At 68.1% G+C, this 899,104-nt stretch carries 811 protein-coding genes, 33 tRNA genes, 15 rRNA genes, 1 other RNA gene, 4 pseudogenes and 1 riboswitch (2 of these 865 only partly in view); of the genes and pseudogenes, 303 read left to right on the plus strand and 561 right to left on the minus strand.

The features are described 5' to 3' along the window. The 9 genes from FIU88_RS12460 to FIU88_RS12500 all read right to left on the minus strand — a co-directional run. Positions 1 to 875: the beginning of a TonB-dependent receptor gene (locus FIU88_RS12460; RefSeq protein ID WP_152479458.1), read on the minus strand. Its footprint begins 961 nt before the window's first position; only the first 875 of its 1,836 coding nucleotides appear in the window; it begins with the start codon at positions 873 to 875; the stop codon falls past the left edge of the window. Positions 876 to 947: 72 nt separating this feature from the next. Then, positions 948 to 1,160: riboswitch (cobalamin riboswitch) on the minus strand. Between the two features lie 289 nt (positions 1,161 to 1,449). Further along, on the minus strand, positions 1,450 to 1,872 hold the full coding sequence (locus FIU88_RS12465) for a bifunctional adenosylcobinamide kinase/adenosylcobinamide-phosphate guanylyltransferase (protein ID WP_152479459.1): 423 nt from the start codon (positions 1,870 to 1,872) through the stop codon (positions 1,450 to 1,452). Further along, entirely contained in the window at positions 1,824 to 2,465 is a 642-nt protein-coding gene (locus FIU88_RS12470; protein ID WP_152479460.1) for a histidine phosphatase family protein, read from the minus strand. Before FIU88_RS12470 ends, FIU88_RS12465 begins: the two co-directional genes overlap by 49 nt. A gap of 114 nt (positions 2,466 to 2,579) precedes the next feature. Beyond that, positions 2,580 to 3,338, minus strand: coding sequence for an adenosylcobinamide-GDP ribazoletransferase (gene cobS, locus FIU88_RS12475; RefSeq protein ID WP_152479461.1), 759 nt, complete (start codon positions 3,336 to 3,338; stop codon positions 2,580 to 2,582). Continuing rightward, positions 3,335 to 3,871 carry a bifunctional adenosylcobinamide kinase/adenosylcobinamide-phosphate guanylyltransferase gene (locus FIU88_RS12480; protein ID WP_172977720.1) on the minus strand — a complete coding sequence of 179 codons (537 nt, stop codon included), beginning with the start codon at positions 3,869 to 3,871 and terminating at the stop codon, positions 3,335 to 3,337. The genes cobS and FIU88_RS12480 overlap by 4 nt, the downstream gene beginning before the upstream one ends. Then, complete coding sequence (gene cobD / locus FIU88_RS12485) at positions 3,868 to 4,992, minus strand: threonine-phosphate decarboxylase CobD (RefSeq protein ID WP_152479463.1); 1,125 nt, start codon at positions 4,990 to 4,992, stop codon at positions 3,868 to 3,870. Before cobD ends, FIU88_RS12480 begins: the two co-directional genes overlap by 4 nt. After that, positions 4,989 to 5,969, minus strand: coding sequence for an adenosylcobinamide-phosphate synthase CbiB (gene cbiB, locus FIU88_RS12490; RefSeq protein ID WP_152479464.1), 981 nt, complete (start codon positions 5,967 to 5,969; stop codon positions 4,989 to 4,991). The genes cobD and cbiB overlap by 4 nt, the downstream gene beginning before the upstream one ends. Beyond that, positions 5,966 to 7,093, minus strand: a complete 1,128-nt coding sequence (gene cobT, locus FIU88_RS12495) for a nicotinate-nucleotide--dimethylbenzimidazole phosphoribosyltransferase (protein ID WP_152480231.1) — start codon at positions 7,091 to 7,093, stop codon at positions 5,966 to 5,968. Before cobT ends, cbiB begins: the two co-directional genes overlap by 4 nt. 128 nt (positions 7,094 to 7,221) lie before the next feature. After that, on the minus strand, positions 7,222 to 8,826 hold the full coding sequence (locus tag FIU88_RS12500) for a glucan biosynthesis protein (protein WP_152479465.1): 1,605 nt from the start codon (positions 8,824 to 8,826) through the stop codon (positions 7,222 to 7,224). 420 nt (positions 8,827 to 9,246) lie between these two features. Between FIU88_RS12500 and FIU88_RS12505 the strand changes: the two genes are divergently transcribed. Together FIU88_RS12505 and FIU88_RS12510 are read left to right on the plus strand one after the other, a co-directional pair. After that, entirely contained in the window at positions 9,247 to 10,836 is a 1,590-nt protein-coding gene (locus FIU88_RS12505; RefSeq protein ID WP_016853847.1) for an ABC-F family ATPase, read from the plus strand. 225 nt (positions 10,837 to 11,061) lie between these two features. Further along, the gene (locus FIU88_RS12510) at positions 11,062 to 12,132 is read left to right on the plus strand and encodes a PA0069 family radical SAM protein (RefSeq protein ID WP_152479466.1); all 1,071 of its coding nucleotides are present in this window, start codon (positions 11,062 to 11,064) and stop codon (positions 12,130 to 12,132) included. Positions 12,133 to 12,206: 74 nt separating this feature from the next. On the opposite strand, the gene FIU88_RS12515 is transcribed toward FIU88_RS12510, so the two are convergent. The 6 genes from FIU88_RS12515 to FIU88_RS12540 form a co-directional block, all read right to left on the minus strand. Then, positions 12,207 to 13,634 (minus strand): amidase, encoded by a 1,428-nt coding sequence (locus FIU88_RS12515; RefSeq protein ID WP_152479467.1) that lies wholly within the window; start codon positions 13,632 to 13,634, stop codon positions 12,207 to 12,209. A 1-nt stretch (position 13,635) separates the two neighbouring features. Then, the gene (locus FIU88_RS12520; RefSeq protein ID WP_152479468.1) at positions 13,636 to 14,910 is read right to left on the minus strand and encodes a Zn-dependent hydrolase; all 1,275 of its coding nucleotides are present in this window, start codon (positions 14,908 to 14,910) and stop codon (positions 13,636 to 13,638) included. 44 nt (positions 14,911 to 14,954) lie between these two features. Then, positions 14,955 to 15,773, minus strand: a complete 819-nt coding sequence (locus FIU88_RS12525) for a FadR/GntR family transcriptional regulator (protein WP_152479469.1) — start codon at positions 15,771 to 15,773, stop codon at positions 14,955 to 14,957. 50 nt (positions 15,774 to 15,823) lie between these two features. Next, complete coding sequence (locus FIU88_RS12530; RefSeq protein ID WP_016853852.1) at positions 15,824 to 17,350, minus strand: sodium:solute symporter family protein; 1,527 nt, start codon at positions 17,348 to 17,350, stop codon at positions 15,824 to 15,826. Next, positions 17,347 to 17,490, minus strand: coding sequence for a hypothetical protein (locus tag FIU88_RS19425; protein WP_253742557.1), 144 nt, complete (start codon positions 17,488 to 17,490; stop codon positions 17,347 to 17,349). The genes FIU88_RS12530 and FIU88_RS19425 overlap by 4 nt, the downstream gene beginning before the upstream one ends. A 443-nt stretch (positions 17,491 to 17,933) precedes the next feature. Further along, positions 17,934 to 18,854, minus strand: coding sequence for a LysR family transcriptional regulator (locus tag FIU88_RS12540; RefSeq protein WP_152479470.1), 921 nt, complete (start codon positions 18,852 to 18,854; stop codon positions 17,934 to 17,936). Positions 18,855 to 19,035: 181 nt separating this feature from the next. Here FIU88_RS12540 and FIU88_RS12545 point away from each other — a divergent pair, with 181 nt between their 5' ends. Both FIU88_RS12545 and FIU88_RS12550 read left to right on the plus strand, forming a co-directional pair. Beyond that, positions 19,036 to 20,379, plus strand: a complete 1,344-nt coding sequence (locus FIU88_RS12545; RefSeq protein ID WP_152479471.1) for an aspartate aminotransferase family protein — start codon at positions 19,036 to 19,038, stop codon at positions 20,377 to 20,379. Positions 20,380 to 20,413: 34 nt separating this feature from the next. Beyond that, entirely contained in the window at positions 20,414 to 21,904 is a 1,491-nt protein-coding gene (locus FIU88_RS12550; protein WP_152479472.1) for a CoA-acylating methylmalonate-semialdehyde dehydrogenase, read from the plus strand. A 58-nt stretch (positions 21,905 to 21,962) separates the two neighbouring features. On the opposite strand, the gene FIU88_RS12555 is transcribed toward FIU88_RS12550, so the two are convergent. The 8 genes from FIU88_RS12555 to FIU88_RS12590 form a co-directional block, all read right to left on the minus strand. Next, complete coding sequence (locus FIU88_RS12555) at positions 21,963 to 22,982, minus strand: zinc-dependent alcohol dehydrogenase family protein (RefSeq protein WP_152479473.1); 1,020 nt, start codon at positions 22,980 to 22,982, stop codon at positions 21,963 to 21,965. 103 nt (positions 22,983 to 23,085) lie between these two features. Further along, positions 23,086 to 23,877 carry a DUF2797 domain-containing protein gene (locus FIU88_RS12560; RefSeq protein ID WP_152480232.1) on the minus strand — a complete coding sequence of 264 codons (792 nt, stop codon included), beginning with the start codon at positions 23,875 to 23,877 and terminating at the stop codon, positions 23,086 to 23,088. A 31-nt stretch (positions 23,878 to 23,908) separates the two neighbouring features. Next, complete coding sequence (locus FIU88_RS12565; protein WP_026068286.1) at positions 23,909 to 24,193, minus strand: YeaC family protein; 285 nt, start codon at positions 24,191 to 24,193, stop codon at positions 23,909 to 23,911. 185 nt (positions 24,194 to 24,378) lie between these two features. Next, on the minus strand, positions 24,379 to 25,242 hold the full coding sequence (locus FIU88_RS12570) for a rhomboid family intramembrane serine protease (protein WP_152479474.1): 864 nt from the start codon (positions 25,240 to 25,242) through the stop codon (positions 24,379 to 24,381). A 177-nt stretch (positions 25,243 to 25,419) separates the two neighbouring features. Next, positions 25,420 to 26,406 carry a metallophosphoesterase gene (locus FIU88_RS12575; RefSeq protein ID WP_152480233.1) on the minus strand — a complete coding sequence of 329 codons (987 nt, stop codon included), beginning with the start codon at positions 26,404 to 26,406 and terminating at the stop codon, positions 25,420 to 25,422. A gap of 16 nt (positions 26,407 to 26,422) precedes the next feature. After that, on the minus strand, positions 26,423 to 27,334 hold the full coding sequence (locus FIU88_RS12580) for an NAD(+) kinase (protein ID WP_016853862.1): 912 nt from the start codon (positions 27,332 to 27,334) through the stop codon (positions 26,423 to 26,425). A gap of 64 nt (positions 27,335 to 27,398) precedes the next feature. After that, positions 27,399 to 28,268 (minus strand): EamA family transporter, encoded by an 870-nt coding sequence (locus FIU88_RS12585; protein ID WP_016853863.1) that lies wholly within the window; start codon positions 28,266 to 28,268, stop codon positions 27,399 to 27,401. Between the two features lie 67 nt (positions 28,269 to 28,335). Continuing rightward, entirely contained in the window at positions 28,336 to 28,902 is a 567-nt protein-coding gene (locus tag FIU88_RS12590) for a YqaE/Pmp3 family membrane protein (RefSeq protein ID WP_152479475.1), read from the minus strand. Between the two features lie 251 nt (positions 28,903 to 29,153). Between FIU88_RS12590 and FIU88_RS12595 the strand changes: the two genes are divergently transcribed. Together FIU88_RS12595 and FIU88_RS12600 are read left to right on the plus strand one after the other, a co-directional pair. Beyond that, positions 29,154 to 29,561, plus strand: coding sequence for a CBS domain-containing protein (locus tag FIU88_RS12595; protein ID WP_016853865.1), 408 nt, complete (start codon positions 29,154 to 29,156; stop codon positions 29,559 to 29,561). 315 nt (positions 29,562 to 29,876) lie between these two features. Continuing rightward, a tRNA-Gly gene (locus tag FIU88_RS12600) sits at positions 29,877 to 29,950 on the plus strand. 55 nt (positions 29,951 to 30,005) lie between these two features. Here FIU88_RS12600 and FIU88_RS12605 read toward each other — a convergent pair. Beyond that, positions 30,006 to 30,314 (minus strand): hypothetical protein, encoded by a 309-nt coding sequence (locus FIU88_RS12605; RefSeq protein ID WP_152479476.1) that lies wholly within the window; start codon positions 30,312 to 30,314, stop codon positions 30,006 to 30,008. Between the two features lie 121 nt (positions 30,315 to 30,435). Between FIU88_RS12605 and FIU88_RS12610 the strand changes: the two genes are divergently transcribed. The 4 genes from FIU88_RS12610 to putP all read left to right on the plus strand — a co-directional run bounded on the left by FIU88_RS12610 (position 30,436) and on the right by putP (position 36,717). Then, on the plus strand, positions 30,436 to 30,807 hold the full coding sequence (locus FIU88_RS12610; RefSeq protein WP_016853875.1) for a hypothetical protein: 372 nt from the start codon (positions 30,436 to 30,438) through the stop codon (positions 30,805 to 30,807). A 60-nt stretch (positions 30,808 to 30,867) separates the two neighbouring features. After that, complete coding sequence (locus FIU88_RS12615) at positions 30,868 to 31,668, plus strand: AraC family transcriptional regulator (protein WP_016853876.1); 801 nt, start codon at positions 30,868 to 30,870, stop codon at positions 31,666 to 31,668. Positions 31,669 to 31,854: 186 nt separating this feature from the next. Then, positions 31,855 to 35,046 (plus strand): bifunctional proline dehydrogenase/L-glutamate gamma-semialdehyde dehydrogenase PutA, encoded by a 3,192-nt coding sequence (putA, locus tag FIU88_RS12620; protein WP_152479477.1) that lies wholly within the window; start codon positions 31,855 to 31,857, stop codon positions 35,044 to 35,046. A gap of 180 nt (positions 35,047 to 35,226) precedes the next feature. Then, positions 35,227 to 36,717, plus strand: a complete 1,491-nt coding sequence (gene putP / locus FIU88_RS12625; protein WP_152479478.1) for a sodium/proline symporter PutP — start codon at positions 35,227 to 35,229, stop codon at positions 36,715 to 36,717. Positions 36,718 to 36,787: 70 nt separating this feature from the next. On the opposite strand, the gene FIU88_RS12630 is transcribed toward putP, so the two are convergent. Next, positions 36,788 to 37,099, minus strand: coding sequence for a hypothetical protein (locus FIU88_RS12630; protein ID WP_152479479.1), 312 nt, complete (start codon positions 37,097 to 37,099; stop codon positions 36,788 to 36,790). 283 nt (positions 37,100 to 37,382) lie between these two features. Here FIU88_RS12630 and FIU88_RS12635 point away from each other — a divergent pair, with 283 nt between their 5' ends. After that, entirely contained in the window at positions 37,383 to 37,991 is a 609-nt protein-coding gene (locus FIU88_RS12635; protein ID WP_152479480.1) for an OmpW family protein, read from the plus strand. 164 nt (positions 37,992 to 38,155) lie between these two features. Beyond that, complete coding sequence (locus tag FIU88_RS12640) at positions 38,156 to 38,770, plus strand: OmpW family protein (RefSeq protein ID WP_152479481.1); 615 nt, start codon at positions 38,156 to 38,158, stop codon at positions 38,768 to 38,770. A gap of 84 nt (positions 38,771 to 38,854) precedes the next feature. Here the strand turns inward: FIU88_RS12640 and FIU88_RS12645 are convergent, their stop codons facing one another. The 5 genes from FIU88_RS12645 to FIU88_RS12665 form a co-directional block, all read right to left on the minus strand. Beyond that, entirely contained in the window at positions 38,855 to 39,355 is a 501-nt protein-coding gene (locus FIU88_RS12645; RefSeq protein ID WP_152479482.1) for a gamma-glutamylcyclotransferase family protein, read from the minus strand. Between the two features lie 7 nt (positions 39,356 to 39,362). Then, positions 39,363 to 39,695: a YqcC family protein gene (locus FIU88_RS12650; protein ID WP_016853884.1), complete on the minus strand. Its 333-nt coding sequence runs from the start codon at positions 39,693 to 39,695 to the stop codon at positions 39,363 to 39,365. Positions 39,696 to 39,761: 66 nt separating this feature from the next. Further along, entirely contained in the window at positions 39,762 to 40,508 is a 747-nt protein-coding gene (locus tag FIU88_RS12655; protein ID WP_152479483.1) for an amino acid ABC transporter ATP-binding protein, read from the minus strand. Next, positions 40,505 to 41,179, minus strand: a complete 675-nt coding sequence (locus tag FIU88_RS12660) for an amino acid ABC transporter permease (protein ID WP_016853886.1) — start codon at positions 41,177 to 41,179, stop codon at positions 40,505 to 40,507. The genes FIU88_RS12655 and FIU88_RS12660 overlap by 4 nt, the downstream gene beginning before the upstream one ends. 15 nt (positions 41,180 to 41,194) lie before the next feature. After that, positions 41,195 to 41,953: an amino acid ABC transporter substrate-binding protein gene (locus FIU88_RS12665; RefSeq protein WP_152479484.1), complete on the minus strand. Its 759-nt coding sequence runs from the start codon at positions 41,951 to 41,953 to the stop codon at positions 41,195 to 41,197. Between the two features lie 323 nt (positions 41,954 to 42,276). Between FIU88_RS12665 and FIU88_RS12670 the strand changes: the two genes are divergently transcribed. From FIU88_RS12670 to FIU88_RS12685, 4 genes are all read left to right on the plus strand, one after another. After that, the gene (locus FIU88_RS12670; RefSeq protein WP_152479485.1) at positions 42,277 to 43,305 is read left to right on the plus strand and encodes a DUF3549 family protein; all 1,029 of its coding nucleotides are present in this window, start codon (positions 42,277 to 42,279) and stop codon (positions 43,303 to 43,305) included. A 37-nt stretch (positions 43,306 to 43,342) separates the two neighbouring features. Next, positions 43,343 to 43,780, plus strand: coding sequence for a RimK/LysX family protein (locus FIU88_RS12675; protein ID WP_016853889.1), 438 nt, complete (start codon positions 43,343 to 43,345; stop codon positions 43,778 to 43,780). Positions 43,781 to 43,808: 28 nt separating this feature from the next. Beyond that, positions 43,809 to 44,717, plus strand: a complete 909-nt coding sequence (gene rimK / locus FIU88_RS12680; protein ID WP_016853890.1) for a 30S ribosomal protein S6--L-glutamate ligase — start codon at positions 43,809 to 43,811, stop codon at positions 44,715 to 44,717. Positions 44,718 to 44,805: 88 nt separating this feature from the next. Further along, entirely contained in the window at positions 44,806 to 45,252 is a 447-nt protein-coding gene (locus FIU88_RS12685) for a hypothetical protein (protein ID WP_152479486.1), read from the plus strand. Here FIU88_RS12685 and FIU88_RS12690 read toward each other — a convergent pair. The 7 genes from FIU88_RS12690 to FIU88_RS12720 all read right to left on the minus strand — a co-directional run bounded on the left by FIU88_RS12690 (position 45,173) and on the right by FIU88_RS12720 (position 51,993). Continuing rightward, on the minus strand, positions 45,173 to 45,928 hold the full coding sequence (locus FIU88_RS12690) for a vancomycin high temperature exclusion protein (protein ID WP_040477856.1): 756 nt from the start codon (positions 45,926 to 45,928) through the stop codon (positions 45,173 to 45,175). The two genes, FIU88_RS12685 and FIU88_RS12690, sit on opposite strands and share 80 nt — an antisense overlap. Before the next feature lie 12 nt (positions 45,929 to 45,940). Further along, entirely contained in the window at positions 45,941 to 46,507 is a 567-nt protein-coding gene (gene sufT / locus FIU88_RS12695; protein WP_026068292.1) for a putative Fe-S cluster assembly protein SufT, read from the minus strand. A gap of 89 nt (positions 46,508 to 46,596) precedes the next feature. Beyond that, entirely contained in the window at positions 46,597 to 47,838 is a 1,242-nt protein-coding gene (locus tag FIU88_RS12700) for a cysteine desulfurase (protein ID WP_152479487.1), read from the minus strand. Between the two features lie 3 nt (positions 47,839 to 47,841). Beyond that, the gene (gene sufD / locus FIU88_RS12705; protein ID WP_016853895.1) at positions 47,842 to 49,191 is read right to left on the minus strand and encodes a Fe-S cluster assembly protein SufD; all 1,350 of its coding nucleotides are present in this window, start codon (positions 49,189 to 49,191) and stop codon (positions 47,842 to 47,844) included. Beyond that, positions 49,188 to 49,940 (minus strand): Fe-S cluster assembly ATPase SufC, encoded by a 753-nt coding sequence (gene sufC / locus FIU88_RS12710; RefSeq protein ID WP_016853896.1) that lies wholly within the window; start codon positions 49,938 to 49,940, stop codon positions 49,188 to 49,190. The genes sufD and sufC overlap by 4 nt, the downstream gene beginning before the upstream one ends. A 78-nt stretch (positions 49,941 to 50,018) precedes the next feature. After that, a complete protein-coding gene (sufB, locus tag FIU88_RS12715) occupies positions 50,019 to 51,461 on the minus strand; it encodes a Fe-S cluster assembly protein SufB (RefSeq protein ID WP_026068293.1) in 1,443 nt (480 codons plus the stop codon). Between the two features lie 70 nt (positions 51,462 to 51,531). Further along, positions 51,532 to 51,993, minus strand: coding sequence for an SUF system Fe-S cluster assembly regulator (locus FIU88_RS12720; RefSeq protein WP_016853898.1), 462 nt, complete (start codon positions 51,991 to 51,993; stop codon positions 51,532 to 51,534). Between the two features lie 392 nt (positions 51,994 to 52,385). Here FIU88_RS12720 and FIU88_RS12725 point away from each other — a divergent pair, with 392 nt between their 5' ends. The 8 genes from FIU88_RS12725 (at position 52,386) to FIU88_RS12760 (ending at position 59,849) form a co-directional block, all read left to right on the plus strand. After that, positions 52,386 to 53,051, plus strand: coding sequence for an ABC transporter permease (locus FIU88_RS12725; RefSeq protein ID WP_016853899.1), 666 nt, complete (start codon positions 52,386 to 52,388; stop codon positions 53,049 to 53,051). A 46-nt stretch (positions 53,052 to 53,097) separates the two neighbouring features. Next, positions 53,098 to 54,255 carry an ABC transporter ATP-binding protein gene (locus tag FIU88_RS12730; protein WP_152478020.1) on the plus strand — a complete coding sequence of 386 codons (1,158 nt, stop codon included), beginning with the start codon at positions 53,098 to 53,100 and terminating at the stop codon, positions 54,253 to 54,255. Positions 54,256 to 54,259: 4 nt separating this feature from the next. Next, positions 54,260 to 54,991, plus strand: coding sequence for an ABC transporter permease (locus tag FIU88_RS12735; protein ID WP_152479488.1), 732 nt, complete (start codon positions 54,260 to 54,262; stop codon positions 54,989 to 54,991). Positions 54,992 to 55,054: 63 nt separating this feature from the next. Continuing rightward, a complete protein-coding gene (locus tag FIU88_RS12740) occupies positions 55,055 to 55,936 on the plus strand; it encodes a glycine betaine ABC transporter substrate-binding protein (protein ID WP_152479489.1) in 882 nt (293 codons plus the stop codon). A gap of 115 nt (positions 55,937 to 56,051) precedes the next feature. Next, on the plus strand, positions 56,052 to 56,939 hold the full coding sequence (locus FIU88_RS12745; RefSeq protein ID WP_152479490.1) for a glycine betaine ABC transporter substrate-binding protein: 888 nt from the start codon (positions 56,052 to 56,054) through the stop codon (positions 56,937 to 56,939). Positions 56,940 to 57,027: 88 nt separating this feature from the next. Then, positions 57,028 to 58,338 (plus strand): MmgE/PrpD family protein, encoded by a 1,311-nt coding sequence (locus FIU88_RS12750; protein WP_152479491.1) that lies wholly within the window; start codon positions 57,028 to 57,030, stop codon positions 58,336 to 58,338. A 46-nt stretch (positions 58,339 to 58,384) separates the two neighbouring features. Beyond that, positions 58,385 to 59,227, plus strand: a complete 843-nt coding sequence (locus FIU88_RS12755) for a nitrilase-related carbon-nitrogen hydrolase (protein ID WP_152479492.1) — start codon at positions 58,385 to 58,387, stop codon at positions 59,225 to 59,227. 100 nt (positions 59,228 to 59,327) lie between these two features. Next, entirely contained in the window at positions 59,328 to 59,849 is a 522-nt protein-coding gene (locus FIU88_RS12760; protein ID WP_016853906.1) for a gluconokinase, read from the plus strand. Between the two features lie 254 nt (positions 59,850 to 60,103). On the opposite strand, the gene FIU88_RS12765 is transcribed toward FIU88_RS12760, so the two are convergent. The 4 genes from FIU88_RS12765 to FIU88_RS12780 form a co-directional block, all read right to left on the minus strand. Then, complete coding sequence (locus tag FIU88_RS12765) at positions 60,104 to 61,405, minus strand: TRAP transporter large permease subunit (protein ID WP_152479493.1); 1,302 nt, start codon at positions 61,403 to 61,405, stop codon at positions 60,104 to 60,106. After that, positions 61,405 to 62,001 (minus strand): TRAP transporter small permease subunit, encoded by a 597-nt coding sequence (locus FIU88_RS12770; RefSeq protein WP_016853908.1) that lies wholly within the window; start codon positions 61,999 to 62,001, stop codon positions 61,405 to 61,407. Before FIU88_RS12770 ends, FIU88_RS12765 begins: the two co-directional genes overlap by 1 nt. Before the next feature lie 82 nt (positions 62,002 to 62,083). Further along, complete coding sequence (locus tag FIU88_RS12775; RefSeq protein ID WP_237738414.1) at positions 62,084 to 63,091, minus strand: TRAP transporter substrate-binding protein; 1,008 nt, start codon at positions 63,089 to 63,091, stop codon at positions 62,084 to 62,086. A gap of 8 nt (positions 63,092 to 63,099) precedes the next feature. Beyond that, entirely contained in the window at positions 63,100 to 63,888 is a 789-nt protein-coding gene (locus tag FIU88_RS12780; protein WP_016853910.1) for a FadR/GntR family transcriptional regulator, read from the minus strand. Positions 63,889 to 64,086: 198 nt separating this feature from the next. Between FIU88_RS12780 and FIU88_RS12785 the strand changes: the two genes are divergently transcribed. Next, positions 64,087 to 64,992, plus strand: coding sequence for a complex I NDUFA9 subunit family protein (locus FIU88_RS12785; protein WP_152479494.1), 906 nt, complete (start codon positions 64,087 to 64,089; stop codon positions 64,990 to 64,992). Positions 64,993 to 65,023: 31 nt separating this feature from the next. Here FIU88_RS12785 and FIU88_RS12790 read toward each other — a convergent pair whose 3' ends face one another. From FIU88_RS12790 to FIU88_RS12815, 5 genes are all read right to left on the minus strand, one after another. Beyond that, the gene (locus FIU88_RS12790; protein WP_152479495.1) at positions 65,024 to 65,362 is read right to left on the minus strand and encodes a zinc ribbon domain-containing protein YjdM; all 339 of its coding nucleotides are present in this window, start codon (positions 65,360 to 65,362) and stop codon (positions 65,024 to 65,026) included. 300 nt (positions 65,363 to 65,662) lie between these two features. Next, positions 65,663 to 66,100, minus strand: coding sequence for a nucleoside deaminase (locus tag FIU88_RS12800; protein ID WP_152479497.1), 438 nt, complete (start codon positions 66,098 to 66,100; stop codon positions 65,663 to 65,665). Between the two features lie 301 nt (positions 66,101 to 66,401). Next, the gene (locus tag FIU88_RS12805) at positions 66,402 to 66,767 is read right to left on the minus strand and encodes a thiol-disulfide oxidoreductase DCC family protein (protein WP_253742559.1); all 366 of its coding nucleotides are present in this window, start codon (positions 66,765 to 66,767) and stop codon (positions 66,402 to 66,404) included. Between the two features lie 32 nt (positions 66,768 to 66,799). Further along, positions 66,800 to 67,408 carry an O-methyltransferase gene (locus FIU88_RS12810; RefSeq protein ID WP_152479499.1) on the minus strand — a complete coding sequence of 203 codons (609 nt, stop codon included), beginning with the start codon at positions 67,406 to 67,408 and terminating at the stop codon, positions 66,800 to 66,802. A 55-nt stretch (positions 67,409 to 67,463) separates the two neighbouring features. Continuing rightward, complete coding sequence (locus tag FIU88_RS12815) at positions 67,464 to 68,039, minus strand: RimK/LysX family protein (RefSeq protein WP_016853918.1); 576 nt, start codon at positions 68,037 to 68,039, stop codon at positions 67,464 to 67,466. A gap of 279 nt (positions 68,040 to 68,318) precedes the next feature. Here FIU88_RS12815 and FIU88_RS12820 point away from each other — a divergent pair, with 279 nt between their 5' ends. After that, complete coding sequence (locus FIU88_RS12820) at positions 68,319 to 69,257, plus strand: zinc metalloprotease HtpX (protein ID WP_152479500.1); 939 nt, start codon at positions 68,319 to 68,321, stop codon at positions 69,255 to 69,257. A gap of 17 nt (positions 69,258 to 69,274) precedes the next feature. Here the strand turns inward: FIU88_RS12820 and FIU88_RS12825 are convergent, their stop codons facing one another. The 4 genes from FIU88_RS12825 to FIU88_RS12840 all read right to left on the minus strand — a co-directional run bounded on the left by FIU88_RS12825 (position 69,275) and on the right by FIU88_RS12840 (position 73,850). Further along, complete coding sequence (locus FIU88_RS12825; protein WP_152479501.1) at positions 69,275 to 69,559, minus strand: YrhK family protein; 285 nt, start codon at positions 69,557 to 69,559, stop codon at positions 69,275 to 69,277. 324 nt (positions 69,560 to 69,883) lie between these two features. Continuing rightward, a complete protein-coding gene (locus FIU88_RS12830; RefSeq protein ID WP_152479502.1) occupies positions 69,884 to 71,374 on the minus strand; it encodes a CoA-acylating methylmalonate-semialdehyde dehydrogenase in 1,491 nt (496 codons plus the stop codon). A gap of 218 nt (positions 71,375 to 71,592) precedes the next feature. Continuing rightward, a complete protein-coding gene (locus FIU88_RS12835; RefSeq protein WP_016853922.1) occupies positions 71,593 to 72,876 on the minus strand; it encodes a Xaa-Pro peptidase family protein in 1,284 nt (427 codons plus the stop codon). 89 nt (positions 72,877 to 72,965) lie between these two features. Next, positions 72,966 to 73,850: a hypothetical protein gene (locus FIU88_RS12840; protein WP_152479503.1), complete on the minus strand. Its 885-nt coding sequence runs from the start codon at positions 73,848 to 73,850 to the stop codon at positions 72,966 to 72,968. 103 nt (positions 73,851 to 73,953) lie between these two features. Between FIU88_RS12840 and FIU88_RS12845 the strand changes: the two genes are divergently transcribed. Then, the gene (locus tag FIU88_RS12845; protein ID WP_152479504.1) at positions 73,954 to 74,853 is read left to right on the plus strand and encodes a LysR family transcriptional regulator; all 900 of its coding nucleotides are present in this window, start codon (positions 73,954 to 73,956) and stop codon (positions 74,851 to 74,853) included. Between the two features lie 54 nt (positions 74,854 to 74,907). Here FIU88_RS12845 and FIU88_RS12850 read toward each other — a convergent pair whose 3' ends face one another. After that, entirely contained in the window at positions 74,908 to 75,384 is a 477-nt protein-coding gene (locus FIU88_RS12850) for a YbhB/YbcL family Raf kinase inhibitor-like protein (protein WP_152479505.1), read from the minus strand. Positions 75,385 to 75,507: 123 nt separating this feature from the next. Between FIU88_RS12850 and FIU88_RS12855 the strand changes: the two genes are divergently transcribed. Beyond that, complete coding sequence (locus tag FIU88_RS12855; RefSeq protein ID WP_152479506.1) at positions 75,508 to 75,969, plus strand: flavodoxin family protein; 462 nt, start codon at positions 75,508 to 75,510, stop codon at positions 75,967 to 75,969. A 34-nt stretch (positions 75,970 to 76,003) separates the two neighbouring features. Here FIU88_RS12855 and madM read toward each other — a convergent pair whose 3' ends face one another. The 4 genes from madM to FIU88_RS12875 form a co-directional block, all read right to left on the minus strand. After that, a complete protein-coding gene (gene madM, locus FIU88_RS12860) occupies positions 76,004 to 76,765 on the minus strand; it encodes a malonate transporter subunit MadM (protein WP_016853927.1) in 762 nt (253 codons plus the stop codon). A gap of 12 nt (positions 76,766 to 76,777) precedes the next feature. Continuing rightward, a complete protein-coding gene (gene madL / locus FIU88_RS12865) occupies positions 76,778 to 77,209 on the minus strand; it encodes a malonate transporter subunit MadL (RefSeq protein WP_016853928.1) in 432 nt (143 codons plus the stop codon). 122 nt (positions 77,210 to 77,331) lie between these two features. Further along, complete coding sequence (locus FIU88_RS12870; RefSeq protein WP_152479507.1) at positions 77,332 to 78,882, minus strand: malonyl-CoA synthase; 1,551 nt, start codon at positions 78,880 to 78,882, stop codon at positions 77,332 to 77,334. Between the two features lie 39 nt (positions 78,883 to 78,921). Continuing rightward, positions 78,922 to 80,289: a malonyl-CoA decarboxylase gene (locus tag FIU88_RS12875; RefSeq protein WP_172977762.1), complete on the minus strand. Its 1,368-nt coding sequence runs from the start codon at positions 80,287 to 80,289 to the stop codon at positions 78,922 to 78,924. Positions 80,290 to 80,424: 135 nt separating this feature from the next. Here FIU88_RS12875 and FIU88_RS12880 point away from each other — a divergent pair, with 135 nt between their 5' ends. Beyond that, entirely contained in the window at positions 80,425 to 81,096 is a 672-nt protein-coding gene (locus FIU88_RS12880; RefSeq protein ID WP_016853931.1) for a GntR family transcriptional regulator, read from the plus strand. 265 nt (positions 81,097 to 81,361) lie between these two features. On the opposite strand, the gene fadA is transcribed toward FIU88_RS12880, so the two are convergent. Next, entirely contained in the window at positions 81,362 to 82,540 is a 1,179-nt protein-coding gene (fadA, locus tag FIU88_RS12885) for an acetyl-CoA C-acyltransferase FadA (RefSeq protein WP_016853932.1), read from the minus strand. 20 nt (positions 82,541 to 82,560) lie between these two features. Beyond that, positions 82,561 to 84,726 (minus strand): fatty acid oxidation complex subunit alpha FadB, encoded by a 2,166-nt coding sequence (gene fadB, locus FIU88_RS12890; RefSeq protein WP_152479509.1) that lies wholly within the window; start codon positions 84,724 to 84,726, stop codon positions 82,561 to 82,563. 188 nt (positions 84,727 to 84,914) lie between these two features. On the opposite strand from fadB, the gene FIU88_RS12895 reads away from it, so the two are divergent. Both FIU88_RS12895 and slyA read left to right on the plus strand, forming a co-directional pair. After that, positions 84,915 to 86,075, plus strand: a complete 1,161-nt coding sequence (locus FIU88_RS12895; protein WP_016853934.1) for a DUF5924 family protein — start codon at positions 84,915 to 84,917, stop codon at positions 86,073 to 86,075. 72 nt (positions 86,076 to 86,147) lie between these two features. Continuing rightward, positions 86,148 to 86,588 (plus strand): transcriptional regulator SlyA, encoded by a 441-nt coding sequence (slyA, locus tag FIU88_RS12900; protein ID WP_016853935.1) that lies wholly within the window; start codon positions 86,148 to 86,150, stop codon positions 86,586 to 86,588. 65 nt (positions 86,589 to 86,653) lie between these two features. On the opposite strand, the gene FIU88_RS12905 is transcribed toward slyA, so the two are convergent. After that, positions 86,654 to 87,184 carry a preprotein translocase subunit YajC gene (locus FIU88_RS12905; RefSeq protein ID WP_152479510.1) on the minus strand — a complete coding sequence of 177 codons (531 nt, stop codon included), beginning with the start codon at positions 87,182 to 87,184 and terminating at the stop codon, positions 86,654 to 86,656. 105 nt (positions 87,185 to 87,289) lie between these two features. Here FIU88_RS12905 and FIU88_RS12910 point away from each other — a divergent pair, with 105 nt between their 5' ends. Then, a complete protein-coding gene (locus FIU88_RS12910) occupies positions 87,290 to 87,742 on the plus strand; it encodes a universal stress protein (protein ID WP_016853937.1) in 453 nt (150 codons plus the stop codon). A gap of 69 nt (positions 87,743 to 87,811) precedes the next feature. On the opposite strand, the gene FIU88_RS12915 is transcribed toward FIU88_RS12910, so the two are convergent. Further along, positions 87,812 to 89,749, minus strand: coding sequence for an ATP-binding cassette domain-containing protein (locus tag FIU88_RS12915; RefSeq protein ID WP_152479511.1), 1,938 nt, complete (start codon positions 89,747 to 89,749; stop codon positions 87,812 to 87,814). A 136-nt stretch (positions 89,750 to 89,885) separates the two neighbouring features. Here FIU88_RS12915 and FIU88_RS12920 point away from each other — a divergent pair, with 136 nt between their 5' ends. Together FIU88_RS12920 and FIU88_RS12925 are read left to right on the plus strand one after the other, a co-directional pair. Then, the gene (locus FIU88_RS12920) at positions 89,886 to 90,767 is read left to right on the plus strand and encodes a TatD family hydrolase (RefSeq protein WP_152479512.1); all 882 of its coding nucleotides are present in this window, start codon (positions 89,886 to 89,888) and stop codon (positions 90,765 to 90,767) included. After that, the gene (locus tag FIU88_RS12925) at positions 90,760 to 91,242 is read left to right on the plus strand and encodes a hypothetical protein (protein ID WP_016853940.1); all 483 of its coding nucleotides are present in this window, start codon (positions 90,760 to 90,762) and stop codon (positions 91,240 to 91,242) included. The genes FIU88_RS12920 and FIU88_RS12925 overlap by 8 nt, the downstream gene beginning before the upstream one ends. Before the next feature lie 9 nt (positions 91,243 to 91,251). Here the strand turns inward: FIU88_RS12925 and FIU88_RS12930 are convergent, their stop codons facing one another. Beyond that, on the minus strand, positions 91,252 to 91,842 hold the full coding sequence (locus FIU88_RS12930) for an elongation factor P hydroxylase (RefSeq protein ID WP_152479513.1): 591 nt from the start codon (positions 91,840 to 91,842) through the stop codon (positions 91,252 to 91,254). Between the two features lie 163 nt (positions 91,843 to 92,005). Here FIU88_RS12930 and FIU88_RS12935 point away from each other — a divergent pair, with 163 nt between their 5' ends. From FIU88_RS12935 to FIU88_RS12945, 3 genes are all read left to right on the plus strand, one after another. Further along, on the plus strand, positions 92,006 to 93,454 hold the full coding sequence (locus FIU88_RS12935) for an MATE family efflux transporter (RefSeq protein ID WP_152479514.1): 1,449 nt from the start codon (positions 92,006 to 92,008) through the stop codon (positions 93,452 to 93,454). Then, entirely contained in the window at positions 93,426 to 94,469 is a 1,044-nt protein-coding gene (locus FIU88_RS12940) for a DUF3080 family protein (protein ID WP_152479515.1), read from the plus strand. The genes FIU88_RS12935 and FIU88_RS12940 overlap by 29 nt, the downstream gene beginning before the upstream one ends. Before the next feature lie 117 nt (positions 94,470 to 94,586). Then, entirely contained in the window at positions 94,587 to 95,303 is a 717-nt protein-coding gene (locus tag FIU88_RS12945; protein ID WP_016853944.1) for a hypothetical protein, read from the plus strand. A 28-nt stretch (positions 95,304 to 95,331) separates the two neighbouring features. Here FIU88_RS12945 and tusA read toward each other — a convergent pair whose 3' ends face one another. Next, a complete protein-coding gene (tusA, locus tag FIU88_RS12950; RefSeq protein WP_016853945.1) occupies positions 95,332 to 95,583 on the minus strand; it encodes a sulfurtransferase TusA in 252 nt (83 codons plus the stop codon). Between the two features lie 50 nt (positions 95,584 to 95,633). Here tusA and FIU88_RS12955 point away from each other — a divergent pair, with 50 nt between their 5' ends. Beyond that, positions 95,634 to 95,921 (plus strand): antibiotic biosynthesis monooxygenase, encoded by a 288-nt coding sequence (locus tag FIU88_RS12955; protein WP_016853946.1) that lies wholly within the window; start codon positions 95,634 to 95,636, stop codon positions 95,919 to 95,921. 4 nt (positions 95,922 to 95,925) lie between these two features. On the opposite strand, the gene rlmM is transcribed toward FIU88_RS12955, so the two are convergent. From rlmM to FIU88_RS12995, 8 genes are all read right to left on the minus strand, one after another. Next, the gene (rlmM, locus tag FIU88_RS12960) at positions 95,926 to 96,993 is read right to left on the minus strand and encodes a 23S rRNA (cytidine(2498)-2'-O)-methyltransferase RlmM (RefSeq protein ID WP_152479516.1); all 1,068 of its coding nucleotides are present in this window, start codon (positions 96,991 to 96,993) and stop codon (positions 95,926 to 95,928) included. Positions 96,994 to 97,040: 47 nt separating this feature from the next. Continuing rightward, on the minus strand, positions 97,041 to 97,493 hold the full coding sequence (locus tag FIU88_RS12965; protein ID WP_016853948.1) for a DUF2721 domain-containing protein: 453 nt from the start codon (positions 97,491 to 97,493) through the stop codon (positions 97,041 to 97,043). 137 nt (positions 97,494 to 97,630) lie between these two features. After that, positions 97,631 to 99,211, minus strand: a complete 1,581-nt coding sequence (locus FIU88_RS12970) for a BCCT family transporter (RefSeq protein ID WP_152479517.1) — start codon at positions 99,209 to 99,211, stop codon at positions 97,631 to 97,633. 368 nt (positions 99,212 to 99,579) lie between these two features. Beyond that, positions 99,580 to 99,694: ribosomal RNA gene (gene rrf / locus FIU88_RS12975) — 5S ribosomal RNA — on the minus strand. A gap of 88 nt (positions 99,695 to 99,782) precedes the next feature. Continuing rightward, positions 99,783 to 102,669: ribosomal RNA gene (locus FIU88_RS12980) — 23S ribosomal RNA — on the minus strand. 226 nt (positions 102,670 to 102,895) lie between these two features. Continuing rightward, positions 102,896 to 102,971, minus strand: a tRNA-Ala gene (locus FIU88_RS12985). A 14-nt stretch (positions 102,972 to 102,985) separates the two neighbouring features. Further along, a tRNA-Ile gene (locus tag FIU88_RS12990) sits at positions 102,986 to 103,062 on the minus strand. A 72-nt stretch (positions 103,063 to 103,134) separates the two neighbouring features. Further along, positions 103,135 to 104,672 (minus strand): 16S ribosomal RNA (locus FIU88_RS12995). A gap of 526 nt (positions 104,673 to 105,198) precedes the next feature. On the opposite strand from FIU88_RS12995, the gene FIU88_RS13000 reads away from it, so the two are divergent. Beyond that, complete coding sequence (locus FIU88_RS13000) at positions 105,199 to 105,438, plus strand: hypothetical protein (RefSeq protein WP_152479518.1); 240 nt, start codon at positions 105,199 to 105,201, stop codon at positions 105,436 to 105,438. Between the two features lie 186 nt (positions 105,439 to 105,624). Here the strand turns inward: FIU88_RS13000 and rrf (FIU88_RS13005) are convergent. The 10 genes from rrf (FIU88_RS13005) to FIU88_RS13050 all read right to left on the minus strand — a co-directional run bounded on the left by rrf (FIU88_RS13005) (position 105,625) and on the right by FIU88_RS13050 (position 118,135). Further along, positions 105,625 to 105,739, minus strand: a 5S ribosomal RNA gene (gene rrf, locus FIU88_RS13005). Positions 105,740 to 105,828: 89 nt separating this feature from the next. Next, positions 105,829 to 108,715 (minus strand): 23S ribosomal RNA (locus tag FIU88_RS13010). Positions 108,716 to 108,941: 226 nt separating this feature from the next. Continuing rightward, positions 108,942 to 109,017, minus strand: a tRNA-Ala gene (locus FIU88_RS13015). A 14-nt stretch (positions 109,018 to 109,031) separates the two neighbouring features. Then, positions 109,032 to 109,108 (minus strand) — tRNA-Ile (locus FIU88_RS13020). A 72-nt stretch (positions 109,109 to 109,180) separates the two neighbouring features. After that, positions 109,181 to 110,718 (minus strand): 16S ribosomal RNA (locus FIU88_RS13025). Together the 16S, 23S and 5S rRNA genes with 4 tRNA genes alongside form the textbook arrangement of a ribosomal RNA operon. Positions 110,719 to 111,316: 598 nt before the next feature. Next, a complete protein-coding gene (gene prpF, locus FIU88_RS13030) occupies positions 111,317 to 112,486 on the minus strand; it encodes a 2-methylaconitate cis-trans isomerase PrpF (protein WP_152479519.1) in 1,170 nt (389 codons plus the stop codon). Then, positions 112,483 to 115,122 (minus strand): Fe/S-dependent 2-methylisocitrate dehydratase AcnD, encoded by a 2,640-nt coding sequence (gene acnD / locus FIU88_RS13035; protein ID WP_152479520.1) that lies wholly within the window; start codon positions 115,120 to 115,122, stop codon positions 112,483 to 112,485. The genes prpF and acnD overlap by 4 nt, the downstream gene beginning before the upstream one ends. A 188-nt stretch (positions 115,123 to 115,310) precedes the next feature. After that, positions 115,311 to 116,438 (minus strand): 2-methylcitrate synthase, encoded by a 1,128-nt coding sequence (prpC, locus tag FIU88_RS13040; protein WP_152479521.1) that lies wholly within the window; start codon positions 116,436 to 116,438, stop codon positions 115,311 to 115,313. A 66-nt stretch (positions 116,439 to 116,504) separates the two neighbouring features. After that, the gene (prpB, locus tag FIU88_RS13045) at positions 116,505 to 117,395 is read right to left on the minus strand and encodes a methylisocitrate lyase (protein WP_016853820.1); all 891 of its coding nucleotides are present in this window, start codon (positions 117,393 to 117,395) and stop codon (positions 116,505 to 116,507) included. After that, a complete protein-coding gene (locus FIU88_RS13050) occupies positions 117,392 to 118,135 on the minus strand; it encodes a GntR family transcriptional regulator (RefSeq protein WP_016853819.1) in 744 nt (247 codons plus the stop codon). Before FIU88_RS13050 ends, prpB begins: the two co-directional genes overlap by 4 nt. Before the next feature lie 225 nt (positions 118,136 to 118,360). On the opposite strand from FIU88_RS13050, the gene pabB reads away from it, so the two are divergent. Then, positions 118,361 to 119,731, plus strand: a complete 1,371-nt coding sequence (pabB, locus tag FIU88_RS13055) for an aminodeoxychorismate synthase component I (protein ID WP_152479522.1) — start codon at positions 118,361 to 118,363, stop codon at positions 119,729 to 119,731. A gap of 170 nt (positions 119,732 to 119,901) precedes the next feature. Further along, positions 119,902 to 120,522, plus strand: coding sequence for a phosphoadenosine phosphosulfate reductase family protein (locus FIU88_RS13060; RefSeq protein WP_152479523.1), 621 nt, complete (start codon positions 119,902 to 119,904; stop codon positions 120,520 to 120,522). Between the two features lie 174 nt (positions 120,523 to 120,696). On the opposite strand, the gene cysB is transcribed toward FIU88_RS13060, so the two are convergent. After that, entirely contained in the window at positions 120,697 to 121,668 is a 972-nt protein-coding gene (gene cysB / locus FIU88_RS13065) for an HTH-type transcriptional regulator CysB (protein WP_152479524.1), read from the minus strand. A 240-nt stretch (positions 121,669 to 121,908) separates the two neighbouring features. On the opposite strand from cysB, the gene trxA reads away from it, so the two are divergent. After that, positions 121,909 to 122,232 (plus strand): thioredoxin, encoded by a 324-nt coding sequence (trxA, locus tag FIU88_RS13070; protein WP_152479525.1) that lies wholly within the window; start codon positions 121,909 to 121,911, stop codon positions 122,230 to 122,232. Positions 122,233 to 122,296: 64 nt separating this feature from the next. Here the strand turns inward: trxA and FIU88_RS13075 are convergent, their stop codons facing one another. Next, positions 122,297 to 123,412, minus strand: coding sequence for an AI-2E family transporter (locus FIU88_RS13075; protein WP_152479526.1), 1,116 nt, complete (start codon positions 123,410 to 123,412; stop codon positions 122,297 to 122,299). A gap of 171 nt (positions 123,413 to 123,583) precedes the next feature. Here FIU88_RS13075 and FIU88_RS13080 point away from each other — a divergent pair, with 171 nt between their 5' ends. Continuing rightward, positions 123,584 to 124,387: an SIMPL domain-containing protein gene (locus FIU88_RS13080; protein WP_152479527.1), complete on the plus strand. Its 804-nt coding sequence runs from the start codon at positions 123,584 to 123,586 to the stop codon at positions 124,385 to 124,387. Positions 124,388 to 124,580: 193 nt separating this feature from the next. Here the strand turns inward: FIU88_RS13080 and serS are convergent, their stop codons facing one another. Beyond that, positions 124,581 to 125,858, minus strand: a complete 1,278-nt coding sequence (gene serS / locus FIU88_RS13085) for a serine--tRNA ligase (RefSeq protein ID WP_152479528.1) — start codon at positions 125,856 to 125,858, stop codon at positions 124,581 to 124,583. A 169-nt stretch (positions 125,859 to 126,027) separates the two neighbouring features. Here serS and FIU88_RS13090 point away from each other — a divergent pair, with 169 nt between their 5' ends. The 3 genes from FIU88_RS13090 to FIU88_RS13100 all read left to right on the plus strand — a co-directional run bounded on the left by FIU88_RS13090 (position 126,028) and on the right by FIU88_RS13100 (position 131,443). Then, positions 126,028 to 129,276 carry an FAD-binding and (Fe-S)-binding domain-containing protein gene (locus FIU88_RS13090; protein WP_152479529.1) on the plus strand — a complete coding sequence of 1,083 codons (3,249 nt, stop codon included), beginning with the start codon at positions 126,028 to 126,030 and terminating at the stop codon, positions 129,274 to 129,276. 141 nt (positions 129,277 to 129,417) lie between these two features. Beyond that, positions 129,418 to 129,513, plus strand: coding sequence for a DUF2905 family protein (locus FIU88_RS19430; protein WP_253742816.1), 96 nt, complete (start codon positions 129,418 to 129,420; stop codon positions 129,511 to 129,513). Between the two features lie 103 nt (positions 129,514 to 129,616). Beyond that, the gene (locus FIU88_RS13100) at positions 129,617 to 131,443 is read left to right on the plus strand and encodes a sodium:proton antiporter (protein WP_016853809.1); all 1,827 of its coding nucleotides are present in this window, start codon (positions 129,617 to 129,619) and stop codon (positions 131,441 to 131,443) included. Positions 131,444 to 131,524: 81 nt separating this feature from the next. On the opposite strand, the gene eat is transcribed toward FIU88_RS13100, so the two are convergent. The 3 genes from eat to FIU88_RS13115 all read right to left on the minus strand — a co-directional run bounded on the left by eat (position 131,525) and on the right by FIU88_RS13115 (position 135,249). Then, positions 131,525 to 132,940: an ethanolamine permease gene (gene eat / locus FIU88_RS13105; protein WP_016853808.1), complete on the minus strand. Its 1,416-nt coding sequence runs from the start codon at positions 132,938 to 132,940 to the stop codon at positions 131,525 to 131,527. 78 nt (positions 132,941 to 133,018) lie between these two features. After that, positions 133,019 to 133,843, minus strand: coding sequence for an ethanolamine ammonia-lyase subunit EutC (gene eutC, locus FIU88_RS13110; RefSeq protein WP_152479530.1), 825 nt, complete (start codon positions 133,841 to 133,843; stop codon positions 133,019 to 133,021). After that, the gene (locus tag FIU88_RS13115) at positions 133,840 to 135,249 is read right to left on the minus strand and encodes an ethanolamine ammonia-lyase subunit EutB (protein WP_152479531.1); all 1,410 of its coding nucleotides are present in this window, start codon (positions 135,247 to 135,249) and stop codon (positions 133,840 to 133,842) included. The genes eutC and FIU88_RS13115 overlap by 4 nt, the downstream gene beginning before the upstream one ends. Before the next feature lie 228 nt (positions 135,250 to 135,477). On the opposite strand from FIU88_RS13115, the gene FIU88_RS13120 reads away from it, so the two are divergent. Beyond that, positions 135,478 to 136,389: a helix-turn-helix domain-containing protein gene (locus tag FIU88_RS13120; protein ID WP_152479532.1), complete on the plus strand. Its 912-nt coding sequence runs from the start codon at positions 135,478 to 135,480 to the stop codon at positions 136,387 to 136,389. A gap of 77 nt (positions 136,390 to 136,466) precedes the next feature. Here FIU88_RS13120 and trpC read toward each other — a convergent pair whose 3' ends face one another. The 5 genes from trpC to FIU88_RS13145 all read right to left on the minus strand — a co-directional run bounded on the left by trpC (position 136,467) and on the right by FIU88_RS13145 (position 141,640). Continuing rightward, positions 136,467 to 137,273 carry an indole-3-glycerol phosphate synthase TrpC gene (gene trpC / locus FIU88_RS13125; protein ID WP_016853804.1) on the minus strand — a complete coding sequence of 269 codons (807 nt, stop codon included), beginning with the start codon at positions 137,271 to 137,273 and terminating at the stop codon, positions 136,467 to 136,469. Between the two features lie 21 nt (positions 137,274 to 137,294). After that, complete coding sequence (gene trpD / locus FIU88_RS13130; RefSeq protein ID WP_152479533.1) at positions 137,295 to 138,314, minus strand: anthranilate phosphoribosyltransferase; 1,020 nt, start codon at positions 138,312 to 138,314, stop codon at positions 137,295 to 137,297. Between the two features lie 32 nt (positions 138,315 to 138,346). Continuing rightward, a complete protein-coding gene (locus FIU88_RS13135) occupies positions 138,347 to 138,931 on the minus strand; it encodes an aminodeoxychorismate/anthranilate synthase component II (RefSeq protein ID WP_152479534.1) in 585 nt (194 codons plus the stop codon). A 307-nt stretch (positions 138,932 to 139,238) separates the two neighbouring features. Then, the gene (gene trpE, locus FIU88_RS13140) at positions 139,239 to 140,726 is read right to left on the minus strand and encodes an anthranilate synthase component I (protein WP_152480234.1); all 1,488 of its coding nucleotides are present in this window, start codon (positions 140,724 to 140,726) and stop codon (positions 139,239 to 139,241) included. A 248-nt stretch (positions 140,727 to 140,974) separates the two neighbouring features. Beyond that, a complete protein-coding gene (locus tag FIU88_RS13145) occupies positions 140,975 to 141,640 on the minus strand; it encodes a phosphoglycolate phosphatase (RefSeq protein WP_152480235.1) in 666 nt (221 codons plus the stop codon). A gap of 283 nt (positions 141,641 to 141,923) precedes the next feature. On the opposite strand from FIU88_RS13145, the gene FIU88_RS13150 reads away from it, so the two are divergent. Next, positions 141,924 to 143,219 carry an NAD(P)/FAD-dependent oxidoreductase gene (locus tag FIU88_RS13150; RefSeq protein ID WP_152479535.1) on the plus strand — a complete coding sequence of 432 codons (1,296 nt, stop codon included), beginning with the start codon at positions 141,924 to 141,926 and terminating at the stop codon, positions 143,217 to 143,219. Positions 143,220 to 143,293: 74 nt separating this feature from the next. On the opposite strand, the gene FIU88_RS13155 is transcribed toward FIU88_RS13150, so the two are convergent. From FIU88_RS13155 to rpe, 3 genes are all read right to left on the minus strand, one after another. Beyond that, entirely contained in the window at positions 143,294 to 144,139 is an 846-nt protein-coding gene (locus FIU88_RS13155) for a mechanosensitive ion channel family protein (protein WP_152479536.1), read from the minus strand. A gap of 70 nt (positions 144,140 to 144,209) precedes the next feature. Continuing rightward, positions 144,210 to 144,506 carry a GIY-YIG nuclease family protein gene (locus tag FIU88_RS13160; protein WP_016853797.1) on the minus strand — a complete coding sequence of 99 codons (297 nt, stop codon included), beginning with the start codon at positions 144,504 to 144,506 and terminating at the stop codon, positions 144,210 to 144,212. A 2-nt stretch (positions 144,507 to 144,508) separates the two neighbouring features. Then, the gene (gene rpe, locus FIU88_RS13165; RefSeq protein WP_016853796.1) at positions 144,509 to 145,207 is read right to left on the minus strand and encodes a ribulose-phosphate 3-epimerase; all 699 of its coding nucleotides are present in this window, start codon (positions 145,205 to 145,207) and stop codon (positions 144,509 to 144,511) included. Between the two features lie 130 nt (positions 145,208 to 145,337). On the opposite strand from rpe, the gene ggt reads away from it, so the two are divergent. Together ggt and FIU88_RS13175 are read left to right on the plus strand one after the other, a co-directional pair. Continuing rightward, entirely contained in the window at positions 145,338 to 147,068 is a 1,731-nt protein-coding gene (gene ggt, locus FIU88_RS13170; RefSeq protein ID WP_152479537.1) for a gamma-glutamyltransferase, read from the plus strand. A 221-nt stretch (positions 147,069 to 147,289) separates the two neighbouring features. Further along, complete coding sequence (locus FIU88_RS13175) at positions 147,290 to 147,880, plus strand: YajG family lipoprotein (RefSeq protein WP_016853794.1); 591 nt, start codon at positions 147,290 to 147,292, stop codon at positions 147,878 to 147,880. An 82-nt stretch (positions 147,881 to 147,962) separates the two neighbouring features. Here the strand turns inward: FIU88_RS13175 and FIU88_RS13180 are convergent, their stop codons facing one another. Both FIU88_RS13180 and FIU88_RS13185 read right to left on the minus strand, forming a co-directional pair. Beyond that, complete coding sequence (locus tag FIU88_RS13180) at positions 147,963 to 148,604, minus strand: thiopurine S-methyltransferase (RefSeq protein ID WP_016853793.1); 642 nt, start codon at positions 148,602 to 148,604, stop codon at positions 147,963 to 147,965. 8 nt (positions 148,605 to 148,612) lie between these two features. After that, complete coding sequence (locus FIU88_RS13185) at positions 148,613 to 149,227, minus strand: TIGR04211 family SH3 domain-containing protein (protein WP_051008798.1); 615 nt, start codon at positions 149,225 to 149,227, stop codon at positions 148,613 to 148,615. Positions 149,228 to 149,650: 423 nt separating this feature from the next. Between FIU88_RS13185 and miaB the strand changes: the two genes are divergently transcribed. The 5 genes from miaB (at position 149,651) to lnt (ending at position 155,205) form a co-directional block, all read left to right on the plus strand. Further along, a complete protein-coding gene (gene miaB, locus FIU88_RS13190; RefSeq protein ID WP_035598878.1) occupies positions 149,651 to 150,994 on the plus strand; it encodes a tRNA (N6-isopentenyl adenosine(37)-C2)-methylthiotransferase MiaB in 1,344 nt (447 codons plus the stop codon). 237 nt (positions 150,995 to 151,231) lie between these two features. Next, complete coding sequence (locus FIU88_RS13195; RefSeq protein ID WP_016853790.1) at positions 151,232 to 152,320, plus strand: PhoH family protein; 1,089 nt, start codon at positions 151,232 to 151,234, stop codon at positions 152,318 to 152,320. Next, complete coding sequence (gene ybeY, locus FIU88_RS13200; protein ID WP_152479538.1) at positions 152,317 to 152,829, plus strand: rRNA maturation RNase YbeY; 513 nt, start codon at positions 152,317 to 152,319, stop codon at positions 152,827 to 152,829. The genes FIU88_RS13195 and ybeY overlap by 4 nt, the downstream gene beginning before the upstream one ends. Next, entirely contained in the window at positions 152,826 to 153,689 is an 864-nt protein-coding gene (locus FIU88_RS13205; protein WP_152479539.1) for an HlyC/CorC family transporter, read from the plus strand. The genes ybeY and FIU88_RS13205 overlap by 4 nt, the downstream gene beginning before the upstream one ends. A gap of 58 nt (positions 153,690 to 153,747) precedes the next feature. Further along, complete coding sequence (lnt, locus tag FIU88_RS13210) at positions 153,748 to 155,205, plus strand: apolipoprotein N-acyltransferase (RefSeq protein WP_152479540.1); 1,458 nt, start codon at positions 153,748 to 153,750, stop codon at positions 155,203 to 155,205. Positions 155,206 to 155,293: 88 nt separating this feature from the next. Here the strand turns inward: lnt and phaC are convergent, their stop codons facing one another. From phaC to prmB, 5 genes are all read right to left on the minus strand, one after another. Next, positions 155,294 to 157,123: a class I poly(R)-hydroxyalkanoic acid synthase gene (gene phaC / locus FIU88_RS13215; protein ID WP_152479541.1), complete on the minus strand. Its 1,830-nt coding sequence runs from the start codon at positions 157,121 to 157,123 to the stop codon at positions 155,294 to 155,296. 86 nt (positions 157,124 to 157,209) lie between these two features. Next, positions 157,210 to 157,719 (minus strand): phasin family protein, encoded by a 510-nt coding sequence (locus tag FIU88_RS13220; protein WP_016853785.1) that lies wholly within the window; start codon positions 157,717 to 157,719, stop codon positions 157,210 to 157,212. Between the two features lie 132 nt (positions 157,720 to 157,851). Further along, positions 157,852 to 158,247 carry a DUF6489 family protein gene (locus tag FIU88_RS13225; RefSeq protein ID WP_152479542.1) on the minus strand — a complete coding sequence of 132 codons (396 nt, stop codon included), beginning with the start codon at positions 158,245 to 158,247 and terminating at the stop codon, positions 157,852 to 157,854. A 55-nt stretch (positions 158,248 to 158,302) separates the two neighbouring features. Beyond that, positions 158,303 to 159,388 (minus strand): chorismate synthase, encoded by a 1,086-nt coding sequence (gene aroC, locus FIU88_RS13230; RefSeq protein WP_152479543.1) that lies wholly within the window; start codon positions 159,386 to 159,388, stop codon positions 158,303 to 158,305. Between the two features lie 19 nt (positions 159,389 to 159,407). Beyond that, on the minus strand, positions 159,408 to 160,364 hold the full coding sequence (prmB, locus tag FIU88_RS13235) for a 50S ribosomal protein L3 N(5)-glutamine methyltransferase (RefSeq protein WP_152479544.1): 957 nt from the start codon (positions 160,362 to 160,364) through the stop codon (positions 159,408 to 159,410). Positions 160,365 to 160,542: 178 nt separating this feature from the next. Here prmB and FIU88_RS13240 point away from each other — a divergent pair, with 178 nt between their 5' ends. After that, positions 160,543 to 161,118: a Smr/MutS family protein gene (locus tag FIU88_RS13240; protein WP_152479545.1), complete on the plus strand. Its 576-nt coding sequence runs from the start codon at positions 160,543 to 160,545 to the stop codon at positions 161,116 to 161,118. 4 nt (positions 161,119 to 161,122) lie between these two features. Here FIU88_RS13240 and FIU88_RS13245 read toward each other — a convergent pair whose 3' ends face one another. From FIU88_RS13245 to kdgD, 14 genes are all read right to left on the minus strand, one after another. Next, complete coding sequence (locus FIU88_RS13245) at positions 161,123 to 162,172, minus strand: patatin-like phospholipase family protein (protein ID WP_152479546.1); 1,050 nt, start codon at positions 162,170 to 162,172, stop codon at positions 161,123 to 161,125. 13 nt (positions 162,173 to 162,185) lie between these two features. Continuing rightward, the gene (locus FIU88_RS13250) at positions 162,186 to 163,046 is read right to left on the minus strand and encodes an alpha/beta fold hydrolase (protein WP_152479547.1); all 861 of its coding nucleotides are present in this window, start codon (positions 163,044 to 163,046) and stop codon (positions 162,186 to 162,188) included. Continuing rightward, positions 163,043 to 163,858: an alpha/beta fold hydrolase gene (locus FIU88_RS13255; RefSeq protein ID WP_152479548.1), complete on the minus strand. Its 816-nt coding sequence runs from the start codon at positions 163,856 to 163,858 to the stop codon at positions 163,043 to 163,045. Before FIU88_RS13255 ends, FIU88_RS13250 begins: the two co-directional genes overlap by 4 nt. 444 nt (positions 163,859 to 164,302) lie before the next feature. Beyond that, the gene (locus tag FIU88_RS13260) at positions 164,303 to 165,031 is read right to left on the minus strand and encodes a FadR/GntR family transcriptional regulator (RefSeq protein WP_253742561.1); all 729 of its coding nucleotides are present in this window, start codon (positions 165,029 to 165,031) and stop codon (positions 164,303 to 164,305) included. 118 nt (positions 165,032 to 165,149) lie between these two features. Then, positions 165,150 to 165,710, minus strand: coding sequence for an Ldh family oxidoreductase (locus FIU88_RS19525; RefSeq protein WP_152479550.1), 561 nt, complete (start codon positions 165,708 to 165,710; stop codon positions 165,150 to 165,152). A 63-nt stretch (positions 165,711 to 165,773) separates the two neighbouring features. Continuing rightward, positions 165,774 to 166,571: an NAD(P)-dependent oxidoreductase gene (locus tag FIU88_RS13270; RefSeq protein ID WP_152479551.1), complete on the minus strand. Its 798-nt coding sequence runs from the start codon at positions 166,569 to 166,571 to the stop codon at positions 165,774 to 165,776. A gap of 75 nt (positions 166,572 to 166,646) precedes the next feature. Continuing rightward, complete coding sequence (locus FIU88_RS13275; protein ID WP_152479552.1) at positions 166,647 to 167,516, minus strand: amidohydrolase family protein; 870 nt, start codon at positions 167,514 to 167,516, stop codon at positions 166,647 to 166,649. A 31-nt stretch (positions 167,517 to 167,547) separates the two neighbouring features. Further along, positions 167,548 to 168,828, minus strand: coding sequence for a TRAP transporter large permease (locus FIU88_RS13280; protein WP_152479553.1), 1,281 nt, complete (start codon positions 168,826 to 168,828; stop codon positions 167,548 to 167,550). Positions 168,829 to 168,830: 2 nt separating this feature from the next. Further along, positions 168,831 to 169,394: a TRAP transporter small permease gene (locus tag FIU88_RS13285; RefSeq protein WP_253742564.1), complete on the minus strand. Its 564-nt coding sequence runs from the start codon at positions 169,392 to 169,394 to the stop codon at positions 168,831 to 168,833. 66 nt (positions 169,395 to 169,460) lie between these two features. Further along, on the minus strand, positions 169,461 to 170,468 hold the full coding sequence (locus FIU88_RS13290) for a TRAP transporter substrate-binding protein (RefSeq protein ID WP_152479554.1): 1,008 nt from the start codon (positions 170,466 to 170,468) through the stop codon (positions 169,461 to 169,463). Between the two features lie 430 nt (positions 170,469 to 170,898). Beyond that, on the minus strand, positions 170,899 to 172,476 hold the full coding sequence (locus FIU88_RS13295; protein ID WP_152479555.1) for an aldehyde dehydrogenase (NADP(+)): 1,578 nt from the start codon (positions 172,474 to 172,476) through the stop codon (positions 170,899 to 170,901). Between the two features lie 105 nt (positions 172,477 to 172,581). Next, positions 172,582 to 173,907 carry an enolase C-terminal domain-like protein gene (locus FIU88_RS13300; protein ID WP_152479556.1) on the minus strand — a complete coding sequence of 442 codons (1,326 nt, stop codon included), beginning with the start codon at positions 173,905 to 173,907 and terminating at the stop codon, positions 172,582 to 172,584. 37 nt (positions 173,908 to 173,944) lie between these two features. After that, positions 173,945 to 174,937, minus strand: coding sequence for a D-isomer specific 2-hydroxyacid dehydrogenase family protein (locus tag FIU88_RS13305; protein WP_152479557.1), 993 nt, complete (start codon positions 174,935 to 174,937; stop codon positions 173,945 to 173,947). Positions 174,938 to 175,043: 106 nt separating this feature from the next. Then, entirely contained in the window at positions 175,044 to 175,988 is a 945-nt protein-coding gene (gene kdgD / locus FIU88_RS13310) for a 5-dehydro-4-deoxyglucarate dehydratase (protein ID WP_152479558.1), read from the minus strand. Positions 175,989 to 176,207: 219 nt separating this feature from the next. On the opposite strand from kdgD, the gene FIU88_RS13315 reads away from it, so the two are divergent. Next, positions 176,208 to 177,167 (plus strand): AEC family transporter, encoded by a 960-nt coding sequence (locus tag FIU88_RS13315; RefSeq protein WP_152479559.1) that lies wholly within the window; start codon positions 176,208 to 176,210, stop codon positions 177,165 to 177,167. An 85-nt stretch (positions 177,168 to 177,252) separates the two neighbouring features. Here the strand turns inward: FIU88_RS13315 and FIU88_RS13320 are convergent, their stop codons facing one another. From FIU88_RS13320 to FIU88_RS13350, 7 genes are all read right to left on the minus strand, one after another. Further along, positions 177,253 to 177,573, minus strand: coding sequence for an antibiotic biosynthesis monooxygenase (locus tag FIU88_RS13320; RefSeq protein WP_152479560.1), 321 nt, complete (start codon positions 177,571 to 177,573; stop codon positions 177,253 to 177,255). Positions 177,574 to 177,592: 19 nt separating this feature from the next. Next, a complete protein-coding gene (sixA, locus tag FIU88_RS13325; protein ID WP_152479561.1) occupies positions 177,593 to 178,075 on the minus strand; it encodes a phosphohistidine phosphatase SixA in 483 nt (160 codons plus the stop codon). Next, positions 178,068 to 179,168, minus strand: a complete 1,101-nt coding sequence (locus FIU88_RS13330) for an NAD(P)H-dependent glycerol-3-phosphate dehydrogenase (RefSeq protein ID WP_152479562.1) — start codon at positions 179,166 to 179,168, stop codon at positions 178,068 to 178,070. Before FIU88_RS13330 ends, sixA begins: the two co-directional genes overlap by 8 nt. A gap of 104 nt (positions 179,169 to 179,272) precedes the next feature. Continuing rightward, positions 179,273 to 180,715 carry an NAD(P)(+) transhydrogenase (Re/Si-specific) subunit beta gene (locus FIU88_RS13335; protein ID WP_152479563.1) on the minus strand — a complete coding sequence of 481 codons (1,443 nt, stop codon included), beginning with the start codon at positions 180,713 to 180,715 and terminating at the stop codon, positions 179,273 to 179,275. A gap of 16 nt (positions 180,716 to 180,731) precedes the next feature. After that, on the minus strand, positions 180,732 to 182,303 hold the full coding sequence (locus FIU88_RS13340) for a Re/Si-specific NAD(P)(+) transhydrogenase subunit alpha (RefSeq protein WP_152479564.1): 1,572 nt from the start codon (positions 182,301 to 182,303) through the stop codon (positions 180,732 to 180,734). Between the two features lie 341 nt (positions 182,304 to 182,644). Then, positions 182,645 to 184,549: a molecular chaperone HtpG gene (gene htpG, locus FIU88_RS13345; protein WP_152479565.1), complete on the minus strand. Its 1,905-nt coding sequence runs from the start codon at positions 184,547 to 184,549 to the stop codon at positions 182,645 to 182,647. Positions 184,550 to 184,636: 87 nt separating this feature from the next. Beyond that, positions 184,637 to 184,954 (minus strand): YkvA family protein, encoded by a 318-nt coding sequence (locus FIU88_RS13350; protein WP_016853769.1) that lies wholly within the window; start codon positions 184,952 to 184,954, stop codon positions 184,637 to 184,639. Between the two features lie 155 nt (positions 184,955 to 185,109). Here FIU88_RS13350 and FIU88_RS13355 point away from each other — a divergent pair, with 155 nt between their 5' ends. Then, complete coding sequence (locus tag FIU88_RS13355) at positions 185,110 to 187,062, plus strand: transglycosylase SLT domain-containing protein (RefSeq protein WP_152479566.1); 1,953 nt, start codon at positions 185,110 to 185,112, stop codon at positions 187,060 to 187,062. A gap of 179 nt (positions 187,063 to 187,241) precedes the next feature. On the opposite strand, the gene FIU88_RS13360 is transcribed toward FIU88_RS13355, so the two are convergent. Both FIU88_RS13360 and FIU88_RS13365 read right to left on the minus strand, forming a co-directional pair. After that, positions 187,242 to 187,886 (minus strand): LysE family translocator, encoded by a 645-nt coding sequence (locus tag FIU88_RS13360; RefSeq protein WP_152479567.1) that lies wholly within the window; start codon positions 187,884 to 187,886, stop codon positions 187,242 to 187,244. A gap of 10 nt (positions 187,887 to 187,896) precedes the next feature. Then, positions 187,897 to 188,322 (minus strand): TM2 domain-containing protein, encoded by a 426-nt coding sequence (locus FIU88_RS13365; protein ID WP_172977721.1) that lies wholly within the window; start codon positions 188,320 to 188,322, stop codon positions 187,897 to 187,899. A gap of 295 nt (positions 188,323 to 188,617) precedes the next feature. Between FIU88_RS13365 and FIU88_RS13370 the strand changes: the two genes are divergently transcribed. Continuing rightward, positions 188,618 to 188,824 carry a cold-shock protein gene (locus FIU88_RS13370; RefSeq protein ID WP_016853765.1) on the plus strand — a complete coding sequence of 69 codons (207 nt, stop codon included), beginning with the start codon at positions 188,618 to 188,620 and terminating at the stop codon, positions 188,822 to 188,824. 98 nt (positions 188,825 to 188,922) lie between these two features. Here the strand turns inward: FIU88_RS13370 and FIU88_RS13375 are convergent, their stop codons facing one another. The 3 genes from FIU88_RS13375 to yegS form a co-directional block, all read right to left on the minus strand. Beyond that, positions 188,923 to 189,630, minus strand: coding sequence for a hypothetical protein (locus tag FIU88_RS13375; RefSeq protein WP_152479568.1), 708 nt, complete (start codon positions 189,628 to 189,630; stop codon positions 188,923 to 188,925). A gap of 70 nt (positions 189,631 to 189,700) precedes the next feature. After that, positions 189,701 to 190,129 (minus strand): VOC family protein, encoded by a 429-nt coding sequence (locus FIU88_RS13380; protein ID WP_016853763.1) that lies wholly within the window; start codon positions 190,127 to 190,129, stop codon positions 189,701 to 189,703. A gap of 28 nt (positions 190,130 to 190,157) precedes the next feature. Further along, the gene (gene yegS / locus FIU88_RS13385; protein WP_253742565.1) at positions 190,158 to 191,123 is read right to left on the minus strand and encodes a lipid kinase YegS; all 966 of its coding nucleotides are present in this window, start codon (positions 191,121 to 191,123) and stop codon (positions 190,158 to 190,160) included. A 116-nt stretch (positions 191,124 to 191,239) separates the two neighbouring features. On the opposite strand from yegS, the gene FIU88_RS13390 reads away from it, so the two are divergent. Beyond that, positions 191,240 to 192,838, plus strand: a complete 1,599-nt coding sequence (locus tag FIU88_RS13390; RefSeq protein WP_172977722.1) for a cation:proton antiporter family protein — start codon at positions 191,240 to 191,242, stop codon at positions 192,836 to 192,838. 88 nt (positions 192,839 to 192,926) lie between these two features. Beyond that, the gene (locus tag FIU88_RS13395) at positions 192,927 to 193,214 is read left to right on the plus strand and encodes a hypothetical protein (RefSeq protein ID WP_152479569.1); all 288 of its coding nucleotides are present in this window, start codon (positions 192,927 to 192,929) and stop codon (positions 193,212 to 193,214) included. Between the two features lie 150 nt (positions 193,215 to 193,364). On the opposite strand, the gene pepN is transcribed toward FIU88_RS13395, so the two are convergent. The 4 genes from pepN to FIU88_RS13415 form a co-directional block, all read right to left on the minus strand. Next, a complete protein-coding gene (gene pepN / locus FIU88_RS13400) occupies positions 193,365 to 195,995 on the minus strand; it encodes an aminopeptidase N (RefSeq protein ID WP_152479570.1) in 2,631 nt (876 codons plus the stop codon). Between the two features lie 104 nt (positions 195,996 to 196,099). Next, positions 196,100 to 196,477: a YbaN family protein gene (locus FIU88_RS13405; protein ID WP_152479571.1), complete on the minus strand. Its 378-nt coding sequence runs from the start codon at positions 196,475 to 196,477 to the stop codon at positions 196,100 to 196,102. 119 nt (positions 196,478 to 196,596) lie between these two features. Further along, positions 196,597 to 197,082 (minus strand): YajQ family cyclic di-GMP-binding protein, encoded by a 486-nt coding sequence (locus FIU88_RS13410; protein ID WP_016853757.1) that lies wholly within the window; start codon positions 197,080 to 197,082, stop codon positions 196,597 to 196,599. A gap of 56 nt (positions 197,083 to 197,138) precedes the next feature. Next, positions 197,139 to 197,624 carry an N-acetyltransferase gene (locus tag FIU88_RS13415; RefSeq protein WP_016853756.1) on the minus strand — a complete coding sequence of 162 codons (486 nt, stop codon included), beginning with the start codon at positions 197,622 to 197,624 and terminating at the stop codon, positions 197,139 to 197,141. 196 nt (positions 197,625 to 197,820) lie between these two features. On the opposite strand from FIU88_RS13415, the gene cobO reads away from it, so the two are divergent. After that, complete coding sequence (gene cobO, locus FIU88_RS13420) at positions 197,821 to 198,420, plus strand: cob(I)yrinic acid a,c-diamide adenosyltransferase (RefSeq protein ID WP_016853755.1); 600 nt, start codon at positions 197,821 to 197,823, stop codon at positions 198,418 to 198,420. Between the two features lie 39 nt (positions 198,421 to 198,459). Here cobO and FIU88_RS19440 read toward each other — a convergent pair. From FIU88_RS19440 to FIU88_RS13490, 17 genes and pseudogenes are all read right to left on the minus strand, one after another. Continuing rightward, a pseudogene (locus FIU88_RS19440) lies at positions 198,460 to 198,564 on the minus strand (3'-5' exonuclease); the annotation flags it as partial. Positions 198,565 to 198,600: 36 nt separating this feature from the next. Beyond that, positions 198,601 to 198,705: pseudogene (locus FIU88_RS19445) on the minus strand (3'-5' exonuclease); the annotation flags it as partial. Between the two features lie 36 nt (positions 198,706 to 198,741). Continuing rightward, a pseudogene (locus tag FIU88_RS19335) lies at positions 198,742 to 198,867 on the minus strand (3'-5' exonuclease); the annotation flags it as partial. Between the two features lie 15 nt (positions 198,868 to 198,882). Then, positions 198,883 to 199,599 carry a 3'-5' exonuclease gene (locus tag FIU88_RS13425; RefSeq protein WP_152479572.1) on the minus strand — a complete coding sequence of 239 codons (717 nt, stop codon included), beginning with the start codon at positions 199,597 to 199,599 and terminating at the stop codon, positions 198,883 to 198,885. A 13-nt stretch (positions 199,600 to 199,612) separates the two neighbouring features. Then, the gene (locus FIU88_RS13430) at positions 199,613 to 201,523 is read right to left on the minus strand and encodes a DUF294 nucleotidyltransferase-like domain-containing protein (RefSeq protein WP_152479573.1); all 1,911 of its coding nucleotides are present in this window, start codon (positions 201,521 to 201,523) and stop codon (positions 199,613 to 199,615) included. Positions 201,524 to 201,672: 149 nt separating this feature from the next. Continuing rightward, complete coding sequence (locus FIU88_RS13435) at positions 201,673 to 202,074, minus strand: DUF4168 domain-containing protein (protein ID WP_016853750.1); 402 nt, start codon at positions 202,072 to 202,074, stop codon at positions 201,673 to 201,675. Between the two features lie 146 nt (positions 202,075 to 202,220). Then, entirely contained in the window at positions 202,221 to 204,416 is a 2,196-nt protein-coding gene (locus tag FIU88_RS13440) for a TRAP transporter large permease subunit (protein ID WP_152479574.1), read from the minus strand. A 144-nt stretch (positions 204,417 to 204,560) separates the two neighbouring features. Beyond that, entirely contained in the window at positions 204,561 to 205,718 is a 1,158-nt protein-coding gene (gene dctP, locus FIU88_RS13445; protein ID WP_016853748.1) for a TRAP transporter substrate-binding protein DctP, read from the minus strand. A 563-nt stretch (positions 205,719 to 206,281) separates the two neighbouring features. Next, a complete protein-coding gene (purU, locus tag FIU88_RS13450; protein WP_016853747.1) occupies positions 206,282 to 207,160 on the minus strand; it encodes a formyltetrahydrofolate deformylase in 879 nt (292 codons plus the stop codon). Between the two features lie 68 nt (positions 207,161 to 207,228). After that, a complete protein-coding gene (locus tag FIU88_RS13455) occupies positions 207,229 to 207,879 on the minus strand; it encodes a sarcosine oxidase subunit gamma (RefSeq protein ID WP_152479575.1) in 651 nt (216 codons plus the stop codon). Then, entirely contained in the window at positions 207,872 to 210,925 is a 3,054-nt protein-coding gene (locus FIU88_RS13460) for a sarcosine oxidase subunit alpha family protein (protein ID WP_152479576.1), read from the minus strand. Before FIU88_RS13460 ends, FIU88_RS13455 begins: the two co-directional genes overlap by 8 nt. Further along, complete coding sequence (locus FIU88_RS13465; protein ID WP_016853744.1) at positions 210,922 to 211,269, minus strand: sarcosine oxidase subunit delta; 348 nt, start codon at positions 211,267 to 211,269, stop codon at positions 210,922 to 210,924. Before FIU88_RS13465 ends, FIU88_RS13460 begins: the two co-directional genes overlap by 4 nt. Before the next feature lie 21 nt (positions 211,270 to 211,290). Beyond that, on the minus strand, positions 211,291 to 212,541 hold the full coding sequence (locus FIU88_RS13470; RefSeq protein ID WP_016853743.1) for a sarcosine oxidase subunit beta family protein: 1,251 nt from the start codon (positions 212,539 to 212,541) through the stop codon (positions 211,291 to 211,293). 49 nt (positions 212,542 to 212,590) lie between these two features. Then, positions 212,591 to 213,889 carry a serine hydroxymethyltransferase gene (glyA, locus tag FIU88_RS13475; protein WP_152479577.1) on the minus strand — a complete coding sequence of 433 codons (1,299 nt, stop codon included), beginning with the start codon at positions 213,887 to 213,889 and terminating at the stop codon, positions 212,591 to 212,593. A gap of 306 nt (positions 213,890 to 214,195) precedes the next feature. Next, the gene (gene nhaC, locus FIU88_RS13480) at positions 214,196 to 215,707 is read right to left on the minus strand and encodes a Na+/H+ antiporter NhaC (RefSeq protein WP_016853741.1); all 1,512 of its coding nucleotides are present in this window, start codon (positions 215,705 to 215,707) and stop codon (positions 214,196 to 214,198) included. A 219-nt stretch (positions 215,708 to 215,926) separates the two neighbouring features. Next, the gene (locus FIU88_RS13485; RefSeq protein ID WP_152479578.1) at positions 215,927 to 216,973 is read right to left on the minus strand and encodes a GlxA family transcriptional regulator; all 1,047 of its coding nucleotides are present in this window, start codon (positions 216,971 to 216,973) and stop codon (positions 215,927 to 215,929) included. A 143-nt stretch (positions 216,974 to 217,116) separates the two neighbouring features. After that, entirely contained in the window at positions 217,117 to 218,232 is a 1,116-nt protein-coding gene (locus FIU88_RS13490; RefSeq protein ID WP_026068277.1) for a hybrid-cluster NAD(P)-dependent oxidoreductase, read from the minus strand. 344 nt (positions 218,233 to 218,576) lie between these two features. Here FIU88_RS13490 and FIU88_RS13495 point away from each other — a divergent pair, with 344 nt between their 5' ends. Continuing rightward, positions 218,577 to 219,863, plus strand: a complete 1,287-nt coding sequence (locus FIU88_RS13495) for an aromatic ring-hydroxylating dioxygenase subunit alpha (RefSeq protein WP_152479579.1) — start codon at positions 218,577 to 218,579, stop codon at positions 219,861 to 219,863. Positions 219,864 to 220,026: 163 nt separating this feature from the next. Here FIU88_RS13495 and FIU88_RS13500 read toward each other — a convergent pair whose 3' ends face one another. Together FIU88_RS13500 and fdhA are read right to left on the minus strand one after the other, a co-directional pair. Further along, positions 220,027 to 220,284 (minus strand): hypothetical protein, encoded by a 258-nt coding sequence (locus tag FIU88_RS13500; protein WP_016853736.1) that lies wholly within the window; start codon positions 220,282 to 220,284, stop codon positions 220,027 to 220,029. A gap of 296 nt (positions 220,285 to 220,580) precedes the next feature. Beyond that, positions 220,581 to 221,774: a formaldehyde dehydrogenase, glutathione-independent gene (gene fdhA / locus FIU88_RS13505; RefSeq protein WP_016853735.1), complete on the minus strand. Its 1,194-nt coding sequence runs from the start codon at positions 221,772 to 221,774 to the stop codon at positions 220,581 to 220,583. Positions 221,775 to 222,017: 243 nt separating this feature from the next. Between fdhA and FIU88_RS13510 the strand changes: the two genes are divergently transcribed. Both FIU88_RS13510 and FIU88_RS13515 read left to right on the plus strand, forming a co-directional pair. Then, positions 222,018 to 223,592: a BCCT family transporter gene (locus FIU88_RS13510; RefSeq protein ID WP_152479580.1), complete on the plus strand. Its 1,575-nt coding sequence runs from the start codon at positions 222,018 to 222,020 to the stop codon at positions 223,590 to 223,592. Positions 223,593 to 223,794: 202 nt separating this feature from the next. Then, positions 223,795 to 224,316, plus strand: coding sequence for an invasion associated locus B family protein (locus tag FIU88_RS13515; protein ID WP_016853733.1), 522 nt, complete (start codon positions 223,795 to 223,797; stop codon positions 224,314 to 224,316). Positions 224,317 to 224,394: 78 nt separating this feature from the next. Here FIU88_RS13515 and FIU88_RS13520 read toward each other — a convergent pair whose 3' ends face one another. The 10 genes from FIU88_RS13520 to FIU88_RS13565 all read right to left on the minus strand — a co-directional run bounded on the left by FIU88_RS13520 (position 224,395) and on the right by FIU88_RS13565 (position 236,896). Continuing rightward, positions 224,395 to 225,198 carry an electron transfer flavoprotein subunit beta gene (locus FIU88_RS13520; RefSeq protein WP_152479581.1) on the minus strand — a complete coding sequence of 268 codons (804 nt, stop codon included), beginning with the start codon at positions 225,196 to 225,198 and terminating at the stop codon, positions 224,395 to 224,397. Beyond that, a complete protein-coding gene (locus FIU88_RS13525) occupies positions 225,188 to 226,492 on the minus strand; it encodes an electron transfer flavoprotein subunit alpha/FixB family protein (RefSeq protein WP_152479582.1) in 1,305 nt (434 codons plus the stop codon). Before FIU88_RS13525 ends, FIU88_RS13520 begins: the two co-directional genes overlap by 11 nt. Continuing rightward, entirely contained in the window at positions 226,492 to 228,504 is a 2,013-nt protein-coding gene (locus tag FIU88_RS13530; protein WP_152479583.1) for a (Fe-S)-binding protein, read from the minus strand. Before FIU88_RS13530 ends, FIU88_RS13525 begins: the two co-directional genes overlap by 1 nt. 108 nt (positions 228,505 to 228,612) lie before the next feature. Beyond that, positions 228,613 to 230,685, minus strand: coding sequence for a dimethylglycine demethylation protein DgcA (dgcA, locus tag FIU88_RS13535; protein WP_152479584.1), 2,073 nt, complete (start codon positions 230,683 to 230,685; stop codon positions 228,613 to 228,615). Positions 230,686 to 230,698: 13 nt separating this feature from the next. After that, positions 230,699 to 231,256 (minus strand): DUF5943 domain-containing protein, encoded by a 558-nt coding sequence (locus tag FIU88_RS13540; protein WP_016853728.1) that lies wholly within the window; start codon positions 231,254 to 231,256, stop codon positions 230,699 to 230,701. 144 nt (positions 231,257 to 231,400) lie between these two features. Continuing rightward, positions 231,401 to 232,378 carry a dipeptidase gene (locus FIU88_RS13545; RefSeq protein WP_016853727.1) on the minus strand — a complete coding sequence of 326 codons (978 nt, stop codon included), beginning with the start codon at positions 232,376 to 232,378 and terminating at the stop codon, positions 231,401 to 231,403. Positions 232,379 to 232,519: 141 nt separating this feature from the next. Continuing rightward, positions 232,520 to 233,221, minus strand: coding sequence for a monofunctional biosynthetic peptidoglycan transglycosylase (mtgA, locus tag FIU88_RS13550; protein ID WP_152479585.1), 702 nt, complete (start codon positions 233,219 to 233,221; stop codon positions 232,520 to 232,522). 71 nt (positions 233,222 to 233,292) lie between these two features. Further along, the gene (locus tag FIU88_RS13555; RefSeq protein ID WP_016853725.1) at positions 233,293 to 234,429 is read right to left on the minus strand and encodes a GlxA family transcriptional regulator; all 1,137 of its coding nucleotides are present in this window, start codon (positions 234,427 to 234,429) and stop codon (positions 233,293 to 233,295) included. Positions 234,430 to 234,770: 341 nt separating this feature from the next. Next, the gene (gene fghA, locus FIU88_RS13560; protein WP_016853724.1) at positions 234,771 to 235,628 is read right to left on the minus strand and encodes an S-formylglutathione hydrolase; all 858 of its coding nucleotides are present in this window, start codon (positions 235,626 to 235,628) and stop codon (positions 234,771 to 234,773) included. A gap of 158 nt (positions 235,629 to 235,786) precedes the next feature. Further along, entirely contained in the window at positions 235,787 to 236,896 is a 1,110-nt protein-coding gene (locus FIU88_RS13565) for an S-(hydroxymethyl)glutathione dehydrogenase/class III alcohol dehydrogenase (protein ID WP_016853723.1), read from the minus strand. Between the two features lie 135 nt (positions 236,897 to 237,031). On the opposite strand from FIU88_RS13565, the gene FIU88_RS13570 reads away from it, so the two are divergent. After that, positions 237,032 to 237,925 carry a LysR family transcriptional regulator gene (locus tag FIU88_RS13570; RefSeq protein ID WP_016853722.1) on the plus strand — a complete coding sequence of 298 codons (894 nt, stop codon included), beginning with the start codon at positions 237,032 to 237,034 and terminating at the stop codon, positions 237,923 to 237,925. A 94-nt stretch (positions 237,926 to 238,019) separates the two neighbouring features. Here the strand turns inward: FIU88_RS13570 and FIU88_RS13575 are convergent, their stop codons facing one another. Continuing rightward, positions 238,020 to 239,399 carry an L-serine ammonia-lyase gene (locus FIU88_RS13575; RefSeq protein WP_016853721.1) on the minus strand — a complete coding sequence of 460 codons (1,380 nt, stop codon included), beginning with the start codon at positions 239,397 to 239,399 and terminating at the stop codon, positions 238,020 to 238,022. 159 nt (positions 239,400 to 239,558) lie between these two features. Between FIU88_RS13575 and FIU88_RS13580 the strand changes: the two genes are divergently transcribed. Further along, positions 239,559 to 240,515: a LysR substrate-binding domain-containing protein gene (locus FIU88_RS13580; RefSeq protein WP_016853720.1), complete on the plus strand. Its 957-nt coding sequence runs from the start codon at positions 239,559 to 239,561 to the stop codon at positions 240,513 to 240,515. 48 nt (positions 240,516 to 240,563) lie between these two features. Continuing rightward, entirely contained in the window at positions 240,564 to 241,214 is a 651-nt protein-coding gene (locus tag FIU88_RS13585) for a hypothetical protein (RefSeq protein ID WP_152479586.1), read from the plus strand. A gap of 126 nt (positions 241,215 to 241,340) precedes the next feature. On the opposite strand, the gene rpoD is transcribed toward FIU88_RS13585, so the two are convergent. The 3 genes from rpoD to rpsU all read right to left on the minus strand — a co-directional run bounded on the left by rpoD (position 241,341) and on the right by rpsU (position 245,601). Continuing rightward, positions 241,341 to 243,182 carry an RNA polymerase sigma factor RpoD gene (gene rpoD / locus FIU88_RS13590; protein ID WP_026068275.1) on the minus strand — a complete coding sequence of 614 codons (1,842 nt, stop codon included), beginning with the start codon at positions 243,180 to 243,182 and terminating at the stop codon, positions 241,341 to 241,343. A gap of 234 nt (positions 243,183 to 243,416) precedes the next feature. Continuing rightward, on the minus strand, positions 243,417 to 245,255 hold the full coding sequence (dnaG, locus tag FIU88_RS13595; RefSeq protein WP_152479587.1) for a DNA primase: 1,839 nt from the start codon (positions 245,253 to 245,255) through the stop codon (positions 243,417 to 243,419). A 130-nt stretch (positions 245,256 to 245,385) separates the two neighbouring features. Then, positions 245,386 to 245,601 (minus strand): 30S ribosomal protein S21, encoded by a 216-nt coding sequence (rpsU, locus tag FIU88_RS13600; RefSeq protein ID WP_013333229.1) that lies wholly within the window; start codon positions 245,599 to 245,601, stop codon positions 245,386 to 245,388. A gap of 278 nt (positions 245,602 to 245,879) precedes the next feature. Here rpsU and tsaD point away from each other — a divergent pair, with 278 nt between their 5' ends. Then, positions 245,880 to 246,917: a tRNA (adenosine(37)-N6)-threonylcarbamoyltransferase complex transferase subunit TsaD gene (gene tsaD, locus FIU88_RS13605; RefSeq protein ID WP_152479588.1), complete on the plus strand. Its 1,038-nt coding sequence runs from the start codon at positions 245,880 to 245,882 to the stop codon at positions 246,915 to 246,917. Between the two features lie 184 nt (positions 246,918 to 247,101). On the opposite strand, the gene plsY is transcribed toward tsaD, so the two are convergent. Continuing rightward, complete coding sequence (gene plsY, locus FIU88_RS13610; RefSeq protein WP_146910301.1) at positions 247,102 to 247,665, minus strand: glycerol-3-phosphate 1-O-acyltransferase PlsY; 564 nt, start codon at positions 247,663 to 247,665, stop codon at positions 247,102 to 247,104. A 173-nt stretch (positions 247,666 to 247,838) separates the two neighbouring features. On the opposite strand from plsY, the gene folB reads away from it, so the two are divergent. Next, positions 247,839 to 248,201 (plus strand): dihydroneopterin aldolase, encoded by a 363-nt coding sequence (gene folB / locus FIU88_RS13615; RefSeq protein WP_016853714.1) that lies wholly within the window; start codon positions 247,839 to 247,841, stop codon positions 248,199 to 248,201. Next, positions 248,201 to 248,719 carry a 2-amino-4-hydroxy-6-hydroxymethyldihydropteridine diphosphokinase gene (gene folK, locus FIU88_RS13620; RefSeq protein WP_152479589.1) on the plus strand — a complete coding sequence of 173 codons (519 nt, stop codon included), beginning with the start codon at positions 248,201 to 248,203 and terminating at the stop codon, positions 248,717 to 248,719. The genes folB and folK (FIU88_RS13620) overlap by 1 nt, the downstream gene beginning before the upstream one ends. Before the next feature lie 27 nt (positions 248,720 to 248,746). Here the strand turns inward: folK (FIU88_RS13620) and FIU88_RS13625 are convergent, their stop codons facing one another. The 8 genes from FIU88_RS13625 to FIU88_RS13660 all read right to left on the minus strand — a co-directional run bounded on the left by FIU88_RS13625 (position 248,747) and on the right by FIU88_RS13660 (position 256,609). Beyond that, complete coding sequence (locus tag FIU88_RS13625) at positions 248,747 to 249,889, minus strand: CCA tRNA nucleotidyltransferase (RefSeq protein WP_016853712.1); 1,143 nt, start codon at positions 249,887 to 249,889, stop codon at positions 248,747 to 248,749. A 2-nt stretch (positions 249,890 to 249,891) separates the two neighbouring features. Then, on the minus strand, positions 249,892 to 250,212 hold the full coding sequence (glpE, locus tag FIU88_RS13630) for a thiosulfate sulfurtransferase GlpE (protein WP_016853711.1): 321 nt from the start codon (positions 250,210 to 250,212) through the stop codon (positions 249,892 to 249,894). 39 nt (positions 250,213 to 250,251) lie between these two features. Further along, positions 250,252 to 251,058: a symmetrical bis(5'-nucleosyl)-tetraphosphatase gene (locus FIU88_RS13635; protein ID WP_152479590.1), complete on the minus strand. Its 807-nt coding sequence runs from the start codon at positions 251,056 to 251,058 to the stop codon at positions 250,252 to 250,254. A gap of 57 nt (positions 251,059 to 251,115) precedes the next feature. Next, positions 251,116 to 251,505 (minus strand): Co2+/Mg2+ efflux protein ApaG, encoded by a 390-nt coding sequence (apaG, locus tag FIU88_RS13640; RefSeq protein WP_016853709.1) that lies wholly within the window; start codon positions 251,503 to 251,505, stop codon positions 251,116 to 251,118. Beyond that, positions 251,502 to 252,314, minus strand: coding sequence for a 16S rRNA (adenine(1518)-N(6)/adenine(1519)-N(6))-dimethyltransferase RsmA (gene rsmA, locus FIU88_RS13645; protein ID WP_152479591.1), 813 nt, complete (start codon positions 252,312 to 252,314; stop codon positions 251,502 to 251,504). The genes apaG and rsmA overlap by 4 nt, the downstream gene beginning before the upstream one ends. A gap of 37 nt (positions 252,315 to 252,351) precedes the next feature. Then, complete coding sequence (pdxA, locus tag FIU88_RS13650; RefSeq protein ID WP_152479592.1) at positions 252,352 to 253,407, minus strand: 4-hydroxythreonine-4-phosphate dehydrogenase PdxA; 1,056 nt, start codon at positions 253,405 to 253,407, stop codon at positions 252,352 to 252,354. Next, a complete protein-coding gene (locus FIU88_RS13655; protein ID WP_016853706.1) occupies positions 253,404 to 254,042 on the minus strand; it encodes a SurA N-terminal domain-containing protein in 639 nt (212 codons plus the stop codon). Before FIU88_RS13655 ends, pdxA begins: the two co-directional genes overlap by 4 nt. Positions 254,043 to 254,131: 89 nt before the next feature. Then, positions 254,132 to 256,609, minus strand: coding sequence for an LPS-assembly protein LptD (locus tag FIU88_RS13660; RefSeq protein WP_152479593.1), 2,478 nt, complete (start codon positions 256,607 to 256,609; stop codon positions 254,132 to 254,134). 161 nt (positions 256,610 to 256,770) lie between these two features. On the opposite strand from FIU88_RS13660, the gene FIU88_RS13665 reads away from it, so the two are divergent. The 4 genes from FIU88_RS13665 to speD all read left to right on the plus strand — a co-directional run bounded on the left by FIU88_RS13665 (position 256,771) and on the right by speD (position 259,944). Beyond that, positions 256,771 to 257,817, plus strand: a complete 1,047-nt coding sequence (locus tag FIU88_RS13665) for an aminoglycoside phosphotransferase family protein (RefSeq protein WP_152479594.1) — start codon at positions 256,771 to 256,773, stop codon at positions 257,815 to 257,817. Further along, the gene (gene murU / locus FIU88_RS13670; RefSeq protein WP_152479595.1) at positions 257,814 to 258,485 is read left to right on the plus strand and encodes an N-acetylmuramate alpha-1-phosphate uridylyltransferase MurU; all 672 of its coding nucleotides are present in this window, start codon (positions 257,814 to 257,816) and stop codon (positions 258,483 to 258,485) included. The genes FIU88_RS13665 and murU overlap by 4 nt, the downstream gene beginning before the upstream one ends. Before the next feature lie 84 nt (positions 258,486 to 258,569). After that, entirely contained in the window at positions 258,570 to 258,989 is a 420-nt protein-coding gene (locus FIU88_RS13675) for an OsmC family protein (RefSeq protein ID WP_016853702.1), read from the plus strand. A gap of 160 nt (positions 258,990 to 259,149) precedes the next feature. Continuing rightward, positions 259,150 to 259,944 carry an adenosylmethionine decarboxylase gene (speD, locus tag FIU88_RS13680; RefSeq protein WP_016853701.1) on the plus strand — a complete coding sequence of 265 codons (795 nt, stop codon included), beginning with the start codon at positions 259,150 to 259,152 and terminating at the stop codon, positions 259,942 to 259,944. 238 nt (positions 259,945 to 260,182) lie between these two features. Here the strand turns inward: speD and coq7 are convergent, their stop codons facing one another. From coq7 to phaR, 6 genes are all read right to left on the minus strand, one after another. Continuing rightward, positions 260,183 to 260,827, minus strand: a complete 645-nt coding sequence (gene coq7, locus FIU88_RS13685; RefSeq protein ID WP_152479596.1) for a 2-polyprenyl-3-methyl-6-methoxy-1,4-benzoquinone monooxygenase — start codon at positions 260,825 to 260,827, stop codon at positions 260,183 to 260,185. 172 nt (positions 260,828 to 260,999) lie between these two features. Further along, on the minus strand, positions 261,000 to 261,341 hold the full coding sequence (locus FIU88_RS13690) for a histidine triad nucleotide-binding protein (RefSeq protein WP_152479597.1): 342 nt from the start codon (positions 261,339 to 261,341) through the stop codon (positions 261,000 to 261,002). Between the two features lie 57 nt (positions 261,342 to 261,398). Then, positions 261,399 to 262,271 carry a phosphoribulokinase gene (locus FIU88_RS13695; protein ID WP_152479598.1) on the minus strand — a complete coding sequence of 291 codons (873 nt, stop codon included), beginning with the start codon at positions 262,269 to 262,271 and terminating at the stop codon, positions 261,399 to 261,401. Further along, positions 262,271 to 262,705, minus strand: coding sequence for a thioesterase family protein (locus FIU88_RS13700; protein WP_152479599.1), 435 nt, complete (start codon positions 262,703 to 262,705; stop codon positions 262,271 to 262,273). Before FIU88_RS13700 ends, FIU88_RS13695 begins: the two co-directional genes overlap by 1 nt. Before the next feature lie 52 nt (positions 262,706 to 262,757). Continuing rightward, positions 262,758 to 264,053 (minus strand): phosphoribosylamine--glycine ligase, encoded by a 1,296-nt coding sequence (gene purD, locus FIU88_RS13705; protein ID WP_016853696.1) that lies wholly within the window; start codon positions 264,051 to 264,053, stop codon positions 262,758 to 262,760. A gap of 245 nt (positions 264,054 to 264,298) precedes the next feature. After that, on the minus strand, positions 264,299 to 264,748 hold the full coding sequence (phaR, locus tag FIU88_RS13710; protein ID WP_016853695.1) for a polyhydroxyalkanoate synthesis repressor PhaR: 450 nt from the start codon (positions 264,746 to 264,748) through the stop codon (positions 264,299 to 264,301). A 102-nt stretch (positions 264,749 to 264,850) separates the two neighbouring features. Here phaR and FIU88_RS13715 point away from each other — a divergent pair, with 102 nt between their 5' ends. Further along, on the plus strand, positions 264,851 to 265,564 hold the full coding sequence (locus FIU88_RS13715; RefSeq protein ID WP_152479600.1) for a 16S rRNA (uracil(1498)-N(3))-methyltransferase: 714 nt from the start codon (positions 264,851 to 264,853) through the stop codon (positions 265,562 to 265,564). Here the strand turns inward: FIU88_RS13715 and FIU88_RS13720 are convergent. The 12 genes from FIU88_RS13720 to FIU88_RS13775 all read right to left on the minus strand — a co-directional run bounded on the left by FIU88_RS13720 (position 265,556) and on the right by FIU88_RS13775 (position 275,547). Continuing rightward, positions 265,556 to 266,200, minus strand: coding sequence for a RimK/LysX family protein (locus FIU88_RS13720; RefSeq protein ID WP_152479601.1), 645 nt, complete (start codon positions 266,198 to 266,200; stop codon positions 265,556 to 265,558). The genes FIU88_RS13715 and FIU88_RS13720 overlap by 9 nt on opposite strands. Continuing rightward, positions 266,197 to 267,501: a lytic murein transglycosylase gene (locus FIU88_RS13725; RefSeq protein WP_152479602.1), complete on the minus strand. Its 1,305-nt coding sequence runs from the start codon at positions 267,499 to 267,501 to the stop codon at positions 266,197 to 266,199. Before FIU88_RS13725 ends, FIU88_RS13720 begins: the two co-directional genes overlap by 4 nt. Positions 267,502 to 267,553: 52 nt before the next feature. Next, on the minus strand, positions 267,554 to 268,024 hold the full coding sequence (locus FIU88_RS13730) for a DUF3429 domain-containing protein (RefSeq protein ID WP_216647277.1): 471 nt from the start codon (positions 268,022 to 268,024) through the stop codon (positions 267,554 to 267,556). Then, positions 268,021 to 269,379 (minus strand): DASH family cryptochrome, encoded by a 1,359-nt coding sequence (locus FIU88_RS13735; RefSeq protein ID WP_152479603.1) that lies wholly within the window; start codon positions 269,377 to 269,379, stop codon positions 268,021 to 268,023. The genes FIU88_RS13730 and FIU88_RS13735 overlap by 4 nt, the downstream gene beginning before the upstream one ends. 10 nt (positions 269,380 to 269,389) lie before the next feature. After that, positions 269,390 to 269,566, minus strand: a complete 177-nt coding sequence (locus FIU88_RS13740) for a DUF2256 domain-containing protein (RefSeq protein WP_367613878.1) — start codon at positions 269,564 to 269,566, stop codon at positions 269,390 to 269,392. A gap of 212 nt (positions 269,567 to 269,778) precedes the next feature. Next, positions 269,779 to 270,177: a monovalent cation/H(+) antiporter subunit G gene (mnhG, locus tag FIU88_RS13745; protein ID WP_016853689.1), complete on the minus strand. Its 399-nt coding sequence runs from the start codon at positions 270,175 to 270,177 to the stop codon at positions 269,779 to 269,781. Then, positions 270,170 to 270,439, minus strand: a complete 270-nt coding sequence (locus FIU88_RS13750; RefSeq protein WP_016853688.1) for a monovalent cation/H+ antiporter complex subunit F — start codon at positions 270,437 to 270,439, stop codon at positions 270,170 to 270,172. The genes mnhG and FIU88_RS13750 overlap by 8 nt, the downstream gene beginning before the upstream one ends. An 18-nt stretch (positions 270,440 to 270,457) precedes the next feature. Beyond that, positions 270,458 to 270,931 (minus strand): Na+/H+ antiporter subunit E, encoded by a 474-nt coding sequence (locus FIU88_RS13755; protein WP_152479605.1) that lies wholly within the window; start codon positions 270,929 to 270,931, stop codon positions 270,458 to 270,460. Beyond that, a complete protein-coding gene (locus FIU88_RS13760) occupies positions 270,928 to 272,445 on the minus strand; it encodes a Na+/H+ antiporter subunit D (RefSeq protein ID WP_152479606.1) in 1,518 nt (505 codons plus the stop codon). Before FIU88_RS13760 ends, FIU88_RS13755 begins: the two co-directional genes overlap by 4 nt. Then, positions 272,442 to 272,789: a Na+/H+ antiporter subunit C gene (locus tag FIU88_RS13765; protein WP_016853685.1), complete on the minus strand. Its 348-nt coding sequence runs from the start codon at positions 272,787 to 272,789 to the stop codon at positions 272,442 to 272,444. The genes FIU88_RS13760 and FIU88_RS13765 overlap by 4 nt, the downstream gene beginning before the upstream one ends. A 3-nt stretch (positions 272,790 to 272,792) precedes the next feature. Beyond that, positions 272,793 to 273,224: a Na+/H+ antiporter subunit B gene (locus tag FIU88_RS13770; protein ID WP_016853684.1), complete on the minus strand. Its 432-nt coding sequence runs from the start codon at positions 273,222 to 273,224 to the stop codon at positions 272,793 to 272,795. Beyond that, on the minus strand, positions 273,217 to 275,547 hold the full coding sequence (locus FIU88_RS13775) for a putative monovalent cation/H+ antiporter subunit A (protein WP_152479607.1): 2,331 nt from the start codon (positions 275,545 to 275,547) through the stop codon (positions 273,217 to 273,219). Before FIU88_RS13775 ends, FIU88_RS13770 begins: the two co-directional genes overlap by 8 nt. A gap of 245 nt (positions 275,548 to 275,792) precedes the next feature. Here FIU88_RS13775 and FIU88_RS13780 point away from each other — a divergent pair, with 245 nt between their 5' ends. From FIU88_RS13780 to FIU88_RS13805, 6 genes are read left to right on the plus strand one after another with little or no spacing between them, the layout of a single operon-like run. Next, positions 275,793 to 278,615 (plus strand): monovalent cation/H+ antiporter subunit A, encoded by a 2,823-nt coding sequence (locus FIU88_RS13780; RefSeq protein ID WP_152479608.1) that lies wholly within the window; start codon positions 275,793 to 275,795, stop codon positions 278,613 to 278,615. After that, on the plus strand, positions 278,615 to 278,965 hold the full coding sequence (locus FIU88_RS13785; RefSeq protein ID WP_152479609.1) for a Na+/H+ antiporter subunit C: 351 nt from the start codon (positions 278,615 to 278,617) through the stop codon (positions 278,963 to 278,965). Before FIU88_RS13780 ends, FIU88_RS13785 begins: the two co-directional genes overlap by 1 nt. Continuing rightward, entirely contained in the window at positions 278,962 to 280,473 is a 1,512-nt protein-coding gene (locus tag FIU88_RS13790; protein ID WP_152479610.1) for a monovalent cation/H+ antiporter subunit D, read from the plus strand. Before FIU88_RS13785 ends, FIU88_RS13790 begins: the two co-directional genes overlap by 4 nt. After that, positions 280,470 to 280,967 (plus strand): Na+/H+ antiporter subunit E, encoded by a 498-nt coding sequence (locus FIU88_RS13795; RefSeq protein WP_152479611.1) that lies wholly within the window; start codon positions 280,470 to 280,472, stop codon positions 280,965 to 280,967. The genes FIU88_RS13790 and FIU88_RS13795 overlap by 4 nt, the downstream gene beginning before the upstream one ends. Beyond that, complete coding sequence (locus FIU88_RS13800; RefSeq protein ID WP_016853678.1) at positions 280,961 to 281,230, plus strand: K+/H+ antiporter subunit F; 270 nt, start codon at positions 280,961 to 280,963, stop codon at positions 281,228 to 281,230. Before FIU88_RS13795 ends, FIU88_RS13800 begins: the two co-directional genes overlap by 7 nt. Positions 281,231 to 281,241: 11 nt before the next feature. Next, positions 281,242 to 281,670 (plus strand): Na+/H+ antiporter subunit G, encoded by a 429-nt coding sequence (locus FIU88_RS13805; protein ID WP_016853677.1) that lies wholly within the window; start codon positions 281,242 to 281,244, stop codon positions 281,668 to 281,670. A gap of 104 nt (positions 281,671 to 281,774) precedes the next feature. Here FIU88_RS13805 and hemH read toward each other — a convergent pair whose 3' ends face one another. Next, positions 281,775 to 282,860: a ferrochelatase gene (hemH, locus tag FIU88_RS13810; protein WP_152479612.1), complete on the minus strand. Its 1,086-nt coding sequence runs from the start codon at positions 282,858 to 282,860 to the stop codon at positions 281,775 to 281,777. A 118-nt stretch (positions 282,861 to 282,978) separates the two neighbouring features. Here hemH and FIU88_RS13815 point away from each other — a divergent pair, with 118 nt between their 5' ends. Together FIU88_RS13815 and FIU88_RS13820 are read left to right on the plus strand one after the other, a co-directional pair. Then, positions 282,979 to 284,586, plus strand: coding sequence for a cryptochrome/photolyase family protein (locus FIU88_RS13815; protein WP_152479613.1), 1,608 nt, complete (start codon positions 282,979 to 282,981; stop codon positions 284,584 to 284,586). After that, positions 284,586 to 285,005, plus strand: coding sequence for a thiol-disulfide oxidoreductase DCC family protein (locus FIU88_RS13820; protein ID WP_152479614.1), 420 nt, complete (start codon positions 284,586 to 284,588; stop codon positions 285,003 to 285,005). The genes FIU88_RS13815 and FIU88_RS13820 overlap by 1 nt, the downstream gene beginning before the upstream one ends. Positions 285,006 to 285,185: 180 nt before the next feature. Here the strand turns inward: FIU88_RS13820 and FIU88_RS13825 are convergent, their stop codons facing one another. The 9 genes from FIU88_RS13825 to rnr form a co-directional block, all read right to left on the minus strand. After that, on the minus strand, positions 285,186 to 285,488 hold the full coding sequence (locus FIU88_RS13825) for a DUF6482 family protein (protein WP_016853673.1): 303 nt from the start codon (positions 285,486 to 285,488) through the stop codon (positions 285,186 to 285,188). A gap of 161 nt (positions 285,489 to 285,649) precedes the next feature. Further along, a complete protein-coding gene (locus FIU88_RS13830) occupies positions 285,650 to 285,943 on the minus strand; it encodes a hypothetical protein (protein ID WP_026068270.1) in 294 nt (97 codons plus the stop codon). A 70-nt stretch (positions 285,944 to 286,013) separates the two neighbouring features. After that, on the minus strand, positions 286,014 to 287,402 hold the full coding sequence (dnaB, locus tag FIU88_RS13835) for a replicative DNA helicase (protein WP_016853671.1): 1,389 nt from the start codon (positions 287,400 to 287,402) through the stop codon (positions 286,014 to 286,016). 145 nt (positions 287,403 to 287,547) lie between these two features. Further along, a complete protein-coding gene (gene rplI, locus FIU88_RS13840; RefSeq protein ID WP_016853670.1) occupies positions 287,548 to 287,994 on the minus strand; it encodes a 50S ribosomal protein L9 in 447 nt (148 codons plus the stop codon). Between the two features lie 15 nt (positions 287,995 to 288,009). After that, positions 288,010 to 288,861, minus strand: coding sequence for a hypothetical protein (locus FIU88_RS13845; RefSeq protein ID WP_016853669.1), 852 nt, complete (start codon positions 288,859 to 288,861; stop codon positions 288,010 to 288,012). Positions 288,862 to 288,873: 12 nt separating this feature from the next. After that, a complete protein-coding gene (rpsR, locus tag FIU88_RS13850) occupies positions 288,874 to 289,101 on the minus strand; it encodes a 30S ribosomal protein S18 (RefSeq protein ID WP_016853668.1) in 228 nt (75 codons plus the stop codon). A 31-nt stretch (positions 289,102 to 289,132) separates the two neighbouring features. Then, positions 289,133 to 289,507 carry a 30S ribosomal protein S6 gene (rpsF, locus tag FIU88_RS13855; RefSeq protein WP_016853667.1) on the minus strand — a complete coding sequence of 125 codons (375 nt, stop codon included), beginning with the start codon at positions 289,505 to 289,507 and terminating at the stop codon, positions 289,133 to 289,135. A gap of 175 nt (positions 289,508 to 289,682) precedes the next feature. Next, positions 289,683 to 290,489: a 23S rRNA (guanosine(2251)-2'-O)-methyltransferase RlmB gene (gene rlmB / locus FIU88_RS13860; RefSeq protein ID WP_152479615.1), complete on the minus strand. Its 807-nt coding sequence runs from the start codon at positions 290,487 to 290,489 to the stop codon at positions 289,683 to 289,685. A gap of 37 nt (positions 290,490 to 290,526) precedes the next feature. Then, positions 290,527 to 292,899 carry a ribonuclease R gene (gene rnr / locus FIU88_RS13865; RefSeq protein WP_152479616.1) on the minus strand — a complete coding sequence of 791 codons (2,373 nt, stop codon included), beginning with the start codon at positions 292,897 to 292,899 and terminating at the stop codon, positions 290,527 to 290,529. Positions 292,900 to 293,131: 232 nt separating this feature from the next. On the opposite strand from rnr, the gene FIU88_RS13870 reads away from it, so the two are divergent. The 3 genes from FIU88_RS13870 to FIU88_RS13880 all read left to right on the plus strand — a co-directional run bounded on the left by FIU88_RS13870 (position 293,132) and on the right by FIU88_RS13880 (position 293,506). Further along, positions 293,132 to 293,218: transfer RNA gene (locus FIU88_RS13870), tRNA-Leu, on the plus strand. Between the two features lie 67 nt (positions 293,219 to 293,285). After that, positions 293,286 to 293,372, plus strand: a tRNA-Leu gene (locus tag FIU88_RS13875). A gap of 47 nt (positions 293,373 to 293,419) precedes the next feature. Continuing rightward, positions 293,420 to 293,506: transfer RNA gene (locus FIU88_RS13880), tRNA-Leu, on the plus strand. 167 nt (positions 293,507 to 293,673) lie between these two features. Here the strand turns inward: FIU88_RS13880 and FIU88_RS13885 are convergent. After that, complete coding sequence (locus tag FIU88_RS13885) at positions 293,674 to 294,441, minus strand: DNA/RNA non-specific endonuclease (RefSeq protein ID WP_253742822.1); 768 nt, start codon at positions 294,439 to 294,441, stop codon at positions 293,674 to 293,676. Positions 294,442 to 294,549: 108 nt separating this feature from the next. Then, complete coding sequence (locus tag FIU88_RS13890) at positions 294,550 to 294,825, minus strand: Lrp/AsnC family transcriptional regulator (RefSeq protein WP_016853663.1); 276 nt, start codon at positions 294,823 to 294,825, stop codon at positions 294,550 to 294,552. A gap of 214 nt (positions 294,826 to 295,039) precedes the next feature. On the opposite strand from FIU88_RS13890, the gene FIU88_RS13895 reads away from it, so the two are divergent. After that, positions 295,040 to 295,354: a high-potential iron-sulfur protein gene (locus FIU88_RS13895; protein WP_152479617.1), complete on the plus strand. Its 315-nt coding sequence runs from the start codon at positions 295,040 to 295,042 to the stop codon at positions 295,352 to 295,354. A gap of 78 nt (positions 295,355 to 295,432) precedes the next feature. Here FIU88_RS13895 and FIU88_RS13900 read toward each other — a convergent pair whose 3' ends face one another. The 10 genes from FIU88_RS13900 to FIU88_RS13945 all read right to left on the minus strand — a co-directional run bounded on the left by FIU88_RS13900 (position 295,433) and on the right by FIU88_RS13945 (position 303,961). Further along, on the minus strand, positions 295,433 to 296,986 hold the full coding sequence (locus tag FIU88_RS13900) for a SpoVR family protein (RefSeq protein ID WP_016853661.1): 1,554 nt from the start codon (positions 296,984 to 296,986) through the stop codon (positions 295,433 to 295,435). A 20-nt stretch (positions 296,987 to 297,006) separates the two neighbouring features. Then, positions 297,007 to 298,290 carry a YeaH/YhbH family protein gene (locus FIU88_RS13905; protein ID WP_016853660.1) on the minus strand — a complete coding sequence of 428 codons (1,284 nt, stop codon included), beginning with the start codon at positions 298,288 to 298,290 and terminating at the stop codon, positions 297,007 to 297,009. A gap of 70 nt (positions 298,291 to 298,360) precedes the next feature. Continuing rightward, positions 298,361 to 300,283 (minus strand): PrkA family serine protein kinase, encoded by a 1,923-nt coding sequence (locus tag FIU88_RS13910; protein ID WP_016853659.1) that lies wholly within the window; start codon positions 300,281 to 300,283, stop codon positions 298,361 to 298,363. 201 nt (positions 300,284 to 300,484) lie between these two features. Continuing rightward, on the minus strand, positions 300,485 to 302,497 hold the full coding sequence (locus FIU88_RS13915) for an NADPH-dependent 2,4-dienoyl-CoA reductase (RefSeq protein ID WP_152479618.1): 2,013 nt from the start codon (positions 302,495 to 302,497) through the stop codon (positions 300,485 to 300,487). Positions 302,498 to 302,691: 194 nt separating this feature from the next. Then, positions 302,692 to 302,768, minus strand: a tRNA-Asp gene (locus FIU88_RS13920). Between the two features lie 3 nt (positions 302,769 to 302,771). After that, a tRNA-Val gene (locus tag FIU88_RS13925) sits at positions 302,772 to 302,848 on the minus strand. A 30-nt stretch (positions 302,849 to 302,878) separates the two neighbouring features. After that, a tRNA-Asp gene (locus tag FIU88_RS13930) sits at positions 302,879 to 302,955 on the minus strand. Between the two features lie 28 nt (positions 302,956 to 302,983). Beyond that, positions 302,984 to 303,060, minus strand: a tRNA-Asp gene (locus FIU88_RS13935). Positions 303,061 to 303,101: 41 nt separating this feature from the next. Continuing rightward, positions 303,102 to 303,177 (minus strand) — tRNA-Val (locus FIU88_RS13940). A 112-nt stretch (positions 303,178 to 303,289) separates the two neighbouring features. Next, positions 303,290 to 303,961 (minus strand): alpha/beta family hydrolase, encoded by a 672-nt coding sequence (locus tag FIU88_RS13945; RefSeq protein WP_152479619.1) that lies wholly within the window; start codon positions 303,959 to 303,961, stop codon positions 303,290 to 303,292. Between the two features lie 185 nt (positions 303,962 to 304,146). Between FIU88_RS13945 and ccoN the strand changes: the two genes are divergently transcribed. The 11 genes from ccoN to fnr all read left to right on the plus strand — a co-directional run bounded on the left by ccoN (position 304,147) and on the right by fnr (position 314,646). Then, complete coding sequence (gene ccoN / locus FIU88_RS13950; RefSeq protein WP_152479620.1) at positions 304,147 to 305,574, plus strand: cytochrome-c oxidase, cbb3-type subunit I; 1,428 nt, start codon at positions 304,147 to 304,149, stop codon at positions 305,572 to 305,574. A gap of 25 nt (positions 305,575 to 305,599) precedes the next feature. Next, the gene (gene ccoO, locus FIU88_RS13955) at positions 305,600 to 306,208 is read left to right on the plus strand and encodes a cytochrome-c oxidase, cbb3-type subunit II (protein WP_152479621.1); all 609 of its coding nucleotides are present in this window, start codon (positions 305,600 to 305,602) and stop codon (positions 306,206 to 306,208) included. 1 nt (position 306,209) lies between these two features. Beyond that, on the plus strand, positions 306,210 to 306,419 hold the full coding sequence (locus tag FIU88_RS13960) for a cbb3-type cytochrome c oxidase subunit 3 (protein ID WP_152479622.1): 210 nt from the start codon (positions 306,210 to 306,212) through the stop codon (positions 306,417 to 306,419). Continuing rightward, on the plus strand, positions 306,416 to 307,345 hold the full coding sequence (gene ccoP / locus FIU88_RS13965) for a cytochrome-c oxidase, cbb3-type subunit III (RefSeq protein WP_152479623.1): 930 nt from the start codon (positions 306,416 to 306,418) through the stop codon (positions 307,343 to 307,345). The genes FIU88_RS13960 and ccoP overlap by 4 nt, the downstream gene beginning before the upstream one ends. 68 nt (positions 307,346 to 307,413) lie before the next feature. Next, positions 307,414 to 308,829, plus strand: a complete 1,416-nt coding sequence (gene ccoG, locus FIU88_RS13970) for a cytochrome c oxidase accessory protein CcoG (RefSeq protein WP_152479624.1) — start codon at positions 307,414 to 307,416, stop codon at positions 308,827 to 308,829. Continuing rightward, a complete protein-coding gene (locus tag FIU88_RS13975; RefSeq protein WP_152479625.1) occupies positions 308,829 to 309,341 on the plus strand; it encodes a FixH family protein in 513 nt (170 codons plus the stop codon). The genes ccoG and FIU88_RS13975 overlap by 1 nt, the downstream gene beginning before the upstream one ends. Before the next feature lie 8 nt (positions 309,342 to 309,349). Beyond that, positions 309,350 to 311,830 carry a heavy metal translocating P-type ATPase gene (locus tag FIU88_RS13980; RefSeq protein ID WP_152479626.1) on the plus strand — a complete coding sequence of 827 codons (2,481 nt, stop codon included), beginning with the start codon at positions 309,350 to 309,352 and terminating at the stop codon, positions 311,828 to 311,830. Further along, the gene (ccoS, locus tag FIU88_RS13985) at positions 311,827 to 312,039 is read left to right on the plus strand and encodes a cbb3-type cytochrome oxidase assembly protein CcoS (RefSeq protein WP_152479627.1); all 213 of its coding nucleotides are present in this window, start codon (positions 311,827 to 311,829) and stop codon (positions 312,037 to 312,039) included. The genes FIU88_RS13980 and ccoS overlap by 4 nt, the downstream gene beginning before the upstream one ends. After that, positions 312,040 to 312,768 carry a sulfite exporter TauE/SafE family protein gene (locus FIU88_RS13990; protein WP_152479628.1) on the plus strand — a complete coding sequence of 243 codons (729 nt, stop codon included), beginning with the start codon at positions 312,040 to 312,042 and terminating at the stop codon, positions 312,766 to 312,768. Between the two features lie 88 nt (positions 312,769 to 312,856). Then, positions 312,857 to 313,822 carry a hypothetical protein gene (locus FIU88_RS13995; RefSeq protein ID WP_152479629.1) on the plus strand — a complete coding sequence of 322 codons (966 nt, stop codon included), beginning with the start codon at positions 312,857 to 312,859 and terminating at the stop codon, positions 313,820 to 313,822. An 80-nt stretch (positions 313,823 to 313,902) separates the two neighbouring features. Continuing rightward, positions 313,903 to 314,646 (plus strand): fumarate/nitrate reduction transcriptional regulator Fnr, encoded by a 744-nt coding sequence (fnr, locus tag FIU88_RS14000; RefSeq protein WP_016853646.1) that lies wholly within the window; start codon positions 313,903 to 313,905, stop codon positions 314,644 to 314,646. Positions 314,647 to 314,914: 268 nt separating this feature from the next. Here the strand turns inward: fnr and ttcA are convergent, their stop codons facing one another. The 3 genes from ttcA to FIU88_RS14015 all read right to left on the minus strand — a co-directional run bounded on the left by ttcA (position 314,915) and on the right by FIU88_RS14015 (position 318,378). Next, on the minus strand, positions 314,915 to 315,826 hold the full coding sequence (gene ttcA / locus FIU88_RS14005) for a tRNA 2-thiocytidine(32) synthetase TtcA (RefSeq protein WP_152479630.1): 912 nt from the start codon (positions 315,824 to 315,826) through the stop codon (positions 314,915 to 314,917). 85 nt (positions 315,827 to 315,911) lie between these two features. Next, positions 315,912 to 316,532 (minus strand): exonuclease domain-containing protein, encoded by a 621-nt coding sequence (locus FIU88_RS14010; protein WP_016853644.1) that lies wholly within the window; start codon positions 316,530 to 316,532, stop codon positions 315,912 to 315,914. Between the two features lie 19 nt (positions 316,533 to 316,551). Beyond that, positions 316,552 to 318,378, minus strand: a complete 1,827-nt coding sequence (locus FIU88_RS14015) for a putative nucleotidyltransferase substrate binding domain-containing protein (RefSeq protein WP_152479631.1) — start codon at positions 318,376 to 318,378, stop codon at positions 316,552 to 316,554. Positions 318,379 to 318,987: 609 nt separating this feature from the next. Here FIU88_RS14015 and FIU88_RS14020 point away from each other — a divergent pair. The 4 genes from FIU88_RS14020 (at position 318,988) to FIU88_RS14035 (ending at position 325,703) form a co-directional block, all read left to right on the plus strand. Then, positions 318,988 to 319,248 (plus strand): DUF4212 domain-containing protein, encoded by a 261-nt coding sequence (locus tag FIU88_RS14020; protein WP_016853642.1) that lies wholly within the window; start codon positions 318,988 to 318,990, stop codon positions 319,246 to 319,248. A 6-nt stretch (positions 319,249 to 319,254) separates the two neighbouring features. Further along, positions 319,255 to 321,048: a sodium:solute symporter family protein gene (locus tag FIU88_RS14025; protein WP_016853641.1), complete on the plus strand. Its 1,794-nt coding sequence runs from the start codon at positions 319,255 to 319,257 to the stop codon at positions 321,046 to 321,048. A 91-nt stretch (positions 321,049 to 321,139) separates the two neighbouring features. Next, positions 321,140 to 321,655, plus strand: coding sequence for a hypothetical protein (locus FIU88_RS14030; protein ID WP_152479632.1), 516 nt, complete (start codon positions 321,140 to 321,142; stop codon positions 321,653 to 321,655). 100 nt (positions 321,656 to 321,755) lie between these two features. Beyond that, positions 321,756 to 325,703, plus strand: a complete 3,948-nt coding sequence (locus tag FIU88_RS14035) for a NahK/ErcS family hybrid sensor histidine kinase/response regulator (protein ID WP_152480246.1) — start codon at positions 321,756 to 321,758, stop codon at positions 325,701 to 325,703. Between the two features lie 97 nt (positions 325,704 to 325,800). On the opposite strand, the gene FIU88_RS14040 is transcribed toward FIU88_RS14035, so the two are convergent. Next, a complete protein-coding gene (locus tag FIU88_RS14040) occupies positions 325,801 to 326,745 on the minus strand; it encodes an alpha/beta hydrolase (RefSeq protein WP_152479633.1) in 945 nt (314 codons plus the stop codon). A 108-nt stretch (positions 326,746 to 326,853) separates the two neighbouring features. Further along, complete coding sequence (locus FIU88_RS14045; RefSeq protein WP_152479634.1) at positions 326,854 to 327,288, minus strand: cupin domain-containing protein; 435 nt, start codon at positions 327,286 to 327,288, stop codon at positions 326,854 to 326,856. A 105-nt stretch (positions 327,289 to 327,393) separates the two neighbouring features. Here FIU88_RS14045 and FIU88_RS14050 point away from each other — a divergent pair, with 105 nt between their 5' ends. From FIU88_RS14050 to mntR, 3 genes are all read left to right on the plus strand, one after another. After that, positions 327,394 to 328,317: a LysR family transcriptional regulator gene (locus FIU88_RS14050; RefSeq protein WP_152479635.1), complete on the plus strand. Its 924-nt coding sequence runs from the start codon at positions 327,394 to 327,396 to the stop codon at positions 328,315 to 328,317. 95 nt (positions 328,318 to 328,412) lie between these two features. Further along, positions 328,413 to 329,696 (plus strand): Nramp family divalent metal transporter, encoded by a 1,284-nt coding sequence (locus FIU88_RS14055; protein ID WP_152479636.1) that lies wholly within the window; start codon positions 328,413 to 328,415, stop codon positions 329,694 to 329,696. Positions 329,697 to 329,702: 6 nt separating this feature from the next. Continuing rightward, the gene (gene mntR / locus FIU88_RS14060) at positions 329,703 to 330,122 is read left to right on the plus strand and encodes a manganese-binding transcriptional regulator MntR (RefSeq protein ID WP_152479637.1); all 420 of its coding nucleotides are present in this window, start codon (positions 329,703 to 329,705) and stop codon (positions 330,120 to 330,122) included. Positions 330,123 to 330,204: 82 nt separating this feature from the next. Here mntR and FIU88_RS14065 read toward each other — a convergent pair whose 3' ends face one another. The 4 genes from FIU88_RS14065 to FIU88_RS14080 all read right to left on the minus strand — a co-directional run bounded on the left by FIU88_RS14065 (position 330,205) and on the right by FIU88_RS14080 (position 334,940). Continuing rightward, the gene (locus tag FIU88_RS14065; RefSeq protein WP_016853635.1) at positions 330,205 to 330,870 is read right to left on the minus strand and encodes a response regulator transcription factor; all 666 of its coding nucleotides are present in this window, start codon (positions 330,868 to 330,870) and stop codon (positions 330,205 to 330,207) included. Positions 330,871 to 331,089: 219 nt separating this feature from the next. Then, positions 331,090 to 332,049, minus strand: a complete 960-nt coding sequence (locus FIU88_RS14070; RefSeq protein ID WP_253742567.1) for a DMT family transporter — start codon at positions 332,047 to 332,049, stop codon at positions 331,090 to 331,092. Between the two features lie 228 nt (positions 332,050 to 332,277). Further along, entirely contained in the window at positions 332,278 to 334,227 is a 1,950-nt protein-coding gene (acs, locus tag FIU88_RS14075; protein WP_016853633.1) for an acetate--CoA ligase, read from the minus strand. Between the two features lie 170 nt (positions 334,228 to 334,397). Continuing rightward, a complete protein-coding gene (locus FIU88_RS14080) occupies positions 334,398 to 334,940 on the minus strand; it encodes a SprT-like domain-containing protein (RefSeq protein WP_152479638.1) in 543 nt (180 codons plus the stop codon). 65 nt (positions 334,941 to 335,005) lie between these two features. Between FIU88_RS14080 and FIU88_RS14085 the strand changes: the two genes are divergently transcribed. Continuing rightward, on the plus strand, positions 335,006 to 335,677 hold the full coding sequence (locus tag FIU88_RS14085) for a YecA family protein (protein WP_016853631.1): 672 nt from the start codon (positions 335,006 to 335,008) through the stop codon (positions 335,675 to 335,677). A 5-nt stretch (positions 335,678 to 335,682) separates the two neighbouring features. Here FIU88_RS14085 and FIU88_RS14090 read toward each other — a convergent pair whose 3' ends face one another. Further along, positions 335,683 to 336,804, minus strand: coding sequence for a phosphatidylserine/phosphatidylglycerophosphate/cardiolipin synthase family protein (locus FIU88_RS14090; RefSeq protein WP_152479639.1), 1,122 nt, complete (start codon positions 336,802 to 336,804; stop codon positions 335,683 to 335,685). Between the two features lie 137 nt (positions 336,805 to 336,941). On the opposite strand from FIU88_RS14090, the gene plsB reads away from it, so the two are divergent. Then, a complete protein-coding gene (gene plsB / locus FIU88_RS14095; RefSeq protein WP_152479640.1) occupies positions 336,942 to 339,377 on the plus strand; it encodes a glycerol-3-phosphate 1-O-acyltransferase PlsB in 2,436 nt (811 codons plus the stop codon). 6 nt (positions 339,378 to 339,383) lie between these two features. Here the strand turns inward: plsB and FIU88_RS14100 are convergent, their stop codons facing one another. The 6 genes from FIU88_RS14100 to ampD form a co-directional block, all read right to left on the minus strand. After that, entirely contained in the window at positions 339,384 to 340,145 is a 762-nt protein-coding gene (locus FIU88_RS14100) for a class I SAM-dependent methyltransferase (RefSeq protein WP_152479641.1), read from the minus strand. Next, positions 340,142 to 340,846 (minus strand): tRNA (adenosine(37)-N6)-threonylcarbamoyltransferase complex dimerization subunit type 1 TsaB, encoded by a 705-nt coding sequence (tsaB, locus tag FIU88_RS14105; protein ID WP_016853627.1) that lies wholly within the window; start codon positions 340,844 to 340,846, stop codon positions 340,142 to 340,144. The genes FIU88_RS14100 and tsaB overlap by 4 nt, the downstream gene beginning before the upstream one ends. Positions 340,847 to 341,182: 336 nt before the next feature. After that, positions 341,183 to 341,839, minus strand: a complete 657-nt coding sequence (gene adk, locus FIU88_RS14110) for an adenylate kinase (protein ID WP_152479642.1) — start codon at positions 341,837 to 341,839, stop codon at positions 341,183 to 341,185. Positions 341,840 to 342,071: 232 nt separating this feature from the next. Next, complete coding sequence (aceF, locus tag FIU88_RS14115; protein ID WP_152479643.1) at positions 342,072 to 344,060, minus strand: pyruvate dehydrogenase complex dihydrolipoyllysine-residue acetyltransferase; 1,989 nt, start codon at positions 344,058 to 344,060, stop codon at positions 342,072 to 342,074. Positions 344,061 to 344,133: 73 nt separating this feature from the next. Next, the gene (aceE, locus tag FIU88_RS14120; RefSeq protein ID WP_026068268.1) at positions 344,134 to 346,809 is read right to left on the minus strand and encodes a pyruvate dehydrogenase (acetyl-transferring), homodimeric type; all 2,676 of its coding nucleotides are present in this window, start codon (positions 346,807 to 346,809) and stop codon (positions 344,134 to 344,136) included. Positions 346,810 to 347,143: 334 nt separating this feature from the next. Continuing rightward, on the minus strand, positions 347,144 to 347,713 hold the full coding sequence (gene ampD, locus FIU88_RS14125) for a 1,6-anhydro-N-acetylmuramyl-L-alanine amidase AmpD (protein WP_152479644.1): 570 nt from the start codon (positions 347,711 to 347,713) through the stop codon (positions 347,144 to 347,146). A gap of 77 nt (positions 347,714 to 347,790) precedes the next feature. On the opposite strand from ampD, the gene nadC reads away from it, so the two are divergent. Continuing rightward, positions 347,791 to 348,639: a carboxylating nicotinate-nucleotide diphosphorylase gene (nadC, locus tag FIU88_RS14130; protein ID WP_016853622.1), complete on the plus strand. Its 849-nt coding sequence runs from the start codon at positions 347,791 to 347,793 to the stop codon at positions 348,637 to 348,639. A gap of 3 nt (positions 348,640 to 348,642) precedes the next feature. Here nadC and FIU88_RS14135 read toward each other — a convergent pair whose 3' ends face one another. Continuing rightward, complete coding sequence (locus FIU88_RS14135; RefSeq protein ID WP_152479645.1) at positions 348,643 to 349,164, minus strand: GNAT family N-acetyltransferase; 522 nt, start codon at positions 349,162 to 349,164, stop codon at positions 348,643 to 348,645. A gap of 113 nt (positions 349,165 to 349,277) precedes the next feature. Here FIU88_RS14135 and tsaA point away from each other — a divergent pair, with 113 nt between their 5' ends. Then, positions 349,278 to 349,997, plus strand: a complete 720-nt coding sequence (tsaA, locus tag FIU88_RS14140) for a tRNA (N6-threonylcarbamoyladenosine(37)-N6)-methyltransferase TrmO (RefSeq protein ID WP_152479646.1) — start codon at positions 349,278 to 349,280, stop codon at positions 349,995 to 349,997. 303 nt (positions 349,998 to 350,300) lie between these two features. Here tsaA and purC read toward each other — a convergent pair whose 3' ends face one another. The 4 genes from purC to dapA all read right to left on the minus strand — a co-directional run bounded on the left by purC (position 350,301) and on the right by dapA (position 353,759). Further along, positions 350,301 to 351,014 carry a phosphoribosylaminoimidazolesuccinocarboxamide synthase gene (gene purC / locus FIU88_RS14145; protein ID WP_152479647.1) on the minus strand — a complete coding sequence of 238 codons (714 nt, stop codon included), beginning with the start codon at positions 351,012 to 351,014 and terminating at the stop codon, positions 350,301 to 350,303. Between the two features lie 41 nt (positions 351,015 to 351,055). After that, a complete protein-coding gene (locus FIU88_RS14150; RefSeq protein ID WP_016853618.1) occupies positions 351,056 to 351,841 on the minus strand; it encodes an MBL fold metallo-hydrolase in 786 nt (261 codons plus the stop codon). Then, on the minus strand, positions 351,841 to 352,800 hold the full coding sequence (gene bamC / locus FIU88_RS14155; RefSeq protein WP_253742569.1) for an outer membrane protein assembly factor BamC: 960 nt from the start codon (positions 352,798 to 352,800) through the stop codon (positions 351,841 to 351,843). Before bamC ends, FIU88_RS14150 begins: the two co-directional genes overlap by 1 nt. 74 nt (positions 352,801 to 352,874) lie before the next feature. Next, positions 352,875 to 353,759 (minus strand): 4-hydroxy-tetrahydrodipicolinate synthase, encoded by an 885-nt coding sequence (gene dapA / locus FIU88_RS14160; RefSeq protein ID WP_016853616.1) that lies wholly within the window; start codon positions 353,757 to 353,759, stop codon positions 352,875 to 352,877. Between the two features lie 192 nt (positions 353,760 to 353,951). Here dapA and FIU88_RS14165 point away from each other — a divergent pair, with 192 nt between their 5' ends. Continuing rightward, positions 353,952 to 354,443 (plus strand): peroxiredoxin, encoded by a 492-nt coding sequence (locus FIU88_RS14165; protein WP_152479648.1) that lies wholly within the window; start codon positions 353,952 to 353,954, stop codon positions 354,441 to 354,443. A gap of 46 nt (positions 354,444 to 354,489) precedes the next feature. Here the strand turns inward: FIU88_RS14165 and FIU88_RS14170 are convergent, their stop codons facing one another. Further along, on the minus strand, positions 354,490 to 355,602 hold the full coding sequence (locus FIU88_RS14170; protein WP_016853614.1) for an AI-2E family transporter: 1,113 nt from the start codon (positions 355,600 to 355,602) through the stop codon (positions 354,490 to 354,492). Then, complete coding sequence (locus tag FIU88_RS14175; protein ID WP_026068265.1) at positions 355,599 to 355,847, minus strand: sulfurtransferase TusA family protein; 249 nt, start codon at positions 355,845 to 355,847, stop codon at positions 355,599 to 355,601. The genes FIU88_RS14170 and FIU88_RS14175 overlap by 4 nt, the downstream gene beginning before the upstream one ends. A gap of 144 nt (positions 355,848 to 355,991) precedes the next feature. On the opposite strand from FIU88_RS14175, the gene FIU88_RS14180 reads away from it, so the two are divergent. After that, the gene (locus FIU88_RS14180; RefSeq protein WP_152479649.1) at positions 355,992 to 357,503 is read left to right on the plus strand and encodes a M48 family metalloprotease; all 1,512 of its coding nucleotides are present in this window, start codon (positions 355,992 to 355,994) and stop codon (positions 357,501 to 357,503) included. Between the two features lie 89 nt (positions 357,504 to 357,592). Here the strand turns inward: FIU88_RS14180 and FIU88_RS14185 are convergent, their stop codons facing one another. Both FIU88_RS14185 and FIU88_RS14190 read right to left on the minus strand, forming a co-directional pair. Then, positions 357,593 to 359,188: a BCCT family transporter gene (locus FIU88_RS14185; RefSeq protein WP_253742570.1), complete on the minus strand. Its 1,596-nt coding sequence runs from the start codon at positions 359,186 to 359,188 to the stop codon at positions 357,593 to 357,595. A gap of 76 nt (positions 359,189 to 359,264) precedes the next feature. Next, positions 359,265 to 360,524, minus strand: a complete 1,260-nt coding sequence (locus tag FIU88_RS14190) for a Xaa-Pro peptidase family protein (protein WP_152479650.1) — start codon at positions 360,522 to 360,524, stop codon at positions 359,265 to 359,267. A 109-nt stretch (positions 360,525 to 360,633) separates the two neighbouring features. Here FIU88_RS14190 and FIU88_RS14195 point away from each other — a divergent pair, with 109 nt between their 5' ends. Further along, entirely contained in the window at positions 360,634 to 361,545 is a 912-nt protein-coding gene (locus tag FIU88_RS14195) for a LysR substrate-binding domain-containing protein (protein ID WP_152479651.1), read from the plus strand. Between the two features lie 72 nt (positions 361,546 to 361,617). Here FIU88_RS14195 and nadA read toward each other — a convergent pair whose 3' ends face one another. From nadA to FIU88_RS14230, 7 genes are all read right to left on the minus strand, one after another. After that, positions 361,618 to 362,646, minus strand: coding sequence for a quinolinate synthase NadA (gene nadA, locus FIU88_RS14200; protein ID WP_026068263.1), 1,029 nt, complete (start codon positions 362,644 to 362,646; stop codon positions 361,618 to 361,620). A 279-nt stretch (positions 362,647 to 362,925) separates the two neighbouring features. After that, positions 362,926 to 363,001 (minus strand) — tRNA-Lys (locus FIU88_RS14205). 42 nt (positions 363,002 to 363,043) lie between these two features. Beyond that, a tRNA-Lys gene (locus FIU88_RS14210) sits at positions 363,044 to 363,119 on the minus strand. Between the two features lie 138 nt (positions 363,120 to 363,257). Further along, positions 363,258 to 364,112: a 23S rRNA pseudouridine(2605) synthase RluB gene (rluB, locus tag FIU88_RS14215; RefSeq protein ID WP_016853607.1), complete on the minus strand. Its 855-nt coding sequence runs from the start codon at positions 364,110 to 364,112 to the stop codon at positions 363,258 to 363,260. Next, positions 364,112 to 365,023: an SMC-Scp complex subunit ScpB gene (gene scpB / locus FIU88_RS14220; RefSeq protein WP_016853606.1), complete on the minus strand. Its 912-nt coding sequence runs from the start codon at positions 365,021 to 365,023 to the stop codon at positions 364,112 to 364,114. Before scpB ends, rluB begins: the two co-directional genes overlap by 1 nt. Beyond that, complete coding sequence (locus tag FIU88_RS14225) at positions 365,020 to 365,907, minus strand: ScpA family protein (protein ID WP_051008796.1); 888 nt, start codon at positions 365,905 to 365,907, stop codon at positions 365,020 to 365,022. Before FIU88_RS14225 ends, scpB begins: the two co-directional genes overlap by 4 nt. Positions 365,908 to 366,101: 194 nt before the next feature. Then, positions 366,102 to 367,895 (minus strand): DEAD/DEAH box helicase, encoded by a 1,794-nt coding sequence (locus FIU88_RS14230; protein WP_152479652.1) that lies wholly within the window; start codon positions 367,893 to 367,895, stop codon positions 366,102 to 366,104. Between the two features lie 154 nt (positions 367,896 to 368,049). On the opposite strand from FIU88_RS14230, the gene FIU88_RS14235 reads away from it, so the two are divergent. After that, positions 368,050 to 368,262, plus strand: coding sequence for a hypothetical protein (locus tag FIU88_RS14235; RefSeq protein ID WP_016853603.1), 213 nt, complete (start codon positions 368,050 to 368,052; stop codon positions 368,260 to 368,262). A gap of 71 nt (positions 368,263 to 368,333) precedes the next feature. Here the strand turns inward: FIU88_RS14235 and purL are convergent, their stop codons facing one another. Beyond that, positions 368,334 to 372,257, minus strand: a complete 3,924-nt coding sequence (gene purL, locus FIU88_RS14240) for a phosphoribosylformylglycinamidine synthase (RefSeq protein WP_016853602.1) — start codon at positions 372,255 to 372,257, stop codon at positions 368,334 to 368,336. Between the two features lie 165 nt (positions 372,258 to 372,422). Between purL and mltF the strand changes: the two genes are divergently transcribed. Together mltF and FIU88_RS14250 are read left to right on the plus strand one after the other, a co-directional pair. Further along, positions 372,423 to 373,886, plus strand: a complete 1,464-nt coding sequence (gene mltF / locus FIU88_RS14245) for a membrane-bound lytic murein transglycosylase MltF (RefSeq protein ID WP_152479653.1) — start codon at positions 372,423 to 372,425, stop codon at positions 373,884 to 373,886. Positions 373,887 to 373,895: 9 nt separating this feature from the next. Further along, a complete protein-coding gene (locus tag FIU88_RS14250; protein ID WP_152479654.1) occupies positions 373,896 to 375,860 on the plus strand; it encodes a diguanylate cyclase in 1,965 nt (654 codons plus the stop codon). A 12-nt stretch (positions 375,861 to 375,872) separates the two neighbouring features. Here FIU88_RS14250 and tadA read toward each other — a convergent pair whose 3' ends face one another. Continuing rightward, positions 375,873 to 376,346, minus strand: coding sequence for a tRNA adenosine(34) deaminase TadA (gene tadA, locus FIU88_RS14255; RefSeq protein ID WP_016853599.1), 474 nt, complete (start codon positions 376,344 to 376,346; stop codon positions 375,873 to 375,875). A gap of 90 nt (positions 376,347 to 376,436) precedes the next feature. Here tadA and FIU88_RS14260 point away from each other — a divergent pair, with 90 nt between their 5' ends. Continuing rightward, positions 376,437 to 377,246: an acyl-CoA thioesterase II gene (locus FIU88_RS14260; RefSeq protein WP_152479655.1), complete on the plus strand. Its 810-nt coding sequence runs from the start codon at positions 376,437 to 376,439 to the stop codon at positions 377,244 to 377,246. Positions 377,247 to 377,261: 15 nt separating this feature from the next. Here FIU88_RS14260 and FIU88_RS14265 read toward each other — a convergent pair whose 3' ends face one another. Next, a complete protein-coding gene (locus FIU88_RS14265) occupies positions 377,262 to 377,933 on the minus strand; it encodes a GntR family transcriptional regulator (RefSeq protein ID WP_016853597.1) in 672 nt (223 codons plus the stop codon). Positions 377,934 to 378,197: 264 nt separating this feature from the next. On the opposite strand from FIU88_RS14265, the gene FIU88_RS14270 reads away from it, so the two are divergent. From FIU88_RS14270 to FIU88_RS14285, 4 genes are read left to right on the plus strand one after another with little or no spacing between them, the layout of a single operon-like run. Continuing rightward, on the plus strand, positions 378,198 to 379,436 hold the full coding sequence (locus FIU88_RS14270) for an NRAMP family divalent metal transporter (protein WP_152479656.1): 1,239 nt from the start codon (positions 378,198 to 378,200) through the stop codon (positions 379,434 to 379,436). 15 nt (positions 379,437 to 379,451) lie between these two features. Then, positions 379,452 to 380,243, plus strand: a complete 792-nt coding sequence (locus tag FIU88_RS14275; protein ID WP_152479657.1) for a LamB/YcsF family protein — start codon at positions 379,452 to 379,454, stop codon at positions 380,241 to 380,243. Next, positions 380,240 to 381,850 (plus strand): urea amidolyase family protein, encoded by a 1,611-nt coding sequence (locus FIU88_RS14280; RefSeq protein WP_152479658.1) that lies wholly within the window; start codon positions 380,240 to 380,242, stop codon positions 381,848 to 381,850. The genes FIU88_RS14275 and FIU88_RS14280 overlap by 4 nt, the downstream gene beginning before the upstream one ends. Continuing rightward, complete coding sequence (locus FIU88_RS14285; RefSeq protein WP_216647278.1) at positions 381,847 to 383,631, plus strand: biotin carboxylase N-terminal domain-containing protein; 1,785 nt, start codon at positions 381,847 to 381,849, stop codon at positions 383,629 to 383,631. The genes FIU88_RS14280 and FIU88_RS14285 overlap by 4 nt, the downstream gene beginning before the upstream one ends. A 96-nt stretch (positions 383,632 to 383,727) precedes the next feature. Here FIU88_RS14285 and FIU88_RS14290 read toward each other — a convergent pair. From FIU88_RS14290 to FIU88_RS14305, 7 genes are all read right to left on the minus strand, one after another. Then, positions 383,728 to 383,803, minus strand: a tRNA-Thr gene (locus FIU88_RS14290). A gap of 45 nt (positions 383,804 to 383,848) precedes the next feature. Next, the gene (locus FIU88_RS19205; protein ID WP_172977723.1) at positions 383,849 to 384,004 is read right to left on the minus strand and encodes a hypothetical protein; all 156 of its coding nucleotides are present in this window, start codon (positions 384,002 to 384,004) and stop codon (positions 383,849 to 383,851) included. Between the two features lie 233 nt (positions 384,005 to 384,237). Further along, positions 384,238 to 384,366, minus strand: a complete 129-nt coding sequence (locus FIU88_RS19530) for a hypothetical protein (RefSeq protein WP_016853592.1) — start codon at positions 384,364 to 384,366, stop codon at positions 384,238 to 384,240. A 119-nt stretch (positions 384,367 to 384,485) separates the two neighbouring features. Further along, positions 384,486 to 385,775 (minus strand): benzoate/H(+) symporter BenE family transporter, encoded by a 1,290-nt coding sequence (locus FIU88_RS14295; protein WP_367613879.1) that lies wholly within the window; start codon positions 385,773 to 385,775, stop codon positions 384,486 to 384,488. Positions 385,776 to 385,815: 40 nt separating this feature from the next. Then, positions 385,816 to 385,965, minus strand: coding sequence for a hypothetical protein (locus FIU88_RS19210; protein WP_172977623.1), 150 nt, complete (start codon positions 385,963 to 385,965; stop codon positions 385,816 to 385,818). Between the two features lie 58 nt (positions 385,966 to 386,023). Continuing rightward, positions 386,024 to 387,298, minus strand: coding sequence for a Y-family DNA polymerase (locus FIU88_RS14300; RefSeq protein WP_152479660.1), 1,275 nt, complete (start codon positions 387,296 to 387,298; stop codon positions 386,024 to 386,026). Beyond that, the gene (locus tag FIU88_RS14305) at positions 387,295 to 387,738 is read right to left on the minus strand and encodes a LexA family transcriptional regulator (protein ID WP_152479661.1); all 444 of its coding nucleotides are present in this window, start codon (positions 387,736 to 387,738) and stop codon (positions 387,295 to 387,297) included. Before FIU88_RS14305 ends, FIU88_RS14300 begins: the two co-directional genes overlap by 4 nt. A gap of 235 nt (positions 387,739 to 387,973) precedes the next feature. Between FIU88_RS14305 and betT the strand changes: the two genes are divergently transcribed. Together betT and betA are read left to right on the plus strand one after the other, a co-directional pair. Further along, on the plus strand, positions 387,974 to 390,040 hold the full coding sequence (gene betT / locus FIU88_RS14310) for a choline BCCT transporter BetT (protein ID WP_152479662.1): 2,067 nt from the start codon (positions 387,974 to 387,976) through the stop codon (positions 390,038 to 390,040). 22 nt (positions 390,041 to 390,062) lie between these two features. Beyond that, positions 390,063 to 391,760 carry a choline dehydrogenase gene (gene betA / locus FIU88_RS14315; protein ID WP_152479663.1) on the plus strand — a complete coding sequence of 566 codons (1,698 nt, stop codon included), beginning with the start codon at positions 390,063 to 390,065 and terminating at the stop codon, positions 391,758 to 391,760. Positions 391,761 to 391,820: 60 nt separating this feature from the next. Here betA and FIU88_RS14320 read toward each other — a convergent pair whose 3' ends face one another. Next, complete coding sequence (locus tag FIU88_RS14320) at positions 391,821 to 392,276, minus strand: aminoacyl-tRNA deacylase (RefSeq protein WP_152479664.1); 456 nt, start codon at positions 392,274 to 392,276, stop codon at positions 391,821 to 391,823. Positions 392,277 to 392,498: 222 nt separating this feature from the next. Here FIU88_RS14320 and FIU88_RS14325 point away from each other — a divergent pair, with 222 nt between their 5' ends. Together FIU88_RS14325 and FIU88_RS14330 are read left to right on the plus strand one after the other, a co-directional pair. Continuing rightward, a complete protein-coding gene (locus FIU88_RS14325) occupies positions 392,499 to 393,779 on the plus strand; it encodes a DUF4010 domain-containing protein (RefSeq protein ID WP_152479665.1) in 1,281 nt (426 codons plus the stop codon). A gap of 57 nt (positions 393,780 to 393,836) precedes the next feature. Next, positions 393,837 to 394,052 (plus strand): hypothetical protein, encoded by a 216-nt coding sequence (locus FIU88_RS14330; protein ID WP_216647279.1) that lies wholly within the window; start codon positions 393,837 to 393,839, stop codon positions 394,050 to 394,052. Between the two features lie 99 nt (positions 394,053 to 394,151). Here FIU88_RS14330 and FIU88_RS14335 read toward each other — a convergent pair whose 3' ends face one another. After that, the gene (locus tag FIU88_RS14335) at positions 394,152 to 395,045 is read right to left on the minus strand and encodes a LysR family transcriptional regulator (RefSeq protein ID WP_152479666.1); all 894 of its coding nucleotides are present in this window, start codon (positions 395,043 to 395,045) and stop codon (positions 394,152 to 394,154) included. 154 nt (positions 395,046 to 395,199) lie between these two features. On the opposite strand from FIU88_RS14335, the gene FIU88_RS19535 reads away from it, so the two are divergent. After that, on the plus strand, positions 395,200 to 395,331 hold the full coding sequence (locus FIU88_RS19535) for a hypothetical protein (protein WP_301339542.1): 132 nt from the start codon (positions 395,200 to 395,202) through the stop codon (positions 395,329 to 395,331). 27 nt (positions 395,332 to 395,358) lie between these two features. Here the strand turns inward: FIU88_RS19535 and FIU88_RS14340 are convergent, their stop codons facing one another. From FIU88_RS14340 to FIU88_RS14350, 3 genes are all read right to left on the minus strand, one after another. Then, the gene (locus FIU88_RS14340) at positions 395,359 to 397,245 is read right to left on the minus strand and encodes an ABC transporter ATP-binding protein (RefSeq protein WP_152479667.1); all 1,887 of its coding nucleotides are present in this window, start codon (positions 397,243 to 397,245) and stop codon (positions 395,359 to 395,361) included. 105 nt (positions 397,246 to 397,350) lie between these two features. Then, positions 397,351 to 398,358 (minus strand): NAD(P)-dependent alcohol dehydrogenase, encoded by a 1,008-nt coding sequence (locus FIU88_RS14345; RefSeq protein WP_152479668.1) that lies wholly within the window; start codon positions 398,356 to 398,358, stop codon positions 397,351 to 397,353. A 64-nt stretch (positions 398,359 to 398,422) separates the two neighbouring features. Beyond that, positions 398,423 to 399,622, minus strand: coding sequence for a Xaa-Pro peptidase family protein (locus FIU88_RS14350; protein WP_152479669.1), 1,200 nt, complete (start codon positions 399,620 to 399,622; stop codon positions 398,423 to 398,425). 137 nt (positions 399,623 to 399,759) lie between these two features. Here FIU88_RS14350 and FIU88_RS14355 point away from each other — a divergent pair, with 137 nt between their 5' ends. Beyond that, positions 399,760 to 400,479, plus strand: coding sequence for a YebC/PmpR family DNA-binding transcriptional regulator (locus tag FIU88_RS14355; RefSeq protein WP_152479670.1), 720 nt, complete (start codon positions 399,760 to 399,762; stop codon positions 400,477 to 400,479). A 233-nt stretch (positions 400,480 to 400,712) separates the two neighbouring features. On the opposite strand, the gene FIU88_RS19340 is transcribed toward FIU88_RS14355, so the two are convergent. From FIU88_RS19340 to FIU88_RS14380, 6 genes are all read right to left on the minus strand, one after another. Then, a complete protein-coding gene (locus tag FIU88_RS19340) occupies positions 400,713 to 400,817 on the minus strand; it encodes an META domain-containing protein (RefSeq protein ID WP_216647280.1) in 105 nt (34 codons plus the stop codon). Between the two features lie 26 nt (positions 400,818 to 400,843). Next, a complete protein-coding gene (locus FIU88_RS14360; protein ID WP_152479671.1) occupies positions 400,844 to 401,617 on the minus strand; it encodes an META domain-containing protein in 774 nt (257 codons plus the stop codon). Between the two features lie 75 nt (positions 401,618 to 401,692). Further along, positions 401,693 to 403,102: an ATP-dependent RNA helicase DbpA gene (dbpA, locus tag FIU88_RS14365; protein WP_152479672.1), complete on the minus strand. Its 1,410-nt coding sequence runs from the start codon at positions 403,100 to 403,102 to the stop codon at positions 401,693 to 401,695. 211 nt (positions 403,103 to 403,313) lie between these two features. Further along, a complete protein-coding gene (locus FIU88_RS14370; RefSeq protein WP_016853574.1) occupies positions 403,314 to 403,748 on the minus strand; it encodes a DUF4399 domain-containing protein in 435 nt (144 codons plus the stop codon). A gap of 143 nt (positions 403,749 to 403,891) precedes the next feature. Beyond that, positions 403,892 to 405,022, minus strand: coding sequence for a substrate-binding domain-containing protein (locus FIU88_RS14375; RefSeq protein WP_152479673.1), 1,131 nt, complete (start codon positions 405,020 to 405,022; stop codon positions 403,892 to 403,894). Positions 405,023 to 405,211: 189 nt separating this feature from the next. After that, positions 405,212 to 405,829, minus strand: coding sequence for a LysE/ArgO family amino acid transporter (locus FIU88_RS14380; RefSeq protein ID WP_152479674.1), 618 nt, complete (start codon positions 405,827 to 405,829; stop codon positions 405,212 to 405,214). Positions 405,830 to 405,956: 127 nt separating this feature from the next. Between FIU88_RS14380 and FIU88_RS14385 the strand changes: the two genes are divergently transcribed. The 5 genes from FIU88_RS14385 to FIU88_RS14405 all read left to right on the plus strand — a co-directional run bounded on the left by FIU88_RS14385 (position 405,957) and on the right by FIU88_RS14405 (position 408,995). Continuing rightward, positions 405,957 to 406,826, plus strand: a complete 870-nt coding sequence (locus FIU88_RS14385; RefSeq protein WP_152479675.1) for a LysR family transcriptional regulator ArgP — start codon at positions 405,957 to 405,959, stop codon at positions 406,824 to 406,826. 104 nt (positions 406,827 to 406,930) lie between these two features. Next, the gene (locus FIU88_RS14390; protein WP_016853570.1) at positions 406,931 to 407,251 is read left to right on the plus strand and encodes a hypothetical protein; all 321 of its coding nucleotides are present in this window, start codon (positions 406,931 to 406,933) and stop codon (positions 407,249 to 407,251) included. A 112-nt stretch (positions 407,252 to 407,363) separates the two neighbouring features. Continuing rightward, positions 407,364 to 407,543 carry a hypothetical protein gene (locus FIU88_RS14395; RefSeq protein ID WP_152479676.1) on the plus strand — a complete coding sequence of 60 codons (180 nt, stop codon included), beginning with the start codon at positions 407,364 to 407,366 and terminating at the stop codon, positions 407,541 to 407,543. 118 nt (positions 407,544 to 407,661) lie between these two features. Further along, the gene (locus FIU88_RS14400) at positions 407,662 to 408,561 is read left to right on the plus strand and encodes an LD-carboxypeptidase (RefSeq protein ID WP_152479677.1); all 900 of its coding nucleotides are present in this window, start codon (positions 407,662 to 407,664) and stop codon (positions 408,559 to 408,561) included. Positions 408,562 to 408,788: 227 nt separating this feature from the next. Then, positions 408,789 to 408,995 (plus strand): cold-shock protein, encoded by a 207-nt coding sequence (locus tag FIU88_RS14405; protein ID WP_016853567.1) that lies wholly within the window; start codon positions 408,789 to 408,791, stop codon positions 408,993 to 408,995. A 219-nt stretch (positions 408,996 to 409,214) separates the two neighbouring features. Here the strand turns inward: FIU88_RS14405 and FIU88_RS14410 are convergent, their stop codons facing one another. From FIU88_RS14410 to FIU88_RS14450, 9 genes and pseudogenes are all read right to left on the minus strand, one after another. Then, complete coding sequence (locus FIU88_RS14410) at positions 409,215 to 410,498, minus strand: dicarboxylate/amino acid:cation symporter (RefSeq protein WP_152479678.1); 1,284 nt, start codon at positions 410,496 to 410,498, stop codon at positions 409,215 to 409,217. Between the two features lie 72 nt (positions 410,499 to 410,570). Continuing rightward, positions 410,571 to 411,440, minus strand: coding sequence for a glutathione-dependent disulfide-bond oxidoreductase (gene yghU / locus FIU88_RS14415; RefSeq protein WP_152479679.1), 870 nt, complete (start codon positions 411,438 to 411,440; stop codon positions 410,571 to 410,573). Between the two features lie 187 nt (positions 411,441 to 411,627). After that, positions 411,628 to 412,614, minus strand: a complete 987-nt coding sequence (gene hemB, locus FIU88_RS14420; protein ID WP_152479680.1) for a porphobilinogen synthase — start codon at positions 412,612 to 412,614, stop codon at positions 411,628 to 411,630. Between the two features lie 166 nt (positions 412,615 to 412,780). Beyond that, positions 412,781 to 413,653 (minus strand): putative RNA methyltransferase, encoded by an 873-nt coding sequence (locus tag FIU88_RS14425; protein ID WP_152479681.1) that lies wholly within the window; start codon positions 413,651 to 413,653, stop codon positions 412,781 to 412,783. 115 nt (positions 413,654 to 413,768) lie between these two features. Beyond that, positions 413,769 to 414,668: a class A beta-lactamase gene (bla, locus tag FIU88_RS14430; RefSeq protein ID WP_152479682.1), complete on the minus strand. Its 900-nt coding sequence runs from the start codon at positions 414,666 to 414,668 to the stop codon at positions 413,769 to 413,771. 212 nt (positions 414,669 to 414,880) lie between these two features. Further along, positions 414,881 to 415,195 carry a hypothetical protein gene (locus tag FIU88_RS14435; RefSeq protein ID WP_152479683.1) on the minus strand — a complete coding sequence of 105 codons (315 nt, stop codon included), beginning with the start codon at positions 415,193 to 415,195 and terminating at the stop codon, positions 414,881 to 414,883. 78 nt (positions 415,196 to 415,273) lie between these two features. Beyond that, positions 415,274 to 415,507, minus strand: a complete 234-nt coding sequence (locus FIU88_RS14440; RefSeq protein ID WP_152479684.1) for a hypothetical protein — start codon at positions 415,505 to 415,507, stop codon at positions 415,274 to 415,276. A 64-nt stretch (positions 415,508 to 415,571) separates the two neighbouring features. After that, the gene (locus tag FIU88_RS14445; RefSeq protein WP_152479685.1) at positions 415,572 to 416,111 is read right to left on the minus strand and encodes a hypothetical protein; all 540 of its coding nucleotides are present in this window, start codon (positions 416,109 to 416,111) and stop codon (positions 415,572 to 415,574) included. 477 nt (positions 416,112 to 416,588) lie between these two features. Next, a pseudogene (locus tag FIU88_RS14450) lies at positions 416,589 to 416,885 on the minus strand (GMP synthase (glutamine-hydrolyzing)); the annotation flags it as partial. A 241-nt stretch (positions 416,886 to 417,126) separates the two neighbouring features. Between FIU88_RS14450 and FIU88_RS14455 the strand changes: the two are divergent. Together FIU88_RS14455 and FIU88_RS14460 are read left to right on the plus strand one after the other, a co-directional pair. After that, entirely contained in the window at positions 417,127 to 418,203 is a 1,077-nt protein-coding gene (locus FIU88_RS14455) for a DUF3500 domain-containing protein (RefSeq protein ID WP_216647281.1), read from the plus strand. After that, entirely contained in the window at positions 418,200 to 418,817 is a 618-nt protein-coding gene (locus tag FIU88_RS14460; RefSeq protein WP_152479686.1) for a hypothetical protein, read from the plus strand. Before FIU88_RS14455 ends, FIU88_RS14460 begins: the two co-directional genes overlap by 4 nt. A 155-nt stretch (positions 418,818 to 418,972) precedes the next feature. On the opposite strand, the gene guaA is transcribed toward FIU88_RS14460, so the two are convergent. The 5 genes from guaA to FIU88_RS14485 all read right to left on the minus strand — a co-directional run bounded on the left by guaA (position 418,973) and on the right by FIU88_RS14485 (position 425,417). Beyond that, positions 418,973 to 420,550, minus strand: coding sequence for a glutamine-hydrolyzing GMP synthase (gene guaA, locus FIU88_RS14465; protein WP_152479687.1), 1,578 nt, complete (start codon positions 420,548 to 420,550; stop codon positions 418,973 to 418,975). A gap of 120 nt (positions 420,551 to 420,670) precedes the next feature. Continuing rightward, positions 420,671 to 422,140, minus strand: coding sequence for an IMP dehydrogenase (guaB, locus tag FIU88_RS14470; RefSeq protein ID WP_152479688.1), 1,470 nt, complete (start codon positions 422,138 to 422,140; stop codon positions 420,671 to 420,673). A 102-nt stretch (positions 422,141 to 422,242) separates the two neighbouring features. Continuing rightward, positions 422,243 to 423,316 (minus strand): ABC transporter substrate-binding protein, encoded by a 1,074-nt coding sequence (locus FIU88_RS14475; protein ID WP_253742573.1) that lies wholly within the window; start codon positions 423,314 to 423,316, stop codon positions 422,243 to 422,245. A gap of 26 nt (positions 423,317 to 423,342) precedes the next feature. Then, the gene (locus FIU88_RS14480) at positions 423,343 to 424,752 is read right to left on the minus strand and encodes a sensor histidine kinase (RefSeq protein ID WP_152479689.1); all 1,410 of its coding nucleotides are present in this window, start codon (positions 424,750 to 424,752) and stop codon (positions 423,343 to 423,345) included. Continuing rightward, positions 424,749 to 425,417, minus strand: coding sequence for a response regulator (locus FIU88_RS14485; RefSeq protein WP_152479690.1), 669 nt, complete (start codon positions 425,415 to 425,417; stop codon positions 424,749 to 424,751). The genes FIU88_RS14480 and FIU88_RS14485 overlap by 4 nt, the downstream gene beginning before the upstream one ends. A 138-nt stretch (positions 425,418 to 425,555) precedes the next feature. Between FIU88_RS14485 and FIU88_RS14490 the strand changes: the two genes are divergently transcribed. From FIU88_RS14490 to xseA, 5 genes are all read left to right on the plus strand, one after another. After that, entirely contained in the window at positions 425,556 to 426,536 is a 981-nt protein-coding gene (locus tag FIU88_RS14490; RefSeq protein WP_152479691.1) for a tripartite tricarboxylate transporter substrate binding protein, read from the plus strand. After that, positions 426,533 to 426,982 carry a tripartite tricarboxylate transporter TctB family protein gene (locus FIU88_RS14495; protein ID WP_152479692.1) on the plus strand — a complete coding sequence of 150 codons (450 nt, stop codon included), beginning with the start codon at positions 426,533 to 426,535 and terminating at the stop codon, positions 426,980 to 426,982. Before FIU88_RS14490 ends, FIU88_RS14495 begins: the two co-directional genes overlap by 4 nt. 12 nt (positions 426,983 to 426,994) lie before the next feature. Then, positions 426,995 to 428,503: a tripartite tricarboxylate transporter permease gene (locus tag FIU88_RS14500; protein WP_152479693.1), complete on the plus strand. Its 1,509-nt coding sequence runs from the start codon at positions 426,995 to 426,997 to the stop codon at positions 428,501 to 428,503. Positions 428,504 to 428,562: 59 nt separating this feature from the next. Continuing rightward, complete coding sequence (locus tag FIU88_RS14505) at positions 428,563 to 429,630, plus strand: AbrB family transcriptional regulator (protein WP_253742575.1); 1,068 nt, start codon at positions 428,563 to 428,565, stop codon at positions 429,628 to 429,630. A gap of 75 nt (positions 429,631 to 429,705) precedes the next feature. After that, complete coding sequence (xseA, locus tag FIU88_RS14510; RefSeq protein ID WP_152479694.1) at positions 429,706 to 431,052, plus strand: exodeoxyribonuclease VII large subunit; 1,347 nt, start codon at positions 429,706 to 429,708, stop codon at positions 431,050 to 431,052. Between the two features lie 10 nt (positions 431,053 to 431,062). On the opposite strand, the gene glrR is transcribed toward xseA, so the two are convergent. The 6 genes from glrR to FIU88_RS14540 form a co-directional block, all read right to left on the minus strand. After that, a complete protein-coding gene (gene glrR, locus FIU88_RS14515; RefSeq protein ID WP_026068254.1) occupies positions 431,063 to 432,457 on the minus strand; it encodes a two-component system response regulator GlrR in 1,395 nt (464 codons plus the stop codon). 15 nt (positions 432,458 to 432,472) lie between these two features. Beyond that, on the minus strand, positions 432,473 to 433,015 hold the full coding sequence (locus tag FIU88_RS14520; RefSeq protein WP_016853552.1) for a hypothetical protein: 543 nt from the start codon (positions 433,013 to 433,015) through the stop codon (positions 432,473 to 432,475). Positions 433,016 to 433,035: 20 nt separating this feature from the next. After that, positions 433,036 to 434,505, minus strand: a complete 1,470-nt coding sequence (locus tag FIU88_RS14525; RefSeq protein WP_016853551.1) for a sensor histidine kinase KdpD — start codon at positions 434,503 to 434,505, stop codon at positions 433,036 to 433,038. A gap of 787 nt (positions 434,506 to 435,292) precedes the next feature. After that, entirely contained in the window at positions 435,293 to 436,606 is a 1,314-nt protein-coding gene (argA, locus tag FIU88_RS14530) for an amino-acid N-acetyltransferase (RefSeq protein ID WP_152479695.1), read from the minus strand. Between the two features lie 265 nt (positions 436,607 to 436,871). Next, a complete protein-coding gene (locus FIU88_RS14535) occupies positions 436,872 to 438,137 on the minus strand; it encodes an inorganic phosphate transporter (protein ID WP_152479696.1) in 1,266 nt (421 codons plus the stop codon). Positions 438,138 to 438,196: 59 nt separating this feature from the next. Beyond that, positions 438,197 to 438,877: a TIGR00153 family protein gene (locus FIU88_RS14540; protein ID WP_016853548.1), complete on the minus strand. Its 681-nt coding sequence runs from the start codon at positions 438,875 to 438,877 to the stop codon at positions 438,197 to 438,199. A gap of 109 nt (positions 438,878 to 438,986) precedes the next feature. Here FIU88_RS14540 and FIU88_RS14545 point away from each other — a divergent pair, with 109 nt between their 5' ends. Both FIU88_RS14545 and FIU88_RS14550 read left to right on the plus strand, forming a co-directional pair. Then, positions 438,987 to 439,862, plus strand: a complete 876-nt coding sequence (locus tag FIU88_RS14545; RefSeq protein ID WP_152479697.1) for an inorganic triphosphatase — start codon at positions 438,987 to 438,989, stop codon at positions 439,860 to 439,862. Between the two features lie 52 nt (positions 439,863 to 439,914). Beyond that, positions 439,915 to 440,814 carry an ion transporter gene (locus FIU88_RS14550; RefSeq protein WP_152479698.1) on the plus strand — a complete coding sequence of 300 codons (900 nt, stop codon included), beginning with the start codon at positions 439,915 to 439,917 and terminating at the stop codon, positions 440,812 to 440,814. Between the two features lie 40 nt (positions 440,815 to 440,854). On the opposite strand, the gene FIU88_RS14555 is transcribed toward FIU88_RS14550, so the two are convergent. From FIU88_RS14555 to FIU88_RS14565, 3 genes are all read right to left on the minus strand, one after another. After that, positions 440,855 to 441,631, minus strand: a complete 777-nt coding sequence (locus FIU88_RS14555; protein WP_152479699.1) for a 5'-nucleotidase, lipoprotein e(P4) family — start codon at positions 441,629 to 441,631, stop codon at positions 440,855 to 440,857. A gap of 224 nt (positions 441,632 to 441,855) precedes the next feature. Beyond that, on the minus strand, positions 441,856 to 442,479 hold the full coding sequence (locus FIU88_RS14560) for an L-threonylcarbamoyladenylate synthase (protein ID WP_152479700.1): 624 nt from the start codon (positions 442,477 to 442,479) through the stop codon (positions 441,856 to 441,858). A gap of 44 nt (positions 442,480 to 442,523) precedes the next feature. After that, positions 442,524 to 443,435 (minus strand): PHP domain-containing protein, encoded by a 912-nt coding sequence (locus FIU88_RS14565; protein WP_152479701.1) that lies wholly within the window; start codon positions 443,433 to 443,435, stop codon positions 442,524 to 442,526. Positions 443,436 to 443,550: 115 nt separating this feature from the next. Here FIU88_RS14565 and FIU88_RS14570 point away from each other — a divergent pair, with 115 nt between their 5' ends. Both FIU88_RS14570 and mnmC read left to right on the plus strand, forming a co-directional pair. Then, complete coding sequence (locus tag FIU88_RS14570; protein ID WP_035598333.1) at positions 443,551 to 443,850, plus strand: YciI family protein; 300 nt, start codon at positions 443,551 to 443,553, stop codon at positions 443,848 to 443,850. A 226-nt stretch (positions 443,851 to 444,076) separates the two neighbouring features. Then, positions 444,077 to 446,137, plus strand: coding sequence for a bifunctional tRNA (5-methylaminomethyl-2-thiouridine)(34)-methyltransferase MnmD/FAD-dependent 5-carboxymethylaminomethyl-2-thiouridine(34) oxidoreductase MnmC (gene mnmC / locus FIU88_RS14575; protein WP_152479702.1), 2,061 nt, complete (start codon positions 444,077 to 444,079; stop codon positions 446,135 to 446,137). Between the two features lie 57 nt (positions 446,138 to 446,194). Here mnmC and FIU88_RS14580 read toward each other — a convergent pair whose 3' ends face one another. After that, entirely contained in the window at positions 446,195 to 447,103 is a 909-nt protein-coding gene (locus FIU88_RS14580) for a LysR substrate-binding domain-containing protein (RefSeq protein WP_016853540.1), read from the minus strand. A 108-nt stretch (positions 447,104 to 447,211) separates the two neighbouring features. Between FIU88_RS14580 and FIU88_RS14585 the strand changes: the two genes are divergently transcribed. Both FIU88_RS14585 and FIU88_RS14590 read left to right on the plus strand, forming a co-directional pair. Next, on the plus strand, positions 447,212 to 448,354 hold the full coding sequence (locus FIU88_RS14585) for a TauD/TfdA family dioxygenase (protein ID WP_152479703.1): 1,143 nt from the start codon (positions 447,212 to 447,214) through the stop codon (positions 448,352 to 448,354). After that, positions 448,351 to 448,941 (plus strand): HD domain-containing protein, encoded by a 591-nt coding sequence (locus tag FIU88_RS14590; protein ID WP_016853538.1) that lies wholly within the window; start codon positions 448,351 to 448,353, stop codon positions 448,939 to 448,941. The genes FIU88_RS14585 and FIU88_RS14590 overlap by 4 nt, the downstream gene beginning before the upstream one ends. A gap of 30 nt (positions 448,942 to 448,971) precedes the next feature. Here the strand turns inward: FIU88_RS14590 and FIU88_RS14595 are convergent, their stop codons facing one another. Further along, on the minus strand, positions 448,972 to 450,522 hold the full coding sequence (locus tag FIU88_RS14595) for a DHA2 family efflux MFS transporter permease subunit (RefSeq protein ID WP_152479704.1): 1,551 nt from the start codon (positions 450,520 to 450,522) through the stop codon (positions 448,972 to 448,974). Next, positions 450,519 to 451,697 (minus strand): HlyD family secretion protein, encoded by a 1,179-nt coding sequence (locus tag FIU88_RS14600; RefSeq protein ID WP_152479705.1) that lies wholly within the window; start codon positions 451,695 to 451,697, stop codon positions 450,519 to 450,521. The genes FIU88_RS14595 and FIU88_RS14600 overlap by 4 nt, the downstream gene beginning before the upstream one ends. Positions 451,698 to 451,819: 122 nt before the next feature. Here FIU88_RS14600 and FIU88_RS14605 point away from each other — a divergent pair, with 122 nt between their 5' ends. Next, positions 451,820 to 452,458, plus strand: a complete 639-nt coding sequence (locus tag FIU88_RS14605; protein ID WP_152479706.1) for a TetR/AcrR family transcriptional regulator — start codon at positions 451,820 to 451,822, stop codon at positions 452,456 to 452,458. Between the two features lie 4 nt (positions 452,459 to 452,462). On the opposite strand, the gene FIU88_RS14610 is transcribed toward FIU88_RS14605, so the two are convergent. Then, positions 452,463 to 453,182 carry a response regulator gene (locus tag FIU88_RS14610; protein WP_152479707.1) on the minus strand — a complete coding sequence of 240 codons (720 nt, stop codon included), beginning with the start codon at positions 453,180 to 453,182 and terminating at the stop codon, positions 452,463 to 452,465. 25 nt (positions 453,183 to 453,207) lie between these two features. Next, a complete protein-coding gene (locus tag FIU88_RS14615) occupies positions 453,208 to 454,848 on the minus strand; it encodes an ATP-binding protein (RefSeq protein ID WP_152479708.1) in 1,641 nt (546 codons plus the stop codon). Between the two features lie 272 nt (positions 454,849 to 455,120). Here FIU88_RS14615 and FIU88_RS14620 point away from each other — a divergent pair, with 272 nt between their 5' ends. After that, complete coding sequence (locus tag FIU88_RS14620; protein ID WP_152479709.1) at positions 455,121 to 456,434, plus strand: 2-hydroxycarboxylate transporter family protein; 1,314 nt, start codon at positions 455,121 to 455,123, stop codon at positions 456,432 to 456,434. A 100-nt stretch (positions 456,435 to 456,534) separates the two neighbouring features. On the opposite strand, the gene FIU88_RS14625 is transcribed toward FIU88_RS14620, so the two are convergent. The 13 genes from FIU88_RS14625 to ccmA all read right to left on the minus strand — a co-directional run bounded on the left by FIU88_RS14625 (position 456,535) and on the right by ccmA (position 471,169). Further along, positions 456,535 to 456,807 (minus strand): YheU family protein, encoded by a 273-nt coding sequence (locus FIU88_RS14625; RefSeq protein ID WP_152479710.1) that lies wholly within the window; start codon positions 456,805 to 456,807, stop codon positions 456,535 to 456,537. Beyond that, entirely contained in the window at positions 456,804 to 458,882 is a 2,079-nt protein-coding gene (gene ligA, locus FIU88_RS14630; RefSeq protein WP_152479711.1) for an NAD-dependent DNA ligase LigA, read from the minus strand. The genes FIU88_RS14625 and ligA overlap by 4 nt, the downstream gene beginning before the upstream one ends. 130 nt (positions 458,883 to 459,012) lie before the next feature. Then, positions 459,013 to 460,413: a cell division protein ZipA gene (zipA, locus tag FIU88_RS14635; protein ID WP_152479712.1), complete on the minus strand. Its 1,401-nt coding sequence runs from the start codon at positions 460,411 to 460,413 to the stop codon at positions 459,013 to 459,015. Positions 460,414 to 460,639: 226 nt separating this feature from the next. Beyond that, positions 460,640 to 464,134, minus strand: coding sequence for a chromosome segregation protein SMC (gene smc / locus FIU88_RS14640; protein WP_152479713.1), 3,495 nt, complete (start codon positions 464,132 to 464,134; stop codon positions 460,640 to 460,642). A gap of 3 nt (positions 464,135 to 464,137) precedes the next feature. Next, positions 464,138 to 465,367: a c-type cytochrome biogenesis protein CcmI gene (gene ccmI, locus FIU88_RS14645; protein WP_152479714.1), complete on the minus strand. Its 1,230-nt coding sequence runs from the start codon at positions 465,365 to 465,367 to the stop codon at positions 464,138 to 464,140. Continuing rightward, a complete protein-coding gene (locus FIU88_RS14650; RefSeq protein ID WP_152479715.1) occupies positions 465,364 to 465,831 on the minus strand; it encodes a cytochrome c-type biogenesis protein in 468 nt (155 codons plus the stop codon). Before FIU88_RS14650 ends, ccmI begins: the two co-directional genes overlap by 4 nt. Further along, a complete protein-coding gene (locus FIU88_RS14655) occupies positions 465,819 to 466,349 on the minus strand; it encodes a DsbE family thiol:disulfide interchange protein (RefSeq protein ID WP_152479716.1) in 531 nt (176 codons plus the stop codon). Before FIU88_RS14655 ends, FIU88_RS14650 begins: the two co-directional genes overlap by 13 nt. Then, a complete protein-coding gene (locus tag FIU88_RS14660) occupies positions 466,346 to 468,337 on the minus strand; it encodes a heme lyase CcmF/NrfE family subunit (protein WP_152479717.1) in 1,992 nt (663 codons plus the stop codon). The genes FIU88_RS14655 and FIU88_RS14660 overlap by 4 nt, the downstream gene beginning before the upstream one ends. 12 nt (positions 468,338 to 468,349) lie before the next feature. Then, positions 468,350 to 468,838 carry a cytochrome c maturation protein CcmE gene (ccmE, locus tag FIU88_RS14665; RefSeq protein ID WP_152479718.1) on the minus strand — a complete coding sequence of 163 codons (489 nt, stop codon included), beginning with the start codon at positions 468,836 to 468,838 and terminating at the stop codon, positions 468,350 to 468,352. After that, complete coding sequence (gene ccmD, locus FIU88_RS14670) at positions 468,835 to 469,053, minus strand: heme exporter protein CcmD (RefSeq protein ID WP_152479719.1); 219 nt, start codon at positions 469,051 to 469,053, stop codon at positions 468,835 to 468,837. Before ccmD ends, ccmE begins: the two co-directional genes overlap by 4 nt. Beyond that, entirely contained in the window at positions 469,053 to 469,793 is a 741-nt protein-coding gene (locus FIU88_RS14675; RefSeq protein ID WP_152479720.1) for a heme ABC transporter permease, read from the minus strand. Before FIU88_RS14675 ends, ccmD begins: the two co-directional genes overlap by 1 nt. Positions 469,794 to 469,806: 13 nt before the next feature. Beyond that, positions 469,807 to 470,538, minus strand: a complete 732-nt coding sequence (ccmB, locus tag FIU88_RS14680) for a heme exporter protein CcmB (protein ID WP_152479721.1) — start codon at positions 470,536 to 470,538, stop codon at positions 469,807 to 469,809. Next, on the minus strand, positions 470,525 to 471,169 hold the full coding sequence (ccmA, locus tag FIU88_RS14685) for a cytochrome c biogenesis heme-transporting ATPase CcmA (RefSeq protein WP_152479722.1): 645 nt from the start codon (positions 471,167 to 471,169) through the stop codon (positions 470,525 to 470,527). The genes ccmB and ccmA overlap by 14 nt, the downstream gene beginning before the upstream one ends. A gap of 202 nt (positions 471,170 to 471,371) precedes the next feature. Between ccmA and lexA the strand changes: the two genes are divergently transcribed. Together lexA and FIU88_RS14695 are read left to right on the plus strand one after the other, a co-directional pair. Further along, positions 471,372 to 471,839 carry a transcriptional repressor LexA gene (gene lexA / locus FIU88_RS14690; RefSeq protein WP_016853518.1) on the plus strand — a complete coding sequence of 156 codons (468 nt, stop codon included), beginning with the start codon at positions 471,372 to 471,374 and terminating at the stop codon, positions 471,837 to 471,839. Then, entirely contained in the window at positions 471,839 to 472,465 is a 627-nt protein-coding gene (locus FIU88_RS14695) for a YigZ family protein (RefSeq protein ID WP_152479723.1), read from the plus strand. The genes lexA and FIU88_RS14695 overlap by 1 nt, the downstream gene beginning before the upstream one ends. Here FIU88_RS14695 and FIU88_RS14700 read toward each other — a convergent pair. The 4 genes from FIU88_RS14700 to FIU88_RS14715 all read right to left on the minus strand — a co-directional run bounded on the left by FIU88_RS14700 (position 472,406) and on the right by FIU88_RS14715 (position 477,793). Then, complete coding sequence (locus FIU88_RS14700) at positions 472,406 to 474,208, minus strand: lysophospholipid acyltransferase family protein (RefSeq protein ID WP_152479724.1); 1,803 nt, start codon at positions 474,206 to 474,208, stop codon at positions 472,406 to 472,408. The two genes, FIU88_RS14695 and FIU88_RS14700, sit on opposite strands and share 60 nt — an antisense overlap. A gap of 138 nt (positions 474,209 to 474,346) precedes the next feature. After that, positions 474,347 to 475,669: a sodium ion-translocating decarboxylase subunit beta gene (locus tag FIU88_RS14705; RefSeq protein ID WP_026068249.1), complete on the minus strand. Its 1,323-nt coding sequence runs from the start codon at positions 475,667 to 475,669 to the stop codon at positions 474,347 to 474,349. A 14-nt stretch (positions 475,670 to 475,683) separates the two neighbouring features. Next, complete coding sequence (gene oadA, locus FIU88_RS14710; RefSeq protein WP_152479725.1) at positions 475,684 to 477,495, minus strand: sodium-extruding oxaloacetate decarboxylase subunit alpha; 1,812 nt, start codon at positions 477,493 to 477,495, stop codon at positions 475,684 to 475,686. Between the two features lie 46 nt (positions 477,496 to 477,541). Continuing rightward, positions 477,542 to 477,793, minus strand: a complete 252-nt coding sequence (locus tag FIU88_RS14715) for an OadG family protein (RefSeq protein WP_016853513.1) — start codon at positions 477,791 to 477,793, stop codon at positions 477,542 to 477,544. A 165-nt stretch (positions 477,794 to 477,958) separates the two neighbouring features. On the opposite strand from FIU88_RS14715, the gene FIU88_RS14720 reads away from it, so the two are divergent. After that, positions 477,959 to 478,927, plus strand: coding sequence for a tRNA-dihydrouridine synthase (locus FIU88_RS14720; RefSeq protein ID WP_152479726.1), 969 nt, complete (start codon positions 477,959 to 477,961; stop codon positions 478,925 to 478,927). A gap of 199 nt (positions 478,928 to 479,126) precedes the next feature. Here the strand turns inward: FIU88_RS14720 and FIU88_RS14725 are convergent. The 9 genes from FIU88_RS14725 to FIU88_RS14765 all read right to left on the minus strand — a co-directional run bounded on the left by FIU88_RS14725 (position 479,127) and on the right by FIU88_RS14765 (position 486,364). After that, positions 479,127 to 479,203, minus strand: a tRNA-Arg gene (locus FIU88_RS14725). Positions 479,204 to 479,258: 55 nt separating this feature from the next. Further along, positions 479,259 to 479,335 (minus strand) — tRNA-Arg (locus FIU88_RS14730). A 21-nt stretch (positions 479,336 to 479,356) separates the two neighbouring features. Continuing rightward, positions 479,357 to 479,449 (minus strand) — tRNA-Ser (locus tag FIU88_RS14735). 100 nt (positions 479,450 to 479,549) lie between these two features. After that, positions 479,550 to 479,750 (minus strand): carbon storage regulator CsrA, encoded by a 201-nt coding sequence (gene csrA, locus FIU88_RS14740; RefSeq protein WP_016853511.1) that lies wholly within the window; start codon positions 479,748 to 479,750, stop codon positions 479,550 to 479,552. Positions 479,751 to 479,938: 188 nt separating this feature from the next. Further along, the gene (locus tag FIU88_RS14745; protein ID WP_016853510.1) at positions 479,939 to 481,189 is read right to left on the minus strand and encodes an aspartate kinase; all 1,251 of its coding nucleotides are present in this window, start codon (positions 481,187 to 481,189) and stop codon (positions 479,939 to 479,941) included. A 103-nt stretch (positions 481,190 to 481,292) separates the two neighbouring features. Further along, entirely contained in the window at positions 481,293 to 483,899 is a 2,607-nt protein-coding gene (gene alaS / locus FIU88_RS14750) for an alanine--tRNA ligase (protein WP_152479727.1), read from the minus strand. 276 nt (positions 483,900 to 484,175) lie between these two features. Further along, positions 484,176 to 484,649: a regulatory protein RecX gene (locus FIU88_RS14755; protein WP_152479728.1), complete on the minus strand. Its 474-nt coding sequence runs from the start codon at positions 484,647 to 484,649 to the stop codon at positions 484,176 to 484,178. A 3-nt stretch (positions 484,650 to 484,652) separates the two neighbouring features. Then, complete coding sequence (gene recA, locus FIU88_RS14760; protein ID WP_016853507.1) at positions 484,653 to 485,711, minus strand: recombinase RecA; 1,059 nt, start codon at positions 485,709 to 485,711, stop codon at positions 484,653 to 484,655. A 158-nt stretch (positions 485,712 to 485,869) separates the two neighbouring features. Continuing rightward, on the minus strand, positions 485,870 to 486,364 hold the full coding sequence (locus tag FIU88_RS14765) for a CinA family protein (RefSeq protein WP_152479729.1): 495 nt from the start codon (positions 486,362 to 486,364) through the stop codon (positions 485,870 to 485,872). 321 nt (positions 486,365 to 486,685) lie between these two features. On the opposite strand from FIU88_RS14765, the gene mutS reads away from it, so the two are divergent. Both mutS and fdxA read left to right on the plus strand, forming a co-directional pair. Then, positions 486,686 to 489,268 carry a DNA mismatch repair protein MutS gene (gene mutS, locus FIU88_RS14770; RefSeq protein ID WP_152479730.1) on the plus strand — a complete coding sequence of 861 codons (2,583 nt, stop codon included), beginning with the start codon at positions 486,686 to 486,688 and terminating at the stop codon, positions 489,266 to 489,268. Between the two features lie 192 nt (positions 489,269 to 489,460). After that, positions 489,461 to 489,784 (plus strand): ferredoxin FdxA, encoded by a 324-nt coding sequence (fdxA, locus tag FIU88_RS14775; RefSeq protein ID WP_016853504.1) that lies wholly within the window; start codon positions 489,461 to 489,463, stop codon positions 489,782 to 489,784. Positions 489,785 to 490,272: 488 nt separating this feature from the next. Here fdxA and eno read toward each other — a convergent pair whose 3' ends face one another. The 12 genes from eno to pilM form a co-directional block, all read right to left on the minus strand. After that, positions 490,273 to 491,565 (minus strand): phosphopyruvate hydratase, encoded by a 1,293-nt coding sequence (eno, locus tag FIU88_RS14780; RefSeq protein WP_152479731.1) that lies wholly within the window; start codon positions 491,563 to 491,565, stop codon positions 490,273 to 490,275. Positions 491,566 to 491,611: 46 nt separating this feature from the next. Beyond that, entirely contained in the window at positions 491,612 to 492,463 is an 852-nt protein-coding gene (gene kdsA / locus FIU88_RS14785) for a 3-deoxy-8-phosphooctulonate synthase (RefSeq protein ID WP_016853502.1), read from the minus strand. Positions 492,464 to 492,468: 5 nt separating this feature from the next. Continuing rightward, positions 492,469 to 494,124 carry a CTP synthase gene (locus FIU88_RS14790; RefSeq protein ID WP_152479732.1) on the minus strand — a complete coding sequence of 552 codons (1,656 nt, stop codon included), beginning with the start codon at positions 494,122 to 494,124 and terminating at the stop codon, positions 492,469 to 492,471. 184 nt (positions 494,125 to 494,308) lie between these two features. Beyond that, positions 494,309 to 495,727, minus strand: coding sequence for an FAD-dependent oxidoreductase (locus FIU88_RS14795; RefSeq protein WP_152479733.1), 1,419 nt, complete (start codon positions 495,725 to 495,727; stop codon positions 494,309 to 494,311). 23 nt (positions 495,728 to 495,750) lie between these two features. Then, complete coding sequence (gltB, locus tag FIU88_RS14800; RefSeq protein ID WP_152479734.1) at positions 495,751 to 500,199, minus strand: glutamate synthase large subunit; 4,449 nt, start codon at positions 500,197 to 500,199, stop codon at positions 495,751 to 495,753. A 445-nt stretch (positions 500,200 to 500,644) separates the two neighbouring features. Further along, positions 500,645 to 501,757, minus strand: coding sequence for a 3-dehydroquinate synthase (aroB, locus tag FIU88_RS14805; protein ID WP_152479735.1), 1,113 nt, complete (start codon positions 501,755 to 501,757; stop codon positions 500,645 to 500,647). Next, entirely contained in the window at positions 501,754 to 502,296 is a 543-nt protein-coding gene (gene aroK, locus FIU88_RS14810; protein WP_026068246.1) for a shikimate kinase AroK, read from the minus strand. The genes aroB and aroK overlap by 4 nt, the downstream gene beginning before the upstream one ends. After that, positions 502,296 to 504,344 (minus strand): type IV pilus secretin PilQ, encoded by a 2,049-nt coding sequence (gene pilQ / locus FIU88_RS14815; RefSeq protein ID WP_253742577.1) that lies wholly within the window; start codon positions 504,342 to 504,344, stop codon positions 502,296 to 502,298. The genes aroK and pilQ overlap by 1 nt, the downstream gene beginning before the upstream one ends. 54 nt (positions 504,345 to 504,398) lie before the next feature. Further along, positions 504,399 to 504,923 (minus strand): pilus assembly protein PilP, encoded by a 525-nt coding sequence (locus FIU88_RS14820; protein WP_152479736.1) that lies wholly within the window; start codon positions 504,921 to 504,923, stop codon positions 504,399 to 504,401. Next, positions 504,920 to 505,552: a type 4a pilus biogenesis protein PilO gene (locus FIU88_RS14825; RefSeq protein WP_152479737.1), complete on the minus strand. Its 633-nt coding sequence runs from the start codon at positions 505,550 to 505,552 to the stop codon at positions 504,920 to 504,922. The genes FIU88_RS14820 and FIU88_RS14825 overlap by 4 nt, the downstream gene beginning before the upstream one ends. Continuing rightward, positions 505,549 to 506,133 carry a PilN domain-containing protein gene (locus tag FIU88_RS14830; RefSeq protein ID WP_152479738.1) on the minus strand — a complete coding sequence of 195 codons (585 nt, stop codon included), beginning with the start codon at positions 506,131 to 506,133 and terminating at the stop codon, positions 505,549 to 505,551. The genes FIU88_RS14825 and FIU88_RS14830 overlap by 4 nt, the downstream gene beginning before the upstream one ends. Continuing rightward, positions 506,130 to 507,191, minus strand: a complete 1,062-nt coding sequence (gene pilM / locus FIU88_RS14835; RefSeq protein WP_016853492.1) for a type IV pilus assembly protein PilM — start codon at positions 507,189 to 507,191, stop codon at positions 506,130 to 506,132. Before pilM ends, FIU88_RS14830 begins: the two co-directional genes overlap by 4 nt. Positions 507,192 to 507,451: 260 nt before the next feature. On the opposite strand from pilM, the gene FIU88_RS14840 reads away from it, so the two are divergent. Next, positions 507,452 to 509,977: a penicillin-binding protein 1A gene (locus FIU88_RS14840; RefSeq protein WP_152479739.1), complete on the plus strand. Its 2,526-nt coding sequence runs from the start codon at positions 507,452 to 507,454 to the stop codon at positions 509,975 to 509,977. Positions 509,978 to 510,060: 83 nt separating this feature from the next. Continuing rightward, positions 510,061 to 510,807, plus strand: a complete 747-nt coding sequence (locus FIU88_RS14845; RefSeq protein ID WP_152479740.1) for a YdiY family protein — start codon at positions 510,061 to 510,063, stop codon at positions 510,805 to 510,807. 88 nt (positions 510,808 to 510,895) lie between these two features. On the opposite strand, the gene FIU88_RS14850 is transcribed toward FIU88_RS14845, so the two are convergent. Further along, the gene (locus FIU88_RS14850) at positions 510,896 to 512,167 is read right to left on the minus strand and encodes a malic enzyme-like NAD(P)-binding protein (RefSeq protein ID WP_152479741.1); all 1,272 of its coding nucleotides are present in this window, start codon (positions 512,165 to 512,167) and stop codon (positions 510,896 to 510,898) included. A gap of 262 nt (positions 512,168 to 512,429) precedes the next feature. Beyond that, positions 512,430 to 512,642 (minus strand): 50S ribosomal protein L31, encoded by a 213-nt coding sequence (rpmE, locus tag FIU88_RS14855; protein WP_016853488.1) that lies wholly within the window; start codon positions 512,640 to 512,642, stop codon positions 512,430 to 512,432. A gap of 144 nt (positions 512,643 to 512,786) precedes the next feature. Here rpmE and FIU88_RS14860 point away from each other — a divergent pair, with 144 nt between their 5' ends. From FIU88_RS14860 to tatC, 13 genes are all read left to right on the plus strand, one after another. Then, positions 512,787 to 515,015: a primosomal protein N' gene (locus tag FIU88_RS14860; protein WP_253742580.1), complete on the plus strand. Its 2,229-nt coding sequence runs from the start codon at positions 512,787 to 512,789 to the stop codon at positions 515,013 to 515,015. A 138-nt stretch (positions 515,016 to 515,153) separates the two neighbouring features. After that, complete coding sequence (argS, locus tag FIU88_RS14865) at positions 515,154 to 516,839, plus strand: arginine--tRNA ligase (RefSeq protein ID WP_152479742.1); 1,686 nt, start codon at positions 515,154 to 515,156, stop codon at positions 516,837 to 516,839. 3 nt (positions 516,840 to 516,842) lie between these two features. Further along, on the plus strand, positions 516,843 to 517,565 hold the full coding sequence (locus tag FIU88_RS14870; protein ID WP_152479743.1) for an SPOR domain-containing protein: 723 nt from the start codon (positions 516,843 to 516,845) through the stop codon (positions 517,563 to 517,565). A 193-nt stretch (positions 517,566 to 517,758) separates the two neighbouring features. Next, positions 517,759 to 518,277 carry an ATP-dependent protease subunit HslV gene (hslV, locus tag FIU88_RS14875; RefSeq protein WP_016853485.1) on the plus strand — a complete coding sequence of 173 codons (519 nt, stop codon included), beginning with the start codon at positions 517,759 to 517,761 and terminating at the stop codon, positions 518,275 to 518,277. A gap of 2 nt (positions 518,278 to 518,279) precedes the next feature. Beyond that, positions 518,280 to 519,602: an ATP-dependent protease ATPase subunit HslU gene (hslU, locus tag FIU88_RS14880; protein ID WP_016853484.1), complete on the plus strand. Its 1,323-nt coding sequence runs from the start codon at positions 518,280 to 518,282 to the stop codon at positions 519,600 to 519,602. Positions 519,603 to 519,695: 93 nt separating this feature from the next. Beyond that, positions 519,696 to 520,079, plus strand: coding sequence for a gamma-butyrobetaine hydroxylase-like domain-containing protein (locus FIU88_RS14885; protein ID WP_016853483.1), 384 nt, complete (start codon positions 519,696 to 519,698; stop codon positions 520,077 to 520,079). 266 nt (positions 520,080 to 520,345) lie between these two features. Further along, positions 520,346 to 521,101, plus strand: a complete 756-nt coding sequence (gene ubiE / locus FIU88_RS14890; RefSeq protein ID WP_016853482.1) for a bifunctional demethylmenaquinone methyltransferase/2-methoxy-6-polyprenyl-1,4-benzoquinol methylase UbiE — start codon at positions 520,346 to 520,348, stop codon at positions 521,099 to 521,101. Positions 521,102 to 521,108: 7 nt separating this feature from the next. Continuing rightward, entirely contained in the window at positions 521,109 to 521,750 is a 642-nt protein-coding gene (locus FIU88_RS14895) for an SCP2 domain-containing protein (RefSeq protein WP_016853481.1), read from the plus strand. Continuing rightward, on the plus strand, positions 521,747 to 523,369 hold the full coding sequence (gene ubiB / locus FIU88_RS14900) for a ubiquinone biosynthesis regulatory protein kinase UbiB (RefSeq protein ID WP_152479744.1): 1,623 nt from the start codon (positions 521,747 to 521,749) through the stop codon (positions 523,367 to 523,369). Before FIU88_RS14895 ends, ubiB begins: the two co-directional genes overlap by 4 nt. Before the next feature lie 28 nt (positions 523,370 to 523,397). Beyond that, positions 523,398 to 523,733 (plus strand): phosphoribosyl-ATP diphosphatase, encoded by a 336-nt coding sequence (locus tag FIU88_RS14905; RefSeq protein ID WP_016853479.1) that lies wholly within the window; start codon positions 523,398 to 523,400, stop codon positions 523,731 to 523,733. A gap of 44 nt (positions 523,734 to 523,777) precedes the next feature. Next, on the plus strand, positions 523,778 to 524,032 hold the full coding sequence (gene tatA / locus FIU88_RS14910; protein ID WP_016853478.1) for a Sec-independent protein translocase subunit TatA: 255 nt from the start codon (positions 523,778 to 523,780) through the stop codon (positions 524,030 to 524,032). Between the two features lie 6 nt (positions 524,033 to 524,038). Further along, entirely contained in the window at positions 524,039 to 524,443 is a 405-nt protein-coding gene (gene tatB, locus FIU88_RS14915) for a Sec-independent protein translocase protein TatB (protein WP_152479745.1), read from the plus strand. Beyond that, complete coding sequence (tatC, locus tag FIU88_RS14920) at positions 524,440 to 525,204, plus strand: twin-arginine translocase subunit TatC (RefSeq protein ID WP_016853476.1); 765 nt, start codon at positions 524,440 to 524,442, stop codon at positions 525,202 to 525,204. The genes tatB and tatC overlap by 4 nt, the downstream gene beginning before the upstream one ends. 89 nt (positions 525,205 to 525,293) lie before the next feature. Here tatC and elbB read toward each other — a convergent pair whose 3' ends face one another. Further along, positions 525,294 to 525,953 (minus strand): isoprenoid biosynthesis glyoxalase ElbB, encoded by a 660-nt coding sequence (elbB, locus tag FIU88_RS14925; protein WP_152479746.1) that lies wholly within the window; start codon positions 525,951 to 525,953, stop codon positions 525,294 to 525,296. A 339-nt stretch (positions 525,954 to 526,292) separates the two neighbouring features. On the opposite strand from elbB, the gene ppk1 reads away from it, so the two are divergent. After that, a complete protein-coding gene (gene ppk1 / locus FIU88_RS14930) occupies positions 526,293 to 528,497 on the plus strand; it encodes a polyphosphate kinase 1 (RefSeq protein ID WP_152479747.1) in 2,205 nt (734 codons plus the stop codon). Between the two features lie 84 nt (positions 528,498 to 528,581). Here ppk1 and FIU88_RS14935 read toward each other — a convergent pair whose 3' ends face one another. The 8 genes from FIU88_RS14935 to rho all read right to left on the minus strand — a co-directional run bounded on the left by FIU88_RS14935 (position 528,582) and on the right by rho (position 534,950). Continuing rightward, positions 528,582 to 529,646 (minus strand): 3-deoxy-7-phosphoheptulonate synthase, encoded by a 1,065-nt coding sequence (locus FIU88_RS14935; protein ID WP_016853473.1) that lies wholly within the window; start codon positions 529,644 to 529,646, stop codon positions 528,582 to 528,584. A 5-nt stretch (positions 529,647 to 529,651) separates the two neighbouring features. Then, complete coding sequence (locus tag FIU88_RS19215) at positions 529,652 to 529,816, minus strand: hypothetical protein (RefSeq protein ID WP_172977724.1); 165 nt, start codon at positions 529,814 to 529,816, stop codon at positions 529,652 to 529,654. A gap of 134 nt (positions 529,817 to 529,950) precedes the next feature. Beyond that, positions 529,951 to 530,097: a hypothetical protein gene (locus tag FIU88_RS19220; protein ID WP_172977725.1), complete on the minus strand. Its 147-nt coding sequence runs from the start codon at positions 530,095 to 530,097 to the stop codon at positions 529,951 to 529,953. Between the two features lie 89 nt (positions 530,098 to 530,186). Further along, entirely contained in the window at positions 530,187 to 530,315 is a 129-nt protein-coding gene (locus FIU88_RS19540; protein WP_016853471.1) for a hypothetical protein, read from the minus strand. 75 nt (positions 530,316 to 530,390) lie between these two features. Beyond that, a complete protein-coding gene (folM, locus tag FIU88_RS14940; protein WP_152479748.1) occupies positions 530,391 to 531,104 on the minus strand; it encodes a dihydromonapterin reductase in 714 nt (237 codons plus the stop codon). Further along, complete coding sequence (locus FIU88_RS14945; protein ID WP_152479749.1) at positions 531,101 to 531,886, minus strand: NAD(P)H-flavin reductase; 786 nt, start codon at positions 531,884 to 531,886, stop codon at positions 531,101 to 531,103. Before FIU88_RS14945 ends, folM begins: the two co-directional genes overlap by 4 nt. Next, entirely contained in the window at positions 531,883 to 533,376 is a 1,494-nt protein-coding gene (gene ubiD, locus FIU88_RS14950; RefSeq protein ID WP_152479750.1) for a 4-hydroxy-3-polyprenylbenzoate decarboxylase, read from the minus strand. The genes FIU88_RS14945 and ubiD overlap by 4 nt, the downstream gene beginning before the upstream one ends. 314 nt (positions 533,377 to 533,690) lie before the next feature. Beyond that, positions 533,691 to 534,950: a transcription termination factor Rho gene (gene rho / locus FIU88_RS14955; protein WP_016853467.1), complete on the minus strand. Its 1,260-nt coding sequence runs from the start codon at positions 534,948 to 534,950 to the stop codon at positions 533,691 to 533,693. 444 nt (positions 534,951 to 535,394) lie between these two features. Between rho and ppx the strand changes: the two genes are divergently transcribed. Beyond that, on the plus strand, positions 535,395 to 536,930 hold the full coding sequence (gene ppx, locus FIU88_RS14960; RefSeq protein WP_152479751.1) for an exopolyphosphatase: 1,536 nt from the start codon (positions 535,395 to 535,397) through the stop codon (positions 536,928 to 536,930). 6 nt (positions 536,931 to 536,936) lie between these two features. Here the strand turns inward: ppx and tilS are convergent, their stop codons facing one another. From tilS to rpsB, 17 genes are all read right to left on the minus strand, one after another. Further along, positions 536,937 to 538,217: a tRNA lysidine(34) synthetase TilS gene (gene tilS / locus FIU88_RS14965; protein ID WP_152479752.1), complete on the minus strand. Its 1,281-nt coding sequence runs from the start codon at positions 538,215 to 538,217 to the stop codon at positions 536,937 to 536,939. 196 nt (positions 538,218 to 538,413) lie between these two features. Beyond that, the gene (locus tag FIU88_RS14970; RefSeq protein ID WP_016853464.1) at positions 538,414 to 539,367 is read right to left on the minus strand and encodes an acetyl-CoA carboxylase carboxyltransferase subunit alpha; all 954 of its coding nucleotides are present in this window, start codon (positions 539,365 to 539,367) and stop codon (positions 538,414 to 538,416) included. Between the two features lie 127 nt (positions 539,368 to 539,494). Next, the gene (gene dnaE, locus FIU88_RS14975) at positions 539,495 to 543,004 is read right to left on the minus strand and encodes a DNA polymerase III subunit alpha (RefSeq protein ID WP_152479753.1); all 3,510 of its coding nucleotides are present in this window, start codon (positions 543,002 to 543,004) and stop codon (positions 539,495 to 539,497) included. Positions 543,005 to 543,106: 102 nt separating this feature from the next. After that, entirely contained in the window at positions 543,107 to 543,718 is a 612-nt protein-coding gene (gene rnhB / locus FIU88_RS14980) for a ribonuclease HII (RefSeq protein WP_016853462.1), read from the minus strand. Further along, complete coding sequence (lpxB, locus tag FIU88_RS14985; protein WP_152479754.1) at positions 543,715 to 544,923, minus strand: lipid-A-disaccharide synthase; 1,209 nt, start codon at positions 544,921 to 544,923, stop codon at positions 543,715 to 543,717. Before lpxB ends, rnhB begins: the two co-directional genes overlap by 4 nt. 4 nt (positions 544,924 to 544,927) lie before the next feature. Further along, the gene (gene lpxA, locus FIU88_RS14990; protein WP_016853460.1) at positions 544,928 to 545,695 is read right to left on the minus strand and encodes an acyl-ACP--UDP-N-acetylglucosamine O-acyltransferase; all 768 of its coding nucleotides are present in this window, start codon (positions 545,693 to 545,695) and stop codon (positions 544,928 to 544,930) included. Next, positions 545,692 to 546,135 (minus strand): 3-hydroxyacyl-ACP dehydratase FabZ, encoded by a 444-nt coding sequence (fabZ, locus tag FIU88_RS14995; RefSeq protein WP_026068244.1) that lies wholly within the window; start codon positions 546,133 to 546,135, stop codon positions 545,692 to 545,694. Before fabZ ends, lpxA begins: the two co-directional genes overlap by 4 nt. A gap of 104 nt (positions 546,136 to 546,239) precedes the next feature. Then, on the minus strand, positions 546,240 to 547,277 hold the full coding sequence (lpxD, locus tag FIU88_RS15000) for a UDP-3-O-(3-hydroxymyristoyl)glucosamine N-acyltransferase (protein WP_016853458.1): 1,038 nt from the start codon (positions 547,275 to 547,277) through the stop codon (positions 546,240 to 546,242). Positions 547,278 to 547,440: 163 nt separating this feature from the next. Then, on the minus strand, positions 547,441 to 549,798 hold the full coding sequence (gene bamA / locus FIU88_RS15005) for an outer membrane protein assembly factor BamA (protein WP_172977726.1): 2,358 nt from the start codon (positions 549,796 to 549,798) through the stop codon (positions 547,441 to 547,443). Between the two features lie 87 nt (positions 549,799 to 549,885). Next, a complete protein-coding gene (rseP, locus tag FIU88_RS15010; RefSeq protein WP_152479755.1) occupies positions 549,886 to 551,244 on the minus strand; it encodes a sigma E protease regulator RseP in 1,359 nt (452 codons plus the stop codon). Positions 551,245 to 551,277: 33 nt separating this feature from the next. After that, positions 551,278 to 552,462 (minus strand): 1-deoxy-D-xylulose-5-phosphate reductoisomerase, encoded by a 1,185-nt coding sequence (gene ispC / locus FIU88_RS15015; RefSeq protein ID WP_152479756.1) that lies wholly within the window; start codon positions 552,460 to 552,462, stop codon positions 551,278 to 551,280. Further along, on the minus strand, positions 552,459 to 553,265 hold the full coding sequence (locus tag FIU88_RS15020; RefSeq protein ID WP_152479757.1) for a phosphatidate cytidylyltransferase: 807 nt from the start codon (positions 553,263 to 553,265) through the stop codon (positions 552,459 to 552,461). Before FIU88_RS15020 ends, ispC begins: the two co-directional genes overlap by 4 nt. Then, a complete protein-coding gene (uppS, locus tag FIU88_RS15025; RefSeq protein WP_152479758.1) occupies positions 553,258 to 554,019 on the minus strand; it encodes a polyprenyl diphosphate synthase in 762 nt (253 codons plus the stop codon). Before uppS ends, FIU88_RS15020 begins: the two co-directional genes overlap by 8 nt. Positions 554,020 to 554,091: 72 nt before the next feature. After that, on the minus strand, positions 554,092 to 554,649 hold the full coding sequence (gene frr / locus FIU88_RS15030) for a ribosome recycling factor (protein WP_026068241.1): 558 nt from the start codon (positions 554,647 to 554,649) through the stop codon (positions 554,092 to 554,094). 4 nt (positions 554,650 to 554,653) lie between these two features. Next, a complete protein-coding gene (pyrH, locus tag FIU88_RS15035) occupies positions 554,654 to 555,418 on the minus strand; it encodes a UMP kinase (protein ID WP_016853451.1) in 765 nt (254 codons plus the stop codon). Positions 555,419 to 555,528: 110 nt separating this feature from the next. Then, positions 555,529 to 556,398 carry a translation elongation factor Ts gene (tsf, locus tag FIU88_RS15040; RefSeq protein WP_016853450.1) on the minus strand — a complete coding sequence of 290 codons (870 nt, stop codon included), beginning with the start codon at positions 556,396 to 556,398 and terminating at the stop codon, positions 555,529 to 555,531. A 137-nt stretch (positions 556,399 to 556,535) separates the two neighbouring features. Further along, positions 556,536 to 557,279, minus strand: coding sequence for a 30S ribosomal protein S2 (gene rpsB, locus FIU88_RS15045; protein ID WP_016853449.1), 744 nt, complete (start codon positions 557,277 to 557,279; stop codon positions 556,536 to 556,538). 295 nt (positions 557,280 to 557,574) lie between these two features. On the opposite strand from rpsB, the gene map reads away from it, so the two are divergent. From map to FIU88_RS15080, 7 genes are all read left to right on the plus strand, one after another. Continuing rightward, entirely contained in the window at positions 557,575 to 558,366 is a 792-nt protein-coding gene (map, locus tag FIU88_RS15050) for a type I methionyl aminopeptidase (protein WP_152479759.1), read from the plus strand. A 10-nt stretch (positions 558,367 to 558,376) separates the two neighbouring features. Next, positions 558,377 to 561,055 (plus strand): [protein-PII] uridylyltransferase, encoded by a 2,679-nt coding sequence (locus FIU88_RS15055; protein ID WP_016853446.1) that lies wholly within the window; start codon positions 558,377 to 558,379, stop codon positions 561,053 to 561,055. A 144-nt stretch (positions 561,056 to 561,199) separates the two neighbouring features. Further along, entirely contained in the window at positions 561,200 to 562,399 is a 1,200-nt protein-coding gene (gene dapC, locus FIU88_RS15060) for a succinyldiaminopimelate transaminase (RefSeq protein WP_152479760.1), read from the plus strand. Between the two features lie 15 nt (positions 562,400 to 562,414). Continuing rightward, on the plus strand, positions 562,415 to 562,753 hold the full coding sequence (locus FIU88_RS15065) for an arsenate reductase (protein WP_016853444.1): 339 nt from the start codon (positions 562,415 to 562,417) through the stop codon (positions 562,751 to 562,753). A 42-nt stretch (positions 562,754 to 562,795) separates the two neighbouring features. Beyond that, complete coding sequence (dapD, locus tag FIU88_RS15070; RefSeq protein WP_016853443.1) at positions 562,796 to 563,821, plus strand: 2,3,4,5-tetrahydropyridine-2,6-dicarboxylate N-succinyltransferase; 1,026 nt, start codon at positions 562,796 to 562,798, stop codon at positions 563,819 to 563,821. Between the two features lie 51 nt (positions 563,822 to 563,872). Further along, the gene (gene dapE, locus FIU88_RS15075) at positions 563,873 to 565,048 is read left to right on the plus strand and encodes a succinyl-diaminopimelate desuccinylase (protein ID WP_016853442.1); all 1,176 of its coding nucleotides are present in this window, start codon (positions 563,873 to 563,875) and stop codon (positions 565,046 to 565,048) included. 7 nt (positions 565,049 to 565,055) lie between these two features. After that, positions 565,056 to 565,442, plus strand: coding sequence for a hypothetical protein (locus FIU88_RS15080; RefSeq protein WP_152479761.1), 387 nt, complete (start codon positions 565,056 to 565,058; stop codon positions 565,440 to 565,442). Between the two features lie 295 nt (positions 565,443 to 565,737). Here FIU88_RS15080 and FIU88_RS19545 read toward each other — a convergent pair whose 3' ends face one another. After that, positions 565,738 to 566,202, minus strand: coding sequence for a cold-shock protein (locus FIU88_RS19545; protein WP_016853440.1), 465 nt, complete (start codon positions 566,200 to 566,202; stop codon positions 565,738 to 565,740). Positions 566,203 to 566,385: 183 nt separating this feature from the next. Here FIU88_RS19545 and FIU88_RS15090 point away from each other — a divergent pair, with 183 nt between their 5' ends. Then, positions 566,386 to 566,631: a SlyX family protein gene (locus FIU88_RS15090; protein ID WP_046078374.1), complete on the plus strand. Its 246-nt coding sequence runs from the start codon at positions 566,386 to 566,388 to the stop codon at positions 566,629 to 566,631. A 32-nt stretch (positions 566,632 to 566,663) separates the two neighbouring features. Here FIU88_RS15090 and trxB read toward each other — a convergent pair whose 3' ends face one another. The 3 genes from trxB to FIU88_RS15105 form a co-directional block, all read right to left on the minus strand. Further along, positions 566,664 to 567,614 (minus strand): thioredoxin-disulfide reductase, encoded by a 951-nt coding sequence (trxB, locus tag FIU88_RS15095; RefSeq protein ID WP_016853438.1) that lies wholly within the window; start codon positions 567,612 to 567,614, stop codon positions 566,664 to 566,666. A 133-nt stretch (positions 567,615 to 567,747) separates the two neighbouring features. Then, on the minus strand, positions 567,748 to 568,350 hold the full coding sequence (locus FIU88_RS15100) for a peroxiredoxin (RefSeq protein WP_106487812.1): 603 nt from the start codon (positions 568,348 to 568,350) through the stop codon (positions 567,748 to 567,750). Between the two features lie 171 nt (positions 568,351 to 568,521). After that, positions 568,522 to 568,731: a CPXCG motif-containing cysteine-rich protein gene (locus tag FIU88_RS15105; RefSeq protein WP_016853436.1), complete on the minus strand. Its 210-nt coding sequence runs from the start codon at positions 568,729 to 568,731 to the stop codon at positions 568,522 to 568,524. 171 nt (positions 568,732 to 568,902) lie between these two features. Between FIU88_RS15105 and acnA the strand changes: the two genes are divergently transcribed. Then, positions 568,903 to 571,650, plus strand: a complete 2,748-nt coding sequence (acnA, locus tag FIU88_RS15110) for an aconitate hydratase AcnA (RefSeq protein ID WP_152479762.1) — start codon at positions 568,903 to 568,905, stop codon at positions 571,648 to 571,650. A gap of 120 nt (positions 571,651 to 571,770) precedes the next feature. Here the strand turns inward: acnA and FIU88_RS15115 are convergent, their stop codons facing one another. The 9 genes from FIU88_RS15115 to radC all read right to left on the minus strand — a co-directional run bounded on the left by FIU88_RS15115 (position 571,771) and on the right by radC (position 580,103). Further along, positions 571,771 to 573,450 carry an NAD-dependent malic enzyme gene (locus tag FIU88_RS15115; RefSeq protein WP_016856541.1) on the minus strand — a complete coding sequence of 560 codons (1,680 nt, stop codon included), beginning with the start codon at positions 573,448 to 573,450 and terminating at the stop codon, positions 571,771 to 571,773. A 132-nt stretch (positions 573,451 to 573,582) separates the two neighbouring features. Continuing rightward, on the minus strand, positions 573,583 to 574,608 hold the full coding sequence (locus tag FIU88_RS15120) for a tryptophan--tRNA ligase (protein WP_016856542.1): 1,026 nt from the start codon (positions 574,606 to 574,608) through the stop codon (positions 573,583 to 573,585). Between the two features lie 216 nt (positions 574,609 to 574,824). Then, on the minus strand, positions 574,825 to 575,940 hold the full coding sequence (gene ald, locus FIU88_RS15125; protein ID WP_152479763.1) for an alanine dehydrogenase: 1,116 nt from the start codon (positions 575,938 to 575,940) through the stop codon (positions 574,825 to 574,827). 199 nt (positions 575,941 to 576,139) lie between these two features. Further along, the gene (locus tag FIU88_RS15130; protein WP_152479764.1) at positions 576,140 to 576,460 is read right to left on the minus strand and encodes a DUF2007 domain-containing protein; all 321 of its coding nucleotides are present in this window, start codon (positions 576,458 to 576,460) and stop codon (positions 576,140 to 576,142) included. 64 nt (positions 576,461 to 576,524) lie between these two features. Beyond that, complete coding sequence (locus FIU88_RS15135) at positions 576,525 to 577,721, minus strand: class I SAM-dependent rRNA methyltransferase (RefSeq protein WP_016856545.1); 1,197 nt, start codon at positions 577,719 to 577,721, stop codon at positions 576,525 to 576,527. A 106-nt stretch (positions 577,722 to 577,827) separates the two neighbouring features. Next, positions 577,828 to 578,649 carry a bifunctional DNA-formamidopyrimidine glycosylase/DNA-(apurinic or apyrimidinic site) lyase gene (mutM, locus tag FIU88_RS15140; RefSeq protein ID WP_152479765.1) on the minus strand — a complete coding sequence of 274 codons (822 nt, stop codon included), beginning with the start codon at positions 578,647 to 578,649 and terminating at the stop codon, positions 577,828 to 577,830. 123 nt (positions 578,650 to 578,772) lie between these two features. After that, complete coding sequence (rpmG, locus tag FIU88_RS15145) at positions 578,773 to 578,928, minus strand: 50S ribosomal protein L33 (protein WP_016856547.1); 156 nt, start codon at positions 578,926 to 578,928, stop codon at positions 578,773 to 578,775. Positions 578,929 to 578,952: 24 nt separating this feature from the next. After that, positions 578,953 to 579,189 carry a 50S ribosomal protein L28 gene (rpmB, locus tag FIU88_RS15150; protein WP_035592734.1) on the minus strand — a complete coding sequence of 79 codons (237 nt, stop codon included), beginning with the start codon at positions 579,187 to 579,189 and terminating at the stop codon, positions 578,953 to 578,955. A gap of 239 nt (positions 579,190 to 579,428) precedes the next feature. Next, positions 579,429 to 580,103: a DNA repair protein RadC gene (gene radC / locus FIU88_RS15155; RefSeq protein WP_016856549.1), complete on the minus strand. Its 675-nt coding sequence runs from the start codon at positions 580,101 to 580,103 to the stop codon at positions 579,429 to 579,431. Positions 580,104 to 580,384: 281 nt separating this feature from the next. On the opposite strand from radC, the gene coaBC reads away from it, so the two are divergent. The 5 genes from coaBC (at position 580,385) to slmA (ending at position 585,212) form a co-directional block, all read left to right on the plus strand. Then, the gene (coaBC, locus tag FIU88_RS15160) at positions 580,385 to 581,614 is read left to right on the plus strand and encodes a bifunctional phosphopantothenoylcysteine decarboxylase/phosphopantothenate--cysteine ligase CoaBC (RefSeq protein ID WP_152479766.1); all 1,230 of its coding nucleotides are present in this window, start codon (positions 580,385 to 580,387) and stop codon (positions 581,612 to 581,614) included. Positions 581,615 to 581,664: 50 nt separating this feature from the next. Next, complete coding sequence (gene dut / locus FIU88_RS15165; RefSeq protein WP_152479767.1) at positions 581,665 to 582,132, plus strand: dUTP diphosphatase; 468 nt, start codon at positions 581,665 to 581,667, stop codon at positions 582,130 to 582,132. Positions 582,133 to 582,206: 74 nt separating this feature from the next. Next, a complete protein-coding gene (locus FIU88_RS15170) occupies positions 582,207 to 583,604 on the plus strand; it encodes a phosphomannomutase/phosphoglucomutase (RefSeq protein ID WP_152479768.1) in 1,398 nt (465 codons plus the stop codon). A gap of 32 nt (positions 583,605 to 583,636) precedes the next feature. After that, entirely contained in the window at positions 583,637 to 584,539 is a 903-nt protein-coding gene (argB, locus tag FIU88_RS15175) for an acetylglutamate kinase (protein WP_152479769.1), read from the plus strand. A 61-nt stretch (positions 584,540 to 584,600) separates the two neighbouring features. Beyond that, positions 584,601 to 585,212, plus strand: a complete 612-nt coding sequence (gene slmA, locus FIU88_RS15180) for a nucleoid occlusion factor SlmA (RefSeq protein WP_152479770.1) — start codon at positions 584,601 to 584,603, stop codon at positions 585,210 to 585,212. A 224-nt stretch (positions 585,213 to 585,436) separates the two neighbouring features. Here the strand turns inward: slmA and rpoH are convergent, their stop codons facing one another. From rpoH to ftsY, 4 genes are all read right to left on the minus strand, one after another. Next, entirely contained in the window at positions 585,437 to 586,303 is an 867-nt protein-coding gene (gene rpoH / locus FIU88_RS15185; protein WP_016856555.1) for an RNA polymerase sigma factor RpoH, read from the minus strand. 133 nt (positions 586,304 to 586,436) lie between these two features. Continuing rightward, a complete protein-coding gene (ftsX, locus tag FIU88_RS15190; protein ID WP_016856556.1) occupies positions 586,437 to 587,408 on the minus strand; it encodes a permease-like cell division protein FtsX in 972 nt (323 codons plus the stop codon). Continuing rightward, positions 587,405 to 588,073: a cell division ATP-binding protein FtsE gene (ftsE, locus tag FIU88_RS15195; RefSeq protein ID WP_016856557.1), complete on the minus strand. Its 669-nt coding sequence runs from the start codon at positions 588,071 to 588,073 to the stop codon at positions 587,405 to 587,407. The genes ftsX and ftsE overlap by 4 nt, the downstream gene beginning before the upstream one ends. After that, positions 588,070 to 589,563, minus strand: a complete 1,494-nt coding sequence (ftsY, locus tag FIU88_RS15200) for a signal recognition particle-docking protein FtsY (RefSeq protein WP_152479771.1) — start codon at positions 589,561 to 589,563, stop codon at positions 588,070 to 588,072. The genes ftsE and ftsY overlap by 4 nt, the downstream gene beginning before the upstream one ends. A 91-nt stretch (positions 589,564 to 589,654) precedes the next feature. Between ftsY and rsmD the strand changes: the two genes are divergently transcribed. Next, positions 589,655 to 590,320, plus strand: a complete 666-nt coding sequence (gene rsmD / locus FIU88_RS15205) for a 16S rRNA (guanine(966)-N(2))-methyltransferase RsmD (RefSeq protein WP_152479772.1) — start codon at positions 589,655 to 589,657, stop codon at positions 590,318 to 590,320. A 79-nt stretch (positions 590,321 to 590,399) separates the two neighbouring features. Next, positions 590,400 to 590,609, plus strand: a complete 210-nt coding sequence (locus FIU88_RS15210; RefSeq protein ID WP_152479773.1) for a cell division protein ZapB — start codon at positions 590,400 to 590,402, stop codon at positions 590,607 to 590,609. A gap of 39 nt (positions 590,610 to 590,648) precedes the next feature. Here FIU88_RS15210 and rimI read toward each other — a convergent pair whose 3' ends face one another. From rimI to prfB, 7 genes are all read right to left on the minus strand, one after another. Next, on the minus strand, positions 590,649 to 591,107 hold the full coding sequence (gene rimI / locus FIU88_RS15215) for a ribosomal protein S18-alanine N-acetyltransferase (RefSeq protein WP_152479774.1): 459 nt from the start codon (positions 591,105 to 591,107) through the stop codon (positions 590,649 to 590,651). Beyond that, positions 591,100 to 591,954, minus strand: a complete 855-nt coding sequence (locus tag FIU88_RS19550) for a hypothetical protein (protein WP_152479775.1) — start codon at positions 591,952 to 591,954, stop codon at positions 591,100 to 591,102. Before FIU88_RS19550 ends, rimI begins: the two co-directional genes overlap by 8 nt. Beyond that, the gene (locus FIU88_RS15225; RefSeq protein ID WP_152479776.1) at positions 591,951 to 592,262 is read right to left on the minus strand and encodes a BolA family transcriptional regulator; all 312 of its coding nucleotides are present in this window, start codon (positions 592,260 to 592,262) and stop codon (positions 591,951 to 591,953) included. Before FIU88_RS15225 ends, FIU88_RS19550 begins: the two co-directional genes overlap by 4 nt. A 28-nt stretch (positions 592,263 to 592,290) precedes the next feature. Continuing rightward, the gene (locus tag FIU88_RS15230) at positions 592,291 to 593,694 is read right to left on the minus strand and encodes an MFS transporter (RefSeq protein WP_152479777.1); all 1,404 of its coding nucleotides are present in this window, start codon (positions 593,692 to 593,694) and stop codon (positions 592,291 to 592,293) included. Positions 593,695 to 593,767: 73 nt separating this feature from the next. Further along, complete coding sequence (locus FIU88_RS15235; protein WP_016856374.1) at positions 593,768 to 594,154, minus strand: hypothetical protein; 387 nt, start codon at positions 594,152 to 594,154, stop codon at positions 593,768 to 593,770. A gap of 264 nt (positions 594,155 to 594,418) precedes the next feature. Beyond that, the gene (gene lysS, locus FIU88_RS15240; protein ID WP_152479778.1) at positions 594,419 to 595,954 is read right to left on the minus strand and encodes a lysine--tRNA ligase; all 1,536 of its coding nucleotides are present in this window, start codon (positions 595,952 to 595,954) and stop codon (positions 594,419 to 594,421) included. 163 nt (positions 595,955 to 596,117) lie between these two features. Then, positions 596,118 to 597,216, minus strand: a protein-coding gene (prfB, locus tag FIU88_RS15245) for a peptide chain release factor 2 (RefSeq protein WP_152479779.1) whose coding sequence is annotated in 2 segments (ribosomal slippage) — positions 596,118 to 597,140 and positions 597,142 to 597,216 — 1,098 coding nt in all. Because the reading frame shifts where the segments join, the coding sequence is not laid out codon by codon here. Between the two features lie 253 nt (positions 597,217 to 597,469). Here prfB and FIU88_RS15250 point away from each other — a divergent pair. Genes FIU88_RS15250 through FIU88_RS15265 form a run of 4 tightly spaced genes read left to right on the plus strand, consistent with a single transcriptional unit; the run spans position 597,470 to position 602,554 of the window. Next, positions 597,470 to 599,047 (plus strand): peptide ABC transporter substrate-binding protein, encoded by a 1,578-nt coding sequence (locus FIU88_RS15250; protein ID WP_152479780.1) that lies wholly within the window; start codon positions 597,470 to 597,472, stop codon positions 599,045 to 599,047. Positions 599,048 to 599,105: 58 nt separating this feature from the next. Further along, the gene (gene oppB, locus FIU88_RS15255) at positions 599,106 to 600,032 is read left to right on the plus strand and encodes an oligopeptide ABC transporter permease OppB (RefSeq protein ID WP_016856370.1); all 927 of its coding nucleotides are present in this window, start codon (positions 599,106 to 599,108) and stop codon (positions 600,030 to 600,032) included. Then, positions 600,022 to 600,906: an ABC transporter permease gene (locus tag FIU88_RS15260; RefSeq protein WP_016856369.1), complete on the plus strand. Its 885-nt coding sequence runs from the start codon at positions 600,022 to 600,024 to the stop codon at positions 600,904 to 600,906. Before oppB ends, FIU88_RS15260 begins: the two co-directional genes overlap by 11 nt. A gap of 34 nt (positions 600,907 to 600,940) precedes the next feature. Beyond that, positions 600,941 to 602,554, plus strand: a complete 1,614-nt coding sequence (locus tag FIU88_RS15265) for an ABC transporter ATP-binding protein (protein WP_152479781.1) — start codon at positions 600,941 to 600,943, stop codon at positions 602,552 to 602,554. A gap of 74 nt (positions 602,555 to 602,628) precedes the next feature. On the opposite strand, the gene FIU88_RS15270 is transcribed toward FIU88_RS15265, so the two are convergent. After that, positions 602,629 to 603,972 (minus strand): OmpP1/FadL family transporter, encoded by a 1,344-nt coding sequence (locus FIU88_RS15270; RefSeq protein WP_152479782.1) that lies wholly within the window; start codon positions 603,970 to 603,972, stop codon positions 602,629 to 602,631. A 270-nt stretch (positions 603,973 to 604,242) separates the two neighbouring features. On the opposite strand from FIU88_RS15270, the gene FIU88_RS15275 reads away from it, so the two are divergent. From FIU88_RS15275 to FIU88_RS15285, 3 genes are all read left to right on the plus strand, one after another. Beyond that, a complete protein-coding gene (locus FIU88_RS15275; protein WP_016856366.1) occupies positions 604,243 to 604,695 on the plus strand; it encodes a MerR family transcriptional regulator in 453 nt (150 codons plus the stop codon). After that, the gene (locus tag FIU88_RS15280) at positions 604,692 to 607,256 is read left to right on the plus strand and encodes a heavy metal translocating P-type ATPase (protein WP_152479783.1); all 2,565 of its coding nucleotides are present in this window, start codon (positions 604,692 to 604,694) and stop codon (positions 607,254 to 607,256) included. The genes FIU88_RS15275 and FIU88_RS15280 overlap by 4 nt, the downstream gene beginning before the upstream one ends. 131 nt (positions 607,257 to 607,387) lie before the next feature. Continuing rightward, a complete protein-coding gene (locus tag FIU88_RS15285; RefSeq protein WP_016856364.1) occupies positions 607,388 to 607,807 on the plus strand; it encodes a VOC family protein in 420 nt (139 codons plus the stop codon). 98 nt (positions 607,808 to 607,905) lie between these two features. Here FIU88_RS15285 and FIU88_RS15290 read toward each other — a convergent pair whose 3' ends face one another. The 10 genes from FIU88_RS15290 to ffh all read right to left on the minus strand — a co-directional run bounded on the left by FIU88_RS15290 (position 607,906) and on the right by ffh (position 618,292). Further along, positions 607,906 to 609,708 (minus strand): DHH family phosphoesterase, encoded by a 1,803-nt coding sequence (locus FIU88_RS15290; RefSeq protein ID WP_016856363.1) that lies wholly within the window; start codon positions 609,706 to 609,708, stop codon positions 607,906 to 607,908. A gap of 119 nt (positions 609,709 to 609,827) precedes the next feature. Next, positions 609,828 to 611,216 (minus strand): threonine synthase, encoded by a 1,389-nt coding sequence (gene thrC / locus FIU88_RS15295; protein ID WP_152479785.1) that lies wholly within the window; start codon positions 611,214 to 611,216, stop codon positions 609,828 to 609,830. 165 nt (positions 611,217 to 611,381) lie between these two features. Beyond that, on the minus strand, positions 611,382 to 612,695 hold the full coding sequence (locus FIU88_RS15300; protein ID WP_026068599.1) for a homoserine dehydrogenase: 1,314 nt from the start codon (positions 612,693 to 612,695) through the stop codon (positions 611,382 to 611,384). A 72-nt stretch (positions 612,696 to 612,767) separates the two neighbouring features. Continuing rightward, positions 612,768 to 613,508, minus strand: a complete 741-nt coding sequence (locus FIU88_RS15305; RefSeq protein WP_026068598.1) for a DsbC family protein — start codon at positions 613,506 to 613,508, stop codon at positions 612,768 to 612,770. A gap of 3 nt (positions 613,509 to 613,511) precedes the next feature. Further along, positions 613,512 to 614,417 carry a site-specific tyrosine recombinase XerD gene (gene xerD / locus FIU88_RS15310; RefSeq protein ID WP_253742582.1) on the minus strand — a complete coding sequence of 302 codons (906 nt, stop codon included), beginning with the start codon at positions 614,415 to 614,417 and terminating at the stop codon, positions 613,512 to 613,514. Positions 614,418 to 614,528: 111 nt separating this feature from the next. Then, positions 614,529 to 614,885, minus strand: a complete 357-nt coding sequence (rplS, locus tag FIU88_RS15315) for a 50S ribosomal protein L19 (protein WP_016856358.1) — start codon at positions 614,883 to 614,885, stop codon at positions 614,529 to 614,531. 153 nt (positions 614,886 to 615,038) lie between these two features. Further along, positions 615,039 to 615,803, minus strand: coding sequence for a tRNA (guanosine(37)-N1)-methyltransferase TrmD (gene trmD, locus FIU88_RS15320; protein WP_016856357.1), 765 nt, complete (start codon positions 615,801 to 615,803; stop codon positions 615,039 to 615,041). Between the two features lie 17 nt (positions 615,804 to 615,820). Continuing rightward, positions 615,821 to 616,372: a ribosome maturation factor RimM gene (gene rimM / locus FIU88_RS15325; RefSeq protein WP_152479786.1), complete on the minus strand. Its 552-nt coding sequence runs from the start codon at positions 616,370 to 616,372 to the stop codon at positions 615,821 to 615,823. Positions 616,373 to 616,409: 37 nt separating this feature from the next. Next, the gene (rpsP, locus tag FIU88_RS15330; protein ID WP_016856355.1) at positions 616,410 to 616,658 is read right to left on the minus strand and encodes a 30S ribosomal protein S16; all 249 of its coding nucleotides are present in this window, start codon (positions 616,656 to 616,658) and stop codon (positions 616,410 to 616,412) included. 206 nt (positions 616,659 to 616,864) lie between these two features. Then, complete coding sequence (gene ffh / locus FIU88_RS15335; RefSeq protein WP_016856354.1) at positions 616,865 to 618,292, minus strand: signal recognition particle protein; 1,428 nt, start codon at positions 618,290 to 618,292, stop codon at positions 616,865 to 616,867. 220 nt (positions 618,293 to 618,512) lie between these two features. On the opposite strand from ffh, the gene FIU88_RS15340 reads away from it, so the two are divergent. Both FIU88_RS15340 and FIU88_RS15345 read left to right on the plus strand, forming a co-directional pair. Continuing rightward, on the plus strand, positions 618,513 to 619,313 hold the full coding sequence (locus FIU88_RS15340; protein WP_152479787.1) for an inner membrane protein YpjD: 801 nt from the start codon (positions 618,513 to 618,515) through the stop codon (positions 619,311 to 619,313). Positions 619,314 to 619,372: 59 nt separating this feature from the next. Next, positions 619,373 to 620,659 carry an HlyC/CorC family transporter gene (locus FIU88_RS15345; RefSeq protein WP_016856352.1) on the plus strand — a complete coding sequence of 429 codons (1,287 nt, stop codon included), beginning with the start codon at positions 619,373 to 619,375 and terminating at the stop codon, positions 620,657 to 620,659. Position 620,660: 1 nt separating this feature from the next. Here the strand turns inward: FIU88_RS15345 and FIU88_RS15350 are convergent, their stop codons facing one another. Together FIU88_RS15350 and FIU88_RS15355 are read right to left on the minus strand one after the other, a co-directional pair. Next, complete coding sequence (locus tag FIU88_RS15350) at positions 620,661 to 621,359, minus strand: 1-acyl-sn-glycerol-3-phosphate acyltransferase (protein ID WP_152480258.1); 699 nt, start codon at positions 621,357 to 621,359, stop codon at positions 620,661 to 620,663. Between the two features lie 8 nt (positions 621,360 to 621,367). After that, the gene (locus FIU88_RS15355; RefSeq protein WP_016856350.1) at positions 621,368 to 621,985 is read right to left on the minus strand and encodes a TetR/AcrR family transcriptional regulator; all 618 of its coding nucleotides are present in this window, start codon (positions 621,983 to 621,985) and stop codon (positions 621,368 to 621,370) included. A 176-nt stretch (positions 621,986 to 622,161) separates the two neighbouring features. On the opposite strand from FIU88_RS15355, the gene FIU88_RS15360 reads away from it, so the two are divergent. Together FIU88_RS15360 and FIU88_RS15365 are read left to right on the plus strand one after the other, a co-directional pair. Further along, positions 622,162 to 622,845, plus strand: a complete 684-nt coding sequence (locus FIU88_RS15360) for an SOS response-associated peptidase (protein WP_016856349.1) — start codon at positions 622,162 to 622,164, stop codon at positions 622,843 to 622,845. Continuing rightward, positions 622,845 to 625,682 (plus strand): insulinase family protein, encoded by a 2,838-nt coding sequence (locus tag FIU88_RS15365; RefSeq protein ID WP_152479788.1) that lies wholly within the window; start codon positions 622,845 to 622,847, stop codon positions 625,680 to 625,682. The genes FIU88_RS15360 and FIU88_RS15365 overlap by 1 nt, the downstream gene beginning before the upstream one ends. An 80-nt stretch (positions 625,683 to 625,762) precedes the next feature. Here the strand turns inward: FIU88_RS15365 and sbcB are convergent, their stop codons facing one another. The 4 genes from sbcB to minC all read right to left on the minus strand — a co-directional run bounded on the left by sbcB (position 625,763) and on the right by minC (position 629,215). Beyond that, positions 625,763 to 627,253 carry an exodeoxyribonuclease I gene (sbcB, locus tag FIU88_RS15370; protein WP_152479789.1) on the minus strand — a complete coding sequence of 497 codons (1,491 nt, stop codon included), beginning with the start codon at positions 627,251 to 627,253 and terminating at the stop codon, positions 625,763 to 625,765. A gap of 75 nt (positions 627,254 to 627,328) precedes the next feature. After that, positions 627,329 to 627,580 (minus strand): cell division topological specificity factor MinE, encoded by a 252-nt coding sequence (gene minE / locus FIU88_RS15375; RefSeq protein WP_016856346.1) that lies wholly within the window; start codon positions 627,578 to 627,580, stop codon positions 627,329 to 627,331. Beyond that, the gene (minD, locus tag FIU88_RS15380) at positions 627,577 to 628,395 is read right to left on the minus strand and encodes a septum site-determining protein MinD (protein WP_016856345.1); all 819 of its coding nucleotides are present in this window, start codon (positions 628,393 to 628,395) and stop codon (positions 627,577 to 627,579) included. Before minD ends, minE begins: the two co-directional genes overlap by 4 nt. 73 nt (positions 628,396 to 628,468) lie before the next feature. Further along, entirely contained in the window at positions 628,469 to 629,215 is a 747-nt protein-coding gene (gene minC / locus FIU88_RS15385; protein ID WP_026068595.1) for a septum site-determining protein MinC, read from the minus strand. A gap of 258 nt (positions 629,216 to 629,473) precedes the next feature. Between minC and FIU88_RS15390 the strand changes: the two genes are divergently transcribed. Then, positions 629,474 to 632,257 (plus strand): DUF349 domain-containing protein, encoded by a 2,784-nt coding sequence (locus FIU88_RS15390; protein ID WP_152479790.1) that lies wholly within the window; start codon positions 629,474 to 629,476, stop codon positions 632,255 to 632,257. Between the two features lie 111 nt (positions 632,258 to 632,368). Here the strand turns inward: FIU88_RS15390 and phbB are convergent, their stop codons facing one another. Next, the gene (gene phbB, locus FIU88_RS15395; protein ID WP_026068594.1) at positions 632,369 to 633,115 is read right to left on the minus strand and encodes an acetoacetyl-CoA reductase; all 747 of its coding nucleotides are present in this window, start codon (positions 633,113 to 633,115) and stop codon (positions 632,369 to 632,371) included. Between the two features lie 209 nt (positions 633,116 to 633,324). On the opposite strand from phbB, the gene FIU88_RS15400 reads away from it, so the two are divergent. Both FIU88_RS15400 and FIU88_RS15405 read left to right on the plus strand, forming a co-directional pair. Then, a tRNA-Met gene (locus FIU88_RS15400) sits at positions 633,325 to 633,401 on the plus strand. A gap of 469 nt (positions 633,402 to 633,870) precedes the next feature. Further along, on the plus strand, positions 633,871 to 634,818 hold the full coding sequence (locus FIU88_RS15405; protein WP_016856341.1) for a tetratricopeptide repeat protein: 948 nt from the start codon (positions 633,871 to 633,873) through the stop codon (positions 634,816 to 634,818). Positions 634,819 to 634,875: 57 nt separating this feature from the next. On the opposite strand, the gene FIU88_RS15410 is transcribed toward FIU88_RS15405, so the two are convergent. Then, positions 634,876 to 636,051, minus strand: a complete 1,176-nt coding sequence (locus tag FIU88_RS15410; protein ID WP_016856340.1) for a MalY/PatB family protein — start codon at positions 636,049 to 636,051, stop codon at positions 634,876 to 634,878. Positions 636,052 to 636,093: 42 nt separating this feature from the next. On the opposite strand from FIU88_RS15410, the gene FIU88_RS15415 reads away from it, so the two are divergent. Then, complete coding sequence (locus FIU88_RS15415; protein WP_016856339.1) at positions 636,094 to 636,528, plus strand: hypothetical protein; 435 nt, start codon at positions 636,094 to 636,096, stop codon at positions 636,526 to 636,528. A gap of 77 nt (positions 636,529 to 636,605) precedes the next feature. Here the strand turns inward: FIU88_RS15415 and FIU88_RS15420 are convergent, their stop codons facing one another. Next, on the minus strand, positions 636,606 to 636,944 hold the full coding sequence (locus FIU88_RS15420) for a hypothetical protein (RefSeq protein ID WP_016856338.1): 339 nt from the start codon (positions 636,942 to 636,944) through the stop codon (positions 636,606 to 636,608). Between the two features lie 45 nt (positions 636,945 to 636,989). Here FIU88_RS15420 and FIU88_RS15425 point away from each other — a divergent pair, with 45 nt between their 5' ends. After that, complete coding sequence (locus tag FIU88_RS15425; protein WP_152479791.1) at positions 636,990 to 637,808, plus strand: hypothetical protein; 819 nt, start codon at positions 636,990 to 636,992, stop codon at positions 637,806 to 637,808. Positions 637,809 to 637,890: 82 nt separating this feature from the next. On the opposite strand, the gene FIU88_RS15430 is transcribed toward FIU88_RS15425, so the two are convergent. Beyond that, positions 637,891 to 639,411 (minus strand): SulP family inorganic anion transporter, encoded by a 1,521-nt coding sequence (locus FIU88_RS15430; protein ID WP_152479792.1) that lies wholly within the window; start codon positions 639,409 to 639,411, stop codon positions 637,891 to 637,893. A gap of 220 nt (positions 639,412 to 639,631) precedes the next feature. Here FIU88_RS15430 and FIU88_RS15435 point away from each other — a divergent pair, with 220 nt between their 5' ends. The 5 genes from FIU88_RS15435 (at position 639,632) to FIU88_RS15455 (ending at position 642,042) form a co-directional block, all read left to right on the plus strand. Further along, a complete protein-coding gene (locus FIU88_RS15435) occupies positions 639,632 to 640,042 on the plus strand; it encodes a thioesterase family protein (protein WP_016856335.1) in 411 nt (136 codons plus the stop codon). Next, positions 640,039 to 640,509 carry a Cys-tRNA(Pro) deacylase gene (ybaK, locus tag FIU88_RS15440; protein ID WP_016856334.1) on the plus strand — a complete coding sequence of 157 codons (471 nt, stop codon included), beginning with the start codon at positions 640,039 to 640,041 and terminating at the stop codon, positions 640,507 to 640,509. Before FIU88_RS15435 ends, ybaK begins: the two co-directional genes overlap by 4 nt. Positions 640,510 to 640,570: 61 nt before the next feature. Next, positions 640,571 to 640,888, plus strand: a complete 318-nt coding sequence (locus FIU88_RS15445; protein WP_152479793.1) for a hypothetical protein — start codon at positions 640,571 to 640,573, stop codon at positions 640,886 to 640,888. Then, positions 640,872 to 641,393 (plus strand): DUF501 domain-containing protein, encoded by a 522-nt coding sequence (locus tag FIU88_RS15450; protein WP_016856332.1) that lies wholly within the window; start codon positions 640,872 to 640,874, stop codon positions 641,391 to 641,393. The genes FIU88_RS15445 and FIU88_RS15450 overlap by 17 nt, the downstream gene beginning before the upstream one ends. A 97-nt stretch (positions 641,394 to 641,490) precedes the next feature. Next, a complete protein-coding gene (locus FIU88_RS15455; RefSeq protein ID WP_016856331.1) occupies positions 641,491 to 642,042 on the plus strand; it encodes a TIGR00730 family Rossman fold protein in 552 nt (183 codons plus the stop codon). 81 nt (positions 642,043 to 642,123) lie between these two features. On the opposite strand, the gene FIU88_RS15460 is transcribed toward FIU88_RS15455, so the two are convergent. Both FIU88_RS15460 and FIU88_RS15465 read right to left on the minus strand, forming a co-directional pair. After that, positions 642,124 to 642,618, minus strand: coding sequence for a hypothetical protein (locus FIU88_RS15460; RefSeq protein ID WP_016856330.1), 495 nt, complete (start codon positions 642,616 to 642,618; stop codon positions 642,124 to 642,126). A gap of 79 nt (positions 642,619 to 642,697) precedes the next feature. Further along, positions 642,698 to 643,213 carry a tetratricopeptide repeat protein gene (locus FIU88_RS15465; protein WP_016856329.1) on the minus strand — a complete coding sequence of 172 codons (516 nt, stop codon included), beginning with the start codon at positions 643,211 to 643,213 and terminating at the stop codon, positions 642,698 to 642,700. A 222-nt stretch (positions 643,214 to 643,435) separates the two neighbouring features. On the opposite strand from FIU88_RS15465, the gene FIU88_RS15470 reads away from it, so the two are divergent. Then, positions 643,436 to 644,467 carry an NADP(H)-dependent aldo-keto reductase gene (locus FIU88_RS15470; protein WP_152479794.1) on the plus strand — a complete coding sequence of 344 codons (1,032 nt, stop codon included), beginning with the start codon at positions 643,436 to 643,438 and terminating at the stop codon, positions 644,465 to 644,467. 110 nt (positions 644,468 to 644,577) lie between these two features. Continuing rightward, complete coding sequence (gene yaaA / locus FIU88_RS15475; RefSeq protein ID WP_016856327.1) at positions 644,578 to 645,360, plus strand: peroxide stress protein YaaA; 783 nt, start codon at positions 644,578 to 644,580, stop codon at positions 645,358 to 645,360. Between the two features lie 6 nt (positions 645,361 to 645,366). Here yaaA and FIU88_RS15480 read toward each other — a convergent pair whose 3' ends face one another. Further along, positions 645,367 to 645,939: an isochorismatase family protein gene (locus FIU88_RS15480; protein WP_152479795.1), complete on the minus strand. Its 573-nt coding sequence runs from the start codon at positions 645,937 to 645,939 to the stop codon at positions 645,367 to 645,369. A gap of 105 nt (positions 645,940 to 646,044) precedes the next feature. On the opposite strand from FIU88_RS15480, the gene FIU88_RS15485 reads away from it, so the two are divergent. Further along, positions 646,045 to 646,890, plus strand: a complete 846-nt coding sequence (locus FIU88_RS15485) for a Tim44 domain-containing protein (protein WP_152479796.1) — start codon at positions 646,045 to 646,047, stop codon at positions 646,888 to 646,890. 453 nt (positions 646,891 to 647,343) lie between these two features. Here the strand turns inward: FIU88_RS15485 and rrf (FIU88_RS15490) are convergent. The 12 genes from rrf (FIU88_RS15490) to ilvC form a co-directional block, all read right to left on the minus strand. Then, a 5S ribosomal RNA gene (rrf, locus tag FIU88_RS15490) occupies positions 647,344 to 647,458 on the minus strand. Positions 647,459 to 647,547: 89 nt separating this feature from the next. Beyond that, positions 647,548 to 650,434 (minus strand): 23S ribosomal RNA (locus tag FIU88_RS15495). 227 nt (positions 650,435 to 650,661) lie between these two features. Further along, positions 650,662 to 650,737: transfer RNA gene (locus FIU88_RS15500), tRNA-Ala, on the minus strand. 105 nt (positions 650,738 to 650,842) lie between these two features. Then, positions 650,843 to 650,919 (minus strand) — tRNA-Ile (locus FIU88_RS15505). Positions 650,920 to 650,991: 72 nt separating this feature from the next. Beyond that, a 16S ribosomal RNA gene (locus FIU88_RS15510) occupies positions 650,992 to 652,529 on the minus strand. A gap of 903 nt (positions 652,530 to 653,432) precedes the next feature. Beyond that, positions 653,433 to 653,547, minus strand: a 5S ribosomal RNA gene (gene rrf / locus FIU88_RS15515). An 89-nt stretch (positions 653,548 to 653,636) separates the two neighbouring features. Beyond that, positions 653,637 to 656,523, minus strand: a 23S ribosomal RNA gene (locus tag FIU88_RS15520). A 226-nt stretch (positions 656,524 to 656,749) separates the two neighbouring features. Beyond that, a tRNA-Ala gene (locus FIU88_RS15525) sits at positions 656,750 to 656,825 on the minus strand. Positions 656,826 to 656,839: 14 nt separating this feature from the next. Beyond that, positions 656,840 to 656,916, minus strand: a tRNA-Ile gene (locus FIU88_RS15530). A 72-nt stretch (positions 656,917 to 656,988) separates the two neighbouring features. After that, positions 656,989 to 658,526, minus strand: a 16S ribosomal RNA gene (locus FIU88_RS15535). A 679-nt stretch (positions 658,527 to 659,205) separates the two neighbouring features. Beyond that, entirely contained in the window at positions 659,206 to 660,039 is an 834-nt protein-coding gene (gene pssA, locus FIU88_RS15540; RefSeq protein WP_016856590.1) for a CDP-diacylglycerol--serine O-phosphatidyltransferase, read from the minus strand. 129 nt (positions 660,040 to 660,168) lie between these two features. Beyond that, positions 660,169 to 661,185 (minus strand): ketol-acid reductoisomerase, encoded by a 1,017-nt coding sequence (ilvC, locus tag FIU88_RS15545; RefSeq protein ID WP_016856589.1) that lies wholly within the window; start codon positions 661,183 to 661,185, stop codon positions 660,169 to 660,171. A gap of 191 nt (positions 661,186 to 661,376) precedes the next feature. Here ilvC and ilvY point away from each other — a divergent pair, with 191 nt between their 5' ends. Further along, positions 661,377 to 662,267, plus strand: a complete 891-nt coding sequence (ilvY, locus tag FIU88_RS15550) for an HTH-type transcriptional activator IlvY (RefSeq protein ID WP_016856588.1) — start codon at positions 661,377 to 661,379, stop codon at positions 662,265 to 662,267. 68 nt (positions 662,268 to 662,335) lie between these two features. On the opposite strand, the gene ilvN is transcribed toward ilvY, so the two are convergent. Both ilvN and FIU88_RS15560 read right to left on the minus strand, forming a co-directional pair. Beyond that, a complete protein-coding gene (gene ilvN, locus FIU88_RS15555) occupies positions 662,336 to 662,827 on the minus strand; it encodes an acetolactate synthase small subunit (protein ID WP_016856587.1) in 492 nt (163 codons plus the stop codon). After that, entirely contained in the window at positions 662,827 to 664,551 is a 1,725-nt protein-coding gene (locus FIU88_RS15560) for an acetolactate synthase 3 large subunit (RefSeq protein WP_152479798.1), read from the minus strand. The genes ilvN and FIU88_RS15560 overlap by 1 nt, the downstream gene beginning before the upstream one ends. 579 nt (positions 664,552 to 665,130) lie before the next feature. On the opposite strand from FIU88_RS15560, the gene FIU88_RS15565 reads away from it, so the two are divergent. Further along, positions 665,131 to 666,504, plus strand: a complete 1,374-nt coding sequence (locus FIU88_RS15565; protein WP_152479799.1) for a sugar porter family MFS transporter — start codon at positions 665,131 to 665,133, stop codon at positions 666,502 to 666,504. 97 nt (positions 666,505 to 666,601) lie between these two features. Here FIU88_RS15565 and clpB read toward each other — a convergent pair whose 3' ends face one another. The 3 genes from clpB to rluD form a co-directional block, all read right to left on the minus strand. Beyond that, positions 666,602 to 669,184, minus strand: a complete 2,583-nt coding sequence (clpB, locus tag FIU88_RS15570; protein ID WP_152479800.1) for an ATP-dependent chaperone ClpB — start codon at positions 669,182 to 669,184, stop codon at positions 666,602 to 666,604. A gap of 166 nt (positions 669,185 to 669,350) precedes the next feature. Next, positions 669,351 to 670,106: a peptidoglycan editing factor PgeF gene (pgeF, locus tag FIU88_RS15575; RefSeq protein WP_016856583.1), complete on the minus strand. Its 756-nt coding sequence runs from the start codon at positions 670,104 to 670,106 to the stop codon at positions 669,351 to 669,353. Positions 670,107 to 670,116: 10 nt separating this feature from the next. Next, the gene (rluD, locus tag FIU88_RS15580) at positions 670,117 to 671,076 is read right to left on the minus strand and encodes a 23S rRNA pseudouridine(1911/1915/1917) synthase RluD (RefSeq protein WP_152479801.1); all 960 of its coding nucleotides are present in this window, start codon (positions 671,074 to 671,076) and stop codon (positions 670,117 to 670,119) included. 150 nt (positions 671,077 to 671,226) lie between these two features. On the opposite strand from rluD, the gene FIU88_RS15585 reads away from it, so the two are divergent. After that, positions 671,227 to 672,039 carry an outer membrane protein assembly factor BamD gene (locus tag FIU88_RS15585; RefSeq protein ID WP_016856581.1) on the plus strand — a complete coding sequence of 271 codons (813 nt, stop codon included), beginning with the start codon at positions 671,227 to 671,229 and terminating at the stop codon, positions 672,037 to 672,039. A gap of 104 nt (positions 672,040 to 672,143) precedes the next feature. Here the strand turns inward: FIU88_RS15585 and FIU88_RS15590 are convergent, their stop codons facing one another. Then, entirely contained in the window at positions 672,144 to 673,775 is a 1,632-nt protein-coding gene (locus FIU88_RS15590; RefSeq protein WP_152479802.1) for an NAD+ synthase, read from the minus strand. A gap of 99 nt (positions 673,776 to 673,874) precedes the next feature. Here FIU88_RS15590 and FIU88_RS15595 point away from each other — a divergent pair, with 99 nt between their 5' ends. Next, positions 673,875 to 674,132, plus strand: a complete 258-nt coding sequence (locus FIU88_RS15595) for a PP0621 family protein (protein ID WP_152479803.1) — start codon at positions 673,875 to 673,877, stop codon at positions 674,130 to 674,132. 61 nt (positions 674,133 to 674,193) lie between these two features. Here FIU88_RS15595 and thiO read toward each other — a convergent pair whose 3' ends face one another. Then, positions 674,194 to 675,300: a glycine oxidase ThiO gene (gene thiO / locus FIU88_RS15600; protein ID WP_152479804.1), complete on the minus strand. Its 1,107-nt coding sequence runs from the start codon at positions 675,298 to 675,300 to the stop codon at positions 674,194 to 674,196. Positions 675,301 to 675,396: 96 nt separating this feature from the next. Here thiO and FIU88_RS15605 point away from each other — a divergent pair, with 96 nt between their 5' ends. Next, positions 675,397 to 675,972 carry a GspH/FimT family pseudopilin gene (locus FIU88_RS15605; RefSeq protein ID WP_152479805.1) on the plus strand — a complete coding sequence of 192 codons (576 nt, stop codon included), beginning with the start codon at positions 675,397 to 675,399 and terminating at the stop codon, positions 675,970 to 675,972. 16 nt (positions 675,973 to 675,988) lie between these two features. On the opposite strand, the gene FIU88_RS15610 is transcribed toward FIU88_RS15605, so the two are convergent. The 16 genes from FIU88_RS15610 to rplU all read right to left on the minus strand — a co-directional run bounded on the left by FIU88_RS15610 (position 675,989) and on the right by rplU (position 691,247). Further along, positions 675,989 to 677,692, minus strand: coding sequence for a PilX N-terminal domain-containing pilus assembly protein (locus FIU88_RS15610; protein WP_152479806.1), 1,704 nt, complete (start codon positions 677,690 to 677,692; stop codon positions 675,989 to 675,991). A gap of 21 nt (positions 677,693 to 677,713) precedes the next feature. Continuing rightward, positions 677,714 to 678,289, minus strand: coding sequence for a PilW family protein (locus FIU88_RS15615; protein WP_216647282.1), 576 nt, complete (start codon positions 678,287 to 678,289; stop codon positions 677,714 to 677,716). A gap of 3 nt (positions 678,290 to 678,292) precedes the next feature. Beyond that, the gene (pilV, locus tag FIU88_RS19455) at positions 678,293 to 678,727 is read right to left on the minus strand and encodes a type IV pilus modification protein PilV (RefSeq protein ID WP_301339543.1); all 435 of its coding nucleotides are present in this window, start codon (positions 678,725 to 678,727) and stop codon (positions 678,293 to 678,295) included. After that, entirely contained in the window at positions 678,728 to 679,222 is a 495-nt protein-coding gene (locus FIU88_RS15625) for a GspH/FimT family pseudopilin (protein ID WP_152479807.1), read from the minus strand. 3 nt (positions 679,223 to 679,225) lie between these two features. Continuing rightward, a complete protein-coding gene (locus tag FIU88_RS15630) occupies positions 679,226 to 679,639 on the minus strand; it encodes a type IV pilin protein (protein ID WP_216647328.1) in 414 nt (137 codons plus the stop codon). A gap of 169 nt (positions 679,640 to 679,808) precedes the next feature. Further along, a complete protein-coding gene (ispH, locus tag FIU88_RS15635) occupies positions 679,809 to 680,777 on the minus strand; it encodes a 4-hydroxy-3-methylbut-2-enyl diphosphate reductase (RefSeq protein WP_152479809.1) in 969 nt (322 codons plus the stop codon). A 43-nt stretch (positions 680,778 to 680,820) separates the two neighbouring features. Then, on the minus strand, positions 680,821 to 681,276 hold the full coding sequence (fkpB, locus tag FIU88_RS15640) for an FKBP-type peptidyl-prolyl cis-trans isomerase (protein WP_035592834.1): 456 nt from the start codon (positions 681,274 to 681,276) through the stop codon (positions 680,821 to 680,823). Positions 681,277 to 681,307: 31 nt separating this feature from the next. Next, a complete protein-coding gene (lspA, locus tag FIU88_RS15645; RefSeq protein WP_152479810.1) occupies positions 681,308 to 681,829 on the minus strand; it encodes a signal peptidase II in 522 nt (173 codons plus the stop codon). A 10-nt stretch (positions 681,830 to 681,839) separates the two neighbouring features. Continuing rightward, positions 681,840 to 684,674: an isoleucine--tRNA ligase gene (gene ileS, locus FIU88_RS15650; protein ID WP_152479811.1), complete on the minus strand. Its 2,835-nt coding sequence runs from the start codon at positions 684,672 to 684,674 to the stop codon at positions 681,840 to 681,842. Positions 684,675 to 684,684: 10 nt separating this feature from the next. Further along, a complete protein-coding gene (gene ribF / locus FIU88_RS15655; RefSeq protein ID WP_152479812.1) occupies positions 684,685 to 685,707 on the minus strand; it encodes a bifunctional riboflavin kinase/FAD synthetase in 1,023 nt (340 codons plus the stop codon). Between the two features lie 79 nt (positions 685,708 to 685,786). After that, positions 685,787 to 687,373, minus strand: a complete 1,587-nt coding sequence (gene murJ / locus FIU88_RS15660) for a murein biosynthesis integral membrane protein MurJ (RefSeq protein WP_301339544.1) — start codon at positions 687,371 to 687,373, stop codon at positions 685,787 to 685,789. Between the two features lie 119 nt (positions 687,374 to 687,492). Continuing rightward, positions 687,493 to 687,759: a 30S ribosomal protein S20 gene (gene rpsT / locus FIU88_RS15665; protein WP_152479814.1), complete on the minus strand. Its 267-nt coding sequence runs from the start codon at positions 687,757 to 687,759 to the stop codon at positions 687,493 to 687,495. Positions 687,760 to 688,124: 365 nt separating this feature from the next. Then, complete coding sequence (gene proB / locus FIU88_RS15670; RefSeq protein ID WP_152479815.1) at positions 688,125 to 689,264, minus strand: glutamate 5-kinase; 1,140 nt, start codon at positions 689,262 to 689,264, stop codon at positions 688,125 to 688,127. 103 nt (positions 689,265 to 689,367) lie between these two features. Beyond that, on the minus strand, positions 689,368 to 690,558 hold the full coding sequence (gene cgtA / locus FIU88_RS15675) for an Obg family GTPase CgtA (protein ID WP_152479816.1): 1,191 nt from the start codon (positions 690,556 to 690,558) through the stop codon (positions 689,368 to 689,370). A gap of 85 nt (positions 690,559 to 690,643) precedes the next feature. After that, entirely contained in the window at positions 690,644 to 690,901 is a 258-nt protein-coding gene (gene rpmA / locus FIU88_RS15680; protein WP_146910183.1) for a 50S ribosomal protein L27, read from the minus strand. A 34-nt stretch (positions 690,902 to 690,935) separates the two neighbouring features. After that, positions 690,936 to 691,247 (minus strand): 50S ribosomal protein L21, encoded by a 312-nt coding sequence (gene rplU, locus FIU88_RS15685; RefSeq protein ID WP_152479817.1) that lies wholly within the window; start codon positions 691,245 to 691,247, stop codon positions 690,936 to 690,938. A gap of 306 nt (positions 691,248 to 691,553) precedes the next feature. Between rplU and ispB the strand changes: the two genes are divergently transcribed. Both ispB and FIU88_RS15695 read left to right on the plus strand, forming a co-directional pair. Beyond that, entirely contained in the window at positions 691,554 to 692,561 is a 1,008-nt protein-coding gene (gene ispB, locus FIU88_RS15690) for an octaprenyl diphosphate synthase (RefSeq protein WP_152479818.1), read from the plus strand. Between the two features lie 105 nt (positions 692,562 to 692,666). Next, a tRNA-Pro gene (locus tag FIU88_RS15695) sits at positions 692,667 to 692,743 on the plus strand. Positions 692,744 to 692,879: 136 nt separating this feature from the next. Here FIU88_RS15695 and FIU88_RS15700 read toward each other — a convergent pair. The 4 genes from FIU88_RS15700 to FIU88_RS15715 all read right to left on the minus strand — a co-directional run bounded on the left by FIU88_RS15700 (position 692,880) and on the right by FIU88_RS15715 (position 696,918). Continuing rightward, a complete protein-coding gene (locus tag FIU88_RS15700) occupies positions 692,880 to 693,920 on the minus strand; it encodes an Ldh family oxidoreductase (protein WP_216647283.1) in 1,041 nt (346 codons plus the stop codon). Between the two features lie 30 nt (positions 693,921 to 693,950). Next, positions 693,951 to 695,279 (minus strand): TRAP transporter large permease subunit, encoded by a 1,329-nt coding sequence (locus tag FIU88_RS15705; RefSeq protein WP_152479819.1) that lies wholly within the window; start codon positions 695,277 to 695,279, stop codon positions 693,951 to 693,953. Further along, a complete protein-coding gene (locus FIU88_RS15710; RefSeq protein WP_152479820.1) occupies positions 695,276 to 695,791 on the minus strand; it encodes a TRAP transporter small permease subunit in 516 nt (171 codons plus the stop codon). The genes FIU88_RS15705 and FIU88_RS15710 overlap by 4 nt, the downstream gene beginning before the upstream one ends. 89 nt (positions 695,792 to 695,880) lie before the next feature. Next, positions 695,881 to 696,918: a C4-dicarboxylate ABC transporter substrate-binding protein gene (locus FIU88_RS15715; protein ID WP_253742594.1), complete on the minus strand. Its 1,038-nt coding sequence runs from the start codon at positions 696,916 to 696,918 to the stop codon at positions 695,881 to 695,883. A 184-nt stretch (positions 696,919 to 697,102) separates the two neighbouring features. Here FIU88_RS15715 and FIU88_RS15720 point away from each other — a divergent pair, with 184 nt between their 5' ends. Next, entirely contained in the window at positions 697,103 to 697,711 is a 609-nt protein-coding gene (locus FIU88_RS15720) for a helix-turn-helix domain-containing protein (protein WP_172977728.1), read from the plus strand. 69 nt (positions 697,712 to 697,780) lie between these two features. Here the strand turns inward: FIU88_RS15720 and FIU88_RS15725 are convergent, their stop codons facing one another. Then, on the minus strand, positions 697,781 to 699,202 hold the full coding sequence (locus FIU88_RS15725; RefSeq protein WP_152479823.1) for a sigma-54-dependent Fis family transcriptional regulator: 1,422 nt from the start codon (positions 699,200 to 699,202) through the stop codon (positions 697,781 to 697,783). Positions 699,203 to 699,380: 178 nt separating this feature from the next. Between FIU88_RS15725 and speB the strand changes: the two genes are divergently transcribed. The 4 genes from speB to FIU88_RS15745 all read left to right on the plus strand — a co-directional run bounded on the left by speB (position 699,381) and on the right by FIU88_RS15745 (position 704,908). Continuing rightward, entirely contained in the window at positions 699,381 to 700,331 is a 951-nt protein-coding gene (gene speB, locus FIU88_RS15730; RefSeq protein ID WP_152479824.1) for an agmatinase, read from the plus strand. 63 nt (positions 700,332 to 700,394) lie between these two features. Continuing rightward, a complete protein-coding gene (locus FIU88_RS15735) occupies positions 700,395 to 701,774 on the plus strand; it encodes a YjiH family protein (RefSeq protein ID WP_152479825.1) in 1,380 nt (459 codons plus the stop codon). Positions 701,775 to 701,823: 49 nt separating this feature from the next. Then, entirely contained in the window at positions 701,824 to 703,458 is a 1,635-nt protein-coding gene (locus tag FIU88_RS15740) for a 5-guanidino-2-oxopentanoate decarboxylase (RefSeq protein ID WP_152479826.1), read from the plus strand. 1 nt (position 703,459) lies between these two features. After that, positions 703,460 to 704,908, plus strand: a complete 1,449-nt coding sequence (locus FIU88_RS15745; protein WP_152479827.1) for an aldehyde dehydrogenase family protein — start codon at positions 703,460 to 703,462, stop codon at positions 704,906 to 704,908. Between the two features lie 61 nt (positions 704,909 to 704,969). Here FIU88_RS15745 and FIU88_RS15750 read toward each other — a convergent pair whose 3' ends face one another. Further along, complete coding sequence (locus FIU88_RS15750; RefSeq protein WP_152479828.1) at positions 704,970 to 705,734, minus strand: UTRA domain-containing protein; 765 nt, start codon at positions 705,732 to 705,734, stop codon at positions 704,970 to 704,972. Positions 705,735 to 706,015: 281 nt separating this feature from the next. Between FIU88_RS15750 and FIU88_RS15755 the strand changes: the two genes are divergently transcribed. Genes FIU88_RS15755 through FIU88_RS15780 form a run of 6 tightly spaced genes read left to right on the plus strand, consistent with a single transcriptional unit; the run spans position 706,016 to position 711,486 of the window. Next, positions 706,016 to 707,095, plus strand: a complete 1,080-nt coding sequence (locus FIU88_RS15755; RefSeq protein WP_152479829.1) for an ABC transporter substrate-binding protein — start codon at positions 706,016 to 706,018, stop codon at positions 707,093 to 707,095. 58 nt (positions 707,096 to 707,153) lie between these two features. After that, positions 707,154 to 707,978 carry an alkaline phosphatase family protein gene (locus FIU88_RS15760; protein WP_152479830.1) on the plus strand — a complete coding sequence of 275 codons (825 nt, stop codon included), beginning with the start codon at positions 707,154 to 707,156 and terminating at the stop codon, positions 707,976 to 707,978. Then, entirely contained in the window at positions 707,975 to 708,808 is an 834-nt protein-coding gene (locus FIU88_RS15765; protein ID WP_152479831.1) for an ABC transporter permease subunit, read from the plus strand. The genes FIU88_RS15760 and FIU88_RS15765 overlap by 4 nt, the downstream gene beginning before the upstream one ends. Next, entirely contained in the window at positions 708,792 to 709,631 is an 840-nt protein-coding gene (locus tag FIU88_RS15770; RefSeq protein WP_152479832.1) for an ABC transporter permease, read from the plus strand. The genes FIU88_RS15765 and FIU88_RS15770 overlap by 17 nt, the downstream gene beginning before the upstream one ends. Then, positions 709,628 to 710,794 (plus strand): ABC transporter ATP-binding protein, encoded by a 1,167-nt coding sequence (locus FIU88_RS15775; protein WP_216647284.1) that lies wholly within the window; start codon positions 709,628 to 709,630, stop codon positions 710,792 to 710,794. The genes FIU88_RS15770 and FIU88_RS15775 overlap by 4 nt, the downstream gene beginning before the upstream one ends. Next, the gene (locus FIU88_RS15780; RefSeq protein WP_152479833.1) at positions 710,791 to 711,486 is read left to right on the plus strand and encodes an HAD family phosphatase; all 696 of its coding nucleotides are present in this window, start codon (positions 710,791 to 710,793) and stop codon (positions 711,484 to 711,486) included. Before FIU88_RS15775 ends, FIU88_RS15780 begins: the two co-directional genes overlap by 4 nt. Before the next feature lie 52 nt (positions 711,487 to 711,538). Here FIU88_RS15780 and FIU88_RS15785 read toward each other — a convergent pair whose 3' ends face one another. The 8 genes from FIU88_RS15785 to FIU88_RS15820 form a co-directional block, all read right to left on the minus strand. After that, complete coding sequence (locus FIU88_RS15785; RefSeq protein WP_152479834.1) at positions 711,539 to 711,814, minus strand: amphi-Trp domain-containing protein; 276 nt, start codon at positions 711,812 to 711,814, stop codon at positions 711,539 to 711,541. After that, entirely contained in the window at positions 711,811 to 713,232 is a 1,422-nt protein-coding gene (locus FIU88_RS15790) for a metallophosphoesterase (RefSeq protein ID WP_152479835.1), read from the minus strand. Before FIU88_RS15790 ends, FIU88_RS15785 begins: the two co-directional genes overlap by 4 nt. Before the next feature lie 96 nt (positions 713,233 to 713,328). Continuing rightward, complete coding sequence (locus FIU88_RS15795; RefSeq protein WP_152479836.1) at positions 713,329 to 714,048, minus strand: histidine phosphatase family protein; 720 nt, start codon at positions 714,046 to 714,048, stop codon at positions 713,329 to 713,331. Continuing rightward, positions 714,045 to 715,022: an NUDIX domain-containing protein gene (locus FIU88_RS15800; RefSeq protein ID WP_152479837.1), complete on the minus strand. Its 978-nt coding sequence runs from the start codon at positions 715,020 to 715,022 to the stop codon at positions 714,045 to 714,047. Before FIU88_RS15800 ends, FIU88_RS15795 begins: the two co-directional genes overlap by 4 nt. A gap of 2 nt (positions 715,023 to 715,024) precedes the next feature. Continuing rightward, a complete protein-coding gene (locus FIU88_RS15805) occupies positions 715,025 to 716,125 on the minus strand; it encodes an HprK-related kinase B (RefSeq protein ID WP_152479838.1) in 1,101 nt (366 codons plus the stop codon). Further along, positions 716,122 to 717,015 (minus strand): GAK system ATP-grasp enzyme, encoded by an 894-nt coding sequence (locus FIU88_RS15810; RefSeq protein ID WP_152479839.1) that lies wholly within the window; start codon positions 717,013 to 717,015, stop codon positions 716,122 to 716,124. The genes FIU88_RS15805 and FIU88_RS15810 overlap by 4 nt, the downstream gene beginning before the upstream one ends. Further along, positions 717,008 to 718,648: a phosphotransferase gene (locus tag FIU88_RS15815; RefSeq protein WP_152479840.1), complete on the minus strand. Its 1,641-nt coding sequence runs from the start codon at positions 718,646 to 718,648 to the stop codon at positions 717,008 to 717,010. Before FIU88_RS15815 ends, FIU88_RS15810 begins: the two co-directional genes overlap by 8 nt. Next, the gene (locus FIU88_RS15820) at positions 718,629 to 719,114 is read right to left on the minus strand and encodes an NUDIX domain-containing protein (RefSeq protein ID WP_152479841.1); all 486 of its coding nucleotides are present in this window, start codon (positions 719,112 to 719,114) and stop codon (positions 718,629 to 718,631) included. Before FIU88_RS15820 ends, FIU88_RS15815 begins: the two co-directional genes overlap by 20 nt. A gap of 152 nt (positions 719,115 to 719,266) precedes the next feature. Between FIU88_RS15820 and FIU88_RS15825 the strand changes: the two genes are divergently transcribed. Continuing rightward, entirely contained in the window at positions 719,267 to 720,460 is a 1,194-nt protein-coding gene (locus FIU88_RS15825) for a GAK system CofD-like protein (protein ID WP_152479842.1), read from the plus strand. Between the two features lie 7 nt (positions 720,461 to 720,467). Here FIU88_RS15825 and FIU88_RS15830 read toward each other — a convergent pair whose 3' ends face one another. Together FIU88_RS15830 and FIU88_RS15835 are read right to left on the minus strand one after the other, a co-directional pair. Then, positions 720,468 to 720,920 (minus strand): universal stress protein, encoded by a 453-nt coding sequence (locus tag FIU88_RS15830; protein WP_152479843.1) that lies wholly within the window; start codon positions 720,918 to 720,920, stop codon positions 720,468 to 720,470. 127 nt (positions 720,921 to 721,047) lie between these two features. Further along, on the minus strand, positions 721,048 to 721,278 hold the full coding sequence (locus FIU88_RS15835; RefSeq protein WP_152479844.1) for a hypothetical protein: 231 nt from the start codon (positions 721,276 to 721,278) through the stop codon (positions 721,048 to 721,050). A gap of 113 nt (positions 721,279 to 721,391) precedes the next feature. Here FIU88_RS15835 and FIU88_RS15840 point away from each other — a divergent pair, with 113 nt between their 5' ends. Beyond that, a complete protein-coding gene (locus FIU88_RS15840) occupies positions 721,392 to 722,192 on the plus strand; it encodes a TlpA disulfide reductase family protein (RefSeq protein ID WP_152479845.1) in 801 nt (266 codons plus the stop codon). Between the two features lie 362 nt (positions 722,193 to 722,554). Beyond that, entirely contained in the window at positions 722,555 to 725,494 is a 2,940-nt protein-coding gene (gene rapA, locus FIU88_RS15845) for an RNA polymerase-associated protein RapA (protein ID WP_152479846.1), read from the plus strand. A 260-nt stretch (positions 725,495 to 725,754) separates the two neighbouring features. Here rapA and FIU88_RS15850 read toward each other — a convergent pair whose 3' ends face one another. Next, complete coding sequence (locus tag FIU88_RS15850) at positions 725,755 to 726,660, minus strand: TIGR01777 family oxidoreductase (protein ID WP_152479847.1); 906 nt, start codon at positions 726,658 to 726,660, stop codon at positions 725,755 to 725,757. Between the two features lie 107 nt (positions 726,661 to 726,767). Between FIU88_RS15850 and FIU88_RS15855 the strand changes: the two genes are divergently transcribed. From FIU88_RS15855 to FIU88_RS15900, 10 genes are all read left to right on the plus strand, one after another. Beyond that, positions 726,768 to 727,829, plus strand: a complete 1,062-nt coding sequence (locus FIU88_RS15855; RefSeq protein ID WP_152479848.1) for an NAD(P)/FAD-dependent oxidoreductase — start codon at positions 726,768 to 726,770, stop codon at positions 727,827 to 727,829. Next, a complete protein-coding gene (locus FIU88_RS15860) occupies positions 727,826 to 728,200 on the plus strand; it encodes a sirohydrochlorin chelatase (protein WP_152479849.1) in 375 nt (124 codons plus the stop codon). Before FIU88_RS15855 ends, FIU88_RS15860 begins: the two co-directional genes overlap by 4 nt. Before the next feature lie 91 nt (positions 728,201 to 728,291). Beyond that, positions 728,292 to 729,203 carry a MerR family transcriptional regulator gene (locus FIU88_RS15865; protein WP_016856379.1) on the plus strand — a complete coding sequence of 304 codons (912 nt, stop codon included), beginning with the start codon at positions 728,292 to 728,294 and terminating at the stop codon, positions 729,201 to 729,203. A gap of 12 nt (positions 729,204 to 729,215) precedes the next feature. Further along, positions 729,216 to 730,631, plus strand: a complete 1,416-nt coding sequence (phrB, locus tag FIU88_RS15870) for a deoxyribodipyrimidine photo-lyase (protein ID WP_152479850.1) — start codon at positions 729,216 to 729,218, stop codon at positions 730,629 to 730,631. A gap of 95 nt (positions 730,632 to 730,726) precedes the next feature. Further along, on the plus strand, positions 730,727 to 731,167 hold the full coding sequence (locus FIU88_RS15875; protein ID WP_152479851.1) for a nuclear transport factor 2 family protein: 441 nt from the start codon (positions 730,727 to 730,729) through the stop codon (positions 731,165 to 731,167). A 91-nt stretch (positions 731,168 to 731,258) separates the two neighbouring features. Next, positions 731,259 to 732,050 carry an SDR family oxidoreductase gene (locus tag FIU88_RS15880; protein WP_152479852.1) on the plus strand — a complete coding sequence of 264 codons (792 nt, stop codon included), beginning with the start codon at positions 731,259 to 731,261 and terminating at the stop codon, positions 732,048 to 732,050. Continuing rightward, positions 732,047 to 733,381 (plus strand): NAD(P)/FAD-dependent oxidoreductase, encoded by a 1,335-nt coding sequence (locus tag FIU88_RS15885; RefSeq protein WP_152479853.1) that lies wholly within the window; start codon positions 732,047 to 732,049, stop codon positions 733,379 to 733,381. Before FIU88_RS15880 ends, FIU88_RS15885 begins: the two co-directional genes overlap by 4 nt. Beyond that, on the plus strand, positions 733,378 to 734,142 hold the full coding sequence (locus tag FIU88_RS15890) for a DUF1365 domain-containing protein (RefSeq protein ID WP_152479854.1): 765 nt from the start codon (positions 733,378 to 733,380) through the stop codon (positions 734,140 to 734,142). The genes FIU88_RS15885 and FIU88_RS15890 overlap by 4 nt, the downstream gene beginning before the upstream one ends. After that, complete coding sequence (locus tag FIU88_RS15895) at positions 734,139 to 735,404, plus strand: cyclopropane-fatty-acyl-phospholipid synthase family protein (RefSeq protein ID WP_152479855.1); 1,266 nt, start codon at positions 734,139 to 734,141, stop codon at positions 735,402 to 735,404. The genes FIU88_RS15890 and FIU88_RS15895 overlap by 4 nt, the downstream gene beginning before the upstream one ends. Beyond that, entirely contained in the window at positions 735,401 to 735,916 is a 516-nt protein-coding gene (locus FIU88_RS15900) for a DUF2878 domain-containing protein (RefSeq protein WP_152479856.1), read from the plus strand. The genes FIU88_RS15895 and FIU88_RS15900 overlap by 4 nt, the downstream gene beginning before the upstream one ends. Here the strand turns inward: FIU88_RS15900 and FIU88_RS15905 are convergent. Continuing rightward, positions 735,869 to 737,734 (minus strand): bifunctional diguanylate cyclase/phosphodiesterase, encoded by a 1,866-nt coding sequence (locus FIU88_RS15905; RefSeq protein WP_152479857.1) that lies wholly within the window; start codon positions 737,732 to 737,734, stop codon positions 735,869 to 735,871. The two genes, FIU88_RS15900 and FIU88_RS15905, sit on opposite strands and share 48 nt — an antisense overlap. A 233-nt stretch (positions 737,735 to 737,967) precedes the next feature. On the opposite strand from FIU88_RS15905, the gene fabA reads away from it, so the two are divergent. Together fabA and fabB are read left to right on the plus strand one after the other, a co-directional pair. Beyond that, positions 737,968 to 738,483, plus strand: coding sequence for a 3-hydroxyacyl-[acyl-carrier-protein] dehydratase FabA (gene fabA, locus FIU88_RS15910; RefSeq protein ID WP_016856387.1), 516 nt, complete (start codon positions 737,968 to 737,970; stop codon positions 738,481 to 738,483). A 13-nt stretch (positions 738,484 to 738,496) separates the two neighbouring features. Then, the gene (gene fabB, locus FIU88_RS15915; RefSeq protein ID WP_016856388.1) at positions 738,497 to 739,711 is read left to right on the plus strand and encodes a beta-ketoacyl-ACP synthase I; all 1,215 of its coding nucleotides are present in this window, start codon (positions 738,497 to 738,499) and stop codon (positions 739,709 to 739,711) included. Positions 739,712 to 739,832: 121 nt separating this feature from the next. On the opposite strand, the gene FIU88_RS15920 is transcribed toward fabB, so the two are convergent. From FIU88_RS15920 to FIU88_RS15935, 4 genes are all read right to left on the minus strand, one after another. Then, positions 739,833 to 740,600 carry a 1-acyl-sn-glycerol-3-phosphate acyltransferase gene (locus tag FIU88_RS15920; RefSeq protein WP_152479858.1) on the minus strand — a complete coding sequence of 256 codons (768 nt, stop codon included), beginning with the start codon at positions 740,598 to 740,600 and terminating at the stop codon, positions 739,833 to 739,835. After that, on the minus strand, positions 740,597 to 741,490 hold the full coding sequence (locus FIU88_RS15925) for a sugar nucleotide-binding protein (RefSeq protein WP_016856390.1): 894 nt from the start codon (positions 741,488 to 741,490) through the stop codon (positions 740,597 to 740,599). Before FIU88_RS15925 ends, FIU88_RS15920 begins: the two co-directional genes overlap by 4 nt. Before the next feature lie 262 nt (positions 741,491 to 741,752). Continuing rightward, positions 741,753 to 742,412, minus strand: a complete 660-nt coding sequence (gene ssb / locus FIU88_RS15930) for a single-stranded DNA-binding protein (protein WP_152479859.1) — start codon at positions 742,410 to 742,412, stop codon at positions 741,753 to 741,755. Between the two features lie 224 nt (positions 742,413 to 742,636). After that, on the minus strand, positions 742,637 to 744,010 hold the full coding sequence (locus FIU88_RS15935; protein WP_016856393.1) for an MFS transporter: 1,374 nt from the start codon (positions 744,008 to 744,010) through the stop codon (positions 742,637 to 742,639). Positions 744,011 to 744,176: 166 nt separating this feature from the next. On the opposite strand from FIU88_RS15935, the gene uvrA reads away from it, so the two are divergent. Next, positions 744,177 to 747,047: an excinuclease ABC subunit UvrA gene (gene uvrA, locus FIU88_RS15940; RefSeq protein WP_152479860.1), complete on the plus strand. Its 2,871-nt coding sequence runs from the start codon at positions 744,177 to 744,179 to the stop codon at positions 747,045 to 747,047. 219 nt (positions 747,048 to 747,266) lie between these two features. On the opposite strand, the gene FIU88_RS15945 is transcribed toward uvrA, so the two are convergent. The 3 genes from FIU88_RS15945 to FIU88_RS15955 form a co-directional block, all read right to left on the minus strand. Beyond that, on the minus strand, positions 747,267 to 748,547 hold the full coding sequence (locus tag FIU88_RS15945; RefSeq protein ID WP_152479861.1) for a TRAP transporter large permease: 1,281 nt from the start codon (positions 748,545 to 748,547) through the stop codon (positions 747,267 to 747,269). Next, positions 748,544 to 749,035, minus strand: a complete 492-nt coding sequence (locus FIU88_RS15950) for a TRAP transporter small permease (protein ID WP_152479862.1) — start codon at positions 749,033 to 749,035, stop codon at positions 748,544 to 748,546. The genes FIU88_RS15945 and FIU88_RS15950 overlap by 4 nt, the downstream gene beginning before the upstream one ends. 96 nt (positions 749,036 to 749,131) lie before the next feature. After that, positions 749,132 to 750,118, minus strand: a complete 987-nt coding sequence (locus FIU88_RS15955; protein ID WP_152479863.1) for a TRAP transporter substrate-binding protein — start codon at positions 750,116 to 750,118, stop codon at positions 749,132 to 749,134. 443 nt (positions 750,119 to 750,561) lie between these two features. Between FIU88_RS15955 and FIU88_RS15960 the strand changes: the two genes are divergently transcribed. From FIU88_RS15960 to FIU88_RS15985, 6 genes are all read left to right on the plus strand, one after another. Then, positions 750,562 to 751,551, plus strand: a complete 990-nt coding sequence (locus tag FIU88_RS15960; RefSeq protein ID WP_152479864.1) for a C-terminal binding protein — start codon at positions 750,562 to 750,564, stop codon at positions 751,549 to 751,551. 17 nt (positions 751,552 to 751,568) lie between these two features. Continuing rightward, positions 751,569 to 752,240, plus strand: a complete 672-nt coding sequence (locus tag FIU88_RS15965) for an RraA family protein (RefSeq protein ID WP_152479865.1) — start codon at positions 751,569 to 751,571, stop codon at positions 752,238 to 752,240. A gap of 1 nt (position 752,241) precedes the next feature. After that, positions 752,242 to 753,162 (plus strand): 2-dehydro-3-deoxygalactonokinase, encoded by a 921-nt coding sequence (locus FIU88_RS15970; protein ID WP_152479866.1) that lies wholly within the window; start codon positions 752,242 to 752,244, stop codon positions 753,160 to 753,162. After that, positions 753,156 to 753,809, plus strand: coding sequence for a 2-dehydro-3-deoxy-6-phosphogalactonate aldolase (locus tag FIU88_RS15975; RefSeq protein ID WP_152479867.1), 654 nt, complete (start codon positions 753,156 to 753,158; stop codon positions 753,807 to 753,809). Before FIU88_RS15970 ends, FIU88_RS15975 begins: the two co-directional genes overlap by 7 nt. 36 nt (positions 753,810 to 753,845) lie before the next feature. After that, the gene (locus FIU88_RS15980) at positions 753,846 to 754,994 is read left to right on the plus strand and encodes a mandelate racemase/muconate lactonizing enzyme family protein (RefSeq protein ID WP_152479868.1); all 1,149 of its coding nucleotides are present in this window, start codon (positions 753,846 to 753,848) and stop codon (positions 754,992 to 754,994) included. Between the two features lie 208 nt (positions 754,995 to 755,202). Beyond that, positions 755,203 to 755,868, plus strand: coding sequence for a GntR family transcriptional regulator (locus tag FIU88_RS15985; protein WP_152479869.1), 666 nt, complete (start codon positions 755,203 to 755,205; stop codon positions 755,866 to 755,868). 149 nt (positions 755,869 to 756,017) lie between these two features. Here the strand turns inward: FIU88_RS15985 and rplQ are convergent, their stop codons facing one another. The 53 genes from rplQ to tyrS form a co-directional block, all read right to left on the minus strand. Beyond that, positions 756,018 to 756,401, minus strand: a complete 384-nt coding sequence (gene rplQ, locus FIU88_RS15990; protein WP_136248670.1) for a 50S ribosomal protein L17 — start codon at positions 756,399 to 756,401, stop codon at positions 756,018 to 756,020. A gap of 39 nt (positions 756,402 to 756,440) precedes the next feature. Beyond that, positions 756,441 to 757,439, minus strand: a complete 999-nt coding sequence (rpoA, locus tag FIU88_RS15995; protein ID WP_016856397.1) for a DNA-directed RNA polymerase subunit alpha — start codon at positions 757,437 to 757,439, stop codon at positions 756,441 to 756,443. An 84-nt stretch (positions 757,440 to 757,523) separates the two neighbouring features. After that, a complete protein-coding gene (gene rpsD, locus FIU88_RS16000; protein ID WP_016856398.1) occupies positions 757,524 to 758,144 on the minus strand; it encodes a 30S ribosomal protein S4 in 621 nt (206 codons plus the stop codon). A 12-nt stretch (positions 758,145 to 758,156) separates the two neighbouring features. Beyond that, positions 758,157 to 758,543: a 30S ribosomal protein S11 gene (gene rpsK, locus FIU88_RS16005; protein ID WP_013331014.1), complete on the minus strand. Its 387-nt coding sequence runs from the start codon at positions 758,541 to 758,543 to the stop codon at positions 758,157 to 758,159. 38 nt (positions 758,544 to 758,581) lie between these two features. Continuing rightward, the gene (rpsM, locus tag FIU88_RS16010; RefSeq protein ID WP_016856399.1) at positions 758,582 to 758,938 is read right to left on the minus strand and encodes a 30S ribosomal protein S13; all 357 of its coding nucleotides are present in this window, start codon (positions 758,936 to 758,938) and stop codon (positions 758,582 to 758,584) included. Positions 758,939 to 759,062: 124 nt separating this feature from the next. After that, complete coding sequence (gene rpmJ / locus FIU88_RS16015; RefSeq protein WP_008959154.1) at positions 759,063 to 759,176, minus strand: 50S ribosomal protein L36; 114 nt, start codon at positions 759,174 to 759,176, stop codon at positions 759,063 to 759,065. A 75-nt stretch (positions 759,177 to 759,251) separates the two neighbouring features. Beyond that, on the minus strand, positions 759,252 to 760,583 hold the full coding sequence (gene secY, locus FIU88_RS16020; RefSeq protein WP_026068603.1) for a preprotein translocase subunit SecY: 1,332 nt from the start codon (positions 760,581 to 760,583) through the stop codon (positions 759,252 to 759,254). Continuing rightward, positions 760,584 to 761,018, minus strand: coding sequence for a 50S ribosomal protein L15 (rplO, locus tag FIU88_RS16025; RefSeq protein WP_016856402.1), 435 nt, complete (start codon positions 761,016 to 761,018; stop codon positions 760,584 to 760,586). Positions 761,019 to 761,021: 3 nt separating this feature from the next. Beyond that, positions 761,022 to 761,204, minus strand: a complete 183-nt coding sequence (rpmD, locus tag FIU88_RS16030) for a 50S ribosomal protein L30 (RefSeq protein ID WP_016419098.1) — start codon at positions 761,202 to 761,204, stop codon at positions 761,022 to 761,024. A 5-nt stretch (positions 761,205 to 761,209) separates the two neighbouring features. Continuing rightward, positions 761,210 to 761,710: a 30S ribosomal protein S5 gene (gene rpsE, locus FIU88_RS16035; protein ID WP_016856403.1), complete on the minus strand. Its 501-nt coding sequence runs from the start codon at positions 761,708 to 761,710 to the stop codon at positions 761,210 to 761,212. A gap of 11 nt (positions 761,711 to 761,721) precedes the next feature. Next, positions 761,722 to 762,072 carry a 50S ribosomal protein L18 gene (gene rplR, locus FIU88_RS16040; RefSeq protein WP_016856404.1) on the minus strand — a complete coding sequence of 117 codons (351 nt, stop codon included), beginning with the start codon at positions 762,070 to 762,072 and terminating at the stop codon, positions 761,722 to 761,724. A 9-nt stretch (positions 762,073 to 762,081) separates the two neighbouring features. Beyond that, entirely contained in the window at positions 762,082 to 762,612 is a 531-nt protein-coding gene (rplF, locus tag FIU88_RS16045; protein ID WP_016856405.1) for a 50S ribosomal protein L6, read from the minus strand. Positions 762,613 to 762,621: 9 nt separating this feature from the next. Next, entirely contained in the window at positions 762,622 to 763,014 is a 393-nt protein-coding gene (gene rpsH / locus FIU88_RS16050) for a 30S ribosomal protein S8 (RefSeq protein ID WP_016856406.1), read from the minus strand. 32 nt (positions 763,015 to 763,046) lie between these two features. Beyond that, positions 763,047 to 763,352 (minus strand): 30S ribosomal protein S14, encoded by a 306-nt coding sequence (rpsN, locus tag FIU88_RS16055; RefSeq protein WP_026068604.1) that lies wholly within the window; start codon positions 763,350 to 763,352, stop codon positions 763,047 to 763,049. A gap of 10 nt (positions 763,353 to 763,362) precedes the next feature. Beyond that, positions 763,363 to 763,902 carry a 50S ribosomal protein L5 gene (rplE, locus tag FIU88_RS16060; protein ID WP_016856408.1) on the minus strand — a complete coding sequence of 180 codons (540 nt, stop codon included), beginning with the start codon at positions 763,900 to 763,902 and terminating at the stop codon, positions 763,363 to 763,365. An 18-nt stretch (positions 763,903 to 763,920) separates the two neighbouring features. Next, the gene (gene rplX / locus FIU88_RS16065) at positions 763,921 to 764,238 is read right to left on the minus strand and encodes a 50S ribosomal protein L24 (protein ID WP_016856409.1); all 318 of its coding nucleotides are present in this window, start codon (positions 764,236 to 764,238) and stop codon (positions 763,921 to 763,923) included. 14 nt (positions 764,239 to 764,252) lie between these two features. Next, entirely contained in the window at positions 764,253 to 764,624 is a 372-nt protein-coding gene (gene rplN, locus FIU88_RS16070) for a 50S ribosomal protein L14 (protein WP_016856410.1), read from the minus strand. A gap of 52 nt (positions 764,625 to 764,676) precedes the next feature. Next, positions 764,677 to 764,937 carry a 30S ribosomal protein S17 gene (gene rpsQ, locus FIU88_RS16075; protein ID WP_016856411.1) on the minus strand — a complete coding sequence of 87 codons (261 nt, stop codon included), beginning with the start codon at positions 764,935 to 764,937 and terminating at the stop codon, positions 764,677 to 764,679. Position 764,938: 1 nt separating this feature from the next. Continuing rightward, positions 764,939 to 765,130, minus strand: a complete 192-nt coding sequence (rpmC, locus tag FIU88_RS16080) for a 50S ribosomal protein L29 (protein ID WP_016856412.1) — start codon at positions 765,128 to 765,130, stop codon at positions 764,939 to 764,941. Next, complete coding sequence (rplP, locus tag FIU88_RS16085) at positions 765,130 to 765,543, minus strand: 50S ribosomal protein L16 (RefSeq protein ID WP_016856413.1); 414 nt, start codon at positions 765,541 to 765,543, stop codon at positions 765,130 to 765,132. Before rplP ends, rpmC begins: the two co-directional genes overlap by 1 nt. Before the next feature lie 15 nt (positions 765,544 to 765,558). Continuing rightward, on the minus strand, positions 765,559 to 766,257 hold the full coding sequence (gene rpsC, locus FIU88_RS16090; protein ID WP_016856414.1) for a 30S ribosomal protein S3: 699 nt from the start codon (positions 766,255 to 766,257) through the stop codon (positions 765,559 to 765,561). 11 nt (positions 766,258 to 766,268) lie between these two features. Continuing rightward, on the minus strand, positions 766,269 to 766,601 hold the full coding sequence (rplV, locus tag FIU88_RS16095) for a 50S ribosomal protein L22 (protein ID WP_016856415.1): 333 nt from the start codon (positions 766,599 to 766,601) through the stop codon (positions 766,269 to 766,271). A gap of 18 nt (positions 766,602 to 766,619) precedes the next feature. After that, positions 766,620 to 766,895 (minus strand): 30S ribosomal protein S19, encoded by a 276-nt coding sequence (gene rpsS / locus FIU88_RS16100; RefSeq protein ID WP_026068605.1) that lies wholly within the window; start codon positions 766,893 to 766,895, stop codon positions 766,620 to 766,622. Positions 766,896 to 766,928: 33 nt separating this feature from the next. After that, a complete protein-coding gene (rplB, locus tag FIU88_RS16105; RefSeq protein ID WP_016856417.1) occupies positions 766,929 to 767,759 on the minus strand; it encodes a 50S ribosomal protein L2 in 831 nt (276 codons plus the stop codon). A 17-nt stretch (positions 767,760 to 767,776) separates the two neighbouring features. Further along, positions 767,777 to 768,073 (minus strand): 50S ribosomal protein L23, encoded by a 297-nt coding sequence (gene rplW / locus FIU88_RS16110; RefSeq protein ID WP_016856418.1) that lies wholly within the window; start codon positions 768,071 to 768,073, stop codon positions 767,777 to 767,779. Beyond that, positions 768,070 to 768,678 (minus strand): 50S ribosomal protein L4, encoded by a 609-nt coding sequence (rplD, locus tag FIU88_RS16115; protein WP_016856419.1) that lies wholly within the window; start codon positions 768,676 to 768,678, stop codon positions 768,070 to 768,072. The genes rplW and rplD overlap by 4 nt, the downstream gene beginning before the upstream one ends. Before the next feature lie 14 nt (positions 768,679 to 768,692). Then, complete coding sequence (gene rplC / locus FIU88_RS16120) at positions 768,693 to 769,331, minus strand: 50S ribosomal protein L3 (protein WP_016856420.1); 639 nt, start codon at positions 769,329 to 769,331, stop codon at positions 768,693 to 768,695. A gap of 154 nt (positions 769,332 to 769,485) precedes the next feature. Next, positions 769,486 to 769,797 (minus strand): 30S ribosomal protein S10, encoded by a 312-nt coding sequence (rpsJ, locus tag FIU88_RS16125; RefSeq protein WP_010626466.1) that lies wholly within the window; start codon positions 769,795 to 769,797, stop codon positions 769,486 to 769,488. 164 nt (positions 769,798 to 769,961) lie between these two features. Further along, entirely contained in the window at positions 769,962 to 771,155 is a 1,194-nt protein-coding gene (gene tuf, locus FIU88_RS16130; protein WP_035596342.1) for an elongation factor Tu, read from the minus strand. Between the two features lie 29 nt (positions 771,156 to 771,184). After that, positions 771,185 to 773,305 carry an elongation factor G gene (gene fusA, locus FIU88_RS16135; protein ID WP_152479870.1) on the minus strand — a complete coding sequence of 707 codons (2,121 nt, stop codon included), beginning with the start codon at positions 773,303 to 773,305 and terminating at the stop codon, positions 771,185 to 771,187. 30 nt (positions 773,306 to 773,335) lie between these two features. Further along, the gene (gene rpsG / locus FIU88_RS16140) at positions 773,336 to 773,806 is read right to left on the minus strand and encodes a 30S ribosomal protein S7 (protein ID WP_016856423.1); all 471 of its coding nucleotides are present in this window, start codon (positions 773,804 to 773,806) and stop codon (positions 773,336 to 773,338) included. A 131-nt stretch (positions 773,807 to 773,937) separates the two neighbouring features. Beyond that, complete coding sequence (gene rpsL, locus FIU88_RS16145; RefSeq protein WP_016856424.1) at positions 773,938 to 774,312, minus strand: 30S ribosomal protein S12; 375 nt, start codon at positions 774,310 to 774,312, stop codon at positions 773,938 to 773,940. A gap of 183 nt (positions 774,313 to 774,495) precedes the next feature. Further along, on the minus strand, positions 774,496 to 778,713 hold the full coding sequence (gene rpoC / locus FIU88_RS16150) for a DNA-directed RNA polymerase subunit beta' (RefSeq protein ID WP_152479871.1): 4,218 nt from the start codon (positions 778,711 to 778,713) through the stop codon (positions 774,496 to 774,498). A gap of 86 nt (positions 778,714 to 778,799) precedes the next feature. Next, positions 778,800 to 782,879 carry a DNA-directed RNA polymerase subunit beta gene (gene rpoB / locus FIU88_RS16155; protein WP_026068606.1) on the minus strand — a complete coding sequence of 1,360 codons (4,080 nt, stop codon included), beginning with the start codon at positions 782,877 to 782,879 and terminating at the stop codon, positions 778,800 to 778,802. A gap of 233 nt (positions 782,880 to 783,112) precedes the next feature. After that, a complete protein-coding gene (rplL, locus tag FIU88_RS16160) occupies positions 783,113 to 783,484 on the minus strand; it encodes a 50S ribosomal protein L7/L12 (protein WP_016856427.1) in 372 nt (123 codons plus the stop codon). Between the two features lie 89 nt (positions 783,485 to 783,573). Next, complete coding sequence (gene rplJ, locus FIU88_RS16165) at positions 783,574 to 784,077, minus strand: 50S ribosomal protein L10 (protein WP_016856428.1); 504 nt, start codon at positions 784,075 to 784,077, stop codon at positions 783,574 to 783,576. 271 nt (positions 784,078 to 784,348) lie between these two features. Beyond that, positions 784,349 to 785,041 (minus strand): 50S ribosomal protein L1, encoded by a 693-nt coding sequence (gene rplA / locus FIU88_RS16170; protein ID WP_016856429.1) that lies wholly within the window; start codon positions 785,039 to 785,041, stop codon positions 784,349 to 784,351. 2 nt (positions 785,042 to 785,043) lie between these two features. Further along, positions 785,044 to 785,475 (minus strand): 50S ribosomal protein L11, encoded by a 432-nt coding sequence (gene rplK / locus FIU88_RS16175; RefSeq protein ID WP_016856430.1) that lies wholly within the window; start codon positions 785,473 to 785,475, stop codon positions 785,044 to 785,046. Between the two features lie 95 nt (positions 785,476 to 785,570). Next, the gene (gene nusG / locus FIU88_RS16180) at positions 785,571 to 786,104 is read right to left on the minus strand and encodes a transcription termination/antitermination protein NusG (protein WP_016856431.1); all 534 of its coding nucleotides are present in this window, start codon (positions 786,102 to 786,104) and stop codon (positions 785,571 to 785,573) included. 8 nt (positions 786,105 to 786,112) lie between these two features. Next, positions 786,113 to 786,481: a preprotein translocase subunit SecE gene (gene secE, locus FIU88_RS16185; protein WP_016856432.1), complete on the minus strand. Its 369-nt coding sequence runs from the start codon at positions 786,479 to 786,481 to the stop codon at positions 786,113 to 786,115. Positions 786,482 to 786,554: 73 nt separating this feature from the next. Beyond that, positions 786,555 to 786,630, minus strand: a tRNA-Trp gene (locus FIU88_RS16190). Between the two features lie 149 nt (positions 786,631 to 786,779). Further along, positions 786,780 to 786,854: transfer RNA gene (locus FIU88_RS16195), tRNA-Thr, on the minus strand. Between the two features lie 12 nt (positions 786,855 to 786,866). After that, a tRNA-Gly gene (locus FIU88_RS16200) sits at positions 786,867 to 786,940 on the minus strand. A gap of 48 nt (positions 786,941 to 786,988) precedes the next feature. Next, positions 786,989 to 787,072, minus strand: a tRNA-Tyr gene (locus tag FIU88_RS16205). A gap of 119 nt (positions 787,073 to 787,191) precedes the next feature. After that, entirely contained in the window at positions 787,192 to 788,031 is an 840-nt protein-coding gene (locus FIU88_RS16210) for a type III pantothenate kinase (protein WP_016856433.1), read from the minus strand. Beyond that, positions 788,031 to 789,011 (minus strand): biotin--[acetyl-CoA-carboxylase] ligase, encoded by a 981-nt coding sequence (locus FIU88_RS16215; protein ID WP_016856434.1) that lies wholly within the window; start codon positions 789,009 to 789,011, stop codon positions 788,031 to 788,033. The genes FIU88_RS16210 and FIU88_RS16215 overlap by 1 nt, the downstream gene beginning before the upstream one ends. A 157-nt stretch (positions 789,012 to 789,168) precedes the next feature. Next, a complete protein-coding gene (locus FIU88_RS19345; protein WP_016856435.1) occupies positions 789,169 to 789,627 on the minus strand; it encodes a hypothetical protein in 459 nt (152 codons plus the stop codon). Between the two features lie 423 nt (positions 789,628 to 790,050). Then, positions 790,051 to 790,165 (minus strand): 5S ribosomal RNA (rrf, locus tag FIU88_RS16225). A gap of 89 nt (positions 790,166 to 790,254) precedes the next feature. Next, positions 790,255 to 793,141: ribosomal RNA gene (locus FIU88_RS16230) — 23S ribosomal RNA — on the minus strand. Between the two features lie 226 nt (positions 793,142 to 793,367). After that, positions 793,368 to 793,443, minus strand: a tRNA-Ala gene (locus FIU88_RS16235). Positions 793,444 to 793,457: 14 nt separating this feature from the next. Further along, a tRNA-Ile gene (locus tag FIU88_RS16240) sits at positions 793,458 to 793,534 on the minus strand. 72 nt (positions 793,535 to 793,606) lie between these two features. Continuing rightward, positions 793,607 to 795,144 (minus strand): 16S ribosomal RNA (locus FIU88_RS16245). A gap of 697 nt (positions 795,145 to 795,841) precedes the next feature. After that, on the minus strand, positions 795,842 to 797,041 hold the full coding sequence (tyrS, locus tag FIU88_RS16250; protein WP_152479872.1) for a tyrosine--tRNA ligase: 1,200 nt from the start codon (positions 797,039 to 797,041) through the stop codon (positions 795,842 to 795,844). A gap of 111 nt (positions 797,042 to 797,152) precedes the next feature. On the opposite strand from tyrS, the gene FIU88_RS16255 reads away from it, so the two are divergent. Further along, complete coding sequence (locus FIU88_RS16255) at positions 797,153 to 798,283, plus strand: anhydro-N-acetylmuramic acid kinase (RefSeq protein ID WP_152479873.1); 1,131 nt, start codon at positions 797,153 to 797,155, stop codon at positions 798,281 to 798,283. Positions 798,284 to 798,447: 164 nt separating this feature from the next. Here the strand turns inward: FIU88_RS16255 and FIU88_RS16260 are convergent, their stop codons facing one another. Together FIU88_RS16260 and FIU88_RS16265 are read right to left on the minus strand one after the other, a co-directional pair. Beyond that, entirely contained in the window at positions 798,448 to 799,590 is a 1,143-nt protein-coding gene (locus FIU88_RS16260) for a PilT/PilU family type 4a pilus ATPase (protein WP_152479874.1), read from the minus strand. A 26-nt stretch (positions 799,591 to 799,616) separates the two neighbouring features. Next, positions 799,617 to 800,651 (minus strand): type IV pilus twitching motility protein PilT, encoded by a 1,035-nt coding sequence (locus FIU88_RS16265; protein WP_152479875.1) that lies wholly within the window; start codon positions 800,649 to 800,651, stop codon positions 799,617 to 799,619. Positions 800,652 to 800,705: 54 nt separating this feature from the next. Between FIU88_RS16265 and FIU88_RS16270 the strand changes: the two genes are divergently transcribed. The 5 genes from FIU88_RS16270 to metW all read left to right on the plus strand — a co-directional run bounded on the left by FIU88_RS16270 (position 800,706) and on the right by metW (position 804,972). Further along, positions 800,706 to 801,413: a YggS family pyridoxal phosphate-dependent enzyme gene (locus tag FIU88_RS16270; protein ID WP_152479876.1), complete on the plus strand. Its 708-nt coding sequence runs from the start codon at positions 800,706 to 800,708 to the stop codon at positions 801,411 to 801,413. Between the two features lie 65 nt (positions 801,414 to 801,478). After that, positions 801,479 to 802,303 carry a pyrroline-5-carboxylate reductase gene (gene proC, locus FIU88_RS16275; RefSeq protein WP_152479877.1) on the plus strand — a complete coding sequence of 275 codons (825 nt, stop codon included), beginning with the start codon at positions 801,479 to 801,481 and terminating at the stop codon, positions 802,301 to 802,303. Positions 802,304 to 802,349: 46 nt separating this feature from the next. Then, positions 802,350 to 802,943 (plus strand): YggT family protein, encoded by a 594-nt coding sequence (locus FIU88_RS16280; RefSeq protein ID WP_016853956.1) that lies wholly within the window; start codon positions 802,350 to 802,352, stop codon positions 802,941 to 802,943. Positions 802,944 to 803,221: 278 nt separating this feature from the next. Continuing rightward, a complete protein-coding gene (locus FIU88_RS16285) occupies positions 803,222 to 804,379 on the plus strand; it encodes a homoserine O-acetyltransferase (RefSeq protein WP_152479878.1) in 1,158 nt (385 codons plus the stop codon). Further along, positions 804,379 to 804,972: a methionine biosynthesis protein MetW gene (gene metW / locus FIU88_RS16290; protein WP_152480262.1), complete on the plus strand. Its 594-nt coding sequence runs from the start codon at positions 804,379 to 804,381 to the stop codon at positions 804,970 to 804,972. Before FIU88_RS16285 ends, metW begins: the two co-directional genes overlap by 1 nt. Before the next feature lie 35 nt (positions 804,973 to 805,007). Here metW and sfsA read toward each other — a convergent pair whose 3' ends face one another. Beyond that, positions 805,008 to 805,766 carry a DNA/RNA nuclease SfsA gene (gene sfsA, locus FIU88_RS16295; protein ID WP_152479879.1) on the minus strand — a complete coding sequence of 253 codons (759 nt, stop codon included), beginning with the start codon at positions 805,764 to 805,766 and terminating at the stop codon, positions 805,008 to 805,010. Further along, entirely contained in the window at positions 805,766 to 806,935 is a 1,170-nt protein-coding gene (locus FIU88_RS16300) for an aminotransferase class I/II-fold pyridoxal phosphate-dependent enzyme (RefSeq protein ID WP_152479880.1), read from the minus strand. Before FIU88_RS16300 ends, sfsA begins: the two co-directional genes overlap by 1 nt. Positions 806,936 to 807,155: 220 nt before the next feature. Between FIU88_RS16300 and dksA the strand changes: the two genes are divergently transcribed. The 10 genes from dksA to FIU88_RS16350 all read left to right on the plus strand — a co-directional run bounded on the left by dksA (position 807,156) and on the right by FIU88_RS16350 (position 818,987). Then, complete coding sequence (dksA, locus tag FIU88_RS16305; protein ID WP_026068301.1) at positions 807,156 to 807,593, plus strand: RNA polymerase-binding protein DksA; 438 nt, start codon at positions 807,156 to 807,158, stop codon at positions 807,591 to 807,593. 76 nt (positions 807,594 to 807,669) lie between these two features. Further along, entirely contained in the window at positions 807,670 to 808,566 is an 897-nt protein-coding gene (gluQRS, locus tag FIU88_RS16310) for a tRNA glutamyl-Q(34) synthetase GluQRS (protein ID WP_152479881.1), read from the plus strand. Between the two features lie 9 nt (positions 808,567 to 808,575). After that, positions 808,576 to 808,770: a hypothetical protein gene (locus FIU88_RS16315; protein ID WP_016853963.1), complete on the plus strand. Its 195-nt coding sequence runs from the start codon at positions 808,576 to 808,578 to the stop codon at positions 808,768 to 808,770. After that, positions 808,767 to 811,721, plus strand: a complete 2,955-nt coding sequence (locus FIU88_RS16320) for an ATP-binding protein (RefSeq protein ID WP_152479882.1) — start codon at positions 808,767 to 808,769, stop codon at positions 811,719 to 811,721. The genes FIU88_RS16315 and FIU88_RS16320 overlap by 4 nt, the downstream gene beginning before the upstream one ends. Further along, positions 811,699 to 813,102, plus strand: a complete 1,404-nt coding sequence (locus FIU88_RS16325) for a sigma-54 dependent transcriptional regulator (RefSeq protein ID WP_152479883.1) — start codon at positions 811,699 to 811,701, stop codon at positions 813,100 to 813,102. Before FIU88_RS16320 ends, FIU88_RS16325 begins: the two co-directional genes overlap by 23 nt. A gap of 857 nt (positions 813,103 to 813,959) precedes the next feature. Then, the gene (gene pcnB / locus FIU88_RS16330) at positions 813,960 to 815,360 is read left to right on the plus strand and encodes a polynucleotide adenylyltransferase PcnB (RefSeq protein WP_152479884.1); all 1,401 of its coding nucleotides are present in this window, start codon (positions 813,960 to 813,962) and stop codon (positions 815,358 to 815,360) included. Beyond that, the gene (gene folK, locus FIU88_RS16335) at positions 815,357 to 815,860 is read left to right on the plus strand and encodes a 2-amino-4-hydroxy-6-hydroxymethyldihydropteridine diphosphokinase (protein ID WP_016853967.1); all 504 of its coding nucleotides are present in this window, start codon (positions 815,357 to 815,359) and stop codon (positions 815,858 to 815,860) included. The genes pcnB and folK (FIU88_RS16335) overlap by 4 nt, the downstream gene beginning before the upstream one ends. A 108-nt stretch (positions 815,861 to 815,968) precedes the next feature. Further along, positions 815,969 to 816,760: a 3-methyl-2-oxobutanoate hydroxymethyltransferase gene (gene panB / locus FIU88_RS16340; protein WP_016853968.1), complete on the plus strand. Its 792-nt coding sequence runs from the start codon at positions 815,969 to 815,971 to the stop codon at positions 816,758 to 816,760. Beyond that, entirely contained in the window at positions 816,760 to 817,608 is an 849-nt protein-coding gene (gene panC, locus FIU88_RS16345; protein WP_152479885.1) for a pantoate--beta-alanine ligase, read from the plus strand. Before panB ends, panC begins: the two co-directional genes overlap by 1 nt. Positions 817,609 to 817,811: 203 nt before the next feature. Further along, positions 817,812 to 818,987 (plus strand): acetyl-CoA C-acetyltransferase, encoded by a 1,176-nt coding sequence (locus FIU88_RS16350; RefSeq protein ID WP_152479886.1) that lies wholly within the window; start codon positions 817,812 to 817,814, stop codon positions 818,985 to 818,987. An 84-nt stretch (positions 818,988 to 819,071) separates the two neighbouring features. Here FIU88_RS16350 and FIU88_RS16355 read toward each other — a convergent pair whose 3' ends face one another. The 16 genes from FIU88_RS16355 to rlmE all read right to left on the minus strand — a co-directional run bounded on the left by FIU88_RS16355 (position 819,072) and on the right by rlmE (position 836,017). Then, complete coding sequence (locus FIU88_RS16355; RefSeq protein ID WP_152479887.1) at positions 819,072 to 820,280, minus strand: MFS transporter; 1,209 nt, start codon at positions 820,278 to 820,280, stop codon at positions 819,072 to 819,074. Between the two features lie 93 nt (positions 820,281 to 820,373). Continuing rightward, entirely contained in the window at positions 820,374 to 822,509 is a 2,136-nt protein-coding gene (gene pnp / locus FIU88_RS16360; protein ID WP_172977729.1) for a polyribonucleotide nucleotidyltransferase, read from the minus strand. Between the two features lie 409 nt (positions 822,510 to 822,918). Next, positions 822,919 to 823,188, minus strand: a complete 270-nt coding sequence (gene rpsO, locus FIU88_RS16365) for a 30S ribosomal protein S15 (RefSeq protein WP_016853973.1) — start codon at positions 823,186 to 823,188, stop codon at positions 822,919 to 822,921. A 91-nt stretch (positions 823,189 to 823,279) separates the two neighbouring features. Continuing rightward, entirely contained in the window at positions 823,280 to 824,206 is a 927-nt protein-coding gene (truB, locus tag FIU88_RS16370) for a tRNA pseudouridine(55) synthase TruB (RefSeq protein ID WP_152479889.1), read from the minus strand. Further along, entirely contained in the window at positions 824,206 to 824,625 is a 420-nt protein-coding gene (gene rbfA, locus FIU88_RS16375) for a 30S ribosome-binding factor RbfA (protein ID WP_152479890.1), read from the minus strand. The genes truB and rbfA overlap by 1 nt, the downstream gene beginning before the upstream one ends. A 16-nt stretch (positions 824,626 to 824,641) precedes the next feature. Then, entirely contained in the window at positions 824,642 to 827,158 is a 2,517-nt protein-coding gene (gene infB / locus FIU88_RS16380; protein ID WP_152479891.1) for a translation initiation factor IF-2, read from the minus strand. Positions 827,159 to 827,185: 27 nt separating this feature from the next. Further along, positions 827,186 to 828,679: a transcription termination factor NusA gene (nusA, locus tag FIU88_RS16385; RefSeq protein WP_016853977.1), complete on the minus strand. Its 1,494-nt coding sequence runs from the start codon at positions 828,677 to 828,679 to the stop codon at positions 827,186 to 827,188. Between the two features lie 40 nt (positions 828,680 to 828,719). Continuing rightward, on the minus strand, positions 828,720 to 829,181 hold the full coding sequence (rimP, locus tag FIU88_RS16390; RefSeq protein ID WP_016853978.1) for a ribosome maturation factor RimP: 462 nt from the start codon (positions 829,179 to 829,181) through the stop codon (positions 828,720 to 828,722). 222 nt (positions 829,182 to 829,403) lie between these two features. Beyond that, positions 829,404 to 829,480: transfer RNA gene (locus FIU88_RS16395), tRNA-Met, on the minus strand. 123 nt (positions 829,481 to 829,603) lie between these two features. After that, positions 829,604 to 829,690: transfer RNA gene (locus tag FIU88_RS16400), tRNA-Leu, on the minus strand. Between the two features lie 24 nt (positions 829,691 to 829,714). After that, positions 829,715 to 830,083, minus strand: a complete 369-nt coding sequence (secG, locus tag FIU88_RS16405; protein ID WP_026068303.1) for a preprotein translocase subunit SecG — start codon at positions 830,081 to 830,083, stop codon at positions 829,715 to 829,717. A 5-nt stretch (positions 830,084 to 830,088) separates the two neighbouring features. Next, on the minus strand, positions 830,089 to 830,838 hold the full coding sequence (gene tpiA / locus FIU88_RS16410; protein WP_152479892.1) for a triose-phosphate isomerase: 750 nt from the start codon (positions 830,836 to 830,838) through the stop codon (positions 830,089 to 830,091). A 63-nt stretch (positions 830,839 to 830,901) separates the two neighbouring features. Next, on the minus strand, positions 830,902 to 832,251 hold the full coding sequence (gene glmM, locus FIU88_RS16415) for a phosphoglucosamine mutase (RefSeq protein WP_152479893.1): 1,350 nt from the start codon (positions 832,249 to 832,251) through the stop codon (positions 830,902 to 830,904). Beyond that, a complete protein-coding gene (gene folP, locus FIU88_RS16420) occupies positions 832,244 to 833,107 on the minus strand; it encodes a dihydropteroate synthase (protein ID WP_152479894.1) in 864 nt (287 codons plus the stop codon). The genes glmM and folP overlap by 8 nt, the downstream gene beginning before the upstream one ends. A gap of 96 nt (positions 833,108 to 833,203) precedes the next feature. Further along, on the minus strand, positions 833,204 to 835,171 hold the full coding sequence (ftsH, locus tag FIU88_RS16425; protein ID WP_152479895.1) for an ATP-dependent zinc metalloprotease FtsH: 1,968 nt from the start codon (positions 835,169 to 835,171) through the stop codon (positions 833,204 to 833,206). Positions 835,172 to 835,357: 186 nt separating this feature from the next. Further along, positions 835,358 to 836,017 (minus strand): 23S rRNA (uridine(2552)-2'-O)-methyltransferase RlmE, encoded by a 660-nt coding sequence (rlmE, locus tag FIU88_RS16430; protein ID WP_152479896.1) that lies wholly within the window; start codon positions 836,015 to 836,017, stop codon positions 835,358 to 835,360. Between the two features lie 178 nt (positions 836,018 to 836,195). Here rlmE and yhbY point away from each other — a divergent pair, with 178 nt between their 5' ends. Continuing rightward, positions 836,196 to 836,522, plus strand: coding sequence for a ribosome assembly RNA-binding protein YhbY (yhbY, locus tag FIU88_RS16435; protein ID WP_026068305.1), 327 nt, complete (start codon positions 836,196 to 836,198; stop codon positions 836,520 to 836,522). Positions 836,523 to 836,643: 121 nt separating this feature from the next. Here the strand turns inward: yhbY and greA are convergent, their stop codons facing one another. From greA to FIU88_RS16465, 6 genes are all read right to left on the minus strand, one after another. Further along, positions 836,644 to 837,120 carry a transcription elongation factor GreA gene (greA, locus tag FIU88_RS16440; protein WP_016853986.1) on the minus strand — a complete coding sequence of 159 codons (477 nt, stop codon included), beginning with the start codon at positions 837,118 to 837,120 and terminating at the stop codon, positions 836,644 to 836,646. Further along, entirely contained in the window at positions 837,117 to 840,347 is a 3,231-nt protein-coding gene (carB, locus tag FIU88_RS16445; protein WP_152479897.1) for a carbamoyl-phosphate synthase large subunit, read from the minus strand. Before carB ends, greA begins: the two co-directional genes overlap by 4 nt. 48 nt (positions 840,348 to 840,395) lie before the next feature. Next, a complete protein-coding gene (gene carA / locus FIU88_RS16450) occupies positions 840,396 to 841,541 on the minus strand; it encodes a glutamine-hydrolyzing carbamoyl-phosphate synthase small subunit (protein WP_152479898.1) in 1,146 nt (381 codons plus the stop codon). 284 nt (positions 841,542 to 841,825) lie between these two features. Then, positions 841,826 to 842,632: a 4-hydroxy-tetrahydrodipicolinate reductase gene (dapB, locus tag FIU88_RS16455; protein WP_152479899.1), complete on the minus strand. Its 807-nt coding sequence runs from the start codon at positions 842,630 to 842,632 to the stop codon at positions 841,826 to 841,828. Between the two features lie 71 nt (positions 842,633 to 842,703). After that, positions 842,704 to 843,597, minus strand: coding sequence for a DMT family transporter (locus FIU88_RS16460; protein WP_152479900.1), 894 nt, complete (start codon positions 843,595 to 843,597; stop codon positions 842,704 to 842,706). Between the two features lie 38 nt (positions 843,598 to 843,635). Then, positions 843,636 to 843,917 carry a DUF2218 domain-containing protein gene (locus tag FIU88_RS16465; RefSeq protein WP_152479901.1) on the minus strand — a complete coding sequence of 94 codons (282 nt, stop codon included), beginning with the start codon at positions 843,915 to 843,917 and terminating at the stop codon, positions 843,636 to 843,638. Between the two features lie 274 nt (positions 843,918 to 844,191). On the opposite strand from FIU88_RS16465, the gene FIU88_RS16470 reads away from it, so the two are divergent. Genes FIU88_RS16470 through FIU88_RS16480 form a run of 3 tightly spaced genes read left to right on the plus strand, consistent with a single transcriptional unit; the run spans position 844,192 to position 847,152 of the window. Next, positions 844,192 to 845,319 carry an ABC transporter substrate-binding protein gene (locus FIU88_RS16470; protein WP_152479902.1) on the plus strand — a complete coding sequence of 376 codons (1,128 nt, stop codon included), beginning with the start codon at positions 844,192 to 844,194 and terminating at the stop codon, positions 845,317 to 845,319. 1 nt (position 845,320) lies between these two features. Beyond that, positions 845,321 to 846,409 (plus strand): iron ABC transporter permease, encoded by a 1,089-nt coding sequence (locus tag FIU88_RS16475; RefSeq protein WP_152479903.1) that lies wholly within the window; start codon positions 845,321 to 845,323, stop codon positions 846,407 to 846,409. Continuing rightward, positions 846,403 to 847,152, plus strand: a complete 750-nt coding sequence (locus FIU88_RS16480; protein WP_152479904.1) for an ABC transporter ATP-binding protein — start codon at positions 846,403 to 846,405, stop codon at positions 847,150 to 847,152. Before FIU88_RS16475 ends, FIU88_RS16480 begins: the two co-directional genes overlap by 7 nt. Here the strand turns inward: FIU88_RS16480 and FIU88_RS16485 are convergent. The 4 genes from FIU88_RS16485 to grpE all read right to left on the minus strand — a co-directional run bounded on the left by FIU88_RS16485 (position 847,130) and on the right by grpE (position 852,125). Then, a complete protein-coding gene (locus FIU88_RS16485) occupies positions 847,130 to 848,023 on the minus strand; it encodes a DMT family transporter (RefSeq protein ID WP_152479905.1) in 894 nt (297 codons plus the stop codon). The two genes, FIU88_RS16480 and FIU88_RS16485, sit on opposite strands and share 23 nt — an antisense overlap. A gap of 186 nt (positions 848,024 to 848,209) precedes the next feature. Next, positions 848,210 to 849,352, minus strand: a complete 1,143-nt coding sequence (gene dnaJ, locus FIU88_RS16490; RefSeq protein WP_152479906.1) for a molecular chaperone DnaJ — start codon at positions 849,350 to 849,352, stop codon at positions 848,210 to 848,212. A gap of 93 nt (positions 849,353 to 849,445) precedes the next feature. Then, positions 849,446 to 851,374, minus strand: a complete 1,929-nt coding sequence (gene dnaK, locus FIU88_RS16495) for a molecular chaperone DnaK (RefSeq protein ID WP_152479907.1) — start codon at positions 851,372 to 851,374, stop codon at positions 849,446 to 849,448. Positions 851,375 to 851,495: 121 nt separating this feature from the next. Beyond that, positions 851,496 to 852,125: a nucleotide exchange factor GrpE gene (grpE, locus tag FIU88_RS16500; protein WP_016853998.1), complete on the minus strand. Its 630-nt coding sequence runs from the start codon at positions 852,123 to 852,125 to the stop codon at positions 851,496 to 851,498. Between the two features lie 233 nt (positions 852,126 to 852,358). Here grpE and recN point away from each other — a divergent pair, with 233 nt between their 5' ends. Further along, positions 852,359 to 854,032 carry a DNA repair protein RecN gene (recN, locus tag FIU88_RS16505; RefSeq protein WP_152479908.1) on the plus strand — a complete coding sequence of 558 codons (1,674 nt, stop codon included), beginning with the start codon at positions 852,359 to 852,361 and terminating at the stop codon, positions 854,030 to 854,032. Positions 854,033 to 854,125: 93 nt separating this feature from the next. Here recN and fur read toward each other — a convergent pair whose 3' ends face one another. Beyond that, complete coding sequence (gene fur, locus FIU88_RS16510) at positions 854,126 to 854,572, minus strand: ferric iron uptake transcriptional regulator (protein ID WP_016854000.1); 447 nt, start codon at positions 854,570 to 854,572, stop codon at positions 854,126 to 854,128. A 72-nt stretch (positions 854,573 to 854,644) separates the two neighbouring features. Here fur and FIU88_RS16515 point away from each other — a divergent pair, with 72 nt between their 5' ends. Next, positions 854,645 to 855,067 (plus strand): outer membrane protein assembly factor BamE, encoded by a 423-nt coding sequence (locus FIU88_RS16515; RefSeq protein WP_016854001.1) that lies wholly within the window; start codon positions 854,645 to 854,647, stop codon positions 855,065 to 855,067. Between the two features lie 12 nt (positions 855,068 to 855,079). Here the strand turns inward: FIU88_RS16515 and FIU88_RS16520 are convergent, their stop codons facing one another. Both FIU88_RS16520 and FIU88_RS16525 read right to left on the minus strand, forming a co-directional pair. Continuing rightward, positions 855,080 to 855,379 (minus strand): RnfH family protein, encoded by a 300-nt coding sequence (locus FIU88_RS16520; RefSeq protein WP_152479909.1) that lies wholly within the window; start codon positions 855,377 to 855,379, stop codon positions 855,080 to 855,082. 1 nt (position 855,380) lies between these two features. Next, positions 855,381 to 855,824, minus strand: coding sequence for a type II toxin-antitoxin system RatA family toxin (locus FIU88_RS16525; protein WP_016854003.1), 444 nt, complete (start codon positions 855,822 to 855,824; stop codon positions 855,381 to 855,383). Positions 855,825 to 855,953: 129 nt separating this feature from the next. Here FIU88_RS16525 and smpB point away from each other — a divergent pair, with 129 nt between their 5' ends. The 15 genes from smpB (at position 855,954) to FIU88_RS16600 (ending at position 873,748) form a co-directional block, all read left to right on the plus strand. After that, the gene (smpB, locus tag FIU88_RS16530; protein WP_016854004.1) at positions 855,954 to 856,445 is read left to right on the plus strand and encodes an SsrA-binding protein SmpB; all 492 of its coding nucleotides are present in this window, start codon (positions 855,954 to 855,956) and stop codon (positions 856,443 to 856,445) included. 42 nt (positions 856,446 to 856,487) lie between these two features. After that, positions 856,488 to 856,866: a transfer-messenger RNA gene (gene ssrA, locus FIU88_RS16535) on the plus strand. A gap of 283 nt (positions 856,867 to 857,149) precedes the next feature. Continuing rightward, positions 857,150 to 858,376 carry an integrase arm-type DNA-binding domain-containing protein gene (locus FIU88_RS16540; RefSeq protein WP_016854005.1) on the plus strand — a complete coding sequence of 409 codons (1,227 nt, stop codon included), beginning with the start codon at positions 857,150 to 857,152 and terminating at the stop codon, positions 858,374 to 858,376. A 115-nt stretch (positions 858,377 to 858,491) separates the two neighbouring features. After that, entirely contained in the window at positions 858,492 to 859,148 is a 657-nt protein-coding gene (locus FIU88_RS16545; protein ID WP_152479910.1) for a hypothetical protein, read from the plus strand. Positions 859,149 to 859,251: 103 nt separating this feature from the next. Further along, on the plus strand, positions 859,252 to 859,515 hold the full coding sequence (locus FIU88_RS16550) for an AlpA family transcriptional regulator (protein WP_016854007.1): 264 nt from the start codon (positions 859,252 to 859,254) through the stop codon (positions 859,513 to 859,515). Between the two features lie 6 nt (positions 859,516 to 859,521). Continuing rightward, positions 859,522 to 860,472 (plus strand): toprim domain-containing protein, encoded by a 951-nt coding sequence (locus FIU88_RS16555; RefSeq protein ID WP_152479911.1) that lies wholly within the window; start codon positions 859,522 to 859,524, stop codon positions 860,470 to 860,472. Further along, positions 860,462 to 862,393, plus strand: a complete 1,932-nt coding sequence (locus FIU88_RS16560) for a DUF927 domain-containing protein (RefSeq protein WP_152479912.1) — start codon at positions 860,462 to 860,464, stop codon at positions 862,391 to 862,393. The genes FIU88_RS16555 and FIU88_RS16560 overlap by 11 nt, the downstream gene beginning before the upstream one ends. Before the next feature lie 170 nt (positions 862,394 to 862,563). Then, positions 862,564 to 863,070 (plus strand): hypothetical protein, encoded by a 507-nt coding sequence (locus tag FIU88_RS16565; protein WP_152479913.1) that lies wholly within the window; start codon positions 862,564 to 862,566, stop codon positions 863,068 to 863,070. Positions 863,071 to 863,230: 160 nt separating this feature from the next. Then, positions 863,231 to 863,740 (plus strand): helix-turn-helix domain-containing protein, encoded by a 510-nt coding sequence (locus tag FIU88_RS16570; protein WP_172977730.1) that lies wholly within the window; start codon positions 863,231 to 863,233, stop codon positions 863,738 to 863,740. A 126-nt stretch (positions 863,741 to 863,866) separates the two neighbouring features. Then, positions 863,867 to 865,846, plus strand: a complete 1,980-nt coding sequence (locus FIU88_RS16575; RefSeq protein ID WP_152479915.1) for a class I SAM-dependent DNA methyltransferase — start codon at positions 863,867 to 863,869, stop codon at positions 865,844 to 865,846. Next, positions 865,843 to 867,180 carry a restriction endonuclease subunit S gene (locus FIU88_RS16580; RefSeq protein ID WP_152479916.1) on the plus strand — a complete coding sequence of 446 codons (1,338 nt, stop codon included), beginning with the start codon at positions 865,843 to 865,845 and terminating at the stop codon, positions 867,178 to 867,180. The genes FIU88_RS16575 and FIU88_RS16580 overlap by 4 nt, the downstream gene beginning before the upstream one ends. Next, positions 867,177 to 868,169: a GIY-YIG nuclease family protein gene (locus tag FIU88_RS16585; protein ID WP_253742597.1), complete on the plus strand. Its 993-nt coding sequence runs from the start codon at positions 867,177 to 867,179 to the stop codon at positions 868,167 to 868,169. Before FIU88_RS16580 ends, FIU88_RS16585 begins: the two co-directional genes overlap by 4 nt. Before the next feature lie 64 nt (positions 868,170 to 868,233). Beyond that, positions 868,234 to 869,133, plus strand: coding sequence for an Abi family protein (locus tag FIU88_RS16590; protein ID WP_152479917.1), 900 nt, complete (start codon positions 868,234 to 868,236; stop codon positions 869,131 to 869,133). 66 nt (positions 869,134 to 869,199) lie between these two features. Further along, positions 869,200 to 872,406 (plus strand): type I restriction endonuclease subunit R, encoded by a 3,207-nt coding sequence (locus FIU88_RS16595; protein ID WP_152479918.1) that lies wholly within the window; start codon positions 869,200 to 869,202, stop codon positions 872,404 to 872,406. Between the two features lie 598 nt (positions 872,407 to 873,004). Next, positions 873,005 to 873,748, plus strand: a complete 744-nt coding sequence (locus FIU88_RS16600) for a M15 family metallopeptidase (RefSeq protein WP_172977731.1) — start codon at positions 873,005 to 873,007, stop codon at positions 873,746 to 873,748. Between the two features lie 90 nt (positions 873,749 to 873,838). Here FIU88_RS16600 and gap read toward each other — a convergent pair whose 3' ends face one another. Beyond that, on the minus strand, positions 873,839 to 874,843 hold the full coding sequence (gene gap / locus FIU88_RS16605) for a type I glyceraldehyde-3-phosphate dehydrogenase (protein WP_016855854.1): 1,005 nt from the start codon (positions 874,841 to 874,843) through the stop codon (positions 873,839 to 873,841). Positions 874,844 to 875,200: 357 nt separating this feature from the next. On the opposite strand from gap, the gene pyk reads away from it, so the two are divergent. The 3 genes from pyk to pgi are packed head-to-tail and all read left to right on the plus strand — an operon-like array spanning position 875,201 to position 878,853. Then, a complete protein-coding gene (gene pyk / locus FIU88_RS16610; protein WP_152479919.1) occupies positions 875,201 to 876,667 on the plus strand; it encodes a pyruvate kinase in 1,467 nt (488 codons plus the stop codon). Next, a complete protein-coding gene (locus tag FIU88_RS16615; protein WP_016855856.1) occupies positions 876,660 to 877,136 on the plus strand; it encodes a methylglyoxal synthase in 477 nt (158 codons plus the stop codon). Before pyk ends, FIU88_RS16615 begins: the two co-directional genes overlap by 8 nt. Before the next feature lie 49 nt (positions 877,137 to 877,185). Continuing rightward, positions 877,186 to 878,853 (plus strand): glucose-6-phosphate isomerase, encoded by a 1,668-nt coding sequence (pgi, locus tag FIU88_RS16620; RefSeq protein ID WP_152479920.1) that lies wholly within the window; start codon positions 877,186 to 877,188, stop codon positions 878,851 to 878,853. 157 nt (positions 878,854 to 879,010) lie between these two features. On the opposite strand, the gene FIU88_RS16625 is transcribed toward pgi, so the two are convergent. Together FIU88_RS16625 and crcB are read right to left on the minus strand one after the other, a co-directional pair. Beyond that, complete coding sequence (locus FIU88_RS16625; protein WP_016855858.1) at positions 879,011 to 879,400, minus strand: CrcB family protein; 390 nt, start codon at positions 879,398 to 879,400, stop codon at positions 879,011 to 879,013. Next, complete coding sequence (gene crcB / locus FIU88_RS16630) at positions 879,397 to 879,783, minus strand: fluoride efflux transporter CrcB (protein ID WP_152479921.1); 387 nt, start codon at positions 879,781 to 879,783, stop codon at positions 879,397 to 879,399. The genes FIU88_RS16625 and crcB overlap by 4 nt, the downstream gene beginning before the upstream one ends. A 280-nt stretch (positions 879,784 to 880,063) precedes the next feature. Between crcB and ybiO the strand changes: the two genes are divergently transcribed. Then, positions 880,064 to 882,391: a mechanosensitive channel protein gene (gene ybiO, locus FIU88_RS16635; RefSeq protein WP_152479922.1), complete on the plus strand. Its 2,328-nt coding sequence runs from the start codon at positions 880,064 to 880,066 to the stop codon at positions 882,389 to 882,391. 170 nt (positions 882,392 to 882,561) lie between these two features. Here the strand turns inward: ybiO and FIU88_RS16640 are convergent, their stop codons facing one another. The 4 genes from FIU88_RS16640 to hemC are packed head-to-tail and all read right to left on the minus strand — an operon-like array spanning position 882,562 to position 887,056. After that, positions 882,562 to 883,818: a heme biosynthesis HemY N-terminal domain-containing protein gene (locus tag FIU88_RS16640; protein ID WP_016855861.1), complete on the minus strand. Its 1,257-nt coding sequence runs from the start codon at positions 883,816 to 883,818 to the stop codon at positions 882,562 to 882,564. Next, a complete protein-coding gene (locus FIU88_RS16645; protein ID WP_152479923.1) occupies positions 883,815 to 885,320 on the minus strand; it encodes a uroporphyrinogen-III C-methyltransferase in 1,506 nt (501 codons plus the stop codon). Before FIU88_RS16645 ends, FIU88_RS16640 begins: the two co-directional genes overlap by 4 nt. Before the next feature lie 6 nt (positions 885,321 to 885,326). Further along, positions 885,327 to 886,115 carry a uroporphyrinogen-III synthase gene (locus FIU88_RS16650; protein WP_152479924.1) on the minus strand — a complete coding sequence of 263 codons (789 nt, stop codon included), beginning with the start codon at positions 886,113 to 886,115 and terminating at the stop codon, positions 885,327 to 885,329. Continuing rightward, on the minus strand, positions 886,115 to 887,056 hold the full coding sequence (gene hemC, locus FIU88_RS16655; RefSeq protein ID WP_152479925.1) for a hydroxymethylbilane synthase: 942 nt from the start codon (positions 887,054 to 887,056) through the stop codon (positions 886,115 to 886,117). Before hemC ends, FIU88_RS16650 begins: the two co-directional genes overlap by 1 nt. A gap of 290 nt (positions 887,057 to 887,346) precedes the next feature. Between hemC and argH the strand changes: the two genes are divergently transcribed. From argH to FIU88_RS16690, 7 genes are read left to right on the plus strand one after another with little or no spacing between them, the layout of a single operon-like run. After that, on the plus strand, positions 887,347 to 888,783 hold the full coding sequence (gene argH / locus FIU88_RS16660; protein WP_152479926.1) for an argininosuccinate lyase: 1,437 nt from the start codon (positions 887,347 to 887,349) through the stop codon (positions 888,781 to 888,783). Further along, the gene (locus tag FIU88_RS16665; RefSeq protein ID WP_152479927.1) at positions 888,783 to 888,974 is read left to right on the plus strand and encodes a lipoprotein; all 192 of its coding nucleotides are present in this window, start codon (positions 888,783 to 888,785) and stop codon (positions 888,972 to 888,974) included. The genes argH and FIU88_RS16665 overlap by 1 nt, the downstream gene beginning before the upstream one ends. After that, positions 888,974 to 890,254: a diaminopimelate decarboxylase gene (gene lysA / locus FIU88_RS16670; RefSeq protein ID WP_152479928.1), complete on the plus strand. Its 1,281-nt coding sequence runs from the start codon at positions 888,974 to 888,976 to the stop codon at positions 890,252 to 890,254. Before FIU88_RS16665 ends, lysA begins: the two co-directional genes overlap by 1 nt. Next, complete coding sequence (gene dapF / locus FIU88_RS16675) at positions 890,254 to 891,087, plus strand: diaminopimelate epimerase (protein WP_152479929.1); 834 nt, start codon at positions 890,254 to 890,256, stop codon at positions 891,085 to 891,087. Before lysA ends, dapF begins: the two co-directional genes overlap by 1 nt. Positions 891,088 to 891,130: 43 nt before the next feature. Then, positions 891,131 to 891,850, plus strand: a complete 720-nt coding sequence (locus tag FIU88_RS16680) for a DUF484 family protein (RefSeq protein WP_152479930.1) — start codon at positions 891,131 to 891,133, stop codon at positions 891,848 to 891,850. Continuing rightward, positions 891,843 to 892,763 carry a tyrosine recombinase XerC gene (locus FIU88_RS16685; RefSeq protein WP_152479931.1) on the plus strand — a complete coding sequence of 307 codons (921 nt, stop codon included), beginning with the start codon at positions 891,843 to 891,845 and terminating at the stop codon, positions 892,761 to 892,763. Before FIU88_RS16680 ends, FIU88_RS16685 begins: the two co-directional genes overlap by 8 nt. Then, positions 892,760 to 893,533 (plus strand): HAD family hydrolase, encoded by a 774-nt coding sequence (locus tag FIU88_RS16690; RefSeq protein WP_152479932.1) that lies wholly within the window; start codon positions 892,760 to 892,762, stop codon positions 893,531 to 893,533. Before FIU88_RS16685 ends, FIU88_RS16690 begins: the two co-directional genes overlap by 4 nt. Before the next feature lie 59 nt (positions 893,534 to 893,592). Here FIU88_RS16690 and yihA read toward each other — a convergent pair whose 3' ends face one another. Then, positions 893,593 to 894,207 carry a ribosome biogenesis GTP-binding protein YihA/YsxC gene (gene yihA, locus FIU88_RS16695; protein WP_152479933.1) on the minus strand — a complete coding sequence of 205 codons (615 nt, stop codon included), beginning with the start codon at positions 894,205 to 894,207 and terminating at the stop codon, positions 893,593 to 893,595. Between the two features lie 177 nt (positions 894,208 to 894,384). Between yihA and FIU88_RS16700 the strand changes: the two genes are divergently transcribed. The 6 genes from FIU88_RS16700 to FIU88_RS16725 form a co-directional block, all read left to right on the plus strand. After that, a complete protein-coding gene (locus FIU88_RS16700) occupies positions 894,385 to 895,005 on the plus strand; it encodes a c-type cytochrome (protein WP_152479934.1) in 621 nt (206 codons plus the stop codon). A 139-nt stretch (positions 895,006 to 895,144) separates the two neighbouring features. Next, positions 895,145 to 895,774 (plus strand): thiol:disulfide interchange protein DsbA/DsbL, encoded by a 630-nt coding sequence (locus FIU88_RS16705; RefSeq protein WP_016855874.1) that lies wholly within the window; start codon positions 895,145 to 895,147, stop codon positions 895,772 to 895,774. Position 895,775: 1 nt separating this feature from the next. Next, positions 895,776 to 896,582: an endonuclease/exonuclease/phosphatase family protein gene (locus FIU88_RS16710; protein ID WP_152479935.1), complete on the plus strand. Its 807-nt coding sequence runs from the start codon at positions 895,776 to 895,778 to the stop codon at positions 896,580 to 896,582. A gap of 143 nt (positions 896,583 to 896,725) precedes the next feature. Beyond that, positions 896,726 to 897,286, plus strand: coding sequence for a TRAP transporter small permease subunit (locus tag FIU88_RS16715; protein ID WP_152479936.1), 561 nt, complete (start codon positions 896,726 to 896,728; stop codon positions 897,284 to 897,286). After that, positions 897,286 to 898,689: a TRAP transporter large permease subunit gene (locus FIU88_RS16720; protein WP_016855877.1), complete on the plus strand. Its 1,404-nt coding sequence runs from the start codon at positions 897,286 to 897,288 to the stop codon at positions 898,687 to 898,689. The genes FIU88_RS16715 and FIU88_RS16720 overlap by 1 nt, the downstream gene beginning before the upstream one ends. A 179-nt stretch (positions 898,690 to 898,868) precedes the next feature. Then, positions 898,869 to 899,104 carry the start of a TRAP transporter substrate-binding protein gene (locus tag FIU88_RS16725; RefSeq protein ID WP_152479937.1) on the plus strand. 871 nt of this gene lie beyond the right edge of the window, so the window shows 236 of its 1,107 coding nt (coding positions 1–236); it begins with the start codon at positions 898,869 to 898,871; the stop codon falls past the right edge of the window.

Here is an 899,104-nt window from a genome sequence, read left to right on the forward strand (position 1 = left end):
CGGGCCTCGCTGAGCGTCAGACGGGTGGACCAATTCTCGGTGACCGGCAGCTCGCCGTAGACGCCGGCCACCTGCTGGGCATAGTCGGTGTCGCCGGGCGTACCGTAGCCATCGAACTCGGTATTGCCGCGGGCCCGCAGCGCCAGCACGCCCAGCTCGGCGCCGCCGGCGAAGGTGTGCGAGAGGCGCATCAGGCCGGTGGTGTTGTCGTAGCCCTTGTCGCCCTCACCGTCGACGATCTCGTAGCCGTCGCTCTCCAGCCGGCTGGCGGCCACGTAGTAGCGGGTGCCGCCCTCGCGGCCGGACAGCGAGGCGCTGGCGCGGCGGGTATCGAAGCTGCCGCCGCCGAGCGTGATGCGCGGGGTCGGCTCGCCCTCGCCCTCGGGCGTGAACAGCTGGACCACGCCGCCCACGGCATCGGCGCCGTAGAGGCTGCCGCGGGGGCCACGCACGATCTCGATGCGCTCGAACAGGCGCGGCTCGAGGAACTGCCAGGCCGGGGCACCATCGGTGGCGGAGCGCAGCCGGATGCCGTCGATCAGCAGCGGCGTGGACTCCCTGCCGGTGCCGCGCAGGTAGACGCCGGTGTTCTTGCCGAAGCCGCCGTTGGAGGTCACGTCGACCCCGGGCTGGGCGCGCAGCGCATCGGTGATGTCGGTGGGGTCCTGACGGCGCAGCTGCGCCTGGTCGATCACGGTGACCGAGGCCAGGCTCTCGTCGGCGGTGCGCGGCGCCAGGGCGGCGGTCACCACCAGCGGATTGAGGGTCTCGGCGGCGGCGTCATCGGCGGCGGAAGCATGACCCTGCGCCTGGACGGCCAGCGGCAGCGCGGCCAGGGCAAAGGCCAGGCCGCGGGAGGGATGGGACTTGTTCATGGGAGTCCTTGCTCACCGTGCTCACCCGCACGGCGTCTCGGTTGTTATCGAGCCGCGAGACTGCTTTGCGCGTCGCGGCGTGGGCTCTCGGGCCGGTCTCCGGGCTGACGAGCGAGGCGCTTGAGCGCCTCCACACCGTCGCCTTCCCGTGCGTGGCACAGTGGCATATGGCGGTGCGTGACTCGATCACCGTTGCGGGGGCAGCGTCGGACTGGATCACCGACTTCCCGTTTACCCGGGCCTGTTTGGGCAGGCTTCCGGGTCACCCGAGAGTGCGGCGTAAGCTAGCAATCGCCTACCGGGGCGTCAACGCGGCATGGAGATGTTGGCACGAGGTGAGGGGCGCCGGGGACAGGTCGTAGAGGGGGTTTTTGCCATGGGTGAGGCGGATTCCGCCGAACGGGTTGGCCAGGATGGCCACCCCAGGCCCTGCAAGCGGTGCAGGATGCGAGAGCGCCGCAGGGCAAAAGTAGCGCCCAAGGATGGGTTCACAGCGCCCCGGAGGGCCGGCCCCGCTCGTAGACCTGTCGCCGGGAAGGCCCCGAGCGATGTCTCTGGGGCCGGAGCAAGGCCCTCACAATCTCCGCGCCAACCCATGACGCACGTACCAGACCGATTCGGCGCGGGCGGCGGCGTCCTGGGCCAGCCAACCGGCCAGGTCGCGCAGGCGTCGGTCCGCCGGGTCCATGGGTACGATGCCGCGGCCCATCTCGGGCAGGATCAGCACGACCTCCCCCCTCACCTCGCGCTCGGCGTCCCTCAGCGCGTCGAGCGCCGCGACCAGCCGCGCGCGCAGCCGGTCGTCATCGGGCTCCGTGACCAGCGCGCTTTCCAGCCAGCGCGTCCAGCCGGTCAGCACCCGCACCGTGCCCGGGCGCAGGTCATGTTCGCGGCCGTCGAGCCCCAGCTCGTCGATCCGAGTCCAGCCGGCGTCGGGGAAACGCGCCGCTACGAGATCGCGCTTGCCGGCGCAGGCACCGCCGATGAAGAGCTGCATGACCAGCCGTCCTCCTCGAGTGTGAACGTGAAACGCCGCCCCTGGGCCTGGCCGACCACGCCGTCCCAGAAATCCGCCGCCTCCAGGCGCCGGCGCAGCTCGCGGATGGCACCGCCGTGGCTGACCGCCAGCACCCGGCGATGGCCCGCCGTCCGCGCCTCGGCCATCACCTCCTCGAGCCAGGCCGAGAGCCGCGCCCACAGATCGTCGGCGGACTCGCCACCGGGCGTGGTCAGCCGGCCCTGGCTGTCGACCCAGGCGCGATACTCGGGATCGTCCTTGAGCTCGGCCCAGGTCCGCCCCTCGTAGTCGCCGAAGGCCAGTTCACGCAGCCGGGCATCGAGGCGCGGCGCAGGGTCGGCTCGCCCTTCGAGCACATGGGCCAGGGTCTGGCGGCAGCGGGTCAGGTCGCTGCAGTGCACGGCATCGAAGGCGACGTCGGCCAGCGCCTCGCGCAGCCGGTCGAGATCCGGCTCGGCCTCCGGCAGCAGCAGCGGGATATCGCGATGGCCCTGATAGCGGCGCTCACGGTTCCAGCTCGTCAGGCCATGACGCACGACGACGACGTCCACACGGCGCTCTTCATCTCTCATCGACGCTCTCCCTCTTCACAGGCCCGGCTCGTCAGGCCATGACGCACGACGACGACGCCCACACGGCGCTCTTCATCTCTCATCGACGCTCTCCCTCTTCACAGGCCCGGCTCGTCAGGCCATGACGAACGACCACCAGCTCCAGGCGATCAGCAGCAGCCATAGTTCTCCTCCCTCGATGGCGGCGCCGACGATGTCGCCGTTGATGCCGCCGAAGGCCCGGCGCACCGCCCGGCCGTAGATGATGACGAAGGCGGCCAGGCCGGCAAGCAGCCAGCCCAGACCGGGCACGAAAACGAGACACGCCAGCGCCGGCAGCGCGGCCAGCATCAGGTCGCGCCGGCCGAGGCTCTGCTGCCAGGCGTGGGCCAGGCCCTCGGCGCGGGCGGCGGGCTGGCTCACCAGCAGGCCGACCGCGGCCAGTCGCCCCAGCGCCACCACCGGTACCAGCCACCAGGGGCTCGCCCCGGCCGCCAGCAGCGCCCACAGCAGTGCCGCCTTCCAGGCCAGCTGGAAGACCAGCGCCAGCACGGCGAAGCTGCCGACCTGAGGGTCCTTCATGATCGCCCAGCGCTTCTCGAGCGGGGCATTGCTGCCGAGCGCATCGGCCAGGTCCATCAGGCCGTCGAGGTGCAGCCCGCCGGTCAGCGCCACCCACAGGCTGAGCAGCGAAAGCGCCAACAGCGGCAGGGGCAGCAGGCCCTCGAGCAGCGTGCCGACGACGGCCACGATCGCCCCCACCAGCGCGCCGACCAGCGGATAGGCCCGCGCCGCCCAGCGCCGGGTGGCCGGCGTCCAGGGGCAGGACAGCGTCACCGGCAGCCGGGTCAGGAACTGGATGGCCAAGAGCGCCCCGAAGCCCGCGTCCTTCATGAATCGTCTCCTTTCCAGTCGATGGCGCGGCCGGCCACCACCTCGATCACGCGGTCCGACGCCGCGGCCAGGTCGCGATGCAGGGCCTGCAGGAAGGCCAGGTAGCGCCACACCAGGGCATCGCGGGGCGCCAGATCCTCGTTGAGGTCGTTGGAGACCACCACCAGGGCGAGGTCGCGGCGGCGGGCCTCGTCGAGCCCCGCCGAGAGCATCGCCCGCCCCTCGGCCTCAGAGAGATCGGCCTCGAACATCACCCGGCTGGCCCACAGGGTCAGGCAGTCGAGCAGCACCGTGCTGCCCGGCGGCATCGCGGCGAGCGCCTCGCCGAAGGCCAGCGGCGGCTCCAGGGTCAGCCAGCCGTCGCCGCGCTCGCGGCGGTGGCGGGCGATGCGGGCGGCCATCTCGTCGTCGCCGGGCCGGGCGGTGGCGAGATAGTAACGCGCGCCGCCGCGGGCCGACTGCCAATCGCCGACCAGCGCCTCGGCCACACCGCTCTTGCCGGAGCGGGCCCCGCCGGAGACGAAGGCGATCATGGGCGCCGCCATGCCGCCAGGGCCTCGAGCAGCCGGGCATTGTCGTCGCGGCCGCGCAGCGCCAGGCGCAGCCAGGCGCCGTCGAGCCCGGGGAAGCCGTGGGTGTGGCGGGCCAGCAGCCCGCGCTCGAGCAGGAAGGCGAACAGCGCCCCCGCGTCCTCGGCGTCGTCTCCGCCGCGCAGCAGCAGGAAGTTGGCGTGGGTCTCCGGCACCGTGTAGCCCAGCGCGCGCACTCGCTCGGGAAGATCGCGCTCGGCGGCGAGCCAGGCCCGGGTGCGGGCCAGATAGTCACGGTCGTCGAGCAGCGGCGCCGTCAGCCCCAGGGCCAGGGCGTTGACGCTCCATGGCATCTGCAGCTCGGCCAGCCGCGCGACGGCCTCGGGGGCGCCGAGCAGGTAGCCGAGCCGGAGCCCCGGCACGTCGAACAGCTTGGTCAGCGAGCGCAGCAGCAGCAGGTGGCTCGAGCGCTCGAGCAGCGGCGTCAGCCGCTCCTCGGCCTCGGTGAAGTCGACGAAGGCCTCGTCCACCACCAGGGTGGTGCCGGTCTCGTCGGCCCGCGCCAGCAGCCGCTCGACGTCGGCGCGGGGGATCAGGGTGCCACTGGGGTTGTTGGGCCGGCACAGGAAGGCGATCTCGACGCCGGCCAGGGCGGCCTCGGCGGCGTCGAGATCGAGCCGGAACGCCGGCGTCTCCAGCGCCAGCCGCTCGACGGAAAGACCGTGCCGACCGCAGGCCAGGGCGTACTCGCAGAAGGTCGGCTCGATCACCAGGGCGCGGCCGCCGGCATGCCGCGCGGCGGCGAGATGGATCGCCTCGATGCCGCCGTTGGTGACCAGCACCCGCGCCGGCGCCACGCCGTCGTGGGCGGCGATGGCCCGGCGCGCCCGATCGTCGTCCGGGTCCGGATAGCGGGCCAGCGACGCGGCGCCGCCCGGCGACTCACTCATCCGATCGCTCAGCCAGTCGCCGAGCCAGGGCGGCGGCCCCAGCGGATTGAGGTTGGCGCTGAAGTCGATCACCGGGTGATCGGCGGGCAGGCCATGGCGCGCCAGCAGCGGCGCGATGCGCCCGCCGTGGGCCGGCCAGTCCGGCGCGTTTTCCGTTCTGACCGGTGCCGTCATGCCAGCCACTCCCGCAGCAGCACCAGCGGCGCCAGCAGCGCCAGCACGCCCAGCCAGCCGCCGTGCATGTGGCGGATCGCCCGCTCGATATGGGAAACCTTCAGCGGCTCCCGCGCCCGGCCGAGGACGGCGCGATGCGAGGGCCGACCCTCGTAGTGGTTGAGCCCGCCGAGCTGCACGCCCAGCAGGTGCGCCACCATGGCCTCGGGCCAGCCGGCGTTGGGGCTCGGGTGCCGCGGCGCCTCGCGGCGGGTGGCGGCCATGGCCCCCTGCGTGCGGCCGCCGACGACGAGCCGCGCGGCCAGCCACATGGCCAGGGCCGTGAGCCGCGCCGGCACCCAGTTGACGGCGTCGTCCAGGCGCGCCGAGGCGCGGCCGAAGTCCTCATAGCGCGGGCTGCGATAGCCGACCATGGAATCCAGCGTGTTGACCGCCTTGTAGGCCAGCGCCAGGGGCGCGCCGCCGATCAGCGCCCAGCACAGCGGGGCGGTGATGCCGTCCACGGTGTTCTCGGCCACGGTCTCCACCGCGCCGCGGGAAAGTCCCGCCTCGTCCAGCGTGTCGGTATCGCGGCCGACGATGCCGCCCAGCGCGCGGCGCGCCGCCGGCAGGTCGCCCTGCCCGAGCGGCTCGGCCACCGCCCGGGCCGCCTGGGCGAGCCCGCGGGTGGCGAAGGCCGTGGCCAGCAGCACGAGCTCGGCGGCGAGCGACAGCGCCGGCGACCACCAGGCCAGCACCGTCAGCAGGCCCCAGGCCAGCGCCCAGGTGCCGCCGACCACCACCGCCGCCAGCCATAGGCCGCGCCGACGGCGAGCCTCGGCGGGGCCATGGTTCCAGGCGCGCTCGAGCCTGGCGATCGCCCGGCCGATGCCCACCACCGGATGCGGCAGCCAGGCCGGGTCGCCCAGCACTAGGTCGATGGCCAGCGCCGCAGCGACCAGCGCCAGCAGCTCCCAGGACAGCGGGTCCAGCGTCATGCTCGGGGCCTCTCGCCTTTTCCTTCACGATCGTTGTGTTCTTCACGATCGCTTTCTTCCTCACGATCGTTGTGTTCTTCACGATCGTTGTGCTCGCTGCGGTCGTCGACGCCGGCGCCGTCGAAGGTGGCCATCTCGGCGAGCATCGCCGTGGCCGCTTCGAGCAGCGGGAAGGCCAGGGCCGCGCCGCTGCCCTCCCCCAGGCGCAGCTCCATGGCCAGCAGCGGCTCGGCGTCGAGCGCCGCCAGGGCATGGGCATGGCCGGGCTCGTGGGAGCGATGGCCGAAGATCAGGTAGGGGCGCAGCGCCGGGTCGAGCCGGCAGGCGGTCAGCGCGGCCACGGTGGCGATGAAGCCGTCGACGAGGATCGGCAGGCGCCTCGCCGCCGCTTCCCGGTAGGCCCCGACCATGGCGGCGATCTCGAGCCCGCCGAGCTTCGCCAGCACGTCCAGCGGATCGGCGGGATCGGCCGCACGCGCGGCAAGCGCGGCCTCGATCACCGCCCGCTTGTGGGCCAGCGCCTCGCCGGCTACGCCGGTGCCGGGGCCGACCAGTTCGGCGACGGGGACCCCGGTCAGCGCCGCCAGCATGGCGCTGCTGGCGGTGGTGTTGGCGATGCCCATCTCGCCGGCGATCAGGCAGCGGCAACCCGCCTCAGCGGCCCGCTCGGCGGCGCGACGACCGACGGCGATGGCGGACAGCGCCTCGTCTCGGCGCATGGCGTCCTCGCGGGCCAGATTGCCGGTGCCTGGGCGGATGCGCTCCCGGACCACGCCCTCGGCGGGCAGCGCATTGGCCACGCCCACGTCGACCACCTCGAGCCTCGCGCCGATGCGCCGCGCGAAGGCGTTGATGGCCGCCCCGCCGGCGACGAAATTGGCCACCATCTGGGCGGTCACGGCCTGGGGGAAGGCCGAGACGCCCTCCGCCGCCACGCCGTGGTCGGCGGCGAACACCACCACCCCGGGCGGGCCGACGCGGGGGAAGTCCTCGCCGGTGATCGCCGCCAGGCTCACCGCCAGGGCCTCGAGACGCCCCAGGCTACCCGGTGGCTTGGTCAGGGTGTCGAGATAGCGGGCAACGCGCCCGGCACGGGCGGTGTCGGGCGCGGGAATGGGCGGCATGGCATCGGTCACGGGGCGTCTCCGGGCGTCCTTGGCGAGGCGCCCATCCTACCAGAGGCCCCGGCAAGGCGGAGGCCCATCGGCCGCCGCCCGCTCGGCCGGCCCCTGTGCCCCGGCGCGAGCTCCCCCTAGAGGTGCCCGGGATTGCGCAGCTTGCGCTCTTCGGCGGGCGGCGGCGTCCACTCGTAGAGCCAGGTCTCGGTCAGGGGTTGATCGCCGCGCTTCAGGTAGAGCCGCAGGGTGATGGGCTCGGTGCCATCGTCGGGGGGCACCACGTCGAACCTGGCGCGGTAGCCATCGATGGCGTCCAGCGGGCGGGCCGAGGCGATCTCGACGCGTCCATCGGAGGCATCGATGACGGGTTCGACCTCGGCGTCCTCGCCCAGCGGCAGCGGCCCGCCGGCGAAGTCGACCACGAAGCGCCGGCTGTAATGGTCGCGACGCTGGCCGACCACGCCGCCGAGCCCGGTGCGGGTCGCCACGCAGCGCGCCAGCGACGGCCGGGCGGGCGAGGTGTCGCACCAGCTGAGCCGATAGCCGAACAGCAGCTCCTCGCCGGGCTCGGCGGGCCTGGCCGGGTTCCAGAAGGCGACGATGTTGTCGAAGGTCTCGTCGAGGGTGGGCAGCTCGACCAGCTGTATCGATCCCTCGCCCCAGTCGCCCTTCGGCTCGATCCAGACGCCGGGCCGCCGGTCGTAGAAGACGCCGTCGTCCTGGTAATGGTCGAAGTCGCGATCCCGCTGCAGCAGCCCGAAGCCGCGCGGCGAGCGGTCGCCGAAGGCGTTGAAGCGCAGCCGGTCGGGATTGGCGAGCGGTCGCCATAGCCATTCGCCGTTACCCGAATGGATCGACAGGCCATCGGAGTCGTGGATCTCCGGCCGCCAGTCCCAGTCGGCGCCGCGATCGTTCTCGCCGACCATGTACATGCTGGTCAGCGGCGCCACCCCGAGCCGCTCGATGGTGCGCCGCGGATAGAGGGCGGCATCGATGTCCATGACCACGCCCTCGTCCTCGGTGATCACGAAGCGGTAGGCGCCGGTGACGCTGGCCGATTCGAGCAGCGCATGGACGATGACCCGCGCCTCGCCGCCCTCGGGGCGCTCCAGCCAGAAGCGGGTGAAGTCAGGGAACTCCTCCTCGCCGGTGGCGGTGGCCGTGTCGATGGCCAGGCCGCGGGCCGACATGCCGTACTGCAGGGAGTCGCTCACCGCCCGGAAGTAGCTGGCCCCCAGGAAGGCGGCGACATCGCGCTGCCAGTCGTCACGATGGTGGAGCCGGAACCCGGCGTAGCCGAGATCCTCGGGCAGGCGCTCCGATGCGATGCCCGACTCGCCGAAATCGAAGCGCTCGGCGGCATAGGAGAGCTCATGGGCCCGGCCCTCGACGACCTCGTAGATGCGCACCGGCGTCCGGTAATGGAGCCCCAGATGGAACAGCTGGGCGCGGAACTCCGTTCCCGGGTCCCCGGCCCACAGCGCCCGCTCGGGCCGATAGCGGATCGCCTGGTAGGCGTCCCAGTCGAGCCCCCGGATCGGCGCGGGCAGCTCGATGGCATGTTCGCGCGGCGGCCGCGCGGATAGCTCCCGGGCCAGCCCCTTGAGCCAGGCATAGTCGAAGGGCTCGCCGTCACCGCTCGGCCGAGCCTCCCGCGTCGTCGCCAGCACGCCGCCCATCGGCAGCAGGCCGCTGCCGCCGAGCGCGCCGGTGAGTTTGAGGAAATCGCGTCGCTTCATAACCGGTTCCTTGTCGGATGGCGTCCATCAGGGCTCGGGGATCGCCCGAGGCACCTTCGCCTCCGTGTGGAACGCCGCCACCCCGCCCGAGTTCCCCGGCCAACGCTTTATCGGGATGACGGCAAACACCCAGGCCGTAACGGGCTACGCCACAGGAGCCCGACATGGCGACGCCTCCCCACCGCCGACGCTCCCTGGCCGCTGCGCGGCAGCCCCCCGTCATCGCGCGATACCCCTCGCGGGGGAGCGTGGCTCGAGGTCGAGGCATGAGCCCGCGAACCGAGCCGACGCGGCCGGCCGACGGGGCGTGTAGATAGCCACGCGGTCCGGCACGTACAATGCGCCCTCCACTTTGGTCGAAGCCCTTTGCCGTGCCGGCCCAAGTCTCTCATTCATGTTCCTCCCGCGAGATACTCCGCCGTGCTCTCTACCGCCAACATCACCATGCAGTTTGGCCCCAAGCCGCTGTTCGAAAACGTTTCCGTCAAATTCGGCCAGGGCCACCGCTACGGCCTGATCGGGGCCAACGGCTGTGGCAAGTCGACCCTGATGAAGATCCTCGGGGGCGACCTCGAACCAACCAGCGGCCAGGTGATGAAGGAGGCCACCACCCGCCTCGGCAAGCTGCGCCAGGACCAGTTCGCCTTCGAGGACGAGCGTGTCATCGATACGGTGATCATGGGCAACGAAGAACTCTGGCGCGTCGCCGCGGAGCGTGAGCGCATCTACTCGCAGGCCGAGATGAGTGAAGAGGATGGCATGGCGGTCGCCGATCTCGAGGTGCGTTTCGCCGAACTCGATGGCTATACCGCCGAGGCCCGTGCCGGCGAGCTGCTGCTGGGCCTGGGCATTCCCCTCGAGCAGCACGACCAGCCGATGAGCGTTGTCGCGCCAGGCTGGAAGCTCCGCGTGCTGCTGGCCCAGGCGCTGTTCAGCGACCCCGACGTGCTGCTGCTCGATGAGCCGACCAACCACCTCGACATCAACACGATTCGCTGGCTGGAGGACATCCTCAAGGCACGCTCGTCGACCATGATCATCATCTCCCACGATCGTCACTTCCTGAACAGTGTCTGCACGCACATGGCGGACCTGGACTACGGCGAGCTGCAGCTGTTTCCGGGCAACTACGACGAGTACATGACCGCCGCCACCCAGGCGCGCGAGCGCCTGCATGCCGAAAATGCCAAGAAGAAGGCGGAAATCGCCGAGCTGCAGCAATTCGTCAGCCGCTTCTCGGCCAATGCCTCAAAGGCCAAGCAGGCCACGTCGCGGCAGCGCAAGATCGACAAGATCCAGCTCGAGGAGATCAAGCCCTCCTCGCGCGTCAGCCCCTTCATTCGCTTCGAGCAGAACAAGAAGATCCATCGCCAGGCGCTCTCGGTGGAAGATCTCTCCAAGGCCTGGGGCGATAATGTCCTGTTCGAGCGACTCGGCCTGCGCGTCGAGGCCGGCGAACGGATCGCCATCATCGGCCCCAACGGCATCGGCAAGACCACCCTGCTCAACTGCCTGGTGGGCAGCATGACGCCGGATGCCGGCGAAGCCAGATGGACCGATGCCGCCGACGTCGGTTACTTCGCGCAGGACCACGCGGCGGATTTCGAGGGCGGCGAGACGCTCTTCGAATGGATGCAGCAATGGACGACCGGCGGTGAGCAGACCGTGCGCGGCGCTCTGGGCCGGATGCTGTTCTCCAATGACGACATCGGCAAGTCGGTGAAGGTCATCTCGGGTGGCGAACAGGGGCGCATGCTGTTCGGCAAGCTCATCCTGCAACAGCCCAATGTGCTGATCATGGATGAGCCCACGAACCACCTGGACATGGAGTCCATCGAAGCGCTCAACCTGGCGCTGGAACACTATGCCGGCACGTTGATCTTTGTCAGTCACGACCGGGAATTCGTCGGCTCGCTGGCCACGCGCATCATCGAGATGAAAGACGACGGCATCGTCGATTTCAGTGGCAGTTATGACGATTACCTGCGCAGCCAGGGTGTTCCCGGATAAGTCTTCCCTCGCGCCGTCGGGATGGGGGGCGCCCGCCGCCCATCCGTCAGTCCCCGCCTCATCGACACAGCCTTCCACGACTCGCCCCTGGCGTCGCCTGCGCGACGGCAGGGGCGTCGCTCACCAACATCGAAGCGATCGGCGGCCTAGCCGCCCCCGGCCAACGCTTTGTCGTGATGACGGGAGCCCCTTATACTGTACATAAATACAGACAAGGAGCCCGGCATGGCGACGCCTCCCCGACACGCCCTGGTCCGCAAGGGCCGCGGCGCCACCTTCGATCCCGACAATCGCTTCGCGCCGACGCGGGTCGAGGCCGTGGACGACGGCTGGTGGCAGGATGCCGTGCCCGAGCGGCTGGCCACCGAGGTCGCCGAGGAGCGGTCGCGCAGCGCCCTGGCCTGGAACCGTTCGCCGGACCTGCCCTTCGATCGCTCGCTTAACCCCTATCGGGGCTGCGAGCATGGCTGTATCTACTGCTATGCCCGCCCCAGCCACGCCTACTGGGACCTCTCCCCCGGGCTCGACTTCGAGACACGGCTGATCGCCCGCCAGGGCCTGGTCGAGCGACTCGAGGAAGAACTGGCCCATCCCGGCTATGTGTGTCGCCCGATCAACCTGGCCGGCAACACCGATGCCTACCAGCCCCTCGAGGCCGAACGCGGCACCACGAGGCGCCTGCTGGAGAGCCTGCTCGCCTGCCGCCACCCGGTCACCCTGGTGACCAAGGGGGCGCTGATCCTGCGCGACCTGGACCTGCTGGGCGAGCTGGCCCGCCACCGCCTGGTCAGGGTGCTGGTCAGCCTGACCAGCCTGGACACCGACCTGAAGCGCAGCCTGGAGCCGCGCGCCGCCTCACCGGCGACGCGTCTGAGGATGATCGACCGGCTGGCCGAGGCCGGCGTGCCGGTAGGCACCCTGATCTCGCCGGTGATTCCGGGGCTGACCGATCACGAGCTGGAGCGGCTGCTGGACGCCGCCAGAGACGCCGGCGCCATGGATGCGCGCTGGATGCTGCTGCGCCTGCCCCGAGAGGTGGCGCCGCTGTTCGAGGGCTGGCTGGCCCAGCACTACCCCGAGCGCGCGGCCAAGGTGATGAGCCTGATCCGCCAGTGCCGCGGCGGGCGCGACTACGACGCCCGCTTCGGCCACCGCATGCGCGGCCAGGGCGTGTTCGCCGACCTGCTGGACCAGCGCTTCCGCCAGGCCCACCGGCGGCTTGATTTCCCCGGCCTGCCGTCCCTGGACTGCGCGTCCTTCCGGCCGCCGCGGCGCCAGGGCGAGCTGTTCGAGTAGCGCCAGTCGCCTTCGCTCACGCATCACCCCGGTAAAGCGATCTCTGCTCACCCGGCCGGGCACGGGCGACCGGATCAGCCCCTGGACCTTCCCGGCAGTGGACAGGGCGACAGCCGATGTTCCAGCAGACGGGCGGCGTGCAGCACGTTCAGGTCCCGGAAGCGGGGCCCCACCAGGTGCAGGCCCACCGGCAGGCCCTGGTCATCCAGGCCGCAGGGCAAGGAAGCGGCGGGCTGCTGGGTGAGGTTGAAGGGGTAGCTGAAGGGCGTCCAGTCCATCCAGTCCCGGTAAGGTCCCTCCGGCGGCACATTGTGACCCGCCTCGAAGGGTGCCAGCGGCAGGGTCGGAGTCACCAGCAGGTCGTATCGCTCGTGGAAGGCCTGCATGCGCGCGACGAGGCGCTCTCGCTCTCGCTGGGCGGCGAGATAGTCGCGCATCGAGATGTCCTGGCCTCGCCGGGCGATATCCAGAAAACCAGGATCCAGGGCCGCCCGCTGCGCCTCATCCAGCCGCTCCAGCGCCTGGCTCGCACCGGCGAACCACAGGGTGTCGAAGATCCTCCGGGGGTCCTCGAAGCCGGGATGCACCTCCTCCACGGTGGCGCCCAGCTCCCGCAACAGCCCGACGGCGCTTCGCACTCGAGCGGCGATATCCGGGGCGACGTTCACATAGCCCAGGTCCGGGCTGTAGGCGATTCGCCACCCCTTCAGCGAGGTCGGGGGCGGCGTCAGCCAGTCCTCGGTCCGAGGATTGCCCAGGTAGCCGTCGCGAGCGTCCGGCCTTGCCATGACGCTCAGCATCAGGGCACTGTCGGCCGCGGTGCGGGTCATCGGTCCAAGGTGGGAAAGAGTGCCCATGGCGCTGGCGGGCCACTGGGGCACCCAGCCGAAGGTGGGCTTGATGCCGAAGGTACCGGTAAAGCCGCAGGGAATACGGATCGAGCCGCCGGCATCGCTGCCCTGGTGCAGCAGGCCCAGGTTCAGGGCCGCCGCCGCCGCCGCGCCGCCCGAGGACCCCCCAGGCGTCAGGCGCGTGTCCCAGGGATTGCGCGTGATGCCGTGCAGGGGATTATCGGTGACCCCCTTCCAGCCGAATTCCGGGGACGTCGTCTTGCCGAGAACCACCGCACCGGCCTCCTTCAGGTGGCGACTGACCGGCGCATCGGTGTCCCAGGGCCCCTGCGGCGAGGTGGTGGTCGAGCCCAGTCGCGTCGGCATGCCTACCGTCAGGGTCAGGTCCTTGATGGTCGTCGGAACGCCATCGAGGGCGCCACAGGGGCGGCCGGCGTGCCAGCGGGCCTCGGCGTCACGAGCGGCGGCCAGGGCCCGCTCGCCATCCACATGGGCGAAGGCGTTCACCGCCGGGTTGTCGCGCTCGATGCGTGCCAGGCAATCTTCTGTCAGCTCGACGGGCGAGAGGGCGCCACGCCGAAACAACGCCAGGGCCTCGCTGGCGCTCAGCTCGGCAAGCTCGGTGGGTGAGTCGTTGGTCGTCATGGGCATGTCACTCCTCCTCGCTCGAGACAACGACCGCCTGTTCCAGCATGGCATGCAGCAGGACGTTACAGCCGTCATGCAGGTCCTCCGGGGTGGCGTTCTCGCTCTCGTTGTGGCTGATGCCGTTCTCGCAGGGCACGAAGATCATCCCGGCTGGCGCGACACGCCCCAGGAAGATGGCGTCGTGGCCGGCGCCGCTGACGACCTCCAGGTGCGAGCAGCCGAGCCGCTCGGCGGCATGGCGCACCGCCTCGACGCAGCCATCGGCGAAACGCTCGGGGGCGAAATCGGCGGTCGGCGTGAGCTCGGCGTCCAGGCCATGGCGCCGGCTCGTCTCGTCCACCACTCGGCGCAGTTCGTCGGCCATGCGCGCCAGCGTTCCGGGATCGAGGTGACGCAGGTCGATGGTCATTCGGACCTCGCCGGGAATGACGTTGCGCGAGCCGGGATGCAGCTGCAGCGAGCCGACGGTGCCGCGGCCATGGGGCTGGTGGGCATTGGCGATGCGGTTGACGGCCTGGGTGATCTCGGCGGCGCCCAGCATGGCATCGCGGCGCAGGTCCATGGGCGTGGGGCCGGCATGAGCCTCCTGGCCGGTGAGCCTGAGGTCGAACCATTTCTGCCCCAGGGCCCCGATCACCACGCCCACGGTGTTGCCGGTATCCTCGAGGATCGGCCCCTGCTCGATATGCGCCTCGAAGAAGGCCTTGATGGCCCCGTGGTCCACGCGGTCGTCCCCACGGTAGCCGATGGCTCCCAGGGCCTCATCGACGCGGACGCCATCGTCATCGACCTGGGCCAACATCTCGTCGAGCGCCAGCTGCCCGGTGAACACCCCCGACCCCATCATGCAGGGCGGGAACCGGCAGCCTTCCTCGTTGGTCCAGGCGACCACCTCGACCGGCGCCTCGGTCTGGACGCCATGGCGGTTGAGGGTACGAATGACCTCGAGCCCGGCCAGCACTCCATAGCAGCCATCGAACTTGCCGCCGGTGGGCTGCGTGTCGATGTGGCTGCCGGTCATCACCACCGGGCTATTCGGGTCCCGCCCCGGACGCCGGGCGAAGATGTTGCCGATGGCATCGACACGAATGCTCAAGCCCTCGTCCCGGCACCAGCGAATGAACAGGTCGCGGGCCTGGCGATCCAGCTCGGTGAGGGCCTGGCGATTGACGCCCCCCTTGGGGGTCGCCCCCAGGCTGGCGAGCTCCATCAAGGCCTGCCAAAGGCCTTCGCGATCGGTGCGCAGTGTCGCAACGGAGTCGAGTTGGGCGATAGTCATGCATGTTCCTCGTTGTCATTGTGATGGGCAATCGGAGCGCGGCCTCAGCGCCCCGGATCGACGAGCCGCAGCAGGGGCGAGGCATCGGCCGCCGTGGTGAGTGCGTCCTGGGAAATCAGCATCTGGTCGGCCACTTCCGCCTCCAGGGCCGACATGTGGAACTCGGCATCGCGCATGTGCTCGTCCATCAGCCGCCGCACCCGCTCGACGTCCTCGGCACGGAAGGCCTCGACCAGCTCCCGGTGATAGCGGTGATTGGCCTCATCGAACTGCTTGCGCTCGGGCAGGTAGGCCTTCTTGACCACCACCAGATCGCGCAGCATGTCGTTGAGGAAGCGGCACATGAAGGCCAGCAGCGGGTTGGGACAGGCTCGGGCCAACAGGTTGTGGAACTCCAGTTCGAGGAATCGCTGGCGTCGCTGATCCTCTTCGCCCAGCTGATGGCATTCGCACGCCGACATGTTGTCCTCCAGGCGGGTCAGCGCTTCCTCGTTCAACCGGCCGACGACGGAGACCGCCATCTCCACCTCCAGCAAGCGGCGCAGCTGATAGACCTGATGGCCATCCAGCGACCGGAAATGCAGGAAGTTACGCAGCATGCGACTGGCCGGCTCCATGCTCGGCGTGCGCAGGATCGCGCCGCCACCTGGCCCGGTCTTGAGGGCGATCAGGCCTTCCACCTCGAGGATCTTGAGAGCCTCGCGCACGGTTCCCTTGGCGCATCCATAGAGTTCCATCAGGGTCTTCTCGTTGGGCAGGCGGTCGCCCTCTGTCAGTCCCTCGGTGGCGATCCAGCGCTTGATATCATCGCTGATCAGCTCGGCCAGCTTCTGGCGACGACGCGGGGATGGCGTCTGACTCATGCAAGATTCCTTGTGATATGGGGCCTGCCGTCAGGCCCCTGGCTATGGGATCAGCGGGTCGAGACGGCCTCGCCGGCAGCATGGCCTTCGTCTTCGAGACGTTCCGGGTGGAACTCGGCGTCGTAGTCCCGGCGCGCCTCGGCGAAGCGCTCGACCACCTCAGGATCGCGGCGCTCCAGCAGCAGGCTCAGGCCGACGAACAGCCCACCGTTGACCAACAGCCCCCAGATGCCGGCGTGCAGGCCGAGAGGATTGCTGACGCTGGCGCCATAGGTGAGGACCAGCACGCTGGCGACACCGCCGATCAGCCCCCAGAAGGCGGCCATGGGGTGCGCCCGGCGCCAGGTGATGGCCCCGAGGGTAGGCACGATCAACTGGGCGGTGCCGGCCAAGGCGGCGATGCCGATGGTCACCAGCAGACCGGGCACGGTCAGGGCCATGATGTAGGCGGCCAGCGAGAAGCCCACCAGCGACAGCCGGCCCACGGTGACGATGCGAGCCTGGGTCGCCCGACGGTTCACGTAGCGCTGGTAGATGTCCATGGTCACCACCGTGGACACCGCATGGATCTGTGAATTGGCCGTGGACATGGCGGCGGCGGCGCCGGCGGCCATGATCAAGGAGGCCAGCAGGTAGGGGGCATAGTTCATCAGCATGACCGGCAGGATCTGGTCGGCATTTTCCAGGCCCGGCTCGAGCAGCACGCCGGTATAGCCGGTCAGCACCGAGCCGAAGTAGGCCAGGGCGGCGAAGCCCAGCAGGAAGGGCATCAGGTTGAACAGCCGGCCGCTCTTCACCGAGTACATGCGCAGCCAGATCTGCGGCCCCATGAAGGCGCCGATGGCCACGATGACGAACAGCGAGAACCACATGCTGTAGCCCATGTTGCCGTTGGGCCCCGGCAGGGTCAGGTGTGCGGGCGACGACTGCTGCAACTGGGCGAACATCGCCGCGGGCCCTCCCACCTGGCCGGAGATGTAATAGCCGGCGAACATCATGCCGAAGAACAACAGGGCGCCGTAGATCACGTCCGTCCAGGCGATGGCGCGAATCCCGCCGATCCAGACATAGACGATGATGATGAAGTAGAACAGCAGGGCGGCAAGCCAGAAGGGCACGACCCCGCCGGAGGCGACCTCGATGAGGTAGGCCCCGCCGGTCAGCTGGATCTGCAGGTAGGGCACGGTGAACACCAGGGTGATCACGGCGACCAGGACGCGCAGGGCCTCGCTGTTGTAGAAGTCGCCCATCAGGTCGGAGGGCGTCAGATAGTCGAAACGCTTGCCCAAGAACCAGACCCGCTTGCCGATCCAGTAGTACATGAAGCCGAACAGCAGGTTCCACGCCAGGGCCGTCAAGTAGACGGGGCCACTGGTGTAGAAGGTGGCATTGGATCCCAGGAAGGCGAAGGCGCTCCACCAGGTGGCGGCCACCGTGAAGAACACGGCGATGCTGCCCATGGCACGGCCCTGGACGAAGAAGTCCTCGCTGGTGTCCTGGGACTGCCGTGACGAGACGACGCCCACGATCAACGGGATGATCATGAAGGCGGCGATGATCAGGATGCTACCGGTCATGATGCGGCCTCCTCGACGCGGGGACGGGCACTCGGCGCGGGGCTGCTGCTCCCCCAGTGAGTGAGATAGGCCACCAGGAACAGGGCGGTGAGAAAGGCCCACCAGCCGAGGCTCCAGAGCAGCAAGAAGGGTATGCCCATGACCATGGGCTCGTCTGGTTGGCCACCAGGATCATCGGACTCTCGAGCATCACGAAGCCCAGCAACATGCCGCCGTAGATGGCGAGCTTCCGGGAGCGGAAGGTCTTTCTCATCGTGTATCCCCTTGTTCTGTTTGGATGGGATGGTGCGACCCCGATGGCCATGGCCGGTCGGGAGGGATCATGCAGGCGATGAATCAATTATTGTATTTATACGAATAAATATAACAGTTAGTCGCTCCCCCCATTCCTTGTCAAGCAGGATGTGCGTAGGCAGGCGTGGCTCGAGGATCTGACCGCCCGGCCACGGAGACACCACGCCGACTCCCGGTGAAGCGCCCGAAAGCGATGAATTCGGCCCCGGATACCCCAGCCAACGAGTCCAGATGCCCGGCTTGAGATGCCCTTCTGCCCTGCCAGGGTGACCACCGAACGACGGCGATCTCACTGCCTCACCAAACGCCCCAACTCCTCGAGGTAGCTCTCCAGCACCAGGTTGGGCGGCGCCCCCTTGCGGGTAATCGCGCTGTAGCGGGTGACATAGCGGCAGGACTCGGGATTCAGCGCCCGCATTCGCCCGTCGCGCACCCAGCGCTCGGCGTAATGGGTCGGCAGGTAGCCGATGTAACGGCCGGACAGGATCAGGAAGGCGATGCCTTCGCGATCGGTGGCCGAGGCGGTCGCCCTGAGCGGCTCATGCAGCGCCTTGATCTCCGGCGCCTGGGCGTAGGCCGGCACCACCGCATCGCAGTCGGCCAGCCGCTCCCGCGTCGCCTCGCCGGCCTCGAAGAGCGGATGACCCGCTGCGCAATACAGCCGGGAGTGTTCCTCGTAGAGCGACAGATACTCGAGGCCGGGCAGGGTCTTGAGCGCCGGAATCACGCCGGTATGCAGGCGGCCGTCCAGAACCCCCAGTTCGATATCGCTGGGCGGAATCATGCGGATGTTGATGTGCACCTCGGGCCCGCGCTCCTTGAGCGCGCTGAGCGCATCGGTGATGTGCATCTCCGGCATGGTCACCAGGTTGTCGGTGATGCCGATGTTGAGCTCGCCCTTGAGCCGGGCATGCAGGCCATTGACCCGGGTGCGAAACCCTTCCACCGCGGCCTGCAGCTGCAGGGTGGCCTCATAGACCTCGGCGCCTTCGTCGGTCAGGGCGAAGCCGCTGCGGCCGCGCTGGCAGAGCCGCAGGCCGAGCCGCGCTTCCAGGTCGTTCATGGCCATGCTGATCGCCGCGCGGCTGATGTTGAGCTCCACCTCGGCGGCGGAAAAACCGCCACATTCCACGACCTTGCGGTATATACGCAGCAGGCGCAGATCGGCATCGCTGGGCTGGCCCGACAGGGCCTGTTTGCGGGTCGGCATGGCACGGCTCTCCGGTGGAGGACGTTCGTCGTGGAGGGGATCGGACATCGAGGCAAAAGTTAACCAAATGCTTTCATGAGATTAAAGACATCCAGATTTAACTTATCAACTCACGGACCTACCTTTGCCCTACCACGACCCGCAACGACCTGAAAACGGCCTATCGACGAGGGATGCCACCATGCCGGTTCGAGACGACTCACACATCGCGGGCCTGAGCCCGGAGCAGCTGGATGCCTACTGGATGCCCTATACCGGCAATCGCCAGTTCAAGCGCGACCCGCGCATCATCACCGGCGCCCGGGGCAGCTATCTCACCGACGCCGAGGGACGACGCGTGTTCGACGGCCTCTCGGGGCTGTGGACCTGCGGCGCCGGCCATTGCCGCCCCGAGATCGCCGAGGCGGTCAGCCGCCAGCTCGGCGAGCTGGATTACGCCCCGGCCTTCCAGTACGGCCACCCCAAGGCCTTCGAGCTGGCCCATCGGATCCGCGAGCTGACGCCCGAGGGGCTGGACCAGGTGTTCTTCACCGGCTCCGGTTCGGAGAGCGCCGACACCGCGCTGAAGATCGCCCGCGCCTACTGGCGCAAGAAGGGCAAGGCGACCAAGACCAAGCTGATCGGTCGCTCCAAGGGCTATCATGGCGTCAACTTCGGCGGCTTCAGCCTGGGCGGCATCGGCGCCAACCGCACCCTGTTCGGGCAGGGCGTGGATGCCGACCACCTGCCCCATACCCTGCTCAAGGACAACGCCTTCACCCGTGGCATGCCGGAACGCGGCGCCGAGCGGGCCGACGAACTGCTGGAACTGATCGCCCTGCACGACGCCTCCAACATCGCCGCGGTGATCGTCGAGCCGCTGGCCGGCTCCGCCGGGGTGATCCCGCCGCCCAAGGGATATCTCAAGCGCCTGCGCGAGATCTGCGATCAGCACGACATCCTGCTGATCTTCGACGAGGTGATCACCGGCTTCGGCCGCATGGGCTCGATGACCGGCGCCGAGGAGTTCGGCGTGGTGCCGGACATCCTGAACGTCGCCAAGCAGATCACCAACGGCGCGGTGCCCATGGGGGGCGTCATCGTGAAGGGCGAGATCTACCAGACCTTCATGGAACATGGCGGCCCCGACTACATGATGGAGCTGCCCCACGGCTACACCTATTCGGGCCATCCGGTGGCCTGCGCCGCGGCGCTGGCCTCCCTCGACGTGCTCGAGAACGATCGCCTGGTCGATCGAGTGAAGGAGATGGCGCCGAGCTTCGAGAACGCCCTGCACGGGCTCAAGGGCACGCGCTATATCAGCGACATCCGCAACTACGGCCTCGCCGGTGCCCTGCAGATCGAGCCCTACCCCGGCGAACCGGCCCGGCGCCCCTACGAGATCGCCATGAAGTGCTGGGACAAGGGCTTCTACGTGCGCTACGGCGGCGACACCATCCAGCTCGGCCTGCCCTTCACCGTCGAACGCGAGGAGATCGACCGGCTGATCAATGCCCTGGGCGACGCCATCAATGAACTCGACTGACGCCTTCACCACCACCGCTACCGAGAGGACCTCCATGACCACACTCGGCCATCTGATCAACGGCACCCGGGTCGACGACGACGCGCGCACCCAGGACCTCTACAACCCCTCCACCGGCGAGGTCGGCGGCCGGGTCGCCCTGGCCAGCAAGGCCACCGTCGAGGAGGCCATCGCCGCCGCCCAGGCCGCCTTCCCGGCCTGGCGCGACACCCCGCCGGCCAAGCGGGCCCGCATCATGTACCGCTTCAAGGCACTGCTGGAACAGAATGCCGATGAGATCTGTCGGCTGATCGGGCAGGAACACGGCAAGATCGTCCACGACGCCAGGGGCGAACTGCAGCGCGGCATCGAGAACATCGAGTACGCCTGCGGCGCGCCGGAACTGCTCAAGGGCGAGTACAGCAAGAACACCGGCCCCGGCATCGATTCCTGGAGCGACTTCCAGCCGCTGGGCGTGGTCGCCGGCATCACGCCGTTCAACTTCCCGGCCATGGTGCCGCTGTGGATGTACCCGATGGCTATCGCCTGCGGCAACACCTTCGTGCTCAAGCCCTCCGAGCGCGACCCGACCTCGACGCTCTACATCGCCGAGCTGGCGCTGGAGGCGGGCCTGCCCGCCGGGGTGCTCAACGTGGTCAACGGCGACAAGGAAGCCGTCGACACCCTGCTCGACGACGCCCGCGTCCAGGCGGTCAGCTTCGTCGGCTCCACGCCGATCGCCGAGGCCATCTACGCCCGCGCCAGCGCCAACGGCAAGCGCTGCCAGGCGCTCGGCGGCGCCAAGAATCACGCCATCGTGATGCCGGACGCCGACATGGACAACGCGGTCAGCTCGCTGACCGGGGCCGCCTTCGGCTCCTCCGGCGAACGCTGCATGGCGCTGTCGGTGGCCGTGGCGGTGGGCGACGAGGCCGCCGATGCCCTGATCGCCAAGATGCAGGCTCAGATGACCTCGCTGAGGGTCGGCCCCTTCCATGACGCCGACAACGACTTCGGCCCAGTGATCACCCGGGCGCACCAGGAGAAGGTCTGCGGCTACATCGAGAGCGCCGCCCAGCAGGGCGCCGAGATCGTCGTCGACGGCCGCGGCGTGCGGGTGCCGGGACACGAGAGCGGCTTCTACGTCGGCGGCACCCTGATCGACCGCGTGACGCCGGACATGACCTGCTACCTCGAGGAGATCTTCGGCCCGGTGCTGCTGGTGGTCCGCGTCGACTCCATGGAAGAGGCCATGAAGCTGATCGACGAGCACGAATACGGCAACGGCACCTGCATCTACACCCGCGACGGCGAGGCGGCCCGCTACTTCAGCGATCGCATCCAGGTCGGCATGGTCGGCATCAACGTGCCGCTGCCGGTGCCGGTGTCCTATCACAGCTTCGGCGGCTGGAAGCGCTCGCTGTTCGGCGACCTCTCCGCCTACGGCCCGGACGCCGTGCGCTTCTACACCAGGCGCAAGACCGTCACCCAGCGCTGGCCCTCGACCGGCGTTCGCGAGGGGGCGCAGTTCTCCTTCCCTTCCTGAACGGCCCGAGCCATCCAGCGAGACGCCGAACCGGGACGCCCGGTTCGGCTTTCTTGGGTCAGGGCACCAGCACGGCGGCGCCGGACAGGCGCCCGGCACGCAGGTCGTCGAGGGCGCGATTGGCGTCTTCCAGCGGATAGGCGACGGTCTCGGTGCGAATCGGCACCTGCGGCGCCAGGGCGAGAAACTCCTCGCCGTCGCGGCGCGTGAGATTGGCCACCGACCTGACGCTGCGTTCCTGCCACAGCAGCCGGTAGGGAAAGGACGGGATATCGCTCATGTGGATGCCGCCGGAGACCACGGTGCCGCCGGGGCGCACGTGGGACAGCGCGATCGGCACCAGCTCGCCCACCGGGGCGAACAGCAGGGCGGCATCCAGCGGCTCGGGGGGAGTCTCGTCGCTGCCGCCCGCCCAGGCGGCACCGAGGCGCCGGGCGAAGGCCTGGGCCTCGCGGTCGCCGGGGCGGGTGAAGGCGTAGAGGATCTGGCCACGGGAGTGCGCCAGCTGGGCCAGGATATGCGCCGCGGCGCCGAAGCCATAGAGGCCCAGCCGGCGAGGTTCGTCGCCGCCGGCCAGCCGCCAGGTGCGATAGCCGATCAGGCCCGCGCACAGCAGCGGCGCGGCGGCCCGGGCATCATCGACGCCGAGCGCGAAGCAGTAGCGGGCGTCGGCCACGCAGTACTCGGCGTAGCCGCCGTCGCGGGTGTAACCGGTGAACTCGGCGCGCTCGCAGAGGTTCTCGCGCCCGGCCCGGCAGGGCTCGCACACGCCGCAGGTCCGGCCCAGCCAGGGCACGCCGACCCGCTGGCCTCTTTCAAGCCCTGTCTCGAGCCCGGTCTCAAGCCCAGCGACGCCCTCCCCCAGCGCATCCACCTCGCCGACGATCTCGTGGCCGGGCACCAGCGGCAGCCGGGGATGCTCGAGCTCGCCGTCGACCACGTGCAGATCGGTGCGGCATACCCCGCAGGCCAGCACCCGGACCCTGACCTCGCCGGGGCCGGGCTCGGGCATCGGCACGCGCTCGAGGCGAAGCGGCCGGTTCGCGGCGTGCAGGCGCATGGCGCGCATCTCGCTCATGGCGGGTTCCTCGTGCGGCTCACCTCCCGAGCATAGCGCAGCCACCCATCCCCCCTCGGTCTTAGCGAGGTCTGAAAAGTCGGCGAGCGCAGACACTTTTCACCTAGGCTTCGACCGTGACCTCGTAGCCCGTGAACTTGCGCAGGTTGATCACGCCGCTGTCGAGAATCAGGTACTGGCCCTTGATGCCGAGCAGGGTGCCCGCGACCTCGGGCTGCTTGTCGAAGTTGTGGGAGACCACCTTGGTGGGATGCTCGAGCACCGGGTACTCGAAGGCCCTGGGCGTGGCGTCGACCTCGCGGATGGCGTCATGACCGAAGCGCTCGCGCAGTTCGAGCAGCCCCGGCGCGAGGCGTTCGAGCAGGCGGTCGCGCTCGCCGGGAAGATCCAGCTCCATGGCCTCGCCCTTGAGCATGGCGCGCCAGTTGGTGCGATCCGAGACCTCGTCCTTGAACAGCACCTCGACGAAGCCGGACTGCTGACGGGTATCGACCTCGAGGATCGGCAGCGCCTGGACGGCGCCCTGATCGAGCCAGCGGGTCGGCACCTGGGTATCGCGGGTGATGCCGACCTTGAGCCCGGAGGCGTTGGCCAGATACACCACATGGGGCCGGAAGCAGTGGGTCTCGCCCCAGCTCGGCTCGCGGCAGGTGCCCTGGAAGTAGTGGCACTGCTCGGGCTTCATGATGCAGCTGTCGCAGCGGGCGAGCTTCTTGAAGCAGGGATAGCAGTGGCCCTGGCCGAAGCTCTTCTTCGTCGCCCGACCGCAGTGGGTGCAGGCGATGGCGCCGCTCCAGGTCAGCCGCAGCGGCCGACCGAGCCGGGCATTGAGGTCGAGGCGCTCGTCGCCGGCGCGCAGCGTGTAGCGCACCGGGGCGCCCGGCTCGACGGCCATCTTGGTCAGACAGCCCGTCAGGGCGACGGCATCAGTCACGGCCGACGTCCCGACCGAGGCCGGCCTGCTCCGGGGAGACGCCGGCGCCGCTGCTGTCGGCGCCGCAGGTACGACGCTCCAGATAGCCGACGCGCTCCTCGGCGGGCACGTTGTGCTCGGCTTCGAAGCGCATCACCGCCTCGAGGCACAGCTCGGTCTGCTCGGCCGTCAGGAAGCGGCCGTCCGGCCACTTGCGCAGGGCCACCGCCTGCTTGAGGCTCTCGTAGATGGCCGGCGTCATCTGCTGGATCATGCGCTCGAAGGTCATATCGCTCATGGCGGAATCTCTCGGAAGAAACGGGTCGGACGAGACAGGTCATTCACTTGAGGCGTCTCTGAACTCGCAAAAGTCGGCGAGCGAAGGCTAGACAAGGCAAAAATCGGCGAAAGGCGGAGTTTACGCGCCGTAAATGAGCACTTTAAGCCGATTTTTAACGACGCATAGCCGAGCGCAGCCACTTTTCAGCGCGACTTGGCGCGGCGGGAATGATACCAGCCCAATGCCAGCCCCACGACCAGCCCGCCCAGGTGCGCCTCGTTGGCCACGTTGCCGAAGCCGAACAGCTCGGCCACGTCGGTCATGGTGAAGACCATCCAGCTGAGCATGAACACGACCAGCATCTGGGGCACGAAGAAGCCGTCGCCCGGGCGCCGCCGCGACATCAGCCAGACGTAGCCGAGCAGCGCGAAGTCGACGCCCGACATGCCGCCGAACAGCACCGTGCCGGTGGCGTACTGGGCCAGGTTGCCGCCGATGCCGGCGGCCAGCAGCAGCGTCAGCATGCGCCCGCGGCCGTGAAAGGCCTCGACCTGGCGGCCGAAATACCACAGCCACAGCATGTTGAAGACCAGATGCATCCAACCGAAGTGCAGGAAGGCCGGCGACAGCAGCCGCCACACCTGGCCGGAGGCCAGCGTCTCGCCCAGCCCGCCGAAGACCAGCTGACCGCCCGACACTCCCACCGGAACGATGGTCAGGGCCGCGGTCACCAGATCACCCAGCACGCTCATCAGCGCGAACACCATCAGGCAAATCGCCATGGCGCCGGCGGTCACCGGCGCCTGGCGGAACGGGGCCAGCCAGCCCGGCAACCCGCCCCCGGCGCGGCGCATGCGGCGCGTCTTGCCGCCCTCGGGCATCAGCGGTTCACCGCGCTGCCAGCGCATCACCAGGCGCTGCATGGCATCACGCTGCTGGGGATCGACCAGCCACAGCACCTGGCCCTCTTCCTCGTCGGTGAAGAAGTGGCCGATGCGTTCGGCCCACAGGGCCTGGCGCAGCTCGCGGGTGTCGGTGTCACGGGGCAGCAGCATCACCCGATACATGGCATCTCCTCAGGGCGAATCAGGTGGGCGAACCGCGCCGGCCGGGCACACAAAGAAAAAGTCCGGCGGAGGGGGCCGCCGGACAAGAGCAAGGGATCGTTCAAGGGAACACTTACTCAGATGGCCCGACGGCCGACAAGTTCGCAACGTTGCTCGAGTTTTAGGTAACGTTTTGTATCAGTCGAAATCGATTTCCCAGGGCTGCGGTCGGGCCTGCTCTTCCCGGGGCACGCGAATCCAGACGAAACGGTCGGCATCGAGCCGCGCCTCGCCGCTCCAGCGATAGGCCACCAGGCGGCCGAACTTCACCGCGCTGTAGTCCAGGCAGGCGATGTTGGGCGCCGGCAGCGCCGGAATGCCCTCGCACCAGTAGTGGCCGATGAACAGCGGCGGCTCGTCGGGACCGTAGTGCGTCAGGCGCGCCGCCTCGGCCTCGCTCAGCGGGCGCAGCTCCAGGTCGCCCGGCAGGTTGTCGGGCTGGAACACCACATCACCCCAGGTGCGGGGCCGATGCGCCCAGAAATGGGCGCGGAAGCTGCGCCGGGTGAAGCCGTCGCCGGACTGGATCTGCACGCCCTCGGGCAGCGTGATGTGGCTGCCGCGGGTGAGGCGGTCGAGGATCTCGAACTCGCGGGTGCCGTGGCGCACGGCGGCGGTCAGGAAATCGAGGTCGATGCGGCCGTCCGGGCGCGAGGCGCGCAGCTCGTCGATCCGCGGCTGATCCCAGCAGGCGTGCACCACGCGCAGGCCGTCGAGTTCCAGGAACAGCGGAATGTCGAGGAACCAGGCCAGCGTCTCTTCCCACTCCTGGGGATGATCGCGGTACTGCTCGAGGGTCTCGCGCACGATGCGGTTGTGGCGCGGGGTGTGCTCGCGCAGCCACTCGCGGCCCAGCTCGGCGGGGGCGCGATGATGGTAGGCCAGGGCGTTGATCTCGTGATTGCCCATCACGATCAGCGCCTCGCCCTCCTCCACCATGCGCCGGGCGATGGTCACGGCGAGGCGGATGCGCGGGCCGCGGTCGATGAGGTCGCCGAGGAAGATCACCTTGCGCCGCGGATGGCGATAGACGCCGCCGCGCTGATGGTAGCCGAGGCGTTCGAGCAGGGCCGCCAGCGTCGCGCCGCAGCCGTGCACGTCGCCGATCAGGTCGTAGCCTTCCAGGGGCGCTGTGCTCACCTCAGTCTCCCAGGCGGTTGCTCCAGCCCAGCTTGCTGCGCAGGACCTCGTAGAAATTGTGCCCCATCGGGTGAACGAGCTGCACGCGTTGCGGCTTGCGGCGGATCACCAGCACGTCGTCGGGCTTGGCCACGGCGCGGGTCTGGCCGTCGCAGCTGATGTGCGGGTAGGTCTGGTTGGTCTCGCCGATGTGGATGCGGATCTCGCTGGCCGCATCGACGGCGATCGGCCGGCTCGACAGCGTGTGCGGGAACATCGGCACCAGCGTCACGACCTCCAGCCGTGGATGCATGATCGGCCCGCCGCCTGACAGCGCATAGGCCGTGGAGCCGGTGGGCGTGGCGATGATCAGGCCGTCGCTGCGCTGGCTGTGCACGAACTGGTCGTCGATGAACAGCTCGAACTCGATCATGCGCACCGCCTTGCCCGGGTGCAGCACCACCTCGTTCAGGGCGTCGCCGTCGCCGACCAGTGCGCCGTCGCGGTAGAGCTCGGCGTCGAGCAGGAAGCGCTCCTCGAGCTCGTACTGGCCGGCCAGCACCTCGCCGACGCGCTCCTCGAGCTCGTCGGGGGAGATATCGGTGAGAAAGCCCAGCCGGCCGCGGTTGACGCCCAGCACCAGGGTGCCGCTGTGGCACAGGGAGCGGGCGGCGCCGAGCAGGCTGCCGTCGCCGCCGACCACGATCACCAGATCGCACAGCTCGCCCAGGCGGCGGCGGCTGGCCTCGGGATGCCCATGGCCGAGCAGCACGGTGGCGGTGCGATCCTCGAGGATGACGTGATAGCCGGCGTCGTCGAGGAAGCGGCTCAGCCGCTTGAGGGTCTCGACCACCTTGGCGCTGCCCAGGCGGCCGATCAGGCCGATGTTCTTGAAAGCCTGCTTCTTGGAGGCCTGATGATTGGAGGCGTGCATGAGCGGGTCCTTCGCGTCGCGACGGCTCATTATGGCGACTGGCTGGCGGCCGGGCAAACCGCCGTCAGGCGCGGCGCGGGGCGTGACGGCGCTGCCACCACTCGTTGATCAGCAGCGAGGCCAGGATGATGGCCCCGCCCAGCGCCAGGCGCGGCAGATCGGCGTCGCGATTCCAGATCAGCAGGTTGACCAGCAGGCCCGCGGGCACCAGGGCGTTGTTCATGACCGCCAGCGCGCCGGCATCGACCCGGGTCGCGCCGATGTTCCACAGGAAGTAGCCCACGCCCGAGGCCACCAGCCCCAGCCACAGCAGCACGCCCCACTGCAGCGGCGTGGCGGGCAGCGCCGAGGCGTCGCCCCAGAGCAGGAAGGCCGGCAGCGCCACGCCCGCGGCGCCCAGGTAGAACCAGCCGAACACCGAGAGACGCGGCAGCTCGGCGGGCAGCCCGGCCGAGAGCCGGCGGTAGCCGACCTGACCCAGTGCGAAGCACAGGTTGGCGCCCTGGACCACCAGGAAGCCCGTCCAGTAGCCGCCGTCCAGGCCGCGATAGCGGATCACCGCCGCGCCCAGCACCGCCATCCCCGCCGTCAGCAGGTGAAACGGCGAGAAGCGCCGGAACATCAGGTCGTCGAGCACGGCGATGTACAGCGGCGTGAGCACCGTGAAGAGCAGCACCTCGGGCACCGAGAGCAGCAGGAAGGATTGATAGAAGAAGATGTACATCACGCCAAGCTGCACGGCGCCGAGCCCCATCAGGGCCAGCCGCTGGCGGCCGCGTAGCAGCCGCGGACGCAGCAGGGGCAGGAACAGCAGGGCCGCCAGCAGGATGCGGGTCATCACCGAGAAATAGCTGTCGACCTGGCCGGCCAGGTAGGCGCCGATCAGCGAAAACGATAACGCCCAGAGGACGGTGATGCCGACGAGATAGCCCAAGGTTCCACTCCATTTGGAAAAGCGAGGCGCCGGGGATTATACCGGCGGCATCCGGCCTGCCAAGCGCTCAGCCGCGCGGCGCCTTCCGCAGGACATGCAGCGCATAGGCCGCGCCGGGCAGCCAGCCGAGCAGCGTCAGCCCCAGGGCGATCCACACGCGACGCGAGCCGCCGCCGGCCAGCCCCATCGCCAGCGGCGGCAGCAGCACCGCCAGCGCCACCAGGGCGGCGAAGGGCTCGGCGCGGCCGGCCGATGCTGACGGATGAGCCGACTCCGGCACCGGCGGCGTGGCCGGTTTCGCGTCCGGCCGGGCGGGCTCGCGCGACGCCGCGGTCGGCGCCTCCGGGGTCCACTGGCCGACCTCGGCGGCCGCGGGCCGCGCGGGGCTCGGCTCATGGTCCAGGGCCTGACGGTGGGCCTCGTGGTCGATCTTCTGCTCCAGATCGTCGGCGCCGTCGGCGAGCTCGTCGTGATAGCGCTCCCAGTCCTCCCAGTCATGAGGTGTACCCGCCCGGGGACGATGATCCCCGGACTCCCGGGCACGCTCCCAGGCCTTCTCTTCCAGGGTATTGGGGCGTTCGCGGTCTCGCTCGCCGTCCAGCCCCTTGCGGGCCAGGTATTCACGGGCATCCATGGCGGCTCTCCATCGTTCGAAAGTGGCGGCATTGTGCCTCATTGGAGCGGCGTCTCAAGGACCGGGTTCCTGACGCAACACCAACCGTTGGTGGCTGCCGGCATGCAGCGCATCGGGAGTCGGCTATGATGAACGCGAGACACGCCACGGTCTCCGGCCGACCAGTGGGCGCAGCAGGCAGCAACGACACCGGACGTGCGCCCGGGCCGGGCCACCAGGCACGAGGTTCCACGAGGACGAGGAGAACCGCCATGCCCAGCAAGGCTCCCACCATCGTACGCGAGATCATGTCGCGCGACTGCTATCGGGTCACCGGCAAGACGTCGGCCAGCACCCTGGCCCAGGGCCTGGCCCTGCACCGGCTGCCCGGTGCGCCGGTGGTCGACGAGCGCGACCATCTGATCGGCTTCATCTCCGAACAGGACGTGCTCGGCAAGCTGCTGGAAAGCGCCTACCTCGATGACGAACCGCCGCTGGTCAGCGAGCTGATGCGCAACGAGGTGCTCTCCGTGGCGCCGTCCAAGAGCATCACCGACCTGGCCCAGGAGATGCTGGGCGCCAAGCCCAAGATCTATCCGGTCACCGAGCAGGGGCGGCTCGTCGGCATCGTGACCCGGCGCGACGTGCTCAGCGCCATTCTGCGCATGCGCCACGCCTGAGCCACCGCTTCCGCCCGCTTCCCGACACCCGGCCCGCCTGGCCGGGTGTCGGCGTCTAGGAGGCACGAAGGCGCATGACGAAGACGGAGGTCATAAAAAACCGCCTCATCGAGGATGAGGCGGTGAAGGATCGAATCGCAAGCTAGATCAACAGTGCTAGCGACTGCCATCGCTACTGTCGTCTGCACCTGTTCTGACAGTGTTGGCAGGAAAAGTTCAGACGGCGACGAAAAAATTCCACGCTACCTATCCGGTGCCCGCTCACGACCGGGGTTGTCATCATTAAGCCATTGGCTATATTATCGAAATCGCCTCGCGGGTGTAGCTCAATGGTAGAGCAGAAGCTTCCCAAGCTTAAGACGAGGGTTCGATTCCCTTCACCCGCTCCAACGGCCCCTCCCGATACCTCCATTATCTTTCGGTTCAGAGCCTGGCTCTCCGATGTCACTGCCTCAGACGTCCGCTGAGCGCACGCTGCCCCGAGGCGACGCGTCGCCCCGTGCTGCCATCGATGGCCACACCTCCGGCTACCCGGATGCTGTCGACTGCCCGGCGCTCAGCCCGCTCGCCCACCTCGACCAGCGCCGTCGGATCGAGGCGATGAATCTCCCGGCCGACCACCTGGATCGGCCCCTGTGGCTGAAAGCGAGCCGGCACGCGACGGATGGTCTCCTGGGCCAGGTCGAGATCGCTGCCGACCTCCGCCCGGGTCATCTGGAGCCGAGCGGCGAGACCGGCGACCTGGCCCGTCATCGCCCGACGTCGTACAATCCGGGTTCGCCCTCGATAAGCGGCGACACGACCGGGAGAAACACGACCCTCCCCGCCCATTTCCGCCTCGCCCGCGCGAGCCGAACCGCCAGCGTCCTTCTCTATGGCCCTGTTTCTGACCGTTCTGGCCGTCTGCCTGCTGATCATCGGTGGCATGGTCGCCATCCTGATGACCGCGCGCACGCCCCGCTATCGCACCGAGCCCGAGCATCTGCTCGAGCTGTTCGATCAGGCCCTGGAAAGCCGGGTCAGCGAGACGAAATGGAATGCCGTGATCGGCTATCCGATTCGCCACGACGACTATCTGGAAGGCGTCCGCCGGCGTGCCCAGCGGCTGATGGACGAGCACGGCCGCCACGGGCGCGCGGCCCGTGGCAAGCCGCTGCTGGACGACGAGGGCCATGCCGACCTGACCGCCCTGCGTGCCCATCTCGCGGCCCGCACGGCGCTTCGCCGCGATGGAAAGCAGGAATGAGCCTGCACGGCTAATTCGGTACACTGGCCCGTCTCGTGAACCCCGCGCCGGAGGGCGACGATGAGCAGCGCGATCCGCCATTTTCCGCTCGATACCGTCATTCACCATCACGCCCACGACTTCCACCAGATCGTGATCGGGCTCCATGGTCAGGCGGAATTCGAGATCGAGGGCCTCGGCGGCGCCATCTCGGCGCTATCCGGCTGCATCGTGCCGGCCAACCACATGCACTACTATGCCGGCACCGGCGACAATCATCAGCTGGTCCTCGACCTTCCCCATGACGCCCTGTCGCTGACCGGCCATCACCACGAGCTGGCCCGGCTGTTCGACGCGCCACGCTTCTTCGACCTGGACGCCTCCCTGGCCCGCTACCTGGACTTCGTGCTCCAGGAGCTGCGCCTGCTGTCCGGCCAGGGCGCGCTAAGCGACCTGCATCAGGACCGCCTGGCCGCCACGCTGCTCGGCTCGCTGCATGCACGGCTGTCCGGCGATGACTCGCCGAAGGGGCGTCACCTCGACCTGACGGCCCTGGACCGCTACATCGATCACCACCTGGGCGGCCAGCTGCGAGTCGCCGATCTGGCCGCTCAGGCCTGCCTCAGCGAGGCCCACTTCACGGCCCGCTTCCGTGCCCAGACCGGCCTCTCGCCCTGGCGCTACGTGATGCGTCGGCGCCTGGAGACGGCTCGGCGGATGATCCACGAGAGCCATCTGCCGCTCTCCGAGATCGCCGCGCTGACCGGCTTCACCAGTCAGAGCGCCCTGTCCCGCGCCTTCCGCCGCGACTATGGCCATCCCCCCAGCCAGCTGCGCCGCGCCCCGAGGCGGCACCTCGCCAGCGGCATACCGACAACTTAGACGAAAGTCGAAAAGAGACTGTCTTCCAACGGCAACATCCGCGAATTCGTCAAATCCCCCAACGGTATCGACAAGCAGAGCCCACGCAGTCCCCCTACGCTTGCAAGATACCGTCATTTCGTCGAAGCCCCCGACGCAAAGACGAAATCACCCCCCTGTGACGACCGGCTTCCATCGGGAAACGACATGCTCAACGCCAACAACATGCTGGAAGACGCCACCTGGCGTCAGGACCTCGACACCCTCTTCGCCCGCATCAGCGAGCACTACGTGGTCGACGAGAGCGACTTCGTCGAGGAGCTGATCCAGGCACTCGGCGCGGGCCGCCAGGACTTCGCCCGCACCGCCGAGAAGACCGCCGAACTGGTGCGCGAGATCCGCGAAATGGACACCGCCGTCGACACCATCGACGAGCTGCTCCAGCAGTACAGCCTGGATACCCATGAAGGCCTGATGCTGATGTGTCTGGCCGAGGCCATGCTGCGCATTCCCGACAAGGCCACCGCCGACGCCCTGATCGAGGACAAGCTCGGCCCCGCCGACTGGAAGGCACACCTCGGCAAGAGCGAATCCTGGATGGTCAACGCCTCGACCTGGGGCCTCTTGATGACCGGCCGCGTGGTGACCCTGGACAAGCCTCAGGAGGGCCGGCCGTCCGGCTTCATCAACAAGATGGTCAACCGCATGGGCGAGCCGGTGATCCGCCGCGCCATGGTCGAGGCCATGAAGGTCATGGGCAAGCAGTTCGTCCTCGGCCGCGACATCGACGAGGCGCTCAAGCGCTCCAAGCCGCTGTTCGACAAGGGCTACACCTACTCCTACGACATGCTCGGCGAGGCCGCCCGCACCCGCCGCGACGCCAAGCGCTACTTCGACGACTACGCACGCGCCATCGAGCGGGTCGGCAAGACCAGCCGCTCGCTGTCGGCGAAGACGCCCACGCCGTCGATCTCCATCAAGCTGTCGGCACTGCATCCGCGCTACGAGTTCGGCCGCCGCGAGCAGGTGCTACGCGAGCTGGTCGGCAGCGTGCGCGAACTGGCCCAGATGGCCCGTGAGCGCGACGTGGCCGTGACCATCGACGCCGAAGAGGTCGACCGCCTGGAGCTGTCGCTGGAGGTGTTCCGCGCCGTCTACGAAAGCGAGACCTGCCGCGGCTGGGGCAAGTTCGGCCTGGTGGTCCAGGCCTATTCCAAGCGCGCCCTGCCGGTGCTGCACTATCTCAATCGCCTGGCCGAGCACCAGGGCGACGAGATCCCGTTGCGCCTGGTCAAGGGCGCCTACTGGGACAGCGAGATCAAGGAATCCCAGCAGCTGGGCGTGGACGGCTATCCGGTCTACACCCGCAAGTCCGCCACCGACGTGGCCTATCTGGTGTGCTCGCGCTTCCTGCTCTCCGACGCCACCCGCGGCCGGATCTTCCCGCAGTTCGCCACCCACAACGCCCACACCATCACCAGCATCCTCGAGCAGGCCAACGCCGCCGACCGGGCCTTCGAGTTCCAGCGCCTGCACGGCATGGGCGAGGCGCTCTACGACGCGGCCCTCAAGCGCGCCCCCCAGGGCACCTACTGCCGCATCTACGCGCCTACCGGCGCCCACAAGGACCTGCTGCCCTACCTGGTGCGCCGGCTGCTCGAGAACGGCGCCAACTCGTCGTTCGTCCACCAGCTGGTCGATCCCAAGGTGCCGGTGGAATCGCTGTGCGTGCACCCGGCGGAGACCCTGCGCCAGTACGATGGCCTGGCCAACCCCCAGATTCCCCTGCCCCGCGATCTCTACGGGCCCGGTCGGCCCAACTCGAAGGGCGCGAACCTCAACATCCGCAGCCAGTACCAGCCGCTGATGGATGCCATGGCGAAGCACATGGACACCGTGTACGAGGCGCGCCCGCTGCTGGCCTTCGACGTGGCCGGCGACCCGGCGCAGACCCACGAGGTGACCGCGCCCTACGACCGCCGCCAGCGCGTCGGCACGGTGCTGTGGACCACCAAGGCTCAGGCCGAGCAGGCTTTGGACGCCGCCTGGGCGGCCTTCCCGCGCTGGGAAGCGACGCCGGTGAGCGAACGCGCCGACATCCTGCGTCGCTTCGCCGACCTGATGGAGGCGAACATGGCGGAGCTGATGGCGCTGTGTTCCCGCGAGGGCGGCAAGCTGCTCACCGACGGCGTCGACGAGATCCGCGAAGCGGTGGACTTCTGCCGCTACTACGCCGTGCGCGCCGAGGAGTTGTTCGCCGAACCGACCCGCCTGCCGGGGCCGACCGGCGAGTCCAACGAGCTGATGATGGGCGGCAAGGGCGTGTTCGCGGCGATCAGCCCCTGGAACTTCCCGGTGGCGATCTTCTGCGGCCAGATGGTCGCCACCGCCGTGGCCGGCAACACCGTGCTGGCCAAGCCCGCCGAGCAGACCTCGATCGTCGCCCACCGGGTCGTCGAGCTGCTGCGCGAGGCCGGCATGCCCCGCGACGTGGTGCAGCTGCTGCCCGGCGACGGTCCCACCGTGGGCAGCGTGCTGACCAGCGATCCGCGCGTCACCGGCGTGGTGTTCACCGGCGGCACCGACACCGCCCAGATCATCAATCGCGCCCTGGCCAACCGCGAGAACGCCGCGCTGCCGACCCTGGTGGCCGAGACCGGCGGCATGAACGCCATGATCGTCGATTCCACCGCCCTGCCCGAGCAGGTCGTGGCCGACGTCATCCATTCGGCCTTCCAGAGCGCCGGCCAGCGCTGCTCGGCGCTGCGCGTGCTCTACCTCCAGGACGACGTGGCCGACCGCGTGATCCAAATCCTCGAGGGCGCCATGGCCGAGCTGCACGTGGGCGACCCGCGCGACCTGGGCACCGACGTGGGCCCGGTGATCGACGAGGACGCCCGCCGGGGGCTGCAGGCGCACATCGACCGGCTCAAGGGCGAGGGTCGCCTGCTGGCCGAGACCCGTCTCGATCCGGCGCATACCGCCGAGGGCACCTTCATCGCCCCCAGCGCCTTCCAGATCGACGGCATCGACGCCCTGGAGCGCGAGCAGTTCGGCCCGGTACTGCACATCGTGCGCTACAAGGCCCAGGACCTCGACCGGGTGATCGAATCGATCAACGGACGCGGCTATGGCCTGACGTTCGGGGTGCACAGCCGCAACGAATCCTTCGCCGAGGAGATCGCGCAGAAAATTCGCGTTGGCAACGTATACGTCAACCGCAATATCATTGGGGCCGTCGTCGGGGTCCAGCCGTTCGGCGGCCAGGGCTTCTCCGGAACGGGCCCCAAGGCGGGTGGACCCCACTATCTACTGCGGTTCGCCACGGAAAAGACGGTGACGATCAATACCGCCGCCCTCGGCGGCAATGCGTCACTGCTTGCGCTGGGAGACGAGTGATCCCCGCTCGTCCGTAACGACAACAAACTGAAGGAAGTCCCTCATGGTCGAAAACAACGCCACCCATGGCCTCAGGTGCCTACGCTCTCTGGACGTGATCCTCGCCACCCGCGTGGCGGCCGGCATGCCCACCAGCCACCCGCTGGATATTCATCCGGCCTAACCAACAGGAGAGTTCATATGGCTATTGGTGTCTGGATCAGTCTCTTTGCGTACTTTGCGCTGATGATCGCCATCGGTCTCTATGCCATGCGCAAGTCAACGTCGACCTCGGAAGGCTACATCCTGGGGGGGCGGTCCCTGAGTCCCAAGGTGGCGGCCCTGTCCGCCGGCGCCTCGGACATGAGTGGCTGGCTGCTGCTGGGCCTGCCCGGGGCCATGTTCGTCTCGGGGCTGGGCTCGGCCTGGATCGGCATCGGCCTGCTGGTCGGGGCCTTCTTCAACTGGCTGCTGGTGGCGCCGCGCCTGCGCGAGCAGACGGTGCACTACGGTAACGCCATCACCATTCCCCAGTTCCTGGCGAATCGCTTCCCGACCCAGGCGATCCCGTTGAGAACGGTCTCCGCCATCGTCATCGTGGTGTTCTTCGCGGTGTACACGGCATCCGGCCTGGTCGCGGGCGGCAAGCTTTTCGAGAGCGCGTTCTCCGGCGTGATCAACATCGGCGGCATGAGCGACTACGGCACGGGCATCATCATCACGCTGGGCGTGGTGCTGGCCTACACCGTGGTCGGTGGTTTCATGGCCGTGAGCATGACCGACTTCGTGCAAGGCTGCATCATGATGCTGGCCCTGGTGATCATGCCGGCGGTGGTGCTGTTCGGCGAGGGCGGCGGCGGCTTCGGTCAGGCGTCCCAGACCCTGAACGAGGTCGATCCCACCCTGCTGTCGTGGACCGACGGCCTGACGCTGATCGGTTGGCTGTCGGCGGTGACCTGGGGCCTGGGATACTTTGGCCAGCCGCACATCATCGTGCGCTTCATGGCCATCCGCACCCTCAAGGATGTGCCCATTGCCCGCAACATCGGCATGAGCTGGATGCTCATCTCGCTGATCGGCGCGGTCTCGCTGGGCATCTTCGGCCGCGCCTACGCGGTGCGCAACGGCATGAATGTCGAGGATCCTGAAACGATCTTCATCATCCTCGCCGACCTGCTGTTTCACCCGCTCATCACCGGCTTCCTCTATGCCGCGCTGCTGGCGGCCGTCATGAGCACCATCTCCAGCCAGCTGCTGGTGGCCTCCTCCTCGCTGACCGAAGACTTCTACCGTCTGTTCCTGCGCAAGCAGGCGACGGAGAGAGAGACCGTCACCGTGGGCCGCGTCTGCGTCGCCCTGGTCGGCCTGGTGGCCGCCGTCATCGCGTCCGATCCGGACTCCCAGGTCCTGGGGCTGGTCAGCAACGCCTGGGCCGGCTTCGGTGCGGCCTTCGGCCCGCTGATCATCCTGTCGCTGATGTGGTCGCGCACCAATGGCGCGGGCGCCATTGCGGGCATGGTCGCGGGCGCCGTCACCGTGATGCTCTGGATCTCGCTGGGCTGGAACGGCTCCTTCCTGGGGGGCCCCGGCGTGTACGAGATCATTCCCGGCTTCATCGCCGCCTTCATTGCCATTCTGGTGGTGAGCAGCGTGACCGCCGACGCCGGCGAATATCAGCACATCACTCGATAAGGACGCGTATCAAGCGCCGAGAAGGGCTCCTGCGGGAGCCCTTTTTCGTGTCTCGCCGCCCCGCCCGGACTCAGCCCAGCAGGCTACGCCCCACCAGCGCCAGCGCAAAGAGCGGCAACAGCGCCCGGCTCCAGGTCGCGGCGGAGAGCCGCCACAGTCCCCGCCCGCCGACCGACATGGCCAGCGGCCGCGCGAAGGCGCAACCCAGCGCCCACATGCCCAGCAGCACCAGCGCCCCTCGCCAGGGCCAATCGAGCCCCTGCACCAGCGCGGGTTGATACAGCAACCATACCGACAGCCCCGCCGCCGTCAGCAGCGCGACCAGCGGCCTGTCGCCCGGCCTCGGCCTGGCGGGAAAGCGCCTCCCGACGCGCATGGCCATTCCCTCTCGCTGTCGCCTGTCTCACCGATTCAGTGAAGCCGAAAACCCCGAGATCGGCGAATTCCATGCAGGAAATGTGAAAGCTATACCCGACCTATACGAGATAAGGCCCTGTCAGTGAAGCACTTCATCATGATGCGACCAGATCAGCCCTCTCGTGATAGAAAAATTCTACAAGACATTTAGAAACACTGTTTCTATGCTCTAAGGCACGCGATGCAAGGACGCCGAAGACGCCGAATCACTCGGCGCCGGCATTCAGGAACACAACGGGAGGCTTCCCATGAAAATGACTCGCCTGATCACCGCTACCGCCCTCACCGCTGCCGGCCTCGTCGGCGCCCAGTCCGCCATGGCCTACCAGGCCGGCGATGTCTACGTGCGCGGCGGTATCGCCAAGACCGAGGTCAAGGATGACAACGGCCGCGTGGCCGGTGCTGATCTGGATATCTCCGACGAGCGCGGCTTCGCCTATGGCCTGGGCTACCAGTTCCACGACAAGTTCGGCGTCGAACTCAACGGCACCGAGTCCTTCGAGCACGACCTGGCCCTCGACGGCGCCGGCATCGGCAGCGTGGAGCGCATGCCGCTCAACCTGATGCTCAACTACTACCCCATGGGCGGCACCGACTCACGGATTCAGCCCTACGTGGGCGCCGGCCTGAACTACACGCACTTCTCCGACGAGGAACTGTCCGGGCTGGAGATCGAGGAATCCTACGGGCCCGCCGCCCAGGCAGGCGTGGACTTCGCCCTGACCGATCACCTGCTGATCGGCGCCTTCGCCCAATACGCGGACGTGGACGCCGACGCCAAGCTCGACGGTACCGACATCGGAGAGGCCGAAGTGGATCCGGTCACCGTCGGCGGCAGCTTCACCTACCGCTTCTGATGCTCGACGCCGAAATGACCGCCATGACGCCGGGCCCCGTGCCCGGCGTCATCTTTTGATGTGCATCAATTCGAGCCGCGAACCATTTTGCCTTGAGTCAAATCGGCGCCGCGGCGCACCCCGTAGACTGGAGCCCTCGCTTACTTCACCGAGGAGCCAGCCCCATGCGCCGCCCCCTGATCTCCACCCTGATCGTCGCCACCGGCCTCGTCGCCAGCAGCCAGGTGCTCGCCTACGGCGCCGGCGATATCTACACCCGCGTCGGCGTGGCCAAGGTCGCGCCCAAGAGCGATAACGGCGATCTCGCCGGCGGCACCTACGACGTCGACGTGCAGGACGACAACGGCTTCGCCTTCACCCTGGGCTATCGTTTCACCGACAAGCTGGGCGTGGAACTGCTGGCCGCCGAGCCCTTCGAGCATGACATCCGGCTCAACGACGCCAACCTCGCCTCCACCAAGCACCTGCCGCCGACCCTGACCCTGCAGTACTACCCGTTCGGCGGCACCCAGGCGCGGGTGCAGCCCTATGCCGGGGTGGGCGTCAACTACACCCATTTCTCCGACGAACACATCGACGGCGGTGATCTGGAGCTGGACGATTCCTGGGGCGCGGCCGCCCAGCTGGGCGTCGACCTGCTGATCGACGAACACTGGGCCTTCAATGCCGCCGCCTGGTACCTCGACATCGACACCGATGCCGAGCTGAACGGCACCGACATCGGCAACGTCGAGATCGACCCGCTGGTGGTGATGGGCGGCATCAGCTTCCGCTTCTGAGCCGCTTCGACATGCCCTGCAAGAAAGGCCCGCCGAATGGCGGGCCTTTCTTGTGTGCAAGCGGCATGACGCGTGTCGGGGCCGCTAGCAGGCGATATGGCGCGACAGCCCCAACGCCTTGAGCGTCTCGTCGTCGAGCCCCTCGATGGCTTCCACCTCGGCCAGGCGGGCGTGATAGTCGGCACTCAGGAAGGGCTTGCCGGCCAGGAGATGATCGAGATACTCCCGCGCCGGCCGCAGCGCCTCGCCGGTGGTTCCCGGCGCGGCCACATAGACCCAGGCCTCGATGGGGCCTTGCCCCGTATGGATGGGCAGGCGCAGCCGATCGTAGTCGTGGGGGTAGCCCTCGAAGGGATCCATGCACTCGATCTGCTCCGGGGCGAGCAGCTCGAACAGCGCCCCCTCGACCCGCTCACCGGCGGCGGGCACCACGTTGGCGTGGCTGATGCCGGGCACCCGCGAGGCCTTGTCGAAGCGCAGGCCATGGTCGCGCAGCACCCCGGGCAAGGCTCGCCGGGTCGTGCCGATCCGTGCCTCGATCCGGGCGGCGTTCATGTTGCTGCCGTAGGCGAAGTAGTAGGGCATGAGCGACTCAGTTCTCGGTGACCAGCTGGTCGATCCGCTCCATCACCTTGCCCATCAGCACCCGCTGGCTGGCCTTCGCGCCTTCCTGGATCAGATAGGCCTCCACGGCGGGGGCCACGTCGCAGCTCGCCGGCATCGGCGCGCGCGCCTCCACCAGCGCATCCAGCCGGGCGATGAACACGAAACGCAGCCACTGGGGCAGTGACATCGTGTCGATGCAGAACGGCTCGGAACTGTCGAAGGCCTCCGGCGCGGGACGCTCCATGCGCCACAGGTCGGACGCCTTCATGGTGGACTCGAGTTCGCGCAATGCCTGCTCGAGTTCCTGATGAACGGTCATGAGAAATACCTCTGATCTGACTAGGGGACCATTATCCCGCGCCTGCACGATGCGGGCCACCCCCTGTCACGCCGGTGCCGGGGGCAAGACCTTGCGCAGGAAATCCCGGGTGCGCGGATCCTCGGGGGCCTGGAACAGCCGCGAGGGCGGGCCCTGTTCGACGATCCGCCCGCCCTCCATGAACACCACCCGGTCGGCGACGTCCCGGGCGAAGGCCATCTCGTGGGTCACCACCAGCATGGTCTGGCGCTCGGCGGCCAGCCGCTTCATCAGCGCCAGCACCTCGTCGACCCATTCCGGGTCCAGCGACGACGTCGGCTCGTCGAACAGGATCACCTCGGCCTGGGCGGCCATGGCGCGACCGATGCCGACCCGCTGTTGCTGGCCGCCGGACAGCGAGGCCGGATAGGCGTCCGCCTTGTCGGCCAGGCCGATGCGTTCGAGGATTTCCCTGGCCCGGGCATGGGCCTTCGCCTTGGGCCAGCGATTGACCACGATCAGTCCCTCGGCGATGTTCTCCAGTGCCGTCTTGTTGGCGAACAGCGCATAGTTCTGGAACACGAAGGCGGTGCGGCGTCGTGCGGCCAGGATGTCGGCGCGGCTGGCCCGGGTCACGTCGACCTCCAGATCGCCCAGGGTCAGCCGGCCGGCATCGGGCCGCTCCAGGAAGTTGAGGCAGCGCAGCAGGGTCGACTTGCCGGTGCCCGACGGGCCGATCACCACGATGATCTCGCCCCGCTCGATCTCCAGATCGATGCCGTCGAGCACGGTGGCGTGGCCGAAGCGCTTGACGAGTTGGTTGACCTTGATCATCGGCGATAGGCCTCGTTGAGTCGGCGTTCCAGGCGCCGCTGGCACCAGGCCAGCAGCTCGACGATGGCCCAGTAGATCACCGCCACGGTGATGAAGGCCTCGAAGTAGAGGAAGCTCCCGGCCGCCTCCTTCTGTGTCGCCCCCATCAGCTCGGTGACGCCGAGGGTAAACGCCAGGGAGGTGGCCTTGATCATGTCGATGAAGTAGTTCATCAGCGTCGGCACGGCCACCCGGGTGGCCTGGGGCAGCACGATCCGCCGCATCAGCTGGCCGTTGGTCATGCCGATGGAGAGCGCCGCCTCGGTCTGGCTGCGGTCCACGCCGACGATGGCGGCGCGGATCGACTCCGCCATGTAGGCCGAGAAGTGCAGCGTCAGCCCCATGATGGTGGCGGTGATGCCATCGATCTGGGTCAGGAAAGCCAATACCTGGGGCAGGCCGTAGTAGAACAGGAACAGCTGCACCAGCAGCGGAGTGCCGCGGAAGAAGGAGATGAACAGCAGGGTGATGCCGTTCAGCCCCGGAAGCTTCAGCACCCGGATCACCGCCAGCCCGCAGGCCAGGGCCAGGGCCAGCACCATCCCCGCCGCGGCCATCGCCAGGGTCAGCGGCAGATAGCCGAGCAGGATGGGCGCGAGCCCCAGCATGTAGTCGAAATCGAGCACACTCATGTCGGGTGCTTCGCCTCAGGGCCGCGTGATGTCGTTGCCGAACCAGCGCTCGGAGATATCGGTCAGCGTGCCGTCCTCGCGCAGGGCCTCGAGCGCCGCGTCGACCTCGTCGCGCAGGGCGCGACCCTGCTCGGTATCGCGGAACGGCAGGGCATTGTGGATCTCGGAGAACGGCTGACCGGCCAGCTGCAGCGGCAGCGGCTTCTCCTGGATCACCTGGCTGGCACTGACGCGATCCATGATAAAGGCATCGACGCGGCCCAGCGCGGTGTCCTGTTCGATATTGCTCTCGTAGGTGCGGATATCGATGTCATCGGCGTAGGGCAGCTCGCGCAGCAGCTGCTCGTAGTTGGAACCGAGGTTCACCGCCACGCGCTTGCCGCGCAGGTCCTCGACGCCGCCGATCTCGTCACTGCCCTCCTTGACCACCACCTGAGCGCCGTCATAGACGTAGGGCGAAGTGAAGGCATACTTCGCCTCGCGCTCCTCGGTCATGGTGATCTGATTGGCGATGGTGTCGATGCGACCGGACTCCAGCATGCCGAACAGGCCGGAGAAGTTGGCGGTCACGAACGTTACCTCGGCGCCCATCTCCTCGCCCACCGCGTTCATGACATCGACCTCGAAGCCCTTGAGCGTGTCCTGCTCGACGAAGGTGAAGGGGAAATACCCCCCCGACATGCCGACCCGGAGCGTCGTGTCCTGGGCGAAGGCGCCGCCGCAGAAGGCGATGGCGCCGGCGGAGAGTAGCGTCAGAGTGAAGCGACGAAGCATGATGTGCCTCCGTTGGGATTCTGCTTTTGGAATAAAAACGACCATTTAATATTTCATTTTCGCACAGACCGTAGTGGAAATCTCGGTCATGGACCAATAGTGGCCCATTATGGGCGCCATAGCGGCCAGGCGATGCATTCATTCACAGCAGCGCTGAATGTTCCTGTGGATAACCACTGGAAAGCCGTCGCCGAGGCCGATACGGTGGGCGCGAAGCGGGATCGTTCAGGTTTTGATCAGCCGGCTCATCAACGCCCGCTGCCACGGGCTGACAGCGTCGGGGCACCACGGTAGAGTGCACGCTCGTCACAGAGGGAAACCGCATGCAGCCGATCGACAGCTTCCACGACTTCTTCGCCCGCACCGGAGCCGAGACATGGCTCTACCACATGGGGCGCGGCGTCGAACCCTGCGAGCTTGAGACGCTGACCGCCCTGGAGCGGGACGAGCGGCCCTGGCCCCAGCCCTGGCAAGGCAAGGCGCGGCTGGCGATGGTGTTTCGTCTCGGCGAGATGGAAGATCCGCTGATCTGGTTCCTGGCGCTGCCGCTGGACGAACAGGGCCGGCTCGACCCGGCGCCCCGCGACGCCTTCCTGCAGCGCCTGCTGGAAACCCTGGGTCGCAACGTCCAGGGCCTCGGCCGCGAGGACGGCGAGGCGATCGACAACCTGATGAAGGACAATCCCCTGGCCTTCACCCCGTCCCTGCCCTTCCAGGCCGTGCTACACGCCCGGGCGAGCCACGACACGGGGCAGCCGGCCAGCCAGCACATGGAGCCCGCCGAGGCCTACCTGGAAGGCCAGCAGGACCTGGACTGGCGGGCACTGGGCCTGCAGGGCCTGGCCGACGTCGCCGTGCGCATGGATGACGACCAGGCCGAGCGACTGGCGGCACGCCTGCCGACCCTGCCCGACGAAGTGCTGGCCTCGCTGTGCTACTGTCTGGAGCATGTCGGCGTTTCACGGCCGCTGGCCGAGGCGCTGCGCGCCCGGGGCGAAGCGGCCGCCGAGGCCGGCGACATCGAGACCTTCTGCGCCTGCGTGCGCGCCGTGTCCGGCGCAGAGAGCACGATCGCCGGCGCCTGGTTCGACGCCCTGCTCGACGACCCCGAGGCCTGCGGCCCGGATCTGCTGGCGGCCATCGCCGGACGCGGCTGGCGACACCTGGAGGACGGCGAGCGCCTGCCGCGCTTCCTGACCCGACTCGCCGACACGCCGCGCGCGGAGTTTTCCACCGTGGCCCGCGATCTGGCGCTGATCCCGCGCCTGCGGCTGCCGGTGCTGATGACGCTGCGCGAAGCCGCGCCGGATTCCGCCATCGGTCGCCGCCTGGGCGCCCTGTCTCGCGGATGACCTCACTCTCGCGGATGACCTCACAAGGAGCGATGCCATGAAGGAGCTGCCCTACCAGGCCAAGGCGGTGATCGGCCGCCGCGAGATGGTGACCCTGCCGGAACTCGGCCTGACGCTGTGCGCCAAGGCCGATACCGGCGCCAGGACCTCATCCCTGCACGCCGAGGACATCGAATCCTTCGAGCAGGACGGCCACCTGTGGGTCAGCTTCACCACCCGTGGCGGCGGGCCGACGAGCCCGGCCCATGTGCACTGCCTGCACCTTTACGACCGGCGCCAGGTCACCAGCTCCAACGGCCAGGCCGAATGGCGCTACGTGATCCGCACGCTGATGCAGCTCGGCGAACTGGAGTTCCCCGTCGAGCTGACCCTCGCCGACCGTCGCCAGATGCGCCACCCCATGCTGCTCGGGCGTCGTGCCCTGCGGCGGCTGCTGGTGGCACCCGGCGCCGGCTTCCTGCACGGCGAACCCTGAACCGCTCCCCCATGGCATCGGAGGCCCTATGCATATCGCGCTGCTGTCCCGTAATCGCAGACTCTATTCCACTCGCCGGCTGATCGAAGCCGCCGAGCAGCGGGGCCATACCACCCGGGTGGTGGACACCCTGCGCTGCTACATGAGCATCGCCTCCCATCAGCCCTCGATCCACTACAAGGGCGAACAGCTCGAACCCTTCGATGCCGTGATTCCGCGCATCGGCGCCTCGATCACCTTCTATGGCTGCGCCGTGCTGCGGCAGTTCGAGATGATGAACACCCCGGTGCTCAACGACAGCGTGTCGATCACCCGCTCGCGGGACAAGCTGCGCTCGCTGCAGCTGCTGTCGCGCAAGGGCATCGGCCTGCCGGTGACCGGCTTCGCCCACTCCCCGGATGACATTCCCGACCTGATCACCATGGTTCGCGGCGCCCCGCTGGTCATCAAGCTGCTGGAGGGCACCCAGGGCATCGGCGTGGTGCTGGCCGAGACCAACCAGGCCGCCGAATCGGTGATCCAGGCCTTCATGGGCATGAAGGCCAACATCATGGTCCAGGAGTACATCAAGGAGGCCAAGGGCGCCGATATCCGCTGCCTGGTGATCGGCGACAAGGTGGTGGCGTCGATGAAGCGCCAGGCCGCCGAGGGCGAGTTCCGCTCCAACCTGCACCGCGGCGGCAGCGCCAGCGTGATCCGCATCACCCCGGAGGAGCGCTCCACGGCGATCCGTGCCGCCAAGGCCATGGGCCTGCGCGTGGCCGGGGTCGACCTGCTGCGCTCGAACCATGGCCCGGTGATCATGGAGGTCAATTCGTCGCCCGGCCTGCAGGGCATCGAGACCGCCACGGGCAAGGACATCGCCGGGCTGATCATCGAGCACCTGGAGAAGAGTTCGACCCCGCGACGCAAGGCGCCGCCCAAGCCGAAAGGATAAGCCACAACGCCTAAATATTTGGCCACTGGGGGTGGCAAAAGCCCGTCGACACCCCCACAATCTGCGTCACCGGAGGAGGTGACCGCCCATGTTTCTCGATAATCGCCAGGTGGCGATGGACAGCGTCCTCGAGGCGCTGGCCGACAGCATCGACTATTTCCAGGACAACCATGAGCGCCTGCGGCCGAGCCTGCGCGAGGTCCTGCAGCCCTATTTCGATACCCGGAAAGCGTTGATGCGCGAGCTGCAGGAGCTGGCCCGCCGGTATCTTGCCCTCCTCCCCCGCGATGCCGATGTCGAGCGCGACGACTACATGTGGCTATGGAGCCGACTGAAGAGCTTCGTCGGCGACGACAGCCAGGTGCTGATCAACGAGCTGCTGGAACAGGAGCGGGTGCTGATGCAGGCGCTTTCCACCCTGTACACCCACCCCCTGCCCGACGCCATCGAGGCGGTCATCGAGGAGTGCTGGAAGCACTGTCGCTCGCTGATTCGCGAGCTGTATCGGCAGCAGAAGAAGCATCAGCGGCGCTGATCGCCGCCCGCGGCACGATCTGCAGCGGCTCCTCGGGTCCCAGGAAATGGGGCTCCCGCCCCCAGACGTAGAGATCGCCCAGGGTCGCCACTCGCGCGACCCACTCCCGAGCCTTCAGCCACAGCACCCCCTCCGTGGGGCGCTCCGGCGCCGCGCAGCCGCGCGCCTCGATCCCCAGCGCCTCGGCGATGAACAGCGCCCGCGGCAGATGCCACGACTGGGTGACGAGCAGCGCCCGATCCACGTCGAAGACGCCGCGCGCCCGTGACAGCGTATCGAAGGTGCTGAAGCCGGCGTAGTCCAGCGTCATGGCCGCATCGGGCACCGCACGGCCGCGCAGGTCCCGCCACATGGTCACCGGCTCGTTGTAGTAGCGGGTGCTGTTGTCGCCGGACAGCAGCAGGTGCAGCACACGCTCGCTGCGGTACAGCCTCGCCGCGGCCTGCATGCGCCCCTCGAAGTGCGGATTGCGCTTGCCGCTGCGCGTCCAGTGGGACGTGCCGAAGACGATGGCCACCCGCTCGGGGCCGCACTGCGACAGCCCGTGATCGATACGCTCCCGGGTGTCGGCCAGCATCCACAGATTGGCGCCCACGAACAGCAAAATCGCCAGGAGTGCGAGCACCCCCAGCGACATCAACAGTCCCCTGACACCTTTCCACAATGAGATGGGCATCCGCCTTTCCGGTTAAAACATGCCGAGCTCGAGCTTGGCCTCGTCACTCATCATCTCGCGACTCCAGGGCGGATCGAAGACGATCTCGGTGTGCACCTGGCTGATCTGCGGGGCGCCGAGAATCTTGTGGCGCGCATCGGCGGCAATGACATCGCCCATGCCGCAGCCCGGCGCGGTCAGCGTCATGCGGATGGTGACGATCCGTTCGCCGGTGATCAGCCGCTCGATACGACAGCCGTAGACCAGTCCGAGTTCGACGATGTCGACCGGAATCTCGGGGTCGAAGCAGGTCCGCAGCTGGTCCCAGACGAACTGCTCAATCGCCTCCTCGGAGGCGTCCTCGGGCAGCGTCGGACGCGGCACGGCCTCGAGCCCCAGGGCGTCGAGATGGCTGCCCTCGATCAGATAGAGCCGCCCCTCGTGACCCACGCTGACCGAGTTACCCTTGGCCTGCATCACGCTGACCTCGCTGTCCTCGGGCAGCGTGATGGTCTTGCCGAAGGGAATGGAGATGACCTCGACGTCGCGCTGCAGGGGCAGGACCTGGCCCTTGTGCAGGCTCGCCAGGGGATCGTCGATCTCGCTCATAGGACTCCTTGGAGCTTCATTCACAGCGGCCGCGGCGCGTCCTCAGGGGGCCCGCCGCGGCCGTGATCCGGGAGCGGCGCTCAGCGCAGCATGCCCACGACCCGCTCCAGGCCGTCGACGAAGACGTCGACCTCCTCGGGGGTGTTGTAGGCGGCGAAGGAGGCGCGGCAGGTGGCATCGACGCCGAACGAGGACAGCAGCGGCTGGGCGCAGTGGTGTCCGGTGCGGATCGCCACGCCGAGCTGGTCGATCAAGAGGCCGATGTCCTGGGAATGGGCGCCCTCGACCACGAACGACAGCACGCCGGCCTTCTCGGGTGCGGTGCCGAGGATGCGCAGGCCGTCGATGCGCGACACGCTGCGCGTGGCGTGCTCGAGCAGCCGCGACTCCCAGGCGCCGATCAGCGGCAGGCCGATCTCCTCGACCCACTCGAGCGCGCGCCCCAGGGCGATCACCTCGGCGATGGCCGGGGTGCCGGCCTCGAACTTGTGCGGGATGCCGGCGAAGGTGGTGGGCGCCTCGAAGGACACGGTGGCGATCATCTCGCCGCCGCCCTGCCAGGGCGGCATGGCCTCGAGCAGCTCGGCGCGGCCATAGAGCACGCCGACGCCGGTGGGGCCATAGACCTTGTGGCCGGAGAAGGCATAGAAGTCGACGCCGAGCGCCTGCACGTCGACCTTCTGATGCGGCGCGGCCTGGGCGCCATCGACCAGGATCAGCGCGCCGTGCTCGTGGGCCACCCGGGCCATGTCGGCCACCGGATTGACGGTGCCCAGCGCGTTGGAGACGTGGTTGACCGCCACCAGCCTGGTGCGCTCGGAGATCAGGTCGCGGTAGGCGGCCTGGTCGAGCACGCCGCGCTCGTCCACCGGGATCACCTTGAGGGTGAAGCCCTTCTCGGCGGCCAGCAGCTGCCAAGGCACGATGTTGGAGTGGTGCTCCAGGCGCGAGATCAGCACCTCGTCGCCCTCGCCCAGGTTGGCGCGGCCCCAGCTCCCCGCCACCAGGTTGATCGCCTCGGTGGTGCCGCGGGTGAAGACGATCTCGCGGCTCTCGGCGGCGCCGAGGAAGGCACGCACGGTTTCCCGGGTGCCCTCAAAGGCCGCGGTGGCCTCGTCGGCCAGGGTGTGCAGGCCGCGATGGATGTTGGCGTTGTAGCGCCCGTAGTAGTCGTCGAAGACCTCGATCACCTGACGCGGGGTCTGGCTGGTGGCCGCGTTGTCGAGATAGACCAGCGGCTTGCCATGGACCTCCCGATCGAGGATCGGGAAGTCGCGGCGGACCCGCGCCACGTCGAGCAGCAGATCGCTGAAGTCGACCATGGATCAGTCCTCGTTGAGCGCCGCGGCGGCTTCCACCAGCCCGGCCAGGTTGAAGCGTTCCGGCAGCTTGCCGGCCACCGTGAGCTCGACCCGCTCGGCCACGGCGTCGAGGTCGACCAGCTCCATGACCTCGCCGGCGAAGGCCAGCGTCAGCAGGCCGCGGGCGGTCTGCTCGTCGATGCCCCGGGCGCGCAGGGCGTAGACCGCCTCCTCGTCGAGCTGGCCGGTGGTGGCGCCGTGGGCGCACTTGACGTCGTCGGCGTAGATCTCGAGCTCGGGCTTGGTGTCGACCTCGGCGCGATCGGAGAGCAGCAGGTTGGCGTTGCTCTGCTCGGACTCGATCTTCTGGCTGTCGCGCTTGACCACCACCCGGCCGTTGAACACGCCATGGGCCCGGTCATCGAGGATGCCCTTGTAGTTCTCGCTGGAACGGGTGTGCGGCGCGTTGTGGTTGACCTCGGTGTGGTTGTCCACATGCTGGCGACCCTGGCCGTAGAACAGGCCGTGCAGCGTCGCCTCGGCGCCCTCGCCGTTGAGGTCGCTGACCACGTCGTTGCGCACCAGGCCGCCGCCCAGGTTCAGGTTGAACGAGGTGTAGCGGCTGTCGCGCCCCTGCTCCACCTGGATGCTGGCGATGTGGCGGTCCTTGAGCGGCGCTTCCTGCAGCTTGTAGTGGGTCAGGATGGCGCCGCGATCGAGGATGATCTCCTCCACCAGGTTGGTGAAGTTGGCCGCGCCCTCTTCGCCGGCGTGATGCTCGATCAGGGTCGCCTGGCTGCGGCCGCCGGCCTCGACCAGGATGCGCGGGTGGCTCATCACCGGCTGCTCGCCGGCCCGGGACAGGAACTGCAGCACGATGGGCTTGTCGACCACGGTGCGCGGCGCCAGGCGGACCAGCGCGCCCTCCTCGAAGAAGGCGGTGTTGAGCGCGGCGAAGGCCGAGAAGTCGACGCCGGTGAGCCGGCCGAGCGGGCCGCCCACGGCCTCGTGGTTCTCTTCCAGGGCCTGGGACAGCGGCAGCACCTGCACGCCGGCCGGCAGGTTGCCGAGGTCCGACAGCGCCGGGGCGAAGACGCCGTCGACGAAGGTCAGGCGGTGCGCGTCCAGCGGCAGGGTCAGCGCCGCCGCGGCGGCCGGCGAGAATTCGGCGTCGTCGGTCAGCGCGAAGTCGGTGCGGGCGATGTCGCGCACGTCGGTGTACTTCCACGCCTCGACGCGGCGATGCGGGAAGCCCATCGCCTCGAAGCGGGCGGCGCCGGCCTGACGCCGGGCGGCGATCCAGGTCGGCTCGTCGCCGCGCTGGGCGCTGCGCTCGCTCAGGCGATCGAGGAAGCGTTGCACGTCGTCATTCATGCCGCGGAGCCCTCCAGCAGCCAGTCGTAGCCGCGGTCCTCGAGCTCGCGCGCCAGCTCGGCATCACCGCTCTTGACGATGCGGCCGTCGACCAGCACGTGCACCCGATCCGGCACGATGTAGTCGAGCAGGCGCTGATAGTGGGTCACCAGCAGGATGCTGCGATCCTCGGCGCGCAGCGAGTTGACGCCCTCGGCGACGACCTTCAGGGCGTCGATGTCGAGGCCGGAGTCGATCTCGTCGAGCATGGCGAGCTTCGGCTGCAGCACCAGCATCTGCAGGATCTCGTTGCGCTTCTTCTCGCCGCCGGAGAAGCCCTCGTTGACGGCGCGCTGCAGGAAGCTGGCGTCCATCTTCATGAAGGCGATCTTCTCCTTGATCAGCTTCATGAACTCGGGCGCCGGAATCTCGCCCAGGCCCTCGGCCTCGCGCTTGGCATTGAGCGCGGCCTTGAGCAGGTAGATGTTCTTCACCCCCGGGATCTCCACCGGGTACTGGAAGCCCAGCAGCAGGCCGACGCGGGCGCGCTCCTCGATCTCCATCTCGAGGACGTCCTGGCCCTCGTAGGTGATCGAGCCGGAGGTGACCTCGTAGCCGTCCTTGCCGGCGATCACCGCGGACAGCGTGGACTTGCCGGCCCCGTTGGGGCCCATGATGGCATGGACTTCACCGGCGCCGATGGTCAGGTTGAGGCCCTTGAGGATCTCGGAACCCTCGACCGTGACGTGCAGATCCTTGACTTCGAGCATCTTGACTACCTTTCGATCTTTGGGCCGCCGCGGCGGCTCGCATAAGTTGATTCGTTTCCAACCCGCACCAGACGTGGTCTAGCCGACCGCCCCTTCGAGGGTGACGTTGAGAAGCGCCTCGGCTTCCACCGCGAACTCCATCGGCAGCTCCTGGAAGACGTCCTTGCAGAAGCCGTTGACGATCATGTTCACCGCATCCTCCTCGGAGAGGCCGCGGCTCTGGCAGTAGAACAGCTGGTCCTCGCCGATCTTGGAGGTGGTCGCCTCGTGCTCCACGGTGGCGGTGCTGTTGCCGATCTCCTGATAGGGGAAGGTATGGGCCCCGCAGGTGTCGCCGATCAGCAGCGAGTCGCACTGGGTATAGTTGCGCGCGCCCTTGGCCCGCGGCCCCACCTTGACCAGCCCGCGATAGGACTGCTCGGAGCGGCCGGCGGAGATGCCCTTGGAGACGATGGTGGAGCGCGAGCCCTCGCCGATGTGGATCATCTTGGTACCGGTATCGGCCTGCTGGCGGCCGTTGGTCACCGCCACCGAGTAGAACTCGCCGACGCTGTCCTTGCCGCGCAGCACGCAGGACGGGTACTTCCAGGTGATGGCGGAGCCGGTCTCGACCTGGGTCCAGCTGATGTGGGAGCGGTCGCCGCGGCAGTCGCCACGCTTGGTGACGAAGTTGTAGATGCCGCCCTTGCCGTCCTCGTCGCCCGGGTACCAGTTCTGCACCGTGGAGTACTTGATGGAGGCGTCTTCCAGTGCCACCAGCTCGACCACCGCCGCGTGCAGCTGGTTCTCGTCGCGCTGGGGCGCGGTGCAGCCTTCCAGGTAGGAGACCTGGGCGCGGCTCTCGCAGACGATCAGGGTGCGCTCGAACTGGCCGGTGTTGGCGGCGTTGATGCGGAAGTAGGTGGACAGCTCCATGGGGCAGGTCACGTCTTCCGGCACGAACACGAAGGAGCCGTCGGTGAACACCGCGGAGTTCAGCGCCGTGAAGTAGTTGTCCCCCTGGGGCACCACGCTGCCGAGGTACTGCTTGACCAGTTCCGGGTAGTCGCGGATCGCCTCGGAGATCGAGCAGAAGATTACGCCCGCCTCGTGCAGCTTCTCCTTGAAGGTGGTGGTCACGGAAACGGAATCGAACACCGCGTCCACCGCCACGCCGGCCAGCGCCGCCCGCTCGTGCAGCGGGATGCCCAGCTTCTCGTAGGTCTCGAGCAGCTTGGGGTCGACCTCGTCGAGGCTCTGGGGCTTGTCCTCGTCGCGCTTGGGGGCGCTGTAGTAGGAGATCGCCTGGTAGTCGATCGGCGGGTAGTCCAGATGCGCCCAGGAGGGCGGCGTCATCTTCAGCCACTGGTGATACGCCTGCAGGCGCCACTCCAGCATCCACTCCGGCTCGCCCTTCTTCTTGGAGATGAAGGCGATGGTGTTCTCGTCCAGACCCGGCGGTACCGTATCGCTCTCGATGTCGGTCACGAAACCTTCTTTGTATTCGCGACGGACAAGCTGTTCCATTTCCTGACTTGCCATGATGTCTCCCCCTCCCGGGCTGGTTGGGTCGGCGAGCCGGGCTCGCCTCGGGTGGTGAATCCGCGGGTGATCAGGCCTCGACGGCCAGACTCACGCTTTGTATGGGCAGCTGCACCGGCAGCTTGATCGGGGTGGTGTCGGCCAGGTGAGCCAGGGTCACGCTGTGGAGCAGAGTCTGCACCGCCAGCGACACCCGCTGCCAGTTGTCGGACACCCCGCAGGTGTCCACCAGCTCGCAGTCGCCCTCGGCCTGGCTGCATTCGGTCATCGCCACCGGCCCCTCGATCGCCGCGATGATGTCGCAGGCCGTGATCTGCGAGGCCGGACGCGCCAGGGAGTAGCCACCCTGGGCGCCGCGGCGCGATTCCAGCAGTCCGGCGCGTACCAGCATCTTCAGGGTCTTGCTGACCGTCGGATGCGGCACCTGCACGGCCTCGGCGAGTTCCGCCGCCGCATGCGGCTGCTCGGGATGGCGGGCAATCTGTGCCATCACCACCGCCGCGTAGTCGGTCAGTCTGGACAGCTTCAGCAAGACAGGCCTCCCCGGGAACACCCCTGGTGATCGATTGCGGACCATTTTAGTCCTGTATGTCGGCGATGTGAACCCTCGTCGCGGCGCTTTACGCCGCCGGACATGCCGTTGGCGACACGTTCGGCGCCATTCACATCAAAAACAACAATCGTTCTCATTCATTTCCACAATGCGTCCCCCGCCCCACCCCAACACATGCATCAGGGCCCGCAATTCTTCCCATTGCGCATCGTCATTCATGGAAAAACAAATAGATAGAGAGCTTTGCTAAGCTGTGTCACCGTTTCACGGCCTTCCAACGCGGCTTCACCCACCGCCGAAGGCGCCCCACGCCATCAACGCAGACCGACCGCTATGCTGTATCGGCATGGGAACGACCAGGAGATAGGGACTTGGAACTCTTTCAGTACGCCATCGACAACCTCGACCTGCTGCTCTCGAGGACCCTCGAGCACATCGCGCTGGTCGGGGTCGCCGTCGGCATCGCCACCCTCACCGGGGTGCCCATCGGCATCGCCATCACCAAGAACGAGCGCCTGGCCAAGGCGGTGCTGTATGCGGCTTCGATCATCGTCACGGTGCCGTCCATCGCGCTGTTCGGGATCATGATCCCGGTGCTGTCGCTGATCGGCCAGGGCATCGGCTATCTGCCGGCGGTGATCGCCGTGCTGCTCTACTCGCAGCTGCCGATCATCCGCAACACCTACACCGCCATCCACAACGTCGACCCGGCCCTGCGCGAGGCGGCCCGCGGCATCGGCATGAGCCAGAACCAGCGGCTGCGCATGGTCGAGATCCCGCTGGCGGTGCCGGTGATCATGGCTGGGGTCCGCACCGCCGTGGTGCTCAACATCGGCGTCATGGCGATCGCCGCCTACATCGGCGCCGGCGGGCTCGGCACCTTCATCAGCCGCGGCATCTCGCAGTCCGACCCGCGCCAGCTGATCGTCGGCGCGGTGGCGGTCAGCCTGCTGGCGATCATCGTCGACTACGGCCTGCTGGCGCTGCAGAAGCGCCTGACGCCCCTCGGGATGGAGCGCGCCGCCGAGACGGCCTGATCCCGTCCCGCGCGGGCCCCGGCTCATCAAACAAGGATTCCCCCGCATGATTCGACTCGACAACCTGACCAAGGTCTTCGACACCCCCAAGGGCGCGGTCACCGCCGCCGACCACATCAACATGGAGGTGCCGGCCGGCGAGATCTGCATCCTGCTCGGCCCCTCCGGCTGCGGCAAGACCACCACGCTGAAGATGATCAACCGCATCGTGCGCCCCACCTCGGGCAAGGTGTTCATCAACGGCGAGGACACCACCGACCTGAACACCCAGGAGCTGCGCCGCAATATCGGCTACGTGATCCAGCAGATCGGCCTGTTCCCCAACATGACCATCGAGGACAACATCACGGTGGTGCCCAAGCTGCTGGGCTGGGACAAGGCCAAGTACCGGGAGCGCGCCCGGGAGCTGATGGACATGATCGCGCTGGACCCGGACGCCTTCCTCAAGCGCTATCCCAACGAGCTCTCCGGCGGCCAGCAGCAGCGCATCGGCGTGGCCCGGGCGCTGGCCGCCGATCCGCCGGTGATGCTGATGGACGAGCCCTTCGGCGCCATCGACCCGATCAACCGCGCGGTGATCCAGGACGAGTTCCTCAAGATGCAGCAGGCACTCAACAAGACCATCATGTTCGTCAGCCACGACATCGACGAGGCGATCAAGATGGGCGACCGGGTCGCCATCTTCCGCGCCGGCCGCCTGGAGCAGTACTCCACCCCGGACGAGCTGCTGGCCAACCCCAAGGACGAGTTCGTCGAGTCCTTCCTCGGCGAGGACCGGGCGCTCAAGCGCCTCAACCTGGTCAAGGTGCGCGACGTGGTCTCCGACGAGATCGGCACCGTGTCGCCCAGCGACACCCTGGAGACCGCCCTGGCCCGGATCGACGACTTCGGCTACCAGAACGCGATCCTGGTGGTGAACGATCGCCGCCAGCCGGTCGGCGTCATCACCCGCTCCCAGGCGCGCACCACCCGGGGCTACTGCCGCGACCATTTCCAGAACGTGCCGGCCACCGTGTCGCTGGACGACGACCTGCGCAAGGTCGCCTCGCTGATGTTCTCCAACGACATCACCTGGCTGCCCTGCGTGGACGAGGCCGGCCGGGTCTGCGGCCAGATCACCCAGCGCGCCATGACCCATCACCTGGGCTCGCGGTTCCGCCCCACGGAATCCGCCGCGACCGCCGAACCGGCCACCAAGGAGTAAGCCGATGCCGATCCGGAGCCTGAAGGGGGCCCTGCGCATTGCGCTGCTCATCGCCATCTTCTTCCTCGGCGTGTGGAGCCAGTCCAGCGGGGTCATCGACGACTTCATCTTCTACCTGCCCGACGTCCAGTTCCTGGCCGTGCAGCACCTGTGGCTGACCCTCATGTCCGGCGGCCTGGCCATCCTGGTGGCCATTCCGCTGGGCGTGCTGCTGTCGCGCCCCAGCATGGCCCGCGTCGCCGAATCGGCCATGCAGGTGCTCAACGTCGGCACCACCATTCCGACGCTGGCGGTGCTGGCGCTGTCGATGAGCTTTCTCGGCATCGGCACCGTGCCGGCGGTGTTCGGGCTGTTCGTGGCCACGCTGCTGCCGATCACCCGCAACACCTACGCCGGCCTCAAGGGCGTCAACCCGGCGCTCATGGAGGCCGCCTCGGGCATCGGCATGTCGCCGGCCCAGCGCCTGCTGCGCGTCGAGATGCCCAATGCCCTCTACGTGATCTTCGCCGGTATCCGCACGGCGCTGACCATCAACGTGGGCACCGTGCCGCTGGCCTTCCTGATCGGCGCCGGCGGCCTGGGCGAGCTGATCTTCACCGGCATCGATCTCTACGACCCGGTGATGATGCTGTCCGGGGCCATTCCCACCGCCCTGCTGGCGATCGTGGTCGATGCCATCGTGGCCACCACCGCCTTCCTGGTGGTGCCGCGCGGGGTCAATCCCTCGCGCAGCTGAGCAGGCCCTGTTTTCCTATCGGCCGCCTGCGGGCGGCCAAGACGCAACAACAAGGAGATCAACATGAAACGCGTGATGATGACACTTTCCGGCCTGGCACTGGCCGGTGCCATGACCACCGCCCAGGCCGAGGAGATCGTGGTCGGTGGCAAGAACTTCACCGAGCAGCAGATACTGGCCAGCATGACGACCCAATACCTGAGCGGGCTCGGCTACGACGTCGAGACCCGGGCCGGCATGGGCTCCGCCGTGCTGCGCCAGGCCCAGGAGAACGGCCAGATCGACCTCTATTGGGAATACACCGGCACCTCGCTGATCAACTACAACGATGTCACCGAGTCGCTGTCGCCCGAGGAGACCTATCAGCGGGTCAAGGAACTCGACGGCGAGAAGGGCCTGGTGTGGCTGGCGCCCTCGGCGGCCAACAACACCTACGCCCTGGCCATGCGCCAGGATAGCGTCGAGGAGACCGGCATCGACTCGCTCTCCGATCTGGCCCAGGCGGTCAACGACGGCGAGGATCTGACCTTCGCCATGAACGCCGAGTTCTACGCTCGCGAGGACGGCTGGCGCCCGCTCCAGCAGGCCTATGACTTCCGCGTCGGCCGCGGAGAGGTCAAGCGCATGGACTCCGGCCTGGTCTACCAGGCGCTGCGCGACGGTCAGGTCGACGTCGGCCTGGTGTTCGCCACCGACGGCCGCATCCCGGCCTTCGACTTCCAGGTCCTCGAGGACGACCAGGCCTTCTTCCCGGCCTATGCCCTGACCCCGGTGGTGCGCGAGGAGACCCTGGAGGCCAACCCGGACCTCGCCGAGCAGATGAACGCGCTGTCCGCGCTGCTCGACGACGAGACCATGGCCGGCCTCAACGCCCGGGTCGACGTCGAGCGTGCGACCATCGAGGACGTGGCCGAGTCCTTCCTCGAAGACAACGAGCTGCTGTAACCCTCCCCGGCGCGTGACCGTCCCGGTCACGGCCTTCGCGACCTTTTCCCACTGGCAAGAGCCCGCTCGGCACGAGCGGGCCTCTTTGCCCTGCCCGATATCCGGAGCCATTCCCATGCGTTTTCCCCTGAGCCACACTGCCGCTGCCACCCTCCTGCTCGCCGCCACCCCGGCGCTCGCCCAGGCGGACACCATCACCGTCGGCGGCAAGAACTTCACCGAGCAGCTGATCCTCGCCGACATGACGGTCCAGTACCTGGACGCCAGGGGCTACGAGGTGGAAGAGCGCTCGGGCATGGGCACCACCGTGCTGCGCCAGGCGCAGGAGAACGGTCAGGTCGATCTCTATTGGGAATACACCGGCACCTCGCTGATCAGCTATAACAAGGTGACCGAGTCGCTGTCGCCGGAAGAGGCCTACCAGCGGGTCAAGGCGCTCGACGCCGAGAAGGGCCTGGTGTGGCTGGATCCCTCCGAGGCCAACAACACCTATGCCCTGGCCATGCGCGAGGATCAGGCCCGGGAGCTCGACATTGCCAGCATCTCCGACCTCGCCGAGGCCATCAACGCCGGCCACGAGCTGGTGCTGGCCTCCAATGCCACCTTCTATTCCCGCGATGACGGCCTGCGGCCCATGCAGGAGACCTACGGCTTCGAGTTCGGCCGCCGCAACGTCAAGCGCATGGACCAGGGCCTGACCCTGCCCTCGCTCGACCAGGAAGAGGTCGATGTCGCCATGACGACGGCCACCAACGGCCGCATTCCGGCCCTGGATCTGACCGTGCTGGAGGACGACCGGCGGTTCTTCCCCGATTACGCCCTGACGCCGGTGGTGCGCGAGGAAACCCTGACGGCCAACCCGGACCTCGCCGAGCAGATGAACGCGCTGTCCGCGCTGCTCGACGACCAGACCATGGCCAGGCTCAACGCCCGGGTCGACGTCGAGCGCGAGACCGTCGAGGACGTGGCCGAGGCCTTCCTCGAGCAACACGACCTGCTGTAAGACGGCGCCCGCCGTCACGCGACCGCTGCAAAGGCCGCCCCGGGGCGGCCTTCGTCGTTTATCCCCACGATCCGGGAGATCGATCGCCATGCCCCAGCCCAACGCCCTGCTCGACTGGATGCTCGACGCCGACCCGCTTACCGACGACGCCCTGCTGGCCCAGGCCAAACGCTGCCTGCTGGACCTCGTCGGCGTGGCCGCCGGCGCCACCCGCACCGAACTCGCCGCGCCTGCCCGGCGTTTCGCCACCTCTCAGCACGGCGGCGACCGGCCGCTGCTGTTCGCCGAGGGGCGTGCCTCGCCCACCGGCGTGGCCCTGCACGGCGCCTGGCTGATCGATGCCCTGGACGCCCACGACGGCCAGGTGCTGACCAAGGGCCATGCCGGGGTCGCCCTGCTGCCGGGGCTGCTCGCCCTCCCCGAGGTGGGACGGCTGTCCGGCCGCGATTTCCTCGGCCTGCTGGCCATGGGCTACGAGATCGCCACCCGCGCCGGTATCGCGCTGCATGCCACCAGCCCCGACTACCACACCTCCGGCGCCTGGAACGCCCTGGGCGTGGCGGCCGTGGCCGGCCGCCTGATGGGCCTGGATCGCGAGCGACTCCACCACGCCCTGGGCATCGCCGAGTTCTACGGACCGCGCAGCCAGATGATGCGCTGCATCGATCATCCCACCATGCTCAAGGACGGCTCGGGCTGGGGCGCCATGACCGGCGTCTCCGCCGCCTTGCTGGCCCGCGACGGCTTCACCGGCGCCCCCGCGCTGACCGCCACCGCCCCCGAGGTCGAACACCTCTGGGCCGACCGGGAGCAGCGCCGGTACCTTCACGAGCAGTACTTCAAGGCCTACCCGGTATGCCGCTGGGCCCAGCCGGCGGTGGAGGCGGTGCTGTCGCTGCGCGATCGGATCGGCGACCCGGCGACGATCGCACGCATCGAGATCACCACCTTCCATGAGGGACGACGGCTGCATGTGACGCACCCCGACAGCACCGAGCAGGCCCAGTACAGCCTGCCCTGGTCGGTGGCCTGCGCGCTGGCCCGCGGCACCCTCGACGCCGAGGCCGTCACCGAGCTCGACGCGCCGCTGCCCCGCGCCCTCGCCGAGCGGGTCGAGATCCGCGAGAGCGACGCCTTCAATGCGCGCTTCCCAGCCGAGCGCTGGGCCTCGGCGCGGCTGCATCTGAGCGACGGCCGGATCATCGAGAGCGAGTCCTGCGAGGCCCGCGGCAATCCGCACAATCCGCTGTCCGACGACGAGCTGGTCGCCAAGTACCGCGCCCTCGCCGGCCCGGTGCTCGGCGAGCGCGCAGACCGCCTCGAACGCGTCATCCAGACCCTGGAGACACGCCCGGCCGGCGATCTGCTCGCCCTGCTCGGCCCGCCCGGGGCAGAGTGACGCCCGAGCATCGCCTTCCCTCCCGCTGCAACGACGAGACCGTGACATGCACTATCAGGACGAACTCCCTGTGGCCGCCGCCCAGATCAACGCCGCGCTGGGCGAGGTCGACGCCAACCTCGAGCGCCATCTCGAGATCATCCACGAGGCCGGCCAGCGCGGCGTGGCGCTGCTGGTCTTCCCCGAACTCTCGCTGACCGGCTACGGGCTCGGCAGCGAGGTCATGCGCGTCGCCATGCCGGTCGAGGATCCTCGCCTGGCCCGGCTGGCCCGCGCCTGCGGCGAGATGCAGACGGTGGTCGGCTTCGTCGAGGAAGCCAGCCCCGGCGAGTACTACAACGCCCTGGCGATCCTCCAGCACGGCGAGATCGTCGCCGTGCATCGCAAGCTCAACCTGCCCACCTACGGCGGGCTCGAGGAAGGCAAGTGGTTCACCCACGGCAGCGAGCTCACCCAGGCCGAGGTACGCCCCGGCTGGTCCGCGACCCAGCTGATCTGCGCCGACCTGTGGAACCCCGCCCTGGTGCACGCCGCCCTGCTGCCCCGGCCCACGGTGCTGTGCGCGCCGATCAACTCGGCCTCGGGCATCGTCAGCGAGGACTTCTCCAACGAGCAGAACTGGGTGCTCAACGTGCGCTTCTACGCCATGACCTACGGCACCCCGGTGATCATGGCCAACCGCTTCGGGCCGGAAAACGGCAGCCACTTCTGGGGCGGCTCGCGCATCCTCGGGCCGCGCGGCGAGGCCCTGGCCGAGGCCGAGGACGGCGAGGGGCTGATCACCGCGACCCTGTCGCGCACCGCCATCGCCCAGGCCCGCTTCGAGCTGCCGACCCTTCGCGATGCCGACACGCCGCTCATCCGCGAGCTCATGGCCGGCTATCGCTGAGAAAGCCCTGATCGGGTGGCGCCCTTTTCCACTCCCCATGCCGGCAAAAAATGCTAGAATTCCCGACACTCTTTCGACGCCATAAGAAGCAGACTCGCGCATGAAGACGACCGCCAAGAGCCTCCTCGTCATGGGCGTTTCCGGATCGGGAAAGTCCCATATCGGGCGCCATCTGGCCGCCTCCCTCGGGGCCACCTTCATCGACGGGGACGACCATCACGGCCCGGACAACATCGCCAAGATGAGCCGCGGCGAGCCCCTCGACGACGATGATCGCGCCGCCTGGTTGGCGACCCTCGCCGACCTGTATCGGCAGTATCGCGACGAGGGCCGCGATCTGGTCATCGGCTGCTCGGCGCTCAAGCGCCGCTACCGCGACCAGCTTCGCGAAGCCGCCCCCGACCTGGCGATCCTCTATCTGGCCGGCAGCCGCGAGGTGCTGCTGGAGCGCCTCGGCTCCCGCGGCGATCATTTCTTCGCCGGCGCCCACATGCTCGACAGCCAGCTCGCTACCCTGGAAGCGCCCGGCGAGGACGAGGCCGTCCTGGCCGATATCCGCCGCCCGCCCCAGGCGATCGTCGAGGACTTTCTCGCGACGATATCGCGTGACGCTTCCGACTAACCCTCCACCGATAGACACAGCCAGCAAACAGAATACGGCGCCGAGGCGCCGTTTTCTTTTGCGGGAAAAAACCGCAACGCCTTCATGAAACCCCATCAACAAAGGCGCGCCATATCGCGTGGCGATATGGCGCGCTTTTCGGGGGACACTTCCGCCACCTGATGGCGAGTCATCGACAGTTCGATGGCTCGCCATGGGTACGGCTTTTTACGGCGGTGGCCTTTTTACCACGGCCGCCATTTACTCCGGCCTTCTTACACCAGCCACATGGCCATGTTGGGCCAGAACAGCAGCGCGAACAGCACGCACAGCTGCAGGGCGATGAAGGGCAGCACCGCGACGAAGATGTCCTTGAGGCTGACCTCGGGTGGCGCCACGCCCTTGAGGTAGAAGGCGGCCGGACCGAACGGCGGCGACAGGAAGGACACCTGCATGTTCACCGCGAACAGGATGCCGAACCAGATCGGGCTGTAGCCCAGCTGCTCGACGATCGGCACGAAGATCGGCAGCGTCAGCATGGCCACGCCGATCCAGTCGAGGAACATGCCCAGCACCAGCAGGATCGCCATCATCACCAGGATGATCACGATCGGCGCCACGTCGAGGCCCATGATCATGCTCGAGATGAAGCGGTTGCCGCCCATCAGGTTGTAGACGCCCACCAGCGCCGCGGCGCCGATGCCGATCCAGATGATCATGCCGCAGGTGGTCAGGGTCTGGCCGAGGCTCTGGTGCAGGGTCTTGAACGAGAACTCGCCGCGGGCGACCACCGCCAGCAGCACGCCGAACACGCCCATGGCCGCCGCCTCGGTGACCGAGGCCACGCCGCCGTAGATCGAGCCCAGCACCAGCCCGGCGATCAGCGCCGGCACGATGATGGCGCGCAGCGCCTGGCCGCGGGTGGCGAAGCCTTCCTCGCGGTCGGCGTCGGTCATCGGCGGGCCCATCTCGGGGTTCTTCAGGCAGCGCACCAGCACGTAGCCGATGTAGCTGGCCATCAGGATCACCGCCGGGGTGATGGCCGCGGTGAACAGGTCGGCGATCGACTCGGAGGCGATCAGGCCGTAGATGATCAGCACGATGGACGGCGGCATCATGGTGCCGAGCGCGCCGCCGGCGCAGACCACGCCGATCGACAGGTGCTTGTCATAGCCCAGTCGCAGCATCTGCGGCAGCGCCAGGATGCCCAGCAGCACGATCTCGCCGCCGATGATCCCGGACAGCGCGGCCAGGAAGAAGGCCACCACGATGGTCTGCACGGCCACGCCGCCGGGCAGGCGGCCGGCGAACACCCGCATGGCGTTGAACAGGTCCTTGGCGATCCCCGATCGGTCCAGCAGCGAGGCCATCAACACGAACATCGGCACCGCCACCAGCGAGTATTCGGTGACGAAGCCGTAGACCCGGCTGGTGACCAGCGGCAGGGCGTTGGGCCCGAACCAGCCGAAGGTGAAGGAGAGCGCGACCAGGCCGGTGATGAAGGCCAGCGGCAGGCCGGTGATCAGCAGGGCGAAGATCAGCCCCACCATCAACAGGGTTCCGGTTGCGATATCCATCAGGCGGTGCCCTCCGTGTCATCCGGGGTGGGAGCGGGCTTGCCGCGCAGTGACTGCACCACGTGCAGCAGAGCCTGAAGGCACATGATCGCCAGTGCCAGCAGGATCATGCCCTTCACCAGCGCCGGAAACGGCGGGTTCCAGGAGGTGCCGGAACGTTCCAGCTGCCATTCGCCCAGCGGATTGTGAGAGGCGCCCCAGAACATCACGAAGGCGGCGTAGGTCATGGCCAGGCAGAAGCCGAAGGTCACCAGGTCGTTGAAGCGGTCGAGCCACAGCTTCAGGCGCGGCCCGGCGCTGTCGTAGATCACGCGCACCCGGATGTGGCGGTTGCAGGCCAGCGTCGCGGGGCCGCCCAGGGCGAAGCTCACCGCCACCAGCATCACCACGCTCTCGTGGACCCAGGAGGTGGGGGAATTGAAGGCGTAGCGCATGATGACCTCATAGACGCTGATCGCCATGGCGACCAGCACCAGCCAGGCCGCCACACGACCGCCGGCCATGATGGCGCGATCGAAGGCGTTGCGAGCCGGATCGGGCGGGCTCGCCTCGGCGGCGGCCGGTTCGCCCTCCGGACGACGAGACGCTTGTGTCATGGAACTTCCTCGATACAGGAGCGGGCCACCCAGAGTGGCCCGCCGTCATGATGGCCGGCACCGTCCGATGCCGGCGGGTGAATCACATCAGGTTGTGGTTTTCCAGGTAGCCGACCACGGAGTCGTAGAACTCCTGGGTGATCTCGTTCTTCTCTGCCCAGTTGGCCCACTCTTCCTTGGCGATGTTGCGGAACTTGACGCGCTCCTCGGCCGGCAGGTCGATGATCTCGATGTCCGGGTTCTGGCGCGCCTCGCGCACGGCCTCGAGGTCGCGGGTCTTGAGCTCGGCGACCATCTCGTAGGCCAGGTCATCCACGGAGGTCTCGAGGATCGCCTGGAGGTCCGCCGGCAGGCTGTCCCAGATCTCCTTGTTCAGCGACACGGACACCATCGGCAGGGAGTGGAAGCCCGGGTACAGCGGATACGGGGCGAACTCGTGGAGCCCCTGGGCCTGGTTGGTGGCGAACACCGTGTAGTCGGCGGCGTCGATCACGCCCTTCTCCAGGCCGGTGTAGACCTCGGAGCCCGGCAGGTTGACCGGGGTCGCGCCGGCGGCCTCGAAGATGTTGTAGACCATGCCCTCGGGGGCGCGCAGCTTGAGGCCCTGCATGTCCTCGATGGAACGCACCGGCTTGGTGGACGGCAGCGACTCGAGCCCGGTGGCGGCGGCACCGATCAGGTGCAGGCCGTAGGGCTCGACCAGCTCGTTGTAGAGCGCCTCGCCGCCGGCGTTGTTCATGTAGTCGAGGAAGTCGTAGGGATCGCTCCAGGCGCCGACCAGGTTGCCGATCATGCCGAAGGCCGGGTTCTGGCCGGTGAAGTAGCTCGGATCGGTCAGGTGGCCCTGGAGGATGCCGGACTGCACCGCCTGCAGGGTCTGGTTGGCCTGGACGACCGCGTTCACCGGCAGGATCTCGATGCTGATGCGGCCATCGGACATCTGCTCGACGTTATCGGCCCAGGCCTTCTTCATCTCGAACTGCGGCTCGCCGGAGGTCTCGGAGGTCTGGAAGGTCCACTCGTAGTCGGCGGCCTGGGCGTTGACGGCCATGGCGCCGAGCACGGCGGCGGTCAGAGTCTTGAGAGGCATGCGTGTGATCATGAGGCTTCCTTATCGCTGCTTGTTGTCGAAACATCGAGGGTGGGAAGGGCCGGCAGCAGGGCCTCGAGGCCCAGGTCCCGGCCGGTGCGTTCCAGCACCTTGAGGGCCGCCGCGGCGGCCTGTTCCGGCTGACGCAGGCGAATCGCCTCCATCATCCGGCGATGGCGTTCCATGCTGTCATGGAGCTCGTCGGCACTATGGTTTGAGCGCTCTACCAGCAGCGCGATGGCCGGCTTCAGCACGTGGCTGATCTGGGCCCAGACCAGGTTGTGCGACGCCGCGAAGATGGCCTCGTGAAAGGCCACGTCGTAGTCGTTGTGGGAGATGCCTTCCCAGTGCAGATCGTCGTGTTCCAGCGCGCGGATCATGCCCTCGTAGGCGGACTCGATGGCCAGCAGATCGGCGGCGTTGGCGTGCTCCGCGGCCAGGCGCGCGACGAAGGGCTCCACGGCGACCCGGAAGGCGAAGATCTCGCGCTGGATGCGCGGATTGGGCTGGGCGAAGCGCGCCATCCAGCCGCTCACCCGGGGATCGAGCAGATGCCACTCGGTCAGCGCCCGCACCCGGGTGCCCTGACCGGAGATGCGCGTCAGCAGACCCGCCGTGACCAGCGTCTGCAGGGCGCTGCGCACGGTGCTGCGACTGACGCCGAAGCGCTCGCAGAGGTCCAGCTCCCTGGGCACGAAGTCGCCCGGCCCGTAATGGCCGCTGAAGATGTCCTCGGCGAGCACATCGGCGATGTCGGGCCGCACGGAGCGGCGCATAGGGTCGGCGGCGTGAGACATGATCGGCGTTCCGCTGTTACGGAGCCCTGTCGGACTCCATTCTCGTTATGTCGGACATAGGCTCGGATAAAATCGGACTTGATGCCTTTAGACTTTGGTCTCTTTTCGAGGGCCGAGCGCATCGCGCCCGAACCCTTGCGACCCCAGGGACGTCAGGCACAATGCCTCCATGAACCCGGAGCAGCGACAAGGAACGACATGACGCGACCGATCGTCGTCTTCGGCGGCAGCGGCTTTCTCGGCGATGCCCTGGTGCGTGAACTGGTGGAAGCCGGTCGGCCCACGCGGCTGGTGGCCCGCCACCCGGTTTGGCCGAGCTGGGCCGAGAGCGGCGATCCGCTGGCGCTGGTCGCGGCCGATATCCGCCATGAGGAAGAAGTGGCCGCGGCGCTGAAGGGCGCGGCGGCGGTGGTCAATGCGGTCAGCCTCTACGTGGAGAGCCGGGACCTCGGCTTCGAGGCGATTCATGTGGAAGGGGCCGGCCGGCTGGCGCGGCTGGCGCGGGAGGCCGGCATCGACCGGCTGGTGCAGCTGTCGGGGATCGGCGTCGAGGACAGCTCGCCCTCGGCCTACGTGCGCGCCCGGGCACGGGGCGAGCGCGCGGTGCTGGCGGCCATGCCCAGGGCGATCATCGTGCGACCGAGCGTGCTGTTCGGCCCGGATGATGCCTTTCTCGGCGGCCTGGCGCGGCTCGTCCGGCTGCCGGCAATCCCGCTGTTCGGACGCGGCGAGACCCGCCTGCAGCCGGTACACGTCATCGACGCGGCGCGCGCCCTCGCCCGCCTGACCGGCCCCGAGGCGCCGGCCCGGCGGCTGTTCGAGCTGGGCGGCGGCGACGTGCTGCGCTATCGGGAGATCGTCGAACTGGTGATGGCCCGGCTCGGCCGGGAACGCCCGCTGGTGCCGGTGCCCTTCTGGCTGTGGCGAACCCTGGCCGGCGCGCTCTCGCGGCTGCCGGACCCGCCGCTGACCCGCGACCAGGTCATCCTCATGCAGCACGACAACGTGGTCACCGACGGCGTCGGTACCTTCGACGACCTGGGGCTCAGGCCGCGCTCGCTGCGCGAGGGCCTGCCGGACAGCCTGGCGTCGCCAGCCCGCTGAGGCCCGCTCGATCGGGCGCGGCGGGCGAGGCTCAGGCCTTCTTGACGAACGCCGACTTCAGCTTCATCGGGCCGATGCCCTCGACCTTGCAGTCGATGTCGTGGTCGCCGTCGACCAGGCGAATGCCCTTTACCCTGGTGCCCACCTTCACCACCGAGGACGAGCCCTTGACCTTGAGGTCCTTGATCACGGTGACGGTATCGCCATCGGCCAGCGCGTTGCCATTGGCATCGCGAACCACCGGGGCGTCATCTTCCGCGTCCGGGGCCGCATCGGTCCACTCATGAGCGCACTCGGGGCACACGTACTGCAGGCCGTCGTGATAGGTGAACTCGGAGGCACACTGTGGGCACTGGGGCATATCGCTCATGAAAAGACCTCGGGGGGGATTCGGAGAGCGCGAAAGCCTACACCCTGGGACGCGCGAACGCCATGTCGCCGTTGCCCTCGGTCAGGAGCCTGCCAGGGTGAGACCGACCTTCTCTCATGCAGAAAAGAGCGATGGACTCATCCGTCAACAACGTCGTCGCCCGGTCGCAGAGGCTGGCGCACGACCAGACCGCCCGGCAGGCCCGGATGCAGGTATTCAAGGCAGCCCTCGACACCCGGCCGAGGCAGGTCACCTCACTGCGGGAATCCGCCGCCACCCAGCCCCCGCTGGCCCGATCCGTTACTCGCCGATGTCCTCGTGCCAGAGCCCTGGGTTCTCGGCGATGAAGCCCTCCATCAGGGCGATGCAGTCGGGGTCCTGCAGCACCTCGACCTCGACGCCGCGCTCGCGCAGCAGCGCCTCCTCGCCGAGGAAGGTGCGGTTCTCGCCGATCACCACCCGCGGGATGCCGTAGAGCAGGATCGCCCCGGTGCACATCGCGCAGGGCGACAGCGTGGTATAGAGGGTCGACTCGCGATAGATATCGGCCGACTGCCGCCCGGCGTTCTCCAGGGCGTCCATCTCACCGTGCAGCACGGTGCTGCCGAGCTGCACCCGCTGGTTGTGGCCGCTGCCGAGGATCACCCCGCGATGCACCAGCACCGATCCGATCGGAATGCCGCCTTCGTCTCGGCTGGTCTGCGCGGCCTCCAGCGCCGCCCTCATGAAATGCTCCATGTCCGATGCTCCCTGTGTCGCGATGCCCGACGGCCCGGCGCCGGTCGGTGACCACCAGCCTATGCTCTCCTCTGCCTGCTCGACCAGCGCCGTCTCGAACGCTGTGTCCACGACGCCTGCCCCGCCCATCGCCGCGGGATGCCCGGTGCCACGGTTCGAGGACGTGGAGGAAGGAGGCGGCAGCGGCACCCGCGCGCTGTCGGAGCCGGTGGAGATCTGTCTGTGCGTGGACCGCCGACGCCCAGGGGCAACGCCCTCATGGACTCTCCGGCCGAGTCTCTGCCGGCGGCCCGGCGACGGCTCACCGCCGCCCCTGGCGGCGCAGGCGGCAGCGCACCCCGTGACGATAGGCCACGGCGAGTGCCGGCTTGATCAGCGGCAGGCCGATCAGCCACGCCAGCGGGCGCAGCCGCGGCACCCGACGCATCAGCAGGAGGTAGGCGTCGAGGCCGTCACACAGCCGGCCGTGCTCGTCCTCGACGTGAAGGGAATGCAGGGCATCATTCGGATCGATGCCGCGTTCGCGCAGGCGCGCCTGGTTGGCGGTGACGTCGACCCATTCCACCGCCGACGCCTCGCCGGCCATCCGCTCGTAGCGGCGCCGATCGCGGCGGCATTTCGGGCAGACGGCATCGTAGTAGACCCGAAGGGTCGGGGCGTCGGCCATGGCGACCTCGTGGCGGCGCCGCATCGCAGGAATCAGGCGGACGCGGCCGCCGGCGTCCGGGTGGCCAGGAACTCGCCCTTGCCCACCGGCACCAGGCTGGTGGTGAAGTCGTCGTCCGCCTCCACCAGGTCGATGAAGGGCGCCAGCTCGTCGGCATGGGAGGTGGCGTTGTCTACCACCAGCAGCCCGCCCGGCGCCAGGGTCTCGCGCACCACGGGCCACCAGTCGACGTAGCGCGCGCGGTCGGCATCGAGGAACACCAGGTCCCGCGAGGCCGGGGCCTCGCGGTCGAGCACCCGGCCGGCCTCGGCGTGCAGCGATTCGATCACGTCCGCCAGCCCGGCCCGGGCGAAGTGCTCGCCGGCCATGCCCCAGCGTCCGGCGGCCCACTCCACCGTGGTGACCCGGCCGCCGAGCGCCCGGGCCGCCTCGGCCAGCCACAGGGTGGAATAGCCGTTGGAGGTGCCGATCTCGAGGATGCGCCGCGCCCCGGTCGCCCTGACCAGCACGGCGAGGAACTCGCCGGTATCGCGGGTGATGTTGCGCAGCCGCTCGTCCGGCGCCGTGACGTTCCGGTCGTGGTGCTCGCCGAGACGCTCCAGCTCGGCCAGCAGGGCCCCGAAGGGCGTGGCGTGTTCCATGGCCATATCCTCTGGCATTTCGTCTCTCGGTCGTCGCGCTCGCGGGTGGCGGCCCTCAGACGCCGATCTTGTCCTCGTATTCCTTGTCGGCATGACGATGCAGGGTCGAGTCGTCATCGCAGCTCGGCGACTGCAGGAAGGTCTCGGTGACGTCGAGATAGCCGAGGCTCTGGATGGTCCGGCGACCCAGCAGCACCGGATAGTTCATGTCGCTGCGGTCCTCGAGGCTGAACTGCTCCTCGAAGCGTTCATCGCCCATGCAGATCGTCATCAGCACCACCGGGCGATGATCCCGGCCGCCGGCGCCGACCACGGTGAGGTCGCGATAGAGCTGACGCTCGAATTCGTGGCTGACGATCTCGCCGCTCTCCTCGTCCTCGACCTCGACCTCGAAGCGCACCCAGTCTTCGCCGTCGCGCTCGAACTGCTCGATGTTATCCGCCTGCATGGAAGACGTCAGGGCGCCACTGTCCAGCTTGGCCTTCACTTCCACGCCCCAGCTCGGATCGATCAGGGCCTTCTCCACCCAGCCGTAGACTTCCGGCGCATCGGCATCACTGGCCAGGGCGGTGCCGGACAGCAGGCCGGCGCTCACGACGGGCAGCAGGGCCCGGGTCAGACGCTTGTGCATGTTCTCTCCTTCGAATCACACGGTTGAGGACGGTTCCGGCGCAGGCCGGTCAGGATCGAGTGTCATCTGACACGTTCCAGGCGTCCAGGGTTCCGTCGGTCCCTCGCTCGTCGTCCGCGCCGGCAGCAAGACGACCGCGCTTGGCGGGCGCATGAACCTGCGCAGGCGAGCGACCACTCACGACGATGACGCCGATCAATGTTTGTGTCGGTTGTCGTGCCGCGATCGCGGGCGAGGCGGCTAGCCTTAGGAGAAAGGGCCAACGACGGGGGACGCGGCATGGTGCTGGAACACGAACTCGGCCGGCATCGCCTGTTCAACGGGCTGCAGACGGTGCTGATCCTGGGCGGCCTGACGCTGACGCTGTCCCTGCCCGGCTACCTGCTGGCGGGGCCGAGCGGCGTACTGATGAGCCTCTCGGCGGTGATCGTGACGGCCGTGATGATGAGCTGGATGCCGGCCCGGATGATCCTGGACCGGGCCGGCGCCGAGCGGCTGCCGGCGTCCCGGGCGCCGGAGGTGCATGCGCTGCTCCGGCACCTCTACGCCGGCGCCGGCCTGACGATCGCGCCGCAGCTCTACCGCGCGCCCTCGCCGGAGATCAACGCCTTCGCCGTGGGCGGTCCCCACGACGGCGGCATCGCGGTCACCGACGGCCTGCTGAGCTCGCTGACGATGCGCGAGCTGGGCGGGGTACTGGCCCATGAGGTGAGCCATCTGCGGCGCGGCGACACCCGGGTGTTGTCGATCGCCACGGCCATGACCCGCATGACGCTATGGCTGACCACCGCCGTGCAGCTGGCGATCCTGGTCAGCCTGCCGATGATGCTGTCCGGCGAGCGCTCCCTGCCCTGGCTCACCCTGCTGGTGATCGCCGTGGCACCGACGCTCAGCGTGCTGCTGTCACTGGCGCTGTCGCGCAACCGCGAATACACCGCCGACATGGAGGCCGTTGCGCTCACCGGGGATCCGGCCGGGCTCGCCTCGGCGCTGGTGGTACTGGAGCGCCGGCGCCGAGGCTGGCTTGCGAGCCTGTTCGGGCGTCGCCCGCCGGTGGAGATCGCCTGGCTGCGCACCCATCCGTCCACCGAGGCGCGCATCCGCCGACTGGCCGAGTTCGATGACGCCCCACATGCGCCGTTCGGCGAGACCGACGAGGCCATGCCGGTGCGGCGCCCGATCCCGACCCGGCGTCGTGGCGGGCACCGCTGGCACTGAGAGAAGCCGCCGGCGGCTCAGTCACGGCGGCCTTCCCGCTCCAGGTCCTCGACGTCACCCATGGACGCCAGCTTGAGGTCGCGCACGGTGCGAATGGTGGGCTTGAAGGCGAACAGCGCCGAGCCGGCGATGAAGCACCAGGTCGCCAGCGTCTGCTGGCTCTCGTAGAGGAACAGCACCGAGCCGACCAGGAAGGCGGCCGCGGCGCCGAAGTCGACGAAGGTGTAGATCAGCTCCCAGAGGGCGTAGAGCCGGCGGGTGCGCGGGTTTTCCTCGCGCCGGTCTCGATCGAATAGCGCCATGCGCATCTCCTTGGACGATGGGGAATGTCTCGGGGAGCGGCGCGTCGCAGCCGCTCGAACGCCTCGTCGCCGACCTCCAGCCGCCCAGCGCGGCCACCGAGCGGGTGACGTCGATCGGCGCGTCGGGCCGTGGGCGACCCGCCGCTTGTTGCGAAAATGCACCAGAATGGCGACGCCGTCGACCACCGGATGCTCACCGTGTCGCCGATGCGCACCGCCGGATCGAGGCCGACAGAACCTCGCGCGCCCGCCCCGTTGTGGCAACGGGGCGGGCGCGATGGTGTCACCGAGGAGACTCGGTTCAGGACAGTCGGTTCGGCACGGTCAGTTCGACGGGAAGTTGAACTGGGCGCTCTCCTGCTGGGAGCGCTGCGGCCAGCGCTGGGACACGGCCTTGCGGCGGGTGTAGAAGCGCACCGCGTCGGGGCCGTAGGCGTGCAGGTCACCGAACAGCGATTCCTTCCAGCCGCCGAAGCTGTGGAAGGCCACCGGCACCGGCAACGGCACGTTGATGCCGACCATGCCGACCTCGATGGCATCACTGAAGCGGCGACCGGCCTCACCATCACGGGTGAACACGCAGGTGCCGTTGCCGTACTGGTGGGCGTTGATCAGCGCGATGGCCTCCTCGAAGGTCTCGACGCGCACCACGCACAGCACCGGGCCGAAGATCTCGTCGCGGTAGATGTCCATCGCCGGCGTCACCCGGTCGAACAGGGTCGCGCCCAGGAAGTAGCCCTTTGATTCCTCGACCAGCGGATGCTCGCGGCCGTCGACCACCAGCTCCGCGCCGGCCTGCTCGCCACGCTCGATGTAGCCGGCGACCCTGTCGCGATGGCCGGCGTTGACCAGCGCGCCCATGTCCAGCCCCTTCTCGGTGCCGGGGCCGATCTTCAGGGTGCGGGCCTGGTCGGCGAGCTTGCCGACCAGGGCGTCGGCGGTGTCGTCGCCGACGCAGACGGCCACGGAGATCGCCATGCAGCGCTCGCCGGCGCTGCCGAAGGCGGCGCCGATCAGCGTGCTGGCGGCGTTGTCCAGGTCGGCGTCGGGCAGCACCACGGCGTGGTTCTTGGCGCCGCCCAGGGCCTGGACGCGCTTGCCGTTCTCGGCGCCGCGGCGATAGATCGACTTGGCCACCGGCGTGGAGCCGACGAAGGAGAGTGCCTTGACGTCGGGGGCGTCGATCAGCGCCTCCACGGCCTCGCGGTCGCCGTGGACCACGCTGAAGATGCCCCGCGGCAGGCCGGCCTCGTCGAGCAGCTCGGCCATCTTGATCGCGGTCGAGGGCACCTGCTCGGACGGCTTCAAGATGAAGGCGTTGCCGCAGGCGATGGCCATCGGGTACATCCACAGCGGCACCATGGCCGGGAAGTTGAACGGCGTGATGCCGGCCACGATGCCCAGCGGCTGGTGATTGGACCAGGTATCGATGCCCGGCCCGGCGTTGTGGGAGTACTCGCCCTTCAAGAGCTCCGGCACGCCGCAGGCGTACTCGACGTTCTCGATGCCGCGCTTGAGCTCGCCCATGGCATCCTCGAGCACCTTGCCGTGCTCCTCGGCGACCAGCCGGCAGATCTCGTCGGCGTCGCGCTCGAGCAGCATCTTGAAGCGAAACATCACCTGGGCGCGCTTGGCCGGCGGCAGATCGCGCCAGGCCGACTGCGCCTCGCGGGCGGCGGCGATGGCCCGCTCCACGGTGGCCGCATCGCCCAGGGCGACGCGGCGGATCGCCTCGCCGGTCGCCGGGTTGAACACGTCGATGCTGCGCTCGCCGGCCACGCGGTCGCCGGCGATCCAGTGGTTCACGTCTGTCATGGGGTCTCTCTTGAATTGATTAGGAAGACACGTCGTCGCGGTGTCTTCCGGGATAGACTTTTTCCATCGGCCCGCTGAGCTGTGCCGGCAACAAGCCCCGGAGTGCCGGACCATCGCGAGGGCGCTGTAAACCCTTCCCTGGGCGCTACTTTTGCCATCCATGGCAAAAGGCCCTCGCTTCGCCTTGTCCCCGGCGCTCGTCTATCAGGCGGCAGCCGTTAGACCTCCCGGTCGAGCAGCGCCTCGTCGAAGGGGTAGCGCGAGAGCTTTTCGATGCCGGTCTCGGTGACCAGCACCTCCTCCTCCAGCTTGACGCCGTCGGCGGCGCCGACCTCGCCGATGTAGCTCTCCACCGAGACGACCATGCCGGGCTCCAGGATGCCGTCCTTGGAGAAGCGGTCGAAGTCCATGTGGTGGGCGACCAGCGGCGTCTCGCCGTGCATGCCGACGCCATGGATGATCGAGGGATAGCGGCGGTCGAGGAAGCGCTCGGGAATCTTCCACGCCTGCTCGGCGATCTCGCGGTAGCTCATGCCCGGCTTGAGGATGCCCATGTTGTGGTGCACCTGGTCATAGGCCATGCGATAGAGGCTCTTCTGGTAGGCGCTGGGCTTGCCCGGGCCGACGTGGAAGGTACGCGAGAAGTCGGAGTAGTAGCCGTGGCAGCCGATGGTATCGGTGTCGAGCGCCACCAGCTCGCCGGGGCGGATCACCCTGTCGCTTGCCTCGTTGAACCAGGGGTTGGTGCGCGGCCCGGAGTTGAGCAGGCGCGTCTCGATGAACTCGCCGCCCTGGCGGATGACGTCGCCGTACATGATGGCGAACAGCTCGTTCTCGGTGACACCGGGCTTGATGGCGGCCTCGACCTCGGCCACCGCGGCCTCGCTGCCGGCCATGGACTGGGCCAGGCAGGCGATTTCCTCCGGGGTCTTGATGCGACGACAGTGCAGGGTGTCCTGCATGCAGTCGAAGACCTCCAGCCCCTGGGCCTCCAGCGAGCGCGCCAGGTTCAGGGCGCAGCGATCCAGGCCGATCTTCTTGTTGCCGCGGCCGTGTTCCTGGATCAGCTCGGCGATCTCGACGCCGAAGGGATCGGAGGACAGGTTGTCGCGCTGGTTGACCGCCGACCACACCACCTTGGAGGTGCGCGACTCGTCGATGGTCTCCAGCCAGGTGGAGACGTGGGCGCTGCCCGGGTACTCGAACAGGATCACCGGGCCGTCGAGCGGCACGTAGACGTAGCGGGTCGAGTTGCGCAGGAAGTAGCCGAACATGTTGCGCGAGCCGGTGGCATAGCGCTGGTTGTACGGGTCGAACAGCACCACGGCGGCATAGCCCTGCTCGGCCATCATGGCCCGCAGGCGCTCGAGACGGCCGGCGCGCAGCTGCTTCGGATCGAAGGCGGTGGGGATGCTGTCGCCGTTGGCCATGGGGGCCGAGGGGATCACCGGGATCTGTTCCGGTTCGTTGTCGGTCAGCTTCTCGAAATCCACGATGCTCATGTCAGGTCTCTCGGAGGGTCGTGATGGAGTGTCGGGCTGGATGGCGCCGGCCGGACCGGCACCAGGGGCATGGCGATCGGCAGGCGCGATCAGTCGGCCAGGGCGTCGCTGCGCTGCATGCCCTCGTCGAGCAGCCGCTCGTGGACCGGCGCCATGCGGCCGAAGATGCGGCGGGCGCGCTCGGGGCGGCCGATGAAGCCCGGCTCCTTGGCGTAGGCGAAGATCACCGTGTGGCGCTCCTTCGCGCCCTCGACCGGGGTGACCCGGTGCAGGGAGTAGCGGCCGAAGAAGATCTGCAGGTCACCGGGCTGGAGATCCAGCGACTTGAGCCGCGAGCGGTCGCCGTCGATGACCTCCTCGACCTCGTCGAAGTTCTCGCCCTCGGGGCTGCGGATGCCCGGGGCATACTCGAAGCGGCCGCCGTCGTGGGACTGGCGGGTCATCATGGTGACGATGAACTCGTTGGTGTCGTAGTGCCACGGATGCTGGCAGCCCTCGCGCAGCACGTTCACCACCAGATCGGCCAGCGGGTCGGCGTACTGGTGGATCTCCTCCATGCCGACCACGGTGGCGATGAAACGCTGGAAGTCGGCGTTCTGGTAGACCTGGCGGATGATGGTGTCGCCGTCGATGCGGTCGCCGGCGACGAAGCCGTTGGTGCGGTCACCGAAGCGGTTCAGCGGATGGCTGGCCGGCCTGGAGGGGTCGGCGTCGCTGTTGTAGGGATTGGTCTCGGTCTGGTTGTAGTGGGCCTCGGGGGACAGGCGCTCGGTCTCGCGCTCCAGGCGCTCGAGGGCCTCGTCGGGCACGAAGTTCTTGAGCACCACGCAGCCGTCGTCCGCCAGCTGGCGGCGGCAGCGATCGATCAGCGCGCGTCCGGTGTCGCCGTCGAGATCGTCGAGGGGGTAGCGTTGCAGATCGATGAGGCCATCGAGGGCATTGGCGGGGGTATCGACCGAGGGTTCCACAGGCATGGTTGTCTCCGCTGTCTTGTGCATGCTGGACAGCCTAGTGACGGCACCTCCATAATAAAAATGAATCATTGAGATACAACCAATTTCAAAGGCTCATCAATTTATGGATACGGACCTGCTCCGCGCCTTCGTCACCGTGGCCGAGTGCCAGGGGTTCAGCGCCGCCGGCAAGGTGCTGCATCGCACCCAGTCGGCGGTGAGCCTGCAGATCAAGCGCCTCGAGGATCAGATGAGGCAGTCGCTGTTCGAGCGCACCAGCCGCAGCGTGCTGCTGACCCGCCACGGCGAGCGGCTGCTGCCCTATGCCCGCCACATGCTGACCCTGGAGGACGAGGCCCGTGAGGCCCTGGGCGAGCGCCAGCGCGGCGAGCTGATCCGTTTCGCCACCTCAGAGGAACAGGCCAGCGCCTACCTGCCCGAGCTGCTCGAGCGCTACGCCCGGCGCTTTCCGGACACGCGCCTCAACATCACCTGCGACATGAGCGCGGCGCTGGTCGGCCAGTTTCAGGAAGGCCTACTGGACGCGGTGCTGTCGATCCGCCACGTGCCGACGCAGTCGGGGCAGCTGCTGGGCTGGGAGCCGATGGTGTGGGTAGTCGCCGAGGACTGCCGGCCGGAGGACTGGGAGGTGCTGCCGCTGGCGCTCAACCCGGAGGGCTGCACCTTCCGCGCCCATGCGCTGTCGGCGCTGGGCCGCGACGAGCGGCGCTGGGAGATCCGCTACGCCAGCACCTCGCCCACCGGCATCAACCTGCCGGTCCAGGCGGGCCTGGCGGTGACGGTGAAGACGCCACGCAGCGTGCCGGCGGGCTGCCGGATCGTCGGCGAGGCGGAGGGCCTGCCGGCGCTGGGGCAGGTCGAGATCGAACTGCATCGTCGCCCGGGCCACACCCGCGAGGCGCTGGACGCCTTCTGCGAGGAACTCGAGCGCATCGTCACCGAAAACGACGATATCGCCGCCCCGCCGGCCAGCGAGACAAGCGACGAGGCCGCCAACGACTGAGCCCCGCCAATGGCGGGGCCCGAGCACTGACGCTTGCTGCCTGTCAGGCGGTGATCAGCCGCGTTGATACGTGCCGATCAGCCGGTTCATGCCCAGCAGGTGCGGCTCGAGCTGCTTGAGCAGCTCGGTCATGGAGAGCCCTTCCGGCAGCGCCGTGGGCTTGTCCAGCGCCAGCACCCAGAAGTAGTAAAGATGCGTGCCGTGACCTTCCGGCGGCATGGGGCCACCGTAGCCGTTGCGCTGGAAGTCGTTGTGCCCGCGGGTGCCAACGGTGGTGGCCTCCTCCAATGAGGTGACGGAGCCCGGCAGGTTGTAGAGCAGCCAGTGCACGAAGCCCTGCTGGCCGTGCTGCACCAGCGGCGCATCCGGATCATGGCAGATCACCGCATAGCCCTTGGTGCCCTCCGGCGGGTTCTCCCAGGCCAGGGGCGGCGACAGATCGTCACCGTCCGTCGCATGCCGTCCGGGCATCGCTTGAAAGTTCTCGAAGGCGGAGCTGGTCACCTGCATCTTCGAAAGGGCAAAGGCCATGAGACGTCCTCCCTGATGGGGTCGTGAATACCGGATTCAGCGTCGGCAAGGCGTTGGCGCCTGTCAACGCCGCTATGCCCTGTATGATGGCGGGCCGGACACTCTTCAACCCGGCAGGCTCCCATGAAGCGACTGTTGATCGTGGCCCATGCGCCCTCCCCCAACACCCGCCGGCTGCGCGAGGCCGCCGAGCGAGGGGCCCGTCATCCCGATATCGAGGCGATCGAGGTGGTCGTCAGGCCGCCGCTGGAGGCCGGCCCCGATGACGTGCGCGCCTGCGACGCCATCCTGCTCGGCACGCCCGAGAACCTGGGCTATATGAGCGGCGCGCTGAAGGACTTCTTCGACCGCAGCTACTACGCCGTGCTGGACGACACCCGTGGCCTGCCCTGCGCGCTCTACACCCGCGCCGGCCACGACGGCACCGGCACCCGGCGCGCCGTGGAAGGCATCGTCACCGGGCTCGGCTGGAAGTGGGCACAGGCCCCGCTGACGCTGCGCGGCGAGTGGCAGGATGACTTCGAGGCCCGGGTGGAAGAACTCGGCATGGCGATGGCGGCAGGGCTCGAGGCGGGCGTGCTCTAGGCCCCGCCTGCCTCGATGGCCGGCGCCCGGGGATCTACACCAGCCCGCGCACCACCAGGAACAGCACCGTGGGCGCCAGCAGGATGCCGAGGCCGGTGTAGAAGGTCGCGGTCATGGCGCCGTAGGGCACCAGCCGCGCGTCGGTGGCGGCGAGCCCCGCGGCGACGCCACTGGTGGTGCCGATCATGCCGCCGAAGATCATCGCCGAGCGCGGGTTGTCGAGCCCGATCCAGCGCGCGGCCAGGGGCGTGGCGATCATGGTCAGGATCGACTTGACCAGCCCGGCGGCGATCGACAGCGCGATCACCTCGGAGCTCGCGCCCAGCGTCGCCCCGGTGACGGGCCCGACGATGTAGGTCACTGCGCCTGCCCCGATGGTGGTGATCGCCACCGGATCGGTGTAGCCGAAGCCGACCGCCACCAGCCCGCCGGCCACGAAGGACACCACCACCCCGGCGAACAGCGCCATCACGCCGCGCACCCCGGCCTCGCGCACCTCGTCGAAGCGCACGCCGTAGGCGGTGGCGATGATCGCCAGGTCGCGCAGCATGCCGCCGCCCATCAGCCCCAGGCCGGAGAACAGCGTGATGTCGGCGAGCCCGTCGGCGCCGCCGGTGATCTTGCCGCCCGCATAGGCCAGCGCCAGGCCAAGCATGATGGCGATCGCCGACCCGTGCAGCTTGCCGCGGGTGAAGCGCTCGCTGATCCAGTAGGCGAGATACATGGTGAGCCCGATGACGGCGAAGGCCGCCACCAGGTGATACTTGTCGACGAGGTCATAGAGTGACTGCAGCATGGGACGCCCTCCTTAGCGATGGGCCGCGCGAGCCGGCTGGGCCCGGGCGTGCGAAGCGCCGGACGACGAGGCGCCGCGCTCGGCCCGCTCCCGCGACGGCTTGCCGGCGAATACCGGCACCATGGCCAGCCCCAGCACCACCGCCAGCACACCGGCCAGCAGCGCCACCGCCCCGCCGCTCAGGGCCGCGGCGACGTTCTGGCTGGCCGCCATGGCCACCACGATGGGAATATACATCGCGTTCCAGAACTTGATGCCGCTGACCGTCGCCTCCGGCAGCTTGCCTCGGGCCTTGAGATAGCCCGTCGCGAAGATCAGCAGCAGCATCGCGATGCCCACCCCGCCGAGATTGGCCTCGATGCCGAGCAGATGGCCCAGCACATCGCCCGTTGCCAGGCCCAGCATCATGCACCCCGCCAGCAGGGCCACTCCGTAGATCACCATGGGTCAGGTCCTTATTGTGATTGTCGTTGTTCGAGCCTCGGGACGTCCCGAGTGTCAGCGTGCTCCCGGCCGCGTCTGCGCGCCGCCTGGGGCCCGGCCGATGGGCCGAGCATGGTGCTCCTTCATCCTGCCGTGGCGGTCGCCTCCTTCATGGCGTAGAGGTCGGCGTAGGCGTCGCGCAGCTGGTTCTTCTGCACCTTGCCCATCACGTTGCGCGGCAGCGCCTCGATGGAGAACACCCGCTTGGGCTGCTTGTAGCGCGCCAGCCGGTCGGCGAGCGCCGCCTGAACGGCCGCCTCGTCGGGGGCGGTTTCGCCCTCGCGGGCCACCACCACCGCGGTGACGCCCTCGCCGAGGTCCGGATGCCGGACGCCGAACACCGCGGACTCGGCGACGCCCGGCAGCTCGTCGATCAGCTGCTCGACCTCCTTCGGATAGACGTTGTAACCGCCGGAGATCACCAGGTCCTTGTCGCGGCCGACGATGTGCAGGTAGCCGTCGTCGTCGATCCGCCCCAGGTCGCCGGTGATGAAGAAGCCGTCGTCGCGGAACTCGCTGCGGGTCTTCTCCGGCATCTGCCAGTAGCCCCGGAAGACGTTGTCGCCGCGCACCTCCACCAGCCCGGTCTCGCCGCGGGGCAGCTCGGCGCCGCTGTCGCGGTCGGTGATGCGCACCTCGCTGCCCGGCAGCGGGAAGCCGACCGTGCCGGGGCGCCGCTCGCCAGCGTAGGGATTGGAGGTGTTCATGTTGGTCTCGGTCATGCCGTAGCGTTCGAGGATGACATGGCCGGTGCGCTCTCGGAATTGATCATGAGTCTCGGCCAGCAGCGGCGCCGAGCCGGAGACGAACAGCCGCATGTTGGCCACGGCATCGCGATCCAGCCGCGGCGACTGCAGCAGCCGGGTGTAGAAGGTCGGCACGCCCATCAGCACCGTGGCCCCGGGCATCAGGTCGAGCAGCTGCTCGACGTCGAGCCTGGGCAGGAAGGTCATCGAGGCGCCCACCGTCAGCACGATGTTGCAGGCCACGAACAGCCCGTGGGTATGGAAGATCGGCAGCGCATGCAGCAGGTGGTCGTCGGCGGTGAAGCGCCAGGCCTCGGCCAAGGCCCGGCTGTTGGAGGCCAGGTTGGCGTGGCTGAGCATCGCCCCCTTGGAACGCCCGGTGGTGCCGGAGGTGTAGAGGATCGCCGCCAGGTCATCGGCCTCGAGGCAGGCGATCTCGGTCATCGGCTCGGCGGCGGCGGCACGCTCCATCAGGCTGCCGTCGCCGGCCGTGCCCAGGCTCTCCACGTGGACCACCCGCCCCTCCTGGTAGAAGCGGTTGGCGTCCGCCGCCCGTGCCGGCGGGCACACGTAGAGCTGCGGCGAGGCGTCGCCCAGGAAGTACTCGATCTCGGCGCCGGTGTAGCCGGTGTTGAGCGGCAGATAGACCGCGCCGGCCTGCAGGCAGGCCAGGTAGAGCATGATCGCCTCGGGGCTCTTGTCGACCTGCACCGCCACCCGGTCGCCGGGCTGCACGTCGAGGGACTGCAGCACCGCGGCCAGGCGCTGCGAGGTCTCGAGCATCTCGGCATACGCGTAGCGCCGCCCCTCGGGGGTATCGATCAGCGTCTTGTCCGGCGTCTGGCGAAAGTGGGCCTCGAACTGCAGGAACAGGTTGTGATTGTGCATGGCGGTCGTCCTCGTGATCGTGGGGGGAAATCGGGGGAATCAGGCATCGGCCGGCGCGGCCAGCAGCGGCTGGGCGCGCCTGGCCTGGCGCGGGATATCGCCGGCGCAGACCACGCTGCCCTCGCGGCTATAGGCCTCGTGGTTCTGCTCGATGCGGTCCGGCTCGTAGCGGTAGTTGACCATCAGGCCATGGGCCTGACGACAGCCCTTGGCAGAGGCGTCGGCGGGCCAGTTCAGGCGATGCAGGCTCGCCCCGTTGCCCAGGTGAAAGCGCGCCACCGGGTCGCGGGGCAGGCCGTGGCGCTGCTTGGCCTCGGTGAGATAGTGGGCGGCCAACGCCGTGAGCTCGGGCTCGAGCGCCTCCCGGGCCGCCGGATCGTCGCGCCAGGCGGTGGCGTCGAGGGCCTCGGCGGCCTCGGGCGACAGGCGGCATTCGCCGGCCTCGCGCCGCTCCGACAGCCATTGGGCGAAGCCCGGCACCGGCGACAGGGTCACGAAGTTGGCGAGCTCGGGCAGCTCGCGCCGGAGCTCCTGCACCACCTGCTTGATCAGGAAGTTGCCGAAGGAAATGCCCTTCAGGCCGGCCTGGCAGTTGCTGATGCTGTAGAACACCGCGGTGTCGGCGTCCCGGGGCGCCACCTCGTCGCCGCCGGCCAGCAGCGTCTGGATATTGCCGGGGATGCCGCGACACAGCGCCACCTCGACGAAGATCAGCGGCTCGTCGCCGATGGCCGGATGGAAGAAGGCGTAGCAGCGCCGGTCCTCGGGATCGAGGCGCCGGCGCAGCGCGTGCCAGTCCTGAATCTCGTGTACCGCCTCGTAGCGGATCAGCTTCTCGAGCACCGCCGCCGGGGTGTTCCAGTCGATGCTTCGGAGCACCAGGAAGCCACGGTTGAACCAGGACGCGAACAGGTGCGCGAAGTCCTCGTCGAGGCCGGCCAGCGCCGGCGCCTCGTCGAGGTGCCCCAGCAGGTCGGCGCGCATCTTGACCAGCTCGAAGGTGCCGCCGGGGCACAGGTTGAGCCGGCGCAGCAGCTCCTGACGCGGCGGCTCGCAGGCCTCGATCAGCGCCCGCAGGCCGGCCTCGCCCTCCCCCTCGCGATAGGCCGCGTAGGCGGCATGGATCGCCTCGGGGCGCGCGCCGTGGCGCTCGGCGAGCCGGATCAGGACGTCACGGCGCGCCTCGGGCTCCAGGGCGGCATAGCCGCTGAGCACCCGCTGGGCGACCAGGATCTGCGAGGCTTCCCCGCCGCCTCCGGCCAGCAGGGCGTCGCAGGCCGATATGATCTCACCGGCTCCGCAGGGCGCCGACGCTCGCCCGCGGCGGGGGGAGCGTTCGCCGCCCTGGCGCTGGCGGGCCCGACGGGCCACGCTCGACAGCAGGCCTTCCAGGAAATCCATGTTCATCTTCATGCCGCGTCCTCCAGAGGCCAGAGTCGCCCTCGCGGTGGCGTTGATTCGGCACATGGCATACATGACACCGAGTTGTTATATATAACAGATAGGTTCAAAATATAGTTGTGTCAAGCGGGAGGACAGCACATGAGCAAGGTTTCCCAGGCGCAGCGACTGCGCGACCTACTGGAAGACGCCATCATCAAGGGGCGCTACCCGCCCGGCGCGCGCCTCGACCCGGAGGCCCTGGAACGGGAGTACGACTGCTCACGCACGCCGGTCCGCGAGGCGATCCAGCAGCTGGCGATGTCGGGCATGGTGAAGGTGGTGCCGAAGCGCGGCACCTTCGTGACCCAGCTCAGCGTGGCCGAGCTGGTGGAACGCTTCGAGGTGATGGCCGAACTGGAAGGCATGTGCGCGCGGCTGGCGGCGCGGCGCATCGGTGCCGAGGAGCTGGAGGCGCTGCGCGAGGCCCACGAGGCCTGCCGGCGCATGGCCGAGGCCGGCGACGCCAACGGCTACTACTACGAGAACAGCGTCTTCCACCAGCGCATCTACGAGGCCAGCCACAACGCCTTCCTGGCCCAGGAAGCCACGCGGCTGCACGCGGTGCTGCAGCCCTACCGGCGCATGCAGCTGCACCTGCGCCACCGCCCCGAGCGCTCGCTGGCGGAGCACGAAGCGGTGCTGGACGCCATCGCCGCCGGCGACGAGCGGCGCGCCGAGGCCGAGATCGAGTCCCACGTCCAGGTGCAGGGCGAACGCTTCAACGACCTGGTCGCCTCGGTCCAGCAGCTCCAGCAGACCGGCAACGACTGAGCAAAAACAACGACGGCACCCCGAGGGGTGCCGTCGTCACGATGACCGGAAAGATGAGCGCCGGGGACAAGACAAAGCGAGGCTCTTTTGCCAAGGGTGAGGCGAATTCCGCCGAACGGGCTGGCCAGGGAAGGCCAGCACCGGTCCTGCAAGCGGAGCAGGATGCGATAGCGCCGCAGGGCAAAAGAAGCGCCCATGGAAGGGTTCACTGCGTCCTCGCGATGGCTTGGCGCCGATCGAGCTCATCCCCTATGCCACGAAAGCGCTACCTGAGGCGCTCGAATACCGTGGCCACGCCCTGCCCCATGCCGATGCACATGGTCGCCAGGCCCAGGCTGGTGTCCTGCTCGCGCATCACGTTGAGCAGGGTGGTGCAGATGCGCGACCCGGAGCAGCCCAGCGGATGGCCCAGGGCGATGGCGCCGCCGTGCAGGTTGACCGCCTCGTCCATGCGGTCGCGCAGGCCCAGGTCCTTGAGCACCGGCAGTGACTGGGCGGCGAAGGCCTCGTTGAGCTCCACGGTCTGGATATCGTCCATGGTCAGCCCCGCCGCCTTCAGCGCCTTCTTCGAGGCCGGCACCGGGCCGTAGCCCATGATCGAGGCGTCGCAGCCCGCCACCCCGGTGGAGAGCACCCGGGCGATGGGCTCGAGGCCCAGCGCCTCGGCGCGCTCGGCGCTCATCACCGCCATGCCGCTGGCGCCCACCGACAGCGCCGAGGAGGTGCCGGCGGTGACGGTGCCGTTCTTGGGGTCGAAGGCCGGCCTGAGCTCGGCCATCGCCTCGAGGCTGGCGTCGTCGCGGATCACCTCGTCACGGTCGACCCGCACCCGGTAGCCGCGCGCGTCGTGGCCCTCGACGCCGACGATCTCGCGATCGAAGCCGCCGCCGTCCCGGGCCTCCCTGGCCAGCCGGTGGGAGCGCACGCCGAAGGCGTCCTGATCCTCCCGCGAGATGCCGTGCATCTTGCCCAGCAGCTCGGCGGTCAGGCCCATCATCATCGCCGCCTTGGCGGCGTGCTTGCTGGCCGCCGGATTGACGTCGATGCCGTGGGTCATGGGCACGTGTTCCATGTGCTCGACGCCGCCGATCACGTAGACGTCGCCCATGCCGGCGCGGATGTTGGCGGCGGCGATGTGCAGCGCGCTCATCGAGGAGCCGCACAGCCGGTTGACGGTCTGGGCGGGCACGCTGCGCGGGATGCCGGTCATGATCGCCGCGTTGCGGGCGATGTTCATGGCCTGCTCCAGGGTCTGGTTCACGCAGCCCCAGATGACGTCGTCGACCTCTTTCGGATCGAGTCCCGGGTTGCGGTCGAACAGCGCCTGCATGACGGCGGCGGACAGGTTCTCGGCGCGCACGTGGCGGAAGGCGCCGTTCCTGGCCTTGGCCATGGCGGTGCGCACGCCGTCGACCACCACGATGTCTCTCGGATGCAAACTCATCGATACTGTCTCCCTGTGAATCAGGCCGGGTCGGCGTCGCGGTGGAAGCGCTGGCCGCTGCGAGCCATCTCGCGCAGCCCGTCGGTGGGCGCGTAGAGCGGCCCCAGCTCGGCGGCCAGTTCGTCCGCCTGGGCGACGAAGGCCTCCGCCCCCATGGCGTCGATGTAGCGCAGCGCCCCGCCGCGGAACGGCGGGAAGCCGATGCCGTAGATCAGCGCCATGTCGGCCTCGGCGGCGCTGCCGACGATGCCGTCCTCGAGGCAGCGCACCGCCTCCAGGCACAGCGGCACCATCATCCGCGCGATGATCGCCTCGTCGGAGAAGTCCTGCTCGCCTTCGGCCACCTGCCGCACCAGCGCCAGGGCCTCGTCGTCCTCGAGCTTCTGCGGCTTGCCCTTCCGGTCTTCCTCGTAGGCGTAGAAGCCCTTGCCGTTCTTCTGGCCGAGACGCTCGTGCTCGACCATCCGCGGGATCACGCCGCCACTCATATCGCCCATGCGATCGGGGAAGCCTTCGGCCATCACCTCGCCGGCGTGCAGCGCGGTATCCATGCCCACCACGTCGAGCAGGTAGGCCGGCCCCATCGGCCAGCCGAAGCGCTCCATCACCTTGTCGACCCGGCGGAAGTCGGCGCCCTGGGCCACCAGGGCGCTGAAGCCGCCGAAGTAGGGGAACAGGATGCGGTTGACCAGGAAGCCCGGGCAGTCGTTGACCACGATCGGCGTCTTGCCCATCTGGCGGGCGTAGGCGACGGTGGCCGCCACGGCGGCGTCACCGGTCTTCTCGCCGCGGATCACCTCGACCAGCGGCATGCGGTGCACCGGGTTGAAGAAGTGCATGCCGCAGAAGTGCTCGGGCCGCTTCAGGTGCTCGGCCAGCCGGGTGATGGAAATGGTCGAGGTGTTGGTGGCCAGCACCGTGTCCTCGCCTACCGCGGCCTCGGCCTCGGCCAGCACCGCGCCCTTGACCTTGGGATTCTCCACCACGGCCTCGACCACCAGGTCGACCCCGCCGAAGTCGCCGTAGGACAGTGTCGGGCGGATATGGGTCAGCCGCTCGGCCATCTGCTCGGTGGTGAATTTCTTGCGCTCGACCTGCTTGGCGAACAGCTTGCGGGCCTCCTTGAGGCCGAGGTCGATGGCCTCGGCCTTGATGTCCTTCATCAGGATCGGGGTGCCCTTGGAGGCGCTCTGGTAGGCGATGCCGCCCCCCATGATGCCGGCGCCCAGCACCGCGGCCTGCGCGACGGGGCGCGCCTGCTTCGCGTAACGAGCGCCGGCCTTCTTGACCGCCTGGTCGTTGAGGAACAGCCCCACCAGGTTGTAGCAGACATCGGTCTTCGCCAGTTTGGCGAAGGACGCGGCCTCGATCGCCTGGGCGCGCTCGCGGGTCTCGCCGGCGCCCTTCTGGATCACCTTGATCGCCTCGATCGGCGCCGGGTAGTGCGGCCCGGCCTTGCCGGCCACATAGCCCTTGGCGGTCTCGAACACCATCATCTGCTCGATGGCGTCGAGCCTGAGGGGCGAGCGCTTCTCGGCGCGCCGGGCCTGGTGATCGAGCTCGCCGCGGCGGGCGCGGTCGAGCAGATCGCGGGCCGCCTCCATCAGCGCCTCATCGGGCACCACGGCGTCCACGGCGCCCATCCGGAGCGCCTCGTCGGCCTTGTTCTGGGTGCCGCCGGCGATCCACTCGATGGCGTTGTCGGCGCCGATCAGCCGCGGCAGGCGCACGCAGCCGCCCCAGCCCGGCAGGATGCCGAGCTTGGTTTCCGGCAGGCCGAGCTGGGCCGAGTCGCTCATCACCCGGAAGTCGGTGGTCAGCGCCAGCTCGCAGCCGCCGCCCAGGGCCAGGCCGTTGAGCGCGGTGACGGTGGGAAACGGCAGGTCCTCGATGGCGTTGAAGAGGGCGTGCACCCGCTCGAGCATGGCCTGGATCTCCTCCTCGCCGCGCTCGAACATGCCATGGAACTCGGTGATGTCGGCGCCGACGACGAAGGCTTCCTTGGCGCTGGTCAGGATCAGCCCCCGAAGGCCGGAGTCGACGCCGAGCGCCTCCACCGCCTCGGCGAGCTCGCCGACCACCGCCGACGACAGGGTGTTGACCGACTCGTCGCGGTGGTCGAGGGTCAGGGTGGCGACGGCGTCATCGTCACGCGCCACGGTGATGGCATTGCCTTGGTAGATCATCCACGAATCTCCGTGCAGAAATTCATACGGCCGTTTGATTCCATCAGCTTGGGCCAGACCGCGAAGAGCGTCAAGCCCTGCCATGGTCGACACGCCCCTCCTGAGTCATCGCGGCATGGCACCTCTCCGCCGGGGCCGTCGCTTCGCGGCGACTCCCGCGGCGCGCGGCGCCCTGCTAGGATGCGCCCATGACTGCCGACCGCTTGCCACCGCCCCCCGATCCCCGTGCCTCCCGCCTCGAGGGCTGGCAGCATCGCCTCACCCGCGTGGCGGAACGTGCCCGTCGCTGGCACTGGCTGTGGCCGCCGGTGGCCTTCCTCGCCGGCGCGGCGAGCTTCTTCCTGGTGGAGCGCCAGCAGTGGCTGGGCGCCGCCCTGGCGCTGGGCATGCTGGTGGCCTGGGTGCTGCTGCTGTCCGAGAGCCTGATCGCCCGCTGGCTGATCCATCGCGGCTATCCCGCCCTGCCACGCGGCATCACCACCTTCATCGCCCAGATGGTCCACCAGGAGACACTGTTCTTCGCCCTGCCGTTCCTGCTGGCGACGACCGTCTGGACCAGCGCCCAGGGGCTGTTCACGGCGCTGATGGTGGGGCTCGCGCTGCTGTCGATCCTCGACCCGCTCTACTACCGCCTGGCCGCCCGGCACCGCTGGCTCTACTTCGCCTTCCACGCCCAGTGCGTGTTCCTGGTGGTGCTGGTGACGCTGCCGACGGTGCTGCACCTGACCACCGGCGAGAGCCTGGTCATCGCGCTGGTCGCGATGATGGTATTCAGCCTGCCGAGCCTGATGCAGCTGCTGCGGCCGATGAACACCGCCCGTTGGCTGGCCATGATGGTGCTGCTGCCGCTGCTGGCCGGCCTCGGCTGGCTGGGACGCGCCTGGGTGCCGCCGGCCAGCCTGTGGCTCTCGGGCCATGCGCTGTCGCCGTCCTTCGACGAGCCGGCCCGGCGCCCGGAGGGCGAGCTGCGCCTCACGCCCGAGGCGCTGACCGGCCACGGTCTCTACGCCTACACGGCGATCCACGCCCCGCGGGGCCTCGAGGAGAAGGTCGTCCACGAGTGGCGTCAGGACGGCCGGCTGGTGGATCGCATTCCGCTGCAGATCCAGGGCGGACGCGAGGCCGGCTACCGGGCCTGGACCCACAAGCGCCACTTCCCGGAGGAGCCGTCGGGCAACTGGCGAGTCGACGTGATGACCGCCAGCGGCCAGCGGATCGGCGTGCTGCGCTTCCGGGTCAGCGACACGCCGGAACAGGCGACCCTGGCCGATGGTCGTATACGCCTGCCGGCCGGGCTGCCCGGACTGGATCTGCGGCGCCTCATCGCTCGGCCGGCGGAAGCACCGTAGAGCGCTAACGACTTGCATTACACTCCGCAGCTCCGGACAATCCCTTAGGATTCATCGTTTGTGCAGACACTAATGCAACAGAACATCGGTTTTACGCTTTCTCGTTTACCGCGCTTATGGCGCGCGGTCATCGATCGCCGGCTGGCCCCCGAGGGGCTGACCCAGACCCGCTGGGTCACGCTCTACCATCTCTGGCAGATGGGGGATGACCAGCCGCAGTGCGACCTCGCCCGAACCATCGGCGTCGAGGCACCCTCGCTGGTGCGCACCCTCGATCAGCTCGCCGAACAGGGGCTGATACAGCGCTGCCCCTGCGACAAGGACCGGCGCACCAAGCGCATCATGCTCACCGACGCGGCCATGCCGCTGCTCGAGCGCATCGATGCCGTGGTCAGCCAGGCCCGGGAAGAGATGCTGGCCGGCCTGTCCGCGGAAGAGGTCGATCAGCTCGCCGAGCTGCTGGGACGCATCGAGGCCAACGGCCTGGCGATCCAGGCCCGGGAAGAGGGCTAGGCGCCGCCCGGCCGCTCGCCCCGGGCGGCTTTTCCCTGGCAGACGAACGATGCCACGGCACCGCGCTAGCCGCGGGGTGCCTGGGCAACCCCGCGCCGCTCGGGTCGGTCCGGCCGCCCCGCGAGCCCATCGCGCAGCTCGGCCATGTCGGCGGCCACCGGCTGGAAGGCCTCTCTCTCCAGCGATTCATCCCACCACAGGATCAGCGCCTCGGCGCTCGACTCCACCGCCAGCGCGTCGGCGGGCAGCCGCGCCAGCAGCGCCTCGAAGTGACACCGCACCGCCGCCGGCAGCTCATGCAGCGGCTCCTTGCGCCAGCGCCAGCCCTCCACGAAGGGCTTCAGGGCGTCGCTGGCCACGACATCGCGCATCAGCATGAAATCGGGCCCCGGCCGCCGCGGCGGGTAGGCCCAGCGATAGGCGGGACGACGCCGGTCGTCCTGGTGCAGCGGCGACGGATCGAGACGCACCTGGATCCCGTCCTGTCTGGCCGCCTCGCGCAGCGTCGTGGCGCGCTGCTCCCGGGGGCTCGGGCGAAGCCACATGGCCGGGGCGAAGATCAGCCCGACGACCACGGCGATGATCAACCAGATCATAAGCGTTTTCCGTTCCTGTCTTGATGCAAGTCGTTGTCTTGTCTCATCGTGCGTCCTAGAGTGGGAGGCAGCCACTGACCCTGATCCTCTGCCGGAGGCAATGCCATGAGCAACGAGTATCGTCACGTCCTGGTCGCCGTCGACCTGACCAAGGATTCCCACAAGGTGCTGGAGCGGGCGATGCAGATCGCCGACCGCAACGAGGCCAAGCTCTCCATCATGCATACCCTCGAGCCCCTCGGCTTCGCCTACGGTGGCGACATTCCCATGGACCTCACCAGCATCCAGGACCAGCTCGACGAGCACGCCAAGCAGCGCCTGGCCGAGATCGCCGATGCCCACGTGGCCAAGGAGAACCAGCACGTGGTCGTGGGCATGCCCGACACCGAGATTCACCGCTTCGCCGAGGAGCGGAATGTCGACCTAATCGTGGTCGGCTCCCACGGCCGCCACGGCTTCGCGCTGCTGCTGGGCTCCACCTCCACCGGCGTGCTGCACGGCGCCCAGTGCGACGTGCTGGCGGTGCGGGTCGGCAAGGACGGCGAAGCGGAGGAATAACCCGCCCCGCACGATGCATGCGAAAGGCGCCCCTCGGGGCGCCTTTCGCGTTGGGCCTTCGCCGGCGGCCTAGGCTTCGCCGGCCGCCATCGCTTCCAGCTCCATCCACCGTTCCATGGCGGTCTCCAGCTCGGCCTGGCGGTCGCCGAGGGCCTGCAGGGTCGCGGTCACCGTGTCGTTGTCCTGCTGGTAGAAGGCCGGATCGCCGACCTGCTCCTCGAAATCGGCCACCGCCGCTTCCAGACGCTCGATCTCCGCCGGCAGGCCGTCGAGCTCGCGCTGCAGCTTGTAGGACAGCTTGGCGCGCTTGGGGGCGGCCTTGGCCGCCGGCGCCGCGTTCTCCTTGGCCGGCGCGGCCTCGGCCGGGGCCTCGGCGACCGGCTCGGCCGCCTGACGCGCCGCGCCCTCCCAGGGCGCCGGCGGCAGCTTGCCGCCCTGGCGCACCCAGTCGTGGTAGCCGCCCACGTACTCGCGCACGCAGCCCTGGCCCTCGAAGGCCAGCACGCTGGTCACCACATTGTCCATGAAGGCGCGGTCGTGGGACACCAGCAGCAGGGTGCCGTCGAAGTCGAGCAGCAGCTCCTCGAGCAGCTCCAGGGTCTCCACGTCCAGGTCGTTGGTCGGCTCGTCGAGCACCAGCACGTTGGCCGGCTGGGTGAACAGCTTGGCCAGCAACAGGCGGTTGGACTCGCCGCCGGACAGCGCCTTGACCGGCTGGCGCACGCGCTCCGGCGTGAACAGGAAGTCCTGCAGGTAGCTCATCACGTGGCGATCGCGGCCACCCACGGTGAGCCGGTCGCTGCCCTGGGCGACGTTGTCGTAGACGGTCTTCTCCGGCTCGAGGCCGGCGCGCAGCTGGTCGAAGTAGGCCACCTGCAGCTTGGTGCCCATGCGCACCTGCCCCTCGCTGGGCTCGAGCTCGCCGAGCAGGATCTTGAGCAGGGTCGTCTTGCCGGCGCCGTTGCGGCCGATCAGGCCGATGCGATCGCCGCGCTGCACCTCGAGGTTGAGGTCGCGAATGACCGCCTCGCCGTCGTAGTACTGGGTGACGTGGGACAGCTCCACCACCCGCTTGCCGCTGCGCTCGCCGGTGTCCACCGAGAGGCTGGCGCGGCCCTGGCGCTCGCGGCGCTCGCCGCGGTCGCGACGCATCTGCTCGAGGGCGCGCACGCGGCCCTCGTTGCGGGTCCGGCGGGCCTTGATGCCCTGGCGGATCCACGCCTCCTCCTGGGCCAGCTTCTTGTCGAACTCGGCGTTCTCGCGGGCCTCGACCTCGAGCTCGTGGGTCTTCTGCTCCTGATATCGGGCGTAGTCGCCGGGATAGCGCCCCAGGCGGCCGCGATCGAGCTCGAGGATGTGGGTGGCCAGCCGCGACAGGAAGGCACGGTCGTGGGTGATGAACAGCACCGCGCCGTTGAAGGCGGACAGCTGCTCCTCCAGCCAGGCGATGGTGTCCAGGTCCAGGTGGTTGGTGGGCTCGTCGAGCAGCAGCAGGTCGGGCTCGACCACCAGCGCCCGCGCCAGCGCCACGCGCCGCCGCCAGCCGCCGGAGAGATCCGCCATGGCGGCATCCGCCGGCAGCCCCAGGCGCGTCAGCACCACGTCGATGCGCTGGTGGAAGGACCAGCCGTCGATGGCCTCGAGGCGGGTCTGCAGCTGGGCCATGCGCGTCATGTCGGGCTCGGCCTGCTGCACCAGGTGGTGATACTCGGACAGCAGCTCGCCGGCCTCGGGCAGGCCCTGGGCGACCACGTCGAAGATGGTCTCGCCGGAGGCGGCGGGCAGGTCCTGGGCGAGCACGCCGATCTTGAGGCCGGGCGCGCGCCAGATGGTGCCGCCGTCGGGCAGGTGCTCGCCCGACACCAGCTTGAGCAGGGTCGACTTGCCGGTTCCGTTGCGGCCCACCAGCGCCAGACGCTCGCCCTTCTCCAGCACCAGATCGGCGCCGTCGAGAAGCACATGGGTGCCGTAGGCCAGTTGCAGCTGTTCCAGACGTAGCAGGGTCACGCATTCACCTCATCGTTCGATCAAGCCGCCAGTGTAACGCATGCCCGCCCCGACGTGGCCCCACCCCACCCGACCCGGGTACAATGCGCGCCCGTTTCCCGCGCGCTAGACGAACCGCCCAAAGGAGAGCTTCGCCTTGGCCGACGCCACGCCCCCCTTCGACGACGTGCTGCCCGAGGCGCTGAGATTCTGTTCGCCGGCCCCGCTGGTGGACATCGGCGCCAACCTGACCCACGAGAGCTTCGCCCGCGATCTCGAGGCGACGATCCAGCGCGCCCGCGCCGCCGGCGTCGACACGCTGATCCTCACCGGCACCGACCGCGAGCACGCCGAACAGGCCGTGACCCTGGCCCGCCGCTACCCGGGGCTGTATGCCACCGCCGGCGTGCATCCCCATGACGCCAGCCGCTGGGACGCCCAGCTCGAGGCCGCCATGCGCGAGCTCCACCGCCAGCCGGAGGTCGTGTCGGTGGGCGAATGCGGCCTGGACTTCAACCGCAACTTCTCGACGCCGGCCGAGCAGCAGCACGCCTTCGAGGCACAGCTCGCGCTCGCCGCCGAGAGCGGTCTGCCGCTGTTCCTCCACGAGCGCGACGCCGGACCGCGCATGCGCGAAATGCTGCACGCCTGGCGCGACGACATCTCGAAGGCGGTGGTGCACTGCTTCACCGCCGACCGCGACACCCTTTATGGCTACCTGGACCTCGACCTGCACATCGGCCTGACCGGCTGGCTGTGCGACGAGCGCCGTGGCCATCACCTGCGCGAGCTGGTGGGGGCGATTCCCGCCGAGCGGCTGATGGTGGAAACCGACTGCCCCTACCTGCTGCCGCGCAATTTACCTGCCAAACTCAAGGGCAGACGCCACGAGCCGGCGCTGCTGCCCTGGATCGTGCGCGAGATCGCCCACTGGCGCGGCGACACGGAAGCCGACCTGGCCCGCACCACCACCGCCACCGCCCGGGCCTTCTTCGGCCTCGACGAGCCTGCCCGCGAGGAGGGGCAACAGAATGGATGATCTGCCTGCGTTCATCGCCATCGAGACCGGCGACGACGGCGACCTGCCGCTGTCCATCGCCTGGACCCTGCCCGATGGCCGCGTCAAGCACACCCTGATCCAGCCCGACGACGAGTGGCTGGACGACGAGCTGGTCTCGCTGGGCGCCTACAGCCTGGAGGAGCTCTCCAGCATGGGCGTGAGCCCGCTGGACGTGATCCGCGAGCTGGAGACCGACCACTTCAACGCCACCCTCTACACCGCCGGCGTCGGCGACGACGAGGCGGCGCTCTCGCGGCTGTTCGAGACCTACGGGCTGGACCCGTTCGTCGAGCTGGCCCCGGCCGAGAGCCTCTATGCCGATCTGGCGCCCGGCGACTGGTCCCGGGCCCGCGGCGAGCTGTTCGGCGAGCTGGGGCTCGAACCGCTGCGCCCCGAGGAAGAGATCCAGGTGATGCTGACGCTGCATCAGCGCCTCGGCGACGCCGACCTCTGAGACGACGCCTCAGGCGGGCTCGGCGGCGGGCGCCTCGCGGCGTTCGAGACACGCCCGGCCCGCCGCCAGCGCCGCCTCGAGCGGCGCGCCCTCGCCTTCCTCCCGGCCCTGGCCGTAGAAGACCGCCAGCGCGGTGCGAAAGGCCTCGGCCCTGGCCGGCAGGCCTTCCCGCTCGTAGCGCGCCGCCCGCGCCGCGACCCGCTCGGCGAAGCCTTCCCGGTCGACCTCCACCTCGCCCAGGTTGTCCACGCTGACCTGGAAACGATGCCCGCAGGCGGCGGCGAACAACGACTCCAGCGCCTGAGGCGCCACCTCCACCGCCTCGAAGTCGCGCTGCTGGGCGGCGTCGCGGCCGTCGGGCAGGTACCAGTAGCCGTAGTCCTCGAGCTCGCGACGCCGCGCGCCGGCGATGCACCAGTGGCTGATCTCGTGCAGCGCGCTGGCATAGAAGCCGCGGGCGAAGATCACCCGATGCCAGGGCGTCTCGGCATCGGCGGGCAGGTACAGCGGCTCGTCGCCGCCGCGAATCAGGCGGGTGTTGCAGGCGGGCAGGAAGAGGCCGTCGAACAGGGCGATGACATCCTCGAGGCGGTGGCTCACGCGGGCTCCGGCGGGGTCGTGAATGGGCGGCACAGTATAGCGAGACCGACCGCCCCGATCATAGGCTCCGGTGATGCCACGAAACGCTGGCGGGCCTGCTAGACTGGCGCGCTCCCCCCGACCGCATGGAGCACGGGGCCGACCCTTTCACGGAGCATGATCCTTGGCCCAGTTCATTTCCCAGCTGATCGCCACCACGCGACAGGAAACCCGCCCGCTGATCCGCCTGGCGCTGCCGATCTGCGGCGCCCAGCTCGCCCAGGCCGCCATGAGCACGGTGGACGTGATGATGACCGGGCGGCTCAGCGCCACCGACCTGGCCGCCGTCTCGGTGGGCTCGAGCCTGTGGATGCCGCTGATGCTGCTGATGACCGGCACCCTGATGGGGCTGACCCCGGTGGTGGCGCAGCTGCTCGGCGCCGAACGCCGGGACGGCATCCGCCTGCAGGTGCACCAGGCACTGTGGATCGGCGCGGTGCTGGGCGTGATCGCGGCGGCGCTCTTGTGGACGGCGGTGATGCCGGTGTTCCGGCTGATGTCGGTGCCCGAGGCGGTGGCCGAGCGCGCCGCGGGCTATCTGGGGGCCGTGGCCCTGGGGCTGCCGGCGGTCGGGCTGTTCATGGCGCTGCGCGCCTTCTCCGACGGCATGAACCATACCCGCCCGGCGCTGTGGATCAGCCTGCTGGGACTGGCCGTCAACGTCCCCAGCAACTACCTGCTGATCTACGGCGGTGCGGGGCTCGAGGCCCTGCTGGGCGGCTGGCTGCCGGCGCCGATCACGGCATTGCCGGCACTGGGGGCGGTGGGCTGCGGCATCGCCACCGCGCTGTCGATGTGGGTGATGTGCCTGGCGATGGTCGCCTATACCCGGCGCAGCCGGGCCTACGGCGACGTCGCTCTGTGGCACTCGCCGACGCCCCCGCGGTGGCGGCCGATCCTCGAGCTGCTCTACGTGGGCGTGCCGATCGGGGTGGCGATCTTCATGGAGGTGACGCTGTTCACGCTGATCGCGCTGTTCATCGCCAGCCTCGGCGAGGTCGTGGTGGCCGCCCACCAGGTGGCCCTGAACTACACCAGCCTGCTGTTCATGCTGCCGCTGTCGCTGAGCATGGCGCTGACGGTGCGGGTCGGCAACGTGCTGGGCCAGGGGCGTCCCGAGGCCGCGCGCCTGGTGGCCTGCCACGGCATGCTGATCGCCCTGGCGGTGGCGGTGATCAACTGCCTGCTGCTGTGGCTCACCGCCGAGCCGGTGATCGGCCTCTACACCAACGATCCGGCCGTCGCCCGGCTGACCCTGTCGCTGGTGGGGCTGGCGATGATCTACCAGATCTCGGACTCGCTGCAGGCCAACCTGGCCGGCGCGCTGCGCGGCTACAAGGACACCCGCGTGATCATGCTGATCACCCTGGTCGCCTTCTGGCTGGTCGGCCTGGGCGGCGGCCACTGGCTCGGCGATCACGGCCTGTTCGGGCTCGTCGCGCCGCTCGGGGTCTATGGTTACTGGATCGGTCTGGTGGCGGGGCTGACGGTGGCCGCCCTGCTGCTGGGTGAACGATTGAGACGACGGAGCAAGGCGGTCATCGATGCGGATTCCACGCCTCGGGCCTCATAGGTTCGGCGCCCGGCTCGCGGCGGCACTGGTCGCGGTGCTGCCGCTCGCCGGCTGCGGCGACGGCCCCGCCGAGACGCTGCTCGCCGACGACCAGCGGCGCCTGGCCGAGCGCCTCGACCTGCCCGCGCCGGCGCGCACGACGCCCGAGAACATCGGCGACTTCCCCGGTCCCGATGCCCGGCTGTTCGAGATTCCCGAGACCCGCGAGGGGATGCTCGACGTCTTCGCCCTGCGCGGCTGCCATATCGCCAATCTGGTGGCGGCGCGCAACAACCAGCTGGGCAAGGTGGCCGCGCCCAGCCAGCGCTGGCTCTACGAACTGGACCTGTGGCGCCGCCTGAGCGGCTGCTGGAACACCGAGGTGCCGCAGACGCTCGGCGACGACCACCGGGCGCGTCTGGAGCGGCTGACCCGGCTCAAGACCGGACAGCTGCCCCGGGCCAGCTGGAACGCGCTGTTCGCCTCGGACGAGTGGCTCGACAGTTTCTCCCGGGCCAGCTCGCCGCTGCCGCCGGATGCCCTGGACGAGGTGGACGCCCAACTGCCGGCGCTGGCCTACCTGCGCGAGGCCGCCCTGCATCAGTTCGATCGCGACTGGGTCCCCGATTCCGCCACCCTGGAGGGGCATCTCAAGACGCTGCGTGACCGGCCGCTGACCGCCGAGCTGCTGCGCGCCCTGATGCTGGCCGAGCGACGCCTCTCGGAGCGCTCGCGGTTGCTGGAGGCCGCGCTGGTCGACGGGCACTGTCCCGCCTCGCCGGCGGTCGGCGACGCGCTCGCGATGTCACGCCCGCTGGCGATATGGCTCGATGACCTGACCCTCGCTTCCCAACGCTGGTTCACGGCCATTCAACGCCTGATCGAGGCCCACAAGGTCGCCCCGCGGCCGGCCGTCGAACGCTACCGGCAGCGCTGGCTATCGCGGGAAACGCCCGGCGCGCCCTGGCCTGCCCTGCAGGCGGCACGCCTGTCCCATCATGCGCTGGGTACCGAGCTGGCACGACGCTGCCGCTGACCGTCGGGGCTTAACCTCGGTCATCGGTCTGTGCTATTGATGGGATGACAGTGACGTGTGCGCTGCCGACCGCCCCAAGGGCCAATGCCGTGATCAAGCCGCCGCTGGAGGGACTTCATGGGTATCCCGCTGTCATCTCGCCCCGCCCGGGTCATCGACCTGGAAACCATGCGCCAACGTCAGCAGGCTCGCAGGCGCCTGATTCGCCTCGCGCCCGAGCTCGATGGCCTGGAAATGGTGTATCAACTGCCCGACGAGTCAGAGTCCTACTACGGCATGCCCCTGCTCGCCTGGGGGATGCGTGAGGACGGAGAAGTCGTCGGCCTCGTGCCCTGGATGGAACGCCTGACGCCCTGCCAGGCGCTGGACGACCCCGAACATGGCCACTTCATCGGCTACCGGGATCCGGAAACCGAAGAGCTGTTCGAGCTGCCGCCGGAGCACAAGGTGCTGGAGCTCGAGCAGGCCGCCGCCTACTTCGACTACGAAGAGACCGAATCACCGACGCTGATCCAGCAGCTGCCCGAGACCCAGGGCACCCACGCCCTGTGCATGGACGAGGGCGATACGCCCTGGCAGCTCAAGCAGGTGTTCGGCTGGCGACTCTACAGCGACGGCGCCGTGGAAGCGCTTCTGGCCGACGAGCGTCAGGTCGAATCGACCCCGATCCTGCCGGGCGATGCCTGTCTCTATCCCGGCCACAGCCGGCACCAGGTGGTCTACTTCTTCCAGCGCCAGATCGCCAATCGCATCCGCCGCGAGGATCCCGAGACCCTCGAGGCCCTGGCGCTGATGGTGATGCCCGACACGCCGGAGCGCGACGACGGCGCGTGAGACCTCCGCCGGGGCGCGTTCCGGGCGATCAGCCCAGGCGAATGAAGTAGAGGTAGTGGCCGTCGCGCTCTTCCTGGGCCAGCAGCTCGTGGCCCAGGAAGCTGCAGAACTTGGGCACGTCGCGGGTGGTCGCCGGATCGCTGGCCACGACCTTGAGGATCTCGCCCGACGCCATGTCGCGCACCTTGTTGTGCATCAGCATGATGGGCTCGGGGCAGTAGAGCCCGGTGGTGTCCAGCTCGGCGTGACAGGCCGGCAGGGAGTCCGTGGAATCAACCATCGATGACCTCGCCTCGTAACACGGAATGGAATGAAGTGGAGACTAGCGGGATGATCAAGATCATTATCGAGCGCCGTATCATGCCCGGGCTGGAGGAAGAATACGAGCAGGTCGCCCGGGAGGCCATGCGCCAGGTCCTCGGCGCCCCCGGCTTCGGCGGCGGCGAGAGCCTGGTCGAGATGGGCCATGAGGACCGGCGCGTGGTGATCACCAAGTGGCGGGACCTGCGCGCCTGGCAGGCGTGGCACGACAGCGAGCAGCGTGCCCGGGTGATGCAGGACCTCTACCCCCTGCTCACCGAACAGGAACGCATCCGCCTCTACACCCTCAGCTTCTGACGCCTCAGTTCAGCAGCCTGACGTGGACCGTCACCTCTTCACGGTCGTGGTAGAGGTGACGGCAGCCGATCTCGGCACGCACCCCCGCCTCCGCCAGGGAGTGGTCGAGCCGCGCCAGCCCCTCCGACACCGCCTCCCAGCGCCGCTTCATGGGCAGCTTCAGGTTGAACACCGCCTCGCGACACCAGCGCTTCACCAGCCAGCGCTCGACCATGTCGATCACCCGGGCCGGCTTGTCGACGATGTCGCACACCAGCCAGTCCAGCCGCATCGGCGGCGCCCACACGAAGCCGTCCTCGCGCAGGTGCTCCACCAGCCCGGTCGCCATCAGCCCGCGGTCCATGGGCCCGTTGTCGATGGCATAGACCTGCATGCCACGCTGCACCAGCTGCCAGGTCCAGCCACCCGGCGCCGCCCCCAGGTCCGCCGCCTGCATGCCCTCGGCCAGGCGCGTCTCCCACTGATCCCGCGGCACGAACTCGTGCCAGGCCTCCTCGAGCTTGAGGGTCGAACGGCTGGGCGCATCATGAGGAAAGCGCAGTCGGCGAATGCCGCCGGGCTGCTCGCTGCGATTGCCGGGAAAGCTCATGCCCAGCTGCACCCGGTCGCCCTCGGTCCACAGCAGATGCAGGCGTCGGCCGCCCGCCTTGCGACGCAGGGCGCCACGCTTCTTGAGGATCGACTCGAGCGGGCGCTGGAGTGCCTTGATCAGGCCGGCCAGCGCCTTGGCATCGTTGGTGTCCGGCGTTTCCTGCCACAGCGACTCGAAGTTCCAGCCGCTGGCCACCACCTGCTCGATGATCGGCGAGAGGCGATCCTCCCGGGAAAGCCCCGTCAGCGGCTCCAGCGCCACCAGGCTCTGTCGGGCAAAGACCAGCGACGCGAGCGGCAGGTCGCGATGCAGGGCATTGGCGGGACGCTCATCGGTCAGCACGAAACTGACATGACCGGATTGCGGCTGGGCCACGGGGTAGCCCTGCCAGCCGAGGGCGGCCGCCTTGGTGGCAATCTCGGCGGCCAGATCGGACTCGAAGCCGGCGCGGCAATAGAACAGCAACTGCTGGGGGATCATGGTGCCTCCTGTGAAGGCCGGACAGTCTAGCCGGGCCCACACCGGGCTCACAAGTCGCGCGGCGTCTCGTCGGCATCCCCCCCCTTGTCGGCCGTGCCGGAGGCGCGATGCCGGTTCAGCATTTCCAGATCCTGGAGCTGGACGTTCAAGGCATTGGTCGAGATCTTCACCTCCCACAGGGAGAAGAACAGCGAGACCGAGAGGCTGATCAGGCTGATGCCGAACAGCACCATGCCCAGCAGCTTGAGCGACAGGAACAGCGCGAACATCGACAGCGTGCACAGCAGGAAGCTCGATACCCCCGCCATCTGCATGCGCTTGGTCAGGGTGATCCGCTTGCGCAGCAGCATGATCTGCCGGGCCGCCACCTCGTGATGGGTATCTCGATTCTCCTCGGCCAGCTTGCGGATCAGCTGGGCCAGGGTCAGGAAGCGATTGGTATAAGCCAGCAGCAGCAGGGAAATGGCCGGGAACAGCAGGGCCGGTGTGGTCAGCGTCAAGGAACAGGCTCCATCATTATTAGACTTTAGTCGCATTATACGTCAGTCAGGGCGCCCGGCCGACCCCTGAAAGCGCACCGGCCCCCGAATGCATCATTCGGGGGCCGGTGGATCGGGCGGCAGCAGCGCGACGGGTGTCAGCTGCGCCGCGGCTCGGCGACGATGCCCTGCTCCCGGGCCATGGCCATGGCGGCCCGCGGGCCCGTCCACAGCGAAGGCAGCAGCACCAGCGAGACCGGAATCGCGGTAATGACGATGAACTGCTGCAACGCGCTGATCTGGCCGGCGCCCATGTACAGCAGGATAGCCGCCATCAGCGCCATGGCGATGCCCCAGAAGGCCCGCACCAACACGTTCGGCGCGTCATGACCGGCGCCGACCACCGAGATCGCATAGCTCATGGAATCGCCGGTGGTGGCCACGAAGATGGTCGTCAGCACCAGGATCGCCAACGCCATCAGCGGACCGCCCGGCAACGCCTGGGCCACGGTCAGGGTGGCGACGTCGAACTGGAAGTCGTTGAGCGCCGACGTCAGATCAATGACTCCGGTCAGCTGGTAGTGAATGCCCGAGCCGCCCAGCAGGGTGAACCAGATCGTGGTGGCGATGGGGGCCATCACGGCCACGGCCAGGATCATCTGCCGGATGGTGCGGCCGCGCGAGATACGCGCCACGAAGATCGCCATCAGCGGACCGTAGCCGATGAACCAGGCGAAGAAGAACACCGTCCACCACTGCATCCACCAGGCCGGCGCGGTCTGGGACGTCATGGTGGCCATGGGGAAGAACGAGTTCAGATACTCGCCGAAGCCCTGGGTGAAGGCATTGACCAGGAACTGGGTCGGGCCGAACAGGAAGATGACCGCCGCGATGACCAGCGCCAGGATCACGTTGAATCGGCTCAGCCACTGAATGCCGCGATGGACGCCCGTCATGGCCGAGCTCACGTAGACCACCCCCAGGCCGATCAGGATCACCAGCTGGGTGCCATAGCCTTCCGGCAGTCCGAACAGCTCGTGCAGGCCATAGCTCACCTGAGTCGCCAGGAAGCCGATCGGCCCCACGGTGCCCGCCACCACGGCGATCACGCACAGGCCATCCACCACGCCGCCGAACGAGCCGTGCATGACGCGCTCGCCGAGCACCGGGGTCAGCAGGGTGCGTGGCTGCAGGGGCAGGCCGCGTACGTAGTGGGCATGAGCCAGGACCACGGCGGTCAGCGAACCCAGCACCGCCCAGGCCAGAAAGCCCCAGTGCATGAAGGACTGCGCCAGGGCACCGGCGATCGCCTCGGCGGTGCCGGCTTCGGTGTCGAAGGCCGGCGGCGTGACCACGAAATGATAGACCGGCTCGCCGGCGGCGAAGAACACCCCTCCCCCGGCCAGCAGCGTGCACATGATGATCGACAGCCACTTGAAGGTGCTCATCTCGGGTGCGTCCAGGTTACCGACCTTGGCGCTGGCCGCCGGTGAGACCACCAGCCCCATCGCCACCAGGAAGGTCAGCAGCAGCAGCCACTGGAAATAGCTGCCCAAGGTGCTGGCGGTCCAGGCGAAGCCGGCGGCAATGCTATCGGCCACCATGTTGACGTCATACAGCGAGAGGGCGATGAAGCCCAGGATGAAGCCGATGCTGACGCCGAGCACGACCGGATCTCCCAGCCGCTGCTTGGCGGCAGAAGGCGTGGAACTCGTCGCGTAGGCTTGAGATTCACTCATGCAATGCTGTCGGCCGAAGTGGGCCGCTCTCTCCTCTATGGTGTGTCGAAACAGGATGTGTCGGCAGTGTGCCGAAAGCCCGATGGACGTCTTCACAGTGAAGGACATGCATCGAAAAAGGGCTTGTGGAAACGTTGGCCCCGTCTGGACCGGAGGGCTGTGGATAACGGGATCGCCGCCTGCGAAGGCGTTGATGTCATATCGAGATGCATCGAGACGTCGACGCCCTTTCTGGAAACGAGGCAATACCTCGGCGCCAACATGCGCATGGCAGAGCGGCGAAATGGTGGGAAGCGCTCACCGAAGGGAACGGGGGGTAATGAGAAAAACCCCGAGCCTTTCGGGCTCGGGGTTTTCTCGGAATAAGTGCCTGACGATGACCTACTCTCGCATGGGAACTCCCACACTACCATCGGCGCTGAGCGGTTTCACTGCTGAGTTCGGCAAGGGATCAGGTGGTTCCCGCACGCTATGGTCGTCAGGCGAAAAAGGCAATGCGAATCATGCTGACGAGATCGTCTCTCGCGTATCCGTGTCGTCTGTTATCAGTCACAGACCACTTGGGTGTTATATGGTCAAGCCTCACGGGCCATTAGTATCGGTTAGCTCAACGCCTTGCAGCGCTTCCACATCCGACCTATCAACCAGCTGGTCTTGCTGGGCCCTTCAGGAGGCTCGAGGCCTCGGGGAGATCTCATCTTGAAGGGGGCTTCCCGCTTAGATGCTTTCAGCGGTTATCCCGTCCGTACATAGCTACCCGGCGATGCCACTGGCGTGACAACCGGAACACCAGAGGTACGTCCACTCCGGTCCTCTCGTACTAGGAGCAGCGCTTCTCAAATCTCCAACGCCCACGGCAGATAGGGACCGAACTGTCTCACGACGTTCTAAACCCAGCTCGCGTACCACTTTAAATGGCGAACAGCCATACCCTTGGGACCGACTTCAGCCCCAGGATGTGATGAGCCGACATCGAGGTGCCAAACACCGCCGTCGATGTGAACTCTTGGGCGGTATCAGCCTGTTATCCCCGGAGTACCTTTTATCCGTTGAGCGATGGCCCTTCCATACAGAACCACCGGATCACTAGAACCTACTTTCGTACCTGCTCGACGTGTCTGTCTCGCAGTTAAGCACCCTTATGCTCTTGCACTCATTGCACGATTTCCAACCGTGCTGAGGGTACCTTCGTGCTCCTCCGTTACGCTTTGGGAGGAGACCGCCCCAGTCAAACTACCCACCACACACGGTCCTCGATCCGGATAACGGACCGGAGTTAGAACGCCAATGATGCCAGGCTGGTATTTCAAGGTTGGCTCCACTCGATCTGGCGACCGAGTTTCCAAGCCTCCCAGCTATCCTACACAAGCAACATCAGCGTCCAGTGTGAAGCTGTAGTAAAGGTTCACGGGGTCTTTCCGTCTAGCCGCGGGTACACAGCATCTTCACTGCGATTTCAATTTCACTGAGTCTCGGGTGGAGACAGCGTGGCCATCATTACGCCATTCGTGCAGGTCGGAACTTACCCGACAAGGAATTTCGCTACCTTAGGACCGTTATAGTTACGGCCGCCGTTTACCGGGGCTTCGATCAGGAGCTTCGCGTGAGCTAACACCATCAATTAACCTTCCGGCACCGGGCAGGCGTCATACCCTATACGTCCGCTTACGCGTTTGCAGAGTACTGTGTTTTTAATAAACAGTTGCAGCCACCTGGTATCTTCGACCGGCGTCAGCTCCACCCGCAAGGGGCTTCACCTAATACCGGCGTGCCTTCTCCCGAAGTTACGGCACCATTTTGCCTAGTTCCTTCACCCGAGTTCTCTCAAGCGCCTTGGTATTCTCTACCTGACCACCTGTGTCGGTTTGGGGTACGGTTCCACTGTATCTGAAGCTTAGAGGCTTTTCCTGGGAGCGTGGCATCGATGACTTCCAGACCGTAGTCTGTTCGTCTCGTCTCTCGGCCTTAGGGAACCGGATTTGCCTAATTCCCCAGCCTACTGACTTTCACCAGGACAACCAACGCCTGGCTCACCTAGCCTTCTCCGTCCCCCCATCGCAATACAGTGAAGTACGGGAATATTGACCCGTTTCCCATCGACTACGCCTTTCGGCCTCGCCTTAGGGGCCGACTCACTCTGCTCCGATTAGCGTCGAACAGAAACCCTTGGTCTTCCGGCGGGGGAGTTTTTCACTCCCCTTATCGTTACTCATGTCAGCATTCGCACTCGTGATACCTCCAGCATGCTTCTCAACACACCTTCGTCGGCGTACACGACGCTCCTCTACCGCTCATCATTCGATGAACCCGTAGCTTCGGTACCTGGTTTGAGCCCCGTTACATCTTCCGCGCAGGCCGACTCGACTAGTGAGCTATTACGCTTTCTTTAAAGGATGGCTGCTTCTAAGCCAACCTCCTAGCTGTCTAAGCCTTCCCACATCGTTTCCCACTTAACCAGGATTTGGGGACCTTAGCTGACGGTCTGGGTTGTTTCCCTTTTCACAACGGACGTTAGCACCCGCTGTGTGTCTCCCACGCTGCACTCACCGGTATTCGGAGTTTGCCTCGGGTTGGTAAGTCGGGATGACCCCCTAGCCGAAACAGTGCTCTACCCCCGGCGGTGATACGTGAGGCGCTACCTAAATAGCTTTCGAGGAGAACCAGCTATCTCCGGGCTTGATTAGCCTTTCACTCCGATCCACAAGTCATCCAAATCTTTTTCAACAGATCCTGGTTCGGTCCTCCAGTTGATGTTACTCAACCTTCAACCTGCTCATGGATAGATCGCCCGGTTTCGGGTCTATATCCAGCGACTGGTCGCCCAGTTAAGACTCGGTTTCCCTACGCCTCCCCTATACGGTTAAGCTCGCCACTGAATATAAGTCGCTGACCCATTATACAAAAGGTACGCGGTCACGGGACGAGCCCGCTCCCACTGCTTGTACGCACACGGTTTCAGGGTCTATTTCACTCCCCTCTCCGGGGTTCTTTTCGCCTTTCCCTCACGGTACTGGTTCACTATCGGTCAGTCAGGAGTATTTAGCCTTGGAGGATGGTCCCCCCATCTTCAATCAGGGTTTCACGTGCCCCGACCTACTCGATTTCACGGGATCAGGCTTTCGACTACGGGGCTATCACCCTGTATCGCTGAGTTTCCCAACTCATTCGCCTAACCTTTCACCCGCTTAAGGGCTGGTCCCCGTTCGCTCGCCGCTACTGGGGGAATCTCGGTTGATTTCTTTTCCTCGGGGTACTTAGATGTTTCAGTTCCCCCGGTTCGCCTCGTACACCTATGTATTCAGTGCACGATACCTATCTGACGATAGGTGGGTTTCCCCATTCAGAGATGTCCGGGTCGCAGGTTGTTTGCCACCTCGCCGAACCTTATCGCAGGCTTCCACGTCTTTCATCGCCTCTGACTGCCAAGGCATCCACCGTGTGCGCTTCATCGCTTGACCATATAACCCCAAGGGGTCTGATCCGCGATGACAACCACGACAATTGCCGGATACGCTTGAGACGTATCTCATGCCCTCTCCCGGGTAGGAGAGGGACTTTGTCAGCATGATTCACATTGTTAAAGAGCGACTGTCAATCGACAGTCACAAACGTGTCATCACCCTGGGTAATGATCGCTTGTGACTGTGGATTCACATAAAACCGACTGTAGGACCCTGTGGAGAGTGGTGGAGCCTAGCGGGATCGAACCGCTGACCTCCTGCGTGCAAGGCAGGCGCTCTCCCAGCTGAGCTAAGGCCCCTCTGACAAGGTATTTGGTGGGTCTGGGCAGACTTGAACTGCCGACCTCACCCTTATCAGGGGTGCGCTCTAACCAACTGAGCTACAGACCCAAACAGTCTTTTGCTCTGGCCGATCAGATAATTCATTGTGGACACTTGCCGGGTGACGGTGACGTCGTCGATTAAGGAGGTGATCCAGCCGCAGGTTCCCCTACGGCTACCTTGTTACGACTTCACCCCAGTCATGAACCACACCGTGGTGATCGCCCTCCGAAGTTAGGCTAACCACTTCTGGTGCAGTCCACTCCCATGGTGTGACGGGCGGTGTGTACAAGGCCCGGGAACGTATTCACCGTGCCATTCTGATGCACGATTACTAGCGATTCCGACTTCACGGAGTCGAGTTGCAGACTCCGATCCGGACTGAGACCGGCTTTATGAGATTAGCTCCCCCTCGCGGGATTGCAGCCCATTGTACCGGCCATTGTAGCACGTGTGTAGCCCTACTCGTAAGGGCCATGATGACCTGACGTCGTCCCCACCTTCCTCCGGTTTGTCACCGGCAGTCTCCCTAGAGTTCCCGACCGAATCGCTGGCAAATAGGGACAAGGGTTGCGCTCGTTACGGGACTTAACCCAACATTTCACAACACGAGCTGACGACGGCCATGCAGCACCTGTCTGAGCGTTCCCGAAGGCACCAATCCATCTCTGGAAAGTTCGCTCGATGTCAAGAGTAGGTAAGGTTCTTCGCGTTGCATCGAATTAAACCACATGCTCCACCGCTTGTGCGGGCCCCCGTCAATTCATTTGAGTTTTAACCTTGCGGCCGTACTCCCCAGGCGGTCGACTTATCGCGTTAACTGCGCCACAAAGGTCTCGAGGACCCCAACGGCTAGTCGACATCGTTTACGGCGTGGACTACCAGGGTATCTAATCCTGTTTGCTACCCACGCTTTCGCACCTCAGCGTCAGTGTCAGTCCAGAAGGCCGCCTTCGCCACTGGTATTCCTCCCGATCTCTACGCATTTCACCGCTACACCGGGAATTCTACCTTCCTCTCCTGCACTCTAGCCTGACAGTTCCGGATGCCGTTCCCAGGTTGAGCCCGGGGCTTTCACAACCGGCTTATCAAGCCGCCTACGCGCGCTTTACGCCCAGTAATTCCGATTAACGCTTGCACCCTCCGTATTACCGCGGCTGCTGGCACGGAGTTAGCCGGTGCTTCTTCTGCGAGTGATGTCCTTCTTGCGGGGTATTAACCCACAAGCGTTCTTCCTCGCTGAAAGTGCTTTACAACCCGAAGGCCTTCTTCACACACGCGGCATGGCTGGATCAGGCTTTCGCCCATTGTCCAATATTCCCCACTGCTGCCTCCCGTAGGAGTTCGGGCCGTGTCTCAGTCCCGATGTGGCTGATCATCCTCTCAGACCAGCTACGGATCGCGGCCTTGGTGAGCCATTACCTCACCAACTAGCTAATCCGACATAGGCTCATCCGATAGCGCAAGGTCCGAAGATCCCCTGCTTTCCCCCTTGGGGCGTATGCGGTATTAGCTTGAGTTTCCTCAAGTTATCCCCCACTACCGGGCAGATTCCTATGCATTACTCACCCGTCCGCCGCTCGACGCCTCCTAGCAAGCTAGGATCGTTTCCGCTCGACTTGCATGTGTTAGGCCTGCCGCCAGCGTTCAATCTGAGCCATGATCAAACTCTTCAGTTAAAAGTCTGATAGTTCCTAAGGTGGAACCAAACCTGGTTCAAGATTCAAACGTCTCTTTGACGAGTCGCTTGTCTTGATATCTAGTGACTGGTCACCGACATCCCGACAAGCGCCCACATGAATTATCTGATCGATTGTTAAAGAGCCGCTCGACTCAATAAGGAGAAGAGCATCTTGCGTTCCCGGCCACTTGGCCAGTGCCTCGCAAGGAAGGCGTATTCTACGTGATCGGCGCGTCGTGTCAACCGGTGATCTTCAAGCTCTCGAGAGAGCGAAGCGGATGACCGAGCGTGCGACTTCAACGACTGAAGCGGCGTCCGATCGAGCCCTCAGCGGGCTATCGTAGTGAGTGGCGGGCATTTTACCGATTTCGCTGACCCTGTCAATCGAGCGTTTCCGACAACCGCCGAAAAACCTCAAGAAAAACAAGCGCTTTTGCCACTCATCACCGCCTGCAACGTTGCCCGTCGCCGGCAGCGGATGCGTACTTTACGGACTTCCCCGGGATGGTGCAAGGACTTTTTTCATGCGCCGTGTTGCACCAGGGCGCGCGCTCGGCGCGAGCCCCATGATGGCGGGGTTTCACGAGGTTCGGGCGATATCGCTTTTCCCGGACTCAGGCCCGATCGATCCGAATTCACGGAATGACCAAGCGCCCCCTGATTTCGGGTCCAGGTTCACCAACACCAACACCAACACCAACACCAACACCAACACCAACGAAAGCGTCGACCTGGCATCAGCCGGATCCTGCGATGACACATGACGACCAACGCCCCGCCCTCTCGAAGAGGACGGGGCGTTTTGTTTTTCGGGGTTCAATCCTGGCTCGGCCGGCGCCCTGCGCGATTGGCCAGACATGAAAAAACCCCGAGCCTTTCGGGCTCGGGTTTTTCTCGATACATAAGAAAAGCCCCGACCTCAACGAGGCCGGGGCTTTTCCGGAATAAGTGCCTGACGATGACCTACTCTCGCATGGGAACTCCCACACTACCATCGGCGCTGAGCGGTTTCACTGCTGAGTTCGGCAAGGGATCAGGTGGTTCCCGCACGCTATGGTCGTCAGGCGAAAAAGGCAATGCGAATCATGCTGACGAGATCGTCTCTCGCGTATCCGCCGTCGTCTGTTGTCAGTCACAGACCACTTGGGTGTTATATGGTCAAGCCTCACGGGCCATTAGTATCGGTTAGCTCAACGCCTTGCAGCGCTTCCACATCCGACCTATCAACCAGCTGGTCTTGCTGGGCCCTTCAGGAGGCTCGAGGCCTCGGGGAGATCTCATCTTGAAGGGGGCTTCCCGCTTAGATGCTTTCAGCGGTTATCCCGTCCGTACATAGCTACCCGGCGATGCCACTGGCGTGACAACCGGAACACCAGAGGTACGTCCACTCCGGTCCTCTCGTACTAGGAGCAGCGCTTCTCAAATCTCCAACGCCCACGGCAGATAGGGACCGAACTGTCTCACGACGTTCTAAACCCAGCTCGCGTACCACTTTAAATGGCGAACAGCCATACCCTTGGGACCGACTTCAGCCCCAGGATGTGATGAGCCGACATCGAGGTGCCAAACACCGCCGTCGATGTGAACTCTTGGGCGGTATCAGCCTGTTATCCCCGGAGTACCTTTTATCCGTTGAGCGATGGCCCTTCCATACAGAACCACCGGATCACTAGAACCTACTTTCGTACCTGCTCGACGTGTCTGTCTCGCAGTTAAGCACCCTTATGCTCTTGCACTCATTGCACGATTTCCAACCGTGCTGAGGGTACCTTCGTGCTCCTCCGTTACGCTTTGGGAGGAGACCGCCCCAGTCAAACTACCCACCACACACGGTCCTCGATCCGGATAACGGACCGGAGTTAGAACGCCAATGATGCCAGGCTGGTATTTCAAGGTTGGCTCCACTCGATCTGGCGACCGAGTTTCCAAGCCTCCCAGCTATCCTACACAAGCAACATCAGCGTCCAGTGTGAAGCTGTAGTAAAGGTTCACGGGGTCTTTCCGTCTAGCCGCGGGTACACAGCATCTTCACTGCGATTTCAATTTCACTGAGTCTCGGGTGGAGACAGCGTGGCCATCATTACGCCATTCGTGCAGGTCGGAACTTACCCGACAAGGAATTTCGCTACCTTAGGACCGTTATAGTTACGGCCGCCGTTTACCGGGGCTTCGATCAGGAGCTTCGCGTGAGCTAACACCATCAATTAACCTTCCGGCACCGGGCAGGCGTCATACCCTATACGTCCGCTTACGCGTTTGCAGAGTACTGTGTTTTTAATAAACAGTTGCAGCCACCTGGTATCTTCGACCGGCGTCAGCTCCACCCGCAAGGGGCTTCACCTAATACCGGCGTGCCTTCTCCCGAAGTTACGGCACCATTTTGCCTAGTTCCTTCACCCGAGTTCTCTCAAGCGCCTTGGTATTCTCTACCTGACCACCTGTGTCGGTTTGGGGTACGGTTCCACTGTATCTGAAGCTTAGAGGCTTTTCCTGGGAGCGTGGCATCGATGACTTCCAGACCGTAGTCTGTTCGTCTCGTCTCTCGGCCTTAGGGAACCGGATTTGCCTAATTCCCCAGCCTACTGACTTTCACCAGGACAACCAACGCCTGGCTCACCTAGCCTTCTCCGTCCCCCCATCGCAATACAGTGAAGTACGGGAATATTGACCCGTTTCCCATCGACTACGCCTTTCGGCCTCGCCTTAGGGGCCGACTCACTCTGCTCCGATTAGCGTCGAACAGAAACCCTTGGTCTTCCGGCGGGGGAGTTTTTCACTCCCCTTATCGTTACTCATGTCAGCATTCGCACTCGTGATACCTCCAGCATGCTTCTCAACACACCTTCGTCGGCGTACACGACGCTCCTCTACCGCTCATCATTCGATGAACCCGTAGCTTCGGTACCTGGTTTGAGCCCCGTTACATCTTCCGCGCAGGCCGACTCGACTAGTGAGCTATTACGCTTTCTTTAAAGGATGGCTGCTTCTAAGCCAACCTCCTAGCTGTCTAAGCCTTCCCACATCGTTTCCCACTTAACCAGGATTTGGGGACCTTAGCTGACGGTCTGGGTTGTTTCCCTTTTCACAACGGACGTTAGCACCCGCTGTGTGTCTCCCACGCTGCACTCACCGGTATTCGGAGTTTGCCTCGGGTTGGTAAGTCGGGATGACCCCCTAGCCGAAACAGTGCTCTACCCCCGGCGGTGATACGTGAGGCGCTACCTAAATAGCTTTCGAGGAGAACCAGCTATCTCCGGGCTTGATTAGCCTTTCACTCCGATCCACAAGTCATCCAAATCTTTTTCAACAGATCCTGGTTCGGTCCTCCAGTTGATGTTACTCAACCTTCAACCTGCTCATGGATAGATCGCCCGGTTTCGGGTCTATATCCAGCGACTGGTCGCCCAGTTAAGACTCGGTTTCCCTACGCCTCCCCTATACGGTTAAGCTCGCCACTGAATATAAGTCGCTGACCCATTATACAAAAGGTACGCGGTCACGGGACGAGCCCGCTCCCACTGCTTGTACGCACACGGTTTCAGGGTCTATTTCACTCCCCTCTCCGGGGTTCTTTTCGCCTTTCCCTCACGGTACTGGTTCACTATCGGTCAGTCAGGAGTATTTAGCCTTGGAGGATGGTCCCCCCATCTTCAATCAGGGTTTCACGTGCCCCGACCTACTCGATTTCACGGGATCAGGCTTTCGACTACGGGGCTATCACCCTGTATCGCTGAGTTTCCCAACTCATTCGCCTAACCTTTCACCCGCTTAAGGGCTGGTCCCCGTTCGCTCGCCGCTACTGGGGGAATCTCGGTTGATTTCTTTTCCTCGGGGTACTTAGATGTTTCAGTTCCCCCGGTTCGCCTCGTACACCTATGTATTCAGTGCACGATACCTATCTGACGATAGGTGGGTTTCCCCATTCAGAGATGTCCGGGTCGCAGGTTGTTTGCCACCTCGCCGAACCTTATCGCAGGCTTCCACGTCTTTCATCGCCTCTGACTGCCAAGGCATCCACCGTGTGCGCTTCATCGCTTGACCATATAACCCCAAGGGGTCTGATCCGCGATGACAACCACGACAATTGCCGGATACGCTTGAGACGTATCTCATGCCCTCTCCCGGGTAGGAGAGGGACTTTGTCAGCATGATTCACATTGTTAAAGAGCGACTGTCAATCGACAGTCACAAACGTGTCATCCCCTTGGGGAATGATCGCTTGTGACTGTGGATTCACATAAAACCGACTGCAGGACCCTGTGGAGAGTGGTGGAGCCTAGCGGGATCGAACCGCTGACCTCCTGCGTGCAAGGCAGGCGCTCTCCCAGCTGAGCTAAGGCCCCTCTGACAAGGTATTTGGTGGGTCTGGGCAGACTTGAACTGCCGACCTCACCCTTATCAGGGGTGCGCTCTAACCAACTGAGCTACAGACCCAAACAGTCTTTTGCTCTGGCCGATCAGATAATTCATTGTGGACACTTGCCGGGTGGCGGTGACGTCGTCGATTAAGGAGGTGATCCAGCCGCAGGTTCCCCTACGGCTACCTTGTTACGACTTCACCCCAGTCATGAACCACACCGTGGTGATCGCCCTCCGAAGTTAGGCTAACCACTTCTGGTGCAGTCCACTCCCATGGTGTGACGGGCGGTGTGTACAAGGCCCGGGAACGTATTCACCGTGCCATTCTGATGCACGATTACTAGCGATTCCGACTTCACGGAGTCGAGTTGCAGACTCCGATCCGGACTGAGACCGGCTTTATGAGATTAGCTCCCCCTCGCGGGATTGCAGCCCATTGTACCGGCCATTGTAGCACGTGTGTAGCCCTACTCGTAAGGGCCATGATGACCTGACGTCGTCCCCACCTTCCTCCGGTTTGTCACCGGCAGTCTCCCTAGAGTTCCCGACCGAATCGCTGGCAAATAGGGACAAGGGTTGCGCTCGTTACGGGACTTAACCCAACATTTCACAACACGAGCTGACGACGGCCATGCAGCACCTGTCTGAGCGTTCCCGAAGGCACCAATCCATCTCTGGAAAGTTCGCTCGATGTCAAGAGTAGGTAAGGTTCTTCGCGTTGCATCGAATTAAACCACATGCTCCACCGCTTGTGCGGGCCCCCGTCAATTCATTTGAGTTTTAACCTTGCGGCCGTACTCCCCAGGCGGTCGACTTATCGCGTTAACTGCGCCACAAAGGTCTCGAGGACCCCAACGGCTAGTCGACATCGTTTACGGCGTGGACTACCAGGGTATCTAATCCTGTTTGCTACCCACGCTTTCGCACCTCAGCGTCAGTGTCAGTCCAGAAGGCCGCCTTCGCCACTGGTATTCCTCCCGATCTCTACGCATTTCACCGCTACACCGGGAATTCTACCTTCCTCTCCTGCACTCTAGCCTGACAGTTCCGGATGCCGTTCCCAGGTTGAGCCCGGGGCTTTCACAACCGGCTTATCAAGCCGCCTACGCGCGCTTTACGCCCAGTAATTCCGATTAACGCTTGCACCCTCCGTATTACCGCGGCTGCTGGCACGGAGTTAGCCGGTGCTTCTTCTGCGAGTGATGTCCTTCTTGCGGGGTATTAACCCACAAGCGTTCTTCCTCGCTGAAAGTGCTTTACAACCCGAAGGCCTTCTTCACACACGCGGCATGGCTGGATCAGGCTTTCGCCCATTGTCCAATATTCCCCACTGCTGCCTCCCGTAGGAGTTCGGGCCGTGTCTCAGTCCCGATGTGGCTGATCATCCTCTCAGACCAGCTACGGATCGCGGCCTTGGTGAGCCATTACCTCACCAACTAGCTAATCCGACATAGGCTCATCCGATAGCGCAAGGTCCGAAGATCCCCTGCTTTCCCCCTTGGGGCGTATGCGGTATTAGCTTGAGTTTCCTCAAGTTATCCCCCACTACCGGGCAGATTCCTATGCATTACTCACCCGTCCGCCGCTCGACGCCTCCTAGCAAGCTAGGATCGTTTCCGCTCGACTTGCATGTGTTAGGCCTGCCGCCAGCGTTCAATCTGAGCCATGATCAAACTCTTCAGTTAAAAGTCTGATAGTTCCTAAGGTGGAACCAAACCTGGTTCAAGATTCAAACGTCTCTTTGACGAGTCGCTTGTCTTGATATCTAGTGACTGGTCACCGACATCCCGACAAGCGCCCACATGAATTATCTGATCGATTGTTAAAGAGCAGCTCGACTCAATAAGGAGAAGAGCATCTTGCGTTCCCGGCCACTTGGCCAGTGCCTCGCAAGGAAGGCGTATTCTACGTGATCGGCGCGTCGTGTCAACCGGTGATCTTCAAACTCTCGAGAGAGCGAAGCGGATGACCGAGCGTGCGGCTTCAGCGACTGAAGCGGCGTTCGATCGAGCCCTCAGCGGGCTACCGTAGCGAGTGGCGGGCATTTTACCGATTCCGCTGACCCTGTCAATCGAGCGTCTCCGACAACCGCCGAAAAACCTCAAGAAAAACAAGCGCTTCTGCCACTCATCACCGCCTGCAACGTTGCCCGTCGCCGGCAGCGGATGCGTACTTTACGGATTCTCCCGGGGTCACGCAAGCCCTCTCTACAAATATAGTCCGGCCGACCGTGCGGACCAAGACGATGCCCATGCCGTTTCGGCATCGCCCTGCCCCGCCGCCCTAGAAGCTGTCTTCAGGCACCCGAACGAAGCCTTCCATCAGCACCCGCGCGCTTCGACTCATGGTGGCCTTGAGCGCCGTCCAGCCGCTGGCGGCCTTGCGGGCCTCTGCCCCCACCCGCAGCGTGCCGGAGGGGTGACCGAAGCACACCGAGGTACGCTCGCCGCCGCCGGCGGCCTTGCTGACCAGGGTGCCCGGCACGGCGGCCGCGCTGGCGATGGCCACCGCGGCGGTGCCCATCATGGCGTGATGCAGCTTGCCCATGGACATCGCCCGCACCAGCAGGTCGATATCCTCGGCGGCGACGGTCTTGCCGCTGGAGGCGAGATAGTCGGCCGGCGGCGCCACGAAGGCCACCTTGGGCGTGTGCTGACGCTGAGTCGCTTCCTCGGACCGGGCGATCAACCCCATACGCAGCGCGCCCTGGGTGCGAATCGCCTCGAGGCGCGCGAGCGCCTCGGGGTCATTGTTGATCGCCTCCTGCAGTTCGGTGCCGGCATAGCCGATGGCCGCCGCCTCGACGAAGACGGTCGGAATGCCGGCGTCGACCAGGGTCGCCTGCAGGGTGCCGATGCCCGGCACCTCGAGCTCATCGACCACGTTGCCGGTAGGGAACATGGCGCCCTCCCCGTCCGCGGGATCCATGAAATCCACCGCCACCTCGGCGGCCGGGAAGGTGACCCCATCGAGTTCGAAGTCGCCGGTCTCCAGGACCTCGCCGTCCCGCATCGGCACGTGGCCGACGATGGTCTTGCCGATGTTGGCCTGCCAGATGCGCACCTCGGCGATGCCGTCCCGCGGCAGGCGCTCGGGGTCGACCAGGCCGCTGGCGATGGCGAAGGGCCCCACGGCCGACGAGAGATTGCCGCAGTTGCCGCTCCAGTCGACGAAGGGAGCGTCGATGGACACCTGGCCGAACAGATAGTCGACGTCGTGATCCGGGCGCTCGCTCTTCGACAGGATCACCGTCTTGCTGGTACTGGAGGTCGCCCCGCCCATGCCGTCGATCTGCTTGCCATAGGGATCGGGGCTGCCGATCACCCGCAGCAGCAGCGCATCGCGGGCCGCCCCGGGCGCACGAGCGGCCTCGGGCAGGTCGTCCAGGCGGAAGAACACGCCCTTGCTGGTGCCGCCACGCAAATAGGTGGCGGGAATGCGAATCTGGGTCATGCGTGGGTCGCCTCCTCGCTCTCTTCCCCTTCTAGGAAGTCCTCGGCGAAGCGCTGCAGCACGCCGCCCGCCTTGTAGATGGAGACCTCCTCGGCGGTATCCAGACGGCAGATCACCGGCACCCGCTCCATGCCCCCACTCTTGCGGTGGATCACCAGCGTCAGCATCGCGCCCGGGGCGGGGTCGCCCTCCACGTCGTAGGTCTCGGTGCCGTCGAGCGCCAGCGTATGACGGGTCGTGCCGGGCTCGAACTGCAGCGGCATCACGCCCATGCCGATGAGATTGGTGCGGTGGATGCGCTCGAAGCCCTCGGCGACGATCGCCTCCACGCCGGCGAGCGCCACGCCCTTGGCCGCCCAGTCCCGCGACGACCCCTGGCCATAGTCGGCGCCGGCGATGATGATCAGCGGCTGACGACGCGCCATGTAGGCCTCGATGGCCTCCCACATGCGGGTGACCTTCCCTTCCGGCTCGATCCGCGCCAGCGAGCCCTGGATCACCTCACCCGCGTCGTCGCGCACCATCTCGTTGAACAGCTTGGGATTGGCCAGCGTCGCGCGCTGGGCGGTGAGATGGTCACCGCGGTGGGTGGCGTAGGAATTGAAGTCCTCTTCCGGCAGGCCCATCTTCGCCAGATACTCGCCGGCGGCGCTGTCGGCCATGATGGCGTTGGACGGCGACAGATGGTCGGTGGTGATGTTGTCCGGCAGGATCGCCAACGGCCGCATGCCCTTGAGCCCGCGCTCGGCGGCCATGGTGCCTTCCCAGTAGGGCGGCCGGCGGATATAGGTGCTCTGCGGGCGCCAGTCGTAGAGCGGGCTCTCGGCGGCCTCCACCGCATCGAGATCGAACATCGGGATATAGACCTCCCGGAACTGCTCGGGCTTGACGTACTCGCCGACGATGGCGTCGATCTCCTCGTCCGAGGGCCACAGGTCCTTGAGGGTGATCGGCTGGCCGTCGGGATCGAAGCCCAGGGCATCCTGCTCGATATCGAAGCGCACCGTGCCGGCGATGGCGTAGGCCACCACCAGCGGCGGCGAGGCCAGGAAGGCCTGCTTGGCATAGGGATGAATGCGCCCGTCGAAGTTGCGGTTGCCGGACAGCACGGCGGTGGAATAGAGATCGCGGTCGATGATCTCCTGCTGGATCTTCGGGTCCAGGGCACCGGACATGCCGTTACAGGTGGTGCAGGCGTAGGCGACGATGCCGAAGCCGAGCCTCTCGAGCTCCGGCAGCAGGCCGGCCTCTTCCAGGTAGAGGCGTGCGACCTTGGACCCCGGCGCGAAGGACGACTTCACCCAGGGCTTGCGCACGAGGCCCAGCGCGTTGGCCTTCTTCGCCAGCAGGCCGGCGGCCACCACGTTGCGCGGATTGGAGGTATTGGTGCAGCTGGTGATGGCGGCGATGATCACCGCGCCATCGGGCATCAGTCCCTCGCGCTCTTCCTGCTGCGCCTTCGCGTAATCGACCGCGACGCCACGGTCGTGCAGCGCGCTGGTCGGCAGGCGGCGATGCGGGTTGGAGGGGCCGGCCAGGTTGCGCTCCACGGTCGACAGGTCGAATTCCAGCACCCGCTCGTACTCGGCGCCGGCCAGGTCGTCCGCCCACAGGCCGGCCTGCTTGGCGTAGGTCTCGACCAGCTCGACCTGCTCGGGCTCGCGCCCGGTGATCTTGAGGTAGTCGAGAGTCTGGTCGTCGATGTAGAACATCGCCGCGGAGGCGCCGTACTCCGGCGTCATGTTGGAGATGGTGGCACGGTCGCCGATGGTCAGGCTCGCCGCCCCCTCGCCGAAGAACTCCAGATAGGCCCCCACCACCCGTTCGTTGCGCAGGAACTCGGTGATCGACAGCACGATATCGGTGGCGGTGATGCCGGGCTTGCGCTTGCCGGTCAGCCGCACGCCGACGATGTCGGGCAGGCGCATCATCGAGGGGCGGCCCAGCATCACGGTCTCGGCCTCGAGGCCGCCGACACCGATGGCGATCACCCCCAGGCAGTCGATATGCGGGGTGTGGCTGTCGGTGCCGACGCAGGTATCCGGGAAGGCGATGCGCTTTCCATTCTCATCGGGGCGCGCCTGCACCACCGGCGACATCTTCTCCAGGTTGATCTGGTGCATGATGCCGTTGCCGGCGGGAATGACGTCGACATTCTCGAAGGCGGTGCGCGTCCAGTCGATGAAGTCGAAGCGATCCTCGTTGCGGCGATCCTCCACCGCCCGGTTCTGCTCGAAGGCGTCCTGCTCGAAGCCGGCATGCTCCACGGCCAGGGAGTGGTCGACGATCAGCTGGGTCGGCACCACCGGATTGACCTTGGCCGGGTCGCCGCCGCGCTCGGCGATGGCGTCGCGCAGTCCGGCCAGATCGACCAGCGCCGTCTGGCCGAGGATGTCGTGACAGACCACCCGGGCCGGGTACCAGGGGAAGTCCAGATCGCGCTTGCCGTCGATGATCTGCTCGAGGGCGGCGTCGCGCAGGCCCGGCTCGCAGCGGCGCACCAGCTGCTCGGCCAGCACTCGGGCGGTGTAGGTCAGGGTGTCGTAGGCGCCGGGGCGAATCGCCTCGACCGCCTCGCGGGTATCGAAGTAGTCCAGCCCGGTGCCGGGCAGGGGCTTGCGGTAATCGGTATTCATGGCGTGGCCACCCTCGGATCGGGTCGTGGACAGGAAAGAACGCGCCGGAAGCAGCAGTGAAGCCGGGGACAAGGCGAAGCGAGGGTCCTACGCCATGAATGGCGTCGGTAGCGCCCAGGGATGGGTTCACAGCGCCCTCGCGCAGACTTGTCCCCGGCGATGCTCATGCCGGGCATCGAACTGAAGCGTCAGTCTCGCTCCTCGATCGGCACCCACTCGCTATGCTCCGGCCCGGTGTAGTCGGCGCTCGGGCGGATGATGCGATTGTTCTCGCGCTGCTCGAAGACGTGGGCGCACCAGCCGGTGACCCGCGAGCAGACGAAGATCGGGGTGAACAGCTTGGTGGGAATGCCCATGAAGTGATAGGCGCTGGCGTGGAAGAAGTCGGCGTTGCAGAACAGCTTCTTCTCGCGCCACATCACCGCCTCGACGCGCTCGGAGACCGGATAGAGCACGCTGTCGCCCACATCTTCGGCCAGCCGCTTCGACCACTTCTTGATGATGGCGTTGCGCGGATCGGACTCGCGATAGATCGCATGGCCGAAGCCCATGATCTTGTCGCGGCGGGAGAGCATGCCGAGGATCTCGCGCTCGGCCTCCTCCGGCGACTGCCAGTGCTCGATCATCGCCATGGCGGCCTCGTTGGCGCCGCCGTGCAGCGGGCCGCGCAGCGAGCCGATGGCCCCGGTCACGCAGGAATGCATGTCGGAGAGGGTCGAGGCACAGACCCGCGCGGTGAAGGTCGAGGCGTTGAACTCGTGCTCGGCGTAGAGGATCAGCGAGACGTTCATCACCCGGGCGTGCAGCTCGGAGGCCGGCTCGCCGCGCAGCAGGTGCAGGAAGTGCCCGCCCACGGACGCGTCGTCGGTCTCGGTCTCGATACGCACGCCATCGTGGCTGAAGCGATACCAGTAGCAGATGATCGAAGGCAGCGCCGCCAGCAGGCGGTCGGCGACGTCCTGCTGCTGATCGAAGCTCTCTTCGGTCTCGAGGTTGCCGAGCATCGAGGCGCCGGTGCGCATCACGTCCATGGGGTGGGCATCGGCCGGAATCTGCTCGAGCACGGTCTTCAGCGCCGGCGGCAGGCCGCGCAGGCCCTGGAGCTTGGCGATGTAGGCATCGAGCTCTTCCCGGTTGGGCAGCTTGCCCTTGAGCAGCAGGTAGGCCACTTCCTCGAAGCGCGCCTTGTCGGCGAGCTCGCTGATGTCGAAGCCACGGTAGGTCAGGCCGGCACCGCTCTTGCCGACGGTGCACAGGGCGGTGGAGCCGGCGCTCTGACCGCGCAGGCCGGCGCCGCCGATCGGTTTGTCTGCCATGGTGTCTCTCCTCTTGCTGCGTGAGCTTGGCGTGGTGTTGTTGTTGGAAGACGGTTCGGGACGCGCTTATGCGTCCTCGCCCTTGTCGGCAAAGAGCGCATCGAGCTTGCGCTCGAAGTCGTGGTAATTGAGGAAGTCGTAGAGCTCCTCGCGGGTCTGCATCTGGTCCACCACGTCGCGCTGGTGGCCCTGATCGTGAATGCTCTGATAGACCCTGAGCGCCGCGGCGTTCATGGCGCGGAAGGCCGACAGCGGATAGAGCACCATGCGGCAGCCGACCTCGGCGAGTTCCTGCTGGGTGAACAGCGGGGTGGCGCCGAACTCGGTGATGTTGGCCAGTATCGGCGCGTCGAGGCGCTCGCAGAAGGCGCGGTAGTCGTCCAGCGTATGCACGGCCTCGGCGAAGATGGCATCGGCGCCCGCCTCGATGCAGGCGTTGGCACGCTCGATGGCGGCCTCGAGCCCTTCCTTCTGGAAGGCATCGGTGCGGGCGATCAGGTAGAAGTCGGGATCGAGGCGCGCATCGGCGGCGGCCTTGATGCGGTCGACCATCTCCTGCTGGGAGACGATGGCCTTGTTGGGTCGATGACCGCAGCGCTTCTGGGCCACCTGGTCCTCCAGATGCACGGCGGCGACGCCGGCACGCTGCATCTCCTTCACCGTGCGGGCGATGTTGAAGGCGCCGCCCCAGCCGGTGTCGATGTCCACCAGCAGCGGCAGGTCGGTGGCGCCGCAGATGCGGTGGGCGTCCTCGACCACGTCATTCATGGTGGTCATGCCGAGGTCCGGCAGGCCGAAGGAGGCGTTGGCCACCCCGCCGCCGGACAGGTAGATCGCCTGATGGCCGACGCGTTCTGCCATCATCGCGGTGTAGGCATTGATGGTGCCGACGATCGGCAGCGGCCGACTGGCCTCGAGGGCGGCGCGGAAACGGGCGCCGGGCGTCGCTTGGGTCATGGGTTTCTCCGGTCGGTGGCGGAGGCCTGGTCAGCGGCCTCCTGTTCCTGTTCGAGGACGGCGGCGTAGCGCTCGACGACGTTCTCCCGCGAGGCGCTGACGTGGCGCCGCATCAGCAGCTCGGCGAGCTCGGCGTCGCCGGCCTCGATGGCATCGACGATGCGGTGGTGCTCGACGAAGGCCCGCTGGGGACGCGAGCCGCTGGCGCTGAACTGGGTGCGATACAGCCGCACCAGGTAGTAGAGGTCATCGCACAGCATGCCCATCAGCATCCTGTTGTGGCTGCCCTGGACGATGCGGTAGTGGAAGTCCAGGTCGCCCTCTCGCTGATAGTAGGCCTCGCCGCGGCTCAGGTCGCTCTGCCGCTCGTGAAGCGCCAGCACCTCGCGCAGCCCGGCGATCTCCTCGGGCGTCATGTGCTCGGCGGCGATCCGCGCCGCCATGCTTTCCAGCGCCTCGCGCACGTCGAACAGCTCGAGCAGCTCCTGAATCGAGAGCTTCACCACCCGGGCCCCCACGTGCGGCACCCGTTCGATCAGCCGGTGCGCCTCGAGGCGACGCATCGCCTCGCGCAAGGGCCCACGGGAAATGCCGTAGGTACTCGACAGGCCGGGTTCGGTGATCTTGCTGCCCGGCGCCAGCTCGCCGCGGACGATGGCGTCCTGCAGCTGCTGGAAGACGCGCTCCGCCAGGGTGCGGACCTCGGGCGTCTGAACCGATGGTGTCTGGGCGTTGGTCATGTTAATTGTCGACAATCAAGGGATGTAGGCACTCTAGCCAGTGCCGTCTCAGGGGTCAATACGCACCATGATCGCACCTATCCCCCTTTGGTTGTAAACAACCCGGCGCGTCGCCCCGTCCAACGACGCCGGCAGGGACACCCCGTCGTCGAGCGACCACGCGGCGACGGGACAAAGCCCCTCGTGGCGCCTAGAATGTGCCGCCTGACGAGGGAAACCGCATCGATGACATCACCACTCGAGATCACCCCCCATCCCTATCGGGACGCTCCCCTGGCCGCCTTCGCCGCCCTGCGCCATCGTCCCGGCGCCGTGCTGCTCGACAGCGGCCGCCCCGCCGCCCCGGGTGGCCGCTACGACATTCTCTCCTGCGACCCCCTGAGCGTGCTGGAGGTCGACGCCGAGGGCCGCTGCCACGGCGATGATGCGCCCAAGGACCTGGCGCCCTTCGACGCCCAGCGAGCCCTGCTCGAGCGGCTGCCGCGCGACGTGCCCGCCAGCGAACTGCCCTTCCTCGGCGGACTGATCGGCTACTGGAGCTACGACCTCGGCCGCTGCCTGGAGCCGATTCCCGGCAGTGCCCGCCCCGCGGCCGAGCTGCCGGCGGCCCGGGTCGGCCTCTATGACTGGGCGCTGATCCAGGATCACGACCGCCGGGAGGCCTGGCTGGTCGCCACGCCGGAACGCCGCACCGAGGTGCTGAGCTGGCTGGACGCGGCGGCCGACGCTCGAGACGCTCCCCAGGCCCACGACGGCGGGTTCCGGCTGACCGGCGAGTTCGCGGCGGAGATGAGCCGCGACGACTACCTGGCCCGCTTCGACGCCGTGCAGCGCTACATCCGCGCCGGGGACTGCTACCAGATCAATCTCGCCCAGCGCTTCAGCGCGCCCTACGAGGGCGACCTGTGGACGGCCTATCGCCGCCTGCGCCAGGCCACGCCAACGCCCTTCTCCGGCTTTTTCGAATGGGGCCAGCGGGCGATCCTGTCGATGTCGCCGGAGCGCTTCTTGCACTGCGCCGAGGGCCGGGTGGAAACGCGCCCGATCAAGGGCACCCGGCCGCGGGGCGCCACGCAGGAAGAGGACCGCGGGCTGGCGGAGGAGCTCACGGCGAGCGTCAAGGATCGCGCCGAGAACGTGATGATCGTCGACCTGCTGCGCAACGATCTGGGGCGGGTGTGCCGCCCCGGCACGGTGCGAGTGCCCCAGCTGTGCGGGCTGGAAAGCTACGCCAACGTCCATCACCTGGTCAGCGTGGTGACCGGCGAGCTGGCCGAGCAGCACTCGCCCCTGGCGCTGCTGGCCGCCGCCTTCCCCGGCGGTTCGATCACCGGGGCCCCCAAGGTGCGCGCCATGCAGATCATCGACGAGCTGGAACCCTCGGCGCGCAGCGCCTACTGCGGCAGCCTCGGCTACGTCGACGTGCGCGGCCACATGGACACCTCCATCGCCATCCGCACCGCCGTGGCCGACCGCGGCCGGCTGCACCTGTGGGGCGGCGGCGGCCTTGTGGCGGACTCCGAGGGCGAGGCGGAATATACCGAGACCCTGGACAAGATCCGCCATCTGATGGCGGCGCTGAGCGACCCCGACTGACGCCTCCCGAGAAGCCCTCGCCCACCCCGCCGGAACAAGCCGTCATGGAATAAAGAAATCCGCCTTTAATTCTTAGCGGAATAAACACCCAAGCAAACGGTATTGGGGCCGCTCATGGCGGCTCTGCTAGGGTAGCGTCAACGAGAACACCATCATTCTGGGAGGCGCTCATGGAGCCGCAACTCGACGCCATCAATCGCGACCTGGGCCAGGACCCCGAGGCCCTGATCCGCTGGGCCCTGGAACAGGGGGCCCGACCGATCGTCACCACCAACTTCCGCCCCTTCGAGGCGGTGATCCTGCACATGGTCAGCCGGGTGCGCCCGGACATCCCGGTGGTATGGATGGACCACGGCTACAACACCGAGGCCACCTACCGCTTCGCCGATGCGGTGGTGAAGCAGCTCGGCCTCAACCTGGTCAGCTACATCCCGCGTCGCACCCGGGCGCACCGCGAGGCCGTCGAGGGCCCCATGCCGGGCATCGACGACCCGCGCCACGAGGCCTTCACCGAAGAGGTCAAGCTCGAGCCGTTCCATCGTGCCCTGAGCGAGATGGCCCCGGACGTCTGGTTCACCGCGCTGCGCGCCGAGGACACCCCGGAGCGCGCCAAGATGGACCCGGTCAGCCGCAACGCCGACGGCCTGCTGAAGATCGCCCCGCTGCTGCACTGGAGCGCCCGCGACATGTACCAGTACCTGGAAGCCCACGGCCTGCCCAACGAGTTCGACTACTTCGACCCCACCAAGGTGGAAGAGAAGCGCGAGTGCGGCCTGCACCTGCAGCACTGAGCCGACCGTGAACGCCAACGCCGGCGCCCGTCCATCTGGACGGGCGCCGGCGCTTTATTGGACCGAACGCCCCCGACCGGTGCGTGGCCCTGGTGAAGGGCCGGCCTCCGCGCCTCCGCCGAACAGCCGACGCGCGGCTCGACCCTCGAGCTCAAGCGGCGAGGAAGCCTGCCCTCAGCGCACCGGCAGCTCGATGTCGTCGAACAGCGCCTGCTCGTGACGCGGCCCGGCGGCCAGGGCGGCATCGACCAGCTCGCGATCCAGATGACCGGCGAAGCCCTGCAGGAAGTCGTACATGAAGCTGCGCATGAAGGTGCCGCGGCGGATGGCGATCTTGGTGGTGGAGCTCTCGAACAGGTGACTGGCATCCAGCGCCACCAGATCGCCATCGAGCTCCGGATCCACCGCCATGTGGGCGACGATGCCCACGCCCATGCCCAGTCGCACATAGGTCTTGATCACGTCGGCGTCGGCGGCGGTCAGTACCACATTGGGCGTCAGCCCCTCGGCGCGGAAGGCATCGTCGAGCTGCGAGCGGCCGGTGAAGCCGAACACGTAGGTCACCAGCGGGTACTCGGCCAGCGCTTCCAGGGTCAGCGACTCCAGCGCCGCCAGCGGATGATCGCGGGGCACCAGCAGGCAGCGGTTCCAGCGATAGCAGGGCAGCAGCACCAGGTCGTTGAACAGCTCCAGCGACTCGGTGCAGATGGCGAAATCGGCCTGCCCTTCGCTGACCATCTGGGCGATCTGCTTGGGCGTGCCCTGCTGCATGTGCAGGGCGACGTCGGGATACTTGCGGGTGAAATCGCGGATCACCGGCGGCAGCGCATAGCGCGCCTGGGTATGGGTGGTGGAGATGGACAGGCTGCCGCGCCGCTCGTCGCTATGCTCCTGGGCGACGTGCTTGATATTCTCGGTGAGGCGCAGTACCTGGCCGGCCAGGTCGATGATCGCCTGCCCCGCCGGGGTGACCCGGGTCAGATGCTTGCCGCTGCGGGCGAAGATCTCCACGCCCAGCTCGTCCTCGAGCAGGCGGATCTGCTTGGAAATGCCCGGCTGCGAGGTATAGAGACTCTGGGCGGTGGCCGAGACGTTGAGATTGTGACGCGAGACTTCCCAGATATATCTCAGCTGCTGAAGCTTCATGCCTGCCTCTCCCCCTGGTTCGCCCGGCCGCGTAAAGACCATTGTGAAATAAGAATATCATCCATAATTACTTTATAGCATAGCAGACCGACCGACACACGCCCGGGGACGAGGCACCACGCTGAAACGCGGGATTTGCCAGCATCCTAACCGACCGCTAACATCGAGCCACCCAGCATGCCCGAGAGCATGCCCAGACCATCCGCGCATGATGCGCAATGCAGTAATTGGAGAATCCCCATGGCCAACAACGTCGATGTCACCAATGCCAACTTCGAGCAGGAAGTGCTCAACACCGACACCCCGGTGCTGCTGAAGTTCTGGGCCCCCTGGTGCGGCCCCTGCAAGGTCATGGCACCGGTGGTCGACGAGGTCGCCGAGGAACGCGACGGCAGCCTCAAGATCGTCAGCATCAACGTGGATGACGCCCCGGAAATCGCCGCCGAACAGGGCGTTCGCGGCGTGCCCACCGTGATGCTGTTCAAGTCAGGCGCCAAGGTCGCCTCTCTGGTCGGCGCCCAGTCCAAGTCCCAGCTGACCCAGTTCATCGACCAGAACGCCTGATCGATCGACCCAGGCTGCGGTCTCCACGACGCCCCGGCTCCGGCCGGGGCGTCGTCGTCTGGGGTCAGTCGTCGCCGCGGTCCCGGCCCTTGCCCTGACGACGCTCGGAGGGAGGACGATTGGCGGTCTCGAGGGGCGCGCTGCCCGATCCCAGCAGGTGGGCGATCCAGCGCGTCTGGGGATGGCTGTCCAGGGCGATCTTCAGGGTCATGGTCAGCACCACCGACAGCAGCATGCCCACCGCGCCGAAGATCCAGCCCCACACCACCAGCGACAGGAAGGCCACGAAGGTGGAAAGCCCCAGGGCACGCCCCATGACCCGCGGCTCGACCAGGTTGCCGAGCACGAAGTTCACGCCCAGATAGGCCCCGCTGAGCATCACCGCCTTGACCACCCCGCCCTCCGGCGACACCAGCAGCAGCATCACCGGCGGCACCGCGGCGATGGCCGAACCGATGTTGGGGATATAGTTGAGGGAGAAGGCCAGCACCGCCCACAGCAGCGGGAACTCCACACCGATCAGCCTGCAGGCCAACCAGATCAGCGCCCCGGTGGCCAGGCTGATCACCGTCTTCACCGCCAGATAGCGCTTCAGGGTCAGGCTGAACTCCTGGAAGCGACGCAGGCTGGGCGCCGGGTTGACCAGCGCCCGGGAGACCTTGTCGCGGAAGTTCAGCGTCTCGAACATCAGGAACATCACCAGCAGCGCCACCACCACGCTCTGCATCATCAGGTTGCCGACCTGGCCGAGCACCGTCGGCAGCCAGTCGCCGAGCTGCTGGGCGTCGATCAGCTCGGCCAGGCGATCGGTGTCGATGGCCAGCCCCAGGCTGGCCAGGCCATCGAGCAGGCTCAGGTAATACTGATTGAGCTTCTCCTCGATGCCCGGCAGGGCATCGACGAAGGTGCCGACGCTGTTGACCAGCAGCAGGCCCAGCAGCGAGATCAGCCCGCCGATCACCACCAGCGTCAGCCAGACCGAGAGCCGCAGGCCGAGGCCCAGCCGGTTCAGCCAGTGCACCGGCCCGGTACAGACCACGGCGATGAACAGCGACAGCAGCAACGGTACCAGCAGGCTGGACCCCAACCGCATGCCGGCGACGATCACCACCAGGGCAGCCAGCGCCAGCGTCAGATTGAGAGGGATACTGCTCGGGGTATCGTTCTCGGGTGCCGCCATGCCGCCCACTCCACCATTGAAAGGACCGCCATCATGACGCCTGACGCCCCGCCACACAACGCGGCGCGGTGGCGCCATCGTGCAAGCTCGAAGGAATCGGCCGGCGCTCAGGAACCCGGGCGCGTCCGACGGCTCAAAGCGGACGAATCCCTCGCCAACAAGGAAGACGTCATGCGCCTCGACCGCCATTCGCTTCGCCCTGGTGCCCGCCTGTCCGGCGGCCTGCTCGCCCTGACCCTTGCCACGCTGCCGATGGCCGCCGCGGCCAATGGCCAGCCCGCGCCGCATCGCCTCGACGTCCAGGCCCGCGCCGAACTCGAGGTGGTGCCGGACCAGGCCACGCTCAGCGCCCGGCTGTGGGAGCGCACGCCGGCGATCGCCCAGCGCGACGCCAGCGGCGGCGACGCCCTGGCGCTGAGCCAGGCCCGCAGCCGGCTCGAGGAGCGCGCCGCCACGCTGATTCAGGCGCTCGAGGCGGCCGGCGTCGAGCGCGACGCCATCAGCGCCGGCTCGCTGCGCGTGCAGCCCGAGAGGATTCGCGAATCCAGCGGCCCCGACGGCGAGACCGAGACGCTCGCGCGCACCCGCCTCGAACGGCCCATGAAAGTCGAGATCCACGAGCTCGACCGCCTGCCGACGATTCTCGACGCCCTGACCGAGGCCGGCGTCGACGCCCTCGACGGCGTCACCTACGACCTCGCCGATCGCGACGCGGCCACCGACGAGGCCCTGAGCCAGGCCCTCCAGCGCGCGAAGCACAAGGCCGAGCTGATGGCCGGCACCCTCGACGTCACGCTGGGCGACGTGCTGTCGGTCAGCGAGAACCAGGCGCCGGTCTTTCAGCCGCGAATGATGGCGATGAGTGCCGACGCCCGGGAAAGCGGCGGCGCCACCGAGTACCGCCCCGGCACCCTCTCCATCGACGCCGCGGTCAGCGTCAGCTGGGAGATCGAGGGGCCACAGGGTGAGGAGTGAGGCGTAAGGAGCAAGCTGCAAGCTGCAAGCTGCAAGCTGCAAGCTGCAAGCTGCAAGCTGCAAGCTGCAAGCTGCAAGCTGCAAGCTGCAGGTCGACAGCCTGAAATCCCCTGGAGCAAAAGAAAACCCCGAAGGCTCAACCTTCGGGGTTTCTTGTCGCTCGGCGCTCGGCGCTTACCTTCTAGCTCGGCGCCTAGACGTTAACCGTCTCGACGCCACCCAGGTAGGGCCGCAGCGCCTCGGGCACCGTGATCGAGCCGTCGGCGTTCTGATGGTTCTCCATCACCGCGATCAGGCAGCGGCCCACGGCCAGGCCGGAGCCGTTGAGGGTGTGCAGCAGCCGCGGCTTCTTCTCGTCGGGATGACGGAAGCGGGCCTGCATGCGACGCGCCTGGAAGTCCTCGCAGTTGGAGACCGAGGAGATCTCGCGGTAGGTGTCCTGGCTCGGCAGCCACACCTCCAGGTCGTAGGTCTTGGCGGCACCGAAGCCCATGTCGCCGGTGCACAGGGTCACCACGCGGTACGGCAGCTCCAGCGCCTGCAGCAGCGCCTCGGCGTGGCCGCGCATCTCCTCCAGGGTGTCGTAGCTGGTCTCGGGCTCGACCAGCTGCACCATCTCGACCTTGTCGAACTGGTGCTGGCGGATCATGCCGCGGGTATCGCGGCCGTGGGAGCCGGCCTCGCTGCGGAAACACGGCGTGTGCGCGGTCAGGCGCATCGGCAGCCGCTTGTGCTCGAGGATCTCGTCGCGGGCGAAGTTGGTCAGCGGCACCTCGGCGGTGGGGATCAGGCGATAGCCGCGCTCGTCCTCCAGGCGGAACAGGTCCTCACCGAACTTGGGCAGCTGGCCGGTCCCGTACAGCGAGTCGTCGTTGACCATGTAGGGGACGTAGCACTCCTCGTAGCCGTGCTCGAGGGTCTGCTTGTCGAGCATAAACTGCGTGAGGGCGCGGTGCAGGCGGGCGATGGTGCCGCGCATCACCGCGAAGCGGGCACCGGTCAGCTTGGACGCCAGATCGAAGTCGAGCTGGCCGGTCCGGGCGCCCAGATCGACGTGGTCGCGGACCTCGAAGTCGAAGGTCCGCGGCGTGCCCCAGCGGTGCAGCTCGACGTTGTCGTCTTCGCTGTCGCCCTGAGGGACACTCTCGTGGGGCAGGTTCGGCAGGCCACTGATCTGCTCGTCCCACTCGGCCTGCAGCTCGGCCAGGCGCGCCTTGGCGGCATCCAGGCGCTCGCCCAGATCGCTGACCTCGTCGAGCAGCGGCTGGATGTCCTCGCCGGCGGCCTTGGCCTTGCCGATCGCCTTGGACCGGGTGTTGCGCTCGTTCTGCAGGCGCTCGGTCTCGGCCTGAAGCTCCCGGCGCCGGGATTCGAGGTCGGCGAGACGAGCGGTATCGAGGGCAAAGCCCCGGGTGGCCAGTCGTTGGGCGACCATCTCGAGGTCGCCGCGCAGCAGTTTGGGATCGAGCATGGAATCCGGTCCGTCGCAGTCGGTGAAATCAACAAACGCAAGGCGGCCATTGTAGGCAAAAGCCCGTCCCGGCGCCACGCGCCAGGATGCGTGTCGCGGCCCGTCGCGGTACAGTAGGGAATTCCTTCTCCCCTGCCGTGCGCGGCAGCAACAGCGACCGAAAAACGCCATGATCGCCAGACTGGACACCGGGCGCCTCAGCGCCTCCGACCGTTCCGACGCCCCCTACCTGCACTTTCTCGAGGCCCTGAAGGACGCCGGCTTCGAGGGCGAGATCGCCCCCGACTACGCCAACCGCACGGTGCTGGCCACCGACAACTCGATCTACCAGCGCCTGCCCCAGGCGGTGATCTATCCCAGCAACGCCACCGATCTCGAGCGCCTGGCCCGGCTGGCCGCTCGCGACGAGTTCCGCCGGGTGGCGCTCGCCCCCCGCGGCGGCGGCACCGGCACCAACGGCCAGTCGCTCACCGACGGCCTGGTGGTCGACGTCTCCAAGCACATGAACGCCATCCTCGACATCGACGTCGAGGCGCGCCGGGTGCGCGTCCAGGCCGGCGTGGTCAAGGACCAGCTCAATGCCGCGCTCAAGCCCCACGGGCTGTTCTTCGCCCCCGAGCTCTCCACCTCCAACCGCGCCACCCTCGGTGGCATGATCGCCACCGATGCCAGCGGCCAGGGCAGCTGCGAGTACGGCAAGACCCGCGACCATGTGCTCGAACTCGACAGCGTGCTGCTCGGCGGCGAGCGCCTGGTCACCCGCCCGGTGGACGACGACGAGCTCGAGGCGCTGTGCCAGCGCGACGACGCCGTGGGCCGGGTGCATCGCATGGCCCGCGAGATCATCGACACCGAGCGCGAGCGCATCCGCGACACCTTCCCGCCGCTCAACCGCTGCCTGACCGGCTACGATCTCGCCCACCTGCGCACCGAGGACGGCAAGTTCGACCTCAACAGCGTGCTGTGCGGCGCCGAGGGCTCGCTGGCCTTCACCAGCGAGGCGGTGCTCAACGTGCTGCCGATCCCGAAGCATTCGACCCTGGTCAACGTGCGCTACGCCGGCTTCATGGACGCCCTGCGCGACGCCAAGGCGCTGATGGCGAGCTCCGCCGCACCCACCTCCATCGAGACCGTGGACGACAAGGTGCTGGGCCTGGCCCAGCAGGACGTCGTGTGGGACAGCGTCGGCGAGTTCTTTCCTGACACCGGCGACACGCCGACCCACGGCATCAACCTGGTCGAGTTCAACGACGACGATCCCGAGCGCCTGAGTGAGCGGGTCGCGGCCTTCTGCGAGCACCTCGCCCGGGACGACAGCGTCACCCGGCTGGGCTACACCCAGGCCGTGGGCCGCGCGGCGATCACCCGGGTCTACGGCATGCGCAAGCGCGCCGTGGGCCTGCTCGGCAACGTCCAGGGCGAGAAGCGCCCGCTGCCCTTCGTCGAGGACACCGCGGTGCCGCCGGCGCAGCTGGCCGACTACATCGCCGAGTTCCGCGCCCTGCTCGACGCCCGCGGCCTGGCCTACGGCATGTTCGGCCACGTCGACGCCGGCGTGCTGCACGTGCGCCCGGCGCTGGACATGAAGGACCCGGCCCAGGAGGCGATGATCCGCGAGATCTCCGACGAGGTCGCCGCGCTGACGCAGAAATACGGCGGCCTGCTGTGGGGCGAGCACGGAAAGGGCGTGCGCTCGGAGTACGCCCCGGCCTTCTTCGGCCCGCTCTACCCGAGCCTGCAGCGGCTCAAGGGCGCCTTCGACCCGCATAACCAGCTCAATCCCGGCAAGATCGCCACGCCTTTCTCTTCATTTCCCCCGCCCGAAGACGCGGGTAGGGCTACTATCCCGCCCGAAGACGCGGCACCCTCAATCCCGCCCGAAACCGCGGGTTCGGCTCCCTCGGCAGAGAGCGAGACGTCCGAAGTAGAGAGCGACGACGAGCAGGCCGTGAAGTGGGTCGACCCGGGGCTTCTGGCCATCGACGGGGTGCCGACCCGCGGCCAGCACGACCGCCGGATCGACGAACGGGTCTGGCAGGCCCACGGCGACGCCGTCTACTGCAACGGCAACGGCGCCTGCTACAACTACGACCCCGACGACGCCATGTGCCCGTCGTGGAAGGCCACCCGCCAGCGCATCCATTCGCCCAAGGGCCGCGCCAGCCTGATGCGTGAATGGCTGCGCCTGCAGGGCGAGGCCGGCGTCGACGTGCTCGAGGCCTCGCGCGACGCCCGACGCGGCGGCGCCTGGGGCGCGCTCAAGGCCTTCCCCGGCAAGCTGAAGAACACCCTGGCCAAGCGCCGCGGCGAGGACGACTTCTCCCACGAGGTCTACGACGCCATGGCGGGCTGTCTGGCCTGCAAGTCCTGCGCCGGCCAGTGCCCGGTGAAGGTCAGCGTGCCGACCTTCCGCTCGCAGTTCCTCGAGGTCTATCACGGCCGCTACCTGCGTCCGCCCCGCGACTACCTGATCGGCGGGCTGGAGTTCATGATGCCGGCGCTGTCCCGCGTCGCGCCGCTCTACAACGCCGCCCTGGACAACCGCTGGATCAGCCGCCTGCTGGCAGGCCCCGTGGGCATGGTCGACAGCCCCCGGTTGTCCCGGGCGCGCCTCGACAAGCAGCTCGAGGCCTGGGGCGTGCCCGAGGCCACGCCGACCACGCTTGGCCGACTCACCGCGGCCCAGAAGGCCAACAGCGTGGTGCTGGTGCAGGACGCCTTCACCAGCCACTTCGAGTCCCGGCTGGTGATGGACGTGGTCGAGCTGCTCGAGCGCCTCGACGTGCGGGTGTTCGTCGCGCCCTTCGCACCCAACGGCAAGCCGCTGCACGTGCAGGGCTTCCTCGGCGCCTTCGAGCGCACCGCCGAGAAGCAGGCCGAGCGCCTGCGGACGCTGGCCGACTTCGGGGTGCCGCTGGTCGGCATCGACCCGGCGATGACCCTGACCTACCGCCAGGAGTACGTGAAGGCGCTGGGCGCCGAGGCCGTGCCCGAGGTGCAGATGCTGCCCGAATGGCTGAGTGAGCGGTTGGCAGAGCGAGCGCCCGAGCTGGCACCGCAGGGCGCCCGCCTCGACGATCCCGGCTACCGGCTGCTCGCCCACTGCACCGAGAAGACCAATGCCCCGGGCACGCCCAGGGCCTGGCAGCGGCTGTTCGCCGCCTTCGGCCTCGAACTCGAGGTGGTCGCCACCGGCTGCTGTGGCATGTCCGGCACCTACGGTCACGAGGCGCGCAACCTCGAGACCTCGAAGACCATCTACGCCCAGTCCTGGCAGCCCAAGGTCGAGGACCCGGCCAACGCCGGTCGGCTGCTGGCCAGCGGCTACTCCTGCCGCAGCCAGGCCAGGCGGCTCTCGGATGCCGCCCTGCCCCATCCGCTGCAGGGGCTTCTTACCGCGCTCAAGCGGGCCACCTGAGCGCGGCCGCACCTCACCCCGGCCCGGAGGCGAGATCATGTCACGCACGCCGATCGTCATCGGCCTGCTGCCGGTCGCCGCCGGGCTGCCGTGGCCCTGGCTCGGCCGGCTGCCCCTGGGGCAGCTGCCGGCGATATCCTGATCCGCCGCGGCCACACCCGCTTCTACGTTCCCCTCACCGGCATGCTGCTGATCGGCGCCATACTGACGCTGCTGCCGTGGCTTTTCCGACGATGACGCGTTATCGACGTGATTCATCGCTTCCATCGATTGCATGTCGGGGTCGGCAGCGCTAGTCTGCGCGCCCTTTACCCCAACCCTGACGAGAGAGCGAACGACCATGGAGCATGCCGGTTTCGACCTGGCGATGATCGGCCTGCTGGCGCTGATCTGCCAATGGCTCGCCTGGCAGCTGAAGCTGCCCGCCATCCTGACGCTGCTGGTCGCCGGCATCGCCGCCGGCCCGGTCACGGGCCTGCTGAGCCCCGATGCGCTGTTCGACGAACTGCTGTTCCCGCTGGTGTCGCTGGCGGTGGCGGTGATCCTGTTCGAGGGCAGCCTGACGCTGAACTTCCGCGAGCTGGGCGGCCACGGCCGCACGGTGCGCCGGCTGGTGACCTGGGGCGCGCTGATCACCGGCGTCATCGCCACGGTCGCGGCACGGCTGCTGCTGGGCCTCTCCTGGGAGATGGCCAGCGTGCTGGGTGCGCTGCTGGTGGTCACCGGTCCCACGGTGATCCTGCCGATGCTGCAGACGCTTCGCGCCCGCGAGCACCTGACCCAGATCCTGCGCTGGGAAGGCATCCTGATCGATCCCATGGGCGCCATCGGCGCGGTGCTGGTCTACGAGTTCGTGGCCCTGGGCGCCGGCGGCGAGGCGGCCACCCATACCCTGGCGCTGTTCGGCCAGACGGCGCTGATCGGCTTCGGTCTGGGCATCGCCGGCGGCTACTGCTGGGGCCTCATGCTCCGCCACCACTGGCTGCCCCACCAGCTGCACAGCTTCGGCACCCTGATGCTGATGCTGACGCTGTTCACCGTGTCCAACCAGCTGTTCCACGAGTCGGGCCTGCTGACGGTGACGGTGATGGGCGTGTGGATGGCCAACATGCGTGGCGTGCCCACCCGCCCCATCATCGAGTTCAAGGAAACCCTCTCGGTGCTGCTGATCTCGGGGCTGTTCCTGCTGCTCGCCGCACGGCTGACCGTGGAACAGCTGGCGCTGCTGAACTGGCCGGCCTGGGTCTTCCTGCTGGTGCTGGTGGCCGTCGCCCGGCCGCTGTCCGTCTGGCTGTGCACCCTGGGCAGCGGCCTGGCGTGGCGCGAGAAGGCGCTGCTGGCGTTCATCTCGCCGCGCGGCATCGTGGCCGCCGCCGTGGCCTCGCTGTTCGCCCTGCGCCTCGAAGAGGAAGGCATGCCCGGCGCCGAGATGCTGGTGCCGGTGACCTTCCTGGTGATCATCAGCACCGTGGTCAGCCAGAGCCTGCTGTCGCGCCCCCTGGCCCGCTGGCTGGGCGTTCAGCGCCCCTCCCCGAACGGCGTACTGATCATCGGCGCCAACGCCGTGGCGCGTCAGCTGGCCTGCACCCTGCGCGACGCCGGCGTCAGCGTGGTGCTGGCCGACAGCAGCTGGGACGCCATCCAGCTGGCCCGCAACGAGGGCCTGACCACCTACTACGGCGACCCGCTCTCCGAGCATGCCGCCCAGCACCTGGAGCTCAGCGGCATCGGCTATCTGCTGCCGCTCTCGCCGTACCGCGAGCTCAACGACCTGGCGGCGCTGCACTTCGAGCACCTGCTGGGACGTGACCGGGTCTTCCGCCTGGCGGTGGACGAGGGCCGGCGCGGCAACCGCCCCCAGGGCCAGGCGCTGGACCACCTGCCGCTGCTGTTCGGCCGCGACGTGACCTTCGCCAAGCTGTCGCGCCTGGTGGCGGAAGGCGGCGAGGTGCGTCTGGAGCGCTGCGGCGAGAAGTTCCGCATGGAGCCGCAGCGCCAGGCCCACGCCGGTCGCTGGCTGCCGATGCTGTGCATCGGCCCGAGCGGACGACTCAGGATTGCGACCGGCGAGACCGGCCTGTCTCCCAAGCGCGGCGACACCCTGATCAGCCTGGTCTATGCCGACTCGCCCAGGCACTCGCTGCAGACGGTGGCGAGTCCGATCTAGGCGCCATCGTCTCTGCTGCCCACCACGCAACGGGGCCGCCCATCTGGGCGGCCCCGTTGCGTTGGCGGCGGGTCCTCACGCTCAGCCGGCAGGGCTGGCCTCGAGGCTCTCCTCGGCGTCCGCCACCAGGGCGAACTCCTCGTCGGCGGTCTTCGCCACCAGGGTGTTCCTGCTGTACAGGAAGAAGTAGGCCGCGCCGACCGCGAACAGCCCCAGGGTGTAGATGAAGGCCCGCGGATCGAAGGCGTACACGCCGGACAGCGCCACCAGCGACAGCACCAGCGCCACGCCGGAGGTCAGGATGCCACCGGGCGTCCTGTAGGGGCGCGCCAGCTCCGGACGCTTCAGGCGCAGCAGGATATGGCTCAGCGCCATCAGCGCGTAGGACACGGTGGCGCCGACCACGGCCATGCCCAGGATCAGGTCGCCCTCGCCGCTCAGCGAGACCAGGAAGCCGAACACCCCCGGCACCACCAGCGCCCAGGTCGGCGCCTTGCGGCGGCTGGTCAGCGACAGCATCTTCGGCAGATAGCCGGCCCGCGACAGGGCGAACACCAGGCGGCTGTAGCCGTAGATGATCGAGAAGAAGGAGGCGACCAGCCCGGCCAGGCCCAGCACGTTGACCAGGGTGGCCAGCGTCGGATGATCGGCGGCCTTGAGCGCGTCGACCAGCGGCACGCCGCTTGCGCCGATGGCGCCGGCCCCGGCGGCCCCTGCCAGCAGCACCACCACCAGCACCGCCGTGACCAGCAGGAACAGCATCGCGCCGATGATGCCGCGGGGCACGTCACGGGCCGGATTCTTGGCTTCCTCGGCGGCCAGCGGCACGCCCTCCACCGCCAGGAACAGCCACATGCCGAACGGCAGCGCGGCCCACACCCCGGCCCAGCCGAAGGGCAGGAAGGCGCTGGCGCCGGCGGCGTCGGTGGGCGCGATATCGAACAGGTTGCGCGCATCGAAGACGCCGAACAGCGCCAGGGCGGTGGCCAGGATGGCGAACACCGCCAGGCCGCTGATCACCATCATCACCTTGAGCGCCTCGCCGGCACCGGTCAGGTGAATGCCGATGAATACCGCGTAGAACAGCGCATAGACCGCGGGACCGTTGAGCCCCAGCAGCTCTTCCACCGCGGCACCGATGAAGATGACGATGGCCGCCGGCGCCAGGGCATATTCGATCAGCACCGCCAGCCCGGTCAGGTAGCCGCCGGCCGGCCCCATGGCCTGGCGGGCGAAGCTGTAGCCGCCACCGGCGGCGGGAATCGCCGCCGACATCTCGGCCAGCGACAGCACCAGGGCGAAGTACATCAGCCCCATCAGGCCGGCGGCGATGACGAAGCCGCCCCAGCCCGCCTCGGCGATGCCGAAGTTCCAGCCGGCGAAATCGCCGGAGATCACGTAGGACACGCCGAGGCCGGCCAGCAGCAGCCAGCCGGCGCTGCCCTTCTTCAGCTGTCGTTTGGCCAGGTAGTCCTGGTCCAGGTTCGCGTCGTTCATCGAGTCACCTTTGCGCTGTTGTTATGCAATGTCGTTGGAGGTCGCGATGGAGCATGGCGGGTGCGACACCCGCCGGTATCAGGAGATCAGGAAGTTCTGGACGCCGCCCGAGGACTCGATGACGTCGTCCTGGGTACGATCCTTGAGCTGCACGCCGGACAGGCCCTTGGCCCGCGCCTCGCGCAGCAGGTACATCAGCCGGCGGCTGGCCTCGTCGAAGACGAAGCCCGCCGGGCGCACGTTGGAGATGCAGTTGCGGGCGGCATCGTTCAGCCCGATCCGCGGTCCCCAGGTCAGGTAGAGGCCGAGGCTGTCCGGCGAGCTGAGCCCCGGACGCTCGCCGATCAGCACCAGCACGGCGCGGGCGTTGAGGCCCTCGCCGATCTCGTCGCCGATCGCCACCCGGCCCTGCTCGACCACCGTCAGCGGCGCCAGCGACCAGTCCTGGTCGTCCTCGGCCAGTGCCTGGGTCAGCGCCTCGAGGAAGGGCGGCGCGTTCTGCTGCACGGCCAGCGACGACAGCCCGTCGACCACGGCGATGGCCAGGTCGACGGCGGGACGCGGCGCCTCGTCGGCCTCGGCCAGCCGCTCGCGGGAGGCCTCGTCGAGGCGCCGTCCCAGGTCCGGACGCTGCAGGTAGGTCTCGCGGTCGGCCGCCCGGCTGTGCAGGCGATGGATCGGCCGGCCGGTCTTCAGGCCGTCGAGGTCGCGGCACAGCGCCTCGACGTCCAGCGGCAGATGCACGGCGTCCTGGGCGCGGGCATGGGCCAGCTGGAACTCCAGCGAACGCCGGGTGGGCAGGCTGGTGCCGGCGCGGCCGAGGCCGATGCGCGCGTCGGTGAACTCGCGCAGCCGATGCCAGGGGTTGTCGATGACGCCGTGGGCCGGAGTCGCATCGCTCATCGGACACCTCCCTCGGGCAGGCGGCTCAGCGGACGGGCGAAGGCGTCGGGCAGCCGGCCGCTGGGGCGATGGCGGGCCACGTCCTCGAAGATCGCCATCTCGTCGAGCCAGCGTTCGAACTCCGGGGCCGGTGACAGGTCGAGCACCCGGCGCGCGTAGAGGGCGTCGTGGAAGGAGGTGGTCTGATAGTTGAGCATGATGTCGTCGGAGCCGGGGATGCCCATGATGAAGGTGCAACCCGCCGCGCCCAGCAGCGTCAGCAGATTGTCCATGTCGTTCTGGTCGGCATCGGCGTGGTTGGTGTAGCAGATGTCGCAGCCCATGGGCACGCCGAGCAGCTTGGCGCAGAAGTGATCCTCGAGGCCGGCGCGGATGATCTGCTTGCCGTCGAACAGGTACTCGGGGCCGATGAAGCCGACCACGGTGTTGACCAGCAGCGGCTCGAAGTGGCGGGCCACGGCATAGGCGCGGGTCTCGCAGGTCTGCTGATCGAGGCCGTGATGGGCGTTGGCGGACAGCGAGCTGCCCTGCCCGGTCTCGAAGTACATGACGTTGTCGCCCACGGTGCCGCGCTTGAGGCTGCGGGCGGCGTCCCGCGCCTCGCCGAGGGTGGCGAGATCGAAGCCGAAGCTCTCGTTGGTGGCCTGGGTGCCGCCGATGGACTGGAACACCAGGTCCACGGGGGCACCCTGCTCGATCGCCTCCAGGGTGTTGGTGACGTGGGTCAGCACGCAGGACTGGGTGGGAATCGAGTACTTCTGGATCACCTCGTCCATCAGCGTCATCAGCTTGATGCTCTGGGCGACGTTGTCGGTGGCCGGATTGATGCCGAGCACCGCGTCGCCGTTGCCGTACAGCAGGCCGTCGAGAAGGCTGGCGGCGATGCCGGTGGCGTCGTCGGTGGGGTGATTGGGCTGCAGCCGGGTGGAGAGCCGCCCGGGCAGGCCGATGGTGTTGCGAAAGGCGGTGGTCACCCGGCACTTGCGGGCGACGAGGATGAGGTCCTGGTTGCGCATGATCTTGCTCACCGCGGCGGCCATCTCCGGGGTGATGCCGGCACGCGCCCGGGCGATCGACTCGGGCGTGGCGAGATCGCTCAGCAGCCAGTTGCGGAAGTCACCCACCGTCAGATGGCGAATCGGCGCGAAGGCATCGGCGTCGTGGGTATCGACGATCAGGCGGGTGATCTCGTCCTCGCCGTAGGGCACCAGATGGTCCTCGAGGAAGGTCGAGAGCGGCAGCTCCGCCAGCGCCATCTGGGCCACCACCCGCTCCTCGGCGGAATCGGCGATGACCCCGGCCAGCCGGTCGCCGGAGCGGGCCGGCGTGGCCTTGGCCATCAGCTCGGCGAGACTGTCGAAGCGATAGTGCCGGCTTCCCAGCGTATGGTGATAGGCTTGGGCCATGAGCGTCTCCTGGTCGAGCGTTCGGGCCGCCGCGAGGCGCCGGAACGGAACTTGCTTTCTAAAAGCCTAACGACGACGCTTCGCGGGCGTTATCGTTTTCCGGCAAAAACAGAATAATTAAATTGAAACAACATCTTGCCCCACGTATCACCGCCAGGACCGGGGCAGAAGGAGTGACGACGCGTGCCATCAGAGGGTCGAACCACCGAGCGTGCACCAAGGAAGTGCATGTGGGAGGCATGGGACGCCAACGAACACGCCCACAACCTGACCGACTGGTCCCAGGAGTACGACCAGTTCGGCCAGGGCGGCTTCTATGGCCGCATCGACGAGATCCACCTGCCGGCGATGCAGGTGTTCAAGGAATACACCAGCCATGCGCTGGGCCAGCAGTGCAACGTCTGGCCGGACTCGCTGTGGATCGGCATCCCCGCCGCCGCCGGCGACTGCCGCATCAACGGCCACCGGGTCGGCGAGCGGGAGATCATGTGCCAGCCCGGCGGCCACGACTTCGAGCTGGTCACCCCGGATGCGTTCGGCATCTACGGGCTGGTGGTCGGCCGCGAGTGGCTGGCCGGGGCATGCGGCGCGGCGGCGCGCCCGCTGCTGGACGCCGACCCGGAGCGGCTGATGCGCCTGCAGCTGCCGCGCCAGACGCGCCAGGCCACGACCTTCCTGATCGAGCGCCTGCTGGGCCTCGAGGGCGAAGGACTCGAGCCCCGGGTGCATCAGGACATCCTCGGCCTGGCGCTGCAGGAGATCCTGCGCGAGGAGACGCCCAACACCGAGCGCCCGCCCAGCTATCGCCACCGCCGCCGGGTCGTGGATCGCGTCCGCGACCACCTGGAGAGCGGCGCGACGCCGCCGGTCAGCCTCGAGGAACTGTGCGAGATCGCCCACGTCAGCCAGCGCACCCTGCGCTACAGCTTCACCAGCATCCTCGGCGTCAGCCCCATCCAGTTCCTGCGCCTGACGCGCCTCAACCGGGTGCGCCGTCGCCTGTGCGAGCCCGAGGCCGAGACCACGGTGAGCCAGGCGGCCGCCGACTGGGGCTTCTACCATCTGGGGCAGTTCGCCCGGGACTACCGCCGGCTGTTCGGCGAATCGCCCTCCGCCACCCTGGCCCGGCACCGCCACTGACGCAGCGGCCCCCCCCCTGGAACGACGACGCCCCCGGCGATGGCTCGCCGGGGGCGTCGTGCTGCGTCGAAGACGCGCTAGTAGAACAGCCGGCGCAGCGCCTCGCCGGGATCCTCCTCGCGCATGAAAGCCTCGCCCACCAGGAAGCCGTGGACGTCGTGCTCGCGCATGCGCAGCACGTCGTTGCGGCTGTGGATGCCGGACTCGGTGACCACGGTGACGCCGGCGGGGATGCGCGGCAGCAGGTCCAGGGTGGTCTCGAGCCGGGTCGCGAAGGTGTGCAGGTCGCGGTTGTTGATACCGACCAGCGCCAGGTCCAGCGCCAGGGCGCGCTCCAGCTCGGCGGCATCGTGGACCTCGACCAGCACGTCCATGCCGAGCTCGGTGGCCTGGCGGTGCAGGTCGGCCAGCCGGGCGTCGTCCAGGGCGGCGACGATCAGCAGGATGCAGTCGGCGCCGATGGCCCGCGCCTCGCTGACCTGATAGCCGTGGGTGATGAAGTCCTTGCGGATCACCGGCAGCGAGCAGGCCTCCCGGGCCTCGACCAGGAAGTCCTCATGGCCCTGGAAGAAGTCGGCGTCGGTGAGCACCGACAAACAGGCGGCCCCGCCCGCGGCATAGCTGGCGGCGATCTCGGCCGGACGGAAGTCCTCGCGGATCACGCCCTTGGAGGGCGACGCCTTCTTGACCTCGGCGATCACCGCCGGGTCGCCGTCACGCATGCGCGCGTCGAGGGCGGCCACGAAGCCGCGCGGCGCGGACTGCAGGCCGGCCAGGCGCAGCAGCTCGTCCTCGGACACGGCCTGGCGGCGCTCGGCGACCTCGGCGTCCTTGCGCGCCAGGATGCGGGTCAGGATGGTCGGAGTAGCGGTAGATGCGGTCATCAAAGGATCCTGGGCGGGTGACTACTGGGCGAAGACGCGAGTGAAGTTGGCCAGCTCCTTGAGCTTCTCACGGGCCAGCTTGCAGTCCTGGGCGTCCTGCGCCAGGGCCACGCCTTCCTTGAGGGTATCGGCGACGTCGGCGGCATACAGCGCCGCGCCGGCGTTGAGCGCCACGATGTCCGCCGCCGGGCCCTCGCCGATCAGCGCCTGCTCCACCAGCCGCAGGCTGTCCTCGGCGGTCTTCACCTTGAGGGCGTCGAGCTCCTGGCGGGCGATGCCGAAGTCCTCGGGGGCGATGCTGTACTCGTGGATCTCGCCGTCCTTGAGCTCGGCGACCTTGGTCGGTGCGGCCAGCGAGATCTCGTCGAGGCCGTCCTCGGCGCACACCACCAGCACGTGCTCGCTGCCGAGGCGCTTGAGCACCTCGGCCATCAGCGGCACCAGCTCGGCGGAATAGACGCCGAGCAGCTGGCGACGGGCCCCGGCCGGGTTGGTCAGCGGGCCGAGGATGTTGAACAGGGTGCGCACGCCCATCTCGCGCCGCGCGGTGATGGCATGGCGCATGGCGGGATGGTGGTTGGGGGCGAACATGAAGCCGACCCCCACGTCCTCGATGCAGCGCGCCACCTGGTCGGCGTCCAGGTCGAGGCCGATGCCGGCCACGGCGAACAGGTCGGCGCTGCCCGACGACGATGACACGCCGCGGTTGCCGTGCTTGGCCACGTGGGCCCCGGCGGCGGCGGCGACGAAGCTCGAGGCGGTGGACACGTTGAACAGGTTGGCCCCGTCACCGCCGGTGCCGACGATGTCGACCACGTTCTCGGCGTGCAGCGTGACCGGCGACATCAGCTCGCGCATCACCTGGGCGGCGGCGCTGATCTCCTCGGGGGTCTCGCCCTTCATCGCCATGCCCATCAGGAAGGCGGCGATCTGGGCGTCGCTGGCCTCCCCGGTCATGATGGCGGTCATCAGCGCATGGGTCTGGTCGAAGCTCAGGTTCTCGTGGCGCATCAGGGCACCGAGGGCTTCCCGCATCTGCATGGCCGTCGTCTCCTTGTGGCAGTGTCAGCGATTCAGCGACGCTTGAGAAAGTTGGCCAGAAGCTCATGGCCCTGGCGGGTCAGGATCGATTCCGGGTGGAACTGGACGCCTTCGATGTCGAGCTCGCGGTGGCGCATGCCCATGATCAGGCCCGGGGTCACGTCGTCCTCGTCGGTCCAGGAGGTGACCTCCAGGCAGTCCGGCAGGCTGTCGCGATCCACCACCAGCGAATGGTAGCGGGTGACCTCCAGCGGATCCTCGAGGCCCTCGAACACGCCGAGGCCATGGTGGCGGATACGCGAGGTCTTGCCGTGCATCACCTGCGGGGCGCGGCCCACACGGCCGCCGAACACCTGGCCGATGGCCTGATGGCCGAGGCAGATGCCGAGGATCGGCAGGCGGCCGGCGAAGTGGCGGATCGCCTCCATGGAGATGCCCGCCTCGTTGGGCGTGCAGGGCCCCGGCGACACCACCAGGTGGCTCGGCGCCAGCGCCTCGATCTCCTCCAGGGTGATGGCATCGTTGCGATGGGTCACCACCTCGGCACCGAGTTCGCCGAGGTACTGCACGACGTTGAAGGTGAAGCTGTCGTAGTTATCGATCATCAGCACGGACATGGCGATAGAGTCCTGATTTCCTTGGCTTGGATTCGTGATCCAGTGATTGTTACCCAGCATCTTGCCCGGGTCGGCGCGTCGGGCCTGCCAGCCGTGCAGGGATCAATAGACACAAAAATGCCGCCCTGACGGCGGCATTTTGTTCGGTCGCAAGCGTGCCGCCCCTTCGCTCAGGAGCGCCACCACGCCATCGGGCCGAATGTCTGATCGGGTACGTTCATAATCATCATAGTGCTCGCCGGCGGCCGACCGTGTCAAGATGCCCGGGCCCCGGAGCGACGGGGCCTCGCGCGCGTTCGAGAGAGCCTTACTCGAGGTTGTCCAGGCCGTGCTCGGCCATGGCCACGGCGCGGAACAGCGCGCGCCCCTTGTTGAGCGTCTCCTGCCACTCCATCTCGGGCACGGAATCGGCCACCACGCCGGCGCCCGCCTGGACGTGCAGCTCGCCGTCCTTGATCACCGCGGTGCGGATGGCGATGGCGGTGTCCATGTTGCCGTGCCAGGACAGATAGCCCACGGCCCCGGAATAGACGCCGCGCTTGACCGGCTCCAGCTCGTCGATGATCTCCATGGCGCGGATCTTCGGCGCCCCGGAGAGCGTGCCCGCCGGGAAGGTGGCGCGCAGGGCGTCCATGGCGGTCAGCCCGGGCCGCAGCCGGCCGGTGACCTGGGACACGATGTGCATGACGTGGGAATAGCGCTCGACGGCCATGTTGTCGGTGACGGTCACCGAGCCGGTCTCGCAGATGCGGCCCACGTCGTTGCGCCCCAGGTCGATCAGCATCAGGTGCTCGGCGCATTCCTTGGGGTCGTTCAGCAGATCGGCCTCGAGCGCCTGATCCTCGGCCTCGGTGCGGCCGCGCACGCGGGTGCCGGCGATCGGCCGCACGGTGACCTCGCCCTCCTCGAGGCGGGTCAGGATCTCCGGCGAGGAGCCCACCACCTGATGATCGCCCAGGTCGAAGTAGAACATGTAGGGCGAGGGGTTGAGGCTGCGCAGCGCGCGATACAGATCCAGCGGCGGCGCCTGATAGGGAATCGACATCCGCTGGGAGGGCACGCATTGCATGATGTCGCCGGCCAGCACGTATTCCTTGATCGTCTCCACCGCCGACTTGAAGCCGCCCTCGGTGAAGCCGGAGGTGAAGTGCCCCTCCTCCACCGCCCGGCCGCCGGTGCCGGGGCTGCGGGGGTCCAGGACCGCCCCGCGCAGCTGCTCCTCGAGCGCGGCCAGGCGCGCCACGGCGCGCTCGTAGGCCTCGGGCTCGGCCGGGTCGGCGTGGGTCCACAGCGTCAGGCGCCCGGACAGGTTGTCGAACACCACCAGGTCGTTGCAGACCATCAGCAGGATGTCGGGCACGCCGATGGGATCGGGCTTCTCCACCCCGCGCAGGCGCGGCTCGATGTAGCGGATGGTGTCGTAGCCGAAGTAGCCCACCAGGCCGCCGTCGAAGCGCGGCTGATCGTCGAGGCGCGGCACCTTGAAGCGCGCCTGGAAGGTCTCGATCCAGGCCAGCGGGTCCTCGACCTCGGTCACGCCCTCCGTCTCGCCGTCGATGACGTGCGTGACCTGGAAGCCGCGCACCTCGATGCGCTCCTGGCACGGCAGGCCGATGATCGAGTAGCGGCCCCACTTCTCGCCGCCCTGCACGGACTCCAGCAGGAAGGTCCAGGGCGCGTCGGCGAGCTTGAGGTAGGTGGACAGCGGCGTGTCGAGATCGGCCAGCACCTCGCGGGTGACCGGAATGCGGTTGTAGCCGTCCTCGGCCAGGGACTGGAAGCGTTCGGGGGTCATCATGGGCCCGTATCCTCGAAGAAGGGTGTGCGACGGTGAAGCGGCGACGGTCGCCCCGGAAGGCGCCGTGTCAGGAAGCGAGCGTCACCATCGCCAGCCGCCGAGCATGCCGGTGGCACGGGGAAGGCGGAAGACGGTCGAGGATACGGAAAAAGCCGGCATGATGCGGGGTTCCATCGGCAAGGGCGGAATCGTATATAACGAAAAATAATCAATAGTTACATCGTTATAGCGCAACTCGATTTACATTAAACGAGTTGTGCCAGCGATTCAACCGTCGCATCCGGCCCGCTCGCCGCCACCGGCTCGCCGTGGTTATAGCCGTACGGCACGGCCAGGGTGCGGAAGCCCGCCGCCCTGCCCGCGGCGATATCGTGGCGCGAATCGCCGACCATCAGGCAGCGGCCGGGGGCCACGTCGAAGCGCTCGGCGGCGTGGATCAGCGGCAGCGGGTCGGGCTTGCGGCGCGGCAGGCTGTCGCCGCCCAGGCACAGCGAGAAATGCCCGGCGATGCCGGTCGCCTCGAGGATCGGTGCGATGAAGGCCTCGGGCTTGTTGGTCACCAGCACCAGCCGTCGACCGCTGGCCGAGAGCCCCTCCAGCGCCTCGCGCACGCCGGGATACAGGCGAGTCCGCGCGCAGGGCGCCTCGCCGTAGCGCGCCAGGAAGCCCTCGTGGGCGGTGCCCAGGAACGCCTCGGCCGGCGCCTCGCCCAGGGCATCGGTCAGCGCGCGCTCCACCAGCGAACGCGAGCCGTTGCCGACCCAGTCGCGCACCTTGTCCTCGCCGGGGGCGGGCAGCCCCAGATCGGTCAGGGCGGCATCCACCGCCGCGGCGAGGTCGGGCACCGAGTCCACCAGGGTGCCGTCCAGGTCGAAGGTGACCAGCGTGATGTTTTCCAGACAGGGGTGCATGGGCGCGTTTCTCTCTTCCATCCTGGGCGTATCGGTATCGGCGAGCGAGGGCATGATTATGCATGTAATATTACGAAAAAATACCGCTTTTTTTCCTGTCGCCCATAGGCAGGCCAGGGACGCGGCGTTATGCTGGAACCAGCCGTTGCCGACTGCAGGGCATGTCCCCTACCTCGGCCGGACGCCGACGACACCCGCCGTGACGCCCGACCGCCGTATCGAGGCTGAGCCCTGACCCGGGCAACTCTTTGCCACGTTCCCACGCATTCAGTCAGGAGTCTCCATGACACTACCACGCATCGTGGTGGTCGGCGGAGGTGCGGGCGGACTCGAGCTGGTCACCCGGCTCGGCCGCAAGCTCGGCAAGCGCAAGCGCGCCGAGATCGTGCTCGTCGATCGCAACCCCACCCACATCTGGAAGCCGCTGCTCCACGAAGTCGCCACCGGCGCGCTGGATTCCGGCCTCGATGAAATCTCCTACCAGGGCCACGCCCGCGCCAACGGCTATCAGTTCCAGCTCGGCACCCTCACCGACCTCGACCGCGACGGCCAGACCCTGACCCTGGCGCCGGTGCTGGACGACGACGGCGAGGAGATTCTCCCCGCCCGCACCCTGCCCTATGACGACCTCGTGCTCTCGCTGGGCAGCGTCAGCAACGACTTCGGCACCCCCGGCGTCGCCGAGCACTGCCACTTCCTCGACAGCCCCCATCAGGCCGAACTCTTCCGCCAGGCCATGCTCAACGCCTTTTTGCGCTACAACGCGCCGCAGGAACCGTCGGCGAAGATGGTGGTGGGCATCGTCGGCGCCGGCGCCACCGGCGTGGAACTGGCCGCCGAGCTCTACGGCGCCTCCGAGATGCTCAACAGCTACGGCTTCACCACCCTGGACAGCGACCACCTCGAGGTCCACCTGATCGAAGCCGCGCCCAAGGTGCTGCCGGCCCTGCCGGAGCGCATCAGCGGCGCCGTGCACGCCGAGCTGGAGCGCCTGGGTGTCAAGGTGCACGTCGACACCCGGGTCACCGAGGTGAACGACGAGGCCATCATCACCGCCGGCGACGAGCGCATCGACATCGACCTCGGCGTCTGGGCGGCCGGCATCAAGGCGCCGGCGCTGCTCTCCGAGCTCGGACTCTCCACCGAGCGCAACCATCGGCTCAAGGTCGATGCCACGCTCAAGAGCCTCGACGACGAGCACGTCTTCGCCTTCGGCGACTGCGCCAGCTGCCCCCAGGAGGACGGCTCCACGGTGCCGCCACGGGCCCAGGCCGCGCACCAGCAGGCCGACCGCCTGTACAGGAACCTGCTGGCCCGGCTGGACGGCAAGCCGCTCAAGCCCTTCGTGTTCCGCGACCGCGGCTCGCTGATCTCGCTGGCCCACTTCGACGCCATCGGCAGCCTGATGCGCGGCGCCTCGGCGCGCAGCCTGTTCATCGAGGGCCACCTGGCCCGGTTCTTCTACGCCTCGCTCTACCGCATGCACCAGCGGGCGATCCACGGCGCGCTGAAGACCGGCCTGATGGTCGTCGTCGACGGTCTCAACAAGTTCCTCAAGCCGCGCCTCAAGCTGCACTGAGGCATTGAGCACCGCCTGAAACGACACGGGCCCCGGCAATTTGCCGGGGCCCGTGTCGTTTCCGAGTGTCAGGCTCAGCGTTCGAGGCTCGCCTCGCCGTCCTTCTCGGGATGGTGATAGACGTGCACGTCGCGCTGCGGGAAGGGAATGCTGATGCCCTCGGCGTCGAAGCGGCGCTTGATCTCCTCGGTCATCTCCCAGTAGACGTCCCAGTAGTCCGCGGCCTCGACCCAGGGGCGCACGATCCAGCTGACGGAGGAGTCGCCCATGGCGCTCATGCGAATGTTGGGCGCGGGGTCGGCCAGCACCCGCGGATCGTCGGCCACCACGCCCTCCAGCACCCGGCGCACGACGTCGATGTCATCGTCATAGCCGACGCCGACCACCAGGTCCACCCGGCGGGTGTCGTGGCTGGAGTAGTTGGTGATGGCGCCGTTCATCATCTGGCCGTTGGGCACGATGATCTTGCGGTTGTCCGCGGTCTTCAGCTCGGTGGTGAAGATCTGCACGTCGTCGATGGTGCCGGCCACGCCGCCGGCCTCCACGTAGTCGCCGATCTTGTAGGGGCGGAAGATGATCACCAGCACGCCGGCGGCGAAGTTGGCCAGCGAGCCCTGCAGTGCCAGCCCCACCGCCAGGCCGGCGGCACCGATCACCGCGATCAGCGAGGTGGTCTGGATGCCGACCTGGCTGATCGCCGCCAGCACCACGAACACCATCAGCAGCGCATAGAGGATATTGCCCAGGAACTTGATCAGCAGCGGGTCGAGCTTGCCGCGCTGCATGGCCTTGATGCTGAGCGAATGCAGCAGCTTCACCACCCAGCGGCCGACCACGAAGATGGCCAGCGCCGCCACCAGATTGACGGCCAGGCTGGTGCCCTGAAACTGCACGAAGTCGATGATTCCTTGAAGGTCCATAGGCGCTCCCTGTCGTGTTGAGGCCGTGTCGAAGGTCGCGCCGGCACCCGGCCGACGCTATCGACACAGCCTAGGGGAAGGATTCCCCGCTTGCCTGCATGGCTCGCCGCTCGGCCAGCCAGCGGCGCTTGGCCGCGGCGGTGAGGCGCTTCATCGCCGCCTCGCGACGCAGCGCCTCGCCGTGTTCACCAATACATTCGTGATATACCAGATGCAAAGGCCCCTTGCCACGCAGCGCCTTGGCGCCCCGCCCCGCGCGATGCTCGCCGAGGCGCCGCGTCACGTCGGTGGTGATGCCGGTGTAGAGGGCCCCGGCGGCCGTCTCGATCACATAGAGATGCCAGCGAGGGACGGCCTCGTCCGTCACGCTCAGGCCTCGGCCAGGGCGCGGCGGAAGTCGGCGATGACGCCGTCGTAGCGGTTCGGGTCGGCCTCGTTTCTGGCCTTGAACACCGCCGAGCCGGCGACGAAGGTATCGGCGCCGGCGCGGGCGATCTCGGCGATGTTGTCGACCTTGACCCCGCCGTCGATCTCCAGGCGGATCGGGCGCCCGGAGGCATCGATACGCCGGCGCGCCTCGCGCAGCTTGTCGAGGGTGCCGGGAATGAACGACTGGCCGCCGAAGCCCGGATTGACGCTCATCAGCAGCACCATGTCGACCTTGTCCATCACGTAGTCGAGATAGGACAGCGGCGTGGCCGGATTGAACACCAGGCCGGCCTTGCAGCCGCCGTCGCGGATCAGCTGCAGCGAGCGGTCGATGTGCTCGGAGGCCTCGGGATGGAAGGTGATGTAGCTGGCGCCGGCATCGATGAAGTCGCCGATCAGCCGATCCACCGGCTTGACCATCAGGTGGGCGTCGATGGGGGCGGTCACGCCGTGCTTCCGCAGCGCCTCGCAGACCATCGGGCCGATGGTCAGGTTCGGCACGTAATGATTGTCCATGACGTCGAAGTGCACGATGTCGGCGCCGGAGGCGAGGACGTCGTCGACCTCCGCGCCGAGGCGGGCGAAGTCGGCGGAGAGAATCGAGGGGGCAATCTGGAAGTCGGTCGTCGAATCGCTCATGGGAACGGGGTCCTGTCGGGTCACGGTCATGATGGCCGGCATTCTAACAGGAACGCGCGCGACCGCCTTGCACCATCGGCATTCGGCGACAATAGTGAAGGTTCCGCCGTTCATGACCAAGGAGGCGTCCATGCCTTTCCCCCAGCTGCGCCGTGCCCTCGGCACCGGCCTCTTGAGCGCCGCGCTCGCCGCCCCGACCGCCGCCCTGGCCCAGTCGGCCATCCTCGAGGGCGAGCGCTTCCACCCCGAGGTGGGCGAACGGGGCATGGTGGCCACCAGCCACTTCCTGGCCTCGCAGGTCGCCCATGACGTGCTCGCCGACGGCGGCAACGCCGTGGATGCGGCGGTCACCGCCGGCTTCGCCCTGGCGGTGACCCAGCCGCGCTCGGGCAACATCGGCGGCGGCGGCTTCATGCTGATCTCCGACGAGGACAGCGGCGAGGTGATCGCCATCGACTATCGCGAGACCGCGCCGGCCGCCGCCACCGAGACCATGTTCCAGGACGAGGACGGCAACGCCGTCGCCGAGTGGTCGCGCTTCACCCACCGCGCAGCCGGGGTCCCCGGCACCGTGGCCGGCCTGGCGCTGGCCCTCGAGGAGTACGGCACCCTGAGCCTGGCCGAGGCGCTGGCACCGGCGATCCGACTGGCCGAGGACGGCTTCGTGGTGCCCCAGCGGTTCGTCGACGGCGTGGCCGAGGCCGGCGAACGCCTGACGAAATGGGACGCCACCGAGGCGATGTTCTACAAGCAGGACGGCAGCCCCTACGCCGTGGGCGAGACCTTCCGCCAGCCGGACCTCGCCGCGACGCTCAAGCGCATCGCCGAGCAGGGGGCACGGGAGTTCTACGAGGGCGAGACCGCCGAGCTGATCGTCGCCGAGATGGAGCGCCACGACGGCCTGATCACCCGCGAGGACCTGGCCGGCTACCAGGCGGAGATCCGCGAACCCAGCCACGGCACCTACCGCGGCCACGACGTCTACGCCATGAGCCCGCCCTCCTCCGGCGGCGCCCACATCGTGCAGATGCTCAATATCCTCGAGGCCTACGACATCGACGAGCTGGGCTTCGGCGCCGCCGATACCATGCACCTGATGGCCGAGGCCATGAAACGCGCCTATGCCGACCGCGCCGAGTACCTGGGCGACACCGACTTCGTCGACGTGCCGCTCGAGGGGCTGACCTCCGAAGGCTACGCCGACGAGCTGCGCGCCGAGATCGCCATCGACCGCGCCACGCCCAGCGACGAGATCGCCGCCGGCGACCCGGCGCCCTATGAGTCCAACGAGACCACCCACTTCTCGATCGCCGACGACAACGGCCTGGCGGTCTCCAACACCTACACCATCAACTTCAGCTACGGCTCTGGCATCGTCGTGGACGGCGCGGGCTTCCTGCTCAACAACGAGATGGACGACTTCTCCGCCAAGCCCGGCGTGCCGAACGCCTACGGCCTGATCGGCGGCGAGGCCAACAAGATCGAGCCCGGCAAGCGCATGCTGTCGTCGATGACCCCGACCATCGTCAAGCGCGACGGCGAGAACTTCCTGGTCACCGGCAGCCCCGGCGGCTCGCGGATCATCACCACCACCCTGCAGGTGCTGATGAACGTCATCGACCACGACATGAACGTTCAGTCGGCGGTGAGCGCCCCGCGCCTGCACCACCAGTGGCTGCCCGACGAGCTGCGCGTCGAGGCCGGCTTCAGCCCCGACACCCTGTCGCTGCTCGAGGCCCGCGGCCACACCATCAGCCAGCAGTCCGCCATGGGCGCCGCCCAGTCGATCGTGATCGACGACGACCGCTTCTACGGCGGCGCCGACCCGCGCCGCTCCACCTCCTCGGCGATGGGGCTCTGAGAAAGGCGATGACGGCCGGAAAGTGGCAGGCCGCACCGGGGAAAGATTACACGAGGGCGCTGTAAACCCTTCCATGGGCGCTACTTTTGCCATCCATGGCAAAAACCCCTCGCTCCAACTTTCCCCGGTGTTTCCCATCCCGCTGCGGAAAGCCTCATGCGTCGGCGCCGGCAAGAGAAGTCGCTATACTCGGGCCTTTGCGATCGACAAGGAGACCGCCCATGACGACTCGACGCCTTCTCGGCCTCGGCCTGATGCTGCTGGCCACCAGCGGGCTCGCCGGCTGCGCCGGCCCCCACTATCTGACGCCGGATCCCAAGCGCAGCGTCCAGGTGCCGGCCGCCGGTCAGGGCCAGGAGGTCAGCGTGACCGCCCGAGACACTCGCCAGGAGGCGGTGATCGGCACCCGCTCCGGCAGTGCCGGCTCCACGGCGGTGGTGATCGTCGATCCGGGCGAACTGACGCCCCGCCTGCAGGCCGAGGCCGAGCGCGCGGTGCGCGACATGGGCTTCCGGCCGGTCGGCGAGGCCGCACCGGGCCGGCCCGGTCTGACGCTGACCCTGAAGCGGCTCGAATACGGCCGCGGCGACGCCCCGCCGATGGTCGGCAGCGTGCGCCTGACGGCGGTGCTGGAGGCCGAGGCCCAGAACGACGGCACCACCTACACCGGCAGCTACACCGCGCGCCGCACCCAGCAATACGCGGTGAAGCCGGATCGCGAGGCCAACCAGGCGATGATCGAGGAGCTGCTCTCCGATGCCCTGGACCGCGCCTTCCGCGATCCGGAGCTGGCGGGCCTGCTGGCGCGCTGATCACGCTTGCGTCACCACGCCCCCGATGGAAACGCGGCCCCGCCGGCGCGACGCCGACGGGCCCGCGTGGTGAACGGCGCGATCAGCCGCCCCGAGGGCCGCGGCGCGTCAGCGACCAGACGCTCTCGCGAAAGCCGCTGCCCGGCTCGGGCTCGCCCTCTTCCAGGTGCACCACCTCGAAGTTGGGGGCGAACAGCTCGCGAATCTCGTCGGCGCCGACGCTGAAGGGCGGCCCACCCTCGTCGCCGGGGGCTCGGGTCAGGCCGATCAGGAGTCCCTGGCTGCCGGGCGGCAGCAGCTGGGCCAGGTGGAAGGCGTAGCGCTGGCGGGTCGCCTCGGGCAGCGCGATCAGCGCCGCCCGATCATAGAAGGCCCCCAGCTCGGCGGCGGCCTCGATATGGAAGTGGAAGAAGTCGCCGCGCCACAGTTCCACGCTGCCCTGGCGGCTGATGTCGAAGCCGTCGCCCCGATAGCGGGAGACCTCCCCCTCGCCCTCCGCCAGAAACTGCTCGATGGCCTCGTCGGCCAGCTCGATGCCCAGCACCGGATAGCCTTCGCCGGCCAGCCAGCGCATGTCCAGGCTCTTGCCGCACAGCGGCACCAGCACCTTGGTACCGGGTGCCGCGCCCAGCGTCGGCCAGTAACGCACCAGGGCCGGATGGGCCTCGTGGCGATGGAAGCCGATGCGTCCCTCGCGCCAGCGCGCGAGCCACTCGTTGTCCATGGCCGGCCTCAGAACCAGCGGTCGCGCTTGCGGCGACGACGCGGCAGGTGCGGCACGATCAGGCCCACCAGCAGCCCGGCACCGGCCACCCCGCCGCCGTACATGAAGTAGCGCATCAGCAGGTCTTCCTCCTGGGTATCCAGGCGCGCCTGCAGCTGGCGCACCCGGGCACCGGCGTCCTCGCTCTCCGAGGCCAGCGCCTGATTGCGCTGCTCGAGTTCGGCGATGCGCTGCTCGCGCACGTCGAGGGTCTCGGTGACCGAGGCCATGCGGCTCTCCCAGGTCTCGTTGATCCCGGAGAGCTCCTCGGACAGCTCCTCCACTCGCGCCTCCAGCTCGGGCAGCCGGACCTTGGCGCTGGGCTCGCCCTGCAGGTCGCTCGAGGGCACCCAGACCACGTCGCCGCTCTGGCTGCGCACGCGGCTGTAGTCGCCCTGGGTCTCGAGCAGCTCGACCGGGTCGCCGGCGGTCAGGGTACCGACGATGCGATAGCCGTCGGTGGGGCCGCTGCGCACGAAGGTGGTGAGGTCGCCGGACACCCAGCGCGCATCGGCGTTCTGGGCGTCGTCCTGCTGGGCCTGCACCGGCAGGGCCAGGGCCCCGAGCAGTGCGCCCAGCGTCATCAGTGTCTTGTATCGTTGCATCGTCATGCGTCGTCCTGGCTGTCCAAGGCTCTGTGTCCGCCGCTCGCGGCGATGGCGGTCGTGACCGGACCATCCCTGCCCGGTCCGCCGAAATGAGAGTGCGTCTCCGGATCATCCACAGCATCTGTGGACAAGTGCCGGGAAAACCGCTGGAAACCCGCGGCCAGGCGGCATGGCTGCCGATACGGCAACATTTCGGTCATTTCCTGACCACCTCGCCGGCGCCTCCGAAGCCGCCAAGGGTACCACAGGCCCGCGCGCCGGGCGTTCCGCGCACTCTGGCCCCGTCCCGACTGGGCGCGTATAATCTTCGCTCTCAATCGGACGGCCCTGCCGGCCGCCTCTCCTGCGAACGAATATCCACCGGTGCAACGTCGGGCCCAGGCGCCACGACCTATTCTTATGGCGAAGAAACTCTTCATCAAGACGCATGGCTGCCAGATGAACGAGTACGATTCCGCGCGCATGGCGGATCTGCTCGGAGAATCCCACCAGCTGGAGCTCACCGACGACGAGCGCGATGCCGACGTCATCCTGCTCAACACCTGCTCGATCCGCGAGAAGGCCCAGGAGAAGGTCTTCCACCAGCTCGGCCGCTGGAAGAAGCTCAAGGACGCCAACCCGGATCTGGTCATCGGCGTGGGCGGCTGCGTCGCCAGTCAGGAAGGCGAGGCGCTGCGCAAGCGCGCGCCCCAGGTCGACATGGTCTTCGGCCCCCAGACCCTGCACCGGGTGCCGTCGATGCTCGACGCCCGCCAGGACAACCAGATCTCGGTGGTCGACGTGACCTTCCCCGAGGTGGAGAAGTTCGACCACCTGCCCAAGCCGAACTCCGACGGCGCCACCGCCTTCGTCTCGGTGATGGAAGGCTGCTCCAAGTACTGCACCTTCTGCGTGGTGCCCTACACCCGCGGCGAGGAGGTCTCGCGGCCCTTCGAGGCGGTGATGGACGAGGTCATCCACCTGGCCGATCAGGGCGTGCGCGAGATCAATCTGCTGGGCCAGAACGTCAACGCCTACCGCGGCGAGAACCAGCTCGGCGAGGAGATCGACCTGGCCGAACTGATCGCCTGCGTGGCGGCGGTGGAAGGCATCGACCGCATCCGCTTCACCACCTCGCACCCGGTGGAGTTCTCCGACAGCCTGATCGAGGCCTACGGCGAGATCCCGGAGCTGGTCAGCCACCTGCACCTGCCGGTGCAGGCCGGCTCCGACCGCATCCTGGCGGCCATGAAGCGCGGCCACACCGTCGAGGAGTATGTGGACAAGATGGAGCGCATCCGTGCGCTGCGTCCGGACATCAGCTTCTCCTCGGACTTCATCATCGGCTTCCCCGGCGAGACCGAGGAGGACTTCGCGAACACCATGGACCTGATCGGTCGCATCGGCTTCGACGTGTCCTTCAGCTTCGTCTATTCGGCCCGCCCCGGCACCCCGGCCGCCGGCCTCGAGGACGACACGCCGGAAGCGGTCAAGAAGCAGCGCCTGGCGATCCTGCAGGAGCGCATCAACCAGCAGGCCATGCAGATCAGCCGCCGCATGGTGGGCACCGTCCAGCGCGTGCTGGTCACCGGCTTCTCGCCGAAGGACCCGGGCCAGCTGTCCGGCCGCACCGAGAACAACCGGGTGGTCAACTTCCGCGCGCCGAACCCCACCGAGCTGATCGGCTACTTCGTCGACGTGGAGATCACCGAGGCGCTGCCCAACTCGCTGCGCGGTGATCTGGCCTCGCCGGAGCGTTTCTAAACGCCGGCACGACACGATGGGCTGATGCACGGGCACAAGGGGCGCCGGGGACAGGCCGAAGAGGAGGTCCTACGCCATGGATGGCGTCGGTAGCGCCCAGGGATGGGTTCACAGCGCCTCCTCGAAGGCCTGTCGCCGGATCAGCCCCGCCCTGTTTCCGAGCCCCCTTCATTGCCCTTGTAGCTTCCGGGGCAGTAAGCTGACCCCGACATCCATCAACTCACGGACTTGCCCGTCTTGAGCCAGCCAGCAGCCTCCGCGGCCAACCGCGTCATCACCCTGAATCTCGAGCCCAACGATCCCCAGCGCCTGGCCAACCTCTGCGGCCAGCAGGACGAGCACCTCAAGCTGATCGAGGAGCGCCTCGGCGTCACCCTGCGCAACCGGGGCAACGTCTTCCAGCTGGCCGGCCCCGGCCCCCGGGTCAAGGCCGCCTCCAACGTCGTCGAGCACCTCTATCGCGAGACCGAGGCCGGCGAGCTGACCCCGGACACCGTGCACCTGTTCCTGCAGGAATCCGGCCTCGAGGCCCTGGAGGAGGAAGAAGGCGGCAGCGGCGACGGCGAGGTGCTGCTGCGCACGCCCAAGGCGCTGATCAAGCCCCGCGGGCTCAACCAGCAGAGCTACGTCTCGAGCATCCGCGACCACGACATCAACTTCGGCATCGGCCCGGCCGGCACCGGCAAGACCTACCTGGCCGTCGCCGCCGCGGTGGAAGCGCTGAACCAGCAGCAGGTGCGTCGCATCCTGCTGGTGCGCCCGGCGGTCGAGGCCGGCGAGAAGCTCGGCTTCCTGCCCGGCGACCTGGCGCAGAAGATCGACCCCTACCTGCGCCCGCTCTACGACGCCCTGTACGAGATGATCGGCTTCGAGCAGGTCGCCAAGCTGATCGAGCGCCAGGTGATCGAGATCGCGCCGCTGGCCTACATGCGCGGGCGCACCCTGAACAACGCCTTCATCATCCTCGACGAGAGCCAGAACACCACCCGCGAGCAGATGAAGATGTTCCTGACCCGCATCGGCTTCGGCTCCACCGCGGTGATCACCGGCGACATCACCCAGGTCGACCTGCCCCGCGGCCAGGCCTCCGGGCTGATCCAGGTGCTCGATGTGCTCAGCGGCACCCCGGGCATCGGCGTCACCCACTTCGCCGCCAAGGACGTGGTCCGCCACCCGCTGGTGCAACGCATCATCGAGGCCTACGACCAGTTCGAGGCCGAGGAAGAAGCCCAGGCCCGCGCCAAGCGCGAGGCCCGCGAGCAGGAGCGCGAGGCCATCCGCCAGGAGCGCCTCGAGCGACAGAACGGCCGCGAGGACGAGGAATGAGCCTGGCCGAGGTCGACCGCCAGCAGGCCATCGACGCCGAGGGCCTGCCGAGCCAGGCCGAGCTCGAGGCCTGGGTGGGCGCGGTGCTCGCCCGGCTGCCCGACGAGGAACGTCACGAGCTGACGGTGCGCTTCGTCGACGCCGAGGAGAGCCAGGCGCTCAACCGCGACTACCGCCGCAAGGACAAGCCCACCAACGTGCTGTCCTTCCCCTTCGAGTGTCCGCCGGGCGTGCCGCTGCCGCTGCTCGGCGATCTGGTGATCTGCCATCCGGTGGTGATCGACGAGGCCCGCGATCAGGACAAGGCGCTCGGCGATCACTACGCTCATATGGTGGTTCACGGCACCCTGCACCTGATGGGCTACGACCATATCGAGGACGACGAAGCCGAGGTCATGGAAGCGCTGGAGCGAGAGATCCTCGCCGGCCTCGGCATCGCCGACCCCTATCGGGCCTCCGGCCCGGCGCATCGCGATTCCGACCCCGATGACGAGAGAGCCGACGCATGAGCGAAGACCGATCGACCGGCCAGGGCCACAGGTCCTGGCTCGATAAGTTGTTCAGCGCGCTGTCCAGCGACAGCGACGAGCCCAGCTCGCGAGACGAGCTGCTGGAGTTCCTGCGCCAGGCGGCGACCCGCCTCAAGCTCGAACAGGACGCCATGATGATCATCGAGGGCGCCCTGAACATCAGCGATCAGCAGGTGCGCGAGGTGCTGATCCCGCGCTCCCAGATCACCGCCATCGGCCTCGACCAGCCGCTGGAGGAGTACCTGCCGCTGATCCTCGAGACCGGCCACTCGCGCTACCCGGTCGTCGGCGAGAATCTCGACGAGGTGAAGGGCATCCTGCTGGTCAAGGACCTGCTGCCGCTGCTGCGCCAGGGCAACGACCACCCCTTCCGGCTCGAGGAGGTGCTGCGCCCGGCCATGTTCGTGCCGGAATCCAAGCGCCTGAACAGCCTGCTCAAGGAATTCCGCGACACCCACAACCACATGGCCCTGGTGGTGGACGAATACGGCGGCACCGCCGGCATCATCACCATCGAGGACATCCTCGAGGAGATCGTCGGCGACATCGAGGACGAGCACGACACCGACGAGGAAGAGGACATCCGCGCCCTCGGCGAGTCGCGCTACGCGATCCGTGCCCTGACCCCCATCGAGGACTTCAACGAGCGCTTCGGCACGCGCTTCTCCGACGAGGAGTTCGACACCCTCGGCGGCCTGGTGATGCAGCGCTTCGGCCACCTGCCCGGCCGCGGTGAGCACACCGAGATCGGCGGCTGGCGCTTCACCGTGCTCAACGCCGACAATCGCCGCATCCGCCTGCTGGAAGCCGAGCCGGCCTCGGAGTCCGCCGAGGACTGATCCGCTCACCGATTTTCCCCGGCCATTTTCCGTCGGCTTTTTCACCAAGGACGGTGCCATGACGCCCCCTCGCCTTCATCGGTTCCTCGGGCCCCTGGCGGCGATCGCCGCCGGCGTGCTCACGACCCTCTCCGCCGCCCCGTTTCATCTCTGGTGGCTGGCCCCGGTGGCCGCCGGCCTGCTCTATGCCGGGCTGCCATCGCTCTCCGCCCGCCAGGCCGCCTGGCGGGGCTGGTGCTACGGGCTCGGCCTGTTCGGCGCCGGCGCGTCCTGGGTCTATGTCTCGATCCACGACTACGGCTATACCGGCGTGCCCCTGGCGCTGGCGCTGACCGCGTTGTTCGTCGCCGCCCTGTCGCTGTTCTTCGCCGTCACCCTGGGCCTCTACCGGCGCCTGTGCGGGCCGCGGCTGTCGGTGCTGACCTTCGCCGGCGCCTGGGTGCTGGGCGAGGCGCTGCGCACCTGGCTGTTCACCGGCTTCCCCTGGCTGCTGCTGGGCAGCGGCCAGGTGGACTCGCCGCTGGCACCCTGGGCGCCGGTCGGCGGCGTCTATTGGCTGTCGCTGATCGTGGCCCTCAGCGGGGCGCTCGGCGTGTCGCTGCTGCGCCGGCGCTGGTGGGCCGCCCTGCCGCTGGCGATGCTGTGGCTGGTGCCGCTGGCGCTGCCCACCCAGTGGACGACGCCCGCCGGCGAGCCGCTGCGCGTCGCCCTGCTGCAGGGCAACCTGCCCCAGCTGATCAAGTGGACGCCGGAGGGCCAGCGCCAGGCCGCCAACACCTATCTGTCGCTGACCGCCGAGCTGGACGAGGCCCCGGATCTGGTGATCTGGCCCGAGGCGGCGCTGCCGATGTTCGCCGACCAGGCCCGGCCGATCCTCGAGCGCGCCCAGACCCTGCTGCCGCCCCAGAGCACCCTGCTCACCGGCATCCTGACCCGCGAGGACGGCCGCTACTACAACGGCGTGCTCGACGTCGCCGACGGCGAGACCTACCTCAAGCGCCACCTGGTGCCGTTCGGCGAGTACCTGCCGCTGGAGCCGCTGCTGCGCGGCGCCATCGCCTTCTTCGACCTGCCGATGCCGGCCATGACCCCGGGGCCGGCCCATCAGGCGCCGCTGGACGCCGCCGGCACCCGCATCGGCAACGCCATCTGCTACGAGATCATCTACGCCGACCTGGTGGCCCGCCAGGCGCGTCACTCGAACGTGATCCTCACGGTCTCCAACGACACCTGGTTCGGCGCCTCCATCGGCCCGCTGCAGCACCTGCAGATGGCCCGGCTGCGGGCGCTGGAGAACGGCCGTCCGGTGATCCGTGCCACCAGCAACGGCGTCACCGCGCTGATCGATGACCGGGGCCGGGTCATCGACCGTGCGCCGCAGTTCGAGGTCGCGACCCTCACCGGCGAGGTCTCGCCGATGCAGGGCCTCACGCCCTTCGCGCGCCTCGGCAGCTGGCCGGTGTGGCTGCTCGGCGCGCTGCTGGTGCTGCCCGGCCTCAGGCGTCGCAAGGCGTAGGCTCGACGCCACCAAGCAACCCAGAACGACGACACCCCGCTGCCAGGCAGCGGGGTGTCGTCGTTTCGAGCGTCAGAAGGCGGCGGCGTCAGGCCTGGGGCTCGCCCAGCACCTCGGGGATGGTCATGCGCACGAAGCGCCCGGGCGCCGGCTCGAGGATATCCAGCTCGCCGTCGCCCGGCTGGCGCGCCGGCACCATCTTCTCGGCGTCGGCGTAGCCGTTGTCGGTCATCCAGGCCTGCCAGTTCGGCCACCACGAGCCTTCGTGGGCCTCGGCCCCTTCCAGCCACTCCTCCGGGGTCGGCGGCAGCGCGTCGTTGGTCCAGAAGCCGTACTTGTTCTTGTGCGGCGGATTGACGATACCGGCGATATGGCCGGACCCGCCCAGCACGAACTTCACCGGCCCCTTGGGCAGCAGGGCCCCGTAGTAGGTGCTGTTCCACTTGGCGATGTGATCGTCGCGGGTGGAGACGAAGTAGCTCGGCACCGAGATCTTGCGCAGGTCGATCTTCACGCCATCGAGCTCGATGCCGCCGGGCTCGACCAGGCGGTTCTCGGCATAGAGATGGCGCAGATACCAGCCATGGGTGGCCGCCGGCAGGTTGGTGCCGTCGGTGTTCCAGTACAGCAGGTCGAAGGGCGCCGGAATGTCGCCCTTGAGGTAGTTGTTGATGTAGAAGGACCAGAACAGGTCGTTCTCGCGCAGCAGGTTGAAGGAGTAGGCCATGATGCGCCCGTCCAGGTAGCCGTCCTGCTCGAGCTTGGCCTCGATGCCGCTGAGCACCGGCTCGCCGAGGAAGACACCGATCTCGCCGGGATCGCGGAAGTCCCACAGGCTGGTCATGTAGGTCGCCGACTTGACCTTGCGCCCGCGCCGGGTGCTGGTCAGGTAGGCCACCGTGGAGCCGGCCAGGGTGCCGCCGACGCAATAGCTCAGCAGGTTGACCGACTTCTCGCCGGTAGCCTGCTCGATCGCCTCCATGGCGCTGATCGGGCCCAGCTGCATGTAGTCGGCCCAGGTCAAGTCACCCTGTTCGGGGCCGGGATTGCGCCACGAGATCAGGAACACGGTGTGGCCCTGGTCCACCAGCCACTTGACCAGGGAGTTGTCCTGGCGAAGGTCGAGGATGTAGTACTTGTTGATCCAAGGCGGCACGATCAACAGCGGCGTCTTGAACGTCTGCTCGGTGGTCGGCGCGTACTGGATCAGCTGGATCAGCTCGTTCTCGTACACCACCGAGCCCGGCGTGACGGCGATGTTCTCGCCCACGGTGAAGGCGCTGCGGTCGGTCATGGTGACATTCAGCCCCTCGGCGGAGGCCAGCAGGTCCTGGCGCAGCCGGGCCAGCCCCTCGACCAGATTCTCGCCGCGGGTCTCGATGGTGCGGCGCATGACCTCGGGATTGGTGGAGACGAAGTTGGTCGGCGCCATGGCGTTGACCAGCTGGCGCGCGTAGAAGGCCAGGTTGCGTTTCTGCTCGGCGGACAGCCCGTCGAGGCGCTCGATCAGCTCCTCGACCCAGCGCGAGAACAGCAGGTACTGCTGCATGATGGCGAGATAGTGCGGGTCGCTGGTCCAGGCCTCGTCCTGGAAGCGGCGATCCCCCCTGGCCGGCGTGATCAGCGGCTCCACGGCCTCGCCGGCCAGGGCGCGCATGCCGTTCTGCCACAGCTGGAACTGGTCCTGCACCAGGCGCGCCTGGGTCTCCCACAGCAGGGTCGGATCCTGCATCAGCGATTCCGCCCCGGCCTGGAAGGCCTCGCGCATGTGGGCATGGACGGACTGGGCCGCGTCATCCGGCACCATCCGCGGAATCAGGTCCTCCAGGAGGGCCTTGTACTCCTCGCCGATCGCCTGGATCTGGGCGCTCCAGGCCTCCAGTTCGGCCTGCGAGAATGCTTCACTCCCTGGCTGCATTGACACCTCCTGTCGCGCTGTCATAAACGCACGACCACCGCCCCTCGCACCACGGGGCGGTGGCCATCACATAGCGGGTCGTACGATCAGCTGGCGCTACCGCCGCTGCTGCGCTTGCGCGTGGCCTGGCTGGTGGACTTGGCCGGCGCCGGCTTCTCGGCGGCAGGCTTCTCCGCCGCCGCGGGCTTCTCGGTCGCCGTGGGCTTGGCGGCCGCCGCGGCAGGCTTGGCCGCCTCGGCGGCCTGGCCGGCCTGCTCGGCAAAGGCCTGTCCGGATTCGGTGTAGAGCTGCTCGAGCTCGGCCTTGAACTTGAGGCTCATCTCGCCGAGCGTGCGGGCATCCTCCAGCATCTGCTGGGAGAGCGCGTTCATCATCTCGGCCTGGCGGGTACCGAAGTCGCGCAGACTTTCGGCATCGTTGATCTCGGTGGCGTCGCGCAGGCGCTCGGTCCCCATCTGGCTGTAGCGCTTGAGGGACTCCATCTGGTACTCGCTGACGCGCTCCATGTTCTGAAGCATCAACGAGTTCAGCTTGCGCATGGGCTCGAAGAACTGGCGGGTCTGTTCGTTGAAGGCATCGAACGTCTTGTCCTGCATGGTCGCTCCTCCCGAGGGAATGCTGACGAAAGCCGTGCTGCACTGCACAAAGACTAGTCTTGCACGCCTGCCGTTGCAAGCGCATGACAGGCGTCGAGTCTCGCAGGAAAAGCGCGCGAGCCGCGCGCGGCATCAGCCCTCGCGCTTGCCCCGGGAGCGGGCGCTGGCGGCCGAGGCTCCGCCGCCCGAGCCACCCTCGGCACCACCGCTCGTGTCACCCCCGGCGCTGCCGCCCTCCCCGCCACGGTTTCCCGCGGCGGCCTTGCTGAGCATGTCGAGCATCATCTGCTGGTAGTTGCCGAAGCTGGCCAGGCCCTGGGACAGCCCCTGCTGGAAGCCGGGCTGCTGGAACATCGACTGCTGCAGGAAGGGCTGCATCAGGCTCATGGGGTCGTAGCCCTCGACGCCGGATTCCATCTGCTTCTGGATGCGCGCCAGCAGTTCCTGCTGGAAGGCCTCCACGTCGGGCAGGCCCAGGGCGCGGCGAAACTCGTCCGGGGTCAGGTCGAACTCGACGTTGATCTTCATATGACCGCCTTGTCGAAGATGGGTGGCTGTGCCGATCAGTGTAGCAGTCTTGGCCTCAGGACAGCCGCGGCGTGCTCACGCTGACGTCGGCGTTCTGGCCGCGATGGCGCAGCAGATGATCCAGCAGGGTCAGGGCCATCATGGCCTCGGCGATCGGCGTGGCGCGAATGCCCACGCAGGGATCGTGGCGCCCCTTGGTGACCACCTCCACCGGATTGCCGTCCAGGTCGATGGACTGCCCCGGGGTGGTGATGCTGGAGGTCGGCTTGAGCGCCAGATGCGCGACGATCGCCTGGCCGCTGGAGATGCCGCCCAGCACGCCGCCGGCATGGTTGGAGAGGAAGCCCTCCGGGGTCATCTCGTCGCGATGCTCGCTGCCGCGGCTTGCCACCGCGGCGAAGCCGTCGCCGATCTCCACGCCCTTGACCGCGTTGATGCTCATCAGCCCGTGGGCCAGCTCGGCGTCCAACCGGTCGAACACCGGCTCGCCGAGCCCCGGCGGCACGCCTTCGGCGACCACCGAGACCTTGGCACCCACCGAGTCCTGATCGCGACGCAGCTGGTCCATGTAGGCCTCGAGCTCCGGCACCCGGTCCGGATCGGGGCAGAAGAAGGGATTCTGCTCGACGGCCTCCCACTGCTTGAAGTCGATGGCGATGGGGCCGAGCTGGCTCATGTAGCCGCGGATGGTGATGCCCTGGCTCGCCAGGTACTTCTTGGCGATGGCCCCGGCCGCCACGCGCATGGCGGTCTCTCGGGCGCTGGAGCGTCCGCCGCCGCGATAGTCGCGGATGCCGTACTTGTGCTGGTAGGTATAGTCGGCGTGGGCCGGGCGGAACTGGTCCTTGATCTTCGAGTAGTCCTTGGACCGCTGGTCGGTGTTCTCGATCACCAGGCCGATCGAGGTGCCGGTGGTCACGCCCTCGAAGACGCCGGACAGGATGCGCACCCGGTCCGGCTCCTGACGCTGGGTGGTATGGCGCGACGAGCCGGGACGGCGACGGTCGAGGTCGCGCTGCAGGTCCTCCTCGGTCAGCGGCAGGCCCGGCGGGCAGCCGTCGACGATGGCGCCGAGCGCCGGGCCGTGGCTCTCGCCGAAGGTGGTGACGGTGAACAACTTGCCGAAGGTATTGCCGGACATGGGCGTGCCTCTTGACTGCTCAGCTGAAGGACGCCGCATGGGCGTCGAGTTCCGCGGCGGTGAGGGCAAACACGCCCTGGCCGCCGCGCTCGAATTCCAGCCACAGGAAGGGCACCTCGGGGAAGGCGGCCTCCAGGTGGCGATCGGAGTTGCCGACCTCGACGATCAGCACGCCGTCGTCGGTCAGATGGTCGCGGGCCTCGCGCAGGATGCGCCGCACGATGTCCAGGCCGTCGTCGCCGGCGCCCAGCGCCAGGCCCGGCTCGTGGCCGAACTCGGCGGGCATGGTGGCCAGGTCGCGCGCGTCCACGTAGGGCGGATTGGAGACGATCAGGTCGTAGCGCTCGCCCTCGAGACCGGCGAACAGGTCCGACTCGACGGCCCGCACCCGGTCGGCGACGTCATGGCGGGCGATGTTCTGCCGCGCCACCGCCAGCGCCTCGGGGCTGATGTCGGCCAGGTCGACCTCGCAGGTCGGCAGGTACAGGGCGGTGGCCAGACCGATGCAGCCCGAGCCGGTGCACAGGTCGAGCACCCGCGCCGGCGGCTCCATCGGGAACCAGGCGCCGAAGCCGTGCTCGATCAGCTCGGCGATCGGCGAGCGCGGGATCAGCACCCGCTCGTCGACGCTGAACGGCAGGCCGGCGAAGAAGGCCTCGCCGAGCAGGTAAGGCAGCGGGCGACGGCTGGTGATGCGCTCGCGCACCAGGGCCACGATGCGCGCACGCTCCATGGGCAGCAGGCGGGCATCCTGCACGCCGGGGTCGACGTCCCACGGCAGGTGAAGGGCGCCGAGCGTCAGCGCCACGGCCTCGTCCCAGGCGGAGTCGGTGCCGTGCCCGTAGTGCAGGCCGGCCAGGTGAAACTCGCTGGCGGTCCAGCGCAGGCAGTCCCTGAGCGTGATCAGCCCCTCGGCGAGGGCCTCATCGGTGAGCGTCAGGGTCGAAGCGGACGAGGAAGCGGAAGGTTCGGCCACGAGACATCCTGTGGTTGACGGTTGGAAAGCGGCAAGGCCCGTGATTGTACCCGCGGCGGCGGTTCACAGCCACGTCAGGGCCGGTATACTCGAGAGTCTCGCGACGCGCCCGCCGAGGCCGACGCGTCGCCATCGCCTCGCTTCCCCTGCCACCGCCAGAGAGCCTCGAGAGAGCCCCATGAGCCGACGCCGCCACCGCCCCGACGACGACGAGATCAGCGCCTTCCGCCAGGCCCTGAGCGACGCCGGCGTGCGTCCGCTCGCGAGCAACCGTGCCGACCCGGGTCGCCCCCGGCGCGCCGACGAGGCCGCCCGGGCGCGGCGCGAGGCCGCCACCTCGGCCGGCGAGGACGCCGCCAGCGGTCGCACCTCCGACGGCCGGGTGGAGGCGGTGCGCCCCTCGGAGTATCTGGATTTCTTCCTGCCGGACATGCCCTATCGCGACCGCCAGCAGCTCAAGCGCGGCCAGCTCGCCTGGGAGGCGGGGCTCGACCTGCACGGCTACACCCTGGAGGAAGCGCGCGCCGAGCTGGAGACCTTCCTCGCCGATGCCGCCGCCAACCGCGCCCGCTGCGTGCTGGTGGTACACGGCAAGGCCTGGACCGGCCAGGCCGATTACCCGGTGATCAAGAGCCACGTCAACGCCTGGCTGCGCGAGTGGCCCAGTGTGCTGGCCTTCTGCTCGGCCACGGAGGCCGACGGCGGCACCGGCGCGGTCTACGTGATGCTGAGGCGCCAGCGCGACGGCCGCTGAGGCGCTATTCCTCCTCGCCGCGGTCGTCCGCGGACAGCGGCCGCGCCTCCACCACCTCCGGCCCGGAGACCCGGCCGAGCCCCTGCTCGCGGCGGTCGAGCGCCTCCCGGGCCAGATGCCGCCCCAGCGCGATCAGCGCCTCGGCGCGATGGAATTCGTAGGCCCCGCACACGGTCTTCGGCACCTCGATCAGCACGTCCGGCGGATAGCCCGCCACCTTGTACTTGGCCAGCGCCGCCTGGGCGATGTCGAAGGACGCCAGGATCATGTCCAGCCGCCCCCAGGCGCGGCGCCCCGGCTCGGGCTCCACGGCCTCGGCGGGCTCGCCCTCGCTGCCGTTGCCGAACAGCCGTCGGGTGGCACCGCGCACGCCCTCCATCCAGCCGCCGAAGTCGACCGCGCCCTTGTCCCGGGCCACCTCGCGGGCCTGTTCCTCGGCCGCCTCGTCCGGCGGCAGCAGCGCCTCCAGGGTGATCGGCTGGGAGCTCTGGGCGGTGACGTTGACCGCCATCACCAGATCGGCGGGCGTGGACACGGTCGGCATGATCGGCAGCGGATTGAGCAGCCCGCCGTCGACCAGCACCTGGTCGCCGCGATGCACCGGGGTGATCACGCCGGGCACGGCGATGGAGGCGCGGATCGCCTCGAGCAGCGGGCCGTGCTGGAACCACACCTCGCGCTGGCGGGTCAGGTCGGTGGCCACGGTGGTCACCGGGATCGACAGGTCCTCCAGGCGGATATCGCCGATCAGCTCGTCGAGCTTGTTCATCACCTTGCTGGCCTTCATGGCCCCCATCGGGCTCCAGGAGACGTCCACCAGCCGCAGCACGTCGAAGTAGTCGAGCCGGCACACCCACTCCTTGTAGCGGTCGAGCTGCCCGGCCGCGTAGACGCCGGCGACCAGCGCGCCCATGGAGCACCCCGACAGCGCCACCACCTCGTAGCCGCGCGCCTCCAGCTCCTCGATCACGCCGATATGGGCATAGCCCCGGGCGCCGCCGCTGCCCAGCGTCAGCGAGACCCGCCGACCCTCGCTTTGCCGTCTCGCGTTCATCGCTCGCCCCCCGTCACGCCTGGCCGGCCACGATCGCCTCGGCCACCGCCGCCACCCGGTCCGGCTCCAGGTGCAGGTGATGCCCGCCCGGCAGCACGCGCCGCTGCAGGTCGCCCACCGCGGCGCGGGCCCGCTGCGCCCGTTCCCGCTCGCCGAGGATCCCCGTCTCCCCCTCCACGCAGAGCACCGGGCAGCGGATCGCCGCCAGCATGGCCGTCGCCTGCTCGGGCGTGAAACGCACCGGCGACGCCCGCAGCAGGCGCGGATCGGTGCGCAGGCGAAGATGGCCATCGCCCTCCTCGGCCAGGTTGCGCCTCACCAGCGGGCGGGCGGTCTCGGCGTCGATTGGGGTGACGCCGCCGGCCACCCGGGCCGCCACGGCACTCTCTTCATCAGGATAGCGCGGCGCCCGCGACACCGGCCGCCGATGGGCCCCCAGCCCCTTGCGCAGCTGCGTCGGCGCCTCAGCGGCCTCGGTGGTCAGCACGCCGAGTCCGTCGATCAGGCGCAGCGCCGCGACGCGCTCCGGCATGGCGGCGGCCAGCAGGCAGGCCACGCCGGCGCCCATGGAGTGGCCGAGCAGCGTGGTCCGTTCGAGGCCCAGGGCCTCCATGACATCGAGCACGTCGTGGCAGTAGTCCCAGAGCGCCACGTCGGCCGCGCCCGGCGGCGGCGACGAATGGCCATGGCCGGCGAAGTCCAGCGCCACCAGGCGAATGCCCAGGCGTTCGACCAACGGCGGGGCGAGCCGCGAGAAGCTGGCGGCGTTGTCGAGCCAGCCGTGCAGCGCCAGCCAGGTCGGCGCCGATGCGTCTCCCCAGGCCAGGGCGGCGAGGCGGCCGTCGGCCAGCCGCAGCGCTTCCGGCGCCGTCATGGCGTGGTCTCCAGCATCTCGTCGATCATCGTCGTCAGGGCACGCCGGGTGGCGTCGGGATGCTCCATGGGGAACATGTGGCCGCCCGGCACCTCGGCCAGGCGCACGCCGCGACGCTTCAGCCGCCGGCAGCGGTGCGGCGTCAGCAAGTCGGACTCGCCGCCGGCCAGCACGCCCACCGGCACCCGCAGCAGATCGGGCAGTTCGTCCAGGTGATCGGGCAGATGACGGAACACCGCCACCTCGATATCGGGGTCGAACAGCAGCACCACGCGGCCGTCATCCAGGGTGCGGGTGCCGCCCTCCACGTAGTCGTCGAGGGCCTGGTCGGTGAAGTGCCGGAACAGCCGCCGACGGCGCAGGTAATCGCGCATCGCCTGGGGGCTCGACCAGCTGTCGCGGCGGCCGACGGTGCGGCCCGCCGGCGTGAAGCGGTCGGTCAGCCCCAGGCGCTTGACCGCCTTCATCGCCAGGGCATCGAAGCCCAGCATCAGCGGCGGGTCGAGCATCACCACGCAGCGGAAGCGCTCCGGCGCCTGCTCCGCGGCCATGGCCATCAGCACGCCGCCCATGGAGTGGCCGACGCCAATGACCGGCTCGTCGAATTCGGCGAGATGCTCGAGCAGCTCGTCGCGCAGCGCCAGCCAGTTGTGGCCAACCGGGAAGTCGGGGTGGTGGCCGAGCCGGTCCAGGGGATGGAGGTCGAAGCGCTCGGCCAGCGGCGCCAGCAGGCTGCGGTAGCTCTGGCCCGGGAAGCCGTTGGCATGAGCGAAGACCAGCGGTGAGGGGGCATCGGGGGCGTGTCGGCGCATGGCATCATCCGTGTCGAGGCGCGGGGCGCGAGTGGCGATGGCAGGCTAACGAGAATACCATGGGCCGCCAAGTCGTCTTTCGGCCACCCCCTCCAACGGAGTCCCGCGTGAATCCCCACAAGCCGCCCCGCGATACCCGCCTGCGCAACCGCCTGTTCTTCGCCACCGTGATCGCCGCCATCGTGGTCGGCCTGTGGCTGACCCGCTGAGAGGGGCTTTACAAACTACTGCGCTCGGCCATGCGGCGTTGAAATCAGCCTCGTCCGCGAGCCCGGTCAAAATTCTCATTTACCCAATCGTAAACTCGCACGCGAGCCCGGTCCGTTTTTCGGCTGATTTCGCCTTGTGACCCACAAGGATGTGGGAAATGCGTTAGCCCGTAGGGAACGGGCCTAGCCTTGACCGTCGTTCGTGACGTTTGTAAACGCCCCTCACCATACCTCGTCAGCTGTCGCGATAGCGGGCGTACATGTCGCGCGAGCGCTCCAGATGCTGCTGCATGGCCGCCCTGGCCGCCGGGCCGTCGCGCTCGAGGATGGCTTCCAGGATGCGCACGTGCTCCTCGTTCACCCGCTCGAGATAGCGCGCCGTGCCGCGCGGATCGATGTCGGCGCTGAGCAGCTTGGCCCGGGGGATCATGCTGTCGCTCAGCGGCTCGTAGAGGCGGTCGAAGCAGTCGTTGTGGGTCGCCTTGATGATCGCGTGATGGAAGGCGAAGTCCTCGCGGCGCGCCTGTGAATGCGCCGCCTGGGCGGCGACGAATTCGGCGTGGCGCGCCTCCAGCCGCCGGCGATCCTCGTCGTCGTGGCGCAGGGCGGCCAGCTCGGCGGCCCGCGGCTCCAGCGTCAGGCGCAGCTCCAGCACCTGGAGGATGTCCTCCACGGTACGCGGGCTGACGTGCACCGCCGGGCGCGGCTCGGCGGCCTCGTTGCGCAGCACCGTGGTGCCGACGCCGCGCCGGGTCTCGACCAGCCCCAGCGACTTGAGATGCGTGATCGCCTCGCGAATCACCGTCCGGCTGACCCCGAAGGCCTCGCACAGCTCACTCTCGGTGGGCAGCTTGCTGCCCACCGGCGCCTCGCCGGAGACGATGCGACGTTCGAGCTGTTCCACGACCGCCTGGGACAGGCTGCCCGCTCGATTGACGCGCTGAACCTCCCAAGAACTCCTCATTGCTGCATCCTTTGTCATCGATCCTCAGGTACGTTGCCAGGCCGGGTTGCCACGGCGGCGAATGGCCGTGCTATTGATAATACATCATACCGAAATCCCCCTGCGCATCGCCGCCGGCTCAGCCCTCGGGGGCCTCTCGCAGTCGTGTCAGCTCTCGATACAGAGACGCCGAGATCGTCACGCCGTGCGTCCGGCTACGCCGACGGGCCTCGTGACGACGCCGCGATGGAAGCCGGGCGCCCTGCGCCAGCACGCCCTCGAACAGCGCCTCGGCATGCTCTAGCTGGCGCTCCATGTCATCACCGAGCAGCCGGCGCGGATCGATCGCCACGATCAGCTCCCCGTGCCAGGGCCGCCCTGCCCCGTCATCGTCGGCCGGCCGCGTCTCGTGCCCCAGCAGATCGCCGATCAGCGGCCCCGCCAGCAGCTCGACCATGAGCGACGCCGCCGATCCCTTGTGTCCCCCCCCCCGAACGTCAGCATCGCCCCCTGAAGCGCAAGGGCCGGATCGGTGGTGACGAAGGGGCGCCCTGCCCGGGCGCGCCCACGAGAAGGCGATGGGGTTGGCCCCGAGAAACGGAGCCTGCCCGCCCGCCGACGCGTCGAAGCCTTGCCGTGACAGCACTCGCTGACTCGGCGCTTCCAGTGGCTGCAACGTCAGGGTGACGGTATCGGCCATCGAATCGGTCTCCTGGCCATCGGGTCGCCGTGTGGGTCGAGTGCTGCCGAACCAGCTCAACCTTCAGTCGTCGGGGTGTCCGAAGGTCGTGAACTTGCCGCCGTGATACACCACCTCCGGATCGTTCGGATCGATATCGACGGTCTTGGCCTCGACGTCGGCCCGCCAGGGCTCGGAACTGTCGCGGGGCACCCAACCGAGAAACGCCGCCTGGCTGTTATCCCACCAGCTTTCAGCGTTGGCGGAAGCCCCATATACCACCGTATGAGCCAGCTTGGGCGCCATGAAGGCACGCTCGAGCAGGGCGATGAAATCCTCGACACTCATCCAGGTCGCCAGCATGCGAGTATCCACCGGCTTGGGGAAGCACGAGCCGATACGCACGCTCAGCGTCTCGATGCCGAACTTGTCGTGGTAGAGGCTCGCCAGGTCCTCGCCGAAGCATTTCGAGACGCCATAGAGGGAGTCGGGCCGGTGCGGCACCCGGTTGTCGATCCTCGTGGTGCGCGGATAGAAACCGATGGCATGGTTGGAGCTGGCGAACACGATGCGCGGTTTGCCCAGGCGGCGCGCCGCTTCATAGAGGTGATAGACCCCGATGATGTTCGATTGCAGGATGTGCTCCCAGGGCTTCTCCACCGATACACCGCCCAGGTGGACGACGCCGTCGCAATCCGCCACCAGGGCATTGACGGCCTGGGCATCGGACAGATCGCAGGGCTCGATCTCCTCATGTTCGGCCGCCTCGCCCAAATCGGCGACATCCGACAGCCGCACGCGATGTGCCAGCCTCGCCAGATAGGGACGAATGGCCGTGCCCAGGCCACCGGCGGCGCCGGTGACCAGAATCCGATTCAGCATCAGTGGTCTCCTTCAGTAGCGAGTCGCCCCTTGGCGGGGCATCCGTAAGATATGGGCCGACTGCAGACGGGAGCATCAGGCACCGAAGCCATACAGCGCGGCCGGGTTGTCGACCAGGATCTTCTGGCGCGCCTCGGGGTTCGCCCACTCCAGCAGCACGTCGAGCTGCTGGGCATCGTCGGGATACTGCGCACGCGGCACCCCGACATGGGGCCAGTTGCTTCCCCACAGGATGCGTTCCGGCGCATGAGCGATGACGCGCCTTGCGATGGCGCCCACATCGCCATAGTGCGGCCCGCCCTCCAGGCTGGCCTCGTAGCCGGCGCAGATCTTGAACCAGGCGTTGCCGCGATCGAGCAGTCGCAGGATCTCGTCGACGCGCCGGTCGTCGGCCGGCACCGGGTCCATGAACTTGCCGATATGATCGATGATGTAATCGCCCTCGAGGCGGCGCAGTGCGTCCCGATAGTCGTCGAGGTGGCGGCCGTTGAACTGCACCATCAGGTGCCAGTCCAGCGGCCGGATGCGCCGCTCGACCTCGGCCATGCGGTCGATCGGCACCGCACCGCCAGGCAACTGCATGATGCGCGCGCCACGCACGCCCCGGGCATGCCAGGCCTCTAGCTCGCGGGGCGAGGTCTCCGGGGTCACCACCGCCACCCCGCGCGCGCGTTCGGTACCAAGCGCATCGAGCGCCTCGAGCAGGGCAGCATTGTCATGCTGGTAGGCGTTGGACTGGGTGACCACCACTCGCTCGAGCCCCAGGCGGCGCTGCACGCGGCGGTAGTCCTCGACGGTGGCCAGCTCGGTAATCGCCGGGCCTCCCGGCTGAGCGGAATGCCGCGGCAGGTAGAGATGGATATGGCAGTCGGTCGCCCCCGGCGGCGCCTCGAGCCGTGGCGCCTGACCCTCGAGGGGGCGGGTGTTGGCGGGTATCTCGCCCATGATCGGGTCTCCTTCAAGATAGGCAAATTGCTCATTCCACCAGCGAGGGCAGCGCCATCGACAGGGACGGCACATAGGTCACCAGCATCAGGGCGGCGAACAGCGCCAGATAGAAGGGCCACATGGTACGCACCACATGTTCGATCTTGGTCTTGCCGACCACGCTACCGACAAACAGGCAGGCCCCCACGGGAGGGGTGCAGAGGCCGAGCCCCAGATTCATCAGCATCATGATGCCGAACTGGATCGGGTCCATGCCGAACTGCGTCGCCACCGGCAGGAAGATCGGCGTGCAGATCAGGATCAACGCCGCCATGTCCATGATCATGCCAAGTGCCAGCAGGATCAGGTTCAGCATCAGCAGAATGGCGAAGGGATTGTCGGTGATGCCGAGCAATGTCTCGGTGAGCAGCTCCGGCACGCTATAGAGGGCCAGCAGATAGGAGAAGGCCGAGGCACAGCCCACCAGGATCATCACCAGCGCCGTGGTGCGAACCGACTGATAGACCGCCTGCTTGAATGCCGACCAGCGCAGTTCGCGATACACCAGGCCCGTCACGACAATCGCATAGATGGCCCCGAAGGCCCCCGACTCGGTCACGGTCAGGATGCCCGACAGTACGCCACCGACGATGATCACCGCCGTGAGCAGGCCCGGCAGTGCCGCGGCGAAGCTGATGGCCAGGGCCTGCCAGCCGGGAAAGCGCTCCCCCTGGTACCCCCGCTTGACGGCCACCAGGTAGGCCGCGAGGGCCAGTAACCCACACATGAGGATGCCCGGCAGAATGCCCGCCATGAACAGCTGAGTGATGGAGATTCCTCCGCCTGCGGCCACTGCATAGAGGATCATGTTATGGCTCGGCGGGATCACCACCCCCGCAACCGATGAGGTCACGGTGACATTGACCGCATAATCGGCGTCGTAACCTTTCTCCTTCATTACCGGAATCAGGATCGAGCCGAGCGCCGAGGTATCGGCGACGGCAGAGCCGGAGATGCCACCGAACAGCATCGACGAGGTGACGTTGACCACGCCGAGTCCCCCACGTACCCGCCCCACGGCCGCCGACGCCAGTCGCACCAGGCGCCGGGAGATACCACCGTGAAGCATCAGCTCGCCAGCGAAGATGAAGAACGGGATAGCCAGCAGGGAAAACACCGAAATCCCAGACAAAATGCGCTGAAACGCCACGAATAATGGCAGGCCCTCATAGAGAAAGCCGCCCACCGCGGCGAACCCTACCGCAAACGCCACCGGAGCGCCGACGGCGAGTCCCAGCACGAACAGACCAAACACGATTGCCAGTCCCATGATCAGGCCTCCTCGATGCGGTGCGGGTGGACGCCCAGGCGCTTGACGATATTGGCCAGGGCGAACAACATCATCAGCCCGCCACAGATCACCAACGGCGCGGCGCGCCAGCTTTCCGACAGGCCCAGCATGGGAATCGGGCGTGACAGGTTGGTCATCATCAGCAGCGAACCTTGCCAGGTCATGAAGCCCCCGAAGGCCGCCACGAAAAGATCCGCCAGGTGGTACATCAGCCCTTTGAACGGCTGGGGCACGTTATCCCTGAGCAGGCTGATCGACAGATGGCTGTTGTGGCGCACGCCGGCCGCCGTTCCCAGGCAGGTAATGTAGGCCACGCTCAACAGCGCGGACTGCTCGACCCAGGTCGGGGTATCGTTGAGCACATAGCGGCCGAACACCAGCCAACCGAAGGTTATGATCAGCAAGACCAGCAGTACTCCCGCGATCAGAACGCAGCCATGGGCAATACCGTCGAGTGCTCGATCGACGCCGCCGGGCGCCACCCGCCGCTCGTCGCTGGCTTGCCCGGGCTCGGCGACGTCTTGTTCACACGCTTCGTTGGACACTTTCGCTCACCTTTCTCCCGGCCCGCCCCCCGACGATCGGACAGCGGGCGCCAAGTGTGAATACCATCAGTCGGCCTGGGCCGCCTGGATGTCCTCGACCAACGAAGTGAGGTCGGGATGCTCTTCGAGGAAGCCGTCGTAGACCGGCTGCATCAGGTCCTGAAAGGCCGCCTTGTTGGGCACCTCGTTGATCTCGACGCCGGCATCCAGCACCTTCTGGCGACTGGCCACCGTGCGCTCTTCCCACAATGCCCGCTGTTCGGTCGAGGCGATCTCGGCAGCCTCGCTGACGGCCGCTTGATCTTCTTCCGAGAGTTCTTCCCAGCTACTACGTGCCATGCACAGGCACTCTGGAATCACCAGGTGGTTGGTCAGCGAGTAATAGTCGGCGACTTCATAGTGGCCACTCGCGTCATAGGTGGGCAGGTTGTTCTCGGCACCATCGATAACCCCGGTCGTCAACGACTGGTAGACCTCACTGGCCGCCATGGGGGTAGCATTACCGCCAAGCGCCTCGATCATGTCCACGTAGAGGTCGTTGTTCATCACCCGAACCTTCATGCCCTCCACATCCTCGGGCGTCTCGACGGGATGATCACTGTTGTAGAGGCTTCTCGACCCTGCCCCTAACCAGCCCAGCGCGATCAGTCCTCGCTCCTCCATGGCACTGGCGAAACGTTCACCGATCTCGTCGTCCATCAGCTCATACATGTGCTCTTCGCTCTTGAAGATGAACGGTAGAGACAACACGTTGGCGGCCGGCACCATGGGGCCCATGGGCCCCATGTTGAAGTTGCCGAAGTCCAGGGCCCCGTTGCGGGTCTGCTCGATGGCATCCGGCTGATCACCAAGCACACCGTTGTGATAGACCTTGGGCTCGATGCGGCCCTCCGTTCTTTCACTCACCTCCTTCGCGAACGTTTCCAAGGCCACACTGTTGGGATAGGACGGGGGATGAATGTTCCAACCACGCCATTGCTCAGCATGGGCCGACATCGAGACGGCGGATGCCGCCCCCGTCAGGGCGATGGCCTTCAGGATATTGCTGCTCTTGATAGACGTGTGGGTCAGCATGAAAAACTCCCGGGTTAACGGTGTTATGGATTGTTATGCGTCGTGTCTGGCGTCCAGTGACACTCATCAACCTATCGGCTGATGTCTTGCTTTCCGACCAGGCGATCGGAGTAGAACGGCTCACCGAGAACGGCTTTCGCGATCATCGGCCACCGAATCATTCCACCCGGACCATCCCGTGCAGAGCCCTGGAACTCACCGGCATTCCTGTCGGCCTCCTTGATGGCCTTTGGGTGCTGCAACCGATTGAGTTGGCAGGTGGAATATCCTTAAGTAATACATAATATGAATAACGAGCTAGCCAGCCACTTTTTGACCGGCAAGGATGTCGGCTGAGTTTTGTACCAAAGTGCTATCCGACAGCAGCGGCATCGACAGGCGGCCCGAGAGCCGCCTAACACCTACCGCTTGCCAATCCGGCTGCCCTGCCTCAGACCTCGCGCTTTCCGTCGACCAGGCGGCTGACGCCGGCCGGGTTGCCGTCGCGCAGGGCCTCGGGCAGTAGCCCCTGGGGCAGGTTCTGGTAGCACACCGGGCGCAGGAAGCGATGGATCGCCGCGCTGCCCACCGAGGTGGTGCGTGCGTCGGAGGTGGCCGGATAGGGCCCGCCGTGGACCATGGCGTGGCACACCTCGACGCCGGTCGGCCAGCCGTTGGCCATCACCCGGCCGGCGCGGCGCTCCAGGGTCGGCAGCAGTTTGCGAGCCGCGTCCAGATCGGCGTCGTCCATCTGCAGGGTGGCGGTGAGCTGGCCTTCCAGGGACTCGGCCACGCGCGTCACTTCGTCCAGGTCGGCGCACTCGACCACCAGCGAGGTGGCGCCGAAGACCTCGGCCTGCAGCGCCTCGTCGCTCATGAAGTCCTCGGCGGCAGCCACGAACAGCCCGGTCTGGCAGGCGTTGGGGCCCTCGCCGGCGGCGCCGCGGGCGACCTCGCGGGCCTTGCTGCTGGCGACCAGGCCGTCGACGCCCTGCACGTAGGCGTCATGGATGCCCGGCGTGAGCATGGTCTGTGCCGCGGAGCCCTTCACCGCCTCGGCGGCGGACGCCACGAAGGCGTCGAGCGCCTCGCCCTTCACGGCGATCACCAGGCCGGGGTTGGTGCAGAACTGGCCGGCGCCCATGTTCAGCGAGCCGATAAAGGCCTCGCCGAGTGCCTGGCCACGTGCCTCGAGCGCTTCCGGCAGCAGGAACACCGGGTTGATCGAGCTCATCTCGGCGTAGACCGGGATCGGCTCGGGGCGCGACTGCGCCGCCTGCATCAGCGCGGTGCCGCCGCTACGCGAGCCGGTGAAGCCCACGGCCTTGATGCGCGGGTCGCGCACCAGCGCCTGGCCGAGCTCGCGGCCGGAGCCGTAGAGCAGCGAGAACACGCCCTCGGGCAGCTCGCAGCGGGCCACGGCGCGCTGCACGGCGCGGCCGACCAGCTCGGAGGTGCCGGGGTGGGCGGCGTGGGCCTTGACCACCACCGGGCAGCCGGCGGCTAAGCTTGAGGCGGTGTCGCCGCCGGCCACGGAGAACGCCAGCGGGAAGTTGGAGGCGCCGAACACGGCCACCGGGCCGAGGGCGATGTGGCGCTGGCGCAGGTCGACCCGCGGCATCGGCTGACGCTCCGGCAGGGCCGGATCGAGGCGCACGTCGAGCCACTCGCCGGCGCGCACGACCTTGGCGAACAGGCGCAGCTGGCCACAGGTGCGGCCGCGCTCGCCCTCCAGCCGTGCCCGCGGCAGGCCGGACTCGGCCATGGCGCGAGTGATCAGGTCATCGCCGATGGCCTCGATCTCCTCGGCCACGGTCTCGAGGAAGCGGGCGCGGGCCTCGAGGCCGGTCTCGCGGTAGGTATCGAAGGCGGCCCAGGCCAGGTCGCAGGCCCGTTCCACCTCGGCCCGGCCGCCGGCGGGATAGGCCGGGGACAGGGTCTCGCCGGTGGCGGGATCGACGGCGTGGATCGGCTTGCCGTCGCTGGTCACGGCCTGCTGGCCGATGAGTTGCTTGCCTTCCAGGGTCATGAAGCTACTCCTGTCATGGGGCGCCGACTCACGGCGCCGTTCCGGTCGGGCGAGGCGATCGATGAATATCGCCTGGCAATGGGGGAGATGTCTCAGCGGATCGCCTCAACGCACCAGGGCCGGGCGCTTGGGATCGAATTCCCAGCCCTTGATCAGGTACTGCATCGCCATGGCGTCGTTGCGCTGGGTGACGTCGAGGCGCTTGTACTTCTCATGGGCCTCCATGAGCCTGTCGTCGTCCAGCTCGATGCCGAGGCCCGGTGCCTTCGGCACGCTCAGCTTGCCGTCGCGGATCTGAAGCGGATCCTGGGTGATACGCTGGCCGTCCTGCCAGATCCAGTGGGTATCGATGGCGGTGATCTCGCCCGGGCAGGCAGCGGCCACGTGGGTCATCATCGCCAGGGAGATGTCGAAGTGGTTGTTGCTGTGCGAGCCCCAGGTCATGCCCCACTCGTTGCACAGCTCACCCACGGCGACGGCGCCCTGCATGGTCCAGAAGTGGCAGTCGGCCAGCGGGATATCGACCGAGTTGAGCTGCACGGCCAGCTGCAGCTGCTTGTAGTCGGTGGCAATCATGTTGGTGGCGGTGGGCAGTCCGGTGCGCTTCTTGAACTCCGCCATGGTCTCGCGGCCGGAGAAGCCGCCTTCCTGGCCGCAGGGATCCTCGGCGTAGCTGAGCAGGTGCTTGATCGGCTCCAGCACGCGCACCGCCTCGTCCAGCTTCCAGGCCCCGTTGGGGTCCAAGGTCAGGCGCGCCTCGGGGAAGGCCTCGTGCAGTGCACGGATGCAGTCGGCTTCTTCCTCGCCGCGCAGCACGCCGCCCTTGAGCTTGAAGTCCCTGAAGCCGTAGCGGTCGTAGGCGGCCTTGGCCAGGTTGGCGACGGCGTCCGGCGTCATGGCCTCGCGATAGCGGACCTCGTCCCAGGCATCGCTCGGGGCGGTCACGCGCGGGTACGGCAGGTCGGTCTTGTCCGGATCGCCGAGCAGGAACAGGTAGCCCAGGGCCTCCACCTCGTCGCGCTGGCGACCGTACTGGCCCAGCAGGTCGGCGACCGGCATGCCCAGCGCCTGGCCGAAGAGATCGAACAGCGCCGACTCGATGGCGGTGATGACGTGCACGGCTACGCGCAGGTCGAAGGTCTGGCGACCGCGCTCCTCGGGGCCACCCTGGGCCAGCAGGGCGCGGCAGCGACTGAGCACCTGCTTGACCTCGTTGACCTGCGCGCCTTCCACCAGGCAGCGACACTTGTCGAGCCCCTTCTGGATGCCCTCGCTGGTGGGAATCTCGCCCACCCCGCGGTTGCCGGACGCGTCCTCCAGCACCAGCACGCAGCGGATGAACCAGGGCGCATGGCCGCCGCTCAGGTTGAGCAGGAAACCGTCCTCGCCGGCGACCGGCACGATGTTCATCTTGGTGATCTTGGGAAACATGATCTGCGGCCCTAAAAAGGTGTGAATAAACCCGTCATTACCTGGTTGGCCATCCAGGCCGATTGGCCACTTCGGTATTGACGCTACCCTCGGGCAAACGTCCCTCCAGGATATCGCGCACCTGGTGAACCGTTTGCATCGCCTGGAACTCAATGGCCTCGGGAACCATGCCTCCCACGTGGGGTGTGGCTAGTACACGTGGATGACTGGCAAGTTCGAGCGTTGGGGTGTTATCGACCCCACATCCCACATCCAGGGCGACACCACCCAGGTGTCCATTTTCCAGCGCTTCCAGAAGCGCAGACTCATCCACGACGCCTCCGCGTGAGGCATTGACGAAAAAGGCACCCCGAGGCATGGAGGAGAATGCCTCCGCATTCAATAGTCGATCTGTCTCACTGGAGTAACTCACTAGGCATACCGTGATATCGGAATTCTTTAGCAGCGTATCCCGATCGACAGATCTGGCCATTTCCGAGGGAATCTCGGCCCAAGGGTCATGTGCCATGACATGCATACCCAGCGCTTTCATCAACGGGACCAATTGACGAGCGATATTGCCATAGCCAAGAATTCCGACGGTTTTCCCGGCGAGCTGCCGCCCCATGCTGGCCTGGGGAATCTCGCCACGACGATAATCCAGCACATATTGGGGAAGATCACGAAATAGATTGATCATCTGCGCCAAAATCCATTCGCTCACGGCCTGAACGAACCCTGGTCCGGCGCGCGTCACCAGCACTCCATGGCGTGTGGCGGCTTCGACATCCACACTACGAATGTCCATGGCGCAGCGAACGAAGGCCTTCAGAGATGGCGCAGAAGAGAAGAAATCATGTCCAGCGGATACCTGACGATCCGATACGACGATATCGCAGCCATTCGCCAGTGCCGCAAGTCGGCTCTCGCTTAACGGTACGGTTTCTTCACGCAGCACCAGTGTACCCAACTGCTTTAACGCCTCGATCGCCTTTTCTCCATACCATGCCTTACGATCAGCGGGATCATGGGTTAAAAGAATTCGCGTCATCTTGACTCCAGAAAAAGAGAGCTTGGTGACCAGCACACATCATTGACGAGATATTATTTCCAGCAACCTCTCTCAATGGCTACAATGATCGACCCGGCTATCACCCTTATTGACCAAGGCGACTCTCCTCGTCCCCATAAGCACGCCCAAGAGCAATCAGCTTTTCCAGACACTGGCGCTCCTTGGCAGAAGGCATCTCGAGCGGCGCACGCACGCTGCCGGCGGGACGCCCGATGATCTCGGCACCGGCCTTGATCAGGCTGACGGCGTAGCCGGCCTTGTGGTCGCGCAGATCGACGAAGGGCAGAAAGAACTCGCGGGAGATGCGCCGCACGGTATCGGTGTCGCCGGCCCGCAGCGCCTTGTAGAAGGTCACCGCCATGTCGGGCACGAAGTTGAACACCGCGCTGGAGTAGGTGTTCACGCCGACGGCCAGGTAGGCCTCGGCCATGATCTCGGCAGTCGGCACCCCGCCGACGTAGGCCAGGCGATCGCCGACGGTCTTGATGATCCGGTTCAGGGCCTGCATGTCGCCCTTGCCGTCCTTCAGCCCGATCAGGTTCGGGCAGGCATCGGCCAGGCGCTTCACCGCGTCCGGCTTCATGATGCCGTTGCCGCGGTTGTAGTAGATGACGCTGATCGATGTCGAATCGCAGATCCGGCGCGCGTACTCCACCAGGCCATCCTGGGGGCACTCGGTCAGGTAGGGCGGCATCAGCAGGATGCCGTCGGCGCCCTCTTCCTCGGCGATACGGGCGAAGGCGCTGCCAGTCGCCACGCTCAGACCGGCGCTGGCGATGACCGGGAGCTTGCCGTCGACGACCTTCACCGCCAGGCGCACGATCTCGCGGAACTCGTCCTGGGACAGGTTGAAGAACTCCCCGGTGCCCCCGGCGACGAACACCGCCGAGATCTCGTGGCTGATGAACCACGCCAGGCGCTGTCGATAGCGCTCGGCATCGAAGCCTCCATCGGCGTCGAAATCGGTGATCGGGAAGGACAGCAGCCCGTCACTGATCGCTTGTTTGACATCCTCGCGTGTGAATCCCACCTGGTTGTCCTCTTGTCAGTCTAGGAACGACACGAGGCCATCGCCTCATGTAATACATCATACAAATGACAAGCTAGCGGGCTGCCAACTGACTGACAACCGCCGCTATGGTAGATTTAGACCAAAGTTGCAGCCGCCAACCGCGGGCCCTCAACGGGTTCGCATCGCCACCCAAGGCGTCTTGACGCCGCCCCGCCCCTTCCCGCCCTGGACGCAGCAATGTCATTGATCGACATCTTTCTCTCGACGCTGAACATCACCCTGCCGGTGTTTGCCATGGTCTTCATCGGCATCGGCCTGAAGCGCTTCCACTGGATCGACCAGGCCTTCGTCAACACGGCCTCCAAGCTGGTCTTCCGCGGTACCCTGCCGACCCTGCTGTTCTTCGGCATGGCCGGCGCCGACCTGGAGGCCACCCTCGATCCCTGGATGCTGGTGTTCTTCGCCCTGGCCACCCTGCTGAGCTTCGCCGGCAGCTGGGGCTGGGCGCTGCTGCGGGTGCGGCGGCCGCTGCGCGGCGTCTACGTCCAGGGCGCCTTCCGTGGCAACTGCGGCATCGTGGGACTGGCCCTGGCGGCCGGCATGTACGGCGACGCCGGGCTGTCGCTGGCCGGCCTGCTGCTGGGCGTGGTGATCCTGACCTACAACGTGCTGTCGGTGATCGTGCTGGCCACCTACCAGCCCCGTGAGGAAGGCGGCAAGGGCGTCGACTGGACCAACATCGTGCGCAACATCGTCACCAACCCGCTGATTCTCGGCGTACTGGCCGGCGTGCCCTTCGCCATCCTCGAGGTGTCGCTGCCCGCCTGGCTGACCACCACCGGCGACTACTTCGCCTCGCTGACCCTGCCCCTGGCGCTGATCTGCATCGGCGCGACCCTGTCCACCCGCGCGCTCAAGAAGGGCTACCGCACCACCGTCAGCGCCAGCCTGGCCAAGATGGTGGTGGTACCCGCCGTGGCGACGCTGCTGGCGGTGCTGGCGGGCTTCTCCGGCCCCACCCTGGGCGTGCTGTTCCTGTTCTTCGCCAGCCCCACCGCGGCGGCCGCCTTCGTGATGGCCAAGGCCATGGGCAACGACGAGACCCTGACCGCCAACATCATCGCCATGACGACGCTGATGGCCAGCGTCACGGTGACGCTGGGGATCTTCAGCCTGCGCGCCACGGGCCTGATCTAGCGGATCGCGCGCTCGGTAAAGCGGCAGAAACGACGACGGCGCCCCGCGGGGCGCCGTCGTCGTTTCCCTGGTCGGAAGCAGCGGATCAGCGGCAGGCGCCGGCCACGGTGCCCTCGACCACCTCGAACTGCTCGATCCCGCCGCCCTCGGCGGTGGCCTCCGCCGGCAGCGGGTTGGCATGGGCACGCTTGAAGTCGTCGCTGCCCACCCAGGCGCGGAAGGCCGCCTGGCTCTCCCACTCGGTCTCCACCACGTAGGGGGCCTGGTTGCCCTGAGGGCGCAGCACGCGCATGGCGACGAACCCCGGCTGCTTGTCGATCTCGCCGGCGCGGGCCTGGAAGCGCGCCTCGAACTCGTCCTCGAAGCCCGGATTCACGTGGATGCGGTTGTTGACGATGTAGCTCATGGTTCGGCGCGTCCTTCTCTCAGGTGATGTCGGCGGGTGACGTGAAACGACGCAGCCGCGCGCAGCCGGCGGCCCGCACCTCGGCGTCGAGCTCGGCGACGGCGGCGGTGGGAAAGCCGAGGCCACGATCGCCGCGCCCCTCGACCAGCAGCCCCGTGAGCGCGCCGACCAGCGGCATGTGGCTGACCAGCAGCAGCGGGCAATCGTCGTCCTGCTCGAGCAGCCAGTCGACCACCGCCTGAGGCGGATCGTCCGGAGTGATGCAGGGCAGCGTCTCCACCGGCACGCCGAGCGCCTCGCCCACGCGCTCGGCGGTCTGCTGCGCCCGTCGATACGGACTCGCCGCCAGCCGCAGGCGCGCGAGATCGAGATCCTCACGCCCGGCCAGCCAGATGCCCATGCGGGCGGCCTCGGCGAGGCCGCGGGCGGTCAGCTCGCGGCAGGCATCGGGACTGCCCGCCCCCGCCTCGCCGTGGCGCATGATCAGCAGCGGCTTAGCCATGCGGGCCTCCGGTGTCGCGATGGTCCTGCTGGACGTTCTCGCGCGAGAGCACGAACTCCACGTCGCTGCTCTGCTCGCCACGCATCAGCAGCCGCGCCATCTCACGCGCGGGCACGCCCTCGAACAGCACCTGGTAGAGCCCCTCGGCGATCGGCATGTAGACGCCCTCAGCGCGGGACTTGTCGCGCACCAGGCGCACGGTGTTGACGCCCTCGGCGACCTGGCCCAGCGCCTCGACGGCCTCGTCGAGGGTACGCCCCTCGCCCAGCGCGAAGCCGACCCGGTAGTTGCGCGAGCGGCTGGAGGAGCAGGTGACGATCAGGTCGCCGACCCCGGCCAGGCCGAGGAAGGTCATGGGATTGGCGCCCTGGGACACGGCGAAGCGGCTCATCTCGGCCAGCGCTCGGGTCATCAGCATGCTGCGGGTGTTCTCGCCCATGCCCAGCGCCGCGGCCATGCCGGCGGCGATGGCATAGAGGTTCTTGAGCGCCCCGCCCAGCTCGACGCCGTAGCGGTCGTTGCTGGCATAGACGCGGAAGTAGTCGCAGCCCAGCGCCGTCTGCACCCGGGTGCGGGTCAGCGGATCATCGCTGGCGATCACCGTGGCGGTCAGCTGTCGCTCGGCCACCTCGGTGGCGAGGTTGGGGCCGGAGAGCACGCCGATGTGCGCGAAGCCGGTCTCTTCCTCGAGCAGCTGGCTCATCAGCTTGAAGCCGTCCTCCTGGATGCCCTTGGTGGTGCTGACCAGTATCTGGGAGGGCGTCAGCCAGGGCAGCGCCTGACGGACCACCTGACGGAAGGCCTGTGACGGAATCGCCACCAGCACCAGGCCGGCACCGGGCAGCACGTCCTCGAAGGCGTTCGAGGCCTTCACGGCGGGATTGATGGCATAGTCGGGCAGGTAGCGGCCGTTGCGATGCTCGCGGTTGATCTGCTCGACCAGCGCAGGGTCGCGCAGCCACTGGCGCACCTCGAAACCGTTGTCGGCGGCGATGCTGGCGAGCGCGGTGCCGAAGCTGCCGCCACCGAGCACCGCCACCCGCTGACTGCGATCATCGCTGCTGCGATCAGGATTGCTGCGATCGTCGGACATGGTCGCCCCGGGAGTGGAAATGGTCCGGCGATTGTAACGAAAAACGCCCCCAGTGGGGGCGTCTTGGCACCTGGCGTCGGGCCGCCGGAGCGGCCCGGGGCGGATCAGTCGATCAGCGGCACCAGGGTGTCGATGCTCGACCGGGCATCGCCGTAGAGCATCCGCGTGTTCTCCTTGAAGAACAGCGGGTTCTCGATGCCGGAGTAGCCGGTGCCCTGGCCACGCTTGCAGACGAACACGTTCTTGGCTTCCCAGACCTTCAATACCGGCATGCCGGCGATCGGGCTGTTGGGATCTTCCTGGGCGGCCGGATTGACGATGTCGTTGGAGCCGATGACGATCACCACGTCTGTGCTGGCGAAATCGTCGTTGATCTCGTCCATCTCGAGCACGATGTCGTAGGGCACCTTGGCCTCGGCCAGCAGCACGTTCATGTGCCCCGGCAGGCGGCCGGCGACCGGGTGGATGCCGAAGCGCACTTCCTTGCCGGCGCTGCGCAGCTTGCGGGTCAGCTCGCTGACCGCGTTCTGCGCCTGGGCCACCGCCATGCCGTAGCCCGGCACGATGACCACGCTGTCGGCGTCGTTCAGCGCGCTGGCCACACCGGCGGTGTCGATGGCGACCTGCTCGCCCTCGATCTCCGCCGCCGGGCCCTGGCTGCCGCCGAAGCCGCCCAGGATCACGTTGACGAAGTTGCGGTTCATCGCCTTGCACATGATGTAGGAGAGGATCGCGCCCGAGGAGCCCACCAGGGCGCCGGTGACGATCAACAGATCATTGGACAGCGTGAAGCCGATGGCCGCCGCGGCCCAGCCGGAGTAGCTGTTCAGCATCGACACCACCACCGGCATGTCGGCGCCGCCGATGCCCATGATCAGGTGGTAGCCGATGAAGAACGCCAGCAGGGCCAGCAGCAGCAGGGTCCAGACGCCCGCTCCGTTGAGGTAGAGCACCGCCAGACCCACGGAGGCGGCCGCGGCAGCGGCGTTCAGCAGGTGGCCGCCGGGCAGCTGCTTCGGCTTGCCGTCGACCTTGCCGGCCAGCTTGCCGAAGGCGATCACCGAACCGGTGAAGGTCACCGCGCCGATGAACACCCCGAGCACCACCTCGATCTGCAGGAAGGTGAGCTCCGCCGGGGTCTTGTGTGCCACCAGGGCGGCGAAGGCCGAGAAGCCCTCGGCGCCTTCCCCGGCCAGCTGGCTGGCCAGCACGCGGCGGCGCTCCAGGTCGGCGTTGAGGCCGACGAACACCGCGGCCAGGCCGACGAAGCTGTGCAGGGCCGCGACCAGCTGCGGCATCTCGGTCATCTCGACCTTCTTGGCCAGATAGGCGCCGATGACGGCGCCGATGGCCATCATCGGCAGCATCCACCAGTAGCCGCCGATGCCCGGCCCGAGGCCGGTGAAGAAGACGGCCACGCCCATGCCGATGATGCCGTACCAGACGGCACGCTTGGCCTTCTCCTGGTTGCTCAAGCCCCCCAGCGAGAGGATGAACAGTACGCTTGCCGCGATCGAGGCGGCGGATACGAATCCTTGACTCAACATCTCTTGATCTCCGGCCTCAGGACTTCTGGAACATGGCGAGCATACGGCGCGTGACCTGGAAGCCCCCCACGATGTTGATGGTGGCGATCAGCACCGAGATGCCGGCGAGCAGGCTCACCAGGACACTCCCCGAGCCGATCTGCAGCACCGCCCCGAGCACGATGATCCCGGAGATGGCATTGGTCACGGCCATCAGCGGGGTATGCAGCGAGTGGCTGACGCCCCAGATCACCTGGAAGCCGACGAAGCAGGCCAGCACGAAGACGATGAAGTGCGACATGAACGACGCCGGCGCCACCTGGCCGAGCAGCAGCATCAGCGCGCCGCCGACGCCCAGCAGCGTCGCCTGACGCTTGGTCTGGGAGACGAAGGCGGCGTGTTCGGCGGCCTTCTTCTCCTCCGGCGTGGGCTCCGGCTCCTTCGGCTTGGGCTTGGCCGCGGCGATCGCCTGCACCTTGGGCGGCGGCGGCGGGAAGGTGATGTCGCCTTCATAGGCCACCGTGGCGCCGCGGATGACGTCGTCGTCCATGTTGTGATCGATGACGCCATCCTTCTCCGGCGTCAGGTCGGTCAGCATGTGGCGGATGTTGGTGGCGTAGAGCAGCGAGGCCTGGGTCGCCATGCGCGACGGGAAGTCGGTGTAGCCGACCACGATCACGCCGTTGTCGGTGACCACGCGCTCGTCGGGCACGGTCAGGTCGCAGTTGCCGCCCTTCTCGGCGGCCAGGTCGACGATCACCGACCCCGGCTTCATGGCCTTGACCATGTCCTCGAGCCACAGCTTGGGCGCGGGGCGACCGGGAATCAGCGCGGTGGTGATGACGATGTCGACGTCCGGGGCCTGCTCGCGGAACAGGGCCAGCTGCTTCTCGCGGAACTCGGGGCTCGACGGCGCCGCATAGCCGCCGCTGCCGGAGCCGTCCTGGCTGTCCTCGAAGTCGAGGAACAGGAATTCGGCGCCCATGGACTCGATCTGCTCGGCCACTTCGGGGCGCACGTCGAAGGCACGCACCACCGCGCCCAGGCTGGTCGCGGTGCCGATGGCGGCGAGCCCCGCGACGCCGGCGCCGACGATCAGCACCTTGGCCGGCGGCACCTTGCCCGCGGCGGTCACCTGGCCGGTGAAGAAGCGCCCGAACTGGTTGCCGGCCTCGATCACCGCGCGATAGCCGGCGATGTTGGCGGTGGAGGACAGGGCGTCCATCTTCTGGGCCCGCGAGATGCGCGGCACCATGTCCATGGCGATGACATTGGCGCCGGTGTCGCGGCAGCGCTCGAGCAACGACTCGTTCTGGGCCGGCCAGAAGAACGAGATCAGGGTCTTGCCCTTCCCGAGGTAGCCGACCTCCTCCTCGACGGGCTCGCGGACCTTGACCACCACCTCGGCGGCGTTCCACAGGGCCTCGGCACCGTCGACGACGGTGACGCCGACCGACCGGTAGGCGTCGTCATCGAAACCGGCGGCCGCACCGGCGCCGCTCTCGATCAGGCATTCGTGTCCCAGCTTCTGGATCTGTTGCGCGCTTTCCGGGGTCAGGGCGACACGCGCCTCCCCGGAGGCATGCTCCTTGGGTGCACCAATCTTCACGTTGGATCTCCCGTTTTGGCGTTATTGAAACTTTCAAAACACCGCAGTCTTGCCCAGCCAGATCGGAATCTCAACCCGCATGACGGCCATGGGAGCGTCGCTGTCGGAAACGATATGTCGTTGAAAATGGGCCGTTTCATAGTGACGTTGACGTAAAGGTAAGGCGACGGGGCGCGGCACGACGGCACCTCCCTCGGCCAGGGCTGATCGGGCGCCGGATGACGGGGAGGCGGCGATCCACAACAGCCGGCATGCAGAAAAAAACGCGCCGACCACCTCGGAGGTGATCGGCGCGTGCAGGATGCCGCCCCATCGGACGGCACGGGCTTCGGGCGGCGCTATCAGGCGCTCAACAGGGCGTTGAGGCGCTTGACGTAGGCCGCGGGGTCGTCGAGGTGGCCGCCCTCGGCGATGATCGCCTGGTCGAGCAGGATCCGCGACAGATCGGCGAAGCCGTCGCCCTCGACGCCCTCGAGGCGCGCCACCAGGGCGTGCTCGGGATTCAGCTCGAGGATCGGCTTGACCTCCGGCAGCGGCTGGCCGGCGGCTTCCATGATGCGGCGCATCTGGTAGCCCATCTCGTGCTCGGGCAGCACCACGCAGGCCGGGGAGTCGGTCAGGCGATGGGTCACCTTGACCTCCTGGACCTCGTCGCCGAGCGCTTCCTTGACCCGCTTGACCAGGTCTTCCTTGGCCTTGGCGGTCTCTTCCTGGGCCTTCTTCTCGTCCTCGTCCTCGACCTCGCCGAGGTCCAGGTCGCCCTTGGCCACGTCGACGAACTGCTTGCCCTCGAACTCGGTGAGGTGGCTCATCAGCCACTCGTCGATGCGGTCGTGGAGCAGCAGGACCTCGATGCCCTTCTTGCGGAAGATCTCCAGGTGCGGGCTGTTCTTGGTCGCGTTGAAGCCGTCGGCGACGATGTAGTAGATCTTCTCCTGCCCTTCCTTCATGCGCCCGATGTAGTCGGCCAGCGACTGGTCCTGGGTGGCGCTGTCGGTGTGGGTGCTGGAGAAGCGCAGCAGGCCGGCGATCTTCTCGCGGTTGGCGTGATCCTCCGCCGGACCTTCCTTCAGCACGCTGCCGAAGGTGTTCCAGAAGGTCTGGTAGGCCTCGGGATCCTTGGCCAGCTTCTTGAGCATGTCGAGGGAACGCTTGGTCAGCGCGCTCTTGATCTTCTCGACCTGCGGGTCCTGCTGCAGCAGCTCGCGGGAGACGTTCAGCGACAGGTCGCGGGTATCCAGCACGCCCTTCACGAAGCGCAGGTAGAGCGGCAGGAACTGCTCGGCGTCGTCCATGATGAAGACGCGCTGAACGTAGAGCTTCACGCCGCGGGCGCCGTCACGCTCGTAGAGGTCGAACGGGGCGCGGCCCGGCACATAGAGCAGGCTGGTGTACTCGAGCTTGCCCTCGACCTTGTTGTGGCTCCAGGTCAGCGGATCGCTGAAATCGTGGGCCACGTGCTTGTAGAAGGCCTTGTACTCGTCGTCGGTGAGCTCGCTCTTGGGGCGCACCCACAGCGCGGTGGCCTCGTTGACGGTCTCCCAGCTGACGGTCTCGCTGCCCTCGATCTCGTTGCCGTCCTCGTCGCGGGCGGTCTCGACCTTGGGCATGCGCACCGGCACTTCGATGTGGTCGGAGTACTTGCGCACCAGGTTCTGCAGGCGGAAGTCGTCGGCGAACTCGCCGGCGTCTTCCTTGAGGTGCAGCACGATCTCGGTGCCGTGGACCTCGCGCTCGATGTCGGCGACGCTGAACTCGCCCTCGCCGCGGGAGTGCCACTCGACGCCTTCGCCCTGGTCGGTGCCCGCCTTGCGGGTGCGCACGGTGACCTCGTCGGCGACGATGAAGCCGGAATAGAAGCCGACGCCGAACTGGCCGATCAGGCGGGCGTCCTTCTGCTGCTCGCCGGAGAGCTGCTTGAGGAACTCGGCGGTGCCGCTGCGGGCGATGGTGCCGAGGTTCTCGATCACCTCGTCGCGATTCATGCCGATGCCGTTGTCGCGCACGGTCACGGTGCCGGCCTCGGCGTCGTGCTCGATCTCGATACGCAGCTCGCTGTCGCCCTCGTAGAGGGCGTCATTGTCCAGCGCGGCGTAGCGCAGCTTGTCGCAGGCGTCGGCGGCGTTGGAGATCAGCTCGCGCAGGAAGATCTCCCTGTTGGAATACAGGGAGTGGATCATCAGGTGCAGCAGTTGCTTGACCTCGGTCTGGAAGCCGAGAGTCTCTTCACGAGTAGCAGTGGTCATCTCTTGCGGACCCCTTGTCGACGGTTCGGCGGTGGCGAGGCCACCCATGGCTTGGATACCGTCGATATGGGGACCGGCGAAGGTTTTTCAACCGTCTTTCTCGCGCCAGGCGCGATAGTCCTCCAGCGCCCGGTCGACCCGGGTCAGCAGCCAGCCGACGATCATCGCATCATCGGCCAGCCCGACCACCAGCAGCACGTCCGGGATCAGATCCAGCGGCGAGACCAGGTAGATCAGGGCGACCAGCATCCACAGCAGCGCCGACCAGGGCACCGGCCGATAGCGCCCGCGCACCACGTCGGCCAGCATCGGCGGGAACCAGCGCAGGGCGCGGCGCATGCGCAGGAAGACGCCGGCGCGTCGCTTGATGCGCGTGAGCGGCGGGGAACCATCGGGGCGGGCCATGGGCGCTCTCCTTGCCGAGTCTCGGATTCACCACTACAGAATGAGGACAGTTCCGGCCGAATGCCAGCCGTCGGCCCCGAGCGACACTACTCAAGCGCCGCGCCATGGGCGACCATGGGAACCCGCTCAACGCACCCCCTTCGAGAGGCGACACGATGCCCAGCACCCCGTTCCGCATCCCCTGGAAGCCCCTGCTGACCGCCGCCCTGCTGTGCCTGCCGACCGCCGGCCAGGCCCAGTCCGGTGACGATGCCATGCGCGATGCCCTCCAGGCCGCGCGCGACAAGGACTGGCAGGCCATCGACCGGGCCGCCATCGCCGACCACGCGCTGGCCGGCTATGTCGATTATCACCGCCTCAAGGCACGACTGCCCGGCGCCACGACCCGCGAGGTGCAGGCCTTCATCGACGCCAACGCCGACTCGCCGCTGGCCGGCTGGATGCGCGGTCAGGCCATCTCGGCCTACGGCGAGGCCGGCCGCTATCAGGACCTGCTGGCGGTGGCCGATGGCGAGCCCGGCGGCACCGCGCGCCAGTGCCACTACTATGCCGCCCTGCTCGGCAGCGATCCGGCCACCGCCGCCGAGGGCGGCCGCGCGCTGTGGCGGGCCGGCCACTCGCAGCCGGACGCCTGCGATCCACTGTTCAACACCCTGCGCGCCCGCGGGGAGATCGGCCCGGAGCAGGTGTGGGAGCGTCTCACCCTGGCCTGGCAGGCCGGCGAAACCGGCATGGTCGGCTACCTCGGCCGCCAGCTGAGCGACGACTGGGCCGGCGCCCGGGCCGCCCTGGAACGCCTCGACGACGACCTGTCGGCGATCACCCGGGTGCCGAGCTGCATCGGACCGGACTGCCGCGGCAGCGGCGCGCTGTTCGCCGCCGCCATGCACGACTACACCCGCGCCGATACAGAGGCGGCGCTCGCGGCCTGGCGCCGGCTGTCGCCGCAGCTCGGCATCGACGAGGCCCATCGCCACGAGATCGAGCATGACCTGGCCTTCTATTCGCTGGTGCGCGACGTCGGCCCCAATCGTGACTGGGTCGACGGCGTGCTGCCGCGCCTCGACGACACCGACCTCACCGTGCTGCGCATCCGGGTCGCCCTGGCCGACCGCGACTGGGGCGGCGTGCTGGCCTGGGCCGATCGCCTGCCCGCCGAAGAGGCCAGCGATGCCCGCTGGCAGTACTGGCAGGCCCGCGCCCTGGAACAGCTCGGCGACGACGACGGCGCAAACGCGGCCTACGCCCGCGCCGCCGAACAGCGCAGCTTCTATGGCTTCGCCGCCGCCGACCACCTCGACCAGCCCTACGCCCTGAACCGGGCCGACACCTCGGTCGACGAGGCCCGTCGCCAGGAGATCGCCGCCCTGCCGGCGGTCCAGCGCACCGAGGCGCTGCTGCGCATCGGCGAGCCGGGCCTGGCCAACAGCGAGTGGTATGCCGCCGCGGCTCGCGTCTCCCCCGACCGGGCCATGGCGATGGCCGACTACGCCTCGCGCCGCGACTGGCCCGCCCGGCTGGTCCAGACCACCATCGCCGCCCAGCTGTGGGACGCCCTGGAATGGCGCTTCCCCGAGGCCTATCGCGACGACTTCCTGCAGTGGGGCCGGCGCCACGACGTCGACCCCTATCTGCTGATGGGCATCGCCCGGCGCGAGAGCGCCTACAATCCGGAGGCCCTGTCGCCGGTCGGCGCCCGCGGCCTGATGCAGCTGATGCCGGGCACCGCCAGCCAGGTCAGCCGCAAGCTCGGCATGGCCGACCCGGGCCGCTTCGGAGTGCTCGAGCCCGCGGTCAACATTCGCCTCGGCAGCGCCTATATCGGCGAGATGATCGAGCGCTATCGCGGCAACCGCCTGGCCGCCACCGCCGCCTACAACGCCGGCCCCGGGCGGGTCGACCGCTGGCTGCGCGACGCCCCGCAGCAGTTCGACCTGTTCGTCGAGTCGATCCCCTTCCGCGAGACGCGCCGCTATGTGCAAGCGGTGCTGGCCTACCGGGTGATCTTCGAGAGCCTGGCCAACGACGGCGACACCCGCGGCGTGGCCATGCTGACGCCGGCGGAGCGCCAGGACGACTACAACGGCTCGCTGCTGGCACGCCGCTGAGCTTCCTGCCCGGCCCGTCATCGAGAAGGCCCGCCGAATGGCGGGCCTTCTCATTCAAGGGCGCGATGCCGAACCGGTGGGTCAGCGCTAGGCCGGCGCCCGGGTCAGCGCTATGCCGGCGCCCGGGTCAGCGCTATGCCGGCGCCCGGGTCAGCGCTATGCCGGCGCCCGGGTCAGCGCTATGCCGGCGCCCGGGTCAGCGCCAGCTTGGCCCCGAAGGCCACCAGCACGCCGCCGGTGAGACCGTTGAGCCAGCGCGCGAGCACGGGGCTCGCCAGCCAGCGGCCGGCCCGGCCGACCAGCAGCACCACGGCGATCTGCCAGACGTTGGCGATCACGAAGTGCACCCCGGCGAGCCACAGCGACTTGGCCAGGGCCGGATCGCCCGGGGCGATGAACTGCGGCAGGAAGGCCATGTAGAAGACCACCGTCTTGGGGTTGAGCACGTTGGACAGCAGCCCCTCGCGCAGCGGCCGCCAGGCCGGCACCCGCTGGCGCTCGCCGTCCACCGCCGCCACCGGCAGGCCCTGGCCGCGGCGCGCCTCGCCGAGGCTGGCGATCCCCAGCCAGACCAGATAGGCGGCGCCGGCCAGCTTGAGCGCGGAGAAGGCCCAGGCCGACTGCAGCAGGATCAGCGAGATCCCCAGCGCCGAGACGGTGGCATGCACGAACAGCCCGGCGCAGATCGCCAGGCTGGTCAGCACGCCGTCACGCACGCCGCCGCGGGCGGTATTGCGGATCACCAGCAGGGTGTCCACGCCGGGGGTGATGCTGAGCAGGGTGATGGCCACCAGGAAGGGCCAGAACTGGGCATCGAACCACATCAGGTCGCCCTCACCCACCGAACACGCCGCGCTTGGCGTGGCGCATGGAGATCTGGTCGTTGAGCGTCCAGAAGTCGTAGAGCACGCCCAGTCCGAACAGTCCCAGGGTGCACAGATAGATCAGCCCGCTGACCCACTTGCCCAGGTAGAAACGGTGCACGCCGAAGGCACCGAGGAAGGTCAGCAGCAGCCAGGCCAGGGTGTAGTTGGTGGGCCCGGCCTGGAAGCGCAGGTCGGCCTGGCGATCCATGGACGGAATCAGGAACAGGTCGATCAGCCAGCCGATGCCGAACAGCCCGAGGGTGAAGAACCAGATCGTGCCGGTGACCGGCTTGCCGTAATAGAAGCGGTGCGCACCGAGGAAGCCGAACAGCCAAAGCAGATAGCCGACCACCTTGCTGTGCGTATCCTGCGAAGCGATACGTGTGTGTTCCATGGAAAAGTCTCGTCGATGCCCTTGAGGTCGCTGGACGCCAGGGAACGGAGTGGCTACATTGACCTAGCGGGCGGAGGCACCAGTTTCACTGCGCCACGATGTTGACGCAACCCTGGTGCTGATGCACTATCCGCTGCGTAGGTTAGCAAGTAGAAAGTCGTCAGTTGTACTTCGATTCCTTCGATGCACCCGGTGCGCACTTCTTCTTTGTCTGCCCACGCAAGACGGGCTCGTGCCGTGGTCTCACGGCCAATACGACCCAGCATCAATATTTAGTTTGTTAAGGAAATCGACAATGGCAACTGGCACTGTCAAGTGGTTCAACGACACCAAGGGCTACGGCTTCATCTCTCCGGAAGACGGCGGTGATGACCTGTTTGTCCACTTCTCCGAGATTCAGGCTGAAGGCTTCAAGTCCCTGCAGGACGGCCAGAAGGTCTCCTTCGAAGTGACTCAGGGCAAGAAAGGCCTTCAGGCCTCCAACGTTCGCGTCGCCGAGTAACCTCGACCGACACGACGATCGAACCGCCGGTGTCGCCGGCGGTTCGACAAGAAAAAGGCCCGCCTTCCGGCGGGCCTTTTTCGTGGGCGCTCGCGACATCAGGGCGCGTCGCCGCCGGCGGTCTCGCCGTCCGGCGAGGCGACGCGCTCCTGCTCCGCGCGGGTCGACTCGCGGATCTCGCTCGGCACGCCCTGCTCGGCCTGCTCGAACTGCTCGTCGATCTGGCGGCTGGCTTCCTCGAAGCGGCGCTCGGTCTCCTCGAGGATCGCCTCGACCTCGGGATCGGAGGTCGGCGCGATGCCGTCCGTCGACATCGGCTCGGCGTCGAGGGCCTCGTCCAGCTCGCTCGCGTCCGTGGCGTCCATCTCCGGCAGCGACGCCTCGTCGGGCGTCTGCCGCGAGACCTCCTCGTACTGGCTGTCGATGTTCTGCTTGGCCTCCTCGAAGCGACGCTCGGTGTCCTTCAGGATCTGCTCGACCTCGGCCTCGGTTTCCTGCTCGGAGGGCGGCGCCATCTCGCCCGCGGGCACGGCGTCGGCGGTTTCGGGCTCGCCGGCCGGCGCGGCTTCCTCGGCCGTGGCCTCCGACATGGCGGCCTCGCCCTCGACGGACGCGTCGGCGTCGGCGCCGTCGGCCTGGCTCGGCATCGCGGTGTCGGCCTGGGAGGCACTCCCCTCCTCGACGGCAGGCGCGGGGTTCGTGGCGTCGCCGGCGGGCGCGGTCTCGTCGCTCGGCTCGCCCTCATCGTTGCCGCAGCCTGCCAAGGCAAGCGTGACCGCCAGAACGAGCGGTTTCCAGGGGATCATGGCCTTCCTTCTCTTCGATGGGTGTCACGTGTCATTGCACCAAAGGGGGCCCGGCGCCGCAAGGCGCGGCTCAGCGCGCGAACAGCTGGCCTTCGATGTCGCGGAACGCCTTGAACTCGATGGCATTGCCGCTGGGATCACGGAAGAACATGGTGGCCTGCTCGCCGGGCTCGCCGGCGAAGCGCACGTAGGGCTCGATCTCGAAGCGGATGCCGGCATGGGTCAGCCGGTCGACCAGCGCCTCCCAGTCGTCCATCTCCAGCACCACGCCGAAGTGCGGCACCGGCACGCCGTGCCCGTCGACCGGATTGCGATGCGTGTCCCTGGGCGACTCGCCGAGGGAGGGATCGAGATGGCAGACGAACTGATGACCGTAGAGGTCGAAGTCGATCCAGGTGTCGCTGCTGCGCCCCTCGGGGCAGCCCAGCAGATCGCCGTAGAAACGCCGCGCCTCTGCCAGATCGCGAACCGGCATGGCGAGATGAAAGGGAGTCAACATGCATGCACCTCCATGAGCCAGGATCATGTCATGATGCCCGGCCCGACGCCGGCTGACCAGTCACCGGCGTCGACAGCAGCGGACACTCGTCCGGCAGCGCCAGCGACAGCGCTCCCGGCGCGACCTCGACCCGAAAGGCGCGGCGATGGCAGGGCTCGCCGTCGAGGGTCAGCGGCAGGTCGGTGTCCGCCTCGACGCTGAGCCAGGCGGTGCGGAAGGTCTCGACGAAGGTGCCTTCTCCGGGGCGGCGCTGCAGCTCGCGACGCATCCGCGCCATGTCGCCGAGCGAGGCGAAGTCGCGCAGGATCAGCACGTCGAGCAGGCCATCGTCGATGCGCGCCTCGGGGGTCAGATGCTGACCGCCGCCGGAGCGGGTGCCGTTGCCCAGCGCCAGCACGAACAGCGACGCCTCCCGCTCGCCCTCCGCCCAGCGCAGCCGCACCGGGTAGGGACGGTACTGCCAGGCCTTGAGGGCACCGATCAGCGAATAGGCCCCGCCGCCGAGCAGCCGCTTGAGGCTCTTGGGCGTCGAGGAACTGATCTCGGCGCCGAAGCCGCCGGTGGCCATGTTGAGGAAGTGCTGGCCGTCGAGACTCGGCACATCGACCGGCCGCAGCGGCAGCGACAGCGCCGCCTGCAGCGCGGCCGCCGGCTCCAGGGACAGCCCCAGGCCGCAGGCCAGGTCGTTGGCGCTGCCCAGCGGCATCAGGCCGAGCCCCGGGCGATCCTCTGCCGGCAGGCGCATCAGGCCGTTGACCACCTCGTTGATCGAGCCGTCGCCGCCGCCGACGATCACCCGGTCGACGCCGTCGCGCCCGGCCTGCTCGGCCATGCGTTCGGCGTCCCCCGCCTCCCAGGTGACCTGTACCCGCAGCGCGGCGCCGGCCTCGCGACAGGCGCCCACCGCCTGGCGCACGGCCGGCAGCTGCGCCGACTTGCCGTTCAGGATCAGCGTTGCCATGGTCTCGCGTTCCTTCTCCTTGATCGTCGTCATGGCCGCTTCACGCTCGGCGGGCATGCTCGATGGATGAGTCCCATTCACTCTATGACTTCCTTACACTGTCTGTCTTCCCGCCCCTTTCCTCGACCATCGCGATACAGGGAGTTGTCATGATCGCACCGGCCTTTCTCCTGGCGGCCTTTCTCGGCGGCCTCGCCGCCATGTGCCTGCGCCTGCCGCCCCTGGTGGGTTTCCTGGCCGGCGGCTTCGTGCTCAATGCGCTGGGCTTCACCCCCACCCCGCTGCTCGAGCTGGTGGCCGATGTCGGCGTCACCCTGCTGCTGTTCAGCATCGGCCTCAAGCTCGATATCCGCACCCTGCTGCGCCGCGACGTCTGGGGCGGGGCCACCCTGCACATGCTGATCTCCAGCCTGACCATGGTGGCGCTGCTCGGGCTGCTGAAATGGCTGAGCCTGCCGCTGCTGGCCGAGGCCGGCTGGTCGACCCTGGCCCTGCTGGGCTTCGCGCTGTCGTTCTCCAGCACGGTGTTCGTGGTCAAGGTGCTGGAAAAGCGCAGCGAGAGCCAGACCGCCTACGGCCGACTGGCCATCGGCGTGCTGATCATGCAGGACATCTTCGCCGTCGTCTTCCTCACCGCCTCCACCGGCAGCCTGCCGAGCCCCTGGGCGCTGGGCCTGCTGCTGCTGATTCCGCTGGCCCCGGCGCTGCGCGCCCTGCTGGACCGCCTCGGCCACGGCGAGATGCAGATGCTGTTCGGCATGCTGCTGGCGCTGGTGCTGGGCTATGCGCTGTTCTCGGCGGTGGGGCTCAAGGGCGACCTCGGCGCCCTGATCATCGGTCTGCTGCTGGCCCCCCACCCCGCCGCCCAGGCCCTGGCGCGCTCGATGTTCAGCCTCAAGGAGCTGCTGCTGGTGGGTTTCTTCCTGAGTCTGGGCCTGACCGCCATGCCCAGCTGGGAGCTGCTCGGCACCGCGCTGCTGCTGGTGCTGGCACTGCCGCTCAAGGGCCTGCTCTATCAGCTGGTGTTCATGCGTTTCCGCATGCGCCACCGCACCTCGGTACTGAGCGCCCTGAGCCTGACCAACTACTCGGAATTCGGGCTGATCGTCGGCGCCATCGCCACCGCCGAGGGCTGGCTGCCGGAGAGCTTCCTGGTGGTGCTGTCGCTGGCGGTGGCGCTGAGCTTCGCCGCCTCGGCGGTAGTCAACGGCTACGGCGAGCGCTTCTATCGCTGGCTGGAACCGCGCCTGCCCGAGATCGACGAGCACGAGCTGGCGCCCAGCGACCGTCCCATCGAGGTCGGCGACGCCGAGGCGGTGGTGCTGGGCATGGGCCGCATCGGCAAGGGCGTCTACCGGCGGCTGCAGAAGGAGTACGGCCTGCAGGTGCTGGGCATCGACAGCAACCCCAAGAGCATCGAGCGGCTCACCGCCATGGGCTTCAACGCCCTGGAGGGCGACGCCGTGGACTCGGAGTTCTGGGACAAGCTGCTGATGTCGTCCGAGGTGCGCCTGGTGGTGCTGGCCATGCCGCACCACGCCGGTAACCTGGCCGCCCTGCGACAGCTGCGCTCGCGCCACTTCTCCGGACGCATCACCGCGGTGGTGGAATACCCCGAGGAGATCGAGCCGATCCGCGAGCTCGGCGCCAGCGCCGTCTTCCACGTCTACGACGAGGCCGGCCGCGCGCTGGCCGACAGCGCCGCCGAGGAGGCCGGGCTGACCTCACGCACCAGCCTGCTCGGCTAGACAGCCAGCAACCACCGCGCCCGCCCCGGCGGGCGTGCTACCATGTCGCGCCATCCCCGATGCCCCTTCGTCTCGAGATCTCCCGCGCATGAACGACTTCCTCACCGCGATCGGCCAGTTCATCGGCCACGTCATCCGCTTCATCGTCGATGCGCTCAGCGCCGGCCTGAACGGCCTGGACGACGCCGCCAGCAGCCTGATCGGCGGCATCGCCGGGGGCCTCGGCATTCCCGCCAACCTGCTCAGCCTGCTGGTGCTGGTGCTCGGCCTGTGGCTGCTGTGGAAGGCCTTCTCGGCCCTGCGCCGGCGAGCCGTGGTCGCCACCCTGATCTGGGTGCTGCTGGGCGTCAGCGTACTGGGCTGGCTGATCAACTAGCTGGGCGGTGGCTGAGCTGCTGCGCTCGACGCCCCCACCTATCCCCGCTCACGACGCACAGCCTGCATGCCCAGTTCGGTTCTTGCTGATTAAACAAGGACGCCGCCCTTCCGGGCGGCGTCTTGTCGTTCTCGCGAGCGAATGTCGCGATTACGCGAGGGCTTTCTCGATCACCTCATACACGTTCGGCGAGAGTTTTTCCTCGCGGATGCGTTCGAGCTCGCCCTTCATGAGTTCCTGGCGGGTCTCGTCGAAGCGACGCCAGCGGGTCAGCGGGGTCACCAGCCGCGAGGCGATCTCGGGGTTCAGGCGGTTGAGCTCGATGACCACGTCGGCCAGCAGCTTGTAGCCCTCGCCGTCGAGGCGGTGGAAGTTGACCCGGTTCTGGGCGAAGGCACCGATCAGCGCGCGGACCTTGTTGGGATTGGTCAGCGAGAAGGCCGGGTGGTCCATCAGGAACTTGACCCGCTCCAGGGCATCGGACTGCGGGCGCGAGACCTGGACGCTGAACCACTGGTCCATGACCAGCGGGTCGTGGGCCCACTTCTCGCCGAAGGCGCGCAGCGCCGGATCGGCCAGGTCGTCGCGGCTGGAGTGCACCAGCAGCGTCAGGGCGGTGCGCACGTCGGTCATGTTGTGGTCGGCCTCGAACTGACGGCGGGCCAGCTCGATGCCCTCCTCGTCCTCGATGCTGACCAGGTACGACAGCGCCACGTTCTTGAGGCTGCGCGCGGCGATCTGCTCGGGCTCCGGGGCGTAGGGGGCGTCGCTAACGTTCTCCTCGTAGAGGCGCCGGAAGTCGTCGCGCAGGGCCGTGGCCAGCGACTGCTTCACGAACCGGCGGGCGGCGTGAATGGCGTCCACGTCGACCAGCGGCTGCTGCTCGGCGATATAGGCCTCGGAGGGCAGGGTGAGCATCTCGGCCAGCACCGCCTTGTCGTCGGTCTGGCGCTTGAGCAGCTCGCGGAAGGCCTCCACCACCCGCGGATCCATGACCTTCTCGACGCCGTTGCGGTGGGCAGCGATGAGGTCGTCCAGCGCCAGCAGCGCCAGGCGCTGGCCGGCGTCCCAGCGGTTGAAGCCGTCGCTGTCATGGGTCTGCAGGAAGGCCAGATCCTCGCGGGAATAGGGGAAGTTGAGCTTGACCGGCGCCGAGAAGCCGCGCGCCAGCGACGGCACCGGGGCCTCCTCCACGTCGGTGAACAGGAACTCCTGCTCTTCCTCGCGCAGGTGGATCACGCCGTCGGTGCCGAGGGTCTCGCCGTCCAGGGTCAGGCGCAGGTCGCGCCCGCTCTTGGTGCCGACCAGGCCCAGGCGGATCGGGATGTGCTGCGGCGCCTTGTCGGGCTGGCCCGGCGTGGCCGGGGTGCGCTGGCGCAGCAGCAGGCGGTAGGCGCCGTTGGCATAGTCGTACTCGCCGTGGGCGTCGATCTCCGGGGTGCCGGCCTGGGAGTACCAGCGCATGAACTGGTCGAGATCCTGGCCGGAGGCCTCCGCCATGCAGGCCACGAAGTCCTCGATGGTCACCGCCTGGCCGTCGAAGCGCGAGAAGTACAGGTCGCTGCCGCGGCGGAAGGCCTCGCCGCCCACCAGGTTGCGCAGCATACGCACGATCTCGGCGCCCTTCTCGTAGATGGTCAGGGTGTAGAAGTTGCCGATCTCGATGTAGTGGTCCGGCCGCACGGGGTGGGCGGTGGGGCCGGCATCCTCGGCGAACTGGGCGGTGCGGAAGAAGGACACGTCCTCGATGCGCTTGACCGGCGCGGAGTTGGTGTCGGCGCTGAAGGTCTGGTCGCGGAAGACGGTGAAGCCCTCCTTCAGCGACAGCTGGAACCAGTCGCGGCAGGTCACGCGGTTGCCGGACCAGTTGTGGAAGTACTCATGGGCGACGATGCCCTCGACACGCTGGAAGGCGGCATCGGTGGCGGTGTGCGGGTGAGTCAGCACCGCCGCCGAGTTGAAGATGTTGAGCCCCTTGTTCTCCATGGCGCCCATGTTGAAGTCGTTGACCGCCACGATCATGAACAGATCGAGATCGTACTCGCGGCCGTAGGCCTCCTCGTCCCAGCGCATGGCGCGCTTGAGCGAGGCCATGGCGTGATCGGTCTTGCCGAGATTCTCCTCCTCGACCCAGATCTGCAGCGTCACCTCGCGGCCGCTCTGGGTGGTGAAGCGGTCCTCGACCTTCTCGAGGTCACCGGCCACCAGCGCGAACAGGTAGCAGGGCTTGGGGTGCGGGTCTTCCCAGGTCACGAAGTGACGACCGTTCGGCAGCTCGCCGCGCTCCACCGGGTTGCCGTTGGACAGCAGCACCGGCTCGCGGTCGGCGCGGCCGATCACGGTGGTGGAGAAGGTCGCCATGACGTCGGGGCGATCCGGGTAGAAGGTGATGCGCCGGAAGCCCTCGGCCTCGCACTGGGTGCAGAACATGCCGCCGGACTGGTAGAGCCCCTCCAGGGCGGTGTTGGCCTCGGGGGCGATCTCGACCTCGGTATCCAGCAGGAAGCGCTCCGGGGCCCGCTCGATGCGCAGGCCGCGCTCGGTCAGCGCGTACTCGTCGTCGCCCAGCGGCTGGCCGTCGATGGCGATGGCCTTCAGCGCCAGCTGCTCGCCGTCGAGCTCCAGCGGCTCGCCGGCCTCGCGCTCGGGATGGCGCTCCACGTGCAGGCGCGCCTTGACCCGGGTGGCCGCGGGATCGAGATCGAAGGTCAGCTCGGTGTGGGTGACGCGGTAGGCGGGGGGGCGATAATCGCTCAGGTAGATCGGCTGGGGTTCGGACATCGAGGATGGCTCCTGTGAAGATTGCCGACCATTGTACGGCCCTCTCTGCCTCGACCTCAAAGTGCCGCCCTCAACCCCGGGCGGTTCGGCGGCGCCGCAGCGGCTCAGGCGTCGGCGACCGGCTCCGGCCGGGTCAGTATCCAGCCGGTGAGGGCCCCCAGGCCGAGGATCAGCACCAGCTTCAGCCACAGCACGCCGATGACGAAGGCCAGGATCACCATCGAGATCAGCAGCATGACGCCGGCGGTCCACTTGGCATGGCGAGGAATGGCCCGCTCGGACTCCCAGGCCACGATGGTGGCGCCGAAGCGCGGGTGCGAGCGGATCCAGCCGGCGAAGCGCGGCGAGCCCTTGGACGCCGCCCATACCGCCACCAGCATGAAGCAGGTGGTGGGCATCAGCGGCAGGAAGGCGCCGATCACGCCCAGGGCGAAGCTGATCCCGGCGATGGTCAGGTAGACGATGCGGCGCGCATGGGACATCGAGCGCTCACTCCTTTGGCGACAGGGCACAGATACATTGAAGCCCAAGCCCTCTCCCGCTGCCAATCGCCATCGCCAATGGGGGCAACAGCAACGGGTGATGACAGCGAGCGGCGGACTCAGTCGCGGAAGTTGTCGAACTGCAGCGCCAGGTCGGGGCCATCCTCGCCGCGCAGCAGGGCCATGACCTGCTGCAGGTCGTCGCGCTTCTTGCCGGTGACGCGCACCTTCTCGCCCTGGATCTGGGCCTGGACCTTGAGCTTGGTGTCCTTGATGCGCTTGACGATGTCCTTGGCCTCCTTCTGTTCGAGGCCCTGCTTGAGGCGCACGGTCTGGCGGGCGCGCACGCCCGAGAGCTCGGGGTCGTCGACCTCCAGGCAGCGCGGATCGATGCCTCGGCCGATCAGCTTGTTGCGCAGCATGTCGAGCATCTGGCGCAGCTGGAAATCGACCTCGGCCTCGAGGGTCACGGTCTCGCCCTCGAGCGCGAAGGAGGCGGTCACGCCCTTGAAGTCGAAGCGGCTCTGCAGCTCGCGGTTGGCCTGATCGACGGCGTTGCTCGCCTCGTGCTTGTCGAACTCGGAGACGATATCGAAGGAGGGCATGGTGATTTCCCGATGATGAACGATGCCACCATTCTAAGCATCACGAGCCACGGCGCCTAGCCGGCCCGGGCCTCGGTGCCAACGGCGAGCGGCGTCAGCGCCTTGCTCATGCGCCAGGCCGCACAGCCATCCTCGTAGTAGTCACCCATCCAGTCGCACGGCGCGAAGCCCGTGCCCCGGTAGAGCGCCAGCGCCGCCTGATTGTCGACCCGCACCTCGAGCACCAGCCAGTCACCGCCCCGCTCCCAGGCCTCGGCCTCCAGCCTTTCGAGCATGCGCCGCCCGAGCCCCTCGCCGCGCGCCTCGGGATGCACGCAGAACGAGTACAGCCGGGTACGCACGCTGTCCTGACGAAACAGCAGGGTGCCATAGCCGAGCAGCCGGCCCGCCGCGTCCTCGGCCAGCAGCGTCAGGGCGTTGGCCCGGTTGAGCAGGTGCCAGAGCTGGCGCCGGGTGAAGCGATCACCGCTGAAGGCCAGCTGCTCGAGGGCATGGAGTGCGGCGAGATCGGCGGCAACCGCCGGACGAAGGATCGCGGGCATGACGAGGCTTCCAGGGACACTACTCGAGGATTCTGGGCACCATGGATGACGCTGTCTTTGGCGTCAGCGATGAAATCTTTTCAGTCTGCGACCGCGACGCGCCATAGCCGGCTCAAGTGCCCCGGCGCCGACGGCTGACGCCATCCGTCGCCTGGGGTAGGCTGCCCTTCCCACCACGACACGAGCAGGAACCGAGATGAGCGAACGCGACGAGCGCCACCGCAAGGCCATGCAGACCCTCAAGTCCCGCGTCGACGAGAAGGTCGCCGCCGCCGACGAGCGCCGCGGCCAGCTGCTGGTGTTCACCGGCAACGGCAAGGGCAAGACCACCGCCGCCTGGGGCACGGTGACCCGCGCGCTGGGCTACGGCTACCGCGTCGGCGTGGTGCAGTTCATCAAGGGCCAGTGGGAATGCGGCGAGCGCGACCGGCTCGAGGACGATCCCAACCTCGAGGTGGCGATCATGGCCACCGGCTTCACCTGGGAGACCCAGAACCGCGAGAGCGACACCGAGGCCTGCCGCGAGGTGTGGGCCGAGGCCGAGCGGATGCTCGCCGACCCCGGGGTCTACCTGGTGGTGCTCGACGAGATCACCTACATGCTCAAGTTCGGCTACCTGGACATCGACACGGTCCGGCAGGCGCTACAGAACCGCCCCGCCGAGCAGACGGTGATCGTCACCGGACGCAACGCCCACCGCGAGCTGCAGGCCATGGCCGACACCATCACCGAGATGACGGAGGTGCGCCACGCCTTCAATGCGGGCCTGGAGGCGCGGCGCGGCATCGATTACTAACGACTCGCCGGTGCCCATGCCGCCTTGCGCCGGCCCGGATCAGCTCCGGATCGCGCCTACCGGGGTCTCGGGACTGTAGTGGTGGGCGATCTGCGCCTGCAGTAGCTCCGCGGTCGCCAGTGCATCGGTCGGCGCATGGTGGCCGTGTTCAGGAAAGCGCGGCATCGCCGCCCACCAGGCCTAGCTCCAGATCGTGCCCACCGGGGTCTCGGGACTGTAGTGGTGGGCAATCTGCGCCTGCAGCCGCTCCGCGGTCGCCAGTGCATCGGTCGGCGCATGGTGGCCGTGTTCAGGAAAGCGCGGCATCGCCGCCCACCAGGCCTAGCTCCAGATCGTGCCCACCGGCGTCTCGGGACTGTAGTGGTGGGCGATCTGCGCCTGCAGCCGCTCCGCGGTCGCCAGTGCATCGGTCGGCGCAGGATGGCCCTGTTCAGGAAAGCGCGGCATCGCCGCCCACCAGGCCTAGCTCCAGATTGTGCCCACCGGGGTCTCGGGACTGTAGTGGTGGGCGATCTGCGCCTGCAGCAGCTCCGCGGTCGCCAGCGCATCGGTCAGCGCATGGTGGCCCTGGTAGGGCGGCAGCCCGTAGCGGGCACGGCTGTCGAACAGCCGAATGGAGGCCGGCGGCCGACCGATCCAGCGCTTGAAGCGCGCCACCAGCGACTGCCGATGAATGCGCGCCTCGAGCGACATGGTGTCGATCATCGGATAGACCACGCCCTCCCCCAGCCGCGCCTTGACGGCCACGTCGAGGAAGGGACGCTCGATGTGCCGGTAGTGCACCACCGCCAGCCGGCCGGCCAGGGCATCGAGCAGGTCCTCCAGGATGTCGTCCAGCTCCGGCGCGTTGGCGATATCGGCATGGGTGATGTGGTGGAAGGTCACCGACTCGGCGTGGAGCGTGCGCCGCGGGCGCACGATCCAGTAGCGGCGCTCGGTCATGGCGATGCGCCCCAGGGTAAAGGGCACCAGGCCGATGCTGACGATGGAGTTGCGCCGGGCGTCGAGGCCGGTGGTCTCCATGTCCAGCGCCACCAGCGGGGCCTCGCCGATCGGCGTCTCCGCCGTCGGGGTCCCGGCGGCGAAGAAGCGTGCCAGTCGCGGATCCTGGGCCGCCTCGGCGCGACGCGCCAGGTAGTTCGCCCAGTCGGGAATCTGAGTCCTGCGTCGCATCAGCATCCGTGCACCTCGCTCATTTGGACCGCGAGGGCATCGGGTAGCGGAACTTGAGGAACTTCTGGGCGTGGCTCAGCGCCTGGAAGGCATCCTTGAGGTGATGACGCTCACTGCTCGAGACGTTCTCCGGCTCGATGTTGTTGTCCGGCGTCTGGTCGTGCTGGATGTCGATCACCTGGTGACGAATCCGCGACATCGACAGGAACTCCAGGGCGTAGCGCAGGCGATCGCTGACCCCCGGGGCCAGCAGCTGGGTGCGATCGATGTCGTCGAGCCGGTCGAAGCTGTTCTGGGCACTGGAGCCGCAGGCCAGCGCATGCACCCGGATCAGGTCGACCATTGGCGCGGTGCCGCGGCGCTTCAGGTTGATCGAGTTGTTGTGCTTGCCGTCCTTCTCCATCACGAAGGTGCGGAAGAACCCCAGCGGCGGCGTGCGATTCAGCGCGTTGCGGGCCATCGCCGCCAGGAAGCGCGGATGCCGCGCGGCCTGGTAGGCCACCAGGTCCTGAAGCTGCTCCACCAGCACGTTTTCCCCATAGACGGCGTCGAGATCGAAGAAGATCGAGCTGTGCAGCAGCCGCTCGGGATTGGGGTGCTCGATCCACTCGGTGAAATAGCGTTTCCAGACGGCCAGGGGCTGCCGCCAGCTCTGGTTGGTGGCCATGATGTCGCCCTTGCAGTAGGGATAACCGCAGGCGTCCAGGCCATCGCTGACGAACTGGGCCAGCTCGAGGAAGTAGGCGTCGTGCTGTTCGGGATCGAAGTCGTCGGACAGCACCAGGGCATTGTCCTGATCGGTGGCGATCGACTGCTCGTTGCGGGCCATGGAGCCCAGCGCCATGAAGCAGTAAGGCACCGGCGGCGGCCCCAGCCGTTCCTCGCCCAGTTCCAGCAGCCGACGGGTGAAGCTCCGCCCGATGGTCGACAGGGCACTGCCCACCATGCGCGAGTCGGCGCCCTCCTCGACCATGCGCACGAAGGCCGCACTGACGTCCGGCGCCAACCGCGCCAGACCCTCGGCGTTGGGCTGGTGGAAGATGTTGCTGACCAGGTAAAGGCTGCTCTGGGTCTCGTAGCGGATGATGTCCGAGAGGTGCACGATGCCCACCGGGCGGCGACGATACATCACCGGCAGGTGATGAATGTTATGGCGCAGCATGATCAGCATCGCTTCCTGCACCGACTCGTCGGACTGGATGGCGATGACGTTGCCGACCACCACCTCGCCGACCGGCGTGTCCGGCGACAGCCCCTCGGCCACCACCCGGGTGCGGAAGTCGCTGTCGGTGAGGATGCCGCGAAGCTGCCAGGCGCGCTCCTCGATGTCGCGGAAGGTATAGCGCGGGTTGTCGTCCTCGCCGGGGTCGTCGAGCACCAGCACCGCCGAGGCCTGGAAGTCGGTGATCTGGCGCGCGGCCTCCTGAACGGTGGTCGAGGCATCGACCATCAGCGGGTAGCGCGTGACCAGCTTGCGCACCCGGGTGATCATCATGTCGTTGTTCTTCTTCTGCTCCTCGACCACGCTCTCGAGGCGCGGGCGCAGCAGCTCGACGAAGTCGGCGAAGTCGTCGTCGGCCTGGCAGAGACGCTGGAAGACCGCCTCGGGAATGAAGTAGATCAGCGAGTCTTCCATCGCCCGCACGGGATAGCGGACCCGGTTGTTTCGCAGCAGGCTGAACTGGCCGAAGATCTCGCCCTCGCCTCGGCGGTTGTAGAGCTCGCCACCGCGACGGTAGACCTCCACCGCGCCGCTACGGATGTAGCACAGCTCGTGGAGCTCCTGGTCGAGGGTCAGGATGTCGGTGTCGGCCTTGAAATAGGCCACCTCGACGTTGCTCGCCACCTCGTCGAGCAGTTCGTCTGACAGCGTCTCGAAGGGCGGGAAGCGCCCGAGATGCTGGCGGATTTCCAGCAGTTCCACATCCATGGCCCAGTGCCTACCCGGTCGTTGAGGATAAGCCAAGTCTGAAAGGCGCCGGGGACGGTGTAAAGAGCCGTCATCTCGCCGGTCAAACGCAGAAAGGCCACCCCGAGGGGTGGCCTTTCATCGCACAGGGATGTGGCGGGATGACGGGATCAGGAAGCGGATTCACCGTTGCCCTGCGCCATGCCTTGGACGCGCTGCATCAGCTCGGGGTTCTGCTGGATCGCCTGGCCGATGGCGTTGAAGGTTTCTACCTCGAGGCCGCTGTCCTGGACCGCTTCGACCATCTGGTCGTTGGCTTCCTGGCGGACGTCCTGCTGGGCCTTCTCACCCTCGGCGTTCTGCAGCTGCTGGGTGTAATCCTGGGAGATCACCGCGATTTCCTCGGAGGCGTCGGCGAACTTCTGAAGCTGGGCGTCGGAGAAGTTCTGGGTCGCGGCCTGCGCCTGGCCCTGGCTGGCGGTGGCGTCGGCGCTGTCCTGTGCATACGCCATGGAGCTCATCATGCCGGCACTGAGCAGGGCGGCGGAGAACAGGGCGGTGATACGTTGCATAGATACCTCCGAAAACATTGTCATGCATGCGTGGGCTGCCCCCCTGTGACGATGATCATCGGCGAGGGTTCACCGCCATCGTGTAACAGTTTGAAAAGATGACGCCCCCGATCGGGGGCGTCGTCGCTGATGGCCTGCGCCGTCGCCTAGCCGTAGGCGAGATTCGGCAGCCAGGTCACCAGTGCCGGGAACATGATCACCAGGATCAGCCCCAGCGCCTGGATGCCCAGGAACGGGAAGGACGAACGGAAGATCTGGCCCATGGTGATGTGCGGCGGACACACCCCCTTGATGTAGAACAGGGCGTAGCCGAACGGCGGGCTGAGGAAGGACATCTGCATGTTCACCAGGTAGATGACCCCGAACCACAGCGACACATCGGCGGGTGCCACGCCGGGCAGGCCGAACACCCCGTCGAAGGAGAGTCCCTTGATCAGCGGCACGAAGATCGGCACCGCCAGCAGCAGGATGCCGACCCAGTCCAGGAACATGCCCAGCGCCACCAGCAGCACCATCATCAGCGCCAGCACCGCGTAGGGGCCGAGGCCGGCGCCGGAGATCAGCTCCTGCACGAAGGTCTGGCCGCCCTGCAGGATATAGAAGCCGACGAAGATGCTGGCGCCGAAGATGATCCACATCACCATCGCCGAGGCGACCAGGGTGGTCATGCAGGCGGCATGCAGATTGGGCCAGGTCAGGCGCTTGTGCAGCGCCGCCACCACCAGCGCGCCGAAGGTGCCGATGCCGGCCGCCTCCACCGGGGTGGCGATACCGGTGAAGATGATGCCCAGCACCAGCACCACCAGCACGATGGGCGCCAGCATGTTGCGCAGCAGGCGCAGCTTCTCCTTCATGTCGACGCGGTCCTCCACCGGCATCGGCGGTGCCACCTTGATGTTCAGCGTGCCGCGCATCCAGCAGTAGAAGCCGTACATGAAGGCCAGCAGCAGGCCGGGAATCAGCGAGCCGAGATACAGCTCGCCCACCGACTGCTGGGCGATGACGCCGTAGATGATCGCCAGGATCGACGGCGGAATCAGGATGCCCAGGGTGCCGCCGGCCATGATCGAGCCGATGGCGATCTCCGGGTCGTAGTGGCGCTTGAGCATCGCCGGCAGGGCGATCAGGCCCATGGTCACCACCGCGGCGCCGATCACGCCGACCATGGCGGCGAGCAGCGTGGAGGCGATGATGGTGGCGATGGCCAGGCCCGCCTTGAGGCCGCCCATCCACTTGTAGACGACATCGAACAGCTCCTCGATGATCCCGGCCTTCTCCAGCACCGAGGCCATGAAGATGAACAGCGGAATGGCCGACAGCTGGTAGTTGGTCATCATCGGGAAGATGCGCGACGGCATCAGGTTGAGCATGTGCTGATCGCCCACCAGGTAGAGGAAGGCCACCCCCAGGCCGCCGGTGACGAAGGCCAGCGGCAGGCCCGCCACCAGCACCACCATCAGGGTGCCGAACATCACCAGGGTCAGGCCGCCGATGCCCAGCCCGCTGAGGATGTTCTCGAGGCTGCCGGCCAGGCTCTGGTAGTCGGTGACCGCGATGTTGACCATCTCGAACAGCGTCCAGGCGGCCAGCACCGCCCCCAGCGCCACCAGCAGGTGGGCGAAGCCGCGGCCGTGATGCTCGGCGGCACGATGATGACGGAAGGCCTGGAAATCGCGGATCAGCTGGGCGATGCCCTGCAGCAGCAGCAGCAGCGCGCCGAAGAACAGCATGAACTTCACCGGATAGAACTGGATCGCCCATTCGGTGAAGGAGGTCTCGTTGGCGTAGCTCGAGCCGAAGAACAGCGTGTCGCTCACCGCCTGGGAAAAGAACTTCCAGCCGGTCACCAGCAGCGCGACAGTGAAGATGAAGAAGAACACCGAGGTCACCAGATCGAGCGCAGCCTTGTTCATCGGCCTGGCCCGCTGATAGAGGATGTCGACGCGCACGTGCCCGCCCTCGCGCAGGGCGAAGGCCCCGGCGATCAGGTACTGCATGCCGAACATCAGGGTCATCGACTCGTGGGCCCAGTTGGTCGGCGAATTGAAGGCGTAGCGCATCAGCACTTCATAGGCGAACACGAAGGGCGCGATCAGCGCCCAGTAGGCCACGTAGCGGCCGAAGAACCCGGAAATGCGATCGATCACGGCGGTGAAGACGTTGCCCGGGGGCCGGTAGCTCTCCACCGGGGCCTCGCCGGGAATCTCCCCGGTGTCGCCGCCGCTGATGGTCCCGCCGCGCCGGAAGCTGCGGTCGACGAGCCACATCACCAGCAGCGGCAGGAAGAACAGGACCGACCAGTAGAGCCAGTGCGGCAGCACGAAATTGATCTCGAGATTCATGAAAACTCCTCCGCGATACCATCGCTTCCCGGCGATGGCGACGGATCATCTAGCCGACGGGATGCAGGATCAGGGCATGGTGACCCAGGCAGGCCGGGGGCTGCGGTGCTCGGCCCACACCCCCCGGCGGGTCGATCAGAGGGATCAGACGTTGAGCTCGAAGTCCTTGATGTCGTCCTCGGTGATCAGCGCCACCGCCGGATCCATCATGGTGTCGAGGTGGGCGCGGAACATGCGCGCGGCATCCGGGTCCTTGTTGGCCCACTTGAACCACAGCGGAATGGACACCTGGCGGAAGCGATCGGCGTCCTCCTCGGAGAGGTGGATGATCTCGACGCCCTTCTCGCGATACTTGGGCCAGGCCTCGGCGTTGGCCTTCTGGATCGCCGCATAGTGCTCGCGGGAATAGGCCGCCACCAGGTCGTGCATCAGATCCTGGGTCTGGGAGGACATGCGCTCATAGACGCGGCGGTTGACCGAGATGTCCATCAGGTCGACCGCCTGGTGCAGGCACGGCGTGGAGGGCGGGCCCATGATGATGTAGTCGGCCACCTGCCAGAAGCCGAGCTCGTAGTTGACCGCCGCCCCGGTGAAGTCGGCGGCGTCGATGGTGCCCTTCTCCAGCGCCGGATAGACCTCGGAACCGGGCAGCAGCGTGGTCCGCGCCCCCATCTCGGCGAAGGTCTCGGCCACGATGCCGCCGGGCATGCGGATCTTGACCCCGTCGAAGTCGTCGAAGCTGCGTAGCGGGATCTTGGAGTGGATCAGGTTGAGGTCATGGTGGACATAGCCCAGCAGCTCCTGGCCCTGCTTGCGGTACAGCTCCTTGGCGATGCCGAAGCCGCCGTAGGCGCCGAACATCATGTCCCACTGGTGGGGCAGCGACAGGCCCATGGGGAAGGCGGTGAGGAAGACGCCGGCCGGCATCTTGCCGGGCCAGTAGACGGTGAACCAGTTCTGACCGTCGAGCACGCCGTTGCGCACCGCATCGGCGACCTCGAAGGCCCCGGCCACGGCGCCGGCCGGGAACGGCTCAATGCTGACCTCACCGCTGGTGGCCTCGGCCACGCCGTTGGCCCAGGACTCGAAGGTGCGATAGCCGACGGTCCCCGGCTGCCAGGAGGACTGCATGCGGATGCGGATGCCCTGCTGGGCCTGGACATTGCCGATCCAGGGGGCCGCGACCGCCGCCGCGGAGCCGATCGCGGCGGCCTTCAGGAAGTTGCGACGATTGCCGGCACCGCTGCCCGATGTCGCGACGCGATCGGACGAAGTGCGCTTGGGCTGCTGGTCGTCTTGCATGGCGAGGACTCCTCGTTGGTGTTGCGTCCGTCCCGCACGGCGCGATGACGGAGGGCTTGTTGTTGTCTGTTCTGGTTTGACCCCATGCCGCCGTCGCCCGAGGGACGCCGACGACATGGGCAACACGATCCATGTCTCTGGAAATACCTTCCGCATCAAAACGTAGTGTCCCCGGAGGCCGCGGCCAACAGCGACTTTCAACGTACATCGCTCAACGATACGCACCGATAACGAAGTAACACGCTGTTATATATAACAATTCACGCTCAGGGGCGGCGCAGGCGAAGCACCCGCCCTACGACTATTGAACGAGTGACGAGAGGCCAGGACGGGACAGAGCGGGGAGGAAGTGGAGCAGGAAAAAGACGACGGCCATCGCCGGGGAGGCGATGGCCGTACAAGGCCGCTCGGGCAAGCGGCCTCAAGTGCGAACCGGAAGGCTAGCGCGAGAACACCACCGTGCGGCGGCCATGCGTGACACCCGACGCGCCACGTGGGCGTCGACGGCGCGTGCGGCAGGCATCAGGGGCACTCGATCTGGCGCCCCTGCCCCCTTGGCCTGGTTAGCGCGAGAACACCACCGTGCGGCGGCCGTGCAGGAACACCCGACGTGCCACGTGGGCGTCGACGGCGCGCGCCAGGGTCAGGCATTCGATGTCGCGGCCCTTGGCCACCAGATCCTCGGGATCGTCGGCGTGGCCGACCGGTTCCACGCCCTGGGTGATGATGGGCCCCTCGTCCAGGTCGTCGTTGATGTAGTGCGCGGTGGCGCCGACCAGCTTGACGCCCTTCTCGAAGGCCTGGTGATAGGGCTTGGCGCCCTTGAAGCCCGGCAGCAGCGAGTGATGGATGTTGATCGCGCGGCCGGAGAGCTTCTCGCACATGTCGCTGGAGAGCACCTGCATGTAGCGGGCCAGGATCACCAGCTCGGCGCCGGTCTCCTCGACCACCTCCCACACTCTGGCCTCCTGCTCGGCCTTGGTCTCGGCGGTGATCGGGAAGTGGTAGTACGGCAGCCCGTGCCAGTCGGCCAGCGGCTGGAGGTCCGGGTGGTTGGAGACCACCGCGCGAATCTCGATCGGCAGCTGACCGGTGCGATAGCGATACAGCAGGTCGTTCAGGCAATGGTCCGCCTTGGACACCATGATCACCACCGGCATCCGCGCGTCCGGCGCGGTCAGCTCGAAGGCCATCTCGAACTCGGCGGCGCGGGCGGCGAAGGCGGCCTGGAAGGCCTCGGCATCGAAGTCCGGCTCCAGCGGGCGGAACTCGGTGCGGATGAAGAAGCGCTCACCGTGATGGTCGTCGAAGGACTGCTGCTCGGTGATGTAGCAGCGGCTCTCCTTCAGGAAGCGGGTCACCACGTCGACGGTGCCCAGGCGGCTGGGGCACTGGGCAGTGAGAATCCAGGTATCGGCGCTCTTGCCGGCGCTGTGGCTCATGGGAGAATCTCCTGACGAAGCAGGCCGGGGAAGCCCCGGCCTGATAGCACAACGGGATGGCGGGGCGCTCAGCGCTCGACGCCGATGGCGTATTCCTCGCCGGCATCCAGCAGCCAGCGATAGGTGTAGTCGGCGAAGCTGCGGCGCACCACCAGCTCCCAGCGCTCCTCGCTCGGACGACGCAGCACCACGGTGGTCTTGGCGAAGATGGTGGTCACGCCCTTGCCGACCGGGAAGTGGCTCGGATGGACGTCATAGACCACCGACTTCATCAGCACCTCGCGGGCGGCCTCGCCCTCGAGCTCGACCAGGGTCTGGCCGCCGCTGACGTTGCTGATCGCGAAGTGGGCGTCGCCCAGCGCCGCGCGCAGGCGGTTCTCGAGCTCGAACTCCTCGCCGCCGGGCACGATCACCAGCCACTCGTCCGGGGAGACCCACTGGATCGAGCGCTTGCCCTCGTCGTCCTGGACCAGGCCCTGGGGCTCGCCGGGCAGGGAGATGCCGAGCACCGCGCGCACCGCGCCGTCGAGCACCACGGCGCCGCCGCGCAGCACCAGGTGGCCGAGGAAGGCCCTCTCGCGCATCACCACCCGGCTCTTGGCGGTGGGGGCCGGAGCCCCCGAACGACGATAGCTGTAGGTGAGCGGCGATTCGACCGGGATCTTGGCCTCGGTGCGGGTATCGAAGGTCCTGACCGTTTCAACAGCAGTGTTAGACATTCTGACGCTCTCCCTTGGGGTCGAGGAAGATGGGGCTGACGATCTCGGCCTCGTGGACCTGGCCGTCGACCATGGGCAGATAGACGGTCTCGCCCATCTTCTGGTGACCGCCCTTGACCACGGCCAGGGCGAAGCCGGATTCCAGGGTCGGGCTGTAGTAGCTGGAGGTCACGTGACCCTCCATCGGCATCGGGATCGAGTGGTTCGGGTCGAGCACGATCTGCGCGCCCTCCTCCAGCACCACCGTCGGATCCTTCGGCTTGAGGCCGACCATCTGCTTGCGGTTCTCGCGCGAGGTGTCCGGCCGCGTCAGGGCACGCTTGCCGATCCAGGAGAACGGCTTGTCGTAGCCGATCGCCCAGTGCATGCCGAGGTCTTCCGGGGTCACCGAGCCGTCGGTGTCCTGACCGGCGATGATGAAGCCCTTCTCGGCGCGCAGCACGTGCATGGTCTCGGTGCCGTACGGCGTCAGGCCGTACTTGTCGCCGTGGGCGAACAGCGTCTCCCAGACGTGCAGGGCGTAATTGGCCTGGACGTTGATCTCGTAGGCCAGCTCACCGGTGAAGGAGATGCGGAAGATGCGCGCCGGCACGCCGGCCACCTTGCCTTCCTTCCAGTCCATGAACTTGAAGCTGTCCTTGTCGAGGTCGACCTCGGTGGTGACCTCTTCCATCAGCTTGCGCGCTTCCGGACCGGTGATGGTCATGGTCGCCCAGTGATCGGTCACGGAGTTGAAGTAGACGTCCAGCTCCGGCCACTCGGTCTGGTGCCAGATCTCGAGCCACTCGAGCACGGTGGCGGCGCCGCCGGTGCTGGTGGTCATCAGGAAGTGGTTGTCGCCGAGGCAGCTGGTGGTGCCGTCGTCGAACACCATGCCGTCGTCCTTGCACATCAGGCCGTAGCGGACGCGGCCGGTGGCCAGCTTGGCCCACTTGTTGGTGTAGACGCGCCCCAGGAACTCACGCGCGTCCGGGCCCTGGATGTCGATCTTGCCCAGGGTGGAGGCGTCGAGGATGCCGACCTTCTCGCGCACGGCCAGGCACTCGCGAGCCACCGCCTCGTGCATGGTCTCGGTCTTGCCGTTGATCTTGCGCGGGAAGTACCACGGACGCATCCACTGGCCGACTTCCTCGAACGCGGCGCCCTGCTCCACGTGCCACTGATGCATGGCGGTGTAACGCTCGGGATCGAACAGCTCGCCGCAGTGGCGGCCGACGATGGCGCCGAAGGTCACCGGGGTGTAGTTCGGACGGAACACCGTGGTGCCGACCTCGGGGATCGAGCGACCCAGGACGCGGGCGGCGATGGCCATGCCGTTGATGTTGCCGAGCTTGCCCTGGTCGGTACCGAAGCCCATGGCGGTGTAGCGCTTGACGTGCTCGATGGACTCGAAGCCCTCGCGGGTGGCCACTTCGATGCCGGCCGCGGTGACGTCGTTCTGCAGGTCGACGAACTGCTTCGGCGCGCGCAGGGTCGCCTTCTCGTGGGGCACCTGATAGAGCGCCACGGCGGCGCCGTCACGGCGCTCGGCGACCCGGGGCAGGCTCACGGAGGCGGCGGAGAAGCCGGCCTCGGTGGCCGCGTCCAGGCCGGCCTCGGCGCCGTCGGCCAGCACCGCGCCGGTGGCATAGACGCCACGCGCGCCCCCGGCGGCGGCGACGCCCTTCACGGTGTTCGGGACGAAGCCGAGCAGCTCCTCGTTCCAGGTCGGACGGCTGCCGGTGTGGGACGCCAGGTGGATGACCGGGCTGTAGCCGCCGGAGCTGGCGATGGTGTCGCAGCTCAGGGTCTCGGCGCCACCGACCACGCGGAAGCCCTGGAGGTCGACCTTGGCGATGCGGGCGGCGCTGACGCGCGAGTCGCCCTTGGCCTCGACGACCGCGGCGCCGGCGATGATGCGGATGCCCTTGGCGCGGGCCTGTTCGACCAGCTCGCCGTCCGGGTTGGCCCGGGCGTCGGCGATGGCGACCACGTCACGGCCGGCCTCGACCCAGTCCAGGGCGGCGCGGTAGGCGTGATCGTTGCTGACGGAGAGCACCAGCTTGTTGCCCGGCACCACGCCGTAGCGGCGGACATAGGTGGAGACGGCGCCGGCCAGCATGTTGCCCGGCACGTCGTTGTTGCCGTAGACCAGCGGACGCTCGTGGGCGCCGGTGGCCAGCACGACGCGGCCGGCACGCACGCGATGCAGGCGCGAGCGGACCTGACGCAGGCCATCCTTGAGCGGCGCGGTGTCGGCCAGGTGCTCGGTGCGGCGCTCGTGCAGGGTCACGAAGTTGTGATCGTGATAGCCGTTGGCGGTGGTGCGCGGCAGCAGGGTGACGTTGTCCATGTTGGACAGCGCCTCGACGGTCTCGGCGACCCACTGGTCGGCCGGCTTGTCGTCGAGCAGCTCGCGGGAATCGAGCAGCGTGCCGCCCATCTCTTCCTGCTCGTCGGCGACGATCACCCGCGCGCCGCTCCTGGCGGCGGCCAGGGCGGCGGCCAGGCCGGCCGGGCCGGCGCCGACCACCAGCACGTCACAGTGCTGGTGCATGTGATCGTAGATGTCCGGATCGCTTTCCAGCGGACTGCGACCGAGGCCGGCGCCCTTGCGGATGACCTTCTCGTAGGTCATCCACATGGAGGCCGGAGCCATGAAGGTCTTGTAGTAGAAGCCCGGCGGCATGAAGCCACCGCCCAGCTTGCCGACCAGCCCCATCAGGTCGCGCTGGACGTTCGGCCAGCCGTTGGTGCTGCGCGCGGTCAGGCCGTCGTACAGCGCCTGCTGGGTGGCGCGCACGTTCGGCACCTGGCCGGCCTCGCTGACACCGAGCTGGACCAGCGCGTTCGGCTCCTCGGCGCCGGCGGCGAAGATGCCGCGGGGACGCGAGTACTTGAAGCTGCGGTTGACGATGTCGACGCCGTTGGCCAGCAGGGCGGAGGCCAGGGTGTCACCGGCATGGCCCTGATACGTCTTGCCGTTGAAGGTGAAGCTCAGCCGACGGCTGCGGTCGATGCGGCCGCCCTGGGCGAGACGGTTCTCTTGAGCGTTGGGCTGGCTCATGCGCGGACTCCTTCACGAAGCGATGCCGTTTCGGCTTCAGCGGACGGCCGGCCCTCGGGGTGCTCGGCGGTGTACGTCGGCTGCTCGCCCATCTTGTAGGTCTCGAGGATCTCGTAGCTCACGGTGTTGCGCGTGATGTTGAAGAACTTGCGGCAGCCCACGGCGTGCACCCACAGCTCGTGGTGGATGCCACGGGGGTTGTCGCGGAAGAACAGGTAGTCGCCCCATTCGTCGTCGCTGCAGTTCTCCGGATCCGCCGGGCGGGCGATGTGCGCCTCACCCTTCGGATGGAATTCCTCTTCCTCGCGGTATTCGCCGCAGTAGGGGCAATGGATATAGAACATGTCGGCTCTCCTCTGCGGAAATCAGTGGGCCACGCCGGCGGCGCCGTGCTCGTCGATCAGCGCTCCGGTATTGAAGCGGTCGATGGAGAACGGGGCGGCGATCGGATGCATCTCGCCCTTGGCCAGGCTCGCCGCGAACACGTTGGCCGAGCCCGGCGTGGCCTTGAAGCCGCCGGTGCCCCAGCCGCAGTTGAAGTACAGGCCCTTGACCTTGGTCTTGGAGATGATCGGGCAGGCGTCCGGGCAGGTGTCGACGATGCCGCCCCACTGACGGTTCATGCGCACCCGCGAGAACATCGGGAACATCTCGACGATCGCCTGCAGGGTGTGCTCGATGGTCGGGTAGCTGCCGCGCTGGCCGTAGCCGTTGTAGCCGTCGATGCCGGCGCCGATGACCAGGTCGCCCTTGTCCGACTGGCTGACGTAGCCGTGCACGTGGTTGGACATGGTCACGGTGTTGAGCACCGGCTTGAGCGGCTCGGAGACCAGCGCCTGCAGCGGATGCGATTCCAGCGGCAGCTTGATGCCGGCCATCTTGGCCATCACGCCGGAGTTGCCGGCGGTCACGCAGCCGACGGTCTTGGCCTCGATGTCACCGCGGTTGGTGTGCACCCCGAAGATCTGGCCGTCGCGGATCTTGAAGCCGGTGACCTCGGTCTGCTGCAGGATGTCCACGCCCAGGGCGTCGGCACCGCGGGCGAAGCCCCAGGCCACGGCATCGTGACGGGCCACGCCGCCGCGGGGCTGCCAGGAGGCGCCGAGGATCGGGTAGCGAGCGCGCTTGGAGGTGTCCAGCAGCGGCTCGATCTCCTTGATCTGCTCCGGGGTGACCACCTCGCCATCGACGCCGTTCAGGCGGTTGGCGTTGACGCGGCGCTGGATGTCACGCATGTCCTGCAGGGTGTGGCCCAGGTTGAGCACGCCGCGCTGGGAGAACATGACGTTGTAGTTGAGGTCCTGGGACAGGCCTTCCCACAGCTTCATGGAATGCTCGTAGAGCGCCGCCGCCTCGTCCCACAGATAGTTGGAACGCACGATGGTGGTGTTGCGCGCGGTGTTGCCGCCGCCCAGCCAGCCCTTCTCGATCACGGCGACGTTGGTGATGCCGTGCTGCTTGGCCAGGTAATAGGCCGTGGCCAGCCCGTGGCCGCCGCCGCCGACGATGATGACATCGTAGGACTTCTTGGGCGTCGGGTTGCGCCACTGGCGCTGCCAGTTCTCGTGGTGGCTCAGCGCGTGCTTGACCAGCCCGAAACCTGAATAACGTTGCATAGGGGTCTACTCCTCAAGGGCCCCGCCGGTTCACCGGCGGGGAACGGGCTCACGCGGTGGCGGTATCGGCCTGTTCGGCGACGGCCTTGGCATAGACGGGGTGGCGGGCACACAGCTCGGCCACCTTGCCGCGGACTTCCGCCTCGATGGCGGAGGTGTCTTCCTGCGTCTCCAGCACGTCGAGGATGTCGCAGATCCAGCCGGCCAGGGCCTCGCAGTCGGCCTGGCTGAAGCCGCGGGTGGTCACGGCCGGCGTGCCGAGGCGCAGGCCGGAGGTGACGAACGGGCTCTGCGGGTCGCCCGGCACGGCGTTCTTGTTGACGGTGATGTGCGAACGGCCCAGGGCGGCGTCCGCGTCCTTGCCGGTCACGCCCTGCTTGATCAGCGAGACCAGGAACAGGTGATCGTCGGTGCCGCCGGAGACGACCTCGAAGCCGCGCTCGACGAACACGCTGGCCATGGCCCGGGCGTTGTCGATGACCTGGGCCTGGTAGCGCACGAAGTCCTGGCTCATGGCCTCGCGGAAGGCCACGGCCTTGGCGGCGATGACGTGCATCAGCGGGCCGCCCTGCTGACCCGGGAAGACCGCGCCGTTGAGCTTCTTGTACAGCGCCTCGTCGCCGCTGGCGGAGAGGATCAGGCCGCCACGCGGACCGCGCAGGGTCTTGTGGGTGGTGGTGGTCACCACGTGGGCGTGGGGCAGCGGGCTCGGATAGTGGCCGGCGGCGACCAGACCGGCGACATGGGCCATGTCGACCAGCAGGTAGGCGCCCACGGCGTCGGCGATGTCGCGGAAACGACGCCAGTTGACGACCCGCGAGTAGGCCGAGAAGCCGGCGATGATCAGCTTCGGCTGGTGCTCATGGGCCAGGCGCTCGACTTCCTCGTAGTCGATCTCGCCGGTCTCCGGGTTCAGGCCGTACTGCACGGCGTTGTAGTGCTTGCCGGAGAAGTTCGGCGCGGCGCCGTGGGTCAGGTGACCGCCGTGGGCCAGGCTCATGCCCAGCACGGTGTCGCCCGGGGCGACCATGGCCATGAAGGCCGCGGCGTTGGCCTGGGCGCCGGAGTGGGGCTGGACGTTGGCGTAATCGGCGCCGAACAGCGCGCAGGCGCGCTCGATGGCCAGCTGCTCGACCACGTCGACGTGCTCGCAGCCGCCGTAGTAGCGCTTGCCCGGGTAGCCCTCGGCGTACTTGTTGGTCAGCTGACTGCCCTGAGCCGCCATCACCTGGGGGCTGGCGTAGTTCTCGGAGGCGATCAGCTCGATGTGGGCTTCCTGGCGCGCCACCTCGTCACCGATGGCGGCAGCGATCTGGGGATCGGTCATTGTCAGGTTGTTGTCATTCATTCGTCATCACCCTGGGGTTAGCGTCACAACGTTAAAAGAAGGCGGCGATCGAGGCGTTCTGGAAACGACATCATCTTCGTTGAACGAGACACCGCGGTCTCACTCGTTTCACCTTGGGTACATTGATAGCCAAGCCCGCCGCTCAAAGATTGAATATATGCGACAGATTTACCGACAAATTCCCGCCATATTTTTCAAATAACTGATTTTTAATCATTTAATTTTTTGGCGGATTTTGTATTTCTACATGCCCTATACAAAGGGCCGGTGCAGATGCACCGGCCCCGTTGAATAGCCTCGTCGCCCCTAGCCGGCGACGCTGGAACCGACGCCATCGAGGGAGCGACGATCGCCCTCCTCGACCGCCATGATCGGCTCGCCGTCGGCCTGCCACCGGGCCTGCTCGGCCTCGCTCGCGCGCGGCGAGAACCAGCCCAGCCAGGCATAGAGCACGCCGATCAGCGGCGACAGCCAGCAGGCGAAGGCCAGCGGGATGTACATCAGGTCGCCCATGTTGCCGTCGGCGACACTCAGCCCCAGCGAGGTGATCACCACGGCGCCGCCGGCGTTCCAGGGAATCAGCGGCGAGATCAGGGTGCCGCCCTCCTCCGTGGCGCGGGACAGGTTGAGCATCGAGACGCCCTTGCCGCGATAGACGGGGCCGAACATGCGCCCGGTGAGGGTGATCGCCAGGTAGGGGTCGCCGGCCACCAGGTTGGTGCTCATGGAGCTGACGATGGCCGAGGTCTGCAGGCCGCCGAAGCGCTTCACCCGGCGCATGATGGCCGCGATGATGGCGTGCATGCAGCCGGTGCGCTCGAGGATGCCGCCGAACGACAGCGCGATCAGCAGCAGCGTGATCACCCAGGTCATCGACTGCAGGCCGCCGCGGTTGAGCAGGCCGTCGATCTCGGCCACGCCGGTGTCGATGGCATAGCCCGAGAAGGCGAAGCCGAACAGCGCACTTACCCCCTCGCCCTGCAGCAGCCAGGCCGTCGCCCCGCCGAGGACCACGCCGACGAACAGCACCGGCAGCGCCGGCAGGCGCATCACGGCCAGACCGATCACCACCAGCACCGGCAGCAGCGACAGCACGCTGATCTCGAAATGCTGCGAGAGCCCCTGGGTGATCGAGGCGATGCGCTCAAGCGAGGCGGCCTCCTCGCCGACCAGGCCCTGCCCCGCCAGCAGATAGATCACCAGTGCGATGACCATCGCCGGCAGCGTGGTCGGCATCAGGTTGCGGATATGATCGAACAGGTTCACGCCGGTCACGGCGGGGGCCAGGTTGGTGGTATCGGACAGCGGCGAGACCTTGTCGCCGAAGAAGGCACCGGAGACCACCGCGCCCGCGGTCCAGTAGGCCGGGATATCGAAGCCGGCGCCGATGCCCATCAGCGCCAGGCCCACCGTGCCCACGGTGCCCCAGGACGTGCCCAGCGACACCGAGACCACGGCGCACAGCAGGGCCGCGGCGGCCAGGAACACCTGCGGGCTGAGCAGCTCCAGGCCGAAGTAGATCAGCGTCGGCACGGTGCCGCTGGCGATCCACACGCCGGTGATCATGCCCACCAGCATCAGGATGCCCACCGCGGGCAGGCCGATGCTCACCACGTGCAGCATGCCCGCTTCCAGCTGCTGCCAGCGCAGCCCGAGATAACGCCCGACCAGGGCGGTGATGGCGATGCCGATGATCAGCGGCACGTGGGGCGTGAAATCCCCGAACGCGAACAGCTGAACGCCCAGCACGCCGAACGTCAGCACGATGGGCAGCAGGGCCAGCGCGAGACCCGGCCTCGCGGCCTGAGAGGACGACATGGAAAATCTCCTTATGATGGCTTGTTGTTGTCATGACGTTGTCGTGAAGGCCCGCCCGGGCCTTCACATACAGAGATACGACAACCCGCCTCAAGGAGATTGAACGAATGCGACATATTCACCGTGATGTCTGCGACATCACGATGTAGAAGACTGTTTTATAGCGACTTCTCTAAAGAATAGAGCAGGTGATTTTCGGCAAAAAACGCCATCCCCCAGCTACGCCTGACCGCTCGCCCCCTCGCGGGAGGCGATATGCAGGAAGAACGGATCCACCGGCGTCTCGCCGCGCTGCGCGGCCTTGCGCAGGGCGGTGGGCGTGTCGCCGAAGGCCTCGCGGAAGTGGCGCGAGAAATGGGCGGTGTCGGCGAAACCGCAGCGCTCGCCGATCTCGGTGACGCTCTTGGCGGTGTAGTGCAGGAGCCACAGCCCGTAGCGCAGGCGCAGGTCGCGGGCGAACTTCTGCGGCCCGATGCCCAGTTCCTCGCGGAACTTGCGCTCGATGTTGCGCCGCGACGAGCCCACCCGCCGCGCCAGCTCGTCCACCGTGATCGCCTCGCCCAGGTGCTGCTCGATGATGGTGATGGCGCGGCGCACCAGGCGATCCTCCACCTTGTCGAAGACCACCGGCTGGGGCTGGGGATGCTCGCCGCGTCGCGCCTCGTCGATCAGCATGATGTGCAGGCTCTTCATCGCCCAGGCCTTGCCCAGGTGGCGCTCGACCAGGTAGGCGGCCAAGTCCGCCGAGGCGATGCCGCCGGCGCAGGTCAGCCGGTCGCCGTCGTCGATGAACAGCCGGTCCGCCACCGGCTCGATGTCGGGGAAGCGGTGGGTCAGGTCGCCGTGGTGGTACCAGCTCACGCAGCAGCGCCGCCCGCTCATCAGCTCCGCCTGAATCAGCGCGAAGACGCCGGTGCATACCCCCACCAGCGGCACGCCGGCCTCGGCCACGCCCTGCAGGTAATGGAGCGCCGCCTCGTCCACCGCGTCGTGCTCGTCCTGCACGCCGCCGATGACCACGATGTAGTCGAAGTCGCGCGGATCGCGAAACGGCGAGCAGGGCGTGATGGCGGCGCCGCAGCTGGACATGGCGTCGTGCCCGCCGCTGGTCATGAACACCCAATGGCAGCGCAGCTGGCGCGAGCGGTCGCCCTCGTCGGCGGCCAGGCGCAGGCAGTCGACGAAGGCCGCGAAGGGCATCAGGGTGAAACGCCGCAGCAGCACGAAGCCGACGGACAGGGGCTCGTTGTCGTGGGAATGACGCATGGGAAGGGGACTCTTCGCTCTCGCCGGATCGCCGCTAGTGTCCGGCACGGGACGACAGGGCGCAACGCGGGTCCGGTGACAGGCCAGCGTCGCCGGGCCCCATGCCGCCATGCCGTTTCAGGCTTGAGCTCGAAATACCCGCCTCAGTAGTCCACGACCAGGTTGGTCTTGGGCGTGCTGCAGCAGGACAGGATGTAGCCCTCGGCGACGTCCTCGTCGGTGATGCCGCCGTTGTGCTCCATCTCGACCTCGCCCTCGGTCACGGCCACGCGGCAGGTCCCGCAGATGCCCATGCCACAGGCCTTGGGGATATGCAGGCCCAGCTTGGCGGCGGCGGTGTGCACGGTCTCGCCCGGCTGGATGCGCACGCTCTTGCCGGTGGTGCTGAACTCGACGCTCAGCATGTCGGAAACGTCGAGCTCCTCGGCCTCGGCCTCGGCCTGCTCCACGTTCTCGATGACGTCTTCCTGCACGTCCTGCGGCGTGGCGCCGAAGGCCTCCTCGTGGTAGTGGCTCATATCGAAGCCGTTTTCCTGGAGCAGGCGCTTGACCGCGTTCATGTACGGCGTCGGGCCGCAGCAGAAGATCTCGCGGTCCATGAAGTCCGGCGCCATCAGCTCCAGCATCGCCTGGCTCAGGTAGCCGCGGAAGCCGGACCAGGCCTCGCCCAGCTCGTCGCTGCGCTCACAGACGATGTGCATCTTGAACTCGGGGATCCGCGAGAAGATGTGCTCCAGCTCGCGGTGGAAGATGATGTCCTGGGGCGTGCGCGAGCTGTGCACGAACTGCAGGTCCACCGTGGCGTTGGTGTCGAACAGCCAGCGCACCATCGACATCAGCGGGGTGATGCCCACGCCGCCGGACAGCATCAGCACCTTGTCGGCCGGATAGTCGATGATGTTGAACTTGCCGACCGGGCCGTGCACGGCCAGCTCGTCGTTGACCTTGAGGTTGTCGTGCAGCCAGTTGGAGACCACGCCGCCCGGCATGCGCTTGACGGTGATCGAGAAGCTGTAGGGCACCGACGGGGAGCTGGAGATGGTGTAGGAGCGCATCACCTGCTCGCCGTCGATCTCCAGCTCCAGGGTCACGAACTGTCCCGGCTTGAAGAAGAACATCACCGGCTGCTCGGCCATGAAGCAGAAGGTGCGGGTATCCCAGGTCTCCTGGATCACCTTGACGCAACGCACCTGGTGGCGGCCGTTGGTCCAGGTCTGGGTGGTGACGGGATTGACGGGATTGAGATAGTTCATTGTCATGATGGTATCGCCTGGGGTCGCCTGGGGCTGCAGCGTGAAGCGCTCGGTCCGACGGCGGAGACACCGCCTGCCGTTGGCAGAATTCTGCGCACGCCTGCGCTCCCCCACTTGCCTGTCAGCGACATGGCCATACCCGACAGGTCCACCTGTGCGACATTTCTTCTCCCCCCTGGTCGCTGTTGCATCATCACGCGTCGCCGGTGGACAACCCCCCCCGCTGACGCTGTTTCAAACTCACCTCACCCGCCGCGGCCCCACCGGGGCGTGAATTCGCTAGACCTTGGCCCGCATTTCAACAATCCCGAGGCTGTCACAGCAGCCCAGCAATGAGGAAGCGTCCCACCATGGATTCACTGTCACCTGCCCGCCTGGATGACCCCCTGGCCCCGGCACGCGAGGCCACCGCCGAGATGCTGAAGCAGCGTCAGCACAACTACTCGCTGCCTCAGCCCTTCTACAACGACGAGCGGCTGTTCGCCCTCGACATGCAGGAAATCTTCGAGAAGGAGTGGCTGTTCGCGGGCATGACCTCCGAGATCCCCGCCAAGGGCAATTTCATGACCCTGGAGGTCGGGGACAACCCGGTGGTGATCGTGCGCGGCAACGACGGTGAAGTGCACGCCTTCCACAACGTCTGCCGCCACCGCGGCTCGCGCCTGTGCGTGACCGACAAGGGCAAGGTCGCCAAGCTGGTCTGCCCCTACCATCAGTGGACCTACGAGCTGGACGGCCGCCTTTTGTTCGCCGGCACCGAGATGGGCCAGGCATTCAACCTCGCCGATCACGGCCTCAAGCCGGTTCACGTGCGCACCGGCGGCGGCTTCATCTTCGTCAGCCTGGCCGACGAGGCCCCGGCGATCGACGGTTTCCTCGAGACGCTGGACCACTACCTGGCGCCCTACGACATGGAAAACCTCAAGGTCGCCGTGGAATCCAGCATCGTCGAGCAGTGCAACTGGAAGCTGGTGCTCGAGAACAACCGCGAGTGCTACCACTGCAACGGCGCCCACCCGGAGTTGCTCAACTCCCTGCAGGAGTTCGACGACACCGACGATCCCCGCGCCACCCCGGCCTACAAGGACCTGGTCGCGCGCAAGCAGGCCGACTGGGAAGCCCAGTGCGTGCCCTACAAGCTGACCCGCCTGGATCGTCGCAACCGCCTGACCCGCACCCCGCTGCTGGACGGCGCGGAATCGATGACCATGGACGGCAAGCGCGCCTGCCAGAAGCTGATGGGCAACCTGCAGAGCGCCGACCTGGGCTCGCTGCGCATCCTGCACCTGCCGAACTCCTGGAACCACTTCATGGGCGATCATGCCCTCGTCTTCCGGGTCATGCCGATCGGCCCGCAGCAGACGGTGGTGACCACCAAGTGGCTGGTGCACAAGGATGCCGTGGAAGGCGTCGACTACCACCCCGAGCAGATGCGCAAGGTGTGGGACGCCACCAACGACCAGGACCGTCGCCTGGCCGAGGAAAACCAGCGCGGCATCAACTCCAAGAGCTACCAGCCGGGCCCGTACTCCGAGACCTACGAGTATGGCGTCATCGACTTCGTCAACTGGTACAGCGAGCGCATGCTGGAGAACCTGGGCCACAGCCGGCCCGACCTGCAGCTCGCCAACGGCTGATCTCGTCCCCGCTCGCGCTCGCCATCGCAAGGACCCGCCTCGACGGGTCCCTCTCTATCGTCGCCGCGTCGGCGCCGACACGAGCGGCCAACACCAATGCGCCCCGCCCGGACCTCCGGGCGGGGCGCGTTCGTTCGACGGCTCGAGGGAGCGGCCGCGGCCCTCAGGCCGGTTCGCCGTCTCCGCTCGGCAGCTCCATCAGGTGCTGCTCGATGGCCTCGCGCACCGCGGGCAGCATCACGTCGGTCTGGGCCATCAGCTCTCGCACCAGCGCCTCGAGCCCCGGCACGCCGGCCTCGTCATGCTTGAGCCGCGCCAGACGGGCACAGGTCTCGGGGCAGGCGTCCCTGGGGACATGAATGTCCAGCGCCACCAGGCGGTCGCGGAAGTCATCCCCGTCGATCAGGTCGACGATCATCATGGTGGGTTCCCCCTGTTGTTGGTGTTCGGGCTCGGTGGTGTCCGCCGATCGTGACGATGCGGGGCTCGGCGCGCCCCGGATAGCGCCAAGATTGGCACTCCGCGGCGACCGCCGCAACGCCGGCGAGCCTGCTGTTCGATGTCGCCTCGGGAGCGTCGCCGCCGCTCTCCCCACCCCTCCCCCCAACGCATGACGGCGCCCCGAGGGGCGCCGTCATGGAGAGAGTCAGACGCCCTCGTACCACGACATCCTATATCCCGGGCGTCTTGCTCCCGGAGGTCCTATTCCCGGAGGTCTCAGGCGGCCACGCTGCCATGCGGGTCGATGACGAATTTCTTGGCCGCACCGCCATCGAAGTCGGCGTAGCCCTGCGGCGCCTGGTCCAGGGTGATCATCTGCACGTTGACCGCGTCGGCGATGTTCACCTTGCCGAACAGGATCGCCTGCATCAGCGGACGGTGATACTTCATCACCGGGCACTGGCCGGTGTGGAAGCTGTGCGACTTGGCCCAGCCGAGGCCGAAGCGCATGCTCAGGCTGCCCTGCTGGGCGGCGGCGTCGGCAGAGCCCGGGTCCTCGGTCACGTACAGGCCGGGGATGCCGATCTGGCCGCCGGCGCGGGTCACCGACATGGCGGAGTTCAGCACCGCGGCCGGCGCTTCCTGACCGTGGTTGCAGCCGCAGGCATGGGCCTCGAAGCCGACGCAGTCGACGAAGGCATCGACCTCGCGCTCGCCGAGGATGACCTCGATCTTGTCGGCCATGTCGCCGTCTTCGGTCAGGTCGATGGTCTCGCAGCCGAAACTGCGGGCCTGGGCCAGGCGGTCCTCGATCATGTCGCCGACGATGACGCAGGCGGCACCCAGCAGCTGGGCGGAGACCGCGGCGGCCAGGCCGACCGGGCCGGCGCCGGCGATGTAGACGGTGGAGCCCGGGCCGACGCCGGCGGTGACGCAGCCGTGGAAGCCGGTCGGGAAGATGTCGGACAGAAGCGTCAGGTCCTTGATCTTCTCCATGGCCTGGTCGGCATCCGGGAACTTCAGCAGGTTGAAGTCGGCGTAGGGGACCATGACGTATTCGGTCTGACCGCCGACCCAGCCGCCCATGTCGACGTAGCCGTAGGCCGCGCCCGGACGCGACGGGTTGACGTTCAGGCAGATGCCGGTCTGGCCGGACTTGCAGTTGCGGCAGCGGCCGCAGGCGATGTTGAACGGCACCGACACCATGTCGCCCGGGCTCAGGAATTCAACGTCGCGCCCGCACTCGACCACGATGCCGGTGATCTCGTGCCCCAGCACCAGGCCTTCCGGGGCGGTGGTACGGCCCCGCACCATGTGCTGGTCGCTGCCACAGATGTTGGTGGTGACGACCTTGAGGATCACGCCGTGTTCGCACTTGCGATTGCCGAGGGCGAGTTCCGGGTAGGCGATGGACTCGACGGCGACCTCGCCCGGGCCCTTGTAGACGACTCCGCGGTTGTTAGAACTCATGTGGCTGGCTTCCTTCATGGTTTTTGTGGACTCACGGTACAAGACCGTCCTCCCGACCCTACCCCTCTCGCCTGGCCGGAACGCTCCTCGAGCGGCTTCGTCATGTCCATCCGCGACCCCCTGAGGCCACTTGCTGTCGACGCACAGCTACAGGTCGCTTTCACGACACTCCTCGAACTGGCCCGACGACAAGAATGGTCGGCGCCGCCCGGAGCGGCACACAACAACAACCGAGGAATACGCATGACTCACGATGACGACCCTGTCCTGTCGGCCGGACAGGACAACAAGCAGATGATGGGACTGGACTTCCACAACCCCGTGTTCCCGCTGTCTGCGCTGGCCATTCTCGGCTTCATTCTCTACGCGCTGGTCTACCCCGACGCCGCCAACACCCAGCTGGGGGCGGCGCGCGGCTTCGCCATCGAGCACTTCGACTGGCTGTTCATGATCGCCGGCAACGCGTTCGTGGTGCTGTGCCTGGCGCTGATCGTGCTGCCGCTGGGCCGCATTCGCCTGGGCGGCCCCGGCGCCCGGCCGGATCACTCGCTGGTGTCCTGGTTCAGCATGCTGTTCGCCGCCGGCATGGGCATCGGCCTGATGTTCTGGAGCGTGGCCGAGCCGGTCGCCTACTACACCGACTGGTACGGCACCCCGCTCGACGTCGCCGCCCGCACCCCGGAAGGCGCCAGCGCCGCCATGGGCGCCACCATGTTCCACTGGGGCCTCCATCCCTGGGCGATCTACGGCGTGGTCGGGCTGTCGCTGGCCTTCTTCGCCTACAACCGCGGCCTGCCGCTGACCCTGCGTTCGGCCTTCACGCCGCTGCTCGGCGAGCGCACCCGCGGCTGGTTCGGCCATCTGGTGGACATCCTCGCGGTGCTGGCCACCATCTTCGGCCTGGCCACCTCGCTGGGCTTCGGCGCCTCCCAGGCCGCCGGCGGCCTCAACTACCTGTTCGACGTGCCCAACACCCTCGGCACCCAGCTCGCCATCATCGTGGCGGTCACCGCGGTGGCGCTGTTCTCCGTGTGGCGGGGCATCGACGGCGGGGTCAAGCTGTTCTCCAACATCAACATGGTGATCGCCCTGCTGCTGCTGGCGTTCGTGGTCATCACCGGCTCCACCCTGCTGTTCGTCAACGGCCTGTGGGACACCGGCGTGGCCTACCTGACGCACCTGGTGCCGCTGTCCAACTGGATCGGCCGCGAGGACGACACCTGGTTCCACGGCTGGACCGTGTTCTACTGGGCCTGGTGGATCTCCTGGTCGCCGTTCGTCGGCATGTTCATCGCCCGGGTCTCGCGCGGCCGCACGGTGCGGGAATTCCTGATGGCGGTGCTGCTGGTGCCGACGCTGGTCACCGTCGTGTGGATGAGCGCCTTCGGCGGCAACGCCCTGGCCCAGTCCGCGGGCGGCGTCGGCGCGCTGGCCGACGGCATCGGCGAGGTGTCGCTGGCGATGTTCCAGATGCTCGAGCACCTGCCGCTGACCACCCTGACCTCGACCATGGCCATCGTGCTGGTGCTGGTGTTCTTCATCACCTCCTCGGACTCCGGCTCGCTGGTGATCGACAACATCACCGCCGGCGGCAAGGTCGACGCCCCGCGCACCCAGCGGGTGTTCTGGGCCACCCTGGAAGGCGTGATCGCCGGCGTGCTGCTCTATGGCGGCGGCGACAAGGCCCTCGGCGCCCTCCAGGCCGGCGCCGTGGCCACCGGCCTGCCCTTCACCCTGGTGCTGCTGCTGATGGCCGCGGGGCTGGTCAAGAGCCTGCGCGAGGAGCAGCGCGCCCTGGGCACCGCCCGAGCCGCCTGATCCGTCGATCCGCTCTCCTTCGATGCCCCCGGCCGGGACCTCCCGCCGGGGGCGTCGGCGTTATCGAGCCCCGTTCCGGCCCCGCGGGGCTCGACCTCGCCGCCGGTTCCGGGCATGGTGGTAGCACCATGCCCGGGCACCGCTCGGCGCCCGGGGCCACGAGCGTCAAACCCGTCTCACACCGTCAGGAGAAAGAACCCCAATGTCCAAACGACTCGTGTCGGGCCTGATCGGCCTGCTGTGCCTGCTGCCGCTGGCCTCCTCGGCCCTCGCCCAGACCAGCATGTCCGGCCAGGGCCAGGGCGGCAATTTCGAGAGCGAGCAGTACCAGAGCTGGGAGGTGCGCTGCCCCACCGACGGCCAGAACGCCCCGTGCAGCATGACCCAGCTGGTCACCAACCCGGATGACGACCAGCCGGTGATGCGCGTGATCATCGCCCAGCCGCCCCAGGCCGAGGCGCCGATCATGACCTTCCTGCTGCCGCTGGGCGTGCGCCTGGCGCCGGGCCTGCAGCTCAGCGTGGACGGCGGCGAAGGCGTGCCCTTCCCCTACCAGGTCTGCGACCAGCCGGGCTGCCGCGCCGACCTGCCGCTGGAGCCGTCGCTGATGCAGCAGCTGCGCGGGGGCAGCAACGCCACCCTGAGCCTGATCGGCCCGCGCGGCAATCGCCGCGACCTGAACATCTCGCTGATGGGCTTCACCAACGCCAGCCAGCAGATCTGAGTCGCGCGTCGCGCCACGAAAAAAGCCCCGGTCATCGACCGGGGCTTTTGCTTTGGTGCCTGGCGAGAGACGCTGCGGCTAGCGCAGCACGCCCTCTTCCTTCAACAGCTTGAGAATCGCCTCGGCGCCCTCTTCCGCGGTGACGTCGGTGAGCACCTGGCCCCCGCCACCCTCGGCCTTGGCGGCCGCGGCCTTGAAGCGGTCGCGGGCCGAGGCGGCCTTGACGATCTTCAGGCGCTTGGGCCGCTTGCGGGCCGGCTGGGTCTCCCAGCTCGCCCAGGCCTCGTCCACGGTCACGCTGCCCGGCACCGCGGCCAGGTGGCCGCGACGGGCCGGGCCGTAGGCGCTCTGTCGCGGCGCCGGTGCCGCGCCGTCGACGGTGACGATGGCCGGCAGGCGCACCTTGAGCCGGCGACGCTGGCCGCGGGGCAGCGCCTGCAGCAGGGTGGCGACGCCGTTCTCGACGCTTTCCACCGCCGCCAGGCCGCTGACCACCGGCCAGCCCAGGCGCTCGGCCAGCAGATAGGGCAGCAGGCCGGAGCCTTCGCCCTGCTCGGCGCGCTCGCCGGTGATCACCAGCTGCGGCGGCGCCTCATTGAGGGCATCGGCGAGCGCGGGCAGCGCATCGGCGCCCTCGGGCTGCTCGACCAGGGTCAGGGCGTCGAAGCCCATGCCCAGGTAGCCGCGCAGGGCCGGCTCGCTGTCCGCTTCCTTGCCGCCGGCGTGCAGCAGCCGGACGCTGGCGTCGGCCACGCCGCGGGCCAGCTCCACCGCCCGGGCGTCCTGGTCGGCGCGGCGCGCGCGGCCGGTGACGGGATGGCGTCCCACGGAGACCAGTACGGTGATCTCCAGCGAGGCATCGACTCGGGCTTCAGGCCGCATCGCGCTTCTCCTCTCGTTGCTGCTTGACCATGGTCACCAGCGACGCGAGCACCTCGGCCGAGTCGCCGATGACCGCCAGGTCGGCCCGCTTGATCATGTCGCAGCCGGGATCCATGTTGATCGCCACCACCTTGTCGCAGGTCTGGATCCCCTGCAGGTGCTGGATGGCGCCGCTGATGCCGACCGCCACGTAGACCCGGGCGGTGACCCAGGTGCCGGTGGCCCCGACCTGACGATCGCGCGGCATGAAGCCGTCATCCACGGCGACACGAGATGCCCCTTCCGTGGCGCCGAGCACCTCGGCGGCGGTGTGGTAGCCGTCCCAGTCGCGGATGCCGTTGCCCGCGGAGAGGATGAACTCGGCCTCGGCCAGCGCCACGCCCGCCGGATCGACGGGTACCTGGCCCAGGTCCTCGATGCGCGAGATCGGCGACGGCAGCTCCTGCGGCAGGCTCAGCGCCTCGGCCGCGTGACGGTTGTCGTCGACCGGCTCGGCGCATTCCTCGAGCGCGAGGGTGATGCGCGGCAGCGGCCGCTGGATGTCGAGGGTGGCCGCCGCCCCGCGGGCGGTGCACTGCCAGCCGAGCTCGGCAGTCGCATCGGGCTCGAGCTGCCACACGCCGGTGGCCGGGCGCTCGCCGAGCCGCGCCGCCAGGCGGCGACCCAGGTCGGCGCCGCCGAGCCTGGAGTCCGGCACCAGCCAGTGGCGCGGCGTCCAGGCCTCCTCCACCGCCAGCAGCGCGCCGAGGCGAGCCTCCGGGGCGAAGCCGTCGAAGCGGGGATCGTCGAGGGTGAGCAGGCGGTCGACGCCGGCCTCGCCGAAGCCGTGCTCTTTCAGCTCGCCGCCCCCCTCGCGGTTGTACCCGCCGAAGACCACCGCCAGCACCGCGCCCCGGGCGTTCGGATCGGCGTCGGCCAGCTGCCGGGCCAGACCGAGCAGGTCGCGGTCGTGGCCGGAGAGGCGGCCGCCGGCCATGTCCGGCACCACCGCCACCAGGAAGGCCGGCGATTCGATCTCGACCAGCGGCTTGCTCTGGGCGGCCGACTTGGCGGCCGCGCCGCCACCGGCGCCCTGCTGGACGCCGCTGCGGTCGATGCGCTTGATGCCGTTGGGGCCCATGAAGCCCACGGCATGCGGATTGCGGCGGACGATGCCCGCCGGTCCCATCCACTCGCTGGCCGCGCCCTGGCCGGCACTTTGTCCAAGCTCGGCCAGGACTTCCCGATGCTGCGGGTGCAGCCGGTTACGGGCGATCCACGCCTTGCGCGGATCACGACGGACGATATCGCTCATCACGCCACCTCCACGGCCTGGGGCCGGTTCGATGATTGCTGGGCCGCGCCGGCGGACGCCTCGGGCGCCTCGGTCAGGGCGTTGGCGACCAGTTCGGCGATGTCGCGCACCTCGGCGGTGGCATCGACCACGCCCTCGAGCATCGCGGTGCACTGCGGGCAGCCCACGGCCACCAGCTCGGCGCCGGTCTCGCCCACGTCGCCCATGCGCATGTCGGGAATCCGGCGCTCGCCGGGGATGTCGGTGATCGGCGCGCCGCCGCCACCGCCGCAGCAGCGGGAGCGGAAGCCGGAGCGTTCCATCTCTTTGAGCTCGATGCCGAGCGCCTTGAGCACGTTGCGCGGCGCCTCGTACTCGCCGTTGTAGCGGCCCAGGTAGCAGGGATCGTGGTAGGTCACGCCGCCGCCCTTCCAGGGCTTGACGTGCAGGCGACCGGCATCAAACAGCTCGGCGATGTAGGTGCTGTGGTGACTTACCTCGTACTGGGCCGGCATCCCGGGGCCGCCCAGCTCGCCGTACTCGTTGCCGAGCACATGGAAGCTGTGCGGGTCACAGGTGACGATACGCTGGAAGCGATACTTCGACAGGGTGGCGATGTTGCGCTTGGCCAGGCTCTGGAAGGTCGCTTCATCGCCCAGGCGACGGGCCACGTCGCCGCTGTCGCGCTCCTCGTTGCCGAGCACCGCGAAGTCGACGTCGGCGGCGCGCAGCACCTTGACCAGCGAGCGCAGGGTGCGCTGGTTGCGCATGTCGTAGGCGCCGTCACCCAGCCACAGCAGCACCTCGGCCTCGCCGCGATCCGCCATCAGCGGCAGCTCGAGGTCGGCGGCCCAGTGCATGCGGGCGTCGGGCGCGAAGCCGCCCGGGTTGTCGGTAGCGATCAGGTTGTCGAGCACCTCGGACCCCTTGTTGGGGGTGTTGCCGTGCTCGAGGGTCAGGAAGCGACGCATGTCGACGATGGCATCGACGTGCTCGATCATCATCGGGCACTCCTCGACGCAGGCGCGGCAGGTGGTGCAGGACCACAGGGTCTCGGCGTCCACCAGGGCCTTGCCCTCGCGGGCCACGATCGGGCCCTGGGGCGAGCCCTGGTGTTCGCCCACCGGCTGGCCGGGATAGGGGCTGCCGGCGTAATTGGCGTCGCTGCCGCCGGCCATGCCGACCACCATGTCCTGGATCAGCTTCTTGGGGTTGAGCGGCTGGCCGGCGGCGAAGGCCGGGCACATCGCCTCACAGCGGCCGCACTGCACGCAGGCGTCGAAGCCGAGCAGCTGGTTCCAGGTGAAGTCGCTCGGCTTCTCGACGCCCAGGGTGGCGTCTTCGTCGTCCAGGTTCAGGGCCTTGAGGCCGGTGGAGCGTTTGCCCTCGCCCCCACGCGTGGAGAAGCGCTCGGCGCGACGGTGGAAGGCCAGGTGCAGGGCCCCGGCAAAGGCGTGCTTCATGGGCCCGCCCCAGGCCATGCCGAAGACCATCTCGCCCAGGCCCCAGACCAGCGCGGCGGACAGCGCCAGCGCCAGCACCCAGCTGACGCTCCCTTCGAAAAAGTTGTCGGGCAGCAGGCCCACGGCGGGCAGGGTGATGGCGAAGACGCTCAGCGAGAAAGCCATCAGGCTCTTGGGCAGGCGCATCCACGGGCCCCTGGAGAGCCGGGACGGCGGATTACGGCGACGGCGTGCCACGAAGCAGCTGCCGACGAACATGGTGGCACTGGCGGCCAGCAGCCCCCAGCCGAGCACGCCTTCTGCGAGGCCCAGGCCGTGCACCAGGACCATCAGCACGGCCGCGGCGACGAAGCCGCCGGCGGTGGCGACGTGGGTGTTGGACATGACCTTGTCGCGGGCCACCACATGGTGCAGGTCGACCAGGTAGCGCCGCGGCACGGAGGCCAGCCCCTTGACCAGCGGCACGGGTGAGGGACGCCCCTGGCGCCACAGGCGCACGCGCCGGACGACGCCGATCGCCGCCAGGCCCAGCGCGGCGAAGATCAGGATCGGCAATAGGATATCGAGCATGACGCTCACCTCATCGGCGAGCCGGAAGCGGCAAGCCGGAAGCTGAAAGAAAGGGCGCAACGCGCGGGGATTCCTTCCAGCTTCAAGCTTCGGACTTCCAGCGAGGGGTTAAAAGTCCTTGCAGAGGCGCAGGGCGTCGTAGATCGCGGCATGGGTGTTACGCGGCGCGGTGCAGTCGCCCAGACGGAACAGCAGGAAGCCGTCGCCGTCCTCGCTCAGGCAGGGCTGCGGCTTGATGTCGTACAGCGCCTCGAGATCCACCTGGCCCTTGTTGCGCGACTCCTGCTTGAGCGCGAAGTAGAGCCCCTCGTCCGGGCGCACGCCGTTCTCGACCACGATCTGATCGACCACGCGCTCCTCCTGCTGGCCGGTGTACTCGTTCTCGAGCACCGCCACCAGGGAATCGCCCTCGCGATAGACCTTATGCAGCATCAGGTCGGAGGTCATGATCACCTCCTTCTCGTAGAGGCTGCGGTAGTAGGTCGGGAAGGTGGTGCCGCCGACCGCCGCACCGGGCTTGATGTCGTCGGTGACGATCTCGACCTTGGCGCCCTTGTCGGCCAGGTAGTCGGCCGCGGACATGCCGGCGAACTCGCACAGGGCGTCGTAGATCAGCACGTTCTTGCCCGGCTCGACCTTGCCGTTGAGCACGTCCCAGGTGCTGACGATCAGGCTCTCCTCGGGGTTCTCGGAGTAGCCCCACTCGGGATGCTGGTCCAGGTACGGCTTGCCGCCGGTGGCCAGCACCACGATGTCGGCCTTGAGGTCCTTGATGGTGGCCTCGTCGGCATAGGTGCCGAGGCGCTGGTCGACGTTGAGGCGGGCCAGCTCGAGCTGGTACCAGCGGGTGATGCCGGCGATCTGGTCGCGCTGCGGCGCCTTGGCGGCGGTGGTGATCTGCCCGCCGATGGCCTCGGCGGCCTCGAACAGGGTCACGTCATGGCCGCGCTCGGCGGCCACGCGGGCCGCTTCCATGCCGCCGGGGCCACCGCCGACCACCACGACCTTGCGCTTCCTGCCTTCGGTCTGCTCGATGATGTGCGGCAGGCCCATGTACTCGCGGGAGGTCGCGGCATTCTGGATGCACAGCACGTCCAGCCCCTGGTACTGGCGGTCGATGCAGTAGTTGGCGCCGACGCACTGCCGGATCTGGTCGACCTGGTCCATCTTGATCTTGGTGATCAGGTGCGGGTCGGCGATGTGCGCGCGGGTCATGCCCACCAGGTCGACGTAGCCCCCCTCGAGGATGCGGCTGGCCTGGTTCGGGTCCTTGATGTTCTGGGCGTGGATCACCGGCTTGGAGACCACTTCCTTGATGCCCGCCGCCAGGTGCAGGAACGGCTCCGGCGGGAAGGACATGTTGGGGATGACGTTGGCCAGGGTATCGTGGGTGTCGCAGCCCGAGCCGACCACGCCGAAGAAGTCCACCTGGCCGGTGGCATCGTAGTAGGCGGCGATCTGCTTCATGTCGTCGTGCGACAGGCCGTCCGGGTGGAACTCGTCGCCGCAGATGCGCAGGCCGACCGTGAAGTCGTCGCCGACCTCGGCGCGCACGGCCTTGAGCACTTCCATGCCGAAGCGCATGCGGTTCTCGAAGCTGCCGCCCCACTGGTCGGTGCGCTTGTTGACGCGCGGGCTCCAGAACTGGTCGATCAGGTGCTGGTGCACGGCGGACAGCTCGACGCCGTCCAGGCCGCCTTCCTTCGCCCGGCGCGCGGCCTGGGCGAAGTCACCGATGATGCGCCAGATCTCCTCCTCCTCGATGGTCTTGCAGGTGGAGCGGTGCACCGGCTCGCGGATGCCGGACGGCGACAGCAGGGTCGACCAGTTGAAGCCGTCCCAGCGCGAGCGCCGCCCCATGTGGGTGATCTGGATCATGATCTTGCCGCCGTGCTTGTGCACGGCGTCGGCCAGATTCTGGAAGTGCGGGATGATGCGGTCGGTGGATAGGTTCACCGAGCTCCACCAGGCCTGCGGGCTGTCGATGGAGACCACCGAGGAGCCGCCGCAGATGCACAGGCCGCAGCCGCCCTTGGCCTTCTCTTCGTAGTACTTGACGTAGCGGTCGGTGGTCATGCCGCCGTCGGTCGCGTAGACCTCGGCGTGGGCGGTGCTGACCACGCGGTTGCGAATGGTGAGGTTGCCGATCTCGATCGGCTGGAAGATCGCGTCGAATGCCATGGGTGATGCCTCCTCAGCCCTGCGCGTTGTTCGAGATGTCGGCGATCGGACGGGTCACGAAGACGCCGACGTCGCAGCCTTCTTCGGCGCCGCTCTGGGTCTGCTCGGCGACGGTGCGCAAGTCGCTGCCGCGGGCGGCGAGGATCTGGTCCATGGCGCCGGCGAACCAGCCGGTGAACATGTATTCGATCTTCCGGCCGACCTTGCCCATCTGATAGACGAAGGCGCTGTGCTCGAGGCGCACGCGGCAGGTGCCGGCGTCGAGGTCGATGTCCTCGGTGATGAACAGCCCCCAGCCGCGCTGAGAGAGGCGCTTCATGTAGTGTTCGAAGACGTCGACGCCCTCGAGGCCGTGGCATTCGGCCTCCTTCTCGCACCAGTGCCAGGCGCTCTTGTAGCCGGCATCGTAGAGGATCTCGGCGTACTTCTCGGCCCCCAGGGCCTCTTCCACGGCGACGTGGTTGTTGATGAAGAAGTGACGCGGCACGTAGAGCATCGGCAGGGCGTCGGTGGTCCAGATACCGGTGTCGGCATCCACTTCGATCGGCAGTTCAGGGGCCATCTTGGTCACGATCTTGTTCCTCGAATCTTGCTGATTATTATCGGGCTTCAATGGGCTCGCAGGAGCGGCTTCGGGCGTGGTTGGCTGTGCGTAAGCGGCTTCGAGCGGTGACGCGGTCGGGAGGGCGACGGGCCGCGGCCCGTCGCACCGGGCTCACTCGCCCCAGACGTCCTTCAGGACATTGACCCAGTTCTCACCCATGATCTTGCGCACCTGGCGCTCGCTCATGCCGCGCTTCAGCAGCGCCTCGGTGAGGTTGGGGAATTCGCCGATGGTGCGAATGCCCTCGGGGTTGATGATCTTGCCGAAGTTGGTCAGGCGACGGGCGTAGCCCTTGTCGTGGGTCAGCCACTCGAAGAACTGCTTGTCGTGACCCTGGGTGAAGTCGGTGCCGATGCCGATGGCATCCTCGCCGACGATGTTCATGACGTACTCGATGGCCTCGACGTAGTCGTCGACGGTGGCGTCGACGCCGGCGCGCAGGAAGGGAGTGAACATGGTCACGCCGACAAAGCCGCCGTTGTCGGCGATGAACTTGAGTTCCTCGTCGGACTTGTTGCGGGGGTGTTCCTTGAGGCCGGACGGCAGGCAGTGGGAGTAGCACACCGGCTTCTCGGAGGCCTCGATCACCTCGCGGGAGGTGTGCTCGCCGACGTGGGAGAGGTCGCACATGATGCCGACGCGGTTCATCTCGGCGACGATCTCGCGACCGAAGCCGGACAGGCCGCCGTCGCGCTCGTAGCAGCCGGTGCCGACCAGGTTCTGGGTGTTGTAGCACATCTGCACGATGCCGACGCCGAGCTTCTTGAAGATCTCGACGTAGCCGATCTGGTCCTCGAAGGCATGGGCGTTCTGGAAGCCGTAGATGATGCCGGTCTTGCCCTCTTCCTTGGCCCGGGTGATGTCCGCGGTGGTACGCACCGGACGCACCAGGTCGCTGGACTCGGCCATCAGGGCGTCGGTCTTGACGATGTTATCGACGGTGGCCTGGAAGCCTTCCCAGACGGACACGGTGCAGTTGGCGGCGGTGAGGCCGCCCTTGCGCATGTCCTCGAACAGCTCGCGGTTCCACTTGGCGATAACGAGACCATCGATGACGATGGCGTCCTGGTGCAGCTCGGCAGGGGTCATGGCTGGGGGCTCCGTAATAGCGCATGGTCACGCCGGCAGCATATCCCCCGCCCCGCGGGCCCCGGCGCCTGGAAACGACCGGGAAAATTCCAAAAGCGTCACGCCCGTCGCGATCGCGACACGCGCGAATTCGGTGTCGCGTCAGAGACGTTCGAGGTAGGTGGCACCGCCGAGATTGTGCATCTGGCCGCGGATCCAGGCGCTGCGCTGCAGCACGTAGCCGCTGGGGCGCGAGGCGCTCCAGCCGCGGGGATTGGGTAGGATGGCGGCCAGTCGGCTGGCCTGGGCGTTGCTCAGACGCGACGCCGGAACACCGAAGTAGTGACGGGAGGCGGCCTCCAGGCCGAACACCCCGTCGTCCCATTCGGCGATGTTGAGATAGACCTCGAGGATGCGCTCCTTGGGCCAGAGCGTCTCGATGAGCAGGGTGAACCAGGCCTCCAGGCCCTTGCGCACCCAGCTGCGACCGGTCCACAGGAAGAGGTTCTTGGCGGTCTGCTGACTGAGGGTGCTGGCGCCGCGCAGGTCACCGCCGCTGAGGCTGGCCTCGACGGCCCGGCGCAGCTCGACCAGGTCGAAGCCGTGATGGTCGGGGAAGCGCTGATCCTCGGCGGCGATCACCGCCAGCTTGGCGCTGTCGGCCAGCTCCCCCCAGGGGCGCCAGTCCTGGCGGATCTCCAGCGCATCGCCGTCACGCCAGGCCTGCACCTTGCGCTCGAGCATCACCATGGAGCCGCCCACCGGCACCACCCGGAACATCAGCACCGCCAGTACGCTCAGCCCGATCCCGCCGAGCAGCGCGAGTCCGAGAACCCGCGCTAGCCATCGCCATCCGTTTCCCATCGCTCCCTGCCCGGCACTCCGTCAGGGGCACACTCCCCGAGGATGGGGATGCGCCCTCCCGGCGCCAGGCGTTAGCTCAGCCTGACGCTGGCGTAGGTCGGCTCCCCTCGGGCCTGGTCCAGGGCGCTCATGGCCGCGGACACCGGCGTGTCGGGCACCGACTCGAAAGAGGCGGACTGTAGCATGACGGCGGCATCCTGGCCCAGCTGCACCGGCACCAGGTCGACGGCGCTGGAGCCCAGACGCTCGTCGCGGGGCGGGATGCCGAAGTATTCCCGATAGCACTTGGAGAAGTGCGGCGTGGAGACGAAGCCGCAGGCCGAGGCCACCTCGATGATCGACATCGGCGTCTGCTTGAGCAGCTGCCGGGCCCGGGTCAGGCGCAGCTTGAGGTAGTAGCGCGACGGCGAGCAGTGCAGGTTCTTCTGGAACAGCCGCTCCAGCTGGCGCCGCGACACGTTCACGTAGCCGGCCAGCTCGTCGAGGCTGATCGGCTCCTCGAGGTTGGCCTCCATCAGCGCCACGATCTCCAGCAGCCGCGGCTGGGTGGTGCCCAGCACGTGCTTGAGCGGCACCCGCTGCTGGTCCTGCTCGTTGCGCACGCGATCGTAGATGAACATCTCCGAGATGCCGGCGGCCAGTTCGCGGCCGTGGTCGCGGCCGATCAGGGTCAGCATCATGTCCATCGGCGCCGTGCCGCCGGAGGCCGTGGCCCGGTCGCGGTCGATGGAGAACAGCCGGGTGGTCAGGGCGACCTTGGGAAAGGCCTCCTGCATGGCGGCCAGGCACTCCCAGTGCACGCTGGCCTCGAAGCCGTCGAGCAGCCCGGCGCGGGCCAGGGCCCAGGACCCGGTGCAGACGGCCCCCAGGCGGCGCGAATGGCGCGCCTCGGACTGCAGCCAGGCGACGTGTTCACGCTGCACGCTGCGCTGCGGGCCCACGCCGCCGCAGACGATCACCATGTCCAGCGCCAGCGGCACGGTGGTGGAGGCATCCGGGGTGATCTGCAGGCCATCGCTGGCGCGCACCGGGCCGCCATCCAGGGTCAGGGTGTACCAGCGGTAGAGCTCGCGCCCGGCCAGCTGATTGGCCATGCGCAGGGGTTCGATGGCCGAGGCCAGGGAGATGAGGGTGAAGTTGTCCAGCAACAGGAAACCGAGCGTCTGCGGCCCGGCGGCATGACGCGAGGTCTGAGGAGCGCTTGTCATCGTCCATACTCCAGCACGGTGGTGTTGTCATCGTTATTGTCGAGTCAGGCAAGGACATTGCCCTGGAGGCCCGCCTGTCGCGGACAGGCATGCACGCCTCGAAATTTACCGACTGTGTCGTTTTCTGGCATGTCAAATTTGCCTATCGGGAGGCGTTTTCCCGGTACAGCGCGACAATGAGTCGCCGATAGGCATGAAGGCGTCGCTATGGACGCGAAAGGCAGGAACGACAGGCGCCGCCTGCGAGGAGGCGGCGCGGCGCGGGCCGCAGGGCGGCCCGACATGGCACCTCACGGGGCACCGCGTCTCGCGGAGCCGCATCGGCGCACGGCTGGCGCGACTCAGTGCTTGGCGTGGAGGTGCTCGGCGTGGTAGCGCAGGTGATCGTCGATGAAGCTGGCGATGAAGAAGTAGCTGTGGTCATAGCCCGGCTGGCGACGCAGGGTCAGCGGATGGTCGTGCTCGGCGCACACCGCTTCCAGGCGCTCGGGGCAGAGCTGCTCCTCGAGGAAATTGTCGGCCTCGCCCTGATCGATGAACAGCGGCTGACGGGAGGCGCCACGCGCCACCAGCTCGCAGGCATCGTACTGGGTCCACTGGCTGACGTCCTCGCCCAGGTAGTTGCCGAAGGCCTTGCGGCCCCAGGGACACTGGCTCGGGTTGACCACCGGCGCGAAGGCCGACACCGAGCGATAGTGCCCGGGGCGACGCAGGGCCAGGATCAGCGCGCCGTGACCGCCCATGGAGTGGCCGCTGATGGCCTCGCGGCCGTTGACCGGGAAGTGCTGACGCACCACCGAGGGCAGCTCCTCGGCCACGTAGTCGTACATCCGGTAGTGGTCCTTCCACGGCGCCTGGGTGGCGTTGACGTAGAAGCCCGCGCCGGTGCCGAAGTCGTAGCTGTCGTCCTCGCCCGGCAGGTTCAGCCCGCGGGGGCTGGTGTCCGGGCAGACGATGGCGATGCCGAGCTCCGCGGCCAGGCGCTGGGCGCCGGCCTTCTGCATGAAGTTCTCGTCGGTGCAGGTCAGCCCCGACAGCCACCACAGCAGCGGCACCCGCTCGGTCTCCGCCTGGGGCGGCAGGTAGATGGCGAAGGTCATCTCGCAGTCCAGCGCCCGGGAGCGATGGCGATAGCGCTTGTGCCAGCCGCCGAAGCTGCGGTTGGCCGATACCAGTTCGAGCTGTTCGGTCATGGTCATGAGCGACTCCTCATGGAATTCGAGAGCTGCCGGGCGTCGCATTCGCGACACCCGACATCGAAGGCGGATCGTTCACGCCCGCCGCGAGCGCGGCGGGCGCGAATCCCCCGCGCGGCAACGGGCAGGTATCGAGTCCTGCGCGCGGGGTCGGGCGCGTATCAATAGTGCAGCACGGTGCGGATGCTCTCGCCCTTGTGCAGCAGCTCGAAGGCCTCGTTGATCTTCTCGAACGGCATGTCGTGGGTGATGAAGTCGTCGATGTTGATCTCGCCCTTCATGTAGCGATCGACGTAGCCCGGCAGCTCGGTGCGGCCCTTGACGCCGCCGAAGGCGGAGCCTTTCCAGACCCGGCCGGTGACCAGCTGGAACGGCCGGGTGGAGATCTCCTCGCCGGCGCCGGCGACGCCGATGATCACGGATTCGCCCCAGCCCTTGTGGCAGCACTCCAGCGCCTGGCGCATGACGTTGACATTGCCGATGCACTCGAAGGAGTAGTCGACGCCGCCGTCGGTCATGTCGACGATGACCTGCTGGATGGGGTCGCTGTAGTCCTTCGGATTGACGAATTCGGTGGCGCCGAACTGCTTGGCCAGCTCAAACTTCTCCGGGTTCACGTCGATGGCGATGATGCGACTGGCCTTGGCCATCTGCGCGCCCTGGATCACGGCCAGGCCGATGGCGCCGAGGCCGAACACGGCCACGGTGGAGCCCGGCTCGACCTTGGCGGTGTTCATGACCGCGCCGATGCCGGTGGTCACGCCGCAGCCCAGCAGGCAGATCTTGTCCAGCGGCGCTTCCTTGGAGACCACGGCCAGGGACACCTCGGGCACCACGGTATACTCGCTGAAGGTGGAGCAGCCCATGTAGTGGTGCAGCTTCTGGCCGTCGAGGGAGAAGCGGCTGGTGCCGTCGGGCATCACGCCCTTGCCCTGGGTGGCGCGGACCGCCTGGCACAGGTTGGTCTTGCCGGACAGGCAGAACTTGCACTTGCCGCATTCGGCGGTATAAAGCGGAATGACGTGGTCACCGGGCTTGAGGCCGGTGACCCCCTCGCCCACTTCCTCGACGACGCCGGCCCCCTCGTGGCCCAGCACGGACGGGAACAGGCCCTCCGGATCGGCGCCGGACAGGGTGAAGGCATCGGTGTGGCAGACGCTGGTGGCGGCCATGCGTACCAGCACCTCGCCGGCCTTCGGGCCCTCGACGTCGATCTCGGTCAGCTCGAGCGGCTTGCCCGCTTCCAGGGCAACGGCGGCGCGTGACTTCATGATTCACTCCTCTCAATGGGGTTGGCCTTCCCACAGTCTAGGCAAGACCGCATACTCGGATAAACTGCATTAAACGCATGACATTGTTGCCACCTGACAACAATCCAGCGCACCAGCCACCGGAGGACACCCCGCATGCAACGCTGGGACCGCGTCGAGGCCTTCATCGAAGTCGTGCGCCTGGGGGCCTTCAAGGCCGCCGCCGAACGCCTCAAGGTCTCGAGCTCCCATGTCAGCCGTCTGGTCAGCCAGCTGGAGAATCAGCTGGGCACGACCCTGCTCTATCGCACCACGCGGCGGATTCGCCTCACCGAGGCGGGGCAGCTCTACTACCAGCACTGTCAGCACCTGTTCGAGGGCTTTCGCGAGGCCGAGACCGCGGTCAAGGAACTGCAGGACACGCCCACCGGCCTGCTGAGCCTGACCTGCGCCACCACCTTCGGCGAACGCTTCATCGCGCCGCTGGTGCATGACTTCATGTGCGCCAACCCGCGGCTCGAGGCGCGCATGCACTTCACCAATCGCCAGGTGGACATCATCGACGAGGGCTTCGACATCGCCATCCGCATGGGTCGGCTGAAGGACTCCTCGCTGATCGCCAGGCGCCTGTGCGAGCGGCGCGAATACGTGGTCGGCGCGCCCGCCTACTTCACCCGTATCGCCCAGCCCCACAGCCTCTCGGAGCTGTCGCATCACCGCTGCCTGGTCGGCTCGCGGGACTACTGGCGCTTCGACGTCGACGGCGTGCGCCGCGACATCCGCGTCGACGGCCCGCTGAACGGCAACTCCGGCCCGGCGCTGCTCGATGCGGCGCTGAAGGGCCTGGGGCTGGCCCAGCTCCCCGACTACTACGTCGAGGAGCACCTGGCCCGGGGCGAGCTGATCAGCGTGCTCGACGCCTATCGCCACGGCGACACCGCGGTGTGGGCCGTCTACCCCCAGCACCGCCACCGCTCGGCCAAGGTGCAGCACTTCCTCGACTATCTGGTCGCCCATCTCGGCGACACCCTGCCGGCGCGCCGCGGCTGAGCGGCCGCCTGACCGGCATCCGGCAAAAAAAAGGCGCGCCACCCGAGTGGCACGCCGGCAAGGACGGCAACCGCCGCCCGACAAAGAGACTGGTTCAGCATTCGATGGCGTTGACCGCCAGGCCGCCCTTGGAGGTTTCCTTGTACTTCTCCTGCATGTCGGCGCCGGTATCGCGCATGGTGCGGATCGCCTTGTCCAGCGAGATGAAGTGCTCGCCGTCGCCGCGCAGGGCCATCTGGGTGGCGTTGATCGCCTTCACCGAGGCGATGGCATTGCGCTCGATGCAGGGCACCTGGACCAGGCCGCCGACCGGGTCGCAGGTCAGGCCCAGGTTGTGCTCCAGGCCGATCTCGGCGGCGTTCTCCACCTGCCCCGGGGTGCCGCCCAGCACCTCGGTGAGGCCGGCGGCGGCCATGGCGCAGGCCGAGCCCACCTCGCCCTGGCAGCCGACCTCGGCGCCGGAGATGGAGGCGTTCTTCTTGCACAGGATGCCCACGGCTCCGGCGGTCAGCAGGAAGTCGACCACGCAGCGCTCGTCGGCGCTGGCCTGAAACTTCATGTAGTAGTGCAGCACCGCGGGGATGATGCCGGCCGCGCCGTTGGTCGGCGCGGTAACCATGCGCCCGCCGGCGGCGTTTTCCTCGTTGACCGCCAGGGCGAAGACGTTGACCCAGTCCATGGCGGAGAAGGTCGAGGCGATCAGGCTGCCGTCGTCCTCCATGGCCTCGAGGCGGCGATGCAGGGCGCCGGCGCGGCGCTTGACGTTGAGGCCGCCGGGCAGCACGCCCTCGCCCTCGAAGCCCTTCTGCACGCAGTCCTGCATGGCCTCCCAGATGCGCCACAGCCCGGCGCGGATCTCGGCCTCGCTGCGCCAGGCCTTCTCGTTCTCCAGCATCAGCTCGCTGATGCGCAGGCCATGCAGGCGACACAGCGCCAAAAGCTCGCCGGCGGAGTTGAAGTCGTAGGGCAGCGCGGTGGTATCGCTGTCCAGCTCGCCGCTGGCCGCCTGGGCCTCGTCGACCACGAAGCCGCCGCCCACGGAGTAGTAGATGTTGCGGTACAGCTCCTGGGAATGGCCGTGGGCCACCAGGGTCATGGCGTTGGGGTGATAGGGCAGGCTCTCGTCGTGCCACTGCAGGTCACGCGCCCACAGGAAGGGAATCGCCAGATGGCCGTCGAGCAGCAGGGTCTGGGACTCCAGCAGCTCCTCGATGCAGGGCGTGACGATGTCCGGGTTGATCGACTCGGGGCGCTCGCCCATCAGGCCCATGATGGTCGCCTGGTCGGTGCCATGACCCTGGCCGGTGGACGACAGCGACCCGTGGAGATGCACCTCGACCCGCGCCACGCGCTCCAGCAGGTCCTGGCGACGCAGTTCCTGAACGAAGTCATAGGCTGCGCGCATCGGGCCGACGGTATGGGAGCTGGAAGGGCCGATGCCGATCTTGAACAAGTCGAAGACGCTGATGGACATGGGGAGAACCTCGGGCGGGGCCGGATCGTTCCGACGCCGTCTTGTTGTCAGTTACACTAAAGCCTGGTGGCCTTGGCTTGCCTTGGACCTTAATGTTGTCCGCACTGGGGCATGACGACAATCCAGAATATCTCGCCCACGATATAGAATGACTAAACCATGAGCCGACTCCTCAACGCCCAGACCCATGCCTGGCTGAAGGTCTTCGCGGTCAGCGCGCGCCACCTCTCCTTCACCCGCGCGGCGGAGGAACTGCACGTCACCACCGGCGCCGTCAGCCAGCAGATCAAGCAGCTCGAGGAGCGCCTCGGGTTCAAGCTGTTCCGGCGCCTGCCGCGTCGCCTGGCGCTGACCGAAGAGGGCCGGCGGCTGGCCTCGGTGGTCGACGAGGCCTATCAGGCGGTGGGCCTGGAGGTAAAGCGGCTGCGCAGCGGCGTGATGAGCGGCATCATCCGCATGCGCGTGGTGCCCTCCTTCCTCAACAAGTGGCTGATGCCGCGCCTGCCCCGCCTGCAGGCGCGCTTTCCCGACATCGAACTGCACATCCTCTCCGAGGACAGCAACATCTCGCTGCGCGAGGGCGAGTTCGACCTGGCGCTGGATCTCAACGACGGCCACTACCCCGGCATGTCGATCACGCCGCTGATGGAGGAGACCATCTTCCCGGTCTGCGCGCCCTCGCTGATGCGCGGAAGGCCGCCGCTGCGCCGCCCCGAGGACCTGGCCTGGTATCCGCTGCTGCACGACGTCACCGCCTGGCGCGGCAGCCACGACTATGGCGAATGGGAACACTATCTGCAGGCCACCGAGGCGCCCTACATCAACGTTCGACGCGGCTACACTTTCAACCGCAACCACCTGACCATGGAGGCCGCGCTGGCCGGCATGGGCGTGGCCATCGCCCGCCAGACGCTGATCACCAGCGAGCTGGACACCGGCGCCCTGGTGGCGCCCTTCGAACAGCGCGTCGCCACCGGCATGCACTACGGCATCGTGCACGCCGCGGGCTCGCTGGACGACCGGCGGATCTGCGCGGTCCACGACTGGCTGCTGGAGGAAGCGCGGCGACAGCATCCCTCCCGGCATCCGGTGGTGGCAGACAACACCTCGTCTTGAGACGTATAATTAGCCGCCTTAACATCTCTACCGATAGAAGCCTCATCCATGCCCGAACATTCCGCCGACCGAATCGGCTTCCGACACCTGTGCCTGCGCGGCTTCGCCTATATGCTGCTGGTGGCCGCCCTGATGCAGGCCGTGCTCTTCGAAGCCACGTACATGCCGAACGTGCGCTTCTCCGAAATCGGCCTCACCGAATCGCTGCAGTCGCTGCTGCTGCTCGCCGGCACGATCCTGGCGATCGTCGCCCGCCGCCTGGACGACCGCCTGCCTCACCTCACCCTGCTGGTCATCGGCCTGCTCGGCGCCTCGCTGATCCGCGAGCAGGATGCCTGGCTCGACGAGTTCGTCTTCGATGGCGCCTGGCAGATCCTGGTGAGCCTGCTGGTGCTGCCGATCCTGTTCGTGGTGATCCGCAACGGCCGCGCCTTCGCCGCCGAGCTCGAGCGCTATGCCGCGACCTTCTCCGGCGGCCTGTTCGCCGCGGGCTTCATCGGCACCTACGTGTTTTCGCGCCTCTACGGGCGCGGCGAAATGTGGGAGGCCGTCCTCGGCGAGCAGTACATCCGCGTGTTCAAGGACGCCGCCGAGGAGGTCACCGAACTGTTCGGCTACACCCTGCTGTGCATCGCCATGATCGAGCTGCTGCTGCTGGCACGCCGCTGGCGGCAGCAGCGGCTTCAGGGCCGGGGGTAAGGTCCAGACCGGGCTCGACCGGCAGCCCAAACGACGACGCCCGCGGCCATGGCCGCGGGCGTCGTCGTTTCAGGCGGGGCATTTCAAGCAGGGCATGCCGGGGCCGGCGCACGGCCGGCCCGACGATCACTCGTCGAGGAAGGAGCGCAGCGGCTCGGAGCGGGACGGATGACGCAGCTTGCGCAGCGCCTTGGCCTCGATCTGACGGATCCGCTCACGGGTCACGTCGAACTGCTTGCCGACCTCCTCGAGGGTGTGGTCGGTGTTCATGTCGATGCCGAAGCGCATGCGCAGCACCTTCGCCTCGCGGGCGGTCAGGCCGCCGAGCACGTTGCGGGTGGCCTCGATCAGGCCTTCGCCGGTGGCCGAGTCGATCGGCAGCACCATGGTGCCGTCCTCGATGAAGTCGCCCAGGTGAGAATCGTCGTCGTCACCGATGGGCGTCTCCATGGAGATCGGCTCCTTGGCGATCTTCAGCACCTTGCGCACCTTGTCTTCCGGCATCTCGAGGCGCTCGCCCAGCTCTTCCGGGGTCGGCTCGCGCCCCATCTCCTGCAGCATCTGGCGGGAGACGCGGTTGAGCTTGTTGATCGTCTCGATCATGTGCACCGGGATACGGATGGTGCGTGCCTGGTCGGCGATGGAGCGGGTGATCGCCTGACGGATCCACCAGGTGGCATAGGTCGAGAACTTGTAGCCGCGACGGTACTCGAACTTGTCCACCGCCTTCATCAGGCCGATGTTGCCCTCCTGGATCAGGTCCAGGAACTGCAGGCCGCGGTTGGTGTACTTCTTGGCGATCGAGATGACCAGACGCAGGTTGGCCTCGACCATCTCCTTCTTGGCGCGGCGGGCCTTGGCCTCGCCGATGGAGAGCCGGCGGTTGACCTCCTTGATGTCGGTCACCGGCAGCTGGATCATCTCCTCCTCGAAGGCGATCTTGCGCTGGGAGCGCTGGATGTCACCCTTGAAGACGGCGAGCTTGTCGGCGTACTTGGTCTGCTCGGCCATGAAGTCGTCGAGCCAGTCCTGGCGCGACTCGTTGCCGGGGAAGGCCTTGATGAAGGTCTTGCGCGGCACCTTGGCCTTCTTGACGCACAGCTGCATCACGGCCTTTTCCTGGGCCCGGATCTGCTCGACGCTGATGCGCACCTGACCGACCAGACGCTCGAAGTGCTTGGGCACCAGCTTGATCGGCGAGAACAGCTCGGCGAGACGCGCCAGCTCGGCCTGGGCCTGAGCGGAGGCACGACCGTTGGCGTCGATGGCCTGACGCGCCGACTCGTTCTGCTCGCGGATCTGCTCGAAGCGGGCACGGGCCTCTTCCGGGTCCGGGCCGCCGCCGCTGTCGTCCTCGTCCTCGGCGTCCTCGTCATCCTCGCTGGCCTCGCCCTCGGCGACGACCGGCTCTTCGGGCACGTCCGCCTCGGCGACGCCGGGGATCCCCTCGTCGGGGTCGATGAAGCCGGAAAACAGGTCGGACAGGCGGCCCGGGGCCTCCTCGTCCTGGGTGGCATCGTAGGCCTCGAGGATGGAGTCCACGGCGCCCGGCAGATAGGCCAGGGCCGACATCACCTCGCGGGTGCCTTCCTCGATGCGCTTGGCGATCTCGATCTCGCCTTCGCGGGTCAGCAGCTCGACCGTGCCCATCTCGCGCATGTACATGCGCACCGGGTCGGTGGTGCGGCCCACGTCGCTCTCCACCGCCGCCAGGGCCGCCACAGCCTCTTCGGCAGCCGATTCATCGGTGGAGTGATCGGCCATCATCAGGGTATCTTCATCAGGCGCTTCCTCGACGACATTGATACCCATGTCGTTGATCATGCCGATGATGTCTTCCACCTGATCGGGGTCGGCGATATCCTCGGGAAGATGGTCGTTGACCTCGGCATAGGTCAGGAAGCCCTGTTCCTTGCCGCGCGCGATCAACTCCTTCAGACGTGACTGCTGCTGCGCATTTCCAGCCATAGAAACCCTATCTCGACGAAGAAGAATGAAGCACCTGAAGCACTGAAGCGGAGAAAACTCGATAAGCCGAACAGTATAGCGGGTAAGACCGCTGTTTTGCCAGTTCGGCGTATTTGCGCGGTCATTCAGGTGTGTTAGCGTGTCTGGTTGCGTTCCGCTCAGGGGACGCTATCTATATGGTGATGGTAGGCGGGATTTCAAGGCCGGCGCCAGTTGGCGACGCACCGCGAACCCTCATCCCTTCAGCTCGGTCAGCAGCACCATCAGCCGCTGGCGCTCCTCCTTGGACAGCCGCTCCCCGGCGCGCTCCCGCGCCAGCAGGGCGTCATATTCCTGCTGCGGCGACTGCCGCTGCCGATGGCGCTGAAAGTAGGCCACCCAGTTATCCAGCTCGGTGCCACGCACTCCGCGCGGCATCTCCAGCGGCTTGCGCGCCAGGCTCGCCAGGCGCTCGCCCTCCGGCGTGCCGTGGAAGTGGGCCAGCAGCACCTGGGCACTGCGGTAGCCGCCGGCCCGAAGCAGGCGCACCACCTCGCGGCACAGCCCGGCATCCGGGTCACTCTGGTCGCACCAGTCGTCATCCTCGGGCAGCCGCTCGACCAGCGTCGGCTCGTGCACCAGCAGCTGCAGCGCCCGGGCCATCTGGCCCAGCGACGCCTGAGCGCCGGCGGCCGGTCGACCGCGCCCCGGCGCCTCGCCCCGGGGCGGCGCCGAGTCCGCCCACTCCGGCGGCGCTTCCGCGGGCGGCGCCTCGTCGACCACGGCCTCGTCGCGGGACATCAGCGATTCGAAGCTCGACTGGTCGACGCCGGTGCGACGCGAGAGTTCCGTCAGCAGCAGCGACTTCATCACCCCGGCGGGCAGCCGGCCGATGGCGCCCAGCACCCGGCTGGCGAAGCGCTCGCGTTCCTCCAGCCGCTCCAGGTCGCGCCCTTCGGCGGCCTGCTCGAAGAGGAACTCCGACAGCGGACTGGCACAGGTGACGCGATCCTCGAAGGCCTCGGCCCCCTCGCGGCGCACCAGGGTATCCGGATCCTCGCCGTCGGGCAGGAACAGGAAGCGCGCCTGGCGTCCGTCGATCATCTGCGGCAGCACCGTCTCCAGCGCCCGGCTCGCCGCCTGGCGCCCGGCGCGGTCGCCGTCGAAGCAGAACACCACCTCGTCGACCATGCGGAACAGCCGTCCGAGATGATCCTCGGTGGTGGCCGTGCCCAGGGTGGCCACCGCATTGCGGATGCCGAACTGGGCGAGCGCCACCACGTCCATGTAGCCCTCGACGATCACCAGTCGCTCGAGGCGCGGATTGGCCTGACGCGCCTCGTAGAGGCCGTACAGCTCGCGCCCCTTGTGAAAGACCGGCGTCTCCGGGGAGTTCAGGTACTTGGGCTTGGCATCGCCCAGCACCCGCCCGCCGAAGGCGATGGTGCGTCCGCGGATATCGCGGATCGGAAACATCACCCGATCGCGGAAGCGATCATAGGTGCGCCCGCTGTCCTCGCGGTGCACCAGCAGGCCATATTCGATCTGCACCGGCTCGGCGACGCCCTGCTCGCCGAGATGCCGCTTGAGCGACTCCCAGCCGCCCGGGGCATAGCCGATGCCGAAGTCGCGCACGACTTCCGGCGACAGCCCGCGCCGCTCGATGTACTCCCGCGCGCCCTGCCCTTCGGGCATCTTCAGGCGCTCGCGGAAGAAGCTCGCCGAGAGCTCGAGCAGGTTGACGCCTTCCTTGCGCTTGCGCTCCCGCGCCTGGGCCCGCGGATCGTCGGCGCCCTCGCGCGGCACCTCGAGCCCCAGCCGGGCGGCGAGATGCTCCACCGCCTCGGGGAAGCGCAGGTTGTCGTACTCCATCAGGAAGCGCAGCGCGTTACCGTGGGCACCGCAGCCGAAGCAGTGGTAGAACTGCTTGTCGGCGCTGACGGTAAAGGACGGCGACTTTTCCTGGTGGAAGGGACAGAGACCGGAATGATTGCGTCCGGCCTTCTTGAGCTTGACCCGCTCGCCGACCACCTCGACCACGTCGACGCGAGCCAGCAGGTCATCGATGAAACGCTGCGGGATCTGACCGGCCATCAGGCAATCCAGTCGGGTTTGAAAGCCAGGCCCCTGAGAACGGGCGAAAAAACAAGCGGCCACCGAACGGCGGCCGCTTGGCGCTCCTCCCGAGCCGATCCGCTAGCCAGCGGGCCGGCCCAAGTACGGATCAATAGAGCCGTTCGAAACGCTTGCGCTCACGCTGAAGCTTCTTGGCGTGACGCTTGACGGCGGCAGCCGCCTTGCGCTTGCGCTCTGCGGTCGGCTTCTCGTACTGCTCGCGGCGGCGAACCTCGGACAGAACACCGGCTTTTTCACAGGAACGCTTGAAGCGACGCAGTGCGACGTCAAACGGCTCGTTATCGCGTACTTTAACAGAAGGCATTAAGCACTCACCTACCTTGAAAAACTTGAGTTCGGTTTGAACGCACGCCTTCAGGGACGCTCGCCATGTCCCGCTGACGCCGACGACCACGCGAGGCGGGCCGAAACGATGGAAGGGAGAAACAGGGAGCCTGCCCCTGGGCGCACGACCCAGTCTTGCAGCGCACAGTATTCTAGTCGTCGTACCACGGCCATGCAAACCGTTTCGCGCTCCGCCCCTGCCGCGGCACGACCAAAAGGCGTAGAATGGCGCCCTTTCCGCTGTACCGAGCCATGACCATGCGTGTACTGGGCATCGAGACCTCCTGCGACGAGACCGGCGTCGCCCTCTATGACACCGAGCGCGGCCTCGCGGCCGACGCCCTCCACAGCCAGATCGCCATGCACGCCGAATACGGCGGCGTGGTGCCGGAGCTGGCCAGCCGCGACCACACCCGCCGCCTGCTGCCGCTGATCCAGACCGTGCTCGATGAGGCCGGCGTGAGCCGCGGCGAGCTGGACGCCATCGCCTACACCGCCGGGCCCGGCCTGGTGGGCGCGCTGATGGTCGGCGCCAGCACCGCCCACGGCATGGCCCGGGCGCTCGACATTCCGGTGCTCGGCGTGCACCACATGGAGGGCCATCTGCTGGCGCCGATGCTCGAGGATGCCCCGCCCGCCTTCCCCTTCGTGGCGCTGCTGGTCTCCGGCGGCCACACCCAGCTGGTCGAGGTCGAGGGCCTCGGCCGCTATCGCCTGCTCGGCGAATCGGTGGACGACGCCGCCGGCGAGGCCTTCGACAAGGCCGCCAAGATGCTCGGCCTGGACTACCCCGGCGGCCCCGCCGTGGCGCGCCTGGCCGAGACCGGCGATCCGTCGCGCTTTCGCTTCCCGCGGCCGATGACCGACCGCCCGGGGCTGGATTTCAGCTTCTCCGGACTCAAGACCCACACCCTGACCGCGATCCGCAGGCTCGAGGCCGACGGCGAGCTCGATGACGCCGCCCGCGCCGACGTGGCCCGCGCCTTCGAGGAGGCCGTGGTCGACACCCTGGTGATCAAGTGCCGTCGCGCCCTCGACCAGACCGGCCTCAAGCGTCTGGTGGTGGCCGGCGGCGTCAGCGCCAACGCCCGCCTGCGCGAGCGCCTCGGCCTCGAGGCCGCCAAGCGCAGCGCCGAGGTCTTCTATCCGCGCGGACGCTTCTGCACCGACAACGGGGCGATGATCGCCTATGTGGGAGCGCAGCGACTGCTGGCGGGAGAACGCGACGAAATCGGCCGGATGCAGGCCGTGCCGCGCTGGCCGATGGACGGGCTCGAGCCGCCGACGGAGGCCTGAAAACCCAAGGCCCGATAACGGCGCCGCCGAGGCATGCTTATGGCTAGACTTGTCTGACAAATCGGCGAGCGAAGGCTAGACAAGGCAAAAATCAGCGAAAAGCCGGAGTTTACGGGGTGTAAATGAGGACTTTGAGCTGATTTTTAACGCCGTATAGCCGAGCGCAGACATTTTTCAGGCATGCCTAGAGCCCCGGCTCGTCGCCCCGCCCCAGCTGGCGGATATTGAGCGCATGACGCCCCAGCACCAGCAGCGTGAAGCCGATCACCACCGGCACGTAGTCGGGCGCCAGCCAGATCGCGGCCAGCGGGGCCAGCGCGGCGCTGGCCAGCGACGCCACCGCCGCGGTGCGCACCCGCCAGGCCAGCAGGCACCACAGGGTCGCGCAGCACAGCGCCACCCAGGGGGTCAGCACCAGCATCACGCCGAAGGCGCTGGCCACCGCCTTGCCGCCGCGGAAGCGATACCAGGCCGGATAGCTGTGACCGAGCAGCACGCCGAGTCCGACCAGCCCCTGCCCCCAGGGCGGCAGCGCCAGCAGCATGGCCAGCCACAGCACCGGCATGCCCTTGACCGCATCGACCAGCAGCGTGGCCAGGGCCAGCCGCGGCCCATGCAGGCGCAGCACGTTGGAGAAACCGGGGTTGCCGGAGCCGGCCAGGCGCGGGTCGCCGCGGCCGGCCAGGCGACACACCGTGATCGCCCCCAGCCAGGTGCCACTGAGATAGCCCAGCGCCATCAGCGGCAGCACGAGTTCGAGTTGGCTCAGCACGGCCGACCCTCAAGCGGAAAGTGCCCCGATTCTGCCAGCCTCGATGCCGCAGGAACAGCGTCGGCGCTGTCGCCGACCGGTCGCCTCGCGTACAATCGCCGCCCAATCCGGCACTGCCGCCCCCCTTGCCACGGCTCGGAGAGCCCAAGATGGACCTCGTACTGATCGAAGCGCTGAAGGTCGACACCGTCATCGGCGTCTACGACTGGGAACGCACCCTCACCCAGACCCTGGTTCTGGATCTGGAGCTGGCCACCGACATCCGCCCCGCGGCGGCCGACGACGATATCGCCCGGACCCTCGACTATGCCGCCATCAGCGAACGCATCGCCCGCTTCGGCGCCGAACACAGCTTCGAGCTGGTGGAGACCTTCGCCGAGCGCCTGGTCGACGCCCTGCGTCGGGAGTACGGCATCGCCTGGGTGCGCCTGACCCTGCGCAAGCCGGGCGCGGTGCCGGCCGCCAAGGCGGTCGGCGTGCGCATCGAGCGCGGCGAGCGGAGCGCGACCTGATGGCCCTGGTCACCGTCAGCATCGGCAGCAACATCGAGCGCGAGACGCACCTGACCGCCTGCCTCGACGCCCTGGCCGAGTGCTTCGACGGCCTGCGCCTGTCGCGGGTCTACGAGAGCGAACCGGTGGGCTTCGAGGACGGCCGCAACTTCTACAACCTGGTCGCGGCCTTCGACAGCGACTGGTCGGTGGGCGAGCTTCAGGCCTGGTGCAAGCGGCTCGAGTTCGCCAACGGCCGCCGCGCCGACAGCCCCAAGTTCAGCCCCCGCACCCTGGACGTCGACCTGCTCACCGTCGGCGAACTGACCGGCGAGCACGACGGCGTCGCGCTGCCGCGGGCCGAGATCCGTCATCACGCCTTCGTGCTGAAGCCGCTGGCGGAGCTGCTGCCCGACGCCCGCCATCCCGAGGACGGCCGGCGCTACGCCGAGCTGTGGGCGGCCTTCGAGGCCGACGACCAGGCCCTGTGGCCGGCCGACTTCCCGTGGCGCGGGAAGTCCCTGCCGCTCGACGCCTGAGCCGCGCCGGCCCGCGGCACCCGGGCCTCAGCCCGCCAGCACCTCATCGATGGCGGCCCGGCGCCGCCGGGCCAGTTCCTCGCCCAGCTCGCGGCCCTGATAGCCCTCCTCGACGAGCCCGCGGGGCAGGATCTGCCCCGCCAGGCGCCAGGCCACGGCCAGGTCCTCGGCCAGACGCGCGTCTTCCATGCTCACCAGGCTGATCAGCGAGGCCACCCGCTCGCCCTGTCGCCAGGCATTGATGCCATCGAGCCAGGCCATCACCCGCGCCCCGTCCAGCTCGCCCGACCGCGCCTCGGCGATCAGCCGGCGCGTCGCCGCCGCCTGACCGCCCAGCCGGCGCGGCAACCGGGGCAGCTTCAGGCGCTCGGCCAGGCGCTCGCGGGCCTCGGCCTCGAGATGCTCGACCAGCCGCGCCCAGCGCCAGTGCGGCGCCTGCTCGTCGGCGATGTCTTCGGGCAGCCGCGCCAGCCGCCCCAGCGCCTCGTCCAGCGCCGCGGCGTCCGCCGCCAGCTCCGGCATCAGCGCCGCCAGGGCGCCGCAGTCGTGCAGGGCCTGGAAGTAGACGTCCGGCCAGGGCTCGCCCAGCGCCTTCTCGGTCTCGGTCCAGACGCGCTCGGCCACCAGGTGGCCGAGCTCCCCGCTCTCCGCCAGCCGGCGCATCAGCTCGCGGGTGGCCGGGGCGATCACGAAGCCGAGCCCGGCGTAGCGGGCCAGGAAACGCGCCGTGCGCAGCACCCGCAGCGGGTCCTCGACGAAGGCCGGCGAGACGTGGCGCAGCACCCGGGCCTCGAGATCGTGAAGCCCGCCGTAGGGGTCGACCAGTTCGCCCTCCGGGGTCTCGGCCATGGCGTTGATGGTCAGGTCGCGGCGCACCAGGTCCTGCTCCAGGCTGACCTCGGGGCTGGCGTGCACCTCGAAGCCGGTGTAGCCGTGGCCGGCCTTGCGCTCGGTGCGCGCCAGGGCGAACTCCTCCTGGGTCTTCGGATGCAGGAACACCGGGAAGTCGCGGCCCACGGCGCGGAAGCCGCGCCGGGTCATGGCCTCGGGCGTGGCGCCGACCACCACCCAGTCGACGTCGGTGACCGGCCAGCCCAGCCGGGCGTCGCGCACGGCGCCGCCGACCCGATAGACGGTCAGGCCATCGAGGCGGGCATCGCGGGTCGCCATGCTCAGGCCTCCACCCGCTCGGGCAGGCGGTGCTGCCAGTCGGTGAAGCCGCCGTCGAGGCTGTAGACCGTCTCGAAGCCCTGGCCGGCCAGCCAGGCCGCGGCCTGCTGGCTGGAGTGGCCGTGGTAGCAGACCACCACCAGCGGCGTCTCGCGGGGCGCCTCGGCCAGCAGGGCCGTGACGCTGTCGTTGTCCAGGTGGCGGCAGCCGGGGATATGGCCGGCGGCGAAGCTCGCCGGGTCGCGGATGTCGACCAGGGTCAGCGGCGAGCCGGCGTCGAGCCATTCGGCCAGGGTCGGAATGTCCAGGTGCTGGAAGCTCATCGGATCTCCAGGGAACGAAAGAGGAAGGAAGGGCTAGAGTCAGTGGCGGCTGGGCACGCTGATGCGGGCGCCGCTCGCAAGGTCGAGGGCGGTCAGCGCCCCGCCCCAGACGCAGCCGGTATCCAGCGCCTCGGCCCGCACCCGGCTGCCCGGGGTCTCGCCCTCGAGCGCCGCCCAGTGGCCGAACAGCAGCCGCGGATCGTCGTCGCGGGGATACTGGAACCAGGGCGCGAAGCCCGACGGCGCGCTGTCGAGCCCTTCCTTGGCGCTGAAGTCCAGGCGGCCGTCGGCGGCGATAAAGCGCATGCGGGTGAAGGTGTTGACGATCGCCCGCAGCCGATCGAGGCCGTCCAGGTCGTCACGCCAGCGGGCCGGCTCGTTGCCGTACATCTGTTCGAGGAAGGCGCCGGCACGCTGGCCGCCGAGCCGCTCGGCCACCTCGGCGGCCAGCGGTTCGGCCCGCTCCAGCGCCCACTGGGGCGGCAGGCCGGCGTGGCTCATCAGGGTCTCGCCGTCGCGCACCACCAGCGGACGACTCTGCAGCCAGTCGAGCACGCGCTCGCGATCCGGCGCGGCGAGGATGGCGTCGAGGGTGTCCTTGCGCTTGATCCGCGCACCGCCGCGGGCCACCGCCAGCAGGTGCAGGTCGTGATTGCCCAGCACCACCCGGGCGGCGTCGCCCAGGGCCATGACCTCGCGCAGACAGGCCAGCGAGCCGCGGCCGCGGTTGACCAGATCGCCGGCCAGCCACAGCCGGTCGCGGCGCGGATCGAAGTCGAGGCGCTCGAGCAGGGCCACGAATTCCTCGTGACAGCCCTGGAGATCGCCGACGGCGTAGGTGGTCATGGCGCGTCCTCGCGGTCTCGTTGAAACATCGGGGGGCACCGGCGCTCGCCGAGCGCCTCAGTGCACCTGGTTGGGCCCGGCCAGCCGGAAGGGGGCGACGGCCACCTCGAAGGGGCGCTGGGTGGCGGTGTCGACGCAGGTGAAGGCGCCTTCCATCACGCCCACCGGCCCATCGAGGATCGCCCGGCTGGTGTAGCGGAAAGTCTGGCCGGGGCCGATCAGCGGCTGCTGGCCGACCACGCCCTTGCCGCGCACCTCCTGGGTCTCGCCGCTGCTCTGGGTGATCTTCCAGTGGCGCGCCAGGAGCTGCATGCTGTGGCCGGAGTGGTTGTGCACGGTGATGGTATAGCTGAACACGAAGCGCTCTTCCTCGGGGGCGGACTCGTCCGCCTGGAAGGCCGGCTCCACGTCCACGCGGATCTCGTCGCCCAGGGCCGTTGCCGTCATGCGCTGCCGCCCTCCTCGGCCAGGTGATTGGCGATGCGCACGAACTCCGCCACGCTCAGGGTCTGGGGGCGCCGGCTCGGCTCGATGCCGAGCGCCTCGAGGGCCGCGGCGTCGATCCGCCCCTTGAGGTTGTTGCGCAGCGTCTTGCGGCGCTGGCCGAAGGCCTCGCGCACCACCTCGAACAGCAGCGTCTCGTCGCGGGCGACGTCCGGCCGCTCGGCGCGGGGCGTCAGGCGCACGATGGCCGAGTCCACCTTGGGCCGCGGCACGAAGGACTCCGGCGGCACGATGAACAGCGACTCGACCGTGCAGTAGTACTGGGCCAGCACCGAGAGGCGACCGCGATCGCCGCCGCCGGGCGGCGCCGCCAGGCGGTCGACGACCTCCTTCTGCAGCATGAAGTGCATGTCGGCCACGGCGTCGCCGGCCTGAAGCAGGTGGGAGATCAGCGGCGTGGAGATGTTGTAGGGCAGGTTGCCCACCACCCGCAGCGCCGGGCCCTCGCCGCGCAGCTCGCGGAAGTCGAACTTGAGCGCGTCGCCCTCGTGGATCACGAAGCCCGGCTGGTCGAAGAACTGCACGCGCAGCCCGGGAATCAGGTCGCGGTCGAGCTCGATGACCTCGAGATGGCCGCCCGCCGCGTCCAGCAGCGGCTCGGTCAGGGCGCCCTGACCGGGACCGATCTCCACCAGTCGCTCGCCGGGGCGGGCGCCGATGGCGCGTACCAGCCGCGAGATGATGCCGGGGTCGCGCAGGAAGTTCTGGCCGAAGCGCTTGCGGGCGCGATGACCCTGGGGGCGGGATGCCATGCGGTCTGTCCTTCTGTTCGAATCGGGGATGCCGCGCTCAGTCACGAGCGGCGCGGCGGGCCATGTCGGCGGCCAGCGCCTCGGCCACCGCCAGGCTGCCGGGATCGGCGCGGCCGCTGCCGGCCAGGTCGAGGGCGGTGCCGTGGTCCACCGAGGTGCGCACCAGCGGCAGGCCCAGGGTGATGTTGGCGGCGCGGCCGAAGCCGGCATACTTGAGCACCGGCAGGCCTTGGTCATGATACATCGCCAGCACGGCGTCGGCCTCGGCCAGGTGGCGCGGGGTGAACAGGGTATCCGCCGGCAGCGGCCCGTCAAGGGCCAGGCCCTCGCGACGCAGCGCCTCGAGCGTCGGCGCGATCACCTCGAGCTCCTCGCGGCCGAGGTGGCCGCCCTCCCCGGCGTGGGGATTGAGGCCGCAGACGGCGATGCGCGGCGCGGCCAGGCCGAACCAGCGGCGCAGATCGGCGTCGAGGAGGCGCAGGAGGCGCGCCAGCCGCTCGGGCGTCACCGCGTCGCTCACCTCGCGCAGCGGCAGGTGGGTGGTGGCGAGCGCCACGCGCAGCGCCCGCGGGCCCTGCCAGTCGGCGCCGGCGGCGTGCAGGGCGCGGTCGGTGGCGAGCATCATCACCACCTCGTCGACGCCGCAGGCGTCGCGCAGGTATTCGGTGTGGCCGGTGAAATCGGCGTGGCCGGCCTCGCGGATCACCGCCTTGTGCAGCGGCGCGGTGACGATCCCCGCGGCCTCGCCCGCCCGGCAGCCGGCGACGGCGCGGTCCAGGGTCTCGAGCACGTAGTCGCCGTTGCGCACGTCGAGCACCCCGGGCCGGCTGGGGGCGGCGAGCGCCACCGGCCACACGGGCAAGCGCCCGGGCCGGCTCTCGGGCACCGGCTCGCCCGGTGCCAGCTCGACGATCTCGAGCGCCCGCCCCAGGGCCTCGGCCCGTTCGGCGATCAGTCCGGGGTCGCCCACCGCCACCCGGCGATGCCCCGGGGCCGCGCCGGTGGCGCCGTCGGTCGCCAGCATCACCGCGAGCTCGGGGCCGATGCCGGCCGGCTCGCCGGTGGTCAGGGCGATGACGGGCGCGTCGCTCATGCGTTCGGCTCGAGGCGCTCGTCGACGAAGGCGTCGCTGCGGATCTCCTGGACCCAGTCTTCCATCTCGTCGTTGGCCTTGCGCTGGAACAGCGCCTGGCGCGCCTGGTCGCGGCTCATGTTGCCGCCCTGCTGTTCGATGAAGCGGTCGACCTCGCGCTCGGAGAGGCTGACCCGGCCGCCGACGCGACGCTGCTGGAGCTCGCGCATCAGCAGCTCGCGGCGGACCTGGTCACGCACCACGCCGAGCGACAGGCCGTCGGCCTCCAGGGCATCGGCGAACTGGTCGAGCGTCATGTTGTTGCTCTGGGCGATGGCGCGCACCTGACGGTTGAGCTCGGTGTCGTCGACGCTGAGATTGGCCTCGCGGGCCATCTGCAGCTGGATCTCCTCGACCACCAGGCGGTCGAGGATCTGCTCGCGCAGCACCCGGTCCGGCGGCAGGTCGACGCCCTGGGTATTCAGCTGGCGCTTGGTCTGGACGAAGCGATCCTCGAGCTGCGAGGCCATGATGGCGCCGTCGTTGACCACCGCCACGATACGGTCCAGGGGCTCACGCGCCTGGGCCAGCCCGGTCAGGGGCGCGGCCCCCAGCGTCAGGGCCAGCAGCAGGGTGGCGAAGTGTCGGCTGCGCATGTCGGTGTTTCCTCTCGTTCAATATCGAATGTCTCGTCGCGGCCGGCGAGCGGCCGCGACGGAGCGTCGGACAGGGATGTCGCCGCGGCTCAACGCACGCTGAAGTCGGTGCCGCGATAGCCCGGCACGGCGCCGTCGAAGTAGCTCGCCGCCTCGCCGCCGACGCCGCCAAGGCCCTTGAACACGAAGCGCAGGAAGAACCCGCGATCGGTGGTGTCGTCGTCGATGGTGTTCGCGGTGTCCTCGTCGTCGATCCACTCGCGCCACACCAGCTGCAGACCATAGCAGCAGTCGTTCCACTGCACACCCGCCATCTGCTCGAGGCTGCGATCGTTGGTATTGTCGTAGACGTAGCGGCCGATCAGGTCGAACTGCGGCCCGATCTTCAGCGCCCCGGAGACATCGAACTCCTCGCGGTTGTAGCCGAGCCTGTCTTCGGCGTCGTCCTCGGACACGTCGAAGCCCTCGATCTGCCAGCGATAGCCGAGGTTGAGCACGTGACCGGCGTCGGAGCGGTACTGCAGATCCCAGCTCGCGCTCTCGGTGCGCGAGCGGTGATCGTCGTAGAGCCACTGCCAGCGCGTGCTCCACTCGTCGCTCAGCCGCCAGTTCAGGCGCGTGACCAGCGGCGAGCGGTCGCGGGTGGCGGCGTAGTAGTCGTAGGAATCCTCGTCCGCCGGCAGGGTATCGGGATCGCCGTCCATGTCGATGTGGCGATCCTCGAAGTAGAACGCCTGGCCGAGGCCCAGCGACAGCCGCTCGCGGCCGCTCTCGTCTTCCAGCAGGCGGCTCTCGACGCCGTAGGACAGGCGATTGAGATCGCCCACCCGGTCGCCGCCGGAGAAGCGGTCCGGCGACCACAGCTGGTTCCAGGAGAAGTTGCGCTCGCCGGTGTCGAAGTCCGGGAAGTCGGTCTGGTCCTCGGCCGGCACGTAGGCGTAGTTGAGCCGCGGCTCCAGGGTCTGGCGGTAGTCGCCGCCGCCGAGGCTCAGGTCGCGCTCGAACACCAGGCCGCCGTCGACGGAGGTCACCGGCACGGTCAGCGACGGCGTGTCGCCGCGATCGGTCTCGCGATTGTCGTAGTCCAGGTCGTAGGAGCGGTGGGCCAGCTCGACGCGGGGCTCGAGGTAGCCCCAGCTCTGGTCGAAGCGCCAGCCCACGGCAGGGTCCAGCCTGAGCCGGGTGCCGTTGGCCGCCTCGCGTTCCGGGATCTGCCGACGACCGTCCTTGAAGTCATACCAGCCGTCGTCGTCCGTATCCACGTCGCGCCAGAAGTAGGTCAGGTTGGAGCTCCACTCCTGATAGAAGCCGCCGTCCTGGGACCAGCTCGCCTGGGCATCGAGGCTCGGCAGACGATAGAAGGGCTTGTCGTCCTGATCCAGCGGGTCGTCGAGCTTCTGGTAGCCCTGGGCCTTGGCCTGCAGCTGCCAGACGTCGCCACGGTAATCGAGCTGGGCCAGCCGCGACATGTGATCGGTGTCCTGCTCGGCGAAGTCGCGGCCGAAGTCGTCGAAGTAGGCGCCGTCACTGGCCGCGCCGTAGCGCAGTCGATAGTCGGTGCGCTCATCGAAACGGCCGGCATGACGGAAGTCCAGGTACCAGCGTTCGTCGCCGTTCTCGAGGTCCGAATAGTCCGAGGCCTCGTCCCCGGCACTCTTGTCGTCGGCGATATAGGCGCCCTCGATGGTGCCGGCGTCGAACGGGAAGAGATAGCGATACTGACCGCCCATCAGCAGGCCACGATCGCTGATCCAGCGCGGGGTGATGGTCGCGTCCTGATCGGGGGCGATGTTCCAGTAGAAGGGCTGGGAATAGTCGAGCCCGCTGCCGGTCGCACCGATCGTCGGCCACAGGAAGCCGGTCTGGCGGCGGTCGTCGATGGGGAAGCGCACCCAGGGCCAGTAGAACACCGGCACATGGCCGACCTCGAGGCGGGCGTGCTTGGCGGTGCCGAAGCCGCTCTCACGGTCCAGCAGGATGTCGTTGCCGACCAGGCGCCACAGCTCGTTGCCGGGCTCGCAGGTGGTGAAGCTGGCCTCGCGCAGCCGGTAGCGGCCGTCCTCGAGCCGCGCCAGACGCACCGCATCGCCGCGCAGGCGCTGTTCGTGGGCCACGTAGTGGGCGGTATCGATGCTCGCCGCATCGCTTTCCAGCGAGAATTCGGCGGCGTCGCCGCGCACCAGCAGGTTCCGGTCGCGCAGCGCCACCGGGCCTTCGGCCTGCACCCGGTCGCGGGACGCCGGCAGATTGACCCGCGGCGCCTCGAGCTGGGTATCGCCGCGGCGCAGCACCACCTCGCCGCTGAGCCGGGTCTCGCCCTCGGCGCCGTATTCGCCGCTGTCGGCCTCGCTGGAGACCTGCCCCTCGGGCGGCGGCGCGAGGCGATAATCGGGCATCACGTAGCGCCCGCGGCACACGGCGTCGGCCGGCCGGTCGGCGCCCCAGGGCTGCCAGTCCAGTTGATCGGCGGGCAGCGGCTCGGGGGGCGCCGCCAGCACGGGGACGGCAATGATCAGGCTCGAGGTCGCCAGACCTGCCAGGGCCGTCCGGGAGGGTCGATTGGCCATGTTCCACGATGTCCTTGGCGGAGTGAATCGGTATTATACAGGCCCCATGCGACCTGTCCCGCCGACGAGTCCCTGTCACGCCGACGCTGTCGGGCCTCAGCATGCGGCGACGCTTCCGGGCCGTCAACCGACGCCCCGCCACCGGACATCGAGAGGTGAAGATGCCAGAGGCCGATGCCCTCGCCCGCCAGACGCCGCTGCGCCGCTGGATCGCGCAGCGCCATGGACTCGCCCCCCAGGCCCTGGACCTGCGTCTGGCCGCCGGCGACGCCAGCTTTCGCCGCTACTATCGGCTGACCCTGCCCGACGGCGCCACGCGCATGCTGATGGACGCGCCGCCGGACCGCGAGGACAGCGCGCCCTTCGTGGCCATCGACCGGGCCTGGGAAGCCGCCGGCCTCCCGGTGCCGCACCTGCATGCCGTGGACCTCGATGCCGGTTTCCTGGAGCTCGACGATCTCGGCGACACGCCGCTGCAGACCCGCTTCGACGGCGAGAACGCGCCGGCCACCCTGGCCTGGCACGAGCGCGCCCTGGCGCTCATCCATGAGCTTCAGAACCGTGCCGCCCCGGACGCGCTGCCGGCCTACGACGCCGCCCTGCTCGGCCGCGAGCTCGACCTCTTCCCCGAGTGGTGCCTGTCGCGCTGGCTCGACATCGCCCCGCCGCCCGGCTGGGACGCCCTGCGCGACGCGCTGATCGCGTCCGCGCTGGACCAGCCCGTGGTCACCGTGCATCGCGACTACGACGCCATGAACCTGATGGTGGTCGACGAGGGGCTCTACCTGATCGACTTCCAGGACGCCGTGGCGGGCCCCATCGGCTACGACCTGATCTCGCTGCTGCACGGGCGCTACTGCCGCTTCGACGCCGCGCGGCGCGCCGAGTGGATCGAGGCCTTCCGCGCCCGGGCCATCGCCGACGGCCGCCTCGGCGCCGAGGTCGAGCCGGCCGACTTCCACGCTCGGGTGGCCGCCATGGCCGCCCAGCGTGCGCTCAAGGTGCTGGGCATCTTCTGCCGCCTGACCCTGCGCGACCATCGCGACGGCTATCTCGCCCGCCTGCCCCACTTCCTCGCCCATCTCGAGGACGCCCTGGCCGAGCTCGACGGCCACGACGCCGTCAAGGCCTGGCTCGCCGACGTCTTCCGCCCCGCCATGGCGGCGAAGCTGGACGAGGCCGGCATCGACCGGGAGGGCGCGGCATGAGGGCGATGATCCTGGCCGCCGGGCTCGGCACGCGCATGCGCCCGCTCACCGACCACTGCCCCAAGCCGCTGCTGCCGGTGGCCGGCAAGCCGCTGATCGTTCACCACCTCGAGCGCCTGGCCGCGGCCGGCATCCGCGAGGTGGTGATCAACGTCAGCTACCGGGCCGAGCAGATCATCGAGGCGCTGGGCGACGGCCGCGAGTTCGGCGTGACCATCGCCTGGAGCCGCGAGGAGGCCCCGCTGGAGACCGGCGGCGGCATCCGCCGCGCCCTGCCGCTGCTGGGCGAGGCGCCGTTCTGGCTGGTCAACGGCGACGTCTGGTGCGATGTGGCCCCCGACGCGCTGCCCCCGCTCGGCGACGACCTGGCGCGCCTGGTGCTGGTGGACAACCCCGATCATCATCCCACCGGCGACTTCCACCTCGACGCCGCCGGTCGAGTGCATCCCGAGGGCGAGCCGCGGCTGACCTACGCCGGCCTGGCGCTGATCGACCCGGCGCTGGTCGCCGACCACGACGACGGCGCCTTCGCCCTGCCCCCGCTGCTGCGCGAGGCCATGGCGGACGGCCGGGTCGCCGGCCATCATCATCGCGGCGCCTGGGTCGATGTCGGCACCCCGGCCCGCCTCGAGGGCCTGGATCGGGCCCTGCGCGCTCGCTCGGGCTGAGCCGCGCGGTGCCAGCTGCTAAGCTGGCGCCACTCCACTCTCTCACTGCTCCCATCTCTACACTGGACCAAGGAAACACCGCACATGAAAGCCAGCGTCAAATGGACAGACGGCCGCCAGTTCGTTGCCGAGGCCGGCAGCGGCCACAGCGTGGTCATCGACGGCCCGCCCGACCACGGCGGCCGCAACACCGGCCCGCGCCCGATGGAAATGCTGCTGATGGGCATGGGCGCCTGCACCTCCTTCGACGTGCTGGAGATCCTCGAGAAGTCCCGGGCCCCGGTCGCCGACTGCGTGGCCAGCATCGAGGCCGAACGCGCCGACAGCGTGCCCAGCGTCTTCACCAAGATCCACATCCACTTCACGGTGAGCGGCCAGGGGCTCAAGGAGAAGCAGGTCAAGCGCGCCGTCGAGCTCTCCGCCGACAAGTACTGCAGCGCCTCGATCATGCTGGCCAAGGGCGGCGTGGAGGTGACCCACTCCTTCACCATCGTCGAGGAGTGAGCGAGCCCTCACTCCATGAATCGCCCTTACGGCGAGGAAAAAAACCGTGGCGGCGGGTGCGCCGCCACGGTGGGCTGTGCATAATACGGCGCTCGATTGCCAGGGGTTCCGGCGCCGTCCGTCGGGATGACAACATCTGCCACTTTTGGGAGGCGCGGACGTGACCGACAATCTCCGACTCCACGGGTTCAACAACCTGACCAGCTCCCTGAGCTTCAACATCTATGACATCTGTTACGCGAAGACAGAGGATCAGCGAAAGGCCTACATCGACTACATCGATGAGCTCTACAACGCCGAGCGCCTGACCCAGATCCTCAAGGATGTCACCAACATCATCGGCGCCCACGTGCTCAATATCTCGCGCCAGGACTACGAGCCGCACGGGGCCAGCGTGACCATCCTGATCGCCGAGCACGAGCTGGAAGAGGCCGCCCCCGAGCAGCTGGAGCCCGGCCCGGGCCCGCTGCCGGAAACCGTGGTGGCGCACCTCGACAAGAGCCACGTCACGGTGCACAGCTACCCCGAGTCGCATCCGGACAACGGCATCAGCACCTTCCGCCTGGACATCGACGTCTCCACCTGCGGTCATATCAGCCCGCTGAAGGCGCTCAACTACCTGATCCACAGCTTCGATTCCGACATCGTGACCATGGATTACCGGGTCCGCGGCTTCACCCGCGACGTGGACGGCAAGAAGCTGTTCATCGACCACGACATCACCTCGATCCAGGACTATCTGGCCGACGACACCAAGCAGGCCTACCAGATGGTGGACGTGAACGTGTATCAGGAGAACATGTTCCACACCAAGATGCTGCTCAAGGACTTCGAGCTGGACAACTACCTGTTCGGCATCACCCGCCGCGACGTCAGCTTCGAGGAGGCCCGCGACATCGAGGGCCGCCTGCGCAAGGAGATGCTGGAGATCTTCTACTCGCGCAACATGGACTGACCCGCCGCTGCAGGCTGCAAGCCAGCAGCGCGAAAGCGTCCGCCGCAAAAGAAAACCCCGAAGGTGGAAGCCTTCGGGGTTTTCTTGTAGCTCGGCGCTTGTAGCTCGGCGCTTGTAGCTCGGCGCTTGTAGCTCGGCGCTTGTAGCTCGGCGCTTGTAGCTCGGCGCTTGTAGCTCGGCGCTTGTAGCTCGGCGCTTGTAGCTCGGCGCTTGTAGCTCGGCGCTTGTCGCTCGGCGCTTATAGCTTATAGACCGATCGGGTCATCACCCTGGACATCAGCGTCATGCCGGCCTTGACCGGCCCCGGGAAGCGGGCGCCGCCGGCCGCCAGCGCCTGCTCGGCGTGATGGGCCTCGTCGATGGCCATCTGGCGCAGCACCGCCCGGGAGCGATGATCGCCACCCGGCAGCTCGTCCATGTGGGCGTCGAGATGGCGGCCCACCTGCTCCTCGGTGGCGGCCACGAAACCGAGGCTGATGCGGTCGCCGATCGCCCCCGCCAGCGCACCCATGCCGAACGAGGCGGCATAGAACAGCGGATTGAGGCGGCTGGGGTGGCCGTCGAGCTCGTCGAGGCGCGACTGGCACCAGGCCAGGTGATCGATCTCCTCCTGGGCGGCCTCCTCCATCTGCTCGCGGATCTCGGGCAGCTTGGCAGTCAGGCCCTGGCCCTGGTAGAGCGCCTGGGCGCACACCTCGCCGGTATGGTTGATGCGCATCAGGCCCTCGGCGTGGCGGCGTTCCGCCTCGTCCATGGCATCGTCGCGCACCTCCGGGGTGGCGGGCGACGGGCGCGAGGGCTGGGCGGCGCCCGGCAGCAGGGTGCGCAGCACGGCATCGCCCTGGCGCACCAGCTGATCGGCACGGGAATACTGACGGTTCATGACACCCCCTGAATCGATGATGACCCATTGTAACCGAGTCGCCCCGGGGCCGGCAGTTCCCCGGACGCGACGACGCCGCCCGCGGGCGGCGTCGTGAGGAAACGGTATCGAGCGAGGCGAGCTGCACCTGATGCGTCGAACACCGCAAGCCGCGGCAGGCGCCGCGCGCCGACTACCCAGCCGGCCAGGTAAAGCGTCGACCGCCCATCAGGTGCATATGAATATGATAGACGGTCTGGCCGCCCTGTTCATTGCAGTTCATCACCACCCGATAGCCGTCCTCGTCGAAGCCGGCCTGCCTGGCCAGCTTGGCGGCGGTGAACTGCAGCCGCCCCACCAGCGCCAGATCGTCTTCCTCGATGTCGTTGAGGGTGGCGATATGGCGCTTGGGCACGATCAGCTGATGCGTCGGTGCCCTGGGGTCGATGTCGTTGAAGGCCAGCACCTCGTCGTCTTCGTAGACGATGTCGGCGGGAATCTCGCGATTGATGATCTTGCAGAACAGGCAGTCCATGGCGGGCTCCTCGGCGGATGACGAACGGCGGATGCCGTCAGCGGGAAACGAAGCGAATCAGCGAAAGCGGCGCTGGGCCAGCAGGTGGCGCACCAGCGGCCCCAGGATCAGCTCCATGGCCAGCGGCATGCGCGAGCCCGGCACCACCAGGGTGTGCGGGCGGCTCATGAAGGCATCGGGGATCATCGCCAGCAGGTAGGGGAAGTCCACCGTGGCCGGGTCGCGGAAGCGGATCACCACGAAGGACTCGGCGTCGGCGGGGATGTCCTGCACCTCGAAGGGGTTCGAGGTATCCACCGTCGGCACCCGCTGGAAGTTGATGTGGGTACGCGAGAACTGCGGCTGGATGTAGCGCACGTAGTCGTCCATGCGCCCCAGGATGGTGTCGATCACCGCCTCCTGGGAGTAGCCACGATAGCGCATGTCGCGATCGATCTTCTGGATCCACTCCAGGTTCATGGTCGGCGCCACGCCGACCAGCAGGTCGGCGTGGCGCGCGATGTCGTGCTCGGGCGTCACCAGGCCGCCGTGCAGCCCCTCGTAGAACAGCAGGTCGGTGCCGGTGGGCAGCGGCTGCCATTCGGTGAAGGTGCCGACCTGGTAGCCGGCCTCGATCATCGACTTGTCCTCGGCGTGGATATAGTGCCGATAGGTGCCGGTGCCGTGCTCGCCGTACTCCTGGAACAGCGCCTCGAGCTCCTCGAGCAGGTTGGCCTCCACGGCGAAGTGCGACAGCTCGTCCTTGCGCTCGGGCTCCTCGCGGAAGATCCGCGCCAGCTCCTGACGGGTGTAGCGATGGAAGGCGTCGCCGTCGACGAAGGCGGCATGCAGGTCCTCGCGGGCGAACATGCGCTCGAAGGTACGCTTGACCGTGGTGGTGCCGGCCCCGGAGGAGCCGGTCACGGCGATGATCGGATACTCGCGCGACATCAGCTCGCCCCCGCGAGACGCTCGCGCACGAGGTCGGGCACCGCCACCGGGCGGCCGGTGGCGGGGTCCACCAGCATCAGGTTGATGCGCGCCGTGGCCACGGGGCGATCGTCGGCGAGCCGCCGGATGCGATGGTAGACGGCGATCGCGCGGCGCCCCGGCGCCGGAATGGCGGTGTCCACCTCCAGCGCCTCGGGCCAGCGCGACTCGGCCTGATACTGCACCGCCAGATCGGCCGCCACGCACGGATAGCCGGCCATGTCGCCCTCGGCGAGCGAGCGGGCGGCCAGGGCATGGACGCGGGCCTCGTGCATCAGCGACACCACGGCGTCATGGCCGAGGTGCCGACCGTAGTTCATGTCGGTGATGCGCACCGACAGCGGGTGCCGGTGCAGGATGTCCGCCTCGGGGAACTCCAGTTTCACGCGCTCCATGCCGCCTCCTGGTGGTGAATGTGCGACGTCGTGGGGGATCGGGCTCGCGGGCTCAGCCCTCGCCGCCTTCCCGGGCGATGGCGCGATGCGCGATGTCGCCACGGTGGAAGGCGTCCTGCCAGCGGATCTCGGCCACGCCCCGGTAGGCCAGGTCGCGGGCCGCGGAGACGCCCTCGCCCAGTGCGGTGACGCACAGCACGCGGCCGCCGGCGGTCAGCACCTCGCCGTCGTCGCCCGTGGCGGTGCCGGCGTGGAAGACCTTGCTGCCGGTGGCCTCGGCGGCGTCGAGCCCCTCGATGGCGTCGCCCTTGCGATAGCCGCCGGGATAGCCGCCGGCGGCCATCACCACGCCTACCGCGGCGCGGGAATCCCACTCGCAGGCGTGGCCGGCCAGCTCGCCGCGGGCGCCGGCCAGGCACAGCTCGGCCAGGTCGGACTGCAGGCGCATCATGATCGGCTGGGTCTCGGGGTCGCCGAAGCGGCAGTTGTACTCGATCACCCGCGGGTTGCCCTCGGGATCGATCATCAGGCCGGCATACAGGAAACCGGTGTAGGGATGGCCTTCCTCGGCCATGCCGCGCACCGTGGGACGGATCACCCGTTCCATCACCCGCTCATGGACCTCGTCGGTGACCACCGGCGCCGGCGAGTAGGCGCCCATGCCGCCGGTGTTGGGACCCTGGTCGTCGTCGTAGGCGCGCTTGTGGTCCTGGCTGGTGGCCATCGGCAGCACCGTCTCGCCGTCGACCATGACGATGAAGCTGGCCTCCTCGCCCTGCAGGAAGTCCTCGATCACCACCCGGGCGCCGGCGTCGCCGAAGGCGTTGTCCTCGAGCATGTCGTGGACCGCGGCCTCGGCCTCTTCCCGGGTCATGGCGACGATCACGCCCTTGCCGGCGGCCAGGCCGTCGGCCTTGATCACGATCGGCGCGCCCTTCTCGGCGAGGTACTCGAGCGCCGGCTCCACCGCCACGAAGGTGCGATACTCGGCGGACGGAATGGCGTGACGGGCCAGGAAGTCCTTGGTGAAGGCCTTGGAGCCCTCGAGCTGGGCGGCGCCGGCGGTGGGGCCGAAGATCGCCAGGCCGGCCTCGCGGAAGCGGTCGACCACGCCGACCACCAGCGGCGCCTCGGGGCCGACGATGGTCAGGTCGATGGCCTGCTCGCGGGCGAAGGCGACCAGCCCGTCCAGGTCCTCGGCGCCGATCGCCACGTTCTCGAGCCCCGGCTCGCGGGCGGTCCCGGCGTTGCCCGGGGCCACGTGGACGGTCTCGACCTCGGGCGACTGGGCGACCTTCCAGGCCAGGGCATGTTCGCGGCCACCGCCGCCGATGATCAGAACCTTCATCCGCTGCTCTACCTCACTTACAGGGGGATAACACGGGAAAAACGTCGCCGCATTATGCCAGAAAGCGGCCGCCGGCGCCGCCTTCAGCTTCGATACGCCGGCCTACCGAAGCGCCACGCGGGGCGCCGGGGGCAGGTCAAAGAGGGGGTTTTTGCCATGGATGGCAAAAGTAGCGCCCAGGGAAGGGGTCACAGCGCCCCTCGGCGACCTGTCGCCGGATCAGCCCCGAGAGCATCGACACGCCATCAGGACTCGTCGTCGTCCTTGCGGCCCTTGCCGCCGAGGTTCTGCTGCCAGAAGCGCATGTTCTCCTCGGCCAGCTCGCGCATCATCTCCATCGGCGTGTGGCGCATGGCCTGCTGCCACTGGTCCTGCAGGTGCTTCTGCTGCTCCATCATCAGCTGCGTGCCCTGCTCCAGGTAGCGCGCCAGCGGCAGCGGCTGGGCCATGTTGTAGACGCGGATGAACTGGGCCAGCAGGTCGTTGGAGAACACCTGGGCGTCGCCGTCGGCCTGCTCCTGCTCGATGATGATGGTCAGCAGGATGGTGCGGGTCAGGTCCTCGCCGCTCTTGGCATCCTCGACCCGGAAGGGCACCTCGTCGAGGATCAGCTTGCGCAGGTCCTCGAGGGTCACGTAGCGGCTCTGTTCGGTATCATAGAGCCTGCGGTTGGCATACTTGCGAATCACGCGCACGGCGCTCTCCTCGGTTCGAATCGGGTGGGCGGATGCCTCCTTATGCAGGTATTGTGCACCGCCCCACCCTTCATGCAAGGCATACCGGCACCACGAGGCCCCATGAACCTGATCCTGCTCTCGCCCGACGACATCGAGAACGACCGCCTGGCACGGGTGCGCGACCCGCGAAGGCTCGCCCATCTGCGCGAGGTCCACCGGGCCCGCGAAGGCGATGCCATGACGCTGGGCATCGAGGGCGGCGCCCTGGGGCGCGGCGAGCTCTTGACCCTGAACGACACGGAGGCGGTGTTCGACGTCTCCGCCCTCGACCAGGCCCCGCCGGCGCCGCTGCCGGTGCATCTGGTGCTGGCCCTGCCGCGGCCGCGGATGCTGGCGCGCACCCTGGAACACGTGACCGCGCTCGGGGTGAAGGAGCTGACGCTTCTGAACACCAGACGGGTGGAGAAGAGCTACTGGCAGTCGCCGGAGCTGTCCGAGGACAAGATCCGCCGCCATCTGGAGCTGGGCCTGGAGCAGGCCCGGGACACCCGCCCGCCGCGCGTGACCCTGGCCAAGGGCTTCCGCCCCTTCGTCGAGGACGACCTGCCGGGGCTCCTGGCCGGCCGCCGCGGGCTGCTGGCCCATCCCGGCATGCCGGACGCCTGCCCCCGCGGGGTCGAGGCGCCGACGCTGCTGGTGGTGGGCCCCGAGGGCGGCTTCATTCCCTGGGAAGTGGAGAAGCTGGTCGAGGCCGGCTGCCACGGCGTCCACATGGGCCCGCGCATCCTGCGCGTGGAGACCGCGGTCACCGCCCTGCTGGCACGGTTATTCTGACGCCGGTGCGTCCTCGGGCTCGGCGGCCGATGACGACGACGCCTCGGCGCCGTCGGTCTCCCCCTTCTCCTCGTGCGCTTCGCTCGCCCCGTCATCGCCGGACGCCTCCTCGTCCGGCCGATGGGGCTTGCGCGGCGCATCGCCGTCGCAGCCGGGCTCGGTCAGATGGGTGCTGGCCACGTCCAGTCGCCCCAGGTGGCCGATGGTGCGTCGCCCCAGCAGGATCGGGTAGGTCATTTCCGAGCGGTCGCGCAGGCTGAACTCCTCCTCGTGGCGCACGCCGTCCACGCACACATCCATCAGCACCACCGGCCGATCGTCGGTGCCGCCGGCGCCGCGCACCGTCAGGCGCCGCACCCGCGGCCGCTCGAGGGTCATGGCGAAGGTCTCGCCCTTGTCCTCGTCATCGAACTGCAGCCGGAAGCGCACCCAGGATTCGCCGTCGCGCTCGAAGCGCTCGATGTCCCGCGCGTCCAGCGACGAGGTCAGCGCCCCGCTGTCCAGCTTGGCCTCGAAGGGCAGGTTCCAGGGCATCAGGGTCACCGGCTCGACCCAGCCCACGGTGCGATCCGGCGCCTCGGCCAGGGCCAGCCCCGACCACAGCGCCGCCGCCAGGCACCACGCCCCGCGCCTCATGAGCCCACCTCCCGCAGCCGCTCCAGCAGCCCCAGGGTGGCGAAGCCGTCCGGCGTCACGCCGATCTCGCGCTGGAAGGCCCGCAGGCCGCGCCGGGTATTGGGCCCGAGGATGCCGTCGGCCTCGCCGACCTCGTGGCCGCGGGCGTTGAGCCGCCGCTGCAGCTCCAGCACCTGGGTGCGCTTGAGCGCCGGCTCCTCGCGGGGCCAGTCGCCCTGGACCGCGGGACGCCCGTCGATGGCGTCGCCCAGCGTGGCCACCGCCAGCGCATAGCTGGTGGCGTTGTTGTAGCGGCGAATGACGCGGAAGTTGTGGCCGACCAGGAAGGCCGGCCCCCGTGCGCCGGCCGGCGCGATCAGCGCGGCCTCGCTCAGTGCGGGCAGCGCCTCGCCGGCGCGCGGGCTCACGCCCCTCGCGGCCCAGTCGTCGGCGCTGCGGCGGGTGGTATCGCCCGTCAGCGAATAATCGAAGTCGTCCGGCAGCGCGACCTCCAGCCCCCAGGGTTCGTCGGCCCGCCAGCCGGCCTCGGCGAGGTAGGCGGCGATCGAGGTCAGGGCATCGGGGACGCTGCCCCAGATATCGCGGCGGCCGTCGCCGTCGCCGTCCACCGCGTGGGCCAGATAGCTCGACGGCAGGAACTGCGGATGGCCCATGGCGCCGGCCCAGGAGCCGACCATGCGCTCGGCCGGCACGTCGCCGGCCTCGAGGATGCGCAGCGCCGCCAGCAGCTCGCCGCGGGCGAAGTCGCGGCGGCGGCCGTCATGGGCCAGGGTCGCCAGGGCATCGAGGGTCGAGACCTCGCCCTGATAGCCGCCGTAGCTGCTCTCGATGCCCCAGATCGCCACCAGCACCTCGGCCGGCACGCCGTAGCGTTCCTCGGCGCGTTCGGCCGTGCGGCGATAGGCCTCGAGCCGATCGCGACCGGTGCTCACCCGGTTCGTCGACACCGCCCCGTCGAGGTACTCCCAGATCGGGCGCACGAACTCCGGCTGACGCCGATCCAGCTCGATGACCCGGGGCAGATAGCGCAGCGCGTCGATGCGCGCCAGGGCGGCCTCGCCGAGGCCCTCGTCACTCGCCAGGCGGCGGAAGTCGCGGCGCCAGTCGTCGAAGTCGCCCACGGCCTCGGGCCGCTCGGCGGACGCCGCCTCGTCCGTCATCGCCGTGGCGGCGGCATCGGCCGAGGGAGAGCCAACGGGAGTGGCCGCGGAAGAGGCGGCTTCGGCGCGCGGCGGGGTGAGACCCTGGCAGCCGGCCAGGCCGGCACAGAGCAGCACGAGGAGCAGTAACGGGGGCAACATCGACGACGTTCCTTGACGAAAATGGCCCCCGATGATCGCGCAGAACGCCCGTTCAGGCCAGCAGCAGCCTCGCGATCAGTGCCAGATGGCAGGCCGCCATGACGGCGGTCAGTCGAGTGCGAAGCCGCCGATAGTCGCCCGGCAGTCCCGCGGCGCCGGGGCCCGCCTCGTAGAGGCGCAGGGCGACGAGGCCGGCCAGCAGCGTCGCGGCGGCGGCCGGCGGCGCGAGCAGCAGCGCCGGCCAGGCGACCAGGCTCGGCAGCACGCCCACGACCAGGCGGCGGCCCGCGGGTTCGGGCCCGCCGGCGCCGGCCAGCGCCAGTCCCCAGTGCACCCCGCCGAGAAAGGACAGGATCACCGCGCCGTAGGCGAGGAAGGCCTGGATGGCGAGGGCCTGCCCCGGCGGCGATGCCAGGTAGGCCGCCGGCAGGGTCACGACGAACGGCACCAGCCCGGCGACGCCGAGTCCGTTCATGCCGGGGCGGCGGGCGCCCCGCTCCGGGTCATCGCGATCGGCGTTCATGGCGCGACGTCCCGCCGAGCCGGCGTCGCCAGCGAGGGCGGCGGCAGGAAGACCGCGGGATCGTGCTGCCAGGGGCGATGGCGGGCGCTGCCGGGCGGCAGATCGGCGAGCTCGGGGCACCAGCGGGCCACGTAGTCGCCCCGGGGATCGTAGCGCTCGGCCTGGTCCAGGACGTCGAAGCGATGCGCCCTGGCATGCCGGCCACGGCCGGCGATATAGCCCCAGTTGCCCCAGTTGCTGGCGACGTCATGATCGATCAGGCAGCGCTCGAACCAGGCCGCCCCCAATCGCCAGTCGACGCCCAGGTCGTGAACGAGATGGCTGGCCACGTTCTGGCGGGCGCGGTTCGACAGCCAGCCGGTCTCGGCCAGCTCGCGCATCCCGGCGTCGACGAACGGCAGCCCGGTCTCGCCGCGGCACCAGGCCGCGAAGTCCTCGCCCCCGCCGGGCGCCGTGGCGCCGCCGTAGAGTCGCCGGCCATCCTGCCAGGCGGCCCAGTGGAAATACTCCCGCCACAGCAGTTCGAAGCGCAGCCAGCGGCTCGAGTCGCTGGCCCCGCGCTCCGCCTCCCAGTCGTCCAGGGCGTCGTTGACCTGGGCGGCCGAGAGGCAGCCCAGCGCCAGCCAGGGCGACAGCCGGCTGGAAAAGTCGGCGCCGACCAGGCCGTTGCGGGTCTCGGCGTAGTGCGCCACCGCGCCGCTGCCCCACAGGTAATCGTCCAGCCGCGCCAGGCCGGCGCTCTCACCGCCGGCGAAGGAGAAGCCGCCGAGGGACGAGGCGCTCCACTCGGCCGCCCGCACGTCGATCCAGCGCAGCGGGGGCAGCCCGCGCGAGGCATCGGGCGGCCAGGGCGGCAGCGTCACCGGCTCCGCGCCGGCGCCCTGCGGCGTGACGCCCTCGAGCCGACGCCGGAACCCCGAGAAGCCGGGCGGCAGCGCCGCGACCGGCCGCGGCAGGTCGTCCTCGGCGAACAGCATGCCCCCTTCCAGGCGCTCGAGCTCGCACCCCGCGGCGAGGCGCGTCGCCAGCCGCTCGACGGCGCGGGTCTCCTCCCAGCCGGGATCGCGCCGCACCCTCACCCGCCGGGCGCCGAGCTCGGCGCTCAGGGCGGCCACCTCCTCGGCCGGATCGCCGATCCGCACCAGCAGGTCGCTGCCCCTGGCGAGCAGGCGGCCGCGCAGCTCGATCAGGCTCTGCCACAGGAAGCCGAGGCGTGCCGGGCCGATGCGCCGCTCCTTCAGCCAGCGCTCATCCAGCACATAGACGCAGGCCAGGTGCTCTCCCAGCGGCGCGGCGAACAGCGGATTGTCGGCCAGGCGCAGGTCCTGGCGCAGCCAGACGAGATCGATGCTCATGACGGCCTCCTCATGCCCCGTCCTCGCTGCGCGAAAGGCGCCTGGCCTCGCGACGGCAGCGGTCGCTGCAATAGCGCACCTCCTCCCAGCAGCGCGTCCACTTGCGGCGCCACCGGAACGGACGGCCGCAGCACTGGCAGGGCTTGGAGGGAAGGTCGGCCTTGCGACGCATGGCTTCACCCGACATGGACAGGATAAAAAAATGGTACAATTTATGTACATGTTATATCCCATGGTCGCGAACGCAAGCGGCACGGCCGACGCCGACAGGATTCACCCTGCGGGCCGGCAGGCGGGGGGATGGGCCGAAGGCGGCGAGCGACTCGTCGGCCTGGGGGCGTCGCGGGCCTCGGGGTGACACGCCCCGACGGGGCGAGGCGCGTCTGGCGGGCGGGGGAGTCAGTCGCGGTGGGGCGGCGCGGCGGGCGGCTCGTCGTCCTCTTCGCGCCCGCTGCGCAGGCGATGGGTCAGCGGATCGTAGTGGGGGCGCAGCTCGTCCTTGACGGTGCCGTCCCACAGCCGGGCGCCGACGAAGTAGCCGGCGCGGCCGATGATATGCGCCGCCACCGGTGCCGTCAGCATGAGGAACAGGATGATCCCCAGGGCCCGGGCCACCACCGCCGTCTCGGCGAAGTGCACCGCCACCGACAGCATGATCAGCGACACGCCCAGCGTGGCCGCCTTGGTGGTCGCGTGCAGGCGGGTCAACAGATCGGGCAGGCGCACCACCCCCAGGGCGGCCAGCAGCATGAAGGTGGAGCCGGTCAGCAGGCCTGCGGCGGTGAGCACCTCAGTCATCTCGCGGCCCTCCCCGCTCGAGGAACCGGGCGAAGCCGATGGTGGCCATGAAGGCCATCAGCGCCATGACGATGGCCACGTCGAGCAGGATCGCCACGTCGGTGGCGATGGCCACCACGCCGATGATGCCGACGAGGATCGAGGAGAACAGCTCCAGCGCCACGACCCGATCCGGCAGGCTCGGCCCCCGGAACAGGCGCGCGAACGCCAGGCACAGGGCCAGCGACATCACGGCCAGACTGAACAGGATCACGATCGACACGGGACAGGCCTCCCCTCGTCAGTGGAAGAGTTCCAGGGCACGCCGCTCGAGCTCGGCCAGGCTGCGGGTCAGCGCCGGCTCGTCGTCGAGGAACATGGCATGGATGTAGAGCACGCGGCGGTCGTCGGAGACGTCCAGGCTCAGCGTCCCCGGGGTCAGCGAGATCAGGTTGGCGACGAAGGCGATCTCGAATTCCGTGCGGGCCTTCAGCGGCATCGCGATCACCCCCGGCCTCATGTACCAGGGCGGCGTGACGATGTCGTAGGACACCCGCAGGTTGGAGACCACCAGCTCCTTGAGGAAGAAGCCGACGAAGCGGATCAGTCGCGGCAGCCGCTGGGCGTAACCGGCCAGCGCCGGGACCTGGGGCTGGATCAGCGCCAGCACCAGGTAGCCGAACACCAGCCCGGCGAACAGGCTGCCGCCGCTGAAGTCGCCGGTCAGCACCACCCAGGCGACGCCGAGCATGAGGTTCCAGGCCGCGCCGATCATGGCTCCCCTCCCGGCACGCCGAGTACCGCCTCGATGTAACGCTCGGGCGCCAGCAGCTGCGCCGCGGAGGCCTCGGCCAGCGCATAGAGCGCGTCGGGCTGCAGCCCGATCGCCAGGGTACACAGCGCCAGGCCGACCGCCGGCGCGCCCATCAGCCACAGTTCGCGCTGCCCGACCTCCCGGGCGGGCTCGCCCCCGGCCTCGTCATCGGGCGGCGCCTTCCAGAACGCCTCGTTCCAGATCTTGATCATCGAGTACAGGGTGAGCAGCCCCACCAGCAGCGCGATCGCCGTCACCCCGTAGGCCTCGGCCTCGAGGCCCGCCCGGATCACGATGAACTTGGCGAAGAAGCCCGACAGCGGCGGCATGCCGGCCAGCGACAGCGCCGATATCAGGAACAGCACCGCCAGCCAGGGGTGCTGGCGATAGACGCCACCCAGCGTCTCGAGGCGATAGCTGCCGCGCAGCCGCTGGACGATGCCGCTGATCAGGAAGAGGTTGGTCTTCACGATGATGTGGTGGGCGATATAGAACACCCCGCCGAGGATCGCCAGAGGCGTGAACAGCGCCAGCCCCAGGATCATGTAGCCGATCTGGCTGACGATGTGGAACGACAGGATGCGCCGGAACTCGAACTGCGCCGCCGCCCCCAGGACACCGGACAGCATGGTCAGGGCGGCTCCCCACAGCAGGATCTCGTGGGTATAGCCGGGGCTGTGATGGAAGATCAGCGTGAACACCCGGAACAGCGCATAGACCCCGACCTTGGTCAGCAGGCCGGCGAACAGCGCCGAGACCGCGACCGGCGGCGTGTGGTACGAGGCCGGCAGCCAGAAGAACAGCGGGAAGGCCGCCGCCTTGATGCCGAAGGCGACCATGAACATCATCGCCAGCACGTCGACCATGCCGGTATCGTCCAGGGTCGTCAGGCGGCGGGCGATGTCGGCCATGTTGAGGGTACCCACCATGCCGTACAGCAGGCCCACGGCGACCAGGAACAGCACCGACGACACCAGATTGAGGGTCACGTACTTGATCGCCCCCTCCATCTGCGGCTTCTCGCTGCCCAGGATCAGCAGCGCGAAGGACGCCACCAGCATCACCTCGAACCACACGTAGAGGTTGAAGATGTCGCCGGTCAAGAAGGCCCCGGCCACGCCGGCCAGCAGCAGGTGCATCAGTGGGAAATAGCCGTAGTCCTGGTGCCCACGGCCGACCGAGGCCAGCGAGAAGAGCGCCACCGCCAGGCCGATGATGCCGGTCAGCACGACCATGAGCGCGCCCAGCAGGTCGGCGACCAGGCTGATGCCGAAGGGCGCCGGCCAGCCGCCCATCTGCATCACCTGGATGCCGTCGCGGCTCACCGTCATCAGCAGCCAGACGCCGGTGGCCAGCAGCCCGACGGTGCCGCCCACCGCGATCAGGCGCTGCATCGTGCGGGAGCGCCAGAACACCAGCGACAGGGCCCCGGCGAACAGCGGGATGAGGACGGGGAGCGCGATCTGCGGGGTCACGTGTCGGTATCCTTCATCCGGTCAAGGTCGTCGGCGCGCACGATCTCCCAGGCGCGCCGCACCAGCACCACCGCGAACGACAGCACGCCGAAGGCGATGACGATGGCGGTCAGCACCAGCGCCTGGGGCAGCGGATCGGCCACCGCCGACTCGGGGGCAGCGAGCCCCTCCGGCACCAGCGGCGGCGCCCCGCGGCGCATGCCGGCGGTGGCGAAGATCAGCAGGTTGGCGGCATTGGACAGCAGCATCAGCCCGATCACCAGCTTGACGATGGAGCGCCTCAGCATCATGTAGATGGCGGTGGCGAACAGCACGCCGATGGTCACGGCCATCAGGGGTTCCATAGGCTATCCCTCATCGTGTCGATCGGTGTCCACCAGGGCGGTGATGGCGGTGAGCACCACGCCCACGACCGCCAGGTAGACGCCGATATCGAAGATCAGCGGCGTCGAGGCCTTGAAGTCGATCACCGGGATCGTCCACCAGTGGGCGGTGAAGAAGGGCTCGCCGCTCCACCAGGCCGGCAGCGTCGAGCTCACGCCGAGCAGCAGCCCCACGCCCACCAGATCGCGCGGCGAGACCCGCAGCACCCGGCGCAGGGCGTGACGACCGAAGGCGAACAGGTAGAGCGCGAAGCCCCCTGCCGCCACCAGGCCGGCGATGAAGCCCCCGCCGGGCTCGTCGTGACCGCGCAGCAGCAGGAACACCGAGAACAGCAGCTGCAGCGGCAGCAGCAGGCGGGCGGCGACGCTGAGGATCAGGGTGCCGGACTTAACCATCGGGCGGCCCTCCCGAGCGCCCGTCATCGCGGGCCTCGTACTCGCCGGCGTGGAACCGCAGCATGGCGTAGACGCCCACGGCCGCCAGGGCCAGGACGAAGATCTCGCCCAGGGTGTCCAGGGCGCGGAAATCCACCAGGATGACGTTGACGATGTTGTGCCCGTGCGCCAGCGGCTGGCTGTTGGCGACCATCCAGTCGGAGATGCGCGGCAGGCGCTCTCCGGACAGCACCGAGAGCATCAGCAGCGTGATGAGCCCCCCGGTCAGGGTCGCCACCACCAGATCGCGCAGCCGCTCGAGCGGGGTCGACAGGGTCGCGAAGCGCGGCAGGCGGAACAGCACCAGCGCCAGCAGCACCACGGTGAGGGTCTCCACCAGCAGCTGGGTGATGGCCAGGTCCGGCGCGCTGAACAACACGAAGGTCAGGGCGATGGAGAAGCCCATCACCCCCACCGCCGCCACCGCCGCCAGCCGGGCGCGCATCACGCAGGCGGTCACCGCGCCGGCCACCATCAGCCCGGCGACCACCGCCTCGTGGAAGTGGACCGACAGGCCGAGCTCGATCGCCAGGCCGTGACGGAAGAAGAAGGCATGCCCCACCAGCCCCAGCAGCACCAGCAGGGTCATCACCAGATAGTTGCGCATGTAGCCGTTCTGCAGGAAGCGGGTCTGCCAGGCCGACAGCGACACCAGGCTCGCCATCAGCGCCGCATAGCCGGCCTCGGGGCCACGCGCCATCAGCGGGTCGAGCCGCCGCAGGGCGAGGCGCAGCCGATCCCAGTGGCGATACACCAGCCCCCCCAGCACCAGGCTGGCCACGGACAGCACCAGCGGCAGGTTGACCCCGTGCCACAGCGCCAGGTGCACGCCGGCGTCGGGCGCCCCGATGCCCGCCAGGATGGCGTTGGTCAGGCCGTCCAGCCCGCCCGGCGCCAGCCCCAGCCACAGTGACAATGACGCCAGCAGCAGCGGGCCGGCGAGCATGGCGAAGGGCGGCTCGTGGGGCGTGCGGGGCGTCTCCCGCCGGGCACCGAAGAAGGGCCGCAGGGTGACGATCGCCGCCACCGCCAGGGTCAGGAAGGCGGCCGGGAAGGCCAGGGCCAGGAGCAGCCAGCGCCAGGCAGTGGCGTCCAGCACCGAGGCGAACATCAGCTCCTTGCCGACGAAGCCCAGCAGCGGCGGCAGCCCGGCCAGCGACAGCCCGGCGACCACCGCCAGGGTGGCGGTCAGCGGCATGACCCGACGCAGCCCGCCCATGGCGGTGACGTCCTTGGTCCCGGTCTCGTGGTCGAGGATGCCGGCGATCAGGAACAGCGCGCCCTTGTAGAGCGAGTGCGCCAGCAGGAAAACCACGAAGGCGCTCAAGGCCCCGGGCGTGCCGATGCCCAGCAGCAGGGTCAGGGTGCCCAGCGCCATCACCGTGGAATAGGCCAGCAGCTTCTTGATGCTGGTGTGATGGATCGCCAGGAAGGCCCCGGTGGCCATGGTCAGGGCGCCGACCAGCGACAGGGTGAGCGTCCAGGTCTCGCTGCCGCCCAGCGCCGGATGCAGGCGCGCCAGCAGGTAGATCCCGGCCTTGACCATGGTCGCCGAGTGCAGATAGGCCGAGACGGGGGTCGGCGCCGCCATGGCATTGGGCAGCCAGAAGTGGAAGGGGAACTGGGCCGACTTGGTGAAGGCCCCGACCAGGATACAGATCAGCAGCGGCGTATAGAGGTCGTGCTGGCGCAGCAGCTCGCCGCGCTCGACCAGGGCCGCCAGCGACCAGCTGTCGCCGGCCACGGCCAGCATGACGACGCCGGCCAGCAGCGCCAGCCCGCCGCCCACCGTCACCAGCAGGCCCTGCTGGGCGGCCTTGCGGGCCGTCGCATCGGTGTGATTGAAGCCGATCAGCAGGTAGGAGGTGACGCTGGTGAGCTCCCAGAACACGAACAGCGCCACCAGGTTGTCGGCCAGCACCAGGCCCAGCATCGACATCATGAAGGCGGTGATCACCACCAGGAAACGCGGCAGGTCGCGATGGCCACGCAGGTACTCGCCGCTGTAGGCCAGCACCAGGGCGCCGATCACGCTGATCAGCAGGGCGAACATCAGCGACAGGCCGTCGATCAGGAAGGTCAGGCTGATATCGAGCCCCGGGGCCCAGGCCCATTCCAGGCGCAGGGCCTCACCGGCGACGATCGCCGGCCACTGGGCCAGCAGCCAGGCGGCGATCCCCGCCGGCAGCGCCGCCATCAGCAGCGGGGTGCGCGAGCCGAACCAGCGATGCAGCAGCGGCGCCATCCCGGCGAGCAAGAAACCTCCCAAGACCACCAGTTGCATCGAGCCTTCCTCCCTGGCGTCCGCGCGGGCCCACCGGATGAAAACGTGGTTCAACCTTAAAGAGCCCGATTTTGAAAGGCAAGGTGGCGCGAGCCGCCGCCCGATACGGTAAGGTATTGCGATTCAACTACTTCATGGGGCTCGATCGGCCCTGGGACGGAGGCGGTGCCTGACCTCAGGCGCGCGGCCGCCCTCTCGGCATGATGACGCTCCGACATAACGCAACCGAGCAGGATGACTGATCGATGACCTTGATGTGGATAGCGCTGCTACCCCTTCTCGGCGTGCTGGTGCCGGCCTTCGGCGCCGGACTGAGACGCCGGGAATGCTCCCTGGCCACCGCCGCCCTGCCCGCCCTGGCATTGCTGATGATGCTGGCGGAAATCCCCGCCCTGCTCGACGGCGAGACGCTGCGCGTCGCCGTCGACTGGATCCCCTCCCTGGGCCTGGAGCTGGCCTTCAGGCTGGACGGCCTGTCGCTGCTGTTCAACCTGCTGATCCTGGGGATCGGGCTGCTGATCCTGCTCTACGCCCATTACTATCTGGCTCCGGACGAGCCCTACGGGCGCTTCTACGCCTATCTGATCCTGTTCATGGCCTCCATGGTCGGCATCGCGATGTCCGACAACCTGCTGCTGCTGTGGATCTTCTGGGAACTGACCAGCCTCTCGTCCTTCCTGCTGATCGGTTTCTGGTCGCACCGCAGCGATGCCCGCAAGGGCGCGCGCATGGCGCTGACGATCACTGGCGCCGGCGGCCTGGCGCTGCTGGCCGGCTTCCTGCTGATCGGCGATATCGTCGGCAGCTACGAGCTGGACACCGTGCTGGCCAGCGGCGAGACCATCCTCGCCGATCCGCGCTACCCGCTGACCCTGGCACTGGTGCTGCTCGGCGCCTTCGCCAAGTCGGCCCAGTTCCCCTTCCACTTCTGGCTGCCCCACGCCATGGCCGCGCCGACGCCGGTCTCGGCCTACCTGCACTCGGCGACCATGGTCAAGGCCGGCATCTTCCTGATGGCGCGGCTGCACCCGGCGCTGGCCGGCAGCGAGCTGTGGACCCTGACGGTCTCGCTGGTCGGCATGACCACCATGCTCTATGGCGCCTGGTTCGCGCTGATGAAGACCGATCTCAAGGGCATCCTGGCGTTCTCCACCGTCAGCCACCTGGGCCTGATCACGGTGCTGCTGGGCATCGGCAGCCCGATGGCGGTGCTGGCGGCGCTGTTCCACATTATCAACCACGCCACCTTCAAGGCGGCGCTGTTCATGGGGGCGGGCATCATCGACCACGAGACCGGCACCCGTGAGCTGTCGCACCTCGGCGGGCTGCGCCGCGCCATGCCGCTGACCGCCGTGCTGACCACGATCACCGGCGCGGCCATGGCCGGCGTGCCGCTGTTCAACGGTTTCCTGTCCAAGGAGATGCTGTTCGCCGAGACCCTGAACACCCCGGTCCTCGGTGGCCTGAGCGGGCTGATGCCGCTGCTGGCGACCGCCGGCGGCGTGCTCTCGGTGGCCTACTCGCTGCGCCTGGTGCACGCGGTGTTCTTCAAGACGCCGAAGCAGGCGCCGCCCAAGGCGCCCCATGAGCCGCCGCGGCTGATGAGCGCTCCGATGGCGCTGCTGGCCATGCTGTGCGTGCTGGTCGGCCTGTTCCCCTCGGCGCTGGCCGGTGGCCTGCTCGACCTGGCCAGCCGCGCGGTGCTGCTCGCCCCGCTGGAATTCCATCTGGCGATCTGGCACGGCTTCAACCTGCCGCTGGCGATGAGCGCCGTGGCGCTGCTCGTCGGCGTGGGGCTCTATGCCGCCCACTCGCACCTGCGGCGCTTCCTGCGCGGCTTCAAGCCGGTGGACGCGCGACTGGTGTTCGAGGCCGCCGTGCAGCGCACGGCGAACCGCTCGGAGTCGCTGCTGTCACGCCTCGACAACGCCTCGCTGCAGCGCTACGTGGGCCTGCTGCTGCTGGTCTCGCTGGCGTTCATCGCGCTCGGCCTCGGCAAGATGCCGAGCCTGGCCGGCGACCGGCCCGAGCAGGCGGTGGACGGCATCCTGCTCACCGGCGCGGCGCTGCTGATCTTCAGCGGCCTGGCCACCGTGGTCACCCATCGCTACCGCCTGATCTCGCTGCTGATGCTGTCGATGGTGGGGCTGCTGGTCTCGCTGACCTTCGCCCGCTTCTCCGCCCCCGACCTGGCCCTGACCCAGCTCTCGGTGGAGGTGGTGACCATCATCCTGCTGATGCTGGCGCTGTTCTTCCTGCCCCAGAAGACGCCGCGTGAGTCCTCGATGCCGCGCAACCTGCGCGATATCGCCCTGGCCGGCGCCCTCGGCATGACCATCGCCAGTCTCAACTACGCGGTGTTGACCCGCGACAACGCCAGCATCTCGGGCTTCTTCCTCGACAACAGCGTCTCCGGCGGCGGCGGCCACAACGTGGTCAACGTCATCCTGGTCGACTTCCGCGGCTTCGATACCCTGGGCGAGATCACCGTGCTGGCCATCGCCGGCCTGGCGATCTTCAAGCTGCTCAATCGCCTGCGCCTGTTCATGCCGCACAGTGACACCGAGGGCCGGCTGTGGTGCCCGGATCGCTACCCGATGATCCTGACCACCATCTCCCAGGCGCTGCTGCCGCTGGCGCTGCTGGTGTCCGCCTTCATCTTCCTGCGCGGCCACAACCTGCCCGGCGGCGGCTTCATCGCCGGCCTGATCACCGCCGTGGCGCTGATCCTGCTGCTGATCGCCCGCGGCGTGGAATGGGCCCAGGCGCGCCTCGACTTCCCCTATCAGCCGGTGGCCATCGCCGGCGTCGGGCTGGCGACCCTGACGGGGGTAGGCAGCTGGCTGTTCGGCTCCCCCTTCCTGACCTCGTCCTTCGGTCACTTCCATCTGCCGCTGATCGGCGACTTCGAGCTGGCCACGGCGATGATCTTCGACCTCGGCGTCTATCTGGCCGTGGTCGGGGCGACGCTGATGATCCTGGCCAACCTCGGCAAGGTCACCACGCCCCACCGGCCGGGCAAGGAAGACGCCTCCTCCACCACCTCCAGCGGCAAGGAGAAACGCTGATGGAAAGCCTCTATGCCATCACCACCGGCGTGCTCAGCGCCTGTGGCCTCTATCTGATCCTGCGGGGACGGACCTTCCCCGTGGTGGTGGGACTGACCCTGCTGTCCTACGCGGTCAACCTGTTCCTGTTCTCGATGGGCGGGCTGACCACCCATGGCGCCGCCATCGTCGACGGCAAGACGTCCTACGCCGACCCGCTGCCCCAGGCGCTGGTGCTGACCGCGATCGTCATCGGCTTCGCCATGACCGCCTTCGCGGTGATCCTGGCGATGCGCGCCCGGGGCGACATGGGTAACGACCACGTCGACGGCGGCCGCGGTCGCGACGATCGAGAGGAGAACCGTCGATGAGTCCCCACCTGATCGTGCTTCCCGTGGTGCTGCCGCTGATCGCCGGCGTGCTGCTGCTGCGCACGCGCCACGGCAGCCCGCGCACCAAGCGCTGGCTCGGCGTCGGGGCCACCCTGGCGCTGGTCGCGGTCTCGGCGCTGCTGGTCGACCAGGCCGCCGGCGGCGAGATCGCCTACTACGCGCTGGGCGACTGGCAGCCGCCGTTCGGCATCGTGCTGGTGCTCGACCGCCTCTCGGCGCTGATGGTGATGCTGACCTCGGTGCTGGCCCTGGGCTGCGTGATCTTCGCCTGCGGCGGCGACGACGAGCAGGGCAGCAACTTCCACGGCCTCTTCCAGCTGCAGCTGATGGGCATCAACGGCGCCTTCCTGACCGGCGACCTGTTCAACCTGTTCGTGTTCTTCGAGGTGCTGCTGCTGGCCTCCTACGCCCTGCTGCTGCACGGCGGCGGCAAGTCGCGCACCCAGGCCGCCGTGCACTACGTGGTGCTCAACCTGGCCGGCTCGTCGCTGTTCCTGATCGCCGTCGGCACCCTCTACGGCGCCACCGGCACCCTGAACATGGCCGACATGGCGGCCCGCATCGCCGAGCTGCCCGCCGAGCGCAGCGGCCTGGTGACCGCTGGCGCCCTGCTGCTGCTGGTGGTGTTCGGCCTCAAGGCCGCCATCCTGCCGCTGTACTTCTGGCTGCCGCGGGCCTACGCGGCGGCGCCGGCCCCGGTGGCGGCGCTGTTCGCCATCATGACCAAGGTCGGCATCTACGCCATCCTGCGGGTCTATTCGCTGGTCTTCGGCGAGCAGGCCGGCAGCCTGGCCGCCCTGCAGCAGCCCTGGGTGTGGTGGCTGGCGCTGGCGACCCTGGCCGTGGCGACCCTCGGCGTGCTGGCCGCCCGCGACCTGCGCCTGCTGATGGCCTATCTGGTGCTGGTCTCGGTGGGCACCCTGCTGGCCGGCGTCGGCATGGGCACGGTCGAGGCCACGTCCTCGCTGCTCTACTACCTGGTGCACAGCACCCTGGTCACCGGCGGCCTGTTCCTGCTGGCCGAGATGATCGGCCTGCAGCGCGGCAAGGCCGGGACACGCATCGTCCGTGGCCGGCCGCTGACCCAGGGCGGCGCGCTCTCGATGCTGTTCCTGGCCGGTGCCGTGGCGGTGGCCGGCCTGCCGCCGCTGTCCGGCGCCATCGGCAAGGCGCTGCTGCTCGACGCCGCCAGCGCCGAGCAGCAGCCGTGGCTGTGGCCGCTTCTGCTGGCGAGCGGCCTGGGCGCCATCATCGCCCTCTCGCGGGCCGGCTCGACCCTGTTCTGGCGCAGCCAGAAGGGCGAGCGCGACGGCGAGCCGCTGCCCCGCCAGCACTGGATCGGCGTGTCCCTGCTGCTGGCCACCTCGCCGCTGCTGGTGGCGCTGGCCGGACCGGTCAGCGACTACACCCAGGCCGCCGCCGAGCAGCTGGCCGATCCCGATGCCATGGTTCGCACCCTGCTCCCCGACGCTGGAGACGCCTCATGATCCGTCCTCGTTCCTGGCTGCCGATCCCGATGCTGTCGCTGCTGCTGCTGGTGGTGTGGCTGCTGCTGGTGCGCAGCCTGGCCTTCGGCCAGTTCCTGCTGGGCGGCGCCCTGGCCATCGCCATTCCGCTGCTCACCTACCGCTTCTGGGACGTGCAGCCCAACGTCAAGCGCCCCGGGCTGCTGCTTCTCTATGTGCTGCGGGTGCTGGGCGACATCGTGGTCGCCAACTTCCAGGTCGCCTGGCTGATCCTCAACCCGCGTCAGCGTTCGCGCCCCCACTTCGTGGAGTATCCGCTGATGCTGGAGGAGCGCTTCACCATCACCCTGCTGGCCAGCACCATCAGCCTGACCCCGGGCACGGTGTCGGCCAACGTGCGCATGGACGGCAAGACGCTGCTGATCCACGCCCTGGACGCGGAGGATGACGAGGCGCTGATCGAACAGATCCGCGAACGCTACGAGCGCCCGCTCAAGGAGATCTACGAATGCTAGACATCGCGCTGAAGATCAGCCTGACGCTGGTGATGCTGGCGCTGCTGCTGAACACCTTCCGCCTGACGGTGGGGCCCAGCCTGCCCGACCGCATCCTGGCGCTGGACACCATGTACGTGAACTCCATCGCCCTGATCGTGCTGCTCGGCCTGTGGCTCGGCACCAAGACCTACTTCGAGGCGGCGGTGCTGATCGCCATGCTCGGTTTCATCAGCACCGTGGCGGTCTGCAAGTACCTGCTGCGCGGCGACATCATCGAATAGGAGGGTCCGGCATGACGTTCTACGTGATTCTCGAGGGAGTCATCTCGCTGCTGCTGATCGCCGGCGGGGCCTTCGCCTTCATCGGCTCGCTGGGCATGGCGCACCTGCGTGACTTCTACATGCGCCTGCACGGGCCGACCAAGGCCACCACCATGGGCATCGGCTGCACCCTGGTGGCCTCGATGCTCTACTTCGGCATCGCCGACAGCGAGCCGGTGGTGCAGGAAATCCTGATCGCCCTGTTCCTGTTCATCACCGCCCCGGTAAGCGCTCACTTGCTGGCCAAGACCGGCCTGCACCTGCAGCTCAAGTACGTCGACAAGACCCGCGGCCATCCCGTGGAGCTTCAGGAGGAAGAGGTCGGCCAGACGCCGGTGCCCCACGGCTCCCCCCCCGAGCGTGACCCCATCACCCTCGACAAGCGCCCGAACGGGCACTGAGACACGTCTCTCGGCAACGCGCCCTGCAACGAGAAAGGCGGCCCACCGGGCCGCCTTTCTCTTGTGCGAATGTCACGAGGGCGCGAACGCCTCGCGGGGCGGCGCTACAGCCAGCCCGCGAGCTCCTGACGGGCGATGGCCTCCAGCGCATCGACGTGATCCTCGCGGGCGTTCAGGCACGGCACATAGGTGAAGGTCTCGCCGCCGGCCTCGAGGAAGGCGGCGCGGATCTCCTGCTGGATCTCCTCCAGGGTCTCCACGCAGTCGGCGGAGAAGGCCGGCGAGATCACCGCGATATGCTTGCGCCCCTCGCGGGCCAGCTCGGCGACGCGCTCGACGGTGGCCGGCCCCACCCATTCCTCCGGCCCGAACTTGGACTGGAAGGTGGTCTCGATCGCCTCGTCGGGCATCGCCAGCCGCTCCTGGAGCAGCCGGGTGGTCTGACGGCAGTGGCAATAGTAGGGATCGCCATCGTCGAGGTAGCGCCTGGGCACGCCGTGATAGGAGGCCACCAGCACCTCCGGGGTCGACTCGGCGGCCTCATAGGCCTCGCGCACCGAGGCGGACAGCGCCTCGAGATAGGCCGGATGCCGGTAATAGGCGGGCACGGTGCGGATCGCCGGCTGCCACTTGAGGCGCATCAGGGTGCGGAAGGCCTGGTCGTTGGCGGTGGCGGTGGTCGGCGAGCCGTACTGGGGATAGAGCGGGAAGAACAGGATGCGCTCGCAGCCGCGCGCCTGGAGGCGGCGCAGCACGCTGTCGGTGGAGGGGTTGCCGTAGCGCATGCAGAAGTCCACCTCGACCCGGTCGCCATAGGCCGCCTCGAGCCGCTCCGCCACCCGGGCGGTCTGTTCACGGGTGATGGTCAGCAGCGGGCTCTCGTCGAGCGCCTGGTTCCAGATGCTGCGGTAGGCCGCGCCGGAAATGAACGGCCGACGGGCGAGGATCACCAGCTGCAGCAGCGGCTGCCACAGCCAGCGCGAGTAATCGACGACCCGGCGATCGGAGAGGAACTCGCCGAGGTAGCGGCGCATCGACCAGTAGTCGGTGGCATCCGGCGTGCCGAGGTTGACCAGCACCACGCCGACCTTCGCCCGAGGCAGCGTGGGATGATCGGCGGGCGCGTGCCGCAGCCGTCCCTCTCCCGGTGAGTCCTGCTCGGCATCGGATGAGTGCTCGAAGGCTGCCATGGCGCGCGTTCCCCGTGATCGACATGAGACGAAACTGATAGGCCTAGCCTACCACTGCGGGCATTCGGGCGAAATATGGTTATACTATTGGAGCTATTTGTACAACTTATGGTGAACAATGTCCCGTCCCCTGATCCTGGTGCTCGGCGACCAGCTCAGCCATGACCTGCCGAGCCTGCGTGAGGCCCCCCCGGAGGCGGTCATCGCCCTGTGCGAGGTCGCCGAGGAAGGCCGCTACGTGCCCCATCACCCGCAGAAGATCGCCCTGATCCTGGCCGCCATGCGTCATTTCGCCGCCGACCTGCGCGGCCGCGGCCTGCGCGTGCACTACAGCGCCCTGGACGACCCGGACAATGCCCAGACGCTGCTCGACGAGGCCGAGCGCCTGGCGCGGCTCTACGAGTGCGACGAGATCCGCGCCGTGCGCCCCGGCGAGTGGCGCCTGTGGCAGGCCATGGGTGAGCGCGCTCACGCCGCCCTGCCCTGGCGCCTGATGGAGGACGATCGCTTCTATGCCACGCCGGAGGATTTCGCCGCCTGGGAGAAGGGACGCAAGTCGCCGCGGCTGGAGTATTTCTACCGCGAGATGCGCCGGCGCACCGGCCTGCTGATGGAGGGCGACGAGCCCGCCGGCGGCCGCTGGAACTACGACCACGACAACCGCGAGCCGCTGCCCGAACGCCTCGAGGTACCCGCCCCGCCCCGTCATCGTCGGGATGACGTCACCCGCGAGGTCATGACGCTGGTGGAGGAGCACTTCGGCGATCACTTCGGCGACCTCGCGGGCTTCCACTGGCCGGTGACCCGGCGCCAGGCGCTGGCCGATCTGCGCCACTTCCTCGCCGAGCTGCTGCCCGACTTCGGCCGCTGGCAGGACGCCATCAGCGACGAGGCCCCCTTCCTGTTCCACTCGCGGCTGTCGGCGGCGCTGAACCTCGGCCTGCTCTCGCCCCGGGAGGCGTGCGAGGGCGCCGAGCGCGAGTATCGCGAGGGGCGCGCGCCGCTCAACTCGGTGGAGGGCTTCATTCGACAGATACTGGGCTGGCGGGAATACGTGCGCGGCCTCTACTGGACACGCATGCCCGACTACAAGCGCGCCAACGCCCTGGGGGCGAATCGCGGCCTGCCGGCCTTCTACTGGAGCGGCGACACCGAGCTTCGCTGCCTCCGGCGCGCCATCGAGATGACCCGCGACAACGCCTACGCGCATCACATCCAGCGGCTGATGGTCACCGGCAACTTCGCGCTGCTGTGCGACGTGGCCCCGTCGGCGCTGTGCGACTGGTACCTGGCGGTCTACGCCGACGCCTGCGAGTGGGTGGAGCTGCCCAACACCCTGGGCATGGTGCTGCACGGCGACGGCGGCCTGATGGGCTCCAAGCCCTACTGCGCCTCGGGCAAGTACATCGATCGCATGTCGGACCATTGCCGGCACTGCCGCTTCGATCCGAAGCGGGTCGTCGGCGACGACGCCTGCCCGCTCAACAGCCTCTACTGGCGCTTCCTCGAGACCCACCGCGACGCGCTGTCGGGCAATCATCGCATGAAGCTGATCTACGGCTCGCTGGATCGCATGTCGGACGACAAGCGCGCGGCCATGCGGGCCCAGGCCGAGGCCTTCCTGGCCGGGCTCGAGACCGAACCGGCCTATGGCCGGGGCGAGCACCGGGCCGGCTATCACGACGCCAGCCGCGATGCCCCCTCCGACGAGCGGGAGACCTGCTGATGCCGCGCCTGCGCTCACCGGATCCCCGTCGTGCCAGCGCGCCGGTGACGCTCTTCCACGACGGCCACTGCCCCTTCTGCCAGCGCGAGATCGCCTGGCTCGAGCACCATCCGCACCGCGACCGGATCCGACTGGTCGATATCCAGACCGCCGATGTCGCCGCCGACCGGGGACCCTCGTTCGAGCGCATGATGGGGCGCCTGCACCTGCGCGACGCCGACGGCCGCTGGTTCGTCGGCATGGACGCCAGTCGCGCGCTCTACGCGGTGCTGGGGCATCGACGCCTGGTGGCGGTCTCGATGCTGCCGGGACTCGCCTGGGGCTTCGATCGCGGCTACGCGCTCTTCGCCCGTTACCGGGTCAGGCTGGGCGAGCGATGGCGGGCCTGGCGGCGTCGGTCGAACGCGAGCGGGCGCTAGCCGAGCCGGATGTCAGGCGCGGGACGGCGAGGTCGGGAACGAAACGGGGAAGAAGCACGGAGAACATGCCACCTGGAGGAAGAGGGATCGCGCTGGGGCGCGCGGTGGCAAGTCGGTGGGCGGCCTGAAGCCGAGAAGAAGTCGGTGAGTGGAAGGTCGAGGAGAGAAGCGACGCGCGCCTTAGAACACCAGCGGCATGCGCGAGCTGAGCGCGTCGTGGTAGTGCGCGTCGCGACCGATCATCTCGTCGTGCGCCACGTACTGCACCAGGTAGGCGCGGTGGATGCCGGCGCGCTTGAGCTCGAGGTAGACGTCGTCGAGGGCGCGGAACAGCATCGGCTTGCCGCGCTGGGTCAGCAGGTGGCGCTGGCCCTCGATGTCTTCCAGCTCGACCTGATAGACGCGGCTGCCGGCATGACTGATCACGCGGATCTCGAAGTTGTCGTGATGGGCCACGAAGGCCTTGAGGTCGTTGAAGTCCATGGTCCCTCCATCGGGATCTTTCAGGGTGAATGCTGACACAGTCTCATGCGGTCGGATGACATGATGATGACGTTGTCGACTCGCCCTGAGACCGGTGGAGGGTACCGAGGGTTCCGCCCGGCGAGGCCCCCCGGCGAGGAGCGCCCCGCCGTCCGGCGACGTTACTGGTAGTCGGAGGGATCGATCGCCTTGCCCAGGGAGTTGCGGTCGACCCACTTGCCGGCCTTGGTCTCCTTGTAGCGGAACACCACCCGGTCGCCGACCGCCACCGGCAGCTCCGAGTCCTCGGTCTGGTAGCTGTAGTCCTCGCCGTCCACCACCAGCTGATAGCGGTAGAGGTCCGGCATGCCCAGCCATTCCTTGAACGGCCCTTCGCGTTCCACGGACTGCAATTCGCCGCGCGCCTCGAGTTTCGGGGTACGACGCCGATTACCGCGCTGAAATCCGCCTGCCATGGTGCTTCTCCAGTGTGTCTGCTGTTCGAGGGGTGGGGATTATACGGCGCCGACCGCCCCGCTCAAGGGGTCACTCGCCGAAGGTGTCGCCGTAGCTGTCGGGCGCCAGGTCCTCGAAGCGGGTGTACTTGCCGATGAAGGCCATGTGCACCGTGCCGATCGGCCCGTTACGCTGCTTGCCGATGATGAATTCGGCCAGCCCCTGATTGTCGGGGTTATCCGGATTGTAGACCTCGTCACGGTAGACGAAGCCGATCAGGTCGGCGTCCTGCTCGATGGCGCCGGACTCGCGCAGGTCCGACATCACCGGGCGCTTGTTGGGGCGCTGCTCCAGCGAGCGGTTGAGCTGCGACAGCGCCACCACCGGGCAGCCGAATTCCTTGGCCAGGCCCTTGAGCGAGCGCGAGATCTCCGAGATCTCGCCGGTACGGTTCTCGGAGAAGCCCGGCACCTGCATCAGCTGAAGATAGTCGATCATGATCAGCGCCAGGTTGCCGTGTTCGCGCACGATCCGGCGCACCCGCGAGCGCATCTCGTTGGGCGACAGCGCCGCGGTGTCGTCGATGAACAGCTGCTTGTCCTTCAGCAGGTTGACCGCCGAGGTCAGCCGCGGCCAGTCCTCGTCCTCGAGCTGGCCGGTGCGCACCCGGGTCTGGTCGATGCGCCCCAGCGACGAGAGCATGCGCAGCATGATCGACTCGCCGGGCATCTCCATGGAGAACACCACCACCGGCTTGTCGCTCGAGATCACCGCGTGCTCGACCAGGTTCATGGCGAAGGTGGTCTTGCCCATGGAGGGGCGCCCGGCGACGATCACCAGGTCCGAGGGCTGCAGGCCGGAGGTCATGTCGTCCAGGTCGCGGAAGCCGGTCGACAGGCCGGTCATCTCGCCCTGCATGTTGAACATCTCGTCGATGCGATCCACCGCCTTGGCCAGCAGGTCGCTCATGCCGACGGGACCGCCCTCCTTGGGCCGCTCCTCGCTGATCTGGAACACCAGCCGCTCGGCCTCGTTGACCAGCTCGTCGGCGGGCCGCCCCTGGGGCGCGAAGGCGCTCTCGGCGACCTGATTGGCGGCGTGGATCAGCTTGCGCAGGGTGGCCCGTTCGCGAACGATATCGGCGTAGGCGCGGATGTTGCTGGCCGACGGCGTGTTGCGCGCCAGCTCCGCCAGCGTGGCCAGTCCGCCCACGGTCTCGAGCTGATCGCGCCCCTCCAGCGCCTCGGACAGGGTCACCACGTCCAGCGGGCGCGCCTCCTCGGCCAGCGTCGCCATGACGTTGAAGATCAGGCGATGCTCGTAGCGATAGAAGTCGTTGGCCACCAGCCGGTCGGCCACGCTGTCCCAGGCCTGGTTGTCGAGCATCAGCCCGCCGAGCACCGACTGTTCGGCCTCCAGCGAGTGGGGCGGCACCTTCAGCGCCGCAGTTTCCTGATCGAGCTCGAGGGATTCGTTCATTGGGGCAGGCACCTCCGCAACATGGGCCGACACATTCTACCTCGAAGGACGCCTGACGCAGCAGGCGGAGTGACGTGCCGCAGGCAAGCAAAAAAGGGCGCGAGGATTTCTCCTCGCGCCCCTGGCGTCCGCGGGGGAGTCGGGCTTATTCGGCCACGACCACCACGCGCACGGTGGCGTCGACTTCGGCGTGCAGGTGCAGCGCGATGTCGTATTCGCCGGTCTGACGGATCGGACCTTCCGGCATGCGGACTTCGCTCTTCTCTACCTCGAAGCCAGCGGAGGTGATGGCGTCGGCCAGGTCGCGCGGACCGATGGAACCGAACAGCTTGCCTTCATCGCCGGCCTTGGCGACCAGAGACAGCTCGATGTCGTTGAGCTGTTCGGCGCGGGCTTCGGCTTCGGCCTTGCGCTCGGCGGCCTGAGCTTCGAGCTCGGCACGCTGGGCCTCGAAGGCCTCGATGTTGTCCTTGGTGGCCGGCACGGCGAGGCCGTAGGGCACCAGGTAGTTGCGGCCATAACCGGGCTTGACGGTGACCTGGTCACCCAGACCGCCCAGCTTGCCAATCTTGTCGAGCAGAATGACTTCCATCTCGTAAACCTCTTGTCAGTCGCTGCGGCCGAGTCGTCCGCGAATATCCACGAACGCGTCGATAAGGGCCGCAAGCAGCACGATGAGAATCATGGGCCAGGTGGTGATCAGCAACACATAGAAGGCGACCAGCCACAGCCCGTTCATTCCCTTCAATCCGATAACACCATGCACCAGCGCGATGCCGGCCACCAGCAGTGGCACCCAGAGCATCAGGCCGAGGCCGGGCAGCACCAGCAGCGTGCCGATGACGAGAAACGCCATCAGCACCAGCAGTTCGCGGGGAGCCAGGCGCAGGGCGTGGAACTCCTCGCGGAAGCCGCCGGGGTTGTAGAGCCCCGCCTGCCAGTTCCTGGCCAGGGCCAGGCAGGCCACCGAGGCCAGCAGCACGATGAGCCCGGTGACGCCACCGATCAGCATCTCGGCGAGCCGTTCGGTCTCGAGCCCCTGGCGCGAGAGCTCGTCGAGCATCGAGGCGAACTCCGGCGAGCCCTGGCGCAGCTGCTCCAGCAGGGGCCCCGTGCCGCCCGGCGGCAGGAAGATGCCCAGCTGGATCATCGCCGCCCCGGCGAGGGCGCCGACCACCAGCGTTTCGCTCCAGCGCATGCGCGAGCGCAGCACCACCGCCATCAGCGTGACCAGCAGGGTGCAGGCCAGCGGGATGACGTCGCCCCGGGTCCACCACCAGCCCGCCGGCAAGGCGGCGGCGATGATCACCGGCATGGCCGGTGCCAGGCCGCGGCGCAGCGTGACCAGTCCGGCGATCGCCGCGCCCAGCCAGAACAGCCAGGGGACCAGCGTGGCCGCGGCCGCCCCGGCGACTGCCTGGGGCGTACCGCGCATCATCCAGCGGGCGACGGGCAGCATCACGCTTGCGTCTTACTGGTGGCTATCGGTGTAGGGCAGCAGCGCCAGGTAGCGAGCCCGCTTGATGGCGGTGGACAGCTGACGCTGGTAACGGGCCTTGGTCCCGGTGATGCGGCTGGGAACGATCTTGCCGGTCTCGGTGATGTAGGCCTTGAGGGTGTCCAGATCCTTGTAATCGATCTGCTTCACGCCTTCAGCGGTGAAACGGCAGAACTTGCGGCGACGGAAAAAGCGTGCCATGGGAAAGACTCCTTAGCGTGCGATGTGTGGCTTAGGCGGACTGGGCGGGACGTGACGGCTTCTCGTCACGACGGGCGCGCTTCTCTTCCGCCGGCTTCATCATCGGGGAAGCCTCGGTGACGGCTTCCTTGCAGCGCACGACCAGGCTGCGGATGATGGCGTCGTTGAAGCGGAAGATGTTCTCGATTTCCTCGAGAGTCTCGCCGCGGCACTCGACGTTCATCAGCACGTAGTGAGCCTTGTGGATCTTGTTGATCGGGTAGGCCAGGTGACGGCGACCCCAATCCTCGAGGCGATGCACGGTACCGCCGTTCTCGGTGACGATGCTGGTGTAGCGCTCGACCATCGCCGGAACCTGCTCGCTCTGGTCCGGGTGGACCATGAACACGACTTCGTAATGACGCATGGGTTCTCCTTGCGGTTTGACAGCTTCCAGAGAGGCATGAGGCCCCAGGGGAAGCAAGGAGGTGATTATCGAAATACACGATGCCCGTTCGTCGGACGAACGGGCGCCAGTATTCTAAAGAGTGAACGCCAGGTGCGCAAGCGCCCGGCCATCGTTCGCGGCGTCTCCGGGCCGCTCACGCCGACGAGGTGCTGCCGCCCCGCTGCCGCACCGCCTCGAACAGGCCGATGCCGGTGGCGACGGAGACGTTGAGGCTGGAGACGCTGCCGGCCATGGGCAGCTTGACCAGCTGGTCGCAGGCCTCGCGGGTCAGCCGGCGCATGCCCTTGCCCTCGGCGCCCATCACCAGCGCCGTGGCCCCGGCCAGATCGGCCTCGAACAGGCTCGCCTCGGCCTCGCCGGCGGTGCCGGTGACCCATACGCCGAGCTCCTTGAGCTTGCCCAGCGCCCGGGCCAGGTTGGTGACCTGATAGACCGGCACGCTCTCGGCGGCGCCGCAGGCGACCTTGCGCACCGTGGCGTTGAGCGGCGCCGACTTGTCCTTGGGCACCACCACGCCGTGGGCGCCGGCGGCGTCGGCGCTGCGCAGGCAGGCGCCGAAGTTGTGCACGTCGGTGACGCCGTCGAGCACCAGCAGCAGCGGCGCCTCGGCGTTGGACCAGCCCTGCAGGCGATGCCACAGCGCGGCCTCGGCCTCGAAGGCCAGCGGCGGGCAGAAGGCCACGATGCCCTGGTGGGCGGCGCCCTGGGCGAGGCGATCCAGGTCGTCACGGGGATGGGCACCGACCCGCGCGCCGCGCGCCCGGGCCAGGTCGACCAGCTCGGCGAGACGGCCGCCGGCCTCCCCTTCCTGCAGCCACAGCTCGCGCGGGGCCTCGCCGCGATCGAGCAGCGCCCGCACCGCGTGCACGCCGTAGACGGCGTCCAGGCCGTTCGGCGTCTTGGGCCCGCGGCGCGGCGCGGGCTTCTTCTTCGCTTTCATCGACATCTCGGCTTTTCTCGACATCCCGGCAACGGCCTCAGCGACGACGCGGGCCGCGGCGGCGGCGCTTGTTGCCGCCGCCCTTCTCGCCGTCGCCCGCGGACTGGCCCTGAGCGCCGCCCTTGCCCTGCTGGCCACGCGGCTTGCGCGCCTTGCGCTGCGGCCTGGGCTGGTCGTCGGCCAGCTCGAAGTCGATCTTGCGATCGTCCAGGTCGACCCGCGCCACCTGCACCGAGACCCCGTCGCCGAGGCGGTAGCTCATGCCGCTGCGCTCGCCCTTGAGGCGATGCTTCTCGGCCTCGTAGTGGTAGTAGTCGGAGGGCAACGAGGTGACGTGCACCAGGCCCTCGACGAAGAACTCGTCGAGGCGCACGAAGATGCCGAACTGGGTCACCGAGGCGATGGTGCCGCTGTAGGTCTCGCCGAGCTTGTCGGACATGAACTCGCACTTCAGCCAGCTCTCGACGTCGCGGGTGGCGTCGTCGGCGCGGCGCTCGGTCATCGAGCAGTGCTCGCCCAGCTCGAGCATCTGCTCGAAGGTGTAGGGGCACCACTTGCTCGGCGGCTCCACCGGCGCGCCCTCCTCGCGCAGCACGGTCGCGGTCTGGCGCGGCCCGCGGATCACCGAGCGGATCGCCCGGTGCACGATCAGGTCGGGGTAGCGACGGATCGGCGAGGTGAAGTGGGCGTAGGCCGGATAGGCCAGGCCGAAGTGGCCCTCGTTCTGCGGCGAGTAGACCGCCTGACTCATGGAGCGCAGCATCACCGTCTGGATGATGTCGGCGTCCTCGCGGCCGCGGATGGTCTCGGCCAGGGCCTGGTAGTCCTGCGGCGTCGGCTCGTCGCCGCCGGGCAGCGTCAGGCCCAGCTCGTTGAGGAACAGCCGCAGCTTGTCGAGGCGCTCCGGCGAGGGCCGCTCGTGGATGCGGTACAGCGCCGGCAGGTCGTGCTTGTCGAGGAAGCGGGCGGTGGCGACGTTGGCCGCCAGCATGCACTCCTCGATGATCTTGTGGGCATCGTTGCGCGAGCGCGGCACGATCTTCTCGATCTTGCGCTCGTCGTTGAAGACGATCGCCGTCTCGGTGGTCTCGAAGTCGATGGCGCCACGCTCGTCGCGGGCACCGCGCAGCACCTTGTAGAGGGAGTTCAGGTCGTTCAGCGGCTTGACCAGCTCGCTGTACTGTTCACGCAGCGCATCGCCCTGTTCGTCGTCCTCGTCGAGGATCGAGGCGACCTTGTTGTAGGTCAGGCGCGCGTGGGAACGGAACACCGCCTCGTAGAAGCGATAGCGGCTGATGGCGCCCTTCTGGGAGATGTTCATCTCGCAGACCATCGCCAGGCGGTCGACGTCCGGGTTCAGCGAGCACAGGCCGTTGGACAGCAGCTCCGGCAGCATCGGCACGACCTGGCCCGGGAAGTACACCGAGTTGCCGCGGCTGATCGCCTCCTGATCCAGCGGGCTGCCCGGACGCACGTAGTGGGAGACGTCGGCGATGGCCACCAGCAGCTTCCAGCTGCCGGACTTGGTCTGCCAGGCGCAGACGGCGTCGTCGAAGTCACGGGCGGACTCGTCGTCGATGGTCACCAGCGGCAGGTGGCGCAGGTCGACGCGGTGCGCCTTGTCTTCCTCGGCGACCTCGGCGGACATGCCGGCGATCTGGTCCTGCACCTCCGGCGGAAACTCGGACGGGATCTCGTAGCTGCGGATGGCGATGTCGATCTCCATCCCCGGATCCATCCGCTCGCCCATCACCTCGGTGACATGGCCCACCGGCTGCACGCGGGTGGCCGGCTGCTTGACGATATCGGCCGAGATCACCTGGCCGTCGCGGGCCCCGCCGTTGGCGTTATGCGGAATGATGATTTCCTGGGCGATGCGCGGATTCTCGGGAATCAGCACGCCGAACTCGGGGGTGTTCTCGCGATAGACGCCGACGATGTTCTGGGTATTGCGCGCCAGCACCTCGACGATGGTGGCCTCGTCGCGGCCGCGGCGGTCGCGGCCGCTGATGCGTACCAGTACGTGGTCGTTATGGAACACGCGGCGCATCTGGCGCGGCGGCAGCACCAGGTCGGGCTTCTTGCCGTCGTCGCGCAGCAGGAAGCCGATGCCGTCGCGGTGGCCGAGCACCCGGCCCTTGATCAGGTCGAGCTTGTCGATTAGCGCATAGGCGCCGCGACGATTGCGCAGCACCTGGCCGTCGCGCTCCATGGCCGACAGGCGGCGGCGCACGGCCTCCTGCAGATCCTCGTCCTCGAGGCCCAGCATCTCGCTCATGGCCTCATGGGTGATCGGCTTGCCGTATTCCTCGAGCCGCGCCAGCAGGTATTCGCGGCTGGGCGCCGGCTTGTCGTACTTGTGGGCCTCGCGGCTGGCGTGCAGATCGTCGCTGAGCGTCCAGTGATTCATGCGGAGTGCATCCTTGGCAGGGTCGGGGACGACGGAAGGAGAGTGGCGCTCACGCGCCGCGGGCATGCAGTGATGCAATAAGGGTCTCTTGTCATGGCCGCAGTATAGCGTCGCCAAGGGTCGCACCCAACCATGCGACGACCTATCAGGCGGGTGGATACGCAAAAAAAGCCGCTGGCCGACCCGCAAGGGGTTGCATCAGCCAAAATATACGGTAATATACGCGCCACTTGCCCAGATGGCGGAATTGGTAGACGCGCTAGCTTCAGGTGCTAGTGTCCTTACGGACGTGGAGGTTCAAGTCCTCTTCTGGGCACCAATTCGATACACTGTCAGCAGCATCGCCAGGTATCACGCTCTTTAAAAGCTCGATTCGCTCGTGTTTCGCCCAGGTGGCGGAATTGGTAGACGCGCTAGCTTCAGGTGCTAGTGTCCTTACGGACGTGGAGGTTCAAGTCCTCTCCTGGGCACCATTCATCGCTCAAGCGATGGCTCGGAACACGACGAATATGCATGACGCGCCCAGGTGGCGGAATTGGTAGACGCGCTAGCTTCAGGTGCTAGTGTCCTTACGGACGTGGAGGTTCAAGTCCTCTCCTGGGCACCATCGCGTTATGCAGACAGAGCAGCACATCGAGGCCACCTCCTCGAGAAAGATCACCTTACATCGCTATATCGCTTCATATATCCCCGGCCGCACACGTTGCGGTTTTTTGCGTCTGTACGTCCGGTTCGGCCGTCAGACAAACCTTCGCCGAATCAATCCACCTCGACTCAGTCGAAGCGCCCCGGCAGATCGGCCACCGCCTCGAGCCCCCAGCCCCGGGGATTCGCCCGCCCCTCCAGCGCGCGCTCCACCGCCTCCGGCAGATTCGGGAAGAAATCCAGCCCGGTCAGCGCCTCGATGCGATCGATGCTGACCACGAAGCGATCCAGCGGCTCGTCGCCGCGCACGTTCTGCGGCATCACGAAGGCCAGCGCCATGGGCCGCTCGCCCGGCACCACCAGGATCTTGTAGAACGCCTCGGGCACTTCCACCAGGCCGACCCGGCGCAGCATGCCCCGGGTGACATCCGCGTCGAAGACCGGCCCGTCGATCACCTGCAGGGTGCCGTGGCGCGGCACGAAGCGATCGATCACCACTTCCTCCAGGCGCTGCCAGAGCCGACGATTCAGGTCCGGCCGCTGGGGCACCATGTTGCTCATCAGGAAGGTATCGTACTGGGCGGCGGGGCCATGCACCCGCGCGATGGCATAGTTGGGTGCCAGATGGCCGCGATCGTAGCCGCTGCGCAAATAGCTGTCCGGCGTGACCGGCCACAGGGTGCGCCAGTCGCGACGAAAGCCCGGCCGGTCACCGACATCGGCCGCGCGATCGTCACTCAGCACGTAGCTGGCCCACAGCGGACTGACGCGCACGTCCGACCAGCCCACCAGGAAGCCGTCGTTGCGCAGCACCCGATGCAGGCTAAGCGGCGTCAGACGCTCCCAGGTCGGCACGCCCATCCAGCTGAGGCGCTCGCGCACCTCGCGCTCTTCCATGTACCAGAGCCCGCTGCCCACCGCCGCGAACAGTGCGGCGATGCCCAGGCGGCGCAGCGAACCGCGCCATGACGGCAGGCGTAAGAGACGTTGCAGCACCGGCGGGCCTTACCAGCCCAGCGCGAACATGGTCTCGAGGTCGTGGCGCGAATGCACCTGCAGCGCGTTGAGGGTCTCGGTCTCGCGGATGCCCTCGACGTCGTTGAGACGCCCGGTCACCAGCTCCGCCAGGCCCTCGAAGTCACGGGTCCGGGCGATGGCGACCAGGTCGTAGCGTCCGCAGGTGGAGAACACCTCGCTAATGCCCTCCACCTCGGCCAGACGCTCGGCCACGGACTTGACCTGGCCCTTCTCGGTGTTGATCAGGATGACGGCATTCTGCATGGAGCAATCTCCCTCGAAAAGCGGTTCACGGCGGCGAGTATAACAGCGTCCTCGACCGACGGGGGCCCGGCCGCTCGTCGCGCCCGCCGGGCTCGGCTACGCTGAGGAGACCGACCCTCGCCGGATGCCCGCGCACCGCGGCGGGGTCGAGACGCCAAGAGCCGGACCACCGGCCGCCGAGCGACCTCAACCGTGACCCTCAGGAGGAGCCATCATGGCCAACCCTAGCCGTCGTGATTTCATGCGCCACAGCCTGCTGGGCCTCGCCGCCCTGCCGCTGGGCATTGGCGTGCTGTCGACGCGCAGCTTCGCCCAGGACCTGTCGCCCCTGGACCCCGAGAGCGATCAGGCCAAGGCGCTGAACTACGTCGAGACCGCCGCCGAGGCCAGCGACCATCCGGCCTATGCCGAGGGCGAGACCTGCGCCAACTGCATGTTCTACCAGGCCGACTCCCAGGGCTGCCAGCTGTTCCCGCAGAACAGCGTGGCCCCCGAAGGCTGGTGCCAGTCCTGGACCGCCAAGGCCTGACCCGGGCCGGGAACCGGCCTTCCCAACGCAGGCGGCCCGCACCTCCCCGGTGCGGGCCGCGTCCTTTCGGGAGGCCGCTTACGCCTCCTTCTGCTCGTCCTCCGGCAGCGGCCAGTGATAGCGACGCACGACCTCGTCGTCCTCCATCGACTCGAGCCTCACCGGGAAGCCCCACAGCTGGTGCAGGTGACGCATCACCGGGTAGACGCTGCGCGCCAGCGGGCGACGGCTGTCCTGGACGTGACGCAGGGTCAGCGAGCGGTCGCCGCGGATGTCCGCCGACCAGACCTGGATGTTGGGCTCTCGCACCGACAGCGCATACTGCACGGCCAGGCCGTCGCGAATGCGCTGATAGCCGCGATCGTCGTGGATGGCGGCCACCTCGAGCATCTCGTCGCGATCGTCGTCGAGCACCATGAACAACTTCAGGTCGCGAATCACCTTGGGCGACAGGTATTGCTGGATGAAGGACTCGTCCTTGAAGTTGCGCATGGCGAAGTGCAGCGTCTCGAGCCAGTCGCTGCCGGCGATATCCGGGAACCAGCGCCGATCCTCGTCGGTGGGATGCTCGCAGATCCGCCGCAGGTCGGTGAACATGGCGAAGCCCAGGGCGTAGGGATTGATGCCGCTGTAGTGGGGGCTGTCGAAGGCCGGCTGATAGACCACCGAGGTGTGCGACTGCAGGAACTCCAGGATCAGCCCCTCGTCCACCAGGCCGTCGTCATACAGGCGGTTCATCAGGGTGTAGTGCCAGAAGGTCGCCCAGCCCTCGTTCATCACCTGGGTCTGGCGCTGGGGATAGAAGTACTGCGCCAGCTTGCGCACGATGCGGACCACCTCGCGCTGCCAGGGTGCCAGCAGCGGCGCGTTCTTCTCGATGAAGTAGAGCAGGTTCTCCTGGGGCTCGGGGGGATAGCGGCCGCCGGCGTGCAGGCCGAGGGGGTCCTCCTCGTCGCCGACGTCTTGATGCCCCTCCTCGGGCGGACGCCCGGGAATGGTGCTCCACAGGGTATTGACCTGGGCCTGGAGATAGGCGGAGCGCTCCTGCTGGCGACGCGCCTCCTCCTCGGCGGAGATCGGCGAGGGACGCTTGTAGCGGTCGACCCCGTAGTTCTGCAGCGCGTGACAGGCATCGAGCAGCTGTTCGACCGCGGTCACCCCGTGGCGCTCCTCGCACTCGGCCAGGTAGCGCCGGGCGAACAGCAGGTAGTCGACGATGGAGCTGGCATCGGTCCAGGTGCGGAACAGGTAGTTGCCCTTGAAGAAGGAGTTGTGGCCATAGCAGGCGTGGGCCATCACCAGCACCTGCATCATCAGGGTATTCTCCTCCATCAGGTAGGCGATGCAGGGATCGGAGTTGATGACCAGCTCGTAGGCCAGCCCCATCTGGCCGCGCCGATAGGCCTGTTCCACGGCCAGGAACTGCTTGCCGAAGGACCAGTGATGATAGCCCACCGGCATGCCCACGCTGGCGTAGGCGTCCATCATCTGCTCGGTGGTGATGATCTCGATCTGGTTGGGATAGGTATCCAGCCGATACTCGTCGGCCAGCCGGGCGATCTCCGTCTCGAACCGCTCCAGGACCTCGAAGTTCCAGTCGGAGCCACTGGCGATGGGCTTGCGTTCGGTCATGCTGCCTCCTTGGCCTCGCCTCAGGACTGGACCGTGCGGCGCCGGAACAGGTCGCGGAACACCGGGTAGATGTCGCCGGCCTCGACGATCTGACGCATGGCGAAGCGCTCGGGATACTCGGCCTCGACCTTCTCGTACTCCTCCCACAGCGCCTGATGCGCGTGGGGCGTGATCTCCACGTAGGTGAAGTACTGCAGTCGCGGCATCAGGCCGTTGGCCAGCTGGTCGCGACAGGTCAGGGAGTCGTCGTCCCAGTTGTCGCCGTCCGAGGCCTGGGCCACGTAGAGGTTCCACTGGGTCGGCGGATAGCGGTCGGTGATGATCTCGTCGACCAGGGTCAGGGCGCTGGAGACGATGGTGCCGCCGGTCTCGCGGGAGTAGAAGAACTCCTCCTCGTCGACCTCCTTGGCGGCGGTGTGGTGACGCACGAAGACCAGCTCGACCTTCTCGTAGTTGCGCTCCAGGAACAGGTAGAGCAGCAGGAAGAAGCGCTTGGCGATGTCCTTGTGGGCCTGGGTCATGGAGCCGGAGACGTCCATCACGCAGAACATCACCGCCTTGCTCGACGGCTGTGGCTGGTTGACCAGGTTGTTGTAGCGCAGGTCGTAGGTATCGATGAAGGGCACCGACTCGAGGCGCTTCTCGAGCCGCTCGATCTCGGCCTTCAGCTCGGCGATCCGCGCCGGATTGCGCAGCACCTGATCCTTGCGCTCCTCGGCCTCCAGCGCCTCCTGCGCCTCGCGCAGGGCCCGACGAATCGGCCCGCGCATGGCGATGCGCCGGGCATGGGCCTCGCGCATCGAGCGCACGATGTTGATCCTCGCCGGCACCCCGTCGCGGGTGAAGCCGGCCCGCACCGGGCGCACCTCGTCGAGGTCCACCAGGTTCTTGCGCTCCAGGTGCGGCAGCTCCAGGCCATCGAAGACGAAGTCCAGGAACTCCTCGCGGGACAGGGTGAAGGCGAACTCGTCCATGCCCTCGCCCTGGTTGGAGGCGCTGCCCTCGCCGGACCCGCCGCCGCCTCCCCCGCCGGGACGCCGCAGGCGGTCGCCCTCGACGAACTCCTTGTTGCCGGGGGCGATGATCGAGCGCTGGCCGCCGGGCCCGTGCTGGAACACCGGCTCGGAGATGTCGCGGGCGGGAATCGACACCTTCTCGCCGCGCTCCATGTCGGTGATGGAGCGGCGGTTGACCGCTTCCTCGACGGACCGTTTGATATGGGTGCGATAGCGATCGAGGAAACGCTGGCGATTGACCGCACTCTTGTGCCTGGCATTGGCACGACGGTCGATGAAGTAGGTCATGCGGACCTCCTGGGCTGCCCTGCGTCCACCCGGGGCGCCCTCCCTCGGCGCCCCGCGCGGACCTCGACGGCTACTGCGACTTGCGCACCCGCAGATACCACTCGGAGAGCAGGCGCACCTGCTTCTCGGTGTAGCCGCGGTCGACCATGCGGGCCACGAAATCCTCGTGCTTCTTCTGGTCCGCGGTGGACGCCTTGGCGTTGAAGGAGATCACCGGCAGCAGCTCCTCGGTGTTGGCGAACATCTTGTGCTCGATCACCCCGCGCAGCTTCTCGTAGGACTGCCAGCTCGGGTTCATGCCGTTGTTCTGGGCCCGGGCCCGCAGCACGAAGTTGACGACCTCGTGACGGAAGTCCTTGGGATTGGAGATGCCCGCCGGCTTCTCGATCTTCTCCAGCTCCTCGTTGAGGGACTGACGGTCGAACAGCTCGCCGGTCTCCGGGTCGCGATACTCCTGATCCTGGATCCAGAAGTCGGCGTAGGTGACGTAGCGGTCGAAGATGTTCTGACCGTACTCGGAGTAGGACTCGAGATAGGCGGTCTGAATCTCCTTGCCGATGAAGTCCACGTAGCGCGGCGCCAGGAACTCCTTGATGAAGCGCAGGTAGCGCTCGAAGGTCTCCTTGGGCAGCTGCTCCTGCTCGAGGCGCTGCTCGAGCACGTAGAGCAGATGCACCGGGTTGGCCGCCACCTCGTGGTTGTCGAAGTTGAACACCTTGGACAGGATCTTGAAGGCGAAGCGCGTGGAGAGCCCGTCCATGCCCTCGTCGACCCCGGCCGCGTCGCGGTACTCCTGGATCGACTTGGCCTTGGGATCGGTGTCCTTGAGGTTCTCGCCGTCGTAGACCCGCATCTTGGAATAGACGCTGGAGTTCTCCGGCTCCTTGAGCCGCGAGAGCACCGAGAACTGGGCCAGCATGCGCAGGGTGTCCGGCGCGCAGGGTGCCTCGTTGAGCGAGGAGTGCTCGAGCAGCTTCTTGTAGATGTTGATCTCTTCGGTCACCCGCAGGCAGTAGGGCACCTTGACGATGTAGACCCGGTCGAGGAAGGCCTCGTTGTTGCGGTTGTTGCGGAAGGCCTGCCACTCGCTCTCGTTGGAGTGCGCCAGCACGATGCCGTCGAACGGGATCGCGCCCATGCCCTCGGTGGGGTTGTAGTTGCCCTCCTGGGTGGCGGTCAGCAGCGGATGCAGCACCTTGATCGGCGCCTTGAACATCTCGACGAACTCCATCAGGCCCTGGTTGGCCCGGCACAGGCCGCCGGAGAAGCTGTAGGCGTCAGGATCGTCCTGGGAATAGAGCTCGAGCTGGCGGATATCCACCTTGCCGACCAGCGAGGAGATGTCCTGGTTGTTCTCGTCGCCGGGCTCGGTCTTGGCGATGGCGATCTGATTGAGCCGCGACGGGTAGAGCCGCACCACCCGGAACTGGCTGATATCGCCGCCGGCCTCCTTGAGGCGCTTGGCGGCCCAGGGCGACATCACGCTCTTCAGGCAGCGCGGCGGGATGCCGTATTCCTTCTCGAGCAGCTCGCCGTCGTGCTCGGGCGAGAACAGCGCCAGCGGGGATTCCTGCACCGGCGAGCCCTTGATGGCGTAGAACGGCACGTGCTCCATCAGCAGCTTGAGCCGCTCGGCCAGCGACGACTTGCCGCCGCCGACCGGGCCGAGCAGGTAGAGGATCTGCTTCTTCTCCTCGAGCCCCTGGGCGGCATGTCGGAAGTAGGCGACGATCTGCTCGATCGCCTCCTCCATGCCGTAGAACTCGGAGAACGCCGGATAGCGGCGGATGACCTTGTTGGAGAAGATACGCGACAGGCGAGGATCCTTGGCCGTGTCGATCACCTCGGGCTCGCCGATGGCTTCCAGCATTCGTTCGGCCGCACTGGCGTAGGCCGAGGGATCCTCACGGCAGAGTTCCAGGTACTCCTGCAGGCTCATTTCCTCCTGCAGGGTTCGTTCGAAGCGGTTCTGCACATGATCGAAGATGCTCATCGATGCCTCCTTAAAGCCCGGGACTCCGGCTTGGCGGTCCTCGCCCTGCTGGCCGGGTCGGTAGCTTCAGCGTAGCCAGCTCGACCGGACGATGGTGCCCGGAACCTTCAACGCAGGGCTGCACTCCCTATGAGCCCACGAACCCGAAGCGGTTCATCCCGAGAGGGACAGATTTTCAACGAACGCGGCCTGCTCCCCTCCCTAGAGCGTGGCGGCCAGCCGCACGCCCTGGTCGATGGCGCGCCGGGCATCGAGCTCGGCGGCCTCGTCGGCGCCGCCGATGACATGGACCGACACGCCGGCCGCTCGCAGCGGTTCGAGCATGTCGCGCACCGACTCCTGACCGGCGCACACCACGACGCTGTCGACCTCGAGCAGCCTCGGCTCGCCGTCGACGCGGACATGCAGGCCGGCGTCGTCGATGCCGACGTATTCGCAGCCGGCCAGCATCTCGACGCCGCGGTGGCGCAGCGAGGCACGATGGACCCAGCCGGTGGTAGCGCCGAGCCCGCGACCGAGCTTCGACGCCTTGCGCTGCAGCAGGGTGACCCGCCGCGGCACCGAGGGCCTGATCGGCGCCCGCAGCCCGCCCGGCGAGGCCACCGAGAGGTCCACGCCCCACTCGGCGCACCAGGCCTCGGCGTCCAGGGCGGGGTGGCCGGCATGGGTGAGCAGTTCCGCCACGTCGAAGCCGATGCCCCCGGCACCGATGATCGCCACCCTCGGCCCCACCCGCTCCGGCTGCTGAATCGCCAGCGGATAGGCCATCACCTTCGGGTGATCGATGCCCGGCAGCGCGAGGGCCCGCGGCCGCACGCCGGTGGCCAGCACCACCTCATCGAAGACGCGAAGTTCGTGGAGCCCGGGGGCGACGCCGAGCCGCACGCTCACGCCACGCCGGTCGAGCATGGTGCGGAAATAGCGCAGCGTCTCGTCGAACTCCTCCTTGCCGGGAATCCGCCGGGCATGGTTGAACTGCCCGCCCAGCTCGGCCTGGCGCTCGAACAGCGTGACCGCGTGGCCGCGCTCGGCGGCGGTGACCGCCGCGGCGAGCCCGGCGGGACCGCCGCCCACCACGGCGATGCGTCTGACCGAGCCGGCCGGCGCGATCGCAAGCTCGGTCTCGTGGCCGGCCCGCGGATTGACCAGGCACGAGGTCGTCTTGCCCTGGAAGGTGTGGTCGAGACAGGCCTGGTTGCAGGCGATGCAGGTGTTGATCTCGCCGCTCCGTCCCTCGCGGGCCTTGGCCACCCAGGCCGGGTCGGCCAGGAAGGGGCGCGCCATGGAGACCATGTCCGCCACGCCGTCGGCCAGCAGCCGCTCGGCCACCTCGGGCATGTTGATGCGATTGGTGGCGATCAGCGGCACCGGCAACTCATCGCGCATGCGCCGCGAGACCTCGGCGAACAGCGCCCGCGGCACGCTGGTGACGATGGTCGGCACCCTTGCCTCGTGCCAGCCGATGCCGCCGTCGATGGCATCGGCGCCGGCCTCGGCCACCGCGCGCCCCAGGGCGACCACCTCGTCATGGGTGCTGCCCTCCTCCACCAGGTCGATCATCGACAGCCGGAACAGGATCAGCGCCTCGGGCCCCAGGGCCCGGCGAATCCGCCGCACCGCCTCCACCGGGAAGCGGATGCGGTTGGCGAAGCCACCGCCCCATTCGTCCTCGCGATGATTGGTGCGGCGGCACACGAACTGATTGATCAGATAGCCCTCGGAGCCCATGACCTCGACGCCGTCGTAGCCGGCCTCCCGGGCCAGCCGGGCGCATCGGACGTAGTCGTCCAGGGTGCGTTCGATCTCGTCGGCGCCGAGGGCACGCGGCTCGCGCGGATTGATCGGCGCCCGGATCGCCGAGGGCGCCACCGGCGCGTCCGTGTAGGCGTAGCGGCCGGCGTGCAGGATCTGCAGGCAGATATGGCCGCCCTCGGCGTGGACCGCCTCGACCAGGCGGCGGTGTTCGGCCACCTGTTCGGGCCGCTCCAGGGTCGCGCCGCCGGCGAAGACCGCCCCCTCGGCATTGGGCGCGATGCCGCCCCCGACGATCAGCGACACGCCCGCCCGGGCGCGCTCGGCATAGAAGGCGGCCAGGCGTTCGAAACCGCCGGGCATTTCTTCCAGGTTGGTGTGCATAGAGCCCATCACCACCCGATTGGGAAGGCGCAGCGGGCCCAGTGCGATGGGGCGAAAAAGATTCGGAAAGTCAGCCACGCTCGAGCACCCTCGGACCGTCGACAGAAATTAAAACAACTGTATGACAGACTCGCGGGCAGCGCAAAAATCGCGTCGGCTTTTTCAGGGGAAGGAGCGGTGAAAGGCGAAGCGTTGATGGCGAAAAATCGAGGCTTCAGACAACAGAAAAGCCCCGTGGCGTGAGCCACGGGGCCTTGGGAATTCTGAGCAGATGGCGGACCGGACGGGACTCGAACCCGCGACCTCCGGCGTGACAGGCCGGCATTCTAACCAACTGAACTACCGGTCCGCGTGGTGGGCGATACTGGACTCGAACCAGTGACCCCCAGCATGTGAGGCTGGTGCTCTAACCAACTGAGCTAATCGCCCACGCGGTACTGCTTAGATTGTGCGTCATCGTGGCGGACCGGACGGGACTCGAACCCGCGACCTCCGGCGTGACAGGCCGGCATTCTAACCAACTGAACTACCGGTCCGCAAGTGATGATGCGGTACAGAAAACGCTGGCGGACCGGACGGGACTCGAACCCGCGACCTCCGGCGTGACAGGCCGGCATTCTAACCAACTGAACTACCGGTCCGCACTCGTTTCTGCGATGCAATCGGCCACCGTCTTCGACGATGGTGGGTGGTACAGGGATCGAACCTGTGACCCCCAGCTTGTAAGGCTGGTGCTCTCCCAGCTGAGCTAACCACCCCCGGTCACATGGCGCTGCATTCTACGGAAACTGCGTTCATTGTCAACGCGTTTTTTTCATCTTCGTGTCGAACGGTCGGCGGATAACGCCAGGCCATTCATCCACTTGGCCGCTACCGATGGCCGACGGCACGGGGGGCCATGGCCGCGGCGATGGCCGTCGCGCCCTCCTCGATCAAAGCCGCCTGATCGCGCCCGGAGGCACGGCGCGGCTTCCAGTCATGATCGCCGTCCTCCAGCCAGTGCAGTTCGGCGCAGGCCGGCAGCGCATAGCCGGCCACCTGCTCGCGAGTGCCGAAGGGATCGCGGGTGCCCTGCACCACCAGGGTCGGGCAGTTCAGGCTCGGCCAGTGCTCGAGGCGCAGCGACTCGGGCTTGCGCGGCGGATGAAAGGGATAGCCGCAGAGCGCCAGGCCGTCGGCGTCGTCGCGGGCCGCCAGCAGGCTGGCCACTCGACCGCCCATGGACTTGCCGCCCAGCCACAGCGGCCCCGGCTCGCGCCGCTGCACCGCGTCGCGCCAGGCGGCGAACTCCTCGGTCAGGCGATCGACCCGCGGCGGCGGGCGCCGACGCCCTTCCTCGCGCATGCGCTGCATGTAGGCGAACTCGAAGGCCAGGGTCTGCACCCCGCGCTCGGCCAGCGCTCGCCGGAGGCGCTGCATGAAGTCGGCGTCCTGCCCGGCGCCGGCCCCGTGCGCCAGCAACAGGCGACCGATACGAGCCTCGCCGCGGATCGCCAGCGGCCCCAGCGCCTCGAGATGGAGAATATTTTCGCCTTCAGTCATTGTATACACTTATTGGATGCATTTAATCTTTTCGCCTAACGTACAAGAAGACGCTTCCCGTCGGGCGCCTCACACTGGGCGCCCTGACCGCCCCCGACTTGACCGTCATCATCATGTGGGCAAAAGCCTTGGTCTAGACTGCTGCCCAAGCGCGACTCCCTCCACCGCGTTCGATGGAACCCGACATGAGCACAGCACTGGAACACCCCACCTACAACTACAAGGTCGTGCGACAGTTCGCGATCATGACCGTGGTATGGGGCATCGTGGGCATGGTCCTCGGTGTCACGATCGCCGCCCAGCTGGTCTGGCCGGAGCTGAACCTGGGACTGCCCTGGACCAGCTTCGGCCGGCTTCGCCCGCTGCACACCAACGCCGTGATCTTCGCCTTCGGCGGTTCGGCGCTGTTCGCCACCTCCTACTATGTGGTGCAGCGAACCTGCCAGACGCGGCTGATCTCGGACCGATTTGCCGCCTTCACCTTCTGGGGCTGGCAGGCGGTGATCGTCTCGGCGGTCATCACGCTGCCGCTGGGCTACACCGAGGTCAAGGAATACGCCGAACTGGAATGGCCGATCGACATCCTGCTCGCGGTGGTGTGGATCGCCTACGCCATCGTCTTCCTCGGCACCATCAAGCAGCGCCGCACCTCCCACATCTACGTGGCCAACTGGTTCTACGCCGCCTTCATCCTCACCGTGGCGGTGCTGCACATCGTCAACAGCGCGGCGCTGCCGGTCTCGGCCATGTACTCGATCTCGCTGTATTCCGGCGCCGTCGATGCCATGACCCAGTGGTGGTACGGCCACAACGCGGTGGGCTTCTTCCTGACCGCCGGCTTCCTGGGCATGATGTACTACTTCGTGCCCAAGCAGGCCGAGCGTCCGGTCTACTCCTACCGGCTGTCGATCGTCCATTTCTGGGCGCTGATCATGGTCTACATGTGGGCCGGCCCTCACCACCTGCACTATACCGCCCTGCCCAACTGGGCCCAGTCGCTGGGCATGGTGATGTCGATCATCCTGCTGGCGCCCTCCTGGGGCGGCATGATCAACGGCATGATGACCCTCTCCGGCGCCTGGCATAAGCTGCGCACCGACCCCACCCTGCGCTTCCTGGTGGTGGCGCTGTCGTTCTACGGCATGTCGACCTTCGAGGGCCCGATGATGGCGGTGAAGACCGTCAACGCCCTCTCCCACTACACCGACTGGACCATCGGTCACGTCCACGCCGGCGCCCTGGGCTGGGTGGCGATGATCACCATCGGCTCCATGTACCACCTGATCCCGCGGCTCTACGGGCGCACCGAGATGTACTCGGTGTCGCTGATCGCCGTGCACTTCTGGCTGGCCACCGTCGGCACCGTGCTCTACATCGCCGCCATGTGGGTCAACGGCATCCTGCAGGGCCTGATGTGGCGCGCGGTGAACCCCGACGGCACCCTGATGTACACCTTCATCGAATCCGTCGAGGCCAGCGGCGCCGGCTACGTCGTGCGCACCGTGGGCGGGCTGTGCTGGGTGGTCGGCATGCTGATCATGGCCTTCAACGTCTTCATGACCGTGCGCCGCCAGCAGAGTCTGCAGCGGCCGCAGACCCAGGCCGCGGCCTGAGCCAACAGGGAACGAGAACACAGCCATGAGACACGAGATCGTCGAAAAGAACGTGGGCCTGCTCGCCGTGCTGGTGCTGGTGGTGATCAGCTTCGGCGGCCTGGCCGAGGTCGTGCCGCTGTTCTTCCAGAAGCAGACCACCGAGCCGGTGGAAGGGCTCGAGCCGCTCGAACCGCTGGAGCTCGCCGGGCGCGACATCTACCGCCGCGAGGGCTGCGTGGGCTGCCATTCGCAGATGATCCGCCCCTTTCGCGCCGAGACCGAGCGCTACGGCCACTACAGCGTGGCCGGCGAATCGGTCTACGAGCACAACTTCCTGTGGGGCTCCAAGCGCACCGGCCCGGACCTGGCCCGGGTCGGCGGCCGCTACAGCGACGACTGGCACCGCGCGCACCTCTACAACCCGCGCGACGTGGTGCCGGAATCGATCATGCCGGCCTATCCCTGGCTGTTCGAGAACGTCCTCGACGGCGAACAAATCGCCGACCGCATGCGCGCCATGCGCACCCTGGGCGTGCCCTACACCGAGGAGCAGATCGCCGGCGCCCGCGACGAGGTCCGCGGCGAGCGCGAGATCACCGCCCTGGTGGCCTACCTGCAACAGCTCGGCACCGTGCTGAAGGACGCGCGCTGACATGGACATGGGAACGCTACGCGGCATCATCACCGGCCTGCTGCTGATCGGCTTCATCGGCCTGGTCTGCTGGGCCTATTCGAAGCGACGCAAGCCGGACTTCGACGAGGCGGCCAACCTGCCCTTCGCCGACGAGGACGAGCCGTCATCCCCCGGCACCGGCGCCGGTCAGGCACGCGCTCGACAAGAACAGGGAGACCGTGACACATGAGCTCACTTTGGAATGACGTCCTGCCCGGCTTCTGGAGCGCCTGGATCATCGTCATCACGCTGGGCACCATCGTCATCAGCGCCTGGCTGCTGTTCGCCAACCGCAAGACCGACAAGGTCGCCGATGCCGAGGGCAACGTCGAGACCACCGGCCATGCGGCCGACGAGATCGAGGAATACGACAACCCGCTGCCCCGCTGGTGGTTCCAGCTCTACGTCGGCACGGTGATCTTCGCCCTGGGCTATCTGGTGCTCTATCCCGGCCTCGGCAACTACGCCGGGCTGCTGGGCTGGACCCAGGAGAACCAGTGGGAGGCCGAGGTGGCCCGCGCCGAGGAGCGCTATGCGCCGATCTTCGAGCAGTACCAGCAGGTGCCGATCCCGGCGCTGGCCGAGGACGGCGAGGCCATGCGGGTCGCCGAACGGCTGTTTCTCAACAACTGCGCGATCTGTCACGGCGCCAACGCCCAGGGCGGCTACGGCTTCCCCGACCTGACCGACGACGCCTGGCTCTACGGCGGCACCCCCGAGGCCATCGTCGCGACCCTCACCAACGGGCGCAACGGCCTGATGCCGGCCTGGCAGCAGCTCGGCGAGGACAACATCGAGAACCTCACCCAGCACGTGCTGTCGCTGTCCGGCCGGGCCGAGGACGCCCAGCGCGCCGAGCAGGGCGCGGCGGTGTTCGCCTCGGTGTGCGCGGCCTGCCACTCCCCCGACGGCACCGGCAACCAGGCCCTGGGAGCCCCCGACCTGACCGACGACGCCTGGCTGTATCGCCGGCCCGGCCAGCCGCTGGCGGCCTCCATCCGCCAGACCCTGCGCAACGGCCGCAACGGCCACATGCCGGCCCAGGCCGCCTATATCGGCGAGGACAAGGTCCACCTGGTGGCCGCCTACGTCTACGGCCTCAGCCGCCGCGACTGAGCCCGGGCGGCGGGGCGCCCCGCCCCGCCGCCATCCTCCCGCGCGAGGCCGCCTGCCGAGAGCCTGCCATGAGCGACAAGATTCCCCACCGCGACATCACCGACGCCGGCGACACCGTCAGCCAGGCGATGTACGCCCGCCGCCGCCACCTCTACGTGCGCGAGATCAAGGGCGCCTTCCAGCGCCTGCGGCGCAGCGCCAACTGGGCGCTGATGCTGGCCTACTTCCTGATCCCGTGGATTCCCTGGGGCGACCGCCCGGCGGTATGGTTCGACCTGCCCGGCCGCGAGTTCCACCTCTTCGCCGCCACCTTCTATCCCCAGGAGTTCATGCTGCTCTCCTGGCTGCTGATCATCTGCGCCTTCGGGCTGTTCTTCATCACCGTGTTCGCCGGCCGCGTGTGGTGCGGCTACACCTGCCCGCAGAGCGTCTGGACCTTCCTGTTCATCTGGGTCGAGCACCGCCTCGAGGGCCCGCGCAACCGCCGCATCAAGCTCGACAAGCGCGGCTGGGACGCCGACAAGCTGCGCCGCAAGCTCGGCAAGCACGTCGTCTGGCTGGCCATCGCCGCCGCCACCGGCCTGACCTTCGTCGGCTACTTCACGCCGATCCGCGAGCTGGCGGTGCAACTGCCGGCCCTCGAGGCCCACGGCTGGTCGTACTTCTGGGTCGGCTTCTTCACCCTGTTCACCTACCTCAACGCCGGCTGGCTGCGCGAGCAGGTGTGCATCTACATGTGCCCCTACGCCCGCTTCCAGTCGGTGATGTTCGACGCCAACACCCTGATCGTCTCCTACGACGCCGATCGCGGCGAGCCGCGCGGCCCGCGCAGCCGGCGCCTCGACCATGACGAGGCCCGCGAGGCCGGCCACGGCGACTGCATCGACTGCGAACTCTGCGTGCAGGTCTGCCCTACCGGCATCGACATCCGCGACGGCCTGCAATACGAATGCATCACCTGCGCGGCCTGCATCGATGCCTGCGACGGCGTCATGGATCGCATGGGCTATCCCCGCGGGCTGATCCGCTATACCACCGAGAACGCCCTCGAGGGCAGGCCCTCGCACCTGCTGCGTCCGCGCCTGCTCGGCTATCTGGCCGTGCTGCTGGTGATGATCGGGCTGTTCGCCTGGGCGGTCGGCGACCGCACCCCGCTGGGCTTCGAGGTGGAGCGCGGCCGCCAGCAGCTGTTCCAGATGACCGACGACGGCAGAGTCCGTAACGTCTACACCCTGACGGTGCGCAACCTGGACCGCGAGGACCACGCCTACCGCCTCGCGGCCTCGGGCCTCGAGGGCCTGGCCCTCGACACCGACCGGGTCAGCGTGCCCGCCGGCGAGTCGCGCCGGCTGGTGGTCGAGGTCACCGTACCGCGCGACGCCCTGGCACGCCCCAGCCACGAGATCCGGCTGCGCCTCGAGGCCATCGACGATCCCGATATCCGCCTCGAGCGCGACGGCCGCTTCATAGGAGAGACCCGCTGATGACGGCGGAACACGAGACCATCCCGCCCTGGTACAAGCAGTTCTGGCCCTGGTTCCTGATCGGCCTGCTGGGCGCCTCGGTGACCTTCAGCCTGGTCTACCTGGCGCTCTCGATTCACTACTTCGACGGCACCGTGGCGGAGGACTATTACAAGGAAGGCCTGGCCATCAACCAGCAGATCGCCAAGCAGGAAGAGGCCCGGGCGCTGGGGCTCTCGGCCGCCCTGCGCGCCGATCCGACCACCGGCGACCTGGTGATCGACCTGGCCGGCGAGGCCCGCCCGGAGCGGCTGACCCTGACGCTGATCTTCCCCACCGAGAGCCAGCGCGACCGCCGGCTGACCCTCGAGCACGTGCGCGCCGGGCGCTACGTCACCATGCTCGAGGCGCCCCTGCGGCATCGCTGGTATCTGCACCTGGAGCCCGACGACGGCGGCGAACCCGCCTGGCGGCTCACCGGCGAGGCCTGCTTCCCCGCCGACGGCGACATCGACCTGGCGCCCGGGGTCTGAGCGGCGCCATGACCGCGACCGCCCCGACCGCCGCCAGGGCCGAGGCCGCCGCCTGCTACCACTGCGGCGCCAGTGTGCCCAAGGGCGCGCCCTGGACCCTGACCCTCGACGGCGCCGAGCATCCGCTGTGCTGTCCCGGCTGCGAGGCGGTGGCCCATGCCATCGTCGACGGCGGCCTGGCCGGCTACTACCGCTTTCGCAGCGAGCTGCCCGCGCGCCCCGACGACCGTCGCGCCGCCGAGTCCGAGACCTGGGCGGTGTTCGACGACCCGGGCCTGCAGGCCCGCTTCGTGCACCGGGACGACGACGGCGTCCACGCCACCCTGGCGGTGGAGGGCATCACCTGCGCGGCCTGCGCCTGGCTGATCGAGCATCGCCTCAACGCCCTGGACGGCGTCCGCACCAGCGCCGTGAACCTCGCCCATCACCGGGTCCGGGTCGCCTGGGATCCGGCGCGCCTCGCCTTCTCGCGGCTGCTCGCCGAGCTGGCCGCCATCGGCTATCCGGCCCAGCCCTACGAGCCCGACGAGGCCCAGCGCCGCCTGCAGCGCGAGGAACGCCGCCAGATCCGCCGGCTGATCGTGGCCGCGGTGGGCATGATGCAGGTGGCGATGTTCTCGATCCCCTTCTACGTGTCCGGCGACGACGGCCTGGGCGGCGACTTCGATACCCTCTTCCACTGGCTGGCCTTCGCCCTGACCACGCCGGTGGTGCTCTATTCGGCCCAGCCGTTCTTCGGCGGCGCGTGGCGCGACCTGCGCCACCGCCGGCTGGGCATGGACGTGCCGGTGTCGCTGGCCATCGCCGGCGCCTATCTCGCCAGCACCTGGGCGCTGCTGGTCGGCCACGGCGACGTCTACTTCGACTCCGCGGCCATGTTCACCTTCTTCCTGCTGGCCGGTCGCTTCCTGGAGGTCCGCGCCCGGCGACGCGGCGGGCGCCGCGGCAATGCCCTGGCCGGGATGCTGCCGCTGTCGGCGATCCGCCTCGACGAGGGCGACGAGGAGCGCCTCCTGCCCGCCAGCGAGCTGGCCGCCGGCGACCGGGTGCTGGTCAGACCCGGCCACGGCGTGCCCGCCGACGGCGTGATCGAACAGGGCGCCTCGAGCCTCGACGAATCGATGCTCAGCGGCGAGGCGCTGCCGGTGACGCGCGGCGTGGGCGACGCCGTGACCGGCGGCAGCCACAACGTCGAGAGCCCGCTGACGTTGCGCGTGACCCGGGCCGGCCCCGATGCCCGGGCGGCGCAGCTGCTCGACCTCACCGACCGCGCCTTCGCCGAACGCCCGCGCATCGCGCGCCGGGCCGCCCGGCTGGCGCATCACTTCGTGCTCCAGGTGCTGCTGATCGCCGCCGCCACCGGGCTCGCCTGGTCGTTCATCGACCCCGAGCGGGCCTTCTGGGTAACGCTCTCGGTGCTGGTGGTCAGCTGCCCCTGCGCCCTGGCGCTGGCCACGCCCACCGCCCTGACCGCCGCCCACGGCCGGCTCCATCGGCGCGGCGTGCTGCTGACCCGCGCCGACGCCCTGGAGACCCTGCCGCGCCTCGACCGGATGATCTTCGACAAGACCGGTACCCTGACCCGCGGCGAGATGACCCTCGAGCACACGATCCCGCTTGCCAGCGACGATCCCGAGCGCCTGGCGGCCGTGGCCGCGGCCCTGGAGGCCCACTCCGAGCATCCCATCGCCCGCGCCTTCCGCCCCTATCGCCGCGCCGACATCACCGCCCGCGACGTCATCGCCCGCCCCGGCCGGGGCCTCGCCGGCGTCATCGACGGCCGCCCCTGGCGGCTCGGCCGGCCCGACTTCGCGGCCCCGGACGCCCCTCCGGCCCCCCCGGACGGTGACGCCGAGCACGGCCACTGGCTGCTGCTCGCCGAGGACGGCCAGCCGCGGGCCTGGTTCGCCCTGGGCGACCGGCCCCGGGAGGACGCCGCCGCCACCGTCGCCGCGCTGGCGGCGCGGGGCATCGCGGTGGAACTGCTGTCCGGCGACGCCGAGGCACCCACCCGGGCGCTGGCCGAGCGGCTGGGCATCGACGCATGGCGCGCCGGCGCCAGCCCCGAGGACAAGCTCGCCCGGCTGCGCGAGTGCCAGGCCGACGGCCAGCGGGTGGCCATGGTCGGCGACGGCATCAACGACGTGCCGGTGCTGGCCGGGGCCGACCTCGCCATCGCCATGAACGACGCCACCGACCTCGCCCGCACCCGGGCCGACGCCGTGCTGCTCGGCCCGCGCCTCGGCCGCCTGGTCGAGGCCGTCGACATCGGCCGCGCCACCCGCCGCAACATCCGCCAGAACCTGGGCTGGGCGCTGGCCTACAACCTGCTGGCCCTGCCGCCGGCGGCGATGGGCTGGGTGCCCCCCTGGCTGGCGGCGCTGGGCATGTCGGCGAGCTCGCTGGTGGTGGTCGCCAACGCCCTGCGCCTCACGCGCCGAAAGCTGCCCGACATTCCCGTGGATTCCCCCGCCCAGGACGCCCCATGAGCATTCTCTACCTGCTGATCCCGCTGTCGCTGATCCTGCTCGGCCTGGCCGTCTGGGCCTTCTTCTGGGCCGTGCGCCACGACCAGTTCGAGGACCTGGAAGGCCCGGCCCACCGCATCCTGTTCGACGATGACGACCCGCCCGGGGAGGCGCCCCGCCGGCACGGCGACGCCGACGCGCCGACCGGGAAACACGACAAGGAAGCCTGAATGAATCCGTCTGGACTCGATCTGCCGCCGCTGGCCGCGGCCTTCGTCTTCGGCCTGCTGGGCGGCGCCCACTGCATCGGCATGTGCGGCGGCATCATGAGCGCCCTGAGCTTCGCCGTGCCGCCCAGCCTGCGCCATCCGGCGCGGCTCGGCGGGCTGCTGCTGGGCTACAACCTGGGACGCATCGCCAGCTACATGGCCGCCGGCGCCCTGGCCGCCGGCCTCGGCACCCTGGTCGGCCTGGCCCCGGGGATCCGCCAGGCGCTCCAGGTCCTGGCCGCGGTGATGCTGATCCTGATGGCGCTCTACATCGCCGACTGGTGGAAGGGACTGCTGCGGGTCGAGGCGCTCGGCAGGCGCCTGTGGCGCCATCTGGAGCCGCTCGGACGGCGACTGATGCCGGTGGTGACGCTGCCCCAGGCCGTGACCCTGGGCGCGGTCTGGGGCTGGCTGCCCTGCGGGCTGGTCTACTCGATGCTGACCTGGAGCCTGGCCGGCGCCGACCCGCTGCGAGGCGCGGCGCTGATGGGCGCCTTCGGGCTCGGCACCCTGCCGGCGCTGCTCGCTACCGGCCTGGCCGCGCGACGGCTCGGCGCCCTGATCCGTCATCCGGCCACCCGCACCCTGGCGGCGCTGGCGATCATCGGCTTCGCCCTGTGGCAGCTGTGGGGCCTGTGGCCGGGCGCGATGGAGATGGCCCACGACGCCGGGCACGCCGGGCATCATTGAGCCGCTAACGCCCGCACGTTTGACCCAGCGCAACACCCCTGGGGGCCGCGAGCACTAGCCTGACGACATGAACGCTCGGAACTCCGCCATGTCCGTCACCCTTCCCGCCGACTTCGGCGCCGACGACTACGCCGCGGCGCTGACCGCCAGCAATACCCAGGCCCGCCCGCTGTCGCTGCATCTGCGCCTGCCGCTTCGCCACGACGTGGATGCCCGCGGCGACGGCAAGGGCATGGATCCCTTCGAGGTCGATCTGGCCCGGCTCGACCGCGAGATGGTGCTGGTGCGACGCTGCCTGGCGCCGGAGCGACGCCTGGAGGCCCTGCACTGGGGAAGCGGCCTCCCGCCTTCGCTGACCCTGTCGCAGATGAGCGGCCTCGTCGACCGGCTGGCCTCCCGCTTCCCCTTCGAACCGGGGCGCCCGCGCGACTTCACCGTCGAGCTCGACCCCCACGCCACGGATCTGCTCACCCTGCGTCACCTGGAGGCCCTGGGCTTCAACCGGCTGAAGCTGATCATGCGCCTGCCCGCGGCCGGCCGGCTGGACGCCCTGCCCCGCCTGCAGTCACGCGTCGAGCCGCTGCTCGACGAGACCGTGCGCATGGGCTGGCACTCGCTGAACCTGGTGCTGATCGTGGCGCCGACGATCCCGCCGCGGGAGGCCGTCGCCGCGCTCGCCGCGCTGCTGCCCATGTCGCCGCCGCGCCTCTCCCTGCGCCCGGAGCCCGCCTGGCAGGAGGGCGAATCGACGCTGCCGACGGCGCTGCTGGCCCGGGTCGACGAACGCCTGGCCGAGGCCGGCTACCGGGCACTGGGACACGGTTCCTACGCCCGTCGGGGCGCCGCCCTGGAGGATGCCCTCGCCCAGGCGCGTCGCGAACGGGCGCGCGACCGACTGGGGCTCGGCACCGGCGCCATCTCGCGGCTGCCCGACGCCGTGGCCTGCAACGCCACCTCGCCCCGGGACTACGCGGCGGCGCTGAACGACGGTCGGCTCGCCACCGCCTCGGGGCGCTGGCGGAATGCTCGCCCGCCCGGCCCCGGCCTGACCTGAGACTCGCCCAAGGGATGCTATGCCCGAACCGGGGCTATCCGCCATAATGGGGGAGGCAAGCCCCGATCAAGGAGGACAGCATGCCCGACACCGCAGCCGGCCGGCGCCGTTCCCTGCTGCACGAGACCCGCTGCCGGACCTGCAGCCTGAGTTCCCTGTGTCTGCCCCTGGCCCTCGAACTGGAGGACCTCGACGAGTTCGATGCCATCATCCGGCGCCGACCGCCGCTCAAGAAGGGCGAGTCGCTGTTCCGCCAGGGCAGCCCCTTCACCAGCGTCTACGCGGTGCGCTCCGGCAGTCTCAAGCAGGTCACCAGCGAAGGCGGCGGCACGGATCAGCTGACCAACTTCTACCTGCCCAGCGAACTGGTGGGGCTCGACGGCATCGACGAGTCGAGCTATCCGGGCTCGGTCATCGCGCTCGAGACCACCACCGTGTGCGAGATCCCGTTCGACCGCCTCGACGCCCTCTCCGAGCGCCTGCCGGAGCTTCGTGCCCAGCTGTATCGCAGCATGAGCAAGGAGATGCGCGACGACCGCCGCATGATGCGCCTGCTGTCGCGCAAGACCGCCGACCAGCGCCTGGCCACCTTCTTCGCCAGCCTCTCCGATCGCTTCCGCCGCCGCGGCTACTCCGCCTACAGCTTCCGCCTCTCCATGTCCCGGGCCGACATCGGCAACTACCTGGGCCTGGCCGTGGAGACCGTCAGCCGCATCCTGGGGCGCTTCCAGCAGCAGGGCCTGGTGGCCGTGTCCGGCCGCGAGGTGAACATCCTCGACCTGGACGCCCTGGCCGAGCTGGCCGAGGAAGAGGGCTGTCGCTGACGGCGCCAAGCGCCAAGCGCCAAGCGCCAAGCGCCAAGCGCCAAGCGCCAAGCGCCAAGCGCCAAGCGCCAAGCGCCAAGCGCCAAGCGCCAAGCGCCAAGCGCCAAGCGCCAAGCGCCAAGCGCCAAGCGCGGCAGAATGATGTCATGGCCATTGTTGACGTCAACGAAGAAACCCACAGGACTCGACGTCCCGTGGGTTTCTCATCGGCTTCCTCGACATCTGCCGCCCGTTACTGAGCACCCGGGCGCTTGCCGCTAGGCGCTACTCACTCGTTATGCAGGTCGATGCGATCGGCCTGCATCTTGGCCTGCTTGTCCTCCAGCCCGGCGAAGTCGAACAGCTCGCGGTCGGCCAGCTGCGAGGGCGCGACGTTGGTGACCGCCTTGAACATGCTCTCCAGGCGGCCGGGATGCTTGGCCTCCCACTCGGCGAGCATCTCCTTGACCACCTGACGCTGCAGGTTGGGCTGCGAGCCGCACAGGTTGCAGGGAATGATCGGGAAGGCCATGCGCTCGGAGAATTCGGCGATGTCGGCCTCGCGGCAGTAGGCCAGCGGGCGGATGACGATGTTCTTGCCGTCGTCGGAGAGCAGCTTGGGCGGCATCGACTTGAGGCTGCCGCCGAAGAACATGTTGAGGAACAGCGTCTCGAGGATGTCCTCGCGGTGGTGCCCGAGGGCGATCTTGGTGGCCCCGATCTCCTCGGCGTAGCCGTAGAGGGAGCCGCGGCGCAGCCGCGAGCAGAGCGCACAGGTGGTCTTGCCTTCCGGGGTCTTCTCCTTGACCACCGAGTAGGTGTCGCGCTCGAGGATGTGGTAGTCCACGCCGAGGCCGTCCAGGTACTCGGGCAGCACGTGCTCGGGGAAGCCGGGCTGCTTCTGGTCGAGGTTCACCGCCACCAGCGAGAAGTTCACCGGCGCGTTGCGCTGCAGGTTCCGGAGAATCTCCAGCATGGTGTAGCTGTCCTTGCCGCCGGACAGGCACACCATCACCTTGTCGCCCTCGCGGATCATGTCGAAGTCGATGATCGCATTGCCGACCTGGCGCCGCAGGCGTTTCTGCAGCTTGTTGAACTCACGCTTGGCCTTGGCGTCGGGCGCCTCGGCGGACGGGGTCGACGGCTCGGCCGAAGCGGCCTCATCGGCGGGACGGGGATCGAAGGTCACGGCATCTTGCATGGTCGGGGCGCTGCCAGGGCATCGGGGAAAGGGAAAGGGCGCCTATCCTACCACCCTGCCGCGAGACTGGCGACGTGGTGCCCGCTCAGCCGCTGCGACGGGCGAGCACCGCATCGCGGTCCAGCCGCAGGTGCATCAGGGCGGTGGTCACGGCGGTGCCCAGCACGCTGTGACGCCCCATCAACGGCACCTCGAGCTGCTCGGCGACCCGCTCGAAGGCCGGCGCCACCTCGAGCCGCGAATGGTGGTGATGGCGCTGGTAGCGCTGCACCAGATCGATGCCGGCATTGGGCAGCTCGAAGCCGAACCGGGCGCGCAGCTGGCGGTTGAGCAGCGCCAGATCGCGGTCCAGGCGCCAGCCCACCAGCGGCCGGTTGCCGACGAAGTCGAGCAGCCGCGCCAGCGCCTGGTCGATCGACACGCCGTCGTCGAGATCGATGCCGCGCAGGCCGTGGCGGCGCAGCGTCTCGGCGTCCACGCCCTCCGGGCGCGCCAGCCTGAGCTCCAGCGACTCGCTGGTCAGCACCCGGTCGCCGCGCAGCCGCACCGCGGCGATGGCCAGCGGCTCGGCGCCGCGCACGTCGCCGCCGGTCGACTGCACGGCCAGCGCCACCAGCTCCTCCCCGGTATAGGGACGGAACAGCCAGCCATACTGGCCATGGGCGTGGCGGTGACGGTCGACCAGGCGGCGCAGGGTCTTGAGCATGTCGATGTCCTTGTCGTGATCAGGCGTATTCGAGGTGATAGCGGTGAGAGAGGCGCTGCTTGAAGTCCTTGACGATATGCAGCGCCTCCCGGAGCAGGTCGCGCTCCAGCGACGACAGCGACTGCACCACCACCCGGTCCGGCTCGCCACCGTCGTCTTCGCCATCGCCGGCGAGGCGCGCCAGCTGCTGCTCGAGGCGCAGCTCGGTGAACAGCGACAGCGCCTCGCCCAGGTCCTCGGCGAAGCGCTCCTCGAGCCGGCCGTCGGCCGCCAGGGCGTCGAGCCGCTCCAGGGTCCCGGTGGCGAGGATGCCGCGCTCCAGCGCCATGACCCGCACGCCGTGCACGATGGGGAAGATGCCGCCCTTCTTGATGTCGATGCCGTGCTGCGGCTTCTTGAGCGAGCCGAACAGGGTCAGCGGCGTGGAGAAGCGCAGCACCGGACGGGCGAAATAGGAGAGCAGCAGCTCGTCCCTCGACGCCGCCTCGAACAGCGCCGCCCTCACCCGCTCGAGCAGCGCCGGATTGCCGGCCACGGCATGGGCATCGAGCATGATCGCCAGCTTCATCAGGCTGTCGCCGTCGCGGGCCTCCACCCAGCGCGCGATGCGCGCCTTCCACTGGCGCTCGGTGCCGACCCAGTCGGGGTTGGAGACCATGATGTTGCCCGGGCAGCGCGGATAGCCCAGCCGGACCAGGGTCTCGGTGAACTCGGCCATGCGCTCCATGCAGTCCGGCCAGTCGAGGGCATCGTCGAGGATCAGGCCGTTGTCCTGGTCGGTCTTGAGCATCTGCTCGCCGCGCCCCTCGCTGCCCATCACCATCAGGCAGCTGTCGCGCTGCCGCCGCTCGGGCATCGAGAAGCCCCAGGCCTTGTGGATGATGCGGCCGTTGAGCGCCGCGAGCAGGCCCATGGCGAAGCGCAGCTTGACCCCCTGGGCCATCAGCGCGCCGGCCAGCTCGGCGGTGCGGCGGCTGGCGACGGCGAGCTGTTCCAGGTCGCCGGCCTGCTCGACCTGCAGGCTCACCACGTGGCTGCGGCTGGAGAAGTAGCTGAGCACGTCGGTCAGCTCCACCACGCCCACCGGCGCCTCGTCCTCGACGATCACCACCCGCTCGATGCGATGCCGGGTCATCAGCACCAGCACCTCGAACAGGTACTGATCGGGGCGCGCGGTGATCAGCGAGCCCCGCGCCAGCGACGACAGCGGCGTCTGCTGGCCGAGCCCCTCGAGCACCAGGGCATCGAGCAGGTCGGTCTTGGTGACCATGCCCGGCCCGTCCTCGCCCTCCACCAGCAGGCTGTCGACGGCCTCGTCATGCAGCCGCCGCACCGCCTCGGCGATGGTCGTCTCGCCGGCCAGGCAGCGCGGCGGGCGCATGCAGTCCTCGGCGCGGGCCAGCATGAAGCCGGACATGGTCACCCCGCCGGCCGCGCGCTGCTCGGTCAGCAGCCGCGCCTTGTCGGCGAGGCGCTGGCGGAAGAAGGCGTCGAAGGCGGGATAGGCGGCGCACAGCTCGAGGAACAGCGCCCGGGGCAGCAGATAGCACAGCGATTCCTGCTCGGCGCGGAAGCGGTAGCGGCTCTGGCCGTTGAGGATGCTGATGGCGCCGAACAGGTCACCGCCGGTGTAGTGGCCGATGCGCTGACGCTCGCCGGGCAGGGTGGTGTCCAGCTCGGCGACCTCGCCCTTGTGGATGAGGAAGACGTTCTCGCCGGGCTGCCCGGCCTCGAGGATGATCTCGTCGCGATCGAAGTAGGCCAGGTCGAGCCCGCCGCGCACGCGCGCCCGCCCGGTCTCGTCGAGCAGGCTGAACGGCGCGTGGGAGAGATCGACGTCGACCATGGGAGCGGGTCCTCGTGCCAGGAATCGCCGCCGCCGGATCGTACGCATGAAGGCAGGCCTGGAGCGTGACGAACGAACCGGGAGCGACAGGGCTTTCACCCAGAGTAGCAACCCCCTTTCGCTACCAGAATCTAGACCATGGTGTTAGGCATTCGCCGCCACACTTCTCGTCTAACCTTCTTCTTATACCAAAGTCATGCTCCGCTCGATCGGCCCGATGAAGGCCCTGGCGTTAGACCATGGTCATGGTCCTAGTCATCATTCGGATGCATGGATAGACCATCGTCCAACCCCTGCCGGCCGGCGCCACCGCCTGGACACGCAATGCCGACATAAGAAATTGATTTGCTTCAAAAAGACGGCAAACACTTCGATCGCTTTACACTCATGATACGAAAGTCTGCGATGTTTTTTTCGGGATTGTTGACCAGCATTGTCGATGATCCCCGGGTGATGCCAATGCGTCGATAAGCGCTCCGTTCCTCGACAGGCACTTCATCATCCGACACGCCGCCGCGGTTCGGTCGACAGACCCCGGGAAGGCACCGTGGCGACACATGAACGCTGTGAGCGACTTCCCGAATCCAACAACAAGTGGAGAGCAACATCATGGCTGAAGAGACCCCCAATGCCGAAGCCTACTGGAAGGCCAACCTCCGATTGATCGCCGGCTGTCTGGTCGTCTGGGCAGCCGTCTCCTATGGCGGCGCCATCCTGCTGCGCCCGCTGCTCTCGGGCATAGCCGTGGGCGGCACCGACCTCGGCTTCTGGTTTGCCCAGCAGGGCTCCATCCTGACCTTCATCGGCCTGATCTTCTTCTACGCCTGGAAGATGAACCGGCTGGACAAGCAATTCGGGCTCGGGGAGTAACTCAGCATGAGTCAATTTGCCATCAACGTACTGTTCGTCGGTGCCTCCTTCGCCCTCTACATCGGCATCGCCATCTGGGCGAAGGCGGGGTCGACCAAGGACTTCTACGTCGCCGGCGGCGGGGTGCACCCGATCACCAACGGCATGGCCATCGGCGCCGACTGGATGTCCGCGGCCTCCTTCATCTCCATGGCCGGCCTGATCGCCGCCGGCGGCTACGCCAACTCCACCTTCCTGATGGGCTGGACCGGCGGTTACGTGCTGCTGGCCATGCTGCTGGCACCCTACCTGCGCAAGTTCGGCAAGTTCACGGTGCCGGAATTCATCGGCGACCGTTTCTACAGCAAGCAGGCCCGCATGGTCGCGGTGGTGTGCCTGATCGTGGCCTCGGTGACCTACGTCATCGGCCAGATGGCCGGCGCTGGCGTGGCCTTCTCGCGCTTCCTGGAAGTCGACGCCACCACCGGCCTGATCATCGCTGCCGTGGTGATCTTCTTCTACTCGGTGCTGGGCGGCATGAAGGGCATCACCTATACCCAGGTGGCCCAGTACATCGTGCTGATCATCGCCTATACCATCCCGGCGGTGTTCATCTCGCTGGAGCTGACCGGCAACCCGATTCCGGCGCTGGGCCTGTTCTCCGAGCACAGCGAATCCGGCATGCCGCTGCTGGCCAAGCTCAACGAGGTGGTCACCGCGCTCGGCTTCAACGAGTACACGGCGGACGTGGACAACAAGCTCAACATGGTGCTGTTCACCCTGTCGCTGATGATCGGTACCGCCGGTCTGCCCCACGTCATCATCCGCTTCTTCACCGTGCCGAAGGTCGCCGACGCGCGCTGGTCCGCCGGCTGGGCCCTGGTGTTCATCGGCCTGCTGTACCTGACCGCCCCGGCCGTGGCCTCCATGGCGCGCCTCAATATCGCCACCACCGTCTATCCCGACATGGGCGGCCAGGTCGAGAACGTCGCGGATGCCACCGCCAACCCGATCCTCTACGAGGAGCGCCCCGGATGGATCCGCACCTGGGAAGAGACCGGCCTGATCCAGTATGAGGACAAGAACAACGACGGCCGCATCCAGATCTACAACGACACCGAGGCCTTCGCCTCGACCGCCGAGCAGCGCGGCTGGAACGGCAACGAGCTGTCGGTCAACAACGATATCCTGGTGCTGGCCAACCCCGAGATCGCCAATCTGCCGGGCTGGGTCATCGGCCTGATCGCCGCCGGCGGTCTCGCGGCCGCGCTGTCGACCGCCGCGGGCCTGCTGCTGGCCATCTCCTCGGCGATCAGCCACGACCTGATCAAGGGCGCCATCAACCCTCGCATCAGCGAGAAGGGCGAGCTGATGGCGGCGCGGATCTCGATGACGGTCGCCATCATCGTGGCCACCTACCTGGGCGCCAACCCGCCGGGCTTCGCCGCCCAGGTGGTGGCACTGGCCTTCGGCATCGCCGCCGCCTCGCTGTTCCCGGCGCTGATGATGGGCATCTTCTCCAAGCGGGTGAACAACCACGGTGCCATCGCCGGCATGCTCACCGGCCTGGTCTTCACCCTGGCCTACATCTTCGTCTACAAGGGCTGGTTCTTCATCCCGGGCACCAACAACCTGGCGGACACCCCGGAGAACTGGGTGCTGGGCATCTCGCCGCTGTCCATCGGCGCGGTCGGTGCGATCATCAACTTCGCCGTGGCCTTCACCGTCTCCAAGGCGACCGCCGCGCCGCCCCAGGAGATCCAGGACCTGGTCGAGAGCGTGCGCTATCCCAAGGGCGCTGGCACCGCCGTCGACCACTGAGTCATAATCCTTCCGGCGCCCGCGGGGCGCCGGCCCACTCTTCCATGTCGGGCTTCCTTCGGGAAGCCCGACGCATATCAGGACGACCTCGATGATTTGGCACTTGATCGCGGCGCTCGTCGCCGGACTCGGCGCGGCGGGCATCGCCCTGCTGCTGCGCACCCTGACCGCCAGACGGCTGCCGCGCTGGATCGTGCCGGCCTTCGCCGGCCTGGGCATGATCGCCTACCAGATCCACCACGAATACACCTGGTTCGACCACAAAAAGGCCCAGCTGCCGGACGACAGCCGGGTGGTGGCCAGCGAGCAGCGGCCGGCCTTCTGGCGCCCCTGGACCTATGTGGTGCCGCTGACCACGGCCTTCACGGTGATCGACGAGGATGGCCTGTCGCGCTCGCGGGCCGACGACCAGCCGCTGGTCGAGTTCATCCTCTACCGCTTCGAGATGGGCGCCGCCGACCGGCTGGTGCACCGCCCGCACCTGCTGAACTGCGCCTCCGGCGAGCTGGTGCCGCTCGACGACGCGAGCGGCCGCCCGCAGACCGAGGCCCTGCGCCGGCTCGACGACGGCGACCCGCTGCGCCGGGCCGTCTGCTCCGCCGCCTGAGACGTCCTTTCCCCGGCCAGCTGACCGCCGGCCTCCTCCATCGAACATGGACAGCCTTCCACCGGGCCTTAGAATGGGCGGGAACCCGAGGGAGATGACCATGTTCGCTGGCTGGCTGCTGATCGCCGTTTCACTGCTCTATATCGCCGTGCTGTTCGCCATCGCCTGGCGCGGCGACCGCATGGCCCGCCGCCACGGCGCCAGCCGCCGCCGGCCGGTGATCTACAGCCTGGCGCTGGCCATCTACTGCACCTCCTGGACCTTCCACGGCGCCGTCGGCCAGGCGGCCACCTCGGGCTGGTCGTTCGCCAGCATCTTCGTCGGGCCGATCCTCACGCTGCTGCTGTTCTGGCCGGTGCTGGCCAAGATGATCCGCGTCGCCAAGCACCAGAACGTCACCTCGATCGCCGACTTCATCGCCTCGCGCTACGGCAAGACCCAGTCGCTGGCGGCCTTCGCCAGCCTGGTGGCGCTGGTCGGCACCCTGCCCTACATCGTGCTGCAGCTGAAGGCGGTGTCGACCTCCTTCAGCATGATGACCGACGCCACGGACATCACCCGCGCGCCGCTGTTCGGCGACACGGCCTTCTACGTGGCGCTGGTGATGGCGGTGTTCGCGATCCTCTTCGGCACCCGCCACACCGACGCCACCGAGCACCACGAGGGGCTGATCCACGCCGTGGCCTTCGAGTCGCTGGTCAAGCTGGTGGCGTTCCTGGTGCTCGGTGCCTATGTCACCTGGGGCATGTTCGACGGCCTCGGCGATCTGCTGGCCTTCGCCGACATCCAGCTCGAGCTGCAGCAACAGCTGGCCCAGCAGGACTTCGGCCAGAGCTTCTGGGCCCAGACCCTGCTGGCGATGCTGGCGATCCTGTGCCTGCCGCGCCAGTTCCACGTCGCGGTGGTGGAGAACATCCACCGCGACGACGCCGCCAAGGCTCGCTGGCTGTTCCCGCTCTATCTGGCGGCCTTCGCCTTCTTCGTGCTGCCGCTGGCCGCCGCCGGCCTGACCCTGTTCGCCGACGGCAGCGTGGCCCCGGACAGCTACGTGCTGGCCCTGCCGATGGCCGCGGGCAGCGAATGGCTGGCGCTTTTGACCTTCATCGGCGGCTTCTCGGCCGCCACCGGCATGGTGATCGTGGCCGCGGTGGCGGTGTCGATCATGATCTCCAACGAGATCGTCATCCCGGCACTGTTCCGCCTGCGCTGGTTCGACACCAAGGCCCGCGACTACGGCCGGCTGGTGCTGCGCGCCCGGCGCATCACCATCGCCGCGATCCTGGCGCTGGCCTACGGCACCTATCACCTGATCGGCGACTTCAGCTCGCTGGCCTCCATCGGCATGCTGTCGTTCGCCGCCGCCGGCCAGTTCGCGCCGGCGCTGATCGGCGGGCTCTACTGGAAGCGCGGCAACCGCCTGGGCGTGATCGTCGGCATGAACGCCGGCTTCGCCATCTGGGCCTACAGCCTGCTGATGCCGGCGATGATCGGCGCCGGCGTGCTGCCCCAGGCCTGGCTCGACGGCGGCCCGCTGGGCATCGGCTGGCTGTCGCCCACCTCGCTGTTCGGCCTCAACGTCGGCGACGGCTTCACTCACGGCGTGATGCTGTCGCTGGGCGTCAATCTGGTCAGCTACATCTTCGTCTCCCAGATGACGCCGCAGCGGGTGGTGGAGCGCATCCAGGCCTCGCTGTTCGTCGACAGCGTCGAGACCCGCCAGACCTCGGTCAACCGCCCCTGGACCGGCGCCACCACGGTGGGCGACCTCAAGGTGCTGTGCCAGCGCTTCCTCGGCGCCGACCAGGTCGACCGGGCCTTCGACGACTATGCCCGGCGCACCGGCACGCCGCTGGACGACCACGCCCGGGCCTCGATCGACGTCATCCAGTTCACCGAGCGCTTCCTGGCCTCGGTGCTCGGCGCCTCCTCGGCGCGCATCGTGGTCAACTCGGCGCTGCAGGGCCGCGGCATCGGCATCTCCGACGTGATCTCGATCGTCGACGAGGCCTCCCAGGTGCTGGAGTTCAACCGCGCCCTGCTCCAGGCCACCATCGAGAACATCAACCAGGGCATCAGCGTGGTCGACCAGAACCTGCGGCTGGTGGTGTGGAACCAGCGCTATCTGGAGCTGTTCCGTTTCCCCGATCACCTGATCCGGGTCGGCGCGCCGATCGACCGCATCTTCCGCTACAACGCCCACAACGGCGAATACGGCCCCGGCGACCCCGAGGAGCACGTGCAGCTCTTGCTCGACAACATCCGCGAGGGCCAGCCGCACCGCTACGTGCGCTACCGCCAGGACGGCAGCGTGCTCGAGGTCCAGGGCAATCCCATGCCCGGCGGCGGCTTCGTCTACACCTACCAGGACATCACCCAGCAGAAGCGCACCGAGGAAGCGCTGATCCGCTCGGAGAACAACATCCGCATCTACACGGACAACGTGCCGGCGCTGATCGCCTACTTCGACAAGGACTGCCGCTACCTCTTCACCAACCGCGCCTACGAGCAGGCCTTCTCCATCGATCGCCACGCGGTGATCGGCCAGCCGCTCCACGAGGTGCTGCCGGCGGACATGCATCGCGAGCGCGCGCCCTGGATCGAGCGCGCCCTGGACGGCGAGCGGGTCAGCTTCGAGGTCTCGCTGACGCTGACCGAGGGCATCCGCTACATGCTGGTGACCTACACCCCGCACTTCGGCGACAGCGGCGCGATCCTGGGCTTCTTCGCCCTCTACCAGGACATCACCGAACGCCGCCGCGCCGAGATCGCCCTGCAGGAGACCAACGAGACCCTGGAGGAGCGCGTGCGCGAGCGCACCCAGGCGCTGTCCGAGGCCAACGCCGCCCTGCGCCAGGAGAACCGGGTGCGCGCCGAGGCCGAGCAGGCGCTGCGCCAGGCCAAGCAGGTCGCCGAGGACGCCAACGCCTCCAAGACCCGCTTCCTGGCCGCGGCCAGCCACGACCTGCTGCAGCCGCTCAACGCCGCGCGGCTGTTCACCTCGGCGCTGTCCCAGGAGATGCAGGCCGACGAGATGCGCCGCACCATCGGCCATATCGACAACTCGCTGCAGGCCGCCGAGGAGCTGCTCGGCACCCTGCTCGACATCTCCAAGCTCGATGCCGGGGCGCTGACCCCTCGGCGCAGCCACTTCGCCCTGGCCGACGTCTTCCGTCCGCTGCGCGCCGAGTTCGAGGTGATGGCCGAGGAGCGCGGCCTCGACCTGGTGGTGGTGCCCACCCACCAGTGGGTCGACAGCGACGCCCAGATGCTGCGACGCATCGTGCAGAACTTCCTCTCCAACGCCATCCGCTACACCCAGGAGGGCCGGGTGATGCTAGGCTGCCGGCGCCAGGGCGAGCGGCTGTCGATCGAGGTCTGGGACTCCGGTCCCGGCATCCCCGAGGCCAAGCAGGCCGAGATCTTCCAGGAGTTCCGCCGCCTCGATCAGACCTCGCGCCACAAGGAAAGCGAGAAGGGGCTGGGCCTGGGGCTCTCCATCGCCGATCGCATGGCCCGCGTGCTCGAGCACCCGATCCGGGTGCGCTCCTGGGAGGGCAGCGGCACCGTGTTCTCGGTCAGCGTGCCGACGGTGGCCGCCCGCGAGGAGGAGCAGCGCGAGGAGGCCAGGCCCAAGCGCGCCGGCAACAAGCTGGCCGGCAAGCGCATCCTGTGCATCGACAACGAGTCGCTGATCCTCGAGGGCATGAAGGCGATGCTGTCCGGCTGGGGCTGCGAGGTCTTCACCGCCACCTCGATCGGCGGCGCCAAGTCGGTGCTGCGCCACCTGGACGCCGACCCCGATGCGATCCTGGCCGACTACCACCTCGACAACGAGGTCACCGGCCTGATGGCCATGGAGGCGCTCGACGAGCGCCTCGAGGGCGCGGTGCCGGGCATCGTGATCACCGCCGACCGCACCGAGGAGGTCGCCGAGGAGATCAAGCGCGCCGGCTACCAGCTGCTGCTCAAGCCGGTGCGTCCCGCCGCCCTGCGCGCGCTGCTGACCCGCACCCTGCAGGCCAGCCGCGCCGCCTCTCATCAGGGCTGAGCCACACGCCAGTCGAGGGCACGAAACGACGCCGGCGGGCCCGAATCAACGGGCCCGCCGGCGTTTTTCATCGCCCCCTTCGTCGCTCGGGGAAGCGTTACTTCAGCGCGTCGCCGAAGAAGGTCTCGAGCTTGTCGAAGGGAATCACCTCGGTGCGATCGTAGAGATCGACGTGATTGGCGCCCGGCACCACGTAGCACTCCTTCGGCTCGGCCGCGGCTTCGTGGATGTCCTCGCTGAAGTAGCGCGAATGCGCCTGTTCGCCGATCACCAGCAGGATCGGACGCGGCGAGATCCACGTCAGCTTGTCCAGGATCGGGAAGTTCATGAAGGCCATCGACGAGCTCAGCGTGAACTGGGTCGTGGCGTTCGGGTGATAGCCCCGCGGGCGCGAGTAGAACTCGCCGAACTCGCAGCCGATCGCCGGGGTGTCCGCGTCGATCTGCAGGGGGGAGCCGCGCGGCGAGAGCTTGGGCCGCCCGCTGGCGAAGTCTTCCCAGCGCTGCTCGGCCATCATCGCCAGGTTGGCCTTGCGGGTCTTTTCGTCGAGGCTGCCGGCGAAGCCCTCGGCGTGCATGCGCGAGATGTCGTACAGGCTGACGGTGGCCACGGCCTTGATGCGCGGATCGACCTGGGCGGCGCCGAGGCCGAAGCCGCCGGAGCCGCAGATGCCGATGACGCCGATCCGGTCGCGGTCGACGAAGGCCCGGGTGCCGAGGTAATCGACGCCGGCGTGGAAGTCCTCGACGAACACCTCCGGCGAGGACACGCGGCGCGGGGTGCCGCTGGAGTCGCCGTTGTAGGCGGGGTCGAAGGCCAGCGCCACGAAGCCGCGCTGCGCCAGCTCGTTGGCGTAGATGCCCGGGCCCTGCTCCTTCACGCCGCCGTAGGGGGCGCCGATGATAAGGGCCGGATAGCGCCGGCTCTGGTCGAAGTCCGCCGGCAGATAGAGATCGCCGGCCAGCTCGACGCCGAAGCGGTTGCGGTAGCTGACCGCCTGGCGGGTCACGTTATCGCTCAGGGTGAAGATATGGTCGTCCATGCTCGGCCTCCGTGTCGTGAATCGTGTCGAAGCGCGGCCCGACGGGGACGCGGTGTGGCGGGACGGGGCGCCCTCGCCGGGAGGGCGCCCGCGGGCGGTGATCGGCGATCAGTCCTTCTTGACCGGGCCGGCCAGGTAGTCCTCGTCCGAGACCGCTTCCATCCAGGTCACCGGGCTGCCGTTCTCGGCTTCCTGGATGGCGACGTGCTGCAGGGCGGTGGTGTCGGTGGCGCCGTGCCAGTGGCGACGGCCGCAGTTGCACCAGATCAGGTCGCCGGGGCGGATCTCGGTCTTGGGGCCGCCCTCGCACTGGGTCCAGCCCACGCCGTCGGTGACCAGCAGGATCTGGCCGACCGGATGGGTGTGCCAGTTGGTGCGGGCGCCCGGCGCGAAGTTCACCACCGCGACGCCGATGCGGGAGGGGTCGGGCGCATTGAAGATCCTGTCGATGCGGACCTTCCCGGTGAAGTAGTCGCTCGGCCCCTCGATGGCCTCAACGGAACCGGCGCGCTGGATCAGCATGTCCTCGGATGATTCGCTCATGACGCTCTCCCTGGATTGATCGCGTTGACGCCTGCCAAGGTAGCAACCGGCCATTGGATATACTATGTGGCAAATACTGAATGCAGCATGAAGCGAGGCTTCACAATGGCAGGGCAGCGACTGGACGACCTGGCGGTCTTCGTGACCGTCGGACGCGAAGGCAACTTCACCCGCGCGGCGGCGCATCTCGGGGTCTCCCCATCGGCGGTCAGCCAGACCATACGCGGGCTGGAGGAGCGACTCGGCGTGCGCCTGCTGACGCGGACCACGCGCAGCGTCACCCGCACCGAGGCCGGAGAGAAACTGCTGCGCGAGGTGGCCCCGCTGCTGGAGCAGCTCGACGCCCACGTCACCGCCGTGACCGAACTGCGCGAACGCCCGTCGGGCACGGTGCGCATCACCGCCGACGAGTTCGCGGCTCGCCACCTCCTGTGGCCGCGGCTGCGGCCGCTGCTGGAGACCTACCCCGAGCTCACCGTCGAGCTGACCACCGACTACGGACTGACCGATATCGCCGCCGAGCGTTTCGACGCCGGCGTGCGGCTCGGCGGCATCATCGACGCCGACATGATCGGCGTGCCGATCGGGCCGCGGATGCGCATGGTCACCGTGGCCTCGCCCGGCCATCTGGCCCGCCACGGCATCCCGTCGACGCCCGAGGCCCTGACCGAACACCGCTGCATCAATCTGCGCCTGCCCACTCACGGCGGGCTCTTCGCCTGGGAGTTCGGCAGCGGCGAGCATGAATTCCGGGTGCGGGTGAGCGGCCCGCTGATCCTGAACAGCGTGTTCCAGATTCTCGATGCCAGCCTCGCCGGGGTCGGCCTGGCACAGCTGCCGGACGGCCTGGTAGCGCCGCACCTCGCGTGCGGCGAGCTCGAGGAGGTGCTGGGAGACTGGTCCGAGCCCTTCGAGGGCTATCATCTCTACTACCCCAGCCGGCGCCAGCAGACGGCGGCCTTCCGGGTGGTGATGGAGGCCCTGCGCCACGGCATCAAAGGCCCGGCCCCGCGGCGCGATAGTCCATGACGATCGCCCCAGAGCAGAGACGCTATTGGGCGGGCGACGGCGTCTGCCTTAACCTGAGGAACAGTTATTAACCTCGGTTAACAAGAGCCACGCCGATGCTTCCCGCCATTTCCAACGACACGGTTCGGGCCAAGGCGGCCCACGCCCTCAGCGGCCAGCGCCGCCGCTGGGGCTGGACGGCCTTCTTCGGGCCGGCGCTGATCGCCGCCGTGGCCTACGTCGACCCCGGCAACTTCGCCACCAACATCGAGGCCGGCTCGCGCTACGGCTATGCACTGCTGTGGGTGGTGCTGGGCGCCAACCTGATGGCGATGCTGATCCAGACCCTCTCGGCGCGACTGGGGCTGGCCACCGGCCAGAACCTGGCCGAGGTGATCCGCGAGCGCTATCCGCGCCCGGTGGTGTGGGTCTACTGGGTCCAGGCGGAGATCGTCGCCATCGCCACCGACCTCGCCGAGTTCCTCGGCGCCGCCCTGGCCTTCAACCTGCTGTTCGGCCTGTCGCTGGTGGAGGGCGCGCTGCTGACCGGGGCGATCACCTATGCGGCGCTGCTGATGCATCGGCACGGCTTCCGGCTGATGGAGATCGTCATCGGCGCCATGATCCTGGCCATCGCCAGCGGCTTCCTGCTGGAGATGATCCTCGCGCCGCCCGAGACCGCCCCGCTGCTCAAGGGCCTGCTGGTGCCCGGCTTCCCCGACGGCTATGCCCTCTATCTCGCCGCCGGCATCCTCGGCGCCACGGTGATGCCCCATGTCATCTATCTGCACTCGGCGCTGTCACAGAACCGCATCCAGGCACGCAACGACGGCGAACGCCGGCGGCTGATGCGCTACTACCGGCTCGACGTCATCGTCGGCATGGCCATCGCCGGGCTGGTCAACCTGAGCATGCTGGCGCTGGCCGCCTCGGTGTTCCACGCCCAGGGGCTGCTCGACGTCGCGACCATCAGCGACAGCTACCGGCTGCTCGCGCCGATGATGGGACAGGAGCTGGCCAGCCGCCTGTTCGGGCTTGCGCTGTTGCTCGCCGGGCTGTCCTCGTCGATCGTCGGCACCCTCTCGGGTCAGGTGATCATGCAGGGCTTCGTGCGCTTCACCATTCCGCTGTGGCTGCGCCGCCTGATCACCATGGGGCCGGCACTGGCGGTGATCCTGCTGGGCATCTCCGAGCAGAAGGCGCTGGTGGCCAGCCAGGTGATCCTGAGCTTCGGCATCCCCTTCGCGCTGATCCCGCTGCTGTGCTTCACCGCCAACCGCCGACTGATGGGCAACCTGGTCAACAGCCGCACGGTGACCGTCGTCGGCGGCGCGATCTGCGCACTGATCATCGGCCTCAACGGCTATGTGCTGTTCTTCACCCTGTTTGGCGAGGGATAAGCCACCATGCCCGCACTGCCCAAGCATGCCGCCTTCGAACGCGTGCGCCAGGACCACCAGCGCGAGCTGGTCGAGGACTACGTCGAGGAGATCGCCCACCTGCATGCGCGTCACGGCGAGGCCCGCGCCAGCGACCTGGCCGCCTGCTTCGGCGTCAGCGCCGCCGCCGTCTCCAAGGTGGTGGCCCGGCTACGCCGCGACGGCCTGGTGATCGCCCGGCCCTATCGCGGCATCTTCCTGACGCCGGACGGCGAGGCCATGGCCGAGCGGGTCGCCACCCGCCACCGGGTGGTGCTGGCGACCCTGCGACGGCTGGGGGTGCCGGAGGAGGTCGCCCGCGCCGACTCGGAGGGCATCGAGCATCACTGCAGCGACGAGACGGTCGCCGCCATGCGCCGCTTCCTCGGCCAGGCCGCCGACGACTGACGCCACGCCTGCGAGCCCCGAAACGACGCCGCCCCGCAATCAGCGGGGCGGCGTTTCGTCAGGACCGGGCCACGGAGGCGGCTCAGGACTGCTCGACCTTGGGCGGCTCGACCTCGAGCTTCTGGGCGGCGATCACCGCCTGGGTGCGGGAGTGAACGCCGAGCTTGCGCAGGATGGCGGTGACGTGGGCCTTGATGGTGGCCTCGGAGACGTTGAGCTCATAGGCGATCTGCTTGTTGAGCAGGCCCTCGGTGAGCATGTTGAGCACCCGGAACTGCTGGGGCGTCAGCGAGGCGATGGCCTCGGCGAAGCGCGCCTCTTCCTCGTCGGCCTCGCCCAGCGCCTCGGCCATCTCCTCGGGCAGCCATACCTCGCCGTCGAGGATCTCGCCCACCGCCTCGGCGATCAGCGCCAGCGACGACGACTTGGGAATGAAGCCGGAGGCGCCGTAGTCGATGGCACGGCGCACCACGTGCAGCTCGTCGCTGCCCGAGACCACCGCCACCGGGATATCCGGCGTCTGGCCGCGCAGCTGGATCAGCCCGGAAAAGCCGTGGGCACCGGGCATGTGCAGGTCGAGCAGGATCAGATCGGCGTCCGGATGCCGGGTGACGACCTCGGTGGTGGCCTCCATGGTATCGGACTCGACGATCTCGGCCTGGGGGGCGACCTGGCGCAGCGCCTGGGTCAGGGCCGCGCGAAACAGCGGATGATCGTCGGCGACGATGAACTTCTGGGCAAAGGCCATGGATTCTCCTCCGGATCCGAGAGCAGCGGGGGCCGACCGCCGCCTGCGGGACGCAGTATTTATTAACGGCATGTTACCCCACGGAACGCGCGTTTAACAAAGCAGCCCACCATCGGGAGACCTACTGATGTTTCGCTCGGGGAACACGAGTATCGCACGGATTGCCCACCAATGAGTGAGCAATGCACACGTGAATTCTGACATCCTCCTGCGGATGGATCAGGCCGCCCTTGGCGCAACGCGACTCGCCTGCCAGCCGGCCAGTGCCACTCCGGCAATCAGCAGGAAGCCGACGAGACTGGCGGCATCCGGCACTTCGCCCCAGATCGCCCAGCCGGCCAGAGCGGAAAACACGATGGTCAGATAGGAATAGATCGACACTTCCCCCGCGGGCGCCAGGCGATAGGCCTTGGTCATCAGTATCTGGCCGCCGGCCGCGAAGATCCCGATACCCAGCAAGGCCAATGCCTGAGGCCCACTGGGCATCACCGGATTCATCAGCATCGGCACCAGGGTGGCGATGCTGGAGACCAGCGAGAAATGTAGCACGATGGTCGCGGACGCCTCACGCCCTCTCAGCGCCCGTATCAGCGTGTAGGCTCCGCCTGCCAGCATGGCGGACCCCAGCCCGACCAGCGCCGGCAGGAGCGCCTCCATCCCCCCTTCCGCGAACGCCAGCTGTGGCTTGATGACCAGCGCCGCCCCGACGAAGGCGATCAACATGCCCACCAGCCGCCATCCCCCCAGACGCTCGGCCAGGAAGAGGCCGGCAAACAGCGTCACGAAGAACGGCGAAAGCTTGTTCAGGATGGTCGCATCTGCCAGCAACAGATGCTCGATGGCATAGAAGAAGCTCATCACGCCGCCGAGCCCGATCAGTGAACGGGCCAGCAGCAGCGGCTGATGATGCCAATGCCCCAACAGGCGCGCCCCGGCCAGGCGAACCATCACGATGGCGACGCCCAGGCTGACGAGGTTGCGCACGAAGACCTTCTCGAACAGCGGCAAGTCACCGCTCAGCTTGACCATCGCCCCCATCAGCGCGAAGGAGATCGCCGACAGGCACATCAGCACCACGGCGCGTGGACGATTCTCGCCCACGCCGGAGGCGGATGATGACACCGGTGAGGAAGTGGCTGGCTGAGACTCTGAGAATGCATCCGACTTGCCTGCTGACATGGAGAACGGCCTTGATCATGAAAGGAATGACGACGCGCTCGAGGGTGCCCCGCTGCCCCCTGTCGCCCTGCGTCATCGCACCATTATCAAGGCAGCGTCTCATGGATAGCCACTCTTTCGGCTGCCGGCTGGCGGAAGAGCGGCACACGAAAAAGCGCGGGGGCCGGGCCCCCGCGCTTCGCTGTCGCTGATGGTCTCATCCCACGAGTCCGGCGATCTGATCCGGGCTCAGCGGTTGGCGCGATGCTCGATCAGGTCGTCGACCACCGACGGATCGGCCAGGGTGCTGGTGTCGCCCAGGCCGTCGCACTCGTTGGCGGCGATCTTGCGCAGGATGCGGCGCATGATCTTGCCCGAGCGGGTCTTGGGCAGCCCCGGCGCCCACTGGATGACGTCCGGCGAGGCGATCGGCCCGATGTCCTTGCGCACCCACTGGGTGAGCGCCTTCTTGAGCTCGTCGCTGGGCTCCACGTCGTCGGCCAGGGTCACGTAGATGTAGATGCCCTGCCCCTTGATGTCATGGGGGAAGCCGACCACGGCGGCCTCGGCCACCGACTCGTGGGCCACCAGCGAGGACTCGATCTCGGCGGTGCCCATGCGGTGCCCGGAGACGTTGAGCACGTCGTCGACGCGGCCGGTGATCCAGTAGTAGCCGTCCTCGTCGCGGCGGCAGCCGTCGCCGGTGAAGTACATGCCCTTGTAGGTGCTGAAATAGGTCTGCAGGAAGCGCTCGTGGTTGTTCCAGATCGAGCGCGCCTGCCCCGGCCAGGCGTCGAGCATCACCAGGTTACCCTCGGTGGCGCCCTCGAGGATGTTGCCCTCGTTGTCGACCAGCGCCGGCTGCACGCCGAAGAACGGCAGGGTGGCGGAGCCGGGCTTGAGGTCGGTGGCGCCGGGCAGCGGCGCGATCATGATGCCGCCGGTCTCGGTCTGCCACCAGGTGTCGACGATAGGACAGCGCTCGTTGCCGATCACCCGATGGAACCACTCCCAGGCCTCGGGATTGATCGGCTCGCCCACCGAGCCCAGCAGGCGCAGGCTGTCGCGGGAGCTGGAATCCATGACGTCGTCGCCGTGGGCCATCAGCGCACGCACCGCGGTGGGCGCGGTGTAGAGGATGTTGACCCGGTGCTTGTCGACGATCTCGCCCATGCGGCCGTTGGTCGGATAGCTCGGCACGCCCTCGAACATCAGGGTGGTGGCGCCGTTGGCCAGCGGGCCGTAGACGATGTAGCTGTGGCCGGTCACCCAGCCCACGTCGGCGGTGCACCAGTAGATGTCGCCGTCGTGGTAGTCGAACACGTAGCGATGGGTCAGGGCCGCGTGCAGCAGGTAGCCACCGGTGGTGTGCTTGAGGCCCTTGGGCGCGCCGGTGGAGCCCGAGGTGTAGAGGATGAACAGCGGGTCCTCGGCGCCCATTTCCTCGGCCGGGCAGTCGGTGGACTGCGGATCGACCTGCTCGTGGAACCACAGGTCGCGGCCCTCGTGCCAGTCGATCTCGCCGCCGGTGCGCTGGACCACCAGCACCTTCTCGCAGACGTCGCTGCCCTCGCGGGTCAGGGCGGCGTCGACGTTGTCCTTGAGCGGCACCTGCTTGCCGCCGCGCACGGATTCGTCGGCGGTGATCACCACCCGGGAACCGGCGTCCTTGACCCGCTGGGCCAGGGCGTCCGGCGAGAAGCCGCCGAACACCACCGAGTGCACCGCGCCGATGCGGGCGCAGGCCAGCATCGCCATGGCGGCCTCGGGGATCATCGGCATGTAGAGGGTGACGGTATCGCCGCGCTTCACGCCCATGCCCTTGAGGGCATTGGCCAGCTGGCAGGTGCGCTCATGCAGCTGGCGATAGGTCAGGGTCTTGGAATCCTCGGGATCGTCGCCTTCCCAGATGATCGCCGTCTGGTCGCCGCGGGTTTCGAGGTGACGGTCCAGGCAGTTGCTGCTGACGTTGAGGCGGCCGTCCTCGAACCAGCGGATGTCGACGTCCTGGGGATCGAAGACGGTGTGCTTGATCTTGCTTGGCGCCTTGAACCAGTCGAGGCACTCGGCCTGTTCGGCCCAGAAGCCCTCCGGATCGTCCAGCGAACGCTGGTACATGGCCTGGTAGGTGGCCTTGTCGGCCCAGGCCTTGGCGGCGAAGTCATCGGGTACCGGATAGACGTGCGGTTGATCACTCATGGAGTTGCCTCTGTCCTCGGGGTGGTCCCTTCAGGTTGACGATGCCGATCGCGGCGACCGGCGCCATTAAGATGAATTCAGCATACTCTTCCGTCGAGGCGCCTTCCCCTTAGACATTGGTATGAACGTTTTTCTTTTTTATAACAGTACGTTAAGCCCGCTCATCCGGGTCAGCCCTGGCCCAGATAGACCAAGGGCTCGGCGCAGTGTCGACAGCGATAGGCGCGTCCGGCCCGCGCCAGCGCATGGCGCCGCGCGGTGAAGGCATGTTCTCGGCAGCCGCAGCGGTAGCGATGGGGCGCGGGGCTCGCGCGGCCGGTGTCGAAGCGATGGGTGGTGCGGGGCGCGAGCCCGAACAGCCGGCGCATCACGGTGCGCCACTCGTGGCCGTGGGGCTTGGCCCGATGGCCGTCCTCCAGGTGATGCACCAGCCAGTGGGCCATCTCGTGGGGCACCACCTCGACCAGGAAGGCATGGCGATTCTCGTCGAACAGCACCGGATTGAAGCGCAGCCCGCCGCGGCCGAAATGCGCCTGGCCGGCCGAGCGGCCGCGCAGGTCCAGCCACACGCCGGGCCGCGGCAGGCCCGGATGCACCTCGCAACACAGCGCGTAGGCGGCCTCGACCCGCTCGCGCAGCGCCGCCCGGCCGGCCTCGGCATCGAGGCCGGCCAGCCAGTGCGGGTCGGGGTCGGGCAGCGCGGGCGTCGTCATGGGATGCTAGAATGGCGCTCCGTTTAGATGGCGTAAAGCCCCGCCGACACCAGCGAGTGAGAGACATGTCAGACGACAAGCCCCAGCCCCTGCCGCTCCTCGACGACGAGGCCCTGGACCGCCTGGACGACTTTCTCGAGTCGGACGGCGTCGACGCCGACGCCCTGGATCTGATCGGCGCCCACGGCTTCCTGGTCGCCCTGGCCGTCTCGCCCAGCGACGTGCCCCCGGCCACCTGGGTGGCGGAGCTCTTTCACGGCGAGCCGACCTTCGCCGACGACGCCGAGCGCGAGGAAGTGCTGGGGCTGCTGGAGCGGCTGCGCGCCACCGCCATTTCGGTGCTGGAGGGCGGCGGCCTGCCCGAGCTGCCGTTCGATCTCGAGCTCGGCGGCGTGCCGCCCGAGGAGACGCCGATCGGCGACTGGTGTGCCGGCTTCATGGAAGGCGTGTTCCTCGACGAGCCGGCCTGGTTCGCCGAGGACGAGGAGGCCGCCGCCACCCTGCTGCTGCCCTTCATGCTGCTCTCCGGGCTGTTCGGCGACGAGCCGGACATGGCCGAGCTGGCCAAGGACGGCGACCGCCTCGAGAGCCTGACCGCCCAGCTGCCCGAGCTGGTGCTCGACCTCTACCTGCACTATCGCGTGCCGCCCGAGACGCCCAAGCCCAAGCCGCGCCGCAAGCAGCCCGCCGGCCAGAGCAAGGGGAAGGACAAGGGCAAGCCGAAGCGCAAGAAGTAAACGGCTCAGCGCAGCAAGGTAAGCCAGCCGTCGAGGGTCCCGTACAGCCATTCCCTGAGGCGCTGAAGCCGCGGCCGACGCGCCCAGGCCTCGGCGTCGATCTCGCGGCTGGCGGCGAAGTTGCGCCGAAACAGCTCGGCCACCTCGTCGGCCAGCCGTGGGTCCTCCACCTCCTGATTGGCCTCCAGGTTCCACTGCAGGCTCCAGTGATCGAAGTTGCACGAGCCCAGGCTGACCCAGTCGTCGGCCAGGGTGAACTTGGCGTGGATGAACGACGGCTGGAACTCGAAGATGCGCACCCCGGCGCGCAGCATGCGCCCGTAGAAGCGCTGGCCGGCGTAGCGCACGCCGGGATGATCATGGCTGGCGCCGGGCAGCAGCAGGCAGACCTCCACGCCGCGACGCGAGGCGCGCACCAGGCGTCGCCGCAGGCTCAGCGTCGGCACGAAATACGGCGTGCAGATCCAGATGCGCCGCTGCGCCCCGCTCACCCGCTGCTGAAGGGAATGGCGAATCGCCTGGTAGCGATAGCCCTGGCCCCAGACCACGCGTCCGCGCATGCCGCGATAGCCCTCGCTGGCGGAGCCGTCGTTGGCCAGACCGTGCACCAGCGCCGGCGCGCCCGCGCCGCGGCTCATCGGCGAGTCCCACAGGCTCGAGAACAGCCGCACCCAGTCGGCCACCACCGGGCCGCGGATGCGCAGGGCCACCTCGTACCAGGCCTCGAGGAACTCGTCGACGACGCCGAAGCCCCCGGTGAAGGCGATCTCGCCGTCCACCACCACCAGCTTGCGATGGTCGCGGGTCAGGTTGCGGGCCAGCGAATGCCAGCCCAGCGGATTGAACCAGCGCAGCGCCACCCCGGCCGACTCGAGACGCCGGCGGTCCTCGTCTCCGAGGCCCATGGCGCCATAGCCGTCGAGCAGCAGCAGCACCGTCACGCCGCGCGCCGCGGCGCGGCTCAGTGCCTCGATCACCGCACTGGCCAGGCGCCCGGACTCCATCAGGTAGAGCTCGACCAGCACCGAGTGGCGGGCGCCGTCCACTGCCTCGAACATGGCCGGCAGGAAGCGCGACGCCTCGGGCAGCAACTCGAACCGGTTTCCCTCTCGCCACATGCCGTGCATGACGCCTCCCTGGCCATGATGACAGGCGGCCATTGACGCACGTTTGCCGGGGCGGGAAAAGCCGGCGCCGCCAACGCCTGACCCGGCGCCGCCGGCATGCGTATACTGGCCGCACATGCGACCACACAGGCAACCGGATGGCCGACTCCCGCTGGCGCCCGCTGCGCCGACTGCTTAGCGCCTGGGTGCGGGTGCGCCGGCGCGAACCCGCTCCCGAGGCGCTGGGCCTCGATCCCGAGCTGCCGACCGTCTACGTGCTGCCCCGCCCGTCGCTCTCCGACCGCCTGCTGCTCGAGTGCCTGACCGAGCGCGACGGCCTGCCGCCCGCGGCGGTGCGTCGGGCCCGGGGCGATGAGGCACCGCCTCCCCTGCTGGCCCTGCCCGATCCGCGACGGCGCCGCCGCCGTCCGACCCCGCTGCGGCGACTGATCGAGCGCGGCGAGGACGTGCAGCTGGTGCCGGTGAGCGTGTTCTGGGGCCGCGCCCCGGGCAAGCGCTTCGGCCTCTGGCAGCTGCTGGCCGCCGACGACTGGCGGCTCACCGGCCGGCTGCGCCGCCTGCTGGCGGTGCTGGTCAACGGCCGCGACCTGGAGGTGCACCTGGGCGCCCCGCTGCGCCTCTCCGAGCTGGCCGACGGCCGCGATCCCGCCCTCATCGAGCGCAAGACCGCCCGCCTGCTGCGCGTCCACTTCCGGCGCGTGCGCGAGCGGGTGCTGGGACCGGACCTGTCCCATCGCCGCACCCTGATCGCCGGCGTGGCGGCGAGCCCCGCGGTCGTGGCCGAGATCGACCATCAGGCCGGCGACGACGAGGCCAGCCGCGAGCGGCTGCGTCGGCGCGCACATCGCTACGGCCGCGAGATCGCCGCCAGCATGAGCTATCCGGTACTGCGCTTCCTCGACGGCCTGCTCGGCCGGCTGTGGCACCGGATCTATGATGGCATCGACCTGCGCGGCATCGAGCGCGTCAAGGCGCTGGCCGGGCATCACACCCTGGTCTACGTGCCCTGCCACCGCAGCCACATCGACTACCTGCTGCTGTCCTACGTGCTCTACGAACAGGGGCTGATGCCGCCGCACATCGCCGCCGGCCGCAACCTGAACATGCCGGTGATCGGCCCGCTGCTGCGCCGCGGCGGCGCCTTCTTCCTGCGTCGCAGCTTTCGCGGCCAGCCGCTCTACGCGCGGGTCTTCGACGAGTATCTGCATCGCCTGCTGTCACGCGGCCACAGCCTCGAGTACTTCATCGAGGGCGGGCGCTCGCGCAGCGGCCGGCTGCTGGCGCCGCGCCCCGGCATGCTGGCCATGACGCTGGGCTCCTTCCTGCGTCGGCCCGCCAATGGTCGCCCGCTGTCGTTCGTGCCGGTCTACATCGGCTACGAACGCATCCTCGAGGAGGCCAGCTACCAGCGCGAGCTGGCCGGCGGCGCCAAGCGCAAGGAGACACCGCTGGCACTGCTCGGCGTGCTCGGCAAGCTGCGCGAGCCCTACGGGCGGGTCACGGTGAACGTCGGCGAGCCGCTGGACCTCGACGCCTTCCTCGATGCCCACCAGCCCGGCTGGCGAGCGGACCTCGGCGAGCCGCGTCCGGCCTGGCGCGCCGGCGCGGTCTCCCGCCTGGGCGAGACCCTGGCGCGGCGCATCAACGCCGCCGCCACGCTCAACCCGGTAAATCTGGTCGCCCTCGGGCTGCTGGCCACGCCCCACCGGGCCATCGAGGCCGAGCTGCTCGAACGCCAGCTGGCGCTGCTGGCCGAGCTCCGGCGCCCCCGCCCCGGCGACGAGAGCCATCCCCTGCCCGCCGGCGCGCCCCGCGACTGGATCGACCACGCCCGCGCCCTGGGCCTGCTCGACTACCGCCCTCACCCGCTGGGCGATCTGGTCACCGCCGACGAGCGCCAGGCCGGCCGCCTCGCCTGGTATCGCAACAACGTGCTGCACCTCTACGCGCTGGCCGGGCTCGTCGCCTTCGCCTTCCGCCATCAGGGCCGCCATCGCCGCGACGCCCTGGCGGCGCTGCTGGCGCCGGGCTGGCCGGCGCTGGCGCACGAGCTGTCGATCGAGGCGCCGGCCGACTTCGAGGCGGCGCTGGACGCCACCCTCGCCCAGCTCGCCGAGGCCGGGCTGCTGATCGAGGAGGCACAGGGATGGCGACGCGCCGAGGGGCTGGCCGAGGCCGAACAGCTGCGCATGCTGGGACGGCTGATCCGCCCGACGCTGGAACGCGGCTACCTGCTGGTCGCCGCCCTGCTCGGCGAGGCGCCGGGGCACTTCGACCACGCCGGCCTGGCGAATCACGCCCGCCAGCTCGCCGAGCGCCTGGCACGGCTCACCGGCCGCGACGCGCCGGAGTTCTTCGACGCGCGGCTGTTCGACGGCCTGGTGGAGAGCCTGGCACGCGAGGGCTGGCTGACGATCCGCGACGAACGCCTGTACTACGACGAGTCGCTGCGCGAGGCGGCCCGGCGCGGCCGGACGCTGTTCGATCCGGCGCTGCGCCATCGGCTGGAAAGAGTCGCCGTCCGATGTAGCGACGCCCGGAACGGCGCCCCGGAAGAGCGCACGGGCGACTAGCGGGCGCTAGTCGCCGAGGGAACGGTGGACGTAGAGGTCGTAACGGCTGGTCTTGCCCTCCAGCACGTGGCGCGGCGGGGGACCCTCGATGGGCGGCGCCTTGCGCGGCCGCTTGACCACCACCCGGTGGGTGGCCACGTCCAGCGCCGCCTCCAGCAGCCGCGGGGCATCGGCGTCGTCGCCGGCCAGCTCGCGGAACAGCCGCATCTCCTTCTTCACCAGCGCCGACTTCTCGCGATGGGGAAACATCGGGTCCAGATGGACCACCTGGGGCGCGACGCCGGACGCCGCCACCAGGTCGGCGAGCTCGCCACTCGCATCGCCGTGGGCCAGCCGCAGCCGGGCGGCGATCTCGGCGGTGTCGGGGTCCGCCATGGCACGCGCCAGGCCGTCCTCGAGCAGGGCGGCGATGGCCGCCACGCGCTCGACCATCAGCACCTCGGCGCCGAGGGTCGCCAGCACGAAGGCATCGCGGCCGAGCCCCGCGGTGGCGTCCACCACCGAGGGCGTCACCCCCTTGCCGAGTCCGCAGGCCTTGGCGATCAGCTGGCCGCGGCCGCCGCCGAAGCGGCGCCGGTGGGCCGCCTTGCCCTCGACGAAGTCCACCGACAGCGGCTTGCCGTAGACCTTCGCGTCGCCGGCCAGCACCAGCCGGCCGCCCTCGCGGCCGAGCGTGAGCGGCGGCGCTTCGCCCGACGCCAGTGCATCGGCCTCGGGCAGCCCCCAGCGCGCGGCCAGGGCCGCGTCGTCCGCCGCCACCGCGCTCATCGGCTCTTCTGCCAGGCGACCCGGTCGCGCAGGTAGACCGGCTGGACCTCGGCCGCCGGGCGCCCCTCGCCGGCCTCGAAGGCGTCGGCGGCCAGGCGCACCATGTCCTCGGCGGCGGCCTCCTGGTCGGGCAGGCACAGGCTCATCCCGGCCTGCACGTCGGCCGGCATGGCGTCCCACAGCGACCAGCCGGAGCCAACGCCGACCCAGTCATGATCGGCCTGGGCCTCGGGCAGACGCAGCCGTTCGGGCGGCAGCACCGCCTCTTCGGCCAGGCACTCGACGCGGCCGTCGAAGCACTGCCAGGCGGCGGCGTAGATCTCGCCCATGCGCGCATCCAGCGCGGTGATCAGGTAGCGATAGCGATGGCGGAGATGGGCGCCCAGGGCCAGCGCCTGCAGGGTCGAGACCCCGAGCAGCGGGCGGTCGAGGCCGAAGGCCAGCCCCTGGGCGGCGCCGGCGGCGATGCGCAGGCCGGTGAAGGAGCCCGGGCCGCGGCCATAGGCCACCGCGTCCAGCTCGGCCGGGGCGACGCCGGCCTCGGCCAGCACCTCGTCGACCATCGGCATCAGACGGCGGGTATGGGCTCGGGGAGTGAGTTCGAAGCGGGAGATCACCTCGTCGTCGGCGCCCTCGCGACGCCGCAGCAGGGCGGCGGAGCAGGCGCTCGAGGAGGCATCCAGGGCCAGCAGGATCGGCATGGGTCTCTAACGATGCGGGAAGTGTCGGGGCATTATACGACAACGGCCCGCGCAATGCGGGCCGTGGTCATTCGATCGGCAACTCGTCTTGAGTGCAGGGAGCGGGGCGCCGGTGACAGGTCGCAGAGGGGGTTTTTGGCCATGGGTGAGGCGATTCTCGCCGAACGGGCTGGCCAAGGATGGCCAGCACCGGTCCTGCAAGCGAAGCAGGATGCGAGAGCGCCGCAGGGCCAAAGTAGCGCCCAGGGAAGGGTTCACAGCGCCCCTCGAAGACCTGTCACCGGATCAGCCCCGCGTCCGCGATCACCAGGCGCGAGTGCCCCCTCGGCCCAAGACTCAGCTCTCGAGGGCGGCGATCACCTGCCCGGTGATGTCGTCGACGCTGCCCACGCCTTCCACCCTGTGGTAGGCCGGCGCGGCGTCGGGCTCCTGCTGGGCCCACTGCTGGTAGTAGTCGACCAGCGGCGCGGTCTGCTCGTGATAGACGGACAGGCGGTTGCGCACGGTGGCTTCGCTGTCGTCGTCGCGCTGGATCAGCGCCTCGCCGGTGACGTCGTCCTTGCCCTCTTCCTTCGGCGGGTTGTAGTCGACGTGGTAGACACGGCCGGAGGCCGGGTGCACGCGGCGGCCGGCCAGGCGGTTGACGATTTCCTCGTCGGGCACGGCGATCTCGAGCACGTGATCGAGCTTCACGCCCGCTTCCTTCATGGCGTCGGCCTGGGGAATGGTGCGCGGGAAGCCGTCGAACAGGAAGCCGTTGACGCAGTCCGGCTGGGCGATGCGCTCCTTGACCAGGGCGATGATGATGTCGTCGGACACCAGGCCGCCGGTGGTCATGATCTCCTGGACCTTGAGGCCCAGCTCGCTGCCTTCCTTGACCGCGGCACGCAGCATGTCGCCGGTGGAGATCTGCGGAATGCCGTAGCGCTCGCAGATGAACTGGGCCTGGGTTCCCTTGCCGGCGCCCGGCGCGCCCAACAGGATCACTCGCATCGAACTGCTCCTTGGAAGTGTGATGGATTCAGAAAGGGGAGAAAATGAAGAATAGCGAACCATACCGGGGCGACCGACGTCACACAAGCGACACACGCCCGCGACGGCCCCGAACGCGCCAGAAAACCCCGTGAGATCAAGGGACTGGCGAGACTAGCACTTTGGTATTTCCCGGTCCGGAAACGCCGACGGCGCCTTGCGGCGCCGTCGGTCGTGGCTCACTCGTCCTCGATCAGAGCAGCAGGCGACGGATGTCCGTCAGCACCTGGCCGAGGAAGGCGGTGAAGCGCGCCGCGTCGGCGCCGTTGACCGCCCGGTGGTCGTAGGAGAGCGACAGCGGCATGGTCAGCCGCGGCTGGAAGGCCGCGCCGTCCCAGACCGGCTTCATCGATGCCTTGGAGACGCCGAGGATGGCGACTTCCGGCGGGTTGACGATCGGCGTGAAGGCGGTGCCGCCGATGGAGCCCAGGCTGGAGATGGTGAAGCAGCCACCGGTCATCTCCTCGCGCTTGAGCTTCTTCGACTGCGCCTTCTTGGCCAGCTCCACGGACTCCTTGGCCAGGTCGACCAGCGACTTCTGGTCGGCGTCGCGGATCACCGGGACCATCAGGCCGTCCGGGGTGTCCACGGCGATGCCGATGTGCACGTACTTCTTCTGCACCACGGTCTCGCCGTCGCTCTTCAGGCTGACGTTGAACTGCGGGAACTTCTGCAGCGCCACGGCACAGGCCTTGATCAGGAACGGCAGCGGCGTGAGCTTGGCACCCTGCGCCTCGGCCTCGGCCTTCATCGACTTGCGGAAGGCCTCGAGCTCGGTGATGTCGGCCTCGTCGAACTGGGTGACATGCGGGATGTTGACCCAGCTGCGATGAAGATTGGTGGCGCCCATCTTCATCAGGCGGCCCATCTTCTTCTCTTCCACCTCGCCGAACTGGCTGAAGTCCTGGTCCGGGATCGGCGGAATGCCGGAACCGCCCTCGGCCGCGGCCGGCGCGGCGGCCGGTGCCTTGGCCTGGCCCGACATCACCTGCTTGACGTAGGCCTGGACGTCTTCCTTGAGCACCCGCTCCTTGGGACCGCTGGGCTTGACCAGGGCGAGATCGACGCCGAACTCGCGGGCCAGCATGCGCACCGCCGGACCGGCATGCACGCGCTTGCCGTCACGCGGCTTCTCGGCGCTGGCCGGGGCGCTCGCGGGCGCGGCGGCCTTGGCCGGCTGTTCCGACCCGGCCGGGGCCTCGGCCTTGGGCGCGCTCTGCTGCTGCGGAGCGGCCTTCGGCGCGGCGCCGGCGGTCTCGATGTAGCCGATCAGGTCGCCTTCGGAGACGGTGTCGCCTTCCTTGACGGTCAGCTCGACCAGCTTGCCCTTGAACGGGCTCGGCACGTCCATGGAGGCCTTGTCGGACTCCAGCGTGATCAGCGGGTCTTCCTCGGCCACCTCGTCGCCGACGCTGGCGGCGATCTCGATCACCGGCACGTCGCTGGCACCGGACAGGTCCGGCACGCGAACCTCGCGACGCTCGGGCTCGCCGCCGGCCTGCTCGGCCGGAGCGGACTCGGCGGCCGGGGCCGGCTGCTCGGCGGGGGCGGACTCGGACTCGGACTCGGACTCGGCCGGCGCCTCGTCACCGCCGCCGGCGATCTGGATGGTGCCGATCACGTCGCCCTCGGAGACGGTGTCGCCTTCCTTGACGGTGAAGCTGGCGATCTTGCCGGCGTGCGGGCTCGGCACGTCCATGGAGGCCTTGTCGGACTCCAGGGTGATCAGGGTGTCCTCGGCGGCCACCTCGTCGCCCTCGGACACCGCGACCTCGATGATCTCGACGTCGCTGGCGCCGCCCAGGTCGGGCACGGTGATGTCCACGGTCTGGCTGCCGCCGGACGCGGGCTTGGCGGCCGGTGCCGGCTTGGACTCCGCGGCCGGCTCGGCCGGCGCTTGCGAGGCGGCCTCGGCGGGCTGCTCGGGCTCGGCGTCGCCGCCGCCCTCGACCTCCAGCTCGACGATGTCGTCACCCTCGGAGACGGTGTCGCCTTCCTTGACCAGCACCTTGACGACCTTGCCGCCCTTGGGCGACGGCACGTCCATGGAAGCCTTGTCGGATTCCAGGGTGATCAGGGAGTCCTCGGCGGCGATGACGTCGCCGACCGCCACCGCGATCTCGATGATTTCCACATCGGTGTCGCCACCGATGTCGGGCACTTTGATGATTTCGCTACTCAAGGTCGCGCTCCTTCAAACTCTTCACGGGGCGGGCCTTTCGACAGGCCCGCCATGCCACCGGTCGGTCGACGCCTCAGACAGAGAGCGGGCTCGGCTTGCTGGGGTCGATACCGTACTTCTCGATGGCCTCGCCGACGACCTTGCGATCGATCTCGCCGCGGTCGGCCAGCGCCTTGAGCGCGGCCACGGTGACGAAGTAGCGGTTGACCTCGAAGAAGTGACGCAGCTTCTCGCGGGTATCGGAGCGACCGAAACCGTCGGTACCGAGCACATGATAGTCGGTCGGCACCCAGGCGCGGACCTGGTCGGCGTACAGTTTCATGTAGTCGGTGGAGACGATGGCCGGCCCCTCACGGCCTTCCAGGCAGCGCGTGACGTGCGGCTTGCCCGGCTCGTCGGCCGGATGCAGGAACGCCTGACGGTCGACTTCCAGGGCCTCGCGACGCAGCTCGTTGAAGCTGGTGACGCTCCAGATGTCGGCGCCCACGCCCCACTCCTCGGCGAGCATCTCGGCGGCGGCCTCGACCTCGCGCAGGATGGTGCCGGAGCCCATCAGCTGGACGCGCTTGTCGCCCTGGGTCTCGCGCAGCAGGTACATGCCCTTGATGATGTCGTCGGCAGGGACCTCCTCGAGGGCCGGATGCTCGTAGTTCTCGTTCATCACCGTCAGGTAGTAGAAGCAGTTCTCCTTGTCGGCGAACATGCGCTTCAGGCCGTCCTGCACGATGACCGCGACCTCGTGGGCGTAGGTCGGGTCGTAGCTGCGGCAGTTGGGGATGGTCGAGGCCTGGATCAGGCTGTGACCGTCCTGGTGCTGCAGGCCCTCGCCATTGAGGGTGGTACGACCGGCGGTGCCGCCGACCAGGAAGCCGCGCGCCTGCATGTCGCCGGCGGCCCAGGCCAGGTCACCGATGCGCTGGAAGCCGAACATCGAGTAGTAGATGTAGAACGGCAGCAGCGGCAGCCCGTGGTTGCTGTAGGAGGTCGCGGCGGCGATCCAGGAGGACATGGCGCCGGCCTCGGTGATGCCCTCTTCGAGCACCTGGCCGGCCTTGTCCTCGCGGTAGAACATCAGCTGGCCCTTGTCCATGGGCTCGTACTTCTGGCCCTCGGAGGTGTAGATGCCGAGCTGACGGAACATGCCTTCCATGCCGAAGGTACGCGCCTCGTCGGGCACGATCGGCACGACCTGCTTGCCGAAGCCCTTGTGCTTGACCAGGCCGTTCAGGATGCGCACGAAGGCCATGGTGGTGGAGACCTCACGGCCCTTGGAGCCGCCGGTCTGCGACGAGAAGATCTTGTCGTCGAGACCCGGGATGTCGAGCGCCTCGAAGTCCGGGTTACGCGCCGGCAGGTAGCCGCCCAGGCGTTCGCGCTGGAGATGCATGTACTTCATCTCCGGGCTGTCGTCGCCCGGCTTGTAGTACGGCATCTCGTTCTCGATGGCCTCGTCGGACACCGGGATGCCGAAGCGGTCGCGGAAGCTCTTGAGCACGTCCTGATCGTCGATGGACTTGATCTGGTGCGCTTCCATGTCGGCTTCGCCGCCGGCGGCCCCCAGGCCGTAGCCCTTGACGGTGTGCGCCAGGATCACGGTGGGACGACCGCTGTCGTTGTGGAAGGCCTCGTGGTAGGCCGCGTAGACCTTGAACGGGTCGTGGCCGCCGCGGTTGAGCTTCCAGATGTCCTCGTCGGACATGTCCTTGACCATCTCGGCGGTTTCCGGGTACTTGCCGAAGAAGTGCTCCCGGGTATAGGCGCCACCGTTGGCCTTGCAGTTCTGGTACTCGCCGTCGACGGTCTCGTCCATCAGCTTCTGCAGGACGCCCTTCTTGTCCTTCTCGAACAGGGTGTCCCAGTGGCGACCCCAGACGACCTTGATGACGTTCCAGCCGGCACCGCGGAACACGCCCTCGAGCTCGTCCATGATGCGGGAGTTGCCGCGCACCGGACCGTCGAGACGCTGCAGGTTGCAGTTGATGACGAAGTTGAGGTTGTCGAGCTTCTCGCGGCTGGCCAGGTGGATCGCGCCCAGGGTCTCCGGCTCGTCGCACTCGCCGTCGCCCAGGAAGGCCCAGACCTTGCGGTCCTGCATCGGCTGCAGGCCACGCTGGTCCAGGTACTTCATGACGTGGGCCTGGTAGATGGCCATGATCGGGCCGAGGCCCATGGACACGGTGGGCAGCTGCCAGTAGTCCGGCATCAGCCAGGGGTGCGGATAGGAGGACAGGCCGTCGCCGTCGACTTCCTGGCGGAACTTGTCCATCTGCGCCTCGGTGAGGCGTCCTTCCAGGAAGGAGCGCGCGTAGATGCCCGGCGCACTGTGGCCCTGGATGAACACCAGGTCGCCCTTGAAGTCGCCGTTGGCCGCGCGGAAGAAGTGGTTGAAGCCCACGTCATAGAGGGTCGCCGAGGACATGAAGCTGGCCAGGTGGCCGCCGATGCCCTTGTTGGCCTTGTTGGCCCGGGTCACCATCGCCGCCATGTTCCAGCGGATCAGCGAGCGGATTCGACGTTCCATGAAGAGATCGCCGGGCATCGGCGCCTCGCGGTGCACCGGAATGGTGTTGCGGTGCGGCGTCGTGACCGAGAAAGGCACCTGCATGCCGTCATGGCGATAGCGATCCGCCAGGCGGGTCATCAGATACCGGGCACGTTCCTCGCCCTCGCGATCCAGTACCGATTCCAGGGAATCCAACCATTCCGCGGTTTCGACCGGATCGAGATCTTCTCTTGTCTCAAGACTCATAGACGTCTCTCCGAATGACGTTGGGGGCAACAGCCCCCAGCAAGGGGGTGTGGCGCATGATGACGGTCATGGAAGGATCACCTCCATGCCGGAAGTTTCTGTTGTAGTCGTTTTACAAGTCAGCACGACTAAAGTCGGCGGGTGCGCCGACGATACCGCAAACGCTGGCGGCTGCCAATTGAAGCAGACATGGAAAGTCTTTTCAAAATATTGAAACCCGGCTCCATTCGCCGTTTCCTGCTGTATCGAGACAGATCGGCGGTGATCTACGCCTCCCACGCCGCTTCACCGACACGTTCCTCCGGTTCACCACAGGCTCGGCAAAAATGTTTTATTACGAGAAAATGTCCGTCGCGGCCAGGCGCTGGCGGAAGAAGGCCCAGTCGAAGGCCGGCCCGGGGTCGGTCTTGCGTAGCGGCGCGACACGGGCATGACTGGTGATGCGCGATGCCGTCATCGCCGGATAGCCCGCCAGTAGCGCCCGGGTCGCCCTGGCCAGCGCCGCGTACTGGGCGGCCGTGTAGGGCGAGACCTCGTCGCCCTCGAGCTCGATGCCCACCGAGAAGTCGTTCAGCCCCTCGCGCTCGACCTCGCCGTCCCGCCAGCGCGAGCGGCCGGCGTGCCAGGCCCGCTCGTGGAAGGGCACGAACTGCACGCACTCGCCGTCGCGGCGGATCAGCAGATGCGCCGAGACCCGAAGCCCGGCGATCCCGGCGAAGAACGGATGCCGGTCCGGGTCCAGGCGATTGGTGAACAGCCGCTCGATGTCATCGCCGCCGAACTCGCCCGGCGGCAGGCTGATGGAATGTAGCACCAGCAGCGAGACCTCGCCCTCCGGTCGCGCGTTGTGATTGGGTGACGGCACCCGGCGGGCCCCGGTCAGCCAGCCCTCGTGAATCGGCATCTTTCCCCCTGACGTCGGTCCTGACCTTTCCCCTATAATGGATGGCCCGAGCTTCCCAGCACAGAGATCACGCCACCATGCACTATCAGGATGCCCTCGCCGAAGAGATCCGCAACAGCGCCGCCCGGCTGCTGGCCGAGGACGTCGGTCCCGGTGACATCACCGCCGAGCTGATCCCCGAGAAGGAATGGGCCCGGGCCCGGGTGATCACCCGCGAGCCGACGGTGCTGTGCGGCGTGGCCTGGGTCGATGAGCTGTTCCGCCGCCTCGACGCACGGGTGGCGCTGCGCTGGCAGGCCGCCGACGGCGACCGCCTCGAGGCCGGCGCGCCGCTGCTCGAGCTGGAGGGGCCGGCGCGCAGCCTGCTCACCGGCGAGCGCGCGGCGCTGAACCTGCTGCAGACGCTGTCCGCCACCGCCACCCGCACCCGCCACTACGTCGACCTGCTGGACGGCACCGGCGTGGGCATCCTCGACACCCGCAAGACCCTGCCCGGCATGCGCCTGGCGCAGAAGTATGCCGTGACCTGCGGCGGCGGCATCAACCACCGCATCGGCCTCCATGATGCCTTCCTGATCAAGGAGAACCACATCTCGGCCTGCGGCGGCATCGCGGCGGCGGTCGAGGCCGCGCGGCGCATCGCCCGCGACCTGCCGGTGGAGGTAGAGGTGGAGACCTTCGAGGAGCTCGACCAGGCGCTGGCCGCCCGGGCCGACATCATCATGCTCGACAACTTCTCGCTCGATGACATGCGCGAGGCGGTGCGCCGCAACGACGGGCGCGCCATCCTCGAGGCCTCGGGCAACGTCGACGAGACGACCCTCAAGGCGATCGCCGAGACCGGCGTCGACCGCATCTCCAGCGGCGCCCTGACCAAGGACGTCAAGGCGATCGACCTGTCGATGCGCTTCCTCGAGCAGGCCTGAGGCTCAGGCGGGCTGCGGCGCCAGCGGCTTCTCCAGACGCCGGCGCGGCAGCCGCTCGCCGCCACGCTCGACCCACTCCTCGCGCACCCGACGCCAGCCGCTGCGCTCCAGTCCATCGGCCATCACCAGGCTGGCATCGATGCTCAGCCGCTCTGCGCCCCGCTCGCGCACCAGGCGCTCGGCATGGCCCAGCAGGGCGCTGCCGATGCCGCGGCGAGCCAGCGACGGCCAGACGTAGAGCGACTCCACGTGTCCCGCGGCCGGGTCCAGCTCCAGGAAGGCCAAACAGCGACCGTCACAGGCCGCCACCAGGGTGGTGTAGAGGGCGTGACGGGCGACCCAGGCGCTGGCCTCGCGGGGCAGCACCGCCGCCCAGGCCTCCCGGGCGGCCAGCGTGTAGTGGCTCATGGCGCCCTGCATGACGGCGTGATGGAAGACCTCGGCCTGATCGGCGCCGTCCTGGGCGCGGGCCTCACGATAGACAAGACGCGGCGCCGTAGCGCGCGGGGTATCGAACTGACCCATGAAGGGCATCCTGCGACGATGAAGACGCCACGAGACTACCGAAGCGATGCCGCCACGCCAATGCCCCCGACCAGGACGGCGGCGTATCGCGGCGGCAACCAGCGGAAGCGCCCATGAACGACACTCCCGAGACCTTCGCCCTGACGCCCATCGGGCGCATCGAGAGCGACTACCCCGACAAGTTCGGCATCCCCCGCCAGCCGGGGCTCGCCGACGCCGCCCGGGCCAGCCTGGTGCTGACGCCGCCCCACGACGACCCGCTGGCGGTGCGCGGCCTGGAGGCCTTCAGCCACCTGTGGGTGACCTTCGTCTTCCACCTGAGCCCCGAGCGCTGGACGCCGCTGGTGCGCCCGCCACGCCTGGGCGGCAACGCGAAGGTCGGCGTGTTCGCCAGCCGCAGCACCCACCGCCCCAACCGCCTGGGGTTGTCGCTGGTCGAGCTCGAGGGCATCGACGTCGAGAACGACGTGCGCCTGCGGCTGCGCGGCGCCGACCTGGTCGACGGCACCCCGGTGCTCGACATCAAGCCCTACCTGCCCTGGGCGGAATCACGCCCCGAGGCCCGGGCCGGCTTCGCCCCCGAGGCGCCGGCCGCCCTGCCCGTGCGCCTGACGCCGATGGCCGAGGCGGCGCTGGCGGCGCGTCCCGACGGCGCCTCGCTGCGCGCACTGATCCATCAGGTCTTGGCCCAGGACCCGCGCCCCGCCTATCGCCAGGGTGCGGAGGAGCGTATCTACGGCGTGCGGCTGCGCGACGTGGACGTGCGCTTCCGGGCGCTGGCCGGTGAGACCGGCGAGACAGCGCTGGAGGTCGTCGAGATCGTGGCGGCGTAGGCAGCAGACACAAACGACGACGCCCTCCGAGGAGGGCGTCGTCGCTGGGGACTTCAGGTCAAATGAAGGCCCAGCATAGCCAGAGGATGTGCTGATTCATGTCGCGAGCGACGAGTGGCGGGGGCGCCTAGCCTGGCCGTCGCCGGAGCACAGCCACCGGAATGTAGCCTGCTACATGAGGATGGCGACGGTCCGACGCTTCGGCACCGCCGGCGGTCAGGATCGCTAGGCCCGTTCCCGACGGGCCAACGCACTTCCCACCTCCCTGTGGGTCGTCGAGCGCAGCAATGAATCAGTGCGTCTTCAAGAGAAGTCGACGCCGATCCGCTTGCCCACCTCTTCGTAGGCCTCGATCACGCCGCCCAGCCCCTGGCGGAAGCGGTCCTTGTCCAGCTTCTCGCGGGTCTCGGCGTCCCACAGGCGGCAGCCGTCCGGGGAGAACTCGTCGCCCAGCACGATCTGACCCTGGAACAGGCCGAACTCGAGCTTGTAGTCCACCAGCAGCAGGTCGCCGGCGGCGAACAGCTGCTTGAGCACCTCGTTGACGCGGAAGGTCAGCGCCTTCATCTCGGCCAGCTGCTCCGGGGTCGCCCAGCCGAAGGTCTCGGCCAGCGACTCGTTGATCATCGGGTCATGCAGGGCGTCGTTCTTGAGGAACAGCTCGAAGGTCGGCGGATTGAGCTCGCTGCCCTCTTCCACGCCGAGGCGCTTGACCAGGCCGCCGGCGGCGATGTTGCGCACCACGCACTCGACCGGAAGCATGTCCATGTTCTTGACCACGCACTCGTTGTCGCCGAGCAGGCCCTCGAAGTGCGTCGGGATGCCCGCTTCCTCGAGCTTGCCCATGATGAAGGCATTGAAGCGGTTGTTGACCTTGCCCTTGCGCTCCAGCGACTCCATGCGCTCGCCGTCGAAGGCGCTGGTGTCGTCGCGGAAGTGCAGGATCAGGCGATCCGGGTCATCGGTGGCGAAGACGGACTTGGCCTTGCCGGCATAGAGTTCTTGACGCTTTTCCATGGGAGCCTCCACAGGCAACAGTCAGATGGAATTCTGGAATCTCAGGTGATCGCCTGCCAGTCCAGCCCCTGATCCTGGGCCGCCACCGTCAGGCGAGATTCGTCGCCGTCGAGCAGTGGCACCAGGGCCTCCAGGGCCAGCTCGGGGCGATTGTTGTGTTCGGAAAGGTGCGAGCAGACGATACGCTGCAGGCCGTCCAGCCCCAGCCGCTGCAGCAGCCAGGCGGACTGGGCGTTGGCCAGGTGCCCCCACTGGCCGCCGACCCGGCGCTTGAGGCTCGGCGGATAGGGGCCAACCTCCAGCAGGTGGACGTCGTGGTTGCACTCCAGCACCAGGGCGTCGCAGCCGCGGAAGGCCTCGACCACGTGCTCGCTGGGATGGCCCAGGTCGGTGAGCAGGCCGAGCCGTCGGCCGGCGGCGCTCAGGCGGAACTGCACCGGCTCGCGGGCATCGTGAGGCACCGTGACCGGGTCGATCTCGATCCCCTTCACGGCGAAGCGCGCCTGGGGCGTGATCCAGTGCCGGTGCGGCACCTCGCCGAGCTTGCCCGACAGCCAGGTCCCGGGCGTGAGGTAGACCGGCACCTTGTGTCGTCGCGCCAGCGGGCCGACCCCGCGGATGTGGTCGCCGTGCTCGTGGGTGACCAGCACGGCGTCGAGCTGGCGAGGATGGAGGTCGAAGCGCGCCAGACGGCGTTCGGTCTCCTTGAGACCGAAGCCGCAGTCGATCAGCAGCCGCGTCTCGCCGTCGCTGACCAGGGTGGCATTGCCCTTGCTGCCGCTGCCGAGCGAAGCGAAGTGCAGCCGCCGCGTCGCGACCTCCGTCATCAGCCCAGCAGGCCGGCCAGCCGCTCGAGCAGCTCGCGACGATCCTCGTCGGAGAGCTCGCGGTCATCGGCGGAATCGGCCTTGAGCACGGTGCTCTCGGGGCCCGAGGCCTCGAGCGACAGGCGAATGCGCTGGGGGTCCGCCCCGCCGAAGCTGGTCAGGGTGTCCCAGATGCCCGCGCTGCGGGCGCTGAGCGTCAGGTAATCGACCAGGAAGGTGCCGGCCTCGGCGTCCTGCTCGAGCAGCTCGCGACGCTCATCCACCGCGAAGTCCGCCTCGAGCTGATAGCTCAGTTCGGCCCAGGTGCGGTCCGCCGCGTAGGGCACCTCGAGGTGCCACTCGCCGCCGGACTGGGTCAGCAGCGGGCTGGCCTGATCCTCGGGACGCTGGACCGCCAGCGAGGACGCGCTGGCGGTGGCACCGCGCTCCTCGAAATGCCGCTGCAGGGCGCGCAGGCAGCGCTGCTGGGTCGCCCCGCCCTGCTCGCAGCGCAGCTCGCTGGCCCCCTGCTGCAGGCCGGGGCGAACGCTGAGGCTCGCCTGATCGGTGACCAGCAGGCCGCGATTGGCATCGCGCTGGACCACCGTCAGGCCACGCTCGGCGACGAAGTCCTCGAGCTCCGACCACACGACGCTGGGCGCCGCACCGATCACCAGCCAGCGCTGACCGGCGGCCTCGCGCAGCGCCACGCCGCCGGCCTGCACGCCACCGCCGGCGCCCAGGGCGCGGGGTGGCGGCACGCGAAAGTCCTCGCCCTGGGAGACGAAGGTGCCCTGCGCCTCGGGAACCGGCATCGCATCGCCGTAGCGACGGGTATCGCGGCCGTCGGGCAGCACCAGCGGCGCGCTCGGCTCGGCCTCGACGTAGTCGGCGGCACGGTCGTCGTAGTAGCCGTCGCGGGCACAGCCGGCCAGGGCCAGCGCCGCCACCAGCGGCATCCATTTCAGCGCAGAGCTCATGCGTCCACCTTGCTCAAGTTGTCCAGGTCGCGGCGTATCGCGCCGCGTCAGTCGTCACTCTCGGTTCGTCGACCTCAGTCGTCGATCACGCCGGCCAGCTGCAGGGCCTCGCTGACGGTGGAGTGGTACTTCTCGGAGAGCCAGGTCAGCGGCAGGCGGATGCCCGCTTCCGCCAGGCCCATGCGATTCAGTGCCCACTTGACGGGAATCGGATTGGCCTCGATGCCGAGATTGGTGTGCAGCGGCATCAGGCGGGTGTTGATCTGGTGCGCCTTCTCGGAGTCGCCGGCCACCGCCGCGGCGCACAGGTCGTGCATGGCGCGCGGGGCGACGTTGGCGGTCACCGAGATGTCACCGTGGCCGCCCATCAGCATGAAGTCACAGGCGGTGCCGTCGTCGCCGGAGTAGAGCATGAAGTCGCTGCCCTTGAGGCGCGCGATCAGGTCCTCGGCGCGCTCCAGGTTGCCGGTGGCATCCTTGAGGCCGACGATGTTGTCCACTTCGGCCAGGCGCAGCACGGTCTCGTTGTAGAGATCGGAGCAGGTGCGACCCGGCACGTTATAGAGGATCACCGGCAGGTTGCTGCCTTCGGCGACGGCCTTGAAGTGCTGGTAGAGGCCTTCCTGGGTCGGCTTGTTGTAGTAGGGGCACACGGACAGGCAGTAGTCCGCCCCCACCTCGCTGGCATAGCGCGCCAGCTCGACCGCCTCGGAGGTGGCGTTGGCGCCGGTGCCGGCGATGACCGGCACCCGGCCGCCGACTTCTTCCACCACCGTGCGGATCACGTCGAAGTGCTCGGCGAACGACATGGTGGTCGGCTCGCCGGTGGTGCCCGCCGCGACGATGGCGTCGGTGCCATTGTCCAGATGGAAGTGGACCAGGGCCCGCAGGGCTTCCCAGTCGATATCGCCGTTGACCTTCATCGGTGTCGCCAGCGCGACGATGCTACCCGTGATCATCCTCGTCTTGTCCTCTCGCAGCCTGCCGGCGACCGCAGGGCTCGGTCGCCATGAAAAACCCGCCCTCGCCCGTGGGCGCGATGCCAGGGGCCAAATGGTACTCAGGGCTCGAGAGCCTGTACAGCGGCGACTTTACAGTCGCCGGCGGGTTGCGTGTAATCATGACGTTCATTCCCCGATTGGAGACCCGTCATGAGCGTCAGCCTCGGCCAGCCGGTGCCCGACTTCACCGCCACCGCCACCGGCGATACCACCCTGAGCCTCTCGGAGCTGCGCGGCCGCCAGGTGGTGATCTACTTCTACCCCAAGGCCAGCACCCCGGGCTGCACCACCGAGGGCGGCGACTTCCGCGACCACAAGGACGCCTTCGACGCCGCCAACACCGTGATCATCGGCGTCTCCCGCGACGGCATCCGCGCCCAGGAGAACTTCAAGGCCAAGCAGGACTTCAACTTCACGCTGCTGTCCGACAAGGACGAGGCGGTGTGCCGGCTGTTCGACGTGATCAAGCTCAAGAAGCTCTACGGCAAGGAGCATCTCGGGATCGAGCGCAGCACCTTCCTGATCGACGCCGAAGGCAAGCTGGCCCGGGAGTGGCGCAAGGTGAAGGTCAAGGGCCACGTGGACGAGGTGCTACAGGCCGCACAGGCCCTTCACGCCGGCGAACCGATGCCCGGCGCGTAAACCGCGGCGAGCGCGCCGGCCCGGCCGGGCCGGCGCGATGGTGTCGTCAGGCCTCGTCGGCGCCGTCCGGGGCGCGGTGGGCGGCCTCTTCCTGGCGATGCTGCTGGATGCCCCGCGGCCAGGCATAGACCAGCGCCTTGAGCAGGGTCGCCAGCGGGATGGCGAAGAAGATGCCCCAGAAGCCCCAGATCCCACCGAAGAACAGCACCGCCAGGATGATCGACACCGGATGCAGGTTGACCGCCTCGGAGAACAGCACCGGCACCAGCACGTTGCCGTCCAGCGCCTGGATCACCCCGTAGGCGACCAGCACGTAGAGGAACTGGTCGCCGACGCCGAAGTGAAAGCCGGCCACCGCCGCCACCGGCACCGTCGCCACGGCGGCGCCGATGTAGGGCACCAGCACCGAGAGCCCCACCAGCACGCCGAGCAGCGCCGAATAGGGCAGCCCGAAGAAGGCGAAGGTGAAGAAGGACACGGTGCCGACGATCACGATCTCGGTGACCTTGCCGCGCACGTAGTTGGCGATCTGGGCGTCCATTTCCTGCCACACCCGGGTCATCAGCCCGCGGCGGCGCGGCAGCAGCGAGACCGTGAAGCCCACCAGCAGGTCACGATCCTTGAGCATGAAGAACACCAGGATCGGCACCAGCACCAGGTAGACGATCAGCCCCACCACGTTGCCCAGCGAGGCCAGCGACAGCGACAACGCCCGCTGGCCGAGCTGCGTCACCTCGCGACCGGCCATGCCCACCCAGTCCTGGATCTGGGCCGGCGTCACCAGATCGGGATAGCGCGCCTGGAGATCGGCCAGCAGCTGCTGGCCGCTGGCGAACATGCGCGGCGCCTCCTGCAGCAGATTGACCAGCTGGGTCCAGATCAGCGGCAGCAGCACCAGCGCCATGGCCAGCACCACGCCGACGAAGGCCAGGTAGACCAGCATCACCGCCAGGAAGTGCGGCACCCGTCGCCGGGTCAGGGCATTCACCCCGCCCTGCAGCAGAAAGGCGATGACCAGCGCGGTGAGAAAGGGGGCCAGCATCTGGCCCAGCCAGATCACCACCGCGAAGCCCAGCACCAGGACCACCAGCAGGATCACCGCCTCTTCGTCGGAGAGATAGTGATCGACCCAGCCGCGCAGCAGCGAACGCAGCGTCATGAGCCGGCCTCCCCACCCTTGCGGATCCAGTAGTGATAGACCTCGCCCCGCTCCTCGCGGGCCGGCATCTCGTGGGCACTCTGGGCGATGAAGGACTCGAAGTCGCGCCAGGAACCGGCATCGGTGGCCATCACTTCCAGCACCTGGTCGGGGGCCAGGCGCGACAGCGCCTGCTTGGCCTTGAGCAGAGGCAACGGACAGGAAAGCCCTCTGGCATCGAGGACGTCGTCGGGTTGCACAGCCATGTCGTCTCCCGCGAGAATGCCTGAAGCCGTCGCGCTCATCGTCGCGAACGGCATGAATGCCTGCGATTTAAAGGCACTTTCCCCGCTGAATCAATGTCGGAGGGAACAGCCCCGCGCGCCCGAGCGTGCGCCCGACGACCGAGGATGGCCATGCTGCGTCGCCCCCTGCCCCGCCTGACCGCGATCGCCCTGAGTCTGGCACTGAGCGCCCCGGCCGCCGGCCAAACGCTGTCGCTCGAGCTGCCGGACCGGGCCACCACCCCCTCGACCCTCGACGAATCGCCGACCTTCGAGCTGCCGAGCCTGACCCAACGCGACACTCAGGCGGTCAGCGGCGAGGAAACGCGACTCGGCCGCGCCTGGCTGCGCCAGTTCCGCGCCCACGCCCCGCTGTGGCAGGATCCGCTCGCCGAGCACTACCTGGCCTCGCTGGTGGCACGCCTGCTGCCTTACAGCCGGGTCGGCGGCGTCGATCCGGTCATCACCCTGGTGGCCAGCGAGCGGCTCAACGCCTTCGCCGTGCCCGGCGGGGTGATCGGCGTCAATGCCGGGCTGTTCGCCTTCGCCCAGGGCGAGGGGCCGCTGGCCTCGGTGCTGGCCCACGAGCTCGGCCATCTCTCGCAGAACCACTACGCCCGCGGCCAGCGGCGCGCCGAGCAGACCCGCCTGCCGGCCATGGCCGCCATGCTCGCCGGCATGCTGCTCGCCGCCGGCGGCGGCGGTGACGCCGGCATCGCCGCCGCCATGGGCTCCCAGGCCGCGCTGTTCCAGGACCAGCTCGCCTACTCGCGACGCTTCGAACGCGAGGCCGACCGCCTGGGCCTGCAGACGCTGGCCAACGCGGGCTACGATCCGCAGGCCATGGTCGAGATGTTCCGCGCCATGCAGCAAATGGCCGCCCTGCAGGGCGGACATCCGCCGGAATTCCTGCTCACGCATCCGGTCTCCGAGTCGCGCATCAGCGACGCCCAGGCGCGGGTCGCCCAGCTGCCGGCCGGGGGCAACCGCCGCGATGACACCGAATACCAGATGGTCCGCGCCCGGGCCCTGCTCGCCATCCACGACCAGGCGCCTCGACAGGCGCTGACGCGGCTGCAGCGTGACGACGCGCCACGCGCGGCCCGGCGCTACGTCACGGCGCTGATCGACGCCCAGGAAGGCAGGACCGACGCGGCGCTCTCCACCCTCGAGGCCCTGGCCGCGCAGCTGCCGGACCTGGCACTGCTGCCGGCCACGGCCGCCCAGGTCGCCCTCGACGCCGGCCGGATCGACAATGCCATCCGCCGCAGCCGCCACCAGCTGCGGCTGATGCCCGGCTACGCGCCGGCAAGCCTGCTGCTGGGCGAGGCGCTGCTGCAACGCGATCCCGGCGAGGCCTATCGCGTGCTGCGCGAACTGGCCGCCCGCCAGCCGGAGAATCCCCAGGTCTTCACCCTGCTGGCCGAGGCCGCCGGACGCAGCGGCCACCGCGCCTGGGGGCATCTCGCCCGGGCCGAACAGCTGCAGCTGACCGGCCGCATCGACCGCGGCATCGAACAGCTGGAGGTCGCGAGCGACATCGCCAAGAACGAGGGCGACCCGAATACCCTGGCGCGCATCGAGCAGCGCCGCGAGGCCTTCGTCCGCTACCGGGAGACGATGGAGACGTTTCGCTAGGCCGGGGCCTGGCGATGCCTCCATCGATGAGGCGGAAGGTCTTACGGGGAAGGCCACCGTCGAACCGGCGGCCAAGGGTTCATGCCCCGTCAGGCCGGTGCGTGCCGAGCCTGGCCGCCGAGCAGGGCCTTGAGCATGGAGACGCACATCAGCAGCATCAGTGCCGAGAAGGGCAACGACGCGATCAGCATGGCCTTCTGGATCGCCGACAGGCCACCCGCCAGGAGCAAGGAGCCGACCACCAGCGTCATCAGCACGCCCCAGATCACCCGATGGCGCGGTGCCGGCTCGCTGTCTCCTCCCGCCATGATGGTGTTGAGCACCAGCACACCGGAATCGGCAGACGTCACCAGGTAGGTGATGATCAGCAGCACGGACATGATCACGATCGCGGTTTCGAGCCCCCAAAGGTTCAGGAAGTCGATGGTGACGAACAGCACCGAGGCGATATTGTTGTTGACGGCTTCGATCACTTGCCCGCCGGCCACCCCGGAGACCTCGAGCTGCAGGCTGGTCCCGCCCAGGAAGAGGATCCAGACGAAGCACATCAGGCTCGGCACCACGACGCAGCCCAGCACGAATTCACGCAGGGTCCTGCCTCGCGAGATGCGCGCCAGGAACAGGCCGACGAACGGTGCGAAGGCGATGAACCAGGCTCGCTGGAGGATGGTCCAGTCCACCTGCCATTGGCCGAGATCGGATGTCACCGGCCATATCTCGACGCTCATCTCGGGGAGCGCTGCCAGATAGTCGAACAGGCTCTCTCCCATCAGGTGGAAGGCGAAGCCGGTGGCACCGAACGCCACGAACACCGCCAGCAAGACCATGGAGAGCGCCATGTTGAACTGGCTGAGCCAGTTGACACCGCGCTTGACGCCGGTGACCGCCGACAGCGTCGACAGGCTCATCACCACCAGCAGGGTGATCATCAAGGGGAGGGCTCCCGGGGCCCCGTCAGGGCCGACCAGGCTGTCGATGCCGGTCACGAATTCGACCCCGGACACCAGCTGGCTCACGCCGGCCCCCATGGTCGTGGCGATGCCCAGCGTGGTGGCCACGACGGCAATGATGTCGATCAGGTGCCCCAGCACACCATTGAGGCGATCGCCGAACAGCGGCGACAGCGTCGAGCGAATCGTCAACGGCAGCCCCATGCGGTAGGCGAAGAAGGCCATGGCGAGCCCGGCAGTGGTGTAGATCGCCCACCCATGAAGCCCCCAATGGAGGAAGGTATAGCGAATGGAGCTCAATACGGCTTCGGCACTCTGCGGGGCAATGCCCTCCTCGATCAGCGCCGGGTTCTGCTGGAAATGCGACAGCGGCTCGCCGATGGAGTAGAACAAGAGCCCGATGCCCATGCCGGCCCCGAACATCATCGAAAACCAGGCAAAGCGGGAAAATTCAGGGCGATCTTCCGGGGCCCCCAGGCGAATGCTTCCCCAAGGCCCGAAGCCTACGATCAGGCAGAACAAGAGCATCAGCCCGACGGCATAGATATAGTAGGCATTGAAAGACGACAGCATCGCCGCATTGAGGGAGCCAAGAACGCCGACGGCCTGGTCGGGAAATGCCACGGCGAAAACGACCAGGGCGGCCACCACGAGCTTGCTGATCAGGGTGACGGGGAGATTCAGTCCTCGGTAGATGCCCTCGGGGCATCTGTCGATTGTTATTGTTGGCTTCATGCAGGGAACCTCTTGGTGTTAGGGATGGGGTTAAGGCAAAAAATACGTCATCTCCTCTAGGGCCAAACAAGCTGCCTTACTCACCGAGCAGGTCGGTCTCGAAGGGAAACTGGGTCAAAAGCTCGATGCCGGTATTCGTCACCACGACCTGCTCTTCGAGCTTGACGCCTTCGTGACCGCCTTCGGCACCGATGTAACTCTCGACACAGAGGACCATTCCGGGCTCGATGACGCCGTCATAGCCGGCATCCTGATAGTCGTGATGGTGGTACAGATACGGGAACTCCCCCGTCATGCCGCAGCCGTGGGCCGACAGGTAATAGCGGTTGGCGTGATACTTGGCGGGAATGTTCCAGGCCTTCTCGGAGTATTCCCGGAACGTCATGCCGGGCTCGAGGATGCCGAGATTGTGGTGTACCTGCTCATGGGCCAGCCGATACAGCTCGCGCTGCGTCGCACTGGGACGGTCCGGGCCGACGTGGAAGGTTCGGGAGAAATCGGAATAGTAGCCGTGACACCCCACCACGTCGGTATCCAGAGCGACCAGCTCGTTGGCTGCCAGGCGCTTGGTCGCCGTCTCCTGGAACCAGGGGTTTGTGCGCGCCCCGGAATTCAGCAGCCGTGTCTCGCAATAGTCACCGTTTTCCTCGATCACCGACTGATGCAGCACCGACCACAGGGCGTTCTCTGTGATCCCCGGACGGATGGCATCACGCAGCTTGTGCACCGCCCGCTCCGTGGCGCGAAGCGAGGCGACCACACACTTGAGCTCTTCCGACGACTTGATGGCGCGGGCCAGCTCCAGGGGTTGCTGGGCATCGACCACCTCGACGCCCTGCCGCGACATGGCGATGGCCGTTCCGGCATTCATGCGCTCCATGCCCACCCGCGGCGAGGCTCCCACCAGGCGGCGGATCTCATCGGCCATCATCGTCGCCCACCGCACCTCACGAGACGCGATGTCGTCACCCGCGGCGACGAAGCTCGCGGTCATCGCCGGGCGCACCTCATCGATGGTCTCCAGGCCGGCGGCCAGATGCTCGCAGCCGGTGAATTCGAAGAGGATGGAACGATCCTGGGTCAACAGCAGGTACCGAGCCGGCGTATTGCGCGCCGAAAACACCTGCATGTTGCGTGCACCGGTGGCGTAGCGGATATTGACGGGATCGGACACGATCAAGGCATCGACCCGATGCCGAGCCATCTGCTCACGCACACGCTGGAGGCGATACAGGCGCACTTCCTTCAGCCTGATGCCCTGACTTTCCGGGGCGGCGTCCAGCAGTTCCAGAGGCTCGAGGCCCTGCCGTTCGGCATGCCAATCGATGTCTGCCATGGGAATATCTCTCGTCGAGGAAGGGGGAATTCGAACGAGAAAGAGTCTAGGAACCTCCCCTGATCCTGTATATGCCGTCCTTTTTCACCCTTTTTGACAACCTGAGGTTATGAAGAGCTTTCGACACCGCCTCCCTCCGCTGAACGGCCTCCTGATCTTCGAAGCCGCCGCCCGGCATCTGAACTTCACCCTGGCGGCCCAGGAACTGCACGTCACCCAGGCCGCCGTCAGCAAGCAGATCAAGGAGCTGGAGCACCACCTCGGCGTGTCGCTGTTCGTGCGCAACGGCCGTCGGGTCGCCCTCACCGGTGACGGCCACTACCTGCAGACCAAGGTCGGGGCCTCCCTGCAGTTCCTCTGCGAGGCCGTCGAGGCGGTCAGCGCCGCCACGCCGCCTCGGGGCATCGTGCTGTCGGCCAACACGGCCATGTCTCAGCTGTGGCTGGGGCCCGCGATGCGCCGCTTCGACCGGGCACACGACGACCCGGGCGGCAACATCCGGCTGCTCACCTCGGACATCACCTCGGAGCTGCTCGGCGACGAGGTCGACCTGGCCGTGCTGTATGACGTGCGGGAGCATGACGGTTGGCAGCTGACGCCGCTGTTCGCCGAGGAGCTCTTCCCGGTGGCCTCCCCGGGCTATCTGGACCTCCACGGCCGCAGGCTCGATAGCGTGTCGGCGCTGCGCGATCATGCCTTGCTGGACTTCGATCGCATCGAACCGAACTGGGTGGACTGGCGACGCTGGCTGGAGGGGCTGGGGGCCGACACCGACTGGTTGACGCCTAGTGCGCATTACAGCCACTACGCCGCACTGATCGAGGCCGCCGAACAGGGGCAGGGCGTCGCGCTGGGCACCCGTCATCAGATCGATGCCCGGCTCGGGGAGGGACGCCTCGAGCGCCTCGGTGAGATCGGCCTGCGCACGGGACGCCACTACTGGCTGGGGCTCAACCTGAACCACGCGCCGACCCAGCCGGTGGCCAGGCTGCACGACTGGCTGCTGGACACCCGCGAGTGACGCCTCCCCCTCAAACGCGAAGAGCCCGCGACACGGTCGCGGGCTCTTGGGTGCCAGACAGAGCGGGCCCGGTCAGGCGTTGAACTCGAGCATCCGCGTCAGCGGCTTGAGCGCGGCCCGGCGCAGCTCGTCGCCGACCTGGATCTCGCCAGTGCCCTCGCGCAGCGCGCCGGCCAGGTTGTCCAGGGCGTTCATCGCCATCCACGGGCAGTGGGCGCAGCTGCGACAGGTGGCACCGTTGCCGGCGGTGGGCGCCTCGAACAGGGTCTTCTCGGGCACCGCCTGCTGCATCTTGAAGAAGATGCCGCGGTCGGTGGCCACGATCAGCTCCTCGTTGGGCAGCTCCTTGGCGGCCTTGATCAGCTGGGAGGTGGAGCCCGCCACGTCGGCCAGCTCGACCACCGTGGACGGCGACTCGGGGTGCACCAGCACCGCGGCGTCCGGGTACAGGCCCTTGAGGTCCTCGACGCCCTTGGCCTTGAACTCCTCGTGGACGATGCAGGCACCGTCCCACAGCAGCATGTCGGCGCCGGTCTGCTTCTGGATGTAGCCGCCGAGGTGCTTGTCCGGCGCCCACAGGATCTTCTCGCCGCGGGCCTGGAGATGCTCGATCACCTCGACCGCGATCGACGAGGTCACCACCCAGTCGGCACGGGCCTTCACCGCCGCCGAGGTGTTGGCGTAGACCACCACGGTGCGATCGGGATGCTGGTCGCAGAAGGCGCTGAACTCGTCGGCCGGGCAACCCACGTCCAGCGAGCAGGTCGCCTCGAGCGTCGGCATCAGCACGCGCTTCTCCGGCGACAGGATCTTGGCCGTCTCGCCCATGAAGCGCACGCCGGCCACCACCAGGGTGTCGGCCGGATGGCGAGCGCCGAAGCGAGCCATCTCGAGGGAGTCCGCCACGCAGCCGCCGGTTTCCTCGGCCAGCTGCTGGATGGCGTCATCGGTGTAGTAGTGAGCCACCAGGACGGCGTTGTTGGCCTCGAGCAGACGCTTGATCTCCTCGATGCGGGCCTCGTCCTCGGCGGGAATGCGCGTGGGGCAATAGGTACGCGCCAGCTGCTCACGCAGCTCGGCACGGGAAGTCATGATCGTCATCGTGTCTACCACTGTGACCGGCAGGGGCTCCCCCTGCATTGCACCAGGTGCCGACACGCGTGCGCTCCGCACGCCGCGACACACCGTGGGCCAGCCGCGGCGTCTTCCGCCCTGGCCAACCCGCTTTCATTCTAGCCGGAAACCGCGCCGAACACGCGTCCTGCAAGACGAAAGAACAAGCGTGGAGCATGACGTCGTCCCGTCCCGCTTGCAAGCGGCACCGATTTCCGGGCGCGCACGAAAAACGCCCCTGCCTCGGGGAGGCAGGGGCGTCGAATCTGGTGGGTCGTGTAGGATTCGAACCTACGACCAATTGGTTAAAAGCCAACTGCTCTACCAACTGAGCTAACGACCCGTTGATGCATGGCGGCTCAGTCGCCATGAATCCAGGTTCGGTTGGTGGGTCGTGTAGGATTCGAACCTACGACCAATTGGTTAAAAGCCAACTGCTCTACCAACTGAGCTAACGACCCTTCCGAACGGGTGCAGATAATACGGATATGCCCCCGGCATGGCAAGCGCTTTTTCACCTTCAGGCGAATTTTCTCGCCTGCCGGCGCGGGAAGGCCCGCGGCGCCGTTCGCCGGCGAGCCTTCCTCGTTATGCGCGCCTTACTGACGACGCGACTTGGGCTTGCGCATCGCCTGCACCGGACGACGCTTGTGCTTGTCGCGGCTCCAGCGGTTCTTCTCGTCCGGCGTCAGCTCCGGCACCTTGCGCGCCGGCAGGCCGGCCATGCCGGCGAGGTCGTCGATCTCCTCCTGGGAGAGCTCGACCCACTCACTGGCCTTGGCCCGCTTGTCGAGGAAGATGTTGCCGTAGCGCACGCGCTTGAGGCGGCTGACGGTCAGCCCCTGGGATTCCCACAGGCGGCGCACCTCGCGGTTGCGGCCCTCCATGATCACCACGTGGAACCAGGTGTTGATGCCCTCGCCGCCGAACTCCTGCACGTCGGTGAAGCGTGCCGGTCCGTCGTCGAGCATCACGCCCTCGACCATCGCCGTGACGTGGGACTGCTGCACGTCGCCCATCACGCGCACGGCGTACTCGCGCTCGATCTGGGTCGAGGGATGCATCAGCCGGTTGGCCAGCTCGCCGTCGGTGGTGAACAGCAGCAGGCCGCTGGTGTTGATGTCGAGGCGGCCGATGGCGATCCAGCGCTCGCCCTTGAGGCGCGGCAGGCGGTCGAACACGGTGCGCCGCCCTTCCGGGTCCTTGCGGGTGCACAGCTCGCCTTCCGGCTTGTTGTACATGATCACGCGCCGCGGCACCTCCTCGGCGGCGCGCAGGGTGACCGGGCGATCATCGAGGGCGACCTTGTCGCGGGGCTCGATGCGATCGCCCAGGGTCGCCACCTGGCCGTTGACCTTGACCCGGCCGTCGGCGATGGCCGCTTCCATCTCGCGGCGCGAGCCCATGCCGGCCCGGGCCAGGACCTTCTGCAGTTTCTCGGTGGTGGTGCTCATCAGTCGTCTGTCTCGCTGGTAGTGGATTCCGCCCCCGGGGCAGCGTCATCGTCGACGCGGCCCCGGGCACGTTCGGACAGGCGGGCCTCGAGATCGGCGAAGCTCAGGCCTGTCCGCTCGGACGCCGTCCCGGCGTGGTCATCGTCGGCCGTCCCGGCCGTCGTCTCGCCGGCCGCAGGCGCGGTGGCCTCGGCGGCGGTCGTCTCTTCACGGGTGTCGTCGCGGGTGGCAGTGTCGGTCCGATCGTCCGTTTCCGCCACCTCCTCGTGGGGTTTTTCCCGTTCGTCGCCCTCGTCGACGGGCTCGTCCGCCTGGGCCAGCAGGTCGTGCTGGGGCGGCGGCGGCGTGTCCTCGAGGGTCTGCTCCGCCTCCTCGAAGCCCTTGAGCTCGTGCATCGGCGGCAGCTCGTCGAGGGTCTTGAGGCCGAAGTCGTCGAGGAAGCTGCGGGTGGTGGCATAGACCGCCGGGCGCCCCGGCACGTCACGATGCCCCACCACCCGCACCCAGCCGCGCTCGACCAGGGTGCGCATGATCTGGCCGCTGACGGTGACGCCGCGCACCTCCTCGATGTCGCCGCGGGTCACCGGCTGGCGATAGGCGATCAGCGCCAGGGTCTCCAGCAGCGCCCGGGAGTAGCGCTGCGGGCGCTCGTCCCACAGCCGCGAGACCCAGCTCGAGAGCCGCGGCCGGATGCGCAGCTGGTAGCCCGAGGCGGTTTCCAGCAGCTCCATGGCGCCGCGCTGGTGGCGCGTCTCGAGGCGCCCCAGGGCCTCGCGCAGGGCGCGCCGGGGCGGCAGCTCGTGGTCGTCGAACAGGTTCTCCAGCCGCTCCAGCGAGAGCGGCTCGCCGGCGGCGAGCAGCGCGGCCTCGAGGATCTCGTCCAGGGCATCGGGGATTTCCATGGCGGTCATGGCGACTCGCTCCCTTGGTCGTCGTCATCCGCGAAGGGGCTCTCCCCTTCTGGCTCGTCGTCAGCGTAGGCGTCCTGCGCCTCGTCGTCCTGCGGGCCGCCCCGGGCGCGCACGTGGATCGGCGACAGCGGGGCGTTCTGCACGATCTCGATCATCGACTCCTTGGCCAGCTCGAGGATCGCCATGAAGGTCACCACCACGCCGGCGCGGCCCTCCTCGAGGGTGAACAGCGCCTCGAAGGCGGTGTAGCGCTCGAAGTCGAGCAGTTCCATTATCGCCAGCATGCGCTCCCGGGTGGAGAGCGTCTCGCGGCTGACCTGGTGCGCCTGGTTGAGCTCGGCGCGGCGCAGGATGCCGGCCAGGGCGCCGAGCAGTTCGTCGAGCTCGACGTCGGGATGCACCACCCGGCTCTCCAGCGGCGGCAGCGCCGCCCGGGCCGGGAACCAGTCGCGGCCCAGCCGCGGCAGCTCGGCCAGCGCCTCGGCGGCGTTCTTGAGCCGCTCGTACTCCTGCAGGCGGCGGATCAGCTCGGCGCGCGGATCCTCCTCGTCCTCGTCGCCCCCTTCCTTCGGCGGCTTGGGCAGCAGGGTGCGCGACTTGATCTCGGCCAGCATCGCTGCCATCAGCAGGTACTCGCCGGCCAGCTCGATCTCCATGGCCTTCATCAGCTCCACGTACTCGATGTACTGGTGGGTGATGGCGGCCACGTCGATGGCCAGGATGTCCAGGTTCTGGCGCCGGATCAGGTACAGCAGCAGGTCGAGCGGCCCCTCGAAGGCCTCGAGGAAGACCTTGAGCGCCTCCGGCGGGATATACAGATCCTCCGGCAGCTCGGTGATCGGCTCGTCGAACAGCCGGCCCAGCACCGCGGCGCTCTGGCTGATCGCCTGCTGCTCGGCGTCGCCCGCCCCGGCGCCCTCGGCGACGGTCGGGTCGGCGGGGGACCCCGGGGCGTCGTCGGGTGTCTCGGTGGACGGGGGCGTCTCGCTCACGCGGGGCAGGCCTCCGGTAGCTGGTGGGGCGGCGAATGATCGACCGCACAGTCTACCAAGCGGCGAGGATCAGGGTAAGCCGTGACTCATCCCGCCTCGGCGGCGAGGCGATAGCGGCCGGTGTAGTCGAACAGCTTGCGCCGCACCTGCCAGTGGCGGCCGGCCTTGCGGCCGATCACGAAGTCCGGGGCGCGCAGCCGGTGCTGCTCGGCGACCACCTCCTCCGGCGTGGTCGGCGACCAGCGCGTGCCGGGGGCACGCAGGTGCTCGCGCAGGAAGGCCGCGGCGAAGGCGCCGCGCTGGGCCGGCGTCTCCAGGGCGAACCATTCGGCCAGGGTGGCGCCGTCCTCGTCGTGATAGACGACCTTGAGCCGCGGCAGGCCACGGCCGTTGACGGTGGCCTCGAGCTGCATGCCCGAGACCCGCAGCACCCGGGCATCGCGCAGCTTCAGCGCCTCGCGCAGCTTGTCGTCGGCGTCCACCAGCAGCGCCTCGCAGCCGTGGCAGCGCCGCGCCGCGGTGTCGTTCTCGGCGCCGCACTGATCGCAGACCTTGAAGCGGAAGCGGAAGCTGCACTGCCGCCTCTTGCCGGCGCCCGACGCCGCGCCATCCCCACCCTCTTCCTCCACCAGGCCCTGGCAGCGGCGGCCGAAGTGCTCGATGACGATCTCGCCGTCGAGCCGGCCCCAGAACAGGTTGGCGTGGCCACACTGCGGGCACTCGACCTGCACCGGCTCGGTGTCGCCGGCCGGCTTGGGGCTGCCGACCTCGGGGGCATAGAGATCCCAGGGATTGCCGGCGTAGTCGAGGATCAGGCAGTCGCGCTTGCCCGGCGCCAGGCGCAGGCCGCGCCCGACGATCTGCTGGTAGAGCCCCACCGACTCGGTGGGCCGCAGGATCGCGATCAGGTCCACGTGGGGCGCATCGAAGCCGGTGGTCAGCACCGCCACGTTGACCAGGTACTTGAGCGCGCGGGCCTTAAAGGCGGCGATGATCGCCTCGCGCTCGGCGGCCGGCGTGGCGCCGGTGATCAGCGCCGCCTCGTCGGCGGGCAGATAGCCGAGGACCTCCTCGGCGTGGGCCACGGTGGCGGCGAACAGCATCACCCCGGCGCGCTCGGCGGCGTGGCCGATCACCTCCTCGAGGATCGCCGGCGTCGCCCGATTGCCGGCCGCCACCCGGTTCAGCTCCGCCTCCTGGAACAGGCCGCCGCTGCCGGGCTCGAGGGCCGAGAAGTCGTAGCGCTCGACGGCGGCATCGACCAGCCGCGGCTCGGCCAGATAGCCCTGCTTGACCATCAGCCGCAGCGGCTGCTCGAACACGCAGTCGCGGAAGAAGCAGTCGTCGCCGCCGCGCACCATGCCGTGATAGTGGCGGTGATAGAGGAAGCCCTGGCCCAGCCGGTACGGCGTGGCGGTCAGGCCCAGCACCTTGAGCCGCGGATTGCGCTCGCGCAGGTGGGCGATGACCCGCCGATAGCTGGAATCCTCGTCCAGCGACACCCGGTGGCACTCGTCGATCACCAGCAGCGTGAAGGCATCGTCGTCGAAGCTGTCCAGGTTCCTCACCACCGACTGCACCGAGCCGAACACCACCTGGCGCGCGGTTTCCTTGCGCCCCAGGCCGGCGCTGAAGATATCGGCCTCGAGCCCATAGGCCTGATACTTGGCGTGGTTCTGCTCGACCAGCTCACGCACGTGGGCCAGCACCAGCACCCGGCCGCGGGCCAGGCGGGCCAGCTCGGCGATCACCAGCGACTTGCCGCTGCCGGTGGGCAGCACCACCACGGCGGGGTCGTCGCCGGCGCGGAAGTGCTCGACCACGCGGCTGACCGCCTGCCGCTGGTAGGGGCGCAGGCTGGGCGGGGCGGTTTCGGTCATGACGGGCCTCTCGACGATGAAGGCGCCATCTTAACGAGCGCGCCGCAACGCGTCAGCGCAAACGTCGTTGCAGCGTGAGACTTGACCACGCCAGGCTCTGCCATGCTATCTATGAGGCACATCATCGCCCCGATTCGACACAGGAGAGTCGCCCATGCAAGTGAAGACCAGTCCCGAGTGCCCGAAGTGCGGCAGCCGCGTCAAGCGCCTGCCGCCGGGGCGTCAGGACCAGTATCACGTCTACTGCGACGACTGCGGTCACGACTTCGGCCGCTATGACTACCTGCAGGCCCAGTTCCGCCACCTGCTCGACGACGTGGAGGCGCACCTGAAGGAGAACGAGGAGTCGGACGACAAGGCGTCCTGACGCGATATCTCGCCTGGCAATGAAGACGCCCGGGCCAGTGGCCCGGGCGTCTTGCGTCTAGCGGCGGGACATCAGCCCAGCCAGCGACGGGCGTTGCGGAACAGGCGCATCCAGGCGCCGTCCTGGGTCCACTCGGCCGGGCGCCAGGAGTTGGTCACCGCGCGCACCACGCGCTCCGGGTGCGGCATCATGGCGGTGACGCGGCCGTCGGGCGTGGTCAGGCCGGTGATGCCGGAGGGCGAGCCGTTGGGGTTGGCCGGATAGCGGGTGGTCACCTGGCCGTAGTTGTCCACGTAGCGCAGCGCCACCTGGCTGGAGCCCTGCATGCCGCGCAGGTGCGCGCTGTCGCGGAACTCGGCGCGGCCCTCGCCGTGGGCCACGGCGATCGGCAGCAGCGAGCCTTCCATGCCGGAGAGCAGGATCGACGGGCTCTCCTCGACGCGCACCATGGCCACGCGGGCCTCGAACTGCTCGGACTCGTTGCGCACGAAGCGCGGCCAGGCCTCGGCGCCGGGGATCAGCTCCTTGAGCTGGGACAGCATCTGGCAGCCGTTGCACACGCCCAGGGCGAAGCTGTCGTCGCGGCCGAAGAAGCCGGCGAACTGCTCGCGGGCGCGCTCGTTGAACAGCACCGACTTGGCCCAGCCGCCGCCGGCGCCCAGCACGTCGCCGTAGGAGAAGCCGCCGCAGGCCACCAGGCCCTTGAACTCCTCCAGGCCGACGCGCCCCTCGAGGATATCGCTCATGTGCACGTCGACGGCCTCGAAGCCGGCGTTGTCGAACGACCAGGCCATCTCCAGGTGGCCGTTGACGCCCTGCTCGCGCAGCACCGCCACCGCCGGCCTGGCGGTGTTCACGAACGGCGCGGCGATGTCCTCGTCGACATCGAAGCTCGGCTGGGCGGAGAGGCCCGGGTCGCGGCCGTCGAGCAGGCCGTCGAACTCGCTCTTGGCGCACTCGGCGTTGTCGCGCAGCGACTGCATGCGATAGCTGGTCTCGCTCCAGGTGCGCTGGGCCAGCAGCCGGGTGGTCTCGAGCAGCGGCTCCTCGAACAGGGTCACGCGGACCTGGTCGTCGTAGCGCGGCCGGGCGATCACGCCGCAGCTCTCGAGGCCGGCGCCGGCGAACTGCGCCAGCACTTCCTCGGTGTGCTCGCGCGGCACCTGGATCACCGCGCCGAGCTCCTCGGCGAACAGCGCGTTGAAGGCATCGGCGGGCTCGTCGATCAGCCAGTCGAGCTTGATCTCGAGGCCGGCGTGGGCGGCGAAGGCCATCTCCAGCAGGGTCACCAGCAGGCCGCCATCGCTGCGGTCGTGGTAGGCCAAGAGCTTGCCGTCGGCGTTGAGGCCCTGGATCACGGTGAAGAACGCCTTGAGGTCCTCGGGGTCGTCCAGGTCCGGGCACTCGTCGCCGACCTGGCCGTAGACCTGGGCCAGCGCCGAGCCGCCGAGGCGGTTCTGGCCGCCGCCGAGATCGATCAGGATCAGGTCGGACTCGTCCTGGGTCAGGTCGATCTGCGGGGTCAGCGTCTTCATGGCGTCGGTGACCGGGGCGAAGCCGGTGCTCACCAGGGTCAGCGGCGAGGTGATGCTCTTCTCCTCGCCCTCCTCGTCCTGCCAGGCGGTGCGCATGGACATGGAGTCCTTGCCCACCGGCACGGCGATGCCCAGCGCCGGGCACAGCTCCATGCCCACGGCGTGAACGGCGTCATACAGCGCCTGGTTCTCGCCCGGGTGGCTGGCCGCACTCATCCAGTTGGCGGAGAGCTTGATGTCGCCGAGCTTGGCGATCGGCGCGGCGGCCAGGTTGGTGATGGTCTCGGCCACCGCCAGGCGAGCACTGGCCGCCGGATCGATCAGCGCCACCGGCGGACGCTCGCCCATGGCCATGGCTTCGCCGGCATGGGTATCGAAGGTGGCGGTGGTCACCGCCACGTCGGCGACCGGCACCTGCCACGGGCCGACCATCTGGTCGCGGGCCACCTGGCCGGTGATCGAGCGGTCGCCGATGGTGATCAGGAAGTTCTTGGAGGCCACGGTGGGCAGGCGCAGCACCCGGTCCATGGCCTCGCGCAGGTCGAGGTTGTCGAGCATGATGCCCGGCATCTCGCGGCTCTCGCGGCGGAACTCGCGGGTCATCTTGGGCGGCTTGCCGAACAGCACGCTCATCGGCAGGTCGACCGGCCTGGTGTCGAAGTGGCCGTCGCGGACCTCCAGATGATGCGCCTCGGTGGCCTCGCCGACCACGGCGTAGGGGCAGCGCTCGCGCTGGCACAGGGCATCGAAGGCGGCGAGGTTCTCCGGGGCCACGGCGAGCACGTAGCGCTCCTGGGCCTCGTTGCACCAGATCTCCAGCGGGCTCATGCCCGGCTCGGCGTTGGGCACCTCGCGCAGCTCGAAGCGGCCGCCGCGGTCGCCGTCCTTGACCAGCTCCGGCAGGGCGTTGGACAGGCCGCCGGCGCCCACGTCGTGGATGAAGCAGATCGGGTTGTCGTCGCCCAGCGACCAGCAGCGGTCGATCACTTCCTGCACGCGACGCTCGATCTCGGGGTTGTCGCGCTGCACGGAGGCGAAGTCCAGGTCGGCGCTGGAGGCACCGGAGGCCATGGAGGAGGCCGCGCCGCCGCCTAGGCCGATCAGCATCGACGGCCCGCCCATCACGATCAGCTTGCCGCCGACCGGGATCTCGCCCTTCTGGACGTGGTCCTCGCGGATGTTGCCGTAGCCGCCGGCGATCATGATCGGCTTGTGGAAGCCGCGACGCTCGACGCCGTTGGCGCCCATGGCGTCCTGCTCGTAGCTGCGGAAGTAGCCGGTCAGGTTGGGGCGGCCGAACTCGTTGTTGAAGGCGGCGCCGCCGATCGGCCCCTCGAGCATGATCTCGAGGGCGTTGACGATGCGCTCGGGCTTGCCGTAATCGAAGGCCTCCCAGGGCTGCACGAACTCGGGGATGCGCAGGTTGGAGACGGTGAAGCCGGTCAGGCCCGCCTTGGGCTTGCCGCCGATGCCGGTGGCGCCCTCGTCGCGGATCTCGCCGCCGGCGCCGGTGGCCGCGCCCGGGTGCGGCGCGATGGCCGTCGGGTGGTTGTGGGTCTCCACCTTCATCAGGATGTTGACCGGCTCCTGATGGGCGGCGTAGACGGCGCGCTCGGCGGCGTCGCCGGTCAGCGGCGCGGCGAAGAAGCGGCCGGCCCGGCTGCCGCGGATCACCGCGGCGTTGTCGCTGTAGGCCGAGAGGATGTCGTCCGGCGAGGCTTCAAAGGTGTTCTTGATCATCTTGAACAGCGAGCGCGGCTGCGCCTCGCCATCCACCACCCAGTCGGCGTTGAAGATCTTGTGGCGGCAGTGCTCGGAGTTGGCCTGGGCGAACATCATCAGCTCGACGTCGGCCGGGTTGCGGCCCAGGCCCTCGAAGGCCTCGCACAGGTAGTCGATCTCGTCCTCGGCCAGCGCCAGGCCCAGTTCGACGTTGGCCTCCTCCAGCGCCGGGCGGCCGCCGCCGAGGATGTCCACCTGACCGAGCGGCGCCGGCTCGTGGTGGGCGAACAGCCTGGCGGCATCGGAGGCGTCGAACAGCACCGTCTCGGTCATGCGGTCGTGGAGCGCCGCGAGCACCGCCTCATAGGCCTCCTCGGAGAGCTCGCCGGCGAAGCGCACCCGGTAGGCGATGCCGCGCTCGAGGCGACGGATCTGGCTCAGGCCGCAGTTGCGGGCGATGTCGGTGGCCTTCGAGGACCAGGGCGACTGGGTGCCGATGCGGGGTACCACCAGGAACAGGCGCCCCTCGCCAAGGTCGCCGGTATCGTGGGCCGGGCCGTAGTCGAGCAGGCGCTCGAGCAGGCGGCGGTCGTCGTCCTCCAGCTCGCCGTCGTGGTCGACGAAGTGCACGTAGTCGGCGCCGAGCGCCTCGACCTGTGGAGCCACGGCGTGCAGCGCTTCGAGCAGCTTGGCATGACGGAAGGCGGAGAGGGCGGGCGCGCCACGCAGTTCGAGCATATCCTGGGGCCTCTGAAACAAGCAGAATGCAGTAAAGACGGGGCCGCGGCCGGCGGCAATGAGCGCACATGATACTGGAAAGCGCGGGCGGCGAGAAATCGGCGTGGATGACAGCTTCCGAGGCGCTGGGTAAGGTGACATCACCCATCGCATCCCGACATCACTATGCTGGCATCCTTGCTCGACCATCTGCGCCGGCGGCGGCGCCACTACGCGACCCTGTGCGCGCTGCTGGGGCTCGGCCTGATCACCGATCGCCCCCACCGCGCCTCCGAGGCTCAGCTCGAGGACGTGCGGGCGCGTGACTTCCTCAACATCCAGACCCGCAACACCCCCACGACCTACTACGAGGGCCGTCAGGGGCCGACCGGCTTCGAATACGAGCTGATGCGCCGCTTCGCCGACTATCTGGGCGTCAGCCTCAACCTGGATGCCGATCACAACATCGCCGAGGCCCTCGAGGCGGTGCGCCGCGAGGGCGATCTCGGCGCCGCCGCCCTGCCGCTGGACCCGACCCGCGACGGGCTGATGTACAGCCGGCCGATCATGCCGCTGCAGCCGCTGCTGGTGTATCGGCGCGGCCTGCCGCCGCCCGCCGAGATCGCCGACCTCGAGGGGCTTTCGATCGGCACCCTGAGCAATACCGGCACCGATCGGGTGATGCGCGAACTGCAGGCCGAGCACCCCTGGCTGGGCTGGCAGGAGGCCGATGATATCGAGGTCTCGGCGCTGCTCGGCCGGGTGAGCGACGGCACCCTGGACGCCGCCGTGGTCTTCGAGCGCCAGTTCCGCCTCAACCGGCTGTTCTTCCCCGAGGTGGAGGACGGGTTCCGGCTGGGGCGCCCGCTGTCGCTGGCCTGGGCCTTCCCCAGCGAGCGCGGGCTCGGCCTGCTGCGCGAGGCCAACCGTTTCCTCGCGACGCTGCAGGACAGCGGCCTGCTGGCCCGCCTCGAGACCCGCTACCTGGGCCGCGACGACTATCTGGAGTACGTCGGCGCACGGACCTTCATCGGCCATGTCCACGAACGGCTGCCCGAGTACGACACGCTGTTCCGCGAGGCCGCCCGGCAAAGCGGCTTCGACTGGAAGCTGCTGGCCGCGGTGGGCTACCAGGAATCCCACTGGCGCCCTCAGGCCACCTCCCCCACTGGGGTGCGCGGCCTGATGATGCTGACCAACGCCACCGCCGCCGAGATGAACGTGTCGAACCGGCTCGACCCGGCTCAGAGCATCGACGGCGGCGCGCGCTACCTGCGCTCGCTAAAGGATCGGCTGCCCGAGTCGATAACCGGGGAGGACCGCTTGTTCATGGCCCTGGCCGCCTACAACGTGGGCCTGGGCCACCTCTACGACGCCCGCCGCATCGCCGAGACGCGCGGCGGCGATCCCGATGCCTGGGAAGACGTGCGCGATGCCTTGCCCCTGCTGCAGGAACGCGAATGGTTCAGCAAGACCCGCTACGGCTATGCCAGGGGCGGCGAGCCGGTCATCTACGTTCGCAACATTCGCCGCTACCACGAGATCCTCACCTATGTGGACCGTAGCCGTCAGCAGTTTCATCGCCTCAGCGCCCGCCACCCCCTGCCCGCGGACGACACCCGCTTCAACCGCGTGCCGCCGAGCGGCTGAGGGCCGTTCATGAAACACCGGCTCGGCGCCCTGCCGCTGTCCGCCGTCGCCCCGCTGGTGGCGCTGGCCGGCCTGCTGCCGGCCGCTTCTCCCGGCACCGGCGCGAACCTGATTCTCATCGGCCTGACCGCCGCCGGCCAGCTGGCCTGGCATCTGCGGCGCCTGCGCCTGGTGCGGCTGGCGGCGTGGCCGGCGCTGGCCTGGCTCGCCCTCGGCCTGTGCAGCTACCTGCTGCCGGAGGACTGGGTCTCCCAGGCCGGCTGGAACCGCTGGGCGGAACATCTGGTCGCGGGCAGTCACGTGGACGACTGGCGCCCTCCGCTGCTGACGCTGATGTGCCTGAGCCTGCTCAATCTCAGCCTGCTGACCCGCACCCGGGCCAACCTCGGCGCCCCGCTGCTGATGGGCACCGCCGGCCTGGCGCTGCTCGCCCAGCTGCTCATGCCGCATCCGTCTCCGGGGCCGCTGGCCCTGAGCGCCGGCGGTGCCATGCTGGCCGCTCAGGCCTGCCTGCTGCTCGCCCAGCTGGTCGATAGCCTCGGCGGCTGGCGCACCTCGCGCCACAGCATCCTGCGCGCCCTGTGGCCCTCGCTGCTGCTGGCGGCGCTGACGCTGACGCTGTGGTATCAACAGCATCAGGCCACCGAGCGTCGGCAGCAGCAGGAGATCGCCGATCTGGGACAGCGGCTGGCGCATCGGCTGTCGGCCGAGATCGACGACCATCTGGCCGCCATGCGCCGCTTCGCCGCCTCGTGGCACTGGATGAACGGCCCGCCATCGGCCGACCAGTGGGCCTACCAGGCCGAGCTGTATCACCGCGACTTCCCGTATCTGCTCAACATCGCCTTCATCGACCCGCAGAGCCGCATCCTGCGCGTCCACCCGCCCCCCGACAACACGGCGCTGCTCGGCACCCGGCTGTTCGAGGCCCAGCCGGAGGGACGCGAGGTGCTGGAGAGGGCCCTGCACGGCGGCGTGATCGGGCAGACCGGCGTCATCGAGCTGCTGCAGGGCCAGCCCGGCATGATCCACTACCTGCCGGTGACCCGGGCCCGCGACGGCCGTATCCGGGGAGCGGTGGGCGTGGTGATCGGCCTGCGTGACCTGGCGGACACCCTGTTCCGCCAGGTCACGCCCGACACCGCCGCCCTGACGCTGCTCGACGGCGAGCGGCTGCTCGCCTACCAGGGGCCCGCCCGGCGGACCGGCCCCTGGCATCATGCGGCGCCGCTGATGCTCGACGAGCTATCGCTGACGCTGGTCACCCGCCCCGGCCTCGATACCCTGCTGGCCCGGCGCTCACGCCTGCCCGTGGTCACGCTGGCGGTCGGGCTGACGCTGGCCTATCTGCTCTACCTCGCCCTGTTCGCCCGCCGTCATCTCCAGAGGCAGCACCACGAGACTCGCCGCTCCAATCGCGAGCTGCGCCGCGAGGTCCGCAACCGCGCCCGGCTGCAGCGGGAAGTCGAGTGGCTCGCCACCCACGACGAGCTCACCCGGCTGCCCAACCGTCGCCGCTTCATGCAGGTGCTGGAGGAGCATGCCGGCATCCGCCCGCTGAGCGTGCTGCTGTGCGATATCGATCACTTCAAGCTGATCAACGACCGCCTCGGCCACCTGGTGGGCGATCGCTACCTGGCCGAGCTGGGCCGCCTGGGGCAGGAGGCGTTCGACGCCGTGGGCGGCACCTTCGCCCGGTTCGGCGGCGAGGAGTTCGTGGCCTGCCTGCCCGGCTCGAGCGTGGAAGACGCGGAAGCGGCGGCGAGACGCCTGCAGGAAGCCCTCGCCGAGGCTCGGCTGCCCCACCAGGACGGCGCGCCGCTGACGCTGAGCATCGGCATCGCCACCCTGGAAGAGGGGGCGCTGGAGCCCGACGAGCTGCTGCAGGCCGCCGACGACGCGCTCTACCGGGCCAAGTCGCTGGGGCGCGACCGGATCGAGCTCGCCGCCGGGCCACACGACCCGTCGAGCTGACGCACCGCGGGCTCAGCGATCGTCGGAGGCGGCCGAGCGACGCTCGGCGAAGAAGGCCTTCAGCAGCTTCGAGACCCGGGCGGCCAGCACGCCGCCCTCCACCGCCACCCGGTGGTTGTACCAGGGCTGGGCGAACAGGTTGGCCTTCGATTCGACCATGCCGGTGCGCGGTTCGGCGGCGCCGTAGACCACCCGCGCCAGCCGCGCGTGGATGATCGCCCCGGTACACATCAGGCAGGGTTCCAGGGTCACGAACAGGGTGCAGCCGTCGAGACGGTAGTTGCCGAGGCGCGCCCCGGCATCGCGCAGGGCGCGGATCTCGGCGTGGGCGCTGGGATCGTGGCCGGCCACCGGCGCGTTGTAGCCACGGCCCACGATCTCGCCTTCGGCGTCCACCACCACCGCGCCCACCGGCACCTCGCCGGCCTCCCCGGCCAGCCGCGCCTGCTCGAGGGCGCGATGCATGTAGAACTCGTCACTGCGCATGGCCGCCGACTCCCGTAGACTACTGACAATGAAACATTCGTATGACTGCCCGGCATGTGCGGATGCCGTGGCCCATGGAGGATACCCGGAATGAGCGACGCCCTGAACGATCTGGTCGACCTGCTGCGCCTCGAGCCCCTGGAAGAAAACCTGTTCCGCGGCCGCAGCCAGGACCTGGGCCTGCCCCAGCTGTTCGGCGGCCAGGTCCTCGGCCAGGCGCTCTCCGCCGCCACCCACACGGTGGATGACAGCCGGCGGGTGCACTCGCTGCACGGCTATTTCCTGCGCCCCGGCGACGCCAGCCGCCCGGTGGTCTATCAGGTCGACGCGGTGCGCGACGGCCGCAGCTTCACCACCCGCCGCATCACCGCCATCCAGAAGGGCCGGCCGATCTTCTTCTGCAGCGCCTCCTTCCACGGCCAGGACCACGGCCTCGACCACCAGCCGACGATGCCCGAGGTGCCCTCCCCGGATGCGCTCGACCGGGCCAACCTGCACGAGCGCTTTCCCGGCCATCCCATCGAGTTCTGCCACGTCGAGGAGGACGCCGTTCCCGGTCGTCCGGCGCGCAAGCGGCTGTGGTTCCGCCTCGCCGGCGAGCTGCCGGACGATCCGGCGCTGCACCGCTACCTGCTCGCCTACAGCTCGGATTTCCACCTGCTGACCACCGCGCTGGTGCCCCACGGCAAGCGCTTCGGCGACCCCGACCTGCGCATCGCCAGCCTCGACCACTCGCTGTGGTTCCATCGCGACGTCAGGGTCAACGACTGGCTGCTCTACGACATGGACAGCCCCTGGGCCGGCGGCGCCCGCGCCTTCACTCGCGGCAGCATCTACGACCGCCAGGGCCGCCTGGTCGCCTCCAGCACTCAGGAAGGCCTGACCCGGCTGGATGAGTGAACGCCCGCGCCGCCCTCAGTCGGCAGGATTGTCACGAGCGTAGGCCGCCAGCAGCGTGCGCTCCGACTGTGACAGATACTGCTCGAGCAGCGTCGCCGCCTGCGCCGGATCGCCGCCCTCGAAGGCCTCCAGGACGTGCAGGTTCCGCTCGACGTAGGGACCGTGAAGCCACTCCTGGTCGCTCAGCATGCCGAAGGCCAAGCGCAGCTCCGCCGAAACCTGGCGGAAGAAGGCATCCAGCCGCGGGCTGTCGGCCAGCGACACGATCGCGGCATGAAAGGCCATGTTGGACGATCCCACCGCCTGCCAGTCCTGCCGCTCGCGGCCGTCACGGGCCTGCTCGATGGCCGTGCGCATCCGCTGCCCCGCCGGATGGCCCGGCACGGCCTCCCTCAGCGCCTGACACTCGATAAAGCGCCGTAGCCGATAGATGTCGACCAGCGAGGCCAGGCTCGGCGTGGTCACGAAGACGCCACGGTTGGGGCGATGCGTCACCAGCCCCTCGTGCGCCAGACCGCGAAACGCCTCGCGCAGCGTATTGCGTGACACGCCCAGCCGCTCCCCCAGGGCGCTCTCGGACAGCCGCTGCCCCGGCACCAGCTCGCCCTCCACCAGCAGGCGACGTATCTCGTCGCCGACGGTTTCTCCCAGCGCCCGGCCCCTGCCCTCTACTCCTTGCCTGTTCATGCCTGCCCGTCCCGATCGTCGCCTTTGCCGCTCATGTTCGCGGTTACGCCCCCATACGACAAGCTCGCACGACGCACCCTCTTGGCGCATTGCCCCCGGATGTCGCCCCAACATGAGACACAAGTCGCATATCCCGTCATGGACAACATCTCTATTGTTGAACAATCACACCAACCATAGGCTACAAAACAAAGAAATCGTCGGAACATGGCATGCAACTTGCCTCGACGAGCCATAACAATCCCCATCCTGGAGTTCCTCTACATGGCTAGTGCAACCGATGCCGGGTTCGTCCGCTCCCGGCGGGCCTCGCTGATCGGCGCCATCTTCCTGATGGCCACCTCCGCCGTCGGCCCCGGCTTCATCACCCAGACCGCCACCTTCACCTCGCTGATGGGGGCCGCCTTCGCCTTCGGCATCCTGGCCTCGATCGTGATCGACCTGGTCGTGCAGCTGAACATCTGGCGGGTGGTCACCGTCACCGGCCTGCGCGCACCGGAAGTCGCCCATGCCGCGCTGCCCGGCAGCGGCTACCTGCTCGCGGTGCTGATCATCGTGAGCGGCCTGACCTTCAACGTCGGCAACATCGCCGGCGCCGGGCTCGGGCTCAACGCCCTGATGGGGCTCGATACCCAGTGGGGCGGCCTGATCAGCGCGCTGGTCGCGGTGGGCATCTTCTCGTCGCGCCGTGCCGGCATCGCCATCGACCGCATCATCATCGTGCTTGGGGTAGTGATGCTGGCCATGACGGTGTTCGTGGCGCTGGCCTCCCAGCCGCCGATCGGCGAGGCCCTGCGCCAGACCGTGCTGCCGGACACCATCAACTTCGCCACCATCACCACCATCGTGGGCGGCACCGTCGGCGGTTACATCACCTATGCCGGGGCGCACCGCATCCTGGACCGCGGCCTGGGCGGCGCGGAGAACGTCGAGACCGTCTCCCGGGCGGCCCTGCGCGGCATCCTGGTCACCGGCGTGATGCGCTACATCCTGTTCCTGGCCATCCTCGGCGTGGTCGCCAGCGGCGTGATCATCGACGTCTCCGGGCAGAACGCCAACCCGGCGGCCCAGGCCTTTCAAGCGGCGGCGGGCGAGCTCGGCCTGCGCGCCTTCGGCCTGATCCTGTGGGCCGCCGGCATCACCAGCGTCATCGGCGCCTCCTATACCTGCATGACCTTCCTGAGCGCCTTCCGCCCGAGCATCGGCGAGCCGGCGCGCAATCGCGCCACCCTGGTGTTCATCGGCGCCTCGCTGCTCGTCTTCCTGTCGCTGGGCACGCCGCCAGCCGCCCTGCTGATCTTCGCCGGCGGCTTCAACGGCCTGGTCCTGCCGATCGGCCTGACGCTCTTCCTGTACGTGGCCTGGCGTCGCAGCGACCTCATGCACGGCCACCGCTACCCGCGCTGGCTGCTGGTCTCCGGTACCGCGGTCTGCGCCCTGACCTGGTACATGGGCTATCAGTCCATCGGCCCCATCTTCGCCTTCCTGTCGCCGGCGACCTGATCGAGGAGTCCGCATATGTCCCGCATCGACCTGAACAGCGATCTCGGCGAGAGCTTCGGCCAGTGGCGCATGGGTGACGACGACGCCATGCTGGGCCTGGTCACCAGCGCCAACATCGCCTGCGGCTTCCATGCCGGCGACCCCGCCGGCATGGCCCGCACCCTGGCCGCCGCCGCCGAGCGCGGCGTGACCGTCGGCGCCCACGTCAGCTACCCGGACCTGGTCGGCTTCGGCCGCCGCCCGATGGAGATCGCCAGCGACGAGCTGCGCGCCGATGTGATCTACCAGATCGGCGCCCTGCAGGGCATGGCCGGCGCGGCCGGTACCGCCGTGCGCTACGTCAAGCCGCACGGCGCGCTCTATCACGCCATCGCTCACGACCGTCGCCAGGCCGAGGCGGTGATCGAGGCCATCCAGGCCGCCGATGCCTCCCTGGTACTGATGACGCTGGCCGGCTCGCCGCTGAACGACTGGGCCCGGGACGCCGGCCTCGCCACCGCCGCCGAGGCCTTCGCCGACCGCGCCTACCATCGCGACGGCCGGCTGGTCTCGCGCCGCGAGGCCGGCGCGGTGCTGCACGATGTCGATCTCGTCGCCGAACGCATGCTGCGCCTGGTCCGGCATGGCACGCTCGAAAGCGTGGAAGGCGACGAGGTCGCCATCGCCGCCGACTCCATCTGCGTGCATGGCGACAGCCCCGGCGCGATCGCCATGGCCCAGGCCGTGCGTGAGCGCCTGCTCGCCGCCGGCGTAAACCTGCATGCCTTCGTCGGAACCGGTTCCGCAACGTCCCGGGAGCCAGCATGAGAATTCTTCCCGTCAACCAGCGCGCCCTGCTGGTCGAGCTCGACGACCTGGCGCAGACGCTCGGGCTCCACGAGCGCCTTCAGCAAGCGCCGATCGCCGGGGTCACCACGCTGGTGCCCGCCGCACGCACGCTGCTGGTGCACTTCGCGCCAGAGCGCATCACGGCCGCCGAGCTGACCCGGGGCCTGCTCGCCCAGCCGCCGAGCGGCGGCGACCATCGCCGGGGCGAGCGGATCGAGATTCCCGTGCACTACGCCGGCGAGGACCTCGATGACGTCGCACGGCTGCTGGACCTCACCACCGACGAGGTGATCCGGCGCCACGGCGAGCACGACTATCGCGTCGCCTTCTGCGGTTTCGCCCCGGGCTTCGCCTATCTCGCGGGCGGTGCCGGCTTCGACGTGCCGCGCCGCCCCACGCCCCGCACCCGGATTCCCGCCGGCGCCGTGGCACTGGCCGGCACCTTCAGCGGCATCTACCCGACGGCCAGCCCCGGCGGCTGGCAGCTGATCGGCACCACGCCGCTGGAGATGTGGGACGTCGAGCGCACGCCGGCGGCCCTGCTGCAGCCCGGCATGCGGGTCCGCTTCATCGCCACCGACGCCCCGCCCGAGCGCACCAGCGTGCCCGCGCCCGACATCGACACGCCCGCTCGCGACACCTCCCGCGCCGACGGCGGCGCCCTCCCTGTGCCGATGCTGGAGGTCATCCAGCCCGGCCTCCAGACCCTGTTCCAGGACCTCGGCCGCCCGGGGCAGACCGACCAGGGCGTCTCCACGGCCGGCGCCATGGACCAGGGCGCCCTGCGCGCCGCCAACCGACGCGTCGGCAACCCCTCGGATGCCGCCGCCCTCGAGATCGCACTCGGCGGGCTCAGGCTGCGCTGCCATCGCCCCGTGCTGATCGGCCTGGCCGGCGCGCCGCTGGCGGTATCGATCCGCACCGCGACCGGCGAGACGCAACTCCCCGCCGGCGACCGGCCCATCGAGCTGGCCGCCGGCGACGTCCTGACGCTGGGCACGCCGAGCGCCGGCCTGCGCAGCTATCTCGCCCTGCGTGGCGGCTTCGAGGTCGCCCCGGTGCTCGGCAGCCGCGCCACCGACACCCTGGCCAAGCTGGGGCCCGCACCACTGGCCCGCGGCGACCAGCTGCGGGCGGCCGACCTGCCGGTCACGGCGCTGTCCCTCGAGCCTTCCCCCAGCAGGGAGCTGCCGCGGCCCGGCCAGACGGTGACGCTGGATGTGGTCATGGGCCCGCGCAGCGACTGGTTCACGGCCCGGGGCCGGGAGATGCTCTGCGCCCAGCACTGGCGGGTCACCCCGCAGTCGGACCGCGTCGGCCTGCGCCTGGAGGGCGAGCAAGCGCTCGAGCGCGCCGACGACGCCGAGCTGCCCAGCGAAGGCACGGTCACCGGCGCCATCCAGGTGCCCGCCAGCGGGCAGCCGGTGCTGTTCCTGGCCGACCATCCTCTGACGGGCGGCTACCCGGTGATCGCCTGCGTGGCTGACCATCACCTGGACCTGGCGGGGCAGATTCCTGCCGATGCCCATATCCGCTTCAACCCGATCACCGACTTTTCACCGCTCGGCGGCGAGGCCTCCTCATGAACACTCCCCACCACCATCACGCCATCTCCGACACCCACATCGCGCATCGGCCCATCCGCAGGGTGCTGATCGCCAACCGTGGCGAAATCGCGGTGCGCGTCATTCACGCCTGCCGCGACTACGGCGCCGCCTCGGTGGCCGTCTATGCCGACGGCGACCTCGACGCCATGCACGTGCGCCTGGCCGACGAGGCCTTCGCGCTGGGCGGCGAGCGCCCGGGCGAGAGCTATCTGTCGATCGACAAACTGCTGGATGCGGCCCATCGCGCCGGCGTCGATGCCGTGCATCCCGGCTACGGCTTCCTCTCGGAGCGGGCCGACTTCGCGCGCGCCGTCGAGGCCGCCGGGCTGGTGTGGATCGGCCCGAACCCCGAGACCATCGAGGCTCTCGGCGACAAGGTCGAGGCGCGCCGGCTGGCGCTGGAAGCCGGCGCCCCGCTGGTGCAGGGCACCCAGGATCCGGTGGAAAGCGCCGAGGAGGTAGTGGCCTTCGCCGAGCAGCATGGCCTTCCGATCGCCATCAAGGCCGCCTTCGGCGGCGGCGGGCGCGGGCTCAAGGTCGCCTGGCGCATGGACGAGGTCGCCGAGCTCTATCACTCGGCGGTGCGCGAGGCCGAGGCCGCCTTCGGACGCGGCGAGTGCTTCGTCGAGCAGTTCCTCGACCGCCCCCGTCATATCGAGGCCCAGGTGCTGGGCGATCGTCACGGCACGGTCGTGGTGGTCGGCACTCGCGACTGCTCGCTGCAGCGGCGCAATCAGAAGCTGGTCGAGGAGGCGCCGGCGCCGCACCTGAGCGATGAGCAGCGCGACGAGATCCATCGCGCCGCCCGCGACATCTGCGCCAGGGCCGGCTACGTGGGCGCCGGCACGGTCGAGTTCCTGCTCGGCAGCGACGGCACCCTGTCGTTCCTCGAGGTCAACACCCGGCTGCAGGTCGAGCATCCCGTTACCGAGGAGACCGCCGGCGTCGACCTGGTCCTCGAACAGCTGCGCATCGCCGAGGGGCTGCCGCTATCCTTCAGCGAGTCGCCCGCGCCGCGCGGCCACAGCTTCGAGTTCCGCATCAACGCCGAGGACGCGGCCAAGGGCTTCCTGCCCACCCCGGGGCGCATCGCCACCTTCCGTGCCCCCGGCGGGGCCGGCGTGCGGCTCGACACCGGCGTCGAAGGCGGCGACAGCGTCTCCGGCCACTTCGATTCGCTGATGGCCAAGCTGATCGTCACCGGCGCCACCCGCGAGCAGGCCATCGCCCGCGCCCGCCGGGCGCTGGCGCAGTTCGAGATCGAGGGCGTCGCCTCGGTACTGCCCTTCCACCGCGCCGTCATGGCACACCCGGACTTCACCGGCGAGGACGCCTTCCGTGTGCATACGCGCTGGATCGAGACCGACTTCGACGACGCCCTGGAGTGGGCGCCCCGCCAGCCGCCGGCCAGCGAGCCCGGCATGCTGCACGCCATGATCGACATCGACGGCAAGCGCCATCGCATCGGCCTGCCCACCGGCCTGCTTCAGGGGCTCTCGCTCGGCGGAGAAGCGGTCGCCGGCCAGGACACCGCGGACGCCGACGAAGGCGGTATCAGCGCGCCGATCAGCGGCACGCTGCTGGCCTGGCAGGTCGAGGATGGACACTCGGTCAAGGAGGGCCAGGTCGTCGCCATCATGGAGGCGATGAAGATGGAGACCCAGATCGTCGCCGGCCGCGACGGCACGCTCGTCATCGAGGCCCAGGCCGGCAGCACGCTCGCCGCCGGCGACACGCTCGGACGGATCACCCCGGCCTGACGGCACCTCACCGGCACCTGGCTGACACTCGCGCCAGCACCAACGCAAAAACGGCCACTGCGAACAATCGCAAGTGGCCGTTTTTCATGGTCTTTCTGGTGCCGGCGAGTGGACTCGAACCACCGACCTACGCATTACGAGTGCGTTGCTCTACCAGCTGAGCTACGCCGGCGTGCCGGGCATCATACGACCCGACACGCCGCGCTGCCAAGAGGCCTCAGCGCCCGACGCTGGCCGCCAGCAGGGTGCCCTCCGGCGGCGGCAAAGTGCGCCCGCCATCGTCTCGAATGGAAAGATCCGGCAGCACGCTCGACAGGCAGACGAACAGACGCCCGCCGGGTCGGCGGCCACGCCGGGTTTCACGATCGATCATCTGGCTTGCATCCCCTCACGGCACGAGTCGTCCTCCCTGACGCGTCGGAAGGTTATCGGCCAGGATGGGAGAGGCTCGAGCGGGGCGCCGCGTCCGGGGGGAGTCCCTGCATCGGGGATGGACGTTCGGCGAGATACGGCAGAACAGGAGCGGGAACGAGGGAAAGGTGGCCGGCACCCGGCGTCCGCGAGGTCGCGGACCGCCAGGATCAGGTGCCGGTCGAACCCTGCGCCTTAGATGTAGGCGTAGGCCATGCGGTTCTGGAAGTTGCGATAGGCGTTCTCGGTCATCACTTCCAGTACGCGGTAGGCACGCTTGCCGAAGCGCTTGGCCAGGGAAGGACGGGCAGTGGCAGTCGTCATGGTGTGACTCCTTGCGTCGATGGATGACGATAAAACTATACCTTAGTCTAACGACTTTAGTCTAAAAACCTTGCCCGTCACGGTCCCGCCGAGTGCCACAACGCCCCGCGACGCCTGGCCTAGCGCGTCTTCGGGACCTGCTTCCTTTCCTCGCGCCGCGCGAAGCCGCGATGCAGCACGTTATAGGCGACGGCGCCGATCACCACGCCCCAGAAGGCCGAGCCGAGCCCCAGGAAGCTGACGCCGGAGGCCGTGGCCAGGAAGGTGATCACCGAGGCCTCGAGATGCTCCTTGCGCGCGGCGAAGTCGCTGAGGTTGCTGGCGATGGCGCCGATCAGCGCCAACCCGGCCAGCACCGCCACGAACTCCCCGGGCAGCGAGGTGAACAGCAGCACGATGGTGCCGGCGAAGGTGCCGCCGATCAGATAGAACAGGCCGTTGGCGATCCCCGCCACGTAGCGCTTGTCGCGGTCCGGGTGCGCCTCCTCACCGGTGCAGATCGCCGCGGTGATCGCCGCGATCGCCGTGGTGATGCCGCCGAAGCAGGCGGTGGCCAGCGACGTCAGGCCGGCCACGGTGACGATCGGCCGGGCCGGGGTGTTGTAGCCGGAGGTACGCAGGATGGCCATGCCCGGCAGGAACTGCCCGGTCAGGCTGACCAGCACCAGCGGGATCGCCAGGCCGAGGGTGCCCTGCCAGGTCCACTCGGGCGCGATGAAGGTCGGCGAGGCCAGCTGCACGCTGACGCCATCCAGGCTCGCGCCTTCCAGGGCCACGGCCAGGCCGACGCCGACGATCAGCAGCCACACCAGGCAATAGCGCGGCGTCAGGCGCTTGAACACCAGATAGGCCAGCAGCATGCCGATCATCAGCGCCGGCACCGTGGCCAGCGACTCGAAGACGCCGACCCCGAACTGGAACAGGATGCCGGCCATCATGGCGCTGGCGATGCCGGCCGGAATGAGCTGGATGATGCGATCGAAGGAGCCGCTCACGCCGATCACGAAGATCACCGCCGCCGCGGTGAGATAGGCGCCCACCGCCTCGTTGAGCGAGAGCTCCGGAAACAGCGTCACCAGCAGCGCCGTGCCCGGCGCCGACCAGGCGGTCACCACCGGCACGCGCAGCCACAGGCTGAGCCCGATGCCGGACACGGCGGCGCCGATCGAGATCGCCCACACCCAGGAGGTCATCATCGCCGGCGAGACATCGGCGCTCTGGGCGGCCTGGAAGAAGATGGCCAGCGGGCCGGCATAGGAGATCAGCACCGCCACGAAACCGGCGGTGACGGCGGGAATCGACCAGTCCTTGAAGCGTCGCATGGCGAGTTCCTTGGCGAGATCCGGGCGGAGACGCCGAGCCGGCGCCACCGCGAGAGAAAAAAGGCCCGTGCGCTGCCAGGCAGCCACGGACCAACGGAGAAGACGGTATCGCGAAGCGGGCCCGGTGTCAGGCGCTGGGCTCGTGGGCGTCCCGGCGAATGAACTCGAAGTCCTCGGTCTCGAACACCCACGAGATGAACACGCCCAGCACCCGGGCCCAGAAGGAGGCGCCGATGTCGAGGCTCTGCAGCCCCTCACCGGTGATGCGCGAGGCCAACGCCATCCTCGAGGTACTGGTGGAAAACCGCCGCAGCGGCCGCTATCCGTGAGAGGCTTCAGCGCACCTTGACCCTCATCAACTCGTTCCAGCGGGTGGTGTAGCGCGCGGTACGATGCTCGCAACGCAGCGGCCAGGCGGCGTGCTCGCCGGGCACGCCGAAGCGCACGGTGTCGCGGCCCATGCGGCCGTTGAGGCGATCGAGGGTGGCCATCAGCGCCTCGCCGCGCCGCCGCTCGGGGCCGTCGCCGGCCTGCAGCAGCGACAGCTGATGACGCTCGGCGTCGACCAGGTCGAGCAGCATCACCCCGCACTTCTGATAGCGCACGCCGTCGAGGAAGATCGCCGCCAGGCCGCGCTGGGCGGCGGCGATCAGCTCCCGGGTGTCGTCGCTGGGGCCGGGCAGTGCCACCACCTGGCCGTTGCGGTACTGGCGCTCGCCGAGCCGGTGCGGGTCGCTGCGCACGAACACCAGCACCGCGCAGGCGCGGCTGCCCTGGCGGCGCAGCTTCTCGGCGGCCCGGGCGCCGTGCTGGCGAATCGCCGCCCGTAGTTCGGCCTGCTCGCCGGTCAACCGGCCGAAGGAGCGCGACACCATGATCCGCTGGCGCGGCTCGGTGACGTCCTCCAGGGCGATGGCCGGCCGGCCGCGCAGCTCCCAGACCAGCCGCTCCATCACCACCGAGAAGGTGCGCCGGATCTGCTTGGGATCGGCCTGGCGCAGCTGCCAGGCGGTGTGGATGTCCTGCAGCGCCAGCCGCTCGGCGCTGCGCCGGGCGATGCCCCACAGCGCGTGCACCGGCAGCGCCTCGAGCACACGCCGGGTCTCGGGCGCGTCGGCCTCGAGGCGGCAGACGCCGCCCAGTGCGGGGTGCGTCTTGGCGACGCGATTGGCGGTCTTGGCCAGCACCCGGGTCGGCGCCAGCCCCACGCAGGTCGGGATGCCGGTATCGCGCAGCACCCGCCCGCGCACCCGATGGCCCCAGGCCTCGAGGTCGTCGGGCTCATGGCCGTCGAGGCCGACGAAGCTCTCGTCGATGGAATAGGTCTCGATCGCCGGCGAAAACTCGCCCAGCACCCGGTTCACGCGCCGGCTCATGTCGCCGTAGAGGGCGTAGTTGCTGGACAGCAGCGTCATCCGGCGACGCTGCGCGGGCGGAATCTGGTGCGCCGGCATGCCCATCGCCACGCCCAGCGCCTTGAGCTCCGCCGAGCGCGCCACCACGCAGCCATCGTTGTTGGAGAGCACGCCCACCGCCCGGCCCTCCAGGCGCGGGTCGAAGACCCGCTCGCAGCTGACGTAGAAGTTGTTGCTGTCGACCAGGGCGATCACGGTGCCGCCCCCGGCAGGGCGTGCAGCACATGGGTGACCACCCCCCACACGTGGCACTCGCGGCCGGCCAGCGGGATCGGCGCGAAGCGCGGATTGCTGGCCTCCAGCACCAGGGCGTCGCCGCGCCGAACCAGCCGCTTGACCGTGGGCTCGCCGTCCACGGCGATGATCACCACCCGCCCGGGCCGCGGCTCCAGGCTGCGGTCCACCACCAGCAGGTCGCGGTCATGAATGCCGTCGCCGAGCATCGAGTCGCCCTCGGCGCGCACGAAGAAGGTCGACGCCGGGCGACGCACCACGTGGGCGTGCAGGTCGAGCTCCACGTCCAGATGATCGTCGGCGGGGCTCGGGAAACCGGCTCGCACCCGGCATCCCAGCAACGGCTGCGCCGATCCGGCACGGCCTGTCCCGACGGCGATCGACGCTCCTGATAGCGGCATGGCAGCCTCCTTCTGATACTGTATTTATAAACAGTATCAAGCGACACCCTCGAAGTGGCAAGTCGAATGCCCCGTCCCCGAGACGCCACTTGACGCCCGTGCGGCTACCTACCTATACCCAGATATCCCCAGGCGTCCCGTCGAGCCCCCTCGGCCTCCGCCCCGGCGGCCCCGCCCGGGCACGGCTGCGGACGAAGCCTCACCGCCCAGGACGAGGCCCACAAGGAGTCAGCGCATGGCCCATACCGACGCTCCCAGCGAATCGCCCCGCGATCGCATCAACCCCGTGGTGTTCTACGGCTCGGCCATCGGCATCGTTGCCTTCGCGCTGTGGACCATGTTCTTCACCGAGGCGGCCGGCGGCGTCATCAATGCCGTGCTGGCCTGGATCTCGGACAGCTTCGGCTGGTTCTACTTCCTCGCGGTGGTGGCCTACCTGGTCTTCGTGATCGGCATCGGACTGTCCCGCTACGGCAAGCTGCGCCTGGGCCCGGCGCACTCGACGCCGGACTTCAACGTCATCACCTGGGCCGCGATGCTGTTCTCCGCCGGCATCGGCATCGACCTGCTGTTCTTCTGCATCGCCGAGCCGGTGACCCAGTTCCTCGCCCCACCGGTCGGCGAGGGCGGCACCCAGCAGGCCGCCCGCCACGCCATGGAGCTGACCTTCCTGCACTGGGGGCTATCGGGCTGGGGCATCTACACCCTGGTCGGCATGTCGCTGGCCTTCTTCAGCTATCGCCACGGCCTGCCGCTGACCATCCGCTCGGCGCTCTACCCGCTCTTCGGGCGCCGCATTCACGGCCCCATCGGCCACACCGTGGACATCGCCGCGGTGCTGGGCACCGTGTTCGGCATCGCCACAAGCCTCGGCATCGGCATCATCCAGCTCAACTTCGGCCTGCACTACATGTTCGGCCTGCCGGAGAACACCGTCACCCAGGCGGCGCTGGCGGTGCTGATCGTGGTCTTCTCGGCGATCTCGGCGGTGACCGGGGTCGACAAGGGCATCCGCCGGCTGTCCGAGTTCAACATGCTGCTGGCGGTGCTGCTGATGCTGTTCGTGCTGTTCACCGGCAAGACGCTGTTCCTGCTCAATGCCCTGGTGATGAACGTCGGCGACTACTTGGCCCACTTCGTCCGGCTATCGTTCGACACCTACGCCTTCGACCCGCCCGCCGACTGGCTCAATGCCTGGACGGTGTTCTTCTGGGCCTGGTGGATCGCCTGGGGCCCCTTCGTCGGGCTGTTCCTGGCCCGCATCTCCCGGGGCCGCACCATCCGCCAGTTCGTCACCGGCACCCTGATCCTGCCGCTGACCTTCATGATGGCGTGGATGTCGATCATGGGTAACAGCGCCATCGATCTGGTGATGGCCGGCAGCGCCAGCATCGCCGACTTCGGCGAGCAGGCCATGAACAATCCCGGCTCGTCGATCTATCTGTTCCTGCAGAACTACCCCTGGATCTGGCTGACCACCGGCATCACCACGGTGCTGGCCATCGTGTTCTTCGTCACCTCCGGGGATTCCGGCTCGCTGGTGCTCTCCAACCTGACCTCGGTGCTCACCGACCCCAACCACGACGCGCCCTCCTGGATGCGCATCCTGTGGGCGGCGATCATCGGCATCCTGACCCTGGCACTGCTGATGGCCGGCGGCCTGGGCGCCCTGCAGAGCGCCGTGGTGATCACCGGCCTGCCCTTCGCCTTCGTGCTGTTCCTGATGATGATCGGCCTGTTCAAGGCGCTGAAGGTCGAGGGCCTCAAGGAGGACAGCCTGCGCGGCAGCATGGCCGGCCACCTGTCGGGCCGCCTGCCCGGCGAAGCCGCGGGACACTCCTGGCGCCGGCGCCTCTCGCGGGCCATGAACTTCCCCAATCACGAGCAGGCCCGGCGCTTCCTCGGCGAGGCGGTCCGGCCGGCCATGGAGGAGATCCGCGAGGTGCTCGGCGATCAGGGCGTCAGCGCGGCCCTGGTCGCAGGCGAGGGAGCGGAGGAACACCTCGAGTTCAACGTCGACCTCGGCGACGAGCCGAGCTTCACCTACCAGGTCTGGCCGCATCGCTGCGCCATGCCCGCCTTCTCGATCCGCGCCACCCATGCCGGGACCCACTACTACCGGATGCAGGTGCACATCGGCGAGGGCGGCCAGGGCTACGACATCTACGGCTACACCAAGGAGCAGGTGATCGCCGACATCCTCGACCAGTACGAGCGCCACCTGTTCTTCCTGCACACCCAGCGGGAGCTTCCCGGCGGGGAGGCCCCCATGCCCGACGCCCCCTCCGCCAGCGGCGACTGATGACGCGACGAGGAACGACGCCATGAACGATGAGACCTTCGACCGGATCGTGGACTACGTGATCGTCGGCTCGGGCTCGGCCGGTTCGGTGCTGGCCGACCGGCTGAGCGCCGATGGCCAGCACCAGGTGCTGGTACTGGAGTTCGGCGGCAAGGACGACTCCATCTACATCCAGATGCCCATCGCCTTCTCGATCCCGCTCAACAAGCCCCGCTTCGACTGGGAGTTCCACACCGAGCCGGAACCCGGCCTCGGCGGGCGGCGCATTCATCAGGCGCGAGGCAAGGTGATCGGCGGCTCGTCCTCGATCAACGGCATGGCCTACGTGCGCGGCTGCGCCGGCGACTTCGACGAGTGGGTGGAACGCGGCGCCGTGGGCTGGAGCTATGCCGAGGTGCTGCCCTACTTCAAGCGCGCCGAGGACTGCCTCTACGGCGCCGATCCCTATCGCGCCAGCGGCGGCCCGCTCGGCGTCTGCAACGGCAACAACATGGCCAACCCGCTCTACCGCGCCTTCATCGAGGCCGGCCGCCAGGCCGGCTATGGCGAGACGGAAGACTACAACGGCTATCGCCAGGAAGGCTTCTGCCGCATGGACATGACGGTGCGTGACGGCGTGCGCTGCTCCACCGCCAACGCCTACCTCAAGCCGGCGCTGTCACGCGACAACCTGTCGCTCGAGATGCACGCCCTGACCACCCGGGTACTGATGGACGGCAAGCGCGCCGTGGGCGTCGAATACCGCCAGCGCGGCAAGACGCTTCGCGTGCGGGCGCGGCGCGAGGTGATCCTCTCGGCCAGCGCCCTCAATTCGCCCAAGCTGCTGATGCTGTCCGGCATCGGCCCCGCCGATCACCTCCGCGAGCACGGCATCGAGGTGGTCCACGATCTGCCCGGGGTGGGCGAGAACCTCCACGACCACCTCGAGGTCTGGGTGCAGCAGAGCTGTACCCAGAAGATCACCCTCAACGGCTGGCTCAACCCGCTGGCCCGGGCCTTGATCGGCGCCCGCTGGTTCTTCTTCAAGACCGGGCTCGGCGCCAGCAACCAGTTCGAGTCCAACGGCTACATCCGCAGCCGCGAGGGGCTGCGCTACCCGGACATCCAGTACCACTTCCTGGCCGGCGCCATCGCCTACGACGGCTCCAGCGCCGCCGAGGGCCACGGCTTCCAGGTCCACCTGGGCGCCAACAAGCCTCGCAGCCGCGGGCGCGTACGGCTGGCCTGTGCCGACCCCGAGGCCCCGCCCTCGATGTTCTTCAACTACCTGAACGACGAGGAAGACCGGGCCGACTACCGCCGCGCCCTGCGGCTGACTCGCGAGATCTTCGCCCAGCCCGCCTTCGACCCCTATCGCGGCGAGGAACTCTCCCCCGGCCCCGGGGTGCAGAGCGATGCCGAGATCGACGCCTGGGTCGCCGAGACCGCCGAGACCGCCTATCACCCCTGCGGCTCCTGCCGCATGGGCACCGACGCCATGGCGGTGGTCGACCCCGAGTGCCGCGTCCACGGCATCGAGGCCCTCAGGGTGATCGACTCCTCGATCATGCCCAGCGTCACCAACGGCAACATCAATGCACCGACCATCATGATCGGCGAGAAAGGCGCCGACCACGTCCTCGGCCGCGAGCCGCTGCCGCCATCCACGGCGCCGGCCTTCTCGCTGGAGGCCTGGCAGGTCAAGCAGCGCGAGGCCCCACCGCAGCGCCCGGCGGACTGAGCCGCCGGGCACGCCGGTCATCGCGGCCGCCACGCCCCGTATCGCGATACCGCGATCCGCCTACATCGCCACTTCGGCCGGCTTCACCAGGTCCTCGAACACGCCGAAGGCCAGCTGCATCACCTCGTGGTGGCTGCCGGCGCTGAAGGCGATCAGATCGGCCTCGGCCAGGTGCGGCGAGACGAACACCTCCATCTCGAACAGGTTGCCGAAGGGCGGCATCGCCCCCGGCTCGCAGTCGGGAAAGCGGTCCTGGAAGTCGGCTTCCCTGGCCAGCTCGACGCGGCTGGCGCCGACGGCCCCGGCGAAGCGCTGCAGGTCGACCCGGTCGGTGGCCGGCAGCACCGCCAGCGCCAATCGGCCGTCGATCTCGACCATCACGCTCTTGGCGAAGTGGCGGCCGGGCACGTGGGCCGCCTCGGCGACCTCCTGGGCGGTGTAGGCCGTCGAGTGCTGATGAATGACATACTTCACGCCGTTCTCGTCGAGAAAGCGTTTGACGCGCTCCATGGGCATGACAATTCCCTCCGCTATGGCATGAAAGAGCCGCTGCGCCGCCACCGGACGGCTCGAGGGTCACCTCATTTGCGGTATAGCCCATCCTCTTGCGCTCGGCGAGCTCGTCACCCGGTGTCCGTCAAGGCCTGAGCATCGACGGCCAAGGCACCGGGCCAACGCGAGCGGACCGGCGCCACCGCCTATGCTGGAAACAGGCTCGATCGCATGCAGGAGTGCCGCATGGAAGAGGTCACCCAGCAGTTTCTCGCCGGGCACGACGCCGCCATCCGGCTGGCCGTGGCCCTGCTGCTCGGCGCCCTGATCGGCATCGAGCGCGGCTGGGTGGCGCGCGAACAAAAGGCCGGCGAACGCATCGCCGGGGTGCGCACCCATGCCCTGGTCGGCCTGCTCGGCGGCCTCGCCGCCCTGCTCGCCGAGGCCGTCACCGAATGGGCCTTTCCGCTGCTGCTGGTCGTCGTCGCCGCGCTGGCCGGCAGCGCCTATCGCGCGCGGCTGCCGCAGAGTCGGGACTACAGCATCACCGGCCTGGTCGGCCTGCTGCTGACCTTCTGCTTCGGCGCCGTGGCGGTGGCCGTGGACCTGGCGCTGGCCGCGGCCTGCGCGGTGGTGACCGCGCTGATCCTCGACAACAAGCGCGAGATCCACGGCCTGCTGAATCGCCTGCAGGCCCACGAGCTGGACGCAGGCCTGAAGCTGTTGCTGATCACGGTGGTGATGCTGCCGCTGCTGCCCGACCGCGGCCTGGGCCCCGGCGAGGCGCTCAATCCGCGCGAACTGTGGTGGATGGTGGTGATGATCGCCGGCATCTCCTTCATCGGCTACTTCGCCATGCGCCTCGGCGGCGCCGCCAAGGGCATCCTGTTCACCAGCCTGTTCGCCGGGCTCAGCTCTTCTACCGCCCTGACCCTGCACTTCAGCCGCCTGTCGCGCCAGCAGGCGACCCTCGCGCCGCTGCTGGCGGCCGGGGTGCTGATCGCCTGCGGCACCATGTTCCCGCGCATCCTGCTCTACTGCCTGGTGATCCATCCGGCGCTGCTGCCGCGCCTGATCCTGCCGGTGGCGCTGATGACCCTGCTGCTCTATCTGCCGGCCCTGGTGCTGTGGCGCCGCCATCGCCAGGGGGCGCGCATCGAGCGCCCCGAGCGACACCAGAACCCGCTGGAGCTGCGCATGGCGCTGCTGTTCGGCGTGCTGCTGGCGGCGATCATGCTGCTCGGCCAGTGGCTCCAGGCCTGGCTCGGCGATGCCGGCATCTACCTGCTGGCGGCGGCCTCCGGCGTGGCCGACGTGGACGCCATCACCCTGTCGCTGACCCGCCTCTCGCGGGACGCCATCCCGCCCTCGACCGCGGTGCTCGGCATCATCCTGGCCGCCTCGATCAACAACCTGATCAAGGCCGGCATGGCCGCCGGGCTCGGCAGCGCGGCGCTGGGCAAGCGGGTCGCACCGCCGATGCTGCTGTCGCTGCTGGTCGGGTTAGGCGTGGCCTGGTGGCAGTGACGGCGCGCACGAGGGGCCCGCGTCCAGGTGCGGCTCGCCGTCCTGGCGGAAGTCGCGATGGATGCTCACGGTGAACAGCAGCCCGAAGGCGGCGTGGTCGGTGTCAGGATTCGGCTGGAAACGCTCGAGGGAACCGCCAAGCTGGGCCAGCACCGCTCGCGGGAAGATCGGGCCGGCGTGCTGGCCGGGCTGGGCGCCAGCGACGATCCGCTGTCCCGGCGGCTCGGCCGCTATGCCGAGTGCCATGCCCAGGGCATGTGCGAGACGGAGTGAGAGCGTGGCCGCCGGGACCCATGCGCGGCGCCGATCCCACGCATGGCCCCGGCTCGCCTCTTCCCCTGACACGGCGCATGCCGGCGCGAGATCTCCCCCCTAGCCGCGCAGGTCGCGGAAGGCCTCGATCACCCGTGTCGCCAATGCCTCGCCGGCCTCGCCGAGGCCATCCCGACGCACCAGCGCCAGCTGGTAGTCGCCCAGCGGCGGCAGGACGTCGCTGTCGAGGCGACGCAGCGGCAGACGGATCAAGGACAGGGGAAAGGGCGACACCGCCAGGTCGGCGAGCATGGCCGCCTCCTGCCCGGTGCAATGCTCACAGGTATAGGCGACCCGATAGCTCAGGCCGGCGCGTTCCAGGGCGTCCAGCGCCGTCTGGCGCCACGGGCAGCCGTGGTTGGCCAGCGCCACCGGCAGCGGCGATCGCCGGACGGCCACGCCGCCCTCGCACCCCGTCCAGACCAGGGGCTCTCGGTGCACCACCTCATCCCGCGCCGATCGCCCTTGCAGGCCCACGATGACCAGGATCAGGTCCAGCTCGCCGGTCTCCAGGCGCTGGCGCATGGTGGCGGTGGTGCCCACCACCACATCGACCTGTACCGCCGGGTGAGAGCGGGCGAACAGCGCCAGCACGCCGGGCAGGATATGGGTGCCGACATCGTCGGTGATGCCGAAGCCCACCCGTCCCTCCAGCGACGGCGCCAGGAACTGGGTCACCGCCTCCTCGTTGAGCTTGAGCAACCGACGCCCGTACCCCAGCAGCAGCTCGCCCTCCGGCGTGAGCCTCACGCGGCGCGCCTCGCGCACGAACAGCGACTGTCCCAGGGTCTCCTCCAGGCGCTTGATCTGCATGCTCAGCGCCGAAGGCGTGCGACACACCTGACGGGCGGCGCGGGTGAAGCTGCCGTTTTCGGCGATGGCGACGAAGGTACGCAGCACCTCGGTGTCCAGCAGCGGCGGCGAGGCCTGCCCGGCCTCGGGCATCCGGTTCATGGCCGTGACCCTTCAGAAAATCTGAAAAGCCAATGTAGTTCTTTTCGTTGGATTGATCAAAAGCCCCGCTCCATGCTGTCCACGAGGTCGCGACACTGCCCGGCCCCAAACCGATTCGGCGGCCGCTGGTGCGGTTCGCCACAGGGAGGTCCCCATGCGTCATGTCGAGTCCCGGCCGCAAAGGCCGCAGGTTTCCACCATGCCGGAGCTCTATCTGCCGGCCATGCCGCCGCTGGGGATGCTCCAGGGCCTGGCCCAGTGGTGGCATCACCTTCGCCATCGCTAGGTCCCCGGATAGACGAACGCCCCTCGCTCACCGCTCCGGGGTCAATGCCGACAGCGCCGCCTCGTCTTCGCATTCGAGCCCCAGGAAGCCGCCGGACTGGCGCCGCCACAGCGCCGCATAGAGGCCGTCGCGGGCCAGCAGCTCCTGGTGAGTGCCGACCTCGACGATGCGCCCCTCGTCGACCACCACCAGCCGGTCGAGCATGGCGATGGTCGACAGCCGGTGGGCGATGGCGATCACCGTCTTGCCCGCCATCAGCGCGTAGAGCTGCTCCTGGATCGCGGCCTCGACCTCGGAATCCAGCGCCGAGGTGGCCTCGTCGAGCACCAGCAGCGGCGCGTTCTTGAGCAGCACCCGGGCGATGGCGATGCGCTGACGCTGGCCGCCGGAGAGCTTCACCCCGCGTTCGCCGACGTGGGCGTCCAGGCCGCGCCGCCCCCTGGGATCGACCAGCTCGTCGAGGAAGCTGTCGGCGTGGGCCTGGCGCACCGCGCGCATGATCGCCTCGTCGTCGGCCTCCGGGCAGCCATAGCGGATGTTGTCGCGCACCGAGCGGTGCAGCAGCGAGGTGTCCTGGGTGACCATGCCGATGTGCCGGCGCAGCGATTCCTGGGTGACGCCGGCGATGTCCTGATCGTCGATCAGGATGCGCCCGCCCTGCAGGTCGTAGAAGCGCAGCAACAGGTGGGCGAGGGTCGACTTGCCGGCGCCGGAGCGGCCGATCAGCCCGACCTTCTCGCCCGGGGCGATGGTCAGGTCGAAGCCGTCGAACACCGGCCGTTCCAGCGCCGCCCCGGGGCGCTCGTAGCCGAAGCGCAGCGCCTCGAAGCGGATCCCGCCGCGGCTCACGGAAAGCTCACGCGCGTCCGGCGCGTCCTGCACCGCCGGCGTGCGGGCGATGGTGTTGATGCCGTCCTGCACGGTGCCGATGTTCTCGAACAGGCTCGCCACCTCCCACAGGATCCAGTCGGACATGAAGCGGATGCGCATCACCAGGGCGATGGCCACCGCGATCACCCCCAGCGACACCATCTCCAGGTACCAGGCGCCGATGGCCAGCGTCGCCACCGAGGCCAGCAGCAGCGAGTTGAGCGCGGTCAGCGACACCGACAGCCAGGTGGCCAGGCGCATCTGGCCGTGCACCGTGGTCATGAAGCCCTCCATGGCGTCGCGGGCGTAGGCCTCCTCGCGGCGACGGTCGGCGAACAGCTTGATGGTCTGGATGTTGCTGTAGCTGTCGACGATGCGCCCGGTCATGCGCGCCCGGGCGTCGGCCTGGGCCATGGACACCGCGCGCAGCCGCGGCACGAAGATCCGCATCAGGCCGATATAGCCGGCCAGCCACAGCACCAGCGGCGCCACCAGCCAGGGCTCGGCGCTGCCCAGCAGCCACATGGCGCCGACGAAGTAGACGGCCACGTAGACCAGCAGGTCCATCAGCTTCATGACCGTCTCGCGGATCGCCAGCGCCGTCTGCATCACCTTCTGCGAGACACGGCCGGCGAACTCGTCCTGGAAGAAGGCCATGCTCTGGGCCAGCATCTGGCGGTGCGAGAGCCAGCGGCCGAGCATCGGGTAGTTGCCGAAGATGCCCTGGTGGGTGAGCAGCGAGCGCAGCAGCACCAGCAGCGGCAGGCCCACCAGCACCAGCGCCGCCAGCCCCGCCAGGCGCCAGCCGTGGGCGGCGAAGAAGCCCTCGCGCTCGGCATTGGAGAGCCAGTCGACCAGCTGGCCCATGCTGTGGAAGAACACCAGCTCCACCGCCGAGACCAGCCCCGCGACCACCGACATGGCCACCAGCAGCCCCGCCACCGGGCGCGAATAGAAGCGGATGAAGGCGAACAGCCCGCGCGGCGGCACGCCCATCTCGCGCTCGGGATAGGGATCGACCAGGGTCTCGAAGAAGCGGAACATCGGCGCCTCCGGGCAGCGGGCATGCCTCCAGAATGCGCGCGCCGCCGACACCCGGCAAGGGCGCGGCGGCGCGATGGGGCTACCCGCGGGGTTCAGGCGGGGGGATCACCAGGTCAGGCAGATCTTGCCGAAGTGGCGGCCGGTTTCCTGGTGGCGGAAGGCGTCGGCGATCTCGCCGAGCGGGAACTCGCGATCGATCACCGGCATCATGCCGTTGGCCTCGATGGCGCGGACCATCTCCTGCTGCTGGGTGCGGCTGCCGACGATCAGCCCCTGCAGGCGGGCCTGCTTGGCCATCAGCTTGGCCGTGGGCACCTCACCGCCGACGCCGGTCAGCACGCCGATCAGCGAGATGTGGCCGCCGATGCGCACCGCCTCGATGGACTGCGCCAGGGTGCCCGGGCCGCCCACCTCGATCACGTGGTCGACGCCCTTGCCGCCGGTCAGCTCCTTCACCTTGCGGCCCCACTCGGGGTCCTCGCGGTAGTTGACCACATGCTCGGCGCCCAGCTCGCGCAGCCGCTGCATCTTGGCCTCGGACGACGAGGTGGCGATCACCCGGGCGCCCATCATGCGGGCGAACTGCAGGGCGAAGATCGACACGCCGCCGGTGCCCAGCACCAGCACGGTATCGCCGGCCTTGAGGCCGCCATCGCCCACCAGCGCACGCCAGGCGGTCAGGCCGGCGGTGGTCAGGGTCGCCGATTGGGCGTGGGACCAGCCCTCCGGCTGACGGGTGAAGCCGGTCGCCGGACGCACCACCGACTCGCGGGCGTAGCCGTCGATGCCGTCCCCCGGCACGGTGGCGAAGTCGCCGTGGCGCGCCGGGCCGTCCAGCCACTCGGGGAAGAAGGTGGACACCACCGCGTCACCGACGGCGAACTCGCTCACGCCCTCGCCGACCGCCTCGACCACCCCGGCGCCGTCCGACATCGGGATGCGGCCGTCCTCGGCGGGCGACGCGCCGGTCACCACCAGGTAGTCGTGGAAATTGAGCGAGCTGGCGTGCAGGCGCACGCGGATCTCGCCGGGGCCGGGCTCGCCGGGGGCCGGCTGCTCGCCGAGTTCGAGCCGATCGAGCCCGCCCGGGGCCTTGAGATTGACGACCTGCATGCTGCCTCCTGATACGTTTAATAGCTTGCTAACGTGAAACACAATGGGGGCATCCGCGCGACCTTCAAGGCCGCTCGTGCAGCCGCCAGTCATTGTCGGTGAGCGGCTCGCCCCCGCTCGGGGTGACGCGCACGGTATCGCTCACGCCGATGCCGAAGCGCCCCGGCAGGCGCAGACACAGCGGCAGATGGAAGACCATGTCCGCCTCGAGCTCGCGTTCCTGGCCGCGGGCGAGATAGCCGGTGCCCTCGACCCAGCTGGGCGGAAACTGGGCGCCCACCGAGTAGCCGAAGACGCCGGAGAAGAAGGCCCGCTCGGCGATCCCCGCGTTCAAGCCGGCGATGGCCGCCTCGCCGGCCCGGGCCGCGTCGTCGAAGGTGTTGCCCGGCCGCATCGCCGCGCACAGCGCCTCGAAGGCGGCCCGACAGGCGTCGCGCAGCGCCCGCATCTCATCGTCGGCGCGGCCGGCCACGGCGGTGCTCATCATCGGCGCCGTGTAGCGCTCGAAGGCCGAGCCGAACTCCAGGAACACCGGCTCGCCGGCGCCGATGGTGCGCCGCTTGTGATTGACGTGGATGGTGCCGGAACGCGGCCCGACGGTGACGATGGGCTGCAGGCTCATGAACTCGCTGCCCGCCGCCAGCATCGCCCGGGCGCCCTCCGCCGCCACCGCGTTGTCGGTGACGCCGGGGGCGATGACCTCGCGGGCGGCGCGGATGCCGAGCCCGGTGATCCGCGCGCTCTCGCGCAGGCAATCGAGCTCCCACGGGCTCTTCACCAGCCGCAGCGCATCGACCAGCGCCCCGCCGTCGTCGCGGAAGCGCCCGGTGCCGAGCCGCTCCTGCAGCGGCGCCAGCACGCCGTGACGCAGCCCGGCGCTCAATGGGTCGAGGCCGATGGCGCGATGGGGGGCCAGCGTCTCGGCCAGCGGTGCGACCACCTCCTCCGGGCTCTCCCAGCGATAGCCGAGCACCTCGTCGACCCGGGCGGTGACCACCGCCGGACCGGTCTCGATGGACGGCACCTGCAGCACCAGGCGCGCGGCATCGACCACCAGGCAGGCGTGCACCGAGACCTCGAAGGTGTGATAGCCGGTGAGATAGTAGAGATCGGCGGGATCGGTGAGCAGCAGCGCATCCAGGCCGGCCGCGGCCATGGCCTCGCGCAGGCGCCGGCAGCGGGCGTCGAGCTCGGCTTCGGGCACCGGCAGTTCGCTGCCGGCCAGGCGTTCGGCGAGGGCGTGGCGATAGGCGTGATGATCCATGCGGCGGACTCCAGCGGGGGGCCTTGGGCCAGTGTAGACGCCAGACGCCAGGGCGGCGGCGGGAAAATCAGGGCTGTCACCCTCGCCCGCTGTCTCGTAGAATCCAGTGCCGAGAACAGTCGCAACAGGAAAACGCAATGGGCAGGGCCTTCCAGAACCGCAAGGAATCCATGGCCAAGACGGCCGCCGCCAAGACCAAGGTCTACAGCAAGTACGGCCGCGAGATCTACGTCTGCGCCAAGCAGGGCGGCGTCGACCCCCACGGCAACCTGGCGCTGCGCGGCCTGATCGAGCGCGCCAAGAAGGACCAGGTGCCGTCCCACGTGATCGACAAGGCCCTGGACAAGGCCAGCGGCGCCGGCGGCGAGGACTTCGAGCCGGCGCGCTACGAGGGCTTCGGCCCGGGCAACGCCATGGTCATCGTCGAGTGCCTGACCGACAACCCGAACCGCACCATCGGCGACGTGCGCACCTGCTTCACCAAGACCAAGAGCAAGCTGGGCACCCCGGGCAGCGTCAGCCACATGTTCGACCACTGCGCCATCCTGGCCTTCCAGGGCAGCGACGAGGAGGCCGTGCTCGAGGCGCTGATGGAGGCCGACGTCGACGTCACCGACCTCGAGAACGAGGACGGCCACATCACCGTCTTCGCGCCGCACACCGAGTACGCCAAGGCCAAGCAGGCGCTGATCGACGCCTTCGGCGAGCTGGACTTCGAGACCGACGAGATCCAGTTCCTGCCCCAGGTCACCACCCCGGTGGAAGGCGACGACGTGGCGCTGTTCGAGAAGCTGCTGGACATGCTCAACGACGTGGACGACGTCCAGAACGTCTACCACAGCGCCGAGCTGCCCTGAGCCTCCCTGGCCCCAGGGCCAGGCACGACAGCGCAGGAACGACAGCGGCCGGCTCCCTCGGGAGCCGGCCGCTGGTCGTTGATGACGCGGATCACGCCGGCGTCAGGTCAGATGGCGCACCTCGAAGCGGGCGATCACCTCGCCCTCGGCGTCGAGCGGCTCGAGCCGGTCGGCCCGCATCCGATAGCCGGCCACGTGCTCGAGCATGGCGAGCCGGAATATGAGACGGCTCGTCAGGTCAGGTGACGCACCTCGAAGCGCGCCAGCACCTCGCCTTCGGCGTCGAGCAGCTCGAGCCGGTCGGCCCGCACCCGATAGCCGGCCACGTGTTCGAGCATGGCGAGCCGGAATATGAGACGGCTCGTCAGGTCAGATGGCGCACCTCGAAGCGCGCCAGCACCTCGCCTTCGGCGTCGAGCAGCTCGAGCCGGTCGGCCCGCACCCGATAGCCGGCCACGTGTTCGAGCATGGCGAGGAAACGCGGCTCGAGATCGTTGCCCGGCACGCAGGCCATGCGCGTGCTCGCCACGGTGCCGATGCTCATGCCGTCGCCCTTGCGACGGTACTCGCCGGTCAGCCGGTTGCAGCCGCCGAAGCCGGCCAGCCGGCCCCGCTCGCCGTGGAAGACCAGATGCGGTTCGCGCGAGCCCTCGGCCACGTCGACGGGCTCGCCACCCAGCTCGATCAGCTTCCAGTAGCTGTCCTCGAGGGTCTCGCTGACGAACTGCCCGGTGCGCTGCACGCGGTAGTTGAGCGAGGAATCGATCGCGTTGCCCTCGAGGTCGAGCATCTCCAGGCTGTCGGCGCCCTCGGCGACCCGCCACTGGCGCGGCCCCGCGTCGCCGCCCGCCAGCGTCAGGGTCTCGCCGCTGGCATCCAGCGACCACTCGCCCTGCTCATGGAAGCGGCGACCGTCGTCGTCGCCCAGATAGACCGACGAGAGGGTGTAGACGCCGTCGGGGAACAGCGAGATCTGGTAGCGAATCCCCGCACAGTCGGCACAGGGCAGCTCGCCGCGATAGCTGGCCGGCAGCTCGCCGAGTGCCGCCTCGGCCTGGGGAGAACGCTCGACGGCCGCACATCCTGCCAGCCACAGCGCCACGATCAGAAAATAAAAGAAGTGAAAGAGTCGTTTCATGGGCCATCATCCTGTTGATGAGTCAAAAAGCGTGCTTTCGACCGGCGTGATGACCCAAGGTTCGCCGTCAGGCCATCAACCGCTGATGCGGCGGGCGCGGAAGGTGCGTCCCTTCAGGCGGCCGCCGTTCAGCTGCGCCAGGGCGGGCTCGGCCAGCTCGCGCTCGACGGCGACATAGGTGCTGCGCGCGAGCACCTTGATCTTGCCGATCCGCGACCCGTCGAGGCCGCCCTCGCCGGTGAGGGCGCCGAGGATGTCGCCGGGGCGGATCTTCTGCTGCTTGCCGGCGCCGAGCTGCAGGGTCGCCATCGGCGCCCGCAGCGGCATCGGCTCGCCCTTCAGGCGCGGCAGCGCCTCGGTCTCGAGGGTCTGGCCGAGGAAGGCCTCGAGCCGTTCCAGTCGATGCGTCTCGTTCTCGCCGACCAGGGTGAAGGCCACGCCCTGGTGGCCGGCCCGGCCGGTGCGCCCGACCCGGTGCACGTGCACCTCGAGCTCCCGGGCGATGCGGTAGTTGAACACCGCGTCGAGCGCCGCGATGTCCAGCCCCCGGGCCGCCACGTCGGTGGCCACCAGCACCGAGGCGCTGCGGTTGGCGAACAGCACCAGCAGCCGGTCGCGGTCCTTCTGCTCCAGATCGCCGTGGAGCGCCAGCGCACTGATGCCCGCCCGGTCCAGCGCCTCGGCCAGCTCGCGGGTCTCCTGCTTGGTGTTGCAGAACACCACGCTGGCGGTCGGGCGCCGGTGCAGCAGCAGCAGGCGCAGGGCCTCGAAGCGCGCCGCGTCGTCCGCCACCCGGTAGAAGTGCTCGCGGATGGTGTCCTCGTCGTGGGGCTCCTCGATCGAGATCGCGACCGGGTCGCGGGTGCGCTCCTCGGCCAGCGGGCGCACGCCGTCGCCGTAGGTGGCGCTGAACAGCCAGGTCCGGCGGCTCTCCGGGGTCGCGGCGATGATCGCCTCCAGGGTCGCCTGGAAGCCCATGTCGAGCATGCGGTCGGCCTCGTCCAGCACCAGGGTGTCGAGGTCCGACAGCGCCAGGCTGCCACGGCGCAGGTGCTCCTCCACCCGACCCGGGGTACCGACGACGAGATGGGCGCCGTGGGCCAGCGAGGCCAGCTGCGGCCCCAGGGGCGCGCCGCCGCACAGCGTCAGCACCTTGATGTTGGGCAGGCCCCGCGCCAGCCGGCGCAGCTCCTCGGCGACCTGATCGGCGAGCTCTCGGGTCGGGCACAGCACCAGCCCCTGCACCCGGAAGCTGGCCGGCACGAGCCGCGACAGCAGGCCCAGCCCGAAGGCCGCGGTCTTGCCCGAGCCGGTCCGGGCCTGGGCGATCACGTCGCGTCCGTCGAGCATCGCCGGCAGGCTCTCGGCCTGGACCGGGGTCATCTGCCGATAGCCCAGCGAATCGAGGTTGGCGAGCAGCTCGGCGGAAAGCGGCAGGCGAGAGAAGGCGCCGGTGGCGGCGTCCTGGGAAGGGGCATCAGTCACGGAGGGAGACCTGTCTGGAACGGCATGAAAGCGGGAGGGCGACGCTACCCAGTTGCCGGCTCCGGGGCAAGGGAAAAAGTGGCCGGCCCCGGGGCAAGGGAAAAAGTGGCCGGCTTCGGGGCAAGGGAAAAAGTGGCCGGCACCGGGGCAAGCGGAAGAGCCGCCGGCCCCAGGGCCAGTGAGGAAGGGTCGCGCGCGCCCTCGCCGCCGCCTACTCCACGTGAATGGTGATGGGCTCGGAGGCCACGACCGGCTCGAAGCTCAGGTGGCGATAGTCGAGAAACAGCAGCTGCAGGGTGTGCTCGCCGGGCGACAGCTCCAGCGTGGTCTGGGTCTGGCCGCCGCCGAAGTGGCGGGTCTGCTCGGTGGCAGGCATCGGCGCGGTGAGATCCACCTCGTCGAGGGGCGTGTCGATCAGCAGGTGGTGGTGGCCGGTGTTCTCCACCTCGTTGCCGGCCGGGGCGACGCCCATGCCCTCGAGCCCCATGCGCACGGTGACGGGGCCCTCGACGGTGGCGCCGTCCTCGGGCGTGATGAAGTAGACCTCGGCGTCGGACGGCGCCGCGATGGGCTCCATCTGGGCCAGGGCGGCGGCCGGCAGCGCGGCGGCCAGCGAGACGATGCATCCTGCAAACCAATGACGCATGGCGATACCTCGATAGAAGAAGGCTGAAGTGTCAGGACGGTCCTTCGCCCGATGTCTGCCGGGCGGCCATCCGCGAGCGTGACGGTTTCAGTGTAACAACCATGAGGCATCGGGCCGACCACCGACACGCACGCGGGCCGATGCTAGCCATCGTCGGGCGGCTCGCTCAGACGAAAGGCGCGCCGCCTCAGCTCGTCGATGCGCTCGGGCGGCGTGTCGCGCGTCACCAGCGCGATATCGCCGGCGAAGATCGCCGGCACCCGGGCCTGCTGATCGAGCATCACCAGGCGCATCGCCTCGGCCATGGCCACGCCGTTGTCGTCGTTGATGCGCATGGCGGTGACGTCCAGGCCACCGTCCTGCAGCGCCTCCAGCTCGGCCGCGCCGCCGCCCCAGCCATTGAGCAGCACGTCCATGCGATCGGTCTCGCGCAGCGCCCGCAGTGCCGCCAGCGCCAGGTCGGTAGAGCCGGCGAAGATCATCTTCAGGTCGGGATGCTCCTGCAGGGTCTGCAGGGTGGCCCGATAGGCCTTCTCCGGGTCGCCGTCGGTGTCATAGCTCTCCACCTCCTCCAGTTCGGGGTGGCGGGCGGCCATGGCGTTGAAGGTGCCGTCGCGCATGCGGCTGACGTAGCCGGACGAGAAGTGCAGCGTCATGTACTTGCCCCGGTAGCCGGCCCGCTCGAGCATCCAGTCGGCGATCAGCCGCGTGCCCTGCACGTGGTCGAAGCCGACATAGAGAAAGGGCTGATCGTCCTCCCAGTCGGCCAGCGGCGTGGTGATGTTCTGCAGGATCAGCCGCGGCCGGCCAAGCGCCAACACGCGCTCGATCATGCGCAAATGCGGCACGGTATCGAGGGTGAAGATCAGGTAGTCCGGACGCCACTGCAGGGCCGTGTTCAGCTGCCGGGCCTGCAGGTCCACGTCCACCGTCGGCCGCGACAGGTAGATCTTCAGCTGGTAGGGAAGGCGCAGCGCGCGCAGCCTGGCCTCCATCGACGCCAGGCTGCGCCGCCAGTAGTCCGAGGCCTGCAGGGCGGGATAGATGACGGCGATGCGGATCTCGCGCCGGGGCGGCGCGGTCAGCGGCAGGGCCGGCGCCTGGACCCGCGCGTTGAAGTCCGCCATCAGCGCCGGCTGCTCGGGATGGCGCTGCAGGTAGTCATCGATGCGTATGAAGTCGTTCGCCGCTCGCGCCGACTCCCCTGGCATCACCACCATCCATAGCACGACCAGCTGCACGGCGAACCGGGCGATCGATTGGCATCCGGCCATCTTCGACCCCTTGTCATGTTACCGCCCCGCCCGCGACTCCGATCGGGGCACCAGGGGGCACTGTAGCGCATGACACGGGCCGTGGCGACGCGCCGGAACCCGCGCAACGTCGCCGAACCGACCGCCATCATCTAATAAGTTAACGCTTATATAACGTGTACCAGCACGAGCCGGGACAGCGCGGCGGCGTCAGGCCATGGCCGCGGGCGGGGCGATGACCAGCTGCAGGGCGATGGCGGCCATCATCAGGCCGATGGCGCCGTCGATGCAGCGCCACGCCAGCGGCCGCGACAGCCACGGCGAGAGCAGCGCCCCGCCCCAGGCCAGCAGGCTGAACCACAGGATCGAGGCGCTGCCGGCGCCGACCACGAACGCCACGGCGCTGTCCTGCTGGGCGCCGATCGAGGGAATCAGCAGCAGGGTATCGAGATAGACCTGGGGATTGAGCACCGTCACCGCCAGCGTCGCCAGCAGCACCCGGGCGATGCCGGTGTCGCGAGCCTGCTCCACCGCCAGCCCGGCGCGACCGACGGCGGCGCGATACAGCGCCTGGGCGGCCAGCCAGCCGAGGAAGGCCACGCCCAGCCAGCGCAGCGCCGCCAGGGTGCCGGGGAACGCCAGCAGCAGCGCGCTCATGCCGAACATGCCCGCGGTCAGCAGCAGCAGGTCGGTGCTCATGCACAGGCCCGCCGACCACCAGTGATAGCGGCGCCGCACGGCAAGCCCCAGCACGTAGGCGTTCTGTGCACCGATGGCGACGATGATCCCGCCGCACACCACCAGCCCGGCCAGATAACTCTCCAGCATCGATCCTCCCGATCGTCCCGATGAACATGGCACGGCGCCGGGCATTCCCGGGCCGTCGTGAGCGCCAGATTAGCCGCGGGGCGTTATACTGAAAAATCATCTTCCTAATACTGCATCAGTTCTTCTTATGATCGACTACAAGCTGCTCGAGGCGCTGGCCACGGTGATCGAGACCGGCGGCTTCGAGCGCGCCGGCGAGACGCTGGGGTTGTCCCAGTCGGCGGTCTCGCAGCGCATCAAGGCGCTGGAGATCCGCCTCGGCCAGCCGGTGCTGATCCGCCATCCGCAACTGGCCCCCACCCCGGCGGGCCGGCGGCTGCTCAACCACTATCAGCAGGTGCAGCTGCTGGAGCGCGACCTGCGTACCGCCCTGCCGACCCTGGACGCCGCCTCGCCGCGGCTGCGCATCGCCATCAACGCCGACAGCCTGGCCACCTGGTGGGCCGAGACCGTCGCCGAGCTGTGCCGCGAGGAAGGGCTGCTGCTCGACCTGGTCATCGAGGACCAGGACGTGGGCCTCAAGCGGCTGCGCGACGGCGAGGTGGCGGCCTGCCTGTGCGCCAGCGACCAGCCCATCGCCGGGGCCCGCTGCGTGCCGCTGGGCACCATGGTCTATCATCCCTTCGCCACGCCGGCCTACATCGCCCGCCATTTCCCCGACGGCCCCACCGAGGCGGCCTTCCGCCACGCGCCGGCGATCGTCTACGGCCCCCACGACCAGCTGCAGCACCGTTTCCTCGCCCAGTGCGGCTATCACGGCGCCTTTCCCTATCACCTCTGCCCCTCGTCGGAGGGCTTCGTGCGCCTGGCCACCGCCGGCATCGGCTACGGCATGATGCCGCGGCGCCAGGTGGCCGAGCTGGAGGACGCCGGCCGGCTCGCCAGCCTGGCCCCGTCGCACTGCCTCGAGGTGCCGCTCTACTGGCACTTCTGGCGCCACAGCGGCGCGCTGCTGGAACGACTGACGAGCGCGCTGGGCGAGGTGCAACTAACCTGAGCAGACGGTGCCAGGCCCCGAGCCGGCCGCTGTGTTCTTCTTCCGACGGAGCCTGCCCCACGATCGATCATTCATTCCAAGCCAAAGCCGATAAGGAGGTTCGCATGAAGGTCTACAAGCCCGAATGGCGCTGCACCCTGAGCGTGACCGAAGGCGCGGAAGCATCGGCCAGCTGGAAGACCCGCCTCGCCTGGCGGCTGAGACGGCTCGCCGACCGCCTGGACGGCGGTGGAAGGACGATCAGGCTCCACTGTCATACCGAGCCGACCGTGGCCCGGGAAGACATCGACGACTGCCTCGGCAAGGGCTTCCTCCTGGCCCAGGGGCTGCTCACCGAGCTCACCCAGCAGGCCGCCTGCGAGGACATCATGCGCGATGCCAAGGCGGAGCTCTTCGAACGGGCCGCCACCGATCCCAAACCCTGACCGCGATTCGCCGCCCTGCCATGGGCGGAGCGGCGACGGTCATCGAATCGCCATGCTGCACTGCAACAAAACGAGCTACACTGACGGTATCTCCCCCGAGAGGACCGCCACCATGCCGTCCACCACCGCGATCTTCGACAGCTATGTCCTGAAATGCTGGGCCGACACCGCTCGGCTCCAGACCCTCGCCCTGACGGCCCTGGCCGACTTTTTCGAAGATCGGCTCGATGATCGGCTCGAAGATCGACACGAAGACCGGCTCGAGACGCCTCCCGACAGGCGCCTCGACTGAGGCTCCGAGGCGTTCATCCCCGACACACGCCACGATCATGACGGCCGCCGCCCCGTGACAGCCGCCCGCATCCCGCCGACAATGCCGGGCTGCGCCCATCGTCCACGTGGAGTCTTGCATGCCGCTCGCCGTCAGCCTCATCGCCCCATCGTCCTTCACCGCCCCCGACGCCATCGATGCCGGCATTCGCGGCCTGGAGACACTGGGCGTGGAGGTTCACGTCGAGGCACCGCTGCAGGCCCCCGAACGCTACCTGGCCGGCAGCCGCGAGCATCGCCTGGCCCGGCTGCATGCCGCCTTCGATGACCCCGAGACCCGGGCGGTGTGGGCGGTGCGCGGCGGCTACGGCGCCGCCCAGCTGGTCGACGGCATCGACTGGGACCGCCTGGCCCGGGCGAACAAGCCGCTGATCGGCTACTCCGACGTCACCGTGCTGCTGGACCACTGCCACCGCCACGGCGTGCCGGCGATCCACGGCCCGGTGGCCAAGGCCGCCGGCGACCTGCTCGGGGGTGACGGAACAGGCGAGGCCGACGAGCGCGACATCGTGCGCCGCCAGTTCGAGGAGACCCTGGCGCTGATCGCCGGGCCGACCGCCCTCGACTACCCCCTCACCCCCTGGGCGAACGCGCCGACCCGCCTCGAAGGGCCGGTCACCGGCGGCAACCTCGCCACCATCGCCAGCCTGATCGGCACGCCCGCCGGCTTTTGCGCCCCGCCCGGCTCGCTGGTGATCCTCGAGGACGTGGGCGAGCCCTACTACCGCCTGGAGCGCGCGCTGTGGCAGCTGGTGCACGGCGGCGCCCTGGAGCACGCCGCCGCGGTGTGCCTGGGCACCTTCGAGGGCTGCCGGCCCTACGGCGACACGCCGCTCGAGGCCATCGTCGCCGAGACCCTGGCCCCGCTCGGCCTGCCGCTCTACACCGGCCTGCCCAGCGGCCACGGCCTGCACAACCGCCCCTGGCGCTACGGCGCCCCCGGCCGCATCGCCGATGGCAGGCTGCTCATCGCGTCCTGAGCCCGACCGGCGGCGTGCGCCGAGCACGCGGAGAAAATAATCGTCGAAAGCCTTTGACCTGGACGGCCGGACGTGACAATGTGGCGCCAGTTGGTGAGCAAGCAGCATGGTTCCAGAAGCAATCGATTTCTTTCGACCGCCTGTAATTGTATTTCTTGTTGTACCCGCTACTGATCCTGGGTAATACCAGAAACTTTACTAGGCGCTTAGCGCGAGAGGATTTATACATGGCTACTGGTACCGTCAAGTGGTTCAACGATTCCAAGGGTTTCGGCTTCATTTCTCCGTCCGACGGCAGCGATGACGTGTTCGCCCACTTCTCCGAAATTCAGGCTGAAGGCTTCAAGTCCCTGCAGGAAGGCCAACAGGTCTCCTTCGACGTGACTCAGGGCAAGAAGGGCCTCCAGGCCTCTAACATCAAGGCCATCGACTGATCCCCGGATCACGATGACCCGGTGAGCCTCGGTTCACCAGGAAAGGGCCCGCTTCGGCGGGCCCTTTTCGTTGTGGCGTTTCCGTTCCGTTCGAGCGCCCTCGCCTCGCTTTCGCCATGCGGGCCCCGGACGACGAGTGACGCCGCATGAGAAAACCCGCCGAATGGCGGGTTTTCTCGTCTCAGCGACTCGGCTCGGCAGCGTGCCGTGCCACCCCGCTCACGCGCGGGCGCCTTCCGTGGCCGCCTCGTCGTCCTCGACGGGCCGCTCGCTCAGGCGTTCGCCCTCGCTGCGGCCGATCACGGCGGTGCCGACCAGGTCGCCGGTGACGTTCAGCGCCGTGCAGCCCATGCCGACCAGGGCATCGATGGCGGTCAACAGCGCCACGGCCTCGATCGGCAGGCCGACCTGGGAGAACACCGTGGCGATCATCACGATGCCCGCACCGGGCACCCCGGCGGTGCCCACCGAGATCAGCGTGCCGACCACCACGACCTGCGCCATGCTGGCCAGATCCAGCGGCGCGCCCGCCACGTTGGCGGCGAACACCGCCGAGATGGCGATGCGAATCGCCGCGCCGTCCATGTTCAGGGTCGCGCCCAGCGGCAGGCTGAAGCCGTAGAGCCCGCGGGACAGCCCCAGTCGGCGCGCGGCGTCCAGGGTCAGCGGCAGGGTGCCGGAGCTGCTCTGGGTGGCGAAGGCGGTGGCCATGGGCGTGCGCGCCTCGCGGAAGAAGTGGCGTGCCCTCACCCCGAAGCCCTTGAGCAGGCCGAGATAGACCAGCAGCTGCACGCCCAGTGCCACGTAGAGCACCACCACCATGTCGCCCAGCGACAGCAGCGTGCCGACGCCCTGCTTCGCCACGGTGCCGGCGACGATGGCGAACACGCCCACCGGCACCACGTGCAGGATGCCGCTCATCACCTTGAGGGTCGCGGCGTTGAGCGCCTCGATCAGTCCATGCAGGCGCTCGCCCAGCTCGGCGTGGGTCTCGGACTGGCGCAGCCGGGCCACGGCCAGGCCGAACACCAGGGCGGTGAAGATGATGCCGAGCAGGTTCTGCTCGGCGAAGGCCCCGACGATGTTGGTCGGCACGATGCCGAGCAGCACCGAGAGGATGCCGGGATTCTCCGGTACCGACACCGAGCCGGCGCCCTCGAGCGTCATGCCCTCCCCCGGCGACAGCAGGCTCGCCACCGCCAGGCCGACGACGATCGCCAGCGCCGAGGTCACCAGGTAGTAGAGGAACACCTTGCGCCCGATGCGCCCCAGGCTGCCGTCGCGGCCCTGGTTGACGCCGGACATCAGGGTGAACAGCACGATGGGCAGGATGATGAACTTCAACAGCCGCATCAGCAGCTCGCCCAGCGGGGCCAGCGCCTGGCCGACGGCCGGGCCGCCGATCAGGCCGACCACGGCGCCCAGCACCAGGGCGATGGTGACGCGCAGGATCAGCGAGCTGTCGCGATAGCCGCGCCACAGGGGAAACAGGAGAGTGGACATCTTGACCTCTTCGGAAACGATAAGCGCCGCGGACCTTAGGCCCGCGGCGCCTTGTGTGCAAAGACCAGATGGTTAGGAGCTTATAACGTCCTGCGTCTTGTACTGGAAGTCGCTGGCGTCGTGACGCTCGTGCAGCTGCGTCTCCGGCTCGCCGAAGGTGCGGTTGACCATGCGGCCGCGCTGCACCGCCGGACGGGCATCGATCTCCTTGGCCCAGCGCACCACGTGCTCGTACTCGTGCACGCTCAGGAACTCGGCGGCGTCGTACAGGCGGCCCAGCACCAGCTGGCCGTACCACGACCACACGGCCATGTCGGCGATGGTGTACGCGTCGCCGGCCAGATAAGGCGACTCGGCCAGGCGGCGGTTCAGCACGTCGAGCTGACGCTTGGTCTCCATGGCATAGCGGTCGATCGGGTACTCCAGCTTCTCCGGCGCGTAGGCGTAGAAGTGGCCGAACCCGCCGCCGAGGAAGGGCGCGCTGCCCATCTGCCAGAACAGCCAGTTCATGGTCTCGGTGCGCCCCTCGAGGTCGCCCGGCAGGAACTCGCCGAAGCGCTCGGCCAGGTAGAGCATGATCGAGCCGGACTCGAACACCCGGATCGGCTCGTCCGGGCCATGATCGACCAGCGCCGGGATCTTCGAGTTCGGGTTGATATCGACGAAGCCGCTGCCGAACTGGTCACCGTCGCCGATGCGGATCAGCCAGGCATCGTACTCGGCGTCCTGATAGCCCAGCTCGAGCAGCTCCTCGAACAGCATTGTGACCTTCACCCCGTTGGGCGTGCCCATGGAGTAGAGCTGGAACGGGTGCTTCCCGACCGGCAGCGCCTTGTCGTGGGTCGGCCCGGCGATGGGGCGATTGACGCTGGCGAAGGTACCGCCGCTGGCCTTTTCCCAGCTCCATACCTTCGGCGGAACGTACGCGTTACCTTGGCTCATGGGACCTCCTGGCTATCGGATGATGGCAACAGACTAACACGTGGGATCACGTTAGCATCCTATCAACCCCTTAGGGCACACTTATCACCCACCGCGAGGCTGATGGCCGCCCCGCGCGCACAAAAAAACCACCGCCCTCTCGGGCGGTGGTTCTCGTCTCACGGCAGGGCGCGGCGCGGGTCGGGCCTTATTTCCCCGCCAGCCACTCCGCCACCTGCTTGGTGTAGTAGCTGACGATCAGGTCGGCGCCGGCGCGCTTGAAGCCGACCAGGGTCTCGAACACCACCTGCTGCTCGTCCAGCGCGCCGGCCATGGCGGCGTACTTGATGCCGGCGTATTCGCCGCCGACCTGGTAGGAGGCCAGCGGCAGGTCGGTGCGCTGGCGCAGGTTGGCCAGCACGTCGAGGTAGGGCGTGCCCGGCTTGACCATCAGGATGTCGGCGCCCTCGTCCTCGTCCAGCAGCGCCTCGACCAGCGCCTGGCGGCCGTTGGCGATGTCGAGCTGGTAGCCCTTGCGGTCGCCCTGGAGCTCGCTGTCCACCGCGGTGCGGAAGGGGCCGTAGAACGACGAGGCGAACTTCGCCGAGTGGGCGAGGATCGCCACCTGCTCGAAGCCGGCGGCGTCCAGGCCCTCGCGCATGGCGCGCACTTGGCCGTCCATCATCGCCGAGGGCGCGAGCATGTCGGCGCCGGCGCGGGCCGCGGCGACGCTCTGCTTGACCAGGTTCTCCACCGTGGCGTCGTTGCAGACGTGGCCGTCCTCGACCACGCCGCAGTGGCCGTGGCTGGTGTATTCGCAGAAGCAGATGTCCGGGATGACCACCATCTCCGGGCAGGCCTGCTTGATGGTGCGGATCATGCGGGCCAGCAGGCCCTCGTCGTTCCAGGTGTCGCTGCCCAGCTCGTCCTTGTGGCGGGAGATGCCGAACGGCATCACGTAGCGCACGCCCAGCGCGGCCAGCTCCTTGATCTCGGCCTCGACCATGGCCTCCGGATAGCGGACGATGCCCGGCATGGCGGACACCTCCTTGGGCTCGTCGATGCCTTCCTCGATGAAGATCGGATGCACCAGGTCGTTGAGGGAGAAGTCGTGCTCCCGGACCAGATCACGCATGGCCGGCGACTGACGCAGCCGGCGGGGACGACGCAGGGGTGACGCTTCGAGTTGGCTCATGTTCATGGTTCCGCTTGTCGGCCCCTCGCGGCGCGCTTGGGCGCCGCGCCAGGGCCAGGGAATGTGGGGTCAGACGCCTACGCTAACATGGCGCCCGGTTAGCGCCCTATCCACTGCGACCCTTCGCCCCACCCGGGGGTGTGCGCCGGCGGTGGGCCGGATCGCCCTAGGTTCGCACCAGCCGCGTCAGCCGCACGTCCACGGTGAGGCTGAGCGAGGTCAGCGCCGCGGCCCTCTCGCGCCCCTCGGCGCTGGCGCGATGCAGGTGCGGCGTCATCGCCAGCAGGTCGGCGATGGGCTCGGCGCCCTCGAGCGCGATGGGATAGCGCAGCGCCTCGGCGGGCTTCCGCGTGAAGCCCTCGGGCGCGACCTCGTCGTCCTCGCGGGGCGGCTTCAGGCTGGGGTAGATGATCTCGCGCAGCTCGCGCAGGTGATCCGGCCCGGCCTCGACCAGCAGCAGCTCGCCGCCCGGCTTCAGCACCCGGGCGAACTCCGGGTAGACGGGGAAGCCGAACAGGCACAGCACGCGGTCGAGGCTCTCTGCCTGCACCGGCAGCTGGGCGTTGGTGCCCACCACCCAGGTGGCGGCCTTCTCGCGCTTGGCGGCGGCCAGCACCGCCCACTTGGAGATGTCCACGCCCAGCAGCGACAGCGTGGCCGCCCCACCCTGCGCTGTCTCGCTCTCGGCCGCCACACCGGCAAGCTCGCGCAGCGCTCGTAGATAAAAGCCCTCGCCGCAGCCGGCGTCCAGGCAGCTCAGCGTGCCGCCGGCGGGCGCTTCCGCCAGCACGGCGCGGCCGACCGCCTCGGCGATGGGCCGATAGTGGCCGGCCTCGAGGAAGCGCCGCCGCGCCGCCACCATCGCCTTACTGTCGCCGGGATCGCGGGAGCGCTTGTTCTGCACCGGCAGCAGGTGCACGTAGCCCTGGCGGGCGATATCGAAGCTGTGCCCGGCCGGGCAGCGCCAGGCGCCGTCGCGACGCTCCAGCGGGTCGCCGTCCAGCGGGCAGGCCAGCGCCTCGAACGATGTGGTGCTCATGGGTCGCCCATCCCCTTCCTTTGCTGGGTTACTTCCGCGAGGCATGACGCGCTCATGCCGCGGCGGTGTTCACGGTCGCGCCCTCGGGGCCTGCCCGATGGCGCGCCGGGCGACATTATACCCGGGCGGCCAGCCGTCCGACGGCGGCGATGGTCTCGTCGCGCTCGGCCCCGGTCGCGTTGGGCATGAAGGTGTAGGCGACGGCGATCACCGCGCCGCGATCGCCCGGCCAGGCGATGCCGATATCGCTGGCGTTGCCCACGCCGTTGGTGCCGGTCTTCTCGCCCACCAGCCACGACGACGGCAGGCCGGCGCGCAGCCGCGCATCACCCACCTTGCCCTCGATCATCCAGGACGCGAGCTGGTGCCGCGACGACGGCGACAGGGCATCGCCCAGCAGCAGGGTGCGCAGCGTCGCCATCATCGCCAGCGGCGTGGTGGTGTCGCGCTCGTCGCCCGCGTGGTCGTGGGTGTTCAGCGCGGGCTCGACGCGATCCAGCCGGGTGGTGTCATCGCCGATGGCGCGCAGGAAGGCGGTGACCGCCTCCGGCCCGCCGACGCTCTCGATCAGCGCGTTCGCCGCCGCGTTGTCGCTCCAGGCCACCGCCGCCTGGCACAGCTCGGCAACGGTGAGGCCGGGCTCTCCCAGCCGTTTCTCGGTGATCGGCGTCCAGCCGACGAGATCGCCCTCATCGATCACGATGCGGCGATCCAGCGTCTCGCGGCCCTCGTCGACCCGGCTCAGCACCGCCGCGGCGATGAAGCACTTGCCGGTGCTGTTGAACAGGAACCGCTCGTGGCCGCGATGGCTCGCCACCGCGCCGGAGGCCACGTTCATCAGCGCCACGCCCACGCGGTCGTCGGCCGAACGCTCCAGCTCGCCCAACTGCCGCTCCAGATCGGCCGCCTCGGCGGACGTGGTGGACGCACTAGCAAACGCCGGCTGGCCAACGGCCAGCATGGCGCCGCCCGCGGTCATCGTCCCGAGGACCTGGCGGCGTGAGAGGGTCGGCATGGTGGGGCTCCTGGGCGGGATTCGGCGGAAAAGGGAGCGAGCAGAGTAGCCGGGGCACAGGCCCGAGGCAAAAAAGAACCCGCTCAACGGCGGGTTATCAAGGAGTTTATAGGACTGGAGAGAATCAGGGTCTGTCCCCGATTGGCTCCAAGCCACAATGAAAAGGGCGTCCGGCGTCCCCCGGCCGCGTACTACAACGACTTGTTAAAAGATCAGGCCCGCTTTGGGTAAACGTGATAACGGTCAGTACCCGTTTTCTCGATTACCACCCGATCGCCTGCGGCCAAATTGTGGACCTCGAAAAACTCGCCCACCCAAGCCCGACGGCGAAAAATTTTCTTATCGCCCGCAATGTCAGTGCGCACTGGAGACGAGATGCCGCTGTGAACCTCGAGAGCTCTCGGAGCCAGACTACTGTCATTGCTTCCTCCGATAGAATCTGATGGAAAGAACTCGATTACCGAAGACAAATAAAGATGATCGTTGTTGATATTGCCTTGGGTCAGCTCGATTTCGACAAATTCCATTTGATGCTTCCTTTTACTTTTAAAGCCAGGGCTCAGCCGCCGCTTTAGCGGTCGGCTGCATTGACTTGTTAGAAAACCTTACCACGTTACTTCTACTACGATTTTTCCATTGGCATCGCGCTGTTCAACTGACTGGGTGCGATTGAAACCTTTGATCGAAGTGTGATCCGTATGGACTACAGAACCAACTTTATTTCCACTGGAATCCAAGACCGCATATGTCCAGATATCGGTTTCAGCCAAAGTACCTTTTGATCGGTGGCTTTCTTGCTTTAAAGTTTCGCTTGGATTCAACTTAATTCTATCTTTCAAGGCTTGATCTCCATTGGTTTTATAACATCTAAAGAAGGGTCACCGCTCGCGGCGCCCTTCTTTCTTAACTTGTTAGGTATGGTGCTTTATTTCTGTTGAATTCGTCAGGATTTGATTGAACTATTTTGAATTTATATTCAGCTATAGCATGGATAAGTCTATGCAATAGCTTCTCTATTTTGTATATCTCTGTTTCTTCAAGATAAAGAGCCTCCTGAAATTTCTCAATAGGCATTCTTACATCATGATCATCAAAAGGTTTAAAGGAATACGTTATATATTCCATTTGCTCCTCATCTGAATGACTTACCACTTTATCTCTTAATCTTATGAGCTTATCTTTTATCTCGCGTTCTTCTGTAGTGAATTCAAAGTCAACCGCTGATAAGTCTAGCTGCTCCCGACCTCTTCCTGTTTTGAAAGGCCGAGCGAATGATACAACTAATGCAGTCTCAAAACATCTAAATCTTCTAAGATCAACTCTACTGTACTTCTTTTCATACTCACACTCTTCCATCAGGAAAGTTAAAGCTGACAGTGCTTGCTGAAAGTCCCATCCTGAATAGATGATTCTGTGTGAAATTGAGCAAATCCCTTTATTCATGCTTATTTCCCCTAAAAGCACCTAACAGGTATTAGATAGCCGTCGTGTTTATCCACTTGAACGCGCCGGCACGCTCATTCGTGTTATACCGCGCTCCAAAAAATCCTAACCCTCTGATTTTAATTCAAAAAAATCATACCTTGGCGTTATAACACCAATCATGGTGCCGGCGGCATAACACGGGTAGGAATATTCGCCATGGCGTGGGAAAGCCCTTCTGGGGTCGGAATCCCACGAGTGACCGAGAACCCTCGTAGAAAGACACGCTACCGCCCGGGGGTCACATCCTTTCCCAGCGACTCCTTTCGCGTTGTGCTCTCCTGCTCCGTTCGATCGGCCGCGGCCTCAACCACTGAAGCCTAGTTAACCTTAGCCAGTTTACGTTCGGCAACAAAAAAAGCCTGCCGATAACGGCAGGATTTCGTATGACGCGGGTGATGGCTAGCTAGGCGGCGCTCATCCGCCCTGCCCTGGCGATCACTCCCACTCGATGGTGGCGGGCGGCTTGCTGCTCACGTCGTAGGTGACGCGAGAGACGCCGAAGGGCTCGTTGATGATGCGGTTGGAGACCTTCTCCAGCAGCTCGTAGGGCAGGTGCACCCAGCGGGCGGTCATGAAGTCGATGGCCGCCACGGCGCGCAGGGCGATGACCCACTCGTAGCGGCGGCCGTCGCCGACCACGCCGACGGACTTCACCGGCAGGAAGCCGGCAAAGGCCTGGCTGGTCTTGTGGTACCAGCCGGCGTTGTGCAGCGCCTCGATGAAGATGGCGTCGACGCCGTTACTTGGGGCCTGTCTCCGGTCGGCTCCAGGCACAAGGAAGTCAGCCTGGGAGGCTTCCTGCCCACTGCCAGGCAGGCTATGGTCCTATCTCTATTCTCAAGCGATAGGCCCATCGATGTCCCGACGTCTCGCAGTGACCGGAGGAGCCGCGCTGGCCGCCCTTCTCTCCCTCCCCACTCTTGCCCAGCAAGGGCACGATGGCCCACCACCCGGCCAAGGTGGCCCGCCGCCGATGTCCGCGGAAGACCAGGCGCTGAGCGAGGCACTGCGCGCACGCATGGGAGACACCAGCACCCAGATGCAGAGCGTGCCTATCCCCGAGAGCGCCGCCGAGTGTGGCGACACGCCCGGTTATGAGCGCATGCTGTGCCTGATCGATCTGCTCAAGGCGGATATCTCCGACGATGACATCCTGCAGAACCTGCAGCAGGACTACTCCCTCGCAGAGGCCGAGAACTGGAGCAACCTGCCCGCGGGCGCCTTCCCGAAACGCCCCGGCGTGCTGCTGGGCGAGCTGAACATCAAGCAGCGCGGCCTCGTCAAGGCCATCATGCTGGAAGCCACCGGCCACGCGCCCGATGAAGGCTTCGACGAGATGCTCCAGACGCTCAACGCCGATGACTACATCAACACCGTTAGCACCGACTACAAGGCCGGTTACTCTTCCTACAACACCAAATTTGCCTTCCTCGGCACGCCCGGCGAGACCGGCACCTGGGAGCTGTACTACGGCGGCCACCACATGGCCTTCGCCAACACCTACACCGACGGCAAGCTGGCCGGTGCCACGCCCTCCTTCCGTGGCGTGGAACCCTTCCCCTATTTCGAGATGAACGGTCGAGTGAACGAGCCGCTGACCCAGGAACGCGATGCCTTCGCCACCCTGCTCAGCTCGCTCTCCGATGATCAAAAGGCCGAGGCCACGCTGGAAGGCACCTACCGCGATATCCTCGCTGGCCCCCAGGCCGACGATGCCATCCCCGAACGCTTCGAAGGCCTGCCGGTCTCCGAGCTGGATGATGACCAGCAAGCGCTGCTGCTGACGGCCATCGCGACCTACGTGGACGACATCTCCGCCCCCGAAGCCGCGGCCTACATGGAGAAGTACACCGCAGAGCTGCCGGACACCTACCTCGGTTTCTCCGGCACGCCGCAGGTCAGCGCCGAGAATGATTACGTGCGGATACACGGCCCGTCGCTGTGGATCGAATTCTCGTTGCAGTCGAACAAGTCCACCGACAAGGTCGGCAACCATCCGCACTCGGTATGGCGTGACCGCACCGACGACTACGGCGGCCAGAACGAATGAGCCGGCGCACTTCCTGGCGCACCGCCCTGCTCGCCCTTGCCGTGGTCTCCCTCGGCAATGGGGCCAGCGGGGCGGGAGGCGGCCTCATCGAGACGGCTCGGGCCCACGCCCTGCCCGGCAGCGTGCTGACATTCGAGCAGCAACCGCAGGACACGCTGCTCCTCACGCTCCAGTTCCCCCGGGAAGATCTGCTGATCGCCGCGCCAGAACTGGCAGCCCTTGGCGAGCAGCCACCAGGCCATCCCCTGCCGCAGCCGCTGATGGATCGGCTCGGCGACTATCTCCGTCAGCATCTCGCGCTCTCCAGGGACGGCGACACGCTGCCGCTGACACTCACCGATGCGCACCTCACCTCCACCTATCGGCCACAACTCGGCGACTACCTGCTGGTCGTCACCCGGTGGAACCTGTCCTACCAGGGCGCCACGCCAGTCTCCCTGCGGCTGAAATACGACGCCGTGATGCACGAAGTCCGCAATCACCGCGCCGAAGTCGAATGGCAAACTCCCGAAGGCAACACCCGGCCGATGGCCGACTTCGGCTTCTTCCACTCCGCCCAAGGCGTCCGGCTCGACCTGAACAAGGCCAGGCAAGGGCCAGCCGAGCAGGAGTGAGCAGAGCACGACACTGCTGAATGAAGCGCACGAAAAAGCCCTTCCAGCCAATGGCCAGAAGGGCTCTTCGCCTGCGGCGCTCTCATCTCGATCCGTTCAGGAGACCGTCTAGACGGAACACTGCGTCAGCTCGGCGAGGGCGGATCGTCAGGCGATCACTCCCACTCGATGGTGGCGGGCGGCTTGCTGCTGACGTCGTAGGTGACGCGGGAGACGCCGGAGAGCTCGTTGATGATGCGGTTGGAGACCTTCTCCAGCAGCTCGTAGGGCAGGTGCGCCCAGCGGGCGGTCATGAAGTCGATGGTCTCCACGGCGCGCAGGGCGATGACCCACTCGTAGCGGCGGCCGTCGCCGACCACGCCCACGGACTTCACCGGCAGGAAGACGGCGAAGGCCTGGCTGGTCTTGTGGTACCAGCCGGCGTTGTGCAGCTCCTCGATGAAGATGGCGTCGGCCTCGCGCAGGATGTCGGCGTATTCCTTCTTCACCTCGCCGAGGATGCGCACGCCCAGGCCCGGCCCCGGGAAGGGGTGGCGGTAGACCATGTCGTAGGGCAGGCCGAGCTCGACGCCGAGCTTGCGCACCTCGTCCTTGAACAGCTCGCGCAGCGGCTCGACCAGCTTGAGCTTCATGGTCTCGGGCAGGCCGCCGACGTTGTGGTGCGACTTGATGACGTGGGCCTTGCCGGTCTTTGAGGCAGCGGACTCGATCACGTCCGGGTAGATGGTGCCCTGGGCGAGGAAGTCCACGCCTTCGATCTTGGCGGCCTGCTCGTCGAACACGTCGATGAAGGTGTTGCCGATGATCTTGCGCTTCTCTTCCGGGTCGGCCACGCCCTCGAGCTTGCCGAGGAACAGGTCTTCGGCGTCGGAGCGGATCACGCGCACGCCCATGTGCTGGGAGAAGGTCTCCATCACCTGGTTGCCTTCGTCCTTGCGCAGCAGGCCGTTGTCGACGAACACGCAGGTGAGCTGGTCGCCGATGGCCTTGTGCAGCAGCGCGGCGACCACGGAGGAGTCCACGCCGCCGGACAGGCCGAGCAGCACGTGTCGGTCGCCGACCTGCTCGCGCACGCGGGCGATCTGGTCCTCGATGATCTGGGCCGGGGTCCAGTTGCGCTCGCTCTGGCAGATATCCAGCACGAAGTGCTCGAGGATGCGCTGGCCCTGCAGGGTGTGGGTCACCTCGGGGTGGAACTGCACGCCGTAGAAGCGCTTCTCTTCCCAGGCCATGGCGGCGATCGGGCAGCTCGGGGTGGAGGCGGTCACGCTGAACTCGGCCGGCACCTGGGCGACCTTGTCCCCGTGGCTCATCCACACGTCGAGCAGGCTCTTGCCGGTCTCGGAGTCGATGTGGTCGGCCATGTCCTTGAACAGCGCGGTCTCGACGTCGAGGCGCACCTGGGCGTAGCCGAACTCGCGCTTGTTGGAGCCTTCCACGGCGCCGCCGAGCTGCTCGGCCATGGTCTGCATGCCGTAGCAGATGCCGAGCACCGGCAGGCCCATCTCGAACACGCACTGCGGGGCGCGGGGCGAGCCCAGCTCGGTGACGGATTCCGGGCCGCCGGCGAGGATGATGCCGTTGGGGGCGTACTCGCGGATCTCTTCCTCGGTGATGTCGAAGGCGCGGATCTCGGAGTAGACGCCGATCTCGCGGACCCGGCGGGCGATCAGCTGGGTGTACTGGGAGCCGAAGTCGAGGATCAGGATCTTGTGGGCGTGAATGTCGGTCATCTGGCCATTCCTATACGAGGCGGGCAAAACGGGGAGCAAATTTCGCGGGCCGGAAGCGAAAAGCTGGAAGCCGCCCGGCGGCGCGCTTCCAGCTCATCGTTCTACGGCGTCAGGCTGGCATCAGCCGGCACGATAGTTCGGGGCTTCCTTGGTGATCTGCACGTCGTGGACGTGGGACTCGTTGAAGCCGGCGCCGGTGATCTTCACGAACTCCGGCTTGGTGCGCATCTCGTCGATGCTGGCGCAGCCGGTGTAGCCCATGGAGGCACGCAGGCCGCCCATCATCTGGTGGACGATGGCGCCCATCACGCCCTTGTAGGGCACGCGGCCTTCGATGCCTTCCGGCACCAGCTTCTCGACGCCGGCGTCCTTGTCCTGGAAGTAGCGGTCGCTGGAGCCCTGGGTCTGGGACATGGCGCCCATGGAACCCATGCCGCGGTAGGCCTTGTAGGTGCGGCCCTGGTAGAGCTCGACCTCGCCCGGGGCCTCCTCGGTGCCGGCCAGCAGGCCGCCGACCATCACCGCGCTGGCGCCGGCCGCGATGGCCTTGGCCAGGTCGCCGGAGAAGCGGATGCCGCCGTCGGCGATCAGCGGGATGTCGTAGGGCTTGAGCGCCGCGGCGACGTTGGAGACGGCGGTGATCTGCGGCACGCCGACGCCGGCGACGACGCGGGTGGTGCAGATGGAGCCGGGGCCGATGCCGACCTTGACGCCGTCGGCGCCGGCTTCGGCCAGCGCCTTGGCCGCCTCGGCGGTGGCGATGTTGCCGCCGATCACCTGGATCTTCGGGAAGTGCTCCTTGACCCAGGCGACGCGGTCGATCACGCCGCGGGAGTGGCCGTGAGCGGTATCGACGATGATGGCGTCGACGCCGGCCTCGGCCAGGGCGGCGATGCGGTCAGGCGTCTCGGGGCCGGTGCCGACGGCGGCGCCGACCAGCAGGCGGCCGTCGCTGTCCTTGGCGGCATTGGGGAAGGTGCGGGCCTTCTCGATGTCCTGGAAGGTGACCAGGCCACGCAGGCGGAACTCGTCGTCCACCACCAGCATCTTCTCGACGCGGTGCTCCTGCATCTTGCCCTTGATCACGGAGAGTTCGGTGCCCTCGGCCACGGTGACCAGCTTCTCGCGCGGGGTCATGATGTCGGCCACGCTGTCGCCGTGGTTGGGCTGGAAGCGCATATCACGCTCGGTGACGATGCCCACCAGGGTCTCGCCTTCCACCACCGGGAAGCCGGAGAAGCCGTGCTCGCGGGCCATGGCCAGCAGGTCGGCCAGCTTGGCCTTGGCGCCGACGGTGACCGGGTCCTTCACGATCACGCTCTCGTGCTTCTTGACCTTGCGCACCTCGGTGGCCTGCTGGGCGATGGTCATGCTCTTGTGGATGATGCCGATGCCCCCTTCCTGCGCCATCGCGATGGCCAGGCGGGCCTCGGTCACGGTGTCCATGGCGGCGGAGAGGAGCGGGATGTTGAGGTATAGGTCGCGGGTCAGGCGTGTGCGGAGGCTGACGTCCTTGGGCAGGACCTCCGAATAGCCGGGAACGAGTAATACGTCATCGAACGTAAGAGCTTCTTGGGCCATACGTAGCATAGTCGGCAACACCCAGTGCGCTGGTGGAGGGAGGGCGATGAAGTTAATCGACCATTATAACGCCGCGGGCCGCTTTCCGGCAATCCGGGGAGCGATTCGCCCTCAGTCGTCGCGCCGGAACTCTCGGCGCCAGCGGGCGAGGAAGGCGTCGCGGCGCTGGGGGTCGACGAAGGCCAGCAGCGAGGCATTGAGCGGGATCGGATAGAGCCGCTCGCCGACCTGGTCGCGCAGTCGCTGGGCGGTGTAGGGGCCGATGACGTCGGGGCGCACGCTGAACAGCGGCGTCTCGCCGGCCAGCACCCGCTGCCCGGCGTGGCTGAGCAGGAAGTCGACGAAGGCCTCGGCGGCGTCGGGATGCGGGGCGTCGCGATGCACGAAGGCCATGCGCATCAGCACCAGGGCGTAGTCCTGGGGCACCTGAACGATCACCTCGGGATGCTCCTGGGCCCAGACCATGGCGTAGGAGCCGAGCAGGTTGTAGCCGAGCCAGTAGCGCCCGTCGCTGAGCCCTTTGAGCATCGCGCGGGTGCTGTTCTCGAGCCGCGCCTCGACGCCGCCCATGCCGGCCACCAGGTCCCAGAAGCGCGGCGTGTAGCGGGCGTCCTGCTGGAACAGCGTGTAGCCGACGCCGCTGCCCAGCGGTGAGTAGGTGGTCACCTTGCCGGCGAGCGCCTCGCGCTCGGTGGTCAGCAGGGTGTGCAGGTCGGCGTGGGTCAGCGGCGGCAGCATGCGCCGCGAGAGGTCGAGCCGGTAGGCCATCACGATCGGCTCGAAGGTGAAGCCGAACACCTCGTCGCGCCACTTGGCCCAGGCCGGCCAATCGCGCACCTCGGCGGAGTCCAGCCGCCTCGCCCGGCCCTCGTTGACCTGCGCCATCTGCCACGGCATCGCCGAGCTGATCAACACATCCGGCGACGGGTCGGCCAGCGTCACCAGATCGTCGATCTCAAGCGTCGAGCGGTCGCGGAAATCCAGCGCGATCTCGGGGTGTGCGTCGCGGAAGGCGTCGAGCAGCGGCTGCACCACCGAGCGATCCAGCGCCGCCTCCACCACCAGCGGCGTGCCGGTCTGGGCCGTAGCGGGGCCGGCCAGGCCAAGGCTCAAGATCAGACTCAGGCCCAGGCTCAATACCGGGGCCAGGCACGGCGCCCACCGCCGCTTCATGACGCGCTTCATGCGCCCTGCTCTCATACGCCCTGCTCTCATGCGCCCTCCTCCGTTTCGTCACCGCAGCGCGGCAGCCGCAGGCGCACGATCAGGCCGTGGGGCGCACGCTCGGCGAGGCTCAGCCGGCCGTCGAAGCGCCGGGCGATGGAGTCGACGATGGCGAGCCCCAGCCCGGAGCCGTCGGTGTCCTGGCGCCCGCCGCGCTCGAAGGGTCGCAGCAGCCGCTCGCGGGCCTCGGCCGGCACGCCGGGGCCGTCGTCCTCCACGTAGAGCTCGACCGCCTCGGCCTCGCGCACGAGCCCCAGGGTGATGGTGCTGCCATTGGGGGTGTAGCGCAGGGCGTTGTCGATCAGGTTGCCGAGCAGCTCGCGCAGCGCCCAGGCCTCGGCGCGCACCCGGCAGGGCCCGGCCGGCAACTCGTCGAGCCCCAGGTCGTGATCGCGGGCCGCCTCGCGCCCGGCCCAGTCGAGCAGGGTCTCGCGCAGCAGCGCGGCGAGATCCAGCGGGGCGACCTCCCCCGCCTCGGCCACGTGGCGCAGCCGCGCCAGGCTCAGCAGCTGGCCGGCCAGCCGGCTGGTGCGCGCCGCGCCGTCGTGCACCGCGCCGAGGGCGGCGTGCCAGTCGGCGGGCTCGGGGCTCTTCAGCGCCAGCTCGCTGACGCTCTGCAGCCCGGCCAGCGGGGTCTTGAGCTGGTGGCTGGCGTCGGCGGTGAAGCGCAGCAGCGCCTCGCGGCTCTCGCGCTGGCGGGCGAACAGGTGGTCGAGGGTCTGGGCCAGCTCGCGCATCTCTTCCGGCACCCGCGCGTCGAGCGGTCGGGTGTCGTCGGCCTCGCGCAGGCGCAGCTGGCGGCGCAGCCGGCGCATGGGGCCGAGCGCCACGCGCAGCGCCATGGCCATCAGGGCGCCGGCCAGCAGCACCATGGCCACGAAGCGGCTGACGGCGCGCTCGAACAGCTCGTCGGCCAGCGCCGCCCGCCCCTCACGAGTGTGGCCGACCCAGATCTGCACCGGCTCCTGGGAGACCCAGCCGGCCGAGTCGACCTCGCGCCCGTAGAGCCGCCAGGAGGCGCCGTCGAAGCCGGTGGTCAGCGCCCGGGGTTCGCGGGCCGCGCGCTCGCGCCAGCCCGGGGCGATGGAAAGCGCCATGTTGGTCGAGACCGCCTCGCCGTCGGCGTCGAGCACGGCGTAGAACACCCGCTCCTGGTGACGGGTGGCGAGGATCTGCAGCGCCGCGGCGGGAATCGTCACCACCGGCTCGCCGTGCTGCCACTGCACGGCCTCGGCGATGGTCAAAGCGGCGGCCTCGAGCTGGCTGTCGAAGGCGCGCTCGGCGGCGCGCCGACTGCTCCACCAGGCCTCGACCATCAGCAGTGCGCCGAGCCCGGTCACGGTGACCAGCAGCCATACCGCCAGGCGGCGCTTGAGCGAGCCCGCGACCTCGATCAACCGGCGTCGTCCTCCAGCCGGTAGCCGAGCCCGCGGAAGGTGCGGATGCGCAGGCCGCTGTCCTTGAGCCGCTTGCGCAGCCGGCTGACGTAGACCTCGAGCGCGTTGGTGCCCACCTCGTCGAAGCCGAACAGCCGGCGCTCCAGGGTCTCCCGCGGGGTGATGCTGCCGGCGTGCAGCAGCAGGCCCTCGAGCAGCAGCAGCTCGCGGCGCGGCAGCTCCAGCGGGGCCTCGTCGAGGCTGGCGCTGCCGGTCTCGGGGTCGAAGGCCAGCCGCCCGAGGCGCAGGCGGTTGTCGCTGCGCTGCTGGCTGCGACGCAGCAGCGCGCGCACCCGGGCCTCCAGCTCGGACAGCGAGAACGGCTTGGCCAGGTAGTCGTCGGCGCCCAGATCGAGGCCGGAGACCCGGTCGTCGACGGCATCCCGCGCGGTGAGGATCAGCACCGGGGTGGTGTCGCCGCGGCCGCGCAGCTCGGCCAGCAGCTCGAGGCCGTCGCCGTCGGGCAGGCCGAGGTCGAGCAGGATCAGGTCGAAGCGATCGTGACTGAGCGCGGCGCGGGCCTCGGCGCGGGTGGCGAAGACGTCGATGGTGTTGCCCAGCGGGGCCAGGGCGTGTTCCAGGGAGCGGGCGATCAGCGGATCGTCCTCGATGACCAGCAGGCGCATTCGACCAATGTCTCAGACGGTGATGGGCGGGATGACAGGTTGATGAAAGGTGGCGGGCCTAGCATCGCTCGGACCATCACAACCGATGGCTCTCGAGGCAGCGCCTCGCGCCGCATAACAAGAGAACAGGAGTTCGCCATGAAGATCAACACGGCCATCCGCCACGCCTCCGGCATCGCCCTGCTGGGCGGCGCCCTGCTCGCCGGCCAGGCCCAGGCCGCCGACGAGGCCGAGTGCATCGCGCCCGCCAAGCCCGGCGGCGGCTACGACCTGACCTGCCGCCTGGCCGCCAACGGCCTGCTGGCCGCCGAGCTCATCGACGAGCCGATGCTGGTCACCTACATGCCCGGCGGCATCGGCGCGGTGGCCTACAACCACGTCAACGGCGTGCGCAGCGACGACGACAACCTGATCGTCGCCGCCAGCACCGGCGCCGCCGTCAACCTGGCGCTGGGCAAGTTCGGCCAGTACGACGCCGGCGAAGTGCGCTGGCTGGGCGCCGTGGGCGTCGACTATGGCGCCATCGTGGTCAATGCCGACGCGCCCTGGCAGACCCTCGACGAGCTGATGGCCGATCTGCAGGAGAACCCGAGCTCGGTGGCCTTCGGCGCCGGCGGCACCGTGGGCAGCCAGGACTGGATGAAGGCCGCGCTGACCGCCAAGGCCGGCGACGTCGATCCGCGCGAGCTGCGCTACGTGGCCTTCGAGGGCGGCGGCGAGGCGCTGGCCGCGCTGCTGGGCGATCATATCCAGGTGTTCACCGGCGACCTGTCCGAACTGCAGTCCCAGCTCGAGAGCGGCAAGGTGCGCGTGCTGGCCGCGCTCTCCGAGGAGCGCATGGGCGGCCCCTACGCCGACATCCCCACCGCCGCCGAGCAGGGCTACGACGTCGAATGGCCGATCTGGCGCGGCTATTACATGGGCCCGGAGGTCAGCGACGAGGCCTACCAGGCCTGGGTCGAGCGCCTGCAGGATTTGACCGAGGATCCCGGTTTCGCCGAGATGCGCGAGGAGCGCGGCCTGTTCCCGATGGCTCGCTTCGGTGACGACTTCGACGCCTACGTGAAGGGCCAGGTCGCCGACTTCCAGTCACTGGCCGAAGAAGTGGGTCTGAAATGAGAATCGCCGCCGACCGACTGCTGGGCCTCGCCCTGATCGGTCTGGCGGCGTTCATCGCCGTCCAGTCCCTTCAGCTGCAGGTCCCCTTCAGCTACGAGCCCGTGGGGCCGAAAGCCTTCCCGCTGGGACTGGCAGCCCTGCTCGCCATCCTGTCGCTGGTGCTGATGTTCAAGCCCGGCGAGGACGGCGAGTGGCCGGCTCCTGGCCTGGCGCTGCGGCTGCTGGGCGTGCTCGGCCTGCTGCTGGTCTACGCCCTGCTGTTCACCCGCCTGGGCTTCATTCCCGCCTCCTTCCTGGTGGTGGCGACCCTGGCCCGGCTGTTCGGCGCCAGCTGGACCAAGGCCCTGCTGACCGGCCTGCTGCTGGCCACGGGCAGCGACTTCCTGTTCACCGAGGGGCTCGGCATCGGCCTGCCCGACGGCACCTGGCTGGCCGACATCCTCTAGAGGAACCGCGAGATGTTCGATTTCCTGATCGAGGGGTTCGGCGTCGCGCTGACCCCCCTGAACCTTGGGCTGGCCTTCCTCGGCGCCCTGCTCGGCACCCTGTTCGGCGCCCTGCCGGGCATCGGCCCGATCAACGGCATCGCCATCCTGATGCCGCTGGCCTACACCCTGGGCCTGCCCGCCGAGTCGGCGCTGATCCTGCTGGCCGGCATCTATACCGGCGCCGAGTACGGCGGCCGCATGTCCAGCATCCTGCTCAACGTGCCCGGCGACGCCGGCGCGGTGATGACCACCCTGGACGGCCATCCGCTGGCCAAGCAGGGCCTGGCCGGCCCGGCGCTGGGCCTGTCGGCGGTGAGCTCCTTCGTCGGCGCCACCATCGCCATCATCGGCCTGACGCTGTTCGCGCCGCTGCTCGCCGAGGTGGCGGTGATGTTCGGCCCGGCCGAGTTCTTCGCGCTGATGGTGTTCGCCTTCTCGTCGATGGCGGTGATGATGGGCAAGGACCCGGTCAAGACCGCCATCGGTGCGGTGCTGGGCGTGCTGATCGCCACCGTGGGCGTCGATTCCGGCACCGGCGTGATGCGCTTCACCTTCGGCATGCCGGAGCTCTATGACGGCGTCGACTTCGTGGTGATGATCATCGGCCTGTTCGCCATCAGCGAGATCCTGCTGATGCTCGAGCACGCCCACCGCCGGGACGCCGACGACGAGATGCCGCCCCTGGGCCGCGTCTTCGTCAGCCTCAAGGAGGTGCTGCACTGCAAGGGCGCCATGGGCCGCTCGGGGCTGCTCGGCTTCATCATCGGCGTGCTGCCGGGCACCGGCGCCTCGGTGGCGGGCGCGGTGTCCTACACCACCGAGAAGCGCCTCTCCGACAAGGACGGCACCTTCGGCAAGGGCGACATGCGCGGCCTGGCGGCCCCGGAGGCGGCCAACAACGCCTCGGCGGCGGGCTCCTTCGTGCCGATGCTGACGCTGGGCATTCCCGGCTCCGGCACCACCGCGGTGCTGCTCGGCGCGCTGATGCTCTACAACATCACCCCGGGCCCGATGATGTTCACCGAGCGCCCCGAGGTGGCCGGCGGCCTGATCGCCTCGCTGTATATCGGCAACATCGTGCTGCTGGCGCTCAACCTGCCACTGGCCGGACTGTTCGCCCGGGTGCTGACCATCCCGCGCTGGGTGCTGGTGCCGGCCATCGCCATCCTGGCCTTCGTCGGCGTCTACCAGCTGCACTCGGACCTGACCGCCATCTACCTGATGCTGATCATCGGCGTGTTCGGTTACCTGCTGCGCAAGCTCGGCTTCTCGCTGGCGCCGGTGATCCTCGGCTACGTGCTGGGCGGGCTGATGGAGCAGAACCTGCGCCGGGCACTATCGATCAGCGGCGGCGACGTGGGTATCCTGTGGCAGTCCGGCATCTCGCTGGGGCTGTGGATCGCCGCGGCCTCGTTGCTGGTGCTGCCCTGGCTGGTGCCGAAGCTGCTCGCCGGCCGCAGCCGCCGCCACGCCGGCTGACCCTCGAACTCGGGCCCGCTCAAGCGGGCCCGATGCGTTTGACACGGAGATTCCTCGACTTGCCTTCCGCCCTGCCCCCTGCCCTTGCCGCCCTGCTGCGCTTCCTGCCCACCCTCTTCCTCGGCATCGCCGGCGGGGCGCTGGCCTTCGCCGTCAACCTGCCGCTGCCGTGGCTGCTCGGCGCCATGATCGCCACCACCGTGACGAGCCTGGCCGGGGTGCGGCTGCGCTCGCCGGGCCGCGGCCGCAAGGGCGTGCTGGTGGTGATCGGGGTGATGCTGGGCTCGGCCTTCACGCCGCAGCTGTCCGGCGACCTGGGCCTGTGGAGCCTGAGCCTGGCGGTGATGCTGGTGGCCACGGCGGTGATGATGGCCTTCTCGGTGTGGTTCTCGCAGCGCGTGGCCGGCCACACGCGGGAGACGTCGCTGTACGCCGGCGTGCCGGGAGGGGTCTCCACGGTCACGGTGATGGCCATGGCCTCCGGCGCCGACCTGCGGGTGGTGGGCATGACCCATGCGGTGCGCATCCTGGTGCTGCTGGTGGCGATCCCCCCGGTGCTGCAGGCGATCGGCCACGTCGACCTGGCCGGCGCCACGCCGGACCTCGCACAGTGGCTGTGGCTGCCCGCCCCCATCGATGCCGCCTGGCTCGTGGCCGCCGGCCTCGGCGGCATCTGGCTGGCGCGCCTGCTGCGCCTGCCCAACGCGCTGCTGTTCGGCCCGGCGCTGGTGTCGGCGGCACTGCACCTCTCCGGCGTCACCCACGCCGCGGTGCCGCCGACGCTGCTGGCCCTGGCCCAGGTGCTGATCGGCATCTCGGTGGGCGTGCGCTTCGCCGGCACCTCGCTGGCCCGGGTCGGCCATACGCTGGTGATGGCCGTCGGCCAGGCCCTGGTGCTGCTGGCGATCGCCGTGCTGGCCGCCTGGATCGGCCATCTGCTGACCGGCTATTCTCCCGCCGCCGCCCTGCTCGCCTACATGCCGGGCGGCGCCCCGGAGCTGAGCCTGGTGGCGCTGACGCTGGGCATCGACCCGGCCTTCGTGACCACCCACCACCTGCTGCGCATCAGCGTGCTGGTGCTGGTCCTGCCGGCGCTGCTGAAGCGCCTGGCGCCGCCGCCCGCCTAGCGGCGAGTCTCGGGCATCCGCTACAGTACGAGGCGCCGGCGCTCTGCCACCGCCCCTTTCCCACTCAGGATGCCCATGCCCCCCAGCGACGACACCGCCCTCTCGGTCAGCGAACTCAACCGCCGCGCCCGCCAGGCGCTGGAACAGGATGTCGGCGACGTCTGGGTCGAGGGCGAGCTGTCCGGCGTGTCGCGGCCCTCGTCGGGCCACGTCTACTTCACCCTCAAGGACGAGCGGGCCCAGCTGCGCTGCGCGCTGTTCCGCACGCGCGCGCGCTTCGTCGCCGCGCCGATGCGCGACGGCGACCGGGTCAAGGTGCGCGGCCGGGTGTCGCTGTTCGAGCCGCGGGGCGACTACCAGCTGATCGCCGAGGCGGTACAGGCGACGGGCGAAGGCGAACTGCTGGCGGCCTATGAGCGCCTCAAGGCCAGCCTCGATGCCGAGGGGGTGTTCGCCAACGCCCGCGCCCTGCCCTATCCGCCACGCCACCTGCTGGTGCTCTCCTCGCCCACCGGGGCGGCGATCCGCGACGTGCTGGCGGTGCTGGCGGCGCGCTGGCCGCTGGCCCAGGTGACGCTGATTCCGGTGCCGGTGCAGGGCCGCGAGGCGACGCCGGCGATGATCGCCGCGCTGGGCCTGCTCAACCGTCAGTCGGCGCTGGACCCGGCGCGCGATGCCATCCTGATCACCCGCGGCGGCGGCAGCCTCGAGGACCTGTGGGCCTTCAACGACGAGCACCTGGCCCGGGCGATCTTCCATTCGCGGCTGCCGGTGATGTCGGCGGTGGGCCACGAGGTCGACACGACGCTGGCCGACTTCGCCGCCGACCGCCGCGCGCCCACGCCCTCGGCGGCGGCGGAGCAGCTGGTGCCCGATGCCCGCGAACTCGCACAGCGCCTGCGGGCGCTCGAGCAGCGACTGACCCGCGCCCAGCGCGCCCGGCTCGATACCGAGGCCCAGCGGCTCGATCACCTGGGCGCACGGCTGCGCCACCCCGGCGAGGTGCTGGCCTTCCGGCGGCGTCAGCTGGAGCAGCTGGAGGGGCGTTTACGGCGGGCCATGCAGGCACGGCTGGCGGCCGCCCGCCGCCACCAGGCGGAACTCGGGCGGCGCCTGGCGCTGCGCTCGCCCGAGCGCCGCCTCGAGCAGGAGACCCGGCGCCTGACGCAGGCCCGTCAGCGCCTGCACCAGGCCATGCCCCGGGCGCTGGCCCATCACCGCGAACGGCTGGGTGCCGTCGCCCGCGAGCTGCAGGCGGTCAGCCCGCTGGCGGTGCTGGGCCGCGGCTATGCCATCCTCGAGAACGACGAAGGCCGGGTGATCCGCCATGCGGCGGATACCCGGCCCGGGGAGCGCCTGGCGGCGCGGCTCGGCGAGGGCCGACTGGCCCTCGAGGTGCTGCCCGACGAGGACGCCGACTGACGCTTTCGCGTCAGGACGCCTCGCTCTGCGCGGTGCCCGGCTTGAAGGTCGAGGGCTCCAGCTCGTGGCGCGCCAGCAACTTGTAGAAGTCGGTGCGATTGCGCCCGGCGATGCGTGCGGCCTGGGTCACGTTGCCCTCGGTGATCTTGAGCACCTTGATCAGGTAGCTGCGCTCGAAGCCGGCGCGGGCATCGCTGAAGGTGGGCAGCGCATTGTCCTCGGCGGCCAGCGCCTGGGCGACCAGCGCCTCGGGGATCATCGGCGCGCTGGTCAGGGCCACGCACTGCTCGACCACGTTGACCAGCTGGCGCACGTTGCCGGGCCAGGCGCAGCCCGCCAGCAGGTTGAGGGCCTCGCGCGAGAAGCCCTTCACGAACGGCTTGTGGCGCTCGGCGGCCTGGGCCACCAGGTGCTTGGCCAGCAGCGGCACGTCCTCGGCGCGCTCCTTGAGCGGCGGCAGCTTGAGGTTGACCACGTTGAGGCGGTAGAAGAGGTCCTCGCGGAACTCGCCGTCGTGCATCGCCTGGCCCAGGTCGCGATGGGTGGCCGAGATCAGCCGCACGTCGATCGGCACCGAGGTGGTGGAGCCCAGCGGGCGGATCTGGCGCTCCTGCAGGGCGCGCAGCAGCTTGACCTGCAGCGGCAGCGGCATGTCGCCGATCTCGTCGAGGAACAGGGTGCCGCCGTCGGCCGCCTGGAACAGGCCCTTGTGCTCGCTGATCGCGCCGGTGAAGGCACCCTTGGCGTGGCCGAACAGCTCGCTCTCCAGCAGCTGCTCGGGCAGCGCGCCACAGTTGATGGCGACGAACGGCTTGTCGGCGCGGGGGCTGGCCTTGTGGATCGCCTCGGCCATCAGCTCCTTGCCCGAGCCGGAGGGGCCGGTGACCAGCACGCTGACGTCGGAGGTGGCCACCATCCGCGCCTGCTCGAGCAGCCGCTCCATCTCGGGGCTGCGGGTGATGATCGCCTCGCGCCAGCGGTCGTCGCCGTCGCTGCCGCCGGCGGCGCTGGACTGGCTCAGCGCCTCGTCGATGGTGGTGAACAGCTCCTCGCGATCCACCGGCTTGGTCAGGAAGCCGAACACGCCCTGACGGGTCGCGCTCACGGCGTCGGGGATCGAGCCGTGGGCGGTGAGGATGATCACCGGCAGGCCGGGCAGCCGGCGCTGGATCTCCTGGAACAGCGCCAGGCCGTCCATCTCGTCCATGCGCATGTCGGAGAGCACCAGGTCCGGGCTGCCGGCGTCCAGGTGCTTGAGGGCCGCGCGTCCGCTCTCGGCGGTGGTCACCCGATAGCCGCGGCTTTCCAGGCGCATGCCCAGCAGCTTGAGGAGGCTGGGGTCGTCATCCACCAGCAGGATGTTGGCTCCCTGGTTCGGAGCTTGAGGGCTTCCGCTTGGCATCATGTTCGTGTCTCCCGCTTACTCGGTCTGCTGTCGCGAGTTGATGTTTCGCTCGATATCGGTGAGAGCGTCCAGCTTCTCGTCCAGCGCGGCCTTTTCTTCCTCCACCGCCAGGCGTTCCTGACGGCTCTCTTCCAGGCGCTGGCCCAGGGCGCGACGCCCTTCCAGCTCGTTGAGCCAGTAGCGCAGCAGCGGCTGCAGCCGCGAGGGGGCTGTGTGGAGGTCGGCCTTGAACAGTTCGGAGGCCTGGGTCCACTCACGCTCGTTGCCCCAGGCCATCACCACGGCCCGGGCCAGGCGCTGATCGTGCGAGTCGCCGGAGACGCGCATGAGCGTGACATCGCGCCATTCACGGTCGCCACGCTGGGAGGCGAGGCCCAGGGCCACCCACTCTTCCAGCAGGCAGGCCGGCTCGCCGAAGTCGGGGATCTCGGCGTAGCAGCCGGCATGTTCCTCTACCGCGGGCTCGCGGGGCTGTCCCGACAGCTGCGCGGGCAGCCACTGACAGCCGGTCAGTCCGGCCGATAGCAGGCACAGCAGCAGGGGGCGTGGGATCATCATGAATCGTTCCTTGCGTCGGCTTATTCCGCCGGAGCGGCTAGCGTTTTCTGTTGATCGGCTTCCGGGGCCGGACGCGGCAGCGACAGGCGGAAACACACCGCCAGGCGGTCGTCTTCCACCAGCGTCAGCTGGCCGTGCTGCAGCCGTGCGCAGTCGGCAGCCACCGACAGCCCGATACCGGAGCCCTTGAGCGCGCCCTTGCGGCGAATGCGCCCTTGATAGAAGGCCTCGAACAGCCGGCTCCGATCTTCTTTGGGAATCGGTTCACCGCTGTTGGCCACCTCGACGATCAGCCAGTCCTGGGTGGCACGGGCGCGAATCTCCAGCTCTCCGCCGTCCTCGCCGTAGGCGATGGCGTTGGAGATCAGGTTGTCGAGGACGCGGGCCGTGGCGGTGCGATCGAGCCGCCAGGTCCGCGGACCGTCGAAACAGTGCACCGCCATGCCCTTCTGCTGCAGCGCCAGATGGTGCTTGGCCAGCACCTCCTTGACCACGGTGGCGACGTCGAGCCGCTCGAGCTCGAGACGCTGACTGTGCTGCAGCAGGTTGTAGTCGAGCAGCTGCTCGATCAGCTGCTGCAGTTCGCTGCCGCTGGCGTCGATCAGCTCGAGGATCTCGCGCTGATGGCGGGTGAGCTCACCGGCCACGCCGTCGGCCAGCAGGGCCGAGCCCTCGCGCACGCTGGCCAGCGGCGTCTTGAGCTCGTGTGACATGTGGCGCAGGAACTGCTGCTTCTGCTCCTCCAGCTCGCCGAGCCGCGAGGACAGCCAGTCGAGCCGCTCGTCGAGGCTGACCAGTTCGGCGGGCCCCTGCACGAGCGTCGGCTGGGCCGTCTTGCCGGTGCTGCCGATGCTCAGGATGCGCCGCTCGAGCTGGCGCACCGGCCGCACGATCAGACGCGTGAACAGCAGCATCAGGATCAGGCTGGCCGAGACCAGCGCCGCGGTCTGCCACCACAGGCGATACTGTACGGTCTCGGCGCGCTCGCGGATCACGTCCAGGCGGTCGTCGATGCGCCGGTTGGTGGCGTGACGCATCGCCTCGGTATGCTCGGCGAAGGGCAGGAAGTCCGTCAGCCGCCGCTGGAACTCCTCCAGCGGCAGCTCCGGCAGCTCGGCGAGACGGTCGAGCTGTCCGGACAGCGCCTCGACGTCGGGGTCATCGGGCAGCAGCTCGCGCTGCTTGGCCAGCAGGCGGCGATATTCCGCCAGGCGCTCGTCGAAGATCTCGAGCAGGCTCTCCTGCTCGAGCACGGCATACTGTCGGGCGCCACGCTCCATCTCGAGCGCCAGGGCGCCCAGCGTGCGGGCGCGGCGAGTCTCGTCCACGGCCTGCCGCGCGCTCTGGTCGGCTAGGCGCGAGAGTTCGGAGAGCGCCTGTCCGGCCTGAAACATCAGCACGGCCAGCGGCAGCATCACCATCAGGAAGGCGAGCAACACCAGCTGAAGCAGCGAGCGCGGCCGCCAGCGGCGTGAAACGGCAGATGTCATGGCCAGCGTTCGGAAAAGGAGTGAGTCGGCAACCACTATCGTTTACCCGAGAATACCAGAGTTCGGCCTGTCACCCTTGCTGCAGTGGGGCCGAAAAGGCAAAAAAAAGGCCGGCATAGCCGGCCCAATACGCAGGGAACTGAAGGGGTGGGAAACCGTTCGACCGACGACTGGTGCGTCGCTCGATCATTTCCCGGAGCCCGAAGGCCCATGAAGCGGCGGAATCCCCATTCAGTCAGGGAGGATTCCTGAGGCGGCTCACCGCCTCGCTTCCTCTGACGGCCCCGCCGGGGCGCGGCCGTGCAATTCGTCCCCCTGTCGGGGGAGAGGCATCCTTGCCAGGGCATCCTTGCCCTATCGGTACCCGTCCATGACGAGGTCGTCGGTACCGTCTCATCGCAACCTAAAGTCACACATCGCTGGAGCAGACGTTGGTCGCCGTGAGGCCAGGGCACAGGGCAGTGTCGTCATCTGCCTCCCGGCGACCGGAAAGCGGTTCGAGCCGTTTGAACCGCCTTCCGCTTGCTCGCCCTGAGTATTGCCAAACCCATGCCACAAACACTCTCAATCCATAAAAATCAAAAAGTTATAGAAAGCTCAAGGCTGGCACGCTCGACGGCGCCTCCTCCACGGCGGCATCAGGCGGGCATTTTCGTTGCCTTATGGCGACACCACTTTCCGTGAAAAACAAAAAGCACTGTCGAAACAGTGCTTTATATCGTCTCCATCTGGAGACATTCGGCGTCCGGCGTGATGGCATCGGGCGACACCAAGGGCCGAATAGCGTTCAGATGAGCGACTTGATCAGGATCTTGGACTGGCGAGCCTGGTTATAGGCCTCGCGCTTGAGAGGCGGCAGGTCGTCGATGCCGGCCAGGGCGAAGCCGTGCTCGAAGAACCAGTGGGCGGTGTGCGTGGTCAGCGCGAACAGCGCCTCGATGCCGCGCGAGCGGGCCAGCCGCTCGACCTCGCCGAGCAGCAGGTCGCCCCGGGCGCCGCCGCGATAGTCGCCGTGCACCGCGACGCAGGCCAGCTCGCCCATGCGCGCCTCGGCAAAGGCGTGCAGCGCGGCACAGCCGATCACCATGCCGTCGCGCTCGATGACCACGTAGTCGTCGATTTCATACTCCAGGCGCTCCCGCGAGCGCGGCACCAGCATGCCGCGTCGCTCCAGCGGCTCGAGCAGCTCCAGCAGGCCACCGATGTCGTCGATCCCGGCGCGACGCAGCTGTTCGTAGCGATGCTGGGTGATCATGGTGCCCACACCATCGCGGGTGAACAGCTCGCCGAGCAGGGCGTCGTGATCCTGCCACGACAGCAGATGCGTGCGCGCCACGCCGTGGCGGGCGGCGCCGATGGCCGCGCCCAGATGGCGGGCCAGCTCGCTGCCGGTCTCGGCGGCCGCCAGCTGCGGCTCGGCCTCGACCGGCGCCAGCTGTCGGCGCAGCTGGCCGCCCTCGTCGCACAGGCCGCTGGCCTCACCGAGCAGGATCAGCTTGTCGGCGGACAGCGCCGTGGCGGTATGGCGCGCGACCTCGGCGGCATCCAGGTCGAAGACCTCGCCGGTGCTGGAATACCCCAGCGGCGGCAGCAGCACCAGCGAACGCTGGTCCAGCAGGCCGCGGATCGCCTCGTGGCGAACGCCACGCACCTCGCCGCTGCGATCGAAGTCGATGCCGTCGCGCACGCCCAGCGGCTTGGCCATCACCAGGTTGCCCGAGACCACCGTCATCTCCACGCCGTGCAGCGGGGTATTGGGCAGCCCCAGCGACAGCCGTGACTCCAGCCACAGACGCTGCTCGGCGGCCACCCGCTCGACCCGGGCCATGATCGCCTCGTCGGCCACCCAGCGCCCGTCATGACGCCGCGGCGTGATGCCGTCCTCGGTCAGGGCCCGTTCCACCTGGGGGCGGATGCCCAGCACCACCACCAGGCGCACGCCCAGGGTATGCAGCAGCGCCAGGTCCTGGATCAGCTGCTCGCCTCGGCCCTGCGCCACGGCCTCGCCCTCGATCAGGATGACGAAGGTACATCCTCGGTGCGCGTTGATATACGGCGAGGAATTGCGGAACCAGTCGACGAAGGGGAAACGAGTGTCCAAGGGCCGCGCTCCGGCAGCAGATGAGGGGAAATGAGAGCCTTGACTATACCAGACGCAAAAAAACGGCGGCACCTTGCGGTGCCGCCGTCCATCGCCAATCAGACACGCTAAGCGCGAAGGATTGGCGTCGCGAGCGAAGATAGGCTGGCCGCCACCGGAACGCAGGAACCGCAGTTTACTTGATCGTAAATGAGGATCCCGACCGGGCTGGCGCGCCAGTACCGCTGGCGGCCAGGATATCGAGCGCAGCAGCCAATCGCCGCGCTTAGCCGAACATGCCCTTGAACATGAAGAAAAACATGATCGCCAGGATCGCGCCGGCCGGCAGGGTGATCAGCCACGACATCACGATGGTGCCGATCACGCGCAGGTTGAGCGCCGCCATGCCGCGGGCCAGGCCCACGCCCAGCACCGCACCGACCAGGGTGTGGGTGGTGGAGATCGGCAGGCCGGTGCCGGAGGCCAGCACCACGGTGGTGGCGGCCGCGAGCGTGGCGGCGAAGCCGCGGCTCGGGGTCAGCTCGGTGATGCCGGTACCGACGGTGGCGATGACCTTGTGGCCGTAGGTCACCAGGCCGACGACGATGCCGCCGCCGCCGAGCACCAGCACCCACCAGGGGATCAGCGAATCGCCGCCGATCACGCCGTCGCTGTAGATCACACCGATCACCGCGGCCAGCGGGCCGACGGCGTTGGCCACGTCGTTGGAGCCGTGGGCGAAGGCCATGGCACAGGCGGTGAACAGCATCAGCACGCCGAACACGCGCTCCACGCCGTCGAAGCCGAAGGCGTCGCCCTTGCGCTTCTCGGCGCCCACGCGGCGCTCGAGCAGGCCGCCGAGCAGCATCACCGCGATGCCCAGCAGGACCGCATAGAGCAGGCTCTCGCCGAAGCCGAGATCGAGGCCGACGTGCTTGAGGCCCTTGGTCAGGGTCACCATGGCGACGATGAAGCCGACCAGGAACACGTACATCGGCACGTAGCGCTTGGCCGCGGCGAAGGGATCACGGTTCTCGAAGATCAGGTGCTGCACGGACTTGAACAGCATGAAGGCGATCGAGCCCGACATCAGCGGCGACACCACCCAGCTGGCGGCGATCTGGCCGACCTTACCCCAGCCCACGGCCTGCATGCCGAGACCGGCCATGGCGAAGCCGACGATGGCGCCGACGATGGAGTGGGTGGTGGACACCGGCCAGCCGCGCATGGAGGCGATCAGCAGCCAGGTCGCGGCCGCCAGCAGCGAGGCCAGCATGCCGTAGACCAGCAGCTGCGGATCGTCCTCGAGCAGGGCCGGATCGATGATGCCCTTGCGGATGGTCTGAGTGACCTCGCCGCCGGCCAGCCAGGCGCCGAGGAACTCGAAGATGACGGCGATGATGATCGCCTGCTTGATGGTGATGGCCTTGGAGCCGACGGAGGTGCCCATGGCGTTGGCCACGTCGTTGGCACCGACGCCCCAGGCCATGAAGAAACCGAAGGCACAGGCGAGAATGATGAAGATGTCGCCGTATTGCGCGATGATCGACATAGGACGGAAACCTTGTATCGGGTCAGAAGGTGGCGGTTGTCGCTGCGGGAGGATCCCGCTCAGTTGGCCGTCATGATCTGAAGGCGACTGCCGACGCGCTCGGCGCGATCGGACAGTTCACCGACCCAGTCGATGATCTTGTAGAGGAACATCACGTCCACCGGCGGCAGCTCGCTCTCGAGCGTGAAGAGCTGGCGGCGGATGGCGACCTGCTGCTCGTCGGTCTGCTGCTCCAGGGTGTGCAGCTCGCGGATCAGCGTCTGCATCACGTCGGAGGCATTGCGACCGAAGCCGGATTCGAGCAGGTCCTTGAGCTCTTCCAGGGCTTCGCGGGCCTGGGCCACGCAGGCCACCGAGGTGCGGATGTAGTCGCGCATCGGCTGCGCGAGCACCTCGGGCACCTGCATGCTGCGACCCAGCATGATGCCGGTGATGTCGCGCGCCTTGTTGGCGATCTGATCCTGGACGCTGATCAGGTCCAGCAGGTCGGAGCGCGACACCGGCAGGAACATGGTATTGGGCAGATTGAGGCGCAGCTCGGTCTTGAGCTCGTCGGCCTCATGCTCGAGCCGGGTGATCGACTCGCGCTGTCGGGCGGCTTCCTGCCAGTCTCCCGTGAGCGTAGCCTCGAAGAACGGCAGCAGGGCTTCCGAACAGTCGCTGACCTTGACGATATGAGCCAGCAGCGGCTGGAATGGCGAGCGACCGAACATCGCGGAGAAGGGATTGGATGTCACCATGGGGCATCTAGGCACTTGGAAATGGCGGCGTCAGTATAGTGACTGCCTAAGCCGGCGTCATGAGAAAATCATCTAATCTTCACGAACATGCAAACAAGGCTGTCCTTCGATGGCAAAAGAGATCGAACTGAAACTCGCGCTGGCCCCGGCGGGCCCGGAAGCGCTGCGCCGGCATCCGCGACTGGCCGGCCTCGAACCCCGCACCACGCGCCTCGGCAACACCTACTTCGACACCCCCGACGGGCGCCTGGAAGCCGAGCGCATGGCGCTGCGGCTGCGTCACGCCGACGGCCGCATCCTGCAGACGCTGAAGACCAGCGGCCAGGGCAGCGGCGGCCTCTCGACCCGAGGCGAATGGGAGTGGGAAGTGATGGGCCCGGGGCTCGACCTGGCCCGGCTGGCCGACCTGCCGCCGATCGAGGCCCTCGGTGAAGGCGTGCTGGGCGAGCTCGTGCCGCGCTTCGCCACCGATTTCGCACGCGAGACCTGGTGGTGGGAGCGCGACGGCACCAGCGTCGAGATCGCCCTCGACCTCGGCGAGATCAAGAGCGACGACCGCACCGCCCCGATCCGCGAACTGGAGCTCGAGCTCAAGGCCGGCGAGCCCGCGGCACTGCTCGAGCTCGCCGAGGCCCTGGCCGAGGACGTGCCGCTGCGCCCCTCGGACACCAGCAAGGCCGCCCGCGGCGGCGCCCTGCTCGCCGGTGGCTGGACGCTGCCCGAGGGCGGCTCGTCGCCCGCCTGGCTGCACCGCGCCGTGGTGGCGCTGGACGCCCACGCCGATACCGGCGACCAGGCCTTCCGCGAGGCCGCCCGCGAGGCACTCCGGCGGCTGGCCGACGCGCTCGGCGACGGCCGCGAGGAGGGCCGGCTCGCCGGCCGGCTGGCCGCGGCGCTGGCCCACGATGACTGGCTGACCGCCGACACCGGTGGGCAGCTGCTTGCCCTGTCGCGACGCCTGCCCGAGGCGGTCGCGCTGGGCTGACCCCGGCGCCAGGGACGCCGCCCGTCGCGGGCGAACATCACGAGGGAACGCCGTGAATCACGATCGCTTCAAGCCCGCCGCGGGCGCCCTGCGCACCCGGGTCTTCCAGATCATCTTCGAGTCCGACACGCCGCAGGCCAAGGGCTTCGACATCGCCCTGATCGGCGTCATCCTGGCCAGCGTGCTGGTGGTGATGCTGGAGAGCGTGGCGCAGCTGGATGCCGACCACGGCGAGTGGTTCCGGCGCTTCGAGTGGGGCTTCACGCTGCTGTTCACCGCCGAGCTGATCATCCGCCTCTATTGCCTCGAGCGGCCCTGGCAGTATCTCAAGAGCTTCTACGGCGTCATCGACCTCGTCGCCATCCTGCCCACCTGGCTGGCGCTGGTGGTGCCCGGCGCCCAGTCGCTGGTGGTGGTGCGCCTGCTGCGCACCCTGCGCATCTTCCGGGTCCTGCGGCTGATGGAGTTCGTCGGCGAGGGGCGGCTGCTGATCGGCGCGCTGGTGCGCAGCAGCCATCAGATCTTCCTGTTCCTGTTCACCGTGCTGATGCTGGTGACCATCTTCGCCTCGCTGATCTACCTGATCGAGCCGCCCGAGGCCGGCTTCACCAGCATTCCCACCGCCATCTACTGGGCCGTGGTCACCCTGACCACGGTGGGCTACGGCGACATCACCCCGGTCACCCCGCTGGGCCAGGCCATCTCGGTGATGGTGATGCTGATCGGCTACGCGATCATCGCCGTGCCCACCGGGGTCTTCTCCGCCGAGGTGATCCGCTCGATCCGCGCCGATCGCTACTCCGACGAGGCCTGCCCCGGCTGCGGCTACGACCGCCACGAGAAGAAGGCCCGCTACTGCCTCAAGTGCGGCACCTGGCTCGACGAGAACACCCCCGACCCACGCGAGGAGACCCACGACGAGCCCCCGGACACGAAGACGCCCCGGGAGTGATCCCGGGGCGTCTCGCGGGCGCGTTCTCGAGGCGGCCGACTCACTCGGTCTCCAGCGGCGCCTCCCAGGCGTCCAGCTCGGCCTCGCTACAGTCGCCGTAACCGGCGTTGGGGAACACGATCCAGTCCTGGCCGAAACGCTCGGCGTTCTGCTCGACGAGGGTCCGCTGAGCGGCGAGATCGGCATCGGCGAACTCGCCGGAAAAGTCGTGCAGGGAGTCGCCGAGCTGCATCACCAGGGTATGCCCCTCTTCCACCTGGGCGCGACGCTCGGCCTTGGGCGGCCCCAGCAGCATGACGCTGTCCTCGGACACCTGGGGCAGGCCCAGGGCCTCCAGGGTCGCGATGGTGTCGGCCTCGTTCTCCTGGTAGCGATCGGAGACGTAGTAGATGGCCACGCCGTGCTCGTCGGCATAGTCCAGGAAGGCCTCGGCGCCGGGGATCAGGCGCGGCTCGCCCTCACGCTCCCAGTGCTTCCAGGTGTCCCAGGTGGTGAAGTCGTGGCACTCGCCCATGTCACGGGCCAGCAGCGCGCTGTTGTCCAGCACCGTCTCGTCGAGGTCGGTGATGATCGCCGGAGCGGCATCCTCGCCCAGCGCCTCGAGGCGGTCCTCTAGGCGATAGCGGGCGAGCGCGAAGCCCTGGCGCTGCAGCGCCGCCACCTCGGCGGACTGCTGCTGGTAGCGCAGGCCCATCGCATAGGCCGCCTGGGCGCAGACCATGGAATCATCGGCGGCCACCGGTGCGGCCAGCGGCAGGGCCATCAGGCCGGCCAGGGCGGCGGCACCGCCGGCACGACGGTAAGCGGACATCGGCATGGAGTTCTCCTTGTCGTCGGCGCGCTCGGACACGACATCGACCCGCACACGATTACGCCTTGTTATCGAAGAAAATCGATTCGATCATATTTTATTTTAATCAACTGTTCAAACAATCACCGGAGGCGCCGGCGGCCATGAAAAAACCGGCTCGGCCAGAAGGCCGAGCCGGTACGAATGCGGCAGCGAGGCTTGCCCTGTCTTGGAAGGTCGGTCCTGGAAGGTCAGTCCTGGAAGGGGGCGACGTCGCCACGCCCCTCGCGCACCACGGTGGGCGGCAGCTCGCGCAGGTCGATCACGCTGGTCGGCTCCAGGTGGCAGGCGCCGCCGTCGATCACCAGCGACAGATGCGCCCCGAAGCGGTCGCGGATCTCCTCGGCGTCGGTCATCGGCAGCTCCTCGCCCTCGGGAATCAGCGTCACGCTCATCAGCGGCTCGCCGAGGGCATCGAGCAGCGCCCGGGTGATGTGGTGATCGGGCACCCGCACGCCGATCGAGCGCCGCTTGGGGTGGAGCAGCAGGCGCGGCACCTCGGTGGTGGCGTTGAGGATGAAGGTGTAGGCCCCGGGGGTATGGGCCTTGAGCAGCCGGAAGACGGCGTTGTCGACCTTGGCGTAGGTGCCGATCTCGGAGAGATCGGAGCACACCAGGGTGAAGTTGTGCTTGTCGTCCAGCGAGCGCAGCCACTTGATGCGTTCGATGGCCTTCTTGTCGCCCAGGTGACAGCCCAGGGCATAGCCGGAATCGGTGGGATAGGCGACCACGCCGCCCTTGCGGATGATCTCGACCGCCTGGTCGATGAGGCGCTTCTGCGGATTGTCCGGGTGGACCTGGAAGAACTGGCTCATGGGCACTCCCTGTTCTCGTGGAAATCGGACGGCGAAACGGCGGATCAGGCGGCGGCCGCCGCTCGCTCGATCCAGGCCGCCAGCCGCGGATGGGTCCAGACCGGCGCCACCGAGGTGCGCGGCGTCGGGCTCATGCTGCCCGGGGCCAGGTGGCCGCCGGGGAAGTGGAAGTCGCTGCCCAGCGAGGCCATCAGGTCGCGCTCGTGCAGCTGGCGCGCCAGGTCGCGGGTGACGTCGGCGTTCTGGAAGCCGCTGATCAGCTCGGCGGCGCGGCCGCCGGCCTCGCGGAAATCGTCCAGCAGCAGGCCGCGCTTGCGCCGCGTCAGCTTGTGGCGCAGCGGATGCGCCAGCACCGCCACCCCGCCGGACTCGAGGATCCAGCGCACGCCCTCGGCGAGATGCGGCCACAGCGCCTTGATGTCGCCGGCCTTGCCGTTGCCCAGATGCCTGGAAAACGCGGTGGACATGTCCGGCACCAGGCCCGCGGCGACCAGGGCCCTGGCGAAGTCCGGGCGCCCCAGCGGGCGGTCGGAGCCGGCCTGCTCGCGGGCCCGGGCCAGGGCGTCGTCGAGGCCGATCTTCTCCATGCGCTCGGCGATGGTCACCGCACGACGCTCCCGGGCCTCGGCCTGGGCGACGAGCCCGTCGGCCAGCGCGCCGCTGGCGCCTTCGGGCAGCAGCCCCACCACGTGCAGGTTGATGCCGCGCCACTGGGTCGAGAGCTCGGTGGCCGGCAGCACGGCCAGGCCCGCGTCCGCGCCGGCGCTCACCGCCTCGTCCACCCCGGCCACGGTATCGTGGTCGCTCAGGGCGATATGGGTGAGGCCGCGCTCGACGCACAGCGCCACCAGATCGGTGGGCGACAGGGCGCCGTCCGAGGCGGTGGAATGCATGTGCAGGTCGATGGTGAGGGCATCGCTTCCCTCGAAGCGCGCGGGAAGTGCGGGGTTCGGCATGACGCGGGCAGGTGTCTTTGACAGAATAGACACCCATGGTGCTCGCCCGACCCACCCCGGTCAACCGAGCCACTCGCTCCCGCGGCGCGAGCCGCTCAGCCGAGGATATTCCGAGATGCTCTACGCCATCATCAGTGAAGATGTGAACGACAGCCTGGAACGGCGCCTGGCCGCCCGCCCCGATCATCTGGCTCGCCTCGAGCAGCTGCGCGACGAGGGCCGCCTGGTGCTGGCCGGCCCCCATCCCGCCGTGGACAGCGAAGACCCGGGCGAGGCCGGCTTCAGCGGCAGCCTGGTGGTCGCCGAGTTCGACGACCTGGAAAGCGCCCAGGCCTGGGCCGACGCCGATCCCTACATCATCGCCGGCGTCTACGCCCAGGTGACGGTGAAGCCCTTCAAGAAGGCCCTGCCCTAGGCCGAACCGCCTTGACCACGAAGCGAGCCGGCGGCAGCTGTCGCCGGCTCGCTTTTTGTGTCCCCGGGAAACGGCCGCGAAGCCACTTGTCAACAGGGGCTTTCCCCACAGCTTCTGTGGATAACATTGTTGAAACGCCGCGGAGTCCTGGCGCCAGCCCGGTCGCAAAGGCGCCGCGGCGAAATCGATCATTTTTTGACCAGCCGATTCACGTCCGGAGCCGATCTTGACCGCCGCCCCCGATCATCTGCCGCCGCTGGCCGGCCTGGAGAGCGCCCGCCTCGACTGGCGCCAGGACGACAGCGGCGAAAGCGCCCCGCATTCCAGCGCCTTCGACGACGTCTATTTCTCGCGCCATGACGGCCGCGCCGAGACCGAACACGTCTTCCTGGCCGCCAATCGCCTGCCCGAGCGCTTCCGCGACTGGCAGGCGACGCGCCCCTTCGTCATCGGCGAGACCGGCTTCGGCACCGGGCTCAACATGCTCTGCGCCTGGGCCTGCTTCGACGCCCACGCCCCGGCCGGCGCCCGGCTGCACCTGGTCTCCACCGAGAAGTTTCCGCTCGCCCGCGATGACCTGGCCCGGGCGCTCGCCGCCTGGCCGGACCTGGCCGAGCGCGCCGCCGCGCTGGTGGCCCAGTGGCCGGAGCCGGTGGCCGGCGTGCATCGCCTGTGGCTCGACCGGCGCGTGACCCTGGACCTGCACTTCGGCGACACCACCGAGCGCCTGGCGCTGCTCGACGGCGCCGTGGACGCCTGGTTCCTGGACGGCTTCGCGCCGTCGAAGAATCCCGAGATGTGGCACGACGCGCTGTTCGCCGCCATGGCCGCGCGCTCGCGCCCGGGCGCCACCTTCGCCACCTTCACCTGCGCCGGGGTGGTCAAGCGCGGCCTCAGGGCCGCCGGCTTCGCCTGGCGCAAGGTGCCGGGCTTCGGCCGCAAGCGCGAGATGCTGGCCGGCGAGATCGAGACGCCCCCGGCGGACGAACGCCGCCGCGCCACGCCCTGGTTCACGCCGCCCGCGGCGCGACCGGCCCGCCGCGTGGCGGTGATCGGCGCCGGGCTCGCCGGCACCACCGTGGCCGCCGCCCTGGCCCGTCGCGGCGTGGCGGTGACGCTGATCGACCGCGAGGGCCCCGGCGCCGGCGCCTCGGGCAACGCCCAGGGCGCGCTCTACGTGAAGCTCGCCGCCGACACCAACCTGCAGAGCCGCGCCTACCTGGCCGGGCTGCTGCATGCCCGACGCTGGCTCGAGGCGCTGGACCCCGACCAGGCGCTGTGGTCGCCCGGCGGCGTGCTGCAGCTGGCCACCGGCGAGCGCGAGGCGCGCCGCCAGGCCCGCTTCCTGGCCAACCATCCGCTGCCGGCGAGCGTGGTGCGCGGCGTCGACGCCGGGGAAGCCGGCCGGCTCGCCGGGCTCGACCTGCCCCACGGCGGTCTCGACTATCCCCTGGCCGGCTGGGTGCGTCCGGATGCGCTGTGCCGCCGGCTGGCGGCGAGCGACGGCGTGAGCGCCGTCCGGGGCGAGGTGCGCGGGCTCTCGCCCATCGCGGAAGACGACGAGAACGGCGGCTGGCGGCTGGCGCTGTCAGGCGACGATGGCGGGGGTAAAAACGAAGAGCACACGATTGAGGTCGATCAGGTGGTGATCGCCGCGGCCACCGCCTCCAACGGCTTCGATCAGACCGCCGCCCTGCCCCTGCAGCCGGTGCGCGGGCAGATCTCGCGGCTGACGCTGCCGCCAGGCGCCCCCGCGCCGGCGCGGGTGGTGTGCGCCGGCGGCTACGCCATGCCGCCGCTGAACGGCCAACTGACCTTCGGCGCCAGCTTCGCGCCCAACGACGCCGACGCCACCGCCCGCGAGGCCGATCACGCCTTCAACCTCGAGGAGCTCGAGCGCACCCTGCCAGGCTATCCCGCCGCGCTGGCCGAGGCCGGCGCCGATCTCTCGCCGGCGGCGCTGGGCGGGCGCGCCGCGGTGCGCGCGGCGAGCCCCGACAAGTCGCCCTACGCCGGCCCGGTGCCCGACGCCGAGGCCTGGCGCCACGACTATGCCGCCATGGCCAAGGACGCCACCCGGATCCCGGCGACGCCGGGCCGCCATCACCCGGGGCTGTGGATCAGCGCCGCCCATGGCTCCCGCGGCCTTTCCAGCGCGCCGCTCACCGCCGAGCTGATCGCCTCGCGCCTCTGCGACGAACCGCTGCCGCTGGAGGCACCGCTGGCCGACCATCTGCATCCCGGGCGACGCGTGATCCGCGACCTGATCAGGGGCCAGGGGCGCTGACACGGTGGCGCCCGCCGCGGCCTGGCGCCGCGGTCACGCCAGGGCAAGGCGCGCGGCCTAGGCCGGCTCGCGGCGCTCGATCTCCGCGGTCACCCAGCGAATGATCTCGCCGATCAGGGCGCTGTGGGCATAGCGGGTGCGCAGGATATAGCCGTGGCTCTCGCGGCGGATCGGCGGCGCCAGCGGGATCAGGCTACCGTCTCCGAGCGCCTCCTCGACCAGCAGATCCCAGCCAAGCGCGATGCCCTTGCCGGCCTGGGCCGCATTGATCAGCAGCGGATAGTTGTTGTAGCGGAACACCGCCCCCTCTTCCTCGAACGGCACCCCCGCCAGCGCACACCACTCGCGCCAGTCGATCCAGCGCGAATTGCGCTCGTCCATGTGCAGCAGCGGCAGCGCCATCCAGCGTTCCGGGCCATCCCCCGCCTCGATCCCGTGCGCGGCGGCGAAGGCGGGGCTGCAGACCGGAAACACCTCCTCGGGGGTGAAGAGATCGCCCGGCTCGCTCTCGCGATCGCAGTGGATGGCGATATCGGCCAGGTGATCCTGATCGTCCCGGTCGACCGCCAGCACCTCGATGTCCACCCGGGGGAAGGCCGCCTCGAGCCGGGCGAGCCTGGGCAGCAGCCACAGGTGGGCGAAGCCGAAGTTGGCGGCGATCAGCACCCGGGGCCGGGTCGAGCGCGCCCGCGCCCGCAGCTCGCGGGTGGCGCCGGTGAGGCGCTTGAGCGCCGGCGCGATCTCGTCGTAGTAGCGCAGCGCCTCCCGGGTCGGCGCCAGGCCGGCGCCGCTGCGTTCGAAGAGCACCAGCCCCACCTGGCCCTCGAGGCCGCGGATGCGCTGGGAGATCGCCGGCTGGGTGGCGCCCAGGGCCCTGGCCGCCGCGGTCAGCGAGCCGAGGCGCAGGGTGGTTTCGAAGGCGATCAACGCCTTGAGGCTGGGCAGTGCGTCGTCGGTGTCGGCCATAAGGCAACTCTATGGGAGGCATAAGATGGGCGCGCCTACCTGGCGCCTGGCCGATGCGTAGAATGCCGGCCCACACGTTTCGTCAGGGCCAAGATGATGTCAGACCCCATGTTTCACGTCCAAGAATCCCCCGCCAAGGTCTTCGCCACCGATGCCTCCGGCACCCGCACCGAGCTGCCGGCCCTGTGGCTTCGCGAGCGCTGCCAGGAACCGGAGAGCCTCGACGGCCCCACCCAGCAGCGGCTGTTCAACCCGCACCGGCTCGACCCGGAGCTGACCCTGGTGGCGGCCGAGCCTCTCGGCGGCCCCTGGGCGCGGCTGACCTTCAGCGACGGCCACAGCGGGCGCTATGACCTGCGCCACTTCGCCGACGACTTCGATCACGAGGACGGCCTGCCCACCCCGCGGCCCTGGACCAGCGACATCGACTTCGCCTCCATCACCCGCGACTGGCAGGCGCTCTCGGATCACGACGCCTTCCGCGAGGCCCTCGAGACCTACCTGCGCCACGGGGTGATCATCCTCAGGAACGTGCCCACCGACGGCGCGCGCCTGGTCGAGGTCGGCGAGACCTTCGGCCACGTGCGCTCGACCAACTTCGGCAAGTACTTCGAGGTCTGCTCGCGCCCCGAGTCCAACGACCTGGCCTATCGCAGCGTGCCGCTGGCGCCGCACACCGACAATCCCTATCGCGACCCGGTCCCCGGTATCCAGCTGCTGCACTGCCTGACCAACGAGACCACCGGTGGCCTGTCGACGCTGGTCGACAGCCTGGCCGTCGCCGAGCGGCTGCGCGCCGAGGACCCGGAGGGCTATCACCTGCTGGCCACCGTGCCGGTGCGCTTCCGCTTCATCGACGACGGGGTCGAGCTGATCGAGCGCCGGCCGATGATCCACCTCGATGCCATGGGCAAGATGGACGGCGTGCACTACAGTCCGCGCCTGGACTACCTGCCGCTGATGGACGAGCACAGCACCAAGGCCTTTCACCGCGCCCGCCGCCGCCTCGGCGAGCTGTTCTCCCACCCGGACTACGAGATCCAGTTCCCGCTGGGCGACGGCGAGCTGATGATGTTCGACAACAACCGGGTGCTGCACGGCCGCACCTCCTACGACCAGAACGAGGGCTTCCGCCACCTGCAGGGCTGCTACATCGACCGTGACGGCCCCACCGGCCACTACCGGGCGATCGTCAAGCAGGAGCGCGCCCAACAAGCCACCGCGACCAACGAGAGCGTGACCGCCGCATGACTACCGTATCGTTCACCCAGATGAAGGACGGCACCAAGGCCGACTACGAGCTGCTCGGCGAGCTCGAGGAACGCTTCGTCGAGGCGCTGCCCGAACGCATCCTCGAGGCCCTCAAGGCGCTGGAGAACACCCTCTCCGGCTACCGGGTCTCGCGGCTCGAGCACGTGCTGCAGTCCGCCACCCGCGCCGAGGACGACGGCGAGGACGAGGAGATGATCGTGGCGGCGCTGATCCACGACCTCGGCGACGACCTGGCGCCCCACAACCACTCCCAGTACGCCGCCTCGATCATCCGCCCCTACGTGCGGGCCGAGGTGACCTGGATCATCGAGCACCACGGGCTGTTCCAGAACTACTACTACATCCACCACTTCGGCGGCGACCCGCTGGAGCGGGACCGCTACAAGGGCCATCCCTGGTACCAGCGCTGCGTCGACTTCTGCGAGCGCTGGGATCAGGCCTCCTTCGATCCGGACTACCCGACCCGGTCGCTCGAGCACTTTGCGCCCATGGTGCGACGCATCTTCAGCCGCCCGGCCTTCGACCCGTCGGTCGTCGGCGACGAGAGCGCCCGCCACCATCTGTGAGGCGAGACGCTCGTCGCCGTCATTCGCCCCTCAGGCCTCGATCCGCCGCAGCAGGAACACCAGCGGCACGCTGAGCAGGTAGATCGCGCCCATCCACAGGAAGATGTCGTTGAAGGCCAGCACCTGGGCCTGCTCCATCACCCGCCGCGACAGCATGCCGATCGCGGCCTGGTGGGCGTCGGGCACCGAGCCGGCCAGCATCGCCTCGTAGCGGGCGATCTCGGCGACCACCACCTCGCGACCGGTGTCGATGGCCGGGATCAGCTGGTTCCAGTGGAAGTCCTCGCGCACGTCGCGCACGGTGTCGATCAGCGCCAGCCCGATGGCACCGCCGAGGTTGCGCATCACGTTGAACAGCCCGCTGGCGTTGCCCACCTCGGCGGGCGTCAGGGTGCCGAGCGCGATGCGCGAGGCCGGGATGATGCACAGGATCAGCCCCATGCCGCGCACCACCTGGGGCAGGAAGAACTGCCAGAAGCCCGACTCCACGGTCAGGTTGGCGTTCATCATGGTGCCGATGCCGACCAGCAGCAGGCCGAGGAACAAGAGCCCGCGCAGGTCGAGGTGGTTGGAGAGCTGGCCGGCCACCGGCGCGCACAGGAACATCGTCAGCCCGGTGACGAACATCACCTGGCCGATCTGCAGGCTCGAGAAGTGGCGCACGTAGCCGAAGAACAGCGGCATCAGATAGACCAGCCCGTAGAGCGCGATGCCGAGGATGAAGCCCATGCCGGCGCCGATGGCGAAGTTGCGGTTGGCGAAGGCGCGCAGGTCGACGATCGGATGGTCGTGGCGCAGCGTGCGGGCGAAGAACCACACCCCGGCCGCGGCGCAGATCAGCGACATGGCCAGGATCAGGTCGCTGGTCCACCAGTCGTCGCCCGGCCCTTCCTCGAGCACGAACTCCAGCGAGCCCAGAAACACCGCGATCAGCACCAGGCCGATCAGGTCCAGGCGCCTGGCCAGCGCGTGGTTGGCGCGGTCGATGTCGAGGAAGTTCCAGGCCGCCCAGCACACCAGCACGCCGGGCACCACGTTGGCCAGGAACAGCCAGTGCCAGCTCAGCGACTCGGTGACGAAGCCGCCCACCGTGGGCCCGATCGAGGGCGCCATGGTCACCACCATGCCGATCACCGCCTGCACGCTGCCCATCACCCGGCGCGGGAAGATCGAGAAGCTCACCGCCTGGGTGATCGGGATCATCGCCCCGCCGGCGAAGCCCTGGATGGCGCGCAGCACGATCAGCTGCTCGATGGAGCCCGCCAGCGCGCAGCCGAGGCTCGCCAGGGTGAAGCCGGCGCAGGAGAGCGTGAAGGCGACCCGGGTCGAGAGGATGCGCATCAGCAGGCCCGACAGCGGGATCATCACGATCTCGGCGATCAGGTAGGAGGTCTGCACCCAGGAGATCTGGTCCTCGCTGGCCGAGAGCCCCGACTGGATCTCGTTGAGCGAGCTGGCGACGATCTGGATGTCGAGGATCGCCATGAACATGCCGAACACCGCGGCGATGAAGCCGATCCGCTGCGGCCAGGGCGGCAGGTCATCGGGGCGCGCCTCGGCGCCGGCCGCCACCTCGCTCACGAGCCGCTCCCGGCCTCGGCCACCTCGCTGGCATCGGCGACTCGCGGCTCGCGTTCAGTCCGCTGGGCAGGTTCGGGATCGAGCTCGCGGGTATCGACGCCGGGCACCGCCGAGAGCCCGGCGCGCAGCCGCGGCAGCGCGTCCTCGGGGCCGACGACGCGAATCTTCACCGGCACCCGCTGGACGATCTTGTTGAAGTTGCCGGTGGCGTTGTCCTGGGGCAGCAGGCTGAACTCGGTGCCGGTGGCCGGCGCCAGGCTGTCGACCACACCCTCATAGGTGACGTCCGGATAGGCGTCGAGGCTCACCTCGACCGGCTGGCCGACGCGCATGCGCGCAAGCTGGGTCTCCTTGAAGTTGGCGATCACGTAGGCCGACTCGATCGGCACCAGCTGCAGCAGCGTCAGCGACGGCTGCGCCAGGGTGCCGGCCTCCACGGTGAGGTTGCCGACCACGCCGGCGCGGGGCGCGCGCAGGCGGGTCTTGTCGAGCTGATGGCGGGCATAGGCAAGATCCGCGGCCGCGGCGTCGCGGTTGGCCTCGGCCTGGCCCACCTCGGATTCCGCCACCGCCAGCTGGCGACGCGCCGACACCAGCGCCGCCTCGCTCTCGGCGAGATTGGCCCGGGCGACGCGCAGCGCGGCCTGGTCATCCTCGCGCTGCTGGCGGGAGCCGTACTGGCTGGCCGCCAGCGACGAGGAGCGCTCGAGGTGCTGGCGGGCCTGATCGACGTCGGCCTCGGCCGCGTCGCGCTGCGCCCGGGCCTGGTCGATGGCGGCCTGCTGCAGCTCTACCTTACGTTGCGCCTGGGTCAGCGAGGCCACCGCCACGGCCTGCTGGGCCTCGGCCTGGTGCACCCGATCCCGATGGCTCTCGTCGTCCAGGCGCACCAGCAGCTCGCCCCGCTCGACGTGCTGGTTGTCGTCCACCAGCACCTCGGCGACCCGCGCCGAGAGCTCGGCGCGCACCGCCACGCTGTCGGTGCGCACGTAGGCGTTGTCGGTCTCCTCGACGAAGCGCCCGACCTGCCACCAGCCGATCGCCCACCAGATCAGCGCCGCCAGCGCGACGAGCGCCACCAGCCCGGCCACGACCCGCCCCCGCGAGCGGCGCGCGCCGCCGCCCTCGCTGCCGGCCTCGCCGGCGTTCGCGACCTGCTTGTCCTCGGCTGCCATGACGCCTCCTGATGGATGGGTAAATCACAAGTGTAATGAATGCTACACTACATGACCACCAGCGCCGTGCGTCACGGCTGCGATACCCTGCGCCCGTCTCCCCCACTCGTTCCGGAGTCACGATGTCTCGCCACGCACCCGACAACGCCGATACCTCCCTCACGCCACGCGGCGTGGCCCGTCGCGAACGGCTGCTCGACGCCGCCCGCGACGTCTTCCTCGAGCAGGGCTATGCCGCGGCCAGCGTCAACGAGGTGGTCGCGCGGGCCGGCGGCTCGCTGGCCACGCTGTACAAGCAGTTCGGCAATAAGGAGGGGCTGTTCACCGCGGCCATGGAGCGCCACATCGCCACCGCCTGGGAGGTGCTGGAGGCCGGGCAGCGCGACCGTCAGGCCCCGGAGGAGGTGCTGTTCGAGCTCGGCCGGCGCATGCTGTCGCTGGTGCTGCAGCCAGGCGTGATCCGCCTGGTGCGGGGGCTGGCCTTCGAGGCCGAGCGGGTGCCCGAGCTCGGCGAGCTGTTCCTGACCCGCGGCCCCGACCGCACCCGCGCGGCGCTGGCCGACTACCTGGCCGATCAGGTCGCGCGCGGCCGGCTGACCCTCGAGGACCCGCGCGAGGCGGCCGGCCTGTTCATGGGCATGCTGCTCGGCGAGTGGCACTTCGACGCCCTGCTCGGGCGTCCGATGGCGCTCGACGCATCGCAGCGCGAGGCCCGCGCGCGCCGCTGCGTGGAGGTCTTCCTGACCGGGACCTCGGCCTGAACCGTCAGGCCGAGACGGCCAGCGCCTGCAGCGCGCCCCGGTCGAGGCAGCGGTAGGTGAAGGACGGGCGACCCACCTGGCCGTAGTGGAAGGACTCGTCGAGCAGCTCGACCTCGGCCAGGTACTTCAGGTACTTGCGCACCGAGACCCGCGACATGGCGGTGGCGGGCAGCAGCGCCTCGGTGCTGAAGGCTTCCTCGTCCAGGGCCAGGATCGCCGCGGCCACCCGGGCCAGGGTCGGCACGGTCAGGCCCTTGGGCAGGTCGCCCGGGCGGCGCGGCGTGGCCGGCGTCCCGGGCTGGAACAGCTTGTCGATGTCGCGCTGTTCCACCTCGCCGGGCAGCTCGGCCAGCGCATCGCGGGCCTGGCGACAGGCCAGCACGGCGTCGCGGAAGCGCTCGAAGGCGAACGGCTTGACCAGGTAGTCGCTGACGCCCAGCCGCCACGCCTCGCGCACCGTGTCGAGCTCCGAGGCGGCGGTGATCAGCACCACCCCCGCGTCGCGGCCGCTGCGCTGCAGGTAGCGGGCCACCTCCAGGCCGCTACGGTTGCGTAGGTAGACGTCGAGCAGCACCAGGTCCACGTCTTCGCGCTCGAGCACCTCCAGCGCCGCCGGCACGCTCTCGCACTGGGCGACAAGCCGCGTGTCGTCCAGCCGGTTGAGGTACTCGACGTTGAGGCGCATGACCATGGGGTCATCCTCGACGATCAGCACGCGCATCATGTCTCTCCCTCGCCACTCTTGCCCATCATTCGCTTTCCGCATCGCTCTCGTGTTGCTGCCCGAGGGGCAGTTCGACCTCGAACAGGGTGCCACGCCCCGCCTCGCTGTAGACCGCCAGGCGGCCGCCGGCGGCCTCGACCCGCTCACGCACCGCGGCGAGCCCCAGGCCGCGCCGCTCGCCCTTGGTGGACACGCCGGCCTCGAACACCCGCTCGCGGATGTCCGGGTCGATGCCGCCGCCGGTGTCCTGGACGTGCAGGGCGACCAGCGCCTCGTCCGCCTCGACGGTCAGCGTCACTCGCCGCTCGTCGCGCCCCTCGACCGCATCGAAGGCGTTCTCCAGCAGGTTGCCGAGCACCGTGACCAGGGTGTGGGCCAGCGTCGCCCCGCCGAGCTCGGGCATCGGCGTCTCGAGACGCACCTCGAGTGCCACCCCCCGCTCCCGGGCCTCGCTGCGCTTGCCGAGCAGGAAGCCGGCCATCACCGGATCGGCCACGTCTTCCACCACGGCCATGCCCGGCGCCAGGCGATGATCGGCCAGTTCGTCCAGGTAGCCGCGCAGACTATCGAGATCGCCCATCTGCGCCAAGCCCAGCATCACGTGACGCTGGTTCTTGAACTCGTGAGTGGCGGCGCGCAGCGCCTCGGCGTAGCGGCTGACCCCGGTGAGCTGCTCGGCCAGGGCGTTGACCTCGCTCTTGTCGCGGAAGGTGGCGATGGCGCCGATCGTCCGTCCGCGATGGCGGATCGGCAGGCGATTGGCGAGCACCACCTGGCCGTTGAGGTTGAGATCGAGCTCACGGTCGAGCGCCTGCCCCTCGTGCTCGCCGCCATCCAGCACCTCGGGCAGGCCGCTGTGCGGCAGGTAGTCGACCACCGGCGCCCCCGGCGCCGGCTCGCCCAGCCCGGCCTCGGCCAGCAGCCGCCGGGCGGCCGGATTGACCAGGGTGATGCGCGCCTGGCGGTCCACCGCCAGGATGCCCTCGTGCACCGACGCCAGCATCGCCTGGCGCTCCTCGACCAGCCGCGCGATCTGGTGCGGTTCGAGGCCGAGCAGCACGCGCTTGATGGTGCGTGACAGCCAGCGCGCCGCCAGCCCGCCGATGATCATCAGCGCCAGCACGCCGAGGATAACGCCGCGTCGGTTGTCGGCCAGCAGCGGCGCCAGCGAGGTCAGGGTCACGCCCACCGAGACCGCACCGACCACCTCGCCGTCGCCGGCCGTCACCGGGGCGAAGCCGCGGATGCTGGTGCCCAGGGTGCCCAAGGCCCGGGAGTGATAGGCCTCACCGGCCAGCGCCCGCCCCTCGTCGCCGCCCTGGAAGTGCCGGCCGATGCGCGCGGGGTCCGGATGGGTCAGGCGGATCGCGCCGGCATCCATCACCACGATGAAATCGACGCCGAGCTCGCGCCTCAGGCCGTCGATGCGCGCCTGCAGGGCGCCATCGTCGACGGGCGCCCCGAGGCGTTCGTGGAGTGCCGCCTGCACCTCCGGATCGGCGGCGAGCGTCCGCGCCAGATCGGTGACCCGAGTGGCCTGGGCCTCCTCCAGGGTATCGCGCAGCTGGACGGTGAACAGCCACAAGGCGAGCCCCAGCGAGAGCACCACCATCACCGCGACCAGCAGCGAGATCCAGGTATTCAGGCGCAGACGAAGACGAGGCATGGCGGGGGGCTCCAGAGACATCGGGCGAAGGGAATGGTTGGCCGGGATTCGACCTTGGTGGCATTCCCTACACGGCGCCGGTGTGCCGTCAAGAAGGCCGTCGTTTTCAATAGTTTCAGAACGCTTTAACAACTTGCGCAAGCTTGGCGCCAGAGATGGCGCGCCTATGCTCGTCGCCAGCCCTGCGTCCTGGCGGCCGAGCCGCCCGGGCGAGATTCGAACAACGCTGTCCCGCGCGGCTCGCGCGAGGCCGTTCCCCAAGGAGAGCTCCCATGAGTCAATCTCTGACGGACACCGTCGCGACACCGTCCGCGTCGCCCAGCGCCTGGCTCGCCCAGCGCATCTTCGGCATGCCGCTGCCGTTCTTCGCCCTCGCCCTGGCGGTGATGGCGGCGGCGATCGCCACCGACAGCCTGCCCACCGGCATGATCGGCGCCCTGCTGGTGATGATGCTGCTCGGCGAGCTGATGGGCTTCATCGGCGACCGCCTGCCGGTCGTCAAGACCTACCTCGGCGGCGGCGCCATCCTGGCGATCTTCGGCGCGGCCGCGATGGTCTATCTGGAGTGGCTGCCCGCCCCGGTGGTCGACAACGTCACCGCCTTCATGAAGGGCGGCGGCTTCCTCAACTTCTACATCGCCGCGCTGATCACCGGCAGCATCCTCGGCATGGACTCCAAGGTGCTGATCAAGGTCGGCTCGCGCTATGCGCTGCCGCTGTGCTGCGCGGTGCTCGGCGCCTCGCTGTTCGCCGTGGCCATGGGCGCGCTGCTCGGCTTCTCCGCCCAGGACGCGGTGGTCGTCATCGCCATGCCGATCCTCGGCGGCGGCATGGGCGCCGGCGCGGTGCCGATGAGCCAGATCTACGAGCAGCTGCTGGGCCAGCCGGCCAGCTACTATATCTCGATCCTGGTGCCGGCCCTGGCGCTGGGCAACGTCTTCGCGATCATCATCGCCGGCCTGCTCAACGGCCTGGGCAAGCGCTTCCCGGGGCTGACCGGCAACGGCCAGATGATGCCCGGCGTCGACGTCGAGGAGCCCGAGCACACTCTGGACCTCGGCAAGCTGGGCGTGGGCATCGTCGCCGCCCTGATGCTGTTCACCGCCGGCCAGATCCTCGGCACCGTCATCCCGCTGCACCCCTACGCGCTGATGATCGTGCTGGTCGCGACCCTCAAGGTGCTCGACGTGCTGCCGGCATCGGTCAACGAATCGGCCGCCCAGTGGTTCCAGTTCGTCGCCCGCAACTGGACCTTCGCCCTGCTGTTCGGCATCGGCATCGCCTACACCGACCTCGGCCAGGTGATCGACGCCATCTCCGTGACCTACGTGCTGATCGTGTTCGCCGTGGTCGCCGGGGCGGCCTTCGGCGCCGGCCTGGTCGGCAAGCTGGTGGGCTTCTACCCCATCGAGTCGGCCATCACCGCCGGCCTGTGCATGGCCAACATGGGCGGCACCGGTGACGTGGCGGTGCTGTCCGCGGCGCGCCGCATGTCGCTGATGCCCTTCGCGCAGATCTCCTCGCGGCTGGGCGGCGCGCTGATCCTGCTGATTTCCAGTGTGGTCGTGCCGCTGCTGTTCGCCTGAGGCGAGCCTGCCACCGACGCAAACGGCGCCCCTCGGGGCGCCGTTTGCGTTTCGAGGCAATGTTCGCAAAGTCGACGAGCGCGGGCAGCGTTTATCCGGCCTAGCCCTCTTCCTCATCGTCGGCCAGATCCCGCCCGAAGGCCCGCCACTGGGCCAGGGTCATCACCTCGGTGGTCTCGGTGCGCAGGTCATGGGCGATGATCAGCTCGCCGCGCTCCAGCTGGCGGCGCAGCTCGCCGACCCAGCCGCTCATGCCCTCGCCGGTGTCGGTGGTGTCGTAGCCCTGGCGCGTGACGAAGGCCTCCAGCAGGCCGTCCAGGGTCTCCCCCGGCAGCATGCGATAGGGCACTTCGATGAAACGGTCTCCGCTCATGCGTCGTTCTCCTGCGTGTCCTGTGGCGTCTGGCCGCTTTCCCAGCTCGCGAGGCGCTCGATGAAGGTCGCCTCGTCGATTACCTCGACGCCGAGCTGCTCGGCCTTGGTCAGCTTGCTGCCGGCGGCCTCGCCGGCCACCAGGCAGGCGGTCTTCTTCGACACACTACCGGAGACCTTGGCCCCCAGCGCCTGCAGGCGCGCCTTGCCCTGGTCGCGGGTCATGGCCTCCATGGTGCCGGTGAGCACCCAGGTCTGGCCCTCCAGCGGCGTGGGGCCGGCCTCGACCTCGGCCTCCTCCCAGTGCAGCCCGGCGTCCAGCAGCGCCTGGATCGTCTCGCGATTGTGCGGCTGCTGGAAGAAGGTGTGCACGTGGGCGGCGACGATGGGGCCGACGTCGTCCACCGCTTCCAGCGCCTCGCGCTCGGCGGCCATCAGCGCCTCGAGGGTGCCGAAGTGGCGCGCCAGGTTGGCGGCGGTGGCCTCGCCCACCTCGCGGATACCGAGCGCGTAGATGAAGCGCGAAAGCGTCGTCGCCTTGGCCTTCTCCAGCGCCGCGACCAGGTTGTTCGCGGATTTCTCTCCCATGCGCGGCAGCGTGGCCAGGCGCTCGGCCTCGAGGGCGAACAGGTCCGCCGGCGTCTTCACCCAGTCGCGCTCCACCAGCCCGTCGATCAGCTTCTCGCCGAGGCCCTCGATGTCCAGCGCCCGGCGGCTGGCGAAGTGCTTGAGCGCCTCCTTGCGCTGGGCGGCGCAGTAGAGCCCGCCCGAGCAGCGCGCCACGGCCTCGTCCTCGAGGCGCTCGATCTGCGAGTCGCACACCGGGCAGCGCTCGGGGAAGACGATCTCGCGGGCGTCCTCGGGGCGCTCGTCGAGCTGGACGCGCACCACCTGGGGGATGACGTCGCCGGCCCGGCGCACGGCCACGGTGTCGCCGATCATCACCCCGAGGCGCTCGATCTCGTCGGCATTGTGCAGGGTGGCGTTGGAGACCGTGACGCCGGCCACCGAGACCGGCTCCAGGCGCGCCACCGGGGTGATGGCGCCGGTGCGGCCGACCTGGAACTCGACGTCGTTGAGCCGCGTTATCTGCTCCTGGGCGGGAAACTTGAAGGCGATCGCCCAGCGCGGCGCCCGGGCCACGAAGCCCAGCTCCCGCTGCAGGCGCAGGTCGTCGACCTTGATCACCGCACCGTCGATGTCGTAGCCCAGCCCGTCGCGCTTCTCGCCGAGGCGGCGGCAGTAGTCGATGATGCCATTGGCACCATGGACGACCTCGAGCTCGGCATTGACCCGGAAGCCCCACTCGCGCAGCAGCGCCATCTGCTCGCTATGGGTCGGCGTATCGATATTGGCGAGGCTCGCCATATCCTGGCGAACCAGCTGATAGGCGGTGAATTCCAGCGGGCGGGTCGCGGTGACGCGCGGATCGAGCTGGCGCAGGCTGCCGGCGGCGGCGTTGCGCGGGTTGGCGAACACCTTGGTGTCCTCGGCGCGGGCCCGCTCGTTCATGGCCTCGAACTCGGCGTGGCGCATCGTGACCTCGCCGCGTACCTCCAACTGATCGGGCCACTCCTTACCGCGCAGCTTCAGCGGAATCGACTTCAGGGTCCGCAGGTTGGAGGTGATGCCCTCGCCGGTGCGGCCGTCGCCCCGGGTCACGCCGGCGGCAAGCTCGCCGTTCTCATAGACCAGCGACACGGCGGCGCCGTCGAGCTTGGGCTCGCAACAGAAGGCCAGATCCTCGGGGGCGGTCTCCAGGCGATCGGCGACGCGCTTGGCGAAGGCCGCCAGCTCGTCCTCGTCGAAGGCGTTGTCCAGCGACAGCATCGGCACCGCGTGCTGGATCTCGGGAAAGCCTTCCGCGGGCGCGGCACCGACCCGCTGGGTCGGCGAGTCGGGCGTCACCAGCGCGGGATGCTCGGCCTCGATCTCCTGCAGGCGGCGCAGCCGACGATCGTAGTCGGCGTCGGTCATGCGCGGCTCGTCGAGCACGTAGTAGCGGTAGTTGGCGTCCTCGAGCTCGGCGCGCAGACGCGCCGCCTCGTCCTGAATCGCGGGGTCGGGCTGGGTCATGGGAATGTCTGGTTCTCGATCGATAGCGAGGGCCTCGTCACGCGAGGCCGGGTGGCGCTAGCTTACCAAAGCAACGCCCCCCGACGGGATACCGTCGGGGGGCGTTTGGGTGCCGCGTGGCAGGCGAGGGTCAGTTGACCTGGCGATGCAGGCGATGGCGCCGCTCGAACTCCTGCACCCGCTGACGGGCAAACTCGACGGTCTGAGCGGTCATCACGCTCATGTTCTCGTCCTTCAGCTCGCCGCCGAGGTGGCGGACGATGACCATGGCGGTCTCGACCATGGCCTCGAAGGCCGCCGAGGTGTCGGTGGCGCTCGGCAGCGGCATCAGCAGGGTGACGCCCGGCGTGGAGAACTCGTCCATGGCCTCGAGGGGGAAGGTGCCCGGCTTGACCACGTTGACCATCGAGAACTGCAGCGCGCTGCCCGGCTCCTCGGTCTCGAAGCGATGGAAGATGTTCATGTCACGGCCGTAGCGCAGGCCGCAGGCCATCATCAGCTCGAGCAGGGTGCTGCCGGCGAAGCCGTCCTCGTCGCGGGCCATCACGCTGATCACGATCAGCTCCTCGGCGTCGCCGAGGGCGTCGCGGGCGTGGGCGTCCTGAACGTCGTGACGCAGCGCCTTCTCGAGCACCGGGTGCGTGCGCACCACGTCGTCCCGGGGCGGCTGTTCGGCGGCGTCCTCGGACCACTCCGCCTCGTGACGGGGCGCGAACAGCGGGTCATTGTCGTCGGCCGCGGCCGCCTGGCGACGCTCGGCCTCCGCCTCGCGCTGACGGCGGGCCGCCTCGTCGGCTTCCTGCTGTTGGCGGGCGGCCTGCTCGCGGCGTGCCTGCTCGGCCTTCTCGGCTTTCTCGGCCTCCTCCTGCTCACGGCGCGCCTTCTCCTGCTCGCGGCGCGCCTTCTTCTGGTCGCGCCGCTCGGAGATGCCCTTCTGCAGCGAGGCGCCGAAGCGCTGCACCGAGGAGCCTACCCGCTTGGAGCCGCTCTTCAGCGAATCGCCCATGCCCTCGAGGTCGACCAGGCGATAGTGCTCCTCGTCGTAGCCGTCGTGGTCGGCCGGGTCGGCGACCAGCGGCTCGGCGGCCGCTTCCTGCCGGTCGGCGTCACCGAGGGAGGGCTCGCGGCGCTCGGGCTCGGCGCTCGCCGCCGGCTCGGGCCGGCGCGAGGAAGCGGACACCGCCGCCGTCGGCTCGGGCGACGACGCCTCGCCCTGCTGGCGGCGGAATTCCGACAGCACGCGGGACGGGCCGGGATGGTCCTGGCGTTCGAGCTTGGGCTTGGCCTTCACGCCCTGCTCTTCCGCAGGCCTGACGACGCGCGCCCCTCCATTAGGCAGTTCCCAGTTGAGTTCCGCCTCCCGTGCCGCCGCCTCGGGATCGTCTTCGACGTTCTCCGCCGTCGGGGCATCCTGTCCGGCCTGGTCAAGGCGCGGCACGCTGCGCTGGCGCTGCAGGCGACGCACGCCGTCGATGACGATGAGCGTCACCAGTGCCAGTCCCAGTATGATCAGCCACTCTCTAAGTTCCATGGGTCGTCATGCCTTTTTGCTAAGGCGCCATGCCTGATGGTTTCCGTGAACAGCATAGCGCGATTGCCCAAAAAAGGACCAACAATTTTGATTGTCAAGCCGGCTTTTTTGTGGCCGGACTTGCATCGGTCCTGTGCAATCGCCCTTCAAGAATCCCTTCGTCACCATGCGGTGCTATCTCGCTTTTGTTCCTTGTTAACCCGTTTGCCCATGGCGTTCAAGTCCGTCATGCCTCGGCCAGGGCCGCTGCCTCATCGACCCCGACCGCCACCAGGCGTGACACTCCGGGTTCCTGCATGGTCACCCCCATGAGACGTTCGGAGGCTTCCATGGCGATCTTGTTGTGGGTGATGTAGATGAACTGCACCGACTCCGACATCTCCTTCACCAGCTTGGCATATCGCCCGACATTCGCATCATCGAGTGGTGCATCGACCTCGTCGAGCATGCAAAAGGGGGCCGGATTGAGCTGGAAGATCGCGAATACCATGGACAACGCGGTCAGCGCCTTTTCTCCCCCGGAGAGCAGATGAATGGTGCTGTTCTTCTTGCCGGGGGGGCGCGCCATGATGGCTACCCCGGTCTCCAGCAAATCGTCGCCGGTCAGGGTCAACCATGCGGTTCCGCCACCGAAGACCTTGGGGAAAAGCGTCTGCAGACCGGTGTTGACCCGCTCGAAGGTGTCGCGGAAGCGGGTCCGCGTTTCCTGATCGATGCGCCGGATCGCCCGGTCGAGGGTCTCCAGCGCCTCGCTGAGCTCGCGGTGCTGGGCCTCCAGATAGTCGCGCCGCTCGGCCTGCTGGTCGTACTCCTCGATGGCCGCCAGGTTGATGGCGCCCAGCCGGCGGATACGCTCGCCGACCTCCTCGAGGCGGGTCTGCCAGGCCGATTCGGTGGCGTTGGGATCGAGCCCCTCGGTCAGCGCCTCGGCGTCGTGCCCCAGTTCCTTGAGCTGCTCGTCCTGGGTCTCGGCCTTGAGCGCCAGCGCCTGGACCTGCATCCGCGCCTCCTGCAGCCGCTCGCGGATGCCCTCGAGCTGTCGCTCGTGGCCCTGGCGCGCCTGCTCGTCCTCGCGCAGGCGCTCCACCAGCTCGGCGGCCCGTGAGCGCGCCGCGTTGAGCTCACGTTCCTCGCGCTCGCGGCGGTGCAGCAGCTCCTCGAGGCGTTCGCGGCGCTCCTCGTCGGGCTCGTGCAGCCCCTCGCGGGCCTCCTCGAGCTCGGCGCAGCGCAGCTCGAGGCGCTCCCGGGCCTCGCCGGCGCGGCCCTGCTGCTCGGCCAGGCCGGCGCGCTCGGTGGTCAGCCGCTGATGCTCCAGCGCCAGCCGCTGGGACTGCTCGGCCAGCGGCCGCTGCTGGCTGCGCAGCTGGGTCAGCCGCTCGCGGGCCTCGTGACGCGCCCGCTCCAGACGCTCGCGGGTCTCGGCGCCGCGCTCCAGGCGCTCCATGGCCGCCTGCCAGTGCTCGCGGGTCTCCTCGATGGCCAGCCGCGTCTCCTCGGCCGACTCAGCCAGCCCCTCGAGCTCCTCGGCGAGCTCGCCGGCCCGCCCCTGGAGATGCTCGAGCCGGCTGGCCAGGCCGCTGTCCTGCACCGCCAGCTGCTGGCGCTGCTGATCGAGGTCGCGCTCCTCGAGTCGCACCGCCTCGAGGCGCTCCTCGGCCTTTTCCACGCGCTCGCCGGCCTCGGCCAGGCGCGTTTCCTGGGCCTCGAGGCGCTCCTCCACGGCGGCGAGCTCCTCGCGCACCTCGGCCTCGCGGCGACGGCTGACCAGCAGCGCATCCGGGCCCTCGTCCTGGCCGCGGTGGCGCGCCCAGCCGTCGCCGACCCATAGCCCGCAGGCGGTGATCAGGCTCTCGCCGGCGGCCAGGCCGTCGCGCTCGGCCCAGGCCTGCTCGCGGCTGTCCACGCAGCGCACGCCGGCGAGCCACTGGGCCGCGGCGCCGGCGCCGCTGACCCGGGCGGCCAGGCTGCCGGCCGGGGCCTCGCGCTCGGCGTCCTCCAGCAGCCCCAGCTCCGGGGCCAGCTCGGAAGACAGCACGCTATCGCCCTCGGACAGCGGCGCCAGACGGGCACGCAGCCAGGGCGCCAGCACCCAGGACACGACGTCTTCCCAGCCGCCCTCGACCTCGAGGCGCTCGCCGAGGCGCGGCGCCTCGGCCAGTCCCCGGGCCGCCAGGTGCGCATCGAGGGTCTCGTCGTGATCGGCCAGGGCGGCCTGGATCAGCGCCTCGAGCGAGGCCAGCTCGCCCTGCAGGGTGCTGCGCCGCTGGCGGTCGGTCTCGCGGGCGGCCTCGGCCTCGCGCACCGCCTCCCGGGCGGTGTCGCGTTCGGCCTGCCACTGCTCGCGCTGCGCCTCGCGCTCGGCCAGGCGCTCCTCGAGCCCGGCCAGGCGCTCGGCGACCTCGCCGCGCTGGGCCTCGAGACCGGCGATGTCCGGCAGCTCCTCGCGCTGCTGGCGGCGCTTGCGGGCGTCGCCCTCGAGGCGCTCCAGGGTCGCCTCCTGCTCGCGCAGGCGGTCCTGGGCGCGTTCGGCCTCGCGGGTATCGGCCTGCCAGGTCTCGCCGAAGGCCTCCCAGTCGGCGTCGGCCTGCTCGGCCAGCGGCTCGGCCTCCTCGAGGGCGGCCTCCAGCTCGGCCAGACGCTCGGCGACCTCTTCCTGCTCGGGGCCGAGCGTCTCGAGGCGCTCGTCGAGGCGCATCAGGCGCTCGCCGTCGTCCTCGCCGAGGCGGTCGAGGTCGGCCAGCTCGCGGCGGGCGGCCTCCAGGTCCTGGGCCAGCTGCTGGTCCCGGGAGCGGGTGTGCTCCAGGTCCTGCTCGAGCCGGGCGATCGCGGTGGTCGTCTCGTGGAAGCGGTTCTGGTAGCCCTCGAGCTCGGAGGCCAGGCGGTCGTGCTCGGCGCGGGCCTCCTCGAGGCGCGTCTCGCACTGCCTGAGGCCCAGCACCTCGCGCTCCACCGAGGTCTCGAGCTCGCGCACGCGGCTCTCCTCCTCGCCCTGGCTGGCGCGCAGGGCGCGGCCTCGCAGCAGCGCCAGCTCGCCCTTGAGCCGGTACTCCTCCTGCTTGAGGGTCTGGTAGCGGCGCGCCGCGTCGGCCTGGCGCTTGAGGCGCTCGAGCTGCTTGTCGAGCTCCTCGCGGATGTCCTCCAGGCGCTCCAGGTTCTCCTGGGTGCGGCGCATGCGGTTCTCGGTCTCGCGGCGGCGCTCCTTGTACTTGGAGATGCCGGCGGCCTCCTCGAGGGTGGCGCGCAGCTCCTCGGGGCGCGACTCGATCAGCCGCGAGATCATGCCCTGGCCGATGATGGCGTAGGAGCGCGGTCCCAGGCCGGTGCCGAGGAACAGGTCGGAGATGTCCCGTCGGCGGCACTTCTGGCCGTTGAAGAAGTAGGTGGACTGGGCCTCGCGGGTGACCTGGCGCTTGACCGAGATCTCCGCGTACTGGGCATAGGGGCCGCCCATGGTGCCGTCGCGGTTGTCGAACAGCAGCTCGATGGAGGCCTGGCCCACCGGCTTGCGGCCGGTGGAGCCGTTGAAGATGACGTCGGTCATCGACTCGCCGCGCAGGGTCTTGGCGGAGGACTCCCCCATGACCCAGCGCACGGCGTCGATGATGTTGGACTTGCCACAGCCATTGGGCCCGACGACGGCGGTCATGTTGCCGTCGAAGGGCACGGTGATGGGGTCGACGAACGACTTGAAGCCCACCAGGCGTATCGACTTCAGTCGCATGCGTTATTCCACGATGGTGTCGATGATCAGTTCTACCGGGTCGCCGCCGTTCTCGCCGACCGCCGCCGGGGCGCGTCGGCCGACGAGATCGCCGGGCCGCGGATCGGCCCGGCCGCTGGCCGAGACCCGTGCCACCAGGCGCGCCTCCTCGACCTGGGACAGCCGGGCCATGGGCGCCATGGCGTCGCCGTCGTCGAGGGTCAGGGTGGTCGGCAGCGCGCCCAGCGTGGTGCGCGCCACCGCCAGGGGCGGCAGTTCGCCGGCGGTGTCGCGGGCCACCACGAACACCGCGGTGTCCGGGGCCAGACGATCGGCCAGCTCGGGCGCCAGGCTCACGCGCACGCGGATGCCCGGTCCCTCGGCGGCCTCGGGCGTCTGCCCCAGGCGGCGCTGGGCGGTGCGGATGCCCTGGCGCAGCGCCTCGGCGGACTCGGCGTCGTTCATGCCGGCGATGGCCCGGCGCCAGCGCTCGATGGCGGTCTCGTAGTCGGCGTTCTCGAAGGCCTCGATGCCGAGCAGGCCGAGCACCGTCGGCTGGGCCGGATCGGCGGCCAGGGCCTCGTCGACCAGCGCCTGCACGTTCGGGGTCAGCTCGCGGCCGGCGGCAAAATACCGCAACTGGGCCAGTTCGGCCAGCAGCCAGGGGCGACGCCCCTCGAGGTCGAGCAGCCGGGTCAGGGCGTGATCGGCCCGATCGACGCGGCCGCTGTCGCGATACAGCGGAAACAGCGAGCGCCAGACGTTGGGGTTGTCGGGCTGGCGCGCGGCCTCGGCCTCCAGGCGCTGGAGCAGTCGGGGCAGCGAGGCCTCGGGGTCGGCCATCACCTGCTGCTGGAGGCGATACAGCGCCAGGTCGCCCTCGGCGCCCTCCCAGCGATACCAGCTGGCGCTGGCCACCACCAGGGCGACCATCGCCAGCGGCACCAGCCAGCGCCCCGCGCGGGCGGGCTTCAGCGGCGAGCGGGCCGAGGTCGCGGTGTCGTCGAGCAGGCTGCGCTCGAGCTCGAGGCGGTCCTCGTCGAAGCGCGCCGCATCGATCTCGCCGCGGTCGCGGGCGGCCTCGAGGGAGGCCAGGCGACGGCGGTAGACGGCGACGTTCTGCCGTTCGGTGCGATCGCTGGCCTCGTCATCGGCCAGGGCACGGGCCACCGCGCCGGCGCGCCGCAGCGGCAGCACCAGCAGCCACAGCGCCGGCACCAGCAGCAGGGCGAAGGCGATCCACAGCGCGATCATCGGTCATCCTCCCGCTCGAGCAGGGCGTCCAGCCGGGCGCGTTCCTCGTCGGAGAGCCGGCCGGCCGAGGCGCGCCGGCGCGCGCGAACCAGCAGCGCCACCAGCAGGCCGCCGCCCAGCACCAGGGCCGCGGGCAGCCCCCACAGCAGCAGGGTGCGGCCCTCGAGGCGCGGGTTGTAGAGCACGTAGTCGCCGAAGCGGCGCACCATGAAGTCGAGGATCTCCTTGTCGGAGCGCCCCGCCTGCAGCTGTTCATGGACGCGCTCGCGCATGTCGCCGGCGATCGGCGAGTCGGAGTCGCCGATCGCCTGGTTCTGGCACTTGGGGCAGCGCAGGGTCGCGGTGAGCGACTCGAAGCGCTCGCGCATCACCGGGTCGTCGAACTCGCGCACCTCGATGGCGGCCTGCGCCAGGGCCGGCGCCAGCAGCGCCAGCATCAGCAGCGCACGGATCAGTCCTGCCATGTCGCCACCTCCGGCAGGATCACCCGCTCGACGTCCTGGGGCGTGATGTAGCCGGTGTGGTGATAGCGGATCACCCCCTCGGCGTCGACCAGGAAGGTCTCCGGCGCGCCGTAGACGCCGAGGTCGAAGCCCAGGCTGCCCTCGGGATCGAACAGGTTGACCTCGAAGGGGTTGCCGAACTCGGACAGGAACTCGCGGCCCTTCTCGCGGGTGTCCTTGTAGTCGACCCCGACCAGGCGCACGCCGCGCTCGGCCAGCTCGAGCAGCTGGGGCATCTCCTGCTTGCAGGTCGGGCACCACTCGCCCCAGACGTTGACCAGGGTGACCCGCCCCGTCAGCAGCGACGCGTCGTGGGTCCGTTCGGGGTCTGCCAGGGTGGTGAGCGTGAAGGCCGGGAAGGGCTCGGCCATCAGCGCCGAGTCGCGCTCGGCGGGATCGATCGACAGCCCGCGGTAGAGGAACACCGCCAGCACCAGGAAGCCGGCCAGCGGCAGCAGCAACAACAGACGACGCGTCATGCGTTCACCTCCCGGGCGTGGCGTTCGGGGTCGGGCGCGGTGGCGGCGCGCCGGTAGCGGCGATCGACCACCGCCAGCACGCCGCCCAGCGCCATCAGCAGCGCGCCCAGCCACAGCCAGCGCACGAAGGGCTTGACCTGGATGCGCAGCGCCCAGCTGCCGTCGCCCAGGTCCTCGCCCATGGCCACGTAGAGATCGCGAAATAACCCGGGGCGCAGCGCCACATCGGTCATCGGCATGCCGCGGGCGATGTAGACGCGCTTCTCCGGGGTCATGGCGAAGCCGCGCTCGCGGTCGCCGCGACGCACCTCGAGGCGCGCCGTGTCGGCGACGAAGTTCGGCCCGCGGCGATGGCCGAGCTCGGTCATGGCGAAGGTGTAGCCGCCCACCTCGACGCTGTCGCCCACCGCCATGCGCACGTTGCGCTCCACGGCGTAGTTCGACACCACGGTGACGCCGACGATGGTCACCGCCAGGCCCAGGTGGCCCAGCACCATGCCCCAGTGGGCCAGCGACAGCCGCCGCAGGCCGGCCAGGCGCCCCTCGCTGTGGTGGCTCTTCGTCCACAGGTCGCGCACCAGCGGCAGCACCACCCACAGCGCCGCCACCAGCCCCAGCGTGACCTTGAGGTTCCACTCGCCGCCGTGGAGCAGCGGCGCCAGCAGGCCGATGATCAGCGCCACGCCGCCGGCGAGCCACACCCGACGGACCAGCTCGCGGGGCCGGGTGCGCTTCCAGTTGGCCAGCGGGCCGATGCCCATGAACAGGCACAGGATCACCGTCAGCGGCACGAACAGGGCGTTGAAGTAGGGCGGGCCGACGCTGATCTTGCCGAGGTCGAGGGCATCGAGCAGCAGCGGATAGACGGTGCCGAGCAGCACGGTGACCGTCATGATCACCAGCAGGATGTTGTTGACCAGCAGCAGGGCGTCGCGGGACAGCCAGGTGAAGCCGGCCCGCTGGCTGACCCGGGGGGCGCGCAGCGCGAACAGCAGCAGCGAGGCGCCCACGGTGAGGCCGAGCAGCGCCAGGATGAACAGCCCCCGGGAGGGGTCGTTGGCGAAGGCGTGCACCGAGGTCAGCACCCCGGAGCGCACCAGGAAGGTGCCCAGCAGCGACAGCGAGAAGGTGGAGATCGCCAGCAGCACCGTCCAGCTCTTGAAGGCGCCGCGCTTCTCGGTCACCGCCAGCGAGTGGATCAGCGCGGTGCCGGCCAGCCACGGCAGCAGCGAGGCGTTCTCCACCGGATCCCAGAACCACCAGCCGCCCCAGCCCAGCTCGTAGTAGGCCCACCAGCTACCGAGCGCGATGCCCACCGAGAGGAAGGCCCAGGCGACGTTGGTCCAGGGCCGCGCCCAGCGGGTCCAGGCGGCGTCCAGGCGGCCGCCGAGCAGCGCCGCGATGGCGAAGGCGAACACCACCGAGAAGCCCACGTAGCCCATGTAGAGCATCGGCGGGTGGATGATCAGGCCGATGTCCTGCAGCAGCGGATTCAGATCGGCGCCGTCGGCGGGCGGGTTGGGCAGCAGCCGCGCGAAGGGGTTGGAGGTCACCAGCACGAAGGTCAAAAAGCCGGTGGAGACCAGCCCCATCACGCCCAGCACCCGGGCCAGCATGTCGCGGGGCAGCTCGCGGGAGAAGCGGCTGACGGCGAAGGTCCAGACGCCGAGGATCAGGCTCCACAGCAGCACCGAGCCCTCGTGGTTGCCCCACACCGCGCTGGCCTTGTAGTACCAGGGCAGCAGCGAGTTGGAGTTCTCGGCCACGGTGGACACGCTGAAGTCGTCGAGCAGGAAGCTCGCGGTCAGGCAGGCGTAGGCGACGACCAGGAACAGGAACTGGCCGGCGGCCATGGGCCGGGCATAGGCCATCCACAGCGGCCGACGCGTCGCCGCCCCGGCCAGCGGCACGCTGGCCTGCAGGGCGGCCATCAGCAGCGCGATGATCAGCGCGAAGTGGCCGATTTCGGGGATCAGCGGGGTCAGCATGGCGTCTCCGGGTCAGTCCTCGGCCTCGAGCCGTTGCCTCGTCTCGGCGGCCTTGTCCTGATAGTCCTCCGGCGCATAGCCGGCGTCTTCCAGGGCCTGGGCGACCTCGGGGGGCATGTAGTTCTCGTCGTGCTTGGCCAGCACCTTGTCGGCCCGCAGCCAGCCTGCCGGCTGCAGCTCGCCCACCACCACCACGCCCTGCCCCTCGCGGAACAGGTCGGGCAGGATGCCGCTGTAGCGCACCTCGAGGTCCTCGACGTAGTCGGTGACGGTGAAGGCGACGTCGAGGCTGTCCGGGTCCCGGGCCACGCTGCCTGCCTTGACCATGCCGCCGGCGCGGATCGAGCGCGCCAGCGGGGCCTGGCCCTCGGCGATCTGCACCGGGCTGAAGAACAGGTTGATGTTGCTGCGCAGGGCGTAGAGCGTCAGGCCCACGGCGATGGCGGCCAGCGCGACCAGCCCCAGGATGGCGTAGAGTCTCTGCTTGCGCTTGGCTCTCATCGGGACAGCCTCTCATCGTGGGAAGCGTCGGCCGCCTCGGCCTGGCGCCGCTCGCGGCGGGCCCGGCGCTCGAGGTCGCGCCGCACCCGGCGGCGCTCGGCACGGGCGTGCCAGCCCACGCCCAGCAGCAGCGCGGCGGTGGCGCCGTAGGCGCTCCAGACATAGGGCGCGTGGCCGCCCATGGCGAGCAATGCGGACAGCGACTCGAAGGCCATCAGCGCCCCTCCTCGACCAGCGCGCGCACCCAGCGCTTGGACGACTCGCGGCGCAGGATCTCGCTGCGGGTGCGGGTCAGGGTCACGGCGATGAAGAACGCGTAGAAGCCCAGCACCATCAGCAGCAGCGGCAGCCACATCTCGGCCGGCATGGCCGGCTTCTCGGTGATCGAGAAGCTGGCCGGCTGGTGGAGGGTGTACCACCAGTCCACCGAGAACTTGATGATCGGGATGTTGATCACCCCCACCATGGCCAGCACCGAGGCCGCCCGGGCGCCGCCGTCGCGGCTGACGAAGGCGCCGCGCAGGGCGATCACGCCGATATAGAGGAAGAACAGGATCAGCATCGAGGTCAGCCGGGCGTCCCACTGCCACCAGGTGCCCCAGGTGGGCACGCCCCACACGGCCCCGGAGAACAGCGCCACGAAGGTCATGCCGGCGCCCAGCGGCGCCATCATCGCCGCCGCCATGTCGGCCAGCTTGATCTTCCAGACCATGAACACCAGCCCGGCCGCGGCCATGGCGACGAAGATCGACTGGGCGAGGAAGGCCGCCGGCACGTGGACGTAGATGATGCGGAAGCTGTTGCCCTGCTGGTAGTCGGCGGGGGCGAAGGCCAGCCCCCAGACGCCACCGGCCAGGATCAGCGCCACCGCCGCCAGCCACAGCGGCGTGAGCCAGCGCGCGGTGATGGCGTAGAACCCCTTGGGGGAGCCGAGCTTGTGAAGGAAGGCCCACATGGCAGTCGATTCCTCAACCGTTGAGACTGATGCGCAGCGCCGCCGCGATCGCGTAGGGCGCGAAGATCAGCGACGCCGCCAGCAGGGCGCCGAGGATGGCCAGATGGGCCGTCACGCCGCCGCCGAGGATCGCCGACTGCACGGCGCCGGCGCCGAAGATCAGCACCGGGATGTAGAGCGGCAGCACCAGCAGCGAGAGCAGCACCCCGCCGCGGGCCACGCCCACGGTGAGCGCGGCGCCGATGGCCCCGATCAGGCTCAGGCTGGCGCTGCCCAGCGCCAGCGACAGCGCCAGCACGCCGTAGCTGCCCGCCGGCAGCGACAGCATCACGCCCAGCAGCGGCGCCATCAGCGCCAGCGGCAGGCCGGTCAGCAGCCAGTGCGCCGCCACCTTGGCCAGCGCCAGCAGCGGCAGCGGCTGGGGCGACAGCAGCAGCTGTTCCAGGCTGCCGTCCTCGGCATCGTCGCGGAACACGCCGTCCAGCGACAGCAGCGCCGCCAGCAGCGCCGCCACCCACAGCAGGCCCGGGGCGATGGTCGCCAGCAGCGGGGCCTCCGGCGAGATGCCGATCGGAAACAGGGTGATCACCAGGGCGAAGAACGCCAGCGGGTTCAGCACCTCGCCGGGGCGACGCAGCCGCAGCACCAGGTCGCGATGCAGCGTCGCCCGCCAGGCGACCGCGAGCCGGCCGGCCGGTTCCCCGGCCCCGGGCAACGGCGTCGACCGCGAGTCAGCGCGCGACATCGCCGCCTCCCTCGCCCAGCGTCAGGCGGCGCTGGCGCGTCGAGGCCCGCAGCGCGTGGTGCGTGGTGACCAGCACGCTGCCGCCGCGGGCGGTGTGCGCCTCGAGGCGCGCCTCGAGGGCGGCCACGCCGTCGCGGTCGATGGCCGTGAAGGGCTCGTCGAGCACCCACAGCGGGCGCGGCGTCAGCTCCAGCCGCGCCAGGGCCACGCGACGCTGCTGCCCCGCGGACAGCTGGGCGGCGGGCAGGTCCTCGAAGCCGGCCAGGCCGACCCGTTCGAGCGCCGCCAGGCGCGCAGCCTCATCGCCGTGCTCGCCGGCCAGCGCCTGATACCAGGCGAGGTTCTCCAGCGGCGTCAGCGCCGCCTTCACCCCCGGGGCATGGCCCAGATACAGCAGGCTGGCGAGGAAGTCGCGCCGCGCCCGGCGCAGCGGGATGCCGTTCCACAGCACCTCGCCCTCGTGATCCATCAGCTGGCCGGAGAGGATCTTGAGCAGAGTGGTCTTGCCGCTGCCGTTGGGGCCCTCGACGCGCAGGATCTCGCCGGCGCGGATCTCCAGATCGAGATCGCGAAACAGCCAGCGGTCGTCACGTTCACAGGCCAGCCGGCGGGCGTTCAGGCGCAGGCTCAAGGCACTCTCCAGGCGCGGATCACATGGCCGGCACTCTACACGGAAAGGGTTTTCATCGCCAGCCGACGCCCGGGCCACGGCCGGTGCGCCTGACCTGCATCACGGTCGCGTGGAAAGGTCGCCCTTGCCAGATATCGACCGCCTGCTATGCTGGCCAAGTACTGTATGTATCAACAGTCACCGCCGACGGGAGATGCCGCGCATGTCACTCGCCCCCCAGTACCTGCTCCGCCAGCCCAACCTGCCCATCGCCGAATCCTGGGCTCCGCTCGATGACCGCGACCTGGTGGAGGTGCCGCTGCTGGGCAGCGTCGCCGCCGGCGTGCCCATCGACGCCTGCATCGATGCCGGCAGCGTCGAGGTGCCGAGGCGCATGGTCAAGCGCAACACCTATGCGCTGCGCGTGCGCGGCAACTCGATGATCGATTGCAACATCTTCGACGGGGATGTGATCATCATCGAACGTCGCGAGAGCGCCGAGAACGGCGAGACCGCGGTGGTGATGATCAATGACCAGGAGGTCACCCTGAAGAAGCTCTACATCGAGAAGTCCGGCGTGCGTCTGCAGCCGGCCAACGAGGCCATGCCACCCATTCACCTGAAGAACAGCGACATCCAGGTGCTGGGGCTGGTGATGGGCGTGGTGCGCCAGACGGATCTGGCCGCCTGATGCGCTACCCCGTTCCCGACCTGCCCGCCGGCGAGTGGCGCGAGACCGAGCTCGAGGTGGAGAGGAGCCGCTTCATCGCCTGGGTCTGCCATGCCCCGGATACCGCCGCCTTCGAGGCGCTGCTGGCCGAGGCCCGGCGCGCGCATCCCAACGCCAGCCACCACTGCAGCGCCTTCATCGCCGGCCCGCCCGGCGAACAGAACGCCATCGGCTTCTCCGACGACGGCGAGCCCGGCGGCACCGCCGGCCGGCCGATGTATCAGGTGCTGGAAGGCGCCGGCATCGGCCAGGCGGGCTGCGTGGTGACCCGCTACTTCGGCGGCACCAAGCTCGGCACCGGCGGCCTGGCGCGCGCCTACGGCCAGGCGGTGAACGAGGCGCTGGAGACCCTGCCGACCCGCGAGGTCACCGAGCGCGACCCGCTGCGGCTGAAGGTCGACTTCGCCGGCGAGGCCCAGGCCCGGGCCTGGTGCGCCGAGCGCGACATCCCGGTGGACGCCGCCGACTACGCCGCCGACGGCGTGGTGCTGACGCTGGGCTGGCCCCGGGATACCGAGCGTGATCTCTCAGCGCTCACCTCCCGCCTCAAGGGGCGCCTCGAGGCCCTCGACCCCGACGCCGCCTGAGGCCGCCCGCCCGGCGCTGCCCGCCTCACCCTCCGCGCCGATATAGCGCGCCCGCTTCTCCGGCTTCAGGCGCGCCAGGTCCACCGCCACCAAGCCGTCGGTGCAGTAGCCGAAGGCGGTGTCCACGCCGAAGGCCAGGAAACGCGTGCCGCCGGGCTCGGTGACCTCCGTGTACTGCTTGTAGAGGGCCGGCACGCCGGCCCCCAGCGCCTGCAGCCCGTGGCGCAGGCGCTGGAAGTCCTCCTTGGCATCGTCACCGCGAAACAGCCGCGCCGCCTCCTGCTCCCCGGCCGGCGAGAGCCGCCAGGGCGCCCGCGGCCGTATCCGGCTGTCGCCGTCCCCGTGGTAGTGGCGGTAGTAGCTCACCAGCAGCTCTTTGGCCAGGAGCGGCAGATGGTTGGGCAGGGTCACCGGCCCGAACAGCCAGCGCACCTCGGGATGGCGACGCAGGTAGGCCCCGAGGCCGACCCACAGATAGTCCAGGCTGCGCCGCCCCCAGTAGCGCGGCTGGACGAAGCTGCGGCCGAGCTCCAGGCCGTGGCGCCACTGCGTCCAGGGCGCCTGCTCCAGATGGAAGATGGTCGCGCTGTAGAGCCCCTCGATGCCGTGGCGCTCGAGGATCCGCCCCACCTCGCCGAGCCGATAGGCGCCGGCGATCTCCAGGTCGCGGTCGTCCCACAGCACCAGGTGGCGGTAATAGGCATCGAACTCGTCCAGGTCGCGCTTGCGGCCGCTGCCCTCCCCCACCCGGCGGAAGGCGACCTCACGCAGCCGGCCGATCTCGCGCATCACCGCCGAGTCGGGATGGCTGTCGACCAGCAGGATGCGCTTGCCGTCGGCCGTCTCGCCCAGCGACTCGGCGTCGCGCAGCTCCTCGCGCAGCGCCTGCCGGGGCTCGGGGCGGGCGATGCCGGTCTCGCCGACGAACACGCCGCGCTTGCCGCGCCCCAGCCGATAGACGTGCTTGCGCAGCAGCCTGAGCTTGACCGGCGTGGCCAGGTCGTCGCGATCGAACTGCGCCAGCGGAATCGGCCCGCCGGCCCGCAGGGCGATGTGTCGGCCGCGCTGGCGGAACATCTCCCCGGGCAGCAGCAGCGTGCCGACGTCGCTGCGCAGCGAGGTCAGGGCATAGAAGCGCGAGGAGTTGCGGCCGCGAACGTGGACCGGCAGCAGCGGCGCGTTGGTGCGCCGCGCGGCGTGCAGGAAGCCCGAGTGCCACCTGCCGTCGCGCACCCCGCGCGGCCCGGCCCGGGAGACCTCGCCGGCGGGAAAGACGATCACCGCCCGCTCCGCCTCCAGCGCCTCGGTCATGCGCGCGAGGCTGCGGCGCAGCCCGCGCCGCGAGAGGTTGTCCACCGGCACGATCACGTCCGACAGCGGCGCCAGCTGCAGCAGCAGATCGTTGGCCAGGATGCTGACGTCGGGACGCACCTCGGCCACCATCCGCAGCAGCGCCAGGCCGTCCAGGGCGCCGAGCGGGTGATTGGCGACCACCACCACCCGCCCGGTCTCGGGGATCTGCTCGCGATCCTTCGACGACAGCGTGTAGCCGACATCGAGATGCTCGAACACCCGGTCGATGAACTCGCACCAGCCGAGCTCGCCGTGCCGGGCCAGGAAGTCGTTGATCTCGCGTTCGTGTACCAGGCGCCGCAGCCCCGCCACCAGCGGCCCGAACAGCCAGGGCGGCCGGGCCGCCAGCCCCGGGGCCTTGTCGCGCAGGGCCCGCTCGATATCGATCATGCCGTCCCCTCCTCGCCGAACGCCGTCGCGGCGCCGTTGTGCTCAGGCTAGGGCCGGAAGGTGACAGGAAGATGGCGCCCCGAAACGCGACACGGCGCCCCGAGGGGCGCCGTGTGGCGGGCTCATGGCGAAACGGGCTCAGCCGAGATACTTGATCATCACGCCCGCGGCCACCGCCGATCCGATGACGCCGGCCACGTTGGGCCCCATGGCGTGCATCAGCAGGAAGTTGTGGGGGTTGGACTCCAGCCCCACCTTGTTCGACACCCGCGCCGCCATGGGCACCGCCGAGACCCCGGCGGACCCGATCAGCGGGTTGATCGGCGTCTTGCTGACCGCGTTGAGCAGCTTGGCCATCAGCACGCCGCAGGCGGTGCCGATGGCGAAGGCCACCATGCCGAGCCCGAGGATCCCCAGGGTCTCCACGGCCAGGAAGCGGTCGGCCATCAGCTTGGAGCCCACCGAGAGGCCGAGGAAGATGGTCACGGTGTTGATCAGCGCGTGCTGGGCGGTATCGGAGAGCCGCTCCACCACGCCGCACTCACGCATCAGGTTGCCGAAGCAGAACATCCCCAGCAGCGGCGCCGCATCCGGCAGGAACAGCACCACCAGGATCAGCAGGCTGAGCGGGAAGACGATCTTCTCGCGCTTGGACACCGGCCGCAGCTGGGTCATGGCGATCTCGCGCTCACCCTTGGACGTCAGGGCGCGCATGATCGGCGGCTGGATCAGCGGCACCAGCGCCATGTAGGAGTAGGATGCCACCGCGATGGCCCCCAGCAGCTCCGGCGCCAGGATGCTCGAGACGTAGATCGAGGTGGGGCCGTCGGCGCCGCCGATGATGCCGATGGCGGCGGCCTGGTTGAGCGTGAAGTCCATCACGCCCATGGCGGTCAGCCCCACCGCGCCGATCAGGGTCGCGAAGATGCCGAACTGCGCCGCGGCGCCGAGGAACAGGGTGCGCGGATTGGCCAGCAGCGGCCCGAAGTCGGTCATGGCGCCGACGCCCATGAAGATCACCAGCGGCGCGATGCCGGAGGCGATGGCCACGCTGTAGAACTGGTACAGCATGCCGTGGGCGAAGCCGGCGCCCAGGGCCACGTCGTTGGCGGCGCGGATCAGCTCCGGCGCGGTATCGCCGTGCAGCACCTCCTCGAGGCCGTGGCGCCAGGCCTCGACGTCGCCGCCCGGGGCCAGGGTCATCTGCAGCGACGCCGCCAGCTCGCGAAGCAGCTCCGGGCGCCCCAGATGGGCCGCCTGCTCGGCGGCAGACAGCGCCAGCCCCGCCTCGGGGATGTTGGCCAGGATGCCGCCGAAGCCGATCGGCACCAGCAGCAGCGGTTCGAACTTCTTGGCCATGGCCAGCCACAGCAGCAGCAGGCAGACGGCGATCATCGCCGCCTGGCCGAGGCTCAGGTTGTAGAGCCCCGAGCCGGTCCACAGGGTCAGAATCTTGTCGATCATGGGTCCGTCCTCTAGAGCACGACGAGGGCGTCGCCCACGGCCACGCTGTCGCCTTCGCCGACGTTCACCGCCGACACGGTGCCGGCGCTGGCCGCGCGCACTTCGGTTTCCATCTTCATGGCCTCGAGGATGATCACCACGTCGCCCTCGGCGACCCGGTCACCCGGCTTGACGTTGACCTTGAAGATGTTGCCGGCGAGCGGCGCGCTGATGGTCTCGCCGGGCGACGCGGCGCCCGAGGAGGCCGCCGGCGCCGCGGAGGCGGTCGAAACGGCGCCGCCGCCCTGCTCCTGGATGTGCTCGATCTCGCCGCCCTCGGCGACCTCGACCACGTAGGACTTGCCGTTGACGGTGACGGTGTAGGTCTCCGGGCCACCGGCGGGCGCCTGGGCCGAGGACGCGTCGGACCGGGCCGCCGGGGCGCTCGGCGCCGGCTCGAAGGCGTCGGGGTCGTCGCGATGCTTGAGGAACTTGAGGCCGATCTGGGGGAACAGCGCATAGGTCAGCACGTCGTCGATCTCGCGCTCGCCCTCGGCGAGGCGGATGCCCTCCGCGCCGGCCTTCTCCTTGAGCTCGGCGGACAGCCGGTCCATTTCCGGGGAGAGGCGATCGGCCGGGCGGCAGGTGATCGGCTCGCCGCCTTCCAGCACGCGGGCCTGGAGCTCGGCGTTGTAGGGCGCCGGCGCGGCGCCGTACTCGCCCCTGAGCAGCGCCTGGACCTCCTTGGAGATCGACTTGTAGCGCTCACCCATCATCACGTTCATCACCGCCTGGGTGCCGACGATCTGAGAGGTCGGCGTGACCAGCGGGATGTAGCCGAGATCCTCGCGCACCCGCGGGATCTCCTGCAGCACGTCATCGAGGCGGTCGCCGGCGCCCTGCTCCTTGAGCTGGTTCTCCATGTTGGTGAGCATGCCGCCCGGCACCTGGGCCACCAGGATGCGCGAGTCGATGCCCTTGAGCGAGCCCTCGAAGGCGGCGTACTTCTTGCGCACCTCGCGGAAGTAGCCGGCGATGTCCTCCAGCGCCTCGAGGTCGAGGCCGGTGTCGCGCTCGGTGCCCTGCAGCATCGCCACCAGCGATTCGGTGGGGCTGTGGCCGTAGGTCATCGACATCGAGGAGATGGCGGCGTCGACGTTGTCGATGCCGGCCTCGATGGCCTTCAGCGCGGTGGCGGTGGAGAGCCCGGTGGTGGCGTGGCACTGCATGTGGATCGGGATGTCCACGGCCTGCTTCAGGCGCGAGACCAGCTCGTAGGCGTCGTAGGGCTTGAGCAAGCCGGCCATGTCCTTGATCGCCAGGGAATCGGCGCCCATGGCGGCGATGCGCTCGCCGAGCTCGACCCAGCCGTCGAGGGTGTGCACCGGGCTCAGGGTATAGGACAGCGTGCCCTGGGCGTGGCCCTCGTTGGCGCGCACCGCCTGGATGGCGCGCTCCAGGTTGCGCGGGTCGTTCATGGCGTCGAAGACGCGGAACACGTCGACGCCGTTGGTGCGGGCGCGCTCGACGAAGCGGTCGACCACGTCGTCGGCATAGTGGCGATAGCCGAGCAGGTTCTGGGCGCGCAGCAGCATCTGCTGGCGGGTGTTGGGCATGGCCGCCTTCAGCGCGCGAATCCGTTCCCAGGGATCCTCGCCCAGGTAGCGGATGCAGGCGTCGAAGGTCGCCCCACCCCAGGATTCCAGCGACCAGAAACCGATCCGGTCGAGCTTCTCGGCGATCGGCAGCATGTCGTCGAGACGCATCCTGGTGGCGAACAGGGACTGGTGGGCGTCTCGTAGCACCACATCGGTGATGCCCAGCGGGCGAGCGTTCTCCGTCATGGGAGTTCCTTGTCGTTGTCGTTGATGGAGTGAGGGGGTGTCGGGGCTAGCGGCGATGCTCGCGGCGATAGCGGTGGACCGCGGCGCTGATCACGGCCGTCAGGTCCTCATCCGGCGTGGCCGGCGCGCGCGTGGCGGCGGCCGGCGTGGCATCGGCCGCGGGCTCGGGGAAGAAGCGCCCGATCACGCGCGACATCAGGGTGGTGACGAACACCAGCACGGTCAGAAAGACGAACACGAACCCCATGCCGAGGCCCATCAGGGCCAGGCCCTCGTTCAATAGCTGCGAATCCTGCATGGTTGACCTCCTCGCGCGCCCCGGCACGCCCCGCCGATGGGGCGCGCGAGTTGCGCATGAACGCTGAGCGTATAAGCTGCCACACTCCCAAAGGATCGCGATGGCACCATGGTGGAAGCTGACGTTGTTAAATTACTACATCCCGGCCGCATCGGCCTAGCCCCCATGGAGGGGGTGATCGATGCCGTCACTCGCGAGATGCTGACGCGGGCGCCGGGATTCGACTGGACGGTCACCGAGTTCGTGCGCGTGGTCGACGCGCGGCTGCCGCCGCGGGTCTTCCATCGCCACTGCCCGGAGCTGGCCGACCGCCATCCGGCGACGCCGAGCGGCGTGCCGGTGCACCTGCAGCTGCTGGGCTCCGACCCGGCGGCGCTGGCCGCCAATGCCCGCCAGGCGCTGAAGCTCGGCGTCGGCAGCCTGGACCTGAACTTCGGCTGCCCGGCCAAGCTGGTGAACCGTCACGACGGCGGCGCCTCGCTGCTGCGCGACCCACGCCGGGTACATGCCGCCGTGGCCGCCGTGCATGAGGCGGTGGGCGACGCCATTCCGGTGACCGCCAAGATCCGCCTGGGCTTCGACGACCGCCGCCTGGCGCTGGCCTGCAGCCACGCCGCCGAGGACGCCGGCGCCCGCCAGCTGGTGGTGCACGCGCGCACCCGCCGCGAAGGCTACCGCCCGCCGGCCCACTGGGAATGGATCGGCCGCATCCGCGCCCGGCTGTCGATTCCGGTGATCGCCAACGGCGACATCTGGACGCTGGAGGACTACTGGAAGGCGCGCACCCTCTCCGGCTGCCAGGACGTGATGCTCGGCCGCGGCGCCCTCGCCGATCCCGGCCTGGCGCCGCGCCTCCGCCACTGGCAGGCCACCGGCGAGCGCCTGCCGGCGACGCGCTGGAGCGAGCGCGCCCGCGTCCTGTGCGACTATGCTGCGTCGCAGCGAACCATGTTACCCAGCAAGATCGTGGTCTCGCTACTCAAACAATGGTTGAACCACATGCGGAGTCGCGACACCGAAGCCGCGCGACGCTTTCAGGCACTGCGCCGGGTCACCGACCTGGACGACTTCCTCGCGGGACTGTCGGCCGAGGACGCCGTGCCGAGCGACAGGCTCGACGTCGCCAGCGCCTGAAGGCGCCACGCGGCGAGAAACCAGGAAGAGAGATAGAGAAGGGACAAGTCGCAAAGCAAAAAAAAGGCGCACGTCGCATTGCGACGGCGCCTTAACGATCACGGACACCGACCCCTCTGTGGGCAGGGTGTCCGGCTAGCAAAAAGCGGGGTACAAAAGACAGAAGACCCGCCCTCACGAGGAGAGCGGGTCCGGAATCTGGCGCGCCCGGGAGGATTCGAACCTCCGACCACCTGATTCGTAGTCAGGTACTCTATCCAGCTGAGCTACGGGCGCTTTCGGCAATGAGCGGACTCATCGCGGGATGATGAAGTCATCATCCAAAGGAAGATGGCGCGCCCGGGAGGATTCGAACCTCCGACCACCTGATTCGTAGTCAGGTACTCTATCCAGCTGAGCTACGGGCGCTTGTCTTCCATCTGTCGATGCTGGCGGAGAGGGAGGGATTCGAACCCTCGAAGAGGCTATAAACCCCTTACTCCCTTAGCAGGGGAGCGCCTTCAGCCACTCGGCCACCTCTCCCTCATCGACAGGTGCGTATCCTACCGATCCGATTGGGGTTTGTCCATAGGGGCAGGCAATTTTTCTCCCCTTCCGGACTCACCGACGGATCGCGGGCGCGTCACTCCCTCGCCTCGCCGTCGTCATCCTCGTCGGTTCTCTCGCGCTGGATGCGCTGATAGATCTCCTCGCGATGCACGGCAACGTCCTTGGGGGCGTTGACGCCGATACGGACCTGGTTTCCCTTGACGCCCAGCACGGTCACGGTGATGTCATCACCGATCATCAGGGTTTCGCCGACACGGCGGGTCAGAATGAGCATGACTGATCTCCTTCTCAGACTTCTGACAGCGGGATGCGCTTGTGCGATGCAGGGGGCCGGCGCTCACCCGCCCCCTGCCCGCAAGCATGGCCCATGACACCCCAGAAGCTTCGTTGAATGGAAGCGCGATTCAGGCGCTGCCACGGGCTCTCCTACAAGCGTAGAAGCTGACGGCAGGCTGCGAGGCCTTATTCGCTTTCGATGTCGTCCTTGTCCAGACCGAAGGCCTGGTGCAGGGCACGAACCGCCAGCTCCATGTGTTTCTCGTCGACCACCACCGAGATCTTGATCTCCGACGTGGAGACCATGCGGATGTTGATGTTCTCCTCGGACAGCACGCGGAACATCTTCGATGCCACACCGGCGTGGGAGCGCATGCCGACCCCGACCAGCGAGACCTTGGCGATCTTGTCGTCGCCCTTCACCTCGCCCTCGCCCAGGGCGGGCAGCACCTGCTCCTCGAGGATCTTCAGGGTCTGCTTGTAGTCGCCCTTGGCGACGGTGAAGGTGAAGTCGGTGTAGTCGCCGGCCGGGGCCACGTTCTGCACGATCATGTCGATCTCGATGTTGGCATCGGCGATCGGACCGAGAATCTTGGAGGCCACGCCCGGCACGTCCGGGGTGTTGAGCAGGGTCAGCTTGGCCTCGTTGGCGGTGAAGGCGATACCGGAGATCAGCGGTTCTTCCATGGAGTCCTCGTCTTTGTCGGAGTCTGCAACGATCAGGGTGCCGGGGCCGTCCTGGAAACTGGACAGCACGCGCAGCGGGACGTTGTACTTGCCGGCGAATTCGACGGCGCGAATCTGCAGCACCTTGGAGCCGAGGCTGGCCAGCTCCAGCATCTCCTCCACGGTGATGGAGTCCAGGCGCTGGGCGCGGGAGCAGACGCGCGGGTCGGTGGTGTAGACGCCGTCGACGTCGGTGTAGATCTGGCACTCGTCGGCGTTCAGGGCCGCGGCCAGGGCCACGCCGGTGGTGTCGGAGCCGCCGCGACCGAGGGTGGTGATGTTGCCCTCCTCGTCGACGCCCTGGAAACCGGCGACCACGGCCACCTGGCCGTCGTCCAGGTCCTGGCGCATGTCGTCGGTCTCGATGCGCTGGATGCGCGCCTTGGTGTGGGCGCTGTCGGTCATGATGCCGACCTGGGAACCGGTGTAGGAGGTGGCCGGCACGCCGAGCTTGTGCAGGGCCATGGTCAGCAGCGAGATGGTCACCTGCTCGCCGGTGGAGACCAGCATGTCCATTTCGCGTGGGGTCGGCTCGTCGTTGATGTCGTTGGCCAGGCCGATCAGGCGGTTGGTCTCGCCGCTCATGGCGGAAACCACGACCACGACCTGATGGCCGGCGTCACGGAAGCCCTTGACCTTCTCGGCCACGGCCTTGATGCGCTCCACGGAGCCCACCGAGGTACCGCCGAACTTCTGTACGTATAGTGCCATGCGTCGTTGTCCCTCTATCGATTTAGCATTGGAATGAATGAAAGGTAAGCGAGGCCGGATACACGAGGGGCCGAAGACGCTGTCGTCTTCGGCCCCGTGACGCCTAGAGCGCGCTCTCGACCCAGGCCGGAACGCTCTCCAGCGCCGCCGGCAGGGCCGCGGCGTCGCTGCCGCCGGCCTGCGCCATGTCGGGTCGGCCGCCACCCTTGCCGCCGACCTGACCGGCCACGTGGTTGACCAGCGCCCCGGCCTTGACCCTGGCGGTGAGATCATCGGTGACGCCGGCGATCAGGCTGACCTTGCCGGCCGCCTCATCGGCCACGCCGAGCACCACGATGCCGGAGCCCAGCTTGTTCTTGAGCTGGTCGAGCATGCCGCGCAGCTCCTTGCCGGAGACGCCTTCCAGGCGCTTGGCCAGGACCTTGACGCCCTTGATCTCGCGGGCCTCGTCGAGCAGGTCGTTGCCGGCGGCGCTGGCCAGCTTGGCCTTGAGCCGCTCGAGCTCCTTCTCCAGGCCGCGGTTGCGCTCGACCAGCGACTCGACGCGCTCCTCGACCTGCTCGGGCTTGGCCTTGAGGCGCTCGCCGATGCGCTCGACGCGGGCTTCCTGCTCGCGGAAGTAGCTCAGCGCCGCCTCGCCGGTGATCGCCTCGATGCGGCGCACGCCGGAGGCCACGCCGGCCTCGCTGACGATATGGAAGCAGCCGATGTCGCCGCTGCGGCGCACGTGGGTGCCGCCACACAGCTCGATCGAGAAGTCGTCGGCGCCGATGGTCAGGACCCGCACGCTGTCGGCGTACTTGGCCTCGAACAGCGCCGCGGCGCCCTTCTCCTTGGCCTGGTCCAGGGTCATGTGCTCGATCACGGTATCGGCGTTGGCCAGCACCTGCTCGTTGACCAGGCGCTCGACCTCGGCCAGCTGCTCGGCGGTCATCGGCTCGAAGTGGCTGAAGTCGAAGCGCAGGCGCTCCGGCGTCACCAGCGAGCCCTTCTGCTCGACGTGCTCGCCGAGCACCATGCGCAGCGCCTGGTGCATCAGGTGAGTGGCCGAGTGGTTGCGCACGCTGGCCGCGCGCAGGCCGGCGTCGACCCGCGGCGTCACCGCGTCGCCGACCGCCAGCGCCCCCTCGAGCAGCACGCCGTGGTGCAGGTGGTGGCCGCCCTGCTTCTGGGTATCGGTGACCAGGAAACGGCCACCCTCGAATGCCAGATAGCCGGTGTCGCCCACCTGGCCGCCGGACTCGGCGTAGAAGGGCGTGCGATCCAGCACCACCATGCCGCGCTGCTCGACCTCGAGGCCGTCCAGCGGGTTGCCCTCGCGGTCGACGAGGGCGGTGACGGCGGCCCGATCCTCGAGGCGCTCGTAGCCGGTGAAGTCGGTCTCGCCTTCCAGGTCGAGCGACGCCTCGTAGGCGGCGCCGAACTGGCTGGCCGCCCGGGCGCGCTCGCGCTGGGCCTCCAGCTCGCGCTCGAAGCCGGCCTCGTCGAGGGTCACGCCGCGCTCGCGGCAGACGTCGGCGGTCAGGTCGTAGGGGAAGCCGTAGGTATCGTAGAGCTTGAACACCGTCTCGCCCGGCAGGGTGTCGCCCTCGAGGCCGGCCAGCGCCTCCTCGAGCAGGCCCATGCCGTGATCGAGGGTGCGGGCGAACTGCTCCTCTTCCTTCAGCAGCACGCGCTCGATCTGAGGGCGTGCCTCGCGCAGCTCCGGATAGGCCCCGCCCATCTCGGCGTCCAGCGCGCCCACCAGCTGGTGGAAGAAGTTGCCCTTGGCGCCCAGCTTGTGGCCGTGGCGCACCGCGCGGCGGATGATCCGGCGCAGCACGTAGCCGCGTCCCTCGTTGGAGGGCAGCACGCCGTCGGTGATCAAGAAGGCGCAGGAGCGGATGTGGTCGGCGATCACGCGCAGCGAGGGCGTGGCGGTGTCGTCATGACCGGTGGCCCGGGCCGCCGCCTCGAGCAGGTTCTGGAACAGGTCGATCTCGTAGTTGGAGTGCACGCCCTGCATCACCGCGGCGATGCGCTCCAGGCCCATGCCGGTGTCGATGGACGGCTTGGGCAGCGGATGCATCTCGCCGGCCGCGTCGCGATCGAACTGCATGAACACCAGGTTCCAGATCTCGATGTAGCGGTCGCCGTCCTCCTCGGGGCTGCCGGGAGGGCCACCCCAGACCTCGGCGCCGTGATCGAAGAAGATCTCGGAGCTGGGGCCGCAGGGGCCGGTGTCGCCCATTTGCCAGAAGTTGTCCTCGTCGAGCTTGGAGAAGCGCTCCGGGTCGACGCCGATCTCGTCCTTCCAGATGCGCTCGGCCTCGTCGTCGCTGACGTGGACGGTGACCCACAGCTTCTCCTTCGGCAGGCCCAGCACCTCGGTGAGGAAGGTCCAGGCGAAGCCGATGGCGTCGCGCTTGAAGTAGTCGCCGAAGCTGAAGTTGCCCAGCATCTCGAAGAAGGTGTGGTGGCGGGCGGTGTAGCCGACGTTGTCGAGGTCGTTGTGCTTGCCGCCGGCGCGCACGCAGCGCTGGGCCGAGGTGGCGCGGACGTAGGGACGCGGATCGCGGCCGAGGAAGACGTCCTTGAACGGCACCATCCCGGCGTTGGTGAACAGCAGCGTCGGGTCGTTGCCCGGCACCAGGGAGCTGGACGGCACGATGGTATGCCCCTGCTCCTCGAAGTAACTCAGAAAGGCCTGTCTGATGTCTGCGCTTTTCATGGGGTATCCGTGGCGATAGGCATGGTGGCCCGCAGGACGGGCACGGCAGCCATCATCGGACTGCCACCCGGGGCACTGGAAAACACTGCACAAATCAATGAGCTGGCTCAAGCGAACGGCGCAGCGAGGCGGCAAAAGAATGCCCTGGCGGCGACCGTCCTGGCGTGCGAGCGCCGCGACGCGCGGTGATCGAACCGCGCCGGCATTCAGGCAGTGTCTTCTCCGCAAAGGGAGCCATTATAGCGCAGTGGTCGGACGACTAAAGGGGGCGGGAGGTCAGGGGTCGTCCCAGGCATGGGTCATGGCATGCCGCAGCTGGTCGAAATCGAAGCCGCGGCCGGCCAGAAAGCGTTCGCGCCGGGCCCGCTCGCGGGGCTCCTTCCCGGGGCCGGAGAAGCGCCGGGCGAGGGTCGCGGCGGCGAGCTCGAACCAGTCGACCTCGCCGCCGGCCTCGTCGAAGGCCCCGCGGGTGGTGGCGTCATCGACGCCGCGCCGGGAGAGCTCGGCGCGGATGCGCACCGGGCCCTGACCGCGAGCGACCCGGGAGCGCAGGAAGCTCTCGGCGAAGCGCGCATCGGACTGCAGCCCCTGCTCGATCAGCTCGTCGAGGCAGGCCTCGACCGCCTCGGGCGCGTGGCCCTTGGTGGCCAGGCGGTCGCGCAGCTCGGCCCGGGCATACTCGCGCCGGGCCAGCAGGCGGATGGCGTCGTCACGGGGCGTGGCGTCCTCCGATCGCACAGGGCCCACCATGGATCAGGACGACTCGCCGCCCGCGTCGGTGCTCGCCTCGGCCTCGGCGTCCTCTTCCTTGGGCTCCGGCGTGGACAGCAGCTGGGCGCGGATCTGGCTCTCGATCTCTTCCATGATCGCCGGGTTGTCCTCGAGGAACTGGGCGGCGTTGGCCTTGCCCTGGCCGATCTTGCTGCCCTGGTAGCTGTACCAGGCGCCGGCCTTGTCGACCAGGCCGCACTGCACGCCCAGGTCGACCACCTCGCCGGCGTGGTAGATGCCCTTGCCGTAGAGGATCTGGAACTCGGCCTGGCGGAACGGCGGCGAGACCTTGTTCTTGACCACCTTGACGCGGGTCTCGTTGCCGGTGACCTCGTCGCCCTGCTTGACCGAGCCGGTGCGGCGGATGTCGAGGCGCACGCTGGAGTAGAACTTGAGCGCGTTGCCGCCGGTGGTGGTCTCGGGGCTGCCGAACATCACGCCGATCTTCATGCGGATCTGGTTGATGAACACCACCATGCAGTTGGCGTTCTTGATGTTGCCGGTGATCTTGCGCAGCGCCTGGGACATCAGGCGGGCCTGCAGGCCGACGTGGGAGTCGCCCATCTCGCCCTCGATCTCGGCGCGCGGGGTCAGCGCCGCCACCGAGTCGATGATGATCACGTCGACGCCGCCGGAGCGCACCAGCATGTCGCAGATCTCGAGGGCCTGCTCACCGGTGTCCGGCTGGGAGACCAGCAGGTCGTCGAGGTTGACGCCGAGCTTCTCGGCGTAGCTCGGGTCCAGGGCGTGCTCGGCGTCGATGAAGGCGCAGGTCTTGCCCTGCTTCTGGGCCTGGGCGATCACCGACAGGGTCAGGGTGGTCTTGCCCGAGGATTCCGGGCCGAAGATCTCGACCACGCGGCCATAGGGCAGGCCACCGATGCCCAGGGCGATGTCCAGCCCCAAAGAACCGGTGGACACCGACGGCATCACCACGCGCGGGGTATCGCCCAGGCGCATCACGGTGCCCTTGCCGAACTGGCGCTCGATCTGGGAAAGCGCGGCGTTGAGCGCCTTGGAACGATTGTCGTCCTGAGCCATGAGGGTCTCCTAAGCGATCGCCGTGACGCACGGCGATGACGAAACATTGGCGGAATGACGGCGCAGCGGCCGCCGAAAGCACTGTATGACTGCACAGTAGTATGACGAAAAAGCGGCCGCTCGGCCACCCCGAACCGACCCCGTCGACCGAGGCCGGACTAGCCGTCTTCCAGCTCGGCGATCAGCCCCTGGAGGGCCACGTTCACGGCCTGGTCGCGCACCGCATCGCGCTCGCCGGCGAAGTGGCGACGCTCGGTGCGCACCCGGCCCGGGGCGCCCCAGGCCAGCCACACCGTGCCCACCGGCTTGTCGGCGCTGCCGCCGCCGGGGCCGGCCACGCCGCTGATGGCCACGGCCAGATCGGCGCCGCTCTCGGTGCAGGCGCCGGCCACCATGGCCTCGACCACCTCGTGGCTGACCGCCCCGAAGCGCTCGAGCAGCGGCTCGGGCACGCCCAGCAGGCGCGTCTTGGCGGCGTTGGAATAGGTCACATAGCCGGTCTCGAAGTAGCCCGAGCTGCCGGCGATCTCGGTGATGGCATTCGCCACCCCGCCGCCGGTGCAGGACTCGGCGGTGGCGACGCTCGCGCCGCGCTCCCGGCACAGCGCGCCGAGGCGCTCGGCGAGACGGCACGTCTCGGGCGATACGGACATCGGCTTTTCTCCAGATTCTCGCATGCGGCCGGTCGCCACGGATCACGATGCGCGGGCGCCGGGGACAGATCGCAGAGGGGGTCCTATGCCAGGGATGGCATCGGTAGCGCTCACGGAAGGGTTCACAGCGCCCCCTCGCAGATCTGTCGCCGGATCAGCCCGCCGCAACGACGGCAACGCTGGCTCCGAGGTTGTCTTGATGACCCTGACGAAGGCCATCCTTGGGCGTAGAATACTGGCTTTGTCCGCGAGATGCATGGCACCTCACGCCATCCCGATATCCGCGTTTCTCACCGTCTCCACCGCCAGTCAGGGAAGCCCATGTCACAGGCCAGCACCAAGCCGCACACGCCGATGATGGCCCAGTATCTGAAGATCAAGCGCGAGCACCCCCAGGTGCTGCTGTTCTACCGCATGGGCGACTTCTACGAACTCTTCTTCGACGACGCCAAGCGCGCCGCGGCGCTGCTGGACATCACCCTGACCCAGCGCGGCCAGTCGGCCGGCCAGCCGATTCCCATGGCCGGCGTGCCCTATCACAGCGCCGAGGGCTATCTGGCGCGCCTGGTCGCCGCCGGCGAGTCGGTGGCCATCTGCGAGCAGATGGGCGACCCGGCCGCCGCCAAGGGCCCGGTGGAGCGCAAGGTGGTGCGCATCGTCACGCCCGGCACCCTCTACGACGAGGCGCTGCTCGACGCCCGCCGCGACAACCTGGTGGTGGCGATCCACCCGACCGGCGAGCGCTGGGGACTGGCCTGGCTGGAGCTCTCCAGCGGGCGCTTCAGCGTGCTCGAGGTGGAAGGCGAGTCCGAGATGCTGGCCGAGCTGACCCGCCTCGATCCGGCCGAGCTGCTGGTGGCCGACGGCCTGAGCCTGCCGCCGTCGCTCGAGGAGCGTCGCGGCCTGCGCCGCCAGAGCGACTGGCTGTTCGATCTGGAATCGGCCACCCGCACCCTGTGCGACCAGTTCGCCGTGCAGGACCTGCGCGGCTTCGGCTGCGCCCACCTGGAGGCCGCGCTCACCGCCGCCGGGGTGCTGATCGACTACGCCCGCGACACCCAGCGCTCGCAGCTGCCCCACGTCACCGCCATCGGCGTGGAGAGCCGCGACGACGCCGTGGTGATCGACGCCGCCAGCCGCCGTAACCTGGAGATCGACATCAACCTGGGCGGCGGCAGCGACAACACCCTGGCCAGCGTGCTCGACACCACCGCCACCGCCATGGGCTCGCGGCTGCTCAAGCGCTGGCTCAACCGCCCGCTGCGCGACCGCGACCGGGTCGGCGCCCGCCAGGCCGCCGTGGCCGCCCTGCTCGACCGCGACGGCTACCTGCCGCTGGGCGAGACGCTCAAGGCGATCGGCGACGTGGAGCGCATCCTGGCCCGGGTGGCGCTGTACAGCGCCCGCCCCCGCGACCTCGCCCGGCTGCGCGACGCCCTGGCGGCGCTGCCCGAGCTCGAGGCGGAACTCGCCGAGTACGACGACGGCACCGCCCTGGACGAGCTCAAGCGCCATATCCGCCCCTATCCCGCGCTCGCCGATACCCTGAGCCGCGCGCTGGTCGAGAACCCGCCGGTGGTGATCCGCGACGGCGGCGTGATCGCCGAGGGCTTCGATGCCGAGCTCGACGAGCATCGCGGCCTGGCCGAGCACGCCGGCGACTACCTGGTGCAGCTCGAGACCCGCGAGCGCGAGCGCACCGGGCTCTCCGGCCTCAAGGTCGGCTACAACCGGGTCCACGGCTACTACATCGAGATCCCCCGCGCCCAGGCCCGCGAGGCGCCGGTGGACTACATCCGCCGCCAGACGCTGAAGAACGCCGAGCGCTTCATCATCCCCGAGCTCAAGGAGTTCGAGGACAAGGCGCTGTCGGCCAAGTCCCGCGCCCTGGCCCGGGAGAAGCTGCTCTACGACGGCCTGCTCGACGACCTCAACGCCGAACTGGCGCCGCTGCAGGCCACCGGCCGCTCGCTGGCCGCGCTGGACGTGCTGGCCGCGCTGGCCGAACGCGCCCGCTCGCTGGACCTGGTCCGCCCGGCGCTGCCGGAGGCGCCGGGCCTCGACATCCGCGGCGGCCGCCACCCGGTGGTCGAGCGGGTCAGCGAGGCGCCCTTCGTGCCCAACGACATGGTGATGGACGACGAGCGGCGCATGCTGGTGATCACCGGCCCCAACATGGGCGGCAAGTCCACCTACATGCGCCAGGCGGCGCTGATCACCCTGCTCGCCCACACCGGCAGCTTCGTGCCGGCCGACAGCGCGAGCATCGGCCCGGTGGACCGCATCTTCACCCGCATCGGCTCCTCCGACGACCTGGCCGGCGGCCGCTCGACCTTCATGGTGGAGATGACCGAGACCGCCAACATCCTGCACAACGCCACCGACCACAGCCTGGTGCTGATGGACGAGATCGGCCGCGGCACCAGCACCTTCGACGGCCTGTCGCTGGCCTGGGCCAGCGCCGAGCACCTGACCCGCACCCGCGCCTTCACGCTGTTCGCCACCCACTATTTCGAGATGACCGCGCTGCCCGAGCAGGCCGCCGGGGTGGCCAACGTGCACCTGACGGCGGCGGAGCATCGCGACGGCATCGTCTTCATGCACCGGGTGGAAGACGGCCCGGCCAGCCAGAGCTACGGCCTGCAGGTCGCCCAGCTGGCCGGCGTGCCCCAGGGCGTGATCGCCCGGGCCCGGGAGAAGCTCGCCACCCTGGAGCAGCAGGAGGTCGACCAGGGCCAGCGCACGCCGAGCGCATCGAACGACGCCGACACCGCGCCCCAGCAGAACGACCTGTTCGCCAGCGCGCCGCATCCGGTGGTGGAGAGCCTCTCGGGGCTGGCACTGGACGAGCTGAGCCCGCGCCAGGCGCTGGAATGGCTGTATCAGTGGCAGCAGAACCTGTAGGGCGGGGCGCCGACGGCGAGCACGGGCGATCGTCATCGACTTGACACGCCATGGCTTGCGGGCGGCATGGCCGGCCGACTAAAATGGTTCGATCAAGTTCCACTTATTATAAAAGCAAAAGTTTTTATAACCTAATTCGACATTCAAGACCGACTGGCCGCGGCGCGCCCCGGCCGAGGAAGGGAGACTGGCATGACATTCGTCGTCACCGAGAACTGCATCAAGTGCAAGTACACCGACTGTGTCGAGGTCTGCCCGGTGGACTGCTTCTACGAGGGGCCCAACTTCCTGGTGATTCACCCGGACGAGTGCATCGACTGCGCGCTGTGCGAGCCCGAGTGTCCGGCCGAGGCGATCTTCTCCGAGGATGAGCTGCCGGAAGGACAGGAACAGTTCATCGAGATCAACGCCGAACTGGCGGAGACGTGGCCGAACATCGCCGAGAAGAAGGACCCGCTACCCGACGCCGAGGAATGGGACGGCAAGACCGGCAAGGCCGAGCTGCTGGAGCGCTGAGCCTCGGACGCCGCGCCCGGGTAGCGCGCCCGAACACGACGACGCCGAATGTCTCTCGACATTCGGCGTCGTCGTTTCGTGCTGCGATGAAGGAGAACATCCAGACAAAAGAAGGCGGCCCGAAGACCGCCCGCTCCTAGCCATCCTTGAGCGGCTCCCTCCGCTCGAACTCCTAGCCTTCCCTGCCCGGAAACCGCATCCTGCGACACCGGGCTCGGCTTGAGACTGCATCCCGTGGCGTCCTGCCGAGAGAGGCTCCGCTCTCCCTTGTCCCGCTGCCCATTCTGTCAGCCCTGAAGGAGTTCTCAACCACCCCCTCTCGCTCGGGGCACCATCCTCTCGCGCACAAACAGGAAAAATTTCTTTCAATAACAATGACATAAAAAAACCGGCGCCCAATGGGCGCCGGTTTTCCCGAGCAAAATGTCACGAATCTCGTCAGCGCCGTGTAGGCGATCTCCTACACGAAGGCCACCGACGAGCGCCGCTCATTGCCCCTTGATGGCGCTCAGGCCCGGGTAGTCGACGCGCTCACCGAGCTCCTGCTCGATCACCAGCAGACGGTTGTACTTGGCGACGCGATCGGAGCGGCACAGCGAACCGGTCTTGATCTGGCCGGCGGCGGTGCCCACGGCCAGGTCGGCGATGGTGGTGTCCTCGGTCTCGCCGCTGCGGTGGGAGATCACCGCGGTGAAGCCGGCGTCCTGGGCCATCCGGATCGCGTCCAGGGTCTCGGACAGCGAGCCGATCTGGTTGAACTTGATCAGGATCGAGTTGCCGATCTGCTCGTCGATGCCGCGCTTGAGGATGCGGGTGTTGGTGACGAAGAGATCGTCGCCGACCAGCTGGACCTTGTCGCCGATCTTGTCGGTCAGCGCCTTCCAGCCCGCCCAGTCGGACTCGTCCATGCCGTCCTCGATGGAGACGATCGGGTACTGCTCGCTGAGGTCGGCCAGGTAGTCGGCGAAGCCGGCGGCGTCGTACTGCTTGCCCTCGCCGGAGAGGTCGTAGACGCCGTCCTTGTAGAACTCGGAGGAGGCGCAGTCCAGCGCCAGGGTGATGTCGCGACCCAGCTCGTAGCCGGCGTCGGACACCGCCTGCTTGATCACCGCCAGGGCCTCGGCGTTGGACGCCAGGTTCGGCGCGAAGCCGCCCTCGTCGCCCACGGAGGTGGACAGGCCGCGGCCGGCGAGGACCTTCTTCAGGGCGTGGAAGATCTCGGCGCCCATGCGCAGGCCCTCGCGGAAGCTCGGCGCGCCCACCGGCTGGATCATGAACTCCTGGATGTCGACGTTGTTGTCGGCATGCTCGCCGCCGTTGAGGATGTTCATCATCGGCACCGGCATGCGGAACCGGCTCGGCTGACCGTAGAGCTCGGCGATGTGGGCGTAGAGCGGCGTGCCCTTGGCGTTGGCCGCGGCCTTGGCGGCGGCCAGCGACACCGCGAGGATGGCGTTGGCGCCCAGGGTGGCCTTGTTGTCGGTGCCGTCGAGCTCGAGCATGGCCTCGTCCAGGGCACGCTGGTCACGCGCGTCCATGCCGACCAGACGCTCGCGGATGACGCCGTTGGCGGCCTCCACGGCCTTCAACACGCCCTTGCCCAGATAGCGGGACTTGTCGCCATCACGCAGCTCGAGGGCCTCGCGGGAACCGGTGGAGGCTCCGCTGGGGGCACAGGCCGTGCCCACGGCACCGCTCTCCAGCCGCACTTCGGCCTGAACGGTGGGATTGCCGCGGGAATCGAGCACCTCGAGGGCGCGAACATCGACGATCTTGGTCATGTTGTCTCGTCCTTAATGAGTCAGCGTGAGTGAGTCAGCGTTGGGGTCAGGAAATCTCGAGCGGCGCGAAGCCCTTGACCAGCTCGTCGAGCGCCTTGAGCTGGGACAGGAAGGGCTCGAGACGATCGAGCGGCAGGGCGCAGGGGCCGTCGCACTTGGCGTTGTCCGGGTCCGGGTGGGACTCCAGGAACACCCCGGCGAGCCCCACGGCCACGCCGGCGCGGGCCAGCTCGGCGACCTGGGCGCGACGCCCGTCGGCGCTGTCGGAACGACCGCCCGGGCGCTGCAGGGCGTGGGTGACGTCGAACAGCAGCGGGTAGCCGGTCTCCTTCATCTCGCCGAAGCCGAGCATGTCGACCACCAGGTTGTTGTAGCCGAAGCTGGTGCCGCGCTCGCACAGGATCAGCCGGTCGTTGCCGGCCTCCTCGCACTTGCGCAGGATGTGGCGCATCTCATGAGGCGCCAGGAACTGGGGCTTCTTGATGTTGATCGCCGCGTCGGTCTCGGCCATCGCCACCACCAGATCGGTCTGGCGGGCGAGGAAGGCCGGCAGCTGGATGACGTCGGCCACTTCGGCGGCGGGGGCCGCCTGCCAGGGCTCGTGCACGTCGGTGATGATCGGCACGCCGAAGCGTTCCTTCACCTCGGCGAGGATCTCGAGCCCCCGGTCGAGACCGGGGCCGCGGAAGGAATGGATGGAGCTGCGGTTGGCCTTGTCGAAGCTGGCCTTGAACACGTACGGCATGCCGAGCCGGCCGGTGACCTCGACGTAGGCCTCGGCCACCTCGAGGGCCAGCTCGCGGGATTCCAGCACGTTCATGCCGCCGAACAGCGTCAGCGGCTGGTCATTGCCGACCCGGAGGCCGGCAATGTCGATCAGGCGTTCCGGGACGGACATGACGCTCACTCCTGTGGGGTGCTCTGGGCGCGGGTGCGCGCCGCCTTGTGTTCCAGCGCCGCGTTCACGAAGCCGGTGAACAGCGGATGGCCGTCACGCGGCGTGGAGGTGAACTCCGGATGGAACTGGCAGGCCACGAACCAGGGATGATCGGGCAGCTCGACCATCTCCACCAGCGAGCTGTCGACGCTGCGACCGGAGACCACCAGGCCGGCCTTCTCGAGGTCGGCGACGAACTGGTCGTTGACCTCGTAGCGGTGACGGTGACGCTCGACGATTTCCTCGTTGCCATAGGCCTCGCGGGCCCTGGAGCCGGCCGCCAGATGGCAGACCTGGCCGCCCAGGCGCATGGTGCCGCCCAGATCGGAGGCCTCGTCGCGCAGCTCGATCTTGCCTTCCGGGCTCAGCCACTCGGTGATCAGGCCCACCACCGGGTGCTGGGTGTCGTGGGTGAACTCGGTGGAGTTGGCGTCGGTCCAGCCGGCCACGTGGCGGGCGAACTCGATCACCGCGACCTGCATGCCGAGGCAGATGCCGAGATACGGGATGTCGTTCTCGCGGGCGAAGCGGGCCGTTTCGATCTTGCCTTCCACGCCGCGCTCGCCGAAGCCGCCGGGCACCAGGATGGCGTCCTTGCCGGCCAGGCGCTCCGGGCCATGACGCTCGATGTCCTCGGAGTCGATGTAGTCGATGTTGACCTTCACGCGGCTCTGGATGCCGGCGTGCACCAGCGCCTCGTTGAGCGACTTGTAGGCGTCGAGCAGCTCCATGTACTTGCCGACCATGGCGATGTTGATCGACTTGAGCGGATTGAGCTTGGCGTCGAGCACGCGGATCCACTCGGTCAGGTCGGCCTCGCCGGCCTCCAGGCGCAGCTTGTCGCAGACGAACTCGTCGAGGCCATGCTCGTGGAGCATCAGCGGAATGCGATAGATGGTATCGGCGTCCTGCAGCGGAATGACCGCCCGCTCCTCGACGTTGGTGAACAGCGCGATCTTGCGGCGCTCGGTCTCCTCGAGCTCGACCTCGCTGCGGCAGATCAGGATATCCGGCTGGATGCCGATCGAGCGCAGTTCCTTGACGCTGTGCTGGGTCGGCTTGGTCTTGGTCTCGCCGGCGGTCTGGATGTAGGGCACCAGGGTCAGGTGCATGAAGATCGCCCGGCTCGCGCCCAGCTCGCTGCGAATCTGACGGATCGATTCGAGGAACGGCAGCGACTCGATGTCGCCCACGGTGCCACCGATCTCGACCAGCGCCACGTCGGCGTCCTTGCCGCCTTCATAGACGCGGTGCTTGATCTCGTCGGTGATGTGCGGAATCACCTGCACGGTGCCACCCAGGTAGTCGCCGCGGCGCTCCTTGCGCAGCACGTGCTCGTAGACGCGCCCGGTGGTGAAGTTGTTGGCCTGGCTCATCTTCGTGCGGATGAAACGCTCGTAGTGGCCGAGGTCCAGGTCGGTTTCCGCCCCATCCTCGGTGACGAACACCTCGCCATGCTGGAAGGGACTCATGGTGCCCGGATCCACATTGATGTAGGGATCGAGCTTGAGCATGGTGACCTTGAGGCCCCGTGCCTCGAGAATCGCCGCCAGCGAGGCCGACGCGATGCCCTTGCCGAGAGAGGACACAACGCCGCCGGTCACGAAGATATATCGTGTCATGGAGAACCTGTCGAAACGTGATCGGTAGGCCCGGCAGGAAGCCGCGCCAGGATGGGACGACAGGATAGCAGAGAGCGTTCCCCGGCTCAATTTGGGCTGCGCGCCGGCCGCCTCCCGCCCCACCGGCAACGAAAAACCCCGAGGCCGGCGCCTCGGGGCTGGCGTGTCGAGCGTCGCTCGGCGCCTAGACGTCCAGGTAGTCGAGGATGCCCTCGCCGGCCTGACGCCCCTCGTACACGGCGGTGACCACCAGGTCGGAGCCGCGCACCATGTCACCCCCGGCGAAGATCTTCTCGTTGGTGGTCTGGAAGGCGTAGGCCCCCTGCTCCGGCGCCTTGACCCGACCCTTCTCGTCGACCTGGATGCCCACGGTCTCGAACCAGGGCGCCGGGCTCGGCTGGAAGCCGAAGGCGATGACCACGGCATCGGCCGGCACCACTTCCTCGGAGCCCGGCACCACCTCGGGACGCTGGCGACCGTTCTCGTCGGGCTCGCCGAGGCGAGTGCGCACGACCTTCACGCCCTCGACCCTGTCCTCGCCGACCACCGCCACCGGCTGGCGGTTGAACAGGAATTCGACGCCCTCCTCGCGGGCATTGGCCACTTCCTTGCGCGACCCGGGCATGTTGTCCTCGTCGCGACGATAGGCACAGGTCACCGCCTCGGCCCCCTGGCGGATGGCGGTGCGGTTGCAGTCCATGGCGGTATCGCCGCCGCCGAGGACCACGACCTTCTGGCCTTCCAGCGAGACGTAGTCCGCCGGATCCTTCTCGAAGCCCAGGCAGTGGTTCACGTTGGCGATCAGGTAGTCGAGCGCCTTGTGCACGCCCGGCAGATCCTCGCCAGGGAAGCCGCCTTCCATGTACTTGTAGGTGCCCATGCCGAGGAACACCGCGTCGTACTCGGCGAGCAGCCTGTCGAACAGCATGTCCTGGCCGATCTCCACGCCCAGGCAGAACTCGACGCCCATCTCCTCGAAGACGGCGCGACGACGCTCCATGACGGTCTTCTCGAGCTTGAACTCGGGGATGCCGAAGGTCAGCAGGCCGCCGATCTCGGGGTTCTTGTCGAACACCACCGGCTTGACGCCGTTGCGCACCAGGATGTCCGCGCAGCCGAGGCCGGCCGGGCCGGCGCCGATGATCGCCACCTTCTTGTCGGTCCAGGTGACCCGGGACATGTCCGGGCGCCAGCCCATGGCGAAGGCGGTGTCGGTGATGTACTTCTCCACCGAACCGATGGTCACCGCGCCGAAGCCGTCATTGAGGGTGCAGTCGCCCTCGCACAGGCGATCCTGCGGGCACACCCGGCCGCACACCTCGGGCAGCGAGTTGGTGCGGTGGGAGAGCTCGGCGGCCTCCAGGATGTTGCCCTCACTGACCAGCTGCAGCCAGTTGGGAATGTAGTTGTGAACCGGGCACTTCCACTCGCAGTAGGGGTTGCCGCAGTGCAGGCACCGATGCGCCTGGGTCGCGGCGTCCTGCGGCTGGAACGGCTCGTAGATCTCGGCGAACTGCTTCGCCCGCGTCGACGCCGCCTTCTTCTCGGGGTCCTGGCGACCCACGTCGATGAACTGGAAGTCGTTGTTCAAACGGTTGGCCATGTTACTCGCTCCTCTCTCCAGGCTTACTCGGGACGCCGACGGGATTCATCCAGCAGGCTGGCGAGACTCGCCGCCTTGGGCTTCACCAGCCAGAAGTGACGGATGAAGTCGCTGAAGTCCTCGAGGATGTCGTGACCGCGCCGGGAGCCGGTCTCCGCGACGTATTCCTCGATGATTTCCCTCAGGTGTCGCCGATGGGCCTCCATGGCCTCGGTGTTGACGCGGTGGATTTCCACCAGTTCATGGTTGTACTTGTCGACGAAGCTGCGGTCCTCGTCCAGCACGTAGGCGAAGCCGCCGGTCATGCCGGCACCGAAGTTGACGCCGACCTCGCCGAGCACGGTGACCAGGCCGCCGGTCATGTACTCGCAGCAGTGGTCGCCGGCCCCCTCGATCACCGCCCGGGCGCCGGAGTTGCGCACCCCGAAGCGCTCGCCGGCGGTCCCCGCGGCGTACAGCGTGCCGCCGGTGGCCCCGTACAGGCAGGTGTTGCCGATGATCGCCGTCTTGTGGCTCTCGAAGCCGCTGTCGCGGGGCGGCACGATGACCACCTTGCCGCCGTTCATGCCCTTGCCGACGTAGTCGTTGGCGTCGCCCTCGAGGTAGAGGTTGAGGCCGCGGGCGTTCCACACGCCGAAGCTCTGGCCGGCCACGCCGTTGAAGCGCACGGTCAGCGGCGCATCCTCGAGGCCCGCCTCCCCGTGCTGCTTGGCGATGGTGCCGGAGATCAGCGCGCCGACGGAGCGGTCGCAGTTGGTGATCGTGAAGTCGAACTCACCGCCGGACTTGTGCTCGATGGCCGACTCGAGCGCCTCGAGCACCTCCTGGTTCTTGGCGCCCGGATCGTGGGGCACGTTGCGGCTGACCTGACAGAACTGCGGCGCCTCGGCGGGCACGAAGTCGTTGGTCATCAGCGGCGACAGGTCCAGACGACGCTGGGAGTCCGTCACGCCCTCGATCGCCTCGAGCAGATCGGTGCGGCCGATCAGCTCGGTGAGCTGACGCACGCCCAGCAGGGCCATCAGCTCGCGCACCTCCTCGGCGATGAAGCGGAAGTAGTGCTTGACCATGTCGACGGTGCCGCGGAAGTGCTCGTCGCGCAGGGCCTGATGCTGGGTGGCCACGCCGGTCGCACAGTTGTTGAGGTGGCAGATTCGCAGGTACTTGCAGCCCAGGGCGACCATCGGGGCGGTACCGAAGCCGAAGCTCTCGGCGCCGAGGATCGCCGCCTTGATCACGTCGAGGCCGGTCTTCAGGCCGCCGTCGGTCTGCAGGCGAATCTTGTCGCGCAGGCCGTTGATGCGCAGCGCCTGATGGACCTCGGGCAGGCCGAGCTCCCAGGGGCTGCCGGCGTGCTTGATCGAGGTCAGCGGGCTGGCCGCGGTGCCGCCGTCATAGCCGGACACCGTGATCAGGTCGGCATAGGCCTTGGCCACGCCGGTGGCGATGGTGCCGATACCGGGCTCGGAGACCAGCTTCACCGACACCTGGGCGCTCGGATTGACCTGCTTGAGGTCGAAGATCAGCTGCGCCAGGTCCTCGATGGAGTAGATGTCATGGTGCGGCGGCGGCGAGATCAGGGTCACGCCGGGCACCGCGTAGCGCAGTCGGGCGATCAGGCCGTTGACCTTGCCGCCGGGCAGCTGGCCGCCCTCGCCGGGCTTGGCGCCCTGGGCCACCTTGATCTGCAGCACCTCGGCGTTGGCCAGATAGGCCGGCGTGACGCCGAAGCGACCGGAGGCGATCTGCTTGATCTTGGAGCTGCGGACGGTGCCGTAGCGCGCCGGATCCTCGCCGCCCTCGCCGGAGTTGGAACGACCGCCGGCCTCGTTCATCGCCTGCGCCAGGGCCTCGTGGGCCTCCGGCGACAGCGCGCCCAGCGACATGCCGGCGCTGTCGAAGCGCGGCAGCAGGTCCTCGACCGGCTCGACCTCGTCCAGCGGCAGCGCCGTCTCGGCGGGCTTGAGGCGCAGCAGGTCGCGGATGGTGGCCGGCTCACGGTCGTTGACCAGGCCCGCGAACCTCTTCCACTTGGCGTAATCGCCCTCCTGCACCGCTTCCTGCAGGGCCTTGACCACGTCCGGGTTGTAGGCGTGGTACTCGTGGCCGTGGACGTACTTCATCAGGCCGCCGTGGGAGATGCTCTTGCGCGGCGACCAGGCGTCCTTGGCCCGCAGCTCCTGCTGCAACTGCAGCTCGGCGAAGCCGGTGCCCTCGATGCGCGAGGCCATGCCGGTGAAGCACAGGTCCATGACCTCGGAGGCCAGGCCCACCGCCTCGAACAGCTGGGAGCCGCGATAGGAGGCCAGGGTCGAGATGCCCATCTTGGACAGGATCTTGAACAGCCCCTTCTGCAGCCCCTTGCGATAGTTCTCGCGGGCGTCGGCCGGGTTGCCGACCAGCTCGCCGGTACGATGCATGTCGGCCATGACCTGATAGGCCAGCCATGGATAGACCGCGGTGGCGCCGACGCCGAACAGCACCGCCATCTGGTGGGCGTCGCGGGCATAGCCGGTCTCGACGATCAGGTTGACCCGCGGGCGCAGCGCCAGCCGGCCGAGATGATGGTGCACGGCACCGACCGCCAGGGCGGCGTGGATCGGCAGCTGCCCCTTCGCCACCTCGGCGTCGGACAGCACTAGCAGCACCTTGCCGTCGCGGGCGGCCTGGGCGGCGTCGTCGCACAGCGCCTGCAGCGCCCCCTTGAGCCCGATGGTCTCGGGATCGTAGGCCAGCGACAGGGTGTGGCTGTTGAAGGCCGGGTCTTCATGGTTCACCAGGGCGGTGAACTTGCGCGGCGACAGCACCGGCGTGGTCAGCACCAGGCGATGGGCGTGATCCGGGGTCGCCTCGAAGACATTGAGTTCGGCACCGATGCAGCTCTCCAGCGACATCACGATCGACTCGCGCAGCGGGTCGATGGCCGGGTTGGTGACCTGGGCGAACTTCTGGCGGAAGTAGTCGGTCAGCAGGCGCTGCTTGCCGGACAGCACCGCCATGGGGGTGTCGTCGCCCATGGAGCCGACCGCCTCCTGGCCGCTCTCGGCCAGCGGACGCAGCACCTGGTCACGCTCCTCGAAGCTGACCTGGAACATCTTCTGTCGCACCGCCAGGGTCTCGGCATCCATGTTCTGGAAGCGGGCCAGCTCGGTCAGCGCGGACTCCAGATAGTTGGCCTCCTGCTTCAGCCAGCGCTTGTAGGGGTAGGCCGACTTGAGACGCGAGTCGATGTCCTGGGTGTGCAGGACCTCGCCGGTCTGGGTGTCCACGGCCAGGATCTGGCCCGGGCCGACGCGCCCCTTGGCCACCACGTCCTCCGGCTTGTAGTCGTAGGTGCCGATCTCGGAGGCCAGGGTGATGTAGCCGTTCTTGGTGATCACCCAGCGCGCCGGACGCAGGCCGTTGCGGTCGAGCATGCAGACCGCCTGACGGCCGTCGGTCATGACCACACCGGCCGGGCCATCCCACGGCTCCATGTGCATGGAGTTGTATTCGTAGAAGGCGCGCAGGTCGCCGTCCATGATCTCGACGTTCTGCCAGGCCGGCGGCACCATCATGCGCACCGCGCGATGCAGCTCCATGCCGCCGGTCAGCAGCACTTCCAGCATGTTGTCCATGCTCGAGGAGTCGGAGCCGGAGGTGTTGACGATCTCGTCGAGCTCGGCGATGTCGGGCAGGCGCTCGCTGACGAAGTTCTCCTTGCGGGAATTCGCCCAGCCGCGGTTGGCCTCGATGGTGTTGATCTCGCCGTTGTGGGCCAGCAGGCGGAACGGCTGGGCCAGCGGCCAGCGCGGCGCGGTGTTGGTGGAGAAGCGCTGGTGGAAGACGCAGATGGCGGTCTCCAGCCGCTCGTCACCCAGGTCGCGGTAGAAGGCCGGCAGGTCGACCGGCATCACCAGACCCTTGTAGGAGACGACCTCGGAGGACAGCGAACTGACGTAGAAGTCCTCGTCGTCGCGCAGCGCCTGCTCGGCGCGACGACGGGCCATGAAAAGCTCGACGTCGAAGGTGTCCGCGGCGGTGTCGCCGGGCTCGACGAACAGCTGGCGGATGCGCGGCAGGCAGTCCAGCGCCATGGGGCCGCAGACGCTCGGATCGACCGGCACGTCGCGCCAGCCCTGAACGGTCAGGCCACGGGACTCGAGCTCGCGCTCGAGGGTCGCGCGGGCGGCGGCCTCGCGGGCGTCGTCGTCGGGCAGGAAGATCGAGCCCACCGCGAAGCGGCTGCCCAGCTCCACGCCGAGCGATTCCTTGGCCACGGCGCGCATGAAGGCCTCGGGCATCTTCAGCAGCAGGCCGCAGCCGTCGCCGGTCTTGCCGTCGGCGGCGATGCCGCCGCGGTGGGTCATGCAGGTCAGCGACTCGATGGCCGTCTGCAGCAGATCGTGACTGGCCTGCCCTTCCATGTGGGCGATCAGACCGAACCCGCAGTTGTCACGAAACTCGCCGGGTTGATGAAGACCTCTGTTCATGGGCGTGCCTCAGGTATCGAAAGAGTTTTATTCGCAGTTTTTTATGGTATGCTTAGAGGTTTTTCTTCTTATTTGATGCCCGATTCGCGGCATCGAAACTGCGCGGCAAAAGGCTTCACAGAATAGCCATCCCCCCTCGACCGCGCAATGCCACGCCATCCCCTGGGCGCCAAAAACCTTCGGCAAATCCGCGACTTGTCGCAACCATCAACGAAAAAACCACGCTAACTCAACGAGTTGCAAACGACCGACCCGAGGCATTGTCACCGCGACCCATGCATTAGACTTTAGTCTTAAATGGCGTTTTCACCCCATACCGATACTGCATACCACATACAGATTCACGCATTTCACCCGCGAAGGCGTCACCCACACCCCCGGAAACGACAACGCCCGCTGCCGGAAGCAGCGGGCGTTGATCGTGCGACATGACGAGAGCGAGCGGTCACTGCCGGGGAAAGGCCTTCAGCAGGGCCGCCAGGGTCTCGGGCGGCGTTTCGTCATGGATGCAGGCGTCGCCGAGTCGCCGCAGCAGGATCAGCCGCAGCCGGTCGTCGAGATTCTTCTTATCGAGACGCATGATCGACAGGAAATCGTCGACGCCCATGTCCGCCGGCGCCGCCAGCGGCAGCTCGGCCGCCGCCAGCACGTCCCGGGTCCGCGCCACCTCCTCGCCGGACAGCCAGCCCAGCCGCTGCGACAGCTCGGCGGCCAGCAGCATGCCGGTACCGACGGCCTCGCCGTGCAGCCAGCGGCCATAGCCCTGATGCGTCTCGATGGCGTGCCCGAAGGTATGCCCCAGGTTGAGCAGCGCCCTCACGCCCTGCTCGGTCTCGTCCTCGGCGACGATCTCGGCCTTGAGGCCGCAGCTGCGCTCGATGGCCCAGGCCAGGGCCTCGGCATCGAGCGCGCGCAGCGCCGCCATGCTCGCCTCCAGCCAGGCCAGGAAGTCGGCGTCGCGGATCAGCCCGTACTTGATGACCTCGGCGAGGCCGGCGGACAGCTCGCGGGGCGGCAGGGTCGAGAGGGTGTCGGTATCGATCAGCACCGCCCGGGGCTGCCAGAAGGCGCCGATCATGTTCTTGCCGCGGGGATGGTTGACGCCGGTCTTGCCGCCCACCGAGGAATCCACCTGGGACAGCAGCGTGGTCGGCACCTGCACGAAGGCCACGCCGCGCTGGTAGCAGGCCGCGGCATAACCCGCCATGTCGCCGATCACGCCACCGCCCAGCGCCACCAGGGTGCAGCGCCGGTTGAAGCCGGCCTCGAGCAGGGCATCCCAGATGCGCTCGACGCTGGCCAGGGTCTTGGTCGCCTCGCCGTCCGGCAGCACCACCTCGCGCACCGTCAGGTCGTCGTCGAGGCCGGCCTTGAGCCGTTCCAGATAAAGCGGGGCCACCGTCTCGTTGGTGACGATCATCACCTGGCGGCCGGCGAGATGCGGTCGCAGCCAGTGCGGATCGCCCAGCAGCCCGGGGCCGATATGAATGGGATAGCTGCGCTCGCCCAGGGACACCGTCAGGGTGCGCCGGGCATCGTTGGATCGCGTCATGTTCATGCCTTGCAGTGCAGGGGGTCGATCAGGCGCTCCACGCGGCGCACGATCTCGTTGACCACGGCGCGCGGGCCGCGACGATCGGTGCGCACCACCACATCGGCGGTGGCCCGGTACAGCGGATCGCGCTGCGCGAACATCTGCTCCAGCAGCTCGGCCTTGTCATCGCGCTGCAGCAGCGGACGATTGCGATCCTTGGCGGTGCGCCGCAGCTGCTGCTCGACGGTGGTGTAGAGATAGATCACCGTGCCGCTGTCGCGCAGCATGCGCCGGTTCTCCTCGCGCAGCACCGCGCCGCCGCCGGTGGCGATGACCACGCCCTCCAGCGCCGACAGCTCATCGATCATCTGGGTCTCGCGCTCGCGGAAGCCCGCCTCGCCCTCGACGTCGAAGATCCACGGGATATCGGCGCCGCAGCGATCCTGAATCTCATGATCGCTGTCGTGGAAGTCTCGGGACAGCTCGGCCGCCAGAAGGCGGCCGATGGTGCTCTTTCCGGCCCCCATGGGGCCGATCAAAATCAGATTGGGTAATGCCGGCATCAGCGAATGGCCAGGTTGTCATCCAGTATTCGGGGCGTGATGAATACCAGCAACTCTACCTTATCGTTGGAGTCCTCGGTATAGCGGAAGAGATTTCCGAGCACCGGGATGTCGCCCAGGAAGGGCGTCTTGAACAGGCTGCGCACCTGCTCGGTGGTCAGGATGCCGCCAAGCACCACGGTTTCGCCGTTGTCCACCAGCACCTGGGTCATGATCTCGTTGGTGTCGATGGCCGGGGCGCCGTTGAAGGACTGATCGGCGACGGTGTCATTGTTGATCGCCAGATCCATGATGATGCGGTTGTCCGGCGTGATCTGCGGCGTCACCTCCAGCGACAGCACCGCCTCCTTGAACTCGGTGTCGGTCGCCCCGCTCGAGGTCGACTCCTGATAGGGAATCTCGGTGCCCTGCTTGATGATCGCGGTGCTCTGGTTGGCGGTGATCACCCGCGGCTGGGAGATGGTCTGGCTCTTGCCCTCGCTCTCCAGCGCGCGCAGCTCCAGATCGAGCAGCACGTCGCCGGAGAGATAGCCGAAGCTGAAGGCCGTGGACGGATTCAGCTCGTCCCCCAGGTCCACGGACAGCCCGCCGCTGTCGGCGACCCCGGACGAGGCGCCGCCGGCGTTGAGACCGTTGGGCGAGCCTCCCTCGTTGTTGGACAGCCCCCAGCTGACCCCCAGCTCGCGGGTGGCGCTGTCTCGGGCGATCACGATCCGCGCCTCGATCTGCACCTGACGCACCGCCACGTCGAGGCGCTCCAGGGTATCCATGATGTTGCTGATCTGGTCGGCGGTATCCTGCAGCAGCAGGGTGTTGGTGCGCGGATCCACGGCGACGCGGCCGCGCTCGGTCAAAAGCCCGAAGCCGCTCTCGCCGCGCAGCAGCTGCGCCAGATCGTCGGCCTTGGCGTACTTGACCTGGATGTACTCGGTCTCCAGCGGCGCCAGCGTTTCCAGCTGCTCGCGGGTCTGCAGCTCCAGCTGCTCCCGGGCCGCCAGCTCCTCGGCCGGCGCCACCACGATGACGTTGCCCTCCTGCCGACTGGCCAGGCCGTGACTCTTGAGCACCAGATCCAGCGCCTGATCCCAGGGCACGTCCTGCAGGTTGAGGGTGACGCGGCCGGTGACGCTGTCGCTGGCCACTAGGTTCAACCCGGTGAAGTCGGCGATGATCGCCAGCACCGAACGCACCTCGATGTCCTGGAAGTTGAGGGTGATGCGATCGCCGGTGTAGGAAAACTGCTCGCGCGCCTGTTGCTCGCGCTGCTGGGGCGTGACCGGCTGGGCCGAGATCGTCAGCCGACGGCCACTCTGGGTCGACAGCATGGCGAAGTCGCCGCTGCCCTGAATGTCGAGCGTGACGCCGTCACGGCCGGCCCGCGGCGTGATGCGGCGCAGCGGCGTGCCGAAATCGGTGACGTCATAGACCTGGTCGAGGGAGGCCGGCAGGCGCACGCCGCTCAGCCGGGCGACGATGTCGGAGCGCCCGCTCTCGCTGACGCGCGCATCCACGCCGCCGCGATCGAAGGACACCACCACGCGCCCGGCGCCGTCCTCGCCGCGCCGGAAGTCGATGTCGGTGATGCTCGGGCCGGCCACGGCCGCCGCCGACGCGGAGACGGACGAGCCCGCGGCCGAGCCGCCGGTGGCCTCGGGCGCGGACGACGCGACGCTGCCGCCGATCGACAGCCGCAGGCGATCGCCCTGCTGGACGGTGTCGTAGGGCAGCGGCCCTTCCAGGTCGAACACCAGGCGCGTGCGGCTGCCCGCCTCCAGGGCCGTGACCCGCTCGACACCCCCGACGCCCAGCTCCTGGCGACGGCGCTCCAGGGCGCTGCGGGTCTCGATCAGATCGATGGTCAGCCGCGCCGGCTCATCGAGGCGATAGCCGCGCACCTCGGGCACGCCGCCGTCGAAGGACAGGTCGACCACCAGGGCACCGCCGGCCCCCTGACGGTAGTCCAGGCCGGTTAGCGTCGAGGCCGCCATGACCGAGGTGGACACCACCAGCATGGCCAGGGCCGCGAGAGCTCGCATCGTCGTTTTCATGGTTCCCTTTCCCCTCCAGGCCCCGCCGTCTCCGGGCGGGCTTGCGCGTGTTGTCTAGCCGTCCAGCGCTAGCTGGGTGCTGCGTTCGATCCAGCCGCCGCGTCCGGTGGGCACGATCTCCACCAGCTGCACCGAGGCGGCGGTGATGTCGACGATGCGTCCGAAATCCGAGCCCATGTGGTCGCCGACGCGAAGCCGATGCACGTTGCCGTCCGGCGCCCGCACCAGCGCCGAGGGGGCGCCGCCCACGGTGAGCGTGCCCACCAGGTCCAGCTGGCCGAGATCATAGGCCTCCAGCGGCTCCCGCGGCCGCGACGTGTCCGGCGCCAGGTCGACGTCGCCCTCCGGCAGGGTGCGACTCTCCGGCAGCCGCACCTGAAAGGGACTGCGCTGGTCGGCGAAGCGGTAGTCCACGGAGTGATAGACCGGCATCGGCGGCAGCGGCTCGAGCGCCAGCTCGCCGGGATCGGCCCGCAGCGAGGCCAGTTGCTGCTCGAGATCGCCGGTATCGGCGTCCCGGCAGGCGCCGAGCGACAGCACCATCCCCAGCAGCGCCAGGCCATGCCCCCAGCTCTTCATGGCGCCTCCTCCTCGTCGGAGGCCGCTTCCGGCGGCCGATAGCTGTAGGTCCGCGCCAGCATCGACAGCTCGAGCCGCCCGCCCTCGGTCGGCTCGAGCGTGAAGTCGTGCTGGGTCACGATGCGTGGCAGATCGGCGACGGCGGCGAGGAAGGAGCCGATACGGTGGTAATCGCCGCGGACCTGGATATCGAACGGGTGCTCGACGTAGAACTCCCGCTCGACGGGGGTGCGCAGGCGAATGGCGTCGATGACCAGCTGACTGTCGATGGCCGACTCGCTGATGTCGTCGATCAGCGACGGAATCTCGGGGCCGCTCGGCAGCATGCCCACCAGCACGTCCAGGCGCCCGTCCAGCGTCTCCACCTGCTCGCGCAGCATCGGCAGGTGGGCCGCCTGAGCCGCCTTGCTGCGATAGTCCCGCAGCAGGCGCGTCTCTTCCTGCCGCGCGCCCTCCAGCTCCTGGGCCTTGGGCGCCGCTAGATACCAGTAGAGACCGGCGAAGGTCAGCCCGACCATCAGCAGGCAGCAGATCAGCTGCAGCAGGAAGGGCCAGCCGCCGGCCTCCTTGATGTCCAGCTCGCCCGGCTCCACGTCCTTCAGGCGCCGCCATTCGGTCGCGAGGTTCATGGCGCCACCTCCTTGTTCCCGGTGTCGCTCCCGGTGTCGTTCGCGGTGCCCGGCATGTGCTGGCCGACGCTGAGATCGAAGCGGCGCGCGCCCTCCTCGGCCTCCACCTCGGAGAGCACCGGCACGTCGAGCACCGGCGAGGCCTCGAGGGCCCGCAGCTGGGCCGAGACGCGGCGATTGTCCTCGGCCAGGCCGGTCAGGCGCAGGCGGTCGCCCTGGCGCTGGAGGTCGGCGTAGTACACGCCCTCCTCGAGGCTGGCCGTCAGGGCATTGAAGACGTGCACGGTCTGGGGACGCTCGGCCTGCAGTTCCTGCAGCACCGCGATGCGTCGTTCCAGGGTCTCGAGCCGCGCCTCGTATTCGCTGACGGTGCGAATATCGCGATCCAGCTCCGCGGTGCGCTGGCGGATCAGCGCGTGTCGCTGCTGCTGGGTCGTCAGCTGCTGCGCGTAGTACCCGGTCACGGCGTAGCCACCGCCCAGGCCGACCAGGGCGACCAGCCCCAGGGCCAGGTAGAAGCGCTTGCTGCGCCGCTGGCGCCGCGCCTCGCGCCAGGGCAGAAGATTGATCTCGATGGTCATCCGCGCGCCCTCATCGCCAGCCCACAGGCCGTCAGCATGGCCGGCGCATCGCCGGACAGGGTCTGCACGTCGACCCGCGAGCTCATCTTCATGCGCCGGAAGGGATTGGCGATCACCACCTCCATCCCGGTTTCCGCCGCCAGGCGGTCGGCGAGCCCCGGCAGCACGCCGGTGCCGCCGGCCAGGATCATGCGATGCACCTCCTGCTTGCGGCCGGCCGTGTAGTAGAGCTGCAGCGAGCGCCCGACCTGTTGCACCAGGGTATCGAGGAAGGGATCGAGCACGCTGCGGCGATAGTCGTCCGGCAGCCCGCCGCGCTTCTTGGCCAGGCCGGCCTCCTCGAGGCTCAGCCCGTAGCGGTTGCGGATCTCCTCGGTCAGCGCCCGACCGCCGAAGACGGTGTCGCGGCTGTAGGTGATCCGCCCGTCGCGCAGCACGTGGAAGGCATTCATGTTGGCCCCGATATCCACCAGGGCCACGCCGCCATCCTCGGCGCCGCCGGCCGGCAACTGGGTCGCCAGCTCGGTGTAGGCGCGCTCCATGGCGAAGGTCTCGACGTCCACCATGGACGGCGTCAGCCCCACCTGGCTGACCGCCTCGGTCAGCTGGCTGACATCCTGCTGACGACAGGCGACGAGCAGCACGTCCTGCTGATCGCCGTAGCGATCGTTGAGGCCGAGCCGCTGGAAGTCGAAGGCCACTTCACTGAACGGAAAGGGAATGTGCTTGTCGGAGTCGAGCTGGATGCGAGTCTCGATCTCGTCGTCGGAGAGCGTCGCCGGCAGCATCAGCGTCTTGGTGATCGCCGCGCTGGCCGGCACGGCCACCGAGACGCGCCGACTGGTCGGCTTGGCGTGGTCCACCACGCGCTTGAGCGCATCGACCACCGCATCCATGTCGCGGATACGCCGCTCCACCACGGCGCCTTCGCGCAGCGGACGCACGGCGTAGCTCTCGATGCGATAGGTCCCGCCGACCCACTTGAGTTCGATCAGCTTGACGGTGGCCGACGTGATATCGACCCCGATGAGCCCCTTGCCGGTTGCCCCGATTCGCATCTAGGTCATGCTCCCGACTGAATACCTGCGTTAAACCGCTCATAATAGTATGGCGCCGGCATCAGCAACTGATACCAGCTGTCATCATGCTTATCCTGTAATTCGAGGCTACATGAATTTTCCTGATCTCACACGAACGGGTGTCGCCAGACGTCAACGCTGGTGGTCGCGCTGACGGCTTCCTATAATGGCCGGCGCATCTGTACCCTCGTTCGCCCCCGCCGCTTCGCACTCGTTCACAGCATGGATACCGCGTTTTCATGAAGTTCATCAGAACCCTGACCTTTTCGGCATTCTGGCTGCTGGTCTCGCTGTCCACCGCCTCGGTGCTGGCCGTGGCGGGGGCCGCCCTCTACTTCGCCCCCGGGCTGCCCGACGTCCGGCAGCTGCAGGATTTCGAACTGCAGACGCCGCTGCGCATCTTCACCCGTGACGGCAAGCTGATCGGCGAGTACGGCGAGGAGCGTCGTCAGCCGGTGGACTTCGACGAGATCCCGCAGGGCATGATCGATGCGCTGATGGCCGCCGAGGACGCCTCCTACTTCGACCACCACGGCGTCGATCCCAAGGGCCTGGCCCGCGCCGCGGTGGAACTGGTCGGCAGCGGCGGCAACATCCAGTCCGGGGGCTCCACCATCACCATGCAGGTGGCTCGCAACTATCTGCTCACCCTGGACCAGACCTTCACCCGCAAGATCCGCGAGATCCTGCTGGCGCTGCAGATGGAGCAGATCCTCAGCAAGCAGGAGATCCTCGAGCTCTACGTCAACAAGATCTTCCTCGGCCATCGCGCCTACGGCATCGCCGCCGCCGCCGAGGTCTACTACGACAAGCCGCTCGACGAGCTGAGCCTGGCCCAGCAGGCGATGATCGCCGGCCTGCCCAAGGCCCCCTCCGCCTTCAACCCGCTGGCCAACGCCGAACGCGCGCTGATCCGCCGCAACTGGATCCTGTTCCGCATGCGCGACCTCGGCTACATCGACCAGGCCGCCTACGACGAGGCCGTCCAGGCGCCGATCACCGCCAGCCGCCATCAGACCAAGGCCGAGGTCACCGCCGACTACGTGGCCGAGATGGCCCGCCAGTACGCCGTCGACCGCTTCGACGACGCCTACACCGGCGGCTATCGCATCACCACCACCCTGGACAGCGAGCTGCAGCCCCAGGCGCGCCAGGCGCTGGCCAACGGCCTGATCGCCTACGACACCCGCCACGGCTGGCGCGGCGCCGAGCAGAGCGACATTCCGCGCAGCCTGGCGGAAGCCCAGGAGAACACCGACCCCGAGGGGCTCGAGGAAGAGCTGGCCGAGTCTCCCGAGGTGATGAGCACCGCTCGCCAGGCCGCCGAGCGCAGCCAGACCGAGGTCGAGGGCATCGACGGCGACGTCAGCAACTGGCTGCAGGTGCTGGAGCGCACGCCGGTGCTGGGCCCGCTGGAGCCGGCCATCGTCGCCTCCACCGAGGGCCGCGAGATGCGCGTGCTGGCCCGCGGCGGCGAGGTCCGCACCATCGCCTGGGACGGCCTCGACTGGGCTCAGCCCTATCGCAACGCCCGCTACCGCGGCGCGGCGCCGGACTCCGCCGCCGACATCGCCAGCCCCGGCGATCTGGTCCGCGTGCTGCAGCGCGAGGACGGCAGCTGGCGCCTCTCCCAGCAGCCCGAGGCCCAGGGCTCGCTGGTGGTGCTCGACCCCGACACCGGCGCCATCCTGGCCCTGCAGGGCGGCTTCGACTACGACGCCAGCAAGTTCAATCGCGCGCTCCAGGCGCGCCGCCAGGCGGGCTCGATCTTCAAGCCCTTCATCTACCTGGCCGGCCTGAACAGCGGCGAGGTGAATCCCGCCACCATCATCAACGACGCCCCGGTGGTGATGGAGGACGGCAGCAGCGAACTGTGGCGCCCCAACAACTCCAGCGGCGACTTCCTCGGCCCGACCCGCCTGCGCGTCGGCCTCGCCCGCTCGCGCAACCTGGTCACCATCCGCCTGCTGCAGACCCTGGGGCTCGACCGCACCATCGGCTTCCTCGAGAACTTCGGCTTCCACCCCGAGCGACTGCCCCATGGCCTGTCGCTGGCGCTCGGCACCACCAGCCTGACGCCGCTGGAGATGACCCGCGGCTACGCGGTGCTGTCCAACGGCGGCTTCGCCATCGAACCCTGGCTGATCGAGAAGATCACCAGCGGCGAGGCGCAGACCGTGGTGCAGGAAGCCGATCCCATCGTGGCCTGCCGCGAGTGCGCCGCCGACCAGGAGACCGTCGAGCGTGACGGCAAGTCCTATCGGGTCGCGCCGCGCGTGGTCGAGGCGGAGGCCGCCTACCTGATCCGCGACATGCTGCGCGACGTGGTCGAGCGCGGCACCGCTCGCCGCGCCCTGGCCCTCAACCGCAGCGACATCGTCGGCAAGACCGGCACCACCAACGAGCAGCGCGACGCCTGGTTCGCCGGCTTCAACACCGAGCTCGCCGCCACCGTGTGGGTCGGCAAGGACGACAACAGCTCGACCGCGGAATACGGCTCCCAGGCCGCCCTGCCGATCTGGGTCGACTTCATGGGCAAGGCCCTGGACGGGACCCCGGAGCACTGGCCCGAGCGCCCGGAGGGCGTGGTCAGCCGCCGGGTCGACCCGGATACCGGCCGCCTGCTGCACGACGACCAGTCCGGCGGCATCGAGGAGATCTTCCGCGCCGACCATCTGCCCAGCTATCAGCCCCGGCGCGTCGATCAGGCCGTCGAGCAGGAAAGCGGCTCCGAGGGCACCGGCGCCTACGAAGCCATCTTCTAGATCGCCCCTTCGCCGGTGCGGCGGCCCGCCGCCGCACCGGTCCTCCTTGACACTCACCCCCGAACCGACCGCGAGAAAGCACCATGCGCTCCAAGGTGATGTTCGCCTGCGGGCTCGGCCTGCTGATGCTGGCCGGCGATGCCACGGCCTCCCCCTTCTATGCCCCGCCCGAGCCGACGGGCGATGCCCCGCCGCTGACCGGAGAGGCCGAGCTCGGCTTCACCCATCTGCAGGGCAACACCAACAGCCAGACCCTGATCGCCAAGGGCCGCCTGGTATGGCTGGATGGCGCCTTCACCCACAGCCTGCGCGGCGAGGCCCGCCACGTCACCCAGGACGAGGAGACCAGCGCCGAGCAGTATCTGCTGGCGGCCCGCGAGCGCTACGACATCGAAGGCCCGCACTATCTGTTCGGCTTCGCCCGCTGGGAGGACGACCGCTTCAGCGGCTACGACTATCAGGCCACCGTGATCGGCGGCTACGGCCGCCAGGTGCTGGATAACGACCGCCATGTGCTGTCGCTGGAAGCCGGCCCCGGCTACCGGGTCGACAGCGTGACCGACGAGCGCACCGAGCGGCTCGGCGTGGTCTACGGCGCCATGGACTACCGCTGGCACCTCTCCGACACCGCCTCCTTCGCCCAGGAGCTGTCGCTGGAAGGCACCGACCGCAACCTGACCGCCCGCTCGCTCTCGAGCCTGACCTCGCGCCTCAACGAGCATCTGGCGCTCAAGCTCTCCTACGAGATCAAGCACAACACCCGTCCGCCCGACACCGCCGAGGCGCGCACCGACCGCATCACCAACGTCTCGCTGCTCTACGACTGGTAGGCCATCGAGGCGCTGCTTCCCGCGCCCCTCAGACGCAACGACGCCGGCCCGAGGGCCGGCGTCGTCGTTCACGCACCGCGCTTGGCGATCAGCCGCCGTAGACGTCGTCCACGGTCTTGAGCGGATAGTGCGAGGGATAGGGCTTGCGCGCCACGCCGGAGTCCACCGCCGCCTGGGCCACCGCCGAGGAGACCCGCTCGAGCAGCCGCACGTCCACCGGCGTGGGCAGGATGTAGTCGCGCCCGAAGCTCATGCTCTCCGCCTCGTAGGCCTCCAGCACCGCCCGGGGCACCGGCTCGCGGGCCAGGTCCTTGAGCGCGTGCACCGCGGCGACCTTCATCTCCTCGTTGATGCGCGTCGCCCGCACGTCAAGCGCGCCGCGGAAGATGAACGGGAAGCCCAGCACGTTGTTGACCTGGTTCGGGTAGTCCGAGCGCCCGGTGGCCATGATCACGTCGGGGCGCGTCTCGCGGGCCAGGTCCGGGTGAATCTCCGGATCCGGGTTGGTGCAGGCGAACACCACCGGATTGTCGGCCATCTTGCGGATGTGGTCGGCGCTCATCAGGCCGGGGCCGGACAGGCCGATGAAGACGTCGGCACCGTCGATGGCGTCGTCCAGGGTACGCTTGTCGGTGTCGACCGCGAACATCGCCTTGTACTGGTTGAGATCCTCGCGGCCGCTGTGGATCACGCCCTTGCGGTCCAGCATCACCAGGTTCTCGGCGCGGGCGCCGCAGGACACCAGCAGCTTCATGCAGGCGATCGCCGCCGCCCCGGCGCCGAGGCAGACGATCTTCGCCTCCTCGAGGGACTTGCCGGCGATGTCCAGGGCATTGAGCATGCCCGCCGCGGTGACGATGGCGGTGCCGTGCTGGTCGTCATGGAACACCGGGATGTTGCACTGCTCGACCAGCGCGCGCTCGATCTCGAAGCACTCCGGCGCCTTGATGTCCTCGAGGTTGATGCCGCCCCAGGTATCGGCGATGCGCGCCACGGTGTCGATGAAGGCCTGCGGGCTCTCGGCGTTGACCTCCAGGTCGGTGGAGTTGATGCCGGCGAAGCGCTTGAACAGCACGCCCTTGCCCTCCATGACCGGCTTGCTGGCCAGCGCGCCCAGGTTGCCGAGCCCCAGGATGGCGCTGCCGTCGGAGATCACCGCCACCAGGTTGCCCTTGCCGGTGTAGAGATAGGCGTTCTCCGGATCCTGAGCGATCTCGCGCACCGGCTCGGCCACGCCCGGGCTGTAGGCCAGGGCGAGATCCCGGGAGGTCGCGGTGGGCTTGGTCAGCTCCACCGACAGCTTCCCGGGAATGGGCTTCGCGTGATAGTCCAGTGCCGCCTGTTTCTTCGCGTCTGTCATGCTCAGGATCCGGTCAGAGTGATGTTGAGGGCCAGCGAGATTATAAAAAAAACTTCCACTTCTCAACTTAGTAAAGTTACACAATCTAGCAACCGCTTTCGCAGACGTTCACCACCATTTATCGCAACTTATACTTGACCGCCCTGCCATAAAGAATCCCTTATCGAGGCGACGACGCCGCGTGCCGGGCACGCAAAAAACCCGCCACGAGGGCGGGTTCTTTCGGATGCTGCCGAAGCCGGCGCCGGGCGCCGGCGACGCATCAACGCTTGACGGCGGCACCGAAGCGCTTGTTGAAGCGCTCGACGCGACCACCGGTGGTCGCCTGCTTCTGCTTGCCAGTGTAGAACGGGTGGCACTGAGAGCAGACGTCCAGGGACAGGTCCTGATCGCTGGTGGTGCCGACCTGGAAGGTGGCGCCGCAGGAGCAGGTGGCGTTGACCGTCTTGTAATTCGGGTGGATACCTTGTTTCATCTTGAGCCTCGCTACGCTGTATGCCGCCACCTGATCTCATGCCAGGCACCGCATACGGGTTGTCTGAACGTTCAAACCGGGCGCCGCCCCACCTAGGGTGACGCGGCGGCCGAGCATTCTAGCAGAGCCGCCTCCGGAGGCCAATTGTCCGTTTCCTCCCCCGCCGTGCTGGGCATCGCCGTTCCCTCCCCGCTTCGCCGACTGTTCGACTATCGCCCCGCCGGCGCCCCGCCGGAGGGCGGCTGGCAGCCGGGGCTGCGCGTGCGAGTGCCCTTCGGCCCGCGCCGGGTGGTCGGCGTGGTGGTGGAGTGCCGCGACGACAGCGACCTGCCGCTGGCCAGGCTCAAGCCGATCGAGGACCGCCTCGACGACGCACCCCTGCCGGCGGACTGGCTGTGGCTGTGCCGCTTCACCGCCCGCTACTACCAGCACGCGCCCGGCGACACCCTGCATCAGGCGCTGCCCGCGCTGCTGCGCCAGGGCCGCGCCCTGGAGGCCCGCACCCGGGAGCGCTGGCAGGTCACCGAGGCCGGCGCCGGCGAGACGCCGGAGAGCCTCGGCCGGGCGCCGCGCCAGGCCGAGCTGCTGACCATGCTGCGCCAGCATCCTCAAGGACTGCTCGCCCAGGCCATCCTCGCCCAGTCGTTCACCCGCCCCCAGCTGCAGGCCCTGGAGAAGAAGGGGCTGGTCACGCGGCGCGAGGAGCCGCGCACCGGCCCCGCCGAGGCCGGCGGCCCGCTGCTGGCCGAGCCGGTGCTGCCGCTCAACCGCGAGCAGGCCGCCGCCCTGGCCGCGCTTCACGAGGGCCTCGACGCCTATCATCCCTGCCTGCTGCACGGCGTCACCGGCAGCGGCAAGACCGAGGTCTACCTGCAGCTGATCGAGGCGGTGGTCGGCCGCGGCCGCCAGGCCCTGGTGCTGGTACCCGAGATCGGCCTGACGCCGCAGACCCTGGCGCGCTTCAAGCGCCGCTTCCGGGTGCCGGTGGTGGCGCTGCACTCGGGGCTCACCGATCACGAGCGGCTCGACGCCTGGGAAGCCGCGGCCAGCGGCCGGGCGCCGATCGTCATCGGCACCCGCTCGGCGATCTTCACGCCCCTGGCCGCCCCCGGCGCGATCATCGTCGACGAGGAGCACGACGGCTCCTTCAAGCAGCAGGAGGGGCTGCGCTACCACGCCCGCGACCTGGCCGTGGCCCGCGCCCACCATCACGGCATCCCGCTGGTGCTGGGCAGCGCCACGCCGTCGCTGGAGACCCTGCACCGGGCCCAGAACGGCGACTACCGCCACCTGCGCCTGACCCAGCGCGCCAGCCGCCACGCCCCGGCGCGCCTGGAGCTGGTCGACCTGCGCGGCCGCCCCCGCCGCGGCGGGCTGATTCCGCCGGTGCTCGAGGCCGTCGAGGAGACCCTGGCCGCCGGCCATCAGGTGCTGGTGTTCATCAACCGCCGCGGCTTCGCCCCGACGCTCAGCTGCCACGCCTGCGGCTGGCTCGCCGAGTGCGACCACTGCGACGCCCGCCTGACCCTGCATCGCCAGCCGCCGCTGCTGGCCTGCCACCACTGCGACCAGCGCCGCGCCCTGCCCGATGCCTGCCCCGACTGCGGCAGCGCCGACCTGCGCCCGCTGGGCAGCGGCACCGAGCGCACCGAGGAGACGCTGGCCGAGCGCTTCCCCGACGTGCCGGTGCACCGCATCGATCGCGACAGCACGAGGCGCCGCGACGCCCTGGAGCAGACCCTGACCGAGGTGCGCCGCGGCGAGCCCTGCCTGCTGGTCGGCACCCAGATGCTGGCCAAGGGCCATCACCTGCCCCACGTCACCCTGGTGGTGGTGGTCAACGCCGACGCCGGCCTCTATGCCAGCGACTTCCGCGCCCTGGAACACAGCGCCCAGCTGCTCGAGCAGGTGGCCGGCCGCGCCGGGCGCGCCGCCCATCCGGGCCGCGTGCTGGTGCAGACCATGCACGCCGACGACCCGCACCTGCGCCTGCTCTCGGCCCGCGGCTACGACGCCCTGGCCGAGCAGCTGCTGGAGGAACGCCGCGTCGCCGCCCTGCCGCCGTTCCGCTTCCTGGCGCTGCTGCGCCTGGAGGGTGCCCAGGAGGCGGCGGTCACCGAGCTCGGCGGCCGCGCCGCCGCGGCGCTGCGCGAGCACCTCGAGGCGCGCGAGCTGGACGTGGACTGCCTGGGCCCGGTGCCGGCGCCGATGGAGCGCCGCCAGAACCGCTATCACCTGCAGCTGATGCTCTCCGCCGAGAAGCGCAGCCGGCTCCACGAGGCCAGCGCCTGGCTGGCCGCCTGGCTGGAAGCCGAACCGGCGGCGCGGCGGGTGCGCTGGTCGCTGGACATCGACCCCCTGACGCTGAGCTGAGGGCATCGAAGGCCCGTGGCGCGCCGGCGCCGCGGCCGGCCCGGGGTTTAAAGCCCGCGCGCAATTGTCGATAATGTGCGGCCAAATGCCCGCCGACGGGCGTTCGACCCGCCCGCGCCACAGGACATCAGATTCCCCATGAAAGACACCATCATCTCCCTGCTGGAGGGCGCCCTGGACGAACTCAAGCGCCAGGACGTCCTGCCCTCCGAGCTCGCCCCGACCATCAAGGTCGACCCGACCAAGGACAAGGCCCACGGCGACTACGCCACCAACCTGGCGCTGATGCTGGCCAAGCCCGCCGGCAGGAAGCCCCGCGAGCTGGCCGAGGCGCTGGTCGAGGCGCTGCCGGCAAGCGACGCCGTGTCGAGGGTCGAGATCGCCGGCCCCGGCTTCGTCAACTTCTTCGCCGCCACCGACGCCGCGGCCCAGGTCATCCGTCGGGTGCTGGACCAGGGCGACACCTTCGGCCGCAGCCTCAGCGGCCAGGGCCAGAAGGTCCAGGTGGAGTTCGTCTCCGCCAACCCCACCGGCCCGCTGCACGTCGGCCACGGCCGCGGCGCGGCCATCGGCGACAGCATCTGCCGCCTGCTCGAGGCGGTGGGCTATGACGTCACCCGCGAGTTCTACTACAACGACGCCGGCGCCCAGATCTCCAACCTGGCGCTCTCGGTGCAGGCCCGCGTCAAGGGCATCGACCCCGAGGACGACGGCTGGCCGGCCGACGGCTATCGCGGCGGCTACATCATCGACGTGGCCAACGGCTACCTGGCCGGCGACACCATCCACGCCGACGACCGCCACGTCACCGGCGCCGCCGACCCGGACGACCTGGACGCCATCCGCGAGTTCGCCGTGGCCTACCTGCGCCGCGAGCAGGACCTCGACCTGCGCGCCTTCGGCGTCGAGTTCGACGTCTACTTCCTCGAGTCCTCGCTGTACCGCGACGGCAAGGTGGCGGCCACCGCCGAGCGCCTCGCCGAGAAGGGCCACACCTACGAGCAGGACGGCGCCACCTGGCTGCGCACCACCGACTTCGGTGACGACAAGGACCGGGTGATGCGCAAGCAGGACGGCCACTACACCTACTTCCTGCCCGACGTCGCCTATCACCTCGACAAGTGGCAGCGCGGCTTCACCACCGTGATCAACGAGCAGGGCGCCGACCACCACTCCACCGTGACCCGCGTGCGCGCCGGCCTGCAGGCGCTCGAGGCCGACATCCCCCAGGGCTGGCCCGACTACGTGCTGCACCAGATGGTGATGGTCACCCGCTCCGGCGTGGAGGTGAAGCTCTCCAAGCGCGCCGGCAGCTATGTCACCGTGCGCGACCTGATCGACGAGGTCGGCCGCGACGCCACGCGCTTCTTCCTCGCCGCGCGCCGCGCCGACTCCCAGCTGACCTTCGACATCGACCTGGCCCGCTCGCAGTCCAACGACAACCCGGTCTACTACGTGCAGTACGCCCACGCCCGCGTGTGCAGCATGCTGCGCAAGGCCGAGTCGCTCGAGCAGCCGTTCGACCACGGCCAGGCCATGGACCACCTGGCGCGCCTGGAGGCCGAGCAGGAGAAGGCGCTGATGAACCGCCTGGCCCGCTACCCGGAGGTGGTGGCCCACGCCGCCGCCAGCCGCGAGCCGCAGCAGATCGCCCAGTACCTGCTCGACCTCGCCGCCGAGTTCCACACCTGCTACAACGCCGTCAAGGTGATGGTCGAGGACGATGCCCTGCGCAACGCCCGCATGGCGCTGTTCCTGGCCGCCCGCCAGGTGCTGCGCAACGGCCTGGACCTGATGGGCGTCGGCGCCCCCGAGGAGATGTAAGCCATGGCCAGCCGCAAGCCCGCCGACAACAGCCGCAAGCGAGGCGCCACCAGCTCCCGGAAGCGCCCCGCCAAGGCACCGGCGCCGCGGCGTGGCGTGCCCGGCTGGCTATGGGGCCTGACCGGCCTGGTGGCCGGCTTTTTGATCTCGCAGCACCAGCACGGCACCGCCCCCTGGCAGGACGGCCCGGCCTCGCCGGCGCCGCTGACCGCCGGCGAGCCCCAGGGCCGGTCCGGCGGCCAGGCGCCGGCGGACGACGAGCCGCCGATGCCGACCTTCGAGTTCTACACCCTGCTGCCGGAATCCGAGGTCATCGCCCCGGGCGAGCAGGCGGCCTCCTCCACGGCCACGCCGCCCCCGCGGCCCGCCGAGGACGATGACGAGGAGGACGATTCCAGCGCCGAGTCCGTCTCGGCCGACGACCCCATCGCCCGGGTAATCGCCGCCAACAGCGCACCGGCCGAGGACACGACGCGCAACGCCGAGGACGGCAAGCGCTACGTGCTGCAGGCGGCCTCCTTCCGCCAGGCCGGCGACGCCCGGCAGCTGGCCGGCCGGCTCAAGGACTTCGGCCTGCTGGCCAACATCAGCGAGGTCCAGACCGGCAACGGCGCGACCTGGCACCGCGTCCAGGTCGGCCCCTACCAGGACCGTCGCGAGCTGTCCCGGGCCCGCGACCTGATGTCCACCCAGGGCATCGAGCCGCTGCTCATCCAGCTGCAGTGACGCGCCGCGCTTGAATTCCGGGCCCGGCGCCCACACCTCCCCAGTAGCTCATGCACGGCGCCGCCTCTCGCGGCGCCGCAGGGGAATCGCCGGCACGAGCCGGCGAGCGGCGCGACATGCCTCGCCCGCGCCCCTTGTTCCGCCATTCCAAAGTCATCGGGAGCCGAACGCTCCCACAAGGAGAGTCCCCTCCATGACCACGATCGTTTCCGTGCGTCGCGGCGACCAGGTGGCGCTGGCCGGCGACGGCCAGGTGTCGCTGGGCAACACCGTGATGAAGGGCAACGCCAGCAAGGTGCGTCGCCTCTACCGCGGCCAGGTGCTGGCCGGTTTCGCCGGCGGCACCGCCGACGCCTTCACCCTGTTCGAGCGCTTCGAGGCCCAGCTCGAGAAATACCAGGGCCACCTGACCAAGGCCGCCGTGGAGCTGGCCAAGGAATGGCGCACCGACCGCGCCCTGCGCCGCCTCGAGGCGCTGCTGGCCGTGGCCGACAAGAACGCCTCGCTGATCATCACCGGCAACGGCGACGTGGTGGAGCCCGAACGCGGCATCATTGCCATCGGCTCCGGCGGCAACTTCGCCCTGTCCGCGGCCCGCGCCCTGCTCGAGAACACCGAGCTGTCGCCCCGCGAGATCACCGAGAAATCGCTGGAGATCGCCGGCGACATCTGCGTGTTCACCAACCACAACGTCACGCTGGAAGAGCTCTGACCATGACCCAGATGACCCCGCGCGAGATCGTCCACGCCCTGGACCAGTACATCATCGGCCAGCAGGACGCCAAGCGCGCCGTGGCCGTGGCGCTGCGCAACCGCTGGCGCCGCATGCAGCTCGACGACGAGCTGCGCCAGGAGGTCACGCCCAAGAACATCCTGATGATCGGCCCCACCGGCGTGGGCAAGACCGAGATCGCCCGCCGCCTGGCCAAGCTGGCCCGCGCGCCCTTCATCAAGGTCGAGGCCACCAAGTTCACCGAGGTGGGCTACGTCGGCCGCGACGTCGAGTCGATCATCCGCGACCTCACCGAGGCCGCCATCAAGCTGGTCCGCGAGCAGGCCAAGGAAGAGGTCGGCCATCGCGCCGAGGACGCCGCCGAGGACCGCATCCTCGACGCCCTGCTGCCGCCGCCCCGCGGCCAGGAGAACGAGCCGCGCACCGAGAACGCCACCCGCCAGTCGTTCCGCAAGAAGCTGCGCGAGGGTCAGCTCGACGACAAGGAAATCGACATCCAGGTCACGCCCCAGGGCCAGGGCATGGACATCAACACTCCGCCGGGCATGGAGGAGATGACCAGCCAGCTGCAGAACCTGTTCTCCAGCATGGGCAAGCAGCAGACCGAGACCCGCCGGGTGGCCGTGAAGGACGCCTTCGCGCTGCTGCGCGACGAGGAGGCCGGCAAGCTGGTCAACGAGGACGACATCAAGAGCCGCGCCATCGAGGCGGTCGAGCAGCACGGCATCGTGTTCCTCGATGAGCTCGACAAGGTCGCCAAGGGCAGCGCCAACTCCAGCGGCGGCGAGGTCTCCCGCGAGGGCGTGCAGCGCGACTTGCTGCCGCTGATCGAGGGCTCCACCGTGTCCACCAAGTACGGCATGGTGAAGACCGACCATATCCTGTTCATCGCCTCCGGTGCCTTCCACCTGTCGCGCCCGTCGGACCTGATCCCCGAGCTGCAGGGCCGCCTGCCGATCCGCGTCGAGCTCGACGCCCTGACGCCGGACGACTTCAAGCGCATCCTCACCGAGCCGTCCGCGGCGCTGACGCGCCAGTACCGGGCGCTGATGGCCACCGAGGGCCTGGACGTGACCTTCACCGACGACGGCATCGCACGCATCGCCGAGATCGCCTGGAAGGTCAACGAAGGCACCGAGAACATCGGCGCCCGTCGCCTGCACACCGTCATGGAGCGCCTGCTCGAGGAGGCCTCCTACCAGGGCGGCGACCTGGGCAGCCCGCTGACCATCGACGCCGCCTACGTCGACTCCCAGCTCGGCGAGCTGGCGCTGGACGAGGACCTGTCGCGCTACATCCTCTAGGCGCGACGCGAAAAGGCGATCGCATGGGGAGGGAGGCCCGACCTCCCTCCCCCTCGCGCCCCGCATCCCTCGGACATTTCACCGGAGGTGCCCATGTCCGCCCCGATCCCCACCCGAGTGCACTACCACAAACAGGCCCGCGAGCTGGAGCTGACCTATGAAGGCGGCGAGAGCCACCGGCTGTCGGTGGAGTACCTGCGTGTCTTCTCCCCCTCCGCCGAGGTGCGCGGTCACGGTCAGGGTCAGGAGACCCTGCAGGTCGGCAAGAAGCACGTCGGCCTGGCCAACATCACCCAGGCCGGCCGCTACGCGCTCAAGCTGCACTTCGACGACGGCCACGACAGCGGCCTCTACAGCTGGGACTACCTGCACGAGCTGATCGAGCACCGGGAGGCCAACTGGGCCGACTACCTGCAGCGACTCGAAGACGCCGGGGCCTCGCGGGAGGCGCTGGGCATCGAGATCAAGCAGCTGTAGGAATCGGCACGCTCCGGAGGCGCCGGGGACGAGTCGTCGAGGGGGTTTTTGCCATGGATGGCAAAAGTAGCGCCCATGGATGGGTTCACAGCGCCCCTCGTGGACTCGTCGCCGGATCAGCCCCATGCAACGTCCCGGTTACAGGGGCCAGAGCAACCGCCTCCACCGTCAAGACAAGGCCCCCCGGGGGGCGCTACAATGCGGCCCAACACGCGGGGCCGTCGGCCTCGCCCCCATTGTGCAGCTGACCCGGGAGCCTCCCTCGCATGACCCCCAGCGACAAGCGCACCACACACTTCGGTTACCAGGAAGTTCCGGTCGACGAGAAGGCCTCCCGCGTGGCCGACGTCTTCCACTCGGTGGCCGCCCGCTACGACGTGATGAACGACCTGATGTCGTTCGGCATCCATCGGGTGTGGAAGCGCCTGACCATCGAACGCGCCGGCGTCCGCCCGGGCCACAGCGTGCTCGACATCGCCGGCGGCACCGGCGACCTGACGCTGAAGTTCTCGCGACTGGTCGGTCCCCGGGGGCGCGTGGTGCTGGCCGACATCAACGAATCGATGCTGCGGGTCGGCCGCGACAAGCTGCTCGATCGGGGCGTCGGCGGCAACGTCGAGTACGTCCAGGCCAACGCCGAGACCCTGCCCTTCCCGGACAACACCTTCGACTGCATCACCATCGCCTTCGGCCTGCGCAACGTCACCGACAAGGACGCCGCGCTGCGCTCCATGGCGCGGGTGCTCAAGCCCGGCGGCCGACTGCTGGTGCTGGAGTTCTCCAAGCCCGACAACGCGCTGCTGAGCCAGGCCTACGACCAGTATTCCTTCCGCCTGCTGCCGCGCATGGGCGAGCTGGTGGCCGGCGATGCCGAGAGCTACCGCTACCTCGCCGAGTCGATCCGCATGCACCCCGATCAGGAGACCCTGAAGGGCATGATGGAGGCCGCCGGCCTGGAGCGGGTCGAGTACACCAATCTCACCGGCGGCATCGTCGCCCTGCACCGCGGCATCAAGCTGTGAGGACGAGATGGCGCTGACACCGACCCTGCTGCTGGGCGGCCTCGAACGCAGCCTCAACGCCCTGCTGGCCCGCGACCCCGCCGCGCCCGCGCGGCTCTCCCGCCTCGCCGGCCAGCGCCTGCTGGTGCGCCTCGAGGGCTCGCCGCTGGCCGTGGCCATGGCCTACCACGCCCAGGGCGTGGACCTGATGCGCCCGGACGACGAGCCCGAGCACGCCTTCGACGCCGTCGTCGAACTCGACCCCGAGACCCTGGGCGAGCTGCTCGGCGGCGCCTCGGTGGAGCGGCTGATGTTCCAGGGCAAGCTCGCGGTGCGCGGGCATATCCCGCTGCTCGAGGCGACCCGCGACCTGCTGCTCGACCTCGACCTGGACTGGGAAGGCGAGCTGGCCCACTGGCTCGGCGACGTGCCGGCCCACAGCCTGGCCGAGGGCATGCGCAGCCTCGGCCGCTGGGGCCTGCGCACCCGCCAGGAGCTGTGCGCCGACGTCTCCGAGTACGTCTTCGAGGAGGCCCGCCTGCTGCCCGGCCGCCATCAGTTCGAGGGGCTGCGCGATCACCTCACCGAGCTGGAAGTCGCCACCGACCGCCTCGAGGCGCGCCTGGAGCGCCTGCGCCGCCGCCTCATCTCTGCGGGAGACGGCGCATGATCCGGCGGCTCGCGCGCATCGCCTGGGTGGTCACCCGCTATCGCCTGGATACCCTGATCCCCCACGAGCGGCTGCCCTGGTGGCTGCGCGGCCTGCTGGCCTTGTCGCCGCTGCGGCTGGTGCCGGTGGGCCAGCGTCCGCGCGGCGAGCGGCTGCGCCTGGCGCTGGAGACCCTGGGGCCGATCTACGTCAAGTTCGGCCAGGTGCTGTCGACCCGCCGCGACCTGTTCCCCGACGACATCGGCAACGAGCTGCGCCGGCTGCAGGATCAGGTGCCGCCCTTCCCCGGCCACCTGGCCCGCGGGCTGGTCGAGGAAGAGCTCGGCATGTCGCTGGACGAGGCCTTCTCGGAGTTCTCGTCCGAGCCGCTGGCCTCGGCCTCGGTGGCCCAGGTCCACGCCGCCCGGCTGCCCGACGGCGAGCAGGTGGTGGTCAAGATCATCCGCCCCGGCATCGAACGCGTGATGCGCCAGGACATGGCGCTGATGTACCGGCTGGCCGCCGGCCTGGCGCGCATTCCCGAGGCCCGCCGGCTGCGCCCGGTGGAGGTCGTCCGCGACTACGAGTCGACCCTGTTCGACGAGCTCGACCTGACCAAGGAAGCCGCCAACACCTCCCAGCTCAAGCGCAACTTCAAGGGCTCGCCGCTGCTGTTCGTGCCGACCATCCACTGGGCGCTGACCCGCCGCCGGGTGATGGTCCAGGAGCGCATCCACGGCATCCCGGTGGCCGATCTCGAGGCCCTCGAGGCCCAGGGCACCGACCTGCGCCGGCTGGCCGAGCGCGGCGTGGAGATCTTCTTCACCCAGGTGTTCCGCGACAACTTCTTCCACGCCGACATGCACCCGGGCAACATCTTCGTGTCCCGCGAGACGCCCTGGAACCCGCAGTACATCGCCATCGACTGCGGCATCGTCGGCAGCCTGACCCGCGAGGACCAGGACTACCTGGCGCGCAACCTGCTGGCCTTCTTCCATCAGGACTACTACGAGGTGGCGGCGCTGCACATCGAGTCGGGCTGGGTCAGCGAGGACACCCGGGCCAACGAGTTCGCCGCCGCGGTGCGCACCGTGTGCGAGCCGATCCTCGAGAAGCCGCTCAAGGACATCTCCTTCGGCCAGGTGCTGCTGGGCCTGTTCCAGACCGCCCGGCGCTTCAACATGGAGGTCCAGCCGCAGCTGGTGCTGTTGCAGAAGACCCTGCTCAACATCGAGGGCCTGGGGCGCCAGCTGTACCCGGACCTCGACCTCTGGGCCACCGCCAAGCCCTACCTGGAGGACTGGATGAAGGAGCGCGCCGGCACCCGCGGGCTCTGGGAGTCCATGAAGCGCCAGGCCCCCGAGCTCTCGCGACAGCTGCCGGAGCTGCCGGTGCTCGCGCACCAGGCCCTGGCCCGGGCCGAACACGGCCATCAGCAGCGCCAGCGCCAGAGCGAGGCCATCGGTGCCATCCAGCGCCGCCTCGATGGCCAGGGCAGGCGCCAGCGCCGCCTGCGCCTGGGGCTCGTGATCGTGGCGGTGGCACTCGCCTGGCAGCCGCTGGTCCAATGGGCAGACGGCCAGCCCTGGCCGGTGCTGGGGGCGGTGGCCATCGGCGCGGCGCTGCTGGCCTGGAACTGATTCACCCACTGCAACGGAAACGTCTCATATGAGCGATATTCTCGACCGCCTCGACGAGGTCTTGACCAGCCGCCGCCAGGCCGCTCCCGACGACTCTTACGTGGCCAGCTTGCATCACAAGGGCCTGAACAAGATACTCGAGAAAGTCGGCGAGGAAGCCACCGAGACGCTGCTGGCGGCCAAGGACGCCGAACAGGGCGACGAGGCGGCGCGCCAGGCGCTGGTCGCCGAGACGACCGACCTGTGGTTCCACAGCCTGGTGATGCTGTCGCACATGGGGCTGAGCCATCGCGAGGTCCTCGACGAGCTGTCCCGACGCTTCGGTCTGTCCGGCCACGACGAAAAGGCCGCGCGGCCCCGATAAGACAACGACGCCGATCTCCGGCGCAGCAACCTGAGGTATACCCTATGTTAGGCGGCATCAGTATCTGGCAACTCCTGATCGTCCTCGGCATCATCATCCTGATCTTCGGCACCAAGAAGCTGCGCAACGTCGGCGGCGACCTGGGCGGCGCGGTCAAGGGCTTCAAGAAGGCCATGGGCGAGGAAGAGAAGAGCGACGAGGGCGACAAGCCCCAGGCCCAGGTGCGCCACGACGACGAAGGCCGGACCTACGACGTCCACGCCGAGCGCAAGGCCGAGGAATCGGAAGAGCGCAAGTAAGCCGCCATGTTCGACATCGGCTTTCTCGAACTCCTGTTCATCGGCGTGGTCGCCCTGCTGGTGCTGGGCCCCGAGCGTCTGCCCAGGGCCGCCCGCACCGCCGGGATGTGGATCGGTCGTATCAAGCGCACGGTCTCCGGCATGCAGCGCGAGATCAACGCCCAGCTCGAGGCGGAGGAGCTGCGCCAGAAGCTCAACGAGCAGCAGAAGAAGCTCGACGAGGGCCTCGACCGGGTCAAGCGCGACGTCGAACGCTCGGTGGAGACGCCCGGCGAGCGCGGCACCGGCGCCGCCCCCCGGGAACGCGCCGAGGCCACGCCCGAGCGTCGCCTCGACGATGCCCTGGGTCGCGCCCGCCGTCAGACCGATGACTCCGACGCCGACGCCCACGAGGACGCCTCTTCCCGATGAGCCAAACCGACGACTCCCAGGGGCCGGGCCATGCCCCGCTGATCGAGCATCTGGTCGAGCTGCGCTCGCGACTGCTGCGCGCGGTAATCGCGATACTGGTGATCTTCCTCGGCCTCTACGCCTTCGCCAACGACATCTACGCCTTCGTCGCCGAGCCGCTGATGGCGCTGCTGCCGGAAGGCTCGCGGATGATCGCCACCGAGGTGGCCTCGCCGTTCCTGGCGCCCTTCAAGCTGACCCTGGTGGTGGCGGTGTTCATCGCCGTGCCCTTCGTGCTGCATCAGGCCTGGGCCTTCATCGCCCCGGGGCTGTACGACAACGAGAAGGCGCTGGCGCTGCCGCTGCTGGCCTCCAGCGTGGCGCTGTTCTACGCCGGGGCCGCCTTCGCCTACTACGTGGTCTTCCCGCTGCTGTTCCAGTTCTTCACCCAGACCGGGCCGGAGGACGTGGCGGTGATGACCGACATCAACCAGTACCTCAACTTCGTGCTCAAGCTGTTCTTCGCCTTCGGCGTGGCCTTCGAGATCCCGATCGCCACCTTCCTGCTGATCCTGAGCGGGGCGACCACGGTGGAGAGCCTGTCGAAGAAGCGCCCCTACGTGGTGCTGGGCTGCTTCGTGGTGGGCATGCTGATGACCCCGCCGGACGTGGTCTCCCAGAGCCTGCTGGCGGTGCCGATGTACCTGCTCTACGAGGTCGGCCTGCTGTTCGGCCGGCTGGTGCGTCGCAGGCGCGACCGGGACGCCGCCGACGAGCAATAAGCCGCGAGCCGCACATCGCCCGGAGCAAAAGAAACCCCGAAGGCTTGGCCTTCGGGGTTTCTCGTCGCTTGCCGCTCGTGGCTCGGCGCTTACAGATCCATCATCTCGTCGATGCGATCCACCAGCTTGAAGATGCCGGTCGCCGCCTCGCCGAGGCGGGTGGCCAGCATGTAGGCCGGGGTGGTGATCACGCGGTTGTCGAAGTCGACCACGATGTCCTCCACGCCGCAGCTGCGATGCAGCCCCCCCATGCTGCTGATGGCGCCCGCCACGCCCGGGTCGTGACCGATGGTCACGGCGATGCCCGGCCCCAGCAGGCGCGGCACCATCACCGGCGCGATGCACATCAGGCCGATCGGCTTGCGATCCTCGTGGAACTCGGCCATGGCCCCCACCAGCTCCTCGTGGATCACCATGTCGGCGCCGGCCTCGGCGAAGTTGGAGAGGTTCTTGGCCGCCCCGAAGCCGCCGGGCAGGATCACGGCATCGAACTCGTCGGCCTCCAGTTCGGCCAGCGGAGAGATCTCGCCGCGCGCCAGGCGCGCCGACTCGACCAGCACGTTGCGGCGCTCCTCGGCCGCCTCGCCGCTGCGGTGATCGACCACGTCATGCTGGTCGATGTCCGGGGCGAAGCAGCGATAGCCGATGCCCAGCTGGTCCAGGCGCAACAGGGTCAGGGTGGTCTCGTAGATCTCAGAGCCATCCTGGACACCGCATCCCGACAGAATGACCGCCACCTGCTTGCTCATTATGCGTCTCCTTGTGCGCCCCCCGCCGGTCGTCGACGGGGCCGATGAACATGAAGCCACCACTTTAGAGAGTCCCCGTAAGCGCGACAAGGCGCGTCTTTCGGCGTCGAAGCGTGCTGATATACTCAGGACATCGCCCCCGGCGGAGGACTGTCATCATTCTGTCATTTATGGGCACCAGACTTGCCACGGCGGCCGAGCCCGGCCCCGCCTGCCCCTGATCGTCTCCCGCAACAGGCGATGCATGACGCCTCCCGGCGCCACGGGCAGGACGGCATCATGAACGATAACGCCCGGCGAGCGACGCGGCCGCCCGCGGGCCGACGACAGGGTACTTCCATGGACGATTCACGTAGCCCCGACACCTCGATCCCCTCCGAGCCCGCCGCGACAGGCGAGCCCCAGAGCGAGACGCCCGCCCCGCGCATCAACCAGACGCGCACGGGGATCAAGCCCAAGGCGCTGCCGGACCCCGAGGCCGACCTCGCCGACCCCGGGCTCTACTTCAACCGCGAGCTCTCGCACCTGCAGTTCAACGTGCGGGTGCTCGAACAGGCCCTGGACGAGGCGCACCCGCTGCTCAACCGGCTGATGTTCCTGCTGATCTTCTCCTCGAACATGGACGAGTTCTTCGAGATCCGCGTGGCCGGCCTGAAGAACCAGATCATGGTCGGCGACGCCTCCTCAGGCGCCGACGGCCGCTCGCCGCGCTCGGTGCTGAGCGAGATCTCGCAGATCGCCCACGAGCAGGTCGATCGCCAGTACCGCATCCTCAACGACACCCTGCTGCCCGCCCTCGAGGGCCAGGGCCTGCGCTTCCGCCGCCGCGGCGACTGGAGCGAGGCCCAGCGCACCTGGGTCAAGGAGTACTTCGAGAGCGAGATCATGCCGGTGATCAGTCCCATCGGCCTCGATCCCTCGCACCCCTTCCCGCGCCTGGTCAACAAGAGCCTCAACTTCATCGTCGAGCTCGAGGGCAAGGACGCCTTCGGCCGCGAGGGTGGGCTGGCCATCCTGCCCGCCCCGCGCTCGCTGCCCCGGGTGATCGCCCTGCCCGACGAGCTCTGCGAGGAAGGCTTCACCGAGTACGTCTTCCTGTCGTCGATGATGCACGCCCACGCCGAGGAAGTGTTCCCCGGCATGAAGGTGAACGGCTGCTACCAGTTCCGCCTGACCCGCAACGCCGACCTCTCGGTGGACCCCGATGACGTCTCCGACCTGGCCTCGGCGCTGCGCGGCGAGCTGCTCTCGCGCCGCTACGGCAGCGGCGTGCGCCTCGAGGTCGCCAACAACTGCCCGGAAGAGCTGACCGAGTTCCTGCTCAAGCTGTTCAAGCTCGAGGGGGCCGACCTCTACCGGGTCAACGGCCCGGTGAACCTGACCCGCATGATGTCGGTGCTGGGCGAGGTCGAGCGCCCGGAGCTGTGCTACCGCGCCTTCACCCCCGGCCTGCCCAAGGCGCTGCGCAAGCGCGACAGCGTGCTGCAGGCCATGGCCGAGCAGGACATCCTGCTGCACCACCCCTTCCACTCCTTCTCCCCGGTGGAGGAGATGCTGCGCGAGGCCGCCCGCGACCCCGAGGTGCTGGCCATCAAGCAGACCCTCTACCGCACCGGCGCCGACTCTCCCATCGTCAATGCCCTGGTGGAGGCCGCCGGCAACGGCAAGGAAGTCACGGTGGTGATCGAGCTGCGGGCGCGCTTCGACGAGGCCGACAACCTGGCCCTGGCCTCGCGGCTGCAGGAGGCCGGCGCCATCGTCATCTACGGCGTGATGGCCTACAAGACCCACGCCAAGATGATGCACATCGTGCGCCGCGAGAAGGGCCAGCTACGCCACTATGCCCACCTGGGCACCGGCAACTACCACTCCAAGACCGCCAAGCTCTACACCGACTACAGCCTGCTGACCGCCAACCCGGTGCTGTGCGCCGACGTGCACAAGGTCTTCCAGCAGCTCTCGGGCATGGGCCGGGCGCGCCAGATCGAGAAGCTGCTGCACGCGCCCTTCACCCTCCACGAGCGGCTGGTGGCGATGATCGATCGCGAGGCCGAATTCGCCCGCAAGGGCAAGCGCGCCCACCTGATCATCAAGTGCAACTCGCTGACCGAGCCCAAGCTGATCCAGGCCCTCTACCGGGCCTCCCAGGCCGGCGTGGAGTGCGACCTGATCATCCGCGGCATGTGCTGCCTGCGCCCCGGCCTGCCCGGCATCTCCGAGACCATCCGGGTGCGCTCGATCATCGGCCGCTTCCTGGAGCACACCCGGGTGTTCCACTTCCACAACGACGGCAAGCCCGAGACCTGGGGCTCCAGCGCCGACTTCATGGCCCGCAACATGTTCCACCGGGTCGAGACCTGCTTCCCGCTGCTCGACAAGAAGCTGGCGGCCCAGGTGCGCAAGGACCTGGAGACCTACCTGGTCGACAACTGCCAGAGCTGGCTGCTGCAGCCCGACGGCACCTACATCAAGCAGGCCCCCGGCGACGCCGCGCCGATCAGCGCCCAGGAGACGCTGCTCTACGCCTACGCCGCCCACGCCTGACGCGATCGATCGAGGCGACAATGCAAAGCGCCTCCCCGGCCCGGCCGGGGAGGCGCTTTTGCGTGCGCGGGTGTCGCGTCGGGCTCAGGCGTCGCGCAGGCGCTCCGCGGCCGTGGTCAGCAGATGCTCGGTGGTGTCCCAGCCGATGCAGGCATCGGTGACCGAGACGCCGTGGCGCAGCGCGCCCGGCACCAGCGGCTGCTTGCCCTCGTGGAGATGGCTCTCCAGCATCAGCCCCGCCAGCGAGGCGTCGCCGGCCAGCCGCTGATTCAGCACGTCGAGCATCACCTCGCTCTGGCGGCGATGATCCTTCTGCGCATTGGCATGGCTGCAGTCGACCATCAGCCGCGGGTTCTGTCCGGCGTCCTCCAGGGTCCGGCGCGCCGCCGCCACCTGGGGCGCGCGGAAGTTGGGCTCGCCGTGGCCGCCGCGCAGCACCGCATGGGTATGCGGATTGCCGGGGGTCTCGCACACCTCGGGGCGACCGTCGGGCCCCATGGCGAAGTGCTGGTGGGGATGGGCGGCGGCGCGCATGGCGTCCACCGCCACCTGCAGGTCGCCGCTGGTGGCGTTCTTGAAGCCGACCACCGCCTCAAGGCCGCTGGCCAGCTCGCGATGCAGCTGGGACTCGGTGGTGCGGGCGCCGATCGCCACCCAGCTCAGCAGATCGTCGAGATAGGGCGCCAGCATCGGCTGCAACAGCTCGGTGGCCACGGGCAGGCCGAGGCCGGCGATCTCGCGCATCAGCGAGCGGGAGAGCTCGAGGCCGCGGGCCAGGTCGCCGCTGCCGTCCAGGTCCGGGTCGTAGGCCAGGCCCTTCCAGCCGACGGTGGTGCGCGGCTTCTCGACGTAGACCCGCATCACCGGCAGCAGGCGATCCTCGACCCGCGGCGCCAGCTCGGCCAGGCGGCGAGCGTACTCGAGGGCGGACTCGGGATCGTGGATCGAACAGGGGCCGATGACCACCAGCAGGCGGTCGTCGCGCCCGGCCAGGATATCGCGGATGGCCTGGCGCTGACCCTCGATGCGGCGGGCCAGGGCCGGCTCGAGCGGCAGAGCGTGGTGGAGCTCGGCCGGCGTGGGCAGCGCGCGGGCGTCGCGGCGGGAGGCGGATTCGGCGGTGGCGGCGAGGGAAACGGGGGCATTCATGAGCATCAACTCCGTGAGCGTGAAGGTCGGGACAGGGTCATGCCACCGGAAATCCCACGGTCGGAGGTGGCGCACTGAGCCGACCGCACGTCGATAAATCGCCAGCCATAGCCGTAATAGTCCCGGCCCAGGGTGCGGAACTCGGCGTGGTGGCGATCGAATGCGGTCATGAGTGTCTCCTCGAATCTCGAATGCAGCGTGTCAGGCCAGAAACGCAGAACCCCCGGGCGGGGTTGCCGTCCGGGGGTTCTGCGTGTCGGAGGCAACCCTTGGCGGGCGTGCCTCGCGGCGTCGTCCTGTGCGATCAGGACACGGCCGCCGGCACGCCGGCGCTAAACCAGTAGCCCTGCCAATAATAGGCGTCACCGACGACGATCGCGTGACCATCGGCCATCGCCGCCGGGGAGGCGGTGATCGGGCGGCGCGGGGTCAGGGACGGGCTCGGTGTCATGGGGCGCTCGGTGTTTGGCGACGGTTCGCGTGAGGGTGATCCTGAATGTCAGGCTCCATCCTGCCCGCTAACGGGCCGGATGGCAAGGCTCAGCCGGTGGCGAACCGGATCCAGGCGATGGTGGCCGGCAGGCCGCTCATGCCGACCAGCACCGCCAGCCCCAGGAAGACGGCCAGCAGCCCGCTGTCGTCCTTGACGTCATCGTCGTGTTCGGACATGGCACCCTCCTCGCCTCGTCGGGAATACCGCCAGTCTAGGCGGAATGCCGTGCGACGGCGAGCCCTCCCCCGACGCTAGCGGAGATGGCGCCCGCCATCGACCGGCAGGGTGATGCCGGTCACGTAGCGGTTGTCGAGCAGGTAGCGCAGGCTCTGGTGGATCACGCCCGGCCCGGGGATCAGCCCCATGGCCGACTTGGCCCGGGCCTTCTCGGCATAGGCCTCGTCGTCGTCCTCGTTGAGCATGATCATCGCCGGCGCGATGGCGTTGACCTGGATCGACGGCGCGTACATGGCGGCGAACGACAGCGTCAGGTTCTCGAGCCCGGCCTTGGAGGCGGCGTAGGCGGCGTGCTTGCGCGAGCCCTTGGCGGCCACGAAGTCGGTCATGTGCACGATGTCGCGCATCGGCTCGCTGCAGGCCTCGAGCAGCTCGCGGGCGCCGAGGTTGATCAGGTACGGCGCCAGCATGTGCACCCGGAACAGCCGCTCGAAGTTCTCGCCGGCCTCGGGCCCGGCGACGTCCGGCGCCCAGTCGCTGGCGTTGTGGACGATGGCGCGCAGCGAGGACGTCTCGGCCCTGAGGCGCTCGAGGAAGTCCTCGATGCCGGCCTGGCTGTCGAAGTCGGCCTGCAGGGTGACGACGCCGCGGCGCCGCAGCGCCTCGAGGGCCTCGCGCTCGCGGCGGTAGCTGACGATCACCGGATGGCCCTCGTCGACCAGCCGCTCGGCACAGTGACGCCCCAGGCGCTGGGCGCCGCCGGTGATCAGGATCGGCGAGGCGCTCATGCCCGGCCTTCCCTCACCAGGCTGCCCACGGTGGGCACCAGCGGGTCCCGCGGGGCATAGGCGAAGACGTCGGAGAACACCCGAGAGGGCTCGAGCCCGAGCGAGGCCAGCACGTCGACGCAGGCGTAGACCATGCCCGGCGAACCGGAGAGGTAGACGTCATGGCCGGAGACGTCGACGTCGTCGAGCGCCGCGCCCAGTGCCGCGTCGATGCGCCCGGCATGGCCCCGGACGCGCTCGTCGGCGAAATCGTCGCCCATGCCCTGCTCGCTGACGCCGTGGAAGGTCAGGTTCGGGTGCTGGGACGCCCACTCCCGGGCCAGGCTCTCGAGGTAGAACTCGCGACGCTCCTTGGCCGCCCACCACAGGGCGATCTCGCGCGCCGGGTCGGCGTGCAGCGCCGCCTCGACGATCGCCTTCATCTGGGCGAAGCCGGTGCCGGCGGCGACCAGCAGCAACGGGCGGGTGCTGTCCGGGTCGAGCACGCAGTCGCCGCTCGGCAGCCGCAGGGTCAGGTGCTGCGCCTCCACCAGCAGCTCGCGCAGCCGCGCCGAGTTGGAGCGCTCCGGCCAGTGCTGGATGTGCAGCTCCAGCCGGCCGTCGCCCTCATGGGCATTGGCGATGGAGAACGGCACCCAGGTCTCGGGGTCGAGCTCCATCTCCAGATACTGGCCGGGCGCGTGGGCCATGGCCTCGGCGCGGCCTCCCAGGCGCACCCGGAAGACGTCGGGGGTGAGGTCCTCGACCTCGACGACCTGGCAGGTCAGGGTCCTTGCCGTCATGAATGCCTCTTGTGGTTATCAGGGGTATCGATGCCCAGCTCGTCCCAGCGCTCGCTGACGCGGGCCTTGACGGCCTCGTCCATGACGATGGGCGTGCCCCACTCGCGATCGGTCTCGCCGGGCCACTTGTCGGTGGCATCCAGGCCCATCTTGGAGCCCAGCCCCGCCACCGGCGAGGCGAAGTCCAGATAGTCGATGGGGGTGTTCTCCACCATCACCGTGTCCCGCGCCGGGTCCATGCGGGTGGTGATGGCCCAGATCACGTCCTGCCAGTCGCGGGCGCTGACGTCGTCGTCGAGCACCACCACGAACTTGGTGTACATGAACTGTCGCAGGAAGCTCCACACCCCCATCATCACGCGCTTGGCGTGGCCGGGATACTGCTTCTTCATGGTCACCACCGCCATGCGGTAGGAGCAGCCTTCCGGGGGCAGGTAGAAGTCGACGATCTCGGGGAACTGGCGGCGCAGGATCGGCACGAACACCTCGTTCAGCGCCAGCCCCAGCACCGCGGGCTCGTCCGGCGGACGGCCGGTGTAGGTGGAGTGATAGATGGCGTCGCGGCGCATGGTCATGCGCGTGACCGTGAACACCGGGAAGGTCTCCACCTCGTTGTAGTAGCCGGTGTGGTCGCCGTAGGGGCCTTCGGGGGCGGTGTCGTCCGGGTAGAGGAAGCCCTCGAGGATGATCTCGGCGGAGGCCGGCACCTCGAGGTCGGCGTGGCCGCACTTGACCAGCTCGGTGCGCGAGCCTCTCAAGAGCCCGGCGAAGGCATACTCGGAGAGCGAGTCCGGCACCGGCGTCACGGCGCCGAGAATGGTCGCCGGGTCGGCGCCCAGCGCCACCGCCACCGGGAAGGGCTCGCCGGGATGCTCGCGGCACCATTCCTGGAAGTCCAGGGCGCCGCCGCGATGGGACAGCCAGCGCATGATCAGGCGATTGCGCGAGAGCTTCTGCTGGCGGTAGATGCCGAGGTTCTGGCGCGACTTGTGCGGCCCCTTGGTGATCACCAGCGGCCAGGTGACCAGCGGCGCGGCGTCGCCGGGCCAGCAGTGCTGGATCGGCAGGCGGTCGAGGTCGACGTCGTCGCCCTCCAGCACCACCTCCTGCACCGGCGCGCGCTTGAGCCGCTTGGGCCCCATGCTCATCACCTGCTTGTAGACCGGCAGCTTGTCGAGGGCATCGCGGAAGCCCTTGGGCGGCTCCGGCTCCTTGAGGAAGGCCAGCAGCTCGCCGACCTCGCGCAGCGCGGTGACCGATTCCTGGCCCATGCCCAGGGCGACCCGCTTCGGCGTGCCGAACAGGTTGCCGAGCAGCGGCATGTCGTGGCCCTTGACGTTCTCGAACAGCAGCGCCGGTCCGCCGGCCCGCAGGGTGCGGTCGCAGATCTCGGTGATCTCCAGATAGGGATCCACCTCGGCGGTGATGCGCTTAAGCTCGCCCTGCTCTTCCAGCGCGGCGATGAACTCGCGCAGGTCCTTGTACTTCATGCGGCCTTCCCGTTATCCCGAACGACGCAAAAGGGGCAGCATAGCATGCTGCCCCTTCGGGATGCTGCGCCTGAGCCCTCGCCCCGGCCGAACGAATCGAAGGCGGGAAAGAGCGGCGAGGACCGACGCGCAAGCCCTTAGCCGAGCGCTGATGCAGAGTGAAGCGGCGCGCGGCGCTCGCCAAGGATGGCGAGCGAGCGGTACCCGTGAGGGATTATGTTGTACCGCGACGCGCAGGCCGCAAACGACGCATCAGGGTTTCGCTCGGCGTGGCGCCGGCGGCGGTCCTCGTCGCCCACCAAGGCGGCCTAGCGTCAACGCCGCTTCATGGCCTCGAAGAACTCGAGGTTGGTCTTGGTATCCTTCAGGCGATCGATCAGGAACTCGGTGGCCGCGGTATCGTCCATCGGGTTGAGCAGCTTGCGCAGGATCCACATGCGCTGCATCTCGTCCTCGGAGGCGATCAGGTCCTCGCGGCGGGTGCCGGAACGACGGATGTTGAGGGCCGGATAGACGCGCTTCTCGGCGAGCTTGCGGTCCAGGTGGGCCTCCATGTTGCCGGTGCCCTTGAACTCCTCGAAGATCACCTCGTCCATCTTGGAGCCGGTGTCGACCAGCGCCGTGGCGATGATGGTCAGGCTGCCGCCTTCCTCGATGTTGCGCGCCGCGCCGAAGAAGCGCTTGGGCTTCTCGAGGGCGTGGGCGTCGACGCCGCCGGTCAGCACCTTGCCGGAGGACGGCACCACGGTGTTGTAGGCGCGCGCCAGGCGGGTGATGGAGTCGAGCAGGATCACCACGTCCTTCTTGTGCTCGACCAGGCGCTTGGCCTTCTCGATCACCATCTCGGCGACCTGCACGTGGCGGGCCGGCGGCTCGTCGAAGGTCGAGGCCACCACCTCACCGCGCACGGTGCGCGACATCTCGGTGACCTCCTCGGGCCGCTCGTCGATCAGCAGCACGATCAGGTGACACTCGGGATTGTTGCGCGTGATCGAGGTGGCGATGTTCTGCAGCATCAGCGTCTTGCCCGCCTTGGGCGGCGAGACGAGCAGGCCGCGCTGGCCCTTGCCGATGGGGGCGGTCAGATCGATGATCCGCGCGGTGAGATCCTCGGTGGAGCCGTTGCCGATCTCCATGCGCAGCCGTTCCTGGGGGAACAGCGGCGTGAGGTTCTCGAAGAGGATCTTGTGCTTGGCGTTCTCGGGCTTGTCGAAGTTGATCTCGCTGACCTTCAACAGCGCGAAGTAACGCTCCCCTTCCTTGGGCGGACGAATCTTGCCGGAGATGGAGTCGCCCTTGCGCAGGTTGAAGCGCCGGATCTGGGAAGGCGACACATAGATGTCATCGGGGCCGGCCATGTAGGAACTGTCGGCACTGCGCAGGAAGCCGAACCCGTCCTGCAGGATTTCCAGCACGCCGTCGCCGTAGATGGCCTCGCCGCTCTTGGCGTGCTTCTTGAGGATGGCGAAGATGATGTCCTGCTTGCGGGAACGCGCCAGGTTGTCGATGCCCATCTCACGGGCGATCTCCAGGAGTTCCGGCACGGGCTTTTGCTTGAGTTCGGTAAGATTCATCGGTGTGTTCAGAAGTTGCTCGTGAAAGCCGGGCAGTCGTGCGCCGTATGGGAAAAGAGGCGAGACATTAACGCCGCGTGGATGCGTTCAGAGCCCGGACAGGCTGCCTCTCGTCGAATGCGGGTCATGGCCACGGGCGGGCAACCGCTGAGGATGCCGGGCCAGTCTCGGGAGCGAGGGAGCAGGTTCGTTTTCGCCTGAAATCAGCGCAACAGGCCATGGGCCGGGAAGAGGGCTGATTGCAGAGGGCTATCTGACGACTTGGATAAAATGACCGTGGCGTGGTTGCCATGCGCGGTCGGGAAGCATTCGGAACAGGCGAACGCCCCGATACTAGTCAAGGGTGACGGGAAACGCAATACCCGCGCCGGCCCCGCCCCGGCGCGATTGACAAGCCCGATGGACGACCGCAACCTTTTGGCCAGTCTCCCTGAAGGACCCGCCATGACTGCGCCTACGGACCGGCACGACGCCGATGCCAGCGAGCCCGAGCTCGCCCCCCGCCGACTCGCCGCCATCGATCTCGGCTCGAACAGCTTTCACCTGCTGGTGGCCAACTATCGGGACGACCGCCTGCAGGTCGTCGCCCGCCAGGGCGACAAGGTCCAGCTGGCCGCGGGCCTCGGCGACGACGGCTGCCTCACCGAGGAGGCCATGACCCGGGCGCTGGACTGCCTGGCCCGCTTCGCCCCCTTCCTCGAGGGCATCGCCCCGCAGGACCGGCGGGTAGTCGGCACCAACGCCCTGCGCGACGCCGACAACAGCCAGGCATTCATCGATCGCGCCGAGGCCCTGCTCGGCACCCGCATCGAGATCATCGCCGGCCGCGAGGAGGCCCGCCTGGTCTATCTCGGCGCCGCCCACGCCGTGGCCGAGGACGGCCGGCGGCTGATCGTCGACATCGGCGGCGGCTCCACCGAGTTCATCATCGGCGAACACTTCGAGCCCCAGGCCCTGGAGAGCCTGAGCATGGGCTGCGTGACCTTCACGCGACGCTTCTTCGACGGCGGCGAGATCACCGAGAAGCGCATGCGCCGCGCCGAACTGGCCGCGCTGTCCGAGCTCGCCAACATCAAGAAGCCCTTCCAGAAGCTCGGCTGGAGCGACCCGGTCGGCTCCAGCGGCACCATCAAGGCCGCCGCGGCGGTGATCGCCGCCGCCGGCAAGTCGCCCGAGGGCGTGATCACCCGCCAGGGCCTCGCCGACCTGCGCAAGCGGCTGCTCAAGTGCAAGCGCCTGGACAAGGTCGCCATGGACGGCCTCAAGGACGACCGCGCCCGGGTCTTCCCCGCCGGCATCGCCATCCTCGGCGCCATCTTCGAGGCCTTCGACCTGGAGGAGATGCGCTATTCCGACGGTGCCCTGCGCGAGGGCGTGCTCTACGACCTGGCCGGCCGCAACAGCCCCGAGGACTCGCGGCTCAAGACGCTGTCCAACCTCCAGCGCATCTACGGCGTCGACGCCCGTCAGGCCGACAACGTCGCCGCCACGGCGCTGGCGCTGTTCGCGCAGGTGCGCGAGGCCTGGCGGCTGGACGAGGATCAGGCGCGCTTCCTGGAGTGGGCCAGCCGGCTCCACGAGGTCGGCCTGGCGATCTCCCACAGCCAGTTCCATCGCCACGGCGCCTACCTGCTGGAGCACTCCGACCTGGCCGGCTTCTCGCGCCCCGACCAGCGCCAGCTGGCCTTCCTGGTCCGCGCCCACCGGCGCAAGTTCCCGCTCAAGGAGTGGCAGGCGCTGCCCGCCACCGAGCGCCCCGCCATGTCGCGGCTGGCCCGGCTGCTGCGCCTGGCGGTGATCCTCAACCACTCGCGTCCGGAACAGCCGCCCGACACGCCGACGCTGGCGGCCGACGACGAGGCCACGCTGCGGCTCGGCTTGGCGGAGGAACAGGAGCCCAGCCTGCTGCTCGCCGATCTGGAGCAGGAGGTCGGCTACCAGCAGGCCGCCGACCTGACGCTGATCCTCGACGCCGGCTGAGCCCGCTCAGCCGCTGCGCCAGCCCTCGGCGCAGGCCAGCCAGCCCGAGGTCCGCCCCACCGCGACCACGTCATCGCCACGCCAGGCGACGATCAGCCCGCCCCGCTCCCAGGGCGGCAGCCCCCACTCCTGCAGCAGGCGCTTGAGATCGCGGCGTCCCCGGCCCGTCAGGCGCAGCCGCTCGCCGCCCAGCCGCGGCGCCAGCGTCAGCCTGACCGGCTCCCCGTCCTCGCGAAGCAGCCCGCTCGCCAGCGGCCCCAGCGGCGTGGACAACGGCACGCGGCCGTCCCAGGCGGCCCGCCATTCGGCCGGCAGCGACACGACCGGCGCCAGCAGATACAGGCGCCCGCGCCAGACCCGCGCCTCGGCGCCCGCCCAGACGATGCGCACCTCGGCGTCGCCGCGCGCCTCGAGCTGGTCGAGCAGCGTCGCCAGCCGGGCGGCCGGCGGCCGCGGCAGCCCCCGTCGCTCGAGGCAGTGGCGGATCAGCAGCCGACGGCGCGGGATAGAGAGCCCGAGCAGGGCCTCGCAGGAAAGACGCGCGGGATCGCCGCCGAGTCGCGCCAGGTCCTCGGCGGCGAACTCCTCGAGCAGGCCGTCGGCCTCGCCGGCGAGCGCCGCGCTGCGCGAGAGCGCCGCCGCGGCGTCCGGCCAGCGCTCGGCCAGCCGCGGCAGCGCCCGGTGGCGCAGGAAGTTGCGGTCCAGGGCGGTGTCGGCGTTGCTCGGGTCCTCGACCCAGGCGAGAGCCAGGCGCCCGGCTTCGGCCTCCAGCGCCGCGCGGGAAGCGTCGAGCAGCGGGCGGACGAGGCGACGCCCGTCGAGGTCGCGCATCGGCGGCATGGCCGCTAGGCCGCGGGGGCCGGCGCCTCTAAGCGCGGCCAGCAGGAGGGTCTCGGCCTGATCGTCGCGATGCTGGGCCAGCCACAGGGTCTCGCCGGCGCCGACGCGGCGGGCGAAGGCCGCATGGCGCGCGGCCCGCGCCTCGCCCTCGAGCCCCCGCCCCGCCGAGGCATCGACCGCGACGCGCTCGACGAACAGCGGCACCCCGAGCCAGGCGCACAGCCGCCGGCAGTGACGCTCGAAGTCGTCGGCGGCGGCCTGCAGGCCGTGATGCACGTGCAGCGCCCGCAGCGGACGCGGATGACGCCGGCAGGCGTCGGCGGCCAGGGTCAGCAGCAGCGCGGAATCGAGCCCGCCGGAGAGCGCCACCCAGACGCCGCGCCCCGGCGGGGTCTGGGCCAGGGCGCTGTCGATCGTGGCTTGCAGGGAAGAAGACGCGAGGCTCATGGGCAGGAAAATGACTCAGAGGAAGCAGGGTGTGCCACCACCAAGGTGGCGAGACGGCATCCACCGAGTTCTCGGCCTCTTCGAGCGACGATCTGGCTAGGCGGAGAAGACCGAAGCCGCGGAGTTTACTTGCGGCTAAATGAGCAGGATGAGGTCTTCTCCAACACCGCCAGATCGAGCGCAGAAAGGCCCGATATCAGACGGGGGCGCCGTAGCTCATCAGGCGCTTGTACCGCCGCTCGAGCAGGTCGTCGGTCTCCATGCCCTCGAGGCGCTCGAGGCTCTCGGTCAGCGCGGTGCGGATGCGCTCGGCGGTGTCCACCGGCTTGCGGTGCGCGCCGCCCAGCGGCTCGGGGATCAGGGTATCGACGAAGCCCAGCTCCTTGAGGCGCTCGGCGGTGATGCCCATGGCCTGGGCGGCCTCGGAGGCCTTCTCGGCGCTCTTCCACAGGATGGAGGCGCAGCCCTCGGGCGAGATCACCGAGTAGGTGGAGTACTGCAGCATGGCCAGCTCGTCGCACACGCCGATGGCCAGCGCGCCGCCGGAGCCGCCCTCGCCCACCACGGTGGAGACGATCGGGGTCTTGAGCCGCGACATCACCGCCAGGTTGTAGGCGATGGCCTCGGACTGGCCGCGTTCCTCGGCGTCGATGCCCGGGTAGGCGCCCGGGGTGTCGATGAAGGTCAGCACCGGCATCCTGAAGCGCTCGGCCATCTCCATCAGGCGGCAGGCCTTGCGGTAGCCCTCGGGGCGCGGCATGCCGAAGTTGCGACGCACCTTCTCCTTGACGTCACGGCCCTTCTGGTGGCCGATGACCATCACCGGCTTGTCGTTCAGCCGCGCCACGCCGCCGACCAGGGCGGCGTCGTCGGCGAAGTTGCGATCACCGTGCAGCTCGTCGAAGTCGGTGAAGACGTGCTCGAGGTAGTCGAGCGTGTAGGGGCGCTGCGGATGGCGCGACAGCTGCGACACCTGCCAGGCGGTCAGATCCTTGAAGATCGACTCGGTGAGCTTGCGACTCTTCTCCTCGAGCCGACCGATCTCGTCGCTCAGGTTGACCTGGCTGTCGTTGCCGACCAGGCGCAGCTCCTCGATCTTGGCCTGAAGCTCGGCGATGGGCTGTTCGAAGTCTAGGTAGTTGGGGTTCATGGGATAGCCTTGTCTCGTCGGCCGAAGGGGCGACCGGGGGGAAGCGTCAAACGGCGTTCATTATCGCACCCTGACACGCCCACGCAAGGCGAGCCAGGGTGCCTGCACATTGTCGGAGCGACGCGAATCAACGGTAGCGCAGGCGCACACCGTCCTGGCCCTCGACCTCGCGCAGGGCGATCAGCAGCTCGTCGGAGGGCGTGACCCGCCACTCCTCGGCCAGCTCCAGCCAGCCGCTGGCCGCGGCGCTGCGGTAGCGCAGCCGCACCGGCAGGCCCTCGTCGCTGCGGTAGGGGGCGAGGCTGTCGCGCAGGCTGTCCACCAGCCGGCCGTTGGCGCGCTCGCCGTCCAGCGCCAGCTCCACCGCCTGGCCGTAGCGGGTGCGAGCGTCGACCATCGGCGTGATCTCCTTGCCGCGCAGGCGCAGGCCACCCGAGTAGTCATCGCTCTGTACCTCGCCCTCGACGATCAGCACCTGATCGGTGTCCAGGCGGCTGCGCACCTGGTCGAACAGCTCGCCGAACAGCGAGGCCTCGATGCGGCCGGTGCGGTCGTCCAGGGTGACGAAGGCCATGGTGTCGCCGCGCTTGGACTTCATGGTGCGCATGCCGACCACCAGCCCGGCCACGCGCTGGGGCTCTCGCGACGGCTTGAGGTCGCCGATACGGGTGGAGACGAAGCGCTCGAGCTCCTTCTCGTACTCGTCGATGGGGTGGCCGGTCAGATACAGCCCGAGGGTGTCCTTCTCGCCGCCCAGGCGTTCCTTGTCGGTCCAGTCGCGGGCGCCGCGATAGTCGGCATAGACGTCGGTGTCTTCCTCTTCATCGGAGGCGGCGAAGGCCTCGCCGAACATGTCCATCATGCCCAGGTTCTGGTTGGCCTGATTCTGGGCCGCGGCCTTGAGCGCGGCTTCCAGCGAGGCGGCCATCACCGCGCGGCTCGGCCCCAGGTTGTCCAGCGCCCCGGAGCGGATCAGCGCCTCCAGGGTCCGCTTGTTCATGCGCTTGGGATCGACCCGCTTGCAGAAATCGAACAGGTCGCGGAAGGCGCCGCCCTCCTCCCGGGCCTCGACGATGGCGCCGATGGGGCCCTCGCCGACGCCGCGGATGGCGCCCAGGCCGTAGACCACCCGGCCCTCGTCATCGACGGTGAACTTGTAGCCGCCGACGTTGACGTCCGGCGGCGTCACCGTGAGCCCGATGTGGCGGCACTCCTCGATCAGCGGCACCACCTTGTCGAGGTTGTCCATCTCGGTGGACATCACCGCCGCCATGAAGGGCCCGGGATAGTGCGCCTTGAGCCAGGCGGTCTGGTAGGACACCAGGCCGTAGGCCGCCGAGTGCGACTTGTTGAAGCCGTAACCGGCGAACTTCTCCACCAGGTCGAAGATGTTGCCGGCCAGATCCTTGTCGATGCCGTTCTCGGCACAGCCCTCCATGAAGCCGGCGCGCTGCTTGGCCATCTCCTCGGGCTTCTTCTTGCCCATGGCGCGGCGCAGCATGTCGGCCTGACCCAGGCTGTAGCCGGCCATCACCTGGGCGATCTGCATCACCTGCTCCTGATACAGGATGATGCCGTAGGTGGGCTCGAGCACCGGTTTGAGCAGCTCGTGCTGGTAGTCCGGGTGCGGATAGGCGACCTCGGCCCGGCCGTGCTTGCGGTTGATGAAGTCGTCGACCATGCCCGACTGCAGGGGCCCCGGCCGGAACAGCGCCACCAGGGCGATCATGTCCTCCAGCGAGTCCGGCAGCAGGCGCTTGATCAGCTCCTTCATGCCGCGGGATTCGAGCTGGAACACCGCCGTGGTCTCGGCCTTCTTGAGCATCTCGAAGGTCGGCTTGTCGTCCAGCGGGATGGCGTCGATGTTGAGCGGCCCCAGCCCTTCCTTGACGCGCACCTTGTCGACCATCTCCAGCGCCCAGTCGATGATGGTCAGGGTACGCAGCCCCAGGAAGTCGAACTTGACCAGCCCGGCGTCCTCGATGTCGTTCTTGTCGTACTGCACGCGCAGGCCGCTGCCGTCCTCGTCGCAGATCAGCGGCGAGAAGTCGGTGAGCTTGGTCGGCGCGATCACCACGCCGCCGGCGTGCTTGCCGGTACCGCGGGTGATGCCCTCGAGCTTCACCGCCATGTCCCAGATCTCCTGGGCCTCCTCGTCGGCGTCGAGGAACTCCTTGAGCTGGGGCTCGTCCTCGATGGCCTTGGCGAGCGTCATGCCGACCTCGAAGGGAATCAGCTTGGAGAGCTTGTCGCCCAGCGAGTAGGGCTTGCCCTGGGCGCGGGCCACGTCGCGCACGACGGCCTTGGCGGCCATGGTGCCGAAGGTGACGATCTGCGAGACGGCGTCGCGGCCGTAGCGCTCGGCCACGTAGTCGATCACCCGGTCGCGCTTCTCCATGCAGAAGTCGACGTCGAAGTCGGGCATCGAGACACGCTCGGGGTTGAGGAAGCGCTCGAACAGCAGGTCGTACTCGAGCGGGTCCAGGTCGGTGATCTTCTGCGCGTAGGCCACCAGCGAGCCGGCACCGGAGCCCCGACCCGGGCCGACGGGGACGTCGTTGTCCTTGGCCCACTGGATGAAGTCCATCACGATCAGGAAGTAGCCCGGGAAGCCCATCTGCAGGATGATGTCGAGCTCGAAGTCGAGCCGCTGGCGGTAGCGGGCATCGATCTCGGCGTACTCGTCGCCGTCGCGGGGATACCTTTCCTTCGGGTAGAGGAAGTCCAGGCGCTCGGTCAGGCCGTCGTGGGAGATCTTGCGGAAGAACTCGTCCTGGGTCATGCCCTCGGGGATGCCGTATTCCGGCAGGAAGATCTCGCCCAGGCGCACGTCGACGTTGCAGCGCGCGGCGATCATCACGCTGTTTTCCAGCGCCTCGGGGAGGTCCGAGAACAGCTCGGCCATCTCCTCGGGGCTCTTGAAGTACTGTTCCTCGGTGTAGCGACGCTCGCGGCGCGGGTCGTCCAGCGCCTTGCCCTCGCCGATCGAGACCCGGGTCTCGTGGGCCCAGAAGTCCTCGCGCTCGAGGAAGCGCACGTCGTTGGTGGCCACCACCGGGGTGCCGGTCTCGACGGCCAGGTCCACCGAGAGGTGCACGCACTCCTCCTCCAGCGGCCGGCCGGTGCGGGTCAGCTCCAGGTAGTAGCGCCCGGGGAAGGCGGCCTGCCATTCGTCGAGCAGGGCCCGGGCCTCGGCGTGGTGATCGGTCAGCAGGTGACGGCCGACGTCGCCCTCACGCCCGCCGGACAGGGCGATCAGCCCCTCGCTCTGCTCGAGCACCCAGTTCCGCTCCAGCAGCGCCATGCCGTCCTTCTGCCCCTCGACCCAGCCCCGCGAGATCAGCTCGGTGAGGTTGCGATAGCCCACATCGTTCATGGCCAGCAGCGTCAGGCGGTAGGGATGGGCCTCGTCATGGGGGTTGGCGAGCCAGAAGTCGCCGCCGATGATCGGCTTGAGGCCGGCCCCCTGGGCGCCGCCGTAGAACTTGACCAGGGCGAAGAGGTTGGCCTCGTCGGTGAGCGCCAGCGCCGGCACGCCCTGGCTGCCCGCCGCCTTGATCAGCGGCTTGAGACGCACCAGGCCATCGACCAGGGAGAATTCGCTGTGCACACGGAGATGAACGAAGGGAGCGGTCATGGCGGACTCGGGCTTGATGATGGAAATGGGTCGACGCTGTCACGGGAGCGGAGACCGGCCGGCACGGCCGGTCTCGACGCCCCGTCCAACAGGCTAGATGATCTAGAGCAGGTTCAGCTGGCGCTTGACGGGCGCGAAGGAGCGACGGTGCTCGGGCAGCGCGCCGAGGCGCGTCAGGGCGGCCAGATGCTCGGGCGTCGGGTAGCCCTTGTGGCGGGCGAAGCCGTAGTCGGGATGGCGCGCGTCCAGCGCCAGCATGTCGGCGTCGCGGGCCACCTTGGCCAGTATCGAGGCCGCGGCGATCGCCGGATGACGCGCATCGCCCTTCACCACCGCCTGGCCCGGCACATGATGCCCGGGGAGCCGATTACCGTCCACCAGCAGATATTCCGCGGCCGGCGACAGCGCATCGATGGCGCGCCGCATGGCCAGGTGAGTGGCGTGATAGATGTTCAGGCCATCGATCTCGTCGGGGCTGGCCTCGGCCACGGCGAAGGCCAGCGCCCGCTCGCGGATCCGGGCGTCCAGCGCCTCGCGGCGCCTGGCGGTCAGCTTCTTGGAGTCGGTCAGCCCGTCGATCGGCGCGGCCGGATCGAGGATCACCGCGGCGGCCATCACCGGGCCGACCAGCGGGCCGCGCCCGACCTCGTCGACCCCGGCCAGGTGCGTGCCGCGATAGTCGACGACCAGCGGCGGGAAGTCCTCGGCCTTCATGCGCCCTCCTCCAGCGTCTCGGGCGCCACCGAGGCCGGCAGCGCGCGGCGCGCCACCAGCGCCTCGACGGCGTCCACCGCGCGGCGGCTGGCGTCGCGCTGCAGGCCTTCGTGCATGGCCGCGAAGCGCGCCTCGAGGGCGTGGCGCGCCTCGGCGTCGTCGAGCAGTGAGGCGAGCTCGGCGGCGATGCCCTCGGGGCTGGCGTCGTCCTGGATCAGCTCCGGCACCAGCGCCTCCCGGGCGATCAGGTTGGGCAGCGAGATCCACTCGGTCTTGACCAGCCGCCTGGCCAGCCAGTGGGTCATCGGTGCCATGCGATAGGCCACCACCATGGCGCGGTGGCACAGCATGGCCTCCAGCGCGGCGGTGCCGGAGGCCAGCAGCACGGCATCGGCGGCCACCATGGCCTCGCGGGACCGGCCATCGACCAGGGTCACCCGCTCGCGCAGCGTCTCGCGGCCCTCGAGCAGCGCCTCCAGCTCGGCGCGCCGCGACGGGGTCGCGGCGGGAATCACCACCCGCAGCGCGTCGCGCTCGCGACACAGCCGTTCGGCGGTATCGAGGAAGGTCGCGCCCAGGAAGCGGATCTCGTTGGCCCGGGAGCCGGGCAGCACGGCCAGCAGCGGCGCCGCGTCGGACACGCCCCGGGCGGGCAGGCCGAGCGCCTCGCGAGCCTCGCCGCGGTCGTTGACCAGCGGCAGCTCGTCGGCCAGCGGATGGCCGACGAAGGCCACCGGCACCCGGTGGCGGGCGTAGAAGGCGGCCTCGAAGGGCAGGAAGGTCAGCATGGCGTCCACCGAGCGGGCGATGCCCTTGACCCGCCCCTGGCGCCAGGCCCACACGGAGGGGCTGACGTAGTGGGCGGTGGTCAGGCCGGCCTCGCGCAGCTGGCGCTCGAGCCCGAGGTTGAAGTCCGGCGCGTCGATGCCGATCACGATGTCGGGCCGCCAGTCGAGGGCATCCTGGCGCAGGGTGCGGCGCACGCGCACCAGGCCCGGCAGGTGCTTGAGCACCTCGACCAGCCCCATCACCGAGAGGGTCTCGAGCGGGAAGCGGCTGTCGATGCCCTCGGCGATCATGCGCGGCCCGCCGATGCCCCGGAACTCGACGCCCGGGTGGCGGGCCTTGAGCTCGCGCATCAGGCCGGCGCCGAGGATGTCGCCGGAGAGCTCGCCGGCCACCAGGTAGACGCGCGCGATCGTCATGGCGTCAGCGCACGATGCCGCGGGTCGAGGCCTCGATGGAGGCGACGAACGCCTCGGTTTCCGGCAGCGCGTACTGGGTGCGGATCTCGGTCAGCGCCTGCTCCACGGTCAGGCCCTGGCGATAGACCAGCTTGTAGGCCTCGCCCAGGGCGCGGATCGCCTCGTTGGAGAAGCCGCGGCGGCGCAGGCCGATGAGGTTGAGGCCGTGGGCCGCGGCAGGGTTGCCGTTGATCATCACGTAGGCCGGGGTGTCCTTGGTGATGATCGAGCCGCCGCCGGCCATGGCATGGTCGCCGAAGTGGCAGAACTGGTGGATCGCCGACAGGCCGCCGATGATCGCGAAGTCGCCCAGCTTGACGTGGCCGGCCAGGGTCACCTGGTTGGCCAGGATGCAGTCGTCGCCGATCACGCAGTCGTGGCCGACGTGGACGTAGGCCATGAACAGGTTGCGCGAGCCGATGGTGGTCTCGCCGCGATCCTGGACGGTGCCGCGGTGCAGGGTCACGCCCTCGCGCACGACGTTGTCGTCGCCCATCACCAGGCGGGTGGGCTCGCCGGCGTACTTCTTGTCCTGGCACTCCTCGCCGACCGAGGCGAACTGGAAGATCCGGTTGCGCTCGCCGATCAGCGTCGGGCCCTGGATCACCACATGGGGGCCGATGCGCGAGCCGGCACCGATCTCGACGTCGGCGCCGATCACGCTGAAGGGGCCGACCTCGACGTCATCGGCCAGGCGCGCGGCCGGATCTACGATGGCGGTGGGATGAATCAAGCGACCTTCCTCTCGGCACAGGTGATCTCGGCCTCGCAGGCGACCTCGCCGGCCACGCTGGCCTTGCACTGAAACTTCCAGATACCGCGCTTCTCGCGGATCACGTCGGCGCGCAGTTCCAGCTGATCGCCGGGCATCACCGGGCGCTTGAAGCGGACGTTGTCGCTGCCCACGAGGTAGTAGACGTAACCGTCGGCGGGCAGCTTGTTGACCGTCTTGAAGCCGAGGATGCCGCAGGCCTGGGCCAGCGCTTCCACCACCAGCACGCCCGGCATGATCGGGTGATGCGGGAAGTGGCCATTGAAGAACGGCTCGTTGATGCTGACATTCTTGTAGGCAACGATGGATTCGCCGTGGGTAAGCTCCGTCACCCGGTCCACCAGCAGGAAGGGATACCGGTGGGGCAGATACTCACGAATCTCGTTAATGTCCATTACCATCGTAGCAACCTCTGAAATGACAGAATGCCCCGCATCGCGGGCGCGACCGTCGCCGCGCGCGTGGCGACGGACGGGCGGGGATTATACCGCCCGAGGGGGCGGCCTCAAGCATCGCGCCCGGCTTTTTCCAGGCGATTCAGCCGGCGGGCGATGTCGTCGAGCTGCTTGAAGCGCACCGCACTGCGACGCCACTGGGCATTCTCCATGGCCCCGGTCCCGGAAGAGTAGACCCCCGGCTCGTGAATCGAGTTGGTGACCAGGCTCATGCCGGTGACCTGGACGCCGTCGCACACCGTCAGGTGGCCGGACAGCCCCACGCCGCCGCCCAGCATGCAGTGCCGCCCGACCCGGGTCGAGCCGGCGATGCCGACGCAGCCGGCCAGCGCGCTGTGGGCGCCGACCTGCACGTTGTGGGCGATCTGCACCTGGCTGTCGATCTTCACATCCTCGCCGATCACGGTGTCGCCTAGGGCGCCGCGGTCGATGCTCGAGCAGCTGCCGACCTCGACGTCATCGCCCAGCACCACGCCGCCGAGCTGGGCGATCTTGTGCCAGCCGGCCCCGTCATGGGCGAAGCCGAAGCCGTCGCCGCCGATCACGCAGCCGCTGTGCAGGATCACCCGCGCGCCGATGCTGACCCCATGGTAGACGGTCACGTTGGCGTGCAGCCGCGACTCGGCGCCGATCCGGGTGTCGGCGCCGACCACGCAGCCGGGCCCGATCACCACGCCGTCGCCGAGCTCGACGCCGGCCTCGATCACCGCCTGGGGGCCGATCACCACGCCCTCGCCCAGCCGGGCATCCTCGGCGACCGTCGCCGAGGGATGCACGCCCGATGCCTCGCGGCCGGCCAGCGGGTCGAACAGCCGCGACAGCTGGGCATAGCCCAGATAGGGATTGTCGAGGGTCAGGCAGGGCACCGGAGATTCCCCGGCATGGCTAGGGTGCAGCAGCACCGCCGCGGCGCGGGTCTCGGGCAGGTCCTTGAGGTAGGCGCGGTTGGCCAGGAAGGCGATCTGATCGGGCCCGGCATCGCGCAGCGTGGCCAGGCCACGCACGCGGCGCTCGCCGTCACCCTGGAGGCCGGCCCCCAGCTGCGTGGCGATCTCGGCCAGCGTCAGGGAAGGAGAGTCTTGTGTCATGGGAACCCGATGTCGGTTGGGAAAACACTCTGCGCTGGCGACGGCCGCCGCGCCGGTTCGATATCGATGGGCCCCGACGGCGTCGATGACGCGAGTCGAGGCCCCGGAGCCGTGGCATCGCCGCCTCCCCCGTTCCGGACGAGGCGGCCCGCCGGCGGCCGGACTAGAAGGTCTGACCCAGCGAGAACTGGAAGAACTGGGTATCGTCGTCGCTCTCGGCATTGAGCGGCTCGGCGATGCTGAAGGTCAGCGGGCCCACCGGGGTCAGCCAGGAGACGCCGAGGCCCACGCTGTAGCGCAGCTCGCCCAGGTCGACGCCGGAGCTGCAGTTCGACTGACCGGCCTCCTCGTCGCGCACCTCGTAGCAGTCGGTGAGGAAGGTGTTGCCGGCGTCCAGGAACACCGAGGGCTGCACCGAGCGCTTGTCCTCGACGAAGGGCATCGGGAAGATCAGCTCGGCGCCGCCCTCGATCAGCACGTTACCGCCCAGGGTGCGGTCCTCGTCGTCGTCGCTGTCGGTGGGCGGCGTGGTGCTCGGCCCCAGGGTGTTGCTGGTGAAGCCGCGCACCGACCCCAGGCCGCCGGTGTAGAAGTTCTCGTAGAACGGATAGGGGCCGTCACCGATGCTGTCGGCATAGCCCACCTCGCCGCGCAGCTTGAACGACCAGGTCTGTTCCTCGTTCATCGGGAAGAACTGCCGGGCGCGGGCGCGCAGCTTGTAGTACTCGGAATCGCTGCCGGGCACCGCGGTCTCCAGCGACAGGCGCTGGTAGTTGCCGGCGGTGGGCATGATGCCGCGGTTCAGGTCGTTGCGGGTCCAGCTGGCGGTCAGCTTGAAGGCCTGGGCGTTGTCGCCCTCCTCGTCGACGTAGCGCTGGATCTCCGAGGCCGTGTCGTCGTAGGTCTCGATGGTCAGGTCCTCGACGTCGGCCCCGAAGTTGAGCCGGGTCAGCTCGTTGATCGGATAGCCGAAGTTGATGCCGCCGCCGTAGGCATCCGTCGAGTAGGTCGAGATGTCGGAGTCCTCGTAGTCGGTCTCGCGGTAGAACAGGTTGTAGCCGCGGGAGATGCCGTCGAGGGTCCAGTAGGGATCGGTGAAGCCGAAGTTCAGGTTGGTGTAGGTGTCGCTGCGCTGGGCGCCGATGTTGACCCGGTTGCCGGTGCCCAGGAAGTTGTTCTGGGACAGCGAGGCGCCGTAGATCACGCCGGCGCTCTGGGAGAAGCCGATGCTCGCGGAGATCGAGCCGGACGGCTGCTCCTCGACGTTGTAGGTCACGTCGAGCTGGTCGTCGGAGCCGGCCACCGGCTCGGTCTGCACCTCGACCTGCTTGAAGAAGCCCAGCCGCTCCAGGCGCTCGCGGGACTGGCTGATCGACTCGGTGGAGGCCGGCGCGCCCTCCATCTGGATCATCTCGCGGCGCAGCACCTCGTCCTGGGTGGTGGTGTTGCCGACGAACTCGATCCGGCGCACGTAGGCGCGGTTGCCCGGCTGAACGCGGAAGGTCAGGTCGACGGTGCCGTCGCTGCGCGTCTCGGGGATGCCATCGACGTTGGCGAAGGCGAAGCCTTCGGCGCCGAGCCGCGAGCGCAGCGCCTCGGAAGAGGCGGTCACGTCGCTGCGCGAGAAGACCTCGCCGCTCTGCACCTCGAGCAGCTCCCGGGCCTCGCGCTCGGGGATGCGCAGGTCGCCGGCGAAGTCGATGTCGCCGAGGCGGTAGCGCTCGCCCTCGCTGACGTTGATGGTGATGAAGATCTTCGACTTGTCGGGGCCGATGGAGACCTGGGTCGACTCGATGGCGAAGTTGACGTAGCCGCGATCGAGGTAATAGGAGCGCAGTCGCTCCAGGTCACCGGACAGCGCCTGGCGCGAATATTCGTCGCTGGAGAACCAGCCGAAGAACCAGCCCGGCTTGTCCTCGAGCTCGAGCACGTCGCGCAGGGTCTCGTCGTCGATGTCCCGGTTGCCGACGATGTTGATCTGGCGGATCTTGGCCACCGCCCCTTCATCGATGTCGATGTTGACCTGAACGCGGCCCTGGCCCAGCTCCTGGACCTCGGTGTCGATGCTGGCACTGTAGCGGCCCTGGGCCTGATAGACCCCGGACAGCTCGCGCTGGATCTCTTCCAGGGTGGAGAGCTGCAGCACCTGCCCCTCGTCGAGGCCGGCCTCGCGCAGGCCGTCACGCAGATCCTGCTCGGGAATCTGGCTGTTGCCCTCGATGTTGAGGCTGGTGATGGTCGGGCGCTCTTCCACCTCGATGATCAGCACGTCGCCGTCGCGGGCCAGCTGGATGTCCTCGAACAGGCCGGTGGCGAACAGCTGTCGGGCCGCCTCGGCCAGCTCTCGGTCGTCGACGGTGTCCGGGGCATTGACAGGAAAGGCATTGAAGACGGAGGCCGCCGATACGCGCTGCAGCCCCTCCACTCGTATGTCCTTTACGTCGAAGGTTTCCGCCTGTGCCGTGCCGCTGCCGGCACCGGCGAGCAGCAGCGCCGCCAGTCCGATGGTCTTGATCTTCATGCAGTCGATTCGCTCGCGTTGATCTGCCTACCTGTCCAGACAGGCACCTTATACATTTGCACGGGTAACTGACAAGCCAGGGGCCGGCTACCAGAGCCGCATCAGGTCGAAATACAGCGCCATCAGCATCAGGGTCCCGACCAGCGTCAGGCCGACGCGCAGGCCGATCGCCTGGGTCCGCTCCGACACCGGCCGCCCCCGGGCCGCCTCCACCAGGTAATACAGCAGGTGGCCACCATCGAGCACCGGGATCGGCAGCAGGTTGAGCACACCGAGGCTGATCGACAGGTAGGCCAGGAAACTGATGAAGCTCTCCAGCCCCGAACGGGCGGAATCACCGGCAATGCGGGCGATGGTGATGGGCCCGGAGAGGTTGGACGGCGAGATCAGCCCGACCAGCATCTTGCGGATCGAGTCCAGCGTCAGCACGGTCATCTCGCCGGTACGCGACACCGCCTGCCCCACGGCGGCCAGCGGCCCATAGCGGATCTCGCGGCGATACTCTTCCGGCCACGAGACCGACGCGACGCCGGCGCCCACGTGGCCGACGGTGGAGCCATCTTCGAGGGTCCGGGGTCGCGGCGTCAGCGACAGCGAACGCCGCTCGCCGTCGCGGTCCACGCTCAGCGACAGGGTGTCGCCGGGGCGGCCGCGGACGCGCTGGACGAAGTCGCTCCAGTCGGCCACGGGCTCGCCGTCGATGGCCAGGATCTCGTCGCCGGCCGCGAGACCGGCCTCGGCGGCCGGTTCGCCCTCGACCACCTGGCCGAGCACCGCGGGAAGGGTCGGCCGCCAGGGGGTCACGCCGAGGGTCTGCAGCGGCCGCGGCGGGTCCTGGCGCACCAGCCAGTCCTGCACCGGCAGGCGATGCTCGCTGGCCCGGCTGTCGCCCTCGTCGCGGGCCTTGACCGTCAGCTCGCCGCTGGCGCCGATGGCCGCGACCAGCTCGAGATTGATGTCTTCCCAGGAATTGACCGCTTCGCCTCGCACCGCGGTGATCTCCTGGCCGGCGACCAGGCCGCCGCGGGCGGCCGGCGAGTCGGGCGCGACCTCGCCGATCACCGGCACCACGGTGGTGGTGCCGGCCACGAACAGCAGCCAGTAGGCGACCAGCGCCAGCAGGAAGTTGGCCACCGGGCCGGCGGCGACGATGGCGATGCGCTGCCACACGCCCTTGTGGTTGAAGGCCAGGTGACGCTCGTCGTCGGGGACCGGCGCCTCGCGCTCGTCGAGCATCTTGACGTAGCCGCCCAGCGGAATGGCCGCCACGGCGAATTCGGTGCCGTGGCGGTCGACCCGCGACCACAGCGGCTTGCCGAAGCCCACGGAGAAGCGCAGCACCTTGACGCCACAGCGCCGGGCGACCCAGAAGTGGCCGAACTCATGGAAGGTGATCAGCAGGCCAAGCACCACGATCACGGCCAGCACGTTCTGGATCAGACCCATGGCTATCTCCGGTAAAGTTGACGAAAGGAGGCGCTAGCGGCGCCCCAGCCAGGCCTCGGCCTCACGGCGCGCCCGGGCATCGGCGGCGAGAATCCCTTCCAGCGCATCGGCGGGCTCGAGCGGGCAGGCCTCGCGCACCCGCGCCACCAGCTCGCCGATCCCGGCGAAGCCCAGCCGGCCGTCGAGGAAGGCCTCCACGGCCACCTCGTTGGCGGCGTTGAGCACCGCCGGCGCCGTGCCGCCGTCCGCCATGGCCTCGCGGGCCAGCCGCAGGCAGGGGAAGGCGGCCTCGTCGGCGGGCTCGAAGTCGAGCCGCGCGATCTGGAACAGATCCAGCGCCTCCACGCCGGCATCGATGCGCTCCGGCCACGACAGCCCGTAGGCGATCGGGGTGCGCATGTCCGGGTTGCCCAGCTGGGCCAGCACCGAGCCATCGGCATAGGCGGCCATCGAGTGGATCACGCTCTGCGGGTGCACCACTACCTGAATCTGCGACGGCCGGGCATCGAACAGCCAGCAGGCCTCGATCAGCTCGAGGCCCTTGTTCATCAGGGTGGCGCTGTCCACCGAGATCTTGCGCCCCATCGACCAGTTGGGATGGGCGCAGGCCTGCTCGGGGGTGACCCCGGCCAGCGCCTCGGCCGACCAGCCGCGGAAGGGGCCGCCGGAGGCGGTCAGCAGCAGCTGGGTGACGCCGTGGCGCGCGAGCCCGCCGCGATGCTCGACGGGTAGACACTGATAGATGGCATTATGTTCGGAATCGATCGGCAACAGGGTCGCGCCGTGACGGTCCACGGCGTCCATGAACAGCGACCCGGACATCACCAGCGCTTCCTTGTTGGCCAGCAGTACCCGCTTGCCGGCGCGCACCGCGGCGAGCGTCGGCAGCAGCCCGGCGGCGCCGACGATGGCCGCCATGACCACCTCGACCTCCGACGCCTCGCTGACCTCGACCAGCGCCTCGGGGCCGCAGCGCACCTCGGTGGCGAGCCCCGCCTCGCCCAGCCGCTCGCGCAGCCAGGCGGCGTCTTCCTCGCGATCGAGCACGGCCAGCGCCGGGGCATGGGTCCGGCACTGCGCGAGCAGCGCCTCGCGGGAACGGTGGGCGGTCAGGGCATGGACGCGATAGCGGTCGGGGTGTCGCGCCAGCACGTCCAGGGTGCTGGCGCCGATCGAGCCGGTGGCGCCGAGAACGGTGACGGCCTGGGGCTGGCTCATGCGCCGAACCCTCCGACCTGCAGCAGCGCGAACAGCGGCACCGCGGCGCACAGGCTGTCGATGCGATCCAGCACCCCACCGTGACCGGGAAGCAGCTGGCTGGAGTCCTTGATGCCGCGGTGACGCTTGAGCATGCTCTCGAGCAGGTCGCCGACCACCGAGGCCAGGGTGACCACCGCGGTCGCCGCCAGCAGCGCCAGGGTCGCGCCGAACGACAGGGCCTGCCAGTCGGCGAACACCAGCGCCAGCAGCTCGGTCACCACCAGCCCGCCGATCACGCCCTCGCGGGTCTTGCCGGGGCTCACGCGGGGCGCCAGCTTGCGCTTGCCGAGCGACTTGCCGACGAAGTAGGCGCCGACATCGGCGCCCCACACCAGCAGCAGCACGAACAGCAGCCACACGCCGCCGGCCTCGCGCAGCGCGTTGAAGCCGACCCAGGCCGGCAGCAGCACCCACAGCCCCATGGCCAGGCGCATGCCGGTGGAGCCCCACTGCGCGAGGCGCGACGGATAGCCGACCACCCAGCGCAGGTTGAGCAGCCAGCCCAGGGCGCCGAGCCACAGCACCCAGCTCGCCTGGTGCTGGCCGGTCAGGCCCAGCAGCGCCATCAGGACGGCGAGGCCCAGCACCGGCTTCAGCCGGCGGGCGCCGGCCTCGAGGCCGGCCAGATTGGCCCATTCCCAGGCCCCGAGCAGCACGATGGCCGCGGTGAACAGCGCGAAGGCGACGCCGTCGAGCCCGAACAGCCCGACCAGCGCCAGCGGCGCCAGCCAGGCGGCGGTGAGAATGCGTTGTTTAAGCACCTTGCTGAGCCTCGACCTGGTCGTCGGTCATGCCGAAGCGGCGCTTGCGCCCGGCGAAGTCGGCCAGGGCCGCGTCGAAGGCGTCGCCGTCGAAATCGGGCCACAGCAGCGGAGAGAAATAGAGCTCGGCGTAGGCCAGCTGCCAGAGCAGGAAGTTGGAGATGCGCTTCTCGTCGCTGGTGCGGATGCACAGGTCCACCGGGGCGGTGAGACTCAGCTCGGCCCCGATCGCCGCCTCGTCGATCGCCTCGGGGGCCAGCTCGCCCGCGGCCACCCGCTCCCCCAGCCGCCGGGCCGCCTGGGCGATGTCCCACTGGCCACCGTAGTTGGCGGCGATCACCAGATGCAGCCCACGGTTGTCGCCGGTCAGCGCCTCGGCCTGCTCGATGTGCTTCTGGATGGAGGACGAGAAGCCGCTGCGATCGCCGATCACCGAGAGGCGAATGTCGTGCTGATGCAGCTTCTTGACCTCACGCTTGAGCGCGATCAGGAACAGCTCCATCAGGGCGTTGACCTCGACGGCGGGCCGCTTCCAGTTCTCGCTGGAGAAGGCGAACAGCGTCAGGGTCTCGATGCCGCGCTCGGCGGCCCGGCGGATCACCGCACGCACGGACTCGACGCCGGCATGATGGCCGCGCACGCCGGACATGCCGCGGGCCTTGGCCCAGCGGTTGTTGCCATCCATGATGATGGCGACGTGATGCGGCAGGCGGTCCCCGTCGGCTCGGGGCTGGGGAGACTGGGGTGACGTCATGATGTCTCGCATGGCGGGTGGGACGGGGCATTCCATGAACGACGGCACCCGGAGGTGCCGTCGGCCCGTCCGTCAGACCTGCATCAGGTCGTGTTCCTTGGTTTCCAGGGTCTTGTCGATCTCGGCGACGACCTTGTCGGTCAGCTTCTGGATGGCATCCTCACCCTGACGCGCCTCGTCCTCGGTGATGTCCTTGTCCTTCAGCAGCGCCTTGATGTCGCCGTTGGCGTCGCGGCGCACGTTGCGCACCGCCACCCGGGCGTTCTCGGCTTCCTGACGCGCCTGCTTGATGTAGCCCTTGCGAGTCTCCTCGGTGAGCATCGGCATCGGCACGCGGATCACGTTGCCGGCGCTCGCCGGGTTGAGGCCCAGCTCGGCGGTCATGATGGCCTTCTCGACCTTCGGCACCATCTGCTGCTCCCAGGGCACCACGGTCAGGGTCCGGGCGTCCTCGATGTTCACCGAGGCCACCTGATTGATCGGCACCTGGCCGCCGTAGTAATCGACGGTCACCGCCTCCAGGATGCTGGGATGCGCCCGGCCGGTGCGGATCTTGTTGAAGTTGTGATGAAGAGAGTCGAGGCTCTTCTTCATGCGACTTTCTGCGTCCTTCTGGATCTCGTCAATCACGTTCTCACCCTCTGTCAATCAGCGTGCCTTCCCGGCCGCCTACCACCAGGTTCAGCAGCGCCCCCGGCTTGTTCATGTTGAACACGCGTACCGGCATGTCATGGTCCCGCACCAGGCAGATGGCGGTCAAATCCATGACCCCGAGCTTCTGGTCGATGGCGTCATCGTAGGACAGCTGCTCATACTTGACCGCATCGGGATACTTGACCGGGTCCTTGTCGTACACCCCGTCCACCTTGGTGGCCTTGACCACCACGTCGGCGTCGATCTCGATGCCGCGCAGGCAGGCCGCGGAGTCGGTGGTGAAGAAGGGGTTGCCGGTTCCCGCGGAGAACATCACCACGTCGCCGGAGGTCAGGTAGCGGATCGCCGTGCGGCGGTCGTAGTGCTCGACCACGCCGCTCATGGGAATCGCCGACATCACCCGCGAACGGATGTTGGAGCGCTCCAGGGCGTCACGCATCGCCAGGGCGTTCATCACCGTGGCCAGCATGCCCATGTGGTCGCCGGTGACCCTTTCCATGCCCGCTTCGTGCAGCGCGGCGCCGCGGAACAGGTTGCCGCCGCCGACCACGATGCCGACCTGAACGCCGATGCCGACCAGCTGGCCGATCTCCAGCGCCATGCGGTCGAGCACCTTGGGGTCGATGCCGAATTCGGCGTCGCCGGTCAGGGCCTCCCCGGACAGCTTGAGCAGGATGCGCTTGTACTTAGAGACCTCGGCGCGAGGCTTGTCGGTCTTGGTGGAAAGTGGCTCGGCACTGCTCATGGCATGTCTCCCGGAAACTCGAGGAATCTGGATGGCCGGATGCACCGGCCGGATACGCGAAGGCGTGCGCTCTCGCGCACGCCATCTTCATGCTGGAACCGGCTGGCGCCTTAGCTGCGCTGCGCCTGTTCCATGACTTCCTTGGCGAAGTCGACCTCTTCCTTCTCGATGCCCTCGCCCACTTCGAAGCGGGTGAAGCCAATGACCTCGCCACCGGCGGCCTTGACGTACTCGGCCACGGTCTGGTTCGGGTCCTTGACGAAGGCCTGCTCGGTCAGGCTGTTCTCGGCCAGGTACTTCTTCAGGCGGCCCTGGACCATCTTCTCGGCGATCTGCTCCGGCTTGCCGGCCATGTCCGGCTGGGCCAGGATGATCGCCTTCTCGGCGTCCAGCTTGTCCTGCGGCATGTTTTCCGGCAGCGCGACGGCCGGGTTGATGGCGGCCACGTGCATGGACACGTCCTTGGCGGCCTCGGCGGTGCCACCCTTGAGGGTGGTCAGCACGCCGATGCGGCCGCCGTGGACGTAGGCGCCCACCAGACCGCCTTCCGGTGCGTCGACGACGACGCTGCGACGCACGCCGATATTCTCGCCGATCTTCTGCACCAGCTGCTCGCGGGCTTCTTCCAGCTCGCCTTCCATGATGGCGGCGACGTCTTCGCTCTTGGCGGCGAAGAAGGCATCGGCCACGCGGTCGGCAAAGGCGGTGAAGTTGTCGTCGCGGGCGACGAAGTCGGTCTCGGAGTTGATCTCGACCATCACGCCATAGCTGCCGTCTTCGGCAACGCGGGTGACGACGGCGCCTTCGGCGGCGGTACGGCCGGCCTTCTTGGCGGCCTTGAGACCGGAGTTCTTGCGCAGGTTCTCGATCGCGGTGTCGATGTCACCGCCGGCCTCGGTGAGGGCCTTCTTGCACTCCATCATGCCGAGCCCGGTGCGCTCGCGAAGTTCCTTGACCTGAGAGGCGCTGATAGCTGCCATGGTAGTGTCCTCTGAATGGTTCGACCTGAAATAATAGCGGGGAAGAAGAGAGAAAAGGGGGCCTGAGCCCCCTTGCGCCTGCTCGGCGAGCCGTCACCGAAGCGACGGCAGTCGGGCCGACCCAGGCGGGCCGACGATCACTCGGCGGCGTCGCCCTGGCTCTCTTCGGCTTCGGTCACCTCGACGAACTCGTCCGGACGACCTTCCTTCGCACGACCGCAGGCGTCGGCGATGGCCTTGACGTAGATCTGGATGGCGCGGATGGAGTCATCGTTGCCCGGGATCACGTAGTCGACGCCATCGGGGTTGGAATTGGTATCCACCACGCCGATGACCGGAATGCCCAGCTTGTTCGCTTCGTTGATGGCGATGCGCTCGTGATCGACGTCGATCACGAACAGGGCATCGGGCAGGCCGCCCATTTCCTTGATACCGCCCACGGACCGCTCGAGCTTGTCCTGCTCGCGGGTCGCCATCAGCACTTCTTTCTTGGTCAGCTTCTCGAAGGTGCCATCCTCGTGCATGGCCTCGAGCTCGCGCAGACGCTTGATGGAGACGCGAATGGTCTTGTAGTTGGTCAGCATGCCGCCGAGCCAGCGGTGGTTGACGAACGGCTGACCGACGCGGGTGGCCTCTTCCTTGACGATCTTGCTCGCGCTGCGCTTGGTGCCGACGAACATGATCTTGTTGTTGGCCGCAGCCATCTTCTCGACCACGTCGATCGCCTCGTTGAGGGCCGGCAGGGTGTGCTCGAGGTTGATGATGTGAATCTTGTTGCGAGCGCCGAAGATGAACTTGCTCATCTTCGGGTTCCAGTACTTGGTCTGGTGACCGAAGTGGGCGCCTGCTTTGAGCAGGTCACGCATGTTGACGTGTGCCATGGATGACTCCTGAAAAATCGGGTTAGGCCTCCACGCACCCCATGGATCCGACCGTCGCGTCATCGAGGATGGCCACGACAGCACCCGAGACCATGTGCCGGTGCATGTGTGTTTTCAAGGCATTGCGTTGATTGACGTACTCCCCTGGGGGTCGCCGAGGCGCCGAGGACTCGGCGAGGCTCCGCGATTGCAGGAAAGCGCGCAGCTTTATACCATGGATCACTCCCAAGATGAAGTCGCCCGACGCCTCCCGCGCCCTCGAGCCCGGCGACACCACCTCCGATTCCGAGATTCCATGAACGTACCCATCAAAACGCCCGACGAGATCGAGAAGATGCGTGAAGCGGGCCGCCAGGCCGCCAGCGTGCTCGAGATGATCGCCCCTTACGTCCAGGCCGGCGTCAGCACCGGCGAGATCGATCGGCGCTGCCACGACTACATCGTCGACGAGCTCGGCTCCACGCCCGCCCCGCTCAACTATCACGGCTTCCCCAAGTCCGTGTGCACCTCGATCAATCACGTGGTCTGCCATGGCATCCCCGACGACGGCAAGAAGCTGAAGAAGGGCGACATCATGAATCTGGACGTCACGGTGAAGACCCGGGACGGCTACCATGGCGACTCCAGCGTGATGTTCATCGTCGGCGAGAGCATCCAGGGCAGCCGCCTGTGCCGCGTCACCCAGGAATGCCTCTACAGGAGCATCGCCCTGGTGCGTCCCGGCGTGCGTCTCTCGGAGCTGGCCCGCGCCATCCAGCAGCACGCCGAGGCCAGCGGCTACTCGGTGGTGCGCGACTTCTGCGGTCACGGCATCGGCGCCGGCTTCCACGAGGACCCGCAGGTGCTGCACTACGACGGCTATGCGCCGGAGGCGGACATCGCCCTCGAGGAAGGCATGTGCTTCACCATCGAGCCGATGATCAACGTGGGCGACCACCGCACCAAGGTGCTGCGCGACGGCTGGACCGCGGTCACCAAGGACAAGGGCCTCACCGCCCAGTGGGAACACACCCTGCTGGTCACCGCCAACGGCGTGGAGGTGCTGACCGCGCGCAGCGACGAAGACCTCTCCTTCCTCGCCCACTGAGCCGGCCGCCATGCTGCTGCACCACTACGCCTTCACGCCCGACGAGAGCCTGTTCGACGTCGAGGACTTCCGCGCCGAGCTGACCGGCAGCCGATCGCCGATCGCGCCGTTCAAGGCGGCCCTGGCCACGATCCAGGCGCGCCTCGACGAACGCTTCCACGCCGGTGCCGACATCCGCGACCTGGTGCACGGCCGCGCCTGGTGCCTCGACCGCCTGCTGGCGCTCGCCTGGCAGCAGCATGACTGGCCCGACGGCATCGCCCTGCTCGCCGTGGGCGGCTACGGCCGGGGCGAGCTGCATCCCCGCTCCGACATCGACCTGCTGCTGCTGCTCGAGCACGATGACGACGAGCCGTTCCGCGAACCGCTGACCGCCTTCATCACCTTCCTGTGGGACATCGGCCTGGAGATCGGCCACAGCGTGCGCTCGCTCTCCGACTGCGAGCGCGAGGCCGCCGCCGACGTCACGGTGATCACCAACCTGCTCGAATCGCGCACCCTGGCCGGCCCCGAGCGGCTGCGCGAGGCCATGCAGGCGCGCATCGCCACCGACCGACTGTGGCCGGCGGACCGCTTCTTCGAGGCCAAGTGGCAGGAGCAGATCGCCCGCCACTACCGCTTCAACAACTCCGAGTATCACCTCGAGCCCAACATCAAGAGCTCGCCCGGCGGGCTGCGCGACATCCAGATGATCGGCTGGGTCGCCAAGCGCCACTTCGCCACCGAGCGCTACGAGGACATCGTCGACATCGGCTTCATGAACGACGCCGAGCTGCGCATCCTCAGCCAGGGCCAGGCCTTCCTGTGGCAGGTCCGCTATGCCCTGCACATGCTCACCGGGCGCGCCGAGGACCGCCTGCTGTTCGACCACCAGGCCACCATCGCCGAGCTGTTCGGCTATCAGGACACCCCGGAGCGCCTCGCCGTCGAGCAGTTCATGAAGCGCTACTACCGGCATGTGACGGCGCTCGCCGGGCTCAACGACATGCTGCTGCAGCACTTCGACGAGGCCATCCTGCGCGACGGCGAAGAGCTCGAGACGGTGCCGCTCAATGCCCGCTTCGAGATCACCGGCGGCTACATCCAGGCCCGTTCGCGGACGGTGTTCCGCGAGGCGCCCTCGGCGCTGCTCGAACTGTTCCTGCTGATGGCCGAGCACCCCGAGATCGAGGGCGTGCGCGCCGACACCATCCGCCTGATCCGCGATCATCGCCACCTGATCGACGACCGCTACCGCGAGGACCCGCGCCACCAGCGGCTGTTCATGGCCCTGCTGCGCTCCAGCGGCAACGTCGCCCGTCAGCTCAGGCGCATGAACCGTTACGGCGTGCTCGGCAAGTACCTGCCGGTGTTCGGCCAGGCCGTGGGGCTGATGCAGCACGACCTGTTCCACATCTACACCGTGGACGCCCACACCCTGCGCCTGCTCAAGTGCTTCCACAACTTCCGCAAGGCCGAGGCCCGCGAGACCTACCCGGTGGCCGCGGTGCTGATCCAGCAGCTGCCCAAGCTGGAGCTCTTGTGGATCGCCGGACTGTTCCACGACATCGGCAAGGGCCGCGGCGGCGACCACTCGATGATCGGCGCCCGCGACGTGGAGGCCTTCGCCGCCCTGCACGGCCTCTCCGTCCGCGACACCCGGCTGGTGGCCTGGCTGGTGGAGCATCATCTGCTGATGTCGATGGTCGCCCAGAAGCGCGACATCAGCGACCCGGAGGTGATCAGCGAGTTCGCCCGCGAGATCGGCGACGAGACACGCCTCGACTATCTCTACGTGCTGACCGTGGCCGACATCACCGCCACCAACCCCACGCTGTGGAACGGCTGGCGCGCCTCGCTGCTGCGCCAGCTCCACGCCGAGACCAAGCGCGCCCTGCGCCGCGGGCTCGAGAACCCGATGGAGCGCGACGACTCGGTGCGCGAGACCCGCGACGAGGCGCACTCGCTGCTGGCCACGGTGGGCGCCGACATGGACCGGGTCGACCGGCTGTGGGAGTCGCTGGGCGAAGACTACTTCCTGCAGTACGCCCCCAGCGAGATCGCCTGGCAGACCCAGGGCATCCTCGACCACCAGGGCAGCGAGCTGCCGCTGGTGATGATCAGCGCCCCCACCGCCGACATGGCCGAGGGCGGCACCAAGGTGTTCATCCATACCCGCTCGGTGGACAACCTCTTCGCCGCCACCTCGGCGGCCATGGAGCAGCTCGGCCTCTCGGTGCACGACGCCCGCATCGCCACCTCGAGCAACGACTGGACGCTCAACACCTTCATCGTGCTCGACGACGACAACCTGGCGATCCGCGAACCGGCGCGGCTGGAGGAGATCCGTCGCCACCTGGTGGAAGAGCTCGACGACCCGGACGACTACCCGCAGATCGTCAGCCGTCACACCCCGCGCCAGCTCAAGCACTTCCGGGTGCCGACCCAGGTCATCATCGAGCAGGACCCGACCGGCGGCCGCACCCTGCTGGAGCTCACCGCCCCGGACCGTCCCGGCCTGCTGGCCCGGGTCGGGCGCATCTTCATGGAGCAGGACATCGCCCTCTCGGCGGCCAAGATCGCCACCCTGGGCGAACGGGTCGAGGACGTGTTCTTCATCACCGACCGGGCCGGCGATCCGATCACCGACCCCGAGCGCCAGCAGCGCCTGCGCGAGCGGCTGATCGAGACGCTCGATATCCGCGGCTGAACGGCGCCAGGCGCCGGGTCAGCCTGCGCAGCGTCTCGCGTTTGAGGCCCCACCGGGGGTTCCCTATAATCGGCGTCTTGCCCAGCGCTCGATCGAACCACAAGCATCATAACGACGCCGATAACGGCCCCCACTGGACGCACCATGAACCCCGATCTCGACGCCCTGCAGCCCTATCCCTTCGAGAAGCTCGCCGCTCTCAAGGCCGACGTGACGACGCCCGAGGACCTGGCGCACCTCCCGCTGACCATCGGCGAGCCGCGCCACGCGCCCTATGCCGGCGCCCTCGAAGCGCTGACCACGCACATCGGCGACATGGCCCGCTATCCGGCCACCCCCGGCATGCCCGAGCTGCGCGGCGCCATCGCCGACTGGGCCCGACGGCGCTTCGCCCTCGAGGGCCTCGACGCCGAATCCCAGGTGCTGCCGGTCAACGGCACCCGCGAGGCGATCTTCGCCTTCGTCCAGGCGGCGCTGGACCGCAGCCGCCCGGCGCGGGTCGCGGTGCCCAACCCCTTCTACCAGATCTACGAGGGCGCCACCCTGCTGGCCGGCGGCACGCCGCTCTATCTCGACTGCCGCGCCGAGCACGGCTTTCGTCCCGATCTCGACGCCGTGCCGGCCGAGACCTGGCGCGACGTGCAGATCGTCTTCACCTGCTCGCCGGGCAACCCCACCGGCGCGGTGACGCCGCTCGACGAGCTCAAGAAGCTGATCGCCCTGGCCGACGAGCACGACTTCATCGTCGCCGCCGACGAGTGCTATTCGGAGCTCTACCTGGACGAGGGCGCCCCGCCCCCGGGCCTGCTGCAGGCCTGCGCCGAGCTCGGCCGCCACGACTACCGGCGCTGCCTGGTGTTCCATTCGCTGTCCAAGCGCTCCAACCTGCCGGGGCTGCGCTCGGGGTTCGTGGCCGGCGACGCCGCGCTGCTGGCGGCCTTCCGCCGCTACCGCACCTATCACGGCTGCGCCATGTCGCTGCCGCTGCAGCACGCCTCGATCGCCGCCTGGAACGACGAGGCCCACGTGCGTGCCAACCGCGACGCCTATCGCGAGAAGTTCGCCGCGGTGACCGAGATTCTCGCCCCGGTGATGGACTTCCCCGCGCCCGAGGCCAGCTTCTACCTGTGGCCGGCGGTGCCCGGCGGCGACGACGAGGCCTTCACCCGCTCGCTGTTCGCCGAGCAGCACGTCAGCGTGCTGCCGGGCAGCTACATGGGCCGCCCCGGCGCCAACGGCGTGAACCCCGGCGCCGGCCGCATCCGCCTGGCGTTGGTGGACGAGCTCGACGCCACCGTCGAGGCCGCCCACCGCCTGCGCCGCCACGTCGAACGACACGCCTGATCAGGAGAGACCGCCATGATGACGCTGTTCGGCATCAAGAACTGCGATACCTGCCGCAAGGCGCGCAAGGCCCTGGAAGGCCAGGGGCAACCCTTTCAGTTCCACGACCTGCGCGAGGACGGCCTGTCCGCCCCGCTGCTCGAGGACATCCTCGAGCGGGTGCCGGTGCTGACCCTGCTCAACAAGCGCAGCACCACCTGGCGCCAGCTGCCCGACGAGGACAAGGCCGACATCGATGGCGACAAGGCCCGCCGGCTGATGATGGCCAACCCCACCCTGATCAAGCGCCCGCTGCTCGACACCGGCGACGACATCCTCGTCGGCTTCCGCGACGGCGACTACGACAATCTCTAGGCGGCCACGCGGCCGACCTGCCCCCCATCGAGAGGACCCCACATGCTCAGCTTTGCACTCGGAATCGGCACCCAGAACACCCAGGGCGACTGGCTGGAGATCTACTACCCGGCGCCGCTGCTGAACCCGGACGCCGCCCTGGTCGAGGCCGCCGCCAAGGTGCTCGACGCCCCCGCCGGCAACGCCGCCGTCAGCTTCCTGCCCGAGCAGTGCACCGCGCTCGCCGAGGCCCTGAAGGCCGCCGGCCACGCCGACCAGGCCGAGCTCGCCGAGGCCATGGCCGCCAGCCGGCGTCCGCTGGTGGCGACCTTCATCGCCGAGGACCTGCCGCCGCAGAGCGCCCCGGAGGTCTACCTCAAGCTGCACCTGCTGTCGCACCGCCTGGTCAAGCCCCACGGCACCGACCTGACCGGCATGTTCGGCCTGCTGCGCAACATCGCCTGGTCCAGCGAAGGCCCGATCGACATCGAGGAGCTGCCGGCCCGCCGCCTCAAGGCGCGCCTCGAGGGCCGCACCCTGTCGGTGGACTGCGTCGACAAGTTCCCCAAGATGACCGACTACGTGGTGCCGACCGGCGTGCGCATCGGCGACACCGCCCGCGTGCGCCTGGGTGCCTACCTCGGCGAGGGCTCCACCGTGATGCACGAGGGCTTCGTCAACTTCAACGCCGGCGCCGAAGGCCCGGGCATGATCGAGGGCCGCATCTCCGCCGGCGTGATGGTCGGCAAGGGCTCCGACCTGGGCGGCGGCTGCTCCACCATGGGCACCCTGTCCGGCGGCGGCAACATCATCATCAAGGTCGGCGAAGGCTGCCTGATCGGCGCTAATGCCGGCATCGGCATCCCGCTGGGCGACCGCTGCACCGTCGAAGCCGGCCTCTACATCACCGCCGGCGCCAAGGTCGCCGTGCTCGACGACCAGGGCCAGGAAGCCGAGGTCGTGGCCGCCCGCGAACTGGCCGGCCAGGACGACCTGCTGCTGCGCCGCAACTCCCAGAACGGCCGCATCGAGTGCCTGACCAACAAGAGCGCCATCGCACTCAACGAAGCCCTGCACGCCCACAACTGAGCCCTGCCCCGGCGCCTCACGGCGCCGGGGTGCGGCCCGCCGGAATCCCGCATGACCTCGACCAGCTCCGACCCCACGCTCTCCCCGACCCTCGAACTCGCCATGGCGCTGATGCGCCGCCCCTCCGTGACCCCCGACGACCTGGGCTGCCAGGACCTGATGATCGAACGCCTGGAGCGCCTGGGCTTCGCCGTCGAGCGCCTGCCGTTCGGCGACGTCGAGAACTTCTGGGCGGTGCGCGGCCATCACGGCCCGGTGCTGGCCTTCGCCGGCCACACCGACGTGGTGCCGAGCGGCCCCGAGGTGAACTGGGAGCACCCGCCCTTCGCGCCCTGCATCGATGACGACGGCATGCTGTGCGGCCGTGGCGCCGCCGACATGAAGGGCAGCCTGGCCGCCATGGTCACCGCCGTGGAGCGCTTCGTGACCGCCCACCCCGATCATCCGGGGCGCCTGGCCTTCCTGATCACCTCCGACGAGGAAGGCCCGGCGGTGGACGGCACCCGCGCCGTGGTCGAGCACCTGCGCGAGTCCCACGACCGCCTCGACTACTGCATCGTCGGCGAGCCCTCCTCCACCGACCGGCTAGGCGACGTGATCAAGAACGGCCGGCGCGGCTCGCTGGGCGGCGTGCTGCACGTCAGGGGCGTGCAGGGCCACGTGGCCTACCCGCACATGGCGCGCAACCCGATCCACGAGGTCGCCCCGGCGCTGGACGCCCTGGTGCGCGAGCACTGGGACGGCGGCAACGCCTTCTTCCCGGCGACCAGCTTCCAGGTCTCCAACATCCGCTCCGGCACCGGCGCCACCAACGTGATTCCGGGCGAGGTGGAAGTGGTGTTCAACTTCCGCTACTCCACCGCCCTGACCCACGAGACGCTGCGCCAGCGCACCGAGGCGATCCTCGAGGCCCACGGCCTGGACTTCCACATCGACTGGACGCTCAACGGCGAACCCTTCCTGACCTCGGAAGGCGCGCTGGTGGAGGCCGCGGTCGGCGGCGTCGAGGACGTGATGGGCCATCGCCCCGAGCTGTCCACCGCCGGCGGCACCTCCGACGGCCGCTTCATCGCCACCCTGGGCAGCCAGGTGGTCGAGCTCGGCCCGCGCAACGACACCATCCACAAGGTCAACGAGCGGGTCCGCGCCGCCGACCTGGACGACCTCAGCCGGGTCTATGAAGCGATCATGACCCGGCTGTTCGTCGACGGCACGTCACGCCCCTGAGGACACCATGGAACGCTATCCCGACATCGAGATCTATCTGGCCCGCGTCGAGCCCGACGCCCTGAACGCCTGGCTCGGCGAGACCCTCGACGCCGCGCCGCTGAAGCCGGCCGGCAAGCACCGCTGGCGCACCCAGGGCCGCCACGACGGGGCCGAGATCCCGGTGCTGCTGGTCGAGAAGGCCGCCGACGGCTTCGCCAGCCTGTGGCTGGACAGCGCCGAATCGCCCTGGCCCACCGACGGCGACCTCGCCCGCGCCGCCGCCGCGCGACTCGGCTGCGAGGTGCGCTGCTCGCTGGGCGGCTGGCAGCCCGGCGACGACCCGGACCGCTTCCTGCAGGTGCTGCCCGACGGCTTTGAAGCCACCATCGACTGGCCCGACTCGGGGCAGTGATCGCTCGACGGCCGATGAGCGCCGGTGACAAGGCGGAGCGAGGTTTTTTTGCCATGGGTGAGGCGATTCTCGACGAACGGGCTGGCCCATGGATGGCCAGCACCGGTCCTGCAAGCGAAGCAGGATGCGAGAGCGCTGCAGGGCAAAAGGTGCCCCCAAAGACGGGGTTACAGCGCCCTCGCGCAGGCTTGTGACCGGATCAGCTCATCATGCGGCCAGAACGGCGGCTCTTGAAACGACATCGCCCCGCGGATGCGGGGCGATGTCGTTGGCGAAGGCTAAAGCCTGACGCTCTTCACGTGATGACCGTCACGTCGTCGGCCTGCAGACCTCTGTCATTGCGCGAGACGTGATACTTCACCTTCTGACCCTCGGCCAGGGTGCGATGACCGCGGCCGCGGATGGCACGGAAATGGACGAAGACATCCTCGCCGCTGTCGCGGGTGATGAAGCCATAGCCCTTGTTGACGTTGAACCACTTGACCTCGCCGATCTCGCGGCCGTCGTCCTCGACCTCGGCGATGTTGGACAGCTGGGGCGTCAGGGCGTTGATCGCCAGGGTGGCCACCAGCATCAGCAGGAAGACCGCCAGGGCCGCCGCGACATAGACCACCGCCAGGCCGCCGACCTCGAGGCTGGCAAACAGCTCGCGGGACAGCTCACCGCCGGTGAGATGGACGAACAGCGCGATCAGCAGCGGCGCCGGCGCGGCCAGCAGCAGACTGACGATACTGCAACGAAACACGACCTTTCGATTCATAAACCTCGGATGCTCTCTTGTCGTAGGGAACGGATGTGATGGGGGCGAGGCACCGAACGGCACGAAGGCCGCCCTCGACCCGACTGCGTCGGCACCATGCGAACCATCGGTGAACGCCAACGATGCGGACAGGCCACGGCAGGCCGCGCCAGGATGAGCTTGACACGGCATAAGGAGTCTATCATGCACGACGACGACACGCCCTCCGACGCGGCGGCGCGACTGGAGGCCCTGGAGAGCCGGCTGGCCTACCAGGAACACTGGCTGGATACGCTGGACCGCACGGTGGCCGCCCAGGAAAAGCGCCTGATGCAGCTGGAGCGCCTCAACGAGCTGATGCAGCACAAGCTGCGCGAGCAGCGTCAGGCGCTCCAGGAGGCGGATACAGCGACACCCCGCCCGGAGGACGAGGTGCCGCCGCATTACTAGCGATGGCTCGGGCCCGCCAGGCGGGCCCAGGCTCAGAGCGTTTCCAGATAGCGCTCGGCGTCCAGGGCCGCCATGCAGCCGGTACCGGCGGAGGTCACCGCCTGGCGGTAGACGTGGTCCATGACGTCGCCAGCGGCGAACACGCCCGGCACGCTGGTGGCGGTGGCGTTGCCCTCGAGGCCGGACTGCACCTTGATGTAGCCGTTGGCCATGTCCAGCTGGCCCTCGAAGATGCCGGTGTTGGGGCTGTGGCCGATGGCGATGAACACGCCCGGCGCGCCGATCTCGCGCGTGCTGCCGTCCTCGGTGGACTTCAGCCGCGCCCCGGTGACGCCGGTGTTGTCGCCCAGCACCTCGTCCAGGGTGTGGTTCCAGATCAGCTCGACGTTGCCGTTCTCGGCCTTCTCGAACAGCTTGTCCTGGAGAATCTTCTCGGCGCGCAGGCTGTCACGGCGATGGACCAGGGTGACCTTGGAGGCGATGTTGGAGAGATACAGCGCCTCTTCCACGGCGGTGTTGCCGCCGCCGACCACCACCACTTCCTGCTGGCGATAGAAGAAGCCGTCGCAGGTGGCGCAGGCGGACACGCCCTGGCCCATGAACCGCTGCTCGGAGTCCAGTCCCAGGTAGCGAGCGCTGGCACCGGTGGCGATGATCAGCGCGTCGCAGGTGTAGGTGCCGTTGTCGCCCTTCAGGGTGTAGGGCTTCTCGCGCAGCTCGACCTCGTGGATATGGTCGAACAGCACCTCGGTCTCGAAGCGCTCGGCATGGCGCTTCATGCGCTCCATCAGCTCGGGGCCCTGCACGCCGGTGTCATCGCCCGGCCAGTTGTCCACGTCGGTGGTGGTGGTCAGCTGGCCGCCGGCCTGCATGCCGGTGATCAGCAGCGGCTTCAGGTTGGCGCGGGCCGCGTAGACGGCGGCGGTGTAGCCGGCCGGACCGGAGCCGAGGATGATCAGGCGTTCGTGGCGTGCTTCGCTCATGGGAAACCTCGCAATTCTCGAAAGGGGTGGAGCAACGGGCTTGGCGATGGCGGCGAGCCGTCGGCATCGCGAAGGCCGCTGTGGGGGACGCGAGGGGCGGCCCGCAGGCCGCCCCAGAGGACATCACACGGGCTTAGAGGGCGCCGGCGTGGTTGCCCAGGTAGCTCGCGACACCTTCGGCGGTGTCCTTCATGCCTTCCTGGCCTTCGTCCCAGCCGGCCGGGCAGACTTCACCGTTCTGCTGGTGGAACTGCAGGGCCTTGACCATGCGCAGCATCTCGTCGACGTTGCGGCCCAGCGGCAGGTTGTTGACGACCTGGTGCTGGACGACGCCGTTCTCGTCGATCAGGAAGGAGCCGCGCATGGCGACGCCGGCTTCCGGATGCTCGATGCCGTAGGCCTGGGTGATCTCGTGCTTGACGTCGGCCACGATCGGGAAGCCGACTTCACCGATGCCGCCCTTCTCCGGCGAGGTCAGGCGCCAGGCGTGGTGGGTGAACTGGGAATCGATGGAGACACCGATCACCTCGACGCCGAGCTCCTTGAACTGCGCCAGACGGTTGTCGTGGGCGATGATCTCGGACGGGCACACGAAGGTGAAGTCCAGCGGCCAGAAGAACAGCACGCGGAGCTTGCCGTTGCTGTCGGACAGCTTGAAGTTGTCGACGATCTCGCCGTTGCCAAGGACGGCGGCGGCTTCGAAATCGGGTGCTTGACGTCCAACCAGTACGCTCATGCAGATCTCCTTGAGTGAGTGATGACATTCATCGGGGGTAGAAGCGGAATGCCCACGCTAGGTCAGGCATCCTCGCCGCACCACTGAAGCGAGTCAATGGCACGGATAGTCAAAATCGATGGCCGGCATCGGGGCGGCCCATGCGCGGCATGGCGGCTCACGGCACCGGTTTCACAGCACCTCGTCGTCGCGCCCCAGGGTCAGCGACTCGAGCTCGCCGCCGAGGAGCGACACCTCGATGCGCATCTGGATCGGCGAACAGCACTGCGGGCAGTCCTCCCAGGTCGTGTGGCTGCCCTGGGAAAGATCGACCAGCAGCTCGAAGCCGGTATCGCAGTAGGGGCAGCGCACCGCGTGGCTGTCCAGTGCTTCCTCGTGCACGATGTCCTCCCCGGCCGGATCACTGCCCCGTTAGATGGGGCGCCGCGGCCGTCTTTTCAAGGGCGCCGGGGTCAGCGTCGGCGCGATGGTTGAAAAGGCCATCTATCATGACCATGTAATCTATAGCGGACCAGGATGGTTCGATCTTACCCGCCGTGACAGGAGGACCCCATGAGCACTTCGTCCCTACCGGAGACGCTGCAGACCCTCGACGCCGCCGGCACCACCTTCCACTACCATAGCCTGCCCAAGGCCGCCGAGACGCTGGGCGACATCGAGCGTTTGCCGATGACGCTGAAGATCCTGCTCGAGAACCAGCTGCGCTTCGCCGATCAGGAAGGCGTCGAGCGCGAGGACATGCAGGCGCTGGTCGACTGGCAGAAGACCGCCTCGTCCGATCGCGAGATCGGCTACCGCCCGGCCCGGGTGCTGATGCAGGACTTCACCGGCGTGCCCGGCGTGGTCGACCTGGCCTCGATGCGCGCCGCGGTCGAGACCCTCGGCGAGCAGCCCTCGCGCATCAACCCACTGTCGCCGGTCGACCTGGTGATCGACCACTCGGTGATGGTCGACCACTTCGGCGATCCCAGCGCCTTCAAGGACAACGTCGCCATCGAGATGGAGCGCAACCGCGAACGCTACGAGTTCCTGCGCTGGGGCCAGCAGGCCTTCGACAACTTCCGCGTGGTGCCGCCGGGCACCGGCATCTGCCACCAGGTCAACCTCGAGTACCTGGGCAAGACGGTGTGGACCAGGGAGGAGGACGGCAAGACCTTCGCCTATCCCGACACCCTGGTCGGCACCGACTCCCACACCACCATGATCAACGGCCTGGGCGTGCTCGGCTGGGGTGTCGGCGGCATCGAGGCCGAGGCGGCCATGCTCGGCCAGCCGGTGTCGATGCTGATCCCCGAGGTGGTGGGCTTCAAGCTCACCGGCAAGCTGCGCGAGGGCATCACCGCCACCGACCTGGTGCTGACGGTGACCCAGATGCTGCGCAGCCGCGGCGTGGTCGGCAAGTTCGTCGAGTTCTACGGCGACGGCCTCAAGGACCTGCCGCTGGCCGACCGCGCCACCATCGCCAACATGGCCCCGGAATACGGCGCCACCTGCGGTTTCTTCCCGGTCGACGACGAGACCCTCACCTACATGCGCCTGACCGGCCGCGACGAGGAGCAGATCGCCCTGGTCGAGGCCTACTGCAAGGCCCAGGGCCTGTGGCGCGAACCCGGCGCCGAGCCGGTCTTCAGCGATACCCTCGAGCTCGACATGGGCGACGTCGAGGCCAGCCTGGCCGGCCCCAAGCGGCCCCAGGACCGCGTCAACCTGGCCGACATGCCGACGGCCTTCGCCAAGGTGATGGAAGACGACGGCAAGCCGCTCGAGGCGCCCTCCGAGAAGGGCAAGCTGATGTCCGAGGGCGGCCAGACCGCGGTCGGCATCGAGGAGAGCTACGAGCACCACGACAGCCAGCAGGTCGACCTCGAGGGCGAGGCCTTCCGCCTCGACCCCGGCGCGGTGGTGATCGCCGCCATCACCTCCTGCACCAACACCTCCAACCCCAGCGTGATGATGGCCGCCGGCCTGCTGGCGCGTAACGCCCGGGAGCGCGGCCTCGACACCAAGCCCTGGGTCAAGACCTCGCTGGCCCCCGGCTCCAAGGTGGTCACCGACTACCTGGCCGCCGGCGGCGTGCAGGACGACCTCGACGCCCTGGGCTTCAACCTGGTCGGCTACGGCTGCACCACCTGCATCGGCAACTCCGGCCCGCTGCCCGGCCCGATCGAGCAGGCCATCACCGACGGCGACCTGACCGTGGCCTCGGTGCTGTCCGGCAACCGCAACTTCGAGGGCCGCGTCCATCCCCAGGTGAAGACCAACTGGCTGGCCTCGCCGCCCCTGGTGGTGGCCTATGCCCTGGCCGGCAACGTGCGCAAGGACCTGGCCCGCGACCCGCTGGGCATCGACCGCGACGGCAAGCCGGTCTACCTGCAGGACATCTGGCCCTCCCAGGCCGAGATCGCCGAGGCGGTGGAGAAGGTCCGCACCGAGATGTACCGCAAGGAGTACGCCGAGGTGTTCGAGGGCGACGAGGTGTGGAAGGCCATCGACGTCCCCGAGAGCGAGGTGTACCAGTGGGACGAGGCCTCCACCTACATCCAGCACCCGCCGTTCTTCGACGGCATGGGCCGCGACCCCGCCCCCACCGAGGACGTCCACCGCGCCCACGTGCTGGCCATGCTCGGCGACTCGGTGACCACCGACCACATCTCGCCGGCCGGTGCCATCAAGCCCGACAGCCCGGCGGGCCGCTACCTGCAGGAGCGCGGCGTCAAGCCGGTGGACTTCAACTCCTACGGCTCGCGGCGCGGCAACCACGAGATCATGATGCGCGGCACCTTCGCCAACGTGCGCATCAAGAACGAGATGCTCGACGGCGTGGTCGGCGGCGAGACCCGCCACGTGCCCTCCGGCCAGCAGATGGCCATCTATGACGCGGCCATGCAGTACCAGCAGGAAGGCACGCCCCTGGTGGTGATCGCCGGCAAGGAATACGGCACCGGCTCCTCCCGGGACTGGGCCGCCAAGGGCACCCGGCTGCTCGGCGTGCGCGCCGTGCTGGCGGAGTCCTACGAGCGTATCCACCGTTCCAACCTGATCGGCATGGGCGTGGTGCCGCTGCAGTTCCCCGAGGGCGAGACCCGCGAGACCCTGGGCCTGACCGGCGACGAGCGCGTCTCCATCAAGGGCCTCGACGATCTCGCCCCGGGCGGCAGGGTCGAGGTGACGATCGAGAGCGACAAGGGCGAGCAGACCCTCGAGGCGCTGTGCCGCATCGACACCGCCAACGAGCTGGAGTACTACCGCCACGGCGGCATCCTGCACTACGTGCTGCGCAAGATGATCGGTTCGGCCTGACGGGGCCGCCTAGGCGGTTCGGCCTGATACGCTGATGCCACAGCACCATGAAAAAGCCCCCGCCGGGTCACCGGCGGGGGCTTTCTTGTGCGCGTTCGTTCTTGAGCTCGCCCAGCGGCCTCAGAAGGAGCGGCGACGATAGGCGCGATACTCCGGCGTCCAGAAGTTGCGCTCGATGGCGTGGCGCAGGGTCTGTTCGTCGGACTTCAGCGCCACGCCCTCGCGCTGGGCCTCGGCCCCCACCTCGAAGGCGATCGCCTTGGACAGCTCGCGGATGTCGGCCAGCGCCGGCAGCACCGCGCCCTCACCGGTCCTGGCGACCGGCGCCGCGTCGGCCAGCGCCCGGGAGGCGGCCATCAGCATGGTGTCGGTGATGCGCTTGGCGCCGGACGCCACCACGCCGAGGCCGATGCCGGGGAAGATATAGGCGTTGTTGCACTGGGCGATCGGGTAGGAGCGACCGTCGTGCTCCACCGGGGCGAAGGGGCTGCCGGTGGCGACCATGGCCTGGCCGTCGGTCCAGCGGATCACGTCCGCCGGCACCGCTTCGGCGCGGGAGGTCGGGTTGGACAGCGGCATCACCAGCGGCGAGGCGCAGCCGGCGTGCATGGTGCGGATCACCTCTTCGGTGAAGATGCCCTGCTGGCCGCTGACGCCGAGCAGCACGGTCGGCTTGACCCGCTTGACCACCTCCAGCAGCGACTGGCCGTCCCAGTCGGCGACCAGCGTCACTTCCTGGGCCAGGCGACGCTGGAAGTCGCGCAGCCAGTCCTGGTCGCCGGTCACCAGGCCCTCGCGGTCGACCATGTAGATGCGCTCGCGGGCCTCGGCCTCGGACAGGCCCTCGGTCTGCATGGCCACGACGATCTGCTCGGCGATGCCGCAACCGGCCGAACCGGCACCGACCACCGCCACGCGCTGGTCGCTGACGGTCTCGCCGCGGGCCTTGCAGGCCGCCATCAGGGTGCCGACACAGACGGAGGCGGTGCCCTGGATGTCGTCGTTGAAGCAGCACAGCTCGTCGCGGTAGCGGTCGAGCAGCGGCAGGGCATTGGCCTGGGCGAAGTCCTCGAACTGCAGCAGCACGTTCGGCCAGCGACGCTTCACGGCGGTGATGAACTCGGCCATGAAGGCGTTGTACTCCTCCTGGGAGATACGCGGATGGCGCCAGCCCATGTACATGGGATCGTCGAGCAGGGTCTGGTTGTTGGTGCCCACGTCGATCTGGATCGGCAGGGTGTAGGCCGGGCTGATGCCGCCGCAGGCGGTATACAGCGACAGCTTGCCGATCGGGATGCCCATGCCGCCGATGCCCTGGTCACCGAGGCCGAGGATGCGCTCGCCGTCGGTGACCACGATCACCTTGACGTTGTCCTTGGTCGCGCTGCGCAGGATGTCGTCCATGCGGTCGCGGTCGGGGTAGGACACGAACAGGCCGCGGTGATTGCGGTAGATGTTGGAGAACTCTTCGCAGGCCTGACCGACCGTCGGCGTATAGATGATCGGCAGCATCTCCTCGAGATGCTCGGAGACCAGGCGGAAATACAGGGTCTCGTTGTCGTCCTGGATGGCGCGCAGGTAGATGTGGCGATCCAGGTCGGTCTGGCACTGGCGATACTGGCGATAGGCCCGCTCCGCCTGCTCCTCGATGGTCTCGACGTTCTGCGGCAGCAGGCCGACGAGGTTGAACTCGAAGCGCTCCTCCCGGGTGAAGGCGCTGCCCTTGTTGAGCAGGGGCATTTCGAGCAGAGGCGGCCCGGCGTAGGGCACATAGAGGGGGCGCTTGGCTTCGCTGGTCATCAAGTTCTCTCTTTCCATGTCGGGAATGCGGGCCGTGGCGCTCTGCGGCGCCTTGGGGCGTACTCTACCACAACGGCGCCCCCGACCAGGGTCGGAGGCGCCGTTGTGGATCTCAACCTTGGGGCACCGTGGCTAGACGAACTGGCCCAGGCCGACCGCCTTGCGCAGGCGGTCCATGAAGGGCGCGGCCTCGGCCCGAGCGCGCTCGGCGCCCTGCTTCAGCACGGCCTCGATATGGCCGGGGTCTTCCAGCAGCGCCTGGTAGCGCTCGCGGGGCTCGCGCAGGTGGGCATTCAGGTATTCGAAGACGCGATTCTTGGCGTCGCCCCAGCCGATGCCGTTCTCGTACTCGGTGCGCATGGCCGCGGTCTCCTCGGCGCTGGCGAAGGCCGAGTAGATCTGGAACAGGGTGCAGGTGTCCGGGTCCTTGGGCTCGCCGGGCTCCAGCGAGTTGGTCTTGATCTTGCGCACCAGCTTCAGAAGCTTCTTCTCGGAGACGAACAGCGGAATGGTGTTCTCGTAGCTCTTGGACATCTTGCGACCGTCCAGGCCGTTGAGCACCTGGACCCGCTCGTCCACCACCGCCTCGGGCTGGGTGAAGTACTGCCCCTTGAACAGGTGGTTGAAGCGCCCGCCCATGTCACGCGCCATCTCGATGTGCTGGATCTGGTCGCGGCCGACCGGCACCTTGTTGGCGTTGAACATCAGGATGTCCGCCGCCATCAGCACCGGGTAGCCGAACAGGCCCATGGTGATGCCGCGATCGGGGTCGGGGCTGCCGGCCTCCTCGTTCTCCGCCACCGCCGCCTTGTAGGCGTGGGCGCGGTTCATCAGACCCTTGGCGCAGACGCAGGACAGCATCCAGTTCAGCTCGCCGATCTCGGGGATGTCCGACTGGCGATAGAAGATGGCGTTGTCGGTATCGAGCCCCAGCGCCAGCCAGGTGGCGGCGATCTCCAGGCGCGACTGCTGGACCCGCTTGGGGTCCTGGCACTTGATCAGCGCGTGCAGGTCGGCGAGGAAGTAGTAGGACTGGACGCTCGGGTCCTGGCTCGCCGCGATGGCGGGCTTGATGGCCCCGACGTAGTTGCCGAGGTGGGGCGTGCCGGTGGTGGTGATGCCCGTCAGCACACGGGTCTTGTCGGACGATGCGGTCATGAAAGCGGGACTCAGCTGACTCTCGAATGCCCGCTATGGTAACGCGGCGCCCCGGCCAAGGCGACCTGCCTGAGGCCGCCCGCGGGCTGATCCGGCGACAGGTCTACGAGGAGGCGCTGTGACCCCCTCCCTGGGCGCTACTTTTGCCGTCCATGGCAAAAACCCTCGCTCCGCCTTATCCCCGGCGCCCGCCAGCCATCGACTCGGTAACGGGAATCAGCCGATCAGCCGACCGGCCTCCACGTAGTCGAGCCCGAAGGCCTCGGCCACGGCGCGATAGGTCAGCTGGCCGTCGTGGACGTTGAGCCCCGCGGCGAAGTGGGCGTCGTCGGCCAGCGCCTGCCGCCAGCCCTTGTCGGCCAGGGCGACGACGAACGGCAGGGTGGCGTTGGTCAGCGCCTGGGTCGAGGTGCGCGCCACCGCGCCGGGCATGTTGGCCACGCAGTAGTGCACCACGCCGTCGACCACGTAGGTCGGCTCGGCGTGCGTGGTCGGCCGACTGGTCTCGAAGCAGCCGCCCTGGTCGATGGCCACGTCCACCAGCACGCTGCCCGGCTTCATCTCCGCCAGCATGGCACGGGTGATCAGCTTGGGCGCGGCGGCGCCGGGCACCAGCACGGCGCCGATGATCAGGTCGGACTCGCGCACCGCCTCCTCGAGGGCGTCGGCGGTGGAGAACACGGTCTTCATGCGCCCCTGGTAGCGGTCGTCGAGGGTCTCGAGGCGCGGGATGGACTTGTCCAGCACCGTCACCTCGGCCCCCAGTCCCAGCGCCATGCGGGCGGCGTTCTCGCCGACCACGCCGCCGCCGATCACGGTGACCCGCGCCGGCGCCACGCCGGGCACGCCAGGCAGCAGCACGCCGGCGCCGCCCTGGGCCTTCTCCAGGCTGTGGGCGCCGGCCTGCACCGCCATGCGGCCCGCCACGGTGCTCATCGGCGCCAGCAGCGGCAGCCCGCCGTCGGCCGCGGTGATGGTCTCGTAGGCGAGGCAGGTGGCCCCGCTTTCCATCAGCCCACGGGTCAGCTCTTGCTCGGCGGCCAAGTGCAGGTAGGTGAACAGCGTCTGCCCCTTCGAGAGCCGTGCGACCTCCTCCGGCTGGGGCTCCTTGACCTTGAGGATCAGCTCGGCCTCGGCCCATACCCGGGCCACGTCGGGCTCGAGGCGCGCCCCGGCGGCCTCGTAGTCGGCATCGGAAAAGCCCGCGCCCTCGCCGGCGCCGGCCTGAACGACCACCGCGTGGCCGCGGCCGATCAGCTCGCGGGCGCCGCTGGGCGTCAGGGCGACGCGGTATTCATGGTTCTTGATTTCCTTCGGAACGGCGATCTGCATGACGATCCTCCGCGGTTGGCCGATGGATGAGAATGGCTCACCACCTCATTACAGCACAGCAGAACGATCACGCAGACGGGCGCGCTTCAAAAGACAGGATTTTCAGGAAAGTGCCGAGCGACACAGGACGTCGTTCTGCCAGAAGGGGTTCACGCCACAATTCCCTCGACGACCAGACCTCGGCCCGAGGCGCCCGGCATCAGGGCCGGGAGCCGCCGCAGTTCCAGCAGGCGTCGAACGCGCCTTCCAGCCGCTCGCCACAGCCGGGGCAGGTCCAGGCCGGGCGGTCTTCGCGGCCGTCGAGGGCCTCGTGGATCAATGCCTCGGCCCGCACCCGATTGTGGGGGGCGACCCAGACCTCGGGCTCGCACTCCCCCGGCGGCAGCTCGCCGGCGCCGCCGCCCAGGGTCAGGTTGCGCCGCTCGACGGGGATGCCGGCGACCTCCAGCAGGTTGGCCACGTGGCCGACCAGCAGCGGATTGGTGTGAGAGAAGACGCGGACGAAGGCGAAGTCGTTCATGGGCACTCGCGGTCAGGAAAAACGGGGCGCGCCGGATGGCGCGCCCCGCTTCATCGGGCCTCGATCAATCGCGGAAGACGCGCACGCCGAGGGCCTTGAGGTAGGAGGTCTCGGGGATCGCCGGGTGCACCGGGTGATCCGGGCCCTGGTGGCCCTGGAACAGGATCTGGGCGTGGCGATCCTGGTGGCGGGCGGCGCCGCGCACGGTGTCCACCAGGCGCTCCGGCGCCAGATGCATCGAGCAGGAGGCCGACAGCAGCAGGCCGTCGCGGCCGAGCAGGCGCATGGCCTCGCGGTTGAGCTTGCCGTAGGCGCGCTCGCCGGCGGTGGTGTCCTTGCGCTTCTTGATGAAGGCGGGCGGGTCCAGGATCACCACATCGAACTGTTCGCCGTCGGCCTTGAGCGCGGCCATGGCCTCGAAGGCATCGCCCTCGCCCACCGCCACCTGCTCGTGCAGGCCGTTGAGGGCGGCGTTGTCGGCGACCCGCTCCAGCGCCGGGGCGCTGGCGTCCACGCACAGCACCTCGCTGGCACCGCTGGCGGCGGCCTGCACGCCCCAGCCGCCGACGTAGCTGAACAGGTCGAGCACGCGCTTGCCGGCCACCTGCTGGTTGAGCCAGGCGCGGTTGACGCGGTGGTCGTAGAACCAGCCGGTCTTCTGGCCGTCGAGCACCGGGGCGACGAAGCGCACGCCGTTCTCCTCGAGCTCCACCGCCTCCGGCAGCGTGCCCTTGACCACCTCGATCCGGCTCTCGAGGCCTTCCTGACGGCGGCCGGAGGTGTCGTTGCGCAGCACCACGGCGCTCGGCGAGACGACCTTGTCCAGGGCGTCGAGCAGCGGCTCGAGCTGGGCCTCCATGCCGGCGGTGTTGAGCTGCACCACCAGCACGTCGCCGAAGCGGTCGATGATCAGCCCCGGCAGCAGGTCGCCCTCGCCGTGCACCAGGCGATAGAACGGCTTGTCGAACATGCGCTGGCGCAGGGCCAGGGCCTGGTTCAGGCGATGAACCAGCAGCGAGCGGTCGAGCTGCATGCCCGGATCGCGGGACACCAGGCGCGCGCAGATCAGCGAGTGGGCGTTGACGTAGGCCACGCCCAGCGCCTTGCCGTTGGCGGCCTCGACCTGGGCCTGCTCGCCGGGGGCGAAGTCCTTGAGCGGCGTGGCCCGGGTGTCGATCTCGTTGGAGTACAGCCAGAGATGTCCCGCCTTGAGGCGGCGATCGGCGTTCTTCTTCAGGCGCAGTGAGCGTAGGGCGGTCATGTCGTGGCTCTCATCATGGAGGTCGTGGGCGTCGCTTCGTGGGCGTCGCAGGGACGTTCGGGGGATGCCGGCCTTGGGCCCGGTCATCGGAATCGGGTGGCGGCGCTCAGGTCTGGCACTCGCCGCAGAAGACGCTGGCCCGCTGGCCCAGGGTCACCAGGCGCAGCTCGGCGCCGCAGCGCCGGCAGGGTTCGCCGTCGCGGCCGTAGACGTTGAGCCGCTGGGCGAAGTAGCCCGGCTCGCCGGTGCCGCTGACGAAGTCGCGCAGGGTGGTGCCGCCCTGGGTGATGGCGGCGGCCAGCACCTCGCTGACCGCGGCCGCCAGGCGGTCGTAGCGCTCGCGCGAGATGCGCCCGGCGGCGCGACGGGGGTCGATGCCGGCCAGGAACAGTGCCTCGGCGGCGTAGATGTTGCCGACACCGACGACCACGGCATTGTCCATCAGGAAGGGCTTCACGGCCATGCGCCGCCGGCGCGACAGTTCGTACAGCCGCCCGCCGTCGAAGGCCTCGGAGAGCGGCTCCGGGCCCAGCTTCGCGAGACGCGCGTCGTGCTCGGCGTCGCCGGCCAGCCAGTCGACGAACCCGAAGCGCCGCGGGTCGTGGTAACGCAGCACCGCGCCGTCGTCGAGCACCAGGTCGACGTGGTCGTGCTTCTTGGGCAGCTCGCCGACCCGGGCGACGCGCAGGCTGCCGGACATGCCGAGATGCCACAGCAGCGTGCCGCCGTCGCCTTCCACGGGGATCAACAGGTACTTGGCACGACGCGCAAGCGGACCGATGCGCGCGCCCACCAGGCGGTCGACCAGGTCGTCCGGCACCGGCACCCGCAGGCGGGACTGGCGCACGATCACCTCGGTGATCTCGCGGCCTTCCACGTGCGGGGCAATGCCGCGCCGGGTGGTCTCGACTTCGGGCAACTCGGGCATGGAACGACCTGCTATCGGCGGCGTGCGGCGATCATACGCAAGAACCCGACCATCGGGCCGGGTTCTTGAGGACAGGCCGAGGCCTGCGGCGGAAGCGATCTCGGGAACCGCGGGGATCCCGACTTACTTGATCTTGGCTTCCTTGTACATCACGTGCTTGCGAACAACCGGATCGAATTTCTTCATCTCCATCTTGTCAGGAGTGTTCCGCTTGTTCTTGTCGGTGGTGTAGAAGTGGCCGGTACCGGCGCTGGACACCAGACGAATCTTGTCACGCATGAGTCTTCTCCCTTATGGAAACGCTTAGACGGTTTCGCCGCGTTTGCGAATGTCGCCGAGCACCGCTTCGATGCCCTTCTTGTCGATGATGCGCATGCCTTTGGAGGAGACGCGCAGCTTGACGAAGCGCTTCTCGGACTCCACCCAGAAACGGTGGCTGTGCAGGTTCGGCACGAAACGACGACGCGTCTTGCGCTGGGAGTGTGAAACGTTGTTACCAGTCACCGGGCGCTTGCCGGTAACCTGACATACTTTGGACATGAGAGCCTCCAACCGCTTGGCCAGGTACGAATACCTGATTGTTCAAAACCTGTCGGGCAAAACCGGGACGACCCCGCTGTCATTTGACCCAAGGGAATTCAAAGGCTGCACTTTATACCAGAGTCAACGTTGCCAGACAAGCGACGTGCAGAAATGTGCAGCGACATCGCCGGCCAACGTGGCCTCGGGGCCAGTCTCGGGCGAGCACGACTGCGTCTGCGGATTTTGATCGCGGCGGATTATAGCAGCCCTCGCTCGGCGAATGACACCACCTCGCCGTCGCCGACCACGAAATGATCCAGCACCCGGATCTCGAACAGCCCGAGCGCCTCCTTGAGACGCTCGGTGATGCGCCGGTCGGCATCGCTGGGCTCGGCCACCCCGGAGGGGTGGTTGTGGGCGAAGATGATCGCCCCGGCGCCCAGCTCCAGGGCGCGGCGCGCCACCTCGCGGGGATACACCGAGGCGCTGTCGAGGGTGCCGCGGAACAGCGACTCGAAGCGGATCACCCGATGCTGGCTGTCGAGGAACAGCGCCGCGAACTCCTCGTGGCCGAGATGGCGCAGCCGCGAGGCCAGGTAGGCACGCACCAGCGACGGCGAGGTCAACGCGTCCTCCCGCGCCAGCTGGCTGGCCAGGTGGCGCCGTGACAGCTCCAGCGTGGCCTGCAGCTGCACGAACTTGGCCTCGCCCAGCCCGCGCTCGGCGCAGAAGCGCCTGCGATCGGCCTCCAGCAGCGGCCGCAGGCCGCCGAAGGCCGACAGCAGGTCGCGGGCCAGGTCCACCGCCGAGCGCCCGGTCACGCCCACGCGCAGGAAGATCGCCAGCAGCTCGGCGTCGGAGAGCGCCTCCGAGCCCAGCGCCAGCAGCTTCTCCCGGGGGCGCTCGCCCTCCGGCCAGTCACGAATCGACATCCCGGCCTCCCTGCCCGCCTTTTCACGATGTCATTGTAGTCGAGGCGCGCGATCGGGCATCGGCCGCAGCACCAGGGGCGCCGGCAGCGAGTCGAAGAGGAGGTCCTATGCCATGGACGGCATCGGTAGCGCCCAGGGATGGGTTCACAGCGCCTCCTCGGAGACTCGATGACGGATCAGCCCCGTGGCGCTTGACCGAGGAGGAGAGCAAAGGAGCGCGGCTACGCAAGGGTGCGGCCGAATGGTAAGGTAGACGGCCGGATTCACCCGCGGATACGACCATGTCGACAGCCCTTCCACGCCGCGTTCTGCTCGGCATCAGCGCCGGCATTGCCGCCTACAAGAGCGCCCAGCTCGCCCGCCTGCTCAAGCAGGCCGGCTGCGAGGTGCGCGTCGTGATGACCGACGGCGCCCAGGCCTTCATCACCCCGCTGACGCTGCAGGCGCTGACCGGCGAGCCGGTGCGCACCTCGCTGCTCGACCCCGAGGCCGAGGCCGGCATGGGGCACATCGAGCTGGCCCGCTGGGCCGACCTGATCCTGATCGCCCCGGCCACCGCCGACCTGATGGCGCGACTGGCCAACGGCCACGCCGACGACCTGCTCACCACCCTGTGCCTGGCGAGCGACGCCGACAAGGCCATGGCCCCGGCCATGAACCAGGCCATGTGGCGCCAGCCGGCCACCGCCCGCAACGCCCGCCGGCTGGCCGAGGACGGCTGGACACTGCTGGGCCCGGACAGCGGCGACCAGGCCTGCGGCGACGTGGGCCCCGGCCGCATGCTCGAGCCCGACGCCATCCTCGCCGCCCTGAGCGCGCCCGCCGACCGCCCCGCCGAGGGCCTGCACGTGGTGATCACCGCCGGCCCCACCCGCGAGCCGCTGGACCCGGTGCGCTACCTCTCCAACCACAGCTCCGGCAAGATGGGCTACGCCCTGGCCACCGCCGCCGCCGCCCTCGGCGCCCGGGTGACGCTGATCAGCGGCCCGGTGGCGCTGCCCGCCCCGGCGGGCGTGACGCGCGTCGACGTGGAAAGCGCCCGGGAGATGCACGACGCCGCCCAGCGCCTGGCCGGCGACTGCGACCTGTTCATCGGCTGCGCCGCGGTGGCGGACTACCGCGCCGAGGCGCCGGCCGAGCACAAGCTCAAGAAGCAGGACGGCGAGGACACCCTCACCCTGCGCCTGGTCAAGAACCCCGACATCATCGCCGCGGTCGCCGCGCGCGCCGACCGCCCCTTCGTCGTCGGCTTCGCCGCCGAGACCCGGGACCTCGCCGCCTACGCCCACGACAAGCTCGCGCGCAAGGGGCTCGACATGGTGGTGGCCAACGACGTCTCCCGCGCCGGGCTCGGCTTCGGCGCCGACGACAACGCCGCCCTGCTGCTGTGGCGCGAGGGCGGCACCACCGGCCAGGCCGACCTGCCGCCCCAGCCCAAGGCCGAGCTTGCCGAGGCCGTGATCCGCCGCGCGCTGGCGCGCCTGGCCTCGTCGGCCGGCGACGCCGACTGATCCCCGACGCCGTTCGTCTTTTACCGTTCTATATTTCTGGAAGCCACACCATGCCGACCTCCGCCGACCGCCCCCGCCTCGCCGTCAAGCTGCTCGACGAGCGGATGCGCGACCACCTGCCCCACTACGCCACCCAGGGCTCCGCCGGCATGGACCTGCGCGCCCTGCTCGACGAGCCCCTGGTCATCGAGCCCGGCGACTGCCAGCTGGTGCGCACCGGCCTGGCCATCCACATCGCCGATCCGGGCCTGGCCGGCATGATCCTTCCCCGCTCCGGGCTCGGCCACAAGCACGGCATCGTGCTCGGCAACCTGGTCGGGCTGATCGACTCCGACTACCAGGGCGAGCTGATGATCTCGGTGTGGAACCGCGGCGGCACCACCTTCACCCTCGAGCCCTTCGAGCGCCTGGCCCAGTACGTGCTGGTGCCGGTGGTGCAGGCCGAGCTCGAGCTGGTCGACGACTTCGACGAGAGCCTGCGCGGCGACGGCGGTTTCGGCCACTCCGGGCGCCACTGACGCCCCCCGGTCGCCACTGACGCTTAAGGCCGACACTGACGCCGCCCTTTCCCCCCACCAGGATGACGAGCGACATGACACAGGACAGCTCTCGCCAGGCCCCGGCCTCGATCTTCCGCGCCTACGACATCCGCGGCATCGTCGATGACACCCTCACCGAGGCCGGCGTCGAGGGCATCGGCCGGGCCATCGGCAGCGCCGCCCTCGCCCGCGGCGAGCACCGGGTGTTGGTGGCCCGCGACGGCCGCCTGTCCGGCCCGCGGCTCAAGGACGCCCTGGTCCGCGGCCTGACCACCAGCGGCTGCGACGTGATCGACATCGGCATGGTGCCGACGCCGGCGCTCTACTTCGCCACCCACGTGCTGGACGGCACCGCCTCCGGCGTGATGGTCACCGGCAGCCACAATCCGCCGGACTACAACGGCTTCAAGATCGTGCTCGGCGGCGAGACGCTGTCCGGCGAGGCGATCACCGACCTGCACCGCCGCATCGAGCAAGGCGAGCTGGCCGAGGGCGCCGGCGAGGTGCACGAGCAGGACGTGCGCGAGGCCTATCTCGAGCGCATCCTCGGCGACGTGGCCCTGGCCCGCCCGCTCAAGGCGGTGGTGGACTGCGGCAACGGCGTGGCCGGCGAACTCGGCCCCGAGCTGGTCGAGCGCCTGGGCGCCGAGACGATCCCGCTGTTCGCCGAGATCGACGGCACCTTCCCCAATCATCATCCGGACCCGGGCAAGCCCGAGAACCTCGAGGACCTGATCCGCGCCGTGCGCGAGCACGACGCCGACATCGGCCTGGCCTTCGACGGCGACGGCGACCGCCTGGGCGTGATCACGCCCCGGGGCCGACTGATCTACCCCGACCACCTGATGATGGCCTTCGCCGAGGACATGCTCGAGCGCAACCCCGGCGCGCGGGTGATCTTCGACGTCAAGTGCACCGGCAACCTGGCCCGCGTCATCGATGAGGCCGGCGGCACCCCGGAGATGTGGCGCACCGGCCACTCGCTGATCAAGGCGCGCATGAAGGAGACCGGCGCGCAGCTGGCCGGCGAGATGAGCGGCCATATCTTCTTCAAGGAGCGCTGGTACGGCTTCGACGACGGCCTCTACGGCGCCGCCCGGCTGCTGGAGGTGCTGTCGCGTCATGCAGAAGACGCCGACGCCTTCTTCGACCGCTACCCGCAGGACATCGGCACCCCGGAGATCAACGTCGCCGTCACCGACGAGACCAAGTTCGAGCTGGTGGCGCGACTGGCCCGGGAAGGCGACTTCGGCGACGATGGCATCAAGACCACCCTCGACGGCATCCGCGTCGACTATCCGGACGGCTGGGGCCTGTGCCGCGCCTCCAACACCACGCCGGTGCTGGTGCTGCGCTTCGAGGGCAAGAGCGACGCGGCGCTCGAGCGCATCCGCGCCCGCTTCGCCGACGCCCTCGCCCAGGTGGCCCCGGACCTCGAGCTGGCGCTGTGAGCCACGACAAAGACACGACCAGGAAGGAAGACATGAGCGAACAGAACCGCGACCCGCGCCAGGTAGTGGAGGTGCTCTCGGAGGCCCTGCCCTACATCCAGCGCTTCTCCGGCAAGACCGTGGTGGTCAAGTACGGCGGCAACGCCATGACCGAGGACACCCTGATCGACTCCTTCGCCCGCGACATGGTGCTGATGAAGGAGGTCGGCATCAATCCGGTGGTGGTCCACGGCGGCGGCCCGCAGATCGGCGACCTGCTCGGCAAGCTCAAGATCGAGTCGCGCTTCGTCAACGGCATGCGGGTCACCGACGCCGAGACCATGGACGTGGTCGAGATGGTGCTGGGCGGGCTGGTCAACAAGGGCATCGTCAACCTGATCAACCAGAGCGGCGGCAAGGCCATCGGCCTGACCGGCAAGGACGGCGGCCAGATCCGCGCCCGCCAGCTCCGGGTCGAACAGCAGACGCCGGACATGGCGGCCTCCGAGATCATCGACATCGGCCACGTCGGCGAGGTGGAGCATATCTCCACCGACCTGATCGAGATGCTCGCCGAGCGCGATTTCATTCCGGTGATCGCGCCGATCGGCGTCGACGAGGCCGGGCGCAGCTACAATATCAATGCCGACCTGGTGGCCGGCAAGGTGGCCGAGGCGCTGGACGCCGAGAAGCTGATGCTGCTGACCAACGTCTCCGGGCTGATGAACGCCGAGGGCGAGGTGCTCACCGGGCTGACCACCGCTCAAGTTGACGCCCTGATCGCCGATGGGACCATTCATGGCGGCATGCTGCCGAAGATCCGCTGCGCGCTGGACGCCGTGAAGGGCGGCGTGGCAAGCGCTCACATCGTCGACGGCCGGGTGCCCCATGCGACCCTGCTGGAGATCTTCACCAACGCGGGAGTGGGCACGTTGATCACCAACGCGAACCGATGATGACGCCGGGGCCTCGGCCCCGGCTGCCCCTCTTATCAAGGACCGACAAGAAAAGAACATCATGACGCAGGCAACTCACACTCCCAGCCGCCGGGAGCAGATCCTCCAGGGGCTGGCGCTGATGCTGGAGGAAGACAGCGGCAAGCGCATCACCATCGCCGCCCTGGCGCGACAGGTCGGCGTCTCCGAAGCCGCCCTCTACCGCCACTTCCCCAGCAAGGCACGCATGTTCGAGGGGCTCATCGAGTTCATCGAACAGACGCTGTTCGAACGCATCGGCCGCATCCTCGAGGAAGTGCCCGAGGCGCTGCCTCGCTGCGGCCAGATCCTCACCCTGGTGCTGGCCTTCGCCGAGAAGAACCCGGGCCTGTCGCGGCTGCTCGGCGGCGACGCCCTGACCGGCGAGACGGCGCGGCTGCGCCAGCGCATCCACCAGCTGTTCGAACGCCTCGAGACCCAGCTCAAGCAGGTGCTGCGGGAGGCGGAACTGCGCGAGGGGCGTCGCCCGTCGCTGCCGATTCCGGCCGCCGCCAACCTGCTGGTCGCCCAGGTCGAGGGGCGCATCGCCCAGTACGTGCGCAGCGACTTCCGCCACCTGCCCACCGCGCACTGGGACGACCAGTGGCCGGTGCTGTCGGCAGGGCTGCTGCGCGAGGCGGTACAGTCGGCCTAGCGGCAAGCTGCAAGCTGCAAGCTGCAAGCTGCAAGCTGCAAGCTGCAAGCTGCAAGCTGCAAGCTGCAAGCTGCAAGCTGCAAGCTGCAAGCTGCAAGCTGCAAGCTGCAAGCTGCAAGTCAGCAGCGTGATCTCCAGCAGGATGAACGCAAAAACCCCCGAAGGTGGAAGCCTTCGGGGGTTTTGCTTGTAGCTCGGCGCTTGTAGCTCGGCGCTTGGCGCTGTCAGGCCGCGAGCGTCTCGCCGATCTGCTGCTTGATCTTCTTCATGGCGTTCTTCTCGAGCTGACGGATGCGCTCGGCGGACACGCCATAGACGTCGGCCAGCTCGTGCAGGGTCGACTTGTCGTCGCTCAGCCAGCGCTGCTGGAGGATGTCGCGGGAGCGCTCGTCGAGCCCCTCCAGCGCCATCTGAAGGCGGCGGGTGGCGTCGGCCTCCCAGTCGCTGTCCTCGAGCTGGGTCGCCGGGTCCTGGCTGGCGTCGTCCAGATAGTGGACCGGCGCCTGGTAGGCGGTCTCCTCGTCCTCGCCCGGGGCGGCGTCGAAGCCGGCATCGTGGGCGGACAGGCGGCCCTCCATCTCGCGCACGACCTCGGGCTTGACGTCGAGGTCCTTGGCGATGGCCTCGACCTCGTCGGTGTTCAGCCAGGCCAGGCGCTTCTTGGCGCTGCGCAGGTTGAAGAACAGCTTGCGCTGGGCCTTGGTGGTGGCGATCTTGACGATCCGCCAGTTGCGCAGCACGAACTCGTGGATCTCGGCCTTGATCCAGTGCACGGCGAAGGACACCAGGCGCACGCCCTGGCGCGGGTCGAAGCGCTTGACCGCCTTCATCAGGCCGACGTTGCCTTCCTGGATCAGATCGGACTGAGCCAGGCCATAACCGGAATAGCTGCGCGCGATGTGTACGACGAAGCGCAGATGCGACATTACCAGACGGCGAGCCGCCTCGAGGTCGCCTTCGTCGTGCAGACGGAAGGCCAGGTCACGCTCCTCGTCGACGGTCAGCATGGGAATGCCGTTCACCGCCTGGATATAGCCGTTGAGGTCGTGGCCCGGGGAAAGGTGGCCCACCGGCAGAAGACTGGTGCTCATGTGCAAAATGTCTCCGTTGAAGCCCGTGTGTGGAATCCCTCGTATGGAAACCCGTACTTGGAACCCGAGTCGCCGCATTGGATAGCGGCTTACCGATTTGGTTCCGCAGTATTCCCGATTCGAAAATGCTTCGCTAGCGGGGCCGGATCTGCGCCAGGTGGCGACTCACGGCGATCCAGGCGCCCAGCCAGCCCAGCAGTGTACTACAGCCGAGCAGGATTGCCGACCCCGCGAACCCCAGCCCCGGCAGCGTGAAACCCGCGCCGTAGCTGGCCGCCAGTGCGGCGATCGGCGTGGCCAGCCAGTTGCCGCCGAGGGTCAGCAGCAGGCAGGCGAGCGCCCCGCCGCCCAGCCCGTACCAGGCCCCGCTGTAGAGGAAGGGGCGACGCACGAAGGCGTGGGTGGCGCCGATCAGGGTCACCACCTCGATCTCCTGACGCCGGTTCTCCACCGCCAGGCGAACGGTGTTGCCGACCACCAGCAGCACCCCCAGGCCGAACAGCACCGCGAGCCCCAGGCCGACCCGGCGGCCCAGCTCGGCCAGCTGGCCGAGCCGCTCCAGCCACGCCAGGTCCAGGCGCACCTCCTCGACCCCGGCCATGTCCTCCAGGCCGCCCGCCAGGCGCTTGACCGCCGCCGGCGACGGGTCGTCGGGGCGAATCACCACGCTGGCCGGCAGCGGATTGCCCGGCAGCCGCGCCAGGGCATCCTCCAGCCCCAGCGCCTGCTGGAACTCGGCCATGCCCTCGTCGGCGGTGATCAGTCGCGTGTCGGCCACGCCGTCATGGGCGGCCAGGGCCTCGACGATGCGCCCCGCCTCGGCATCGCCGACGCGCTCTTGCAGATAGACGGTGAGGGTCGCGCTCTCGTCGAGCTCGGCGTCGAGCAGCCGCGCGCCGTCCAGGGTCAGCCACAGCCCGGCCGGCAGCACCAGGGCGATGGCGATGGCCAGCATGGTCAGCAGGCTGCTCAGGGAGTGGCGCAGCAGCCGGCGAGCGCTGTCCAGCGCCATGGCGCGATGGTGGCGCAGCCAGCCGCGCCAGCGGCCGCCGGAGGAAGGGCGCTGTGCACGGGCGCCGCGGCGCGTGGACGTGTCACGGCTCATGAGGCCTCCTCGTCGGCGACCAGGCGCCCCTCGCTGAGGCGCAGGGTACGGTGGCGCAGCCGGGCGATCAGCGCCAGATCGTGGCTGGCGATCATCACCGTGGTGCCGATGCGGTGGAAGTCCTCGAACAGCCGCATGATGTCCGCCGACAGCTGGGGGTCCAGGTTGCCGGTGGGCTCGTCGGCGAGCAGCAGGGACGGCTTGTTGACCACCGCCCGGGCGATGCCCACGCGCTGCTGTTCACCGCCGGAGAGCTCGATGGGCAGCGCCTTCTCGCGATGCAGCAGCCCGACCTTGTCCAGCGCGGCGCGCACCCGGCGGGCCGCCTCGCGCGGCTCGGCGCCCTGGATCTCCAGCGGCAGCGCCACGTTGTGATAGATCGAGCGGTCGAACAGCAGCTGGTGATCCTGGAACACCACGCCGATCTGGCGCCGGTAGAACGGCACCTGGCTGTGATGCAGGCGGTCGATGTCATGGCCGGCGACCAGGATGCGCCCGCGGCTGGGCCGCTCCAGGCGCATCAGCAGCCGCAGCAGCGAGCTCTTGCCGGCCCCGGAGTGGCCGGTGAGAAACACCATCTCGCCGCGGCGCACGCGGAAGTCGAGATTGGCGAGCGCCTCGAAGCGCCCGCCGTAGCGCTTGCCGACGTGCTCGAAGGCGATCATGCCGAGGCGTCGTCGCGGTCGAACAGGGCGTCGACGAACTCCCGGGCATCGAAGGGACGCAGATCGTCCAGGGTCTCGCCGACGCCGATGAAGCGGATCGGCGTGCCCAGCTGCTGGGCCAGGGCGAAGATGACGCCGCCCTTGGCGGTGCCGTCGAGCTTGGTCAGGGTGATGCCGGAGACCGGCACCGCCTCGTTGAAGGTGGACGCCTGGGACAGCGCGTTCTGGCCGGTGCCGGCATCCAGCACCAGCATCACCTCGTGGGGGGCCTGCTGGTCGAGCTTGGCCATCACCCGGCGCACCTTCTTGAGCTCTTCCATCAGGTGGGCCTTGTTGTGCAACCGGCCGGCGGTATCGGCGATCAGCACGTCGACGCCGCGGGAGCGGGCCGCGGCCAGGGCATCGTAGACCACCGAGGCGCTGTCGGCGCCGGTGTGCTGCGCCACCACCGGCACGTCGTTGCGCTCGCCCCAGACCTTGAGCTGCTCCACCGCGGCGGCGCGAAAGGTATCGCCGGCGGCCAGCATCACGCTGCGGCCCTCGCGCTGGAAGCGCTGGGTCAGCTTGCCGATGGTGGTGGTCTTGCCGACGCCATTGACGCCGACCACCAGGATCACGAACGGGCCCTCGCCCTTGGGCGGCAGCGCCAGCGGCGCGGTGACGCCGTCGAGCAGGGTCGCCAGCTCCTCCTGCAGCGCCTGGTAGAGCGCCTCGGGATCCTTGAGCTCCTTGCGCGAGACGCGGTCGGTGAGCCGGTCGATGATCTCGGTGGTGGCCTCGATGCCCACGTCCGCCATCAGCAGCTGGGTCTCGAGCTCTTCCATCAGATCGTCGTCGATCTGCTTGCGGCCCATAAACAGGCCGGCGAGCCCCTCGGTCAGGTTGGCGCGGGTCTTGCCCAGCCCCTCGCGCATGCGCGCGAACAGGCCCTTCTTCTTGCCCTTGGGCTTCTCGCGGGTCTCGGCCCTGGGCTGCTCCACCGGCGCAGGAGCGGGCTCGGGCTCGGGCTCCGGTTCTGGCTCCGGCTCGACCGCAGGCTCGGGCGCGGCGGCCTGTTCGGGTTCGGGTTCGGGCTCGGATGCCGGCTCGGCTGGCGACGGGACGGGTTCTGCATCGGACGCCGCGGCCGGCTCGGCGTCTGCCGCCTCGGGTGTCTCGGGCGCGGACGCCTCGGGGTCGACGTCGGCGGCCCGGGGCGCTTCAGGCGCCTCGACGGGCGCGGGTTCGGCGTCTGCCGCGGGGGGCTCGGGCTCCCCGGCCGGTTCGGGCTCGACGGCCGGCTCGGGCGCGGTGGACGCTGCGGATTCATCGTCGCGCTCGGCGACGGGGGCGGACTCGGTCGCCGGGGCGGGCTGCGCCTCGCTCGGCGTCTCGGCCTCCGGCTCGGCCGTCGCGGCATCCGGCGCCTCCTCCTGCTCGACCTCGGGGGCCTGCCGGGGCTCCTGCTGCTGCTCTTGCTGCTTCTTCTTGCGCTTGAAAAAACCGAACATGGGGGGATTCAGCCTCGCGGGTGAACGAATCGCCACATCCTACCATCGCGCACCATGACTGTGGACAAGGCGCCCGCTACAATCGGCGCCCATGAGCCGACGACGCCCCTCCTCCCGATCCTCGACGCCTGCCCGCGGCCGCGGCAAGCAGGCGACCTCCCGCCCCGCCGGGCAGCTGCGCATCATCGGCGGCGAGCATCGCCGCCGCCGGCTGCCGGTGCTGGACAGCCCGGGCCTGCGCCCCACGCCGGACCGCGTCCGCGAGACGCTGTTCAACTGGCTGGGCATGACCACGCCCGGCGCCCGGGTGCTGGACCTGTTCGCCGGCACCGGCGCGCTGGGCCTGGAGGCCCTCTCCCGCGGCGCCGCCGAGGCGACGCTGGTGGAGCGCGACGCGCGGGTCGCCCGGGTGCTGTCCGACAACCTGGCCACGCTTGGCATCGCGTCCGCCGAGGTCAGCATCGCCGACGCACTCGGCTATCTCGAGGCGGGGCTCGCCGAGGCGTCATCGCCCTTCTCGCTGGTGTTCCTCGATCCGCCCTTCCGCCAGGGCCTCGCCGCGCCCTGCTGCCGGGCCCTCGAGGCCGGCTGGCTGGCGGCGGACGCCTGGATCTACGTGGAGACGGAGTCGGAGCTCGCGCCGGAGGTGCCGGACGGCTGGCGGCTGCATCGCGAGGTGCGGGCCGGCGACAGCACCGGGCGGCTGTATCACCGCCCGGGCGCGGCCGACGCGCTGCCCGACGAAGACGCTTGCTGAGCCCCGTCCACGGCGTTAGTCTGCCGCTGCAGGACGCCAATCACGGGCCCAGCCCCGCCGACATCGTCAGGAGAAACGGATGAGCATCGAACTCTTCAACCAGCTCGAACAGAAGGTCGCCAGCGCCGTCGAGGCACTGGAATTGATGAAACTGGAAGCCGAGGAGCTGCGCGAGGAAAACGCCCGCCTCAAGCAGGAGCGCGAGGAGTGGGAACGCCGCCTGTCCGCGCTGCTGGGCAAGTTCGACGATGTCGAGACCGGCAGCACCGCCGAGCAGCAGGCCGGCTGACGAGCCGAGCGTCGCCGCCCCTGGCCGCCCCGTCGTGCGTCAGGCCAGGGGGCGGGACATCAGCAGCGCGTCCTCGCGTTCGGTGCCGGCCAGCGGCGGATAGTAGCCGCGCCGGCGCCCGTCCTCCGCGAATCCCGCCCGCTTGTACAGCGCGATCGCCGGGGCATTCCCCGCCCGCACCTCCAGCAGCAGCCGCTCGGCGCCCCCTTCGCGGGCGCGCTCGACGACCGCGGCCAGCAGCCTTCCCGCCAGCCCCTCGCCGCGCCGCTCCGGTGCGATGAGAATGCTCTCGAGCTCGGCGTCGAAGGGCTGACGCGACACCACCGCGTGGCCGACCAACCCTGCCGCGTCCTCCAGCCCCAGCACCGCGTACTCCTCCGCCGCCAGCGCCTGCTCGAGCCGCGTCGCCGACCAGGGATGCGCCTGGCCGCCTGTCTCCAGCGCGACCAGCGCCGACAGATCGGCGCCGCCGAGCTCCCGCAGGCGAGGCTCAGGCATCGCCTTTCGCCTCACCCTTTGCCTCACCATGCCACTCACGACGCCAGTCGAGCAGCCGCGGCCAGAGGTCGCGCTTGGCCTCGGCGCTTCCCGCCAGGGTCTCCAGCGCCGGCCCCTGCCAGGCCGGCAGGTCCAGCGCCGTCGAGCGCCCGTCGTCGATGGCCAGCACCCGCGTCAGGGTGGCCTCGTCGCCGAACACCAGCAGCCGCTCCGGGGCCCAGCCGCGACGCGCGCGGCCGGCGAGGAAGGCGCCGAGCCCCTGGCGCGCCTCGTCCAGCGGCGCCTGCACGTCCAGCCCCTCGATCTGGGGCCAGTGGAAGGCCTCGAAGGCCGGCGGATGCTCCGGCGTGACGCCGGCGGCCCGCAGCAGGTTGGCCAGCAGCCGCTGCGCCAGCGGCGAGGGCGCCGCCTCGCCGGGCTGCACCACCAGCCAGCGCCCGTCCAGGCAGGCCACCTGCAGGGCGAAGCGCAGCGCCTCCCGGGGCTCGTCCGACTCGACGCTCCTGGCCGGCTCAGGCGCCGCGTCCGGGGCGGCCTCTTCGCTGGCCGCCTCGGGCACCAGGCCGCCGAGCAGCGCGCGCGCCTTGCGCTCGCCCGCCGGCGGACGCTCGCGGGGCTCCGCCGCGGGCGACGCGGGGGCGGCCGGCGCCGGGACAGACGGCTCGGCCGGCGCGTCCAGCAGCGCATGAAGGCGCTCGCCGGGGGCCTGGCGAGCGCCGTCGTCCGGCACGGGCAGCTCCCACTCGCAGGCCTCGGTCGGCCGGGCGTTGGGCATCCGATAGCGCGCCGTCCAGGCCGTCAGGCCCATGGCCTCCAGATACTGCAGCCGCTGGGGCTCGGTGGTCACGAGTTGCCGCCGCCCCGACAGTTCGGGGAGTCCGGACGCGCTTCACCGCGGGCCTGCCACTCCTCGGGGGTGTAGGGATGCAGCGCCAGGGCGTGCACGGGGCCGGCCAGCTCGTCGGTCAGCAGGGCGTAGATCTGCTGGTGACGCTTGACCGGCATGATGCCGGCGAAGCGCGGCGACACCACGGTCACCTTGAAGTGGGTCTCGGAGTTGGGCGGCACGTGATGCATGTGGCTCTCGTTCTCCACCTTGAGGAAGGTGGGCTCGAGGGCCTGGAGCTTTTGCTCGATGGTCGACTGGATGCTCATCTCGGCGTTCCGCTGGTGAGTGTCGGGGTCATTGTACGCGTTCGACCGCGGCGCGACGACGGGCACGCTGCGCCTCGCCGGCCAGCGAGACGCGCCCGAGGCTGGCCATCAGCGACAGCCCGGTGGCGATCACCCCGGCCCACAGCGCCACCTGCACCGGGGCCCCGGCGGCCAGGCAGGCGCCGACCAGCGCCACGCCCAGCGACTGCCCCACGGTGCGCGTGGTGCTCATCACGCCGGAGGCATTGGCACTCTTCTCGGCCGGCACGCTGCCCATCAGCTCGCGATTGTTGGGCGGCTGGAAGAAGCCGAAGCCGAGCCCGCACAGCGCGGTGCGCCACAGGCAGTCGATCACCTCGGCATCGGCCTCGAGCCTCGCCAGGCTGCCGAGGCCGACCATCAGCAGCACCAGGCCGGCCGAACTCAGCAGGCTGGGATTGAGACGATCGGCCAGGCGACCGGCGAGCGGCCCGGCCACCATGATGGTCAGCGGCCAGGGGGTGAACAGCCAGGCGGTCTCCAGCGGCGAGAAGCCCATCCCCTGCTGATAGAGGAAGGACAGCGCGACGAAGGCCAGGCCCTGACCGACGAAGGCCAGCCCCTGGGAGGAGACGGCCAGGGTGAAGCGACGCTCCTCGAACATCGACAGCGCCATCAGGGGATAGGGCGCGCGGCGCTGACGGGCCAGGAAGGCGGCGCCGGTGGCCAGGCTGAGGGCGAGCCAGCCCAGCGTCTCGAGCCCGGGCAGCTCGGCGCCGTTGCCGTCCAGCGCCATGAAGAAGCCGCCCAGCGTGGCCATGGCCAGCAGCGCGCCCCAGCCGTCGAAGCCGCCGCGGCGGCCCGGCTCCCTGGGCAGCGCCCGCCAGGCCAGCGCGACCGCGCCCATGGCCGGCAGCGCGAACAGCCACGGCCAGCTGGCCACCGAGAGGATCGAACCGCCCAGCGCGGGACCGGCGGCGTAGCCGATGCCCACCACCAGCGAGCTCAGCCCCAGGGCGCTGCCCAGCAGCCGCGAGGGGAAGATGGCGCGATACAGCGAGGGCCCGATCGACAGCGTCGCCGCCGCCGCTACGCCCTGCAGGGCGCGGAACGCCAGCAGCGCCTCCAGGCTGCGCGACAGCGCGCAGCCCAGCGCGGCCAGGGCGAACAGCACCAGCCCGCCCATGTAGACCCGGCGCCGGCCGACCAGTTCGCTCACGGCGGCGAAGACCAGCAGGAAGGCGGCGCAGGTCACCTGGAAGAGGTTGGTCACCCACACCGCATCGGCCGACGCCACCTCGAGATCGGCGGCGATGGACGGCAGCGCCAGGTTGACCATGGAGTTGTCCATCACCGCCATGGTGGTGCCGAGGATCAGCGCCAGCACCGCGAGACGGCGTTCGGACCCCGGCAGGCCATCGTCGCCGGGGCGGTTCGAGAAGAGTCGGCTCATGTGGGATCGTCGCTGACAAGAAAACCGGCCGAAGCCGGTTTTCTCGAGGTTTGCCTGCCGGATGGAAGCAGAATCAGTCCTGATCCGTTTCCAGCAGCAGATTATCGTCCACTTCGGCCACTTCCAGGGCCGTCTCGTCATCGAGGTCGACGGCCAGGTAGCTGTACTCGAAGTGCAGGAAGCGCTGGAACAGCGCCCAGTCGAGGGTCTCGGGCCACTGGCGCTCGTCTTCTTCCCAGGCGCGCAGCTCGGTCTCGAGGATCTCGAGATAGCGCTCGCGGACGAAGCCCTCGAGGGCCTCAGGAGAATCCATCTCCGGGATCAGATAGACGGTGCTTTCCCTTTCGACGTCGCCGAGCGAGAGGTCGTCGTCACCCATGGTGGGCTCCAGGGCATTGACCCAGTCGACGAAGTGCTGGGTCGGCCTGACGCTCAGGGCGGAACGGTTGAGCAGTTTCATCACGGTCTCCTCGACGTCGAAACGCTGCCATTATGGGTGCCAGGGACGCTCCTTACCAACACTTCCCGATCAACCTGGCGAATGTAGGGCTGAGCGATCACCCAAGAAGCCCGCGGAAGGAAGCGAGCTAGACCCGAGTAGGCGACGTCGGCTGGCTCAGGGCAACGCGAACACGCTATGAACCCTTCCCTGGGCGCTCCCTTCTTCATCCCTGAAGAAGGAGGTTCGCTTATCCCTGTGCCAGCCTTGGAGCGTCGAACCGTTTCAGTCCACCTGCGGGCGCATGGCCGGGAACAGCAGCACATCGCGGATGGAAGCGCTGTCGGTCAGCAGCATCACCAGGCGGTCGATGCCGATGCCCTGGCCGGCGGTCGGCGGCAGGCCGTACTCCAGCGCGCGCACGTAGTCGGCGTCGTAGTACATGGCCTCGTCGTCGCCGGCCTCCTTCTCGGCCACCTGGGCGGCGAAGCGCTCGGCCTGGTCCTCGGCGTCGTTGAGCTCCGAGAAGCCGTTGGCGATCTCGCGGCCGCCGACGAAGAACTCGAAGCGCTCGGTGACGAACGGATCGCTGTCCTTGCGGCGCGCCAGCGGGCTGACCTCGGTCGGGTAGTCGGTGATGAAGGTCGGCTGCTGCAGGCGATGCTCGACGGTCTTCTCGAAGATCTCGATCTGCACCTTGCCCAGGCCCCAGCCGTCCTTGACGTCGATGTCCAGGCGCTCGGCGATCTGACGCGCGGCGCTCTCGTCGGCCAGCGACTCGGCGTGGATGTCCGGGTTGTACTCGAGGATGGCGTCGAACACGCTCAGCCGGCGCAGCGGCTGGCCGAAGTCGTACTCGTAGCTCTCCAGCACCTCGCCCTCGGCGTCGCGCACGGTGTTGGTGACCACGGTGGTCCCCAGCACCCGCTGGGTGACCTCGCGCAGCATGGCCTCGGTCAGATCCATCAGGTCCTGGTAGTCGGCGTAGGCCTGGTAGAACTCGACCATGGTGAACTCGGGGTTGTGCCGGGTCGACAGCCCCTCGTTGCGGAAGTTGCGGTTGATCTCGAACACCCGCTCGAAGCCGCCCACCACCAGGCGCTTGAGGTACAGCTCCGGCGCGATGCGCAGGTACATGTCGATGTCCAGCGCGTTGTGGTGGGTGATGAAGGGCCGGGCCGTGGCGCCGCCGGGGATCGGCTGCAGCATCGGGGTCTCGACTTCCATGAAGCCGTGATCCTCGAAGAAGCGGCGCATGGCGCTGATCACGCCGGCGCGGGTCTGGAAGACCTCGCGGGAATCCGGGTTCATGATCAGGTCCACGTAGCGCTGGCGATAGCGGGCTTCCATGTCGGTCAGGCCGTGGAACTTGTCCGGCAGCGGGCGCAGGCTCTTGGTCAGCAGGCGCGCCTCTTCCATCATCACGTAGAGGTCGCCCTTGCCCGACTTGTGCACCGGGCCGCGGCCGGCCACGATGTCGCCGATGTCCCAGCCCTTGATGTCCTCGAGCACGTCCGCCGGCAGGCCCTTCTTGTCGACGTAGAGCTGGATCTGGCCGCTGGCGTCCTGGATGACGATGAACGGCCCGCGCTTGCGCATGATGCGCCCGGCCACGGCCGCGGGACGCGCCAGCGCCTCGAGCTCGGGCTTGTCCTTGTCGCCCAGCTCGGCGGCCAGTTCGGCGGCGGTGCTGTCGCGGCGGAAGTCGTTGGGGAAGGCACTGCCGCCGTCGGTGGCGGCGCGCTCGCGGCGCTCGGCCAGCTTGCCGCGGCGCTCCGCGATCAGGTGGTTCTCGTCCTGGGAAGTGTCCTGGTTAGCCATGTCGCTACCTGTTGAAATCATGGTGTCGAATACAGAGACATCTCACCTAGAGCCGCGCGAGCGACGCCGAGACAAGGCGCCCCTCGGACAGAGCGCGGAGTTGACGAGTCGTCAATGAGCATCTCTGGCCGAGGGGCAACGCCGTATCGGCGAGCGCAGCAGGCTATAGGCCTTGTTTGAGGCTCGCCTCGATGAACTGGTCGAGATCGCCGTCCAGCACCTTGTCGCAGTTGCTGGACTGCACGCCGGTGCGCAGATCCTTGATGCGCTGGTCGTCCAGCACGTAGGAGCGGATCTGGCTGCCCCAGCCGATGTCGGCCTTGGAGTCCTCGGCGGCCTGCTTGGCCGCGTTGCGCTTCTCCATCTCGTGTTCCCACAGCTTCGCCTTGAGCTGTTTCATGGCGAAGTCGCGGTTGGCGTGCTGGCTGCGCTGGCTCTGGCAGGCCACCACGATGCCGGTCGGCTCGTGGGTGATACGCACCGCCGAGTCGGTGGTGTTGACGTGCTGACCACCGGCGCCGCTGGAGCGATAGGTATCGGTCCGCAGGTCCGAGGGATTGATCTCGATCTCGAAGCTGTCGTCCACCTCCGGCGACAGGAACACCGAGGCGAAGGACGTGTGGCGACGGCCGCCGGAGTCGAACGGACTCTTGCGCACCAGGCGGTGCACGCCGGTCTCGGTGCGCAGCCAGCCGAAGGCGTACTCGCCCTGGACATGCACGGAGGCCGACTTGATGCCCGCCACCTCGCCGGCGGAGAGCTCGGTGATCTCGGCCTTGAAGCCGTGATGCTCGGCCCAGCGCAGGTACATGCGCAGCAGGATGTTGGCCCAGTCCTGGGCCTCGGTGCCGCCGGAGCCGGCCTGGATGTCGAGATAGGCGTTGTTCTCGTCCATCTCGCCGGAGAACATGCGCCGGAACTCGAGCTTCTCGAGGCTGGCCTGGAGGTTCTCCAGCTCGCGCTGAACCTCCTCGACGGTGCCCTCGTCCTCCTCCATCTCGGCCAGTTCCAGCAGGTCCTGGCTATCCGCCAGCCCCTGATCCAGCTCGTCGATGGTGGCGACGATGGCCTCGAGGGTCGCCCGCTCCTTGCCCAGCTTCTGGGCGTGGTCCGGGTCGCTCCAGACGTCGGGGTCCTCGAGCTCGCGGGTGACTTCCTCTAGCCGATCCTTCTTTTCGGCATAGTCAAAGATACCCCCTCAGGACGTCTGTCCGCTCAGACAGGTCCTTGATGAGGTGGTTGATCGGATTGGTTTCCAGCATGGGGTTCGCCTGAATCCAAGGGAGATGAGGCGCGCGCCGGCGCCGGGCGCCGACGGCGGAGAAAAGACGGGCATTGTAGCGAAATGCACCGCCAGCGGCCATCCCGCAGGGGCCAGCGCAGCCGGGGTATCGAATTCGTGGATGAACTCATGCGCAATTTCAAATGGACCCCGACCAGGGTCACGAGGGAGGGTAAGTCATGGCTGCTTCGCGGCCGAACACTACAACAAGCACAAGCCTCAAGGAGTGATTCATGAGCAAGCCCCGTCTTGCCGTCGGCAGCCTGTTGCTCGCCACCGGCCTGGCCGCCTCGCCCCTGCAGGCCGACACCCTGCGCCTGGCCATCATGGGCGAACCCGCCTCCCTCGACCCGCACAAGATCAGCGGCACCTGGGAGAACGATGTGGTCGGCGACCTCTTCGAGGGGCTGGTGACCGAGGCCGCGGACGGCGATCGCATCCCCGGCGTGGCCGAATCCTGGGAAGTCTCCGAGGACGGCACGGTGTACACCTTCTCGCTGCGCGACGATGCCGAATGGTCCGACGGCACCCCGGTCACCGCCGATGACTTCGTCTTCGCCTTTCGCCGCATTCTCGACCCGGCCACCGCCGCCAGCTATGCCTACCTGCTCTACCCGGTGAAGAACGCCGAGGCGGTCTACGCCGGCGAGGCCGACTCCGACACCCTGGGCATCGAGGCCCTGGACGAGCGGACCCTGCGCATCACCCTGGAGCGCTCCACGCCCTACTTCCTCGACCAGCTGGCCCACTACACCGCCTACCCGGTGCCGAAGCACGTGGTGGAGCAGTACGGCGACGACTGGTCCAGGCCCGAGCACATGGTCTCCAACGGCGCCTTCATGCTGGAAGACTGGCAGTCCCAGACCCGCATCGAGGCCGTGCGCAACCCACACTTCCATGACGCCGAAGACGTCGCCCTCGACGAGGTGGTGTACTTCCCCATCGAGGAGCGCAACACCGCCCTGAACCGCTTCCGCGCCGGCGAGATCGACATCGCCCGGGAGTTTCCCACCCAGCAGTACGACTGGCTCCAGGACAACCTGCCGGAAGCCGTGCGGGTCGCGCCCTATCTCGGCATCTACTATTACGCCTTCAACACGCGGGACGGCCATGCCACCAGCGACCCGCGGGTGCGCGAGGCGCTCAGCCTGGCGGTGCGCCGCGAGGTGATCACCGGCCGCATCCTCGGCACCGGGGAAGAGCCGGCCTACCACTTCGTGCCGCCGGACGTGGCCCACTACGACGGGGCGGAACTCGATTTCGCCGACCTCGACCAGGAGGCGCGCCTCGAGCGGGCCCGGCAGCTGATGCAGGAGGCCGGCTACGGCCCGGACAACCCCCTCGAACTCCAGCTGCGCTACAACACCAGCGAGGACCATCGCAAGGTGGCGATCGCCGTGGCCGCGATGTGGAAGCCGCTGGGCGTCGAGGTGGAGCTCTACAACTCGGAGGTCGCCGTGCACTACGCCGACATCCGCCAGGGCGACTTCGACGTGGCCCGGGCCGGCTGGATCGGTGACTACAACGACGCCCAGAACTTCCTCAGCCTGCTGGAGGGCGGCGTCGCCAACAACTACGGCGCCTACGCCAACCCGGCCTTCGATGAGCTGATGGACCGGGCCGCCGGGACCCAGGATCTGGACGCTCGCGCCGAGCTGATGGCCGAGGCGGAACGGCTGGCCCTGGATGACCACGCCGTCCTGCCGATCTACGACTATGTCTCGCGCAACCTGGTCAGCCCGACGCTGACCGGCTGGGAACCCAACATCGAGGATATCCACCGCTCGCGCTGGATCGGCTTCGACGACTGAACCCATCTTCCTCCAACCGGCAACGGCCCCGGGACACCCCGGGGTCGCGGGGACTCTCATGCCTGGCTACATCCTCAAGCGCCTGCTGCAGGCGATACCGACGCTGTGGATCGTCATCACCCTGTCGTTCTTCCTGATGCACCTGGCGCCGGGCGGCCCCTTCGACGGCGAGCGCCAACTGCCGCCGGAGATCGAGGCCAATCTGCTGGCCACCTATCATCTGGACGAGCCGGTGTGGAAACAATACCTGATCTACATGGGCAACCTGCTGCAGGGCGATCTCGGCCCCTCGTTCAAGTACAAGGACTTCAGCGTCACCGAGCTGGTCGCTCAGGGCTTCCCGGTGAGTCTGGAGCTGGGGCTGTGGGCCATCGGCCTGGCGCTGTTGATCGGCCTGCCGCTGGGCGTGATCGCCGCGCTGAAGCGCAACTCCACCGTCGACTACCTGGTGATGGGCGCGGCGCTGGCCGGGGTGGCGATCCCCAACTTCGTCATCGCGCCGCTGCTGGCGCTGGTGTTCGGCGTCTTCCTGGCCTGGCTGCCGGTGGGCGGCTGGAACGACGGCCAGTGGCAGAACCTGGTGCTGCCGGTGGTGGCGCTGTCGATCCAGCAGATCGCCTACATCGCGCGCATGATGCGCGCCAGCATGATCGAGGTCCTCGGCAGCCACTTCATCCGCACCGCCCGCGCCAAGGGCCTGACGGAGGCCGAGGTGATCTGGCGCCACGCCCTGCGCCCGGCGATGCTGCCGGTGGTCTCCTATCTGGGCCCGGCCGTCGCCGGGATCATCACCGGCTCGGTGGTGATCGAGCAGATCTTCGGCATTCCCGGCATCGGACGCTACTTCGTCCAGGCCGCCCTCAACCGCGACTACACCCTGGTGATGGGCACGGTGGTGTTCTACGGCGCCCTGATCGTGCTGCTCAACCTGCTCGTCGACCTGACCTACTCGGCCCTGGACCCGCAGATTCGCCATGACGACTGATACCGCTGTCTCGACCCCCGATCTCGCCGGCGACAGCCTGGCCCGCGAGGCCTGGCGCCGCCTCAGGCAGAACCAGGCCGCCACCCTCAGCCTGGTGCTGCTGGCCCTGACCACCCTGGCCTGCGTGATCGGCCCCTGGTTGACGCCCTGGGGCCTCGACGAGGTGGACTGGAACGCCTTCCTCACGGCCCCGAGCCTGGCCGACGGCCACTATGCCGGCACCGACGCCAACGGTCGCGACCTGCTGACCCGCGTGCTCCACGGCGGCCGGGTGTCGCTGTCCGTGGCGCTGGTGGCCACCCTCGTCTCGCTGCTGATCGGCGTGCTCTACGGCGCCGTTGCCGGCTTTTTGGGCGGGCGCGTCGACAACCTGATGATGCGCTTCGTCGACATCATGTACTCGCTGCCGTTCATGTTCCTGGTGATCCTGCTGATGGTGGTGTTCGGCCGCAACATCCTGCTGATCTATGCCGCCATCGGCGCCGTCGAGTGGCTGGACATGTCGCGCATCGTGCGCGGCCAGGTGCTGGCGCTCAAGCGTCGCGAGTTCGTGGAGGCGGCCCACGCCCTGGGCGTGCGCGGCCACAAGATCGTCACCCGCCACCTGATTCCCAACGCCATCGGTCCGGTGATCGTCTACGTCACCCTCACCGTGCCCAAGGTCATCCTGCTGGAGAGCTTCCTGTCCTTCCTGGGGCTCGGCGTCCAGGAACCGCTGACCAGCTGGGGCGTGCTGATCAGCGAGGGCAAGGACATGATGGAGACCGCGCCATGGATGCTGCTGGTGCCCTCGGTCTTCCTCGCCCTGACCCTGCTGTGCCTGAACTTCCTCGGCGATGGCCTGAGGGACGCCCTGGACCCGAAAACCCGCTGATGACAGCGCCCCGGAATCCCATCAGGAGAGGAACATGCAACAGCCACTGCTCGAATTCGATCGCCTGCGGGTCGACTTCAGCCTCCCGGGCGGCACCGTCACCGCCGTCCGGGATATCAGCTTCACCGTGCACGAGGGCGAGACCCTGGCGCTGGTCGGCGAGTCCGGCTCGGGCAAGTCGGTCTCCTCCACCGCGGCCATGGGCCTGCTCCCGGACCTGGCCCGCCCCTCCGGCGCCATTCGCTGGCACGGCGGCGAGGGCGACGAGGACCTGCTGACGGTTGCGCCCGGGCGCCTGCGCCGCCTCCGCGGCAACGAGATCTCGATGATCTTCCAGGAGCCCATGACCTCGCTGAATCCGCTGCATCGAGTGGGTCGGCAGATCGTCGAGGTGCTGGCCAAGCACACCTCGCTGCGTGGCCAAGCCGCCCGCGCGCGCGCCCTGGAACTGCTCGAACAGGTCGGCATCCCCGAGCCGGCGCGACGCATCGACAGCTATCCCCACGAGCTCTCCGGCGGCCAGCGCCAGCGGGTGATGATCGCCATGGCGCTGGCCTGCGAGCCGAAGCTGTTGATCGCCGACGAGCCGACCACCGCCCTGGACGTCACCGTCCAGGCCCAGATCCTGACCCTGCTCGAGGACCTGAAACAGCGCTACGGCATGGCGATACTCTTCATCACCCACGACCTCGGCATCGTGCGCCACTTCGCCGATCGGGTCTGCGTGATGCGCCAGGGCGAGCTGGTGGAGAGCGGCGAGACCGCGTCGCTGTTCGCCGCCCCCCGGCACGACTACACGCGGATGCTGATCGACGCCGAGCCCCGCGGGCGCAAGGCGCCGGTGGCCGAGGACGCGCCGCTGCTGCTGGAGGCCCGCGATCTTCGCGTGCGCTTCCCGCTCGGCAAGCGTCTCTTCCGCCCGATGGAGGTCTTCGAGGCCGTGCGCGGCATCGACCTCTCGATCCGGCGCGGCCAGACGGTGGGCATCGTCGGCGAGTCCGGTTCCGGCAAGTCGACGCTGGGGCGCGCCCTGCTGCGCCTGCTCGAGAGCCAAGGCGACATCCGCTTCGACGACACGGCGCTGGCCGGCCTGGACAGCACCGCCATGCGGCCATTGCGCTCGCGCATGCAGGTGGTCTTCCAGGATCCCTTCGGCTCGCTGTCGCCGCGCATGACCGTGGGCGAGATCATCGGCGAGGGGCTGCGCGTGCATGCCCCGACACTCGGCCGACGGGAGCGCGACGCCCGGGTGCAGGAGGCGCTGCGCGACGTGGCGCTGGATCCCGCCATGCGCCGCCGCTACCCCCACGAGTTCTCCGGCGGGCAGCGACAGCGCATCGCCATCGCCCGCGCCCTGGTCCTCAAGCCCGAGTTCCTGCTGCTCGACGAGCCCACCTCGGCGCTGGACCGCTCGGTGCAGGCCACGGTGATCGCGCTGCTGCGTGACCTGCAGGCCCGGCACGGCCTCACCTACCTGTTCATCAGCCACGACCTGGCCGTGGTCCGCGCCCTGGCCGACAGCGTCGTGGTGATGAAGGACGGCGCCGTGATCGAACAGGGCGATACCGAGACCCTGTTCCAGGCCCCGCGCGAGGCCTATACCCGCGAGCTGATGCGCGCGGCCTTCCTCGACGGCGAGGCCGCCTGACGTCAACGACGCGGCCATGACAAAGCCCCGGCCGATGGCCGGGGCTCTGGGGCGAAGCGGATCACGCCAGGCGGCTAGAAGCGATAGTCCACCGACAGGGCGAAGACGTCGGCCTCCACCTCGTACTCGCCGGACAGGTTGCCGCGGCTGGCGTTCTCGTTGGTCGGGGTGGCGTCCTGATCCATGTCGACGTCGTCGCCGAAGATGCGCAGATAGCCCGCGGTGATGCCCAGGTTCTCGGTCGGCTGGTAGGTGGCGCCGAGGGAGGCCCAGCGGCGATCGGCGTCCGGCACCCGGGGGGTGCGGAACTCGGCGCTCGGCACCGGCGTCTCGTCGATGCCCAGGCCGGCCCGCAGCGTCCACTGATGCGTCAGCGCGTAGTTCGCACCCACCGAGAAGGCCCAGGTGTCGTCCCAGTTCTCGGTGGTGGTGCTGTTGGTACCGTCCTCGAACTCGACCACCAGCTCGTCGAAGCTGCTCCACTCGGTCCACTCGGCGTTGGCCATCAGCGCCAGGCGATCGGTCAGCTGGTGATAGACGCCCAGATTCAGGTTGGCCGGGGTGGTCAGATCGGCCTTGCCTCCCATGTCAGAGACCTGGCCGGCGGCGATGGCGCCGTCGGAGACCGGGTCGGTGCCTGAAACGTCGAGATCCCCCTCCAGCGTCAGATCGATCTCCGAGCGATAGCTCACACCGAAGCGGGTGCGCTCCGTCGCCTGGAACAGGGCGCCGAGGGTATAGCCGTAGCCCCAATCGTCCCCGGTCAGCTCGCCGATGACGTCGTTCTGCCCCGGCGTGGCCAGCGGGCTACCCTGGAGAGCCGCCGCCGAGCCGAAGTCGATGGCATTGGACAACGTCGCGTCCGCATACTGAGCGCGCAGCCCCACGGCCAGGTTGAGCCGCTCGGTGGCGCGGTAGTTGAGGGTCGGCTGGAAGTCGATCGTCTTCAGCTCGGTTTCCACGGCGTGGTAGCGACCGATCCAGTCCTCGTCGTACTTGGTGGCAAGCCCATAGGGCGAGTAGATCGCCAGGCCCAGGTCCCACTGATCGTTCAACTGCGTCTTGGCGGCGAAGCTCGGCACCCAGGCGGACTCGCCCCCCTCGCCGGAGGCGCCGGCCGTGTAAGGAATGCCGGCCACATTCGAAGCCTCGGCGTCGTGCAGCTCGAAGGTGGCATCGATATAGGCGACCCCGCCGGCGACCTGATTGCCGTCGATGTTGCCGATGGCGGCCGGGTTATGGGCCATGAAGCTGACGTCCTCGGCGCCGGCGGCGGCGTTGGAGAAGGCGTTGGCGAGGCTCTTGGCGCTCTGCTCGCGCACCTGGAAGCCGGTGGCGGCGGCCTGGGCGGACACGAGCGCCGCGGAGGCCAGGGCGACGGCGACGGCGAGCTTGCGAGACGTGAAGGGCAGGGGCATGGCGCGGCTCCTTGGCATTGCTGTTGTTATGGTGATGCAGCGACTGACCGACAGTGTCGTCAGAACTCATCGCAAGGATCAAGGACAAACGCCCGTTTAAATCCAGTTTTCACTAATACTTTAGTGGCACGAGTGTTTGAACATGAAGCGCAACAATAACTTGCACTCTCCTCCCGCCCCTCCCCCGCCGATCCCTGCGCCGCCATCTTGACCCTTGTGTCACCCAAGGGTTTTACACTCTGGGTATTCCCTCATCAGGAGACGCGAGCCATGAAGGTCAGCGAACTCGCCCGCCAGGCCGGCGTCACCGCCGAGACCGTGCGCCACTACACCCGCGAGGGGCTGCTGCGCCCCGAGCGCAACCCGGCCAACGGCTACCAGCTGTTCGACGACGCCGACCTGCGCCGGCTGCGCTTCATCCAGCGCGCCCGCACCCTGGGCTTCGGCGTCGCCGAGATTCGCGAGATCCTCGAACAGTCCGATCACGGCGACTCGCCCTGCCCGCTGGTGCGCGACCTGCTGGCGCGACGCCTGCCGGAGATCCGCCACCGCATCCGCGAGCTCGAGGCGCTTGCCGGACGCATGGAGGAGGCGCTGGCCGCCTGGGAGGACCTGCCCGACGGCACCCCGGACGGCCACAGCCTGTGCCGCCTGATCGAGAGCTTCCCCGAGCCGCTGGCGCCCGACGCCAGGGCAGCCGAGCCCAAGGAGACCTCATCATGAGCACCCCGACACGCCGCGAGCGCACCGTGCCCGGCATGAGCTGCCAGGGCTGCGTGAGGCGCATGCGCGAGGCCATCGAGGCCCAGGACGCCGAGGCCGAGGTCAGCGGCACGCCGGCCAAGCATCGGCTGGACGTCACCACCTCGCTGGACGACGCCGAGCTGGACCGGGTGCTGGCCGACGCCGGCTATCCGCCCGAGACGTCCACCGAGACGTCGCCCATCGAGCCGGCCGCCGACGCCAAGAACGACGCCGAGCCCGAGCCGGCGCCGACAGCGGAATCCGCCAGCGACGGCGCCACCCAGCGCCTGTCGATCACCGGCATGACCTGCGCCGGCTGCGTGAAGAGCGTGCAGCAGGCGCTGGAGCGCACCCCGGGGGTCGAAGCGGCCACGGTCAACCTCGGCAACCACACCGCCCAGGTGCGCGGCCGCGCCGACACCCAGGCACTGATCGACGCCGTGGACGCGGTCGGCTACGGCGCCGAGCCGATCCTCGACCTGCGCCAGGCCGAGAAGGTCCGCGCCGAGCGCGACGCCGAGGAGTATCGCCGCCGGCTGCGCGGCAGCGCCCTGTCGCTGGCGCTGGCCGTGCCGCTGATGGTCGGCATGTTCGTCTATCACCCCCAGCCGCTCGGCGCCGGCCGCGGGTTCTGGCTGGTGGTGGGTCTCTTGACCCTGGCGGTGATGGCCGGCCCCGGCCGCCACTTCTTCCGCAACGCCTGGAAGAACCTGCGCCATCACCAGGCCAACATGGACACCCTGATCGCCATGGGCACCGGCACCGCCTGGCTCTACTCCATGGCGGTGGTGGCCTTCGCCGAGGCCCTGCCCGAGATGGCCCGCGGCCTCTACTTCGAGGCCTCGGCGATGGTGATCGGCCTGGTGCTGCTGGGCAACGCCCTGGAGCTGAAGGCCAAGGGCCGCACCAGTGACGCCCTGCGCCGCCTGCTCGACCTGCAGAGCCGCACCGCCCGGGTGATCCGCGACGGCCGGGAGCAGGAGGTCGAGATCGACGAGGTGCGCGAGGGCGACCGGCTGCGCGTGCGCCCCGGCGAGCGCCTGCCGGTGGACGGCGAGGTGCTCGAGGGCGAGAGCCATCTCGACGAGTCGATGCTCACCGGCGAGCCCGCCCCGGTGGCCAAGGCGGCCGGCGACGAGGTCAGCGCCGGCACCGTCAACGGCCAGGGGGGGCTGGTCTATCGCGCCACCCGCGTGGGCGCCGACACCCGCCTCGGCCGCATCACCGAGCAGGTGGCCCGCGCCCAGGCCTCCCGGCCGCCCATCGGCCGGCTCGCCGACACCATCTCCGGCATCTTCGTGCCCTCGGTGATGATCATCGCCGTGCTCACCGCGCTGGTCTGGTACAACGTCGGCGCCGAGCCGCGGGTGCTGCACATGCTGGTCACCGCCAGCACGGTGCTGATCATCGCCTGCCCCTGCGCGCTGGGCCTGGCCACGCCGATCTCCACCATGATCGGCGTCGGCAAGGCCGCCGAGCACGGCGTGCTGGTGAGAAGCGGCGAGGCGCTGCAGACCGCCAGCCATCTCACCACCCTGGTGGTGGACAAGACCGGCACCCTCACCGAGGGCAAGCCCCGGCTGACCGAAGTCGAGATTCTCAACGGTGACGAGCAGGCGGCGCTCGGCTGGGTGGCGGCGCTGGAGCGCGGCTCCGAGCACCCGCTGGCCGCGGCCCTGCTCGCCCACGCCGAAGCACAGAACGCCGAGGCGGCCGAGATCCAGGACTTCACCAGCGTGACCGGCGGCGGCGTGCGCGCCCGCACGCCCGACGGCCGGACGCTGCTGCTCGGCAACGCCCGGCTGCTCGAGGAGGCCGGCGTCGATCTCGGCGCGGGCCAGGCGCGCGTCGCCGCGCTCGAGGGCCAGGCGCGCACCGTGGTCCAGCTGGCGGTCGACGGCGAGCTCGTCGCCCTGTTCGGCGTCAGCGACCCGCTGCGCGCCGATGCCAGGGCCGCCGTCGCCCGCCTGCGCGGCGAAGGGCTGACCCTGGTGATGCTGACCGGCGACAACGAACACACCGCCCGCGCCATCGCCGACGAGGTCGGCATCGACGAGGTCCGCGCCGGGCTGCTGCCCGAGGACAAGCACGCCGAGATCGAGCGGCGTCAGGCCGACGGCGAAGTCGTGGGCATGGTCGGCGACGGCATCAACGACGCCCCGGCCCTGGCCCGCGCCGACGTCGGCTTCGCCATCGGCCAGGGCACCGACGTGGCCATCGAGAGCGCCGGCATCACCCTGATGCGCGACTCGCTGCACGGCGTAGCCGACGCCATCGCCATCAGCCGCGCGACGCTTGCCAACATCAAGCAGAACCTGGTGGGCGCCTTCGGCTACAACGTGCTCGGCATCCCCATTGCCGCCGGCGCGCTCTATCCGCTGACGGGCAGCCTGCTGTCGCCGGTGATCGCCGGCGCCGCCATGTCGGCCTCGTCGATCACCGTGGTCGGCAACGCCAGCCGCCTGCGCGCCTTCCGCCCTCAGGGGGCCGACGCGCCCGACGAGGCCTCATCTTCCGGCCAACAGGAGGCATCCGCATGAGCTGGATCGTCAATCTCGCCGGCCTGGCGCTGATCGCCCTGATCGCCTGGTGGTTCTGGGGCCAGCGTTGACCGACGCCCGGGGCCGCCGGGGCTACGCTGAAGACAGATAGCCACCTGGGAGGACGCCCGATGCCCGAGCTCGACGGCGTGCTGGAAACGGCCCTCTACGTGACGGACATGCCCCGGGCCAGACGCTTCTTCGAGACGGTGATGGGGCTCAGCCCCTTCACCGCCGACCATCGCTTCACCGCCTATGACGCCGGCGCCGGCACGGTGCTGCTGCTGTTCCTCGACGGCGAGACCGCCGAGACGGTGGTGCTGCCCGGCGAGATGGGCACTATCCCGCCCCACGACGGCGCCGGCCGGGTGCACATGGCCTTCGCCATCGCCGCGCCGGCGCTGGCCGACTGGGAGGCCCGACTGGGCGAGCACGGCATCGAGATCGAGGGCCGCACCCACTGGCCGCGGGGCGGCGAGAGCGTGTATTTCCGCGACCCCGACGGCCACCTGCTGGAGCTGGCGACCCCGGGGGTATGGCCGACCTACTGAGCCCACTCTCGGGAGAGCGTGCCCTTTATTCGGCCGCGCCCCCGACGGGCATCTGCTGGAGCTGGCGACCCTTGGGGTGTGGCCGACCTATTGACCACTTAACGCACCGGCGCGGCGTGCTCGACCATCAGCTGCAGCGATTCGCGACCGCGCCAGCGGTTGCGGTTGAGCTTGTAGGCGCAGTGCAGCCGGTCGCCGACGCCGAAGGCCGGCACCTCGCCCGGGGTCAGCGCCCGGAACCAGATCGCCTTGGTCGACACCGGGCCGGCCGAGAGCTCCATCATCAGGTGATTGCCCTCGGCGCCCACCGGGCGCAGCGACTCGACCAGGAACTCGCCCTCGAACAGCGGCGGGTCGAACTCGCGGCCGTAGGGGCCGAGCGCCTCCAGCTCGTCGAGGGTAGCGAGGCTCAGCTGGGCCGGTGCCAGTTCGCCGTCGGTGAAGACCCTGGGAAACAGCTCGGTGTCGCCGAGCTGCTCGCCGACCGCCTGCAGGAAGGCGGTGCGGAAGGCCTCGAGGGATTCCACCGGCACGCCGACGCCGGCGGCGCCGCGGTGGCCGCCGAAGCGCGGCAGCGCCTCGGGGGCGAGCTCGAAGGTGCGCTGCAGGGCGTCGCGCAGGTGCAGCGCCTCGATGGAGCGCCCCGAACCGGTCAGCATGCCGGCCTGGGCGGCCGGGGTCAGCACCAGGGTCGGGCGGCCGAAGGCCTGCACCAGCCGTGACGCGACGATGCCCTGCACGCCGGGATGGCCGTCCTCGAGATAGACCACCAGCGCCGGCGCGCCCGCGGCCAGCTGCGGCCGGGCCAGCGCCCGCGCCTGCTCGGCCATGTCCGCCTCGATGGCCTTGCGCGACTGGTTATCCTGATCGAGCGTCTCCAGATGCCGCGCCGCCGTCGCGTCGTCCGCCGCCAGCATGAAATGCAGCGCGGCGTAGGGGTCGTCGAGCCGCGAGCGGGCGTTGATCCGCGGGCCCATCTGGAAGGCCAGCGTCTCGGCGTCGAAGGGCACGCTGTCGGCGCCCAGCCGCTCGGCCATGGTCCGCCAGCAGGCCGCCTCCATGCGATTGATCAGCGCCAGGCCCTGGGTGACCACGGCGCGGTTGGCCGCGCTGCCGCCGAGCGACACGCAGTCGGCCACGGTGCCCAGCGCCACGTAGGACAGCCAGGGCGAGAGCTTGGGCGTGGCGGCCGCCAGCACGCCCCACTCGATCAGCACCGACCGGGCCAGCGACATGGTCAGCCAGGCGACCATGCAGCCGGCGATGGTCGGGTCCGGGTAGTCGCAGTCGTCGCGGGTCGGGTTGACGGTGGCGAAGGCCGAGGCCGGCGGGCCCTCCACCGGCAGCGCGTGGTGGTCGCTGACGACCACGTCGATGCCGGCGGCCTTGAGCCGGGCGATGCGCGGCTCGTCGGAGCTGCCGCAGTCGGCGGTGATCACCAGGCTAGGCCGCGGCGAGAGCTTCAGGGTGCGCTCCACCAGCGGCAGGCTGATGCCGTAGCCATCATGGATGCGATGGCCGATCAGGCTGTGCAGCCGGTCTTCCGGCACGCCGAACAGCTCGTTCAGGGTCCGGCGGATCACCACGTGGGAGGTGATGCCGTCGACGTCGTAGTCGGTGAGGATGCCGATGTGCTCGCCCTCGACCACCGCCTGGGCGATGCGCTCGGCCGCCGGGCGCGCGTCCTTGAGGCGCTCGGGATGCGCCAGGTGGCGCAGGCTCGGCGACACCAGCGGCGCGAGCTCGCCGGCATGGCCGGGCAGGCGCCCGGCCAGCACGCGGGCCTGCAGCGGCGTCAGCCCCTCCGCCAGGGCGCGGGCCTCCAGGGCCTCGTCACGGGGACGCGGCAGGATGCGGGGCGTCAGCGAAGCGTCGGGGTCGGGCGTCGGGATAGCGTCCACGGAAACTCCTGGAGATGACGGCAAGACGCCCGGCGAACCGGGCGTCATGGGTGCAACGGCGATACCGGGAAGCCGCCGGGGACGGGCGCCCCCGGAGCGGCCTGCGAGCCAGGACCGACTCAGCGCCGGTTGTCGGCCACGAACTTCTGCACCTCGGCGAGCTCGGCCGGCAGCACGCTGTAGCGCTCCTCGCGCTCCAGCAGGTCGTCCATGTGCGGCGGCAGCGGCACGCCCGGGAAGCCGGCCTTGACCACCGCCTCGGCGAACTTGGCCGGGTGCGCGGTGGCCAGGGTGATCATCGGCACGCTCTCGTCGCCGCGCTCGCGCTCGGCGGCGCGATAGCCGGTGGCGGTGTGCGGGTCGAGGATCTCCTGGGTGCGGTGATGCGCCTCGCGGATCACCTCCAGGATGGTGGCATCGTCGATGCTGTGGCTGGCGAACATCTCGCGCAGCCGCGCCAGCGGCGCATCGGCCAGCGCCGAGGGCTCGTCCTGGAAGCGCTCGAGTAGCGCGTCCACGGCGGCGCCGTCGCGCTGGTAGGCCTCGAACAGCAGGCGCTCGAAGTTGGACGACACCACGATGTCCATGGACGGCGCCAGGGTCGCGACCAGCTCCTTCTTGGAGAAGTCGTTGTCGGCCAGGGTGCGGTGCAGGATGTCGTTGGCGTTGGTGGCGATCACGAAGCGCTCGACCGGCAGGCCCATGCGGTAGGCCATGTAGCCGGCGAAGACGTTGCCGAAGTTGGCCGACGGCACGCAGAAGCTCACCTTGCGGTGCGGCGCGCCCAGCGCCACGGCGGAGGCCACGTAGTAGACGATCTGGGCCATGATGCGCGCCCAGTTGATCGAGTTCACCGCCACCAGCCGGGTGCCGTTCAGGAAGTCCTGGTTGGCGAAGCTGGCCTTGACCATGGCCTGGGCGTCGTCGAAGTTGCCCTCGATGGCGACGTTGAAGACGTTGTCCGCCAGCACGGTGGTCATCTGGCGACGCTGGACCTCGGACACCCGCTGGTGCGGGTGCAGGATGAAGATGTCCAGGTTGTCGCAGTGGCGGCAGCCCTCGATGGCGGCCGAACCGGTGTCGCCGGAGGTGGCGCCCATGATCACCGCGCGCTCGCCGCGCTTGTCGAGGAAGTGGTCGAGCAGCCGGCCGAGCAGCTGCAGGGCCACGTCCTTGAACGCCAGCGTCGGGCCGTGGAAAAGCTCGAGCAGGAAGTGGTTGGCGTCGAGCTGGTTCAGCGGCACCACGGCGTCGTGGCTGAAGGTGGCGTAGGCGTCGCGGACGATCTCGCGGAAGGTGTCGTCGTCGATCTCGCCGCCCACGTAGGGCTGCATCACCCGGAAGGCGATCTCGGCGTAGGAGCAGCCGGCCATGTCGGCCAGCTGCTCGTGGCTCAGCCGGGGGACGGTCTCGGGCACGTAGAGGCCGCCGTCGCTGGCCATGCCGGTGAGCACGACCTCCTCGAAGGAGAGCGCGGGCGCCTGCCCGCGAGTACTGATATAGCGCATTGTTCGATTCCTTTGCTCGCTCGGGACCGACCCGGCGACAAGCCTTCGAGGAGGCGCTGAGCCCCCATCCCTGGGCGCTACCGACGCCATCCCTGGCGCAGGACCTCCTCTACGGCCTATCCCCGGCGTCCCGCGTTGCCAGCGATAGCCGCGCGGCCGATATGATTAGTTCTCTTCCAGCGACTCGACGCGAATGCGAGTGACGGAACCGGCGATGTCGGCCATGGCCTCGATCTTGCGGATCGCCTCGTTCATATGCTTCTCGCGGGTGCGGTGGGTCATCAGGATGATCGGCACCAGCTCGCCCTCGGTCGCCTCCTTCTGGATCAGCGCCTCGATGGAGATGCCTTCCTCGGAGAGGATGGTGGCGACGCGGGCCAGCACGCCGGGGCGGTCGACCGCCAGCAGGCGCAGGTAGTAGGCGGTGCTGATCTCTTCCATGGCCAGGATCGGCGGCTGGTCGGCGTTCTCGCCGATGCCGCTGAAGGCCAGGTAGGGCACGCGGTAGTGGTGATCGGTGGCGATGTCGCGGGCCACGTCGAGCACGTCGGCGACCACCGCGGAGGCGGTCGGCTCGGCGCCGGCGCCGGCGCCGTAGTAGAGGGTCGGGCCCACGGCGTCGCCCATCACGGCGATGGCATTCTTGACGCCGTGCACGTTGGCCAGCAGCCGCTCCTTGGGAATCAGGGTCGGGTGCACGCGCAGCTCCAGCCCCTCGTCGGTGCGCTTGGAGATGCCCAGGTGCTTGATGATGTAGCCCAGGTTGTCGGCCTGCTCGACGTCCTCGGCGGTGACCCGGGAGATGCCCTCGGTGTAGGCCTTCTCGAACTGCAGCGGCACGCCGTAGGCGATGGAGGCCAGGATGGTCAGCTTGTGGGCGGCGTCGATGCCTTCGACGTCGAAGGTCGGGTCGGCCTCGGCGTAGCCCAGCGCCTGGGCCTCGGCCAGCACGTCCTCGAAGGCGCGGCCTTCGTCGCGCATGTGGGTGAGGATGAAGTTGCCGGTGCCGTTGATGATGCCGGCCAGCCACTCGATGCGGTTGGCGCCGAGGCCCTCGCGCAGCGACTTGATCACCGGGATGCCGCCCGCCACCGCGGCCTCGAAGGCCACGATCACGCCCTTCTCGTGGGCGGCCTGGAAGATCTCGTTGCCGTGCACCGCGATCAGCGCCTTGTTGGCGGTGACCACGTGCTTGCCGTTGTCGATGGCGGTCAGCACCAGCTCGCGGGCCACGTCGTAGCCGCCGATCAGCTCGACGACGACGTCGATGTCGGGGTTGGCCGCGACCTCGAAGATGTCCTGGGTGCTCTTGATGCCGGTGACGTCACACTCGGGATTGGGCGTGCGGTAGGCCACCTGCTCGATGACGATCGGGCGCCCCGCCCGACGAGCGATCTCGTCGGCGTTGCGCGTCAGTACGTTGAAGGTCCCGCCACCGACGGTGCCCAGGCCACAGATTCCCACTCTCACCGGTTTCAATGTCTTTCCCCTCGTTACTGCTAGTGTCTCAGCGTTGGTCGGCCTCAAGGGCCGGTGCGCGCTCGGTGGCGCCTATTGCTCGTTCAGGCCCAGCATGGTCGCCAGGCGTTCGGCCGGCACGTAGCCGGGCACCAGGCGCCCGTCGGGCAGCACGATGGCCGGGGTGCCCTGCACGCCCAGCTGCATGCCCAGATGATACTGTTCCTCGACCGGATTGTCGCAGCTTGCGTTGCCCTCGAGCGCCTCTTCGCGCTTGGCCGCCGACATCGCCTCGCTGGGATTGTCCGCGCACCATACCCGCTGCAGCTCGCGGGCGCCCGGCGAGCTCATGCCGCCACGCGGGAAGGCCAGGTAATCGACCTCGATGCCCATCTCGTTGAGGCGCGGCACCTCCTCGTGCAGGCGACGGCAGTAGGGGCAGGTGGTGTCGGTGAACACCGTGACCCGTGCCTTCGGCGCGTCGGTGCCGCGGAACACGACCCGCTCGTCGTCGGGGATCGCCGCCACCCGCGCGGCCCGCTCGGCGTTGCGCGACTGCTCGGAGAGGTTCACCAGCCCGCCCTCGGCGTTCTCGTAGAGGTCGCCGACCAGGAAGTAGTCGCCCTCGGCGTCGGTGTAGAAGCGCTCGCCGGTCTCCAGGCGCACCGCGTAGAAGCCTTCCAGCGGCGTTTCCTCGATGCGCTCCACCGGCATCTGCTGGCCATCGACGGCGAGCCGCTCGGTCAGCCGCTCGATGGCCGGATCCTGGGCCAGGGCGGGGAGTGACAGGGCGGCGAGCATGCCGCCGGCGACAACACGGGAGATGGGTCTCATGATTCAGCCTCGGGGATGATGATCGGCGTGCAGGGCCTCGAGCCGGGCCTGCGCGACATGGGTATAGATCTGCGTGGTCGACAGGTCGCTGTGACCGAGCAGCAGCTGTACGACACGCAGGTTGGCCCCATGATTCAACAGATGGGTGGCGAAGGCGTGGCGCAGGGTGTGCGGCGACAGCGGCCGGTCGATGCCGGCGACCAGCGCATGGGCCTTGATGCGATGCCAGAAGGCCTGCCGGGTCAGGCAGGCGTCGCCGCGGCCGGGGAACAGCGCCGGCCGCGACGGATCGTCCATCAGCGCCGCACGCCCGGTGCGCAGGTAGCGCGACAGCCAGTCCAGCGCCTCCTCGCCGAGCGGCACCAGGCGCTCCTTGTCGCCCTTGCCCCGCACCCGCACCACGCCCTGGCGCAGGTTGACGGCGTCGGTGGTCAGCCCGACCAGCTCACTGACGCGCAGCCCGGCCGCGTAGAGCACCTCGAGCATGGTGCGATCGCGCAGGCCCAGGTCGCTACCGAGGTCCGGCGCGGCCAGCAGCCGCTCCACCTCCTCCTCTTCCAGGGTGTCCGGCAGCGACGGCCGGGCCGGCGGCAGCTTCACCTCGGCGATGGGGTCGTGGTCGATGCGCCCCTCGGCCAGCGCCCAGCGATAGAAGCGGCGCAGGCTCGACAGCAGCCGGGCATTGCTGCGCAGCTTATAGCCGTCCTCGCGCCGGACGTCGAGCCAGGCCGGCAGGGCCTCGCCACCGGGCGCCAGCAGCGCGGCATCGCGCCCGTCGAGCCAGGCCGCCCAGGCGGTCAGGTCGCGGCGGTAGGCCGCCAGGGTGTTGTCGCTGGCGCCCTCCCCCAGCCACAGGTCGTCGAGGCAGGCCTCGATCAGCGCCAGGGCCTCGTCAGCGATGGTCGTCATGGCGCTCCTCGGTCCCTGAACGACGAAACCCCGCCCCGCGGCTGCGGTGACGGGGTTTCGATGTCACGCGGACTGACACGCCGCGTCACCACTGGCCGGTGAGGCGTTGCCTCAGGCCAGCTTTTCCTTGATGCGGGCGGACTTGCCGCTGCGCTCGCGGAGGTAGTACAGCTTGGCCTGGCGAACGTCGCCGCGACGCTTGACGCTGATGGAGTCGACCAGCGGGCTGTAGGTCTGGAAGGTACGCTCGACGCCGACGCCGTGAGACACCTTGCGCACGGTGAAGGCGGAGTTCAGGCCGCGGTTACGCTTGCCGATGACGACGCCTTCGAAGGCCTGCAGGCGCTCGCGGCTGCCTTCCTTGACCTTGACCTGAACGGTCACGGTGTCGCCCGGGGCGAATTCCGGCACTTCCTTGCTCATCTGCTCGGCTTCGAGCGCCTGGATCACCTTGTTCTTGCTGCTCATGACATAACTCCTCGATAACATACATGATTCGTCGATCCGGCAGTGGGTGGCCGACGAATCGTGATCCCGGCGCTCGAATGCCTCGAGGCGCGGGAGTCCTGTTGGTGACGCAGGTCACGGCCGCTGCGGGCGCGTCCTGCACCTCCGCCTGACCTACTCGCTTTCGGCCAGCGCGTACTCCTCGATGAACTCCTTGAGCAGAGTCTGCTGCTCGGCGTCCAGCGTCCTGCCCTCGAGCAGGTCGGGTCGCCGGAGCCAGGTCCGCCCCAGGGACTGCTTGAGCCGCCAGCGCCGGATGGCGCCATGGTGGCCGCTGAGCAGGACATCCGGCACCCGTCGCCCGTCGATCACCTCGGGGCGCGTGTAGTGCGGACAGTCCAGCAGTCCGTCGTTGAAGGAGTCCTCGACCGCGGAATCCTGATGGCCCAGCACGCCAGGCACCAGCCTTGCCGCGGCATCGATCAGCACCATCGCCGGCAGCTCGCCGCCGCTCAGCACATAGTCGCCGATCGACCATTCTTCATCGATGTCGGCTTCAACGACCCGTTCATCGATGCCTTCGTAGCGTCCGGCCACCACCACCAGGGGGGGGCCTTCCGCCAGCTCCTGCGCGCCGCGCTGATCCAGCTGACGCCCCTGGGGCGAAAGATAGATCACCTTCGGGCGCTGCCCGGTGGCGTCCTCGGCCCGCTCGCGGGCATCGTGGATGGCCGAGCGCAGGGTGTCGACCTTCATCAGCATCCCCGGTCCGCCGCCGTAGGGGCGGTCGTCCACGGTGCGATGCCGGTCGGTGGCGTAGTCCCGGGGATTCCAGAACTCCAGGGCGATCTGCCCCTTGTCCACCGCTCTGCCCGTCACGCCCTGACGGGTCAGCGCCTCGAACATCTCGGGGAACAGCGATACCACGCCGACCCACATGGAGGCGTCGCTGCGACTCAAAAGTCCGGATCCCAGTCGACGGTCATCACGCCGGCCTCAAGATCCACCTTCTGCACGACCTCGTCGGGCAGGAAGGGCAGCAGTCGTTCGCGATCGTCGATGGCGTCGCCGTCACGCCCCTTCACGACCATGACGTCGTTGGCGCCGGTCTCGAAGAGGTAGTCGACGCGGCCCAGCCTGACGCCGTCACGGGTCACCACCCGCAGGCCTTCCAGCTGGTACCAGTAGAAGTCATCGTCGCCGTCGAGCGCGGGCAGCTCGGCCGTGGGCAGCAGCACTTCGGCGCCGGCCAGGGCCTCGGCCTGATCTCGACCGTCGACGCCTTCCAGGCGGGCCACCAGGCCCTTGCCCTGCGGGCGTCCCTGGACGAGACGATAGCGCACGAGACGGCCCTGATGGCGCAGCACCCACTCGTCATAGTCGAGGATGCCTTCCATCGGGCTGGTGTACGAATACACCCTCAGCCAGCCCTTCACACCGTAGGGGCTGGTCAACTTGCCCAGCACCACGTGCTCATTGGCCGGTGTCGGCTCGACGCCTGCGCTCATCGCGATCCTGCCTCAGACATTCGGGACATCAGGCCGATCAGGCCTGCTTGCGGGCTTCCTTGACCAGCTCGGCAACGCGGCCGGACAGCTGGGCGCCCTGGTCCTGCCAGTGCTGAATGCGATCGAGGTCGACGCGCAGACGCTCTTCCTGGCCGCGGGCGACCGGGTTGAAGAAGCCGAGACGCTCGATGAAACGGCCGTCACGAGCCTTGCGGGAATCGGTCACGGTGAGGTGGTAGAAGGGACGCTTCTTGGCGCCACCACGTGCCAGACGAATGGTAACCATGCGTTGACTGTCCTTCGGTTGAGTTACGGAGGTTGTCGGTCGGGGCCAGGCCCTCGACAGTCGGATCGACCGCACCCCGGAGGGTGCGCCGCCGGGTGTTCGGTCACGAGAAGGCCCGCGAAAAACGCGGACTTGCCAGTGAAGACGCCGCATTCTACGGAAATCTCCCCGGCTTGGAAACCTTTTTGGGCCGCGAGCCGGGCGCCTCAGCGCCGCGGCAGGCCACCGCCCGGGCCGCCCATGCCGCCGGGACCGCCCATTCCCCCCATGCCGCCGGGGCCTCCCGGGCCGCCTCCCATCATGCCGGACATGCCGCGCATCATCTTCTGCATGCCGCCCTTCTTGCCGGCCTTCTTCATCATCTTCTGCATCTGCTTGTGCTGCTTGAGCAGGCGATTGAGGTCCGGCACCTGCAGGCCGGCACCGGCGGCGATGCGGCGCTTGCGCGAGCCGTTGATGATGTCGGGGTTGCGGCGCTCCTTGGGCGTCATCGAGTTGATCAGCGCCTCGAGCTTGCCCATCTCCTTCTCGGGACCCGGGCCCTGGGCCATCTCGGCCATCTGGCCCATGCCGGGCAGCTTGCCGAGCAGGCCGCCCATGCCGCCCATCTTCTTGAGCTGCTGGAGCTGGTCGCGGAAGTCCTCGAGGTCGAAGCCGTCACCCTTCTTGACCTTCTTGGCCAGCTTCTCGGCCTGCCCCTTGTCGACGGTGCGCTCGGCCTCCTCGATCAGCGACAGCACGTCGCCCATGCCGAGGATGCGCGAGGCCACGCGGTCCGGGTGGAAAGGCTCGAGGGCGTCGACCTTCTCGCCCACGCCCATGAACTTGATCGGCTTGCCGGTGATGTGGCGCACCGACAGCGCCGCGCCGCCGCGGGCGTCGCCGTCGGCCTTGGTCAGGATCACGCCGGTCAGCGGCAGCGCCTCGTGGAAGGCCTTGGCGGTGTTGGCGGCGTCCTGGCCGGTCATGGAGTCGACCACGAACAGCGTCTCGTCCGGCGACACGGCGTTCTCGAGGGCCTGGATCTCGGCCATCATCGCCTCGTCGATGGCCAGGCGGCCGGCGGTGTCGACGAGCACCACGTCGTGGAACTGGATCTTGGCGTGCTTGATCGCCGCCTCGGCGATGGCCACCGGCTGCTGATCGCTGCTCGACGGGAAGAAGTCGACCTCGACCTCCTTCGCCAGCGTCTCGAGCTGGTCGATGGCCGCCGGACGGTAGACGTCCGCGGAGACCACCAGCACCTTCTTCTTCTCGCGCTCGCGCAGGTAGCGCGCCAGCTTGGCCACGGAGGTGGTCTTGCCCGCGCCCTGCAGGCCGGCCATCAGCACCACCGCCGGGCGGCCCTTGAGCGACAGGCCCTCATTGGCCTCGCCCATGATCGCCTCGAGCTCCTGCTGGACGATCTTGACGAACTGCTGACCCGGCGAGAGGCTCTTCGAGACCTCCTGACCCACGGCACGCTCGCGCACCCGGTCGATGAACGCCTTGACCACCGGCAGGGCGACGTCGGCCTCGAGCAGCGCCCGCCGGACCTCGCGCAGGGTGTCCTTGACGTTGTCTTCGGTCAGGCGCGCCTGACCCTTGATCGATTTGAGCGTCTGGGACAGACGATCGCTGAGATTCTGAAACATGGGGCCTCTCCGCAAACGATGGCCTGGGAAGCCGCATCAGCCCCCGGCATGGCGCGTCCGGGCGGGACTTTCCCACAATGGGGCAAAATTATACGCCTTGTGGCCGCGAGTCTCCATGGCAGCGGCCCGCGCCCGGCTGGGCGGCACGCGGAGGATTCGGTATAGTGGCGACTCCATTTCCTCTCGCTGGACGCTGGCGAAGGCGCACGGATAGCCATCGATGTACGCGCTCCCTCTGGCCCTGGTGGCCTTCATCTTCTACATCGCCGCCGCTTCCTGGCAGGGCCTGACCCTGTTTCGACGCGTGGCGCCGCGCGACACCCTGGTCCGCGGCCTCGGGGCCGCCGGCCTGCTCTGCCACCTGCCGCTGGCCGTGGGCCTGCTCGACCAGGGCGCCTCCCTGCTGCCGGGCTTCTCGACCAGCGTGGTGCTGGCCGGCGCCCTCGCCGTGCTGGTGCTGCTGCTGGTCAGCCTGTTCAAGCCGGTGCTCAACGTCGCCACCGGCCTCTTCCCACTGGCCGGCGCGGTGCTGCTGCTGGCCGCCGAATGGCCGAGCCCCGAGAAGGGGGCAGGCATGACCCCGGGCATCGCCCTTCACGCCCTCAGCGCGGCGCTGGCTTTCGCCCTGCTGGCCATCGCCGCCGTCCAGGCGGTGCTGCTCGGGGTGCAGAACCAGGCCCTTCGCCACCATCACATCCGCGGCGTGGTCCAGTCGCTGCCGCCGCTCACCACCATGGAGCGGGTGCTGTTCGAGCTGCTCTGGGGCGGCATGATCCTGCTGACCCTGTCGATCGCCAGCGGCTTCGTCTTCGTCGACAACATGTTCGCCCAGCACCTGGTGCACAAGACGGTGCTGTCGCTGGCCGCCTGGGTGATCTTCGCCGCCCTGCTGATCGGCCACCATCGCCAGGGCTGGCGCGGCATGCGCGCGGTGCGCTGGACGCTGGGCGGCTACCTGATGCTGCTGCTGGCCTATTTCGGCAGCAAGTTCGTGCTCGAGATCCTGCTGGCGCGTTCTTGACACCATCGGGCCCCGTCCCTACAACTCAAGCCTTGATACGCGATTGAGGACCCTTCGACTTGAACGACGACTTCCCCCTGGGATTGCTGTTCGGCCTGCTGCTGCTGCTCATCTGCCTCTCTGCCTTCTTCTCGAGCTCCGAGACCGGCATGATGTCGATCAACCGCTACCGCCTGAGCCACCGGGCCAACGAAGGGGAGCGCCGGGCCCGGCGGGTGATGCGTCTGCTCGGTCGCCCCGACCGCCTGATCGGCGTGATCCTGATCGGCAACAACTTCGTCAACAACCTCGCGGCCTCGATTGCCACCATCATCGCGATTCACTTCTTCGGTGAGGTCTCCGGGCCGGCCGTCGCCACCAGCCTGCTGACCATCGCCATCCTGATCTTCGCCGAGGTCACCCCCAAGACCTACGCCGCGGTGAAGCCGGAGCGCATCGCCTACCCGGCCTCGCGGATCCTGGAGCCGCTGCTCAAGCTGCTCTACCCGCTGGTATGGCTGGTCAATGCCATCTCCAACGGCCTGCTGCGGCTGCTCGGGGTCAAGACCCTCGAGGGCGGCGGCGACAACCTGACCCGCGACGAGCTGCGCACCGTGGTCCACGAGGCGGGGCCGCTGATCCCGCGCCGCCACCAGGCCATGCTGGTGTCGATCCTCGACCTCGAGAACGTCACGGTGAACGACATCATGGTGCCCCGCCACGAGGTGATGGGCATCGACCTGGACGACGACCTCGACGCCATCCTGACCCAGATCCGCACCAGCCAGCACACCCGCGTGCCGGTCTACAAGGGCGACATCAACAACATCATCGGCATGCTGCACCTGCGCAACGCGGCGCGCTTCCTGTCCCGCGGCGAGGTGACCAAGGCGGCCATCGTCCAGGAGGCCCGGGAGCCCTATTTCATTCCCGAGTCGACGCCGCTGCACACCCAGCTGCTCAACTTCCAGAAGCAGAAGCGACGCATCGGCATCGTGGTGGACGAGTACGGCGACGTGGAAGGACTGGTGACGCTGGAGGACATCCTCGAGGAGATCGTCGGCGAGTTCACCACCGACGTGGCCGGCCAGGATCAGGAGATTCACCCCCAGGACGACGGCAGCCACGTCATCGACGGCACCGCCAACATTCGCGACATCAACAAGTCGCTGGGCTGGCAGCTGCCCACCGACGGCCCCAAGACCCTCAACGGCCTGATCCTCGAGCACCTGGAGTCCTTCCCCGACGGCCCGACCTGCCTGCAGATCGGCGCGGTGCGCATGGAACTCCTCGAGGTGCGCGACAACCTGATCACCTCGGCGCGCTGCTGGCAGGCGGTGCGCCTCCCCGCCGCGGCCAACGCCTGACTCAGCGGCGGGAGCGCCCCGCCGCCCACTCGTCGGCCTCGCCCTTCAGCGCCCTGACCCTCTCCTCCAGCCGCTGGCGATCGGCCTCGGCCGGCGCCAGCGGGGCACCGAAGTAGAGCGCCACCCGGGCCCGAAAGCGCCGCGGCGGCGTGCCCAGGGCCCGGCCGTGGCAGTGCGAGGTCCAGGAGCCCCATAGCCCGGCCAGCCCCGCCGGCACCACCGGCACCGGATCGCGGGCCAGGATCAGGTCCAGGCCACGCCGGAAGGGATGAATCTCGCCGTCCTTGGTCAGCCGCCCCTCGGGAAACACCATCACCACCTCGCCGGCGCGCAGCGCCTGGCTGACCTGATCCAGCGAGCGTCGCAGCCCGCCCGGGTCGCGGCGCTCGGAGTCCACCGGGATCGCCCCCGCCAGCTTGAACAGCCAGTGCAGCCAGGGCGACTCGTAGATCGGCCGGTCCATCAGGAAGCGCAGCGGTCGCGGGCTGGCGCCGCCCACCACCAGGGCGTCGACGAAGCTGACGTGATTGCAGACCACCAGGGCAGGGCCATGGGCGGGAAGGTGGCGGCGGCCGCGGAAGCGCAGCCGATAGAGCAGATGGATGATCAGGAACACCAGCCGACGCAGCACGCGGCGCGGCGAGCGCAGGCACCAGCCCAGCACGGCGGCCACCGCCAGGGTGGGAAGCCCCCAGGCCATCAGGGCGGTCAAGAGATGTCGGACCCCGCCTTCAGGCCGGCCAGCAGGGTCGTGAGCAGCTTGTCGAGCAGCTCTTCCACCTCCAGCGGCTCGCTTTGCCAGTAGCCGAGGCGCTCGTTGAGCCCCAGCTGCACCAGGCCATGGACGCTGCCCCACAGGGTCCGCCCCAGCCGGCGCGCCTCGAGGTCGTCGAGCGTCGGCTGGTATTCCTTGAGCGTGCTCTCGACGCGCAGGAACAGCGCCTCGATCATGTCGTTCTGGCGCTGGTCCAGCTCGCCCTCCTGGGCCAGCGGGTAGTCGAACATCAGCTGCCAGCGGAACGGTTCGCGGCGGGCGAACTCCCAGTAGGCCCTGGCCAGCGCCTTGATGCGATCGTCCGGCGCCGCCTCGTCGAGCAGCGGATCGATGGCGGCGCGCAGGCTCGCCAGCGACTCGATGTTCACGTGCTGCAGCAGGTTGCCGAAGCTGCCGTAGAGCTTGAGCAGCGTGCTGGGGGCACAGCCGACGTCACGCGCCAGGGAGCGCAGCGACAGCGTATGCACGGGCCGCTCCTGCAGCCAGGCATCGCAGGCCGACATCACCTGGGCATGAAGCGCCTCGGGGGCGTGCTGTCTGGGACGGGCCATCGGCATCCTCGCGGGCCGGGCCGGTGCCACCCGGGGGCGACACCGGCCACGATCTGAAATGAAAACACTGTTTCCGCTAGCATATCGCGCCTGAAGCGCAACGCAAGTCCGCGCCGAGACGCTTTCCTGGCCGACACGTCTTGGTTACCCTGACGCCCCCAGTCCGCGGAGGTTCCATGGCCGGTCGTCTCTACATTCCGCCGCTCGACCTCAAACGCCTGCTACCCGACCTGGGCGTGGACGACGCGCCGATCACCGGCGTCAACCTGGCGCCGCGCCAGCCGCTGTCGATGATCCGCCTCGAGGCCGGCCGACCGCGCCTGGGCCGGGCCTTCTGGGGCCTCACCCCGCCCTGGCTGGAGGTGCTCGACCACGCGCCGCACTGTGCCCGGGCCGAGTCGATCGCCTCGCGCCCGATGTTCCGCGAGGCCTTCGCCGCCCGGCGCTGCCTGGTGCCGGCGGGCGGCATCTACGTCTGGAAACCCCAGCCCCGGGCCAAGCAGCCCTTCCTGGTGACCCGCGCCGATCGCGGCCCGCTGCTGCTGGCCGGGCTGTGGTGCCGCTTCCATACCGATCTCACCGCCCATCACGACTCCCTGGCCCTGATCACGGTGCCGGCCAACGACCTGCTGTCGCCGCTCACCGATCGCCTGCCGGCGGTGATTCCGCCGGCCCGGGCCGAGCAATGGCTCGATCCGGCGACGCCAGCGGCGACGCTTCACGAGATGCTGACGCCGGCAGCCGGGGAACTGTTGGGCGCCTTTCCGGTATCAAGACGTGTGAACGATCCCGGCTGCCAGGAGGCCGCCTGCGCCCACCCGACCGGCCCCATGCTGCGCCGCCCTCCCAAGGAGAGATGATGATCCGATACTTCCGCCCTCGCCTGGCGCTGCCCCTCGCCCTGGCCACGGCCCTGCTGCCGGCGCTCGCCGCCCCGCCGGCCGCCGCCGACGAGGCGCCGGCGACGGTCGACACCCCGCTCACCAGCCCCTCGGACGATCGCGACTACCGGACGCTGACGCTGGACAACGGCCTCACCGTGCTGCTGGTCAGCGACCCCGAGGCGGACAAGGCCGCCGCCTCGCTGAACGTGGACGTGGGCAGCGCCCAGGACCCGGACGACCTGGCCGGCCTGGCCCACTACCTGGAACACATGCTGTTCCTCGGCACCGAGGCCTATCCCGAGGCCGACGCCTACCAGAGCTACCTGTCGCGCCACGGCGGCCAGCACAACGCCTACACCGCCTCCCAGGACACCAACTATTTCTTCTCGGTAGACCCAGAGGCCCTGGACGGCACCCTGGACCGCTTCAGCCACTTCTTCGTCGACCCGCTGTTCAACGCCGACCGGCTGGCCAGCGAGCGCCAGGTGGTGCACTCCGAGTACCAGGCCCGCAAGCGCAATGCCGGCCGCCGCCACGCCTCGGTGCTCGAGGCGCTGCTGAACCCGGAACACCCGACGACCCGCTTCTCGGTGGGCAGCAACGAGACCCTGGCCGAGCGGCCGGAGGGCGAGCCGCCGCTGCGCCAGCGCGTGATCGACTTCTACCAGCGGCACTACGGCGCCAACGTCATGCACCTGGCGGTGGTCGCGCCCCAGCCCCTCGACGAGATCGAGCGCCTGGTGCGCGAGGACTTCGCCGACGTCCCCGACCGCGGCCTGTCGCGCCCCGAGATCGCCACCCCGCTGGCGACGCCGGCGCAGACGCCCGCCGCCGCCGAGCTGCATTCGCTGCGTGACGACCGCCGCCTGACCTTCTACTTCCCGACCCCCGATCCCGAGACGGCCTATCGCCTGAAGCCGGCCAGCTATCTAGCCAACCTGCTGGGCCACGAGGGGGAAGGCAGCCTGCTCGACGCCCTGCGCGAGGCCGGCTGGGCCGATGGCCTCTCCGCCGGCACCACCCGCGGCGACGGCGACGACGCGCTGTTCAGCGTCGACATCAGCCTGACGCCGGAGGGCGCGAAGCACCGCGACCGCATCCAGGCCAGCCTGTTCGCCGCCATCGCCGCGATCCGCGACCACGGCGTCGAGGCCTGGCGCTACGACGAGCAGGCCCGCCTCGCCGAGCAGGACTTCCGCTTCCAGGAGCACGGCAGCGCCCTGAACACCGCCATGCGCCTGGCCACCGGCCTGTCCCGCTATCCGCTCGAGGACGTCATCTACGCCCCCTATCGCATGGATGGCTTCGACGCCGAGCGCATCAACGAATGGCTGGACGCGCTGCGCCCCGCCAACATGCTGCGCCTGTACAGCGGCCCCGAGGTCGAGGGCGACGAGCAGACGCCCTGGTTCGACGTCGGCTGGTCGCCGGCCGACCCCGGCGCCGGCGAGGCCGAGCCCCTGGCCGGCCTCGCGCTGCCCGAGCCCAACCCCTACGTGGCCGAGGACCTCACCCTGCTGGACGGCAAGGACGAGGCGCCGGTGCAGCGCATCGACACGCCCGAGTTCGCCTTCTGGCAGATGCGCGACGACAGCTTCGACACGCCGCGGGTCGAGTGGCGCTTCAGCCTGCAGCACCCCGATGCCAGCCGCGACGCGCGGGACGCGGCCCTGTCGCGCCTGCTCGCCGGCTGGCTCGGCGACAGCCTCAACGAGGCGCTCTACCCCGCCCGCCTGGCCGGCCACGGCTTCGAGGCCTATGCCCACGCCCGCGGCATCACCCTGTCGTTCTCCGGCTGGCGGGACGGTCAGCAGGCGCTGATCGAGCGGGTGCTCGAGCAGCTGCAGCACGGCACCATCGAGGCCGCCGACGTCGCCCGGGTCCGCCACCAGCTGCGTCAGCGCTGGCGCAACGCGCCCCAGGACGATCTCTATCGCCAGGCCGGCCGCACCCTGACCGAGGCGCTGATCCGCCCGCAGTGGTCGCCGGAGGCGCTGCTCGACGCCAGCGACGCGCTGGACGCCGAGGCGCTGCGCGCCTTCCGCGACGACTTCCTGGCCGACCTGCACCTGGAGGCCATGGCCGTGGGCAACCAGGAGGCCGAGGCCGCGACCCGTCAGGCCCGGGCGGTGGCCGAGGCGCTGTCGCCGCGACTGCCGACCTCGGCGATCCCCGAGCTGACGCCGCTGCGCGTCGGCGAGGGCCTGCCGGCGCTGACCCCTGACACCGCCCGCGACGAATACCTGGTGATGCGCTATCTCCAGGGGCCGGACCGCTCGCTGGACAGCCAGGCCCGCCTGGCGGTGCTCGGCCGCCTGCTGGAGACGCCCTTCTATCAGCAGCTGCGCACCGAGCAGCAGCTCGGCTACGTGGTCAACGCCGGCTATCGGCCGCTGCTCGACGCCCCGGGTCTCGGCTTCCTGGTGCAGTCCCCCGGCACCGACAGCGCCACCATCCAGCAGCGCATCGACGCCTTCCTGAGCGGCTTCGGCGATCGGCTGGGCGGGCTCGACGACGCGGCCCTGGCGCCCTACCGCCAGGCGGTCCACGACGACCTGCTGACCCGCGACCCCAGCCTCTCGGCCCGCACCAACCGGCTGTGGCAGGCCCTGGCCGTCAGCGACGGCGACTTCGAGCGCCGCCGGCGCCTGGCCGAACGCGCCCTGACGGTGACGCCCGAGGCGCTGCGCGAGCTGTGGCCGAGCCTGGTCGACGGCGCCGCGGTGCAGATCACCCACGACCCGGGCGACGCCGCCAGCGACGTCATGGCGCTCAAGGCCGACCTGCCGCCGCTGCCCGACGGCGACGACTGAGGGTTCTCTTCCCCGACACGACGACGCCCGGCCGCTTGGCCGGGCGTCGTCGTTCACGGGCAACGAAAGGGGGCGTCGAGTCAGCCGAAGGCCTGGGCCGGCATCATCGCCTCCACGTGCATCACCAGCTCCTCGAGGATCTGGCGCTCGCGGTCGCCGAGCGCGCCCTGGTTCAGGCGGTCGATCTCGCGGGCGAACTCCTTGAGCGTGAAGCCGGCCACGGCGGCGTCGTTCATGCGCTCCCAGCGGAAGGCCTCCCAGCGCGCCTGCTCCTCGCCGGTCAGGGTGTCCGGATAGCTGCGCGCGCGGTAGCGGAACAGCATCTCCTCCAGCCGCGGATCCTGGAAGGCGAAGCCGGCGCCCACCAGATCCCAGGGATCGGCGGCCCGCACCCGCTCCATCTGCTGGCGGTCCGAGGGCGAGAAGAAGCCGCCGGCGTAGAGCATCAGGTCGGGATCATGGGGCGGCTCGGGCGGCGGCGCGGCGAACACCTCGCTGACCCGGGCGATCACCTCGGGATGATCGGCCAGGGTCTTCCAGTGGCGGCGACAGGCGGCCATGTCCAGGGTGAGGCGCTCGACAATATCGCCGTACTCGCCCTGACGGGGGCCGGCGACGTCCTTGAGCGCGCTGGCGGGCAGCACCACCGGGCACTTGTTGATGTGGATGACCTTGAGCGGGATGCGCGACTCGCCCTCGGCCAGGTCGTCGTTGCTGACGAAGACCCGCTCGCGAATCTGCTCGGGCGTGAGCGTCAGCAGCGGCTCGGGATCCACCGAGAGGTCGTAGACGATCACCCCGTTGGGATTGGTGGGATGCTCGGCCAGCGGCATCACCAGCGCGCTGCAGCCGCGGCTGGCCGGATAGCGCCGCGAGACGTGCAGCACCGGCTTGCGGCCCGGCACGTCGAGCTGGCGCGCCACCTGGCGCTTGCCGCGCTGGGCCAGCAGGTAATCGAAGAGCTTGGCGTTGCTGTCGCGAAGCCGCTTGGCCAGGGCGATGGTCGCCCGCACGTCGGCCAGGGCATCGTGGGCGCCGGCATGCTCGATGCCGTTGGCGGCGGTCAGGTGCTCGAGCTTGAAGCTCGGCGAACCGTCATCGCGGGTCGGCCACTCGATACCCTCGGGACGCAGGGCGTGGAAGGCCCGCACCACGTCGATCAGGTCCCAGCGCGAGTTGCCGTTCTGCCACTCCCGGGCATAGGGATCGAGCAGGTTGCGGTAGAACAGGTGCCGGCCGACCTCGTCGTCGAAGCGCACGTTGTTGTAGCCCACCACGCAGGTGCCGGGCTGGCTCATGGCGTCCATCACGCGGCCGGCGAACTCGGCCTCGGGAAGCCCGCGGCGGCGCGCCTGCTGGGGCGTGATGCCGGTGATCAGGCAGGCCTGGGGATGCGGCAGGTAGTCGTCGGCGGGCTTGCAGAACAGCTCGATGGGCTCGCCGATCTCGTTGAACTCGGCGTCGGTGCGAATCGCCGCGAACTGGGAGGGCCGATCGCGGCGCGGGTCGGCCCCGAAGGTCTCGTAGTCGTGCCAGAGGAAGGTCAGGGGGGCGGCTTGCGACTTCGCCATGGGCGAGCTCTCCGAGCGGGCATAGGAAAACGGCCCCCAAGCCTAGCACAGGGGGCACGACGACTCAGCCGCCGCTCAGCCTCTGGGCAGGGTGACGTTGAGCTCCAGCACCGAACAGTTGTCCTCGCTGTCGAGGGAGATGTTGACCGCCTCGTCGTCGACCTGGACGTAGCGGCGAATCACCTCCAGCAGCTCCTGCTCGAGCATCGGCATGTAGTCCGGCTGACCGCGCTGGCTGCGCTCGTGCGCGACGATGATCTGCAACCGCTCCTTGGCGACGGAGGCGGATTTCTTGCGCTCGCGCTTCAGGAATTCGAGTAGCTTCACCGGCGATTTCCTCCGAACATGCGGCTGAGCAGCCCCTTCTTCTGATACTGGTGGAACCGCAGCGGCACGTCTTCTTCCATCAGGCGGGCCACGGTGTCGGAATAGGCCTGGCCCGCATCGCTCTGATCGTCATGGGTGACCGGCACGCCCTGGTTCGAGGCCCGCAGCACCGCCTCGGACTCGGGAATCAGGCCGACCAGCTTGATGGCCAGGATCTCCTGAATGTCCTCGAGATTGAGCATGTCGCCGCTGTCGACCCGGTTCGGATTGTAGCGGGTGATCAGCAGGTGCTCCTTGATCGGCTCCTCGCCGCGCTCGGCGCGACGGGTCTTGGAGGACAGCAGCCCGAGGATGCGGTCGGAGTCGCGCACCGAGGAGACCTCGGGGTTGGTGACCACGATCGCCTCGTCGGCGAAGTACATCGCCAGCTGGGCGCCGCGCTCGATGCCCGCCGGCGAATCGCAGACGATGTAGTCGAAGTCCTTGTTCAGCGTGTTGAGCACGGTCTCGACGCCTTCCAGCGTCAGGGCGTCCTTGTCGCGGGTCTGGGAGGCCGGCAGGATATGCAGGTTGTCGACCCGCTTGTCGCGGATCAGCGCCTGGTTGAGCCCGGCCTCGCCCTGGATGACGTTGACCAGGTCATAGACCACGCGTCGCTCGCAGCCCATGATCAGGTCGAGATTACGCAGCCCCACGTCGAAGTCGATGACCGCGGTCTTCTGGCCCCGCAGCGCCAGGCCCGTCGCGATGGCGGCCGCACTGGTTGTCTTGCCGACCCCGCCCTTGCCGGAGGTCACAACGATGATCTTGGCCAAGTGTCACATCCTGTCTGTCATGTAATGGAGAGGGCGACCCGCACCGGCGAGCCGCCGAATCGTCGCCCGCGCATCAGTCCAGCGGGGCGATGCCCAGCTGATCGTGGTCCAGGCGCACCTGAACCCCGGTGCCCAGCAACCGGGGATCGATGTCCTCCAGCCGCTTGTAGTTGCCGGCCACCGAGAGCAGCTCGGCGCGCAGCTCGCGGCAGAAGATCGCCGCCCCGGCATCGCCGTGGATGCCGGCCAGGGCCCTGCCGCGCAGGGCGCCATAGACATGGACGCTGCCCCCGGCCAGCACCTCGGCGCCGGCATTGACCGCGCCCACGACGACCAGATCGCCCTCCGGCGCGGTGACCTGCTGCCCGGAGCGGACCGTGCCGCGATAGATGCGGCCCACCGCGCCGGCGGCCGGGGCCGGCTCGTCCACCACGGGCGCCTCTTCCACCGGCTCGTCGGCGGTCGGCACGCTCTCCAGGGTGCGCGGCCGGCCGGCCTCCTGAGGCGGAAACCAGCCGAGCCCCAGCGCCCAGGACGACTGCTTGACCGGGTCCGTCCCGCCGCGCACCGCCACCGGCAGCAGCTTGTGGGCCCGGCACACGGCGCAGATGCGCTCGAGCGCCAGATGCGGCTCGTCGAGCTGCTCGACGCTGAGCACCACCGGGGTGTGCTGGAAGAAAGCGGGTGACTGGCTGAGCTTGCCGGCGAGCTGTTCGCGAATGCGTTCGGGGTCGGCGCTGGTCAGTTCCATGACCGTCATCGGCAGCATGCCGCCCTTGAAGGTGAAAGCCATCCCATCCCTGTCCACTTTGAGGCTCATGGCCGAACTCCACGTCGGATGATGGTCGGGGACCTGCTCACAAGCTATGCGAGTCCCCCCGATCCCGCAACCGATCATATGTCACGCTCGGGCGACTTGTCAGTGTCTCGTAACGGCTACAGTCGGGCATCGCGCCCTTTTACTGGCGGCACGCCGCATGCTTAGATAATTCAATGATACCGCGCCATTGCGAGGCGTCTCACGTTTCAGCGCGCCGGTCCGTCAACCCAGGCTCGCCGGCCTATCTCAGGACCCCCCATGTCAGGACTCCTTCGCCGCCTGTTCGCCCCCCGCTGGCAGCACCCCGACCCCGAGGTGCGCCGCCAGGCCATTGCCCGCCTCGACCCCGCACACGCCTCCCAGCTCGCCCACCTCGAGCGCCTCGCGACGGACGCCGATCCCGGCGTTCGTCGCGAGGCGCTGGCCCGGCTCGAGGACCCACAGCGGCTGCTGGCCCTGCGCCAGCAACGGGGCGAGACCCCGGAACTGCGCGAGCGGCTGGCGGGGCTACTGAGCGGCCGCGCCGGTGAGCTGGACCTGCCCGCCCGCATCGCCCTGGTCGAGGCCCTGGACGACACCGCCCTGGCCGAGCGCATCGCCCTGGAAGGCGACAATCAGCAGCTGCGCCTGGCCGCCCTCGCCCGCCTCGACGACGAGGACATGCTGATCCGCCAGGCCTGCGAGAACGGCATCGCCGCCGTGCGCCAGGCGGCCGCGGCCCGGGTCGAGAGCGAGGCCGGCCTGCAGCGCCTGATCCAGGGCGCCAGGCGCGACCGCCAGGTGATGCGTCAGGCCCGGGAGCGCCTGCAGCGGCGGCGTGCCGATGCGGCCTCGCTGGCCGAGGCTCGGGAACGCCGCGAAGCGCTGCTGGGCAAGCTGGAGACCCTCGGCCACGCCACCTGGGAGCCGATGTTCGGCGCTCGCTTCCGCCACCTGATGCGCGAATGGGCGAGCCTGTCCGATCTCCCCGACGCCGAGCAGGAACGCCGCTACCAGGAGGCCTGCCTGCGCTGCCGCAAGACCCTCAGCGACCACGAGGCCCACGAACAGGCCCAGGACGCCGCCGAACGGCGTCGCGAGGACGCCGACCAGGCCCGCGAGGCGCTGATCGACGCCCTGGAAGAAAGCCTCGACGGCCTGCATCACGGCGAACGCCTGGCCGATCAGGACATCGCCAGCCTGCGCGCCCAGAAGCAGCTGCTGGCGACCCGCTGGCAGGCGCTCTCCGAACAGCATCTCGCCGACGAGGCGCTGCGCCAGCGCTACGACGCGGCGCTGGCGGACTTCGCCCGCATCGTCGAGGCCCGGGAGCGCCTCGACGAGCGCGCCGAGGCCATCGAACACGCCCTGCGCGACGGCGACGATGAGCGGCTGGCCGAACTCGTCGAGGGCTGCGACTGGCCCGATGACCTGCCGCCCTCGCCGCTGCTGCAGCGCGCCGGCTGGCGCCTGGCCGACGAGGCCGGCGACGAGGCCGAGCCCGACGACCTCGAGGCCCGCCTGACCCGCGTCGGCGATGACCTGGACCGCCTGCAGCGGCTGCTCGACAACGGCGCCTTCAAGGGCGCGAACCGGCTCCACCAGAGCCTGCGCCAGCAGGTCGACCACCTGCCCGAGGCCCGCCGCGGCGAGCCGGCCGCCCGGCTCAAGCGCCTCGGCGCCCGGCTGGCCGAGCTGCGCGACTGGCGCGGTTTCGTCGCCGGGCCCAAGCGCACCCAGCTGTGCGAGGCCATCCAGGCCCTGGCCGAGGACGAGGAACTGGACGACGCCGAGCTCGACCGCCGCCACCGCCGGCTGGTCAAGGAATGGCGAGACCTGGGCGACGCCGCCGCCAACCGCGAACAGTCCACCGCCTTCCGGGCCGCCTCCGACCGCATCCACGAACGCCTGCGCGAGTGGCGAACCCATCAGGACCGCCAGCGGCAGGCCAACCTGACGGCCCGCCAGACCCTGTGCGACCAGCTCGAGCACCTGCTCGACCAGCCCGCCGCCGCGGCCGACCCGGACGCGCTGCGCGAGATCCGCGACCGCGCCCGCCAGCAGTGGCGGCGACTGTCGCCGGTGCCGCGCGCGGAATCCGAGGCCATCGGCCGCCGCTTCGGCCGCATCCGCCACGCCCTCCAGGCGCTGATCGAGAAGCGCGCCGGCGAGATCGCCGAGGCCAAGCGCGGGCTGATCGAGGAGGCCCGGCGCCTGCGCGACGGCGACCAGCCACCGAAACGCCGCGCGGAGCAGGCCAAGGCCCTCCAGCGCCGCTGGCGCGAGCTGGGTCGCGCGCCCAAGGGCGAAGAACAGGCGCTGTGGCGGGACTTCCGCCACCTGTGCGACGAGATCTTCGCCCAGCGTGACGCCGACCGCAGCGACCAGGCCCAGCGCAACCGCGCCCGGCTCGACGCCATGCAGGCGCTGATCGATCGCCTGGATGCCTGGCAGCCGGTACGCAGCGACGACACGGTGCCGCTCGACGAGGCCCTCCAGGAAGCCGCGGCGCTGGAGCCGCTGCCCGCCGGGCGTCGCGGCGAGGGCATGCGCCGCCGCTGGTCCGGCATCGTGCGCGCCCGCCGCGATCGGCTGTCACGCCTGGCGCTGGCCGAGGTGGTCGAGCGCTGGCGCCGGGCCCGGCCGCTGCTGGAGGCTCATCTGGAAGCGGATGCGGCCGCGCAGGACGGCGACGACGCCCGTGAGGTGCCGGCCCCGGACGAGCTGCCTGCCGCGCTGCGAAAGGCCCACGACACGCGCAACGCCGCCCGCCGCGATCCTCCTCCCGCCGCCGAGGTCGAGGAGCGCCTGGCGCGGCTGCGCGTCCACCTGGCGCTGCTGGCCGGCGACACCAGCCACCGCCAGGACGACCCGCTGCGGCTGGCCATCCAGGTCGAGCGGCTCAACGAGACCCTCGGGCACACGCCCTCCCGGGTCGAGGAGCTGCGCGGCGTGCTGATCGAGCTGCTGGCCACCGGCCCGGTCTCGCCGACGCTGTGGGAACGCGAGGTCGGCGAACTCGATCACACGCTGGAGAGCCTGACGCGGCTGCCGCCGCCCTGAGCCTCGCGTCGGCGATTCTTTCGTCCGAAACGAGAACGCGAGGCCATTGGCCTCGCGTTCCTCTTCTGCTCTGCCGGGCACGGCCTCGTCGGGCCGCCCTGGTGAGTCGGCTCAGCCCATGAACTGGCCGCCGTTGATGTCGACGTTGGCGCCGGTGATGAAGCCGGATTGCTGGTCGGCCAGGAACACCACCAGGCGGGCGATCTCCTCCGGCGTGCCGTAGCGCTTGACCGGAATGGTCTCGCGAATCGCCTCGCGCACCTTCTCGGGAATCTTCATGATCATGTCGGTGGCGATATAGCCCGGCGACACCGTATTGACGGTGATGCCCTTGGTGGCGGTTTCCTGGGCCAGCGACATGGTCAGGCCGTGCATGCCCGCCTTGGCCGCCGCATAGTTCACCTGGCCGAACTGCCCCTTGCGACCGTTGATCGAGGAAATGTTCACGATGCGCCCGTAGTTATGCTCGAGCATGTCCTCGATCACGCTGCGACAGGTGTTGAAGACGCTGTTGAGGTTGGTGTCGATGACATCGCCCCATTGCTCCGAGCTCATCTTCTTCAGGGTGCCGTCGCGGGTGATGCCGGCGCAGTTGACCAGCACGCCGATCGGCCCATGGGTCTCGCGGATCTCCTTGGCACCGGCCATGCAGGCATCGAAGTCGGCGAGATCCACACCGGACAGGGCGATATTCTCATAGCCATCGGCCTTCTGCTGCTCGAGCCAGGCCTGGGCCTTCTCGGGATTGTGATACCCCGCGACGACCTGATAGCCGGCATCGGCCAACGCGCGGCAGATGGCGCTCCCGATTCCCCCGGTTCCTCCAGTGACCCAGGCGACGGTGGCGGATGTTGTCATTGATACTCTCCCTGGTGGTGTAAAACCTGCGAGTCGGGTCGCGATGGCGATCCCGACTCCTCGAGATAGTCTCGTCTGTCCGGCTGTCATTTTCGTGACAGCCGACCTCGAGTATGGACCAGGAGCCGCGGACAACACGACCCCTCCGCCGACGGCTCGAGGCAGGGTTGACGCAGGTCAGGTTCTCTGTATAATACGCCTCACGTTGATGCGGGGTGGAGCAGTCTGGTAGCTCGTCGGGCTCATAACCCGAAGGTCATCGGTTCAAATCCGGTCCCCGCTACCAAACATCAGAAAAAGGCCGATGTCTCAGGACATCGGCCTTTTCCGTTTTTGCGGATATTATCAGCCCGATCGTCGGGCTCGGCTCTTTTTACAATCCTGGGAAGGTCATCGGCTCATACCCGATCCCCGCTACCCAGCATCAGAGAAAAGCCAGAACCTACGGGTTCTGGCTTTTTTCGTTTGTGCTGGATGCCGGCATACCGCTCGTCGGTCTTGGCACTTCACAACCCCGGGAAGGCCATCGGCTCACACCCGATCCCAGCCGCCAAATTTCAGAAAGAAGGCCGATGTCTCAGGACATCGGCCTTCTTTCGTTTTTACGGATATTATCAGCCCGATCGTCGGGCTCGGCGCTTGATCCCCTCAGGAAGGCCACCGGTTCATACCCGGCCCAGCTGGCCGGCCTTGAATCTCCACCCCCTCGCCCGCATAACATAGGCCAAACACACTTCGTTCAAGGCCAGATCACCATGCCGATCGTCGATCCCCGTACCGGTGAGCCGCTCACCTCCGACAGCCAGGCCGACGCCGCCTCCGGTGCCGCCCAGGGCGGAAGCCAGGCCGCGCAGCGCGATGACCTGATCATCGACGTCGACCGCAGCAACATCCAGCAGCTGCTCGAGACCTCCATGCAGGTGCCGGTGCTGCTCGACTGCTGGGCGCCCTGGTGCGAGCCGTGCAAGAACCTGATGCCGGTGCTGGAGAAGCTGACCCGCGAGTACAACGGCGCCTTCCTGCTGGCCAAGCTCAACATCGACGACAACCAGGACATCGCCGCCCAGCTGGGCGTGCGCTCGGTGCCGGACGTCAAGCTGATCAGCCAGGGCGGCCTGGTCGACCAGCTCCAGGGCGCGCTGCCCGAGAAGCAGATCCGCGAGTGGCTGGGCAAGTACTTCCCGGAGCCCGAGGGCGTGCAGGAGAGCCCCGAGGAGCAGGCCGCCGCCGCGCTGGAGGCCGGCGATGCCGAGACCGCCCGCGCGATCTACTCGGAACTCGCCCAGCAGTGGCCCGACCATGGCCCCTACAAGGTGGAACTGGCCCGCACCCTGGTGGCCGCCGGCAATCCCGACGAGGCCCGCGCGCTGCTCGACGCCCTGCCGCCGGAGGAGCGCGACGCCGCGCCGGCCCGCGGCGTGCGCGCCAGCATCGAGTTCGATGAGGAGGCCCCGTCCCGCGAGGCGCTGGCCGCCCTGGAAGGCCGCGACGACAGCGAGGCCCGGTACCAGCGCGCCCTGCGTCAGGTGGCCGACGGCCAGTACGAGGCCGGCCTCGAGGCGCTGCTGACGCTGATGAAGCAGGACCGCGCCTACGGCGACGATGCCGCGCGCAAGACCCTGCTGCGGGTCTTCGATGCCCTGGGCAACGACCATCCGCTGACCGCCACCTACCGCCGCAAGCTGTTCGCCCTGCTCTACTGAGCCGGGACCGGGCCGATCGCCAGCCGCCGCCCATCTCCGGAGGGCGGCGGCATCGCGTCAGGCCCCCAGCACGCCGTCCAGCCGCGCCAGCGCCGCCTCCAGCTGCGCCGCGGTGGTGCCGAAGTTGAGCCGCGCGAAGCCCGGCCGGCCGAAGGGCGCCCCGTCGGACAGCGCCACCCCGGCGCGGTCGAGCAGCGCCCGCTGGGGCGAGGCCACGTCCTTGAGCGCCGGCGCCTCGCGCAGGTCGAGCCAGGCCAGATAGGTCGCCTCGGGCGGCGTCATCGCCACCCCCGGCCAGCGGGCCACGCGCTCGACCAGCCGCGCCCGATGGCCGCGCAGGGTCTCGAGCAGCGCCTGGCGCCAGGGATCGCCGTGGCGGTAGGCGGCCTCGGCGGCCACCAGGCCGAGCACGTTGCCGTCCGGCTGCAGCCCCTTGGCCATCGCCGCGAAACGGCGCCGCAGGCCGGCGTCGGGAATCACGGCACAGGCGGCGGTCAGCCCGGCCAGGTTGAAGGTCTTCGACGGCGCCCACAGCGTCAGGATCCGCTCGGCGAGCTGCGGATAGGCGGCCGCCAGCGGCCGGTGCCGTGCGCCCTCGTCGAGCATCAGGTCGGCATGCAGCTCGTCGGAGACCACGATCAGATCGTGGCGCTCGACCAGTTCGGCCAGGCCGTCCAGCTCGTCGTCGCGCCACACGCGGCCGGTGGGATTGTGCGGCTGGCACCACAGCAGCAGCCGGGTCTCGGGGGTGATCGCCGCTTCCAGGGCGTCCAGGTCCAGCCGCCAGTCGTCGCCCGGCGCTTCGGGCGGGCGCATCGCGGCCTGCTGGGCCAGGCGGCCGGTGCGCTCGGCCACCTGCAGGAAGGGCGGATAGATCGGCGTCACCGTCAGCAGGCCGTCGCCCGGCTCGGTGAGCGCCAGGCTGGCCAGGTGCAGCGCCGGCACCACGCCCGGCAGCCACAGCTGCCAGTCGGGCTCGATGTCCCAGCCGTAGTGTGCGGCACTCCAGTCGCACAGCGCCTGGCGCAGGCCGTCCGACACCCGGCCGTAGCCGTAGACGCCGTGGTCGACCCGCGCGCGCAGCGCCTCGATCACCGCCGGCGGCGAGCGGAAATCCATGTCGGCGACCCACAGCGGCAGCACGTCCTCGCCGTACTGATGCCATTTCTGTGACGGCCAGTCGCCCTCGGGCGGGTGGCGTCGCTCCACCGGCGTGGCAAAATCGAACTCCATTGCGTTTCCTGCTCCCAGAGGCCATGAACAATGACTGAAACCATGCCGCAAGGCGGCTTCTATGCCAAGGTACGCCGCGGCCTGCCCGGCCTCATCGCCCGCTGGCAGGACATCGGCCGCGACTCGCCGGACCGCCTGGCGCTGATCCTGGCCGAGACCGCCCGGGTGGCCAAGCTGGGCCAGCCCGCGGCCACGCCCGACGCCGCCACCCTCACCGCCTGGGCCGACCCCGAGGCACCCGAGGAGGTGCCGCTGTGGGCCGGGCGCACCGCGCTGTTCCTGCTGGTGCAGATGCCGGCCCGGCCGCTGCCGGTCGACGATGACGAGGCCTGCGCCTGGGCCTACTGCTGGCTGCGCAACCGCGATCCGGACAGCTACGAGGCCGCCCGCGACGCCCTGCCCGAGCATCTGCGCGAACCGCTGGACGCCGCCCTCAAGGCGGCCTGGACGGACCGTCAGGGCCTGCGCCTGGTATGACGCCGCGCCGATGCCCTCGGGAGGCGGCCTGGACGGGCCACCCGGGCCTCGGGCTGGCGTGACGCCCGCGCGCCCTCTCAGCGCCGGCGCGCGGCCTTCTTGGGCTTGAAGCCCGCCGGCTTGGTGGCCAGCCATTCGACGAAGGCACGCACCTCCGGATGCGCCAGCAGCGCCTCTCGGCTGCGATAATGCTCGGCCAGCTCGCGCTCGCCGAGCACCGCGTGGATGTGCTTGTGGCAGGCGTGACACAGCCACAGGATCGCCGTCAGCCGCTCGGCGCGATCGAAGCGACGCCGATAGCGCGCCTTGCCGTGCAGGGCGCGGGGAATCAGATGATGCCTGGTCAGCGGCGCCGGCCGGCCGCACAGCTCGCAGCCCTCGGGCCGGGGCGGCGGCGACAGATCGTGTTCGGCCATGGCCCTCTCCACGACGATACATACCTCTAGGATAAGGAAAATCACATGGACGTTCCGCTCACCTGGCAGCTGGCCAAGCTCGCGATCTCGATCGGCGTGGTGCTCGGCCTGTCGATGATCGCCGAACGCGTCAGCACCCGCGTCGCCGGGCTGCTCTCCGGCTATCCGCTGGGCACCGCCATCGCGCTGTTCTTCATCGGCCTCGAGCTCTCTCCGGCCTTCGCCGCCGAGAGCGCGGTGCATACCCTGGCCGGCTTCACCGCGACCCTGGCCCTGGGCGGCGGTTACCTGCTCGGCGGCCGTCGCGATGGCCTGGCGGGCATCGCGCTGGGCACCCTGACCGGGCTCGCCTGCTGGCTCGCCACCAGCCTGGTGCTGACCCGGATCGACTTCGATCGCGTCACCGGCACCCTGACGACGCTGGTCGCCATCGCCGTGTTCACCTGGCTCTATCGCCGAGTGCCGGACATCAAGGCCAGCCCCAAGGGCGGCTTCTCCTGGCCCGCCCTGGCGCTGCGCGCCGGCCTCGCCGTGGGCATCATCTTCCTGATCACCGGTCTCGCCCACGTGGTGCCCTCGGCCTGGGCCGGGGTGATGGCGGCCTTCCCGGTGACCATGTATCCGTTCCTGGTGATCCTGCACCTGACCCAGGGCGCCGCGCCCACGGCCACCGTGATCAAGCACTATCCGGCGGGGCTCGGCTCGCTGCTGTGCTACGCCCTGGTGGTCTCGCTGAACTACGATAGCCTGGGCCTGTGGCCGGGCACGCTGCTGGGCTTCGCCGCGGCCACGCTATGGCTGCTCGGCTGGACCCGGCTGCAGCGCTGGTGGCGCGAGCGCCGCACGGCCACGGCAGGCTCCTGACGGCGGCTCGCTGATGCCGCCTCGCGACGCCACGCGGCCGGGAGGCGGCCATCGCCTCCCGGCCGCCGCTTCTTCCAACCACTCAGGCGGCCACGGCGCGGCGCCTCAGCCGACCCTCGACGCGATGTGACATCGTCACGTTGCCGACCATCTCCAGCTCCCCGCCCTGCTGGCGTGCGGCGCGCCGCCAGTCGTCCAGCAGCTCGGCGCAGGCGTGATCGATATAGTGCAGCCGGCCGATACACACGCGCAGGTGGGTGTCCGGGCCGACCTCGCCCAGCAGCCGCGCCAGCCTGGGCACGCTCAGGAAGGTCGCGGTGCCGCGCAGGCGCAGCTCGACGCCGCCGTCCTCGTCGGTCTCCCAGCGGGCCCGCAGCCGGGAGGCGCTCCAGGCCAGCTTCACCAGCGTCAGGACGAAGCCCACCAGCACGCCGGTCAGCAGGTCGGTGCCCACGATGCTCAGCGCCGTGGCGAGATAGATCAGCGGCGGGGTGCGGCCATAGCGGCCGAGATGGCGGATCGCCCGGACGTCCACCAGCTTGCCCCCGGTATACACCAGCACGCCGCCCAGGCTGGCCACCGGAATGCTCTGCAGCACGCCGGGCAGCAGCATCACCAGCGCCAGCAGCCACAGGCCATGCAGGATCGCCGACAGCCGGGTGCGCGCCCCGGCCTGGACGTTGGCCGAGCTGCGCACGATCACCCCGGTCATGGGCAGGGCACCGAGCGCGCCGCACAGCATGTTGCCGACGCCCTGGGCCGACAGCTCGCGGTCGAACTTCGCGCGCCGCCCGGCGTGCATGCGATCGACCGCCGCCGCCGACAGCAGGGTCTCGGCGCTGGCGATGAAGGCCATGGCCAGGGCGGCGACCAGCAGGCTCGGGTCGGCCAGCATACCGAGGTCCTGCCAGCCGACCCCGTCGATGGCCTGGCCGAGATCGTCGGGCAGCGTGACTCGATCGACCGGCAGCGCCCAGCCGATGCTGGCCAGGGTGACCAGCACCACGCCGATCAGCGCCCCCGGCAGGAAGCGCAGCGAGGCCGGCCGGAAGCGCTCCCACAGCCACATGATGGCGAGGGTGGCGACGCCGACCGCCCCGGCGATCAGCGCACCGCTGCCGTTCACCTGCCGCACGGCGTCCCAGGCGGCGCCGGGGAAGGCGATCAGGTTGGCCAGTCCCGAGGCCGCCGGTTCGGCGTCGAGCATCACGTGCAGCTGCGACAGCACGATCAGGATGCCGATCCCCGCCAGCATGCCGGATACCACCGCCGGGGCGACGATGCGGAACCAGCAGCCGAGCCGCAGCACCCCGGCCAGGCACTGCAGGGCCCCCGCCAGCAGCAGCACCGGGCCCAGCGCCGCCAGCCCGTGGCGGTTCACCAGCTCGAAGACCAGCACCGCGAGCCCGGCCGCCGGCCCGCTGACTTGCAGCGGTGCCCCGGCCAGCAGGCCGACCACCAGGCCGCCGACGATGCCGGTGATCAGGCCCTTGGCGGGCGGCACCCCGGAGGCGATGGCGATGCCCATGCACAGCGGCAGGGCGACGAGAAACACCACCACGGAGGCCATGGCATCGCGTGACAGGAAACGAAACAGGGTCATGAGCTTTCTCCACATCCCATGTGAATCAGAAAGACGACGGCGTCGGGCCGATCACGGCTCCGGCCGCGTCCCGCGGCATCGGAGCTGGCGTCCTGCCACGCTAGAAGAGCCCACCTTGCCGGGGGCTGACGACGCCGTTCACGCCGGGTTCATGTCGTCATTGACCAAGCGCTTGCTCGGCGGCGATGCTAGCGCTTCGGCCCGACCGACGAGGACCCCCATGTTCACGCGCACCATCGAACCCGCCTTCTACGACACCGATGCCCTGGGGCATATCAACAACACCCGCCTGCCGGCCTGGTTCGAGCTGGCCCGCAACGACCTGTTCAGGCTCTTCACGCCGGACCTCGATCCCGGCCGCTGGCGGCTGATCATGGCGCGCATGGAGATCGACTACCGGGCCGAACTGTTCTACGGCCGGGACATCGAGATCCGCACCTATCTCACCCGGCTCGGCACCAGCTCCTTCACCGTGACCCAGGAGGCCTGGCAGTCGGGCCGGCTGGCCAACCTGGGCCATACCGTGCTGGTCCACTACGATCATCAGGCCAAGGGCGCGGTGCCCATCGAGGGCGGGCTGCGCGAGGCGCTGGCCGCCCACCTGCAGGATACGGAGACCCAGGACGCATGACCCCCGCCATCAAGACCCTGGAGAAGGCCGGCGTGGCCTTCGAGACGGCCAGCTACGAGCATGACCCGCGCCGTCCCGCCTACGGCGAGGAGGCCGCCGAGGCCCTGGGCCTGCCCGCCGAGACGGTGTTCAAGACCCTGCTCGCCCGCCTCGACGACGGCCGGCTGGCGATGGCCATCGTGCCGGTCCCCGGCCAGCTCGATCTCAAGGCCCTGGCCCGGGCGGCCGGCGCCCGCAAGGCACGGATGGCCGAGCCCGTCGAGGCCGAACGCGCCACCGGCTACGTGGTCGGCGGCATCAGCCCGCTGGGGCAGAAGAAACGCCTGCCGGCCTTCATCGACGACAGCGCCGAGGCGCTGGCACGCTTCCACGTCAGCGGCGGGCGGCGCGGCCTGGAACTCGCCCTCGCCCCGGGCGATCTGGCGCGACTGCTGTCGGCGACCTTCGCGCCCCTGGCCCGCGCCTGAGCCGAACGCCACCGCCTGCGGTCCCAGTCATCATCGCCTCACCGATCCCAAGGGAGTCCCCATGGCCATCCGCTACGACCTCTGGCTCGATCCCGACGACGTCGCCCGCCATCGCGCCGTCGAGGCCGACCTGGAGAACTTCTTCCTCGAGCGCTTCGCCGACTACCCGCATATCCGCTTGTTCGGGGCAGACCCCTACGATTATGATGCGCCCTTCAACCGCCTCTACGATGTCCTGATGGCGCGCGGCGGCGAGTACTGCGAACGGCACTGGCACTACGTGCCCACCCCCGAGCAGCTCAACCGCACCTTCTTTCGCGCCGTGGGACGCTCGACCAAGTTCATACGAGACGACCCCGACGATGGTGATTCAACCTGACACCCAGCCCGACGAGCGCCAGCTCGCCGTCATCGCCGCGCAGCTCGGCCGCGCGCCCCGCGGCATCGAGGCCCTGGCCGCCACCGACGGCGAGGGCACGCCGCTGGTGCTGCGCATGGCGCCCATCGTCGACGAAACGCCCTTCCCGACGCTCTACTGGCTGAGCGACGAGCGGCTCAAGATCGAGCTGTCGCGCATCGAGGCCGCCGGCGTGATCAAGACCCTCGAGGCGCGGCTCAAGGAAGACCCCGAGTTCATGGCCGCCTATCACCGGAGCCACGAGGACTACGTGGCCGCCCGCTGGCGCCACATGAACGAGGCGCAGCGCGCCGAGGTCGAGCGTCGCGGCTACGGCGACGTGCTGCGCCAGCGCGGCATCGGCGGCATCGCCAACTGGGACCAGGTGCGCTGCCTGCACACCCAGTACGCCCATCATCTGTGCGGCCACAACGTCATCGGCCAGTGGGTGGACGCCGAATACGGCGTCATCGACCTGCTGCCCTGAGCGGCCGGCCGAGCGATGGAGACATCACACGAGGGCGCCTGAGGGCGCCCTTCTTGCGTCGGCGCGCCGCCGACGATCACGCATCGAGGAGGACACCATGTCGAGATTCTGCGTCTACCTGGGCTCGCGGGACGGCCACGACCCGCGCTTTCTCGCCGCCGCCCGGCACCTGGGCGAGGCGCTGGCCCGCCGCGGCCACTCGCTGGTCTACGGCGGCGCCCGCGTAGGCATGATGGGCGAGCTGGCCAACAGCGTGCTGGCGGCCGGCGGCGAGGTGGTCGGCGTGATGCCGGATCATCTGGTGGAGCGCGAGCAGGCGCACCTGGAGCTGACGCGGCTGATCCGCGTGCGCAACATGCACGAGCGCAAGGCCAGCATGGCCGCCCACTGCGATGCCTTCATCGCCCTGCCCGGCGGCATCGGCACCCTGGAGGAGCTGTTCGAGGCCTGGACCTGGCGCTACCTGGGGCTGCACGACAAGCCGATCGGCCTGCTCGACACCGCCGGCTTCTATTCGCCGCTGCTGACCTTCCTCGACAGCACCGTGGAGCACGGCTTCCTCAACGCCCACACCCGCCGGGACCTGCTCGCCGACGAGGCGCCCGAGGCGCTGCTCGACGCCCTGGAGGCACGCCTCGCCGCCTCCTGAGCCGGCCTTCATCCCCCACAACGCAGACCGCCCGGCACAAGGCCGGGCGGTCGAGCGCATCACGGGGGCATCACCGCCGTCTCAGTCGGCGATCTCCAGCGTGCGCTGGTAGGTGAGCTGCAGCAGCAGGGCGTCTTCCCCGGCGCGGTGGCGATGGATGCCGCGCTCCTCGATGATCGCCTCCTTGATGTCGCTCCAGCGCGCCATCTGCTCCTCGCTGAGCAGGCGGCGCAGGGCCTCGAGGCGGAAGGCCGGCAGCATGCCGGCGTGATGGAAGAGCAGCGACAGCCAGGTGTTGTCGTAGCCCCAGCTGTCGCTGTAGGCCACGCCGATCTCGGCCAGCTCGTCGTTGAGCCAGCACGCCACCTGACGCACGGGATGGCCCTCGCGCGCCAGGCGATTGCGCGAGATGCCATGCAGGAGTTCCGCCTTGGGATCCCAGTGCGTCCACTCGTCCAGGGGCTGGATCAGGAAGGCGCAGGTGCTGCCGTCCGCGCGAGCCAGGCCGACCTCGATGGGGTAGCTGCCGCGTCCGAATCCGGACGCTTCGATATCCAGCAGTGTCGGTAACGTCACGGGCTGCTGAGTCCTTGATGATGTAGGGCCGCCGGTCATTGACGGCCGAAGTCACTGCCCCGCAGGAGGCGCCATCATCCTAGTGTCGCGTCCCGGCTTCGTCGCTGTCCAGTGACGCCACCGGCGCGGCGTTGCGTTCGGCCAGCGCCGTCCAGTGCGCGGTGCGCTCGGGATCCTCCGGCAGCTCCAGCTCGCCGTCGCGGTAGGCGCGCGCCAGGCGCTCCGCCGCCAGGCGATGCCCGGCCTCGCCGGCCCGGGCGTACCAGGTCACGGCGCGATCGGCGCGGTGCGGGTACTGGGCGCAGCCGTGCTCGTAGATCTGCCCGGCCTGATACTGGGCGTGCAGATCCCCGCCCTGGGCGGCCTCGAGCACGTAACGGGCACCACGGGCCTTGTCCTGCGGCGTGACGGCACGGCGGAACAGCATATGGCCGTACAGCGACAGGGCGGCCGGATGACCGGCATCCGCGCAGCGCTGAAAGAGGTGCATGGTCAGGCGCTGCGTGCGCGGCGAGCGAGGCAGCCAGCTGGTGTGGAACAGCTGGCGCGCCAGATGGTACTCGAGCCGAGTGAACAGTGACGATGCCTGCGGCATGACAAACAACCTTGCGTCCGGAGGTCGGTTGATGACGTCGAGCACACCCCTGTGTCCGGCGTCCTGTGCGGAAAACAATCGGCCGCCTTGCGGGCTCCTCCCAGGCAGCGGATGCGCAGCATACGCCCGCCCCGGCGGTGACTCAACCCCTCGGCGTTTACGATATCGCTCCCCCGGCGCTACCATGCCAACGCACTGCCAACTCTTGATGAGGAGAAACGGATGCAGACCCGCCCCCTGGGCCGTACCGGCCTTGATGTCAGCCGCCTGTGCCTCGGCACCATGACCTTCGGCGAACAGAACACCGAGGCCGAGGCCCACGAGCAGCTCGACCGCGCCGTGGCCTTCGGCGTCAACTTCATCGACACCGCCGAGATGTACCCGGTGCCGCCCAAGGCCGAGACCCAGGGACTGACCGAAGCCTACGTCGGCAGCTGGCTCAAGGCGCGCGGCGCCCGTGACGACGTCATCATCGCCACCAAGGCCGCCGGCCCGGGCCTCGACCATATCCGCGGCGGCTCGCGACTGACCCGCGAGCAGATCCACCAGGCCATCGATACCAGCCTGGCCCGGCTGCAGACCGACTACGTCGACCTCTACCAGCTGCACTGGCCCGACCGCCGCGCCAACTTCTTCGGCCGCCTCGGCTACGAGCACGACGCCGAAGAGGACGCCGTCGCCCTCGAGGAGAGCCTGTCGGCGCTGCAGGAGCTGGTGCAGGCCGGCAAGATCCGCGCCGTGGGCCTCTCCAACGAGACGCCCTGGGGCGTGATGCACGCGCTGCGGCTGGCCGAGCGCCAGGGCCTGCCTCGCGTGGCCTCGGTACAGAACCCCTACAGCCTGCTCAACCGCAGCTTCGAGGTCGGCCTGGCCGAGATCGCCCATCGCGAGGACGTGGGCCTGCTGGCCTACTCGCCGCTGGCCTTCGGCAAGCTGTCCGGCAAGTACCTCGACGGCGCCTGGCCGGAGGGGGCACGCCTGACGCTGTACGAGCGCTTCCAGCGCTACAACACGCCCCAGGCCGACGAGGCGACGCGGGCCTACGTCGAGATCGCCCGCGAACACGGCCTCGATCCGGCCCAGATGGCGCTGGCCTACGTCAATTCGCGCTCCTTCCTGACCAGCAACATCATCGGTGCCACCAGCATGGCGCAGCTGGAGAGCAACCTGGCGAGCGAGTCGCTGCGCCTCGACGACGAGGTCCGCGCGGCCATCGAAGCCGTGCACCAGCGCATTCCCAACCCCAGCCCCTGAGCCTCGCCTCCCGCCTCCGGCCCCGCGCCGGGGCTATGAGCCCGATAGCCCCGGCGCCCGGGCGTGCCTGATATACTCGGACCGAATCTATCCAGGCACAGGAGCGCCCCATGCTGAGCGTGATCTCGCCCGCCAAGACGCTGGACTTCGAGACCCCGGCGACCACGGCCCAGGCCACCCAGCCCGACTTCCTCGACCGCAGCCGCGAGCTGATCGGCATCCTGCGCGACCTCTCGCCGCAGCAGATCAGCGAGCTGATGGGCGTCAGCGACAAGATCGCCGGCCTCAACGCGGCCCGCTTCGCCGAGTGGCAGACGCCCTTCACGCCGGACAACGCCAAGCCCGCCGCCCAGGCCTTCCAGGGCGACGTCTACGTGGGGCTGGAGGCCGCCTCCTTCGACGAGGGCGACAACGCCTTCGCCCAGGATCATCTGCGCATCCTCTCCGGCCTCTACGGCCTGCTGCGGCCGCTGGACCTGATCCAGCCCTACCGGCTGGAGATGGGCACCAAGCTGGCCAACCCGGCCGGCAAGGATCTCTACGCCTACTGGAAGCCGACCCTGACCACGGCCCTCGAGCGAGCCATCGCCGAGAGCGGCAGCAAGGTGCTGGTCAACCTGGCGTCCAACGAGTACTTCAAGGCCGTCGATGCCAGGAGGCTCGACGCACGGGTGATCACCCCGGTGTTCAAGGACGAGAAGAACGGCCAGTACAAGATCATCAGCTTCTACGCCAAGAAGGCCCGCGGCCTGATGGCGGCCTGGATGATCCGGCAGCGCCTCGACGATCCGGAAGGCCTCAAGGAATTCGACGTGGCCGGCTATCGCTACAGCGCCGCCGAGTCCGAGGGCAACACCCTGGTGTTCTGCCGCGCCGAGCAGGACCGTCCCTGACGCGCTTCAATCGAAGAAGCGCAGCGGCCGCGGTGAACGCGGCTTGAGGAAGCGGCGGTGCACGTCCCTGAAGCGGGCATCGTCGCAGCGCTCCAGCCACTCATAGGCCGCCATGTCGGCGCTCACCGTCCAGGCGCCGGCCCGCTCGATCCGCCGCCGGGCCAGGGACGCCTCCTCGCGCCGCCGGCTGACCGTGGCCTCCGCCAGCCAGAAGACCTCGTATCCCGCCGCGCGAAGCCCGAGCCCCGTCTGCAGCACGCAGACGTGGGCCTCGGCCCCGCACAGCACCACCTGATCTCGCATGCTCCGGGCCAGCGCCGCGGCGAAGGCCGTTTCCCCATGGGCATCGAAGCGGGTCTTCTCCCAGTACCGGGCGCCCTCGAACGCCAGACGCGGATCGCTGCCACCCAGCCCCGCCGGATACTGCTCGGTCAGCCACACCGGCACATCCAGCGCCTCGGCCACGCCACCCAGCCAGCTCGCCTCACGGACGGCCTGCTCGCCGCCGTCCAGCACCGGCAGCAGGCCGGCCTGCAGATCGACGATCAACAGCAGGCTCTTCTCTCGAACAAGTCGCATCGACGCTCCCCTAAGGTAGACGGTGCCGGTGACCCGCTGAGTCGATAGAATGATGCCTTCACTTCTTCCCGGCGGCTCTCCCGCCACATTCATTGGAGACACACGATGCGTCAACTCTTCGTCATGCTGGTCGTCGGCCTGCTGGGCTTCGGCCTCGCCGTCGATCATGCCGACGCTCGCCGCCTGGGCGGCGGCAAGAGCTTCGGCAGCTATTCCCGCTCGGCGGACTCGCCCAGCGCGACCAGCTCGCGCACCAACAGCACCGCCGGCGCGGCCTCGACCCAGCGCAAGCCGTCCACCGGCCTGTCGCGCTTCGCCGGGCCCTTCGCCGGCCTGCTGGCCGGCGGCCTGCTGGCCGGCGGCCTGCTGGCCTCGCTGTTCTTCGGCGGCGCCTTCGACGACCTGCGCTTCTTCGACATCCTGCTGATCGGCGGCGCGCTCTTCCTGCTGTTCAGGCTGTTCGCCCGCAAGCGGCGCCCGGCAACGGCAGGCGGGCCCGGCATGGAGACCCGCGAGTCCCACGAGCAGGCCCAGGCTCGGCCCCAGGCCTTCACCGGTTCACTCGGCGGCGGTCTCGCCAAGGAGCCCGAGTGGTTCGACCGCGAGCGCTTCCTGGGCGGCGCCAAGGAACACTTCATGACCCTGCAGCGCGCCTGGGACAACAACGACTTCGCCCAGATTCAGGACTACGTCACGCCCGAGCTCTACAACCTGCTGCGCAGCGAGCGCGACCAGCAGCCGGCCAACAACCGCACCGAGATCGTGCGCCTGTTCGCCGAGCTCGGCAGCATCCAGGAAGTGGGCACCCAGGCCGAGGCCACCGTGCTCTTCCACGGCATCCTCGACGAGAACGGCGAGCAGAACGCCTTCAACGAGACCTGGCACCTGGTGCGCGAGCTGCGTGACGGCGCGCCCTGGCACGTTCAGGGCATCGAGCAGAACCCCGCCTGATACGCGTCTTTCGCAGACGACGACAGGCACAAGAAAGGCCGGGCATCTTGCCCGGCCTTTTGCCATCCAGAGCCCGCTCCACCGGTGCAGTCCGACGCCTTCGCCAGCCTCTCGCGCCTCCACCGCACCACGCCTCTCCTGGCTCGTCATTCCCCTCAGAGCAAGCCTAGATCCCCCTGCGACTCGCCCCCCCTGCGACTCGGTACCGACTGGCCATAGCGTCTGCCACTGCCACAGAACGGTATCCAGGGCGTGACCTCCCGCTGTCTACTGACACGAACGCCCCGCCCTCTCGAAGAGGACGGGGCGTTTTTTGGCGAGCGTGTGCGGCGTCATGCCAACTCTCGTTCCGAGGCCCGGACATGAAAAAACCCCGACTCATTGAGCCGGGGTTTTCTCGATACATAAGAAAAGCCCCAACCTCAACGAGGCCGGGGCTTTTCCGGTATAAGTGCCTGACGATGACCTACTCTCGCATGGGAACTCCCACACTACCATCGGCGCTGAGCGGTTTCACTGCTGAGTTCGGCAAGGGATCAGGTGGTTCCCGCACGCTATGGTCGTCAGGCGAAAAAGGCAATGCAAATCATGCTGACGAGATCGTCTCTCGCGTATCCGTCGTCGTCTGTTGTCAGTCACAGACCACTTGGGTGTTATATGGTCAAGCCTCACGGGCCATTAGTATCGGTTAGCTCAACGCCTTGCAGCGCTTCCACATCCGACCTATCAACCAGCTGGTCTTGCTGGGCCCTTCAGGAGGCTCGAGGCCTCGGGGAGATCTCATCTTGAAGGGGGCTTCCCGCTTAGATGCTTTCAGCGGTTATCCCGTCCGTACATAGCTACCCGGCGATGCCACTGGCGTGACAACCGGAACACCAGAGGTACGTCCACTCCGGTCCTCTCGTACTAGGAGCAGCGCTTCTCAAATCTCCAACGCCCACGGCAGATAGGGACCGAACTGTCTCACGACGTTCTAAACCCAGCTCGCGTACCACTTTAAATGGCGAACAGCCATACCCTTGGGACCGACTTCAGCCCCAGGATGTGATGAGCCGACATCGAGGTGCCAAACACCGCCGTCGATGTGAACTCTTGGGCGGTATCAGCCTGTTATCCCCGGAGTACCTTTTATCCGTTGAGCGATGGCCCTTCCATACAGAACCACCGGATCACTAGAACCTACTTTCGTACCTGCTCGACGTGTCTGTCTCGCAGTTAAGCACCCTTATGCTCTTGCACTCATTGCACGATTTCCAACCGTGCTGAGGGTACCTTCGTGCTCCTCCGTTACGCTTTGGGAGGAGACCGCCCCAGTCAAACTACCCACCACACACGGTCCTCGATCCGGATAACGGACCGGAGTTAGAACGCCAATGATGCCAGGCTGGTATTTCAAGGTTGGCTCCACTCGATCTGGCGACCGAGTTTCCAAGCCTCCCAGCTATCCTACACAAGCAACATCAGCGTCCAGTGTGAAGCTGTAGTAAAGGTTCACGGGGTCTTTCCGTCTAGCCGCGGGTACACAGCATCTTCACTGCGATTTCAATTTCACTGAGTCTCGGGTGGAGACAGCGTGGCCATCATTACGCCATTCGTGCAGGTCGGAACTTACCCGACAAGGAATTTCGCTACCTTAGGACCGTTATAGTTACGGCCGCCGTTTACCGGGGCTTCGATCAGGAGCTTCGCGTGAGCTAACACCATCAATTAACCTTCCGGCACCGGGCAGGCGTCATACCCTATACGTCCGCTTACGCGTTTGCAGAGTACTGTGTTTTTAATAAACAGTTGCAGCCACCTGGTATCTTCGACCGGCGTCAGCTCCACCCGCAAGGGGCTTCACCTAATACCGGCGTGCCTTCTCCCGAAGTTACGGCACCATTTTGCCTAGTTCCTTCACCCGAGTTCTCTCAAGCGCCTTGGTATTCTCTACCTGACCACCTGTGTCGGTTTGGGGTACGGTTCCACTGTATCTGAAGCTTAGAGGCTTTTCCTGGGAGCGTGGCATCGATGACTTCCAGACCGTAGTCTGTTCGTCTCGTCTCTCGGCCTTAGGGAACCGGATTTGCCTAATTCCCCAGCCTACTGACTTTCACCAGGACAACCAACGCCTGGCTCACCTAGCCTTCTCCGTCCCCCCATCGCAATACAGTGAAGTACGGGAATATTGACCCGTTTCCCATCGACTACGCCTTTCGGCCTCGCCTTAGGGGCCGACTCACTCTGCTCCGATTAGCGTCGAACAGAAACCCTTGGTCTTCCGGCGGGGGAGTTTTTCACTCCCCTTATCGTTACTCATGTCAGCATTCGCACTCGTGATACCTCCAGCATGCTTCTCAACACACCTTCGTCGGCGTACACGACGCTCCTCTACCGCTCATCATTCGATGAACCCGTAGCTTCGGTACCTGGTTTGAGCCCCGTTACATCTTCCGCGCAGGCCGACTCGACTAGTGAGCTATTACGCTTTCTTTAAAGGATGGCTGCTTCTAAGCCAACCTCCTAGCTGTCTAAGCCTTCCCACATCGTTTCCCACTTAACCAGGATTTGGGGACCTTAGCTGACGGTCTGGGTTGTTTCCCTTTTCACAACGGACGTTAGCACCCGCTGTGTGTCTCCCACGCTGCACTCACCGGTATTCGGAGTTTGCCTCGGGTTGGTAAGTCGGGATGACCCCCTAGCCGAAACAGTGCTCTACCCCCGGCGGTGATACGTGAGGCGCTACCTAAATAGCTTTCGAGGAGAACCAGCTATCTCCGGGCTTGATTAGCCTTTCACTCCGATCCACAAGTCATCCAAATCTTTTTCAACAGATCCTGGTTCGGTCCTCCAGTTGATGTTACTCAACCTTCAACCTGCTCATGGATAGATCGCCCGGTTTCGGGTCTATATCCAGCGACTGGTCGCCCAGTTAAGACTCGGTTTCCCTACGCCTCCCCTATACGGTTAAGCTCGCCACTGAATATAAGTCGCTGACCCATTATACAAAAGGTACGCGGTCACGGGACGAGCCCGCTCCCACTGCTTGTACGCACACGGTTTCAGGGTCTATTTCACTCCCCTCTCCGGGGTTCTTTTCGCCTTTCCCTCACGGTACTGGTTCACTATCGGTCAGTCAGGAGTATTTAGCCTTGGAGGATGGTCCCCCCATCTTCAATCAGGGTTTCACGTGCCCCGACCTACTCGATTTCACGGGATCAGGCTTTCGACTACGGGGCTATCACCCTGTATCGCTGAGTTTCCCAACTCATTCGCCTAACCTTTCACCCGCTTAAGGGCTGGTCCCCGTTCGCTCGCCGCTACTGGGGGAATCTCGGTTGATTTCTTTTCCTCGGGGTACTTAGATGTTTCAGTTCCCCCGGTTCGCCTCGTACACCTATGTATTCAGTGCACGATACCTATCTGACGATAGGTGGGTTTCCCCATTCAGAGATGTCCGGGTCGCAGGTTGTTTGCCACCTCGCCGAACCTTATCGCAGGCTTCCACGTCTTTCATCGCCTCTGACTGCCAAGGCATCCACCGTGTGCGCTTCATCGCTTGACCATATAACCCCAAGGGGTCTGATCCGCGATGACAACCACGACAATTGCCGGATACGCTTGAGACGTATCTCATGCCCTTCCCCGGGTAGGGAAGGGACTTTGTCAGCATGATTCACATTGTTAAAGAGCGACTGTCAATCGACAGTCACAAACGTGTCATCCCCTTGGGTAATGATTCGCTTGTGACTGTGGATTCACATAAAACCGACTGCAAGACCCTGTGGAGAGTGGTGGAGCCTAGCGGGATCGAACCGCTGACCTCCTGCGTGCAAGGCAGGCGCTCTCCCAGCTGAGCTAAGGCCCCTCTGACACCATCAAGATCGATGGAAATTTGAGTAAGACGAGGCGCTTTTGGTCGACGTGTAGCCTGCTACACGAGGGTAAAAGCAACGACGTATTACGCAAATTTTGGTGGGTCTGGGCAGACTTGAACTGCCGACCTCACCCTTATCAGGGGTGCGCTCTAACCAACTGAGCTACAGACCCAAACAGTCTTTTGCTCTGGCCGATCAGATAATTCATTGTGGACACTTGCCGGGTGGCGGTGACGTCGTCGATTAAGGAGGTGATCCAGCCGCAGGTTCCCCTACGGCTACCTTGTTACGACTTCACCCCAGTCATGAACCACACCGTGGTGATCGCCCTCCGAAGTTAGGCTAACCACTTCTGGTGCAGTCCACTCCCATGGTGTGACGGGCGGTGTGTACAAGGCCCGGGAACGTATTCACCGTGCCATTCTGATGCACGATTACTAGCGATTCCGACTTCACGGAGTCGAGTTGCAGACTCCGATCCGGACTGAGACCGGCTTTATGAGATTAGCTCCCCCTCGCGGGATTGCAGCCCATTGTACCGGCCATTGTAGCACGTGTGTAGCCCTACTCGTAAGGGCCATGATGACCTGACGTCGTCCCCACCTTCCTCCGGTTTGTCACCGGCAGTCTCCCTAGAGTTCCCGACCGAATCGCTGGCAAATAGGGACAAGGGTTGCGCTCGTTACGGGACTTAACCCAACATTTCACAACACGAGCTGACGACGGCCATGCAGCACCTGTCTGAGCGTTCCCGAAGGCACCAATCCATCTCTGGAAAGTTCGCTCGATGTCAAGAGTAGGTAAGGTTCTTCGCGTTGCATCGAATTAAACCACATGCTCCACCGCTTGTGCGGGCCCCCGTCAATTCATTTGAGTTTTAACCTTGCGGCCGTACTCCCCAGGCGGTCGACTTATCGCGTTAACTGCGCCACAAAGGTCTCGAGGACCCCAACGGCTAGTCGACATCGTTTACGGCGTGGACTACCAGGGTATCTAATCCTGTTTGCTACCCACGCTTTCGCACCTCAGCGTCAGTGTCAGTCCAGAAGGCCGCCTTCGCCACTGGTATTCCTCCCGATCTCTACGCATTTCACCGCTACACCGGGAATTCTACCTTCCTCTCCTGCACTCTAGCCTGACAGTTCCGGATGCCGTTCCCAGGTTGAGCCCGGGGCTTTCACAACCGGCTTATCAAGCCGCCTACGCGCGCTTTACGCCCAGTAATTCCGATTAACGCTTGCACCCTCCGTATTACCGCGGCTGCTGGCACGGAGTTAGCCGGTGCTTCTTCTGCGAGTGATGTCCTTCTTGCGGGGTATTAACCCACAAGCGTTCTTCCTCGCTGAAAGTGCTTTACAACCCGAAGGCCTTCTTCACACACGCGGCATGGCTGGATCAGGCTTTCGCCCATTGTCCAATATTCCCCACTGCTGCCTCCCGTAGGAGTTCGGGCCGTGTCTCAGTCCCGATGTGGCTGATCATCCTCTCAGACCAGCTACGGATCGCGGCCTTGGTGAGCCATTACCTCACCAACTAGCTAATCCGACATAGGCTCATCCGATAGCGCAAGGTCCGAAGATCCCCTGCTTTCCCCCTTGGGGCGTATGCGGTATTAGCTTGAGTTTCCTCAAGTTATCCCCCACTACCGGGCAGATTCCTATGCATTACTCACCCGTCCGCCGCTCGACGCCTCCTAGCAAGCTAGGATCGTTTCCGCTCGACTTGCATGTGTTAGGCCTGCCGCCAGCGTTCAATCTGAGCCATGATCAAACTCTTCAGTTAAAAGTCTGATAGTTCCTAAGGTGGAACCAAACCTGGTTCAAGATTCAAACGTCTCTTTGACGAGTCGCTTGTCTTGATATCTGGTGACTGGTCACCGACATCCCGACAAGCGCCCACATGAATTATCTGATCGATTGTTAAAGAGCAGCTCGACTCAATAAGGAGAAGAGCATCTTGCGTTCCCGGCCGCTTGGCCAGTGCCTCGCAAGGAAGGCGTATTCTACGTGATCGGCGCGTCGTGTCAACCGGTGATCTTCAAGCTCTCGAGAGAGCGAAGCGGATGACCGAGCGTGCGACTTCAACGACTGAAGCGGCGTCCGATCGAGCCCTCAGCGGGCTACCGTAGCGAGTGGCGGGCATTTTACCGATTCCGCTGACCCTGTCAATCGAGCGCTTCCGACAACCGCCGAAAAACCTCAAGAAAAACAAGCGCTTCTGCCACTCATCACCGCCTGCAACGTTGCCCGTCGCCGGCAGCGGATGCGTACTTTACGGACTTCCCCGGGATGGTGCAAGGACTTTTTTCATGCGCCGTGTTGCACCAGGGCGCGCGCTCGGCGCGAGCCCCATGATGGCGGGGTTTCACGAGGTTCGGGCGATATCGCTTTTCCCGGACTCAGGCCCGATCGATCCGAATTCACGGAATGACCAAGCGCCCCCTGATTTCGGGTCCAGGTTCACCAACACCAACACCAACACCAACACCAACACCAACACCAACGAAAGCGTCCACTGGGCATCATCTTGCTCCTGCAATGACACATGACGACCAACGCCCCGCCCTCTCGAAGAGGACGGGGCGTTTTTTCGAGTATCGTTCCAGGCTCGGCCGGCGCCTTGCGCGATTGGCCAGACATGAAAAAACCCCGAGCCTTTCGGGCTCGGGGTTTTCTCGGAATAAGTGCCTGACGATGACCTACTCTCGCATGGGAACTCCCACACTACCATCGGCGCTGAGCGGTTTCACTGCTGAGTTCGGCAAGGGATCAGGTGGTTCCCGCACGCTATGGTCGTCAGGCGAAAAGGGCAATGCGAATCATGCTGACGAGATCGTCTCTCGCGTATCCGCCGTCGTCTGTTGTCATTCACAGACCACTTGGGTGTTATATGGTCAAGCCTCACGGGCCATTAGTATCGGTTAGCTCAACGCCTTGCAGCGCTTCCACATCCGACCTATCAACCAGCTGGTCTTGCTGGGCCCTTCAGGAGGCTCGAGGCCTCGGGGAGATCTCATCTTGAAGGGGGCTTCCCGCTTAGATGCTTTCAGCGGTTATCCCGTCCGTACATAGCTACCCGGCGATGCCACTGGCGTGACAACCGGAACACCAGAGGTACGTCCACTCCGGTCCTCTCGTACTAGGAGCAGCGCTTCTCAAATCTCCAACGCCCACGGCAGATAGGGACCGAACTGTCTCACGACGTTCTAAACCCAGCTCGCGTACCACTTTAAATGGCGAACAGCCATACCCTTGGGACCGACTTCAGCCCCAGGATGTGATGAGCCGACATCGAGGTGCCAAACACCGCCGTCGATGTGAACTCTTGGGCGGTATCAGCCTGTTATCCCCGGAGTACCTTTTATCCGTTGAGCGATGGCCCTTCCATACAGAACCACCGGATCACTAGAACCTACTTTCGTACCTGCTCGACGTGTCTGTCTCGCAGTTAAGCACCCTTATGCTCTTGCACTCATTGCACGATTTCCAACCGTGCTGAGGGTACCTTCGTGCTCCTCCGTTACGCTTTGGGAGGAGACCGCCCCAGTCAAACTACCCACCACACACGGTCCTCGATCCGGATAACGGACCGGAGTTAGAACGCCAATGATGCCAGGCTGGTATTTCAAGGTTGGCTCCACTCGATCTGGCGACCGAGTTTCCAAGCCTCCCAGCTATCCTACACAAGCAACATCAGCGTCCAGTGTGAAGCTGTAGTAAAGGTTCACGGGGTCTTTCCGTCTAGCCGCGGGTACACAGCATCTTCACTGCGATTTCAATTTCACTGAGTCTCGGGTGGAGACAGCGTGGCCATCATTACGCCATTCGTGCAGGTCGGAACTTACCCGACAAGGAATTTCGCTACCTTAGGACCGTTATAGTTACGGCCGCCGTTTACCGGGGCTTCGATCAGGAGCTTCGCGTGAGCTAACACCATCAATTAACCTTCCGGCACCGGGCAGGCGTCATACCCTATACGTCCGCTTACGCGTTTGCAGAGTACTGTGTTTTTAATAAACAGTTGCAGCCACCTGGTATCTTCGACCGGCGTCAGCTCCACCCGCAAGGGGCTTCACCTAATACCGGCGTGCCTTCTCCCGAAGTTACGGCACCATTTTGCCTAGTTCCTTCACCCGAGTTCTCTCAAGCGCCTTGGTATTCTCTACCTGACCACCTGTGTCGGTTTGGGGTACGGTTCCACTGTATCTGAAGCTTAGAGGCTTTTCCTGGGAGCGTGGCATCGATGACTTCCAGACCGTAGTCTGTTCGTCTCGTCTCTCGGCCTTAGGGAACCGGATTTGCCTAATTCCCCAGCCTACTGACTTTCACCAGGACAACCAACGCCTGGCTCACCTAGCCTTCTCCGTCCCCCCATCGCAATACAGTGAAGTACGGGAATATTGACCCGTTTCCCATCGACTACGCCTTTCGGCCTCGCCTTAGGGGCCGACTCACTCTGCTCCGATTAGCGTCGAACAGAAACCCTTGGTCTTCCGGCGGGGGAGTTTTTCACTCCCCTTATCGTTACTCATGTCAGCATTCGCACTCGTGATACCTCCAGCATGCTTCTCAACACACCTTCGTCGGCGTACACGACGCTCCTCTACCGCTCATCATTCGATGAACCCGTAGCTTCGGTACCTGGTTTGAGCCCCGTTACATCTTCCGCGCAGGCCGACTCGACTAGTGAGCTATTACGCTTTCTTTAAAGGATGGCTGCTTCTAAGCCAACCTCCTAGCTGTCTAAGCCTTCCCACATCGTTTCCCACTTAACCAGGATTTGGGGACCTTAGCTGACGGTCTGGGTTGTTTCCCTTTTCACAACGGACGTTAGCACCCGCTGTGTGTCTCCCACGCTGCACTCACCGGTATTCGGAGTTTGCCTCGGGTTGGTAAGTCGGGATGACCCCCTAGCCGAAACAGTGCTCTACCCCCGGCGGTGATACGTGAGGCGCTACCTAAATAGCTTTCGAGGAGAACCAGCTATCTCCGGGCTTGATTAGCCTTTCACTCCGATCCACAAGTCATCCAAATCTTTTTCAACAGATCCTGGTTCGGTCCTCCAGTTGATGTTACTCAACCTTCAACCTGCTCATGGATAGATCGCCCGGTTTCGGGTCTATATCCAGCGACTGGTCGCCCAGTTAAGACTCGGTTTCCCTACGCCTCCCCTATACGGTTAAGCTCGCCACTGAATATAAGTCGCTGACCCATTATACAAAAGGTACGCGGTCACGGGACGAGCCCGCTCCCACTGCTTGTACGCACACGGTTTCAGGGTCTATTTCACTCCCCTCTCCGGGGTTCTTTTCGCCTTTCCCTCACGGTACTGGTTCACTATCGGTCAGTCAGGAGTATTTAGCCTTGGAGGATGGTCCCCCCATCTTCAATCAGGGTTTCACGTGCCCCGACCTACTCGATTTCACGGGATCAGGCTTTCGACTACGGGGCTATCACCCTGTATCGCTGAGTTTCCCAACTCATTCGCCTAACCTTTCACCCGCTTAAGGGCTGGTCCCCGTTCGCTCGCCGCTACTGGGGGAATCTCGGTTGATTTCTTTTCCTCGGGGTACTTAGATGTTTCAGTTCCCCCGGTTCGCCTCGTACACCTATGTATTCAGTGCACGATACCTATCTGACGATAGGTGGGTTTCCCCATTCAGAGATGTCCGGGTCGCAGGTTGTTTGCCACCTCGCCGAACCTTATCGCAGGCTTCCACGTCTTTCATCGCCTCTGACTGCCAAGGCATCCACCGTGTGCGCTTCATCGCTTGACCATATAACCCCAAGGGGTCTGATCCGCGATGACAACCACGACAATTGCCGGATACGCTTGAGACGTATCTCATGCCCTCTCCCGGGTAGGAGAGGGACTTTGTCAGCATGATTCACATTGTTAAAGAGCGACTGTCAATCGACAGTCACAAACGTGTCATCCCCTTGGGTAATGATCGCTTGTGACTGTGGATTCACATAAAACCGACTGTAGGACCCTGTGGAGAGTGGTGGAGCCTAGCGGGATCGAACCGCTGACCTCCTGCGTGCAAGGCAGGCGCTCTCCCAGCTGAGCTAAGGCCCCTCTGACAAGGTATTTGGTGGGTCTGGGCAGACTTGAACTGCCGACCTCACCCTTATCAGGGGTGCGCTCTAACCAACTGAGCTACAGACCCAAACAGTCTTTTGCTCTGGCCGATCAGATAATTCATTGTGGACACTTGCCGGGTGGCGGTGACGTCGTCGATTAAGGAGGTGATCCAGCCGCAGGTTCCCCTACGGCTACCTTGTTACGACTTCACCCCAGTCATGAACCACACCGTGGTGATCGCCCTCCGAAGTTAGGCTAACCACTTCTGGTGCAGTCCACTCCCATGGTGTGACGGGCGGTGTGTACAAGGCCCGGGAACGTATTCACCGTGCCATTCTGATGCACGATTACTAGCGATTCCGACTTCACGGAGTCGAGTTGCAGACTCCGATCCGGACTGAGACCGGCTTTATGAGATTAGCTCCCCCTCGCGGGATTGCAGCCCATTGTACCGGCCATTGTAGCACGTGTGTAGCCCTACTCGTAAGGGCCATGATGACCTGACGTCGTCCCCACCTTCCTCCGGTTTGTCACCGGCAGTCTCCCTAGAGTTCCCGACCGAATCGCTGGCAAATAGGGACAAGGGTTGCGCTCGTTACGGGACTTAACCCAACATTTCACAACACGAGCTGACGACGGCCATGCAGCACCTGTCTGAGCGTTCCCGAAGGCACCAATCCATCTCTGGAAAGTTCGCTCGATGTCAAGAGTAGGTAAGGTTCTTCGCGTTGCATCGAATTAAACCACATGCTCCACCGCTTGTGCGGGCCCCCGTCAATTCATTTGAGTTTTAACCTTGCGGCCGTACTCCCCAGGCGGTCGACTTATCGCGTTAACTGCGCCACAAAGGTCTCGAGGACCCCAACGGCTAGTCGACATCGTTTACGGCGTGGACTACCAGGGTATCTAATCCTGTTTGCTACCCACGCTTTCGCACCTCAGCGTCAGTGTCAGTCCAGAAGGCCGCCTTCGCCACTGGTATTCCTCCCGATCTCTACGCATTTCACCGCTACACCGGGAATTCTACCTTCCTCTCCTGCACTCTAGCCTGACAGTTCCGGATGCCGTTCCCAGGTTGAGCCCGGGGCTTTCACAACCGGCTTATCAAGCCGCCTACGCGCGCTTTACGCCCAGTAATTCCGATTAACGCTTGCACCCTCCGTATTACCGCGGCTGCTGGCACGGAGTTAGCCGGTGCTTCTTCTGCGAGTGATGTCCTTCTTGCGGGGTATTAACCCACAAGCGTTCTTCCTCGCTGAAAGTGCTTTACAACCCGAAGGCCTTCTTCACACACGCGGCATGGCTGGATCAGGCTTTCGCCCATTGTCCAATATTCCCCACTGCTGCCTCCCGTAGGAGTTCGGGCCGTGTCTCAGTCCCGATGTGGCTGATCATCCTCTCAGACCAGCTACGGATCGCGGCCTTGGTGAGCCATTACCTCACCAACTAGCTAATCCGACATAGGCTCATCCGATAGCGCAAGGTCCGAAGATCCCCTGCTTTCCCCCTTGGGGCGTATGCGGTATTAGCTTGAGTTTCCTCAAGTTATCCCCCACTACCGGGCAGATTCCTATGCATTACTCACCCGTCCGCCGCTCGACGCCTCCTAGCAAGCTAGGATCGTTTCCGCTCGACTTGCATGTGTTAGGCCTGCCGCCAGCGTTCAATCTGAGCCATGATCAAACTCTTCAGTTAAAAGTCTGATAGTTCCTAAGGTGGAACCAAACCTGGCTCAAGATTCAAACGTCTCTTTGACGAGTCGCTTGTCTTGATATCTAGTGACTGGTCACCGACATCCCGACAAGCGCCCACATGAATTATCTGATCGATTGTTAAAGAGCCGCTCGACTCAATAAGGAGAAGAGCATCTTGCGTTCCCGGCCGCTTGGCCAGTGCCTCGCAAGGAAGGCGTATTCTACGTGATCGGCGCGTCGTGTCAACCGGTGATCTTCAAGCTCTCGAGAGAGCGAAGCGGATGACCGAGCGTGCGACTTCAACGACTGAAGCGACATCCGATCGAGCCCTCAGCGGGCTACCGTAGCGAGTGGCGGGCATTTTACCGATTCCGCTGACCTTGTCAATCGAGCGCTTCCGGCAACCGCCGAAAAACTTCAAGAAAAACAAGCGCTTCTGCCACTCATCACCGCCTGCAACGTTGCCCGTCGCCGGCAGCGGATGCGTACTTTACGGATTCTCCCGGGGCGACGCAAGGACTATTTGCCAGAATCGTGACGACGGGATGAACAAGGCGTGACATCCATCCGCAGAAAACTATCCACACCTGCTCGACCACCTGTGGATAGCTCGGAGCCGGCGCCCGGAGACAACAACGCCCGCACGAGGCGGGCGTCATGGCCGGCAAGGATAACGCGATTCAGCCCTTGGCGCCGCCCTTCATCTTGCGCAGCAGGGCCATCACCGGGCCGGAAACAACATAGGCCCCGAACAGCAGCAGCAGCATCACGGACGGCTCGATGGAGATGACCACGAAGCCGAGCACGATGGCCAGCAGCACCACGAAGGGCACCGGCCCCTTGAGGTCGACGTCCTTGAAGCTGTAGTAACGAACGTTGCTGACCATCAGCACGCCGGCGGCGCCGACCAGGAACAGCATCAGCAGCTTGAAGCCGAAGGCATCGGCGTCGAAGCTGTGGAAGGTCCAGACGCTGGCGGCGACCACCGCCGCGGCGGAGGGACTCGGCAGACCGATGAACCAGCGCTTGTCGACGCTGCCGATCTGCACGTTGAAGCGCGCCAGGCGCAGCGCGGCACAGGCCACATAGAGGAAGGCCACCACCCAGCCGGTCTTGCCCACGTCCTGCAGGATCCAGGTGAAGGCCACCAGCCCGGGGGCCACGCCGAAGGACAGCATGTCGGACAGCGAGTCGAACTCGGCGCCGAAGGCGCTCTGGGTATTGGTCAGGCGCGCCACCCGGCCGTCCAGGCCGTCGAGCACCATGGCGATGAAGATGGCGATGGAGGCCGAGGTGAAGTCGCCGTTGATGGCGGCGACCACGGCGAAGAAGCCGGAAAACAGTGCCGAAGTCGTGAACAGATTGGGCAGCAGGTAGATCCCCTTGCGGCGGACCTTCTTGCCATCCTCCAGCGCTTCCTCGACGACCTCCGACTCACGCAGGAAGGTCTTGGCCAGATCATCGTCGTCGTGTGACGGGGTCTGCGGCTCGTGATTGCTGGGATCCTGGCTCATGGTGTCATCCGTTGCGACTGAGGTTGGGTCCATTCTACACATAGAGCCCGGCGAGACTCATTGCCCGTAAACGCAAACGAGGGCGCGGTTTCCCGCGCCCTCGTTTCGGCTGCTATCGATGTCGTCCGATCAGTTCTTGGACTTGTCGACCAGCTGGTTGGCGGCGATCCACGGCATCATGCCGCGCAGCTTCTCGCCGACCTGCTCGATCGGATGCTCGGCGTTCAGGCGGCGACGCGCGGTCATCGACGGGTAGTTGGTCTCACCCTCGTTGATGAACATCTTGGCGTACTCGCCGGTCTGGATGCGCTTGAGGGCGTTGCGCATGGCTTCGCGAGACTGGTCGTTGATGACCTCGCCGCCGGTGACGTACTCGCCATACTCCGCGTTGTTGGAGATGGAGTAGTTCATGTTGGCGATGCCGCCCTCGTACATCAGGTCGACGATCAGCTTGAGCTCGTGCAGGCACTCGAAGTAGGCCATTTCCGGGGCGTAGCCCGCCTCGGTCAGGGTCTCGAAGCCGGCCTTGACCAGCTCGACCGCGCCGCCGCACAGCACCGCCTGCTCGCCGAACAGGTCGGTCTCGGTCTCGTCACGGAAGCTGGTCTCGATGATGCCGGTACGGCCGCCGCCGACGCCCGCCGCATAGGACAGCGCGAGTTCCTTGGCGCTGCCGGTGGCGTCCTGATGGATGGCGATCAGGTCGGGGATGCCGCCGCCCTTGACGAACTCGGAGCGCACGGTGTGGCCCGGGGCCTTCGGCGCGATCATGATCACGTCGAGGTCGGCGCGCGGCACGATCTGGTTGTAGTGGATGTTGAAGCCGTGAGCGAAGGCCAGGGTCGCGCCCTGCTTCAGGTTCGGCTCGATCTGCTGCTCGTAGATGGCCTTCTGGTTCTCGTCCGGCGCCAGCACCATCACCACGTCGGCGGCCTTGGAGGCCTCTTCGACGGAAGCGACCTTGAGACCGGCGGCCTCGGCCTTGGCGGCGGAGGAGGAACCTTCACGCAGCGCGACGACGACGTCGACACCGGACTCCTTCAGGTTGTTGGCGTGGGCGTGGCCCTGGGAGCCGTAACCCACGATGGCCACCTGCTTGCCCTGGATGAGGGAGAGATCGCAGTCCTTGTCGTAATAAACGCGCATGTGAGGCTCCTGAAAACGAGGGTGAGAAAGAGGTGTCAGCGTTGATGGCCACCCGCGCCGTCTTGTCGCGGCGCTGGGCGTCAGGCCCGGGTCTGTATGCCCGTTCGATGCATCGACTGTACGCCAGGCATTTCGTTGCGTAAAACGCTATATTTGCAACGACATATCCCGAAAAGTGAAATATCGGCCTCATGGACATGCGCCCCCTGAAACACTTCCTCGCCCTGGCCGACACCCTGCACTTCGGCCGCGCCAGCGAGGCCTGCCACGTCAGCCCCTCCACCCTCTCGCGCTCGATCCGCCAGCTGGAGGAGAGCCTCGGCGTGCGCCTGTTCGAGCGCGACAACCGTCACGTGACGCTGACCCGCCAGGGTCATCAGTTCCACGACTATGCCCGCGATGCCCTGGAGGAGTGGGAACGGCTACGCCAGTCGATGATGAGCGAGGCCCAGGCGCTGACCGGGGAGATCAGCATCTACTGCTCGGTGACCGCCAGCTATAGCTTCCTCTACGACCTGCTCAGCGAGTTTCGCACCCGCCATCCGGGCATCGAGCTCAAGCTGCATACCGGCGATCCCGCCCAGTCGATGCCCCGGGTGCTGGCCGGCAACGAGGACATGGCGATCACCCTGAGGCCACGGCGGCTGCCCGAGGCCCTGGCCTTCAAGTCGCTGACCCGCTCGTCGCTGATGTTCATCGCCCCCAAGGATCCTCAGCCGTGGATCCCGGCCACCCCGGAGGCGGCCAGCCCCGACCAGTGGCGGGACGTGCCGATGATCCTCTCGGAATCGGGGCTGTCACGGGAGGTCAGCGACACCTGGTTCCGGGCGCTGGGCATCAAGCCGCGTATCTACGCCCAGGTCTCCGGCCACGAGGCCATCGTCAGCATGGTCAGCCTGGGCTTCGGCGTCGGCGTGGTGCCGGGCATCGTGCTGGAGGCGAGCCCGCTGGCCGAGCGGGTCCGGGTACTGCCGGTGAAGCCGGAGCTGCCCCACTACGACGTCGGGCTGTGCGTGCTCAACCGCCGGCTGAAGAGCCCGCTGATCCACGCCCTGTGGGCCGAGGTCGAGGAGCACGGCTGACGCTCCCCCCAGACACGAGAAAGCCGCCCCGGAGGGCGGCTTCTTCGATCGGGCGGATCACGACGTGATTACAGCGACAGGACCTTGTCGCCGCGGGCGATCCCCGACACCCCGGTGCGCGCCACCTCGAGCAGCCCCACCGGGGACATCGCCTCGAGGAAGGCATCCAGCTTGCTGGCGTCGCCGGTGATCTGGACGGTGTACTGGCTCGGCGTCACGTCGACGATCTGCGCGCGGAAGATGTCCACCGTGCGCTTCACCTCGTCCCGCGCCGCGCCCAGCGCCTTGACCTTGACCAGCATCAGCTCGCGCTCGATGTGGCTACCCTCGGTCAGGTCCACCAGCTTGACCACGTCCACCAGCTTGTTGAGGTGCTTGGTGATCTGCTCGATCACCCGGTCGTCGCCGATGGTGGTCACGGTCAGACGCGACAGGGTCTCGTCCTCGGTGGGGGCCACGTTGAGGGTTTCGATGTTGAAGTTGCGCTGGGAAAACAGCCCCACCACGCGAGACAGGGCGCCCGGTTCGTTTTCCATCAGAATCGAGATGATATGGCGCATCAGGTCCGCTCCGTCTTGGAAAGCAGCATGTCACGCATGGAGCCCAGAGGCACCTGCATCGGATAGACGTGCTCGTGGGGGTCCACGGCGACGTCGAGGAACACCAGCTCGTCGTTGTCGGCGAAGGTCTTCTCCAACGCCGACTCGAGTTCCTCTTTCGTCCGCACCTTCAGGGCGGTGAAGCCATAGGACTCGATCAGTTTCTGGAAATCGGGCAGCGACTCCATGTAGGAATGCGCATGGCGGGACTTGTAGTTCAGGTCCTGCCACTGGCGCACCATGCCGAGCGAGGCATTGTTGAGGTTGATGATCTTCACCCCACCACCGAACTGCTTACAGGTGGAGAGCTCCTGCATCATCATCTGGAAGCTGCCCTCACCGGTGAAGCAGACCACCTGCTCGTCGGGGAAGTTCTGCTTGATGCCCATGGCCGCCGGGAAGCCGAAGCCCATGGTGCCGAGCCCGCCGGAGGTGACGAAGCGGTTGGGCTTGTCGAACTTGTAGTACTGGGCGGCGAACATCTGGTGCTGCCCCACGTCGGTGGTCACGTAGGCCTGGCCGCGGGTCGCGCGACACACCGCCTCGATGACTTCCTGGGGCTTGAGCACCTCGCCCTCGGCGGACGGCTCGTAGAGCTTGCCGCGGCGCTCCTCGCGCCAGCCGTCGATGCTCTGCCACCACTCGGTGAGCGCCTCGGGGCTGGCGATCTCGCGGCCCTGCAGCAGGCTGATCATCTCGTTGATCACGCTGCCGGCCGGCCCCACGATCGGCACGTCGGCGCGCACCGTCTTGGAGATCGAGCTCGGGTCGATATCGACGTGGACGATCTTGGCCGTGGGGCAGAACTTGGAGGTGTTGTTGGTCACCCGGTCATCGAAGCGCGCCCCGATGGCGATGATCAGGTCGGCATGGTGCATGGCCATGTTGGACTCGTAGGAGCCATGCATGCCCAGCCAGCCGAGGCACTGGTCGTCGCTCTGCGGGAAGGCGCCGATGCCCATCAGGGTGGTGGTGATCGGGAAGCCCAGCCGCTTGACCAGGTCGGTCAGCCCCTCGCTGGCCTCGCCGGTCACCACGCCGCCGCCGGTGTAGAAGACCGGACGGCGCGCCTTGAGCATCAGGTCCACGGCCTTCTTGATCTGGCCGGTGTGGCCGCGCGTCACCGGGTTGTAGGAGCGCAGCTTGACCTTCTTCGGATAGACGTACTCGTAGCGTTCGGTGGGCGCGGTCATGTCCTTGGGAATGTCCACCACCACCGGGCCGGGACGCCCGCTCGCGGCCAGGTAGTAGGCCTTCTTGAGGACTTCCGGAATCTCGCTCGGGTGCTTGATCGAGAAGCTGTGCTTCACGATCGGCCGGGTCACCCCGACGATGTCGGTCTCCTGGAAGGCGTCGTCGCCGATCAGGTGGCTCATCACCTGGCCGCACAGCACCACCATCGGGATCGAGTCCATGTAGGCGGTGGCGATGCCGGTGACGGCGTTGGTCGCCCCGGGCCCGGAGGTCACCAGCACCGTGCCGGGCTTGCCGGAGGCTCGGGCGTAGCCGTCGGCGGCATGGGTGGCGGCCTGTTCGTGGCGCACCAGGATGTGCTTGACCTTGTCCTGGCGGAACAGGGCGTCATAGATGTGTAGCGCAGCGCCGCCGGGATAGCCGTAGATGTATTCGACGCCCTCGTCTTGCAGGAAGCGGGCGATCATGTCCGCGCCGGAAAGCAGTTCCACAGATGTTTCTCCCCTGGAGGTCTCGAGTGCGATCCGCGCCCTCGTCGGGCACGGGGTCGAGTGCGGCGGTATGCCGCTGCCGGTCTCGCCGGCACCTGATGCCAAACCCTGGCGTATTGAGGCCCGGTTAGGGCCAGCACTCTAATCACGGCGGATCACCGCGTCGGGGCGTTGGCCAGGCCGGGCGGTTAGCCCGGACCCGGAAGTCCTTCGGCGGGTAGAGGCCCTTCGGCCTACCCTTCGCACGGAAATCGGGGATCGCCCGCTGGAGTCCGCGCCCGATAATCAGGAAGGGTCAAGATTCCAATAGCGTCCGAAAAGTGTCAACCGCCGCCCGCACCGGCAGACGCCGATCGGCGCGTTTCGGCGTTTTCGCGCCCCGCCCCTCGCCGCCACTTAAGACGAAAGTCTAAAACTCCCGACTCGCGACCGCCCGACGTTGCTGCTTTAATGACGCCAGCTGACACGATTCACCTTTATCGAGTGCCCTCCCGTTTCCTCGTCATGCCGGCGAGGCGGCGCTCGCCAGGTGAATCGATTCACCTTCATTCGGAACACCGCTTCACCGAGGAGACGCACATGTTACGCATCGTGCAGTGGTCCATCACCGTGGCCCTGGCCGGCTTCCTGTTCGGCTTCGACACCGCGGTCATCTCGGGCGCCGACCAGCCCATCCAGGCGCTCTGGGGGCTCAGCGACCTCCAGCACGGCCTGCTGATCATGTCCATGGCCCTGTGGGGCACCGTGATCGGCGCCATCGGCGGCAACTGGCCGACCGACCGCCTGGGCCGCCGCGCCACCCTGCTGCTGATCGGCATGCTCTACCTGGTGTCCGCGGTCGGCTCGGCGCTGGCCACCGATCCCTACTGGTTCTCGCTGTTCCGCCTGCTGGGCGGCATCGGCGTCGGCATCTCCTCGGTGGCCGCCCCGACCTACATCTCCGAGATCGCCCCGGCCAAGCACCGCGGCACCCTGGTCGCGCTGTACCAGTTCAACGTGGTGTTCGGCATCCTGATGGCCTTCATCTCCAACTACGTGGTGGGCGGGCTGTTCGAGACCAACGCCTGGCGCTGGATGCTCGGCATCGAGATCGTGCCGGCGCTGCTCTACACCCTGCTGATCAGCCGGGTGCCGCGCAGCCCGCGCTGGCTGATCCTGCATCGCGGCGACACCCAGGGCGCCCGCGAGGTGCTGCTGCGCCTCGATCCCGACGCCGACGTCGACGCCCAGATCGCCGAGATCCAGGCCGCCGAGGACAGCGAGGAGCGCGCCCACGCCGGCTTCTTCTCCGGCCGCTACCGGCTGCCGATCCTGCTGGCCTTCCTGATCGCCTTCTTCAACCAGCTCTCGGGCATCAACTTCATCATCTACTACGCCCCGCGGGTGCTCGAGGCCGCCGAGCTCGGCGCCAACACCGCCCTGCTCTCCACCGCCGGCATCGGCCTGGTCAACCTGGTGTTCACCATGCTCGGCATGGCGCTGATCGATCGTCTGGGGCGCCGCACCCTGCTCTACATCGGCTCGGCCGGCTATCTTTTCTCGCTGGCGCTGATCTCGCGCGCCTTCTTCAGCGGCGAGCTCGGCGGGCTGGACGTGCCGCTGCTGCTGGGCCTGTTCATCGCCGCCCACGCCATGAGCCAGGGCGCGATCATCTGGGTGTTCATCTCCGAGGTGTTCCCCAACCATGTGCGCGCCCGCGGCCAGTCCTTCGGCAGCTCGGTGCACTGGGTATGCGCGGCGCTGATCGCGCTGCTGATGCCCTGGGTGCTCGGCAGCTTCAGCGGCGGCCCGGTGTTCGCCTTCTTCGCCGTGATGATGGCGCTGCAGCTGGTGTTCGTGATGTTCCTGATGCCGGAGACCAAGGGCGTCTCCCTCGAGGAGCTGCAGAAGCGCCTGGTGCGCGAACCGCAGGGCAAGCGCGAGGCCTCGAGCGTCGCCGCCCAGCGCGGCTGACACGACGCCGCCGTCCCGCCGTCGAACCGACGGCCCGGAAACGAAAACCGCCCGCGCCTTTCGGCGCGGGCGGTCTCGTTTCCTGGCGAGGAACGCCTCAGCTCTGGAACACCAGGCGGTCGCCCTCGGCCTCGACGCGGATGACATCGCCCGGCGAGAACGCGCCGGCCAGCAGGTCCTGGGCCAGCGGGTTCTCGAGCCGGTTCTGGATCGCCCGCTTGAGCGGCCGCGCGCCGAACACCGGATCGAAGCCGACCTCGGCCAGCTGCGCCATGGCCGCATCGGAGACCTCGAGCGACAGGTCGTGCTCGGCCAGCCGCCCGCGCAGGCGCTCGAGCTGGATGGCGGCGATGGCCTGGATCTGCTCCTGGCGCAGGGCGTGGAACACCACCACCTCGTCGATGCGGTTGATCAGCTCGGGGCGGAAGTGGGTGCCGACCACGTCCATCACCGCGGACTTCATCTGCTGGTAGCCGCCGTCGTCGCCCCCCATGCCCTGGATGATCTCGGAGCCCAGGTTGGAGGTCATCACGATCACGGTGTTGCGGAAGTCCACCGTGCGGCCCTGCCCGTCGGTCAGGCGGCCGTCCTCGAGCACCTGCAGCAGGATGTTGAAGACGTCGGCATGGGCCTTCTCGACCTCGTCGAGCAGCAGCACCGAGTAGGGCTTGCGGCGCACCGCCTCGGTCAGATAGCCGCCCTCCTCGTAGCCGACGTAGCCCGGGGGCGCGCCGATCAACCGGGCCACGGAGTGCTTCTCCATGAACTCGGACATGTCGATGCGCACCATGGCCTCCTCGGTGTCGAACAAAAAGCCGGCCAGCGACTTGCACAGCTCGGTCTTGCCCACCCCGGTCGGGCCGAGGAACAGGAAGGAGTCGTTGGGGCGGTTGGGGTCGGCGAGCCCGGCCCTTGAGCGGCGCACGGCGTTGGCCACCGCGGTGACCGCCTCGTCCTGGCCGATGACCCGCTCGTGCAGCGCCTCCTCCATGCGCAGCAGCTTGTCGCGCTCGCCCTCGAGCATCTTGGACACCGGGATGCCGGTCCAGCGCGACACCACCTCGGCGATCTCCTCCTCGGTGACGTTGGAGCGCAGCAGCTGATGCTTGGCGGTATCGGCCTCGGCGTCGCTGGACTCGGCGATCTTCTGCTCGAGCTCGGGGATCACCCCGTACTGCAGCTCGGACATCCGCCCCAGGTCGCCCTGACGGCGGGCCTGCTCGAGGTCGATGCGGGCGCGGTCGAGCTCGTCCTTGAACTGGGCCGCGCCCTGGATGCTGGCCTTCTCGGCCTTCCAGATCTCGTCGAGGTCGGCGTACTCGCGCTCGAGCTCCTCGATCTGCTCCTCGAGGCCGTCGAGGCGCTTCTTGGAGGCCTCATCGGTCTCCTTCTTGAGGTGTTCACGCTCCATCTTGAGCTGGATCAGCCGGCGGTCGAGGCGGTCCATCTGCTCGGGCTTGGAGTCGAGCTCCATGCGGATCCGCGAGCAGGCCTCGTCGATCAGGTCGATGGCCTTGTCGGGCAGCTGGCGATCGGTGATGTAGCGGGTCGACAGCTTGGCCGCGGCGATGATGGCGCCGTCGGTGATGTCGACGCCGTGGTGCACCTCGTAGCGCTCCTTGAGGCCGCGCAGGATGGCCACGGTGTCTTCCTCACTCGGCTCGTCGACCAGCACCTTCTGGAAGCGGCGCTCCAGGGCGGCGTCCTTCTCGATGTGCTGGCGATACTCGTCGAGGGTGGTGGCACCCACGCAGTGCAGCTCGCCGCGCGCCAGCGCCGGCTTGAGCATGTTGCCGGCGTCCATGGCGCCCTCGGCCTTGCCGGCGCCGACCATGGTGTGCAGCTCGTCGATGAACAGGATGATCCGGCCCTCCTCCTGGGCCAGCTCCTTGAGCACCGACTTGAGGCGTTCCTCGAACTCGCCGCGGAACTTGGCCCCGGCCAGCAGCGCGCCCATGTCCAGCGACAGCACGCGCTTGTCCTTGAGGCCCTCGGGCACCTCGCCGTCGACGATGCGCTGGGCCAGGCCCTCGACGATGGCGGTCTTGCCCACGCCGGGCTCGCCGATCAACACCGGGTTGTTCTTGGTCCGGCGCTGCAGCACCTGCACGGTGCGGCGGATCTCGTCGTCGCGGCCGATCACCGGATCGAGCTTGCCGCTGGCCGCCCGCTCGGTGAGGTCCAGGGTGTACTTCTCCAGCGCCTCGCGGCTCTCCTCGGCGTTGGGATCGCTGACCTTCTCGCCGCCGCGCACGTCGTCGATGGCGGTCTCCAGCGCCCTGCGGCTCAGTCCGGCCTGGCCGAGCAGCTTGCTCACCGCGTGGCGCATCTCCAGCGCGGCCAGCAGCACCAGTTCGCTGGCGATGTACTGGTCGCCACGCTTCTGGGCCTCGCGGTCGGTGAGGTTGAACAGCTTCATCAGGTCGCGGGACGGCTGCACCTCGCCGTCGAAGTCGCCGACCCTGGGCAGGTCGTCGAGGTGGCCGACCAGGCCGTCGCGCAACCGCGCGGCGTCGGCGCCGGCCTTCTGCACCAGCGCCTTGACGCCGGTGTCGGTGGCATCGAGCAGCGCCAGCAGCAGGTGCCCGGGCTCGAGCTGGTTATGGCCGTGGCCCACGGCCAGCGACTGGGCGTCGGCCACGGCGTTCTGCAGCTTGGCGGTGAACTTGTCGATTCGCATGGAATGTCCTCCGTCGGGGTAGCGACGCGATTCGGACGCGCCGCCTGTCCCAATGTCATGGGTCTTGACATCTTAAGTGGCGTCAGGATGGCCGGCTTTCAAGTCGGCCGCCGGAGGAAACGCCGGAGGATTGATATGGGTCAAGCTCGCGCCCGGCGAGGCCGAGCTAGCGCAGCCAGATCATGCTGGCCATGCGGCCGGTGGCGCCGTCGTCGCGGCGGTAGGAATAGAAGCGGGATTCGCAGGAGGTGCAGAAGTGGCCGCCGCTGATGTGGGCGAGCCCCAGGCGTTCCAGTCGCAGGCGCGCCAGCTTGTACAGGTCGGCCATGTAGTGGCCCAGCCGATAGGGGCTCGGCACGAAGGCCTCGGCGGCATCGGGCTGCACGGCGACGAAGGCCTCGCGCACCTCGCGGCCGACCTCGAACTGAGCGTTGGAGATCGCCGGCCCCAGCCACGCCATCAGCGACTCGGGCGGCACGCCCATGGCGGCCACCGTGGCCTCGAGCACGCCGCCGGCCAGGCCGCGCCAGCCGGCGTGGGCCACGCCGACCCGCTGGCCGTCGCGGTCGCAGAAGAACACCGGCAGGCAGTCGGCGGTCAGCACCACGCAGGCGTGGCCACGGTCGAGGGCCACCGAGGCGTCGGCCTCGGGCGGGGTCTCGAGATATTCCGACTGCACCCGGGCGCCGTGGACCTGATCGAGCCACAGCAGCGGCCGGTCGTCGCCGACCTCCTTCTGCAGCTGGCGGCGGCACAGCGCCACGTGGGCGGAGTTGTCGCCGACGTGCTGGGCCGGATTGAAGGCGGCGAAGCGCCCCTGGCTGGGCCCGGTCTCGCGCGTGGTGACGCAGGCCGCCACCGAGGGCGGCGCCGGCCAGTCGGGGCGGATCAGGGTCGGGCGCAGGTCGAGGGCATCGCTCATCGCGGTTTCCTTAGCGGCGGGTCTCGCGGTCTTCGCGCAGGAAGTCCAGCAGCATCAGCATGTCATCCGGCAGGGCCGCGCGAAAGGTCAGCGTCTCGCCGCTGGTCGGATGCACGAAGGCCAGCTTGCGGGCGTGCAGCGCCTGGCGCGGAAACTCGCGCAGCACCTCCTTGAGCGTCTCGCCGGCACCGGCCGGCAGCTTGAGGCGCCCGCCGTAGACCGGATCGCCGATCAGCGGATAGCGCAGGTGCGCCAGGTGCACGCGGATCTGGTGGGTGCGGCCGGTCTCCAGCTTGCAGCGCACGTGGGTATGGGCGCGGAAGCGCTCGACCACCCGGTAGTGCGTCACCGCCGGCTTGCCGGAGGCGGTCACCGCCTGGCGCTTGCGGTCCTTGGGGTGGCGACCGATGGCCGCGTCCACCTTGCCGCCGGAGGTCATCACCCCGACCGACACGGCGTCGTACTCGCGGGACACGGTGCGCGCCTGGAGCTGTTCCACCAGCGCGGTCTGGGCGCCCAGGGTCTTGGCCACCACCATCAGCCCGCTGGTGTCCTTGTCCAGGCGATGCACGATGCCGGCCCGCGGCACCGCGGCCAGCTCGGGGCAGTGATGCAGCAGGCCGTTGAGCAGGGTGCCGTCGGGATTGCCGGCGGCCGGGTGCACCACCAGGCCGGGCGGCTTGTCGATCACCATCACCTCGTCGTCCTCGTACACCACGTCGAGCGGGATGTCCTCGGGCTCGAAGCGGGAATCGTCCTCGACGGTGGCGGTCAGCGCCACGGCCTCGCCGCCGTAGACCTTGTCACGGGGCTTGGCGGGGCGGCCGTCCAGGGTCAGCGCGCCCTCCTTGATCCAGGCCTTGAGGCGTTCCCGGGAGAAGTCGGAGAAGAGGTCGGCGGCGGCCTGGTCGAGGCGCAGGCCGGCCATGTGCTCGGGGACGCGGTGCTGGGCTTCGAAGGTCTGGGACATGGACTCGATGATCATCCGTCTGGGCGGTGGAGCGCTCCGCGGCAGCGCGCTCGGCGCGGTGACTGCGTTTTGCCACGAGGTGCTTTATAGTGGGCGAATTCGGGCCGATTCTAGCACGGCCACCCAGGGTTGTTTGACACGAGGATCACGATGCGCGTTATCACGACCGGACCCCGCCTGGCCGTCATGCTGCTGGCGAGTGCCCTGCTGGCCGGCTGTGCCAGCACCGCCGACGAGCAGGAAGCGCCTGACCTGCAGGAACGCCAGCTGTACGACGAGGGTCGCTCGGCCCTGGAGGGCGGACGCTACACCACCGCCATCAACCGGCTCGAAGCCATCGACACCCGCTTCCCGTTCGGCGACACCGCCGAGCAGGCGCAGCTGGAACTGGTCTACGCCTACTACCAGACCGACGACTGGGAGCAGGCCCGGGCCGCGGCCAGCCGCTTCATCCGCCTGCACCCGGATCATCCCCAGGTCGACTACGCCTACTACCTGCGGGGCCTCTCCGCCTGGCAGGCCGGGCGCTTCAGCCTCGAGGGGCTGCGCCTGATCGACATCTCCAAGCGCGACCTGGGCGCCAGCCGCGACGCCTACTCCGACTTCCGCGAGCTGGTCCAGCGCTTCCCCGACAGCCAGTACGCGCCGGACGCCCAGCAGCGCATCGTCTACCTGCGCAACCTGCTGGCCCGCCACGAGCTGCAGGTGGCCGACTTCTACCTGCGCAAGGGCGCCTACCTGGCGGCCGTCGAGCGTGGCCGCTGGGTCATCGAGCGCTATCCCGAGGCGCAGGCCACCCGCGACGCCCTGGCGACCATGGTCGAGGGCTATCTGGGCCTCGACATGACCGAGCGGGCCCGCGAGACCCTGCGCGTGCTGATCGACAACGCCCCGGATCACGAGCGCCTCGACGGCCGCACCTTCGATCCGCAGTACGTCGAGGCGGACCCGATCACCGCCTGACCGGTTCGCGCGGACGATAAAAAGCAAAAAAGCGGCGCTGCCTCCGGGCAGCGCCGCTTTTTCATGTCGCCTTCATGCGGGCCGCCGCCCGAGGGCGGCGGGCCTCACTCGCCGGGCTGCCAGCCGTTGACGATCGGATAGCGACGGTCGCGACCGAAGCCGCGGCGGGTGACGCGCACGCCCACCGGCGCCTGGCGACGCTTGTACTCGCAGCGGTCGACCAGCTTCACCACCCTGTAGACGTCGTCGCGCTCGAAGCCGGCGTCGATGATCGCCTCGGCGCTCATGTCGCCCTCAATGTAGCGCACCAGGATGGCGTCCAGGACGTCGTAGTCCGGCAGCGAATCGCTGTCCTGCTGGTCCGGCGCCAGCTCGGCGGACGGCGGACGCTCGATGACCCGCTCGGGGATCGCCGGCGCCTGGGTGTTGCGCCAGCGCGCCAGGCGGTAGACCCAGGTCTTGTAGACGTCCTTGATGGCGTTGTAGCCGCCGACCATGTCGCCGTAGAGCGTGGCGTAGCCGACCGCCATCTCGCTCTTGTTGCCGGTGGTCAGCACCATCAGGCCCTTCTTGTTGGAGATCGCCATCAGCAGCACGCCGCGGCAGCGCGACTGCAGGTTCTCCTCGGTGGTGTCCCGCTCGGTGCCGGCGAAGCTCTCGGCCAGGGTCGACATGAAGGACTCGACCATGGGCTCGATCGGCATCACCTCGTAGTCGACGCCGAGCAGCTCGGCCTGCTCGGCGGCGTCCTGCTTGGAGATGTCGGCGGTGTAGTGGTACGGCATCATCACCGCATGCACGCGCTGCGGGCCCAGCGCGTCCACCGCGATGGCCAGCGACAGCGCCGAGTCGATGCCGCCGGAAAGACCCAGCACCACGCCCTTGAAGCCGCTCTTGTTGACGTAGTCGCGCAGCCCGGTGACCAGCGCGCAGTACAGGTCCTCCTCGGGCTCGACCGACTCGTCGATCTCGCCGGCCTGGGGCACCCAGCGCTCCTGCTCGCGCACGAACTGCACCGGCATCAGGCCGACCGCCCAGTGCGGCGCCTGAACGCGCAGCTGGCCGTCGGCGTCGACGCAGGCCGAGCCGCCGTCGAACACCAGCTCGTCCTGGCCGCCGATCTGGTTGACGTAGACCACCGGCAGCGACACCTCGCGGGCGCGCTGCTCGAGCAGCGCCAGGCGCTCGGCGGGCTTGTCCTGATGGAAGGGCGAGGCGTTGAGGGTGACCAGGATCTCGGCGCCGGCGTCTCGCGCCTGCTGCACCGGCGCCTCGGCCCAGATGTCCTCGCAGATCAGGATGCCGAGCCTGGCGCCCTTGTGCTCGATCACCAGCGGCCGGGTGCCGACCGCGAAGTAGCGCTGCTCGTCGAACACCTGGTAGTTGGGCAGCGCCTGCTTGGCGTATTCGTCGAGCCACTCGCCATTGTAGAGCACGCCGGCCAGGTTCCAGGTCTGCCCCTCGCGGCGCCCGGGATAGCCGACGATCACCATCACGTCGCGGGACATCTTCTCGGCCATGCGGGCGCGGGCCTCGCGCAGCCGCGTCTCCATGGAGGGGCGCAGCAGCAGATCCTCCGGCGGGTAACCGGTCAGGAACAGCTCGGGCAGCACCACGATGTCGGCACCATGCTCGATGCGCGCCTCGCGAACCGTCTCGATGGCCCGGTCGGTGTTGCCGGGAATGTCCCCGACCAGGGGGTCCAGCTGAGCCATCACCAGCGTCAGGTCTTGCATGGGCGTAGAAATCTCTCGAGAATCCTTGGATACCTGCATTGTCCCGCAAGGGCGGTCGAGTGGCAAAGGCGGCCGATACGCTACAGGGAGCGCTTAAGGATGAATCTCTTGCTGATCCGCCTGATCATCTTCGCCGTGCTGTTCTTCGCCGGCCTCAAGCTCTATCGCATGTACCGCGAATGGAAACTCGACCGCGAGGACGCCGAGCAGGCGAGCCATCAGGGCGGGCAGATGGTCCGCTGCGCCTGGTGCCAGGTGCACCTGCCGGAAAACGATGCCCTGCGCGAGAAGGGCGAATGGTTCTGCTCCGCCGACCACCGCGACAAGTATCTGGAGGAGCGCCGGCGCGAGGACTGAGGCCAAAAGCGCCAAGCGCCAAGCGCCAAGCGCCAAGCAGGATGCTGCCAGGCGCTCCGACCTAGCGGGCGATGTCGGCCACCCGGCCGGCCAGGCGATACGGCACCGGATCGAGGATCGGCTCGCGCCCCAGCAGCTCGTCGACCAGCAGGTGTGTCGAGGCCGGCGCCAGGACCAGGCCATTGCGATAGTGGCCGGCGTTGACGTAGAGCCCCTCCCGCCCCGGCACCGCCCCGATGAACGGCACGCCGTCCGGCGAGCCCGGACGCAGCCCCGCCCAGTGATGCTCCACCTCGCACTCGGCCAGCGCCGGCACGATGCCGATCGCCGACGCGCGCAACGAGGCCTTGGCCTCGGCGTCCGTGGTCTTGTCGAAGCCGGCCTCCTCGAGGGTCGAGCCGGCCAGCACCCGGCCGTCGGCCCGCGGAATCACATAGCGACCGTCCATCAGCACCACGCGATTCACCAGCCCCGGCGGCGCCTTGAACAGGATCATCTGCCCCTTCACCGGACGCACCGGCAGCCCCACCCCGACCCGCTCGAGCAGTGCCGCCGCCCAGGCGCCGCCGCAGACGATCGTGCGATCGCCCTCGACGGTGCCGTCCGCGGTCTCGACGCCCGTGACGCGCCCCGCCGACTGCCGGAAGCCCGTGACCTCGCTGCCTTCGCGCAGCGTGACGCGAGGCATCGCCTCGAGCCGGCAGCGCAGCGCCTGACCCAGACGAGGATTGCGGATGCTGCCCAGGGTCGGCATCCACAGCGCGTCTTCGAACCCCGGGGCGGCCTGCGGCTCCTTGGCATAGAGAAAATCGGCCGACACCCGCTCCAGCGGCTTGCCCACCTCCCGTGCCCAGCGCTCGGCCTGGGCCTCGTCATCGACCCGCAGGTAGAGCAGCCCCCTCTGGCGATATTCCGGGTCGACGCCGGTTTCCTCGAAGAGCCGCAGGGCCAACTCTGGATAGAACCCCTCCGACCAGGTGGCGAGGCGCGAGACGGGCGCCGAATAGCGCCAGGGATACAGCGGCGAGACGATGCCGCCGCCGGCCCAGGAGGCCTCGCGGCCGCAGCGGCCGCGCTCGAGAAGGGTCACCGAATGGCCGGCATCGGCCAGTTGCAGGGTCGTCATCATGCCGATGACGCCACCGCCCACGACGAGAAAATCGCTCACGAGGCGTGTCCGTGTTGACTGACAGAGAGAGTTCGGCGCCCGGCCGATAGTAAAGGGAGTCTCCAGGAACCATGGGAATGTCCCCGGGAGAACGACATGCAACCCGGCGCCGCCGAAGAGCAACACCTTACCGAGAAGCCAAGCGGCTTGGCAAAGCCCGTGGGCAAGGGCTTTACCCTGATCGAGCTGCTGGTGACCCTCGCCGTGATCGTGATCATGGTCACCGTAGCCGTGCCCGGCTTTCAGCGCTTTTCCGCACGCAACGAGGTCGCCGCCGAGGTGATGAGGATCAAGAGCGCGCTGGCGATGGCGCGTAATACTGCGATCACGAGGAGAAAGACGATCTCGGTCTGCGCAAGTCCGAATCCTCCTGACGCGAACTGCACCTTGGATGATTGGAGCCACGACTGGGTGATCGTGGAAGGGCGCGCCACCGGCGGTGACTTGAGCGATAGTACCGTGTTGCGGGTGTTGCCCTCACCCGGCGATGCCGAGATCAGCTTCAGCCGCAGTGATCGGCCCGTGCGGTATGGAGCCTTGGGAAAAGCCAGTGGACATAATGGCACTTTCGACATATGCGGAGAAAAGGAAAAAAGCGCCCATGTTGTTGTGAGCAACTTTGGCAGGGTCCGGACCTGCACCCAAGAAAGCCGATGCTTCGAAGAAAAATAAAAATTAAACTAAATCATTAGCGCCAGCTATCCAACCTTTTCACCGTTCCCCCTTGCGCCATGGAGACCTCCTTGAGAGCCTCATCGAAATGTATATCCCCCGACCCCCGCATATCAATCCGCCCCGCTCTGACAGCACCAAATATTGAACCACTCCCGGTAATTACAACATCTGTCTTAGGAGCAACAATATCCACAAAAGAGCTATTGGCACCACTAACAGTCACACCGGCACTATTGGGCCCACCTCCGTACCCGTCATAAGAACTATATATTGAAACAGCGGCCCGCTTTTCACCACCATCTACGTCCCTAACAAACGCGCTAGAGCTCAAGAGATTTGATCCTCCCCCCAGCTTTGCTCTTCCTGTGACCAAGATAGCAAGTGTCGCGCCTTCATCAACAACTAATTGGGTATTATTGCCAAGATCAAAATCTCCATCAACCACCATGGTCACATCACCTTTAACCAGCAACTGCCTCAACCTTCCACCAGTAGTGACATCTTGATCAATTCTCAGATAAGTTCTTTCCCCATCCTCACCCAGCTGTGTGACAGAAGCATCCTGCTTACCTGAACCTCCAGAAAAAGAAAAACCTCCTCGTTTCGTAGAATAACAATGCCCACAGCCTTGCTGATCGAACCAAGATGAAGCGCTCAAAATTTCGGGGTTACCCCAGGCATCATCGAACAGCTCTCCTGGGCCTCCGCCTTGAGCAGTTACTCCAACGGTGTCGCAGACATCAGAAGCTTCATAGACCGAAGGAATCGAGAGATCTTCATATTCATGATACCCCTCAGCTATTTCCATCTTGGCATCATTCCACTTCCACCAGCCAGGGTATGAAACACTTCCAGACGCATTAATAGAGGAAGGAGGATTCCCCGTCGACTCAACTACAACATCGCCTCCAGCCGTCACATCACCTTCCATTGTTGAGGCGGAACCGAATGTAACCCCACCCCCAGCGACCAAATCACCATAAATACGTCCATTCATATAGACATCACCATCAGCCGCCACTCTCCCATAAATAGGAGTACCACCTCTCAAGGAAATATCCCCAGGAATTTCCACCTTTCCATATATTGGAGAGTTACCACTCAACACCAGTGTTGCCCCTTCTGATATGGCCTTCACCACTGCCTCTTGCCGCCGACCATTCATAAATGACTGACCATCGACATTGACATTTTCTCCATAGCCTCCGAAATTGGAGTTATAGCTATCGATTTGGGGCCCGCCGCCAAGGCTTATCGCTTCACAGCCGACAATACCTTTCTCATCCCTCTCCGCACCATCACCCACAACCCTTGCGACTACCGGAGAGCTAGTAGCAAAACCACTCCCCAAAATACTACCCATTGCTACAATATATCGCTCTCCCCCAGCAACCTCGACGTATTGATAAAAACAAGAAACAGAACCTTTACAGCCGCCATCACTGCCCGCCTTTATATCAGCCCAAGTCAGTTCTTCTACTGTATTTCCAGAGAAATCAGCGATAGGCGACCACATAGGGTCAGCACCATCACTTATAGGCTTCCATCCTTGAGAAAGGGCTTCTTCAGCGGCCATCTGCGCTTGTGCAGCCGCCTTATAGTTTCCCGCCAGGCGTTCTTCTATCATGGATGACTGCATGCTGGTCAACCCTAGCATCAGGGAAGCTGTCAACATGGAAAGAACAACGATCAGCGCTGCGCCTTTTTGCTTTTCCATACGCACGCCCTCAGCACATTACTAACAAAAGAGAAGACTCAAAGGGAAAGGCCACCAGCACGAGCCACCTTCATTATCGCCCCCGCCGGTATCATCACCGCCGTCACCGCCGTCACCATTATCGCTGTTACCACCCACAGCTACGCTACGATTCATGGCATAAAAATCAAATACTGACGCTTCGCCTTGCAGAGACAGGCTAACTCGATACAAGCCGTCAATGCTTTCCGCGTTCTCTGTGACATCTAGCTTTCCACTACAACCATTTTCACTCGACAGGCCATCAACAATGGGCTGATCATCGGCGGTATCAAAAAGCGTGCAACTCTCTCCATTCTCGGCTTCTGTAAGCTCATACCTATCCATATCGAACTCACCACGACGAATTTCGCGCATCACAACATCTGACACGAAAGTCAGTGCGGCTTGCCTGTCGCCAAGCGCTTCCACCTGACGAAAGCTTTGAAAGCCGTTCAGGAAAAGCTGACCGGCGCCGAGAATGATCACCAGACCGACAACCATGGAGACCATCAGTTCGACCAGTGAAAAGCCCTGCTGCTTGTCCTTTCCATTCGCTATCGGATAGACCATCGGCATGCATTACTCCGAGAGATCAGGCAGGCGGTAAACATATTCGAAGCTTCCGTCTCCCGCTTCTAATCGGCTCTCTTCCCAATTGACGGTTACCTTGTACTGGCAGCTTCCTGTTTCTTCAACATCACTGTTCCCAGCATCCGACATGGCCTTGCCGATTCCGAACCACTGCCCCTTCCAATCATCCGAAACATTAGACATCACAGCGCTGTCAGGACATCCACCCAGGGTCGCCATCTCTGCCCAGGTTCGCTCTTGAGCATCGACTGCGGCAAGGCTGGCAATGGAACGCTGATAGCCTGAGTGGGCACTCTGCAACGCCTTCAGTTGCATGCTGGCCACGCCCAGCAAGCCGACGGATAGCACCAAAAGAGCCACAAGCGCCTCCACAAGCGTGAAGCCTCTCGCGCAACATGAGCGGACTGAAAGGTTCCGAGACAATTACGCTCCCCCTTCTTCTTCTGGCGCCTCATTCAGCCTGGCGATTCGTCCATAAGCGCTGATCTCGATGCCATAGTAACGGGGCTTTCCTTCACCATTCAGCGCGATGCGGCAGGCGTCGGGATCGCAGTCACCACCGTCAATACGCCCAAGTGAGGTGAAGGCAAGGCTGGTTGGGCCTTCGAGGGACAAGTCGATATTACCCCCGCCCGACGCCTGGCGAATCACCCCGCCGCTGGCATCCTGCACCTCCCATTGCCATCTCGTACCATCAGCAGTGTCACCTGGCTCAGTGATCACATAACTGACGGTTTCACGACGCTTGATCGCTTCGCTTCTGGCCAGATTCAGACCGGTCAACACGCTATTGAACTCGGTCGCAAAGCGTTGGCGATTGATCATGTCCATGAAATTGGGAACCGCAACGGTCGCCAAAGTAATCGCCACCGCCATGGCCACCAGCAGCTCGATGAGGGTGAAACCACGCTGCCCCATGGGTTAGTCCTCAGAGTCGGAGTCAGGACAAGTCGTTGTCACTTCTCCGGTCTGATCGACTACCAGGCACTGCTCCTCGACGTTCGCCCCAGCACTTGCCGTCGCAGTCAGTGAATATGAAGACGAATTGGAAGTAAGAGTGAAACTATAAGTATCAGTATCATCCGGCCCAGGCCCACAACCGGCATAGCTGTAGTTCTCGGTGTAGCAACGCTCTATGTCCGAGGCGCTCTCCATCAGCCTGGACTCCGCCTCAGCGGTATTCGCTCGGGCGACGTACTGCGTATAGCTTGGATAGGCAATCGCCGCCAGAATGCCGATGATCGCCACAACGATCATCAGCTCGATCAGCGTGAAGCCGGCCTGGTGCCGGGCATGGTGTTCAGGGCCCTTGGGCCGGCGGCGTTCTCGGATCATGGTCACGCAGCGCGTCTCCCCTGCTCACATCATAATTTGTTTCAGTATGTATCAGCACCTTCGTTTCTGACAGTCGACAGTCGCAAAAAAACCGGGCGCTTGCCCGGTTTTCATGGCCCTACCAAAGACTGAGACGCCGGGTGAGCAACACGGTCAAGGTCGTGCAGGGCTATTCGCTGGCGATCACCCGCTCGCGCAGCTCGCGCGGCATGGAGAAGGTGATGGTCTCCTCGCGACCCGGGAGCTCCTCGGGCGCCGCGGCGCCGAGTTCCTGCAGCCGCTCGATCACGCCCTGCACCAGCACCTCGGGGGCGCTGGCGCCGGCGGTCACGCCCACCGCGTTCACGCCCTCGAGCCAGGCCGGGTCGACCTGCTCGGCGTTGTCGATCAGGTAGGCCGCGGTGCCCACCCGCTCGGAGAGCTCGCGCAGGCGATTGGAGTTGGAGCTGTTGGTGCTGCCGACGACCAGCAGCAGGTCGCAGCCGGCGGCCAGCTCGCGCACGGCGTCCTGGCGGTTCTGGGTCGCGTAGCAGATGTCGTCCTTGCGCGGCCCCTCGATCTCCGGGAACCTGGCGCGCAGGGCGTCGATCACCCGGGCGGTATCGTCCATGGAGAGCGTGGTCTGGGTGACGAACGCCAGCCGGCTCGGGTCGTTGACCTCGAGATTGGCGACGTCCTGCTCGTCCTCGACCAGGTAGATGTGCCCGCCATGGGAGGTGTCGTAGCGGCCCATGGTGCCTTCCACCTCGGGATGCCCCTCGTGGCCGATCAGGATGCACTCCTGGCCGCGGCGCGCGTAGCGCAGCACTTCCATGTGCACCTTGGTCACCAGCGGGCAGGTGGCGTCGAAGACCTTGAGTCCGCGGCGCTCGGCCTCCTCCTGCACGGCGCGGGACACGCCGTGGGCGGAGAAGATGACGATGGTGTCATCGGGCACCTCGTCGAGCTCCTCGACGAACACCGCGCCGCGCTCGCGCAGGCTGTCGACCACGAAGCGGTTGTGCACCACCTCGTGGCGCACGTAGATGGGCGGATCGAAGACGTCCAGGGCCCCGTTGACGATCTCGATGGCCCGATCGACGCCGGCGCAGAAGCCGCGCGGATTGGCCAGCTTGATCTGCACAGAGTTAGCTTGCATGGGTTGCCTTGCCTTGATGCGTTGGCATCGCTGAAGTGCCGGGTCAGTGCGTGGTGGCTGGCTTGATCTCCAGTACCTCGACCTCGAAGGTCAGGGTACGCCCCGCCAGGGGATGGTTGAAGTCCACTTCCACCCGCTCGTCGTCGACGCTCTTGATCACGCCGGGCAGCTCGCCGCCGGCCGGATCGGCGAAGGACATCACCATGCCCTCCTCCGGCTCGTCGGTGGAGAAGTCCTCGCGCTTGAGCACCTGGATGTTCTGCGGGTTGTGCTGGCCGAAGGCGTGCTCCGGGGAGATCTCGAAGCTGCCGGACTCGCCGGCGCTCATCCCCTTGAGCGGCTGCTCGAAGCCCGGCGGCAGGTTGCCGTCGCCCACCTGGAAGGTGGCCGGCGCCTTGTCGCGGGTGGAGTCCACCTGGGTGCCGTCCTCCAGCTTGAGGGTGAAGTGGAGGGTGACTTCCATGCCCTCGTCGATGCGCAGGCCTTGTGAATCGCTCATAGGTTCTCTCGAAACGGTCGTGAAGGTCGCGTCAGGCGCGCCGCGCCCGGCGCCGCTCGCCGATGGTCGACTCCCAGATCAGCCCGATGGCGCCCAGGGTGATGCCGATGTCGGCGACGTTGAAGGCCGGGTAGTACCAGCCGGCGGCGTGGAAGGAGAGGAAGTCCACCACGTAGCCGTGCACCAGGCGATCATAGAGATTGCCCAGCGCCCCGCCGATGATCAGCGCCAGCGAGGCCGCCAGCAGGGTCTCGCCGACCCTGAGGCGCTTCATCCACAGCGTCAGGCCGATGCTCGCCGCCACCGCGATGGCGGCGAACAGCCAGCGCTGCCAGCCCGGATGCTCGGCCAGGAAGCTGAAGGCCGCGCCGGTGTTGTGCAGCAGCGTCAGGTTGAAGAACGGCAGCACCTCGAGCGGCCGGGCGTAGTCGAGCATCCCGGAGGCCAGGGCCTTGGTGCCGAGGTCCAGGATGATCCAGGCCACGGCCAGCCACAGCCAGCGCAGCGGCTTGTGCATGGGCGCCGCCTGGGCGCCCTGGTCGGTCTCGGGCATGCTGCCCACCTCACGCATAGTGACGGGTCTCGCCGGGGCCGTCCGGCAGGTTGCTCACGCAGCGGCCGCAGAGGTCGTCGTGGCCCTCGTGGGTGCCGACGTCCTCGCGATGGTGCCAGCAGCGCTCGCACTTGGCGTGGCCACTGGCGGCCACCGAAACCTTGAGGCCCTCGAGCTCGGTGGCCTCGGCGCCCTCACCCTGTGCGAGCGGCGCCAGATGCACCTCGCTGGTCAGCATCACGAAGCGCAGCTCGTCGCCCAGCTTGTCGAGGGTCGCGCGCAGGGCGTCGTCGACGTAGAGGGTGACCTCGGCGGCCAGGCTGCCCTTGATGGTCTTGGCGTTGCGCGCGTCTTCCAGGCACTTGTTGACGGCCTGCTTGATCTCGAGCACCCGCTCCCAGAACTCGCGGCCCATCTCGGCGTCGTCGCCCAGGGTCTCGAGCCCGGTGTAGTACTCCTGCAGCAGCACGCTCTCGCCGCGCTTGCCCGGGATGTGCTCGTAGATCTCCTCGGCGGTGAAGGAGAGGATCGGCGCCACCCAGCGCACCAGCGCCTGGACGACGTGGTAGAGCGCGGTCTGGGCGCTGCGGCGCGCCACCGAGTCGGCCTGGGTGGTGTACTGGCGGTCCTTGATCACGTCCAGGTAGAAGCCGCCGAGCTCGCGGGCGCAGAAGCCGTGCACCTGCTGGTAGACGTCGAGGAAGCGGTATTCCTCGTAGGCGGTCTCGATGCGCGCCTGCAGCTGGGCGGCGCGGTCGACGACCCACTGGTCCAGGGCCAGCATGTCGCCGAAGGCCAGGGCGTCCTTGGCCGGATCGAAGCCGTTGAGGTTCGCCAGCAGGAAGCGCGAGGTGTTGCGGATGCGCCGGTAGACGTCGGCGGTGCGCTTGAGGATCTCGTCGGAGACCGCCATCTCGCCGCCGTAGTCGGTGGAGGCGACCCACAGGCGCAGGATGTCGGCGCCGAGCTTGTCCATTACCTCCTGGGGCGCGACCACGTTGCCCATCGACTTGGACATCTTGCGGCCGTGGGCGTCCACGGTGAAGCCGTGGGTCAAGAGGCCGCGGTACGGCGGGTGGCCGTCGATGGCGCAGCCGGTCAGCAGCGAGGAGTGGAACCAGCCGCGGTGCTGGTCGGAGCCCTCCAGGTACAGGTCGGCGCGCGGGCCGTACTCGTGGCCGTGCGGGTGCGAGCCGCGCAGCACGTGGCGGTGTGTGGTGCCGGAGTCGAACCACACGTCCAGGGTGTCGGTGACCTTCTCGTAGTCGCCGGCCTCGTCGCCCAACAGCTCGGCGGGGTCCAGGCGGAACCAGGCATCGATGCCCTCGGCCTCGACGCGCTGGGCGACGAGCTCCATCAGCACCACGGTGCGCGGGTGCAGCTCGCCGGTCTGCTTGTGCAGGAAGAACGGGATCGGCACGCCCCAGTTGCGCTGGCGCGAGATGCACCAGTCGGGGCGGTTGGCGATCATCGAGTGCAGGCGCGCCTTGCCCCAGGCCGGGGTGAAGGTGGTGGCCTCGATGCCCTCCAGCGCCTTCTCGCGCAGGGTGCGGCCGTCGCGGCCGATCAGGTCCATGCCGACGAACCACTGGGCGGTGGCGCGGTAGATCACCGGCGTCTTGTGGCGCCAGCAGTGCATATAGCTGTGGCTGATGGTCTTGTGGGCCATCAGCGCGCCGAGCTCGCGCAGCTTGTCGACGATGTGCGGGTTGGCCTTCCAGATCAGCTGGCCGCCGAAGTACGGCAGGTCGTCGACGTAGACGCCGTCGCCCTTGACCACGCTGATGAAGTCGCTGAAGTCCATGCCGTAGCGGCGGCAGGAGTCGAAGTCGTCGACGCCGTGGACCGGGGCGGAGTGCACGATGCCGGTGCTGCCCTCGTCGATGGTGACGTAGTCGGCCAGGTAGATCGGCGCGCGGCGCTCGTAGATCGGGTGGGCGAACGCGATCAGCTCCAGGCGCTCGCCGGTGGCGGTGGCGATGATCTCGCCGTCCAGGCCGAAGCGCTCAAGGCAGGACTCCACCAGCTCCTCGGCCAGCAGCAGCAGGCGCTCGCCGGTGTCGACCAGCGCGTAGGTGAACTCCGGATGGACGTTCAGCGCCTGGTTGGCCGGGATGGTCCAGGGGGTGGTGGTCCAGATCACCACGGCGGCCGGCTTCGGCAGCGACTCGAGGCCGAAGGCCGCGGCCAGCTTGTCGTCCTCGGCGCAGGCGAAGGCCACGTCGATGGCGTCGGACTTCTTGTCGGCGTACTCCACCTCGGCCTCGGCCAGCGCCGAGCCGCAGTCGAAGCACCAGTTGACCGGCTTCAGGCCCTTGAACACGAAGCCGCCCTCGACCATGTCGGCCAGGGCGCGGATCTCGCCGGCCTCGTTGGCGTAGTCCATGGAGCGATAGGGGTTGTCCCAGTCACCGATCACGCCCAGGCGCACGAAGTCGGACAGCTGGCCCTGGACCTGCTCGGCGGCGTACTCGCGGCACAGCCCGCGGGCCTGCTCGGCCTCCAGGTGCTTGCCGTGGGTGGTCTCCACCTTGTGCTCGATCGGCAGCCCGTGGCAGTCCCAGCCCGGCACGTAGGGGGCGTCGAAGCCGGCCAGGTTCTTCGACTTGACGATGATGTCCTTGAGGATCTTGTTGACGGCGTGACCGATGTGGATGCTGCCGTTGGCATAGGGAGGGCCATCGTGGAGCACGAAGGTCTCGCGGCCGCGACGCGCCTCGCGCAGGCGCCGGTAGAGGTCCATCTCCTGCCACTGGGCGACCCGCGCGGGCTCGCGCTTGGGCAGCATGCCGCGCATCGGGAAGTCGGTTTCTGGCAGGTTCAGAGTGTGCTTGTAGTCGCTCATATCCTGGGGGTCAGCCGTCGTCGTGGTCGGCGGGCTGGCCCGCCGAGGAATCGGAAGTCACGGCCTCGCGCGCCAACGGCGCCGATGCCAGAGGAAGAGAATCGTCCGCCGTGGCGAAGAAGCGCCGGGCACGCGCCTGGTCGAGGCCGATCTGCGTCTTGAGGGCGTCCAGACCGTCGAATTTCACCTCGCCGCGCAGCTTGGCGCAGGGCACCACGCTCAGGGGCTGGTCGTAGAGGTCGCCGTCGAAGTCGAACAGGTGGACCTCGAGCACCGGCCGCTGGCTGCCCACCGTGGGCCGCCAGCCGACGTTGGCCACGCCCTCGGCGCGGCGGCCGTCGGGCAGCTCGGCGATGACCGCGTAGACGCCCTGCAGCGCCAGGGCGCGGACCGACTGCGGCAGGTTGGCGGTGGGCACGCCGATGGTGCGGCCGAGCTGGCGGTCGCGCACCACCCGGCCGGCGAGCCGATAGGGGCGGCCCAGCAGGCGCGCGGCCTGGGCGAAGTTGCCGCAGGCCAGCAGGGTGCGCACCCGGGTGCTCGAGACCCGCTCGCAGTCGAGCAGGAAGCTGCGGGTGTGCTCCACGCCGAAACCGCGCTCGGCGCCCGCCGCCTCGAGCAGCGCGAAGTCGCCGCGGCGGTCGCAGCCGAAGCGGAAGTCGTCGCCCACCACCAGATGGCGCACGCCGAGCCCCTCGACCAGCACCCGCTCGATGAAGGCCCGGGCGGTCAGCGAGCGCAGCGTGTCGTTGAACGGCAGGCACAGCACCCGGTCGGCGCCGTGCTCGGCCAGCAGCTCGACCTTGTCGCGCAGCCGGGTCAGGCGCGTCGGCGCCTGGTCGCCGGCGAAGAACTCGCGGGGCTGGGGCTCGAAGACCACCACCGTGACCGGCAGCCCCAGCGCCCGGGCCCGTTCGCGCAGCTGATCGAGGATCGCCTGGTGGCCGCGGTGCACGCCATCGAAGTTGCCGATGGTCGCCACGCAGCCCCGGTGTTCGTCGCGCAGGTTGTGCAGTCCTCGAATCACTTGCATGGGCGTCATCGCGCTGGAGGTGAAAGGGGATCGATTATAACGGACCAAGGCCCCCTTGACAGCCGGGCCGGCTTGACCATCAGCCGTTGATCCGGAAATGCCGCGGTCGCACGCCGAACGCCGCCAGCCAGGCGAAGTAGGCCGACGCCCCCAGGGTCACCAGCGCGGCCAGCCAGCCGACCCGGTGCCACAGCGACCAGTCGAGCCAGGCGTGCCAGTCCGGCATCAGCCAGGCCAGCCCCAGCCCCATCACCGCGCAGCCGCCGAGCAGCTGCACCGCGTAGCGGCCCCAGCCCGGCTGGAAGCGCAGCACGCCCTCGCGGCGCAGCAGGAAGCCCAGCAGCCCGGCATTGAGGAAGGCCGACAGCGCCGTGGCCAGCGCCAGGCCGGCGTGAGCCAGCGGCCAGATCAGGATCAGGTTGAACACCATGTTGGCGACCATCGCCACGATGCCCACCTTGACCGGCGTCTTGGTGTCCTGGCGGGCGAAGAAGCCCGGGGCCAGCACCTTGACCAGCATGAAGGCCACCAGGCCCAGCGCATAGGCGCGCAGGCTCATCGCCGCCATGGCGATGTCGTGGTCGGTCATGGCGCCGTAGTGGAACAGCGTGATCAGCAGCGGCTCGGCCAGCACCGCCAGGGCCAGCGCCGCCGGCATGCCCAGCAGCAGCACCGCGCGGATCGCCCAGTCGAGCATCCGCGAGAAGTGCTCGCCGGACTGCTCGGCGTGGCGCTTGGACAGCGCCGGCAGGATCACCGTGCCGATGGCGATGCCGAACACCCCCAGCGGCAGCTCCACCAGGCGATCCGAGTAGTAGAGCCAGGACACGCTGCCCGCGGCCAGCAGCGAGGCCAGCACGGTGTCCAGCAGCAGGTTGATCTGGGACACCGAGACCCCGAACAGCGCCGGCGCCATCAGCCGGAGGATGCGCCGCACGCCCTCGTGGGCGAAGCGCGGCCAGGGCCTGGGCAGCAGCCCCAGCCGCGCCAGGAAGGGCACCTGGAACAGCAGCTGGGCGGCGCCGGCGATCAGCACGCCCCAGGCCAGCGCCAGCGACGGCTCGCTCATCAGCGGCGTCAGCAGCAGTGCCGCGCCGATCAGCGACAGGTTGAGCAGCACCGGCGTGAAGGCCGGCACCGCGAAGCGGTTCCAGGTGTTGAGCACGCTGCCGGCGAAGGCCGTGAGCGAGATCAGCAGCAGGTACGGGAAGGTCAGCCGCAGCATGTCGGCGGTCAACGCCAGCTTCTCCGGGTCCCGGGCGAAGCCGGGCGCGAACAGCCATACCAGCCAGGGGGCGGCCAGCATGGCCAGCGCGGTGATCAGCAGCAGCACCGCGGCGAGGCTGCCGGCCACCGCATCGAGCAGCTCGCGCACCTCCTCGCGGGTGCGCTGGGTGGCGTACTCCGAGAGCACCGGCACGAAGGCCTGGTTGAAGGCGCCTTCGGCGAACAGCCGGCGCAGGAAGTTGGGCACCTTGAAGGCGACGAAGAAGGCATCCGCCCCCTGCCCCGCCCCCAGCAGCGCGGCGATCACCACGTCGCGGGCCAGGCCCAGCACCCGGGACAGCATGGTCATGGCGCTGACCACCATGCCCGAGCGCAGCAGGCCGCCCCCCCTGGGGGCCGGGGGGGCGTCGGAGGCGGGCTGAGGAGGAGTATCGGTCACGGGGCGCTCCCTTGCCGGTGAGGTCCGGGCGAAGATCGTCAGGCACAAAAAAACCGGCCGAAGCCGGTTTTTCGATGGCATGCCCGCACGCGGCGGGCACCCAGAGGCGTCCGGCGAGCTTACGCGGCCAGGGCCTTGATGCGCTTGTTCAGACGGCTCTTGAGGCGAGCGGCCTTCTTCTTGGACAGCACGTCCTTGTCGGCGATGCGGTCGATGACCGGCTGGGCCGCCTTGAAGGCGTCCATGGCCTGGGCGTGGTCGCCGCCGTTGATGGCCTTGATCACGTTCTTGATGTAGGTGCGAACCATGCTGCGCTGGCTCGCCTTCAGAACACGACGGCCTTCTGCCTGACGGGCGCGCTTGCGGGCTTGCTTGCTGTTAGCCACTGACTGTCTCCTTGGAGAAAGTTGTCACCGCCTGCGAGGGCGGCTTTGATAACGTTTTGATCCAACAGGGAAAAACAAATTTCCCCGCCGGCCTGGCCATCTGGCCGACCGCGCGACGTGGCGCAGTCGATTACGGGCCGTGTCTGAGAGGATGGCGCATACTATCACGCAGCGACACCGCTTGCCAGCCTTGTCAAGCTGGAATGCCCGCCACGCCTGACCAAGAGGCTGACGATTTACGTCATGAGCGAAGAGAGGCTGGCCGTCGCCGGAACACAGTCACCGCAGTTTACGAGACAAGTAAATGAGGATGACGCGTACCGCCGTCGGCCAGGATATCGAGCGCAATAGAAAATCGGCGCCTCTTAGAGCACCACCAGGTTGTCGCGATGAATCAGCTCCGGCGCTTCCATGTAGCCGAGAATCGCCTCGATGCGATGGCTCGGCTGACCGATCAGGCGCTGCGCCTCGTCGATGCCGTAGTTGACCAGCCCCTTGGCCACCCGACGCCCCTCCTCGTCGACGCACAGCACCATCTCGCCGCGCACGAAGCGCCCGGAGATCGCCTTGACGCCCACCGGCAGCAGGCTGGAGCCGCTATCGCGCAGCACCTTGACCGCCCCGGCATCCAGGGTCAGGGTGCCGCGCACCTGGAGCTGACCGGCCAGCCAGCGCTTGCGCGCGGCGATCGGCGCCTGATCGGGGGTCAGCAGGGTGCCGAGCCGTTCGCCGTCGACCAGCCGGGACAGCACCTCGGGCTGACGCCCGCTGGCGATCACGGTCAGCGCGCCGGAACGCGCCGCCAGCCGGGCGGCGCGCACCTTGGTGGTCATGCCGCCGCGCCCCAGGGCGCCGCCGTCGCCGGCCACCGCGGCCAGGCGCGGATCGTCGGCGCGTCCCTCGGCGATCAGGCTGGCCGTCGGGTCGTGGCGCGGGTCGGCGTCAAACAACCCTTCCTGATCGGTGAGGATGACCAGGGCATCGGCCTCGAGCAGGTTGGCCACCAGGGCGCCGAGGGTGTCGTTGTCGCCGAAGCGGATCTCGTCGGTGACCACGGTGTCGTTCTCGTTGACCACCGGCACCACACCCAGCTCGACCAGGGTGCGCAGGGCCGAGCGAGCATTGAGATAGCGCTTGCGGTTGGAGAGGTCGTCGTGGGTCAGCAACACCTGGGCGGTGGTCAGCTGGTGACGCCCGAAATGGCCCTCGTAGCACTCGGTGAGGCCGTTCTGGCCCACCGCGGCGGCGGCCTGCAGGGCATGCACCTCGGCGGGCCGCGCCTGCCAGCCCAGCCGCGCCATGCCGGCGGCCACGGCGCCGGAGGACACCAGCACCACCTCGATGCCGCGCCGATGCAGGGCGGCGATCTGGTCGACCCAGCCGCCGATGGCGGCCTCGTCGAGGGCACGACCGTCATTGGTCAGCAGGGCACTGCCGATCTTCACCACCACCCGCCGCATGCCCTTCAGGGCATCGCGACCGGGGACCTCTTCACCTTTCGCCATCTTCGCCGTCCTTGATACGACTCGCTTTCACCGGGCTCGTGCCTGCCGCAGGGGCAGGCGCGATGGCGCCGCCCGCTGCACCTTCAGCCTACTACGCCGGCCCTCAGGGGGCGTATTCGATCTCGACGTCGTAGTCGTCGTCATCGAAATCGTCGTCATCGTCCTCGTCATCGCGGGAACGCTTGCGACCCAGCCGCGCCTCGGTGCGGGCCACGGCCTCTTCTTCCATGCGACGACGCATCTCGCGCTCGTGCTCGGCGACTTCCTCGTCCTCGTGCTCGAGGCGACGCCGCTCGGTGAGCCAGCGGTGGGCGGCCTGGACCAGGGCATCGGTACCGTCGCCGCTGATCGCCGAGACGCGGAACACCGGGCCGTCCCAGTCGAGGCGCCTGACGATCTCCTCGGCCACCGCCTCGCGCTCGTCCTCGGGCAGCAGGTCGAGCTTGTTGAGCACCAGCCAGCGCGGCAGCTCGGCCAGCGTCGGCGAGAACTCGCCCAGCTCGCGGACGATCGCCTCGGCGGCCTCCACCGGGTCGGACTCGTCGAAGGGCGCCACGTCGACCACGTGGAACAGCAGCCGCGAGCGGGTCAGGTGCTTGAGGAAGCGCAGCCCCAGGCCGGCGCCGTCGGAGGCGCCCTCGATCAGCCCCGGGATGTCGGCCATCACGAAGTGCTCGTGCTGGCCGAGCTTCACCACGCCGAGGTTCGGCACCAGGGTGGTGAAGGGATAGTTGGCCACCTTGGGCTTGGCCGCCGAGACCGCGCGGATCAGCGTCGACTTGCCGGCATTGGGCAGCCCCAGCAGGCCGACGTCGGCCATCACCTTCATTTCCAGGCGCAGGTTGCGCCGCTCGCCCTCGGTGCCCGGCGTGGTCCGCCGCGGCGCCCGATTGGTGGACGACTTGAAGTGGATGTTGCCGAGCCCGCGGCGACCGCCCTGCCCCACCAGCACCACCTGGCCGACCTCGGTGACGTCGGCGATCACCTCGAGGGTGTCCTCGTCGATCACCGTGGTGCCCACCGGGACCTTGACCAGCAGGTCCTCGCCGGCGCGGCCGCTCATCTGCCGGCCCTGGCCGGGCTGGCCGTTCTGGGCCTTGTAGAAGCGCTGGTACTTGAAGTCGATAAGGGTGTTGAGGGCATCGTCACCGACCAGGTGAACGCTGCCGCCATGGCCACCATCGCCCCCGTCCGGGCCGCCCTTGGGCACGTACTTCTCGCGACGGAAGCTCAGGCAGCCATTGCCGCCCTTGCCGGCTTCCACGATGATCGAGGCTTCGTCGACGAACTGCATCTGTCATTCTCCCGGCGGTGCATACCGCCATGATACAAGAAGGCCCCGCCATGGCGGGGCCTTCTCGCTACAGGTCCGGGCGGTCTCAGGCGGAGACGATGCTCACGAACTTGCGATTCTTCGGACCCTTGGTCTCGAACTTGACCACGCCTTCGTCCAGGGCGAACAGGGTGTGATCCTTGCCGATGCCCACGCCGGCGCCGGCGTGGAACTTGGTGCCGCGCTGACGGACGATGATGTTGCCCGGTGCCACGGACTGGCCGCCGAACAGCTTCACGCCAAGGCGCTTGGATTCGGAATCGCGACCGTTACGGGTAGAGCCCGCTGCCTTCTTATGAGCCATTGCAAATACCTCGCTCGTTCAGGGGAGTGACCGCTTACGCGGAGATCCCGGTGATCTTGACTTCGGTGAACCACTGACGGTGGCCCTGACGCTTCATGCTGTGCTTGCGGCGACGGAACTTGATGATGTTCACCTTGTCGCCACGGCCATGAGCGACGACCTCGGCAGACACCTTGGCACCGTCGACGGTCGGCGCGCCGACCTTGACGTCTTCGTCGCCACCCACCAGCAGGACTTCATCGAACTCGATGGTGTCGCCGGTCGGCACTTCCAGCTTCTCGAGCTTGAGAGTCTGGCCTTCCTGAACGCGGTACTGCTTGCCGCCGCTCTTGATAACTGCGTACATGCTTGTCTCTCCAGTACTCATCGGGGTTGGCTCTTCATCGACCTGCTTCGAGTGGCGCCCCTTCCGGCAACCATCTGACAGGGAGCGAGATGAGTGGGTCGCGGATTATAACCGCACGCGCGCAGGACGACAACCCGGCCATCGCCCCGAACGCCGCGCCCGGCGCGGCCCGGGCGCCGGCGCCGGCGCGCGCCTTGACGCCCCAAGGGGGGCCCCATAGCATGACCCTCACTCCCAGGCCGGCGCCCGGGGCATTGCGCCACGGATGCCGCCCGCCGCCCCCACCACTTCGTCGATACCGCCTTCATGTCAGCCAAGCCTTCGTCGCCACAGCTCGAGAACGCCGTCCCCGCCTCGCCCATCCACGCCGTCGTCGCCGAGGACTTTGCCGCCGTCAACCGCACCATCCTCGAACAGCTCGCCTCCAGGGTGCCGCTGGTGGAGACCATCGGGCAGTACATCATCGACAGCGGCGGCAAGCGCCTGCGCCCGCTGCTGGTGCTGCTGGCCGCCCGCTCGCTGGGCATCGAGGGCGATCGGCACATCACCCTGGCCACGCTGATCGAGTTCATGCACACCTCGACCCTGCTGCATGACGACGTGGTGGACGAATCCCACATGCGCCGCGGCAAGGCCACCGCCAACGATGCCTGGGGCAACGCGCCCTCGGTGCTGGTCGGCGACTTCCTCTATTCACGCTCGTTCCAGATGATGGTCGACGTGGGCTCGATGCGGATCATGGAAGTGCTCTCCGCCGCCACCTGCACCATCGCCGAGGGCGAGGTCCAGCAGCTGACCAACGTCGGCAACCCCGACGTGGACGAGGCCGCCTACTTCGAGACCATCCAGGGCAAGACCGCCATGCTGTTCGAGGCGGCCTCCCACAGCGGCGCCCTGCTCGCCGGGGCCACCCCCGAGCAGGAAGACGCGCTGCGCCTCTACGGCCGCTACCTGGGCCTGGCCTTCCAGCTGGTCGACGACCTGCTCGACTACCAGGGCGACGCCGAGGCGATGGGCAAGAACGTCGGCGACGACCTGGCCGAGGGCAAGCCGACCCTGCCGCTGATCCAGGCCATGGCCGCCGGCACCGCCGAACAGGCCAAGGTGGTCCGCCAGGCCATCCGCCAGGGCGGCCTCGAGCGCCTCGACGAGGTGCTGGCCATCGTCGGCGAGACCGGTGCCCTGGAGTACACCCGCGCCAAGGCCGAGGAGATGTCCGCCAGGGCCCTGGCCCAGCTGGACGCTCTGCCCGACTCCCCCTACCGCGAGAGCATGGCCGAACTGGCCCGCCTGGCGGTGGAACGCCGCAACTGATCCCGAGGCCGGAGGGCGACGAAGACGGATAAGCAGAAGAGGGGCTTGCATTCCGTCTTCGCCTGCGTATAATACCTCTCCGTCGCCGAGAGACACGGCAGACATCGGAGTATAGCTCAGCTTGGTAGAGCGCTGCCTTCGGGAGGCAGAGGTCGTAGGTTCGAATCCTGCTACTCCGACCACAGAATTCAGTAAAAACGGCCACTTAGCTCCTCGGAGCGGTGGCCGTTTTTTGTTGGGCAGCCGACCGAGCACCATGCGCCCGTGAGACGGCGCCGCGCCTCTCGGGCGCGACACCCGTCAGGTGACGAAAGCCTCTTACGATGCTAGATCCACGATGTCGTCGTACAGGCTCCGTGACAGGGTCACGCCCTGCGCGAGATGCCGGCGCCGCGCCTCATAGCGCCGCCGGGATGCCAGCCTCGCCCCCTGCTGCTGGACCAGCTCGAAAAGCCGCTCGGAGCGATACATGTGCACGGCCGCCTCGTCGCCGGTGATCCTCGCCGGATCGATGGCGATGATCAGCTCGCCATGGTACGGCAGGCCGCCCCGCCCACGGTCATGCTCGCTCGACTCGACGCTCAGCATGTCCCCGATCAGGGGCCCGGCGATCAGCTCGATCATGATCGCCAGCGCGGACCCCTTGTGCTCGCCGAAGGGCAGCATGGCACCGTGATCCAGCACCTCGCCGGGGTCCTGGGACGGCGCGCCGTCGCGGCCCACTCCCCAGCCGGGCGGAATCGCCTTGCCCTGGCGGCGGTAGAGTTCGATATCGCCGCGGGCGATGGCGCTGGTCGCGAAGTCGAAGACGTAGGGATCCGCGCCGGGGCGCGGCCAGCCGAAGGCGATCGGGTTCGTGCCCAGCAGGGGCTCACGCCCCCCGAAGGGCGCCATGTACGACTGCGTCGGGTTGCAGGCGATCGCGACCAACCCCTCGCGCGTCAGGCGCTCGATCTCCACCCACAGCGCGGTGCCGTGGACACAGTGATTGATCGCCAGCATCGCGATCCCCGAGGCCCTCGCCTTGTCGACCAGCGCCGGCAGGCCCTCGCGGAAGGCATGGGGAGAAAAGCCTCCCCTGGCATCCACCTTGACCACCGACGCCGCCGTATCCTCCACCACCGGCTCGGCATCGGGCACCACGCCGCCGTGGCGAAGGGTGTCGACGAAGCCCAGCAGTCGGTAGAGCCCGTGGGAGCGGCTGCCGTCCATCTCCGCCGCCACCAGGACGTCACTCAGGGCCTCGACATGGGGCTCGCTGAAGCCCTGCCGCCTCAGCACCCGGTGGCAGAGGGAGAAGAGCTCTTCTCTCGTCAGGGTCACATCGGCATCCGAGCCGCCCTGGGTTGCATCACTCACTCGATCTCACTCCTTTCTCGTGGCCCGGGGTCATTTCCATGATGGTCCGCTCAGTGCATCCGGCAGCCACAGCGCCAGCGAGGGGAACGCCAGCACCAGCGCCAGCACGATCAGCTGCAGGCCGATGAACGGCATGACGCCCTTGTACATGTGCTTGAGCGTCACCTCGGGCGGCGTGATGGCCCGCAGGTAGAAGATCGACGGCGCCAGGGGCGGCGTCAGGTAGCTGGTCTGCATGACCACCAGGAAGGCGACGCAGAACCAGATCTCGTCGAAGCCCAGGGCGCCCACGATCGGCATCGCGACCGGAATGACGATCAGCACCACGGAGATCATGTCGAGCACGAACCCCGCCAGGAAGGCGATCAGCAGGATGGTGCCGAGGATGAGCCAGGGGCTCATGCCCGTCTCCATCAGCATGGACTGGACCGTTGCCATGCCGCCGGAGGCGAAGAACACGCCCGCGAACATGTTGCCGCCCAGCACGATCAGCAGGATCATCGCGGTGATATTGAGCGTCCGAATCGCGGCCTGCCAGAGCACGCCGGCCGTCAGGTTGCGATAGGCCAGCGCCAGCAGCACCGAACCCAGGGCGCCGCAGGCCGCGGCCTCGGTGGGCGTCGCCACCCCCATCAGGATGGTGCCCAGCACGATCATGATCAGCCCCATGGTCGGCAGCAGGGCGCTGAAGGTGACCCACAGCATCTCTCCCCAGCTCGGGCGCGCCAGCGCATCATCGAGGCGGGGGGCCAGCCGGGGCTTCATGGCGGCGATGAACACGATGTACAGCAGGAAAAGCACCGCCATCAGGAAGCCGGGGAACAGCAGGCCACTGAACAGCGAACCGACCGACACCCCGGCCACGGGGCCGAGCACGACCACGGTGATGGAGGGCGGGATCGCCGTGCCCAGGGAGCCACTGGCGCAGATGGTGCCCGATATCAGCGACTTGTCGTAGCGATGCTTGAGCATCACCGGCACGGCCAGCATGCCGATCACGGCCTCGGTGGCACCGACCACGCCGCTGGCGGCCGCGAAGACGGTCCCCATGATGACGGCGCCCACGCCGAGCCCGCCCGGCAGGCGGCGCGTCCACAGATGGATGGCCCCGAACAGCCGCTCGGCGATCCCCGAGTTCTCGAGCATCGCCCCCATGAAGATGAACAGCGGCACGGCGGCCAGGATGGAGTTGGAGGCCGTGTCCTCGATCTTGGTCAACATCTGGTAAGCGGCGGCATCCCCGAACTGGGCGATGCCGAAGAGGGTCGCCACCACGATCATCGAGAACGCGATGGGGAACCCGAGAACGATCAGCCCGATCAGGGCGGGAAACATGATCAGCGCCAGATAGTCACTCATGAGCCTTCTCCCTGCCCGACCGCGCGACCGGTCAATGTCGCGACAAACTTCAGCATCTCGGCGATGACCTGCAGGGCGAGCAGCAGGAAGCCAAGCAGCCAGACGCTGAACACCGGCCAGATGACCGGGTTCCATGCCGAACGCCCGGAGCGCTCGCTCGACGCGAAGGCCTCCAGGGCGTAGAAGGAGAGCTCCCAGACCAGCCAGCCCAGCACCGGCAGGAAGCCGGCATAGCAGACCAGGTTGACCAGCGCCTTGGTGCGAGGCGCGAATCGCTGGCTGACGACATCCACGCTCACGTGCTGGCCGACCCGCAGGGCATTGGCCATGCCCAGCATGAAGATCGCCCCCATCACCATGTAGCTGATTTCAAACGCCCAGAGCGTGGGCCGGCCCAGCACGTACCGGCTGAACACCTCGTAGACGAGGGACGCCACCAGCGGGAACGTCAGCCAGGCACCGACATACCCCGCCCAGCGCGTCAGGCGCTCGATGAGACCAATTGTTTTCATGGGAAAGCCCCGAACAACGATATAACGACATGAAGACGACACGGGCGGGGAGCCCGCCCGTGTCGCCGTCGGGTAGGAAGGGTGGGCGCCTAGCGGCCCATGGCACCGATCGGCAGGCGATAGTCCTGCCAGGTGGTCATCTCCTGCTTGAAGGCGCGCTGGGATTCGAGCACGCGGGCGAACCACTCGTTCTCGGCCGCCTTCTCGTCTTCCCAGGCGCGCGTCTCCTCATAGATGGCATCGACGAAGGAGGGATCCAGCTGCACGAGCTCGTTGGGGCCCTCTTCCAGCTCCTGGAACGCGGAGAGGTCGGCGAACGAGCTGGCGAGCCAGGAGTCGAAGACGCTCAGCTTGCCGGCCAGGCGCAGCTGCTCCTGCTGCGCCTCGGTCAGCTGGTCCCAGGCGTCCTGGTTGACTTCGCACTCGAGGAAGCCGCCGGACTGGTGCACGCCGGGCAGGATGACGTACTGCGCGACGTCCTGGAAACCGGTGGGCTTGTTGAGCTCCGGGCTGCCCCACTCGGCGGCATCGATCACGCCGCGATCGAGGGCCGTATAGATGTCGCTGCCGGCCATCACCACGGTCGAGGCGCCGAGTCGAGAGGCGATTTCCGCCCAGGCCCCGGACGTCCTCAGGCGCAGCCCCTGGAAGTCCTCCAGCGTCTGCACCTTCTTGTTGGAGTGCAGGAAGATCTCGGTGCCGAGAATGGAGCAGGGGAAGGCCACCACACCGAACTCTTCACGGCGGAACGTCTCGTACAGTTCGACACCCCCGCCCTCGTACATCCACAGCATGAACTCCTCGGGGGTCAGCCCGCTGGAGTGCCCCGCCAGCAGCGCGGCGGTCGGATCGGAACCATAGTCGTAATTGATGTAGTTGTGGCTGACTTCGGCGACGCCCGACTTGACGGTATTGGTGACGCGCAGGGCGCCCCCCAGGGTCCCCCCGGGGAAGACCTCGATGTTCACGTCGCCGCCGGTCAGCTGGCTGGCATAGTCGGCGAAGGCCTTGGCGTCACGCTCCAGCCAGGGGCCGCCGCCCCAGGGCGTCGCCATCTTCCAGCTGACCTCTTCCGCCTGGGCGGAGGCGGCGACCAGCAGGCCCGCCACGAGACCGACATGGAGCACATCTCTCTTTACTTTGTACATTTTTGTTTTCCCTTATTTTTTTGGTAAACCAAGAATCGGGCAATCGCCATCACACGCGATATTGCCGTAATCGGTTTGCCGATGAAGCATTGCAGATACGCAAAATTGCGTCAAATATGGATGGCCACTGCCAATGACGCACAACCCCCGACGGAGCCAGCGCATGACTACATCAACGGAATCGTCAAGGATCCTGAAACACCGGCAGCGCAAGGCGGGGGCCATCGGCGACAACCTCCGCGCCCTGCGCAAGGCCAGAGGGCTGACCATCGCCGCCATGGCCGGCGCCTCCGGCATCTCGGCGGCCAGCGTGTCGCGCATCGAGAACGGCCACATCTCCCCCACCTACGAGGCGATCGTCAGCCTCGCCCAGGGGCTGCAGGTCGATGTCAGCGAGCTGTTCTACCACTCGGGGCAAGCCGCCTTTCGCGGCTGGTGGGCGCTGACGCGTGCCCAGGAAGGCGACATCATCGAGACGCCCAACTACCGCTTCAGGCCACTCTGTAACAACGTGGCCGCCAAGGAGTACATGGTGCTGGACACCACGATCCTTAACCGCAGCCTCGAGGAATTCGGCGAGCTGCAGAAGCACCCCGGACAGGAACAGGTCATCGTCACCAGCGGCGAGGTGACGGTATGGACAGAGCTATACGACCCGGTGGAGCTCGGCGTCGGCGACAGCTTCGCCTTCGACAGCACCCTGGGCCATGCCGTGACCTACCGCGGGGAGCGGCCGGCCACCCTGATCTGGGTCTGCAGCGCACACGCCTGAACCGGCAGGCCCGCCGCCCTGGAGAGCGTCACCGTGCGGCCTGCAAGCGTTGGCGATGCGGGCCTGCCACTAGCTCGCCGACCGAATCCGCAGCCCATGCCGACGCAGCTTGCGCACCACGCTGGGCTGACTGATCCCGAGCCGCTCGGCCATCGCATAGGTGGAAGACAGCTCGCCGCACAGCTCGGCGAGGACGGCGCGCTCGGTGCGCGCCAGCATGGCCTTGAGCGACTCCCCTTCGAGCAGCGCGGCGCCGGCCTTCCCCTCGGTGCTCCGCTCCGGCTCCGTCTCGGGCAGCGCCGCCGGCCATTCCGCGGCCGCCCGCTCGCCACGAATGATATCCTCCCCGGCCGACAGCCAGGCCCGCTCCAGCCAGTTCTCGAGCTCTCGCACGTTGCCCGGCCAGTCCCGCCCCATCAGCTCCTGCCAGACGTCACGCCCGATCAGCTTGTCGCGCCCATAGCGGGCGTTGAGACGCTTCAGCTGGCGTTCGACCAGGCCGGGGATGTCCTCGCGGCGCTCGCGCAGCGGCGGCAGGGTGACGGGGATGACGTTGAGGCGATAGTAGAGATCGAGGCGGAACGCCCCTTCCTCGACCCGCCGGGCCAGGTCCTGGTTGGTCGCCACCACCAGCCGGAAGTCGATGCGCCTGGCCCGCGTATCGCCCAGCCGGGTCACGCTGCCGTCCTGGATGGTCTTGAGCAGCTTGGTCTGCATCGCCAGCGGCAGTTCGCCGATTTCATCGAGAAACAGGGTCCCGCCCTCGGCCTGCTCCAGGAGGCCCGCCTTGCCCCCCGGGGCGGCCCCGCTGAAGGCACCATGCCGATAGCCGAACATCTCCGACTCGAACAGGCTCTCCGGAATGGCGCCGCAGTTGACGTCGATGAAGGGCCCATCGCCGCGGGCGCTCCAGCGATGCAGCTGGCGGGCGAAGGCGGTCTTACCGACGCCCGACTCGCCGAGCATCAGCACCGTGGCGTCGGTCGGCGCCACCCGCTGCAGCAGCAGCGCCACCTCGCGCATCACCCGGCTGCGCACCTCGAGCTCGCCCAGGTCGACGTCCAGACCGGGCTCCTCGGCGACGCCGCCACGCATGAGATGCTCGCTGAAGCGACGCTGAAGCAGCGCATACTCTTCCTGAAGCATCTGCAGGTCGGTCAGATCCATCGACCGGCTGACCACCGCCACCAGCTGGCCACCCTGAAACACCGGATGCGCCTGGGCGATCACCCGCCTTCCGGTGCCGGTCTCCTGCATCAGCTGGGCCGGCTTGCCGGTGCGGATGACCTCCAGGCTGATCGAGGGCTTCAGCACGCCCGCGGCCTCGAGCTGCTGCACGGTCGTGGCGCAGAGCTCCTCGCGGGACATGCCATAGACCGCCGCCGCGGCCGGACTGACCTCGCAGACCCGCCCCTCGGCATCCACCACGAAGAAGTGATCGTGGGCGGTATCGATGATGGTCTGCAGGATGCAGCTGTCGAGCTCGCTCATGAGAGGGCACCGCGATGCATGAATGAATCACTTGATCCATTAATGTATCACGCCGCCGCTAAAGCGATTCAAAAATGAATCGATTATTTCAAAAATCCATTCAAGATCAATGAACTAAAAGATGGCACGTTTCATGCTTGCTATAGCGATGAATAACCCCAATGACACGGAGCCCTAGATGAGCGACTTCAATCAGCCCCTCGGCGGCAACGAGATGCCACGCTTCGGCGGCCCCGCCACCATGATGCGCCTGCCCACCCAGGACAGCGCCGCCGGGCTCGATGCCGCCTTCATCGGCGTGCCCATGGACATCGGCGCCTCCAACCGCCCCGGCACGCGCCTGGGGCCGCGCCAGATCCGCGACGAGTCGCGCATGCTTCGCCCCTACAACATGGCCACCCGCGCCGCGCCCTTCGACAGCCTGCAGGTCGCCGACATCGGCGACGTGGCGATCAACACCTTCAACCTGCCCAAGAACCTCGACATCATCACCGACTTCTACGACGAGGTGCTGTCTCACGACTGCGTGCCGCTGACGATGGGCGGCGACCACACCCTGACCTGGCCGCTGCTGCGTGCCATCGCCAAGAAGCACGGCCCGGTCGGCCTGATACATGTCGATGCCCACGCCGACGTCAACGAGCACATGTTCGGCGAGGAAATCGCCCACGGCTGCCCCTTCCGCCGCGCCCAGGAAGAGGGCCTGCTGGACAGCAACCGCGTGGTGCAGATCGGTCTGCGCGGCACCGGCTACGCCGCCGACGACTTCGACTGGTGCCGCGACCAGGGTTTCCGCGTCGTGACCGCCGAGCAGTGCTGGTACAAGTCGCTGGCGCCGCTGATGGCCGAAGTGCGCGAGCAGATGGGCGACGGCCCGGTGTACATCTCCTTCGACATCGACGGCCTGGACCCCTCGGTCGCTCCCGGCACCGGCACCGTCGAGATGGGCGGCCTCACCGCCCAGCAGGGGCTGGAGATCGTGCGCGGCGCGGCGGGCCTCAATGTCGTGGGCGGCGACCTGGTCGAGGTCTCGCCCCCCTATGACACCAGCGGCAACACCGCGCTGATGGGCGCCACCCTGCTCTACGAGATGCTCTGCGTGCTGCCCGGCGTGAAACACCGCGACTGAGCCGACCCGACCCGGCACCCCGGGGCCGGGTTCTACCCATTACAAGATCAATAGGGAAACCCCATGGCCAACTCCTTCGACACCCAACTGGCCAGTCGCGCGGCTCCGCTGAGCCGCGCCGGACTGCTGAAGTTCCTGATCCCCTCGCTGCTGGGCATCGGCCTGTTCCTGGTGCCCTTCTCCACCGGCGACACCATCAACATCGGCATGGGCCTGATGGCCGACGGCCTCAAGGCGCTGCTCGGCGATGCCCTGCCGACCATCGCCACGGTCGTGCTGTGCCTGTCCGTGGCGCTGACGCTGACGGTCAAGCTGGCTCGGCCCGCCTGGGCCCGCGAGGGCGCCCTGCACGAGCTGTTCGACGTGGCGCCGCTGTGGGTGATCATGCGCGTGCTGGGCGCGGCGTTCGCGCTGATGACCTACTTCCAGGTCGGCCCGGAGGCGGTCACCGCCTCCTTCACCGGGGGCGTGATGCTCAACGACCTGGCCCCGGTGCTGCTGACCTTCTTCTTCTTCGCCGCCATCCTGCTGCCCTTCCTGGTCGACTTCGGCTTCATGGAGTTCATCGGCAGCCTGGTGCGCACGCCCTTCCGCAAGATCTTCGGCCTGCCCGGGCGCAGCGCCATCGATGCCACCGCCTCCTGGATGGGGTCCGGCACCGTGGGCGTGCTGATCACCACCCAGCAGTACGAGCAGGGCTACTACAACGCCCGCGAGGCCTCGGCGATCGCCACCAACTTCTCCATCGTCTCCATCGCCTTCGCCCTGCTGGTGACCAGCTTCATCGGCATCAACCACCTGTTCGTGCCCTTCTACCTGACCGTGGTGGTCGCCGGCCTGGTCGCCGCCGTCATCGTGCCGCGCCTGCCGCCGCTGTCGCGCAAGTCGAACGCCTACCACGAGCCGGTAGGCTGCCAGATCCAGGAGGAAAACACCGGCGACCAGAGCCTGCTGCGCTACAGCCTCGGCATGGCCGTGGCACGTGCCGAGACCGCCCCGGGTCCGCTCAAGCTGGCACGCATCGCGCTGTTCAACGTCGCCGACATCTTCCTCGGCCTGCTGCCGCTGGTGATCGCCATCGGCACCGTGGCGCTGGTGCTGGCCGAGTTCACGCCGCTGTTCACCTGGCTCTCCGCACCCATGGTGCCGGTGCTGGAATGGATGCGGATCCCCGAGGCCGAGGCCGCCGCCCCCGCCACCCTGGTGGGCTTCGCCGACATGTTCCTGCCGGCGGTGCTGGCCAGCGACATCGAGAGCGAGCTGACCCGCTTCGTGATCGCCTGCCTGTCGCTGACCCAGCTGATCTACATGTCCGAGATCGGCGCCCTACTGCTGAAATCGAAGATCCCGCTCAAGCTGTGGGAGCTGGTAGTGATCTTCCTGCTGCGCACCGCCATCACCCTGCCGATCATCGTGGTCATGGGCCACTGGCTGGTGGGCTGAGACGATCCCCATGAACCGCGAGAGCCTGAATCCTGAGAGAGAAACGCCCATGACCTGCGCCGACCTGCTGATTCGCCTGCTGCGCGACACCTACGGGGTGGACACCGTGTTCGGGATCCCCGGCGTGCACACCGTCGAGCTCTACCGCGGCCTCGCCGGCGGCGAGGGCAGCGGCATCCGCCATGTCACGCCGCGCCACGAGCAGGGCGCCGGCTTCATGGCCGACGGCTACGCCCGCGCCACCGGCAAGCCCGGGGTGTGCTTCATCATCACCGGGCCCGGCATGACCAACATCGCCACCGCCATGGGTCAGGCGCTGGCCGACTCGGTACCGATGCTGGTGATCTCCAGCGTCAATCGCCGCGACACCCTGAGTCGCGGCCAGGGCCGGCTCCACGAGCTGCCCGGCCAGCAACAGCTGATGGCCGGGGTCGCCCGCTTCAGCCATACCCTGCTCGACCCCGACGGCCTGCCCGAGGTCCTGGCGCGCGCCTTCGCGGTGTTCGAGGGCGCCCGCCCCGGTCCGGTGCATATCGAGGTTCCCATCGACCTGTTCGATGCCCCGGTCCGCACGCCGCGGCACTGGCAGCGAACGGCACTGGCCAAGGCCGCGCCGGATCCCGTGGCCATCGCCGAGGCAGGCGCCTGGCTGGCAGATGCCGCTCGCCCGCTGGTGCTGCTCGGCGGCGGCACTGTCGCTGCCCCCGAGGCCGCTCGCGCGCTGGTCGAGGCGCTCGATGCCCCCGCCGTCACCACCATCAACGCCAAGGGGCTGCTCGGCCGCGACCATCCCCTGGACCTGGGCGCCAACGCCTCGCTGCCGGCGGTGCGCGAGCTGGCACGGGACGCCGACGTGGTGCTGGCCATCGGCACCGAGCTCGGCGAGACCGACTACGACGTGGTGTTCGACGACGGCTTCACGCTCCAGGGACGACTGATCCGCATCGACGTGGACCCCCAGCAGCTGGCCCGCAACCAGGCCGCCGACCTGGCCCTGGTGGCCGACGCCGGCCAGGCCCTCATAGCCCTGGCGTCGCACTTCGACGGCACCCGGCTGAACCGCGGCGGCGCCGAGCGCACCCGGGCCGCCCATGAGGCGATGGGGCTCGCCGAGGAGCCGGCCTTCGCCGCCTACGTGCCGCTGTTCGACACCCTGCGCGAGGCCCTGCCCGAGGCGATCTTGGTCGGCGATTCCTGTGCCACCACCTACGCGGCCAACCATCTGGTCGCCCAGCCGGCCCCGCGGCGCTTCTTCAACGCCTCCACCGGCTACGGCACCCTCGGCTACGGCCTGCCGGCGGCGCTCGGCGCCAGCCTCGCCCGCCCCGATCTGCCGGTGGTGGCCCTGGTCGGCGACGGCGGGGTGATGTTCACCCTGCCGGAGCTGGCCTGCGCGGTGGAGGAGCGCCTGCCGGTGGTGATCCTGCTGTGGCACAACCAGGGCTACGAGGAGATCCGCCGCTTCATGGACGACGCCGGCGTCACCCGCCTCGGCGTCGACCTCCAGGCCCCGGACTTCCTCACCGTGGCTCGCGGCTTCGGCTGCCTGGCCACCCGCGTCGCCACCGCCGCCGAACTGGCCCATGCCCTGGCCAGCCGTCCCGCCGACGGCCCGCTTTTGATCGAGATCGACGCCGCGGCCTGGGCTCGCGCCGCCTCGCCTGACACCGCATCCGGAGCCTGACATGCAACGACTCACCCAGCAGTTCATCGACAACCACTGGATCGCGAGCCGCGGCGAGCGCCGCCTGCCGGTGACCGATCCCTACCGCCAGGAGACGATCGCCGAGGTCACCGCCGGCGACCCGGCCGACGTCGACGCCGCGGTGGACGCCGCGCGTCGCGCCCTGCCCGCCTGGCAGGCGCTGGGCGGCGAGCGGCGGGCGGCCTATCTCGAGGCCTTCGCCGACGCCCTCGCCGAGCGCCGCGAGGCGTTGATGCGGCTGTCTTCGACCAACAACGGCAAGGCCCTGGCCGAGACCGCCATCGATCTCGACGATGCCATCGCCTGCTATCGCTACTACGCCGGCCAGGCCCGCGCCCTGGAGGCCCGCCAGGGGCGCCTGGTCGAGCATGGCATGGACGGCATCGAGGCCCGCACCTACGAGGACCCGGCCGGCGTGGTCGGGCTGATCACGCCCTGGAACTTCCCGCTGGTCACCAGCGCCTGGAAGATCGCCCCGGCGCTGGCCGCCGGCTGCACGGTGGTGTTCAAGCCCTCCGAGGTCACCCCGCTGCCCGAACAGGCCGTGGCCGAGATCGCCCTCGAGATCGGCCTCCCGGCCGGGGTGCTCAACCTGGTGCACGGCGACGGCGAGGGCATCGGCGCGCCGCTCAGCGCCCATCCCGGCGTCGACAAGCTGTCCTTCACCGGCAGCAACGCCGTGGGCGAGAAGGTCATGCGCGCCGCCGCCGCGGGCACCCGCGGCGTGTCGCTGGAGCTCGGCGGCAAGTCGCCGATCCTGGTGCTGGACGACGCCGAGGTCGAGGCCGCCGCCGACTGGGTGATGGCCGGCATCTACTTCAACAGCGGGCAGATCTGCTCGGCCACCTCGCGGCTGATCGTGCACGCCTCACTGGCCGACGCGCTCTATGCGGCGCTGGCCACGCGCATCGACGCCATCCGCCTGGGCGACCCGCTGGCCGACGACACCGACATGGGCCCGATGACCAGCGCGCGGCAGCGCGCGGCCGTGGAGGGCTACCTGGCCATCGCCGCCGAGGAGGGTCTCACCGCGGTGCGCGACGCCCGACACCGCGAGCTGCCCGCCCGGGGCGAGTTCGTCGCACCGACCCTGTATCGCGATGTGCCGGTCGACAGCCCACTGTGGCGGGAAGAGGTCTTCGGCCCGGTGCTGTGCGCCCGCAGCGTCGACAGCGACGCCGAGGCCATCGCGCTGGCCAACGACTCCGCCTTCGGCCTCGCCGCCACGGTGATCTCGGGCGACGCCGACCGCGCCCGCCGCGTCGGCCGCGCGCTGCGGGCCGGCAGCATCTGGTTCAACAGCGAGCAGCTGGTGCTGCCGGAGGCGAGCTGGGGCGGCTTCGGCATCAGCGGCATCGGCCGCGAGCTGGGCCCCTGGGGGCTGGCGGGCTACCTGGAGGTCAAGCACCTGATCGGGCCGGCGGGCTGACGGCCCCCGGCCCGCAAGACACGCCGCCCCGGCCCTTCGGCCGGGGCGGCGTCGTTTCCCCCTAGTCGCGGCTCTGCGGGGCGGCGCTGAGCGTCAGCTCGATGGCGTCGTGGCGCCAGTATTCGTCGTCGCAGTCCACGGCGCGGCCGTTCTGGTCGTGGTTGATGCGGGTGATGCGCTGCGCCGGGCTGCCGGGCGCGGCACGCAGCGCCTCGGCGGCCCGCCCGCCGAGCACGGTGGAGCCCAGCTCGAAGCCGACCCGACTGACCCGGATGGCGTACTCGCGGCGATAGAGGTCGGTGAGCGAGCGGGCCGCCAGGTCGAAGGCGAGGATCCCCGGGAAACACTCGGGCCTCAGATGGTGCTCCACGTAGAGCACCGGCCGACCGTCGATCCGCCGCGCCCGGACGATCCGCTGCACCGGCGCGCCCTGCGCCAGTCCCAGCCGCCTCGCCACCACCGCCGATGCCGGCACCTCGCCGGCCTCGAGCAGCGTCGTCTCGGCGCGGCGCTGCTGTGACTCGACCATCTCGCGAAACGGCAGGCACGCCAGCAGGTCGTAGCGCAGCCGCGGCGGCGAGACGAACCAGCCACGCCGATTCTCCCGATAGATGCGCCCCTCGGCCTCCAGCTGGGCCAGCGCCTCGCGCAGGGTGATCCGGGTGGTGGCGAAGCGCGCCATCATCTGACGCTCGGAGGGCAGGCGGCCCCCAGCCGCCGGCTGCCCCTCCTCGAGCAGGGAGAGCAAGGCCTGGTGCAGGCCGTGCGCCTGGGGCGTCAGCGCGGCATCCGGCGCGGAGGGGCGAAACTCGGCGGAAGAGGGCATGGCAAGGACTCGCTGACTGGTCTAGATCAATATTGCCACGACAAGGGAGATGGCAAAACGGCGTCAGTCTAGCGAAGGCCGGATGTCAGCCTGATGACAGCCGCCACGTGACGAAAATATCGGGAAAAAGGGCGAGCATGACCGGACACGGTACCGCCATCGAACTGACACCGGATCGTCATGTCCGGCGCCTAGAGTGCACCCTGTCGGCCGAACTGAACTAGACCAGATGACCGGCCACACGCGTATCGCCACATCCGTTCACCGCATGGAGCCTCGCCGTGAAACCGTCTCGTCCGCTGTTTACCCGTCTCGCCCTGGGCTGCGCCCTGGGCACCCTCGTCGCCGGCCCGGCCCAGGCCGATGACCATGAGCTGTCCGCCCTGATCGAGGCCGCCCAGGCGGAAGGTCGCGTCGACAGCGTCGGCATGCCCGACACCTGGGCCAACTGGCAGGACACCTGGGCCGACCTGGAGGCCGAGTACGGCCTCGCCCACATGGACACCGACATGAGCTCCGCCGAAGAGGTCGCCAAGTTCAAGGCCGAGGGCGAGAACGCCACCGCCGACATCGGCGACGTGGGCTTCGCCTTCGGCCCGATCGCGGTCCAGCAGGGCGTCACCCAGCCCTACAAGCCCACCACCTGGAACGAGATCCCCGACTGGGCGAAGGACGAGGACGGCCACTGGATGCTGGGCTACACCGGCACCATCGCGCTGATGATCAACAAGGACCTGGTGCCCGAGGGAGAGCGCCCCGCCGCCTTCGCCGACCTGAGCGAGGGCGACTACGCGGTCGCGGTGGGCGCCGTGGGCCAGGCCTCCCAGGCCAACAACGCCGTGCTGGCCGCCGCCTACGCCAATGGCGGCGACGAGGGCGACCTGGCCCCGGGCCTGGCGGTGTTCGCCGAGCTGGCCGAGCAAGGGCGCCTCTCGCTGGCCGAGCCGAGCATCGCCAACCTGGAGAAGGGCGAGGTCGAGGTGGCCCTGCTGTGGGACTTCAACGCCCTGAACTACCGTGACCGGATCGATCGCGACACCTTCGAGGTGGTGATCCCCGCCGACGCCTCGGTGACCTCCGGCTACGCCACCATCATCAACCGGCACGCGCCGCATCCCCATGCCGCCAAGCTGGCCCGGGAATACATCCTCTCCGACGAGGGCCAGTTCAACCTGGCCGAGGGCTATGCCCGGCCGATCCGCGCCGAGCACCTGACCCTGCCCGAGGCGATCGCCGCCAAGCTGCTGCCCAACGCACAGTACGCCAATGCTCGGCCGATCCAGGACTTCGCCGCCTGGGAACAGAGCGCCCGCGAGCTGCCGCGCCAGTGGCAGTCCCAGGTGCTGATCCACCAGCAGTAACCCCGCGCCCCACCCACCATCGCCGCTTCCCGCTCAGGGAAGCGGCCTGGAGCCCGTCATGTCACACCGTGTGATCCTGGTCGTCCTCGACGGCCTCAACCATGCCGTCGGCCAGCATGCTATGGGGCACCTGCACGCCCTGTGCGAAGCCGGCCGCGGCAGCTACCACAGCCTGGACTGCGAGCTGCCGGCCATGTCGCGGCCGCTCTACGAGTGCCTGCTCACCGGCGACCGGCCGGTGGATTCCGGGGTGGTCCATAATCAGGTCGTGCGTCGCTCCCGTGGCACGAGCCTGTTCGACCTGGCGGTGCGCCAGGGCCGGCGCACCGCGGCGGCGGCCTACCACTGGATCAGCGAGCTCTACTTGGTCGCCCCCTTCGATCGCACCCGGCACCGCTTCCACGAGGACCCCGAGAGCGCCATCCAGGCAGGGCTCTTCTACTGGCAGGACCACTACCCCGACGATCACCTGTTCAGCGACGCCGAGACCCTGCGCCGACGCCAGGATCCCGACTTCCTGCTGGTCCACAGCATGAACATCGACGACGCCGGCCACCGTCACGGTGGCGACACGCCCCAGTACCGCAACGCCGCCCGCCACGCCGACATCGCCCTGGCCGACTACCTGCCCCGCTGGCTGGCCGAGGGCTACCAGGTGATGGTCACCGCCGATCACGGCATGAATGCCGATCGCTCCCACTCCGGTACCCTCGAGGAGGAACGCCGGGTACCGCTGTGGACCTTCGGCGATGCCTTCGCCCACCGCCCGGTGGAGCGCCTGGAGCAGCCCCGCCTGTGCGGCACCCTGGCCTGCCTGCTGGGCCTGGTCCACGACAAGCCTCGTCACGACGAGCTGCTGGTCGACGGGAGCGCGTCGCCATGAGTCGCCTCTCCCCCGCGCTGTTGTGGCTCGCCCCCTTCGCGGTGGTCTTCGCGGCCTTCCAGCTGGCGCCGCTGGCCTGGGTCGCCGTCAGCGCCTTCCGGGTCGGCGAGGGCTGGGGCCTGGATCACTTCCGGGAGATCGCGAGCTCGCCCTTCTTCCGCCAGGCGATCTGGCGCAGCCTGGAGATCTCGCTGGTCTCGAGCCTGCTGGGCCTGGTCATCGCCACCCTCACCTGCCACAGCCTGAGCCGCACCGACGGTCGGCTGCGGCGGCTGATGGTGGCCTTCACCAACATGACCAGCAACTTCGCCGGCGTTCCCCTGGCCTTCGCCTTCATCATCCTGCTGGGCGCCAACGGGGTGCTGACCCTGGCCCTGCAGCGGCTGGGGGTGATCGACGACTTCAACCTCTATTCGAAGGCCGGGCTGATCGTCATCTACACCTGGTTCCAGATCCCGCTGGGCATCCTGCTGCTGTTTCCCGCCTTCGGCGGCCTGCGCCCGGACTGGCGGGAGGCGGCCAGCCTGCTGGGCGCGGGTCGCCTGGGGTACTGGCGGCACGTGGGGCTGCCGGTGCTGTGGCCGGCGTTGGCCGGCACCCTGACCATCCTGCTGGCCAACGCCATGGGCGCCTATGCCACCGTCTACGCCCTGGTCAACACCAGCTACAACCTGATGACCATCCGCATCGCCAACCTGGTGTCGGGCGACCTCTTCCTGCAGCCGAACCTGGCCAGCGCCCTGGCGCTGGTACTGGTGGCGCTGCTGGCGGTGGTCACCCTGATCCAGCAGTGGCTGCTGCGCAGGAGCTATCATGTCGCCGAACGCTGATCTCGCCCTGCCGCGACCCGCTCCCCGCCGCCTGGCGCTGCCCTCCGCCCACGGCCTGGTGGTGATCGCGGTGTTCACCCTGCTGGCGCTGCCGCTGGTGGCCACCCTGGGCTATGCCCTGGCGGCGAGCTGGGGCGCCAGCCTGCTGCCCGACGGCCTGACCCTGAAGTGGTTCGCCGAGCTGTGGACCACGCCGCGCTTCCTGGCCGCCTTCGCCCGCTCGCTGCTGGTGGCCGCCGGCGCCCTGGCGCTGTCGCTGGTCCTGGTGGTGCCGGTGGCCCTGCTGGCCCATACCCGCTATCCGCGCCTGGATGCCTGGATGAACGGCCTGATCCTGATGCCCTTCGCCGTGCCGCCGGTGGTCTCCTCGGTGGGCCTGCTGCAGCTCTATGCCGGCGGGCCGCTGCCGCTGGTGGGCACGCCCTGGATCCTGATCCCGACCTACTTCACCATCGTGCTGCCCTTCATGTACCGGGCCATCGCCAACAGCCTGCGCGCCATCGACGTGGTGGCGCTTCAGGACGCCGCCCGCCTGCTGGGCGCCGGGCCGCTGCAGGCCTTCTTCCTGGTGGTGCTGCCCAATATCCGGGTCGGGGTACAGATCGCCATTTTCCTGTCGTTTTCCTTCCTCGCCGGCGAATTCGTGTTCGCCAACATGCTGGTGGGCACCCGCTTCGAGACCCTGCAGGTCTACCTCAACAACATGCGCGGCGAGAGCGGCCATTTCACCAGCGCCCTGGTCATCACCCTGTTCGCCTTCACCCTCCTGCTGACCTGGCTGGGCAACCGCCAGGCCGACCATGCCAAGGACACCGCCCCATGACGCCTTCCATGACCACCGGCGCCCTGCCCGGCGCCCCCGTGTCGATGCCCTTCACCCGCGACGCGGCGCACGACGCGCCGGACGGCCTGATGCAGGGCCTGCTGCGCGACCAGCAGGCCGCCCGGGGCTACCTGCGCCTCGAGGGGCTGGCCAAGCGTTTCGGCACCAGCCGGGTCTTCGAGGGCATCGACGCCGAGATCGCCCGGGGGGAGTTCATCACCCTGCTCGGCCCCTCCGGCTGCGGCAAGTCGACCCTGCTGCGCGCCCTCGCCGGCCTCACGCCGCTGGATCGCGGACGGCTGGTGGTGGACGGCCAGGACATCACGGCGCTGCCCCCCCAGCAGCGCGGCATCGGCATGGTCTTCCAGCACTATGCCCTCTTCCCCAACCTGCGGGTCGAGGACAACGTGGCCTTCGGGCTGCGCATGAAGCGGGTGCGCCGCGAGGAGCGCCAGCGCCGGGTCGAGGAGGCCCTGCGCCTGGTGGAGCTCGGCGATCAGGCGCGCAAGTACCCCCACCAGCTCTCCGGCGGCCAGTGCCAGCGCGTCGCCCTGGCCCGCGCCCTGGTGGTCGAGCCACGCATCCTGCTGATGGACGAGCCGCTGTCGGCGCTGGACGCGCGCATCCGCCGCCACCTGCGCGACCAGCTCCGCGACATCCAGCAGAGCCTGGGCCTGACCACCCTGTTCGTCACCCACGACCAGGAGGAGGCCCTGCTGATGTCCGACCGGATCCTGCTGATGCACGAGGGGCGCATCCTCCAGCAGGGCGACGCCGAGGCCCTCTACACCCGGCCGGCCGATCGCCACGCGGCGGGCTTCATGGGACACTACAACCTGCTCGAGGCCGAGCGGGCCCGCCCCCTGCTGGGCCGCCCGAGCCCCGCGTCACGGATCGCCCTGCGCCCGGAAGCGCTCTACCTGGTGCCCGACGAGGACGACGGCCCGGCCCGCGGGGACCTCCCCGACCGCCCGGGACCGGGCTGCCCGGGCATCGTCCGTCGCCGCCGGCTGCTGGGCAGCATCGTGCGCTACGAGGTCGAGTGCCAGGGGATGCGCCTGAACGTGGACGAGCTCAACCGCAGCACGCGCCACCTGCTGGCCGAGCAGGCCGGAGTGACGGTGCATGCCGATCTGGACGAGGTACAGGAGCTGGACGCATGAGCGCGACACCCGAAGGGCCGAGCCTGGCCCTGTTCGACCTGGACGATACCCTGCTCGACGGCGACATCACCGGCCTATGGAACGAGTGGCTGATCGAGCGCGGCTGGATCGTCGACGCCGCGAGCCACCGCGCGACCTGGGACGCCCACATGGCCGACTACGCCGCCGGCACCCTGGACTTCGAGGCGCACCTGGCCTTCCTGCTGGCGCCCCTGGCCGGCCGCCCGGTCGGCGAGGTGACCCGGGAGGTGGACGCCTGCCTGGAGGCCCGGGTGCTGCCGCGGCTGTTCCCCGGCGGGCAGGCGCGGCTCGAGTGGCATCGCCGCCAGGGCCACCGGACGCTGATCATCTCCGCCTCGACGGCCCAGCTGGTCGCCCCCCTGGCCCGCCGGCTGGGCTGCGACGCCGCCCTGGCCACCGAGCTGGAGGTGGTCGACGGCCGCTATACGGGCCGGGCGCAGGGGACCCGCACCTTCCGCGACGGCAAGCTGCGCGCCCTCGGCGAATGGCTGGAGGGCGCCGCGGTGCGCGAGTCCTGGGGCTATTCGGATTCCCGCAACGACCTGCCGCTGCTCGAGGCCGTGGACCGCCCCCATGCCATTCACCCGGACGCCACCCTGGCGGCGGTGGCCAGGCAACGGGGCTGGCCGATGCCGTGCTGGCGTGAGGCGGCCACCGCCGACGGGGCCTGAGCGCGCGCCGCGGCCTCGCCCGGGGCGGGGCCGCGGTGAGGTGAGGCCGCGCTCAATCGTCGTGGCCGACCTGCAGGGTCGACTTCTTGGCCTTGGCATCGCTGGCCTGCCAGGAGAGGCGGATGTCCAGGCGGTGGTAGTCGTCTTCCTTGCGCGCGGTGATCTTGAGATTGATCAGCCCCTTGGGGGCGAGGCGGATCTCGCCTTCGTCGTCCGAGAACGACAGCACGCCCTTGGCCAGCCCCTTGGTGATCGCCTTGAGGATCTCCTGGGCGCCCTTGAGGCTCTGCAGCGATTCGTGCCGGAAGAGGCTCTTCTCGGTCTTCATGATGGTCTTGCCTTCTTCTGGGTGGCCGCACGCCGCCTCTCGAGGTAGCGCTTCGGTTCGAAGACCTTGGCATGCGGATAGTCGTTGCTGATGCCGATCACCCGGCCCGCCGGGTCGATGATGGTCACGCCCATGCCATGCCCCTCGAGCCCCTCCTTGCGACGCGAGTTGCGGTCCAGGGTGATGTCGCCCTCGATGTGCAGCATGCCGCGGCGGATCATCAGGCGCTGCCCGGCGGTGAGGTTGATGTGGCCGTGCACCACCGCGTGGATGCCCTGGCGATAGACGCGGTCGACGCCGTGCTCGGTCAGGGGAAAGTCGACCTTGCGATACTTGGTGCGCAGGGTGTTGGCCAGGGGGCCATAGTAGAACCCGAAGGGATCCTCGAGCACCTGCTCGGCGAAGCGCCGGTTCAACGCCTCGACGCCCTCGTCCTCGATCAGGCGGGCGGTGCTGTCGTCCAGCCCCGCGTGCACGAACAGGAAGGAGCCCTCCCGGTGGGCGAGTCGCATGGCCTCGAAGAACCAGGCGAACTCGCCCCCCGGGCGCAGGAACAGCGCGCACAGCACCTGCGACGCGGCATAGACCTGGCGCAGCGTCAGGCCGGCCTTCTCGCAGGCGGCCTCGAAGTTCGCCACCTTCTTGCGCAGCCGGGCGAGCTCCCGCTCGATGGCCTTGTCGCTCATCTGCTCCCGCGCCATGGCCGGGAAGGCCTCGAACCAGTGCTCGTCGGGAAACAGCCGCCGCCGGCAGCCCTTCCGGCCCGGCACGCCGGCCAGCGGCTTCTTCTTGCCGGCCAGGTACTCGGCGTACACCTCCTTGAGCAGCGGGATGGCCTTGCCGCCCATGCGCACGAAGAGGTGCTCGGTGCGCGGCGAGCGCTCGTGTTCCAGGGCCATCAGCCCCATCAGCAGGCGCATGTCATGGTTGCCCGCCAGCAGCGTCACCCGGGCGCCGCTGTCCATCAGCCGGCGCAGGCTGCGCAGCAGCGCCAGGTTGCTGGGCCCCTTGTCCAGGCAGTCGCCGCCGATCACGAAGACGCCCTTGCGGCCGCGCTTGGTCAGGCGGATCTCGTCGAGGCCCGCCCCGGTCTGCTTCACGCCGCCCGAGGCCACCAGCGAGCCCACGAAGGCCTGGGCATCGGCGTGCGGGTCGGAGATGAAGAAGACGCGACGCTCGGGCCAGGCCCAGGGGCGATGCGACACCGCGCGGCGCAGCAGGCGGGTGACCACCGCCGGCGAACTGCCGCCCCGGGCCTGGGCGTTGCGCCCGCCCGGCACCCAGGGCTCCACGGTGGTCGGCAGCGACTCGGTCAGCCACGACGGCCCCTTATAGCGAGGAAAGCCGCGGGGAAGGCCGAGGCCCTCGTCGCCGACTTTCGCACCGGTTGTCTCGGAACGGGCCTGACCACTCGCCATGCGCGGGCTCCTGGAGGAAGAAGGAAAGGAGAAAGCGGGAACGGGCCAGCCTATGGCCTCGAGGTGACGGTTCGATGACGGCCCGCCGCGCCGGACCTAGTCGTGATAGCCATCGCCGCCCCTCACCTTCCAGCGCCCGCCGACATGATGCCAGCGGCCGTGGGCGTCGCGCTCCAGGTAGACCGGCGCGGCGTGATACATGCTCAGCCGGGCGATGTCGTCGAAGGCCAGCACGCCGAGCCGATGGGCGGCGTGGCGGAAGGACGCCCCGTGGCCGACGAAGACCTTGAGCGTGTCCTGCCCAGACTGCGCCGACAGCGCGGCCATGCGCGACTCGAGATGCTCGGCGACGCGCTCGCCGGCCTCCATCAGCGACTCCGCCCCGGGCAGCGGCAGCCGGAAGTGGCTGTTCGACTTCCAGTCCGCCGGCAGCTCGCCGCAGCGCGGATCCGCCGCGACCACCTCGGCGATCTGTGCCGCGCTCAGGTTCGCCGCGCAGCCCAGCCCGCGCTCGGCCAGGGCGGAGAAGCTCTCGACCCGCGGCGCCGCCGCACACGGCACGCCGGCCGAGGAAAGCGCCGCCTTCAGGCCCTCGGCGGTCTGCCAGGCCCGCAGCAGGCGCGAGGCATCGATGGTCTCGGCCAGGCGCCAGCCCTCGGCGGCCAGGGTCTGGGCCAGCGTGCGGCCGGCCTCGCCGGCCTGGGCCTCGCCGCGCTCGGTCAGCGGGAAGGGCTGGTGGGCGCTCGGCGTATCCGCCAGCTGGTGATAGTCGCCGTGGCGGATCAGCGCCGCGATGGTGCGGGGCGAGCGCGTCATGACGCACCGCCCGACCGGAGACGCGCCGCCAGCGCACGCAGCTCGCGCGCCAGCGCCTCGCCCCTGACCGCCGCGGCGGCCTCCTCGGGCGCGAACCAGCGCCGGGTGCGGTGCGGCTCCTCGCGGTCATGCTGCGGCTGCTCGGCGTCGACGCGCATGGCGAACAGCGCCACCTCGCAGGCCGCGCCCCACTTGGCCTGGCGATAATGGCCCGGCGCCACGGCGGCGATCGCGCCGCCGATGCCGGCCTCCTCGCCCGCCTCCTTGAGCGCCGAGGCCTCGGGGGAAAGCCCCGGCTCGACGATGCCCTTGGGCAGGCTCCAGTGGCGGTTGCTGCTCGAGCCGATCAGCAGCACCTCGAGCGCGCCGTCGCGCCAGCGATAGGGCAGCACCGCGGACTGGGTGTAGTAGTAGGCCGGCCGCTCGCGCCGCTCGGCGCCGTCGGGAAACGGGAAGGGAAAGCCCTCGGGCAGCGCCTTCGGGCGCTTTAGCTCGAGCAGCCGCGCCCCGCCGGCGGCGAGCGACGCCCAGGCGCCGTCCAGGCCGAGGCGCGCCAGCGCCGCGGTGGGCAGGCGCTTGCCGCTCTCCGGCTCGGGAAGCGGTTCGGGCGAGAGCCAGTCGAGGAATTCCTCCAGGCCGGGGTTGTGGCCGACCACCATCAGCCGCGAGATATCGTCCGGGCAGCGCGCCACCACATGCGCCAGCGCCTCGGGGTCGCCCTCGTAGAGATCCGGCTCCACCGTCACGGCCTCAACGGTCAGGCCCATGGCCTTGGCGCACTTCTCGGCGGTGGCCCGGGCGCGCTCGGCGGGCGAGGTCAGGATGCGCTGCGGCACCCGCCCCTGCTCGGCCAGCCAGGCGCCCATGCGCTGGGCACCGAGCTTGCCGCGCTTCTTCAGCGGGCGCGCGAGATCGTCGACCGGCACCGACCCGTCGGACTTGCCGTGGCGCAGCAGCAGCAGCTCGCGAGACATGGCTAGCCCTCCAGCAGGGGAATGAGATGCCCCTCGACCAGGGCGTCGAAGTCGACGCCGCCGCTGACCTCGAACACCGGCACGCCGGCCAGCACATCGAGGTAGGCGGCCTCGTCGAGGGGCTCGTCGTCGGTCAGGAAGCTGCCGTCCGCGCGCTGATAGAAGGGCCCCGCCGACTTCATGATCGCCGCCAGCAGGTCGCGGCGCCGCGTCGGATCCACGACGGCGACCCGCGGCGGGCTCGCGTCGTCGCGGCGCCAGTTGAGGACCACGAAGCCTCCCAGAGCCGCCTCGTCGATGAGGCGATCGGGGCCGTAGCACGCGGCGACGGGCACGTCGTGCTTCTCTTCCAGCTCCCAGAGCTCGTCGGCCGGCAACTCCCGCAGCGCCGCCCGGCGCGCGGCCGGGATCAGCGTCTCGAGGCGGGGATTGTGGAGCGCGGTGCCGGGATTGATGCGCGGCTGCTTGGGCACGCCGGCGGCCCGCACCTCGCCGCCCTCGCGCTTGAGGAACAGCCGGTCGTTGGTCAGGAAGACGCTCCCGGGATGCTCCAGGGCGTGCAGCATGGCGGTGGACTTGCCGCCGCCGGAGAAGCCGGCGATGGCCAGGGCCCGGCCGCCGCGCACCAGCGCCGCGGCGTGGCAGACCTGCCAGTCCGCCCGCTGCAGCTGGTTCATGTATTGGGCGATGACGAAGTTCACCACCTGGTTGTCGTGGGCCAGGCAGGGGCCGGCCGCGACGCAGTGCGCCGCGCTCTGCAGGAACACCATGCCGGTGCGCACCTTGCGCACCAGCCGGCCGCCGGGCAGGTCGTGGACGCTGTCCTTGCGACCGGTCTTGCCGGGCTCGCGGGCCCAGTCGACGAAGGCGGTGTCCAGCGCGGGCGCCTCGCGCTCGATGGCGATCACCTCGAGCGTCGCCGCCGCCTGGGGCGCCAGGCAGTGGGCGAAGTAGTCGCCGAGGCGCTCGAGCAGCGCGGCCGAGTTGGAACGGATCGCCAGCGTCGCCCGCCCCATGTCGAGCACCAGCGCGCGCTCGAGCAGTTCGGCCTCGCCGATCAGCGCCTCGGCCAGGGCCGCCGGCGATTCCTTCACCGCACTCATAGTTCGCTCAGCACGTGGTCGAGGTAGGCGCCGGCGGCGTCGATGCCGGCGCCCTCCAGGGCGCCGCGGAAGCCGCCGAAGGCGGACACCTCGAAGACGATCGGGCCGTCCGGGGTCTCGGCCACGTCCACGGTGGTGAAGTCCAGGCCGAAGGGCGCCTGGGCCCGGGTGGCCAGGTCGATCAGTTCCTCCGAGGGCGCATAGGCCTCGTAGCGGCCGCCGCTGTGGATGGTGGTGTTCCAGCTGTCGCCGCTCTGGGGCACCCGGGCATAGGTGCCAAGGTAGCGCCCGCCGGCGAACACCATGCCCAGATCGCGGCCGGGCAGCTCGACCCTGCGCTGCAGGTACATCATCGGGTTGGCGCGGCGGAAGGCCTCGACCTCGGCGCGCAGCGCCTGCGGCGACCGGTCGGCGGAGATCACGCACATGCCCCGGGCCTTGGTCGAGAACAGCGGCTTGAAGACCGCCTCGCCGAAGCGCCGGACGGCCTCGCAGGCGCTGTCGACGTCCTCGGTGACGATCGTCTCCGGCATCGGAATGCCGGCGTGGCGCAGGGTGAGGGTGCAGCTGAGGCGATTGATCAGCCGCAGCATCTTCTCGGCGCCGCTGAATACCCGCACGCCCCGGGCCTCCGCCGCCCGCAGCAGCTCCAGGCGGTCCAGGCTGTCGGGGCTGTACTCGGCGCTGATCTTCTTCACGACCAGGGCGTCCAGCTCGCCGAGATCCAGGCCCCGGTGGTCGAGGCGGCCGGTGGCCAGGTCGAGGCTGACGTGCTGAAGGTCGATCACCGCACGAAACCCGGTCCGCGCCTCGATGGCGTCGGCCAGCACCTCGGTGGACCACTTGCCGGGAATGCCCACCACGCCGATCCTGGGATTGGGGTCAGTCAACGAAAATCTCCTTCATGGGAATGCGAAAACGGTCGGCCTTCTCCAGATCGGCCGCCAGGACCCGCTCGAGCAGATAGCGCGCGCGCAGGAACATGCGGCTGGCCAGCGACTGGTCGAGGATGAAACGGGTCGAGGTGGCGAAGGAACGCGCCAGCCCCAGCGCCAGCCTCAGCTCGAAGGTGGTGTCGCCCCGGGACATCGCATAGCGCCGCGCCGTGCGATAGAAGTCCTGGGCCAGGCCCATGATGCGCCGACGCAGCGGGGCGTCCATGATCTGCAGCCGATAGTTGGAGACCATGAACACCGAGACGTCCTGCACGTAGTCCATGTAGCTGGAGCGATGCAGGTCGATGAAGTTGATCCGCCGCTCGAGCGGGTCGTAGATGATGTTGTCGACGTTGAAGTCGCCGTGGATGTAGACCGAGAACGGCGCGTCCAGCTCGGCCTCCCGGGCCCTGGCGCGCTCGACCAGCGCATCGAAGCCGAGCAGGTCGACGCCGCACACCGTCGCGCCGCCGCTACGGAACTCGGGATGGATCTTGTAGACCTCGCCGAGGCGCTTCTCGAGCTGCTGCATGTAGCCGGCGGCGACCGGAGTGTCGGTATGGGTCTCCCGCCACACCGACCTCAACGTGCGGGTGAGCCGCTTGAGGGCCTCGTCGAGCAGCTCGGGCGGCTCGTTGAGCAGGATGTGCTCGAAGGTGAGGCCGGGCAGGTGCTCGATCAGCAGCGCCGCCGACTGGCCGCGCTTCTTGTAGGACAGGATCCTGGGCGCCAGGCCGGGATAGATCTCGTGCCAGCTCTCGACCCCCTGGCGCTCTTCCTTGACCTTGCGCTTGAGGCCGTCCTTGAAGATGGCCACGTAGTCGTCGTCATCGCCGGTGGAGATGCCCGAGATGCTGCTGCCCGAGCGGGTCTCGGCGATCGGCGCCATGCTGAAGGCCTCGTCCTCGCCGTCGGCCAGCTCCTCGACCAGCGAGTGCAGCGAGCGGTAGCGCTCGAAGTTCATCGACTGCCCCAGGTTGGCCGAGATGATCACCTCGCTAAGATGCAGCAACACGTCGCCCATCTGGCGGATCGTCTGGGCCACGAACAGCGCCCGGGTCAGGTCCTCGGTGCTGTTGTCACGCTGCTTGAGGGCGGCGACGCCGTCGTTCACCCGCCGCTGGACGCGCTTGTGCAGCGTCTGCTGGAGGCGGCCGATCCGCAGCGCCTGCTGGGTGTCGCTGTCGGCGACCGCGCCCTCGACCTGGGCCACGCCGGAGCGCACCAGCGCCAGCATCGGCGGGAAGTCCTCCGGCGACAGCACCGCGGGATCGTCGACGTCGACCAGCTGGCGCACGCCCTCGCGGGCCAGCTCGGTGAGCCGGTCCAGGTCCGTCGCCACCAGCTCCAGGCTGCGCAGGATGCGCCGCCGCGCCTGGCCGGTCTTCTTGCGCGACAGCCGCCGGACGCAGTCGGCATGGATGCGCATCTTGAGGTTGCGGGCGTAGCCGTCGCGCTCCGAGACGCGCCGGGCGATGGCCGCGGTCGGGGTGGCGAAGAAGGCCTGGAGATTGGCCAGCTGGGAATCCACCTCGACGCACAGGAAGCGCAGATTGTCCCGAATGCTCTCAGGAATCCGGTGAGTCATGGAACACGCCTGTGTAGAGGGGCCCGGCCGCGGCGCTTCCGGCGCGGATCAGGCGGGGCAGCAGCGAAGCCAGGTAGAAGGGGGAGAACGCCAGCCGCGCGAGGGCATCGGCCTCGACCCACTGCACCTCGAGCTGGCGCTTGTCGGGGCGGATGCCGTTGCGCGGCGTGTAGTCGTCGGGCACGGTCGCGAGGAACAGGAAGTCGACCTGATGGCGCCGCACCGGCGGCTCGGTCCGCTTGAGCTTGAAGTAGTCGCAGACCCGCACCAGCGACGGCGACAGCACCTCGGTGTCGATCTCCTCGCGGCACTCGCGCTGCAGCGCGGCCTCCAGGGATTCGCCGGTGTCCTGCCCGCCGCCGGGCAGGGCATAGACATCGCCCTCCTTCCTCAGCAGGAGCAGGCGGTCGTCGCGCAGGATCAGCGCTCTGGCCGAATTGCGCACACCGGGAATCAGCTCGGCCATGTTCGAGTCACTCGAATGTTACCTAGAGTCAAGGATGCCACACTTGATATGACATTCTTGTGACAACGCACTCGACCGCCGGCCAGGCGACAAGTCCGCGGAAAACAGGCACCCTGAGCGCGGAAAACTCCAGCACAGGGAAGATCGAAGGCATGGTCGACGTCCGCGTCACCCGCACCGCCCGGGTACCCGATCCGCTGCGGGTCCAGCGCTATCAGAAGGCCCCGGAACTGGGCCCGCGGCTGCTGTTCTTCAGCGGCGGCTCGGCCCTCAACGGCATGTCGCGGCGGCTGCAGCACTACACCCACAACTCCATCCACCTGGTGACGCCCTTCGACTCCGGCGGCAGCTCCGCCAAGCTGCGCGAGGCCTTCGACATGCCCGCCATCGGCGACCTGCGCAGCCGGCTGATGGCGCTGGCCGACGACTCCATCCTCGGCCATCCCGAGGTCTACCGGCTGTTCACCCATCGGCTGCCGAAGGACGGCGAGCCGGCGGCCCTGCGCGCGACCCTCGACGAGCTGGTGAGCGGGCGCCACCCGCTGACCCACGACATTTCCAACCCCATGCGCCGGCTGATCTGCCACCAGCTCGGCTTCTTCCGCGAGGCCATGCCCGCGGACTTCGACCTGCGCGGCGCCAGCATCGGCAACCTGATCCTCGCCGGCGGCTACCTGAACAACCATCAGCAGCTCGACCCGATCATCTTCCTGTTCTCCAAGCTGGTGCACGTGCGCGGCACGGTGCGCGCCGTGGTCAACAAGGACTACCACCTGGCGGTCACCCTGGAAGACGGCCGCCGGGTGCTGGGCCAGCACCGCATCACCGGCAAGGAGGTCGCGCCGCTGACCTCGCCCATCGCCGGCATCGAGCTCTCGGCCAGTCGCGACCGCGACGAGCCCATCACCGCCAGGCTGCGCAAGAAGAACCGCCGGCTGATCGCCTCCGCCGAGCTGATCTGCTACCCGCCGGGCAGCTTCTACTCCAGCCTGCTGGCCAACCTGCTGCCGGAGGGTGTCGGCCGGGCGATCCATGCCAACCGCTGCCCCAAGGTGTTCATCCCCAACTCGAGCCCCGACCCCGAGCAGGCCGGCCTGGGCCTGGAGCAGCAGATCACCGTGCTGCTCGACACCCTGCGCCGCGACATCGGCGAGGCCTGTCCGGCCCATGAGCTGGTGAACTTCGTGCTGCTCGACCGGGCGCGCGGCGACTACCCCGGCGAGCTGTCCGACGCCTTTTTGGCCGACCTCGGCATCACCCTGATCGACACCCGGCTGATCGGCGAGAGCGGCACGCCCCACTACGATCCCGACCTGCTGGCCACGGCCCTGCTGTCGCTGGTGTAGGCGGGCATCAGGCCACGGTAATGACCGAGCACTCGGCGACATGGCTGACCTTGTGCGAGGTGCTGCCGAAGATCATGCCGTGCATGTCGCTGATCCCGCGGCTGCCCATCACGATGGCATCGACGCCGCGTCGCGACGCCTCATGGAGGATCGTCTCGGCCGGCGTGCCCTGACGCACCACCGACTCGACCTCGAGGCCGCTCAGGTCGACGGCGTCGCGGACCTTCTGCAGGGCATCGTCGGCGTCGGCCTTCAGCGCATCGGCGATCTCGTTCCAGTTGTCCGTGGTGAAGGGCTCGGGCATGCCGCCGGTGAACAGCCCCATGTTGCCGGGCGGATACTCGGCCACGGTCAGCAGGATCAGCGACGCGGAGGAGCCCCGCGCCAGCTGTGCCGCGACGCCCAGCGCCTTGGCGGAGTGTTCGGAGCCGTCGACGGGCACGAGAATGGACTGATACATGGTGGCCTCCTGCGGGCGGATCGAGGGAAGCGCTCCGCTTCCCGCTGTCCTTCCAGCCTAGTCGCTGGCGACGCAGGCGGCCGGGGATCGCCCGCGAGCTTGACGGACATCAAGCCGCGGGCCGGGCTCAGTCGTCGTCGCCCAGGCGACGCGCCATGGCCTTGCGCGCCCTGTTGCGCCGATAGAGCCGCACCAGGGCGATCCACAGTGCGACCGCCACCATGGCGGCCAGGGTCCAGCCCTGCCACACGCGCGCCGCGTCACCGAGCACGGTCTCCAGGGTAATGATGAGGATGAAGCCCAGGGCCTGGCTGGCGATGGCCAGGGCCCGCAGGGTGTCGAAGGCCTGTCGTGCCATGTGTGCTCCCGCTGGATGACAGCCCCGCCCGCCGACAGTAGGCTTGGCGAGGATAACCCGCCCAGTGTACCCGGTCCGGCCCCACGCGCCGACCCTGCCTCGAGAGAGCCCCCATGGATGCCATCGCCCTCGGGCCCGTGCTGCTTCCCCTGCCCCGCCTCTACGCCCTGGCCTGCGCCCTGCTGCTGCTCGTCGTGGCCGCCCTGACGCTGCGCCTGCCGCGCGCCCGCCGAGCGCGCTGGTTCAACGGCCTGATCATCGCCTGGCTGGTCGGCGCGCGGCTCGGCCATGTGGCGCTGAACCTGCCCGCCTACGAGGCCTCCCCGCTGGACACCCTGAAGCTGTGGCTGCCGGGCTACCATGCCCTGACCGGCCTGATCGTCGCCCTGGCCTGGAGCGCCTGGGTGCTGCGCGACCGCCTGGCCGTCATGCTCGGCGCCCAGGGCCTGACGATCGGCGCCACCCTGGCCTGGCTGTCGCTGATGAGCTGGGCGCCGCTGGGCAGCGGGGTCACCCCGCGCGCCCTGCCCGAGCTGACGCTCGAGAACCTCGAGGGCGAGCCGGTGAACCTGACCGAGCTCTCGGGCGAGCCGGTCATCGTCAACCTGTGGGCGACCTGGTGCCCGCCCTGCCGCCGCGAGCTGCCGCTGCTCGCCGAAACCGACGCCCGGGACGACGTCACCGTGGTGGTGGTCAACCAGGGCGAGGACCTGCTGCCGGTGGCACGCTATCTCGATGCCCAGGGACTCACCTTCGAACACGCCCTGCTCGACCCGCGCCAGTCGCTGATGGTGGCCAGCGATGCCCCGGGACTGCCGACCACCCTGCTGTTCGACGCCGAGGGCCGCACCCGGGAGCGCCACGTCGGCGAGCTGACCCAAGCGACCCTCGACGGCTGGCTGGACGCGGAGTAGGCACCAGTTCCGACCACGTCGGCAAGCCGTAGAGGAACTCCTGCGCCATGGGTGAGGAGGATTCCTCCGAACGGGCTGGCCATGGAGGGCCAGCACCGGTCCTGCAAGCGTAGCGGGACGCGAGAGCGCCGCAGGGCGCCGGGAGCTACAGGGAAGTATTCATGCGTTTCCGGAAGGCCGGCCCCGCTCGCAGGCTTGCCGACGATTGAGACATCATCCGAGGCGAACCGAGATCGCTAGGGGAAACGCCGGGAAGCCTCTTAAGCCGCGCCGGGGATTGCTGTAAGATACCGCGCCCTGTCGCCGAGGGTCGGGTGTGGCCCGCGGCACGAGACCAGATCCCTAGCATCCCCCGAGGCATCATGAGCGACTTCTCTCCCGGTCAGCGCTGGATCAGCGATGGCGAGGCCGAACTCGGCCTGGGCACCATCCTCAACTGCGACGCCCGCAGCATCACCGTGCTCTTCGGCGCCAGCCAGGAAACCCGGACCTACAGCACCCAGCATGCCCCCCTGACCCGGGTGATCTTCGGCAGCGGCGACCGCATCCAGAGCGCCGAAGGCTGGGAGATGACCGTCGACGACAGCAAGGAATCCCGCGGCCTGATCGTCTACATCGGCGAGGACGACCAGGGCGAGACCCGCGAGCTGCCCGAGGCGCGGCTGGCCGACTCCATGCGGTTCGACCAGGCCCGCGACCGCCTGCTGACCGGCCAGGTCGACCGCAACGACTGGTTCGACCTGCGCTTTCGCACCCTGCACCACCACCATCGCACCGAGCAGAACCCGGCGCTGGGCCTGGCCGGTCCGCGCATCGACCTGATCCCGCACCAGCTCTACATCGCCGACGAGATCTCCCGGCGCCAGGCGCCGCGCGTGCTGCTGGCCGACGAGGTCGGGCTCGGCAAGACCATCGAGGCCGGCCTGATCCTGCACCGCCTGCTGCTCAGCGGCCGCGCCGAGCGCGCCCTGATCCTGGTGCCGGCGAGCCTCACCCACCAGTGGCTGGTGGAGCTGCTGCGCCGCTTCTCGCTGGAAGTCACCCTGCTCGACGAGCAGCAGAGCCTGGCCCAGGGCGACGGCAACCCCTTCGAGTCCGGCCAGCTGGTGCTGGCCAGCCAGGACTGGCTGTTCGCCAACCCGCACCGCCAGGCCCAGGCCGAGGCCGTCGACTGGGATCTGCTGATCGCCGACGAGGCCCACCACCTGGAGTGGAGCGAGAACGCCGATGAGGTCGGCCCCGGCTATGCCTGCGTGGAGCGCCTGGCCGCCAGCGTTCCCGGCGTGCTGCTGCTGACCGCCACCCCGGAGCAGATGGGCCAGGCCAGCCACTTCGCCCGGCTGCGCCTGCTCGACCCGGATCGCTACCACAGCCTGGAGGCCTTCCAGGAGGAAGAGCACCACTACGCCGAGGTGGCCGCCGCCATCGACGCCCTGGAGCGCCTGCCCGGCGAGGCCGCCGACCGCGAGGCCGTGGCCGCCGTCAGCGACGATCCCGACAGCGCCGCGCTGCTCGCCACCCTGGCCGATGCCGAGAGCGGCGACGACCAGCAGGCCGCCGCCCGCGACCAGCTGCGCGAGCAGCTGCTCGACCGCCACGGCACCGGCCGGGTGATGTTCCGCAACAGCCGCCGCCACGTCGGCGGCTTCCCCGAGCGTCGCCTGCACGTCGACCGCCTCGAGCTGCCCTCCGCCTACCGCCGGGTGCTGCGCCGCCTGGGCCGCGACGAGGACTACCTCGACGAGCTGCTGATCGAGACCGGCCTCGACCACCCCGAGGTGCTGGTCTATCTCGACACCATGTACCAGGCGCTGGCCAACGACCCGCTCAACGCCGAGCCCTGGTGGCAGTTCGACCCGCGCGTGACCTGGCTGCTGGAGCGGATCACCGAGCTCGGCGACGACAAGATCCTGGTCATCGCCCACGACCGCGAGACCGCCCAGGGCCTGGCCGACGGCTTGCGCGTGCTGGGCGGCGTGCAGGCGCCGGTGTTCCACGAGGACCTGACCCTGGTCGAGCGCGACCGCGCCGCCGCCGCCTTCGCCGACGACGAGGACGGCTGCCAGGTGCTGGTGTGCTCGGAGATCGGCTCCGAGGGCCGCAACTTCCAGTTCTGCCGCCACCTGGTGATGTTCGACCTGCCGCTGCACCCGGACCAGCTCGAGCAGCGCATCGGCCGCCTCGACCGCATCGGCCAGCGCCACGCCATCGAGCTGCACGTGCCGGTGTTCGCCGCCAGCCCCGGCGAGCAGCTGCTGCGCTGGTACCAGGACGGCATGGACGCCTTCAGCGCGCCCCACGGCCTGGGCGGCGAGCTGTTCGACGCCTTCGGCGACGCCCTGGCCGACGCCCTGCTCGACGAGGAGAGCCTCGACGAGGTGATCACGGACACCCGCGAACTGTTCGACCGCCGCATGGCCGAGCGCGACGCCGGCCGCAACCGCCTGCTCGAACTCAACGCCTGCCGCCCGGAGCGCGCCGAGCAGACCATCGAGGCGATCCGCGAGCTCGACGAGGACCGCGCCCTGCGCCGCTACATCGACCAGGCGCTGGACATCTTCGGCGTGGATGCCAAGGACATCGGCAACGACATCCAGCACCTCAAGCCCGGCCCGCAGATGCTCGACGGCCTGCCGGGGCTGGTGAAGGGCGAGGACGGCTTCTCGGCCACCTTCTCCCGCGAGCGCGCCCTGGGCCGCGACGACGTTCAGCGCCTGTCCTGGGAGCACCCGCTGACCCGCGAGATGATGGGCCGCATCCTCGACGGCACCATGGGCAACACCGCCCTGGCGCTGCTCAAGCATCCGTCGATCCCCGGCGGCCGGCTGATGGCCGAGCTGGTGTTCCGCACCCACTGCCCGGCGCCCAAGCGGCTGCACCTCAACCGCTTCCTGCCGCCCACCGCGGTGCGCGTGCTGCTCGACGAGTCCGGCGCCAACCTGACCGCCAAGGTCTCCTTCACCGGGCTCTCGAAGAACCTGCAGAAGGTCAAGAAGGCCGCCGCCCGCGACCTGATCAAGAGCCGCCACGAGCAGCTCCGCGACCTGCTCGACCGCGCCGAGACCGAGGCCGAACGCGAGCTGCCGACCATCGTCGAGGCCGCCCAGACCCGCATGCGCGAGGCGCTGGACGCCGAGCTGACCCGCCTGGAGGCCCTGGCCCGCCGCAACCCGGCGGTGCGCGAGGACGAGCTGACGGCGCTGCGCGAGGAGCGCGCCGCCCTGGACGCCGCCATCGAGGGCACCCGGCTGCGGCTGGACGCGGTGCGGGTCATCGTCACCATCGACGAGAACTCCCGCTAGGCCCTAGCCCTTCGAGCCGTCGCCACACCAGCCAGCATGAGCGCAGGGGACAAGGTGGCACGAGGGGTTTTTGGCCATGGAAGGCCAAAGAAGCGCCCAGGGATGGGTTCATAGCGCCCTCGTGACGCCTTGACGCCGAAAGCTCATCCCGACGCAATCGGCCTTTCGATATTAAGAGCCCCCGCCGGCACGCTGCCGGCGGGGGCTCGTTGTTTCAGGACATGGCGATACGAAAGGGACGCGCTGATTTCAGCGTGTACCTAGCCGAGGATATCGGTCAGCGCCTCCTCCAGGGTCGGGAAGCGGAACGCGAAGCCCGCCTCCTCCAGGCGCGCCGGGCGCATGTCGGCGCCGGTCAGCAGCAGCCGCGACATCTCGCCGAGGCCGATCTCCAGCGCCTTGGCCGGCACCGGCAGCAGCGCCGGGCGATGCAGATGCCGCGCCAGCAGGCGGGTGAAGACGGCATTGGTGACCGGGTGCGGGGCGCTGCCGTTGAAGGCCCCCTGCAGGTCGTCGCGCTCGAGCAGCAGCAGGATGGCGTTCACCAGATCCTGGCGATGCACCCAGGGCATGAACTGGGTGCCGTCGCCCAGGCGCCCGCCGAGCCCCAGCTTGAAGGGCGGCAGCAGGCGCTGCAGCATGCCGCCGCCGGCGTCCAGCACCAGGCCCAGGCGCAGGATCGCCAGCCGGGTGCCGAAGGCCGTCACGCCCTCGGCGGCCTCCTCCCAGCGCTGGCAGAGGCGATGGGCGAATTCGTCGTGGGGCGGCGTCTCCTCGGTGACCACCGTCTCGCCCTGGTCGCCGTAATAGCCCATGGCCGAGGCCGAGACCAGCACCGAGGGCGCGTGCCCATGCGACGCCTTGAGCTGCTCGCAGAGCTGCACCAGCTCGCGGGTGGCATCGAGGCGGGAATCCAGCAGCCGCTCCTTCTGCGCCTCGCTCCAGCGCTTGCCGGCGATCGGCTCGCCGGCCAGGTTGACCAGCGCCGCCGGGGGCGTATCGACGAAGTCCAGTGCCGAGCGCCGCACGTCGACGCCCTCAGGCAGCCGGAGCCGCGCCTGGGCGGGGTCCCGCGACACCACCTGTACCCGATGCCCGTCCGTGATCAGTCGACGGCACAGGGCCTGACCGACGAAACCGCTGCCTCCGGTGATCAATATGCGCATACCGCTCTCCATTCCGGGCTCCTTGGATGGCGCCGAGCAAGTGTTATACAGGCTTTGTACAGGTCTGTTAGTCTAGCGGTAAACCCCGTTGACTGCATGAGCCCGACATGACTTCGACGCCCTCTTCCCACGCCGTGATCGGGGCCGGCATCGCCGGCCTGGCCTGCGCCCGTGCGCTGGCGGAGGCCGGCCACGACGTCACCGTGTTCGACAAGGCTCGCGGCCCCGGCGGCCGGATGTCCAGCCGCCGGCTCGAGGAAGGCGCCATCGAGCTCGGCGCCCAGAGCTTTCGCGCCGCCCACCCGGCCTTCCGGCGGCAGGTGGATGCCTGGGTGAAGGCCGGCGTGGCCGCGCCCTGGCCCGACGCCCTGTGGCGGCTGGCAGCGGGCCGGGCGACGCGGCGGGCCGACGGCCGCCCCCGCTACACCGGCACGCCGCGGATGAGCGCGGTCACGCGCCATCTGGCCCGCGGCCTGACCCTGCGCGCCGCCACCCGCATCGTGTCGCTGGCGCGCGACGGCGACGGCGACGGCGACGGCTGGCGGCTCGCCGACGAGCGCGGCAACACGCACGGCCCCTTCGCCACGGTGAGCCTGGCGCTGCCCGCGCCCCAGGCCGAGGGCCTGATCGCACCCCATGCGCCGGGGCTCGCGAGCGAATGCCGGCAGCTGCCCCAGCGCGCCTGCTGGGCGGCCTGGGCCCGCCTCGAGGCGCCGCTCGCGCTGCCCGGCGCCGAGGCCGGCTGGCCGCTGCTGCAGTTCGACGAGGGCCCGCTGAAGCGCGTGGTCCGCCACCGCACCAAGCCCGGCCGCGAGGATGCGCCCGAGCTCATCACCCTGCTGGCCGATCTCGACTGGAGCGAACGCCGGCTCGAGGACGCCCCCGATGCCGTGGCCGAAGACCTGCTCGCCGCCCTGAACGCCGCGCTCGAGACGCTCCGGCCCGCCGCCGGCCTGCCGGCGGTGCAGGCGCGCGGCGCCCATCGCTGGCGCTATGCCGAGCCCGGCGCGGTGGCGCCGGGCGATGACCATCGCCTGACGGACACCGGCCTGGCGCTGTGCGGCGACGGCTGGCGCGGCGGGCGCATCGAGGACGCCTGGCTGTCCGGCCACCACCTGGGCGAGGCGCTGTGCCATCGCCTTTCCGACCCTGGAGATTTCCCGACATGAACAATGCCCTGATCCTGATGGCCCACGGCTCCAGCGACCCCAACTGGCGCGCGCCCTTCGAGCGTCTCGCCGAACAGCTCTCCGCGCGGCTCTCCACCCCGCTGCGCCTGGCCTACATGGAGATCTGCCCCCCCTCGCTGGAGGACACCGTGGCCGAGCTGGCGGCCGAGGGCGTCGAGCGCGCCGAGATCCTGCCGCTGTTCTTCGCCGCCGGCCGCCACCTGCGCAAGGACGTGCCCGGCCAGGTCGAGGCCCTCGGCGAGGCGCACCCCGAGGTGCAGCTGACGCTGCTGCCGCCGGTGGGCGAGCATCCGGCCTTCGTCGAGGCCCTGGCGGCGGTGATCGCCGAACGAGCCGGCGAGAGCGACTGATCGTCGTGTTGTACATCGACCGCCTTTTGTACAAAATTGGTGGTTGAAGCGACACCCCTTCCGTCACCGATCTCACCGAGGCAGAGACCGCATGAGCGATCAGGCGAACCATCCGGCCGATGCGCCGCTCTATCCGATCCGCGAAGTCTCGCGCCTGACCGGCGTCAATGCCGTGACCCTGCGTGCCTGGGAGCGCCGCTACGGGCTGATCCAGCCCAAGCGCACCCCCAAGGGCCACCGACTCTATGCCAAGGACGACATCGCCCGCGTCGAACGCATCCTGCAATGGCTCAACCGCGGCGTCCCCGTCAGCCAGGTCCGCGAACTGCTGGAACAGCCCGAGGCCGTGGAGGCGCCGCCGCCCGCGGCCGGCGACTGGGACAGCCAGCGCCGCCAGCTGCTGGCCGCCGTCGAGGCGCTGGACCTCGAACGCCTGGAAGCGCTGTTCAATCAGGCGCTGGCGCTCTATCCGGTGGCCACCTGCCTCGACGAGCTGTGGCAGCCGGTGCTGCGCGAGCTGGAGGAGCGCTGGGACGATCGCCTGGGCGCCGACCTCCAGCGCCGCACCCTGGAAGCCTTCCTGCGCACCCGCATCGGCACCCGGCTGTATCACGCCAACGCCCAGGCCGGCGAGGCCACGCTGCTGATCGTGCCGCTGCCCGACGACGGCCCGATGTGGGGGCTGCTGGCCGCCCTGGCCGCCGCCGATCGCGGCTATCGCGTGCAGTGGCTCGACGCCGCGCTGCCGCCCCAGGAGCTGACGCTGGCCGTGGAGCGCTTCCATGCCACCGCCCTGCTGCTGGCCAGCGGCCGCGCCGAGCGCGCCGACCTGATCCGCCGCCAGCTGCCGCGCCTGGCCGAGCAGCTCGAGGTGCCGGTGGCGCTGTGCGGGCCGGTGGCGCGCATCCGCGCGGCCGACCTCGACGCCTCCGGCGTGGAGCTGCTCGGCGACGACCTGAGCCACGCCATGACGCGTCTGAAATCCCTGACCCAAGCCGCCTGAACGGAGGCGCCGATGTCCCCGACCCTGGTCTGGTTCCGCAGCGACCTGCGCATCCACGACAACACCGCCCTGGCCGCCGCGGCCCGCCGTGGCCCGGTGATCGGCGTCTTCCTGCGCTGCCTGCCCCAGTGGCAGCAGCATGGCCACGGCGCCAACAAGCTCGACTTCACCCGACGCGGCGTCGCCGCGCTGTCGGAGTCGCTGGCCGGGCTCAACATTCCGCTGCTGCATCGCGACATCGAGCGCTTCGACGAGGCCCCGGCGATGCTGCTCGACCTGGCCCGGGAGCTCGGCGCCGAGGCCCTGCACTTCAACCGCGAGTATCCCCTCGACGAGGCGCGCCGCGACGCCGCGGTGATCGAGGCCTTCGAGGACGCCGGCCTGGCCGCCCACGGCCATCGCGACGCCGTGGCCTTCGCCCCGGGCGAGCTCTTGACCGGCAAGGGCGACGTCTACGGCGTCTTCACGCCCTTCGCCAAGGCCTGGCACAAGGCGATCACCGCCGAGCGGCTGGCGCTGCACGACGCGCCCGAGCCCCAGGCCAGCCTGCCCGTCGCCCCCGACCCGATTCCCGAGCTGCCCGAGCTCGAAGACGCCCCGATCGACGGCCGCCTGTGGCCCGCCGGCGAGGGCCCGGCCGGGGACCGCCTGGAGCGCTTCCTGCGCTTTCGCGGCCGCCACTACGGCGACCAGCGCGACTTCCCGGCGATCCGCGGCACCAGCGAGCTCTCGCCCTACCTGGCACTGGGCATGATCTCCCATCGCCAGTGCATGCAGGCGGTGATGGCCGAGAACGATGGCGCCCTGGCCGACGGTGACGCCGGCCTCACGGCCTGGGTCGGCGAGCTGATCTGGCGCGAGTTCTACCAGCACATCGCCGCCGGCTTCCCGCGGGTGTGCCGCCACCGCGCCTTCCAGCGTCACACCGAGGCGCTGCCGTGGCGCGACGACGAGGCCGGTTTCCGGGCCTGGTGCGAGGGGCGCACCGGCTACCCCATCGTCGATGCCGCCATGCGCCAGCTCGTCGCCACCGGCTGGATGCACAACCGACTGCGCATGGTCACCGCCATGTTCCTGTCCAAGCATCTGCTAATCGACTGGCGCCGCGGCGAGGCCTTCTTCCTGCGCCACCTGGTCGACGGCGAGTTCGGCGCCAACAACGGCGGCTGGCAATGGGCGGCCTCCACCGGCACCGACGCCGCGCCCTACTTCCGCATCTTCAACCCCACCACCCAGTCCCAGCGCTTCGACCCGGAAGGCCGCTTCCTCGCCGAATGGCTGCCGGAGCTCGCCGAGCTGTCGCCCAAGGCCCGTCACGCCCCGGGCAACGACCTGCTGAGCGGCGTCGACTATCCGCCGCCCATCGTCGACCACAAGGCCGCCCGCGCCCGGGCGCTGGACGCGTTCAAGAACCTGCCCGCTGCCTGAGGCGGGCGCGTCTTCCCGGCCGCGTCTCCCGGTTCCTGTTCCCCCGATCACGCCCCGCTCCCGCTTCTCCATCTTCCCTCGCCCAGGAGGCCGTCATGTCACCCGATCCGGACCTGGAGGCCTTCTGCGCCTTCTACAACAAGCTGGACAATTCCTGTACAAAAAATCTGTACAAGATATATACTCCAGACATTGCATTCACCGACCCGCTGCATCGCATCGACGGCCTGCCGGCCCTGGAAGCCTACTTCGCCGCCCTGTACGAGAACGTCACGGCGTGTCGCTTCACCTTTCACGAGCGTCAGCGTCACGGCGACATCGCCTTCGTGACCTGGACGATGCACTTGGCCCATCGGCGGCTGGCGGGCGGCAGGGACATCACGGTGGAGGGTGCCTCGCGGCTGGTCTTCGCCGACGACGGATCGGGGCGGGTGAGTGAGCACCGGGACTACTTCGACGCCGGCGAACTACTATATGAGCGACTGCCGCTGCTGGGCACGGTGATCCGCTGGCTCAAGCGCCGCGCGGGAGGCTGAGGGGCCCGCCCCTCGAGCCATACGGCTGAAACCCGCAGGCCGTGACCCGCGTATCCCTAACAAGAGACATCGCAGGACGCGAGGAGACGACATGACGGCACCCCACACGCCCCGCTGCATCTGGCTGACCGGCGCGACATCCGGCATCGGCCGGGCGCTGGCGACACGGCTGCTCGACCAGGGCCATCGGGTCGCCCTCAGCGCCCGCCGCTCGGACGCCCTGCAGGAACTGGCCGGCGAGCGCGACAACGCCCTGCTGCTGCCGCTGGACGTCGGCGACCGGGCTGCCGTGCTGGCCGCCGGCGATCGCATCTCCGCCCGCTTCGGCCACCTCGACCTGGCGATCCTCAACGCCGGCACCTGCGAATATCTCGAGGCCGGCACCTTCGACGCCGCGCTGATCGAGCGAGTCTTCGCCACCAACTTCTTCGGTGCCCTGCACGGCGTGGAAGCGGCGCTGCCGCTGCTGCGCCGGGCCAGGGCCCGGGGTGGCCGGCCGCTGCTGGCCGCCACCTCCAGCGCCTCGGCCTATCTGCCGCTGCCCCGCGCCGAGGCCTACGGCGCCTCCAAGGCCGCGCTCAGCCACTTCCTGGAATCGCTGCGCCTCGATCTGGCCGGCGAAGAGATCGACGTCAGCCTCATTCATCCCGGCTTCGTGAAGACGCCGCTGACCGATCGCAACGACTTCCCGATGCCAATGCGGGTCGGCGTCGATCAGGCCGCCGAGGCGATCCTCAAGGGCCTCGAGGCCCATCGCCTCGACGTCCACTTCCCGCGCCGCTTCACCCTGCCGCTCAAGCTGCTGGGCATCCTGCCGCCGGGGCTGCGCTTCCGCCTCGGGCGGCGCCTGGCCCGCGGCGCCGACACGGAGGCCTCGTCATGACGTCGCTCGCCACTCCCGCCTCTCCCCAGGGCCGCCAGCGCATCGCGGTGATCGGCAGCGGCATCGCCGGCATGGCCGCCGGCTGGTATCTGTCCCGCCGCCACGAGGTCACGCTGTTCGAGGCCGACACCCGCCTCGGCGGCCACACCGCGACCATGGACGTCGAGCTCGAGGGCCGCCACTACGCCATCGACACCGGCTTCATCGTCTTCAATGACTGGACCTATCCCCACTTCCGGCGCCTGCTGGCGACCCTCGGCGTGGAGAGCCAGCCCACCGAGATGAGCTTCTCGGTGCACGAGACGGCCCGCGACTTCGAGTACAACGGCCACAGCCTGCCGCGGCTGTTCGCCCAGTGGTCGAACCTGCTGCGGCCGAGCTTCCATGGCCTGCTGCGCGACATCCTGCGCTTCAACCGCGAGGCCACCCAGGCGATGGTCGACGACCGCCTGCCGGCGGACCTGACCCTGGGCGACTACCTGGACGCCGGCGGCTACGGCGAGGGCTTCCAGCGCCACTACCTGCTGCCCATGGGCGCGGCGATCTGGTCGGCCAGCATCGGCCAGCTGCGCGCCTTCCCGGCCCGCTTCTTCGTGCGCTTCTTCCATCATCACGGCCTGCTGTCGGTCAACGAGCGCCCCCAGTGGTACACCCTGGTCGGGGGCTCGCGGGCCTACATTCCGGCGCTGACCGCGCCCTACGCCGAGCGCATCCGGCTGGCCACGCCGGTGCGCGGCCTGCGCCGCGAGGCCGACGGAGTCCGCGTCCGCAGCGACGCCGGCGAGGAGCGCTTCGACCAGGTGGTGCTGGCCTGCCACGCCGACCAGGCGCTGGCGATGCTCGACGACGCCAGCCCCGCCGAGCGCCAGATCCTCGGCGCCCTGCCCTACCACGACAACGAGGTGGTGCTGCACACCGACACCCGCCTGCTGCCCCGCCGCCGGCGCGCCTGGGCGAGCTGGAACTACCGGCTCGACGGCCGCGGCGACGACGCCCGGGTCTCGGTGACCTACGACATGAACATCCTGCAGCGCCTCGAGGCGCCGCACACCTTCTGCGTGACCCTCAACGACGGCGACAGCGTCGACCCGGCCAGGGTGCTCGGGCGCTACACCTACGCCCATCCGCAGTTCAGCCTCGCCGGGATGAACGCCCAGGCCCGCCACGCCGAGATCTCGGGGCCGGGCCGGCGCACGCACTTCTGCGGCGCCTACTGGCGCAACGGCTTCCACGAGGACGGCGTGTGGAGCGCGCTGCGGGTCGCCCGGGCGCTGGGCTGCGACCCCGACGCGCCGGCCGGCGCCCGGGCGGCCACGGAGGTGCCGGCATGATCCAGGCCCCGCGCTCGCGCATCTACCGCGGCTGGCTGCGTCATCGTCGCTTCCTGCCCCGGGCCCACGCCTTCCGTTACCGGCTGTGGATGGCCTGGCTCGACCTCGACGAGCTGCCGGAGCTGTTCGACGGCGTGCCCGGCTTCAGCGCCCGGCGGCCGGCGCTGGCGCGCTTCCGCCGCGAGGACTACCTGGCGCCCCACGACCGGCCGCTCAAGGACGCCGTGCGCGCCGAGCTGACGCGGCTGCTGGGCGACGCCCCGGACGGCCGCATCTGCCTGCTCACCCAGCTGCGCACCCTGGGCGTGGGCTTCAATCCGGTGTCGCTGTACTACGCCTACGACGCCCGCGGCGAGCTGCGCGCGCTGCTCGGCGAGGTCAGCAACACCCCCTGGGGCGAGCGCACCACCTATGCCTGCCGGGTCGAGCCGCGGCGCCACGGCCATCGCGCCGAGTTCGACAAGGCCATGCACGTCTCGCCGTTCAACCCCATGGACATGCGCTACCGCTGGCGCTTCGACAGCCCCGGCGAACGCCTGAACCTGAACATGGAGACCTGGCGCGGCGACGAGCGCCACTTAGACGCCAGCCTGAGCCTGGAGGCCCGCCCGGCGACCCGCGGCGTGCTGCTGGCCACCCTGGCCCGCCATCCGGCGATGGCGCTGAAGACCCTCGCCGGCATCCATTTCGAGGCCCTGCGCCTGTGGCTCAAGCGCGTCCCCGTCCACGACCATCCCCGCCATCAGGAGAGTTCGCCGTGAATACACGCACCGCCAACGCCCGTCCACAGCCGGCCGAGGGCGACCGCCTGACGCGCTGGCTCAAGGCTCGCCTGCTGCCCCAGCTGGATCGTCTGGAAGGCGGCGAGGTCACCCTGATCGAGGGCCATCAGCGCCACCGCCTGGGCCGCGGCGGCCCGCTCTCGGTGACCCTGGTGGTGCGCGACTCGCGGGCCTGGCGGCGCATGGCGCTGGGCGGCACCGTGGGCGCCGGCGAGGCCTACATGGACGGCGACTGGGACGCCGACGATCCGGTGGCGCTGGTGCGGCTGTTCGCCGCCAACCTGGAACGGGTCAACGGCGAGATGGAGGGCGGCCTGGCCGGCGCCGGCCGCTGGCTGCTCGGCGCGCTCTACCGACTGCAGCGCAACAGCCTGAGCGGCTCGCGGCGCAACATCGCCGCCCACTACGACATCGGCAACGACCTGTTCGCGACCTTCCTCGACCGCCGCCACTGGATGTACTCCAGCGCCGTCTTCCCCCGCGCCGGCGCCAGCCTCGAGGAGGCCTCGACCCACAAGCTCGACCTGATGCTCGAGCGCCTCGACGTGCGTCCGCATCACCACCTGCTGGAGATCGGCACCGGCTGGGGCGGGCTGGCCATCCACGCCGCCCGCACCCGCGGCTGCCGGGTCACCACCACCACCATCTCCGACGAGCAGTATGCCCACACCGCCCGGCGGCTGGCCGAGGAGGGGCTCGAGGACCGCGTCACCCTGCTCAAGCGCGACTACCGCGAACTGGAGGGCCGCTTCGACCGGCTGATCTCGGTAGAGATGATCGAGGCGGTCGGCCACCAGTATCTGGAGACCTACCTGACCACCCTCGACCGGCTGCTGACCGACGACGGCATGGCCATGCTGCAGGCCATCACCATCCGCGACCAGCGCTACGAGACCGCCAAGCGCGAGATGGACTTCATCAAGCGCTACATCTTCCCCGGCGGCTTCCTGCCCTCCCACCGCGTCATCCTCGACGGCCTGACCCGCCACACCTCGCTGAACCTGGTGGGCCTGGACGAGATCGGCCAGCACTATGCGCGCACCCTACGCGAGTGGCGCCACCGCTTCGAGGCCAACCTGGAGACCGTGCGCCGGCTCGGCTACGACGAGCGCTTCATCCGCATGTGGCGCTATTACCTGTGCTACTGCGAAGGCGGCTTCCTGGAGCGCACCATCGGCACCAGCCAGCTGCTGCTGGCCAAGCCCGGCGCGCGGCCGGCGCCGCTCTCGGGGGCGGTGTGACGCGAGGGGTCTGGCGGGCGCTGGCCAACCTGGCCGGGTTCCAGCTGGGCTGGCTGGCCTGCGTGATGGGCGGCAGCCTCGCGGGGCTCGTCGTGGCGGGCGGGGTGATCGCGGCGCATCTGCGCTGGCAGGCACGGCCGGGGGAATGGCGCTGGCTGGCGGGTTTCGCGGGGCTGGGGCTCGCCATCGACGGCGGCCTGGCGCTGGCCGGGGGCTTTCGCTTCCCGCCGGAGACCCTCCTGCTCGGCCCGCTGCCACCGTGGCTGTGGCTACTGTGGCCGCTGTTCGCCACCCTGCTGCACCATTCCCTGGCCTGGCTGTGGCGCCACCCCTGGCTGGCGGCGGCCAGCGGTGCGACCAGCGGGCCGCTGTCCTACTATGCCGGCGCCCGGCTCGCCGGCGTCACCCTCGCCCCCTGGCTGCTGGCCGTCGAGGCGCTGTGCTGGGCGGCGCTGTGCCTGTGGCTATGCCATCGACTCGGCCGACGCGGCGACCTCGCTCGCTTCGGCTGAGGCCCGTTCGCGCCAGCGCGTCTCCAGGGCGTCCACGCTCAGCGGCCGGTCATAGAAGAAGCCCTGCACCAGCTCACACCCCACCGAGCGCAGGAAGTCCCGCTGGGCGCGGGTCTCCACGCCTTCGGCCACCACCTCCAGCGCCAGCCCCCGGGCCATGGCCAGCACCGCGTCGACGATGGCGGTGTCGGCGCGATCGTCCGGCAGCGCCCGAATGAAGGCGCGATCGAGCTTGAGCTTGTCCAGCGGCAGGTGCTTGAGATAGCCGAGCGACGAATAGCCGGTGCCGAAGTCGTCGATGGCCACCGGATGGCCGCGCTCGCGCAGGGCCTCGAGGCGCGGCGCCACGTCGCCGGCACGCTCGTCGAGCAGCACCGATTCGGTGAGCTCCAGGCCCAGCAGCCGTGCCGGCACCTTGTGCCGCGCCAGCCCCGCGGCCAGCGCCGACTCCAGGTCGCCCTGGAACAGCTGCATGGCCGAGATGTTGATCCACACCGGCACCTCGGGCATCCCCAGCCGGCGCCAGTGCGCGAGCTGGGCCAGGGCGTGGTCGATCACCCAGTTACCCAGTGCCGCCATCAGGCCGTGGCGTTCGGCCAGGGGGATGAACTCGCCCGGGGAGACCATGCCGTCGCGGGGATGACGCCAGCGCAGCAGCGCCTCGAGGCCGGCCAGGCCGTCGTCGGCGAGACGATACTGGGGCTGATAGTGCAGCTCCAGCTGGCCGCCGGAGGCCAGGGCGTTGCGCAGCTCGTTGACCAGCGCCAGCCGCGGTCCTTCCTGCACGTCCAGCGCCGGCTTGAAGCGCAGGCAGTGGTTGCGGCCGTGACGCTTGGCGGCGTAGAGCGCCGACTCCAGACGCTGGAACAGCACGCTCGACTCGCGGCCGTCCTCCGGCGCGCGGCAGCTGCCCACCGTCAGCCCCAGGCGCAGGGTGTTGCCGTCGAGCTCGAAGGGTTCGCCCAGGTGCGACTGCAGGCCGGCCACCCACTGCTCGTGGTCGTCGAAGGTGGTGGTGCGGATGACCATGTACTCGTCGCCGCCGAGCCGCCCGACCACGCCGCCGGCCACCTGGCGCGCCAGGCGCTCGCCGACCCGCGCCAGCAGGCGGTCGCCGATCTCGACCCCGAGGCCGTCGTTGATCTCCTTGAAGGCGTCGATATCGATCATCGCCATGTCCAGGCTCTCGCCGGCCTGAAGGTGGCGCAGCCGCGAGGTCAGCAGGTCATGCAGGCGACGCCGGTTGGGCAGCCCGGTCAACGGGTCCTCGAAGCCGATGCGGCGCAGGTCGCGCTCGCGGGCCTTGCGCAGCGAGATGTCCGAGAACAGGCACACGTAGTGGCGCACCCGGCCCCGGTCGTCACTGACGGCGCGCACCTTGAGCCATTCGGGATACTCGTCGCCCTGCTTGCGGCGATTCCAGATCTCGCCTTCCCAGCGGCCGGTGCTGTGCAGGGTCTGCCAGTAGCGCTCGAAGAAGGCCGAATCATGACGCGGCGCCGCCAGGGAGGCGACGTTCAGGCCCTTCACCTCGGCCTGCTCGTAGCCGGTGATCTGGGTGAAGGCGGGATTGACCACCAGGATGCGGTTGTCGGCATCGGTGACGATCACGCCCTCCTCGGTCATCGTCAGCGCCTCCTGCCCCAGCCGCGAGCGCAGGCGCTCCAGGCGCACCTGACGCCAGGCGTCCCACAGACCGGTCGCGGCGATCAGCACGGCGGCGACGCGCAGCCCGACATCGGGCAGCCAGACGCTGGCCGAAACCGCAGCCAGCGAGACCCACAGCAGCGGGCGATTCAGGGAAAGCACGGGCCACATGGCTTCGCTCTCGACTCTTCGACATGAATGTTTGCCCCCTCTTGTGAGCGGGCCATATCGTCACCATATCGGCCGATGCGAACATAACTGTACCCCGGACGACGGCGATGACCCTCCGGCACCCCGGCCGGCGTGCATTCGCGAGACACGAACAGTAGACTAGGCGTGGCCGCCAGGGCGGCCCATGCCGTTTCGATACGGCATACCACCATCTCGACACTCGGAACGATTCAGTGACCAAGCAACATTCCTTTGATCGCGAAGCACTGCTGGCATGCAGCCGTGGCGAGCTGTTCGGCCCCGGCAACGCCCAACTGCCGGCACCCAACATGCTGATGCTCGACCGCATCGCGCACATCCATGAAGAGGGTGGCGAACACGGCAAGGGCGAACTGATCGCCGAGCTGGATATCCGCCCGGACCTGTGGTTCTTCGACTGCCACTTCCCCGGCGATCCGGTCATGCCGGGCTGCCTGGGCCTCGACGCCATGTGGCAGCTGGTCGGCTTCTATCTCGGCTGGCTGGGTCACCCGGGCCGCGGGCGCGCCCTGGGCTGCGGCGAGGTCAAGTTCAGCGGTCAGATCCTGCCGGATGCCGAGAAGGTGACCTACCGCATCAACATCAAGCGCATCATCACCCGGCGCCTGATTCTGGGCATCGCCGACGGCACCGTGTCCGTCGACGGCCGCGACATCTATCAGGCCAACGACCTGCGGGTCGGCCTGTTCACCTCCACCGCGAATTTCTGATCAGGAGGCTCCCATGCGACGAGTGGTAGTCACCGGCCTGGGCATCGTGTCCTGCCTGGGCAACGACGCAACACAGGTTCTCGACGCCCTGCGCACCGGGCGCTCAGGCATTCGCTTCAAGGATGAATACGCCGAGCTCGGCTTCCGCAGCCAGGTGGCGGGCGTCGTCGATATCGACCTCGACGCCCTGGTCGACCGCAAGCTGCGCCGCTTCATGGGCGACGCCGCGGCCTATGCCTATGTCAGCATGGCCCAGGCGGTCGAGGACTCCGGCCTGACCCCGGAGCAGGTCTCCAACGTGCGTACCGGCCTGATCGCCGGCTCCGGCGGCGCCTCCAGCGCCAACCAGGTCGAGGCCGCCGACGTGATGCGCCAGAAGGGCCTGCGCCGCGTGGGGCCCTATCGGGTCACCCGCACCATGGGCAGCACCGTGTCCGCCTGCCTGGCCACGCCGTTCAAGATCAAGGGCGTGAACTACTCCATCTCCTCCGCCTGCGCCACCTCCGCGCACTGCATCGGCAGCGCCATGGAGCAGATCCAGCTGGGCAAGCAGGACGTGGTCTTCGCCGGCGGCGGCGAGGAGGAGCACTGGACGCTGTCCTGCCTGTTCGACGCCATGGGCGCGCTCTCGACCCACTACAACGAGACGCCCGAGCAGGCCTCCCGCCCCTATGACCAGGCCCGCGACGGCTTCGTCATCGCCGGCGGCGGCGGCATGCTGGTGCTCGAGGAGCTGGAGCACGCAAAGGCCCGCGGCGCCAAGATCTACGCCGAGCTGGTCGGCTACGGCGCCACCTCCGACGGCGTCGACATGGTCGCCCCGTCCGGCGAGGGCGCGGTGCGCTGCATGCGCCAGGCCATGGCCACGGTCGACGGCGACATCGACTACATCAACACCCACGGTACCTCCACCCCGGTCGGCGACGTCGCCGAGCTGAAGGCGGTGCGCGAGGTGTTCGGCGACTCCACGCCGGCGATGAGCTCGACCAAGTCGCTGACCGGCCACTCGCTGGGCGCCACCGGCGTGCAGGAGGCGATCTACTCGCTGCTGATGATGGAGAACGACTTCATCGCCGCCTCCGCCAACGTCGAGAACCTCGACGAGCAGGCCGACGGCTTCGACATCGTCACCGAGCGCCGCGAGGCCAAGGTCGAGCGCGTGCTGTCCAACAGCTTCGGCTTCGGCGGCACCAACGCCTGCCTGGTGCTGGAGAAGTATCGCGACTGACGCGCGATCATCGCCGCGGCCGGAACCCGCGCCGCGGCGATAAAAATGAAGAGAGGCGCCCCGCGGGGCGCCTCTCTTTTTTGTGTCTCGCGGCGCGGGGTGGCGCCGGTGGCGAGTCGGCTCAGCTCGCCGCCGTCTCCCGGGGGGCGGCCTCGGCGTTCTCGTCGCGGGGGCGCGGCACCTCGGAGATCTCGGCCAGCTGCGCCTCGATCCAGGCCTCGGTCTCGGCCAGCACCTCTTCCGGGCTGCGGCCGACGGTCTCGATCGGCTCGCCCACCACCAGCGTCAGGCGCCCGGGATGCTTGACCCAGTGACGCCCCGGCCAGCGCTCGCCGGCATTGTGCGCCACCGGCACCACCGGCTTGCCGGCGCGACAGGCGATCACCGCCCCGCTCTTGTTGTAGCGGCGACGCTTGCCCGGCTCGACCCGGGTGCCCTCGGGGAAGATCAGCACCGAGAGCCCTTCCTCGAGGCGCGTCTTGCCCTGGATCAGCACCTGCTTCATGGCCCGGGCCGGCTTGGAGCGGTCCAGGGCGATGGGATGCAGCAGCCTGAGCCCCCAGCCGAAGATCGGAATGCTGAGCAGCTCCTTCTTGAGCACCGTGCACACCGGCGGCTTGAGCAGCTGCAGATAGACGGTCTCCCATTCGCACTGGTGGTTGGACAACAGCACGCAGGGGCCATCGGGCAGCCGCTCGAGCCCGCGGATCTCGTAGCGCACCCCGCAGACCAGCCGGAACCAGGCGATGATGAAGTGGTTGTAGAGGTTGAGCAGGCGATAGCGCGAACGCAGCGGCAGCAGCGGTGCCGGCGGCAGGAACAGCACCCCGCACACCAGCATGGCGATGAAGTAACCGATATAGAAGATGATGCTGCGGATCACGCTCATGTCTCGCGGGTCTCCTCGACGGGGCGGGCATCGTCGTCGCGCGCCAGGCACCAGATGTCGAGCATGCGCCCCACCTCGAGCCGCCAGGGCTTCTGGTGAACGCCGAAGACGTCGAGCACCCGCCGGCAGTTCAGCACCCGGCGCAGCGGCTGGTCGTGGTGGTGGCTGAGCGCCTTGACGCCGCCCAGCGCGACCGTCTCGCCGCGCCCCTCGAGGCGGGTGACCAGCTGGGTGCGCACCATCGACACGAAGGTGTAGGCGCTGACCGGCTCGGTGCCGGCCAGATGGTAGCTGCCCCAGGCAGCGGCGCCGCAGCCCTGCTGCTGGAGCATGCCGATCAGCGCCATGGACACCGAGTCGGCGGACGTGGGGCAGAAGATCACGTCGTCCTCGGCGCGCAGGTCGTTGCCGCTGACCAGGGTGTCGAGCAGCTCGCCGAGCCAGGCATGGCTGCCATCCAGGGCGAACAGCGGCCCCAGGCGCACGATCAGGTGCCTCGGCAGCTCGGCGCGGATGCGCTCGCCGGTGGCGACCAGGCGCCGCAGCCCCTCGTCGCGGGGCGCGGGCACCACATGCTCGTCGATGGGCTCCTCGTACCCCTCCTCGTAGAGCTGGTCGGACACGCACCACACCAGCGGCACCTCCCGCTCGCGGCAGGCGGTCACGCAGGCCTCGACGGCCTCGGCATGGGCGGTCACGGCGGCCGGCGCATCGGTGATCGGGCGCGACAGCGGCGGAATCAGCAGCGCATCGGGGCGCACCTCGTCGAGCCGCTCCCGCGACAGCGACAGGCCGGGCTCGATGACCAGCTCCACGTCGGTGCGACGATTGGCCTCGCGCGCCATGGCGAGGCTCAGACAGTGTCCGGCGTCCAGGATCAGCAGCTTCACGATGACTCCTCGGGGCTGGGCGTCGGGATCGCAGCGACCACGACTCACAGACGGCGACAATCTTGGGAACCATGACGTGAGGGGCATCCTGAAACAGGACGCCCCTCACGTCGGCAATCGCGCCACTATACCATTACCGCCCGCCGTCATGGCAGCGCCGACCGTGCCACCGGCACCGCAGGAGAACGCGCGCGCACAGACGACAACGCCCTGCCGAGGCAGGGCGTCGTGAAGCCGCACGGGGAACGCGCCGAGGCTCGCCTCAGAACGGGATCTCGTCGTCGAAGTCGTCGAAGCTGCCCGGATCCGGGGCGCCGAAGTTGCCGCCCTGCTGCTGGCCGCCGCCCTGGTTGGGTGCCGGCTGGGGCGCGGGACGCTGGCCGCCCTGCTGCTGACCGCCGAAGCCGCCGCCCTGCTGGGGCTGGCCGCCCGGGGGCTGACCGTAGTTGCCGCCCTGCTGCGGGCCGCCGAAGCCGCCGCCCTGCTGCGGCTGACCGCCCTGGGGCTGCTGACCATAGTTGCCGCCCTGCTGACGCGGCTGACCGCCGCCGAAGCCGCCCGGCTGGCCGCCACCCATCTCGCCGCCACGCGAATCCAGCATCTGCATGTCGTTGGCGACGATCTCGGTGGAATACTTGTCCTGGCCGTTCTGGTCCTGCCACTTGCGCGTCTGCAGGCGGCCCTCGACGTAGACCTTGCTGCCCTTGCGCAGGTACTGCTGGGCGATCTCGGCGGTCTTGTTGAACATCACCACCCGGTGCCACTCGGTGCGTTCCTGACGCTGGCCGCTCTGGCGATCCATCCACGTATCGGTGGTGGCGAGGTTGAGGTTGGCCACGGCGGTGCCGGACGGGGTGAAGCGCACCTCGGGATCCTGTCCGAGGTTGCCGATGAGAATGACCTTGTTGACGCCACGGGCCATGGTTGACTCCTTGATTCTGTCGGAAGGCGGACCGCCGGGCGAGGCCCGGGCGAAGAGCCCCGGCCTCCCGGAACGCTCGAATGCATGTAGGTAGATTGACGCGCCGGCCGCACCCGCGCGTGAAAGACCGATCCCGATACTATACGCGAGTTCCCGCCTCGACGCCGCCGGCGGAGCGGCGATCGTCGCGGCTCGCTCGGCGCGACCCGGTCAACGTGACCCGGTCAGCGCGACCCGGTCAGCCGCGACAGGGCCTCGGTGTCCAGCCGCTCGCGGTCGACCTTGAGATAGGCCAGCCGCTCCTCGGGCACCACCAGCACGTCCTCGACGCCGGCCACGGCGGCGAAGCGGGCCATCAGGGCGTCGAGGGCATCGTCCTGCTGCTGCTCGGCCAGCGCCACCACCTCGCTGGAGAGATGCCGCGGCGGCGTCATGCCGAGCATAAACACGAACCAGGCCAGGCCGATCACGGCCACCCCGAGGAAAACCGCCGTCAGGCCGAAGTGCTGCGACAGGAAGCCGCCCAGCACGCCGCCGAGGAAGGCGCCCAGGAACTGGCTGGTGGAATACAGCCCCATGGCGGTGCCCTTGGCGCCGGCCGGGGCGAGCTTGCTGATCATCGACGGCAGCGTCGCCTCGAGCAGGTTGAACGCCGTGAAGAAGGCGAACAGCCAGCCGATCAGCGGCATCAGGCCGTGCCCCTCGAGGCCCAGGCCCAGCAGGCTGGCGACGATGACGGCGATGGCCCCCAGGCACATCAGCTTCATCTTGCGCCGCTTCTCGGCCACGATCACCAACGGCACCATGGCCACGAAGGACAGCCCCATCACGCCGAGGTACACCAGGCCGTGATGCGGCTCGGCGATGCCGGCGTCGACCAGCCGGAACGGCACGGCGACGAAGATCGCCATCAGCACCAGGTGCAGGCCGAAGATGGAGGCATTGAGGCGCCACAGGTCGAGACGCCCGACCAGCCCCTTGAGCTGATCACGGTCGACGCCCACGTCCTGGTGCCCGCGCCGCTGCGGCGCCCGGGGCACCAGCTTCCACAGCACGCCGAGCCCCAGCACGGCCAGGGCCGCGGTGAACCAGAACACGCCGGACAGGCCGAAGTGCGCCGACACCAGCGGCCCCAGCACCATGGCCACGGCGAAGGCGACGCCGATCGACAGCCCGATGGTGGCCATGGCGGCGGTGCGCACCTGCTCGCGGGTCTGGTCCGCCAGCAGCGCCATGATGGCGGCGGCCACGGCGCCGCTGCCCTGCAGGCAGCGGCCCAGGATGATGCCGGCGATGCTGTCGGCCTGGGCCGCCACCACGCTGCCGACCAGGAACAGCAGCAGCCCGCCGGCGATCACCGGCTTGCGCCCGATGCGGTCGGAGAGCAGGCCGAAGGGGATCTGCAGCACGGCCTGGGTGAGGCCGTAGATGCCGAGTGCGAACCCGACCAGCAGCGGCGTGGCGCCGATCAGCTCCTCGGCCTTCAGCGCCAGGACGGGCAGCACCATGAACAGGCCGAGCATGCGCGTGGCATAGAGCCCGGCCAGGCCGACGATGGCCCGCCGCTCGGCGGCTAACAGCAAGCTGGCCTTGGACATAGCGATTCCAGTGCCTCCAGAGGGAGGGCGCGGGGCCCCGGAGATGATGGACCGCATATTCTACCGCGTCGCTCCGGCACACGAAACGCCGCCTCCCCGAGCGACTTTGCCGCACTCCCGGCCGGGCCCGTATAATCGATCTTTTGCCGCGGCCCGCGAGGTAGGAATGGACAGGATTCTGGTCAGGGGTGCTCGCACCCACAACCTCAAGCAGATCGACGTCGAGCTGCCCCGGGACAAGCTGATCGTGGTCACCGGGCTGTCGGGCTCCGGCAAGTCGTCACTGGCCTTCGACACCCTCTATGCCGAGGGCCAGCGGCGCTACGTGGAGTCGCTCTCCACCTACGCCCGGCAGTTCCTGTCGATGATGGAGAAGCCCGACGTCGACCACATCGAGGGCCTGTCGCCGGCGATCTCCATCGAGCAGAAGTCGACCTCCCACAACCCGCGCTCCACCGTGGGCACCATCACCGAGATCTACGACTACCTGCGCCTGCTGTTCGCCCGCGCCGGCACGCCGCGCTGCCCCGAGCACGGCGAGGATCTCGAGGCCCAGACCATCTCGCAGATGGTCGACCAGGTGACGGCACTGCCCGAGGGCAGCAAGCTGATGCTGCTGGCCCCGGTGGTCAGCGGCCGCAAGGGCGAGCACCTGCAGCTGCTGGCCGAACTGCGTGCCCAGGGCTTCGTGCGCGCCATGGTCGACGGCCAGGTGCTCGAGCTCGACGACATCGCCCCGCTCGACAAGAACAAGAAGCACGACATCAGCGTGGTGGTGGACCGCATCAAGGTCCGCGAGGGCCTGGAGCAGCGCCTGGCCGAGTCCTTCGAGACCGCCCTGGGGCTGGCCGACGGCACCGCGCTGATCCACTTCATGGACGGCGAGCGCGACGACATCGCCTTCTCCTCGCGCTTCGCCTGCCCGGTGTGCGGCTACTCGATCTCCGAGCTCGAGCCGCGGATGTTCTCGTTCAACAACCCGGCCGGCGCCTGCTCGAGCTGCGACGGCCTGGGCGTGCAGCAGTACTTCGACCCGGACAAGCTGATCAGCCATCCCGAGCTGTCGCTGGCCGAGGGCGTCATCAAGGGCTGGGACCGTCGCAGCGTCTACTACTTCAACCAGCTGCAGGCGGTGGCGGACCACTACCGCTTCACCCTGGAGACGCCCTGGCAGGACCTCGCCCGCCACGAGCGCGAGGTCATCCTGCACGGCAGCGGCAGCGACGAGATCGCCTTCCACTACGTCAACGACCGCGGCCGCAAGGTCACCCGCGAGCATCCGTTCGAGGGCGTGCTGCCCAACATGCAGCGCCGCTACCGCGAGACCGAGTCGAGCTCGGTGCGCGAGGAGCTGGCTCGCCACATCGCCGTGCAGCCCTGCCCGACCTGCCACGGCTCTCGGCTGCGCAAGGAGTCGCGCCACGTCTACATCGACGACCAGACCCTGCCCGACGTGGTGCGCCTGCCGATCGGCGAGGGGCTGTCCTACTTCCAGGCCCTGTCGCTGCCGGGGCGCAAGGGCGAGATCGCCGAGAAGATCCTCAACGAGATCCGCGCGCGCCTCGAATTCCTGGTCAACGTCGGGCTCGACTACCTCAACCTCGAGCGCAGCGCCGAGACCCTGTCCGGCGGCGAGGCCCAGCGCATCCGCCTGGCCAGCCAGATCGGCGCCGGCCTGGTCGGGGTGATGTACATCCTCGACGAGCCCTCCATCGGCCTGCACCAGCGCGACAACGACCGCCTGCTGCACACCCTCGAGCACCTGCGCGACCTGGGCAACACCGTGATCGTGGTCGAGCACGACGAGGACGCCATCCGCGCCGCCGACCACGTGCTCGACATCGGCCCCGGCGCCGGCGTCCACGGCGGCCGGGTGGTGGCCGAGGGCACGCCCGAGCAGGTCATGGCCACGCCGGACTCGCTGACCGGCCAGTACCTGTCCGGCGAGAAGCGCATCGAGGTGCCGCCCTGGCGCATCCCGGGCAACCCCGAGAAGCAGGTGGTACTGCACGGCGCCCGGGGCAACAACCTGCAGGACGTGACGCTGAACCTGCCGCTGGGACTGTTCGTGTGCGTGACCGGGGTCTCCGGCTCCGGCAAGTCGACGCTGATCAACTCCACGCTGATGCCGATCGCCGCCCGCGAGCTCAACCGCGCCACGGCGCTGAGCCCGGCGGCCCACGACCGCATCGAGGGCCTCGAGCACCTGGACAAGGTGATCGACATTGACCAGAGCCCGATCGGCCGCACGCCGCGCTCCAATCCGGCCACCTACACCGGCATCTTCACCCCGATCCGCGAACTCTTCGCCGGCACCCAGGAGGCGCGCTCCCGCGGCTACAAGCCCGGCCGCTTCTCGTTCAACGTCAAGGGCGGGCGCTGCGAGGCCTGCCAGGGCGAGGGCATGATCAAGGTGGAGATGCACTTCCTGCCGGACATCTACGTGCCCTGCGACGTGTGCAAGGGCAAGCGCTACAACCGCGAGACCCTCGAGGTGCAGTACAAGGGCAAGAGCATCCACGAGGTGCTGGAGATGACCGTCGAGGAGGCGCTCGAGTTCTTCAGCCCGGTCCCGGCCATCGCCCGCCGCCTGCAGACGCTGATGGACGTGGGACTGTCCTACATCCGCCTGGGCCAGAGCGCCACCACGCTGTCCGGCGGCGAGGCCCAGCGCGTCAAGCTGGCCCGGGAGCTGGCCAAGCGCGACACCGGCAAGACGCTCTACATCCTCGACGAACCCACCACCGGCCTGCACTTCGAGGACATCCGCCAGCTCTTGACGGTGCTCCACCGCCTGCGCGACCACGGCAACACCATCGTGGTGATCGAGCACAACCTGGACGTGATCAAGACCGCCGACTGGCTGATCGACCTAGGCCCCGAAGGCGGCTCCGGCGGCGGGCGGATCATCGCCGAGGGCACGCCGGAGCAGGTCGCCCGTGAGGAGACCTCCCACACCGGGCGCTTCCTCCAGCCGCTGTTGGCGCGGGTCGCGCCCGCCTCCGGCCAGGGCGACAAGGACCGTCAACCCGCCTGAGGCCAGCCATGAACCGGGCAACGCAACGGGAAGCCGAAAGGCATCACTTGCGTTGCCCGCCCCATCCACAGACCGCGTCGGTCGCGCCCCGCGTGCCGGCGCTCGTTCGGCACGACGCCACCTCTCACATCACGCCCCTCCGGTGCCGACCGACGCCAGACAGGCCCAAGACGAAGGACCGGCGCCCTGAGGACGCCGGCTGGCAACGGATGACCGCCATCATCTCCCCGCGAGCAACAGCGAGATGTCGGGCAGATAGGTGATGGCCAGCAGCAGGGCAATCATCGCCACGAAATACGGGATAATGGCCGCAGACACCTCCATGATCTTGACGCCGGACACCGAAGAGGCGACGAACAGGTTGACCCCCAGGGGCGGCGTACAGAAGCCGATGGCCAGGTTGACCGTCATGATCACCCCGAAGTGGATCGGGTCGACCCCCGCAGCGGCGGCCACCGGCAACAGCAACGGCGTCAGGATGATGATCGCCGCGATGGTCTCCATGAACATCCCCACCACCAGCAGCAGCAGGTTCACCAACAGCAGCAGCACCAGCGGGTTGGTCGAGAAGTCGGTGATGGCGGCGGCCAGGTCATTGGGGACCTGGGCGATGGTCAGCAACTGGCCGAAGCCTCCGGCCACCACCACCAGAATCAGGATTTGACCGCTGGTCGCGGCGCTGCGCGCAAAGACCCTGGGCAGCTCCGACAGACGAATATCGCCGTAGACGAAGACGCCAACGATGATCGCATAGATCACCGCCACGCCTCCCGCCTCGGTCGGCGTGAAGATGCCGCCATAGATGCCCCCCAGGATGATCACAGGCACCAGCAGCGCCCAGATAGACTCGCGCAGCGAGGTCGATACCGCCCGTCCGGAGAAGCTCGTCCGCTCTTCCAGCAGCTTGCGGTTGTGCCGGAGCATCAAGCGAGCCGTCGCCATGTAGGCGACGCCGAACAAGACGCCGGGGACAATTCCCGCCATGAACAGCTGGCCGATCGACACCTCCGCCGAGACGCCGTAGATGATGAACGGGATGGACGGCGGGATCATCACGCCCACCATGCCGCCGGCCGCGGTCAGGGCCGACGAGAAGCGACGGGGATAGCCGACCTTCTCCATCTCCGGCACCATGTTCGAGCCGATCGCCGCGACGGTGGCCGGGGACGAGCCCGAGATGGCAGCGAAGAAGCAACAGGCCAGCACGTTGACGTAGGCCAGGCCGCCCTTGACGTGCCCCACCAGGGAGTAGGCGAAGCCGACGATACGTCGGGACATGCCCCCCATCTGCATCAGATCGCCGGCCAGCACGAACAGCGGTACCGCGATCAGCGGAAAGGAGTCCGCTGCCGTCACCAGCGAGCGCGCCAGCAGCACCACGGGCGGAGCCCCATCGACCAACAGCATGACCAGCAGGGTCGCCAATCCCATGGCCATGGCGACGGGCATGCTGATGGCGATGAAAGCAAACAGCATGCCGATCAATGAAAGAGCGATCATGGCGCACCTCCTTCGAGACTGTCCTGAGAGACCCGCCACGACGACCAGCAGTGTTGCAGGATGCGAAAAGCGGATAGCAGGGCGCCGGCGGGCGCCGACGCGTAGTAGAGCGGCACCGGCATCTGCAGGACCACCGATACCTGGCTGCGCACCATGGGATTGAGCATCAACTCGATGCAGTGGATGCTGATCGTGACCAGAAACGCCACGACCGCCAGCCGCACCACCAGGGTCAGCCGCCGCTGTGCGGCCTCGGGAAGCCGCTCCTTCAAGAAGGCGATCTCGATGTGCCGGTCCTGGCGAAAGACATAGCTCACGGCCATCCAGATGAACCAGATGAACAGCCAGCCCACCAGCTCTTCCCCCCAGGACAGGGAGGCATTCAGCACGTAACGTGCCAGCACATTGGCACACACCAGCGCGACGATCAGCGCCAGCAGCACCACCGACAGGCTCTCTTCCAGTCGTTCATTCAGCCAACGAATCATCGGCGTGTCCTCGGGTTGCCGGCTTGGCCGGCCGGCCGAGAGACGCTCGCCGTGGCGAGGTCTCCGGCACGGTCGACGCACCGGTCTAGTGCGTGATCACTGGCTGCCGGCGCCATCGATGGCGGCCATCCAGCCATCGAAGACCTCGGCACCGATACGCTCGCGGTACTGGGCGTTGACGTCTTCGGCGATGGCGGCGAAGGCCTGGTACTGCTCGTCGGACAGCTCGGACACCTCGACCCCCTGCTCCTGGATACGCGCCAGATGGCCGGCGTCTTCCGCGGCGACCAGTTCGCGGTCATAGGCGATGGCCTGGTCCATCGACTGCTGGATCAGCTGCTGCTGGTCGTCGGGCAGGGACGCGTAGAAGGCCCTGGAGATGACCGGCGTGTAGACGGTGAAGATATGCCCGGACAGGGTCAGGTAGTCCTGCACCTCATGAAAGCGCTGGGTATCGATCAGCGAAAGCGGGTTTTCCTGACCGTCGATGACCCCTTGCTGCAGGGCGGAATAGACCTCGCCGAAGTTCATCGGCGTCGGGTTGGCGCCCAGCGCCTTGAAGGTATCGACATGGGCCGGCACCTTCATCGTGCGCAGCTTGATTCCTTCGAGATCTTCCGGTGATTCGATGGGCCGCACGTTGTTGGTGATATGCCGCATGCCGCTCTCCACCCACCCGAGCCCCTTCAACCCGAGCGCATCGAGGCGCGCCAGCAGGGCATCGCCCTCGGGGCCGTCGAGCACCGCGAGCGCCGCGGTCTTGTCCGGGTAGATATAAGGCAGTTCGACCACGCCAAAGGCCGGGTCCCAGTTGGTGAAGAACGACGACGGCGACACCGCCATCTCCAGGATGCCGGTCTGCACCCCTTCGATCATGGCTCGGTCGGGGCCCATCTGGGAGGATGGAAAGATCTGAACGTCGATCTCGCCATCGGAGCCTTCCTCCACCAGCCGCTCGAACTCCACCATCGCCCGCGACATATGGAAATTCTCATTGGCGCCGTGCCCCAGCTTGATGACGGTAGCGGCCTGTGCGGGTGCTGCCGCAACCAGCATACCGAGAAGTAGCCATTTCTTGGTCATGTCGAACTCTCGCTGTTGTTATCGAAAGAAATTCGCCCAACTGGTATTCCAGATTTGGACTTGAAGATTGATTGATGCCAAAAGGATCTGTCAAGGCAGCCTGGCCCCCGGGGCAGACTGCGGCCGGAATCGCGTCATGGCCTGCCTGATTCGCCTCGCCCCCTCTCCGCTCCGTAAAGGGCACACAGACACACTGCTATAACTCTGTTTTTGTTGAATTATTGTCGAAAACATACGGCCAACATCACTCCAGCAGGATCCTTCATCCGGCCCCCTTGGCGGCCATGCCACGCCCCCTCCCGGTGAGACCAATGTCTAACTGGCCGACCGACCATTCGTCTTTGACAGGCACGAATCAGCTTGTATATTTCCTCATATCTGGTGCCTGGTACACCAGTTGAGCGACAACACTTCACGACGACAAACAATGATGAGGTAGTGCCATGTCAGCCAGACCGAAGGTGGTCATCACCGATCACGACTTCGCCGACGTCGAGCTGGAGCGGGAGATTCTCGAGCGGGCGGGCGCGGAGGTGGTGGCGCTGCAGGCCAAGTCGGAACAGGACCTGCTGGAACACGCGCACGACTGCGCCGCCATGATCAACCAGTACGCCTACATCGGCGCCACCACCATCGCCGCCATGCAGCAGTGCCGGGTCATCGCCCGTTACGGTGTCGGCACCGATATCGTCGACGTGGCGGCGGCCACCGCCAAGGGCATCCAGGTCACCAATGTCCGTGACTATTGCACCGAGGAAGTGGCCGACCACGCCATCAGCCTGTGGCTCGCCCTGGCACGAGGGCTCTTCGCCTACAACCGCGCCACCCACCGGGGCGAGTGGCATTGGCAGAGCGCGGCCCCCCTGCACCGCCTGCGCGGACAGACCATCGGCATCGTGTCCTTCGGCGCCATCGGCCAGGCCATCGCCCGGCGCGCCCGAGCCTTCGGCGTCAAGGTGATCGTGCATGATCCCTATGTCGACGCGACCACCGTCGCGGAACACAAGGTGGCGGCGGTCAGCAAGGAAGCGCTGGTGGCCGAAGCCGACGTGGTGATGATGCAGGTGCCGATGACCTCGGAGACTCGCCACTTCCTGAGCGAGCAGGAATTCCGCGCGATGAAGCCCAATGCCCTGGTGGTGTGCACCGGGCGCGGCCCCACCATCGACAATCACGCGCTCTACCGGGCGCTGTCCGAAGGCTGGATCGCCGGCGCGGGCCTCGACGACCCCGAGGAGGAGCCCGCCAAGCGCAAGCACTGGTCCCCGGATGACAATCCGCTGTTCTCCCTGCCCAACGTCATCGTGACTCCCCACGCCGCCTATTACTCGGAGGAATCCCTGCGCGCGGCCCGCACCATCGCCGCCCAGGAAGTCGCCCGGGTGCTGTCGAAGCAGGCCCCTCTCAATCCCGTCAACACCCCGATCCGCTAACCCAGAGGAATACCGAGATGCTCAAGCAATTCCATGATTTTCAGCGCAATCCGGAACTCCTGGAGAAGTTCGACAAGGTGCTGTCCTACTACTCCGCCACGGCGGTCTTCGCCGACTCCCAGTACCGCACCGGGGTGATGGACAGCGGCATCAAGCCCGCCTTCCGCGCCAAGGTCTGCGGCCAGGCACTCACCGTGCAGCTGTCCAAGGGCGACCTGGTCGACCCCCTCAAGGCACTGGAAATGGGCCAGCCCGGCGACATCATCGTGGTCGACGCCGGCGGCGACCCCAACACCTCGGTCTGCGGCGGCCTGATGGGCGCGCTGGCCCAGAACCGGGGCATCCGCGCCATGGTGGTGGACGGCGCCGGCCGCGACACCGATGAGCTGGAAGACATCCAGTGGCCGATCTGGACCCGCGCCATCACCCCTCGCGGCACTCACACCATGTTCTCCGAACGCAAGGAAGAGCTGTCGATCAACGTGCCCATCGCCTGCGGCGGGGTGCCGGTCAATCCGGGTGACTTCATCGTCGCCGATGTCATGGGCGTGACCGTGATTCCGCTGGCCAGAGCGGCCGAGGTCGTGAAGCTGGCCCAGGAACAGGCCGAGCGTGAGGAGGCCACCCGTGAATGGGTCCAGCAGGGCAAGACCGTCGAGGACCTGCTGGCCGAGTTCGGGAGGATCTGACATGTCGTCTCCCGCCATGATCGGCATCGACTGGGGGACCTCATCGTTTCGTGCAAGCCTCGTCGCCCACCACGGCGAGGCGCTCGAAAGCCGCGAGAGCCCTCACGGGATTCTCGCGGTTCCCGACCGGGACTTTGCCGGTTTCCTGACCCGCACCCTTGCCCCCTGGCTGGAGGCCCACCCGGGCCTGCCGGTACTCGCCTCGGGCATGATCACCAGCCGCAATGGCTGGATCGAGACGCCCTATCAGCCTCTCCCCCTCGGCATCGACGAGCTGGCCCGCTCGCTGGTGAGCAAGGAGATCCCGTCCCTGGGCAGGGTCCACTTCATCACCGGCGCGGCCCTGTCCCCGGAGGGCGAGCGGCCGGACGTCCTCCGCGGCGAGGAAACCGAGATCTTCGGCTACCTGACGACCCATGGCGTCCGCGACGGCACCTTCCTGCTGCCCGGCACCCACAACAAGTGGCTGACGGTCGAGAGCGGCCGAATCACCCGGTTCGTCACCTGCATGACGGGGGAACTCTTCGCGCTGCTGCGCCAATACTCCCTGCTCGGCCGCATCATGGCCGAGGGCGAGTTCGCCCCCGAGGCGTTTCGACGCGGCCTGGAGACCGCCCGACGATATCCCGGCGAACTACTGGCCACGCTGTTCACCACGCGGTCCCTGACCCTGTTCGACCGGCTGTCGGAAGACGAGAGCAGAGACTATCTGTCGGGGCTGCTGATCGGCGAGGAATGCCTCGCCCAACTGCGCCACCGGCCAACGCCGGACGGGGTGACCATCATCGGGCAGCACGAGCTCGCCGAGCGCTATCGTCTCGCCACCGAATTTCTCGCACTTCCATCTACCATTGCCACACCCGGCCTGTCGCGGCACGGGCAGCTGGCCATCGCACGAGCCGCGGAGCTGCTCCCATGCTGAACTGGCAACAGGCCTTCGATGCCTGCCCCCTGATCGCCATTCTTCGAGGCATCACCCCGGACGAGGTCGTACCGGTGGCCGACGCCCTGATCGACGAGGGATTCCACCTGATCGAGGTGCCTCTGAATTCGCCCAACCCGATCGACAGCATTCAGCGGCTGGCGACCCATGTGGGCGACCGCGCCCTGGTGGGGGCGGGCACGGTGATCGCATCAAGCAGGGTAGCCGAGATCGAGGAGGCGGGAGGGCGCCTGATCATCGCGCCCAACCTGGACCCCAGGGTCGCCACGGAGACCACGCGCCGTGGCCTCTGCTACGGCCCCGGCGTGGGCACCGTGAGCGAGGTCTATGCCGCCATCGAGGCGAATGCCGGCTTCCTCAAGCTGTTTCCCGCCGAGGCGATCTCGCCTGACGCCGTCAAGGCGATACGCGCCGTGCTTCCCCGGCAGGTGCCGCTGCTCCCCGTCGGCGGCATCACCCCGGCGACGATGACAGGCTATCTTGCCGCGGGAGCCCAGGGGTTCGGTCTCGGCGGCGCCCTCTATCAGCCGGGATTCACCCCGGAGGAGGTGGCCCGTCGAGCTCGAGAATTCTTCGATGTCTATCGTCAGTGGTGCGCCAGAGCCGCGCCCGACCTAGGTCGATAGCTTGCCCCACCATAGGTCCCCCTCCAGGAGGCTCACATGATCATCGAGCACATCAACGTCTATACCATGACGTCCGAACTGCCCCGGCCCTTCGCCTTCTCCCAGCAATGGGTCACCCGACGCTCCGCCACCCTGGTCGAGGTCGTGACAGCAGACGGTCAGAGCGGCTGGGGAGAGGCGCTGTGCGCCGGGCTGCTGGAGCCGGAACTGGCCGCCTCGGTACTCAAGCACGTGATCACGCCACGGGTCATCGGGCGCTCGGTGTTCGACACCGAGGTCATCTGGCATGAGCTCTACAATCACACCCGGGACTACGGTCGCAAAGGCATCGTGATCGCCGCCATCAGCGCCCTCGATATCGCACTGTGGGACCTGAAGGGGCAGGCAACCCAGCAACCCGTTGCCGCCTTGCTGGGCGGCAGCTTCCGCCAGCGGATCCCCGCCTATGCCACGGGCTTCTTTCGCACGGAGCTCGGGGACGACACCAGCGGCCTGGTCGAGGAGGCACGACGCCATCGAGACGCGGGCTTTAGCAGCATGAAGATCAAGCTGGGCTTCGGGATAGCCGCCGACCTCAGGGCCATGACCGACATTCACGACGCCATGGGGAACGACGTCGAGCTGATGATCGATGCCAATCACGCCTATACGACCAGCGAGGCGGCACTGCTGGCGGAAGGCCTCAAGGATTTCTCGCTGCGCTGGTTCGAGGAACCGGTGAATCCCGATGACAAGGAGGGCTATCGCCTGCTGCGGCAGCGGACCCGGATCCCGCTGGCCGCGGGAGAGGCCGAATTCACCATGTACGGCTTCCGTGACCTGCTCGCCGGACGCTGCATCGACATCGCCCAGCCGGACGTGGCCATGGCCGGGGGCCTGACCGCCATGCAGCACATCACCGCCCTGGCACTGGCCAACGGCATTCAGGTCAACCCGCATGTCTGGGGCACCGCTATCGGCCAGTACGCCTCCTTGCACGCCATCGCGTCTACGCCGCTGGTCAACCCCACCCTCTGCGCGCGGGGACCGATCTTCGAATACGACACCTCGGCGCACCCCTTCCGCTCGGACCTTGTCACCCATCCGGTCCTTCAGACCGACGGCTCGGTGGAGGTACCCACCGGGCCTGGGCTGGGCCTGACCCTTGATCGGGACTTCCTGGATGAGCACGCACGGCGCTACTGACCCCTCCCCCGCATTCGATTCCTTGTCTCATCCCGGCTCACCGCTACGCTCTCGCTCGAGCCACTGGCTCGGGATGCGGCCACCCGGCTGACGGCCGTGGCCTGTCTTGCCCATCTGATGGGCATCTGGTATACCAGATGCCCATACCCCGCGGCCACACGCTGCCTGTGACGGCCAGCTCCGCACTCTTCGAGCCGATAGGATCAAGATGCAAGACTTTGAACGTCCCCCCTCCCTTGGCACCATGGTCACCGACCATGTACGCAACATGATCGTGCGAGGCGAGCTGGCCCTTGGTGAGTCCATCTCCGAGCGAGGCATCTCGGCCCTGCTCAATGTGTCCAAGACCCCTGTGCGAGAAGCGCTGACCCGCCTGAAGCATGAGGGCCTGGTGATCATCAAGCCGCAATCCGGCGCCCAGGTCTTTACCCTCAGTGCCCGCGAGGTCAGAAACATCAGCACCTTCCGGAGTACTCTCGAATCGGCCGCCGTGGAGCTGGCCATCGAGTTCGACCACTCGGGTCTCACCGAGGAGCTCAGGCGAATCGAGAGCCAGATGCAGGTGGCTCACGGTTCCGGGCACATCAGCGAGTACCTCGACCTAGATTCGGAGTTTCACCTGGCGTTCTTCACCCACTGTGGCAATCCTTACCTGAAGAGCGCCTACGAGCAATACGCCGGCAAGATCGCCGCCCTCAGAACGCATCTCGCCACCAAGCCCGACCACACCCGAAAGTCCCTCAAGGAACACGGCGAGATCGTCGACACCATCATGGCCAGGGATATCCCCGCCCTGCGCACACTACTGGACCACCATATCGGCCGGACTCAACGGAGCTACGAGATCGGCGTAGAGGACATCTCCAAGCAATGAGGCCTCGGCCCCGCCTTCGGCAAGCCGGGATTCGCCCGGAAGCCAAGGAGGCCGGGGCCCAGACCAGCGTTACACATCGCCGAGACATAAAAAAAACCGGCTCCCTGGGGAGCCGGTTTCGTGTCGGACCTTGAGGTCGCGCGCGAGGATCAATCCTCGGCGGCTTCCTCAACGACCGGACGGTCGACCAGTTCGACGTAGGCCATGGGGGCGTTGTCGCCGGTGCGGAAACCGCACTTCAGCACACGGACGTAACCGCCCGGGCGATTGGCGTAACGCGGACCCAGCTCGTTGAAGAGCTTGCCGACCGCTTCCTTGGAGCGGGTGCGGCTGAAGGCCAGACGACGGTTGGCGACGCTGTCCTGCTTGGCCAGAGTGATGAGCGGCTCGATGTGACGACGCAGCTCTTTGGCCTTGGGCAGGGTTGTCTTGATCACCTCGTGCTCGACCAGCGACACGCTCATGTTCTTGAACATGGCCTGGCGGTGCGAGCTGGTGCGATTCAGGTGACGACCACTCTTACGATGACGCATGGTTGTGATTCCTTACCAAACTGGGACTCGAGTCGACGCTCACGCGGAGGCCTTGTCGTCCTTCAGGCTAGCGGGCGGCCAATTTTCCAGCCGCATACCCAGGGACAGACCACGGGCGGCCAACACGTCCTTGATTTCGTTCAGGGACTTCTTGCCGAGATTCGGGGTCTTCAGCAGCTCCACCTCGGTGCGCTGGATCAGGTCCCCGATGTAGTAGATGTTCTCGGCCTTCAGGCAGTTGGCGCTGCGGACGGTCAACTCGAGATCGTCTACGGGGCGCAGCAGGATCGGATCGATGTGATCCTCTTCCTCTTCCACTTCCTGTTCCTTGTCGGCTTCCAGGTCGACGAACGCGGCCAGCTGCTCTTGCAGGATAGTCGCGCTGCGACGGATCGCCTCTTCCGGATCCAGGGTGCCGTCGGTTTCCAGATTGAGAATCAGCTTGTCGAGGTCGGTGCGCTGTTCGACACGCGCGGCCTCGACGTTATAGGAAACCCGACGCACGGGGCTGAAGGTCGCATCCAGCTGCAGGCGGCCGATGGCGCGAGACTCGTCGTCGGCGTCGCCACGAACGTCCGCCGGCTCATAGCCGCGGCCGCGGGCCACCTTGAGCTGCATCTTCAGCTCGGCGCCTTCGTTGACGTGCGCGATGACGTGCTCGGGGTTGACGATCTCGACGTCGTGGTCGAGGGCGATGTCACCCGCGGTCACGATGGCCGGGCCCTGCTTGTTCAGCGAGAGCACCGCCTCGTCGCGGCTGTGCATCTTGATCGCCACGTCCTTGAGGTTCAGGAGGATTTCGATGACATCTTCCTGGACGCCCTCGATCGCGCTGTACTCGTGGTCGACACCGGCGATCTCGGCTTCCACCACGGCACAGCCGGGCATGGACGAGAGCAGGATACGACGCAGAGCGTTGCCCAGAGTGTGACCGAAGCCACGCTCGAAGGGCTCGAGCACGATCTTTGCGTGGTGCGCGTTGATCTCTTCGACCTTGATGTCGCGAGGACGGAGAAACTCTGTCACTGAACGCTGCATGATGAATACCTTTCAGGCTGCCAAACGGATACTCGGTACTGAAGGCCGCCCACCCCGCGGGGAGGGCGGCGCGGCGATCGCCGCTTACTTCGAGTACAGCTCGACGATCAGTTGCTCATTGATGTCGGCAGACAGGTCACCGCGTTCAGGCAGAGCCTTGAAAGTGCCTTCCATCTTCTTGGCATCGACCTCGACCCAGGCGACATCGCCACGGTTGGCGGCGATGCTCAGGGCGTTCTGGATACGCGCCTGGTTCTTGGCCTTTTCGCGGACGGAGACCACGTCACCCGGCTTGACCTGGTAGGAGGCCACGTTGACGGTCTTGCCGTTGACGGCGATCGCCTTGTGGCTCACCAGCTGGCGGGCCTCGGAGCGAGTGGCGCCGTAGCCCATGCGGTAGACGACGTTGTCCAGTCGGGATTCGAGAAGCTGCAGCAACAGCTCACCGGTCGCGCCCTTCAGACGGGCCGCTTCCTTGTAGTAGTTGCGGAACTGCTTCTCGAGCACGCCGTACATGCGGCGTACTTTCTGCTTCTCGCGAAGCTGCAAGCCGTAGTCGGAAATCCGCTGACGACGCTGGCCGTGCACACCCGGGATCTGCTCGGATTTGCACTTCTTCTCGAAGGGAGTGACACCGCTCTTCAGGAAGAGGTCGGTGCCTTCACGACGAGACAGTTTGCACTTCGGTCCAATATAACGAGCCATGAATCTGTCTCCTTAAACGCGGCGTTTCTTCGGCGGACGGCAGCCATTGTGCGGAATGGGCGTCGCGTCGGTGATGCTTTGCACGCGGAAGCCGGCGGCATTCAGTGCACGCACGGCGGATTCACGGCCCGGACCGGGGCCTTTGACCAGCACGTCGACGTTTTTCACACCATACTCGGCTGCAGCGGTCGCTGCACGTTCACTTGCCACTTGGGCAGCGAACGGGGTGCTCTTGCGAGAACCACGAAAACCCGAACCACCGGCAGTCGCCCAGGAAAGGGCGTTGCCCTGGCGGTCTGTGATCGTAATGATCGTGTTGTTAAAAGAGGCGTGGATATGCGCGACGGCATCCACGACCTGCTTTTTAACCTTTTTACGGTTGCTACGCGGGTTAGCCATGTTGATGTCAATTCCTGTCGTTACGCAGAACGTGCGTGTTATTTGCGAATCGGCTTACGCGGACCCTTACGGGTGCGCGCATTGGTCTTGGTCCGCTGACCCTTCAGCGGGAGACCACGACGATGACGCAGACCACGATAGCAACCCAGGTCCATGAGACGCTTGATGTTCAGCGTCACATCACGACGAAGATCGCCTTCAACGGTGTACTTACCGACTTCGGAACGCAGGGTGTCGACTTCGTCAGAAGACAGCTCCTGGATCTTGGTGGTCGGCGCAATGCCGGCCGCGACACAGATTTCCTGAGCGCGAGTGCGGCCAATCCCGAAGATATAGGTCAGCGAGATCGCCGCATGCTTGTTGTCCGGGATATTGACGCCTGCAATACGGGCCATCAGCTTACTCCGAAATTTGAGCGGCTTGCTCGATTAGTCATCTACAAAAGGCGCAACAGCATACCCCTTTACCCTGCGAAGGGCAAGGGGCATGCCGGCACCCGGTTTAGTGCAGTGTCAGGGATCAGCCCTGACGCTGCTTGTGCCGCGGCTCGCTGCAGATGACGCGCACGGCGCCATTGCGACGAATGATCTTGCAGTTACGGCACATTTTCTTCACGGAAGCTCGAACTTTCATCGTTCCTCTCCATTGTTGGCCCGCGTCGCGAGCCAACAATTCAGCTCGCGGCGCGCCAATTCACCAGCGGCGCACTCAGCGCGTGATGCCGCCGCTGCCGTAGCCTTTCAGGTTGGACTTCTTCATCACCGAATCGTACTGATGCGACATGAGGTGCGACTGCACCTGGGCCATGAAGTCCATGATGACCACCACCACGATCAGCAACGAAGTACCGCCGAAGAAGAACGGTACGTTCCAGGCCACGATCAGGAACTGGGGCATCAGGGAAACAGCAGTGATGTAGAGGGCACCGAACAGGGTCAGACGGGTCATGACCTTGTCGACGTAGCGAGCGGTCTGCTCGCCGGGGCGGATGCCCGGAAGGAAGGCCCCCGACTTCTTGAGGTTGTCGGCGACGTCCTTGGGATTGAAGACCAGCGCTGTGTAAAAGAAGCAGAAGAATACCACCGCTGCCGCGAAAAGCAAGATGTACAGCGGCTGACCCGGGCCAAGAGCCTGGGATGCACGCTGCAGCCACTCCATGCCGTCCCCGGCACCGACCCACTGACCCAGCGATGCCGGGAACAGCAGGATGCTCGAGGCGAAGATCGCCGGAATCACGCCCGCCATGTTGACCTTGAGCGGCAGATAGCTGCTCTGGCCGGCGTACATCTTGTTGCCGACCTGGCGACGCGGATAGTTCACCGTGATGCGGCGTTGACCGCGCTCGATGAACACCACGAAGGCCACGGTGGCGATGCCCAGAAGGGACAAGGCCAGCAGCGGCAGCACGTTCCATGCGCCTTCATTACGGGCCAGTTCGAAGGCCTGGCCCACGGCCCCCGGCAGACCGGCGACGATCCCCGCGAAGATCAGCAGCGAGATGCCGTTGCCGATGCCCTTCTCGGTGATCTGCTCGCCCAGCCACATCATGAACACCGCGCCGCACACGAAGGTGACGACGGCGGTGAAATAGAAGCTGAAGTCGGCCGTGTAGGCAATACCCTGGCTCGCCAGGCCCACCGACATGCCGGTGGCCTGGACGAGAGCCAGCAGTACGGTGCCGTAGCGGGTGTACTGGCTGATCTTGCGACGACCGGCCTCGCCCTCCTTCTTCAGCTGCTCCAGCTGAGGCGAGACGGCGGTCAGCAGCTGCATGATGATCGACGCGGAGATGTACGGCATGATGCCGAGTGCGAAGATACTCATGCGCTCCAGGGCACCGCCCGAGAACATGTTGAACATGCCCAGGATGGTGCCCTGCTGCTCCCTGAACAAGGCAGCAAGCTGGTCAGGATTGATACCGGGAACGGGGATGTGGGCACCGATACGGTAGACCACGATGGCGAGGAGCACGAAGCGCAGACGCGCCCAGAGTTCACTCAGACCGCTGCCCATCGCCGGCATATTTCCTGACTTGGCCATTTAGTCCTCTACCTTACCGCCGGCGGCTTCGATCGCGGCACGGGCACCCTTGGTGACCTTGAGGCCGCGGACGGTAACCGCCTTGTTCAGTTCGCCGGAAAGGATCACCTTGGCATACTGGGTGGCATCCTTCAGCACGTTGGCCTGCTTCAGGGTGTCCAGGGTGACTTCGTCACCCTCGACCCGGCCGAGTTCGGCCAGGCGGACTTCCTGGGAGACCAGCGACTTCGCGGAAGTGAAACCGAACTTCGGCAGACGACGCTGCAGCGGCATCTGGCCGCCTTCGAAGCCGGGCTTCACGCTGCCGCCGCTGCGCGACTTGAGGCCCTTGTGGCCCCGGCCACCGGTCTTGCCCAGACCGGAGCCAATGCCGCGACCGACGCGCTTTTCGGCGTGCTTGGAGCCCGGTGCCGGGCTCAGGCTATTGAGTTTCATGGATTACTCTCCCTCAACACGCACAAGGTAGTTGACCTTGTGGATCATGCCGCGAACGGCAGGGGTGTCTTCCAGTTCGACCGTGTGACCGATGCGACGCAGGCCGAGGCCCTTCATGGTGGCCTTGTGCTTGGCCAGCACGCCGATGGTGCTGCGGGTCTGGGTAACCTTGATCGTAGCTGCCATGGTACTCACCCCGTGATCGCTTCGACAGACAGACCGCGCTTGGCGGCCACGTCTTCCGGAGAGCGCTGGGCGGTCAGACCGTTGACGGTCGCACGCACCACGTTCACCGGATTGGTGGAGCCGTAGCACTTGGCCAGGACGTCATGGACGCCGGCCAGCTCGAGCACGGAGCGCATGGCGCCGCCGGCGATGATGCCGGTACCCTCGGAAGCCGGCTGCATGTACACCTTGGAGGCACCGTGACGGGCCTTGACGGCGTACTGCAGAGTGGCACCTTTCAGGTTGACCTTGACCATGTTGCGACGCGCCTGGTCCATGGCCTTCTGGATCGCGACCGGCACTTCACGCGCCTTGCCACGACCGAAGCCAACACGACCGTTACCGTCGCCGACGACGGTCAGGGCGGTGAAGCCGAAGATCCGGCCACCCTTGACCACCTTGGCGACACGGTTGACCTGCACGAGCTTTTCCTGCAGATCGCCGCTTTGCTGTTCGTTCTTCGCCATCGTAAAACCCTTTAGAATTCCAGGCCGCCTTCACGAGCGGCGTCGGCCAGGGCCTTGACACGACCGTGGTACTTGAAACCGGCACGGTCGAAGGCCACCTGGGTGATGCCTGCCTGCTTGGCCCGTTCGGCAATCAGCGCGCCGACCTTGGTGGCGGCGTCGACGTTACCGGTCGCACCCTCGCGCAGGGCCTTGTCCAGCGTGGAAGCGCTGGCCAGGACCTTGCCACCATCCGGCGAGATGATCTGCGCGTAGATGTGGCGCGGGGTACGGTTGACGCACAGGCGATACACGCCCAGCTCGCGGATCTTGGCGCGAGCGCGGCGGGCACGACGGAGACGAGATTCTTTCTTCGCGTTCATAACCCTGCCTTACTTCTTCTTGGCTTCTTTGCGGCGGACTTGCTCGTCGCCGTACCGGATACCCTTGCCCTTATAGGGCTCGGGCGGACGGTAGGCGCGAATTTCCGCGGCAACCTGGCCGAGCTTCTGCTTGTCCGCGCTCTTCAGCACGATAGTGGTGTTCTTCGGCGTTTCCGCCGTGACACCTTCAGGCAGTTCGTAGTCGACCGGGTGTGAGAAGCCCAGTGTCAGGTTCAGCGTCTGGCCCTTGGCCTGGGCACGATAACCGACGCCATTAATTTCGAGGGACTTGGTGAAGCCCTCGGAAACACCGGTGACCAGGTTCTGAACCAGGGCACGGGTGGTGCCGACCATCGCCCAGCTCTTGGCGGACTCGCTCGGCTGGAAGGTCACTTGACCTTCCTCATGAGCGATCGCCACGTCGGGGTGAACGGTCATGGACAGCGCGCCCTGGCTGCCCTTGACGGACAGCTGGTCGCCGTCGAGCTTGAGCTCGACGCCGGCGGGCACTTTAACCGGATATTTGGCTACGCGTGACATTCCAAACTCCTAGAATACGGTGCAGATGACTTCACCACCGACACCGGCCTGACGGGCCGCGCGGTCGGTCATCACACCATTGGAGGTGGTGACGATCGCGATACCCAGGCCATCGGCAACCTTGGGCAGGGAGTCCTTGCCCTTGTAGCTGCGCAGAGACGGCTTGGAAGCCCGTTGCAGATGTTCGATGACCGGCTTGCCTTCGAAGTACTTGAGGGTCACGGTCAGCGACGGCTTGGCCTCTTCGCTGACGGCATAGTCCGTGACATAACCCTCTTCCTTCAGCACGCGGGCCACCTCGACCTTGAGCTTGGAGGACGGCATGGAAACCGTCTCCTTGGTGGCCATCTGCGCATTGCGGATACGGGTGAACATATCCGCCAGAGTGTCTTGCATGCTCATTTACGTTGCGCTCCTGATGATTCTACGTGACGTTACCAGCTGGACTTCTTGAGTCCGGGCACATCGCCACGCATGGCGGCTTCACGCAGCTTGTTGCGGCCGAGGCCGAACTTGTTGTAGTAGCCGTGCGGACGGCCAGTGACGCGGCAGCGGTTGCGCTGGCGCACCGGGCTGGAGTCACGCGGCAGCTGCTGCAGCTTGAGCTGCGCATCGAAGCGCTCTTCGTCAGAAGCGTTCACGTCCTGGATGATCGCCTTGAGCTCGGCGCGCTTGGCGGCATACTTCTCCACCAGCTCGGCGCGCTTCGCCTCACGCTCTACCATGCTTTTCTTTGCCATGATCCCACCCTTATTTCTTGAACGGGAAGTTCAATGCGCTCAGCAGCGCACGACCTTCTTCATCGGTGTTGGCGGTGGTGGTGATGGTGACATCCAGACCACGGATCCGGTCGATCTTATCATACTCGATCTCCGGGAAGATGATCTGCTCACGCACCCCCATGGAATAGTTGCCACGACCGTCGAAGGACTTCGGGTTGAGACCACGGAAGTCACGAACGCGGGGGATCGCGATATTCACCAGGCGATCGAGGAAGTCCCACATGCGCTCGGAGCGCAGGGTCACCTTGATCCCGATCGGCCAGCCTTCACGCACCTTGAAGCCCGCGATGGACTTGCGCGCCTTGGTCACCAGCGGCTTTTGACCGGAGAGTTTCTCCAGGTCACCGATGGCGTTGTCGATCAGCTTCTTGTCGCTGGTCGCTTCGCCGATGCCCATGTTCAGGGTCACCTTGGTGATCCGGGGCACCTGCATAACGTTGGCGTAGCTGAACTGCTCTTGGAGCTTAGCCGCCACCTCGTTTTGATAACGTTCTTTCAAGTTCGCCATTTTGCTACCCGACTCGCGTTAGGCGTCGATCTGCGCTTGCGTCGACTTGTAGATACGTACCTTGGTACCGTCTTCCTGAACCTGGACGCCGACGCGATCTGCCTTACCGGTCTCCTGGTTGAAGATGGCCACGTTGGACGCGTGAATCGGAGCCTCGCGCTCGACGATACCGCCCTGATTACCCGCCATGGGATTGGGCTTGGTGTGACGCTTGATCATGTTCACACCGGACACGATGTAGCGGTCGTCCTGGAGGACGCGCTTCACGGTGCCACGCTTGCCCTTGTCTTTCCCGGCGATGACGACGACTTCGTCGTCACGTTTGATCTTTTGCATATCCGCCTCGCTCCTTACAGCACTTCAGGCGCCAAGGAAATGATCTTCATGAACTTCTCAGTACGAAGCTCACGGGTCACCGGACCGAAGATCCGGGTACCAATCGGCTGTTCGTTGGTGTTGTTCAACAGAACGGCCGCATTTCCATCGAAGCGGATCAGCGAACCGTCGTTACGACGGACGCCACTACGGGTGCGAACGACCACCGCTTTGAGGACCTGGCCTTTCTTGACCTTGCCACGCGGGATGGCTTCTTTCACCGTGACTTTGATGACGTCACCAACGCGGGCGTAGCGGCGGTGTGAACCGCCGAGCACCTTGATGCACTGCACCCGGCGCGCCCCGCTGTTGTCGGCGACATCCAGCATTGTCTGAGTCTGAATCATCGGTTTTCTCCAAACCTAAACTGACTGCACTGGTTCGACTGGCGTTTGCCGATCAACCCTTGGCCTGTTCGAGAACTTCGACCAGGGCCCAGGCCTTTTTCTTCGACAGCGGACGGCTCTCCTGAATGGAGACCGTGTCGCCAGCCTTGGCCTGGTTCGCCTCGTCATGGGCGTGCAGCTTGGTGGAGCGCTTGACGTACTTGCCGTAGATCGGGTGGCGCTCACGACGCTCGATCATCACAACGATGGACTTGTCCATCTTGTCGCTCACCACCTTACCGGTGAGCGTACGGGCTTTTTTCTCTTCGGCCATCTCAGACACCTGCCTTCTCGTTGAGCACAGTCTTCACCCGGGCGATATCCCGACGAACCTGCTTGAGCAGATGCGTCTGGCTGAGCTGGCCGGTGGCCTTCTGCATGCGCAGGTTGAACTGCTCGCGGAGGAGTTCGAGGAGCTGCTCCTTGAGCTGCTCTGCGGACTTTTCACGAATTTCCTGGGCTTTCATCACATCACCGTCCGTTTCACAAAGGTGGTGGAGACCGGGAACTTCTGCGCGGCGAGACCAAATGCCTCGCGAGCCAGCTCCTCGGAAACGCCTTCGATCTCGTACAGGACACGGCCGGGCTGGATCTGCGCGACCCAGTACTCGACGGAGCCCTTACCCTTACCCATACGGACTTCCAACGGCTTCTTGGAAATCGGCTTGTCGGGGAAGACACGGATCCAGATCTTGCCGCCACGCTTCACGTGACGCGTGATGGCACGACGACCGGCTTCGATCTGACGGGCGGTGACACGACCGCGGCCAGTGGCCTTGAGGCCGTATTCGCCGAAGCTCACCTTGCTACCGCGCTGCGCCAGGCCACGGTTGCGGCCCTTCTGCACCTTACGGAATTTCAAACGCTTGGGTTGTAACATCGACTCGCTCTCCCCTTACTTGGAACCTTTCTTCTTGGAGGGCGCGCTCTGCGGCTGCTTGGCCTTGGCGCGGACCTCCTCGATGCCCCCGAGGATTTCACCCTTGAAGACCCAGACCTTGACACCGATGATGCCGTAGGTGGTCTTGGCCTCGTAGGTGGCGTAGTCGATGTCCGCACGCAGGGTGTGCAGCGGCACGCGACCTTCGCGATACCATTCGGTGCGGGCGATCTCGGCACCGCCGAGACGGCCGGAGAGCTGCACCTTGATACCGCCGGCGCCCAGGCGCATGGCGTTCTGGACGGAGCGCTTCATGGCGCGGCGGAACATGACGCGACGCTCGAGCTGGCCGGCGATGTTCTGCGCGACGAGCTGGGCGTCCAGCTCCGGCTTGCGAACTTCCTCGATGTTGACGTGAACGGGCACGCCCATCATCTGAGTGACTTCGCGACGCAGCTTGTCGACGTCCTCGCCCTTCTTGCCAATCACGATGCCCGGACGGGCGGTGTGAATGGTCACGCGGGCGTTGTTGGCCGGACGCTCGATGGTGATCTTGCTGACAGAGGCGTTCTTGAGACGCTCTTCCAGGAAGCTACGCACCTCGAGGTCGTTGTTCAGCTTATCGGCATAGGCGCCGCGCTCGGCATACCAGACCGAGGTATGGTCCTTGACGATACCCAGGCGAATGCCTGTCGGATTGACTTTCTGACCCATCTGGTCGACTCCTACTTCTCGGCTACCTTGACGGTGATGTGGCAGGTGCGCTTCAGAATGCGATCCGCACGGCCCTTGGCGCGCGGACGGATGCGCTTGAGCGTCATGCCCTCATCGACGCAGATGGTCGAGACACGCAGCTCGTCGATATCCATGCCGTTGTTTTCTTCCGCGTTCGCGATGGCGGACTGCAGCACCTTCTTGACCAGCTTCGCTGCCTTCTTCGGGGAGAAGGTCAGCAGGTCGAGTGCTTCGGCGACCGGCTTACCGCGCACCTGGTCAGCCACCAAACGGGCCTTCTGGGCGGATAAGCTAGCGCCACGCAGCTTTGCTGTGACTTCCATCTCTAATCCTCTCTCGGCTTACCGTTTGGCTTTCTTGTCCGCCGCGTGACCGCGATAGGTGCGGGTGGCAGCGAATTCGCCCAGCTTGTGGCCAACCATTTCCTCGGAGACGTGCACCGGGACGTGTTGGCGACCGTTATGGACCGCAATGGTGAGCCCGACCATGTTGGGCAGGATCATGGAGCGACGCGACCAGGTCTTGATCGGTTTGCGTTCGCCCTTCTCCACTGCAGTCTCAACCTTCTTCAGCAGATGAAGGTCAATAAAAGGACCTTTCTTCAGTGAACGTGGCACAGCCGTTACCTCTTAATGTCTTGGCGTGGGATCTTATTTCCGGGCCTTGCGGCGACGGACGATCAGCTTGTCGGTGCGCTTGTTCTTGCGGGTCTTGTGGCCCTTGGTGGGCATACCCCACGGAGACACCGGATGACGACCACCGCTGGTGCGGCCTTCACCACCACCGTGCGGGTGATCCACCGGGTTCATGGCCACACCGCGAACGGTCGGGCGCACGCCTTTCCAGCGCTTCGCACCGGCCTTGCCAAGCTGACGCAGGCTGTGCTCGGAGTTGCTCACCTCACCCAGGGTCGCGCGGCACTCGGCCAGCACCTTGCGCATCTCGCCGGAGCGCAGACGCAGGGTGGCGTAGTTGCCTTCACGGGCCACCAGCTGGGCGCTGGTGCCGGCACTGCGAGCGATCTGAGCACCCTTGCCGGGCTTCAGCTCGATGCAGTGCACGGTGGAACCCAGCGGAATGTTGCGCAGCGGCAGGGCGTTGCCCTTCTTGATCGCTGCATTCACGCCGGACTCGAGACGGTCGCCGGCTTTCACACCGCGCGGAGCGATGATGTAGCGACGCTCGCCGTCCATGTACTTCAGCAGCGCGATGTGGGCGCTACGATTCGGATCGTGCTCCAGGCGCTCGACGACGGCGGGAATGCCATCCTTGGTACGCTTGAAGTCGATGATCCGGTAGTGCTGACGGTGACCACCGCCCACGTGGCGGGTGGTGATGCGACCGTAGTTGTTACGGCCACCGGACTTGGACTGCTTTTCGAGCAGCGGCGCGTACGCGCGGCCCTTGTGCAGCTCATCGCCGACGATCTTGATGACGTGGCGACGACCGGCGGAAGTAGGTTTAGTCTTGACGATTGCCATGATCCGTGCTCCTGCCTTTACTCGGCGCCAGAGAAGTCTTCGAGCGTCTCGCCGGCGGCCAGGGTGACGTACGCCTTGCGATAGCCTTTACGGAGACCGGTGCCATGCGCGGTGCGCTTGGTCTTGCCCTTGACGTTCAGGACCTGAACGCTGTCGACCTTCTTGCCGAACAGTTCCTGCACGGCGGTCTTGATCTCGGGCTTGGTCGCGTCGCTTGCCACCTTGAACACGTACTGGTTGCGCTCGGCGGCCATGGCGGCCTTCTCGGTCACGTGCGGACCCAGCAGCACCTTGAATACACGTTCCTGGTTCATGCCAGCTTCTCCTCGAATTTACGCAGAGCGGAGACGGTGGCCAGGACCTTGTCGAAGGCAACCAGGCTCACCGGGTCGGCGGCAGCGACGTCCACGACATCCACGTTGGGGATGTTGCGGGCGGCGAGGTACAGATTCTCGTCGACCTCTTCGGTGACGATCAGCACCTTGTCCTCGAGGCCCAGCTCGTTGAGCTTGGCGACCAGCTGCTTGGTCTTGGGGGTCTCGACGGCGAAGGCGTCGACGGCCACCAGACGCTCCTGGCGCACGAGCTCGGAAAGGATCGAGCGCATGGCCGCACGGTACATCTTGCGGTTGACCTTCTGGGTGTAGTCCTGCGGACGAGCCGCGAAGGTCACGCCGCCGGCACGCCAGATCGGCGAGCGGATGGTACCGGCGCGGGCACGACCGGTGCCCTTCTGACGCCACGGCTTCTTGCCGCCGCCACGCACGTCGGAACGGTTCTTCTGGGCGCGGGTGCCCTGACGACCACCGGCCAGATAGGCGGTGACGACCTGGTGCACGAGTGCTTCGTTGAACTCTTTGCCAAAGGTGGCTTCGGCGACTTCGACGGTGCCGCCAGCACCTGCAAGATTCAGATTCATCGGTAAATTCCCCTTCAGCCTGCTTTGACGGCGCTGCGCACGATGACATCACTGCCGGTGGCACCGGGCACGGCACCCTTGACCAGCAGCAGATTACGCTCGGCGTCGACACGGACGACTTCCAGGCTCTGGACGGTGCAACGCTCGTTGCCGAGCTGACCGGCCATCTTCTTGCCCTTGAACACGCGACCCGGGGTCTGGCACATGCCGATGGAACCCGGTGCACGGTGGGCCAGGGAGTTACCGTGGCTGTTGTCCTGGGTACGGAAGTTCCAGCGCTTCACGGCGCCCTGGAAACCCTTACCCTTGGAGGAGCCGGTCACGTCGATCTTCTGACCAGCCTCGAAGAGGGATACGGTGAGTTCGCCGCCCACTTCCGGAGCCTCGACGCCTTCGTCCAGGCGGAACTCCATCAGCGAACGACCAGCCTCAACGCCGGCTTTCGCGAATTGACCGGCTTGGGCCTTGGAGAGATGCTTGGCCTTGCGGGAACCGGTTGTCACCTGCACCGCGGCATAGCCGTCGGACTCGACGGTCTTGACGCGAGTCACGCGGTTCGGATCAACCTCGATCACGGTCACGGGCACTGAGGCGCCGTCTTCGGTAAAGACACGGGTCATCCCGGCCTTCGTACCGACCAAACCGATAGTCATTACTACGTCTCCTTTAGTGTACGGGGCTATCACCCGCTATGGCTGCCCTTTCCAGAGCATTCCACTAGCACGTTGTATGGCGCCATCCCGGCGCGGCGGCTGCTGCCTATGCGAACTTCCGACAGGCGCTGGGCCGCAAGTGTCTAGTGTGGTATCAGTCGAGCTTGATCTGCACGTCCACGCCGGCGGCGAGGTCGAGCTTCATCAGTGCATCAACGGTCTTCTCGGTCGGCTCGACGATATCGAGCACACGCTTGTGAGTACGAATCTCGTACTGATCACGGGCGTCCTTGTTCACGTGCGGAGAGATCAGCACGGTGTAACGCTCGCGATTGGTCGGCAGAGGAATCGGACCCCGCACCTGGGCGCCGGTACGCTTGGCGGTATCAACGATCTCCGCGGCGGACTGGTCGATCAGGCGGTGGTCGAAGGCCTTCAACCGAATGCGAATCTTCTGGTTCTGCATTTGCCCTAAACTCCAATGGATCTTGACGGCGCGAGCCGTCAACCCACGCATTCAAAGGATGCGCATTATAGGCGCGCCGCCGTCGAGAGTCAAACCCCTCGTGACGGTGCGCAGAAAGGGGGCTCCGCAAGGAGCCCCCTTCGATCGTTCGATCAGCGTAATGCTTACTCGACGATCTTGGCCACGACGCCGGCGCCGACGGTACGACCGCCTTCACGAACGGCGAAACGCAGGCCTTCGTCCATGGCGACCGGGGCGATCAGGCTGACAACCATCTTGACGTTGTCGCCCGGCATGACCATCTCGACGCCTTCCGGCAGTTCGCAGGTACCGGTGATGTCGGTGGTACGGAAGTAGAACTGCGGACGGTAGCCCTTGAAGAACGGAGTGTGACGACCACCCTCGTCCTTGGACAGCACGTACACCTCGGCCTCGAACTTGGTGTGCGGGGTGATGGTGCCCGGCTTGGCCAGGACCTGACCACGCTCGACGTCGTCACGCTTGGTGCCGCGCAGCAGGGCGCCGATGTTCTCGCCGGCACGACCTTCGTCGAGCAGCTTACGGAACATCTCGACACCGGTAACGGTGGTCTTGGTGGTGTCCTTGATGCCGACGATCTCGACTTCTTCGCCAGACTTGACGATGCCGCGCTCGACACGACCGGTCACCACGGTACCGCGACCGGAGATGGAGAACACGTCCTCGATCGGCATCAGGAACGGCTGATCGATGGCACGCTCCGGCTCCGGGATGTACGCGTCCAGGGCCTTGATCAGGTTGGCAACGGCGGTGGTACCCATGCCGTTGTCGTCCTTGCCTTCCAGAGCCATCAGGGCGGAACCGGTGATGATCGGGCAGTCGTCGCCCGGGAAGTCGTACTCGCTCAGGAGCTCACGGACTTCCATCTCGACCAGCTCGAGCAGCTCTTCGTCGTCGACCATGTCGGCCTTGTTCAGGAACACGACGATGTACGGCACGCCGACCTGGCGAGACAGCAGGATGTGCTCGCGAGTCTGCGGCATGGGGCCGTCGGCGGCAGAGCAGACCAGGATAGCGCCGTCCATCTGGGCGGCACCGGTGATCATGTTCTTGACGTAGTCGGCGTGACCCGGGCAGTCGACGTGAGCGTAGTGACGCTCTTCGGACTGGTACTCGACGTGAGCGGTCGCGATGGTGATACCGCGCTCACGCTCTTCCGGGGCGTTGTCGATGGAGTCGAACGCACGAGCGTCGCCACCGAAGACTTCCGCGGACACGCGAGTCAGGGCCGCAGTCAGCGTGGTCTTACCGTGGTCGACGTGACCGATGGTACCGACGTTGACGTGCGTTTTGGAACGTTCGAATTTTTCCTTAGCCACTGCTATGACCTCTTTACGTTAGCTAACGGTTAACCGTTCTGGTTGATGACGGCTTCAACGACGCTGTTCGGCGCCTCTTCGTAATCCGCGAACTCCATGGTGTAGCTCGCGCGGCCCTGGGTCTGAGAGCGCAGGTCGGTTGCGTAACCGAACATCTCAGCCAGCGGAACGGTGGCGCGGATGACCTTGCCCGCAGGCGAGTCGTCCATACCCTGGACCAGGCCACGGCGACGGTTCAGGTCGCCCATGACGTCCCCCATGAATTCCTCGGGAGTCACGACTTCGACCTTCATCACCGGCTCGAGGAGCACGGCCTTGGCCTTGGGTGCGCCTTCCTTGATCGCCATGGAAGAGGCGACCTTGAACGCGGTCTCGTTAGAGTCCACGTCGTGGTAGGAACCGTCGAACAGCGTGACCTTGACGTCAATCATCGGGTAGCCCGCGATGACACCGTTCTGGAGCTGCTCATAGGCCCCTTTCTCGACGGCCGGCACGTATTCCTTCGGAACCACACCGCCGACGATCTCGGAAGCGAATTTGAAGTTCATCTCTTCATCTTCGCCCTTGTCCTCGGCCGTCAACGGCTCGATGCGCAGGATAACGTGACCGTACTGACCGCGACCACCGGACTGGCGAACGAACTTACCTTCCTGCTCGACGCTCTGACGGATGGTTTCGCGGTAGGCAACCTGCGGCTTGCCGATGTTGGCCTCCACCTTGAACTCGCGACGCATGCGGTCGACGATGATGTCCAGGTGCAGCTCGCCCATGCCGGAGATGATGGTCTGGCCGGTTTCCTCGTCGGTCTTGACCTGGAAGGACGGATCCTCCTGGGCCAGCTTGCCGAGGGCGACGCCCATCTTCTCTTGGTCGGCCTTGGACTTCGGCTCCACGGCCACGGAGATCACCGGATCCGGGAACTCCATGCGCTCGAGAATGATCTTGTCATTCAGGTCGCACAGGGTGTCACCGGTGGTAACGTCCTTCAGGCCGATGCAGGCGGCGATGTCGCCGGCCAGCACTTCCTTGATCTCCTCGCGGGAGTTGGAGTGCATCTGGACGATACGGCCGACGCGCTCCTTCTTCTGCTTGACGGAGTTGTAGACGCTGTCGCCGGACTTCAGCACGCCGGAGTAGACGCGGATGAAGGTCAGGGTGCCGACGAACGGGTCGGTGGCGATCTTGAACGCCAGAGACGCGAACGGCGCGCTGTCATCGGCCTCACGAGTGGCGATGGTGCCGTCCTTGTCGTCCAGCTCACCCTCGATGGCCTTGACCTCGGTCGGAGACGGCATGTACTCGATCACGCCATCCAGAACCGCCTGCACGCCCTTGTTCTTGAACGCGGAGCCACAGGTGACCAGCACGATCTCGTTGTCGAGGGTACGACGACGCAGGCCGGCCTTGATCTCCTCCTCGGAGAGGTCGCCTTCCTCGAGGTACTTCTCCATCAGCTCTTCGGAGGCCTCGGCGGCGGACTCGACCATGTGCTCGCGGTATTCCGCGGCCTTGTCCTGCAGATCGGCAGGAATGTCGACCAGCTCGTAGTTCATCCCGAAGTTGGCTTCATCCCACTGGATGGCCTTCATCTGGATGAGGTCGATCACGCCCTTGAACTCGTCCTCGGCACCCCAGTTGATCTGGATCGGCACGACGTTGGCGCCCAGCTTGTCTTTCAGCTGGTCGACGACCATGAAGAAGTCGGCACCGGCACGGTCCATCTTGTTGACGAACACCATGCGCGGGACTTCGTACTTGTTGGCCTGACGCCAGACGGTCTCGGTCTGCGGCTGCACACCGGAGGAACCGCACAGCACGACGACCGCACCGTCGAGCACACGCAGGGAACGCTCGACCTCGATGGTGAAGTCAACGTGCCCAGGGGTGTCGATGATGTTGATGCGGTGCTCATCGAACTGCTTGTTCATGCCCTGCCAGAAGCAGGTGGTCGCCGCGGAGGTGATCGTGATGCCACGCTCCTGCTCCTGCTGCATCCAGTCCATGGTGGCGGCGCCCTCATGGACCTCGCCGACCTTGTGGGACAGACCGGTGTAGAACAGGACACGCTCGGTAGTGGTAGTCTTACCGGCGTCGACGTGGGCCACGATACCGATATTGCGGTAACGCTTGAGCGGAGTCTTGCGAGCCACGATGTAACTCCCGTTGGTTGGCGGTGCGGTTTAGAAGCGGTAGTGAGAGAAGGCCTTGTTGGCCTCTGCCATGCGATGCACGTCTTCACGCTTCTTGACGGCCGAACCCTTGCCTTCGGCGGCATCCAGCATTTCGCCAGCCAGACGCTGCACCATGGTCTTCTCACCGCGACGACGTGCGGCGTCCACCAGCCAACGCATGGCCAGCGCCTGACGGCGAGACGGACGCACTTCGACCGGCACCTGATAGGTCGCACCGCCGACGCGGCGAGACTTCACCTCGACCATGGGCTGGATGGTTTCCAGCGCCTTGTCGAAGATCTCCAGCGGCTCTTCGTTGGAACGATCGGCAACCCTGTCCAGCGCACCATAGACGATGCGCTCAGCTACGGACTTCTTGCCGCTGATCATCAGGTGGTTCATGAACTTCGCCAGGCGCTCGGATCCGAACTTGGGATCCGGGAGGATCTCGCGCTTGGCCGCAACTCTTCTTCTAGGCATGATAAGCCCTCTTCCGAAGGGTCCTTCAGGTAAACCCGAGACGACCGGATGGGCGCTCGACCTTACTCTTATCAGACCGTGTCAATATCAATGTTCTGGTGTGGCCGTAGCCGGTAACGCTGCGCGGAGGCTTAGGCCTTCGGACGCTTGGTACCGTACTTGGAACGACCCTGCTTACGGTTCTGGACGCCGGAGGTATCCAGGGCACCGCGAACGGTGTGGTAACGGACACCCGGAAGGTCCTTCACTCGACCGCCACGAATCAGGACCACGGAGTGCTCCTGGAGGTTGTGGCCTTCACCGCCGATGTAGGAAGACACCTCGAAGCCGTTGGTCAGGCGCACACGGCAGACCTTACGCAGAGCCGAGTTCGGCTTCTTCGGGGTGGTGGTGTAGACGCGGGTGCAAACGCCGCGCTTCTGCGGGCAGGCCTGCAGCGCAGGCACGTCGCTCTTGGCGGCCTGGCGCTTGCGCGGCTTGCGCACGAGCTGATTGATGGTAGCCATTTATCGCTCCAAATGGGTTGCCTTGGCGGAAGCGAGTAGCCGTTCGCTTCCTGTCTTGCGTTCCTCTTCACCAATGGCGCGGGCGCACCCGCCCCACTGTTAAAGGCTGCGCATTCTAATGGCTGACGCCATGCACCGTCAAGCGCGGCGCCCCGAGGAGCGCCGCACTTGGGGCCGTGGACGTCAGATCTCGTCGTCGTCCGAGTCGAGCGCGGTGAGCTGAGCGCCCAGCTCCTGCTCGACGTCGTGGGCCGACGGCTGGAGCACGCGTTCGGCGTCTTCACGCTTGCGGCGACGCTCCGCGTGATGGGTCAGGCCGGTACCGGCCGGGATCAGACGACCCACCACCACGTTTTCCTTCAGGCCGCGCAGGTAGTCGCGCTTGCCGGTGACCGCCGCCTCGGTCAGCACCCGCGTGGTCTCCTGGAAGGAGGCCGCGGAGATGAACGACTCGGTGGCCAGGCTGGCCTTGGTGATACCCAGCAGCAGGCGCTGGAACTTGGCCGGGAACTTGTCGCTGGCGGCGAGTGCGGCGTTCTGCTCCAGCACGCGCACCAGCTCGACCTGATCGCCCGGGATGAAGTCGGAATCGCCGGCGTCGGTGATCTCGACCTTGCGCAGCATCTGACGCACGATCACTTCGATGTGCTTGTCGTTGATGCCCACGCCCTGCAGACGGTAGACGTCCTGCACCTCGGCGACGATGTACTTGGCCAGTTCGGCGATGCCGAGCAGACGCAGGATATCGTGCGGGTTGCTCGGGCCATCGGAGATGACCTCGCCCTTCTCGACGCTCTCGCCCTCGAACACGGCGATCTGGCGCCATTTCGGGATCAGCATCTCGAACGGATCGCCGGATTCCGGGGTGATCGCCAGACGACGCTTACCCTTGGTCTCCTTGCCGAAGCTGATGGTGCCGCTGATCTCGGCGAGAATCGCCGGCTCTTTCGGCTTGCGCGCCTCGAACAGGTCGGCCACGCGCGGCAGACCACCGGTGATGTCCTTGTTGCCGGTGGCTTCCACCGGAATACGGGCCACCACCTCGCCGACGCCGATCTTGGAGCCGTCGTCGACGGTCACGATCGCGTTGCCGGGCAGCAGGTACTGCACCGGGGTGTCGGAGTTGGCCAGGGTCACCGGCTTGCCGGCCTCGTCGGACAGCAGGATCATCGGGCGCTTGTCGCGACCGGCCATGGGGCGCGCCGCCGACTCGATCACCTCGATGGAGGACAGGCCGGTCATCTCGTCCACGCTGCGGTGGATGGTGACGCCCTCGTCCATGTCCGCGTACTGCACCTTGCCCTCGGCCTCGGCCACGATCGGGTGGGTGTGCGGATCCCACTTGGCCACGGTCTGGCCGGCATCGACGGCATCGCCGTCCTTGACGGAGAGCTCGGCGCCATAGGGCAGCTTGTAGTACTCGCGCTCGCGGCCATGCTCGTCGGCGACGGCCAGGGCGCTGGAGCGGGAGACCACGACCAGCTTGCCGTCGCCGCGCTCCACGTGCTTGATGTTGTGCAGGCGCACCTTGCCGCCGTGCTTGACCTGGACGCTGTCCACCGCGGAGGCACGAGAGGCCGCACCACCGATGTGGAAGGTCCGCATGGTCAGCTGGGTACCCGGCTCACCGATCGACTGGGCGGCGATGACGCCCACGGACTCGCCGACGTTGACCTGATGGCCGCGCGCCAGGTCGCGGCCGTAGCACGCGGAGCAGACGCCATGACTGGTGTCACAGCTGATCGTGGAGCGCACCACGATCTCGTCGACGCCCATGGTGTCGAGCTCGGCGCACCACGCCTCGTCGAGCAGGGTGCCGCGCGGAATCAGCACTTCCTCGCTCTCGGGATCGACGACGTCCTGAGCGACCACGCGGCCGAGCACGCGCTGGGCCAGCGAGACGATGATGTCGCCGCCCTCGATGACCGGGTGCAGGGTCAGGCCGTTCTCGGTGCCGCAGTCGGCCTCGGTGATGACCATGTCCTGGGCCACGTCGACCAGGCGACGGGTCAGGTAACCGGAGTTGGCCGTCTTGAGGGCGGTATCCGCCAGACCCTTACGCGCGCCGTGGGTCGAGATGAAGTACTGGAGTACGTTCAGACCCTCACGGAAGTTGGCGACGATCGGGGTCTCGATGATCGAGCCGTCCGGCTTGGCCATCAGGCCACGCATGCCCGCCAGCTGGCGGATCTGGGCGGCACTACCCCGGGCGCCGGAGTCGGCCATGATGAAGACGCTGTTGAAGGAGTCCTGCTCGACCTCGTTGCCCTCGCGGTCGATCACGCTCTCCTTGGAGATGCCCGTCATCATCGCCTTGGCGACCTGGTCGTTGGCCCGCGCCCAGATATCGATGACCTTGTTGTACTTCTCGCCCGCGGTCACGAGACCGGAGGAGAACTGGTCCTCGATTTCCTTGACCTCTTCCTCGGCGGCTTCGACGATCTCGGCCTTGGCGTCCGGGATGACGAAGTCGTTGACGCCGATGGAGGCGCCGGACCAGGTGGCCATGCGGAAGCCGGTGTACATCAGCTGGTCGGCGAAGATCACCGCCGGCTTCAGGCCGGAGCAGCGATACACCTCGTTGATCAGCTGGGAGATCGCCTTCTTCTTCATCGGCTGATCGATCAGCTCGAAGGGCACGCCTTCGGGCAGGATCCGGAACAGCAGCGCGCGACCCACGGTGGTGTCGTAGATCTTGCGGGTCTCGGTCTTCTCGCCGGTCTCTTCGTCGACGGCCACCTCATCGAGGCGCACCTTGACGCGAGCGTGCAGGTCGACGCTCTGGGTGCCGAAGGCGCGCTCGACCTCGTTGAGGTCGGAGAACACCATGCCCTCACCCTTGGCATTGATCTTCTCGCGGGTCATGTAATACAGACCCAGCACCACGTCCTGGGACGGCACGATGATCGGCTCGCCGTTGGCCGGTGACAGCACGTTGTTGGTGGCCATCATCAGCGCGCGGGCCTCGAGCTGGGCCTCCAGGGTCAGCGGCACGTGCACGGCCATCTGGTCGCCGTCGAAGTCGGCGTTGTAGGCGGCACACACCAGCGGGTGCAGCTGGATCGCCTTGCCCTCGATCAGCAGCGGCTCGAAGGCCTGGATGCCGAGACGGTGCAGGGTCGGGGCGCGGTTCAGCAGTACCGGGTGCTCGCGGATGACGTCGGCGAGGATGTCCCACACCTCCGGCAGCTCGCGCTCGACCATCTTCTTGGCGGCCTTGATGGTGGACGCCTGGCCGCTGGCCTGCAGCTTGGAGTAGATGAACGGCTTGAACAGCTCGAGCGCCATCTTCTTCGGCAGGCCGCACTGGTGCAGACGCAGGGTCGGGCCCACGGTGATGACCGAGCGGCCGGAGTAGTCGACGCGCTTGCCCAGCAGGTTCTGACGGAAACGACCCTGCTTGCCCTTGATCATGTCGGCCAGCGACTTCAGCGGACGCTTGTTCGAGCCGGTGATGGCCCGGCCGCGACGGCCGTTGTCGAGCAGGGCGTCGACCGCTTCCTGCAGCATGCGCTTCTCGTTGCGCACGATGATGTCCGGCGCGTTGAGATCCAGCAGCCGCTTGAGGCGGTTGTTGCGGTTGATCACGCGGCGGTACAGGTCGTTCAGGTCCGAGGTCGCGAAGCGGCCGCCGTCCAGCGGCACCAGCGGACGCAGGTCCGGCGGCAGCACCGGCAGCACTTCCATGACCATCCACGCCGGATCGTTGCCGGAGCCCTGGAAGGCCTCCAGCAGCTTCAGGCGCTTGGACAGCTTCTTGATCTTGGTCTCGGAGTTGGTCTGCGGGATCTCCTCACGCAGACGCTCGATCTCTTCCTCGAGATCGATGTCCTTGAGCATGGCCTGGACGGCCTCGGCACCCATGCGGGCGTCGAAGTCGTCGCCGAACTCCTCGAGGGCCTCGAAGTACTGCTCGTCGTTGAGCAGCTGGCCGCGCTCGAGGGTGGTCATGCCCGGGTCGACGACCATGAAGCTCTCGAAGTACAGCACGCGCTCGATGTCGCGCAGGGTCATGTCCAGGAACATGCCGATGCGGGACGGCAGCGACTTCAAAAACCAGATGTGCGCGACCGGGCTTGCCAGCTCGATGTGACCCATGCGCTCGCGGCGCACGGCGGCCTTGGTGACCTCCACGCCGCACTTCTCGCAGATGATGCCGCGATGCTTCATCCGCTTGTACTTGCCGCACAGGCACTCGTAATCCTTCACCGGGCCGAAGATCTTGGCACAGAACAGGCCGTCACGTTCCGGCTTGAAGGTACGATAGTTGATGGTCTCGGGCTTCTTGACCTCGCCGAAGGACCAGCTGCGAATCATGTCCGGCGACGCCAGCGTGATCTTGATCGCGTCGAACTCGTCGGACTGAGACTGCGATTTGAGGACTTTCACCAAATCTTTCATGGGTCGGCTCCGTTGCGGAGTTGTCATGGGCGGGGGCGCGCACGCCCCCGCGGACCGTCATTACTGCGAAGCGCCTAGCGGCAGCCTCAGCTCTCCAGTTCGATATCGATGCCCAGCGAACGGATTTCCTTCACCAGCACGTTGAAGGATTCCGGCATGCCCGCCTGCATGGTGTGGTCGCCATCCACGATGCTCTTGTACATCTTGGTGCGGCCTTCCACGTCATCGGACTTGACGGTGAGCATTTCCTGAAGGGTGTAGGCGGCGCCATAGGCTTCCAGGGCCCAGACCTCCATTTCCCCGAAGCGCTGACCACCGAACTGCGCCTTGCCGCCCAGCGGCTGCTGGGTCACCAGGGAGTAGGAGCCGGTGGAACGCGCGTGCATCTTGTCATCCACCAGGTGGTTGAGCTTCAGCATGTACATGTAACCCACGGTGACCGGGCGATCGAAGGCATCGCCGGTACGCCCGTCGTAGAGGGTCGTCTGACCGGAGTCCGGCAGATCGGCCAGGGTCAGCAGGTGCTTGATCTCCTGCTCGCGAGCACCGTCGAAGACCGGCGTGGCCATGGGCACACCCGCCTTGAGGTTCTTGGCCAGGGAGATCACCTCGTCGTCGGAGAGCGAGTCGATGTCCTCGACCCGGGTGCTCGACTCGGTATTGTAGACCTTGCCCAGGAACTCACGGATCTGCGAGACCTGCTGGTCGCGGGCGTCGCGCAGCATGTGCTCGATCTTCACCCCGAGGCCGCGGGCGGCCATGCCCAGGTGGGTCTCGAGGATCTGGCCGACGTTCATCCGCGACGGGACACCCAGCGGGTTCAGCACCACGTCGATCGGCTCGCCGTTGTCATCGAACGGCATGTCCTCGATCGGCATGATGGCCGAGATGACACCCTTGTTACCGTGACGACCGGCCATCTTGTCACCCGGCTGCAGGCGACGCTTGATGGCGAGGTAGACCTTGACGATCTTGAGCACGCCCGGCGCGAGGTCGTCGCCCTGGGTGAGCTTGCGCTTCTTGTCCTCGAAGCGCTCGTCCATCTCCTTGCGACGGGTCTCCAGCTGCTCGTCGGCCTGGGCCAGCAGCTCGTTGAGGCTCTCGTCCTGCATGCGCAGCTTGAACCACTGCTGACGCGGCAGCTCCTCGAGGTACTCGTCGCTGAGCACGTCGCCCTTCTTGAGCTTCGGACCGCCGTTGACCGGCTGACCGACCAGGGTGCGCTGCAGACGCTCGAAGGTGGCGTCCTCGGCGATGCGGTAGGTCTCCTGGAGATCCTTGCGCACCTCGTCGAGCTGCTGCTGCTCGATGGAGAGCGCACGGGAGTCCTTCTCCACGCCGTCGCGGGTGAACACCTGCACGTCGATGACGGTGCCCTTCATGCCGGTCGGGGCACGCAGGGAGGTGTCCTTCACGTCGGACGCCTTCTCACCGAAGATCGCACGCAGTAGCTTCTCCTCCGGGGTCAGCTGGGTCTCGCCCTTGGGCGTGACCTTGCCGACCAGGATGTCGCCCGCGCCGACCTCGGCACCGATGTAGACGACGCCGGCCTCATCCAGCTTGCCGAGCGCGGACTCGCCGACGTTCGGGATATCGGAGGTGATCTCTTCCGCGCCCAGCTTGGTGTCGCGGGAGACGCAGGTCAGCTCCTGGATGTGGATGGTGGTGAAACGGTCTTCCTGGACGGCCCGCTCGGAGAGCAGGATGGAGTCCTCGAAGTTGTAGCCGTTCCACGGCATGAAGGCGATGCGCATGTTCTGGCCCAGGGCCAGGTCACCCATGTCGACGGACGGGCCGTCGGCCAGGATGTCGCCGCTCGACACGCTGTCGCCGGGGCGCACGATCGGACGCTGGTTCTGGCAGGTGTTCTGGTTGGACCGCAGGTACTTGGTCAGGTTGTAGATATCGACGCCGGCTTCGCCGCCGATGATCTCGTCCTCGTTGACCCGCACCACGATGCGCTTGGCATCGACGGAGTCGATGGTGCCACCACGACGGGCCACGGCGCAGACGCCGGAGTCGCGGGCGACGAACTTCTCCATGCCGGTACCGACCAGCGGCTTGTCGGCGCGCAGGGTCGGCACGGCCTGACGCTGCATGTTCGCCCCCATCAGGGCGCGGTTGGCGTCATCGTGCTCGAGGAACGGGATCAGGGCCGCGGCCACGGACACCACCTGACGCGGCGAGACGTCCATCAGGGTGACCTGCTCGGGGCGCATGAAGGTGGTCTCGCCGCGGTGGCGGACCTGCACCAGGTCGTCGACCAGCTTGCCGCCCTCGTCCACGGTGGCCGAGGCCTGGGCGATGACGAAGTTGCCCTCCTCGATCGCGGAGAGGTGCACCACGTCGTCGGTCACCTGACCGTCCACGACCTTGCGGTACGGCGTCTCGAGGAAGCCGTAGCTGTTGGTGTGGCTGTAGGTGGCCAGCGAGTTGATCAGGCCGATGTTCGGACCCTCGGGGGTCTCGATCGGGCACAGGCGGCCGTAGTGGGTGGCGTGAACGTCACGCACCTCGAAGCCGGCACGCTCGCGGGTCAGGCCGCCCGGGCCGAGGGCGGAGACGCGGCGCTTGTGCGTCACCTCGGACAGCGGGTTGTTCTGGTCCATGAACTGCGACAGCTGGGAGGAGCCGAAGAACTCCTTCACCGCCGCGGCCACCGGCTTGGCGTTGATCAGGTCCTGCGGCATCAGGCCTTCGCTCTCCGCCATGGAGAGGCGTTCCTTGACCGCACGCTCGACGCGCACCAGGCCGACGCGGAACTGGTTCTCGGCCATCTCGCCGACGCAGCGGATGCGGCGGTTGCCCAGGTGGTCGATGTCGTCGACGTCGCCGAAGCCGTTACGGATGTTGATCAGCTCGCCGAGCACGTCGAGGATGTCGCGCTGGTCGAGGACGCCGGCGCCCTCGTCCTGCTCGCGGCGCAGACGACGGTTGAACTTCATGCGACCGACGCCGGACAGGTCGTAGCGGTCTTCGGTGAAGAACAGGTTGTTGAACAGCGTCTCGGCGGCTTCCTTGGTGGGCGGCTCGCCGGGGCGCATCATGCGGTAGATCTCGACCAGCGCCTCGAGCTGGGAACCGGTGGTGTCCAGCTTGAGGGTGTCGGAGACGAACGGGCCGCAATCCAGGTCGTTGGTGTACAGGGTCTCCAGGCGGGTCAGGCCGGCCTGGCCCACGGACTCCAGCACTTCCGGGGTGATCGCGGTGTTGCAGGGGCAGATCAGCTCGCCGGTGTTGGGATCGATCTGGTCCTTGGCCAGCACCTTGCCGAACAGGTAGTCCATCGGCACCTCGAGACGCTCGAGGCCGGCCTTCTCCAGCTGACGGATGTGCTTCTGGGTGACGCGACGGCCTTCCTCGACGATGACGTTGCCGTCACCATCCTTGATGTCGAAGGTCGCGGTCTCGCCGCGCAGGCGAGACGGCACCAGTTCCACGGAGAAGCCGCGCTTCTCGATGTGGAAGGTGCTGGTGTCGAAGAACTCGTCGAGGATCTCCTCGGCGCTCATGCCCAGCGCGCGCAGCAGCACCGTGGCCGGCAGCTTGCGGCGACGGTCGATACGCACGAAGACGTTGTCCTTGGGATCGAACTCGAAGTCCAGCCAGGAACCGCGGTAGGGAATCACCCGAGCGGAATACAAGAGCTTGCCGGAGGAGTGGCTCTTGCCCTTGTCGTGATCGAAGAACACGCCCGGGGAGCGGTGCAGCTGGGAAACGATGACGCGCTCGGTACCGTTCACGACGAAGGTACCGTTCTCGGTCATCAGGGGGATTTCCCCCATGTAGACTTCCTGCTCCTTGATGTCCTTGATCGCCTTGTTGGACGAATCCTTGTCATAGATGATCAGGCGGACTTTAACGCGCAGGGGAGCCGAATAGGTGACGCCACGCAGCTGGCATTCCTTGACATCGAAGGCCGGAGTGCCAAAACGGTAGCTGACGTATTCCAGCGCAGCATTGCCGGAGAAGCTCTCGATCGGGAAGACCGAGCGGAAGGCGGCATGCAGGCCCAGGTCGAGGCGCTCTTCGGGGGAGCGATCCTGCTGGAGAAAGTCGTAATAGGAATCAAGCTGGATGGCCAGCAGGTAAGGCACATCCATCACTTGGGGCAGTTTGCCGAAATCCTTGCGGATGCGTTTTTTCTCAGTGTATGAGTAAGCCATCTGTATTCCCCAGCTTGTTCACCATGGGTGACCGATGCGTGTCGGCGCCACCCGACGGACGCGGCTCCGTCAGGCGCTGACGGCAAGCCCCCGGAGGGAGGCTCGCCGTCGGAATTCGGCTAGCGGAGGCCCGAGGGGCGTACCGCCTAGCGACAACAGAAAAAGGCCGGCAGCGGGTGTCCCGCCACCAGCCATGGAAGCTTACGCAGCGCGTGAAGCCATGGGCACAAGGATTACTTGAGCTCCACGCTCGCGCCGGCTTCTTCCAGCTTGGTCTTGGCTTCTTCGGCGTCTTCCTTGGACATGCCTTCCTTCAGGGTAGCCGGGACGCCGTCGACGGCACCCTTGGCTTCCTTCAGGCCCAGACCGGTGATCTCGCGGACGGCCTTGATGACGTTGACCTTCTTGTCACCAGCGGCGGTCAGGACGAGGTCGAACTCGGTCTGTTCTTCGGCAGCAGCGGCTTCACCGCCACCCGGGCCAGCGACGACAGCAGCAGCGGCGGTCACGCCGAACTTCTCTTCCATCGCTTCGATCAGCTCGGCGACTTCCATCACGGACATGTCGGCGACGGCGTTGATGATGTCTTCTTTGGTCAGTGCCATTTTCACGTTCCTAACTTTGCGGGAGTCTCGGCGGGCCGACGACTCGGTGATTCAATATTCGATTCGCGAGAGGAGGTCGAGTTCGCCGTTCAGGCGGCCTCGCCTTCCTTCTGGTCACGCAGCGCGGCGAGGGTACGAACCAGCTTGCCGGCAGAAGCCTCCTTCATGACGGACATCAGCTTCGCGATGGCCTCGTCATAGGTCGGCAGGCTTGCCAGGCGGTCGAGATCGCTCGCCGGGATGAACTCGCCTTCGTATGCCAGCGCCTTGACTTCGAAGTCTTCCTCGGACTTGCCGAACTCCTTGAACAGACGGGCGGCGGCGCCCGGATGATCGGTGGAGAAGGCCAGCAGAGTCGGACCCACGAAAGACTCGTTCAGGCACTCCCACTGAGTGCCTTCGAGGGCGCGGCGTGCCAGGGTGTTGCGGACAACACGGATCTGGACGCCATTCTCGCGGGCCTGCTTGCGCAGTTCGGTCATCTTGGTGACCGAGACGCCACGAGAGTCGGCAACGACGACGGAGAGAGCATCCTTGGCCGCTTCACTGACCTCGGCAACAATGGCCTTCTTGCCTTCGAGTGCTAGTGGCACGGTGATCACTCCTTCGTGCCGGAATCTCCGCAGAGGATTCCGGTGGTTACCATCTCCCCCGGCCGGGCCATGAGGCCGCGGGCCGGGGGTCCTGGGTGATGGTGCTCACCAGATATCTGGCGGCCACACCATCTGCGCAGGCGGCCCCGAGGGACGATTAAGCCGCCTCGGCAGCGAGGCGGCACCTGCGGTCTTTGACGATGCCCCGCCGACTCGCATCGATGTCGTGCACGGGGACCGCAAAGTTCTTGCTCGATTGTCGATCGCGGCGTTAGACGAACGCAGCGTGATCGACGGTCAGACCCGGGCCCATGGTGGTGGACAGGGAAATCTTCTTGAAATACACGCCCTTGGAAGTGCTCGGCTTGAGCTTCTTCAGGTCGGCGATCAGGGCTTCGAGGTTGCCGCGAATGGCGTCGGCGTCGAAGTCGGCCTTGCCGAGGGTGGCGTGGATGATGCCGTTCTTGTCGGTACGGAAGCGCACCTGACCGGCCTTGGCGTTCTTGACGGCGGTGGCCACGTCCGGGGTCACGGTACCGACCTTCGGGTTCGGCATCAGGCCGCGCGGACCGAGGATCTGACCCAGCTGGCCGACGACGCGCATGGCGTCCGGCGAGGCGATGACCACGTCGAAGTCGAGCTGGCCCTTCTTGACCTGCTCGGCCAGGTCGTCCATGCCGACGATGTCGGCACCGGCTTCCTTGGCGGCTTCTTCGTTGGCACCCTGGGTGAAGACGGCAACGCGCACGTCCTTGCCGGTGCCGTTCGGCATGACGGTGGCGCCACGCACGACCTGGTCGGATTTACGCGGATCGACGCCCAGGTTGACGGCGACGTCAACGGACTCGTTGAACTTGACGGTGGACAGCTCGGAGAGCAGGGCCACGGCCTCCTCGAGGGAGTACGCCTTGTTCGGGTCGACCTTCTCGCGAATCTGCTGAGCGCGCTTGGTGAGCTTAGCCATGATCAGAGGCCCTCCACGTTGAGGCCCATGCTGCGGGCACTACCGGCAATGGTACGCACCGCGGCGTCGAGGTCGGCAGCGGTCAGATCCGGCTCCTTGGCCTGGGCGATCTCTTCCAGCTGCTCGCGGGTCACGGTACCGACCTTGTTCTTGTTCGGCTCACCGGAGCCGGACTTGATGCCAGCGGCCTTCTTCAGCAGGACGGCGGCGGGCGGCGTCTTGGTGACGAAGGTGAAGCTGCGGTCGGAGTAGACGGTGATGACGACGGGCGTCGGCAGACCGGCCTCGAGGTTCTGGGTCTCGGCGTTGAACGCCTTGCAGAACTCCATGATGTTCACGCCGTGCTGACCCAGCGCGGGGCCCACGGGGGGACTCGGGTTGGCCTTACCGGCTGCAACCTGCAGCTTGATGTAAGCCTGTACTTTCTTGGCCATGATTTACTCCAGATGGGTGATAGCGCCTTGCGGCTCCCCGGTTAAGACGGCCGCTCTCGGCGGCCGTCACGAAAGTCTGCTTGGCGAGAGGAAGGTTATTCCTTCTCGACCTGGGAGAACTCCAGCTCGACCGGCGTGGCGCGGCCGAAGATCAGCACGCTGACCTGCAGACGGCTCTTGTCGTAGTTGACTTCCTCGACAACGCCGTTGAAGTCGGCGAACGGGCCGTCGATGACGCGCACGGACTGACCCGGCTCGAACATCGTCTTGGGGCGCGGCTTGTCGGTGCCGTCCTTGACCCGGCTGAGGATGGCATCGGCCTCCCGCTGGGTGATAGGCGCCGGCTTCTCCTTGGTGCCACCGATGAACCCCATGACGCGCGGAGTCTCGTTGACCAGGTGCCAAGTCTCGTCATCCATTTCCATCTCGACCAGCACGTAGCCGGGATAGAACTTGCGCTCGCTCTTGCGGCGCTTGCCGTCACGCATCTCGACGACTTCTTCGGTCGGCACCAGGATCTCGCCGAAGCGATCTTCCATGCCGTACATCTTCACGCGCTCGATGAGCGAGCGCATGACATGCTTCTCGAAGCCGGAGTAGGCGTGAACGACGTACCAACGCTTGGACATGAAGACTCCTAACCAATGACGCCGGACATGGCCCAGCCAAGCAGCGTGTCGATGAGCCACAGCGCCAGGCCCACGACCAGAACGGCGACCAGCACGATGGCGGTGGTCTGCACGGTCTCGGGACGGCTGGGCCAGACGACGCGCTGAATTTCCTTCTTGGCACTGCGGGCCAGCTCGACCAGCTCACGCCCCTTGGTGGTGGTCAGCGCCACCAGCGCCGCCACCACACTTAGGGCGACGACGCCAAGCACGCGATAGAGCAGCGCCTGATCGGCAAAATAGGTGTTGCCGACCACGGCAAGAACCAGCAGGGTAACGACAACCGCCCACTTGAGACCGTCGTGGCGCGTCTCCTGCACCTCGGCGTTATGTTTCATGAAAACGAGACTCCTCAAGGTGCGGCAATCGAAACATGAAAGACAAAAGAAATCTCACCAGCCTGGGGAAGACTGGCAGGCCAGGAGGGAATCGAACCCCCAACCTGCGGTTTTGGAGACCGCTGCTCTGCCAATTGAGCTACTGGCCTGTTGCTTCCGCGACCGCCCTTTGCGGGAGGCCTCAGCGACAGCGGGCGCCATCATAGCGAATGCCGCCCGTACTGACAACCCCTGATCCAGCCTCTCTCGCACCGGCCAGGGAAAGAGAAAAGGCGAGCTCGCGCTCGCCTTTTCAATTTGGAGCTCATGGACGGATTTGAACCGTCGACCTCACCCTTACCAAGGGTGTGCTCTACCCCTGAGCTACATGAGCAAAACCTTAGCTTGGAGCGGGCAGCGGGGATCGAACCCGCATCATCAGCTTGGAAGGCTGAGGTTCTACCATTGAACTATGCCCGCCTGCCCGCTCTTGCTGCCACCACCCGCCTCGACGAGTGCGGCCAAACCTGGTGGAGGGGGAAGGATTCGAACCTTCGAAGCTTTCGCGGCAGATTTACAGTCTGCTCCCTTTGGCCACTCGGGAACCCCTCCAACTGGCGGAGCATTTTACCGCTCCCGTTCTCGGTGTCAAGTGATTGTTTTACCAATCTTCTTGAAGCATGGCACGGCGGCCTCGGCTCGCCTGCTCCCCTAGAACGCGACGCATTGTGTCAAAGCAGCATGGAGAACGCAAGCCCTGCGCGAATCTTTTCCAGCGGCACCCGACGCGGCACCGTCGGCGCCCCGGACATCCGGCCCGCCCGCTCCGCCGCCGTGAGCGGAAAGCAGGCCTCCAGCCCGCCGTAGACCATGTCCGGCCAGACGGCATGCGGGACCTGCACCCCACGGGAGACCACCCGGGCATCCCCCCCGGTCAGCAGCAGCGGCAGCGACACCCCCTCGCGGTCGCACACCTCGCTGTAGATCCGGTTCACCGCACTCACCGCCGCCATGTAGATGCCATGATTGACGGCCTCCACCGTGCGCTCGCCCGGCACCAGCAGCGCGTCGGCCTCGCTGTCGGGATCGATCGCCACGTTGCGCGTACCGAGCTTGAGGCTTTCCTTCATCAGCCGGAGCCCTGGCAGGATGTAGCCGCCCAGATGCTGCCCGCCGGGCAGCACGAAATCCACGGTGATGGCGCTGCCGCAGTCGACCGTGCAGCAGCCGCCCGCCAGCTGATAGCCGGCCAGTACGCCCAGCCAGCGATCCACCCCCAGCTTGCCGGGCTCCTGATAGCCGTTGGTGACCCCCAGCGCCTCGGGCTCCGAGCGCGCCACATGCACGCTGCGCACCCGACGCTGCAGCAGAGCCACGGTCTGGGCCAGCACCGCCTTGCGCGCCACGCTGGAGATCCTCACCGCCTCGACCACGTCGAGATCGGGGATGTCGGCCCCGGGGCGCCATTCCTCGCGCGTCCACACGGCTCCGCGCGAACGGATCTCGCTGCTCTCGGCATCCTTCAGCCGCCACTTGGACAGGGTGTTGCCGATATCCAGGTCCAGGATCATTACCGCCCCCGCACGCTGATCTCGCCCCCGGCGAGACGCTCGCGACCGCCCTCCCCTTGCACCCAGAGGTTGCCAGCGGCATCGACCCCCTCGGCGATCGCCGGCTCGCGGCGTTCGCCGCGGATGATGTCCACCTCACGCCCGGCGAAGGCATGCCGAGCATTCCAGGCTTCCTGCCAGGCACCGAAGCCCTGATGCTCGAACTCTGCCAGCAGCGGCATCAGGCCGTCGAACAGCTCCACGGCCAGCTGGTTGCGCGACAGCCCCGGGGCCTGGTCGCGGACCGCCCCCACCGGCTGCTCGATCCCTTCCCGGAACGCCAACGGCAGATCCACGTTGATCCCCATGCCGACCACCAGCTCGCAGGGCCCCGTCGCATCCCCCGTCAGCTCGACCAGGATGCCCGCCAGCTTGCCCAGCTCACCAGACTCTGTCTCCAGCAGCACGTCGTTTGGCCACTTGAGGCGAGGCCGCACCCCATGGCGCTCCAGCACCTGGGCCAGCACGACACCGACGGCCAGGCTGAGCCCTTCGAGAGCGGCCACCCCGGACTCCACCCGCCAGCCGATCGAGAACATCAGGGTCCGCCCCCAGGGCGTCACCCAGGTGCGCCCACGGCGCCCACGACCGGCACTCTGCTGCTCCACCAGACAGATTTCGCCGTGGCCCGCCCCTTGCGCGAAGCGCTCGCGCAGGAACAGGTTGCTCGAGGGCAGCGTCTCCTCGACGAACAGGCGACTGACGTGCTGACGCACCTCCCGCGACAGGCCGGCCACGATGGTGGCGCCGTCGAGCAGCTCCAGCGGCTCGGCCAGGCGGTAGCCCTGCCCCTTCACCGCCTCCATGGGAATCCCCAGCGACTCCAGCTTGCGCAGCTGCTTCCAGACGGCCGCGCGGGACACGCCCAGCCGCTCGCCCAGCTGTTCGCCGGAATGAAATTCGCCATCGCTCAACAGGCGGATCAGGTCACCAATGGTCATGCATGCGCCCTTGCCGGGAAAAACGCTCATTCTAGCGGAACTGCCGCGGCGCCGGAAATTCCCGGGCACAGGCTCCGACTCGCGCCATAACGCAAAAGGCCGGGCGAAAGCCCGGCCTTTTGCGTGTCACGCTTCACATCAGAAGCGCCACTCCGACTCAGTAGCTTGAATCGGCCTCGTCGGCGGCGTCCTCGACGCTGTCACCCGCCTCTTCGACGGCCTCGCCCGTGGCGTCGGCGGCCTCACCGGCCTCTTCCATGCCCTCGTCGGCGGCGCCTTCGACGGCATCGCCCGTCGCGTCGGCGGCCTCACCGGCCTCTTCCATGCCCTCGTCGGCGGCGCCTTCGATGGCATCGCCCGTCGCGTCGGCGGCCTCGCCGGCTTCTTCCATGCCCTCGTCGGCGGTCGCGGCGATGCTGTCGCCCGCCTCCTCGACGGAGTCGCTGGCCTGGTCCATGGTTTCATCCACGCTTTCACCAGCCTCTTCCATGGTCTGGTCGATGTTTTCACCGGCCTCTTCTGCCGGCCCTTCCTCTTCACAGGCGGCCAGGCCGAAGGCCGTCATGCCGATGAAGCTCGCCAGGGCGATCTTGCGCAGGATCTGCTGTGTCATCATGGTATCTCCTCCTGAGATGTGTCGGCTTCCGCGTCAATACCCTCCCAGCCTAGCCGCCAACTATTGCCGTGGCCACCCCCGAAACGCGTCGCGCTAGGCCAGTCTGTCGCTCCTTACCGACACACGCGCCCCTCATCCCTCCAGCATCCTCGGCGACCCCGACGAAGGCCCGGACCGACCCGGCGCAGCCCGAGAACAGCAGCGCCCCGGACTCTCACAAGGAACCGGCGCCCTGCGCGATTGGCCAGACATGAAAAACCCCGAGCCTTTCGGGCTCGGGGTTTTCTCGGAATAAGTGCCTGACGATGTCTCGGTCGGCGTTCCGATACTCTCCATGGGAACTCCGCGATCCGACACGCGGCCTGTCGACCAGACATGAAAAAACCCCGAGCCTTTTGGGCTCGGGGTTTTCTCGGAATAAGTGCCTGACGATGACCTACTCTCGCATGGGAACTCCCACACTACCATCGGCGCTGAGCGGTTTCACTGCTGAGTTCGGCAAGGGATCAGGTGGTTCCCGCACGCTATGGTCGTCAGGCGAAAAAGGCAATGCGAATCATGCTGACGAGATCGTCTCTCGCGTATCCGCCGTCGTCTGTTGTCAGTCACAGACCACTTGGGTGTTATATGGTCAAGCCTCACGGGCCATTAGTATCGGTTAGCTCAACGCCTTGCAGCGCTTCCACATCCGACCTATCAACCAGCTGGTCTTGCTGGGCCCTTCAGGAGGCTCGAGGCCTCGGGGAGATCTCATCTTGAAGGGGGCTTCCCGCTTAGATGCTTTCAGCGGTTATCCCGTCCGTACATAGCTACCCGGCGATGCCACTGGCGTGACAACCGGAACACCAGAGGTACGTCCACTCCGGTCCTCTCGTACTAGGAGCAGCGCTTCTCAAATCTCCAACGCCCACGGCAGATAGGGACCGAACTGTCTCACGACGTTCTAAACCCAGCTCGCGTACCACTTTAAATGGCGAACAGCCATACCCTTGGGACCGACTTCAGCCCCAGGATGTGATGAGCCGACATCGAGGTGCCAAACACCGCCGTCGATGTGAACTCTTGGGCGGTATCAGCCTGTTATCCCCGGAGTACCTTTTATCCGTTGAGCGATGGCCCTTCCATACAGAACCACCGGATCACTAGAACCTACTTTCGTACCTGCTCGACGTGTCTGTCTCGCAGTTAAGCACCCTTATGCTCTTGCACTCATTGCACGATTTCCAACCGTGCTGAGGGTACCTTCGTGCTCCTCCGTTACGCTTTGGGAGGAGACCGCCCCAGTCAAACTACCCACCACACACGGTCCTCGATCCGGATAACGGACCGGAGTTAGAACGCCAATGATGCCAGGCTGGTATTTCAAGGTTGGCTCCACTCGATCTGGCGACCGAGTTTCCAAGCCTCCCAGCTATCCTACACAAGCAACATCAGCGTCCAGTGTGAAGCTGTAGTAAAGGTTCACGGGGTCTTTCCGTCTAGCCGCGGGTACACAGCATCTTCACTGCGATTTCAATTTCACTGAGTCTCGGGTGGAGACAGCGTGGCCATCATTACGCCATTCGTGCAGGTCGGAACTTACCCGACAAGGAATTTCGCTACCTTAGGACCGTTATAGTTACGGCCGCCGTTTACCGGGGCTTCGATCAGGAGCTTCGCGTGAGCTAACACCATCAATTAACCTTCCGGCACCGGGCAGGCGTCATACCCTATACGTCCGCTTACGCGTTTGCAGAGTACTGTGTTTTTAATAAACAGTTGCAGCCACCTGGTATCTTCGACCGGCGTCAGCTCCACCCGCAAGGGGCTTCACCTAATACCGGCGTGCCTTCTCCCGAAGTTACGGCACCATTTTGCCTAGTTCCTTCACCCGAGTTCTCTCAAGCGCCTTGGTATTCTCTACCTGACCACCTGTGTCGGTTTGGGGTACGGTTCCACTGTATCTGAAGCTTAGAGGCTTTTCCTGGGAGCGTGGCATCGATGACTTCCAGACCGTAGTCTGTTCGTCTCGTCTCTCGGCCTTAGGGAACCGGATTTGCCTAATTCCCCAGCCTACTGACTTTCACCAGGACAACCAACGCCTGGCTCACCTAGCCTTCTCCGTCCCCCCATCGCAATACAGTGAAGTACGGGAATATTGACCCGTTTCCCATCGACTACGCCTTTCGGCCTCGCCTTAGGGGCCGACTCACTCTGCTCCGATTAGCGTCGAACAGAAACCCTTGGTCTTCCGGCGGGGGAGTTTTTCACTCCCCTTATCGTTACTCATGTCAGCATTCGCACTCGTGATACCTCCAGCATGCTTCTCAACACACCTTCGTCGGCGTACACGACGCTCCTCTACCGCTCATCATTCGATGAACCCGTAGCTTCGGTACCTGGTTTGAGCCCCGTTACATCTTCCGCGCAGGCCGACTCGACTAGTGAGCTATTACGCTTTCTTTAAAGGATGGCTGCTTCTAAGCCAACCTCCTAGCTGTCTAAGCCTTCCCACATCGTTTCCCACTTAACCAGGATTTGGGGACCTTAGCTGACGGTCTGGGTTGTTTCCCTTTTCACAACGGACGTTAGCACCCGCTGTGTGTCTCCCACGCTGCACTCACCGGTATTCGGAGTTTGCCTCGGGTTGGTAAGTCGGGATGACCCCCTAGCCGAAACAGTGCTCTACCCCCGGCGGTGATACGTGAGGCGCTACCTAAATAGCTTTCGAGGAGAACCAGCTATCTCCGGGCTTGATTAGCCTTTCACTCCGATCCACAAGTCATCCAAATCTTTTTCAACAGATCCTGGTTCGGTCCTCCAGTTGATGTTACTCAACCTTCAACCTGCTCATGGATAGATCGCCCGGTTTCGGGTCTATATCCAGCGACTGGTCGCCCAGTTAAGACTCGGTTTCCCTACGCCTCCCCTATACGGTTAAGCTCGCCACTGAATATAAGTCGCTGACCCATTATACAAAAGGTACGCGGTCACGGGACGAGCCCGCTCCCACTGCTTGTACGCACACGGTTTCAGGGTCTATTTCACTCCCCTCTCCGGGGTTCTTTTCGCCTTTCCCTCACGGTACTGGTTCACTATCGGTCAGTCAGGAGTATTTAGCCTTGGAGGATGGTCCCCCCATCTTCAATCAGGGTTTCACGTGCCCCGACCTACTCGATTTCACGGGATCAGGCTTTCGACTACGGGGCTATCACCCTGTATCGCTGAGTTTCCCAACTCATTCGCCTAACCTTTCACCCGCTTAAGGGCTGGTCCCCGTTCGCTCGCCGCTACTGGGGGAATCTCGGTTGATTTCTTTTCCTCGGGGTACTTAGATGTTTCAGTTCCCCCGGTTCGCCTCGTACACCTATGTATTCAGTGCACGATACCTATCTGACGATAGGTGGGTTTCCCCATTCAGAGATGTCCGGGTCGCAGGTTGTTTGCCACCTCGCCGAACCTTATCGCAGGCTTCCACGTCTTTCATCGCCTCTGACTGCCAAGGCATCCACCGTGTGCGCTTCATCGCTTGACCATATAACCCCAAGGGGTCTGATCCGCGATGACAACCACGACAATTGCCGGATACGCTTGAGACGTATCTCATGCCCTCTCCCGGGTAGGAGAGGGACTTTGTCAGCATGATTCACATTGTTAAAGAGCGACTGTCAATCGACAGTCACAAACGTGTCATCCCCTTGGGGAATGATCGCTTGTGACTGTGGATTCACATAAAACCGACTGCAGGACCCTGTGGAGAGTGGTGGAGCCTAGCGGGATCGAACCGCTGACCTCCTGCGTGCAAGGCAGGCGCTCTCCCAGCTGAGCTAAGGCCCCTCTGACAAGGTATTTGGTGGGTCTGGGCAGACTTGAACTGCCGACCTCACCCTTATCAGGGGTGCGCTCTAACCAACTGAGCTACAGACCCAAACAGTCTTTTGCTCTGGCCGATCAGATAATTCATTGTGGACACTTGCCGGGTGGCGGTGACGTCGTCGATTAAGGAGGTGATCCAGCCGCAGGTTCCCCTACGGCTACCTTGTTACGACTTCACCCCAGTCATGAACCACACCGTGGTGATCGCCCTCCGAAGTTAGGCTAACCACTTCTGGTGCAGTCCACTCCCATGGTGTGACGGGCGGTGTGTACAAGGCCCGGGAACGTATTCACCGTGCCATTCTGATGCACGATTACTAGCGATTCCGACTTCACGGAGTCGAGTTGCAGACTCCGATCCGGACTGAGACCGGCTTTATGAGATTAGCTCCCCCTCGCGGGATTGCAGCCCATTGTACCGGCCATTGTAGCACGTGTGTAGCCCTACTCGTAAGGGCCATGATGACCTGACGTCGTCCCCACCTTCCTCCGGTTTGTCACCGGCAGTCTCCCTAGAGTTCCCGACCGAATCGCTGGCAAATAGGGACAAGGGTTGCGCTCGTTACGGGACTTAACCCAACATTTCACAACACGAGCTGACGACGGCCATGCAGCACCTGTCTGAGCGTTCCCGAAGGCACCAATCCATCTCTGGAAAGTTCGCTCGATGTCAAGAGTAGGTAAGGTTCTTCGCGTTGCATCGAATTAAACCACATGCTCCACCGCTTGTGCGGGCCCCCGTCAATTCATTTGAGTTTTAACCTTGCGGCCGTACTCCCCAGGCGGTCGACTTATCGCGTTAACTGCGCCACAAAGGTCTCGAGGACCCCAACGGCTAGTCGACATCGTTTACGGCGTGGACTACCAGGGTATCTAATCCTGTTTGCTACCCACGCTTTCGCACCTCAGCGTCAGTGTCAGTCCAGAAGGCCGCCTTCGCCACTGGTATTCCTCCCGATCTCTACGCATTTCACCGCTACACCGGGAATTCTACCTTCCTCTCCTGCACTCTAGCCTGACAGTTCCGGATGCCGTTCCCAGGTTGAGCCCGGGGCTTTCACAACCGGCTTATCAAGCCGCCTACGCGCGCTTTACGCCCAGTAATTCCGATTAACGCTTGCACCCTCCGTATTACCGCGGCTGCTGGCACGGAGTTAGCCGGTGCTTCTTCTGCGAGTGATGTCCTTCTTGCGGGGTATTAACCCACAAGCGTTCTTCCTCGCTGAAAGTGCTTTACAACCCGAAGGCCTTCTTCACACACGCGGCATGGCTGGATCAGGCTTTCGCCCATTGTCCAATATTCCCCACTGCTGCCTCCCGTAGGAGTTCGGGCCGTGTCTCAGTCCCGATGTGGCTGATCATCCTCTCAGACCAGCTACGGATCGCGGCCTTGGTGAGCCATTACCTCACCAACTAGCTAATCCGACATAGGCTCATCCGATAGCGCAAGGTCCGAAGATCCCCTGCTTTCCCCCTTGGGGCGTATGCGGTATTAGCTTGAGTTTCCTCAAGTTATCCCCCACTACCGGGCAGATTCCTATGCATTACTCACCCGTCCGCCGCTCGACGCCTCCTAGCAAGCTAGGATCGTTTCCGCTCGACTTGCATGTGTTAGGCCTGCCGCCAGCGTTCAATCTGAGCCATGATCAAACTCTTCAGTTAAAAGTCTGATAGTTCCTAAGGTGGAACCAAACCTGGTTCAAGATTCAAACGTCTCTTTGACGAGTCGCTTGTCTTGATATCTGGTGACTGGTCACCGACATCCCGACAAGCGCCCACATGAATTATCTGATCGATTGTTAAAGAGCCGCTCGACTCGCATTGGAGAAGAGCATCTTGCGTTCCCGGCCGCTTGACCAGTGCCTCGCAAGGAAGGCGTATTCTACGTGATCGGCGCGTCGTGTCAACCGGTGATCTTCAAGCTCTCGAGAGAGCGAAGCGGATGACCGAGCGTGCAGCTTCAGCGACTGAAGCGGCGTCCGATCGAGCCCTCAGCGGGCTACCGTAGCGAGCGGCGGGCATTTTACCGATTCCGCTGACCTTGTCAATCGTGCGTTTCCGACAACCGCCGAAAAACCTCAAGAAAAACAAGCGCTTCTGCCACTCATCACCGCCTGCAACGTTGCCCGTCGCCGGCAGCGGATGCGTACTTTACGGACTTCCCCGGGGCGACGCAAGGACTATTTGCCAGAATCGTGACGGCGGGATGAACAGTGGGTGACACCCATCCGCAGATAACTACCCACACCCACCTGCTCGCCCGACCGCCTGTGGATAGCTGAAGCCCGACTCCCAGAGAGGGGCCAGAGACAACAACGCCCGCACGAGGCGGGCGTCGGTCTCGCCACTCGTCAGCGCATCAGGCGACGATGACTCGCGCGTAGCGTTTCTTGCCGGCCTGGATCACGTAGCTCTTGCCGGTGTCCAGCATGGCGCTCGGCTCCACGACCTCGCCGTCGACCTTGACCCGACCGTTCTTGAGCATGTCCTTGGCCTGGGCGCTGTTCTTGGTCAGCCCGGCGCGGTTGAGCAGCGCGGCGATGGGCGCCTGGTCGCTGCCCTCGAAGTCGACCTCCACTTCCGGCAGGTCTTCCGGCAGCTCGCCGTCGGCCAGCTGGTTGCCGGCGCTGCGATGGGCGCTGGCGGCGGCGTCCTCGCCGTGGTAGCGGGCGATCAGCTCGCGGGCCAGCTCCATCTTCACGTCGCGCGGGTTGGCGCCGCCCTCGACATCGCGCTTGAGCGCCTCGATCTCCTCGTTGCTCTTCAGCGAGAGCAGCTCGAAGTAGCGCCACATCAGGCTATCGGGCATCGACACCAGCTTGTTGAACATGGTGCCCGGCGTATCGTCGACGCCGACATAGTTGCCCAGCGACTTGGACATCTTCTGCACGCCGTCCAGGCCCTCGAGCAGCGGCATGGTGATGACGACCTGGGAGGACTGGCCGTAGTGCTTCTGCAGCTCGCGGCCCATCAGCAGGTTGAATTTCTGGTCGGTGCCGCCCAGCTCGACGTCGGCCTCCAGGGCCACGGAGTCGTAGCCCTGCACCAGCGGGTACAGGAACTCGTGAATGGAGATCGACTGGCCGGACTTGTAGCGCTTCTCGAAGTCGTCGCGCTCGAGCATGCGCGCCACGGTGCTCTTCCCGGCCAGCTCGATCATGTCGGCGGCACTCAGTGAAGAGAACCACTCGGCGTTGAAGCGCACCTCGGTCTTCTCGGGGTCGAGGATCTTGAACACCTGGGCCTTGTAGGTCTCGGCGTTGGTCTTGACCTCGTCCTCGCTGAGCGGCTTGCGGGTGACGTTCTTGCCGGTGGGATCACCGATGCGACCGGTGAAGTCCCCGATCAGGAAGATGACCGTATGACCGAGGTCCTGGAACTGACGCATCTTGGTCAGCAGCACGCTGTGTCCCAGGTGAAGGTCCGGCGCGGTCGGATCGAAGCCCGCCTTGATGCGCAGCGGGCGACCGGAGGCCAGCTTCTTCTCCAGCTCGTCTTCCAGCAGGATCTCGTGGGTACCACGCTTGAGCAACGCTAGCGCGTCGGCGACATCGGTCATGCTCTCCTCTCCACTCGGCAGGGCGGCCCGTTCGGGCGACGCGGGACATTGGCAATGGGCGGGGATGTTACCATGCCAGCCATCGACGGTTGAGCCCCAGAGAGAGCCCTTATGCCCTACTTCATCGGCCTGATGTCCGGCACCAGCCTCGACGGCATCGACGCCGCCCTGGTCGACTGCTCGGCGACGCATCCGCCACGCCTGATCGCCACCCGCGGCGAGCCGATGCCGCCGGCGCTGCGCGATCGCCTGTGGTCGCTCTGCCACGCCGACGGCGCCAGCTTCGCCGACCTGGCCGCGGCCGAGCAGGGCTTCTGCGAGGCCCAGGCCCGGTCGGTGGCCGGCCTGCTGGCGGATGCCGGGCTCGCTCCCGCCGACATCGCCGCCGTCGGCAGCCACGGCCAGACCATCGAGCATGCGCCCTGGGGCCACGCCACGGGGCCGGCCTATACCCTGCAGCTCGACAACCCCAGCCTGCTGGCCGAGCTCACCGGCTGCCCGGTGGTCGCCGACTTCCGCCGCCGCGATCTCGCCGCCGGCGGCCAGGCAGCCCCCCTGGCCCCCGCCTTCCATCAGGCACTGTTCCGCGCCCCCGGCCAGTGGCGCCTGGTGCTGAACCTGGGCGGCTTCGCCAACCTCACGCTGCTGCCGCCCGGGGAAGACGATCGCGCCCCGCTGGGCTTCGACAGCGGCCCGGCCAACGCCCTGCTGGACGCCTGGCACGCGCGCCACCGCGGCGGCGCCTACGATGCCGACGGCGCCTGGGCGGCCTCGGGCCGCGTCGACGAGGCCCTGCTGGAGCGACTGCTCGCCGAGCCCTTCTTCCATCGCCCGCCGCCGCGCAGCACCGGGCGCGAGGTCTTTCATCTCGACTGGCTGGCGACTCAACTCGACGGCCGCGAGCGCCCCGAGGACGTGCAGGCCACCCTGGCCGAGCTGACCGCCGCCAGCGTGGCGCTGGCCGTGGAGATGGCCCGCGACGCCTACGACGCGCCGCCCGCCGAATGCCTGATTCCCTGCGGCGGCGGTTCCCACAACCCGGATCTGCTGGCCCGCCTGGCGCGCCGCATGCCCGACACGCGGCTGGAAAGCGCCGAGACCTTCGGCTGGTCGCCCGACTGGCTCGAGGCCGCGGCCTTCGCCTGGCTGGCCTGGTGCCGCCTCGAGGGCCAACCCGGCAACCTGCCTTCGGTCACCGGCGCCGCCGGCCCGCGAGTGCTCGGCGGACTCTTCGCACCTTAGTCGTCACCGCCGAATGCCTTACTAATGACACATCGGGGACGAAGCAGCGCGAGGGGTTTTTGGCCATGGATGGCCAAAGTAGCGCCCAGGGATGGGTTCATAGCGCCCTCGCGATGCTTTGTCGCCGGATACGTGCTTCTGAAAGCTAGGCAAAACGGGATGACTCAATAGTCGTCCTCGCCGCGCAGCGAAAGATGGCTGGCCGCCTCCCTGGCCTCGGCCAGCCCCACGCCGCGCTCGTCGCCGTACTTGATCATCATGCGCAGGTCGTTGGCCGAGTCGGCGTGCACCAGTACCACCTCCTCGCTGACCTGCCCCTTCCTGTAGAGGTCATAGAGCGCCTGGTCGAAGGTCTGCATGCCCAGGTCACGGGAACGGGCCATGACGTTCTTGATCTCGGACACCTCGCCCTTGCGGACCAGGTCGGCGATCAGCGGCGACTTCAGCAGGATCTCGATGGCCGGGCAGCGGCCCCCTGCCTGCGTCGGCAACAGCTGCTGGGCGACGATGGCCTGCAGGTTGAGCGACAGGTCGAGCCACACCTGATCGTGCCGCTCGTGGGGGAAGAAGTGAATGATCCGGTCCAGCGCCTGGTTGGCGTTGTTGGCGTGCAGGGTCGCCAGGCACAGGTGGCCGGTCTCGGCGAAGGCCAGGGCATGCTCCATGGTCTCCCGGGTGCGGATCTCGCCGATCAGGATCACGTCCGGCGCCTGGCGCAGGGTGTTCTTCAGCGCCACCTCGAACGACTCGGTATCGATGCCCACCTCGCGCTGGTTGATGATCGCCTTGTTGTGCGGGTGAACGTACTCGATCGGATCCTCGATGCTGATGATATGGCCGCCGAGGGTCTCGTTACGCCGCTGGATCATCGACGCCAGGGTCGTCGACTTGCCGGTGCCGGTGCCGCCGACCACGAACACCAGCCCGCGCTTGATGTTGGCCAGCTCGCCCAGCACCGTCGGCAGCGACAGCTCCTCCAGGTGCGGGATCTCGAAGGCGATCCGGCGCAGCACCATGGCCGGCTGGTTGCGCTGGCGGAAGGCGCTGACGCGGAAGCGCCCCCGCCCCGACAGGCTGAGGGCGAAGTTGGCCTCGTGTTCATCGTCGAAGCGCGCCCGGTGATTCTCCGGCATCGCCGCCGCCACCAGCTCGCCGACCTGCGCCACCGACAGCCCCTCCTCGCCCATGGGCATCAGCTTGCCGGCCATCTTCAGCGTCGGCGGCGCCCCCACCGAGATCAGCAGGTCCGAGGCCTCCTGCTCGATCATGATGTCGAGCAGCTGATACAGCCATTCTTTCGCGGTCATCGTCGCTCTCCTTCGCTATCACGCCGTCAGCCGGCCAGTACGGCCCGCGCCTTGGCCTGGGCCTCGTCCCGGGCCACCACGTTGTCCGCCACCAGCCGCGACAGCGCCGAGTCCAGGGTCTGCATGCCCAGGTTGCCGCCGGTCTGCAGCGACGAATAGATCTGCGCCACCTTGTCCTCGCGAATCAGGTTACGCACCGCCGAGGTGGCGATCAGGATCTCGTGGGCCGCCACCCGGCCGCCGCCCTGGCGCTTGAGCAGGGTCTGGGAGATCACCGCCTGCAGCGACTCCGAGAGCATCGAGCGCACCATGGCCTTCTCGTCGCCGGGGAAGACGTCGATGATCCGGTCGACGGTCTTGGCCGCCGAGGTGGTGTGCAGGGTGCCGAACACCAGGTGCCCGGTCTCGGCCGCGGTCAGCGCCAGCCGGATGGTCTCCAGGTCGCGCATCTCGCCGACCAGGATCACGTCAGGGTCCTCGCGCAGGGCACTGCGCAGCGCCGGCGCGAAGCCCTGGGTGTCGCGATGCACCTCGCGCTGGTTGATCAGGCAGCGCTTGCTGCGATGCACGAACTCCACCGGATCCTCGATGGTGAGGATATGCTCGAAGCGGTTGTCGTTGATGTGATCGATCATCGCCGCCAGCGTGGTGCTCTTGCCCGAACCGGTGGGGCCGGTCACCAGCACCAGGCCGCGCGGCAGCATCGCCAGGCGGCGGAACGTCTCGCCCAGCCCCAGGTCCTCCATGGTCATCACCTCGGAGGGAATGGTGCGGAACACCGCCCCGGCGCCGCGCGCCTGGTGGAAGGCGTTGACACGGAAGCGCGAGACCCCCGGCACCTCGAAGGAGAAGTCGGTCTCCAGAGACTCCTCGAAATCGCGCCGCTGACGATCGGTGAGGATGTCGTAGATCAGCTTGCGGACCTCGCGATCCTCCATCGCCGGCACGTTGAGCCGGCGGATATCGCCATCGACCCGGATCATCGGCGGCAGGCCGGCCGAAAGGTGAAGATCCGAGGCCTTCTGTTTTGCCGAGAATGCCAGCAGTTCGGTAATATCCATGCGGTTCCCCTGCTCCCGGGATTAAGGTGTTCTTAGTATGGTAGACCTCGCGACATGACGGACCTGGCACTTTGTGATGCCCTGGCCAACGCACGCCACCGCCTCGAGGCGGCACTGGCCGATGCCGGCCGCGCGCCCGACGGCGCGACGCTGCTGGCCGTGAGCAAGACCAAGCCCGCCGCCATGATCCGCGAAGCGCACGCCCTGGGCCAGCGCGATTTCGGCGAGAACTACCTGCAGGAAGCGCTGGAGAAACAGGCCGAGCTCGCGGCGCTGGACGATATCGTCTGGCACTTCATCGGCCCGCTGCAATCGAACAAGACCCGCGACGTCGCCGAGCACTTCGCCTGGGTGCACAGCCTGGAGCGCGAGAAGATCGCCCGCCGCCTCGACGCCCAGCGGCCGGAGACGCTGCCGCCGCTGAACGTCTGCCTGCAGGTCAACATCAGCGACGAGCCCTCGAAGTCGGGCGTGTCGCCGGCCGAGCTGCCGGCGCTGGCCGAGGCCGTGCTGGCCATGCCGCATCTCGCGCTGCGCGGGCTGATGGCGATACCGGCCCCGGCCGACGACCCCGCCGCCCAGCGCGAGCCCTTCGCACGACTGCGCGAGGCGCTTGAGGACCTGCGCGAGCGCTTCCCCGCGGCACGGCTCGATACCCTCTCGATGGGCATGAGCGGCGACCTGGAGGCCGCCGTGGCCGAGGGCGCCACCCAGGTGCGACTCGGCACCGCCATCTTCGGCGCACGGGACACCTCCGCTTGATCACTCACGGCGCCGCCGGCCAAGCCGCCGGCGGCCCCTTCGCCGACCCACACAGGACTGAACGCATGGCAAGCCAAGTCACCTTCATCGGCGCCGGCAACATGGCCGGCGCCATCATCGGCGGCATGATCGACAGCGGCTATTCCCGCGACGCCATCACCGCCACCTCGCCCAGCGACGACAGGCTCGCCCCGATGCGCGAGAAGTACGGCATTCACACCGCCACCGACAATGCCGCCGCCGTGGCCGAGGCCGATGTGGTAGTGCTGGCGGTCAAGCCGCAGATCATGCAGGACGTCTGTGCCGGCATGCGCGACGCCGTTCAGGGACGCAAGCCGCTGATCCTCTCGGTGGCGGCCGGCCTGTCCGCCGAGACCCTCGAGGCCTGGCTCGGCGGCGAGCTCGCCGTGGTGCGCTGCATGCCCAACACCCCCTCGCTGGTCGGCGCCGGCGCCGCCGGGCTCTACGCCAATCCGCGGGTCAGCGAGGCCCAGCGCGAGCTGGCGACCGAACTGCTCGAGGCCGTGGGTCTGGTCGAGTGGGTCGAGGAGGAAGGCCTGCTGGAAGCCGTGACCGCGGTCTCCGGCAGCGCCCCGGCCTACTTCTTCCTGATGTTCGAGGCCATGGAAGAGGCCGGCGCCAGGCTCGGCCTGCCCGCCGACACCGCCCGCCGCCTGGCCATGCAGACCGCCTTCGGTGCGGCGCGCATGGCCATGGACAGCGACCAGCCCCCGGGCGAGCTCAAGCGCAACGTGATGTCGCCCGGCGGCACCACCGAGCGCGCCATCTCGCACTTCGAAGATGCCGGCATGCGCCGCATCGTCGCCGACGCCATGGACGCCTGCGCCGCCCGCGCCCGCGAGATGGCCGAGGAACTCGGCAAGCACTGACGGCCGCGCCACGGCGCCCGATCGCACAAGACATGGAGGAGCCCCGATGGGCAGTCAACTGGGAAACGCCGGCCTGCTGCTGGTCAACACCCTCGTCAATATCTATCTGTTCCTGCTGATGCTGCGCTTCCTGCTGCAGGCATCCCGGGCCGATTACTACAACCCGCTCAGCCAGTCGGTGGTGAAGATCACCCAGCCGGTGGTGCGCCCCTTCCAGAGTTTCCTGGGGCCGGTGATGGGCCGCTTCGACCTGGCCACCCTGGCGGCCGGCTTCGTGGTCAAGCTGATCGCCATCGTCGCCATCCTGCAGCTGGCCGGCTACGGCATGGCGCCGATCACCAACCTGGCCATCGGCGGCGTGGCGGCGCTGGCCAACGCCATCCTCAAGATCTATTTCTTCGCCCTGATCGTGATGATCATCCTCAGCTGGGTGTCGCCCCGCGCCAGCCATCCGGCGGCGATACTTGTCATGCAGCTGGTGGAGCCGATCATGGCGCCGGTGCGCAGAGTGATCCCGCCGCTGGGCATGATCGATCTCTCGCCGATCGTGGTGTTCATCGCCATCAACCTGATCGACGGCGTCGTGGTGGGCTCGCTGATCCGCGCCGCCGGCGTCGTCGGCGTGCTGGTGGGACTCTAGCAGACACGTCGCCGACGATCCGGGAATCGCGATGAGCGCTTCCGGCGACAAGCCGTCGCGAGGGCGCCATGACCCCATCCATGGGCGTTGCCTCGGCCCTGCGGCGCTCTCGCGTCCTGCTCCGTTGGCAGGGCCTGTGCTGGCCATCCATGGCCAGCCCGTTCGGCGAGGGTCGCCTCACCCATGGCCAAAGCCCCTCGCGCCGGCTCATCCCCGGCGCTGATCGAGCCTCCCGGCACGCCTCGACCACCAACGAAAACGACTGGACACGCTGACAGATGACCGAGCTGCCCCGCGATTCGGTCGGCCTGGTGACGCCGCAGACGGCGCACTTCGACGACCCCCTGGACCTGGCCTGCGGCCGAACGCTGCCGGCCTACGATCTGGTCTACGAGACCTACGGCACCCTCAACGCCGAGGGCACCAACGCCGTGCTGATCTGCCACGCCCTGTCCGGGCATCACCATGCCGCCGGCTACCATGCGCAAGACGACCGCAAGCCCGGCTGGTGGAACGCCCATATCGGCCCCGGCAAGTCGATCGATACCGATCGTTTCTTCGTGGTCTCGGTGAACAACCTGGGCGGCTGCCACGGCAGCACCGGGCCGACCAGCGAGAACGCCGATACCGGCACCGCCTGGGGCCCCGACTTCCCGATGATGACGGTGGTCGACTGGGTGCACAGCCAGGCGCGCCTGGCCGACCGGCTCGGCATCGCGCGCTTCGCCGCGGTGGTCGGCGGCAGCCTCGGCGGCATGCAGGCGCTGCAGTGGACGCTGACCTATCCGGAGCGCGTCGCCCATGCCGCGGTGATCGCCGCCACGCCCAAGCTGTCGGCGCAGAACATCGCCTTCAACGAGGTCGCCCGCCAGGCGATCCGCTCCGACCCCGAGTTCTTCGACGGCCACTACGCCGAGCATGACGCTCTGCCCCGCCGCGGACTCAAGCTCGCCCGCATGGTGGGCCACATCACCTACCTGTCCGAAGACGCCATGGGCACCAAGTTCGGCCGCGACCTGCGCAGCGACGACTTCAACTTCGGCTACGACGTCGAGTTCCAGGTGGAGTCCTACCTGCGCTACCAGGGCGACGCCTTCTCGACCTCGTTCGACGCCAACACCTACCTGCTGATGACCAAGGCGCTGGACTACTTCGATCCGGCGGCGGCCCACGGCGGCGACCTGGCCGCGGCGCTGGCACCGGCCGACTGCCCCTTCCTGGTGGTCAGCTTCACCAGCGACTGGCGCTTCCCGCCGACGCGCTCGAAGGAGCTGGCCAACGCCCTGGTGCGCGCCGGCAAGGCGGTCAGCTACGCCAACATCGACTCGCCCCACGGCCACGACGCCTTCCTGCTGCCCGAGCCCCGCTACCAGGCGGTGTTCGCCGCCTTCATGGAACGCGTGGCCCGCGACCAGGGACTGGAGGACCGCTCATGATGCGCGCCGACCTGCAACGGATTCACGACTGGGTGCCAGAGGGTGCCCGAGTGCTCGACCTGGGCTGCGGCGACGGCACCCTGCTGGCGGCCCTGGCCGAGCACAAGAAGGTCACCGGCTACGGCCTGGAGATCGACCCCGACGGCATCACCGCCTGTCTGGCCAAGGGCGTCAACGTCATCGAGCAGAACCTCGATGCGGGGCTTTCCAACTTCGAGGACGACGCCTGCGACCTGGTGGTGATGACCCAGGCCCTCCAGGCGCTGCGCCGCCCGGACCGCATGCTCGACGAGATGCTGCGGGTGGCCGGCGAGTGCATCATCACCTTCCCCAACTTCGCCTACTGGCGCCACCGGGCCTATCTCGGCCTGCGCGGCTACATGCCGGTGTCCAAGTCGCTGCCCCACGCCTGGTACGACACCCCCAACATCCACCTCTCGACCTTCAACGACTTCGAGCAGCTGTGCCGCGACAAGGGCCTGATGATCGTCGACCGGGCGGTGGGCGTCGGCAGCCGTGGCGGCAACTGGGCCTCACGGCGCTGGCCCAACCTGTTCGGCGAGATCGCGATCTTCCGCGTCACCCGGCGCTGAGCGGGCGGGGCGCCGCCCCGTCCTGCTCCGGCCCGTCAGCGATAGCGGCGCTCGAGCTCGACCGGCAGCGCCTCGCCCAGGCTCACGGCCACCGGACGCCCCGCTTCCCGCCTGAAGCGGCAGGTCCGCGCCATCACCTCCACGCCCTCGCCGGCCACCCGGCGCAGCGCCTCGGCATAGGCCGGGTCCAGGTGGCCGGCCGGCGCCACCGAACGGATGCCCTCGTGGGCCACGCAGAACAGCAGCACGGCACGGTGGCCCTCGGCGGCGAGCGCGGCCAGGGTCTCGAGGTGCCGGCGCCCGCGCTCGCTGACCGCATCGGGAAAGTAGCCGTGGCCGTCGTCCTCGCGCAGGGTCACCTGCTTGACCTCGATAAAGGTGGTCGCGCCCGCCTCGCCGTCCAGCCGGAAGTCGAGTCGTGCGCGACTCCGACCCGCGCCTTCCACCCTGGCCTCGCGCTTCAGCGTACCGGCCCCGGCCAGCGCCTCGACCGTGCCCGCCACCAGCGCTTCCTCGACGATGCGGTTGGCCCGGCCGGTATGCACCGAGGCCAGGTCGACGCCGCCCTCCGGCCGGGGCAGCTCGATCAGCTCCCAGGTCCAGGCCAGCTTGCGCCTGGGGTCGTCGCTCGGCGACAGCCATACCCGGCAGCCCGGCACGTTGACCGCACGCATCGAGCCGGTGTTGGGGCAGTGGGCGACGACCTCGCGGCCGTCGTCCAGGCGCACATCGGCCAGGAAGCGCTTGTAGCGGCGCAGCAGCACGCCCGGCACCAGTGGCGCGGCATAGTCCATCAGGCGCCCTCCTGGCGGCTCAGGAACCGTCCCAGCCGCGTCACGGCCTCCTCCAGCCGCTCGACGCCGGTGGTGAAGGCGATGCGCACGTGGTATTCGCCGCCCTCGAGGGCGAAGTCGGTGCCCGGGGTGATGGCCACGTTCTCCTCCTCGAGCAGGCGCTGGCAGAAGGCCTCGCTGTCGCGGGTGTAGCGGGACACGTCGAGCCACAGGTAGAAGGCCCCCTGGGGCGGCCGGTCCGGCGCCAGCCCCAGCCGCTCGAGCCCTGCCAGCAGGGCATCGCGACGCAGCGCCAGCTCCCGGCGACGCGCCTCGAGGAGCTCGCGGCATTCGGGCTCGAAGGCCGCCAGCGCGGCGTGCTGGGCCGGCGTCGGCGCCGACAGGAAGACGTTCTGCGCCAGCCGGGTCAGCGGCTCGACCGCCGCCTCCGGCGCCACCAGCCAGCCCAGGCGCCAGCCGGTCATGCCGAAGTACTTGGAGAAGCTGTTGACCACGAAGGCCGCCGGCGCCACCGAGGCGGCGGAGAGCGGCGCGAGGTCGTAGCACAGCCCCTGATAGATCTCGTCGACCAGCAGATGACCGCCGCGTGCGGCGACGGTATCGGCCACCGCCGCGAGCCCCGCGGCATCGAGCATGTGCCCGGTGGGATTCGACGGCGTGGCCAGCATCGCCAGCCGGGTGTCGTCGCGCCAGTGGCGGGCGACGGTCGCGGCGTCGAGCTGCCAGCCGCTGGCCGGTCCCACCGGGACCGTATCGACCTCGGCGCCGGCCAGCGCCATGAAGTGACGATTGCAGGGATAGGTGGGATCGGCCATCAGCACCCGGTCGCCGCCCTCGACCAGCAGCTGGCTGGCCAGCAGCAACGCGCCGGAGGCGCCGGGGGTGACGATGATCCGCGCCGGATCGACCTCGGCGTCGAAGTGGCGCGCGTAGTGCCCGGCGATCGCCTCGCGCAGCGCCGGCAGGCCCGCGGCCGGCGTGTAGCGGGTATGCCCCTCGGCCAGGGCTCGCTGGCCGGCGGCCTGCACCGGCTCGGGGGTGGGGAAGTCCGGCTCGCCCACCTCCAGGTGGATGACGTCGTGGCCCGCGGCCTCGCGGGCCTGGGCCGCCTCCAGCAGGCGCATCACGCGGAAGGGAGCGACGGCGTCGAGTCGTGAGCTCCAGGACATGGGCATCTCCTTTGCACGGCATGCCATGGCAGGCCTCTCTCCGATCTGCCATGGTCAAAGCCTGCATGTTACGACTTTTGTTGCGCTGGCGCAGTCAAGCACCGGGAGGGGGATTGCAAAGACCGCGTTTTTTCGCTAAACAAGCATCCCTTTGGCGTGAGATACCTTGAGCAGCGCATCGGGTATTGATCAGCAGTTACACAAGACACGAGGCAGTCCCATGCCAGTAGCAGAAAAGAAAATGGAAGCGCCCAAGAAATTCACCCCGTACGAGCCGGCACCGGGTGAAGAGTACATGAACGACAAGCAGCTCGAGCACTTCCGACAGATCCTGCTGGGCTGGAAACAGGAGCTCATGGAGGAAGTGGATCGCACGGTGCGCCATCTTCAGGAGGAGGCGAACAACTACGCCGACCCCGCGGATCGCGCCACCCAGGAGGAAGGTTTCAGCCTCGAGCTCCGTACCCGCGACCGCGAGCGCAAGCTGCTCAAGAAGATCAACGAGACCATCGAGAAGATCGACGAGGACGACTACGGCTTCTGCGACGCCTGCGGCGTCGAGATCGGCATCCGCCGCCTCGAGGCGCGTCCCACCGCGACCCTGTGCGTCGACTGCAAGACCCTCGCCGAGCTCAAGGAGAAGCAGCTGGGCGGCTGATGCCCGGCCGTCACCGCTTCCGCGACGGGCGCCGCCGGCGCCCGTCCGCCCCGTCTTTCCCGCTCCGGAGCCGCCCATGAGTGCCTATCGTGGCCGCTTCGCCCCGACCCCCTCGGGTCCGCTGCACTTCGGCTCGCTGGTCGCCGCCCTGGCCAGTTACCTGGACGCGCGCCACGCGCGAGGCCACTGGGGCCTGCGCATCGAGGACGTCGATCCGCCGCGCTGCCCGGCCGGCGCCGCTGACGCCATCCTGCGCCAGCTCGAGGCCTTCGGCCTGCACTGGGACGGCCCGGTCGCCTGGCAGAGCCCCCGCCACGACGCCTATGCCGCCGCCCTGGCGCGCCTCGAGGCGAAGGGCCTGGCCTATCCCTGCAGCTGCTCGCGCAAGCAGTGGCGGGACCATCCCGTCTATCCCGGCTGGTGCCGCGACGGCGTCCGCGAGCCAGGCAAGCCCCTGGCCTGGCGGCTGCGCAGCGACCTCGGCCTGCGCCCGGTGCGCTGGGAGGATCGGCTGTTCGGCCCGCAGGCCTTCGACCCGGCCGAGCTCGGCGACGTGGTGCTCAAGCGCAAGGACGGCCTCTGGGCCTATCAGCTGGCGGTGGTGGTCGACGACGCCGAACAGGGCATCAACGAGGTGGTGCGCGGCGCCGACCTGCTCGACAACACGCCCTGGCAGCGCCAGCTGCAGCAGGCCCTCGGCCTGCCCGAGCCGCGCTACCTGCATCTGCCGCTGGTGATGGGCGACGACGGCCAGAAGCTGTCCAAGCAGAACCTGGCCCCGGCGCTGCCGGAGACCGAGCCTGGGGCGCGGCCGCTGCTCCACCGCGCCCTGACCCTGCTCGACCAGGCCCCGCCGGCCGGGCTGGCCGAGGCACCGGTGGCCGAACAGCTCGAGCACGCCGTCGCGCACTGGGCGCCGGAGCGGCTGCGCGCCGACCCCGAACGGCGCCTGACGGGCGCCATCGCCGGCTGAGGAGACGCCGTGTACGTCTATCGCATCGTGCTGTTCCTGGTCTTCGCCGGCTACCTGTTCTCGCCGCTGCTGATGAGCGGCTGGGGCAGCCCCGGCGCCGCCTGGTATCGCCCCTTCCTGATCTGGGCCGGGCTGATCGCCCTGACCGTGTGGCTGGAGCGCAAGCGCCGGCTCGATGAACAGCGCCAGGAGGAGCTCGAATGAGCCTCGCCGGCCTGCTGGGGCTGGGCCTCGGCTACCTGCTGCTGCTCGCCCTGTGCGCCCTGGCGGTGGATCGCGGCTGGCTGCCGACGCGCCTGGTGCGCCATCCGGCGACCCACACCCTGGCGCTGGGCGTCTATGCCAGTGCCTGGGCCATCCACGGCACCCTCGAGCAGGCCGACCGCAGCGGCTACGGCTATCTGGCCTACTACCTGGGCGCGGCCGGCGCCTTCCTGCTGGCGCCGATGCTGCTGGTGCCGATCCAGCGCATGGCCCACACCTACCAGCTGGCCTCGCTGGCCGACCTGTTCGCCTTCCGTTTCCGCTCGCGCTGGGTGGGCACCCTGGTCACCCTGGTCAGCCTGCTGGCGGTGCTGCCGCTGCTGGCGCTGCAGGTGCAGACCATGGGCAACGCCATCCGGCTGCTGTCAGGCGGCGGCTCCCGGGAGTGGCTGGCGCTGGGCTTCAGCGCCCTGATCGCGCTGTTCGCGATCCTGTTCGGCGCCCGACACACGCATCTCAACACACGCCAGGACGGCCTGCTGGCGGTGATCGCCCTGGAGTCGGTGGTCAAGCTCGGGGCCATGCTGGCATTGGGGGCCTTCGCGCTGTTCGGCATCTTCGACGGTCCCGGCGACCTGCAGGCCTGGCTCGACGGCCCCGGGCACCTCGCCCAGGCCGAGACCCATCCGCTGGCCCCGGCCCAGTGGCGCACCCTGCTGATGCTGTTCTTCGCCGCGGCCTTCCTGATGCCGCACATGTTCCATATCACCTTCGCCGAGCCGCTGGGGCGCCGCACCCTGCTGCGCGCCGGCTGGGTGATGCCGCTGTTCCTGCTGCTGATGGCGCTGCCGGTACCGCTGATCCTGTGGGGCGCCCAGCGCCTCGGCGTCGACGCCTCGCTCACCGGCAGCGCCTACCTGGCCTTCGGCCTGTCGTCCTCGTGGTGGGTCGGCGCCCTGGCCTTCCTCGCCGGCCTGGCCGCGGCCAGCGGCACCATGATCATCATCTCTCTGGCACTGTCGGGGATGATCCTCAACCACCTGGTGCTGGTGGCCCATCCGCCCATCGCCCAGCCCGACCTCTACCGCTGGCTGCGCTGGCTGCGCCGCGGGCTGATCGCCGCGGTGATCGGCGGCGGCTGGCTGTTCTATCGCACCGTGGGCGTGCATCACGATCTCTCGACCCTGGCGATGGCCTCGTTCGTCGGCATGGCCCAGTGCCTGCCCGGCATGCTGGCGCTGCTCTACTGGCCCGGCGCCAACCGCAAGGGCATGGTGACCGGCCTGGCGGTTGGCGTGGCGATCTGGCTGGCCGGGCTGTGGCCGTCGCTGCTCGGCGGCGCCCCCTGGCTGCCGCCGATTCCCCCGGGGCTGGAGGCACTGGCCGACGAGCCCGACTGGTATCTCGTCACGCTGGTCTCGCTGGCCGCCAACGTGCTGAGCTTCATCCTGGTCTCGCTGGCCACCCGCACCTCGGCCGGCGAGCGGGCGGCCGCCGAGGCCTGCTCGGTGGACGCCGTGGTGCGCCCCATGCGCCTGCCGCTGGTGGCCGCCAACGGCCTGGAGATCAAGCGCCACCTGGCCCGGGCGCTGGGCCAGGAGGTCGCCGAGCGGGAGGTGGAACGCGCCCTGGCGGCGCTGCAGATGTCGCCCCTCGACGGCCGCCCCTATGCCCTGCGCCGGCTGCGCGATCGCATCCAGGCCAACCTCTCCGGGCTGATGGGGCCCTCGGTGGCCCAGGACATCGTCGACCGCTTCCTGCCCTATCGCCAGGACGGCCCCGGCGCCACCGAGGACATCCACTTCGTCGAGAACCGCCTGGAGGACTATCGTCCGCGCCTCAACGGCCTGGCCCGGGAGATCGACGGCCTGCGCCGCTACCACCGCCGCACCCTGAGCCGGCTGCCGGTGGGGCTGTGCGCCTTCGGCGAGGACGGCGAGCTGCTGATGTGGAACGACGCCCTGGCCGAGCTCTCCGGCATTCCCGGCGAGTCGGTGATCGGCGCCCACCGCGACACCCTGCCGCCGCCCTGGAACGAGCTGCTGGGCCGCATCCTCGCCGAGCCGGCCAGCCAGCTCTACAAGCAGCCGGTGACGCTGGCGAACGGCCCGCGCTTCCTGAGCCTGCACAAGGCCGAGCGGCAGGACGAGCGCGCCACCCACGGCGGCAACGTCATCCTGGTGGAGGATCACAGCGAGATGAAGTGGCTCGAGGACGAGCTGGTGCACGCCGCGCGCCTGGCCTCCATCGGCCAGCTGGCCGCCGGCGTGGCCCACGAGATCGGCAACCCCATCACCGGCATCTCCTCGCTGGCCCAGAACCTGCGCTACGACACCGACGACCCCGAGCTGCGGGAGACCGCCGACCAGATCCAGCAGCTCACCGACCGCGTCTCGCGCATCGTCGGCTCGCTGGTCGGCTTCGCCCACGGCGGGCGTCACGTCACCGGCGCCGCGTTTCAGCCGGTGTCGATGGCCGAGGTCACCGACGAGGCCCTGAACTTGATCCACCTCGCCCGCTCGGGGGAGGATATCCGCTTCGAGAACCGCTGCCCGCCGACGCCGCGGGTGACCGGCGACGCCCAGCGCCTGCAGCAGGTGATGATCAACCTGCTCGGCAACGCCCGCGACGCCAGCGAGCCCGGCGGCCGGGTGATCGCCGCCGCCGAACCGGACGGCGAGCGGCTCAGGGTCACGGTCACCGACGGGGGCCACGGCATCGACGAGCGGGTGCGTGATCACCTGTTCGAGCCCTTCACCACCACCAAGCCCGCCGGCGAGGGCACGGGACTCGGCCTGCCGCTGGTCTACAGCATCGTCGCCGAGCACGGCGGCCAGATCGACATCGAGTCCCCGCCCGCCGGGCAGGCCCATGGCACCCGTATCCTGCTGTGGCTGCCCCTCCACCGAGAGGATGCTGAGAGAACCGATGAGCCGGATCCTGATCGTTGAAGACGAAGCCATCATCCGCAGCGCCCTGAGGCGCCTGCTGGAGCGCCACGAGCACCGGGTCAGCGAGGCCGGTTCGGTGGATGAGGCGCTGGCCCTCGATCCCCAGGGCTTCGACCTGGTGATCAGTGACCTGCGTCTGCCCGGCGATCCCGGCACCGAGCTGATCGCCCGCGCCGCCCCGGTGCCGGTGCTGATCATGACCAGCTACGCCAGCATGCGCTCGGCGGTGGAGGCGCTGAAGCTCGGCGCGGTGGACTACGTGGCCAAGCCCTTCGACCACGACGAGCTGCTCGAGACCGTGTCCCGGGTGCTCCATCAGCGCGCCCTGCGGCAGGGCGAGCCGCCCGACATCACCGCCCCCGGCGGCGAGCGCCAGCCGATGATCGGCAACTGCCCGGCCATGCAGGCGGTCTACACCCGCATCCGCAAGACCGCGCCGGCCGACGTCACGGTGCTGATCCAGGGCGAGTCCGGCACCGGCAAGGAGCTGGTGGCCCGCGCCCTGCACCAGCAGAGCAAACGCGCCGCCGCGCCGCTGGTGTGCGTGAACTGCGCGGCCATCCCGGAGACGCTGATCGAGTCCGAGCTGTTCGGCCACGAGAAGGGCGCCTTCACCGGCGCCAGCGCCGCCCGCACCGGCCTGGTCGAGGCCGCCGACGGCGGCACCCTGTTCCTCGACGAGATCGGCGAGCTGCCGCTGGACGCCCAGGCCCGGCTGCTGCGGGTGCTGCAGGAGGGCGAGATCCGCAAGATCGGCTCGGTCGAGACCCGCCACGTCGACGTGCGCCTGATCGCCGCCACCCACCGCGACCTGCACGCGCTGTCGCGCACCGGCGGCTTCCGCCTCGACCTCTACTACCGACTCAACGTGATGCAGATCGACCTGCCGCCGCTGCGCGACCGCGAGGACGACATCCTGGAGATCGCCGACGCGTTGCTGGAGAAGGCCTGCCGCCGCCACGAGCGCGAGGGCCTCAAGCTGTCGCGGGCCGCCCGGCGGATGATCCGCGACTGCCCCTGGCCCGGCAACGTGCGCGAGCTGGAGAACGCCCTGGAGCGCGGCGTGATCCTCGCCGAGGGCCACCTGATCCATCCCGACGATCTGGGGCTCGGCCCCGCGCCCCATGCCGGTGCGGCCGCGCCGGCACCGCCCGTTCCCGACGACGAGCCGCCCGCCTCCGGCGGCGGCGAACGAGCGGACGAGGAGGAAGAGGACCTGTCCCTCGAGGACTACTTCCAGCACTTCGTGCTCGAGCACCAGGACCAGATGAGCGAGACCGAGCTGGCCCAGAAGCTCGGCATCAGCCGCAAGTGCCTGTGGGAGCGCCGCCAGCGCCTCGGCATCCCGCGCAAGAAGGGCCCTCGCCGCGGCACCGGCTGAGGCGACGGGCGACGGGCGACGACCCTCTCTACGACCAAAGCACTAGCGCCCGTGGCCTCGGCCGCGGGCGTCGTTTTTGCGGCATTCGACGGCGCGCGCGCACCATTTGTTACCTTCCCACACAGCATTTGCCCCATAAGCGGGCAGCCTGGGTAACACTTTCCGGGCTCACATCGGACACGCTCGCCACGCGCAACAGCAAGCACATGTTTTTAAATGCTTTTTCAAATAGTGGCATACCGCCTGCTACGTACAGGACAAGAAAAACAATGCCGGATGCCACCCGCGGCCACGAACAACAACAAGGCCAGCGAGCGGTGACGGGCCCGACCCCACAACAACAAGACCACGGGCCGAAGACACACGAGCGCCATTGCCGACAACAAGCACAACAGCGGCAGCCGGCGCGAGTCCTTCGAGGCAACAACAACAAGACGCTCGAAGTCCGGAATCAGGACGCGACGCACCCGACCCGGCCACCAACAACAACAAGGGCCGTCAGAGGTGCACCCCCGTCAACAACAACAAGACGTCGGGGGGAGGCAATCATCTGCCGTCGTGGTTGGATTATTGTTTTGAATACGAGGCGGTCACTTTCAGGAACGTCCACAAAGACAACAACATTGCTTGCCTGAGCTCCTTGGTGACTGTGGTGCGTATTCAAGGCGATGCGCCATCACGAAGAAAAATCAGCAGCAGGGATGCTGCATCCTGCTTTCAGGGGAGGCTCACGGGCCTCCCCTTTCCATTTTCCGGGGGCGGGTCGGTCGGCCCCACGCTTTGCAAGGTGTCGGGTGTTCGCTACACTCAACGCCTTTCATACCCTCTTTTGTACCCCCGCGAGTCGACAACGCCGCATGATCAAAGGATTTACCCGCTTTCTGCAGAGCCCGGGCGAGCGCCTCCGGTCGCTGTTCGGCCCTCAGGAGCCGTCGGCCGCCCTCCCCGAGCTGCGCATCATTCCCCGCGAAGAGCACCCGGTCTCCCGCCAGCACTTCAGCGACGCCGCCCTCAAGGTGCTGTACCGGCTGCACAACGCCGGCCATGAGGCCTTCCTGGTGGGGGGCTGCATCCGCGACTCCCTGCTCGGCCGCATGCCCAAGGACTTCGACGTGGCCACCGACGCCACCCCGGAGCAGGTCCGCGAGCTGTTCCGCAACTCGCGCATCGTCGGGCGCCGCTTCCGCATCGTGCACGTGCGCTTCGGCCGTGAGGTGATCGAGGTCACCACCTTCCGCGGCAAGCCCAGCGACGACCACGGCGACCACATCGCCCAGCAGTCGGACGACGGCATGCTGCTGCGCGACAACGTCTGGGGCAACATCGAGGAGGACGCCCTCCGGCGCGACTTCACGATCAACGCCCTCTACTACAACATCGCCGACTTCTCGATCCACGACTTCGCCGGCGGCGTCCAGGACATCGAGGACCGCACCCTGCGGCTGATCGGCGACCCGGCGACCCGCTACCGCGAGGACCCGGTGCGCATGCTGCGCGCGGTGCGCTTCGCCGCCAAGCTCGACTTCGACATCGATCCGGCCACCGAGGCGCCGATCGCCGAGCTCGCCGAGCTGATGCTCCAGGTGCCGCCGGCGCGGCTGTTCGATGAAGTGCTCAAGCTGTTCATGAGCGGCCACGGCGTCGAGACCTTCCATCTGCTGCGCGACTTCGGCCTGTTCGCCATGCTGTTCCCCGAGGCCGACGAGGCCATGGAAGAGCTGCCCTGGGCCGAGGCGGTGATCGAGCGCGCCCTGACCAGCACCGACCGCCGCGTCCGCGACGAGCGACCGGTGACGCCGGCCTTCCTGTTCGCCGCCCTGCTGTGGGGCCCGGTGCAGCTGCGCCAGCAGGCCCTCGAGGCCGACGGCATGCCGCCCATCCCGGCGCAGCAGGCCGCCTCCCAGCAGGTCATCTCGCGCCAGTTGCAGCACGTGTCCATTCCCAAGCGCTTCAGCCTGCCGATGCGCGACATCTGGGACCTGCAGCAGCGGCTGCCGCTGCGCCGCGGCAAGCGCGTGTTCCAGACCCGCGAGCATCCGCGCTTCCGCGCCGCCTACGACTTCCTGCTGGTGCGCGAGGCCGCCGGCGAGATGGAGCCCGGCCTCGGCGACTGGTGGACCGCCTTCCAGGACGCCGACGAGCACGAGCAGCGCCGCCTGCTGGGCAAGGTCGACGCCGACCCGGCCGGCACCCCCGCGCCGCGCAACAAGCGCCGGCGGCGCCGCCGTCGTCGCAAGCCGTCCAACGGCGAGTCATGAGCCGGCCGCATCGCGCCTGGATCGGGCTCGGCAGCAACCTCGACGACCCCCACGGTCACGTCGAGCGCGCCCTGGCCGAGCTCGATGCCCTGCCGCTGACCCGCCGGCGCCGCGCCTCGTCGCGCTACGCCAGCCGCCCGCTGGGCCCGGCCGACCAGCCCGACTTCGTCAACGCCGTGGCCGAGCTCTCGACCCGGCTGTCGCCGCTGGCGCTGCTCGACCAGCTGCAGGCGCTCGAGCAGCGCCACGGCCGTGTCCGTGGCCGCCGCTGGGGGCCGCGCACCCTGGACCTCGACCTGCTGCTGTTCGACGATCGCGAGATGGCGACGCCGCGGCTGACGCTCCCGCACGCGGAGATGACCCACCGCGCCTTCGTGCTGGTGCCGATGGCCGAGCTCGCCCCCGGGCTGCGCCTGCCGAACGGCCGTGACGTGGCCGGCCTGGCCGCCGCCCTGGGCGAGGACGGCCTGCGCCGAGTGTTACCCGACACGCCCGAATGACCCCCAACTTGTTACCTATCGACACTCTCACCCGGATCGGGTAACAATGCGCGGTTACACAAGAGCGCGGCCTTCGCCGAGCGCCGGATAACGACACGAGAGCACGCCATGAAAACCGTCACCCTGAGCACGCTGCAGGCCTTCAAGCGCGCCGGTGAGACCTTCAGCTGCCTGACCGCCTATGACGCCACCTTCGCCCATGCCGCCGGCGAGGCCGGCATCGAGGTGCTGCTGGTCGGCGATTCCCTGGGCATGGTCCTGCAGGGCCACACCAGCACCCTGCCGGTGACCCTGGACGACGTCTGCTACCACACCCGCTGCGTGGCCCGCGGCAAGGGCGCGAGCCTGCTGATGGTCGACCTGCCCTTCATGAGCAACGCCACCACCGAACGCCTGCTCGAGGACGCCGGGGCGCTGATGCGCGCCGGCGCCGAGATGGTCAAGGTGGAAGGCGAGGCCTGGATGGCCGACGGCATCCGCGAACTGAGCCGCCGTGGCGTGCCGGTGTGCGCCCACCTGGGCCTGACCCCGCAGACCGTCCACCAGCTGGGCGGCTACAAGGTGCAGGGACGCGACGCCGACCAGGCCGAGCGCATCCTCGAGGATGCCCGCACCCTGGCCGAGGCCGGCGCCTCGGTGATCCTGCTCGAGTGCGTGCCGACGAGCCTCGGCCGCGCCGTGACCGAGGCCCTGGACGTGCCGGTGATCGGCATCGGCGCCGGCGCCGACACCGACGGCCAGATCCTGGTGATGCACGACGTGCTCGGCGTCACCGCCGGGCGCCAGCCGCGCTTCGTGAAGAACTTCCTGGCCGAGGCCGACGATATCCAGGGCGCCTTCCGCCGCTACCACGAGGACGTCAAGGCCCGGCGCTTCCCCGCCGAGGAGCACGGATTCTGATGCAGACCCTGAACGACGTCGCCACGCTGCGCGAGACGCTGGCCGCGCATCGCCGCGCCGGCCGCACCATCGGCCTGGTGCCGACCATGGGCAACCTGCACGCCGGCCATCTGGCGCTGGTCGCCGAGGCCCGGCGCCGCGCCGACGTGGTGGTGGCGACCATCTTCGTCAATCCGATGCAGTTCGGGCCGAACGAGGACCTCGACGCCTATCCGCGCACCCTGGCCGACGACCAGGCCCACCTCGAGGCCGCCGGCTGCGACCTGCTGTTCGCCCCCGACGTGACCACGGTCTATCCGCGCGGCCTGGACGCTCAGACCCGGGTCAGCGTGCCCGAGGTCTCCGAGGGGCTGTGCGGCGGCGATCGCCCCGGCCACTTCGACGGCGTGGCGACCGTGGTCACCATGCTGTTCAACCTGGTGCAGCCGGACCTCGCCTGCTTCGGCGAGAAGGACTACCAGCAGCTGGCGGTGATCCGCCGCCTGGTGGCCGATCTGCACCTGCCGCTCGAGATCGTCGGCGTGCCGATCGAGCGCGCCGAGGACGGCCTGGCGCTGTCCTCGCGCAACGGCTATCTGGACGCGGCGCAGCGTGCCGCGGCGCCCGAGCTGTATCGCACCCTGTGTGCCCTGCGCGAGGCGCTGGAGGCCGGCGAAGCGATCGACGCCGGCCTGACCCGCGGCCTCGAACGGCTGCGCGAGGCGGGCTTCGTGCCCGACTATCTGGAACTGCGTGCCGCCGACCTGGGCCCGATCGACGACACCACGCGCGAGGCCGTGCTGCTCACCGCGGCGCGCCTGGGCTCGACGCGACTGATCGACAACCTGTCGCTGACACTCCCCCGCTGAGGGCCCGGCCACGCCGCGAAGGCGTGTCCCTTCCCTGCTCACCACCGCCATTCCGGTACAGCCGGGGCGCCCGCTCCGGCCCTCCCCCTTGCGCTTGCCTATACTGAAGTTCTAGCCGAACCGCCCCGGCGGGATTGCCGCAGCGCACAAGAGTCCCCTATGCTGAGCGGACGCTCGTCCGCGAATCTTCAGGAGTAAGCCTCATGCAAGAAGTGGTGATCGTTGCCGCTCGTCGTACCGCCGTCGGTGCCTTCGGCGGTTCCCTCGCCGGCATTCCCGCCAGCGACCTCGGTGCCCATGTGATCAAGGACATCCTCGCCGGCACCGGCGTGGCCCCGGACCAGGTCGATGAAGTGCTGCTCGGCCAGGTGCTGACCGCCGGCACCGGCCAGAACCCCGCTCGCCAGGCCGCCATCAAGGGCGGGCTACCCGACGCGGTGCCGGCCATGACCATCAACAAGGTCTGCGGCTCGGGCCTCAAGGCCCTGCACCTGGCCACCCAGGCGATTCGCTGCGGCGACGCCGAGCTGATCCTGGCCGGCGGCCAGGAGAACATGTCGCTATCTCCGCACGTGCTGCCCAATTCCCGCAACGGCCAGCGCATGGGCGACTGGAAGGCCATCGACTCGATGGTCCACGACGGCCTGTGGGATGCCTTCAACGACTTCCACATGGGCATCACCGCCGAGAACCTGGCCGAGAAGTACGACATCAGCCGCGAGGCGATGGACGAGTTCGCCGCCGGCTCCCAGCAGAAGGCCTCCGCCGCGATCAAGGAAGGCAAGTTCAAGGGCCAGATCGTCCCGGTGGAGATTCCCCAGCGCAAGGGCGACCCGCTGGTCTTCGACACCGACGAGAACCCGCGCGAGGTCAGCGCCGAGAAGCTCGGCGGCATGCGCCCGGCGTTCAAGAAGGACGGCAGCGTGACCGCCGGCAACGCCTCCTCCATCAACGACGGCGCCGCCGTGGTGATGCTGTGCTCCGCCGAGAAGGCCAAGGCCCTGGGCCTCGAACCGCTGGCCCGCATCAAGGCCTACTCCAACGCCGGCGTCGACCCGGCGATCATGGGCATCGGCCCCGCTCCGGCCACCCGCCGCTGCCTCGAGAAGGCCGGCTGGAGCCTCGACGATCTGGACCTGGTCGAGGCCAACGAGGCCTTCGCCGCCCAGGCGCTGGCGGTGAACAAGGAGCTCGGCTGGGACACCTCGATGATCAACGTCAACGGCGGCGCCATCGCGCTGGGCCACCCGATCGGCGCCTCCGGCTGCCGCATCCTGGTGACCCTGGTGCACGAGATGATCGCCCGCGACGCCAAGAAGGGCCTGGCGACGCTGTGTATCGGCGGCGGACAGGGGGTGGCACTGGCGATCGAACGTTAAGCGACCGCCACGACGCCTCACCACGAAAGAAAGCCCCCGCTCGATGAGCGGGGGCTTTTACGTTCTGCCGCGCGCCTCCGGGCCTCAGCCCCGGGGCGGCCCGACCACCCGCGAGGGCGTGCGCGCCACCAGCGCCGCGGCCAGCACGAACAGCCCGCCGGCGCCGAGCAGCACGCCGCTCAGGCCGATGGCGTCCACCACCCGGCCGCCGGCCATGGCGCCGATGCCGATGGACAGGTTGAACACGAAGGCCATCAGCGCGGTGGCGGCCTCGGTATTCAGGGCGCTCTTGAGGATCCAGGTCTGCAGGCTCACCGAGATGCTGCCGAACACCGCGCCCCACAGCATCAACAGCCCGATCGCGGCCGCCGGCTCGCGCCCCAGCCAGGGGAAGGCCAGCGTCGCGACCGCCAGCAGCAGCGGAATCACCAGCACCGTGGCGTAGGGCCGGCGCCCGGCGGCGGTGCCGGCGAGGAAGTTGCCCAGCAGCCCGGCCCCGCCATAGCACAGCAGCAGGGCGCTGACGCTCGCCAGCGGAATGCCGGCGATGTCCTGCAGGATCGGGCTGACGAAGGTGTAGGCGGCGAAGTGGCCCATCACGATCAGCGCGGTGGCGGCCACGCCGACCCGCACCCCGCGACTGGCGAACTGGCCGGCCAGGTTGGACAGCCGCACCGGCTGCTGCGCCGGCAGGCGCGGCAGCAGCCGCCACAGGGCAAGGGTGACCAGCAGGCTCAGCCCGGCCAGCGAGCCGAAGGCGATGCGCCAGTCGGTGTGCTCGCCGAGCCAGGTCCCCGCCGGCACGCCCAGCACCGAGGCGCCGGCCACGCCGCTGAAGATCAGCGACATGGCACGCGGCACCTGCTCCAGGGCCACCAGCCGCGAGGCCAGGCCGCCGGCGATGGCCCAGAAGCCGCCGATGCACACGCCCACCAGCACCCGTGTGGCCAGTAGCGTCGTAAAACTGTCGGCCACGGCACCCAGCAGGCTGGCCAGGGTCATCAGCGTCATCAGCCCGGTCAACAGCCAGCGCCGGTCGAGCCGCCCCACCGCCACCGGCAGCAGCGGCGCGGCGAAGGCCGCCACCACCCCGGGCACGGTGATCAAGAGCCCGGCGGTGCCGGAGGTCACGGACAGCGAGTCGGCCACCTGGGACAGCAGCCCGATGGGCAGCTGCTCGGCGGTGACCAGCAGGAAGATGCCGATCATCACCGCGCCCACGCCCAGCCAGTCGCGGCGCTGGGTGACGGTCCTGGGGGCGGGGGATGACGGGGGGGAATCGTGGCGCGTCATGGGTCGTCCCTGATCGATGGCGGGGCCGGTGCCCCGAAACGAGAACGCCCCCGCGGCGTGAGCCACGGGGGCGTTCGGCTCATGACCGCTCGCTTAGAGCTCGTCGGTCTCGGCTTCCTCGGCCTCGAAGGCGGCCTTCTCTTCCGGGGTGATCTCCTTGATGGTCAGCTTCACCCGGTTGCGGTTGTCGATGTCGAGCACCTTAACCACGGCCTCGTCTCCCTCGTTGAGGAAGTCACGCACGTCGTTGACGCGCTCGGGCACGATCTGGGAGATGTGCACCAGGCCGTCGGTGCCGGGCATGATGTTGACGAAGGCGCCGAAGTCGGCGATGCGCACCACCTTGCCGCGATACAGCTTGCCGATTTCCGGCTCGGCGGTGATCGCCAGCACGGTGTCGATGGCCGCCTTGGCCGCCGACTTCTCCTCGGCGTAGATGCGCACGGTGCCATCGTCGTCCAGGTCGATGGAGGCGCCGGTGTCGTCGCAGATCTTGCGGATGGTGGCGCCGCCCTTGCCGATGACGTCGCGGATCTTCTCCGGGTCGATCTTGATGGTGGCCATGGAGGGCGCGTTGTCGGAGACCTCCTCGCGGCTCTTGGCGATCACGGTGTTCATCTGCTCGAGGATGCTCAGGCGGGCCTCGTTGGCCTGCTGGAGCGCCTGCTCCATGATCTCCTCGTTGATGCCCTCGATCTTGATGTCCATCTGCAGGGCGGTGACGCCCTCGGCGGAACCGGCCACCTTGAAGTCCATGTCGCCGAGGTGGTCCTCGTCGCCGAGGATGTCGGTCAGCACGGCGTAGCCGTCATCGTCCTTGACCAGGCCCATGGCGATGCCGGCCACCGGGGCCTTCATCGGCACGCCGGCGTCCATCAGGGCCAGCGAGGAGCCGCACACGGAGGCCATGGAGCTGGAGCCGTTGGACTCGGTGATCTCGGACACCACGCGGATGGTGTAGGGGAAGTCGTCCTCGTTCGGCAGCATGGCCTGGACGCCGCGGCGGGCCAGACGGCCGTGGCCGATCTCGCGCCGCTTGGGACCGCCCATGAAGCCGGCCTCGCCCACGCTGTAGGGAGGGAAGTTGTAGTGCAGCAGGAAGCGGTCCTTGCGCTCGCCTTCCAGCGACTCGATCAGCTGGGCGTCGCGCAGGGTGCCGAGGGTGGCCACGACCACGGCCTGGGTCTCGCCGCGGGTGAAGACGGCGGAGCCGTGGGTCTTGGGCAGGCTGCCGACCTCGATGTCCAGCGGACGCACGGTCTTGTGGTCGCGGCCGTCGATGCGCGGCTCGCCCTTGATGACGCGGGAGCGCACGACGCGCTTCTCGAGGCCGGCGAAGGCGCCCTTGACCTCGTCGGCGGTGAACTGGCCTTCCTGCTCACCGGCCAGCTGGGCCACGGCCTCGTCCTTCAGCGCGGACAGGGCGTCCTGGCGGGCCATCTTGTCGGTGATGCGGTAGGCCTCGCCGACCTTGGCCTCGAAGCCCAGCGCCACGGCGTCCTTGAGGGCGGTGTTCTCGGCGGCCGGTTGCCAGTCCCAGCGCGGCTTGCCGGCCTCGGCGGCCAGCTCGTTGATGGCGGAGACGGCGACCTGCATCTCCTGATGGCCGTAGAGCACGGCGCCCAGCATCTCATCCTCGAGCAGCTCGCTGGCCTCGGACTCGACCATCAGCACGGCCTTCTCGGTGCCGGCGACGACCATGTTCAGCTCGGAGCCGGCGAGCTCCTCGACGCTGGGGTTGAGGAAGTAGCCCTTGTCCTCGGTGAAGCCGACGCGGGCGGCGCCGATCGGGCCGTTGAAGGGCACGCCGGAGACGGCCAGGGCCGCGGAGGTGCCGATCATGGCGGCGATGTCCGGGTCCTGGTTACGGTCGGCGGAGAGCACCGTGCAGATGACCTGGACCTCGTTCATGAAGCCCTTCGGGAACAGCGGGCGGATCGGGCGATCGATCAGCCGCGAGGTGAGGGTTTCCTTCTCGGTGGGGCGCCCCTCGCGCTTGAAGAAGCCGCCGGGAATCTTGCCGACAGAGTAGGTCTTCTCCTGGTAGTGGACGGACAGCGGGAAGAACGGCTGGGCGGGATTGACGTCCTTCTTCGCCACCACAGTGCACAGCACCACGGTGTCGTCCATGGTGACCATCACGGCACCGGAGGCCTGGCGGGCGATGCGCCCGGTTTCCAGGGTGACGGTGCTGCGACCGTACTCAAACGTTTTCTTGACCGGGTTCACGGCGACTTCCTTCAGCTTTTCGATTCATGTTCGGGTCGTTTCGACTCGGCGACCATTTTAGGGGGTGTCGCCCGGCGCGGCCACCAGGGGGTGAGATTTCCCCATCGACGGCTTGTGCTAACTCAGGCGTATCCGAGGCTGACCCGGGGACAGGCCTCCGCGAGGCGCTGTGAACCCATCCCTGGGCGCTACTTTTGCCCTGCGGCGCTCTCGCATCCTGCTTCGCTTGCAGGACCGGTGCTGGCCATCCATGGCCAGCCCGTTCGGCGAGGGTCGCCTCACCCATGGCAAAAACCCTCGCTGAGACCTGCCCCCGGCGCCTCGATGAAAGCGGCCATGCCTGCCCCATAAACGCGAAACGGGCAGCCCCGGAGGGCTGCCCGTTTCGCGTCGTCCTGGACGGCGTCGCTTAGCGACGCAGACCCAGACGCTGGATCAGGGACTGATAGCGCTCGAAGTCCTTGCGCTTCAGGTAGTCCAGCAGCTTGCGGCGCTGGTTGACCATGCGGATCAGGCCACGACGGGAGTGGTGATCCTGCTTGTTGGTCTTGAAGTGATCCTGCAGGCCGTCGATGTTGGCGGTCAGCAGGGCCACCTGCACCTCGGGGGAACCGGTGTCGTTGTCGCCACGGCCGTATTCGTTGACGATCTCGGCCTTCTGCTCGGCTGTCAGTGCCATCTGTCTCTCCAGTTCAGCAATATGCCTGAATGATGTGAATGTCGGAGACCACGCATATTTGCAGTCTCCACGCCGGCCCCGAAGGGTCGGTTCATGCCGAGTCCGCCTCGGCGGTGCTCAGCAGGCGGCGCGGGGCGATCTCCCCCGCCGCTCTCACCACGCCGAGCCCCAGAAAGGTCTCGTCGCGATAGAGTCTGGCCAGGCCGTCGACCGGCAGTTCACCGGTGTCACACCTGGCGCTCTGGCCATGCAGCAGGCGGCTGGCCGCCGCCTCGTCCAGGGCCAGCCCGGGCAGGTCGGCCACCAGCACGTCCACCGGCAGCAGCACGCCTTCGCGTGCGGCCTGGTCCGGCAGCGCCTCGAGGGCCTCCGGCGTCAGCATGCCGTCGGCGCCGAAGGGGCCGGTGGCCAGTCGTCGCAGGACGCTGATATGGGCACCGCAGCCGAGCGCCTCGCCGATGTCCTCGGCCAGGGTCCGGATGTAGGTGCCCTTGCTGACCCGCACCTCGAGTTCGAAGGCCGTGCCCTCGAACGAGAGAAGGCGCGCATCATACACCGTCACGCGACGCACTGCACGCTCGACGCTCTTGCCCTCGCGGGCCAGCTCGTAGAGCTTGCGCCCCTGGTGCTTGAGCGCCGAATACATCGGTGGCAGCTGATCGATCTCGCCGGTGAAGCGCTCGAGCACGCCGCGCAGGTCGGCCTCCTCGAGGCGCGGCACCTCGCGGCGCTCGACCACCTCGCCCTCGGCGTCGCCGGAGTCGGTGATCGTCCCGAGCTCGACCCGGGTGCGATACGTCTTGTCGGCGTCGAGCAGGAAGGCCGAGAACTTGGTCGCCTCGCCGAAGCACACCGGCAACAGCCCGGTGGCCATCGGATCGAGGGTGCCGGTGTGGCCGGCCTTCTGCGCCTGGAACAGGCGCCGGGCCCGCTGCAGCGCGTGGTTGCTGGACGCGCCCTGGGGCTTGTCCAGCAGCAGCACGCCGTTCACCGGCAGTCCGCGACGGCGACGCGCCATCAGTCGCGCTCTCCCTCGCCGCGCTCGCCGTCGTCACCCTCGGCCTCGTCGTCGTGACGGTCGCGATCGCTCGCCACCGCCTCGTCGATCAGCGAGGACAGCTGCTGACCGCGCACCACGCTCTCGTCGAAGTGGAAGCGCAGCTCCGGCACGTGACGCAGCTTGATGCGACGGGCGATCTGCCCGCGCAGGAAGCCGGCGGCGCGCTTGAGCACGCCGAGGTTTTCCTTGATGCGCTCGGCATCCTGCTCGCCGAGCAGCGTCACGTAGACGTCGGCATAGCCGAGGTCACGGCTGACCGTGACCCCGCTGACGGTGACCATGCCCAGGCGCGGATCCTTGATCTCGCGCTGGATGAGTACCGCCAGCTCCTTCTGGAGCTGGTCGGCTACCCGGTCGGTACGCTTGAACTCGCGCATGATCGGCTCCTCGCGGTCAGAGCGTCCGCTCGACCTTGACCTGATCGAAGACCTCGATCTTGTCGCCGACCTGGACGTCGTTGTAGTTCTTCACGCCGATACCGCATTCGATACCGCTGCGAACCTCGTTGACGTCGTCCTTGTAGCGACGCAGGGACTCGAGCTCGCCCTCGTAGATCACCACGTTCTCGCGCAGCACGCGGATCTTCTTGTGGCGATAGACGGTGCCCTCGACCACCATGCAGCCGGCGACGGCGCCGATCTTCGGTGCCTTGAAGACGTCGCGAACCTCGGCCACGCCGACGATCTCTTCCTTCCACTCCGGCGCGAGCATGCCGCTCATCGCCTGCTTGACCTCGTCGATCAGCTGGTAGATGACGCTGTAGTAGCGCAGGTCGAGACCCTCGCGCTCGATGATCTCGCGAGCGGCGGCGTCGGCACGCACGTTGAAGCCGACCACGATGGCGTCACTGGCGAGTGCCAGGTTGGCGTCGGTACCGGTGATACCGCCCACGCCGGAGGACACCACGGCGACCTGCACTTCGTCGGTCGACAGCTCCTCGAGCGCGCCCTTGATGGCCTCCAGGGAGCCCTGGACGTCGGCCTTGAGGACGATGTTGACCTTGGCGACCTCTTCCTGGCCCATCTGGGAGAACATGTTCTCCAGCTTGGCCTTCTGCTGGCGAGCCAGGCGCACCTCGCGGTACTTGCCCTGACGGAAGTTGGCGACCTCGCGGGCCTTCTTCTCGTCGTCGAGGACCATGAAGTCGTCACCCGCTTCCGGGGTGCCGTCCAGGCCCTGGATCTCGACCGGCATGGCCGGACCGGCTTCGTCGACCTGCTGGCCGAGCTCGTTGATCAGCGCACGCACGCGGCCGTAGTGCAGGCCGGCGAGCACGATGTCGCCCTTCTTCAGGGTGCCGTTCTGGACCAGCACGGTGGCCACCGGGCCGCGGCCCTTGTCCAGGCGGGACTCGACCACCACGCCCTTGCCGGGCGCCTCGGGGACGGCCTTGAGCTCGAGCACCTCGGAGACCAGCTGGATCGACTCGAGCAGGCCCTCGATGCCGTCGCCGGACTTGGCGGAGACGTGCACGAACTGGGTGTCGCCCCCCCACTCCTCGGAGATCACGCCGTGCTGGGACAGCTCGTTCTTGACCCGATCCGGATCGGCGCCCTGCTTGTCGATCTTGTTGACCGCGACGACCATCGGCACGCCGGCGGCCTTCGAGTGCTCGATGGCCTCGATGGTCTGGGGCATGACGCCGTCATCGGCGGCCACCACCAGCACCACCACGTCGGTGGCCTTGGCACCGCGCGCACGCATGGCGGTGAACGCCGCGTGGCCCGGGGTATCGAGGAAGGTCACGCCGCCGTGATCGTCCTCGACGTGGTAGGCGCCGATGTGCTGGGTGATGCCGCCGGCCTCGCCGGTGGCGACCTTGGCACGACGGATGTAGTCGAGCAGCGAGGTCTTGCCGTGGTCGACGTGACCCATGACGGTCACGACCGGCGAACGGGTGATCTCGTCGCCTTCATAGGAGATGTTCTCGAGGACCTCGGTCTCCAGCGCATCATCCTTGACCAGCTTGGGCTTGTGGCCCATTTCCTCGACCACGATGGCCGCGGTGTCCTGATCGATGGTCTGGTTGATGGTCACCGCCGCGCCCATGGTGAACATGGTCTTGATGACCTCGTTCGCCTTGATGGACATCTTGTCGGCCAGGTCGGCGACGCTGATCGACTCGGGGATGGAGACCTCACGGACGATCGGCTGCGTCGGCTTCTGGAAGCCGTGCTTGCCGCCGCCCTGGCTGCCACCGCGGCGGCCGCCGCGACGCTCGGCGCGCTTGGCCTTCTTGCCGCCGCGACGACGCTCCTCGCGGTCGCCACGGTCGTCTTCGCGCTCATGACGCCCCTTCTTGCCGGCCTTCTTGCCGGCCGGAGCGGCACGGCGGTCGGTGCGACCTTCCTTCGGCGGTGCCGGAGGCTGCTCGGCCTGCGCCGGGGTGTCCAGCTCGGGCACCGGAATCTGCGGCTCGGCCTTGGCGGCCGCATCGGCCTCGGCCTTGGCCTTCTCGGCCTGAGCCTTCTCCTCGGCTTCACGCGCGGCCTGCTCGGCGGCACGTTCGGCTTCCTCGGCCTGGCGCTTGGCCTCGGCCTGCGCCATGTCACCGACCAGCTGACGCGGACCGTGGTCCTGGGTCTTCGGCTCCTCGGCGGGCTTCTCTTCCTCGCGCTTGACGTAGGTGCGCTTCTTGCGGACCTGCACCTCGATGCTCTTGCCGCGGTCGCCGCTCTTGATGCGACTGCGCGTCTTGCGGGTCAGGGTAATACGGTTCTTGGGCGCGGCCTGCTCGGCGCTCCCGCCGTGACTCTTGGTGAGGTAGTCCAGCAGCTTGCGCTTGTCCTCTTCGGACACGGCGTCGCCCTCGGACTTGTGCTCGAGCCCGGCTTCCTTCATCTGTTCCAGCAGGCGGGGCACTTCACGCCCCACCTTCACTGCAAAATCCTTAACGGTCATTTCTGACATTACGACCCTCCTCAGCCCGTGACCCGTTTACTGTTCGCTCTCGAACCAAGGCGCACGGGCAGTCATGATCAGTGCCGCGGCGCGCTCCTCGTCCAGTTCCTCGATATCCGTCAAATCGTCGACGGACTGTTCGGCGAGGTCCTCCATGGTCTTGATGCCCCGGCTGGCCAGGATATAGGCCAGGTGACGCTCCATGCCGTCCATTTCAAGCAGGTCGTCGGCCGGTTCGGCACCATCGAGCTCCTCTTCGGAGGCGATGGCCAGGTTCAGCAGCTCGTCCTTGGCACGAGCGCGCAGCTCCTCGACGAGATCCTCGTCGAACTCTTCGATCTCCAGCATTTCCTCCGCCGGGACATAGGCGACCTCCTCCAGGGAGGTGAAGCCTTCCTCGACGAGCAGGCGTGCCACGTCGTCGTCGATGTCCAGGTGCTGGATGAAATGCTCGACCAGGCTATCGACCTCCTGGTCGCGCTTGGCCTCGGCGTCGGCTTCGGTCATGACGTTGAGACGCCAGCCGGTGAGCTCGGAGGCCAGGCGCACGTTCTGGCCGCTACGGCCGATGGCCTGGGCCAGGTTGTCCTCGGCGACCGCCACGTCCATGGCGTGGGAATCCTCGTCGACGAGAATCGAGGCGACATCCGCCGGCGCCATGGCGTTGATCACCAGCTGGGCGGGGTTGTCGTCCCACAGCACGATGTCCACGCGCTCGTTCTGGAGCTCGGTGGACACCGCCTGGACCCGGGAGCCGCGCATGCCCACGCAGGCGCCGACCGGATCGATGCGGCGGTCGTTGGTCTTGACCGCGATCTTGGCCCGCGAGCCCGGATCGCGGGCCGCGCCCTTGATCTCGATGAGCTGCTCGGCGATTTCCGGCACCTCGATGCTGAACAGTTCGATGATCAGCTCGGGGCAGGTGCGGGACAGGATCAGCTGGGCGCCGCGGGCCTCCGGATCAACCTTGGTCAGCAGCGCACGGACGCGCTCGTTCATGCGGTAGCGCTCGCCCGGGATCATCTCGCTGCGCGGCAGGAAGGCCTCGGCGTTCTCGCCGAGGTCGATGATCAGGCCATCGCGTGTCGTCTTCTTGACGATGCCGGCGACCAGCTCGCCCTCGCGGTCGGCGTAGAGGCGCACCACCTCGGCCCGCTCGGCCTCGCGCACCTTCTGCACGATGACCTGCTTGGCGGTCTGGGCCGCGATGCGGCCGAAGGCGGCGTTCTCGATCTGTTCCTCGACCACGTCACCCAGGCCCAGCGGCGGATCGCGGCGCTCGGCGTAGGTCAGCTTGATCTGGGCGTCCGGACCGTCGAAGTCATCGTCCTCGACGACCTCCCAGCGGCGAAACGTCTCGTAGTCACCGCTGACGCGGTCGATGTGAACCCGTACGCTGGCTTCCTCGTCCTCGAAGCGCTTGCGTGACGCGCTGGCCAGCGCCGCCTCGACGGCTTCGAAGATCACCTCGCGGGGGACACCCTTTTCGTTGGAGATCGCGTCGACGACCGCCAGAATCTCTTTACTCATGCCTTAGCCTCGCCAGAAAACCCGTCCTTGTGCACCGACCTCAGTCTTCGAACTGCGGCACGACCCGCGCCTGATCGATGCTCTCGATGGGAAAGCAGTATTCCTCGTCGTCGAGCCGCAACAGCACCTCGTCGTTCTCGACGCCGGCCAGCAGACCCTGGAACTTGCGCCGACCATCGAACGGCACGCGCAGCTTCACGGCCACCTTGTGGCCGGCATAGCGCGCGAACTGCTCGAGGGTGAACAGGGGACGATCCATCCCCGGAGAGGACACCTCGAGCCGGTATTCACCACTGATGGGATCCTCGACGTCGAACACCGCACTGACCTGGCGGCTGACATCGGCGCAGTCGTCCACGTTCACGCCATCGGCGTGATCGATGTAGACCACCAGACGAGAGTGTTTGCCCTGGGACAGGTATTCGATGCCCCACAGCTCGAACCCCATGGCCGAGACCACCGGTTCGATCAGCGCGTGCAGCGCAGCATCCTTGGTTGCCACGGAAGAAAGCTCCTACAGCCGTTGCATCAGGCACCTGGCCGGGAGTGAACAGGAAAGTCAGGTGGCTGATTGGCGTTGCCCGGAACAGCGCCGCCGATGCTTGCCGGCGAGCTGGCCGCTAACAAAAAGCCCCTTCACAGGAAGGGGCTTTTCAAGAAACCTGTATACCACTTCTCGGCGCCTGGCATGCCCCATAAAGGTCCTGCATGCCCGACAGGAAGATGGTAGCGGGGACCGGATTTGAACCGATGACCTTCGGGTTATGAGCCCGACGAGCTACCAGACTGCTCCACCCCGCATCAATCTAGGTCGGTGATTCTATGCTGACTCGGCGCTTGCGTCAAGCTGCATCTCACCGTTTCGCCAATCCTGCGATGAAGTTCCGATGCACGACGATGAGATCGTCAGACCGGCTTCAGGAATGGTGCCGAAGGCGGGACTTGAACCCGCACGACCGTAAGGTCACTACCCCCTCAAGATAGCGTGTCTACCAATTCCACCACTTCGGCATCAGGGGAGGCCGGATACGCGACTCAGTTGCCGTCGCTGCTCTCCAGCACTGGCGCAGCATTATCCATGTCCGAGGACCCTTCGTCAAGGGACGGCACGGCATTTTGCTGCTGTTCGATCAGTTCGGCATCGGGAATGCCGGTTTCCTGCGGCGCCTGGCCGGCCTGGGAGGCGAAATACGCCAGGGCCAGGGAGGTGGCGAAGAAGGCCGCGGCCAGCAGGCCGGTGGCGCGCGACAGGAAGCTGCCGCTGCCGCTGGAGCCGAACACGGTCTGAGAGGCGCCGCCGCCGAAGGAGGCGCCGGCATCGGCGCCCTTGCCCTGCTGCAGCAGGATCAGGACGACCAGGGCGATGGCGATCGCCACGTGGATCATGAGAATGGCAACTTGCATGGTTATCAACCTGCTGACTGGCAAATGGCTAGGAATTCGTCGACGTTCAGGGAAGCGCCGCCGATGAGACCGCCGTCGATGTCCGGCTGGGCGAGCAGCTCGACGGCATTGGCGGCCTTCATGCTGCCGCCGTAGAGCACCTGGGTGGCGGCGGCGAGGCCGGCATCGTAGCGCGCGAGCCGCGCACGGATGGCGCCATGCACCGCCTGGGCCTGCTCCGGGGTCGCGGTGCGGCCGGTGCCGATGGCCCACACCGGCTCGTAGGCGAGCACCAGCCTGGCGCGCTCGTCCGCGTCGAGGGCATCGAACACCGCCTCGAGCTGGCCGAGCACCACCGCCTCGGTGCGCTCGGCATCGCGCTCCTCGAGGGTCTCGCCCAGGCACAGCACCGGCACGAGGCCGACGCCCAGCGCCGCCCGCACCCGGGCCAGCACGGCATCATCGTCCTCGCCGAACAGCGTCCGCCGCTCGGAGTGGCCGACCAGCACCATCCGGACACCGCAGTCGCGCAGCATCTCGCCGCTGACCTCGCCGGTGAAGGCGCCGGAGGGCCGGTCGCTCAGCGTCTGGGCGCCGAGGGCCAGCGGCGTGGCCTCGAAGGCCCGGCCGGCCGCTGACAGATAGGGAAAGGGCACCATCAGTGCCACGGCCACCCCTTCCGGCAGGTCGGCATCGCGAAAGGCCCGGCCGAAGTCATCAACCAGGGCACGGGACCCGTTCATCTTCCAGTTGCCGGCGATCAGCGGCGTAGGCATGCAGCTTCCCTCTTTCAAGGTGGAGCGAAATGGTATAGGAGCGGCCCTGTCAAGACAACCGACCTAGGACAGCAGCCCCTCGACATCGGCCGCCAGGCGCCGGGCCAGGCCGTCCACGTCCAGGTGCGGACGCCCCTCGACCATGACCCGGATCAGTGGCTCGGTGCCGGAGGGGCGCAGCAGCACCCGCCCCTGGTCGCCGAGCTCGGCCTCGACGGCGGCCACCGCGGACTTGAGCGAGGCCTCGTCCATCAGCGCCCGGGCGTCGGTGCCCGGCGTCAGCCGCACGTTGACCAGCGCCTGGGGCGCCTTCTCCAGGCCGTCGAGCAGCTGCCCGAGCGGCTTGCCCTCGCGCATCATGATCGCCAGCACCTGCAGGGCGGAGACGATGCCGTCGCCGGTGGTCTGGACGTGGCCGCAGACGATATGGCCGGAGGACTCGCCGCCGAGCTGCCAGTCGTTGGCGTCCAGACGCTCCATGACGTAGCGGTCGCCGACCCTGGCCCGCTCGAAGGGCACGCCCATCGCCTCGAGCGCGGCGGCCAGGCCGAAGTTGCTCATCAGGGTGCCGACCACGCCGCCGCCCAGCTCGCCGCGGCCGTGGCGGTCGCGGGCGATCAGGTAGAGGATGTCGTCGCCGTCGATCTCGCGGCCGTCGGCGTCGACCATCAGCACGCGGTCGCCGTCGCCGTCGAAGGCCACGCCCAGGTCGGCGCCGCTGCGGATCACCGCGGCCCGCAGCGCGGCGGGGTGGGTGGAGCCGACCTCGTGGTTGATGTTGAGGCCGTCGGGCTCGGCGCCGATCACCTCCACCCTGGCGTCCAGCTCGCGGAACACGCTGGGCGCGATGTGGTAGGTGGCGCCGTGGGCGCAGTCGATTACCATCTTCAGGCCGTGCAGGTCGACGCGGTCGGGGATGGTCGACTTGCAGAACTCGATGTAGCGGCCGGCGGCGTCGTCGGCCCGGCGCACCTTGCCCAGGGCATCCGGCGCCACCGTGGTCAGCGGCTCCTCGAGCATGGCCTCGATGCGCTCCTCGACGGCATCGCCGAGCTTGGTGCCGGCGGCGGAGAAGAACTTGATGCCGTTGTCGGCGAAGGGATTGTGCGAGGCCGAGATGACGATGCCGGCGCTGGCGCGGAAGGCCCGGGTCAGATAGGCGATGCCCGGCGTCGGCATCGGGCCGAGCAGGATCACGTCGACGCCGGCGGCGGACAGCCCGGCCTCGAGGGCCGACTCGAACATGTAGCCGGAGATGCGGGTGTCCTTGCCGATCACCACCCGCGGACGACCGCCCTTCTCGGCCAGCACCCGACCGGTGGCCCAGCCCAGCTTGAGCATGAAGTCGGCGGTGATGGGCGGCTCGCCCACCGTGCCGCGGATGCCGTCGGTGCCGAAATAGCGTCTAGTCATGGTGGCAGCCCTCCTTGAGCACGGCCCAGGTCATGTTCACCGCATCCACGTGCGGCCCCACATCGTGAACGCGCAGGATCCGCGCGCCGCGCTCGACGGCCATCGCCGACAGCGCCAGCCCGCCGGGCAGGCGCTCCTCCACCGGCCGGTCCAGCACCTTGCCGATCATGCTCTTGCGCGACATGCCCACCAGCAGCGGCAGGCCGAGCGCCTCCAGGCGCTCCAGGCGGTGGAGCAGGCGCAGGTTGTGCTCGACGCTCTTGGCGAAGCCGAAGCCGGGATCGAGGATCAGCCGCTCGCGGCGCAGGCCGGCGGCCTCGCAGTCCGCCACCCGCTGTGCGAGGAAGTCGGCCACCGCCTCCTCCACCGGCGCGTCGTAGCGAGGCGCGTTCTGCATGTCGCCGGGCTCGCCGAGCATGTGCATCACGCACACCGGCAGGCCGCTGGCGGCGGCGGCGCGCAGGGCGCCCTCGCGGCGCAGGTTGCGCACGTCGTTGAGCAGCCCGGCGCCGGCCTCGGCCGAGGCGGCCATCACCTCGGGGGCACTGGTGTCCACCGAGACCAGGGCATCGAACTCGCGCACCAGCGCCTCGACCACCGGCACCACCCGGTCGAGCTCCTGCTGCACCGGCACCGCCTCGGCGCCGGGCCGCGTGGACTCGCCGCCGACGTCGATGATCGCCGCGCCTTCGGCCAGCATCTGCTCGGCGCGCCGCAGGGCGTCGTCGAGGGCATTGTGCCGGCCGCCGTCGGAGAAGGAGTCGGGCGTGACGTTGAGGATTCCCATCACGCGGGGAAAGGAGAGATCGAGCCGGTGCCGGCCACACTGAAGAGAGGCGGGTGCGCTGTTGTGCATCGTTGTCCTGGGCGTGTTCTGGAATCGGGGAATGGCGTCCCCTGCCACGGCAAGGGCGCCCCGCAGGGCGCCCGGTGTTCATCTAGCTCGCGGGGGTCAGTTGCCGGCCGGGCCACCCAGCGGGTCGGAGGGACGGCGACCGGAGGATTCCTCCTCGTCGCCGTCGTCCTCGGCCTTGGGCTCCTCCCGAGGCGCCTCGCCGATCGGCGCACCGGGGCCGGGGCCGTCGTCGTCCCAGCCCTTGGGCGGACGCGGGGTACGGCCGTCCATGATGTCCTTGAGCTGGTCGGCGTCGATGGTCTCGTACTGCACCAGCGCCTCGGCCATGGCGTCCAGCTTGTCGCGGTTGTCCTCGAGGATCTGCTTGGCCTGGGCGTAGCACTCGTCGATGATCCGGCGCACTTCCTTGTCGAGCTTGGTGACCGTCTCGCCGGACTTGAGCTTGCCGCCGCCCTGGCCCGGACCGCCGAGGAACTGGTGGGACTCGTCCTCGTCGTACATGATCGGCCCCATCTCCTCGGACAGCCCCCACTTGGCCACCAGGTTGTGGGCCAGCTCGGTGGCACGCTTGATGTCGTTGGAGGCGCCGGTGGTCACGCCGTTCGGGCCCAGCGTCATCTCCTCGGCCAGGCGGCCGCCGTACAGCGAGCAGATCTGGCTGATGATCTGCTGGCGCGACAGGCTGTAGCGATCCTCCTCGGGGAGGAACATGGTCACGCCCAGCGCGCGGCCGCGCGGAATGATGGTGACCTTGTAGACCGGGTCGTGCTCCGGCATCACCAGGCCGATGATGGCGTGGCCCGACTCGTGATAGGCGGTGTTGAGCTTGTCCTTCTCGGTCATGACCATGGAGCGGCGCTCGGCGCCCATCATGATCTTGTCCTTGGCCAGCTCCAGCTCCTCCATGCCCACCAGGCGCTTGTTGCGGCGGGCGGAGAACAGCGCCGCCTCGTTGACCAGGTTGGCCAGGTCGGCGCCGGAGAAGCCCGGCGTGCCGCGGGCGATCAGCGACGGCTTGACGTCGTCGCCCAGCGGCACCTTGCGCAGGTGCACGTTGAGGATGTGCTCGCGGCCGCGGATGTCGGGCAGCGGCACGGTGACCTGACGGTCGAAGCGGCCCGGGCGCAGCAGCGCCGGGTCGAGCACGTCGGGACGGTTGGTGGCGGCGATGACGATGATGCCCTCGTTGGCCTCGAAGCCGTCCATCTCGACCAGCAGCTGGTTCAGGGTCTGCTCGCGCTCGTCGTTGCCGCCGCCCATGCCGGCGCCGCGCGAACGGCCCACGGCATCGATCTCGTCGATGAAGATGATGCAGGGCGCCTGCTTCTTGGCCTGCTCGAACATGTCGCGCACGCGCGAGGCGCCCACGCCGACGAACATCTCGACGAAGTCGGAGCCGGAGATCGAGAAGAACGGCACCTTGGCCTCGCCGGCGATCGACTTGGCCAGCAGCGTCTTGCCGGTACCGGGCGGGCCGACCATCAGCACGCCGCGGGGGATGGTGCCGCCCAGGCGCTGGAACTTGGTCGGATCACGCAGGAAGTCGACCAGCTCCTCGACCTCCTCCTTGGCCTCGTCGCAGCCGGCCACGTCGGCGAAGGTGGTCTTGATCTGGTCCTGGGAGAGCAGCTTGGCCTTGGACTTGCCGAAGCTCATGGGGCCGCCCTTGCCGCCACCGCCGCCCTGCATCTGGCGCATGAAGAACATGAAGATGGCGAGGATCAGCAGGATCGGGAAGCTGGCGATCAGAAGCCGCGTCCACAGGCTCTGCTGCTCGGGCTTCTGACCGATCACGGTGACATCGTGGGCCAGCAGGTCATCCATCAGCTTCGGGTCTTCCGCCGCCGGCCGGATGGTCTGGAACTGGGAGCCGTCGTTGCGCTCGCCATTGATGGTGTAGCCATCGATGGTCACGCTCTGGACCTGCTCGTTCTGCACCTCTTCGACGAACTGGGAATAGTTCATCGTCTGGGGTGTATTCTCGACGCTGAAGTTGTTGAACACCGTCAGCAGCACCGCCGCGATGACCAACCACAGAATCAGGTTCTTCGCCATGTCGTTCAAGGGACTACCCTCAATTGCAAGAATCTGTCGGCCGTATACGCCTGGCCCTTCGACACTACCCTACCACGCCCGTTCGGCCAGCAGGCCAGGCACGGCGCCTGCCCTCACTGTGACACAGACACGCGATGATGTCCGGCCATGGCGGCATTAGCCTGAAACTATCGGCCACCCGCCCGGCGGCGCGGCTCAGCCGCGGAACCCTTCCGCCAGCAGATAGACCTCGCGTGAGCGCGCCCGGGACGCCTCCGGCTTGCGGGTCACCACCCGCTTGAAGCTGCCGCGCAGCTCCTTCAGATAGGCATCGAAACCTTCGCCCTGGAAGACCTTGGCCAGGAAGGTGCCGCCGGGCGACAGGGTCTGACGCGCCAGGTCCAGGGCCAGCTCCACCAGGTACATGGCCTGGGGCTGATCGATGGCGGCCATCCCACTCATATTGGGGGCCATGTCCGACATCACAAGGTCCACGGGGCGATCGCCGAGGCGGCCGAGGATCTCGTCGAGCACGGCCTCCTCGGTGAAATCGCCCTGCACGAAGTCGACGCCGGCCAAGGCGTCCATCTCGAGGATGTCGGAGGCGATGACGACGCCATGGTCGCCGACCTTCTCGGCGGCGATCTGGCTCCACCCGCCGGGGGCGGCCCCCAGGTCGATGATCGTCATGCCGGGGCGCAGCAGCCTGTCCTTCTCGTCCAGCGCCAGCAGCTTGTAGCTGGCCCGCGAGCGATAGCCGTCCTGCCAGCTCTGCTGGACGTAGCGGTCGTCGAAGTGTTCCTTCAGCCAGCCGGCGCTGCTCTTGCTGGCGCCGCGCTTGGAGCCCTTGGCCCGGGCGTCATGGGAAGATGCCACGGCATCACCTGTGAGAAATCTGGATGACAGGGGGGTCGAGCGGATTCCGGAAACCGGGGATGGGGAAGCTGACCTTGCGGGCCGGTCGAGGAGGCGGTGAGAGCCGGCCGCGCTTTCGCCGCGAGGCGATTCACCGTACCATGTGCGCTGCGCGCCAACCGGGAAGAAGCAAGATACCATGAGCTTGTCACAGGCACAAAAGAAAGCATTTCGCAGCATCGGCCACCATCTCGACCCCGTCGTCATGGTCTCCGAGAACGGCCTCACCGAGGGCGTGCTCGCCGAACTCGACCGGGCGCTGACCGATCACGAACTGGTCAAGGTCAAGCTGGCGCTGGCCGAGCGCGAGGACCGCGCCGCCGTGCTGGAGGCCCTGGTCGCCGAGAGCGGCGCCGAGCTGGTGCAGAAGATCGGCAAGGTCGCCCTCTTCTATCGCCACAACCCCAGGGTCAACCCGAAGCTCTCCAACATCAAGCGCTTCGAGGAACACCACGGCCGGCGCTGAGCCGCCACGCGCGACGACCGACAACGGTCTCGACGGGCCCGGCCCATAACGAAACGCCCCCGCAGCCGACGCTGCGGGGGCGTTTTTCTTGCGGCGTGCGGCCCGCGGGCCGCACGCCGAATCACAGGTGCTCGACGCTGGAAATCTCGTACTCGACGTCGCCGCCGGGGGTACGCACCAGCACCACCTCGCCCTCTTCCTTGCCGATCAGGGCGCGGGCGATGGGCGACGTCACGGAGATCTGACCGGCCTTGATGTCGGCCTCGTCCTCGCCGACGATGCGGTAGGCCACCTCCTCGTCGGTATCCAGGTTCATCAGCCCCACGGTCACACCGAAGATCACCTTGCCGGTCTGGGGCAGCTGGGTGACGTCGATGACCTGCGCATTGGAGAGCTTGCCCTCGATCTCCTGGATACGCCCCTCGATGAAGCCCTGCTGTTCGCGGGCCGCATGGTACTCGGCGTTCTCCTTGAGGTCGCCGTGCTCGCGCGCCTCGGCGATGGCCGCGATCACGTTAGGACGGGCCTCGCTCTTGAGGTGTTCGAGCTCGTCGCGAAGACGCTGCTCACCGACGACGGTCATCGGGACCTTGTTCATTGACTGACTCCTGCATGCTGTTCCTGTAGCCGCCGCACGGTGATGGCATTGCCATACTCGAGCGCCAGACAAACGGCCTTGGCCCCTGCCAGGGTGGTGGCATAGGGAACCTTGCGGGCGAGTGCGGTGCGACGGATCACCGAGGAATCATTGATGGCCTGACGGCCCTCGGTGGTATTGACGATATAGGCGATCTCGTCGTTCTTGAGCAGATCGACGATATGCGGACGACCCTCGTAGACCTTGTTGACGATCTCCACGGGCAGATCGGCCGCTTGAAGGGCCGCCGCCGTGCCACGGGTCGCACAAAGGGTGAAGCCCAATGTTAACAGAGAACGGGCCACCTCGATAACACCCGCCTTGTCGGGCTCGCGCACGGACAGGAACGCCTTGCGCTCGCCGGACAGCGACGGAATCGCCTCACCGGCCCCCAGCTGGGCCTTGTAGAAGGCCTCGGCGAAGGTCTCACCGGACCCCATCACCTCGCCGGTGGACTTCATCTCCGGCGACAGGATCGGGTCGACGCCCGGGAACTTGTTGAACGGGAAGACCGCCTCCTTGACGCTGTAGGTCGTCGGCACGATCTCGGCCACGAAGCCCTGGTCGACCAGGCTGATGCCGGCCATGCAGCGCGCAGCCACCTGGGCCAGCGAGGTGCCGATGCACTTGGAGACGAAGGGCACGGTGCGCGAGGCCCGCGGGTTGACCTCGATGACGTAGATCTCGCCGTCCTGCCAGGCCAGCTGCACGTTCATCAGGCCGTTGACGCCGAGCTCCACCGCCATGCGCTTGACCTGGTCGCGCATCTCGTCCTGCACGTCGGCCGGCAGCGAGTACGGCGGCAGCGCACAGGCGGAGTCGCCGGAGTGCACGCCGGCCTGCTCGATGTGCTGCATGATGCCGCCGATCACCACCTGCCGGCCGTCGGAGACGGCGTCGATGTCGACCTCGATGGCGGCGTTGAGGAAGTGGTCCAGCAGCACCGGCGAGTCGTTGGAGACCTTCACCGCGTGGGTCATGTAGTTCTCGAGCTCGGAGGCGTCGTAGACGATCTCCATGGCCCGGCCGCCGAGCACGTAGCTGGGGCGCACCACCAGCGGGTAGCCGATCGCCTCGGCCTTGGCGAAGGCCTCGTCGAAGCTGCGCGCGGTGGCGTTGGGCGGCTGCTTGAGGCCCAGCTTGTCGATCATGGTCTGGAAGCGCTCGCGGTCCTCGGCGCGGTCGATGGCGTCCGGGGTGGTGCCAATGATCGGCACGCCGGCGGCCTCGAGCTCGCGGGCCAGCTTGAGCGGGGTCTGACCGCCGAACTGCACGATCACGCCGGCCGGCTGCTCCTTGTCGGCGATCTCCAGCACGTCCTCCAGGGTCACCGGCTCGAAGTAGAGGCGGTCGGAGGTGTCGTAGTCGGTGGAGACGGTCTCCGGGTTGCAGTTGACCATGATGGTCTCGTAGCCGTCGTCGCGCATGGCCAGCGCGGCGTGGACGCAGCAGTAGTCGAACTCGATGCCCTGGCCGATGCGGTTCGGACCGCCGCCGAGCACCATGATCTTCTGCTTGTCGCTGACCTCGGCCTCGCACTCCTCCTCGTAGGTGGAGTACATGTAGGCGGTGTCGGAGGCGAACTCGGCCGCACAGGTGTCGACCCGCTTGTAGACCGGGCGGATGCCGGCCTTCTGGCGCGTCTTGCGGAATTCCTTCTCGGCCACGCCGAGCAGCGCCGCCAGGCGGGCATCACTGAAGCCCTTGCGCTTGAGGCCGAACAGCTCGCGGGCGCTGAGCTCGGAGAGCGAACGCTTGGCGAGGGCCTGCTCGGCGAGGATCAGGTCCTCGAGCTGGACCAGGAACCAGCGGTCGATGTTGGTCAGCGCGAACACGTCCTCGACGCTCATGCCGCTGCGCATGGCATCGGCGACGTAGAAGATGCGGTCGGCACCGGCGGCCTGCAGCTCGCCCTTGATCTGTGCCATCGCCTCGTCGGTGAAGCGGGTGATCTTGGGATCGAGGCCGTCGTTGCCGGTCTCCAGGCCGCGCAGCGCCTTCTGCAGCGACTCCTGGAAGGTGCGGCCGATCGCCATCACCTCGCCCACCGACTTCATCTGGGTGGTCAGGCGGTCGTTGGCCTGGGGGAACTTCTCGAAGGTGAAGCGCGGAATCTTGGTCACGACGTAGTCGATGGACGGCTCGAAGGACGCCGGGGTGCGGCCGCCGGTGATGTCGTTCGAAAGCTCGTCCAGGGTATAGCCGACGGCCAGCTTGGCGGCGATCTTGGCGATCGGGAAGCCGGTGGCCTTGGAGGCCAGCGCCGAGGAGCGCGACACCCGCGGGTTCATCTCGATGACCACCACGCGGCCGGTCTTCGGGTCGACGCCGAACTGGACGTTGGAGCCGCCGGTCTCGACGCCGATCTCGCGCAACACCGCCAGGGAGGCGTCGCGCATGTTCTGGTATTCCTTGTCGGTCAGCGTCTGGGCCGGGGCCACGGTGATGGAGTCACCGGTGTGCACGCCCATGGGATCGAAGTTCTCGATGGCACAGACGATGATGCAGTTGTCGTTCTTGTCGCGAACGACCTCCATCTCGTATTCCTTCCACCCCAGCAGCGACTCGTCGATCAGGAGCTCGTGGTTGTTGGAGAGCTCGAAACCGCGGGTGCAGATCTCCTCGAACTCCTCCTTGTTGTAGGCCACGCCGCCGCCGGAGCCGCCCATGGTGTAGGACGGACGGATGATCACCGGGAAGCCCAGCTCGCCCTGGATGCCCCAGGCCTCGTCCATGGTGTGGGCGACCTTGGCCTTGGGGCACTCCAGGCCGATGCGCTTCATGGCCTGGTCGAACAGGTCGCGGTCCTCGGCCATGTTGATGGCATCGGCGTTGGCGCCGATCATCTCCACGCCGTGCTTGGCGAGCACGCCGTGCTTGTCCAGGTCGAGGGCGCAGTTGAGCGCGGTCTGGCCGCCCATGGTCGGCAGCACGGCATCGGGCTTCTCGGCCTCGATGATCTTCTCCACCGCCTGCCAGGTGATCGGCTCGATGTAGGTGGCGTCGGCCATCACCGGGTCGGTCATGATGGTGGCCGGGTTGGAGTTGACCAGGATGACCCGGTAACCCTCTTCGCGCAGGGCCTTGCAGGCCTGGGCGCCGGAATAGTCGAACTCGCAGGCCTGGCCGATGACGATGGGGCCGGCGCCGATGATCAGGATGCTCTGGATGTCGGTACGTTTTGGCATGGTGCTTCCCGCAAAAAAGGTGACGGACGAGGGGCGGCGATCGGACGGTTAGCGCTTGGCCTTCATCATCTCGATGAAGCGATCGAACAGCGGCGCGACATCGCGCGGCCCCGGGCTCGCCTCCGGGTGGCCCTGGAAGCTGAAGGCCGGACGGTCGGTGCGCTCGATGCCCTGCAGGGTGCCGTCGAACAGCGAGCGATGGGTCGCGCGCAGGGTCTCGGGCAGGGACGCCTCGTCCGCGGCGAAGCCGTGGTTCTGGCTGGTGATCATCACGTGGCCGGTATCGAGGTCCTGCACCGGATGGTTGGCGCCGTGGTGGCCGAACTTCATCTTCTCGGACGTCGCCCCGCTGGCCAGCGCCAGCAGCTGGTGGCCGAGGCAGATGCCGAAGATCGGCAGCTCGGTCTCGAGCAGCTCGCGGATGGCGGCGATGGCGTACTCGCAGGGCTCGGGGTCGCCCGGGCCGTTGGAGAGGAAGACGCCGTCCGGATTCAGCGCCATGACCTCGCTGGCCGGGGTCTGGGCCGGCACCACGGTCAGTCGGCAGCCGCGGGAGGCCAGCATGCGCAGGATGTTGCGCTTCACGCCGTAGTCGTAGGCGACCACGTGGAAGGGACGCTCACCCTCGGCGGCATCGGCGTAGCCGGCGCCCAGGGCCCACTCGCCCTCGCTCCACTCGTAGGCGGACTGGCAGGACACCACCTTGGCCAGGTCCATGCCCTTGAGGCCCGGGAAGGCGTTGGCCGCGGCCAGGGCGCGCGCCTCGGCGTCCTCGCCCTCGGCGTCGGCGCCGGCCAGGATGGCGCCGTTCTGGGCGCCCTTGTCGCGCAGGATGCGGGTCAGGCGGCGGGTGTCGATGTCGGCGATGCCCAGCACGTTCTGGCCGGCCAGGTAGTCGGAGAGCGACTGTTCGGAGCGGAAGTTGCTGGCCAGCAGCGGCAGGTCGCGGATCACCAGGCCGGCGGCGGCGATGGCACCGGATTCGACGTCTTCGGGGTTGATGCCGGTGTTGCCGATATGGGGATAGGTCAGGGTGACGATCTGACGGGTATAGGAGGGGTCGGTGAGAATTTCCTGATAGCCGGTCATGGCCGTATTGAACACCACCTCACCGCTGGTTTGCCCATCGGCGCCGATGGCGGTGCCATGAAACACACTGCCATCTTCCAAGGCCAGTATCGCGGGTTTGTTCAATGCAACGTCCTCCCATAGGTTCACAGACAGCTTCAAAGACAGCTCGTCAAGGATAGGCTCGGCAGGCACCCGACGGGTAAAACGCCCCACCGCCCTTAGGCCCGTAAAAAAGCGGGACGAAACCCGACATGGAAGACCGGTTTCATCCCGCTTGTTGTCATTCGCTCGGAATGCTGGGCCGACGCAACAAGCGCTTGCGCGGCTAGGGGCCGTCGCCCGGCCAAAATTTGGAGGATTTTAAAGCATCCGCGCTCGTTCGACTACCCCCTCGGCACACCGATGGCTCAATTCAGGCCGATGACGTCCTGCATGTCATAGCGGCCGGCCGGACGCTCGGACACCCAGCGCGACGCACGCACCGCGCCCTTGGCGAAGGTCATGCGGCTCGAGGCCTTGTGGGTGATCTCGATGCGCTCGCCCTCGGTGGCGAACATCACGGTGTGCTCGCCGACGATGTCGCCGGCGCGCACGGTGGCGAAGCCGATCTCCTTGTCGGTGCGCGGCCCGCACTGGCCGACGCGTTCGAACACGCCGTATTCCTTGAGCGGACGCTCCAGGGCCTCGGCCATCACCTCGCCCATCTTCAGCGCGGTGCCGGAGGGCGCGTCGACCTTGTGGCGGTGGTGGGACTCGATCACCTCGATGTCGTAGCCCTCGTCGCCCAGCGCCCTGGCGGCGGTCTCGAGCAGCTTGAGGGTCAGGTTCACGCCGACGCTCATGTTGGGGGCGAAGACCATCGGCACCCGATCGCCGTAGCCGTCCAGTTCGGCCAGTTCGTCGTCGGACAGGCCGGTGGTGCCGATCACGATGCGCTTGCCGTGCTCGGCGCAGAACGCCAGGTTGGCAAGCGTCACCTGCGGCGCGGTGAAGTCGATCAGCACGTCGAAGTCGTCGACGATACGCGCCAGCGAATCGACCGCGGCGACCCCCAGCTTGCCCTGACCGGACAGCTCGCCGAGATCGGCGCCGACGAGCGAGCTGCCCGGCTCGACGATGCCGCCGGCCAGGGTGGCTTCGGCATCCTGCTGCACGGCGTTGACCAGGGTGCGGCCCATGCGGCCGGCGACACCGACGATGGCGATACGGGTCATGCGGAGACTCCTGACGTTGGCGGATCGAAAGATGGCCGGAGTATATCAGAGGCCACGGGGCCGCCGCGCCGTCAGCCGCGCCGCGCGCCCTCCCCGGACGCGTCGCCGCCATCCCCCCGGATCAGCAGCAACCCGATGGCCAGCACCACCAGGACGCCGCCCGGCAGCCACGCCCAGCCGAGGCGCGACGGCGTCTCGACGAACAGCCACAGCATGGAGACGAAGGGCACCAGATAGCCGTAGGCAGTGATGCTGGCCGGACCGAGCACCGCCGTGGCGCGCTGCATCAGCCAGAAGGTCAGGGCGCTGGAGCCGAGCCCCAGATAGACGATCAGCAGGGCGTCGCGCCCGCTCATGGTCGCGAGCCTGGCCACCGGCTCCAGCGCGACCCCCAGCGCCCCGACCAGCACGCCACCCAGCGCCAGGCTCCAGAAGGTGCGCACCGCCGCCGAGGCGGGCAGCCGCCCGGACACAAGCCCGCGGCGCGACAGCACCGGATAGAGCGCCGAGCACAGGCAGCCGAGGAAGAACACCGCCTCGCCGACGCCGAAGCGCCACGCCCCGCCGCGCTGCCAGGCCTCCGCCGCGGCCAGCCCCAGGGCGCCGAGCGCGCCGAGGGCGAGGATCGCCGGCAGCCGCCAGGCCAGGCGCTCCACGCCGGCCGCCAGCCCCATGCCGTAGGCCAGCAGCGGCACGCTGACGTGCAGCGTCGACATGGAGAGCGCCGTGGCATGGTGGGCGGCCCAGAACATGGCGCCGAAGAAGCCCGCCAGGCAGGCCCCCATGGCGGCGAACCACGGCCAGGCGCGCCGCTCGGGCCAGGCCTGCGGAGCACGGCGCACCAGCGCCCAGAGCCCCAGGCAGGCGATGACGAAGCGCAACGCGGTGAGCGAGAGCGGCGGCAGCTCGCCGAGCTGCTTCACGAGCGGGAAGGACAGCCCCACCAGCAGCGCCCAGGCCAGCATGCCGAGATGGGCGCCCCGCGCCGGCGAGGCGGCGATGCTCAGTTTTCCCAGACGATCTCCAGCGGTTCCTTGCCGGCCATGCGCTCGAGATGGCTGGCCACCACGCCCTCGAGCCGGTCCAGCCCCTCCTCGTCCAGCGCCTCGACGGCCACGTGCAGCCGGCCCGGCTCGCTGGTCATCAGGCAGCTGCCCACGTCGAAGGTCACCCGGCCCTGGTGCTCGTCATGCTCCACTTCCAGCTTGTGGGCCCAGTGCTTGCACAGCCGGTTGATCAGCTTGTCACCGGACTCGGTGACGATCTCGGCACGTGAAATCGGCATCTCTGCTCTCCGCGTTCCAGGAAGGTGAACCCCCAGCCTATGACGAGCTCCCCCGCCGGCGCCAGCCCCCGCATCGGCAACCTCGCGTTCGACCAGGCGGGACTCCCCCGCCGACCGGCACCCGCATGGCGGAACGCCGCGTTCCGCCTGCCTCGACGGCGCCCGGGGATGCGGGCATACTGGCCGCCCGCGAACAGGAATGAGTCGCAAACGCCGGCGAGACGGAGAAGCACCCTCGCCCTCCCCCCCCATGACCACGAGCCCGACACCGCCCATGCCCAGCCCACTGTTGAAAGCCGTCGCCGGCACGGCCCTCGCCCTCGGCTCCACCGCCGCCCTGGCCGAGGAGATCACCGTGACCGACGTCGCCGGCCGCGAGGTCACCGTCGATGCGCCCGTGGATCGCGTGATCCTCGGCGAGGGGCGCCAGATCTACCTGCTGGGCGCACTGCAGCCGGAGAACCCGTTCGAGCACGTGGTGGGCTGGCGCGAGGACTTCTCCCAGGCCGATCCGGACAACTACGCCCGCTACGCGGCGAGGTTCCCGGCACTGAAGGACATCCCGACCTTCGGCGGCTTCAAGGACGGCACCTTCGACGTCGAGCAGGCCGCCGCGCTCACGCCGGACGTGGTGCTGATGAACCTCGAGGCCAAGGCCGCCACCGAGGATGCCGCCTACGACGACAAGCTGGCCCAGCTGGGCATCCCGATCGTCTACGTGGACTTCCGCGAGGACCCGCTCGCGCACACCACGCCCTCCATGCGGCTGATGGGCGAGCTGCTCGGCGAGGAAGCCGCCGCCGAGGCCTTCATCGACTTCTCCGAGGCGCAGATGGCGCGGGTCACCGAGACCATCGCCGCCGCCGACCCCGAGCGCCCGCGAGTGCTGATCGACCGCGCCGGCGGCTACTCCGAGGAATGCTGCATGAGCTTCGGCCCGGGCAACTTCGGCGAGTACGTCGAGCTCGCCGGCGGCAGCAACATCGCCGACGGCATCATCCCCAACACCTTCGGCACCCTGAACCCGGAACAGATCCTCGCCGCCGACCCGCAGCAGGTGGTGGTGACCGGCGGCAACTGGGACGCCTACGTGCCCGACGGCGCCTGGGTGGGCGTGGGCCCCGGCGCCGACATGGCGGCCGCCCGGGCCAAGCTCGAGGGCCTGACCGAACGCACCGCCATGACCGGCATCGCGGCCGTGGACAACGACGACTTCCACGCCATCTGGCACCAGTTCTACAACAGCCCCTACTACTTCGTCGCCGTGCAGCGGCTGGCCAAGTGGTTCCACCCCGAACTGTTCGCAGACCTCGACCCCGAGGCGACGCTGCAGACGCTGCACGAGCGCTTCCTGCCGGTGGACTACGCCCCGGGCTACTGGGTCTCGCTGAAGGATGACTGATATGCCGGCCGGCACGAACGCCTCTACCGCTCCGCGGGCCGGCTCCGCCGCCGGGGCGGGGCGCGACGCCTACCGCGCCCTGGTGGTTCGCCGCCAGCTGATCCTCGCCGCCCTGTCGCTGGCGCTGTTTGCGAGCCTGTGCGTCGACCTGGCCCTGGGCCCGGCCCGCTTCGGCCTCGGCGAGGTCATCGCCGCGCTGTTCACCCCGGATGACGTGAGCCAGCAGGCCCGCGTCATCCTGTGGGAGATCCGCATGCCGGTGGCGCTGATGGCGCTGACGGTCGGCGCCAGCCTGTCGGTGGCCGGCGCCCAGATGCAGACCATCCTCAGCAACCCGCTGGCCAGCCCCTTCACGCTCGGCATCTCGGCGGGCGCCAGCTTCGGCGCCGCCCTGGCGCTGGCCTTCGGCGTGGTGCTCGTGCCCGCGGCGGTCGACTACATGGTGCCGATCAACGCCTTCGTCATGGCCATGCTGACCGCCTTCGCGATCCATGCCCTGAGCATGCGGCGCGGCGTGACCATCGAGACCATCGTGCTGCTGGGCATCGCCATGGTGTTCATCTTCAACGCCCTGATGGCGCTGATCCAGTTCTTCGCCAGCCAGCAGGCCGTCTCCGCGGTGGTGTTCTGGACCATGGGCAGCCTGACCAAGGCCACCTGGCCCAAGCTGTGGATCGCGCTGGGCGTGCTGGCCGTGGTCATGCCGCTGCTGGCGCGCCACGGCTGGGCGCTCACCGCCATGCGCCTGGGCGACGCCAAGGCCGAGAGCCTGGGCGTGAGGCCCCGCGCGCTGCGTCTCGAGGTGCTGGTGCTGGTCTCGCTGCTGGCCGCCATCGCCGTGGCCTTCGTCGGCACCATCGGCTTCATCGGCCTGGTCGGGCCCCACATCGCCCGCCTGCTGCTGGGCGAGGATCAGCGCTTCTTCCTGCCCGGCGCGGCGCTGTGCGGCGCGCTGATCCTGTCCATCGGCTCGCTGCTGTCGAAGGTGCTGATCCCGGGCACCGTCATCCCGATCGGCATCATCACCTCGCTGGTCGGCATCCCCTTCTTCCTGTTCCTCGTTCTCAGCAACAAGAAGGCCTCATGGTAACGCTCACCCTCGACGGGCTGTCGGCTCGCTACGGCCGCCGCCGCATCCTCTCCGAGGTCACCACCCCACCCCTGGAGGGGGGCCAGGTGGTGGCCGTGCTCGGCCCCAACGCCGCGGGCAAGTCGACCCTCTTCCGGCGCATCTTCGGGCTGCTCGACGGCGGTGGCACGGTGCGCCTCGAGGGCGCCACCAGCGAGCGCCCGGTGGCCTACATGCCCCAGGACACCGGCGCCAACGCGGTGCTGACGGTCTACGAGTCGGTGCTGCTGGCGCGCATGCAGGGGCGGCGCCTGAACGTGCAGAGCGAGGACCTGGCCGAGGTCGACCGCGCGCTGGAGGCGCTCGGCATCGCCGCGCTCGGCGAGCGCGACATCGGCGATCTGAGCGGCGGCCAGCGGCAGATGGTGAGCGCGGCCCAGGCGCTGGTGCAGAATCCGGAGGTGCTGCTGCTCGACGAACCGACCTCGGCGCTGGACCTGCATCGCCAGATCCAGCTGCTGTCGATCCTGCGCCGGCTGGCGAAGGAGCGCGGCATGCTGGTGATCGCCGCCCTGCACGACCTGGGCCATGCGCTGCGCTTCACCGACCAGGCGCTGGTGCTCCGGCACGGCGAGCTGATCGCCTGCGGCCCCACCGAGGAGGTGGTGACCCCCGAGCTGCTGCACCGCGTCTACCGGGTGACCGCGCGCATCGAGCGCTGCTCGAGGGGCCGGCCTCAGCTCATTGTCGAAGAGGCCGTCTGAGCCGACGCCCTTCCAGCGCCGCCAGGGCCGCCCCGCCCAGCACCAGCGGCAGGGCCACCAGGAAACCGCTCGACGGCGCCAGCCCGAAGATCGCCAGGTCGGCCAGCACCGGCCAGATCAGCGCCACGTACTCGAACGGCGCCAGGCGCGAGACCTCGGCATAGCGCAGCGCCAGGGTCATGCAGATATGCGCGGCCCCGCCGAACAGCCCCGCCAGCACCAGCAGCGCCAGCGTCTGCCCCGACACCGCCACCCAGCCCAGCGGCAGGGTGGCGAGCCCCGCCAGCGCCGTGACCAGCACGAAGTAGAAGGCGATGGACGCCGCCGTCTCGGTGCGCGAGATGCGCCGCACCGTCACCAGCGCCCCCGCCGTCAGCAGCGCGGCCAGCACGCCCAGGCCGTAGCCCATCACCTGCCCGCGGGACTCGCCCAGGTCGGGCACCACCAGCGCCGCCACCCCCGCCAGCACCAGGGCGAAGGCCGCCGCCCGGTGGAGGGTGAAGCGCTCGCCCAGCAGCAGCACGCCGCCCACCGCCATGGCCACCGGCGACAGCTGCGCCAGCAGCGTCGCCTCGGCCACCGGCAGCCGCGCCACCGCGGCGAAGGAGGCGAACATCGCCGCCGCACCCAGCCCCGAGCGCACCAGATGCCCCAGCGGCCGGCGCGTCACCAGCGCCCCGGGGAACTCCCGCCGCCAGGTCATGAAGATCACGATCGGCAGCAGCGCGAAGGCCGAGCGGAAGAACACGGTCTGGCCCAGCGGTACCGCGTCGCTCACCGCCTTGACGCACACCATCATGCCCGTGAAGAGAATGCCCGACATCAGTCGAAGCACGATGCCGGCCAGCGGCCGATCCGTGACGTTGTCCATGAGGGTCCTTGAGCGTCATTCATGTCGAGCGGGCACGACGAGCCTCGCGCCCGAGAGAGGCGGCCATGGTACACCGGAGATGGGAACAATTCCCATATCCGATGCCCATGGCGCCGGCCCGAACACGACGAGGCCCCGCCTCCCTGAGGAGCGCGAGGCCTCGAGCGTGCCACCGAGGTCGTCGCCTTACGGCTTCATGTCCTCGAAGAACTTCTTCACGCCGTCGAAGAAGCTGGTCTTCTTCGGCGAGTGGTGGCTGTTGCTGCCTTCCAGGCTGTCCTGGAACTGGCGCAGCAGGTCCTTCTGCTCTTCGCTGAGCTTGACCGGGGTCTCGACGACCACCTTGCACAGCAGATCGCCGGCGGGGCCGCCGCGGACCGGCTTGACGCCCTTGCCCTTGAGCCGGAACAGCTTGCCGGTCTGGGTCTCGGGCGGAATCTTGAGCTTGACCCGGCCGTCCAGGGTCGGCACCTCGAGCTCGCCGCCCAGGGAGGCGTCGACGAAGTTGATCGGCACCTCGCACTGCAGGTGGCGACCGTCGCGCTCGAAGATCGGGTGCTCCTTGATGGCCACCTGCACGTAGAGGTCGCCGGCCGGCCCGCCGTTGAGCCCGGCCTCGCCCTCACCGTTCAAGCGGATGCGATCGCCGGTGTCGACGCCCGCCGGGATCTTCACCGACAGGGTACGGGTCTCGCGCACGCGACCCTCGCCGTTACAGCCGTGGCACGGCACCTTGATGTGCTGGCCGCTGCCGTGACAGGTCGGGCAGGTCTGCTGCACGGCGAAGAAGCCCTGCTGCATGCGCACCTGGCCCATGCCGTTACAGGTCGGGCAGGTCTCCTTGGTGGAGCCCGGCTCGGCGCCGTCGCCGTCGCAGCGCTCGCACTCGACGTGACGCGGCACGCGGATGTCGACGCTGGTGCCGGCCACCGCGTCCTCGAGGTCGAGCTCGAGGTTGTAGCGCAGGTCGCTGCCGCGCTGCGGGGCATTGGGATGACGCCGTGCGCCGCCCCCGCCGAAGATGTCGCCGAACACATCGCCGAAGATGTCGCTGAAGCCGCCGGCTCCCGCGCCGCCGAAGCCGCCGCCACCGCCGGCCTGGCCGTCGACGCCGGCATGGCCGAACTGGTCGTAGGCCGCGCGCTTCTCGCTGTCGGTCAGGACCTCATAGGCCTCTGACACCTCGCGGAATTTCTCCGCCGAGGTATCGTCGTCCGGATTGCGATCCGGATGGTATTTCTGGGCCAGGCGTCGATAGGCCTTCTTGATCTCTTTCTGATCGGCCCCACGCTCGACGCCCAGTACCTCGTAGTAATCACGCTTGGACATGAGTCTGTCCGCCTCCGTCGCGACGCTGTTGCGGAAACACCAACGCGGGAGTCTGGCCCCCGCGCTGGCGTCACCCGATGTCAGGCGTCGTGGTTACTGCTTCTTCTGGTCGTCGTTGACTTCCTCGTACTCGGCGTCGACCACGTCGTCTTCCTGCTTGGCACCGGCCTCGCCGGCGGCGTCGGCGCCCTGGGCGGCCTCGCCCTGCTCGGCGTACATCTTCTGGGCCAGGTTGCCGGAGGCCTCGGTCAGCTTGTCGAGCTTGGCCTGGATGTCTTCCTGGTCGTCGCCCTTGACCGCTTCCTCGAGCTCGGAGGCGGCGCTCTCGATGGCCTGCTTCTCCTCGTCGGTGGCCTTGTCGCCGGCTTCCTCGAGGGTCTTGCGAGCGGCGTGGACCATGCCGTCGGCCTGGTTGCGCAGCTGCACCAGCTCCTCGAACTTCTTGTCCTCGTCGGCGTGGGCCTCGGCGTCCTGGACCATCTGATCGATCTCTTCATCGGACAGGCCGCTGGAGGCCTTGATGACGATCGACTGTTCCTTGCCGGTGGCCTTGTCCTTGGCGGACACGTTGAGGATGCCGTTGGCGTCCAGGTCGAAGGCGACCTCGATCTGCGGCACGCCGCGCGGCGCCGGCGGAATGTCGGCCAGGTCGAAGCGACCGAGCGACTTGTTGCCGCTGGACTGCTTGCGCTCACCCTGCAGCACGTGGATGGTCACGGCCGTCTGGTTGTCATCCGCGGTCGAGAAGGTCTGGGTCTTCTTGGTCGGGATGGTGGTGTTCTTCTCGATCAGCGGAGTCATCACGCCGCCGAGGGTCTCGATGCCGAGCGTCAGCGGGGTGACGTCGAGCAGCAGCACGTCCTTGACGTCGCCGCCCAGCACGCCGCCCTGGATCGCGGCGCCCACGGCCACGGCCTCGTCCGGGTTGACGTCCTTGCGGGCGTCCTTGCCGAAGAACTCGGCGACCTTGGACTGGACCATCGGCATGCGGGTCTGGCCGCCGACCAGGATGACGTCGTCGATCTCGGAGGCGGACAGGCCGGCGTCGGCCAGCGCGGTCTTGCAGGGTGCCAGCGAGCGGGTCACCAGCTCTTCCACCAGCGACTCCAGCTTGGCCCGGGTCACCTTCACGTTGAGGTGCTTGGGACCGGTGTTGTCGGCGGTGATGTACGGCAGGTTGACCTCGGTCTGCTGCGCGCTGGACAGCTCGATCTTGGCCTTCTCGGCGGCTTCCTTGAGGCGCTGCATGGCCAGGTTGTCGCCGGACAGGTCGATGCCGCTGTCGGCCTTGAACTGGTCGACCAGGTAGTTGATCAGCGCCAGGTCGAAGTCCTCGCCGCCGAGGAAGGTGTCGCCGTTGGTGGCCAGCACCTCGAACTGGGTCTCCCCGTCGACGTCGGCCACTTCGATGATGGAGATATCGAAGGTGCCGCCACCCAGGTCATAGACCGCGATGGTCTTGTCGCCGCGGGACTTGTCCATGCCGTAGGCCAGCGCGGCCGCGGTCGGCTCGTTGATGATGCGCTTGACCTCGAGACCGGCGATGCGGCCGGCGTCCTTGGTGGCCTGGCGCTGGCTGTCGTTGAAGTAGGCCGGCACGGTGATCACCGCTTCGGTCACGGACTCGCCGAGGTAGTCTTCGGCGGTCTTCTTCATCTTCTTCAGCACTTCGGCGCTGACCTGCGGCGGTGCCAGCTTGTTGCCCTTGACCTCGACCCAGGCGTCGCCGTTGTCGGCCTCGGCGATGGTGTAGGGCACCATCTTGATGTCCTTCTGGACCACGTCGTCGGCGAAGCGACGACCGATAAGACGCTTGATGGCGAACAGGGTGTTCTGCGGGTTGGTCACTGCCTGGCGCTTGGCCGCCTGACCCACCAGCGTCTCGCCGTCGTCGGTATAGGCGATGATGGACGGAGTCGTGCGTGCGCCTTCGGCGTTCTCGATCACCTTGGGGCTGTCGCCGTCGAGCACGGCCACGCAAGAGTTGGTGGTCCCCAGGTCAATACCGATGATGCGTCCCATAGGAAATCCTCGAAAATTAGGTGTTACGTGATTCGTTCGTTCGCGGCGTTCACCGCGGGATGCTGTCTATCTGGGGGCCCTCGACGCCATTTCAAGGGCCCCGCACCGATTTCGCCTCGTCTCAGCCGGCGGCCTGGCTGACCACCACCATCGCCGGGCGCACCAGGCGACCGTTGAGCAGGTAACCCTTCTGCATCACGTCCATCACGGTGTTGGGCTCGAGCTCGGGGTTCGGCACCATGGCCATGGCCTCGTGGTACTGCGGGTCGAAGGGCTCGCCGGACGGCTCGACCTGCTCGACGCCGAACTTGTTCAGCACGTCGATCTGCATCTTCAGGGTCATGGAGACGCCCTCGCGGTGCGCCTCGGTGGCATCCTCGCCCATGGCCTCGAGCGCCTTCTCGAGGCTGTCGACCACCGGCAGCAGCTCCTTGACGAACTTCTCCAGCGCGAACTTGCGCGCCTTCTCGGCCTCCTGCTCGGCGCGGCGGCGCACGTTCTGGGCCTCGGCGGCGGTGCGCATCGACTGGTCCTTGGCCTCTTCCAGCGCCTGCTCGAGCTCCTCGACCTTGGCCGCCAGCATCTCGGCCTCCGGGTTGTCGGAGGCCGCCTCGGCGTCCTCTGCGGCGGCCTCGGCGGCGCCTTCCAGCTCGCCCTCGACGGGCTCCGGCTCGACCTGAGTCTGGGTATCGGCCTCGTCCTGCTGGCGGGCCAGCTCGTCGTCCAGCGGGGTCTGCGGATCTTTAGCCATGCGTCTCTCCTGAATGCCGGCCGGCGGCCGTAGCCGCCGGCGAGACTGATATGTCGGTGAAAAATATCGTTGCCAGCTATATGGGGCTGGCCGCCTCGATCTCAAGGGAGAGAAGACACGGGAATCGGGGCGTGCGTTGTTCCCCCCGCTGAACTACTGTATAAACGCACAAGCCAGTGGATGAATAACCAGTAGTTTCGCCAGTCGTTCCGAAACCGGCCCCGGGAGGCATCATGCTGACAGAGCTCGCCATTCGTGACTTCGCCATCGTCGACCATCTGGAGCTCGAGCTCGGCGGCGGCATGACCGCCATCACCGGCGAGACCGGGGCCGGCAAGTCGATCCTGCTCGGCGCCCTGGGGCTGTGCCTCGGCGAGCGCGCCGATGCCGGCAGCGTGCGTCACGGCGCCGAGCGCGCCGATCTCAGCGCGCGCTTCGACATCGCCGCCCTGCCCGCGGCCCGGGAATGGCTGGCCGGCCGCGAGCTGCCCGAGGACGACTGCCTGCTGCGCCGCGTGGTGACCCGGGGCGGGCGCTCCAAGGCCTGGATCAACGGCCAGCCGGCCACCGTCGCCGATCTCAAGGCGCTGGGCGGCCACCTGATCGAGATCCACGGCCAGCACGCCCACCAGGCGCTGCTCGGTGAAGAGACCCACCTGCGGCTGCTCGACGACTTCGCCGGCCACGACGAGGCGGTGGCCGCCCTGGGCGAGACCTTCCGCGAGTGGCGCGAGGCGAAGCGTCGCCTCAAGCGGCTGGCCGAGGACGGCGATGAACTGCGCGCCCGCCGCCAGCTGCTGCGCTATCAGGTCGAGGAGCTCGACCAGCTGGCGCTGGCCGACGACGAGCTGACCGGCCTGGAGACCGAGCAGGAGGAGCTGGCCCACGCCGAGGAGCGCCTGCGCGAGGCCCAGTTCGCCGCCACCTGCTGCGACGGCGAGGAGGGCGGCGCCCTGCCGCTGCTGCAGCAGGCCGTGAACCATCTCTCCGCGCTGCCCGGCAGCGACCGCGGCGCCCTGGCCGAGGCGCTGACGATGCTCAGCGACGCCTGCATCCAGGTCGAGGAGGCCGGGCGCGAGCTCAACCACTTCGCCGCCGGGGTCGAGCTCGACCCCGAACGCCTGGCCTGGGTCGAGGAGCGCCTCGGCGAGGTTCATCGCATCGCCCGCAAGCACCACGTCTCCCCCGAGGAGCTGACCGAGCTGCACCAGCGCCTGGCCGCCGAGCTGGCCGAGCTGGAAGACGGCGGCGACGACCTGGAGGCGCTCGCCGCCGAGGTCGACGCCCTGGAGGCCCGCTGGCGCGAACAGGCCGAGGCCGTCAGCGCCACCCGCCGCGCCGCCGCCGCGCGCTTCGGCACCGCCGTGCAGGACCAGCTGGCCTTCCTGGCCATGGGCAAGGCCCGCTTCGAGGTCGAGGTCAGCGAGCGCGAGGCGCCGGCCCCGGAGGGGCTCGACCGGGTGCGCTTCTTGATCAGCGCCAACCCCGGCCAGCCAGCCCGCCCGCTGGCCAAGGTGGCCTCCGGCGGCGAGCTGTCCCGCGTCAGCCTGGCGATCCAGGTGGTGGCGGCCCAGCACTCCACCATCCCCAGCCTGGTGTTCGACGAAGTCGACGTGGGCGTGTCCGGCGCCACCGCCGAGATCGTCGGCCAGCTGCTGCGCCGGCTGGGCGGCAACGGCCAGGTGATGACCGTGACCCACCTGCCCCAGGTCGCGGCCCAGGCTCATCAGCATCTGCACATCGCCAAGCAGGCCGAGGACGACACCACCCTGACCCGCATGGCGCTGCTCGACGAGGCCGGCCGCGTCGGCGAGCTGGCGCGCATGCTCGGCGGCATGACGCTGACCGACCAGACCCTGGCCCACGCCCGGGAGATGCTCGACGCCAGCCAGCGCGCCCGCCACTGAGGCACCCCTCTCCTTGCACACAATGCCGCAAACGAAAACGGCCCCGATCCGATGGATCGGGGCCGTTCGCTGTTCGGTGGCGGTCGCCGGCGCTTACTTCTTCAGGTTCAGCTCCTGGCGGGTCGCCTTGGACCCCTTCGGGCGAACGTAGAGCACCAGCGCGTGATCGACGAGCTCGTAGCCGTTCTCCTCGGCGATCTCCTGCTGGCGGCGCTCGATGGTCTCGTCGAAGAACTCGACGATCTCGCCGCTGTCCAGGCACACCATGTGATCGTGGTGCTCTTCCTGGGTCAGCTCGAAGACCGCGTGGCCGCCATCGAAGTTGTGGCGCGTCACCAGGCCCGCGGACTCGAACTGAGTCAGCACCCGATAGACGGTCGCGAGACCCACGTCCTCACCGGAGTCGAGCAGCGTCTTGTAGACGTCCTCGGCGCTCAGATGATGCTGATTGGTGGCATTCTCGAGGATATGCAGGATCTTGACGCGCGGCAGGGTCACTTTGAGACCGGCCTTGCGCAGTTCATGGTTCTGGTCGGCCATGGTTGCTCTTCGCAGTATCGGGTAGGGTCGGTTATGATCGACCGAAACCACGATAGTGAAGAACGGCCGCAAATGCAAAAGCTGAGCAGAATTGTCACCCTTTCCGTCGCCCTGACGCTGGTCAGCGGCTGCAGCTACTTCGGCGTCTACAAGCGCGACCTGGCCCAGGGCAACCTGGTGACCCCGGCAATGACCGAACAGCTGCACGCCGGCATGACGCGCCAGCAGGTCATCGACCTGATGGGCAGCCCGCTGCTCGAGGCGCCCTTCGATGCCAACCAGTGGGACTACGTCTATCGCCTGGACGAGGCCTACGGCGACATCGAACAGCGCCGCCTGACGCTGACCTTCGAGGGAAATCGCCTGGCCTCCGTCGAGCACGAGGGCGATTTCTCCCAACCGCCGGCGCTGATCTCCAAGCAGGGCATCGGCCCGTCCGGCGAGGCCGACGGCTCGCGCGGCAACCTCTTCAATGTGGTGCCGAACGAGGAATAGCCGAGAAAGGCCTCAGGAAGAGCGCGATGCGCGGGCGGCCCTGGCCGCCCGCGCTGCCTTGGGGTCGAGCTCGAGCGGACGATAGACCTCCACGCGGTCGCCCTCCTCGAGCACGCGGGCCTCGGGGTCGCGCAGCGCCTTGCCGAAGATGCCGAGATCGGCCTCACGGAAGGTCTCGGCCGACACCTCGGGAAAGAGCGCCTCGAGCCCGGCCCGGGCCACGGCCTCCCGGGCCGTGGTCCCCTCGGGCACCGTCAGCTCGACGATGCGCTGACGCTGCGGCAGGGCGAAGGCCACCTCGACGCGCAGCATCTCAGTAACGGCCCCGACCGTAGAGATCGTCGGCGCGACGGGTGAAGGAGTCCACCAGCTGGCCCGCGACCTGCTGGAAGAGCTTGCCGAAGGCCATGCCCAGCAGGCGGTTGGCGAACTCGAACTCCATCTCCAGGCTCACCTTGCAGGCGCCGTCGCCCATCGGCAGGAACTGCCAGCGACCGCGCAGCCGCTTGAAGGGGCCGTCGACCAGCGACAGCTCGATGCGGTCGGGCTCGTGCAGGTCGTTGCGGGTGGTGAAGCTCTGCTCGATGCCGGCGCGCCCCAGGGTCATCTCGCCGACCAGGTGCGCGTCATCCCGTTCGATCAGACGCGCCCGACGACAACCCGGCAGGAATTCCGGGTAGCGTTCGAAATCGTTGACCAGATCGAACATCTCCTGGGGGGTGTGCCGCACCAGGGCGGACCGATTGACCGTTGGCATTGACCTCTCCGCTGACTTCAAGGGGCCCAGGGCGTATCATGAGCGGTTATTTCGGCCTTGAATGGTATCACGCTTCCCCCCATATCGGAGGGGGCAGGCCGCCACCGGCAAGCACAGACACGAGGTTCCATGGCCAGCAATAAAGGTAAAGGCAAGGGTCCTGGCAGCAACGCCATCGCGCTGAACAAGAAGGCGCGCTTCGAGTACCACATCAACGAGACCTTCGAGGCCGGCCTGTCGCTGGCCGGCTGGGAGGTGAAGAGCCTGCGTGCCGGCAAGGCACAGCTCACCGACACCTACATCCTGGTCAAGAACGGCGAGGCCTGGCTGCTGGGCAGCCACGTGACGCCGCTCAACACCACCAGCACCCACGAGGTCGCCGACCCGACCCGCACGCGCAAGCTGCTGCTGCACAAGAAGGAGATCGCCAGGATCTTCTCGCGCACCCAGGACAAGGGGCACACCTGCGTGCCGCTCAAGCTGTACTGGAAGGGCAACAAGGTGAAGTGCGAGCTGGCGCTGGTCTCGGGCAAGAAGCTGCACGACAAGCGAGCCACCGAGAAGGACCGCGACTGGCAGCGCCAGAAGGGCCGCATCATGCGCGAACAAAACCGCGGCTGAGGTGTCATAACTTCGACCATCCTGATAAGATGGCCACGTTTTGGGGGCGACATGGCTTCGACGCCGATGACAACCCCTGAGGTGCATGCCGAGAGCGTGATGTATCTCGTAAATCCAACATCACGATTAAATAGTCGCAAACGACGACAACTACGCTCAGGGCGCGCTGGCAGCTTAAACGCCGCTAGCTTCTAGTCCTACCCGGCGGTGATGTGCCCATTCATCACCAAAGGGCACGAGCTCAGATTGATGGGATCGCGGTTGGCCTTGTCCTCGCGTCAACCGTTAAATCTTAGAGGAATCGCGTTTCTGGATCCTGCCCGTCGGAGCCAGCGACGTTAAATCAAATGACGGAACTAAGCATGTAGAGCCGATGGGCGAGTGTCGGCGGACGCGGGTTCGATTCCCGCCGCCTCCACCAAATCTAGGTTTCAGGACATTCCGCAACACGCCAGAAACCGCATGAACAGGGGCCTCCGGGCCCCTTTCTTGTTTCAGGACGTTCCATAGCATTCCTTGACATGCCCCCACTGAAGGGGGCATATCTGGGGGCACATCGCTGAAGCCGATACCCTGATGCCCCCAAACCTGCCAGAAACCGCGCCATCCGGCGCCTGGCTGGCCGACAGTCTACCCCTACCCTTGGGGGCATCTGGCGCCGCCGAAAGGGGGCATAAGGCGATCACCGCCCCGAGGTGCCCCCAATGAGCCGCCAGTTCAATAAGCTGTCCGCTACCGCCGTGAAGATGGCCAAGCCGAGAGACAAGGCATTCAAGATGGCCGATGGCGGCGGCCTGTACCTGGAGGTATCCCCCAGCGGGAGCAAATACTGGAGGCTGAAGTATCGCCACGCCGGCAAGGAGAAGCGGCTGGCCATCGGCGTCTATCCCGACACCTCCCTGGTGGCTGCGCGTGAGGCCCGCGACGAGGCCAAGCGCCAGCTTGCCCAAGGCATCGACCCGAGCGCCGCCAAGCGCATCGCCCGCCAGCAAGGCGAGGAGGCCGCCGCCAATACCTTCATGGCCGTGGCCATCGAGTGGCTGGAGAAGGTTCACCAGCACAACGTGGTGCCCGCCCACTACCAGCGAAACAAGCGGCGCCTGGAGCGTGACGCCTTCCCGTCCATCGGCAAGCGGCCCATCTCCGAGATCACTCCGCCCGAGCTACTGGGGTGCCTGCGCCGCATCGAGGAGCGCGGCCACATCGAGACCGCCCACCGCGTGAAGACGCTGTGCGGCCAGGTATTCCGCTATGGCATCTCCACCGGGCGCGTCGAGCGCGACCCAACGCCCGATCTGCGCGGTGCCCTGCGCCCCCACAAGACCAAGCACTATGCCGCCGTAACTGACCCCAAGGAGGTCGTCGGCCTACTGCGAGCAATCGAGGGCTATGGCGGCCAGCCCGTCACCATCGCCGCGCTGAAGCTGGCGCCCCTGGTCTTCACCCGTCCCGGCGAGCTGCGCCAGGCCCGATGGAGCGACATCGACCTGGAGGAAGCCACATGGACCTTCCATGCCAGCAAGACGGGGCAAGCCCACATCGTGCCACTGTCGACTCAGGCCGTGGCGATCCTACACTACCTTCATGGACTGACCGGACGAGCCGAGTACGTCTTTCCCGGCGTCCGTAGCAGCAAGCGCCCGATGAGCAACAACACCATCAAGGCCGCGCTGGACCAGATGGGATTCAAGGGCAAGATGACAGCACACGGCTTTAGGGCAATGGCCCGCACGATCCTGGCCGAGCGGCTGAATTACCCAGAGCACTACATCGAGCAGCAACTGGCGCACGCCGTGAAGGACAGTAACGGTCGTGCCTACAATCGGACCTCACATCTGGAACAGCGCCGAGAGATGCTGCAAAGCTGGGCCAATTACTTGGACGCCCTTCGAGAAGGCGCCGATAGCGTGGCGCCGATCCGCTCCGACTGAGATACGCGGAAAACGCCACACCCCATTGTGCTGACTCCGGTGGATCACCCGAAAGCATGGCAAATCCACCATACCCGTCAGCCATCTTTTCTTGAGCGCGCAAGGAGTCACGCTTATGCCAAACGATGACCAGCGGCTTGGGCTGAAAGTGCCAGAACAACATACAAGCACCGTTCCCCAACTTCGCCTCGTCAATAGCGAGGGAGACATGCTCAATGGCAAAGACCTACTCAACCAGATGATAGATGAGCTCCAAAAGGTGTTGGCATCCAGCGATGACAGCACCTCGACAGCTGCCGGGTATGCCACCGACATGTGCATGGAGATGGTGCGAAAAGTCCAAGCACAAGTTTCCAAGGAAGAGCTTGCTCCAATGAGCAAAGGCCACTTCCTACTGGCACTTGGATACCTGTACGGCAAGCTGACCATGCCGGACTCAAGGGACTACAAGGAGCTTTACAGGCATTACATTTCCAATGAGGAACGGCAGATACCCTTGAGGAAGGTCGGGGCAGAGCGCGAACGTGGACGCCAATGGATAAAGAATTGCGCCCGCCAGGTATGGGAGCAGGACCATGCCAAGGAGCTCCGTATTGGAGAGGTGGTCAAACGGGTACTCGATACTGTCAGGAAAGAGGTCAAGAGACAGCAGAACCAAGGTAATGAAGGTCCACGGAGGTATTGGCCTAGTTCAGCCCCTAAGATCAGGGAGCTGATTCGTGAAGTGGCGCCGGACTACGCTGTAAAGCCGGGGCGCCCACCCAGAAAATAACTCCTCCCGTACGGAAACCCCCCTTTTTCGTACGGGCGCCCATTTTTCGGGCATTTGCCTCCTCCTAGCCTTGGTCGTGCAATCCTTCCGCGAGGAACCAAGCATGACCAAGACCATTCTACTCCGCCGCCCCGAGGTGCTGCGCCGCTGCGCCATCTCGAATTCCACCCTCCACCGCCTTATTAACGCTGGCAACTTCCCAGCCCCGGTACCGGTGGGCCCTCGCGCCGTCGCCTGGATCGAGTCCGAGATCAATGATTGGATCGAGGAGCGTATTGAGTCCAGGAAGGGGCCCAGGCGTGAGCTGACTAGGGAAGACCTACTAAAGCGCTCTCCCACTCACCATCGCCGTGAGGCGAAGGAGTAGTAATCCATGCAGCCCGAAACGAGAAAGGCCCAGCCGCCAGCAAAGGGCCGGCCCCATACCGCAAAGCGCCCAGTGTATAGCACCATCGAGGCCGCATTGGCTGACGCATTGGCTGCCCATGGCGTGATCTTGGTGCCCAAGGCTTCAGGTCGTTTTGAGCGGTTCGACGCGCCCGATAAGCCCAAGGGCAACGCCAACGGCTGGTATCGCATCCATAGCCCTCAGGCGGCGAGCTTTGGCTTTTGGCACTCGGGCATTTCTGAGTTTGTGACGCTGCATGGCCCCGCTGATCCCGAGGCCGCAGCCCGGGCTCGTCTGGACGCCATGCGCGACCGCGATCGACGTGATCGTGAGCGCCAGCAGCGAGAGGCGCAGGTAGCCGATAAGGCACGTCGCTGGTGGACCGAGGCCCGCCCCGCTGATCCGGCCCACCCCTACCTGGAGCGCAAGCGGCTGCCGTCCCACAACCTGCGCCAGCGCGGCGAGATGCTGCTGATGCCGATGTACCACGATGGGGAGCTGGTCAACCTGGAGCGCATTTTCCCCGACGGCAGCAAGCGCACCCTGGCGGGAGGTCGCGTAAGAGGCGTGGCAAGCCTGATCGGCCGCCTGGCTGGCGCCGAGCGCCTGCTGGTGGCCGAGGGCTGGAGTACCGCCGCCGTCTTGCATGACGCCATGGGCTGCCCGGTCGTGGTCGCGCGCAACGCCGACAACCTGACCCCGGTCGCTCGTCACCTGCGCCAGCGGCTCCCCGATGCTGACATCACCATCTGTGGTGATGATGATCGCCATCTGCCGGCCCGGGGGCTCACCAACAAGGGAAGAGTCGCTGCCCGACATGCTGCACTGGCCATCGACGCCAGGTTGCTGATGCCGAGGTTCTGCCAGGGCTGCAAGACCTGCACCGACTTTGCCGACGTGCGCCTTTGCCGGCTGGGAGGTGACCATGGTGAGTGAGTACCGCGACTCCGAGACCGCCATCTGGCAGCCGGACTCGCCTGAGTCTGCCAATACGCCGCCGGACGTGTCCCACTTGACCCCAGTGTCCCAGCCCAGCAATGACGCGGCTTCCAACCGGGACACTACCGAGACGCCTTTAGTCCCGTTGTGTCCCATCGCCCGCGAGGAGGACCCTAGCGCGGCCGAGCCAACCCAGGCCAAGGCGCCCAGCAGGCCTTCTTTCGCCTGCTATCTGACCCCTACCCAGTTCGGGCCGCCGGGGATTTACTTTCACGGGCAGCGCTACCCCCGGGGTGGTGGAGACGCCGAGCCCTTCGAAAAGCGCGTATGCACCCCCATTGAGTGCCTGGCCGCCACCCACGATGAACGCGGCAACAACCACGGGCTTCTGCTTCGCCTCAAGCCGTTGTATGGCCCGTGGCGTCAGTGGGCGATGCCGTTGCGGCTGCTGAAGGGTAGCGGTGAAGAGATGCGCGGCGAGCTGCTGGACATGGGCGTTCGCATCGAGCCCGATGCTTTCAAGGAGCTGAATCAGTGGGCGGCGAAGCAGGTGCCTGATGAGGTAGTGGTGGCGGCGACGCGCGTGGGCTGGCATCAGATGGATGAGAGGCGGGCATTCGTCATGCCCCGGTGCACCATTGCCCAGGGCGAGTTGGCGAACCGCATCATCTTCCAGAGCGAGAGCTCCACTCAGGATCACTTCACCACCGCCGGCAGTCTGGCGAGCTGGCAAGAGCAAATTGGACGACTTTGCAGCGGCAACCCGCTGATGGTGCTAGCCGTGTCCACGGCCCTGGCAGGTCCGCTGCTGAACCTGACGCACCGCCAGGCCGCCGGCATTCATCTGGTGGGCGATTCATCCAACGGCAAGACCACTCTGCTGGAGGTCGCGGCGAGCGTGTGGGGCGGGCCCGACTTCAAGCGCACCTGGCGCGCCACCAGCAATGGGTTGGAGGGTGTAGCCGCCGCCCTGAGCGATACGGCGTTGATACTCGACGAGATCGGCGAGGCCGATGGCCGCGAGATTGGCGCCACCGTCTATGCCTTGGGCAACGGCACTGGCAAGGCCCGCGCCAACCGCAGTGGCAGTGCCCGTCTCCCCAATCGCTGGCGCGTCGCGCTGCTAAGCAGCGGCGAGCGCACCCTGGCTGCCCACATGACAGAGTCCGGAAAGCGCCCTCATGCCGGGCAGGCCGTCCGGCTGCTAGACATCCCCGCCAGGCGTCGCCACGGGGCGTTCGACTACCTGCACCACCTGGCCAATGGTCGCGCCTTCGCGGATCACCTGAAAAGCGAGGTGACTCGCCATTATGGCCACCTTGGGCCGGCGTTCATCGAGCGGCTGGTGGCCGAGAAACGCGACCTGGCAGCTGAAGTGGATCGCTTCGCACAACTACCTGGCTTCGCCACAACGCGATCACTCCACGGTCGGGCCGCCAAGGTGCTGGCGCTGATCGGCCTGGCCGGTGAGCTGGCCACTGAGTTCGGATTGACGGGATGGCAGGAAGGCGAGGCGATGGCCGCCGCTATCCAGGCATTCCACGCCTGGGCTGCCGGGCAGGGCGGCGTCAGGTCCGAGCATGAGCAGATTTTGGCCAACGTGTCCGGCTTCATCGAGCGACATGGCGATTCCCGTTTCAGCAGCGTCGAGAGCGACCCGGCCCGTACCCCGACGGTCTACAACCGGGCCGGCTGGTGGCGTGAAGATACTAAGGGTCGCACCTACCTGTTCAATAGCGAGGGGCTGATCGAGGCGCTGGGTGGCTTCGACCTTAAGCGCGGTACCGAAGCCCTTGAGACGGCCGGCTGGCTCGTCGAACGCGATGCTGGCGCGCGGTCCGTGCGCGTGCGGATCAACGGCAACCGCCGCCGCCTATATGCGGTCCGCCCAAGTGAGAGTGAGGAGGGACTGGCATGAGCCTGGAAGACGTTTATCGCGCCTTCGCTGGGACGCCGCGGGACACCCCCTGTCCCCCACGCGTCCCGCCACACACCCCCGCGGTTGAGCCGTCGGGACGCATGGGACAGGTGGGACAGCACGACAAGCAGGCAGAGCAACGCGAAGTAGGACAAGAGCGTGAGATCGAGATGCTGCTTGCCGCCCTGGCCGATGCGGGGCGCGACCTTGGGCCCAAGCTTACGCATCTCCTACGCGAGACACTAGTGCCTCTGAGTCAGCAGGTGCGGGCCGAGCTGTTGACCGTGGTAGATGACGCCTTCGAAGTAGCACTCGATGTTGATGACGCCCGCCGGCATGCTGGTCACCTGCTGGGGGATTCCGCTGCTGTGGAGGCTGCCAAGGCGGTTTGGCCGGCTTACCCCGCGCCACCGCCAATCGAAGCCCTGGCGGCAGCATCAAGCGACGTTGAGCCGCCCTGGATGACCTATGTTGCCCGCCACTGCGAGCTGGTGCCGGATGACTGGTGTTACCTGCTGCACCGTCTGACGGGCCGGCCCGAAGTCGAGGCCGACAAACTGGCCCGCCAGTATGTCGAAGCATGGGCGGCAGCGGCATATGCCGAGCCCCAGGCCCACCGCCGCGCCAATGCCGGCAGGAGGGCTGCTAATGCGATGCTGAGAGGGGCGACAATGTAAACTAGAGCAACCCTGAGAGCTGTCTGCCAACAGCTATTCGTTACGCCTATTGATGACTGATGGCTGATGATGCTCCCCGACAGTTACGCTCATGTCGGTGCACCTTCAGTCCTACGGTAACTTTGGACATTCTCATCACGCCATCCGGGAGGATCGCATCATGAGCAAGCACGATTGGGAGGCCTGCCAGCGCGACTACCGCGTCGGCCAGCTCTCCATCCGCCATCTCGCCGCCAAGCACGGCATCCCCGAATCGACCATCCGTAGCAAGGCTAAGGCCGAGGGCTGGCAGCGTGACCTGACCGAGCCCGTGCGCGAGGCTACGCGTATTAAGCTAAGTCGCGAGCCTTCGCGCAGTGGAATCGCGCAGTCCGAGGATTGCGACGTCATCGAGGCGGCCAGTGACGAAGCGGTCTTGCTCCTGCTCGAGCATCGTCAGGCCATTGCCAGATGGCGAGCGATCTCCGAGCGCCTGGCGAATTCCTTGGCGATGATGCCCATTACTGAGGAGAACTTCGATCGGTTCGGGCGCAGTCTCAACAGCGGCCTCGAGGCCCTGGCCAAGGCCATCCGCCTGGAGCGGCAGGCCTATAACCTGAACGATGCCCCTAGCGATGAGCTGAAGAGCTTCGCTGAGCTGATGGCCGAGGTTGCCCCCGAGGGGTATTGATACCCGCTGTCGATGAAAGGGAGGGCAGGCCGGAATGGTGGTGGCCTGCCCCTGCCCCTCACTCCGCTTCGCTGTGTATGATGGCCGCAATCAACACTATCGGATTCACCAACGCGGGGAAGCATCGTGAACACGGACAGCCATTCTCAGACGGCGGCCTTCATCTGGTCCGTCGCGGACCTGCTGCGCGGCGATTTCAAGCAGTCCCAGTATGGGCGGGTGATCCTGCCGTTCACCCTGTTGCGGCGCCTGGAGTGCGTGCTGGCGCCGACCAAGGCGGCGGTGCTGGCCGGTGCTCAGGAGCACCAGGCCAAGCCCGAGGCGGTGCGTGAGAAGCTGTTGTTGCGGGCGTCCGAGCAGCAGTTCTTCAACGCCTCCCCGCTGACGCTGGGCACGCTGTCCGATACCCAGACCGCCGACGACCTGATGAGCTACGTGCAGGCCTTCAGCCAGGACGCCCGCGAGATCTTCGATCACTTCCACTTCGAGGACTTCGTCCAGCAGCTGGCCGCCAACGACCTGCTCTACCAGGTGGTGCAGCGGGTCGCCAGCATCGACCTGAGCCCGGCGCGAATCAGCAACCACGGCATGGGGGTGATCTTCGAGGAGCTGATCCGCAAGTTCGCCGAGAGCTCCAACGAGACCGCCGGGGAACACTTCACGCCCCGCGACATCGTGCACCTGACCACCTCGCTGGTGCTGACCGGCCAGGACGAGACCCTGCGCCCGCACCGCATCGCCACCGTCTACGACCCCACGGCGGGCACCGGCGGCTTCCTCTCCGAGAGCGACGAGTACATCCAGCAGGTCAGCGACCGGGTCACGGTGTCGCTGCACGGCCAGGAGCTGAACCCGGAGTCCTACGCCATCTGCAAGGCCGACATGCTGATCAAGGGCCAGGACGTGGCCCAGATCAAGCTCGGCAACACCCTCTCCGACGACCAGCTGCCCGCCGAGCGCTTCGACTTCATGCTCGCCAACCCGCCGTTCGGGGTCGAGTGGAAGAAGGTCCAGAAACAGGTCACCGACGAGCACAAGCAGAAGGGCTTCGACGGCCGCTTCGGCCCGGGCCTGCCGCGCGTCTCCGACGGCTCGCTGCTGTTCCTGATGCACCTGGTCAGCAAGATGCGCAGCCCCAAGGACGGCGGCTCGCGGATCGGCATCATCCTCAACGGCTCGCCGCTGTTCACCGGCGGGGCCGGCAGCGGCGAGTCCGAGATCCGTCGCTACCTGCTGCAGCACGACCTGGTCGAGGCGATCGTCGCCCTGCCCACGGACATGTTCTACAACACCGGCATCGCCACCTACGTGTGGGTGCTCTCCAACCACAAGCCGGCCGAGCGCCGCGGCAAGGTGCAGCTGATCAACGCCATCGCGCGCTACGCCAAGATGCGCAAGTCGCTGGGCAGCAAGCGCCAGTACGTGACCGACCGCGACATCGACGAGATCGTGCGGTGCTACGGCGCCTTTCAGGAGACCGAGGAGAGCAAGATCTTCCCGGTAGAGGCCTTCGGCTACCGGCGCATCACCGTCGAGCGCCCCCTGCGCCTCAACTTCCAGGCGAGTTCCGAGCGTTTGGCCAGGCTCGACGACGAGAAGGCCCTGCAGAAGCTCCCTGAGGCCGACAGAGTGGCCCTCCGCGCCGCCTGCGCCAGCTTGGACGCCGAGCACTGCTACACCAACCGGGACGCCTTCACGAAGGATCTGAAGGCCGCGCTTAAGCCCACCGGCCTCAAGGTTGGCGCACCGGTCCTCAAGGCCATCCTCAGCGCCCTCTCCGAGCGCGACAGTGAGGCCGACATCTGCACCGACAAGAAGGGCAAACCCGAGCCCGACGGCGGCCTGCGTGATAACGAGAACGTGCCGCTGGACGAGTCGGTGTTCGACTACTTCGCGCGCGAGGTGAAGCCCCACGTGCCCGATGCCTGGATCGACGAGGACAAGCGCGACGAACTGGACGGCCGCATCGGCATCGTCGGCTTCGAGATCCCCTTCAACCGTCACTTCTACACGTTCGAGCCGCCGCGCCCCTTGGAGGCCATCGACGCCGACCTCAAGGCCTGCACCGACAGGATCAAGCAGATGATCGAGGAGCTGTCGGCATGAGCTTTCCGCAATACCCCGAGTACAGGGACTCCGGCGTCGAATGGTTAGGCGAAGTGCCTACGCATTGGGAGGTTACGAAACTATCGTACATCACAAACCGGATAGGTAGCGGTAAGACGCCTTCTGGAGGCGCTACAGCGTATGTCTCCAAAGGCGTGCCTTTCATTCGCAGCCAAAATGTCCATGATAATGGCTTGTGGTTGGATGACATCGTTTACATTGATGAAGAAACTGATAGAGAAATGGCTTGGTCTCGTGTGAGGCCACTTGATGTCTTGATCAACATTACTGGAGCCTCGATTGGTCGAAGCTGCCTAGTCCCTGCTGGCTTTGGCAGAGCAAACGTAAACCAGCATGTCTGCGTAATAAGGCTGGATAAGGCAGCGGAATTTTCTAGTTGGGCTGCTTGGTCGATGAAGGCCCCTTCAACAAAGGAACAGGTGAAAGTCAGCCAAACGGGAGCTGCTCGGGAAGGTTTGAATTTCGAGCAGATTGCTGGATTTTACTTATGCATGCCGCCTCTCAATGAGCAGAAGAAAATCTCAGCCTTCCTTGACCACGAGACAGCCCGCATCGATGCATTGGTGGAGGAGCAGCAGCGCCTGATCGCGCTGCTCAAGGAGAAACGCCAGGCGGTGATCTCTCATGCCGTGACCAAGGGTCTTGACCCCGATGTGCCGATGAAGGACTCCGGGGTGGAGTGGTTTGGACGGATACCACACCACTGGGCTATTACGAAAATTGCTAGACTTTTTCATATAAAAGCAGGTGGAGACCTGAAAGCTGAGTTGTTTTCAGTAGAAAAGCACGGTGATTTTCAGTTCCCAATATACACTAATGCAACAGACAGTAGCTATGTTTATGGCTATACAAGCAGCCCCTCGTTTCCGGCTGGATCTTTGACGGTTACAGGTAGAGGAGATGTTGGGTTCGCCATTTTTAGAGATGAGGAGTTCGAGGCAATTATTCGCCTTTTGGTTCTTGTTCCTGAGAAGGGTGTTTCATCCAAATATTACACATACTTGATCAATTCTTTGCTTGCTTTTTCCGAGGGGAAATCTGCAATAGCTCAGCTTTCTGCAGATCAGATGTCTCCGTACCAAGTGGTTGTTCCTCCTTTTAGAGAGCAGAAAGATATTGCTGACTTCTGCGAGAGAGAATCATTAAAACTTGATACTCTTACTGATCAAGCAAAAAATCTTATCAAGCTTCTCCAAGAACGCCGCTCTGCCCTGATCTCGGCCGCCGTCACCGGCAAGATCGACGTGCGGGGCTGGACGCCGCCAGCCGATTCGGCGCCAGCTGATCAAGAAGCCCGCATGGAGGCGGTATGACGCAGGGACGCAGCATCCGGCTGTTCCTGGTGGACGGCACGCCCAACGGCCTGCTCACCGCCGAGATCATGAACTGGACTGGACATGTGCTCACCGGGCCACGCAGCAAACTGAGTGAGCTGGTGCAGCGCCCGGAGTGCGGCCGCACCGGGATCTACTTCCTGATCGGGCCGGACCCCGAGAACAGCCTGCGCCCGCTGGTCTACATCGGCGAGAGCGACGACGTGGCGACGCGCCTGAAGCAGCACAACCGCCCCGAGGAGAAGGGCGGCAAGGACTTCTGGGAGAAGGTCTGCCTAGTCACCAGCAAGGACCAGAACCTGACCAAGGCCCATGTAAAGTACCTGGAGAGCCTGCTGATCCAGAACGCCGGCGAGGTCGGCCGCAGCCGGCTGATCAACGGCACCGCTCACGAATACATCGGCCTGCCCGAGGCCGACCGCGCCGACATGGCCTTCTTCCTGGAACAGATCCGCACCGTGCTGCCGGTGCTGGGGCTCGATTTCCTGCGTGATCGGCCGATGCCTTCCAGCGCGGCACCCGAGCCAGCCGAGCCCAAGCGCCAGCCCTCGCCGCGCTTCGTGGCCGAGGTGCCCCGGTTTGGCATCAAGGCCCATGGCCAGGAGATCGACGGCGAGTTCTACGTGCTGCAGGGCTCCCTGGCCCGGGGCAGCTGGACGGGAAAAGATGGTGGCTACCAGAGCCTTTTCCATCAGCTCTGTGACGATGGGGTGCTCGTGGAGGCCGAACAGGGGCTGAGACGTTTCGCCACCGACTACGCCTTCTCGAGCCCTAGCGCCGCGGCCGCCGTCGTCTCCGGTCGCAGTGCCAATGGCCGAGAGCACTGGAAGGTCGAGGGTAATGGCCAGACCTACGCCGCCTGGCAGGATCAGCAGGTCAGTGCCGCCGCCGGCGATCAGGATACGACGGTGGCTGACGCCCCAGAGGGGCTTGGCGACCGCCGTTCGTCTCTCTATACTACTTCGTAACAACACCCCCCACGCCTCTCACTGAAGCGCACCTTGGGGGGTTACTTTTTTCTGGAGCCTGGCCTTGCGGTTCGACAAGCCCCCGCTGACCCACGATGCCCAGCTCGACCTGATGATCCAGCGCGGCCTGACGGTCCCGGATCGCCAGCGGGCCCTCCACTACCTGCGACACCTCAACTACTATCGCCTCGGCGCCTACTGGCTCCCCTTCGAGGCCGACCATCAGACGCATCGCTTCAAGCCCGGCACCACCCTGGACGACGTCCTGAACCTCTACATCTTCGATCGGGAGTTCCGGCTGCTGGTCATGGATGCCATCGAGCGGATCGAAGTCTCGATCAGGACCGACTGGGCCTATCACATGGCTCATACCCATGGCCCGCATTGCCATCTCGACAGGTCGCTGTTCAAGCCGGCCTGGCGCTACGACGAGCGCTGCCATTCGCTGGAAAAAGAGGTGCAGCGCAGTCAGGAGACCTTCATTCGCCACCTGCGCGAGAAATACGACGAGCCCCTGCCGCCGATCTGGGCGCTGGTGGAGGTGATGACCTTCGGCCAGCTCTCGCAGTGGTATGCCAACACGCGCCGGCGCCGGGATCGCAATGCCGTGGCGCGTGAGTATGACTTCGACGAGAGCGTCCTCTGCTCGGTATTGCATCACCTGAGCACGGTGCGCAACCTCTGCGCCCACCATGCCCGACTGTGGAACCGGGAGTTCACCCTGCTCCCCAAGCTACCCAAGAAACGCCCCCAGGCCCTGGTCGACAGCCTGTACGACGGCGACAACAGGAACATCTACAACACCCTCACCCTGATGGTGTATCTGATGGACGCGATCAACCCACATCATCACTGGCGAGAGCGGCTGATTCAGCTGATTGATCAGCATGCCGTGGATACCTCTGCGATGGGGTTTCCCGATGATTGGCGTACCCTTCGCCTGTGGCAGCCGCGCTCCATCTGATCTTCTGGTTTCATACTCGCCGCTGTAGGCTTGGGGAAAAAGCATAGCCAACAGCAGGGAGCAAGCATGGCGGACAGCAGGGAAGCGCAGTTTCAGCAGGACATCATCGATGCCATGGCGGTCGGTGGCTGGCGAGTGGGCCAGGCCAGCGGCTATGACCGGGTCAATGCCGTCTATCCCGATGACCTGGTCGGCTACTTCCAGGAGGCCTACCCAGAGCGCTGGGACAAGTTCGCCAAGGCCCACCCCAAGGACCCCGAGACGACGCTGATCAAGGCGGTAGTGCGCCAGCTGGAGCGCGTCGGCACCCTCGAGGTGTTGCGCCATGGCTTCAAGGTGCCGGGCAATCGGATCGAGCTGTGCAGCTTCAAGCCCGATCACGGCATGAACCCGGACGCCCAGGCCCGCTACCGGGCGAACCGGTTGCGGGTGGTACCCGAGGTCTCCTATTCGCCCCATGCCCGTGAGAGCGGCTCTGAGGCGGCACAGGGGGCAGGGAAGAGCTATAACCCGCGCCTCGACCTGGTGCTGTTCGTCAACGGCCTGCCGGTGGCCACCCTGGAGCTCAAGAGCGCCTTCAAGCAGTCGGTCGAGAACGCCAAGCGGCAGTACCGCGACGATCGGCCGATCAAGGACCCCGTGACCCGCAAGCCCGAGCCGCTGCTGACCTTCAAACGCGGCGCCCTGGTGCACTTCGCGGTCAGCCAGGACGAGGTGGCGATGACCACCCGGCTTGCCGGCAAGGACACCTTTTTCCTGCCCTTCAACCAGGGCACCGAGGAGGGCGGAGCCGGCAACCCACCGGCGCCCGATGACGCCACCTACGCCACCGCCTACCTGTGGGACCGGGTCTTCCAGCCCGATGCCTGGCTGAAGATCCTCGGGCGCTTCCTGCACCTGGAGCAGGTCATCAAGGAGGACTTTGATGGCCGCCGCCAGACCAAGGAGACGCTGATCTTCCCCCGCTTCCACCAGTGGGACGTGGTCAACCGGCTGGTCGAGACCACCCGTCACGAGGGGCCGGGGCGCCGCTACCTGGTGCAGCACAGCGCCGGGTCGGGCAAGTCTAACTCCATCGCCTGGGCGGCCCACCAGCTGGCCAACCTCTACGACGAGGATGGCCAGAAGCAGTTCAACTCGGTGATCGTGGTCACCGACCGCACCGTGCTCGACAGCCAGCTGCAGGACACCATCTACCAGTTCGAGCATGCCCATGGGGTGGTGTGCCCCATCACCCGCGACATTGGCAACCAGAGCAAGTCCGAGCAGCTGGCGGCGGCACTGGCCTCGAACACCCGCATCATCATCGTCACCATCCAGACCTTCCCGGCGCTGTTCGATGCCCTCGACAAGCGCCCCCAGCTGGCCGAGGGCAGCTATGCAGTGATCGCCGACGAGGCGCACTCCTCCCAGACCGGCTCCTCGGCCAGCAAGCTCAAGGCGCTGCTGGCGGCGGCCGGTGAGGCTACCGAAGGCGACGACGAGGAAGTGAGTGCCGAGGCGCTGATGGACGCCGCCGTGAGCGCGCGCAAGCCAAGCGAGAAGATCAGCTACTACGCCTTCACCGCCACCCCAAAGGCCAAGACCCTGGAGCTGTTCGGTCGAACGCCCGATCCCGAGCTGCCGCCCAGCAGCGATAACAGGCCCGAACCCTTCCACCTGTACTCGATGCGCCAGGCCATCGAGGAGGGCTTCATCCTCGACGTACTGGAGCGCTATACCACCTACAGCACCGCCTGGAAGCTCGCCCACCCGGACGGCGACGACCAGGAGGTGGACGCCAAGAAGGCCTCGCGCACCCTGGCCAAGTGGGTGCGGCTACACCCCCACAACATCGGCCAGAAGGTCGAGGTGATCGTCGAGCACTACCGGGCCAACGTGAAGCATCTGCTGGACGGCCAGGCCAAGGCCATGGTGGTCACCGCCAGCCGCCAGGAGGCGGTGCGCTATGCCCTCGCGATGCGACAGTACGTGAAGGAGAAGGGCTACCGGGACGTACACCCGCTGGTCGCCTTCTCGGGCAGCGTGCTGCCGGATGGCGTGATCGAGGAGGAGGTCACCGAGACCAGTGCCAAGCTCAACCCGGGGCTCAAGGGGCGCGACCTGGCCGAGGCCTTCGACACCGACGATTACAACGTCATGATCGCGGCCAACAAGTACCAGACCGGCTTCGACCAGCCCAAGCTGTGTGCCATGTACGTGGACAAGAAGCTGCAGGGCGTGGACTGCGTGCAGACCCTGTCACGGCTCAACCGCATCTTCCCGGGCAAGGAGACCTTTATCCTCGACTTCTTCAACGATCCCGAGGAGATCCTGGCCGCATTCGCCCCCTACTACCGCAAGGCCGAGCTGGCCGACGTCTCCGACGCCAACGTGGTCTATGACCTGCAGCAGGCCCTGGACGCCAGCGGGATCTACCACTGGGAGGAAGTCGAGGCCTTCGCCACCGGCTTCTTCGATCCCAAGGCCCCGGCCAGCAAGCTGAGCTTCTACTGCAAGCCGGCCAAGGAGCGCTTCACCACGCGCTACAAGGCTATCGTCGATCAGATCCAGACCTGGCAGGCGGCAAGGACGCAGGCCGAGCAGCACGGCGATCAGGCCGGCGTGCACCGCGCCGATCAGGAGCTGAAGGACGCCGGCACCACGCGCGACGAGCTCGACCTGTTCCGCAAGAACCTCGCGAGCTTCGTGCGCACCTATGAGTTCCTGTCGCAGATCGTGCACTTCGACGACCGCGAACTGGAGCAGCTGTGCGTGTTCGCCCGGCACCTGCAACCACTGCTGAAGATGGAACGCCTCGATGAGGACACCATCGACGTCAGCGAGCTGGAGCTGACCCACTACCGTCTGACCAAGCGCGCCGAACACCAGCTGCGCCTGGAAGAGGAGCAGGGCGACTACGGCCTGCAGCCGATCAGCGAGGTCGGCTCCGGCAAGCCCCACGACCCCGAGAAGAAGCGCCTGGACGAGATCATCGACAAGCTGAACGACCTCTTCGGCGCCGAGGTCAGCGACGACGACAAGCTGCACTTCGCCAACGGCATCGCCGATCGCATCGAGCGCGACGAATCGGTGATGGCCCAGATCCGCCATCACGACGAGGCTCAGATCATGCACGGCCTCTTCCCCAAGAAAGTCGAAGACGCGGTCATGGATGCCATGAGTGACCAGGAGAAGCTCTCGACGCCGCTGTTGGAGGACGAGAAGACCGGGCGGGAGTTCGCGCTGCTGATCCTCAAGCTGTTGGCGGGGCGGGAGCGAGCATCGGCGTGATGCTTCTATACTCAGCCCTATGTGAGCGGGCTGTTTTTAGAGGTCTCACCGCCTTGTTGATAATCAGGGCAAGGCCCCTTCAATGGGGGCATTTTTGGGGGCATAAAAATAAAATGACCCATTTTTTATCAATAAAAACAATGCATAACGATAACTTTTATAGAGACGCCGCCTCCACCAAACTCAGAGAAAGGCCACCCTCCACGGGTGGCCTTTTTCGTTTGCGTATCCCCAGCCCGCCGACACGGTGTCGGCCCTCTCTCGACGCCCCGGAGTCGATCCCGCCGCCTCCACCAACACCAGAGAAGAGCCACCCACCCGGGCGGCGTTTTGCGTTTTAGAAGAGCCAGGCGTCGCCGACACGGTGTCGGCCCTCTCTCGACGACCCGAGTCGATCCCCGCCGCCTCTACCAAGCTCAGAGAAAGGCCTCCCTCCACGGGTGGCGTTTTTCGTTTGGGCATCTCCATAACCTGCCGACTCATACGATGCCGTTCCAGCGGGCCAGTGCTGACGGGATATCGCGTATAGATCTCGGCTTGCTGACGGCACGATCCGCTGCGATATGATGAAGCCTCCCCCGCCGGACGCGAGCCCCGCATGGCCGATCATCTTCCGCCCATCCCCGAACGCCCCGAGCCCGACTGGGCCGCCGTCGAGCGCCGCCCGATCGTCGAGTGCGATGAGCCGCTGGTGCCGGTCAGCCTGGCGCCCGCGCCGCTGCGTGCCTATCCCGTCTACGCCCGCCTCGGCATTCCCGGCGCCGTCCACGAATGCTACGTGCGCGAGGGCGTGTATCGCCGACTGCTGGCGGTGGCCCGCGCCCTGCCGGAGGGCCTCAGCCTGCTGGTGATGGACGGCTGGCGCCCGTGGCGGGTGCAGCAGTACCTCTTCGACACGCTGCAGGAGACGATCCGGGCGCGCCACCCGGAACTCGATGCCGAGACCCTGGCGGCGCGCACCCGGGAATTCGTCGCCCTGCCGAGCCAGTCGCCGGAGGCGCCGAGCCCGCACCTGACCGGCGGCGCCGTGGACGTCACCCTGTGCGATGCCGACGGCCTGCCGCTGGAGATGGGCACGCTGTTCGACGAGGCCGTGCCGGCCTCCCACAGCGCCGCGCTGGAACGCCTGGGCGCACCCGACGACGCCGAGCGCCGCGCCCGCGACCATCGCCGCCTGCTGTATCACGCCATGGCCGCCGAGGGCTTCACCAACCTGCCGAGCGAGTGGTGGCACTTCGACCTCGGCGATCCGCTGTGGGCCCACTACGGCGACCATCCCGCCGCCCGCTACGGCGCCACCCGGCCGGTAACGCTGGAGAGCCGCTGGCGGCGCGGCGTCTAGCGCCACCCCGCCTTCCCACGGCCAGACACGACGACGCCGGGCCACTCGCGTGGCCCGGCGTCGTTCGGCGCGGCGCTTACGCTGGCGGGATCAGGCCGCGGCGTGCATCGCCAGGGCGGTATCCAGCATGCGGTTGGAAAAGCCCCACTCGTTGTCGTACCAGGCCATGACCTTCACCAGGCGACCGTTGGTCACGCGGGTGTGATTGCTGTCGAAGGTGGAGGAGTTGGCGTCATGGTTGAAGTCGATGGACACCAGCGGCTGGGCGTTGACCGCCAGCACCGGTGACGCCTGGGCCGCCTCGGCGACGATGGCGTTGATCTCTTCCTTGGTGGTATCGCGGCCCGCGGTGAAGGTCAGGTCCACCAGCGAGACGTTGATCACCGGCACGCGCACCGCCAGGCCGTCGAGCTTGCCATCCAGTTCCGGCAGCACCAGTCCCACCGCCGCGGCGGCACCGGTCTTGGTCGGAATCATGGAATGCGTGGCGCTGCGGGCCCGGTAGGGGTCCGTGTGGTAGACGTCGGACAGGTTCTGATCGTTGGTGTAGGCGTGCACCGTGGTCATCAGGCCGTTCTCGATGCCCACCGTCTCGTTCAGCACCTTGGCCACCGGGGCCAGGCAGTTGGTGGTGCAGGAGGCGTTGGACACCACCTTGTGCTCCGCGGTCAGCACGCTCTCGTTGACACCGAAGACCACGGTGGCGTCGGCGTCCGGGCTCGGGGCGGACACCAGCACACGGCCGGCGCCGGCCTCGAGGTGCTTGCCGGCATCGGCGCGCTTGGTGAACAGGCCGGTGCACTCCATCACCAGGTCCACGCCCAGACGCTCCCAGGGCAGCTGGGCCGGGTCACGCTCGGAGCTGATCTCGATGCGATCGCCGTCGACCGTCAGGCTGCTCTCGTCGTGGGAGACCTCGAACGGGAAGTGGCCGTGCACGGTGTCGTGGCGCAGCAGGTGGGCGTTGAGGGCCGGATCACCCAGGTCGTTGATGGCGACGACCTGCACCCGGTCGCGATAGCCACCCTCGTACAGGGCACGAAACACGTTGCGACCGATACGACCGAAACCGTTGATGGCGATCTTGAGCGTCATGGCGGGATCCTCTCGAAACCTGTGACCGACTTGTCGGATGGGAGCGTGTCGAGCCGGAGAAGCGGCACTCACCGCCTCGCGGGCGACCCGAAGGCTCGTCTGCCGCCCAATGTGGAACAGGATGGCGTCCGAGACAAGTGGTTTTTCGTAATTTTACAACACAAAGCCTCTCGTCACTCTCCCGGCACCCAGTTAAAATCTCTCCCCATAAGGGTTTAAAGGAAAAAAGGCCGCCGAGACCGCCCCCGGATCGACTTTGGTCGCAGGCGCTTTGTTTCGTAATATCACTACCGCTACGCTATCTTGACCCTCTCATTTCTCGCCCGCCGCACCGGCCGCGCCCACAGGAGAATCGGCATGTCTGATCGCCCCACCCCCCTCCGCCGCACCAAGATCGTCGCCACTCTCGGCCCCGCCAGCGACCGGGAGGGCGTGCTGGAGCAGATGATCGCCGCCGGCGTCGACGTGGTGCGCCTCAACTTCTCCCACGGCTCGGCGGACGACCATCGCCGCCGGCTGAGCGCGGTGCGCGAGATCGCCGCCCGACAGGGTCGCAGCGTCGCCGCCCTGGGCGACCTGCAGGGGCCCAAGATCCGCATCGCCCGCTTCACCGAGGGCAAGGTCGTGCTCGAGGAAGGCGCACCCTTCGTCATCGACGTGGCCCTCGACGGCCAGGCCGGCGACGCCAGCCGCGTCGGCTGCGACTATCGCGAGCTGGCCGACGACGTGAGCGCCGGCGACCGCCTGCTGCTCGACGACGGCCGGGTGGTGCTCGACGTCGACCGCGTCGACGGCAGCGCCATCCACACCACCGTGGCGGTGGGCGGCGAGCTGTCCAACAACAAGGGCATCAACAAGCAGGGCGGCGGGCTCTCCGCCCCGGCGCTGACCGACAAGGACAAGGCCGACCTCGAGACCGCCATGGCCATCGGCGTCGACTATCTGGCCGTGTCCTTCCCGCGCAGCGCCGCCGACATGCAGGAGGCCCGCGCGCTGCTGGGCGAGGCCGGTCGCGAGATCGGCCTGGTGGCCAAGCTCGAGCGCGCCGAGGCGGTGGCCGACGACGAAACCCTCGACGGCATCATCGAGGCCAGCGAGGCGGTGATGGTGGCACGCGGCGATCTCGGCGTGGAGATCGGCGACGAGGCGCTGATCGGCACCCAGAAGCGCATCATCAAGCACGCCCGCAGCCACAACCGCGCGGTGATCACCGCCACCCAGATGATGGAGTCGATGATCGACTCGCCCTTGCCGACCCGCGCCGAGGTGTTCGACGTGGCCAACGCGGTGCTCGACGCCACCGACGCGGTGATGCTCTCGGCCGAGACCGCCGCCGGCGACTTCCCGGTCGAGACCGTGGAGGCCATGGCCCGGGTCTGCCTGGGCGCCGAGCGCGAGCGCATCGCCCAGTCCTCCGGCCACCGCATCCACGAGGGCTTCTCGAAGATCGACGAGACCATCGCGCTGTCGGCGATGTACGCCGCCAACCACCTGTCGGGCGTGGCCGCCATCGCCTGCATGACCTCCACCGGCTACACCCCGCTGATCGCCTCGCGCATCCGTTCCGGGCTGCCGATCGTCGGGCTGGCACACAGCCCCGTCGCCCAGCGGCGCATGGCGTTGTATCGTGGTGTCATCTCGCTGCCCTTCGACACCAGCGAGATGTCGGCCGACGAGCTCAACGACCAGGCCCTGGCCCGGGTGGTGGCTCAGGGCATCGCCGTTCAGGGAGACCACGTGATCCTCACCCGCGGCGATCACATGAACGCCCACGGCGGCACCAATACCCTGAGGATCCTCGAGGTGGAAGCCCAGCATGAGTGAGACACGTCCGCGGCGGGACATCCGCCGCACCCTGCCGGCCCGCAAGCGCATCGCGCTGATCGCCCACGATGGCAAGAAGCCGGAGATGCTGGCCTGGGCCGAGCGCTGGCAGGACACCCTGGCCCGCCACGAACTGGTCGGCACCGGCACCACCGCGACCCGGCTGGCCAAACAGCTGGGGCTCGAGATCGAGCCGCTGATGAGCGGCCCGCTGGGCGGCGACCAGCAGATCGGCGCCCGCATCGCCGAGCAGGGCCTCGACCTGCTGGTGTTCTTCTGGGACCCCTTCGCGCCCCAGCCCCACGACCCCGACGTCAAGGCGCTGCTGCGCCTGGCCGCGCTGTGGAACGTGCCGGTGGCCTGCAATCCCGCCAGCGCGGACTTCCTGCTCAGCTCGCCCCTGCTCGACCACGACGTCGAGATCGATATCCCCGATGCTGGCGGCTGGATCTCGGCCCGCACCGACTGATCGCCGCGACAAGAAGACATAAAGAAAGCCTTCAACGAGGACACCCCGCATGTTCCAGCTCACCCGCAGCGTCACCTGGCAGGCCCTCAAGCGCCTGAACGCCGACACCGCCAGTGACCGCATCGCCGACTACTTCACCGCCGACCCGAAGCGCTTCGACAAGATGAGCCTGCGCGTCGGCGGCCTGTTCCTCGACTACTCCAAGCACCACATCTCGGACGCGGTGCTGGAGAAGCTGCTCGAGCTGGTCGATCACTCGGCGCTGGTCCAGCGTCGCGCCCAGATGTTCTCCGGCGACATCATCAACGTCACCGAGAACCGCCCGGTGCTGCACACCGCGCTGCGCAACGTCGGCGAAGGGCCGCTGATGGTCGACGGCCAGGACGTGATGCCGGAGATCCAGCGCACCCGCGAGCAGATCCAGCGCTTCTCCGAGGCGGTGCGCAGCGGCGAGTGGAAGGGCTACAGCGGCGAGCGCATCAAGGACGTGGTCAACATCGGCATCGGCGGCTCCGACCTGGGCCCCAACATGGCCTGCCGGGCGCTGCTCAAGTACCGCCACCCGGACCTCAACTTCCACTTCGTTTCCAACGTCGACGGCGCCCACATCCAGAAGGTACTCAACGGACTCGATCCGGCCACCACGCTGTTCATCGTCTCCACCAAGACCTTCTCCACCCAGGAGACGCTGCTCAACGCCAAGACCGCGCGGCGCTGGTTCCTGGAGCACGCCGGCGAGGACGCCGACGTGGGCGCGCACTTCGTCGCCGCCTCCACCAACCGCAAGGCGGCGATGGCGTTCGGCATCCGCGAGGAGAACGTCTTCGAATTCTGGGCCTGGGTCGGCGGGCGCTACTCCATGTGGTCGTCGATCGGCCTGCCGATCGCGCTGGCCGTGGGCTTCGAGGGCTTCATGGAGATGCTCGAAGGCGCCTACGAGATGGACCAGCACTTCCTCAACGCGCCCAACGACGCCAACATGCCGGTGCTGATGGCGCTGATCGGGATCTGGTACATCAACTTCGCCGGCGCCGAGACCCACGCCATCGTGCCCTACGACCAGGCGCTGCATCAGCTGCCGTCCTTCCTGCAGCAGCTCGACATGGAGTCCAACGGCAAGTCGGTGGACATCTTCGGCCACCCGGTCGACTACAAGACCGGCCCGATCGTCTGGGGCCAGACCGGCTCCAACGGTCAGCACGCCTTCTTCCAGCTGCTGCACCAGGGCACCCGCTACGTGCCGATCGACTTCATCGCCTCGCTCAAGCCCGAGCCCGGCATGGAGGACCACCACTTCGCGCTGCTGACCAACATGCTGGCCCAGGCCAACGCCTTCATGGAGGGCAGCCAGAAGGGCAGCGAACTGGACCCCTACAGCTGCCCGGGCAACCGCCCCTCCAGCACCCTGCTGCTCGACGAGCTGACGCCGAAGAACCTCGGCGCCCTGATCGCCCTGTACGAGCACAAGGTCTTCGTCCAGGGCGTGATCTGGAACATCAACTCCTTCGACCAGTGGGGCGTGCAGCTCGGCAAGCGCATCGCCGGCGAGATCAGCGAGCGCATCGACGAGCACAGCCAGGACTTCGACGGCTCCACCCAGGGCCTGCTGACCCTGGTGCGCGAGCGCTTCCCGAGCCAGAAGCGCCAGACGGCCGCCGACCAGGCGCCCAAGGCCAAGTCGGAACCGAAACCCAAGCGCAGCAAGGCCTCGAGCTGATTCAAGGAAGAGGGCGCCCGATGAGCCGAGGCGTGGCGTTGGCGCCTGTGCCCTCAGGCGCGGGGTCGGGCGCCTATGCCCTCAGGCGCTGAGTCGGGCGCCTATACCCTCAGGCGCTGAGTCGGGCGCCTGTGCCCTCAGGCGCGGGGTCGGGCGCCTATAGAGAGCCACGCCCGACCCTCTGCCCCCACCAGGCCGCGGCCAGCCACAGCGGCACGCTGCCGACGCCATAGGCCAGCGCCAGCCAGGGGCGCGACGTCTCGAGCAGATAGAGCGTCTCCAGGCCGAACAGCGAGAAGGTGGTGAAACCGCCACAGAAGCCGGCCACCAGGAAGGGCTGCCAGCGGGCGGCATGGCCGGTGATGCGGTGGGCCGCCCGGGCGGCGAAGGCGGCGATCAGCCAGGAGCCGACCAGGTTGACCGCCAGGGTGCCCCACAGGAAGGCGCTGCCCAGCGCTTTCATCACGCCGAGCCCCACCAGATGGCGCGACAGCGCCCCCAGGCCGCTGCCGAGGCCCACCGCCAGATAGCTCCGCCAGCCCGTCATGCGCCGCCTCCGGCCAGCCACCAACCCAGCGCCACGGCGGCCACCCCCGCCACCAGGGTGATCAGCACGTTGGCCACGGCCGGGCCGGGGCGGCCCTCCTGCCACAGGGTCAGGGTCTGCAGGCTGAAGGACGACACCGTGGTGAAGCCCCCCAGACCGCCGACCGCCAGCAGCGACCAGGCGGGCGACGCCGTCACCGGCCAGCCCAGCGCCGGAGCCAGGGCGCCGATCGCCAGACAGCCCAGCACGTTCACCGCCAGGGTGCCCCAGGGGAAGCCACGCCCCAGCCAGCGCGCCGCCAGGTCACCCACCGCCAGGCGCGCCATGCCACCCAGCGCGCCCCCCACTGCCACCAGCCCCAGGCCGACGATGCCGCCGCTCATGATCCGTCTCCGCGTGAGTTCGCGACCATGCTAGCGAAGCCGCGGGGACCCGACAAAAAAACGCCACCCCGGGGAGGGGTGGCGGAAAGACATGCTTGCCTTGCAGGGAACATCGTCATGGATGCTTGGCATCAAAGATGACATAGACTTCGACAGATGTACAACTCTCGTACACCATTGTAGGACCTTCGGGGCTCGACGCCTTCCACGCAGACTGGGAAGATGCGGACGATCCCCCGTCTTCGCTACACATCCACGCCACGACAAGGAGGCCCATCGCGTGACGCTCCCCAGACGAACCCTATTCCTCTTCGGCAGCTGGCTGCTGGCCTGCCTGCTGCTGGCCTCGGGGCCGCTGCAGGCGCAGCAGGGCGCCGACGGCCAGCAGGCGGCCAACGCCACCCTGGCCAGCCTGCTGGAGAACCCCGAGACCCGCCAGCAGCTGATCGACCAGCTGCGCGACGAGGCCCGGGTCCCGACCGACGCCGCCACCGAGGCGGCGCAGGAAGTCGCCAGCGAGCCCTCGCTGCCGCGCCAGCTGGCCGAAGCCACCAGCCACGTCGTCGATGAGCTGGGCGGCCAGCTCGGCCAGGCCGCCGACACCCTGGTCGGCCTGTTCGGCGGCGGCCTGGCCGATGAGGGCGGCTTCGACATGAGCGCCTTCACCAGCGCCGCCCTGAACCTGGGCATGGTGATCCTGGCGACCCTCGTGCTGTTCGTCGCCATTCGCCGCCTGGTCCGCCCGCTCTTCACCCGCCTCAGCCAGTACTCGCTGAACGGCCAGGGCCTCCAGCCCATGCTGCGCCTGCTGCTGTGCGTCGGGATCGCGGCGCTGATCGATGCCCTGGTGGTGGCGCTGGCCTATGTCGGCGGCAATCTGGTGGCCACCTTCGCGGTGGGCGAGAGCGGCGAGCTCTCGACCCGCGCCTCGCTGTTCCTCAACGCCTTCCTGGTCATCGAGCTGCTCAAGGCCGCGGTGCGGATGCTGTTCGCCTCGCACTACGAGGGGCTGCGCCTGCTGCCCATCGGGGCCGACAGCGCTCGCTACTGGAACCGCTGGATCGCCCGGCTGATCGGCCTGGCCGGCTACGGGCTGATGGTGGTGGTGCCGCTGGTCAACGCCTACCTGTCGCCCTCGCTGGGCAGCGCCGTGGGCACCCTGATCATGCTCGGCGCCTACGTCTACGCCGTGGCCGTGGTGATGCGCAATCGCCAGAACCTGCGCCGGGCGCTGAACCACAAGGCCGGGCAGACCACCATGACCGCCAGCCGGGTCTCGCTGCAGCTGTTCGCCCGTACCTGGCACCTGTTCGCCCTGGCCTACTTCACCGTGGTGCTGGTGCTGACCCTGACCAAGCCGGAGACCGCCCTGCCCTTCGTCATGCTGGCGACGCTCAAGACGCTGGTGACCGTGCTGGCGGGCATGCTGATCTCCTCCTTCCTGACCCAGACCATCGGCCGCCGCATCCGGCTCAGCGACGAGCTGCGCCGCAAGCTGCCGCTGCTCGAGGCGCGCCTCAACAGCTACGTGCCTACCGCGCTGCGGGTGATACGGGCGGGGATCCTGATCGCCGTGGTGATGCTGGTGCTGAACGCCTGGGGCGCCTTCGATCTCGCCGCCTGGTACGCCTCCGAGGCGGGCCGCGACCTGCTCGGCAAGCTGCTCAGCGTGTTCATGATCCTGATCGTGGCCGCCGCCGCCTGGCTGGGGCTGGCCAGTCTGATCGAGCACAAGCTGAACCCCGAGACCGGCGGCGTGCCCTCGGCCCGCGCCCAGACGCTGCTGGCGCTGTTCCGCAACGCCCTGGCCATCGCCCTGGTCACGCTGACGGCGATGATCGTGCTGTCCGAGATCGGCATCAACATCGGCCCGCTGATCGCCGGCGCCGGGGTGCTGGGCCTGGCCATCGGTTTCGGCGCCCAGAAGCTGGTGCAGGACATCATCACCGGCGTCTTCATCCAGATCGAGAACGCCATGAACACCGGCGACGTGATCACGGTGGGCGGCATCACCGGGGTGGCCGAGAAGCTGAGCATCCGCTCGGTGGGCATCCGTGACCTCTCGGGCACCTATCACGTGGTGCCCTTCTCCAGCGTCGACACCGTCTCCAACTACATGCGCGACTTCGCCTACCACGTCGGCGAGTACGGCATCGCCTACCGCGAGAGCATCGACGAGGCGATCCAGGCGCTGCGCGATGCCTTCGACGACCTCTCCAACGACGAGGAGATCAAGCCCTGCCTGCTCGAGCCGCTGGAAGTGGCCGGGGTGATCGCGCTGGCCGACAGCTCGGTGAACATCCGCGTGCGCCTGATGACCACGCCGGGCGATCAGTGGGCCGTGGGCCGCGCCTACAACCGGCTGGTCAAGCTGCACTTCGACGCCGCCGGCATCGAGATCCCCTTCCCCCACACCACGCTCTACTTCGGGGCCGACAAGGAGGGCGGTGCGCCGCCGGCCAACCTGCGCGTCATGCAGCAGAACTTCTCGATCGACGGCAGCCCGGCCGGCCAGCCGCGGCAGGACGGCAACCATGTCGACGATCGTTTCAACCCGGCCGACACCTCGGCCCGCCGCGAGGTGCACAACCAGGACGACGTGGACTGAGCTCGCTCCCGGGCGGCGTCCACGAACGCCGCCCGGACCCTTTCACGCCCTCCTCCATGGGGGAGAACGCACCACGAAGAAGGGGCTGCCGATCGGCAGCCCCTTCTCTTGTTTCCGTTTCCTGCTCTCCTGTTGCCTGCCCCACCGGCATCGGCCGGCGGGCGGCCTGCTCAGGACGCCCGACGGGCGTTGCCGCGGGACAGGGTGTCCTCGGGCTCGGTGGGCTGAGGCAGCGAGGGAAGCGACTTGTCGAGCATCTCGACGCTCTGGCGGTAGTAGAGCTGGCTCTTGTTGTGCTCGCCCAGGTTGGCATAGAGCCGCGCCAGTTCGGCGCACACCACGCCGCTCGGGCGCTGACGCTGACTGGCCTCGAAGTACTCCTGGGCCTTGCCCCAGTAGGCGTTGCGCAGCGACAGGCGACCCAGGGACAGCAGCAGGTCCGGGTCGTTGGGACGCTCCTGCAGCCACTTCTCGGCCACCACCAGCTGGCGGGCGGCGTCGACCTCGAGCAGGCCGTAGCGCAGCACCAGGCGGCTGTCCCACTGCTCCTTGAGCGAGTGGCGCAGCAGCCGCTCGGCGATGCCCTGCTCGTTGCCCCGCACCAGCGCCTCGGCGTAGAGCACGATCAGCTCGACGTTGTTGCGCAGCGGCTCGGGCATGTCGGCCCACAGGTTGCGGACGCGCTCGATGTCGCCCGGCTGACGCGCCTCGCGGCCGATCAGCTCGCGATAGGCCTGCCGCTCGAGCTGCTCGCGCTCCTCCGGGGAGATCAGCTGCTGAGCCCCCAGCCGCGGCATCAGGCGGCGCAGGCCGTCCCAGTCGCTGAGGCTGATGTAGGCCTGCTTGAGCTGCTTGAGCACCTGCGGGTGATTGGGCAGATGGCGATCCAGGCGGGTGAGGATGGCCAGGGCCTCCTCGTACTGCTGGCGATCCAGCATCAGCTGGGCCTGCATCATGCCCACCGCGGTGTCGGCGCCCTCGGTGCTGAGGTGCGCGCGCTTGAGCAGGGTATCGGCCTGCTCGTAGCGACCCTGGTAGTGGGCCGCCAGCGCCGCGGAGAGGTAGTTGACCAGCGGCGTGCTGGAGTCGTCGGCGGCCTTGACCAGCGACTTCTCGGCGCGTTTCCAGCGGCCCTCGGCCAGCGCCACCAGGCCGCGCACGGTGCGCTTCATGGCGGTGCGGTTGCGCGAGCGGCTGTTCCACACCTTGAAGCGCGACACCGGCCGCGACAGGCGCATCAGCAGGCGCAGCGCGAAGTGCAGCACGATGAAGGCGGCCAGCAGCAGCACCAGGCCGAACCAGAAGGAGGTCTGGTAGGAGGTGTCGCCGACGCGCACCAGCCAGTAGCCGGGCACCGACATCATCAGCTGGCCGAACAGGGCCCCGACCGCGAGCCCGACGACGATGAGCAGGATCAGCTTTCTCATGATGCGCCTCCCTGGCCGTTGCCGCCGGCCTCAAAGCGACGATCGATGAACTCGGCCAGCGCCTGCTGGGACGCGCTGATGTCGGGCAGCTCGGGGCGGATGGTGCGGCCCTGGAGCTCCTCGAGCCGGCTCATCACCGACTGCACGCCCTCGTCGTCGGTGTCGTAGTAGCCGTCGATCAGGGTCAGCGCCTTGTCGAGGCTGGCATCGAAGAGTTCCTGCTCCTCCTTGAGCAGCGCCAGCTGGGCCTGCTCGAGGATCAGCCGCACGCTCTGGCGCAGGTAGGACTCCTGCTCCGGCGTGATCAGCGCCTCCAGGGCCTCGTCATGCTGGCGCACGGTGACCAGCTCCTGGAGCTCCTCGCCGAAGCGCGAGAGCTGCTGCTGCCAGCCGCCGCTCGGCGCCTCCTCGATGGTGGAGTTGGCGGCGATCTCCTCGATGTCCTGGGCCAGCGGCAGGCCGGCGATCTGCTCCTGCTGGGCGTTGAGCGCCAGGTAGAGGCCGGTGCGGTCGACCCGGGGCACGGCTTCCAGCTCGGCCAGCTCGGAGGCGATATCGCGGCGGATCGGCAGCAGCGCCGGGTTGTCCGCCTCGCGCAGCCGGGCGTCGGCGGTGCGCAGCAGCGCCATGGCACCCTCGACGTCGCGCTCGAGCTGCAGGCGCTGGTTGGCCAGGCGCAGCAGGTAGGCGGCCTCGGCGTGGAGCCAGTCGCGCTCGTCGGTCTGCTGCTCGCTGGCCAGGTCCTCGAGCACCCGGTCGAGGGCGTCGTCGACGCTGCCGCGGTAGTCGGAGAACTCGCTGCGCAGGTCGCTGATGGCGGATTCGCGCTCGCTCTGGCCGCTCTCCAGCCGCGAGGCCAGGTCGTCCAGCTCGCCCTGGGTCGCGGGCTGCTCGGGCAGCGCGGCCAGGCTCTGCTGCTGGGCGTCGAGCCGCTGCCAGACCTGCCAGCCGAAATAGGCGCCGCCGGCGCCGAGCAGGATCACCAGCCCCAGCGCCACGGCGCCGGCCTTGCTGCCGCCCTTGCCGGAACCGTCATTGCCGCCGGAGGCGGCGGTACCGCCGCTGCCGCCGGACTTGCCCGACGCCGGCTGGCTCGCCCCGCGCGATGTCGCCGCACTGCCAGAGGCGGCCGCGGCGCCGCTCTTGCCGCCGGAGGCGGCATCGGCCTTGCTACCGGCAGAAGCGTCGGCCTTGGCGGACGACGACTGGGAAGAGGCCTTGCCGCCGCTCGACTCGCCGCCCTTGGCGGACGGCGGCTGGGGAGAGGCCTTGCCGCCGCTCGACACGCCGCCCTTGGCGGACGACGACTGGGGAGAGGCCTTGTCGCCGCTCGACTCGCCGGCCTTGGCCGCGCCGCCGCCCTTGCCGCGACGCCGGGACCGGCGTGATGAAGTGCCGCCGCTCGGGGTCGCCTCGGCCTCGACCTGGGGCGACGAGTCGGCGCCATTCCCGGCGCCGGAGGGCGTCTGTTGTTCGTCCTGATCGTTGTATTGCTTACTCATCTGTCGCTAGCCCTTTTCGAGATCGTCATGATCGACATCGGCCCTCTCCGGGTCTCCCTCGGCCACGGCCTTCGCCAGCGCGGCGGGCGTGGCTCCCGCCGCCACCGCGGGGCGACGAAACCCCAGCGTGCCGGCCAGTGTAGCCAACCGGGTACTGGACACGATTAGCGGTTGGTGCAAGGCGGCGCGCGAACACCATCTTGCCAGATGTTCGAGAATTTCTCCGCTGGTCACCACCAGGGCGCGATAGTCGCCCGTGGCGAGCCGCCGCGCGAAGGCCGCGTCGGGGTCGAGCAGGCGGCGGCGATAGAGCGCCAGCCGGGTCAGCTCGGCGCCGCGCGCGGCGAGCGTCTCGCCCAGCAGCGCCCGGCCGCCCTCGCCCGCCGCCAGCAGCACCTTCTGCTCGTCGAGGCGCTTTAGCGACCCCAGGCCGAGCAGCGCCTCGCTGGTGTCGCCGTCGCCGGCCGGCGCCAGGTGCACCCGCACGCCCAGCTCGCGGTGCAGCACCTCGGCGGTGGCCGCGCCCACGGCATAGTAGTCGAGGCCCACCGGCAGCTGCGGCCAGTAGCGGTCCAGCGCATCAACCAGGCATTCGGCGGCGAAGGGGCTGACCACCACCACCCGCCGGAACTGATCGAAGTCCAGCCAGGCGTTTCGCTGCGCCTGGGTCTCCGGCAGGGCCTCGAGGGCCATGGCCTCGCCGTGCTCGACGGCGAAGCCGCGCGCGGCGATGGCCTCGGCCAGCGCCGCGGCCCGGGGCCCGGGACGGCAGATCAGGACCGGCGCTGTCGCCATCAGCCGCCGCCGTAGACCTCGGCGAGGATATCGCCGGCGCCCAGGTCCAGCAGCTCCTCGGCGACGCGGATGCCCAGCGCCTCGGGCTCGTGGATCGAGCCGCGGCCCTCGGCGCGCAGCACCTCGGTGCCCTCGGGATTGCCGACCAGGGCGCGCAGCCACAGGGTCTGGCCGTCGTCCTCGAACACGGCGTGACCGCCGATCGGCACCTGGCAGCCGCCCTCGAGGCGCGTGTTCATGGCGCGCTCGGCGCGCACCCGCGTGGCCGTGGCCGGATCGTCGAGCGGCGCCAGCAGCGAGATCAGCTCGGCATCGTGCATGCGGCACTCGATGCCCAGCGCCCCCTGGCCGCAGGCCGGCAGGCAGACCTCCGGCGGCAGCTCCATGGTGATGCGATCGCCCAGCCCCAGGCGCTTGAGCCCGGAGGTGGCCAGCAGGATGGCGTCGAACTCGCCGTCGTCGAGCTTGCCGAGGCGGGTCTGGACGTTGCCGCGCAGGCTCAGCACCTCGAGGTCGGGGCGCGCCTCGCGCATCTGCAGGCCGCGGCGCAGGCTGGAGGTGCCGATGCGCGCGCCCTCGGGCAGCTCGTCCAGGGAGGCATAGTGGTTGGAAACGAAGGCGTCGGTGGGCTCGGCGCCCTCGAGGATCACCGACAGTCCCAGGCTCTCGGGGAAATGCATCGGCACGTCCTTCATCGAGTGCACCGCGATGTCGGCGCGGCCGTCGAGCATCGCCTCCTCCAGCTCCTTGACGAACAGCCCCTTGCCGCCGACCTTGGCCAGCGGCGTGTCGAGGATCTTGTCGCCGCGGGTGGACATCGGCACCAGCTCCACCTTGAGCTCGGGGTGCGTCGCCATCAGGCGGTCACGGACGTGCTCGGCCTGCCACAGGGCCAGCTGGCTCTTGCGGGTGGCGATACGCAACGTTGTCATGGCTTGCACAGGCTTCTCTCCGTCCCGGTTCATAGCGCCGGCGCCTGTTCACGCGGGCGCCCGGTGATCTCTGATATAGCTTCATCATAAAGGACCCGGCAGGCCAGGAAAATCGCCGCCCTGCCAGGACGCCCTCCGAATCCGTCGCCGCCAGGCATGAGCGGGCGCCGGGGCGGCGGCCGCGGAAGCGCCCCGCCCCCTCGCCTGACCCGCGGACTCTGGTACACTTTCCGCCATGTCAAGCCGGCACGGCCCGCCGCTCGCCGCCTCCTCTCACCGTCATGCAGGATGTCAGCCCGATGAGCCAGACCCCGACGAACGATAGCACCAACCAGTCCTGGGGCGGCCGCTTCAGCGAGCCCACCGACGCCTTCGTCGCCCGCTTCACCGCCTCGGTCGACTTCGACCAGCGCCTGGCCCACCACGATATCCAGGGGTCCCGCGCCCACGCCACCATGCTGGCACGGGTCGGGGTGCTCACCGAGGACGAACGCGACGCCATCCTGGCAGGCCTCGACGAGGTCCAGGCGGAGATCGAGGCCGGCACCTTCGAGTGGTCGGTGGACCTCGAGGACGTGCACATGAACATCGAGGCGCGGCTCACCGACAAGATCGGCATCACCGGCAAGAAGCTGCACACCGGCCGCTCGCGCAACGACCAGGTCGCCACCGACATCCGCCTGTTCCTGCGCGACGAGATCGACACCGTGGGCGCCGAGCTCGCCCGCCTGCGCCAGGGCCTGATCGCGCTGGCCGAGCGCGAGGCCGACACCATCATGCCCGGCTTCACCCACCTGCAGACCGCCCAGCCGGTGACCTTCGGCCACCACCTGCTGGCCTGGCAGGAGATGCTCGCCCGCGACCACGAGCGCCTGCTCGACTGCCGCAAGCGGGTCAACGTGCTGCCGCTCGGCGCCGCCGCCCTGGCCGGCACCACCTACCCGATCGACCGCCACGTGACCGCCGAGCTGCTGGGCTTCGACCGCCCCGCCGAGAACAGCCTCGACGCGGTCAGCGATCGCGACTTCGCCATCGAGTTCACCGCCTTCGCCAGCACCCTGCTGATGCACCTGTCGCGCATGAGCGAGGAGCTGGTGCTGTGGACCAGCGCCCAGTTCGACTTCATCGACCTGCCCGACCGCTTCTGCACCGGCTCCTCGATCATGCCGCAGAAGAAGAACCCGGACGTGCCGGAGCTGGTGCGCGGCAAGACCGGCCGCGTCTACGGCCACCTGATGGGCATGCTGACGCTGATGAAGTCTCAGCCGCTGGCCTACAACAAGGACAACCAGGAGGACAAGGAGCCGCTGTTCGACGCCCTGACCACCGTGCAGGACTGCCTCAAGGCGTTCGCCGACATGGTGCCGGCCATCGAGGCCAAGGCCGACAGCATGCGCGAGGCCGCGCGCAAGGGCTTCTCCACCGCCACCGACCTGGCGGACTACCTGGTGTGCCGCGGCGTGGCCTTCCGCGACGCCCACGAGATCGTCGGCCAGTCCGTGGCCTATGGGCTGCGCGAGGGCAAGGACCTTTCCGACATGAGCCTCGAGGAGCTGCGCCAGTTCTCCGACGTGATCGAGCAGGACGTGTTCGAGGTGCTGACCCTCGAGGGCTCGGTGGCCGCCCGCAACCACATCGGCGGCACCGCCCCGGACCAGGTGCGCGCCGCCGCCCAGCGCGCCCGCGAGGCCCTGGCCGCGCTGAGCGCCGATCGCACCCAGGGAGGCGAGGGCTGATGCGCCGCCTCGCCCCCCTCGCCCTGCTGACGCTCGCCCTGCTGGCCGGCTGCGGCCAGAAGGGCCCGCTCTACCTGCCCGGCGACGAGGCCGCGGCGGAGCGCTATGGCCCCCGCGATGCCCAGCAGAGCGACGCCACCCAGGACAACGACGCCAACGCCGACGACACACGCAGCGCCGAGGAAGACTGATGGACCATTTCGAATATCGCGACGGCGTGCTTCACGCGGAAGACGTGGCCCTGCCGCGGCTGGCCGAGGAGTTCGGCACCCCCTGCTACGTCTACTCCAAGGCCACCCTGGCGCGCCACTTCCGCGCCTACACCGAGGCCCTGGGCAGCCACCCGCACCTGATCTGCTACGCGGTGAAGGCCAACTCCAACCTGGCGGTGCTCAACCTGCTGGCGCGGCTCGGGGCCGGCTTCGACATCGTCTCGGTGGGCGAGCTGGAGCGGGTGCTGGTGGCCGGAGGCGATCCGGCCAGGATCGTGTTCTCCGGCGTGGCCAAGGAGGAGAACGAGCTCGAGCGCGCGCTCTCCGTGGGCATCAAGTGCTTCAACGTCGAGTCCCGGGCCGAGCTCGAGCGCCTCGACGCCGTGGCCCGGGGCATGGGCAAGGTCGCCGCGGTCTCGCTGCGGGTCAATCCCGACGTCGACGCCGGCACCCACCCCTACATCTCCACCGGGCTCAAGGACAACAAGTTCGGTATCCCGGTCGACGAGGCCCATGAGGTCTACCGTCGGGCCGCGGCCATGGAACACGTCCGCGTCACCGGGCTGGACTGCCACATCGGCTCCCAGCTGACCGACACCACGCCCTTCCTCGACGCCCTCGACCGGCTGCTGGTGCTGCTCGAGAAGCTGCGCGAGGACGGCATCGAGATCGAACACCTCGACCTCGGCGGCGGCCTCGGCGTGACCTATCAGGACGAGCGTCCGCCGCAGCCGTTCGACTACGCCACCGCGCTGCTCGAGCGGCTGTCGTGCTGGCCGGGCAGCGAGCGTTTGACGCTGCTGTTCGAGCCGGGCCGCTCGATCGCCGCCAACGCCGGCGTGCTGCTGACCCGCGTCGAGTTCCTCAAGCCCGGCGAGACCAAGAACTTCGCCATCGTCGACGCGGCCATGAACGACCTGATCCGGCCCTCGCTCTACCAGGCCTGGCAGGCGATCCTGGCGGTCGACACCGGCGCCGAACGCGCCAGCGACACCTACGACGTGGTCGGCCCGGTGTGCGAGACCGGCGACTTCCTCGGCAAGGACCGCGAACTCGCCATCGCCCCGGGCGACCTGCTGGCGGTGCGCTCCGCCGGCGCCTACGGCTTCGTCATGGCCTCCAACTACAACAGCCGCCCGCGCCCGGCCGAGGTGATGGTCGACGGCGATCGTGCCCACCTGGTGCGCCGCCGCGAGCGGCTCGAGGACCTGTGGGCCGGCGAGGCGGTGCTGCCGGACGACAGCGCGGAGACGCCTTGATGCTGCTGCAGTTCACCAAGATGCACGGGCTGGGCAACGACTTCATGGTGGTCGACCTGATCAGCCAGCGGGCGCGGCTGCGCGACGAGCAGATCCGCGAGCTGGCCGACCGCCGCTTCGGCATCGGCTTCGACCAGCTGCTGGTGGTCGAGCCGCCGCGCGACCCCGACATGGACTTCCGCTACCGGATCTACAACGCCGACGGCAGCGAGGTCGAGAACTGCGGCAACGGTGCCCGCTGCTTCGCCCGCTTCGTGCGTGACCAGCGCCTGACCCACAAGCACGAGATCCGCGTCGAGACCGCCGGCGGCCCCCTGACCCTGGTGGTCGAGGAGGACGAGCGGGTACGCGTCGACATGGGCACCCCGCGCTTCGCCCCCGAGGCGCTGCCCTTCGAGGCCGACGAGGACCGCCCGCGGCACGCGCTCACCGTCGAGGACGAGACCCTCGAGGTCGGCGTGGTGTCGATGGGCAATCCTCACGCGGTGCTGCGGGTGGACGACGTCGACACCGCCCCGGTGGAGCGCCTGGGCCCGCTGATCGAGCATCACCCGCGCTTCCCGAAGCGGGTCAACGCCGGCTTCATGCAGGTGGTGTCGCCGCACGAGATTCGCCTGCGCGTCTTCGAGCGCGGCAGCGGCGAGACCCTGGCCTGCGGCACCGGCGCCTGCGCCGCGGTGGCCACCGGCATCCGCCTGGGCTGGCTCGAGAGCCCGGTCACCGTGCACCTGCCCGGCGGCGACCTGGAGATCGCCTGGCCCGGCGGCGAGGCCCACCTGACCATGACCGGACCCGCCACGCGGGTCTTCGAGGGACGCGTACCCCTGGCATAAAGACCGACAACACCGCGCGCCCAACGCAGAGGAGAGATCGCCCATGAGCCAAGCCGCCCCCGAGCCGCGCAAGACCCTGGACCCCGACGTCGTCGCCCAGTGGCTGGCCCGCCACCCGGACTTCTTCGTCGGCCGCGAGGGGCTGCTGCAACAGCTCCGGGTGCCGCACCCCGAGGCCCGGGGCGCCACCTCCCTGCTGGAGCGCCTGGTGCACGACCTGCGCGGCCGCGCCGAGCAATCCGAATGGCGGCTCGAGCAGCTGCTCGAGTCGGCCCGTCACAACGAGGCCCAGTACCGGCGCACCCGCGAGCTGGTGCTGGCGCTGCTCGAGGCCGAGGACCGCGATGCCCTCGGCCAGGCGCTGGCGACCCAGTTCAGCGAGCGCTTCCAGGTGCCGGCGCTGGCGCTGTGGTGCCCGTCCTCGCTGACCGACGACGAGCCGACGCCGCCCCAGGCGCCTCGCCAGGTGCTCGACGACCACGCGGCCCAGCGCCTCAACGCGCTGCTCGACGGCCGGGCCAGCCGCTGCGCACGGCTCACGCCCACCGACTGGAAGCGCCTGCTGCCCCATGCCCCGGCGCCCGACCAGGCCGGCTCCTGCGCCCTGGCGCGGCTGACCCTGGGCGAGCCCATGGGCTATCTGGTGCTGGCCAATCCCGACCCGGACCACTTCCGCGCCAGCATGGACACCCTGTTCACCGAATACGTCGGCGACGTGGTGGCCCGGCTGCTGGAGCGGCTGACGCCCCCCCGCCATGGCTGAGGACACACCGCTGGCGCGCCAGGTCGAGGCCTGTCTCGCCGAACTCGCCCGCACGGCCAGCCCGGCCACGGTGAGCGCCTATCGGCAGGACCTGGCGGCGCTGACCGCCTTCCTCGAGGCCCAGGGCGTGGACGACGGCGGCGCGCTGGACGTGGCCCTGATGCGCCGCTTCCTCGGCGGTGAGCGGGCCCGCGGCCTGGCGCCGCGCAGCCTGGCCCGGCGCCGCGCGGCCGCGGCACGCTTCGCCGAATGGCTGCGGCGCGACGGCCGGCTGGCCCACAACCCGACGGAGCTGGTGCGCACGCCCAAGGCGCCGAAGGACCTGCCGCGTCCGGTGGACGTGGACGCCCTGGCGCGCTTCCTCGACACGCCCCACGACGGCTCGCCGCTGTCGGTGCGCGACCAGGCCATGCTCGAGCTGTTCTACTCGAGCGGCCTGCGCCTGGCCGAGCTGGCCGCCCTGGACCTGACCGACCTCCAGCCCCAGCGGGTGCGAGTGCTGGGCAAGGGCGGCAAGCCGCGTCAGGTGCCGGTGGGCGGACGCGCCCGCCAGGCCCTGGACGCCTGGCTGAGCGTGCGCGTCGCCCTGGCGGGCGACGGCGAGGGCGCGCTGTTCGTCGGCGCCCGGGGCGGGCGCCTCGGGCACCGGGCGATCCAGCAGCGCCTGGCCCAGCTGGCCCGGCGTCGCGGCCTCGACGAACACCTGCATCCGCACCGCCTGCGCCACTCCTTCGCCAGCCACCTGCTCGAATCCAGCCAGGACCTGCGCGCGGTCCAGGAACTCCTGGGCCATGCCCACCTGTCGACCACTCAGGTCTACACCCGGCTGGACTGGCAGCACCTGGCCGCCGGATACGACGCGGCACATCCCCGGGCGCGACGCCGCCCCGACGACAGCGACACTTCCCCATGACCCGACGCCCCCTCTCTCCCCCCGGCCAGCGCCCCCTCCAGGCCCTGACCTTCGATCTCGACGATACCCTGTGGGACAACCAGGGCGTGATGACCCTCACCGAGGAGGGCCACTACGCCTGGCTCGACGCGTCTCTCGCCGCCTGGCTCGCCGAGCGCGGCGAACACGCCCTGGGCCGCTTCGCCGAGCGGCAGCCGATCGAGGCCTACCAGCGCCGCCGGCGCGAGCTGGCCGAGCGCCATCCGCTGCGCCGCGGCGACTTCACCTGGATTCGCGAGCAGGCGCTGTGTGCGCTGCTGGAGGAATTCGGCCTGCCCCGCTCGGCGGCCTGGATGTGGGCGCTGGCGGCCATGGAACACTTCCACCACCTGCGCCTGCGCGTCTCGCCCTATCCGGAGGTGGAGCCGATGCTCGAGGACCTGCGCCGGCGCTACCGGCTGGCCTCGATCACCAACGGCAACCTGGCCTTCCACCGGCTCGAGCTGTCGCGCCACTTCGAGGTCTCGATCGCCGCCGGCGAGATGCACGCCCCCAAGCCGGACCCGCGCTGCTTTTTGATGACGCTGGCCAAGCTCGGCACCCCGCCGGAGCGGGCGATGCATATCGGCGATTCCTGGCAGGAGGACATCCTGCCGGCGGTGCGGCTGGGCATGCAGGCGGCCTGGATCGCCGGCGACACGCCCCACGGCGAGGCGATGCCGGCGGGCGTGCACCGGCTCTCGCATATCCGCGAGCTGCCGGCGCTGCTGGAGAGGCTGGGTAAGGAATGATGTGAAGCACTCGGCCGGGCACCGGGGGAAGGTGCCGACCGGCCGAGCGACGCCGAGGCTTACTGGGGTTCGGAGAGCAGCCAGTCGTCGAGGCGCTGATGCACCTCCTCGATGCCGTCCTTCTTGAGCGACGAGAACAGCTGCACGCTCACCAGATCCTCCCACTCGCGCAGCCGCGAGCGCACCTGCTGCAGGGCGTTCTTGGCCGCGCCGCGCTTCAGCTTGTCGGCCTTGGTCAGCAGGATATGCACCGGCATGTCGGCCTCGTCGGCCCAGCCGAGCAGGGTCTGGTCGAACTCGGTGAGCGGATGGCGCACGTCCATCAGCAGCACCAGTCCCCGCAGCGAGGAACGCCGGCGCAGGTAGTCCGAGAGGTGGCGCTGCCACTCCAGCTTCACCTGCTCGGGGACCTTGGCATAGCCGTAGCCCGGCAGGTCGACCAGGCGATGCGCGTCGCCCTCGTCCAGCGAGAAGAAGTTGATCAGCTGGGTCCGACCCGGCGTCTTGGAGGTGCGCGCCAGCGCCTTCTGGCGCGTCAGGGCGTTGATGGCGCTGGACTTGCCGGCGTTGGAACGGCCGGCGAAGGCGACCTCGGCCCCGGCATCGGCGGGACATTTCGCCAGCGTCGGCGCACTGGTGATGAAGCTGGCTGCCTGGTAATTGAGGCGCGACATGGCGGGGTTCCTGACGTCGATCAAGGGCGTCGCGGGTTGCATTTCCGCGATTCCGGTGTTCCTTTTATACTGCAGTCGATTTTGTCTGCGGCCGGGGACGGCAGTATACACCGTGCACCCAACGCCAGCGACCGGCGGCCCGGCCCGCTCCACCACTAACGGCAGTGTGGATTCGCGATGAGAAAGCTTCTGGCAAGCCTGGTCATTTTCCTGGGCGCCACCGGCGCCGCCCATGCCGCGTCCCTGGCGGAGGCCGATGCCGCCGCCGGAGGCGACAAGGCCGCGGCCTGCGCCGCCTGCCACGGCCAGCAGGGCGTCGGCATCACCCCGGCCTTCCCTAACCTGGCCGGCCAGCAGGCCTCCTACCTGGCCAAGCAGATCATGGACATCCGCGACGGCAACCGTCAGGTGCCGCAGATGGCCGGCCAGGTGGACGGCTTCTCCGATCAGGACGCCTGGGACGTGGCCGCCTACTACGCCGGCATGGAACCGGCGCTGGGCCAGGCCGACCCCGATCCCGCCCTGGTCGAGCGTGGCCGCGAGCTGTACCGCGCCGGCGACATGGAGAAGGGCCTGCCGGCCTGTGCGGCCTGCCACACGCCCACCGGCGCGGGCATCGGCAGCGCCGTCTATCCCGCCCTCTCGGGCCAGCAGCGCGACTATGTCGTCACCACCCTGCAGGCCTTCGCCGCCGGCGAGCGTGCCAACGATCCAAGCGCTATCATGCGCGACATCGCCGCCAAGATGAGCGACCGCGACATGGAGGCGGTGGCCAACTACGTGCACGGCCTGCACTGAGCCGGGCCCCGCGAGCGCGGCCGCGCGCCGCGCTCGACGCCTTCAGGGAACCCACGGCCCGGCGGCGACTCCAAGGCCGCGAACGCCGTTCCCGAATGACGGCGTCCGGATCACGTCAAATCAAGGAGAGACTCCCCGCATGTTCAAGTCACTGATGGTCGCCGTGGCCGGCCTCGGCCTGTCCACCCTCGCCTCCGCCGCCCCGGTCGCCGGACAGGACTACACCGTGCTCGACGAGCCGGTCCAGACCCAGGTCGCCGACGGCAAGATCGAGGTCACCGAGGCCTTCTGGTACGGCTGCCCGCACTGCTACGCCCTGGAAGAACCCCTCAACGCCTGGGTCGACGAGCTGCCCGAGGACGTCGAGTTCCAGCGCATGCCGGCCACCATGGGCGGCGCCTGGAACCGCCACGCCACCGCCTTCTATGCCGCCCAGCAGCTGGGCATCCAGCAGGAGATGCACAGCGACTTCTTCGACGCCATCCACGAGCAGGGCGCCCAGCTGACCGACAACGAGGACATCGCGGCCTTCTTCGGCCAGTACGGCGTCAGCGAGGACGAGGCCCTCGACGCCCTGGACGCCTTCGGCGTGAAGTCCCAGGTCAACCGCGCCCACGCGCGGATGCGCAACATGCAGCTGATGGGCGTGCCGGCGCTGGTCGTCGACGGCCGCTTCGTGGTGACCCCGAGCACCGCCGGCAGCCTCGACAACATGCCGCAGATCGCCGATGCCCTGGTCGAGCAGGTGCGCGAGGAGCGGGCCGAATAACATGAGTCATCAGGCCGAGGACAGGGGCCTGGCCCCGCACGCGAAGCCCCTGAAGCTGCTGACCTTCAACCTGCAGGTGGGCATCCAGACCTCGGCCTATCATCACTACCTGACCCGGGGCTGGCAGCACCTGCTGCCCCACCCCCGCCGCGGCGAGCGCCTCGACGCCATGGGCGAGGTGCTCAGCGGCTTCGACATCGTCGGCCTGCAGGAGGTGGACGGCGGCAGCTTCCGCTCCGGCCACGTCAATCAGGTCGACTATCTGGCCAGCCACGGCGGCTTCCCCCACCACTACCAGCAGCTCAACCGCAACCTGGGGCGCGTCGCCCAGCACAGCAACGGCCTGCTGTCGAAGCTGCCGCCGGCGCGCATCGAGGAGCACCGCCTGCCCGGCACCCTGCCCGGGCGCGGCGCCATCCACGCCCGCTTCGGCGACGGCCCCGACGCCCTGCACGTGTTCGTCGCCCACCTGGCGCTGAGCCATCGCGGCCGCGTGCGCCAGCTCGACTATCTCAGCGAGCTGATCCGGCCCCTGCGCCACGTGGTGGTGATGGGCGATCTCAACTGCACGCCGGACCAGATCCACGCCCACTCGCGCTTCCGCGAGGCGCTGCCGCTGCATCCGGTGCGCCCGCCGCTCAGCTATCCCTCCTGGCAGCCCCGCCGCGCCCTGGATCACATCCTGCTCTCCGACTCGCTGGAGGCCGACCGCGTCGAGGTACTGGAGCACCTATTCTCCGACCACCTGCCGGTGGCGATCGAGATCCGGCTGCCTGACGCCTGCCGCGCCAGCCTGGCGCGAGCCTAGGGCCGCAGCCGGCGAGCCAAGGGTAAGACCAATGTCCCACCCGTCGTCCTGACAGGCGTTGATCAATTCCCGTATAGTCGGCTGGGCCGTTTCAACGCACGGCGCTACTATCTCGACATCCTTGCAACCTCGAGCGATCGCCCATGCCTCCCACCCACGAGCTACCGAGCCTCCTGGCCCGGCTCGACCGCTTCTCCGAGTGGCTCGGCCGCAGCCTGTCCTGGCTGATCCTGCTGATGATGCTGATCCAGTTCCTGATCGTGGTGCTGCGCTATGCCTTCAGCATCAACAGCATCCCCATGCAGGAATCGGTGATGTACATGCACGCCACGGTATTCATGCTGGCCGCCGGCTACACCCTGCGCCACGGCGGCCACGTGCGGGTGGACATCTTCTATCGGGCCATGACGGCGAAGCGCAAGGCGCTGGTCGACCTGCTGGGCACGCTGCTGCTGCTGCTGCCCTTCATGCTCTTCGTGATCCTGTCCAGCCTGGGCTATGTCGGCAAGTCCTGGGCGATCCTCGAGACCTCTCCGGACACCGGCGGCATTCCCGGCGTCTTCCTGCTCAAGACGCTGATCCCGGTGTTCGCCGGGCTGATGATCCTGCAGGGCGTGGTCGAAGCCTCGCGTAACCTGCTGATCCTGACCGGCCGCATCGATCCCGAGGCCGACGTCCCCGACCACCACGAGGAGCACCTGTGATGCTGGAGTTCATGCCGCTGGTGCTGTTCGCCGTGATCTGCACCGTCCTGATGTTCGGCTATCCGGTCGCCCTGTCGCTGGCCGGCACCGCCCTGGCCTTCGCCGGCCTGGGCTTCGGCCTCGAGGCGCTGGGCGTCGATGCCAATTTCGACGGCGGCTACCTGGCCGCCTTCCCCAACCGCCTCTACGGCATCATGAGCAACCAGACGCTGCTCGCGGTGCCGCTGTTCGTGTTGATGGGGGTGCTGCTGGAGAAATCCCGGGTCGCGGAGACGCTGCTCGAGGCCATGGCGCTGCTGTTCGGCTCGCTGCGCGGCGGCCTCGGCATCTCGGTCACCGTGGTCGGCATGCTGCTGGCCGCCTCCACCGGCATCGTCGGCGCCACCGTGGTCACCATGGGCCTGATGTCGCTGCCGACCATGCTCAAGCGCGGCTACAGCATGCCGCTGGCCACCGGCACCATCTGCGCCACCGGCACCCTGGGCCAGATCATCCCGCCCTCCATCGCCCTGGTGCTGCTGGGCGACGTGCTGTCCTCCGCCTATCAGCAGGCCCAGCTGTCGATGGGCATCTTCAGCCCCAAGACCGTCTCGGTGGGCGACCTGTTCATGGGCGCGCTGGTGCCCGGCCTGATCCTGGTGGGGCTGTATATCGCCTACGTCGCCGTGACCGCCTGGATCAAGCCCGCCTCCGCACCGGCCGTGGATCGCCGCGACCTGATGGATGAGCTCGGCCACGAGGGCGGCCTCGGCCTGCTGCTGCTCAAGGGGCTGGTGCCGCCGATCGTGCTGATCGTGGTGGTGCTGGGCTCGATCCTCGGCGGTTTCGCCACCCCCACCGAGGCCTCCGCGGTCGGCGCCTTCGGCGCGCTGATGCTGGCCCTGGCCTATCGCCGCCTGGACATGGCCACCCTCAAGGAGGTGCTGCGCTCCACCGTGGACGTCACCACCATGGTGTTCCTGATCCTGATCGGCGCAGCGCTGTTCTCGCTGGTGTTCCGCGCCTACGGCGGCGAGGAACTGGTCACCCACCTGTTCGAGAGCATGCCCGGCGGCGTGGTCGGCGCCACCCTCATCGTGATGCTGGTGATCTTCCTGCTCGGCTTCATCCTCGACTTCATCGAGATCACCTTCGTGGTGGTGCCGATCGTCGGCCCGATCCTGCTGGCCATGGGCCTCGATCCGGTGTGGCTGGGCATCATGATCGCCATCAACCTGCAGACCTCGTTCCTGACGCCGCCCTTCGGCTTCGCGCTGTTCTACCTGCGCGGGGTGGCCCCGGAGTCGGTGCCGACCTCGGCCATCTACCGCGGCGTGATACCGTTCATCGTCCTGCAGCTGGCGATGCTGATCGCGCTGTCGTTCTTCCCGCAGCTGGCCACCTGGCTGCCGCAGCAGTTCTAGCGGCGCCGGCCCAGCGCAGCGTTGGCGCCCCGTGGACGAGACGCGGGCGCCGACGGCTACAGTGTCGGAAGCGACTCATCGTCCTTCCCACGACGGCTCGGCCCGGCCGAGCCTGATGCAAGCCCTGGCCTGCCGGAACCCCCGGTTCAACAACGCCATAACAGATCTAGGGAGCAAGCATGCAACGCACGTCACTCGCCAACGCGATTACCCTCGCCGCTGCCGCCACCGGCCTGCTGCTCGTCGGGGCCCAGGCCCAGGCCCAGGACACCTTCGAGTGGAAGATGGTGACCTCCTGGCCGAAGAACTTCCCCGGCGTCGGCCAGGGCCCCGAGCGCCTCGCCGAGCTGGTCGACCAGATGTCCGACGGCCGGCTGACCATCGAGGTGTTCGGCGCCGGCCAGCTGGTGCCCGG

Source organism: Halomonas sp. THAF12, assembly GCF_009363675.1.
GTDB lineage: Bacteria > Pseudomonadota > Gammaproteobacteria > Pseudomonadales > Halomonadaceae > Halomonas > Halomonas smyrnensis.

Excerpts from the sequence above, each read along its gene's own strand:
- tatA (WP_016853478.1), top strand. The coding sequence starts at position 523,778 with ATGTTAGGCGGCATCAGTATCTGGCAACTCCTGATCGTCCTCGGCATC.
- FIU88_RS14565 (WP_152479701.1), bottom strand. The coding sequence starts at position 443,435 with ATGCCGAACCCCGCACTTCCCGCGCGCTTCGAGGGAAGCGATGCCCTC.
- FIU88_RS16600 (WP_172977731.1), top strand. The coding sequence starts at position 873,005 with ATGGCCGATCATCTTCCGCCCATCCCCGAACGCCCCGAGCCCGACTGG.
- folP (WP_152479894.1), bottom strand. The coding sequence starts at position 833,107 with ATGCACAACAGCGCACCCGCCTCTCTTCAGTGTGGCCGGCACCGGCTC.
- FIU88_RS12685 (WP_152479486.1), top strand. The coding sequence starts at position 44,806 with ATGTTTCTCGATAATCGCCAGGTGGCGATGGACAGCGTCCTCGAGGCG.
- FIU88_RS13975 (WP_152479625.1), top strand. The coding sequence starts at position 308,829 with ATGACGGCGGAACACGAGACCATCCCGCCCTGGTACAAGCAGTTCTGG.
- ald (WP_152479763.1), bottom strand. The coding sequence starts at position 575,940 with ATGCAGATCGCCGTTCCGAAGGAAATCAAGAACCATGAATACCGCGTC.
- FIU88_RS13725 (WP_152479602.1), bottom strand. The coding sequence starts at position 267,501 with ATGTTGCCCCCGTTACTGCTCCTCGTGCTGCTCTGTGCCGGCCTGGCC.
- thrC (WP_152479785.1), bottom strand. The coding sequence starts at position 611,216 with ATGCGCTATATCAGTACTCGCGGGCAGGCGCCCGCGCTCTCCTTCGAG.
- FIU88_RS12650 (WP_016853884.1), bottom strand. The coding sequence starts at position 39,695 with ATGACCGTTCATCAGGAACTCGAGCAGGCATTGCGCGAACTCGAGTCC.
- pdxA (WP_152479592.1), bottom strand. The coding sequence starts at position 253,407 with ATGAGCGACGCGCCCGTCATCGCCCTGACCACCGGCGAGCCGGCCGGC.
- rbfA (WP_152479890.1), bottom strand. The coding sequence starts at position 824,625 with ATGCGCGAGTTCAAGCGTACCGACCGGGTAGCCGACCAGCTCCAGAAG.
- FIU88_RS13440 (WP_152479574.1), bottom strand. The coding sequence starts at position 204,416 with ATGAATCTCGAGATCAATTTCGTGCTGCCGCACTGGCTCTACTGGTCG.
- phbB (WP_026068594.1), bottom strand. The coding sequence starts at position 633,115 with ATGACAACATCCGCCACCGTCGCCTGGGTCACTGGAGGAACCGGGGGA.
- FIU88_RS14260 (WP_152479655.1), top strand. The coding sequence starts at position 376,437 with ATGAGCGACGCCCTGAACGATCTGGTCGACCTGCTGCGCCTCGAGCCC.
- FIU88_RS12940 (WP_152479515.1), top strand. The coding sequence starts at position 93,426 with ATGCGGATTCCACGCCTCGGGCCTCATAGGTTCGGCGCCCGGCTCGCG.
- pgi (WP_152479920.1), top strand. The coding sequence starts at position 877,186 with ATGTTCCAGCTCACCCGCAGCGTCACCTGGCAGGCCCTCAAGCGCCTG.
- FIU88_RS13795 (WP_152479611.1), top strand. The coding sequence starts at position 280,470 with ATGATCCGTCCTCGTTCCTGGCTGCCGATCCCGATGCTGTCGCTGCTG.
- FIU88_RS14360 (WP_152479671.1), bottom strand. The coding sequence starts at position 401,617 with ATGAAACGACTCTTTCACTTCTTTTATTTTCTGATCGTGGCGCTGTGG.
- aceE (WP_026068268.1), bottom strand. The coding sequence starts at position 346,809 with ATGAGTCTTGAGACAAGAGAAGATCTCGATCCGGTCGAAACCGCGGAA.
- FIU88_RS15885 (WP_152479853.1), top strand. The coding sequence starts at position 732,047 with ATGACGTCGCTCGCCACTCCCGCCTCTCCCCAGGGCCGCCAGCGCATC.
- rpe (WP_016853796.1), bottom strand. The coding sequence starts at position 145,207 with ATGAGCGATTCGACGACCGACTTCCAGATTGCCCCCTCGATTCTCTCC.
- FIU88_RS15275 (WP_016856366.1), top strand. The coding sequence starts at position 604,243 with ATGAAGGTCAGCGAACTCGCCCGCCAGGCCGGCGTCACCGCCGAGACC.
- FIU88_RS14335 (WP_152479666.1), bottom strand. The coding sequence starts at position 395,045 with ATGAACCGGATGCCCGAGGCCGGGCAGGCCTCGCCGCCGCTGCTGGAC.
- pyrH (WP_016853451.1), bottom strand. The coding sequence starts at position 555,418 with ATGAGCAGTGCCGAGCCACTTTCCACCAAGACCGACAAGCCTCGCGCC.
- FIU88_RS14230 (WP_152479652.1), bottom strand. The coding sequence starts at position 367,895 with ATGACCGAAACCGCCCCGCCCAGCCTGCGCCCCTACCAGCGGCAGGCG.
- FIU88_RS15850 (WP_152479847.1), bottom strand. The coding sequence starts at position 726,660 with ATGCGCATATTGATCACCGGAGGCAGCGGTTTCGTCGGTCAGGCCCTG.
- FIU88_RS16515 (WP_016854001.1), top strand. The coding sequence starts at position 854,645 with ATGCAAAAGCTGAGCAGAATTGTCACCCTTTCCGTCGCCCTGACGCTG.
- FIU88_RS12800 (WP_152479497.1), bottom strand. The coding sequence starts at position 66,100 with ATGGAGCATTTCATGAGGGCGGCGCTGGAGGCCGCGCAGACCAGCCGA.
- FIU88_RS15920 (WP_152479858.1), bottom strand. The coding sequence starts at position 740,600 with ATGAGCGTGATCCGCAGCATCATCTTCTATATCGGTTACTTCATCGCC.
- FIU88_RS13830 (WP_026068270.1), bottom strand. The coding sequence starts at position 285,943 with ATGGCAGGCGGATTTCAGCGCGGTAATCGGCGTCGTACCCCGAAACTC.
- FIU88_RS13090 (WP_152479529.1), top strand. The coding sequence starts at position 126,028 with ATGATCGCCAGACTGGACACCGGGCGCCTCAGCGCCTCCGACCGTTCC.
- FIU88_RS12855 (WP_152479506.1), top strand. The coding sequence starts at position 75,508 with ATGAAGCGACTGTTGATCGTGGCCCATGCGCCCTCCCCCAACACCCGC.
- FIU88_RS14715 (WP_016853513.1), bottom strand. The coding sequence starts at position 477,793 with ATGCAGGATTCGCAGCTATTGAACGAGGGCCTGGCCCTGATGGGCCTC.
- hslV (WP_016853485.1), top strand. The coding sequence starts at position 517,759 with ATGACCACGATCGTTTCCGTGCGTCGCGGCGACCAGGTGGCGCTGGCC.
- gluQRS (WP_152479881.1), top strand. The coding sequence starts at position 807,670 with ATGAGTGCCTATCGTGGCCGCTTCGCCCCGACCCCCTCGGGTCCGCTG.
- FIU88_RS19205 (WP_172977723.1), bottom strand. The coding sequence starts at position 384,004 with ATGATCGATCGTGAAACCCGGCGTGGCCGCCGACCCGGCGGGCGTCTG.
- FIU88_RS13315 (WP_152479559.1), top strand. The coding sequence starts at position 176,208 with ATGTCATTGATCGACATCTTTCTCTCGACGCTGAACATCACCCTGCCG.
- FIU88_RS12525 (WP_152479469.1), bottom strand. The coding sequence starts at position 15,773 with ATGAGTCAGACGCCATCCCCGCGTCGTCGCCAGAAGCTGGCCGAGCTG.
- rpoD (WP_026068275.1), bottom strand. The coding sequence starts at position 243,182 with ATGGCTGGAAATGCGCAGCAGCAGTCACGTCTGAAGGAGTTGATCGCG.
- FIU88_RS16560 (WP_152479912.1), top strand. The coding sequence starts at position 860,462 with ATGGTGAGTGAGTACCGCGACTCCGAGACCGCCATCTGGCAGCCGGAC.
- tilS (WP_152479752.1), bottom strand. The coding sequence starts at position 538,217 with ATGAGCCTCGCGTCTTCTTCCCTGCAAGCCACGATCGACAGCGCCCTG.
- rplV (WP_016856415.1), bottom strand. The coding sequence starts at position 766,601 with ATGGAAGTCACAGCAAAGCTGCGTGGCGCTAGCTTATCCGCCCAGAAG.
- rimM (WP_152479786.1), bottom strand. The coding sequence starts at position 616,372 with ATGAGCGCAGGCGTCGAGCCGACACCGGCCAATGAGCACGTGGTGCTG.
- dnaK (WP_152479907.1), bottom strand. The coding sequence starts at position 851,374 with ATGGGACGCATCATCGGTATTGACCTGGGGACCACCAACTCTTGCGTG.
- phrB (WP_152479850.1), top strand. The coding sequence starts at position 729,216 with ATGTCCCCGACCCTGGTCTGGTTCCGCAGCGACCTGCGCATCCACGAC.
- FIU88_RS13240 (WP_152479545.1), top strand. The coding sequence starts at position 160,543 with ATGAGCCGACGCCGCCACCGCCCCGACGACGACGAGATCAGCGCCTTC.
- FIU88_RS15800 (WP_152479837.1), bottom strand. The coding sequence starts at position 715,022 with ATGTCTCGCGAGCTGCTGCTGCTGCGCCACGGCAAGTCCGACGGGTCG.
- tsaB (WP_016853627.1), bottom strand. The coding sequence starts at position 340,846 with ATGCCGATCCTGCTGGCCCTGGATGCCTCCTCGAGCGCCTGCTCCGCC.
- FIU88_RS13270 (WP_152479551.1), bottom strand. The coding sequence starts at position 166,571 with ATGCTGAATCGGATTCTGGTCACCGGCGCCGCCGGTGGCCTGGGCACG.
- FIU88_RS13175 (WP_016853794.1), top strand. The coding sequence starts at position 147,290 with ATGACGACTCGACGCCTTCTCGGCCTCGGCCTGATGCTGCTGGCCACC.
- rpsK (WP_013331014.1), bottom strand. The coding sequence starts at position 758,543 with ATGGCTAACCCGCGTAGCAACCGTAAAAAGGTTAAAAAGCAGGTCGTG.
- FIU88_RS13790 (WP_152479610.1), top strand. The coding sequence starts at position 278,962 with ATGAGTCCCCACCTGATCGTGCTTCCCGTGGTGCTGCCGCTGATCGCC.
- aroK (WP_026068246.1), bottom strand. The coding sequence starts at position 502,296 with ATGCCGGCATTACCCAATCTGATTTTGATCGGCCCCATGGGGGCCGGA.
- FIU88_RS13770 (WP_016853684.1), bottom strand. The coding sequence starts at position 273,224 with ATGGTTAAGTCCGGCACCCTGATCCTCAGCGTCGCCGCCCGCCTGCTG.
- FIU88_RS14280 (WP_152479658.1), top strand. The coding sequence starts at position 380,240 with ATGAGAATTCTTCCCGTCAACCAGCGCGCCCTGCTGGTCGAGCTCGAC.
- rpmG (WP_016856547.1), bottom strand. The coding sequence starts at position 578,928 with ATGCGTGACAAGATTCGTCTGGTGTCCAGCGCCGGTACCGGCCACTTC.
- FIU88_RS15860 (WP_152479849.1), top strand. The coding sequence starts at position 727,826 with ATGAACAATGCCCTGATCCTGATGGCCCACGGCTCCAGCGACCCCAAC.
- FIU88_RS15760 (WP_152479830.1), top strand. The coding sequence starts at position 707,154 with ATGTCACACCGTGTGATCCTGGTCGTCCTCGACGGCCTCAACCATGCC.
- FIU88_RS13580 (WP_016853720.1), top strand. The coding sequence starts at position 239,559 with ATGAGCCGACTCCTCAACGCCCAGACCCATGCCTGGCTGAAGGTCTTC.
- rplB (WP_016856417.1), bottom strand. The coding sequence starts at position 767,759 with ATGGCAATCGTCAAGACTAAACCTACTTCCGCCGGTCGTCGCCACGTC.
- FIU88_RS13820 (WP_152479614.1), top strand. The coding sequence starts at position 284,586 with ATGCCGCGCCTGCGCTCACCGGATCCCCGTCGTGCCAGCGCGCCGGTG.
- FIU88_RS14330 (WP_216647279.1), top strand. The coding sequence starts at position 393,837 with ATGGATGCTCACGGTGAACAGCAGCCCGAAGGCGGCGTGGTCGGTGTC.
- FIU88_RS13945 (WP_152479619.1), bottom strand. The coding sequence starts at position 303,961 with ATGACTGAAGGCGAAAATATTCTCCATCTCGAGGCGCTGGGGCCGCTG.
- folM (WP_152479748.1), bottom strand. The coding sequence starts at position 531,104 with ATGAGCGCCTCGCCGATCCTGATCACCGGCGGCGCCCAGCGCCTGGGG.
- FIU88_RS12665 (WP_152479484.1), bottom strand. The coding sequence starts at position 41,953 with ATGCTTCGTCGCTTCACTCTGACGCTACTCTCCGCCGGCGCCATCGCC.
- FIU88_RS13495 (WP_152479579.1), top strand. The coding sequence starts at position 218,577 with ATGGATTCACTGTCACCTGCCCGCCTGGATGACCCCCTGGCCCCGGCA.
- FIU88_RS15260 (WP_016856369.1), top strand. The coding sequence starts at position 600,022 with ATGACGACTGATACCGCTGTCTCGACCCCCGATCTCGCCGGCGACAGC.
- FIU88_RS16320 (WP_152479882.1), top strand. The coding sequence starts at position 808,767 with ATGAGCCTCGCCGGCCTGCTGGGGCTGGGCCTCGGCTACCTGCTGCTG.
- FIU88_RS15100 (WP_106487812.1), bottom strand. The coding sequence starts at position 568,350 with ATGAGCGTACTGGTTGGACGTCAAGCACCCGATTTCGAAGCCGCCGCC.
- dapA (WP_016853616.1), bottom strand. The coding sequence starts at position 353,759 with ATGATCACGGGTAGCATCGTCGCGCTGGCGACACCGATGAAGGTCAAC.
- lysS (WP_152479778.1), bottom strand. The coding sequence starts at position 595,954 with ATGGCTAACCAGGACACTTCCCAGGACGAGAACCACCTGATCGCGGAG.
- trpD (WP_152479533.1), bottom strand. The coding sequence starts at position 138,314 with ATGCAGATGCGGGAAGCCCTCGGTGCCCTGATGCGCCACGAGAACCTG.
- secY (WP_026068603.1), bottom strand. The coding sequence starts at position 760,583 with ATGGCCAAGTCAGGAAATATGCCGGCGATGGGCAGCGGTCTGAGTGAA.
- FIU88_RS14545 (WP_152479697.1), top strand. The coding sequence starts at position 438,987 with ATGGCAAAAGAGATCGAACTGAAACTCGCGCTGGCCCCGGCGGGCCCG.
- ccmE (WP_152479718.1), bottom strand. The coding sequence starts at position 468,838 with ATGAGAGCCAAGCGCAAGCAGAGACTCTACGCCATCCTGGGGCTGGTC.
- FIU88_RS13485 (WP_152479578.1), bottom strand. The coding sequence starts at position 216,973 with ATGCGTCATTCCCACGACAACGAGCCCCTGTCCGTCGGCTTCGTGCTG.
- FIU88_RS13490 (WP_026068277.1), bottom strand. The coding sequence starts at position 218,232 with ATGACAATGAACTATCTCAATCCCGTCAATCCCGTCACCACCCAGACC.
- FIU88_RS13510 (WP_152479580.1), top strand. The coding sequence starts at position 222,018 with ATGACTCACGATGACGACCCTGTCCTGTCGGCCGGACAGGACAACAAG.
- rpsH (WP_016856406.1), bottom strand. The coding sequence starts at position 763,014 with ATGAGCATGCAAGACACTCTGGCGGATATGTTCACCCGTATCCGCAAT.
- mutM (WP_152479765.1), bottom strand. The coding sequence starts at position 578,649 with ATGCCCGAGTTGCCCGAAGTCGAGACCACCCGGCGCGGCATTGCCCCG.
- dksA (WP_026068301.1), top strand. The coding sequence starts at position 807,156 with ATGCCAGTAGCAGAAAAGAAAATGGAAGCGCCCAAGAAATTCACCCCG.
- FIU88_RS16710 (WP_152479935.1), top strand. The coding sequence starts at position 895,776 with ATGAGTCATCAGGCCGAGGACAGGGGCCTGGCCCCGCACGCGAAGCCC.
- mnhG (WP_016853689.1), bottom strand. The coding sequence starts at position 270,177 with ATGACTGAGGTGCTCACCGCCGCAGGCCTGCTGACCGGCTCCACCTTC.
- FIU88_RS14025 (WP_016853641.1), top strand. The coding sequence starts at position 319,255 with ATGAGTCAATTTGCCATCAACGTACTGTTCGTCGGTGCCTCCTTCGCC.
- fabB (WP_016856388.1), top strand. The coding sequence starts at position 738,497 with ATGCGACGAGTGGTAGTCACCGGCCTGGGCATCGTGTCCTGCCTGGGC.
- FIU88_RS15955 (WP_152479863.1), bottom strand. The coding sequence starts at position 750,118 with ATGACCAAGAAATGGCTACTTCTCGGTATGCTGGTTGCGGCAGCACCC.
- FIU88_RS14825 (WP_152479737.1), bottom strand. The coding sequence starts at position 505,552 with ATGAACCTCGCGACCGAATGGCGGCGCCTGAAGGACGTGGAGCCGGGC.
- FIU88_RS15945 (WP_152479861.1), bottom strand. The coding sequence starts at position 748,547 with ATGATCGCTCTTTCATTGATCGGCATGCTGTTTGCTTTCATCGCCATC.
- FIU88_RS13395 (WP_152479569.1), top strand. The coding sequence starts at position 192,927 with ATGAACGACTTCCTCACCGCGATCGGCCAGTTCATCGGCCACGTCATC.
- FIU88_RS14285 (WP_216647278.1), top strand. The coding sequence starts at position 381,847 with ATGAACACTCCCCACCACCATCACGCCATCTCCGACACCCACATCGCG.
- FIU88_RS13360 (WP_152479567.1), bottom strand. The coding sequence starts at position 187,886 with ATGTGGTTCGATGCCCAGTTCTGGCCCTTCCTGGTGGCCATCACCCTG.
- FIU88_RS15905 (WP_152479857.1), bottom strand. The coding sequence starts at position 737,734 with ATGTGGCCCGTGCTTTCCCTGAATCGCCCGCTGCTGTGGGTCTCGCTG.
- FIU88_RS14070 (WP_253742567.1), bottom strand. The coding sequence starts at position 332,049 with ATGTCAGCAGGCAAGTCGGATGCATTCTCAGAGTCTCAGCCAGCCACT.
- FIU88_RS16265 (WP_152479875.1), bottom strand. The coding sequence starts at position 800,651 with ATGGATATTACCGAACTGCTGGCATTCTCGGCAAAACAGAAGGCCTCG.
- FIU88_RS14165 (WP_152479648.1), top strand. The coding sequence starts at position 353,952 with ATGAGCGTCAGCCTCGGCCAGCCGGTGCCCGACTTCACCGCCACCGCC.
- FIU88_RS15485 (WP_152479796.1), top strand. The coding sequence starts at position 646,045 with ATGCGTCAACTCTTCGTCATGCTGGTCGTCGGCCTGCTGGGCTTCGGC.
- pilM (WP_016853492.1), bottom strand. The coding sequence starts at position 507,191 with ATGCGAATCGGGGCAACCGGCAAGGGGCTCATCGGGGTCGATATCACG.
- FIU88_RS13135 (WP_152479534.1), bottom strand. The coding sequence starts at position 138,931 with ATGTCCGTGCTGATGATCGATAACTACGACAGCTTCACCTTCAACGTC.
- FIU88_RS16595 (WP_152479918.1), top strand. The coding sequence starts at position 869,200 with ATGGCGGACAGCAGGGAAGCGCAGTTTCAGCAGGACATCATCGATGCC.
- rsmD (WP_152479772.1), top strand. The coding sequence starts at position 589,655 with ATGAGCCGACGACGCCCCTCCTCCCGATCCTCGACGCCTGCCCGCGGC.
- FIU88_RS14265 (WP_016853597.1), bottom strand. The coding sequence starts at position 377,933 with ATGAACAGGCAAGGAGTAGAGGGCAGGGGCCGGGCGCTGGGAGAAACC.
- FIU88_RS12500 (WP_152479465.1), bottom strand. The coding sequence starts at position 8,826 with ATGAAGCGACGCGATTTCCTCAAACTCACCGGCGCGCTCGGCGGCAGC.
- sufD (WP_016853895.1), bottom strand. The coding sequence starts at position 49,191 with ATGAATGACGACGTGCAACGCTTCCTCGATCGCCTGAGCGAGCGCAGC.
- FIU88_RS13080 (WP_152479527.1), top strand. The coding sequence starts at position 123,584 with ATGCGCCTCGACCGCCATTCGCTTCGCCCTGGTGCCCGCCTGTCCGGC.
- FIU88_RS12520 (WP_152479468.1), bottom strand. The coding sequence starts at position 14,910 with ATGACTATCGCCCAACTCGACTCCGTTGCGACACTGCGCACCGATCGC.
- FIU88_RS14325 (WP_152479665.1), top strand. The coding sequence starts at position 392,499 with ATGGAAGAGGTCACCCAGCAGTTTCTCGCCGGGCACGACGCCGCCATC.
- FIU88_RS13330 (WP_152479562.1), bottom strand. The coding sequence starts at position 179,168 with ATGTCCGACGATCGCAGCAATCCTGATCGCAGCAGCGATGATCGCAGT.
- FIU88_RS14100 (WP_152479641.1), bottom strand. The coding sequence starts at position 340,145 with ATGAGCGCGGTGGCGGCGGACGACGCGGCCCTGGCCGCGCGCTGGGGG.
- FIU88_RS13890 (WP_016853663.1), bottom strand. The coding sequence starts at position 294,825 with ATGCAGAATGCCGTCATCCTGATCAACACCGAGAAGGGCCAGGTCAAG.
- map (WP_152479759.1), top strand. The coding sequence starts at position 557,575 with ATGAACGTACCCATCAAAACGCCCGACGAGATCGAGAAGATGCGTGAA.
- FIU88_RS19425 (WP_253742557.1), bottom strand. The coding sequence starts at position 17,490 with ATGGGCATACCCTTCTTGCTGCTCTGGAGCCTCGGCTGGTGGGCCTTT.
- mutS (WP_152479730.1), top strand. The coding sequence starts at position 486,686 with ATGTCACAGGCCAGCACCAAGCCGCACACGCCGATGATGGCCCAGTAT.
- FIU88_RS14410 (WP_152479678.1), bottom strand. The coding sequence starts at position 410,498 with ATGTCCACTCTCCTGTTTCCCCTGTGGCGCGGCTATCGCGACAGCTCG.
- FIU88_RS16540 (WP_016854005.1), top strand. The coding sequence starts at position 857,150 with ATGAGCCGCCAGTTCAATAAGCTGTCCGCTACCGCCGTGAAGATGGCC.
- FIU88_RS14745 (WP_016853510.1), bottom strand. The coding sequence starts at position 481,189 with ATGGCACTATACGTACAGAAGTTCGGCGGTACCTCGGTGGGCTCCGTG.
- FIU88_RS12875 (WP_172977762.1), bottom strand. The coding sequence starts at position 80,289 with ATGAACATGGATTTCCTGGAAGGCCTGCTGTCGAGCGTGGCCCGTCGG.
- FIU88_RS13905 (WP_016853660.1), bottom strand. The coding sequence starts at position 298,290 with ATGACCTACTTCATCGACCGTCGTGCCAATGCCAGGCACAAGAGTGCG.
- FIU88_RS13435 (WP_016853750.1), bottom strand. The coding sequence starts at position 202,074 with ATGCAACGTATCACCGCCCTGTTCTCCGCCGCCCTGCTCAGTGCCGGC.
- FIU88_RS14150 (WP_016853618.1), bottom strand. The coding sequence starts at position 351,841 with ATGACGGAGGTCGCGACGCGGCGGCTGCACTTCGCTTCGCTCGGCAGC.
- guaA (WP_152479687.1), bottom strand. The coding sequence starts at position 420,550 with ATGACCGACATTCACGCCCACAAGATCCTGATCCTCGACTTCGGCTCC.
- FIU88_RS14190 (WP_152479650.1), bottom strand. The coding sequence starts at position 360,524 with ATGGCAGACATCGATTGGCATGCCGAACGGCAGGGCCTCGAGCCTCTG.
- FIU88_RS15355 (WP_016856350.1), bottom strand. The coding sequence starts at position 621,985 with ATGGCCCGTCCCAGACAGCACGCCCCCGAGGCGCTTCATGCCCAGGTG.
- FIU88_RS12540 (WP_152479470.1), bottom strand. The coding sequence starts at position 18,854 with ATGCCGACCCGCAAACAGGCCCTGTCGGGCCAGCCCAGCGATGCCGAT.
- ccoG (WP_152479624.1), top strand. The coding sequence starts at position 307,414 with ATGAGCGACAAGATTCCCCACCGCGACATCACCGACGCCGGCGACACC.
- FIU88_RS14340 (WP_152479667.1), bottom strand. The coding sequence starts at position 397,245 with ATGTTCCGCTTCTTCGAGACCCTGGTCGATCCCTATCCCGAGCGCGAG.
- FIU88_RS15765 (WP_152479831.1), top strand. The coding sequence starts at position 707,975 with ATGAGTCGCCTCTCCCCCGCGCTGTTGTGGCTCGCCCCCTTCGCGGTG.
- FIU88_RS15280 (WP_152479783.1), top strand. The coding sequence starts at position 604,692 with ATGAGCACCCCGACACGCCGCGAGCGCACCGTGCCCGGCATGAGCTGC.
- FIU88_RS16260 (WP_152479874.1), bottom strand. The coding sequence starts at position 799,590 with ATGACCGCGAAAGAATGGCTGTATCAGCTGCTCGACATCATGATCGAG.
- rpsF (WP_016853667.1), bottom strand. The coding sequence starts at position 289,507 with ATGCGTCATTACGAAGTCGTGTTCATGGTCCACCCGGACCAGAGCGAG.
- FIU88_RS15725 (WP_152479823.1), bottom strand. The coding sequence starts at position 699,202 with ATGAGCGAGCTCGACAGCTGCATCCTGCAGACCATCATCGATACCGCC.
- FIU88_RS14820 (WP_152479736.1), bottom strand. The coding sequence starts at position 504,923 with ATGAAGAGCTGGGGGCATGGCCTGGCGCTGCTGGGGATGGTGCTGTCG.
- FIU88_RS16255 (WP_152479873.1), top strand. The coding sequence starts at position 797,153 with ATGCCCTACTTCATCGGCCTGATGTCCGGCACCAGCCTCGACGGCATC.
- zipA (WP_152479712.1), bottom strand. The coding sequence starts at position 460,413 with ATGGAACTTAGAGAGTGGCTGATCATACTGGGACTGGCACTGGTGACG.
- FIU88_RS15585 (WP_016856581.1), top strand. The coding sequence starts at position 671,227 with ATGCGCGTTATCACGACCGGACCCCGCCTGGCCGTCATGCTGCTGGCG.
- yhbY (WP_026068305.1), top strand. The coding sequence starts at position 836,196 with ATGAGCTTGTCACAGGCACAAAAGAAAGCATTTCGCAGCATCGGCCAC.
- FIU88_RS13120 (WP_152479532.1), top strand. The coding sequence starts at position 135,478 with ATGTGGGAGGCATGGGACGCCAACGAACACGCCCACAACCTGACCGAC.
- FIU88_RS14830 (WP_152479738.1), bottom strand. The coding sequence starts at position 506,133 with ATGACCATCGAGATCAATCTTCTGCCCTGGCGCGAGGCGCGGCGCCAG.
- fur (WP_016854000.1), bottom strand. The coding sequence starts at position 854,572 with ATGGCCGACCAGAACCATGAACTGCGCAAGGCCGGTCTCAAAGTGACC.
- FIU88_RS14520 (WP_016853552.1), bottom strand. The coding sequence starts at position 433,015 with ATGATGATCCCACGCCCCCTGCTGCTGTGCCTGCTATCGGCCGGACTG.
- FIU88_RS12835 (WP_016853922.1), bottom strand. The coding sequence starts at position 72,876 with ATGAGCATCGTGGATTTCGAGAAGCTGACCGACAACGAACCGGAACAG.
- FIU88_RS16350 (WP_152479886.1), top strand. The coding sequence starts at position 817,812 with ATGCAAGAAGTGGTGATCGTTGCCGCTCGTCGTACCGCCGTCGGTGCC.
- glyA (WP_152479577.1), bottom strand. The coding sequence starts at position 213,889 with ATGAATGACAACAACCTGACAATGACCGATCCCCAGATCGCTGCCGCC.
- ssb (WP_152479859.1), bottom strand. The coding sequence starts at position 742,412 with ATGGCCCGTGGCGTCAACAAGGTCATTCTCATCGGCAACCTCGGACAG.
- fghA (WP_016853724.1), bottom strand. The coding sequence starts at position 235,628 with ATGACCATGACCGAACAGCTCGAACTGGTATCGGCCAACCGCAGCTTC.
- mtgA (WP_152479585.1), bottom strand. The coding sequence starts at position 233,221 with ATGGGAAACGGATGGCGATGGCTAGCGCGGGTTCTCGGACTCGCGCTG.
- FIU88_RS15405 (WP_016856341.1), top strand. The coding sequence starts at position 633,871 with ATGCCGATCGTCGATCCCCGTACCGGTGAGCCGCTCACCTCCGACAGC.
- folK (WP_152479589.1), top strand. The coding sequence starts at position 248,201 with ATGGCCCTGGTCACCGTCAGCATCGGCAGCAACATCGAGCGCGAGACG.
- proC (WP_152479877.1), top strand. The coding sequence starts at position 801,479 with ATGGCAAGCCAAGTCACCTTCATCGGCGCCGGCAACATGGCCGGCGCC.
- rluD (WP_152479801.1), bottom strand. The coding sequence starts at position 671,076 with ATGTCCCAGACCTTCGAAGCCCAGCACCGCGTCCCCGAGCACATGGCC.
- rlmM (WP_152479516.1), bottom strand. The coding sequence starts at position 96,993 with ATGATCCCCCAGCAGTTGCTGTTCTATTGCCGCGCCGGCTTCGAGTCC.
- FIU88_RS13735 (WP_152479603.1), bottom strand. The coding sequence starts at position 269,379 with ATGAGCATCGATCTCGTCTGGCTGCGCCAGGACCTGCGCCTGGCCGAC.
- FIU88_RS13260 (WP_253742561.1), bottom strand. The coding sequence starts at position 165,031 with ATGAGGAGTTCTTGGGAGGTTCAGCGCGTCAATCGAGCGGGCAGCCTG.
- trxB (WP_016853438.1), bottom strand. The coding sequence starts at position 567,614 with ATGAGCGAAGCACGCCACGAACGCCTGATCATCCTCGGCTCCGGTCCG.
- FIU88_RS14475 (WP_253742573.1), bottom strand. The coding sequence starts at position 423,316 with ATGAAGCGCGTCATGAAGCGGCGGTGGGCGCCGTGCCTGGCCCCGGTA.
- xseA (WP_152479694.1), top strand. The coding sequence starts at position 429,706 with ATGCCCCCCAGCGACGACACCGCCCTCTCGGTCAGCGAACTCAACCGC.
- rpsQ (WP_016856411.1), bottom strand. The coding sequence starts at position 764,937 with ATGGCCGAAGAGAAAAAAGCCCGTACGCTCACCGGTAAGGTGGTGAGC.
- FIU88_RS14615 (WP_152479708.1), bottom strand. The coding sequence starts at position 454,848 with ATGCCTCGTCTTCGTCTGCGCCTGAATACCTGGATCTCGCTGCTGGTC.
- FIU88_RS15425 (WP_152479791.1), top strand. The coding sequence starts at position 636,990 with ATGGACGTTCCGCTCACCTGGCAGCTGGCCAAGCTCGCGATCTCGATC.
- ubiE (WP_016853482.1), top strand. The coding sequence starts at position 520,346 with ATGACCCCCAGCGACAAGCGCACCACACACTTCGGTTACCAGGAAGTT.
- rapA (WP_152479846.1), top strand. The coding sequence starts at position 722,555 with ATGAGCGACTTCTCTCCCGGTCAGCGCTGGATCAGCGATGGCGAGGCC.
- FIU88_RS13180 (WP_016853793.1), bottom strand. The coding sequence starts at position 148,604 with ATGGACAACGAGTGGCTCGCGCGCTGGCGCGAGGGACGCATCGGCTTC.
- FIU88_RS15065 (WP_016853444.1), top strand. The coding sequence starts at position 562,415 with ATGATGACGCTGTTCGGCATCAAGAACTGCGATACCTGCCGCAAGGCG.
- glmM (WP_152479893.1), bottom strand. The coding sequence starts at position 832,251 with ATGACTAGACGCTATTTCGGCACCGACGGCATCCGCGGCACGGTGGGC.
- FIU88_RS14355 (WP_152479670.1), top strand. The coding sequence starts at position 399,760 with ATGGGCAGGGCCTTCCAGAACCGCAAGGAATCCATGGCCAAGACGGCC.
- FIU88_RS16520 (WP_152479909.1), bottom strand. The coding sequence starts at position 855,379 with ATGCTGCGCGTCGAGGTGGCCTTCGCCCTGCCGCAGCGTCAGCGCATC.
- FIU88_RS14540 (WP_016853548.1), bottom strand. The coding sequence starts at position 438,877 with ATGGTGACATCCAATCCCTTCTCCGCGATGTTCGGTCGCTCGCCATTC.
- scpB (WP_016853606.1), bottom strand. The coding sequence starts at position 365,023 with ATGACCGCCATGGAAATCCCCGATGCCCTGGACGAGATCCTCGAGGCC.
- crcB (WP_152479921.1), bottom strand. The coding sequence starts at position 879,783 with ATGAGCGGCGGCATCGTCGGCCTGGGGCTGGTGGCAGTGGGGGGCGCG.
- dapE (WP_016853442.1), top strand. The coding sequence starts at position 563,873 with ATGACCTCGACCAGCTCCGACCCCACGCTCTCCCCGACCCTCGAACTC.
- FIU88_RS12675 (WP_016853889.1), top strand. The coding sequence starts at position 43,343 with ATGAAGGAGCTGCCCTACCAGGCCAAGGCGGTGATCGGCCGCCGCGAG.
- recN (WP_152479908.1), top strand. The coding sequence starts at position 852,359 with ATGCTGACAGAGCTCGCCATTCGTGACTTCGCCATCGTCGACCATCTG.
- FIU88_RS15415 (WP_016856339.1), top strand. The coding sequence starts at position 636,094 with ATGCCGCAAGGCGGCTTCTATGCCAAGGTACGCCGCGGCCTGCCCGGC.
- dctP (WP_016853748.1), bottom strand. The coding sequence starts at position 205,718 with ATGCAAGACGACCAGCAGCCCAAGCGCACTTCGTCCGATCGCGTCGCG.
- FIU88_RS14385 (WP_152479675.1), top strand. The coding sequence starts at position 405,957 with ATGATCGACTACAAGCTGCTCGAGGCGCTGGCCACGGTGATCGAGACC.
- FIU88_RS13280 (WP_152479553.1), bottom strand. The coding sequence starts at position 168,828 with ATGGGACTGGCAATCGTGTTTGGTCTGTTCGTGCTGGGACTCGCCGTC.
- FIU88_RS15750 (WP_152479828.1), bottom strand. The coding sequence starts at position 705,734 with ATGCCCTCTTCCGCCGAGTTTCGCCCCTCCGCGCCGGATGCCGCGCTG.
- nhaC (WP_016853741.1), bottom strand. The coding sequence starts at position 215,707 with ATGTCGTCCTCTCAGGCCGCGAGGCCGGGTCTCGCGCTGGCCCTGCTG.
- FIU88_RS16355 (WP_152479887.1), bottom strand. The coding sequence starts at position 820,280 with ATGACGCGCCACGATTCCCCCCCGTCATCCCCCGCCCCCAGGACCGTC.
- ybaK (WP_016856334.1), top strand. The coding sequence starts at position 640,039 with ATGACCCCCGCCATCAAGACCCTGGAGAAGGCCGGCGTGGCCTTCGAG.
- FIU88_RS13290 (WP_152479554.1), bottom strand. The coding sequence starts at position 170,468 with ATGCTGACCCACACGTCTATCAAGAGCAGCAATATCCTGAAGGCCATC.
- lpxB (WP_152479754.1), bottom strand. The coding sequence starts at position 544,923 with ATGACGATCGCGCGCGTCTACCTGGTGGCCGGCGAGCTCTCCGGCGAC.
- FIU88_RS14030 (WP_152479632.1), top strand. The coding sequence starts at position 321,140 with ATGATTTGGCACTTGATCGCGGCGCTCGTCGCCGGACTCGGCGCGGCG.
- FIU88_RS15455 (WP_016856331.1), top strand. The coding sequence starts at position 641,491 with ATGTCGAGATTCTGCGTCTACCTGGGCTCGCGGGACGGCCACGACCCG.
- uvrA (WP_152479860.1), top strand. The coding sequence starts at position 744,177 with ATGGACAGGATTCTGGTCAGGGGTGCTCGCACCCACAACCTCAAGCAG.
- FIU88_RS13100 (WP_016853809.1), top strand. The coding sequence starts at position 129,617 with ATGGAGCATGCCGGTTTCGACCTGGCGATGATCGGCCTGCTGGCGCTG.
- FIU88_RS12760 (WP_016853906.1), top strand. The coding sequence starts at position 59,328 with ATGAAGACGACCGCCAAGAGCCTCCTCGTCATGGGCGTTTCCGGATCG.
- rpmB (WP_035592734.1), bottom strand. The coding sequence starts at position 579,189 with ATGTCCAAAGTATGTCAGGTTACCGGCAAGCGCCCGGTGACTGGTAAC.
- FIU88_RS19540 (WP_016853471.1), bottom strand. The coding sequence starts at position 530,315 with ATGTCCGAACACGACGATGACGTCAAGGACGACAGCGGGCTGCTGGCC.
- oppB (WP_016856370.1), top strand. The coding sequence starts at position 599,106 with ATGCCTGGCTACATCCTCAAGCGCCTGCTGCAGGCGATACCGACGCTG.
- FIU88_RS14170 (WP_016853614.1), bottom strand. The coding sequence starts at position 355,602 with ATGACGCTGCGTTCGCTGCTGCGCGGCTGGGTCGATCACTATCTCTCC.
- FIU88_RS15630 (WP_216647328.1), bottom strand. The coding sequence starts at position 679,639 with ATGATCCGAGAACGCCGCCGGCCCAAGGGCCCTGAACACCATGCCCGG.
- FIU88_RS14485 (WP_152479690.1), bottom strand. The coding sequence starts at position 425,417 with ATGCGCCTGCTGGTCATCGAGGACGATCCGCTGATCGCCCGCTCCCTG.
- FIU88_RS14090 (WP_152479639.1), bottom strand. The coding sequence starts at position 336,804 with ATGCACGGCATGTGGCGAGAGGGAAACCGGTTCGAGTTGCTGCCCGAG.
- FIU88_RS16325 (WP_152479883.1), top strand. The coding sequence starts at position 811,699 with ATGAGCCGGATCCTGATCGTTGAAGACGAAGCCATCATCCGCAGCGCC.
- ubiD (WP_152479750.1), bottom strand. The coding sequence starts at position 533,376 with ATGAAGTACAAGGACCTGCGCGAGTTCATCGCCGCGCTGGAAGAGCAG.
- FIU88_RS15615 (WP_216647282.1), bottom strand. The coding sequence starts at position 678,289 with ATGCCGATGGTCTATCCGATAGCGAATGGAAAGGACAAGCAGCAGGGC.
- FIU88_RS15985 (WP_152479869.1), top strand. The coding sequence starts at position 755,203 with ATGCAAGACTTTGAACGTCCCCCCTCCCTTGGCACCATGGTCACCGAC.
- tusA (WP_016853945.1), bottom strand. The coding sequence starts at position 95,583 with ATGGTTGATTCCACGGACTCCCTGCCGGCCTGTCACGCCGAGCTGGAC.
- dapD (WP_016853443.1), top strand. The coding sequence starts at position 562,796 with ATGCTCAGCTTTGCACTCGGAATCGGCACCCAGAACACCCAGGGCGAC.
- FIU88_RS12925 (WP_016853940.1), top strand. The coding sequence starts at position 90,760 with ATGGATGATCTGCCTGCGTTCATCGCCATCGAGACCGGCGACGACGGC.
- FIU88_RS13430 (WP_152479573.1), bottom strand. The coding sequence starts at position 201,523 with ATGGATGTGGAACTGCTGGAAATCCGCCAGCATCTCGGGCGCTTCCCG.
- ileS (WP_152479811.1), bottom strand. The coding sequence starts at position 684,674 with ATGAGCGACTACAAGCACACTCTGAACCTGCCAGAAACCGACTTCCCG.
- FIU88_RS14305 (WP_152479661.1), bottom strand. The coding sequence starts at position 387,738 with ATGCCGCTATCAGGAGCGTCGATCGCCGTCGGGACAGGCCGTGCCGGA.
- FIU88_RS14350 (WP_152479669.1), bottom strand. The coding sequence starts at position 399,622 with ATGGATCATCACGCCTATCGCCACGCCCTCGCCGAACGCCTGGCCGGC.
- FIU88_RS15390 (WP_152479790.1), top strand. The coding sequence starts at position 629,474 with ATGTCAGGACTCCTTCGCCGCCTGTTCGCCCCCCGCTGGCAGCACCCC.
- FIU88_RS14905 (WP_016853479.1), top strand. The coding sequence starts at position 523,398 with ATGAGCGATATTCTCGACCGCCTCGACGAGGTCTTGACCAGCCGCCGC.
- FIU88_RS13245 (WP_152479546.1), bottom strand. The coding sequence starts at position 162,172 with ATGAACGCGAGACGGCAAAGCGAGGGTCGGCGGGTCTCGCTGACGCTG.
- cgtA (WP_152479816.1), bottom strand. The coding sequence starts at position 690,558 with ATGCAGTTCGTCGACGAAGCCTCGATCATCGTGGAAGCCGGCAAGGGC.
- FIU88_RS16555 (WP_152479911.1), top strand. The coding sequence starts at position 859,522 with ATGCAGCCCGAAACGAGAAAGGCCCAGCCGCCAGCAAAGGGCCGGCCC.
- FIU88_RS13960 (WP_152479622.1), top strand. The coding sequence starts at position 306,210 with ATGGACATGGGAACGCTACGCGGCATCATCACCGGCCTGCTGCTGATC.
- FIU88_RS13410 (WP_016853757.1), bottom strand. The coding sequence starts at position 197,082 with ATGCCCTCCTTCGATATCGTCTCCGAGTTCGACAAGCACGAGGCGAGC.
- guaB (WP_152479688.1), bottom strand. The coding sequence starts at position 422,140 with ATGCTACGTATGGCCCAAGAAGCTCTTACGTTCGATGACGTATTACTC.
- FIU88_RS19220 (WP_172977725.1), bottom strand. The coding sequence starts at position 530,097 with ATGACACCGAGCCCGTCCCTGACCCCGCGCCGCCCGATCACCGCCTCC.
- FIU88_RS12910 (WP_016853937.1), top strand. The coding sequence starts at position 87,290 with ATGAGCAACGAGTATCGTCACGTCCTGGTCGCCGTCGACCTGACCAAG.
- FIU88_RS12895 (WP_016853934.1), top strand. The coding sequence starts at position 84,915 with ATGACTGCCGACCGCTTGCCACCGCCCCCCGATCCCCGTGCCTCCCGC.
- adk (WP_152479642.1), bottom strand. The coding sequence starts at position 341,839 with ATGCGAGTGATCCTGTTGGGCGCGCCGGGCGCCGGCAAGGGAACCCAG.
- rplW (WP_016856418.1), bottom strand. The coding sequence starts at position 768,073 with ATGAACCAGGAACGTGTATTCAAGGTGCTGCTGGGTCCGCACGTGACC.
- FIU88_RS14720 (WP_152479726.1), top strand. The coding sequence starts at position 477,959 with ATGGAGGGGGTGATCGATGCCGTCACTCGCGAGATGCTGACGCGGGCG.
- FIU88_RS14045 (WP_152479634.1), bottom strand. The coding sequence starts at position 327,288 with ATGAGCGAATCATCCGAGGACATGCTGATCCAGCGCGCCGGTTCCGTT.
- rpmC (WP_016856412.1), bottom strand. The coding sequence starts at position 765,130 with ATGAAAGCCCAGGAAATTCGTGAAAAGTCCGCAGAGCAGCTCAAGGAG.
- truB (WP_152479889.1), bottom strand. The coding sequence starts at position 824,206 with ATGGCGCGTCGCCGTCGCGGACTGCCGGTGAACGGCGTGCTGCTGCTG.
- FIU88_RS12840 (WP_152479503.1), bottom strand. The coding sequence starts at position 73,850 with ATGCCTGTGGAACCCTCGGTCGATACCCCCGCCAATGCCCTCGATGGC.
- FIU88_RS13500 (WP_016853736.1), bottom strand. The coding sequence starts at position 220,284 with ATGATGATCGTCGACCTGATCGACGGGGATGACTTCCGCGACCGCCTG.
- apaG (WP_016853709.1), bottom strand. The coding sequence starts at position 251,505 with ATGACGGCAACGGCCCTGGGCGACGAGATCCGCGTGGACGTGGAGCCG.
- FIU88_RS15450 (WP_016856332.1), top strand. The coding sequence starts at position 640,872 with ATGGTGATTCAACCTGACACCCAGCCCGACGAGCGCCAGCTCGCCGTC.
- FIU88_RS12970 (WP_152479517.1), bottom strand. The coding sequence starts at position 99,211 with ATGAGTGAATCTCAAGCCTACGCGACGAGTTCCACGCCTTCTGCCGCC.
- betT (WP_152479662.1), top strand. The coding sequence starts at position 387,974 with ATGGCCCATACCGACGCTCCCAGCGAATCGCCCCGCGATCGCATCAAC.
- eutC (WP_152479530.1), bottom strand. The coding sequence starts at position 133,843 with ATGAGCGATGCGACTCCGGCCCACGGCGTCATCGACAACCCCTGGCAT.
- FIU88_RS14840 (WP_152479739.1), top strand. The coding sequence starts at position 507,452 with ATGAAGTTCATCAGAACCCTGACCTTTTCGGCATTCTGGCTGCTGGTC.
- rpoC (WP_152479871.1), bottom strand. The coding sequence starts at position 778,713 with ATGAAAGATTTGGTGAAAGTCCTCAAATCGCAGTCTCAGTCCGACGAG.
- FIU88_RS12510 (WP_152479466.1), top strand. The coding sequence starts at position 11,062 with ATGGCGACGCCTCCCCGACACGCCCTGGTCCGCAAGGGCCGCGGCGCC.
- FIU88_RS14320 (WP_152479664.1), bottom strand. The coding sequence starts at position 392,276 with ATGCCCATGGAGCGCGTCAAACGCTTTCTCGACGAGAACGGCGTGAAG.
- FIU88_RS14610 (WP_152479707.1), bottom strand. The coding sequence starts at position 453,182 with ATGATGCGCGTGCTGATCGTCGAGGATGACCCCATGGTCATGCGCCTC.
- tpiA (WP_152479892.1), bottom strand. The coding sequence starts at position 830,838 with ATGCCTACGCCGCTGATCGCCGGCAACTGGAAGATGAACGGGTCCCGT.
- FIU88_RS14035 (WP_152480246.1), top strand. The coding sequence starts at position 321,756 with ATGTTCGCTGGCTGGCTGCTGATCGCCGTTTCACTGCTCTATATCGCC.
- fdxA (WP_016853504.1), top strand. The coding sequence starts at position 489,461 with ATGACATTCGTCGTCACCGAGAACTGCATCAAGTGCAAGTACACCGAC.
- rplN (WP_016856410.1), bottom strand. The coding sequence starts at position 764,624 with ATGATTCAGACTCAGACAATGCTGGATGTCGCCGACAACAGCGGGGCG.
- prpF (WP_152479519.1), bottom strand. The coding sequence starts at position 112,486 with ATGACCCAGATTCGCATTCCCGCCACCTATTTGCGTGGCGGCACCAGC.
- FIU88_RS14390 (WP_016853570.1), top strand. The coding sequence starts at position 406,931 with ATGAAGGTCTACAAGCCCGAATGGCGCTGCACCCTGAGCGTGACCGAA.
- FIU88_RS13625 (WP_016853712.1), bottom strand. The coding sequence starts at position 249,889 with ATGGCGACCCGCGATGCCCGCCTCGATGGCCTGACCGTCTATCGGGTC.
- FIU88_RS12595 (WP_016853865.1), top strand. The coding sequence starts at position 29,154 with ATGCCCAGCAAGGCTCCCACCATCGTACGCGAGATCATGTCGCGCGAC.
- slyA (WP_016853935.1), top strand. The coding sequence starts at position 86,148 with ATGCAACAGAACATCGGTTTTACGCTTTCTCGTTTACCGCGCTTATGG.
- FIU88_RS15855 (WP_152479848.1), top strand. The coding sequence starts at position 726,768 with ATGACTTCGACGCCCTCTTCCCACGCCGTGATCGGGGCCGGCATCGCC.
- folB (WP_016853714.1), top strand. The coding sequence starts at position 247,839 with ATGGACCTCGTACTGATCGAAGCGCTGAAGGTCGACACCGTCATCGGC.
- betA (WP_152479663.1), top strand. The coding sequence starts at position 390,063 with ATGAACGATGAGACCTTCGACCGGATCGTGGACTACGTGATCGTCGGC.
- rpsO (WP_016853973.1), bottom strand. The coding sequence starts at position 823,188 with ATGGCACTGACAGCCGAGCAGAAGGCCGAGATCGTCAACGAATACGGC.
- FIU88_RS16550 (WP_016854007.1), top strand. The coding sequence starts at position 859,252 with ATGACCAAGACCATTCTACTCCGCCGCCCCGAGGTGCTGCGCCGCTGC.
- FIU88_RS13910 (WP_016853659.1), bottom strand. The coding sequence starts at position 300,283 with ATGAGCATCTTCGATCATGTGCAGAACCGCTTCGAACGAACCCTGCAG.
- FIU88_RS14185 (WP_253742570.1), bottom strand. The coding sequence starts at position 359,188 with ATGAAGCCAACAATAACAATCGACAGATGCCCCGAGGGCATCTACCGA.
- FIU88_RS14845 (WP_152479740.1), top strand. The coding sequence starts at position 510,061 with ATGCGCTCCAAGGTGATGTTCGCCTGCGGGCTCGGCCTGCTGATGCTG.
- FIU88_RS14040 (WP_152479633.1), bottom strand. The coding sequence starts at position 326,745 with ATGGACGACCATATCTTCACCCTGAGCGATAACGTGACCCGCCAGGCG.
- FIU88_RS16690 (WP_152479932.1), top strand. The coding sequence starts at position 892,760 with ATGACCCGACGCCCCCTCTCTCCCCCCGGCCAGCGCCCCCTCCAGGCC.
- FIU88_RS19215 (WP_172977724.1), bottom strand. The coding sequence starts at position 529,816 with ATGACCGCATTCGATCGCCACCACGCCGAGTTCCGCACCCTGGGCCGG.
- FIU88_RS12640 (WP_152479481.1), top strand. The coding sequence starts at position 38,156 with ATGCGCCGCCCCCTGATCTCCACCCTGATCGTCGCCACCGGCCTCGTC.
- uppS (WP_152479758.1), bottom strand. The coding sequence starts at position 554,019 with ATGACGTCACCCCAGTCTCCCCAGCCCCGAGCCGACGGGGACCGCCTG.
- FIU88_RS15980 (WP_152479868.1), top strand. The coding sequence starts at position 753,846 with ATGATCATCGAGCACATCAACGTCTATACCATGACGTCCGAACTGCCC.
- ispH (WP_152479809.1), bottom strand. The coding sequence starts at position 680,777 with ATGCAAGCTAACTCTGTGCAGATCAAGCTGGCCAATCCGCGCGGCTTC.
- FIU88_RS12580 (WP_016853862.1), bottom strand. The coding sequence starts at position 27,334 with ATGCACGCCTCCAATCATCAGGCCTCCAAGAAGCAGGCTTTCAAGAAC.
- yegS (WP_253742565.1), bottom strand. The coding sequence starts at position 191,123 with ATGACGACGATCAAGGAGAAGGAACGCGAGACCATGGCAACGCTGATC.
- dut (WP_152479767.1), top strand. The coding sequence starts at position 581,665 with ATGCCGACCTCCGCCGACCGCCCCCGCCTCGCCGTCAAGCTGCTCGAC.
- rplS (WP_016856358.1), bottom strand. The coding sequence starts at position 614,885 with ATGAGCAGCAAGAACAAGGTGATCCAGGCGCTCGAAGCCGAGCAGATG.
- FIU88_RS14790 (WP_152479732.1), bottom strand. The coding sequence starts at position 494,124 with ATGACACGATATATCTTCGTGACCGGCGGCGTTGTGTCCTCTCTCGGC.
- FIU88_RS16300 (WP_152479880.1), bottom strand. The coding sequence starts at position 806,935 with ATGTCCTGGAGCTCACGACTCGACGCCGTCGCTCCCTTCCGCGTGATG.
- FIU88_RS19535 (WP_301339542.1), top strand. The coding sequence starts at position 395,200 with ATGCGTCATGTCGAGTCCCGGCCGCAAAGGCCGCAGGTTTCCACCATG.
- mltF (WP_152479653.1), top strand. The coding sequence starts at position 372,423 with ATGCTGGCATCCTTGCTCGACCATCTGCGCCGGCGGCGGCGCCACTAC.
- hemB (WP_152479680.1), bottom strand. The coding sequence starts at position 412,614 with ATGAGCCAACTCGAAGCGTCACCCCTGCGTCGTCCCCGCCGGCTGCGT.
- rpmE (WP_016853488.1), bottom strand. The coding sequence starts at position 512,642 with ATGAAACAAGGTATCCACCCGAATTACAAGACGGTCAACGCCACCTGC.
- sufB (WP_026068293.1), bottom strand. The coding sequence starts at position 51,461 with ATGGCAAGTCAGGAAATGGAACAGCTTGTCCGTCGCGAATACAAAGAA.
- madL (WP_016853928.1), bottom strand. The coding sequence starts at position 77,209 with ATGGTGATCTACGGAGTGGCCCTGCTGGCGGGGTGCATGATGCTGGGC.
- FIU88_RS16625 (WP_016855858.1), bottom strand. The coding sequence starts at position 879,400 with ATGACGGGCTGGCGGAGCTATCTGGCGGTGGGCCTCGGCAGCGGCCTG.
- ccoN (WP_152479620.1), top strand. The coding sequence starts at position 304,147 with ATGAGCACAGCACTGGAACACCCCACCTACAACTACAAGGTCGTGCGA.
- FIU88_RS13150 (WP_152479535.1), top strand. The coding sequence starts at position 141,924 with ATGACACTACCACGCATCGTGGTGGTCGGCGGAGGTGCGGGCGGACTC.
- FIU88_RS15770 (WP_152479832.1), top strand. The coding sequence starts at position 708,792 with ATGTCGCCGAACGCTGATCTCGCCCTGCCGCGACCCGCTCCCCGCCGC.
- cobT (WP_152480231.1), bottom strand. The coding sequence starts at position 7,093 with ATGCCGCCCATTCCCGCGCCCGACACCGCCCGTGCCGGGCGCGTTGCC.
- FIU88_RS12605 (WP_152479476.1), bottom strand. The coding sequence starts at position 30,314 with ATGACGGGCCAGGTCGCCGGTCTCGCCGCTCGGCTCCAGATGACCCGG.
- FIU88_RS16580 (WP_152479916.1), top strand. The coding sequence starts at position 865,843 with ATGAGCTTTCCGCAATACCCCGAGTACAGGGACTCCGGCGTCGAATGG.
- FIU88_RS14555 (WP_152479699.1), bottom strand. The coding sequence starts at position 441,631 with ATGCCGATGTCCGCTTACCGTCGTGCCGGCGGTGCCGCCGCCCTGGCC.
- proB (WP_152479815.1), bottom strand. The coding sequence starts at position 689,264 with ATGGCGAAAGGTGAAGAGGTCCCCGGTCGCGATGCCCTGAAGGGCATG.
- FIU88_RS15735 (WP_152479825.1), top strand. The coding sequence starts at position 700,395 with ATGGCCAACTCCTTCGACACCCAACTGGCCAGTCGCGCGGCTCCGCTG.
- ffh (WP_016856354.1), bottom strand. The coding sequence starts at position 618,292 with ATGTTTCAGAATCTCAGCGATCGTCTGTCCCAGACGCTCAAATCGATC.
- FIU88_RS13220 (WP_016853785.1), bottom strand. The coding sequence starts at position 157,719 with ATGCAGGACAAGACGTTCGATGCCTTCAACGAACAGACCCGCCAGTTC.
- FIU88_RS13565 (WP_016853723.1), bottom strand. The coding sequence starts at position 236,896 with ATGAAGTCACGCGCCGCCGTTGCCCTGGAAGCGGGCAAGCCGCTCGAG.
- FIU88_RS16565 (WP_152479913.1), top strand. The coding sequence starts at position 862,564 with ATGCTGCTTGCCGCCCTGGCCGATGCGGGGCGCGACCTTGGGCCCAAG.
- putA (WP_152479477.1), top strand. The coding sequence starts at position 31,855 with ATGCTCAACGCCAACAACATGCTGGAAGACGCCACCTGGCGTCAGGAC.
- speB (WP_152479824.1), top strand. The coding sequence starts at position 699,381 with ATGAGCGACTTCAATCAGCCCCTCGGCGGCAACGAGATGCCACGCTTC.
- FIU88_RS15805 (WP_152479838.1), bottom strand. The coding sequence starts at position 716,125 with ATGAGTGCGGTGAAGGAATCGCCGGCGGCCCTGGCCGAGGCGCTGATC.
- ispC (WP_152479756.1), bottom strand. The coding sequence starts at position 552,462 with ATGAGCCAGCCCCAGGCCGTCACCGTTCTCGGCGCCACCGGCTCGATC.
- argB (WP_152479769.1), top strand. The coding sequence starts at position 583,637 with ATGAGCGAACAGAACCGCGACCCGCGCCAGGTAGTGGAGGTGCTCTCG.
- fadB (WP_152479509.1), bottom strand. The coding sequence starts at position 84,726 with ATGATCTACCAAGGCAATGCCATCACCGTGGCGCGTGACGATGACGCC.
- FIU88_RS15235 (WP_016856374.1), bottom strand. The coding sequence starts at position 594,154 with ATGAAACTGCTCAACCGTTCCGCCCTGAGCGTCAGGCCGACCCAGCAC.
- radC (WP_016856549.1), bottom strand. The coding sequence starts at position 580,103 with ATGTCGATTCGTGACTGGCCGGAGGGCGAGCGCCCCCGGGAGAAGCTG.
- glpE (WP_016853711.1), bottom strand. The coding sequence starts at position 250,212 with ATGAGCTTCCAGCACCTGGACATTCCGACCCTGGCCGAATGGCTCGAC.
- madM (WP_016853927.1), bottom strand. The coding sequence starts at position 76,765 with ATGCTGCAGTCACTCTATGACCTCGTCGACAAGTATCACCTGGTGGCG.
- cysB (WP_152479524.1), bottom strand. The coding sequence starts at position 121,668 with ATGAAGCTTCAGCAGCTGAGATATATCTGGGAAGTCTCGCGTCACAAT.
- ggt (WP_152479537.1), top strand. The coding sequence starts at position 145,338 with ATGCCTTTCCCCCAGCTGCGCCGTGCCCTCGGCACCGGCCTCTTGAGC.
- acs (WP_016853633.1), bottom strand. The coding sequence starts at position 334,227 with ATGAGTGATCAACCGCACGTCTATCCGGTACCCGATGACTTCGCCGCC.
- FIU88_RS15605 (WP_152479805.1), top strand. The coding sequence starts at position 675,397 with ATGCAACCCGGCGCCGCCGAAGAGCAACACCTTACCGAGAAGCCAAGC.
- FIU88_RS13335 (WP_152479563.1), bottom strand. The coding sequence starts at position 180,715 with ATGTTGAGTCAAGGATTCGTATCCGCCGCCTCGATCGCGGCAAGCGTA.
- FIU88_RS15410 (WP_016856340.1), bottom strand. The coding sequence starts at position 636,051 with ATGGAGTTCGATTTTGCCACGCCGGTGGAGCGACGCCACCCGCCCGAG.
- FIU88_RS14795 (WP_152479733.1), bottom strand. The coding sequence starts at position 495,727 with ATGGCCAACCGTTTGAACAACGACTTCCAGTTCATCGACGTGGGTCGC.
- nadC (WP_016853622.1), top strand. The coding sequence starts at position 347,791 with ATGCACTATCAGGATGCCCTCGCCGAAGAGATCCGCAACAGCGCCGCC.
- tadA (WP_016853599.1), bottom strand. The coding sequence starts at position 376,346 with ATGCGCAGTGACGAGTTCTACATGCATCGCGCCCTCGAGCAGGCGCGG.
- FIU88_RS13060 (WP_152479523.1), top strand. The coding sequence starts at position 119,902 with ATGGAGCCGCAACTCGACGCCATCAATCGCGACCTGGGCCAGGACCCC.
- FIU88_RS12645 (WP_152479482.1), bottom strand. The coding sequence starts at position 39,355 with ATGCCCTACTACTTCGCCTACGGCAGCAACATGAACGCCGCCCGGATC.
- rpsM (WP_016856399.1), bottom strand. The coding sequence starts at position 758,938 with ATGGCCCGTATTGCAGGCGTCAATATCCCGGACAACAAGCATGCGGCG.
- FIU88_RS15785 (WP_152479834.1), bottom strand. The coding sequence starts at position 711,814 with ATGAAGACCGAGAAGAGCCTCTTCCGGCACGAATCGCTGCAGAGCCTC.
- aroB (WP_152479735.1), bottom strand. The coding sequence starts at position 501,757 with ATGAACATGACGCGATCCAACGATGCCCGGCGCACCCTGACGGTGTCC.
- FIU88_RS13665 (WP_152479594.1), top strand. The coding sequence starts at position 256,771 with ATGCCAGAGGCCGATGCCCTCGCCCGCCAGACGCCGCTGCGCCGCTGG.
- nadA (WP_026068263.1), bottom strand. The coding sequence starts at position 362,646 with ATGACGATCATGACTTCCCGTGCCGAGCTGCGTGAGCAGCTGGCGCGT.
- secG (WP_026068303.1), bottom strand. The coding sequence starts at position 830,083 with ATGCAAGTTGCCATTCTCATGATCCACGTGGCGATCGCCATCGCCCTG.
- FIU88_RS16480 (WP_152479904.1), top strand. The coding sequence starts at position 846,403 with ATGGTAACGCTCACCCTCGACGGGCTGTCGGCTCGCTACGGCCGCCGC.
- FIU88_RS16270 (WP_152479876.1), top strand. The coding sequence starts at position 800,706 with ATGACGGACCTGGCACTTTGTGATGCCCTGGCCAACGCACGCCACCGC.
- sbcB (WP_152479789.1), bottom strand. The coding sequence starts at position 627,253 with ATGGCGAAGTCGCAAGCCGCCCCCCTGACCTTCCTCTGGCACGACTAC.
- FIU88_RS13225 (WP_152479542.1), bottom strand. The coding sequence starts at position 158,247 with ATGAAGATCAACGTCGAGTTCGACCTGACCCCGGACGAGTTTCGCCGC.
- mntR (WP_152479637.1), top strand. The coding sequence starts at position 329,703 with ATGCCCGCACTGCCCAAGCATGCCGCCTTCGAACGCGTGCGCCAGGAC.
- FIU88_RS12805 (WP_253742559.1), bottom strand. The coding sequence starts at position 66,767 with ATGGCCGACGCCCCGACCCTTCGGGTCTACTACGATGCCGTCTGCCCG.
- FIU88_RS14135 (WP_152479645.1), bottom strand. The coding sequence starts at position 349,164 with ATGGGTCAGTTCGATACCCCGCGCGCTACGGCGCCGCGTCTTGTCTAT.
- rpoA (WP_016856397.1), bottom strand. The coding sequence starts at position 757,439 with ATGCAGCGTTCAGTGACAGAGTTTCTCCGTCCTCGCGACATCAAGGTC.
- FIU88_RS13300 (WP_152479556.1), bottom strand. The coding sequence starts at position 173,907 with ATGTTTCCCAAGATCACCAAGATGAACATCGTGCCGGTCGCCGGCGAG.
- FIU88_RS14600 (WP_152479705.1), bottom strand. The coding sequence starts at position 451,697 with ATGGCAGCCGAGGACAAGCAGGTCGCGAACGCCGGCGAGGCCGGCAGC.
- FIU88_RS13755 (WP_152479605.1), bottom strand. The coding sequence starts at position 270,931 with ATGATCGGCGCGGCCTGGAACCTCATGCTCGGCGTCGCCTGGGTGGTG.
- FIU88_RS13545 (WP_016853727.1), bottom strand. The coding sequence starts at position 232,378 with ATGACCCCTGCCGAGCTGCACCAGGACGCCATCGTCATCGATGGTCTC.
- FIU88_RS13690 (WP_152479597.1), bottom strand. The coding sequence starts at position 261,341 with ATGGACTGCCTGTTCTGCAAGATCATCAATCGCGAGATTCCCGCCGAC.
- FIU88_RS16470 (WP_152479902.1), top strand. The coding sequence starts at position 844,192 with ATGCCCAGCCCACTGTTGAAAGCCGTCGCCGGCACGGCCCTCGCCCTC.
- FIU88_RS13800 (WP_016853678.1), top strand. The coding sequence starts at position 280,961 with ATGCTAGACATCGCGCTGAAGATCAGCCTGACGCTGGTGATGCTGGCG.
- coq7 (WP_152479596.1), bottom strand. The coding sequence starts at position 260,827 with ATGAACCGTCAGTATTCCCGTGCCGATCAGCTGGTGCGCCAGGGCGAT.
- ligA (WP_152479711.1), bottom strand. The coding sequence starts at position 458,882 with ATGACCCAGCCCGACCCCGCGATTCAGGACGAGGCGGCGCGTCTGCGC.
- FIU88_RS15430 (WP_152479792.1), bottom strand. The coding sequence starts at position 639,411 with ATGACCCTGTTTCGTTTCCTGTCACGCGATGCCATGGCCTCCGTGGTG.
- FIU88_RS16700 (WP_152479934.1), top strand. The coding sequence starts at position 894,385 with ATGAGAAAGCTTCTGGCAAGCCTGGTCATTTTCCTGGGCGCCACCGGC.
- FIU88_RS13455 (WP_152479575.1), bottom strand. The coding sequence starts at position 207,879 with ATGTCTAACACTGCTGTTGAAACGGTCAGGACCTTCGATACCCGCACC.
- FIU88_RS15825 (WP_152479842.1), top strand. The coding sequence starts at position 719,267 with ATGGTCGACGTCCGCGTCACCCGCACCGCCCGGGTACCCGATCCGCTG.
- FIU88_RS15720 (WP_172977728.1), top strand. The coding sequence starts at position 697,103 with ATGACTACATCAACGGAATCGTCAAGGATCCTGAAACACCGGCAGCGC.
- rpmD (WP_016419098.1), bottom strand. The coding sequence starts at position 761,204 with ATGGCAGCTACGATCAAGGTTACCCAGACCCGCAGCACCATCGGCGTG.
- FIU88_RS15965 (WP_152479865.1), top strand. The coding sequence starts at position 751,569 with ATGCTCAAGCAATTCCATGATTTTCAGCGCAATCCGGAACTCCTGGAG.
- FIU88_RS13050 (WP_016853819.1), bottom strand. The coding sequence starts at position 118,135 with ATGACCAACGCCCAGACACCATCGGTTCAGACGCCCGAGGTCCGCACC.
- tatC (WP_016853476.1), top strand. The coding sequence starts at position 524,440 with ATGAGCCAAACCGACGACTCCCAGGGGCCGGGCCATGCCCCGCTGATC.
- purU (WP_016853747.1), bottom strand. The coding sequence starts at position 207,160 with ATGAGCCACAGCGCCGGCAAGAGCGCCGATACCTGGATTCTCACTGCC.
- cobD (WP_152479463.1), bottom strand. The coding sequence starts at position 4,992 with ATGACGGCACCGGTCAGAACGGAAAACGCGCCGGACTGGCCGGCCCAC.
- rpmA (WP_146910183.1), bottom strand. The coding sequence starts at position 690,901 with ATGGCTCATAAGAAGGCAGCGGGCTCTACCCGTAACGGTCGCGATTCC.
- FIU88_RS12550 (WP_152479472.1), top strand. The coding sequence starts at position 20,414 with ATGACCACACTCGGCCATCTGATCAACGGCACCCGGGTCGACGACGAC.
- FIU88_RS14765 (WP_152479729.1), bottom strand. The coding sequence starts at position 486,364 with ATGTCCGTATCGCCCGAGACGTGCCGTCTCGCCGAGCGCCTCGGCGCG.
- FIU88_RS13900 (WP_016853661.1), bottom strand. The coding sequence starts at position 296,986 with ATGACCGAACGCAAGCCCATCGCCAGTGGCTCCGACTGGAACTTCGAG.
- FIU88_RS15705 (WP_152479819.1), bottom strand. The coding sequence starts at position 695,279 with ATGAGTGACTATCTGGCGCTGATCATGTTTCCCGCCCTGATCGGGCTG.
- FIU88_RS13350 (WP_016853769.1), bottom strand. The coding sequence starts at position 184,954 with ATGGCCCGCCCCGATGGTTCCCCGCCGCTCACGCGCATCAAGCGACGC.
- FIU88_RS15305 (WP_026068598.1), bottom strand. The coding sequence starts at position 613,508 with ATGAGACCCATCTCCCGTGTTGTCGCCGGCGGCATGCTCGCCGCCCTG.
- FIU88_RS15710 (WP_152479820.1), bottom strand. The coding sequence starts at position 695,791 with ATGAAAACAATTGGTCTCATCGAGCGCCTGACGCGCTGGGCGGGGTAT.
- rho (WP_016853467.1), bottom strand. The coding sequence starts at position 534,950 with ATGAATCTTACCGAACTCAAGCAAAAGCCCGTGCCGGAACTCCTGGAG.
- FIU88_RS14525 (WP_016853551.1), bottom strand. The coding sequence starts at position 434,505 with ATGACATCTGCCGTTTCACGCCGCTGGCGGCCGCGCTCGCTGCTTCAG.
- rsmA (WP_152479591.1), bottom strand. The coding sequence starts at position 252,314 with ATGGCATCCCGCCCCCAGGGTCATCGCGCCCGCAAGCGCTTCGGCCAG.
- FIU88_RS15975 (WP_152479867.1), top strand. The coding sequence starts at position 753,156 with ATGCTGAACTGGCAACAGGCCTTCGATGCCTGCCCCCTGATCGCCATT.
- FIU88_RS14650 (WP_152479715.1), bottom strand. The coding sequence starts at position 465,831 with ATGGCAGGACTGATCCGTGCGCTGCTGATGCTGGCGCTGCTGGCGCCG.
- FIU88_RS14250 (WP_152479654.1), top strand. The coding sequence starts at position 373,896 with ATGAAACACCGGCTCGGCGCCCTGCCGCTGTCCGCCGTCGCCCCGCTG.
- FIU88_RS13660 (WP_152479593.1), bottom strand. The coding sequence starts at position 256,609 with ATGGCCAATCGACCCTCCCGGACGGCCCTGGCAGGTCTGGCGACCTCG.
- FIU88_RS15470 (WP_152479794.1), top strand. The coding sequence starts at position 643,436 with ATGCAGACCCGCCCCCTGGGCCGTACCGGCCTTGATGTCAGCCGCCTG.
- FIU88_RS19530 (WP_016853592.1), bottom strand. The coding sequence starts at position 384,366 with ATGACGACTGCCACTGCCCGTCCTTCCCTGGCCAAGCGCTTCGGCAAG.
- dnaJ (WP_152479906.1), bottom strand. The coding sequence starts at position 849,352 with ATGTCCAAGCGTGATTACTACGAGGTACTGGGCGTCGAGCGTGGGGCC.
- FIU88_RS14195 (WP_152479651.1), top strand. The coding sequence starts at position 360,634 with ATGAAGAGCTTTCGACACCGCCTCCCTCCGCTGAACGGCCTCCTGATC.
- FIU88_RS13155 (WP_152479536.1), bottom strand. The coding sequence starts at position 144,139 with ATGGACCTTCAAGGAATCATCGACTTCGTGCAGTTTCAGGGCACCAGC.
- oadA (WP_152479725.1), bottom strand. The coding sequence starts at position 477,495 with ATGACGGAGAACGCTCGCCCGCTGGGCATCACCGATGTGGTGCTACGA.
- serS (WP_152479528.1), bottom strand. The coding sequence starts at position 125,858 with ATGCTCGATCCCAAACTGCTGCGCGGCGACCTCGAGATGGTCGCCCAA.
- argH (WP_152479926.1), top strand. The coding sequence starts at position 887,347 with ATGAGCCAGACCCCGACGAACGATAGCACCAACCAGTCCTGGGGCGGC.
- FIU88_RS15935 (WP_016856393.1), bottom strand. The coding sequence starts at position 744,010 with ATGTCCAAGGCCAGCTTGCTGTTAGCCGCCGAGCGGCGGGCCATCGTC.
- FIU88_RS14020 (WP_016853642.1), top strand. The coding sequence starts at position 318,988 with ATGGCTGAAGAGACCCCCAATGCCGAAGCCTACTGGAAGGCCAACCTC.
- rpsG (WP_016856423.1), bottom strand. The coding sequence starts at position 773,806 with ATGCCTAGAAGAAGAGTTGCGGCCAAGCGCGAGATCCTCCCGGATCCC.
- rpsB (WP_016853449.1), bottom strand. The coding sequence starts at position 557,279 with ATGGCACACGTCAACATGCGTGACCTGCTCAAAGCAGGCGCCCACTTC.
- pgeF (WP_016856583.1), bottom strand. The coding sequence starts at position 670,106 with ATGAGCGATGCCCTCGACCTGCGCCCGACCCTGATCCGCCCCGACTGG.
- FIU88_RS16665 (WP_152479927.1), top strand. The coding sequence starts at position 888,783 with ATGCGCCGCCTCGCCCCCCTCGCCCTGCTGACGCTCGCCCTGCTGGCC.
- murU (WP_152479595.1), top strand. The coding sequence starts at position 257,814 with ATGAGGGCGATGATCCTGGCCGCCGGGCTCGGCACGCGCATGCGCCCG.
- fkpB (WP_035592834.1), bottom strand. The coding sequence starts at position 681,276 with ATGAGCGATTCACAAGGCCTGCGCATCGACGAGGGCATGGAAGTCACC.
- FIU88_RS14625 (WP_152479710.1), bottom strand. The coding sequence starts at position 456,807 with ATGAGCGGAGACCGTTTCATCGAAGTGCCCTATCGCATGCTGCCGGGG.
- FIU88_RS15340 (WP_152479787.1), top strand. The coding sequence starts at position 618,513 with ATGTACGCGCTCCCTCTGGCCCTGGTGGCCTTCATCTTCTACATCGCC.
- prpB (WP_016853820.1), bottom strand. The coding sequence starts at position 117,395 with ATGACCCAAGCGACGCCCGGCGCCCGTTTCCGCGCCGCCCTCGAGGCC.
- FIU88_RS16705 (WP_016855874.1), top strand. The coding sequence starts at position 895,145 with ATGTTCAAGTCACTGATGGTCGCCGTGGCCGGCCTCGGCCTGTCCACC.
- dnaE (WP_152479753.1), bottom strand. The coding sequence starts at position 543,004 with ATGACCGCTCCCTTCGTTCATCTCCGTGTGCACAGCGAATTCTCCCTG.
- FIU88_RS12670 (WP_152479485.1), top strand. The coding sequence starts at position 42,277 with ATGCAGCCGATCGACAGCTTCCACGACTTCTTCGCCCGCACCGGAGCC.
- minC (WP_026068595.1), bottom strand. The coding sequence starts at position 629,215 with ATGAGCCTCAAAGTGGACAGGGATGGGATGGCTTTCACCTTCAAGGGC.
- FIU88_RS14275 (WP_152479657.1), top strand. The coding sequence starts at position 379,452 with ATGTCCCGCATCGACCTGAACAGCGATCTCGGCGAGAGCTTCGGCCAG.
- FIU88_RS12750 (WP_152479491.1), top strand. The coding sequence starts at position 57,028 with ATGCCCCAGCCCAACGCCCTGCTCGACTGGATGCTCGACGCCGACCCG.
- FIU88_RS15595 (WP_152479803.1), top strand. The coding sequence starts at position 673,875 with ATGAATCTCTTGCTGATCCGCCTGATCATCTTCGCCGTGCTGTTCTTC.
- ribF (WP_152479812.1), bottom strand. The coding sequence starts at position 685,707 with ATGCAAGTGATTCGAGGACTGCACAACCTGCGCGACGAACACCGGGGC.
- ccmI (WP_152479714.1), bottom strand. The coding sequence starts at position 465,367 with ATGATCGCGCTGTGGATCGCCTTCGCCCTGCTGCTGGTGCCGGCGCTG.
- pcnB (WP_152479884.1), top strand. The coding sequence starts at position 813,960 with ATGATCAAAGGATTTACCCGCTTTCTGCAGAGCCCGGGCGAGCGCCTC.
- FIU88_RS14500 (WP_152479693.1), top strand. The coding sequence starts at position 426,995 with ATGTTCGATTTCCTGATCGAGGGGTTCGGCGTCGCGCTGACCCCCCTG.
- yihA (WP_152479933.1), bottom strand. The coding sequence starts at position 894,207 with ATGTCGCGCCTCAATTACCAGGCAGCCAGCTTCATCACCAGTGCGCCG.
- miaB (WP_035598878.1), top strand. The coding sequence starts at position 149,651 with ATGGCGAAGAAACTCTTCATCAAGACGCATGGCTGCCAGATGAACGAG.
- FIU88_RS14010 (WP_016853644.1), bottom strand. The coding sequence starts at position 316,532 with ATGCTCAAGACCCTGCGCCGCCTGGTCGACCGTCACCGCCACGCCCAT.
- rplL (WP_016856427.1), bottom strand. The coding sequence starts at position 783,484 with ATGGCACTGACCAAAGAAGACATCATCAACGCCGTCGCCGACATGTCC.
- purD (WP_016853696.1), bottom strand. The coding sequence starts at position 264,053 with ATGAAGGTTCTGATCATCGGCGGCGGTGGCCGCGAACATGCCCTGGCC.
- hslU (WP_016853484.1), top strand. The coding sequence starts at position 518,280 with ATGACCCAGATGACCCCGCGCGAGATCGTCCACGCCCTGGACCAGTAC.
- rpsC (WP_016856414.1), bottom strand. The coding sequence starts at position 766,257 with ATGGGTCAGAAAGTCAATCCGACAGGCATTCGCCTGGGTATCGTCAAG.
- nusA (WP_016853977.1), bottom strand. The coding sequence starts at position 828,679 with ATGAGTAAAGAGATTCTGGCGGTCGTCGACGCGATCTCCAACGAAAAG.
- FIU88_RS12740 (WP_152479489.1), top strand. The coding sequence starts at position 55,055 with ATGAAACGCGTGATGATGACACTTTCCGGCCTGGCACTGGCCGGTGCC.
- FIU88_RS19545 (WP_016853440.1), bottom strand. The coding sequence starts at position 566,202 with ATGAATCGAAAGGTCGTGTTTCGTTGCAGTATCGTCAGTCTGCTGCTG.
- FIU88_RS16585 (WP_253742597.1), top strand. The coding sequence starts at position 867,177 with ATGACGCAGGGACGCAGCATCCGGCTGTTCCTGGTGGACGGCACGCCC.
- FIU88_RS13720 (WP_152479601.1), bottom strand. The coding sequence starts at position 266,200 with ATGAGGCGCGGGGCGTGGTGCCTGGCGGCGGCGCTGTGGTCGGGGCTG.
- rplP (WP_016856413.1), bottom strand. The coding sequence starts at position 765,543 with ATGTTACAACCCAAGCGTTTGAAATTCCGTAAGGTGCAGAAGGGCCGC.
- FIU88_RS13525 (WP_152479582.1), bottom strand. The coding sequence starts at position 226,492 with ATGAGCGATATCGTCCGTCGTGATCCGCGCAAGGCGTGGATCGCCCGT.
- FIU88_RS13355 (WP_152479566.1), top strand. The coding sequence starts at position 185,110 with ATGCCCAGCACCCCGTTCCGCATCCCCTGGAAGCCCCTGCTGACCGCC.
- plsB (WP_152479640.1), top strand. The coding sequence starts at position 336,942 with ATGGCCGACTCCCGCTGGCGCCCGCTGCGCCGACTGCTTAGCGCCTGG.
- FIU88_RS16570 (WP_172977730.1), top strand. The coding sequence starts at position 863,231 with ATGAGCAAGCACGATTGGGAGGCCTGCCAGCGCGACTACCGCGTCGGC.
- FIU88_RS12790 (WP_152479495.1), bottom strand. The coding sequence starts at position 65,362 with ATGAGCGATATGCCCCAGTGCCCACAGTGTGCCTCCGAGTTCACCTAT.
- FIU88_RS14270 (WP_152479656.1), top strand. The coding sequence starts at position 378,198 with ATGGCTAGTGCAACCGATGCCGGGTTCGTCCGCTCCCGGCGGGCCTCG.
- pilQ (WP_253742577.1), bottom strand. The coding sequence starts at position 504,344 with ATGAAAACGACGATGCGAGCTCTCGCGGCCCTGGCCATGCTGGTGGTG.
- FIU88_RS12690 (WP_040477856.1), bottom strand. The coding sequence starts at position 45,928 with ATGCCCATCTCATTGTGGAAAGGTGTCAGGGGACTGTTGATGTCGCTG.
- xerD (WP_253742582.1), bottom strand. The coding sequence starts at position 614,417 with ATGACGACCATCGCTGACGAGGCCCTGGCGCTGATCGAGGCCTGCCTC.
- rluB (WP_016853607.1), bottom strand. The coding sequence starts at position 364,112 with ATGAGCACCACCACCGAGAAACTGCAGAAGGTCCTGGCCCGGGCCGGC.
- FIU88_RS16680 (WP_152479930.1), top strand. The coding sequence starts at position 891,131 with ATGAGCCAAGCCGCCCCCGAGCCGCGCAAGACCCTGGACCCCGACGTC.
- ttcA (WP_152479630.1), bottom strand. The coding sequence starts at position 315,826 with ATGCAAGATGCCGTGACCTTCGATCCCCGTCCCGCCGATGAGGCCGCT.
- rplF (WP_016856405.1), bottom strand. The coding sequence starts at position 762,612 with ATGTCACGCGTAGCCAAATATCCGGTTAAAGTGCCCGCCGGCGTCGAG.
- FIU88_RS13520 (WP_152479581.1), bottom strand. The coding sequence starts at position 225,198 with ATGCGGCCTGAAGCCCGAGTCGATGCCTCGCTGGAGATCACCGTACTG.
- smpB (WP_016854004.1), top strand. The coding sequence starts at position 855,954 with ATGGCCAGCAATAAAGGTAAAGGCAAGGGTCCTGGCAGCAACGCCATC.
- tsf (WP_016853450.1), bottom strand. The coding sequence starts at position 556,398 with ATGGCAGCTATCAGCGCCTCTCAGGTCAAGGAACTTCGCGAGCGCACC.
- FIU88_RS13255 (WP_152479548.1), bottom strand. The coding sequence starts at position 163,858 with ATGCGCCGACACGCCCCCGATGCCCCCTCACCGCTGGTCTTCGCTCAT.
- FIU88_RS15840 (WP_152479845.1), top strand. The coding sequence starts at position 721,392 with ATGGATGCCATCGCCCTCGGGCCCGTGCTGCTTCCCCTGCCCCGCCTC.
- FIU88_RS15445 (WP_152479793.1), top strand. The coding sequence starts at position 640,571 with ATGGCCATCCGCTACGACCTCTGGCTCGATCCCGACGACGTCGCCCGC.
- ccoO (WP_152479621.1), top strand. The coding sequence starts at position 305,600 with ATGAGACACGAGATCGTCGAAAAGAACGTGGGCCTGCTCGCCGTGCTG.
- FIU88_RS12700 (WP_152479487.1), bottom strand. The coding sequence starts at position 47,838 with ATGGTCGACTTCAGCGATCTGCTGCTCGACGTGGCGCGGGTCCGCCGC.
- FIU88_RS12530 (WP_016853852.1), bottom strand. The coding sequence starts at position 17,350 with ATGACCGGTAGCATCCTGATCATCGCCGCCTTCATGATCATCCCGTTG.
- FIU88_RS13370 (WP_016853765.1), top strand. The coding sequence starts at position 188,618 with ATGGCAACTGGCACTGTCAAGTGGTTCAACGACACCAAGGGCTACGGC.
- fadA (WP_016853932.1), bottom strand. The coding sequence starts at position 82,540 with ATGAGTTTGCATCCGAGAGACATCGTGGTGGTCGACGGCGTGCGCACC.
- trpE (WP_152480234.1), bottom strand. The coding sequence starts at position 140,726 with ATGACCCCCGAACGCTTCCAGTCCCTGGCCGAGGACGGCTACAACCGC.
- FIU88_RS16280 (WP_016853956.1), top strand. The coding sequence starts at position 802,350 with ATGGGCAGTCAACTGGGAAACGCCGGCCTGCTGCTGGTCAACACCCTC.
- rplK (WP_016856430.1), bottom strand. The coding sequence starts at position 785,475 with ATGGCCAAGAAAGTACAGGCTTACATCAAGCTGCAGGTTGCAGCCGGT.
- FIU88_RS15225 (WP_152479776.1), bottom strand. The coding sequence starts at position 592,262 with ATGAGCATCCAGTCGACCATCGAGCAAAAGCTCCAGGCCCTCGAGCCC.
- FIU88_RS12565 (WP_026068286.1), bottom strand. The coding sequence starts at position 24,193 with ATGAGCGATATGACCTTCGAGCGCATGATCCAGCAGATGACGCCGGCC.
- FIU88_RS12515 (WP_152479467.1), bottom strand. The coding sequence starts at position 13,634 with ATGCCCATGACGACCAACGACTCACCCACCGAGCTTGCCGAGCTGAGC.
- FIU88_RS15880 (WP_152479852.1), top strand. The coding sequence starts at position 731,259 with ATGACGGCACCCCACACGCCCCGCTGCATCTGGCTGACCGGCGCGACA.
- FIU88_RS15130 (WP_152479764.1), bottom strand. The coding sequence starts at position 576,460 with ATGAACGACTTCGCCTTCGTCCGCGTCTTCTCTCACACCAATCCGCTG.
- FIU88_RS14015 (WP_152479631.1), bottom strand. The coding sequence starts at position 318,378 with ATGGTCGACGTCGATCTCTCCCACGCGCCGTTCAGCCTGCTCGACGAG.
- FIU88_RS13320 (WP_152479560.1), bottom strand. The coding sequence starts at position 177,573 with ATGAGCTACATCGTCAACAACCGCATCCACGTGAATCCGGGCTTCGAG.
- FIU88_RS19340 (WP_216647280.1), bottom strand. The coding sequence starts at position 400,817 with ATGCTCGAACACGTGGCCGGCTATCGGGTGCGGGCCGACCGGCTCGAG.
- FIU88_RS13845 (WP_016853669.1), bottom strand. The coding sequence starts at position 288,861 with ATGCTGCCCGTCGCCCGCTGGATGATGCGCGGTACGCCCCAGGCAGTC.
- ispB (WP_152479818.1), top strand. The coding sequence starts at position 691,554 with ATGTCAGCCAAGCCTTCGTCGCCACAGCTCGAGAACGCCGTCCCCGCC.
- tsaA (WP_152479646.1), top strand. The coding sequence starts at position 349,278 with ATGAACGACACTCCCGAGACCTTCGCCCTGACGCCCATCGGGCGCATC.
- FIU88_RS15835 (WP_152479844.1), bottom strand. The coding sequence starts at position 721,278 with ATGGCACGACAGGCCTTCGACACCCTGCGGGCCCTGGCCATCGCCAGC.
- ftsY (WP_152479771.1), bottom strand. The coding sequence starts at position 589,563 with ATGTTCGGTTTTTTCAAGCGCAAGAAGAAGCAGCAAGAGCAGCAGCAG.
- yghU (WP_152479679.1), bottom strand. The coding sequence starts at position 411,440 with ATGAGCCAAGGTAACGCGTACGTTCCGCCGAAGGTATGGAGCTGGGAA.
- FIU88_RS15285 (WP_016856364.1), top strand. The coding sequence starts at position 607,388 with ATGCCCGAGCTCGACGGCGTGCTGGAAACGGCCCTCTACGTGACGGAC.
- FIU88_RS12570 (WP_152479474.1), bottom strand. The coding sequence starts at position 25,242 with ATGTATCGGGTGATGCTGCTGCCCCGTGACACCGACACCCGCGAGCTG.
- FIU88_RS19345 (WP_016856435.1), bottom strand. The coding sequence starts at position 789,627 with ATGATGACACAGCAGATCCTGCGCAAGATCGCCCTGGCGAGCTTCATC.
- FIU88_RS13570 (WP_016853722.1), top strand. The coding sequence starts at position 237,032 with ATGCAACGCTGGGACCGCGTCGAGGCCTTCATCGAAGTCGTGCGCCTG.
- dapF (WP_152479929.1), top strand. The coding sequence starts at position 890,254 with ATGCTGCTGCAGTTCACCAAGATGCACGGGCTGGGCAACGACTTCATG.
- rpsU (WP_013333229.1), bottom strand. The coding sequence starts at position 245,601 with ATGCCTTCTGTTAAAGTACGCGATAACGAGCCGTTTGACGTCGCACTG.
- FIU88_RS13990 (WP_152479628.1), top strand. The coding sequence starts at position 312,040 with ATGAATCCGTCTGGACTCGATCTGCCGCCGCTGGCCGCGGCCTTCGTC.
- rpmJ (WP_008959154.1), bottom strand. The coding sequence starts at position 759,176 with ATGAAAGTTCGAGCTTCCGTGAAGAAAATGTGCCGTAACTGCAAGATC.
- fdhA (WP_016853735.1), bottom strand. The coding sequence starts at position 221,774 with ATGAGTTCTAACAACCGCGGAGTCGTCTACAAGGGCCCGGGCGAGGTC.
- FIU88_RS13700 (WP_152479599.1), bottom strand. The coding sequence starts at position 262,705 with ATGGAGCGCGTGAAACTGGAGTTCCCCGAGGCGGACATCCTGCACCGG.
- FIU88_RS12880 (WP_016853931.1), top strand. The coding sequence starts at position 80,425 with ATGAGCAAGGTTTCCCAGGCGCAGCGACTGCGCGACCTACTGGAAGAC.
- FIU88_RS12470 (WP_152479460.1), bottom strand. The coding sequence starts at position 2,465 with ATGAGAGATGAAGAGCGCCGTGTGGACGTCGTCGTCGTGCGTCATGGC.
- FIU88_RS16475 (WP_152479903.1), top strand. The coding sequence starts at position 845,321 with ATGCCGGCCGGCACGAACGCCTCTACCGCTCCGCGGGCCGGCTCCGCC.
- rpsD (WP_016856398.1), bottom strand. The coding sequence starts at position 758,144 with ATGGCTCGTTATATTGGACCGAAGTGCAAACTGTCTCGTCGTGAAGGC.
- FIU88_RS12870 (WP_152479507.1), bottom strand. The coding sequence starts at position 78,882 with ATGCACAATCACAACCTGTTCCTGCAGTTCGAGGCCCACTTTCGCCAG.
- FIU88_RS14370 (WP_016853574.1), bottom strand. The coding sequence starts at position 403,748 with ATGCGTCATTGGTTTGCAGGATGCATCGTCTCGCTGGCCGCCGCGCTG.
- ybeY (WP_152479538.1), top strand. The coding sequence starts at position 152,317 with ATGAGCCTGGCCGAGGTCGACCGCCAGCAGGCCATCGACGCCGAGGGC.
- FIU88_RS13895 (WP_152479617.1), top strand. The coding sequence starts at position 295,040 with ATGGCCAACCCTAGCCGTCGTGATTTCATGCGCCACAGCCTGCTGGGC.
- FIU88_RS15565 (WP_152479799.1), top strand. The coding sequence starts at position 665,131 with ATGTTACGCATCGTGCAGTGGTCCATCACCGTGGCCCTGGCCGGCTTC.
- FIU88_RS12735 (WP_152479488.1), top strand. The coding sequence starts at position 54,260 with ATGCCGATCCGGAGCCTGAAGGGGGCCCTGCGCATTGCGCTGCTCATC.
- ubiB (WP_152479744.1), top strand. The coding sequence starts at position 521,747 with ATGATCCGGCGGCTCGCGCGCATCGCCTGGGTGGTCACCCGCTATCGC.
- panC (WP_152479885.1), top strand. The coding sequence starts at position 816,760 with ATGCAGACCCTGAACGACGTCGCCACGCTGCGCGAGACGCTGGCCGCG.
- FIU88_RS13405 (WP_152479571.1), bottom strand. The coding sequence starts at position 196,477 with ATGTCCCATGCGCGCCGCATCGTCTACCTGACCATCGCCGGGATCAGC.
- FIU88_RS12780 (WP_016853910.1), bottom strand. The coding sequence starts at position 63,888 with ATGTCTCACGCCGCCGACCCTATGCGCCGCTCCGTGCGGCCCGACATC.
- FIU88_RS14700 (WP_152479724.1), bottom strand. The coding sequence starts at position 474,208 with ATGATCGATATCGAGCGGGCCCTGCGCGACAAGGCCCCGGGGCTGGCG.
- FIU88_RS15365 (WP_152479788.1), top strand. The coding sequence starts at position 622,845 with ATGATCCGATACTTCCGCCCTCGCCTGGCGCTGCCCCTCGCCCTGGCC.
- trxA (WP_152479525.1), top strand. The coding sequence starts at position 121,909 with ATGGCCAACAACGTCGATGTCACCAATGCCAACTTCGAGCAGGAAGTG.
- ppk1 (WP_152479747.1), top strand. The coding sequence starts at position 526,293 with ATGGACGATTCACGTAGCCCCGACACCTCGATCCCCTCCGAGCCCGCC.
- FIU88_RS13695 (WP_152479598.1), bottom strand. The coding sequence starts at position 262,271 with ATGTCGCGCGAGTATCCGATCATCGCCGTGACCGGCTCCTCCGGGGCC.
- FIU88_RS14560 (WP_152479700.1), bottom strand. The coding sequence starts at position 442,479 with ATGAGCCAGTTCTTCCAGGTCCACCCGGACAATCCGCAGAAGCGCCTC.
- rnhB (WP_016853462.1), bottom strand. The coding sequence starts at position 543,718 with ATGAAGGCCGAGGACTTCCCGCCGCTGGTCGTCGACTATCGCGGCACG.
- fnr (WP_016853646.1), top strand. The coding sequence starts at position 313,903 with ATGCCCGACACCGCAGCCGGCCGGCGCCGTTCCCTGCTGCACGAGACC.
- FIU88_RS15115 (WP_016856541.1), bottom strand. The coding sequence starts at position 573,450 with ATGACCAGCGAAGCCAAGCGCCCCCTCTATGTGCCCTACGCCGGGCCG.
- FIU88_RS14490 (WP_152479691.1), top strand. The coding sequence starts at position 425,556 with ATGAAGATCAACACGGCCATCCGCCACGCCTCCGGCATCGCCCTGCTG.
- rplX (WP_016856409.1), bottom strand. The coding sequence starts at position 764,238 with ATGCAAAAGATCAAACGTGACGACGAAGTCGTCGTCATCGCCGGGAAA.
- rpsJ (WP_010626466.1), bottom strand. The coding sequence starts at position 769,797 with ATGCAGAACCAGAAGATTCGCATTCGGTTGAAGGCCTTCGACCACCGC.
- FIU88_RS15815 (WP_152479840.1), bottom strand. The coding sequence starts at position 718,648 with ATGACTCACCGGATTCCTGAGAGCATTCGGGACAATCTGCGCTTCCTG.
- FIU88_RS13305 (WP_152479557.1), bottom strand. The coding sequence starts at position 174,937 with ATGACGCGAATTCTTTTAACCCATGATCCCGCTGATCGTAAGGCATGG.
- FIU88_RS16460 (WP_152479900.1), bottom strand. The coding sequence starts at position 843,597 with ATGCTGGCCTGGGCGCTGCTGGTGGGGCTGTCCTTCCCGCTCGTGAAG.
- FIU88_RS15480 (WP_152479795.1), bottom strand. The coding sequence starts at position 645,939 with ATGCGACTTGTTCGAGAGAAGAGCCTGCTGTTGATCGTCGATCTGCAG.
- purC (WP_152479647.1), bottom strand. The coding sequence starts at position 351,014 with ATGGAAAAGCGTCAAGAACTCTATGCCGGCAAGGCCAAGTCCGTCTTC.
- FIU88_RS16685 (WP_152479931.1), top strand. The coding sequence starts at position 891,843 with ATGGCTGAGGACACACCGCTGGCGCGCCAGGTCGAGGCCTGTCTCGCC.
- sfsA (WP_152479879.1), bottom strand. The coding sequence starts at position 805,766 with ATGGACTATGCCGCGCCACTGGTGCCGGGCGTGCTGCTGCGCCGCTAC.
- FIU88_RS16650 (WP_152479924.1), bottom strand. The coding sequence starts at position 886,115 with ATGGCGACAGCGCCGGTCCTGATCTGCCGTCCCGGGCCCCGGGCCGCG.
- pyk (WP_152479919.1), top strand. The coding sequence starts at position 875,201 with ATGTCTGATCGCCCCACCCCCCTCCGCCGCACCAAGATCGTCGCCACT.
- FIU88_RS16715 (WP_152479936.1), top strand. The coding sequence starts at position 896,726 with ATGCCTCCCACCCACGAGCTACCGAGCCTCCTGGCCCGGCTCGACCGC.
- FIU88_RS15780 (WP_152479833.1), top strand. The coding sequence starts at position 710,791 with ATGAGCGCGACACCCGAAGGGCCGAGCCTGGCCCTGTTCGACCTGGAC.
- ccoP (WP_152479623.1), top strand. The coding sequence starts at position 306,416 with ATGAGCTCACTTTGGAATGACGTCCTGCCCGGCTTCTGGAGCGCCTGG.
- infB (WP_152479891.1), bottom strand. The coding sequence starts at position 827,158 with ATGTCAGAAATGACCGTTAAGGATTTTGCAGTGAAGGTGGGGCGTGAA.
- FIU88_RS13425 (WP_152479572.1), bottom strand. The coding sequence starts at position 199,599 with ATGCTGATGCGACGCAGGACTCAGATTCCCGACTGGGCGAACTACCTG.
- rpsP (WP_016856355.1), bottom strand. The coding sequence starts at position 616,658 with ATGGTTACCATTCGTCTGGCACGTGGTGGCGCCAAGAAGCGTCCCTTC.
- lexA (WP_016853518.1), top strand. The coding sequence starts at position 471,372 with ATGTCACTCGCCCCCCAGTACCTGCTCCGCCAGCCCAACCTGCCCATC.
- FIU88_RS15120 (WP_016856542.1), bottom strand. The coding sequence starts at position 574,608 with ATGACCGCATCGTCCGACAAGACCCGTGTGCTGACGGGCATCACCACC.
- ccoS (WP_152479627.1), top strand. The coding sequence starts at position 311,827 with ATGAGCATTCTCTACCTGCTGATCCCGCTGTCGCTGATCCTGCTCGGC.
- FIU88_RS12825 (WP_152479501.1), bottom strand. The coding sequence starts at position 69,559 with ATGGCGCTATTCGATCGAGACCGGCGCGAGGAAAACCCGCGCACCCGC.
- FIU88_RS15590 (WP_152479802.1), bottom strand. The coding sequence starts at position 673,775 with ATGCAAGACCTGACGCTGGTGATGGCTCAGCTGGACCCCCTGGTCGGG.
- FIU88_RS14380 (WP_152479674.1), bottom strand. The coding sequence starts at position 405,829 with ATGCTGGAGAGTTATCTGGCCGGGCTGGTGGTGTGCGGCGGGATCATC.
- kdsA (WP_016853502.1), bottom strand. The coding sequence starts at position 492,463 with ATGTCCGTCCCGGAACGCCTGATCGACATTGCCGGCCTCCGGGTCGGC.
- phaC (WP_152479541.1), bottom strand. The coding sequence starts at position 157,123 with ATGCAGCCAGGGAGTGAAGCATTCTCGCAGGCCGAACTGGAGGCCTGG.
- FIU88_RS14345 (WP_152479668.1), bottom strand. The coding sequence starts at position 398,358 with ATGCAGGTCGTCAATCTCAAGGCCCCGGGCGGGCTCGATCGGCTCGAA.
- slmA (WP_152479770.1), top strand. The coding sequence starts at position 584,601 with ATGACGCAGGCAACTCACACTCCCAGCCGCCGGGAGCAGATCCTCCAG.
- FIU88_RS15055 (WP_016853446.1), top strand. The coding sequence starts at position 558,377 with ATGCTGCTGCACCACTACGCCTTCACGCCCGACGAGAGCCTGTTCGAC.
- metW (WP_152480262.1), top strand. The coding sequence starts at position 804,379 with ATGCGCGCCGACCTGCAACGGATTCACGACTGGGTGCCAGAGGGTGCC.
- FIU88_RS12615 (WP_016853876.1), top strand. The coding sequence starts at position 30,868 with ATGAGCAGCGCGATCCGCCATTTTCCGCTCGATACCGTCATTCACCAT.
- FIU88_RS14495 (WP_152479692.1), top strand. The coding sequence starts at position 426,533 with ATGAGAATCGCCGCCGACCGACTGCTGGGCCTCGCCCTGATCGGTCTG.
- FIU88_RS14400 (WP_152479677.1), top strand. The coding sequence starts at position 407,662 with ATGCCGCTCGCCGTCAGCCTCATCGCCCCATCGTCCTTCACCGCCCCC.
- clpB (WP_152479800.1), bottom strand. The coding sequence starts at position 669,184 with ATGCGAATCGACAAGTTCACCGCCAAGCTGCAGAACGCCGTGGCCGAC.
- FIU88_RS13275 (WP_152479552.1), bottom strand. The coding sequence starts at position 167,516 with ATGGGCGAGATACCCGCCAACACCCGCCCCCTCGAGGGTCAGGCGCCA.
- FIU88_RS13635 (WP_152479590.1), bottom strand. The coding sequence starts at position 251,058 with ATGACCACCTACGCCGTCGGCGATCTCCAGGGCTGTCACGAGGAATTC.
- FIU88_RS14395 (WP_152479676.1), top strand. The coding sequence starts at position 407,364 with ATGCCGTCCACCACCGCGATCTTCGACAGCTATGTCCTGAAATGCTGG.
- FIU88_RS14870 (WP_152479743.1), top strand. The coding sequence starts at position 516,843 with ATGGCCAGCCGCAAGCCCGCCGACAACAGCCGCAAGCGAGGCGCCACC.
- FIU88_RS12660 (WP_016853886.1), bottom strand. The coding sequence starts at position 41,179 with ATGAGTGTGCTCGATTTCGACTACATGCTGGGGCTCGCGCCCATCCTG.
- carB (WP_152479897.1), bottom strand. The coding sequence starts at position 840,347 with ATGCCAAAACGTACCGACATCCAGAGCATCCTGATCATCGGCGCCGGC.
- FIU88_RS13715 (WP_152479600.1), top strand. The coding sequence starts at position 264,851 with ATGAACCTGATCCTGCTCTCGCCCGACGACATCGAGAACGACCGCCTG.
- FIU88_RS15435 (WP_016856335.1), top strand. The coding sequence starts at position 639,632 with ATGTTCACGCGCACCATCGAACCCGCCTTCTACGACACCGATGCCCTG.
- FIU88_RS16465 (WP_152479901.1), bottom strand. The coding sequence starts at position 843,917 with ATGCCGATTTCACGTGCCGAGATCGTCACCGAGTCCGGTGACAAGCTG.
- FIU88_RS12775 (WP_237738414.1), bottom strand. The coding sequence starts at position 63,091 with ATGCCTCTCAAGACTCTGACCGCCGCCGTGCTCGGCGCCATGGCCGTC.
- FIU88_RS14605 (WP_152479706.1), top strand. The coding sequence starts at position 451,820 with ATGTCTCGCCACGCACCCGACAACGCCGATACCTCCCTCACGCCACGC.
- sufC (WP_016853896.1), bottom strand. The coding sequence starts at position 49,940 with ATGCTCGAAGTCAAGGATCTGCACGTCACGGTCGAGGGTTCCGAGATC.
- FIU88_RS14970 (WP_016853464.1), bottom strand. The coding sequence starts at position 539,367 with ATGAACCCCAACTACCTAGACTTCGAACAGCCCATCGCCGAGCTTCAG.
- acnA (WP_152479762.1), top strand. The coding sequence starts at position 568,903 with ATGAGCACTTCGTCCCTACCGGAGACGCTGCAGACCCTCGACGCCGCC.
- FIU88_RS12560 (WP_152480232.1), bottom strand. The coding sequence starts at position 23,877 with ATGGCCGTCGAGCCGGGCGCCCCGGTGCGCTACACGCTGCGCGCCGGC.
- FIU88_RS13815 (WP_152479613.1), top strand. The coding sequence starts at position 282,979 with ATGTCCCGTCCCCTGATCCTGGTGCTCGGCGACCAGCTCAGCCATGAC.
- FIU88_RS15230 (WP_152479777.1), bottom strand. The coding sequence starts at position 593,694 with ATGAGCCGACTCTTCTCGAACCGCCCCGGCGACGATGGCCTGCCGGGG.
- rplR (WP_016856404.1), bottom strand. The coding sequence starts at position 762,072 with ATGAACGCGAAGAAAGAATCTCGTCTCCGTCGTGCCCGCCGCGCTCGC.
- trmD (WP_016856357.1), bottom strand. The coding sequence starts at position 615,803 with ATGTGGGTCGGCGTGGTATCGCTGTTCCCCGAGATGTTCGAGGCGCTG.
- FIU88_RS13205 (WP_152479539.1), top strand. The coding sequence starts at position 152,826 with ATGAGCGAAGACCGATCGACCGGCCAGGGCCACAGGTCCTGGCTCGAT.
- FIU88_RS14895 (WP_016853481.1), top strand. The coding sequence starts at position 521,109 with ATGGCGCTGACACCGACCCTGCTGCTGGGCGGCCTCGAACGCAGCCTC.
- FIU88_RS13515 (WP_016853733.1), top strand. The coding sequence starts at position 223,795 with ATGTCCAAACGACTCGTGTCGGGCCTGATCGGCCTGCTGTGCCTGCTG.
- ilvN (WP_016856587.1), bottom strand. The coding sequence starts at position 662,827 with ATGCGCCATATCATCTCGATTCTGATGGAAAACGAACCGGGCGCCCTG.
- FIU88_RS14945 (WP_152479749.1), bottom strand. The coding sequence starts at position 531,886 with ATGACGGCAAGGACCCTGACCTGCCAGGTCGTCGAGGTCGAGGACCTC.
- purL (WP_016853602.1), bottom strand. The coding sequence starts at position 372,257 with ATGCTCGAACTGCGTGGCGCGCCCGCCCTCTCCGCCTTCCGTCATGCC.
- FIU88_RS15270 (WP_152479782.1), bottom strand. The coding sequence starts at position 603,972 with ATGCCCCTGCCCTTCACGTCTCGCAAGCTCGCCGTCGCCGTCGCCCTG.
- FIU88_RS14085 (WP_016853631.1), top strand. The coding sequence starts at position 335,006 with ATGTCAGACGACAAGCCCCAGCCCCTGCCGCTCCTCGACGACGAGGCC.
- FIU88_RS13145 (WP_152480235.1), bottom strand. The coding sequence starts at position 141,640 with ATGCACCCCTGTCTGGAAAACATCACGCTGGTCACCTTCGACCTGGAC.
- pabB (WP_152479522.1), top strand. The coding sequence starts at position 118,361 with ATGACATCACCACTCGAGATCACCCCCCATCCCTATCGGGACGCTCCC.
- sixA (WP_152479561.1), bottom strand. The coding sequence starts at position 178,075 with ATGGCTAAGCCGCTGCTGATCATGCGCCACGGCGAGGCGGGGGCGGGC.
- FIU88_RS12465 (WP_152479459.1), bottom strand. The coding sequence starts at position 1,872 with ATGCAGCTCTTCATCGGCGGTGCCTGCGCCGGCAAGCGCGATCTCGTA.
- dnaG (WP_152479587.1), bottom strand. The coding sequence starts at position 245,255 with ATGGCCGGTCAGATCCCGCAGCGTTTCATCGATGACCTGCTGGCTCGC.
- rplD (WP_016856419.1), bottom strand. The coding sequence starts at position 768,678 with ATGAATCTGAATCTTGCAGGTGCTGGCGGCACCGTCGAAGTCGCCGAA.
- FIU88_RS13530 (WP_152479583.1), bottom strand. The coding sequence starts at position 228,504 with ATGCTCGATATCCTATTGCCGATCCTGATCTTCGCCGCGCTGGGCCTG.
- acnD (WP_152479520.1), bottom strand. The coding sequence starts at position 115,122 with ATGAATACCGATTACCGCAAGCCCCTGCCCGGCACCGGGCTGGACTAC.
- FIU88_RS13675 (WP_016853702.1), top strand. The coding sequence starts at position 258,570 with ATGAAAGCCAGCGTCAAATGGACAGACGGCCGCCAGTTCGTTGCCGAG.
- rimI (WP_152479774.1), bottom strand. The coding sequence starts at position 591,107 with ATGCCTGAGCCTCGCCTGCGGGAGCTCGGCGGCGCCGATCTGTCGGCG.
- FIU88_RS15625 (WP_152479807.1), bottom strand. The coding sequence starts at position 679,222 with ATGGGGCAGCGTGGTTTCACCCTCATCGAGCTGCTGGTGGCCATGGCG.
- FIU88_RS12845 (WP_152479504.1), top strand. The coding sequence starts at position 73,954 with ATGGATACGGACCTGCTCCGCGCCTTCGTCACCGTGGCCGAGTGCCAG.
- ccmD (WP_152479719.1), bottom strand. The coding sequence starts at position 469,053 with ATGGCCTTCGAGTCGCTGTCCGCATTGCTCGCCATGGGCGGCCACGCG.
- FIU88_RS15170 (WP_152479768.1), top strand. The coding sequence starts at position 582,207 with ATGACACAGGACAGCTCTCGCCAGGCCCCGGCCTCGATCTTCCGCGCC.
- tatB (WP_152479745.1), top strand. The coding sequence starts at position 524,039 with ATGTTCGACATCGGCTTTCTCGAACTCCTGTTCATCGGCGTGGTCGCC.
- FIU88_RS16210 (WP_016856433.1), bottom strand. The coding sequence starts at position 788,031 with ATGATCCTGGACCTGGATATCGGCAACACCCTGTCCAAGTGGCGGCTG.
- FIU88_RS13555 (WP_016853725.1), bottom strand. The coding sequence starts at position 234,429 with ATGACAAGCGCTCCTCAGACCTCGCGTCATGCCGCCGGGCCGCAGACG.
- rplA (WP_016856429.1), bottom strand. The coding sequence starts at position 785,041 with ATGGCTAAGCTCACCAAGCGCGCTCAGCAGATTCGCGAGAAGGTCGAC.
- FIU88_RS14235 (WP_016853603.1), top strand. The coding sequence starts at position 368,050 with ATGCAAGTGAAGACCAGTCCCGAGTGCCCGAAGTGCGGCAGCCGCGTC.
- hemH (WP_152479612.1), bottom strand. The coding sequence starts at position 282,860 with ATGGCAGCCTTCGAGCACTCATCCGATGCCGAGCAGGACTCACCGGGA.
- FIU88_RS13805 (WP_016853677.1), top strand. The coding sequence starts at position 281,242 with ATGACGTTCTACGTGATTCTCGAGGGAGTCATCTCGCTGCTGCTGATC.
- FIU88_RS14055 (WP_152479636.1), top strand. The coding sequence starts at position 328,413 with ATGCTTCCCGCCATTTCCAACGACACGGTTCGGGCCAAGGCGGCCCAC.
- coaBC (WP_152479766.1), top strand. The coding sequence starts at position 580,385 with ATGTCGACAGCCCTTCCACGCCGCGTTCTGCTCGGCATCAGCGCCGGC.
- FIU88_RS13785 (WP_152479609.1), top strand. The coding sequence starts at position 278,615 with ATGGAAAGCCTCTATGCCATCACCACCGGCGTGCTCAGCGCCTGTGGC.
- ppx (WP_152479751.1), top strand. The coding sequence starts at position 535,395 with ATGACTGCGCCTACGGACCGGCACGACGCCGATGCCAGCGAGCCCGAG.
- ftsX (WP_016856556.1), bottom strand. The coding sequence starts at position 587,408 with ATGAGCCGTGACACGTCCACGCGCCGCGGCGCCCGTGCACAGCGCCCT.
- FIU88_RS15360 (WP_016856349.1), top strand. The coding sequence starts at position 622,162 with ATGGCCGGTCGTCTCTACATTCCGCCGCTCGACCTCAAACGCCTGCTA.
- aroC (WP_152479543.1), bottom strand. The coding sequence starts at position 159,388 with ATGTCCGGCAATACCTTCGGCAAGTTGTTCACCGTCACCACCTTCGGC.
- FIU88_RS14935 (WP_016853473.1), bottom strand. The coding sequence starts at position 529,646 with ATGAATGCCCCCGTTTCCCTCGCCGCCACCGCCGAATCCGCCTCCCGC.
- FIU88_RS13575 (WP_016853721.1), bottom strand. The coding sequence starts at position 239,399 with ATGTCCATCAGCGTCTTCGACTTGTTCAAGATCGGCATCGGCCCTTCC.
- ilvC (WP_016856589.1), bottom strand. The coding sequence starts at position 661,185 with ATGCGCGTTTATTACGACAAGGACTGCGATCTCTCCCTCATCCAGGGC.
- FIU88_RS14850 (WP_152479741.1), bottom strand. The coding sequence starts at position 512,167 with ATGACAGACGCGAAGAAACAGGCGGCACTGGACTATCACGCGAAGCCC.
- rpsL (WP_016856424.1), bottom strand. The coding sequence starts at position 774,312 with ATGGCTACCATCAATCAGCTCGTGCGCAAGCCGCGCAAGCGCCAGGCC.
- FIU88_RS12785 (WP_152479494.1), top strand. The coding sequence starts at position 64,087 with ATGACGCGACCGATCGTCGTCTTCGGCGGCAGCGGCTTTCTCGGCGAT.
- rplI (WP_016853670.1), bottom strand. The coding sequence starts at position 287,994 with ATGGAAGTCATTCTGCTCGACAAGATTGGCAAGCTGGGCGGTCTGGGT.
- smc (WP_152479713.1), bottom strand. The coding sequence starts at position 464,134 with ATGCGACTGAAGTCGATACGCCTGGTGGGCTTCAAGTCGTTCGTCGAC.
- FIU88_RS13980 (WP_152479626.1), top strand. The coding sequence starts at position 309,350 with ATGACCGCGACCGCCCCGACCGCCGCCAGGGCCGAGGCCGCCGCCTGC.
- rpsE (WP_016856403.1), bottom strand. The coding sequence starts at position 761,710 with ATGGCGAAGAACGAACAGCAAAGCGGCGATCTGCAGGAAAAGCTCGTG.
- FIU88_RS16615 (WP_016855856.1), top strand. The coding sequence starts at position 876,660 with ATGAGTGAGACACGTCCGCGGCGGGACATCCGCCGCACCCTGCCGGCC.
- FIU88_RS14455 (WP_216647281.1), top strand. The coding sequence starts at position 417,127 with ATGTCCGCGGAAGACCAGGCGCTGAGCGAGGCACTGCGCGCACGCATG.
- FIU88_RS12590 (WP_152479475.1), bottom strand. The coding sequence starts at position 28,902 with ATGGATGCCCGTGAATACCTGGCCCGCAAGGGGCTGGACGGCGAGCGA.
- FIU88_RS15950 (WP_152479862.1), bottom strand. The coding sequence starts at position 749,035 with ATGATTCGTTGGCTGAATGAACGACTGGAAGAGAGCCTGTCGGTGGTG.
- rplO (WP_016856402.1), bottom strand. The coding sequence starts at position 761,018 with ATGAAACTCAATAGCCTGAGCCCGGCACCGGGCTCCAAGCACGCCGAA.
- FIU88_RS12545 (WP_152479471.1), top strand. The coding sequence starts at position 19,036 with ATGCCGGTTCGAGACGACTCACACATCGCGGGCCTGAGCCCGGAGCAG.
- FIU88_RS12755 (WP_152479492.1), top strand. The coding sequence starts at position 58,385 with ATGCACTATCAGGACGAACTCCCTGTGGCCGCCGCCCAGATCAACGCC.
- pepN (WP_152479570.1), bottom strand. The coding sequence starts at position 195,995 with ATGTCCGAACCCCAGCCGATCTACCTGAGCGATTATCGCCCCCCCGCC.
- FIU88_RS13585 (WP_152479586.1), top strand. The coding sequence starts at position 240,564 with ATGCCCGAACATTCCGCCGACCGAATCGGCTTCCGACACCTGTGCCTG.
- FIU88_RS12730 (WP_152478020.1), top strand. The coding sequence starts at position 53,098 with ATGATTCGACTCGACAACCTGACCAAGGTCTTCGACACCCCCAAGGGC.
- FIU88_RS16215 (WP_016856434.1), bottom strand. The coding sequence starts at position 789,011 with ATGACCATTGGTGACCTGATCCGCCTGTTGAGCGATGGCGAATTTCAT.
- FIU88_RS13250 (WP_152479547.1), bottom strand. The coding sequence starts at position 163,046 with ATGACGGCGCCGGAAGCGCTGCGGCTGGCCGACGGCCGCCTCGCCGCC.
- FIU88_RS15745 (WP_152479827.1), top strand. The coding sequence starts at position 703,460 with ATGCAACGACTCACCCAGCAGTTCATCGACAACCACTGGATCGCGAGC.
- rplC (WP_016856420.1), bottom strand. The coding sequence starts at position 769,331 with ATGACTATCGGTTTGGTCGGTACGAAGGCCGGGATGACCCGTGTCTTT.
- FIU88_RS12850 (WP_152479505.1), bottom strand. The coding sequence starts at position 75,384 with ATGGCCTTTGCCCTTTCGAAGATGCAGGTGACCAGCTCCGCCTTCGAG.
- FIU88_RS15210 (WP_152479773.1), top strand. The coding sequence starts at position 590,400 with ATGAGCATCGAACTCTTCAACCAGCTCGAACAGAAGGTCGCCAGCGCC.
- rimK (WP_016853890.1), top strand. The coding sequence starts at position 43,809 with ATGCATATCGCGCTGCTGTCCCGTAATCGCAGACTCTATTCCACTCGC.
- FIU88_RS14580 (WP_016853540.1), bottom strand. The coding sequence starts at position 447,103 with ATGGCCGACACCGACGACGCACTGCCCAGCCTCAAGGCGTTGATCGCC.
- lnt (WP_152479540.1), top strand. The coding sequence starts at position 153,748 with ATGACGCCCCCTCGCCTTCATCGGTTCCTCGGGCCCCTGGCGGCGATC.
- FIU88_RS13995 (WP_152479629.1), top strand. The coding sequence starts at position 312,857 with ATGTCCGTCACCCTTCCCGCCGACTTCGGCGCCGACGACTACGCCGCG.
- elbB (WP_152479746.1), bottom strand. The coding sequence starts at position 525,953 with ATGAGCAAGCAGGTGGCGGTCATTCTGTCGGGATGCGGTGTCCAGGAT.
- rpoB (WP_026068606.1), bottom strand. The coding sequence starts at position 782,879 with ATGGCTTACTCATACACTGAGAAAAAACGCATCCGCAAGGATTTCGGC.
- htpG (WP_152479565.1), bottom strand. The coding sequence starts at position 184,549 with ATGACCACTGCTACTCGTGAAGAGACTCTCGGCTTCCAGACCGAGGTC.
- FIU88_RS15740 (WP_152479826.1), top strand. The coding sequence starts at position 701,824 with ATGACCTGCGCCGACCTGCTGATTCGCCTGCTGCGCGACACCTACGGG.
- FIU88_RS15080 (WP_152479761.1), top strand. The coding sequence starts at position 565,056 with ATGGAACGCTATCCCGACATCGAGATCTATCTGGCCCGCGTCGAGCCC.
- rpsN (WP_026068604.1), bottom strand. The coding sequence starts at position 763,352 with ATGGCAAAGAAAAGCATGGTAGAGCGTGAGGCGAAGCGCGCCGAGCTG.
- gap (WP_016855854.1), bottom strand. The coding sequence starts at position 874,843 with ATGACGCTCAAGATCGCCATCAACGGTTTCGGTCGTATCGGTCGCAAC.
- rplU (WP_152479817.1), bottom strand. The coding sequence starts at position 691,247 with ATGTACGCAGTTATCAAGAGCGGCGGCAAGCAGTACCGCGTTCAGGAA.
- FIU88_RS15610 (WP_152479806.1), bottom strand. The coding sequence starts at position 677,692 with ATGGAAAAGCAAAAAGGCGCAGCGCTGATCGTTGTTCTTTCCATGTTG.
- rnr (WP_152479616.1), bottom strand. The coding sequence starts at position 292,899 with ATGAATCACTGGACGCTCAGCGACGATCTGCACGCCAGCCGCGAGGCC.
- FIU88_RS14375 (WP_152479673.1), bottom strand. The coding sequence starts at position 405,022 with ATGGCCGGATGCCAATCGATCGCCCGGTTCGCCGTGCAGCTGGTCGTG.
- alaS (WP_152479727.1), bottom strand. The coding sequence starts at position 483,899 with ATGAAAAGCGCAGACATCAGACAGGCCTTTCTGAGTTACTTCGAGGAG.
- FIU88_RS15960 (WP_152479864.1), top strand. The coding sequence starts at position 750,562 with ATGTCAGCCAGACCGAAGGTGGTCATCACCGATCACGACTTCGCCGAC.
- FIU88_RS14590 (WP_016853538.1), top strand. The coding sequence starts at position 448,351 with ATGACTACCGTATCGTTCACCCAGATGAAGGACGGCACCAAGGCCGAC.
- FIU88_RS15250 (WP_152479780.1), top strand. The coding sequence starts at position 597,470 with ATGAGCAAGCCCCGTCTTGCCGTCGGCAGCCTGTTGCTCGCCACCGGC.
- FIU88_RS13460 (WP_152479576.1), bottom strand. The coding sequence starts at position 210,925 with ATGAGCCAGCCCAACGCTCAAGAGAACCGTCTCGCCCAGGGCGGCCGC.
- FIU88_RS12810 (WP_152479499.1), bottom strand. The coding sequence starts at position 67,408 with ATGGAACACGCCACGCCCTTCGGGGCCCTGCTGGCCGAGCTGGAGCGT.
- FIU88_RS14065 (WP_016853635.1), bottom strand. The coding sequence starts at position 330,870 with ATGGCCTTTGCCCAGAAGTTCATCGTCGCCGACGATCATCCGCTGTTT.
- bamA (WP_172977726.1), bottom strand. The coding sequence starts at position 549,798 with ATGAAGATCAAGACCATCGGACTGGCGGCGCTGCTGCTCGCCGGTGCC.
- FIU88_RS13775 (WP_152479607.1), bottom strand. The coding sequence starts at position 275,547 with ATGCAACTGGTGGTCTTGGGAGGTTTCTTGCTCGCCGGGATGGCGCCG.
- FIU88_RS14585 (WP_152479703.1), top strand. The coding sequence starts at position 447,212 with ATGTTTCACGTCCAAGAATCCCCCGCCAAGGTCTTCGCCACCGATGCC.
- FIU88_RS15265 (WP_152479781.1), top strand. The coding sequence starts at position 600,941 with ATGCAACAGCCACTGCTCGAATTCGATCGCCTGCGGGTCGACTTCAGC.
- FIU88_RS13000 (WP_152479518.1), top strand. The coding sequence starts at position 105,199 with ATGCGCCGTGTTGCACCAGGGCGCGCGCTCGGCGCGAGCCCCATGATG.
- cobO (WP_016853755.1), top strand. The coding sequence starts at position 197,821 with ATGAGCGAACGCGACGAGCGCCACCGCAAGGCCATGCAGACCCTCAAG.
- FIU88_RS14755 (WP_152479728.1), bottom strand. The coding sequence starts at position 484,649 with ATGGTGGGCCCTGTGCGATCGGAGGACGCCACGCCCCGTGACGACGCC.
- FIU88_RS13740 (WP_367613878.1), bottom strand. The coding sequence starts at position 269,566 with ATGTCGGGTGAAGCCATGCGTCGCAAGGCCGACCTTCCCTCCAAGCCC.
- FIU88_RS15875 (WP_152479851.1), top strand. The coding sequence starts at position 730,727 with ATGTCACCCGATCCGGACCTGGAGGCCTTCTGCGCCTTCTACAACAAG.
- FIU88_RS16525 (WP_016854003.1), bottom strand. The coding sequence starts at position 855,824 with ATGCCAACGGTCAATCGGTCCGCCCTGGTGCGGCACACCCCCCAGGAG.
- ccmB (WP_152479721.1), bottom strand. The coding sequence starts at position 470,538 with ATGTCGCGCGCTGACTCGCGGTCGACGCCGTTGCCCGGGGCCGGGGAA.
- FIU88_RS13415 (WP_016853756.1), bottom strand. The coding sequence starts at position 197,624 with ATGCCCGCGATCCTTCGTCCGGCGGTTGCCGCCGATCTCGCCGCACTC.
- FIU88_RS12555 (WP_152479473.1), bottom strand. The coding sequence starts at position 22,982 with ATGAGCGAGATGCGCGCCATGCGCCTGCACGCCGCGAACCGGCCGCTT.
- nusG (WP_016856431.1), bottom strand. The coding sequence starts at position 786,104 with ATGTCCAAGCGTTGGTACGTCGTTCACGCCTACTCCGGCTTCGAGAAG.
- FIU88_RS12820 (WP_152479500.1), top strand. The coding sequence starts at position 68,319 with ATGGTGCTGGAACACGAACTCGGCCGGCATCGCCTGTTCAACGGGCTG.
- FIU88_RS13390 (WP_172977722.1), top strand. The coding sequence starts at position 191,240 with ATGATCGCACCGGCCTTTCTCCTGGCGGCCTTTCTCGGCGGCCTCGCC.
- FIU88_RS14620 (WP_152479709.1), top strand. The coding sequence starts at position 455,121 with ATGAGTCAATCTCTGACGGACACCGTCGCGACACCGTCCGCGTCGCCC.
- FIU88_RS13185 (WP_051008798.1), bottom strand. The coding sequence starts at position 149,227 with ATGACGCTGGGCGCACTGCTCGGGGCCCTGGCCCTGCCGGTGCAGGCC.
- recA (WP_016853507.1), bottom strand. The coding sequence starts at position 485,711 with ATGGCTCAGGACGACAATCGTTCCAAGGCGCTCAACGCCGCGCTTTCC.
- rpsR (WP_016853668.1), bottom strand. The coding sequence starts at position 289,101 with ATGGCACGCTTTTTCCGTCGCCGCAAGTTCTGCCGTTTCACCGCTGAA.
- FIU88_RS12905 (WP_152479510.1), bottom strand. The coding sequence starts at position 87,184 with ATGATCTGGTTGATCATCGCCGTGGTCGTCGGGCTGATCTTCGCCCCG.
- FIU88_RS13115 (WP_152479531.1), bottom strand. The coding sequence starts at position 135,249 with ATGGCCCAAGCCTATCACCATACGCTGGGAAGCCGGCACTATCGCTTC.
- fabZ (WP_026068244.1), bottom strand. The coding sequence starts at position 546,135 with ATGGTAATGGACATTAACGAGATTCGTGAGTATCTGCCCCACCGGTAT.
- FIU88_RS13780 (WP_152479608.1), top strand. The coding sequence starts at position 275,793 with ATGACCTTGATGTGGATAGCGCTGCTACCCCTTCTCGGCGTGCTGGTG.
- FIU88_RS12480 (WP_172977720.1), bottom strand. The coding sequence starts at position 3,871 with ATGATCGCCTTCGTCTCCGGCGGGGCCCGCTCCGGCAAGAGCGGTGTG.
- eat (WP_016853808.1), bottom strand. The coding sequence starts at position 132,940 with ATGAACGACGCGAACCTGGACCAGGACTACCTGGCCAAACGACAGCTG.
- FIU88_RS15970 (WP_152479866.1), top strand. The coding sequence starts at position 752,242 with ATGTCGTCTCCCGCCATGATCGGCATCGACTGGGGGACCTCATCGTTT.
- FIU88_RS19525 (WP_152479550.1), bottom strand. The coding sequence starts at position 165,710 with ATGGCCGATACCGTCACCCTGACGTTGCAGCCACTGGAAGCGCCGAGT.
- FIU88_RS16640 (WP_016855861.1), bottom strand. The coding sequence starts at position 883,818 with ATGAGAAAGCTGATCCTGCTCATCGTCGTCGGGCTCGCGGTCGGGGCC.
- ampD (WP_152479644.1), bottom strand. The coding sequence starts at position 347,713 with ATGCCGATTCACGAGGGCTGGCTGACCGGGGCCCGCCGGGTGCCGTCA.
- FIU88_RS13885 (WP_253742822.1), bottom strand. The coding sequence starts at position 294,441 with ATGGAAGAGCGCGAGGTGCGCGAGCGCCTCAGCTGGATGGGCGTGCCG.
- FIU88_RS14675 (WP_152479720.1), bottom strand. The coding sequence starts at position 469,793 with ATGTGGGCCTTCCTTCACAAGCTCGGCTCCCCCAAGGGGTTCTACGCC.
- FIU88_RS12765 (WP_152479493.1), bottom strand. The coding sequence starts at position 61,405 with ATGGATATCGCAACCGGAACCCTGTTGATGGTGGGGCTGATCTTCGCC.
- ilvY (WP_016856588.1), top strand. The coding sequence starts at position 661,377 with ATGGACATGCGCCCCCTGAAACACTTCCTCGCCCTGGCCGACACCCTG.
- FIU88_RS15865 (WP_016856379.1), top strand. The coding sequence starts at position 728,292 with ATGAGCGATCAGGCGAACCATCCGGCCGATGCGCCGCTCTATCCGATC.
- FIU88_RS15790 (WP_152479835.1), bottom strand. The coding sequence starts at position 713,232 with ATGGCGAGTGGTCAGGCCCGTTCCGAGACAACCGGTGCGAAAGTCGGC.
- FIU88_RS15465 (WP_016856329.1), bottom strand. The coding sequence starts at position 643,213 with ATGCCGCAGGCATCGTCACTGTTCACTCGGCTCGAGTACCATCTGGCG.
- FIU88_RS15890 (WP_152479854.1), top strand. The coding sequence starts at position 733,378 with ATGATCCAGGCCCCGCGCTCGCGCATCTACCGCGGCTGGCTGCGTCAT.
- FIU88_RS14050 (WP_152479635.1), top strand. The coding sequence starts at position 327,394 with ATGGCAGGGCAGCGACTGGACGACCTGGCGGTCTTCGTGACCGTCGGA.
- FIU88_RS15820 (WP_152479841.1), bottom strand. The coding sequence starts at position 719,114 with ATGGCCGAGCTGATTCCCGGTGTGCGCAATTCGGCCAGAGCGCTGATC.
- FIU88_RS15090 (WP_046078374.1), top strand. The coding sequence starts at position 566,386 with ATGCACGACGACGACACGCCCTCCGACGCGGCGGCGCGACTGGAGGCC.
- FIU88_RS14080 (WP_152479638.1), bottom strand. The coding sequence starts at position 334,940 with ATGACGACGCCCGCGCTGCCCGACCCCGACCCGCACTGGCTGGCCGGC.
- FIU88_RS14405 (WP_016853567.1), top strand. The coding sequence starts at position 408,789 with ATGGCTACTGGTACCGTCAAGTGGTTCAACGATTCCAAGGGTTTCGGC.
- FIU88_RS12830 (WP_152479502.1), bottom strand. The coding sequence starts at position 71,374 with ATGACAGACGTGAACCACTGGATCGCCGGCGACCGCGTGGCCGGCGAG.
- prpC (WP_152479521.1), bottom strand. The coding sequence starts at position 116,438 with ATGGCAGACAAACCGATCGGCGGCGCCGGCCTGCGCGGTCAGAGCGCC.
- FIU88_RS14570 (WP_035598333.1), top strand. The coding sequence starts at position 443,551 with ATGCTCTACGCCATCATCAGTGAAGATGTGAACGACAGCCTGGAACGG.
- rpoH (WP_016856555.1), bottom strand. The coding sequence starts at position 586,303 with ATGAGCACCAGTCTTCTGCCGGTGGGCCACCTTTCCCCGGGCCACGAC.
- FIU88_RS12745 (WP_152479490.1), top strand. The coding sequence starts at position 56,052 with ATGCGTTTTCCCCTGAGCCACACTGCCGCTGCCACCCTCCTGCTCGCC.
- FIU88_RS13365 (WP_172977721.1), bottom strand. The coding sequence starts at position 188,322 with ATGGAACACACACGTATCGCTTCGCAGGATACGCACAGCAAGGTGGTC.
- FIU88_RS16720 (WP_016855877.1), top strand. The coding sequence starts at position 897,286 with ATGCTGGAGTTCATGCCGCTGGTGCTGTTCGCCGTGATCTGCACCGTC.
- FIU88_RS13295 (WP_152479555.1), bottom strand. The coding sequence starts at position 172,476 with ATGACCCTGGAAGGCAAGCAACTCATCGGCCAGCAGGCCGTGACCAGC.
- FIU88_RS13375 (WP_152479568.1), bottom strand. The coding sequence starts at position 189,630 with ATGATCCCCTGGAAACCGCTCGTTCTGGCGGTCACGCTTGCCTTGGCA.
- FIU88_RS13655 (WP_016853706.1), bottom strand. The coding sequence starts at position 254,042 with ATGCGCAGCCGACACTTCGCCACCCTGCTGCTGGCCCTGACGCTGGGG.
- rlmB (WP_152479615.1), bottom strand. The coding sequence starts at position 290,489 with ATGAAAGCGAAGAAGAAGCCCGCGCCGCGCCGCGGGCCCAAGACGCCG.
- grpE (WP_016853998.1), bottom strand. The coding sequence starts at position 852,125 with ATGGCTAAAGATCCGCAGACCCCGCTGGACGACGAGCTGGCCCGCCAG.
- FIU88_RS15420 (WP_016856338.1), bottom strand. The coding sequence starts at position 636,944 with ATGGCCGAACACGATCTGTCGCCGCCGCCCCGGCCCGAGGGCTGCGAG.
- FIU88_RS12635 (WP_152479480.1), top strand. The coding sequence starts at position 37,383 with ATGAAAATGACTCGCCTGATCACCGCTACCGCCCTCACCGCTGCCGGC.
- FIU88_RS13465 (WP_016853744.1), bottom strand. The coding sequence starts at position 211,269 with ATGTTCTATATCCATTGCCCCTACTGCGGCGAATACCGCGAGGAAGAG.
- FIU88_RS16545 (WP_152479910.1), top strand. The coding sequence starts at position 858,492 with ATGCCAAACGATGACCAGCGGCTTGGGCTGAAAGTGCCAGAACAACAT.
- FIU88_RS16485 (WP_152479905.1), bottom strand. The coding sequence starts at position 848,023 with ATGGACAACGTCACGGATCGGCCGCTGGCCGGCATCGTGCTTCGACTG.
- tyrS (WP_152479872.1), bottom strand. The coding sequence starts at position 797,041 with ATGACCGATGTCGCCGACGCGCTAGCGTTGCTCAAGCGTGGTACCCAC.
- FIU88_RS14460 (WP_152479686.1), top strand. The coding sequence starts at position 418,200 with ATGAGCCGGCGCACTTCCTGGCGCACCGCCCTGCTCGCCCTTGCCGTG.
- FIU88_RS16285 (WP_152479878.1), top strand. The coding sequence starts at position 803,222 with ATGACCGAGCTGCCCCGCGATTCGGTCGGCCTGGTGACGCCGCAGACG.
- putP (WP_152479478.1), top strand. The coding sequence starts at position 35,227 with ATGGCTATTGGTGTCTGGATCAGTCTCTTTGCGTACTTTGCGCTGATG.
- FIU88_RS13825 (WP_016853673.1), bottom strand. The coding sequence starts at position 285,488 with ATGGACTTCAACGACCTCAAGGCCTTCGTGGCCCATCACGACAACTTC.
- pssA (WP_016856590.1), bottom strand. The coding sequence starts at position 660,039 with ATGAGCCAGGATCCCAGCAATCACGAGCCGCAGACCCCGTCACACGAC.
- FIU88_RS14655 (WP_152479716.1), bottom strand. The coding sequence starts at position 466,349 with ATGACGCGTCGTCTGTTGTTGCTGCTGCCGCTGGCCGGCTTCCTGGTG.
- tsaD (WP_152479588.1), top strand. The coding sequence starts at position 245,880 with ATGCGTGTACTGGGCATCGAGACCTCCTGCGACGAGACCGGCGTCGCC.
- rseP (WP_152479755.1), bottom strand. The coding sequence starts at position 551,244 with ATGGGTCTGATCCAGAACGTGCTGGCCGTGATCGTGGTGCTTGGCCTG.
- FIU88_RS14445 (WP_152479685.1), bottom strand. The coding sequence starts at position 416,111 with ATGAATAAAGGGATTTGCTCAATTTCACACAGAATCATCTATTCAGGA.
- dapC (WP_152479760.1), top strand. The coding sequence starts at position 561,200 with ATGAACCCCGATCTCGACGCCCTGCAGCCCTATCCCTTCGAGAAGCTC.
- csrA (WP_016853511.1), bottom strand. The coding sequence starts at position 479,750 with ATGCTCATTCTGACCCGCCGTGTCGGCGAAACCCTGATGATCGGTGAT.
- trpC (WP_016853804.1), bottom strand. The coding sequence starts at position 137,273 with ATGACCGCATCTACCGCTACTCCGACCATCCTGACCCGCATCCTGGCG.
- FIU88_RS14535 (WP_152479696.1), bottom strand. The coding sequence starts at position 438,137 with ATGTCGATCATCGCGCAATACGGCGACATCTTCATCATTCTCGCCTGT.
- greA (WP_016853986.1), bottom strand. The coding sequence starts at position 837,120 with ATGAACAAGGTCCCGATGACCGTCGTCGGTGAGCAGCGTCTTCGCGAC.
- dnaB (WP_016853671.1), bottom strand. The coding sequence starts at position 287,402 with ATGAACGAATCCCTCGAGCTCGATCAGGAAACTGCGGCGCTGAAGGTG.
- FIU88_RS13730 (WP_216647277.1), bottom strand. The coding sequence starts at position 268,024 with ATGAACGCCGATCGCGATGACCCGGAGCGGGGCGCCCGCCGCCCCGGC.
- rplE (WP_016856408.1), bottom strand. The coding sequence starts at position 763,902 with ATGGCGAACTTGAAAGAACGTTATCAAAACGAGGTGGCGGCTAAGCTC.
- yaaA (WP_016856327.1), top strand. The coding sequence starts at position 644,578 with ATGCTGAGCGTGATCTCGCCCGCCAAGACGCTGGACTTCGAGACCCCG.
- lpxD (WP_016853458.1), bottom strand. The coding sequence starts at position 547,277 with ATGACACAAGACTCTCCTTCCCTGACGCTGGCCGAGATCGCCACGCAG.
- FIU88_RS13075 (WP_152479526.1), bottom strand. The coding sequence starts at position 123,412 with ATGGCGGCACCCGAGAACGATACCCCGAGCAGTATCCCTCTCAATCTG.
- cbiB (WP_152479464.1), bottom strand. The coding sequence starts at position 5,969 with ATGACGCTGGACCCGCTGTCCTGGGAGCTGCTGGCGCTGGTCGCTGCG.
- ftsE (WP_016856557.1), bottom strand. The coding sequence starts at position 588,073 with ATGATCGCCTTCGAGCACGTCGGCAAGCGCTACGGCGGGCGCTTCGAG.
- FIU88_RS12630 (WP_152479479.1), bottom strand. The coding sequence starts at position 37,099 with ATGGCCATGCGCGTCGGGAGGCGCTTTCCCGCCAGGCCGAGGCCGGGC.
- bla (WP_152479682.1), bottom strand. The coding sequence starts at position 414,668 with ATGCCGACCCTCTCACGCCGCCAGGTCCTCGGGACGATGACCGCGGGC.
- FIU88_RS14660 (WP_152479717.1), bottom strand. The coding sequence starts at position 468,337 with ATGCTGACCCCGCTGATCCCCGAAATCGGCCACTTCGCGCTGATCATC.
- bamC (WP_253742569.1), bottom strand. The coding sequence starts at position 352,800 with ATGAGCTCTGCGCTGAAATGGATGCCGCTGGTGGCGGCGCTGGCCCTG.
- FIU88_RS15795 (WP_152479836.1), bottom strand. The coding sequence starts at position 714,048 with ATGACGCGCTCGCCCCGCACCATCGCGGCGCTGATCCGCCACGGCGAC.
- FIU88_RS14180 (WP_152479649.1), top strand. The coding sequence starts at position 355,992 with ATGGCCATGCTGCGTCGCCCCCTGCCCCGCCTGACCGCGATCGCCCTG.
- FIU88_RS12945 (WP_016853944.1), top strand. The coding sequence starts at position 94,587 with ATGGGTATCCCGCTGTCATCTCGCCCCGCCCGGGTCATCGACCTGGAA.
- FIU88_RS14175 (WP_026068265.1), bottom strand. The coding sequence starts at position 355,847 with ATGGCTGTGCAACCCGACGACGTCCTCGATGCCAGAGGGCTTTCCTGT.
- FIU88_RS15350 (WP_152480258.1), bottom strand. The coding sequence starts at position 621,359 with ATGGCCTGGGGGCTTCCCACCCTGGCGGTGGCCGCCGTGCTGGGCTGG.
- FIU88_RS13470 (WP_016853743.1), bottom strand. The coding sequence starts at position 212,541 with ATGCAACGTTATTCAGGTTTCGGGCTGGTCAAGCACGCGCTGAGCCAC.
- FIU88_RS14425 (WP_152479681.1), bottom strand. The coding sequence starts at position 413,653 with ATGAGCACCACATCGTTCGAGGCGCTGGCCTGCCCGCTGGACGGCGAC.
- dapB (WP_152479899.1), bottom strand. The coding sequence starts at position 842,632 with ATGACCCGTATCGCCATCGTCGGTGTCGCCGGCCGCATGGGCCGCACC.
- argS (WP_152479742.1), top strand. The coding sequence starts at position 515,154 with ATGAAAGACACCATCATCTCCCTGCTGGAGGGCGCCCTGGACGAACTC.
- FIU88_RS16645 (WP_152479923.1), bottom strand. The coding sequence starts at position 885,320 with ATGAGTAAGCAATACAACGATCAGGACGAACAACAGACGCCCTCCGGC.
- FIU88_RS12815 (WP_016853918.1), bottom strand. The coding sequence starts at position 68,039 with ATGCACAAGCGTCTGACCCGGGCCCTGCTGCCCGTCGTGAGCGCCGGC.
- FIU88_RS12610 (WP_016853875.1), top strand. The coding sequence starts at position 30,436 with ATGGCCCTGTTTCTGACCGTTCTGGCCGTCTGCCTGCTGATCATCGGT.
- FIU88_RS14885 (WP_016853483.1), top strand. The coding sequence starts at position 519,696 with ATGTCCGCCCCGATCCCCACCCGAGTGCACTACCACAAACAGGCCCGC.
- rplQ (WP_136248670.1), bottom strand. The coding sequence starts at position 756,401 with ATGCGTCATCGTAAGAGTGGTCGTCACCTGAATCGCACCAGCTCGCAC.
- FIU88_RS13380 (WP_016853763.1), bottom strand. The coding sequence starts at position 190,129 with ATGTTGACTCCCTTTCATCTCGCCATGCCGGTTCGCGATCTGGCAGAG.
- FIU88_RS12655 (WP_152479483.1), bottom strand. The coding sequence starts at position 40,508 with ATGATCAAGGTCAACCAACTCGTCAAGCGCTTCGGCCACGCCACCGTG.
- glrR (WP_026068254.1), bottom strand. The coding sequence starts at position 432,457 with ATGATGCCAAGCGGAAGCCCTCAAGCTCCGAACCAGGGAGCCAACATC.
- FIU88_RS13765 (WP_016853685.1), bottom strand. The coding sequence starts at position 272,789 with ATGGAACCCCTGATGGCCGTGACCATCGGCGTGCTGTTCGCCACCGCC.
- gltB (WP_152479734.1), bottom strand. The coding sequence starts at position 500,199 with ATGAACAGAGGTCTTCATCAACCCGGCGAGTTTCGTGACAACTGCGGG.
- secE (WP_016856432.1), bottom strand. The coding sequence starts at position 786,481 with ATGAAACATAACGCCGAGGTGCAGGAGACGCGCCACGACGGTCTCAAG.
- eno (WP_152479731.1), bottom strand. The coding sequence starts at position 491,565 with ATGACCAAGATCGTCGATGTTCGCGCCCTCGAGGTGCTCGATTCCCGC.
- FIU88_RS15135 (WP_016856545.1), bottom strand. The coding sequence starts at position 577,721 with ATGACCGCCCTACGCTCACTGCGCCTGAAGAAGAACGCCGATCGCCGC.
- FIU88_RS14435 (WP_152479683.1), bottom strand. The coding sequence starts at position 415,195 with ATGGAATTTGTCGAAATCGAGCTGACCCAAGGCAATATCAACAACGAT.
- cobS (WP_152479461.1), bottom strand. The coding sequence starts at position 3,338 with ATGAAGGACGCGGGCTTCGGGGCGCTCTTGGCCATCCAGTTCCTGACC.
- panB (WP_016853968.1), top strand. The coding sequence starts at position 815,969 with ATGAAAACCGTCACCCTGAGCACGCTGCAGGCCTTCAAGCGCGCCGGT.
- FIU88_RS15830 (WP_152479843.1), bottom strand. The coding sequence starts at position 720,920 with ATGTATCAGTCCATTCTCGTGCCCGTCGACGGCTCCGAACACTCCGCC.
- dgcA (WP_152479584.1), bottom strand. The coding sequence starts at position 230,685 with ATGGCATTCGACGCGATCTTCCAGCCGATCGAGATCGGCAACCTCACC.
- FIU88_RS15775 (WP_216647284.1), top strand. The coding sequence starts at position 709,628 with ATGACGCCTTCCATGACCACCGGCGCCCTGCCCGGCGCCCCCGTGTCG.
- FIU88_RS12770 (WP_016853908.1), bottom strand. The coding sequence starts at position 62,001 with ATGACACAAGCGTCTCGTCGTCCGGAGGGCGAACCGGCCGCCGCCGAG.
- lysA (WP_152479928.1), top strand. The coding sequence starts at position 888,974 with ATGGACCATTTCGAATATCGCGACGGCGTGCTTCACGCGGAAGACGTG.
- lspA (WP_152479810.1), bottom strand. The coding sequence starts at position 681,829 with ATGCCCGAGACCGACCAGGGCGCCCAGGCGGCGCCCATGCACAAGCCG.
- folK (WP_016853967.1), top strand. The coding sequence starts at position 815,357 with ATGAGCCGGCCGCATCGCGCCTGGATCGGGCTCGGCAGCAACCTCGAC.
- FIU88_RS14695 (WP_152479723.1), top strand. The coding sequence starts at position 471,839 with ATGCGCTACCCCGTTCCCGACCTGCCCGCCGGCGAGTGGCGCGAGACC.
- FIU88_RS12955 (WP_016853946.1), top strand. The coding sequence starts at position 95,634 with ATGATCAAGATCATTATCGAGCGCCGTATCATGCCCGGGCTGGAGGAA.